Here is a 922746-nt window from a genome sequence, read left to right on the forward strand (position 1 = left end):
CGATCACCTGGGCGGACTTGGAGCCGGTTGCCGGCTTGTTCCGCAAGTTCCGTGGTCCGGAGGGTGAACAGATGATACTGAAGGACAACATGTTCATCGAGGGTGTCCTGCGGCAGACGACGCCCAGTCTCACCGAGGACGACATGGCTGTGTTCCGGGCGCCGTATCCGGACCCGGAATCGCGGCGACCCTTGCTGATGTGGCCGCGTGAGATCCCCGTCGAGGGCGAACCCGCCGACGTCGTCGATCGGGTCCTGCAGTACGACACCTGGCTCGCCGCGACACCGGAGGTGTCGAAGCTGATCCTGCAAACCGATGACGAGGGCGAGTCTGCCCCCGAGCGGGCGTGGATCCGCGACAATGTCACGTCGGTCGAGGTTGTCGGGGTCGGTCCCGGCGGTCACCATTCCCCGGAGGATCAACCCGACGCCATCGGAGAGGCGCTGGCCAGTTGGCTGCGTGCGCATGGACTCAGCCGTACGGCGGGCGTCTGAATCACCCGGATAACCGGCCCTGACAGGAAAACACCGCCATGTCGCCCTGCGGTATGACGGTGATTTCTGTGAAAAGAGATTTCGCGGTGGATCAGCATCATCATGGCGCCGAAGTGCCGCGGCGAAGGTCGCAGGCTATACCGCCGCATCCTCGGGATTTACTCTGTCCAGTGGTTACACCGAAAGGGGCTACCGAGTCGACCTGCGTTTCGCCGACATTGTCGTGTCGGTCGCCTGAAACTCCGATGATGGTGGCACCGGGTCGTATAGTTCACGCTACTGAACGAATCGTATCGAGTAACGCTCTGATCGCCCTTGGCCGCAAGAACTTTCAGAGTGGAAACTCGGATTCTGGCAGGATGCGGAGCTGCCATGGATTCGGCAGTGAAATCCGTTGCACCGGTGGATCGTTGGTCGAATCACAGGGGAACAAATGAATTCCACGCGTGGACATCTCCGACGTCGAGCTGTCGAGACCGTCGCGAGGCGCGCTCCTCGAAGAGGGCGGCTGCGCCGTTACGTGACGGACCAGGCGACGCCCATCGGAGGGGACGCAAAGGAACCGGATGCGGCCTCGGCCTCGCGGTCGCCGCACTACCGCGGTGGCCGCCGGAGTTCTCACCACTCGTCGCTCCCAGAAATGACAGTGCTCGACTAGCAGAAGTGAGGGATTGCTGTGTCCACACCGACATCCGATGCAAAGGTCGAACAGGCCGTCAGTGCGTTGTTTCCCGACCTGTACTCCGAGCTGATCCGGTTGGTTCGGATTCCGTCGATCGCCACCGAGGGGTACCCCCCGGAACCGCTGTTCCAGGCACACGACCTCGTGGTGGAGTTGTTGAGAGACAGCGGAATCGAACAGATCGAGGATCTACGGATCGACGGGAAAACCGCGCCGGTCATCATGGCGACGGTCCCGGGACCACAGGACGCACCGACCGTGCTCATGTACACCCACTACGACGTCGTCCCCGCCGAGGATGTCGAGCTGTGGGACACCCCACCGTTCGACCCGGTGGAACGCGACGGTGCCATCTACGGGCGCGGCACCGCGGACTCCAAGGCCAACATCATCAGCATCATCGGGGCCCTGCGCGCCTTCGGCGGCAAACCGCCGGTCACCGTCAAGCTCGTGCTGGAAGGACAGGAGGAGTTCGGTAGCCCGTTCGACTTCTATCCGGTCGAGAATCCCGGCCCCTTCCTGGCCGACGCGATGATCATCGCCGACGTCGGCAGTGTCCGGCCGGGCGTACCGACCTTGACGGTGGCGTTGCGCGGGTCCGCGCAGGTCACGGTCGAAGCGCGAACTCTGGACGCGGACAAGCACAGTGGGCTCTACGGCGGTGCCGCCCCGGATGCGCGGTTGGCGTTGATCCGTGCACTGGCCTCGCTCCACGACGATGCGGGCGATGTCGCGGTGGACGGGCTTCGCCGCGAGCCGTGGACCGGCAACTCCTACACCGACGACGAGTTCCGTGAACTGGCCGAAGTGCTGGACGGCACGCCGTTGATGGGCACCGGCGGGATCGGTGAACGGATCTGGTCGGGCCCGGCGATCACGGTGATCGGATTCGACGCGCCCGCCCCCGATGCCTCGGTCAACGCGGTCGCCGGATCGGCGCGAGCGGTGCTGAACGTGCGAGTACATCCCGAGCAGGACGCCGCCCAAGCGCAAGCCGCGGTGATCGACCATCTGCGGGCGCTGCGACCGTTCGGGATCGAACTCACTGTCACCGCCGGAGAAGTCGGCAACGGTTTCGCCGCGCCGACGGGCGGTCCTGCCTTCGACGCGGCCGTGTCCGCGCTGGGGCAGGCGTGGGGCGCCGAAGCCGGGCAGATGGCAGGCGGCGGCTCGATCCCGTTGGTCATGGCGCTGCACACCGCGGTCCCCGGGGCCGAGAAGTTGCTGTTCGGTGCGACCGACGGCTACGCCAACATTCACGGCCCGAACGAACGTGTCCTGCTCGACGAAGTGGCCAAAGCAACGCTGGCCAAGGCGTTGTTCCTGCGTGAATACGGTGAGAACTTCGCCGCGGCACGAAACGGAGCGGGTCGATGAGTACTGACACAACCGCTGAACCGACGCCGGAAGTTCAGCCACGCAAGAAATTCGAATTCCCCGGTGCCGTCACCGTATTGGCGATCGTCATGGTGCTGGTCTGGATCGCGGCCCTGTTCATTCCGGCAGGCAGATTCGGGACCGACGCCGACGGTGCGCCCATCCCGGGAACATTCGAGGAGGTCTCCGCACCACTGTCGTGGTGGGAACGGATCCAGCAACTGATCCTTGCCCCGGTCAACGGACTGTACGGAGTCCAGGACCTGACAACGGGTTTCGTCGACCCCGACAACCTGGGCCGGCTCTTCGGCTCGGTCGGTGTCGTGCTGTTCATCATGGCACTCGGCGCGTTCATCTCCGTCAGCTTCGCCACCCGCAGCCTCGAGGTCGCCGTCGGTCGGCTGGGTGCGCGACTGCGTGACAAGGCATGGCTGCTGATCGCGGTCATCATGGTGCTGTTCTCGGTGCTCGGCACGACAATGGGCTTTTCGGTGGAGACCTTCGGCTTCTACGCGTTGGTGATTCCGCTGATGCTGGCCCTTGGTTACGACCGGATGGTCGCCGCGGCGACCATCATCGTCGGCGCGCTCGTCGGCAATATGGCCTCGACGGTCAACCCGTTCTCGATCGGCGTCGCCTCCGGGGAGGCGGGCGTCTCGATCGGTGACGGCATCGTGCTGCGGTTCATCCTGTGGGTCGTCCTGACCGCGGTCGCCGTCGCGTTCGTGCTGCGCTACGCCGCGCGGGTCCGACGAGACCCGGCGACCTCGGTCGTCGGGTTCGACGAGGAGCCCGATCCCGACGTCGAAGCCGACAGCGCCCTGGACGAGCAGCTCAGCACCACCCAGAAATGGGTGCTGGCCATCACCGGGTTCACCTTCGCGCTGATGATCTTCTCCGTGATCCCGTGGTCGGCGATCTTCGGGGCAACGACCGGTCCCGCCGAATACGATCAGTATCACGAAACCCTCACCGAGCCTTACTGGTTCGAGCTCAACTGGTGGTTCCCGCAGCTGGCGATGCTGTTCGTCATCGCCGCGGTCATCGTCGGCGTGGTCGCCAGGATGGGGGAGAAGCAGACAGTCTCGCTCATCACCCGCGGCGCGGGCGACATGGTCGGGCCCGCGATCGTCATCCTGCTGGCGCGTGGCGTCTCGGTCATCATGACCAACACCCAAACCCTCGACACCGTGCTCAACGCCATGGAGCAACTCGTCGACGGCGCCGCGGCCGGGATTTTCGCGATCCTGGTCATGATCGTGAACATCCCGCTGGCGGTGCTGATCCCGTCCTCGTCAGGGCACGCCACGCTGGCGATGCCGCTGCTGGCGCCGCTGGGCGACTTCGCCGGCGTCAGCCGGGCGCTGGTGATCACCGCGTTCCAGATGGGCCACGGACTCACCATGCTCGTCGCACCGACCAATGTGGTTGTCGTCGGCGGATTGGCGATGGCCAAAGTCGGCTACGACAAGTATCTGCGCTTCATCTGGCCCCTGATCGCCGTCAACTTCGTCATCGTCTGCGTGGTTCTCGCGGTGGCCGCCGTCGTGGACTGACGTGGATCCCGCCGATATCACCTACCTCGTGCTCGCCGCGGCGGTGGTGCTGTTCGTCTGGAACCGCCTACCGGTCGGCGTTGTCGCGATCAGCGTCGCCCTGGCGCTCTACGCCACCGGGGTGCTGTCCCTCGACCAGGCCCTGGCCGGATTCGGTGACCCGACCGTCGCGTTCATCGCCGCGCTGTTCGTCATCAGCGAGGCCCTGGACGCGACCGGGGTCACCGCCTGGGCAGGACAGCAGCTGATCGCTCGAGTGGGCAAGAGCCGCACCAGGCTGCTGGTGTCGATGATGATCGCCTGCGCGGTGCTGACCGCGTTGATCAGTGTCAATGGTGCTGTCGCAGCGTTGATTCCGATGATCGTGATCCTCGCGGTCCGGCTCGGACGACCGCCATCGCAACTGCTGATGCCGTTGGCCTTCGCCGCGCACGCTGGTTCGCTGCTGGTGTTGACCGGTACGCCGGTCAACATCATCGTCTCCGAGGCGGCCGCCGACGCGGGCGCCGGCGCGATCGGCTACTTCGAATTCGCTCTCGTCGGTGTGCCGCTGCTGGTCGGCACCATCGTGATTGCCGTCGCGTTGGGCGCGCGCCTGCTGCCCACCACCAGTCCGGCGACCATGCCGCCGGACCTGAGTATCTTGGCCAAGACATTGACCCGGCAATACGCCCTGCACAATGACCTGATCCAGCTGCGCGTGAGCGGACGATCCGAGCTCATCGGCACCGACTCGGAAACCCTCGCGACTCTGCTTCCCGAAGGCGCAGCCCTGCGTGGGGTCGCCCGAGCGGGCCAGGCACGCATCGAAGGCCCGATCAGCGCCGGAGACACCCTGGTCATCTCGGCCGAAAACAGCGTGGCCGCGTTCGTCGACGAGTACGCACTGACGCCGTGTGGCCGCGTCGACACCAGTCCGGACAAACTGATCGGCATCGAGTACGGCGTCGCCGAAGTGATGATCCCGCCTCGCTCGGAGTTCATCGGGCACACGATCTTTCCCGGCATGATGACCGCCGGCGGCGACCTGATATTGCTGTCGGCGCAACGCTCAGGTGAAGACCTCGGACCGAAACCAGCCACCTTGCGGGCCGGTGACACCCTGCTGGTGCGTGGTTCCTGGAACGCGCTGGTCGAACACATCGCCGATCCCGAAGTTCGCGTGGTCCACGAGCCCGATCTGATCCGACGCCAAACAGTGCCGATGGGGCCGGGCGCCAAACCTGCCCTGGCAATCGTCGCGGTGATGATCGCGCTGCTGGCCTCCGGGCTGGTGCCCGCAGCGGTCGCGGCGCTCCTGGCCGCCTGCGCGATCGTCGTGTGCCGCGTTCTGACCGTCGACCAAGCGCACCGCTCGATTTCTTGGACCACCCTCATTCTGGTCGGCGGCATGATCCCGCTGTCCACCGCTATCCGCGACACCGGCGCCGCCGACCAGCTGGCCTCGATCTTCCTGTCCGTCTTCGGCGATCTCGATCGGCACCTGCTCTTGATCGGGTTGTTCGCCGTCACGGTTGTCCTCGGTCAGCTGATCAGCAACACCGCGACCGCGCTGATCGTCATACCGATCGCCGTCGCCATCGCTGACGAAATCGCGGTATCACCGCTGCCGCTCCTGATGACTGTCGCGGTCGCCGCGGCAGCATCATTTCTCACCCCGGTCGCGACCCCGGCGAACATGATGATCATGGCCCCGGGGGATTACCGATTCGGCGATTACTGGAAACTCGGTCTGCCGATGCTGGCCTGGTTCCTGGCCGTCACCGTGCTCGCGGTTCCACTGATCTGGACCTTCTGAACCGTTGTCTACGGCGCGTATCGCAGGACGCCCGCGATGTTGGCTCCGTCAGGAATGTCGGCTGCGCGCACGGCGAAAACCTCGCCGCCGGTGAGTAGAACGCGACGGCTGATCTCGTCCAGCACACCGGGAGCTTCGCCGTCGGTCGAGTCGGCGAAGACGACCGCGCCCTCCGGCGAGATGCTGCCGGGAACCGACGCGTCGATGTCGACCAGCACGCTGTCGACCGCCCCGGCGGTCGCTGCCCGTGCCAGATCGGAGATGTCGGTGCTCGCTCGACCTTCGCTGCGTCGCTTGTCCATCAAGTCGGCCCAATCGGTCAGCTGCGTCGCGTAGTAGCGATCCAAGATCTCCCGTGAGCGGTCGGCGAGGTCCTGATCGGAGAGGTGCTCGGGATTGCCAGGGATGCTTTCCGCGAGCAGGCCGTCGTAGGTGCTCACCGAGCGATACAGGGAATCGCTGGGTTCTGTGGCGGCCAGGATCAGCGGGATGTCGCGGCCGGCCAAAAGGTCACGTAGTTCGGTGTCGATCGCTCGGGCGTACTGACGCACACGCATCTTGCGGCCCTCATCGCCCTGGACGCGCCCCTTCGGCGCGCGATCGCCGAGGCTCGCCTTACCCGCGTAGTCGGCCGCACTGGTGGGCAGGCCAGGAATATGAACCGTGCGGGCCGGTCGATCAGCGCTCACCTCGACCAGGCGCACCCCACCTTCGGCGAGCGCGAGCACGAACGCGGACTGCGGAAAGGTCACCGTCCGTAGCAGTCGTTTGAGGTAGAACCGGTCACCGACAGTTTCCGTGGCGCTGAGCTGGTTGGGTAACCGATAGGTGCGGATGCGCCGAGGGGTGGCGAGCACAACCAGAGTCTTCGCCTGGTACCGCCAGAACTCGGAGTCCTCGATCAGAACATCGAACTCCTCTTGCAACGCGGTGCGCGCGTCGGGATCGGTGACGAGGTCGAGCACACGCCGAGCCTGATTGGAGAACGCGATCCGATTCTGGTCGGGATTCGCGGTATCGGACTCGGTCGGGGTGTAGATCGAAACGCACCAGTTGTCGACGACAGTGGCGAGTGATTTGAGTTCGCTACGCGTGGGAATATCGGTAGTCAGCACTTCGGCCTCCACAGAATTCGACGATTCGACATCAGCATTCGCTCGGCTAACTGCACTAGATCACATCGGTTTTGAGTGTACCGACGCATTGTCCGTGACGTTCCGTTGAGTGCGGTGCTATTTTGTGACACCAACGATCGCGACGTGGTGGCATCCTTCTGATTTGCCGAGGATGCCACCGCACACCAGGATCGACCCGCTGCTACCTATTCGAGCTCGCCGATATTGCCGATGACGTGGTGCAGTTCAGCTCGGCCGTCGGTCAGCTTGTAGGTGACGCACGCGATGGCGAGCTTGCCCGCCGCGATTCGCTCGGCGATCATCGTCGAGCGCTGGGACAGGAGCACAGCGGTCTCCTGCACATGCCGTGCCTCGAGCTCGTCGACGGAGTCGAGTCCTTCCCGGCGACCCAGCAGGATCGACGGAGTGACCCGTTCGACGACGCTACGAATGAATCCGCCGGGAACCGCGCCGGAATCCAGCGCGTCGATCGTCGCGCGGACGGCACCACAACTGTCGTGTCCGAGAACGACAATCAGAGGAATGCCGAGCACCTCGACGCCGTATTCGATCGATCCGAGAACGGAACCGTCGACGACGTGACCCGCGGTGCGGACGACGAACATGTCGCCGAGTCCACGATCGAAGATGATCTCGGCGGCCACCCGGGAGTCACCGCAACCGAACAGAATCGCCGAGGGATGCTGTCCGGCTACGAGTTCGGCCCGATCGGCAGCGCCCTGGTTGGGGTGCTGCAGCGTGCCGTCGACGAAGCGGTCGTTTCCGTCGCGGAGGGTCTTCCAAGCGGTGACAGGACTTGTATGCGGCATATGTCCAGTTCTACACGCCGCCTGCCGGGGGACCCGCAGGGCCTCGTGCCGACGCGAACGGTCAGGACTCGACGACCTCGAGGCCGCCGTCGCGGTGCTGGGCGCGCAGCACCTTCTTGTCGAACTTGCCCACCGAGGTCCGCGGGACCTGGTCGATGAAGGTCCAACGCTCCGGCAGCCACCACTTGGCGACCTTGTCGCTCAGGAACTCGCGCAGCTCCTGCGGCGTGACCTGCCGGCCATCCTTGACGACGACAGCGGCAAGGGGGCGCTCCTGCCACTTCTCGTCGGGTACCCCGATCACGGCTGCCTCGAGGACCGACGGGTGGCCGGCGATCAGGAGCTCCAGCTCGACGGAGGAGATCCACTCCCCGCCGGACTTGATGACGTCCTTGGCGCGGTCGGTGAGCGTGATGTAGGAACCGGCGTCCATCCGGCCCACGTCGCCCGTGCGCAGCCAGCCGCCCGCGAACTTCCCCTCGTCGTTGTCGCGGTAGTAGGAGCCGGTGATCCACGGGCCGCGGACCTGCAGCTCACCCACCGATTCGCCGTCATTGGGCAGCGTCTGGCCCTCGTCGTCGACGATGCGTGCCTCGACTCCGCAGACCGGCCGACCGGCGGTGGCCCGCAGGGCCCAGTGGTCTTCGCCGGTGAGCGCCACAGCGGGCCGCGCAATCGAGGCGAGGGGAGAGGTCTCGGTCATCCCCCACGCCTGGACGATCTGGACGCCGTACTTGTCCTCGAAGACCTCCATCAGGTGCCGTGGCACCGCGGATCCACCGCAAGCGACGAAGTCCAGCGACGACACGTCGTACTCGGGGTGGGCCTCGAGGTACTGCAGGACGTCGTTCCAGATCGTCGGGACGGCACCGGCGATGGTCGGGCGCTCGGCGTGGATGAGCTTGACCAGCGGCTCGGCCTGGAGGAAGCGGTCGGGCATCACCAGGTCCGCGCCCGCCATCAGCGCCGCGAAGATCAGGCCCCACGCGTTGGCGTGGAACTGCGGGACGACAGCCAGCAGCGAGTCGTCGGCGCCGACAGCCATGCCGTCCTTCGTCAGCACCGCCATGGAGTGCAGGTACGTGGACCGGTGGCTGTACGCGACGCCCTTGGGATTGCCGGTCGTGCCGGAGGTGTAGCACATGAACGCCGCGTCGCGCTCGTCCAGTTCGGGCCATTCGAAGGTGCTCGGGTGGGCGATGAGGAACTCCTCGTAGTCCACGACCGTCTTGCCGTGGCCCTCGAGCGCGCTGCGGTCGACGCCGCCGGTGACGACCACAGTGTGCACCGTCGACAGCCGCGGCAGCACCGGGGCGAAGAGCGGGATCAGGGAGCCGTCCACGATGACGACCTGGTCGTCGGCGTGCTCGGCGATGTAGACCAGTTGGTCGGCGGTCAGTCGCAGATTGAGGGTGTGCAGCACCGCGCCCATCGACGGGACCGCGCAGTAGGCCTCGACGTGTTCCTGGTTGTTCCACATGAAGGTGGCGACCCGCTGGTCCCCGGTGATGCCGATGCCCCGCAGGGCGTGCGCGAGCTGAGCGGCACGGGCCGCGACCTCGGCGTAGGTGCCGACCCGGGCCGAACCGTCCGCCATCAAGGTGCGCACCCGGGAGGTGCCGTGGACGCTCGCGCCGTGGCGCATCACCGCGGTGGTGGTCAGCGGCGAGTCCATCATCGTGCTCTGCATGGTTCAGTCTCTTCTCAGATGTATCGGAACGGATCAGCCGCGCAAGGCGGAGGCGAAGATCGCCGGCAAGCGACCCCAACCGGGCCGGGCGGCGAATGCGGTGAGGCGGCGACCCGTCACCGCTGCGGTCTTGTTGTTCACGAACCACGGCGGCTTCGGCGCGAGGGTCCACTCCCCGTGCAGCAGCGATCGCGGTGCCGGACGGAACGGTCCGCGGACCACGGTCCGCTCGGTGTCGGCGAGCAGGAACGCGTTGTGCACGACCCCGCGCCCGCTCTCGATGTCCTCCAGGGGGTGTCCGGGGAAGGCACCCCAGGTGGCGTGTGCGGCGAGGTAGCCGACACCACTCCACGCGTTGACCCCGATGGTGCCGTAGCGCAGCCGGGTGAGTTCGTCTTCGAAGCTCGTACCGAGTGCGCGCAGCGTCGCGGGATGGACGATGACGTTGGCGCCGAGGGTGCCCCGCAGTCGATCGTTGGCGGCCGTGACCGCCGCGGCCAGGAAGGCGGCGGGGTCGCCCGGAAGTTCTGCCACACCGAGGACGGGACCGAAGTACTCGAGCTGGAACGCGGTCTCCTTGTCGTCCGCCAGGTCCAGGCCGGTGATCAGTGTGCGCTCGGGAGTTCCGCCGACGGCCTCGGCGTCGGGATGCAGGCGCCGGGCGTCGGCCACCCGGACGTCACAACCCGGGTACCAGGCGGGGCGTACGGGTGCCTCGGCGAGCGCCCGGCGCAGCTCCCGCAGGAACTCGTCTTTCTGCTTCCAGTCCGAGCTGAGGACAACGATCTGGGCGGCGATGCAGTTGCAGCCGCTGTTGTGCAGCCGCAGCGTCGCGATGTGCTGGGCCTGAAACTTCAGGTCAGCCTTCGACCAGTTGCCCGGTACGACGATCACGGGTGCGGTGCCACCGAGCTCGCTGGTGATCGGCTTCGTGAGCACGGGGGTCCCGGCCTTCTTGTTGGCCGAGCCCTCGGCGCCGGCTCCCCACACGACCGCGTCATGGGTCTGCTCGCTGCCGGTCATGTGGACGGCGGCCACCGAGTCGTGCTGGGCCAGGGCGGTCCCGATCTCGACCCCGCCGGTGATGATCTCCACCGCACCCAGGTCGATGAACGGCTTGAAGATCCGACGGTAGATCTCCAGCAGCGGGTCGCTGATCGGATTGAGCTTGACCGCGGTGACCCGGTTGTCGGCGAAGAGGACGTAGAGCACATCCAGCGGCACGATCGAGGTGATGTTGCCCGCGCCAAGCACCAGTGCGATCCCGCCGGTCTCGTGCGGGACCCGCTGGCCCAGACCGACCTCACGCCGCAGCTGCGCCTCGTCGACACCCGGTTGCATCCAGACCTCGGCGGAGAATCCGTTGAGCAGCAGCTTGTCGAACGTGCCGTGCGGGAGCACCTGCAGTGCGAGCTGACCCGAGGCGGTGCGGCGTACGTCCACGCCGGCGAGCACGTCGCCACCGTTCTCCATCACCTGCAAGGTGTTGGCCAAGGCACCGAGGTAGCCGAGGGTGGCCCACGGCCCACTGATCCACTCCTCGCCGACGGTCTGCGAGGCTGGGTCGACGCCCTTGATCCCCACGGCGATGTCGACCCATTCCTCGGCGCTCTCCGCGACCAGGGCGACGACCTGCTGGAGCATCGCGCGCCGCTGGGCGAGGGAGGTGCGTGCCCACGCCGCTTCGCCTCCCTGGAGTCGTTCGACGATGCGGTCCGCCTCGGAGCGGCTGGTCACCTGAACGGTGTCTGTCATGCGCTGTTCTCCTCGTTCGGTGGTGGCGGGTTCAGTTGCCCGTACGGATCAGCTCGGCGGCCTTCTCGCCGACCATCACGGTCGGCGCGTGGGTGTTGCCGTGCGGGATCGTCGGGAAGACCGATGCGTCGGCCACGCGGAGGCCCTGGATGCCGTGGACCTTGAGCTGCGGGTCCACCACTCCGTCGGCCTCGGTGCCGATCCGGGCGGTGCACGAGGGGTGATAGGTGTGGATCACGCCCTCGCGGATCTTCGCCTCGATCTGCGCGCGGGTACGTGCCTGGGGTCCGGGGTGCAGCTCCTTGGTGGTGACACCCTCGAGCGCGGGCGAGGCCGCGATCTGACGGGTCCGCTCCACACCGGCGACCAGAGAGTCCATGTCGGCCTGCTCGGCGAGATAGTTGAAGGTCGGCGCGACCTTCGACAGCGGGTTGCCGTCCCGCAGCCGAACTCGTCCACGACTCTGAGAACCCACCAGCGAGAGGGCCAGCACGTACGCCGGCTTGTCGTGCTCGGCGAAGCCGTTGTCCCAGAAGTACACCGGGCCGGCGATCATCTCGATGTCGGGGGCGGCCTCGCCGTCGCGGGTGTGGAAGAAGGCGCCGATCTCGGCCACGTTGGAGGTGAGCAGGCCGCGGCCCTGGGTGAAGAACTTGAACAGCTGCTTGGGCGACTCAGCCTCGGCCAAGGTGCCGGTGGCGGTGGTCTCGAAGTTGTTCAGATAGAGCGGGTGGTCCATCAGGTGTTCGCCCACGTTGGGGTTGTCGACGACGACGTCGATGCCGTGCTCGCGCAGGTGATCGGCCGGACCGATGCCCGAGAGCATCAACAGCTGAGGGGTGTTGAACGCACCGGCGGAGAGGATGACCTCGCGGGTGGCCTCGTAGATCTCCCGGCGTCCACCGCGCTCGACCTCGATCCCCACCACGCGGTCACCCGCGATCCGAAGCTTGCGCGTCTGGGCCTTCGTGAGGACGGTCAGGTTCTTGCGCTTGCGGGCGGGAACCAGGAAGGCGTCGGCCGTGGTCCAGCGGCGTCCCTTGTGCTGAGTCACCTGAGCGAAGCCGGCACCGACCTGTTCGGCGCCGTTGAAGTCGTCGTTGCGCGGGATGCCGGCCTGGACCATCGCTTCGATGATGGAATCGCCCAAGCTGTTCGGGGAGCGCTGATCGTTGATGTGTAGCGGTCCACCGGTCGCGTGGTATTCACTGCTTCCGCGGCTGTTGTTCTCCGAGCGGAGGAACAGCGGCAGCACCTCATCGTAGGACCAGCCGGTGGCGCCGCCCTTGGCCCAGTCGTCGTAGTCGTGCCGATTGCCGCGGATGTACATCATCGCGTTCATCGAGGTGCACCCACCGAGCATCTTGCCGCGCGGATGGTAGATCCGCCGGCCGCCGAGGTGGGGCTCGGGCTCTGTGGTGATGTCCCAGTCCAGCTCGGTTTTGAACTGCTTGGCGAACGCCGCCGGGATCTGGACGTTCATGGTCCGGTGGGAGCCGCCGGCTTCGACCAGCAGCACCGAATTGTTCGGGTCCTCGCTCAGACGGCCTGCGACGACCGCTCCCGCTGAACCGGAACCGACAACGATGTAGTCATAGGAACTCATGTGACGTGCACCTCCCTCTGGCAGCAATGAGACCAATGTCGCAATTTTTCCGCTGTGGCGCTTGTACAGAAATACAAGCCCGGTTGCGACGTTTGGACGAGGCTTCAGCCGCCTTCTGGCAGGAGTTCGAGACGCCTGAGCCGACACCCGGCGGTACGGCCACTCCTGGAGTCAGAGATTCCCTGATGGATCGAAGAACTCGACGTACCGCAGCGCCAGTTCGACGAGCGCGGTGCGCTCCACGAGCGGGTGGCCGAGGAGCTCCTCTGCTCGCGCGAGCCGGTACCGGACGGTGTTCTTGTGCACGAACAACTTCGCGGCCGTCGCCTCGATATTCATCTGGTTCGTGAAGAAGGCCAGGGTCGTCTGGCGCAGCTGGGCGAGGTTCTTGTCGACTCCGCGCAGGGCCCCGATCTCGCGTCGAACCATCCGTTCCATCAGGACGCCGCTCGTGGCGGCCAGACACAGCAATTCGACCGCGCGATAGTCGACGATCGTCGGCGACGTCGCGACCGTCATACACAGGTTTTGCGCCGCGCGAGCCTCAGCGTGACTCGAACGAAATCCCTCGACGCCGGGCGCGGGCACACCCAGCGAAAGGTGCACCTTCAATTCGGCCAGTCGGGGCTCGAGATGGCGGATGGCCGTGAGGTCCGGCTGTGCGGGGGTGGCGACCCAGACCCACATATCGCGGCTGCCCGCAACGCGGAACAACGGCCTGGCGGCGCCGAGTGACTTCGCGAGATCGTTTGCCGTCTGCAACACGGCGGCGGCGGAGTCCGCTCCGGCTTCGGATGCCCACAGCACACAACCGAGCTGCCACTGGAGCAGTGGATGTCCGAGGACATCCGTCGCCTCGTCGACGCTGATCGGGTCGCCGGCCAGCAGCGTTTCCACCACCTCGGCTCGCCGAGCCAAGGCACCCTCGTGGCGTTCCTGACGCTCCTCGTAGAACGTTTCGATCAGCACTTCGATCGCGTCGTTGAGCCAGCGGTCGACTCGGTTCCACAGGTGCTTCAGTACCTCTTCACGTGGTGGTGCCTGGTCGTCGAGCGATTCCACGACCGCGGTGCAGTACTCGAACACCCCGTTGTGCGCGGAGCGATAGACCTTCAGGAGGACGCCGAGCTCGTGGCCGCGGCGAGCGAGAGTCCTTGCCAGGTCGTGCGCCTGCGGCGGCAGCAGGATCTGGTGCTCGCGTTGCTGGAGGACCGACAGGAACGCCAGCCATTGGTATCGCGTGCTGCGGTGCAGGTCCTCGGTCAGGACAGGGTCGGTGTCGAAGATCGGCATCTGCGACCTGATGGAGTTGTCGACAGTGTCCACGAACGCCTGTACGCAGCCGGCCTCCGACTGCTCCTGCGCGAATTCCCGCAGCCAGGTCGCGAGAAGTTCCGGCCCCTGCATGTGGTTCCTCGGCTTTCGTCGGTTTGCCGCAGAATTGCCCCGCCAAGATACGGGACGCGATGCGAGCGGCCACGCGTGACCGGATGGCAGCGGCCGCTTCCTCGCCATACGAGGTGCGGGCTCACTGGGTGGCCTCTTCGAGTGTGTATGCGGTGAGCGCGGCGTGCAGTGCGGTGATTCCGTTGACGGTGAAGGGGTTGTGTGGCGATATCTCCGCAACGCGGTTGAGCCGGTTGTTGACGGTGTTGGGGTGAACGGCGAGCGTGCGCGCGGTGCGCTGGCGGTCCAGATCGCAGTCGAAGTAGGTCTGCAGCGTGTGCAGCAGTTCGGGCTGACTGCGTATCGGTGCGAGTGATTCGCGCAGCTGCTCGGCTGCCGGGCCGGGGCGGCTGAGTTGGTAGGCCACCGCGACATCGGCAAGTCGATAGAGCCCGGGGGATCGGTGCAAGGCGAGGGAGAGTCGCAGCACGTCGTCTGCCTCGTCCACCGCCTCCTGGAGCAAGCCGACCCGCGCTCGCTCGACGATCGCCGCGATCACGGGCGCACCCGCCGCCGACTGCATGGCGGCGACCAGCCTGGTGGTGTGATCCGGGCTTGCCACAGTTGTGCTGCCGGTGCACGGGATGAGGACATGACCGCCCGTCCGGTCGAGATGCGGGAGTACCGCAGGCCCGCCGCCGGGCATCAGCAGCCGCAGCATCCGGTGAAGTTTGCGCCGTCCCGCGACGACCCGGCTGCTGTTCTCGGAGGCGAGTTCGTCGGGGGTGAATCCGAACCTGAGCGCCAGCACGTGGTAGCGCTCGGCGAGCAGTACGCCGAGCCGCTCCGCGTCGGCTCGCGCGTCTTGGTCGAGCAGCAGCAGGCGAGCGACAAGCTGGGTTGCGCCCGTCTGTTCGCTCGAGAGAATGGCCTGCTCGTGCTGGTAGGCGTTCACCAGTTCGGCCGTGAAGATCTCCTGCAGGCGCAGGCTCATGGATCCGATACAGCCGAGTGCTTCCGGTGACGCATCGATGGTCGAGGCGAGGCGGCGGCACTCGGCGAAGAACTCTTGGAAACCCTTCTGCCACAGGTGCAGCAGCAACGGGAGAGGCACACCCTCGCGGGCACGTTGCGCAGCTCGTGAGCGCAGCATTCGGAGGTCGCCGTCGCCTGGTGGCCGCCCCTGGCGCAGGCTGCGAAGAACAAGCGGAAAGTAACGCTGTCCCATGGACGGGAGCTCGGAGTCGCGAACTTCCCTCGGCAGGTTCTGCGTGGTCACGTTCGTGTGAGCGGTTCGATGGGCGAGAACGGCGATGCGGCTGCTGATTCCATCCAAGATGTCGGAAACACCCGCGGGTGGTTCTCGATCGTCATCCATCAGCGAGCCGTAGTGAATCATCGCCGAATTGTGCTGTAGCACATTCACCTCATCAATCTTTGGGGTCATACACAGCCGATCGTCTTGTGATCGGCAGCACACTTCTCTCATGGAGTCGACCACTACGAAAAGCCCCTTCATGCAGATCCCCAACGTCGGTGCGCAAGGTTATCCTCGCCTGCACTTCGGCGCGCGTGAACTGCGCAGACAGTCGGAATTCGCGTCACGACCCGAGAGCTACGAGCTGCTCTCGCTGCGGCCCGCGACGCCGTTGATCGGGGCCTACATCGAGGGTGTCGACCTGCGGCACGTCGACGATGCCCTGCATGCAGAGCTCCATCGCGCACTGCTGGAGTGGAAGGTTCTGTTCTTCCGCGATCAGCAGCTGGATGGGCCAGAGCACATCGCGTTGGCGAAGCAGTGGGGGGACGTCGAAGTCAACGACTTCTTCCCCAACGGGGACGTACAGGAGATCTCGCGGCTGGCGAAGGGTGCCATGGCGGTGGGTCAGGAGAACACCTGGCACAGCGACACCTCGTTCCGTCGCGACCCCTCGATGGCGTCGATCCTGCGTGCGATCGAAGTGCCGGACACCGGTGGCGAGACGATGTGGGCGGACATGTACGCGGCCTACGACAACCTTCCCGACTCGGTGAAGACGCAGATCGACGACCTGACGGCGATGCACACCTTCACCAAATCCTGGGGGCTGGTGATGGAACCCGAACAGGTCGAGGCCATGGAGAAACTGCACCCGCCGACAGCGCACCCGGTCGTCCGTATCCACCCGGAAACGGGCCGCGAGCTGCTCTACGTCAACGAGCCGTTCACCAGCGAGATCGTCGAGTTGCCCGGCGACGAGGGGGACCGGCTGCTGGATTACCTGATGTTCCAGGCGCGGGTGCCCGAGTACCAGGTCAGGTTCCGCTGGGAGCCGGGATCGGTGGCGATCTGGGACAACCGCTCGACCCAGCACTATGCGATCAACGACTACTACCCGCAGCGTCGCGTCATGGAGCGGGTCACCGTCGTCGGCGACCAGCCGTTCTGACGGCGACCGCGCCACCGAAGAGCGGGCGCGGTCAGTCCATGCCATCGGAACCCATCGAACAATCCGGAGAATTCACCATGCTCGAATACCGCACCCTGTTCGTCGGCGGCGTCCAGGCCGCGCCGTTGTCGGCGAACTCGATCACCGTCCGCTCGGCGTCGACGGGGCAGGTCATCGGATCTGTCCCCGCGGCTTCCGAGGCCGATGTCGACGCCGCGGTCGCCGCCGCCGGCCGGGCCCTGTCCGACCGCGGCGGATGGGGCGGATGGTCACCCGCGCAGCGTGCCGATGTGCTCGACCGGCTCGCGAGCGAACTCGAGGCGCGCGGCGAGGAGATCGCCGCGCGGGTAGCGCAGCAGAACGGGATGCCGATCTCGACCGCCCTCGCCATCGAGGCCGCGATCCCGGTGGCCGTGTTCAGGTATTACGCCGCCCTCGTGCGAAACACGGAGTTCGAGGAACTCCGCCCGGGGGTGCTCGGTGGCGAGGCGCACGTGCGCCGGGTACCCGTCGGCGTGGTCGGCGCGATCATTCCGTGGAACTACCCGAACCTGCTGACCGCTTTCAAAGTCGCCCCGGCACTCGCTGCCGGCTGCGCCGTCGTCCTGAAGCCGAGCCCTGAGACGACACTCGACACCTACCTGTTCGCGGAGGCAGTCCAGCAGGCCGGGGTGCCCGCCGGGGTGATCAACATCGTCACGGGCGGCGCCGATATCGGCCGCTACCTGGTGTCGCACCCGGGCGTGGACAAGGTGACCTTCACCGGTTCGACAGCGGTGGGCCGGGAAATCGGCGCCCGCTGCGGTGAGCTGCTGCGCCCGGTGACACTGGAGCTGGGCGGCAAGTCGGCCGCGATCATTCTCGAGGATGCCGATCTCGCACTCCACGCCGAGGGCCTGTTCCAGGCCACTCTGCTGAACAACGGCCAGACCTGCGTCGCAAACACCCGAATCCTGGCTCCGAGGAGCCGATACGACGAGGTCGTCGACTTTTTTGCCGAGATGGTCAAAGGTGCGCGGGTGGGTGATCCGCTGCTGCCGGAGACGCAGATCGGGCCGTTGGTGTCGGACAAGCACAGGCAGCGGGTGGAGCACTACATCGCCCGTGGTGTCGCCGACGGCGCACGGCTGGTCGCCGGCGGCGGGCGGCCCATGGACCGGGAGCACGGGTGGTTCGTCGAGCCGACGCTGTTCGCCGATGTCGATCCGGGCAGCGTGATCGCGCAGGAGGAGATCTTCGGACCGGTCCTGTCGGTGATGCCGTACGAGTCCGTCGCGGATGCGGTGCGGATAGCGAATGACACCAGTTACGGCCTGGCAGGCACGATCTGGACCGCGGACCTCGCCGCCGCACACGAAATCGCCCACGCCGTGGACTCGGGGACCTTCGGGATCAACTACTACATGCTCGATCCCGTCGCTCCGTTCGGCGGAATCAAGGCAAGTGGCCTCGGCCGCGAGCTGGGTCCGGAAGGGCTCGCGGCGTGTCTGCAGCCGCGAACCACCTACCTGCCGCCTGCCTGAGGCAATTCACCTACTTCTCGCACTGATCTCGATATCTATACCCGGGCGAAGTCGTTCCCCGGATCGACAAACCCCGCATGTTCGCCCGTGGAGGAACAGCTACATGACACTCAAAGAGATCGCGGCCGCACCCGTACCTGCCGAGCCGGAACAGCACCCCGAGTACTCGACCCGGAGGGCCTGGCTGATCACCGCCGCGCTCACCCTGTTCGTCATCGTGAACTGGGGTGACAAGGCGGTGCTCGGCCTCACCGCCGGAGCGCTCATGGAAGACCTGGGACTCACGCCGTCCCAGTACGGTTTCGCGGCCAGCTCGTTCTTCTTTCTGTTCGCGATCGGGACGGTGGCGGGCGGTGTCCTCGTCGACCGCATCAAAACCCGGTGGGTGCTGCTCGCGATGGCTCTCGTCTGGTCGATCGTGCAGTTTCCGATGCTCGGGGGCGCGTCGTTCACGGTGCTCGTGGTTTCGCGGGTCGTCCTCGGCTTGGCCGAGGGACCTTCCACGCCCGTCGCGCTGCACGCGGTGATGAAGTGGTTCCCCGATGAGAAGCGCGACATTCCCAGTTCCCTTGTGCTGGCGGCCTCGGGGGTCGGGCTGGTCGTGGCGGCTCCGCTGCTGTCGCTGGTGCAGGAGGCCTGGGGCTGGCGGTGGTGCTTCGGCGTCATGGGCATCGCCGGTCTGGTGTGGGCTGTGCTGTGGCTCTGCATCGGTCGGGAGGGGCCCTTCGACAAGAAGCCCGAGCACTCGAAACCTCCGGTGCCGATGGTGGACGCGCCTGATGTCGGCGTCGTCGGTACCGAACCCGAGGTCTCGTACTGGCGCGTGTTCGCCACACCGACCTGGCTGTGCTTCGCGTTCGCGGGATTCGCCTGCTATTTCGTCACCGCTCTGCTGACAACCTGGCTACCGACCTACCTGGAGTCCATCCAGGGAATGAGCACCATCACGACCGGAAACCTGATCGCTGCGGTGGCCGGTGCCGGAGCGCTGGCGATCTTCGGACAGGGCGTGATCTCCGGATACCTGATCGGGCGGGGTGTCTCGACCCGACGGGCCCGCGCGGGGGTGGCCGGATCGGCGGTGCTCGTTGCGGGCGCCTGTCTCGTTGCCTTCGTGTTCACCAGTGGCCCGCTGCAGCTGGCGCTCATGCTTCCCGGATTCGCGCTGTTCGCGGCGAGCTACGCCGCATCGAGCGCCGCCGTCGCACAAATTGCGCCGATTGCGCAGCGCGGCAAGGTATTCGGGGCCCTCTTCGGATTCTTCGGAGCAGCGGGTGTTATCGCGCCGTTTCTCACCGGACGGCTGGTGCAGGCGGCAGACGGCGCGGCGGCGGGTTACCACACCGTGTTCCTGATCGGCGCCGGTCTGCTCACGGTCGCCGGCCTGTGCGTACTCCTGTTCGCGGACCCGGAGCGAGATGCCCGGCGCCTGGCGCTGGTCGCTTCCGATTCCTGAACCAACCTGAGAAAGAGAACCCCTATGAACGTCATCAGCGGATTCGCGGCGACCCACGGCGACAGCTACCAGCTCAACACCACAACGCTCCTGCGTCATTCGGCACGGACATACCCCGAGCAGGAGATCGTCTTCCGCGATGCCGAGGGGACGTGGAACCGGTACACCTACGCGGACGCTTACACCCGTGTACAGCGCGGCGCACATCTGTTGCGGGCGTTGGGTGTCGATGCCGGCGATGTAGTCGGCATCCTGGACTGGAACAGCAGACGGCACTTCGAGTTGTACTGGGCGATCCCCGGCCTCGGGGCCGTGATGCTCCAGATGAACCTGCGGCTGGCCACCGAAGACCTGGGATACGTCGCCGCGCACAGCGGCGCCTCGGTCGTTCTCGTCGACGAATCGCTGCTGTCGGTGGCCGAGGCGATCGCGCCGCACGCACCCGGCGTGCGGATGTGGGTGGTGATGTCGGATCGACCGTCGGCCGAGATCAGCACGTCGCTGCCCAACGTGTGCCACTACGAGGACCTGCTGGCGGCCGCCTCGCCGACATACGACTGGCCGGTGATCGACGAGCGCTCGGCCTACAGCGCCTGTTACACCACGGGCACCACGGGTCGTCCGAAAGGCGTGTACTACTCCCACCGGGGGATCTATCTGCACACCATGGCGCAGGCTTCCGCGCTGGGGATGTGCGCGCAGGACTCGGTCATGATGATCACGCCGATGTTCCACGCACAGAGCTGGGGACTCCCGCAGTCCGCGGTCTACAGTGCGGCGAGGATCGTTTTGCCCGGTGCGTACGCGGCGGGTGAGGTCGGGATGTTGGTGGACGCGATGATCGCCGAGGATGTGACGGTCGCGAACGGCGCGCCTGCGATCTTCGGTCCGATGCTCGGCTACCTCGAAAAGCTCGATCCGAAACCGGATTTCAGTCGTGCCCGGCTGCTGTCGGGTTCCACCGAGCCGGCGATGTCGTTGATGCGTGGTTTCTACGAGCTCACCGGCGCGGACATCATCCACGGCTACGGAGCCACCGAGACCACGCCGACCGCCGTGCTCAACAGGGGAATCAAGTTCTCGCTCCGGGGCAAGCTCTCCGATGACGAGTATTGGAATCTCAAGCGGTGTCAGGGGCTTCCGATGAATGGAGTCGACATCCGCATCGTCGATGCCGACGGCAACGAGGTGCCACACGATGGAACCAGTCAAGGCGAAATCCTGCTGCGTGGTCCGTGGATCACCGAGAGCTATCACGGCCGCGACGACACCTCCGACGGGTTCATCGACGGCTATTGGCGCAGCGGGGACGTCGGGACGATCTCACCGAATGGTTATCTCAAGCTGACCGACCGCCTCAAGGATGTCATCAAGAGCGGCGGCGAGTGGATCTCCTCGATCGACATGGAGAATGCGATCGTCGGTCACCCGCGCGTCGCCGAAGCCGCCGTCGTCGGTGTCGCGCATCCGAAATGGCAGGAGCGACCGGTCGCACTCGTGGTCACCGTCGACGGCGAGCCGCTGCTGATCGAGGAGATCCATGCCTTGCTGGCGGATTCGTTCGCCAAATGGCAGCTCCCAGACACGGTCTTCTACGTAGATGCCTTGCCCCGCACCAGCGTCGGGAAGCTCGACAAGAAGCAGCTGCGACTCGACTACGCGCGAACCTACTCGGCGGCGTTGTGACCCAGAAAGTCGCGACGCAGGACGAGGAGAACCGGCTTTCCGAAAGGACCGGCCGGTCGCTCCTGAACTGGGCATTGCTGCGGTCCGGAGAGGACCCCGATCCACGTTTCACACTCGCGAACGAACGCACCTATCTGGCCTGGATCCGGACGGCGACGGCTCTGGTCGCCGCCGGGCTCGGACTGGAGGCATTCAGCGGCAATCTGCTCGCCCCGGTGGTTCGCTCGTCGCTGGCCGCTCTCCTGCTGGTGGTAGGAGGCGTCATCGCCGTTGCTTCGTTCGCGCATTGGATCGGCGCCGAACGTGCATTGCGGACCGGCCGCCGCCTGCCGACCCCGGTGATGGCGCCAGTTGTCGGAGGGGTCCTCTTCGTCTGTGCGGCAGTGCTGACCATCGCAGTGGTGAATTCCTGAGTGGCCGTTTCCCATTCGACCGACCCTGGATTACAGCCCGAACGCACCTCGCTGTCATTCGTCCGAACCGAATTGTCGATCCTCGCGGTTGTCGCGGCCTCTCTGCGCTGGCTTCCATCCGCCGATCCTGCGGCCCTGCTCGGTCCCGCCGTTGCCGGAACGCTCGTCGCCGGCGTCGCGCTCCACGAGTGCCGCTCACGACCACTGCGCATGACGCGATTCGCGGACGGTTCAGTCTCGCCTTCCACCGGCTGTGGGGCTCTACTCGCCGTGAGCGTCGTACTGCTCAGCCTGAGCGGGCTGTGGATTCTGCGGGGCTGAACCAGATTTCGCATGTCGGATCGAATCGCGCCGGCACGATCTCCTGCCGCACCCGGTCGCGCTCCGGATTTCCGATATCGCCACAGTTACGTTGCCGCATCATTGCGACGACGGCGTTCGTCCAGGATGGTTTGTGGGGGAGCGGGCCCGTAGGGTCGGTCTCGCCGAGATAGCCCGGAGCAGAGGAGGCTGGTAGGTATGCCCAAGTACTTGTGGCGAGTCAGCTATCTCCAAGAGGGGGCGCAGGGCCTCTTGGCGCAGGGCGGCAGTGCGCGCCGCGCGGCTATCACGGAAATGGTGGAGAGCGTGGGTGGTCGGGTAGAAGCCTGCTATTTCGCATTCGGCGAGGACGACTTATTCGTCATCGGTGACGTCCCGGACGATGTCTCGGCCGCAGCGCTCGCGATTCGCACGGCGGCTGCCGGTGCGGCTGTGTCGCACACAGTGGGTCTTTTGAGTCCCGAGCAGATCGACGAGGCGATAGCCAGAGACGTTACCTATCGGCCGCCTACTTAGCTTCTGCCACGTGACGACCACGTTCCGCTCAGCAGTATGTCCGGGCCGGCGTGGCATGGCCGTCGATAAGCATTGCTTACCGATGGTTGATGTGATCGCCTTGTCGGTGCCGACCGACTACTGGTCGGATTCTGCCCGTGATGGCCTGCGGCTAAATACGGCGAAGTCGTTGCTGCGCACCGGAACCCCGTGGAGCGGTTGCCTCGAAGCAGGGGCGCTGATTACCGCACCGCACTCGATGACCTGGGCATCGGCGAAGTACGCCGGTCGATCCCTGGGTCCGTCACCGGTCAGCGCCCGTTGCTGCGCTCGTCTGGGAAACACCTCTGCGCCGCAAGTGATCGTGTGTTCGGTCCGGTTCCTTCTTGGTCGTGGGTGGTGTCGACGTGCGCGGATATGACCCAGTGGGGCTGGTCGGGGTCGGTGGGTGGATCGGACCGGCCAACCCGCCGAGCCGCATTCCGCTACCGCCGCGGCGCAGCGCGATGACCTCCGCGAGGATGGAGATGGCGGTCTCCTCCGGAGTTGCGGCGCCCAGATCGAGACCGATCGGGGAGGACAGGCGGCTCAGCTCGGATTCGGTGACGCCAGCGGCGCGGAGGCGTTCCATGCGGTCGGTGTGCGTCCGTCGGCTGCCCATGGCACCCACGTAGCGCGCTTCGGACCGCAGGGCGATCTCGATTGCCGGAACGTCGAAGCGCGGATCGTGGGTGAGAACGCAGATGACGGTGGACGGCGTCATCACAGCCTGCCTCAGGAAGTCCTGAGGCCACATGACGACCACGTCGTCGGCTTCCGGGAAACGTTCGGGTGTCGCGAAAGCCGGTCGGGCGTCGCACAGTGTCACCGAGTACCCCAGGAGCTTCGCTGTTCGGACGAGCGCGTGGGCGAAGTCGACCGCGCCGAACACCAGCATGCTCGGCGGCTGGGCGATCGACGAGATCAGCACCGACAGTGCGGCTTCGGCGCAGTTCCCGGTCTCACCCAGCTGTACGGTCGTCACCGTGCCGGCCTCGAGGTGACGGGTGGCCCGGGCGAGGACTGCTGCATCCAGGAGCGGATCGCCGCAGGTGCCGGCCGACGAGGCGCCGGTCACGACGATCGACCTGCCCAGGTGGGCGCACTCGGAGACGACGGTTGCCGTGGCGACCGGCTGCCCCGCCGCGACGCTGTCAGCGACCAGCGCGAGGCCGGGGAGATCCTGCGGCCCCGCGCGCTGGACGAGGACTTCCATCGAGCCGCCGCACATCAGTGCGACGGATCCGGCGTCGTCGTCGATCGTGTATCGGCGGAGGGTCGCTTTCCCGGTGTCCAGCACCTCGGTGGCGATATGGAAGACATCGCTCTCGATGCAGCCGCCTGAGATGCTGCCGACAACGGTCCCGCCGCGCGCGACGGCCATGACGGTGCCGACGGGCCGTGGAATCGAGCCCGCCGATCGGACGATAGTGACCAGGGCGCAGTCGATTCCGGCCGCCTGCCATTGGGCCACGGTGTTCAGCGCCTCGTGCATCCGGACTACCCTCTGCCTTGTCTTGCCGGTCCGTGTACCGGCCGCACTGCCGCGGTCGGCACGCGGCTCTCGCTGCCGGTGGCCGCCGTCGGCGTGCACGTCGTCGGCGCGGCCGAGCTGTCCCGGCGAGATGATCGCCGGAGTTCCGCGCCGGTGGGGTGGTAGAAAAGATCGTACAGTACCTTTGCGCAAAGGCAAGTGCGGCGACGAGAGATGGGTTGTGGCAGAGGCAGTGACGGAAAACTTGGACGGTGTCGGTGAGATCATCCGGCAATGGGCCCAGTCGCGGCCCGAACTCGATGTCTCCGCGTTGGAGATCTTCGGGCGAATGCACCGCAGTTTCCTGCTCTATCGCGCACGGATCAACGGTGTGTTCGAGCAGTTCGGCACCAATGAGGCGGGATTCGACGTGCTCGCGTGTCTGCGCCGCGCGGAACCGGAGTTCCGGCGCACGGCGGGTGAGCTGGCGAAGCAGACGCTCATCACGACGGGCGGCCTGACTTTGCGGGTCAACCGACTGGAGGAGGCAGGGCTGGTTCTCCGGGAGCGCGACGCCGAGGACGCCCGGGTCGTCTACGTGACCCTGTCCGATGCGGGGCGTGACCTGGTGGACCGTGTCGCCGATGAGCACTTCGCCGAACTCGCGCGGATGCTGGTGGGTCTGGATCCCGGGCAGAAAGCTCAGCTGGCGGGGCTCCTCACGGTGCTCGAGGGATCGCTACGGATGACCGCGCTGTCGCTGGGGGAGGGCGCCACGGCCGACCGCACCTCCTGAACATCTGGTTCTACGCGCTCCCGGATCTCACGATCTGGGAGCGTTCGTCTTTTTCGGGCGACTTCGCGAAATCTCTTCAGTGCATTCTGTGAGGCACCTCACACGCTCGATCAGGCATGTGACCTGCATCTCTCCATTCGGAGCGGCAGATTCCGGTGGGGTTAACCGGCTGTTAATCGTCGAATTCGTGCTCATCCGCCGTTGACCTCTTAGCGGTAAGGAAGTAGAAATCTCTTGCAGCCAAGATGTTCGGCAACCGCGGTGTGAACTCCAGCCCGGTCGCCACCATCGTCCCGACAGGAGACGTTCCATGACGACAATCCGCTTCGCCGCCGCAGCTCTGCTGGCCGGTTCTGCCTTGATTCTGAGCTCGTGCAGCGGCTCGGGCGAGCGCAATGCCGCGGCGACCGACGGCACACTCGAGCAGACCGAGGTCTCGGTGGGTGTACTTCCGCTGGCCGACTATGCGGCGGTGTACTGGGCGGACGAGAAGGGCTTCTTCGAGAGGGAAGGGCTCACCGTGACGCTCGAGCCGATCCAGGGCGGGCCCATCGGCATCCAGAAGGTCGCCTCGGGGGAACTCGATTTCAGCATCGCCAACTCGATCTCCGCGGCCATCGCGCAGTCCCGCAAGACACCGATCACGACCGTCGCGCATACGTCCTCGCTCGGCGATCGCAGCGGAATTCTGTATGTCGAGCCGGAGTCGCCGATCAAATCGCTCGCTGATATCGACGGGAAGACCGTCGGCGTGAACACCACCAACAACATCGGCGATGTCACCATCGCCAACCTCGCGGCCGGAGAAGGCGTCCAGATCGAGCCGCGGTATGTCGAGGTGCCGTTCCCCGAAATGCTGCCCGGGGTGCAGGCCGGGTCGATCGACGTCGGGTATGCCCCCGAGCCGTTCTCCTCAGCCGCGCGCGGCGCCGGTATGCGGGAGATCGCGGACCTCACGACAGGCGTCAACAACGCACTGCCGGCGTCGATCTTCGTCGCGGGTGACAATTTCGTGGACGCGAACCCGGACACCACCGAGGCGTTCGCCCGCGCGATCTACGCGGCCGGGGCCGATATCTCCGCTCACGAGGCCGATTTCCGCACTTGGCTGCCCGGTGTCGCGAAAGTCCCCGCGGAAGTGGCCCGGACGATGTCGCTGCCGATCTTCGCGTCGAGTATGGATCCGGCGAAGATGCAGGCCGTCGCCGATATGCTCGGCGCCCAGGGGCGGATCCCCGAAGGCTTCGACGTCACTTCGCGTCTCGTCACGCTCGAGGACTGAGATGAATCTCCTCAGTGAGCCACTCGGCCGGAATCAGCGGATCGCCTACGGAATCGTGGGCGTGCTCGGGACGGCCGCTGTGACCGAAGTGGTTATCCGAACCGGATTGATCTCCACCCCCGGTCTGCCCGTTCCGAGCCGGGTACTGGCGGAGACCGGCGCACTGTTCCGAGATCAAATCTTCTGGCAGGAAGTCGGTTTCACCCTTCGGGAATGGATGCTTGGCCTGCTGATCGCCACCGCGGCCGGGATGCTGCTCGGTGGCCTGATGGGCGCCTTCGCGAAGGTGTTCCTGGCCTTCGAACTCCCGGTCGAGGTCTTCCGGGTCCTGCCGTCGGTCGCGTTGGGCCCGGTCCTGGTGTTGCTGCTGGGTTCGGGAATGTTGCCGCTCTCGATCACGGTGGCGCTCGCGTGCATGTGGCCGATCCTGCTGAACACGCTGTACGGAGTCCGAGCCACCGACGCCACCGCCGTGCAGACGGCCCGCACCTTCGGTCTCTCGGGGATCGCGATCCTGCGGCGGATCAAGATTCCCAGCGCACTTCCGTTCGCGTTCACCGGGATCCGGATCGCGGCGTCGATCGGACTCATCGTCGCCGTCAGCGCGGAACTGCTGATCGGCAACGGTCAGGGCATCGGTGGCTACATCCTGCTCAACAGCGCGAACGCGACCAACCTCGACACCGTCTACGCCGCGACGCTGGTGGCGGGTGTTCTCGGCCTGGCGGTGAGCACGGCCTTCACCGCCCTGGACAACAAGGTGTTCGCATGGAAGAAGGGGCTGGCCCAGTGATGGTCGCATCGACCGACGAGAGCGGGGTCGCCGCGCCTGCGGTTCGACCGGATACGAAACCTCGCGCCGTCGGTTCGGCCGCGCGCACACGCGGCTCCCTGTCGCTGGTGTTGGGCAACACGGGCATCCGGCTGCTGGTTCCGGTGCTGATCCTCGCCGCGTGGTGGGCGCTGTCGCAGTCGGAGATCGGTTCGCTGATCGTCGCTGAGCCGTTCGCGGCATTCGAGCGGGTCTTCACCGATTTCTTCAGCCTCGACGCCGGCCGTCTGTTCCTCGGCGACGCGACCTTCGACCACTTCTTCCCCAGCGTCTACCGCGCGATGGTGGGACTGCTGCTTGCCGTCGTGGTCGGGGTCGTGCTGGGTGTCGCGCTCGGCATCGTTCCGGTGCTGACGGCGCTGTTCCAGCCGCTCATCCACCTCGGACGATCGCTGCCGAGCCCGGCGCTGCTCGGGGTGTTCTTCTTCCTGTTCGGAACAGGGGACAGCCCGAAGATCTTTCTCATCGCGTTCTCCGTGGTCTGGCCGATCCTGTTCAACACGATCGACGGTGTCCAGAGCGTCGGAACAGGCCGGATGCAGACCGCCGCGGTGTTCAAGATCTCGCGCTGGAATGTGCTGACGCACGTGATTCTGCCCGGAGCAGGGCCGAAGATCTTCGCCGGCGTGCGGACCGCGATGTCATTGTCGCTCATCATCATGATCATCTCCGAACTGCAGAAAGCCGAGAACGGTCTCGGGTATCTGCTGATCCAGACCCAGCGCAACTTCGACTACACCGGATTCTGGTCCGTTCTGATCGTGTTGGCCGCGCTCGGCGTCGCACTCAACTTCATCTTCGTGTTCGTCGAACGGCGGGCGTTGGCCTGGCACCGAGGAGTGACTCAGCAAAATGACTAGGACAGATGTGGCGACCACGTCCGCGGAGCTGGTCCTCACCGGCATCTCGAAGTCGTACGGAACCAACCTGGCAGTCCGCGATATCACTGCTGTCGCACCCGCGGGCAAGGTCAGCGTTATCGTCGGACCCTCCGGTTGCGGCAAGTCGACCCTCCTGCGGATTATCAGCGGACTCGATGTGCCGACGACCGGTGCGGCCACCTTCGACGGGCGACTGGTATCCGGCGTACCCGACGGCCTGGCCATGGTTTTCCAGGACTACGCGCGCTCGCTGTTCCCGTGGATGCGGGTGGACAAGAACATCGCGTTCCCGCTCGCGCACCTTCCGCGCGCCGCGCGCACCGCCCGGGTACAGGAAGCCATCGACGCGGTCGGCCTGTCGGGCAAGGAGAAGCTCTACCCGTGGCAGATGTCGGGCGGTATGCAACAGCGTGTTGCCATCGCCCGGGCGCTGGCCAGCCACCCGAAGCTGCTGCTCATGGACGAGCCGTACGCGTCGGTCGACGCCCAGACCCGCGCCGAACTCGAGGATCTGCTCCTGACGATCCAGGCGCGGCTCGGGATCACCGTCCTGGTCGTCACCCACGATATCGACGAGAGCGTCTACCTGGCCGATCACATCATCGTGTTGTCCAGGCCGCCGAGCATCGTGGCCGAGACGATCGAGGTCGACCTGCCGCGCCCGCGCGATCACATCACCACCAAAACGGACCCGAGATTCGTCGAGATCAGATCACACGTGACGAAACTGTTGCGCGGTGACGGCGTGGCGGCCGACGACCCGAGTCACCCGGTTGTGAGCAAGGCGCACTGATGCGGGCCACGGTCGACGGATCCGGAATCGTCGCGCAGAGTCAATCGGCTCTCGCGCCGTTCCGGTTGTACCGCCCCGAGTCGATCGCCGAGGTGAAGGCGGTGCTCGCGGCAGACCCGGAGGCGGTGCTCGCGGCCGGCTGCAGCGACCTGGTAGCCAGGATCCGTGAGGGCTGTGCGCCCGGTGCCCTGGTATCGCTGCGGAAAGTGGCGGGTTTGACGGCGATTACGCACGACGGCGGTGTGCTGCGCCTGGGGTCGATGGTCACCCATCACAAGGGCGCGACCAGTGCGACGGTCGCCGCGGCGATCCCCGGACTCGCGGCGGCGTGGTCGCGGATCGCCACTGTCCGGATCCGGTACACCGGTACGGTCGGTGGGAACCTCATGGCGCGGCGATACCGCTACGAGATGCCTTTGATACTGGGTGCACTCGATGCCCAGTTGTCGATCTCGGACCGCCGCACCCTCGTCCCCGGGGACCTATGGACCGACGACACCACCGCGCTGCTCACCGGTATCGGGGTGTCCACCGTGGATCTGGTGTGGTTCGGATACGAGCGTTCGATGCGCCCCACCACGACGGTCGCCATGGCGATCCGCCGTGGTGCCGATGCCGCCCTGTCCGTCCATGCCACTGCGGGGTCGGAGTACCGCAAGGGCGTCTCGCTGCGCGCCGACACCGCCGCTACCTCGGTCGCCGATATCGACGCGGTGTCGACCGCCGCAGTGCTCGCCGCCCAACTCCCGGACGGTGTCGCCGATTACACCGGGTCCGCCGAGTACCGCAGGCACCTTGTCGCGGTACTGACCCGCAGGTTGCTCCGCGAGGCGGCCACCGCCACCCATCATCGTGAGGACGAACCGCATGTGTGATCCCGACTCCGAGACGAACGCGGCCGGCGCGGACGTGCCGCCGGGTGCGCTCGACATCTCGATAGAGTTCAGTCTGAACGGCGAAAAGCAGAACTGCACAATAGATTCCAGCGCGGTCCTGCTCGACATTCTCCGCGAGGACTTCGGCTGCCGGGGCGTGCGGCGTTCGTGTGAACGCGGCGTCTGTGGGGCCTGCACGGTACTCGTCGACGATATCCCGGTCGCCTCCTGTTCGACGTTCGCGTTCGCGGTCGAGGGAGCTTCCGTGGAGACCGTCGAAGGACTGGCGGCTCCAGACGGAACTCTCTCGCCGCAGCAGCAGGCCTTCGCGGAATGCGGTGGCTACCAGTGTGGTTTCTGCACCTCCGGCATGCTGATGCTGACGACCGGTCTGCTACGCCGGGAACCCCGGCCCGATCGCGGCACCATCCGCGAGTGGATCAGTTCCAACACCTGCCGGTGCACCGGTTACGAGATGATCATGGAATCCGTCGAACGCGCGGCGGCACTGACTGCCGCGCCGGACGGGGAGCACGAATGACCGCGGTAGCGGATCGGCCGAGTGGCCGCGGCCAACGGGTCGAGGCCCGTACCCACGTGGTGGACGACCGGGTGATCGGCGGGTACCGAATCCGGGAACTGCCGACGGCGCCGCCGCAACACCGGGTGGTCGGGCGGGACGGCCCACGTGCGGACGCGACGGCCAAGGTCACCGGAAGGGCCGTGTACGGCGCCGATATCGTGCGCCCGGGCATGCTGCACGCGAAAGTGCTGCGGAGCCCGCACGCGCACGCCCGCATCCTCTCCATCGACGCCTCGGCCGCGCGGGCGCTTGCCGGCGTCACCGCGGTCGTCACCCAGGACGAGATCGACGGGCTGCAGTGTTACGGGACGATGGTCAAGGACCAGCCGGTGGTCGCGACCGGCGTCGTTCGGTACGTCGGCGACGTGGTGGCCGCGGTCGCCGCCGCCGATGAGCGCACCGCGCTCGCGGCACTGGATCTGATCCGGGTCGAGTACGAGGTGCTGCCCGCGGTGTTCACCGTCGACGAGGCACTCGCGGATTCGGCGCCGGTCATCCATCCGGACGAGCCGTTCGGGGTGATCCCGAAGTACGGGCAAGGCGCGTCGGCGTCGCTGCGCAGTGCACCGAACGTGAGCTACGAGTTCCGGTACAGCACTGGCTCGCCCTTGGTCTGGGACAGTTGTGACCACGTTTTCGAGGACACCTTCCAGTTCTCGCGGATGAACCATATGCATCTCGAACCGTTCGTCACCGTCGCGGAGGCGAGCGCCGACGAGATCGAGGTGTGGACCTCGACGCAGGCGCCGTTCAACCTGCGCAAGGAGCTCTCGCGTGTTTTCGGGCTGCCGGAGAACCGGATCCGCGTCCATGTGCCGTTGCTCGGCGGCGGCTTCGGCGCGAAGAACGGGCCCAAGGCCGATCCGGTCGCGATCCGGCTCTCGCAGCTCAGCGGCGGGCGGCCGGTCCGGTTCTGTATGACCACCGAGGAAGTGTTCCTCACGGTATCGCAGCACGCGGCGACCCTCATCGTGAAATCGGGTGTGCGGGCCGACGGTACGTTCGTCGCGCGGCAGTCGACGGTGCTGCTCAACGGCGGTGCCTACGCCGAGCACAGCCCCGCGGTCGCGGAGAAGGCCGGCTACCGGATGCCCGGCGCCTACCGATGGCAGCATATCGATTCGGTGTGCAGGGTCGTCACCACCAACACCGTCCCGGCCGGCGCCTACCGTGGATTCGGTGGCACGCAGGCGACGTGGGCCAGTGAGCGGCAGGTCGACTTGATCGCCGACCGCCTCGGACTCGATCCATACGAATTGCGGGTGCGCAACCTCAAGGCACTCGGCGAGGAATTCGTTCCGGGCGAGTCCGGTATCGACTCCGATCTGGTGGCGGGGATGCGGGTGGTCGCCGACGCGATCGGCTACCACGAGCGCGCCCGTACCGGGAACCGGGGTATGGGCGTTTCGGTCGGGGTCAAGGACGGCGGCGGTATCAACAAGCCGGCCATGGCACGGGTCAAGGTCACCACCCGGGGCGACGTCCTGCTCAACTGCGCACTCACCGAGATGGGGCAGGGCGGGCACTCCGCGATGGCGCAACTCGTCGCCGAGGTGCTGCACTGCAATCCCGCCCGGGTGGCCTACGCACGTATCGACACCGACAACACCCCGTTCGACCAGGGCACCAATGCCTCCTCGGGAGTGGTGGTGATGGGGCAGGCGGTGCGGACGGCGGCCGAGAAGCTTCGAGATCAGGTACTCGACTGGGCCGGTGCGCAACTCGCCATCGATCCCGCCGGACTCGAGCTCGTGGACTGGCGTGTGCACACCGCCGACGGGGCGGTGCACGACCTGTTTCCGATGATCATGGAGGTCTTCGGGAACACCGGATTCGAGTTCTCCGCCGACGGTTTCTACAAGGCGCGTAACGATCACCGCGCTCCGCTCGAGGCGCCGTGTGTTTTCTGGGAGATCGGCTGGGCGGCCGCTGAAGTGGAGGTCGACCCCGAGACGGGCCGGATCACCGTGCTGCAACTGGCGGTCAGCGGTGACGCAGGCAAGGTGATCAACAAGATCGCGTGCCGCGGTCAGGACGAAGGGGCCTCGGTGTTCGGGCTGGGGCAGGCGTTGTTCGAGGAACTCCGGTACGACCCGGACGGTGAACTGCTCAACGCCGAGGCGCTGCTGTACCGGGTACCGCTCGCCGAGGATATCCCCGAACGGTTCGTCTCGATCACCCAGGAACAGGGCCACGGCGCGGGGCCGTTCGGCAGCAAGGGCATGGGGGAGGGCGGGATGCTGCCCGTAGCGAGCGCAATCGCCCAGGCAGTCGCCGACGCGGTGGGCGCGCAGATCACCGAACTGCCGCTGTCACCGCAACGGGTCTACGAGGCGATCGCCGCGCGCAGTGCGGAGGTGCCGCGGTGTCGTTGACGCACAGTGGCACACACCCCGCCGCCGCAGCGGTCTGCGGGCGGAATCCGGTGCGGGTGTGTGTGCTCGGTTACGGGAGTATCGGCGCGGTCGTGGCCGACCGGCTCCGCCGAGGGGATGTGCCCGGTGCAGAACTCGTCGGGATCGTCAATCGGTCACCGGTCGCGAATCTCCCGGCGCCCGCGCTCTTGCTTGCGCAGGCGCTCGAAGTCGCGGATGTGGTGGTCGAATGTGCGTCGCAGGAGGCGGTATGGGAGGTCGCCCAGCAAGTGGTCGACGCGGGGCGGGACCTGCTGGTGTCGTCGGTCGGGGCACTGTCGGACCCTGCGTTCGCGCAGCGGATCGCGGGTAGCGGGCCTGGGCGGGTCGTGTGCACACACGGCGCGGTCGGCGGCCTGGACCTGCTCGCCGCCGCACGCGACGCGGCGCCGTTCGAACGAGTGCTCGTCCGGTCGACGAAATCGCCGGGATCACTGCTACAGCCGTGGATGGATGCGGCGCAGCGGCACCGGATCAGCACCACGGCGACGCGGCTGCGCGTTTTCGCGGGCAGCCCGGCCGAAGCGGCGCGACTGTTTCCGAAATCGCTCAATGTCGCTGCCGCGGTGAGTTTCGCGGTGCGCGACTGGGAGACGGTAGCGGTCGAGTTGTACGCCGATCCGGACGCGGACCTGACCTGTCACGAGATAGAGGCCTCGGGCCCGATCGGCAGATACTCGATCAAGATCGAGAATCTGCCGAGTGCGGACAATCCGCGCACCAGCGCGGTGGTGCCGTACTCCATCCTGCGGACGCTGGCCCACCTGACCGGTCATCCGAATCTCATCGCCTGACCGACCCGCGCGACGCTACGGCGAGCACCCCAAAAGGCCCCGGCCGGTGCCCGTTTCGACGAAATGACGCATATATCTTGACGCCAAGTATCTTTTAGCTCAGACTCTTTTCAAGAAGGCATTCGGAGCTCATAGGGCCCCGGACAGTCTGCGACAGAGAACGGATGAAGACTCCGATGGACTTACAAGGCAGCACGAGCACTCGTTCGCAGCAGGCGGCAAGGGGGATCTCCACCTTCGGGCCGCAAGCCCGGACCGTGCCCGCCGACGCCGCGGGTCTCGATCGGACGCTGGTAGCCGCACCGGTTCCGGATACGACCGACGAGATCTTCGTCGCCGGCCGGTGGGTCCGCGGGTCGGGCGCGGTCATCGAGTCGGTCGATCCGGCGACAGGCCGCGTCTTCGCCCGTCTGCACGGCGCCGTCGAGAGCGACGTCGACCTGGCCGTCGACGGCGGGCGGCGGGCCGTCGCGAGTTCCGGCTGGGCCGAGCTGCTACCGCACGAGCGTGCGGCCGTCCTGTACCGAATCGGTACCGCGATCGAGGCCAATATCGACCGCATCGCCGCACTGCAAACCGCTGACACCGGAAAGACACTGGTCGAGACCGGTGCACTCGCGCGCAGTGCCGCCGGCACCTTCCGGTTCATGGCGGCGGCCCTCGAGACAATGGAGGACGCGATCACGCCCCGACGCGGCCCGTTCCTCACCTTCGCGACCTACGAGCCGATGGGCGTCGTCGGCGCCATCACCCCGTGGAACTCGCCGATCGCCTCGGACGCGCAGAAGATCGCCCCGGCCCTCGCGGCGGGCAACGCGGTGGTCGCCAAACCGCCGGTATGGGCGCCGTGGGTGACCCTGCTGCTGGCCCGGCTGGCGGAGGAGGCGGGCCTGCCCGCCGGCCTGTTGTCGGTCCTGCCCGGCCCGGGGCGCAGTGTCGGCGACGCGCTCATCCGGCACCCAGGAATCGGCAAGATCTCGTTCACCGGTGGCACCACGACCGGTCGCGCGCTGGCACATGTCGCCGCGGAGAAGCTGATGCCGATCACTCTCGAACTCGGCGGTAAATCACCCACCATCGTCTTCGCCGACGCCGACCTCGATCAGGCGCTCGCCGGGGTCATGTTCGGAATCTTCTCCTCGTCGGGCCAGAGTTGTATCGCGGGATCCCGGATCTTCGTGCAGCGCGCGGTGTACGACGAATTCGTCGACCGCCTGGTCGCGGCGACCACTGCACTGCGAGTGGGACCGGGCACCGATCCACGAACCCAGGTGGCGCCCATGGTCACCCGCGAGCATCGGGACGGGGTCGCGGCGATGGTCGACGATGCGGTACGCGCGGGCGCCACGGTGCTGTGCGGCGGCACGGTCCCCACGGATCCAGAACTCGCCGACGGCGCGTACTACCTGCCCACCGTGCTCACCGGCGTCCCGAACAGCGCGACGGTCTGCCAGGAGGAGATCTTCGGGCCCGTAGCCGTCGTGCTCCCGTTCGAGGACGAAGCCGACGTCCTCGCGCAGGCCGACGACACGGTGTTCGGCCTGGCCTGTGGGATCTGGACCGCGGACTACCGGCGCGCCTGGCGGACGGCCCGCGCCGTGCAGGCCGGAACAGTGTGGATCAACACCTATAAGCAGTTCAGTATCTCGACTCCGTTCAGCGGGCTGAAGGACAGCGGGATCGGCACCGAGAAGGGCCGCGACGGAATCCGGTCCTACATGAACCAGAAGAGCATCTACCTCGACGTGTCCGGGCAGCCGCTGCCCTGGGCAGGTCTGTGAGAAGGGAGCACCATGAGCGCTCATCCCTACAGCCCGGCCTTCGGTGTCGCGGGCTTCGGATTCGTCTCCGGCGCACTGTCGGTCGACGCGGACGGTATCGCGGTCCCCGGCCGCCGGGCGGCTCTCGAAGCCGCGATGGCCCGGCTGAGCGAACGACTCTCGACCATCGATATGACGCTCGAGAACGTCGTGAAGACCACCTACTTCGTCACCGACGTCGCCCTGCGCGACGAGGCGAACCGGCACTACGAGGCGGTGTTCGCCGAACCGCGTCCGGCCCGGTCGTTCGTCGAGGTCGCTGCGCTGCCCTACGGCGCGACGGTCGAGATCGAGGCCATCGCCCACCGCGGGTAACGCACCCGCACAACACGGATCACCTCTTAAGGAAGGCACACATCATGTCCAGCACCGAAAAGACCGGCGTCGACCTCGACGCCCTGATCGACTCCTGCATCGCCGCCGCCGAAACCCGCTACGAGGACTGGGACACGCTCGGGTTCCAGGCGGCCCAGGGCGGTGACCGGTTCAAGCGGGCACAGATCCGCTATATCGGCTCGGGTGCCACCGGCAACCACGACACCGACAACAACATCATCAAGGCCGATCACTTCACCTTCTCCAATATGCGTCTGCCCGCGGGTGCGGTCGGCCCCGAGCACACCCACCACGACGTCGAAGAGGTGTTCTACGTTCTCGAAGGTGAGATCGAGGTCGCCGTTCACGATGTCGAGGACGGGACGAAGAAGGCGGTGCGCACCCTCGGCTACCGCGATCTGATCCGCGTACCCGCCGGGGTGCCGCGCAGCCTCGCGAACGTCTCCGACGCCGACGCGCTGTTCTGCGTCATCATCGGCACCCCCAAGCCGCAACTGCCCACCTACCCGCCCAGCTCCGAAATGTTCGGCGTCACTCGCTGATCGAGTACCGGAACAAGTACGAGGAGCCCCGATGGACGAGCCGATGAGGCGGACGCTGCGCGTCCAGCAGAAGACCTGGGAAGCCGACGGTGTCATCAGCGTGACGCTGACCGACCCGTCCGGTGCCGAGCTGTCGGCCTGGGAACCAGGTGCGCACCTCGCGCTGCACCTGCCGAACGGGCTCGTTCGGGAGTACTCGCTCTGCTCGGATCCCGCCGATCGGTCCCGGTGGACGGTAGCGGTGCTGCGCAAGTCGGATTCGCGCGGAGGCAGCACCTATATCCACGACCTCCTGCCGGTCGGCGGGCTCCTCGAGGTCGAGGGCCCCCGCCAGAACTTCGCGATCGACACCGCGAGCCGCCACATCCTGGTCGCGGGCGGAATCGGTATCACGCCGATTCTGTCGATGGTGCGGAGTCTGCACCGCGAGGACGCGAACTGGACGCTGCTCTACACCGGACGATCCCGGTCGACGATGGCGTTTCTCGACGAGCTCGACTCCCTGCCCGCCGATCGCGTGACGATCCACGCGGACGACGCGGCAGCGGGTCGATACCCCGATCTCGCCGGGCTGCTCGGGGATATCGACGGCGATGTGGTCGCCTACTGCTGCGGTCCCGAGTCGTTGATGACCGCATGCTCCGACGCGCTGACCGATCCCGGGCAGTTGCGTATCGAACGATTCAAGGCACCCGAACCGATCACCACCGGCGCGGACACCGCCTTCGATGTGATCCTCGCCAACAGTGGCCGGCGGATCCCGGTCGCCCCGGACATCTCGGTCCTGAGTGCCCTGCAGAACGCCGGTGTGCCGGTGGAGAGCTCGTGTACGGAGGGTATCTGCGGTACATGCGAGGTCAGCGTCGTCAAAGGCGACGTCGAGCACCGTGACTTCCTGCTCTCGCCCGAGGAACAGCAGACGGGCGACACCATGTTCGTCTGCGTTTCCCGCTGCCGCTCCGCCGAACTCGTCCTCGACCTGTAACCGGCCACCCTCGACAGAAAGGTCGATCATGCGATTCACCGAAACACCGGTCTGTACTCTCCGGGCGTTGCGGTCGGTGTCGGTCACGGTGTCCGATCCGGCCCGCTCGCGCGACTTCTACCACGAAGCCTGGGGCTTGAGCACCGTCGACGAAGACGGTGACACCTTCTGGCTACGTGCCACCGGCAGCGAGCACCACGTCCTGCAACTGCGCGCCGGTGTCGGCAACGCACTGGACCGGATCTCGTTCGCGGTCGGAACTCCGCGCGAGGTCGACGACGCGGCCGGCGCACTGCAGAAGCTCGGAATCCCCCTGCTACGCGAGCCCGGCCGACTCGACGACGCCGGCGGCGGCTACGGCTTGCAACTCATCGATCCCGAGGGACGCTGCCTCGAACTGTCCGCCGATACGTTCGCCGTCTCCGCGCAGGAACCGGCAGGTCGCCGGGCAATTCCCCGAAAACTCGCGCACATCGTGCTCAACACCAGCGATATCGATCGCACCGCGGACTTCTACACCCAGGTGCTCGGTATGCGGATCTCGGACTGGTCCGAACATCAGATGACCTTTCTACGGTGCAATTCCGACCACCACGTCATCGCCCTCAACCAAGCCGCCTTCCCGTCCATCAATCATGTGGCCTACGAGATGGAGAGCCTCGACCATTTCATGCGCGGGCTCGGCAGCCTCAAGCGCAGCGGTATCGACCCGCAGTGGGGTCCCGGCCGGCACGGACCGGGTGACAACACCTTCTCCTACTTCACCGATCCGGCCGGGCTGGTGTGCGAGTACACCTCCGAGGTGGCACAGATCGACGAAGACAGATGGCTGTGCCGGACCTGGAAGCGCACCCCCGAACTCTCCGACCAGTGGGGGACGGCGGGTCCGCCGACGACTACGGTCCGGGCGGCGATGGCCGGAGTACCCGATCTCGGGCACCGCGGCCGGGTCGCCGCGGGCATCGACGACTACTTCTACGGCGGACAGTGACATGCGGGAGATGCAGCCGTGACCGGCACGGCCGAGTCGCACGCCCGGGTGACCCGGTGGGTTTCGGCGCGGGGGATCTCGCTCGAGGTGCGTGGCACGGGTGATCCGGTGCTGCTCCTGCACGGCATCGGCGGCAGCGCCACGGCCTGCGGTCCATTGGCCGAAGTGCTGAGCGCGCGTGGCTATCGCACCTACTGCTGGGACGCGCCGGGATACGGGCGGTCCGCCGATCCGGCGCCGAGCGCGGACGGACCGGCCGAGCGCTACGACCACGCAGCGGCGGTCGCGGAACTGATCACCGAGCTCGGTAGCGAGCCGATCCATCTGATCGGCACGTCGTGGGGCGGGGTGATCGCGACCGCGGTCGCGATCGCGAATCCGGCGTCGGTCCGCTCGCTCGTGCTGGCCGACAGCACCCGCGGCTCGGGCGTGAACACCGATCGGGCGCGGGGCATGCGTGCACGAATCGGCGAACTGCGTGAGCTCGGCGGCCCGGCGTTCGCGGCAGCCCGGGCGCGGCGGCTGGTCTCGCCTGCCTGTGACGACGAGATCGCGCGCGCGGTGGAATCGGAGATGGCACGAGTCCGTCTGTGCGGCTACACCGCTGCCGCCGAATTCATGGCCCGCACCGACACCGGGCCGAGTCTGGCCGGCGTGGCGGCACCCACGCTGGTGCTGGTCGGAGCGGACGACATCGTCACGGGCGTCGACGAATCCCGGTTGCTCGCCGACGCGATTCCCGGGGCGCGCTTCGGGCTGATCCTGGGTGCGGGCCATGCGGCAATACAGGAGAAGCCGGCCGAGACGGCCGCGCACATCCTGCGGCTCTGGAAGGAACTGGACCGATGAGCAGACTGATCGTGGTCACCGGCGCGGGCCGTGGACTTGGTTTCGCGATCGCCGAACAGCTGGCCGCCGCGGGCGACCGGGTCGTCATCGCGGAGATGCGTGCCGAGCTGGCCGAAGGTGCCCAGAAGTCGTTGCGGGACAAGGGGTACGACGTCACCTCGGTGGTCACCGATATCGCCGATCGTGATTCGGTGGTGGCCCTCGCGAGCCGGGTGGAGGCACTGGGTGGAGCGGACGCGCTGGTCAACAACGCGGCGCTCGCTGACGGTGTGGGCGGTGACGCCTTCTGGGAACTCGATGAGGAGTTGTTCCAGAAGGTGATGACCGTCAACGCGTTCGGGACCTGGCTGGTCAGCAAGCACCTGTTCCCCCAGTTGGTCCGCGGTGGCAACGGCGCCATCGTGAACATCGCCTCCGACGCCGCCCTGTACGGCTCGCCGCGCCTGGTGCACTATGTCGGATCCAAGGGCGCGGTCATGGCGATGACCCGCACGATGGCGCGAGACGGCGGCCCGCACGGGCTGCGGGTCAATGCCGTCGCACCCGGCTTGACCCGGGTGGAGGCGACGGCCACGGTGCCGGCGTCGAGATATCAGCTCTACGCCGACAACCAGGTTCTGGCTCGCGAACAGACCCCCGGCGATGTCGCGGGCACGGTGCAGTTCCTGCTCTCGGACGCGGCGAGCTACCTGACCGGTCAGACCCTGGTGGTCGACGGTGGATTCGTCATGAACTGACCGTTGTCCCCGGCTATCCGGAACACCTTCCCCGCACAAGGAGACCGACCTTCGATGGATCTGCAACTCACCGACCGCACCGTGGTCGTCACCGGCGCGAGCTCCGGTGTGGGGCTCGCGACGACACGGATGCTGCTCGCCGAGGGCGCCCGGATCGCCGCCTGCGCTCGCGACCTGGATCGGCTACGCGCCGCGATCGACTCGATCGACGGGGTCGATCCCGCCAGGGTCTACCTCGCCGCCTGCGATGTCACCGACCGCGACGAGGTCGAATCCTTCGTCGGCGCCGCTGACGCGCACTTCGGCGGTATCGAAGGACTGGTGTGCAATGCCGGACGCTCGCTCATGGCGCCACTGTCGCAGACCACCGACGAGCAGATCCGCGCGGAATTCGACCTGAAAATCTTCGGCGCCTGGAATCTGGTGCGCGCGGCCCGCGGCCCGCTCGCGGCCGCGGACCGCGGCTCCGTCGTCACCGTCAACGCGATCCTGGCGCGTCAGCCGGAGCCCCGCCTGGCCGTCACCTCGGCCGCGCGTGCGGCTCTGCTCAACCTCACCCACTCCATGGCCGAGGACCTCGCCGCGGACGGCACCCGGGTGAACTCGGTGCTGCTCGGGCTCGTCGACACCGGCCAGTGGCGCCGCCGTTTCGAGGACTCGGGCACCGCCCTCGACTACGACGCGTGGAGCGCGGAGATCGCCGCCGACAGCGGAATAGCGCTTGGCCGGTTCGGCACCGCCGAGGAGGTCGCGTTCCAGATCGTCACCCTGCTGTCGCCGCTGAGCGGCTACACCACCGGCACCAGCATCGACGTCGGCGGCGGCGTCGGCCGCTACATCTGACCATCAGCCCGGCCCGGCGTATCCGCCGTTCCCAGAACTCTTTCGGAGGACACACCATGACGACCACCGACAGCCCCGGCGCGAAGGGGCCCACCGGGGGCGATGTGCTCGTCGCTGTCATGCGCAGGCACGGCATCGACACCGCGTTCGGCGTGCTCAGCATCCACAATCTGCCCCTGGTCGAAGCGGTGGCGCGGGAGCTGAAGTTCGTGGCGGTGCGCCACGAGGCAGCGGCGGTCAACGCCGCCGACGGTTACGCGCGCGCGACCGGAAAGATCGGTGTCGCGATCACCAGCACGGGGACCGGCGCAGGCAACGCCGCCGGGTCCATGCTCGAAGCGCTGACCGCGGGGAGCAGGGTGCTGCACGTGACCGGCCAGATCGAGAGCGAGTACCTCGGCTCCGGCGGGTCGACGCGGGGCGTCATCCACGAGGTGCCCAAACAACTGCAGATGCTCGATGCCGTCTCCCGCTATGCGGCGACCATCGAACGCGCGCAGGACGTCGAAGCGGATCTGGAAACCGCCATCGCCCATATCCTGGCCGTTCCGCAGGGCCCTGCCAGCGTCGAATGGCCATCGGACCTGCAGTATCTGGCGCGTCCGGCCGATCAGCGCGGATACGAGCCGCCGACTCTCCACGCGCCGGTACCGGACAGCGCCGCGATCGCCGAGGCCGTCGCGTTGCTGTCGGCGGCCGAACGTCCCCTGCTCTGGGTGGGCGGGGGCGCGGCCGGCGCGAAGGACGAACTGGCCGCGCTGCTGCACACCCTCGGGGCGGGCCTGCTGACCAGCAATTCCGGGCGGGCGATCGTGCCCGAGGACGATGCGCTGGTGATCGGGAACTTCGCGACGGCGCCGGAGGTCGCGCCACTGCTCGCGGATGCCGATCTGTTGCTGTCGATCGGTACCCACTTCCGCTCCAACGAGACCAAGAGCTACCACCTGCGGTTACCTGTCACGCAGATCCAGATCGATGTGGATCCGGCGGCCATCGGCCGTGTCTATCCAGCGAAGGTCGGCATCGTGGGGGATGCCGCGGCCACCCTCGCCGCGATCAACGACGGCCTGACGAGCACATCGGTGGATCCGGGCTGGTCCGATCGGGTCACCGGCACCAGGGTGGCGGTCCGTGCCGCGCTCACGGACTATATCGGCGGTTACGCCGAGATCTGCGAAGGGTTGCGGTCGGTCCTGCCGCGCGAATCTGTGGTGGCACGCGATGTGACCATCCCGTCCAGCCAATGGGGCAACCGATTGCTGCCCTTCTACGAACGCGAGACCAATATCTTCCCCCTCGGCGGTGGTATCGGTCAGGGGCTTGCCATGGGGATCGGCGCCGCGCTCGGCCGTCCCGAGGTGCCGACCGCCGTGATCGCCGGCGATGGCGGTCTCGCCGTGCACCTCGGCGAACTCGCCTCGCTCGCAGGCAGCGGCGCCTGGTGCGTCGTGGTGATCTTCAACGACGGCGGGTACGGCGTACTGCGGAATATGCAGGAGGCCAACGGTTTCGACCGATCCGGTGTCGACCTGTTCACGCCTCGGTTCGATCTGCTCGCGGCCGCGCTCGATATTCCCTACACCCTGGTCCAGGGCCAAGGACGTTTCGAGCGGGCGTTCGCGGACGCGGTGGCGCAGCGTGGTCCGGCGATCGTCGAGGTCGATGTCGCGGCGGTCGAACCGACACCCGGCCCGTTCACCCCACCTGTGCACATCCCGGTTCGAGAGGGCTGAACCGATGACCACTGACGAATGGGACGACGACAGTCCGGCGCACGCGCTGGTGTGTCTCCACGCCGGACCGGAGCCGGCGCGCTGGTTCGCCGATCAGGTCGCGGCACTCGGCGCGATCGCCCACCGATGCCGCGCGCTGGACTCGGCCGACCCCGAGTCCGTCGACGCCTGGGTGAACGAGGTCGCGTCCGCCGTGACAGCCCTCGGCCACGACCGCGTGCACCTCCTGGCCACGGGCGCCACGGCATACAGCGCCATCGCTTTCGCCGCCTGCCGCCCCGCGCTCGTCACCAGCCTCGTGCTCGGCGATCCGGAGGTCGAGCCGGACATTCCCGGCTACGGCGAACTCCTGGCGCGCGTGACCGCCCCGAGCCTGGTGATCGCCTCGGTCCCAGACGAGCACACCGACATCGCTCGCGCACAGAGCATCGCCGGTGGGATCGACAACGGTGTGTTCGTCGTCATCGACGGTGCCACGATCCCGGCCCACCGCAACCGTGCCAGTTCGTTCAACGAATGGGTCACCGCGTTCACCATCATCGCCGAAGGTCTCGATGCCATGGCATCGGAACGACAGGAGAAAGCCAATGCCTGAGAAAGCCGCGCACTACCTCGAACCCGAACAGACCCACCCCGAGCCGATCAGCCCTTACGAGACCAAGCTGTCCGGTTCGATCATGGAGATCTTCGGCCGGGGCGTCCACGATCTGCCCGGACTGATCGCGGGACTGAACGATCTGGGGCTGCACGCCCCCGACGGGCAGGACTGGAGCGAGGACAATTTCCGCGCTGAGATGCGACGACTGGGAGACTGAGATGAACACCGTGACCACATCCGTCCCGACCGCGACCGGCGGTCCGAAGAAACGCGCGGTCGGCGTCCGGAGAGAGATGACCGCGGCCGATATCGCCGCTGACGGGCTGCGCGACCGGTGGTATCCGATTCTGCCCTCGCGCATGGTGAAGCCCGGTGAGTCCAAGAAGGTCACCCGTCTGTCCGTCGACTGGGTGCTGTTCCGAGACTCGCGGGGCACCGTTCATATGCTCGAGGACCGCTGCCCGCACCGCAGCGCTCCGCTGTCGGTCGGTCAGCACCTCGGCGACCGGCTCGCCTGCAAGTACCACGGCGTCCAAGTGGACGGCACGGGCACCGTCGTGTCCGTGCCAGGTATGCCAGGCTGCGCGCTCGAAGGTAAACAGGCGACGGTGTCGTTGCGGGTCGTCGAGGCCGCCGACACCATCTTCGCGTTCGTTCCGCTGACCAAGGAATCCGAGCCGACGCCGTTCGTCCTGCCCGACCGGCTCACCGACGAGGCAGTCTCCTGGTTTCCGAACTTCGCGGAGTGGGCCGGACCCTGGCGCTTCTATATGGACAATGTCCTCGATCCGATGCATGGTGCGTTCCTGCACCGCGATTCGCATTCGATGTTCGGCGGTGACACGTCGGCTCGCTTCCGGATCCGGGAGACCGACCGCGGCTTCTTCTTCGAGAAAACCGATCAGGTCGGCGTGAACTTCGACTGGGTCGAGTACGTGCGCGGATCCATGGACTACGTCGACCTGGAGATCCCGTACGGCCCGACCGCAGGCCCCGGCGGGGTTTTCGGCATCGTCGGCATGGCCACACCGATCGACGCGGGCAACTCCGCGATCTTCCACTGGCGCACCCGCCGAGTAGCCGGTTGGGAGCGTGAAGTGTGGCGCTTCCTGTATCGCACCCGGCTCGAGGCCCGGCACTGGGAGGTACTCGAACAGGACCGCGAGGTGCTCGAGGCGCTGGCCGCCGACGCCGATCACGAGGAACACCTGTATCAGCACGACTTGGGTGTCTCGCGGATCCGTCGCATCTACCGGGCGGATGCGAAGAAGCAGGCGGCGATCCTGGCGGGCGAGCCGGTATGAGCGCGACCCGGGCGGACCCCGCCGAAAGCATGATGCTGACCGTGTTCCTCCGGCACGACCAGTCACAGAACCTGGAACAGCTTCAGAGCAGGCTCGACGACGCCGGCTGGTGGCAGCACTTTCCGCCGGCCGGCTGCGAGGTGGTCTCCTGGGTTGTCGCGATGGGCGTGGGACAGATCGTGACGCTGCGGCTACCGGCGGCGTTGCTCGCCGCCGTCAACGTGGAGCTGGAACGGCGGGCGTGGGGTGTGTTCCACACCGACTTCTACCCGACCTACGATTTCGTGCCGGTACGCGAGCGGCTTGCCCGCGAATCCGGCGAGCGGCGCAGCGCATGACCAGGGTTGCGGCGCAGACGGTTCCGGAACCGCCGCGGCCTGGCATGTTCAGCAACGCCAGGGTCCACGGCGATCAGTTCTTCCTGTCCGGGATGCACGCCGGCGGCCCCGACGGACCCGTGGGCGGCGCCGACGCCTACGCGCAAGCCAAAGAGGCATTTCGGCGGGTACGGGCGCTCACCGAGGCCTGCGGGGCCGCGGTGGACGACATCCTGGTCTTGCGCATCTATCTGACCGATATCGCCGATCGCGCACTGGTCGGCAGGGCACGCTCCGAGGTGTTCGCCGGCGACTTCCCGTGCTCGACGCTCGTCGAGGTGTCGGCACTCGTCGAGCCCGGCCTGAAAGTGGAGATCGAGGCCCATGGGGTCGTCGGATCACACAACCGCACCTGACCCACCGCCGGTCCGGATCGGATCGGCACTCTCGAAAGGTTGAAAGGGATCATGAGCAAGGCACTGAGTGTGGCTGTGTGTGGGGCGGGCATCGGCGGTCTCACCGCGGCCCTCGCGCTCCGAAAGATCGGTATCGACGCGCAGGTTTTCGAGCGGACCCGCCGATTCGCCCGGGTCGGCGCAGATATCAACCTGACCCCGAATGCCGTGCGGGCCCTGGATGGTCTCGGTCTGGGTGCAGCGCTGCGGGATTCGGCTGCCCGGCCGCAGTTCAGGATCAGCCGGACCTGGGATACGGGCGCGGAGACCTCGCGGCTCGAGATGGGCTCGTCCGCGGAGGCACGTTACGGGTCACCGCAGCTCACCCTGCACCGCGGTGACCTCATGTCCGCCCTCGAGGCGGCGCTGCCAGGGGAAAACGTCTCTTTGGGCAGGCAGGTCGTCGACGTCGGCGACGGGGCGATCCATTTCGCCGACGGCGGAACGCATCGGGCCGACGTGATCATCGGTGCGGACGGTATCCATTCGGCCGTGCGCACCGCGTTGTTCGGTCAGGAGCACCCCACGTTCACCGGTGTCGTGGCATTTCGCGCGGTGGTCCCGGCTTCGGCGGTCGCCGCGGTGCCGAATCTGGACAGTTTCACCAAATGGTGGGGGCCGGACGCCGCGACGCAGATCGTGACGTTCCCGCTGAGCCAGGGCAAGGACATCTTCATCTTCGCCACGTGTGCGCAGCACAGGTGGACCGAGGAGTCGTGGACGACCCCCGGCAGCGCCGACGAACTGCGCGAGTTGTACCGGGACTTCCATCCGGAGGCGCGCGCCTTGCTCGACGCCTGCGGCGACGTGCTGAAATCTGCTCTGTACGTGCGTGATCCGCTGCCGTCGTGGACCGAAGGCACGGTCGCACTTCTCGGCGACGCGTGCCATCCGATGATGCCGTTCATGGCGCAGGGGGCAGGTCAGGCGATCGAGGACGCAGTGGTGCTGGCGCGCTGCCTCGGATCCGACAGCTACGCCGGCGCGGCCGATGCCCTGGCCGGATACGCGAACACCCGGATGGACCGGGCCGCACGGATCCAGCGTGGCTCCAGGTCGAACGAATGGCTGAAAGCTGCGGGCAACGGTGACTGGGTGTATGAGTACGACGCCTGGAACACGCCGCTGGCCAGGGCTTGACCGTGCGGAACGACGAGGTACCGCCCGTTCGCTCGGCGACACTCCTCGATGTGCGCCATGGATCGACAGGGTGCGTGAGGCCGGCGAGAGCCCGTCTGCTGTGAGCGGCGGTCGTCAGCGAGGAATCAGGACCCGAACTCCGGGCCGTCACGGTGAGTGTCGAACACCGCGTTGGTCCGATAGGCCTGCGCGAGTTCAGCATTGGTGACCGGATCGGCGAGCCACCGGTAATGCGGTTGGTGCGCGATGTCGAGGACCCGGCACGTCACCGCGCCGCTGTTCCAGGTCCTGACCGAATGCGAGGAGCCGCGGCTTTTGCGCGGCGATCGTCGACCGGCCCACTTTCGGCGGGCACATCGTCGAAACCGGCACCGATTCCTACCGACTTGCCCACACCCGAGCCGAAAAGCTGAACCTCCACCCGCCGCTGGAATGCGAACAGTCACAAGCTCTTCGGCTGCAAGTGAGTAACTGTCGAGGTCGGTGAAGCGACACCCGCCTCGGCGGATGGAGCGCCATCACTGGCTGGTGCTGTCGCGCGTCATTCGCGTTCGGCCGACCGATCAGCCGCGGTGAGCAGTCAAGATGAGAAGGTCTGGCGGGGAGGAAGACGATCATGGCTCAAACCGCGGAGCAATTTCGCCGCAAGGACCTACTCGCCGGCCGAGCGGTGTTCGATTTCGCGACCAGAATTTAGCTGCAAGCCGCCGAACTGATGCCGAGATTCGCGACCAACGGCCCGCAGGGGGTGGCCGGGGAGAAAGTGGTCGAAGGCTCCCGTCCACCGGGAAAGTCTCAGGGGAGTCCGGCGGGGCGATTCTAGTGTGACTCCGACCACTGGGATGCTCCAGTGTGATCCAACTGATATCCGCTAGGGAGTCCGAATCCATCCAGGACATCCAGGACCGCGGCAGCAAGCGCGCGGTGATCTTCTCCCATGGCGGCGCCATCATGTTCTGGGCACTCATGTCCGTCTCCAACCCTGACATGAGCAAGCTGCAGACCGATCCGCTGCACAACACCGGCCGGGTGGTCGTGAAGGGCACCCCGGCGAAGGGCTGGAAGCTCGTCTCGTGGGACGGCCATTCCGCCGGCTGATCCGCCACTCGTTGCGCCCGCCGCGGTCTGCGGCGGCAGGTGAGTTGATGGGCAATTGACCGGACGCCATACGAGGTGCCGCGACATGGTCCGCTGCCGACAGTGTCGGCCGCGGACCATGTCGTCTCATACCTCGGCAATAGGGGCATTTGGAAAGCGGTGGTGCGGCGATTCGACAGCCGTTCGCCGGACCGAGTGCTTGCCGGAGAGGCAAATCGGTCCGGCGGTTCAGCTGGAAATCTCCCAGGCTGACGGCCAATCGCGCCCTCGCAACGCCGCGTCGACGCCTCCGTCGACGAACACCACGGACCCGACGAAATAGGAGGATTCCGGTCCGAGCAGGAACGCGACAAGTGCAGCGACCTCCTGCGCGGTGCCGCCCCGCCCAGCCGGCACTGTGGCCAGGAACCCTTCCATGGCTGCGCCGATGAGCGGGTCCTTGCGGCCTTCCTGCGTCATCGGGGTGTCGATGATTCCCGGTGCGACCGCGTTGAGGCGAATGCCCTCGCTGATGTAGTTCGCCGACTGTGTCCGCGCGTAGTAGGCCAGCGCCGCCTTGGTGGCGGGGTATGCCTGGATGGCTGCGATCTCACCGAATGACGCGGCGATCTCGTTCGCTCTCGCCTCGTCGTGATCAAGACATGCGTCGGCGAGCGCGACGGGCCAATTCGGTTGTGTGGTTGTCGAATTCGAACTGACCAACACAACGGAGGGATTCTCGCCGGCAGCGAGCAACGGCCGTAGACCTTCCAGGAGGTCGATGGCGCCGAAGTAGTTGACCCCGATCATTTGCGAGGCGGACCTGCCGGTTGTGGCGGCGAGACCGGCGAAGGGGACGAACCCGTCGAGGCTGCCGTCGAGCAGGGCGGTGGCCTGGGATATCGCCTCGGCCCGGCCCTCGGCGGTGCTCAGATCGACTGTGATGTCGGCTTCGCGTAGGTCGACACCGATCACGCGGTGACCATCGGCCTCGAGGCGCGCCTTGGTGGCGGCGCCGATCCCGGATGCTGCTCCGGTGATGACATAGGTGCTCAACAGATTCCTCTCGGAGGGGGCAGGAAGGGACGCCAGGCTATCAACGTGCAGCCCCGATGCCCGTTATCTATCCCGCTGGTAGGGAGAAAATCCGCTGCCGAGATCGGACCGGCCGCCGGAGTAGCCGTGGCCGCAGCTCAGGGCTGGATACCGAGCTGGTCGCCCAGTCGATCGATGAAGGTGCGGACCGCAGCGGTGTCGGCATCCGGCAGGGAGTACACCACCTCTGTGACGCCGATTTCCCGCCAATGGTCCAGGGTCTCGCGGTCCGGATCATCGGCGAGGACCGCGACGTGCGGAGTGCCCGCACGTCCGGCTTCGCGCCACATCTTCCGCAGTTGTTCGACACCGCCGTCGATGTTCGTTTCGATGGGGGTGGTTATCCACCCGTCGGCCGAACGGACGATCCACGCGAAGTTCTTCTCGGTGCCGCCGGCACCGACCAGGATCGGCGGGCGCGGCTGCTGCACCGGTTTGGGCCATGCCCAGCTGGCACCGAAGCAAACGTAGGTGCCTTCGTAGGCGGCCTCCTCCTGAGTCCACAGGGCGGTCATCGCCTCGAGGTATTCGCGAAGGACGGTGCGTCGCCGGTTAGACGGCACCCCGTGGTCGGCGAGTTCTTCGAGGTTCCAGCCGTATCCGACGCCGAGGACGACGCGGCCACCGGAGAGGTGATCGACGGTGGCGATGGTCTTGGCGAGGGCGATGGGGTCGTGCGCCGCGGGGAGCGCGACCGAGGTGCCGAGCCCGATCCGTGTGGTCACGGCCGCCGCCGTGCCCAGCGCCACCCAGGGGTCGAGGGTGCGTGGGTAGCGGTCGTCGGGCAGGGTGTCGTCGCCGGTGGCGGGGTGATCGGAGGTCCGCACCACCGGGATGTGGGTGTGCTCGGGCACGTAGAAGGTGTCGAATCCGCGCTCCTCGGCCGCCAGGGCGGCGTCGGCGGGGGTGATTCCGCGGTCGCTGGTGAACAGCGAGAGCCCGAACTTCAATGGGGCCGCACCGCCGGTGCGCTGTGTGTCGTTCACTGGTTGCTCCCTCTCGGCTACTGCGGGTTCGTGCGGTCGAGGTCGCGGAGGAACTCCACGAACACGCGGTTGACGTCGTCCGGGTTCTCCATCGCGATCAGATGACCACCGGTCGATACCGTGCGCACCATCCGGACATCGTCGTGGTGTTCGCGCAACTGCTCGATCGGGTCGTCGCCGTGCCAGTGCGCGAGGTCGACATCGGCGTCGGAGCCGAGGAAGTAGAACGGAACCCGGGTGCGGGTCTGGGGCCGCTGCCTGCGGTACTCCCAGTTGAGGTCGATGGCGCGGTACCAGCTGACGCCGCCGTGGAAACCGCTGCGCGCGTAGTCGTTGACGTAGGTTTCCAGCTCCCACTCGCTCAGCCACGGCCACGGCAGTTCCGGCGGTTCGGGCAGCGCCTGGCGATAGGACGTGCCGGGTGGGTGCGCCCAGACATCGGTGAAATCGGCTCGCCCGGAGAGGATGTGAAAGATCTTGGCGAGGATCTCCCGTGGATTCGCCGCGTAGTCGGCGCACGCGTGGTCGGGATCGTCGTTGTAGTACGACATGTGGTTGAAGTGCTCGCGTCCGCGTTCGCTTTCCACCTCCGACGGGACCCGGTCGTAGGCGGCGAAGAACGGGTTCTGCAGTCCGATGAGTCCGCGCACCCGCTCCGGATGTTCGAGCGCCAGGTCGTAGGCGGCGAACAGCCCGAAGTCCAGGCCGGTGAACACCGCCTGGCGCTCGCCGAGATGGTCGAGCAGCGCGGTGAGGTCGGCGACGATCCGGTCGGCCCGGTAGTCCTCGACGTCGGTGGGGGCGGTGGTCTGCCCCATGCCGCGCAGGTCCGGGGCGACAGCCCGATAGCCGGCCGCGGCCAGGGCGCCGAGCTGATGCCGCCAGCTGAACCAGGTGTGCGGAAACCCGTGCAGGAGAACGACCAGCGGACCGCTGCCCTGCTCCACATAGTGCATGTCCAGGCCATTGATCCGCTCGTGGCGGTGGGTCCAGTTCCTCATCTCGTCGCCGGATCAGTCGATGACCGCGTCGGAGAACGTCGGCGGATCACCGAGGAACGGGCGATGGGACGGTGGCTGACGGCCATCGATGTCCTCGACCCCCAACTCCTCGGCGACCTCGGCACCGATGAGCACCCGGCCACTGCGTTTCATCAGCTCCGGATCGCGGGCGAGGGCGTCGATGACCCGGCCGGTGAACTCGGGCGACTCCGCGGTCGCGGTCAGATCCGCGTAGGCGTCAGGGTTTTCGGCCAGGCCCGCGAGGGTGCGTTCGGTCTTCAGCAGACCCATCCAGATCGAGACGACCGCGACGTTGTGCGGACGGAAGTCGACGGCCATGTCGTGCGCCATCTTGTCCACCGCCGCTTTGCCGGAGCCGTAGGCCGGGCCGTGCATATAGCAGGTTCCGCCGAACGACGAGGTGTTCACGACGAGCCCTTCGCCATTGGCGGCCAGCAGCGGAGCCGCGTAGTAGCTGGAGATGTAGCTCGAGCGCATTCCGACGTCGAGCACCTCGAGCAGCGACAGCGGCTTCTCCCAGAACGGACCCTTCCTGGTGAGTCCGTCGGGGACGGTGAGCGCGTTGTTGACGAGAATGTCGAGGCGGCCCTGCTTTTCCCGCAGCTCGGCGAAGAACGCTTCGACCTGTGTGTCGTCGCTGTGGTCCAGGACTACCGGCACACCGGTTCCGCCACGGCGGGTGATTTCTTCCGCGGTCGCGAACACTGTCCCGGGAAGGGGCGCGTCGCCCTCCGTCCGGGTGCGTCCCGTGACATAGACCGTGGCCCCGGTCGCGCCGAGCGCCAAGGCGATTCCCTTCCCGGCGCCGCGGCTCGCCCCGGTGACCACCACGATTCGATCCGAACTCAGACCCACCATCCACTCCATCCGTCGTCGGAACCACGCCAGGAGCGTGGTCTGCGTCACGTTCACTGAACCAGCCGGATCGACGATCACCCGGGCTCCCTCCCGCTGGATGGAACGTGAACGGGTCGAAATCGGGACGTGGCGCCTCAGTTCGCTCAGCTGATGACGGACTCGGAGGTTCCTTGTCGGCGCAGGAGTTCCACCACACCGGTAGTCGACTCGTTTCCGCCGCCCTCGGCGACGCGGCGTTCCATCAGTGCCATGAACGGCTCGAGGAGTGCGTTGCTGACGCCTTGTTCTGCGGCGGTACGACGCAACGTTCCATTCGTGGTGGACATCATCGCCAGGTTCGACTCCACACCTTCGGCGTAGTCGCCGCAGGCCAGCTGCGCGGCGGTGCCGTAGGCGTACCCCGCCATAGCTTGCTGGTAGGCGACCATGAGCGGCGCGAATTCCACCGGTGAGATGTTCTCGCCGGCGGTCAGCGCGAACGCGTGTGTGGCGCCTGCGAACATGCCCCACATCGCGCTGAGGAGGGCGATGTCGAGAGGGCGGCGAAGCCGGCGTCCGCGCCGACGTAGGTGACGCCGGCGGGTACGGCCAAAGCGTCGGCGTGGGTCTTGTGCAGCCGTGCCGAACCGCTGTAGAAGACGTAGGCGCCGGAGTCGGCGGCTCCGATCATGGACGGGACGGCCATGATCCCGCCGTCCAAGAAACTTCCGCCGCGTGTGGTGATCCAGTCGGACAGCGACCGAGCCTCGGCGGGGGTACTTGTGGTCAAGTTGACGACATCGCGACCGGTCAGGTCGATGCCGTCGAGGGTCGCGCGGACTGACGCGTCGTCGAGGAGGCACACCACGACGAGAGTGTTCGCGGCGACGGCTGCCGCGGCGGTGGCGGCGATCGCCACTCCTTCCGGAGCCTGGCGGGCGCTGCGGTTCCACACCGTGACGGTGTATCCGGCGGCGACCCACGAGCGGGCCAGTGCCGAGCCCATGTCGCCGAGGCCGAGGACGGTGAGCGCTTCATTCGAGTTGTCGGACATGGTGGTTAGTGTTGACGCGGTATCCGGTGCGGTCGAGTACGCACAGTGAAGTGGGTACGCACTTGCGGGATAGCGAACAGGTAGAGGGAAGGGGCGGCGTGCCGATTTCACGCAGACCGGGCGAATACACATGCGGGCTCGACGCGACACTGTCGGTACTCAACGGCAAGTGGAAGATGATGATCTTGTGGCCGCTGAGCGAACGGCCCCACCGGTTCGGCGAGTTGCGCCGCGAAGTGAAGGGCGTTACCGAGAAGGTCCTCACCACGCAACTGCGCGAATTGGAGGCCGACGGGATCGTCCACCGCACGGTGTACGACGAGGTGCCGCCACGTGTCGAGTACTCGCTGAGCCCGCTGGGCGAGCTGCTCAACAACGCGCTGCTCCCCTTGGAATCTTGGGGTCGCGAACACCTGATGGGCGGGGCGGAATCCAGTGAAACCCCGGGCCGAGTCTCCGCGTAGTGCACCGTCGAGTTGTGACACCTCTCGACGACCCGCGCTGAGCATTTCTCGGACGTTCTGAATCCGCACCCGCACAGTGCGTTTCGCATGCGGCGCGAGGATGCGCCATGACCACGGTGTGCGGCGCCGAGCTCGGCGTCAACGCCGCCGGATGACGATTCCGCTCATCCCCGAGATCGCCCCGGCCAACCGGATCACCTGCCCACCAGGATGTTTCGGCGACCCCGCCTTGTCCTTCACGCTTGACCAGCCGATCACGTCGACACCGCTGTAGTCGATCTCATGATCGGGGCCCAGCGTCAGCTTGACCGTCGACACCGACACCTGGAGTTCGATATCGACGCTCGGCGCGAGGAACTCGGCTTTGACCAAGTTCAGGTCGATCGTCCCCCACGAACCGGTGACCAGCAGCCGCGCCGGCACCTGCCAGACACCCTTGCGCCGGACCGTCGTCCAATCGGCCGCGATCTTCATCGGCTGCGCGCCGAGCGGAATGGGCACCGCCCCGGTCGACCGCGCCACCACATCGGGAAACAACTGCCCGGCAGCGGGAAGCTGTGCCAGCACCGCGCGCAGCTCACCACGGGTCCGTGCGCTGTACGCAACCACCGACCGCTCCTCGAACTCGGAGATCTCCAGATACCCCGCCGAGAACGCGTCGCTGAGCAATGTGATGGCGCGTTCACGCTCCGGGTTGCCGACCCGCAGGTCGTCGTCGGGGTGTGATTCGGCCATGCGTTACACACTAACGAAGGCCGTCAGTGGGGCGTGATGGCCCATCTGCCAACGGGTTCGGTCGTGCGCCAGGGTTGTACCGGTCACTCCGGCGAACGTATCGCTTTGCGCAGACTCGTCAGCGCCTGTGTCTGCGCCTGCAGGCGGCCGGCCGGCCCGCGGTTGACGTGGTCGACGGCGGCATACAACAGTGCCCACATCATGTTCAGGATCCACGAGGCGTCGAGCGCCGTGTCGATCGAGCTGTCTTCGTGCCCACGTTCTATGGCCGCCATCGCGTCGTCGTCGGACAGGCCCGACGTGACCTCGTCGTAGACGCCTGACGTGAAGAAGATGACCGTGAGAACATCGCTGAGTTCGAAGTATTCCTGACACAGCCGCAGGACCGCGTCGAGTCCTGTTCCCTCTCCCAGGCGGGCCCGCTTCGAGGCGTCGGCCACGGCCTGTTCGGTAAGCCGCCCGACGGCGGTGATGAGGTCGGTTCGTTCGGGAAAGTAGCGGTGCAGCGTCGTACGCCCGACGCGCGCCTTTTCGGCGACCTCCGTCAGCGACGCGTTGGGCGATTTCGCGAACGTCGCCACGGCCGCGTCGAGAATCGCGCGACGGGTGCGTTCGCGGGCACTGGTCTGTTCGACATCCTCCACAGGGGCAGCATAAACGAGATCCATCCTGGATACTCGCTTTACTAAAATGGAACATTGCTGTTCCATGGAGGGGTGACGACGATTGCGCCTCTCATCGAAACCACTCCGCCGATGACCATGTCGAACCTGGGTGTCCTGATCGGCTACGCCCGACCGCACACACGCACCCTGCTGCTCGGGCTCGTACTCGCCCTCGGCAGCTCCGCGACGGTGATGGCTACCCCCATGGTGACCAAATCGATCCTCGACGCTCTCGGCACCGGCGCGTCGATCATGGGTCCGACCGGTGCCCTGTTGGTGCTGCTCGTCATCGGCGCCGCGCTCGGGTGGGGCTACTGGATCCTGCTCGGGACCGTCGCCGAGAACATCGTCTTCGACGCGCGCGCGATGCTCGTTCGACGACTGCTCGGCGCGACGGTTCCGTCGGTGCAGTCGCGTCCCACCGGCGAGCTGGTCACGCGCGTCACGGCCGACACCTTGCTGCTGAAGGAGGCCGCGTCGTCGGCGGTGATCGGCATCATCAACGCCACCTTCCTGACGGTGGGCACCGTGATCCTCATGGGTGTGCTCGACATGATGTTGCTCGGCGTCACCGTGCTGGCCATCGTCGTGGTCGGCATGCTGTTCGGCACGCTCATGCCGCGAATTGCCAAGGCGGACGCGCAAACTCAGGAATCCCTCGGCCGACTCGGCGGTGTGCTGGAAGGCAGCCTGCGTTCGGTGCGCACCGTCAAGGCGGCACGCGCCGAGCATCGCATCGCCACGTTGATCGGCGCCGACGCACGCGAGGCCCGGGCACACGCGATCGAGTCGGTGCGCGTCTCGGCGACGGCATGGACCGTCGCGTGGACCGGCGTGCAGGGCGCCATCATCGCGATCCTGGCCATCGGTGCCTGGCGCGTCGACAACGGTTCGCTGACCGTCTCGACGCTGATCGCGTTCCTGCTGTACGCGTTCACGTTGATGGGACCGATCCAAGAACTGACCACGCACATCACGGCCATGCAGTCGGGCATCGCGGCGGCCATGCGTATCCGGGAGATGGAGACGCTGCACTCCGAAGCCGACGTGGCGCACGAGCCCGCACCGGTGGCGTCCGCGGAGCCCGACGCGGCCTTGCGTTTCGACGACGTCACGGTCCGCTACGCACCTGACGCACCGCACGCGTTGCAGGGATTGACACTGAGGATTCCGGCGACCGGCCATACCGCCATCGTCGGCCCGTCGGGCGCGGGCAAGACAACGGTGTTCTCGACGATCCTGCGATTCGTCGAACCCGACACCGGGAGCATCTCGGTGGGCGGCGTGGCGTACCGGAACCTGACGATGTCGGAAGTTCGCGCGCGTATCGCCTACGTCGAGCAGGAATCCCCTTTGGTGCCGGGCACATTGAGCGACAACCTGCGGTTCCTGCGGGCCGGTGCCACCGACGACGAGGTGGCCGAGGTTCTTCGCCTGCTCCGCCTCGACTCGATCGTCGCGGCCCAGCCGAAAGGCCTGGACACTCACGTTCGCGACACCGACCTTTCGGGCGGGCAGCGGCAACGGATCGCGATGGCACGCGCGATGCTCGGTGACGCCGACGTGCTGCTTCTCGACGAGGCGACGTCGCAGATCGACACCCTGACCGAGGCATCGATCGTCGAAGCGATCGCCGTGCGGGCGCGCACCCACGCCGTCGTCACGATCGCTCACCGCTTGTCGACCGTGCGGCACGCCGATCGGATCGTGGTGATGGACGAGGGCAGCGTGCGGGCGGTCGGGACGCACGACGAGTTGATGCGCGCCGACGACCTCTACGCGCGGATGGTCCGAGCCGGTGGATTCGCCTAGGCGCGTGTTGTCCCGGCCGTGGCGGGCCACGACATATCTACGCGGTTCACACCGAGGCCGACGCCTGTAAGGCGAGGTGGGTGCCTTCCCAGCGGCTGCGCAGTCGCCGGTCGTGGCTGACGACCACGATGGCTCCCGGGAAATCGGCGAGTGCGGTTTCCAGCTCCTCGACTAGCCCTGGCGAGAGATGGTTGGTCGGCTCGTCGAGCAGGAGCACATCAACCGGTTCGGTGACCAATCGCGCCAACGCGAGCCGCTGGCGCTGGCCCGTGGACAGGTCCTCGACCCGCGTAGTGAACTGGGAGACGTCGAACAGGCCGAGCGAGAGCAGTTGGTCGCCGTGGAATTCCGGATCGCCCGCGCGATCGCGCGCGTAGGCGACGAACATCATGCGGCCGCGCACGGCGGGTGGTGGTTCCTGCGCGAGATAGCCGACCTTGCCGTGTCGGATGACGGCGCCGGTGTCGGGGGCGAGCTGACCGGCCAGCACCCGCAGCAGGGTGGTCTTTCCCGCGCCGTTCGGGCCGGTGACCAGTAGTCGGTCGCCGGCGGCGAGCGTCACGCTGGTCGGCTCGAGTCTGCCCGCGACGGAGATGTCGGTGGCCTCCAGCCCAGGCCCGTGCGCGCCGGCGGTCGTCAGGGCGGGCGCGAATCGCAGGGGTCGCGGAGGTGCAGGCACCGGGTCGGCGAGCAGGCGCCGCAGCCGTTCCTGCGCATTGCGGACCCGGCTCGACACGGATTGCTGCACCCGGCCACCCGCTCGGCCGTAGGCCATCTTGTTGTTGTCGGCCATCGCCCGGCCCGGTGCGACCCTGCGGGCGGTGGTGTCGGCGGCCTCGCGGAATCGGGCGGTGTCGGCCAGCCATTGCGCGTGCGCCTGCACCCATCGCGCTCGTTCGGCCGCCTTTTCCGCCAGGAATCCTGGGTAACCGTCGTTGTAGCGGACGACGCGCTGGCGGTCCGCGTCGACCTCCAACAGGCTGGTTGTCACCCGTTCGAGGAAGGCCCGGTCGTGGGAGACCGCCACTGTTGTGCCGCGCCGGGTGAGCAGGTGGTCTTCGAGCCAGGTCAGGGCGACGTCGTCGAGGTGGTTGGTCGGTTCGTCCAGTAACAGCAGTTCCGGAGCTGCCGCCAGTACCGCGGCCAGGCGCAGTCGGACCTGCTCGCCGCCCGACAGCTCGCCGATCGTGCGGTCCCGACCTACCAGGCCCAATCCCAGGCCGTGGAAAGCCTGTTCCACGCGCGCGTCGGCGTCGTAGCCGCCGTGTTGTTCGAAAAGTAGTGTCAGCTCACCGTATTCGTCGATGCCGGACTCGTCGCCGTCGGCCATCGCGAGCTCGAGGCGGCGCATCTGGGCTTCGACCGCCCGCAGCTCGGCGAGGGCTTGGTCGATGAGCTGCTGCACAGTGAGGTGCTGGGGGAGTCGCTCGTCTTGCGCGAGGTAGCCGACGCCACCGTCGGCCTGGACGACGATCTCCCCGCGATCGGGCTGAACCCGCCCGGCGAACAAACGCAGCAGGGTGGTCTTGCCGGAGCCGTTCTCGCCGATGATCCCGGTGCGCTCGCCGACGTCGAGTGAACAGGTCACGTCCGAGAGAACGGGATTGCCGTCGAAAGACTTGCTGACCGCGAGCGCGGTGATCTGGGTTGGCATGACACACTCCGAAGCATTCGACGACGACGCTGTCAGTGGACCGCGGGGGCCGGGTGCGTACGACAACTGCGCACCACGGTAGCAAGACGACGATGGCCTGATCACGGCCGCTCGAAGACCGCGCTGAACATCGGCGGTCGTCCTGTTCGGGGCCTGCTTCGCCGACGGCGACAGCAGCACCCACAATTGGCTCTGCCAGGCGCTCATCGACCTGACCGCCGGCAGCACCGACGCCCTCGAAGACTGCCATGGTGCGAATGTCACGATAAATGTGCCTTCAACCACGCCGCGGTGATCTCGATATTGGATCTGGTATCGAATTCGTGGCTTTCGTGCCCGGCGTTTCCGAGTACACAGAGCGTCGACGGAACTCCTGCCCGGGTCAACGCGTCGTGTAGGTATCGTCCGTGCGCCTCGGGAACAATCCGGTCGCGGTCGCCGTGTGCGATGAGAAACGGCGGTGCGTGGGGGTGTACTCGGTGCACCGGGCTTGCCGCTCTGACCCGCTCGTCATCGGCGGCGATCGGCCCGTGCCCGAAGAGCGCGTTCTCGACGGGCGGTTCGAGGATGAGCTGTTCGAGCCATGAGCGCCGGCTGTTGGCTATCAGGTCCGTCGGAGCGAACCAGGTGGTCACAGCCTGTACCGAACTCAGCTCCTGTGGGTGATCACCGACGTGACCGTCGAGATCTGGATCGTCGGCACTGAGTGCGACCATCGCTGCCAGACAGCCGCCCGCCGAAGCTCCCCACAGCCCGATGTTCTGCACGGCGAGTCCATAATCGGCTCCACGTGCGCGCAGCCAGCGCACCGCGGCTTTCACATCGTGAACCGGCGCGGGGTAGGGCGCTTCGGGTGCGAGCCGATAGTTCACCGAGGCGACGGCGATTCCCGTCCGTGCCACCGCTGCCAACCTGTCCTCGGAGTTGTCGCGTTTGTCACCGGCTTTCCAGCCCCCGCCGTGGAGGTAGACCACGACCGGAACATCGGTATCCGACTGCGGTCGATACAGATCCAATGCCAGCGTCGTCTCGTCGACCACTGCGTAGGGAATGTCGTACTCGATGGTGCTGGGGCGCATGGTTGTCCTGACGGGTTGGTCGATGCCGAGGCGCCTCACGCGGAGGTTTCCTCGAGCGATCGGTTGCGGGTTTCGATGGCGCCGAAAGCGACAGCGGCAAGTGCTATTACGGCGGCGACGCCGAGCGCGGTGAAAACCGCGGGGGTGCCGCCGTGCCCCGAGAGCATGAACCCGAAGATCGTCGGGGCGATGATCGATGCGAGTTTGTTGAGGCTCGCGGTGGCCGAGGTGGCCCAGCCGCGCATGCGGGTCGGGTAGAGCTCGCTGGTGTAGAGGTAGAGGAACACCGCGGGCACGGTGGTTCCGACGACCATGGTGCAGCCGCTGACGAACATGACCGGCCAGGTGGTGTGGCCGAGGAGCCCGATCGCGATGAAGCCGTAGAGGGCGCCGATCGCTGCCACCGCGAGACCCGCGATCAATAGTGGCCTTCGTCCGACGCGGTCGATCAGGAAGACCACGATGTAGATGACGACCAGCTGCAATCCGCTGGTCACAATGGCAAGCAGGAGTGATTGTGATTGAGGCAACCGGCCGACCTGGACATACATGGTCGGCAACCAGCTGAGACACCCATAATTGACGAAGAAGGTGGCGAACCAGACCACGGCCAACATCAGCGTGCGAGCGCGGTATGCGGGGGAGAGCAGTTCACTGAATCTGAATGTCTCCCCGGTCTGCGTCGAGGTTTCCTCAGGTTTCATGAGCTCGATGCCGTGCCTGGCGGCGTCGTCTTCCATGACCCGCACATGGCTGTCGGCCTCGGCGCCACGGCCTGTGACTGCCAGCCAGCGCGCGGACTCGGGCAGTGCGAAGTAGGCCCAAGCCGCGATGACCAAGGGGAGCGCGCCGATCGCGAGCAGCACTCGCCACCCGGTTTCCGGTCCGAACGCACTGGTCGCGGCGAGCGCGGTCAGCGGTGCGAAGAAGATTCCCCAGGCGAACAGGGACTGGTAGATCCCGAACGAGCGACCGCGCCCGTGTCGTCCGAGATACTCGCTCAGCAGGATCGCGGCGATCGGGATCTCTGCGCCGAGGCCGAGTCCCTGCACCAAACGAAAGACCAGCAGGCTTGTTTCGTTCCACGCGAAGGCGCATGCGAGTGACATACCGCCGAAGAGCACGAGGGAAATGATGAATGGCCGGCGTCTGCCGACCCGGTCGGCGAGGGCACCGGCCAACAGCATTCCGATCCACTGTCCGACGTAGCCGGCGCTGATGATCAGGCCTGCTTCGGCGAGGCTGATGCCGAAGGACTTCACGATCAGCGGCAGAACGACGGCGATGGTCATCGCGTCGAAACCGTCGAAGAAGGTGCCGGCACCCAGTTGACTCATCAGCCGGGTATGGAAGCGGCCGAACGGAATTCGGTCGATCCGGGCAGCGATCAACGACGGACTCGGTGCCGGGGAGATTGTGACGATATCTGTTGTGGAACGTTTGGGTTCGAGCATGGTGGTCCTCCAGAGGGCGTGCGTGTGGCTGTACTCGAGGCGCTACGCGCGTTGCCGAGCCGGTGGCCGGTTGCGGGCGAGGATCTGCTGCTGGGATCGGCGAGCCGAATCCATCAAGGCCGCGGGGACGATATCGGTGAGATGGCCGTCGCGCTTGACGACCCGGCCTGCCACGAACACCGTGTCGACATTGCCCTCGTGTGCGGCGAGCACGATCGAGTAGACCGGGTTGGTCACCGGTCCGAGATTCAGGTCGCCGGCGCGGAGCAGGACGATGTCGGCTTGCTTACCCGGTGTGAGGGACCCGATCTTGTCGCTCATCCCGATCGCCCTAGCCCCTTGGACCGTGGCGAACTCGAGGAGATCACGCACCCGCAACTCGGGCACACCGTCCACCGCGGAGTGTCCGCCACCCATCCAGGAGCGGTGGTAGGCGTACAGCATGCGCATCTGGGTGAACATGTCACCGCTGCATTTGGTTTCGGTGTCGCCGCTGAGGCTGGGCCGGATGCCGCGGGCGAGGAGCTTGTCGAGCGGGATGTCGCCCATGCCTTGGGAATTGAGTTCGCAGTGTACGCCCAGCGATACGGTGGCCCCGGCGTCGGCGATCATGGCGAACTCGTCGTCGTGGCTGCGGCTGCAGTGCACGAAGGTCATGTCGTCGCCGAGCAGGCCGAGGCCGGCGTACTGGGCGACGGCGCGGTGGGGAGCGTTGTGAGGGTAGGCGCCGACGTGCACTGTTGTCCGGATGCCGAGGTCCCGTGCGAGCCGCAGATCCGCGACCCAGGTGTCCTGGGCTGCCATCTCGGGGCCGCGAGCCGCCATTGCCAGCGTCAGCAACTGGTCGTCGCTGGCGAAGTACTCGCTGCGCAAGCGACGAATATCGTCAGGGTGGCCGAGTTCGCTGCGATTGGTCCAACGGTCATCGGTCAGCAGTGGCCAGCCGTGGGCGAACACCGCGCGGATACCGGCTTCCTTCAGACCTGCGATGGCGGCATCGGAGTGGGCCGGGGTGTTCTGGATGTGGGACCAGTCCACCAGGGTGGTTGTTCCGGCGCTCACGGCGGCCGCGGCGCCGAGCTTGTTGCCGATATGGACGTCATCGGGCTGGTAGGAGGCACCGATGCCGACCAGCATCTCGGCGAAATAGCGTGCCGGATCCATGTCGGCGTAGCTGTGGCGCACCGCGCTCTGCCAGGTGTGGCGATGGGTGTCGATCATCCCTGGGATGGCGATCATTCCGGTGCCGTCGATCACCTCGGCGTCGGTGCCGTCCAGGCGCTCGGCGACGGCCGAGATCCGGGTGCCCTCGATGAGGATGTCGCCGACCAAGTCGCCGATGTCGTCGTCCATGCTGACGATCTGCGCTCCGCGCAGGAGCAGCCGCCCGGTCACTGCTCGACCTTCAGCCATCGCTCGATCTGCGCCGCGGCCCGTTCGGGGGTCGGCACGGCGGTATCAGCCCAGGCGACATAGCTGTCGGGGCGCAACAACAGACTCCGCACATCGTGCAGGCCGGCCGGTGCGGGAGCCAGAACCCCGGATACGACGCGGACCGGTGCCCGACCGAATTTCAGTGCGTCGTAGTGGTTTTCACCCGTGCAATCGATGAGCAGGAACTCGTGGCCGCGGAGCAATTCGCCGGCCCGGACGAGGCCGTCGCGGGTCTGCAATACGAGGTCGGGTGCGCGCTCGCCGACGAACGGATGATCGGTGGCCTCGCGCGGATAGGGAAAACTGAGGCCGTTCAGATCGCGAACCAGCGTCCGGCCCACCTCGGGCAGGGGGAAGAGGCGCTGTTCGAAGAAGCGGCGGTAGGCGAGTCCCTCGGGGCTGAAGTCGAATTGCATAGCGCACTGTGCGGCAACGCTTTCCAGCAGCGCTTCGGTCACCGGTCGGCGCTCGGCCTCGTAGGTGTCGAGCAGCGATTCCTCGGCGACGCCGTTGATCACCGCGGCCAGCTTCCAGCCCAGATTGAACGCGTCCTGCAGGCAGAAGTTCATGCCGACACCGCTGGCGGGGTAGTGGACCCGGGTGCTCTCACCGACCAGCACGATTCTGCGGTCCCGGAAGCGCGAGGCGGTACGGGTTTCGTCGGTGTAGCGCGAACCCCAACGCAGTTCGGTGAAATCAAGGGATTCTCCGAAGATCTCGCGCACGCACTGGTGCACCTCGGCGACGGTGACCGCCTCGGACTTGTCGGCGTGACGGCGTTGCTCGTGCACGATGTTGAACCGGGTGATGTGACCGGTCTCGTCGAAGGGGAAGGCCGCGGCCCAGCCGTGCTCGTTGTGCCCGTTCGCGCGCGGTGCGTCCCACGGGAAGTCGAGCACGACATCGGCCACCATGCCGGTGAATGTGGCGTCGTGACCGTCGAATTCGATACCCGCCGCCTGTCGGACGATGCTGCGGGCACCGTCGGCTCCGACGACGTATCGGGCGGAGTAGGCCTGTTCGGTGCCGTCGGTCAGTCGCGCTCGAACAGCGACGCCCGCGTCGAACTGCTCGACGGTCTCGACGACCGCCCCGCGCACGATGCGCACTCCCTGCGCGGATGCGTGTGCGGCGAGCAGCTCCTCGGTGATGTTCTGCGGCAGGATGAGCCGGTAGCCGAACCGTGATTCGAGATGGCCCCAGTCCAGCGGCTGGAGCCCGGCCCAGATATGGAACGGGACCAGCGGGTTGTCCCGGATCGCCCGTGCTCGATCGATGAAGGTCTGTGCCAGATTCCTGGTGTCGAACAGTTCGAGCACGCGCGGCAAGATGGTGCCCGCCCTCGATCCCACGGGTTCGATCCGGCGTTCCAGGACAACGACATCGACACCGGCCGCGGCCAGTTCGGCGGCCGTCATCAGTCCGGATGGGCCGCCACCGACGACCACTACGTCCACGTTCATGGTTCTTCCTTAGATTGGTGATTGACGGGATCGGCTCAGTTGGGACCGGCGGGCGCTCCGATATCGAACAACCCCATGAGCTGAGCGAGGAGGCGGTAGTAGCCGACCAATGCGGTCACCTCGGCGATCGCTGTCCGGTCGAGCGGCTGTGCCGTGACACGGTCGATCCCGGTGAGTGTCGGCTGATCCACCGCCCATGCGGTCAGCATCGCGACGGCCGCCTCTCGGGCGTCGGTCGTGACGAAAGTTCCGGCGTGTAGTCGGGAGAGTTCCGACTCGTCCAATCCGGCCGCGCGACCGGCAGCTTCGTGTGCATACCGTTCGAATGGACTCGCGGTACAGCGGGCGACGGTGAGGATGGCGATTTCGCGCTCTCGATCGGTGAGGGCGGTTCGGTAGCGCAGGGCCGAACCAAGGGCCTGCAGCGGTCCGCCGATCTCGGGGAATTCGACCATGAGGCCGAAAGGGCCCTGGAGGTGACCGGCCGCATCGACGAGTGGAAAGTGTTGCGGCCCAGATCCTCTCGGTCCGTTCACGATCGCGTCGTACACCTGCCGCTGCTGTGGGCTCAGTTCGTCGGTGTCCACGTGTTCAGTCCTGGGCAACGTAGGTGCGATGGAACCAACCACTGGGTGCCGATCCCTCGACGACAATGGCGCGTTCCCGAATGAGCCAGCTGGTGTCGGCCTGCTTGCGGAAGGTGTCACGCCACACGCCCCAATGGTCGGGGGCCGCTTCATCGGTGATGGCGAAGAAGAAGGTGTCCACCTGTGCTTCGGTGGGTCCGGCGAAGCAGATGTCGACCGTGGTGATGTGGTGGCGAATGTAGGCGGCTTCGCCGTCGCGGACGACTTTGCCGAGTTCGGACGGTGGGATGGGGGTTCCGTCGGGCAGGACGAGCACGGCGTCGGCGGTGAACAGTGCCAGCATGTCGGCGAAGTCCATTTTGTCGCGCGCGGTGTGCGCGTAGCGGTGGACTACTGCGTGGATGAGCGCTCGGTCGTCAGTGCGTGCGCGGGTGAAGCTGCGTTCGGTCATCGGGGTTGTCCGTTCACGAGATTGTGCTGAGTGAGAATGTGTTTCGAACGTTCAGCCACTGGCCGAGCCGGCTCAGCACGTCGGCCGGGTCGGGCGGAAGTTCGGTCGCCCAGGCGAGGTAGGCGTCAGGGCGGACGAGCAGGCAGGTGGCCTGGTCCAACGCGGCGGGCAGCCTCGCGGGGTGGGCTTGCACCAGGCTGACCGCGGGGGAGTCGAGGTCGCCGAGTACCCCGGTGCCGCTGAGATCGAGCAACACGAATCGTCCATCGCGCAGCAGTTCGTACAGGCGGACGGTGGATCCATCGTTGCGGAGCAGTTCGAAGTCGGGCACGGGGTGCCCGACCGAGGGGTGGCTGGGCTGCTCTGCGGGATACGGGGTTTCGAGGCCGTTCAGCTCGAGCTGAAGCTGGGAGTTGACGGCCGGTATCGGCAGGAACTTCTGTTGCAGGGCGCCCGAGAGCGTGAGGCCCTCGGGGCTGAAATCGAACTGGATCGCTACCTGCGCATCGACGCTGCGCAGCAGATCGACGCTGATCGGACGGCGCTCTGTCTCGTAGGTGTCCAGGAGTGCCTCATCGGCATGGCCTTGGAGTACGGCGCCGAGCTTCCAGCCCAGATTGAACGCGTCCTGCAGGCAATAGTTCATGCCCATTCCGCTGGCGGGGTAGTGAATTCGGGCGGATTCTCCGACCAGGAACACTCGCTCGCTGCGGAATCGGGACGCGATCCGCTGCGCGTCGGTGTAGCGGGAGGACGCCCGCAATCCGGGGATACGCACGGTTTCGCCGAGGATCTCGCTTACGCATTCGGTCAGGCCGGCGAGGGTGACGGGGGCGGACTTGGGTTCGGCACGGTCGTCACGGTGGACCATCACGAACCGCGTGAGTCCGGGACCGAAGGGAAAGGTGGTGAGCCAACCGTATTCGTTGTGCCCGACACGAAGTCCGCCCGGCCAGGGGAAGGCCATTTCGGCATCGGCGATGACACCGGTGAACGTGGCATCGCGGCCCTCGAAGTCGATGTTCGTCAGTTTGCGGACCGCGCTGTGCCCACCGTCCGCGCCGACGACGTAACGCGCACTGGACTGGCAGGGTTGCCCGTCGGAGTCGAGGGAGGTGACCAGAACCCTGTCCGCGTCGTACTTCAGGTCGACGACTTCCTGGTGGAATCGGATGTCGACCCCTGTGTCGGTGGCCCAGTCGCGCAGGATCAGTTCGGTCTCGTGTTGCGGGAGGAACAGGGTGAACTGGAACCGTGAGTCGCGGGTCGTCCAGTCGATGGGGTGCATGCCGCCCCAGATGTGCCAGCTTTGAAAGGGGTGCGGATTGATCTCGCAGGTCCGGCGGATGAAGCGGTCGGCGATGCCGCGGGCGTCGAACAGTTCCAGCGGTCGCGGCAGCAGTGTGCCCGCCCGCGACACCGGGTCGCTGTTGCGCTTTTCGAGGACGAGAACCTGCGCGCCGGTGGCCGCGATCTCCGCGGCGACGGTCAGCCCGGAGGGCCCGCCGCCGACCACGATCACGTCGACGTCATTGTCGGTCATGGTGTCTCCCTAGAGACGAGTCGTGCACCCGGACAGCAGTGCTCGACATCGTTGGATATGTTCGTTGACAGGCGCCGGGTCAACGAGCTGACGCGGCGTGGGGCGATCAGGTGTCGTAGAGTCGATCCGCGAACCAGTCGGCGACGATGACATGCTTTTCGTGCGAGTGGTTGTAGAGGCAGTGATCGCCGTCGGCCCACTCGTCGAACCGTTTGTCGACACTTGCGGCGCCGTCGTACAGCGCGCGTGCGTTCCCGATCAGGAACACTTGGTCCGGGGTGCCGTGCAGCACCAGCAATGGGCAGGTGAGGTTTTCGAGCAGAGCCGGTGTCAGCCGGAACTCCTCCATTGCCTCGCGGGCTTTCTCGGGATCGTCGATCCCGGTGACCGCGGTGATCTTGGTGATGAAGCGGCGGTAGCGGTCCAGGATTTCGGCAGGTCGCACGGTGCCACCGTTGACACAGCACGCGGCGACCCGGTCATCGGTGGCTGCTGTCAGCGCGGCCAGGTAACCACCCATGCTGTTGCCCCAGATGCCCACTGTTCCGGCGAGGCGCCGGTCGTCGAGCAGATGGTCGATCATCGTCGAATATGCTTGGGCGACATCAGAATCCATGTACAAGCCGTGGAACAGGCGAGTTTCGCCTTGGCCCGGCCCGTCCGCCAGGAACACCGCGATGTTGCGATCGAGCAGGTATTGCGCGCCGACGCGGTACTCCTCGCGCCAGCCGTCGAATCCACCGGTGACGATGACGACCGGTGGGGCGGGGACATCCGGTGGTCGCAGCAGCCAGCCACACACCGCGCCGTCGCGGTACGGGATCTCGACATGCTCGACCATCGGCTCGCTGAGCGCGCCCGCGTGTGCGAAGTGCTCGATCAGCAATCGATACATGGCCGACTTGCGCGGATCATTGTCGGGCAGTGGAACCTGGCCGACCCGATAACAAGCAGAGGAAAGCAGGTGCCACTGCCGCGCACTCTTGGTATGTCCCCGGGACTGAGCCACCCTGGCGCGCTGACCGTTGATCGCGCCGAGTTCAGCCGCGGCTTCCGCCCACGGCTGCCCGGCGTCGACGCGGGCGTACAGGTCGACGACATCGGCGTAGTCCATGCCATTGCCGGTGAGTCGTTGCAAGGGCATAGCGCGTTTGTGCGCCTGGGCCTCGGCGCGCCACGCAGGCTCGGTCATCGAGCGACCTGTGCGGGAACGACCGCGCCGAGGCTCGTCTCGAGTTGATCGACGAGCGAGGCGATCGCCGCGAGTTCATCGGTGGCCGCGAAGATGTAGAAGTCGGGCCGGTACAGGATGGCGACGACTCGGTGTTCGGCAAAGTAGTCGGCGTAGTAGCCGTCGATATCGACGACCGCGCCACCGGATCCGGGCGCCGACAGCGTCACTACCTTGCCGCCGAGATGTTCCAGCACCGCGGTGCGATGGGCGTCGATGTCGACGTCACTGCCCGGCGCCAGCAGTAGTACCCAACCCGTGCCGAGCACGTCGTCGAATCGCCCGATGATGTCTCCGATGGCGATGCGGCCTTGCGGGGCAAGGGTTCCCGCGATATCCGTACCGGCGTCGGTGCCGAGCAGCCCCGACTCGATATGTGGGAAGGGCGGCGGGGGCGGTACATCGCCCCGGCGGAAGGCTTCGTCTCGTGCGGCCGCTGTTTCTGGATCGAAGGTGCAGGAGACTCGCCCTGCCTCGATGGACATCCCGATCAAAGTAGCCACGTGGGGTGCGCGCTCGGTGCGGTAGGAGTCCAGCACATCGGTGCCGCCTATGCCACGCAAGGCGAGATCGAGGCGCCACGCGAGGGCATTGGCGTCGCGTACTCCGGAGCACATGCCCTGCCCCATGAACGGGGGCATGACGTGCGCCGCGTCGCCGACGAGGAAGATCCGTCCGTCGTGCCAGCGATCGGCGAGCTTGGACCCGAAGGTGTAGATCGCCTGTCGAACGAGTTTCGCGTTCTTCTCGGTGACGCCGTAGGGCGCCATCAACTCCCACGCCACTTCGGGGCTTTCCATCTGGGCGGCGGTTTCTCCCGGCAGCAGGGCGAATTCGAAGCGTCGATGGTTCTTACCCAACTGGAACAGGCAATGCGGGCGTGCCGGATCGCAGATCTGGCCGTTGTCGAAGCCGAAATCGAGGGGCTCGAGCGGCTCCAGATCGCAGACCAGCCAGGTCTCACGGAAGCCGAAATCCTGCTGCCCCGTACCGATCTGGCCTCGGACGAAGCTGTTGGCGCCGTCCGCCCCGATCAGATATCGCCCTCGAACGATCCGGACATCGTCACCCAAGACCTTCTCGCCCTCGGCGCCGAGGCGCACCGAACGGAACTCCACCTCGACGTGGTCGGCGTGGCGGACCAGCGCGACGGCCTCCCATCCCTGATGGATACTGACCGTAGGGAGTGCCCGTACGGCGTCATCGAGTGCATCCTCGATCAGCGGCTGGTACATGATGTAATCCGACGGCCAACCGGAGATGCCGTCACGGTCCCAATCGAAGGTGATCAGCGTTTCGCCCGCGGCATTGCGGAAGACGTACTTGGTCGCGCGGAACATGCCCTCCTCCAAGCGTTCGGCGATGCCGAGCGATTGGAAGACCCGCATGATTTCGTGGTCGATGTGCCCCGCCCTGGCACGCCCGTACAGCGTGGGCCAGCGCTCGAACACTGCCACCGAGTACCCGGCCTTACCGAGCAACCCGGCCATGGTCTGGCCGACCGGACCATAACCGACCTGTACGAAGTCGTGAATCTCTTGCTGGGACATCATCGTCTCCTGAATGGAATGAATCTGGGTCAGCCGGCGTGGTGGGCGCCGGTCATCAGCGCGGCGAGGTCTTCGGGGTGCAGAAACGACGGCGGCGGTGGCGGTCCCCAGTTGAACAAGCCCTTGGCGCCTTCGAAGGCTTGCGGGATCCACAGTTGGTCATCGACGATGCAGTCCATGTCGGAGTAGTACTCGGCGAAGTTGCCCGCTGGATCTTTCAGGTACCAGAAGAAGTTCGACCCCGCGTGGTGGCGACCGAGGCCCCACACGTGACGTTCGGGATTGCCTTCCAGCATCGCGGTCGCGCCCCGCCCGACGTCGTCGATGTCGTCGACTTGCCAGGAGGTGTGGTGCAAGAAGTTGACCGGTGCCTTCAAGACGAGCACGTTGTGGTGGTCGGTCGAGCACCGCAGAAACGCCCCGTGGCCCTTGATCTCGTCGGAGAGCTTGAACCCGAGTCCGTCGGTGAAGAATCGGCGGGTGGCGTCGAAGTCGATCGTGCCGATCACGACATGGCCGAGTTTGCGCGGACGTACCGGATCTTCCCGCAGGACACCAGAGGCGCGGAGGTTGCCGCGTTCGATCCGGCCGGGTCCGTTGTAGGCGGTGGCAGGTTGTGCCGGCTGAACCAGCCGATCGTCGACTCGAATAACTGCCCGGAAGCCAGCGACCGGTTCCAGTGCGGTGACAGATCCGCTAGTCAGGTCCACCGGCAGCCCGAGCCTCCGCAATCGGGTCGCGGCTGCGGCGATATCGTCGGAATCGTCGGCACCGATCACGATCTCGACCAGGCGGCGGCTGGGCGCGGTGACGAGCCGAAGCTGGTCACCGGCGTCTCGGGTCGCCAGCCAGCCGTCGTCGGCGGGGGCGAGGCCGAATTCGGTGTAGTAGTCCCGAGTAGTCGTCGGGTCTGGAACCCCGATGGTGACTGAGGACAGTCGATGCAGCGCCATTGCCTGCTCCTTCGAAACGTTGTGCGGTCAGTGACCGGCGACCAGGAGGTGCCGCATCTCGCCGACGCCGCGGACATAGCTGGTCAATTCGTCGTTCGGTGCGAGAAACCGTTGGGGAGTGCGCCCGAGACCGACGCCGGCGGGAGTGCCGGTGAAGATGACATCACCGGGCAGCAGCGGCGTGATCGCCGACAGTCGTGCGATCAGTTCCGGCACCGGGAAGACCATGTCGGAGGTCTTGCCCTTCTGCATCTGCTCGCCGTTGATCAGGCAGCCCAATTCGAGGTCGTCGGGGTTGTCGAATTCGTCCGGGGTGACCAGCAGCGGTCCGATCGGACCGAACCCCGGATGTGATTTGCCCATGCTGAACTGCGGGGACGGGCCCACGCGCTGGCGGTCACGCTCCGAAAGGTCCTGTCCCACCGACACGCCCGCTACGTAGCGCCAGGCGTTTTCGGCTGGGACACGATGTGCCTCGCGGCCGATCACGACCACGAGCTCGACTTCCCAGTCGACTTTCCCCTTGGGGAGCTCGATGGTGCCGTAGGGGCCGGCGAGTGAGGTCACGAACTTGGTGAAGACCGGTGGTTCTTCGGGCACAGCGAACGATGACTCGGCTGCGTGATCGGCATAGTTCAGTCCGATCGCGAAGATCTGCCGCGGCTGTGGCACCGGATTGCCGAACGCTGACGAGGGGATATCGGCGAGCGGTCGACCGGTGTCGGTGACTGTGGAGCAGAAGGTGACCAGCTCGTCCCAGCGGCCATAGGCGTCCTGCATCGTCGGACCGAACCGGTCCGAGCTCGCCTGTGCGATATCCACGACGGCGTCGGATGCCGTAACCAGTGATAGTCGGTCGGAGATGTTGGCGAATCGCACGATGCGTGCTCCCTGGGTCAGGGGGTGGGCGATGCCCTCCCCGCGCGTTGTTGTGCCTTGAGTCACTTTCGAAAGTAGCAACCTTGTTTCGATAGTTCAAGTGGCTTTCGTAAAAATGACAGGTGTTGCCGCGGGGTTGCGGATAACCCTGGGTCTCCATGTTCGCTCGGCGCGGGGGATGCGGCTGGTGACTTTCGAAACTATCGATCAAGTTTCGATACCTTAATGGTGTTTCGTATGGTGCTACCGTGGTCGCATGGTGAAGAGCAGCGGAACGACTCGCACAGACGGCGTCTACCAGGCGCTGCGGGCCGACATTCTCGGTGGGCGGCTGATTCCTGGGGCGCGGCTGAAGTTTCCGGAGCTGTCGGAGCGCTACAAGGCGAGCGTGGGTGCCACGCGCGAGGCACTGACGAAACTGGCGGCCGAAGGATTGGTAACGACGAAGGCGCATCAGGGTTACCTCGTACGGCCGCTGTCGCATCAGGATCTGGCCGATCTGACCACTGCTCGCGTCGAGATCGAATCCCTGGTGCTGAAGCTGTCGGTGCTCGACGGCGACATGCGCTGGGAGGCGGATGCCCTTGCGGCGCACCACCTTCTGGAACGAGCGCAGTTCCGAGACCCTGCTGACCCGAACCATCCGACCGATGAGTGGTCGACAGCGCACGTCGCATTCCACAATGCCCTCTTGGCCGGCTGTGGCAACCGCCGGTTGCTCGACACCGCGCAAGCGTTGCGTCAAGAGGCCGAGCTCTACCTGCAATGGTCGGTGTCCTTCGGCAACGAACCGGACCGCGACCTGGCGGGCGAGCACCGCGCACTGCTGGACGCGGCCTTGGCCCGCCAGGCCGACCTCGCACAGGAACTTTTGCGCGATCACATCGCACACACCGCACAACTGCTGATCAGTTGTGCACTGGATGAACCGAATTCGGCGGAGGTCGGCCCCGGGTAGTCGGGATAAGAAGTGCGAGTCGACCCAGAGGCTATCTCCTGTCGATGGCGCGGTTTTAGGTTGCACACGAGATCGGTTCGGCGTCCGAGAGCACGAACAGCACTCGGCACGGGCGGTCCGAGCGATTCACCCATCCGTGATTGGTTCCCCCGCTGGATCAGGACGTCTCCGGCCTGCATCAATGTCGAGTCGTCGTCCAGGACGGCGTAGATCTCGCCCTCGATGACGTAGGCGTAGTCCAGCGACGCGGTTCGGTGCATGTCGGGCGCGGATTCGGCCTCCGCCGGCGGGAAGTCGACAATTCGCAAGACGGTGCCGCCGTCGGGTCAACCGAAATCGTGTCCGCTCGCCGCGATGATGAATCCACCGCGGATGCGAGCCCCGCCGCCGTCGTGCCGCGACCCGAGCACGTCATATCGGTCAACGTCTCGACTGCCGTCCGCCTCGCGACGGTCGTTGCGCTCATCGCCGCAGTTCTCACCGCCGGTGGGTTGTGGCTATCGGCGCGCGGCGAATTGACGCGGTTGCGCGCGAGTGCCGCCGACGAGCAACGCTTCGAGCAGATCGCCACCGAGTACGCCCTGGGCGCGTCGAACATCAACTACCAGGACGTCAACGCCTGGGTGGCGAAGTTGAAGGCCAACACGACCCCTCAACTCACCGCGAAATTCGACGCCACCGCACCCAAGCTGCAGGAGATCCTGGTCCCGCTGAAATGGACCTCCACCGCTGCACCGATCGCCGCCGAGGTGATGTCGACGACCAACGGAATCGACAAGGTCAATGTCTTCCTCACCGTCAACTCCACCAGCGCGCAGACACCGGAGGGCAGCCAGATGACGATTACCTACAGTGTCACCGTCGACCGCAACAACGACTGGAAGATCACCGATGTCGGTGGTCTCGACAGCGCCCTGCCGTCGAAATAGCAGGGAGGTCATCGCATCACCTTCACAGCAGGGAATTGTCCGATTGCTGTCTGGAGGCGACTGCTCGTACGGCCGGCGATGTTCTGCAGCATCTTCTCGATGCGCTTCCCAACCTGACGAATGGTTGCTGGATGGAATTGGGCGCCACGAGGATCCGGACACGCAGGGGCGGCAGGCGACGAAGCTCGTAGTCGGCAGCTCGGTGCGCAGCTGGGGCGATACCCGCACCTGCGCGCGAGCGCAGCGGGCAGGAGGCTGGCTGTTATCTGCGGGCCGCGGTGTCGGAGGGTAGTTCGTCGAAGCGGTCGTGGTATTCGCGGGCGAAGCGGCCCAGATGGGTTATGCCCCACCGATAGGCGATCGTGCCGACCTGGTCGGTGGAGCCGAGGATGTCGGTACGGATCCGCTCGAGCCGCAGGTTGCGGATGTAGGACATCGGTGACAGGCCGAGCCGGTCGCGGAATGCGGAACTGAGGGTCCGCGGGCTGCAGTCGGCGGCCGCGGCGATGTCGCCGAGACCGATGTGCTCGGTGAGGTTCGCGTCGATGAACGCGAGGGCTGCACGCAAGGAGCGCGGGTAGCCGGGTTGCGGACCGTCACGCAGTTCATCGGTGTGTGAGTGCGGCTGGGCCAGTAGCAGGGCGGTGACGATGCATCGGAGCTGGCTGCGTAGCAGCTCCGCGCGCTGGAACAGCGGGTCGTCGGAGTCCAGTTGCTCCACCAGGGAACGCACCAGTAGCCGCACGGCACGGCCCTTGGGTTTGCCGAGGTCGAGAGCGAAGTCGAAGCGCACCGTCGACACCGGGGGGTGCCCCGTCAGTGCGGCGAATTCTTGATCGACCAGAGCGGCGTCGATCCGCAGCCCAAGGAACCGTGTTCCGGCACCCAACGGCCTGAGCTCTTGAGTATCTCCAGGGTTGACGACCCCGGCAGTCATCGAGTCGAGGGTCGCCCGCAGGCTCCCCCTGATCGCCTCGATCGTGCCTGCCACCCCGATATTCACGAAGTAGGACCGGCGGCCGGCCGCCGAGACCACGCGCACATCGAGTGGGGAGGCGAAGTACCCGGCCGCGAAATCGTGCGCGCTGACCCCGCGCAGCTCATGATCGCCATCGCACAGCCCGTCCAAGGGCGAGGTGGTGATCGAGCCGCCGAATAGCCGGGTGGCCGCGTTGAGCAGATCGACCGGGTTCTGCGACTTGGTGATGAGGAAGTTGTGCAGCGGCGCCGTCACGGCATTCACCTCCCTTGGTGGTCGCCCGCCACGGACTTTCGCGGCGCGTGGCGGGCGGCGCTGGTGTCAGTATGTCACCGCACGGCCGTCTCCGCGTCGACCAGCGGTTCGGCGTCCAGCAGGACGAACAGGATCGTGCAGGGCAGATCGGAACGGTTGTCCCAGGCGTGGGTTGTGCCGCGCTGGATCAGCGCGTCACCGGCGCGCAGCACGGTCTCGTCCGTGCCGACGACGGCCACGATCTCCCCGGCGATGACGTAGGCGTAGTCGAGAGAGCGGGTCCGATGCAGGTGCGGCGCCGTACCCTGCCCGTGCGGCCCGAATTCGACTACGCGCAGCAGCCCGCCGCCGTCGGGGGGCGGCAGCGGCACGTCGGGGCCGACCGGATCGGCGTAGGCGGTGTCGTTGCGCGGCGTCCCGTCGTGCAGCCACAGGTTGATCACCTGCGCGCCCGCCGTGGTCTGGATGTGCGGGCAATCGGCGTCCTCGGCGATGACCGGACGACCCGAGTCGTCATGGCCGGTGACAATTCGGCGAACGGGGCGCATCAGGTGTCCTTCCGAATGTGGCGCTGCCACACGATGTAACTGGGCCGTGCCGTACCACCCATGGCCATGGGTGGAGTATCCAGCTTCAGGGTGTCGTCGTTCTCGAAGACACATAGGCGCTTCAGGTCCGTACCCACGAAGTTCGGGAAGGTCGCGATCCGAACGTGGTGGATGACCGTATCGGTCGGCTCGTCGACGTCCCAGGAGCCGGAATAGGAAATGATCGAGCTGTAGGCATCGGCCTTCTCTCGGACAGTCCCACCGTCGAGCGAGGCGTCGGCGAAATGCGCGCGGTCCCGCAGCGTGAGGTGGGCGCTCATCGTCCCCTCCGGGGTGTAGATGAGCAATCCGGTGCAGTGCTCGGCCGGCCCGAGCGGCGGATCGGTGGGCCCGGCCGGGGTGAACACCTTCCAGTCGGCCAACTGCCAGCTGCCGACCAGCCGGGTGTGCAGGCGCGTCATGAAACGTTCCTTTCGTTCGCGGTCACATCGGTGGGGCGAGAAACAGCCCACGGTCGATGTCGTTGTGGGACTTGGCCGCAATGAACTCGTCCATCTCGTTGGCCGTGCCCCACTGGTCCGCGTTAGCGGGGTCACGCAGGTCGTAGATGTGCGGGTGCCAGGTGTCCTCGTCCAGGATCTCCAGCTCGGTGGTGTATTCCACGGTGTTACCGGCCCGATCCAGGTAGTAACTGAAGGAGTTGTCACCGGCGCGGTGACGACCCGGTCCCCACAGGCGCTCGATACCCCGGCGCCGCATCCGTCCCGTCCCCCGCATGTACTCATCGATGCCACGCATCTCGAAGGAGGCGTGGTGGAACGCCGCATGCGGTCCGCGCACAATGCCGAAGCTGTGGTGGAAATTGTTGCACCGCAGAAACCACATGATCTCGCGGTCGGCTCCCAGGCACATGGTGTCCGAAAGCCGGAACCCCAGGTGTTCGATGTACCAGGCCACCGTGGCCTCGGGGGTGGGCGAGTTCATCAGCACATGAGACAGTCGGACCGGAACGGGTTCGCGGGCCTCGATCTTGCGGTGCCGCCGCGGGGTGACATCGGCGGAGACCTCTACGACGCGCCCCTCGTTGTCGAAGAAGCGGACCGCGTAGCCGCCCCCAGGGGTATCCAGCAGTTTCGGTTCGTGCACCAGCCGCACACCCTGCGCGATCAACTGCTCGGTGAGGGTGTCGACATCGGCAGCGGCCGCGGCACCGAAGGCTAGGAGATCGGTGCGCTTCTGGGCATCCTGGCGCAGCCGCACCACGTATTGCTCCGGCGAGCCCTCGGCCGCCAGGAAAGAAACGCCTGTGTCACTGGCAGTTTCGGTCAAACCCCACAGCTCGGTGTAGAACCGTCGCTGTTCGGTGAAGTTCGGCATCGCGATATCGACGTGCCGCAGATGTGTAATCAAGCTGGTGTTGCTCACGGTGCACTCCTCGATCGTTGGTCAGTTGAGTCGCTCGGTCAGCCAGTCGACGACAGTCTCGAGCACAGGGCCCCGACCCATGTGGCCGCCCGGGAACATGCGGGCCGTTTTCGGATCCCCGTGCTCGAGCGCCAAATACAGGTCCGCCGAGGCGTTTTGCTGATCGTCCTTGCCGTTGACCAGCAGCAGCGGGCACGACGGTCGGTCGAGCACCCCTAGGTCGAGCAGGGACAGCTCCGGGCAGCGGGCGACGTAGTCCTCGAAGCTGTTGCCGCCGAAGATGCGTGCCCGCGCAGGCATGAGGTCCATCAGGTAGGACGAGGCATTGCGGCTGCGCTCCTGCCATTCTGGCTGGAACGTCAAATGGATGCCGCCGCCCCAGTTGACGGCGGCGGCCAGCTGTTCGCGATGAGTGTGGGCGAGCTTCATCGCCCAGTAACCGCCGAACGAAAGACCCAGTGCCGCAACCCGTTCGGAGTTCAGGTCCGGCTGCTCGCGCAGCCAGGCGAAGACCGGATCCCACTGTCGCTCGGCGTCGCGGCCCGCGAGCACCGGCGACTGCCCCACCCCCGGTTTGTCGATGTGCAGGGTCGCGAACCCGCGCTCACGCAGCATCCGGCCGCGCGCGTAGGTTTCCTCCTTCCACACATCGATCCCGCCCCACATCAGGACCACCGGCGGGCGCACCGCTGCCCCGGGCGGACGCGCCACGAAGAACCGCACCGCATCGCCTTCTCCGGGACGCCCGTCGAAGGGCAACTCGACGTGCTGGACAGGTGTGTGCTCCAGCGCGGACACCCGCCCGAAGTACTCCACGGCCCGGTCGTACGCATGGAGCTTGGCCGGGTGCAGCGGGGAGGGATAGCGGCCCAGGAACGCGAATTGGTATGCCTGCCACCAGTTCTCCAGCGCTTGCTCGCGATCGTCGCTTGCCTCGGCGTGCTCTGCCCGGGTCGCGAATTCCTCCGCTCCTGCCAGCCAGTGCCCGGCCCAGGACTCGGGGTCAGTGCCAGGGAGCGTTTCGATGTGCCGCGCGGCGGCATCGTGATCGATGGCATTGAAAGGGTTTCTGCGTTGCTCGAGGTGTTCGCGCAGCCACTGCTGCGCCTCGGGCAGAGTTCGGGTGGTTGTGACGGACATCTGTGTCTCCTTCTCATACGTGAACGACCGGCTACCGGTGCTGCGGCGTGCGGGATGGTTACGCGGGTTCGGCCATCTGCCGATGGCAGGTATCCACCAGCCGATATGCCTCGCTGTGGCGTTGCGCCTGTTCCAGGCCGGAGATCCTCACCGAGGTCTGCACGAGCGTGCGGCACCGTTGTGCGCGACGGGCGACGAACGCCTCGGCGCCGCGCTCGACGGTCGAGTGGCGCTCCAGTTCCTCGGCCAGTACGAGCCCGTCCTCGATGGCCAAGGCCGCGCCGCTGGCCATCTGAGGCGCCGGTGCGTGTGCGGCATCGCCGATGACGACGCAGTTTCCGCGGTTCCAGGCGCCGGTCAGAAAGGCGGTCTGGACCGGCCGACGCACCACCGAGTCGGAGGCGGACGTCAGCGGGCTGAGTTCTTCTACCCGGCCCGGGAAGACCGTCAGCAGGTCGGCCAGCCGCGCGGCGAGCTCGGAATCGGGGAGCATGCCCGGCTGCACCCCGTTCTCGGTCAAGAACACATAGGCGCGGCTGCGCGAGATAGGCACGAGCCCAGCCGTGTTGACCTCGCCGGCGAACTGGTGAATACCCGTGGCCCACCCGGGGCGCGGCACCAGGGCCCGCCACACCATCTGCCCGAGGTAATCGACCGGCGTCTCGAAGCCCAGCAGGCCCCGCACCGACGAGCGGATACCATCCGCGCCCACCAGCATGGCGACCCGCCGGGCGGTGCCGTCCGACAGTCGCACGTCGACCAGATCCTGTTGCGGGTCAACCGAAGTGACGGTCAAGCCGTGGTGTACCACCACCCCGCACCGCTCGGCCTCCGCGTGCAAGATGCGGTGCAGCTGCGGACGAGCGATGCCGACCATCGCCGGACGCCGCGCGCCGATGAGCCGCGGTAGCTCCACCTGGTCGCTCGGTATGCCGTCAACGTCCACATGGGTGATCACCCTCATCCCGTAACCCTCGGCCAGACACGCGTCCGCCAAGCCCAGCGCATCGAGAGCGCGCAGCGACGGACCGGTCAGGCACAGCCCCCATCCAGCGGTCGCACGGTCCGGACTGGCTTCGGCGATCTCGACCTGCCAGCCCGTGCGGGCCAGGGCAGAGGCCGCAGTCAGCCCGGCGACACCCGCGCCCACGATCATGGCCGACCGCATACCGCGAAACTTGTTCATATCCAACTCCTGAGCGCCGATTTCACCGGAACGATAGGAGCCGCCAGGCACTCCCGTTATCCGGATCAGGCGGCGACCATCCACTCCGGGCAACCGGTGTTCCGCACCAACCGGAAACGGATACCCGACGTACACAGACGACGGGGTTGCCGCTGAGTCCCCACTTGGTGATCGCGGTCGTGCGGGCGAGCACACCTCGCGCGATCGGTCGCCCCTCGCTGTGATAACTGTCCAGCATTTGATTGTCGGCGAGCCCTTTGCAGACCAGGACCAGCTTCCACGCCAGATTTTCCGCATCGCCGATACCGTTGTTCAAACCTTGCCCGCCTGCGCGACTGTGGATGTGGGCAGCGTCGCCGGCCAACAGGGTCGGGCCGCGCCGGTAGTGCGAGGCCAGTCGTTGCTGGATCCGGAACGCCGAGGTCCATTCGGCATGGTGGTCCGGATCTGCGAAAGTCACGGTAGAGGAGTCGCTGTCGGTGCCATCCCATATTCGAGGTGCTCGTATGCCCCCTGGAAGTCACCGACTTGCGGGCGCGGGAAGGGCTCGGATGGCGGCGTAGTTGGCCCAGTCGGCCGCGAGGCGCGTTCGGCGGCGAATTCGGGTTGCAGCCGACGAGGTCCGCGAGGACCGGTGTGGGGATCTCACGCAGCAGTTCGTTGAACGCCCCGACCCGACCGGTGCCGGTGATGCCCAGCCGACGAAGTCGTTCCCGAAGTCGGGCCGTGCTGATCGGCCGGTTCGGCCGCTGCCCAGGGAGCAGCCAAGGTGATGTCGGGTTTGGCTCCTGTCCCCATGTTGCGGCGCTGGGCGATCAGATTGGTGATGAGACTGCCCCAAGGGCTCGGGCATCGGAACGTCCTCTTCGGCGATCCGCAGGAACACGTCCGATCAGCTCGTCCTCATCCAGCACACGCGCCACGACACCCAATCCTGGCCGCACGCGATCAAGACACGAATCGCAACCTCGGCAGAGATCCGTTAAACAAACACCCACAGCGACATCTCCTACCTGCGGATCTTCATCGACAAAGGATTCTCCGGCACCACCTGCAAGAACCGCACCGGACTGGACAACGCACTCGCCGCGGTCACCTCAGCGGCCGCGGCGGTCGCCGATCGGCAGGTAGTCCTGACCACGACGAAGTTCGACCGGTTCGCACGCAACATGGCGGAGGCCGGCGAAATCCTGACCAACCTGCGCGAACGCGACGTGCTGTTCGGACTCGGCAGCTCGATCTACGACTGGAACGACCCATTCGGCATGGTGGTGATCCTTCCAGTGAGGAGCGAGTCCTCACAGGTCAGGAGTCAACCGAACCGGGGGCAGTCCCCCTTTCCTATGCTGGCGGTAATGCCCTGATGGTTCGCCTACTCGGGAAGTGCGTCAAAAGTCTCCTGCACGATACGCATGGCAGAAAGTGCTGCCGGGGCACCGCAATACCCAGCGGTGTGGATGACCGCCTCAACGATCTCTTCACGTGTGAGGCCATTGGCGAGTGCGCCACGCACATGGCCGGCGAGCTCCTCGTGCGCTCGCAGCGCAGTCAGCATCCCGAGATTGAGCAAACTGCGGCTGCGTCGGTCCAGACCGGGACGAGTCCACACCGCACCCCAGACATGTTCTGTGACGAACCGCTGCAGTTCGGCCGATTCTGTTCCCTCGGTACGGGCCAGCGCCTGGTCGACGAACGAATCGCCCATCACCTCCCGGCGGACCGACATGCCCGCCTCCCACGAAACGGATCCGTGCCGGGAGCTATCGGGAAACGACACTGCTACCTCCTGGTGGCGTCGGTACAGTCCTCAGCTGCGGACTGTACCGATGGTCAGTGGTGTTCCGGTGGCGCGGCGCACCTGCTCGACGCTCACACCGGGCGCGGTCTCGCGCAGAATCACCTGGCCTTCGGCGATATCGAGGACAGCGAGGTCGGTGATCACCCGCTGCACAACGGCCTGGCCGGTGAGGGGCAGGGTGCAGGCCTCGACGATCTTGGGTGCGCCGTCGCGGGTGGTGTGCTCCATCAGCACGATCACCCGGCGGGCGCCGTGGACGAGGTCCATCGCGCCGCCCATGCCTTTGACCATCGCGCCGGGCACCATCCAGTTCGCCAGATCACCGGTTCGCGAGACCTGCATTCCGCCCAGTACCGCGGTGTCGATATGTCCGCCCCGGATCATGCCGAACGAGAGCGCCGAGTCGAAGAACGAAGCACCGGGTTCGACCGTCACGGTCTCTTTGCCCGCGTTGATCAGATCGGCGTCGACGTCGCCCTCCGCCGGGTAGGGGCCGGTGCCGAGGATGCCGTTCTCGCTGTGCAGCACCACATCTACGCCGTCGGGCAGATGATTCGGGATCAGGGTGGGCAGACCGATGCCGAGGTTGACGTACTCCCCGGGCGAGAGCTCCTGTGCCGCGCGGGCGGCCATTTCTGTGCGGGTCCAGCTCATCGGGTGGCCTCCTGTCGAACGGTCCGCTTCTCGATGCGTTTGTCCTGGGCGCCGGTGCGCACGACGCGCTGGACGAACACCCCCGGCAGATGAACGTGTGCTGGGTCGAGTTCACCGGCCGGGACGAGCCGCTCGACCTGGGCGATGGTGATCCGACCGGCCATCGCGACCAGAGGGTTGAAGTTCATGGCCGACTTCTCGAAAACGAGGTTTCCCTCGGTGTCGCCGACGGCGGCGTGCACGAGCGCGAAATCGGCGACGATGCTCTCTTCGAGGACGTAGCGGCGGTGTCCGAACTCCCGGACTTCCTTCGGTGGTGAGGCCAGCGCCACCGACCCGTCCGGTGCGTAGCGCCACGGGAGGCCGCCGTCGCTGATCGGGGTCCCGACGCCGGCCGGGGTGTAGAAGGCGGGGATGCCCGCTCCGCCGGCCCGAAGTCGCTCGGCGAGGGTTCCCTGCGGGATCAGTTCCACCTCGAGCTCACCGCCGAGGTACTGGCGCGCGAACTCCTTGTTCTCACCCACATACGAGGCGGTCACTCGTGCGATCCGCCCGGCCGACAACAAGATCCCCAGGCCGTAGTCGTCGACGCCGCAGTTGTTGGAGAACACTGCGAAGTCGGTTGCCGCACCCTCGGTGATCGCCGCGATCAGGGCGTCCGGGACACCGCACAACCCGAACCCGCCGACGGCCAACGTCGCCCCCGTGCCGATATCGGATACGGCGGCGACTGCCGTATCCACCACTTTCGCGTTCATCCGTGCCTGCCTTTCATCTGACCGTTCATTGATCGGACACCGATACTGATCGCGTCAACAGAACACTCCAGCCGCTGATCCTGGCAAGATGGAGGGGCGGGAGCGAGAAGATTGCTCGGCACGTGGACAGGTAGATGCAAGTCGTCCATTGAATGGACGTAAGATGCGAGCGTGAGTGGAGAGCTGAATCCATCTGTCCTCGGGCGCGCGGCGTCGCTGCTGCGCGCGGTTGCCGCTGGGGGAGACGTGGGAATCACGACAAGCGAGCTGGCACGGCGGACCGATCTCGCCAGGCCTACCGCACATCGGCTGCTCTGCTCACTGGCCGATGAGGGCTTTCTCGACCGCGACGCGGGCTCTGGTCTGTGGTTCCTCGGACCGGAACTGTTCCTCATGGGCTCCCTCGCGGCCGAGCGCTACGACGTCGCCGATGTAGCTCGTCCAGTGCTGCGTGAACTCGCCCGCGAAACCGGGGAGAGTGCGTTCCTGTCCGCCCGGCGTGGTGACGAGACCGTATGCCTGGTGAGCGAGGAGGGCAGCTTTCCACTGCGCTCACACGTGCTCCATGTCGGCATCCGCTTCCCGCTCGGTGTCGCCTCCGCGGGCCTGGCGATCCTCGCGCACCTCCCCGACCGCGACATCGACGACTATTTGTCCCGCACCGACCTGAGTGCGCAGTGGGGCGCGCACCATGCGCGTGACGAGCTCGCGCGGCGCATTGCCGCGGCACGGGAAACCGGGTGGTGTGTGAACCCGGGACTGCTTGTCGAGGGGAGCTGGGGGATGGCCGCGGCGGTGTTCGATCGCCGAGACGAACCGCGGTGGGCTTTGAGCCTGACCGGGGTCGAGAGTCGATTCCGCGCCGAGCGTCACGATGCGCTGGGCGCGCTGTTGCTCCGCCACGCCCACGAACTGTCCCTGGCGCTGTCGCGTCGCAGCAACAAGGCTTTCCGCCGCAAGTGAGGGTCGGCATCTTTTCACTTCGCCGCTCCGCTGCTCCTTGCCTTGATAGCGAAACTAACTGCGCAGCAGGATGTTTCATCGTTGCAGCGCATGTGAAAGTGGATCGCGGTGGCGGCCGTCTGTTCAGTTCCTGAGCGGAACTCGGCTCGCGGTAACGCGATTCGGATTGTATGGTTGGGACAGAACTGCACCCGTCACCGGAGCTGCTGACGATCTGACGGTTCGCTCACTCTGGTTCCTGAATAGTCTGTGTGCCAACAACATTGATGTTGTGGTCTCGACTCGACCGTGTGACGGTCGACCCCTACGCATCGCCGGATGACCCCCGCGGTGTTCCCTCGGGCGTACCGGCCGCTCGCGGGTACGTGTCTGAATCTCGCGAGACACGCGGAATCCTTTGTAGTGCAGGCGATTACGCTGCACCGCTGTGATCGGCAGACGGTCACCGCTGCTGTGCGCGTCGACAGGTAGGGCTGTAAATCGTTGGCCTGCACCATGAATACCTACACCAACTTGAAACATGTTGTGAGGCTTGACATCTCGATGTTCCTGGACAAAACTACCCGTCGGTAGCCTGCGAACGGGGCGCTCGAACCCGTTGGCTGCGAGAGGTGACTTGCTACGACTGCCCCGCCGGAAATCCATGAACCCGTGTCCGGCAGTCGCCGGTGACCCTCTCCGCATCGTGACCACACCAAAGGAGCTCAGCGCTATGGATAATCCCGCGCTACCCGCAGCACAGCACTTGGACGACCAGCGCTCGGGCGACCAGGTGGTGGTCATGCCCAGACCGGCCGGACCGGTCGAGCAACTGGCGCTGGTCACCGCACGACTGCGCGAACTGCTCATCACCGGTGAGGATTTCGACGCGATCTACACCCATATCCTGGCCGCTCCCGGCAAGCGCGTACGGGCCCGGCTCGTCCTGGCCTGCGCTGGGTTGCTCCCCGATGCCGTCGACACCGCGGCCCCGCTGGACGACGCCGTCGACCTGGCCTGTGCGATGGAGATGCTGCACGAGTCCTCGCTGGTCCACGACGACATCTGTGACGGCTCACTGCTGCGCCGCGACGCACCGTCGGTGCCCGCCGCGTTCGGCGTGCGCACCAGTGCCCGCGCCGGATTTCACCTGGCGGGCGCGTCGATGCAGGTCGTCGCCCGGGTGCTGACCGACAACCCCGAGGTGTTCGCGCGGGTCGGCGACGCACCCGGCATCACCTACGCCGACCGGCTCTCCGATCTGTCCTACGGTCAGCTCATCGAGACCCTGCCGCCCTCGATCGACGAGGTCGCGCTGCGCCGTCACTACCAACTCGTGGCCGGCGCCAAGACCGGCACCCTGTTCCGGCTGTCGTGCGCGTACGGCGGCACCGCGGGCGGAGTCGATCGCGACCGGCTCCACGCCCTGATGGAATACGCCGACCAGCTCGCGCTCGCCTTCCAGATCATGGATGACGTCCGCGACATCGAGGGCGGACCCGGTCTCGGCAAGGACGCCGGCGGTGACCTCGAACGCCGGGTGCCGACCTGGCCGGTCATCGAATGGCTCGGCTCGCGACCGGGCGCCCGTGAAATGTGGCTGGACGCGGAGATTTCCAGCGCGACCTTGCGGGAAGACCTGGTCGAGAGCGGCGCGACGAAAACCGCCCGGCTGGTCGCGATGGATGCCACCGAGAAGGCCACTCGCGCCCTGGACGTCTTCGGTCCTTCCCTCGCGCGTGACGACCTGCGCGAACTCCTCGAGCAGGTGATCTCCCGATGAGCACAGCACGACTTCCCCTGCTGATCCGCGGACTGCGCAATCTCCGTCGCGCCCCGGATCTGGACGCGCTGCGCGCCGCGCGGTCACCAGCGGAACTGGCCGCGCTCGCCCTGATCCCCGCAGGCCGTAACCTGGGCATCGCCGTCGGTCTGCTGCCCGCGACCTTGCGCGCCGAGGCCACTGCCGCGCTGCTCGCCTGTCGCGTGCTCGACGCCTTCGAAGATCTCAGCGACCGCGCGGTAGCGAGCAGTGCTGTGCTGGCGGCGGTGGACTACCTCAACGCCACCAGCGATACCCTCCCGCCGCCGCTGCCCGCGCTCGAGGGCAGGATCCGCGACAGCGAAGCCGTCGACCGGGTGCTCGCCGAGCGCATCGCCGACATCAGGGCACTGCTCACGGCACTCTCCGAGCAGGGGCGCGAGCGGGTCGGACACGTGCTCACCGATGTCGGCCGGGTCATGGCCCGCAATATCGACGCACCCCTGACCCGTGTCGCCTACAGCGAGGGCGTGCTCGGCCGGATCACTCACTACGCGTGCGCCCTGGTCGCCGAAGATGTGCTGCCCGAAGCGGATCTGCGGGAACTGACCGGTTGTGTCGCGGTGATCGCCCAGTCGGCCAACGACCTGCGCGACAACGAACTCGCGATCTACGGTGCCGCCGACCGTGCGGAGCTCACCCGGATGGTGATGCTGCGTCAGCTCACCCCCGCCCTCGGTGGTTTCGCGCTACTGGCCAAGCTCGGTCCCGGCACGCCGAGCGTGGGCGCGCGAGCGGCGATGGCGTATATGACGATTACGACCTCGGCATTCCTGTGCGGCGCCGTCGACGCGCCGTCGCCGTTCCGGCGCCCGGTCGCCGCGGCCACGCTGGCCGCCGTTTCGCCGGTGTACTGGACGAAGATGCTCGAGCGTGTACGCCGCAGCGGCGATCTCGCGATCCATCAAATGCTCGACGCCTCACCGGATTTCACCACCGGCTCGGCGTCGGCGTCGCAGGTGCTCGGTGCGGGCGACCTCGCCTCGACGGAAACCTCGTTGATGCCGCTGATCGTCGACACCACCTTCGCGCTGGTGCACACGCTGCCGGAAGGCCGCCTGACCGGCGAACTCTGCGACTCGGCGATCCGCACCATGATGATCGCCGATCACCTGGCCTTCGGTGCCATGGAGCGGGTGCCGAGCCACGAACCCGACGCGCTCCGGGCGCTGGCCACCCGGCTGCAGCTCGCCGCTCTCGACAACAGCAGCCACCAGTAGTCGAGGAACACCTCCTCGATGATCGTCACTACTAGCGAAGGAGCTCTCCTATGAGCACCGGAACGCCCGTCGCGCCCACAGAGAAACCGCCGTTCAGCCGGCGCGTGCTCAAACTCGAGCACGCATCCAACGTCGGTCCGCTGCTTCACATCGTGCTGTGGATCGGCATGACGTCGGCCGCGTTGTTCGTGCCAGGCACCTCCACCTGGTGGATCGCGGTGCCGCTGATCATCGTGCTCTCGCTGCTGAACCTCTCGCTGACCATCGGCGTGATGCACATGCACACCCACCGCCCGCTGTTCGTGTCCAAGTTCCCCAACCGGATGGTCGACATCCTGTGCTGCCTGCCTGGCAACCTGACCGCGGCCGAGATGCGCGAGGTGCACGTCCTCAACCATCACCGGTTCAACGACGGCCCGGGTGACGTCACCGCGACCACCGGCATGGACAAGGGCATCGGCGCCATCTGGTACTGGGTGCGCTACGGCATGGTCGTCAAGATCCACACGGTGCGTACGGTTTTCGCCGCGAACCCGGCGCCGCGTCGTCGCAGGACGCGTCACCAGTTCATGCTCGATCTCGCGGTGTACGTCGTCGTGATCGGCTCCGTCTGGTACGTCGCCGGCTTCGAGAAGTTCGTGCTGTTCTACTGGGTGCCGTTCCTGATCACCCAGGTCAACGCCGGCTACTTCGCCTGGCTGAGCCATGCACCCGCGCGCGGATTCACCGATGAGCCGAGCACCTCGCTGAACAACGCGGGCAACATCCTCAACTTCCTGATCTTCAACCAGGGCTACCACAGCGTGCACCACCGCTACCCCGGCATCCACTGGAGCCAGATCCCCGACAAGCTCGACTACATGCGTGACGTGAACCCGGGCGTCATCGTGCCGTATTGGATGGTGGCGCAGTCGGGTTGGCGTCTGGTCGTGCCCGGCGGCTTCCTCAACGAGGGGTACGGCAACAAGTGGAAGGCGCGCCTCGAGTCGCGTCTGGAAGCGGGCACCGTTCGCTCACGCTACCTGCCGTGGTTCGCATGGATCTGATGTCACCGCAACAGGTTCGGGGCGTGGTGACGAGCCCCTCGCGGCTCGTCCCGTTCCTGTTCTCCTTCGCCGTCTACGGTTTCGCCGGCATCACGGTGCCGCTGATGCTGCTGTTCGCCGGCGGCTGGTGGCTGCCGAAGACGGTGGACAAGGGACCACACCTGTCGGCGGTTCCCGCGATCGCGATCGACCTGATGCTGCTCGCGCTGTTCGCGCTGCAGCACTCGGGGATGGCCCGGCCCTCGTTCAAGGCGTTCCTCACCCGCTGGGTGCCGGAGGCGCTCGAGCGCACTGTCTACATCATCGGCGTCTGCCTGGTGATGTGGGTGATCATGCTGGCGTGGCAGCCGGTACCGCACGTGCTGTGGTCGGCCGACGGCGCGCTCGGGGTGGTGCTCGACACCGGGTTCTGGATCGGTTTCGTGCTGGTCTACGCGGCGACCCTGCTGCTGAACCACTTCCACCTGCTCGGCATCAGTCAGGCCTATCGCCAGTACGTGATCCAGGTACCGGACGCGACGGTCGACCGGCTGCAGGTGAACGGCGTCTACAAACTGGTTCGTCATCCGTTGATGACCGGCCTGCTGGTGTCGTTCTGGTTCGCCAGTGAGTTCACTGCCGGGCACCTGGTGTGGGCGCTCGGGCTGACGGGGTACATCCTGCTCGGAACCTATCTGGAGGAGCGCGATCTCATCGCCCGGTTCGGTGCGTCCTATCGCGCGTACGCCGCGCAGGTGCCCGCGTTCTTCCCGTCCGTGCGCGCCGTTTTCGGCCGATCGTCTCGGTAACCGGCACGCACCGGGTGCGAGTCTGGAGAGGAATCGATGTGAACAGTCCCGTTCGAGAACGCGCTGAGCACAGCTGCGCGGCGACCGGCCCGGTCCGTGGTGTCGGTCGGGCCCACGCCAAGGCGATCCTGCTGGGTGAGCACACCGTGGTGCACGGGACGCCCGCCATCGCGTTACCGCTGCCGACCCTGTCGGTGCGGGCGATCGCGCGTCCCGGCACGCCGGGTGGTGTCATCGAGGTTCCCGAAGGGCACTTCGGGTTCGTCGCGGGCGACCCGAACGCCGTGGAGAACGCGTTGTCCGGGCCGCGCGTCGCGGTCGAGGAGGCGTTGCGGCGCTGGGGCCTGACCGGTCATATCGCGGATGTGGTGATGGAGTGCGACATTCCGCTCGCTCGTGGGCTCGGATCGAGTGCGGCCTGCGCCGGTGCGGCGGTGCGCGCGGTCGCCGACCTGCACGGCCGGACCGTCGATGCCGCCACGCTCTACGAACTCGTGCAGTGCGGTGAACAGGTGGCGCACGGCAGAGCCAGCGGCATCGATGCGAGCGCGGTGCTGGCCGACGGCCCGATCCGGTTCCACGAGGGCACCGCCACCGCACTCGATATCGGTCTCGACGCCGCCCTGGTGATCGCCGATACCGGGGTGCCGGGGTCCACGCAGCACGCGGTCGCCGGGGTGCGCCGCACACTCGAACGGGACCAACGGACGGCGCGGCGGGTATTGGCCAGGGCGGAAGAGCTGATCAGCGGTGCGGCGGTAGACCTTTCGGCCGGGCAGGCGCAATCCCTGGGCCGGGCGATGCTCGAATTCCAGGACCTGCTGGCCGAACTCGGCGTCAGCACCCCGCACATCGACACCCTGGTCGCCGCGGCGCTCGATGCGGGCGCCTACGGTGCCAAACTCACCGGCGCCGGTCTCGGCGGCTGCGTGCTCGCGCTCACTCGACCCGGCGACGCGCGCACGGTCAGCGCCGCCTTGCGTCGCGCCGGCGCCACGCAGACCTGGACCGTCCCCACGCGCAGCCTGCGTTCACGCGTGCAGTCCCTATCCGTCTCGACATCGGAACACGGTGCCAACCAATGACTTTCAGCTCAGCATCAATCGCAGGCACGGTCGGTGACACCGCAACCGGGCCGACCGAGGAGGGGCCGACGGCGGTCGCCTATCCGAACATCGCCCTGGTCAAGTACTGGGGTAAGCGGGACGAAGAGCTGTTCCTGCCCGTCACCGGCAGTCTGTCGATGACCCTCGATATCTTCCCGACCACCACGTCGGTGCGCGTGATCGACGGTCGCAGGGATGTCGTCGAGTTCAACGGCGTCGCCGCGACCGGTGCCGCGCTGGCCCGCATCGAAACGTTTCTGGATCTGGTGCGCGCCAAGGCCGGTCGGTCCGACCGTGCGCGGGTAGTGACCTCCAATGCCGGGCCGACCGGCGCCGGTCTGGCCTCGTCGGCGAGTGGCTTCGCGGCACTGGCCACCGCCGCCGCAGCCGCTTACGAGCTCGATCTGGACCCTCGCGCCTTGTCGCGCCTGGCCCGGCGCGGCTCCGGTTCGGCTTCCCGGTCCATCTTCGGTGGTTTCGTCGTGTGGCATGCGGGGGAGGGGGAAGGTGTTGCGGGAGACGAGAGTTCGTACGCGGAGCCGATCGGCGGCGACGAATTGGACCCCGCCCTGGTGGTCGCCGTGGTGAATCAGGGCGCGAAGGCGGTCTCGAGCCGGGTCGCCATGCGCGAGACCACGGCCACGTCACCGTTCTATCGCCCGTGGGCGGAATCTTCGGTGCTCGACCTGGCCGAAATGCGCAAAGCTGTTGCCCGCCGGGATCTTCCCGCGATCGGGGAGATCGCCGAGCGCAACGCCCTCGGCATGCACGCCACCATGCTCACCGCTCGCCCCGGAATCCGGTACCTGTCACCGCATTCGATCGCCATCCTCGACGCGGTGCTCGCGCTGCGCGCCGACGGGATCATGGCGTACGCCACGATCGATGCCGGGCCGAATGTCAAGGTCCTGTGCACCCGCGGCGACGCACCGCGAGTCAACGCCACACTGGTCGGCCTCGGCGATTTCGTCACCACTCGGACCGCGCACATCGGCCCCGGCGCATCGCTGACGACATCGGGCGCGACACCGACGACGCTCGGTGCGCAACTCGCGGCGGGTGGCGATCGATGATCAGTTGTCGCGCGCCCGGAAAACTCTTCATCGCCGGTGAATATGCCGTGGTCGAACCGGGACACCTCGCGGTGCTCACGGCGGTCGACCGCTACGCGACCGCCACGGTGATCCCGGCGAATCCCGGCGAAGACATCATCCTGCATTCGGATCTGGACGACGGCCGCACGCTGCCCTGCACGCGTCACGGTGACGAATTGGCACCCGCCTCCGATGCTGGTGTGCCCGCGGCATTTTCGTATGTCTTCGCCGCCGTTTCAGTAGTTCACCGCCTGCTCGTGGAACGCGACATCCCCGCCTCGTCCTTCCGGCTGACCACGACCGCCGACCTCGGCGACGCCGACGGCCGCAAGTTCGGCTTGGGTTCCAGCGCGGCCGTCACGGTGGCGACCGTCGCCGCGCTCGGACAGTACTTCGCCCTCGAGCTCGATCTCATGGACCGCTACCGGCTGGCCATGCTCGCCACGATCGCGGTCAACCCCCGCGCTTCCGGCGGCGATGTGGCGGCGAGCACCTGGGGCGGGTGGCTCGCCTACCGATCTCCGGACCGCGCCCACGTGGCAGGCTCGCTCGCCCGCGACGGCGTCGCCGCCACCCTGCGCGCACCGTGGCCGGGCCTGTCGGTACGCCCGCTACCCACCCCGGCCGAGCTCGCCCTGCAGGTCGGCTGGACCGGAAACCCCGCCTCCACACCGGCGCTGGTCGCCGGCCTCGACGGTGACCGAACCACCTTCCGGGCGCGCAGCAACGACTGCGTCGAACGACTCGTCGCCGCCGTCGAGGCCGACGATTCCCAGGCCGTGCGCGCCGAAATCGACAGCGCGCGAACACTGCTCGTCGACCTCGACGCCAGGTCGGGCCTCGGCATCATGACGCCACGCCTGCATGATTTGTGTGCGGCGGGCGCGGCAGTCGGCGCCGCCGCCAAGCCCTCGGGCGCCGGTGGCGGCGACTGTGGCATCGCGCTCATCGAACGCACCCGCCCCGCCGCGATCGCCGAACTCACCGGCCGCTGGATCACCGCCGGAATCCGCCCGCTGCCCCTGCGGACCCACCCAGCCGAAGGGGACCACCGATGATCGCCGATCGCAAGGACGACCACGTTCGCCACGCGGTGAACCACCAACGCCAGGCCACCGGTATCAGTGACTTCGACTCGGTCACTTTCGTCCACCACGCGCTAGCGGGCATCGATGCCGATGAGGTGTCCCTGGCCGTCGATGTCGCCGGAAAACAGTGGGACACACCACTTTACGTCAACGCGATGACCGGCGGCAGCACCAAGACCGGCGAGATCAACCGTCAGCTCGCCATCGCCGCACGCGAGACCGGCATCCCGATCGCGTCGGGCTCGATGAGTGCCTACTTCCGTGATCGCTCGGTCGCGGGCACCTATCGGGTACTGCGGCAAGAGAATCCGCACGGCTTCGTACTGGCCAACGTCAACGCGAACGCCACCGTCGACCAGGTGCGCAGCGCCATCGATCTCCTCGAAGCCGACGCACTGCAGATCCACCTCAACGCCGTGCAGGAAGTGGTCATGCCCGAAGGCGACCGCTCGTTCGGTGCCTGGCCTCGCCAGATCGAACGCATCGTCGCCGATACCGCCGTACCGGTCTTCGTCAAGGAAGTCGGGTTCGGCCTGAGCAGGCAGACCGTCACCTGGTTGCGCGACGCGGGCGTGTCCGTCGCCGATGTCGGTGGCCGCGGCGGCACCAATTTCGCCCGTATCGAGAACGATCGGCGCGCAGGCGGCGACTTCGCGTTCATCGAGAGCTGGGGCCAGTCCACCCCGAACTGCCTGCTCGACTGCGCCGACATCCCGGGCATCGATATCGCCGCCTCCGGTGGTATCCGCTCGCCACTGGACATCGCGCGCGCACTCGCGTTGGGCGCCAACGCGACCGGTGTCGCCGGGGCGTTCCTGGAAACCCTGGTGAGCCACGACACCGACGCCCTGGTCGCCAAGATCGGGACCTGGCTCGACCAACTGCGCACCATCCTCACCGTCCTCGGCGCCCGCACCCCAGCGGATCTGGTCGGCGCCGACCTGCTCATCACCGGCGATGTCGCGACCTTTTGCCGGCTGCGCGGCATCGACATCGCAGCACTTGCCCACCGGAGCCCCTGGTGGCGCGAATCGGAAACCTCGAGAAGGAGTCACCCATGAATGACATGTCGTACGCGGCGGTGCCGCTGCAGTGGGTGGGCCCTGTGCGCATTACCGGAAATGTCGTCGACGATGCCGTCGACGTCCCGCTGGCAACCTACGAAACCCCGCTGTGGCCCTCGGTCGGGCGCGGCGCGCGGATCAGCACCCTGGCCGAGAAGGGCATCGTCGCGACGCTGATCGACGAGCGGATGACGCGCTCGATCCTGCTGGAAGCCGACGACGCCTACACCGCATACACCACGGTCCAGCAGTTGGAAGGCCGCATGGCCGAGCTCCAGGAGGTGGTCTCGGGCAGTAGTCGTTTCGCCCGGCTGATCGACCTGCACCACCAGATCGCAGGCAACCTGCTGTTCCTGCGCTTCGAATTCACCACCGGTGACGCGTCGGGCCACAACATGGCGACTCTGGCCAGCGACCACCTGATGGATCACATCCTGTCGACCATGCCCGGTGTGCGCTACGGCTCGATCTCGGGCAACTACTGCACCGACAAGAAGGCCACCGCGGTCAACGGCATTCTCGGACGCGGTAAGAACGTGATCACCGAACTGCTCATCCCGCACGAGGTGGTCTCCCAGCGTCTGCACACCACCGCCGCGCAGGTGGTGCAACTCAACATCCGCAAGAACCTGATCGGCACCCTCCTGGCAGGCGGAATCCGTTCCGCCAACGCGCATTACGCCAACATGCTGCTGGCGTACTACCTGGCGACCGGTCAGGACGCCGCCAATATCGTCGAAGGATCCCAGGGCATCACCCACGCCGAGGATCGTGACGGCGACCTCTACTTCTCGTGCACCCTGCCCAACCTGATCGTGGGCACGGTCGGCAACGGCAAGCACGCGAGTTTCGTCGACGAGAACCTCGAACGCCTCGGTTGCCGCGAAGACCGGCAGCCCGGCGAGAACGCCCGGCGCCTCGCGGTGATCGGGGCAGCCACCGTGTTGTGCGGGGAGCTGTCGCTGATGGCGGCACAGACCAATCGCGGTGAATTGATGCGTGCCCATACCCAATTCGAGCGGTCCACCACGAGCAACGGAAGCCCACGATGACAACTACGCCGGTCGGTATCCACGACCTAACGTTTGCCACCACCCACTACGCCCTCGATCACGCCGTCCTCGCCGAACGACTCGGGGTGGATCGCGACAAGTTCTACCTCGGCATCGGCCAGGAGAAGATGAGCGTCGCCGCCGCCGACGAGGACATCGTCACCATCGCCGCGGCTGCCGCCCAGCCCATCCTCGAGCGGCACGGCACCGACAACATCCGTACGGTGCTGCTGGCCACCGAGACCGGTGTCGACCAGTCCAAAGCCGCTGCGCTGTACCTGCATTCGCTGATCGGGCTGCCCAACGCCGCCCGCGTCGTCGAGCTCAAGCAGGCCTGCTACGGCGGTACCGCCGGGCTGCAGTTCGCGGCCGGGCTGATCGCGCGCGACCCGTCGCAGCGCGTGCTGGTGATCGCCGCCGACATCGCGAAGTACGAACTCGACACCCCGGGGGAGCCGACCCAGGGCGCCGCCGCGGTCGCGATGCTGGTCACCGCGGACCCGGCGATCCTGGCGCTGGATCCGATCTCGGGTCTCTACAGCGCCGACATCATGGACTTCTGGCGCCCGAACTACCGCACCGAAGCCATCGTCGACGGCAAGACCTCGGTCAACGCCTATCAGAAGGCTGCCCAGGAGGCATGGACCGACTACCGCCGCCAGGGCGGGCGAGAGCTCGGTGAGTTCGCCGCGTTCTGCTACCACCAGCCCTTCACCAAGATGGCCTACAAGGCCCACCGCCACCTGCTCGAAAGCCAGGGCCACACCGCCGACGCCGCCGCGATCGAGGCCGCGATCGGCACGACGACGACCTACAACCGCACGGTGGGCAACAGCTACACCGCCTCGCTCTACCTGGGTTTGGCCTCGCTGCTCGATCATGCCGGTGATCTCACCGGCAAGGCACTGGCGATGATCAGCTACGGGTCGGGCAGTGTCGCCGAGTTCTTCAGCGGCACAGTACAACCCGGCTACCGCGCGCACCTGCGCACCGAGGCGAACCAGGCGGCGATCAGCTCCCGTGAGCTGCTGGGTTACGAGCACTATCGTGAACTGCACGAGGCCACCTCGCCCAGTGACGGCGCCTACCACGCCATGGCCGAGGAAACGCGGCGCCCGTTCCGGCTGGCCGCCGTCTCCGGTCACAAACGCATCTACGAATCCCGCTGAGGACACCCATGAGCAGTAACGACACCCGCCACGTCCAGGTCATGATCGTGGGCAGCGGGCTCTCCGGCCTCGGCGCCGCCATCAGGCTCAGCCAACGTGGCCTTTCCGACTTCGTGGTCATCGAACGCGGTCCCGATGTCGGCGGAACCTGGCGCGACAACACCTATCCCGGTGCGGGCTGCGACGTGCCCTCACATCTGTACTCGTACTCGTTCGCGCTCAATCCCGACTGGTCCCGGTCGTTCTCACCACAGCCTGAGATCGAGCGGTACCTGCGCACCGTTTCCGAACGCTACGGCGTACGCGACAAACACATTTTCGACTGCGCGCTGACCGCGGCCCGCTGGAACGACGCCGACCGCAGGTGGGACATCGAGACCAGTAAGGACACCTTCACCGCGGACTTCATCATCTCGGCGGCCGGTGTGCTGGCCGAGCCGAATCTTCCTGATATCAAAGGCATCTCGAGCTTCGAGGGGGAGATCTTCCACTCCGCGCGGTGGAACCACGACGCCACCCTGGCCGGTAAGAAGGTCGCGGTCATCGGCACCGGTTCCTCGGCGGTGCAGATCGTCCCGTCGATCGTGCCCGAGGTGGCGCACCTCGATGTCTACCAGCGCACCGCCACCTGGGTGATGCCACAGATCTTGCGGCCCTACTCCGGACTGGAACGCTTCGCGTTCAAGCACATTCCGGGCCTGCAACGGTCGATCCGGGCGCTGATCTACCTCGCCCGCGAGCTGTACGTGATCACGCAAGTGAAGTATCCGTGGACCGGCATCGTGCTCGAGACGGTCGGGCGATTCAAGATGCGTTTCGAGATCCGTGACCCGGAACTTCGTCGAAAAGTGATGCCTCAGCACCGGATCGGCTGCAAGCGCATGCTCGTGTCGAACAAGTTCTACGGTGCGCTCGATCGTGACAACGTCGACGTCGTCACCGACGGCATCGCCGAGATCCGCAGCGGTTCGATCGTGGCCGAGGACGGCACCGAGCGGGAGGTGGACGCCATCGTGCTGGCCACCGGCTTCCACGTCGCCGATTCGCCGACCTTCAACCTGTACACCGGTCGCGACGGCCGGACTCTGTCCGAGGCAGCCGATGCCGAGGGCTACCACATGTACAAGGGCACCACGGTCGCCAACTTCCCGAACATCTTCTTCATGCTCGGCGCCAACTCCGGGTTGAACTACACCTCGCTGATCTACACCATGGAATCGCAGATCAACTACATCGTCGACGCGCTCACCACTATGGAGCAGCGCAACCTGCAATCGTTCGAGGTCCGCTTGGACGCGCAGGTCGAATACAACAAGCGGCTCCAGCCGAAGATGGCCCGGACCGTCTGGGTGCACGGCGGCTGCACCAGCTGGTTCCTCGACAAACACGGCAACAACTCGGCGCTGTGGCCGGACTTCAGCTTCCGATACCGGCGATTGGTGCGAGAGTTCGACATCGACGCCTATGACACCACCGTCAAGACACCATGACCGCACCGTCGACGTCACCGTGCCGGCGGTCGGTCTGCTGAGCGGCCCGGCCTCCTGACTACGGGCGCACCTGTACTCGGTGTAGGCGCTCATGCGGCACGGTGACGAGAAGGCGGTCGCGCTCAGCGCCTGTTGGTAGTGAGTCTGTGCTGCAATCCAGCGATGATCACCGTGAGATCGAAGGAGAGCCGATCTTCCTCGGCGTCTCGACGTGGCCGCTGGCTGATGGCGACCACGTCGCGAAGCATCGGAAAATTCGTCTCGGGGACCACGCTCAACGCTGCTGCCAATTCCGCCACATCGGGATCTCCGCCCCGTTGGGCGGTGAGGGCGTCGCGCCCAGCCGAAGCGGCGGCATCGGTGACGAGCATCAGTGCGCCCCGGGCTTCTTCGATCCCGAAGCCCGCCTCCACCAATGCTCGCAGGACGCGCTCCACCGAAGCCAACGTGGCCGAACCGCCTGCGTGGGAGGGTCGCAGATAGGGGACCAAGGTCCCCACGACGACGACGGCATCGCGCAACGCTGTCGCGAAGAGCGTCAGGACCTGGCGCCAATCACCCTCGGCAGGCAGTACCACGCGACGGAGCTCGGACTCGAAGACATCCCGGGCGACCAGTTCGCGCAAGCCCGCTTTTCCGCCCACGTGATAGTTGAGGGAGGTGGGATCGACTCCGAGCACGTCGGCGACGGCCTGCATCGTCAGCACTTCGGGCGCCACACTCCGAGCGGCGCAGATGATCTGTTCACGGCTGATCTTCTGCGGTCGGCCACGACCGCGCGTCCGCCCGGATTCCGCATGCGTATCGGGCCCGCCGAACTTCTGTCCGCTCACCGTCTCAGCCTAGAGACCTCGGCGAAACCTTCGGCTCCGCGTCCTCCCGGCATGCCAGGCGAGAGGAGTGATCTCTGATTCGAGAATGTATTTTTCTGCTCCAGGGAAAAAGTGGGCAAAACGCCCCCGTGCGGGCGCTCGCGCGGGTAGACAAGACCGGTGCGAGCCGTGCGGAAGAAGCCCACGGTCGTCGTTCCCAGTCGCGTCGGAGTCGCTGGGCACCATCGCTCGCAGCAGGGAAGAGGTACCGATGTCAGCTGCCGAATACCGCGTCGTCCAGTGGACCACCGGGAACGTAGGAATGAGTTCCGTGCGGGCCCTCGCCGCCGATCCCGCCATCGATCTGGTCGGATGCTTCGCATGGTCACCCGACAAAGTCGGGCGCGATATCGGTGAGCTGGCAGGCGGGGCGCCACTCGGTGTGACCGCCACCGACAACATCGAATCGCTGCTCGCCCTGAAACCCGATTGCGTGATCTACAACCCCATGTGGTTCGACGTCGAGGAAGCAGTGCGCATCCTGTCCTCGGGAGCGAACATGGTGACCACCGCGTCGTTCATCACCGGCCACAATCTGGGTGATGAGCGCGAACGGCTGGAAGCGGCGTGCCGGCGCGGCGGGTCGACGATATTCGGCTCCGGGGTCAGTCCCGGCTTCGCCCAATTGCTTGCGATCGTCGCGGCGAACGCGTGCGACCGGGTCGACAAGGTGACTATCGCCGAGTCCGCCGACACCACCTTCTACGACTCGCCGGCCACCGAACGGCCGGTGGGCTTCGGCACCCCGATCGACGATCTTGACCTGCCCGGTATGGCCGCCCAGGGCACCGCGGTGTTCGCTGAAGCCGTTCGGCTGGTGGCGGATTCGCTGAATATCGAACTCGACGAGATCGTCTGCCAGGCCGAATACGCGCAAACCACCGACGATCTGGACCTCGGGTCATGGACTATTGCCAAGGGCTGCGTGGCCGGTGTGGCCGTCAGCTGGCAGGGCCGTGTCGGCGATCGGGTCATCATCGACATCAATGTCCGCTGGCGTAAGGGCCAGACGCTGGATCCGGACTGGAAGATCGACGGCGACGGCTGGAAGATCACCGTCGCGGGCAGGCCGACCGTGAACATGACCGTCGGCTTCCTCCCCCCGCCCGATTTCCACGCCGAGACGATCGCCGATTTCATGGTCCTCGGCCATATCATGACCGCCATGCCGCCCATCCACGCGATACCCGCGGTCGTCGCGGCAGCACCAGGTATCGCGACCTATAACGATCTGCCACTCACCTTGCCCCGCAACATCATCGCGCGGGGATGAACCGCACCGGATGACTCCTCCGGCAGCCGGAGACTTGTGCTCGGTACTGTGTCGGATGTCGCGGCTTCGTAGGGTCTCAGGATGCGGATTGGTGAGCTGTCCGAGCGCACGGGCGTGAGTCCGAGCGGAGCACTCCACCACCTCGGAAACGGTCGCATAGCCTCCTCCGATGCGGTGATCCGCCTCTCACTCCGTTGCCCCTGACATCCATGTGAGTGATGAGGATTGCCGCAGCGCCCGGAACCCACCGGGCCGGTCAGACGAGAGGCGGCAAAAAATGGGGCAGGCATGGGGTTTCGGTAAGTACGGCGGGCCCGAGGTGCAGGAGTTCTTCGATCGCCCCGACCCTGTTCCGGGGCGCGGTGAGGTCCTGATCCGGGTCAACGTCGCCGGGATCGTCGATCTGGTGGGAGGCGCCGTGCTGCGGACAGTCGCTCCGCTGGCCAGGAACGCCCGAGACATCATCGCCGTTGGCGATGCGTCGGTGTCCGATCTCGGTGGACGTTTCGTCGAACGTCGCCTCGACCGCGAGAGTCTCGAGCGGTCCGCTCGGCTGGCACTGGACGGCGTCCTCGCCCCCGTGATCACGGCGGTCCATCAGCTCTCCGACGCACCGGCCGCCCTCGCCACCGTCGAAAACGGCCACGCCGCAGGCAAAGTCGTCATCGAGGTGGCATGAGAGATGGCTCGGCGACTGACGCCGAGAGCGGGCCGCGTAGCGATGGCCGGCTCCCGGCCCCAGCGGACTGGAACGCGAGTCGGCGCCCGCGGGGATGCCGGGTGTAGCTGCCTGCTTTCGGCGGAGCTGAACTCCCGCTCAGGGGCCTGGACAAATGATTCGAATCCGCATGCTCTGGCGATAACGTGTTCTAAATTGGGTTCCTCTGGCGATGCGAATCACGCTCGACCACTGACAGATCGCCGCACCGGAGGTGCCTGCCGATGTCATCGGGTGTACATCTCCCGCCACAACTGCCCGAAGCCGAAGATGCTTCTCCCAGAACAGTTTCGGAGGGCATCCCGACCGATCCGGGCTCGCTCACCCCCGCCTGGATCACCGCGGCACTACGGGCACACGGTCACCCTGTCGAGGTCGACAGCGTGACCGTCACGCCGGTGGGTTCGGGTCAGATGGCCGGCTCGTACCGGCTGCTGCTGCGCTATCGCGACAGCGCCAGCTTGCCGGTCAGCATGATCGCCAAACTCGCCATCGGTTCCGAGGAGCATCGCCGGTTCGGCGCTGGCGCCTTCCGCAACGAGGTGCGCTTCTATCGCGATCTGGCGCCGACGCTGCGGGCCCCGGTGCCGGGCTGTCACGCGGGCGTCGTCTCGGAATCCGGCAGCGAATTCGTGCTGCTACTCGATGATCTCGCGCCGGCGGTGCAGGGCGACCAGATCGCCGGCTGTACCGCCGAACAGGCGCGCGCGGTCGCCGTCGCCGCCGCCGGCCTGCACGCCCCGCGCTGGTGTGACGACACGTTGTTCCAGGTGCCGGGCCTGTCGCTGCCCACTGCCGAGGATCGGGACCTGATGGACTCGGTGCTCGGGCCGATGGCCGACGCCTTCGTCGAGCGTTTCGATGATCGGCTCACCGACCTCGAGCGGGCCGCCGTCAGGTGGCTCGTCGCGTCCGCCGGGGAGTGGCTGATCGCCCCGCTGCGGCATTTCGCGCTGCTGCACGGTGATCTTCGCGTCGACAATGTGATGTTCGCGCCGGACGGCACCGTGACGCTGCTGGACTGGCAGACGATCACCCCTGGGCAACCGCTGCGCGATATCGCCTTCCTGCTCTCGACGAGCCTCACGATCGAGGACCGCCGCCGGCACGAGCGCGCCATCATCGCCGACTACCACCGAGCGCTCACCCGGCACGGTGTCACCGGCTACCGCCCGGAGCAATGTTGGGCCGACTACGTGTCGTCCCTGATCCACGCTCCGCTGATCGTCGTATTCGGTTGCGGTGCGGCCGCTCCCACTCCGCGCGGCGACCAGATGTTCCACACCATGCTCACGCGCAGCGCCGCCGCGATCGACGATCTCCTACCGGGCGCATTGCACTGACCCGGCCGCTCCCGTCGATCGCTGCGGTCATCGACGCGGCAGCCGGACGAGCTTTCGCGCATTGCTCGACGACGCCGCGCACCGTCGCCGCCGAAGCCGTTGTGCGGGTGGCGCATCGACGCGGGTCGGCGCTCTCACTGGGTGGTTCGGTTGTCGGCGTGTGGTGGCCGAAGCGCGCGCCGACGGATCTTGCCGGTGTGTGTTTTGGGCAGTTCCGCGATGATCTCGAGTTCCCTCGGTCGCTTGTAGGGCGCGAGGCGCTCTCGGGCGAACGAGATCAGCTCGTCAGCCCGGACGTCGTGTCCGGCCTTGAGCGAAACATAGGCGGCAACCGACTCACCTCGATACTCGTCGGGTCGGCCGACGACGGCTGCTTCGAGCACGGCCGGATGCTCGTACAGGACGTCCTCGACCTCACGCGGCCACACCTTGTACCCGGAGACATTGATCTGATCTTTGATCCGGTCGACCAGGTAGACCCAGCCCCGTTCGTCGACGATCGCGCTGTCGCCGGTGCGGAGACGGCCGCCGGGCAGGGCGGCCGCGGATTCCTCGGGTTTACGCCAGTATCCGCGAATGACCTGTGGGCCGGTGACGACGAGTTCGCCCTGGCTGCCGGGTGGAAGGGTGCCGCCTTCAGCGTCGACGACCTCGAGGGTCACTCCCGGCAGCGGTCGGCCGATGGACAAGGTGCCACTGTCCGGGTCGACCGGGGCACTCGTTCCGGGTGGTACGGCGGTGACAGCCGACGAGGTTTCGGTCATGCCGTAGGCGTTGTGGATGTAATGGCCGAACCGTTCGCGGAATCGGGCGATCGTACTCGGCGGGACCGGGGCACCCCCGCTGAACAGCGTCTTGATGGTGGAGAAGTGCGCGGCGGTGGCGTATTCGGAGTTCATCATCGCGTTGAACGCGGTGATCGAACCGATCGTGTAGGTGACGCGGTGTTCGCTGAGCGCGTCGACGGCGACGTCGGTGTCGAATCGGCCGGTGAAAACCAGTGCGGTTCGTTCGGTGAGCGCGAGGGCGCCGATGACGACGGCTCCGGTGATATGGAACAGCGGGGCCAGGGCGAAGACGACATCGCCGGGGGTGATGCTCGCGAGTTCGGCGAACCGGGTGGTCACCGCGCGGACATTGGCGTGTGAGTTCATCGCGCCCTTGGGCGGGCCGGTGGTGCCGGAGGTGTAGGCGAGAAACGCCATGTCGTCGCCGCGCACCTGGACCTGCGGGGGTTTCCTGCCGATGTAGGCGTCGGCCACAGCGAGCAGGTCGCTGGGCGGCGGGTCGGTACGGCGGCCTCCTGCCGCAGCGTCGACCTCGAACACCCGGGAATCGTTGCGGGACTGCAGGTCTGACTCCGCGGTACCCAGCACCCACGCGACCGTGGTGCCCTCGACATCGTCTCGGACCTGCTGCACATCGCGATCGGTGGTGATGACCCCGACCGGCTCCGCGTCACTGACCAGCTCGCGCAGTTCCCGGCCGCGATACATCGGGTTGAGCAGCAGGGCGACCGCGCCGAGCTTCCACAGGGCCAGCAGGACGAGTGCGTAGTGCGGAATGTTCTGCAGGTGGATGCCCACCCGCTCACCGTGTCCGACCCCGCGGTCGGCCAGTGCGGCCGCGAGTGCGTTGGCGAGGTCGTCCGCTGCGCGCACGGTCAGTGTGGTGTCGAAGTACACGAGGGCCGGGGCGTCGGGCTCGTGCTGGACCCGGTCGTGCCATGCCCGCACGAGGGTGTCGAAGTTCGGGTCGGCTTCGGGTGCTGTCCCGGTGTCACCGGCGCTCACGCGGGGAGTTCCTTGTGTCCGGTTTCGCGGATGGTCGCGACGGTGAGGAGGCCGATGGCGCAGACACCCATCACCCAGTAGGCGGGTGACATCGCGTTGCCGGTCGATTCCACGAGCTGGGCGGCGACATAGGGGGCGGTTCCGCCTGCGGCGATAGTGCCGATATTGAAACCGAGGGAGACACCGGTGTAGCGGACCGTGCGGGGGAAGAGCTCGGTGAACAGGGGGAACGCGGGGACCTGCACCACGCCGTTGAGAACCATGTACACGAAGTAGACGATGCCGATGACCAGGATGCTCGACGTCGCGCCCATGATCATGAAGGCGGGCAGCGCGAGCACGACGTAGCCGAGATAGCCGCCGATGAGCACCGGTTTGCGTCCCCACCTGTCGGTGAGCATGCCGCTGAGCGGGAAGGTGGCGCAGGCCAGCGCGATGGCGACCGCCGAGGTCCAGTAGACGGAGTCCTTGGAGAAGCCGAGGTCATTGATCAGATAGACGCTGAAGTAGGTCAGCCCGATATAACCGGAGCCGTTCATCGCGATGGCGATCCCGACGACCCGCAGGACAGACCACGGGCTCTTGGTGACAGTGTCGAGCAGCGGGCTCTTGGCGACCTGCTCCTTCTCCGCCATCTCCTCGAATTCGGGGGTGTCCTCCAGCTTCATCCGGACGCGCAGGCAGACGTAAGCCAGCGGCAGCGCGAGCAGGAACGGGATGCGCCAGCCCCACGATTGCATCTGCTCGTCGGTGGTGGCGAGCGACACCACGCCCACCACGGCGGCGGCCACGGCGAAACCGAGAGTGGAGCCGACCGGGGTGAAGGACCCGAAGAAGCCGCGTTTGCGCGGTGGCGCCGACTCGGCGATATAGGTGGCCGCGCCACCGACTTCGCCGCCGGCCGAGAACCCTTGGGCGAGACGGACCAGCACCAGCAGGATCGGGGCGAGCACACCGACAGCCGAATGGGTGGGCAGCAAGCCGAGGATGCCGCAGGCCACGCCCATGCTCACCACCGTCATCACGAGGGCGGAGCGGCGGCCGCGGCGGTCGCCGAGGCGGCCGAAGAAGATGCCGCCGAGGGGACGGGCGACATAGGCGACACCGAAAACAGCGAGCGTCGACAGAATCGACACCCCGGAATTCTCCGAGGGGAAGAACAGGGGTGCGATGGTGACGGCGAGGAAGCCGTAGACCGCGAAGTCGTAGTACTCGATGAGGGTGCCGACGCCGCCGGCGATGGCGGCGCGGCGGGCCACGGAGTTCGATTTCTTCGCGGCTGTCGCCGGCCGTGGTCCGGTGGGGTGCAGGTGATCGGACCCGACGCGAGATTCTGTGTTCGTCATTGAGCCTGTCTTTCGCGTGCGTGCTCGGCGAGCAGGAGTTCATAGGAGCCACCGGCTTCGATGACCTGGACGGTCCGCGGACTCGGTGGGTTGCCGACCAGGTGGGTTCCGTCGGACAGGCGCAGGGCGGCGGCGCGCCAGTCGAGGGCCACCGCGTCGTCGACCTGTACCGCGGTCGATACGCCGGGGATCGTGATCAACGGCATGCCGTTGAAGGTCTCGCCGCGCCAGAAGCCGGGCGAGAAGGATTCCGCGACGATGGCGGCGATGCCCGCGTTGCGGAGGGCGACCATGGGCGGGTAATGCGGATGGCCGTAGCCGAAGTTACGGCCGCCGACGATGATATCGCCGGGACGGACGCGGTCGGTGAAGGTGGGGTCGTAGACCCGCATACAGACCGATCGCAGGTGGTCGGGGTCGTAGGACTTGATATTGGCGACACCGACGACGAGGTCGATATCGAAATCGTCGCCGAAGATCCAGGCGACCCTGCCTTCGATGAGATCCGCGGGTGGGGGATAGGCGCTCACTGGTTCGACTCCTGGATGGTGCCGGTGAGGGCACTGGCGGCCACCGTGTAGGGGGAGCCCATGTAGATGTTGGCGTCGGGGCTGCCCATCCGGCCGGAGATGTTCAGGACACCGGTGGAGATGCAGTTCTCGCCGGGCTGCAACGGCTTCTGGTAGCCGAAGCAGAAGTCACAACTCGATATGTTGATATGCGCACCCGCGGTGCGGAGCACGTCGAGAATGCCTTCTCGCTCGGCTTGCTCGTACACCTGCTGGGAGGTCGGGACGACATTGAGTTCCACACCGGGTGCCACCTTGCGGCCGTCGAGAACCAGGGCGGCGGCCCGCAGATCCTCGATACGACCACTGGCGCAGGAGCCGATGAAGGCCTTCGTGATCGGGGTGCCTGCGAGTTCCCGGACCGTCTTGGTGTTGACGGCGCGGGCCGACCCGGGCAGCACCACGCGCGGGGTGAGGGTGGCGAGGTCGATGGTGTGGCGGGCGGCGTAGGTGGCGTCGGCATCCGGATACACCGGGTCGAAGGCGCGGCGGGCGACCTCGTCGGCGTAGGCCAGCGACATCTCGTCTGGTTCGAAGATCGCCGAGACAGCACCGGTGAACATGGCCATTCCGCACAGGCCCTGGCGATGGTCGATGGCCATGGAACGGGCGCCGGGGCCGCCGAATTCCATCACCTGATGCGCGCAGCCGTCGGCGCCGACCAGATCGATGATGGTGTGCACGAGGTCGCGGCTGTCGACGCCAGAGGGGAACTCGCCGACGAGGTCGAAGCGGGTGGTGGCGGGGATGTCGACGAAGACCTGACCGGTGACCCAGGCTTCGATGAGGTCGCGCCGGATGCCCCAGCCGAGGGCACCGAAGGCACCGATTCCGCTGATATGGCCGTCGAAGTGGACGAGGAACTCGCCCGGGATGGCGAGGCCGAGCTCAGCGGTGAGCTGGTGGCCGATACCGCGGCCCTCGTGCAGTTCGATGCCGTAGAACTCGCACCAGTCGCGGGTGACCTGGTGGACTTCGGTTTCCTTGTCGTTGCGCTTGGTGAGCATGTGGTCGATGAAGACGATGTAGCGGCCGGGGTCCTCGAGCTCGGTGATCGCGAAGTCCTCGCGCATCTGGCGGAACATCACGTCGGTGTAGCCGGGGAAGTCATAGGCGATCATGCGCGCGGGCCGCACCGGGTGGTTCTCGCCGGCCCGGACCGTTTGCTGATCCGTGGCGCGGCCGAGGATCTTCTCTGTCATCGTGTAACCCACAGCGATCACTGCTCCTTGGCCGGCAGGTACTTGTTCTGCATGGCCTCGACCTCGGGGAAGCCGATCAGTTCCACGAATTCGTGATGCTGGAGCGCGTCGGCGCTCACCTGGGCCGGGGCCTCGCCCGCGGCCAGCCGCCGCAATGTCTCGCGGGCGGCTCCGGCCACGGCCATCAGGACCTGGGTGGGCAGCAGGGCGAGGCGGACGCCGATCTGGTCGAGGACCTCGGGGGTGAAATCGCGTTCGGTCCAGGTCGACGCGGTGAGGGTGGCCATGAGCGGAACCCCGACTTCCTCGTGGCAGCGCTGCCACTGTTCGACGGTGTCGAAGGTCTTGGTGACCGGCATGATCATGTCCGCGCCCGCCTCGACGTAGGCCCGCGCGCGGCGGATCGCCTCGTCGCCCCGCGCGTCGGTGCGCGCGATCAGCAGCACATCATCGGGGATGGAGTCGCGGACGGCGCGGATCTTGCCGGTCGCCTCGGCGACGGTGATCAGGTCGACGGGCTCGCCCACGCAGATGGGGCAGGACTTGGGGGAGACCTGATCCTCCATGAACATGCCGCCGACACCCGCGTCGGCGAATTTCGCGGCGGTGCGCGCGGCGTTGACGGCGTTGCCGTAACCGGTGTCGATATCGGCGACGAGCGGCAGCTTCGACGACTCCCGGATCGTGCGGACCGCCTGCAGGTTCTCGGTCTGAGTGTAGAGCTCGGCATCGGGGAGGCCGAGTGCTGCCGAGACGGCGAATCCCGAGGCGCACAGTGCGCTGAAGCCCGCCTGCTCGGCGAGGCGGGCGGTCAGGCCATCCCAGACGCCGGGTGCGTAGACGAGGCCGCGGGTCGTGAGGTCTTTCAGGTTCGGGCTGCGCACAGTCCACCCTCCGTTTCGCGATGCGGAATGTGTTTCACATGACGATATGTACGGTAAGGTGGTGCGGGTCACAAAGTCAACCCCGGTCGGTGGATGTGCTCATATGGTGGCAACGCCGATCGCCGGACCAACGAAAGTGAGTGAGTAGCAGTGGCTGTGCCCATCGAGCCCGAAGCAGCAGGAGGTCGCGACGTCGTCGGCGCCGTCCTCAAGGCCTGCGCCCTGCTCGAGAAATTCGGTGCGGATCGGCCCGTCTGGACTTTGAACGAACTCACTTCGGCCAGCGGGATGAACAAGACGACGGTGTATCGCCTGATGGCCACGCTGATCCACGCGGGCTGGGTGGATCGCACCGCGGAAGGTGCTTACCGAATCGCGATGCCGGTGTTCGAAATCGGTTCCGCCGCGCTGTCGAAACTCGATATCCGTTCTGCGGCAAGGCCGTTCATGGCCGAGTTGGCCGACGCCTTCGGGAACACGGCCTACCTGATGGTGCCCGCGGAACAGGGTGCGGTCTGCATCGATCTGCTCGAAGGACGCAACTCCCTGGTCGTCGCCGGGATCAATATCGGCTCGGTGATGCCGTACCACGCCGCGGCGGGGCCGGTTGTCATGCTCGCTCACTCGAAGATGTTGCGGGACAGGTGGATCACGGCGGATCTGCCCGCGATCACCGACCGGACCATCACGGATGTGGCCCGACTCGTCGAGCACCTGGACGGGATCGAGAAGGCCGGCTATTCGCTGAGCAATTCCGACTACCTGCCCGGGGTCGCGGCGGTGGGAGCGCCGATCCTGGGGAAGGACGGATCGGTTGTCGCGTCCATCAGCGTCGGGGGCCGGGCCGAGGAGTTCGAAGGGGACGCCCTGGCCGAGATGATCGAAAAGGTGTGTGACGCCGGGTCGCGGATCACGCGGATCATGCAAGCGCTACCGCGAGGCTGATCAGGTTGTGAGGAGCAGCAGGGCGATGCGGAGTAGCCACCGACCTCGGCACGTCGTGACGGTGGGCTACTCGAGCTTGCCGCCCGCGTCGGTGCACTCCCGGTAAGCAGTGCTTGCGGAATTATTGCGAGACTGGGAATACGGCATAGAACGGGTCTGCTGTAACGCCGACTCGCGTTGGCATAGTCCCAGTTTGGCGGAGGTTTGGTTACGCCATGCCGGTGGACCGGAGGTGAGTTTGCTGAAGGTGTGCTGTCTGTATCCTTTGCGCGTCCTGGTCGACGGGGGCGAGCGGTGTCCGTTCGCCCCATGAGGTTCGGAGGTTTGCGCACACATGGTTTCGCATCGCTCGGTTCCGCGTCCGGCGGTACTCACGCCCGGCGCTGCAACATCGGATTTCCGTCCCGTGCTGCTCGATGCATCGAGACCGGAAGGACTGGGTGATCTGGAAGCGCTGGCAGCGTCGAGCTCTGTCAGTGCGGTGCACGACACCATCGAAGAACAGCTCGACGAACTGATCCGCTGCGAGGACCCCGCCGTCCCGCATTCGGCGGATTCGCTGGCAGCGTCGCGTCGTCGGATCTGTGGCGAGACTCCGTTGTGGCGATGGGGAACCTGGGTCTTCTATCCGTGGAACGGCCGGTTGGTGCATGTGCTGGCGCGCGAGCATTTTCAGCGGGTGCGAACCGATCGCAATCGTAACAAGATCGACCGGGCGCAGCAGCGAGACCTGCGCGAGCGGCGGATCGGTGTGGTCGGGCTGTCGGTGGGCAACAGTGCGGCTGTGACGCTGGCGATGGAAGGGGTCGGCGGATCGTTCCGATTGGCCGATTTCGACACCGTCGGGCTGTCGAATCTGAACCGGCTGCGGGCGGGGATGGGTGATCTCGGGGTCTCCAAAGCTGTGCTGGCGGCGCGTCAGATGTTCGAGATCGACCCCTATCTCGACATCGAGGTGTTCCTGGACGGGTTGACCGAGGAGTCGATCGGGCCGTTCTTCGATGGGGTGGGCGGCACCCGGCCGCTGGATCTACTGGTGGAGGAATGCGACACGATGTGGGCGAAAGTCGCTGCCCGTGAGTTCGCGCGGCGCCGAGGGATTCCGGTACTGATGGACGCCAACGATCGCGGCCTACTGGATGTGGAGCGTTTCGATCTCGAACCCCATCGCCCGCTGTTCCACGGCCGCACCGGCGGGTCGAGCTCGCCCGATGTCGCGAGGATGAACCGGGGTGAGCTGCTGTCGCTTCTGCTGGCAGTCGTCGATGAGCCGCGGTTGAGCCCGGCGATGCGCGACGCCCTCGGTGAGGTCGGCCGGAGCCTGTCCAGCTGGCCGCAACTCGCCTCCGGGGTGATGCTCGGTGGCGCATTGGTGGCGGACACGGCTCGCCGGATCCTGCTCGGCGAGCTGATCCCGTCGGGGCGAACCTATATCGACCTCGACGAACTCATACCCGCGCTGGGTCCACGAATGGCTCCGGAATTCGTGCGGGCGATGGAGGAAGTCCGTTGACGATCGACCTGCGCAATGTGGAACTGGTCGGCACGCGGCTGCGGTTGCGTGATCTGCGTGCCGGTGATCTGGACGTCTACCAGCGGATCTTCACCGACCCGCGCTTGACCCGATTCATGGGTACCGACAGCATGGGCGTCCGGGCGGCCGCGGCGTCGTTCGACGCCGCGCTGCGCTCGCGCGACGAGAGTCCGCGGCGCAAGTTCACGCTGGCGATCACAGCACCGGATGACGACACCATGGTCGGCACCATCGGCCTGCTGGTGGAGGATTTCGGCAGCAACGCGATGATCGGCGGTCTGGTCGTGGTTCCGGAGGGGGCGCTGCGGGCGGGTGGTATCGAGGCGGGACGGCTCATGGCGGCATTCGCCTTCGGGCCGCTCGGGATTCACCGGGTATGGGCGGGGCATCGGCACGATCATCCGGTGATGGACACAGTGATGTCGGGAGTGGGCTTGACGCCGGAGGCACGGCTGCGACAGCTGTACCGAACCCAGGGCAGGTGGCGCGACGTGTGCACCTACGCGGCTGTGCAGCCGGAATGGGCGGCGACGGCGACAGCTGCCGAACGTCGAGTCCTCGCGTTGCGGCCTACTGCGGCAAGGGAACACGCCACCGCAGGTCGGTGAAGTCGGTGGGCAACCCTCCCGAATCGGGCTCCAGGCGGGCCACGGCGCGATAGCATCGCCGACTACAGGCCCCACGTAATCACCTTTGCCTGAATTGCCACCACCCGAAACGCGCAGTGGCCGGCGACGGGAGGGACTCCACCGCCGGCGAGATCCGAAGTGGAGATCACCAATGGCAGTGCTGATCGACTCCGACTACTTCACGCCGGCGGACCGGCGGGAGGCGGTCACCGCAATCCTGCAGGAAGCCGATATCGGGGCGAACCTGCAGATGTGGGACTCGCCGGCGGAAGTGGTCAGTCGGCACCAGGCCTGGATGCTCGGCCCGATCGCGCTCACCCGCTCGGAGGTATCCGGTCACCAGGTCTGCCGCACCAGCCGCCATGAGCGATCCACGCCAAGCGACACTCTGACGGTGACCGTGCAGAACGGACAGGTCCGCAGGCACGAACAGTTCGGTGCGCAAACGCTGATCGAACCAGGTGCCTGCGAAGTGATCGACCTGGCCACCACATTCGCCTCCGGCTGGCACGGTCTCGGCGGAACGCTGTGCCTGCAGCTGTCCAGAGAGCGCCTCGGCATTTCCGCGGAAACGATCGTCGCGGCGCACGGGCGATTGGCGGCGTCGCCGCTGTATCCGATGGTCACGGCGCAGATCCAGCATCTCGTCCGGATCGCCGACCAGCTCGAAGCCGATCCGGCCGCCGCCTCCGTGGGCGAGTCGTGCCTGGAAATGGTTCGGGCACTACTGATCTCGGCGGCCGGGCGCGGGCCGGGTGACGGCGCGGCCATCCCGGAGCAACTGCTGATCGAGCAGATCCTCGGGTATGTCCGGACACACCTGTCCGACTCGACCTTGAAGATGCCCGCTATCGCCGCCGCCAACAACATCTCGGTCCGGCACCTGTACAAGGTGTGCGCGCAGTCGGGTATCAGTCTCGAGCAGTGGATCATCGAACAACGCCTGGTCCGGGCCCGCGACATGCTGGTCGACCGGGGCTACGCTCACCGGTCCGTCGCCGCTGTGGCCGGTGCCGTGGGTTTCCGCGACGCCGCCCACTTCGCCCGGCGATTCCGCGAAGCATTCGGTATGACGCCACGTGACTGGCGCCGCAGCGCCACCGATGCGGCCAACCCACCGAAGTAGCCGGGGTTCCGCGCTCGAATGCACGCACGTTTGTGCGTGCACAGTCAGTTGCCGTGCAGTCACAGCCTCCTTCGAGGGCCGATTCACCGATATCTTTCGAATGTGGTTGCGCGAGACCGCATCAGGAGCAGGAGTGTTCGCCGACGGGCGACCGCGCCGATGCGGTCCGTGCCGAGGGCATCGACAGAGAGGGGAGACCATGTCCACGAGGATCGGCAAAGCTATTCGGGCGGCGCGGATGGCCTCCGGATTCACGCAGGCCGAGTTGGCCGACTGGATCGGAATTGCGGACGGAAATCAGATCAGCCGTTGGGAACGTGATGTGGTGACACCCAGCGCCGGCAATGTCGGCGAATTGTCGAGGGTTCTAGGGGTGCGTCTCGACAACTCGGTGGGCGACGCGGTGTCGTGCTGAGCTGAATGCCGTTGCGTCGGCGCGATCCAGACCGAGCCGACGCAACGGCGAGTGTCCGCCGAGCCGCCCGAGGCTACGAAACGACCTGGGAGCTCAGGTAACTCAGCAGAATGTGGGCGTCGTCGCCGTAGTCGATGTGCGCGTCGGAGGCGTAGAAGCTGGCCATGTCAACGCCTTGGCGGGCCAGTTGGACGAGCTCATCGACGGTAGCGGGGTCGGTGATGCTGAGCAGGGTTCGGGTGGTGGCGTGGAGATCGGCTCCGATGCCGGCGGCGATGGGGCCGAACACGGAGCCGGTGAGGTCGGCGCCGGTGGCGGCGAAGGTCGCCAGGTCGGCGGCGGCGGCGATGGGGTCGTTGCGATCGAGGGACTCGACTGCACGCCACAGGATCTCCTGCAGTCGGCCGACCCTGTCGGCGATGCTCAGAAGATCGATGTCGATGAGGGCGTCGGCGATCACGCTGACGCCTGCGGTCCGACCGGAGGGGTCGACGGCGGCGGCCGCGCGGATGACCTGGGCGACCAGGACTCGGTCTACACCCGCGGCGGCTTGGACCAAGGGGGCCAGGGCAACGTTCAGGGCATTCGCGGTCCGGTGCGCACCGCGAATGTCACCTGCCGCCAAGAATTCCGGGAGGCGGGTCAGGTTGTCGAGAATGGTAGGCAGGTTCGCCGCGGTGGCGGTCCAGCCGGCGCCCATGGTGACGGCTTGAGCGATCAAGCTGCTGGGATCGACCGTGGCGGGGATGACGTTGGCGATCGGTTCGGGATCACCGCTCAGGACCCGCCCCAGCACGGCGAGAAACGGAGAGGTGGCGGCATCGAGGGAGCAGTACAGGTCGCCGTCGGCACACAGCGTGCGCACCCGCTCGGTCAACGCACCGAAATCCTGGCTCCGCGTTCCGGCTATACCGTGGCCGGGCTGCGGATTGCCCAGGGAGAGCGTGGTATTCGGATCGCGATGCGGATCGGCCAGTAGTCCGACACCGACCACTCGATCGGCACCGATGGGACCGTCGCCGTTGCCGATCTCGGTGGCGAGATCGCCGATGCCATCCGCCCCCTGGCTGTAGCCGGCGAGGACGACCCGTGTCGAGCTGCACAGGCCACGCAGCATGTGGTGCAAGCGGGATTCCAGGGTGTTCAGGGACTCCGCGTAGCTCAGACCGAGGTCGAAAGCGCTTGCGGCATAGGGGACGTAGAGAACCGTGATGTCACGGCCGAACTCCTGTCGCAGGCCATCGCCGACGGGCCGGAGCATCCCGACGGGCACCCCCGGATCGGCGTCCAGCGTGGTCTCCCACGTTCCCGGCGCGAAAATCGCCGTATAGGGGGTGCAGGGCCGCGCGCCAGGCATTTCCGCCCGCGCGACGCCTGCCGCCGCAGTCCCGACTACCACGACGGCGGCGACCAACATCGCCGCGGCGGATCTCGACAACCTGCTCATCGTCCAATTCCTCTGTTGCCGAAGGGGATTCGTGACGATGCGACAGCTGTTGAATCGCGCCGAACCGTCGTGGCCAATTCTCGCCACTCGGCGACGGTTTCGCCGACAATTTCAGACACAGTTTCATTTCAGATCACCGGCCGGGGGGCGAGACGTGTGGGTAACCGGCATACGCCGGGTCTATCGCTTTCCCTGAAGCGTTACGCGCGGTGCCGTCGGCTAGGTGGCGTTGTCGGGGCGGCACCCACAGGACTCGCCTCGGTGGAGGGTGACCGGCATCGGGGTGTGTGCCGCGGAATCGAGTGTTGGATCGAGAACGTCGCCGATCGCGCGGTGGGCGATGGTATCGATGGGTTGCTGGGCCGAAGTCAGGGTGATCTGTCCGAAATTCTGGGCTGTGCCGCCGTCGAAGCCGACGATGCGGATGTCGCCGGGAACGCGCAGTCCGGCGTCGGTGACGGCTCGCATGGTCGCCGCGGCCTGCGCGTTCGTGCCGACGACCATGCCGTGCGGTGCCGGGGCGTCCGCGCTGAGATGCGCGCGGACGGCCCGGTAGGCGCCTTCGGGAGTGAGGTCTGTGCGGATGAGGGTGCCGGCGGTGGTGATCGAGGCGAAGCCCTCGTGGCGCTGCGCGACGGTTTCCCGGTCGCCGTATTCGACGTCGGCCGCGGTGAATCCGCCGACGAAGGCGATGTCACGGCAGTGGTGGACCTCGGCGAGGTGGGCGGTGGCGATCGCGCCCGCCGCGACGTGGTCGGCGCAGACGAGCGGCATCGGGGCGTCGACCGTTCCTCGTCGGCTGTGTACCCAGGCGACGGGCACGCGGGCACGGCGGCAGGCCTTGCTGATCTCGGGAGTGTTGACCGCGCCGACGACGATCAGTCCGTCGATGCCGACATCGGTGAACGCCGCGGTGAACTCGAGTTCGCGGTCGGGGTCGTACCCGGTGTTGCCGATCATGGTCAGGTGATCGCGGGCGCGCGCCTCGATCTCGAGCCGCCCCGCGAGTGCCGCGTACAACGGCAAGGTGAGGTCGGGAACCAGCATGCCGAGCTGACGCCACTTGCGCGGCCGTCGCAGCGCTCGGGCGTTGCGGTCGGGTCGATAGCGCAGCTCGTCGGCGGCGGCGAGGACCTTGGTACGCAACGCATCCGACACCGGGCGTGGCCCGTCGTTGAGGACATAGCTCACCGCGGCGGTCGAGACGCCGGCGAGCGTCGCGACGTCAGCGAGAGTGGGCCGTTTCGTGGTCACATTCGCTCCAGTGTCGCAGCCCGAATCCGAGGTTGTCCGGGTTTCGTTCATGCAGATTCCTACCCTATCCGGCACTCGAATCCTGATTACGCTAATCGATTAGACACGTTACAAGCGTGACCCAGCGCCGCAACATATGACAGGTGAAGTAGACGACATGTCCTACGCACGACTCAGCGGAGTCACCCATCACGAACCCGGCAACGCCTACGACAGCTACGTCCTGTTCACCGGTGCCGACTCGATCACCCGCCTGATCGACCTCGCGGGCACCGTTGTTCGGGAATGGCCGCATCCGGGGGTTCCGCCCCGGATCATCGACCCGGCGCTCAACGGCGGTCGCATCGGCGATATCGGAGTCCAGCTGAGCGAGAGCGGCGACGTCCGCGGCGGCATCTACGCCAACGGGACTGTCGGCCAACTGAATTGGGCGGGGGACACGGTGTGGGAATGGGGGAGCGAGGCGCCCGGCGGCGCCGCACGCCAGAATCACGACTGGGAGCTACTGCCCAACGGCAACCGGCTGCTGCTGGTCACCGTGGCGCGGGTGGTGCCCGATCTGGGCGCGGCCACCGTCGGCGATCAAGGACTGTTCGAGGTCGATCCCGACGGTGCGATCGTGTGGCAGTGGCTCGCCGGTGATCACCTGCACGAGTTCGGCTTCACCGAACTCGGGTGGCAGGCACTGCGCGCCACCGCGGCCCGCGACCCCGAAGACCCGTGGGGCTATCTGGAGATGAACAGCGCGAAATCGCTGGGACCCAACCACTGGCACACCGAGGACCCCGACACGGTCTTCCAACCCGACAACATCGTTGTCAGCTTCCGCAAAGCCAACATCGTCGCCCTGGTCGACAAGGCATCCGGCGCGATCGTCTGGAAGCTCGGCCCGTACTTCGACGCTGTCCCCGGCGCCCAGCATCAGCGCATCAACGCCCACAAGGTGCCACGCCCGCTCGACCAGATCTCGGGCCAGCACAATCCGCACATGATCGCGCCCGGCCTGCCGGGCGCGGGCAACATCCTGGTCTTCGACAATCAGGGCGGTGCAGGCTATCCGCCTGCGCCGCTGGGTATCTACGCGGGATCGCGGGTGCTCGAGATCGATCCGACCACCGAACAGATCGTCTGGCAGTACACCGCCGAGGACTCCGAGCGGCCGTCGTGGACGTTCTTCAGTTCCTTCGTCAGCAACGCTCAGCGACTGCCCAACGGCAACACCCTCATCACCGAGGGAATGCGGGGCCGGCTCTTCCAGGTGACGCCGGATGGCGCGGTGGTGTGGGAATACCACAGTCCGTACGAGGGCTACGGAGTCGCCGGTGAGCCCGAGGTTCGCGAACCGCGCGTGCCCGGAGTCGACCGACTCACGTTGACCCCGTTGGTGTATCGGGCTCAGGCGGTGCCCTTCGACTGGGTCCCGGCCGACACCACCACCAGCTGACCGAACCGCGTCGCCGTCGGTGCGGGCGGCGCCGTGGCCCGCTCACACCGACATGGAACCGAAGGAAGGACGACGACGTGACAACCAGCGTGGGAACCAAAACAGCACCCGATCCACCGGCAACCTCGAAACGCAACGCACGGCGTCCACGCCACCCCGGCGCAGCAGCCTGGATCGCGCGCGCGAAGGCACTGACGTTCACCATCGCCGGCCTCGGTCTGGCCGCCCTGGTGTGGTCGCTGGTAGCGGCGGGCGGGCAGTTCCCCGATGAGCTGTTTCCGGCACTGCCCGAGATCGGGCGAGCTGGGCGCAGCATGTGGCTCGACGGCATGTTGGCCGACGACATCACCGCCAGCTTGCGCCGTGCCGCAACGGGATTCGTCATCGGCGCGCTGGCAGGCATCGCCGCCGCGGTGCTGACCGCGAACACCGCGACCGGTCGCGCACTGCTGCAGCCGGTCCTGCGATTGCTCTCGCCCATTCCCACGATCGGACTCGTCCCGCTGGCGATCCTGTGGTTCGGGCTCGGCGAGGACAGCAAGGCGCTGGTGATCGCGCTCGGCGTTTTCGTGCCGGTATGGATCAACAGCCACACGGGCTTGTCGGGCACCCCTGAGGACTACCTGCAAGCGGCGCGGTGCCTGGGCGCGGGGCGGCGTCAGACGCTGCTCAGGATCGTGTTGCCGGAGGCGGCTCCCGACATCGTCTCCGGTCTGCGGGTCGGTGCCGCGATGTCGTTCGTCCTCATCGTCGTCGCCGAAATGACCGGAACGACCGAGGGAATCGGCTATCGCATCTATCAGTCGCAGATGTTCTCCCAAGCCGACCGGGTGATCGCGTGCCTGATCGTTCTCGGCATCATCGGCGCCGTCTGCGACCTGGCGATCGCCTCGCTCACCGCGCCGCTGACGACATGGTCGGAAAAGGAGCACTGAGATGGCGATCCACACCAACGACCTCGTCGTTCACTACCCCGGACAGCCCGCCCCGACACTCGACGGGATCAGCATGTCGATCCCCGACGGCTCGTTCACCGTGCTGGTCGGCGCCTCGGGCAGCGGCAAGTCGACCCTGCTGCACTGCCTTGCCGGTCTCATCACCCCCACCGCCGGGACGGTGACCGACAACGACACCCCGGTACTGGCACCGGATCCACGCCGCGGCATGGCTTTTCAGCGTGACGTGCTGTTTCCGTGGATGTCGGTGGCCGACAACATCGAGTTCACCCTCCGCGCTCGGGGCGTTCGAGCCAGGGCGCGACCGGCGCGAGTCGCCGAACTCCTCGATGTCGTCGGGCTGCCCGACGGCGTCGGCGCACGCCGCCCCAGCGAATTGTCCGGCGGCATGCGTCAGCGGGTGAGCATCGCCCGCATGCTCGCCGGGGAGCCCACCGTGATGCTGATGGACGAACCGTTCGCGGCACTGGACGCGCTGACCCGGCTGAAGATGCAGGACCTGCTCATCGACCTGTGGACCAGATACCACCGCACCGTCGTGTTCGTCACCCACGACATCGACGAAGCGATCCGGCTGTCCGACACCGTCAGCGTGCTGCGTGACGGCCACCTAGTCGACCACATCGCCAATCCCTTGACCCGGCCGCGTCATTCGGACGCACTGGCCGAACAGCCCGGCTACAGCCAGATCCGCAAGCTTTTGCATCACGAGCTCGGCATCGATCACGCCATTGCCTGACCCCACCTTTTCGAGCTAGGACCCCACGTGAAGAACTCTCTCCGACGCACTGCCGCCGCGGCCCTTGCCGCTCTCGCCCTCTCGGTCGCTACCGCTTGCGGCGAAGCGGGCAGCGCCGATCCCGACACGCTCACCGTTGGTTTCGTCGTCGACCCGTCCTGGGCTCAGATACCCGTCGCCGACCGGGTGGGGTTGTTCGACAAGCACAACGTCAACGTCGAAGTCGTCAACTTTCCCTCCGGCGTCGAAGCGCTGCAGGCAGTCGCCGCCGGACAGGTCGACATCGCCACCGCCGCCGACGTGCCCACCTCGGCGGTGCTCACCCGGTCGCCGTCGCTGCGCATCGTCGGTGACGGCTCCCGCTGGGAGGGCTCGCGCATCATCGCCCGGCGCAGCGCAGGCATCAACGATGTCGCGGATCTGGCAGGCAAATCCATCGGCACACCGCTGGGTACGAGCGCTGCCTACTTCGCCGCGAATACGTTGTCGCACAACAATATCGAGGCGAACCTCGTTCAGGTGGCACCCTCGGCGACGGTCACCGCGGCCACCCGGGGCGACGTGGACGCGGTGTCGATCTTCCAGCCCTACCAGGCCCAGGTTGTCGCGGCGCTCGGCGCCGACGCGGTCGAACTGTCCGGCGGCAGCTACAACCAGCACAGCCTCTACCTCGCGACGCAAGACGCTGCCACCCGGAAAGCGGGTGCGCTGACCGCCTTCTTCGCGGCACTCGCCGAGGCGAGCGAGCAATTGAAAGCCCTCGCCGATCCCGCTGTCGAGGCGGTCTCCACTGCCACCCAGCTGCGCCCCGACCTGCTGCGTACCGTGCTTCCGCAGTTCGACTTCACCCTGCAATTGCCGCCCGCGCTGCCGGGCAAGCTCGATGAGCTCGGGCGATGGGCCGAAAGCCAAGGCAAGATCAAGGCCGGTACCCCGCTGCCGGACTACGCGACTCTGATCGACAACCGCTTCCTTCCGGTGAACGGATAGCAGCTGCTCCCGTCCCCGCGAGCCGCGAGGACGGGAACGTCAGGGCCGGCCACTGACGGCGGCGGTGACGGCGTCGAGGAAGGGCTGGCCACCCATGGCGTAGCCGCCGGCGATCGCGCCGAGGACCAGGCCGACGGGGCCGGTGATGATGCTGAGGAAACCGAAGCCGAGGACTGTCCCGATGAGGCCGCCGAGCAGGCCGCCCGCGACGACGCCGACCACGTTGCGGTTGATCTCGTTGGTCAGCTGAGACATCGGGCTGATGGCCTGCATCTCGCCGACCGCGGTGGCGCTCGGCTGCGGGGCGAGGACGAGGTGGTGGCCGTTGTCGGAAATCGTTTGCGCTACCCGCATCTCCTTGCCGGAGATCTGGTAGACGAGCGGGATACGGGTGACGACGGCGCCGGAGTCGGCGACGAGGGTCACCGCGGTGTTGTCGTCGGTGGTGGTGAAGGTGCCGCCGGCGACGGTGGTGGTCAGCACCCGGGAGAACTCGGTGAGGGTGGCCTCGTAGCGCACGGACTGGTCGACCCCGGACGTGGTGGCCTCGGGGGTCGGTGCGACCGGCTGTGCGGTGGCGGTTCCCGCGGTGATCCAGACGGTGGCGCCGACGAGGAGCGTGGCAGCAGGGAGGTAACCGAGTTTCATCAGGTATTTCCTTTACGCATCACGAACAATTGCGCGGCCGAACGGCGTGCCTTTGCTCGGGCACGAACCATGTTGTCCGCCAGTGAGATCGGGCAGACAATAGCACCCTTTTCCGGTTGTCGGTGAACCGTCCCGAATTGGGCGGCAGACCAGTATTTCTCATTGTTAAAATGCGCGGATTCACAATTCGACACATTCGTGTGCGGCCGTGTAAGAACTGTCAGGCGAGTGGGACGCCGGTCGGGGATGTCCAGCGGATGAGTAGGACAACAGATGGTGCGTCGGAGAACTCTAGCTGTGGTCGGCGTGGCGACGGGAGCGGTGTTCGCCCTGGCAGGCGCGTTCTACCTAGCGCTTTCCGTCTTTGTGGGGTTCGCGGAGCGCGAGCCCGGCGGGCCCGATAACGCCTCTGCCGCAAGAACTTTGCCGACCGAGGTTTCGACTACTCAACCGCTGGGAACTATTACCGAGCTTTCCGGCGGTGTCGCGTCCACATTGACAAAGTCCGCGACGCAGATTCCGTGGGTGGAACTGAGTGCGGGCGATTGTGTGGATGTGCATGCGGCCGATATTCGGCAGGTCGCGTGCGGCGACGTCAACTCCCGCTACAAGGTGACGGAATTGGCGTCGGTGGGCAGTCAGTGCCCGAGCGACGTCGACCTCGCGCACCATCGGACACTGCCGGGCGGCGTGGACGAGACCGTCTGCCTGGATATCGACTGGACCGTCGGTGAATGCCTCGACCTGGCGGGTGACGCGGTCGGACACGTCGACTGCGCCGCCGACGTCCCAGGTCGGGTCCGCGTCCTCGAGGTCCGGCACGACACCACGGATGTGAACGTCTGCACGATCGGCGACCGCGGTGTCGTCTACGACCAGCGCCGCTACGTGGTCTGCGTCAGCACCCGCTGACCGGCCCGATCGGAAGTCGGTCGCTGTTGACCAGATCACTATGTCCGGTGTCGAGGCAGACCACCGCCCGCTCCCCAGCGTGCCGAGATCGGCGCCGCCGCCGTCGACCTGCTGATCGGGGCTGCGGAAGCCGGGAAGGGGGCGTCGGAACACATTTGCTACCGCCCCCACCTGGTCGAGCGCGCCTCCACTGTCGGTTGACCGCCAACTCGGCATGGGACTCAGATCGAAGGTTGCATAATCAGGCGGTGCATGCTGGTGATGGTCTGTTCGATCGACGCCTGTCCGACCGCGCGCGTGAAGTGATCCGCCAAGGTGCCGAGATCGCGATGAACGCGCCGGAGGAGTGGCTCGACGAGCTCTATGACGCCACGCTCCGGAAAACCAGCCTGCGTGCCATCGCCGGGGATCCGTTGCTGGCGGAGGCGGTGCGGCGCGTCAATCGGGGCAACCTGCTGCACTGGGCCTCGGCCAACGTGGCCGATCCGGGCATGCCGGTGCCGATCAACCTCGGCGCCGACCAGATCGCCATCGTGCGCGACCTGGTCCGCCGCGGCATGAACGAGGCCGCGCTGCAGGCCTACCGCGTGGGTCAAGACGTCGTATGGCGGCGGTGGATGACGATCATCTTCATCCTGACGCCCGACCCGTTCGAGCTGCAAGAGGTCTTCGAGGTCACCGCCGCCTCGATCGCCGGATTCGTCGACGGCACCATCGAGGCGATCACCGAGGTCATCGAACACGAGCGCGACGAGCTCGCCCACGGCTCGTATGCCGAACGGCGGGAAATGATCTCGCTCATTCTCGAGGGCGAACCCATCAATATCGAGCGTGCGGCGGCCCAGCTCGGATATCGGCTCGACACGACCCATACCGCCGCCATCGCCTGGAGTGACGTTCCCGGTGCCGAACTCGAGGAACCGCACCGGGTGACCAGGGCGCTCGCCCAGGCCGCCGGTGCGGCGACGGCGCTGAGTCTGCTCGCCAGCGCGGCTACCCTGTGGGTCTGGGTGCCCGGCCCCACCCCGCCCGACACCGCGGCGCTGGCCGAAGCTTTGGACCATATCCCCGGCGTGCGGATCGCCATCGGTTCGACTGGCCGAAACCTCGCGGGTTTCCGGACGAGTCACCTCGACGCCCAGGCCGCGCACCGAATCCTCGCCCGCCCGCACAGCACCCGGCGGACGGTCACTTTCAGCGAAGTGCAATTGACCTCGCTGATCACCGAAAACGGCGCTCAGGCAGACCGTTTCATCAAATACACGCTCGGCGAGCTGGAACACGCCGACAGCGAACTGCGGGAATCGGTGCTCGCCTACATCAACGAGCAGTGCAACGCCACGCGCGCTGCGGCGCGCCTGTTCACCCACCGGAATACGATCTTGCGCAGGCTGGCCCGCGCCGACGAGCTGCTGCCCCGCCCGCTGGCGGAGAACAGCGTGCACATCGCCGTCGCGCTGGACGCACTGTTCTGGCGGCAGAGCGCACCGCGGCCGACGTGAGCGAATTACCGCGCAGCGCAGACCGGGGTGAGGCGGTGAGTGCCGCGCAGGCCCTTGAGGGTCGCGTCGCGACCGGTCCCGATGGTGAGATTCGCCGGGCTTCCGATCGACTCCAGCACCTGCTCGCTGAGCAGGACTTCGCCACCCTCGGCCTGCGCGGTGACGCGCGCGGCCATGGCGACATTGCGTCCGAACAGATCGTCACCCCGGCGGACGGAGGTCCCCATGTGGATGCCGATCCGGACCTTGAAATCTGTTCCGTCCCGCGATGATTCGGCGTCCTTGCGTAGTGCTGCCTGGATGGCGAGGCCGCAGTCGACCGCCCGCTCCGGCGCGGCGAAGGCGATCATGTAGCCGTCGCCCTGGTTCTTCACCACATGGCCGCTGTGGGCCTGCACGCATCGCTCGACCAGGCGGTGGTGGCGGTCGAGTAGTTTGACCCAGGCACGGTCGCCCAGGTGTTCGTTGAGCGCGGTCGATTGTTCGATGTCGGAGAACATGATCACGACGTTGCCGTCCGGTGCCAGCCTGGCCAGATCGGGACGCTCGACCCGCGCCCAGCCCGCGAGGTCTTCGATGGAGGTCAGCACCGCAGCGCGAAAACCTTTGGCACGCACCAGATCCGCGGCCTGCCACGCGGTTCGCACCGCTTCGCGGCCGCCCACCATCAACCGCTGTGTGGTCGTCGCCCGCAGCGGTGCTCGCCGTTTACGCCGACTGCGCACCAACAGGATCGACAGGGTGATCAGGCCGATGGCTTCACCGGCGGCGATGATCGCGAGCACGGTGATCACGACGGTGGTCACCGGAGGAACCCCGGCGGAGTAGCGTAGCTGGTCGAACCCTGTAGCGGCTGCGCGCCCGAGCTGTTCACGGCAAAATAGTACACAGTCGTTCACCCGAATTCCGAGCGGTATGTTTCGGTGCATGCGGATTGGTGATCGTGCGGCGAGGTGCCTCGTTGCTGTCGGCGGACTGTGCCTACTTCGTCGTTCGAGGCCGAGGTCCAGCCGAAATGGCGCTACCCTCCAGCCTCGACGCGGATCTGAGCGGAGGTGCCGGGCCCGCGTCCGCCGGAGTCACGGCCTCGCTCGCGCCGAATTTCGGTGTACAGGTGACGCGCCTGGCGGACGGCCGCTGGTGCACATTGCACAGCGAAACTTCCATTCGGGTGCGAAACGCCATTGGAACGCGAGGTGCTGAGAACGCACGATAGAGCGCAAAACACCGGAAAGTGGGTATTCGCGCATGCCGAACAGCGTCCTGCCGGCCCCGATCGTGACGATGCCAGGTCGGCCGATGGTCGGCGATCTCCCTGCGGCGTCAACGATTTCGGGCAGGATTATGAGCCGATTCATCGTCGACAGCGAACTGTCCGGCCGCGTCCCGCTAGCCGACCTGCGTCGCGATGTCACCGTGCTGGTGAAGGCATGCCTGGATTTGACCGCCGGACTGCTCACGGGCGCGGACACCACGAAGCCGCTGGCCGATGTGCGCTTCGGCGTGACGGAATGGGCACGCGAGGGCGTCCCCGTCGACTCGATGCACAAGGCGGTGCGCGCCGGCACGCGGATGGTGTTCGACCATCTCCTCGCGCGGGCCGAGTCCGCCGCGGACCGCGTGGCCGTGGCCGAAGTGACGCGAGCGTTCTTCGAGCTGACCAGCAGGCTCGCCACCGTGATCGCGCAGGCGTACTCGAGTGAAACGCGCGCGGCGGGCGCCGACGCTCTGGCCGCGGCCCTGATGGCAGGGAAGGCGACACCGGCCATGGCCCGTGCCTGCGGGGTGCGGCTGGCCGAGAAGTACTTCGTCTTCGCCGTGGCGTTCGTGCCGCACCATGCCGAGGGGGAGTCGCGCCAGATCGTCTCCCCTCGAACAGTTCGCCGGGTCAGAGCCGAGGTGTCGCACCGGTGCGGTGATCATGCGTTGATGCAGATGGGAGCCGGCACGGCGACCCTGCTGATTCCACCGGATCACTTCGATCCCGCAGGGGCGCAACGGTTCGTCGAGCACCTTGTCGCCGCGGCGCGGACCCGGGTTCGCGCCACCTTCGTGTCGGCGCGAGGCGCCGGAATTCCCGAAGCGGTCGAGCGCGTGCACGCGGTACTCGACCTCATGGGTCGCCTGCGCCGCGACGGGCTGGAGCGCTTCGAGGACCTGTCGCTGGAGTATCAACTGTCCAGGCCGGGCGCGGCGGGCCGCCATCTGGCCGCGATGTTGGACCCGCTCGAGCCGCATCCGATTCTGCTGGAGACGTTGAAGACCTATCTCGCGACCCGCTGTACGCGCCTGCGCACAGCGCACCTTCTGCACGTTCACCCCAACACTGTCGACTATCGGCTGACCAAGATCGCGGAGATCACCGGGTTCGACCCGACGCACTCGGACGGGATCTGGCGCCTGCGTTCGGCGCTCGTGGCCCGCATGGCCGGTGTCAGCGAGCGGGATTCGGCGGACAGCGGCGAACCTGATCAGACCGCACCCGCCGCGCGGGCTTGCTGATCGGCGCGGCAGCGGCCGTGCCGAGGCCTGCGGTAAGCGGAGACCGTTACCGGGAGCCGGCCGCCCTACCGGCGCTGCGGCACGGGCACCGCGGTGATTGCCGAACTTGCCGCCGTCGTGAATGCCCGTGCGATCACGGCTGACTTCAGTTGCCACATATCCGCGGCGTGCGTGGCATCGAGTCCGGTCAAGTCGGCGATTCGGTGGAGCCGGTAGCTGACCGTGTTCGCGTGGATGTGCAGGATCCGGGCGGTGCGCCGGCGGTTCATGTCATTGGCGATGAGGACCTGCAGTGTCCGGTGTAGATCGGGATGGGGATCCAGCGGCGTGAGTTGCTCGCCGAGCTCGGTCAGGCCGGGTCCGGGCCGGGTGAGCTGGTATTCGAGCGCCAGGTCTTCGAATCGATAGAGTCGCGGGGCGTAGCCGAGCCGCCCGACGACGTCGAGAAGTTCATGAGCGCGCTGCGCGGCATCCGGAATATCGTCGGTGGCCGCGGTGATCAGGGTCGCTGAGATGTCGACGCGGGCGGCGCGTGAGAGCACCTCGATCAGACGGTCGGGTCGGGTGTCATCGGTAGTGTCGCCGGGGATCAGGACCGTCCCGCCGCCGATCGACAGCATGGCGAGAGCGTCGTCGCGATGCTGTGCGAGTGCGGTGAGAACTCTTCGGAGCCTTCGCCGTACGACGATCGCCGTGTCCAAAGGCCGATCGTGATCGGCTCCGGGGATCGACAGTGCCAACACGCTATAGGTGTCGGCGACAGTGATGCCGTAGTCGCGCGCCATGGGCGCGGTGGTTCGGCCCGTCAGGAGGGCCGTGGTCAGGGCGCGCGCCGCGGTGAGGTGTTCGCTGACCACCCCGCGATACTCGCGCAGATAGGCAGTGATCATCGTGGTGGACATGAGGTTCGAAATCGCCATGGTCATGCGGAGTCTGTCGATCAGTGCGTCGCGGTCGTAGGCCGCGTCGGGGGCGCACATCACGTCCACGCTCGCTCGCAGCGCTTCGTAGAAGGCGCGCAAGACGGTATCGATCGGTACACCGTCGCGGGCCCATCCCGCCGCGGCCGCCGAGAACCAGCGCAGCTGCCCGGACACATTGCGGCCTGCGGTGACGCCGTCGCCGATTTCCAGACACTTCCTCGTCACCGTGCTGATGTCGCCGGAGATCGCGTCGCCCAGCTGGGTATCGCAGGTGGATACATTGTCGATGAAGTGGCTGATGAGCTGACCGGTGAGGCTCGCCGAATCAGGTAACGGCCACCGCGTCGACGAGCTGTCCAGGTCGATCGTCATCGTGGACTCCTTTCGCGCCGGTCGGGGTTTGTCCGCAACGTCGCTCCTGAATGGAGCCCGCGAACCCGATCGTGCGGTCTACAGCCTCGCTCCCTGTCCACTCAGAACGAGAATGACTAGTAACTTATCAAACTCGACCTTGACCTGTCTGTGGTTCGCTGAATACGTTGATCGGCCTTAATGCTCAGCTCTTGCGGGATGAAAGGTGTGTCATTGTGCGCCTGCATGTCTTAAGAACAGCAAGTAACTTCTAGGTGGTATGGCCCGGTGCTGTCCTTGTCAACGGATCGAGGGTCCGGTGGCCGACGCTGTTCGGGTGATGGTGACCGGCTGGGTGCGCAGGCCCCGCAGGACCGGGCTGGCGATGCGTTCGGGAACGCCCGCCGGGGCGAGGTCGGGCAGGCGGCGCATGATCTCCTCGATGGCTGCGGTGGCTTCCATGCGCGCCAGCGCATTGCCGATGCAGTAATGGATACCGGAGCCGAAGGCCAAGTGGTCCCCGATATTCGGGCGGTTCAGCTGGAAGTCGTCGGGGTCGGACCAGTGCTCGGGGTCGCGGTTCGCGGATCCGATCAGCGATAGGACGAGTGCGCCGACCGGAATCATCGTGCCGCCGATTTCGACATCGTGGAGTCGCGATGCGCAGCAGGCCTTGGCCGGGGCCGTCGAAGCGCAGCGCCTCCGCGGTGACCGCGGCGGTCGCGGCCGGATTATCGCGGACCTGCTGACGCACGGCGGGCCGGTCGAAGAGCGCGAGCATGGCGCTGCTGATGAGGTTCGTCCTCGTCTCATGACCTGCGACGAGGAGCAATACGTAGAAGCTGACCATTTCGGCGCTCGTCAGGGCTTCCTCGCCCTCGCCGGTGACCAACAGGCTGATCAGATCAGTGCCCGGGTCGCGCCGTCGGGTACACGTTCGTCATCACCCAGTAGTTCTCGATCGCGCCGAGCCAGATCGTCGTCGCCTCCAGGTCCCGCTCCGGCAGACCTTCTTGCGCGGCGCGCTCGGTCAGCCATACGGCGAGGAACCGATAGGAGGGTGCGAACAGCCTGTCCCGCGCATCCGGGACCGCCTGGTCGACCAGGGCGACACCGTCGTGATCATCGAGCACGACGTGGCATTCAGTGGCCCGCGGCGGGCCAGGCGGCCGCGTCGGTGTTCCGCGAAACCCGCCGCAGCAGGGCTACGAGCGTCTGCCGCTCCTGCTCGTCGAGTCCCTCCAGCAGCCGGCGGTCTCGTTCGACGCGGCTGGGAAGTTCGGCGTCGACGAGTTCGCGTCCGGCCGCGGTCAGCTGCAGCAACACCACCCGGCCGTCCCGTGCGAACGGCAGGCGTTCGATCAGTCCCGTCTTCGTCAGCCGGTCGGCGTGTTTGGTGGTCGAGGCGCCGCTGGTCATGGTTCTCGCGGTGACCTCGCTGGCGCGCAGGGGCCGGTCGGCGCGGGCGAGGGCGCACAGGAACTCGAACTCGCCGCGGGTGACACCCCTGGGGGTGAGCGCCTGGTCGAGTTGGTGCAGCGACAGCGTGCTGATGCGGTTGATGCGTCCGAGCACGTCGATCGTCGAGGTGTCGAGCTGAGGATAGGTTCGGGCCCATTCGGCTCGAACGCCGTCGACGAAGTCGGGGGAGGTGTCGCCCATGCACTCATCCTAGGCGACCGGTTTCACACTATTTCAGATATAGTTTATAAGTAAAATACTTTAGGATGACAGCGTGCCTACCGCAACTCCCGTCCTTCCGAACCCATCTGGTGCCACCCGTTCGCGGCTGCGGCACTCCGGCGGCGCGCTCGCGCACTCGGTCTCCGCGGCCACGTGGCGGCGGGCGCTCGAAATGCGGTCTGCCGACGCGACCGTAGCGGCCTCGATGCGTGTCGGCGCCGCCGCCGCGCTGGTGTTCGTCGGCTGCGGTCTCCTCGACCTGCGGCAGTACGCCGGCTTCGCGATGCTCGGCGCCTTGGCGTCGGCGTTCGCGCGGCACGAGCCGATGGTCCGGGTCACCGCCACAGTGACGCTTGTCGGGGGATTGCTCGTCGCCTTCGTCGCGGGAGGCGGATTACTCGCGCTCGCGCACGTGCCGATCTGGGCAGAGGTCGCGTTGATGGCGGTCGGTGCCGCGGTCGCGGCAGCGTCGGTGTCCGCCTTCCGGATCACCGGTCCCGGTCCGGTGATCCTTGTCTTCGCGGCCACCGCGGCCGTCGGTTATGTCACCACGACCGGCGATGTCGGCCGCACGTGCCTGGCGGCGGCGATCGGTGCCGGGGTGGGGTTGTTGGCGCTGGCGACGCCCTTGTTGGTCCTGCCGCTCGGTCCGGCGCGACTGGCCGTCGCCCGGGCGCTGGCGGCCGTCGCTGCCCTCGATCGTGGCGGATCTGTCGAAACGGCCCGCGCCGCGCTCGCGCAGGCTCGGGAGAAGCTGGCGCTCAGCGGTGTTCGTGGTAACGACTCGCGGCACCACCGTGACCTGATCGCGCTGGTCGACGAGGCGGACACCGCGGTCGACGAGTGGGCGGCGGGCGACCCGACACGACTGCGCGAGGTGGCCAGGCACGAGGCCGAACTGCGCAAGGTCAAGCGGCGCAGCGCATTGTTCGACGTCGGCGCCGAGGTCGAGGTTTCGGCGCTGCCACGGCCGGCGAGTTTCGTGGCGACGGGGCTGTCCGGCCTGCGCTCGCGCGTGGTTCTCGGCAACGCGGCCCGCATCGCTCTCGCCGCGGCCTGCGCGGGGTGGTTCGCCGCCGCGGCCGGACTCGACCATCCGCTGTGGGCGTCGATGGGTGCGATGGCCGCGATACAGGGCGTGTCGTATGCGCTGACCGTGCAACGGGGGATTCAGCGACTGCTCGGCAACGTCGGCGGCGCGGTTATCGGGGCGCTGCTGATCGCTGCGGGTCTCGGCTACTGGTCCACGGTGGTCGCGATCGTGGTGCTGCAGGTGAGCGCCGAACTGATGGCCGCCCGCAACTACGCACTCACCTCGCTCGCGGTCACGCCGATGGCATTGCTTGTGGTCGGCCTCGGGGCACACATCTCGCCCGAGATCGGGGTCAGCCGGATCGTGGATACGTTGATCGGCGTCACGATCGGCGTCATCGTCGCGGCCGTGACGATCAGCCGCTCGGATCGGCAGCATCTCCCGGCAGAGTTGACTGTGTCCTGAGGGCATGGTTCCACCGTGGCCTGTCCGAATCGGATCCGTCGCTGATGACCTGGAGGAGCCGCACATGACGACATCGAAAAGCGAAGCACCGCCCGAGCTGATCGGCGTCGAGGAGTTCTTCGCCGACCCGGAGTTCTCCGGCGCGTCGATCTCCCCGGACGGCACCCGCATCGCCTACCGCGCCCCCGCGCACGGCAGGCGGAATGTGTGGGTGCGCGGAATCGAAGAGGACCACGAGGACGCGGTATGCGTCACCCACGACGCGCGGCGCGGCATCACCACCTACTACTGGACCGACGATCCGCGCTGGCTGCTGTACCTGCAGGACACCGACGGCAACGAAGATTGGCATCTGTACCGGGTGGACCTCGAAGCACCGGACGAGCCGGCCGTTGACCTGACACCCATGGCTCCCGGCTCGCGCGTGTTCGGTGCCCAACCGTCCGCGGAGATCCCGGGAACCGTGCTGGTGTGGATGAACCAGCGGCCGATGTTCATCGACGCGTTCCGCATCGATGTCGCCAGTGGGGCGACAACGCCGCATCTGGAACAGACCGAACCGGGTGACACCGTACTGCTGGACCGCCGCGATCAGCCGGCCTTCGCAGCGCAGCTGGCCGAAGACGGTGTCCTCGAGTTCTTCACGATCGACCCTGGCACCGGGGAGCAGCACCTTCTGCACCGCATCGGAGGCGCGGAGCATCCGATGGGTACGCAGCCACAGCTGGTGACGCCCGACGGGAAAGGTCTGCTGGTCGGCTCCTATCAGGACTCCGACGATCTGCGACTGATCCGGATCGACCGCGAGACCGGTGAGCAGACCGTAGTCGCTGCCGTGCCCGGACACAGCCTCGACATCACCGGCACGATGGCTCCCGACGTGCTGCCGCCCACCGTGTTCGTCAGCCGGCGGACCGGCGAGGTCCTCGCGGCGCGTTTCGTCAGCGACCGGCCCCGGATCGAGGTGGTGGACCCGCACTTCGTCGAGGTCTACGCCGGTCTCGCGCGGCTCTCCGACGGCGTGCTCGGCACGTTGTCGTCGGACGAGTCCGAGCAACGCTGGGTGGCGACCTTCATCCACGACCGTGACCCGGCGGTGGCCTGGTTCTACGATCACACGACGGGGGAGAGCCGCCAGCTGTTCCGTGCCTACCCGAGCCTGGACCCGGCCGCACTGGCGCCGATGACCGCCATCGAATTCCCGGCGCGCGACGGGTTGCCGTTACACGCCTTGCGCACCCTGCCGGTCGGGATCGAACCCCGAAATCTGCCGCTGGTGCTGCTGGTCCACGGCGGGCCGTGGTCGCACGACACGTGGGGCTACGACCCGCTGGCGCAGTTTCTCGCCAACCGTGGCTACGCGGTGCTGCAGGTCAACTTCCGCGGCTCGACCGGCTACGGGAAACGCCACATCACCGCCGCGATCGGCGAATTCGCCGGCGCCATGCACGACGACCTCATCGACGCCGCCGAGTGGGCGGTGACCCAAGGGTTGGCCGACCCGGCGCGGATCGGCATCATGGGCGGTTCCTACGGTGGCTACGCCGCCCTCGTCGGCGTCACCGTGACCCCCGGCTATTTTGCGGCCGCGGTCGACTACGTGGGTGTCTCCGACCTGGCGAACTTCCTGCGGACACTTCCTCCGTTCACCCGGCCCTACAACGTCAACAGCTGGTATCGCTACGTCGGCGACCCCGAGGACCCCGCCCAGGAAGCCGATATGCGCGCCCGCTCACCCCTCTTCATGGCCGACCGGATTCGCACTCCGCTGCTGGTCGCGCAGGGGGCCAACGACGTTCGTGTGGTGCGGGCCGAATCAGACAGGATCGTCGCCTCCCTGCGCGAGCGCGACATCCCGGTCGAATATCTCGTCGCCGACGACGAGGGACACGGTTTCGCCAACCCGGAGAACCAGATCCGGTTCTATCGGGCCGTCGAACAACATTTCGCCCGGCATCTGGGAGGCCGCACCGGATACCGGTAGACCGACCACGCGGCGCCGGTTTCGTGCCCGCCGCCGACCGACCGGTCGAGCTACCGCTGTTCCGTGAACGCCCGACGGGATTCCTCGTGCAGGATCGCGAGCAGTTCCTCTTCCAGCGCGACGAATTCGGGGGCGGTGATCGTGGACAACTCGCGCGGGCGCGGCAGGTCGATGCGCAGTTCGTGGCGCACGGTGGCCGGGCGCGCCGACAGGACGATCACGCGGTCCGACAGGTATACCGCCTCACGGACATCGTGGGTGATCATCAGGACCATCCAGCGGTAGCGCTGCCAGACCTGCTGTAACCACGACTGCATCTCGGTGCGCGTCAGTGAGTCGAGCGCGCCGAAAGGTTCGTCGAGGAGCAGCAGTTCGCGTTCCTGGACGACGGTCCGCAGCAGTGCGGCCCGCTGGCGCATCCCACCCGACAATTGGGATGGGCGGGCGTCTTCGAAACCGGAAAGGCCGAATACCGGGAACAGTTCGCGGGCGCGGCGCCGGGCCTCCGTTTTCGGGACACCCTGGACACGCAAGCCGAGGATGGTGTTGTCGAGGATGGTCCGCCAGGGGAACAGCAGGTCCTTCTGCGGCATGTAGGCGCAGTGCGATGCGGTGTCCTCGCCGTCGGCCGCGCGGAAGCCGACGCTGCCGGAATCGGGGGATTCGAGTCCGGCCAGCATGTTGAACACGGTGCTCTTGCCGCAGCCGCTGGGGCCGATCACCGTGACGAACTCGCCCGATCGGACCGTGAACGACACCCCACCGAGCACCGCGAGCTCGGGGCTGCGCCGGCCCGGCTGCGGGAACGACTTGGTGAGCTGGTCGACGACGATCCGATCGCCTTCGGCGTCAGTCACGCCTGCTCCTGTTCTCCGTGCTCGCCCACGGCGCGACGAGGCGCTCGACCGCGAACGTCGTCAGGTAGAGCGCGATACTCAGCAGGGCGGTCACCACAATCGCGGCCAGCACCAGATCAGTGCGGAACGAATTCTTCTGCAGGCTCATGTAGATGCCGAGACCGACACTGGCGCCGACATATTCGGCGAACACGGCACCGACGACCGCGTAGGTGATCCCGATCCGCAACGAGGTGAAGAATCGTGGCAGCGCGGACGGCAGCCGCACATACCGGAACACCTGCACGCGGGAGGCGCCCATGCTGCGCAGCAGCGCGCCCGCGTCACGGTCGGCCGCGGCGAACCCTTCGATCAGGCCGATGGCCATCGGGAAGAAGGTGGCCAGCGCCACCACCAGGATCTTCGGCAACAGACCGAAGCCGAACCAGATGATCATCAACGGTGCGATCGCGACGATCGGCACGGTCTGCGACGCGACGAACAGCGGCACCAACGCACGCCGCAGCCACGGCGAGAAGTCCACGACCACCGCCAGCACCCACGCCAGACTCAGCGACACCGCGAACCCGACCAGCGTCACCTGCAAGGTGGCGGCCGCATGGGTACTGATCTCGTCCCGGTGTGCCCACCCCTGCTGGACGACTCGCAGCGGAGACGGCAGCACCTGCGGACGGACACCACTGCTCGTGACGTAGACCTGCCAGATCACGACGAGCACCGCCACCGTGACGAACGACGGTACCGCCCACCGGATCCCGGCCAAGCGAGCCGTCCCGCCGTCGTCGCCGCTGGGAACCCGCGGCGACGCGGCTACGGACAGCTCACCGGTCGGCGAGGTACTCATTGGTGAAATATGTCGACCAGTCGGGTTCGGTGGCCAGCGGCTTTCCGTCGGGGCCGGTCAGCAGACCGCCCCGGTACAGGAAGCCGGAATTCGCCGACCACTGCTGCGCGGTCTGGGTGCCCACCTTGCCCTCGGCGTCCTTCATGAACTGCGCGGCCAGCATGCGCTGGCTCTCGAAGACCAGCGCCTCGTCGTTGAACGCGCCTGGATTAGCAGTGATGAGATCCTGTGCCGCCGCGTCCGGGTTGTCGGCGGCGAACTGGTAGCCGCGCTGCAGTGCCTGCACGAATTTCGCGGCGCGGTCCGGGTTCTCGGCCAGCCAGCCCTCGTTGGCATCGATCACGATCGCGTAGGAATCCGGGAAACCGAAATCGGTGTATCGGAAGTACCGCATCGGGGTGCCGTGGTGTTCGGCCTCGATGCCTTCCCACGCCAGATAGGAGACGGTGAAGTCCGCCTTGCCGGAGTAGACCGCTTCGTAGGCCGACGAACCCAGCATCACCGAGGTGAAATCGCCGGTGCCACCATCGTTGCGGATGACCTGCTGGAGTGCTTCCTTCTCGCCCGGATCGCCGAAACCGGCGTAGGTCTTGCCGTCGAGGTCCTTCGGGCTCGCGAGGTCGGCGCGATCGGCACGCACGCCGATGCCCGTCGCCCAGTGCTGCAGTGGGGCGAGCACCGACTTGACCTGTGCCCCCGACGCGCGGGCGAAGGTCGACGAATTGTGGGTGCTGATCCCGAATTCCGCGTTTCCGGCGTCGATCATCGTGTCGACCGAGGTGTTGTTGTACGGCAGGACCTGCACATCCAGGCCGGCGTCGGCGAAGTAGCCGCGCTGCAACGCGACATAGAGCCCGGCGTGGTTGGTATTCGGCGTCCAGTCCAGCGCGAACCGGATGGTGTGATCAGAACTGCCGCCCGAACCGCACGCAGTGAGCAGCGACAGGGTCGCGACGATGGCTGCCATGACCGCGAGCGCGCGGCGCAGACGCCCGCTCATGCAGCAGGCCATGGCTGCGGATGCAGGGCGGTGTCCCAGAACATCAACTCGTAGCGCACGGCGAGGATGAAGGCCTTCTCCATCGCCGTCCGCTCCTGTTCGCCCGCCGACTCGGCGGCGGCGTCGACCAGCGCTCGAGCCGTCGCCGCGGACTGCTGGAATTCCTCGGCGCCGTAGGTGGTGACCCACTGGGCGTACGGATGGGCGGAATCGGCGGCGATCACCTTCGCGGCGCTCTCGGCCAGGTCGCGTCCCACCTCGGCGTAGATCCAGAAGCAGGGGAGCGCGGCCGCCGCGGCGACGGCGTAGGACTCGGTCGCGGCGGCGGCGATCAGGTAGGAGACATAGGCAAGGCAGGTCTGCGAATGTTCCGGCTCACCCTGCCGTGGCGGCAGCGCGCCACCGGTGAGCATCTGGTCGTGCATGGCCGACTCGACAGCGGCGGCGTTCGCGGCCGAGGTTGCCCAGAAGGCCGCGGTCTGCGGGTCCGGCGACTTCGCGGCGAGGATCGCCAGCGCCTTCGAGTATCCGGTGAGATACAGCGAATCCTGTTCGATGTAGGTGCGAAACACCTCGAGCGGCAGGGTGCCCTCGCCGAGGTGCCGCAGGAACTCCAAGTCGTCGATCGCACTGCGCAGGACTTTGGTCCGGTCCCAGAGGTGATCGGTGAACAGGCCGGTATTTGTGGTGTGGGCGTGCGACACCATGACATCCCTTCGTCAGCATTACCTGAGCAGGTTCAGCGGGTCTGTTCTCAGCCTCGCGGTCGCGAGACACCCCGTGTCAGAACTCGACCGACATTAGCAGCGACCACCGACACGCGGTCCACGCCCGGTTCTGGGCGAGACCGCGGTCACGGTGGTAGGTGTTCGTCCCCGGCCCGGCAACCGGTAACTTGCCTGCCAAGGAGTCCGTGCTTTTTGCACCCGTCGAATCCGCCGAACGAAGAGAGCTGATCAATGTCGACCTCTACCGCGCGTGCACACATCGGTGTCACCGGTCTGGCCGTGATGGGCAGCAATATCGCCCGCAACTTCGCCAAGCACGGTTACACCGTCGCGTTGCACAACCGCTCCGTGGCCAAGACCGACGCGCTGCTCGCCGAGCACGGCGGTGACGGCGATTTCGTCCGCACCGAGACCGTCGAGGAGTTCGTCGCGGCGCTGGAGAAGCCGCGGCGGGTGTTGATCATGGTCAAGGCGGGCGCGGCGACCGACACCGTCATCGAGGAGCTGGCCGCCGCGATGGAGCCGGGCGACATCATCATCGACGGCGGCAACGCGCTCTACACTGACACGATCCGCCGCGAGGCCGCCATGGCTGAACGTGGCCTCAACTTCGTCGGGGCGGGCATCTCGGGCGGCGAGGAGGGCGCGCTCAACGGTCCCGCGATCATGCCGGGCGGGCCGAAGGAGTCCTACGAGTCGCTCGGCCCGCTGCTGGAGTCGATCGCGGCGCAGGTCGACGGCACCCCGTGCTGCACCCACATCGGTCCCGACGGTTCCGGGCACTTCGTCAAGATGGTGCACAACGGCATCGAATACGCCGATATGCAGTTGATCGGCGAGGCCTACCACCTGTTCCGGGACGCGCTCGGTTTCGACGCCGGGCAGATCGCGGACGTGTTCACGCAGTGGAACTCCGGCGACCTGGAGAGCTACCTGGTCGAGATCACCGCGCAGGTGCTCGCCCAGGTCGACGCGAAGACCGGTAAGCCACTGGTAGACGTCATCGTCGACGCCGCCGAGCAGAAGGGCACCGGCCGCTGGACGGTCAAGTCCGCGCTCGATCTCGGTGTGCCGGTGACCGGAATCGCGGAGGCGGTCTTCGCCAGGGCACTGTCCGGGTCCCGTGCCCAGCGCAAAGCCGCCGTGGGTCTCGCGTCGGGCACCCTCGCCGACAAGCCCACCGATGTCGCACAGTTCACCGAGGACATCCGGCAGGCGCTGTACGCGTCCAAGGTCGTCGCCTACGCACAGGGCTTCGACCAGATCGCCGCGGGCAGCGCCGAATACGACTGGGATCTGCACCCCGGCGACCTGGCGACGATCTGGCGCGGCGGTTGCATCATCCGGGCGCGGTTCCTGAACCGGATCAAGGACGCCTACGAGCAGGACCCCGCGCTGCCGAGCCTGATCCTCGCACCGTATTTCCGCGAGGCGATCGAGACGGCGATCGACAGCTGGCGGCGCGTGGTGTCCACCGCCACCCTGCTCGGTATCCCGGTCCCGGCTTTCGCGTCGTCGCTGTCGTATTACGACGCACTGCGCGCTGAGCGCCTGCCTGCCGCACTGACCCAGGGCCAGCGCGATTTCTTCGGCGCGCACACCTACGAGCGCATCGACGCCGACGGCAAATTCCACACGCTGTGGAGCGGCGACCGCAGCGAGGTAGCCGCGGACTGAGAACGCGGAAATCCGGCGCCCGCAGGATCGGGCGCCGGATTCGGGTACTTCGCCGTCTGCGGAACACGAACGGGATCAGAAAGACGAGGGCGAGCGGAACGCCGAATCCCAGGCGCGCATGCGTCGTTCGCGCAAAACGGCCAGTTGTTCGCGCAGTTCGACGCCGCGACGCTGCCATGCCACCGCGGCGAGTTCCAGTCGTCGGCGAACGGTGACATCCATGCGGTGAAGTCACCGATACCGAACCCTGTCCCCAGATCACCCTTGGCCGTAGCTAACCGCGATCGATCGACTCCTCGGCCACGTTGCGGGCGTTGAGCTTTCGCCGTTGGCGCGAAACGGTTTCTCGTACAGTGGAACGAGGTATTCGTCGGGGGTGAGAGGGCCGAATATGTCGACGATGTTGTCGAAAGGACAGAACGGCCCGCTGACGGTCCACGATGTCGTGGTTACCGTGCAGATCGATGCGCCCGCGGAACTGTCGGCGCTCCTGGTCACCGACGCGGGCAAGGTCCGCTCGGACGCGGACTTCGTCTTCTACAACCAGCCGACGGGTCCCGGCGTTCGCCTGCAACCGACTTCAGCGGGGCGACCCTCGGGGTTGGCGGCGTCACTGGATCAGGTCCCGGCCGACGTCGCCCAGATCCGGGCGGTGATCACCCTCGATGACGCGCGCGCCACCTTCGGCCGGATCGCGGCACCGTCGGTGTCCATCGCCGACAGCGCGGGTAATCGGTTGTACGAGTATCGAATCGACGGTTTGACGAGCGAGTCCATCGTGATCGCGATAGAGCTCTATCGCCGCCAGGGCAGCTGGAAAGTGCGCGCGGTCGGAGCGGGGTACGCGGGTGGGTTCGCCGCCTTGGTCACCGATCACGGCATCACTGTCGACGACGCTGCGCCACCGGCCGTCGCTTCGAACCCGGCCTACCCCGCCACACCACCGCACCCGAGCTATCCACCGCCGCTTCCTTCGACTGCCGGTCACGCGTCACCCTCGACTGCGCCGTCACCGGCCTCGGCCGGTCAGGTCCGACTGTCGAAGGATCGACCCGTCAGCCTGGCGAAAGGGCAACGGGTCACCCTGCGCAAAGACGGCGGCGTCGCGTTGACCTTCATTCGCATGGGGTTGGGCTGGGACCCGATCAGGCGCGGCGGGCTGTTCGGGAGGCGTGCGATCGAGATCGACCTCGATGCCTGGGTGGCGATGTTCGCCGACCGGAACCTGGTCGACGTCGCCTACTACGGTCAGCTCGCGTCCAAGGACGGATCGATCCGGCACCAGGGCGACAACCTCACCGGCGAGGGTGAGGGCGACGACGAGGTGATCCTGGTCGACCTGACCCGCGTCCCGGCCCACGTCAGCACGTTGCTGTTCGTCGTAACCTCCTATCAGGGACACACTTTCGAGAAGATCGTCAACGCGTTCTGCCGTCTCGTCGACAACACCACCGACACCGAACTGGCCCGATACTCGCTGACCGGCGGGATGCGGTGCACCGCCATGGCGATGGCGAAGGTCTTCCGCGGCGACGGAGATTGGCAGCTGCAGGCCCTCGGTGAGGGCTTCCAGGCCAAGCACCCCGGCGAGGCGGTGCCCCTGCTGGGTCGATTCGTGACAAATGGCTGACCGTGTCAACCGCGAACGAGGTCGCGGTAGGTATCGAGGATGCGGCGGATCGAGGATGTCACCGGCATTTCATCATCGAGTGATGCCCAGACGTACCGGGCGTGCGCGGTGAGCTGGATGCGATCGGTTGTCGCCACGTCCACTGCGAAGTGCAAACGGCGAACCGGGCGGGCGTCAGGGGACAAGTAATCGAAATCCCCGACGTGATGGCGGATTCCGGTGACGACCAGCCCTGTTTCCTCGTACACCCCCCGGGCGACCGCGTCGGCGAGGGATTCCCGAGGCAGCACAGTGGCGCCGGGAAGCTTCAGGGTGGCTTTGATCGGGCCGCTGTCGCGGCGCTCCAGGAGTAGTACCTGTCCGTCACGATCGATGATCGCACCGACTCTGGGTGCGGTGCCGTCGATCTCGGCCCGCCGCGACATTTCCTCGAACTCCGCCTCGGATACCGTAGGACTCACCGATTCTCACTCCACACCGCTCGATACCGATCGCCGGACCAGATGAACACAGCCGGTTGTCAGAATACGCGCCGGGCACTTCTGGTGTGGCCAGATCGAGTGGTCAAGCGGCACAAGCGTTCCGAGGCTCACCGACATGGCCGATCTCGTGCGGCTGGTGGGCGTGCTGCCGCGCGCGTGCAGGCGATCAGGCCGCCACGGCCTCGGCGGCGCCGTTGAGACGGGCGTAGCGGCCGCCGTCGTCGAGCAGTGTCGTGTGGTCGCCCAGCTCCACGACCCGGCCGTGGTCGAGGACGGCGATCTGGTCGGCGTCGCGGATGGTGCTGAGCCGGTGCGCGATGGTGATGACCGTGCGGCCCTGGGCCACCACGTCGATGGCGGCCTGCACCGCGCGCTCGGTCTCGTTGTCGAGGGCGCTCGTCGCCTCGTCGAGTACCAGCACGCGCGGGTCGCGCAACAGGGTGCGGGCCAGGGCGATGCGTTGCTTCTCGCCGCCGGAGAACCGGTGACCGCGCGACCCGACCACGGTGTCGTAGCCCTGGGGGAGTGACGCGATCACCTCGTGGATCTGGGCGGCGCGGGCCGCGCGCTCGATCTCGGCGTCGGTGGCGCTGGGCGCGGCGTAGCGCAGGTTCTCGCGAATGGTCGTGTGCAGCAGGTAGGACTCCTGCGACACCACACCGACGATTCGCGCGAGGGTGCCCAATTCCAGATCGCGGACATCGACGCCGTCGATGCGCACCCGGCCGCCGGTCGCGTCGTGCAGTCGTGCGACGAGCGAGGCGAGAGTGGTCTTGCCGGAACCGGTCTCGCCGACGAGTGCGAGTGTCGACCCAGGCGGCACGACGAGCGAGACGCCATCGAGCACGTCGGGGCCCGTGGCGTCGTAGCGGAAGCTGACATCGTCGAATCGGACCTCGCCCACGACATCGCGCGGGTCGAGGTCGACCGGCTGGGCGGGCTCGTCGATCTCGACCGGAAGGTCGAGGTAACCGAAGATCCGGCTGAACAACGCCATCGAGCTGGTGACTTCGACACCCACGTTGAGCAACGCCATCAGCGGCCTGAAGAGTCCGGCCTGCAGCGTGGTGAAGGCGACCAGCGTGCCGATCGTCATGCCGCTGCTGGTCGCCGGAAGACCGGCGGCGAGGTAGAGCAGGGCGGGGATGGCCGCGAAAACGATGCTCATGGTGGCCATCCGCCAGCGGCCCGCGAGCTGTGCGCGCACTTCGAGGCCGACCAGGTCGTGCGAAGTCTCCTCGAAATGGGCGGAGGCGAGCGGCCCGGTACCGAGTGTTTTGCCCAATTGCACGCCGCTCACCGAAAGTCCCTCCTCGACTTGGCCGTGCAGGTCGGCGAGGTGACGTTGGCGCTGGGCGGTGATGTCGCGGCGCAGCAGAGCGACGCGTCGGGTCAGCCAGATCGCCGGCGGCAGCACCACCAGCGACAGCAGCGACAACCGCCACGACAGCACGGCCATCGCCACGGCGGTGCCGGCCACGGTGGTGACGTTGCTCGCGATGGAAGTCGCGGTGCTGGTGACCACGGACTGCATGCCGCCGACGTCGTTGATCAGGCGGGACTGGACCTCGCCGCCACGAGTGCGGGTGAAGAACGCCAGCGACTGCCGCTGCAGGTGGCGGAACACGTCCGCGCGCAGGACGTGCATGACCTGCTGCCCGACGGTGGTGGAGACGAGTGTCTGGCCGACACCGAGGACGGCGGTGAGCACGGTGACGGCGAGCATGCCGCCCACGGCCCAGAGCAGGAGCGAGACGTTCTGGTGCGGCAGCGCGTCATCGATCACCAGGCGCAGCAGGAACGGCGAGGCGAGGCTGATCGTCGAACCCGCCACGATGAAGACGCTCAGCAGGGTGAGCTGAAGGCGGTACGGGCCGAAGAGCGCCGCGATCCGGCGCAGGGAAACGGGCGACTCACGCAATTGTGCGCGGTCGGCCGGGTCGGCGCGGCGGGTGCGGCCGCCGACGGAGTCTTGGTTCTTCATGTGCAACCCCCTTGGGTTGTGCTGTTATGCTGAGGTTACCTCACTATCCGGTAGTGAAAACAAGTCGAGAGGCGCGTTTATGCCCGACAACGAGAGCGACCTCCTGATGCAGGTGGCCAGGACACTCCGTCGGCGCTGGTCAGCGGCGTACGCGCCGATCGGGCTGACCCCGCACCAGGCTCGTGCGCTTCGGGTGGCAGGCGAGCACGACGGTCTCCGGCTGTCGGCCATCGCCGACGCGTTGCGGATCAGCGCCCGGTCGGCCACGGAAGTGGTGGACGCGCTCGAGGAGGCCGACCTGGTGACGCGGCGGCCCGACCCCACCGACCGCCGCGCGATTCTCGTGACGGTCACCGCGCGGGGCATGCGGACACTCGAGACTCTGACCGCCGCCCGGACGAAGGACGCCGACGAGTTCTTCGGACGACTCACCGACCATGAGCGCGCCGCCTTGCAGGCCATCCTCAGCAAGCTCGTCCCCGAAGCGGGCGGGTAGTGCGCCACGGCGCTCGCCGATTTCCGCTCCTGACCTCGAGCTACGTCGTTCCTTTGCCGAGCTCGGTGCTGACGGTTGCCGAGCTCGGTGCTGACGGACTCCTGATAGGTGTCGGCGTAGGTCCGTGAGTGTTTCACGAGGTCGTCGCAGAAGGCCGCGACATCATCGCCGATGAGTTCGATGACTCCGGTGCCGTTCGCGGCTCCTTCCTCGAAGAAGTCGAGAATCCCCGGCAGTAGACCTCCTTCGGTCAGTTCGACCGGCCCGACCTTGAAATTGCGCGGCGGCCCGACTTCGGAAGGTCGTTTCGAAACATTACCAATCCGTTCTTCTCCAGCCGCAGCAGAATGGTGTACAAGTCCCTTTGATGACATCCGCGAAACCGAGTTCGTTCAGCCGGCGCGTGATGGCGTAGCCGTATGTCTCCGCTCCGTCGATGATCTCGAGGACGCAGCCTTCGAGCGTTCCTTTCAGCATTTCCGTCAAGTTGTCCGTGGCAACTCCTTTCGACTGCAGGAGCATTACTGAGTGCTACTGAGACAGCAGGACGCCAGCGCTAGGTCGCGATCGAGTCGGCGGGCAGCCGGACCAGGCCGAGGCGATCGCAGCGCCGGATCAGCGGTGCGAGGATCCGATCGGCCTCGGCCGTGCGGTCTCCCCGGCGCAATGCGCTGCCGAGCAGGAACCCGGCGCGCAGTGCGGCCAGCGGCCTGCGCTGCGCGTCTGTTCCGGCGACCGACTTCTCGGCGCGCTCGATCGCCGCCCGGTGCCGATCCGTCGCCAGCAGCAACCGGATCGCGGAGTCCTCGTCGAATTCATCGATGGCGGTGGCTATTCCGTCGCCGCGCCGGATCGTGCGCGTGCGCGTCAATTCCGCTATCGCGAGGGGATCGAGTTCGACGCCGAGACGCACCCGCTCGTTGCGGATCCGGGCGGCCAGACGTGGCAGGTCAAGGCGTTCGGCGTGGGACATGCCCTCGTCGAGGAGTTCCAGCGCGCCGTCGCGGTCGCCGCGCAGGGCGCGTACCCGCGCGCCGGTCGCGTAGGTGGCCAGCATGAAGTCCACCCCGCCGCCGCCTTCGGCGGAGAGCTCCCTGCTCTGCGCCAATAGATCCGCCGCTGTCTCGAAATCGCCTGTCTCATAGCGTAATTCGCCCAGTAGCGCGCACGCGAGGCGAGTCGCGTGGGCGGCGGCGCCCATGGTGGTGCGTGCGGTATCGAGTGCGGTCGTGAACAGGTCGTCGGCGCCGGTGATGTCGAGCTGTTCGCGGGCGGCCACCCCCGCGAAACAGCGCCCGTACACCGACAGGAACGGGCCGGTCGCCTCGTGATACGGCGCCGCCCACAGCTGCCACCGGCGCGCCTCGTCGAAATCGAAGCGCTGGATCGCCGCGAAGGTGGCGATATTGGCCGCCACCCCGGGGATGCGCGGGGAGAAGACCTCGGGCCGGGCCAGCGCGTCACCGATCAGCCCGTCCAGCTCCGATACCCGGTCGGCGAACATCTCCCCGACGCTGATCGCCACATCGGCTTCCGCGCGCAGATCGGTGCGTTCGGGCTCGGCGGGTGGGGCCGCGGCCAGCGCGGTCTCGAAGCGGGCGAGGGAGGACGCGGTGGCCGCGGGTCTGCGCAGCACCAGGTTGACCCAGACGCCGAACAGCTGGATCCGGGGTCTGGCCCGGCAGACCCCGGCGGGCAGTTTCACCAGAATGCCTTGCAGCATCACCATTCTCGATCGCTCCAGCAGGTAACCGGCGCCCTGTTCGACGAGATCGGCCGCGTGGCCGGGATCGTGGGCGGCCAGTGCGTGTTCGACCGCGTCATTGAGCAGGTGATGGTGCGCGAACCAGTCGGCGGCCCGCAGCCGCAGCCCCGCGATCTCGGCGGGGCGGTTGTGGGCGAGCCGATGGCACAGGTATCCGGCGAACAACTGGTGGTAGCGGTACCAGTCGTGGTCGGGGCCCGCGGGCAGCAGGAACAGTCCGCGGTCGGCGATGTCGGCGAGGAGGTCGGTGGCATCGGCGCGGCCGGTCAGGGCGGTGGCCAGCCCGCCGCAGATCCGCTCGCAGATCGAGGTCGTCATGAGGAAATCGAGGGTGTCCGGATCCAGTGCGCTGAGCACGTTCTCGGCCAGGAACGCGCCGATGTCGGGGTGCGCGGCGAGGCTGTCGAGCAGATGTGCCGGGTCCTCGCCGGCGCGCAGCGACAGCACCGTGAGCTGCAGTGCCGCGACCCAGCCGTCGGTGGCGCGGGCCAGCGCGGCCACCTCGCCGGCGGCCAGGTGCACACCGCCCGCTTCGGCGAGGAACGCGTGGACTTCGTCGGCATTGAAACGCAGTGTCGCGGCGTCGATTTCGGTGAGTTCACCGTGGATGCGCAACCTGCTCAAGGGCAGGTCGAGCCGCGTGGTGCTCGTGACGACGAGGGGCAGATGGTGGCAGCCGTGTTCGAGCAGGAACCGGACGACGGCTACCGAGGCGGGGGCGGTGACCCGTTGCCAGTCGTCGAGGATCAGCGTCACCCGCTGGTCGCTGGTGTGCAGGCCGTCGATCAAGGCGGTGAGCACGGCGCGGGTCGGGTCGTCGGCCTCCAGCAGCCGATCGAGGTTGTCGGCGAGCGTGGGGACGGCGGGTCGGATCGCCTCGGCGAGGTGGTCGAGGAACCAGGCGACGTTGTCGTCGTCCTCGTCGACGGTCAGCCACGCGACCGCGGCGCCGTGCTCGACCAGCTCGTCGTGCCACTGGGCGGCCACCGTGGTCTTGCCGAATCCGCTGGGCGCGTTGATGGCGGTGAGCCGGGTGCGTTCGGTGGTGCGCAGGTGCTCGAGCAGGCGTTTTCTGGCGAGGGTTGCCCGCGCCGGGGTCGGTGGGCGGTATTTCGTGGCGGGTGTGGGTGGTGCGGTGGTGCGTTCGCGGGCCCGCGCGGTCGGTGCGATCGGCACCGCGATCGGGCGCTGGGTGTCGGGGACTCGCAGGACGTCGACCGGGCTGCCGGTACTGTGCTGGGCCGCAACCAGTTCCGCGCCGAGCGCGGCGGCGCTGTTCGGCCGGTCGGCGGGTTCGGTCGCCATCGCGTGCTCGATGACGGCCCTGACCTCGTCAGGCACATCGTGGTCGGTGAGACCGGGCCCCGGTTGCGCGGAGACCCGCAGGAACTGCGACAGCACCTGCTCGCCCACGCGCCGCTCGTAGGCGACATGGCCGGTGAGCGCGCAGAACAGGGTGGCGCCGAGGCCGTACACGTCGGCGGCGGCGGTGGCCTGCGCGCCGCGCAGTACTTCCGGCGCGGCGAAAGCGGGGGAGCCGGTGACTATTCCGGTGGTCGTGTGGAACCCGCCGTGGATTCGGGCGATGCCGAAATCGGTGAGTTCGGGTTCGTTGTAGTCGCTGAGCAGGATGTTGGACGGTTTCACGTCGCGATGCAGGATGTCGGCCCGGTGCGCGGTCTCGAGCGCGCCCGCCATCTTCACGCCGAGGCGCAGTGTCGCCGTCCAGTCCAGCGGGCCGACGGTGTGGATGCGTTGTTCCAGCGAGCCACGCGCGTGATAGGGCATCACCAGGTAGGGGTGACCGCCGTGGGTGGTGCCCGCTTGGAAGACCGCGACGATGTGGGGGTGGCCGGAGAGTCTGCCCATCGCCTGCTGTTCGCGCACGAAGCGTTGCAGGCCGTCGGGGTCGAGCTCGGCGGTCAGCACCTTCACGGCGACGACACGGTCGAGATCGGGCTGGGCGCAGCGGTAGACCACGCCGAAACCGCCGCGCCCGATCTCCTCGGCGTCCTCGAAGCCCTCGGCGGTCAGTTCCGCCGCGACCCCGGTGGCCGAGTTGCGTTGCGTCGGCGAGTTGTCGGCCATCTCGGCTCGATTCGGTGCGGCCCGGTGGCGGTGCGCTGGTGCGCCCGCCCACTACCGAGGATAGCCCCGGAACTGACCGTGTTCGACGACGTCAGACGCGTTTCGGCCGGCGAAGCGGCTCAGGCGCGACGGTGGGGCGGGTCGACGAAGATGTCGTATTCCAGATCGCCCGCGCCGCCGTAGGGCGAGAGATCGGTAATGCCTTCGGCGCGAAGCACATCCACGTCGAGGAAGGTGTTTCCGGTGACCGCCCGCGCGTCCTTGCGCAAGATCGCCACGGCGGCATCGGCCATGATCTGCGGGGTCCGGGCCTTGGCGATCGCGTCGTCGCCGCCGAGCAGGTTCTGTACCGCGGCGGTGGCGATCAGGGTCTCGGGCCACAGGCAGTTGCCCGCGACGCCGTGTTCGGCGTATTCGCCGGCCCAGCCCAGTGTCAGCAGCGACATCCCGTATTTGGCGAGCATGTAGGCGGGGTGGGCGCCGAGCCACTCGGGTGCCATGTTGAGCGGCGGTGACAGGCTCAGGATGTGGGCGTTGTCGCTGCGGCGCAGGTGCGGCAGGCAGGCGCTGGAGAGCAGGTAGGTGCCGCGCAGCTGGATCTGTTGCATCAGGTCGAATCGCTTGATCGGCAGTTCCTCGGTGGGGGCGAGGGCGATCGCCGAAGCGTTGTTCACGCAGTAGTCGATGCCACCGAATCGCTCGACGGCGCGAGCAACGGCGTCGGCGACCGAAGTCTCGTCGCGCACGTCGCCGACCACGGCGAGTGCCTGCCCGCCCGCGGCCTCGATCTCGGCGGCGGCGGTGTGGATGGTGCCCGGCAGCCGGGGGTCGGGAGTATCGGTCTTGGCGAGCAGCACGATGTTGGCGCCTTCGCGGGCGGCGGCGACGGCGATCGCCAGCCCGATGCCGCGGCTGCCGCCCGACATGATCATGGTGCGTCCGGCCAGTGGGAACGAGGTGGTGGTCATGCCTCGCGACGTTACAGTTTTCTGACAGTCGCGGCAATAGTGAAATATGTAGACTCGTTGTCGTGAAATCCGCTGCTCCCGGCTTCGACGCGCAGGTCCGGCCGGTGTCGGCCCGTTCGGCGGTGGTCCGGATTCTGATCGCGGCCGAGTCACCGACGATGACCTCGAGCGAGATCTGCGCCGCCACCACCGCTGTCGGGTATCCGGAAACGACGGTGCGGGTCGCGGTGTCGCGAATGATGGCCGCGGGCGAGCTGGTTCGCGAACACCGCGCCTATACGCTCGATCCCGCGTTGCGCGCGCGTCGGACGGAGCTCGCCGCACCGCCCGTTCGCCCCTGGGACGGGGACTGGGAGCAGGTCGTCGTCACTGCCGCGGGCCGTCCGTCGGCCGAGCGCGCGGCCCTGCGCGCCAGGCTGCTCTCGCTTCGCCTGGCTGAACTCCGCGAAGGGGTCTGGTTGCGCCCGGCCAACCTCGTCCGCGCCCTGCCTGCCGACCTCGCCGCCGCCACCCTCCGGTTCCGGCTGCGCCCCGTCGAGGACCCCACCGGCCTCGCCGCCGCGCTGTGGCCGCTGGCGGACTGGACGGCGCGCGCCCACGCCCTGCTCGACGCGATCGAAAACCCTGACCCGGCAGCGAAATTCGCCGCCGTATCCGCGGCGCTGGACCTGCTCACCACCGACCCCGCGCTGCCCGCGGTGTTGCTGCCCGACAACTGGCCGGTCGAGGACCTTCGGGCAGCGACGTCGACCTACCTCACCTGGCTCCGGCGACTCGGCCGACAGGTCGACACCTGATCGGCGAACAGGGGCGTCAGCGCTACCTCGGAATAGACGGTGAGTCCGTGCTCTCGTCTGGTCAATGCGACGGCGCGCGGTGCCAAGAACATCCCCCAACTCGTCTTCGGCCCCGAAAAACCCTGCGGCCCTACGACACCGGGCTCCCCGGCCACTGCCTCTGCTCAGCGGCGACCCCACCCGGCCCCGGCGCCCACGGCATGTGCGGCGCCAACGCGGCCGAACGAGCACTGCGACAGCAGCACTGAGGGATCAGCGAGCGGCGCCCGGTGACGATGCCATCTCGTGCGCGCCCACGAGGCGGCATCCCGGCGAACTCAGCCGGTCGATCCTGCGGAGGCGGTGAGCTCGGCCACGATCTTGGCGATGCGGTTCGCACGGGTCTCGGGACGCTTGGCCGTGATGACGGACTGCACGCGTTCGCGTTGCTTGCTGTAGGAGAGCGCGGCGAACGTTGCCGCCGAGCCGGGGTGGTGCGCCAGTGCCTTGGCGAGATCGTCGGGAACCTCGATCGTGCGTTCTTCGCGATCGAGTTCGACGGTGACGTCTGTCGTTTCTCCGGCGCTGACACCCGCGGCGGCCCGGTTCGACGCGTTGAGCGGCAGCATGAACTCACCGTCGTAGACGGCCACCGTGCTGCGGAAGGTGTGGGGCCCGATGGTCACGACAACCTTTGGTCGTTTCCCTTGACCGAGCGCTTCGACGACATCCGCGGGTACCCGGAAACCGGTGGCGGTCTTGCCGCCGAGTTCGATCTGCGTGGTGAACTGATGTGTCGTCATCGCTGGCCTCCGGATCTCCTCCTGCGACGGCATGTCGGGTGCAGATGATTCCGCTGTTTTCATCGTAGGTGCCAGGGTGGCGAACTCGGCCTGATCAGGTCGACAGTCGGGTGGTCAGGTCGTCGATGTAGGTGCGGAAGAGTGCGGCCATGTCGACATGCTCGGGGTCGAGGAGCCATTGCAGTTGCAGGCCGTCCATCATGGCGGAGATCTGGCGGGCGACGGCCCGGGTGTCGAGGTCGGGACGGAAGGTTCCGTCCGTGACGCCGCCGTCGAGGGCGCCGGCCAAATAGTTTTCCAGGATTCGATAGCGATCGACCACCCAGGCGCGGGCGGGGTGGTCGCTGGTGACCGCTTCGCTGGTGACGACGGTGAAGAGCTGGACAAGGCCGGGGACGTGCATGTTGTGCTCGACCAGCTGGACCAGTTGCTGCAACGCGTCCTTGCCGCGCAGTTGCCGGTTCATGCCGAGTCGGTCGTAGTCGAGTCGATCGCGGTACTCCAGGACCGCGGCGAGCAGGGCCGCCTTGTTCGGGAAGTAGTGCAGCAGGCCGGTCTGGGAGAGTCCGCAGCGCGTCGCGATCTCGGCGATCGAGGAATTGTGATAGCCGTTGTCGGCGAAGCTGGCGAGCGCCTGGTCGATGATCTGCTCGCGGCGGTCCGCGCCCCGTCTTCGGCGTTGCGGCGTCATGAAGAGCGAGAGTAGTCCGCCCGCCGGACCGGCAAAATTCCGTCAGATAACAAACAGATAACTCTACCGAGTGACCACTCGGTAGGCTGGCTGTTCACTGGCACACTCGTGCCAGCCGTACAGGGACGGTGTCTCCGGTATCGGTCAGGCGCCGAACGAGGATGTCTCCGCAGGTAACGGCCGATTTGGTGGACTTCTGAAAAGGGTTGGCATGACCGACAACATCGACGACCTCCTGTCCGAGCTGGACCTGGAGGCCAAGATCCGGCTCATCTCCGGAGCCGACATCTTCCGTTTCGCCGGCGACGAGAGCATCGGTCTGGCCGAGATGCCCGTCTCCGACGGCCCCTCAGGTGTGCGCGGCGAGACGTGGGACGAGCGTGACCCCTCGGTGAGCCTGCCGTCGGGCTCGGCGCTGGCCGCCACCTGGGATCGCGACCTGATCGCCGAGATCGGCGGGCTCATCGCCGCCGAAGCGCGCCGCAAGAACGTCTACGCGGTGCTCGGCCCGACCATCAACCTGCACCGATCCCCGCTCGGCGGACGGCATTTCGAATGCTTCGCCGAAGATCCGATGCTCACCGGTGAGATGGCCGCCGCCTATGTGGCCGGCGTCCAGGCGCACGGCGTCAGCGCCTGTCCGAAGCACTACGTGGCCAACGACTCCGAAACCGAGCGCTTCACCGCCGATGTGATCGTCGACGACCGCACCCTGCGCGAGCTGTACCTGTACCCGTTCGAGCGGTCGGTGGAGGCGGGCGCGTGGATGATCATGGACGGCTACAACTCCGTCAACGGTGTCACCATGACCGAAAACCCGCTGCTGGACGAGCCGTTGAAAGGCGAGTGGGGCTTCGACGGCGTGGTGGTCTCGGACTGGACCGCCGTGCGCTCCACCGAAGGCGCCGCCAAGGGCACCGACCTGGCCATGCCCGGCCCGTGGGAACTCTGGGCCGCCCCGCTGCTCGAGACGGTCCGCGCCGGTGCGGTGCCCGAGTCCGCCATCGACGAAAAGGTCCGTCGCATCCTGCGATTCGCCCAGCGCGTGGGTGCGCTGCACGGAACCCCGCACCAGCCACCGGCTTTCACCGAGGAGACCGCGCGTCGGCGCGTGCGCGACGCCGCCGCCAAGGCCATGGTGCTCGCCACCAATGACGGTGTGCTGCCGCTCGGCGCGCCCGCCCGGGTCGCCCTCCTCGGCGCGGCCGCCGCGCAGCCCCGCTTCGGTGGCGGTGGCAGTGCGACAGTCGTTCCCTCGCATACGACTTCGCCGCTGCAAGGCCTGCGGGAGGTGCTGCCGGTGGTGTACACGCCGGGCGTTCACCTCAACGAGAACATGATCCCGGTGCCGCTGGATCTGGTCACCGACCCCGAGACCGGCACGCCGGGCGTGCACCTGCGCTACCTCGACGGTGAGACCGTCCTGGAATCCGAACACCGCACCGCGGGCAATCTGATGCTCTTCGGTACCCCGTTCGCGATGCGGGCCAAGTCCTTTCAGCTTCATGGTCGGCTGCGCGCCGATGTGGCGGGGGAGTGGCGGATCGGCTACGCCGGCGTCGGCACGCTGCGTTTGGCACTCGACGGTGCCACCGTGCTCAGCGAGACCGTCTTCCCCGAGGGCGGCGATCCCGTCGAGATGCTGCTGAACCCGCCGCAGCGCTGGGTCACCCGCACCCTCGCCGAGGGTGAGGAGATCGATGTGCTGATCGAACTGGCGCCCGCCCTCGACAAGGGCCTGCCCGCCATGGGCATCACCTTCGGCGTCGGCCGCCCGCGCCGCTCCGCCGACGAAGAGTTCGCCGCCGCAGTGGAATTGGCGCGCACGGCCGAGATCGCCGTGGTGGTGGTCGGCACCACCGAAGCGATCGAATCCGAGGGCTACGACCGCAAGGATCTGTCGCTGCCCGGTCGCCAGAACGAGCTGGTGTCGGCGGTCGCCGCGGTGAACCCGCGCACGATCGTGGTCGTCAATTCGGGTGCGCCGGTGGAGATGCCGTGGCGTGACGAGGTCGCCGCCGTTCTGCTCTCGTGGTTTCCTGGCCAGGAATTCGGCGATGCGCTCGCCGATGTGCTCACCGGTGCGACCGAACCCGGCGGCCGGCTGCCCACCACCTGGCCCAAGGTCATGGCCGACGTGCCGGTCCTGGACACCAAGCCCGCCGCCGACAACGCCCTGCCCTACCCCGAGGGCATTCATATCGGCTACCGCGCCTGGCTGAAATCCGGTGTGGCCCCGGCCTATCCGTTCGGTCACGGCCTCGGCTACACCAGCTGGGAACTGGTGGATCTGGCCGTGCGCGGTCGCACCGCCACCGTCACTGTCCGCAATATCGGCGAGCGCTCGGGCCGTCAGGTGGTGCAGGCGTATCTGTCCCGCGAGGACAGCGCCGTGGACCGCCCGGTGCGGTGGCTCGCGGGCTTCGCCGTGGTCGAGGCCGGGGCGGGCGAAACCGTCACCGCCACGATCGCCTTGCCGCAGCGCTCCTTCGAACACTGGACCGAACAGGGCTGGGCCGTCGAACCGGGCCCGTTCACCCTGCACGTCGGCACCTCGGTATCCGCACTCCCGCTCACCGCCGAAGTCCGCTGATCGCTGCGTCGTCTCCGCTGAGGCCCCTCGTCATCCCGGCCGCGACCTTCCCGGGATGACGAGGACGCGGGGCGCCGAACACCTCGCGAGTCTGAACCGGGTGCGCTCTGTCGGCGCGTAGATTCGGCAGTGCTGCTGATCGTGAGTGTTCCTCGACGAAGGGATCGCTGTCATGAGCAAGTCGCCCCGGCATCGCCGATACCGGAGAGCAGGTGCGGTGCTCACGGTCGTGCTCGCCATCGCCGCGGGCGGCTGCACCGCGGAGGAGAAATCCACCGGCTCGCAGTCCTCGCCGGTCGAGAGCCCCGAAGCGGCGAAGATCACCGACATCGTTCGCGGCAAGATGACCGAACTCGACCTCAGTTCCGCGGTCTACGGCGCATGGCGGGGCGAGGAGCAGATCGCCCTCGGCGCGCTGGGCGGATCACCTCTCGGTGTGCCCGCGACAGCGGATATGCGCGTGCGGGTCGGCCAGCCCATGGAGCCCATGCTGTCCACGGTCCTGTGGCGGCTCGACGGACAGGGCGTGCTGAAACTCGACGAACCCATCGCCCGCTGGCTGCCCGACTTTCCCCGCGCGGACAAGATCACCCCGCGGATGCTCGCCGACAGCACCTCCGGGATCTCCGACTATGTGACCGAACCGGAGTTCCTGAAGATCTTCGGCGAGAACCCGATCCGCGAATGGACCGCACCGCAACTTCTCGAACGCGCCAACGCCCGCCCGCCCCTGTTCGAGCCGGGCACCGACTTCGGCTACGCCCACAGCGACCTGGTCGTCCTCGGCGAAGTCCTCCAGAAGGCAGCGGGCAAGCCCCTGGGCGAGCTGATCGCCGAACACATCACCGAGCCACTGGGCATGCACGACAGCGAAGTAGTGCTCGACCCGCAGATCGACGAACCGGTCCTGCACGGCTACACCAACGAACGAAACTTCTTCGAAGACTCCACTTTCTGGAACCCCACCGCCTTCCTGCACAGCGGCAACATGAACTCCACCGTCGCCGACGTCGGCCGCTGGGTCCGCGCCCTCGGCACCGGCGAACGACTCACCCCCGACCAGTTCCAGCAGATGATGGGCCCGTCCACCGCGGGCCTCGGCCCCTTCACCACCGAGAAATACTTCGCCTTCGGCGTGGTCCACCTCGCCGACTGGCTGTACATGAACCCGTCCTACGGCGGCTACGACGGCGTCGCGTTCTACGACACGAAAACGAAGACGACCGTCGTCGTCTACGCCACCCTCGGCCCCACCTCCGACTCCGACCAGAACAACGCCGTCAGCATCGGCACAGAAATCGCCACCCTCCTGGCCCCCGACCGCCCACCGGCGGTTCCCTGAAGATGCGGTTCAGATCGGGCCGTTGCGCCACGAATGGTCGTCGCCCGCCCACGTCTTCTTTGTCGTTCCGGCGGACGTGCCCGCGTCCGCTCGGCCGCTGCCAGTTCTCCGCGCCACCGTCGACAGCGCCGCAGGGTCAGCTCGTGGCGGCGGGGGGTGGGGTGTCGACGCCGAGGCCCTTCTCGGCTGCCGCGGTGCGGATCGCGTCCACGACGAGCAGCAACGCGGCACGCCGCGCTGTATTGGTGCGATAGGCCAGCGACACCGTCCGGGTGAGGGCGTCGCCGAGCGCGACGACGTCGACGCCCGGCGGTCGCAGGGCCAGACCCAGGTCCGACACCAGCGTCACACCGAGCCCGGCCGCCGTCATCGCCATCGCGGTCGCCTGCTCCTCCACCTCGTGGTCGATCCGTGGCACGATCCCGACGGACTGGAACGCCAACCGCGCCGCCTGCCCGAAATGCGACCGGGCGGGGGACAGGATCCACGGGTGCTCGGCCAGTTCGGCGAGTGTCACATCGCCGCGCGGCACCGCGCCGGCGGGGACGGCGGCGTAGAGGCGCTCGACCGCGATCACCGTGCGCTCGAGCCCCCCGTCCCACGGCATCGGATAGTTCGAGTAATCGAGGACGAACGACAGATCGAGCGCACCGTCACGGACCGCGGCCGCCGTCGCCTCCGGCGCGAGTTCGCGCGTGCGCACCAGGATGCCCGGATGGGTGCGGGCGAGGGTGGTGAGCGCGTCGGGGAGCAGGCCCGAGGCCACCGACGCCCACACTCCCGCGGTGATCTTCGCCGTGAGCGACTCGCCCGCCCCTTCCAGGGCCTGGGTCGCGCGCTCGACCGAGGCGAGGATTTCCTCGGCGTGCTCGGCGAGCACGACCCCCAGGTCGGTGAGCTGCACCCGCCGCCCCCGCCGTTCGATCAGCCGGGTGCCGGTATCGCGCTCCAGTTGGGCGAGCTGCTGGGACACCGCCGACGCGGTGTAGTGCAGGGCGGCCGCGGCCGCGGTGATCGTGCCGCGCCGATGCAGCTCACGCAACATGCGCAGGCGGGTCAACGACAGATCCATGACACGACCCTATGCGCTGTGCAGCAACAGTGAACACCGCCGTGAACGAACTGTAAATAGACGCGGTGGCAGGTGGGACCGCACGCTGGACTACACCGGGCGCGCGTGATCGGCCGGGACGACGTGGTCCGGAACGGCGCTCGGTGAATTCGGTGTCGACGGCGAGAACGACGAGTAGGTGGTGCGCTATGACGATGATCCAGAACCCTGGTGATACCCCGCAGGTGACCGCGCAAACCCTTCCGCCGATTCCGCGAGCCGTCGCCCCCGCACCCGCCACCCGCCGCAGCGAGCCGTATCTGCGCCTGCTGTGGACGGATTCGGTGACCGGCGCGGTCGGCTACCTGGTCGTGCATACCCTGCGCGGCGGCCTGGCCACCGGCGGCACCCGGATGCGGGCAGGCTGCACCCTGAGCGAGGTCGAGGATCTCGCCCGCGGCATGGCCGACAAGACCGCCACCTTCGACCTGCCGGTCGGCGGCGCCAAGGGCGGGATCGACTTCGACCCCAAGGACCCACGCGCGGTCGAGGTGCTGGAGCGATTCTGCGAGGCCATGCGCCCGTGGATCGACCAGCACTGGGTGACCGCGGAGGACCTCGGTGTTCCGCAGCATCTGATCGACGAGGTCTTCGACAAGCTCGGCCTCGGGCAGAGCTACCACGCCGCGATCCGTCGCGCCGACGACCCGGCCGCGACCCTGGTGCGGGTCCGCAACGGGCTGAACGCCGCGGTCGAGGGCGGATTCCTGCTCGGCGACGTGATCGGTGGGTACGGGGTGGCGCACGCCTGTCTCGCCGCCGCGGTCTGGTGGGGCCGGGCACCCGCCGCGACGACCGTCGCGATCCAGGGTGTCGGCACCATGGGTGGGGCGGCGGCCTACTACCTGTACGAGGCGGGGATGAAGGTCACCACCGTGGCCGATGCGGCGGGAACGCTGTATTGTGCTGGCGGACTGGATATTCCGGCACTGCTCGACCTGCGCGACGGCTACGGCGAGATCGACCGCACCCGGCTGCCCGACGGCATCGAGCAGCTGCCGCGCACCGCGGTGATCGCCGCCGACGTCGATATCCTTGTCCCGGCGGCGATCTCGTACGCGATTACCCCCGACAACTCCTACGACGTCCGGGCCAGGATCGTCGTCGAGGCCGCGAACGCGGCGACCACGCCGGAGGCCGAGGCGATGCTGGCCGCGCGCGGTATCCCGGTACTGCCGGACTTCGTCGCGAACGCCGGGGCCGTGGCCTGGGCGTGGTGGCTGCTGCTCGGCCAGGTCGACGACATCCCCGACACTTCGTTCGACCGCCTCCGCACCATCATGCACACCAAGGTCACCCAATTGCTGGCGGCGTGGACCGACCACGGCGTCACCCCGCGCGACACGGGCCACCGCTGGGCCGACGACCCGGCCCCGATCGCGGGTCCGGTCGTCATCTCCTGATCGCGGTCGACTGCGGGGCAGCGGCACCGGTTGCCCGGATTCATCATGTCGACAACGGAATTCGGTCCCATCGAAACCGGTAGGTCAGTCGAACGAATCGCCACCCAGATACCGTCGCGGCGAGGTGCCGACCGTTCGCCGGAACGCCGCGAGAAACGCACTGGCCGTGGCATATCCGACGGTGTGCGCGACGCGGAAGACGGGCTGGCCGTCGGCGAGCAGTGGCAGCGAGGCCTGGATTCGCGCGTGGGTGCGCCAGCGGTCGAAGCTCATCCCGGTGTCCTGTACGAACAACCGGGTGAGCGTGCGGCGGCTCACGCCGATGGTCCGGGCATGAGCTTCCAGGCTGCGTTGATCGGCCGGGTTGTCCAGTAGGGCATCGGCGACCGCGCGTACTCGTTCGTCGACGGGGCGCGGCACGTCGATCGGTGTCGCGGGCAGCGGTTGCAGCAGGTCGAGGACTACCGCCTCGGCGCGCAGCCGCTGATCGTCGGCCAAGTTCTGCTGGGCGAGATGGACGATCAGGTGCGCCAGCAGACCGTCGACCCGGACCGGGGTGGGCTCGGCCCAGGCAACGTCGCAGCGGTCCGGTTCGAAATAGAGACTGTGTAGAACGGCATCGCGGCTTGCGCCGGTCTTGTGTACGACACCCGCGGGCAGCCACAGCGCGCGAGTCGGTGGCACGATCCAATGTGCTTGTCCCACAGCGATACCGAGCACACCGCTGCGGGTCCAGGCCAGCTGGTGCTGCGGGTGGTAGTGCTCGTTAGTCCACTGCCCGGCGGTGAGCGGAAAGCTGCCGACCACAATTGTGCCGACGCCGGGTGGCGCGGGTTCGAAGGCGGGTGCGGGCATGTCCCGAGTCTATGTCCTCAATGCGCTATCTCTTGGCCTGGTGACGGATAGCGGCCATCGGTGCTCGTTGCCTACCGTCGGTGCATGACTTCGATTTCTACGGCGGATCCAGGTACGGCTCGCCGTCGCACGGTGCTGATCGTGCTCTGTCTCGTCCAGTTCATGCTGAATCTGGACGACAATGTGGTCAGCGTGGCGCTGCCCACCGTGCGGGCCGATCTCGGATTCACCACCGCCGGCCTCGCGTGGGTCGTGAACGGCTACATCCTCGCGTTCGGCGGGTTCCTGCTGTTGTTCGGCCGGGTCGCTGACCTGCTCGGCAGGCGCCGGGTATTTCTCGGCGGCGTAGCGCTTTTCGGTGTGGCGAGTGTGTTGTGCGGACTCGCGCAGGAACCGTGGCAGTTGGTTGCGGGACGATTCGTGCAAGGAACAGGTGCGGCGATGGCGAGTCCGGCCGCGCTGGCGCTGCTCACCCTGCTCTATCCGAGTGCACGCGAACGCGCTGCGGCGATCGGCATCTGGGGTGCGACAGCCGCGGTGGGTGCCACCTCGGGACTGGTGATCTCCGGCGCGCTGACGGGGTTCGCCTCGTGGCGGTGGGTCTTCCTGATCAATGTTCCGGTGGTTGTCCTGGCCTTGGTGTTGCTGCCACGGCTGGTCGGGGAAAGCCGGAGTGGACCTCGCGTGCGGGTCGATATCGCCGGGGCGGCGCTCATCACCGGCGCGCCGGTTCTGCTGGTCTATGGTCTGCTGCGGGCGTCCGAAACTGGTTGGGGTGAAGTCGGTTCCACGATGGCGATGGTCGGTGCCGCACTGCTGGCGGTCGTGTTCGTGATCGTGGAGCGGCGCACCGGCGAACCGCTGGTCCCGTTGTCGTTTCTGGCCTTTCGGCCACGTGCGGTGGCCAATGGGGCGACGCTGCTGTTCTCCGCAGCGTTCTACGCCATGGCTTTCCTGTTGATGTTGCAGCTCCAGACCGTGCTCGGCTACCGACCTTTCACCGCGGGTCTGGCGTATCTGCCTTTCGGGGCGGGGATCCTGGTCGGGATGTGGCTGTCGTCGCGGGCTGTACACCGGCTCGGTATTCGTGCCGCGTTGATAATCGGATTGCTGATCAGCGCGGCTGGTCTGTTGCTGATGTCGGGCATCGACGGCCATGACGGGTACGTCTTCGGGGTGCTGCCCGCATTGCTCGTCACCAGCCTCGGCTGCGGGATGAGCCTGCCCGCCCTGACAGTCACCGCACTCACCGGCACCACCGAGGACAATGCGGGGATCGGCTCCGCTGTCCTCAGTTCGGTCCAGCAACTGGGCGGCGCACTGGGCTTGGCGATCCTGGTGACGCTCGCGACGCGACGCGGTGACATCGAAGGGTTTTCCTACGCACTCACCATTGCCGCCGCCATTGTGGGGCTCGCCGCGGCGCTGATCGCCGCGATGCTTCGCGCCCGTCCTCGCGAAGAATTCAGCGTTCGCACGGGTGGTTGAAAACCCTTCATAGCACCTAGAACGCGTTCTAGAATTACGGAATGGATCTCATCGCTGTCGAGGAAATCAAGCGCCTCAAATACCGCTACTTCCGCACGCTGGACCTCAAGCAATGGGACGAATTCGGCGACTGCCTTGCCGAAGACATCCAGGCTCGGTACGGCACCCAGGCGATGAAAGAGCCACTGCATTACGACAGCCGCGACGACGTCGTGACATTCATGTCCGAGAATCTCGGACCGGGAATTATCACCGTGCACATCGCCAACCACCCGGAGATCGACGTGGACGGTACGGTGGCACGCGGCTCGTGGGCTTTCGAGGACACGGTGATCGTGCCGGACTACGGCATGCGAATCCAGGGCGGCGGCTACTACTTCGACGAATACCGCAGGGACTCCGACGGGAAGTGGCGGATCGCGAGCACCGGGTACGAGCGCATCTACGAGGAGCGGACCTCGTTGAAGGACACGCCGAGCTTCACGCTGCTCGCGAATCGCTGGGACCCGGACCTGCGGCACTGAGCGACTATCCCCAAGCGCGCCGGGTCGCGGGCATGTCGGCGTTCCCCGACGCTTCCGGCACCACGCCGAGCACCTGGTGAATCCCGAGCCCGCCGTCCTCGAAGCCCAGCGCGGAGGCGGCCATATAGAGCCGCCAGATACGAGCTCGCCCTTCGCCGACGAGTGAAACTGCCTGTTCCCCAGCACTTTCGAGATTCGCGACCCAGTGGCGAAGGGTGCGCGCGTAGTGCTCGCGCAAGGCCTCGACGTCCCGAACCTCGAACCCGGCGCGTTCCATGGCAAGGACGACTTCGCCCACGTCGACGAGTTCACCGTCCGGGAAGACATAGCGCCCGATGAAGGAACGTTTGGCCATGACGGAGCCGCCCGGTGACGAGATGGCGTGGTTGAGCAGTCGTCCGTGTGGGCCGAGCAGGGCGCGCAGGGTGTCGAAGTACTCGGCGGCGCGTCCGGAGCCGACGTGTTCGAACATGCCGATCGAGGAGATGGCGTCGAACTGTTCGCCGCGCAGATCCCGGTAATCGGCAAGCCTGATCTCGACACTGGCCGACAGCCCGGCCTCGGCGACTCGCTTGCGGGCGAGCTCGACCTGCGCACTACTGATGGTGACGCCGACGACCCGCGCCCCATAGGTCGACGCCGCGTGCATCGCCATCGAACCCCACCCGCACCCCACGTCGAGCAGGCGCATACCCGACTGCTCGGCCAAGCCCAGTTTGCGGCAGATCAGGTCGTGTTTGGCCTGCTGGGCGCTCTCCAGTGAGCCGTCGTCGTCCGGCACGAACCGCGCACAGGAGTAGGTCATGCTCGGTCCGAGCACCAGCCGGTAGAAGTCGTTGCTGACGTCGTAGTGATGACTGATCGCCGCCGCGTCGCGACGCTTGGTGTGCAGCGGTCCGCGCTGCGGCCGCGCTTCCTCCGGTGGCCGTCGCGGGCGCCGGCCCAGCGCCCCGAGCTGCCGTGCCGCGCCGAGGGCCTGCCACGTAGCGCCGAGACCGAGGCGCGCGTCGTTCGGCGCGGTCGACTGGAGCGCGCGCAGCATCGTGAAGATGTCACCATCGAGATCGACGGCGCCGGACACGTAGGCACGCGCCAGGCCGAGTTCGCCTGGCGCCCAGATCAGATGGCGTAGCGCATCCTCGGAGCGCACACGCATCGTGCCCGCGCTCCCACCATCGGGGTGGATCGTGCTGCCGTCCCAGAATTCGAATCCCACCGCGGGGTGTGGTCCCAAGGAGGCTCGCAGCAGAGGTTCGAACGCGGCAGCGATCGTGGCCGGGTTACCCATCCGACCACTATGGCCCGTGTCGCGCCGCTGCGGTGGCAACGACGCGGCGCGATCCGTTCGATTCCTGGATGCGAGATCCCGATCGGTGGCGGCAACGGCCGGGCGTAGCGTCTAGCGATATGGCCGCGAGAACCAAGCACACCCTCCCTTCGGTGGGTACGAGGGAGTTGGTGGCCGCGTGCCGAACCGAGATTCCGGTGCTGACCCGGCAGCTGATCGCCGCGATCTTCACCGATATCCCGGAGTGGACGGACTACTCGCCGGTCAGCCGGGAAGACCTGCACGACGCGTGTAGCCGCTATCTGACCAGGGTCCTCGATCTTGTGGCCGGCGAGGTGACCGGACCGGACCGCGACGATGTCGCCGCCGCCATCGGCCGCAATCGCGCGGCGCAGGGTGTGCCACTCGAGGTCATGCTGCGGACGTTCCGGCTCGGTGGTCAGATCGTGTGGGAGGCACTGCTGGACAAGGCGGGCGAACTCCCGCCCGGCGAAGTCCGCAAGATCGGGGTGGCCACCTGGTCGGCCATCGACGGCATGTCGTCGTCGCTGGTCACCTCCTATCGCAGCACCGAATTGGAGCAGGTCCGGCGCGACGAGCGCCGTCGGCACGGCCTGATCGAGGACCTGCTGGCCGGCAGCGCCCGCGACGCGACATTCGCCGCGCGGGCGGCGCGCGAGCTGAACCTGCCCGCGCACGGCGGATACCTGGTGGTCGCGGTGCGCGGCGACCGTCCGCACGTGGAGATCGGCACCGAAACAGCATTGGCGGCCTTGGGTATCCGGTCGGTCTGGCACGACCGCGTCGACACCATGGTGGGGCTGGTCTCGCTCGAGCAGCGGGACAGTTCCGCGGTGCTGGACCAGGTGCGCGATCGAATCCGGGGCCGGGCGGCGGCGTCACCCGTCGTCCAGGGGTTGGCGCAGATCGAGACGGGCCATGCGCTGGCGATGCTGGCCCTGGAGACCGTGCCCGCGGCAGCACCGGGTCTGGTGTCGTTGGAGCAGCGCTACCCAGAAGCCCTGCTGTTGCGCTCGCCCGACCTGACCGCCCTGCTGGTCACCCGCACCCTCGGCCCGGTGCTGGAACTGCCGCCGAAGGAACACGAGGTCCTGCTGCACACGCTGGCGATCTGGCTGGAGGAGAACTGCTCGGCCGCGAACGCCGCACCGCGCCTGCACTGCCACCGCAACACCGTGATCAACCGCCTCCAGCGAATCTCCACCCTGCTGGGTAGACGCCTGGAAGGGCAGCGGTCCTACCTGGAACTCTCCCTCGCCTTGGCCGCCCTGGAGATGGGCGTGAACAAACCCGCCTGAGCCCGTGGCGATCAGGCGCGGTCGTGGAGCGTGATCTGGTAGCCGTCGGGGTCGGCGAAGGTGAATGTCCGGCCGAAGGGGCCGTCGATCGGTGCGGCGACGATGGTGTGACCGTCGGCGACGAGAGCGTCGTGAACGGCCTGGACGTCTGTGGCGTGCAGCCAGATCGCGGCGCCGATGCCGGGCTGGGCAACGGAGGCGAGATCGGTGCCGGGGAGGACGTCGCGGAGTGCGAACGCGATCGGCTTCGTCTCGAAGACGACGGCGTGCGGCGGTCCGGCCGGTGAGCGGACGAGTCCGAGGTACTGCTCGTAGAACGCCTGCGAAGCGGCGAGGTCGCTGGCTTGGAGCGAGAGGAAGTCGGGTCCGGTAGCGGGCATGGTGAGCTCCTTCGTTTCATGTCAGGTTCCTGACACGAAACAACGTATGTCAGAATACTGACATGAGTCAAGATGGGGTCGATCTGGAGACGTCACTGGGCTATCTGCTCAAAGAGGCATCGAGTGCCCTGCGTGTGTCCATGGAGGAGGTGCTGCGGCCGCTCGGGATGAGCGTGACGCACTACTCCTGCCTCGAGCTGCTGGCGCAACGGCCCGGCTTGTCGAACTCTGAGCTCGCGCGGGGTGCGTTCGTGACCCGGCAGACGATGAACGTGCTGCTCCAGGCTTTGGAACGAGACGGCTACGTGACCAGGCCCGCCGCGGCACCCGTCGGAAAGGTGCTGCCCACGCGGCTCACCCCGCGCGGGCGGCGGAGCCTCGAGCAGGCGACCGTCGCGGTCAGGTCCGTCGAGGTCAGAATGCTGGCCGGCCTGACCGAGGCTGAGCAGTCGGGCGCGTTCCGGATCCTGCGGGGCATGATCCATTCCCTGCGCGACGGTGACAACGGCGCATAGCTCGGTCCCCGGCGCGATGTGCCTGATTGGGCGCTGCGCCCATTTCGGGGGCTCGAATTCTGGGCTGTCGGTCAGTTGTTTGTGCATTTGTGGACGGTGAGACTCGACGGATGACCCAAGTCACGACCGTGACGGGGTTGATCGTCGAGCTGAGGAGCACCACGAGTGCCGGAATTCGATCTATTGGTGATCGGTGGTGGACCGGGCGGGTACGTAGCCGCCATCCGCGCCGCGCAACGCGGCCTGCAGGTCTGCGTTGTGGAGAAGGAGCGTCCTGGCGGCGTGTGCCTGAACTGGGGCTGCATCCCGACCAAGGCGATGCTGCGCTCGGCCGAGGTCTTCCAGACTCTCACCACCGCAGCGGAATTCGGAGTACATGCCGATAACGTGCGCTTCGACTTCGCTGCGATACGGCAACGCAAAGACGGCATCGTCAAAGAGCTGACCGACGGTGTCGCGGGCCTGCTGAAGGCCAACGGGGTCACGGTGATCGAGGGCCATGCGCGGTTCGTCGAGCCGACTGTCGTGGAGGTCCACGAGACCGGCGCTTCGCCGATCTTCGACGGTGGCCCCCGCTACGCCGCCCCCGCGGGCGCGGCGATCCGCCGGGTGAGCGCGCGCGACGTGATCGTCGCGACCGGTTCGGTGCCCGCGCGGCTGCCGATCCCGGGCGCGGACCTGCCCGGCGTCGTCACCTCCGATGGCGCGTTCGGCCTGACCGAGGTGCCGCGTCGATTGGTGATCATCGGTGGCAGCGCGGTCGGTGCGGAATGGGCCAGCCTGTTCGCCACGTTCGGTAGCCAGGTCACGGTCGTGGAGATGCAGGATCGCCTGGTTCCGTTGGAGGACAAGGAGATCGGCGACGCGCTCGGCCGGTCGTTCCGCAAGCGCGGCATCACCGTCCTCACCGGCGCCACGGTCACCGCCATCACCGAGAGCGACGCGTTGCGGGTGTCGGTCGGTGGTCCGGCGGTGCGAGACCTGGACGCGGACGTGGTGCTGGTCGGCGTCGGCCGCCGCCCCAACACCGCCGAACTCGGCCTCGAGGTGGCCGGAATCGCCACGGACGCCCGCGGTTTCATCGAGGTCGACGACCGGCTGCGCACCGGTGTCGAGCACGTGTACGCCATCGGTGACGTGACCGGGCGGGCCCTGCTCGCCCACGTCGCCTCACATCAGGGCATCACCGCGGCCGAGGTGATCGCCGGGCACGACGCCCACATCGACTACGCGGTGATCCCGGCCGCGACGTTCACCCACCCGGAGATCGCCATCGTCGGCCTCACCGAAGACGCTGCCCGCGCGGCGGGCCACGAGGTGATCACCGCCAAGTTCCCGTTCGCGGCACTCGGCCGGGCCAAGACCTTCGGCGAGACCGAGGGGTTCGTCAAAATCGTTGCGGGGCAAGCGCATCAGGAAGTACTCGGCGTGCACATCATCGGCCCGTCCGCCAGCGATCTGATCGCCGAGGGCGCACTCGCGATGTCATTGGAAGCCACGCTCGACGAGCTGGCCGACACTATCCACGCCCACCCCACTCTCGGCGAGATCGGCATGGAGGCGGCCATGGCCGGCCTCGGGCTGCCGGTACACATCGCGCCACGCAAGCGTTGAGGAGCTCGACATGACCACGACCACCGCGCGACGCAAGCCCGCCGGTAAGCCGACGAAAACCGATCGAACACCGGCGGCCCTGTCGGACCTCGAAGCCGCTGTGGCGGCGGAAGATCCGCAGACCCTGCGCGATCTCTACCGCGACATGCTGTTCATCCGCCGCTTCGAGGAGCGCACCGCGCAGAGCTACCAGCAGGCCAAGATCGGTGGCTACTGCCATCTCAACCTCGGCGAGGAAGCGACCGTTGTCGGTCTCGGCGCCGCGATGCGCCCCACCGACTACCTGTTCACCAACTACCGCGAACACGGATACGCGCTGGCCAAGGGCATCGAACCGGGTCGCGTGATGGCCGAGCTCTACGGCCGATCGACCGGCACCTCGAAGGGCTGGGGCGGCTCGATGCACATGTACGACACCGCGACCCGGCTGCTCGGTGGCTACGCCATCGTGGGCGGACAGGTTCCCCTGGCGATCGGCGCGGCGCTGGCCATCGACTACCGCGACGGCGACGACGTCGTGGTGTGCCAGATGGGGGAGGGCACCACCAATATCGGCGCGTTCCACGAGTCGCTCAACATCGCGGCACTGTGGCGGCTGCCGGTGGTGTTCCTGGTGATCAACAACCAGACCGGCATGGGTACCACGGTCGAGAAGTCCTCGGCGGAGCCAGATCTGTGGAAACGCGCCGCCGCCTATCGCATGCGTGGCGAGCGGGTGGACGGAACCGATGTCCTCGCCGTCCGTGACATGGCGAGCGAGCTCATCGAAGATGCTCGCCGCGACGGCAAACCCGCACTGCTCGAAGCGGTGAGCTACCGGCTCAAGGGCCATTCGGTGGTCGACCCGGCGAAATACCGCAGCACCGACACGGTGGCGACGGTGCGAGAGCACGATCCGATCGTGCTGTGGCAGCAGCGCTTGCTGGCCGCCGGTGCGCTGACCGAACAGGCGCTGGCCGAGCTCGAGCGCGAGGTGGCCGACGGTGTCGCCGCCGCCGTCGAGTTCGCCGACGCGAGCCCGCATCCGGAGCCGTCGAGCCTGTTCGACTACACCTACGCCACTCCCGTGCCGGGCGATTCCCGTCGTCTGCCCGCCGATCCGCTCTTCACCCACTGAGGATTCCACTGTGCCTGTCATGACCTATCGCGAAGCGCTGCGCGAAACCCTGCGCGAAGAGATGCGACGCGACGACGACGTTTTCCTGATCGGTGAGGAGATCGGCGTCTTCGAAGGCTCCTACAAGATCACCGCCGGTCTGCTCGAGGAGTTCGGCGAGAAGCGGGTGCGCGACACTCCGATCGCCGAGGAGGGCTTCGTCGGGGCGGCGATCGGTGCCGCGATGCTCGGTCTGCGCCCGGTCGTGGAGATCATGACGATCAACTTCTCGCTGCTGGCGCTGGATCAGATCGTCAACCATGCCGCGAAGATCTACGGCATGTTCGGCGGGCAGACCAATGTGCCCATGGTGATCCGGACTCCCGGTGGTGGCGGCCAGCAACTCGGGGCGACGCATTCACAGAATATCGAGTTGTACTACGCCTTCGTACCCGGTCTGAAAGTCGTGGCGCCCAGCACTCCCGCCGATGCGCGGGCCCTGCTCAAGGCTGCGATCTCCGACGACGATCCGGTGCTGTTCCTGGAGAATCTGTCGCTCTACAACACCAAAGGTGAAGTGCCGGAAGACCTTCCGCCCGCCCAGATCGGCAAAGCGGCGGTCACCCGGGAAGGCACCGATATCACCGTGATCGGCTACTCCCGCATGGCCACCCTCGCCACTCAGGTCGCGCAACGCCTTGCCGACGAGGGCATTTCGGTCGAGGTGATCGATCTGCGCAGCCTGCGTCCGCTGGACCGCGACACCATCATCGCCTCCGTCCGCAAGACCGGCTGCGCGGTCGTCGGCGAAGACGACTGGCTCACCTACGGTATCGGCGCCGAGATCGCGGCATCGATCTCCGACGGCGCGTTCGACTATCTCGACGCCCCTGTTCGCCGCGTCGCGATGGCCGAGGTCCCGCTGCCGTATGCCAAGCCACTGGAGAAGCTCGCCCTGCCGTCCGCGGAATCGCTCTACACCGCGGTGAAGGAAACCCTCGCCGCCGTCGGTAAGGAAACCAGCAATGCCTGACATCGTCATGCCCCGGCTCTCCGACACCATGGAAGACGGCGTTGTCTCCGTCTGGCTCAAGCAGGTGGGTGACCAGATCACCCGTGGTGAGATCGTCGCCGAGATCGAGACCGACAAAGCGCTGATGGAGCTCGAGGCCTACGAGGACGGGATCCTCGAGAAGATTCTGGCCGAGCCGGGCGTTCGCGTCGCGATCGGCGAACCGATCGCGACCGTCGGCGATGGCACCGGAGCGGTTGCGGCACCGGCGAATTCGACCAGTGCGGCGCCGCCGCCCACGGCAGAGGTCGTCGCGACGGTCCCGGCCGCCGCGCTATCGGGATCGCACACCGGCCCGCGCCGCACCGGGGTGGTCAAGTCCTCGCCGTTGGCCCGCAAGATCGCGCGCGAATTGCAGGTCGATATCGACGCTGTCGTCGGCACCGGGCCGGGCGGACGAGTCACGAAACGCGATGTGGAGGCGGCGCACAGCGCCGAGCCCGCTGACCTCGCGGTGCCGTCACGTGACACGAGTGCGCCTGTTGCGCAGCCTGTTCCAGCCTCGGAGGAATACGAGGAAGTCGCACTGACGAACATTCAGCGCGTCTCGGCAGCTCGACTCACCGAAAGCAAGCAGCAGGCACCGCACTTCTACGTCACCAGCGCGATCGACGTGACCGATTTGTTCGCCTTCCGGGCGCAGATCAACGCGACGCTGGACGCTGCGGGCGGCAGCAAGGTCAGTGTGAACGATCTGCTCGTCAAGGCCGTCGCCGTCGCGCTGCGCAAGGACGGCTCGATCAATGTCAGCTTCGCGGGTGACAAGCTGTTGCGGCACAAGGGAATCCATATCGGTGTCGCGGTGGCGACGCCGATCGGGCTGCTCGTTCCGGTGCTCCGCGACGCGGACCGCAAGAGCGTGTCCGAGATCGCGACCGAGAGCCGCGACAAGGCCACCCGCGCTCGCGAGCGCAAGCTGCGCGCCGAGGAGATGTCGGGCGGCACCTTCACCATCTCCAATCTCGGCATGTTCGGCATCGAGCAGTTCACCGCGGTCATCAACTCGCCCGAATCCGCGATCCTGGCGGTCGGCGCGGCAGCCGACGAACTACGCCTCGACAACGGCGAAGTCGTCGCCCGCAAGATCCTGCGCGTCACCTTGTCCGCGGATCACCGCGCCATCGACGGCGCGGTGGCAGCCCAGTTCCTGGCAACCCTGAAGGAGCTCCTCGAAAACCCACTGCGGATTGTCGCGTAGCCGAGCCGCCGAATTCCGCAGTGCGGCAGGCCGACGGGATAACCACGGCCGCGCGATCTCCGAATGCCTAGTGGATCGCGCGGTCGGCCCCGTCCCAGTGCGCGGTGCGCAGTTCGCGCTTGAGGATCTTGCCTGCCCCGGAAACCGGTAGGGCGTCGATGAATTCGACACTGCGTGGCAGTTTGTAGTTGGCGATGTGTTCGCGGCAGAACTCCCGGATCTCAGCCTCCGTCGCGGTCCGGTCGGTGGCGAGCACGATCACCGCGTGCACGCGCTCACCCCAGTCGTGGTCGGGCACACCGATCACGGCGACCTGCGCCACCGCCGGGTGTTTGGCCACCGCGTTCTCGACCTCGACCGAATAGACGTTCTCGCCGCCGGTGACGATCATGTCCTTGAGCCGGTCGACCACGAAAACGTAGCCGGCGTCGTCCATGTACCCGGCGTCGCCGGTATGCATCCAGCCGCCGCGCAGTGCTCGTGCGGTCTCTTCGGCCATGTTCCAGTAGCCCGACATCAGATGGTCGCCGCGCACCACGATCTCGCCGACTTCGCCGCGTGCGAGTTCTCGATCGTCCGCGTCGACGACGCGGATCTCGGCGTGGACCGCCGCGCGTCCACACGATCTGGCGAGTGCGGGGTTGTCGTGATCGTGGGCGGTGAGCAGGGTGGCGACCGGCGCTACCTCGGTCATCCCGTAGGCCTGCGTGAACCGGGCGTTGCCGAACACCGTGCGTGCCTTGGCCATCACCGTCTCGGAAATCGGTGACGCCCCGTACATCACGCGTTGCAGACTTGCCAGGTCGGCGTCGGCGGCGCCGGGGCAGTCGACCAGCAGCTGGATCATCGTCGGCACCAGCAGAACATCGGTCACCCGGTGGGTGACCATGGCGTCGAGCGTCGCGGCGGGAGTGAAGGACCCCACGATGACATGGGTTGCGCCCGTGAGATTGCCGATGTTCCACGCCGCGATATCGGCCAGATGGAACATCGGCGCGACATGCAGCAGCACGCCGCCCCTGGTGAGAATATCGGTGGTCACCAGACTGCCCATGGCCGAGGTGAGACAGGCCTGGTGCGACAGCATCACGCCCTTGGGGAAACCGGTGGTCCCGCCGGTGTAGAAGACGCCGTAGAGCGCGTCGTCACCGCGCCGAGCGTCGGGGATCGGGGCGGTATCGGCCACGAGTTCCTCGTAGGCGAGCATGCCGTCGGGTGTCGGCCCGTCGCCGGCGAAGATGACCGTGCGCAGGTTCGTCACCTCGGCGCGCAGGGCGTCGACAGAACCGGCGAACGCGTCGTCGACCACGAGGACATCGGTGCCGCAGTCGTTGAGCGAGTACGCGACCTCGGCCACACTCCACCGGACATTCACCGGATTGACCACCGCGTCCGCCCACGGCACCGCCATCAGCAGTTCGTGGTAGCGGTCGCTGTTGAGCGAGTAGATCCCCACGCGATCACCGGCCTCGACGCCGAGTTCACGCAGTGCCCCCGCCAGCCGCGCGATGCGATCGACCGATTCGGCGACCGTGCGCCTGCGGGGGCCGAAGATGGTGGCGATCCGGCCGGGATCGCGTTGCAGCGCCGAATGCAGGGATTGCGTGATGTGCACGGCCAACTCCTCAATAGTGAATCTTCATCCGTGTGACCTGCACAACATTTTGCCGGGTATTGCTGGATTGTCAAGGGTTGTGTAACCATGAAGTGAATATCGATTCGTGCCAAGGAAGTGGTGTGTGATGCAGCGAGTGCAGGTCGCCGGAGTCGGGATGGTGCCGTTCTCGACGCCGAGCAGGAGCGAGCCCTACGACGTGCTGGCCGCGGGTGCGGTCCGCAACGCCCTGCTCGACGCGGGTATCGGCATCGAACAGGTGCAGCAGGCCTACGCGGGGTACGTCTACGGCGACTCCACCAGTGGCCAGCGCGCGCTCTACGGCGTGGGGATGACCGGGATCCCGGTAGTGAATGTCAACAACAACTGCTCGACCGGCTCGTCGGCGTTGTGGCTGGCCCGCCAAGCGGTCGCCAGTGGCGCCGCGGAATGCGTGCTCGCCTTCGGGTTCGAGCAGATGGAGCGCGGTGCGCTCGCCATGAAGTGGCCGGACCGGCCGAGCCCGTTCATCGACTTCATGGCAGTGGCCAACGAGCACAACGGAGCCAGTGACGCGCCCTTCGCCGCACAGCTGTTCGGCGGCGCCGGTGCCGCCTACGCGCAGCGGTACGGCACCGATCCGGCCACCTTCGCCATGATCTCGGTGAAGGCGCGAAAGCACGCGCGCAACAACCCGTTCGCGGTATTCCGGGACGAGGTGACCGTCGACGAGGTGCTCGCGTCGCCGCAGATCTTCGGGCCGCTGACCCGCCTGCAGTGCTGTCCGCCCACCTGCGGCGCGGCGGCCGCCATCATCACCAGCGAGGACTTCGCGCGCCGTCACGGCCTGCGCACCGATGTCGCGATCACCGCGCAGGCGATGACCACCGACACCCCGAACACCTTCGACGATCTGCCGAAACTGGTCGGCTACGACATGGCCCAGCGCGCGGCCGATCAGGTCTACGAAGCCGCGGGCGTCGACCCCGCCGACATCCGGGTCGTCGAGCTGCACGACTGCTTCACCGCCAACGAGCTGCTCAGCTACGAGGCGTTGCGGTTGACCCCCGAGGGCACCGCGGAGAAGTTCATCCGCGACGGTGACAACACCTACGGCGGCCGCGTGGTCACCAACCCCTCGGGCGGGCTGCTGTCGAAAGGCCATCCACTCGGCGCGACCGGTCTGGCCCAATGCGCCGAGCTCACGTGGCAATTGCGCGGACAGGCGCAGGACAGGCAGGTCGACGGAGTGACGCTGGCGCTGCAGCACAACATCGGCCTCGGCGGGGCCGCGGTCGTCACCCTCTACGAGAAGGTCGGCTGATGGCCATCGACATCGACCGCGCGCTGGCGCTGACCCTGCCCGGTTTCACCGTCGACGTCGAGCGGGGCCGGTTGCGGCTGTTCGCCCGCGTCATCGGCGAGACCGACCCGATCTTCACCGACGTGGATGCCGCGCGAGCCGCGGGCCATCGCGATCTCCCGGTCCCGCCGACGTTCTTGTTCAGCCTGACCCTCGAATCAGCCGCCCCCTTCGCCTCTTTCGACGCTCTCGACATCGACCTGCGTCGTGTCCTGCACGGCGAGCAGCGGTTCGACTACACCGCCATGGCCTACGCGGGCGACACCATCGCGATCAGTGAACGCATCGTCGATGTCACCGTGAAACGCGGTGGCGCACTGGAACTGCTGACCAAGCAGACCGAATTCCGGTGCGGCACAGAACTGCTCGCCACGGCCACCAACGTGGCCGTTGTCCGAAATCCCGAGGTCGCCGCATGATCACACCGACTGTCGGCACTACGCTGCCGCCCCTTGTCCTGCCGCCGATCTCACGCACCACGCTGGCGTTGTTCGCCGGGGCCAGCGGTGACCACAACCCGATCCACCTCGACATCGACAACGCCCACTCCGCCGGTTTCGACGATGTCTTCGCTCAGGGCATGCTCTCGATGGCCTACCTCGGCCGACTACTCACCAACTGGGTACCCCAACGCGACATCCGTTCCTTGGCAGTGCGATTCACGGCGATCACGCCCGTCCACGCGCAGCCGACCTGCACGGCCACGGTCACCGCCGTCGACAACGGACTGGCCACCCTCGACCTCGCCGTCACTCTCGCCGACGGCACCTCCACCCTGCTCGGCACCGCGGTCGTCGCCGTGTCGAGCGAGAACTGAGCAGGAGCACATCATGGGAACACTCGACGGCAAAGTAGCCATCGTCACCGGATCCGGTCGTGGCATCGGCCGTGAGATCGCGCTCAAATTCGCTGCCGACGGCGCGTCGGTGGTCGTGAACGACCTCGACAAGGACCCGGCCGAGCAGACCGTGGCCGACATCCGCGCCGCGGGCGGCACGGCGGTCGCCTGCGCGGGCAGCGTCACCGACGACGACTTCGCCGAGCGCTTCGTGGCGACCGCGGTCGACGAATTCGGCGGCATCGACATCATCGTCAACAATGCCGGCTACACCTGGGACACCGTGATCCAGAAGATGACCGACGAGCAGTGGGACGCGATCCTCGACGTCCACCTCAAGGCGCCGTTCCGCATTCTGCGCGCCGCCCAGCCGATCATCTCGGCGGCGGTCAAGCAGGCCAAGGCGGCGGGCGAGCCGGTGCCGTGCCGCAAGGTCGTGAACATCTCCTCGATCGCCGGGCTCGGCGGCAACGCGGGCCAGGTGAACTACGCCGCTGCCAAGGCGGGCATCACCGGGCTGACCAAGACCCTCGCCAAGGAATGGGGACGACTCAATGTCACCGTCAACACGGTGGCCTTCGGTCTGATCACCACCCGGCTCACCGAAGCGCCCGCCGGCGGCAGCGCCACGATCGACGTGGCGGGTCGCGAGCTGAAAGTCGGGGTGAACCCGGATCTGCTCGACGCCATGGCCAAGCAGATCCCGCTCGGACGCGCGGGAACTCCGGCGGAGGCAGCGGGCGCGGTCTACCTGCTGTGCAGGCCTGAGTCGGACTACATCAGCGCCCAGACAGTGGTCTGCGGCGGCGGATTCACGGTCTGAGGAGGTCGAGATCGCCCGGATCGGCACCGAGATCATCGGTCGATCGCTGTGGCTCGGGTGAGCGGTAGAGTCCGCGTGGTGTCCGACCAGCCTCTCGCCGCGCGCCGCAAGCGGCCGGCCGACCGCCGCGACCAGATCGTCGACGCGGCGGCCTCGCTGTTCGCGACCAGTGGTTTCGAGAACGTCGCGATGAGCGATGTCGCCGCGGCCGTCGGGGTCGGGCCGTCGGCGCTCTACCGGCATTTCGGCGGCAAGGACGATCTGCTGCGCGCAGTGATCGAGCAGACCCTGGAACGGTTCGCGGCGACGCTGAACGGTGACGACGTGGTGGGCGGGGTGGCCAATTTCGCGGTCACCCAGCGCACTGCGCCCCTGCTGTGGGTGCGGGAGGCCCGCCATCTCCCGCGCCCACAACGCCTGGATCTCGCGGCCCGCCTCGAGCAGTTGCGCGAGTTGTTCACCCGGGCGGCGATCGGCGACACCGCCGACCTCGGCGCGCGGTTGCGCGCGAGAATGGCGTTGGCCGCGCTGCTCAGCCCCGCCTTCCATGGCACCACCGTGCCACCCGATCAATTCCGCTCCACCCTCGTCGAGATCGCCGGGGCGATCCTGAGTGCTGCTGTGGACGTGCCTGAGCCACACCGGGCTCCAATACCCGAGGGGCTCTCGCGCGGCAGCAAACGCGAACAGGTCCTGCGTGCGGCGCTGCGCATCTTCGCCGACCAGACCTACGCGAGCACCGGCATGGAGGCGATCGGCGAGGCCGTCGGCCTGTCCACCTCGAGCGTCTACAACCACTTCGCCAGCAAACAGGAGATCCTCGAGGTGGCGTTGCACCGCGGCAACGGCTACCTCCAGATCACCCTCGATGACGCATTGCTCGTCGCACCCGACGAAGCCGCCGCCCTGCGCGCACTGGTCACCGTCTACGCCGACTTCACCCTGCGCCACCCCGCCCTCGTCGACATCCTGATCACCGAAATGCGCAGCCTCGGCGCCCAAGCCGAACCGCTGCTCCAAGCCCAGCGCGACTACGTCAGCGAATGGGTCAGACTGTGCCGCACCGCCCGCCCCACCCTCACGCCGGAACAAGCCCTGGTGACCGTTCAAGCCACCCTCATGGCGATGAACGACATCGCCCGGGACCCCGCCTTCACCGCCACCTCCAACCTGAGCGCGCCGCTGTCCGCCATCGCCACCGCCGCCCTCGGCGTGTGACGAAGCGTCCAGGTCAGGCGGCGAAGACGCCCGCTGTGGGTCAGTCGCTGGGCGTCGGCGACTGCCGGTCCAGCGGGACAAGGTAATTGCGCAGATCGTCGACCTTTGATTCGATGCGCTCGGTGTTCTCGGCGTCGACCCGGAAGATCCAATGCTTGGCGCCGAGAAGCAGCACGGCCTGAAAGACCAGCTGGAACCATTCGCTCTGCCAGTTCTCGAAGGTGCTGGCGAGAAATTCCGGCCAGTATCCGGACCACTGGAACGGCTGGCCGAGCTGGTGTTGGGTATTGCGGTACTCGATCAGCTGGGTGACGAACTGTGCGGCCCATGAGCCGAGGAACAGCAACAGCAGCACGTAGACAGCTCCCCAGCGGCGGAAGTGTGCCATAACTGGCTATACCCGGTTGCCGAAGGCCGACACCGGGCCGCTCACGTTCGCTCGCTGGCCATCGACAGCAGCAATTCGATCGCGTACTGCGTCGATTGCTCGACAACTTCGGTGGGATCGCCGTCGAATCGGCGGTGACTTGCCCTGGCATCGCCGCGCGACACCACGCAGAACCACACCGAACCGGCGGGCTCCCCGTCCTGCGGGTCGGGGCCGCCTGCGCCGGTGGTGGCGACGGCGATATCCGCGTCCATCAGCGCTCGCACTCCCCGCGCCATCGCCGTCGCCGCGGCCTCGGACACCACCGGCACATCGGGAACATCCAGCACGCGCCGTTTGACTTCGGTGGCATAGGCGACGATTCCGCCTCGAAACCACACCGCCGAATCCGGCGCGGCGCCGAGGGCCGCGGCGACGTTGCCCGCCGTCAGCGATTCGGCGACAGCTACTGTCAGCCCGCGTTGTTCGGCGAGGTCGGCCAGCTGGTGCGCGGTCGTCACCATCAGGGCCGAAATTCCTGAGCCTTGCTCTTCACACCTTGGACCAGCAGATGCCACGCACCCGGGTCGCCCTGGAGTACGGCGCGACCGAGGTCCTTGATCTGCTCGGCGGTCGCGTGCGGCGGGATGGGCGGCATCTCGGGGTCGCAGCGGATGTCGAGCAGTACGGGGCCCGCCGCGGCCAACGCGCGATCCCACGCGGGCCGGATGCCGTCGGAGGTGTCGACGGCGATTGCCTCGATGCCGGTGCAACGAGCGATCTCGGCGTAGGAGATGTCCGGAAGTGTCTGCGACTCTTCGAATTTCGGCGCTCCGCCCATGCCGCGCAACTCCCAGGTGACCTGATTGAGGTCGTTGTTGTGGAAGACGCAGACGATCAGACGTCGATCGGTCCACAGATGCTGGTAGCGCTGGATGGTGATCAGTTCGTTGAGGCCGTTCATCTGCATCGCACCGTCACCGACCAGCGCGATCACCGGGCGGTCCGGGTGCGCGAACTTGGCGCCGATGGCATAGGGGACACCGGCACCCATGCTGGCCAACGTGCCCGACAACGAGCCGCGCATGGTGCCACGCATGCGCAGACAACGGGCGTACCAGTTGGTGGACGAGCCCGAATCCGCGGTGATGATCGCATTGTCCGGAACACACTGCGACAGTTCCCACACCACCCGCATCGGGTTGGCGGGGTCGGCGTCGAGCATGGATTGGCGTTCGAGCGTCTGCCACCAGTGCCGTACGTTCTCCTCGACGGTGTCGCGCCAGGAGCGGTCCTGCTGGCGTTTCAGCAGCGGAATCACTTCGCGCAGTGTGGCTTTCGCGTCTCCGACGAGGTTCACCTCGGTGGGGTAGCGCATCCCGATCGACGCGCCGTCGGCATCGATCTGCACGGCCCGGGCCTGATCCAGTTCGGGCAGGAACTGGCTGTAGGGGAAGTTCGAGCCGACGATCAGCAGAGTGTCGCAGTCGCGCATCAGCTCATAGCTCGCGCGGGTGCCCAACAGGCCGATCGAGCCGGTGACGAACGGGAGGTCATCGGACAGCACGTCCTTGCCGAGCAGTGCCTTGGCGATGCCCGCGCCGGTCAGCTCGGCGACCTCGAGTATCTCGTCGACCGCGTCGCGCGCGCCCTGGCCGATGAGCACGGCGAGCTTGGTTCCGGCGTTGAGCACATCCGCCGCTCGCTCCACCTCCGGCCCCGTCGGCACCGAGATGCTGCGCGACATGCCCGGCGGGCTGGACGGCACCTGCTTGAACGCGTGCGCGGGTGGCTCGTACGGCTCCTCCTGCAGGTCCGCCGGAATGATCACCGCGGTCGGCGCGCGGCGGGCCACGGCGGTGCGGATCGCCCGGTCCAGCGCGTTGGGCAGCTGGTTGGCGACATTCACCTCGACGAGATAGTCCGAAGCCACATCCTTGAACAGCGCCTGCAGGTCCACCTCCTGCTGGTAGCTGCCGCCCATCGCGCTGCGGGCGGTCTGGCCGACGATGGCCACCACCGGCACATGGTCGAGCTTGGCGTCGTAGAGGCCGTTGAGCAGGTGGATCGCGCCCGGTCCCGAGGTGGCCGCGCACACGCCGACCTCGCCGCTGAACTTCGCGTACCCGGTGGCCTGGAACGCGGACATCTCCTCGTGCCTGCTCTGCACGAAGCGGGGGGAGTTCTCGGCACGCCCGAACGCGGCGATCAGACCGTTGATGCCGTCACCGGGGTATCCGAACACCTGCCCGATGTGCCACTCCCGTAACCGCTGGAGGACGAAGTCCGCGACCTGCATCGGCATGGTTCCCCTCCTCCGGCTGCCTACTCGGCGGGTCGATCGTCGGACTGCTCCGATGCCTTCGCCAATTCGTCGCGAAGTCGCTGGGCGGTCGCTTCGTCTCCGGCGTCAGTGGCCGTGGTGATGTCCTGTCGCAATTGAGCGATGATGTCGCGCGAAACCATGGTCCTCCTTCGACTGCGGGATATCCGTTCCGGCGGTCGGCGTCCTCGACCGCCCAGTGTGGTCGTACCGCGGATACCGATTCCTAAACAGCGGTCCCGCGGGTAGTTCTTCGGCGTTGCCGAGGCAGTCGAGTTCCTCGGGCGTCGAGTTCGTCATTGCTGATGCCGGCTGATGGAGGTCGGTCAGTCGATCGAGCGGGTGCCGAGCTGGTGCACCATCGTCGGGTCGCGATGGTCGAAGAACAGGGACGCGCCGGTGTCGAGAGCGGCGATCTGCGCCATTTCCTCGGCGGTGAGGGTGAAATCGAAGATGTCGAAATTCTCGGCCATGCGCTCCGGGCGAACCGATTTCGGGATGGCGACGACGCCGCGTTCGGTGAGCCAGCGCAACACCACCTGGCCGACGGATTTGTCGTGGGCCGCGGCGATGGCGGTGAGAGTGGGGTCGGTGAACAGGTTGTTGCGGCCCTCGGCGAACGGACCCCACGATTCGATCTGCACTCCCAGCTCGGCCATCTGCTTCTGGTAGTCCTGGCGTTGGAAGAACGGGTGGGTTTCGATCTGGTTGACCGCGGGGGTGATCTCGTTGTGGTCGATCAGGTCGACGAGCCGGTCGGGGTAGAAATTGGAGACACCGATGGCCCGGGCCAGGCCTTTCTTGTGCAGCGCTTCCATCGCGCGCCATTCGCTGTAGTAGTCGCCGAAGGGCTGATGGATCAAATAGAGGTCGAGGTAGTCCAGTCCGAGGCGGCGCAGCGAGCGTTCGAAAGCACGTTTCGTATTGTCCTCCCCGGCGGGCTGCACCCACAGTTTGGTGGTAACCCACAACTGTTCGCGGGGAATGCCGCTGGCTTTGATCGCGCGGCCGACCGCTTCTTCGTTGCCGTAACTGGCGGCGGTGTCGAGGTGGCGGTATCCGGCTTCGAGCGCTTCGATGACGACTTTCTCGGTTTCGTCGTCGGGAATCTGGAAGACCCCGAATCCCAGGATCGGCATGTCGACGCCGTTGTTGAGGGTGACGGTCTGCATGGAAATACTCCTTTCGTTGCCACTCCGACAACATAGGACGTGTCGGCCGTCAGGTGCGTCATCCCGGCCACCCCCGGCGAGCACACATGCCAATCCGGTGACTGATGCGGTCAGTACCTCCGATCCGGGTCCGCCAGGCCGGTGCCGGTGATGAAGGGGAGGTCGAGGGTGGTGCGGATGCCGGGGGGCGCGGCGACTACGGCGGGGATGGCGTTGACCAGGCGCATGGCGGTGCCGACGAGGCTGGCGTGGTTGTGGTCGCCGTGGTCGCTGAACATGGCGAGGTCGAGGGTGTAGTGCGGTTCGCCGGTGATCTCGACGCGGTAGGAACCGCCTGCGCGGGCGGGCTGTGGCCAGTCGGGGGCGAGGTCGGCGCGCAGACGAGTGACGTGCTCGAGCACGGTCACCACGCGGTCGCCGACCATGCCGCGGACTTCGAAGCGCAGGGCGGCGGCGGTGCCCGCGGGGATGGTGCCCGACGCGATGTCGAAGGTTTCCGGTGCGGGCAGTCGCTCGAAATTCTCTGTGACGGTGTCGAGTTCGATGCCGAGGCCCGCGGCGAGCTGACGCACCACGCTGCCCCAGGCCAGCGACAGCACGCCCGGCTGCAACAGCAGTGGCGTCTCCGTTATCGGGCGGCCGAAGCCCATGATGTCGAACATGACCGCGGGATTGTCGTAGGTCGAATAGTCGACGATCTCGAGACAGCGCACCTGTTCGACCGCACGGCAGGTGCTCACCAGCGCCAGCGGCAACAGATCGTTGGCGAAGCCGGGGTCGATGCCGTTGACGAACAGTGACGAATTACCTTGTGCCGCAGCTTGTTCCACGGGCTCGAGCAGGTTCGCGGGCAGTACGTCCCAGGGGTACTGGAGGAACACCGGCGCGCTGGCCACGACGTTGATGCCGGCCGACAGCAACATCCGCAGGTCGGCAAGCGCCTCCATCAGCCGGTTGTCGGTCATGGCCGTATAGACCACACAGTCGGGCCGCAGCGCCAGGATCTGCGCGGTATCGGTGGTGGCGTGAATGCCCGTGGCGGTCGCGGCTCCGGCGAGCTCGCCTGCGTCGCGGCCCGCCTTGTCGGGCCCGGAGACGTGCACGCCGACCAATTCGAGCCGGGGATCGGCCAGCACGCCTCCCAGCGCGTGCCGTCCGACATTGCCTGTGCCCCAGTGCACTACACGATGAGTCATGGTCGTCCTCACAGATCGGGAAGGGGGATGGTCAGATTGGGGGCGATGAGACCGCCGTCGACCTCGAGGACTTTGCCGGTGAGGAACGATCCGGCAGGCGAGGCGAGAAACACCGCGGCCGCGGCGATATCGGTCGGCTCACCGAGTCGCTTCAGCGGTGTGGCCTGCTCCATCTGGGTTCGCATCTCGTCGTTGCCCGCGACGACGGCGAGGGCCGAGGTCAGTATCGAGCCCGGTGCGATGGCATTGACCCGGATGCGGGGGCTCAGATCCAGGGCAGCACTGCGGGTGTAATGCGCCAGCGCGGCCTTGGCGGTCGCGTACGCGGCGAACGCGCGGCCGGGGAGCCTGCCCATGGTCGAGGTGATGTTGATGATCGATCCGGTGCCCGTGGTCGCGAGCATTCGCGGAACAGCGGCCCGTACCAGGGCATGCGCGGTGCCGACATTGAAGCTGAAGGCGTCGGCGAGATCGCCGGGGGAGGTGTCGAGCAACGGCTTCGGCATGGCCCCGCCCACATTGTTGACGACGATGTCCAAACGGCCGAACTGCTCCACCGCGATCTCGGCGAGTCCGGCGACCGTCTCCGGATCGGCGAGGTCGGCGACCACGACATGTGCGCGTCGACCGGCCGCCGCTACCTCTTCGGCGATCTGCCGCAGGTCGGACTCGGTGCGCGCGGCGATCACCAGGTCGGCGCCCGCCTGCGCGAAGCCGACGGCGACCGCGGCGCCGAGCCCGCGCCCCGCACCGGTGACGACGGCGACCCGGTCGTCCAGACGGAATTGGTCGAGAATCATGATCCCACCTCGTGTCGAATAGTCGACTAATATGCGACGAATAGTCGAGGCAGTGTAGGGCGGGCAGCGCCCGTGAACAAGGGGTGCCATGCCGGAATCCGCGTCGCCGCCGACCCGCCGGGTCATCGAGGTGATGGAGTTGCTGACCCGCGCCGAGCGAGCGCTGACCGCCTCGGAAGTCGCCTCGGCGCTCGGTCTCGCCCGTGCCACCGTCACCGCGGTGCTCACCGAACTCACCGACGCGGGCTGGGTGCGCCGCGACCGTGCGCGCCGTTTCGGTCCAGGTCCGGCGCTGGCTGTCCTGCGCCCGGTCGACACCGAGATCCCGAGCGCGGCGGTGAGCGCCGAGCTGAAGGCGCTGGCCGCGTCCGCGCACTGCGGCGTGACACTGAGCCGGATCGCCGACGGCCGACTCACCGTGGTCGCGAAGGAGTACGCGCTCGGCGCCCGGATTCTGCCCGGACTCGCTGTGGGACAATCCATTCCGCTCGGCTATCCGGCCGGTGCCGCGGTGATGCCGTGGCGGCAAGAGGCCGAGCGCAAAGCCTGGTCGGCGAGCGCGACCGGTCCGGCGCGGCGGAACGCGCCCGCGCTGCTGCGATTCGTCACCACCCACGGGTGCGCGGTATTTCGCCCCGACTCCGACGACGCCGGTCTGGTCGATGTGCTCGCGGAACTTCTCGGCGCGGTCGGTGCCGAAGTGGTACAGCCGGAGCTACGCACTCGGGTACTGCGCCAACTCTCGCGCCTCACCGCCCGCCCCTATCGCGAAGCCGACCTCGACAGCGCGGAACCACTGCCCGTGAGCTACCTGTCAGCACCGGTGTTCGACGGCTCCGCGGCACCATACGAGGTACAGATCGGTCCTCTACAGGCCGCGGTCAGCCGCGGCGATCGCGCGCACTACCTGGCAACGATCCGAGCGGGGGCCGCGGCGCTGTCCGCGGTTCTGTGAAACGCCGGCCACGGCACCGAGCCGTTCAGCTCGCAGCTCGGCCGACATCATGCGGGGTGTCGGTTCCAGCCCGCGCGGACAGCGGCGGTATGGAGTGCGTCGAGCCCGAACGCGTCGACCGGGCCAAGCGAACCGGCGTCGAGTAGTCCACCGCCCAGTGCGGTCTCGGCGGCCCAGGCCATGATCGCCGCGGTGAAATCGTAGGGATCGCCGCCCGCCAGCGTGACGCTCGCCAACGTCTTGCCGGCGTCATCGCGCGCTTCGGCGACCACCCAGGAACGGGTGCGGCCGCGAGCGTCGGCGTCGGGACCACCGGTCGACCCCTTGACGGTTCGAGCCAGGGCTTCATCGAGACCACGCTTGAGCGCGGGCACCTGCGCGACGACGGCTGTCAGTCGCGAGCCGAGGTGCAATCCCTGTGCCGCGAGCGGAGGCAGGCCGAGGAAGACGTCGACCGCACGCAGATTCGGATAGGAGCGCGTCAGCGCGAAATGCTCGGATCCGGGGATCGAGGTGCCCGTGCGGCTCTTTCCGGCGACATCGAAGGTGCGCAGACGCGCGCCGGTGCGCTCGGCGACAACCCGCCCGGAGCGCAGGGCGAAGCCGGATTCGAACAGCATTCCGGCCATGGAGGCACGGGTTCCGCCGCTGGTGCCGGGGCTTTGTACGAAGTAGCCGATCTCGGCACGGGTAGCGGTCGGCGCTTCACGCAAGGCGAGTCCGGCGGCCAGGTTGCCCGGCACGTAGTCGAACCCGAACGCGGTCAGCAGGCCCGCCCCGGCGGCGCGGGCCTCGTCGTCGAGCTCGAACACGGTGCGAATGAAGGGGCCTTCGCCCGTGGAGTCGACGTAGTGCGCTCCGGCGGCGATCGCCGCGTCCAGCGCGGGACGGCCATGGCGCAAGAACGGGCCGACCGTCGTGACCAGCACATCGCCGCGGTCGAGTAGGGCCCGCACGGAATCGGGGTCGGTGACGTCGGCGACCGCAGTCCGCGCGCCGCCGAGGTCGGCGGCGAGCTTCTCGACGGCGGCCCCGTTGCGTCCCGCCAGCACGGGCGAAGCGCCGCGTGCGATGAGCGCCTCGGCCGTCAGGCGTCCGGTGTACCCGGTGGCCCCGAACAATACGATTTTCGGCATCGCCGCTGTCTCCTCATAGTTGGCCGCTTGCTGACACTACCTACTTTTTCGTGCGGTGTGGCAAACGACGAGGCTCTTTCCGTACTTTAAGGTATGGAAAACTGTGTGAAGTAGTACGGTCGTTTCGGGCTCGGTCGGAGCCTCGAACAACAGGAGGCCACCGGTGAAGTGCCCCACCGCCTTTCGCTACTGGGAAGCTCGCAGTACTCCGGCAGTGCAGCGCATCGAACGCGTGTTCACGACGGTGACCAGGCAGCGGCTGTTCCCCACCGACGAGCAGGCGGTCGCCCTGTGCGAGGACCTGTTCACCGGTGACCCGGTCGCCGAACGCTTCGTCGCCGAGGTGATGCACGGCGAGATCGGGCCGAAAGCCGGACGCCGGATGTTGGAGACGGCGCTGACCGAGGGCATCGACGCGGTGCCCGACGCACCGGAATCCATGCGCGCGCTGTTCGCCGAATTCGAGACGGTGCCCGACTGGGTGGTGCCCGAACTGGTGGAGCAGGGTGCGGCGATCTGGCGGCGCTGGGGGACAATGCTTTTCAGCTTCGCCGGGGCCGAGACGCTCGAGATGTACACCGAGGCGGCGGTCGCGACGCCGCTGTCACTGGCCGGTGGCTACGCGGGCGACAGCGCGCTGCGCCGATTCCTGGAGACCACCCGGTTCTGGATGGATGTCTCGGCGCGCGACGCGTTGCTCACCCCGGGATCGGCGGGCCGGGCGACCGCGCTGAAGGTCCGGGTCATGCATGTCTCGGTACGCGCCAAGGTGGCCGGGCATCCCGAATGGGACATCGACCGATGGGGCCTGCCGATCAGCCAGACCTACCAGATGCTGACCCTGCTCGCGGGCAGTGTGACGCCCGGTCTCGGCTTGTGGGCGCTGGGTTATCAGACGACACCCTCGGAAATCCGTGCGCTGCTGCACTTCCAGAAGTACATGGGCCATCTGCTGGGCGTGCGGCTGCGCTGGTACCCGGAGACGGTCTCGGACGGGCTGCGGGTTCTGGCGATGACCATCGCGTCGCGGTCCTACGACTCCGGTCAGCACGGCACCGAGCTGATCGAGTCCTACCCCGCGGCTTTCGCTCCCCGCGACGGCCATAGCGGTCTGACGCGCCTGCGCGAAAAGTACAACTACCGCATCAATTCCGTGTACTCCGCGATGTACATGGCACCCGGCACCCGGCGTCGCTACACCATGCCGCCCGCCTTCCCGTGGATACTGCTCCCGCTCCTGCGTTTTCCGCTGATCACGGCGATGGAACTCGCGCGCCGGATCTGCCCGCCGTTCGCGCGGGCGCACGAGAAACTCATGCTCGCCCACCGTGAGAACTGGTACCGAGCCCAGATGCGAGGTCGCGAAGCGGCCTTCGACGCCAGCGGCGCACTGCGCCGATGACCCCACCGAAAGCAGCCATGACCACCGCAGACATCGTCGAAGTATGGAACGGTCCGGGCCGCCGCGACGCGGTACTGACCCCGGTCGAACCGCGCCACAACGGCTTTCATCCGTCGCCGAGCAAACTCGCCTTCGAGCACTGGTATTTCGACGCCCACCTCGACACCGGCCACGTGGTGATCGGCTTCCTGACCAAGCGCAGGCCCGAAGACCTGCCGTTGGCCCGCCCCTGGGTGGAGATGATCGTCTACGCCCCGGACGGCACCCGCCGCCAGGTGTCGCGGCGCTACCCACAGTCGGCGGCCTCGTTCTCCTCCGATGCCTGCGATGTCCGCATCGGCGACAACACCGCGCGCACCGAGTTCCGCGACGACGGGCCGCCCACCCATCACCTGCGAATGGCCGAGGGCGGCATCGCGTTCGACCTGCGGTTCCACAACGAGGTGCCGAGCTGGATGCCGGGCAAGGGCGAAACCCGTTTCGGCACAGCGGATTCCTTCGGCTGGATGGTCGGTGCCCCGCGCGCCGAGGTGACCGGGTCGATCGAACTCGACGGCGTGCGCCACGACGTCACCGGACGTGGGTATCACGACCACAACTGGGGCGTCGGCGACATGAAGAAGATCATCGAGCGCTGGCATTGGGGCCGACTGTATGTCGAGGACTATTCCCTGCTGTACGCCTCGGTGCTGACCCAGCAGCGCCGGGGCGGACACGAGATCAACCCGCTGATGCTCGCGCACCACGCCGACATCGTGTTGTCCACCGGCGAAACGGTGCTCACCGAGGGACCGGCGCGTTTCGACGCCACCGCGGGCCGCGCCTATCCCGAGTGGATCGAGTTGCGCGTCCCCGGGAAAGTCGAACTACGCCTGGACGTGACGCGGGTGATCCACGCCCACGATCTACTGGATGACCTGCCGGTGGTGCGGGCACGGCTGATCAAACCGCTGGTGCATCGGCTGGTCGGGCACCCGGGCTACTTCCGGTTCGAGTCGAGTTTCGACCTGACGGTGCACGCCGACAGCGGACCGCGGCGGCGCAGTGGGACCACGCTGCACGAACTGGTCGCGCTGACCTGACCCCCGCGGAACTCCTTGTGGCGCAGCGCAGGTCAGCTGATCACCGGGGCGATTCGGTGCTGGTGACGAAGCGGAAGAACTCGCGGCGCTGATCCTCGGTCGGCACGGGCAGATTCTGATTTCCGTGGACGAAACCGATGCCGGCGAAGCACATCAGCCCCGCGCGCATCTGCGCCTGTTCGGCCGAGAACCCCATGTCGACAAGGGTGTCGGACAGGCTGTGAAAGATCCGCTGATCCAGTGCCTTCACCGCCTCGGCCACCTTGGTGTTGGTGCGCGCCCAGTCCCGGACCGCCAGTTCGACCTGCCACACCCGCTCCCCGGTGAGCAGTTCGCCCATCCGGTCCAGGCGTTGCCGCGGCGGCAGATCGTCGAGATCCTGGAATCCGCGGGCTGCGTCATTGTGGTCGGCGCACCAGAACTGCGCCGTGGTCTCGAGCAGTTGGTCGATGCCGTCGAAATGCCAGTAGAAGCTGCCTTTGGTCACCCCGAGCTCGTCGCACACCTTGGCGATGGTGATCGCGGCGACGCCGTCGCGCAGCAGGATGCGCAGAGTCGCGGCCGTCCAGTCCTCGACGCCGAGCCTGCGTGCCGCACCCCGCGCCGCTGCCGCTTTGCGTTTGGACACCGGAGCCGGTGGTCGCGATTTCTCGGTCATGGCCACTTTCCTTCGGGTGTCGCGGGCGGCGAACCGTACTCAGCCGTACAGTCAAACCTACCAAAAGGTACGGCTCGACGATCAGCGGTCCTGGTCGCTCGTCGGAGCGACTGGTGCCGCTCGCGTCTCGCCGGGCCGCAATGCCCCGACGATCTCGTCGGCGAGCAGGAGCCCGGCCAGACCGTGGCCGTGCTTTTCCCGGCGCACCAGCGCGATGATGTTGTCGCTGAAGGCATCTCGAACGGGCCGAAAAGCCAGGCGGCCGTCGCGCAGTTCGTCGGCGATGTCGAATTCGCTGAGGAAGGCGATGGCTTCGCCGGTGGTCGCGAGCCGTTTCATCGTCTCGATCGAGTTGGTGTGAAACGCGGGTTGGATATCGAGGTCGGCTTTGGTGAAGGCCTCGGCGACGATCCCGTGAATCACCATCGAGCGGTCGGCGAAGATCAGCGGGTACGGCGTGCAGTGCGCGAGCGGAATCGTGTCCATCGCGGCCAGCGGATGATGGGGGGAGACAACAACTCCGAGCCGGGTGTTGATCTGCCAGTAGATCTCGAGCTGCGTCGATGACGGGATGTTGAAGCCGAGACCGAGATCGGCCTCGCTGTTCTCGACCGCGGCCACGATATCGAGGGTCGACATGGTGCGGATCGATATCCGGACCTGCGGATGACGGGCGCGAAACGTCGCCGCGGCGGTGGCGACGACGCTGCTGGCCAGGCCGGTCATCGTGGCGATCACGACCTCACCGCTGCCGAGGGCGCGCAGATCGCGGATGTCGGCCACCGTCTCGCGGTATTGCAGCAGTGTCTGCCGGATATGCGCGACCAGCGCTTCGCCCGCCGGGGTGAGACGCATGCCGCGCGGTAACCGCTCGAACAGCGGTTGATCGAGTTCGGCTTCGAGCAGCAAGATCTGCCGGTTGATCGCCGAGGGCGCGACGTGCAGCCGGGCACCGGCGGCGCGAATGGAGCCCAGCCGCGCCACCTCGTCGATGTACTGCAGCAATCGTGAATGGAGCACCACGCACCTCCTTCGGCTCGTGTGCGAAATATTAGTACACATCGTGCGAAAACGAATGCTTGTGGGCAACAGTGCTGATCACGTCCAATCAATGCACAGAAATGAATTTCGACGTGAGGACCGCCATGCAGGACCACAATTCGACAACCGAGGCCCCGGGCTCGACAGACGTTGCCGCCCAGGACGATCACGTCCGGACGATCTTCGGCATCCTGGAAGGTGAACAGGAAGCCGATCTGCTGCTGCGCAACCTGTACATCCTGGATGTGCACAGCGAGAGCGTCTATCCCGGATCGCTGCTGGTCCACGGGCAGCGCATCATCGCGCTGAACCCGGACGAATCGATCGTGCGGTTCCGCGAATCCTTCGACGGTCAGGGCCTTTACGCGATTCCGGGCCTGATCGACTCGCACCTGCACTTCGAATCCCAGCTCGCGCACCCGGCGGCGTTCGGCGAGGCGATCGTGCCGAGCGGCACCACCACGGTCTTCGGCGAGACGCTCGATTTCGCCAGCGCCGCGGGTGCCGAGGCGGTCGACGCGGCCAAAGCGCTGTTCGCCGATCACGACAAGCTGCCGTACCGGCTCTATGCCTTCGCGCCGGGAAAGAAGAGCTCACCCGACGTCACCGAGGCGATGCTGGAAATGGATCCGGTGATCGGTCTGGGGGAGTTGGCCCACCTGTCCTACATGACCGGCAACGCCGACGATTTCCGTAAGTCCGCGCTCGGACGAGCGAACGCGGGATTCGTGAACTGCCACTGGGGCGTCACGTCGCTGTCGGACATGATGCTCAATTACATGCCCGCGATCGGCGTCGACAACAACCATGACGTCTGGAACGAAGACGATATCGAAAAGAGTATCCGCTACGGCCTCAACACCCAGATCAAATTCGGGGTCGGTAGCCCCGAGGTCATTCGAACGATGTTGCGCGCCATCGTGAAACGTCGCTGGCCCGCCGAGAACTTCCAGCTCTGTGCCGACAATATCTCGGTGGACAGGGTGCTGCGGCACGGCCACATCGACTGGGTCATCTCCCTCGCTGTCGAGATGGGAATGGCGCCGATCCAGGCGATCAAGATGGGCACGCTGTATGCCGCACGCTCCTTCCACAAGGACCGCGACCTCGGCTCGCTGAGCCCGGGGCGCTTCGCCGACATCGTCTTGACCGACAGCCTCTCCAAGATCAACCCCCGCTACGTCTTCAAGGGCGGCAAGCTCGTCGCCGCGGACCGCCGGCTGCTGGAGCCGGTCGGCATCGACTACTCGATCCTGGCCAAACAACCTCGGCCCGGCCTCGGTGACCTGCGCGCCGAGCAGCTCGATCTCGCGCCGATCGAGGTCTCCGAGGACGGCACGCAGGCGAAGGTGCTGCTGTTCGACGTGTACGGCCGCGGGCATCTCAAGTTCGCGCAGGAGGTGTGGGTTCCGTTCCGCGACGGCGTGGTCGTCCCCGAACTCGACGGTGTGCGGCTCAACCGGATCTCGGTCGTGCAGCGCTACGCCGACGGTGCGCGCCACACGGTCAACGCGCTGTTCAAGGGCGTCTCGCTGGACCATGGCGCGGTCTCCACGTTCTGGCCGGCACCGTCGGCCTATTTCGTGGTGGTCGGCACCGACAGCGCGGAGATGTTCGACAACCTCGGGCAGTTGGACGGTCTCGTCGGCGGCTGCGTCGTGACCGAGGACGGGCAGACGAAGGCCGTGCTGCCGCTGGACTTCTACGGCGTGATGGCCGACATGAACCTGACCGAACTCGTCGACGCGACCCGCTCGATCGACGACGCCCTCGCGAAGCTGGGCAACCGCAACGAAGGTGAACCGGTCGTCAACAAGCTGCTGACGCTGTTCATTTCGCTCGACCGCTTCGGCTTCATGAAATAGCCTCGGCCGACAGAGCAAGGAATACCGTCATGCAGCACGACAAAGACACGGCAGTCATCGACAACGGAAACAAGGTGCGTCGCTGGATCGTCTACATCGCCGGGATCTATATCCTCACCCTCGGCCTCAGTTTGGCCATCAGGGCCGGGATCGGCATCTCCCCGCAGAGCAGCCTCACCCGCACGATGACCCTGGTGTTCACGCCACTGAGTCAGGGCAATTACAACCTCATCCTCGAGGTCATCATGCTCGGCCTGACCTTCCTGGTCCGGCCGAAGGCATTCAAGGCGAGCTATCTGCTGTCGATGATTCCGGCGCTGGTGCTGGCGCTGCTCCTCGACTTCAACCTGATGATCACCAAGGGAATTCATCTCGAGCCGTACGCGGCCAATTTCGTGCTGCTGGTTTTCGCCGATGCGATGCTGGCATTCGGATTGTTCCTGATGATCCGCGCGAACCTGATATTGATGCCCATCGATCTGTTCGTCAACACCATCCAGCAGAAGACGGGCCGCAAGTGGGGAAACATCAAGACGGTGTTCGACTGCACGCTGCTGGCCCTGTCGGCGGGCATCGGCCTGCTGTTCCTCGGCGCACCGCACTTCATTCGTGAAGGCACGATCATCAACGCGATCCTTGTCGGGCAGTACGTGAAGTTGTACTTCTTCCTGCACGAGAAGTTCACGGCTCGACAGCGGTCTTTCCTGCCACGGCCGGCACCCGTGGCTGACTAGAAACCAGTAATGCCGGACAGTTCGCTGTCCGGCATTACTTCGTGGATTACGCGTCGGCGGCTGCGGGGGTCACCGCGGCGTCGCCGTCATCGACCTCCGGCGGCCCCGATCCGGTGGCCGCGTCGACCTGCTCGCCGATGTAGCGGATGACCACCGCGACCATCGCGACCACCGGCACCGCGAGAAACGCGCCGGTGATGCCGTAGAGCGAGCCACCCGCGGTGACGGCGAGCAGCACGATGACCGCGTGCAGTTCCATGCTCCGGCTCTGCAGCACCGGTTGCAGCACATTGCCTTCCAATTGCTGCACCGCGATGACGATGCCGAGCACGATCAGCGCCGTGGTGAGCCCGTTGCCGACCAGTGCGACCAGGACGGCGAGGGCGCCGGCGACGAACGCGCCGACCATCGGGATGAATCCGCCGATGAAAGTGATCACCGTCAGGACCATCGCCAGCGGAACATCGAGAATGAACAGGGCCGCGCCGATGCAGATCGCGTCGACCATGCTGACGATCGCCTGAGTGCGGATGAACCCACCCAGAGTCGCCCAGACGCGTTCCAGCACGGCTTCGACGTGATGGCCGCTGCGATTGCCGAACACCACGTGCATCCAGGGCAGAAAACGCGAGCCGTCCTTCAGGAAGAAGAACACCATCACCAACACCAGGAACACGGTGATCAGGACCGAGGTGGCCGTCGATACGCCGGTGAACACGCCGCCGGCGATCTGCGCGCCGCTGGATTGCAGCCGGCCGACGATGGCCTCGACCGCGGAATCGAGTTGCTCGTCACGGATGTTGAGCGGCGGTCCCTGGATCCAGTCGCGGACCTGGTTGACACCGTCGGTGGCCTTGTCGGCGAGTTCGGGTGCCTGATCGGCCACCGAGGGCACGATCAGCGCGATGACCCCGGCGAGCACCGCGACGAATCCCAGCAGGGTTGCCGACGCGGCCAGCGCGGGCGGCCACCTGTGCCGGGTCAGCCAGTGGGTCAGCGGCCAGAGGACCGTGGTCACCACGATCGCCAGCGCGATGGGCAGCAGCACCACCCACAGGCGGGCGGCGACGGAACCGAGCACCCACGCCCCCGCCGCGATCGCCACGATGCACAGTGACCATTTCGCCAGCCACAGCAGCCCGCCCCCGATGACGTCGCCGCGCTCACGCGTCGGTTTCGGTTGTACCCCACTGGGTTCTTTCCCCTGCCCGCTCACGTCGCCAGTCTGACACGATCGATCGCCGGGTGCGTAGTGCCGTGGCCGGTGGCCATCGGCCGTTCATCCGCGCCGCGGCCGGCGTGCGCGCTACTCCGCCGCGTCTGCCCTGCCCTCGCACGGACCAGGGGAGCGGCCGGGGAAGACCCGTTCGAGCAGGTCGGACAGGTGCGCGCGGTCCTGATCGCTGAGCCCGTTCAGGCCCTGCTCGGTGGTGTGCATCCGTGCTCGGATCGCATCGGTGACGCGCTCGCCCTCTGGCGTGATGACGAGATTGGTGACCCGCCGGTCGGAGGGGCTTGCCTCGCGCTGCACGAGGCCGCGCTTCTCCAGCCGGTTGATGATCCCGGTCACGTTGGAGGCGTCGCAGCCCAATCTGTTGGCCAGCGCGCGCATCGCGACCGGGCCCCGGCGGAGCACGGTCAGCGCCTTGCCCTGGCTCGCGGTGAGATTCTCACTCGCCGCCGCCGCGGTGAAATCCCCGTAGTAGGCGCCGAGTGACATCGAGAGCAGCTCCATCAGATGAGCCGTGTCGACGCGGGGAGCTGCTGTCATGAGTGCCAGTTTATGCGCAGAAACTTGACTATCTCAAATATCTGTCTCTACCGTGGGGCATTGCTTGAAGTACTCAACCTTCGACATAGTCAAGTAGCTACGAGGAGTATCCAGTGATCGTCACCGCGTCCGAGGCTGCCCGCACGGCCGAGATCCTGTCCCGGCCCGTCACGCTGAACGGCCTGACCGTCCCGAACCGCATCGCGATGGCACCGATGACGCGCATGTTCTCCCCGGACGGCATTCCCGGCGACGACGTGCGCTCCTACTACGCCCGCCGCGCCGCCGCGGGCGTCGGCCTGATCGTCACCGAGGGCACCTACGTCGGCCACGAGTCGGCCGGGCAGAGTGACCGGGTGCCGCGCTTCCACGGCGACGAGCAGTTGGCCGGGTGGGCGAAGGTCGCCGCGGACGTGCACGCGGCGGGCGGCACGATCGTGCCGCAGCTGTGGCACATCGGCATGGTCCGCAAGCAGGGCGAGGCGCCCTACCCCGACGCCCCCGCGGTCGGCCCCTCCGGCATTCGTGTCGACGGCACCGAGGGCACCGGCAAGGCCATGACCCAGGGCGACCTCGACGATGTCATCGGCGCCTTCGCCGACGCCGCCGCGGACGCCGAGCGGATCGGCTTCGACGGCGTCGAACTGCACGGCGCGCACGGCTATCTCCTCGACCAGTTCCTGTGGGCGCGGACCAACCGTCGTGACGACGGCTACGGCGGCGACGCGGTGGAGCGCACGCGGTTCGCCGCCGAGATCGTGGCCGCGGTCCGCGCCGTCGTCTCGCCGGAATTCCCGGTGATCTTCCGCTACTCGCAGTGGAAGCAGGACGCCTACGACGGCCGCCTCGCCGAGACCCCGCAGGAACTCGAGGCCATCCTGGCACCGCTGGCCGCCGCAGGCGTCGACGCCTTCCACGCCTCCACCCGCCGCTACTGGATCTCGGAGTTCGACGGGTCGGACCTGAACCTCGCGGGCTGGACCAAGAAGCTCACCGGCAAGCCGACCATCACCGTGGGTTCGGTCGGCCTCGACGGCGACTTCCTCCATGCGTTCCGGGGTCAGGGCGCCGAGCTCGGCAACCTCGACAACCTCCTCGACCGCATGGAACGCGACGAATTCGACATGGTCGCCGTCGGCCGCGCGCTTCTCCAGGACCCGGACTGGGCATCCAAGGTCCTGGCAGGACGAACCGGCGAACTGAAGCCCTACGACGCGGCAGCGCTGAAAACGCTGAGCTGACACCGGCATCCGGCGTATTCACCGCAGATGCCGTGAGGACTCGCCGCTGATCAGAGGTGTAGTCGCAGGCGGCCAGTCCTCACACCACGCGTCGGTTGCCCACGTACACCCGACCCTCGAAAGTCCGAATCGGGCTGGTGAAGTCGAGTGACCACAGTGGGCTCGGGTGCTCACCCGACGGCACCACGGTCACCGTCCCCTTGCCGCTGCGTGGGACGGTGACGACCCGGGTGCCGTCGGTCGCCCAGGGGATCTGCTCGTCCGGAAGAAGTCCGCCGTCGGCGGTGTACGCGTCGAACCATGCGTACGCCGCGGCGTTGGTCGCGTTGGCGAACTGGGATTTGCCGGTGGCATCCCAGCGAAAGAGTATTTTGCCGCCGATGCCCGCCACGGCCGGATTGTTGCTGTAGCCCGCTTCCTTCGGTACCTCCCTCGACCAGAGGACCGAACCTGTCGCCGGATCGAATGCGCCGATCACCTCGGCCCGCTTGTTCATCAGCACAGGCAGGGCCGCCGCGGTAGTGGGCTCCGCGTACTGTCGCGCACCGCCGTTCGGCGAGGGGTCGTCGCCCTGGGTGGAGTAGCCGGCACTCGGGATGATGCGCCAGTCAGCGCCCGCGCTCGATCGTTTCGTACCGTCGAGCGCGTAGAAGTCCCGGCCGACGGCGAACCCGCCGGGGAAGGCGGCCCAGTCCGGAGCCCAGACGGTATTGCCCACGGGCTTGTCGGGTGTCATCCGATATACGACCGTGCCGGTCTCGATATCGCGCAACTCGAAGCTCGGCTTCGAGAACGGATCACCCGACACCCCGTCGTTCTCGAGCGACAACACGCCCGCGCCGCGCACGAGGCCGACGCGAACCCCGTCGGCCTGCCACCGCACGGTGCCCGCGCTGTCCGCGACGGTGACCGAACCGAATCGACTACTTTTGCGTTCCGGTTCGAAGAGCGCGAATACTTCTCCCGCCGTGACGATTTCGGTTGCCGCGCCGAGCCTGCCGGAGACGACGCCCGCCTGGACATCGATGATCTTCGTCGCGTAGGAGTCCGAGTCGACGTCGGTGGTTCCCGCCGCTGCTTCGGCGTATTGCGCGCGGCATCCCGCGTAACGTCCGGAGCGGGTGAACACGCAGTCGCCGAAATCGCCCCGACCCACATCGATACTGCGCAGCACCGCCCCGGTCTCCGCGTCGAGGATGTCCAGATAGTTCGTCCGCTCGGCCCGGTTGTAGAGCACGACCTTGTCGTTGCCCCCGACCGGGTATTCGGAGCCGGGCACCGCGGGCTGCCGCCACCGCTGCGCTGTGGGCCGGCTGCCGAGGTCGGGACTCTGTGCGGTGACCGAGATCCGGGGCATCGCGCGAGCGGCCTCGGTCGGCCCGATCTCCTCTGGTCCGCTCGGCCACAGGGCGAACGCGATCACGACCGCGACGACGACCATGGCGGCCGCACCGGCTCCCGCCCAGATGCCACGCCGGGGCGGTGGCGACGCGGCGCTGTCCCGGATCACCGTCACGATGGCGGCCTGTGTCCCGCCGCCGGGAGGTGTCCGCGCAGCCTGCGACCCGACGAGGGACCGCCGCAGCGCCGAACCCAGCGCCGCCGCGAATTCCGACGATGTCGCGAACCGGTCCGCGGGCCGCTTCGACATCGCCCGCGCGAGCACCGAATCCACCTCCGGACCCAGCTCGGGGCGCGCGATGCGCACGCTCGGCGGCGCGGCGGTGGCGTGCCGTGTGACCACCACCGCGGGGTTCGCGTCCGTGAACGGGGCCGCACCCGTCAGGAGGTGAAAGACACTGCAGGCCAAGGAGTATTGATCACTGCGCCCGTCCAGCGGCAAGCCGTGCAACTGTTCGGGCGAGGCATAGTTCAGCGTGCCGATCATGACGCCCGTGCCGGTCAGATCCGAGTTGTCCGAGGCGTGTCGCGCGATCCCGAAATCGGTCAGGAGAATATCGCCGGTCCGGCTCATCAGGATGTTCGCCGGCTTCACATCCCGATGCACCAGACCCTGCGCGCTCGCGCGATCCAATGCTGCGGCAACCGGTTCCGCGATCCGGGCCACCTCGTCGGCGGCGAACTGCCCGGTCGCGGACAGCCGCTGCGCCAGATCGACACCCTCGACCAGTTCCATCGCGATCCACAACCGGCCGTCGCACTCGCCGCGGTCGTAGACCTTCACGATCGCCGGATGTGACAGGCCCGCCGCGAGATCGGCCTCCCGCTCGAACCGGACTCGATACCGCGGATCCAGCGCGAACTCTGCCGCCAGTACCTTCACCGCGTCCGAGCGCGGCAACCGCGGATGCCTGGCCGCGTAGACCTCGCCCATCCCACCGGCACCCAGCAGCCGTTCGATCACATACCCGGCGAAAACTTCTCCCGAACGCAACATCGGTCCCTCCTCCGGCGACGAGGTTACCGACTGTGCTCTCGCGAAGGCGCCCGCGTTCAGTCCGCCGACTCGAGTTGCTGCTTGAGGTTGCGCAGCGTGCGGTGGATGTTCTTGCGCTGGAATTCCACGAAAGTATCTCCACCGGTGACGATCCGGTCGAAGACCTGAACCGCCGCATTCGGCCATGACCGGCGATCGTCGTGCCAGGTCTCGGTGACCCGGGTGCCACCGTTGTCCGGCTCGAATCGGTATTCCCAGGTCGCGATACCCGCCCGGATCCATGGCCGCCGGACGCCGATCGCCTCGACCCGGAACGCGAACCGCTGCCCCGGCTCGGCCGCGATCACCACGCAGCGAGTCACCCAGCGGGCACCGCCGCGCTTGTTCAGCCCTTCGAATTCCATTCCCACGTAGGTGGACTCGCGCGGCTGGGCAACCTTCGCACCGCGGTTCTCCGGGCTCCACCGGCCCATCAGTGTCGGATCGCTGACCTGCTGATAGACGAACACCGGATCGGCAGCGATGTCGATGCTGTCGAAGACGGTCGTGGTGCGGCTCATGGACTCGAACCTACTGGCCCTAATGTGCGGCATCGAGAAGCGGCTGGCCGATCACACCCATCGCGTGCGACGCACCACCGAGAACCCACCCGCCGTCGGCCGGCAGCACAACGCCGGAGACGAAGTCGGCGAGCGGGGAGGCGAGGAATCGGCACACGTTGGCGACGTCGCGGGGCGTGCCGTATCGGCGCAGCGGCACGCTGCCGGTGACCAGGGCCCGATCCTGCTCGGTCGGGGCCAACCGGGCCATGCCCTCGGTGCCATCGATCGGGCCGGGGATCACGCCGTTGACGCGGATCCCGAGCGGGCCCCATTCCATCGCCAGGACCTTGGTGAGCATGTCGACGCCGGCCTTGGCGGCACAGACATGCGCTTGGGTGATCGTCGGCAATTCCGACTGCGGTGCCGAGATGTTGATGACGGAGGCGCCGGGCTTGCGCAGGAACTGGTAGCTCGCGCGCAGGACGTTGTAGGTGCCGAGCAGATCGATGTCGACCACCGACTTGAACCCGTTGGCGGACATGCCGACGGCGGCGGCGGGGAAGTTGCCCGCCGCACCGGAGATCATCACGTCGAAGTCGCCGAACTCCTGGTGCACCGATTGCAGGACGGCCTCGGTCGCGCTGTAGTCGCGGACGTCGGCGCTCCCGCCGAACGCTTCGGCACCGAGCGCGCGCAGGCGTTCGACGGCCGCGTCGACCTTGTCGGCGGAGCGACTCAGTACCGCGACACGAGCACCGGCCCGCGCGAAGTCCTCGGCCACGCCGAGATTGATGCCGCTGGTGCCGCCCGCGACGACGACGACCTTGTCGGTCAGGTCGATCTTCTGGATGAATTCTGACTCCATGCCGGACAGACTATCAGTAGTACGAACTATTATCTGTCACGATTATCCGTGGCGAGGGTTGCCGATGACGGATGTGGGTGTGGCGCCGACTACGATCGTCTCTGCTGTCCAGCCCAGAAATCGAGGTTCCGCCAGTGACCGAACCGTTGGTCCCGGATATGGTCGCCGACCACACCAGCTGCCTGCTGATCAAGCTCGGGCAGGTGATGTTCCGCGTGAGCGAGGATCGGCTCGCCGCGCTGGGGCTGCGGACGAGGCACTTCATGATCTTGAAGGTGCTGGCGGGCGACCAGGCCAGTTCTCAGCTCGAACTGGGAACCCGGCTACGCATCGACTCGACCACGATGGTTGCCGCGATCGACCATCTGGAATCCGAGGGGCTCGCCGCAAGAATTCGTGATCACCGTGACCGCCGGCGTTTTCTCGTCGAGATCACCGAGCAGGGGATGCGCGCCGTCGAGCAGGCCGACGAACTAGTCCGCACGCTGAACGACGACCTCTTCGACGGTCTGGATCAGGATGAGCGCGCGAGCTTGCATCGAGCGCTGCTGGCGATCAACTCCGGCGAGGCGTTGCCGCAGGCCTATGACGCCGTGCGGCAACGCTGACATCGGGCTACCCGGCGTTGACGACCTCGGCGGGCGGGTTCGGTGCGTAGAGCTCGTCGATCTGCGCCGCGTACTTCTCGGCGATGACCTTGCGCTTGAGTTTCAAGGTGAGGGTGACCTCGTCGCCGCCCGCTTCCCAGAAGGTGGGCAGGATGCGGAAGCGCTTGATCTGCTCCACGCGGGAGAGCGTGCTGTTGCCCAGTGCCACACCGGCTTCGAGCGCGGCGCGGACCGTCGCGTCCACGGCCAGCGCGGCGGCGGAGGCGTCGGGGAGCGCGTGCTCGCGGGCGTACGGCTCGACGGATTCGGCGTCGAGCACGATCAGTGCGGTGTTGTAGGACCGGCCGTCGCCGATGACGGCCATCGCGCCGATCAGCGGGGTGGCCGCCTTGATCGCGTTCTCGATGTTGGTGGGGGACATGTTCTTTCCCGCCGCGTTGATGATCATCTCCTTCTTGCGGTCGACGACGCGCAGGTAGCCCTCGTCGTCGATGCTGACGATGTCACCGGTGTGCAGCCAGCCGTCGGTGTCGATCGCCTCGGCGGTCTGCTCGGGCCTGCCGCGGTAGCCTTTCATCACCAGTGGTCCGCGCACGTGCAGTTCCCCGTCGTCGGACAGGCGTGATTCCATGCCGGGCAACAGCTTTCCGACCGCACCGAGCACGGCGTCGCGGGGATGGCTGACGCTGCAGATGCACGCCAGCTCCGACATGCCCCAGATCTCGGCGATCGGGATGCCGAGACCAGCGAAGAAGGCCAGGGTCTGGGGCGGGATCGGGGCGGCGCCGGACATGGCCCACCGCACCCGGTCCAGACCGAGGGCGGCACCCAGCTTGCTCAGCACCAGCTCGTCGGCCCGCGCCCACTCGGCGGCGAGCTCGGCGGGCACCGATTCGCCTGCCAGCTGATGGGCGCTGCGGGCCGCGGCGACCGACATCGCCCACGCCATGCCATGGCGGCGGGTCTCGTCGGGTTCGGCCGCGACCTTGAATTCGATAGCGGCCTTGAGCTTTTCCCACACCCGCGGGACTGCGCCCCAGATCGTGGGATGCAGATCGGCGAGGGCGGCGGCGATCTGCTTGGGGTCGCCGACACTGGTCACCTGGGTGCCGAGCACCTCCTGCACGTAGAGCGCGGTCAGGCGGTCGGCGATGTGGGCGGTCGGCATGAACGAGGTGATGGTGTCACCGAATTCGATGCCGAGGATATCGGCGATGCCATACACCTGGAAAAGCAGTGCGGCATGGGTGGTTTCGACGCCCTTGGGCGCGCCGGTGGTGCCCGAGGTGTAGATGAGCGTCGCGACGTCCTCGCCGCGCACCGCACGCCAGGCGGCGTCGAAGTCGAAATCGGCACGACCCGCCGCGAGTAGTTCGGCCACCGACAGAGTGCTCTCGGGTGCCTCGTCGACGCAGACGATGTGGTCGAGTTCGACACCGGCGGACGCGATCAGCTTCGCGTACTGCGGCTCGCAGATCACCACCCGCGCTCCGGCATTGCCGAGCACATAGGCGAGCTGTTCGGGGGAGAGGGTGTTGTACACCGAGAACGAGGTGGCGCCCAGATGCTGCGCACCGACTTCGAGGGGATAGAACTCCACCCGGTTGCTCATCATCAGCGCGACGGTGTCGCCACGGCGCACGCCGAGGCCTGCCAGTCCGGTGGCGACCGCGCGGACCTGGGCCGCGTACTTGGCCCAGGTGATGGTCTGGGTGTCGCCTGGCGTACGCAACGCGACCGCCTCGGGAGCGATCGAGGCAGTGTGCTGGAACGCTGCGGGCAGGGTGTCGAAACGAGGAATGCTCACGGAGAAAGGAACTTTCTGGTTGGTGACGGCAGGTGCGGTGCCGCGATGAGAACGCTGATGGGCATTGTCCGGAAGGTCCGCGGCCGATATCGGCCTGTGCGGGCCCGCGGCGAGGCGCTCAGCGGCGGCGCTCGATCGCCCGGATCAGCTCGTGCACCGTGGTGTCGGCGGCGAGGCGGTGATCGAGGACGACGTTGATCGCACCGCGCAACAGCGCGTAGGGTTCCCAGCCGCTCGGTGCGATGGTGCGCGGTGCGCGGCGGGCGATGCCGTCGGCGATCGTGCGGGCCGCGTGCTCGGCGCTGATCCGCACATCGAGTGGCCACGGCAGCATCGCGTCGAGTTCTGCGCCGAGGTCGTCGGTGTCGAGCATGTCGTGGGTCATCGCGGTGTCGACGATGCCGAAGTACGCGACGCCCGCGCTGGCCCCGCTCGCGGCGAGTTCCACGCGCAGCGCCCGCCCCAGCTGTTCCACCGCGGCCTTGCTCACCATGTACGGCGAACCGCCCATCCCCGGCGCGAACGCCGCGCAGGACGACACCACCACGACATGGCCGCGCGTGGACACGATGTGGTCCAGCGCCGGATGGACGGTGTTGAACACACCGGTGAGGTTGATTCCGATCACCCGGTCGAAGTCCGCCGGGTCCATCGTGCGCACGGTGGCGGGCACGGGCGTCACGCCCGCGTTGGCCACCACCACGTCGAGCTTGCCGAATCGTCGCACCACCTCGTCGATCGCCGCGGTCATCTGCGCCCGGTCGGCGACATCGGCGCCGATGGCGTGGGTGTCGAGGCCCAACTCGTCGGCGGCGCGTCGGGCCGCGACCGCGTCGACGTCGATCACGACGACCTGCGCGCCGCGGCGGTACAGGATCCGGGCCAGTTCCCGGCCGATGCCCTGACCGGCGCCGGTGATCACGACGACCTTGCCCGCCACCTCGTAGGAGCGCCCGAACCAGTCGGTCGGCGCGAGTAGCCGGATCATGCCGACACCTCGTAGGACTCGATGTCGAATCGACGTGTGCGGCGGCGGTATTCGAAGCTCCAGTTCGGATACAGCCCGGCATTGCCGCCCTCGGCGGTGGTGTAGTAGCTCTCGCAGCCACCGGTGAGCCAGACGGTGTCGGCGCTGCGCTTGCCCATCTCCTCGACGAAATCGCGCTGCACCTGCGAACGGACCTCGACCCGTGTTCCGCCGCGAGCGCGCAGCGTGCTCAGCGCGTCGACGATGTAGGCGATCTGCGACTCGATCATGAAGACCGCCGATTGGTTGCCCGCCGCACCGAACGGACCAAGGGTGCAGAAGAAGTTCGGGAACCCGGCCACCGCCGCGCCGAGATAGGTCTGCGGCCGTTGCTGGAAGAGCTGGGCGATCGAGCGCCCGTCGTGACCGATGATGCGGTCGAAAACACTGGGCGTCGAGGTGAATCCGGTGCCGTAGATGATGGTGTCCACGGGGATCTCGACGCCGGCGCGGGTGACGATGGAATGCGCGCGTACTTCGGCGATGCCGTCGGTCACGACCTCGACATTGTCCTTGTCGAGGGCGGGGAGATAGGCATCGGAGAAGATCGCCCGCTTGCAGCCGATCATGTAGTCCGGAGTCAGCGTGGCCCGCAGCTTCGGGTCGCGGATCTGGCGGCGCAGCTGGATTCGGCCCAGCAGTTCGAAGGGATGACGGAACCTGTTGTCGACGAACCCGACCAGGCCGAATCCCTCGATCAGCGAGTACCAGGTGCCACGAACAGCCTTCTGCGCCAACGGGATCTGACGCAGCAGCCGACGCTCGAGCCCGAGCGTCGGACGGTCCATCCGCGGCACGATCCACGGCGCCGAACGCTGGAACACCGTCAGCGCGGCGACCTTCGGCTGGATCTCCGGCACGAACTGGACCGCGGAGGCACCGGTGCCGATCACCGCCACGCGCCGGCCGGTCAGGTCGTGGTCGTGGTCCCAGTGCAGGGAGTGGAAGGCCGTGCCCTCGAAGGTCTCCAGGCCCGGCAGCGACGGATACTTGGCCTCGGCGAAAATGCCCGCGGCGGAAAGGAAGTAGTCCGCGGTCAGCGTGCCACGGGAGGTCTCGATCCGCCACCGTGACTGCTCGTCGTCCCAGCGCGCGCCCAGGAGTTCGGTGCCGAACCGCACGTGCCGGATAACGTCGTTGGACTCGGCGACGGTGCGCAGGTAGTCGAGGATCTCGGGCTGCTTGCCGTAGGTGCGCGACCACTCCGGGTTGGGCGCGAAGGAGTAACTGTAGAGCTGGGAGGGGACATCGCAGGCGCAGCCGGGGTAGGTGTTGGCCTGCCAGGTGCCGCCGAGGTCGTCGGCGCGTTCCAGCACGACGATGTCGTCGAAGCCGGCTTCGCGGAGTTTGATCGTGAGCCCGATCCCGCCGAATCCGGCGCCGAGCACGACGATGTGCGTGTGTTCTGCGGGCATGGGTCAGCCGATCCTTCCGTGCAGCACCGACACCAGGCGATCGATGACGGTGTCGATCCGGGTGCTGCGGGTGAATGTCGTGAGCGCCAGCGGTGAGGAGAACCGCTGGCGTGTAGTCGCTTTGGCGTAGGTGAACTCGCGCAGGCCGTCGGGTCCGTGCACCCGGCCGAAGCCGGAGGCGCCGACCCCGCCCAGCGGCAGCGCGGGGATGGTGGCGTGCGCGACGAACGCGTTGATCGAGGTGGCGCCCGCGTCGATCCGGTCGGCGATGGCGTCGCCGTCGCGGCGGGCGAAGACGGTGGCGCCGAGTCCGTATTCGGAGTCGTTGACCCGCTCGATCGCCTCGTCCATGGACGTGACCCGGGTGACGACCAGCGTGGGGCCGAAGGTCTCCTCGGTGACCGCCGCGCTGTCGTGCGGTACGTCGACCAGGATCGTCGGCTGCACGAACTGGCCGTCGATGGCGTCGAGCCCACCCAGCAGTGCCCGGCCGCCCCGGGCGAGCACGTCCTCGATGTGGTGGCGAATCACCGCGAGCTGCTTGGGCATGGTGATCGGGCCGATCTTCGCCGTGCCCGCTCCGGCGCGCAGTTGGCCTGCGCGATCGAGCAATTCGGTGAGGAACGCGTCGTAGACATCGGTGTGTACGTAGACCCGTTCCACGCCGAGGCAGGTCTGCCCGGCATTGGCCATGCCACCCCACAGCGCGGCGTCGGCCGCGGCACCGAGATCAGCGTCCGCGTCGACGACGAGCGCGTCCTTGCCCCCGCACTCCATGAGCACCGGCGTGAGCCGCTGCGCGCAGGCCGCCATCACCCGCTTGCCCGTCTCGGTGGAACCGGTGAACCCGATCTTGCCGACCCGGCTGCGGCACAGCGCGGCCCCGGTCGCACCACCACCGGTGATCACCTGCAGGACAGGCTGTTCGGGGACGACGCGGGCGAACGCCTCGGCGAGCCAGACGCCGACTCCCGGGGTGTACTCACTGGGTTTGAACACCACGGCGTTGCCCGCGGCCAGCGCGAACGAGATCGAGCCGAGCGGGGTGAACACCGGGTAGTTCCACGGGCCGATCACCCCGACCACGCCGAAGGGCCGGTACTCGACCCGGCAGGCCTGGTTGACGGTCAACAGACTCGGCGCGACCGATCGCGGCCCGAGCACGGCTTTCGCGTTGTGCGCGGCCCATTTCAGGTGTTCGAGCGCCATCACGATCTCGAGCGCGGCGTCGGAGTGCGGCTTGCCCATCTCCTGGCTCATGAGGCGAGCGAGTTCGTCGCGGCCGCGGGTGATCTCGGCGCGCCAGCGGTCGAGGCGGCGCGCACGTTCATCGAAACCGGCTGTGCGCCACCAGATCGCGGCGCCGTGGGCGCGCTCGACGGTGGCCTCGACGGCGCTCTCGTCGTGGCTGGGGTAGGAGGCGACCAGGGCGCCGGTCGCGGGACTGTGGACGTCGAAGCTTAGTGAGGTGGTCATGGGAGGCGTGCCTTTCGCGATCAGAGGTCCAGCGTGAGTGCGCCACCGGCGGAACGGGACACGCAGGTGAGGAGGTGATCGGCGCGCTCGCCCGGTGGGAGCAGTCGGTCGCGGTGATCGATCGCGCCCGCGAGGACCTTGGTCTTGCAGGTGCCGCAGAAACCCTGTCGGCAGGAATACGCGATATCGGGTCGCACCCGGCGGATCGCGTCGAGCGCGGTCTCGGTGCTGTCGACGCGCACCGTCTCCCCGCTGCGCGCGAGGGTGATGTCGAATGCCTTGCCATCGGTCACCGGCCGCGCTGAGAACAGTTCGGTGTGCAGCGAGGCGGTGGGATTCAGCGCGAACAGGGTGCGCTGGGCGGCGTCGAGCACCGGGGGAGGACCGCACACGTAGACCGCGGCGCCGGGGGCGGCGGTGGCGAGCAGTGCGGGAAGGTCGGGTGTGCCGGTTTCGTCGTCGGGCCGGAGCTCGGTGCCTGCCGGGAGTTCGCCGAGAAACGGCATGGAGTCGCGCGATCGGCCCAGATAGACCAGTCGCCCGCGGGCACCGGCCGCACGCGCCATCGGCAGGATCGGGGTGATCCCGATGCCCGCGGCGATGAACAGGTACGACGGTGCGGTCTCGACGAAGGTGAAGGCGTTGCGTGGCCCGCGGATGCGCAGCCCGGCACCTGCGCGCAGGGTGTGCATCTCCCGTGATCCGCCGTCGCCGTTGTCGATGCGGCGCACCGCGATCCGGTAGCGACGCCGGTCGCGCGGATCACCGCACAGGGAGTACTGGCGTTGGCGACCAGAGGCGAGGAAGACGTCGATATGGCACCCCGGCCGCCACGACGGCAGGAACTCGCCCTCGGCGCCTGCCAAGGTCAGGCTCACCACGTCGGTGGTCTCCGCGTGCACCGCCTCTACCCGGAGATCGAGATCGAAGCCGTTGTGTCGCACCGGATGTGGTGGCGACAGTGCGGGCTGGGTGAACACCTTCTTGTAGAGGTCGACGGCGGCGCCGATGGTGCGCAGGCTCGGTGTCGCGACATCCGCGGAAGGGTTCACGCGCGCGCCGCCGGCGAGTGGGCCAGGTACCGCAGGGCGTTGTCCATCGAACCCAGCTGGGAGGGATGGAAACCCGGCCGCAGGTAGCGCGGCATCTCGGTGACGAAAGTGGTGAAACTCGGGATCACCCCGCGCACCGTCGCACTCACGAACTGCCTGGCCCAGGAGCGTCCCTTGTCCTTGCTCGGATCCTGGCGATACAAGTACGCGGTCGAGACGACGAACAGCGGCAGCAGCGTGCCGCTGGCGAGCAGCCCGGTGCGCAGTCGTCGCGCGTAACCGCCGTCGACGTGCATATAGGCGTCGAACACCACGCTGCGGTGCTCGACCTCTTCGGCCCCGTGCCAGCGCACCAGATCGAGCATGGTCGGGTCCATCCCGAGCTCGGCCAGCACCTCCGATTCCAGCAACCACTCGCCGATGACCGCGGTGAAATGCTCCATCCCGGCGAACAAGCCGAGACGTTCCTTGAGCCATTCCTCCTTGGCGCGGCCGGTGAGCCCCTGATCGCCGAGGATCCGGTCGACCAGCCAGGCGATCTTGGCGACATAGGACTCGACATCGAGCCCGATCGACTGCAGATGCCGCCGCGCGCCTTCGTGGCTGCTGGCGTGCATCGACTCCTGGCCGATGAATCCGGTGACTTCCTCGCGCAGCCGCTCGTCCTCGATGTAGGGCAGGGCCTCGGCGAGGCAGGTGGCCATCGCTCGTTCGCCCTCGGGAAGGACGAGATGCATCACGTTGGTGACATGTGTCGCGAGTACTTCGCCCGGGATGTAGTGCAGGGGCACCGACGAGAAGTCGAAGTGCACATCCCGCGCGTGAATTGCGTGCGCTTGTTCCTGATAGGAGCGCGCCGTTGCACCGTTATCAGCCATATCCGAACCGTACAGTGCAACAAATAGTATCGCAATGTTGCAGACGGATCTGATCCGCGGTTGTGATCGGAGCTCGTCGCGCCTGATACCGTCGAAGCGTGCTCTCCACCGCCGCGACCTCGGGAAATTCGCCCACCGCCGACTCCGTCGAAGAACGAATTCTCGATGCCGCCCTCGTGCAGTTCGAGCGGGTGGGCGTGCGCAAGACGACGATCGAGGACATCGCCAAGGCGGCCGACGTCGACCGTGCCACCGTCTACCGGCGCATCGGATCGCGTGACGACGTCGTGCGCGCGGCCTTCGAGCGGGAGGTGCGCAGGCTGCTCGCCGACCTGGGCGAGATCCCGGCGCGCCACGACGCCTTCGACGACATCGTCGTCGACGTCTTCACCACCGTGATCACCCGCTGGCGCGCGCACCCGCTGGTCGAGCGACTGCTCACGCTGGAGGCTGATCGGCTGCTGCCGCAGCTCACCGTCGACGGAGCGTCGTTCTTCCTGCTCTCGGTCGCCACGTCCACCGAGATCATCCGAAAGGTGCTCGAGGACAACAGATTCCCCGACATTCCCGATCTCGGCGCCCGGGTCGAAGTGGTCTGCCGGGTGGTGCACTCGCTGATTCTGCAGCCGGTCGGCACCATCGACACCGGCTCGGAGCAGGCCCTGGCGGCCTTCGCCCGCGCCTACGTGGTCCCGATCCTTGTGACCGGGGCCTAGGCGCGGGCCTGCGCGTCCGGGGGAGCGGGCGAACGACCTCGTTCGCGCCGGCGTAGATGCGCGAGATGCGGCCGTCGGCCCGCATGCGCGCGATCGGGTACCCCTCCATGCAGCCGTATCCGCCGTGCAGCTGGATGCACCGGCCGATCACCGCTGATCGGTGGTCCGGCAATAGAGCGGACACCTGTTGGCGAAATGCCAATAGTCGAGGTCGGGAATTGACAAACGCCGCACGGTCCTGCGAAAGTACCAATTACTTGGACATCCAACTATTGGAAACCCTCCAACTGCGCACCCCGCGCGACCGACATCAACGGAGTAGGACTGGCATGGTTCGCGAACTCACGCACTTCATCGGCGGCAAGCACGTCACCGGCACTTCCGGCGCTTTCGGCGACGTCTTCGATCCGAATCTCGGGCAGGTGCAGGCCAGGGTTCCGCTGGCCAGCGCCGCAGAGGTGACCGCGGTGATCGACAACGCGGCCGCGGCGCAGCCGGTGTGGGCGGCGTTCAACCCGCAGAAGCGCGCCAGGGTGCTGATGAAGTTCGTGAACCTGGTCAACGACGAGATGGACAGCCTGGCCGCGCTGCTCTCGTCCGAGCACGGCAAGACCATCGCCGACGCCAAGGGCGATATCCAGCGCGGGCTCGAGGTCATCGAGTTCGCCATCGGTATTCCGCACCTGCTCAAGGGTGAGTACAGCGACAGCGCGGGCACCGGTATCGACGTGTACTCGATGCGTCAGCCGCTGGGTGTCGTCGCCGGTATCACGCCGTTCAACTTCCCGGCGATGATCCCGTTGTGGAAGGCGGGTCCGGCGCTGGCCTGCGGTAACGCGTTCGTGCTCAAGCCTTCCGAGCGTGATCCGTCGGTGCCGCTGCGTCTGGCCGAGCTGTTCCTCGAGGCGGGTCTGCCTGCGGGGGTGTTCAACGTGGTCAACGGCGGTAAGGAAGCCGTCGACGCGATCCTGCATGATCGTCGGATCAAGGCGGTCGGCTTCGTCGGTTCGACCCCGATCGCGCAGTACATCTACGAGACCGCGACGGCCAACGGCAAGCGTGCGCAGTGTTTCGGCGGCGCGAAGAACCACGCTGTCGTGATGCCCGATGCCGATCTCGACGACGTCGCCGATCAGCTGATCGGCGCGGCGTACGGGTCCGCGGGTGAGCGTTGTATGGCGCTGTCGGTGGCCGTGCCGGTGGGGGCCGAGACCGCGGATCGGCTGGTCGCGAAACTGACCGAGCGGGTGCACAAGCTCAATGTCGGCCGCTCCGACGACGCGGGCGCCGACTTCGGGCCGCTGGTCGGGCTCGACGGGGTGGACCGGGTCAACGACTACGTCCGGATCGGTGTCGACGAGGGCGCCGACCTGGTTGTCGACGGCCGCGGCCTGAGCGTCGAGGGTGCCGAGAACGGCTTCTTCGTCGGCGCGAGCCTGTTCGACAACGTCACCGCCGACATGCGGATCTACAAAGAAGAGATCTTCGGCCCGGTACTCACCGTGGTGCGCGCGAGCGACTACGAGGAGGCGCTGCGGTTGGTCGACGAGCACGAATACGGCAACGGCGTAGCCATTTTCACCCGCGACGGTGACACCGCGCGCGATTTCTCCGCCCGCGTGCAGGTCGGCATGGTCGGCGTGAATGTGCCGATTCCGGTGCCGATCGCGTACTTCACCTTCGGTGGCTGGAAGGGCTCGGGCTTCGGTGATCTCAACCAGCACGGCCCGGATTCGATCCGGTTCTACACCAAGACCAAGACGGTGACCCAGCGTTGGCCTGCCGGGCTCAAGGAGTCCAACGCGTTCGTCATCCCGACGATGGACTGAGCGGCGATGTTCACCCTCGATGCGGACGAACGCGCGATCGGCGAGACCGCGCGCCAGTTCGCCGACGAGTTCCTGGCACCGAACGCGCTGGATTGGGATGAGCGCAAACACTTCCCGGTCGACGTGCTGCACAAGGCGGGCCCGCTCGGGCTCGGCGGCATCTCGGTGCGCGCCGATGTCGGCGGCTCCGAACTGCGCAGGCTCGACGCGGTGCGGATCTTCGAACAGCTCTCGACCGGGTGTCCCTCGGTGGCGGCCTACATCTCGATCCACAACATGGCGACCTGGATGATCGATGCCTATGGCACCGAGCAGCAGCGGCACCGGTGGGTGCCACCGATGGCGTCGCTGGAGCTGCTCGGCAGTTACGCGCTCACCGAACCGGGTGTCGGGTCCGACGCGGCGGCCTTGAGTACCAAGGCCGTTCGCGACGGCGAGGACTACATCCTCACCGGCGCGAAGCAGTTCATCTCCGGCGCGGGCGCCAACGACGTGTACGTGATGATGGTCCGCACCGGCGGGGATGGCCCGCGCGGCATCTCGGCGCTGATCGTCCCGGCCGACACGCCGGGTCTGACGGTGGGACCGAACGAACGGAAGATGGGCTGGAACGCGCAGCCGACCCGGCAGGTGATCCTCGACGGTGCGCGGGTGCCGGTCGCCAACCGTCTCGGCGCGGAGGGCGACGGCTTCTCGATCGCGATGAACGGCCTCAACGGTGGCCGGCTCAACATCGCCGCGTGCTCGATCGGCGGTGCGCAGGCCGCGCTCGACAAGACGGTCCGCTACCTGTCCGAACGGCACGCCTTCGGAAAACCCTTGGTGCGCAACGAGGCACTGCAGTTCGAGCTGGCCGATATGGCCACCGAACTGGAGGCGGCGCGGACCCTGCTGTGGCGGGCCGCGGCCGCGCTCGACGACGACGCCCGGGACAAGGTATCGCTGTGCGCGATGGCGAAGCGTTTCGCCACCGACACCGGCTTCGAGGTGGCCAACAAGGCGCTGCAATTGCACGGCGGCTATGGCTACCTGCACGAATACGGCCTGGAGAAGATCGTGCGCGACCTGCGGGTGCACCAGATCCTCGAGGGCACCAACGAAATCATGCGGGTGGTTGTCGCCCGCTCGCTGATCGGAGCAGCATGACCGACGAAGTCCTGATCGCCGTCCGTGACGGTCTGGGTCTGATCACCCTGAACCGGCCCAAGGCCATCAACGCCCTCAATCACGCGATGACACTGGCCATCACCGACGCGTTGCGGTCCTGGGCCGACGACGACGCGGTGCGCGCCGTCGTGGTGACCGGCGCGGGTGAGCGTGGACTCTGCGCGGGCGGCGACATCGTCGCCATCCACGCCGACGCGAAAGCCGGTACGGCGGGCGCCGATTCGCCGACCGGGCGGTTCTGGCGCGACGAGTACCACCTCAACGCGCTGATCGGCAGCTACCCCAAGCCGTACGTGGTGATCATGGACGGCATCGTGATGGGCGGCGGGGTCGGCCTGGCCGGGCACGGCAGCCACCGCATCGTCACCGAGCGCTCGAAGATCGGGATGCCCGAGGTCGGCATCGGTTTCGTCCCCGACGTCGGCGGCACCTACCTGCTCTCGCGGGCACCGGGCGAGATCGGCACCCACGTCGCGCTCACCACTGCGCGGATGACCGCGGGCGACGCTATCGCGACCGGATTCGCCGACTACTACGTGCCCTCCGACGCACTGCCCGAGCTGCTCGACGCGCTGGGCACCGTGGGTGTGGAGGCGGCGATCGCGAAGTTCGCCGAGGCCGCACCGTCGTCGGACCTGCTCGCGCAGCGAGGCTGGATCGACGCCTGCTACAGCGCCGACACCGTCGAGGAGATCGCGGCGCGACTGCAGGCAGACCAAGCGCCACAGGCGGTCGCGGCGGCCGGTGACCTGCTCGCGAAATCGCCTGTCGCGCTCAAGGTCACGCTGCGCGCGCTGCGAGCGGCGCAGGACCTGCCGAGCCTCGAGGCAGTACTCGACCAGGAATACCGGGTCTCGGTCGCCGCGCTCGGCTCACACGACCTGGTCGAGGGCATTCGCGCCCAGGTGATCGACAAGGACCGCAATCCCCAGTGGCGACCCGCGACCCTCGCCGAGGTGACCGACGATCAGGTGGCGGCCTACTTCGCCGATCTGGGTGCGGCGGAACTGGATTCGATGGCAGCGGAGGCTCGGCGATGACGAAGAAGATCGGTTTCCTCGGGCTCGGCCACATGGGCGGCCCGATGGCGGCGAACCTGGTGCGCGCGGGCTACGACGTGCTCGCCTACGACCCGGTGCCCGCCGCGCAGGAGCAGGCGCGCGCCGACGGCGCGACCGTAGTGGACACCGCCGCCGCGGCTGCCGCTGACCGTGACGTGGTGATCACCATGCTGCCCAACGGCAAACTCGTCCTCGACGTCTACGCCGAACTGCTGCCCGCCGCTACGCCGGGCACGCTGTTCATCGACTGTTCCACCATCGACGTCGCCGACGCGAAAGCAGCTGCGGCACTGGCTGTCACGGCCGGTCACCGCCCGCTGGACGCGCCGGTCTCCGGTGGCGTCGCCGGGGCGACCGCGGGCACCCTCACCTTCATGGTGGGTGGCGCGGCCGCCGATTTCGCCGACGCGGGCGATGTCCTGGGCGTGATGGGCGGCAAGGTGGTGCACTGCGGTGACGCCGGGGTCGGTCAGGCAGCGAAGATCTGCAACAACATGCTGCTCGGGATCTCCATGATCGGGCTGTCGGAGGCACTGGTGCTCGGTGAACGGCTCGGCCTGAGCCACCAGTCGTTCTTCGACGTGGTCTCCACCGCATCCGGCCAGAGCTGGGCACTGACCAGCTACTGCCCGGTGCCCGGACCCGTGCCTGCCAGTCCGGCCAACAACGACTACCTGCCGGGCTTCGCCACCGCGCTGATGTCGAAAGACCTCACCCTGGCCGCGAACGCGTTGCAGGCCAACGGGATCGACGGTCAGCTCGGCGAACTCGCGGCCGCGATCTACGCGCGGTTCAACCAGACCGACGCCGGGCGGGACTTCTCCGCCATCATCACCGACATCCGCGACCGTTCCGGAGAATCCGACTCACTCGGAGACGAACGAGGGTAGTCACAAGGAAATCGCGTAGGCCCGGCCCAGGACAGTTCATCCCTGGGCCGGGCCGCGATGTGCCGTCAGTCCACGAGGGACGGAAGGACCAGATCTCGGTAGCGCTGTTTCATCGTCTCGATCACGGCATGGCCGTCGCTGGACCACACTTCGGCGTTGAAGATCTCGATCTCGACGTCGCCGCGGTACCCGGCGTCGCGAACCCACCGACCGATAGTCGTGAAGTCGATGACGCCGTCGCCCATCATGCCCCGCGACAGCAGCGGATCGGCGGTCATCGGGTTCAGCCAGTCGCACACCTGATAGGAACTGATCCGCTCGGCTGCGCCGGCTTGCGCGATCTGTTCGGCCAGGGTCGGATCCCACCAGAGATGGAAGGTGTCGACCACGACACCCACGGTCTGCGCCGGATGCGGTCGCGCCATCGACAATGCCTGCGCCAGGGTGGAAATCACCGCGCGGTCGGCGCAGAACATCGGATGCAACGGTTCGAGGGCAAGGCGGACACCGCGCTCGGCCGCGTACGGGACCAGCACGGCGAGCCGCTCCTCGACCCGCGCCCGCGCGCCCGCGAGGTCGCGGTCCGGCATTCCGCCCATCACCATCACCAGTTCCCGCGTGGCCAGCGTCGCCGCGTCGTCGATGGCACGGCGGTTGTCGTCGAGTGCCGCCTGTTCGTCGTTCGATGCGGTCAGGAAGCCGCCGCGGCACAGGCTGGATACGCGCAACCCCGCATCGGTGACGATCTTCGCGGCGGTGGCGGCACCGACCTCGTCGACCCGATCGCGCCACAGCCCGATCGCGCCGAGCCCCGCGCGGGCGGCCCCGTCCACCGCCTCGGCCAGGGTCCACTTCTTCGTCGTCGCCGTGTTCAACGACAGCGACCGGTACGGGTCGGCCAGATCGAATGGCATGTGCTGTGCCGCAACCGATGTCATGATCGGAATCCGTTCAGTTCGAGGTAGACCCGCATGCGGTGCGCGGCCAGTTCCGGGTCCGACAGCAGTCCGGCCTTGTCCGCGAGCCGGAACAATTCGGCCGTATGCGGCACAGATCGCCCCGTGGACAGTCCTGCCACCATCGAGAAGCCCGCTTGCTTGCCGTTGAGCCACGACAAGAAGGCGATACCGGTCTTGTAGTAGTACGTCGGTGCCGCGAAGATGTGGCGACCGAGCTCCTGGGTGGAGCTGAGGATCTCCGACGCACGCGCCACATTGCCGTTGTCGATTTCCTGCAACGCGGTGGACGCGGCCGGGTAGATCGCCGCGAAGACGCCGAGCAGCGCATCCGAATGTCCTTGCGCGTCACCGATGATCAGCTCGGGATAGTTGAAGTCGTCGCCGGTGTACAGCCGAACCCCGTCGGGTAGCGCGCGTCGAAGTGCGATCTCGTGTGCCGCGTCGAGCAGTGAGACCTTGACCCCGTCGATCTTCGATCTGTTGTTCTCGATGAGTGCGCGGAACGTCTCGGTGGCGGTATCGACATCGGCGCTGCCCCAATATCCCTGCAGCGCAGGGTCGAACATGGTGCCCAGCCAGTGCAGGATCACCGGTCGATCGACACTGCCCAGCAGTTTCTCGTAGACGTACACATAGTCGGCGGCCGAACGGGCGACCTGGACGAGTGCGCGCGAGGCCATCAGGATCACCTGCGCGCCCGCCTCTGTCACCACGTCGATCTGCTCGCGATAGGCATCGACGATCCTGGCGAGTCCGGCCGACCCGGCGGGGATTCCGGCGAGGTCGAGCTGATCGGTCCCGGCTCCGCAGGCGAGCCTGCCGCCTGCCGAGGCCGCCTCGGCGCCGGATCGCCGGATCAATTCCGCGGTCGCCCGCCAGTCGAGGCCCATGCCGCGCTGTGCGGTGTCCATGGCGTCGGCGACCCCGAGCCCGTAGGACCACAGCTCGTGCCGGTAGGCCAGCGTCGCGTCCCAGTCGACAGTCGCGGGCGCACCCGGTGTGTTGTCGGCCGTCGCGCACGGAATCACATGCGCGGCGGCGAAAGCCACGCGCGAGGTGATCGGCTGCGCCGGCCGCGTCCAGGTGCCCGGCGCACCGAGAACGTAAGGGTGGAGGCCGCCGTCGACGGGCAGCATGACCGACAGCCCCGTGGACGTCGTGGTCACAGCGTGACCTCCGGGATCTCGATCCGGCGGCCCTCAGCGGAGCTGCGCAGGCCCAGTTCGGCCAGTTGAACCCCGCGTGCGGCCGACAACAGCCCGTAACGGTGCGGCCGTTCGTTCACGACATCGGTCAGGAATTCCTCCCATTGCAACTTGAACCCGTTGTCCAGATCCGCGTTCGCCGGCACCTCCAGCCACTGATCACGGAACGGCTCGGTGACCGGAAGATCGGGATTCCAGACCGGCTTTGGCGTATGCGAGCGATGCTGCGCGACGCACTTGCGCAACCCTGCGACCGCGGAGCCGTGGGTTCCGTCGATCTGGAACTCGACGAGCTCATCGCGGTACACGCGCACCGCCCACGACGAATTGATCTGCGCGACAACGCCGTTTTCCATCTCGAAGATCCCGTAGGCGGCATCGTCGGCGGTGGCCGGATAGGGCTTGCTCTGTTCGTCCCATCGAGTGGGGATGTGGGTGGTCGCCTTCGCGGTGACCGCCTCGACTTTGCCGAGCAGGCCCTCGAGCACGTAGTTCCAGTGACAGAACATGTCGACGACGATGCCGCCACCGTCTTCGGCCCGGTAGTTCCAGCTGGGTCGCTGGGCGGGTTGGCCGTCGCCTTCGAAGACCCAGTAACCGAATTCGCCGCGCAGCGAGAGGATCCGGCCGAAGAAGCCTTCGTCGACGAGCCTGCGCAACTTCACCAGGCCCGGCAGGTAGAGCTTGTCGTGCACGACTCCCGCGGTGACGCCGGCGTTCGCGGCCACCCGGGCGAGCTCGACGGCCTCGGCCAGCGTTTCGGCGGTCGGCTTCTCGGTGAAGACGTGTTTGCCCGCTTTCATCGCCGCCGCGAGCGCCTCGGCGCGACGCGAGGTGACTTGCGCGTCGAAATAGATGTCGATGGACGGATCGGCGATGACGGCGGCCGCGTCGGTGCTCCATTCGGCGATGCCGTGTTCTTCGGCGAGTTCGGCGAGCTTGGCGGCATTGCGGCCGACCAGGATCGGCTCGACCTGGACGCGGCTGCCATCGGGGAGCAGCAGTCCGCCGCCGTCGCGGATCGGCAGGATCGATCGCATCAGGTGCTGGCGGTAGCCCATGCGACCGGTGACGCCGTTCATGGCGATGCGGAGCGTGCGCGGGGGAGTGGAATCGGGCATTGTTGGTGTGCCTCTTCTGATTTTGCGTGGCTGACGACCGCAGAATGGGTCGTGGACGGTATGCGGGACCCGTATACGTCGAGTGGACAAGTCAGCGTCGGAATGCGCTTTCCAAGCTATGCTAGTCACGAACTTCGGTCAACCCCACGCGCACTGAGAGAACGAGGCACGAAGCCATGGCGGCTGTGAGATTGCAAGACGTAGCGACCAGGGCGGGCGTTTCCCAGGCAACCGCGTCACGCGTACTCAACGGATCGTCACGGGTGCCCGGCGAGGGCGTCGCCGACCGGGTTCGCGCCGCCGCCGCCGAATTGGGATATGTGGCAAATGCCCAGGCCCAGGCGCTGGCGCGGTCGTCGACCGGGCTCATCGGGCTCGTCGTGCACGATATCGCCGACCCCTACTTCTCCTCGATCGTGCAGGGCGTCCAGGCAGCAGCGCGCAGAGCGGGCAAACTCGTGTTGCTGGCGAGTACGCAACGCGATTTCGATATCGAACGCGAGTCCGTGAGCACGTTCATCTCGCACCGCGCCGACGCGATCATCCTGGCGGGTTCTCGCCAGAGCGGAGACCTCGACCGCGATCTCGAGAAGGAATGCGCGCGGTATCTGGACAACAGCGGCAAGGTGGTCGTGATCGGCCAACCGCTGTCCTTCGGCGCCGCCGTGGAGCCCGAAAACTATGTGGCATCAGCACAATTGGCGCATGCCTTGCTCGCGCAGGGTCACCGGGATTTCGCCGTCATCGGCGGGCCTGGCCACATCAGGACTGCCGTCGACCGGCGCAACGGCTTCGTCGAAGCGCTGGCGACGCAGGGCGTGACACCGCTGGTGGAGATCGCGGGGGACTTCTCCCGCGACGGGGGTTTCAGCGCCGCCCGCAGGCTCTCGGCCGCGTTGGATCTGCATCCGGGGCAGGTCGGCAACATCGTGCCCTGCGTCTTCGCGGTCAGCGATGTGATGGCGATCGGGGCGATCGCGGCGTGGCGTGAGCTCGGCCTCGCGGTGCCCGACGATGTCTGCGTCGCCGGGTTCGACGACATCTTGACGCTGCGCGACCATGTGCCCGGTCTGTCGACGGTGGCGCTGTCGCTGGTCGAGATCGGCGAGCGCGCCGTCGCGCTCGCGCTCGACGATTCCGCGACGGCCTCGCGGGCACACGAATTCGTGCCCGGCCGGGTGATCCTGCGCGACAGCACCATTTTTCGATAGCTCTGACCTGCGATAATCCGAAACCCTTGACACTGTGGGGCCGGTCACACTAGCCTCGGCTCCAGCGTCGGAAAGCGCATTCCCAGCGGGTGCAGTTCGAACCCCGCTCCACTACTAGCTTTAGGACTCCAGATGGCGGTAGTCACGTCCGTCGAGGCCAGTTCCTCAGCACCGAAAGCGACGCAACCCGTTCGCGCCCGGCGCCCAAAGCTCCCCTCCCCATCCACTCTGTGGTCGACCGTGTGGCGGCCGCTCGCCCTGGTGGCGGTGCTCATCGTCGCCTGGTGGGCGGTCACCGAGTTCGAGCTCGTCGAGCCCTACATTCTGCCGTCGCCGGCGGATACCTGGCGCACCGCCGTCGACAATTCGGCCTATCTCCTCGACAACACCTGGGTCACGGCCTACGAGACGGTGGTCGGTTTCATCATCGCCGCACTGATCGGCGAAGCCGTCGCCCTGGTGATGATCTACTCCCGCGGTGTCGAGCGAACGATGTACCCGCTCATCCTTTTCGCGCAGGTCATTCCGAAAATCGCGATCGCGCCGCTGTTCATCGTCTGGCTCGGATTCGGCACCAGTCCGAAAATCCTCGTGGCCGTGCTGATGGCATTCTTCCCGATTGTCATCTCCGGTATGGCCGGGCTGCGCTCGGTGGATCCAGAGATCCTCGAACTCACCTCCACGATGGGTGCGAGCAATTGGAAGACGTTCGTGAAAGTGCGTTTTCCCGCATCACTGCCGCAATTGATGTCCGGACTGAAGATCGCCGCCACCCTCGCGGTCACCGGCGCCGTGGTCGGCGAATTCGTCGGCGCCAACGAGGGGCTCGGCTACGTGATCCTGCAAGCCAACGGAAATATCGACACGGCAATGCTGTTCGCCGCCCTGATCATCATGTCCATGCTTGGCATCATCCTGTTCGCGATCATCGAGATCGCCGAGCAGTTCCTCATTCCCTGGCACGCCTCCCGTCGATCCACGGCCTCGGTCGTCGGTGCCGCATGAGCATGTCGAACAACCGTATTCGCGCCACAGCTGGAGAAATCGCATGAAATTCCGAAACCGCACACTCACGACGATCGGCGCCGCGGCGGTGGCCTCGGTCCTGGCATTGACCGGCTGCGCAGGCGGCGGCGACGACACGAAGGATCCCGGCACCGATGGGAAGACCACCGCCGTGTCGCTGATGCTCAACTGGTACCCCTACGGCGAGCACGCCCCGTTCTATTACGGGGTGCAAGAAGGGATCTTCGCCAAACACGGTATCGATCTGAAGATCTCGGCGGGACAGGGTTCCACCAAGACCGCGCAGGCCACCGGCTCGAAGCAGACCGACTTCGGCTGGGCCGACACTCCGGCCGTACTCAGCAATATCGACAAGGGTGTCAAGATCAAGAGCGTCGGGGTCTTCCTGCAGACCACGCCGTCGGCGGTGCAGGTGTTCGCCGATTCGAATATCCGGACGCCGGCCGATCTGGTGGGTAAGACCATTGCCGTCTCCGCGGGTGACGCGCCGACCACCACCTTCCCGGTCTATCTCGACAAGGCGGGCGTCGCGGCAGATCAGGTGACCCAGCAGAGCCTCGACTCGGCGGGCAAGATGTCGGCGATGCTCTCGGGCCGCGTCGACGGGCTGATCGGATTCGCGCACGACCAGGGCCCCACCATCGCGAACAAGAGCGGCAAAGAGGTTCGCTACCTGCGGTATTCGGACCAGGGCCTGAACTTCTTCAGCAACGGCCTGATCGCCAACCAGGCCACCATCGAATCCTCGCCCAAACTGGTCCAGGCCATGGTGGACGCGACGAGCGAGGCCTTCGCCGCCGCGGTCGCGAAGCCGGAGGCAGCGGTCGCCGCGATGGAAGGCAAGGACCCGCAACTGCCGCCGCAGCAGGTGCTGCTCCAGCAGTGGCAGCAGACCATCCCGCTGCTCAGCACCCCGGACACCGTTGGCAAGGCGCCGGGAACCAACGCCGAGGCGAATTGGCGTGCCACCGTCGAGGTGCTGAGCACCGCGAAGCTGCTCGACAAAGCCGAGGACCCGGCCAAGTACTGGGACTCGAAGTTCACGCCAACCCCCACGCCGTGACCGGAGCAGTGACGAGATGAGCACACCACCCAACACCATCGCCCGCACCGACACCGCAGTCGCGGTGGACGATCTGACCGTGCGGTTCGCGTCCAAACGCGGCGAGGTCACCGCGCTGCGGAATGTGGATCTACGGGTCCGCCCAGGCGAATTCGTGTCGATCGTCGGCCCGTCGGGCTGCGGCAAATCGACGCTGCTGAAAGTCGTCGCCGGTCTCACCGAAGCGAGCGGGGGCAGCGTAGAACTCGGCGGCGCCCCCGTGCGCGGGCCGCAGCGCAATATCGGTTATGTCTTCCAGCGCGCCGCACTGCTGGAATGGCGAACCGTCCGCAAGAACATCCTGCTCCAGGCCGAGATGCGCGGCATGAACAAGCGCGCCGCCGCGGCCGAATGCGCGCGTCTGATCGAGATGACCGGACTCAGCGGGTTCGAGAACGCCCTGCCGCACGAACTCTCCGGCGGTATGCAGCAACGGGTTTCGCTGTGCCGGGCCCTGCTGCACGAACCGGAAGTGCTGCTGATGGACGAGCCGTTCGGCGCGCTCGACGCGCTCACCAGGGAACGGATGAACGTCGAGCTGCATCGGATCTGGCGCGAGACGGGCACGACGGTGCTGCTGGTCACCCATTCGGTGGCCGAGGCCGTCTACCTCGCCAACCGGGTGGTCGTGATGAGCCCGAGGCCGGGCCGGATCATCGAATTGCTCGACGTCGACCTGCCCGCGCATCGGGATTACGCCACGACGATGGAAACGCCGGAATTCATCACGGTCGCCAACCGGGTCCGGGATCTGCTCGGCTCGGTCGCACAAGCGGACTGATCGCCGACCCCCGTCGACTCGCTGAGAGGAAGTCAACCGCGTGAGGGTTCTGGTCGCGCCGGACAAATTCAAAGGAAGTCTCTCCGCGGCCGAGGTGGCCGACCGGCTGGCGGCGGGCTTGGCGGTGGCGGGGGTCGACAGTGTCAGGATGCCGCTGGCCGACGGCGGTGACGGGAGCGTGGACGCCGCGGTAGCGGCCGGGTTCGCGCCGCATCCGGTGCTGGTGGCCGGGGCGGCGGGAACACCGAGCTCCGGGCGGATCGCCGTCGGCGACGGCACCGCGGTGGTGGAGGTCGCCAACACCTGCGGCCTCACCACCTTGCCGAACGGCCGTGCGCTGCCGCTGGATACGAGCAGTCTCGGGATGGGACAAGCTATTTCGCAAGCGTTGCGCTTTCGGCCACACCGGCTGGTCCTCGCTCTCGGTGGCAGTGCCAGCACCGACGGCGGCATGGGGCTCCTCGCGGCGCTGGGCTTCACCTTCGCCGACGCGAGGGGAAGACAGCTGCGCGCGTGCGGACGGAACTCGATTCGAGTCCACACCGTCGACTCGTCTCGGGTGGTGAATCTGACCGGCGTCGAGATCGTGGTCGCCAGCGATGTCACCAACCCCTTGCTCGGACCGGCCGGTGCGGCGGCCGTGTACGGACCGCAGAAGGGGGCGAGCGCCGCCGAGGTGCGACTGCTCGACGCGGGCCTGACCAAGCTCGTCGAGGCGTTCGCCCGTAGTGGCTACCCGGACGCGATGACTGTCGCGGCCACAGCAGGAGCCGGCAGCGCGGGCGGGATCGGTTTCGCCGCGCTGCTGCTCGGCGGCACCATCGTGTCCGGTGCCGAGTTCTTCCTCGAATTGTTCGAGTTCGATCGGCACCTGCCGGGCTTCGACCTGGTGATCACGGGGGAGGGAAGTATCGATGAGCAGACAGCCAACGGCAAACTGCCCACGGTGCTCGCCCGACGCGCACACCCGGTGCCGGTCGTCGCCGTCGCCGGCCGGAGCACGCTGTCCCCAGCGCAATGGGGCCCGGCAGGATTCGCCGGTATCCATTCGCTCGGCGACTACACCGACAGGAATACCGCCGATGACCCAGAACTGACCCGGGAACTGCTGACCCGGATCGGCAGGCAGATCGGTCAGGCCGCGATCACGCCCACCACCGCCGGCCATCGTGCCGAACTGTCGGAGTGCTGACGGGTGCGCGGCTCACCCTTTGAGTCGCAGCACCGCCAGCACCCGCCGGTGGCGCGTATCCGACGGTGGCAGATCGAGTTTGGTGAAGATGTTGCCGATGTGCTTCTCGACGGCCCGCTCGGTCACGGTGAGCGAGGTGGCGATGGCGTTGTTGGTGAGTCCCTGTGCCATCAGTTCGAGGACCTCCCGTTCGCGCGGGGTGAGCCGGGCGAGCGAATCCTGTTGCCGGGACGCGCCCATCAGCTGACTCACCACCTCGGGGTCGAGTGCGGTGCCGCCGGTGGCGACCCGGTGCAGTGCGTCGACGAAGTCACCGACGTCGGCGACGCGGTCCTTGAGCAGGTAGCCGACGCCACTGGCGCCTGCGGCGAGAAGTTCTGTCGCGTACCGGGTTTCGATCCACTGCGAGAACACCAGCACGCCGGTGTCCGGATATTTCCGGCGCAGTTCGATGGCGGCGAGCAGGCCCTCGTCGGTGAAGGTGGGCGGCATCCGCACATCCACCACCGCGACATCGGGCCGGTGGGCTTCGACGACCACGCTCAACGTCGTCGCGTCGCCGACCATCGCCACCACCTGGTGTCCGCGTTCGGTGAGCAGCCCGGCCAACCCGTCGCGCAGGATGGCGCTGTCCTCGGCGATCACCACCCGCAGGGGTGCGCCGCCCGTGGTCACTGCGGGCCCTCGTTCGGCAGGATCATGGTCACCACGGTAGGCCCACCGGCGGGGCTGTCGACGGTGAGCGTGCCGTCGACAGCGAGCGCACGGGCGGCGAGCCCGGCCAATCCGCTGCCGGTCACGGTGTGCGTGCCGGGTCGGGGCGCACCACCGATTCCGTTGTCCCGCACGGTGACCGCGATAGATCGCAGGCTGTTGGGCAGCACGGTCACGGTGGCCCGGTTCGCGTGCGCGTGTTTGACCACATTGGTGAGTAGCTCGGCGACGGAGAAGTAGGCGATCGCCTCGATGGCCGGGCTCGGCCGCCGTGGTATCTGCACGCGCAGGTCGACCGGCACCGCGCAGCGAGCGGTGAGGGTCTCCAGCGCCGGGCCGAGGCCCAGCTCGAGCGCGGGTGGATGGATGCCGCGGACCAGTTCGCGCAGTTCGGTCAGCGCCTCCTTGGAGTTGGCACGTGCCTCGGCGATGAGGTCACGGGCATCGCCGCCGGCGGCCAGGCGTTCTTCTGCCCGGCCCAGCGCCATGGCGATGGTGACCAGCCGGGCTTGCGTGCCGTCGTGCAGGTCGCGCTCGACGCGGCTCAGGGTGGCGGTCGCGTCGTCCACCGCGGCCCGCCTGCTGGCCCGCAGTTCTACCAGTTGCCGGTCGCGCGGTGTCGCCGCCAACAGGTGGACGATCAGCAACCGATGCAACCAGCACACGCCACGGACCAGCCACGGCAGCGCGAAGCACAGCACGATGCCGATACCGGACAGGGCGAGCGCGCGTGGCCAGGTGTCGATGTAGAACGATCCGAACTGGGCGAGGCTGTGGCGCTCCACGCCGTTGCCGTCCACCTGGACCGGATCGAACAGCACCCAGGGAATGGGCGAGATCGCCGTGAAACCGACTATCGCGATCACCACGAGAACGACGTAGCCCACCGCGACGCCGAGCACGGACTGCGCCAGCAGGAACAGCAACGCGCGCCAGCTCGGTCGATCGGTGAACGCGCTCTTCAGGAAGCCGAAGAACCCGCTCGCCCGGATGAAATCCGGTGGCGGTTCGACCGAGGTGTCGAGCAGTGTGCGGCCGAGGAACCGGTAGATCCGGCCCCATACCCGCCCGCCGAGCAGAATTGTCGCCAGCAACGGAATGCCGATGAGAAAGATCGACGCGTACAGACCGCCGCCGAACCCGAAGAACAGGTAGCACACGGCCACGCAGCCGAGGACGAACGACAGGACCAGATAGGCGAGCTCCTTCCAGGTCCTGGCCTCGATCGGCGCGCGCAATACCGCGGCCAGCGGTCCGGTCCGGCGGCGCGGTTCGTCCGGCGTGGCGGTGAGCGCAACGGTCGGTTCGCCGGCGATGTCGACCACGACAGTCGGCTCGGCTGGTGTCTCGGTCATGGCTCCATGGTTGTCGTCGTGGCGCGGAATTTCGATCGAGCTGTCCACCGAGTCGGTGGTGTGGCCAGCTACACCCGCTAGCGCCTGTTGGGCCGCGCCGACTCGATCCGGGCGGCGAGTTCGACGAGGTCCTCGGCCGGGCCGGTAGGGGGGGTTCTGCGGTGCCAGATGGCCCGGAACTTCCTGGTCAGGGTGATCCCCTCGGCCAGTCGCACCTCGTGCAGGGTGCCGGCGCGCAGTTCGTGCGCCACTATCAGGCGGCTCACCACCGCGGGCGCGGTACCGCTGCGGGCGGTGGTGAGAATGGCCGCCGCCGAGCCGAGTTCGGCTGCGGGCCGGGCGGGGGTGCCGTGGATCTCGAGTGCCTCCCAGACCGTGTCGCGGGTGCCGGAACCCTTCTCGCGCCACAACAGTGGGGTGTTGGCGAGTTCGCGCAGTGTCACCGCGCGGCGCCGGGTGGCCCACGGGTGATTCGGCGCGACGACCACGGCGAGTTCGTCGGCCACGAGGACCCGGCTGCCCAGTCCAGCGGGGGAGTGGGGGCCCTCGACGAAGCCGAGCTCGGCCTCGCGTGCGTGGACCGCCGCCGTCACCTGCTGGGAGTTCGCCACGTCCAGTTCCACCGCCAGTTCGGGGCGTAGCTTCCGCAGGGCCGACAGCCAGTGCGGAATACGGTGGTCGGCAATGGTTTTCGAGGCCATGACGCGCAGACTCGGGTGCAGCGCGCGGTGCAGTTCCGCGACGCCGTCCATCAGCGTGGCACCGGCGGCCAGCACCGGACGGGCGAGTTCGACCACGTCGTAGCCCGCGTCGGTCAGGTCCGAACCGGTGGGCCCGCGATCGAGCAGACGCAGCTGTAATCGCCGCTCCAACGCGCTGATTCGCATGCCGACGGCAGGTTGGCTGATTCCGTGCCTGCGCGCGGCCGCGCCGAGGCTGCCCAACTCCGCGACCGACACCAGCAGGTCGAGCACCTCCAGGTCGGGCGTTCCCCTCGGCAAGCTCATAAGGAAACCTTACGAGGCGATGGATATCGACCGCTACCCGAGCAGGCACCCGGCGACCAGGCTTGTCCCTGTCCGCGCATGGTGGACGAAGTACAGCGAGGAGAACACCGTGACATTCGTGATCGGCGCCGCCTGCGTAGACATCCTCGACCGGGCCTGCATCGAGGAATGCCCGATCGACTGCATCTTCATCGGCGATCGCATGGCCTACATCCAGCCCGACGAATGCATCGACTGCGGCGCATGCGAACCGGTCTGCCCGGTCGAGGCGATCCACTACGAAGACGATCTCCCCGCCGGCCAAGACCAGTTCATCATCGAAAACCGGCGATTCTTCGACGAGCCCCTACCCGGCCGCCCCCTGCCGCTTGGCCAACCCGGCGGCGCCGCGACGATCGGCCCCCTCGGCACGGACACGAACTTCGTCCGGAACTACCAGCCGTGAGGCGCGACGGTGGCCGACGCGACGCCGCGTCCGGCCACCGCCGCGCGGACTGGGCGGAAACACAGATCCCCGAGAACTACGCGGGCTGATCGCCTGGTCGGTCTCGCATCGCCTGGGTGTTCAGCACGTCGACCTCGCAGCCTGGCGAGGTGGGGTCGAAGCCGTGCTCGACCAACCAGCGGACTCCCAGCAGGCTTCGCAACGACCACCACGCCCGGATCACATCGAGGTCGATATCGGTGCCGTACCCGGCGATGACATCGCAGAGGTGTTCCTCATGCCCGAGCGTGAGGGTGGCGAGGTCGTACATGGCATCGCCGCGAGCCGCCTCGGACCAGTCGATCACACCGGTGACCTCGTCACCCTCGACGAACACATGGGCGGCTTGGAGGTCGCCGTGGATGAACACCGGCGCACATGGCCGAAGTGCGGCTTCGGCAATCCGGCGGTTGGTTGTGACCACGTCGGTCGGGAGAACGCCGTTCGTGATGAGCCACTCGCATTCGCCGTCGAGCTCGCGCGTGAGCTCGTCGAGGTTGCGACCGGGCCAGGGTGGTAGCGGCGCGTCGTGCAGCCGCCGGACCGTGGCCCCCGCCGCGGACCATGCGGCCGACGACGCGGTCGATGGCCGACCGAGGCGGCCGAGTGCTGTACCCGGCAGTGCGGCGAGCGCGAGTACTGGCGGTGTGTGCCACAGGATCTCCGGTGTCGGAATCGGTGCGCCGACCATCGCGGCGACCTCCACATCGGTGTGCTTCTGATCGATGTCGATCTTCAGGAACACGTCGCCGACGCGCACTGTCGCGCGCTCATGATGGGCGACAACGACTTCGACCTTTTCCACGTCGGCCATTGTGGCTGGGATGGTCACCGGTGTCGCCAGGTTTTCGGTGGGTGCTCGGTGTCGGTGCGGAGATCCAGCCTTCGCAGGTGACCGGGGTGGCGGTCCCGTTGTTTCGGGTGTGCACGCGCGGGTAGCGCGGTAGGAGACCGCGAGCAGAAAGGTGACGTAGTGCCGGAGACCACCGAACCGGCCAGGAACTCTGAGGCGTCGATTGCCTCGGGGCGTTGCTGATGGTCGACGACGTCGAAAAGCGTGGGTCCGACGACGGGGAATACCGGCGGGCCGCGCTGTATGTCGTGTGTGTGGTCGGCGTCGCGGCGCTTGTCTTCGCGGCGGTGAATGTGTGGGCGGCGAACCGGGGCGCGTGCGCGCAGGCGCATACCCACCTGTGTGACACCCCAGCCGAGTCGGCCGTCGTGATCGGTCCCTCCGTCATTCTGCTGCTCGGGGGCATCGGCGCGTTCGTCCGGACCTACCAGCGGTGGCGCGACGGCTACTCATGGCGGACATGGCAGGGCGCCGGCTGGTTTCTGTTCATTCTGATGACGGCCTACCTGGCGATCGGGGCCGGCACCATCGCAGCGTAGCCCCGCCGACGATGTCGCATTCACACTGCCGGGTGGTTGGCGGTTGCCGGGGCCGTCGTGTGGGACAGCGCCCGAACGGGACGCGCTGACCCCGGCAACCGCCCGCCCGCCGGTCAGGAGTTCGGCCATCCTGTTCCCGGCGGCGGTCGGTGGGTCGATCTACACCGCGCGATACCCGAGCGCATCGGGTCGAAACAGGACCACCACGGCCTCTCTACGATCTGTTCTGTTTCAGACTGCCGACAGCGAGCGATCCGTTCGCTAGTGGCTCCTGCTTCTCCACGGCGTGGACATAATTGCTGGGATCCTTGTCGACCGGCCGCACACCGGCGTAGTGGCGCGCTTCGTAGGCTGCGAAGGTGACGGCCAGTCGATGGCGTTGCGGTACCGCGGCCAGCCGGCGGAATTCGGTGAGGCCTTCGCGCTCTTCCTCGGCCATGTGGTCGCTGTTGGCGAGGTTGGCCGCCGCGACGGCCGCGTACCAGTCATCGGTGCCGACCTGGTGGTGCGCGACGTCGGCCACCGCGTCTCTGATCTCGTTGTGATCGTGGATGGCGTCGAGCGTCTCGTCCTCCACCACGCCCGTGCGCCTGGCCGCGATGCCCGTCTCGAGCAACGCGGGGTAGAAGATCTCCTCCTCGGCCTGCGCGTGTAGCTCGAGGAAGGCCGCGAGCCTGTCCCAGATCGACGACAGCGCATCGGTGTCGGTGCGATCGATCTGTTCCAAGATCGCGAACAGCCGGCGCTGCTCGTGGTGGTCGTCAAGGATCAGCTCGGTGATGTCCACGATTCCTCCCTGATTGTCAGGTCAGCATGGATCGCCAGGGCAGCTGGCATTTCGACGATAACGCACCGCCGCCGCATTCCTGGTCAGCGCCCTTGCCGCCGATAGGCTGGATCGGTTCATCACCGACGCACCACGTCCGAGACGAGAAGGGGATTCATGTTGTCGACTCGCGGAATCGCGGCCACCGTGACAATCGGTGTCGTCATCGCTTTCCTGGGTGCCGGAACAACGGCCGCTCAGCCCCGAGCACTTGGCCCGACACAGTCGCCGCACGGAATCGCCGAGGGAGGCCGGCACGCCGTCGAGGCTATCGGCGACAGCGACGAAGGCGGCAAGCCGGAGAGCGACTCCGACGGGAAGGGCAAGGGGAAAGGAAAGGGCGAGGGCAAAGGCAAGGGCAAAGGTCCCGTCCTCACCGAGTGAGACGCGTCCGATTACCGTGATTGAGCGGCGTAGGCGCGGGTAGAGCGGGATATGGAGGAGGTATAACTATGGCTTCCATGGATCCTGATCCCGCTCGCATCCCTGATCTGGAGGCGGGTGGTGGTGTGCCACCCGGCTCGACGCCGCCGGAGACGCCCCAGACCTCGGGACTGTCGGCACCGGAGCCCCGGACTCGGCACAGATTCCCGCCGACCGGCGTCGCCGCGGTAGTGGTGACAGTGCTGATCGTGGCGCTGTTCGTCGCCGGCGCGGTGGCGATCCTGTTCGCGCTTTGAGCCGGCCGTGCGGCGTGCTCGTGACGAACAGGACGAGGCCTCGACCGGGGTAGGACCCCGCCCTGGCACAGCCGATCAGGCGTCGCCGAATCCCCGCTCCGGCGCGCGGCTGTTTGGGACGCGGATTTCGAGGTACCACGACGGTGCGGCCGTAGGTCGCGCGAGCGGGTCAACACATCGTCGAAGGAGGAGAAGTTCATGGATCCCCTGGACATCATCGCTCAGTGGCGTCGGGACATCGCGCTTGCCGACGGCGGCGGCGAGGAGGCCGCGATACAGCGGTTGCGTGGCGAGTGGTCCGAGGCAGCGGGCGTCGACGCGCAGGACGCGCTGACCTTGACTCCCGAGCGCGACGAATCCAGTCGGCGTACCGGAACCACGGACGACGATCGGACCTGATCGGTTCGCAGGGGCAGTTCGGCAACACGATCGCGCGGTGCTCGCCCTCTTCTTCGCGCGCTGAGCAGATCAGTGCGGCAGCGGTGCGGTCGCTGGGCCTTCCAGCACCGCACCGTCCGGCGCGAAGCGGGAGCCGTGCAGCGGACAGTCCCAGGTCTTCTCGGCATCGTTCCAGTTGAGAATGCCGCGCAGGTGCGTGCAGACCGCCGACACCGTGTGGGTCTCACCAGCGACGGTGCACAGCGCCCTCGGGTGCAGGCCATGACGTTCGACCCTGCCCTCTCCTTCGAGCGGCGGCGTCGCGGCGTCGGTGCCGAGCAGGTGCAGCCATCCGGTCGACAGGTGCCGCGCCACTGCGGCATTGGCCTGCACACCGGCGAACAGCGTCTTCACCGCACCGGAACGCCAGCCGTCGTAGGCTCGCGACCACGCGGGCCTGCGGTCGGTCAGTCGGCCGGCCAACACCAGCGCGGCGGCGACGCCGTTGGTGATGCCCCACTTGGCGAATCCGGTCGCGCACTGCACCTCGTCGGCACCCAGCTGTACCGCGCCGACGTAGGGCAGTTCGGAGATCGGGTGGTAGTCCTGCGCGGACCAGCGATCGAGTAGCCGCGCGCCGGGGAACCAGCGATCCGTCCAGTCCAGCAACTCCGTGACCTGATCGGCCTCGGAGCCCACGCGGCCGACGTCGTGGCCGCTACCACCGACCAGCAGGACATCGCCGGCTTCGGCGGGGCACCAGCGCAGCGAACGAATCGGCTGACCCGCGCTGATGAACATCTCGTGCGGAATCGGCCCTGGAACCTCGAAGGCGGCCAAATAGGACCGCTGGGCCGTGAGTTGCGCCGCGAGGCCGAGCCGGTCGAACACCGGCGAGCCGGTCGCCACGATGGCGTTCGCCGCCGAGACCTCGCCCTGGTCGGTGCCGATCACGACGCCACCGTCGCGCCGGCGAAGTCGCTGTGCGCGAGTCGATTCGAAAATCCGGCTACCGCGCGCCTCGATATCGCCCGCGAGCGCGGTGAGAACCGCGACCGGATCGACCTGCGCCTGCTCCCTGAGCTGGACACCGCCGTGCGTGGGGAAACCGACCTCGAACTCGTCGATCAGCTGGGTGGGCAGGCCCACCGCACGGGTGGCCTCGTACTCGGCGCGGACCGCCGCGAACTCGTCGGCATTCTGCGCGTAGGTGACCGCGGGAACGCGCTGCGTATCGATCCCGTGGTCGATACAGAATTCGAGCAACCAGTCGAAGCCCGCCTGATTCGCGGCCAGATACTGCGCCAGAACGCCGATGCCGTGCCGGCGGGCGATGGCCTGTGCGCGAGTTCCCTGCAGCAGTGAGATCTTCGCGGTGGATGCGCCGGTCGTGACGGCGCCGAGCTGACGTGCCTCGAGGACGGCGACCTCGCGGCCCTGCTCGGTCAGGAGAAACGCGGTGGTCAGTCCGACGATCCCGGCGCCGATCACCACGGTGTCGACCTCGATGTCACCGGCGAGCGGAGGGCGGGCCGGCGTCTCTGCGAACCAATACGATGTCATGCGGGCCGCATACCCCGATACGCCGAACGAAACGACGCACAGGTCGACAGCACGCGGTTCAGTGTCTGCCCTCGGCGAATTCCTTGACGATCTCGGCGCAGAAGGCGGGCAGGTCGGTGGGGTTTCGGCTCGACACGAGGCCGTTGTCGGTCACGACTTCCTGGTCGACCACGGTGCCACCCGCGTTGCGGATGTCGGTGCGCACGCTGGGGTAGGCGGTGAGGGTGCGGCCGCGGACGGCGTCGGCTTCGACGAGGGTCCACGGTCCGTGGCAGATGACGCCGATCGGTTTGCCGGTGGCGGCGAACTCCTTGACGAAGGCGACCGCCGCGGGGTCCTGGCGTAGCTTGTCAGGGTTGGTGGTGCCACCGGGGAGCAGGAGCGCGTCGAAGTCGTCGACGGCGGATTCGGCGACGCGTCGGTCCACCGTGAAGGTGTCGCCTTTCTCGACGTCGTGATTCATGGCCTGGATGGTGCCGCTCTGGAGGGAGAGCAGGGCGGTCGTGGCGCCCGCGTCCTCGACGGCTGCGCGTGGCTGGACGAGTTCGACCTGTTCGACTCCGTCGGTGGCCAGGATGGCGACGTGCTTTCCGGTCAGTGGTCGCTGGGGCATCGTGCACTCCTTCGTGGGAATCGGGTTGCCTACGCGGGCAACAGTTTTCGACATCTCACCGACATCGCGATCACTTGTCCCCGCGGTCGGCTCTCGCGTCCGGGTACCCGCCCTCGGCGAGATCGGCGAGCCGCGACAACGATTCGCGGTTCCGTGGCACGAGCAGCATCGACTGGACCGCGTGCGGCAACAATCGACTCGGCCCGCGAACGGCCTGTTCGGTCATCACGACCTCACACGAGGTAAGGCCGATGGCGCGTAGCTCCACCCGGACGACCGCGCCGCCGATCGGCCAGAGCCTGGCGTCGAGTTCGATGCTGTGCGGCGGATCGAGGGCGCGGACCTCGGTCGTGTCCCCGATGGTGCACGGCCACGGCCCGACACTGTGATGAATTCGAGCTCCCACATCCGGCCACGAGTCGTCCACACCGCGGATGTGCGAGGCACCGACGACCCAGCTCGCGTAGGACCAGCCGTCGGCCAGCACCGCGAACACCTCGTCCACCGGCGCCTGAATTGTGCGCGTCACCTCGACCATGTCGTGGATCGCCTCCTCGGCTGGTTCGTCCCGCTCGGTCACACCGGCGCTTACCCGGTCCCGCGACTCCGAATCGTCAGCAACACGGTGAGGCTCCCACCGAGTTGTCAGGGAAGACCCGGAGCGGGCGCCTGTTTGGGAAACCCACAGCGAGGTACCGCGACCATGTCGCCGAGTCTTCCGCCGTGCGCGCGACAAGCCGAACCGTCGAAAGGATCTCTGATGGGCGCACCTCTGCAAGCTCTCGCCCTGGTCTGCACACTCAAGCCATCGCCCGCCCCGTCGAGCAGTGCCCTCATCGCCGATCAAGTACTCGACGCGCTGGCCTCGCACGGTGTCGAAGGTGAGTCGGTACGGGTCGCCGACTTCGACGTCCGCCCCGGGGTCGGTGCCGACGAAGGCGAGGGGGATCAGTGGCCACAGATCCGGCGTCGTGTGCTCGACGCCGACATCGTCGTGCTCGCCACCCCGACCTGGCTGGGCCACCTGTCGTCGGTCGCGCAGCGCGTGCTGGAACGGCTCGACGCCGAACTGTCGAACACCGACGACGCGGGCAGGCCCGCCATGTTCGGCAAGGTCGGCGTCGCGGCGATCGTCGGCAACGAGGACGGCGCGCACAAGATCGCCGCCGACACCTTTCAAGCGCTCGACGACATCGGGTTCACCATCCCGGCCCAGGGTTGCACCTATTGGAACGGTGAGGCGATGGGCGGCATCGACTACAACGACCTCGACGAAACCCCCGACGCGGTCCGCGAGACCACCCGCACCCTGGCCCGCAACGCTGCCCACCTCGCCGACCTGCTGCGGGCACAGAACTATCCCGCCGGCTGACTCTGCGCCATGCAGGAAGCACCCGCGATGTAGCCCCCGGAATTCGGGTCACCGGGAAAGACACGAGCGAGAGGGGGCATCCGGTGATTTCGGCGCCGGTGCGTATTCGGTCCCAGTCGGGGTAAGCGCACCGTGCTTGTGTTGTCGATGATGGGAGGCGTCATGGTGGATGTCGACGAAAAAGTGTCGACCGGCGGCGGACGGTTGCAGATCCCGCGTAGCCGGGGCGCGCTGGGCGGGCTCGCGGTGCTGCTCCTCGGAATCTGGGGCGCACTCATCCCGTTCATCGGGCCGTATTTCGATTTCGCGTACACCCCCGACGAGGCGTGGGTCTGGTCCTCGGCCCGCGGCTGGCTACAGGTCCTGCCCGGGGCCGTCGCGATCGTCGGTGGGCTGCTCATGCTGATGAGCCGCAACCGACTGGTCGCGAGTTTCGGTGGCTGGCTGTCGGTGGCGGCAGGCGTGTGGTTCGTGATCGGGCCGTTCCTGGCCGACCTGCTCCGTCTCGGAGACATCGGCGAGCCGGTGGCGGCATCGGATCTGAAGCGCGCGCTGCTGCAGTTGACGTTCTTCTACGGACTCGGCGCGCTGATCCTGTTCTTCGCGGCGAGCTCGCTGGGACGTCTGTCGGTGCGCAGTGCCCGAGATATCGCGTTCGCCGAACGCACACGTGGCGTAGACCAGCGCCGCGTGGTCGAGGAAAAGGTACCCGCCGACGGCGACTATTCCGCTACCCGCGGGCTGCGCCCCACCGACATCCGGCACCGGCCGGTCTGACGGCTGTGCCGATGCGACGGACTACGCCGTTTTGACGGTGACCATCGTGTCGGCGCTGGGGAAATCGAGCACCCGCAGGCGGCCCGTGACCAGGTCGACGGTGTCGGCGACCACACGGCCCGCGCGGCGCGCGTCATCGGCGAAGCTCGTGCTGACCACCCGGTAGCTGCGCTTGGCGGTGAGCACGATATCGCCTGCCCGCAGCGAACCCGCCGAGGTGGGGGGCACGGTCGTGATCGTCGACGGTGCCGGTTTCCGGATGAGCTCTATCAGTTTCAGCAACCTTGTTCTCCGCACTGTGAAACGCCTGCTGAGGCGTCCCGTTCGCCGGATTCGCAAACGGTGTCGAGAGATCTTTTACCCAGAAGGATCAGGTTTGAACCCTCGGGTTCGAGCACCGGACCAGCGCGCCCAGCCTCGGGGCTCATGTTGTCGAGCGCGTCCGGCAGCGCATCGCCCCCACGGCGGAGGTTCTGATCATCGCCGCGAATATCACCCCGCAGTCCGATCCCCTCTCATACCAAGGGATTACGGCCGACGAGAATACGGCCGATAGCTTCGAAATCTATGACGACCCCCGCTCTGGTCCCCGAGTCATCTCCACGGTCACCACGGCGCGGCGCCGATGGTGATTACGCCCGGCTGCTGCGCCGAATCTCCGACGCGGGGCTGATGCGCCGACGTCCCGTCTACTACGCCGTGCGACTCGGCCTTGTCGGGCTCGCGTTCGCGGGCGGCTGGGCGGCGTTCGTCCTCGTCGGCGATTCGTGGTGGACGTTGCTGGTCGCGGCGTTCATGGCCGTGACATTCGCGCAGGTCGCGCTGGTGATGCACGACGTCGCGCACCGGCAGGTCTTCCGGCTACGACAGCCGACGGAACTCGTGGGAAGAATCGCGGGCAACGCGGGCATCGGCCTCGGCTACGGCTGGTGGCAGGACAAGCACACCCGCCACCACGCCAACCCGAACCACGAGGAACTCGACCCCGACGTCGCACCCGACATCCTGGTCTGGTCGCAACAGCAGGCCAGGTCCAGCCGCGGTCTGCCCCGCCTGATCGGTCGGGCGCAGGCGTTCCTGTTCTTCCCCCTCCTGCTGCTCGAGGGCCTCAACCTGCACGTGGCCGGCGTTCGTGCGCTGAGGAATCGTTCGGTCAAACACCGCGGCTGGGAGGGTGCGCTGCTGTTCGGTCACTTCGCCGTCTACCTGACCGCGCTGTTCGCGGTGCTGCCCGCCGACAAAGCTCTGGTGTTCCTCGCCGTCCACCAGGGCCTGTTCGGCCTGTACATGGGTTGCATCTTCGCCCCGAACCACAAGGGCATGCCGACCTTGACCGGTGGTGACCGCCCGGATTATCTCCGTCGCCAGGTACTGACCTCCCGCAATGTGCGTGGTGGTGCCGTGACCGACCTCGCGCTCGGCGGGCTCAACTATCAGATCGAGCACCACCTGTTCCCAAGCATGCCGACGCCGAACCTGCGGCACGCCCAGGCGATCGTCCGCGACTACTGCGCCGAAATCGGCGTGCCGTACCACGAGACCGGGCTGATCGCCTCGTATCGCGAGGCGCTGACACACCTGCACCACGTCGGCGCACCCCTTCGATGATGGTGGGGCTACGGCGTCGGTGTGAGACGAGAAGGACGCTCACGGCAGATCGTCGAAACGCACGTCATGGGCCACCGCGGTCGCATGCAGCCCATCGTCGCTCGGTTGGATGGCGGTCAGGCGCGCACCGAGCGGCAGCTCTTGGAGCGGTACGACAAAGGTCAGGGATTGGCGCAGCACTGCCAGGGAGATCGTCGGTCCACCGGCCCTGGCCTGGACCGAGACCGGTGTGACCTCGATGCCCGCCTCCGTCGGTGCGACGGTGACGAAGACCGTCGCCGGCACCGAGAGACCCGCCACCGAGAACGTCCCGGTCGCGCGCAGCCCTTCGGGACTGTGGGAGATCGATTCCACTCCTGACGGCGCGAAGCGCTGCACGACGTCGTACGGGACGACGGCCGTCGCGGTCGCGGTGGCCGCGACGAGGTTCGAAGTGCGATTGCTGATCACGTCGCTCAGCGGTGCGGCGACCTCGCTCAGCGCGACATCGAGGTTGTGCACCGAGATGTTCTGCCCGGTCCAATCACCGATCCGGATGTCGATGTCGTGATAGGTCCCGTCGACGGCCTGAGTCAGAAACGGAAACCCGGCGATCTCGACACCCGGTTGATTCGGCAGGTTGTACTCTGCGGCAACCTTGCGCCCGATCTCGTTCTGCGCCACCACAACTCCGACCCGATCGCCCACGACCAGCGCAATCGCCAGCACCACGATCAGAATCAGCAGCGCGCGCATACATTCACCATCTCGGCCATCCCACCATCATGCTGGATCCCGCCCGGTTGGTGCCTTCGACGCGAAACCTGCGCGTCGCATCCCGCTCGATGGCAGCGGGCAGGACCGGACGCATCGCTAGCAGGCTCGGCCTGCGGCTCGACAACGCGGTCACCTGACTTCGGGTCGGGTGGCGCCGAGAGTATCGCGGTGGAACGGGCCTGAAATGATCTGGGGGCGTGCCGTCCGAGCCGGGTGGCCTTGTCTGGGATGGGTACCTCGTGAGCGCCGCTGTACTTCTGATAGTGATCGTGCTGGTTGCGGCGGTGATGTTCGCGGTGCCGTGGTGGGTGCTGGTGGCCGCGCCGACCGGGCGGAGCGGGACGCTGTATCGGGTCGGTACGGGGGTGTGTGTTGTCGGCTTCGTGGGTTTGCCCGTGGCGATGTTCTTCGGGCACGGGCCGCCGCAGCTCGACTCCGCGGCGATCGTCGGTGACGTTCTGCTCGGGGTGTTGTGGGTGGTGTTCGTCTGGTCGGTGATCGGCTCGGTTGTTCGGGGCGGGCTGAGCGTTGCCGGGGTCAAGGGGGTGCGCGCTACCCGTGGCGTCGCCGTGGCGGTTGCGGTGGTGTCGGTGGTGCTCACCGCGTACGGGGTGTTCGAGGCGCGGCGGGTGCCGCAGGTTCGGACGGTCGACGTCGCGATTCCGGGATTGGCCGACGGGCTCGACGGGCTGCGCGTGGTGGTGCTCACCGACACCCACTTCGCCGCGCTCGATCGGGAGGACTGGTCGCGCGAAGTCGTCGACGTCGTCAATGCGCAGCGGCCCGATGTCGTGGGTCTGGCCGGGGATCTCGTCGACGGTTCGGTGGAGAAGCGCCGCGATCAGGTCGCCCCGCTGGCCGACGTGCAAGCCCCGCTCGGCCGGTTCTACATCACCGGCAATCACGAGTACCTCGATGATGCGCAGAGCTGGATCGACTACATGGCCTCCCTCGGCTGGCAGCCGTTGCACAACGCCCATCGGACTGTCGATCGTGACGGTGATCGGCTGGTTGTCGCAGGCATCGACGACCCCACCGCTGATGTGCCCGGCCACGGCCCCGACCTGCCCGCCGCGCTCGCGGGCGCCGACCCCGCGCTGCCTGTCGTTCTGTTGGCTCACCAGCCCAAACAGGTCGCCGACAGTTCCGCGGCGGGCGTGGAACTGCAGATCTCCGGACACACCCACGGTGGTCAGATCTGGCCGTTCCACTACCTGGTCCGACTCGACCAGCCGGTCGTCGCGGGACTGAGCAGGCACGCGAACGGCACCCAGCTCTACACCAGCCGCGGCACCGGTTACTGGGGCCCGCCGATGCGGGTGTTCGCGCCGAGTGAGATCACCGTGTTGGTGTTGCATCCGCAGCGGTGACCACCGACTGTCAGTGCTCGAGTTCGAGTCGAACGATGCGGTCGTCCCCGGCGGCCGGGTCGCCGCGTCCGTCGGTGTTGTTCGTCAGCAGCCACAGCGACCCGTCCGGCGCGACGGCGACATCGCGGAGGCGCCCGTACTCGCCGACCAGAAGTTCGGTCGATCGGGTGAGTTCGTCGAGCGGGATTCGGCGAAGTCGCTCGCCGCGCAGATTCGCGAGATAGACGAACCCGCCGACATTCGTCATCCCGCTGGGGCTGGCCTCGGACGGTTTCCACTGCTGAACAGGGTCGACGAAACCCGCCCGCCCGGCGATGCCTTCGACCTCGGGCCAGCCGTAGTTGCCGCCGGGTTCGATGAGATTGAGTTCGTCCCAGGTGTTCTGGCCGAACTCACTGGCCAACATCCGCCCGTCCGCGGTCCAGGTGATGCCCTGCGGATTTCGGTGACCGTAGCTGTAGACAAGCGAACCCGGCGTGGGGTTGTCGGCAGGTGCTTGCCCATCCGGTGTCATGCGCAGGATCTTGCCGCCGAGAGCGGCGCGATCCTGGGCGGTTCGGCGCTCGCCCGCGTCGCCGACCGTGGCGTACAGCATCCCGTCGGGTCCGAAGGCGATCCGGCCGCCATTGTGGTTGGCAGCGGCAGGCAGCCCGGCGAGAATCGGCGTCCGGCCGCCGAGCGAGAAATTGCCCGGCTGTCCACCGAGGTCGAATCGTTCGATCCGGTTGTCGTGAGCGGCGGTGTAGTAGGCGAACAGGTGCCGGTCGCGCACCGCGATGCCGAGCAGACCCCCTTCGCCGGACGGCTCGACTCCGTCGATGACCCCCACCTCGAATTGCGTTCCATCGGCCCCGATTTCGAGGATACGGGCACTGTCGCGCTCACTCACCAGTGGCGTAGTGCCGTGGAAGGCGATCGACCACGGGGCATCGAGTTCATCGGTGACGGTGGAGCTGCGCTCGGCTGATTCGGTTCGGGTGGCTGGCTCCCCGGAGTCACCGCTCGGGCTCGGCGCGCACCCACACAGCGGGGCCAGCGCCACGGCGAGCACTACGGGAAGAGCTCTGATGCGGGACTCCATGTGTCGAGGTTAAGCCGATTCCGTGAATGCCGTCACCAGTACCAATATCGGAAGTTGACTCTGATATCGGAGTCTGATTACGGTTATGGCTATGACGTTGGAAGCTCCGACCGACCGACGCAAACGTCGGACGCACGCGGCGGTTCTCGATGCCGCGCAGGTTCTGTTCCTTCGAGAGGGCTACCGCCGCACCACAATCGACCTGCTCGCCGGGGAGGCCGATGTGGCGGTGAGTTCGATATACGCCAATTTCGTCGAGGGCAAGGCTGACGTGTATGCGGCGCTCGCGTGGCGCATCGCGACCCGTCATGCGGAGGCGATGTCCGCACCGATCGAGGGGTCGGCGCCGCGGCGCGAGGTGGCCGCGGTGTTCGATCGGTATGTCGCATTCCATCGTGAGAACCCCCTGGCGTTGCGGCTCCTCGCGTTGACCGACGTCGATGTCAGTGAATCCGAATCGGCGGCGAGGGCCAAGAAACAGATCGATGATGTGCTCGGTGGCCTGATCGAATCGTTCTCCGCCGCAGTGGAACTAGCCGGCTGTGACGTCGAATCCCGTGCGCTGGTACTGATTTCGTGGGCCGCGGTGAACGGTGCCTATTCGCTGTACCAGCGCCGAATGGTCGACGAAGCGACCCTGAATGTCATGCTCGGCATCGCCCGAGCCGATCTGCTCGAGCATGTAGGTGGTCAAGATGAAGCGTGACGGTGAACTCGGCAGGTTGCAGCAGATCCGCACTGCGAGTGCGGCTTTGAGTGTGCAAACAGCGGCCTTGCCGCACCTCGTTCGCGGGTTGCGTCGCAACAGCAACAGCAACGGTTCGGTCGGCGCGGCCCCGGTACCGCCGGACTCGCGCCTGTGCCGGGACGCGCTCGAAGAAGCCACCGAGGTCCTCACTCCGGCGGTGCTCGCGCACAGCTTGCGATGCTGGGAATTCGGCACCGCCCTGGCGAAGTTGGACGATCTCGCACCCGATCCGGAGGCGCTGTATCTCGCGTGCGTCCTGCACGACATCGGCTTGGGTGCACCAGCCGATGCGACGACAGGATGTTTCGCCCTGCTCGGTGCGCACCGGGCCCGCACCTTCATCGTCGACCGCGGCGCCACCGCTGAGCTGGGGGAGTGCGTCCATATTGCCATTGCTCGGCACATGGATCCGGGCACTCCCCGCGGATGCGGCGCCGAAGCGGCGTTGCTGCACGACGCCGCGCACCTGGACGTGGTCGGGCTGCGGGCCCATCAACTGGATCCAGGTTTGCTCGCCGAAATCCATGCGCGCCACGGCAGGAACGGCTTCGGCGGCGAGTTCGCCGCCGCGATGCGGCAAGAAGCGCGAATCCGGCCACGCTCGACGGCGGCGACGCTGTGGCGCTCCGGCATGCCGATCGCTATCGCGCTGAACCCGCTCGATCGTTGAGAATCAGCTGGCGAGCAGGGCGTCGAGTTGGTGGGCGGCGGCGACCGGGGCGTTGGTGACGTGGCCGGCGTGGGTGTTCAGGCCGAGTGCCAGGCTGGGATCTTCCGCGCAGGCGCGTTCCCAGCCCTTGTCGGCCAGGGCAACCACATAGGGCAGGGTGGCGTTGGTGAGCGCGTAGGTCGAGGTGTGCGGCACGGAGCCGGGCATGTTCGCCACGCAATAGAACGTCGAGTCATGAACCTGATACGTCGGATCCGCGTGGGTGGTCGGGTGCGTGTCCTCGAAGCAGCCGCCCTGGTCGACCGCGATATCGACCAGCACCGATCCCGGTTTCATCTGCGCGACGAGGTCGTTGCTCACCAGCTTCGGGGCGGCGGCGCCGGGGATCAGGACCGCGCCGATCACCATGTCCGCCGCGCGGACCTGCTCGGCGATCGCCAGCTTCGACGACGCCAGCCCCCGCACGCGGTTGTTGTAGCGCCAGAACGACATTCGCAGTTTGTCGAGGTCGGTGTCGAGCAGCGTCACGTCCGCGCCCATGCCCAGCGCGATATTGGCCGCGTTCTGGCCCGCTACGCCGGCCCCGATGATGACCACCTTGGCCTGGTCGACACCGCCGACGCCACCGAGCAGCACCCCGCGACCGCCGTAGGGCTTCATCAGCGCGTGCGCGCCGACCTGTGGCGCCAGACAACCAGCGACTTCCGACATCGGATACAGCAGCGGCAGTCCGCCGGAGGGGAGTTGCACGGTCTCGTAGGCGATGGCCGTAACCCGGTGCGCCAGTAGCTGTTCGGTCAACGGCCGATCCGCGGCCAGATGCAGGTAGGTGAACAGGATCAGCCCGTCGCGCAGGCGGTGGTACTCCTGCTCGACGGGTTCTTTGACCTTCAACACCAGGTCCGCGCCTGCCCAGACGTCGTCGGCCTCGGCCAGGACCCGCGCGCCCGCGGCGAGGTATTCGGAGTCGGGAATCGACGATCCCACTCCGGCCCCGGCCTCGATGGTCACCTGGTGACCGTTCGACACCAGTTCGTGCACGCCGATCGGCGTGATCGCGACGCGAAACTCGTTGTTCTTGACTTCTTGGGGGACACCGATGCGCATGATTGCTGCTCCTTCGCAGATGATCGGGTTCTGACCCGAGCATCGGCGAAGAATTAGCTATCAGCTATAGGACCTGCACAATCACCGGAATTCAGCGCAAAAGCTGAGTATCCTGCGGTCATGTCCGCGCGACAGCAAAACCACCCGCAAACCGTGCAGCCGTTCCGCGGGTCGCCGTCGAACCTCGACGACATCGACCGCAGACTGCTCGGCGAACTCGCCGAGGACGCCCGCGTACCCAACAATGTCCTGGCGGCGCGGGTCGGCATCGCCGCGTCGACCTGCTCGCTGCGCCTGCGCAGACTCCGCGAACTCGGTGCCATCCGCGGCTTCTACGCCGATATCGCCCCGGAGGCGCTGGGGCTGCCGCTGCAAGCGATGATCTCGGTCCAGGTACAACCGGCGGCCAGGGCCCGCATCGGCGAGCTGAGCACCAAGCTCGCCTCGCTACCCGGGGTGGTGAACGTGTACTTCCTGGCCGGCACCGTCGACTTCCTGATCCAGGTGTCGGCGGCCTCGCCGGACGCGTTGCGTGAGTTCGTCACCCAGGAGCTCAGTGCGACTCGCGAATTCGCGTCGACCGAGACCAGTTTGGTCTTCGAGCACATTCGCAGCGCGCACCCCACCCGGTGAGCCCGCGCCCGGCGCCGGGCCGGGCTCTCTGCGACGATGTGCCCATGAGCACCACCACCCGGCCGGGTGTGATCACCGCGGGCACGCTGTTGCTGTTGTCGTCGCTGTATTTCGCGCAAGGACTGCCGTTCGGCTTCTTCACCCAGGCGGTGCCGGTGGTGTTGCGCGATTCGGGCTATTCGCTGACCGCGATCAGCGCCTCGGGTGTCCTGTTCCTGCCGTGGGCGCTGAAGTTCTTGTGGGCGCCCTACGTCGACCGGTACGGCACCCGGCGCACCTGGCTGCTGATGCTGCAACTGCTGTCGGCCGCGGTCGCGATGGTGTTGGCCTGCCTGGATCTGTCGTCCTCGCTGCGGTGGTTGTTCGCGGGCATCGTGGTGGTGAATCTGCTCTCGGCGACCCAGGACGTGGCCACCGACGGTTTGGCTGTGCGCATGCTGGGTTCGCGTGAGCGCGGGTTGGGCAATGGGGTCCAGGTCGGCGCCTATCGCGTCGGGATGATCGTCGGCGGTGGCGCCCTACTGTGGTTGTACGCGCTGGCCGGGTGGCGGGCGCTGTTCCTGGCGATGGCCGTGCTGATCGTGCTCACCACGGTGCCGGTGTGGCTGCTGCGCGAGCCGGTCGCCGACCGACCCGAGCGCACGCGGCCCACGCGACTGCTCGGCGCCTGGTGGACCAGACTGCGCCGCCCCGGCGTTCTCGCATTCATCGCGTTGATCGGCGCGTTCAAGTTCGGTGACTCGATGGCCGCGGCGCTCACCGGCCCGTTCATGACCGACGCGGGCCTCGAGCTCGGCGAGATCGCCCTGATCAAGGGCGTCCTCTCCTCGGCGGGCGCGCTGGCGGGCGCGGCCCTCGGTGGCTGGCTGGCCTACCGTTTCGGTCGCCGCCAGGCGCTGCTGATCGGCGGCATCACCCAGACCGCGAGCATCGCGCTGTACCTGCTCACCGCCCTCGGCGTCGGCGGTTTCGAACTCCTCGTCACCGCGAGCCTGGCCGAGCACGTCTTCGGCGGTGCCGCCACTGTCGCCGTCTTCGCCTTGATGATGGACGCGTCCGAACCCGACCACGCGGGCAGCGACTACACCCTCATGGCCTGCGCCATTGTGGTGGTCCAGGGCGTGGCGGGCATGGCCGCGGGACTCGTCGGTGACCTGGCCGGCTACCCCGCCCTCTTCGGCACCGGCCTCGTTCTCTCCGGACTCGGCTGCGCCGCGATGATTCTCGGCTTGTCCCGCGGTCTCGGGCCCGCGAACCTGCATCGAGGTCCCGGCGATGTGCGGGACAGCGACCGCTGTGTCGCCGGACAGGAGCGCGACAAGGACTTCGTCGAGTAGCCAGGCAACACGCGGTGTCGGCCTCGACACGACACCGGGCTTCTCGGCCGTGATCAGCCGCCTTACCCGGTTCACTCGACTATCTTGAGTCCGGTGTGTTCGCCTGAGATCGTTCGCCTCGCCCAGGAGCGTGTGCCGCGGCCGAGCAGGCGGGCGGCGCTCGGCCTGGCGGGTCTCGCCGCGCTGACTGCGGTGGCGCCCGCGCCCGCCGTTGCCGCGCCGCGCTCCGGCGTCGTCGACCTGACCCACACACTGACGCCGCAATTGCCGGTCTGGCCGGGTAATCCGCCGATGGTCATGGTTCCGGTGGCCTGGCACGCGTCGGGCGGGTTCGGGCAGTTCGCGCTCGGGTACTGGGAGCACACCGGAACCCATATCGACGCGCCCGCCCATCGGATTCCCGGCGCCACTACGACCGAGGGGCTCGCGGTGGACGACCTCGTCGCGCCGCTCGTCGTGATCGATATCAGTGCCAAAGCCGCCGTCGACGCCGACGCGGTGGTGACCGTGGCCGATATCGACCATTGGCGGTCGCGGCACGGGGATATCCCCGAGCGCGCTTTTGTCGCGATGTATTCCGGCTGGGAGCATCGGATAGACCGTCCGTCGACCTTCCTCAATCTCGACGACCGAGGAACACCGCACGCGCCAGGATTCTCCGCCGAGGCCGCGGAATACCTTGTCGCGCAACATGGAATCGTCGGGGCCGGTGTCGATACGCTCAGCCTGGATTGCGGTGCCGATCCCGAATACGGTGCGCACACAGCTTTTCTCGGTGCCGGTCGTTACGGGGTGGAGATGCTCGCCAACCTCGCGGCCGTACCGGCGAAAGGTGCCACGGTGATCGTCGGCGCACCGAAGCACGCAGGCGGAACCGGCGGACCGTGCCGGGTGCTCGCACTCACCTGAGGTGCCATCACCAGTCCGGTCTGCCGATCGAAAGCCGGTGCTGGAAAACATTTCCCGGATCCGCGGCGGCCTTGACTCGCAGCAGGCGCTGATAATTGTCGCCGTAGTAGAAGGCGTGCCACGGCAGGCCTGAGCGGTTCCACTCGGCATCGGCCAGGTCCGGGTCAGGATAATTGATGTAGCTGCCGCCGTAGGCCTCGTTCGGCACCGGAACGCCGCCGGTCCCGGCATGGACGTCGCGGTACATCTCGCGCGCCCAGCGCACATACCGGTCGTCGTCGAACGGCAGTCGCCACGATGCGTGGATCAGCATCTTCATGAACGAATCCCGTGCGGGCATCGCCGTCGCATCGGCGGCGACGGCATTGATCGCGCCGCCGAACGGCAGGAATTCGAGCTGGGACTCACCGAGAAAACGGAGATCGGTGATATAGCGGTAGAAGATTCGGAGTTGCTCGGGGGAGTACGCCGTGCGCAGATAGGCGGCTTTCACCTTGACGCGCGTGGTGTTCGCGCCCTTCGCGTAATACACCTGGTTCACCGTGTCCGGGTAGGACAGCCCGGTGACCGGGGTGAGAATGGGCGGCGGGAACACGCCGTCGCTCACCGTGTCGACGAATTCGTCGAAACGGGCGCGCGCGTCAGGGGTTTCGGCATCGAACAGGATCAGCATCTCGGCCGCGCCGGTGCCCGTCGTCCGGATCATCAGTGGTGCGTAGAGACCGGCGAACTCATTGCCGGGCGCGCTGTGGCGTTCGAAGAATCCGAGGTAGTTGCCGAGCAACCGGACGAACGAATCCTCTGTCGTGATGGGCAGGATCAATCGCGCGCTGAGCATGCTGTGCGGCGGTTTCGGTAGCGCGAGCGCCGGATCCGAGCCGTCGGACCCGGGCGATCGGAGCAGGAACCGGGTCACCACACCGAAATTGCCGCCACCGCCACCGGTATGCGCCCACCACAGATCGCGATCGGGGCCGTCTTTCGTCGCAACCACGACTTTCGCGGTGCGATCGGCATCGACGGTGACGACTTCCACCCCGGCCAGGTGATCGGCGACGAGCCCGAATCGCCGCGACAGCGGACCGTAACCACCACCGCTGACATGACCACCCATCCCGACGCCGAGACAGATCCCACCCGGCACGGTGACGCCCCACCGATGCAGTGCGGTGTAGACGGTGCCGATGTCGGCGCCCGCGTCGACGGAGAAGGCGCGGTGGTGCTCGTCCCAGAACACCGCACCGAGTCGACCGAGGTCGATGATCGAACGGGTCTGGGCGTTGTCGACGAAATCATCGAAGCAATGCCCGCCCGAGCGCACCGCGATCCGCGCGTCCTCGGCGACCGCTCGCGCGACAGCACCGCGAACTTCCTCGGTCGTCGTCGGCACATAGATCTTCGCTGGTCGGGCTTGGAACCGGCGGTTGTAGCCGCGCTCGGCGAGGGCCTGGTACTGCGCTTCGCCCACACCGAGAGTGCGCTCGTCGGCGCGGGCAGCGGGAACGCCGAACGCGGCGAGCGTGCCGCCGACGGTGGCCGCGGCGAGGAACCGTCGACGTGAGAGCGACACCGGGCTTCTTTGCTCGGACACAGGGTCAGTCTGCCGCAGATCGGGTGACGTGTCCGGGTTCCGGCCGGTGGTGCGCGTGTTCTTACGCGTGGCCTGCGACGATGACGGGTGGCGTTCGGGTCAGGCCGGTGGATCGGTGGGGCGCAGGTAGACGGGGTGGCCGCCGGTGAGGTTGTTGTACAAGGTGCTGAAGTCCAGAGCGTCGGTGGCAGGCTCTTTCTTCGGTTGCGCGCTGCGATCGACCTGGCGGTGGAGGGCTTCCATCTTCTCGTCGAGTTGGGTGGCGACCTCGGCCGCCTGGGCGAGATCGCTGCGCAGGTTCGGCGGGACCTCGCCGCGGTACTTGTAGTAGATCTTGTGTTCGAGGCTGGCCCAGAAGTCCATCGCGATCGTGCGGATCTGGATCTCCACCGGAATCCGTTCGGTGCGGTCGGAGCGGAACACCGGGATCGACACGATCAGGTGCATGCTCTGGTAGCCGTTCGGCTTGCGGTGGGTGATGTAATCGCGCTCCTCGAGGACCGTGATGTCTTCCTGACCGGCCAGCATGTCCCTGATCGTGCCGATATCGGAGATGAAGCTGCACACCACCCTGACCCCGGCGATATCGAGCACGTTCTCGCGGATGGCCGCCAGGTTCATCGCGTAGTTCTTGCGGCGGACCTTCTCGAGGACGCTCTCGGGCGACTTGAGCCGCGAACCCACGTGCTCGATCGGGTTGTACTCGTGGGTGTTGTTGAAGTCCTCACGCAAGATATTGATCTTGGTCGTCACTTCGTCGATCGCGAACTTGTAGCCGAGCATGAAGTCGACGAACTGCTCCCGCAGCACCCGCAGGTCGTCGATGCCCACGCCGTCGCCGTCGCCGAGCGGGCCGTCATCGGTGCTGGGGTCGCGCTGCCACTGTTTCATCGATTCCATTGTGCCGTTGTTCGGGCGAACACCTCGTCAGTGCGTGCGGCATCACGTTGGCAACTCTCACAGCTCCCGGCTGTTGTGTTCGTTCGGCCGACAGAATCCGTAGATATTTCGTTTGCCCACGGGCCGACCGGCCGAGGATGACTTCTGGTGCAGTGCCTGACGACGGGCACCGTCACGGCACGGGGGCCGAGGCGAGCGGGCACTACCCGGCAACGTGGCCGGGCTGAGGAAAGCGCGCAGCAATGCCGAGTGATGTCGTCGATGTGTCCGTGGAGTTCTCGATCTCGCGCCGGGCCCTGTGGGATGTTCTGCTCGAACCGCAGAGTTATCCGCGGTTGTGGGCCGGGATCGGGGGTTGTGACCGGCTGCTGAACCCCGACGGCAGCACCGTGTGGGAGGTCAGAATCGGTGATCGGGGCGTAGGCGTACGGCGTACAGGGCTGGCGCTGACCATCGGGCGCTGGTACGAGAGTTTCGAACTGCACAATCCCGAATCGGGCAGTTTCGCCCTGGTCCGGCTGACCGGGGACGAGCAGCGCACCCGAGTCAGCGTGACCGTGTTCGCGGCGCCGCGGCTGCACCCGACGCTGGCGGGGGTGACGAACGCGGCGATCATCGGCTGGGTCAAGGACGGGCTGCGGCGCGCGGCCGACGTCGTGAGCGGCGCGCGTACCTCGGTCGTGGCCAACGGCAACCGGGCACCGATCCGGCGCAAATCCGAGCTCGTGCGCTGGTGGGTGCACTCGGGTCAGGTCTCGCCGCCGCTGACCTCGGCGAGGCAGCTGCGGTCGCTGTACCGGTGGGGATTCAATCTCGCGGGCGGATACGCCGCGGGCGCCGCGCACAGCCCGGACCAGGTCGCGTTGATCGACGACGGCAGCACCGCCACCTTCGCCGAAACCGACAAGCGCACCACGGCGTTGGCGGGCGCGATGTACGAGGTCGGGCTGCGCGCGGGGGACGCGGTGGGGTTGCTGGCCGGAAATCATTGCGGGATGGTCGAATCCATGGTCGCGGCGGGCAAGCTCGGCGTCGATGTCGCGCTGTTGAACTCGGGACTGTCCGGGCGGCGGATCGAGGACATCGTGCAGCGGCATCGGCTCTCGGCGTTGTTCGTCGACACCGAACTGGCGCATCTCGTGCAGTACCTGCACACCGACCTGCCGCGCTTCTTCACCGACGACGCGCCCGCCGACCCGACGCGGATCACGATCGAGGACCTCATCGCGATCCGGCACACGAAGTTCCCCGTCCCGACGGTGCCAGGACGCCAGATCGTGCTCACCTCCGGCACCAGCGGCACCCCGAAGGGGGCGCGTCGCCCGCACCCGAAGGGCTTCGACACGTTGGTCGCGCTGCTGTCGCTGATCCCGATCCACGCGGGTAGCACCATGATGATCCCGGCGCCGCTGTTCCACACCTGGGGGCTGTCGGCACTGCAATTGAGCACCGCGGTGCGGGCCACCGTGGTGCTCGCCCAGGGCTTCGCCGCCGAGGAATGCCTGCGCCGCGTCGCCGAACACGGGGTGCACACGCTCATCGCGGTGCCCACGATGGTGCAACGCCTGGTCGACCTGCCCGAGCAGGTGCGAAACCGGTACGACCTGAGCAGCCTTCGGCATGTGATCAGCTGCGGCGCACCGCTCGCGGCAGCCACTGTCGACCGGTTCCTCGACGACTACGGCGACGTCCTCTACAACCTCTACGGTTCCACGGAGGTTTCCTGGGCCAGCGTGGCCGGGCCAGCGGACCTGCGCGCCGCGCCGACGACGGCCGGGCGCCCGCCCCTCGGAACCAAGATCGCGATCCTCGACGCCGAACACAGGGCGGTGCCGATCGGGGTGGTGGGGCGGATCTTCGTCGGCAACCACATGCTGTTCGACGGCTACGTCAGCGACGCACCGCCCGAGGAGTCCGACGGCATGATGGACACCGGCGATCTCGGCTACCTCGACGCCGAGGGCAGGCTGTTCGTGGCGGGCCGCGACGACGAGATGATCATCTCGGGCGGGGAGAACGTCTTCCCGCGCCCGGTGGAAGAGGCGCTGGCACACCTGCCGCAGGTCACCGATGTCGCGGTGGTCGGCGTGCCGGATCGCGAATTCGGTCAGCGACTGGCCGCGTTCCTCGTCAAGCACGAAGGTTCCGGACTCGACCCGGAGATGGTGCGCACCTACGTCCGCAATCGGCTCAGCCGCTTCTCGGTGCCGCGTGACGTCACGTTCCTCAACGCGCTGCCACGCGGCGAGACCGGCAAGGTACTCAAGCGCTTGCTGGTCGACCCGGAGGGGTTGGCCGGCTGAGCGTCTCGGTGCGCCGCGCGGCCGTCGGCCGGGTAGGGCGAACCACATGCCCTGGCCGCTTTCGCGCTCAGAGGTCGAGGACCAGGCGCTTACCCGCGCAGCGCGAGACGCAGGCCAGCGTGACCCCGGCGGCGTGTTCCTCGGGGGTCAGTGCGCCGTCGCGGTGGTCGGGGGTGCCGTTCGTGACGTGGACGACGCAGGTGCGACAGAAGCCCTGGCGGCACGAGTAGGGCTGGTCGGGGCGCACCTTCAGCAGGGCATCGAGCATGGTCTGGTCGGCGGCGACGGGCACGATCTCGCCGGTGCTCGCCAGCTCCACCTCAAACGCGGTGCCGTCGACAACCGGTGCGGGAGAGAACCTTTCGGAGTGGAACTCGATGCCCGGCATCGTGCGCACGGCGGCGACGAGGGCGGCTGTCATCGGGGTGGGGCCGCAGCAGTAGATCGCCGTGTCGTGATCGACACCGTCGAGAAGATCGGTGGCACCGGGTGTTCCGTGCTCGTCGTCGGTCCGCACCACCACGTGTCCGGACAGTTCGGCGAGCTGGTCGAGGAACGGCAGGGTGTCGCGGCTTCGCCCGCAGTAGACCAGGGTCCAGGCGATACCCAGCCGGTCGGCGGCACGCGCCATCGTCAGGATCGGGGTGATGCCGATGCCGCCCGCGACGAAGTGCAGGCGTTTGGCCGATGAGCCGCGCCCTGGCGGGGCGAAGGGGAACGCGTTGCGTGGTCCTCGGATCACGACCTCGGTCCCGACGGGCAGTTCGTCGTGGACCTCGATCGACCCGCCGCCGCCGTGGGGAATGCGCCGCACTGCGATGCGGTACTCGCCGGTGTCGACCGGGTCGCCGCACAGCGAGTACTGCCGTAGCCGCCCGGACAGGAGTTCGATGTCGATGTGCGCGCCCGGCGCCCACCGGGGCAGTTCGGAACCGTCGGGTGCGCGCAGCCCCAGATTGATGACGGCTTGGTCCTCGGCTACCAGTACCCGGTCGGTGACGACCACCGGGAAGCGGGCGTCGTCGGCCCTGGTGCGGATCGGGCGGCGGTTGATCAATGTCGACCACCGCACGCGCAGGTCGGCGACCTTGTCGAGCACTCTGGTCGTCGGGTCGTGCTCATGTTTGCCGTACAGGTCCGGCGGGATCACCTTGGGTGCGGGGTATACGGTCACCGGTCCGCCGCCCTCGCTGCCGGAGACTTGGCCAGATAGGCGATCGCCTGTTCGGTCGAGCCGACATTCGCCGGGTCGTAGCGCGGGTTGAACGTGGACCCGGCGCTGATGAGCAGCGCCGGAATACCCGGCAGCGCGCCCCGCCACATCGCCCCGAGGATCTTCCAGATCAGCGTGGGGTACCCCATCTTCGGCAGTTCGGGATCCTGATTGACGAGGAACTTCGTGCCGCGTACGACCAGGCTGAGCAGGATCGGGATGGCGAGCAGCATGATTGCCGCACGCCGCACATACCCGGCCCCGAAGTAGATCGCGACATCGTGGGCGACACTGCGGTGTTCGACTTCCTCGGCGCCGTGCCAGCGGAACAGGTCGAGCACGCGTGGTTCGGCACCGTGGGATTCCAAGTCGGCGTTGAGAATCCAGTCGCCGAGCCAGGCGAAGAAGTGCTCGAGGCTGGCGATGAACGTCAACCGTTCGACCAGTCGGGTCTGTGCCGCTTGCGGGCTGCCCTCGCGCGCGCCGAGCGAGTTGCGGAAGACGTACTCCATCTGGCGGGTGTAGGGCGCGGTGTCGATGTGGTGGGCGGCGAAAACCTGATCCAGGACCTTGGCATGGGTTTCGGCGTGCATCGACTCCTGGCCGATGAATCCGAGCATGGCCTCGCGCACCTTGGCATCGCGCACGTAGGGCAGCGCGTCGCGGTAGGTGGCACAGAACATCCGCTCGCCCTCGGGCAGCAGCAAGTTCAGCGAGTTCACCACATGCGAGGCGATCGGCTCGTTCGGCATCCAGTGCAGTGGTGCCGAAGTCCAGTCGAACTTCACATTGCGGGCCTGCAGGGCGACATCAGGGGCATGCGCGGTACGAGCGGCGCGACGGAAGGGGCGCTTCATCGGGTCTCCTGTGCGAAGGGAGCGGAGTTGTCGTGGCCTGCGCGCAGGAACTGCCCGGTTCCCCAGTCCGCGCCGATACCGGGCGCCACGGTGCCCGCGCCGAAGACCTTGCGGCCGTTGACGACGGTGGCGACGACAGCGCGGTCGTTGCGATTGACCATGCGATCGAGTCCGAATTCGGGCAGCGGCGCCTCGTGGAGCTGGTGGACCTCGTCGTCGAGTCCGGTGGGGTCGATCACGACCAGATCGGCCCGGCTGCCTTCGCGCAGGTGACCCGCATCGATCCGGTACCAGTCGGCGAGCTCACCGGTGAGGCGATGGATCGCGTGCTCCACGCTCAGGAACGGCTTGCCGGATTCCTGTGCGCGCAGCACCCTTTCGAGCAGGCGCAGCGGGTAGTTGTAGAACGACATGTTGCGCAGGTGCGCGCCCGCGTCGCCGAAGCCCATCTGCACGCCGGGGCTCGCGGCGAGCTTGTTCAGGTACTCCGGGCGATCGTTGGCGATGGTCGTGCGCCACCGCAGGGCCGGGCCGTATTCGACAACCATGTCGAGGTAGGCGTCGACGGGGTGCAGGCCACGGTCCTTGCCGACCTGCCCGATCGACTTGCCGACCACCGATTCGTCAGGGCAGGCGATGATCTCGGCGTCGAAGAAATTGCGGTGCCAGATGCGCGGAGTGAACTTGTTGTCGTACTGCTTGCGGAACCAGCGGCGGTACGGCTCGCTCTGGAGTAGTTCGTTGCGTTCGACCTGGTCCTTGAGGTGCAGGGCAGCGGCACCGGCGCCGAACTCCTCGAACACCACCAGGTCGATGCCGTCGGCGTAGACGGTGAACGGCACGGGCAGATGCTGCCACCGGAAGTCGGTGCGGGCGAAGCGATTCAGCAGCGGCGCGGCGTAGAGCATGAACCACACCAGCGGCGGGTAGGCCTTGGAGTCGGCAGCCGACAGCAGCGAGGTGCGCAGCTTGGCGCGGCCGATGCCCGCGCTGGCGAGGAAGAACTTGGCGATGTTGGGGTTCAGGCTGACCGTCGGGGCACTCTGCAGGACACGGCCACGCTTGCGCAGCACTTTGTTGAGCGCGCGTACCTCTCTGCCCCGGGTATAGGTCGAGGGCAGCGACCGCGAGCGGTATTCGTCGCCATCGATCTTGTCGAGCTTGTTCGTCATCGACGACAGACCGAGGAAGCCGGCGTCGACCGCCGCGTCGAGCAGGGTGGTCATCTGCTCGATTTCGGCGGCGGTGGGTTTGGTGTCGCGGGTGACGGCGCGGCCGAGTCCGAGCACATGCGTGCGCAGGTCGGAGTGGCCGAGGAACGCGGCGACGTTGGGGCCCAACGGCAGTGCGTCGAGTGCCTTGGCGTACTCGCCCGGGTCCGACCAGGTGCGGTGTGTGTCGAGGGCTCCGTGCACCGCGTCGCGGGGCACGGCCTCGACGCGACTGAACAGATCCGCGCAGTCGGCGTTGGACGCCAGGACCGTCGACAGCGAGCAGTTGCCGACGACGACGGTGGTGACACCGTGGCGCAGCGACTCCGACAGTTCGGGCTTGATCAGCAGTTCGGCGTCGTAGTGGGTGTGCACGTCGACGAAGCCAGGCAGCACCCACTTGCCCGCGGCGTCGATCACTTCGGTGTCGGGGCCGATCGGCAGCGGGGTCGCGGACACGGCCTCGACGATGCCGTCACGGATGCCGATCGTGCGCTGCGCGGACGCGGCTCCGGTGCCGTCGAACCACAGACCGTCGGTAATGACGATGTCGAAGTCGAGCATGGGCTTTTCTCTCATTCGTCGTTACTTGGGCTGAGCCTGGATGAACGCGTCGGCGTATTCGGCGATCGCGGCGGGGTCGGAATAGGGCAGCCAATGCCCGCGCGGTAGGTCGTGGCGGACGACCTGATCAGCCCACTTCGCGGTGTCGTCGTAGCCCGCGGGGCGCACGGCGATGTCACGGGTGTTCACGAGCAACTGCACCGGAACGGTGGTGCGGCGTTCCCGCGGCCCGAACATGCGGGCGATGATGTTGGCCTTGTAGAAGCGCAGCCCCGAGATCATGTCCTGTTTCAGGGTCGGCGCCAGCGAGATCTGCTCGGCGGGCGTGCCCTCGACCGCGCGAAGGAACAACTTCCAGCTCTTCTCGGTGCCCACGAGCCGGAAGAACAGGCCCGGCAGGATCGGCAACATGAAGAAGGTGGTGTAGGCCGAGGACACGCACTGGCTGAGCGTGCCCCAGATCCCACGCGGGGTGCCCGACCGCACGCCGCGACGCATCCAGGTGGCCAGGTGGTCGAGGTTGGGGCCCGAGATCGAGGTGAACGACGCCACGTACTGGTCCGCACCCGGCTCGCACACCGCCTCCCAGACCTGGACCGAGCCCCAGTCGTGGGCCACGACATGCACCGGTTCGGTGGGGCTCACGGCCTCCACCACGGCGAAGAAGTCGGTCGCGAGCCGGTTCAGCTCGTAGGCCGATACCTGGGTCGGGGCGCTGGACTGTCCGTACCCGCGAGTGTCGTAGGAGATCACGCGATATCTGTCCGACAGCAGGGGCACGACGCCGTCCCACAGGTGATGGGTATCAGGCCAACCGTGGACGAGAACCACCGGAATACCGTCTTCCAGGCCGAATTCGTAAACAGCGAGCGAGATGTCGCCGTTGCGCACCAGATGCGTTCTGGATGACGCTGCCCCGGGGCGGGGGCTGCCGGTTTCGCGCGTCATACGAGACTCCTTCCGGCACGGGGCGACGTTGCTCCGTGCGCATTCAATAGTACCGTCGGTACCGATTGGTGGTACGCGTGGTACCGGAAATATCTTGAAGATCTACGGCGCGGCTGTCAACAGCCCGGACGAGTCGGCCCGCGACACCGTGGCCGATCCACCGCCGGGCGCCGTTATCCTGGCCGTACCCGAAAGGTGGATCAGGGAGAACAGTGACTACATCGTCCAGACCGGTTCGCCGGTCGCCCGTACGGCTGCTCACCCGCGAACAAGTCATCGCGGGTGCGGTGCGGTGCATCGACCGCGATGGACCTCAAGTGAGCATGGAAACGCTCGCCCGGGAGATGGGCGTCGCCAAACCGCGCCTGTACCGCATGTTCGCCGACAAATCCGAACTCGACGGCGAGGTCTCGGATTGGCTCGTCGGGCGGGTCTACGCCGCCGTCGCGCCGGATCTTTCGTTGATCATGCAGCCGCCACGGGCCACGATTCATCGGTTCCTCACTGCCTATGCCGGGGTCATCGCCGAGCATCCCGATGTCTTCCGGTTTCTCGTCCTCACCCAGAGCGTGTCCAGCACCGACCCGTCTGCTCGGCCATTGGACATCGGTCGGCGGCTCTCGCACGATCTGGCCGAGCGCAGCCGCAGCGTGCTGTCCTCGGTCGCGCTCGATACCGACGGTATCGATCATCTGCTGCGTGGCATCGTCGGTTTCGTCATGGCCGTCACCGACCTGTGGCTCGACACCGATCCGGTTCCGCTGCCGGAACCGACGGCACTGTTCGTCGATCGGACGACCAATGCCGTCGTCCAATTGTTCGACGGCTTTCTTCGCGAGAAGGGCGTCGTCATCAAGCCGGACATGTCGGTGGCGGCGACGTTGGCCACCATCACCGAAAACGCGCCGCCGTTCGACTGACACCCACCCGGTGTTGCCGGCTCAGGCCTTCATCTCGTAGGAACCGGCCAGTGCGCGGGCCCTACCGAGAACCTGTTCGAAACGGGAGCCGTCGAAGACCGGGCGACGAACCAGGTCGAGAGCCCGGCGCTGCTGGGTGGGGGTGGCGGTCGGCTTGTTGTGCAGGGTGAGCGCGTTCGCGGAGAAGGTGCGCACGAACCCGTCGAAGATCTGATCGAGCACCGCCGGATCGGTGCCGTCGATGCGCGCCTGTTCCAGTACCAGCTGCGCGTAGGGCACCGCGGTGAACAGCTCACCGAACGCGAACAGGAAGTCCACATCCTGCTGCTGCGACGAGGTGGGCGCGGCGACCGCGAGCAGCGCTTGTAGCGCGAGCACCTGTTCGAGGAACACCGCCACGTTCGCCACATTGCCGAAGCTCTCGAAGACCGGGCGCCAGTCGGCGAAGCGAATCCGGCCCAAGCCGCTGCTCGGGCCCTGCCGGAACAGGAACTCGTCGTCGGCGGTGTCGTGGCGCGAGGGCACCGGAGCGTAAGCGGCACTGGTGAATTCGGCACGCAGCGGCTTCACGACCGCGCCGAGACGCGGAGTGATCTTACGACTGGACCACGTGAGCGCACCGGCGACCGCGCGGGTGGTTCCCGTGGATGCCACCGAGGCGCCAGGCAGCGACTGCATCGCGGCCAAGCCGGCGTCGGCGGGGTGGAACATGTAGTTGGCCATGAACTTCAGCGACAGCGCCATGTTGACGTGGACGGTGCCTTCCAGCCGCGGCAGGCCGAACATGGCCGTCATCGCGACCGGGAAGTACATGTCGTTCTCGAACCCACGCGCGGCGATCACGTCGGCCAGATCCTCGATCACGCGCTGCCCCTGGCGGGTCACCGACATCTTCTCGATGGCGTTGAACAGCAGGTAGCGGCGGTCGTCCGGCGAGGCCGAGCGCATGTAGTCCACCGCGCGTGCGCTGTAGAGCTTCATCGCGGCGATACGCGCGTAGGTATCGGTGATCAGCGCCCGGACCTGCGGGAACTCGGTCACCCTGTGCCCGAACAGGATCCGGTTCTCGGCGTGGTCGATCGCCTCGTAGAAGGAGTGCTCACAGGCGCCGACCGCACCGAAGCCGAGGTTGAACTTGCCCACGTTGACGGTGTTCATCGCGGCATGGAAGGCGTCCTCGCCGCGGTGGAGGATGTCCTCCTCGGCGACCGGGTAGTTCTCGAGATCGAAAGCCGCGACATAGATCTGGTTGTTCACGACGTTCTTCTTGAGCTTGTACGCGTCGTGCTGGGAGTCGGCGACGAAGAAGAGATACCCCTCGTAGTCCTCCTGCGTCGGCTTGCGGCGCAAGGCCGCGGCGCTGTCGATGATCGGCTTGTCCGAACGACGCCCGAACACCGAGACCATCGAGGCGAGGTTGCCGTTGCCGATGTAGTACTTGCCGCCGGTCGCGGTGTAACCGCCGTCGGGCTGCGGGTCGACGATCATGTCGGTGGAGTACACGTCGGCGCCGTGTTCCTTCTCCGACAGGCCGAACGCGAAGATCTCGCCTGCCTCGAGCTGTGCGGCGGCCCTCTTCTTTGCCACGGCGTTGTCGCTCTGCCAGATCGGGCCGAGGCCGAGGATGGTGACCTGCCAGATGTACCAGTAGGTCATGCCGTAGAAGCCGAAGATCTGGCTCAGCATGGCGTTGCGCGAGGTGTCCCAGCGCTTGTCCGGGTCACCGCCCGCCTCGGCCGCCGGAGTGAGGAAGGTGGCGAACAGGCGTTCCTTCTTGACGAAGTCGAGGAAGTCCGATGGCCAGACGCGGGACCGGTCGTCATCGAGCAGCTGGGTCTTGCCGCGGGTCTCGAACCAGTCGACCGTCGCGCGCAACAGCCTGCGCGTCGCCGGATCGAACTGCGCGAAGTCGGCGGTGTTCGGGTTGAAGAAATCCTGGGGCATCTCGCTCCTCCTGCGGGCGTCCAGCGCGGTCGGACGGTTCATTCGCCACTGTAGCATTTTCGTACAATGATGTAGGAACAGCTGGTGGGTTGCTATTGTGGGCTCATGGGTAGCGAGACGGCAGTGCAGCGGCGAGGGCGGGCCGCGCACCTCGGCCCCGAGCGGCGCAGGCCGCAGGTGCTCGACGCGGCGCTCGCGATCGCCGCCGACGACGGCGTCGCCGCGGTCACGATGGGCGCGGTCGCCGACTATATGAAGGTCACCCGCCCGGTGATCTACGCCTGCTTCCCCGATCGGGTCGAACTGATCGACGCGCTGATCCAGCGCGAGGAGAGTTTTCTGATCTCCGGTGTCCTCGACGTACTGCCGCCGCGCGCGACCGACGCCGACGAGACAGTGTTCGTCGAGGGTTTCCGCACCTTGCTCCACAAGGCGGCCGAGCGACCCGACGCCTGGCGACTGATCTACGGCAACCCCGACCCCGCGGTCGCCGGTTCCTTCGGCCGGGGTCGACGGCTGGCGGTCGAGCGCTGCACGGCGTTGCTGCGTCCGACCTTGCAGGCCTGGGGGATCGACGATGCCGAGCGCAAATTGCCCGCACTGGTGGAGTTATGGGTCTCGGCCGCGGAAAGCGCGGTCCGAACCCTGTTCGCGCACCAGAGCGAGTGGAATCCCGACGACCTCGGTGCCTTCATGGGCTCGGCCGTCTATCGCGCCATGCGCAGCGCGTGATGCCCGCGGCGTAGGTCGTACGTCCCGGTGAACGGGGCCCGTACCGGCCGTTCGGTCAGCGCGTGGGTGCGGGTGTGCGGGTGGACAACCGCACGCTGTCGAGGAAGTCCGCGATCGTCGCCCAGGTGGTATCGCGGGCGGCAGGCCCCGCGATGATGCCGAGATGACTTCCCGGGACCTCGGTGAAGCGAACCTCTGACGCGCTGGTGAGGACCCCGATGCCCGCCGCGACGGACGCCGACGATGCCAGCGCGTCCTTGGTGCCGCCGATCAGCTGGGTCGGCGCGGTGAGCCCGGTCAGCTGGATCGCGCGATCGGGTCCCAGATGTACTGTGCCCCTGAGCATTTCGTTGCGGATGATCAATTGCCGGTAGGCCTGACGATAGAACCGCCCTGGGTAGCCGGGCATGGTGTCCATGAACCGATCCACCGACTGCATGCGGGCCAGCGCCTCGGTATCGGCGATATTGCGCGCGATGAACCAGGGTTTGGTGAGCTCGCGGTCGATGGACTGGATGCGAAAACCGGCTCGCACACCATATTTCGGCACCCCACCGGCGACCCGTATCGCCGCCGTGACCACCCGCCCGCCGGTGAGCTGCCCGAATTTGCGAGCCAAGGAGATCTGCCCATTGCGCCGCTGGTCGAACGGTGTCCCGACCGCGGTGACCGAACCGATCGGCAGGTCCGCGTGCGCCGCCGCGGTGAGCACGCTGATGGTCCCACCGAAGGACCAGCCGATCAGGTCGACAGGGGAGTCCCCGCTGTCCGCGCTGACGGCGCCGATCGCGGTCGGCACGATGTCGTCGACCCATTCCTCGAACCCGAGATCGCGGTCCGCGTAGGTGATCTCGCCGTAGTCGAGCACATAGACCTCGCGCCCGAGGTCGAGGAGGAATCGCACCAGGCTCTGGCTCGGCCGCATGTCGTAGCAGGAAATCGTTACTGCCAGAGGTGGCACCAGCAGGACGGGAGCGCCGGTCGCCGGGCTCGAGCGCCGGTAGCGCAGCAAGGTGCGGTGCGGTTGGTCGTAGACGATGTCCGACGGCGTGGGTGCGTACGGCTCGACGCCGTCATTGAAGAGCGCGACCACGTTGCGCAGTGCAACCGAGAGGGAGCCCATGTAATTCTCCGGATACGTCGAGACGACGGGAGAAAACTAACTGTAACTCCCTGTATCACCTTATCTGTTCACTGAGATTACACCGAATCCGCAGGTCGACCACCGGTTGCGCACCGCCGCGCCCCAACAGGCAGGGGCGCGGCATCGCGGGTCATGGCTTGCGGGCGACCGCGCCGTAGGCCGAGATCGGCAGGACCTGGCCCACCTCGGTGGTCTCCGCGCGCCACTGGGTGATCGAGGTGAAGCCCGGTTCGACCAGTTCGAGGCCGTCGAAGACACCGCGGATCTGAGCCTGTGGACGCGGTACATACGGTGTGCCGCCGGTGCCGGTGTAGTTCTCGCACAGGGTGACGTAGGCCTGGCTGTCGTCGGTGCCGTCCCACATGATGAGGTAGCTGCCCGAGGGCACCGCGCCGACGACCGTGCGCACGATGCGCAGCAGGTCGTCGTAGGTCTTGGCGTGACCGAGCACGCCCATGAACATCACGGCGATCGGCTCGTTGAAGTTCAGTACGTTGCGGGCATCGGCGACGATCTGTTCCGGATCGTGGAAGTCGGAGTCGATGTAGGTGGTGACACCCTCGTCGGTGGTGCTGGTCAGTAGTGCGCGCGCGTGCGTGAGCACCAGCGGGTCGTTGTCCACGTACACCACTCGGGCCTCGGGCGTGACGCCCTGGGCCACCTCGTGGGTGTTCTGCATCGTGGGGAGCCCGGTGCCGATGTCGAGGAACTGCTTGATGCCGCGTTCCTTGGCCAGGAAGCGGACCGCCCTGATGAGGAACTGCCGGGACTGTACGGCCATGGTCGAAATATCCGGGTCGACCGCCAGTCCGGCGTCGCCGGCGATCTTGTCGATCTCGTAGTGGTCCTTACCGCCCATCCAGTAGTTCCAGATTCGGGCGGAGTGGGGGATGTCGGTCCTGATCACGGGGGTCTGCACGTCGGCCATGAGCCTTGCTCCTCTGCAACTGTGACGGTGGCGCGCCCCGCCCAGGGGAGAACCACCAGCGGCATAGCATCTGATCTGTTTGCGACAGTACAAGATTCACGGCGTGTCGGGCGGGCCTATCTGTGAACGCCCAGGCTGCGCTCATCGGCCCGAACGGGGGTGAAGTCGCGCGGCCGTGGATATCCACTTCGATCGTCGCGTTGGTTCGATCTCACTGTGTATCGCCCATTTCAAGTGTTCACTGCGACAGACACGTTCGGCCGGTAGCATCGCTAACGGACCGTAAGGTCTAGTCCAGCAAGATATTTCGTTGCGATCGCGGAGAGTCAAAGGTCCGCGGGGCACCGGGTGATCGAGAGGTTTCACAGTGGAAACGGTGACGAATCGGGTGGTAATGGACCCGACTGGGCAAGACATTCAGGGTGAGAACGTCGAGATCAGGGCACACGGTCCCGCCACCAGGGTCGAACTGCCGGGCGGAGTGCAGGCGTGGTCGATCACCGATGCCGCGCTGCTCGAGAAACTACTCGTCGATCCCCGGGTCTCCAAGGACGCGAGCCAGCACTGGCCCGCCTTCGTCGCCGGTGAGATTCCCGCGGATTGGCCGCTGTACCTGTGGGTCGCGGCGCCGAACATGTTCACCGCGTACGGCACCGATCACCGCAGGCTGCGCAAGTTGGTCGCGCCCGCGTTCACCGCGCGCCGCACCGAGGCCATGCGCGCACGGGTCGAGCGCATCACCACCGAACTGCTCGACGCGCTGGCGCAGACCCCGGCGGGTCAGCCGGTAGATCTGCGGGAGCAGTTCGCGTACCCGCTGCCGATTCAGGTGATCTCGGAGCTGATGGGGGTACCGGAATCGCTGAACCCGGGCCTGCGCACGTGCGTGGACGGCATCTTCGACACCACGCTCACCCCGGAGCAGTCGCAGGCCAACTACATGGAGATGTACCGGATCCTCGGTGAACTCGTGGCACTGCGGCGCGAACAGCCCGGCGACGACATCACCAGCCTGCTGATCGTCCAGCACGACGACGAGGAGGGCGCGCTCACCGAGGAAGAACTGGTCGGCACCCTGCTGCTGGTGATCTCGGCGGGGCACGAGACCACCGTGAATCTGCTCGACCAGGCCATCACCGCCCTGCTCACCCGCCCCGACGTGCTCGAGCAGGTGCGCGCCGGCGCGATCACCTGGCCCGACCTGATCGAGGAGACACTGCGGTTCGAGTCGCCGGTCGCGCATCTGCCGCTGCGTTTCGCGGTGGACGACATCGACATCGACGGTGTGTCCATCGGCAAGGGTGACCCGATTCTGGCCAGCTACGCCGCGGCCGCCCGCGATCCCAAGCTGCACGGCGAGACCGCCGATGAGTTCGATCCCACCCGAAAGAATCAGTCGCACATGGCCTTCGGTTACGGGGCGCACCACTGCCTCGGTGCGCCGCTGGCCCGGCTCGAGGCGCTGGTTTCGCTGCCTGCCCTGTTCGAACGGTTCCCCGATCTGAAGCTGGCCGTTCCGTCGACCGAACTCGGTACGGTGCCCAGTTTCATCTCCAACGGTCACCACCACCTGCCCGCCTACGTGCGCGAGGCCTGAGCGGCGAGCTCGCCCGGCCGACCACCGGGTCGGCCGGGCACGGGCTCAATTGCCGGGTACCACCAGCGGGGGAGTGCTGGGGAACACCACCGGTAGCCCGGCCAGCGCCCGGTGGAAAGGACCTGGCCGCCAGACCAGTTCGTCCGCGGGTACCGCGAGCTCGAGTTCCGGCAGCGCGTCCAGGAGCTGGTCGATGGCCTCCTGGGCGATCAGGTAGGCAGGCGATTTCGCCGGGCAGCCGTGCGGGCCGGTGCTCCACGCCAAGTGCGCGCGGTTGTCGAGGAAGTCGCCGGTCCCGATCGCGGGATCGTTGTTGCACGCGGCCATGCTGATGACGACCGGCTGGTGCGCGGGCAACCACACATCGTCGACCAGGATCGGCTGACGCGGGTAGGTGGTGCAGAAGTTGGCCATCGGCGGGTCGGTGTAGAGCACCTCGTCGAGTGCGTCGCGGGTGGACAGGCTGCCACCGAGCAGGCTGCCCGCGAAACGCTGATCGGTGAGCATCAGCCGGACCGTGTTGAGGATCAGATTGAGCATCGGCTCGATGCCGGCGCCGTACATCGTGAGCACCTGGTTCATCAGCTCCTCGTCGGTGAGCTGCTGCGAGTGGTGCACCAAGCGGGTCGTCACATCGTCGCCGGGTTCGCTGCGCTTGAGGCGCACCAGGTCGTACAGTGCGTCCTCCATCATCTGCGTGCCTGCGGCCGCGGTTTCGCCGCCCTCGAACATCTGCCCCATCCCGGTGGCGACCCGTCCACCGATGCCATCGGGGACACCGAGCATCGCGTTGATGGTGGCGAAGATGACGGGAAAGGCGTACTGGCTCAGCAGGTCCGCGCTGCCGTCGGCGCAGAAGGAGTTGATCACGGGCATCGCGATCTGCTCGACGGTGCGATGCAGCTGGTACAGGTCCACCCCCGCCAAGCCGGCGACGGTGACCTGCCGGTGGCGCGTGTGCTCCATGCCCGCGGTGCGAATCGCGTTGGGGCGATAGCGCATCATCGGCAGGATCGGGCAGTCGCCGGGGATGTCGCGCTCCCACATCCGCGGGTCGGCGGGGAAATGGTCGGGATCGTTGAGAATCTGCACCGCGGTGCGGTAGCCGATCACCAGGGTGGCGGGAACGCCGGGCACCAAATCCACCGGGACCAGCGAACCGAAGCGGTGCCGCATCTCACGGTAGGTGCTCTGCGGGTCGGCCGCGAATTCGGCCGAGTACAGCGGCACCCGATCCTGACCACTGCGCGAATCGGGCGAAACATCCAGTGTCACAGCATGTACTCCTGAGTCGACGATCGGTGTCTCGGCGACGCGCCGAGTTCGTGGCCGACCCTGGCGGCCAGCTCGTTCATGCGATGGGCGACCAGCGCGAGATCCACCTCGGGGGTTGTCGCGACGCCGAGTAGCGTGCCCGCGCCCGCGGCCGTGATCAGGACCATGCCCTCGTCGTATTCGGTCATGTTCTGGCGCACCGTGTTCGCGAGTCCACCGCAGAACTCGCCGAGGACCTTGCCCAGCGACCGCAGGCCGCACGCGGCGGCCGCGAAACGCTCCGCGTCATCGGTGCTGATGTCGCCGGAGTGCGCCACCCGTAGACCGTCCTCGGATAACAACACCGCGAACCGGACGCCGTCGAGTGCCAGGTCGTCGAGCAGCCACGCGAGGCGGTTGGTGCTGGTCGCGATCGGAGTACTCATCAGCTGTCGTGCCCTTTCGTGGAACGCGCGGCCGCGGCGCGACCGTGTCGGGAGCCGCTGTGCCAGGCCGCGGCGAGCTCGGGGCGGGCCAGCCCGCCGGTGTCGGCGGGCGCGTCGGCCGGGGTGATGGCGCGGCGCGTGCGCTTGGGCAGACCGCCGGTGGTTCGCTCGTGCTCGACCGCCTCGGGCTCCGGCGCGGCGGCCTCGGGAACAGGTTGTGGTGCTACCGGTTCCGGTACCTCGGCATGTTTGGGGTGGTGCACCTCGGTGGCCGTGACGAGCAGCGCCGCGGGAACGAACACCATCGCCCTGGTGCCGCCGTAGATATTGGGTCCGTCGACGTAGGCGGCGAAGCCGTAGCGGCGCGCCAGCGCGGCGACACCGGGGAACCCGACCCGCGGCGACGGGCCGAGCGCGTTGATGTCGATGACCCGCTCACCCGAGAGCACCTGGCGCGCCTCCTCCATCTGCTCCCGGCTCATCCGCACGCCCGCGTCGTCGATGATCACCGTGACGCCGTGGTGGCCCTGCTGGTAGGAGATGTCGACGAACGACGACGGCGGCGAGTAGCGCAGCGCGTTGTCGAGCAGGGTCGCGACCGTGTGCACCAGCGGTTCGACCGCCCGGCTGATCACCACCTGCTCGCAGTGGCCCGTCCGCACGCGCAGATAGTCGCGCACCCGGCCGGTGGCGCCGCCGACCACGTCGCCGACCGTCTGCTGGGGCCAGCGCCTGCCGGGCAGCCCACCCGAGACGATCACGTAGGCCTGCGCCTGGCGGATCATCTGCTGGACGGTGTGGTCGATCCGGGTGAGCGTCGCGTACACCTCGTCGTTGCGGTTCTCCCGCAGCGCGTTGCTCACGACCTGGCCGACGTCGGCGCCGAGGCTGACCACGGTGGTGCCGAACGCGCGGACCGCGTTGCTGGTGGCCGCGCGCGCGTCGGCCGAGACCTGGGCGCGCGTCGTCTCCTGTGCCGCCTCTAGCTGCGCCGCTGTGCGCTCCTCGGCGGCCTGCACGGCCACGAGCGCCTCGTGTTCGCGCGCCCGCAAATCCTCGGCGTTGGCCAGCGACATCTGCTCCATCGCCAGGTCTTTGGCGTGGAGTTCGCGCTCGGCCACCGCCAGGTGACCGCGGATCCGGCGTTCGTTGCGCAGTGCCTGGACTGCCACGGCGACCGCGCCGATCAGGACCACTGTTGCTGTCGAGAACAAGAAGACCGCGAGCGTCGGAGTCATCGGTTCCTTTGTCGTGTGTGCCGACCGAAGAGCCGTGGTGGCCGGGTCCTCGCCGGTCTCTCCGACGAGACTTCTCGCCGCCGTCCGATACTCACAAGCGCTGCGCCGCACCATAATTCGGCACGGCGCGCGTGATTTCGGTCGATTCCGGGCTCGTTGCCCGGCGTTTCGGCGACGGGGGACACGTTAGCAGCGCGAACCGCCGAGTGCACGAAACGAGTTGCTGCAGAACGTGACTCGCATTGTGGTATCGGGCGGTGAATTGATACCGTCGGTTTATCCACGCGGTGTACGGTTGAGTCCATACAGGTCGGCCGTGGACCAGCGGTGACCAGCGCGTCGTCGCCGCACTCGGCCCCGAGTCACCGGCTATTCCTTCTCTCGTCTCCCCGCTGCGGCGCCGTCGATCGATCCGAGGAAGAACCTGCATGACGAGCGATCTCGACGACGACCCTTTCGACATGACTCCCGCCGACCCCGAGGAAGAGGATCCGACCGTTCACTGGCCCGAGCCGAGCCCACTGCAGTCGTGGTGGACCGACATCATGGGCACGAAGAAGCCGCGCCGGTTCGGCCAACAGGGCTGAATCGGTAAGCACGACCCGTCAGGGCCGCACCGTTCTCGGTGCGGCCCTTTTCTCGTTTTCGAGCCGTATTCCTCAGGGTATTGACCTGGACGCCGTGTCCAACCTAAATTACAAGGACACCGTGTCTCACATACCTGGGACACACGGCACACGGGAGTGCGTACATGACACAGAAGGTGTTCGTCGTCGGCGTCGGCATGACGAAGTTCGAGAAGCCGGGCGCGCTGGAGTGGGACTATCCGGACATGGCCCGCGAGGCGGGCACCAAGGCGCTCGCCGATGCGGGAATCGACTACGACCAGGTCGAGCAGGCCTACGTCGGCTACGTGTACGGCGAGTCCACCTCGGGCCAGCGCGCGGTCTACGAGCTGGGACTCACCGGCATTCCGGTGGTCAACGTCAACAACAACTGTTCCACCGGCTCCACCGCGCTCTACCTCGCCGCACAGGCGATTCGCGGCGGCCTGGCCGAGTGCACCCTGGCCCTGGGCTTCGAGAAGATGCAGAAGGGCTCGCTCGGTTCGACCTACGACGACCGCGAGCAGCCGATGATGAAGCACCTGCTGGCGCTGGCCGAACTGCAGGAGTTCGCCATGCCGCCCGCGCCGTACATGTTCGGCGCCGCAGGCAAGGAGCACATGGAGCTCTACGGCACCACCGCCGAGCAGTTCGCCAAGATCGGCGTGAAGAACCACAAGCACTCGGTGAACAACCCGTACGCGCAGTTCCAGAAGGAATACAGCCTCGAGGAAGTGCTCGAGGCCAAGCAGATCTACGGCCCGCTCACCAAGCTGCAGTGCTCGCCGACTTCCGACGGCTCCGGCGCGGTGATTCTCGCGAGCGAGGATTTCGTCGATCGGCACAATCTGGCCGATCGCGCCGTGGAGATCGTCGGACAGTCGATGGTCACCGACCTCGCGTCGACCTTCACCGACCCGACCGCGATCAACCTGGTCGGCTCCTCCATGTCGCGCACCGCCGCGCTGAAGGTCTACGAGCAGGCCGGGATCGGCCCCGACGACATCGACGTGATCGAACTGCACGACTGCTTCTCCACCAACGAACTGCTGACCTACGAGGCGCTCGGCCTGTGCGCGCCGGGTGAGGGCGGTCGGCTCGTCGACGACAACGCCACGACCTTCGGAGGCCAGTGGGTCGTCAACCCGTCGGGCGGCCTGATCTCCAAGGGCCACCCCCTCGGCGCCACCGGTCTGGCCCAGTGCAGCGAACTCACCTGGCAGCTGCGCGGCGACGCCGACGCCCGCCAGGTCACCGATGCGCAGATCGCCCTGCAGCACAACATCGGTCTCGGTGGCGCGGTCGTGGTGACCGCCTACCGTCCCGCGAACCGCTGACCTTCCCCAATCCGAATCACACCAGGAGTAATCCCATGGCATCAGTGTCCGTTTCCACCGCCCTGCCCGTCGCCCCCGAGCTGGCGTGGGCCCGTCTCAGCGATCTCGCCAACTGGGAGGAATGGCTGACCATCCACCAGGGCTGGCGCGGCGATCTGCCCGCCGAGCTCACCGCGGGCTCGCGTTTCACCGAGGTCGTGTCGGTGATGAACATGGCCAACAAGATCGAGTGGACCGTCGCCGAGGTCGTCCCGAACTCGTTCCTGCGCATCACCGGCGCCGGAATGGCCGGTGTCACCATCGAATTCGCCCTGAAGGTCGAGGCCACCGATACCGGCTCCTCGGCCGCGTTCGACGCGAGCTTCAAGGGCGCGATGATCGTCGGCCCGATCGGCAAGGCCGTGGCCAAGCACGCCGAAGCCGATCTGAAGGAGTCGATGGAGAAGTTCACCGAACTGGTCGGTTCGGCCGCATGACCACCTCGGAATCGGCCGGGGTCGTTTTCGACGGCTCCGCGCTGGGGGAGTGGACCGACGAAGAACGGTTCTCGGTCACCAAGGAGCGGATCGCCGAATACGCCGCGGCGACCAACGATCCGGTGCCCGCGCACCGGTCGGGCGAGATCGCGCCGCCGGTGTTCGCGGTGGTGCCGGTGTTCACCTCGATGGCGCCCGCCGCGCTGTCGGTCGCCCCGGTGGAGCTGCTGATGAAGCTGGTCCACGGTGAGCAGGACTTCCTGTTCCACCGGCCGATCCGGGCCGGTGACGAACTCGTGGTGCGGGCCAAGCCGATCGGCTACGTGGGCCGCCCGAACGGTTCGACCGTGGTGATCTACGCCGAAACCCGCGACGCGGCAGGCGAGCTCGTCAACGAGCAGTGGATGACCGCGTTCTTCCGCAAGGTCGACGCGGGCCCGGGTGAAGGCGAGCTCGCGCCCACCCACCGGATCACCGACGAGGATCGGGCGTCCGACCCGGTCGCGAAGGTCACCGCGCACATCGACGACGACCAGACCTTCCGCTACTCACCGGCCTCGGGCGACCCGATGCCGATCCACCTCGACGACGAGATCGCCCGCATGGCAGGGCTGCCCGGCATCATCAACCACGGCCTGTGCACCATGGCGTTCACCTCGTGGGCCGCGCTGACCGAACTCGCCGGCGGCGACACCGCGCGTCTGCGCAGGTTGGCCGTGCGTTTCGCCAAGCCGGTACTGCCCGGTCAGGACATCACCACCAGCTTCTGGGCCACCGAATCCGCTGATCCGGGTGTGCGGGCCTACGCCTTCGAGACCGAAGCCGCGGGCCAGATCGCGATCACCGACGGCCGCGTCGAAATCAACTAGGAGACATCACTCATGGGAAAACTCGAGGGTCGCGTCGCGGTCATCACCGGTGCCGGTCGCGGCATCGGCCGCGAACACGCGCTGCTGTTCGCCCGCGAAGGTGCCAAGGTCGTGGTCAATGACCTAGGCGGCGCCAACGACGGCACCGGCACCGACGCGGGCCCGGCCCAGCAGGTGGTCGACGAGATCGTCGCCGCAGGCGGGGCGGCGGTCGCCAACACCGACAACATCGCCACCTGGGACGGCGCGAAAGCGCTGGTCGACCAGGCGATCAGCGCATACGGCACCCTGGACATCGTGGTGAACAACGCGGGCATCCTGCGCGACGCGTTCATCGCGGGCATGGACGAGTCGCAGTGGGATTCGGTCATCGCGGTGCACCTCAAGGGCCACGCCGCGACCCTGCATCACGCCGCGGCGTACTGGAAGGCGCAGTCCAAGGCCGGTACTCCGGTATCGGCGTCGGTGATCAACACCGCCTCGGCCTCTGGCACGTTCATGCCCAATGCCGGTCAGGGCAACTACGGTGCGGCGAAGGCGGGCATCGCCGCGTTGACACTGGTCGCCGCCGATGAACTCGAACGCTACGGCGTGCGTGTGAACGCGATCGCCCCGATCGCGCGCACCCGCCTGACCCTGGCCACCCCCGGCATGGGCGCGCTGTTCGCGGCCGAGGTGCCCGAGGGCGAGTTCGACGCGTTCTCCCCGGCCAACATCTCCCCGCTGGTCGCCCACCTCGCCGAGGCCGATTGCGCGCTCACGGGCAAGGTGTTCGCGGTGCAGGGCGGTGCGATCGTCGAACTGGCGGGCTGGCACGACGTGCGCACGGTCGAAACCGATGGTCCGTGGACCATCGATGAGGTGGCCGCCCAGCTGAAAGAGACCAACTAGCCATGGCGCGCAACAGTTATGAGCTCGGCGTCGGCGTCAGCGAGGATCACCTGGCCCTCGCGGACGCGGTCGCCGGTTTCGTCGAGCGGACCATCACCGCCGAGGTCGTCCGGGCCGCGGTCGAGTCCACCGACGCGGGCAAAGCCTTGCCGCACTGGGACGCCCTCGTCGCCCAGGACCTGTTGAGTTTGCACATCGCCGAGGAACTGGGCGGTCAGGGCGCCGGTCTGCTCACGCTGGCCGTCGCCCTCGAACCGCTCGGCCGCGGTTTGCACACCGGTCCGTTCGTGCCGACCGTGCTCGCCGGTGCGGTGCTGGCCGCCGCGTACGGCACACGCGCCGAGGACAAGTCGGCTCGGCTCGCCGGATTGGCGGACGGGTCGCGCACCGGCGCGGTGGCTTTGGCGTCGAACCTGACCGGCACGCTGACCGAGGCCGCGTTGACCGTGAGTGGAACGGCCGACGGTGTGCTCGGGGCGTTGCCGGCCGATGTCGTCATCGCGCCGGTCACCGTGGCGGGCGAGCAGCGATGGGTCGTCTTCGAGAACATCGATCTGACGATCAGCGCGCAGGACGGCATCGACGTGTTGCGTGGTTCCGCACGGCTGCGGGCGGATTCGGTCGAGGTCCCGGTCGACCGGGTGCTCGAGGTGAGTTCGGCGCGCGTGCGTTCGCTGGCCGCGGTCGTGCTCGGCGCCGAGGCGGTCGGTGTGATGTCGTGGTGTGTGTCGACCGCGTCGGAATACGCCAAGACCCGCGTGCAGTTCGGTCGGCCGATCGGCCAGTTCCAGGGCGTGAAACACAAGTGCGCCCAGATGGGCATCGCGCTGGAGAAGGCGCGGGCCGTGCTGTGGGATGCCGCGTTCGCCCTCGATCGCGACGACGATACCGCCGATTACGCGGCCGCCGTCGCCGCGCTGATCATTCCGGACGCCGCGGTGCAGGTCGCCCAGGAGTGCATCCAGGTGCACGGTGGCATCGGCTTCACGTGGGAGCACGACGCGCACCTGTACTACCGGCGCGCGCTGGCGGTCCGCGGACAGCTCGGTGCGCGCGACGAACGGGCCGAAGCGGTGGCCGGTTACGTCTTGTCCGGGCTGACACTGTCCAGCGAACTGGAGCTGCCCGCGGAGGCGGAACAGATCCGCGCCGCGGTCCGGGCCGAGCTCGCCGAGATCGCGGCGATCGACGACGAGGACGACCAGCTCGTCGCCCTCGGTGACGGCGGCTGGAACCTCCCACACCTGCCCCGCCCCTACGGTCGCTCGGCCTCGCCGCTCGAGCAGGTCGTGATCGCCCAGGAGATCAAGGCCTCCGGCATCCAGATGCCCCAGCTGCTGATGGGGACCTGGGCGGTCGGCGCGATCGTGCCGCACGGTGACGACCGGCAGAAACAAGAACTGGTCGTGCCGACGCTGCGCGGCGAACTGGTGTGGTGTCAGCTGTTCAGCGAACCGGGCGCGGGCTCGGACCTGGCGAGCCTGACCACCAAGGCCACCAAGGTCGACGGTGGCTGGCAGGTCAGTGGTCAGAAGATCTGGACCTCGGTCGCGCAGTTCTCGGACTGGGCGATGCTGATCGCGCGCACCAGCCCCGACAAGCCCAAGCACGAAGGCATCACCTACTTCGTGCTCGACATGTCCTCGCCCGGCATCACCGTGCGTCCCCTGCGGGAGATGACCGGATCGGCACTGTTCAACGAGGTGTTCCTCGACGACGTGTTCATTCCGGACGAGAACGTGGTCGGCGCGGTGGACGAAGGCTGGCACGTGGCCCGCACCACCCTGGCCGGTGAACGGGTGGCCCTGAGCCAGAAGATGGAGGCCTACGCCACCGACGCCGACCTGCTCCGTTTCGCCACCGACCGCACCCTCTCGCCGGTGGCGCGCTACCGGCTCGGCGAACTCATGGCCGAGAGCCGAGCGGTCGATGTGATCAGTTCCCGGGTGGTGCTCAAGCAACTGTCCGGCATCGACGTGTCCACCACGTCCAGCGTCGGAAAGCTGCTGGGAATGGCACTCGGACAGGCGATTTCGGAATACGTCGTCGCCGAGCTCGGCATCGCCGGTGTGGTGTCGGTACCCGGCGAGCGCAGCGACCACGCGATGGAACAGCTGATCGCGGGCCGTGCCACCACCATCTACGGCGGCACCACCGAAGTCCAGCTCAACGTCATCGGTGAACGAATGCTCGGCCTACCACGAGACGCTGCGGTGAACTGACACTCGCACGGAATCCGGATCGGCGGAATCGCTGGACTACAGTGCGTAGTAACGCGAAACGCCGCCGATCCGGACCGTGTCGTCGGAATGTCTCTGCCAGGGGCGGGGTCCGAAGGGGCGCCGGCGTTCGAAGACAGGCTCGGTGAAAGGAGAAAACGTGACCGCGCAACGTACCGACGGCAGAGCCAGCCGCTGGGACCGCCACCGAGCCGACCGCCGCGAACTGATCCTCGCCGCCGCGCTGGAGGCCGTCCAATCACAAGGCACCTCGGTCGGCGTCCAAGAAATCGCCGACCTCGCCGGCGTCCCCCGATCGGTCCTCTACCGCCTCTTCAAAGACCGGCAGGACCTCGACGAACAACTGCGCACCCGCATCATCGACGACCTGATGGCCGCACTGGCCCCCACCCTGAACCCCGAGGGCACCGTCACCGAGGCCATCGCCCGCTCCGTCGACGCCTATGTCGGCTGGATCGCCACCAACCCGCGCCTGCACTACTTCCTCGGCGCCGGATCCGGCGGCAGCAAAGACCGCAACTCACCCATCGTCTCCGGCACCAAGATCGCCATCGCCGGCACCGTCCGCGAGGTGTTCGAAAGCGCGCTGCGCGCACAATCCGCCCCGGTGGCGGTAGCCGAACCGATGGCCTTCGGCCTGGTCAGCTTCGTCGACGGCAGTGTGAACCGCTGGCTGAGCCGCTCGATGCAGCCCATGGATGCCGAGGAGCTGTCGTCCTACCTGCAGATCGCCATCTGGGCGATCATCGACGCCAGTCTGCGCGAAGTCGGCGTCACGCTCGACCCGCTGACGTCGATCGCGGAATTCACCGCGGCGAACTAGATGTAACACTCGGTAGCGTTAACCCTTGTATGGTACCGCCGGTACCACTAAACTGGGTAGTGGAACCGTACCGAGGAGACACCGATGACGCTGTCCAATTACCACGAAACCCTGCAGGGCCTGTCCGAAGGCTCGGTGACCAAACACTTCGATCCCTATCTCGACATCGACTGGGACTCGCCCGAGTTCGCCGTGCACTCCGACGACCCGCGCTGGATCATGCCCGACGAGGACCCGCTCGGCCGCCACCCCTGGTACAAAGCGCAGCCGGTCGAACGGCAGATCGCGATGGGACTGTGGCGCCAAGCCGGCATCGCGAAGGTCGGCATCGACTTCGAGCAGCTGCTCATCCGCGGACTCATGCAGTACCTGACCTCGGTGCCCAACGGCGACCCCGAGTTCCGCTACATCACGCACGAGGCCGCCGAAGAGTGCAACCACAATCTGATGTTCCAGGAGATGATCAACCGCATCGGCTACCGCGATGTGGTCGGCATGGGCAGCATCGACCGCAAGCTCACGATGATCATCTGGCCCGCGGTGAAGTATTTCCCCGGGTTCTTCTTCACGATGGTCCTCGGTGGTGAGGAGCCGATCGATCATCTGCAGAAGGCGTTGCTGCGCAGTGGGACCGATCTGCACCCGATGGTGCACCGGATCATGGAGATCCACGTGGCCGAGGAGGCCAGGCACATCTCCTTCGCGCACGAGTACCTGCACCGTAAAGTCCCCTCGATGAACCCGGTTTCGAAAACCGTGCTGTCGGTGGCGTTTCCGATCACGATGCGGGTGATGCTGGCGATGATCGCGACGCCGCCGAAGCAGTTCGTCGACAAGTTCGCCATTCCCGCCGAGGTGATGCGCGAGGCGTACTGGCGCAGCCCCGGATCCCAGCACATCAAGCGTGACGTGTTCACCGATGTGCGCGCCCTGGCCACCGACATCGGCCTGATGAACCCGCTCGCCAAGCGGGTGTGGCGCTTTCTCGGTATCGACGGACCGGTGTCGCGCTACCGCAGCGAGCCCGCGCGCAGGGCCGCATGAGGGCCGAAACCTGGTCCGCGCCCACGCGAGCCGTAGTACCGGACAAAGACCCCTTCTACGCGCCGCGGCCAGGATTCGAGGGCCTCCCGGAGGGCGCGATCCTGCGCTCGCGGCCGGTCGAACTCGCCGCGTTCGGCATGATCGGGTTGAAGGTGCGGGCCTGGCAGTTGCTCTATCGCACGACCGATCTCAACGGTGTGCCCGAGGCATCGGTCACCACCGTGGTGGCGCCGATCGGCGGTGTCGCGCCCGGTGCGCCACTGCTGTCGTTCCAGTGCGCGATCGACGCCATCTCGCCCCGGTCGTTTCCGTCGTATGCGCTGCAGCGTGGTTCCCGTGCCATCGGCACCTTCGCCCACATCGAACTCCTGTGTTTCGCCGACGCGCTGACCAGGGGTTGGGCGATCTCGATCCCGGACCACGAAGGCATGCTCGGTGCGTGGGGCGCACCGCGCGAACCGGGCTACCGCGCGCTCGACGGCATCCGCGCGGCCCTGGCGTTCGAGCCGGGCGGCCTCGACCCGGCGGCGCAGGTCGGCCTCTGGGGATACTCGGGCGGCGGCCTTGCCACGGCATGGGCCGCGGAGATGGCGTCGACCTACGCGCCCGAGCTCGACATCGTCGGCGCCGTGCTCGGCTCCCCGGTGGGCGACCTGGTGTCGACCTTCCATCGACTCAACGGCGGCCTGCACGCGGGACTGCCGACGCTCGTCGTCGCCGCGCTGCGCCGGGTGTACCCGGCGTTCGAGGAACTCGTCGCCACCCATTTCAGCGACGAAGGTCGCGCGGTGCTCGACAAGGCCGCCCAGTCGACGACCGCCGCCGCGGTCATGCGGCTGGCGCGCTACAACGTCGACCGGCACAGCGGCACCCCGATCGCCGAGCTGCTCGCCATGGAGGCGATGCTGGCCGTCTTCGCCGATCTCACCCTGGGTGACCGGGCGCCCACGGTGCCGCTGCTGGTCGTCCAGGCGGTACACGACCAGATCATCGCGGTCGACGATATCGACGCGCTCGTGCGGCGTTATCGCGAGCACGGCGCGCACGTGACCTACCTGCGTGACCGCGCGAGCGAGCACCTCTCCCTGCTGCCGCTGTCGACACCGCTGAGCCTGAACTGGCTCGACGACCGATTCGCCGGGGTAGTGGTGACACCGTCGGAAACCCGCACGGTGCGCAGTGTGCTCGCGCTGCCCGCGGGCCGTCGCGGGCTCGGCGCCCTCGCGCACGCCGCGTTCCAGGCGCTGTTCGGGCGTCCGATCACCGCTTCGGCAACCGGTCACCGCAGGCGCGGCGGGGCAGGGAAGGCTCGCCGAGCGGCGTAGGAGGCATAACTTACTCACTGGTAAGATATGGGAATTGGGTCTGCTGACGGCAGTAACTGGTGAGGTAAGGGGTTTACCGATGGGGATCGTTGCCGAGCTGCCACGCGCGGTGCGCAATGTGTGGTCGGTGTCGTTCGGTGATGGACTCGAGTCCTACCGTCCCGCTCCGGCCACGACGGTGTACGAGGGCGCGCACCGGCACCTGAAGCGCTACGACCGGAGCACGCCCGCGCAGGGCAATCCGGTGCTGCTGGTGCCGCCCTTGGCGGTGACCACGGCGTGCTTCGACCTGCGCCCTGATCAGAGCCTGGTGCGCCATCTGCTCGACCAGGGCAGGCAGCCCTACGTCGTCGACTACGGCGAATTCGGTTATGCCGACCGCGATCTGGGCCTCGAGGACTGGACCGACGACATCCTGCCCGAGGTCATCTCGCGGGTGTCGGAGGAACACGAGGGCCGTGGCGTCGATATCGTCGGCTGGTCGCTGGGCGGTGTGCTCGCGCTGCTCACCGCGGCCTCGCACGCCGACCTGCCGATCGCCTCGATCACCTGCCTGGCCGCACCGATCGATCAGGCACGCACCGCGTTCCTGATCCCGCTGCGCCTGGTCGCCAAGGTCACCGGTGGCCGCGAGATGGCCCTGGCCACCAAGGTGATGGGCGGCATCCCGCAGGAATTCGTGCGGCTGGGCTTCCGGATCCAGGCCTTCGACCGCGAGCTCGCCAAGCCGATGTTCTTGGCCCGCAACGCCTTCGACACCGAGGCGCTGGGCAGGATGGAGGCCACCGACCGGTTCATGGCCACCATGCCCGGCTACCCCGGCCGGACCTACTGGCAGATCTACCGCAGTCTGGTGCTGCGCAACGAACTCGCGAGCGGCTCGATCCGATTGCGGTCGGACCTGGTGATCGAACTGTCGAAGGTCACCTGCCGGGTACTGCTCGCGGGCAGTCGCAGCGACGTGGTGGTGCCCGCCGCCTCGGTGCGCCGCGGCCTCGACGTCCTGCCGAACGCCGAGGTGAAGTTCGTCGAGGTCAGCGGCGGCCACCTGAGCATGGTGTCCGCCGCCGACACGACCTGGCCCGCGATCGAGGAGTTCCTCAGCCGCTGACCACGGCCGTCGACCCGTGCTGGGCGCGCAATTCGTGCTTGACGACCTTGCCACCCGCATTGCGCGGCAGGGCTTCGACGACGACGAGTGCCTTGGGGTGCTTGTAGCGGGCGAGGTGCGCGTCGAGATGGGACGCGAGATCGCCCAGGCCGATCTCGCCCCCGTCCTCGACGGCGACCACCGCGACCGGCACCTCGCCCCAGCGGTCGTCGGCCCGGCCGATCACCGCCGCCTCACGGATCCGGGGATGGGCGAACAACACGTTCTCGACCTCGGCGCAGTAGATGTTCTCGCCGCCGGAGATGATCATGTCCTTCTTGCGGTCCACCACGTAGACGAAGCCTTCCTCGTCACGGCGCACCAGATCGCCGGAGTGGAACCAGCCCCCGGCGAACGCGTCGGCGGTCGCGCGCGGGTTGTTCCAGTACTCGCGCATCATCGTCGGTCCGCGATAGACGATTTCGCCGATTTCGCCCGGCGCGACATCGTTCATCTCGTCGTCGACGATGCGGGTGGCGATGGTGGGGATCGGCTTGCCGACGGAGCCTAGCTTGCGAATCGCGTCCTCGCCGTCGAGCACGCAGGTGATCGGTGACATCTCGGTCTGCCCGAAGACGGCCACATTGAGTGCGTTCGGGAAGGTCTCGGCCATCGCGTGCAACACCGTGTCCGAGGCGGGCGCGGCACCCCAGCTGATCACCCGCAGTCGCAGATCACGCTGTGCCACTGTGGGATCGGCGCAGACGAGCTGCCACTGGGCGGGTACGAGGAACACCGAGGTGGCGCCTTCGCGCTCCCAGGCATCGAGCACCTCGGTGACATCGAAAGCCTTGAGTGGGTGGATCACTGTCAGGGTGCCGAGCTGGAAACAGGCTGCGACACTGCCCAATCCGGCGATATGGAACAGCGGCGACGCGCAGAAGGCGACGTCGTCGGTGCGGTAGTGCATCGCCCGGATACAGGTGAGAGCCTGGGAGTTCATGTTGAGGTGGGTGAGCACCGCGCCCTTGGGATTACCCGTGGTGCCGGAGGTGTACATGATCAGCGCGGCGCTGTCCTCGGCGATATCGCGCTGCTCGTGCGGCGCGCCGTCCTCGGCGAGCAGGTCCTCGTAGCCGAGCGTGCCGTCGCCGGTCGGGGCGCCGACCACGATGCGGGTGGCCAGCGCGTCGGTCAGTGTCGACACGGCACCGACCAGCGGCGCGAGCACGGCATCGGTGATGATCACCGTCGCCCCGCTGTCGCCGACCTGGTAGGCGATCTCGGGTGGCGTCAGCCGGAAGTTGACCGGAACGGCGATCGCGCCGAGCGTGTTGATCGCGAAGACGGATTCGATGTACTCGGTGTTGTTGAGCATCAAGATCATCACGCGGTCGCCGTCGCCGACCCCGCGCCGGGCGAGGGCGTCGGCGAGGCGCTCGACCCGCCAGTGCAACTCGCCCCAGCTGGTGGTCTTGCCGAGGTAGCGGAGGGCGGGCCCGTCCGGGCTGGTGGTGGCGTGCAGCGCGATCTGGTTCATCCAGTGATTGCGGCGCGAGCGCAGAGGTTCTGTGGACATGGTGTCTCCTGGTACAGGGCTAGGCCGGGTCGGTGATCGGATGGACGGCGCCGTCGAAGTTCGGTGCGCGACGGGTCAGCATCGCGGTCATTCCTTCGAGGAAGTCGGCCGAGGTCAGCAGTTCGACTTGGCCGGCCTTCTCCTGAGCCAGCGCGCCATCGAGGTGGGCGAGGGTCGCGGCGTTGATGGCCGCCTTTGTCAGTTGCAGCGCGCGCCGCGGTCCCGCCGCGAGCTGAGCGGCGACGGCGTCGATCTGGTCGGGCAGTTGTTCAGCGGGCAGCGCCCGGGTGATCAGCCCCGCGGCGGCGGCCTCGGTAGCGGGCAGTCGGGCACCGAGCAGCGCCAGTTCGGCGGCCCGCGCGCGCCCCATCGCGGCGGCGACGATCGCCGACGCGCCCCCGTCGGGCATGAGGCCGATGGAGGTGAACGGCAGCAGCAGGTACGCGCTATCGGCGGCATAGATGAGATCGGCGGCGAGCGCGATCGAGGCGCCGACCCCGGCGGCCGGGCCGTTGATCTGCGCGATCACGGGCAGGGGAGAGTCGACGATCGCCCGCACCAGCTCGTTGGCACGATCCATCACCAGCTCCGGCGACGCCTCGTTGCCGCCCGCCGCGGCGGCCGCGGCCAGGTCGGCGCCGGTGCAGAACGCCTTACCCGCCCCGGTCAGCACGATCACCCGAACCTCGGGCCGCTTCTCGGCCGCGATGATGAGCTGGCCCAGTTCGCTCATCGTCTCGAGGTCGATCGCGTTCATCCGCGCTTGGCGGTCGATCGTGATCCGCAGGATTCCGTGCTCTTCGTGGACCAGCAGGCTCTCGCTCATCGGGCCACCGCCTCGACGATCGAGCCGGCCAGCCGACCGGCGATCAGGGCCTCGGCTTCGCGCACCATCGACTCGATCAGCTCGGCGCAGGTGGGGATGTCGTGGATCAAGCCCTGACACTGGCCGACACTCCAGATGCCGGCGTCCAGATCGCCTTCCTCGTAGACCTTGCGGCCACGAGCCCCGGCCACGAGTTCGCGCACATCCTCGAACGTGCCGCCGCCACGCTCGATCTCGACCACTTGCCGGCTCACGGCGTTGTCGGCGACGCGCGCGGTGTTGTTCAGCGTCCGGAAGATCAGCTTGGTGTCGAGCTCGGTATTGGCGACGATCTGTTCCTTCACCACGTGCGCGATCGGTGATTCGACCGTGCACAGGAATCGGGTGCCCATGTTCACCCCGTCGGCACCCAGTGCCATCGCCGCGACCAGGCCACGCGCGTCGGCGATGCCACCGGAGGCGAGCATCGGGATCTCGAGCTCGCGGGCCGCGGCGGGAATCAGCACCAGCCCCGGTGTGTCGTTCTCGCCCGGGTGACCGGCGCACTCGAACCCGTCGATGCTCACCGCGTCGACGCCGACCTGCTGGGCCTTGAGCGCGTGTTTGACGCTGGTGCACTTGTGCAGCACCTTGATCCCGGCGTCCTTGAGAAACGGCAGGTGGGTGGCCGGGTTGCCGCCCGCGATCTCCACGATCGGCACGCCGCCGTCGATGATCGCCTGGCGGTATTCGGCGTACGGCGGCGGAGTGATCGACGGCAGGATCGTCAGGTTCACGCCGAACGGCTTGTCGGTGAGATCTCTGGCGCGGGCGATCTCCTCGCGCAACGCCTGCGGAGTGGGCTGGGTGAGGCCGGTGATGATGCCGAGGCCGCCTGCCTCCGAGACCGCGGCCGCGAGTTCGGCCCGGCCTACCCACATCATTCCGCCCTGCACGATCGGGTGCTCGACACCGAAGGCTTCGGTGAATCGGGTGCGCAGCATCGCGCCCTCCGTCCGGTTTCGACGTTCTCGACGACTGCCGCGGAACCTGGCTACGGCTCTTTGCATCCGGCGAGAATCATGATTAACTTAGTGAGAATTGGGATTAACTTAACGGCCGCTGAGGTGGACTGTCAACAGTGTGCGCAAGTCCGCGTCGTGCTACTCGAAGGATGGTCGAAGATGACCGAAACGCCCACCACCGCACCCGTTTCTGCGACAATGCTGACCACCGTCGACGCCGTGTCCGGCGAACCGGTCGGCAGCTGGCAGATCGACGATGCCGCCGCTGTCGCCGCGGCCGTCGAGCGCGCTCGCACGGCCGCGCGGACCTGGGGTGAACTCGGGTTCACCGAGCGGAAACGGGCATTACGGCGGTGGGCCGCGCAGATCATCAACAATGTCGACGAGTTCTGTGCGCTGATCAGCGCCGAGAACGGCAAACCCGCCGACGACGCCTACCTCGAGGTGATCACCGCTGTCGAACACCTGAACTGGGCGGCCGGGAACGCGAAGAAAGTCTTGAAGCCGAAGACGGTGTGGCCGGGATTGATGATGGCCAATGTCGAGGCGGTGATCGAGCAGCGCCCGCACGGGGTGGTCGGGGTGATCGGCCCGTGGAACTACCCGGTGTACACACCCAACGGGTCGATCGCCTACGCGCTGGCCGCGGGCAACACCGTGGTGTTCAAGCCGAGCGAGCTCACCACCGGGATCGGGCACTGGTTCGTCGACGCGTTCGCGAAGGCCAATCCGGGACTGCCCCAGGGAGTTCTGAGCGTCGTCACCGGTCCCGGCGATACCGGCCGCGCGCTGGTCGAGTCCGGTGTCGACATGATCGCGTTCACCGGATCGACCGCCACCGGCAAGCGGATCATGGCGGCCGCGGCGCAACGGCTCACGCCGGTGGTCCTGGAATGCGGCGGCAAGGACGCGGCGATCGTCGCCGAGGATGCCGACCTCGCGGCCGCCGCGGACGCGATCGTGTGGTCGGCCATGGCGAACTCCGGTCAGACCTGCGTCGGCACGGAGCGCTGCTATGTCGTCGACTCCGTCCTCGAGCAGTTCCTGGCCGAGGTCACCGCGCGCGTTCGCGAACTCACGCCGGGGCGGTCCTACGGTCCCATGACACTGCCCAGCCAGGTCGACGTGGTCGCCGAACATGTCGACGACGCGATCGCACATGGTGCCACGGCCGTCTTCGGCGGGGCCGACTCGATCAGGGCGCCGTTCGTGAGCCCGATCGTGTTGCTCGACGCCCCCGAGGACTCGCTCGCGGTCCGTGAGGAGACTTTCGGGCCGACGCTGACCGTGCGTGGCGTCCGCGATATCGAGGAAGCGATCCGGCTGACCAACGCCTCGCGCTATGGGCTGGCGTCGTCGGTGTTCTCCCGCAAGCGCGGCATGGAGATCGCCCGCGCGCTGCGGGCGGGCGCCACCTCGGTGAACAGCCCCGCCTCCTATGCGGCGATTCCGGCACTGCCGTTCGGCGGGGTGGGGGAGTCCGGCGTCGGCCGGATCCACGGCGCCGCGGGACTGCTCGGTTTCACCCGCCCACATTCGATCGCACGCCAGCGCTTCGCGATTCCAGGCATGGCCCTGCAGTCCTTCGCGCGCACGGAATCGACCATGTCGACGGTTCGAAAGCTCACCGCCCGCCGCTTCGGGCGCGCAAAGTAGCTCAATCCATCACTACGAAAGACGAGGAACACAACAGTATGGGCGTCGAATTCAGCTCCGAACACAAGGATTTCGCCGCGGCTGTCGCCGCATTCGCCAAGCGCGAGGCGGGCACCCGCGAACAGCGTGACGCGCTGACCGCCAACGACACCGAACAGCACAATCCGGGTGTCTACGCGAAAATGGCCGAGCTCGGCTGGCTCGGTCTGACGGTGCCGGAGGAATACGGCGGGTCCGATGCCACGATGGTCGACATGTGCATTCTCCTGGAAGAATCACTGCGCGGCATGCTGCCGATCGGGGCGATCGGTCCGACTCTCATCACCGGCGGCGCCTACGCCAAATTCGGCACCGAAGCACAGAAGGACACCGTGCTGCGCGGCATCGTTCGTGGTGCGTCCCAATCGATTTCGATGTCGGAGCCCGAGGCGGGTTCGGATGTGGGCAATCTGTCGACCAAGGCTGTGAAGACCGCTGACGGCTGGCTGATCAACGGCCAGAAGACCTGGTGCTCCAACGCCCATATCTCCGAGAACATCCTGCTCGTTGCCCGCACCTCGAAAGACGGCGGAAAACACGAGGGGCTCACCATGTTCCACGTGCCCGCGGGCACGCCCGGTCTGCAGATCTCGCCGATCGAGCTGATGGGCAACCAGAAGGAAACCAACGACCTCTATTTCACCGACTGCTTGCTCCCCGAGGACGCGGTCGTGGGTGAGGAAGGAAACGGCTGGCGTCAACTGATGACCGGCCTCAACTTCGAACGACTCATCCTCGCCGCGATGAGCTTGGGTGCCGCCGAACGCGCCTTCGAGGACACCATCGGATTCGTCACGCAGCGTAAGCAATTCGGCCGCCCGGTCGGCACCTTCCAGTCCCTGCGCCACCGCCTGGCCGACCTCGCCACCGAGATCGAATGCACCAAGCTGCTGATCTACAGCGTGGCGCGCGAGGCCGATGCCAACCCGAACAAGATGCTGGCCAGGGAGGCGTCGATGGCCAAGCTCAAGGCCACCGAAGTCAGCAAGCAGGTGGCGCTGGAAGGCATGCAGATGATGGGCGGCTACGGCTACGCCCGCGAATTCGACATGGAAAAGCACGTCCGCGGCGCACTGGTCTCCACCATCTTCGGCGGCACCAGCGAAATCCAGCGCGACATCATCGGCCGGACCCTCGGACTCTGACGACCCGTGGGCACGAACGGTCGCCCGGTGTGCGAGTTCGCGCACCGGGCGAACGCAGGAGCCGTGCGTGCCCGTAGTTTTTCCGCCGGCTCACCAAACCGCGGGCAAGAGCAGTCCGAACCTCTCTGCATGCCTCACGTCTGTCGTGGGGTGACCCGCACTGCCTCGATCAGTGCATCCGGTAGACGAGAGGTTCCCGCTAGTGAGAAGAACACGGCGATCGATCCGTACGGCGGCAGCGCGCGCTGCGCTGGTGAGCGCGCTGGCCTCGGCAGGGCTCGCGCTGCCCGCGAGTGTCGCTGTCGCCCAACCCGAGACGGCCCGGGTGGTCTCGACAGTCGATATCGACAGCAGGCGCCAGGTGGTGACCGTCTTCTCGCCCGCGATGGACAAGCCGATCCCGATCCAGGTGATCCGTGCCGCGGACACCGAGAACCCGCGGCCGACGATGTATCTGCTCAACGGCTCCCAAGGCGGCCCGAATCAGAGCGGCTGGGACGCGCAGACCGATGCCGTGAGTTTCCTGCGTGACAAGGACATCAACGTGGTGACCCCGGTCGGCGGCGCCAGCTCCTACTACACCGACTGGGTGCGCGACGACGCGGTGCTCGGCCGCAACAAATGGCAGACCTTCCTCAACGAGGAGTTGCCGTCGGTGATCGAGGGATTCCTCCGGGCTGATGGCAACCGCGCGGTGGTCGGTGTGTCGATGAGCGGTACATCGGTGCTGAACCTGGCGATCGCCAAGCCCGGCTTCTGGAACAGCGTGGCGTCCTACAGCGGGTGCGCGCAGACCTCGGATCCTATCGGCCAGGAATTCGTCCGGATCACGGTAGAGAACTGGGGTGGCGGACAGAGTATCGAGAACATGTGGGGACCACGCAACGGTCCCCTGTGGCGAGCCAATGATCCGCTCGTCAACGCGGAAGGGCTGCGCGGCACCGAGGTCTATCTGAGCACCGGTACCGGAATCCCCGGCGCACCCCACGACACCCCGGCTGACGCGCGTGTCCAGGACGGCAGGATCCCGCTCCCGGTCCAGATCGCCTTCGGCGGGCCCATCGAAGCGGCAGTGCATTTCTGCACCATGAACCTCGCGAACCGGCTGCGCGAGTTGAATATTCCCGTCACGCTGAACGAACGCCCCGTCGGCACACATTCCTGGGGCTACTGGGAGGATGACCTGCGGTCGTCGTGGCCTTTCCTGGCGCGGTCGGTCGGCAGCCGGACCAACTGACGCGCGTCGGCGTCGTCTGTTCGCGTCGCGAGTTGACCTCCTCGGCCACGATGCCGTGGACGAGGAGGTCAGGTCCGCATGGGCTCAGGCCTTGGTGGCGACGACGAGAACGTTCTTACCGAAGAGCTTGCCGGTGACGACCTGGAGAAGCTTGCTGAGCGGGAACACCACGCGGTCGTAGAGCTTGAGCGCCCGTGTGTTGATCGTGCCGTCGTCGCTCCCGGCGAATTTGTAGGCCAGGGTGGCGAAGAAGCCGATCGGGTCGCAGTAACGCGACTCGACGATCTCGAGACCCGCGTTGCGCAGGATGCGGTTGAGCTGGGTGCGGCGGTAGCGCCGGTAGTGCCCGACCTTGGTGTCCATCGAGCTGAACAGCGTCTCGAGCGCGGGCACATACAGCACCAGTGTTCCGCCGGGCCGCAGTAGCGAGGCGAGGTGTTCAGCGGCTTCCTGGTCGTTCTTGATGTGCTCGAAAACGTTGAAAGAATAGATGAGACCGTACATTTCGGATTCGGACGGCTCGGCCTCGCAGTCGACGACCTTGTAGCCCTTCGACAGCAGCAATTTCTGCAAATCGGCGTCGGGCTCGAGACAATCCGGGATGATCTGCCGTTCGGCGAGCATGTCGGCGTAGGTGCCTCTACCCGCTCCGAAATCGAGTATGCGCAGGTCCGGCGACGTGACATGTTTGTCAACGCAGTCGATCAGGAATTTGTTGTAATTGACCGCTTCGGTCATCGCCTCCAGGTTGTCGCACCCGGTGTACGCGAATTCGCTGCTGGTCACGCTTGATCCCCTCAATTCTTCGATGGGCGGCAATGGCGGTCAGCGTAGTCCGGTTACATTGCGGTGCCACGACATCGGGAAACAAACGCGAATTCAGCGGGGGAGCGGCCGGCCGAGGACGATGGTCTGCAGCAGCCGGATCACGGTTTCCTGCGGGCAGATTCCGTCGTCACCGAAGGTGCGGCCGAGGTCGACCACGAGGCTGAACGCCGCGTGCACGAGGATTCTGGCCTCGCCGATCGACAGTTCCGGTCTGGCCTGCGCCACGAGTTTGGCCCATTCGGTGATGATCAACTGCTGCAGGTGGCGCAGGGTCACCTGATCGGCCGGGTCGACGTGGGTGAACTCGGCGTAGTAGACGAAGGTCAGCGCCCGTTCGTCGAAGGACCCGGTGACGTAGAGGTCGATCAGCGTGCCCAGCGCTTCGGCGGGGGTGCCTGCGGCGCTCACCGCGGGGGTGATCGCCCCGGACACCCGGTCGGCCGCGCGCCGGAAGGCCGCGGCCAGCAGATCACTCTTGCTGCGGTAGTAGCGATAGACCGCCGAGGCGGCCGACAGATCCGCCGCGACGGCGATGTCCTCCATGCTGACATTCGGATAGCCACGCTCGTGGAACAGCTCCACCGCCTTGCGCAGCAAGAGGTCGTGTTTGAACGGCTGTGGCCGTTCGGCGGCCCGCCGGATCAGTGCGGCGCCGCGCTCACCCGACAGGTCAGCATCGATCAATGCCCAGCTGGTCGCTTTGAGCAGCGGGGCAAGCGCTTTCGCCGAGACGGTCGCGTGGTGGTCACCGATGCTGCTGATCACCGCGAACAGAGACACCGCGCGGACCACCCGGTCGTAGCCGTCGAGTTCGGGACGCACGTCGTGAATCAGGCCACGCACCGTGGCGATCGCGGTGGTGAACTGTGCGGTGAACTCGGTGAAGTCGGCGGGCTCGAGGTAGCGCCGCTCCCACCGGGCCAGTGCGACGGTCGGGCGGTTGCTGATGGTGAGCACGACGATGGCGTCCAGGACATGATCGAGGCGCTCGCGCGGTGACCAATCGGCAGCGTCGTCGGGGAGTTCGACCGCGGTCAGTGCCAGCCCGGACAATCGCAGCAGTTCCTCGCGGAACAGCGCGTATTTGCTCGGGAAATGGCGATAGAGGGCGGTGGAACTGATCTCGAGCCTGCGCGCGATGTCGTCCATGCTCACACCGTGGTAGCCGTGCGCGCCGAACGCCGCCGCCGATTCCGCCGCGATCTGCGCACGCCGGTTCTTCGGCCTGCGCTTGACCACCCGCGGTGGCGCGTCCGCTGTCGATTGTGCCGCGTGCTCGTTCGTCGTCCTGCCCATCTCGTCTTTCATGCTATCGCCCGGTCGCCGCGGGCCGGCTCACCGGATTCGCTCACTGCGCCTGCGCTGGTGGGGTCGGGGAGTTCACTTTCTCGACCAGCCAGCGGCCGTCGTCGTTGCGCAGGCTCAGCACCATCGAGAGCTGGCCGGGCTTGGGCTTGTGCTGGGTGCCCAGGCTGGTGATGGTCTGGCGGATCACCACGATCGCCTCGGCCGAGTCCTCGTCGGCGGTGCGGATCGCGCACTGGGTGTCGGTGACCGCCGAGGTGACCTCGCCCTGGGTCAGCACCTCACGCAACTCGGTGCTGGTCGACTCGAACTGCTTCTTCCAGTCGCCGGTCGCGCCGTCGAGCACCCCCTTGAAGTACGTGTCGAGGTTTTTGCTGTCGTAGTCGGCCAGCACCGGCCCGTACTGGCAGGCTGCCTCGCGTGCCTGTTCCTGGGCTCGCATCAGGTCCTTGTTGTGCTGGTTCTGGACGAACAAGACCATCGAGGTGGCCAGCGACGCGCACAGGACCGCGGCCACGCCGACACGCGCGGCGACAGCGGCCGTTCGTCCGCGCAACCACGAATCCGCGCGATCGTCGGCCGCGGCCGTTTCCGTCCTGGGTTCGGCGGTCGGCGTCGCGTCGGCCGTAGCCGGGTCGGAATCGTTGCTCGGTTCTTTGGCGTCTTTGCTCATGCGGGAACTCCTCAACGTGGTGCGGGGACGGCGGGTTGGGACAATTCGTTGCCGGTGACGCCGGGCGGTGGCCCCGCGCCGTTGTCGGGGCCGGGCGGCCGCGGCGCGTTGGCCGAACCACGTACCTGCAGAGCCGGATTGGTGGTGACGCAGTAGTTGTAGAGGCGCACCCTGGTGTCGGTGGTCTCGGTGGTCGGCACCACGGGGACGGTGTCGTACTCGCACGACGGCCGTGGCCACGGGTCGATGAGGGTGAAGAAGCCGCCGTCGTGTGCCGGGACGCCGACCGCGTCGGCGAAGCGGCTCAGCGACGGGAACAACGCCTCGAGCGCTGGTTGCCGGAGTTTGGCGGCCTTGGTGATGGCGACGAAGTTCGTCACCAGATCGGTGATCGGATCGTGGGTGCGTGAGACGAATCCGCCCAGCGTCGCCAGGTGCCCCGGTCCCTGTTCCAGCAGGTGCCGCAGCTCGGTGTCGGCGGCGGTGAACTGCCGGAACAGGGCGGTGCCCGAGGTGGTGAGCGTGGTGAGGTCTGGTTGCGCGTGCGAGGTCGTCTCGGCGATCACCTCGAGATTGCGGATCAACTGCAGCGTCTGCGGCAGCAGATCGGTGAGTCCCGCCATCGCCTGGCTGATCCCGGAGATCATGTTGCGCAACCCGTCCGGGCCCCCGGCGAGGGCTTTGTCGAGTTCGTCGACGATCACCGTGAGCCGTTCGGGATTCATTCCGCCGACCAGGCCGCTCATATTCGCCAGTACCGATTGCATCGGTACCGGTACGGAGGTCTGCGCGCGCTCGACGACCGAGCCGTCGCGCAGATAGGGCCCGCTCTCGGAGACGGGACGAAAGTCCAGGTACTGCTCGCCGGCCGCGGACAACCGGTTGACGGCGACGGTGCCGCCGACGGGAATCCTGGTACTCCCATCGATTTCGGCGCGGGCTGCGACGCCGTCACCCGACACGCCGACCGAACTCACCCGGCCGACCCGCCAGCCACGGAAAGTGACATCGCTACCGACCGACAACCCGCCGGAGGTCGCCAACTCCACGGTCACTACATACTGCGAGCGGCTCGGATCGATCCGCAGCACCGCACCGCCCAGATAGAGGCAGCCGAGCACGAGCACGACGACGAGCCCGGCGTTGGCGACCGCGACCCGTTTGCGCACCAGCCATTGCCACAGCGGTGAATTCATCGCGGACCCTCCTGCGGTGCGGGTTGCGGGATGCTGGTCACGCGACCGAACACCTTCGCGAGAACCTCGGCCAGACTGCCGATGAACGCGGGCACATCGCCCCCTTCGGGCCAGCGGCTGCCCGACGGGTCGGTGAGTGCGCCGATGTCGAGGTAGGACACCGTCGCCGCAACCGCCAGGGTCGGGCCCTGCAAGCTGGCCATCAGCGAGGGGTAGAGGGTGTGCAGTCCCTCGAGGGTGCCGGTGAGGTCGTCGCCCATCCGGGTGAATCCCGACATCAGGTTCTGCACGCTCTGGAACAGGCTCACGAACTGCGGCCCGTTGCTCGTGCTGAAATCGCCGAGCGCGTCCATGGTGACCGCCACTTTGCTGATCAGATCGACGATCGACTGGTTGTTCTCCGCGACCAGACCGATCAGCTGCGGGAAACTGTCGGCGACGGCGCCGAGTTCGGCCTTGCGGCCCGCGAGTTCGGCGGTGAGTACCTGCAGGCCGTGCAGGGTGGCGTCGAGGTCGCCGGTGCGCTGGTTGAGCGCGCCGATGACGTCGGTCATCTCGGTGACCAGGTGGCGCAGTTGCGGTGCGTGCCCGGCGAAGATCGAATCCAGTTCGGAGGTGATCCGCGCGGCCTGGTTTATCCCGCCACCGTTGATCAGCATCGAGATCGACATCATCAGTTGTTCGACCGAGGCGGCAGTGCCGGTGTGGTCGATGCCGATCGTCTCGCCCGCGCGCAGCGGTGCGCCCGCCTCCGCTTCGGTGGGCAGGGTCATCGCGACGAAGATGTCGCCGAGCGGGGTCGCCTGACGCAGTTCCGCGGTGGTTCCGCGGGGCAGCTGGATGTCCTCGCGGATCAGCATTTCGATATCGGCCAGGAACGACGTGGTCGAAATGTCGGTCACCACACCGATATCGGTGCCGCCGATCTTCACCTGGGCGCGGTCGGGCAGGTTGAGCGCGTCGCGGAAGGTGGCGTGCAGGGTGTAGCCGGGGCCGCCGATGCCGGGTTCGGGCATCGGCAACTCCCGCACCGTGAGCGAGCACGCGGTGCTCGCCGACGCGACGACCGCGGCGCACGCCGCGGCGCAGATACTCGAGCGCAAGTTCATTCGGTGATTCCCAACAGCGCGGCGGTGAGCCCGAAGTCGGGCCCGAAGTCGGCGATCTTGCCGGTGCGGCAGCCGTCGTAGCGCAGCTGGACGCGTTCGCAGAACAGCGACAGCGCTTCGCCGTCGAGTACCGCCTTGTCGAGCAGGCCGTGCAGGCGCAATGCCTGGCGTTCCCGGCTGACGGCGTTGTCGATGTTGTCGAAGAACAGCGGCCCGACGTCGATGATCTCGGTGAGTCCGCGTGCGTTGGCCCGCATCTGGGTGGCGATGGCGACGAACTTGGTGAGCGCGCCTGCCAGCTGATCCTGGTTCTGTCCGACCACCGTCGAGGTGTTGGTGACGAAGTCGTCGAGCTGGGCAAGCACGGCTTGCAAACCGGGCGCCTGCGCACTGAGCAGGGCGATCAGTTCGGTGATCCGGCCGCTGAAATCGCGGACGGTCTGGTCGTTCTCGGCGATGATCTGGGTGATCTCGTTGAGCCGCACGACCGTGTTCGCGATCTGATCCTTGTTGGCCAAGGTCAGCTCGAAGGCCGACGACAGCGAGTCGAGGGTTTCGCGCAGTCGATCGCCGTTGCCGTCGAGCAGCGGGAACAGCACCCGGCTGGCCATCGGACCCGCCTCGCTGTCACCTTTGAGCGCGGCGCCCAGCTGGTCGAAGTTCTCCAGAATGCGGTCGAGTTCGACCGGAGTTCTGGTGCGGGACAGGGGAAGATGCGCGCCGTCGGCCAATTCGGGACCGGACCCGGTGTATGCGGGTGCCAGTTCGACGTGGCGGTTGGTGATCAGCTGCGGGGAGATCAGCGCGGCCATCGCGTCGGCCGGGATTCGCACATCGGCCTCGACCGACATCACCACCTCGACGTAACTGCCGCGCGGCGTCACCGATTCGACCACCCCGACCGGAACGCCGAGCACCGAGACCTCGTTGCCCACATAGAGCCCGGCCACGCTCTCGAAATCGGCACTGAAGCGCTTGTTCTCGCCGAAATACCGGTCGCCCAGGCTCGACACGCTGCCGGGTAGCAGCGAACAGCCCGACGCCACCACCGCGGCCAGGCACATCGCCGCCAGTTTCGCTCTGCGTCTCATCAGTTGCACCCCTGTACGGCCTGCGCGAAGCACAGCCAGTTGTCGGGAAAGATCCACGGGGCCCAGACATCGCCGTAGGGTCCGTTGCCGACCACGTTGTTGAACTGGCGCAGCGTGACCGGAGCGATCTCGTAGAGCCGGTCCAGGTTCTCTTTGTTCTTGGTGAGCCCGTCGGCCATGGTGTCGAGGTTCGCGATCAGCGGTCCGAGTTCACCATTGTTCTCGATACCCATGTCCTGCAATAGTTTCGAGAGCGCGGCGACATTGTCGAGCAGCTGGGTGAGCAGCGTCTGCCTGGTCTGCACCGCGGCACCGATCGCCTCACCACGGGTGAGCAGCACCAGCACACTGTTGCGGTTGTCGGACACGAGCTGGGAAACCTGATCCATGCTTTTCAGGAGCAGGTCGACTTCGTCACGGCGGGCGTTGATCACCTGGGCCAGCGCGCCGATGCTGTCGAGGGCCTGCACGGCCATTGCGGGGGAATCGCCCATCTGTTTGTCGAGCAGATCGAGCGCGGTCCGCAACTTACTCGGGTCGAGGCGCTCGATCCGTTCGAACGACGACGTGTACTTCGGGTCCTGGATGACCTTGCTCAGGTTGTAGGGCACCGAGGTGTTCTCGACGGTGATCCGATTGCCTGCGAGCGGAGCGCCCCTGCCCGGCTGCAGGTCGATGTGCAGCCTGCCGAGGATGGTCGACATCTTGATCGCCGCCTTGGCGTCGGCGCCGAGGCGCAGGTCGCGACGCACGGCCAAGGTCACGTCGACCCGATCGTCGACGAGGTCGACCGAACGTACCGCCCCGACCTCGATCCCGGAGATGTCGACGGTGGCCCCCGCCCGCAACCCGGCCGCCTGGGCGAACTCGGCGTGAATCGTCTTGTCGCCCAAGCGGAGCTGCGCGAGCAGGCTGGAGCCGCCGAGCAGCACTGCCACGGCGAGCACCGCGATCAGGCCGAGGCGCAGGTTGCGGTTGTGACGCAGGAAGGCGAACTTGGCCATCATCGGCACACCCCCGATTGCGATTCGCCGCCGACCTGGGAGAACAACCCCGGCGGCAACACCACGTTCCACAGCGAGACATCGAGCCGGCAGATGTAGGCGTTGCCGTAGGCGCCGTAGCTGGTGAATCGGGCGACGCCATTGAGGAAGTCGGGCAGTTCCACGGCGGCGCGGTCGAGCGCGGCGCCGTTGTAGAGCAGCATCATCACGCCCTGGGTGGCGGTGCGCTGTGCCTCGCCCATGCCCGGTTTCACCTGGCCGATGAGCGTGACCAGCGAGTCGGTGGCACCTGCCACCCGGTCGACCGAGCTCTTCAACGTCTGTCCTTCCGCGTAGAGCCCGTCCATCAGGCTGCGGGTCTGGGTGATCAGGGTTTCCAGTTCGCCGCTGCGATTGGCCAGACCCGACATCACGGCGCTGAGGTTGCCCAGGACGTCGCCGAGGATCTCATCGCGCTGGCCGAAGGTGTTCGCCAGCTCGGCGGCCTGGGTGATCAACGCCGACAACGAGATCTCGTTGCCCTGCAGAGCCTGGATGAGAGTCTCCGACAGCGAATTGATCTGGTCGGGTTGCAGCACGCCGAACAGCGGCTCGAAGCCCGACAGCAGCGAGGACACGTCGAAGGACGGCTCGGTGCGGGTGAGCGGAATCTGCGCGCCCGGCGGCACCGGGATGCCGGCGTCCTTGCCCGCGGCCAAGGCGATATAGCGCTGGCCGATCAGATTCTGGTAGCGGACAAGGGCTTTCGTCGTGTCGGTGAGGTGCTGGCGCGCCTCGATCCGGAAGTCGACCCGGGCGGTGTAGTCGTCGGTGAAATCGATCTTGTCGATCCGGCCGACGCGGACACCGGCCATCCGGACGTCATCGCCCTCGCGTAGCCCGAGCACATCGGTGAACAGCGCCGAGTAGCTGTTCGTGTCGCCGGGCACGCTGCGCTGCAACGTCGACCAGACGGTGTAGGTGAGCACGACCGTGAGGGTCACGAAAAGGCTGAACCCGATCAGCGCTTTCGTCGATTTCATGACGCGGCACTTTCGGTGTCGGGGACGATGGGCACGTTGCCGAGAATCGAACCGAGCAGCAGGAGCTGGGTTACCGTCGGGCGCCCGCCGACCAGTGCTGCCACCGCGGCGCTGCCACGCAGCGAGATCGGTTTCGCCGCACCGGCATCGGGCAGCGGGGCGGCGGCTGGCGCGGTGATGCCGGGGATGGCGGGCAGGCCCGGAATCGACGGCAGGCCCGGAATCGCGGGCAGGCCCGGGAGCGTGGGCGCTGCTGGAACGACCGGCACAGTCGGTGCCGGACCGGCGGCGTCGAGGCGCTGGGGGAGCTGCTGAACCGGATACTCCTGTGGCGGAGCGACTTCCGGCACCGTCGGCCCGCCACAGCGCGGCCCGGCCATGTCGCCGTAGCGCGGGCAGTCCGCCGCCGTGTACTGCTGGAACGGGGTGAACGACACGTCCATCTTCCACACCATCTGCTTGCGCGGTCCGAAGTGGAACACCTGCTGCAGCTTGTTCAGCGAGGCATTGAGGTTGGCCGCGGTCGACTGCAGCGCGCCGGGATCCTTGGCCAGCGCGCCGAATACCGTGTCCAGGCCCGACACCAGTTCCTTGCCCGAATTCGGGTTGGCGGCGAACAGGGTGTTCACCGCTTCGACGGTGGAGTTGCCCTCGGTGAGCAGCGCGACCAGTTGGGTCCGGTGCTCGTTGAGCGTGTTCGCGGCGGTCAGCGAATCGCCGAGCATGCCGACCAGTTCTGGCGCGGACTCGCTCAGCGCCATCGACGCACGGCCGAGATTGCCCAGCAGGCCACCGATCTCGGGAATCCGGTGCACCTCGGTGAGCCAGGTGTCGAGGCGCTCGATGGTGGAGCCGGGCACCCGGGCACCGCCGTCGAGCGCGGCCGCCAGGGTCGCCAGCACCCGGCCGAGTTTCTCCGGCTGGATGGTGGTGAGCACATCGCGCAGGGTGTTCAGGGTGGTCTGCAGCTGGACGGTCGCCGAGCTGGTGTCCTCGCGGATGGTGGCGCCTGCGCGCAGAGTGGTGGCGGCCGCGCCGTTGTCGACCAACTGGATCGAGGTGACACCGAAGATGTTGTCCGGGATCACCCGCGCGGTGACGGTGTCCGGAATCGTCTCGGCGATACCGGGTTTCAGCTCCAGGGTGGCGTGCTGCAGCTTGCCTTTGGCGACCATGTCGACGGCCGAGACCGCGCCGACGATCATTCCGCGGTACTTCACGTCGGCGCGCTGGGGTAAGCCGTCGCCGGTGCTGGTCAGCTCGGCGCCGACCACCACTTTGTCTTCGAATTCGCCGTTGTAGCGCATGCCGAGCAGATACAGCGCGAGCGCGAAGCTGAGGGCGACCGCTAGACCGGCGAAGGTGAGCTGGAGCGGTTTGGGCCCGCGGCCACTGGGATCGAGCATCATCGAGGCGACCTATCCCGAGATCCGGAATCCGGGGTCGATGCCCCAGATAGCAAGGGTGAGAAAGAGATTGGTGAAGACCATGACGACGATGACCATCTTGATCGCCCGTCCGGCCGCGACGCCGACACCTTCGGGACCGCCGCTGGCAGTGTATCCGTAGTAGCACTGGATGAAGGTGGCGATCAGGACGAAGATCACGACCTTGAGCACCGAGAAGAACACGTCGCCGCCCAGCAGGAACTGGAAGAAGTAGTGGTCGTAGGTGCCCGCGGTGGTGCCGCCGAGAAACAGCACCGACAGCTTGGTCGCCACGTAGGCGACGGCGAGGCCGAGGGTGTAGAGCGGGACAATGGTCAGCGTCGCCGCGATCATCCGGGTGGTCACCAGGTAGGGCAACGGACGGATCGCGATGGATTCGAGCGCGTCGATCTCCTCCGAGATCCGCATCGAGCCGAGCTGGGCGGTGAACCGGCAGCCGGACTGGATCGCGAAGGCGAGCGTGCCGAGAATCGGCGCGATTTCGCGCGTGGTGGCGAAACCGGAGATGGCCCCGGTGAGTGGGCCCATGGTGAGCAGGTTGAGCGCGGTGTAGGACTCCACGCCGACGGTGATGCCGCCGAACGCGCACAGCACCACGACCACCCCCACCGTGCCGCCGCCGACGATCAGCGAGCCGTTGCCCCACCCGACATCGGCGACCAGCCTCGCGACTTCCTTGCGGTAGTGCCGCAGCGCGAACGGAATCGCGAACAATGCCTGGAAGAACACGATGGCCTGATGCCCGACGCGCTGGTTGGCCCGCACGGGCACCTTCGCCGCCGCACCGACCACGCGTACCGGCCGCATGACGGGCGGGATGTACTCGGCTGCCATCTCAGACCACCTTCGACGGGAAGAAGGTGTTGTACAGCTGGGTCACGATGATATTGGTGGCGAACAGCATCAGCGCCGAGGACACCACCGCCGAGTTCACCGAGTTCGCGACCCCGCCCGGCCCGCCTTTGGTGTGCAAGCCGATGTCGCAGGCGATGATCGCCGTGAGCACGCCGAAGATGGCGGCCTTGACCAGTGCGACGATCAGATCGTTGGCCACCGCGAACGAGGCGAACGAGCCGATGAACGACCCCGGCGTGCCGTGCTGGGCGTAGACATTGAACAGGTACGCCGTCGCGAAGCCGACGAACACGATGAACCCACACAGCAGCATGCTCACCAGCACCGCGGCGGCCAGACGCGGCGCGACGAGCCTGCGCACCGGATCCACCCCCATCACCCGCATCGCGTCGATCTCCTCACGGATGGTGCGCGAACCGAGGTCGGCGCAGATGGCCGAACCGACCGCGCCCGCGATCATCAGCGAGGTCACCAGCGGGGCGCCCTGGCGGATGATGCCAAGCCCGGCGACGGCCCCGATGAAGGTGGTCGCACCGACCTGATTCACCAGCGCGCCGACCTGGATCGACACCACCACCGCCACCGGGATCGCGACGAAGACCGTCGGGAGTGCGGACACATTCGCCATGAACGCGCACTGCTTGATGAACTCCTGGAACGGGAATCGCCGCTGCACGAGCGAGAGGAACAGCTGCGCGATCGTGGCCCTGGCGAGCAGAACCTGTCTGCCGAGCGTTTCGATCGACTGTTGTGGGTGCCGTCGCCAGAGCCCGGTGGCGCTGTCGACGATCTTGTCGAGTTCCGACGGTTGGACAGCGGGTCGCGTCATACGCTCAGCCAATGTTCGAGTAGGACGAGGAGCGCGCCGATCGCGGCGACGCCGAGCACGGCAGCGCAGAGCACCACGACCCACATGCCCACGCGGAGAACGGGATTGACCCGCGTGCGCCCGCCGAGGATCTTGACGACGATCACCACGATGTCGATGAACCAGACCACCGCCATCATCAGGTCATCGTCACATTCGCGAAGGTGAGCACCGGCCAGCACACGATGGATCCGAGGAAGGAGATGACCAGGTCGACGCCGTGGAGACCGCGGAGGTGGCCCGTATGGGTGAGACTCCAGATGATCCCGACGAGACCGTAGGGGATGCCGATGATGATGAGGGTGCCGAGGAATTCCGACACCTTCATCTCGTAACTGAGAAACCTGTCCAGCCGTCGCAACATGGCGATACCGCTGTTCCTTCCTTCATGAACCGGTCGGTGACGCAAGCTGGTAGCCGATGTCGTCCACGGTCCAGCGATGTTGCCGACAATTCTTCTTCGATCCGATGATGTTGCCGATTATTCTTCGTAGATGCCGGACCGCGTCGCCGTGATCGACGCTCTGCCGCCCCGCTTGCCAGTGATAAGTTACTAGTAATTCTCGTCGATGTTGCGAGAATGGTGATTAACTTAGCCTAGAGGTCGCCGACGGTCGGCGACGGTGCAGGAGGTTCGCCGATGTCCGCGGTCATTGTTGATGTGGTTCGTACGCCGTCGGGTCGGGGCAAGCCGGGTGGCGGTCTGTCGTCGGTGCATCCGGCCACGCTGCTGGCGGGGGTGCTGTCGGAGCTGGTCGAACGCACCGGCATCGACCCGGGCCTGGTCGACGATGTGATCGGCGGCTGCGTCACCCAGAGCGGGGAGCAGGCCAACAACATCAGCCGGACCGCCGTGCTGGCCGCCGGATTCCCGGAATCGGTGCCGGCTACCACGGTCGACCGGCAGTGTGGATCGAGCCAGCAGGCCGTGCACTTCGCCGCACAGGGCGTACTCGCGGGCGCCTATGACGTGGCGATCGCCTGTGGTGTCGAGTCGATGAGTCGCGCGCCGATGTTCTCCAACACCCAGGGCAAGGATTCGCTGCGCGGTCCGCTCGCTGCCCGTTACCCCGCCGGGCTGATCGGCCAGGGGATCGCCGCGGAAATCCTCGCTGCCCGCTGGAAGTTGGATCGCGCGACACTGGACGAGTTCGCCGCCCGGTCGCACCGGCTCGCGGCGGCTACCGCGGCAGCGGGCGGTTTCGCCGCCGAGTTGACCGCGGCAGGGGAGCTCACCGCCGACGAGACCATCCGCGCCGCCAGCACTGTCGAGGGCTTGGCCGGGCTGCGGCCCGCCTTCACCGATCCCGCTGTGCTGGAGAGGTTTCCGGAGATCGACTGGTCGGTGACCGCGGGCAATTCCTCGCCGCTCACCGATGGGGCCTCGGCGGCGCTGATCATGAGCGAGAAGATGGCGGCGAAGCTGGGCCTCACCCCGCGCGCTCGCTTCCACTCCTTCGCTGTGGTCGGCGACGATCCCACGCTCATGCTCACCGCTGTCGTCCCGGCGACCCGCAAGGCGCTCGAGCGGGTGTCGCTCACGGTGGACGACATCGATACCTTCGAGGTGAACGAGGCTTTCGCGCCGGTCCCGCTGGTCTGGCAACACGAACTCCACGCCGATCCCGCCAGGGTCAATCCGCGCGGCGGCGCGATCGCCCTCGGTCACCCGCTCGGCGCCTCCGGCACGCGACTGCTCGCCACCATGGTCAACCACCTCGAGCAGACCGGCGGTCGCTACGGCCTCCAGACCATGTGCGAGGCGGGCGGATTGGCCAACGCGACCATCATCGAACGGATGTGATCACGATGACCACGAACACCCTGACTCTCGACCAAGTTCGTCTCCACATCCCCGACACCTACCGATCCCCGCGCAAACGTCCCGCCCAACTCGCCGACGCCCTGGACTTCTGGATGTTCGCGGGCGCGGCGGCGAACGTCGCGATGCAATTCGCGCACCAGGGTGTCGCGGCGGGCGTGATGGAAAGCCAGGTGGAATCCGGGGCGCTGATGGTGCATCCGTGGAAGCGCCTGCGTACCACCTCGGCCTACCTCGCCGTCGCCGTGCTCGGCACCGACGAGGACAAGAAGGCGATGCGTGCGGCCGTCGACGTCGCGCACCGTCAGGTCCGGTCGCGACCGGAGTCGAAGGTGAAGTACAACGCCTTCGACCGCGATCTCCAGATGTATGTGGCGGCTGCCATCTACATCGGCTTCGAGGACACCCACCAACTGCTCCACGGCAAGATGACCACCGGCGAACTCGAGACGTTCTACCAGGGCGCCGACACCTTCGGCACCACCCTTCAGGTCCACCCGGACATGTGGCCGAAAACGCGCGCGGGGTTCGACGAGTACTGGCTCGATGCCTGCCGGCATGTCGTATGCGACGACGAATTCCGCGCCTACATCGACGATCTACTCCACCTGCGAATGATCAACTGGCCCATGCGAACAGTGGGCGGTGGACTACTGCAGTTCCTCACCGCGGGCTTCCTGCCGCCGCATTTCCGCGACCAGATGGCCGTCGAATGGAGCGATGCCGACCAGCGCCGCTTCGAGCATCTGTTCCTGTTCGTCGGCTTCGTCAACCGGTTCATTCCCAGGTTCATCCGATTCGCGGGCACCCACGCGATGATCCGCGACGTGCGCCGCCGCATCCGGAAACAGAAGGCCCTCATCTAGGCGGGTATTTCATCTCGGGTCTTCCTCGGGCTGGTCGCGGAACTCCCGCTGAACGTGGCGCTCATCTGATTCGGGAGCCGGTGGTTCCGAGGGCGGCGGCGGTGAGGCAGGCGAGGGCGGCGGTGATCCAGAGGGGAGTGTAGGAGCCGTTGATGTCACGGATCAGGCCGCCGGTGAGCGCCATCGCGCCGGCGCCGAGTTGGTGGAAGACGCTGATCCAGCCGAAGGTGAGGGCGCTGTCGGCGCCGAAGTAGTGGCGGCACAACGTGAGTGTCGGTGGGACTGTCGCGACGTCGAGAATGCCGAACACCATGGCGAAGACGACGAGGTCGGGGGACCAGCCGCTGGTGAACAGGACCGGGAGGAGGGCCAGGGATACACCCCGGCCGAGGAAGAACACGGCCAGGAGCAGCCGTGGCTCGATCCGGTCGGTGAGCCAGCCCGCGGAAACGGTGCCGAGTATGTTGGCGACGCCGATGATGGCCAGTAGACCCGACGCGGCGGTGGCCGGCATTCCGTGATCGTGGGCGGCGGGCGTGAAGTGGCTCCACATCAGGCCGTTCGTGGTCGCCCCGCACAGCGCGAACATCGAGGCCAGTACCCAGAATCGGGTGTCGCGCACGGCTCGGCGCAGGGCGGTGATCGTGCGGGCGAACGGATTGACGTGTCGATCCGTCTGCGTCGGTGCGGAGTCGGGATCCGCGCCGTAGCGGACCGTGCCGACCGCGGCGGGGCTTTCCCGGAGGAACAGCAGCACGCCGAGCAGCGCCACCGTCGCCAGTGCCCCGCAGGCGAGCACCGGCGCGCGCCAGTCGGCCCGCTCGAGCAACACCGACAGCAGTGGCAGCATCGCGAACTGACCGAATACGCCTGCCGCGGTGAGTAATCCGGTGGCGAGACCGATTCTGCGGTCGAACCACCGGTTCGCGACCGTCGCGGCGAACACCGTGGTGATCGAACCGGTCCCCACCCCGATCGCGAAGCCGAACCACAGCACGAACCAGAACACCGACGGGGTGAAGATCGCGGTCAACACGGAACTCGCGATCAGCGCGAGCAATGCGTACGACGTGATCCGCCGGATCCCGTACCGGTCCATCATGGCCGAGGCGAACGGCCCGACCATCCCGTAGAGCACCATGTTCACCGCCACCGCGGCTCCGATCCCGGTCCGGCTCCACCCTTTCGTCTCGACCAGTGGTTCGGTGATCAGACCCGCGATGGTGGCGAAACTTCCCGCCGCGACGAGCGCGAGAGCGGCCACCGCCACCATTGTCCACGCCGGGTGAAAGCGGGGTCCCCGCCGGATCGTGCGCTGCTCGACTTCGCAAATACTCACCGGAATCCTTCGCGTTGCTCGACGTCCTTACTCTCGTTTCTATCAACCAACGATCAGAATCGACAGTATGCACAATCTTGTCCATATGGACGAAATGGATACCATCGAGCGTATGGCCACCGAGGATGAAGTCCGAGCGCCGATCGTCCGAGCGATGCGAAGCTGCCCCGTCGAAGTGAGCATCGCCGTCCTCGGCGGCGCCTGGAAGATGACCATCGTCAAATACCTCCTCGACGAACCCCTCCGCTACGGCGAACTACGCCGCAAGGTCGGCGAGGTAACCCCACGGGTACTCACCCGCCAACTCCGCGAACTGGAACAAGACGGCATCGTCCGTCGCCACGCCTTCGCCGAAGTCCCACCCCGCGTGGAGTATTCGCTCACGCCGACAGGGAAAGCGCTGCGCGGCTTCGTGTCCGAGCTGAACCGATGGGGTGCGGAATACGTGGAGGGTCTGCAGCCCGCCGCGACGACAAGTTCTAGGTGAAATCAGGTGGTGGGCTTGCCGAACCAGCGGGGGAGGTGGGCGTTCAGGTCTTGTTGGTGCTCTCCGGCCCAGGCGACGTGCCCGTCGGGGCGTAGTAGTAGGGCTGGAATGTTCAGTGCCGCAGTGGGATCCGTGATCAGATCTACTCTGTCGGACCAGCCGTCGACGGTCAGGGATTCGGTGCGATCGAGTAGCAGCGCGCGGCCTTGCCGGAGCTGGTCGTAGAGCTTGCCCTGTTTCAGGTCGACGTCGGGCAGGCGGCGGCCGAGTAGGTCGGGGCCATGGCCGAAGTCGTAGCGGATGTCGGTCGCGGTGATCTTCTCGATCAGGTAGCGGTTCACTTCGTCGAAGTCCATCAATTCGGTGAGCAGCTTGCGCACGGCCTGTGGGCCCGGTTCGGTGGATGTCAGTGCTACCTGGGCGCGGGTGTTGTGCAGGACGTCCGCGGCGACCGGATGGCGTTCGGCCTGATAGGTGTCCAGCAGTGTTTCCGGGGCCCAGCCGCGGATCTGTGCGGCCAGCTTCCAGCCGAGGTTGACCGCGTCTTGAACGCCCAGGTTCAAACCCTGACCGCCGGCGGGTGGGTGGATGTGCGCCGCATCGCCTGCCAACAGCACGCGACCGACCCGGTAGCGCTCGACCAACCGGGTGGCGTCGCCGAAGCGGGACAGCCAGCGCGGGGAGTGCACGCCGAAGTCGGTTCCGGCGACCGCGCGCAACTGCTGCTGGAAATCCTCGAGCGTGGGCGGTTCCGACCGGTCCTCGCGGACATCCGCTGCGGGGACAATAACGCTGTACACGCTTTCGCCGAAGGGCCTGAGACTGAATACCGCGTTGGTCTCACGAATTTCGGTGACTTTGGCGACGACCTCTTCCTGCGGCACACCCACTTCCATCTCGCCCATCAGTGTCTCGGTCCGCGCGGGCTCACCGGGGAACCCGACACCCAGCACCTTGCGCACCGTGCTGCGCGCACCGTCACAGCCGACCAGATACCGCGCCCGCAGCCGCTCCCCGCCGACCAACCGGACGGTCACGCCCTCCTCGTCCTGCTCGAAACCCTCTACCGCACAACCACTTCGGACCTGCGCGCCCAGTTCGATCGCATGGTCTTCGAGCAGCCGATTGATGACCGGCTGCGGTATACCCAGCTGATAGGCATACGCGGAGTCCAGGCCGTCGGGCGCGGGTTTGGGGATCGCGGCGAAGACACCACCGACCGGACGCCGTCGTCCGTGTTCGAGAATGCGGTCCAGCAGTCCGCGCATCGCCATCAGCTCGAGACTGCGCACATGCAGACTGACTATCCGAACCAACGACGACACGGGCTCGGATTCCTTCTCCAGAACGAGCACCCGCACACGGTGCAACCGCAGCTCAGCCGCCAGCATCGCACCGGTCGGCCCGCACCCGGCAATGATCACATCGAACATGAACCACCCATTCGCCTGAATTCTCGCCGACCAGATCGCCGCGATACGGGTCGTCAGACCCGAACGCATCTCCCAGATTACGGATTTCCGCAGGTCCTGGCCTCGGCCGCCTATTGTGCGGCAGCCTCGGGCCTGCCGCAAGCGATATATTCCGGCTCACGCTGTCGCTGGTGCGTGCCCGGGTCGTGGGGGCGCGAGACAGGGCTCGACGGCACAAATCCTTCCACATTCGCCGATCCTGCGACGCGGTGTACATAGTCGAACCCGTAGAGCTCTTGCCTCGCAGGCTCGGCTCAGGTCCGGTAGTAGTGCAGGGAAATGGTGTTGGAGCCGGGAAATGCGGTGGCCGTGGCCAGCTCGACGCGTAGTTGTCGGGAAGCGGTCGCAGACCGCCGCCCAGCGTTTTCGGGACGATGGTCAGGTAGAGGTCGTCGACGAGACCTGCTCCTGGCAGACCTTGAATGATGCTGGCGCTGTTGAGGACCAGGATGTCGCGACCTGTGGTCTCCTCGAGCGCACTCCGTCCTTTCGTTCGATTTCTGGTTCACAGGAGTAGACGGAGCGTCGCGGCCGAACTCATCGCCGCGATTCGATCAGCCAGCGCGTCGCAGCTGGCGGGATTGGCGAAATCGGCGATGCTCAACGGAAATCGGCCAGGTGGTCGGCGACCCACTCTCGATAGGTGCGCGCCGGCCCGCCGGTGACCTCGACGACGGTGGGCAAGACCGGCTCGGGCTGTGCGGTCATCTCGTCCATCCCCGCCAGCGCGTCGTTCACCTCGCCGATCGGCATCCAGGTCGCCATTTCCGCGAGCATCTGCTCCCGCGACATCTGCTCGAACCGCACTGGCGCTCCGAGCACCTCGGCGATGATCCGCGCCCGCTGCGGTGCGGTCAGCGACTCGGGGCCGGTCACCTCGTACGTGGTGCCGGTCCGGCCCTCGAGCAAGGCGCGGACGCCCACTGCGGCGATGTCGCGCTCGTGGATGACCGACCTGCGCCAAGCGTCATAGTATTCGCGCACAACACCTTCCGTACGAATGGACTCCGCCCAGCCGAGGTCGTTACCGGCGAATCCGCCCGCGCGCACGAAGGTCCGGTCGACTCCCGTTTCGTCGATGAGCCGTTCGAGGTAGCCGTGCGAACCGAGCACCGCGCCGGCCCGTTCGTCGGCGCCGATAGCGGAAAGGTAGACGATGTGCTGCGCCTGCTCGGCCAGTCGCCGCACCACCACCGGCGCGGCAGCGTCAGCAGCCAGCGTCGGCCACACCAGGAACACCGCGTGCACACCGTCGAGCGCGGCGTCCAGGCTGCCCGGATCCGCCAGGTCACCGCGTACCACCTCGACGCCGGGCGGCAGATCCGCCGTCTCCGGACTACGGACCAGCGCGCGAACCTCGACACCCGCCTCGTGTAGTTGATCGACGGCCGCGCGGCCGACCTTGCCTGTTGCACCGGTAATCAGGATCATGAGCCCAACTCTGCTACCTGAACCAGTGTTCAGGTCAACCGCGCGGGAGCGGCGCAGTCGGGGAGTGCTCATGTCGCGGGGCGGGCGGCGTAGTAGTCCTGCGGCTCAATCTCGTTCGGCGGCGCTGATATCACTCATGAGTTGTGTCGCGACCGCGGTCGCGTGGCTGGCGAAGGCGTGGCGGTCGGTGCCGAGGTTGCCTTCTGTCCACTCGACGAACAGCGAGATCATCGCGCCGAAGAGCGCCGAAAAATGCATGCGAACACGGGGATCGTCGGGCGAACCGGCGATGCGATCGCCGAGTGCGGCTATCGCGAACGCCGGAATGGTTTCTCGCACATAGCGTCGTAGTCGCGCGTCCGCTACCGGCTCGACCAACAGGATGCGGCAGATACGAGGATCGGCCTCCATCAGGCGGGCGGCGGCCTCGAACACCGCGTGCAGATCACCGGCCGCCACCGCGGGGGCGACGGCTTCTTCCAGGCGAGACAGTGCCGTTCTGTACACCGAGTGCAGCAGCGCGTCCGTATCGGCGAAGCTCTCGTAGAAGAACCTCTGACTGAGGCCGGCCGCGCGGCAGACAGAGCGCATGCCCAGAGCGGAAACACCTTGTGTGCCGACCATTTCGACACCGACATCGATCAGGCGCACCCGCCGATCGGCAGCGCGATCCTCAGCGGTCTGCCCGCCGTAGCTCCTTGACACGGCACCACATTACAAGAACCATCATTTATCGGGAAGCAGTTGCTTCCGGATGGAGGAGGGTGATGTTCACCGACGAGCAGTTCCAGCTGTCACTGCGACAGCCGCGCCTGGCGCAACCGATCCCGACAGTGCTGACGAACCGCGCCGTGCCGGTCTCAGTCCTCGATGAAGCCGCGCTGACCGCCATGACGCAGACGTGGTTCGACGAATACGAGAAGAAGATCGAGTTCTACGCAGGCCACGGCTTCGATATCGCCTGGACCCTCGACTGGGCGAAGAAGTATTGGTGGAGCTGGCAGACCCGGGACATGAGCCACAACCACGAGCTCTACACCGACGACCTGCGCTACAAGGATGTGACGACTCTCGGCGCGACCATGGTCGGCCTCGACGAATTCGTGGCCTACAACTTCGCGTTCTTCGACGCCATCCCCGACTGGCGCTACGACCCGATACCCGGGCAGGGCTATCTCGACCTGACGCCGGATGGTGAGGTCAGGATGGTCGTGCGCTATTACGGAAGTGGTCACCTCGTCGGGCCGCTGAAATTGCATCCCTATCGTGCGGACGCGCCCGCGATCCCGGGCAATGGCGCGTTCATTCAATGCACCGCCGTCGACCGCTATCACTTCAACGCCGACCATCTGATGTACGAAGGCGAAACGCTCTACGACCTGCTCGACGGCGTCCAGCTGGCCGGAATGGTCCCGGGCCCCTCGACCACGGCCTTCAAATGGCTGATGCGTGGCGCGGGTATCGCAACCCGGACCATCACCCGACTCCGTCCGCCCGCCGGCCGGCGTCGCTGAATGTCCGTATCGGCGCAAGCGTCACGTGTGGTCTGAGTAACATTCTCTCTCACCCAGCGATCTTCCAGACAACATCGATTCAGGAGGTTCGACATGCTCTCTGCGAAGCGATTCGCCGCAAGTGCCGTTGTTGTCACCGCCACCGCTGCCGCTACGTTCGTCGGTATCGGCGGCGTAGCCCAGGCCGACGTACCGGTGTGGCAGGCCAACTGTCATGTCTACAACATCTTCAACACCGGCGGGATGGCCAACTGTGAGCTACCGACCTGGCATCAAGTGAAGCTCACTTGCGTTGCGTGGCCCGTGCCGTTCGTCTACTGGAAGTACGGTCCCGCGCAGTACGGGCAGAACCAGTCCTGGGCCAGCTGTGACTCACTCAACGCCATGGTGGGTATCGAAGTCATCCAGGCGTAGTGCGCCGCCGACCGCGACGTCGACGGCCCGAGATCGCCTCGGGCCGTTGACGTTCGGGCTGTCGCATCCGGCCGCCGTGCGCGGTTGCCGACAGCGGTGTTCTTGCCCGGGGGAGTTAGCGCCCGGTGGCGCCGTCGATCAATTCGCGGAGAATGTCGGCGTGGCCAGCGTGCCTGCCGGTCTCCTCGATCATGTGGACCAGTGCCCAGCGGACGCTGGGGGCGGGGCGTTTCGCCTGCGGCACGGGTTCGCCGAGATCGGTGTACCGATCGAGAACTTCGTTCGCGCGCTCGACCGTCTCGCGGTAGCGGGTGACGACATCGGCCACGCTGTCGGCCGGTGCCGCGCGGAAGGTCGCCTGCCAGTCGGTCACGTCGGCCCCGAGGAACATCGAGCGTTCGACGAAGGTCAGGTGATTCAGCAGTCCGAGCAGGTTCGTGCCCGACGGCACCGCCGCTGTTCGCACCTGCGGTTCCGGAGCGCCGTCGACCTTCGCGGCGATCGAGGCTCGGAGGTAGTCGAGGAATGCGCGCAGAGTCGCGGTTTCGCCGCTCCCTGTCCGGGGTGGTGTGGCGTCGCGGCGTCGTTTGGTGGTGGGCACGACGATCTCCTTCGTCATTTGGCCGAGGTATCCCCAGTGTTTCCGGCCTCAGCACGATCTGGCACGCAATCTTGCTGTTCCGGCAAGGTGGACTGATGGCTCGCGAAACGAAAGCCGTACTCGACGTGCTCGGCCCCGGCCTCGATCACCGTGCCTACGACCTCTTTGCCGAGAATGTGACCTGGCGTGGGGCAAGGCCGTGTTTGGTTAGAATCGCTCATGACGCCGAGGCACCTCTTCTTCCAGCTGGGAGCTGAACGTCGACGACAGGTCCACCTCGCGCTGTGCGCGGATGCCCTGCGAGCCTGGATCGGTTTCGTCCAGGAAGAGCCTGCCCGGCTCCGCTACCGCGACTCGGTTGTCGGGATGTGGCACCACGTAGATGTCGAGCTTCCGGCCCATGCCCTTCGCGCCGCTCGGGCCGGTGTGGATCTTGCGGAGGTCGGCAGCCGCTATCTCGAGCCCATCACCGCGCTGCAAGACGACGATCTCGCCTTCCCCGACCCGGTCGAGTTCGCCTATTACGCGATCTACAACTGTTTTCGCAAGTACGTCCGCGGCGACGACATCCCGGATTGGCTGATCGTCAACCAGGCCCTGTCTGTTCACGACGACGGTGAGGTAGCACTACGCCTGACGCGCGCGATCGACGACATCGACCCGACCTCGAACAACGGTTAGTAACGTAGCCTCGGTCGTCCCGCGGCGACGTGCAGCACGCAGGCCAGGCCCATCACCGAACAGTGGGACGTTGCCTCGAAGGCGTTAGTCTTCTGGGGGAACACAGTCGGCGGCGTGCGCGGCCGGGATGCCTTTCCGGCGTTGGCAAGGTTGACCAGACTCGCGAATCGGAAAGAACGGCGACGGATCATGGCGGAGGACCTGACTGTGACTCGGGCGCTGGTGATACCGGCATCCGAGTTGCGCGAGCGGTTCTCACGGTCGTCCGGTCCAGGGGGACAGCACGTCAACACCACCGAAAGCCGGGTAGAGCTGTCGTTCGACCTCGCCAACTCGCCCTCGGTGCCGGAGTGGCTGCGCACTCGCATGCTCGACCGCCTGGCCACCCGACTGGTCAACGGCGTGCTCACAATCGCCGCATCGGAGCAACGCGCACAGCTACAGAACCGCGCGGCCGCCCGCGAACGCCTGGCCTCAATTCTGCGTGCCGCCGCTGCCGCCCCACCACCTGTTCGCCGGGCCACCAAGCCCTCGCGCGGAGCGAAGGAACGTCGTATTTCCGCGAAGAAGCGGCGCGGCGTCACCAAACGCAACCGCCGCGCCTCACCTGAGGACTAGCCGAAGGCCGCGCCGCAGATCGGGACGAGTGCGAAGTCGTGCACCAGGGGTATTCTCACCTTCGTGCCGACTGGCGGTAGCAAACAGGTTCGCGCCGCGCGCAAGCGCAAGAAGCGGATGGCGAACGTCACCCACGACCTCACCGACGCGCAGTGGGATGCGCTCGCAGCGTCATGGGGCGGGTGTGCCTACTGCGGTTCCACCATCGCCTCGCTGCAGAAGGACTGCGTGCAAGCCATCTCGCGCGGCGGCCGCTACACGCTCGGCAACGTCGTGCCCGCGTGCGGTTCGTGCAACGCCAGTAAGTGCAACGCCGAGGTGACTGGCTGGCTGCGGCGCAAGAAGCTCGACGAACGCTCGTTCCTCGTGCGCCACTACGAGATCGCGGCCGAGCTCACGACCCGGTTCGCTTAATGGCCTGAATCGGTCGCTATTCGGCTGCCATCGCACCATCGACCGCACTACGCTTGCGGCGAACTAGAACAGGTTCTTGGGGCGGGAGTGTTCGATGCGGGCAAACGAGATCGCGATATCGCGGGCGACGGTGGTCGGTGCGGTTTTCGCGCTGGTAGCGGCGTGCGCAGGGTGGGCTACGGCAGCGCCACTGCCGGAACAGGATTCGTTCTACGCCGAGCCTGCCGACCTCGCGGAGCCGGCCAACGGCACGGTGCTCGCGTCCCGGGCGATCGAGGCGGAGTCGTTCCTGCACCCGCTGCCCGCGGATGCGTGGCAGGTGCAGTCGGGCGGGTGCGACTTCTTCCAGAACATCCTGCAACTGCTGAGCATGGGCTCGTCCAGCCTCAGCAGTAGCCTGACGGCACCCTGATTAGATCGACGCGAGCGCTCGGCCGAGGGGCTTCCGCACGATCAGGTGACAGCGAGCAGTCACGCCTAGGCTCCTTGGTTCGGGCCGAGGCCCGCGGCCGCGGTCAGTCGCCGGCCGAGGGCTCGTACGGCGTCGTTGAGCGCGGCGGGGTGTTCGATGACGAACGGGCGGTTCAGGCCGGCGAGTACGAGCGGAATCCAGTCGAGTTGTTCGGCCCGGATCAGGACTCGTGTCCATGGGTCGGCGTGCGGCGGCGGGGTATCGATGTCGTGCACGGTGGCGATCGTGGCGGGGAGTAGTGCGCGGATCTGGGGGAGCGTGCCCTGGACTCGGATCGAGACCTCGTGTTGATAGGGCGCCGTGGCGAGTGCCGAGAGCAGATGGGTGGTCGGCTCGAAACCGGCAGGGGGAGCGAAGGTTCCGGGGAGGGTGGTCACCCTGCTGATGCGGTCCAGCCGGAATCGCCGAAGATCGTCGCTGTTGCTGTCCATGCCCGTCAGGTACCAGCGGCCGGAGTGGGCTACGAGACCATAGGGGTGGACGGTTCGCTCACTGTGGTGCCCGTCGCGGTCGGTGTACTCGATCGCGACTGGTCGGTATTCGCGCGTGGCCTCGGCTATCGGTAGGAGTACGGCGGTCTCGACGGGGACTTCGGGGCCGGCGTCCGCGGTGAATTCGGCGGTCTCCAGCAGTGCGTCCAGCCGGGTACGGAGGCGAGCGGGCAGGACGCGGCGGAGTTTGGCCGTGGCGGTGTCGGCGGCGTGCGTAGTCGATTGGCTGGTGCGGAGTCCGAGCGCCACGGCCACCGCTTCGTCGTCGGTGAGCATCAGTGGTGGCATCCGGTACCCCGGGGCGAGCCGGTATCCGCCGTAGCGGCCGCGGAGCGAGCGGACCGGGATGTCCAGGTCGATGAGATGGGTGACGTAGCGCCGGACCGTGCGTTCGTCCACGCCGAGCCGTCCGGCGAGTTCGCCGACGGTGTGGGTACCTCCGGCCTGCAACAGTTCGAGCAAAGCCAGCACGCGGGCAGTGGGGCGCGTCATCGGGAAATTCTCGCATCCATACCGGGCGGAAACTGTCCGGTATCGCTTCTACCGTGGGAATCGATGGCGGAAACTCCGCCCGATGCGATAGCAGGAGCACGCAATGAATCTGGTCTCGATTCGCTTGATCACCGACGACATCGAACAACTGGTCGGCTTCTATCAGCAAGTGACCGATGTCGAAGCCGATTGGGCTACACCGGATTTCGCCGAGATCGTTACTCCGGTCGGCACGCTCGCGATCGGCAGCACCCGGACGGTAGCGCTGTTCGGAGCCGGCAGCGCGCGCCCAGCCGACAACCACACGGCGATCATCGAGTTCATGGTCGCCGATGTCGACGCCGACTACCGGAGGCTGCGCGACACTGTCGATGATTTCGTCAACGAGCCGACAACGATGCCGTGGGGCAATCGGTCGCTGCTGCTTCGCGACCCCGACGGCAACCTGATCAACCTGTTCACCCCGGTCGCTGCCCGCGCTGGGGCACATGTCGAATGACAAGGACCCCGGCGGAGCGCAACTATCGCACGACGGCTGATCGGCGGTAGCAGGTGATGATGTCGTACCGGTCCGCCCGTGTTGTCGACGAGCGGACCGGCAGCGGCACCACGGGACTGGATCAGCCGGCGTTCGAAGTCGCCGGCTCGGGGGCTGCTGAGCCTGTCCGTGCGCGTGGCACGGTGAAGGTGGCAGCGACCGAGCAGATAGCGACGGCGAAGCAGGCTGCGGTGTACCACAGGTTTCCGATGGGGTCGCCGTTGCTGGTCTCGCCGTTGACGGCGGCGAAGAAGTCAGGGAGAGCGGCGATCCAGAGGAAGGCGAAGACGACCAGGTACAGGATGCTGAAGCGTTGGACGAAGGGGTCTGTGTACGGCGGGGGTGTCGCGGTGCCGCGGCGTAGTTCGGTCCACTGGCGGACCATCACGACAGTGGCAACTATCGCGAGTGCTGCCAGTTCCAAGGCGTAGACGGTGCCGCGGACGGTGTCGCCGATCATGCCGATGACAGTGGCGGGGAGCGGGAGCAGGAAGGTACCCACCGAGGCCAGCAGGCCGATGACGATGGTGCGCCACGTCAATTCGATGCCGGAGAAGTTCTTGCCGTCGTCGACGTGGCGGCCGACGAAGTACTGGACGCAGAACGCCAGCGACATCGGCCACAGGGCCGCGAAGACGACGACGCTGCCCATCGGGACCGAATCGAACATCGGCTGGTTGATCGGGTTGTCGATCGACCATTCCCACCAACGCAATTGGGGGCCGAGGTGGTCGAAGATCTCGTAGAAGGCGTGGTGGACGAAACCCACGCAGGTGGCCCCGATCAACACGCCGTAGCGACGGAAGATGCCGAGCATCCGGACGATGCCGAACGCCATCGTCGCCATCAGCGGATAGATCGCGATGATGTAGATGGGTAGTCGGCCCCAGAGGAAGTCGACGGTGAACACGTTGTGCGCGAACATCGTGTCGACATGGTCTTCGATGCCGAACGCGGCCGGGAAGTACAGCGGCGGTTCGATGACGAAAAGATAGGCGGTGGCGCCGAACCACAGCACGAGATTGGTGGGGTCGCCATGGCGGCGCAGGCGCACGATCGCGTACCAGAGGGCAAGGATCGCGCCGACGACGATGGTGAGTTCGAGGACCGGCAGGGTCCAGTTCTCGAGGGCGAACGGGCTACGGAACTCGACGAGTCCGCCCGCCTCCTCGCAGGAGAAGCCGAGTTCGTGAGTGAGCTCGGCGAAGGTGGGGGAACAGTGTTCGGCCATCGGAATTCCTTCTACGAGCTGACGGAATCGGCGGTGTACCAGCGGGTTACGTCGTAGCCGTCGTCGTAGCGGCGGAACCATTCGTCGGCGAGCGCGGGCAGCTTCTCGTGTGCCGGATTGTGTCCCGGCGTCTGACTGCGGATGATGCCGCCCAGTGCGACGAGCTGTTCGCGCAGCCCGAGATCGTCGAACGCGCGCGGCATGGTTCCGTTGTCGGCCGGCTGCAGGAACGGCAGCCACTTGCGCAGCGTCTGCCCGCGGCGGTAGTTGGCGAACATCGACAGCGCGTCGACGTGGCGATCCGCCAGCGGCACATGCTCATTGAAGCCCTCGCACGCCACCCGGATCACCTGCAGCACGTGCCGGAAGATCGACGCCGCCACCCGCATCCGGTACAGCTCGCTGTCGACCACCGAGTTGAAGATGATGAGCGCCGAACTGCGATGCTCGACTTCCTCGACGAAATGCCAGATGAACAGCGAGGCGACGCGGTCGTCACCGGGGGCGAAGAGGTTCTTGTCGTTGTCGAGCATCAACTTGAACACCGGCGTGAACGTCGCCTCGAGATCGGCGGTGTAGGCGAGGCGATACTTCACCGAGGTTTCGGCGGTGAGCTTGTCGAACTCGCCGATCACCGCGTCCAGGGTCTGCTGCAGGCCGGGGTAGCGCCGGATCAGGGCCTTCACATGCTGACGATGCGCCGTCGAATGCTGGCCCTCCTGGCGCATGAACGCGTCGGCCTCTGCGGCCACCTCGGGGTCGGTGATCTGCGGTTTCGCCTGCGTGATCAGTTGCACGATCATCTTCTCGAAGCCGATCGCCAGGAACGAGACGGCATTGGCCATCGACGAGAACGCCGGGTTCTGTGGATTCCACAGAAACGGCACGTCGTAGTCGGAGAACGCGAAATCCATTTTGCGGACATGAAGGTCGGTCACGGTGGGTTACCTCGTTGTTCGGCCACTGTTGAATAAAGCAATCATACGAGTAGGTCTTCAAGTGTATGATCACTTTTACGGAATTCGCCCTGACCTGGGGTTGTGCTAGCGTCCACCGGGTGGCGCGTAGACGTGGGTGGGGCGGTAGTCCGCCGGGTGACGATGCGGAGGCGACGCGCCGGATCATCGCTGCCGCGGTCGAACTGATCGGCCGGACCGGCGCGGAGATCAGCATCGCCGATGTGGCGGAATCGCTCGGCGTCATCCGTCAGACGGTCTACCGGTACTTCCCCAGCGCCGACGCGCTCATGACCGCCTCGGCTATCGCCTCGGTCGACGATTTCCTCGATCGGCTCACCCGCCAGGTCGGCGGCCTCGGCGACCCTGTCGAAGCGATGACGGAGGCGGTGGTCTTCACCCTCACCGACGTCCGCCGCACTCCCCACCTGGGCATTCTGCTCTCGAGCTCGTACTCCAATGCCCACCCGGAGGGCATGACCTCCGATGCGGCCCAGGCCTTCGGCATGACCATGATCCGTCGTTTCGATGTCGACTGGGCCGCCTACGGCTACGACGAGCCGGCGCTGCGCGAACTCGTCGAATACGTCCTGCGTACGATGCAGTCGTTCTTCCTGTCGCCGGGCAACCCGGCTCGTTCCGACGACGAACTGCGCCGCTATCTCCACCGATGGATGGGATCGGCGATCGGCGCGCAGCAGAACAACTGAACGCCGAGCGTGCCCGCCCGGAAGTCCGGACGGGCACGGTGGCTGACAGCTCAGCTCGCCGCGGCGAGCCTGCGCGGTTCGAGCGCCGCGGCGAGCAGATAGCTGCCGCCGCCGGCCAGTGCTAGCGCCCAGTACAGGTACGCGCCGTCGAGAAACAGTGCGGCCGTGGAGCTTACGGCAAGCCATGCGCCGAGGGTGTATTGCAGAACATCACGGTAGGCGGCGCCGCCCGCGAGGTAGAGCAGCCCGACGATCAGTCCGGATCCGGTCGGCCAGAGGGTCGCGGCGGTGTCGGGACTCAGCGTCGAACCCAGCGCGGTGATCAGGAAGAACAGGGCCGCGAACCCGATCAGCCACGATGCGCCGAGTAGATTGCCCACCACCGCTTCACGACCCGTCGCGCCTCGTTGGGCTCGCAGGGAAACGACGGTGGTGATGACCATGGCCGCCAGCAAGCCGAGTCCGAGCAGTGCGATCGGTACGACACCGGGCAGGTCGAGCAGGGGATTCGGGCCGTGGGTCAGGGCGAAGGAGCCGTGCCCGATGAGCCAGGCGAGGCCGAAGCTCAGATAGATCGGGCGATTGTCGAGGACGGTGCGAACGGGCTGGGAAATGTGCATGGTCTGTCTCCAGTGTGTGAGCGGGGTCAGGCGCTGACGAGGACGACTTTGCCGGTGACGGTGCCGGATTCGGCGAGCTCCAGCGCTCGGGCGGCCTCGGTGAGCGGGATGCGGGCCGCGACCTGAGCGGTCACGGTGCCCGCGGCGGCGAGCGCGAGCACCCGGCCCAGGTCTTCGGCGATGCGGGCGCGGAACCGGGTGATGTTGCGCTTGCCCGCCCACAGGTTGAAGAAGTGCGCACTTCGCTTGTTGGGCAGCATGTTCCACCACAGCAGGCGGCCGAACAGCTTCAGGACGGGCAGCCGCGAGTCGCCCTCGTCGTTCTTGGTGGCGGCGGTTCCGTAGGACACCAGGGTGCCGCCGTCGGCGAGCAGGTGGAAGGAATCGGTGATGCCTGGCCCGCCGACGTGATCGAACACGGCGTCGACACCGTGGGGTGCGAGGGCTCGAACCTGGTGCGGCACATCACCGCGGTAGTCGATCCAGGTGGCGCCCAGCGCGGTGACGGCGTCGGCATGGCGGGCGGACGCGGTGCCGATCACGTGAATGCCCGCGGCTCTGGCCAATTGGACCAGCGTCGAGCCGACGCCACCGTTGGCGCCGAGGACGAGGATCGTCGCGCCCGGTGCGACGTCGGCGACCCGGTGCAGCATCTGCCACGCCGTAATACCGTTCACGACAAAGGTCTCCGCCTCGGCGGGGTCAAGGGTGTCCGGCACGGGGATCAGGTCGGCGGCGTCGAGGTCGACGTGGCTGCTCCAGCCGCCGATCTTGGTCAGCGCGGCGACCCGCTGCCCGACCAGGGTCTCGTCGTCGGCCGCGACAACGGTGCCGACCAGGTCGTAGCCGGGGACGAACGGGAACGGTGGCTGATCGAAGTACTTGCCGCGGCGCATCTGCTGCTCGGCGAAGGACACTCCGGACGCGTCGACCCGGACCAGTGCGCGGCCGGGGCCGGGGGCGGGGAGTTCGCGATGAGTGACGAGCAGGCCGCGGGGGTCTACCCGGCCGGGCAGGACGATTTCGGTGGCGGTGGTGGTGTTCATCAGGGCGTGCCTTCCATGGTGTGTGACTGGTCAATCACTCTTGGTGGAAAAGAAAACTCCAACCTGAAAAGGCTGGAGCGCGAAGGTCAGTAGGCGTTCGGGTGGCGCATTCCGGTGGTCAGGGCGGTGGCCCAGTCGCTGTCGTTGTCGTCGAGGCCGAGGGTGGTGACGAGGTGGCAGAGCTGGCCGTAGGCGATGAAGTACTGGATCTGCTCGGGTGCGGCGCCGGAACGGCGCTGCGCGAACGTGGTGATCCTGGCCAGGCCGCGGCGCAGCGCGTCGGCTATTTCGGGGATGTCGGTGGCGGATTGGGCGTGCACCTGGAGCATCAGCAGGCTCTTGTCGGCGATGAGTTGGGCGTACGCGCCGCCCATGTCGTACAGGATCCCGGCGGGGTCCTCGGCGGTGGAATCGGCTGCGCCCGTTGACATCGCGCGCTCGACGAGTTCGAAGCAGTGGTCGAGCGCGGCGACGAACAGGGCGACCTTGCCGGGGAAGAGTTTGAAGACGTAGGCGGGGGAGATTTCGGCGCGGGCCGCGACCGTGTTGATGGGAGTGCCGTGGTAGCCGGTCTTGGCGAACTCGATGATCGCGGCGTCGACAACAGCGTCACGCCGGACGTCCGAGGTGGAGAGGGTGGCACCGCGCTTGGTCATGTGAGTGACTGTACACTCACTCTCGGAGAAGCGTCAACACCTGACCCGGGGTCAGCGCAGATCGGCGAGGGCGGTATCCACATCCGGGCCGGTCAGCGTGTGCCGGATACTGCGCATGACCAGGCGCAGTGGCCGCGGGCAGTCCTGCGCGGCGGTCAGGCGATCGGTCGGCACGATGCGGGCCGGTGCGGCGAGGTGATCGCGGACCCGGGTCATGAGTTCGTAGCGGCTGAGGGTTTCCGCGCCCGCGATGTGCACGACGCCCGACTCGTCGGTGAGCTCTTCGAGGATGGGCGCCAAGCTCGGCAGATGCAGCGGATTGCAGACGATATCGGTGCGCGCCGGGATCTCGCGGGAGGCGAAGCGGGCGAGGAACTTGTTCGACAGTGGGCTGCGCCCGTAGACGAGGGGCAGACGGACGACCAGGTGGTGGTCGTGCGCGAGGACCAGATCCTCGGCGGCGACCTTGGTCTCGCCGTAGACGTTGATCGGTGCGCGCGTGGCGTTTTCGTCGTAGTGGTCGGCCGTTCCGTCGAAGACATTGTCGGTCGACAAGTAGACGAGTTTGGCGCCCGTTTCGCCGATGGCATCGAGCAGTGGCACCATCGGCGCGACATTGGCCGCATAGGCTGCGGCGGGATCGCGTTGTGCGGCACCGAGATCCACCACACCGGCGGTGTGGACCACCAGGTCGAACCGCTGCGCCACAAGTTCGCGGACGGCGCCGGTGTCGGCGAGATCCACCGGGACGAGCCCATGCCCGCCCCGGCTGGTCCCGACGACCTCGTGGTTCTCGGCGAACCGCGCGTGCAGCGCGCTGCCGACGAAACCGGAGGCGCCGAGGATCAGGATCCGCATCGGGTCAGCGTGCCTGCCAGTTCGGCTTGCGCTTCTGCGCGAACGCCATAGCGCCCTCGCGCATGTCCTCGGTCGCGGCGACAGCCATGATCTCGCGGTTGGTCTGGTCCCAGGCTGCGTCGTCGGCGAGCTTGCCGTCGAGGATGCCGAGTGCCACCCGCTTGCTCGCCTGCACCGCCAGCGGCGCGTTCTCGGCGACCCGGTCGGCCAGCGCCAGCGCCGCGTCGAGTACCTCCGCGGCGGGCACGACACGGTTGATCAGGCCCAGCTCCAGCGCGCGAGCCGCGGTGATCGGCTCGCCGGTGAGGATCATCTCCATCGCGACCTTGCGGGGGAGCTGCTCGGGCAGGCGGAACGCGCCGCCTGCCGCGGCGAACAGGCCGCGGGCGACCTCGGGTAGGCCGAAGGTGGCGGTCTCGGCGGCGACCGCGAGGTCGCTGGCCAGGACCAGCTCGGTGCCGCCGCCGAGCGCGAAACCGTTCACAGCGGCGATGGTCGGCTTGCTGATCGGGTGCCGGACGTACCCGGCCAGGTTCCAATCCTCATGTCCGGGGGCGAGAATCGACTCACCGCGGCTCAGCGCCTTCAGGTCCGCGCCCGCACAGAATGCCCGCTCGCCCGCGCCGGTGAGAACCACCGCGCGGATCTGCGGGTCGGCCTCGGCTCGCTCGAGCGCCTCGCCGACCCCCGTGCTCACTTCGGCGTTGACCGAGTTCATGGCCTCGGGCCGATTCAGCACGATGACGAGCACATGCTCGCGTTGCTCGACGAGGACTGCGCTCACGAGTGACTCCTTCGCTAGTGGCTGTCAGGATGACAAACCTTTTCGATCTGTAGCACGCCGGACGATCTCGAGCAGCTGAATCGGGGATTCGTGCCCGTCGTCGTCGCGCGAATACCGCACTCGTCGTAGGCTGCCGAACACTTGCGAAAAGAATCTTCCGGCCGGGTGTCGATCCGCAGCGGTGCCCGTTCGACCTAGGGATGAACACAGGGCCCGGCAGGCGGGTCCACACCGATCCGAGGAGACGAAACCATGAAGTACATGCTGATCATGCGCGCCACCGACGAAGCCTGGGCCGCGATGGCCGATGTCGACTTCAACGACATGCTCGAGACCATGGGCAAGTTCAACGACGAGTTGATCAGCGCCGGGGTGCTCGTCGCCGCCGAGGGGCTCGACGACGCGGCCGATGGTGTGGTCGTCGACTACTCGTCGGAGACACCGGTGGTCACCGACGGCCCCTATGGCGAGACGAAGGAACTCTTCGGCGGGTTCTACATCCTCAATGTGGCCTCCAAAGAGGAAGCGATCGAGTGGGCCAAGCGCATGCCCTACGTCGCCCCCGGTACCAAGACCGAGATCCGCCGGGTCCCCAGCATCGACGAATTCCCGCAGGAGAACAAGTGGATCATGAAGGAGCGCGCCTGGCGTGAAGCCACCGGCCAGCTCTGAATCAGGATGAGCGACAACCACTCCGGCCGCGAGGCCGTGGCCGCAGTCTGGCGGATCGAATCGGCCCGCATCGTCGGCGCGCTCGCCCGCTACACCCGCGACTTCGCGATGGCCGAGGATCTCGCCCAGGAGGCACTCGCGGAGGCGTTGGTGACGTGGCCGCGGGAAGGCGTGCCGCGGCAGCCGGCCGGGTGGTTGCTCACCGTCGGCAGACGCCGGGCGATCGACGCGTTCCGCCGGCGCGCCGCCCTCGACGACCGTTACTCCGCCCTCGCCGCCGACCTCGGCGAGGGCGATGCGCTCACCGGCGGCGATCCCGTGCGTGCGGCACCGGATGTGCTGTGGGATCCCGATCAGATCGACGACGACGTGCTCGCGCTGATGTTCATCTCGTGTCACCCGGTGCTGTCGCGGGAGGCGCGATTGGCCTTGACGTTGCGCGTTGTCGGCGGTCTGACCAGCGACGAGATCGCCAAGGCGTGCCTGGTGCCGACCGCGACCGTGCAGGCGAGGATCACCAGGGCGAAGAAGACGCTCGGCGCTGCCGAGGTCGCGTTCGAGGTGCCGCCCGCCGCCGAGCGAGGGGCGCGGCTCGGGTCGGTGCTCGGCGTCATCTACCTGATCTTCACCGAGGGGTCCTCGGCCAGCACCGGCGACAATCTCATCCGTTTCGATCTCGCGGGGGAGGCGCAGCGGCTGGCCCGTGTGCTGTCGCGACTGATGCCCGCCGAACCCGAGGTCTACGGCCTGCTCGCGCTGCTCGAACTGACCGCGGCGCGATTTCCCGCTCGAACGGGTCCCGACGGTGAGCCGGTGCTGCTCGAGCAGCAGGACCGCCGCCGATGGGATCGCTCGGCGATTCGGCGGGGCCGCGCCGCGCTGGTCAAGGCCGGCGAGGTCGGGCGCGGACTCGGCGCCTACGGACTGCAGGCCGCGATCGCCGAATGTCATGCCGTCGCGCCGTCGGTCGAGCGGACCGAGTGGGAACGGGTGGTGGTGCTGTACGAGGCGCTGGGCAGGCTCGCGCCCTCACCGGTGGTCGACCTGAACCGGGCGGTGGCGGTGTCGATGGCCGACGGCCCCGCCGTGGCCCTGCCGATCGTCGACGAGCTCGCCGCCTCCGGCGCCCTGTCCACGTCGCACCTGCTACCCAGCGTGCGCGGCGAACTGCTCACCCGACTCGGCCGCACCACCGAAGCACGCGCGGAGCTGACCGAAGCCCTCCGCCGATGCGGCAACGAACGCGAGAAGAACGTCCTCGCGAAGAAGCTCGCCGCGCTGGCCTGAGCGTCCGCATATCCGCAGTGTAGGGGTGTGCGCGGGCCGTGTTCGTACGGTCGTAACGTTTGTTCGCGAACCGGTCGGGTAGCCCTAAATGGCGACGACGAGAGGTTTGTGGATGTCACAGGAATCGAAATCGGTGCTGCACCGGGCTATCGGTGCATCGGCGATCGGCAATGCGGTCGAATGGTTCGACTACGGTGTCTACGCCTATTTGGCGACCTATATCGCGAAATCGTTGTTCCCCGGCGACGGTGAGTCCGGGATGGTCTACACGCTGCTCGGTTTCGCCGTATCGTTCCTGATCCGGCCGGTCGGTGGCATGATCTGGGGCCCACTCGGCGACCGTATCGGGCGTAAGCGAGTGCTCGCCGCCACGATTATTCTGATGGCCGGATCGACGCTCGCCGTTGGCCTGATCCCGAGCTTCGAGATGATCGGCATCGCGGCCCCGATTCTGTTGTATGTGCTGCGCATGATCCAGGGCCTGTCCGCCGGTGGTGAATACGGCGGCGCCGCGACATTCATGGCCGAATACGCGCCGGATCGCAAGCGCGGATTCTATGGCAGTTTCCTCGAGGTCGGCACGCTCGCGGGCTTTACGCTCGGCAACCTGGTCGCACTGTTGCTGGTGAATGTGCTCGACGACGCGTCGATGAACTCGTGGGGCTGGCGGATCCCGTTCATGATCGCCGGTCCGCTCGGCCTGATCGGCATGTACCTGCGTAGCCGGGTGGAGGACACCCCCGTGTTCCGCGAGGTCGAGAGCAAGGACGAGACCGAGGAAGTCTCGGGTGTCTACCGCGATCTGGTGACGAAGTACCTGCGCCCGGTGCTGACCCTGTTCGGCCTGGTGATCGCGCTGAACGTCGTCAACTACTCGTTGATCAGCTACACCCCGACCTACCTCGGTTCCGCACTTGGTATGGACAAGTCCGATGCGCTGCTCGTACCGCTGCTCGGGCAGATCGCGATGCTGTGCACCTTGCCGTTCCTCGGTGCCCTCTCCGACCGGATCGGGCGCAAGCCCATGTGGATGTTCTCGTGTGCGGCGATGATGATCGCGGTGGTCCCGGTTTACCATCTGATCGGTTCCTCGCTCACCGGCGCGATTGTCGGCTTCGCGATCCTCGGCCTGCTCTACGCACCCCAGCTGGCGACGATCTCGGCCACGTTCCCCGCGATGTTCCCCACGATCGTGCGTTTCGCCGGCGTGGCGATCGGCTACAACGTCGCCACCTCGATCTTCGGCGGCACGGCCCCGGTGATCAACGAGGCGATCATCAGCGCGACCGGCGACAACATGGTTCCGGCGTACTACATGCTCGGTGCGTGCGCGGTCGGCCTGATCGCGTCCTTCTTCCTCATCGAGACCAAGGGTGTCTCGCTGCGCGGCACGCAGGTGCCGGGCACTCCCGAGGCGATCGAGGAACAGCGTGAGCTGGGCGAGCCCGAGGAGTTCGTCGCGGTGAAGTGAACCGCACACCGAGGGCGCGGCGTCGAGAGGGCGCCGCGCCCTCGGTGTGTCCGGACTAGTTCTTCGCCGCGGCGCGGAAGACGGCGAGGGCCTCCTCGCCGAGGTGCGGTCCGCTGACCTCGACCGGCACGCTCGAGCTCGCCACGACCTCGGCGCAGGTAAGCCGGAAGCTCGGGCCGGCGGGCAGGATCGGTCCGAATTCGGCCGCGCCCGCGGCGAAGACGATGCGGCCGACCCCGGCCCACACCATCGCCGCGGCGCACATCGGGCACGGTTCACCGCTGGCGTAGACAGTGGCGCCGCGCAGGTCCGTCGCGCGGCCCGCCGCGGTCGCGAGGGTGATCGCGACCAGTTCGGCGTGGGTGGTGACGTCGCCGGTGGTGTTCACCGCGTTCACACCCTCCGCGAGGACCGTGCCGTCGCCTGCCACCGCGACCGCGCCGAAGGGCCGGTCGCCGAGCGCGAGAGCGTGCCCGGCCAGGCCGATGGCACGACGCAGGTGGGTGATGTCGATATCGGTCAGCTCGCTCATGAGGTGAGATCCACTTCCGTTCCGATGCCGCCTGTGCGGGCCTTGTCGATGAGCAGGCGGGCGACGGCCAGATCCTGTAGGCCGATGCCCACCGAATTGAACAGGGTGATGTCGCGGTCATCGCGACGGCCGGGTGCCCGGCCGGTGATCACCTCGCCCAGTTCGGTGCCCACCGCTTCCTGGGTGATCGCCCCCTCGGCGATAGCCAGGAGGGTGTCCCCGGATTTGGTGAGCGTGGTGCCGACCGAGTCTACGACGACGATGGACCGGCGCATGGCTTCGCCGTCGACCTCGCGATGATCGGCACGGGGCGGGGCGCCGACGGCATTGACGTGCAGGCCGTCGCCGAACCAGGAGCCGTGGACGATCGGTTCGCGCGAGGGGGTGAGGGTGCACAGCACGTCGGCGGCGCGGGTGACGGCTTGCGGGGATTCGAGGCCACGGACTTCGAGACCGAGATCGCTGATCGCGGTACGGAATCGGTCGATCGTGGCGGCCGTGCGCGACCAGACCACCACGGTCTCCGGTCGGCGGACCGCCGCGATCGCGCGGGTGTGCTCGATCGCCAGATTGCCCGCGCCGATCAATCCGAGAGTTGAACTGTCTTGTCGGGAAAGGTATTTCGTGGCGACCGCGCTGGCGGCTGCCGTGCGGACGGCGGTGACGAGGCGGCCGTCGATCAGCGCCTCGCACGAACCGTCGGCCGCCGAGGTCACGATGATCACCGACCGCTGTACGGGCAGGCCGCGGTCGCGGTTGGCGGGTAGGTCGGCGAGCAGTTTGACGGCCGCGGCACCGGCGGACTCGGCCGCGGCGACCATGGGCACGAAGGCGGCGCCGCCCAGCGCCATCGCCGGTGGTGCGGGCACGAACGCGGTGCCGAGTGCCAGGTCGGCGTGTGCGCTCTCGACGGCGGCGAGCACCTCACCGCGGTCGAGGACAGCGGTCACATCGGAATGCGACAGGATCAGAGTCAACGGTGGCTCCTACGAAAGTAGTGGCAGGTCAGGAAGTTCGGGCGAAGGCGACGGTGAGGTCGCGCGGCGAGCGGCTGTTGCCGACCAAGCCGCTGACGGCGACGATCGCGATCAGATACGGCAGCATCACCAGCAGCGCGAACGGCACATCGACACCGAGTGCGGGCAGCGCGAACTGCAGTGCCTGGGCGATGCCGAAGAACACCGACGCCCAGATCACGCCGAGCGCGCGCCAGCGGCCCGCGATCACCGCGACGACAGCGAGGTAGCCGATGCCGCCGGTCATGTTGTCGCTGAACGAATGGACCTCTGACAGTGCCAACTGCGCACCGCCGAGGCCCGCGGCGACCGAGGCGAGGAGCACACAGCCGTAGCGGACGGCCGTCACGGGCAGGCCGGTGCGGTCGGCGGCGACGGCGTCTTCGCCGATCGCGTCGATCACCAGGCCCAGTTTGGTGCGGCGAGAGAACACGAACGCCAAGGCGGCGACGACCGCGATGCACAGATAGCCGAGCGCGGTCTGCCCGAACAGGGCCGGGCCGATGATCGGGATATGGTGCAGTACCGGTATTTTCAGTGCGTCGAATCCGGGCACGCTGTGGCCTTTGCCGTCGGCGAGCAGCAGACGGGCACCGTAGGTGGTGGCGCCGAGCGCGAGGGCGTTGCTCGCGATGCCGACGACGATCTGGTCGGCACGCAAGCCGATACTCCAGATCGCCTGCAGCGCACCGAAGATCAGGGCGGCGAGTACCGCGGTCGCCGCGCCGAGCACCGGTGAACCGGTGGTGACGGCGCCGAGCACACCGGCGAACGCGCCCGTCAGCATCATCGCCTCCAGGCTCAGATTGAGCACGCCCGCGCGTTCGCTGACCAGCTCGCCACTCGCCGCGACGAGGATGGGCAGGGTGAAACCGATTCCGCTGGTGGCGATATCGGTGACCGTGTCGAGGCTCATCGGGACGCTCCTGCCAGATCGGCGGTCTCTACTGCCGAAACCGGTGGTGGGGTAGCGGGTTCGGTTTTGCGCCGGCGGTATGTCCAGACGGCGGCGCCCGCGATGAACACGATCATCAGAGATTCCACGACGGAGATGGTGGAGGCGGGCACATTCGCGGCCAGCTGCAAGTTGATGCCGCCGGAGACGAGAAAGCCGAGCAGTAGCGACACCGCGACGACCGCTGACAGTGAGCCACGCGCCAGCAGGCCGACGACCAGGCCGGAGAACCCGTACCCGGAGGAGAACCCTTCGGCGAGGACGAACGGCGCCGTCGCCACGAGCAATCCGCCCGCGACGCCGGAGAACGCGCCCGCCGCCGAGAGGCTCAGGAAACGCAGTCGCGGCACCGGCAGGCCGAGCCGGGCCGCCGCGTCGGGATTGAGCCCGACCGCGCGCAGCCGGGTACCGAGCGCGGTGTGGCGCACCAGGATCGCGGTGCCGAACGCGGCCACCACGGCGATCCACAGGGCGATGGTCGCGGGGGAGCGTTCGATGCCGAGCAGCGGCAGATGCGCGGCCGCGGTGAGCTGCTCGGATTGCGGCAGCGTCTCCGAGGAGGTCACCGGCTGACGCAGCAGCGCGGGCTCGTGCACGACGAGCAGCACCAGTGCCAGGCCGACGAAGTTCAGCAGCAGCGTGGTGATGATCTCGCTGGTGCCGCGGGCGACCCGCAGATACGCCGCGACGGCGGCCCACAGCCAGCCCGCGGCCGCCGCCCCGATCAGCACCGCGGGCAGTGTGATCGCGGCGGGCGTGCCGGTGAGCGTGGTGCCGATCGCGGTGGCGGCGATGCCACCGGCGCAGATCTGGCCCTCGCCACCGACATTGACCAGCCCGGCGCGGTGGGCGATGGTGAAGCCGACGGCCACCAGCATCAGCGTGGCCGCGACATTGAGCGAGGCGCCGATCGCGTAGTCGGTGCCGAACATGCCCTCCCACAGCGCCGCCATCGTGGCGCCGGGGGCCGCGCCCGCGACGGCGGCCAGGATCAGCCCGATCACCCCTGCCGCGAGCATCGCCGCGATGGCGACGACGATCGGGTGGTGTGCCCACTGACGCAGACTGTTCATGCCGCGACTCCCATCATCAATTCGCTGATCTGGTGCGCCGCTGCGGGATCGGAGGTCTCCACCGGTCCGGCGAGGGCACCGCGATAGGCGACGAACACCCGGTCGCACAACGCCAGCAACTCGGGTACTTCGCTCGATACCACCAGCACTCCGCAGCCGTCAGCGGCCGCGCGGCGTAGTCGGGTGAGCACGAAATCGACTGCGCCGATGTCCAATCCGCGCGTCGGCTGGGCGGCGACGAGACAGCGCAGGTTCGCGGCGGAGAGTTCGCGGGCCAGCACCACCTTCTGCTGATTGCCACCGGAGAGCGAGCCCATCGGCACCCATGGTCCGGCCGCGCGCACGTCGAAGCGGTCGAGTTCGGCCTGGGCGGCGCGGCCCATCGCCTGCTTGTCGAGCAGTCCGAAGCGCCGGAAGCGGCCGAGTCGGCCGAGGAAGAGGTTCTCCGCCAAGGTCATCTCGGCGACCATCGCGTCGCGGTGGCGGTCCTCGGGCACTACGCCGAGACCGAGCCGGGTTCGGGTGGCGGGGTTCGCGGTAGTGATATCGGTATCGGCGAGCGTGACAGTGCCGCCGCTCACCGGTGTACCGCCTGCGAGAACCGCGACGAGCTCGCTCTGGCCGTTGCCCTCGACGCCGGCGATCCCGACGATCTCGCCGGGCCGCACGACCAGACGCGCATCGTCGAGTGCGGTACTGCCGTCGGCGCGATGCACGGTCACCCGGTCGATGGTGAGAACCGGGGTGGGGGAGTCGGATTCGACGGCTGACTCGAGGCCGGTGCTCGGTGGGCCCGGCTCGATGGCGGGTGTCGGGCTCGGTGAGGGTGCGCCCATTTCGGCGATCGTGGCGGGAACGTCGACTACCTCTGCCGCGTCGGTGGGATCCAGACCGATGGTCGCGGCGACCGTCGGGTCGAGGTCGGCGGCGGTGCGCCCCACCATCGCGGTGAGCAGCTGCGCGATGGTGGTGGTCGACATCCGTCCGCCGCCGGCGACCGTGCCGCGGCGCAGCACGGTCGCGGCGTCGGCGACTCTGGCCACTTCCCCGAGTTTGTGCGTCACCAGCACCACGGCTTTGCCGTCGGCGGCGATGGCGCGGCAGGTGTCGATCAGCGCGTCGATCTCGGCCGGATCGAGCACTCCCGTCGGTTCGTCGAGCAGGATCAGCGCCGGATCGCGCAGCAATGCCTTGACGATCTCGACCTTCTGCCTTGCGCCCACCGGCATCGTCGCGACGTGCTGATCGAGATCGATGCGCAGGCGGTACCGCTGGGCGATCTCGTCGAGCCGGTCGGTCAGGTCCTTGCGGCGTAGCCGGAGTCCGTGCTGGGTGAGCAGCAGGTTCTCCGCGACGGTCATGGTGGTCACCAGACTGAAGTGCTGGTGCACCATGGCGACGCCGGCTGTCATCGCAGCGGCGGGGGAGTCGGGCCGGAAAGCCTTGCCGCCCAGCTGTATTCGCCCCGCGTCGGGTTGGTAGCCGCCGAAGACGAGATTGCACAGCGTGGACTTGCCCGCGCCGTTCTCGCCGAGAATGCAATGGACAGTGCCGGATTCGACAGTGACGTCCACATCGTGCAGTGCCTGGACGTCGCCGAAGCGCTTACCGACCCCGTGCAGGGTCAATGCGGGAGTGCTCATCGCGGGTCAGTACGGCTTGACCGCGCCGGTGGACAGGGCCGTCTTCGCTTTCGCGAGTGCGTCGGCGACCCCGGCGTCCTTGCTGCACAGTACGAAATCGGTGCCGTCGTTGGGCGAGGTCAGCCCGAAGCGCACGTTCTCGGCCTTCCACGAGTTGTCGAGCGCGGCGTTCACGGCGAACTCGACCTCGGCGCCGATATCGGTGTGCACGTAGCCCAGGTACACCGGGTTGGTGCAGTCACCCGGGATCGGACCGCCGACCATCGTGGCGCCGGACTGCGTCGCGGCCTGCTCCATGCCCGCCTTACCGAGGTTCACGATCTGCCCGAGCGTGCCCGCGCCTGCGCCGTAATCGGCCAGCGCGGCCTGCTTGGCCTTGGCCGGGTCGTTGAAATCGCCGACGTACTGCGGGGTCAGTACCTTCGCGTCCGGCTTCGCGAAACGGGCGCCGTTGCTGAAAGCGTTGGCGGCGTTGACGATCGCGGGCAGCTCGACACCGCCGACGAAGGCCACCACGCCGGACTTCGATCCCGCCGCCGACACCGCCCCGCTGAGGAACTCGGCCTCGGCCTGCTGCGGGTCGTAGTAGGCGAGGTTGGCGAGAGGCTTCGCGTCGGCCGGGCCGCCGATCTCGACGAACTTCACGTTCGGGAACTGCGGCGCCACTTTGCGCACGTCGGCGTCGGTCTGGCCGCCGAGGGAGATCACCAGGTCGTTGGTCGAGGCGAAACGGACCAGTGCCTGCTGATAGTCGCTCGCCGCGACCTGTTCGACCTTGCTGAGTTCCACTGTGTCGCCGAGCTTGTCGGCGATGCGCTGGTAGCCGAGGTACCCCGACTGCATGAAGCCGGTATCGGAGAGCGAGCCGGGAAAGAACACGCCGACCTTCAGTTTGCCGCCCGACGCTGTGGTGTCGGCGGAACCGCAGGCCGACAGGAGGGCAGCGGCGGCGAGGGCGGCCGAGCCGAAGGCGATCGCGCGCCGAGTGGACTTGTGCACGGGGTACTCCTTGATCGAACGAACCGCTCACTTAGCGGTATACCGTTAAGTGTCAGCCTGGGGCTCGCAGATGACGGGCAGATTACGGAAAAGTAAGAAACGGTCGCAGGCCACGAGCGGGCTACCGTGGTGGGCGTGCGGGAGCAGGAGGATGGTGCGGTGGCAGACGAACCGGCGAAGAAGTCGCTGCGGGATCAGGCCTACGAGGAGTTGCGGGACCGGATCATCGATCTGCGTTTGAGTCCCGGTCAGCGGCTGGTGGAACGCGACCTCGCCACCGAACTGGCCATCTCGCGGATCCCGCTGCGCGAGGCGCTGCAGATGCTCGAACGCGAAGGACTGGTCGTGATCGTGCCACGGCAGGGCGCGATCGTCGCCCCGTTCACGGTGACCGACGTGCGCGACCTCTTCGATGTTCGCGAGAGCCTCGAGGTCCTCGCGGCCCGCCTGGCCGCCGAGCGTGCCGAAGCGGTCGACCTCGCCGCCTTGCGCGCACAGCTCACCGCGGCTCGCCAGGCAACCGCCCGCGGCGACCAACCCGCGATCGCCGCCGCCAACGCCGGCTTCCACGCCGTCATCGTCGAAGTCTCCGGCAACCCGCTGCTGCAATCGTTGTTGCGCCCGTTGGAATCCCGAGTCCGCTGGCTGTTCCACCTGACCAAGGAACGCGACCCCGGCACCCAATGCGACGAACACGAAGCCCTCTACGCCGCCATCGCGGCCAACGACCCCGACGCTGCCGCCGAAATCGCTTACCGCCACGTAGCTTCCGGCCGGGAACCCAGCCTTGCCCTTTCCGCGAAGTGGTCCATGCCCCCCATCGACCCCGTGTCGGCTACCCGAACCCGCCAGCGGGGCAAGAGCGCCTGAAGTACTTGGTGTTGCTATCCGCTGGCGTGCAGGGCGACGCGGGCGGCGTGGATGGCGGGGTGTAGGCCGGTGCCGTTCCGGTAGACGAGGTGGGTGTGGCGGCGGATCGGCAACGCGGTGAGTGTGATCTGTTCCGGCGGTGCGTAGAGGGCCAGGGCTGGGACGATGGCGGTGCCCGCGCCTGCGGCGACGAGGGTGAGGACGGTGTCGAAGTCGTCGGCGTGATGGCGGATGTGCGGGGTGAATCCTGTTGCCTGGCAGGCTCGGATCGTGAGGGTGTGGCACAGGGTGCCGGGAGTGCCCGCGATCCAGGGGGATCGACGGTGCGCTGCCAGGGAATCCTCGGTGCACACGGGGGTTCGGGTGGCGAGGAAGACGGTTTCGGTGTGCAGGGGTTCGGTCTGCAGGGAAGGGTCCGCGTCGGCGGGGACCAGGTCGTAGTCGTGGGTGAGGGCGATGTCCAAGGTGCCCGCGCGTAAGGCGTTCGGGATGTCGGCCGGGTCGATTTCGGTGACCGTGAGTTCCAAGCGCGGATGGTCGGTGCTCAAGGTGACCAAAGCGGGGGAGAGCAGGGTGCGGGCGGCGGTGGGGAAGGTGCCGATACGCAGGGTGCCCGCCAGTTCGTCACGGGTGCAGGCCAATTCGGCGTCCGCGTGTTCGAGTGCCGCCAGGATCGTTTCGGTGTGACCGACCAGGAGCTGGGCGGCGGGCGTGAGCGTGACGCGGCGGCCCGAACGTTCGAGCAGCGGTACACCCGCTTCGCGTTCGAGCGCGGTGAGCTGTTGGGACACCGCCGAGGGCGTATAACTGAGCGCCTCGGCCACCGCGGCGATGGTGCCGCGATGGGCGAGTTCGCGGAGCAGGCGAAGTTTGCGGACATCGAGCATCATTTCAGCTTACGGTCGACATCATGAATGTGAACTGGACCTGATGGTGGGTCCGGCTCGACGATAGACATATGACATCGCTACACGGCCTCTTCGTCCCCCTGATCACCCCGTTCACTGCCGAGGGGGCACTCGAGCCCGTGGCGCTGGAACGCCACGCGCACGCCGTCCTCGACGCGGGCGCTACCGGACTCGTCGCACTCGGGACCACCGCCGAACCCTCCACTCTCACCGCCGCCGAGCGGGCTCGGGTTCTCGATATCTGCGCGGGCGTGTGCGCCGAACGCGGCGTGCCACTGATCGCGTGCGCGGGCGGCAATGCCACCGCGGAATCGGTCAGGGCTGTCACCGAACTCGCGCATCCCGTCGCGGCCGTGCTGGCGGTGGTGCCGTACTACGTGCGCCCGAGCGAGGAGGGCGTGATCGCGCACTTCACGCAGCTGGCGGCGCTCAGTCCGGCGCCGCTGCTGGTCTACGACGTCCCGCACCGCACCGGCCGCCCGCTGTGCGGCACCACGCTGATCCGGCTCGCGAACACACCGAATATCGCCGGCTTCAAACACGCCGTCGGCGGAATCGACGCGGCCAGTGTCGAATTGCTGGCCGCGCGTACCCCGGCGACCGTGCTCAGTGGCGACGACCGATTCGCCTCGGCGCTGCTCGCGCTCGGCGCGCACGGTGCCATTCTGGCCGCGGGCAATATCGCGCCTCGCGAGTACGCGGACCTCATCGACGCCTGGCGCACCGGCGATGTCACCAGGGCGCGCAGCATCGGCAACAGTCTCGACGCACTCGGCGCGGCCCTGTTCGCCGAGCCCAACCCCACCGTCATCAAGGCGGTGCTCGCCGAGCGCGGCCAGATCCCCAGCCCGGCCGTTCGCCTGCCGATGCTGCCCGCCTCCAGCGTCGCGACCAGGGCGGCGCTCATGGCGAGCGAGGCGGCGACGATCACGCGGGTCTGACACCGCATGGATCACGAACAATAGATTTCACTGGTCAACGGCACCGAAAAGTGCTTGGGTTAACCGGTGACGAAACCTCCGGATATCGGTGCCGCCGCGCCCGATCGCACTCCCGACAAGCTGGATGCCGCCGTTCTGAAGGTGGCGGGCGTCGTCGTCCTCGGTGCGGTGATGTCGATTCTCGACATCACTGTGGTCACCGTGGCGATCCCGACATTCATGGAGACGTTCAACGCCTCGATCGAGGTCGTCGCGTGGACGATGACCGCCTACACCCTGGCACTGGCGTCTGTCATCCCGATGACCGGTTGGGCAGCCGACCGGTTCGGCACCAAACGTCTCTATATGGCCGCGCTGACCTTCTTCGTCATCGGGTCGCTGCTGTGTTCGATCGCCTGGAGTATCGAATCGCTCATCGCGTTCCGGGTGGTCCAAGGCGTCGGCGGCGGCATGTTGATGCCACTCGGCATGACGATCATGACCCATGCCGCCGGTCCGCAGCGGATCGGCCGAGTGATGGCGGTGCTCGGCATCCCGATGCTGCTCGGCCCGATCTGTGGCCCGATCCTCGGTGGTTGGCTGATCGACGTCACCGACGGGGAGTGGGAGTGGATCTTCCGCATCAACCTGCCGCTCGGCCTGGTCGCGCTGGTACTGGCCTACATCGTGCTCGCCGCTGACAAGTCGAAGCCGTCGGAATCGTTCGACTTCCTCGGCATGCTGCTGGCTTCCCCTGGTCTGGCGCTGTTCCTGTTCGGCGTGTCCTCGATCCCGGAGAAGGGCACCGTGCTCGCCGCGCGTGTGCTGATTCCCGCGATCATCGGCGTGGTGCTGTTGGTGGCGTTCGTATTCCACGCGCTGCGCACCGAGCACCCACTCATCGACCTGCGCTTGTTCGCCAACACGTCGCTGCGCTCCTCGGTGTTGACGATGTCACTGTTCGCGATCGCGTTCTTCGGGGCCGGTTTCCTGCTGCCCAACTACCTGCAGCAGGTTCGCGGTGAAACGGCCTTCGACACCGGCCTGCTGATGGCGCCGCAGGGGATCGGTGCCATGCTGACGATGCCGATCGCGGGCTTCCTGGTCGACAAGATCGGCCCCGGCAAAATCGTCATGTTCGGCATCACCTTCATCACCATCGGCCTGGCCGGGTTCACCCAGCTGGGCGCCGACACCTCTTACCTGTGGATCGGCGGCGCGCTGTTCGTGATGGGTCTCGGCATGGGCTGCACCATGATGCCGGTGATGACCGCCGCGATCCAGACGCTCTCGCACGCCCAGGTCGCGCGCGGGTCGACCTTGATGAACATCATCAACCAGACCGCGGCGTCGATCGGCACGGCGACGATGTCGGTCGTGCTGGCCGCCCAGCTCAACGATCATCCGGAGGCGAAGGTCGCGATCGGCGCCAATGCCAGGCCCGACCTCGCCGCGCAGATCCCACCGTCGGTGCTCGAACAGGGACTCGACCTGGCGGCGACGGCGTTCAGTAATACCTACTGGGTCACGGTGGTGCTCGCGGCGCTGACGTTGATCCCGGCGTTGTTCCTGCCGCGGATCAAACCGAAGGCTCCGATCGACGCCGAAGTGGTGGCGTTGGCCTGATCTCTCACGGACGGCAAAGCCCGGGCGCAACATCGTGTTCCGTCCGGGCTTTCGCGTTGCGGGGTCAGCCGTAGAGCTTGACGAACATCTCCAGCGAGCGCTCGATATCGCCGCGCAAGGCCTTCGCGACGGCGGAACCGATCGGGCCGAACAGCGGCGCGCCGCCCAGGTCGATGTCGACACTCACCTTCGATCCGGTGCCGCTCGGCTCGACGAGCAGGCCGAGCCCGAACTTGGTGCCACCGATGCCCGTGCCGGTGAGGGCGAGCTTGCGGGGCGGCTCGGCGGTGCGCACCGTCCAGGTGACCTTGTTGCGGAAACCCTTCACGCGGGCGATGCCGACGAGGACGGTGCCCGGCGTGAGCTCCTCGGGCAGCGTGCCACGCCACGCCTCGTGAATGGTCAGCCAATCACCGAGGTGCGGGAGGTCGGACGCGTGCGCCCAGGCCTGGTCCGGCGGGACGGGGACATCGACGGAGAGCTTCAGTTTCGCCACGTCGGGATAGTATCCGGTACCCGCGGTTCCGCGACGATCGGATCAGGGCATCGTGAACCATAATAGATCAACCGTCCAGTAGTCTGGCCCGTTTCACGGGGAATCATGGTGTCGGACAGCATGATCCACATCGCGATCTGTCACTGTGCTGCTAATGTGTGCGGGTCGCTGAATCCGGAGCGTGTGAATCGGATATCCGATTCCATCCCGGGGTGGAAGGCGACTGCCTCGGCGGGCCGGCCGGCGAGGGCCACCGGCAAGGGTGTCGTGTGGTCGAGGACGACGAAAGATCTGATGAACTCAGGAATCGCGGTGCTGTTGCTTGTCATCGGTGCGCCGCTGTTACTGCTCGCGATCGCGGTCAGTGTATTGGCCATGCGTAACGAGCGCCGACAGCGGCAGCGGGCCGACGCCGCCATCCGCGAACGCCTCGCCTGTGAGAACGCCCTGATGCAGCTGGCGCAGACCACACTGCCCGCGATCACCGCGGCCGTGCGCAGGCACGAGATCCCCTCGATCGCGGTGGATGTGCCGGTGGAACTGGGTGATTCGCAATTCGGCCAGGCCCTGCAGTGGATCGCGACCGGTCACGCCGAAGATCTGCGCGTGGTCGTCGAGGAAACCAGGGCGATGGTCGAACGCTACGGCGAGCAGCGCCGCGTCAACGAGGTCACGGCCGCACAGGAGCAGGCCCGCGATGAGCTCGCGGCGTCCTCGCGAGCGGCCACCAGCGCCGCGGTGCGTTCGTTCGGTACCTCGGTGGTGAGCCTCGGCACCGACCTGGGCCAGGTGGTCAGCGCCGCGCTGCGCGAACATCGCGACGACGCGATCTACGAGACACTCACCCGGATCGACCACACCGTGCAGCAGATGATCCGCCAGGCACAGTCCTATGTGATCGTCTCCGGCGGTCTGCCCGGGCGCCGGTGGCCACAGCAGTCGCTCACCGATGTGGCGGGCGGCGCGACCGGCCGGGTCAGGGAATTCCTGCGGGTGCGTGCGTCGCAGTCCGACCGGATCGTGATCAGCCGCGCGGTCGAACCACTCGTGCACACCATGGCGACCCTGCTCGACAACGCACTGCGCTATTCGCCGCCGTCGTCGTTCGTCGAGATCGGTTTCCAGGAGGGCCATCACGGTGTCACCGTGATCATCGACGACGCGGGCATGCGCATGAGCCCGGAGCAACTCGAGGACGCGCGCTTGGTGCTCACCGGCGAACGCGCGGTCGACATCCACGACCTCGGTCCCGCGCCGAAGGTCGGCTTCCCCGGCATCGCGGCGCTCGCGCGGCGCTACGGATTCTCCGTGCACGTCGACGGGCCCAACATCTTCGGTGGCATGCGCGCGATGGTGTACGTGCCGTCGGCGCTGCTGGTGAGCGGGGATGCGCCGCGGCTGCCCGAGCCCGAACTCGCTGCGCCGGCCCATATTCCGGTACCGGTGGCCGAGGTCGAATCGCCCGGCGCCGACGTTCACGAGATCACCAGCGGTGGGCTGCCCAAGCGCCGCCGCCGACCTGTTGCCCCGGATTCGGCGGGGGTAACGACCGAGTCGGGGCAGGCGCGCCCCGACCTCGCCGCTGCCTGGCGCAGCGGATCCCGCAGCGGTCGTGCCGCTGCGGCCGAGCGAACCACGGAAGGAACAGCCGATGAGCACACCGGTAGCCGATAGCACCAACCGATTGGCATGGCTGCTCGAGGATCTGGAGATCCCCGGCGTCCGCTTCGCGGTGTTGCTGTCCGATGACGGGCTGCGCATCGCCCACTCCCGCGGCGTGGTCAAAGACGACGCCGAACGGTTCGCCGCGGCCGCCTCCGGCCTGCGCTCGCTCGGCAAGGCGCTCGGCGAATTCTGCGGCGGCTCGTCGAACGCGGTGCGTCAGAACATGACCGAGTACGACGAGGGCATGATCATGATCACCGCCGCCGGTGCGGGCGCCCTGCTCGGCGTCGCCACCACCGCCGATGTCGACGTCGCGCTCGTGGCGCATCGGATGAACGAACTGGCCTCGCGCGTAGGCCACGAGATCGGCAGCGCGCCCCGCCTAGGCGGGAGGAATTGAGCCGCGGCAGGCGCGATCCCGACCTGGTGCGGTCCTATGTGCGCACCGGCGGGCGGGTGCGTGCCGCCCATGATCTCGACCTGGTGACCCTGGTCCGTGCCGTCGACGACGCACGTCCCGATCACCGCCCCGACGAGCGTCGCCTGCTGGCACTCACCAGCCGCCGCGGCGCGCTCTCGATCGCCGAACTGTCGGCCTATCTGGACCTACCCGCCTCCGTCGTGAAGATCATCGTCTCGGATCTGCTCGACAGCGGTCACCTGCACTGCCCGACCCCGGCACAGGTGAAACCGGAACTCGCACTGATCAAGGAGGTGCTGCATGGCCTCCGCGCCATCGCGGGATGAGGTCGACTACGTCGCGGAAACCGTGACACGGTCGGTGAAGATCCTGGTCGCAGGAAATTTCGGCGTCGGCAAGACCACCTTCGTGTGCGGCGTGTCCGAGATCAGGCCGCTGCGCACCGAGGAGACGATCACCGAGGCCAGCATCGGTGTCGACGACATGGCTGGGTTGGGTAGCAAGGTATCGACCACGGTCGCACTGGATTTCGGCCGCATCACCCTGAATCCCCAACTGGCGCTGTATCTTTTCGGCACACCCGGTCAGGAACGGTTCGCCCCGCTGTGGGAGGAACTGGCTCGCGGTGCCCTCGGCGCGCTGGTGCTCGTCGACACCCGGCGCATCGAGAAGGCCGACGACGTGCTCTCGGCGCTGGAACAACGTGGCGTGCCCTACGCGGTCGCGGTGAACGAATTCGAGGGATTCCGGCGTTATCCGCTCGAGGAAGTGCGTGAGGCACTCGACCTCGCCCCCGGTACGCCGGTGATCGCGCTCGACGCCCGTCGCCGTGATCAGGGTCTGCGCGCGCTGATCACCTTGGCGGAGTATCTGTTTCGTAGGCAGGAAGCAACAGCGTCATGACGGTCGATATCGCCGCCGACGAACGGGTGGCGATGTGGGCACCCGAATTCGCCGCCGATCCGCAAGCCGCCTACCAGCGGATGCGGGCCGAATTCGGCGCGGTGGTGCCGGTGGAACTCTCGCCCGGAATCCGGGCCACGCTGGTGATCGGCTATCACACCGCGGTGCGCATACTCAACGATCCGGAGCACTTCCCGGCCGACCCGCGCATGTGGGAACGCGACATCCCGCAGGACTGTCCGGTGCTGCCGATGCTGCAGTTCCGGCCGGCCGCGCTGCGCACCACCGGCGCCGAGCACGCCCGGTACCGGCAGGCCAATGTCGCCGGGATCGCCGGGGTGGATCTGTACGCGATGCACAGCACCGTCGAACAGTTCGCCATTCCGCTGATCAACAGCTTCTGCGCGACCGGATCGGCGGACCTGCTGAGCCAGTACGCTTTTCCGTTGGTGTTCCAGGCGCTGAACTCGATGCTCGGGTGCACGCCCGAGATCGGGCAGCAGGTCGCCACCGGGATGGCGCAGATCTTCGAAGGTGACGACGCCGAGGCGGGCAACAACCTGCTCGCCGCGGCTCTGGCCGACCTGGTCGGGCTGCGCCAGCGCGAGCCCGGTGACGACGTCGCCACCCGCCTGCTCCAGCACCACGCTGCCCTGACCGACGAGGAGATGGTGCACCAACTGCTGGTGCTCTACGGCGCGGGCATCGAGCCGATGCTGAACCTGGTGGTCAACACCTTGCGGCTGATGCTCACCGACGACCGGTTCGCGGGAAGTGTGCTCGGCGGCAGTCTGTCCACCCGCGACGCACTCGACGAAGTGCTGTTCACCGATCCGCCACTGGCCAACTTCTGCATGACCTACCCGCGTCAGCCGATCTTGATCGAGGACACCTGGCTGCCCGCGCACGAACCGGTCGTCATCAGCATGTCGGCCTGCAACAACGATCCGGCCATCGCCGGGCGCGATGTCGTCGACAGCCGGGCGCACCTGGCCTGGAGCGCGGGCCCGCACGGTTGCCCGGCCAAGCCGGTGGCGTACCTGATCGTGCAGGACGCGATCGACCAATTGCTCGACGCGCTCCCGGAATTGACCCTCGCCGTGCCCGTCGAGGACCTGGTGTGGCGTCCAGGGCCGTTCCATCGGTCGCTCGCGGCGCTGCCCGTGCGATTCCCGAAGACACCGCCACTGCCGATGCCCTGAATCGCACGCGGGGCGGCACCGGCAGTGGTGGCGTCAGGCGGAAGGAGCGGTCAGCGCAGCCTGCATGGCCACACCGTCGACGTAGGTGTGCTTCGCCTTGACCGCGCCGTCCTCGACGGTCACCATGTCCGCGATATCCACGTCGACGGCGCCGCCGGTGACGGAGGTGCCGGACAGCTTCCATCGCACCACCCAGAAGTCGTCGCCGACGCGTAGGTCGAGCTGGGTGAAGACCAGGTCGGGGACGAGGACGAAGGTCTGCGCCGCGGCCGTGCGGATCTCCGCCCGTCCGTGCGCGGGTGCGCTCCCGGAATGCAGGTGGAAGACCGAATCGGGCGTGTGCAGCGCGGCGATCCGGTCGGGGTCACGCTCGGCCCAGCAGGCGTGATAGCGCTCGAACAGATCTTTGGTGGCATCGGACATAGCCAAGCCCTTCCAATATACAAACAGGGTGACTGTATGTTCCCGGATCGGGTGCGGCCGGTCAAGGGGCGAAGGGCCTCGGATCCGCCGTGGCCGTCGTCCTGCCCTAGACTTCGACGTCGCCATGAATCCTGATCGCCGGACCCAAGCCGAACGCTCGGCCTCGACGCGTGCCGCGGTGATCCGCGCCGGGCGAGAACTGTTCGGGCAGTTCGGCTATGGCGCGGTGAGCACGATCGCGGTGGCCGAGGCAGCCGGGGTCAGTCGCGGCGCGCTCTATCACCAGTTCAGTGAGAAGCGGGATCTGTTCGAGGCGGTGTTCGAGGATCTCGAGCGCAGCCTGGTCGAGGTGATCGCCACCGCCGTTGCCGAGGCGAGGGCCGAGGATCCGATCGCGAGCCTGATCGTGGGCTGCCTGGCGTGGTTGCAGGCCTCGACCGCGACCGAGGTGCGGCGGATCGCGCTGCTCGACGCGCCCGCGGTACTCGGGTGGAGTCGGTGGCGCGAGATCGAAGTGCGGCACACGATCGGCCTGGTGGAGAACGCGATGGCGGGGGCCATGGCCGCCGGACGGATCAGGAAGCAGCCGGTGCGGCCACTGGCGCTGGTGGTGGTGGGCGCGCTGGACGAGGCGGCGCAATATCTGGCGAATTCCGCGGAGGCGGGGGACATCGTCGCCGTCCGCGGGGTGATCGAGCAGATCATTTCCGGTCTGGCCGTCGACTGACGCATGTCGGATGGCCTGTCAATAGGTTAGCCTTGCCTAATGACTACTGGGACTGTGAACCGACCGACTATGGTCTACGCGCCGGTGATGGTTCGTCGTGCGGTGCGGCTGACGCCGCGCATGGTGCGGATCACCCTCGGTTGCCAGGACCCGGCAGCCCTTGCCGACACCGGGCCTGACCAGTACACGAAGCTCTTCTTCCCGCTTCCGGGCAGGCCGCGGCCCGTCGTGCCGCCGCCGCTGGCGGACCCCGGCAGCGTAATGAGTTGGTACCAGCAGTATCTCGCGATGCCGGACGAGATCCGCCCGCCGATGCGCACCTACACGATCCGCGCGCAGCGGCCCGAGCTCGGCGAGCTCGACATCGACTTCGCCCTGCACGCCGAGCACGCGGGCCCCGCCTCGGACTGGGCTTCGACCGCGGCGCCGGGCGACGAGATCGGCCTGCTCTGCCCGCCGCACGCGCTCTACACGCCGCCCGCCGATCCTGATTGGCAGCTGGTCGTCGGTGACGAGACCGCGATTCCCGCGATCGGCGCGATCATCGAACGCCTCGACGCGGGTGCGCCGGTGCGGGCATTCATCGAGGTCGACGGCCCGGCCGACGAGCAGCGGTTCGAGACCCGTGGCGATGTGCGGATCGAGTGGGTGCATCGCGGCGATCGCCCGCACGGCGAGGCGGTGGTCGACGCGGTCCGCGCCGCCGATTTTCCCGTGGGCGCGCCCTACGCGTGGATCTCCGGTGAGGCCGAGTTGGTCAAGCTCACCCGGCGCAATCTGGTCCGCGACCGCGGCGTCGACAAGCGCGCCATCACCTTCACCGGCTACTGGCGGCAGGGCCGGACCGAGGAGGACAACGGCCGCGAGAAGGTGCGCCGCGCCGCGGCCGGTGAGCCGCTCGTCGACGAGGACTGACGCGCATCGCGCCGCTGTGACGCCACTAATAGTTATTGCACTAACTGTTAGTGGCGTAATAGTGTGTGGGCTAAGGAAGGTGGTGGACGATGCAGGAGCTCGACGACCCGTTGCGGCTCGACCGGCAGGTGTGCTTCGCCCTGGCGGTGGCCAATCGATCGGTACTGGCGGTCTACCGGCCGCTGCTCGAACCGCTCGGCCTGACGCATCCGCAGTATCTGGTGATGCTCGCACTGTGGGGTGAGGCACCGATGTCGGTGAAGGCTGTCGCCGAGGCGATCCAGCTCGACTCCGCGACGTTGTCACCGCTGCTCAAGCGGCTCGAATCCGCCGGTCTCATCACCCGCCGCCGCGATCCGCACGACGAGCGCACGCTGCACATCGACCTCACCGAGGCGGGCCGTGACCTGCGCGAACAGGCCGAGCGGATCCCGCCCGCCGTGGTGGCACGCCTCGGCGTGAGCCTCGCGGACCTGGAAGAATTGCGCGATGTCCTCGGCCGGGTGAACGCGGCCGCGCGACGCGCATCCGATGTGAGGGACCAGTAATGAGCAACTCGACCCCGAATCTCTGGCAGCGCCTTCGCTACCTCACCGGCGGCACCCTGCCGCCCGCGATGGCGGACTGGGTGCTCGCCGACCTCACCGGTCCCGGCGCGACCCGCCGATACCTGATGCGCTTCCTGCTGCCTGTGCTTCCGGTGCTGTGCCTGTTCTTGCTGGTCCCAGGCCCGCTGTGGATCGGCCTGTCGATGATGGCGCTGCTCTACCTGCCGCTGGTCTACTTCACCGTGGCATTGGTCTATGTGTACCGGCGGCACCGCCTGGTCAGTCACGGCTTCGATCCCGAGTTGGCGAACGAGGCCGAACGCCGCCGGGCCGAGTCCGAGCGCGTCGCCTACGAGAGTCGCCACCACCGCGGCTGAGCCGCGTTCCCGCCGTGATCGAACGGGGAGTCAGCCCGCACGGAGGGTGGGCCCGATGAATCGTTCGACCAGGTGACGTTCCGCAGTGGCGTCGGGCAGCGGCCAGGTGAGCAGCGACAAGACGACGCGCACGACCCAGCCCGCGGCCTCGTCGTCGGGTGCGATCCTGGTGAGCGCCGTCGCGATATGGCCGAGTTCCGGTGCGCCGGCAAGGAATTCGTCGGTATCGGGGGAGCGGTGCCGGATCAGCCATTGGCGCAGCACCGGGTCGGCGCGGATGGCGGCGACGGCGGCCAGGATGGCCTCGACGGGTCGTCGGCCGGGCGGAACGGAGTCGACGGCCGCCTCGACGCGGGCGACGACGGAGCCCGCGGCCCGGACCATCACGGCCCGCACCAGTTGTGCCTTGCCGCCGACGTGGCGATACAGCGTCGCGCGTGAGCAACCGGCGGCCGCGGCGATGTCGTCGGCGGTGACGTTGTCTATGCCGTGTTCGAGGAACAGTGTGAGGGCCGCGCGTTCGATGCGGTCGACCGCGATGGTGCGTCGGTCGCCGCCGGTCAGCCAGTCCACATGGTCGGTCATCGGCGAGCCTCCAACGCTGACTGTCTCATCTCGAGACGTTCGATGAAATCTGTCTATCCGAATCCAGCCAGGCAGGGACTGTTTTCGAAGAAGTTCGCAGCGGGTTGCACGACAACGACATCGCCCCGCTGTCTCAGTGTGAGACAGTCGTTGACCGCGTGCCTCTCGGCGATGCACGGTGAGCGCCGACAGCCTGACCAGGAAAGGCGGCGGCCATGACCACAGACCTCGCAGCGATCGACCTGTTCGACCCGGCGGTGCTCGACGACCCCTACCCGATGTATCGCGCCCTGCGCGAGGAAGCGCCCGTCTACCGGGTGCCCGGCACCGACTTCTTCCTCGTCGCCTCGTGGGCCGCGGTCACCGAGGCGACCCGGCGCCCGGCGGCGTTCTCCTCCCATCTGACCGCAGTGCTCGTCGCCCAGCCGGGTGCGGCGCCGACGACCTTCGACCTCGACGCGACCGGGCAGGGTCTGCACGTGCTCGCCACGGCCGACGACGACATCCACGCCACCCATCGCGGCATCGTCGGACCCGCGCTGGCCAAAAGGATCCGCACTGTGGGCCCGGTCGTCACCGCACTCACCGAACAGCTCTGGGTGGAGGAACTCGACGGTGATCGGATCGACTGGGCCACCGGGGTCGCCGATCGCTTGCCCCTGGCGCTGATCGCCGAACTCGTCGGCCTGCCCGCGGCCGACGTGCCGACACTGCTCTCGCTGGCCTACGACTCCACCGAGATGCTGGGTGGTGTCGTGGCCGACGGGCGAATGACCGCGCTGATCACCTCGGCGGCCGAGCTCGCCCACTACGCGTACCTGGCGATCAGCGGTGCGAAAGAACCAGTAGCCGAACGGGATTCGCCGCGAACACTGCTCGAGGTGCTCGTCGAGGCGATGGCGGCGGGCAAGATCGACGAGCAGCAGGCGGTGCTGATCGTGGTGCAGCTGATCGGCGCGGGCGGGGAATCGACCGCGGGCCTGATCGCGTCGGCGGCCCGGTTGCTCGCCACCGATCTCGCACTGCAGACCCGTCTGCGCGAACGTCTCGAGCTCGTTCCCGCCTTGCTCGACGAGGTGCTGCGACTGGAGTCGCCCTTCCGCGGACACCACCGCCACGTCGTGGCCGACACGCAGCTCGCCGGCGTCGACCTACCCGCGGGCAGCCACCTGCTGTTGCTCTGGGGAGCCGCCAATCGCGATCCCGCCGCTTACCCGGACCCGGACGTCGTCGACCTGGACCGGCCCCGCGGACGTGCCAACGCGGCGTTCGGTATGGGCGCCCATTTCTGCATCGGTTCCGCCCTGGCCCGCCTCGAAGCGACCGCCGCGATCACACTGCTCCTCGAACGGACTGAACAGTTCGCGCTGATCGATGCGGAGCCGCCACGCTGGGTGCCCAGTCTTTTCGCCCGCCGCCACGCGACGCTTCCGCTGCGCATTGCTCGGCGCTGAGTTCGGTCCACGACGGCCGGACTCGTAGTCTCGCGGGCAATGGCGCCTTCGCCGGGAGGCGAGCAGCGCTGAACTGATCGGGCTCGGTGGACAGCAGGCGGCGCGAGCGTCACCTTGCACGGACGGCGTTGTCTTGTGGGCGGGGTGTGGCACGGTGTCGGGGTGCGTCCCCGTCAGTTCCTGTCCGCCTGCCTGCTCGCGACGACAGCGTTGTTCGCCGGATGCGCGTCCGCCACCACGGATGCGAACCCGACGACGTCGACCGCGACGGCCATATCCTCGGAGAGCCCCGTGCCGTCGACTTTCCCCGCCGCCAACCGCACTGTCGTCCTCGATCCCGGTCACAACGGGGGCAACGCCACGCACCTCGCGCAGATCAACGCGCCGGTGCCCGACGGGCGCGGCGGGACCAAGCCCTGCAACACCACCGGCACCTCGGCCGCGAGTGGGTACGCCGAGCACGAATTCACCTGGGATGTCACCCAGCGGGTGCGTGACGCTCTTTCCGCGCGCGGTGTGCGGGTGATCCTCACTCGCGCCGACGACTCCGGCGTCGGTCCGTGCGTCGATCAGCGTGCCGCGATCGCGAATCAGTCCGGCGCCGACGCGGTCGTCTCGATCCATGCCGACGGCAATACCGGCGCGGGCGCACACGGATTCCACATCGCCTATGCCGAACCTCCGCTGAACCCGGTCCAGGCCGAGTCGGGGACCCGACTGGCGATCGCGCTGCGCGATGCCATGGTCGCCGGTGGCGCGGTGCCCTCTACCTATGTGGGCTCGGCGGGGCTGGACCCGCGGGCGGATCTGGCCGGGCTCAACCTGGCCGAGCGGCCGAGCGCGCTGGTCGAATGCGGCAATATGCGGTCGGCGACCGACGCCGCGCTCATCGAGACCCCGGCGGGGCGGGCCCGCTACGCCGAGCTCATCACGGCCGGAATCCTCGCGTTCCTCGGTTGACCGAGACGGCCTCCAGTGGATTTTGGAGGAGTCGCGCAAAGTTCGCCACGCCCACTTCAGACCGCCTCGTCGTTGGATCAGTAAGGCGGCTTGTTGTCGACATGGCTACCTATTGCCGACCGCTGGCAAATCTGTACACCCGTGTCAGCTGGGGGATTAACTCCTTGGTTGCCGCGAAGAGAAACCGGTTGGTTCGAATCGCTGCTATTCGCTGAGTTCGCACGCCTGTGAAACTTTGCGTGAATACCGGCCGGTAGCGGTATTTTTCGCTACCGGAGTGGTTGACGGTTGATCTTCTCCGCTCTACTGTCCTGAATCACAGTTCGATATCGAAGTGTTCAGTGTCATCGCTCGAAATGTTTCCCGGACGGCAAGCCGGCCCCTGCCGTCCTCCGTATGCGTTTCCAAGGAGTATTGATAGTGAGAAGTCGAATTCTGTTCTTCGCCGGCGCAATGGCGTTGGCGCCTCTTGTCACTGCGCTGGTGCCGGTCGGTAGTGTCAATGCCCACGGCTGGGTGACCGGGCCGGCGAGCAGGCAGGAACAATGTGCCCGTGGGCTCGTGCCCTGCGGAGCGGTGAAATATGAACCGCAGAGCGTAGAGGGTCCGAAGGGGCTCACCAACTGCAGTGCGAACAAATACCTCGAACTCGATGACGACAGCCTCGGCTGGGTCCCGCAGAAGGTTTCCGGTAGTACGAGATTCACATGGAAGAACACCGCGAACCATCGCACCTTGAATTGGGAGTATTTTATCGGCAATACGCGGGTTGCCGTGTTCGACGGCCAGAATGCGCAGCCGGCCATGGAGGTAACGCATACCGTCGATTTGTCGAACTATTCCGGGCGGCAGAAATTGCGTGCGGTCTGGAATATCGGTGACACCGCGGCCGCTTTCTACAGTTGTGTCGATCTCGAGATCGGTGGTGGTACACCGCCGACTACGACCACCCCGAAACCGACCACGTCCCAGCCGGCCACCACCACCCCGGCTCCCACCACACCGCCGTCGACAACCACCAAACCCCCGGCCGCGACGACGAAGCCGCCCGTCACGACCACCCCGGGCCACGAACACCCGACCACCACCGCTCCTGCCGGATCAGCGTGGCGTCAGGGCGCCACCTATGCGATCGGCGACAAGGTGACTTATCAGGGCGCCACCTACAGCTGCAGGCAGGCGCACACCGTCCACGATCCGAACTGGACGCCGCCGAACACGCCCGCACTCTGGTCGCGGATATAACTCGAGCGTTGCGGGCGGGCGAGCGGAAACGTTTCGTGTGTTCTCCCACCATCCATCCCACGATGGGGTGAGGATGGGGACCGACTCGCCGGCCTCGCGTTCGGTCGGCCCCGCAGCACAAGGGACGTGAGATATGAGTGACAGGAAATCAGCCTTGACCGTCGCTGCCATCGGGACAGTATTGCTGGCAACGACTCTCGGCGCGCCGACCGCCTCGGCCGGTGTCTCCCAGTTGACGGTCAAGCCCAACCTCAGCGTCGGTTCGGCAACCAACTTCGGCACCGGATGCACCCACCAGTTGCTGGCCAGGCTCAGCGTCGGCATCGTTCCTGTCGCGTTCTACGACAACGGCGCACTGCTGGCCGTGGTCGCCCCGACCGACGGCGTCGCCATGTACGACTGGGTGCCGTCGTACACCGGCGCCCACACGTTGACAGCCGTCCAGGACGGTATCGCCGGCAGCGCGAACGTTTCGGTGGGACGAGGATTCCTCTTCGGCGAATCCTGCGTGGTCACCGGCGGCTGACCCGTCGACAACACTGTGGCCCGGTTCGCGCGAACCGGGCCACAGTCGTCGATCCGCTACTTCGAGGCGAGCTTCTTGCCGTCGCCCTTCTTGCCCGCGGCCTTCTTGGCGGGCTTCTTCGCCGACTTCTTCGGTGCGGGCGTCGGCGCCGAACCATTGGTGTCGGCCTTACCTCCGGGACGCACCGCGGTGACGACCAGATCGTCGTCGGTGGTGTCGACCTTCACCGTGTCGCCGGGTTCGAGACCACCGTCGAGCAGCAGTCGCGAGACCCGGTTGTCGAGCTCCTTCTGCACCGTCCGGCGCAACGGCCGCGCACCGAATTCCGGTTGAAAACCTCGCTCGCCCAGCCAGTCCACCGCGGACTGGCTGATCTCGAGCTCGATGTCCTGCGCGGCGAGCATGCGCCGCGTGCGGTCCAGGATCAGTTCCACGATCTGCTCGAGCTCCGCCTTGTCGAGGCGGTGGAACACGATCTGTTCGTCGATCCGGTTGAGGAACTCGGGCCGGAAGTGCTGGCGCAGAAGCTCCTCGAGCTGCGGCACGATCGAGTCGAGCTCACCGGGCGGTGCCTCGAGGATCACGTGCGAACCGATATTGGACGTCATGATCACGATCGTGTTCTTGAAATCGACGGTGCGGCCCTTGGAATCGGTGACGCGCCCGTCGTCGAGCAGCTGCAGCAGCACATTGAACACATCGGGGTGCGCCTTCTCGACCTCGTCGAACAGGATCACCGAATACGGCTGCCGCCGCACCTTGTCGGTGAGCTGCGCGGCATCGTCGTAGCCGACATATCCGGGCGGTGCACCGACCAGCCGCGAGACCGTGTGCTTTTCCTGGAACTCGCTCATGTCGAACCGGATCAGCCGGTCCTCGTCGCCGAACACCGCTTCGGCGAGCGCCTTGGCCAGCTCGGTCTTGCCGACACCGGTGGGGCCGAGGAACAGGAACGACCCGATCGGCCGGTTCGGATCCTTGAGTCCGGCCCGTGCCCTGCGCACCGCCTCGGCGATCGCCACGATTGCCTCGTTCTGCCCGATCACCCGCTTGTGCAGGACATCTTCGAGCTGGAGCAGGCGCTGCTTCTCCTCGGCGGTCAGATCGGCCACCGGAATGCCGGTGCGCTTCGAGATCACCTCGGCGATATCGACGACATCGACGATCGGCTCCGAGGACGTCGCACCGGACTCCGCCAAATCCTGCTCGGCGGCGTCGATATCGGCCTTGAGCGCCTTGGCTTTCTCGTAGTCCTCGTTGTCGACGGCGGCGTCCTTCTCCCGGTACAGCCGGGCGATCGCCTCGTCCCTGGCCCGCACCTCCGGATCGGGTGTGCCCGAACGCAATCGGATCCGCGCGCCCGCCTGATCGATCAGGTCGATCGCCTTGTCGGGCATGAACCGGTCGGTGAGGTAGCGATCCGAGAGCTGCGCGGCCGCGATCAGCGACTCGTCGGAGTAGCGCACCTGGTGGTGTTCTTCGTACACATCGGCAAGGCCGCGCAGGATCTCGATGGTGTCCTCCACCGAGGGCTCCGAGACCATCACCGGCTGGAACCGGCGCTCCAGCGCGGCGTCCTTCTCGATATACCTGCGGTACTCGTCGATGGTGGTCGCGCCGACCACGTGCAGATCGCCGCGAGCCAGCGCGGGCTTGAGCAGGTTGCCCGCGTCCATCGAGCCCTCGCCACCGCCACCGGCGCCGACGATGGTGTGCAGCTCGTCGATGAAGACGATCAGCTCGTCTTTGTGGGCGCGGACCTCGTCGAGGATCTTGGTGAGCCGCTCCTCGAATTCGCCCCGGTACTTGCTGCCCGCGACCAGCGAGCCGACATCGAGCGCGATGACGCGGCGGTCGGCGAGGGTGACGGGCACGTCCCCGTTGACGATCCGCTGCGCAAGCCCCTCCACGATCGCGGTCTTGCCGACGCCGGGGTCACCGATCAGCACCGGGTTGTTCTTGCGCCGCCGTGACAGGATCTCGATGGTCTGCTCGATCTCCTCCGCCCGGCCGACTACCGGGTCTATCAGGCCCTCGCGGGCTTCGGCGGTGAGGTCGCGTCCGTATTCGTCGAGCGTCGGTGTGTCCGATTCCGGCTGCTGACGCTTCGAGGGCGCGGTCGCCATCGGGGTTCCCGGCGCGGGCACGCCCCCGCTCTGGGTGGCCGCGATTCCCGCGACCAGCGCCTGCGCCGCGACGCTGTCCGGTAGCGAGGCGATGCCCAGCAGAATGTGCTCGGGGCCGATGTAGCTGCTGCCCGACTGAGCGGCCTGCCGTTGGGCCGCGCGCAATGCGACCTTGGTGGCCGGGCTGAGCGTGATGTCGGCGAGGTCGCCCTCACTGGGTTCGCCGGTGTCGAGGTAGTCCTCCATCTGCTCGGCGACCTGGTCGGGATCGAGGCTGAGCTCGGCGACGATGCTGCGCCCCGGCTCTGCTTCGGTGGCGGCGTAGAGCAGGTGTTCGGGAGTGATGTCGGGATTGCCCCACTCCTGGGCCGCCTCGCGGGCGGTACCGACCAGCAACTTCGCGTTGTCGGTCATCAGCTTGCCCAGATCGATCCGTTGTACCGGCGGCTTCGATGACATCCCGGAACCGAAAAACCGCTGGAAGATGTCGTCGAAGGGATCGCGGGAACTCGCCCAGCTCGCTGTCATGTCCACACCTTTTCGCTCGTCGCGCCGTGTCCCACGGCGACTCATGCAGATCGGGTCGGTACTGCCAGCAATACTTCGGCATCCTCGGACGGTGTGCAAGCAATTGGACAGTTTCACATCCCCGACGTCCGACGGTGTGGCGCACCAGACAAAGTCCGGGCGAAACCGCCCCGAACCACCGGTTTTGTCGGATTCTTGATAACGGGGCGCCGCAGCCGGGTAGCGTGGCGACCCGCGAGGTGGTATCGACCGCAGCGCCCATTTTTGCCCGCCGACCACCAGGTCGAACAGGCCGACGGGAAGTAGAGCACGGAGTTTGGTCACCGACGTCATCGATGTCAGCGCGGATTTCACCATCGCGCGTCAAGCGTTGTGGGATGTGCTGCTCGATCCCCAGAGTTACCCGAGAATGTTCACCGGGATCGGCAGTTGCGAACCGGTGGAACGCCCCGACGGCGCGGTCCACTGGCAGGTGCGGGTCGGCTCGGCGAGCGGCGGAATGCGAACGCACGAGTTCATTCTCGTCATCGGCCGCTGGTACGAGAGTTTCGAACTGCGCAGCCCGGTGCTCGGCAGCTTCGCCGCGATCCGGTTGCGCGGTGACCAGGAGCGAACCCGCCTCGAAATCACCCTCTTCGCTGTCGCGCGGGTCCATCCGCTCGTCGAGCAGGGCGGCAACTCGCTGGTCACCGACTGGGTGAAGGCGGGGCTGCGCCGCACCTCGGACGCGATCGCGGGGACTCGTTCCTCGGTGGTGGTCAATGCCGAACGGTCGGTGGTACGCCGCAATGCCGGGGTGGCGCGCAGCATCGCGGCCACCGGGCTGATGCGGCCCGAACCGGTGTCGATGGTGAAACAGCTTCGTTCCCTGTCGAAATGGGGTTTCAACCTGGCCGGTGGTTACGCGGCGGGTGCGGCCTACGAACCTGATCGGCCCGCGCTGATCGATGCGCTCGGGCGGCGCACCTTCGCCGAGGTCGACGCTCGATCCACGGCGCTGGCCGCCGCGATGTACTCGATCGGCCTACGCAAAGGCGACGCCATCGGCCTGCTGGCGCGCAATCACGCGGGCATGGTCGAAACCATGGTCGCCGCGGGCAAACTCGGCGTCGACGTGGCACTGCTCAATGCCGGACTGTCGGGGCGCCGGATCGAAGAGATCGTGCAGCGGCACCGGCTGAGCGCGGTCTTCGTCGACGGTGCGCTGGAAAAGCTGATCCGCTACCTGCACAGCGAGGTGCCGCGCTACACCACCGACGACTGCCCGCCCGATCCGGATCGCACGACGATCGACGACCTGATCGCCCAGGCGCACAACGACTTTCCGATCCCCGCCCATCCGGGCAGGCTGATCGTGCTCACCTCGGGCACGAGCGGTTCACCCAAGGGTGCGCGCCGCCCGCACGCCAAGGGCTTCGGCACCATCGCCGCGCTGCTCTCGCGAATCCCGCTGCGGGTCGAGGAGGTCATGCTCATCCCCGCGCCGCTGTTCCACACCTGGGGTCTGGCCGGGTTGCAGCTCAGTACGGCCTTGCGTGCCACCGTGGTGTTGTCGGACGGTTTCGATGCGATGGACTGCCTTCGCGCGGTCGCCGAACATCGGATCACCACGTTGATCGTGGTTCCGACGATGGTGGAACGCCTGCTCGAGGTGCCGGCGGAGGTCCGCGCGGGCTTGGATCTGACGAGCCTGCGCTACGTGATCAGCTGTGGGGCACCGCTGGCCGGAGCCACCGTGCTGCGATTCCTGGACAGCTACGGCGACCTGCTCTACAACGTGTACGGCTCGACCGAGGTGTCGTGGGCCAGCGTCGCCACCCCCGACGACCTGCGGGTCTCACCCACGACCGCGGGCAGGCCCCCGCTTGGCACCCGGGTGGCGGTGCTCGGCCCCGATCTACGTCCGGTGCCGGTCGGCTCCGTCGGGCACATCTTCGTCGCCAACCACATGCTCTTCGACGGCTACGTCAACTCCGCGCCGCCGGAGGAGGCCGACGGCATGCTCGACACCGGCGACCTCGGATACCTCGACGCCGGTGGCCGGCTGTTCGTGGCGGGTCGCGACGACGAGATGATCATCTCCGGTGGTGAGAATGTCTTCCCGCGCCCGGTCGAGGAGGCCCTCGCGCATCTGCCGCAGATCAGCGAGGTGGCCGTCGTCGGCGTTCCCGACCGGGAGTTCGGTCAGCGGCTGGCCGCGTTCGTGGTGAAACGCGAAGGGGCGGGCCTGGATTCGGACATGGTGCGGACCTATATCCGCAACCGCCTCAGCCGATTCTCCGTTCCACGCGACGTGACATTCCTGTCGGCGCTGCCACGAGGGGAGACCGGCAAGATCCTCAAACGGGTGCTCGTGCCGGGGTCACCGCTGAGCGAGTAGCAATCCCACCGCGCGCGCGATCCTGGCCGACGCCTGCTCGCCCGACAGCCCCCGCCGATCCTGCAGATGGTGGCGCGCAGGCCAGGCGAGGGCGCCGTCGACCAGATCGAGGAGTTCGTCGTCGAGCACACCGTCGGATCGGGACAGTTCGGGTGCGAACAGCGCGGCCAGCACGGCGCGGATGCGTTCGTCGGTGCGGCGCATCCGCGCGTCGATCGCGGTGATCGATCGGGATTCCTGCAGACCGGGCAGCCGTGGCACGCGCTGCAACGCGAAGATCGCGGCGCTCTGCCGGACCGCGATCGTGATCCGTTCGGCCAGGTCAACCGACGGATCCGGGGTGACAAGGCACGCTTCGACCAGCTCGGATTGGCGTTCGGCCGCCGCCACCAGCAAGGCCTCGCGGTCGGGGAAATGCACGAAAACGCTGCGTTCGGAACTGCCTGCCCGTGCGGCGATCGTGCGCGCGGTCGGTGCGAAATCGCCCGCGGTGATGGCCGCGAGCAGTCCGTCGATGATGGCTTCGCGGGTTTTTGCCGGATCCCGCCGACGCGGCGAGCGCGACTCTCTCGCGCTCGCCGCTGCGGCCTCGTGCCCCGATCTCATCGGACCATCACAGCACAGTCCGGTCGCCGATGACCTACTTGCTCAGGTCCGGTGCGGTCCGGTTCATCACCGAATGCTTGCGCGAATAGGCGAAATACACGATCAGGCCGACGGCGAGCCAACCGGCGAACCGCGCCCAGGTCTCCCACGGCAGCGACCAGATCAGGTAGGCCGAGAAGCCGATTCCGATCAGCGGGATCACCGGCATGAGCGGCAGTTTGAACGAGCGCGGGGCGTCGGGCCTGGTGCGTCGCAACACGATCACCGAGATACACACGACGATGAAGGCCATCAGGATGCCGATATTGGTGAGTTCGGCGACGGTGTTGATCGGCAGCACGCCGGCCAGGATCGCCGCGCCGAACCCGACGATCCAGGTGACCCTGGTGGGCACCTTGCGGGTGGGGTGGGTCTTGGCGAACCAGATGGGCAGCAGCCCGTCGCGGCTCATCGCGAACCACACCCGGGTGACGCCGAGCATGAAGGTGAGTACCACGGTGATGATGCCGACGATCGCGCCGACCGCGATGATGTTGGCGACGCCCGGCATCCCGACCGACTCGAACGCGGTGGAGAAACCACTGGTTGGGCTGATCTCGGTGTACTTCTGCATGCCGGTGAGCACGAGTGTGCACAGGACATAGAGCACCATGGCGATGGCGAGGGAGTAGATGATCGCCTTGGGCAGATGCTTGCGCCCGTCGATGGATTCCTCGGCCGCGGTGCTCATCGCGTCGTAACCGAACACCGCGAAGAACACTGTCGCCGCGCCCGTCCACACCGCACCGGTGCCGTACGGGAAATAGGGGTCGTAGTTGGCGCTGTCGATGTGGAACACGCCTAGGTTCTGTCTCGAAATGAGTGATGGGGTGGCACCGCGCAGCGGCGCCACCCCATCAGCATGTTCGACCGAAGCTGTTGCCCGCGTTGGCATATAGGTGAGGCCTCCGGTATTCGGATTAGCGACCAAGCAAATCTGAATAGCACCGGAGACCTCGTGGCCAGCCTAGCGGTGGCGGGGCGAGCGGACCTGACCGATGCCCAGTGGGCGAGGCTGGAGCCGTTGCTGCCCCGCGGTAAGAAGGCGGGACGCCCGCCGAAATGGACGAAACGCCAGCTCATCGACGGGATCCGGTGGCGGTGTCGTGTCGGGTCGCCGTGGCGAGACGTTCCGGCCGAATACGGGTCCTGGCAAGCGGTGTATGGACTGTTCCGCCGGTGGCAGCGGGCCGGGTCATGGGCCGCGATCATGCGATCGCTGCAGGTCCAGGCCGACGCAGCTGGAGTGATCGACTGGCAGATCAGTGTGGATTCCACGATCGCGCGGGCTCACCCGCATGCTGCTGGCGCCCGCCGCGACAGCGGCGGGCAATCCGAACCACCGGCCGGTCCAGGGGAATCCGAGCCGGCCGATCACGGGCTGGGGCGTTCGCGGGGCGGGTGGACCAGCAAACTGCATCTGGCGTGTGACCAGGGCTGCCGTGTGCTGTCGGTACTGGTCACCGCAGGTCAAGCCGGTGACAGTCCGCAGTTCACCGCAGTGCTCGATGGCATCGAGGTGCCGAAACTCGGTGGCGGGCGGGCACGAGTCCGCCCTGAGCGGGTGTTGGCCGACAAGGCCTATTCCAGTCGAGGTAACCGGGAATGGTTGCGCCGTCACGGGATCAGGGCAACGATCCCGGTCCCTGCCGATCAGGTTGCGCACCGTCGCCGTCGTGGCAGAGCCGGTGGTCGGCCCCCGGCGTTCGATGCGGTGCTCTACCGTGACCGCAACGCTGTCGAGCGGGGTATCAATCAGCTCAAACAGCATCGTGCGGTGGCTACCAGGTTCGACAAACTCGCTGTCCGCTACCAGGCCACGATCCATATCGCGGTGATCAACCAGTGGCTCAGGCACTCGTGAGAGCGGGCCTGCGGGCCGCCCTCACGACTTCGAGACACTGCCTAGCACCACGATGAGCACGACGAGGGCGACCTTGATGCCGACCGCGACCGTCTCGAACCGGCCGACACTGCCGATACCGCGCGAGAGCACCCACGCGGTGCCAAGACAGAACAGCACCGCGAACAGATCGACCACGCGGCCGTCGCCGGTATCGGGCGCCCCGAGCATCCACTCCGGCAGGGTCAGCCCGACCTGGTCGAGGAGGAACCCGAAGTACCCCGAGACACCGATCGCGACCACCGCCGCCACCGCGATGTATTCGAGCAGCAGATCCCAGCCGATGAACCAGCCCGCGAGTTCGCCAAGCGATACGTAGCCGTAGGTGTAGGCCGAGCCCGCTTTCGGGACCATGCCCGCGAATTCGGCATAACACAGCGCCGCCGCGGCGCTGGCCACACCGGCGATCAGAAACGAGATCAGCACCGCCGGACCGGTGACCGAATGCGCGACCGAGCCGGCCAGGGTGAAGATGCCCGCGCCGATGATGCCGCCGACGCCGATGGCGGTGAGCTGCCAGAGACCGAGCGATTTCGCCAATCGCTCGTCACTGGGTATCTCGTCGTCGACCTCGGTCATCGGTTTGCGGCGCAACATCTGGGTGCGCAACTCTGCGAAAGACATTCGCGTTCCTTCCGTCGGCGCACACCGCCGCACAGCGATGCGCACACCAGCCGTATAGGCCATGCTCTGCTGAGTACACCGCCATGCCGGTGGTGTGGAGGCCGAGAGTGAATATTGTTCTGCGGTATTACTCGAACGGATAGCCGGTCGTCATCCGCGTCCACCGAGCAGCGCCCGCAGGAAGAAGCCGACATTGGCCGGTCTTTCGGCCAGTCGACGCATGAAATAGCCGTACCACTGGTCACCGTAAGGGACGTAGACGCGAACATGGTTGCCCGCGGCGGCGAGTCGCTGCTGTTCATCGGCCCGAATGCCGAACAGCATCTGATACTCGTACTCCTCGGTCTTGCGTTGGGCCGCCTGCACGCCCACCCCGGCCGCGGTGATCACCGCCGGGTCGTGCGAGGCGATCATCGGATACCCCGCGCCCGCGGTGAGCACGCCCAAACACCGCATATACGAGGCATCGACCTCGGCCCTGTCGCGGAAGGCGACCGACTCGGGTTCGTCATAGGCGCCCTTGCACAGTCTGATTCGCGACCCGGGGCCTGCCATGGTGCGGCAGTCGTCCTCGGTGCGGCGCAGGTAGGCCTGCAACACGGTGCCCAGCCACGGGTAGTCGGCGCGCAGCTCGCGCACGATCGACAGCGTCGAGTCGGTGGTGGTGTGGTCCTCGGCATCGACGGTGACCCACACGCCTGCGGCTTCGGCGGCGGCGCAGATCTGGCGGGCGTGCTCGCGGGCGATCGCGTGACCGTCACTCGGCAGTGCCTGTCCGAGTGCGGACAGTTTTACCGAAACCTCCAGTGGCCGAACAGCGCCCGGCGCCACGTCGGACTGGGGGAGTGCGCCGAGCGCGGTGATCAAGGTCCGATACTGCGCGACGGTCGCCGCGGCGCTTGCCAGGTCGGTGGTGTCCTCGCCCAGATAGTCGATACTGACGAAACGCCCTGAGCGCAACAGTGATTCGGTGGCCCGCACCGCCTGCTCGGTGGTCGTGCCCGCGACGAAGCGGGCCACCACCGCCCGGCTGACGGGCAGTCGGGTGATGGTGCGTTCCAGCCGGGGCGAGCGCGCGGCGGCGAGCATGGCCGAGCGAAGCAGCGCGGGCATCAGTTCGCCTCCGGTGCCTGGTGGGGGTAGCTGTGTTCGGTCGGCGGAACGAAGGTCTCCTTGATCGTGCGCGCGGAGGTCCAGCGCAGCAGGTTCTGTGGGGAACCGGCCTTGTCGTTCGTGCCGGAGGCGCGGGCGCCGCCGAACGGCTGCTGGCCGACGACCGCCCCCGACGGCTTGTCGTTGATGTAGAAGTTGCCCGCGGCGAAGGCGAGCCGATCGGTCGCCTCGGTGATCGCGGTGCGATCCTGGGCGATGATCGAGCCGGTGAGGCCGTACGGGCTGCCGCCGTCGACGAGGTCCATGGCGTCGGCGAAGGCGGTCGGGGTGCTGTCGTCGTAGACGTGCACCGCCAGGATCGGACCGAAGTACTCGGTGCGAAAAACCTCATCGAGGGGATCGTCACCGACCACGATCGTCGGGTCGACGAACCAGCCGACACTGTCGTCGCTGTGTCCACCTGCCACCACGGTCAGGCTCGGTGTCGCCTTGGCGCGCTCGAGTGCGGCGGTATTGCGGTCGAAGGCATGTCGATCGATCACTGCCCCACCGAAATTCGTGAAGTCGGTGACATCGCCGTAGCGCAGGTTCGATGTCCGTTCGATCAGGTCGTCCGACATGGTCGCCCACACCGAGCGCGGAATGAACGCACGCGAGGCGGCCGAACACTTCTGGCCCTGATAGTCGAACGCGCCGCGCACCAGCGCGGTGGTGAGCACCGCCGGATCGGCGGACGGGTGCGCGAGTACGAAGTCCTTGCCACCGGTCTCACCGACCAACCGGGGATAGGTGCGGTACCCGTCCAGTCGCTGCGCCACCTCCCGCCACAGGTGCTGGAACGTGGCGGTCGATCCGGTGAAGTGCACGCCGGCCAGCCGCGAATCGGCGAGCACGACATCGGAGATCGCCGGGCCGGCTCCGTTGACCAGGTTGATCACCCCGGGCGGCAGTCCGGCGGTCTCGAGCAGCCGCATCGTCAGATAGGCGGCCACGGCCTGGCTCCTGGCCGGCTTCCACACCACGGTGTTGCCCATCAGCGCGGGCGCGGTGGGCAGGTTGCCCGCGATCGCGCTGAAGTTGAACGGGGTCACCGCGTAGACGAACCCCTCCAGCGAGCGGTACTGCATCCGATTCCACACACCCGGCGAGGAGATCGGCTGCCCGGCGAGGATCTCGCGGGCGAACGAGACATTGAACCGCCAGAAGTCGATCAGTTCGCACGGTGCGTCGATCTCGGCCTGATAGGCCGACTTCGACTGCCCGAGCATCGTCGCCGCGGCGATCTTCTCGCGCCACGGACCGGCGAGGAGGTCGGCGGCGCGCAAGAAGATCGCGGCCCGATCGTCGAACGGCATGGCCCGCCAGGCAGGTGCGGCGGCGTTGGCGGCGTCGACCGCGGCGGCCGTTTCGGCGGCACCGGCGTCGCGCAGGGTGCCGAGGACGGCGGCGTGGCGGTGCGGTTGGACCACGTCGAAGGCGGGGCCATCGCCGGGAAGATGGCGGCCGCCGATCACGTGGCTGATCTCGGTGGGGGAGGCGGACAGCTCGGCGAGCGCGGTCTGCAGGCGACTGCGTTCCGGGCTGCCCGGAGCGAAGGTGCCGACCGGTTCGTTGACCGGCGGCGGGGTGGTCGCGATGGCGTCCATGAGTGCGGCTCCTGCGTCGTGGCGGATAGCGGGATGTGACGTAGTCAACTCCGATCCGCACGAGCGATAATCATCTGATCGGATGAAGATCTGGGCAGTGCTTTGTCCGATCGACCAACAACGGAGGTGTTCGATGTCCGACGGGGCCACAACGCTGCGCGAGTTGCTCGCCGCCCTCGACCACACCGTCGCGACGCTCGTCGACGCGCCTGCGGGTCACGAGGTCGAGGTGCGGACGGTGGCACTGGCCGAGCCCGCTGACCTGCCCGAACACCTCGACAGTGAAGGCACGCTGCCCGAGGTGTACCTGCTCGTCGGAGTCGATGCCGCGGCCACCGCGCGCTGGTTGCGCAGGATCGGCGACCGCGACCAGGCCCAGCGACCGCGAGTGCTGATGACCAAGAGCGCCAACGACTCGCCCGCGGTGCGAGCCGCCGCGCACGCCGTCGGCATCGCGCTGGTGCACGTGCACCGGCAGGCGCGCTGGGATCAGGTGTTCTCGCTGATCCGCCGGATGCTGGCCCGCTCGCCCGGCCAGCGCGCCGCGTCCGACGAGCACGACCTGCTCGCCCCCGACACCGACCTGTTCGGGCTGGCTCAGGTGCTGGCCAAGGAAACCGGCGGCATGGTCTCCATCGAGGACCCGCAGTCACGCGTGCTGGCCTACTCGGCCTCCGACACGTCGGCCGACCAATTGCGCATCCAGTCCATTCTCGGCCGGGAGGGCCCGGGCGACTACCTGCGGATCCTGCGGGAATGGGGTGTGTTCGATCGGGTGCGGTGTAGCGACGAGGTCGTCGACGTGCCGGAACACCCCGAGCTCGATATCCGTCGTCGGCTCGTCGTCGGCATCCGGCGTGGTGCCGACGGCGCGCAGTCCAGAATGCTCGGCACCATCTGGTTGCAGCAGGGCACCGGGCCGTTGCGACCCGACGCGGCGCAGGTGTTGCGTGGTGCGTCGGCGGTGGCGGCTCGGATCATCGCGCGACGGCTGGACGCGCCGTCGACCGAGGCGTTGCTCGTGCGCCGGTTGTTCGGCGCCCACGGTGACGGCGTCGACGTGCCCTCGGTCGCCGCCGCGCTGAACCTGTCGACGGCCGGTCCCGCCGCGGTGATCGGTTTCGCGCCGGTCGGTCCCGCCGCCGAGCTGGCCGCCTCCAGCGGCTTGATCCGCTTGCACGCCAGTGCTTTCCGCGAGGATTCGGTCACCGAGTCGCTCGGCGAGCGGGTCTATGTCCTGCTGCCCGGCTACCACTCCGAGCGCAGCGTCGGTTCGTGGGTGCGCAAGCTGGTCGCCCAGCTCGAGCAGACGCGCGCCCTGGTGGTGCGGGCTGCCATCGCCGCACCGGTGGCCGGTCTCACGGCGGTCGCGGGTGCGCGCGCGGAAGTCGACCGGGTACTGGACAGTCCGGTCGCCGATCCTGCGGGCAGCCGGGTCGCCACGCTGGCCGATGCCAGGACCGCGGTGCTGTTGGCCGAGATCACCGAGCTGATCCGCGAGCGCCCGCGCCTGCACGATCCACGCCTGGCCGCGCTCGCTGCCTACGACCGAACCCACGCCGCTGACCTGCGAATATCAGTGCAGGCGTATCTGCGCGCGCACGGGGAGGTGCGCGTCGCCGCGGCCACGTTGCGCGTGCATCCGAACACGCTGCGCTATCGGCTGCGGCGGGTGGAGGCCGTCCTCGGCATCGATCTGAGCGATCCCGAGGATCGGCTGTTGCTCGACATCCAGCTGGCCGCGCTGCCGAATATTTCGATTGCGCAGAACTGACACAGCTATTGCAGTTACTCTGCAATAGCTGTCCGAGGTGGACGGTGGTGGAGTGAAGGAGCAAAGGTGAAGAGTTCAGGCGGAGGTCGCGGCGGGCTGTCGCGGCGCGGGATGCTGGGTGTCGGCGTGGGTGCGGCCGCGGCGGTCGCGGTCGGTGCGACCGTCACCGGTTGTGGTGACCAACCGAGCGGAGTCAACCCCTCGGGCACCCAGACCGAGCCGACGAAAGCCATCCTGGATGCCAACCGCGCCCTGGCCGACACCTTGCCGTTCGGCGACACCGCCGACTTCGCCGATGCCGACCGCGGCTGGATCGCCTCGCTCGAACCGGGCAAGGTGACCGATCCCTCGGGGAAAGTGGTGTGGGACAGCGACTCCTACGACTTCGTCGCCGGCTCCTGTCCGCAGTCGGTGAACCCCAGCCTGTGGCGGCAGGCCCAGCTCGTCGTCAAGCAGGGCCTCTACGAGATCGCGCCCGGCTTCTATCAGGTCCGCGGTATCGACCTGTCGAACATGACCTTGATCGAGGGCGATACCGGGGTGATCGTCATCGATCCACTCATCTCGGCCGAAACCGCGGCGGCCGGCCTCGCGCTGTACCGCAAGCATCGCGGCGATCGACCGGTCACCGGCCTGATCTACTCCCACGCCCACGTCGACCATTTCGGTGGCAGCGCCGGTGTGATCACCCCGCAGGATGTGGCGGCAGGCCGCTGCCCGGTGATCGCGCCGTCGGGTTTCCTCGAGCACGCGGTCGCGGAGAACATCTACACCGGCACCGCGATGGCACGCCGCGCCGCCTACATGTACGGGGCCGCACTGCCTCGCGGGGCGAAAGGCCAGGTGAGCGCGGGTCTCGGCCCGACCACCTCGGTCGGTACCGTGAGCCTGATCCCGCCGACCCTCGACATCACCCGCACCGATCAGGAGGAGATCGTCGACGGCGTGCGGATGGTCTTCCAGCTGACCCCGGGCACCGAGGCGCCCGCGGAGATGAACTTCTACTTCCCCGACCGCCGCATCCTGTGCATGGCCGAGAACGCGACCCACACCATGCACAACATCGTCACCCTGCGCGGCGCGCTGGTGCGCGACCCGCATGTCTGGTCGAAATATCTCACCGATTCGATCAACCGCTACGGCCGCAAGTCCGATCTGGTGTTCTCGTCGCACCACTGGCCGATCTGGGGCACCGATCGGATCGTGGAGTTCCTGTCGCTGCAGCGCGACATGTACGGCTACCTCAATGATCAGACGCTACGTCTGCTGAATCAGGGGTATGTCGGCGCCGAGATCGCCGAGATGGTGCAGATGCCGCCCGCGCTGACGGCGTCGTGGTCGACGCACGGGTACTACGGCTCGGTGAGTCACAACGTCAAGGCGGTCTATCAGCGGTACATGGGCTGGTTCGACGGCAACCCGGCGCACCTGTGGGAACACCCGCCGGTGGAGAACGCGCGCCGCCACGTCGAGGCGATGGGCGGTGCCGACGCGGCCCTGCAGACGGCGCAAAAGGCCTACGACGCCGCCGACTACCGCTGGGTTGTGCAACTGGTGAACTACGTGATCTTCGCCGACCCGACCAACAAGACCGCAAAAGACTTGCAGGCCAGTGCCTTCGAGCAACTCGGTTACGGCGCGGAGACCGCCACCTGGCGCAATTTCTACCTCAGCGGCGCCCATGAACTGCGCAACGGTTCCTTCGGCACGCCGACGACGGCGAACTCCGCCGCGATGGCCGCCGCGCTGAGCGTGGACCAGGTGTTCGACGCGGTGTCGCTGCGGATCGACGGACCCAAGGCGTGGGAGGTCCGGATGACCGTCGACTGGCGGATCAGCAACGAGAACAACCGCATTCATCGCACCGAGCTCCGCAACGGCGTGCTCGTGCACTACGACCGATTCCCCGGTGACAACCTGCCCGCTCCTGACGCCACCGTCGCGCTGACCCGCCAGGTCCTGATCCGCACCCTCGTCGGCGGCGCCGACCTGAAGAAGGGCGTGACCGACGGTGACATCGCCATCGACGGCGATGCCACCGCACTGACGAAGCTGCCCGGCGTGATCGACAAGCCGGACCCGAACTTCGCCATCGTCACGCCGTAACGACGGTCAGGTCCCGGTCGGTACCTCGCCGACGGCCTTGGCCGGGTCGATCACGCCGAACACCTCGCCCTGGGGCGCCTGCAGAATCCCCATCCGGCCGAACGGGCTGTCGTCTGGGCCCATGATCACCGAGGCGCCCAGTTCGGTTGCCGTGGTCAGGGCTGCGTCGGCGTCGTCGACCTGGATCCAGGTGAGCCAATAGGGCGGGGTGTTCAGGGCCGAGGCGTCCATCATGCCGCCGACCTCGTGGCTGCTGTCATCGGCCGACGCGAAGGTGGAGTAGATGAGGTTCACCCCGTCGCCGATCTCGGTGTACTGCCAGCCGAACACCTTGTTGTAGAACTCGTGCGCTCGGTCGTAGGCAGGGGTGTGCAGTTCGTTCCAGCAGTAGGCGCCGTGCTGGTTGAAGATCCCGGAGCCGTTGTGTGCCTTGGCTTCCCACACCCCGAACACGCCGCCCGTCGGATCGGCGGCGATGAACATCCGCCCCACGTCGAGCACATCGAACGGTGGCATGAACACCTGTCCGCCCGACTTGCTCACCCGTTCGGCGATCTCGTCGGCGCGCGCCGCGGCGAAGTAGGTGGTCCACACCGACGGCATCCCGCCCATGCCTTCGGGTTTCGGGCCGATGCCCGCCGCCGGGCGGCCGTCGAGCGTGGCCATGAGATACCCGCCGGCTTCGGCGGGACCGTCCTGGACTTCCCAGCCGAACAGCGCGCTGTAGAAGTCGCGGGCGGCGGTGGTGTCGTCCACCTGACAGTCGATCCAGCAGGGAGTTCCCTGCGGCCAAGCTTCCTCGCGTGTCGGCATTGTCGAACGTCCTCCTCGGCGATGGATGAAGACCGGCCCCAACGGCGCCGGTGGGAGCCAGTCAACCATCAGCCACCGACAAGAACGAGCAACCGGAACCCCGCTGAACTGGAACAACGTGTGTTCACAGCGACAGTCCGAGCTGGCCGACGCTCGCCTGGCTAACTCGTTACCCCTGTTATGGTTTCCGCGCCGATCGTGCGGTGGCTCGGTCAACTGTGGAGACGAACGAACCGGTCGGGAGCGATTCATGGTGGGAAGAAGTTCGGAACGCGGGTTCGTCCGGATCCTGGTGACGATCCTCGCGGTGGTCGTCGTGCTCGGCTGCGGCGGTGGTCCGGCAGGCGGTGAGCCCCCGGACGCACCGTCCGCGCAGTGGACCGCCCTGCACGACGGGCCGGGCGCCTACCCCGAGGTGCGGGTGGAGCGCGGCGTCGAGCTCACGATGAGCGACGGCGTGGTGCTCAAGGCCGACGTGTACCGCCCCGCCGACGCCGCGGGCGTGATCGAGCAGAAGCCGCTTCCGGTGATCGTGAGCCTGACGCCCTATTCGAAACTCATGACCGGACTGATCGAATCGGCCGCCGCGATTCCGGGCCTGCAGTCCACCGCCGTCGACATCGTGCGCAGGCTGAACCTGTCCACCACCCCGATCAGCGGTTTCGGTGATCTCATGCAGGCACTCGACGGCGGCATGATCCAGACGATGCTCGGTGTCGACCGCAAACTCGTCAGCGCCGGCTACACCGTCGTCGTGGCCGACGTGCGCGGAACCGGACTGTCGCAAGGCAAATGGGACACCCTCGGTGCGCGTGAACAACTCGACACCCGCGAAGTGATCGACTGGGCGGCGCGTCAACCGTGGTCGAACGGGCGGATCGGCATGAGCGGCGGCTCCTACTCCGGTATCAACCAGTTGCGCGCCGCCGAGAACGCCCCGCCCGCGCTGCAGGCGATCTTTCCGGTGGAGCCCGGCAGCGATCTCATGCGTGACGTGGTCGCCCCCGGCGGCGGCGTCGGCACCACCTTCCTGCCGCTCTGGCTGAATTCGGTCAACCAGCTCAAACTCGTCCCCGACGTGGCCTCCATGGTCGACGGCAGCTTCGACTGGACCTGGTTCAACGACCGGCTCGCCGACCCGACCACCAACTTCGACCTCCTCGCCCAGTCGCTGCTCACGCCGTCACTGTCGAACATGCCGCCCGCGCTCGACGGCGCGCTCGACGACACTTCGGCGTTCCGCGAGGCGATCATGGGCCATCCCGAGAACGTCACGGTGCCGACCTTCGTCTACGGCGGCTGGCACGACATCTTCGCCAACAGCGCCACCAAGCTCTACGAGCAGATCCCGTTGCCCGCCGGGCGCAAACAGCTCATCGTCGGCGACACCTATCACGCCAATCCCGGTGCGGGAACCGGTGTTCCGGGCGCGCCACCGCGTTTGGACGTGCTGCAGCGAGCGTGGTTCGACAAGTGGCTCAAGGACATCGACAGCGGCGTCGAGGAATTCGGGCCGGTCACGGTGAAACAGCAAGGCGGCAGCTGGGTGACGCTGCGTGAGTTCCCGCAGCCGGGCGTCACGCATCGCCGCGTCTACCTGTCCGCCGCGCCCAGCGGCAGCACCGAGGACAGCCTGCACGACGGATCGCTCAGTGCCACCGGGCCGACCGCTACCGAAACACTCACCGTCGCGCCGGGGTTGAACCAGGTCTGCTCGCGTGACGCGGCACAGGGTTCGGCGGGCATGACGGCCGCCCTCGATACCTGCGCGAAGGACTCCCGCATCGCCGAACGCAACGGCCTCACCTTCACCAGCGCACCGCTGACCGAGCAGACCGTGATCTCGGGCCCGATCAATGTGCGGCTCAACACGATCCATGACGCCACCGACGGGTTCTGGAACGTCACGGTCAACGATGTCGCACCCGACGGGACCTCGACGGTACTCACCACCGGCCAGCTCACCTCGTCGATGCGAGCCGTCGACGAACGCCGCAGCGCGCGCTCGATCAACGGCGACTTCACCGCCCCCTTCAACCCGCTCACCGTCGACCGGCTGCTCCCGGTGGAACCCGGCGCGCCCATCGACATCGACGTCGCGGTGATCCCGACCCAAGCGGTGCTGGTGCCGGGACATCGCCTGCGCATCGACGTGTTCGCGGGCAACGCGCCCAAGGCGTTGCCGTTCCGGCCGATGCTGAACGCCAGCGGCCTCGAGCCCCAGCACGTGCGTCTCGATCCCGCGGCGCCGAGCTTCGTCAACCTGCCCACCGACCGCCCGATTCCGTGATCGTCGTCGGGTGCGTTGCCGCCGCCGCTACCCTCGATCGAGCAGGCACGCTGTGATTCGGACGAGGAGGGCGCTGTGGTCGAACCTGTCATCGTGGTGATGGGGGTGTCGGGCTGCGGGAAGACGACCGTCGGCGCCCTGACCGCCGACCGGCTCGAAGTCCCGTACGCCGAAGGTGACGACTTCCATCCGCTGGCCAATATCGAGAAGATGGCCGCGGGTATTCCGCTCACCGACGAGGACCGGCTGCCCTGGCTCGACACCGTCGCGCAGTGGCTCGCCGAGCATCAGACCGGCGGGGTAGCCACCTGTTCCGCGCTGCGGCGCGGCTACCGGGACCGACTGCGAGCGAAGGCCCCGAATACCTACTTCGTGCACCTGGCCGCCACCCGCGAGGAACTACTGCGCCGGATGACCGGCCGACTCGGTCATTTCATGCCGACGATCCTGCTGGACTCCCAGCTCGACACCCTGGAACCGCTACAAGACGACGAAGCGGGCGTCACCCTCAACGCGCTGCAGCCGCCGAGTGTGCTCGTCACCGAGGCCGTCGACTACTGGATCGCCGATCACCGCTGAAGCAGCGGATGCAGCTCTTCGACCGGCGCCAGCATCAGCATCGCGCCCACGACAAGGGCCGCCAGGCAGACGGCGGTGAAGAACAACACCCAGAGCACCGCGGGCAGGTGCGTCAACCGGGCGAGCTGATCGGCGTCGGAATCCGTGCGCCCCGGCTGCCTGCGTCGGCCGCGCTGCAGTTCGAAGACCGGCCGCACCGCGGCGGCCAGCAGAAACCAAGCCGCCAGATACGCGAACGCGGCCTGCAGCAGATCCGTGCCGAACCACGACACCCCGAACACCAGCGCACCGAGCACCACCACGGTGAGTAGGCCATACATATTGCGCACCTTGATCAGCACCGCGGCCAGCATCACCAGCGTCGCCCACAGCATCACGGTGACCCGGCCCGTCCCGAGCAGTGCCGCGTAGCCGAGCCCGAGCAGCGCGGGCGCCGGATACCCGGCGGCCGCGGTGAGGATCATGCCTGGACCAGTCGGTTTGCCGCTCGACACGGTCAGCCCCGACGTGTCGGTGTGCAGGGTGATCGCGTGCAGCCTGCGCCCGGTGAGCAGCGCGATCAGCGCATGCCCGCCCTCGTGTGCCACCGTGACCGCTGCCCTGGTCAGCCGCCATAACGGCCGGTAGCCGACCAAGATCAACGCCACCGCCGCGGTGGCGAGCACCAACCACCAGGCGGGTGCGGGCTGGGGAGCGAGGAGACGGTCGAGCAGCGTGCTGGCGGATCCGGTGTTCACCGTCGCACTTTAGCCGTGCGCGGGCGAGCGCGGAGGTCCGCGTTGAAACCTGTGCCGGGTGGGCGCCGGGTCGTACCCGCGAGACGCTCGGTGGCGGCCGGTCAGAATCGTCCACGTGCATCTCCATTGTGCGAGTGAGGTGTTCGATACCGCACCGCGCATTCACGCACTGTCCCCGTTGCGGTCCCGGTCGTGGTAGCAATTGGGCATGCCGATGCGCCCTCACCGCTGGACTCCGCCGCGCCCCACCGCTCGTGCGCGCCAGACCCACAGCGACCCGCCGATGCCGCCGATCCGACTGTTGCCGCTGCCGAGCAAGGGCCCGGAGGACGTCGTGGTGCTGCCCGACGGACGGATCGCCACCGGCACCGACGACGGCGCGATCTGGCGCGTCGATCCGGCGAGCGGCACCGTCGAGCGGATCGCCGACACCGGTGGCCGAGCGCTGGGCATGCACGCCGATGCCGACGGTTCCCTGCTGATCTGCGTGGCGGGTCGAGGAATTCTGCGGCTGGCCGAGCCGGGCGCCGAACTGGAGGTCGTCGTCAGTGAGATCGATGGGGAACCAATCATGTTCCCCAGCAATGTAGTTCGCGACGACGACGGCACCATCTACTTCTCGATCAGCTCGCGGCGGTGGCCGTTCGAGGAGTGGATGACCGACATCCTCGAACATTCCGGCAGCGGCCAGCTGGTCCGCCGCCATCCGGACGGACACCTCGAAGTACTCGTCGACGGCCTCCAATTCGCCAACGGCGTGGTGCTCGCCCCGGACCGATCCTGCGTGCTGGTCGCCGAGACCGGTTCCTACCGGATCACCCGATACTGGCTGACCGGTCCGCGCGCGGGCACCACGGACTACCTCGCCGAGAACCTGCCCGGCTCACCCGACAACATGTTGCTCGGCAGCGACGGCCTGGTCTGGGTCGGCATCGTCTCGCCACGTAACCCATTGCTGGACAAGCTCTTCCCGCTCCCCGGCATCGTGCGACGCATTGTCGACGCGCTGCCAGAGGCCCTGACACCCGCGCCCGTCCGCTCGGTCTGGGTGCTCGCGCTCGACTTCGACGGGACCATCGTGCACGACCTCCAGCGCGACGGCACCGACTACGCGTTGGTCACCGCGGTCGCCGAACACGACGGCGCCCTCTACCTCGGCAGTCTGTCCGAACCCGCGCTCGCGGTGACCTCGGTCCCGACCACCTGACCGCGCCGAGCGGCGGACGGCACCGGATGGTCCGGTTCGAGGGCGGGCAGCCCGTCGATGCTGGTGGAGTTGTCGCCGGCGATGCGGCGGGCGAAGTCGGCGTCGGTGCGGCGGCTGTGCGCCTCGTCGAGGATGGAGCGCTCCTCGACGAGCTCGAATTTGGGCACCGACCAGCCACACGAGTCGGCGATCCGGTCCACCGAGATCGTCACCACCGAGCGGATGCCGGTGTGGCCGATGCCGAAATGCTCACGCAGTGTGTCGAATTCGTCGGAGTCGGGGCGAACGACGCGGCCGGCACCGAAGAGTCGCAGGATGCGGGTGGTGCGGGTGAACGAGCAGAACATCACGGTGATCCGGCCGTTGTCACGCAGGTGCGCGATCGTTTCCGAGCCGCTGCCGAACAGATCGAGGTAGGCGACGGTGTGGTCGTCGATCACGGCGAAGGTATCGCGATAACCCTTGGGGGAGACATTGACATGGCCCCCCTCCGACGGTGCGGTGCCGATGAAGAACATCGGCTGTTCGGTGATGAATGCCCGCAACTTGTCGTCGATCCGCTCGAACACCTTGCCCATGACGCACTCTCTCCGGTCCCGCCATTCGGCGGGCTCCCCGCATTCACTGTATCGACCGGACGACCCGGATCGCGGTTCGGTTCACGGTGAGATTTACCGCAGACGGCGACGGCGCCCACCGTCTGCGGGAGTCCCTGGCCGCCAGGGCATTCCGGCTGCACTGAGTTTTCTCAGCCGTTGATCGCCTTCTTCGTCAAGTCGAGCGAGCGGATGCGGGCGTCGAGGTCGTAGACCAGGGTGTTGAGCATGAGTTCGTCGGGGGAGGTGGCGTCGAGCAGTTGCGCGGCCTGAGCGCGCACGGTCTCCGGCGAACCCTGCAACTGCCCGGCCTTGCGCTGCGCCGCGAAATGGCGTTCGGCCTCGTTACCGGGAAATCCCGCGGCCTGTTCGGGCGTGGCCAGCGCCTGCGGACGGCCCGAGCGCAAGTTGGCGAAGGCGAGGTCACGCGGTGCGGCGAGGCGATCGGCCTCGGCATCGGTGTCGGCGCAGATCACCGAGGCGGCCACGATCGTGTACGGCTCGCTCAGCGTCGGCGACGGCCGGAAATTGTCGCGATAGAGGTTCAGCGCGGCGACGGTGTTGTTCGGCGCGATGTGATGGGCGAACGCGAACGGCAAGCCGAGCACCGCGGCCACCTGCGCGCTGTAACCACTCGACCCGAGCAACCACACCTCCGGTTCGGCGCCGAGGCCGGGGCTGGCCACGATCCCGTTCGGGTCGGCGCCGCGGAAGAAGCCGATCAGCGCGGTGAGCTCCTGGGGAAACGCGTCCCCACCGAGTCCTTCGGCGCTGCGACGCAGTGCGCGCGCGGTCACTGGATCGGTGCCGGGTGCGCGTCCGATCCCGAGATCGATCCGTCCGGGATGCAGCGACTCGAGCGTGCCGAACTGTTCGGCCACCACCAGCGGCGGATGGTTGGGCAGCATCACCCCGCCGGAACCGACCCTGATCCGCGAGGTGGACGCCGCCAGATGCGCGAGCACCACCGCGGGCGCCGCGCTCGCGATGCCAGGCATGTTGTGGTGCTCGGCCACCCAGAATCGGTGAAAGCCCTGCTCCTCGGCGTGCTGGGCGAAGCGCGTCGTCGCGTGCAACCCCGCGCTCGCCGTCGCATCGGATTGCACCGGTGCCAGATCCAGAACCGACAGCGTGACGGCGCTCATGAGCCTCCTCGAGTGTGTATTGCCCCTACGGAGGCCAACCCGCGCCGGGCCGCCGGTATTTCCGCGTGCCGGTGGGGGTGACACCGGCCACGGTAGCCGGGCGGTAGCGTGCACGACTGATCGACGTGACGGAAGGACTGTTCCATGTCAGCTGATGGCCCCGGCCTCACCACCGATGCCGCCCAGGCGCCCGATTCGACGGCTGGATCGGAGGGTTACGAGCGCGGCCTCAACCCGCGCACCATCCAGATGATCGCCATCGGCGGCGCGATCGGCACCGGCCTGTTCTACGGCTCCGGTGCGGCGATCGAGCAGGCAGGTCCGTCGCTGATCCTGGCTTACCTCGCCGCGGGTATGGCGATCTTCGTCATCATGCGGGCACTCGGTGAACTGCTCACCTACCGTCCGGTCTCCGGCAGCTTCGCCGAATACGCCCACGAATTCCTCGGCCGTTTCGCCGGGTTCGCGACCGGCTGGTCATATTGGGCGGTGTGGGTCTCGACCTGCATGGCCGAGATCACCGTCGCGGGCCATTACGTCCAATACTGGTTCGACATCCCGCAGTGGGTGACCGCGCTGGTCGTGCTCGCGGTGCTGTTCACCGCGAATCTGATCTCGGTGCGGTTCTTCGGTGAGGGCGAGTTCTGGTTCTCCGCGATCAAGGTCACCGCGATCCTGGCGATGATTCTGATCGGCATCGGCGTGCTCGTCTTCGGATTCGGCCACGCCGCCGACCCCACGGTGACCAACCTGTGGGCCGACGGTGGCATGTTCCCGCACGGCTTCGGCCAGACCCTGCTGGTGCTGCAGATCGTCGTGTTCGCCTACGTGGGTGTCGAACTGGTCGGTGTGACGGCAGGTGAGGCCCGTGACCCGAAGACCACCTTGCGCAAGGCGATCAACACCCTGCCGTTCCGCATCGGCCTGTTCTATGTGGGTGCGCTCGTGGTGATCATGTCGGTGGCGAGCTGGCGCAGCTTCCACGCCGGCCGTAGCCCGTTCGTCGAGGTCTTCGAACAGATCGGTATTCCGGCCGCGGCCGGGATCATCAATTTCGTGCTGCTCACCGCGGCGTTGTCCTCATGTAACTCGGGGATCTACTCCACCGGCCGGATGCTGCGCAGCCTGGCGCTGCGCGACGAAGCGCCCGCGCAGTTCGCGACCCTGAGCAAGCAGTCGGTGCCGTTCACCGGTATCTGCGCTTCGGCGGGTGCGATGGTGATCGGCGTGCTGGTGAACGCGATCTCGCCGGACAAGGCCTTCGCCTACATCACCTCGGTGAGCACCGTCGGCATCATCGTCGTGTGGAGCGTGATCCTGGTGTGCCACACCAAGTACCGGGCCAAGGTGCGTGCGGGTGAGTTGCCCGCCAGCGACTACCGACTGCCCGGCGCTCCCGTGACCACGTGGGCCGCACTGAGTTTCCTCGGCCTGGTCGTGGTGCTGTTGCTGTGGACCGATGGTGGACGCACCGCGTTGGTCGTCGGCGCGGTCTGGGCCGCGCTGGTCTGCGCGGGTTACTACGCCTTCGTCCGCCGCCCCGCGGTGCGCACCGGGTAGCCCGTTTGCTGGAAAGCCGCTGGCAGAGAGCGGTTTTCTGTCACACCCCCGCCGTATCGTAGAAGGTGTCACACAACCAGTCCGGACGCGAGTGCGGTTCGGGCGGTGCGAGAACGGGGGCACACGAGATGAGTGACGAGAACAGCGGCGATCTGCGGCCGCCGCGCCAGCACGGAACCACCTGGCGTGAATCCGAATACCGAATACTGGCCGACGATCTGCGCGCGGGCGCCGATCTGGCCCACACGGCGCTCACAGTCGGGCGCACCGAATCCGCGGTGCGCACCGCACTGCGCAATTTCGTGCCGGTGGAGGAGCGGGTACCGACCGCCGAACGGGAACGCTGGGTCCGCACCCGCCTTGTCGCCGAACCGGAATGGGACTGGTGGGCGGTGGTGATCGACCATCACCGCCGCTCCCGCAGCGGTTTGTGGTTCACCCGGCACGAGCACTGTGCCCGCATCGGCTGGCGCAGGCGGACACCTATGCCCGCGCTCGCCCAGGAACTGGCCACCTCCGAGCTGTCGGTCGCCGAGTTGCTGCGCGCACTGGGATTGGTCGAGAGCATCGAGGAAGCCGCCGACCGCCTCGGCGCCACCCCGGGCCTCGCCTTGGCCAAACGAGTCACCGCCCGCCGCGACGAAGCTGTCGGAGCCCGCTGGATCCTGGTCGTCGACGGCGCCGCGGGCACCACCCGCCCCCGCAACGCCCCGGTCCGCCGTCAGCTGTCACTGCACGAGACCCGTGCCGACGCCGAAGCCGAACGTGACCGAATCCTGTCCTGGCACAACCGAATCGGCCCAGCGGAGCCCGACACCTCGGTCTGGTGGACCATCGCCGAACGCGGGCTCGGCGCAACCGTCGGCCACACCCGCTGCGGCACCCACGATCCCACCACCACCGGCGGCCGAATCCGCGCCGAAGCACTCACCGTCGGCGACATCATCCGCGTCCCGGTCCCGGACGGCGGCTTCCTCCAGGACCGCATCACCGCGATCACCCAATCCGCCGCAGGCGCACCGATCGTCGTCGACCTGGCACCGGTCGCCAACTCCCGCGTCCGTCGCGTCGTCGAATTCGCCGCCGACGAGGTCGTAGACGTGGTGCGCAGGTCGGGCGAGGGCCTCCCTTAGCGACATCGCCTCGGCCCCGGGAATCCTGGCCGCGCGGCCCGGACGCTGGAAGGTCCGGCGCCACGTCGCCAGGGCGGCTAGTGAATTGTGTTGGAGTGCAGGAAGATCAGTGTCCATGGATTGGACCAATGTGGCGGTTGCCTCGATCACGGTTGCCGGAACGCTCGGTGGTGGCATCGTGACCCAGGCTTTCGCGATTCGGAGTAAGCGAATCGACGCGAACGTGCAGCGCGACAATCGCGCGGAGGAATTGCGGGAGCTCACCCGCAAAGAGGCCACCGATGAGAGGCGGACGGTGTACGCGGGCCTCAACACCGCGGCGCATTCCTGCCGCGCGGCCACTCGACATTATCTCGACGAGAAGTGTGGCGGGCGCACGCCCGATCTCGCCAAGTTCGAGGTTGCTCGGGAGGCGCTGCGCGACAGCTACTCCCGTGCGCAGATGGTGGTGTCGGACCGGGCGCTGGATTTCGCGTCCGAGGTGAATCGTTGCCTCGATATCGGTCATCGCGCGGCGCTCGAGCTCGACGCGAGCGATGCCGTGGCGGTCGCGGCGCTTTATCACTTCGTGGACGACTCGCTGGGGTTCGCTGTCCGGCTCCTGCGTCGGGCGATTCGGGAGGATCTCGGGATCGAACCCGACGTCGACGCTGATCTGGACGGCCGCCTGGTCGAGCTCAGGGCCACCCGCCATGAGTTCGTCGGGCGGGATACCTCCGACGTGCCCGACCGGCGACCCGACCTCCTCGGTTGAGGTTCGCTGCCCGGCATGTGGTCGCGAGCCGGCCCGGGCATGGTGGCGGCGGCGCGCTTTTCAGTGTGGATCGCAGGCCTCGGCGACCGCGCGAACGTCGACATCCGCACGTACCCCGCCTGCGACCACCTGTTCTTTCCCGGCGACACACCAGCGGTGCCCGCGGATTACGCGCGGCCCCAGCATGTCGACGGCGAGGTCGTGGCCGATATCGCGCAGTGGATCACGGCGCGCTGACCGTCGAGGTGGCAGGGGTGCGACCGGGCATGGTCGCGGCGGCGACGAGCATGACGACGGCCATGGCCAGCATGGCGATGAACACCAGGTGGATGCCGTGGGCGAGTTCGCTGGGCGCGGGGTGGTCGGGGTTGTCGATGCCCGCGTTGACGATCGCGCCGAAAACCGCGACACCCAGCGCGCTGCCCAGCGAGCGCGCGAACATATTGGCGGAGGTGACGACGCCGCGTTCGTGCCATTCGGCACTGGCCTGGGCGGCGATGAGAGTGGGGGAGGCGACCAGGCCCATGCCGACGCCGATCAGGAAGCAGGAGGCCGCGATCTGCCATGGGCTCGCCTGGGGGCCGACGAGCAGGGTGGTCGCGCAGCCGAGCGCGGTGATGGTGCTGCCGATCAAGCCACTGATCCGGAATCCCCAGCGCAGGTACAGTCTTCCCGACAGGGTCGCGGCGAGCGGCCAGCCGAGCGTGAGCCCGCCGACGGTGAGTCCTGCCACCAGCGCGGTGGTCCCGAGCACGCCCTGAGCGAAAGTCGGCACATACGAGGTCAATCCGAGTACGACGGCGCCGACCAGCAGGGAGACGGTGCTGCTCGCGATCACCACGCGCCGGGTGAAGATCCACAGCGGCAGAATCGGATTCGCCGTCCGCAACTCGACCACCGCGAACAGCGCCAAGACCGCCACGCTCCCCGCGAACAGGGCGAGGGAGACCGGCGAGGTCCACTCCCAGTCCTGACCACCTTCGAGCAAGGCCAGAATCAAAGCCCCCGCCCCGACGGTGAGCAGAATCGCGCCGAGATAGTCGATCCGTTGCGTGCTGCGCTCCGCCGACTCGGTGAAGTGGCGCACCAGCATCCAGCCCGCCACCGCGCACAGCGGCAGATTGATCAGGAAGATCCACCGCCAGCTCAGATGATCGGCGAACAGGCCACCGAGCAGCGGACCGAGCACGGCCGAACTCGCCCACACCCCGGCCAGATAGCCCTGCACCTTGGCGCGTTCGGCCAGGGTGTACAGATCGCCGGCGATCACCATCGTCATCGGCTGGATCGCCCCCGCCCCGATACCCTGGATCGCCCGAAAGGCGATGAGCGCCACCATGCTCGTGGCCAGTCCGCACAACAGTGACCCCACCGCGAACGCCGCGATCCCGAACAGGATCACCGGCTTGCGCCCGACCATATCGGCGATCTTGCCGTAGATCGGCACCGTAACGGCCTGCGCGAGAAGGTAGATGGAGAACAACCACGGGAACATCGCGAACCCGCCGAGGGTGTCGGTGATGGTGAGGACCGCGGTGGCGATGATGGTCGAATCGAGTGCGACGAGCCCGGTGGAAAGCATCAGCGAGGCGAGAATCGCACCTCGTTCGGAACGCAGGCCGACTGCCGGGCTCACAGTATCGGTCGCCACCGAGGTCCTTTCGTTGCTCCGACTAACCACTCGGTTGACGGTATCGGCCGCAGGGTGGTTCCCGCGCGCCATTTTCCCAGGGTGTGACGCGATCGGTGCCGCCGTGGTCTCAGCCCTGGGCGAAGCGCGCGGCGATCTCGGCCGCGGTGACCTTCGCCAGTTCGACGAAGAACGGCACGCGCTCGTCGATCATCAACGCCGCCGGTCCGCGCAGGCCGAGCGCGAACCGGCAGCGGCCGTGCGGATCGAGGATCGGCAGACCGATGGTGCGAAATCCGGGATCCAGTTCGCGGTCGTTGAACGCGTAGCCGCGCTCCCGCGTGGTGATCAGTTCCGCGCGAAGCTCTGCCGGTCCTGACACCGAACGTTCGGTGCCCTCCTCGTACGGCAGCGACCGCAGTTCGTCGTCACCCGCGTCGGTCCAGGCCAGCAGCGCTTTGCCGAGTGCGCTGGCGTGCAAGGGAAGTCGGACGCCCTGCAGCTTGTGACCGTCGCTCTCGCGCCATCGGCTGGTGCCGAGCAACACGGCGTGGATGCCGTGGCGGGTCGCGACCGATCCGGTCGCACCGGTGGTGGCGGCCAGCTGTTCGAGATAGGGCTCGGCGAGGTAGATCCGGTGCTGGCGGTAGGCGATCTGGCCGTATTCGGCGAGCGCACCGCCCATGCGGTAGCGGCTGGACTCGGCGTCCTTCTCCAGGAACCCGGCCTGCACGAGCGCGCCCAGCAGGCGGTGAGTGGTGCTCACGGCCAGCCCTTGCGCGCGGGCGACCTCCGAGACCCCGCGCTCCTCGCCGCCGCGGAAGCAGTCGAGTACCGACAGGGCCCTGGTCACGGTCTGCACGCCGGAGGTCTCCACGGAACCGACGGTAACACAGGCGATCGATCGGAAACCGGTCATGAGTTCCGCTATGTGGAAGGGTGGCTTCGTAATGGGCACGCGAAAGCCATATTACGGCAAGTCGTTCCGTGTCAAGCTTTCCGATCTATGGAAAGGCATACCTCGTCGGGCGCCGTCCTCGCTCCTACGCTGCGAAGGCATCAACCCCCAGACCCGAACAGGAGCCCCGATGTCTCGCAGGCTGCCGGCCTTCACGCGAATCGCCCTCGCGATCGTCCCCGTCGTTGCCCTCGTCGCGGCGTGTGGCTCCGGCTCGACGCCCGAACAAGGGGGCAACACGCCGTTCGTTCTCAAAGTCACCGATCCCGGCAACAGTGGTCCGCTCGCGGTCGGCAAACGTGACGGCAGCTTCGACGCGGCCCTCGCTCCGCTGGGCGCGAAGATCCAATGGGTCAGCACCACACCGGGTTTCAGCTCCACGTTGAAGCTGTTCAACACCGGCGAGCTCGATGTCTCCGGCGCCGCCTTCAGTCCCGTCGTCGGCGCGCTGTCCAAAGACGTCGGCGTGAAGATCGTGGCCGTGGCCGACCCAGCCGGTCAGGACCAGAGCGGCATCGTCGTCAGCAAGGAGTCGGGGGTGACGAACGTGGCCGGTCTCGTCGGCGAGCGCATCGCGGTGAACCCCGCCGCCAAGGGCGAGTACATCACGCTCAAAGCTCTTGCGCAGGCGGGCATTCCGGCCGACAAGGTGACCCGGGTTCCCCTGCAGCAGAAGGACGCGGCCTCGGCGTTCGCCACCGGCAAGGTCGACGCGTGGGCGTCGTTCCTGGTGCCCTACCAGGAAGCCAAGGCGGCAGGGGCGGTCGAGATCGCCACCGAGAAGCAGATCGGCTCGAAGGACAACTCCGTTGTCGTCTTCCGCACCGAGATCCTCGATCAACGCCCCGATATCGCGGCGAAGTATCTCGAAGTGCTGCAAGGACTTACCGCGAAACAGCAGGCCACACCCGCCGACTTCGAGAACGTTTTCGAGAAGTCCGGCCCGCGCGCGCTGACCGGTGACCGGCTCGCCGACGCGGTGCGCGTCGGCGGCGAGGCGACGGTGCCCCGGCTCCCGGTCGAATCCGATGCCACCGACCTGGCCGATGTGGTGAACACCTTCGCCGACAACGGCGTCATCTCCCGCCGGATCACCGCCGCCGACATCTTCTACGACCTGAAGTCCAAGCTCACCCCGGACCAGCTCGCCGCGCTGAAGGGCAAGTGACATGGCCACTCTCGCATTGGCCGCGCCAAGGGCGCGCGTCGACCGGCAGCGGCCACGGTGGCTGTCGCTGAGCCTGCGTGCCGTCCTGCCCGCGGGGATCGTGCTGGCCTGGTGGGCAGGCTCGGCGAGCGGCGCCATCTCCCCGCGGGTCATCGCGGGGCCAGGCGCGGTCTGGTCGGCCTTCATCGAACTGCTCGACAGCGGCCAGCTGATCGACTTCGCGCTTGCCTCGTTCTGGCGCGCGGCCGCCGGAGTGGCGATAGGTGTCGGCGTCGGGCTGGTGCTCGGCCTGCTGTCGGGCCTGTCCAGCCTGGGTGAGGAACTGGTCGACTCGACCATGCAGATCGTGCGCGCGGTGCCGTTCCTGGCGCTGGTGCCGCTGTTCATCGCCTGGTTCGGGATCGATGAGCTGTACAAGGTGCTGCTCATCGCGGTGGCGACGACCGCGCCGATGTATGCCTACACCTACCTCGGTGTACGCAATGTCGACCGCAAGATGGTCGAGGCGGCACGCAGTTTCGGGCTCACCGGGACCAGGCTCGTCGTCGAGGTGATCGTGCCCGCCGCGCTGCCCGGCATCCTGATGGCGTTGCGGGTGTGCCTGTCGATCAGCATCACCGCGCTCATCGCGGCCGAACAAGTCGGCACCCAGGAGGGCGTCGGTTATCTGGTGACCCTCGCCCAGGAATACAACCGCACCGACTACATGGTGCTGTGCGTTGTCCTCTACGCGCTGCTCGGTCTGGTGTTCGACGCACTCGTACGGCTCGCGGAACGCTACGCGATGCCTTGGCGCAAGCAGGTGGCGATCCGATGACGACAACAGCAGTCGCGCCGGTCGAGGTAGCGAAAGAGCCGGTCGCGGTGTCGATCACCGGACTGCGCAAGGCATTCGGCGAGAAGACGGTGCTCGACGGAGTCGATCTCACCATCCACCGCGGCGAATTCGTGGTGCTGCTCGGCCCGAGCGGCACCGGCAAGACCACCCTGTTGCGCCTGCTCACCGGGCTCGAAACACCCGATGCCGGCGAGGTACTGGTGCCCGCCCGGCGCACGACCGTCTATCAGGAACCCCGGCTGATCCCGTCGAAGCGGGTGCTGGCCAACGTGATCGCGGGCCTGCGGCGCGGCAAGGCGCAGCGCGAAGCCGGTCTGCGCGCACTGAACGAAGTCCACCTCGACGGCAAAGCGGGCCAGTGGCCCGCCACGCTGTCCGGTGGCGAAGCCCAGCGCGCCGCACTCGCCAGGGCGCTGGTGCGGGAACCGGAACTGCTGCTGCTCGACGAACCGTTCGCGGCACTGGACGCCCTGACCAGGCTCCGGATGCAGGACCTGGTCGGCGATCTCGTCGCCCGGCACCGGCCCGCCGTTCTCATGGTCACCCACGACGTCGACGAGGCGATTCGGCTCGCCGACCGGGTGATCATCCTCGACCGCGGCCGTTTCGCCGTCGACGAGGTCATCGACCTACCCCACCCGCGTGAGCACGCGGCGCCCGAAACCCTCGGTTACCGAACGCGATTCCTCGCCCAGCTCGGCGTCGGACCACACCCAAGGAGCCTGCCATGACCGAAACCCTGTGGTACACCCGCTGCCCCGTGCCGACCGCCAGCGGTCTCGCGCACAGCCTCGGCTGGCTCGGCGAGACCGCGGCTGATGCGGGCCTCGAGTTCGGCGTCTTGCAGGACGCGGGCCCGGAACTCGCCGGCCACCACTTCTCGCACGACCTGCCCGGCCTGATCCGGGAGGGCGGCAATGTGCCCGCGCTGGCCGCTCGCGCGCAGGGTTCGCCGACTCGTCTGATCGGTCTCACCTGGATCGACGAGTCCCAGGCGATCCTGGTCGGCCCTGATTCGCCGGTCACCGACGCGGCGGGGCTGGCCGGGCTGCGCATCGGCGTCCCCGCCTGGGCGCAGGACCAGGCCCGCAGCTTCCCGCGCGCGATGGCACTGCACGGCTTCGCCAACGCCCTGCGCCCGGCCGGGTCGACCCTGTCCGACGTGCGCGTCGTCGAACTCGCCGTCGAGCGGGACCCGCAGGTACGCACCGAGATCCAGAGCGCACGCCGCTCGACGACCTGGGGCGTCGAGGAACTCCTCGACGGCACGGTCGACGCGATCTATGTCAAGGGCGCGCGGGCCAAAGAGGTAGCCGCGGAGAACGGCCTGCGGGTCGCGGTCGACCTCGATGCCTCGGCCACCAGGCACCTGCGGGTCAACAACGGCACCCCGCGACCGATCACGGTGCACGCCGATCTTCTGGAATCCCGGCCCGACGTCGTCGTCGGCTTCCTCGCGCAGAGCCTGCGCGCCGCCGACTGGGCCGCCGGTGATCTCGACGGCGTCCGCGCGGTGCTCCAGCGCGAAACACTGTCCGGGCCGGACGGTGTCGTCGCCGCCTACGGTGCCGAGTTCCATTGCGGGCTGCATCCTTCGCTCACCGCCGACCGCGTCGAACTGCTCGGCGTGCAGAAGCAGTTCCTCTACACCCATGGCTTCCTGGCCGCCGACTTCGATCTCGAATCCTGGGTCGCCCCTGAGCCGTTGGCTCGCGCGCAGGAGATCGTCGCTGCCGACGGGGTGCCCGCATGACCGAGTTCCTGTGGCGGCTGCCAAGCCGCGGAGACGGCAGGCGCGCCGACCCGGGCCTGCGCGGTCGCGGTGGTTTCGGCCCGCAGACACCGCCACTGGAGACCACCGACGTGCGTCCCGGCCGATTCGGTCCGTTCGACGATCTCGCTCAGATCGTCGACGCCGCCGAATTGACCGGTTTCGACGGAGTGCTCGCGCCCTACGACGCGCTCGGCGAGGAATCCTGGATCGTGGCGGCCGCGGCCCTGCGCGCCACCCGCTACACGCGGGTCACGGTCGAATTCCAGCCCGCTTTCGGCACCCCGGTATACGCGGCCAAGGTGTCGGCGACACTGCAGCGGCACTCGGCGGGCCGACTGAACTGGCGGCTGGCCGTCGATACCGACGACACCGAGGCCCGCTCGCGCGGCGACCGCGTCACCGGCGACGAGCGCTACGACCGTGCCGCGGAATTCCTCACCGTCGCGCGCGGTGTCTGGAACGAGAACGAGATCGGCGCAGCGGGATTCGCGGGCACCGGCTTCGACTACGCGGGCCGGTACTACGACGTCATCGACGGGGGATTCCGCGGCATCCTGTCCGGGCTGCCGTTCCCGGACGTCCACCTGAGCGGTACTTCGCCGGCCGCGCTGGCGCTGTCGGCCGCGCACGGTGACGTCCACCTGTTCGCCGAGGAACCGGACGGAATCGGCAGGGCCGTCAGCGAATTGGGGGAGCGGGCGACCGAAGCAGGTCGTCTGGTGCGGGTCGGTCTCGAGCTGCCGATCATCGCCAGAGAGACCGAGGACGAAGCATGGGCCAGGGTCCACCGCCAGTGGGACGAGCTCGACCGCCCCGATACCGCCGCCGAACACGCGCTCGGTGACGGGCGCTGGGCGGGCTTCGACGCGTTCGGCCACGACCAGCGCGTCGGCTTGGTCGGCAGTTACGAGCAGGTGGCGCACCAGCTTTCGGCGTACGAGGCCGCCGGTGTGCGGACCTTCGTGCTGGCCGGACATCCGAATATCGAGGAAATCCACCGGGCAGGCGAACACCTGCTGTTCCTCGCCGACCCGGTCGGCCGCACCGTGCAGGAGCTCACCGCATGACCATCGACGTCTACTGGCGCATCGGCATGGAAGGCGACCACGCCTCCCTGCGTACCCCGCGCCGCTACAACCGGGGCAACGCGGGCGGCTACGGGCCGGGCAATATCGCACCGGCCGTCCGCGACGGCGCACTCGACCAGTACAGCTATCTCGACCACGTCGCGGCGGTCGCCAAAGCCTCGGAGTCGGCGGGCTTCCTCGGCGGGTTGCTGCCCTCGTTTCCGGTGACCGACGACCCGTGGGCCGTGGCCGCCGCACTGGCTGCCGAGACGACCACTTACCGCTTCATGGTCGCCTTCCAGCCCGGCTTCCTGCACCCGGTGCAGGCGGCCAGGATGTCGGCGAGCCTGCAGCGCGCCACCGGCGGGCGGCTGGTGTACAACATCATCAGCGGTGGTGGCGGATCGGCCCAATTGTGGTGGGGTGACAAGGTTTCCCATGACGACCGCTACGCGCGAACGAGCGAGTTCCTCGACGTGCTGCGCGGTGTGTGGGACGGCGAGCCCTTCGACCACGACGGCCGCTTCTTCCGGACCGGGGGCGCCGCCCTGCCACCCGGTCTGGCCGGACAGCCCTTCCCCGAGGTGTACTTCTCCGGCTCCTCGGGCGCCGCCGTCGCCGCGGCGGGCCGCCACGCCGACTACTACCTGTCCTGGCTCGAGCCTTTTGCTGACCTGCGCGCCAAGTTCGACGGCGTCCGCCGCAACGCCGAAACCACCGGCCGCGCACCGAAGTTCGCGGTTCGCATCGACATCGTCGCCCGTCACACCGAGGAAGCCGCGTGGGCCGAGATCGAGAAGGGCTGGGCCTTCGTCGACCGCGACGCCGCCAACCGCGCCGCCCAAGGCGACTCGGTCGGGGCCGCCCGCATCACGGGCTGGGTGCCCGAAACCATCACCGGCTACCGCGATCTGGAAGTCCAGCCCAACGTCTGGTGCGGATTCAGCCTGATCCGCGGCGGCCCGGCCTTCGGCCTGGTCGGCAGCTACGAGCAGGTCGCGCAGCGGCTCGACGAACTGATCGACCTCGGCGTCGACGCCTTCATCCTCGCGGGCAACCCGCACCTGGAGGAGGCCTACCGGGTCGGCGAGGAAGTACTCCCACTGCTGGGCCGTTCCCGGCTCACCACCCCGTCCACCGACACCGTCCTCGCGACGGTCCGATAACGCAGGAGTCATTCGATGACCACCACCGAAACCCGTCTGCCCGAGGCTGTCACAGCTTTCGTCGACGCGGCCACCCGCGACGCCGACACCGCGTTCCGGGTGTTCCGGGAGACCGGAACCGTCACCGGGAACGGGACCGTCAACTTCGTCGAACGGGTGCCAGGAGCGGAGATCGCCGTCGCCCTGAACGAGCCGGGCCCGTGGGCCACCGACCGTACCGTCGAACCCGTCGTCGCCACCTTCGACGGAGAAGTGCTGTCCGGCAAAGGATCCGCCGGATTCGTCACCGGCTACGCGAAGGTGTTCCGCGCGCATCCGGAGATCACCTCCGTCGTCCACATCCACACCCCGTGGCTGGGCGGCTGGGCTCAGACCCACCGCACCCTGCCGATCCGGTACGCCGCCTCGCAGCGACTCACCCTGTCCCGGGAGATCCCGCCGCACATCGACCGTACGATCGGCGCGGGCGATTTCATCCTCGGTCGCCTCGAGGTCGACCCGCACCTGGTCGCGATCTTCGAGGCCAACGGTGGCGCCAATGTGATCGGCCGCGCCGGCCTGCTGGAGCTGGCGAAGTTCGTCGTGCTGCTCGAGGAGGGCGCGCAGTACCAGGCGATCGCCGAAACCCTCGGCGGCTCCGTCGAATTCGATCCGTCGAACCTCGCGGTGCAGTGGCAGCGCAGCGGCCTGGCCGACGAGGCCCGTCGTCTCGGCCTGATCGGAGACGCGCGATGAGCATCCGGGTGGGCTACTTCCCGCACAACAACTCGCTGTTCGTCCTGCGTCATCGTGGGATCTTGGAGCGACTGCTGCCCGAGGTCGAGTGGATCGACCTGCGCGCCCTACCGCAACCCGACCGCGTGGACCCCAAAACCGGTCTGCCGGGCGAACATTCGGACTGGTTGTTCACCGAGGGTGGCTACGACATCATCGGCACCGGCTTCACCCCGCCGCTCACCGCACTCGCCAACCAGCGCGACATCGTCTACCTGGGCATCTCGGGCCCGCGCGTGGAGAACGGCAGGCTGGTCGCGACCGCGGCGAGCGGCATCACCTCCGCCGCGGACCTGAAGGGCAAGCGGGTCGGCATCGCGCACGGCTCGTGGCAGACGACGTTGCTGCTGTTCGCACTCGACCGAGTGGGCCTCACCTGGGCGGATGTCGAGCCGGTCGATGTCGACGTGCGCGGGGGCGGTAGTGCGCTGCTGGCCGGTGAACTCGACGCCTGGGTCGGCACCTACCCCGGTCTTCAGGAAGTCGAGGCGGCCATCGAGCTCACCACGCTGGTCGACACCGCCTCGGTGTTCAGCCACCCCTCACTGTGGTTCACCAGCCGCGACCTGGCCGAAGACAATCGCGCCGCGGTAGAAGCGGTGCTGGCCGCGCTGCAGGAGTCCGACGCCTGGATCGCCGCGAACCCGCGCGCGGCCGCACAGTACTTCGTCGACGACGCGCGGGCGCGCGGCATCCCCGCCGATCTGGATGCCTGGGAGGCGGCGCTGCGCGGGCGTCCCTTCGGCATACACCCGGTGAGCGAGGAGTTCCTCGACGAGCAGCAGCGCGCCGCTGATCTGCTCGCTGCGAACGGGCTGCTCTCGCGCACGATCGACGTGCGGTCGGCCGTGTTGCCCTGGATCGGCGCGGTGATCGGCGCACAGTCCGCTGCTACGGTCTGAGACCTCGACCAATGATGCTCCGGGCAATCGGATCGGTCGCCCGGAGCATCGCTGGAAATCTGTGCGGCCCGGGCGCGGTGCGCGGCGTCACCGCGACGACCGCCGGCCGTCACCGCCGCGCCCGGCGATCTCGGCGTGGCGGCCGTCGGGTGTCGGCGAAGAACTCGAAGCACCGCGATGATGCAGGTCGCGCCCAGCAGTGGTCGCTCAACCTTGCCGTGAACCGGTGACCCACACAGGTCCGGTCAGCAGCCAGATCACGGTGATCACTCCGAGACTGCCGAACACCCCCATCAACTGCTCACGTTGCGTAGCGTCAGCGACCGTATAGCTCAACACCAAGGTCAGCCCGCCCGCGATGGCGGCCGCGCCGAGCCAGCGGGAGAAGTCGGCCCACTCCTTGCGGGTGCGTTCGGGCCCGTACTTCGGGACCTTCACCGGGACCGGCCCACCGGCGAAGCGGTGGGCGAAGCGCTCGTCGGCCCATCGGATCATCCGCCCACCGAACATCACCGTGCAGCCGAGATAGATCCCGGCGACGCGATGGGCGAAAGTCACCTCGCCGCCGCGATGGAGGTCGATCGCCACCGCGGCCACCAGCACTACGTCCAGTACGGGCACCAGCGCCAGCGTCACGGTGCTCGCGCGCGGCAGCCGGATCACATAGCGCAGCAGCAATCCGCCGACCACCAGCACCCAGAAACCGACCTCGCACGCGGCGATGGTCAGTAGTACAGGGTTGCTCAGTTCGTTCATTCCCTCACTGTGCCGGGTACATCGCTTCACCGTCGTCCCGCTGAGGGCTTGTCGCTCGTCCACCGTTCGGGGGACCCGACGAGGGTGAGTGATGTGCTGAAATGGGGCATGCCCACGTCCCGCACGCTCCTGAGCCGGCTCGCGGACATCTTCGACAGTTCGACCTCGGCCGCCGTCGGGGTGTTCCTGGTGGGATTGTTGCTGTGGGCAGCGGGCGGCTGGGCGGTCGTGGTCGACCGCGACCTGTATCCACCACCGGCGAAGGCCGCGCTGTTGTGCGCGGCGTTCGCGATCCAGCTGACCGCGCAGCGCCGACCCGCGCTCGCCTTCGGCCTGATGGTCGCGCTCCTCGCCGGTGACTTCGTGTTCGGTCCGTCGCTGCCGCTGTGGATCGCGCTGACCGATGTGATCTTCCTGGCCGTCAGCACCGGCTCGGACCGACTGGGCGCGGTGGTCGGCTGGTTCTCGCTGGCGGTGACCCTGGGCGGTGCGCTGCTGGCGCTGACCGTGCTCGGTGTCAGAGCGGCCTTCTACGCCGGGCTGATCGGTGTCGCGCTCACCTGGTCGCCGCTCGGCTACGCCCGGGCGGTGCGCGCCTCGCGCCGCACCGTCGACGCCGAACGTGCCGCGGCTCGCGCCGAACTGTCCGCACGCGACGCCGAACGATCCGCCGCACTCGGCGAGGAGCGCAGGCGGTTGGCCCGCGACCTGCACGACGCGGTGGCGGGCCATGTCTCCGCCGTCGCGATCCTCGCCGAAGTGGCGCAGCGCAAGCCCGGCGACATCGCGGTCCTGCAGACGATCCGTTCGAGCAGCCTGGCCGCACTCGAGGAGATGCGCACGACCATCGACCTGCTGACCGCACCTGACGACACCGTCGTGACGACGCGACTGGCCTCCTTGGACGGCCTGATAGACGCCGCAGAGGTAGCGGGCGGTGCGGTGACACTTCGCCGGCCCGCCGACCTCGAAATGCCCACCGCGGTCGAGGCCGTCGTCACCCGGATCCTGAGCGAGACCCTGACGAACGCGACCAAACACGCGCCCGGCGCACCCCTCGACATCGAGTTGCGCCGCGATGCGACACGATTGGTGGTGACCGCGACGAATCCGATTCCACCTGGCATCGCCGAAGGACAGGGAAATGGGTTGCGCAACATGATGTTTCGCGCGGAATCGGTGGACGGCACGATCACCGCGGGCCCGCACGACGGCACCTGGCGGGTGTGCGCGCGAATTCCACTGGGGGACAAGTGACAGTGACCGTGCTGGTGGCCGACGACCATGCCACCATCCGCGCAGGCCTGAAGATGCTGCTCGAAGCGACCGGCGAGGTGCGGGTGATCGGGGAAGCCGCCGACGGCGCCGCCGCGGTCCGGCAGGCCAGGGCGCTGAACCCCGATGTGGTGTTGATGGACGTGCGGATGCCACGCGTCGACGGTCTGGAAGCCACCGCCGCCGTCGTCGCGGAGACCACCGCGAAAGTGCTGGTACTCACCACTTTCGCCATCGACGAATACGTCCTCGGCGCCCTCTCTGCCGGTGCGAGCGGATTCCTGCTCAAGTCCGTCGGCGGTGACGACCTGGTCAGCGCCGTCCTGGCGGTCGCCGAAGGGGACGCGGTCCTCGACCCGAAGGTGACGCGCGCGGTGATCGCCGCGTTGCCCCCCGTGGCAGACACCCCGCCCCCGCCCGATCTGTCCGCGCTCACCGACCGCGAACGGCAGGTCCTGGCCGGTCTCGGCGCCGGGCTGTCCAACGTCCAGATCGGCACGCGCCTGCACATCGGCGAGGCCACGGTGAAAACGCACGTCTCCCGGGTGCTGAGCAAACTCGGGGTGCAGTCGCGCGTCCAGGCCGCCGTCATCGCGTCGCAGTCCGGTCTCGATCTGCCCTGACCGCGGTCGGGGGCGAAACCGACGATGTCCCGGTACCTCGTGGAGGTATCGGGACATCGGGTCGGAACAGGGCTCAGCGTGCAGGTTGCGGGTCGGACTGTTCCGGACGAATCCGGCGTGATTCAAACCAATAGGTCAGCGAGACCGTGGCGTAGGAAGCTACTACTACTGCCGCGGTTACCAGAAGAAACGCGACGAACAAGGGAATCAGGAAAGCCATGGTGCCCTCCTCGCGGTACGGTAGTCGTGCGATGAAGGTGGTGGTCAGCGCCTCGTCGCGCCGAATCTGAACGAGCCCCGCACGTTCGATACTAGGGGCACGGCGCGACGCGGGCACGGACCTGCGGCTGTGACGGCAGTCATGGTTTACGCGGAGTGTCACCCACGTCACCGAACCGCCCATGAGGTTGAATGTTCAACATATCTGGGTTCTACCGCGTCACGAGTTCTCGACATCGGCTTCACCATGAACAACCGACGAAGGAGCACCGATCGTGAGCATGATCCTGGCCGCAGTGCACGACACGTACGGCATCGTTGTCGCCCAGGTGGGCAACCCCACGCCGGAGGCACCGCCGATGGCCGACAAGGTGATGCAGCTGGGCCGGTATTTCACCTGGATGATCCTGCTGTCCGGCGTCACCGCCATCACCTACGGCGGCGGCCGCTTCGCCTGGGAGAAGTGGAACGGCGGCGGCCTGCAATCGCCGAAGATGATCGCCAGCGCGATGGCGGGCGGCGCGGTCGCCACCAGCGCGGGCACGATCATGAACGCGGTCATCGGGGCCTGAACATCGCCCCCGGCTACTGTCGGGGGCGTGCGTATCTTTCTCGCGGGCGCCACGGGCGTCATCGGATCACGGTTGCTGCCACTGCTGGTCGGCGCCGGTCACGAGGTGGTCGGCCTGACCCGTTCCCCGGGCAAAGTCGCGGCGGTCCGTGCGACCGGAGCCATCGCGATGATCCACGACGTCTACGACGCCGACGGGCTCACCACCGCGGTGCGCGACTTCGCGCCTGACCTGGTCATGCACCAGCTCACCGACCTCCCCGACGACATGGCGCGACTGGCCACCTCCGGCGCGGCGAACTCCCGTATCCGCACCGAGGGCACCGCCAACCTGCTCGCCGCCGCCGCGGCCGCCGGGGCGAAACGCTTTCTCGCCCAGAGCATCGCGTGGTCCCCGCCCGCGGGCCGCGGCGACGCGATCGCGACACACGAATCCGCCGTCCTCGACGCGGGCGGCGTCGTCCTGCGTTACGGCCAGTTCTACGGTCCGGGAACGTACTACGAGTCGACCCCACCGGCGCATCCCCGCATCCACGTCGACACCGCCGCCGCGCGGACGATCGACCTGCTCGAAGCGCCGACCGGCGTCGTGGCGGTCACCGATATCGAGTAGTGGCCGCGCACCGGATAGGGAACAGTGAGGGGATGGCTGTTGACGTAGAAACCCTGCGCGGCGACGACGACCTGTCCGCGGCGAGCGCGCTGTTCCGGGCGGCGATGGTGGGATTGCCGCCGTTGCCGCCACAGAGCGATCACCTGTCCGAACCGGGCCGCACGCTCGGTGCGCGGATCGACGGGCGCCTGGTCGGTACCGCCGATTCCTACACCAGCTGGCTGGTCGTCCCCGGTGGTGCGCGCCTGCCACACGCCGCTGTCACACATGTCGGCGTGCTGCCGACCCATACCCGGCGCGGAGTGCTCACCGCCCTGCTGCGCCGACAGCTCGACGACATCGCCGAGCGGGGTGAAGTGATGGCAACTCTGCGCGCGTCCGAGGGCTCGATCTACGAGCGTTTCGGCTACGGCGTGGCGAGCGCTTTCGCGCGCCTGGATCTTCTGCGCGGTCGAGCGCGCCTGCGTGACACGGTGCCGCCGTCCGGCCCGGTGCGGTTCGTCGAACCGGCCGACGCGTGGAAGCTGTTCTCCCAGATCTACGCGACCGCCGAGATCTCCTGGACCGGTGCGATCGACCGTCCCGAATACTGGTGGAAGGGCAAGGAACGCACCGCGGCCGAACCGGTGTACACGGTGACGCACGGCCCCACCGGCGCCGAGGACGGCTTCGCGCGCTATCACCCGGTCGACACCGCGAACTGGTTCAGCAGCCGCGACCGCACGATCGTCGTCGACGACCTCGTCGCCACCACCCCGCAGGCCTACCTCGGGCTGATCCGGCATCTGCTCTCGGTCGATCTCGTCGACAAGGTGACCTTCGCGTTCGCGCCGGTGGACGCGCCGTTGCGGCACCTGTTCACCGACGAACGCGCGGTCGCCGTCGCGTCGGTGCACGACGAAACCTGGCTGCGGCTCGTCGATGTCCCCACCGCACTGGCCCGCCGCACCTATCGGGACGCGCCGCCGGTGATCGTCGAGGTAGCCGATCCGATTCGCACCGCCAACAGCGGCCGCTACCGGATCTGCGCGGATCAGGTGACCCGGGTCGACGACCCCGCCGATGTCACCGTTGACGTCGCCACCCTCGGTGCGGTCTACCTCGGCGGGTCGACCTGGCGCCAGCTCGCCCTGGCCGGACGCGTCGTCGAGCATCGTGCGGGTGGCGTCGATGCCGCCGACAACCTGTTCGTCACCCCCGAGCTGCCTTTCAGCGGGACCTTCTTCTGAGCGAAGGCACCGTCAGGGACGGAAGAGCCGATCGACCGGGGCCAGCGGGCGCACACTGCCGGAAATCTGGGCGACCAACCGCCACGGTCGATCGAGGTCGGTGGTCGCCTTGCCGTTGGTCAGGATGGCGCCCGACAGGCCTCGGTCGGGGTCGGCCCAGCCGTACTGGGTGGTGAGGCCGCTGCGGCCGAAGTGCGATCCGGTGTCGCGGCCGAATTTGGATCGGCGGGCGCCCAGTTCGAATCCGGCGCGGCTGACCCGACCGGCCAGGCCGGGCATGCGATCGGCGGGCGCGATCGCGGTGCGCAGGGTGTCGGGCTCGATGATTCTCGTGCCGTCCAATTCGCCACCGCGCGCGAGGATTTCGTAGAAGCGGGAGAGTTCGAAGGCGGTGGTGACCAGGTTGCCGGAGGGGAGTTCGGCGGCGAGGAACGCGTCGTTGGTCGACTTCGACGCCTTGTCCAGGTGGCCGCCGAGGGCCTTGTTCGCCAGGAAGCGGGCCAGGCGCGGCTGCGGTGGTCCGGTCTTCACGCTCGGCACGACCTGGTCCACGTCGGCGGGATCGACGCCGAAGTTGTTCCAGCGGAAGCCCAGTGGTGTGAGCACCTGCTCGGCCAGGTGCTCACGCATCCGCTTGCCGGTCGCGCGTTGCACGAGCAGGCGCTGGATCAATCCGCTGGTCAACGCGTGGTAGACGCGAAAGCGGCCGGGCGCCCAGCTCGGCACCAGATCTGTGAGAGCGGCCACGGCCAGGTCCTCGTCGAGGACGGCCGCGGTTCCGCTGTGCGGTGCGGTGATGAACGGGATGCCCGCCGAATGTGACAGCACGTCGCCGACGGTGATGCCGCCCTTGCGGTTGGCCGCGAACTCGGGAATATGGTCCGACACTCGGTCGTCCAGTCCGAAGGCGCCCTGCTCGATGAGCATGAACATCACGGTGGCGGCGACGCCCTTCGCGGTGGAGAACCCGCAGAACGGCGTCTGCGGGGTCGCCAGGATCTTCTCGGCGTCCGGTCCGTCGCTCGGTGCGTTGCCCCATCCATGCCCGATCGTCCGGTTCAGGACGATCCCGCCGTTGCGCCGCAGACACACCTGGATGGCGGGCGTCGTGCCCATCGCGTACCACGCGCGCACCGAGCCCCAGATCGCCTCGACATCGGCACGCGAGGACCCGACGTCGGCCGGATCGTCCTCGTGGCCGATCGTCGTCACCGCGTCCAGGTCGTCGGTGACCGTCACCAGCGGGGCAGGAAGTGCGCTCATCGGGCCAGCCTACCGACGGTGAGCTGTGATAATCCTGAGCGAACCGGACCCCGGCGGGTGGTGACGCCCGGACGAGTCGCCGGTCACGCGCCGGCCTCCGTCAGGGTGGCATCGGTGCGCGCAGCGTCGGACGGCGCGCGACCCGCGGCAGTCACCGCGCGGCGCGCGTAGGCGCGGACGTCGGCGTCGGGATCGGTGACCGCCGACTCCAGCGCGTCGAGGGCGGCCGCGCTGTTCGGCCAGGTGGACAGGGCCAGTACCGCGGCCTTGCGAACGTCGAGGTGACGGTCGGCGAGTGCCTCGCCCAACGGCGCCACGCCGGCCTCCGGGGTCGAACCTGCCAGTCCGCGCGCAGCTCCGACACGGACCTGCCAGGCGGAATGCCGCAGTGCCGCACCGAGTTCGGCGACATCCTCATCGGCCGTGCCGAGTGCCGCGTACGCGGTGAGTGCGGCAGCGCGGACCAGCGGATCGGGGTCGTTCGTGAGCACACGGATCACCTCGACGCCGCCGTGCCCGATCGAGGCGAGTCCGTGCGCGACCGCGATGCGCACCTCGCGGTTGACATCGCTCGCGATCGAGGACACCGCATCGGCGTCGTCGAGCGAGACCAGAGCGCGCACCGCCTCGATCCTGACTCGATGATCGGTATCACCCAGTGCCGCACGGTAATCGAGTGCCGACCCCGCCCGCAGCGCGCGCAGCAGGTCGATGACGGTCGCGCGAACCAGGGGATCGGGGGAGCCGAGATGCTCGGCCAGAGCGCCTGGCCCCGCCAGTACTTCCACGAGTTCCCGCAGACTCTCGGTGGCTGCTCGGCGCACCGAGGCAGCCTCATCACCCAGCGCCCGCACCAGCTCATCGGCGAACCCGTCGGGGGTGTGCTCGGTGAGCACCGACAGCGCCGCGACCCGCACCACCGGGTCGAAATCGGAGAAATAGCTCGAAAGATCCTCGACCGCAGGTGAATCCAGGGCGAGCAGGGTGACCAGGCGAGGTGAGGACGGTGACACCGGCGCGACTTCGACGCGCGTGGGCGCCTCTCGCTGCGGTGCTCGTGTCCCCACCAGATCGGGCTGCGCGATCACCTCGACGATCGGCTCGGCCGAGGGCACATCGTCGAGACCGGGAACCGGAACCAGGTAGGGCGCTACCGAACGCTTGACGAATTCCATCGCCCCGTCGACGGTCTTGCGCAGGTTCAGGTGGAAATTCCACGACTCGTCATCACGCTCGGGCAGATCGGCACGGTCGTGATAGAGCCCCCACCGCGACTCGGTGCGGGTCAGCGAACTGCGCGAGGCCATTTCGGCGCAGTCCCGAATGAACTGCACTTCCACGGCACGCATGAGTTCGTGGGGTGTCCGCGCGCCGATTCCGTCGACTTCGGCGCGCATCCGCTCGAAGGTCTCGACAGCGATCGACAGCTTGGCGGCCGTTTTCGGCGGCGCCACATAATCGTTCACGAACCGGCGCAGCTTGTATTCGACCTGCGGTTGGGGCGGGCCCGCTGGCTGACGCAAGGGCCGATAGATCAGCTCGTGTGCTTCGGCGAGCTGATCCTCGGGAAGTTCGGCGGGCGGATCGAGCTCGGTCAGGGTCGAGGCCGCGTGCGCACCGGCCAGGTCGCCGTACACGAAGGCACCGATCATGTAGTTGTGTGGCACGCACGCCAGGTCGCCCGCCGCGTACAGGCCGGGCAGGGTGGTTCGCGCGTGCTCGTCCACCCATACTCCCGAGGCGGAATGTCCACCGCACAAACCGATCTCGGAGATGTGCATCTCGATATCGTGGGTGCGGTAGTCGTGGCCTCGATTGGCGTGGAAGGTTCCGCGCGTCGGCCTCTCGGTGGTGTGCAGAATCGATTCGAGCGTCGACAGCGTCTCATCCGGCAGGTGTGAGACCTTGAGATAGATGGGCCCACGCGCGGATTCGATCTCCTGCTTCACCTCGGCCATCATCTGGCCCGACCAATAGTCGGAATCGACGAAACGCTCACCCTCGGCGTTGACCTGATAGCCACCGAACGGGTTGGCCACATACGCGCAGGCGGGGCCGTTGTAGTCCTTGATGAGCGGGTTGATCTGGAAGCACTCGATCCCGGAGAGTTCCGCGCCGGCGTGGTAGGCCATCGAGTAGCCGTCACCGGCGTTGGTGGGGTTCTCGTAGGTGCCGTACAGATACCCCGACGCGGGCAGACCGAGCCGACCACAGGGTCCCGTCGCCAGGATCACCGCTTTCGCGGCCACCTCGACGAATTCACCGGTGCGTGTATTCAACGCGGCCGCCCCCACCGCGCGGCCGCCGGCGGTGAGCACCCGCACCGGCATCAGCCGGTTCTCGATGCGGATCCGCTCGCGCATCTTCCGTTGCCGCAGTACGCGATACAGCGCCTTCTTCACGTCCTTGCCCTCGGGCATCGGCAGCACATACGAACCGGACCGGTGCACCCGGCGCACCGCGTACTCGCCGTATTCGTCCTTCTCGAACTTCACCCCGTACCGCTCGAGGCGCTGCACCATCGCGAAACCCCGTGTCGCCGTTTGATACACGGTGCGCTGGTCGACGATGCCGTCGTTGGCGCGGGTGATCTCGGCGACGTAGTCCTCCGGCTCGGCCTTGCCCGGGATGACGGCGTTGTTCACACCGTCCATCCCCATGGCGAGCGCACCGGAATGGCGCACGTGCGCCTTCTCGAGCAGTAGCACGTTCGCGCCGGCTTCGGCGGCGGTGAGCGCGGCCATGGTGCCCGCGGTGCCGCCACCGATGACGAGCACATCGCAGTCGAGGCGAACGCGGTCGGACAGTTCGGGAATGTTCACAGAGTCTCCAGGATTCGGGCCCGCAGGGCGCTCCGGTCCACCGGTTCGCGCGGGTCGGGCACCTCGACGACCGCGCGCAGCGAACCCGCGCCGAGTACGGCGATCCGGTCGCCGAGCAGCAGGGCTTCGTCGAGGTCGTGGGTGACGAAAACGATCGTGGTCGGGTGCCCCCGCCAGGTGTCGACGAGCAAGCGCTGCATCTCGGCACGGGTCTGGCTGTCGAGCGCGCCGAACGGCTCGTCCATGAGCACCGCGCGCGGCGAACCCGCCAGGCTGCGCGCGAGCTGAACTCGTTGACGCATCCCGCCCGACAGATCGCGCGGCAGATAGTCGGCGTAGCCGCTGAGCCCGACCTCGTCGAGCCAGCGTTGCGAACGCGCCGCACGGTCGCTGCGCGCGACTCCCCGAAGGCGCAGCGCCAGATCGATATTGGCGCGAGCGGTGCGCCACGGCAGCAGCGCGTCGTCCTGGAACACCAGCGCGCGATCGGCCGACGGACCGGTGACGGTGTCCTCATCGGCGCGGATCACCCCGGCGGCGGGCTTGCACAGGCCGGCGATCGCGCGCAACAGGGTCGACTTCCCGCAGCCGGATTTTCCGACCAGGACCAGGATCTCCCCGGCCGCGACCGTCAGATCCAGGTCGTGCACCACGGTTTTGCGGCCGAAGCTGATCCGCACGGACTCGAGGTCCAAGCGCATGCCGACCGAGACGGCGGGCGCGGCGGTGGTCGTGGTCATGAGGCAACCTCTCGCGGCAGCCAGCGGGTCACCCGGCGGCCTGCCAGTTCGACGATTCCGGAGGTGAGGAAACCGAGCACACCGATGGTGATCATCCCGACGAACACGGCCGGGTAGTCGACGATGGTGTAGGACTGCCAGGTGCGGTAGCCGATGCCGAGTCGCCCGGAGATCATCTCCGCCGAGATCAGGCAGATCCAGGCCACACCCATCCCGACCGACAGCCCACTGAACACACCGGGCAGGATGCCGGGCACGACAACCCTCGTCAGAACTTCCCGCCGCGACGCGCCCAGCGTGCGGATCGCGTCCTCCCAGATGGTCGGCAGCGCCCGCGTCGCATGCCGGGTGCTCACCAGCACCGGGAACAGCGACGCGGTGAAGGTGATGAACACGATCCCGGATTCGTCGCTGGGGAACAGCAGGATCGCGACCGGGACCAGCGCGATCGCCGGAATCGGCCGGATCAGCTCGGCCAGCGACCCGAACACCTCGGCCAGCAGCCGCGACCGGCCGAGGCCGATGCCTGCCAGCACACCGACGACCGCGGCCAGTCCGAATCCGGTGACGATCCGGATGAGCGATTGCGCCACGTCGAGGTAGTACTGCCCGGTCCCGAGATGTTCACCGAACTCGGCGACGATCTCGGTCACGGTCGGCAGGGTGTCGAACCGGAGGCCCGCGCGGACATCGCCCGCGGTGAGCAACTGCCACAGGCCGATCGCCGCCGCGACCGAGGCGACGCGGATCGTTCGCGACACCCAGACCGATCGGGAGTCACTGTCGCCTACGTGGAGCGCGGAAGTATCGGGATGCGAACTGAGGTGGACTGTGCTGTTCACACTGTTTGTCGAATCGGAAGTGGCAGTGTGTAATTCGGGCGCATGGGGATCGGTGTCCGCCGGAGCGGCCGGTCCGGAAACTGTGCTCATCCGCGGACTTCCGTGACGGCCTGCTCGTAGGAGATCGGTGCGGCGCCGGGATGGGTGGCGCGGTAGCGATCGGCCGCGGCCTGGGTGGTGAACGGTAGATACCGCGCGCCCTCGCGCAACCAGAGGGCCTTGTCGGCGAACCAGCGAGTCCCCAGCTCGGCATCGGGGACATACACCGCGCGAATCGTCTTGCCCTGCGCCTTCGCCGCCTGCACCGCCCGCAACAAGCACCCGGGGTTCGCGGCCGGCTGGGGCTTGTCGGCGCCCTCGACCCAGATTTCACCGGCCAGTGCCGAATCACTGACGGGCACAGCGCAGATCGGATCGGTACCGGTCACCTTGCTCGGGTTGACCCCAGATGCCAGCGCGGCGTCGTAATCTCCACGACCGGTCTCCGCGAAGGCGGTGCGCAACGGCCCGTCCTGGACGAACGCGTCGATGTCGAGATCGGCGAAGTCTCCGATCGACTTCAGATAATTCACATCATCGCGGAACGCCGCGATCAGGTTCGCCTTGAGCGTGGTGTCGAAACTGGTGCCGCCCGGACCGTTGTAGAGATACACGACCTCCTGCGGCAGGCCGGACCCCTTCGCGACGAGATCCGCTGCCTCGAAGGGCCGCTCGTTGAGGAACGTGGTCGCATCCAACTGCGCCGCCAGGAACGCCTGCAACACCTCGGGATGATCAGCCGCGTAGGCACGGCGAGCGACCACCCCGTGGAAAGTCGGCACACCGAGCTCCGCGCCGTCGTAGAGCAGCTTGGCCTTGTTCTGCTGCACCAGCAGCCCGGGCCACGCCACGAACTGCGAAAGCGCGCTCACCTGATGTGATTCCAGCGCCGTCGCCCCGATCTGCGGCTGCTGGTTGAGCACCTCTACACCCTTGGCCGGATCGATGCCGGCCCGCGACAGCGCCTGTACCAGTGTGCCGTGCCCCGCTGAGCCCACGCTGGCCGAGATCTTCTGCCCGGCGAGGTCGGTGAGCGAGCGGGCCGGTGAATCATTGGGCACCACAACCATGTTCAGCGCGCCCTTGGGGTTGTAGCCGGTGATCGACACCAGCTCGGTGCGTGCGCGTTCGCTGGCCTGCGTGCGAGAACCGTTGATCAGCAACGGATAGTCGCCCATCGAGCCGATATCGATCTTCTCGGCCACCATCTGGGCGGTGATCGGCGCGCCGGTGTCGTAGTCCTGCCATTCCACCTGATATTTCGCGCCACCACCGTCGGTGATCTTCTGCAACCGCTGTTCCAGGTATCCCTGCGCTTTCAGCAGCGTGCCCGCGGTGACGGTATTGATGGTCTTGGACTGATAGCCGATGACGAGCTTGACCGTGCCCGACGGCGCGGCGTCGGAATTCTCGAGCGAGCAGCCCGTCGCGGTGAGCGCGAGAGCCAGTGCGACAGGGGCGAATCGAGTGATCTTCATGCGTGGGTTCCCGTGTGTCAGCGGAGCAGATAGGGCATGTTGACGGTGACGGCGCCGGTGGGGCAGCGGGCCGCGCACGGCCCGCAGTACCAGCACTCGTCGACGTGCATGTAGGCCTTGCCCGAATCGTCGTGAATGGCAAGGGAATCGAGTGGACACATGTCGACGCAGAGCGTGCAGCCGGTGATGCACAGTGATTCGTCGATCGTCACCGGGACGTCGGCGCGCTGGGGGACCAGTGCCATTACAGGACCTTCCATTCGGGGGAGCTGCGGGTGAGGTGGCCGCGCATGGTGATGCGGTCACCGCGCATGCGGATGTATTCGAGGTCGACGGGACGGCCGTCGTCGAGGTGGGTGAGGCGTTCGAGCATCAGCAGCGGCGCACCGGCCGGGGTATCCAGGGTGGTCGCGGTGTGCGGGTCGGCCGCGACAGCTTCCAGCGCGAGGTCGGCGGCGCCCAGCGACCGGCCGGTGACCTGTTCGAGCAGCACGAACACGTCGGTGGTCTCGAGATCGTGGGCGAGCACTTCGGCGCCGACATCGGGCGCGAGATAGGTGAGGTCGAGGCTCAGCGGCAGCTCGGCGAGAAACCGCAGCCGTTCGATGTAGACGACCTTGTCGCCCGGCGTCAGCGCGAGCCGGCGCGCGACGGCCGGGGGAGCGGTGATCGTGGTGGCGGCCCGGACCTCGTTGCGGACGGTGCCGTGCCCGGTGAGCGTCTCCTGTAGGCCGAGTAGGGCGTCCAGGCCGTGGTCGAACTTGCGGGCGGCGACCCGGGTGCCGAGTTTCGGGGCGCGATCGATGAGTCCCTCGTCGCGCAGCAGCGCCAGCGCTTCGCGCACGGTATTGCGGGAGGTGCCGTGCTCGGCGGCGAGCTCCTGCTCGCCGGGCACGGTGCCACGCACGGCGCCCGCCAGGATCTGGTGGCGCAGGATATCGGCCACCCGACGCGCCCGATCGGCGCGCTGGCCCCGGATCGGGGTGGGCTCCGGAGCCCCTGTTTTCTCGCTGACCTGCATGAACAGCGACGATAGCGGCGATTGTGGGGCACCCGTCCCGCCGCGATTCGGGTGCGAATTCAGGGGATGTTTCTACGCCGGGTGGCGGTTCGCGCGACCTGCGCGTATCCGACCGGAAACTGCTATTGCGCCACCTCGGGCCGTGCGGCCGACATTGCGATCACGTCGATCGCAATGTCGGCGGTGGGTCAGGGCTGGCCGGCCTTGAGCACGATGAACAACCCCTTCGCCTCGGCGCATAACCGGTCGCCGTCGTGCAGAGTCGCCCGTAGATACACCTTGCGGCCCTCGACGCGCTCGGTCCACGCGCGCACGGTGAGCTCGCGGTTGAGCGGGGTGATCGATCGGTAGTCCAGGGTGAGCGAGGCCGTGCGGGTCACGGACTTCGTGGACAGCGCGGCGGTCATACCGATGATGTCGTCGAAGGCGAGCGCGATGTGCCCGCCGTGTGCGGCGTTGTTGCCGCCCAGGTGGAAGGTGCGGAAGGTGACTTTCGCGGTGACGCCGTCGCGGTCGCCGCTGACCACCGTGTACGGCGGCAACGTGATGTTGCCGCGCGCGGGCAGGTCGGTGCGGGTCCAGCTGGGCGAGGACCACTCGTCCACCACCGCCTCGTCGAGGCGGGCATTGAGCTGCTCGAGGGTGGCGATGGCCTCCTTGGCGAGCTCGTCGGACGGGTTGACCAGTCGCGCCCGATCCATCAGCTCGCGGACCTGTTCGATCAGTTCGCCGTAGTGCGGTCCGCCCACCGTGTTGTCGGCGTCGCGGTCTTTGCGCGCCTGGATCAGCTCGGCAACCGGCCGGAATCCGCCTTCGTGATGCTTCTCGTCCGGGAGCGAGCTGCCGACCTGTGTATCGTCCATATGTAACACGTTATCGCTGCCGAGCTGGTTGTTCGCGTCGGGGATCGGTGTCGGGTCAACTAGGGTGGATGCCGATCACCGAGTAGGTCTCCAAGGTTTCCGGAGAGTCGGCGCACCGCCGGTGGTGCCGTTTCCGGGTGAGTGGCGAAAGGCTGAGCACATGGGTAACGCGGCGGTTGTGTTCGACATGGACGGCGTGCTGATCGATTCCGAGCCCATCTGGGAACAGGTCAGGAACGAATACGTCATCCTCAAAGGTGGCCGGTGGCAACCGGATTCGCAGAAGAAGATGATGGGGATGAACACCGTCGAGTGGTCGTCGTACCTGGCCGACGACCTGGGCGTGGCTGAGCCCCCCGAAAAGGTGGCCGCCGACGTCATCGATCTGATGGCCGACAAATACGCGCACCACGTCCCGCTGCTGCCCGGCGCCGTCGAGGCGGTGCAAAGGTGCGCGGGTTCCTGGAAACTCGGCCTGGCCAGCTCCTCACCGGCCACCCTGATCGATCTGGTGCTCGCGAAGGCCGGGCTGCTCGACTATTTCGGTGTGGTGCTGTCCACCGAGGAGGTCGGTCGCGGCAAGCCGGCACCCGATGTTTATCTGACCGTCGCGCAGCGGCTCGGCGTGGAACCGAAAGACTGTACGGCCGTGGAGGATTCGACCAACGGGCTGACCTCCGCGCACAACGCCGGAATGCGCCTGATCGCGGCGCCGCGTCCGGAGTTCCCGCCACACCCCGACGCCCTCGCCCTGGCCGACGCGGTCATCGGCGATCTCCACGAGCTCACCCCCGAAGTGATCACCGGCTGACTCAGAAGCTGCCGGTGACCCCGTCGGTCCGCTCGCGCAACAGGTCGGCATGGCCGTTGTGGCGGGCGTATTCCTCGATCATGTGCAGATACACCCAGCGCAGGGTGTAGTCGTCGCTACGCCACGGGACGTGGAACACGTGGTCGAGCGAGAGCGAGGCGACGGCGGCGTCACAGGCGGCGACCTCGGCGTGGAACGTGGCGAAGACCGCCTCGGCGGGCACTGACGTGAGGTCGTCGAAGTCGGCGTCGGGCTCGTCATCGGTGCTGTAGACCGGTTCGACATCCTCGCCGGCGGCCGACAACCGGAACCAGCCCCGCTCCACCTCGGTGAGGTGCCGGACGAGGCCGAGCAGCGAGAGCGAGGACGGCTCCACCGAGCGCGCGGCGAGCTGCTCGCCGTCGAGGCCGCCGCATTTGCCGAGCAGGGTCTGACGGTGAAAGTCCAACCAGGACTGCAACATCGGTCGTTCATCCGCACCTACCAGGGTTCTGGTCGGCTCGATCTCGGGCGCTTTCCACGTCATCGGGGCGAGGCTACCCGCCGTCATGATGTGGCGCAGCCGGAATTTCAGTGGCTCGGTTCCGGCCAGGACGTCATGCTCGCTGTACACGTCACCGATTCATCGGTCCGGTTGTCCGAGGTCATCGCCGATCCGGCACACTGGCCCGATGGGTGACCAGCGCGACGACCAGCCCGAAGTCGTAGTCCACGTCGGTGACGGCTCCGATGCCCCGCACCCCGTCGACCCCGCCCGCCCCGGCGCCGCGGCCACCGATCCGGCCCCCGAGCATCCCTTCCTCCTCCTCACGCGGACCCCGACGGACCACATCCAGGCGCGCTACCTCGACGACGGCACCTACGAACTCGAGCACACCACCGGCTCCGAACATCGCCAGCTGTTCACCAGCGACGCACTCCTGGTCCGCGACATCATGTGGTCGTGGATCCAACGCGACACCTGGTGGTCCGACACCGTCGTCTGGACCACTGTCGACCCTTCGATCGCCGAGCTCCATGCCCTCCACACCGAACTGTCCGACATGCTCGACGGCATATCCCTGATGGACTCCGTCACCGACGAACTCGACCAAGCCCTGTCCCGAGCCGACGAACTCCTCAACGACTTCGACCTCGACTTCGAAGGCTCGGATGACCCCGCACCCTGACGTTCTCGCGGCGCGCAGCCTCATCACCCTGCTGGGACTGGACATGTCGGCTGCTGTTCCCGAGGTGGAGAATGCAGAGTACGGAGCCTTCGTGTCCAGGGTCGGCCATGGCACGGTCCGGTTCCGGGTGGGTAAGCGGACTCCGGCGAAAGTGGGCCTGTTCGTTTCCGTGTGGCAGCGTGCCGACGACGGCTCGACGCAGCCCTTCGCCGACGAGGACGGCGTTGATCTACTGGTGATCACAGTCCGCGAAGAACCACGTGTCGGCCAATTCGTGTTCTCCCGAAACGCACTCGTCGAACACGGGATCGTGTCGGTCGCGGGCCGCGGCGGCAAACGCGGATTTCGTCTGTATCCACCGTGGTCGGTGACCGAGAACAAGCAGGCGCACAGGTCCCAGAAATGGCAATCCGCCTACTTTCTCGACCTCGAGAATCTCGACATGCGGCAGGCCGAAAATCTGTATGTACCCGTACGTCCTTCGCTGCGCGCCACCGACACCCACTGACATGGATTACAGTGGCGCCGTGGGGATTACCGAATACGGGCCGGGCGACGTCGTGTACTTTCCGGCCGGTCCTTTCAGCGGCGTCTGCGGGGTTGTCCGAGAGGTCGACGCTCGGCGGTCGGAGCTACGGATCGAATTCGGGGAGGGGACTGTGCACTGCGAGGGAAATGTCCTGCGCGAGCGCCGGCACAAGCTGACCGTTGGATTCGACGAGGTCGAGCTGGTATAGCCGACGGGAGTTCGTGTTGCGGCGGTTGCCGCCGCGTATGCCACGGAGACCCGTGAAAAGGGCTGTACGCCAGACGAATTGCTGCAGGCTGTCGAGCCGTACCTGGTCGATGGGCTCACCGCCCTTCACGCTGTGGGTAGCCGCCACCTATCTCGAGGACTATCCACGCGCCGTCACCGCTTGTGTCGAAGCCGGTGGCGACGTCGACACCACGGCCGCGATCGTCGGCGGCATCGTCGCAGCCCACACCGGTGCCGGAGACTGCGGCTCGGTCCACGGAGTTCCGCGAGAGTGGCTCGATGCGTGCGAATCTCTGCCCGCCTGGGCATTCGAGCGATCGGCGGGAAACGAGCGGTAGCGGTGGGTGTCGTCATGGGCTCGACCGACGGACGCGCACGCGCACGTCGGGTTCAGCGGGCTCGGGCACTCCAGCGGCCGTCGTAGCGAACCTCGATCGGGTGGGCGAAGGCGGTGGAGACGTGGTCGGTGGTGATGACATCGGTGGCGGGGCCCGCGGCGACGGTGTGGCCGTCGGCGATCAGCAGTGCGTGGGTGGTGGTGCTCGGGAGTTCCTCGAGGTGGTGGGTGACCAGGATCGAGGCGACCTCGGGGTGGGTGCGATCGAGGGTGTCGATGGTGGTGAGGAGTTGTTCGCGGGCGGCCAGGTCGAGGCCGGTGGACGGTTCGTCAAGGAGCAGGACTTCGGGGTCGCTGATCAGGGCGCGGGCGATCAGGGTGCGGCCGCGTTCGCCCTGGGACAGGGTGGGCCAGATGTCGTCGGTCTTGCCGGACAGGCCGAGGGTGTCGATGATCGCGTCGGCACGGACGAGGTCGTCGGGGGTCGGCGACCAGCGCATGGGCGTATCGATCGTGCCGGTGACCCCGGTGAGGACGACCTCGCGCACAGTGAGGGCGTAGCGCAGCGGATGGCGCGGGTTCACGTGGCCGATCGAGCGCCGCAGCCGGGCCAACTCCACCCGGCCGAACTGTTCGCCGAGCACGCGCACGGCCCCGGTGGTGGGGAAGGTGACCGCGCCGCAGAAGCCGAGCAGGGTGCTCTTGCCCGCGCCGTTGGGACCGAGCAGGGCCCAGTGCTCACCGGCGCGGACCGTCAGTGAGATGCCATTGATGATCTTCTTGCCGTCTCGGCGGAAGGTCACGTCGTCGAGTTCGATCACGGGGGCGCCGGTCACGAGAAGGCCTCCTTCAGAGTTGACAGGTGGGTGCGGCTGAATTCCGCTGCGGCAGTGGGGGTTCGGTCGGCGATCGCCTGGGCGAGCTGCTCGTGCGCGCGGTGATCGGCCTCCTCGGAGCGGACCGGGCGCAACTCGAGCATGTCGATCATGGCCAGGCGCAGGCGCGGGAGGAAGCTGTCGAACAGCTGGGTGAGCACGTCGTTGTGCGCGGCCACGATGACCGCGCGATGGAATGCCATGTCGGCGTCGACGTGATCGGCGACGGTCTGGCCTTCGGCACGGCGACCCGCGAGCGCGCGCCGGATGGCCCGCAGATCGGCAGGGGTGCGCCGTTGCGCGGCGAGGGCGGCGGCCTCCGCCTCGATCGCGATGCGCGCCTCGATCACCGCGGCGATGGTGGCGCCACGGAGCACGACATCCCAATCCTCGGCCACGTCGAGCGCGGTGACGAATACCCCGGAGCCCTGCCTGCTGTCGAGCACACCTTTGCCCGCGAGCTCCCGGATCGCCTCCCGCAGCGTCGATCGGCCGACACCGAGCTGAGCGGCGAGCAGCGTCTCACCCGGCAAACGATGACCCAGCGGCCACTCGCCCGCACGAACCCGCGCGAGCAGGAGCTCAGCCGCTTGCGCGGCCAGCGGCTGACGTCGTACCTGCGATACCACCGGCAGACCTCTCTACTTGTCTGAGGAGTTGTGGTAGAAGTGTACCCATCATGACCTACACCGCGCTTCTTCTCGGCCGCCACGGCGGGGCCTGACCGACCGGCCGCCCCGCCGTGGGGCTCCGTCATGGCCGGTCACCGTCGTCTCGTGGCCCGTAGCGGCCGGGAAGCAGAACAAGTCATGACCGAATTCCCCACCCTGACCACCCCCTCGGGCGCCGTCGCCGACGGCGCGCCCGCGTGGAATCGGCAGCGCCACTCGGCGATGCCGTCGTATCGATACCGCGATATCCATCGACGCGTGGATGTTCCCGTCGGACACCGCGACTGGCCGAACGCGCGGATGACCACCGCGCCGCTGTGGGTGCCCGTCGACCTGCGTGACGGTAATCAGGCGCTGGCCGAACCGATGGACCCCGCCCGCAAACGCCGGTTCTTCGAACTCCTGATCGCCATGGGTTACAAGGAGATCGAGGTCGGCTACCCGTCCGCCTCGCAAACCGACTTCGATTTCGTGCGCCTGCTGGCCGAAACACCGATCGCACCGCCGGACGTGGCCATCGTCGTGTTCACCCCCGCACGCCGCGACCTGATCGAACGGACCGTCGAGTCGGTGCGCGGCATCACCAACGACGTGGTGATCCACCTGTACACAGCCACCGCGCCGGTCTGGCGTGACGTGGTCCTCGGCAAGGACCGTGCGCAACTGCGCGAGTTGATCGTCGCCGGTGCGCGCGATGTCCTGGAACTGGCGGGCGACCGGCCGAACGTACGCTTCCAGTTCTCGCCCGAGGTGTTCAATCTGACCGAACCGAATTTCGCCCTCGAGATCTGCGACGCCGTCACCGAGCTGTGGCAGGCCACCTCGCAACGCCCGGTGACGCTGAATCTGCCTGCGACAGTGGAGGTCGCGACCCCGAACATCTACGCCGACCAGATCGAGTACATGCACCGCAATCTGGCTCGCCGCGACGGCGTGATCCTGTCGGTGCACCCGCACAACGACCGGGGGACCGGTATCGCCTGCGCCGAACTGGCGGTGCTGGCGGGTGCCCAACGCGTGGAAGGCTGCGTCTTCGGCAACGGTGAACGCACCGGCAACGTCGACATCGCCACCCTGGCACTGAACCTGCACGCGCAAGGCGTCGACCCGATGATCGACTTCTCCGACATCGACGAGATCCGCCGCACCGTCGAGCACTGCACCCGCCTGCCCGTACCCGAAAGACATCCCTACGTCGGCGATCTCGTCCACACCGCCTTCTCCGGCACTCACCAGGACGCGATCCGCAAGGGCATGGCCGAGCACCGCGAGCGGGCAGCGGCGCAGGGCATCGCCGAGCGTGAATCGCAGTGGCGGGTGCCGTATCTGCCGATCGACCCCGCCGACCTCGGCCGCTCCTACGACGCCGTGATCCGGGTCAACTCACAGTCGGGAAAGGGCGGCATCGCCTACCTGCTGCACGCCGAATACGGTCTGGACCTGCCGCGCCGGCTGCAGATCGATCTCGCGAAGCGCGTACAAGTGCACACCGACGGCACCGGCGCGGAGATCGCCGGCAAGGAGCTCTTCACGCTGTTCGAGCAGGCGTACACCTCCCCTGATCAGCGAATCACGCTGGTGCAGTGGCGAATCGCCGACGGCGCCACCGAGATCATCCTCGACGCACGCGGCAGCGAACGGCACTCGGTGCACCACGGGGTCGGCCCCGTCGCCGCCCTGACCGCCGCACTCGACCGGGCGGGCTATCCCATCAAGATCCTCGGGCTGACCCAGCACTCCGTGGACAAGGGCGCGGGCAGCACTGCCGTGAGCTATGTCGAATACCGAGCGGCAGCGCGCACCGGCTGGGCATTCGGCCGCGACACCTCGGTCGTGGCGGCCTCGCTGGAAGCGGTGATGAACGCCGTCAACGCGACGGGATAGGTCGAGGCGGGGCGGTCGGACTCGCGGCCGCCCCGCATCGCCGGGGCGAGTCAGTCCGCGTCGCCCTCGCACCAGTCGTCGAACGCATCGAACTCCGGCTCGTACTGTGGCGGGACCGAGTCCTCGATCGCATCCTCGATCGGGTCCCAGGCCTCGTTGCACCCCGCGGGGGCGGGCGGCCACGACTCGATGTACTCGACCAGTGGTGACGAGCGCGGCGCTACTTCCTCGGCTGCCGCGATTCCAGCGGTAGCCAGGGTCAATGCCGCGGCGGCACCTGCGGTGGCGATGATCCGGAAAACGTTGTTCATGACATCCTCCTGTCCGCGCGAGCTTCTGATGTCCAGCGATTCTAGTGCTCGTTGTCGAGAGCGGGCTCCGCGATTCAGCACCATCCGGTCAGATACATCAGGCCGAGGCTGGTGGTGCCGAGGATCAGGCCGAGGGTGCCGCCGAGGATCAAGGGGCGCACGCCTGCGCTGCGGAGGCGGGCCAGGCTCAGCGAGGTGCCGATGGCGGCGAGGACGGCGGCGATCAGCCAGCTGCTGGTAGTGGCGAGCGGGGCGGTCAGGTCGGTGGGGAGGATGTCAAGGCCCGCGAGGACGGAGGCGGCCAGGAACAGGATAACGAAGAGAGGGACCGCTCTGAGGAGCGAAGTCTGGGGCGTACCGGTTTCGTCGATGATGTGACGCCGACCGACGTGCAGGCCGATACAGAGCGGGATGATGGCGAGGCTGCGAACCATTTTCACGATCACCGCGAACTGGGCCGCGCCCGCACCGAAGATGACGCCTGCGGCCAGAACCGAGGAGGTGTCGTTGATCGCGGTGCCCGCCCACAGCCCGAACGCTTCCTGCGACAGGCCGAGCGCGCGCCCCAGCGGCGGATACACCAGCACAGCGGTCACATTGAAGATGAAGATGGTGCCGAGGGCGTAGGCGACCCGTTGTTTGTCGGGTCGCAGGACCGCGGTGGCGGCGGCGATGGCGGAGGCGCCGCAGATCGTCGTGCCGACGGCGATCAGGGTGGCCGACTCCTTGTCGACCGCCAGCATCCGTCCGACGAAGAACGCCGCCACCCCGCCGGCGAGCAGCGTCCCGAGCAGCACGACCGCTGTCTCGCGCCCCACAACCATCACCGACCCGAGCGGCAAACCGAGGCCGAGCAGCACGATGGCCAGTCCGAGCAAACGTTGCCGCGCGACGTCGAGCCCGGGTCCGAACGTCTCGCCTGTCACGTCACGTCGACGCAGCACGACGCCGGCGGCGGCGCCCGCACCCAGCGCGAGCACCGGTGCGCCGATCATCGGCAGCGCCTTGCCCAACGGCGTGGCCACTGTGGCCAGGAGTGCGGCGAGGACCAGACCAGGGGCGAGGGTGCGTACGCGGTTCACTTCTTCACCTTCGCCTCGCGGCAGGTTCCCAGGTAGAGGCCGAATCAGGAGGGGGACATAAGTCTGGTTTATGGCCGATCGGCCCGACCCGGAGGGCTGATGATCAGTAGCCGGTGGGAAACCTGCCACGGTTCATGGTTTGCTGGATGTGTGCGGAAACGAACTCAGTTCGCTGTCGCTGCTGGTCTCGGGGTGCTGCTGTGGGGCGAGTGGGCCAACTGGCGTGCATCGCACCGATGCCTGGGCGCGGCGACCGGGGGCTCGGAAGCGGTGGTCGTCCTCGGATATCGCAATGCCGGCACCCATGCCAATGCGATGAACCGGTGGCGGGTGCGCGCGGGCCTGCGATCAGTCGATCCTACGGCGCCCGAATCTCGCCTCGTTCTGTGCGGCGGAGCGTGTGCGGGCCCGCGGACCGAGGCCGCGCTGATGGCTGAGTACGCGACACAAACCCGCGGTTACCAGGGTGAACTCGTGTTGGAGGAGTCGAGCCGATCCACGTGGGAGAACATCGCTTTCGCGATTCCGTTCCTGAAGGACGTCGACCGGATCAAGATCGTCTCGCTGCCCACCCACGCCGCGTCCGCTCGGGAGTATCTCGCCGAACAGAGCCCGGAGCTGGCCGCCCGGCTGGCGCCCGGAAACGAGTATCGCTTCGGCGAGTGGCTACCGCTGAAACCGGTCTTCGCCCTGTACGGCGTCGCCAAAAGGCTCCACCACACCCGCGCCGACGATTCGTGATCACCCATAATCAACGGATGACCCTGCCACCCGGAACACCCGACCTGGAGGTTCTCGCTCTCCTCGTGGCGGTGGCCGAAGAGGGCAGCCTGGGCGCCGCCGCCCGCAGACACGGCGTCAGCCAGCCCGCCGCGAGCATGCGGATCACCGCGCTGGAACGCCGTATGCACGTGAAGTTGCTCGACCGCGGTCCGACCGGCTCCGAACTCACCGATGCGGGCCGCGCCGTCGTCGCCCACGCCCGGACCGTCCTGGCCGCGGTACACGACCTCGTGGACGACGTCGCCCGGCTCCGGGCCGCCCAGGCCCCCCGCCTGCGCATCGCCGCCTCCAAAACCATTGCCGACCACCGTATTCCGCATTGGCTCGCCGCCCTGCGTACCGATCACCCCGAAGTCGTGATCTCCCTCGAGGTCGAGAACTCCACGCAGGTCGCGGGTCTCGTCCGGGACGGCACCGCCGATCTCGGCTTCGTGGAAGGCCCGCACCCCCCGGCCGGACTCGGCAGCCGGGTACTCGGCGCCGACGACCTCGTCGTGGTCGTGGCCCCGAATCATCCATGGGCGCAACGCAAGTCCCCGGTCACGCTCCAGGAACTGGCAGGTACCGCCCTGCTGTGGCGCGAACCCGGCTCCGGCACCCGCGACACTGTCTGGGACCTGCTGGCCACCGCCGCCCCACCCACCGGTCCGGCCGCCGAACTCGGCTCGACCGGCGCGATCGTGGCAGCCGCCAGAACCGGCATGGCCCCCGCGGTCCTGAGCCGATTGATCGCCGCCCCTGACCTCGTCACCGGCACCCTGGTGGAGGTCCCCTCGGCTGATTCCGCCCGCCTGACCCGCAAATTCCGGGCCATCTGGCGCCGCAACACGCCGCCGACCGGGCCGGGCGAACTGCTCGTGGAGCGGGCCGCGCTGCTCGAGAAGGTGCGCGGTTGAGCGGTGCCCTATCCGAGCGCCTCGATGACGGTAACGGCCTGCGCCGCGCCGCCGTAGTCGCTGATCGTGACGGCCAGCTGTTTCGCGGCCGAGGCGAAGCCGCTGTCGCCGAGGATCTGTGCGGCGGCCTGCGCGATCACCTCACTGCTCGCATCGGGCATCAGTGTCAGGCCCGCGCCGAGGGTGTGGACCTGTTCGGCGTTGAAGAACTGATCGCGGCCCATCGGGGTGCACAGCAACGGCACACCGCGACCGAGCGCGGCCATCGTCGTGCCGAGTCCGGCATGGGTGATCACCAGTGAGGCCGACGGGAGGATGTCGGCGTGCGGCACATACCGCACGACTTGGGTATCGGCGCCCGCTCGCACAGTCGCCGGGTCGATCGCCGCTCCGGTTGTGACGATGGCGCGCACCGGCATCCGCGCGACCGCGTCGACACACCGCTGCAGCAGATCTGCCTGACCTTGCTCGCTGGTGCTCAGTGCGACCAGGACCAGCGGCTTCGACCCGTCGCCGACATCGACCTCGTCGATCTCGCGCGACAGGGCGGGCGCGTCGAGCACCGGTCCGATGCGGACCACGTTGGCCGCGTCCGGCACGTCGGGCTCGAACTCCTTCGGCACCGCGACGAGGGCCCGCGCACACGCGTCGTGGATCTCGGCGAGACTCTCGATCGTGGGCAGGCCGAGTTCCGCGCGCCTCGCGTTCGCGATCGCGATACCCGGGGCGAACATCTCGACCAGCGGCCCGCCCCGGAAGATGGTGTACGCCGTGTGGAACAGCGTCGCGGTCGGCGTGCCCGATGCCAGCGCGACGTCGATCGCGGTGAAGAGCAGGCAATCGACGATCACCGCGTCGGCGGGCTCGCGGTCGAGCTCTCGCGCGAGGTCGCTCGCGATGGACGAACTGAAGCACAGCTGCTCGATCATGAGCGCGATCTCGGCTTCGGAGTCGTCCGGGGTATCCATCGCGTCCCAGCCCTCGCCCTGCGTCAGGGTGACGAAGCGGGCGCCGACATCGGCGCATCGTCGCGCGATCGTCTCGTGGCCGAGTATTCGCACGTCGTGGCCGCGATCGACCAGGGCACGCGCGATGCCGAGAGTCGGGACGAGGTTCCCCGCGCCGTCCCAGGTGGTGATCAGGTAGCGAGCCATGACGTTCCTCCTCGAGGATTTGCTTGACAGCTTGTAAAGTACGGTATGGTTTACAGCGTGTCAAGTGGCGGACGTCCCCAAACCCGGACCCAGATCCTCGAGTCGGCGCGCGCGATGTTCGAGGAGCACGGCTATCACGGCGCAGGCCTCGGAGCTGTCGCGAAGGAAGCCGGGGTATCGCGTCAGGCGATCTACCTCCACTTCCCGTCGAAGATCGAGTTGTTGACCGCCCTGCACCTGCACATCTACGACACCGATGTCGTTCCGGCACTCGAACGGCACCCGATCACGGACACGATGACCGCGTGGGAGGCGCTCGACGCGACAATCGCCGCCGATGTCGAGGTCGCGGCCAGGGTGTGGCGGATTCACGAGGCGCTCGTCGTGGCTCGGCGCCAGCATCCGGAAGTCGAGGAGACCTTGCGGGTGCGCGAGGCGGATCGCTACGGAGAACTGCTCGAGCTCGGGCGGCGACTGGAGCGCGATGGCGCACTACCGCCGAACATCGACGTCGAGTCGGTAGCCGACATGCTGTGGGGTCTGGTGAACACCGGTACCTACGGGAATCTCGTCAACCAACGAGGCTGGTCGCTCGACCGGTACAGGCGCTGGGTTCGTGACACGATCCGCCTCCACCTCGGCGCTGACTGATCGCGCAGGAGTCCGCCGGGCACCGGGTTCCCCGTCCGGTAGTGGTGGGATTGATACGAGCGTTGACATAACCGCAGGTCACGGCTCTTGCCAGGGATCTGGAACTGGCGTAACCAGCCGGTAATTGCCCGAAACGTCCCTCGTAACGCGGCGTTCGCAGCATTTGCCACATGACAGCCACTCCAGCCTCCTCGGCGAGGCCACGGCCTCCCGATCCGGGTTCGGGCAGACGCAGCGCACCGGCCCGGCGTATCCGCGACATCCTGCGTGCCCGCATTCGCAGCGGCGTCTACGGCACACGCGCACTGCCCGCCGAAGCCCAGCTCGCCGCCGACTTCGCCACCAGCCGCAATATCGTCCGCGACGCGCTCACCCTGCTGCGCGACGAGGGCCTGATCGACCGGGTCCCCGGTGCGGGCACCTTCGTCGTCGCCGACAAGGCCGTACAGGGTCTCGACCGCCTGCGCGGCCTCGCCGAAACCTTCGAGACCAGCAGCGACCGGGTGGTGAACCAGGTCCTGCTCGCCGAGGTCGTGCCCGCCACACCGCTGGTCGCCGAACGGCTCGAGCTCCAGCCCGGTGATCCGGTCGTCGCGCTGGAACGGGTGCGCTACCTTGACGGCGCCCCACTCTCGCTCGACGCCAGCTACCTCACCGCTGATGTCGGCATTCCGCTGCTGGACAAGGACCTCACCGGCTGCGACGTGTTCGGCCTCCTCGAAGCCGAACTCGGCCTGCCACTTGGCTCGGCCGCGGTCGCGATCGAGGCGGTCGCCGCCGATCCCACCGTCGCCGGACTGCTGCAGGTCCGCGCGGGATCACCGCTGCTGTTCCTCGAACGGCTCACCTACACCGACTCCGGCCGACCCGTCGATCTCGAATACATCCGCTATCGCGGCGACCGGTTTTCCCTGTCCGGGCGGCTCGACCGTGTCCCGGTGACCCCGCGGCGCATCCGCGACAACCACGAAAGGGGTTGATCCCCATGCAGATTCCACCGCTGACCGACCGGCGAGAACTGACCTGCGACGTCCTGATCGTCGGTGGCGGCACCGCGGGCACCATGGCCGCGCTCACCGCCGCCCGGCACGGCGCCAGCGTGCTACTGCTCGAGAAGGCCCACGTCCGGCACTCCGGCGCGCTCGCCATGGGCATGGACGGTGTCAACAACGCCGTCGTTCCCGGCAAAGCCAGCCCCGAGGACTACGTCGCCGACATCACCGTCGCCAACGACGGGATCGTCAACCAGCGCACCGTCTACGAAACCGCCACACGGGGTTTCGAGATGGTCCAGCGCCTCGAAGGCTACGGCGTCAAGTTCGAGAAGGACGAGCACGGCGAATACGCAGTCCGCAAAGTGCACCGCTCCGGCTCCTACGTCCTGCCGATGCCGGAGGGGCGCGACGTGAAGAAGGTGCTCTACCGCACCCTGCGCGCCCGCGACGTCCGATCCAAGGTGACCATCAGCAACCGGGTGATGCCGGTACGGGTACTCACCGTCGACGGACGCGCGGTCGGCGCGGTCGGATTCGACACGCGCACCGGCGAATTCGTCACCATCTCGGCGGGCGCGGTGATCCTGGCGGCCGGCGCGTGTGGTCGACTCGGCCTACCCGCCTCGGGCTATCTGTACGGAACCTACGAGAACCCCACCAACGCCGGTGACGGCTACGCGATGGCCTACCACGCGGGCGCGGAACTCTCCGGCATCGAATGCTTCCAGATCAACCCGCTCATCAAGGACTACAACGGGCCCGCCTGCGCGTATGTGGCCAACCCGTTCGGCGGCTACACGGTCAACTCCGAAGGCAATCGCTTCGTCGACTGCGACTACTGGTCGGGTCAGATGATGGCCGAGGTCAAGTCCGAACTCGACAGCGCGCGTGGCCCGATCTATCTGAAACTGAGCCACCTGCCCGACGCCACGATCCGCGAGATCGAAGGGATCCTGCACACCACCGAACGCCCCACCCGTGGGACCTTCCACGAAGGCCGTGGCACCGACTATCGCACCGGCGACATCGAGATGCACATCTCCGAAATCGGTTTGTGCAGTGGACATTCCGCCTCGGGCGTGTGGGTGGACGAACACGCGGCCACCACCGTGCCCGGCCTCTACGCCGCGGGCGACATGGCACTGGTGCCGCACAACTACATGATCGGCGCGTTCGTCTACGGCGACATCGCCGGTGCGCATGCGAGCGAATTCGCGCGCGGCGCAGCCCATCCCGACCTACCCGCCGATCAGATCGAGGCCGCGCACGAGCTGATCTACCGCCCCCTGCGCAACCCCGACGGCCCGCCCCAGCCGCAGGTCGAATACAAACTGCGCCGTTTCGTCAACGACTATCTGCAGCCGCCGAAGGCGCAGTCGTATCTGGCCCTCGGCGTCGAGGCCTTCGAACGAATGAACACCGAGATCGCCGCCATGGGTGGACACACACCGCACGAATTGATGCGCTGCGCCGAGGTCACCTTCATTCGCGACTGTGCTGAGATGGCGGCCCGCGCCTCACTGCGACGCACCGAAAGCCGGTGGGGGCTCTACCATCAGCGGGCCGACTGGCCCGGACGCAACGATGCCGAATGGTTCTGTCATCTGAACCTGTATCGCGGTGTCACCGGGGCGATGGAGTTCCGCACCAGGCCGGTCGCCCCCTATATCGTGCCGGTGCCGGGCTTCGTCCGGCCCGACGGCGTCGCCGACGTCTCCGCACCCGAACTCGTCGGCGCGTGGGGTGCGCGATGAGCACACGTCTGCTGGCCCTGCTGGATCTGGCCGATGAGTGCCCTGAACTCGGCGAACTCACCGCGTTCATCACCGACCCCGACCCGGAAGTGCGCCGCACGGCATTGTCGGTGCTCAGCGAGACCACTGACGCCTGGGCCGAGGCTGCCCCGATTTTCGCCGCCGCACTCGCCGATGCCGATGTCGACGTGCGCCACGCCGCCATCGGCTTGCTCACAGAACTCCTCGAGGTACTCGTGCCCGGCTCGGAATTCGATGCGGCACTGCGCAATTGCGTCACCGCGCCGGAACCGGCGGTGCGCTCGGCCGCGATCGAGGCGCTGTGGCGGCACCGTAGGACCGATGCGGCGGAGCTGGCCGGGTGGCTGGGCGATTCGAACGCGGCGGTTCGTCGTACCGTCGTGGGCGGGCTCACCTCGGTCGACGCTCTCGACGAACTAGGTCTCGCTGCCGGCGATGCAGACGAGGACGTGCGGATCGGGGTGGCGAAAGGTATTGCGGCGATCGGTGATCCGCGCGGTGCGGTGACGCTGCTCGCCCTCGCTGCCGACCCCCGGCCCCTTGTCCGCGCCGCCGCTCTGTCGAGTCTGGCAGGCACCGGCTGCGACGAACAAGCTGCCACAACGGCCGCCGCGGCGATGACCGACCCGGCCTGGCAGGTCCGGCAGGCGGCAGCGATCGCCCTGGCCGCCGCCGACCCCGAACTCGCCGCGGCACCACTGCTGTCGGCGGTCTCCGATCCCAACCTCGACGTCCGCAAGGCAGCAGTGCGCGCACTGGCCGAACGGATCGCCGAGCGACGCGACATCACCACGGCGCTGCGAGCGGCCCTCGACGACCCGGACGCCGACGTCCGTGCCTTCGCCCGCATCGGCATCGCCAACTCTGGAAAGGAACTCTGATGGCCCAGGTCAATGCCCGCCTCGACGTCCCGGTCTCGGTCGACGAGGCGAAATGTATCGACGGCTGCACCCTCTGCGTGGACATGTGCCCGCTCGATTCCCTTGCCATCCACCCGGATTCGGGCAAGGCCTACATGCACGTCGACGAATGCTGGTACTGCGGGCCGTGTGCCGCGCGGTGCCCGGTCGGCGCCGTCACCGTGCACATCCCGTTCCTGTTGCGTTGAGAGAGCCGACCATGAGCACCCGAATTCCCGCGCTGCTGCTCGGTTTCGCCGCGGTGGCCTCCCTGGCCACCGGCTGCGGGGCGGCCGACGACGGCAAGACCGTCACCGTGAACATCGGCTACCAGTCCAAGACGATCAACACCGTCACTGCGGGCACGCTGCTGCGCGATCGCGGCACCTTCGAGGCCGAACTCGCCGAACTCGGCAAGACCAAGGGCCTCACCTACAAGGTGGAGTGGAAGGACTTCGCCGCGGGCCCGCCGCTCACCGCGCAGATGCTGGCGGGCCAGGTCGACATCGGGTCGATGGGTGACGCGCCGATCCTGGTCAACGGCTCCAAGACCCGCGATCACGCCGACGTGAAGTCCGAATTGATCGCTGTCACCGGCTACAACCTGCGCGGTTCGCTGAATCAGATTGTGGTGCCGACGGATTCGGCGGCCGCCACGATCGCCGACCTGCGCGGTGAGATCGTGTCGACCAGTGTCGGGTCGGCCGCGCACGGCATGCTCGCCACCGGGCTGTCGGCGGCCGGGATGACCCTCGACGACGTGAAGCTGCTCGGCCAGGATCCCGCCGTCGGCGCCTCCGCCCTGCAGGGCGATCAGGTGGCCGCGCTGGCCCAATTCGTGCCGTGGCCACAGAAACTCGTCTACGACGGCAAGGCGAAACTGCTCTACGACGGTGGTAGCGCGGGCATCCCGACCTTCCACGCTGTCGTCGCGAGCGAACGCTTCGGCACCGGCAATCCCGACATCGTCGCCGCGTTCCTCACCGCGGTACGCAAAACCACCGACTATCTCAACCAGAACCCTCTCGAAGCCGCGCGACGAGTCGCCGAGATCACCGGGCTGCCCGCCGAGGTCGTGTACCTCTACAACGGCCCGAACGGACTCGTCAGCTTCGATCCGACGATCAAGCCCCAACAGGTGGATGCGCTCGGCACGCTGTTGCCGTTCCTGAAAAGCCTCGGCGCACTGTCGGATCTGGATCTCAGCGAGTTCGTCGACGACCGCTATCTGCGCACCGTCTACGGCGCCGACTACGACACGGCCCGTGCGTCGGTGGCCACCCCCGCACCACTGACCGGCGCCGATGCCACCTGCGGGGGAGTGGTGGACGGTCTCGCCACCGCCTCGGAGGTGTGGTACGCCGACGCCCCGACCACCACGGTCGCCAAGACCCCGACCTGTCTCCTGCGACAGATCGCGGCCACCGGCACCACCGTCCGTGCCGCCTACGTGCCCGACCACAGCACCGGTACCCGGCTGTTCGCCGCCACCGCGACCTGGGTCGACGATCCCGCCGCGGGACCCGACGATCGGCTGGTTCCCTTCGCCACCCGTACCGCCGCACAGCACTACGCCGCCGCCCATCCGGGCGTCACGGTGATCGACTACCAGGCAGCACTGAAGGCTCGCTAGATCCGTCACGTGAGACCAGGAGGCTCACCATGACCGTTTCCGCCCAACCCCGCACCGCGCCCGTCGCGAAGCCCGAAATCACCACCACGCCACCGAGTTCGATCACCCGATTCACCGTTCCCCGGAAGGCACGCAAGGCCGTACTGACGGCCGTGCCGCTGGTCGCGTTGCTACTGGCCTGGTACTGGCTCACCACCAACCAGGTCGTGTTCTGGTTGCGATTCGACAAGATCCCCACGCCCGCACAAGTATTCGATTCCTTCCGCACCCAGCTCGGTGCGTCGACCTACTACCGCGACATCTTCTCCAGCACCCGCCGCATCCTGATCGGCTTCGGTCTGGCCACCGTGTCGGGCGTGCTGATCGGCATGGCGGTCGGTCGCTCGGCCGTGGTCAGCGCACTTGTGCGGCCGGTACTGGAGGTGTTCCGGCCGATCCCCGCGATCGCGCTGGTGCCCCTGGCCATCCTGCTGTTCCCGACCGGGGAACAGGGCATTGTTTTCATCACCTTCTTCGCCGCGTTCTTCCCGGTCGCGGTGAGCACCATCCACGCCATGCACGCGCTGCCCAAGGTGTGGGAGGAGGCGGCGCACACCCTCGGTGCGCGTCGACGCGACATCCTGTTCCAGATCGCGCTGCCCGGTGCGCTGCCCGGCATCTTCTCCGGGCTGTCGGTGGCGATGGGCGTGGCCTGGATCTGTGTGATCAGCGCCGAGATGATCTCGGGCCAGTTCGGCATCGGGTACTTCACCTGGCAGTCCTACGGGCTCCTCGACTATCCGGGGGTGATCGTCGGGATGCTCACCATCGGGCTGCTCGGCTGGTTCACCGCCTGGCTGGTCGAACTGGCGGGGCGCCGGGTGAACCGGTGGCTGCCGAGGGCACAGCGATGAGCGCCGGTGCCGCGGTGCGGCTCGACGGCTTGCGCATCGCCTACGGTGAAAGTCTGGCCGCCGAAGTGGATCTCGATGTCGACGCGGGTCAGATCGTGGTGCTGCTCGGCCCCTCGGGCTGCGGCAAATCCACGGTGCTGCGGGCGATGGCCGGCTTGCTGCCGCCGATCGGCGGCACGGTCACCGTCGACGGTGGGCCCAGCGCCCAGCACTGCTCGATGGTGTTCCAGGAGGATGCCCTGCTGCCGTGGCGCACCGCCCGGCGCAACGTCGAATTCGCGCTGAAACTGCGTGGGGTCTCCCGGCGCGACCGGCGCATCGAAGCCCAGGAACTACTGAACCTGGTGGGGCTCACCGACTTCGGTGATCACCTGCCCGGTGCGCTGTCGGGCGGTATGCGCCAGCGCGTGCAATTGGCGCGGACACTGGCCGCGCAACCTCGAGTGCTGCTGATGGACGAACCGTTCGGTGCCCTCGACGCGCAGACCCGCGCCGATATGCAGCGCCTGCTCATCTCGGTGTGGCAGCAGCGCCGGACCACGGTGCTGTTCGTGACCCACGACGTCGACGAGGCGCTCCTGCTGGCCGATCGGATCGTGCTGCTCAGTCCGCGTCCCGCTCGCATCCAGCGGGTCATCGAGATCGCCGCACCGCGCGCACCCGGCGCCCGCTTCGAACCCGAATTCGCGCGTCTGCGTTACGAAATCCTCGCCGCTCTCGGCGAGCCGAACGAGAAGGAACTACAGCCATGACCTTCGTCATCGGAGCCGCCTGCGTGGACGTGATGGACCGCGCGTGCGTAGAGGAATGCCCCGTCGACTGCATCTACACCGGCGACCGGATGGCCTACATCCACCCGACCGAGTGCGTGGATTGCGGTGCCTGCGAGCCGGTCTGCCCCGTCGAGGCGATCTATCTCGACGACGATATCCCGGCCGGCCAGGAAGGCTTCGTCGCCACGAACGCGGAATTCTTCGCCATGGCGCTGCCCGGCCGCGACACGGCGCTGGGCTCGCCGGGCGGCGCGGGCGCGGTGGGCGACCTCGGCGTGGACACGCCGTTCGTCGCGGGGTACGAGAAGTGAGAACCCCACTGCGGGTGGCGATCATCGGCGCCGGGCCCGCCGGTATCTACGCCGCCGACGCGTTGATGAAGTCCGATGCCTGCTCGGACGGGGGAGTGAGCATCGACCTCTACGAGCGCATGCCCGCGCCCTTCGGCCTGATCCGCTACGGCGTCGCCCCCGACCACCCGCGCATCAAGGGCATCATCACCGCCCTGCACAAGGTCCTCGACAAAGACCAGGTCCGCCTGCTCGGCAACATCGACTACGGCACCGACATCACCCTCGACGACCTGCGCCAGTTCTACGACGCCGTCATCTTCTCCACCGGCGCCAACGCCGACCGCGCCCTCGCGATCCCCGGCATCGACCTCGACGGCTCCTACGGTGCCGCCGACTTCGTGTCCTGGTACGACGGCCACCCCGACGTCCCGCGTTCCTGGCCCCTCGACGCCGAGAAAGTCGCCGTCCTCGGCGTCGGCAACGTCGCCCTCGACGTCGCGCGCGTGCTCGCCAAGACCGGCGACGAGCTGCTGGCGACCGAGATCCCGCCGAACGTCTACGAAGGACTGAAGAACAACAAGGCCCTCGAGGTCCACGTCTTCGGACGTCGCGGCCCCGCCCAGGCCAAGTTCACGCCTTTGGAACTGCGCGAACTCGACCACTCGCCGACCATCGAGGTCATCGTCAACCCCGAAGACATCGACTACGACGAAGGCTCCGAAGCCGCGCGCCGCAACTCCAAGCAGGTCGACATGGTCGCCAACACCTTGGAGCAGTGGGCCATCCGCGACCACGGCGACCGCCCGCACAAACTGTTCCTGCACTTCTTCGAATCGCCCTCGGAGATCCTCGGCGAAGACGGCAAGGTCGTCGGTTTGCAGACCGAACGCACCCAGCTCGACGGAACGGGAAATGTGCAGGGCACCGGCGAATTTCGGGTGTGGGATGTGCAGGCGGTCTATCGGGCTGTCGGCTATCGCTCCGACGATATCGCCGACCTCCCGTTCGACGACCGCTCCGCCACCATCCCCAACGAATCGGGGCGCGTACTGATCGACCCGGGCGCACGCGGGGGTGCGCGGTACCTCACCGGCGTGTACGTGACCGGTTGGATCAAACGCGGCCCGGTCGGCCTGATCGGTCACACCAAAGGTGACGCCAACGAAACCGTCGCCTGCTTGCTCGCCGACCGCACCCTGCTGGCACCGGCACCGCGACCCCACCCCGATGCCGTGACCGAACATCTCACCGCCGCGGGCATTCCCTTCACCACGTGGGAGGGCTGGTATCGACTCGACGCCCACGAACGCGCGCTGGGCGAACCCGAAGGCCGTGCGCGGATCAAGGTCGTCGAACGCGCGGACATGCTGCACGCCAGCATGTCCCAATGAGGAGCAGCTCATGCAAACACCGACCGAACAACTGATCATGGCCGCGCTCGCGGGTGTCGACGATCCCGAAATCGGCCGCCCCATCACCGAATTGAACATGGTCGACACCATCGACATCGGCGCACACGGCCGCGTCACCGTGCGAATCCTGCTCACTGTCGCGGGCTGCCCACTCCGGGCGAAGATCAGTGGCGACATCCACGCTGCCGTTATCGGAGTGCCCGGCGTGGCCGGTATCGATGTCGACTTCGGCGTTATGAGCGAGGAGCAGCGTCGCGACCTACGCGTTCAGCTGCGTGGGACCGAGAACAGTTCTCCGCTCGCACAACCGGATTCGCCGACTCAGGTGTACTGCGTGGTCTCGGGAAAAGGTGGCGTCGGAAAGTCCAGCGTCACCGTCAACTTGGCGGTCGCGCTGGCCCGGCGCGGTTTGCGCGTCGGCATCATGGACGCCGACGTCCACGGTCATTCGGTGCCCGCCATGCTCGGGATCACCGCTACGCCCACCCTGGTCGAGCGAATGATGATGCCGCCCACAGCGTTCGGTGTGCGCGTCATATCGATCGGCATGTTCGTCGACGACAACGCCCCCGTGGTCTGGCGGGGGCCGATGCTGCACCGCGCGCTGCAGCAGTTCGTCAACGACGTCTACTGGGGCGAACTGGACATCCTGCTGATCGATATGCCGCCCGGCACCGGCGACATCGCCATCTCCCTCGCCCAGCTGCTACCCACCGCGCAACTACTCGTCATCACCACGCCGCAACGCACCGCTGCTCGCATCGCCGAACGCGCGGGCGCCGTCGCCGCGCAGACCGGTCAGCGGGTAGCGGGCATCATCGAGAACATGTCCTGGTACGACAGCCTCGACGGCACCCGGCAGACCCCGTTCGGAGCCGGCGGCGCCACCGCGGTGAGCCGTGCTTTGAGCGGTCTGCTCGACACCTATTGCCCCGTCATCGGCCGGATCCCGTTCGACCCGGCGGTCTGCGCGGCAGGCGATGAGGGCGCTCCGTTCGTCCACACCGACCCGGGTTGCGCGCCCGCCGTGGCCATCGGCGAGATCGCGGCGGTCATCACGCCGATCGTGCGCCGCAGGCTGCCGGTGACGCCGATCAGTCCTGTGATGGCCTGAGATCACCGCGAAATAGTGCGTAAGCGGAGCTAACGGCTCTAGTCTGTTACCGCTACGCACTGTGGAGGTTGGATCAATGACGGTCGAGATCGTGACCGAACCGGCGCCGGAGAACCTGTGGACCGGATCGGGCCGGGCGACCGGGGTACCGCCGACGTCGATGATCGAGCGGATGACGCTCATTCTCGACGCGTTCGACGCCGCCACCCCCACGCTGACGCTGCTCGGACTCGCCGAACGCACCGGGCTGCCGCGCTCGACCGTGCATCGCATCCTCGACCAGATGATCCGGCTGCGCTGGCTCGCGCACACCCCCGGCGGCTACCGGCTTGGGCTGCGCGTGCTCGAACTCGGCGGGCTCGCGGCCGAGCAGAACGAGCTGCGCGAGGTGGTGGGGCCGCTGCTCTACGAACTCAGCCAGCGCACCGGACTGGTCGGCCACCTCGCGGTGCTGGACGGGCGCGAGGTGTTGTTCCTCGATCGTTCGGGCGGTCGCGGCCGGGTGGTCATCCCGACTCGCGTCGGGGGCAGGCTGCCCGCGCACTCCACCGCGGTCGGCAAGGCGTTGCTCGCCACGCTCGAACCCGGCATCGCGGAGGCCTCCCTGCGGGGCAACACGGTGGCACGGACCGCGCGCACGATCGTCGATCGGGGCGAGCTGCTCCGCGAACTCGCCCGCATCCGCAACCGTCAGGGCGTGGCCGTCGACACCGAGGAATCGATGCCGGGCGTCGGTTGCGTGGCGGTGCCGATCCGTGGCCGCGGCGTGGCGGTGGCCGCGATCTCGTTGTCGGGCACAGTCAAGGGCGAGCGGACCGCGCTCGACACCGCGCGGCTGGCGCGCGCGCTCGCCGAGGTGGCCAAGGAAGCGTCGCGCACCCTGGCCCCCCGGCACCCGCACTAGGGTTTGCGCCGCGCGATCGCCCGACCGGCCGCTCGACCCGAGAAGATGCACCCGCCGAGGAACGTGCCCTCCAGCGCGTTGTAACCGTGCACGCCGCCACCGCCGAATCCGGCGACCTCACCGGCGGAATACAGACCGGGGAACACGGTGCCGTCCGGGCGCAGCACCTGCGAATCGAGATCGGTCTGCAGTCCGCCGAGGGTCTTGCGGGTGAGCACGTTGAGGCGCACCGCGATGAGCGGGCCGTGCGCCGGATCGAGGATGCGGTGCGGCTTGACGACGCGGACCTTGTCACCGAGGAACTTGCGCGCACTGTGGATCGCGGTCACCTGCGCGTCCTTGGAGAACGAGTTGGTGACCTCGCGGTCCCTGGCCACGATCTGGTGTTCGAGGGCGGCCGCGTCCAGCTTCGGCCCACGGGCGAGCTCGTTCATGCCGTCGACGAGCTCGGTCAGCGATTCGGCGACCACGAAGTCCACGCCGTGCTTCTTGAACGCCTCCACCGGCCCTGGTGCGCCCTTGGCGAGCCTGCTCCGTGCCGTGAGCTTCAAGTCCTTGCCGGTGATGTCGGGATTCTGTTCCGAACCCGACAGCGCGAATTCCTTCTCGATGATCGACTGGTTCAGCACGAACCAGGAGTAGTCGTAGCCGGTCGACAGGATCTGACGCATGGTCTCGTTGGTGTCGAATCCGGGGAAACACGGTGCGGGCATCCGTTTTCCGTTGGCGTCGAACCACAGCGACGACGGGCCGGGGATGATGCGAATGGCGTGATCGGGCCAGATCGGGTCCCAGTTGTTGATGCCCTCGGTGTAGTGCCACATTCGGTCGCGGTTGACCAGCGCCGCCCCGGCCGCTTCGGAGATGCCGAGCATCCGGCCGTCGACATAGGCGGGGACACCGGAGATCATGGTCTGCGGGCACGGTCCGAGACGTTCGGTGGGCCAGTTGCGCCGGATGAGGTCGTGGGCGTGACCGATGCCGCCCGAACTCACCAGAACCGCGGGGGCGCCGAAGGTGAACTCGCCCACCACATCCCGGTTCGACGCCTGGCCGCGATCGGTGTCCGACGGCGCGAGCACGCTGCCGCTGACGCCGGTCACGGCGCCGTCTTCGACGATCAGCTCGTCGACGCGGTGCCGGAACGCGAAGCGAACCAACCCTTTCGCCTCACCGGCCAGGACCGGTTCGAGGAAGACCCGCAGCACTTCGGGCCCGGTGCCCCAGGTGAGGTGGAAGCGCGGCACCGAGTTGCCGTGCCCGTCCGCGAGACCGCCACCGCGCTCGGCCCAGCCGACCAGCGGGGTGAAGCGCAAACCCAAGGCGTGTAGGTAATCTCGCTTCTCGTCGGTCGCGAACCGCACGTAGGCCTTCGCCCATTCGCGGCCCATCCGGTCCTCGTCGTCGCGATCGAATCCGGCCGAACCCAGCCAATCCTGCAGCGCGAGTTCGTAAGAATCCTTGATACCCATCCGGCGCTGCTCCGGGCTGTCGACGACGAACAGCCCGCCCAGCGACCAGAACGCCTGCCCGCCGAGATTGGCGCGATTCTCCTGGTCGAGCACCAGCACCTTGCGCCCGGCGAGGACCAGTTCGTGCGCGGCGACCAGGCCCGCCAGTCCGGCACCGACGACAATCGCGTCGGGGGTGAAATCTTGGGTTGGCTCAGGCGCTGTGCTCGACATGCCTGGAACGTAGCATTGGTTCGTCGGCAGGCGGGGGCAAGTCCTGTAAACGCCCTGACCAGCGACATTTCATTCGATGAAAGGCTCGACACGCTCATGAACGTCCGAACCCGTACCGGCGCTGCCGTCCTGACGCTCGCCGTGGTGGCCGGCCTCGGTGCCACTTCCTGCTCGAAAACGCGCTGGTGCGAGCGCGATCAGGGCGATGTCCACGTCGCCGACTCCTACTGCGAACGGGGTGTCGCGGGCTATGAGTGGGAGCCCGACCACGACAAGCCGAAGTACAAGAAGAAGCCCAAGAAGCACTGAGTTCGTCTCGAGCGGCGTTGTGCCGCAGGCGATCCGAGATGTAACCGTGGCGCAGCCGATGCCGAGTTCGCGCCATGTCGATGCAGGTCAACGGGTATTCCACCACTGAGCGCAAGCTCTTTCTCTATTCCTCACAACGGCGTGAGCAGGTGGGCACGATGACCTATCGGAAGGCAATTCGTATTGTCGCAAGGCATACAGCGCGAGCGCTGTCGGTGTTGCTACTGGCCGCGGGAATCGGGACAGCGACGTCCCATGGACTGGCAGCGTGGGCGCAGAATTGCGCCACACTCGACGTCGTAATAGCCCGCGGCACAGTGGAACCCGGCTATCTGGGAGCCGCCATCGGCGACCCGCTGTACGCGGTGCTGAGCGCGCAACTGCCGGTGGACACCACCGCCCACCGCGTCGAGTACCCGGCCGATCTGCTGGTGCCGACCTCGATGAGCGACGGCACAAGGGCGATGACGAGCCATCTGATCGACCAGGCCGCCGCCTGCCCGGACCAGCGCTTCGTGCTCGTCGGCTATTCCCAGGGCGCGGTCGTCACCCATGCTGTCCTTGGCTCCGCGGCCATCCCCGGCGCGTGGGTGCTACCTCCCGAACTGTCCTCGCGGATCGTGTCGGTGCTGCTGTTCGGTGACCCACTGCGGCTCGTCGGCGGCACTGTCGCACCGGTGTACGCCGACCGCACCGCGAACTACTGCGCCGCAGGCGATCCGGTGTGCGCGGGCGGGGTGTTCCCGGCCGCGCACGGCAGCTACGAGTGGGCGTTCGCGGCCGCGGCCGGACAGGTGAGCGCGCGGTTGTGAGCCCGCTCAGAGGTCGGGCATGACCCCCGAGAGGACAGCGCCGATCTGCGCCACCGCGCGGTCGACGCTGCCTGTCGGCTGGAACAGATGACTCAGCGTCAGCCGGACCATGATCTCGACCACCGCGGTCAGCTCGTCATCGGTGAGGGACGCGAATTCGTACTGCTCGCGGACGGTGCCGCTGAGCGCGGCGACGGCCCGCCCGAGTACCGGTTCCGGGTCGCTCACGAGGGCGGGCAGCAGCGCGGTATCGCCGTCATGGCGAGCTGAGAGCACCGCCTTGATCAGGGTGTTGTCGCCCGCGGTGCGCAGCGTGTACTCGGCGGCGGCGGTCATGCCCGCGAGCGGGTCGGCCGGATGCCGGGCCAGCGTCTCGGCGACGCCGGTCAGGTAGATGCCGGTCTCACGCTCGATCAGGGCGTCCGCGAGCGCCTGCTTGGTGCCGATCTCCTTGTAGAGGACCGGCCTGCTGATGCCGACCTCCTTGGCCACCCGTGACATGTTGACCGCGCCCCAGCCCTCGCTGACGACCATCGTGCGCGCGGCGTCGATCATCCGGTCGCGCAGCAGCTGGCGCATTTCTGCCTGAAAGTTCGGTGGTTCGGCCACGTGATCATCCTACATGTGCCAGTCGATGTGCTCGTTCGTTGACAATCTGATCAACTGTGTATCCAATCGGAACAACACAGGCTATTGTGTAAACGAAGGCGACTTCGAGCGAGTAGGTGTCCGAAGTCTCGGTGATCAGGAGAATGGCAATGACGACATCTCGAATCGGTGACCACGCGGGATCGACCGCACCGCCGCGCTGGCGAGATCCCAAGCGATACCTGTGGCTGTTCGGCCTCGTCGCGCCCAGCGCGACCCTGCTGGCGGCCGGTTTCGTGTGGGCCTTCAACCAATTCGGCTGGCAGGCTGTGGCGCCTGTGTGGTGGTGGCTCGGGCCGATCCTGGTGTACGTGCTGCTGCCGACCCTCGACCGGTTCTTCGGCCCCGATGGCAAGAATCCCCCCGAGGAGGTGATGGAGCAGCTGGAGAACGACAAGTACTACCGCTACTGCACCTACGCCTATATTCCGCTACAGCTGGTCAGCCTGGTGTTCGCCTGCTACCTGTGGACCGCGGACAACCTGTCCTGGCTCGGGATCGACGGCGGACTCGGCCTGATCTCCAAGATCGGCCTGGCCTTCACGATCGGCGCGATGGGCGGCGTCGGGATCAACACCGCGCACGAACTCGGCCACAAGAAGGACGAACTCGAGCGCTGGCTGTCGAAGATCACCCTCGCCCAGACCTTCTACGGCCACTTCTACATCGAGCACAATCGTGGCCACCACGTGCGCGTCGCGACGCCGGAGGATCCGGCCAGTGCGCGCTTCGCCGAATCGTTCTGGAGCTTCCTGCCGCGCAGCGTGTGGGGCAGTTTGATGTCCTCGTGGGAGCTGGAGCGCACCCGCATGCAGCGGCTGGGCAAGAGCACGTTCTCGCTGCGCAACGACGTGCTCAACGCCTGGCTCATGTCGGTCGTGCTGTGGGCGGGGCTGGTCGCGGTGTTCGGGCCGTCGATCCTGCCGTTCCTGGTGATCCAGGCGATCTACGGTTTCTCCCTGCTGGAGACGGTGAACTATCTCGAGCACTACGGTCTGCTCCGGCAGAAGACCGCTTCGGGCCGCTACGAGCGCTGCACCCCCGAGCACAGCTGGAACTCCGACCACATCGTCACCAACATCTTCCTCTATCACCTCCAGCGCCACAGCGACCATCACGCCAATCCCACCCGCCGCTACCAGATTCTGCGGCACATGGACGGTGCACCGGAGCTGCCCAGCGGCTACGCGAGCCTGATCGGCCTGGCTTACCTGACACCGTTGTGGCGCAAGGTGATGGACCATCGCGTCCTCGCGCACTACGGCGGCGACATCACCCGGGTCAACATCCAGCCGAGCAAGCGGACGAAGGTCCTGGCCAAGTACGGAGCGAACTGATGGCTTACCTCTGCCCTGTCTGCGACTACGTCTACGACGAGCGATTCGGCGCTCCGCGTGAGGGTTTCGCCCCCGGTACGGCGTGGGCCGAGATCCCCGACGACTGGTGCTGCCCCGACTGCGGTGTCCGCGAGAAGGTCGATTTCGAACGGAAGGAAGGCGCGTCACGATGAGCGACTACAAACTGTTCCAGTGCGTCCAATGCGGTTTCGAGTACGACGAGGCGCTCGGCTGGCCCGAGGACGGCATCGAACCCGGCACCCGCTGGGACGACATCCCCGACGACTGGTCCTGCCCCGACTGCGGTGCCGCCAAAGCTGATTTCGACATGCGGGAGGTGAGCCGCGGATGAGTGGACGAATCGTCATCGTCGGCACCGGTGTCGCCGGCGCCACCGCCGCCCAGACCTTGCGACGGGAGGGCTACGCCGGCGAGATCGTGCTCGTCGGCGCGGAACCCGACCTGCCCTATCGCCGACCGGCGGTCTCCAAGGAACTGCTCGCGGGCACCACCCCGTTCCAGCGGGCCGTGCTGAAGCCGGTGAATTTCTGGGCCGACAACGCGGTCGATCTGCGTCCGGCCACGCGGGTCCGTGCGATCGACACCGACAGCGCGACAGTGCGATTGAGCACCGGTGAGGTACTCGGCTACGACAGCCTGCTGCTCGCCACCGGAGCGCGAGCGCGCACCATCGATACCGCGTCGAACCGCGTGCACACCCTGCGGACACAGTCCGACATCGCAGCGCTGCGAGGTGCGATCGATGCGGGCGGCTCGCTGCTGATCATCGGCGGCGGGCTGATCGGCTGTGAAGTCGCCGCCACCGCCCGCGGTCTCGGCGCCGAGGTGACCGTACTGAACGCCGGTCCGATGTTGCTCGATCGGATCGTGCCGCAGGCCGTGTCGGAGCTGGTGTGCGAAATTCACACCGAGCACGGCGTGGTAGTCGAGAACAGTGTCACCACAACGCAACTCGTCGACACCGCCGACGGCGTCACCGCCGTCACCGCGGACGGCCGCACCGTCACCGCGGCAGCCGCTCTTGTCGCCATCGGGTCGGTCCCCGACACCGCCCTGGCCGAATCCGCGGGCATCGCGGTGAACGACGGCATCATCATCGACCAGCACTACCGCACCTCGGCACCCGCCGTGTTCGCCGCAGGCGACGCCACCACCGTATTCAACCCCCGCCGTGGCGAATTCGAACGCGGCCAACACTGGAACACCGCGCTGTCCGACGGCGCCGCGGCCGCGAAAGCCATCCTCGGCCACCCCACCACCCCGGCCGAAATCCCCTGGGGCTGGACCGACCAACACGGTCTGTCGATGCAGTTCGCCGGCTGGATCCACCCCCACGACGACCTGGTCATCGACGGCGCCCTCAACTCCAGAGACTTCCTCGCGATCGCCCTGCGCAACGACCGACCGGTCGGCGCCGTCGCCATGTCGAGACCGAGAGAACTCCGTGCCACCCGCACCCTCATCGCCGCGGGAGACCCGTGGTCACCGAGTGCTTCCCTCGACCCCGTTCGATCACGCTGATTGATGGTAGGCCGGGAAGAAGCCATCGACATCTCTCGGCTGTCGCGGCCAGAAATTGGCCGCGATGGCCCCTAGCGTGGAGTTATGGGACTTCGAGAGGGTGCAAAGAAGGTAGTTGTCACTACGCCGGTCGGGCATGTGGGGGCCCGGGTCGTGCAGTTGCTGGTGCAGGCGGGGGTTCGGCCGACGGTACTGATGCGCGATCCGGGGCGGCTCGATGGCGCGGTGCGTGAGTTCGTCGATGTCGTGCAGGTCGATCAGGGGGATTCGGACGCGGTGGTGCGGGCCACCGTGGGGGCTGATCGGCTGTTCTGGGTCGATCCGCCTGCGCTGGTGGACGGTGATCCGGTGGCGGGGTATGCGCGGATGGGGGCTTCGGCGGCGCGGGCGGTGGCGGAGAACGGGATCGACGCGACGGTGTTTCTCAGCAGTGGGGGTGCGGAGAAGCGGGGTGGGGCAGGAGAGATCGACGGGTTGGCGCGCACCGAGGAGTTGCTCGACGCGACCGGGACCAACGTGGTGCACCTGCGGTGTGGCTACTTCTTCACCAACCTGCTGACCCAGCTCGACGAGATCAGGGCGGGCACGTTGTCCACGCCGTGGCCGTTGGACCACTCGATGGCCTGGGTCGACCCGCGCGACATCGGTGAGGTGGCCGCGGTCCGGCTGCTGTCGGATGCCTGGTCGGGGCGTGTTGTGCAGGCGGTGCACGGGCCGCGGGATCTGACGTTCACCGAGGTCGCCGAGACCCTCGGCCGGCAGCTGGGGCACGAGGTCACCCCGATCCACCTCGGCGACGACGAGTTCCGGGAGATGCTGCGATCAGCAGGTCTCGGGCAGGGGCAAGTCGATGGAATCGCCGGTATGTCAGCGGGATTGAGTTCCGGGTACGTCGCCGAAGACCCGCGCACACAGCTCACCACCACGCCGACGACCCTCGCGGCCTGGGCGAGCACCAACCTGCAGTGAACAGAACCGGCCGGTCACGACAACGAACATCGTGACCGGCCGGGTTTCAGCGGTTGCTCACCAATGCACGCCGGGGAGCATCCGGCCCATCCGGGCAGCGGATCCGGGCATCACCATGAGCGGAGCGAACACCGGGCCCAGCACGGTGAGGGCATTGCGCGCAGGCTCGGCCGGCTCGACCGCTTCGACAGGCTCGGCCACGACCGGAGCGTCGCCCGGCTTCCGTTGCGCCGCGGTGGATTCCCCGAACAGGCGGAATCCAGTGTGCATGATCGTGCGCTTGAGCGACGGCAAGAACATCTCGACCGCCTCGGAGAACGTGCCAACGGGGGTGTCGATGCGGTCGGGTCGTTCCAGCAGCGCACGAATCACGATGTCGGCGGCTCGCTCCGGATCGGGCAGGGGGAGGTAGCGGTAGACCTCGGTCGGCGCGATCATCGGGGTCCGGACAAGGGGCATCCGGATAGAGGTGAAAGTGACACCGGCGCCACGGTTTTCGACGGCGGCGATCTCGCTGAAGTTGTCCAGAGCGGACTTGCTCGCCGCGTAGGCGGCGAAGCGGGGTGCCTTGGTCTGCACGGCGATGGAGGAGATATTGACGATGTGACCGAAGTGGCGTTCGCGCATCGACGGGAGCAACGCGAGGATCAGGCGAACAGCACCGAAGTAGTTGACCGCCATGGTCCGTTCGAAGTCGTGCATACGGTCCACGGAGTTGGCGACCGAGCGGCGGATGGAGCGGCCCGCGTTGTTGATCAGGTAGTCGACGTGGTCGTGCTCGGTGAGCACCGTCTTGACCAGCAGTTCGACGCCTTCCGCATCGGTGATATCGCACGGGTAGGCGAAGGCGGTGCCACCCTCGGCACGCACGGATTCCGCTGCGGCCGTGAGGTCTTCGGCACCACGAGCGACCATCAGCACGATCGCGCCACGGCGGGCGACGGCGTGGGCGGTGGCCAGGCCGATACCCGAGGACGCTCCGGTGATCAGCACGGTGCGACCGGAGAGCTGGGGCGCGTTCGCGGCTTGACGCCCCCGAGTCGGGTCGAGGTTGTCGCGCCAGAAGTCCCACAGCCGGTCCGCGTAGGTATCGAACGCGGGCGCGGTGAGTCCGGGGAGCTGCGCCTGCGTGGAATCGCCGACGAACTCGGCGGTGAAAGCGACGTGCGGTGCGACTTCGGCGGGAATACCCGCCTGCTCGAACAGGAAGTCGCGCACCGCGTTCGCGCCCGGGACCTGACCGAGACCGCTCAGCGCACGCGCGCTGCCCGGCACGGTGCCGATACCGACAGGCCCGCCCGCGGCGGTGGCCAGCGCACGGTAGATCTCCCCGAACGGCTGCGGACGCGGGTTGACCAGGTGGAACGTGCGCCCGTCGAGACCCTCGCGCCGCACGAGGCGAACCATCGCCTCGGCGACGTAATCGACCGGCACCACATTGGTCGCGCCCAGATCGGGCAGCGGCAACGGCAGTTCGGACGGCAGGCCGGCCAGCGTCGAGATGGCCGAGAAAAAGTAGTAGGGGCCGTCGATCTTGTCCATCTCGCCGGTGCGTGAATCACCGACGACGATCGCCGGGCGATACACCCGCCAGCGCACGTCGTCAGCTTCGCGCACGAGCTTCTCCGCGGCGAACTTGGTGCGGTGATACGGCGAGGTCAGGTTCTGGCCGAGGTCGAAATCCTCCTCGAAGAACTTGCCGCGATGATCGCCGGCGACTGCCACCGACGACACGTGGTGCAGGGTGGCGTCGAGGCTGCGGGCCAGCTCGATCACCGAGCGGGTGCCCGAGACATTGGCCGCGTGCGCGGTCTGCTCGTCGGCCGTCATGTCGTAGACCGCGCCGAGGTGCAGCACGTGATCGGCGCGCGGCGCACCGTCGCCGAGGCCGAGGCCTTCGGCGGTCAGGTCCCCGACCAGCGCGAATACGCGATCACTGTCGGGATGTTGCGCATTGTGCGCGGTGAACTTGGCCAGCGATTCGGCACGCACCAGCACGTGCACGATCGCGGTGGGGTCGGCCGCGAGCAGCCCTCGCACCACTCGCCGACCCAGAAATCCGGTACCGCCTGTCACGATGTAGGAAACCATCGCCCCTCCTGAGAATCTCGAAACACGGTGTCGCGCAACAGTGATCGGCATGCGGCGGTGGATGCGAAATCAACGGTTGAGGTCCAGCAGTAAAAGTGGCTGGAGAGAAACCGGGCACATCGTCGTCCCGGCTGGGACTAACCGTACTCGCCAGTAACCTTGCCGGGCAAGTCTTCGGGTGTCTGTGACCGTGTGGGAATTGTCACCCGTCGTCGCAGGTCAAAGGGTATGTGTGACAGGAGATTTCCGTAACTCGAAGTTTCGGACAACTTGTCGCTATCGCGCTGCCAGTACGTCGCTGACGGTACTCGCCATCCGCGTGCGAAAGACCTCGGGGGCGAAGGTGCTGGCGTGATCGCGGATTTTCGCGGGATCGTAGGTCGCCGAACTGAATTCCCGCATGCGCTCGACCAGTGCCGCGACGACGTCCGCATCGGAGCCGGCGGGGACGTACTCGCCGGTGACGCCGGGCCGTACGGTGTCGAGGGCGCCGCCCGCGCCGACCGCGAGCACCGGCGTACCGCAGGCCATCGCCTCGACCGGGACGATCCCGAAGTCCTCGATGCCGGGCATGAGCAGGGCCTGGCAGCGTCGGTACATGTCCTGCAGCAACGCGCCGGAGGTGGCGCCGAGGAAGGTCGTCTCCGATCCGGCGATCTCGTCGAGTTGGGCGCGGAACCGGCCCTCGCCGAGGACGACGAGGCGGACACCGGCCCGCTGTGCGGCGCGGATGGCGAGGTCGGTGCGCTTGTAGGGCACGAGCCTGCCCGCGCAGAGGAAGAAGTCCTCGCGCGCCACCCTCGGATCGGGGGTGAACCGGCTGACCTGGACGGGCGGGTTGACGACCGAGGCGGGCAGGCCCCACCAGTCGGTGACGCGCTCGGCGACCGCGTGCGAATTGGCGATGACGTGCGTCAGCCGCGGTGCCGCGCGCAGCTCGCCGCGTCGAGCCAGGGTGCCCAGCGCGCCGAGCGCGAGCTGGCCGGCGCGCCCTCCGGCCTCCTGCGCGCGGAACTCGCGATCCCAGGCCCAGCGGGCGGGGGAGTGGATATAGGCGACGACGGGGGCGGCGGTGGCCAGGGCGGCCTGGGTGGCGAACGCGTGATGGCTGATCACGACAACGTCGAAGTCGCGCAACGGCATTCGACGCAACGCGCGCGGGACCAGCGGCAGCAGGGGAGCGTGTCTGCGGCCGGTGTAGGTGTGCGCCGTGCTGAGCCAGGTGTCGTGCACGTCGCGCACGGGTTCGCGCAGGCCGCCCGGCGCGACGATCGGCGCGAAAACCTCGGCATCGGGCCAGGTTTCGACGAATTCGCCGACGACGGCCTCGGAGCCGCCGAACTCGGTGAAACGTTCGTGGACGATGGCGACACGGGTCATCGGAGGGTGCTCGCTTCGATCTGTCGGGGCGCCGCGGTGCGACGCAGTGCGGGAGCGACAGGGCGGCCGCGCAGCAGCCCGTCGACGGTGCCGCGCTCGATCGCCCGGCGATAGACCTCGGCGGCCTCGGCGCACGCGGCGATCGTGGTGGTGATGGCGGCCGCGTCGTGGGCGGCGGAGGTGACGAACGACTGGCCGAGTACGCCGCGGACCAGCAGTTCCTGCAGGAACAGGGTTCGAAAGGCTTGCGAGGGTGCGCCTTCCGCGTCCAGGGTGCGGTAGATCAGGCAGGACGATCTGCCGCGCACCTGGAGGAAATCGGCGATGCCGAGGTCGGCGGCGATCGCATTGACCCCCTCGGCGAGTGCGCGGCCTGCCTGTTCCATGCGCGCGACGGGATCCTCGGTGCGGTAGGCGTGCACCACCGCACGGAACGCGGCCAGTGCGGATGTTTCCGGGCCGTGCGTCGTCGAGAGCAGGAATACCCGGTCCTGATCGGTGCGTAGCCCGCCCCGCTCCATGTACTCGCGCTTGCCCGCCAGCGCGGAGATCGGGAACCCGTTGCCCATCGCCTTGCCCCAGCACGACAGGTCCGGCGTCACGCCGTAGACGGCCTGGGCGCCACCCGTCGACCACCGGAAGCCGGTGATCATCTCGTCGAAGACGAGTAGGGTTTCGTACCGATCACACAGCGCGCGAACACCTTCCAGATATCCGGGCAGTGGTTCGGCCATGGCGGTCGCGGCCTCGAGGAAGACCGCGGCCACGGAGCCGTCCGCCAGCGTCGTCTCGAGGGCGTCGAGATCGTTGTACGGGAACTGCACGGTGTCGACGGTGGGGATGCCGCCCGCCATCTCGGTGGTGCCGATGAACCAGTCGTCGACGGAGAAGAACGGCTGAGCGCAGACGGCGATCGTGCTGCGACCGGTGACGGCCCTGGCCAGGCGGACCGCCGCGGTGGTGGCGTCGGAGCCGTTCTTGGCGAACTTCACCATGTCGGCGCCGGGCACGAGGGACAGGAAATCCTGTGCGGCACGCAGTTCCAGTTCGGTCGGCCTGCTGAAACTGACGCCGTCGGCGATGGTGCCCGAGACCGCGTCGAGCACGGGTGTGTAGGCGTGGCCGAGAGTGACCGCGCGCAGGCCCATCCCGTACTCGACATAGCGATTGCCATCGGCATCCCAGACGTGCGCGCCGTTACCGCGCACCAGGATCGGTGCCATGAGCTCCGGATACTGGTCGGCGCCGCGGGCGTAGGTGTGCGCGCCGCCGGGGATCAGGTCGTGCAGGCGTGCCTGCAGCTCGTTGCTGCGATCGAAACCGCGATGCTCGGTGCTTGGGGCCTGTGCGATCGGGTGCTCTGTCATGTGATGTCCCCTCCGGCCTCGGACAGGTGGACCGTGTGAGCAGTGCTGAACGCCCATAGTTCGTGGTCGGTGAGTTCGCCGTCGACACCCCGGTAGCGATGCATGGTTCCCTCGTGCCGCAGACCGGCCGCGCGCGCGACGGCCGCGCCGACGCGGTCGGTGGTCGGCACGGCCAGCGTCAGCCGCCAGATTCCGAGCCGTTCGGTGGCGTGGGCGGTCAGCAAGCGTAACGCGCCGGCCGCGGTGTCCGGGCTCGCCTGCGGTGAAACCCACAGAGCCGCACGGACATTGCGATCGAACATGTCCTGATCGAACAGGCGGCATTCACCGACGTAACGGCCGGCCTCCTCGACGACGAAGACCGCGCCGTGCCGCCCGCGCGGCCCCTTCCGAGCCGAAGCTCTGGCTCGCCACCATTCGCGCCGGGTATGGCGACCCGCCCAATCATCGGGCGAACTGACGGGTGCGAGCAGTGGCCGCGCGGCAATCCGGGCGGCGCGGCGCGGCGTGAAATCGTCGCTGCGCCAGGGGCGTAACGTCACCGGTCCGTGCTCGTCGGACACCGCGGCCGGGCGGGCTGCGCGCAGTGAGGCGGCCGCACGTCGCAGTGTGCCGAGGCAGTAGCGCGCCCGCGCCCGCAGTATCGTGTACCTCGATATCGTGGTCGCGGGCACCGTGGTCTGGGCTGTCCGCGGACTGTCCGAGGTGGGGTGCGCGGCGAGGTAGCCGTCCAGCCAATCGGCGGCGAACCCACCTGCGGGTACGCGATCGCTGGTCACCGCCCACAACTCGTGGTCGATGCGGCCGCTGCCGACATCGAAATACCCGGCCATCACCGCTTCCCGCGTCCATCGCTGCGCGACCGCGCGCCGGGCACCGGCATTGGTGACCGCGATCGGCGCGGTGATCCGCTCCAGACCGACTGTGGTGAAACCGAAGTCGAGCAGCAGCGACCCGGCCAGCCCGCCCGCACCGCGCCGGGCGACCTCGGTGTCGACCCACACACTGAGCTCGGCGGCGCCGGAGTCGATGCTGACCAGCTCGATCTGCCCGGCGAAGCGGCCGTCGATCTCGAGCACCGTGCTCACCCGTCGTCCTGCCCTGGCTTCGGCTCGGGCAGTGAGACATTCACGCACCCAGCGGGTCGCCGTGTGCCGCTGTTCCCAGGTCAGCGGGGAATGGAACCAGTACGGCTCGAGGCAGTCGCGATCACGCAGCCGAATCCGCCGCCACTCGGCGAAATCGCCGAAAGCCGGTGGTCGCAGCAGCACCGTGACGCCGTGCAGGTGCGCCGGACCCAGCACCACCGAGGCGTACGACGCGCTCATTGTCGTGGCCGTTGTTTGCCCATAGGTACGGTGCGCAACGCGCCGTCGGTGCCGACGGCCAGCCGCCAGTAGCTGCCCGAAGGATCCTTCAGTACGACTCCGGCGTCTGCGTGATCGGATAACCAAGCGCCACTGGACAAAACGGCCGAGCGGACCGCGCCGTCGTTGCCCTGCGCCTGGAACAGATCGGCGTCGCTGTGCCCGGCCCTGGTGATCACCGTGCCGGTGAACCGCGACGTGCGCATCCCGCTGCGCCCGATCACTTGCCACCCATCGGGAAACACGCCGGCCCGCAGATCGTCGGCGGAACCGGAGATCAGATTGATCGCCGTGCCCTCGGCGCAGTCGGTGGGGTCGATACGCAATTCGACGGCGGGCCGGTCGGACTCCTGATCGAAGACCACATTCGCCAGGTACGGCTGCCGGCAATAGACGAGGTCGACCCCGACCGAACGGGCGGCCACCTTGCAGTTGACCATGCCGAACTGGGCGGGCCCGCCTTCGCCTTTCGTCCCGACCGAGACCGCGATATCGGCGCCCTCGAACCAGATATTGGTGAGCCACCAATCATTGGCCGCGCCGACGACCATCAGGTGCCGGTCAGTGGTGCGCGGATCGCGATCGGAGACGAACTCGACATTGGTCAGCGCCAAACCGGCATTGTGGTCGTTGCCGGTGCCGAGCACCCCGACGTAGTTGCTGGTGAATTTCGACGAGGTGACGTAGTTCTGGATGCACTGCGTTTCGAGGCCGACCCCGAAATTGTTGATATCGCAGTTGATGAACGCGGTGCCGCCGGTATTGCGATCCAGCACGACGCCGCGCTGGGCGAGAAAGCGAGGGTGGTTGTCGCTGAGGTGATTTCCGCGGATCACGACACCGTCGAAGGAACAGCGGAAGCATTCCGACAGGACGAACGCGGTGGCGCGCGGTCCGGTGAGATAGAAACCGATGCGGGAGAACCGAACCCGGCTGCGCTTCTCCAAGCGGATCAGCGTGACGTCGTCCTCGCAGAACACCACGCTGGAGTCGCCACCGTCGCCGAGAACCGTTGCGTAGTCCGGCATGTCGGGCCACGACCGAACGCGATAGGTGCCCGCGGGGAAATACAGCACCACCGGTCGGTCCCTGGCCGCCGCGGCCGCCGCGACCGCCGCCGTATCGTCGGCCTTACCGTCACCGACGGCCCCGAAGTCGCGCACATTGCGGGCCGCGGGCGTATCGCTGACGTGCGGCGACCGGAACTCCGCACTCGGTTCCGGATCGGCGGCACACGCCGCGGCCAGCGGCAGCACCGCTGCGGCGCCGAAGGTGGCGGCGAGCAGACGCCGCCGCCCGACAGACTCATCGGTCACAGTGGCAGCCGTTCCAGGAAACGGGCCAGCGGAGCCGACGGTCTGCTGTACACCACCGCTCCGGTGAGTTTCGCGGCGCCCAGAGTCGCCAGCGCGCCGCGCAATCCGGGTCCGGACAGCGCACCGAGCTCGACGATGCCGACGGTCGCATCGCACAGCGGTGCCACGCCGATCGCGTCCGCGGCGACGCTGACCGGCGCGGTCTCCACGATGACATGGTCGAAACGCGACGTCAGGTCGGTGAGCAGGTCGGCGAACCGCGCGGACACGAGCAGGTCCGGCGTCTGCTGATCGGCCGCACCGAGGGGGAGGAAGGCGATCCCGGTCTCCGACCACGGCGTCAGCGCCTTGGTGGCGGGCAGGGTGGCGCGCAGCACCGCCGCCAGGCCCGGGCTGTCGCTGGTGATGAACGCCGAACTGCCGCCACCACTGGTATCGGCGTCGACGAGCACCACGTGCTGTCCGCTGTCGGACAGCGAACGGGCAAGTGCCATCGCCACATCCGGCTCCGAACGCGGCGACAGACTCGTCAACTGCACGGACTTCGCCGGGTCGCGCTGAAGCAACCGGCTGCGCAACCGCCGCGTCTCACCCGCGGCACCGGGCCTGCCCGCATCGATCACACCCAGCACCGGAACGGGCAATGCGGCACCCACGGCATCCGGGGTACGCAGCGAACGGTCGGTGCGCTCACGCAGCAGTGCCGCGCCGCCACCGAGGGCGAGACCGGCGATCAGACCCAGCAGCACGATCCGGCTCGGCGGTGGGCCGAGTGGCGTGCTCGGCACCTGCGCCCGGTCGACCACGGCCACCCGCGCGGCCGGTGCCGCGTCGCGCTGGATGGACTCGAGTTCGTCGATGAGCTTGCGGAATTGTGCCACCGCCGCGTCCGTGAGATCGCGGGCACCGGTCGGTGTCGAATCCTCCACCGAGATCACGATCACCGAGGTCGCGGGCGGCGAACTGGCCGTGATCCGCGCGCGCATCTGCTCCGGCGTGACCTTCAGGCCCTTCTCGTCGACCACCCGCGCCGCCACCGTCGTCGAGGCCGCCAGATCGAGGTAGGACCGCACACGTTGCTGCGCGGCCAGACCACCCTGATACGAGTCGTTGACCGAGGTGCCGGTCGCCATCGACACATACATCGAACTCGACGCCGAATAGGTGTTCGGCAGCGTTTGCGCGTAAGCCCACGCGGCCGCCGTGCACACCAGCACGACCCCCACGATCAACAGCCATCGCTGTCGTACGATGCGCCAGATATCGATCAAACCCATCGCTGGGACTCCATTTCCCCTGATACCACACATGATTCGGTGCGCCGGAATTCCTCGACGACCAGATACACCAGCCACGCCAGCACGGCGGTCTGCGCGAATTTGCCGAGATTCTCCATGCTGCCGAGAATCCCGCGCTCGAACAGTGTCGAGGCGCCGGTGATCGCCAGACCGAGCACGATCACCGGAAACCACCGCGAATACAGCGAATACGACCAGGCCAGCAGGAGCGCGAAGGTGAACACCGCGCACACGACGACCCCGGTGTAGCCGCCGAGTACGTAGCCCTCGTTGAAATTTCCCTCGGCGAGCGAGACCGTGACGGTGCTCATGTCCACCGAGGCGCCGCGCACCTCGTTCGCCCATGCGGTCCCGGACTGGAATTTCTCCAGCCCGAGCAGCGGCGCCGGGATGAGGCTCAGGCTCGCGTGCTGGGCCACTTCGCTCGGTGTCAGCCAGCCGCCGGGACCGTAGAACAGTGCGTCGGTCGCGGCTTCCAGGAGATCGAACCGGCGCAGGATGCTCAGGAACGGCTGCACGTTCGCCGGGTAGATCGAGTCGACCGAGGCCGCGTCGCGGGCCGCGGTACCAGTGGACTTGAACGACTGGAGCCATCCGAAGCCGATCACCCCCACTATGCCGATGCCCGCGACACCGAGGGCGGTGCGCCGGTTCCAGCCGATCATCGAGAACCGGATGGCCAGTGCCAGCGCGGCGCCCAGGATCGGAGTCTTGGACTGCACCACCGACGACCACCAGAGTTCACCGGCCAGCAGCCCGGCGAGGATGATCGCGGTGCGGCGCGGGTCGGGCGGGCGCAGGAAGATGATCAGACCGATCGCGGCGATCGAGGCCGGGACGGCGAGAAACGCCAGCAGCGGGTTGGCGCTGTCGACTTCACCGGCGGTGCCCGCGGATCCGGACGCCTTGCCCGCGAGCCGCCCGAGCATGCCGAGCGTGTACAGCGCGAGCAGGGCGGGGACGAAATCCGGATCGTCGAGGGCGGCGGCGCGGCGCAGCGGTCTGCGGTGGGCCCAGATCGCGTAGGCGACAACGAGTGCCGCGTACACCCACAGCCCGAACACCACATGCTGCAGGGCCAGCGCGATCCCGCGGTCGTAGCCGAGATCGGCCAGCCGCGGATCGGGCACATTGTCACCGAAGTGCGGTTCGGGCCGCACCGCGAGCAGTACCAGCGGGCGGGCCACATACGACAGCGACCAGAACACGGCCTGCGCGATGAGGAACACCCTGGCGACGCCGGGCACCCAGAGGGCAGCGACCGCGATGACGAGCAGCGCGGCGGCGACGGCGGCGACGGTGGCGGAGCCGGTCAGGACCTGACCTCCTGCGCCAGCGCGACGATCTCGCGTGCCCGATCCACATACCGGTGCCCGTCGGCCACGACCCGGCGGTGCCCGGCTGCGGCCACGGCCGCGACCCTGTCCGGTTCGGCCGCACAGCGATCGAGGATGTCGTGGAGTTCGTCGGTGTCGGAGAACAGGAAGCACTCGGTGGTATCAGCGAGGAGTTCGGCGTGCTCGTCGGTGCGTTCGCCGACGAAAAGCCCACCGGCAGCAGGCACTTCGAAGGTGCGGCAGGTATGGGTGTCGCGGTTGCCGGAGTTCAGCAGCACCAGGTTCGCGCCGACCTGGGCGACCGCCGCCGAATACTGAGCGCCGTAGACGGCCCCGCCCACGTGGGCGCCGGTGGCGCGCAGCTCGGGTACCCGCCGCCAGCCGGGACCGCGGACGAGCATGCGGTCGCCGTAGCGCCGGGCCAGTTCGACCATCGCCGTGCGGCGGTCGGGACGGCACACGCCGATGAAGCCGACGAGGTAGTCGCGGCCGTCACGCCGGGCGGTGCGGTGGTGCCAGGCCGGATCGTAGGCGCTGCGCACGAAACCGACGGCCCGAGCGCCGCGCGCCCGCAATTCGGGCACATTGTGCCGCTTGGTGGTGACCACGAGGTCCCATTCGGCTTCGTGCGCGAGGTAGGAGGAGGTGAGATTTTCCGGGTTCGCCACATCGTCGGCGCTGTAGTGCACATGCAGCGCGGCAGGCAGATCGAGCAATCTGCGCTGGTCGAGATGGATTCCCTTGAACACGAAGACCATATCGGGATCGAAGGCCCCGGCGCTACGTTCGATTCGCTCGTGTAATGCGCGCACCTGCCACGGCGCCCGCTCCTCGCGCACTTTGGCGTAGATCCAGGGCGGTGACAAACGGGTCGGCAGCGTGATCGTGGTCGAGTCGACGACGAGCACATCATGGCCGGCCTGCCGGAAGCCGTCGGCCAATGAGCGGGCATTGCTGCCGATCCAGTCGTCGCCGATGAAGAGGATTTTCATGCGTGGTGGTCCTTGTTACGCCGGTCGCGCAGGACCAGCATCCTGACTCGCGCGAGATACCAAGCAGCGACGGCATATTCGACCAGCACGCTGCCGTAGACGAGGGTGTGTACCGAGCGGGTGTGGAACGTGAGCCCGAGCGCGCAGGCCGCGATCACCGTGCCGATCACGGCGCCGGTGAGCACACCGAACGTGTCCTGGCGAACGGGCAGGATCGCGGTGGTGACGAACGAGGTGACCGTGGTGGCGGGCAGGATCAGGATTTCGATCCGCAGCAGTGATGTCGCGCCGAGGAATTCGGTGCCGAAGATCACTTCGATCAACAACGGTGCCGTGACCCAGACCATCGCGCTCACCAGCGCGGCCAGTGCGACGCAGGCCGCCAGTACTCGCACACTGTCGCGCCAGAAGTTGCCGTCGGAGCTACGCCGCGCCATCCGCGGCAGCAGGGCGAAACCGATGGGGTCGAGCAGCGATTGCAGGGCTCGCACGAGGCGATCGCCCGCGGAGTACAGACCGAGGGCGGCCGCGTTCAGCACCACCGAGTAGATCGCCGCGGCGCCCTGGCCGTAGGTGGTGATCAACAAGCGGGAGGCGAACACCGGCGCACCCGTGCGCAGCAGCTCACCGACATCGCGGGGCCGCGACGGCAGGCCGTATCGACGGGAGGTGTCGATCCAGGTGGCCACGACGGTCGGCGCCGACGACACCAGCAGGCACAGCACCGCCACCTGGGCGCTCGGCACGCGTGGCAGCACGCCGACCAGCAGAGCGAGGTAGCCGAGCCGCCCGATGCCCTGATAGACCGTCGACGCGCCGAAACGGCCCTGCCCGATCAGCAGCCAGTCCTCCGACATCGACCAGAACCCGCCAGCGAACAGGCCGAGCAGGATCATCTGCACCGGCTCGGGCATCCGGAACACCAGGCCGACACCGAGCGCGAGTCCGAGGAGCAACAACAAGGTCAGGCGCACGGCGAGGTAGTCGCCGCGCAGCTGGTTGATCGCCGCGAATCGCGCACCGGCACCGCGGTCTTCCTCGGCGTCGGGCACTCGCGCGGCCATGAACGAGGTGATCCCGAGGTCGACGATCAGCGAGCCGATGAAATAGGCCGACATCGCCATCGCGAGCAGCCCGAGACCGTGCGCGCCGAGTACCCGGGCGATCAGCGGCACCGTGATGAAGGTGACGAGGTACTGCCCGTACTTACCGAAGCTGACGAACCCGATGTCACGCAGGACGGCCAGCGGGCTGGACTTGCTGTCTTTGCCGCCACCGCCGGATCCGCGGTCGTCGTCGGGCTGTCGATGCGCGCCGGTGTCGCGGGGGACGGCCTGCACGTGCGGGAAAACGTCGGTCGTGACGGTGGCCAGGTAGCGATCGTGCTCAGTCACCGCGGGGCACCACAGTGTCGAGGAAGTCGGCGACGGTGCGCGCACTGGCATGGATGTCGAAGTCACGCGCGCGATCCCGGCCCGCTTCGGCGAGGCGGGCGCGGTGGGCGGGATCGTGCAGGAGGGTGTCCAGCGCGGCGGCCAGCGCGGCGACATCGCCGCCGGGTACGAGTAAGCCGTCGACCCCGCTGTGGATGATCTCGGCGGGACCACCCGGTGTCGCGGCGATCACCGCGCAACCGGCGGCCATGCCTTCGACGACAACCTGCCCGAACGGTTCGGGCAGCACCGAGCAGTGCACGAGAATGTCCGCGGCGGTGAGATACTCGGCGGGATCGTCGACATGGCCGGTGAATTCGGCGGCCACACCCAATTCGGCCGCGAGCTTCTCGAGCTGCGCGCGATAGGGCTCCTCGCCGAAGAAGGTGCCGCCGACCAGAACGACGCGGGCAGGCCGCACCCGCAGCGCGGCGATCGCGCGCAGGAAGACGTCCTGGCCTTTCCACGGGCTGAGCCTGCCGACTACGACGACCACGGCGTCGGCGGCCGGGCGGGTGCGCGGATCGGCTTGTGCCGCAGGCAGTTCGACGCCAGGGTAGGCGATCGCGGTCGGGAGGCCGGTCGGCAGGGTGGCGGCGGTCGCGCGGCTGTTGGCCAGCTGGCCGCGGCACAGGAGCCGGGCCAGTGTGCGGATCGCCAGGGCGGGAATCTTGCCGAAGTAGTCGGGGGAGACGCGGTCGTGGACCTGCCACACCAGCGGAACCCGCGCGCGGCGGGCGGCCACGGCGCCGAGGACCAGCGCCTTGGTGCTCTCGGCGACGACAACATCGGCGCGGGTCTGGTTCACGACCGCGCCGACGGCCCAGCCCAACCGCAGCAGGGCGATGAAACCGGTGATCAGTCCGAGCAGTCCGGTGCCGATACGCATGGCCCGTGAGTCGAATCGTCCTGTGACAACCCGTGTTTCGATGTCGCGTGCCCGCATTCGGGCCACCATCGGGCCGTCCTCGGTGTAGAGCATGGTGACCTGGTAGCGGCCGGTGGCGCGCAACGCGTCCAGCATTCGGAGGGTGGCGAGTTCGGCGCCGGACGGTGCCGCGGTATGCGCGAGAAAGACTGCTCGGGTCATCGCAGGTCCCGGTACAGGGCTGCGTGCCGGGCCGCCGCGACCTCCCAGGTGAAGGTCTGCGCGTGCGCGCGGCAGGCGGCCGGGTCGGGAACGGTGCCGTCGAGGGCGGTGACGAGCCGAGCGGCGAGCGCGTCGGGTTCGCCCGCGGGGACGACGAGGGTGGGATCGAGACCGCGCACCGCATCCGGCAACCCGCCGCAGTCGGTGACGATCGGTGCCCGGCCCGCCGCCAGGGACTCCAGGGCGATCAGGCCGAAACCTTCCAGCGCGACCGTCGGCACCACCGACACGGTGGCCTCGGCGTAGAGCCGGGTGAGCTGGTCGTCGCTGACCCGGCCGGTGAACTCGACAGTGTCGGCGAGCCCGGCCGCCTCGGCGCGCAGATCCGCTGCGGCGGTGCCGGTGCCGACGACGACAAGTCGCGCGTCGGGATGCGCGGCCAGCACCCGCGGCCACGCCCGCAACAGCACGTCGATGCCCATGCGCCGCTCGAGCCTGCGCACACACAGCACGGTCCGGGTCGCGGTGGTGGTGTCGAGCGGCGCGGCGCGGAATCGGTCCAGGTCGACGCCGGGCGGAATGATCGAGATCCGGTCGGCGGGCACGTGGTAATCGCGTTCGAGCACATCACGGAAGTGGCCCGACAGCACGATGAATCGGTCGGCGCCGCGGTAGCGCAGTCGCTCGAACAGGTACTTCGCGCGCACCGCACGGGCGGATTCGCCCGCCATCGCGCTCTCCTGCGCCCACGGACCATGGAAGTGGACGACCAGCGGCAGCTTCGTCGTCGCGGTCCGGGCGAGGGGTCCGTACAGGCAGAAGTGCCGGTCCACAACGGTACCGGGGGCGAGTTCCGCGCGCGCGAGCAGCGCTGTGCGGGTGCGGTGCAGTGTCGAACCGCCTGTCGGCCCCCATGATTGCGCGCCCGCGTCGTCGGCGGAACCGAACGCGGCCGCGGTCACCGCGACGTCGGGTTGCCGCGCCAGTGCTCGATACAGATCGGTGAAATACCGGTTGAGTCCGCCCGGTGTGGCACCGAACCATTCCGATCCGGTCATGTGCACACGAGCCATTGCGGTCGCAGTCGTCAACCTCCGCACCCTTCATCATGTGTCCCGCGAAGTGCGTCCCGACCGGCGAATTCGCTATCAACCCACAGTCTAGGGGAGCAACCGGATTCGGGCTTACCGGACGGCAGGCAGTAACGGGCTGAGGTAGATTCGGGACAAGGGGAGGCGGGGGTGCAACAGGGCATTCCCCGGTGACAGGGAGTGCGACGATGGTTTCCGCGTTGACGGTGTGTGTACCTGCCTACGACGCCGAGCGGACGCTCGCGGTGACGCTGGAATCGGTGCTCGCCGAGGACGCCGAGTTCGAACTGCTCGTTCTCGACAATGCCAGCGCCGACCGCACGGGCGAGATCGCCCGGTCCACCGGCGACCCCCGGGTGCGCGTGCTGCGCAACGAATCGGTGTTGCCGATCGGGGCCAACTGGGACCGGGTGATCCGGGCCGCGTCCGGTGACCTGGTGAAAGTGGTGTGTGCCGACGACATTCTGCGCCCCGGCGCGCTGACCGAACAGTGGGCGCTGATGGCCGACCCCTCGGTCGCGATCTGCGCGGGACGTTTCGACGTGATCGACGAGCAGGGCGGTCTGCTCGAGACCGACCTCGGTCTGCCCGGTCTGCTCGGCCGCCGCACGCCACGGGAACTGGCCAAGGTCATCGTGCGACGCGGACCGGCCGAATTCGGGCCGACAGCCGCGGCGATGTTCCGCCTGGCCGACTACCAGCGCGTCGGCGGCCTGCGCCCCGACCTGGTGTTCCCGATGGACGTCGACCTCTTCGCCCGCGTCGCCACCGGCGGTCACTTCGTCGGCATGGACCGCATCGTCGCCGCCTGGCGTAATTCCTCGTTCAACCTGTGCAGCCGCACCACCACCAGGTCCAAGCTCACCGACATGTATCGCTTCCATCACAGACTCGTCGCCGACCACCCCGAATTGGTTACGCGTGCCGATGTCCTCACCGGTGACCTGCGCCTGGTCGGGCAGATCATGGAGCGGGTGCGGGTGCGGACACTGGGCGCGGTCGGCGCGGTGCGACCCGGCGGTTGACGTCGGCGAACGCCCCGGCGACACCACGCCCGCCGGGGCGACTCGGCTCAGATCGAGAAGGTCTTGCCGTAGGTGACGACGGTGTCGCCGGACGAGCTGACGATCTTCACGAACGGGCGGACATTGGTCTGGCCGAGAACACCGGTGACGGTGCCATGGAAGCCCGAAAGGCGCAGGACGCCTTCGGTTCCGGCGATGTCACCACCGGCGACCTCGACCTCCTGGATGCCCGGCCCGAAGCCGACTGTCAGTTCGATGCCCGCCGTCGGGATCAGCCCGTCGAACGTCGCGCTGGGATCGCTGCCGATCTCGATACCGAGGCTCGGCGTCGACCACTCGAACCTGAGCTTGCCGTCGAGGGTCGCGGGGTAGCCGACCTGGTAGCCGATGATGATGTGGCCCGACCAGGCCTCGGCGTCCGGACCGGAGATCCGGTAGGAGGCGGCGCCGCTGTGGAACCACTCGCGGGTGAGCGGATTGCCGTCCAGCGGGGCGACGAAGTCGATCCTGGTGTCGGACTGGATGGCTTCGACGGTGCGGTCCTTGCCGTCGAGAACGGTACTGCTGGCGTCGATTCCGGCGCCTGCGGCGCCTGCCCCCATGGTGAGACCGACGGCGACGGCCGAGACCATCGCTGCGAAACGCAGCGCGCGCGATGCGAGCACGGTGATTCCCCTCATATGATTTCTTCCCCTGCGAACTCGCCCGTCGAACGATGCGTTCGGCGCCGCTGTCCCCCTAGGATCCGGGCACCGGCCATCGCGACACTGCGGTGGGCCGGCGGCGACCGCTTTCGACCGCGGTCAGCGGCTCGATCATGGTGCGGCGCTGGGCATTCCGAGTATTCCACGCCGGCTGATCATGCGCTGATCGACATAAAGTCTTCTATGCCACAATCCGCGCACGCGACTATGGCTTGCGTGGGCCCGCTGGGTCGTCGATCATCCAGCGGCCGTCGAGTTCGGGCAGTCCGGCGCTGACCTCGGCGAGCAGATCGGGCAGCGTCAGCAGTACGACATCGGGGTCGGCGGCGACCAGATCGGCGGGGGAGATGATGGGCACGTCGGTGCCCGGCATCCGGCAGCCCTGCTTTCCGGGTGAGGCGTCGGCGACACCGGCGAGCAGGCCGCGGTGTGCGCCCGCCATGCTCAGCAGCGCTACCGCTCGGGATGCGGCACCGTAGGCGTAGACCCGATGCCCTTGTGCCGCACCAGTTTCCATCCAGGCGTGCAGCGTGCGGATGTGGTGGTCGACTGTCTCCTGGAGCGCGTCGACGGCGCTCAGCGAAGGGGCCTCGCGGGCGAACAGCCTTTCCACTGAGATGTCGGAAGCGTGGTCGCCGTGGCGAACAGCGAGGAGCACGGTGCCGCCGTAGAGCTCGAACTCCCACGCGGTGACCACGCTCATCCCCGCGCCCCGCAGCAGTGTGCGCAGGGCCCGCAGCGAGTAATACGCGAAGTGCCCGTGCCGCAGGGCATTCCACTGTCCCTGCGCGACGATGGTGGCCAGCGAGTGGTACTGCACCAGCAGCACCCCATCAGGAGCCGTCGCGGCGGCGCGGACCGCGAACGCCACCCGCTGATCGGGTTCATGCATGATGCCGAAGCAGTCGAGTACTACATCGGCTGGTCCGCTGGCACTTTCGGCGAAACCGTGCTCGGCGAGCAGGGGAAGCCAGGTGCCGCCGTGGGGGCTCCCGAACTCGGTGACCGTGGATCCGCGCAGCAGTCCGGCGGAACGCACCAGACCCACCGCCTCGGCGGCCTGGTCGCGCAGGGCCCGCGGTTCGATGCCGTGGGGTTCGGCCGTGACGGTGTCGTCGTCGGCGAGCTGGGCGAGCCCGCACGTCGTGCACTGGTCCATGCGCAGCGGATGGCCGGATTCGGTGTCGGTGACCGGAGCGTCACGTGGCGGAAAGTGGTCCGCCGCCGGGACCGACCCCAGGTCGAGTACGGGAACGAGTGCGGACTTCGCGCAGCCGCGGCATCGGCGGGTCATGGGAGGATGTCCTCGTGCGTATCGAGCGGACCGAACTGGCCGACGTGGTGGTACTCGTTCCCGAACCGTTCCGGGACGAGCGTGGATTGTTCACCCGCACCTTCGACGCGGGCGAGTTCGACGCCCACCTCGGGGTGCCGGGCGCGGCGGCCGCCTTCGTGCAGGACTCGCAGTCGCGGTCGGTGCGCGGGGTGATCCGTGGCATGCACGGCCGCGGTGGGCGTGGTGAGGCCAAGCTGGTGCGGTGCGCACACGGTGCGGTGCACGACGTGCTGGTCGACATCCGCCCGGAGTCGCCGACGTTCGGTGCGCGCCAGGCGTTTCGGCTCGACGACGAGCAGTTCCACCACCTGTACGTGCCGCCCGGTTTCCTGCACGGATTCCAGGCGCTGACCGAGATCGCCGACGTCTGCTACCGCATCGACCGCCCACACGATCCGGCCGAAGACCTCGGGGTCGCCTATGACGACCCCGAGCTCGCCATCGACTGGCCGCTGCCCGTCGGCCCGGTCTCCGCGCGGGACGCGGGAGCCGGGAGCTGGGCCGCGTTGCTGGCTAGGCTGACGCCGACGCACTGATCCGGCGCAGTTGCGCGTCGAGCGCCCCGGAATCGCACAGCCCCTGCAGGTGTGGCAACCGGGTGAAGCGACGGAAGAACGCGTCCGAGGTGAGTCCGCGCGCGGTGTACTCGGTGCACAGCTCGGCCGCACCAGCGGGCACCGTCCACTGTGCCTCGAAGCCGAGAACTTCACGCGCGGAAGAGAAGTCGACCCGGTACGATCGTGGGTCGGCGCCGCTCTCGCCGGTGATCAGCAGCGTCGAACCCGGCACGGCCTCGACCACGGAGGCGGCGATCTCGGCGACGGTCAGGTTGTTGATCTCGGTGCCGATATTGAACGCCCGGCACGAGACGTCGGCGGCGGGCGCGGTGAGACAGGTGGCGAACGCGGTCGCGATGTCCTGCGCGTGCACCAGTGGCCGCCACGGGGTGCCGTCGGAGAGCACCTTCACCTCGCCGGTGAGTACCGCGTAACCGACCAGATTGTTGAGCACGATATCGGCTCGCAGACGCGGCGAGAACCCGAAAGCTGTGGCATTGCGCAGGAATACCGGGACGAAATCATCGTCGGCGAGGGCGGCCACGTCGTCTTCGACCCGTACCTTGCTCTCGGCGTACGGGGTGATCGGGCGCAGCGGAGCGTCCTCGGTGACGAGGTCGGCGCCCGCGGCACCGTAGACCGAGCAGGTCGACGCGTAGAGGAACCGGGAGACCCCGGCCTCCTTGGCGAGCCGGGCCAGGCGCACCGACGCGTGATGGTTGATGTCGTAGGTGATCTCCGGCGCCAGCGCGCCGAGGGGGTCGTTCGACAACGCGGCCAGATGGATCACCGCGTCGAAACCGCGCAGCTGCTCGACGGTGACCGCACGCAGGTCCACCGTCAAACCCGCGGGATCGCCGGCGAATTCGCCCAGCACGCAGTCGGCGAAGTAGCCGATGTCGAGCCCGGTGACCTGATGGCCGGCCGCCCGCAGCACCGGCACCATCACGGTGCCGAGATAGCCCTGGTGCCCGGTGACCAGTACCCGCATGTTCACGTCTGTTCCCATCTGATGATCGCTTTGTCGAGCACGAACGCCTCGGCGTACGGCGCGTGGCACTGCACACCACGCATCCTGGCGAGCCCGAGGAAGGCCTGTTCGTCGAACCAGTCGCGGCCCGTCTGCGATGGATAGTGCTTGTGGAGTAGCTGCGATTTCTGTTGCGCGAGTGTATGACTCAGCGGGTGGTAGAGCGTCGGAGCCGGGGTGTCGGTCTCCCATTTGAGGATCTCGTAACCCAGGGTCAGGTGGTCGCGGAACTCGGTCGGTACCAATTCGGCGAGCAGCCGGTGGTCCTGGTGGGCGTCGCCTCGATGCGGCGCGAACACCACCTCGGGTTCACCGCCGCGACGAAACTCCGCGAGCGCGTCTTTGATCCGATCCCAGTGCGCGGGTGCGCGGCCGTCGGGCACATCGAGGACCCGCAGGTCGGGTTCGGTGCCCGAGCAGAAGGCGGTCAGCGCCGCGCGTTCCTCGTCCTCGCGTGCGGTGCCGCCGCCGGACAGCACGAGCGCCCGAACCTCGACATCGGGGTCGGCACCGGTGAGTGCGAGAAGTGTCGCGCCCATGCCGATCGCGATATCGTCGCAATGCGCCCCGAGCACCGCGATGCGGCGCGGCGGCTGGGTGAACAACCCGATCACGGTTGGTCCCACACCATCCACGGCCGGGTGCCGTTGCGGTAGGCGTCGTCGAGTTCGGCGCGCTCCTTGAAGGTGTCGGCCGGCTTCCAGAAACCCAGGTGCTGGTAGCCGAAGAGCCTGCCCTGCCCGGCGAGCGTGCCGCACGCGTCGGCCACCAGATCGCCACCGGGCGGCAGCAGATCGAAGATCTCCTGGCTGAGCACGAAGTAGCCACCGTTCTCCCACAGCGGCATCTGCGCCACCGGCACGATGTCCTTCACCTCGCCCGTCGGTGAGATGTCCACGCAGTGGAACGAGGACTGCGGCGGCACCACCATCATCGACGCGGCCGCACCCGAGGCGTGGAAGCGTTCGATCATGGTGTCCAGCGGCGCGTCGGTGAGCACGTCGGCGTAGTTGGCCAGGAAGTACTCGTCGCCGTCGAGGTGGGAGCGCACGCGGCGCAGCCGCTCCCCGATCGCGGATTCGACACCGGTGTCGACGAAGGTGATCGACCAGTCGCTGATGTCGCTGCCAAGCAGCTCCATCTGACCGTTGCGGATCACGAAGTCGTTGGACGCCGATTCCTGGTAGGTGAGGAAGAAGTTCTTGATGTGCTCGGCACCGTAACCGAGACACAGTACGAACTCCTTGTGGCCGTAGTGCGCGTAATAGCGCATCACGTGCCACAGCAGCGGGCGCGGGCCGACCAACTGCATCGGCTTGGGGACGACGTCGCCGGATCCGCCGCGCATGCGCATGCCGTATCCGCCGCAGAACAGCACGACCTTCATCGGTTCGTTCACCTTCATTCGGAGTGTGCGCCGGCCGCGACCGGTTCGCCTGCCGGGGTACCGCGATGCAGCACCGGCAGCGGATAGATCAGTTCGCCACCCCACTCGCCGACATGGCGGAGTTGGGCGGTGATCTCGGTTTCGAGATTCCACGGCAGGACCAGCACCACATCGGGCTTGTCGGCGTCGATGCGTTCCGGCGGATGGATCGGGATCCGGGTGCCGGGCGTGTAGCGGCCGTGCTTGTACGGGTTGCGGTCCACGGTGTACTCGAGCAGGTCGGGCCGGATTCCGCAGTAGTTGAGCAGGGTGTTGCCCTTACCCGGCGCGCCGTAGCCCACCACCCGCTTGCCCGCCGCGCGGCAGTCGAGCAGGAAGCGCAGCAGCTCCTGGCGAACCGATTCGGCGCGGGCACCGAGTGCGGTGTAACCGGCCGGTTCGTGCAGGCCCGCCGCGCGTTCGAGGTCGAGGACCTCGGCGACGCGCGCGGTCGGCTCGGCGACGGCGTCGGGGCGTGCCCACAACCGGATCGAGCCGCCGTGGGTATCGAGCAGTTCCACATCGACGACGGTCAGGCCGGCGATCGCCAGCGCGCGCCGCGCGGAATGGACGGTGTAGTACTGGAAATGCTCGTGATAGATCGTGTCGAACTGGCCGAGCTCGACCAGGTTCAGCGCGTGGTGCACCTCGATGCTGAGCCAGCCGTCGTCGCTGAGCAGGGTGCGCAGCGCGTGGGTGAACCCGCGCAGGTCCGGAATGTGGGCGTAGACGTTGTTGGCGACGACGAGGTCGGCCGGCCCGTGCTCGGCGCGGACACGTGCGGCCGAATCCGGTTCGAGGAACGCTGTTTCCGTCGGCACACCGATCTCGCGCGCCGCGCGACCGACATTGACCGACGGCTCGATGCCGAGGCAGCGGATACCGCGGGCGACCGCGTGCCGCAGCAGGTAGCCGTCGTTGCTGGCCACCTCCACGACGAACGAATCGGAACCGAGGTCGAGCCGCTCGGCGGCCGCGCTCACGAACTCTTCGGCGTGGCGGACCCAGCTGTCGGAGAACGAGGAGAAGTAGGCGTATTCGGTGAAGGTGTCCTCGGGCGTGATCAGCGCCGGGATCTGCAACAGCAGACAGTCCTCACACAGCCGCAGGTGCAGTGGATATGTCGATTCGGGCAGGTCGAGTTCGGTCGCGGACAGGAAGCTCTCGCACGGAGGGGTGGCGCCGAGGTCGAGCACGCTCGTGAGCCGTCCGGAATCGCAGAGTCGACATTGCACGGGGAACCCCCACCTTCTTGCACGTTCACCAAAGCTGTCACGGCTGCTGCCGGTCATGCCGGAAGTCGGATCGGGGAGCGCAGACGTTACAGCGGTGGGCGGGACGCCGGCGCCCCGAAAGGCCGGGGGCAGAAACAGTTTCATGGTATGTTTCGGAGTTCGACCAGGTCGATCCGGCACCGGCAAACCGCTGGCGAGGGCGACCGTTCCTCGCGCTCTTGTGACGCCATTCACTGGTGAAAGTGACTGTCCTGCGTACATACCGGAAAGGCGATAACAGCTCGGTGATAGCTGTTCGATTGCCCTGTGATGTGGCTAACTTCTGGAATCCGTTGTGGCGCTGAATCTTCGGCGGGGAGTCCGCCTGGGGGTCTGTAACAATCAGCGGGCGGGTATCGAATCGACGGGCAGTAGGACGGCCGCATCGGCCGCGTTCCGGTCGATGGGGATCGGGAAACGATTCGTCTCCCGAAGGGGAGGGTGTGGGTTCATGAGCTACGAGCTCACCGGTAGTGGCGACGTCGATGTTGTCAACGGTGTTCAGGCGTTACGCCGGACGCAGCGCGAGAGCTGGCAGAGCGCGCTGGTCCAGCGGCTGGTCGTGACCGATGTGATCGCGGTGTTCGGCGCGGTCGTGGCGGCCCAGGCCATCCGTTTCGGCGGCCCCGCCGCGCCGCCGCTGGCCTGGCCGCTGCCCTACGAGGTCGGTTACTCCGTGGTGTCGCTGGCCTTGGCCGCGGGCTGGCTGGCGTTACTGCACGGGTACGGTAGCCGGACGCCGCAGGTGGTCGGGACCGGCAGCGAGGAGTTCCGCAGGCTGGTGTCGGCGACCTTGCGCCTGTTCGGGGTGCTCGCGATCCTCGCGCTGCTGTTCCGGGTGGAGGTCGCGCGTGGCTATCTCGCCATCGCCTTGCCCGCCGGGCTGTTCGCGTTGCTCGCGGGGCGGCTGGCGTGGCGGTGGCGGTTGCGCCGGTGGCGCGCGCAGGGGCGGTGCCATACCGCGATGCTGGTCGTCGGGTCACCGGAGGCCGCGCAGGCGATGGCGTCGGCGTTCACCGGCGATCCCGGGTCCGGCTATCGGGTTGTCGGGGTGTGCGTGCCCGCGGGATCGGTGGGCGCGCAGTTCGATACGACCGACGGACCTTCGGTGCTCGGTGACGATCGTTCGGTGCTGGAGGCGGTGCGCCGCAGCGGGGCCGATGCGGTGGCCGTGGCGGCGACCGATCATCTCGGGCCCGCCGAATTGCGGCGGATGGCATGGGCCTTGGATCCACTCGGTGTCGATTTGATCGTGGCGCCCGGCGTGGTCGACATCGCGGGGGCGCGGTTGACCAACCGGATCGTCGCCGGGATGCCGATGTTGCACATCGATCCACCGCAGTACGGACGAGCGAAGTCGAGCGGTAAAGCGTTGTTCGACTTGTGTTTTGCCGCGACCGTGTTGGTGCTCATCGCGCCGATGCTGGCCGCGATCGCGGTCGCTGTGAAGCTGACGAGCGCGGGGCCGGTGTTCTATTCGTCGGAGCGGATCGGGCGCGACGGCATTCCGTTCCGGATGATCAAGTTCCGCAGCATGCTCGTCGATGCCGACAGCGCGGTGGAGGCGCTGATCGAGCGGCACGGTGGAAATCCGTTGTTCTTCAAGGTCAAAGACGATCCGCGAGTGACCGCCGTCGGCCGGTTCCTGCGCAAGTACAGCCTCGACGAGCTGCCCCAGTTCTTCAACGTGCTGCGTGGCGACATGAGCGTCGTCGGGCCGCGGCCACAGGTTCAGCGTGAAGTGGACAGCTACGACGGGGAAATGCGCAGGCGGCTGCTGGTGAAGCCGGGCGTCACCGGGTTGTGGCAGGTGAGCGGGCGCTCGGATCTGTCGCCGGAGGACTCGGTACGGCTGGACCTGTCCTATGTCGAGAACTGGTCGATGGTGCTGGATCTGGCGTTGATCGCGCGCACCATCGGCGCGGTCACCCGCGGCGACGGCGCATACTGAAACCGGGGTGGCGAGGAGAGCTCACCACCCCGGACCGGGTGCCGGTCAGCGCAGGTCGCGGCGACGGAAAGCGATGAGCCCCAGCAGGATTCCCACGCCCGCGACGGCGAGCAGGTAGGCGACCGGCGCGATCTCGAACGCCGCACCCGGCAGCTTCGGCGGGTGGATGAACGGGACCAGATCGAGGACCCACTGCGGGAAGCTGCCGAGCGAGCCGAGCAGGAAGATCACGATCATCGCGCTCAGCGCCGCCCACGCCAGCGACGCGTATTTGGGGAGCGCACCGAACAGCAGCATCGCGATCGCGGTGACCACCCAGACCGCGGGAAGCTGTACCGCCACCGCGCCCAACGACTCCCCGATCTTGCCGGGGACATCGCCATCGGTTGCGCCCCAGACGATTCCGATCGCGAGCCCGGACGCCAGCAGCGCCACAGCGGGCCCACCGATCGCGAACAGCAGGTGGCTCGACGCGAACCGCACCCGCCCCACCGCGGCCGCCAGGACCGTCTCGGCGCGGCCCGAGTTCTCCTCCTCGTGCAGCCGCAACACCGCCGAGACGGAGTAGGCGGCGGCCGCGGCGGCCAGCATCGTGACGGCGTAGGCGATGAACGACTTCTCCAGATCCGCCGACCCGCCCAGCGAGGTGACCACGTCCTGCAGGGTGCCGCCGTCGTCGAGCATGCCGCCGATGCTGTTCACCGCACCGCCGATGAGCAACCCGTACAGGGCAAAGCCCGTTGTCCAGGCGAGCAGCGAGCCCCGCTGCAATCGCCAGGCCAGACCCACCGGGTCCGACAGCGCGGCGCCCGCGACGGCCGGTCCGGGACGGTCGGCCAGCAGGCCCGCACCGACATCTCGGGTCCGCAGCAATCGATACGCGAGCAGAGTCGCGCCTGCGCCGAGGGCGGCCAGGGGAACGAGGACCCACCAGCGCTCGTCGGCGAACGGGCGGATCTGCAGGCACCACCCGAGCGGCGAGAACCAGGACAGCACACCGTTTCCCGCGTCGCCGACCGCGCGCACCGCGAATGCCGCGCCCAGCGCGCCGAGGGCGATGCCGCGGGCGAGCCGGGCGCCGGTGCTCACCTGCGCGGCGACCGCGGCGACCGCACCCCACACGATGCCGGATCCGGCGAGCGCCGCACCGAAGGCAACTGAACCTCCGACGGGCAGATCTGTGGCCATCAGCGAAGCGGCGCAGGCGATTCCGGCCAGCACCGACGCGCCGTAGGTGAGCAGGAGCGCTCCGGTGAGACCGGCGAACCGGCCGATGCTGGTGGCGCTGACCAGTTCCGCGCGGCCGGTCTCCTCCTCGACCCTGGTGTGCCGGATCACCGTGAGGACGGCCGCGATCGCGATCATCGCGTACATCGCTCCGGCCTTCCAGGTGCCGATGGATCCCAGCGCCGAGCTGAAAACCGGCCCGTACATGGCGATCAGCGCCGGGCTCGCCGCCGTGGTCGTCGCGAAGTGGTCGAGCTGTTCCTGGGTGGCGTAGATGTCTTTGATCGAGACGATCTGCAGTGCGGGCATCAGCCCGATCAGCAACGACCACAGTGGGGCGACCACCCGGTCGCGACGCAGGTACAGGCGCAGCATCTGGCCGGTGCCGGCGAATTCGCCCGCGGTGCGCGATGTTCCGGTGAAATGGGGGAGAGCGACTGTCGTGGTCATGCCCGCACCTTCTCCGCGGCCTCGGTGTCTACGTGGTAGTGGCGAAGGAACAGATCCTCCAGCGTCGGTGGGGCGCTGGTCAGGCTACGGACGCCCGCGTCGCCGAGTACCCGGATCAGGGCGCCGAGGTTCTCGGCGTCGACCTGGCAGCGCAGGGTCGAACCGTCGCGTTCGACATCGCCGACGCCGGGCATCGTGCTCAGATCGCCCGGGTCACCGATCAGATCGGCAGTGATGGCGGTGCGGCTCAGGTGGCGCAGATCGTTCAGTGAACCGGACTCGACGGTGCGGCCGGCGCGAATGATCGTCACGCGGTCGCACAGGTGCTCGACCTCGGACAGAATGTGGCTCGACAGCAGTACCGTCGCACCGCGGGCGGCGGCGTCGTGCACGCAGTCCTGGAAGACCTGCTCCATCAGCGGGTCGAGACCCGAGGTCGGCTCGTCGAGGATCAGCAGGTCCGCGTTCGCCGAAAAGGCCGACACCAGCGCGACTTTCTGCCGGTTGCCCTTGGAATAGGTGCGTGCCTTCTTGGTGGGGTCGAGTTCGAATCGTTCGATCAACGCGTCGCGCCGCGTGGCATCCAATCCACCGCGCATGCGGGCGAGCAGATCGATCGTCTCGCCACCCGACAGCGACGGCCACAGCGTGACATCGCCGGGGACATAAGCGATCCGGCGATGCAGGTCGACCGCATCGGTCCACGGATCGCGGCCGAAGACCGCGGCGTCGCCACCGGTCGCGCGCAGCACGCCGAGCAGGACTCGGATGGTGGTGGACTTGCCTGCGCCGTTGGGACCGAGAAAGCCGTGGATCTCGCCGGCACTGACGTGTAGGTCGAGTCCGTCGAGTGCGGTGAAGCGGCCGAACGTTTTGCGCAGGCCCGCGACATCGATGACCCGATCAGCGGTGGGGGTGGGCATCGTCTACTCCTCGAAAAGGGTGTCGAGCATGGTGGAATCGGTGAGTAATCCTTGGGTGTAGAGCTCGAGCGCCGGAAAGGTGATCTCGTCGGACAGCTCACGAATCGCCTTGCGGTAGTCGAGTTTTCCTTCGCGTTGCATGCGCATCTGGAGGTAGAGGTTCATCGCGCCGACGTGGCAGAGCACGATGTAGCGGGCGCGTGCGGCGTGGTCGCGACTCGGCTTGACCTTGCCCTCGTCGACGCCGGTCTGCATGTACTGCACCGCGTCGGTGATCATGTGCTCGAGCAACGACTCCGACAGCGGGCCGCCGGCCTGGAAGCTGCGCAGCATGTAGGCCACCAGGGGTGCGTACATCTCGATCTCGGCCATCGCGTTCAAGATCCCCGCCGGACCCGGCGCCTGGAGCGCGCGCAGCTTCTCGTCGCGGATGATCTCGAGCACACGCTCGTCGCAGACCGCGCGCAGGCCGTCCTTGGAGCCGAAGTGATGGTTCACCAGCCCGGGCGATACCCCGGCCGCGGCGGCGATCGCCCGGACGCCGACGCCGAAGCCCTGCTCACCGAACAATTCGATGGCGGCATCGCGAATCCTGGCGGCGGTGTTGAGGTCGGCTGAACGCATGTTCAATATGTTAAACGCGCGTTCAATACGTTGGCAAGACTTTCGCCCGAACCGAGTTTCGAGCCGGGGTGAGACTTCGTGCGCGGGCTAGTGTCGATGCCATGGCTACCGGCACATCGACGACGGCAGAACATCTCCGCGCAGCGCTGGACGGACCGTGGCGCACGGTCAGGGAACAGGCGCGAACACAGCTCGCCGGCGAGGAATTCACCGACGATCCCGAACTCGACATCCACGCGGCCAGGGCTCGCGTGCTCGACCAGATGCGCGTGATCGCGACGATGGGATACCCCGAGCGTGGCTTCCGGCCCGAGAACGGCGGCACCGGCGACCCCGGCGGCGCGGTCGTCGGGCTGGAGATGCTGGCCTATACCGACCTGTCGCTATGGGTGAAGTCCGGTGTGCAGTGGGGACTCTTCGGCGGCGCGGTCGAGAACCTGGGCACCGAACGCCACCGCGACTTCATCAAGCGCCTGATCTCGCTGGATCTGCTCGGCTGTTTCGCGATGACCGAGTCGGGGCACGGCAGCGATGTCGCCGATCTGGAGACCACGGCGACCTACGAGCCGGCCACCCAGGAATTCGTCATCAACACCCCGACCCCGTCGGCGCGCAAGGATTACATCGGTGGCGCCGCGATCCACGCGCGGATCGCCGCCGTGTTCGCCCAGTTGATCGTCGGCGGTGAGAGCCAGGGCGTGCACTGTCTGTTGGTGCCGATCCGCGACGAACTCGGCGCGGACCTGCCCGGCGTGACCACCTACGACGACGGCCTCAAAGGCGGGCTGCCCGGTGTCGACAACGGCCGGATCGTCTTCGACCACGTGCGGATCCCCCGCGAGAACCTGCTCAATCGCTACGCCGACGTCTCCCCGGACGGCACGTACAGCTCGGAGATCGAGAACCCGAGCCGCCGCTTCTTCACGACCCTCGGGACGCTGGTGCGTGGCCGGGTCAGTGTCGGCGGAGCGGCCGCCGCGGGCGCCCGCGTGGCGCTGAGTATCGCCGTGCGGTACGCGCTGGCGCGCCGCCAGTTCGCCGACCCCGACACCGGCGAAGAGACCCTGCTGCTGGACTACCGCAGCCATCAGCGCAGGCTGCTGCCCCTGGTGGCGAAGTCGTTCGCGCTGGCCTTCGCCCAGAACGACCTCGTGCGCCGGATGGATCTGATCCAGAGCGGGCGCGACACCGAACCGAGTTCACAGCGGGCGCTGGAGAAGCGGGCCGCCGGTCTGAAGGTCGCCCAGACCCGCCATGCCACGCGGGCGATCCAGGAATGCCGCGAAGCCTGTGGCGGCGCGGGCTATCTCACCGAGAACCGCCTGGTGACGCTGAAGGCCGACACCGACGTGTTCACCACCTTCGAAGGCGACAATGTCGTCCTGACCCAGCTCGTGGCCAAGGAACTGCTCACCGCCTACTCCGACGAGGTTCGCGACCTCGACGCGCTCGGCTGGGTGCGATTCGCCGCCACCATGGCCGGTGACGTGGTGCGCAAACGCTCCGGTGTGCGGCAGCTGATCCAGACCCTGCGCGACCGCAACGACGAGACCGTCGACGAGGGCGACCTGTCCAAACGCGACGTGCAGCTACAGCTGTTCGCCGACCGCGAGGACTACCTGCTGCGCACCGCCGCGCACCGGCTGCGCGCCCGCGCCGCCGACACCGGCCCGTTCGAGGCGTTCAACAACGCCCAGGACCACATCCTGGCCGCCGGCGCCGCGCACATCGACCGGCTCGTCCTCGAGGAATTCGTCGACGGTATCGCCACCATCGAGGACCCGGACGCGAAGGCGCTCGCTGAAACCGTCTGCGACCTCTATGTTTACGCCGCGCTGGAGGAGAACCTGGCCTGGTTCATCATGCACCGGTTCATGTCGGTGGAGCGGGCCAAGGCGGTGCGGCGCGGGGTGAACGAACTCGTCGACCGGTTGCGTCCCGACGCGCTGACCCTGGTGGAGGCGATGGGTGTGCCCGAGACGATGCTGCGCGCCGAAATGCTGCACGACGCCAGCGTTTTCGACCGTCGCCAGGCGTAGCTCCGCATTACGCGCCGCTACGGGCACGTAGGGCATCGGAGAGCCAGCACAGGGCGATCGACATCGATGCGGCCGCCGCTGCCCCACCGAGCACATCGGTGGGGTGGTGGTAGCCCAATTCGGCCATGCCGGGAGTGATCGCGATCAGGGCGAGCACGGTGAGCGTCGCGACCACGATCCGTGTCCGGAGCTGGGCCACCAAACACGCGAAAGTTGTTGCGACAGCGACCATATGGACGGTGTGGCCGCTGGGGTAGGCAAGATGGTCGTCCAGCTGCCGATCCCACAGCGGTTTCAGCAACCAGGTGTTGACCGACAACGCGATCTCGGGAACCACGAGCATGGTCACGGCCTGCCACCACTGGTGACGCAGGGCGAACCACGCGCACGCGGCCAGCAGAAGTGCCACGACCACCGGTGCGTTGCTCGGCGCCACCAGCACGTGCGCGAGACCGGGGGAGACGGTGTCCTCCGAGACCACGGCGTCCAGTTCGCTCGCGCCGCCGTCGGTGCCGAACGTCGACGGAATCGCCGCGGTCAGCGCGGCACCGGCCCCGATCGCCGTCACCCGGGCGACGGTGGTGCCGCGAACACGCTCGATCACGGCAGCCGCCCGGCCTCGCTCAGGCCGGACCGTAGGTGAGCACCGCGGTGACCAGGAACCACAGCACCCACACGATCGCCACGATCATGCCGAGGGCCAGGGTGATCCGCAGGAACGCCCGGCCGAAATCGAGATCGCCACCGACCCGCGGATACAGCTTCCACGGGCTGTACCACGGCGCGACCATGCCACGGGAGCTCGCTTCGCGCTCGAGCTTGGCCTGTTCCTCGGCGTAGGCCTCCGCGGCCGCCTGGGTCGGTCCGCCGTGCCACAGCGTCACGTCGATCGGGCCGAGAAAACCCTCGTTGAGCAGGTCCTGCGGTGCGGGCAGATACGGCAGGATACCGAGACCGCGGAACGCGATGGCGATGTCGTTGGCCGTCCAGAGATTGTGTTCCTTCTCGGCCAGCAACTCGAAGTACATCTCGAGCCGGTGCGGGTCGTCGGTAACGATCACATCGAAACTCGGGTCGCTCCAGCCCTGGTGCACGTCGATCTGGGCGCCGGGCATCGGCACGATCAGGCCCAGACCGTGCACCGCGCGCTGGCCGAGACCACGGGCGGCGAGATAGTCCTGCAGGGCGAAGGTGTGGTCGCGCGAGCGCTCGAGCGGCGTCGACTTCTCCGCACCCGCGAACTGGGCGAGTTCACCGGAGACCATCCACGGGCCGTTGAGCGGGATCTCCAGCACGCCGTCCTGCGGTGCGGTGAACGTCTCGGCCTCGATGATCACGCAACTGGTGGGGGTCCAGACCACCGCGTCGAACTGGTGCAGCCGATCCTGATGGAACAGGCTGCAGTTGATCGTGGCGACGCCGTGCGGGCTCGCCGGGTCCTTCCAGGTGCGCAACCAGTCGATCAGTGCCGCCTCGGCATCGCTGCCTGCCGCATTCTGCACGCGCACGAGCATGAAGACCGCCCTTCGTTGGTCGTTGGCGCGGTGCCCGGCAAACGCAAGCTGTGCCGAGAACCGTTGGCGTACATCGTAGCTCGATCAATCTCGTTCAGCGGCGATCGTGCCCGCGTCCACCGCGGCGACCAGTTCGGCGTGATCGGCCTCGGTGCGGTCGGCGTAGCGCACGGCGAAGGCGGCCACCGATTCCTCGAATCGGTCGTCGTCGTCGTCGGTTTCCAGATAGCCCGCCAGCGCGCGCGGGTCGAGCGAGCGGGCGTGTGCCCGGGCCAGCAGCGCGCCGGCCAGCCGCCCGTAGTCGTCGAGATCGTCGGCGGACAGGGTCGCCGGGTCGATACTGCCCTTGAGATTGCGGAACTGGCGCACGATGAACGGCAGCGACTCGTCGAGTTCGATCGTCGTCCAGCCCAGCAGGATATCGGTCTCGGACTGCACCGTCCGGGCGCCGACCACGATCCGCTCGCCCTCGTGGCGGGGCGTGGTCGGGGGCAGGAACGGGGCGAGCGCGGACGGGCGTGCCTGCTTGACCTGCAACACCACCGCCTCGCCGTCGTTGCCGTGCAGCAGCGCCACGTAACTGTGCAGGCCGACGCTGCCGGTGCCGACGATGCGGAACGCGACATCGGAGACCGTGAACCGGGAAAGGAGATTGCGCCGCGACTCCCGGATGGTGCTCGCGTACTGCTGCAGGCCGTCGATCACGGCTTCCGATATCGGCGCGTCGACCGAGGTGAGTACGGGCGGGTCGCTGACGAAACGGTGCTTGCGGATATCGGTCTCGTGGTCGTCGAGGTGCTCGGTCCACTTCGCCACCACCTTGGCGCTGGTGTTCTTGCGGGCCTTCTTCGCGGCCTTCTTGAAGTCGTCGAGGAGGTCTTCGGCCTTCGCGCTGGTCAGGATCGACTCGTCGGGCAATGCCGTCCAGGACTGCATGAACGGCATCTCGGCCAGTTCGGCGGCGGTGCGGCGGTAGGAACGCGCGGCATCGCATGCGGCGCGCAGGCAATCGTCGGAGTCGACGCCGCCTTCGCGTCCGGCCAGCACGAGACTCGCCGCCAGCCGCTCCAGATCCCACTCCCAGGGACCCATGACGGTTTCGTCGAAGTCATTGATATCCATCACGATTTCGCCACGTTGTGTGCCGTAGAGGCCGAAGTTGGCGGCGTGCGCGTCACCGCAGATCTGCGCGGCCAGACCGCTGTCCGGTCCGGCGGCGAGATCGGCCGCCATCAATCCCGCGGCGCCGCGGAAGAAGGTGAACGGCGAGGCGGTCATCCGCCCGATCCGCAGCGGAATCAGGTGCTCGAGCCGACCACGATTGCTGGCATCGATGAACTCGCGCACCGTCGGCCGGTCATGGTTCTGCGCCGCACGGTCGCGCTCGGTGACAGGCACCCGCTGCCTGGCGGCGCGGCCACGTTCGCGGGCATCCTCGGCGGAGATGTAGGAGCGCAGATCAATACCACTGTCGGACACAACTGCCCAGGTTAGCCGGTCGCCGCGCGTCGGGCACGCCACGCTCGACACGAAGCGGCATCGACGGCGTTTCGGCGTGGCCGGATGGCGCCGGACGGGGTCGGTGCGGTAAGCAGGGGCGTGGCAACCGAATCGGGAACGCCGGGCACGCACGACACCGAAACCGGTGGCGTGTTCAGCGACCGCATCCTGACCGTGCCCAATGTCTTGAGTCTGCTCCGGCTGATCGGTATCCCACTGTTCCTGTGGTTGTTGCTGGTCCGCCATGCCGACGGCTGGGCGTTCGCGCTGATGATCGCCAGCGGGTTCACTGATTTCCTCGACGGCAAACTCGCCAGGTTGCTCGACCAGTCCTCGCGTCTTGGCGCTCTGCTCGACCCGCTCGTCGACCGGCTGTACCTCGTCACCACCTTGGTGGCGTTCGTCGCACGCGGCCTGCTGCCGTGGTGGATCGCGGTGATCTTGATCGCACGCGATCTGGTGCTCACCGCGACGCTCTCGGTGTACAAGCGGCGCGATCTCCCCGCGCCGGAAGTGATCTACCTGGGCAAAGCCGCGACCTTCGCGCTGATGTCGGCGCTGCCGTGGATGCTGACCGGGGAGATGGACTGGGCGGGGGCGAGTTTCGGGTGGGCCTTCGGCTGGGCACTGCTGATCTGGGGTACTGCACTCTACGTCTGGACCGGGGTGCTCTACGCGGGGCTGGCGGTCGCGGTCGCGCGATCGATACCGCCTGTGCCGCACCGTGGGAGCTAGTCGATACTGTTGCGTGCAACGTCGACGATGAAAGGACGTCCTGTGACCCGGACCCCTGAGGAACTGCGCTACACCGAAGAGCACGAATGGGTGCGGCGGACCAGCCCCACGGCGGTCCGTGTCGGCATCACCGATTACGCCCAGTCACAGCTGGGTGACGTCGTGTTCGTCCAACTGCCCGATGTCGACAAGGATGTGACCGTCGGCGACAGCATCGCCGAGGTCGAGTCGACCAAGAGCGTGTCCGACATCTACGCTCCGCTCAGCGGCAAAGTCGTTGCGGTGAACGAGGATCTGGTGCAAACGCCGGAAACCCTCAACACCGATCCGTATGACGCGGGCTGGTTGTTCGAGCTCGCGTTCGACGACGAGGCAACCCTGGATTCCGCCCTCGGTGAACTGCTGGATGCAGCGGGTTACCAAGGAGTTATCGGGGGCTGACTCAGCCTTCACAGTTCTCCCTGCACGGGCACGCCCCGGCAGGGTACGGTCAAAGCCAAGCGGATACGTCGGGGAATCGACGCCGGGATCTTTTCCTGGCGATGTGATCGCGCCGGTCGTGTCGCCGAATACAGCACCTGCTTGCATGGATAATCAGGTTCGAGGAGGAGAGAAACGGTGAGCGAGAACAGGGACCCGGGTTACGGGGAAACCGCGGCCGAGACGACGTCGGTCTTCCGCGCGGACTTCCTCAACGAGGTCGACGCGTCGCGCTCCGCAGAGCCGACCGGCGAACAGCCGGTTCAGGGCGTTGAAGGCCTGCCTGCCGGCGCGGCCCTCCTGGTGGTCAAGCGTGGCCCGAACGCGGGCTCGCGTTTCCTGCTGGATCAGCCGACCACGTCGGCAGGCCGCCACCCCGACAGTGACATCTTTCTCGACGACGTCACCGTCAGCCGTCGGCATGCCGAGTTCCGTCAGGACGACGACTCGTTTCAGGTCGTCGATGTGGGCAGCCTCAACGGCACCTACGTCAACCGGGAGCCGGTGGACTCCTCGGAGCTGCAGAACGGCGACGAGGTCCAGATCGGCAAGTTCCGGCTGGTCTTCCTGACCGGTCCGCGCACGCAGGCGAACGAGTCGGCGTCGGGCGCGGGGTCGCGATGACCCCAACGGTACTGGTGTCCGTGAAGGGCTTGATGCTCGCGAAGGACGCAGTGCTGTGACAGGGGCGGCGCAGTGGGCGCGCGGAGGAATGTCGATCGGCTCCGTGCTCGACCTGCTGCGACCAGATTTTCCTGACATCACCATCTCCAAGATCCGGTTCCTCGAATCCGAGGGCCTGATCCGGCCGGAACGGACACCGTCGGGATACCGGCGGTTCTCCGTGGCCGACTACGAACGGCTGCGTTTCGTGCTGACCGCGCAACGCGATCAGTATCTGCCGTTGAAGGTGATCAAGGAGCAGTTGGAAGCGATCGACAGTGGTGCGGCGACGCTGGGCGTGCGTGAAGCGCGCGCCCGCGCGCACTCCCACCACGGGTCCACGGAGGCCGGGCACACTGTGTCCGGCTCCGGGGACGCCGACATCGAGGCGGGCCAGGCTCCACCGCGCCGCCTCGGAGTCGTTCCCGGTGCGATCACGCCCGAGGAACTGCGCGTCGACGTCGGCGTTCGGCTCACCAGGGCAGACCTGCTGGCCAAGGCTGATATCGACGACCGTTTCCTCGATGATCTGCTGCGTGCGGGACTCATCGTCGCCGGTGCGGGCGGATTCTTCGAGTCCGACGCGGTGACGCTCGCCCACGCCGCGAAGGCGATGGCCGAATTCGGCCTGGAGGCACGTCATCTACGTGCCTTCAAACTCGCCGCCGACCGCGAGGCGGCCCTGATCGCGCAGATCGCCGCGCCCATCGCGAAGAGCCGCGATGCCGATGCGCGCGCCCGCGCCGAGGAGACCGTCCGCGAACTCGCGGCGTTATCGCTGAACCTGCACGCCGCGCTGGTGAAAGCCGCGGTGCGCACGGCCCTCGGCGGCTGACACACCCGGCCCGATGATCAGGTATCACCCCGGCTACACACCGATTTCGGCTCGAACGTCTCTCTTGCGCGCCCCAGAATTCGCCTAGACTCGTTGATACGGCGAGCTGTGCAGCTGTCGTGCCGGCCGGCGGCCGAGTATGGGAGGCAGGACTTACTCATGAGCGAGATGCGTGTCATCGGCATCCGTGTCGAGCAGCCACAGAACCAGCCCGTGCTGCTGCTGCGGGAGGCGTCGGGGGAGCGGTATCTGCCGATCTGGATCGGGCAGGCCGAGGCCACCGCGATCGTGCTCGAGCAGGAGGGGGTCACGCCGATCCGTCCGCTCACTCACGATCTGATCAAGATTCTGATCACCGATCTGGGACACACTCTCAAGGAAGTGCGGATCGTGGATCTGCAGGAGGGCACCTTCTATGCCGATCTGGTCTTCGACGGCGACCTGCGGGTCTCGGCCCGACCCTCGGATTCGGTGGCGATCGCCCTGCGCGTCGGGTGCCCGATCTACGCGGAGGAACCGGTGCTCGCCGAGGCGGGTCTGGTGATGCCCGACGAGCGCGAAGACGAGGTGGAGAAGTTCAAGGAGTTCCTCGAGTCGGTGTCTCCTGACGACTTCAAGGCGACCGACAGCTGAGCCAAGGTTTTAACCTGAAGTAGAGGTCGAGGGAATCGCTGGTCCAGGTGCTTGGTGTGACAACACCGCAGGTCCGACAATGGCAGGAGTAACCTCGAAAGTCGGGCAACAACCGTCGTGACTCCGACCCGAGAACGTCGGCAGAAGGAGCGATCAGTGGAAGAACAAACGCAGGATGTCGTACAGCCTGGCTTGTTCCCGGACGACTCGGTTCCGGATGATCTGGTCGGCTACCGGGTGCCGAGCGCGTGTCAGGTCGCCGGTATCACCTACCGTCAGCTCGACTACTGGGCCCGCACCGGGCTGGTCGTGCCGTCGATCCGTGGTGCGGCGGGTTCGGGCAGTCAGCGGCTGTACTCGTTCAAGGACATCCTTGTCCTCAAGATCGTGAAGCGACTGCTGGACGCGGGCATCTCTTTACAGAACATCCGGATCGCCGTCGATCACCTGCGCAGTCGTGGCGTGGGCGATCTGGCCGGGATCACGCTGTTCTCGGATGGAACCTCGGTGTACGAGTGCACCTCGCCCGAGGAGGTAGTCGATTTACTGCAGGGCGGGCAGGGCGTCTTCGGCATCGCCGTCGGCGGTGCCATGCGTGAGCTCACCGGCGCGATCGCCGATTTCCCGGCGGAGCGGGCCACCGCGATCACCGACCGCCCGGAGGACGAACTCTCCTTCCGCCGAAAGGTGAGGGAGAACCGCAAGACCGGATAGGTGTGAGGTGATCTCGTTCGGACATGGGTAACTCGCCGGGGACGAGCTAGCGCGACTGGCGGATGACCGGCGGCCGCGTCGCGGACCGGCCTCGCACCAGAGTCTGGCCTGAATTCGCGGGGAGGCGGGACTGATCTAGACTTGATACCGCGTCGCCGCCGTGCGGGAGAGTCCTCGGTTCGTGAGAATCGGGGCGCCGAAGGAGCAGCACCTCCCCGTCAATCTCTCAGGCAACAGGGACCGCACGGTGATTCGACGCCTCTGGAAAGCGGTGGCATCCGGCTGCCCGCCCACGGGGAAAGGGGCACGGTCCACCGACCGGGTTTCCGAATCTCTCAGGCGCACAGACAGAGGGGGAGGGCTGGTACCCGTCGACCACGAGGTCGACCCGCCCGACCTGGAGCTGCCGTGACCCGTTCGTTCGCCGACCGCCACATCGGACCCGATTCCGGCGAACTCGCCCGGATCCTCGCGACCATCGGCGTCGAGTCCATCGACGCACTCGCGACCACGGCGCTGCCCGCCACGATCCTCGACGAGTCCGGCCTCGGCGCCCTGCCCGCGCCCGCCTCCGAGCACGAGGTGCTGGAGGAACTGGCCGCGCTGGCGCAGGCGAACACCGTCGCCACCTCGATGATCGGGCTCGGCTACTACGACACCCTCACCCCGCCGGTGCTGGTGCGCAACTTGCTCGAGAATCCCGCCTGGTACACCGCCTACACCCCGTACCAGCCCGAGATCAGCCAGGGCAGGCTCGAGGCGCTGCTCAACTTCCAGACCATGGTGTCGGACCTGACCGGCATGGACGTCGCGAACGCCTCCATGCTCGACGAGGCCACCGCCGCGGCCGAGGCGATGACGCTGCTGCGCCGCGCGGGCAAGTCCAAGTCGAACCGGCTGCTCATCGACACCGATCTGTTCCCGCAGACCAAGACCATCATCGGCACCAGGGCCGAGCCGCTCGGCATCGAGATCGTCGAGACCGACCTGTCCACCGGTGCGCTGCCCGAGGGTGAGTTCTTCGGTGTGATCGTGCAGACCCCGGGCGCGTCGGGGCGCATCGTCGACTGGACCTCGCTGTTCGCGGCCGCCCATGAGCGTGGCGCGCTGGTCGCCGCCGGCGCCGATCTGCTCGCGATGACGCTGAGCACCCCGCCCGGTGAACAGGGCGCGGATGTCTGCTTCGGCACCACCCAGCGCTTCGGTGTGCCGATGGGCTTCGGCGGCCCGCACGCCGGGTACCTGGCCGTGCGCACCGCCTTCGCTCGCCAGCTGCCCGGCCGCCTGGTCGGCGTGTCCGTCGACGCCGACGGTGCCCCCGCCTACCGCCTCGCGCTGCAGACCCGTGAGCAGCACATCCGCCGCGAGAAGGCCACCTCCAACATCTGTACCGCCCAGGTCCTGCTGGCCATCGTCGCCGCCATGTACGCGAGCTACCACGGTGCCAACGGGCTTCGTGCCATCGCGCGCCGGGTGCACGCCCACGCCGCCGCTGTCGCGTCCGGTCTCGGTGGGGCCGTCGTGCACGGCACCTTCTTCGACACCGTGCTCGCGCACGTGCCCAGTGGTGCGGAAGCCGTTGTCGCCAAGGCGAAGTCGCAGGGCATCAACCTGCGCCTGGTCGACGCCGACCACGTCGCCATCGCCTGTGACGAGGCCACCACCGACGCCCACGTCGCCGCCGTCGTCGAATCCTTCGGCACCGCACTGACTCCCGACGCGGGCGCGGGCGCCGAGCCCACCTCGATCGAGACCCGCACCTCCGACTACCTGACCCACCCGGCGTTCACCCGCCACCACACCGAGACCGCCATGCTGCGCTACCTGCGCGCGCTCTCGGACAAGGACATCGCGCTGGACCGCAGCATGATTCCGCTGGGTTCGTGCACGATGAAGCTCAACGCGACCGCCGAGATGGAGCCCATCACCTGGCCCGGCTTCGCCCGCCTGCACCCTTTCGCGCCCACCGAGGACACCCCGGGCATCCGCAAGCTGATCACCGACCTCGAGGGCTGGCTGGCCGACATCACCGGCTACGACGCGGTGAGCCTGCAGCCCAACGCCGGTAGCCAGGGCGAGTACGCGGGTCTGCTCGCCATTCGCCGCTACCACCTCGATCGTGGCGACGACCACCGCGACACCTGCCTGATCCCCTCCAGCGCGCACGGCACCAACGCGGCCTCGGCGGCCATGGTCGGCATGCGCGTGGAGGTGGTGAAGTGCCGCGCGAACGGTGACGTCGACCTCGACGACCTGCGCGCCAAGATCGCCGACCATGCCGACCGCCTGGCCTGCATCATGATCACCTACCCGTCCACCCACGGCGTCTACGAGCACGAGGTCGCCGAGCTGTGCGCACTCGTGCACGACGCGGGTGGTCAGGTGTACGTCGACGGCGCGAACCTCAATGCCCTTGTCGGCCTTGCCCGTCCGGGCCGGTTCGGCGGCGACGTGAGCCACCTGAACCTGCACAAGACCTTCTGTATCCCGCACGGCGGCGGCGGTCCCGGCGTCGGCCCGGTCGCGGTGGGCGCGCACCTGGCCGAGTACCTGCCCGGTGACCCCCTCGAAGCCGGCTCGCACGCGGTCTCGGCGGCCAATTACGGTTCCGCCTCGATCCTGCCGATCACCTGGGCCTACATCCGCATGATGGGCGCCGAGGGCCTGCGCGCGGCGACCCTGACCGCGATCGCGTCGGCCAACTACATCGCCCGCCGCCTCGACGCCTACTTCCCGGTGCTCTACACCGGCGAGAACGGCATGGTCGCCCACGAGTGCATCCTGGATCTGCGCGAGATCACCAAGCAGACCGGCGTCACCGTCGACGATGTGGCAAAGCGCTTGGCCGACTACGGCTTCCACGCGCCGACCATGAGCTTCCCGGTGGCGGGGACCCTGATGGTGGAGCCCACCGAGAGCGAGAACCTCGAGGAGATCGACGAGTTCATCGCCGCCATGATCGCCATCCGTGGCGAGATCGATCAGGTCGGCGCGGGCGTGTGGCCGGTGACCGACAATCCGCTGCGCGGAGCGCCGCACACCGCGGCCAGCCTGGTCGCCGAATGGGACCACCCGTACAGCCGGGAGACCGCGGTGTATCCGCGCGGCATCGGCCACGCCCGCCCGAAGGTGTGGCCGTCGGTGCGGCGCATCGACGGTGCGTTCGGTGACCGGAACCTGGTGTGCTCGTGCCCGCCGTTGGACGCGTACGAAGACTGATCACCGCAGCCTGACGACGGGCCCCGCCGAACTGATCGGCGGGGCCCGTCGTTATCGGTACCGGCCTGTGACGCCAGGTGACGCTGCGATCGCGACAGGGTTGCCGACAGCGAATTCTTGACGCCCGTATTGTTGGCGTGTCACATACTGGACGTCTCGTTCATGGAGTGGTCGGTGCATGCCGGGTATTTTCTGACCGAAAGGTCATTCCGGCGAAATAGTCAAGCCCCCATAATTGGTGGGAATTAATGCGGATATCCGCCTACGCGACACGCGCGACATCAGGATGTTCAGCACGAATCCCGATGCCCGGCCTGATCTTGGTAATCCGTCGAGTGTCGATGGTCGGCGTATCCTAAATTTCAGAGATTCGGTCGCTTGATCAGTTGATGCCGAACGGTTGCCGAATCAGCCGCTCATGCATGGAATCTGCCTTATGTCGGCGACGTGTGGAAGCGGCATGCGGAGATATGATTGCGCTGGTGACAGTGCGAAATTGCGTGCTTGATCCAGCAACCTGGGCGGTCTTCGAAGTATTGGTCTCGCGCGGAATGCCTGAATTCGCGGTAGACCTGAGTTGAATTGTTACTAGGACGCTCCCCGAAAATCGAGTGCCAGGTGTTTGCTGTCAGGCTAATGTCAGCGAAAGGTTTCGAGCACGAATCAACGGGGTACCGCACCTCGCGGGATCTTGGATCGGTGTTCGCCGAGACCGATATCGGTCCTGAAAACGGCAAGGGGATTACGCATGGCTGCTCGGCAGTAATGGACCCGCATTCGGCGAATGTGGTACACGTGGATAGGCGGGGAAGCGGGTTGGAAAGCGCACGGATCTCCGTACCAGAAGTCCGTGCTAGGTCGATAGCCATGCGAGGGGTCGGGTAATCATGGAGTCTGTCGAAAGCTGTGCCGGTAATCGGGATCTGATTCCGCTTTCCTCCGCGCAATACGGCATGTGGTTCGCGGATAGTGCGCACAGCGGACCGGCGACAAATATCGCGCAATACGTCGAGATCGACGGTCCGCTCGACGTCGCCCTGTTCAACACAGCGGTGCACGAAGCGGCCGAAGAGACCGAATCGATGATGGTGCGAGTGGTCGAGGTGGAAGGGCGTCCCTACCAGGTCGTCGACCGCAGCATCACCTTCAACGAACTCGTGCTCGACTTCGGCGCGCACCGCGATCCGATCGCAGCGGCCATGGATTGGATGCGCCGCGACTACACGCGACCGGTCGACATCACTCAGCATCAACTCGCGGTCACCCGGCTGATCAGGATCAACGACAACCTGCACCTGTGGTACGCGCGGGCGCACCATCTCGTCATCGACGGGTACGGCGCCTTCAACGTGGTGAGCAGGGTCGCCGAGTACTACAACGCGCTGTCGGAAGACAGGCCGCCCGCTCGGCTGGTGGCCGCTCACCTACGCGATATCGCCGTGGAAGAGCAGACCTACCGGGCGAGCTCGCGGTTCGAGACCGATCGCCGGTACTGGCTGGACAAGGTCGCCGATCTGCCCGCACCGGCCGGCCTGTCCGGTCGGTCGGCGCGGGCAGGAACCGTGGACGAGGTTGCGGCGCGCGAACTTCCGGGCGCGCTGTGCGCATTGCTCGATCGACGCTCGGCCGAGCTCGACGCGTCGGCCGCGCAGGTCGTCGTCGCGGCGTTCGCGGCCTTCTTCACACGGATGACCGATGCCGACGAGGTGGTGCTGTCGGTCCCGATGAGTGCCAGGGTCACGCTCAAGCTGCGCAACGCCGCGGCGATGCTGGCCAATATGGTGCCGATCCGCTTCGCGGTCGATGACAGCACCACCGTGGCGCAACTGGTGCGGGCCTCGGTCAGCGAGCTGGTCTCCGCGCTGCGTCATCAGCGCTACCGCTTCGAGGATCTGCGCCGCGAATCGGCCGCGATCGACAACTCCGCCAACACTTTCGGGCCCGTCCTCAATATCTTGTTCTTCGACTCCGAGATCCGGCTGGGCGAGGCCATCGGTCGCTATCACGCGCTCACCTCGGGCGCGCTCGAAGATCTGCAGATCAACCTCTACCGGACCGGCCCGGATACGCCGCTGCTCATCGAGCTGCACGGCAACGACAATCTCTACAGCCGACGCGATATCGAGGCGCACGCCGACCGATTCATCGACTTCCTGCACCGCTTCCTCGAGGCCGACGACGGCGCGCGGGTGGTGGAACTACCGCTCGTCTCGTCCGCCCAAGAGCGCGGAATCATCGACGAGGCGGCCGGTATCGCGGGGGTCGCACCGGCCGGGACCCTGGTGGATTCGCTGGCCCGACAGGCTGATTCGACTCCGCTCGCCGACGCTGTCACGGCCGCCGGTGCGACGATCACCTACCGGGAGCTCGACGAACGCTCCACGCGACTCGCTCGGCGCTTGATCGCCCGCGGTGCCGGTCCGGGAGCGCTGGTCGCCATCGCCCTCCCGCGTGGCATCCCCTTGATCGTCGCGATGCTCGCGGTCCTGAAGTCCGGGGCCGGGTATCTGCCGTTGGATATCACCCATCCGCCGGAGCGGCTGGAATACGTTGTCGGCCAGGCCGATCCGGCGGTCGTCATCGTCGAGGATGCCGGTTGGCCGCTGGGCGGCGAGGTGCTGGTTCTCGAGCCGGGTGACGACCTCGACGGTGCCACGGATCCGATCACGGATGACGAGCGCACCGCACCGCTGCGTCCCGACGACGCCGCGTACGTCATCTTCACCTCCGGCTCCACCGGCCGGCCGAAAGGTGTGGTGATCAGCCACCGTTCGGTCGTCACCTACCTGGCGAACGCGACCGCGGCCCTGGATGTTCAGGCCGGCGACGTGTGGTCGTGGCTGCACTCGGTGGCCTTCGACTACTCGATCTGGGAGGTCTTCGGACCGCTCGTCACCGGCGGTCGCGTCGTAGTCGTCGACGCGCTGACCGCGCGTGCACCTGATGAACTGGTGCGCCTGGCCGCCCGTGAACGCGTCACCGTGTTCAGCCAAACCCCCTCGGCGTTCTATCAATTCGCCGCGGCGCAGCGGCGCTACCTCGCGGCGGGCGTACCCGATGGGCACCTGGGGCTGCGGGTGGTGGTGTTGTCCGGCGAAGGTCTGGATCCGGCGGCGTTGGCGCCCTGGTATGCGGACAATCCCGGGGAGCCGCTCGTCGTCAACAGCTTCGGGATCACCGAGACCACCGTGTTCGTCACTCGTACCGGCCTGAGTGCTGACGTGGCAGTACCCGGCGCGCCGAGTGTGATCGGAACGGCACTGCCCGGATTGCGTACCTACGTGCTGGATCGGCGCCTGCGGCCGGTGCCGGTGGGCGCGTGGGGGGAAATCTACGTAGCGGGAACGCAATTGGCTCGGGGTTATCTCGGTCAGCCCGCGTTGAGCGCGGGCCGGTTCGTCGCCGACCCGTGGGGTGCGCCGGGGAAGCGGATGTACCGAAGCGGGGACGTGGCCCGCCGCGATCACGACGGGGACCTCGAATACCGCGGGCGTGCGGATCAGCAGGTGCAACTGCGCGGTTTCCGCATCGAACTCGACGAGGTCAGGGCGGCGCTGCTGGCGCACCCGACGGTGGCCTCGGCCGCGGTGGTGGTGCAGCGCGCCGACACCGAGGCGGCGCGTCTGGTGGGATACGTCGTACCGGTAGGCGCCGGCTGTGATGTGGATGCCGTTGTCGTACACGCGGGTTCGCTGCTGCCGGATTACATGGTCCCTAATGTCGTGATGGTCGTCGACGAACTGCCACTGACTGTCAACGGCAAGCTCGATCTGCGCGCCCTGCCCGAACCGGCGGCGGGGGTCGCGGCGAGCTATGTCGCGCCGCGGACCGAGGCCGAACAGACTGTCGCCCACGTCTTCGCCGAGGTGCTCGGTGTGGATCGGATCGGCGTGTTCGACAGCTTCTTCGAGGTGGGTGGCAACTCGCTCACGGCGGCGGGCGCCGTCGCGCAGGTCGCCGATGCCACCGAATGCGAACTGTCGGTGCGTGATCTGTTCGGCAACCCGACGGTGGCCGGGTTCGCCGAGTGTGTCGGCCGGGCACGGCGCCGGGTGCGACCCACCCTTGCGCCGATCGCGCGGGACGGACTGTTGCCGCTGGCTCCCGCGCAACACCGGATGTGGTTGATCAACCGCACCGATCCGGAATCCGCCGCCTACAACATTCCCCTGGTGCTGCGCCTGACCGGCCGGCTCGACCCCGCCGCGTTGCGCACGGCGCTGGGCGACGTCCTCGATCGCCATGAATCGCTGCGCACCCGCTACCCCGCCCGCGACGGCCACGGCACGCAGGAGATCCTGTCGACCGAGGCCGCGCTGCCCGAATTCGCCGGCGTTCCCGAGCGAGTCGAGGATGCCGAGCTCGCTGACCGGATCCGCGAGGTGACCGCCGACGGCTTCGATGTCTGCGCTCGACCGCCGCTGCGCGCGGTCTTGCTGACGACCGGCCCCGACAGTCACGTACTGGTGCTCGTCCTGCATCACATCGGCTGTGACGGCGTGTCGCTGGCGCCCCTGGCCGTCGACTTCGCCGCCGCCTACTCGGCCCGGACACAGGAGATCACTCCGGATCAGCAGCCGCCGCGGGTGCAGTATGCCGACTATGCCGACTGGCACCGCCGCCTGCTCGGCGACGAAACGGATCCGGAATCGGTCGCCGCCGACCAATTGCGTTACTGGACAGCCCAATTGGCTGATGTACCGACAGTGCTCGAGCTGCCCGCCGACCGACCGCGACCGGCGCGGCGTTCGATGCGCGGTGCGGTCGTCACCTCGCGGATCCCGGCCGAGACCTACGCCGATATCGAGCGGCTTGCCCGCGCCGCGGACGTCACCCCGTTCATGGTCATCCACGCGGCGCTCGCCTTCCTGCTCGCGAGGTTGTCGGGGACCGACGACATCGTGATCGGCGCCCCACTGGCCGGACGCGGCGAACCGGACCTCGCGCCACTGGTGGGAATGTTCGTCAACACCGTGGCACTGCGCACATCGATACGCGGCGACGAGTCGTTCACCGCCCTCCTCGAACGCGTCAAGGACATCGACATCGACGCTTTCGCACACGGCGACCTGCCGTTCGACCGGATCGTGGAAGAGCTCGATCCACGACGATCGGCAGCCTACGCACCCGTGTGCCAGGTGTATCTGGCCTTCGACAACACCGAACTGCCCCGGCTGAGCCTGCCCGGGCTCACGGTGGACGTCCTCGATCCGGGCGCCGAACCCGCGAAGGTGGACCTCGTCGTCACGGTCGGCGCGAATGCCGCGCACGCCGGTGACGTGGCGTTGCGCATCAACTACGCGACCGACCTGTTCGACCCCGCCACCGTCGAGCACCTTGCCGTACGACTGCGCCGGATCCTGGACGCGGCGGTGGCGACTCCTTCCGTGCCGGTCGGCGATGTGGAGCTGCTGTCGGCCGCCGAACGTGCTGCGCTGCACCCTGTTCGAGGCGCGAACGCGGTAGCCGGCGTAGCGCTGGCGGAATTGCTGGCCCGCGGTGTCGCGATCTCACCGCAGGGTCCGGCTGTTGTCTCCGGCGCGGAGCGCATGGATTTCGCGGAGCTGGACGCGTTGTCGAACCGGTTCGCCCGGCGACTGCTCGACGAAGGAGCCCGGCCCGGCGACGTGGTGGCGATGGTCCTGCCGCGCTCGGTCGACTTCGTGGTGGCGGTGTGGGCGGTCGCGAAAACGGGTGCGGCCCTGGTGCTGATCGACCCGCGCAACCCGCTGGACCGGGTCGGTTCGATGCTGGCCGACAGCGCGCCCAGGGTGGTGTTGACCAGCGCCGAGGTCGAGGGCGTCGCCCCCGACGGGCCGTGGTCGCTGCTCGTGGTCGCCGACCCCGTCTCGCGTAGCGTCACCGCCGGCTACTCGCCCGCGCCGTTGACCGACACCGACCGCGGCAGGCCCGTGCACCCCGGCGACGTGGCGTACGTGATCTACACCTCCGGAACGACCGGCGTGCCGAAGGGTGTCGAGGTCACCAACCAGGGGTTGGCGAATTTCGCCACCGAACAGCAGGACCGCTACGACGTGAAGCCCACTGTGCGGGTGCTGCAGGCCGCCGGTCCCGGATTCGACGCGGTGATGCTGGAAATCCTGCTCGCCCACCCTGGTGGCGCGGCGCTGATCGTGTCCCCGCCCGACGTCTACGCCGGCACGGAACTGGCGGAACTCATTCGGGTACAAGAGGTTACCCATGCTTTCCTCACGCCCACCGTCCTGGCCTCGATGTCGCCGCAGGACCTCGAGTGCCTGCAGGTGCTGGTCTCCGGTGGGGAGGCCCTGACACCGGAACTCAGCGCCATCTGGGCACCGGGACGTCGGTTGTTCAACGGCTACGGCCCCACCGAGACCACGATCATGGTCGCGATCAGCGACCCGGTTCCCGCACACGGCCCGATCACCATCGGCGGTCCCATTCGCGGTATGTCGGCGCAGGTCCTCGACGCCCGGATGCAGCCGGTGCCGGTCGGCACGGCGGGCGAACTCTACATCGGCGGTGTGCAATTGGCCCGCGGCTACCTCGGCAGGCCGACTGTGACCGCGGCGAGTTTCGTGGCCGACCCCTGCGGCGACGGCACCCGCATGTACCGCACCGGTGACCTGGTCACCTGGACCTCGGCACACACCCTGCGGTATCTGGGCCGCGCCGACCACCAGGTGAAGATCCGCGGGCAGCGCACCGAACTCGGGGAGATCGAGGCGGTACTCGCGCAGCATCCCGCCGTGACCCACGCCGTGGTCGTGATCCGCGGCAGCGAGGGCGCCGACCGGCTCGTCGGCTATCTGGTCGGTGCGGGCGTCGACCCCGAGCAGGTCCGGGCGGCCGCCCGCGACCGGCTCCCGGCGCACATGGTGCCCGATGTGTGCATGGTGCTCGACCGCTTCCCGCTGACCGCCAGTGGCAAGCTCGATCGGGCTGTCCTGCCCGAGCCGGTGTTCCCGCGCGCCGTCACCGATATCGCGCCACGCACGCCCACCGAACAACTCGTCGCCGACGTCTACCGAGATGTGCTCGGCGCCTCGCACGTCGGCGCACTCGACAACTTCTTCGACCTGGGTGGCAACTCGCTCACCGCTACCAAGGTCGCGGCCCGGCTGTCCGACGTGTCCGGCACCGATCTCCCGGTGCGCGCACTGTTCGAGACGCCGACCGTCGACGCGCTTGCTCGGGGCCTGGATTCCGCTGGGCAGCAGGATGTTCCGAGGACCGTGCACAGTCGGCTGGTGCCACAGGAGCGCCCGGATCGGGTTCCGCTCTCGCCCGCGCAGGCTCGGATGTGGTTCCTCAACCAGTTCGACACCACGGCGGCGGTCTACAACGTGCCCGTCGTCGTGCGGATCACCGGAGCACTCGACATCGAGGCACTGCGGTCGGCGCTCACCGACGTGATCGACCGGCACGAATCACTGCGCACCCGATACCCGGACAGCGACAGCGGGCCGTGGCAGCAGATCCTGCCCACCGAGACCGCCGTCCCGGCGCTCACCTCGGTCGCGCTCACCGAAGCCGAGCTCCAGGACCGGATCGCGAGTGAGACCGCCGTCGGGTTCGACGTGAGCGTCGAAGTTCCGTTGCGGATCATGGTGCTGCGCACCGCGTCCGACGCGTGGACGGTGGTGCTCACCGTGCATCACATCGCCATCGACGGATCATCGCTCGCGCCGCTGGCGGCGGATCTGGCCGTGGCCTACCGGGCCCGTGTGGCTGGGGAGGAGCCCGGGTGGGCACCGCTGTCTGTCCAGTACGCCGATTACACACTGTGGCAACGGAAGCTCCTCGGCGCGCACGATGATCCGAGCAGCGTGGCCGCCGGTCAGATCCGGTACTGGCTCGCTGCCCTGGCCGATCTGCCGCAAATGCTCGATCTGCCCACCGACCGTCCGCGACCCGCGCGACAGTCCTTCCGCGGCGCGACCCTGTCCGCCACGATTCCCGCCGACCTGCACCGCGACATCATCGCCCTCGGGCGCAGGCACGATACGACGTTGTTCATGGTGACCCATGCGGCGTTCGCGGTCCTGCTGGCGCGGCTGTCGGGCACCGGCGACATCGCGGTGGGTACCCCGGTCGCGGGCCGCGGCGAACCCGCGCTCGACCCGCTGATCGGCATGTTCGTCAACACGCTGGTGCTGCGGGTGCGGGTCGATCCCGCCGCCCCGTTCACCGAAATCCTCGACCGCGTCCGCGAATGCGATCTCGGCGCGTTCGACAACGCCGCCATCCCGTTCGAACAGCTGGTGGAGGTCATCAATCCACCGCGCAGCACCGCACACGAGCCGCTGACCCAGGTCGGTTTCTCGTTCCAGAACATCGAGATCCCGACCCTGGCCCTCAGTGGCTCGACAGTAGAAGCCGACCTGGCCGAACCGGGCGTCGCGAAGTACGACCTGCACCTCACGCTGGTCGACACGAACGGTGCTCCCGGCGACATGCGGGTGGAATTCGGCTACGCGACAGACCTTTTCGACGAATCCACCATCACGTCGATCTTCGACCGGTTCGTCGCCGTCCTGCGAGGAGTCGTCGCCGATCCCGGGATGGCGGTGGGTGACCTGCCGTTGCTCAGCCCGCGGGAACTAGCCGAGCTGGCGCAGCGCGAAACCGGCCCCGACGCCCCGATCGGTGACGCGACGATCGCCGACCTGTTCGCGGCGCAGGTCGCGGCAACGCCGACGCGCACCGCGGTGGTCGACGCCGACAGCGGGGCCGAACTCACCTACGACGCGTTCGGCGCCGAGGTGACCGTGCTGGCACGAGCGCTGATCGGTCGAGGTATCGGGCCGGGAAGCGTGGTGGCGGTGGCGATGCCCCGCTCGGTCGAGCTGCTCACCACGATCTACGCCGTCCACGCCGCCGGTGGCGCCTACCTCCCGCTCGACCCCGATCACCCCATCGATCGGTTGCGTGCCGTGCTCACCGCCGCGCGACCGGACGCCGTGCTGATCCGCGACGACATCGACGTCCCGACCGGGGTGTCGGTGTGGCGCCTGACCGACCTCACTGCCCCCACGACCGATGCCTCGCTGGTCACCGATGCTGATCGCCTCCGCCCGTTGCGACCGGACGACCTGGCGTACGTGATCTTCACCTCTGGGTCGACCGGGGTGCCCAAAGGCGTTGCCGTCACCCACGATGCCGTCGTGAACCAACTGCGTTGGCTCACCGGTCATTACGGGATCGGTTCGCCGGATGTGCTGCTCCTGCGCACCCCGTTTACCTTCGACCTGTCGGTGTGGGAATTGTTCACCGCCCTCACCTCGGGCGCGGCGCTCGTGGTCGCGGGATCGGACGATCACACCGACCCTGCCGCCATCGCCGGATTGATCGCCCGGCACGGCGTGACGGTGGCCGATTTCGTGCCCTCGCTCCTGTCGGCGTTCCTCGAGATCGTCACGCCGGGCGACCTGGCCACGGTGCGCCAAGTGTTGTGCATCGGTGAAGCTTTGGACGCCGCGACCGTCCACCGGTTCCGTGAGGTGAGCGCGGCGCAGATCGATAATCTGTACGGCCCGACGGAAGCGGCTGTCAGTGCCACCGCCTGGGAGATCGGTGAGCTCGACGGACCCACCGTGCCCATCGGTGTTCCCGAGGCGAATGTCGTTGCGCACGTTCTCGATGCGCGCCTGCGACCGGTGCCCTCGGGTGTCACGGGTGAGCTGTACCTCGGCGGTGTGCAACTCGCCCGCGGCTACCACGCCCGCCCTGACCTGACCGCTGCCGCGTTCGTAGCCGACCCGCTCGGTGCGGCACCGGGTGCGCGTCTCTACCGCACGGGTGACCTGGTCCGCTGGGACTCGGCCGGCATCCTGCGGTACCTCGGCCGCCGTGATTCCCAGGTGAAGATTCGCGGCCTGCGTGTCGAACTCGGCGATGTCGAAGCCGCACTGCTCGCGCACGACCGGATCGGCGCCGCGGTCGCCAGGGTGCACACCCTGGCCGACGAGCAGGTCATCGTGGCCTACGCCGTCAGCGACGAGGCGATCGATGCCGACTCCCTGCGGACGTTCCTGCTGGGCCGCCTACCGGCGTATATGGTTCCCGCGCAGGTGATCCGGATTGATTCGATCCCGCTCACGCCCAACGGCAAGATCGACTACCGCGCCCTCCTCACGCCGGACGCCCGCGCCGTCGCGACCCGGCACCGCCCGCCACGCGGGATCGTCGAGGAGACGATCGCCGGTGTGATCGGCGAACTGGTGCAGACACCCTGGGTCGGCGCCGACGAGAACTTCTTCACCCTCGGTGGCAACTCGCTGCTGGCGACCCGTGCGCTCAGCCGCATCGGCGAAATCCTCGGCGTGACGATTCCGGTGCGCGCCATCTTCGAAGCCCCGACCGTGGGGGAATTGGCAGGATGGGTCGAGCGTCTGCGCGCGGTGGGCGATGTCGCGCGTCCGGTGGCGGGTCCGCGGCCCGAGCGTATTCCGCTCTCGCCCGCGCAGAGCCGGATGTGGGTGCTCAACCAGCTCGACCCCGAGGCGGCGAGTTATGTTGTACCACTGTCGATCAGCCTCGACGGCGAACTCGACGTCGAGGCCGTGACCGCCGCGCTGCACGATGTCATCAGACGACACGAGATCCTGCGCACCACCTATCCGGCTCACGACGGCACCCCCGCACAGGTTGTGCTGACCGCCGAGGAAGTCCTCGCGTCCTGCGATCTCGCCGTGTATCCGGTAACCGCGGATGAGCTGATCCCGCGGTTGACGCAGTTCTTCGGCGTCGGCTTCGACGTCTCGGTGGGCGCTCCGCTGCGGCTGGCGTTGTTCCGTCTCGCCGAAACCACGCACGCACTGGCACTGTCGGTACACCACATCAATTGCGACGGCTACTCGGTGGCACCCCTGGCTGCCGACATCATCGAGGCCTATCGCGCCCGCCGGGTCGGTGCTGCACCCGAATGGGCTCCGCTCCCAGTGCAATTCGCCGACTACGCGCTGTGGCAGCGTGAACTGCTCGCCACCCCCGGCTCCGCGCTCGGTCGCGACCTGCTGTACTGGCGCAGCCGACTCGCGGGGATCCCGGATGTGCTCGCACTGCCCACCGACCGGCCGCGTCCGCTCGAACAGTCCCATCGCGGCGCGACCGTGCACGCGCGAGTTCCCGCGCCGATCGCGCAAGCGATGGCAGAGCTGGCCCGGCTCCACGGCGTGACCCCGTTCATGGTGGCGCACACCGCGCTTGCCGTCCTGCTCGCGCAGTTGTCGGGCAGCGACGACATCGCCATCGGCATCCCGTACGCGGGGCGCGGTGACCGATCCCTCGACCGCCTCGTCGGGATGTTCGTCAACACACTCGTCCTGCGTACCCGCGTCCGCCCGGGACAGCGATTCGACGACCTGATCGAGCTGACCCGGCGCACCGACATCGAAGCGTTCGACCATGCCTCGGCGCCGTTCGAACAGTTGGTGGAAGTGCTGAATCCGGCTCGCTCGACCGCACATTCGCCGCTCTTCCAGGTGATGCTCGCCTATCAGAACATGCCGCCCGCCCGGCTCGAGCTGCCGGGGCTCGAAGTCGGCAGTATCGATGTCGGCGCCGACGCCGCGATCTGTGACCTGCTGCTGATGGTCACCGAGGACCGCGGCCCGCACAACGAGATCGCGGGCCTGAATCTGCGCCTGACCTATGCCACCGACCTGTTCGACGACGGCACCGCGCGCCGGTTCACCGAACAGTTCGTGCGCGTACTCGACGCTGCCAGCACCGACGCGCGCACTGTCGTCGGGGAGATCGATCTCGTCGACGAGGCGACCCTCGGCCGTCTGCTGCGCCCGCAGGACGCGCCATCGGTGAGCCGTGACCGTACGCTCGTCGATGCCTTCGACGAGCAGGTCACACGCACCCCGGACGCCGTCGCCATCCGAGTCCCGGGCGGCCCCACCCGCACCTACCGCGAATTCGACGAAGATGTCAACCGACTGGCCCGCCACCTCATCGATCTCGGCGCGAGCCCGGAAACCACAGTGGCCGTGGCGATTCATCGCTCGCTCGACCTCGTCACCGCCGTCTACGCGGTCGTGAAGTCCGGTGCCGCGTTCGTTCCGCTCGACCCGGATCACCCCACTGCCCGGCTGGCGCATGTCCTCACGGTGGCCGGGCCGCTGCTGGTCGTCACCACCTCCGGCGACGAGAGCGCCCTCCCCGGCGACATCGAGCGCATCCGGCTCGACGAACTGGATCTGAGCACCCGGCCCGCCGGACCTGTCGGCAACCTCGAGCGCCGCGCACCGCTGCGTGCCGACAACACCGCCTACATCCTGTTCACCTCCGGTTCGACCGGCGCACCCAAGGGTGTGGCGCTCACCCACGCGGCCACGGTTCACCAGTTGGCCTGGGCCCAAGCCGAATTCCCGCACGAGTCGTCGGATGTGGTGCTGCACAAGACCCCGATCACCTTCGACATCGCGGTGTGGGAGTTGTTCTGGCCGTTGCAGACCGGCGCGCGGATCGTCGTGGCCGAGCCTGGTGGTCACCGCGACCCCACCTATCTGGCCGAGGTCATCGCGGACGAGCGGGTGACCACCGTGCATTTCGTCCCCTCGATGCTGGACGTGCTGCTCGAGCGCCCGGGCAGGACGCGACTGCCGTCGGTCCGCTATGTCTTCCCGTCCGGCGAGGCGCTGGCCCAGCGCACCGCCGAACGTGCCCTTCAGGTTTTCGACGCCGCCGAGGTGGTCAACTGGTATGGCCCCGCCGAAGCGGAAGTCGTGACGGCCTATCGATGCACGATGGATCCCGTTGCGCCGCGCAGTGTTCCGATCGGATACCCGGTCTCGGGCATGTCGGCGTATGTGCTGAACGCGCGACTACGGCCGGTTGCGGCCGGGGTTGTCGGTGAGCTGTACGTGTCGGGCGTTCAGCTGGCCCGCGGCTACCACAACCGCTCAGATCTGACGTGCGGTGCTTTCCTCGCCGACCCGTTCGGCGCGCCGGGGCAACGCCTCTACCGCACCGGCGATCTGGCCCGCTGGACACCCGCGGGCACCTTGGAATACGTCGGCCGCGGCGACTTCCAGGTCAAGTTCCACGGACAGCGGGTCGAGCCCGCGGATATCGAAGCGGCGTTGCGTTCGATCGACATGGTCTCGGCTGCGGCAGCGGTAGTGACCGCCGACCGGATCACAGCCTATGTTTGCCCGCTTCCCGGCACGACCCTCGACGGGTCGAAGGTCCGTAAGCAGCTCACCAGGCTGTTGCCGTCCTATCTGGTGCCGACGATGGTGCAGGTGCTCGACACCCTGCCGTACAACTCCAATGGAAAGTTGGACCGGTCGGCTCTGTCGCATGTCGAGTTCGGCGATGCCGAAGGCGCCGTCGGGTCCCCGGCCGACAACGCGGCGGATCGAGCCGAGATGGCGGCTGAATTCGCTGCCCGCACCGATCGCGAGGCCGTGCTGGCGAAGATTGTCGCGGAGATCGTCGGCACCGAACAGGTCAGCGTCCATGCCGACATGTTCGATATCGGCATCAACTCGCTGTCGGCCGCTCAGGTCGCGGCCCGCGCAGAAGACGCGCTAGGTGTGCGGGTCAGAGTGCGTGACGTCTTCGAGGCGCCGAGCGTCGCCGAGTTGGCCGAACGAATCGCCGCGCGGGACGAGCAGGCCGGCGCACCGCTGGAACGTCGCGACGATCTCGCCGAGATCCCTCTGGCAGCGGCGCAGCGGCGTATCTGGATCCTCAACCAGCTCGACCCCGGTTCCGGGGCGTACAACATCGGATTCGCGGCGCGGCTGACCGGACCGCTCGATGTGGCGGCACTGCGCGCGGCGATGGGCGATGTGGTCACCCGCCACGAAACCCTGCGCACGATCTACCCCTCGGTGGGCGGGCAACCGCGTCAGCTCGTCCAGGACAGTACGGTCGGCGTCGCGGATATCGAACTCGCCACGCTCGACGATCACACGCTCCTGACCGACCGGATGCGCGAGGCCGTGGAGTCGGGCTTCGACATCGCGACGAACACGCCGGTCCGCGTCCGGCTCTATCGCACAGGCACCGAGGAACACATCTTGATCGTGGTGGTGCACCACATCGCCGCGGACGGTGCGTCGATGGCGCCGCTGGCCCGAGATGTGTTCGCCGCCTACCGCTCTCGCCGCACCGGCACGACACCGCTGTGGCCGTCGTTGCCGGTCGACTACGCCGACTACGCGGTCTGGCAGCGAACGCTGCTCGGCGCCGACGACGACCCCACGTCGCTGTCCGGACGGCAGATCGCCTACTGGCAGCGGATTCTCGCCGACGCGCCGGAGCTGCTCGCACTCCCGACCGACCGCCCGCGTCCCGCGGTACTGACGATGGACGGTGGCAGCGTCGGCTTCACCGTCGCGCCGGAGCTGCACGACGCTGTCGTCGAACTCGCCCGCCGCGAGGGCGTCACGGTGTTCATGGTTCTGCACGCGGCCCTGTCGATCCTGCTCTCGCGAACCGCGCACAGCGACGACATCACGATCGGCACGCCCGTCAGTGGCCGCGGACGCCCCGAACTCGACGATCTGGTCGGCATGTTCGTCAACACAGTGGTGTTGCGAACCCGCGTCGCCGGGCACCTGACGTTCCGTGCGTTCCTGGCCGAGGTGCGCGGCACGGACCTGGCGGCCCTCGCCCACGCCGACGTGCCGTTCGAGCGGCTGGTCGAGATCCTCGACCGGGCGGGGTCGACCGCCTATTCGCCGCTCTACCAGGTGATGCTCGGCTTCCGCACTGCCGACCCCGCACGATTCGAACTCGACGACATCGGCGTCGAAGTGCTCGATCCCGGTGTGTCACAGGCCAAGACCGATCTCACGGTGCTGTTGAACGAGCGGGCCGACGGCGGAATCGACGGCGAGATCGTCTACGCCACCGACCTGTTCACCGCCGCCACCGCGACCCGATTCGCCGACCGCCTGCTGCGCGTCCTCGACACGGTCACCAGGCAGCCGGAGACAACGATCGATGCCATCGACCTGCTGAGCGCAGAGGAGACCGCACAGCTGCTCCCCGCCGGGCGCGAGACAGCCGTGGTGCCGAAGACATTGCCCGCCTTGCTCGCCGTCGCTGCCGCCGACCCGATGGCCACTGCCCTGATCGGCGACGACGAAACCCTGACCTATGGCGAACTCGACCGGCGATCCGACCAGCTGGCGGCACTGTTGTCGCGAGCCGGTGCGGCACCGGGAACGTTTGTTGCCCTGGCTGTTCCGCGGTCGGTAGCGTTTCACGTCGCGCTGTGGGCGATCACGAAAACCGGTGCGGCGTTCATGCCGATGGATCTGCGCTACCCGGCCGATCGGCTCGCGCACATGGTCGAGGACTCCCGCGTCACGCTCGGTGTGACAGTGAGCGCTGCGCGTTCGGCGTTGCCGGACACGGTCGATTGGGTGTACCTCGGCAACGGTGATGTGATCGCCGAACTGTCCAGCACGACAATCGATCCGGCCTTCCCCGCCGCGCGCCTGGATGACGCCGCGTATCTGGTGTACACCTCCGGCTCGACCGGCACGCCGAAGGGCGTCGTCGTCACACACGCCGGCCTGTCGGCCTTCGCGGCGGAGAAGCACCAGCACTATCAGGTGGATCGGATGTCGCGGGTCCTGCAGGTCGCCGCGCCCGCTTTCGATGCGGTGATCATGGAATCGCTGATGGCCTACGCGGCAGGTGCCACGCTGGTCGTGTCGCCTGCCGAGGTTTTCGCCGGTTCGGAACTGACCGAACTGATTCGTAGGCACCAGGTTTCGCATGCGTTCCTCACGCCGAGCGTGCTCGCGACGCTGCGACCCGACGGCCTGGAGACGCTGCAGATGCTGACCGTTGGTGGTGAAGCGCTCTCCGCCGAACTCGTCGCCGCCTGGGCGCCGGGCCGCCGCTTCCACAATGTGTACGGGCCGACCGAGGCCACGGTCGCGGTGAGCGTCAGCGCCGAGTTGCGGCCGGGCGACCCGATCACCATCGGTGCCCCGATCCGCGGGGTGCGCGCCGTCGTGCTCGACGGTCGATTGCGGCCGGTACCGGTCGGCGTCGTCGGTGAGCTGTACGTGGCAGGCAGCGCGCTGGCCCGCGGTTATCTGAATCGGCCGGGGGCGAGCGCGAGCGCATTCGCCGCCGATCCGTACGGCGAGCCGGGGACCCGGATGTATCGCACCGGCGACCTGGTGCGCTGGACTGCCGAGCAGGCCATCGAATACGTGGGTCGCGCCGACTTCCAGGTCAAGATCCGTGGTCAGCGGGTGGAACTCGGCGAGATCGACGCGGCGCTGGTCGTCTGCCCGAACGTCGCCTCGGCGGTCACGGTGAGCAGGCGCGGCCATGCCGGACAACCGGTGCTTGCCGCCTACCTCGTGGCCGACGACGGTGCCGCGATAGACACGGCCGCGATCCGCGACCGGATCGCGGGCGCCCTGCCGGAGCACATGGTCCCCGGGGTGCTCATGGTTCTGGACGAGATGCCGGTGTCGGCGACCGGAAAGGTGAACCGGCACGCGCTGCCCGAACCCGTTGCCGAGCTGACGGATTCAGCGGTGCGCACCGCGTCGACCGAGCTGGAAATGACCATCGGGGGCATCTTCGCCGAGGTGCTCGGGGTCGGTTCGGTGGGAATCGACGAATCATTCTTCGCGCTCGGTGGTGACTCGATCATGTCGATCCAGCTGGCATCGCGATTGAAGACCGCAGGCGTGGTCGTCACCGCACGAGACATCTTCGAGCACAAGACCGTTCGTGGGCTGGCCGCCGTCGCCGAGGACGCCGGCCGGCTGACCCTCGACGAACTCCCCGGCGGCGGTATCGGCGCCATAGCCCGGACACCGATCGTGTCCTGGTACCTGGACCGTCCCGCCGGTGACCGATTCGCACAGTCACTGCTGGTCGAGTTGCCCGGCGACGCACGTCCGGCAGACGTGATCGCCACGGTCCGAGCGGTAGCGGATCGACACGACATGCTGCGCGCACGCGTGACACACCCCGATGTGTCGCGGGAGGGCCACGGCGACCTGGGTGTTCCACTGGGCCCCAGCGCACTCGAGGTGCTGCCTCGCGGCACCATGGACGCCGAGCGTTCGGTGTCGATCCGCACGTTCGGAGCCGAGAGTGCCCCCGGCAGTGCGGAGTTCGCGACCCTGGTCGAGGACGCCCTCGCGGGTGCCTCGGCCAGGCTCGACCCGGCGAATGCCGTGATGGTGCAGGTCGTGTGCCTGCTACCGGAGCCCGGCGTGGTCTCTCGAGGGCGCGCGCTGATCGTGATCCACCATCTGGTCGTCGACGGCGTCTCCTGGCGCATTCTGATCCCGGACTTCGTCGCCACGTGGCAGCGGATCGAGCAAGGCGTCCCGGTCGAACTACCCGAGGTCGGCACCTCGATGCGCAGATGGGCGGCGGCCGTGTCGACCGCGGCAGGCAACCGGATCGACGAAGTGCCGCTGTGGCGGCGCATGGGTTCGCGCTCCGAACCGTTGCTCGGACGCGGTGCCCTCGACCCGGCCGTCGACGTGCACGCCACCGTCGAGCGTCTGACCTCGACGCTGTCCGTCGACCTGACCACCGCGCTGCTCGGCGCTGTGCCACGGGCAGCGCACGCGACCACCGACGACGCCTTGCTCGCGAGCCTCGCGCTGGCGCTGGGTCGTTGGCGGGCGAGGCGTGGTGTCACCTACTCCGGTGCCCGAATCCTTCTCGAAAGCCACGGCCGCGAAGAACAACTCGCACCGGGCGCGGACCTGTCGCGCACCGTCGGCTGGTTCACCAGCGCCTACCCGGTCGACCTCGACCTCGACGGCACCGATCCGCGCGCCGCGGTGAAGGCGGTCAAGGAACAGTTGCGGGCCGTGCCCGACAAGGGCATCGGCTACGGCATGCTGCGATACCTGAACCCGGAGACCGCAGACCTGCTCGCTGCGCTGCCCGAACCCCAGATCAGTTTCAACAACCTCGGCCGGGCAGGTGTCGATCTGTCGGCACTGTCCGGGCTCGCCTGGATTCCCGCCGGCGAGGAATTCGACCACCAGGGCTCCTTCGATCCGAAGATGCCCGCGGCTGGCACACTGACCATCGACACCAGCATCATCGACACACCGGACGGTCCGACCCTCGTCGCGCAGGTCGGTTACGCCGCCCGGATCCTCGATCGCGACGACGTCCGCGAACTCCTCGACGAGTGGGCGACAACGCTGGCCGAGCTCGCGGAAGCCGCAGTCCGAGAAGAAGACTGGGGGCTTTCCCCGTCCGACACCCCGCTGGTCGCCCTGACCCAGCAAGACCTCGACATTTTCACCGAACGGTATGGGCCGGTCGACACCGTCTGGTCGATGGCGCCGTTGCAGGCAGGACTGCTGTTCCATGCCGAGCTCGCCGCGGGCGAACTCGACGTGTACACGGCGCAATCGGAGATGACGCTGACCGGCCCGCTCGACACGGCCCGTCTGCGGCAGGCCGCGGCGGATCTGCTGGCGCGGCACCCGAACCTGCGGGCCGCGTTCACCCGGACGACCGATGGTGGTGTGGCGCAGGTCGTTCCGCGGGCATCCGCGCTGCACTGGCGCAGTGTCGAAGCATCGGCGGCGGCACTGCCACAGATCCTCGCCGCCGAACGCGAAACGGCCTTCGACCCCGCCGATCCGCCGCTGGTGCGCTTCGTCCTCGTCGCCGTCGCACCCACCGAAAGCCGGTTGATCCTGACCGCGCACCACCTGCTGCTCGACGGATGGTCACTGCCACTGCTGCTGCGCGACCTGGTCGGGCTGTATGCGGCGGGCGCCGATTCGGGCCTCCTGCCGCCCGCGCCGTCCTACGGCGACTACCTGAGCTGGTTGGCACGGCGCGACAACGCCGCCGGTGTCGAGATCTGGCGCGACACCATGGCGGGCTTCACCGAACCTACGTTGATCGGCGAGACAGGCGGTGCGGCGACTGTCGAGGTACCGACCGACCTGAGTATCGATCTCGACGACGACATCACCACCGCCCTGACCGAACTCGCCCGTACCTGCGGTGCCACGATGTCGACGATCGTGCAGTTCGCCTGGGCGACGGTGCTGGCCGATCAGCTCGGCCGCGACCGGATCGTGTTCGGCGAGACCGTCTCCGGCAGGCCCGCCGAGGTGCCGGGCGTCGAGTCGATGATCGGGCTGTTCATCAACACACTGCCGGCCCCCGTCCACGTGCGCGGCGACCGGACCATCGTGGCCACGCTGCGACAGTTGCAGGCGAACAAGACCCGGCTGCTCGATCACCACCACATCGAACTGTCCGGCATCATGGCGGCCGTCGGCGGCGGGCAACTGTTCGACACCCTGGTGGCGTTCGAGTCCTACCCGGTCGACAGCAGCGGAGTCGGCGATGCCGATATCGACGGTGTGCGGGTCACCGAGGTGGTCGGCACCGATGCCGCGCACTACCCGATCACCGTGCAGGCCCACCACACCGACACCCTGCACATCCGCGTGCGCTACCAGGCTGCCCGCGTCGACAGCGTGACCGCCGAGGGGCTCGCCGATCGCCTCGAGCGGGTCCTGCGCGCCGTCGCGGCCGACGCTGGACGACGGGTCGGCGACATCGACCTGTTGTCTGCGGCAGAGCGCGCGACACTGGTCCCGGCCAGAGGTGCGGCGCAGGCGGCGCCCGAGGCATTGACGGACCTGTTGCGGCACGGCGTGACCGAGCGGCCTGACGGTCCGGCGGTGATCTACGGCTCCGAGACGGTGAGCTTCGCGGAGCTGGATGCCAGCGCACATCGGTTGGCGCACTGGCTGTTCGACCACGGCGTCGAAGTGGGCGACACCGTCGGCGTCGTCATGCCGCGCTCGATCGAGCTGATCACCACGATCTGGGCGCTCGCCGAGGTGGGTGCCGCCTGCGCGCTGCTCGATCCACGCAACCCTGCGGAGCGGCTGGCGCTCATGCTCTCCGACAGCGCGGCCCGCGTCGTGCTGACCGTCGTGGACACGAGTAGCGGTGTCCCGGAAGGGGAGTGGGTGCGGCTGGTCGTCGACGATCCGGCCTCCGCGCCGATACGCGCCGCCGATCCCGGCCGAGTGCCGGTGCGGCGGAATGTCCTCGATACCGACCTGGCCTACGTCATCTTCACCTCCGGCACCACCGGTACCCCGAAGGGTGTCGCGGTCACCCAGACCGGTCTGGCGAATTTCGCCGCCGAACAACGGGAGCGGTACTCCGTCACCCCCGACTCACGGGTACTGCAGTGTGCCGCACCGGGATTCGACGCCGTCATGCTCGAGATCCTGATGGCCCACCCGCACGGCGCCACGCTGGTCATCTCGCCGCCCGATACCTACGCGGGTACCGAGCTGGCCGCTGTCATCGGAGACAACGCGGTCACCCACGCGTTCCTCACCCCGACCGTGCTCGCGACCATGTCACCCGACGGGCTCGACAGCCTCGCGGTACTTGTCGCCGGTGGCGAGGCGGTACAGGCCGAACTCGCGGCCGTCTGGGCGCCCGGGCGCCGTCTGTTCAACGGCTACGGCCCCACCGAGACGACGATCATGGTCGCTATCAGCGACCCGCTGACACCGGGGGAATCCATCACCCTGGGTGGCCCGATTCGCGGAACCTCCGCGATGGTGCTCGACTCGCGCCTGCGGCCCGTACCGATCGGTGTGACCGGCGAACTGTACGTCGGCGGCGTCCAGCTGGCGCGCGGATACCTCGGCCGATCTGCCGCCACCGCCGCGAACTTCCTCGCCAACCCCTACGATCCGGGCACGCGCATGTACCGCACGGGCGACCGGGTCCGCTGGACCGCCGAGCACACACTCGACTACCTGGGCCGCGCCGATCATCAGGTCAAGATCCGCGGCCAGCGGATCGAACTCGGTGAGATCGAGGCCGTCCTCGTCGACCAGCCCACCGTCGCCCACGCGGTGGCGCTGCTGCGCACCGATGACAACGGCACCGACCATCTCGTCGGCTATCTCGTCGGCGACGCCGTCGACCCAGAGCGGGTGCGAGCCGCGGCCCGCCGCCGGCTACCGGCCCACATGGTTCCCGACATCTGCGTTGTGCTGCACCAGCTTCCACTGGCCACCACCGGGAAACTCGACCGGACCGCCCTCCCGACACCGACGTTCGCCGCCGTCGGGTACCTGGCCCCGACCGGCTCGACCGAGCAGCTGGTCGCCGATATCTGCGCCGAAGTGCTCGACCTGCCCCGAGTGGGCATGCGCGACAACTTCTTCGACCTCGGCGGCAATTCCCTCACCGCCACGAGACTGACCGCTCGACTGAGCTCCGCACTCGGCATTCGAGTGGCGGTGCGCGACCTGTTCGAGTACCCGCGAATGGCCGACCTCGCCCTTCGGCTCACCGGCCGTGACCGGGTCGAACGCCCGGCCCTGACCCAGCGGCCCGGCGGGGGCGCGGTGCCTCTCTCACCCGCCCAGCACCGGATGTGGTTCCTCAACCAGCTCGACACCTCGGTCGGCGCCTACAACGTGCCGTTGGTGATCCGGCTGACCGGAGCGCTCGACGTCGCCGCGCTGCGCACCGCCTGCGCGATGGTGATCGACCGTCACGAATCGCTGCGCACGAAATTCCCGGTGGTGGACGGTATTCCGCACCAGGTCGTCGTCGATGCCGACGAGGTCGTCCCGGACCTGATCCCGGTCGTCATCGAGGAGTCGGTGCTGCCGACGGCGGCCGCGGCGGTTCTCTCGGCCAGCTTCCAGGTCACCGAGGCGCCGCCGGTGCGGGCCGAACTGTTCGCTCTCGGCTCCGACGCCCACGTGCTGGTGATCGCCGTGCACCACATCTGCGCGGACGGGCTGTCGATGATCCCACTCGCCCGCGACGTCGCGGCTGCCTATCACGCCGTCACCACCGCGAGCGCGCCCGCCTGGCCGCCGCTCACTGTCCAGTACCCCGATTACGCACTGTGGCAGCATGATCTGCTCGGCGACGAGCACGATCCGGAGTCGCTGCTGTCACGTCAGCTGGACTACTGGCGCGGCGCCCTCGCCGGGCTGCCGGAACTTCTCGAACTGCCCACGGATATGCCACGCCCGCCGGTCGCGTCGATGCGGGGGAGGATGGTCGATTTCACGATCGAGCCGGGGTTGCAGGAGCGGATCGCCGCGGTCGCGCGGGCAGCGGGCGCGACGCCGTTCATGGTGGCACACGCCGCGCTGACCGTCTTGCTCGCGCGGCTTGCCGACACCGGTGACATTGCGGTCGGCACACCGGTTTCCGGGCGCGGCGAACGCGAACTGGACGACCTGATCGGCATGTTCGTCAACACCGTCGTCCTCCGCACGGCCGTCCCCTCGGACAAGCCCTTCGACGCGCTCCTCGCCGACGTCATGGCCGCCGACCTCGCGGCACTCGCGCACGCCGAGGTCTCCTTCGAACAGGTCGTCGAGGCACTGAACCCGCCGCGTTCGACCGCGCACCTACCGCTCTACCAGGTGACGATCGACTACCAGAATCTGGACCAGGTGGTCCTCGATCTGCCCGGGATCACGGTGGAACCGGTCGAGGACTTCGTCGAGCAGGCGCAGTCGGATCTCAATGTGAAGCTGGTCGAGCGATTCGACGTGGACGGTAACCCGCTGGGCACTATGGGCCGATTGACCTACGCCACAGACCTTTTCGTAGAAGAGTCGATGGAGCGGTTCGCGCGCTGGTATCTGCGCATTCTCGAGGCCGTCACGACCGACCCGCACGCCGTCGTCGGCGACATCGAGTTCCTGGAACCGGGGCAGCGCCAGGAGGTTCTCGATGCCGCTGGTGTAGCGGGAGTTCAGGTTCCCGAGGAAACGATCGGTGGTTTGTTCGCACGCCGGGTCGAGGCCGCGCCGAACGCGGTGGCGGTGACCGATGGGGCGACGGTCCTGACCTACGCGGAACTGGATCGGCGCGCCAAGAGTGTGGCCACCCAGCTGATCGCGTCCGGTGCAGGCCCGGAAACCCTGGTGGCTGTGGCGTTGCCGCGTTCGGCCGATCTGGTGGTCGGATTGCTGGCAGTGGTGCTGTCGGGTGCGGGCTACCTGCCACTGGACGTGGCCTACCCGGCCGAACGCCTGCGCTTCGTACTCGACGACGCACGACCCGTGGTCATGCTGACCACCTCGGCCATGGCATCGGCGGTACCCGAATTCGACGGGCCGACAATTCAGGTGGACGGTCCCGCTGTCGAGAGTGCGCGGAATACCGCGGCGCTGCCGGACAACATCGCCTACATGATCTACACCTCGGGTTCCACCGGCAGGCCCAAGGGCGTCGCGGTCACCCACCGTGACGTGGTCACGCTGCTCTCGAATACCGCCGAGAAATTCGACGTGGGTCCCGACGACGTGTGGACGCTGTTCCATTCCTATGCTTTCGATTTCGCGGTCTGGGAGATGTGGGGCGCGCTGCTCTCGGGCGGGCGGCTGGTGGTCGTCGACTACGACACCACGCGCACGCCCGACGCCTTCGTCGAACTCGTGGCGCGCGAACGGGTCACCGTGCTCAGTCAAACGCCCTCGGCGTTCTACGGATTCGTCGATGCCGAGCGCCGCTACCGTGGCGCGGGCGGCGACGATCTCGCCTTGCGTTACCTCGTGTTCGGCGGCGAAGCACTCGATCCGTCTCGGCTGACGGGATGGTTCCTCGCGCATCCGGCGGGCTCGCCGCGACTGGTGAACATGTACGGCATCACCGAGACGACGGTGCACGTCAGCTACGCCGAGGTCGATCAGGTCGGCGACGGCGGGATCGGTCGTGCCCTGCCCGGCATGGCAGTCGCTGTGCTCGACAGGCGGTTGCGGCCGGTGCCGGTCGGCGTTGCCGGTGATCTCTATGTCGGTGGTGGACAGCTCGCGCGCGGCTATCACGGTGCGGGCGCGCTCACCGCCGGCCGATTCGTCGCCGATCCGTTCGGTGCGCCAGGGAGCCGCCTGTACCGGACCGGCGATGTCGGCCGGTGGCGTCGCGGCTTGCACGGGCTGGAACTGGACTACCTCGGCCGCGCCGACGCACAGATCCAATTGCGTGGGTTCCGTATCGAATTGGGCGAGGTGGAATCGGCGCTGCTCGGCCATCCCGGCGTCGCCCAGGCGGCTGCCACGGTGCATCGCCACGCCAAGGATGTCGATCAGTTGATCGGTTACGTCGTTGCTGTCGACGGGCGCGCACTCGACCCGGCGCGGGTTCGCGATACTGCTGCCGAACTGCTCACCGGCTACATGGTGCCCTCCGCCATCGTGGTGCTGCCTGCGCTGCCGGTGACGGTCAACGGCAAACTCGACCGAAAAGGCTTGCCCGCACCCGACTTCGAACGCACAGCAGACGAATACGACGCGCCGCGAACACCTGCCGAGATCGCGATCGCCGAGGTCTTCGCGCACACCCTGAACGTGGCCGGAGTCGGCGCCGGCGACGGATTCTTCGACCTCGGCGGCAACTCGCTGCTGGCGACCATGGCCGTCGCCGAACTCCACGGCCGCGGCATCCCGCTCGAACTGCCGTGGATGTTCGACGACGCGACTCCGCGGGCGCTGGCCCGCAGGGTCGACGAGGCCGAGGCCGAATCGGGCATGCAGGTGCTGCTGCCGCTGCGGCCCACCGGCGACGCCGCACCACTGTTCGCGATCCACCCGGCGGGCGGGCTGGCCTGGTTCTACGGCGGACTCGTCGGCCATCTGCGCGGCGACCGACCGGTGTTCGGCCTGCAGGACCCGCACGTCGTCGCCGACGAGCCCGACACCACCTCGATCGACGAGCTCGCCCAGCGCTACGTCGAGGAGATCCGCCGGACCCAGCCCAGCGGGCCGTACCACCTGCTCGGCTGGTCGCTGGGCGGCGAGATCGCCCATGCGGTGGCGATACAGCTGCAAGAGCGCGGCGATCAGGTCGCGTTGCTGGCGATGATGGACAGCGCGGTCGATGCGCCACCGGTCACGCCCGAGACCGGATCCGCGCCGGGCGAACTGATGGCCGATCTGCTCGGTGGCTGGCGGGAACTGTTCGATCTCGGCGATGCCGTCACCGCGAGCACCACCGAGCAGGCTTGGCAGGTGATCCGCGAGCAGATCACCGGCACCGGCTTGTTCAGCGCCGACCAGGTCGACCGGGTGATGGGGAGCTTCTCCACCGCGGGCAAACTCGCCGAGGATTACCAGCCGCGGACTTTCGACGGTGACCTGATCTTCTTCACCGCTGGTAGGGACCGTGACGACACCGATGCCATCGCGCAGACGTGGCAACCGCATGTCACCGGCCGTATCCACAACACTGTTCTCGACGTTTGCCACCTCGAACTGACCCACCCGTCCGCGCTGGCCGTTATCGGCCCGATCCTCGAAGGATTCATGAACTGATGACGACGACACAGCAGCAACTGCGCCTCGACGACGGCCGCACCGTCGCCTGCACCAGCCCCGCCGAGGCGCGCATGCTCTGGAACGAGATGATCGCCGACGGGTACTACCGCCAAGCGGCCGCTACGCTGCGGCCCGGCGACCTCGCCGTCGACATCGGCGCCAATATCGGACTCAGTGCGATGGTGTTCGCCGAAACGCACCCGGGTGTGCGGGTGATCGCGGCCGAGCCTGCGCCTGCCATCTACGACTGTCTGCACCGCAATATGGCGGCCCACGTGCCGAGCGGCGTCGCACTCGAAGTGGCGGTGGGCGCGGCGCCCGGAGTGCTGCCGTTCACCTGGTATCCCCGCGCCACCGCGAATTCGAGCCTGTACGCCGATCGCGACGCCGACGACGACGCGACGAAAACCTTCCTGCGCAACAGCGGCCTGCCTGAGGACGCGATCACTCTCATCACCCGCGGCCTGCACGACGGCGAGCAGATCGATGTCGAGGTCACGACGGTGTCGGCGATCCTGGCCGAGCAGGATCCGGCCGCCGAGATCGGTGTGCTGAAGATCGACGTCGAACGGGCCGAATTCGATGTGCTGCTCGGCATCACCGAATCCGACTGGTCCCGAATACGCGCCGTCGTCGCCGAAGTGCACGATCGCGACGGGCGCCTCGCCGAATTCTGCGAGGTCCTCACTGTTCACGGCCTCACTCCACGCACCCGCCAGGACTCCGCACTGGCAGGCACCGAACTGCACGAGGTGTACGCCGTGCGGGCGTGATCCGGCGGAATAGGGCGGGATCTGTTGGCGTAGCGGGTAATTCAGGTGCTGAGGACTGTTGTGGCGAGTGTCGCCGCCACATCGGCGGCTCGGCGTGCCTGCTCGGCCGTGAGCCGTTCGTGGGTGATGAAGAGCCGGTGGAACAGCGGTGCGATGGCGAGCCGGATGATCTCGTCCGCGTCGACATCCGGTGCGAGCTCGCCGCGCGCGACGGCCCGGGCCACGATCGCCGCCGCCTCGTCGTGGCGGGCGGCGTAGAAGCCGCGTAGCGCGTCGGCGGCATCGGGGTGCTGCATGCCCGCGGCGACGAAAGCTGTTGCCACCGAGCCTGCTTCGGGATCGGCGAAGCCCTGGCGGACCAGCTCGGTGAGCGCCCGGAGATCACCGGTGAGGGTGCCCGTGTCCGGGATCGGCCACGGTTGTTCCGCGGCGCGCGCGAGCGCGTCGGCGACCAGCCCTTCAGGGCCGCGCCACCGCCGGTAGACAGTGGTCTTGTGGACCCCGGCCCGTTGGGCGACGGCATCCACGTTCAGGCCCTGATAGCCGTGCTCGGCGAGTTCGGTCGTCGTCGCGTCGAGAACAGCTTCTCTGACCCGGGCACTCCGTCCGCCGGGGCGTCGTTGTGGTTCCAAAAAACAACTCCAGTTGCGTTAGTGGGGACGGTTCTGTAGGTTAAAGCTACACGAGTTGCGATTGGAGCACTGTTTGGCCACTCAACTGACTTTGCACGCGGGCACCGCCGTGTTGGTCTCGCACGACCGGATCTTCCTCGATCGGGTGGTCACCGTGATCATCGACGTCGCCGACGGCGGGCTGACCCGATTCGGCGGCGGCTACACCGGGTTCCTGACCGAGAAGGCGGCCGCGCGGATCCGCTGGGAACAGGCATACACCCAGTGGCGCGGCGAGATCGGGCGTCTGGAGGAGTTCGCTACGAGCACTGCCCAGCAGGTCGCGCCGGGGCGGGCGATGACCGACAACAACAAGATGGCCTACGACCGTAATGCCGGGCGGGTGCAGAGCTCGGTCGCCTCGCGAGTGCGCACTACCGCCGAGCGGTTGCGCAGGCTGCGAGCCGACCAACCACCTCGCGCTCACTCGGGTCGACGAGGTGGAACGGGCGCTGCACGAGTATCGCGGTGCGGTGGTCGTGGTGTCACACGATTGGGCGTTGCGCCGTCGTTTCCGTGGAGTACAGAAGGGAATTGAGAACTTTGGCTGAAATCGTGCAGGTAGTCGATGTACCCGGCGCACCGTACGGGGTCACTGTCGGGCCCGATGGGGCGCTGTGGTTCACCCTGGTCACCCAGGGTGCGGTCGGTCGATACGTGGCGGGGGATATCCGGACCTTTCCGCTCGAACAGGCCGACGGGCAACCGACGGTGATCGTCGCCGGTACCGATGACGCGTTGTGGTTCACCGAGTTCAACGGCGGCAGGCTCGGGCGGATCACCACCGAGGGGGCCGTGACCAGCAGGGGAATGGACGGTCCCTACGGTGCGTGCGTGGGATCGGATGGGGCCCTGTGGCTTACCGAGTTGCAGGCGGGTCGGGTCGCCCGACTCGCCGTGGACGGCACCATCACCCGCGTCGAGGTCGACGGAATGCCGTCGATGATCACGCCGGGACCCGATGGCGCACTGTGGCTTACCGTGAATCAGGGCAACGCGATCGCCCGCGTCGACACCGACCTCGCGCTCCGGGTCCACCCGCTCCTCACGCCTGCGGCTGGTCCCGTGGGAATCACCGCGGGTCCCGACGACGCGTTGTGGTTCGCCGAGATCGGCGCGGGTGCGATCGGGCGGATCGACCTCGATGGCGCCGTCACCGAATTCGCGCTCCCGGACACCGGTGCCCGCCCGCACGCGATCGTTGCCGGTCCCGATGGCGCCCTGTGGTTCACCGAGTGGGCCGGCGGCCGGCTGGGCCGGATCACCCTCGACGGTGAGATCACCCACCTCGACCTACCGGGTGCCGAACCACACGGTCTCACCGTCGACCCCGCCGGGTTCATCTGGGTGGCGATGGAATCCGGTGCGCTGGTGCAGGTATCGCCGTCGTGACCATCCACCCTGGCTCTGTGCTGCTCGGTCCCGGCTGGTCGATCCTGAATCCAGGCCGTAACGGCGCGGATACCGCGACGAATCCCGCTGTGCGCGTAGCTGTCCGAGCCTAGGGCGTAGTGAGCGCCTTGACCACCGCGGTACCGAAGCCGAGGTCGTTGCTCGTCGGCATGCGGGTATAGGTGCCGCCGGTCTGCTCGGCGAGGGTCTGCAGGGTTTGGGTGCCCTGGCCGCCGACTACGACGATGTCGATGCGGATCGGCTTGTCCGACTTGGTCGCCGCGGTGATCTCGCTGACGAGCGCGGGACCGGTCAGCGTCGAGTCGTCGTCGGGGCCGTCGGTGATCAGCAGGATCGAATTCGTTCGGCCGGGGGAGTAGCCCGCCACCGCGGCGCGGTAGGCGGCGAGCAGACTCGGGTAGGCCTGATCCGCGGTGAGCTGGCTCGGTTTCACCGCGGTGACCGCCGAGCCGACCGCGTTGCGCTGGGTATCGGTGAGCAGCTCGGTGTCGACCTGCACCTTGTACGGGGTGGTGCCGTCGAGGTTCTTGCCGAACGTCCACAGGCCGAGCCCGAAGTCGGGCGGCATCACCTGCAGCGTCGAGGCCACGGCGGCGATCGCGTTCGACAGGCGGGTGGTCGATCCCTCCGCGGTGCCCATCGACGACGACACATCGAGCAAGACCGTGCCGTTCACCCCGAGAACCGGGTTCGCGAGCGTCGATTGGACCTTCTCCAGTGCCGCGCGCGCCGGATTCGCCGGTGCCGAGCCGATGGCAGGACCGAAGCCCTCGGTGGCGAGCGCGCCCGCCTGCTCGGGTGCGCGCAGGAAGTCGATGAACCGCGAGGCGATCAGATTCTGGGTCTTGTCGACCCATGGACCCGACAGCAGCGCGGCGGGATAGTCGGCCAGCGGCGCGGTGCCGACGGGCCGGTAGGCGGTGAGCCCACCGGTGCCGAGCTGTTGCTGGGTTGCGGCGACCGCGTGCACGTCGTCGGCGGTGGGATTCGCGCTGATCTTCGACATCGCGGTCATCAGGTCGGCCGGTGTCTCGGCGCCCGCGGCGAGTCCGGAGATCCCGGCGACGACCTGCCCGGAGCTCGCGGCCTGCTCGGTCAACGGTTCGGTCCCCGAGATCGCGGCACCGATCGACGCGGCGGCGGCGGTCGTGGCGTCACCGGTGGGCAGCGCCATCCGTAGCCCGCCCCAGCCGGACAGGCCGACCTCGTCGAGCGAGCCCTGCTGCAGGCGCGGCAGGTCGGCCCAGGCGATCTGGTGCTGTTCGAGCGCTTGGCGCAGGGCATCGGGCACGGCCAGCACGATCGGGCTGGTGGCGATCGAGGCGGGCGTGCCCTCGATCAGACCGGGCACCCGAACCAGCTCGATCGACCGGCTCGAATCGGCGATCCACAGCCCCGGTTGCGGGCCGAGGGCCGGATCCCACTTCGCCGTATCGGCGAGGCCGGCCGCGAGCGCGCTCGACGGGCGTGCCGACACCGTCACCTGCGCGCAGTGGTCGCGCACCCGAGGTTTGGTCGCGTTGAAACGATCGGCTGCGGCCTGCACCGGTCCCGCGATCGCCGGATCGACGGTGACATCGAGCTGCGCGGCCCCCTCGACGCACTCGGCGGCGGCCGCGACATCGGTGGTCGCGGCGCGATCGCTGAGCTGGAACCACGCGAAGACGGCGACGATCACCAGGACGAGTGCCGATGCCGCGATAACCGGACCCTTGCTGATACTTCGAGAACTGGTCCCGTTGCGATGCGTACCCACGCGGCAAGTTTAAGGACACCGCGCGCAACCGCAGCACAGCGCATACCGGTGCGCATTGCCGCAGGTCACAGCGCGCCGTACGCGCGGTCGGCAGTAGGCGCAATCCTGCAGTGTGTGCCGAACAGCCGAGCCGGGTGCCCCAGTGGACACCCGGCTCGGCCGGTCAAGCACGGATCACGCGACCGCGGTCGTATTCACGACCACCCCACACCCCCGACTGACCCGTCTGCGCCGCGTACTCGGTGCACCCCGCGAGCAACGGGCACCCGGCGCAGATCTCGCGGGCGTAGTCGAAGTCCTGCGACGGGTACGGAAACCATGCCTCGTGGTTGGGGTCACCGCGGCAGGCGGCACGGTGCCATTGCCCCGAATCGGACAGGGTCAGCAGTTCGGTCAGTGCGAGGTCGGTGGTGGTCACGGCGCGTACTCCTTCCAGATCCGGCGCTGCTTGCGAGCGAGCGGGTCGGGAGCCTTCGGCTCCCACAACAGCCGCATCCCCGCCTCTTCCGGGGTGCGGTCGGCCTTGCCCGAATTGCACGGGACGCAACAGGCCACGAGATTGCTCCAGGTATTGGGTCCGCCCCGGGAGCGCGGGCGGATGTGGTCGACGGTGTGTGCCCAGTCGGCGCAGTAGCCGCACCGGTGCTTGTCACGACGCAACACCCCGGCCAGCGTGGCGCGGCTGTCGTCACCGATCGGCGTGACGTGCGCCAGGAACACGTATCGCACCAATCGGATGGTCTCGGGCAGCCCGATGACCAGCCGCTGCGACCGGATCGGGAAGTGCGGTACCCGCTCGATGACGGTCTCCGCGGCACCGCTGATCAGCAGTGTCACGGCCCGATCGGCGGTGATCTCGTCGAGGGCCTCGTAGCTGGCGTTCAGCACGAGCACCCGCTGGTGTATCCAGGTGTCGGACGCGGGCACCGCCGAGTTGACGGCATGACGAATCATCATGGGAATCACCATGTTTCGAGAGAAGCGAACGGCGGAGGGAGAAGGCCCGGTCAGGCCACGAACAGGAGACGGCCGGAGCCATCGATACCCAGGCTCATCGCGCCATGGGCCAAATGTGCGCGGCGATAGGTCTTATCCGATTCTCGCTGTGGCGCTTGCTGTTTCACGGCCGTCTCCTCCTCTCGATGCTGCTCGTCGGTTCCTCGCCCGATGCGAATCACCTGCGTGGAATCATGGTGGCATATCGCGTCCGAAATGTCGGCTGATTTATTTTCGGTCGACGGTCGCGCAGCCAGCGCTGGGCCGACCACCACACGGCGAACCCGGCCATGGCGTAGAGGGCACCGAACAGGCAAGAAGCCCACCATCCCCACGAGGTGTACGCCCACGTCGTCGAGACCGCGCCGAGCGCGGAGCCCAGCGAGTAGAAGGCCATGTAGGCGCCGATGACGCTGCCGGCGCGATCCGGGTGTGCGGTGGTCAGCAGATGCTGACTGCTCACGTGCACGGCTTGGACGGCGAAGTCGAGCAGCACGATGCCGACGACGAGCAGCACCAGTGTCGGCCCGGTCCGTGCGATCAGCAACCACGACGCGGCGAGCAGCAGCAGCGACCAACCGGTGATCAGCTGGGCGTGGCCGGCATCGGCCCACCTGCCTGCCCGGCCCGCGCCGAGGGCGCCCGCGAGTCCCACCAGCCCGAACAATCCGATCTCGGTGGTGCCCAAAGACCAGGGCTGCGCACCGAGCGGGAGCGCGAGGCAACTCCAGAGTGATCCGAAAGAGGCGAAAACGAACAACGTGATCAGGCCCCGGCTCAGGAACAGTCGATCCGTGGTCACGAGGCGTCCCATCGACCGCAGAATCCGCGTGTATCGATCACCGGAGGTTCTGACATCCTGGGTCAGGCCGCCTCGGGTAACGACGGCGAGCCCCGCGCACAGCACGGCCAGCAGGGCAAAGACCGCGCGCCAGCCGAACGTATCGCCCAGCAGTCCGGCGACGACCCGGACGCCGAGGATGCCGATCACGACACCGGAGGTGACGGCGCCGATGTTGCGGCCGCGTTCACCGGGCGCGGACACCGCGGCGACATAGGCGACTGTCACCTGCACCACGACCGCGAACACCCCGGCGAAAGCGAGTCCGACCACCGCGACGACACCGTTGGGCGCGGCGGCTGTGACCGCGGCCCCGGCCGCGGTGAGTGCGAGCATTGCGCCGATCAGCCGACGTCGGTTCATCAGATCGCCGAGCGGGACCAGCAGGATCAGCCCGGCGAAGTAACCGATCTGCCCCGCGGCGATCAGGACACCCAGCGACTGCGGCGACAATCCCAGCTCGGTACCCGCCACTGCCAAGACCGGCTGGATCGCATAGATCGTCGACACTGCCACGGCGCACACCGTCGCCAGCATCAACCGCTGTGCTCGCGTAATTCCTGTCACCACCAGACCTCCAAAAGAGTAGCAAATTGAAACCAATTGACGGTAAGGCATAATGGTTTCGAATTGCAACCAACATGGAGGTGGCTGATGAACCCAGCGGCCAGTGCCGACCGCGAATGGACGGATGCCACCTGCCCGGTCGCCAGAACCGTCGACCTGGTGGGTGACCGGTGGAGTCTGCTCATCGTGCGTGACGCCATGGACGGGCCCGCGTCGTTCACTGAGTTCCGGCAGCGGCTCGGGATCGCGCGCAACATCCTCGCCGACCGTCTCCGTCGACTCGTCGAGGGCGGCATCCTCGCCACCAGCGCTACCCCGAGCGGAAAACGGCACGTCTACGAGCTGACCGCCGCCGGGCAGGACCTGTTCACCACCATCGTGGCCCTGCGGCAGTGGGGGGAGGCTCACGCCTTCGCCGACGACGAGCCCCGCTCGGCGCTCGTGGACCGTGACGGCCGACCCCTCGCCGCGCTACACCCGAGCAGTCGGTCCGGCGAGCGGGTCACTGCCGAGACCACCGACGTGCGACGAGTGGACTGAGCGACCTCGAGCGGTGACGGTCGCCTACCGTGCGCGGCGAGCGGGGCCGCTGTTCATCTTCGGTCGGCGGCGACGAGTTCGGCGCAGCGTTCGCCGACCAGCATGACGGTGATGTTCGGGTTGACCGTGGTGTGCGCGGGGAACACCGAGGCATCGGCGACGCGCAGACCGTCGACGCCCTTGACCCGCAGTTCCGGGTCGAGCGGGCTCATCTGGTCGTCGAGCGGACCCATCCGGACCGTGCCGACCGGGTGGTAGACGGTGTTGTGCGTGCGGCGGACATAGTCGGCCAGTTCGGCATCGGTCTGCGCGTCGGGCCCCGGATACAACTCGCGCTTCACCCAGTCCGCCAGCGGCGCGGTCGCGGCGATCTCGCGAGCCTTGCGCAGGCCGGCGATCATCACCCGCATATCGTGGCCCTCGGGGTCGGTGAAGTAGCGCGGGTCGACCTTCGGCTTGTCCCGGAAGTCGCGTGAGCGCAAACGCACGGTGCCGCGTGAGCGGGCATGGGTGACGTTCGGCGTGAGACAGAAGGTGTTCTCGGCGGTCGGGTAGCCCTGTCGCAGCGTGTGCATGTCGAACGGGACGCTGCCGTAGTGCATCATCAGATCCGGCCGGTCGAGACCGTCCTCGGTCGGGGTGAAGATGCCGGCCTCCCACCACTGGGTGGAACTGTCCACCATCGGTCGCGTCGTCTCGAATCCGATCACGCCCTCCGGGTGGTCCTGCAGGTTCGCGCCGACGCCGGGCGAGTCGACGAGCACCTCGATTCCGTTCTCGCGCAGGTGAACCGTAGGTCCGATGCCCGAAAGCATGAGCAGCTTCGGCGAGTCGATGGCGCCCGCGGAGACGATCACCTCCCGGTGCGCGGTGATCCGGGTCGTGCGCCCGAACGCGTTGTCGGTGATGTCGACCCCGACGGCCCGGCCGTTCTCGATCACGATCTTCTTGGCCCAAGCCCCCGTCCGCACGGTGAGGTTCGGCCGGTCGAGATTCGGGTGCAGATAGCTGACCGACGACGACGACCGCGTGCCATCGGAACGCCGGTTGATCTGAAAGAAGTTGGCGCCGTTGACAACTGTGCGACCCGCATTGAACTCCGCGCGCGGAATCCCGACCGCCTCGCAGGCGTCGAGCAGGGCCACCCCGCACGGATCGTTCGGCGGCACCGTCATGATGTGCACCGGCCCGCCGCGGCCGTGGTGCTCGCCGGGAGCGTCGTTGGTCTCGATCTGCGGATACAGCCGATACACCGAATCGGCGCCCCACCCCACGGCACCGTGATCGCGCTCCCACGAGTCGAGGTCCTCCCGCGGCGCCCAGAACGCGATGCAGCTGTTGTGCGAGGAGCAGCCGCCGAGCACTTTGGCGCGGGCGTGGCGCATGAACGAATTGCCGTTCTCCTGCGGTTCGATCGGGTAGTCCCAGTCGTAGCCGGATTCGAGGAGTTCCATCCAGCGGTCGAGGTGCAGGATGGCCGGGTCGTCGACATCGGACGGTCCCGCCTCGAGCAGACAGACCGTCACCGACGGGTCTTCGGACAACCGTGACGCGACAGCCGCCCCCGCGGAACCGCCGCCGACAATCACGTAATCGTATGTGCTCACCGCTGTTCCTCCTGATCGGCGAACCAGCCGGTGACGCCCGGCCGGAGGTTCTCGTAGACGTGTTTGGGCTCGCGATACTCGTTCAGCCCGGATGGTCCGAGCTCACGGCCGACCCCGGAATGCCCGAATCCGCCCCACTCGGCCTGCGGCAGATAGGGCCCGAAGTCGTTGACCCACACCGTGCCGTGCCGCAGCCGGGCCGCGATCCGGCGCGCGCGGGCCGCGTCGCCGGACCACACCCCGCCGGCCAGGCCGTATTCGGTGTCGTTGGCGATGGCGACCGCCTCGTCCTCGGTGGTGAAGGTCTCGATGGTGACGGTGGGCCCGAAGGCCTCATCGTGCACGCACGCCATGGCGCGGGTCGCGCCGTCGATGACGGTCGGCGGATAGAACCAGCCGCCGTCGAGTGATCCCGAGCCCTGATCACCGGTCGCGAACTCGCCACCGGTGCGGATGACAGCACCGTCGGCGCGGGCCGCCTCGACATAGGCGTGCACCTTGTCGCGGTGGGCCGCCGAGATCAGCGGGCCGGTCTCGGTGCCCTCGGCGAAGGGCAGCCCGAGCCGGATCTGTTCGGCGCGGCGCACCAGTTCGTCGACGAAACGGTCGTGCGCTGATTCCTCGATCACCAGTCGCGCACCGGCCGAACACACCTGCCCGGAGTGCAGGAACGCGGCATTGAGCGCGTTGTCCACTGCCGCGGCGAGTCGCTCGTCGGTGTCACAGGCGTCGGCGAAGATCACGTTCGGGTTCTTGCCGCCCAGTTCGAGGGCCACCTTCTTCACCGTGGCCGCGGCCTCGCGCGCGATCACCTTGCCGGTGGCCAGTCCGCCGGTGAAGGAGACCAGGTCGACGGCGGGATGCGACGACAGCGGCGCCCCCGCGGTGGCACCGGCGCCGAGCACCAGGTTGGCCACGCCGGGCGGCACCCCGAGGTCGTGAATGACCGTCATCAGCAGGATCGCCGTGTGCGGGGTCAGCTCGGCCGGCTTGAGGACGAAGGTGTTGCCCGCCGCCAGCGCGGGCGCGATCTTCCACGCTGCCTGCAGCAGCGGGTAGTTCCACGGCGTGATCAGGCCGCAGACGCCGACCGGTTCGTACACGATCCGCGAGTCCACGTCGGCCGAACCCGCGTCGACGACTCGGCCGGCGTCCTCTGCGGCGAGCTTGCCGAAGTAGCGGAAGCAGTTCGCGATGTCGGACATGTCGATGTCGGACTCGTACGGGCGCTTGCCGGTGTCGAGGGTCTCGGCGCGCGTGAACTCGTCGCGGCGGGCGTCGATCGCGTCGGCGATCCGCAGCAGCAGATCACCGCGGTCGGCGGCGCGGGTCTGTCGCCACGGGCCGTCGTCGAAGGCCCGGCGGGCCGCGGTGATCGCGGCGACGGTGTCGTCTCGGTCGGCCTCGGCAACGACTCCGACGAGGGAATCATCTGCCGGACAACGGATGTCGCGAGTCTTACCGGACGCTGACGGGCGCCAGGAGCCGTCGATATAGAGGGTGTCGCTCATGGTGGATCCCTTCACAGTTCGCTGTCGGTGCTGTCGACGTCGCTGGATTCGGGTTCGTGGTGATCGGTCGCCGCCCGGCGCAGGTGCAGATAGCCGAGGTGGCGTTCGTACTGGTCGAGAATGTCGCCGATGATCTGTTCGCGGCTGTAGCCGTTGAGGGAGTAGCCCTGCGAGCCCTCGGCCAGGTAGACCTCGCAGCGGAAGTAGCGATCGCCGGACCGCTGGGCCAGCACGGCGTAGGTCGGGGCCGGTGCCGAGACGGGCCAGATGCCGTATTCGAACCGGGGCTCACTGGCTTGATCGACCAGCAGGCGCGGTGACGGCAGACCCTCGTTGGACTGGGAATCGTCGATGGTCGCCGTCACGCCCATGTGCTCGAATTCCGCTGCCACATCGTGCATCGCCGGATCGACGGTGCCGGTGATGAACCTGCGCGTCGCCGCGGCGCCCGGGTAGTTGATCGTCGAGAGCAACCGCCGCCGCCAGCTGCTGAGTTCGGCCGGGCCACGGCCCGCGGCGAAAGCCTTGGGCAGCGAGGCGCGGTAGCTGTCGAGTTTGAAGGACTCGTTGCGCACCGCGCGCAGCATCGCGATGCCGATCAGCGCGAGGACGAACGAGAAGGGCAGGCCCATGATGATGGTGGCGTTCTGCAGGGTCGTGATGGAGCCGCCCGAACCGGCGAACAACATCGACAGCGTCAGCAGCCCGATCGCGGCGGACCAGAAGATGCGGGTGCTGCGCGCGCAATCAGCCATCGGGTCAGGCAGTTTCGAGGTGAAATTGCCCATGACCAGCGATCCCGAGTCGGCGCTCGTCACGTAGAAGAGCAACCCGGTGACGGTCGCGATGCCGAGCAACAGGGTGGCGCCGGGATATTGCTCGAGCAGCGAGTAGAAGCCGAGTTCGGCTCTGGCCGCGGTCTGCTCGGCGAAGTCCTTGTCGTCTCTGGCGACCTCGAGCGCGCTGTTGCCGAAGACCGAGATCCAGAGCAGCGTGAAGCTGAACGGTACGACGAGCACGCCGAAGATGAACTGGCGCAGCGTGCGTCCGCGCGAGATGCGCGCGAGGAACAGGCCGACGAACGGCGCCCAGGCCACCCACCATGCCCAGAAGAACAGCGTCCAGCTGTCGAGCCAGGTCGACGGCGCGTTCGCCGTCTCCGGATTGCGCTCCCAGGCGAAGGTGTCGAGGGTCCGGTCGGGGAAGGTCGAGAGGTAGTCGCCCGCGTTCTGAGCCAGGCCGTTGAGCAGGAAAGCGGTGTTGCCGGTGACCAGGACGTAGATCAGCAGCGCGATCGCCATGATGACGTTGAGTTCCGACAATCGCCGGATGCCCTTGTCGACACCGGTGGTGGCCGAGATCGTGGTGATGGCGACCGACAACGCGATGAGCCCGATCTGGGCGGCCTTGCCCTGGGAGATCCCGAACAGCTGGTTCAGTCCGTAGTTGAGCTGGACGATGCCGATGCCGAGCGAGGTGGCGATGCCGAAGATGGTGCCCAGCACCGCGGCCACGTCGATCGCGTCGCCCCACCGGCCGTGCACGCGTTTGCCGAAGATCGGATAGAGCGCGGCGCGGATCGTGAGCGGCAGGTTGTGCCGGAACGCGAAGTAGGCGAGCGCGCCGCCCATGAGCGCGTACATCGCCCAGCCGGTGATGCCGTAGTGGAAGATCGTCCAGGCGACGGCGTCGCGGGCGGTCTCGTTGGTTTCGGGCGGGCCGAGCGGCGGGTGCAGGTAGTTGTAGACGGGTTCGGCGACCGAGAAGAACATCAGGTCGATGCCGATACCCGCCGCGAACAGCATCGATGTCCAGGAGAAGAGGCTGTATTCCGGCCGTGATTCCTCCGGCCCGAGCCGGTAGCGGCCGTACCGGCTGGCGCCCAGGAACACGACGAGGCCGAGGATCAGCGTGGCGAGCACGAAGTACCACCAGCCGAACCAGGTGGAGATGAAGGTCTTGACCTCGCCGACAATGGTTTCGGCGCTCGACGGCGAGGCCAGCGCCCAGATCCCGAAGGCGAGCACCGCGCCCGCCGAGATGAGGAACACGGGCTTGTTGACCGAACGCCGGTCGGCTACGGGATGTGCCGGGACCGCGCCGTGCGCGGTCCCGGTCGGTGATCGTTGCGTGCCGTTGTCCCCGGGATTGCTGACACCACCCATGCGAGGCAGGCTAGTTCGTGCCTACCCGCTGATCGGGGATATCAGTGGTTGCCGACCTCGTGTTCGAGTCGGCGCGCCACCAGGTCGCGGGCTTGTTCGCGCAGCGCTGGCCGGTAGCCGCTCGGATACACGGGATCGCCCGGCGCGTAATTCTTGAGCACTTCCTTGGCGAGGGTGATCTTGTGGACCTCGGTCGGACCGTCGGCGATTGCCATGACTTCGGCGTAGGTGGTCATGTCGAGGAAAGGCAGATCGGTGCTCACGCCCATCGCGCCGTGCAGATGCAGTGCGCGGCGGGCGATGTCGTTCATGACAGTCGGCATCGCGATCTTGATGGCGGCGATGTCCTTGCGGACGGCGCGATAGTCCTGGGCCTGGTCGATGCGCCAGGCGGTGCGCAGGACGAGCAGGCGGAACTGTTCCATCTGGATCCAGCTGTCGGCGATGCGTTCCTGGGTCATCTGGAAGCCGCCGACCACACCCTTGCGGGCCGGGCGCGACACCGCGCGCTCGCACATCATGTCGAAGGCTTTGCGCACCAACGCGACCGTGCGCATCGCGTGGTGCACGCGGCCGCCGCCGAGCCGGGTCTGCGCGACGACGAACCCCGCACCTTCCGCGCCGAGCAGATGATCGGCGGGCACTCGCACATCGGTGAATCGCAGATGCGCTTCGTGTTCGCTGAACCCGGGCACGGTGAAGTTGCGCACCAGCTCGAGGCCCGGCGCGTCGGCGGGCACGATGAACATCGACAACCGCTGGTGCGGTTCGGCTTCGGGGTCGGTCACCACCATCACGATGTGGAAGGTGGCGAATTCGGCGGCGGAGTTGAACCACTTCTCGCCGTTGATGACCCACTCGTCACCGTCGCGCACCGCGGTGGTCCGGAACGCGGTGGGGTCCGAGCCGCCGGTGGGTTCGGTCATCGCGTAGCAGGAGCCGATCTCGCCGTCGAGCAACGGTTGCAGGTACTTCGCCTTCTGCTCCTCGGTGCCGAAGTGCGCCAGGATCTCGGCGTTACCGGAATCCGGTGCCTGGCAACCGAAGACGAGCGGCGCCCACATCGAGGTGCCGAGCACTTCGTTGAGCAGCGCCAACTTGAGCTGGCCGAAGCCGGGACCGCCGAGCTCGGGGCCGAGATGGCAGGCCCACAGACCGTGATCCTTGACCTGCTGTTGCAGCGGCCGCATCAGCGCCCGGATCTCGGGGTCGGTCCGGTCGTAGGGATTGGGGTAGAGCAGATCCAGGGGCTCGACCTCGGTGCGAACGAACTCCGCCACCCAGTCGAGTTTGCGCTGGTACTCCGGATCGGTCTCGAAATCCCAAGCCATGGTCAGCCTTTCGTGTTGTCGTCCGTGGCGCGGAGCCCGGACAGGACGGTGTCGGTGAGGATGTCGGCGATCTCGGCGGGGGAGTGGGTGCCGCGCTCGCGGTACCAGTAGCCGAGGGAATTGAGCATGCCGAGCAGGCCGTTGGTGACGATGTGGTCGGCGGTGCGCAGGTGCCCGGCCGCGTGGCCCGCGTCGATGACGTCTTGCCAGAGACGCTGGATCCGGTCGCGGAGCTGTTGCAGGACGACCGCGTGTTCGCGGGTGAGCGCGTCGGCGTCACGCAGGTGCACGGCCACCGCGCGCCGATGCGCGACGATCAGTTCGACGTGGCTGCGAACCAGTTGGCGCAGGGTTTCGACGGGGTCGGATTCGGCCTCGACGATCCGTTCGGCATCGGCGAGCAGTAGCCGGGTGTAGTCGCGCAGGATCGCCCACAGCAGGTCTTCCTTCGAGCCGATGTGGTAGTACAGCGCACCCCGCTGGACGTCGGCTTTCGCGCCGATCTCGGCGACGCCGGTGGCGTGGAACCCGCGTTCGGAGAACAGCTCGAGTGCCGCGTTGTTGATCCGCTCCCGCGTATCCGCGCGCTCGGTGGCGCGGGGACGTCCGCGTCGGCGCACGGGAGCTACTGGTTCGGGTGTCACGGCGCCTCCGTTCGGTCCGGTCCGCGACTTAATGTTCCGATCAGTACATTAATTGCCCGCGCCCCTACAATCAAGGGGTGACCCGCCACGCCCGTGCTGCCGACCTCGGTGGCTCGGCGTGGCGGAATGGGTGGAGCCCGCAGGGCGTTCCACCCACACGAGGTGTCACCTCTACCCACGGGTAACATGACATCGACTTATCCCACCCGGTTTTCACCAAAGTGAGGCAGTAGATGACAGAGCGGATTCAGGTCGGCGGGCTCCAGGTGGCGAGCGTTCTTCACGATTTCATCGAGAACGAGGCGCTCCCCGGTACCGGCGTAGATTCCGCCGCGTTCTGGGCCGGTGCCGAGCAGATCATCAACGACCTCGCCCCGCGTAACCGCGCTCTGCTCGCTGAGCGCGACGAGTTCCAGGGCAAGCTCGACGCTTGGCACGGCGAGAACCCCGGCGCCGGCTACGACAAGGCCGCCTACAAGCAGTTCCTGACCGAGATCGGTTACCTGAAGCCCGAGCCCGCGCCGTTCCAGATCGGCACCGGCAACGTCGACACCGAGATCGCCACCACCGCGGGCCCGCAGCTCGTGGTGCCGGTGATGAACGCGCGCTTCGCGATCAACGCCGCAAACGCGCGCTGGGGTTCGCTCTACGACGCGCTCTACGGCACCGACGCCATCCCCGAGGCCAACGGCGCGGAGAAGGGCAGCGGCTACAACCGCGTGCGCGGCGACAAGGTCATCGAGTGGGGCCGCAACTTCCTCGATGACGCCGTCACCCTGATCACCGGTTCGCACATCGGTTCGTCGTACTACAAGATCGTCGACGGCGAGCTCGAGATCGGCCTGGAAGACGGCACCGACATCGGCCTGGCCGACCCGTCGCAGCTCGTCGGCTACCTCGGCGACCCCGAGGCTCCGACCTCGATCCTGCTCAAGCACAACGGGCTGCACATCGAGATCCAGGTCGACGCCACCTCGCCGATCGGCTCCACCGACACCGCCGGTGTCAAGGACATCGTGCTCGAGTCCGCGCTCACCACGATCATGGACTTCGAGGACTCGGTCGCCGCGGTCGACGCCGACGACAAGGTCGTCTGTTACCGCAACTGGCTCGGCCTGATGAAGGGCGACCTGGCCGAGGAAGTCGCCAAGGGCGGCAAGACCTTCACCCGCACCATGAACCCCGACCGCGTGTTCACCGCGCTCGACGGTTCCGAGCTGGTCCTGCACGGTCGTTCGCTGCTGTTCGTGCGCAACGTGGGCCACCTGATGACCTCCGACGCGATCATCGACGCCGAGGGCTACGAGGTGCCCGAGGGCATCATGGACGGCCTGATCACCTCGCTGGTCGCCGTGCACTCGCTCAACGGTGACAACACTCGCCTCAACTCGCGCACCGGCTCGGTCTACATCGTGAAGCCGAAGATGCACGGCCCCGACGAGGCCGCGTTCACCAACGAGCTGTTCGGCCGGATCGAGGACGTCCTCGGCCTGACCCGCAACACCCTCAAGGTCGGCATCATGGACGAGGAGCGCCGCACCACGGTCAACCTCGCCGCATCGATCGAGGCCGCCAAGGACCGCGTTGTCTTCATCAACACCGGCTTCCTCGACCGCACCGGCGACGAGATCCACACCTCCATGGTGGCCGGGCCGATGGTCCGCAAGGCCGAGATGAAGGCCCAGACCTGGATCACCTCCTACGAGGACTGGAACGTCGACACCGGCCTGGCCAAGGGCCTGCCCGGCAAGGCGCAGATCGGCAAGGGCATGTGGGCCATGCCCGACCTGATGGCGGGCATGCTCGAGCAGAAGATCGGCCACCCCAAGGCCGGCGCCAACACTGCCTGGGTGCCCTCGCCGACCGCCGCCACCCTGCACGCCACCCACTACCACCTGGTGGACGTGTTCAAGCAGCAGTCGCAGATCGCCAAGGGTGGCCCCCGCGCCACCGTCGACCAGATCCTCGAGATCCCCCTGGCCCAGTCCACCGACTGGACCGACGAGGAGAAGCGTCAGGAACTGGACAACAACTCCCAGGGCATCCTGGGCTACGTGGTCCGCTGGATCGATCACGGTGTCGGCTGCTCCAAGGTGCCCGACATCAACGACATCGGCCTGATGGAAGACCGTGCCACCCTGCGCATCTCGAGCCAGCTGGTCGCCAACTGGCTGCGCCACGGCATCGTCACCGAGGCCGACGTGATCGCCAGCCTCGAGCGGATGGCCCCGGTCGTCGACCGCCAGAACGCGAACGACAAGACCTACCGCCCGCTGGCCCCGAACTTCGATGACAACATCGCGTTCCAGGCCGCCAAGGAACTGGTCCTGGAAGGCACCACGCAGCCCAACGGCTACACCGAGCCGATCCTGCACCGGCGTCGCCGCGAGTTCAAGGCCGCGCAGAAGTAGTGGTGTCGATTCCTTGAAAAGTAGCTCGTAGCAGCACTTTTCGATTGAGGCCCCGCGTCGGAGAAATCCGAGGCGGGGCCTCTGCCGTCACCGGAGATCACCGGCCGACGCCTCAGGCCAGTTTGGGTCACCTCGCGGCGGAAGGGCACCTCGTCGTTGGACGGCAGTTCGGCGTCGAACTCCTCGGCGGCGCGGCGGCCCGACCAGACGGCCGCGGCGATCGTGGCGGGCGCCCAGGAGTCGCCGATGCCGCGTACCGACTGCAGCTCGCCCTGCGCACGGAGCCCCTCGAGTTCGAGGTAGAGCTCTTCGCGTGGCAGGCGGGCGGTCACCATGACCACGGCGTCGCACTCGACCTCTCGGACGGCGCCGGCGTACACGTCCGTCACCTCGACCCCTCCGACACCGACGCGAGTCACGGCGTGGTCGGTGATCCGGGTGACGCCGTTCTCGATGAGACGGCGCTGGATGCGGTTGACCTCGAAGGTGTTGTTCGTCCAGGCGGACACCTGCGACTGTGTGGTGACGATCGAGACGTCGTAGCCCTGCAGGGCGAGAAGTTCCGAGACGACTCCACCGAGGTAGTAGTGGTCGTCGTCGTACACGACCACCGTCTTGCCCTCCGGGAGTCGACCCGCGAACAGGTCGTCCGGTCCGAGCACCTGCGCACCCTCGGCGATCGGAAGCGGTGTGGTGTGGAAGCGGGCGACACCGTCCGTGCGCCACGTCGCACCGGTGGCCACCAGCACGTGCTGGAAACCGAACTCGATGATGTCGGCGGCCGTCATCGAGCTCTCTCGGAAGACCTCGACGTTCGGCAGTTCGGCGATCGCGGCCTCGCGGTACTCCTGGACGCGTCCCCACGCCGACAGGCCCGGCAGTCGCGACTCCTGGCGCACCCGGCCGCCGAGATCTCGACGCGCCTCGATGAGCGCGACGTCGTACCCGCGCATCCCGAGCGCACGGGCCGCTTCCAGACCCGACGGTCCGGCACCGACCACGAGGACCTGGGAGTCGCTGCCCTTCGCCCGGATCCGCTCCGGATGCCAGCCACGCCGCCACTCCTCACCCATGCTGGGGTTCTGGGTGCAGCGAATCGGTGACATGGTGAGGTCTCCGGAGACACAGATATTGCAGCCGATGCACTCGCGGATCAAGTTCAACCGGCCGTCGCGTATCTTGTTCGGCAGGAAGGGATCGGCGATCGACGGTCGGGCCGCGCCGATCAAGTCGAGGATGCCGGCCTTGATCTGGCGGACCATCGCGTCCGGTGACGTGAAGCGCCCTACGCCGACAACCGGCTTGGTGGTCAGCTTCTTGAGACCGGCGACGAACTCCTCCTGGTTGCCCTCCGGAGCGAACCGGGACGTCACCGAGTCACCTTCCCAGCTGCCCATCGCGAAGTCCCACAGGTCGGGCAGCTCGCCGAGCTCGCGCAGGACGCCCTCGATATCCTCGCGCGTGATGCCGCCGGCGATCTCCTCCTCCACGGTGATCCGGCACGCGACGGCTGCCCGGCCCGCGCACTCCTCGAGGGTGTACTCGAGCAGCTCACGCAGCAGGCGCATCCGGTTGAGCAGCGAGCCGCCGTCGGGCTTCAGCTCGTATCGTGCGGCGATCGCGAAGCCTTTGATGGCGGCTTTGGTCGCGACGTAGGACGATCGGCCCACCGAGTGTCACAGATGAAAAGTGTAGTTTCGCAAAACTATTTGGTGCTGAGCACTATTGGGCACTGATAGGTACGGTCGGGGAAACTGGAACCCGAGCCGAGCGGTCGCAGTTTCAAATCCTGTCGGCCCGACAGTGAATACCCCGCACCATCGAAACCGGGCTCGCCACCCGCCCCGGCGTGAGCCTCGCCCCGCGCCCGGCACCGGGACAGGGCAGTGGTTTGTCGCCGCGAACGGTCGGAAACTATTGCGGCACAATGTTTGAAACGCAAGTGCGGGGTAGTCGACATAGTGGTGCAGCGTTGCGCCTCCCTGATGCCGACCTCGAAGGAACGATTTCATGAGCACACGCAACACCGCTACGACCTTGCTCGCGCAACTGCGCGTTATCCGCGATTTGACGGATACCGAAATCCGAATCGCCGAGACTCGAATCGCACAGGCTCGCACTGAGGCTGTACGTCGTGAGCTGGCTGAGAACGCCGACAACGCCCGTGCCCGCGCAGAAGCCATCGAGGCCGCGATCCGTGAGCTGGGTGGCGCGCCGGAGCGGGTGGGTCCGTTCATCGGACGGGCTGCCGCTGCGGTCAAGGCGATCGGCGAACAAGCCCAACCGTTCGACGAAGCCCTGCTCGGAGACCTCGTCCTCGAACATCAGCTGCTCGACCGTGCCCGCTATGTCAAAGCGCTCGCCACCACCGTGGAGAACACCGATGTAGTGGCAGTGGCGCAGCGGTTGATCACCGCCCATACGGCCACCGTGGAATGGTTGACGACCGTCCTCGCCGAGGACGCACTCGGCGGGCCTGCGGCATTGCGTCGTACACCGATGCAGGCGGTCGCGGGGACCGCGGTGAAGCTGATCAACATCCCGGTTACGTGGTCTACGCGCAGCATCGACCGCGCGTTGGACACCTTCCGCGCCGCACCGCCGGCACTGAGCGAGTTGCTCGCCAGGAGCGCGCATGTGGGCGATGTCGCCGTGAAATCCCTCGCGGCCTCGCGCGATGCTGTTCTCGAATCCACCGAGCAGGTCTCGCGGCGTGAAGGCGCGGACTCCACCGCCGAGACAATGCACTCACTGCGCACCACCACCGGCCTTCTCGACCCCATCGAGCTGCCCATCAGTGGCTACGAAGACTTGAATGTCGCCCAGGCGGTGGCCGCGATCAAGGAACTCACCGATCCCGCCGCAGTCCGGATGATCCTCGCCTACGAGGAAGCGCACAAAACGCGCCAGGGTGTCGTTTCGGCCGCGCAAACCCGGGTCTCGGTGATCGCCCGAGAAGTCAGTGGGCTGAACTGAGAAGTCCCCTGACAGCCACCCCGTCGGTGCCGACCACAGCCGCGGCACCGACTGCGGGGCTCAGATTTCGTCGACAACCGCACGGGTGATCGCTGATCCAGCGGCGGGGGCGGGGTCGGTTCGGAGCTATCGTTTGAAGGCGTCTCTGACCTTGGCAGCGGCCAATTTCAGGTTGCCCCTGGCCTGGTCGGCACGGCCTTCGGCCACGAGGCGCTGGTTACCGGTCGCCCGACCGATCACCTTCTTCACTCTGCCCTTGGTGGCCTCGGCCGAGTGCGCGAACTTCTTGCTCATACTCATGGTGGTGCACTACTTCCTCGATCCGTCGCCGCCGAACGCCCACCGGCACCGGGCGGCGACAGTCGGCCGGCGGCCACTGCGGATGGCACCAGTCAACGCGGCGATCCCGACGGTGTCAACGACGTCGACTGTGCCAGAACGGGATTCGTTCTCGCGGATGCGGCAGGTGACCCGGTGGCGCTGACCTTGCCCCGCGGAGGAGGCGGCAGTGCTCATCGAGTCGACCCCACGGGGCCGAACGGCTCAACTCGGAAAGAGGATGTTCCACAGTCTTGTCGGGGTGCGTTCGGGATCCATGAGGTCGTTTTCGGCCAAGAGGCTGTCCTCGTTCGCGACGGTTTCGGGGTCGAATCGGATCAGGGATCGGCCGTCGCCGCGTAGTGCTTCGACGGTGCGCACGAGCGAGGATGTTTCGGCGAGGGTGGCGTCGAACTTCGCGGGGTCGGCGTCGAGGTGTTCGCAGAGCAGGCGGCGGCGGATGCCGAGAATGGTTTCGCGCAGGAGTTCGCCGTCGGCGGTCGCCGGGGTGACCTCGACGGCGAGGTCGCATTCGGTGTCGAAGCCCATTGATCGATTGTTGAGGTTCGATGATCCGACCCGCAGGAGCCGGTCGTCCATCACCAGCACCTTGGCGTGGACATAGATGGGCGCACCGGCGGCGGTGACCGGATAGTAGACGCCGAGCCGGTTGCCGACATCGGCTTTCCACAGCAGGTGCAGGAGCCGTCGGCGGGCGCCGTCCATCGCCGCTTGCTCGAGCCAGCCGTCGGCGTGGCGGGGGAGTATCAGCACGATCTCCGGGCCGTTCGGTTCGCGCAGGCGCGCGGCGATCGCCTCGGCGAGGGTGCGCGACGCCAGGTATTGGCTCTCGATGTACAGCGAGCGGGCGGCGCCCGCGATCGCCGCGCGATACAGCGCCTCGATCTCGCGGACCTCGGTGCGGTCGGCGAGCTCGGGAAGGGTACGGGCGATCCCCACGTCGACGGACCGCATCGTCGGCTCCAGGTCTTGCGGCCACGGCCCGTCCCCGGCGATCTCGTCGACCGGGCGCAGTTCTTGCCCCGTGGCCGATTTCCATCTGGCGCGGGCCAGTTCGCCGATCGCCTTCGCGGCGGCGCCGTCCACGGCGGTGGTCGCATCGTGCCAAGGGCCGTAACGGTTGCCGTTCGGCGCGGTTCGGTAGGTGTTGTCGTCGCGGTGGTCGCTGGTGTCCCAGCGGTCGACGGTCATATCGATGCCGCCGCAGAACGCGAGTTGGTCATCGATCACGATGATCTTCTGATGATGCGCTGACCCGATGGGGTGCGCGCCGTCCATTTCGAAGTGCAGGCGTCGGTCGGTCATCCAATTGACGACGAAGATCGGTGTCATCCGCCGGCCGATCGCGGCGAACGCACCGACATTCCATTTCAGCAGGTAGATCTCGAGATCCGGACGTTGTTTCGGCAGCCAGGACAGGAACTTGCCGAGCCGATCCGGCCCCTGGAGGGTCTGGCCCTGCGGTTCGAACTTGATCCGGGTGTCGAAGTCCCAGCCGATCAGCACAATGCGTTTGCGGGCCCGCAGCATCGCGGCTTTGGCAAAGCGGAAATAGTCCGCCGCGTCGACGATGCAGGCCAGGCGATCTGCCCGGGCGATCTGCCAGCAGGTTTCTCCGGGAGAGAGGATTTGCCGCGCGTCGCTCATGTGTCGTCAGTCCCCTCGTCCGTACCCGTCCCCGCAGGTGAAGGACTCACCATACTGGGTGGACCGTCGGCCACGAGAACCCACCGGGCACTGCGCCTTCCGCACGTCAGTACTGCGATCCTGCGCGCAGGCTCCGAATTGGCGTCTTGCGAATTCGGGCTGCTCGGCGTCGCGCAACGCCGTGAAGCGTGTCGGCTCCCTCAGGGCGCGTCCAACACACTTGCCGGGACCCCGTAGGGCAGAAACCGCACCCGTCGGCGATCGTCGGTGTTGTCGCGATGTGCGCGTAGGGCCTCGAGTTCGGTCGGAAATACCTGGTCGACATGAGCCTGGCCGAGGTCGTCGACGCTGAAGATCGCCCACACCCCGCTGCCGGTGTCACCGGCGGTCTCGCCCTCGGGCTTCGGTGGACGCGGCCGTTGCGGCTGGAAGAACTGACCGACCAACGATGTCAGTGAACCGACGCCGGCATGATCTACGCGGTCCAGGTACACGCCGGCTTTTCCGAGCAGGTCGCGGAGTTCGGTTTCTGCCCCGCGCAGTGCACGTTCGAAATCTTCTGGATCGATGCCGAATGGTCCGTTCGCTGCCATCGCATGTGCTCCTGGGGACGAGTCGGGCGTTACCCCCACAGTGTCCTCGCGAAACGATGACTTCGCCATTGACGTCGACCGCGCGGCGAACGACGGCGTCGTCCTGGTCTTCCGGGCTTTGTCGTTCTAGGGTGCTGATCATGTCGAAGGTGGGGACGTCGGGGGCGGTCGCGACGCCGCGAGGGTGGCGACAGGCGATGCGGTCGACAACGGCGACGGCTTGCCTCGGGATCGCGGTGCTTTTGTTCGAGGTGGTCACTGATTACAGTTTGCTCGCTCTGCTGGTGGCAGCCGCTGTGCTGATCGTTGCCGGGGTGGCGTGGATGGTGCTCGCCGCGGCCGGCTGCGCCAAGTATCGGGAGTATCCGGCGGTCGCTGCCGCTCCGATCGTGGTGGGTCTCGGCCTCGGGTCGGTGTATTCCGGAGTGCCGGACCGGCTTGCCTGGTGGCTCTCCGAAGGATCGTTCACACAGGTCGCGCAGGATTGCCCGAACGGCGGTGGTGCCTGGTTCGGTGTCATGCACGTCGACAATGTCTATCGGTCCGACGGCGGATGCGTGTTCGCGATCTACGCCACCGACGGCGGCGTGGCCTACTTCGCTCCTGGCACAACGGCGCCGGGCGGACCACCGCAGCCCTACCGTCACGTATACGAGCCCTTCGCCCCGAACTGGTATCGGTTCAGCACGCCCATCCTGCACGACTGACTCGCAAGCTGAAACACGGCCGACACGATCAGCCGGAGCCTATTGCGCAAGAACGAGATCGGTGGGGGAAAGCTCGCCGCGTTTCATCGCGAGTGGCCTGTTGTAGGCGGGAATGGGCGAGCACCGCGAGAGCTGCCGCCTGATCCGGTAGGACCGCGTCGTCGAACACGACCCGGGGGAGTGGTTGAACTCGGCGGTTGCCGGGTCGATGTGGTCGGGGTGGTGTGCAGCCCGAGGAAGGTGCCGGGGACTCGGTCCAGGACGAAAGCGAAGTCTTGCGAGCCCATCATCGGGGTGGGCACGGTGAGCGGGATGGCATTGGTGGCCTCGGTCGACGTTTCGACCCGGGTGACGGAGATGATCACGGGGTCGAACGCGTCGAACTGACGGGTCGCCAATGTCTGCAGCGCCAGGATGATCTCGGCCGCGACCGGGTCAACGGTTTGGTGTGGCTGCGAACCGTGACCGCCTCGAGCAGCGGTGATGTCGATGGTGCGCAGCATCAGCATATCCAGCGTGCACGCGAGGAAGGCGGCAACGCAGATGATCCACATCATGTTGTCGCTATCCACGTCGGCGTAGTGCCGACTGCTTGCGGTCGCCGCTCACGTGCGGCCGTGCCCAGTAGCTCCGATCGGGCGATCACGGCGGTCTTGGGAGGTGATCGTCACCAGGTACCGTTGGGCGGTGAACCCAGCCGACGTGCGACTCCTCAAAGACGGTGACCTCGAGACCCGCGAGGAAAACCTGCGGCAACTGCTCCTGCAGGCCGAGGACGGCGACACGTCGGCCAAGCAAACACTGCGCACACTCGTGCGCGACTACCCCGACTACCACCGGTCGCTCTACAGCCGGGCGCTGAACCGGGCGGAGGTCTTCGGCGACGACACTCTGCGCGAACCCCTGCTCGCGTCCCTCGCCGACACCCGCTACAACTGCCAGGCATGGGCCGCGATGGGCTGCGCGGCTCTCGGCTTCCGCGAAGCCGTCCCCGGCTTGGTCGCGATGCTGGGCCACTCACAGGACATCGCCCGCGACCAGGCGGTCATCGCGCTGGGCGCCCTCGGCGACGAGTCGGTCGTCCCGGACCTCGCGCCCCTACTGCGGGACTCGATCAGCGGAATGCGCGAACGGGCCGCTGAAGCTCTCGGCATGATCGGCGGCGACGCGGCACTGGCCGCCCTCTGGGACGAATTCGAGAACCGCCGCTACTACCGGATCGGCTACATCGCCAGCGCACTGTCCGAATTCGCACCGGACATCATTCCGAGGCTGGTCGAGGCGGCCTCGAGCGAGGACCCCGACAAGCGCTACTGGGCAGCCGTCGCACTCGGTTCGACCGGCGACGATCGCGTAGTGCCCACCCTGGAACGACTGATGGCCACCGACCGTGGCTCGACAGTCTTCGACGGCATGGTGAGTGTCGCCGCGAAGAAGGGTCTGCGCACACTACGCCGCATCCAGGCCGCGATCGCCGCCCGCGAATCCTGAATTCGCGTCACTCCGGCGCGGATTCCGGCAGGTGCGGGTCCATCCAGCGCAGCATCCGATCGACCGAATCCGCGCAGTCACCCTGGGCGCCGGACTCGGCCCACTCGATCAGCGCGGCGAAGGTAGCGGACTGGTACGCGGTCGCGATGGCGCGGCAGATGGCCACGGGGGAACCGGGGAGCCGGCCGACGAGGTAGCCCGACAGTGTGTCGATCCACGGCTGATAGATCCGGGGAGCGGTCGCGGCCAGCTCGGGCTCCGAGGAGATCAGCCGAAGCCAGGCCGGTGCGAGCTCCTGGATCCGCGGGTCGCGGGACACCGATTCGACGATCGCGGTCCTGACCACCACCGCGGGCAATTCCTCGCCGGCGGCTCCCGCGAGCGTCTCTCGTAGCCGTTCCGTCGCGGGCGCGACGCCGATCCACGCGATGTCGGATCGGGACGAGAAGTGCCGCAACAGGGTTCGCGTGCTGACTCCCGTGGCCTCGGCGAGGTCGTTCCAGCCGGTGGTGGCGAACCCGCGGTCGGTCCACAGCCGCAGCGCGCCGACGGACACGGCCCCGGTGTCCAGCACGGAGGGGCGGCCGGGGCGGCGGGGTTGGGTCACGGCGAAAGCCAAACAGTTTTGGCGAAGTGTGTCAATATCGGTGAGACCTCACCGAAACAGGAGAAACAGTATGGATTTCGTCAACTCGTCCGCGATCGTCACCGGCGGCGCGTCGGGTCTCGGCTTGGCGACCGTGCAGGAACTGCACGCCAAGGGCGCCAAAGTCGTCATCGTCGACCTCCCCTCGTCCAACGGTGCGGCCATCGCCAAGGAACTCGGCGATGGCGCGGCTTTCGCGGCCGCGGACGTGACCGATGAATCGGCGGTGATCGCGGCACTCGACGTCGCCGAATCGCTGGCGCCGCTGCGGATCGCCGTGAACTGCGCCGGCATCGGCAACGCGATCAAGACGGTCGGCAAGAAGGGCGCGTTCCCGCTCGCCGATTTCACCAAGGTGATCAACGTCAACCTCGTCGGCACGTTCAACGTGATCCGGCTGGCAGCCGAACGCATGTCGGGCACGGACCCGGTCGGTGAGGAGCGCGGCGTCATCATCAACACCGCCTCCGTCGCCGCCTACGACGGTCAGATCGGCCAGGCCGCCTACGCCGCGTCCAAGGGTGGCATCGTCGGCCTGACCCTGCCGATCGCCCGCGACCTGGCGAGCTTCAAGATCCGGGTCGTCACGATCGCGCCCGGCCTGTTCCGGACCCCGCTGTTCGAGACGCTGCCCGAGGAGGCGCTGCAGTCCCTCGGCGCGCAGGTCCCGCACCCCTCGCGGCTGGGGCAGCCCAGCGAATTCGCCGCGTTGGCCCGCCACATCGTGGAGAACCCGATGCTCAACGGCGAGACCATCCGCCTCGATGGCGCCATCCGGATGGCACCGCGCTGAGTTGACCTGTGCCACACGACATCCGGCCGGGCGACAGCACGGCCGGATGTCGTCGCGCCGGGTGTGAGCGCGTCGGCGCCAATATGGCGCTGCCTACAGTGCGGCGAATCGTAACGACTGGTGACGGCGTGCGGGCGGCGGCGCTCGTGGGCGAGGTCTGTCTCGTACGGTGGTGGGTATGGGCGAACGGATGGTCGTTGTCGGGGCGGATGCGACCGGGATGGCTGCGGCGTCGCAGGCGCGGCGGTTGCGGGGGATTGGTGAGCTCGAAATCGTGGTGTTCGAGAAGGGGGCGCATTCCTCGTATTCGGCGTGTGGGATTCCGTACTGGGTCGCGGGGGATGTGGCCTGTGCCGATGATCTGATCGCGCGGTCGGTTACCGAGCATCGTGCGCGTGACATCGATCTGCGGATGCGGACTGAAGTGACCGAGATCGATCCGGTGGGACGGCGCGTGCTTTCGCGCGATCTCGATACCGGTACGCAGGGGTGGACGGGCTACGACCAGCTCGTGTTGGCCACCGGGGCGACGCCGGTGCGCCCGCCGCTGCCCGGTATCGACGCCGAGGGGATCTATGGGGTGCAGACACTCGACGACGGGCAGGCGCTCATCGACGGGTTGGCGGCGGTGACCGGGCGGGACGCTGTCGTGGTGGGTGCGGGGTATATCGGTGTCGAGATGGCTGAGGCGTTGGTGCGTCGGGGGTTCGAGGTCACGATGATCACTCGGGGCGCCGAACCCATGTCGACACTGGATCCCGATATGGGTGCGCTGGTGCGAAAAGCCATGGTGGGGATGGGAATACGGGTCGTTCGTGGTACCGAGGTGACCGGCATGCGGACGTCGGCGCAGGGCAGAGTCCGTGCGGTGACGACCGCCGACACGGAGTACCCGGCCGATGTGGTGGTGCTGGGGATCGGCGTGCAGCCGGCTACCGAGTTGGCCCGCCGCGCCGGCCTTCCGCTGGGGGAAAGCGGTGGTCTGCTCACCGATCTGGCTCAGCGCGTGCACGGGTATGAAGACATCTGGGCCGGTGGTGACTGCGTGGAAGTGCTGGATCTGGTGTCGGGCGCGCGTCGCCACATTCCGCTCGGCACCCACGCCAACAAGCACGGGCAAGTGATCGGATCGGGCATCGGCGGTGGCTACGCCACTTTTCCCGGCGTGGTCGGCACAGCGATGAGCAAGGTCTGTGATCTCGAGGTGGCGCGAACCGGGCTGGGGGAGAAAGACGCTCAGCGTGCCGGACTGCAGTTCCATACCGTCACGATCGAATCCACCGGTCGCGCCGGGTATTTCCCCGGCGCGGAACCCATGACGGTGAAGATGCTCGCCGAACGTCGCACCGGGCGGCTGCTCGGTGTGCAGATCGTCGGACATCAAGGTGCGGCTAAACGGATCGACATCGCCGCCGTGGCACTCACCGCGCGGATGACGGTGGAACAGGTCACGGCCCTCGATCTCGGCTACGCACCGCCGTTTTCGCCGGTGTGGGACCCCGTCCTCGTCGCTGCACGGGCGGCCGTACGCGCGGTCGCGCACGGTTGATCGACCACGACGGGGTTACCAGAAGCTGGGTGTCAGGCCCCACGACTCGAACTCCGCCGACAACAATTCACGCAGTTCGGTGCGGGTGGGGAAACGGTCGGGGTCGGCGCCGGTGACGGCCAAGGTGACCGTGTGGCCGTCGGTGGAGAAGGACAGATTCACGCCGACCTCCACTCGGCGGAACATGGTGGTGTCGTTGGCGCAGACCACCGGGCGCATGAGCACCGCGGAGGCCCGGTGACCTCCGAAATCGGCTACGCCACTGGCGGTTTCGCCGAGATTGGTGCACAGGCACTCCGGGGCTTTGGCGGTGCGGGCGAAATGGCGCAGGACGAAGCGGGGCAGGATCATCTGCAACGGTTGCAGGTGTTGCAGGGCGGGTGTGGTGGCAGGGTCGCGGTAGGCGGTGGCGGCGCGCTTCACGGCGGAGCGGATGGCGGCGAGGTCTACGCGTTCGCCGGTGCGGTAGGTGACCGAGATCGGTAGGCCGGTGGTGGCGTTGGCGCGGGGGTCGTCGGCGGTGCGCATCGAGTGGGGGATGTCGACGCGGATGTCGGCGGTGTCGCCGACGCGTCCGCTGCGGCCGAGCAGGCCCGCACCCACGGCGATCAGCAGGCCGTTCGTGGTGCCGGAATGCCGGGCGGCGGCGGTGTTCCACTCGGCGAGATCGAGCTGGACCACCAGGTCAGCCGGTGACCACTGCGCCACGAAGGCAAGCTCGGGATCCACGGGACGCGGGTTGCGGTCCGGCTCGGTGACGCCGCGGGTGGCGAGTGCGGCCCGGATCCCTTTCGCTACCGCGCGTAGCTGTCGACCCGCATCGATGATGTTCGCGACCGACGGGTTCCGTGGATGCGTTCCGACCAGCAGGCCCGAACCCGTGGCGATGTCCGGACTCTCGTCGAGCCGGGCGAGCGCGTCGCCGACGGCGAACAGCACCGCGCCGCCATCGGAAGCCACATGCGAGGTCACCAGCGATACCAGCGTCCCGCCCGCCGCGGTCGGCGCCGCGGACAGCCGCCACACCTGACCGGTCTCGGGATCGAAGTCGGCGCGGCTCTGCGCGAAGTACCAGTCGAGAATCTCGTCGTCGGCGACCGGCCGTGAATGCCATTCCAGCGGAAGCGATTCCGTCGCGGGTAGCCAGTAGGGGCGGGCGAACGGTACCCGGGTGGGTTGCACCCGCCGGGCCAGGAAGCCCTGGGCCAGCTGCGCGTGGAGGCGGACGAGCACCTCGGGGTCGAGGGACTCGTCGAATCGCCAGGCGAGTTGATTGACCAGCGCGTTGCCATAGAGATTGTGCAGCTTCAGGAACAGATCGTCGTCGGCGGTGAGCCGGTTGACGGCGGGTGCGGCGACGATGGCCGGAGCGGTGAGCGTCATCAGAACTCCTCAGCGAGCACGCAGGGTGCGGACGGTCAGGGGCGCGAAGACGGCGGCGATCACGAGTGAAGCCACCACCGACCAGAGAGCGTCGGCGCCGACGACGCCGTCCTCGGCGAGCCCGCGCACCGCGGACACGAGGTAGGACACCGGGTTGTAGTCGGAGACGTAGCGGAGCCAGGTCGGCATCGCCGACTCGGGTACCAGCGCGTTCGACGCGAAACTCAGGAAGGTGAGAACCAGCATCGACATACCTTGCACCGCAGCGGGTCTCGACACGGTGACGCCGATGAAGGCGAACAGCCAGCTGATCGCGGTGGTCGCAAGCACGACCAGTACCGCTCCGGCGACGAACCCGACCGGATGATCCGGCCGATACCCCATCGCGAACCCCACGATCACCACCGTGGTCGCAGCGATCACGTATCGCGTGGCCCCGGCCAGCAGCGCTCCCGCGACCGGCGCCGACCGGGCGATCGGCATAGCGACGAACCGATCGAACACCCCGGACCGGATGTCCTCCGACAGCTGGACACCGGTCGCGACCGAGGAGGTGAGCACGATCTGCACCAGCACGCCCGGGATGAGAATCGGCAGATACGCCGCTGTGCTGCCCGCGATGGCCGTGCCGAAGATACTGCCGAACAGCAGCGGCCCGACGATGGGCAACAGGAGCGCGTCGTAGAGCAGTTGTGGGCTGTGCCGGAAGGTGAGCAGACCCCGCCACGCCATCATCAGCGACTGGAACAGCGAGGCGCGCAGGCTCACGTGGGTGAGGCGAGGGTGGCGGTCGATCGTCGCGGGAGCGGGGTGCTCGACGGCGATCTCGGCATGGGTGACGGTCATGATGGCCTCGGTCTTTCGGATCAGGCGGCGACGCGGTCGGTGCCGGTCAGAGCGAGGAATACGGCGTTGAGATCGGGACGGTCGACGGCGAAACCGCGCAGCCCGATGCCCGCGGCGCGGCATGCGGCGACGATGTCGGCGGCGGTGCCTGTATCGGTCAGCGCGACGGTCAGCGTGCCCGCCGACGACCCCTCGGGGACCTCGCCGGTGAGTTCGGCGACGATGGACTCGGCGCGGGCGGACTGGGCGGCATCGACCAGGTCCAGGCGCAACACCTGGTCGCCGATGGAGGCCTTCAGTTCGGCGGCGGTACCCTCGGCGACGATGGTCCCGCGGTCGATCACGGCGATCCGATCTGCGAGAGCGTCGGCTTCCTCGAGGTACTGCGTGGTGAGCAGTACGGTCGCACCACGAGCGACGAGCCTGCGGATGATGCCCCACATCTTGTCGCGGGTGTGCGGGTCGAGCCCCGTGGTCGGCTCATCGAGGAAGATCAGTGGCGGATCGGTGATCAGCGTTGCCGCCAGGTCGAGCCGCCGTCGCATGCCACCCGAGAACTGGTTCACCGGACGATCGGTGACCTTCGACAGTTCGAAGTCTTCCAGGAGTTTGGCGCTGCGGTGCGCGGCGGCACGGCGGGAGAGGCCGAGGAGCCGACCGAACAGGCGCAAATTCTCACCGGCGGTGAGGGTTTCGTCGACGGAGGCGTACTGACCGGTGAGGCCGATCATCGAGCGCACGGCGGTCGCGTCGCGCGCGATGTCGTAGCCGAAGATCTCGGCGGTGCCGCGATCGGGACGGACCAGGGTCGCGAGCATGCGGACGGTGGTGGTTTTGCCTGCGCCGTTGGGACCGAGCAGCGCGAAGACGGTGCCCGCCGCGATGGTGAGATCGACGCCGCCGACAGCGGTGAAATCGCCGTAGGACTTGCCGAGACCTGTTGTGCGGATAGCGATATCGGTATTCACGACTGCCTCCCGGCGGAATGGAGATCTGCGGTGGCCGGTGTGCCGGCCAGTGCTTCGATGGCATCGGCGGCCCGCTCGACACCGTCGGTGGCGACAGTGGTGGCGTAGCTCGCCGCGCGCAGGACAACCTCGGGACGTGAGACCCGATCGAGTAGTGCGTCGAGGCGTTCGCCGGTGAGCTGCTTCGCGGGAATCGTGACCGCGAGGCCGAGTCGCTGCAGCGCCTGGCCCCAGTAGGGCTGGTCGGCCTGGACCGAGCAGATCACCTGCGCGACACCGGCTCTCAACGCGGCGGCCGTCGTGCCCGCACCGCCGTGGTGCACAGCCGCGACACAGCGAGGCAGCACCCGGGCATGGTCGACCTGGCCGACAATCGCGACGGCGTCCTCGAATCCCGCGGCGACCGTCGACCAGCCCGACGCGAGCAGCAGCCGACGACCTCGCCGGGCGCACACCTGGCGCAACATCGCGACGAAGGCGGCCGGATCCCCGACATCCATGGAACCGAATCCGACATAGATCGGTGCGGTGCCCGAATCGAGCCACGACTCGAGAGCCGTCGTTTGATCACCGGCCGACGGGAGGGTCGGGTCCGCGGAACTCTGTGCAGCGGTGAGGAATCCGTCCACATCGATCAGGAATCCCGTGAACGGCCCGGGCAACTGCCGCCGCACACCGGGGAACAGTGCCGGGTCATAGGCCTGGATTCGGGTAGTCGCCGGATCCGGCCCGGTACCGGCGGGCGCAACCGACGACGCGGTCGCCGCGCGACCGGACTGCGGCCTGGTCGGCAGAACGGGGGCCAACGCGGCCGCACGTGCTCGGGCCAGCGCCGACCAACCCCCTCGGTGCACGAACCCGGGCAGTCGGGACGCCCACCGTGCCGGCACGACCGGGACCGCGCTGTTCGGCTGGATCGGGAAGAAGTGCACCGCCGCGAACGGCAGTCCGAGCGCCCGCGCCACCGACTCGGCGGCTTCCTCGCCCGCCATCCCCGCGACCACCACATCGTGTCCGGGTGCGAGCGCGCGCAGGTCCTCGAGCTGCTCGGGCACTCCACGGCGTTGCAGCTCGAACAGCGCACGCAGCCGGGCGCGCGGATCACGGCCGGCGAATCGGTGGTCGGTGCGCTGCGCCGCGAGCAGGCCTGCGGTGTCGCGGCCGAACGGCACCGCGCGAATCCCGTGGTCATGGGCGAAGGCGACGAGGTTCGGCGCGAGCGCCACTGTCACGTCGTGACCGCGCTCGCGCAGCGCACGAGCCAGCAGGATGCCGGGCTGGGCGTCTCCCCGGCTGCCGGTGAAGGCCAACAGTGGGCGCATCCGCTCACCCCGCCTGCGCGGCGACACGCAGCGTGTTCGTTCGCAGTGTCCGTGCGTCGGCGGGCATCGCCGTTTCCGCCGCGACGGACGGGCGCGGCTCGCCTCGCCCGTCGGCAGCCGGACCCGCGTGCACCGCGGCGGTGATCGACGACAGCGCCTGGCCGAAAGCGGTCAGGAACTCGTCCATCACTTCGGCGGGGAATCCCGCCGGGTACCGGGTCGACACATAGAGCCCGTCGGCCGCCCGCACGACCCACAGGAATACCTCGTCGGGCGAGTACGACTCCGCGCGCAAGGTCCGTCCGCGCAGGTCGGCGACCAATTCATAGCCGGGCAGCACCCGGATATCGAGGAAGGAGATGCCGAAGCGCGGTGTCTCGGTGACGGCGAGCAGGTAGAGGACACGCGACCACGAAGCGTCGTTGGCGGCCCGCGACCGGCGCAGCGCGGCCCGCGCCTGATCCATGGCGCCGGCGATGCCGACACCGGGAGGCAGGGCGATATCGACCGGAACCACATTGACGAACCAGCCCATCGACTCCATCCAGCGCAGGTCGGGACGGGTCGCGATCGGCATCGCGGTGCGCATCCGGTCCGCGCCGAACCGCTGCTGATTGGCCACGGCCAGCGCGGCGAACACGGCCACCGACATCCGGTGCCGCACCTGGTCGAGGGCTGCCTCGACGCCCTCGAGTTCGGCGAGATCGAGCAGCCGCCGCGACACACTCGGCTGCGGCAGGTCCGCACGAGCGGGCCGCTGTGCATGCGGTGCGAACCGGGGCATCGCACCGTCGGCGAGGAACGCGCGCCACGTCGCGACCGCGGGGGAATCCGAATCCAGCTCGGCCGCGCTCGCTCGTTCCAGCACGGCGAAGTCGGCCGCGCTGCCGAAAGTGACTGATTCGCGGGCCTTCTCACCCACCATGACCTCGCGGTAGAGGGTGCGCAGTTCGAGGATCAGAATGGCCTGGGAATAGGCGTCGAGCACGGAGTGATCGGCGGCGACGAGCACCGTGAAATCACCGGTGTCCGCATGCTCGACCGTGGCCGCGAGGCAGTGCGGCCACACCAGCGGCGACAACCGCTCTTCGAGTGTGCCGCTGAGGAATTCGTTGATCCGGGTGCCCTCGGTGAGGCCGGCGATGGGCTGTTCGGCGACATCGACGGCGGCCGGCGCGGCGACGAGCCTGCGTGGTTCGCCCGCCGGGTCGGTGGTCACCGTGGTGCGCAGGCCCTCGTGCCTGGCATGCCAGCGCCGCAGCGTCTCCCGCCAGGTGGCGCCGTCGAGCGGGGCATCCATCTCGAAGACGGTGCCGATCCAGCGGCCGCGACCGGGCAGCGGATCGGCGGGATCGACGCTCGCGCAATAGCCGGCGTGGACGCTGGTCAGCGGGCGATCGTCGGGCTGCCATGCGTCGGCGGCGAGCTCGGGCGTCCACATCGACAAAGCGCCGTGGCGGATTTCGAATTCGGAAAGGTGGGTGTATTCCATGACCGGTTCACCTCGTGACGAATGCATGCCGAAGCGGTGGAAGGGGGTGGAAGGAGAACACCGCACTGTGTCACCTGATGCGTTGAACTTCGGCGGCAATGCATTTCCGGGAAGCCTCGGCGAGATTGATCGTATATGTGATTCTGCTGAGAGCACGGTGGTGACGGGCATCACGGTTTCGTTGAACAAAACTCTGCCGCCTGCGGATTTGCTCGAAATTGGATCGGGTTCGCTTGTCCTGCATCGGCGTTCGCCGGGGCGCAATCGGGTACGTGATTGTCCGCCGATATTTTGTTCATTCCGGCTGGAACGATATTTGTATGCACCATCACATCGCCGGTGGGCGGCCGTCCGAGTGCGTTTCCCTCGTGTTCATCTGGCGCAATTCATATAAGCCATTCGCAATATGGCGACCGGTGAGTCCGGGGCATTCGTCGCCGAGGACCAGGACGAGCCCCGTCATCTGTCCGTTATCACAACGTTGCGCACTCGATGCCGGTTGCTATGGTGAACGCGCGAAGTGTTCGTTCGGATGTGAAGGAAGACAATGGGAAGCACTGCCCTCGACATCATGGCGTTGGTCCTCAACCGCGTCACCGAGTTCTGGAACTGGATGGCGACCGGATCGTCGGGATTCCCGCCGCTGTGATCGGCTGACATCACGTTGTATCCGTGAAACCCCTGAAGGCCGTTGGCTTTCGGGGGTTTCGCCGTTCAATGGGTCTCGGGGTGACGCCGCACGAGTAGTGCACTCGTGCGCGTACCCGATTTGTGTCGTACCCCGGCGTTACCGTTGCTGCACAACCCGAGTCGAGGAGGGTGGCGATGACCGAGAATGTGCGAGAACGTGCGCAGCGCCCGGAGGATCTGAGCCGGTTGGTGGTCGAGCGGCTGAACGCCGGAGACGTGGACGGGCTCGTCGAGTTGTACGAGTCCGACGCGGTGCTGGCGCTGCCGGACGGTGTCGTCGCGACGGGGATCGACGAGATACGGGCGGCGTATGCGCGTCTGGTCGCGGATCGACCGTTGTTCCAGCCCGGGCATCAGGCGCCTGTCCTGCGTGCGGGCGATCTGGCGCTCACCTCGTCGCGCCTGCCAGGGGGCACCGGTGCATCCGTCGAGGTGGCGCGCAGGCAGCCCGACGGAACCTGGCGTTGGATCCTCGATCAACCGAACGCGCCCTGGGTGGTCAGCGAACCGGCAGCCGGGTCGACCGTGCCCCGATGATCAGTTCGGGTTCAGGCCGGACGCGAGAACGACGACGACCTTGTCATCGGTCACTTCGCTGACCCGCACGTCCATCCCGTTGCTCGCCTGAGACTGACCGACCGGCACCGTGATCTGCTGGCCGCCGATGCTCAGGGTGACCATGTCACCGTTCACGGCGACAAGTTCCGCCTCGATCCCGAGGACCGAGGCCTTGGCGCTCACCCCGCGGTCGAAGGTGACGGTGCAGCCGCTGACGCTGCATTCGGAGGTGGTGCCGGGTCCGGTCATGGTGCACGCGGAAACGGCAAGGGGAAGCAGGAGGGCGAACGCGGAAAGCGTGATCAGCCGTCGAACAGGCATGGCGTCAGTGTAGTGCGTCGAACACACAACGGAACGGTCTCGCCAGGTTGCCCGCCGATCTCACCGGGAATACCGTCGCTGTGAGGTAGCTGGCATCGCAAGCATCGATGCCGATCGTGTCGGGTGGACGGCCGGCCTGCCGGGTTTCACCCGATGGGTCGGCCGAGATCGGGAGGTGGCGCACCATGATCGCGAGCGAAATGACCGTTACCAGCCGTTGGTGGTGGCGCCCTGGGTGGACGCCGGGTCGTTCGTTCTACGACTGGCAGGTGGTGCCGACGCAGCCGGTGGCCGACAAGCTGGTCGAGATCTTCGCGCCGACGCTGTCGAGCCTGCCGGGATTCGAGCAGGTGGACGCCGCGCGACTGCGGATCGGGGTGCAGGGCATCGGGTTCGTCGACGGGGTGAAGGGCGTGCATCTGGCGGCGTTGGTCGCCGGGGCGCGCAGGCTGCTGGCCGGGCACGCACCGTTCCAGATCACATTCGGGCCCCCGGTGGTCGCCCACGATTCGGTGCGGCTGCCGATCGCGTTGCCGGAGGAATTGCTGCGGGTGCGCGAGGATTTGACCAGCGCGCTGAGCGAGGTGTGGATTCGCGAGCGGATTCCGGAGTTCGGTGAGCCGTTGCAGCCGTATCTCGCGCTGGCGCATGCCACTGCGCCGATGCCGGTGCGCGAGATCAGCGACGCGCTCGAACAGGACGGGTTCACCGATTTCAGCATCGACGACACGGTGTCGGCGGTGTCACTGGTCGAATTGCAGTGTGAGAACGAGCGATACGACTGGGACGAGGTGAGCGCCGCCGATCTGCTACGCGTCCCCGACCCGATCGTGGAACGCCACATCTTCGACGACCTACCTGCTTCCCGGCCGCCGCTGCCACTCAGCAGCTGAGCGGCGGCGGGCCGGGGGCCCACCGCGACCATGCGCGGACGCGAGATCGCGCACCAGGTATGAGCGAAAGGGCTACTCTGGATCGGTCGCTCGGTCGTCGGCCGGGCGCGGTGTCGTGGTACCGGTCAGGCGGACAACGCCCGCGTCGAGGTCCAGATCGAGGTGCGGTTGGCCGTTGGAGTCGCCGCTGCCCTCGTTCTGCAGCTTCTTACCGGGAAACAGTTCACCCATAATGCCCACAGCTCCACCATAGTCGCGGGTGTCGCCGAGTCGCTTGTGCCCAGCTCGGGCCTACTCGGGAAGCTCGAGTATGGCGACGATGCGGTCCAGGAGTGCTTCGAGCCGGGGTTCGATGCCGACACCGTTGCGGGCCGAGACGGTCAGCTCGGTGTGGCCGTCGAATTCGGTCAGGCCGAACAGCAGCGGCATGGCGACGCTGTGCTGGGGGAGCACGAACAGTCCGGTCGGCCGGAAGCCGGGGACGGCGAGCTCCTCGGCGGTGAAGCGGCCCATGTGCGACACCGTGGCGGAGGCCAGGTTGCGGCCGAAACGGGCGCCGAGCCAGTTCGTAGTGCGCAGTACACCGCGATTGACCGGGTCGGGCACCAGTGCGACCCGGGTGTTCGCCAGCTGATTCAGTTCGCGACGTTCGCGCAGGCCCGCCTTGATCTGGTCCTTGATCGCGGTCCAGTCGCGGCCGGGTTCGATATCGAGGAACAGAGGGAGCGCGAGGTTGGCGGTGGAACGCAACGTGGGGTCGTGGCGGCGCAGGTCGACGGGCATCATGATGCGCGAGGTGCCCGGGGTTTCGTCGGCCAGCAGGGCGCAGACCCTGGCCAGCGCGCCGGGAACGACGGCCTCGACGCGGCGGTGACGGAGCAGATGAGGCGCGAGATCGCGGCGCCCGCGGCCCCGGCCGATCGCGGTGCGGTAGCGCGGAATCAGCGGGGTCGGCCTGCCGGGAGCGCCGAGTTTCGCGACGAGTTCCTGGTCGGCGATCGGGTCCGGTTGAGGAACGGGATCCTCGCCACGCAATGCCCGCAGCACATTCGTCGCCCACGCCACCATGCCGATGCCGTCCATCACGCCGTGGAAGACGCGGAAGATCAGCGTTGCCTGCGTGCCGGTGAGCAGTAGCACCTCGACGGTGGTGTCGGGCGTCGGCCCGATCGGGCTGGTGAGGACCGGATCGGCCTCGAGGGCGGGGTAGCGCAGCCGGTGGTCCACCACGCGCACGACCGGGGGGATTTCGCTGTCGACCCACTCGGCGCCGTGCCGTCGCAGACGCGCACCGGGGGTGGCCGCCGCCGCGGTGATTACCGCTGTGCGCAATGCCTCCGGGTCGATGTTGCCCTCACCGGGAACCACGAGTTGCATCAGGAAGGGTGGGGCGAGATCGCGCATCGGGAAGTACATCCGCTCGGTGGTCGTAACCGGGCGACGAAAGACCTTGCTGCCGTTCATGATTGCCTCCTGGGCGACCTATCGAAGAGTTTCGGCGAGCACTTCGATGCCGCCCTGCTGGTCGAGCCACGCCAGGAACCCGGCAAGGCCGGTGTCGCGGTCCACGACGGGCGTGTAACCGAGATCGCGGCGGGCCGCGCCGGTGTCGTAGGTGGCGGTGCGTGTCATCAATGCGACGGCATAGCGCGACAGCGGAGGCGACCAGCGATTCGCCACCGCGGGTATCCGCCATACGGTTTCGATCGTCGCGACCACGGCGGCGAGTACCCGTGGGTTCGGTCGGCGCGTAGGCGGGTGATACCCCAGGCGCGTCGCGACCTCACCGAGAAAGCCCCAGACGTCGGTCTTCTCGGCATCGGCGATGAAGTAGGCCTTGCCGCCGACCGTGTTCGAGCGCACCGCCAGCAGACAGGCGTGCACGATATTGTCCACGTGACACAGCGAGGCCTCGACGGTCCGGCCGTAGGACAGGTCGGGCAGTGTGCCCGCGGCCGTGCGGTCGAGCAGCCGAACGATCGGCCCCGATCGATCCCCCGCGCCCCAGATCGCCCGCGGACGCAGCGCCACCGTCGTGAATTCCGGTGTGTCGGCGGCGAGTACGGCGCGCTCGGCCGCGGCTTTGGTTTCGGAGTAGTGATTGAGGTAGCGGCTCGGATACGGCAGCGCCTCGTTCACGTCGACCTGATCGCCACCGTCTCGCTCCATCAGGGCACTCGGACTCGAGATGAAGACGAACCGGCTCGCGCCACCGCGTCGCGCCGCATCCAGCAGCAGCTCCGTGGCGCGCACGTTCTCGGTCCAGAAGCGGTCCCTGGTACCGCGTTCGTCGACCCGTGCGGCGCTGTGGATCACCGCGTCCATCCCGCTGGTGGCCCGGCTCAGTGATGCCGCGTCGGCGAGATCGCCGTACACGATCGTGACGTGTTCCACGGCGGGACCGAGATCGTCGAGCACGCTGGTGCGCCGCACCAGGATCGAGACATCGTGGCCGCCGTCGGCGATCAGCGCCCGCACGATGGCGCCGCCGAGGAATCCGGACGCGCCGGTGACCAGGATCTTCATCGTCGCGAGTCCAGTCTCTTCGTGGCCCAGCGGGCGAGTTGTTCACGGCCGATCTTGGCGTTGTGCCGGATATCGACAGGGAAGCGCGGGTGCACGAGGAATTCGGTGATCGGCACCAGTGTGCCGAATTCGGCGGCGCGCGTGCGCAATCGGGTGAGTGCGGCCACCGCGTCCGCGCCGGGCTCGAGCTCCACGCACAGGACCGGTCGCTGGGCACCGGGGGCGCCGACGCCGACCAGCGCCGTGCGCGAGACACCGGTCACCGCAGTGAAGACCTGCTCGATCTGCACGGTGAACATCGGGCCACGCGCGGTCGTGATCCGCTGGCTCTTGCGCCCGCAGAACCAGATTCGACCCTGCTCGTCGAGCCATCCCAGATCGCCGGTGCGATGCCAGATCCGCGCGCCGTCGGTGATCTTGCCCGCGGTGTTGGCCTGCGCGGGCCAGTAATAACGCGTACTCACGTTCGGGCCCGCGACCACGATCTCGCCGACCTCGCGCGCGCCGAGCTCTTCGGTGTCGTCCCAGGTGGTGACCGGGTCATCGGTGACGGCGAGCAGCCGGACGAGCACCCGATCGGTGGGCCGACCGATGCAGGTGCCCTCGCCGTTCTCGGCGCGCTCGACCAGACCGGCGAGCAATTCCCGCGATTCGATCGTCGACATGGGCAGCGCCTCGGTCGAACCGTATCCGGCGTAGATCTCGACATCGGGTCGCAAGACGTCGCGCAACCCGGCCACGCACCAGTGCGGAACAGGTGCGCCACCGGAGAAGATGCTGGCCAGCGAGTTCAGGTCGACCGGATGTGCGCGCAATCGGTTCAGCAGGGGAATGAGGACCGCGGGCGAGGCGAACATCGTGCGTACGCCGAATCGCTGGATCGCGTCGACCACGTGTGCCGGGTCGGTCGAGCCGACCTCGCTCGGAATCAGCGGCGGCAGCACACACCGTGACCCGAGGAGCAGGTCGAGCACGCCGACCAGCGGCAGTGTCACCAGAGAAGTGTCCGGTGGCGTGTGCCCGCGGGCAGCGTGCACCTGCTCCACCATGGCGGCGAGATTGCCGTGGGTCAGTTCGACGGCTTTGGCGGGACCGGTACTGCCGGTGGTGAAGCCGATGATCAGCAACTCGTCCGAATCCGCGGGCGCACGCTCGGGCAGTGCGTCGACCGGGGCGCGGCCCCAGGAATCCAGCGTCGGTCCACCCCAGAACCAGCGCCGCCCCACGGTGAGAGTGGTGCGCACCCGCCGGAAACTGCGCGGGAACAGGACCCGCAGGGCATGCGCCTGCGGGATTCCGATGAATGCCTGCGCCTCGACGGCGCGCAGGCAGTGCACCATGCGGCGCACGCCCATGCCCGGATCGATGACGACCGGAACCGCGCCGATCTTCAACAGCGCGAACAGGATCGCGTACAGCTCCGGGCTCGGCAGCACGAGCACGATGGTGCGGGTACCGCTGCCGACCCCGGAATCGGTGAGGTGCTCAGCGATGGCGTCGGACCATCGATCGAGGTCGCGGTAGGTGATCGCCCGGTAGTCGGGCAGCCCGTCGGCGGTCGTGCCGTCGGGATAGATGACCGCCTCGCGGTCGGGCTCCGCGTGGGCGAGCGTCCGGAATCGGTCGATGGTCTCCCAGTAGGTCGCCGTCGTCACGCGGTGGTCTCCACGGGGAGCCGGTACAGCGTCGCGGCGGCGGACGGGCCCGCACCGGCCGCTACGAACAGCACGTGGGTGTAGCCGGTGAGCGTGCCCTCGGCGGTCGCGCGGGCGTAGGCCAGCGGTAGCGCGGCGGTGTGGGGGTCGCCGTCGGACAGGTCGGGCACCCGCACCGCGTTCTGGTCGATGCCAAGCGCGTCGGCGAGCCGCTTGGGGAAATCCGGGCTCGGGGTGGACGCGATCAACGCGACGAAGGCGCCGTCGAAATCGGTGAGCGCGGACTGGGCGGCTTCGGTTGCCACCGTGAGGATTCGGTCCTCGAAGTCGGGTTCGCGTTCGACCGTCATCAGCGTTCGCCCGACGGTGCCCATGGTGGCCGTGTCGACGTAGGCCTGGCCCGCGGGTGTCCCGGGTGCGGTCGCGGTGTGCACCGGCCCGAACCCTTCCGGGCCGTCGACCTGTTCGAGCAGCAGGGCGGCACCCGAAGTGGCGTAGGGGAATTCGGCGTCGGCACGCGACCGGGCCATCGACGGGTGGGTGTCGCCCGCGACGATCAGGACGTGCTCGGTACTACCCGTCGCCAGGATAGAACCCGCGACCTGGACGGCATTGACGACGCCGACCGCGCCGTTCATCAGATCGAAGGAGAAAGTCCGCGGATCTGCCCTGGTGTAGTCGAGTCCGATGCCCGCCGCCTTCTGGATCAGCGCGGCCACCGCCGGTTCGACAGTGTTGGAGTCGCGGAAGACGCCGGTATTGATCAGTACGCCGACCTGGTCGGGACGGACACCGGCCTGCTCGAGGCACCGGCGGGCAGCGCGCCCACTGTGCTCGACGACGCTGTGGGTATCGGTCGACCTACTCGTGCCCGTGGCTCGGATGCGAAATCCCATGAGAAACCTCAGACCTTCAGGGAGGAGATGGTGGCGGACAGGAAGCCGGCGACGACGCCGGAGGCGGCCGGGACCATGAGCAATTTCGATCCCGCCGCGATGTTCTCGTCGGCGAGCTGATCGTGCAGCACGATGAAATGCGATGTGGTCGAGGTGTTTCCGTACTTCTCGATCACATTGAGGTCCGGGGGCATCTCGGCGCCGAACTCGCGAGCGGCTACCGCGTTGATGTACGGCACGGCGGCAGCGCCGAACTGGTGATGAATGAGGTAGTCGAACTGCTCGCCGGCGAAGTCGCGGCCCTGCTGTTCGAGGAAGGTGCCCTGGGCGTCGGGCCAGAGCAGGAAGCGTGCTTCGTTGTGCATCTTGCGGTTGTCGGTGTAGAGCGCGACGCCCGACGACTTGTCGCTCGGCATGCCGAGGCACAGGTGCGAATGCTCTGCGGCGGTGAGCAATTCGACGTAGTGGATCTTGTCGGCGTCGTCGACCGCGCGGTCGAGCACGACCGCGCACCCGGAGTCGCCCACCGACAGCGAGGCGAACTGCAGATCGTATTTCTCGGAGATCTCGTCCACGGCGGTCTCGGCGATGGGCGTGATGGCCTCACCGCTGACCACCATCCCGTTGCGCACCACGCCCGATCGAATCATCCGGTCGAGAATGTATGTGCCGGTGAGCATTCCGGCGCAGGCGTTGGAGACATCGAAGGTGATCGCTCGCTCGGCGCCGAGGGTCTTGGCGATCGTCGACGCGAACGAGGGCTCCATGTACATGCGGGTGCCGTCATTGCTGCGGGTGATCGAACAGGAGATGATCACCTCCAGTTCGCCCGGCGCGTAGCGGGATCGGGCAAGGCAGTCCCGCGCGGCGTTGACGGCGAGGGTGAACGAATCCTCGACCGATTCCGGTCGGGTATCGCGCACGCGGCGTTCTTTCACGCCGGTGATTCGTTCCAGATCGAACGACGGTGGCGTTTTCAACCGCGAGATCAATTCGGTGGTGGACAAGATGTTCGACGGAAGATATGCCCCGATGGATTCGAAACGCGATTGCGACACGTGAGCTCCCGGATGCGGTCGAAGAATGGTGTACCGAACGATTTCCGATCGCCGGTGGAGTCGAACCCTACCGGTCGCGCGGAGCCGTTGCATGCAGTGATCCAGCGCACTTCGCGCCGCGAGTTCATCTGTGTGACAAGCCGTTACGCCAACTTCGGCAATCCGCATCGATGGCACAGAGCGCCAGCTCAGTCGTCTTCCCCGGCAGGTGGCAATGGGCAGGCTATCGGCCACCGAGGCCGTCGGCACGGCCGTGCGGTGCCGCGGAACGGTACTCGCACAGTGAGTGACCTCACGATCGTTTACACCGTCGAATAAATTGCGGGCCTTCCGGGTTTGTTTTCGGAGCAGAAGCGATCTCGCGAATTTTGGCGACCGGACTAACCTGCCAGACCGACGACGCGAGCCAGCCGCCGATGCGAATCCAGCCGGGCCGCCCGATCGAAAGTGCTGGTGTGCACCAGGACTTCATCGGCGCCGGTGCGGCTGACCAGCTTCTCCACTGCTTCCGCCACCTCGTCCTCGGTGCCGTGGAGCTGGTTGCCGAGCGCCTGTTCGAAGAGGTGGCGCTGCCGGTCGGTCATCCTCGCCGGGTCGATTTCGCCGGGCGGGATCAGCGCGGGAAACTCGCCGTGGGTGCGGGAGTAGGCACTCGCCCAGGCCTCGGGAAGGAGGAGCCGGTGCGCCTGCTCGGTCGAGTCGGCGATCATCGCCGTCGCGGAGACGACGACATACGGTCGTGGGACGCGAGCCGACGGCTGGAACCGGGCGCGGTACCGCTCGATCGCGTCCACCATGGCTTGCGTGCCCGCGATCGGCGCGATCACCAGCGGCAGTCCGAAACGTGCCGCGCGCTCGGCCCCGGAACCGGTGGCGAGCAGGAACGCCGGGACGTCATTGCCCTCCGCGGAGCCGGCGTGCACGCCCGCTCGACCCGCCGCGAAATAGTCGAGGACTTCGGCGAGATGCGCGTCGAAATCGTCGACTTCGTCGAGACCGTGACCGAGCGCACGGCGGACGCCATCGGTGAACCCGACCGAACGGCCGAGACCCATGTCGATCCGTCCCGGGAACAGCGCTGCGAGCACACCGAACTGCTCGGCGACGACGAGTGGTTGATGGTTGGGCAGCATCACCCCACCGGTGCCGACCCGGATTCGCGAGGTTGCCGCCGCGACCGCGGCCGCGAGCACGGTCGGCGCCGTTCCGGCGACTCCGGGGACGCTGTGATGCTCGGCGACCCAGAACCGGTGATAGCCCCACTGCTCGGCGAGCGCCGCGAACGCGACGGTCTCGCGCAGGGCGTCGGCGTGGTCCTGCCCGCGCCGTACGCGTGAGCGGTCCAGGATCGAGAAGCGAACCGATTCGAGTGCCATATCAGTAGTCAACGCCGCCGACGCGATCCGATTCCGCGACGGCGCCACGCGGGTGCAGGCCTTCGCAAGATTGGACCGGTACCAACCCTTGACCAACCTTTCGCAACCATAGTGTGCTCCGAGCACGATCACTGTCGAGAATTTGCGAGGAGTGCACCAATGGTTCGACATCCCCACGGCCGCAAGGTCCATCATCGACACCGTGCGGTCGAGGCCAGCGACGACGCACTCGACGTGCTGCGACTGCTCCTCGAAATGCACGGTCCGGTGGTGCTGTACCTCGCGCCCGATACCGACGGCTACACGCCGGTCTGCGTGCCGCTGCGCGACTTCCGGCCCGGTGCCGGTGATGTGCTCGCCGGGCAGACCGCCTGGCACACCCAGTTGTGGATGGCGGAACCGTTCCACGTCGGGTTCGACGACCTCGACGTGAGAATCGAGGTGCGCAATCGCCCGCAGGCGGGCTCCACTTCGCTCGAGGCCTCGTGCGGGTTCCGGTTCACCTTGCGCATCGAAAAGGCCGACAGCGCCGCCGAATTCGTCGAGGAAGCCTCCTGACTCGTCACCAGAACCGCGGCGTCAGCCCCCAGTCGGCGAACTCGGCGGCCAGCAGTTCGCGCAACGCGGCGCGGGTGGGGAAACGGTCGGGGTCGCCGCCGGTGACCACGAGTGTCACGGTGTCGTCATCGCAGGAGAAGGCGAGATTGACGCCGAGCTCGACCTGACGGAACAACTCGACCGGCCCGGGATTGACCACCGGGCGCATGATGACGTCGCGCGCACGGTGCGAACCGAGGACCGCGATGTTCTGCGCGGTGCGACCCATGTTGGTGCACAGGCATTCCGGCGCCTTGGCGGTGCGGGCGAACTTGTGCAGTACCACCTTCGGCAACAGCATCTGCACCGGTTGCAGGTGCTGGATCGGCGGGACGGTCGCGGGGTCGCGGTAGGCAAGGCCCGCCGCTTTGAGAGCGGCGCGGACCGCGGGCAGATCGGCGCGTTCGCCCGCGCGGTAGCCGACGCTGATCGGCAGCCCGGTGGTGGCGTTGGCGCGTGGGTCGTCGGCCTCGCGCATCGAATGCGGAATGTCGACACGGACCTCGGCACCGTCGGCGATGCGGCCGCTGCGACCGAGCAGCCCGACCGCGACGCCGATCAGCAGGCCGTTGGTGGTTCCGCCGTGGTCGGCCGCAACGGCGTCCCACGCGGCGAGATCGAGCTGGACGATGGCCTCGGCGGCCTGCCAGGTGTCGGCATGGGCCAGTCGTGGCACGGCCGGGCGGGGATTGCGGGCCGGTTCACTGACACCGCGCGACCGGCGCGCCGCACGCACACCACGCGCGAGGGCCCCGAGTTGGCGGCGGGCATCGGCGAGGTCGGCGGCGAAGCGGCCCGCACCCGCCACCGGGCCGACGAGCCTGCCCGCGCTGGCGAGGCGGTCGGGTGACTCCCCGCGGTTGAGCCGATCGAGGGAGTCGACGATCGCGTGCATCATGGCGCCGCCGTCGCACGCGACATGTGAGGCAACCAAGGTGATCACGGTGCCGCCGGATTCGAGGGGCGCGCCCGCGAGCTGCCACACGAGTCCGCGTTCGGGGTCGAATTCGACGGCGGCCTGCTCGAGGAACCAGTCGAGAATCCGGTCCTCGGGAATCGGCGTGTCCGACCAGCGCAGCGGGAGGGACTCGGTGGCTGGCTCCCAGTGCGCGCGGGCGATCGGGAAGCGGGTGGTGCGGACCCGTCGCGCGATGAAACCGGTCGCCAGATGCGCGTGCCAGTCGTCGAGCAGGTCCCGGCCAAGCGCGGTGTCGAAGCGGTACGCCAGCTGGTTGACCAGCGCATTCGGGTAGAGGCTGTGCAGCTTGAAGAACAGGTCGTCGTCGGCGGTGATCCGGTTGAGCTCGGTGGTCACTGCGACGGCGGGGGAGATGACAGTCATCGATGGACTCCTGACGGGCGTCGGCGCGACAGCGTTCCTCAGCTGCGCAGGGCGGGAGCGAAGGCGGAAGTACGCCTATCGGGAACGGAGAGTGCGCACGGTCAGTGGCGCGAAAACAGCGACGACGATCACCGAGGCGACCAGCGACCACCAGGCGTCGGCGCCGATCGTGCCCTCCGCGGCGAGCGTGCGCACCGCGGAGACCAGGTAGGACACCGGGTTCAGGTCGGAGACGTGGCGCATCCAGGTGGGCATGGATTCCTCGGGCACCAGGGCGTTGGAGGCGAAGCCGAGGAAGGTGAGCACCAGCATGGACATGCCCTGCACGGCGGCGGGACGGGCGATGGTGGCGCCGATGAACGCGAACAACCAGCTGATCGCGGTGGTGGCGAACACGACCAGCACCGCGCCCGCCAGGAAACCGGCGGTGTGCTCGGGCCGGTAACCCAGGCAGAAACCGACGATCACGACCGTGGTCGCGGCGATGAGATAGCGCACGGCACCGGCCAGCAATGCCCCGGCAACCGGTGCGGAGCGGGCGATCGGCATGGCGACGAAGCGGTCGAAGACGCCCGAGTGGATGTCCTCGGACAGTTGCACACCGGTCGCGACCGAGGACGTGAGCACGATCTGGACCAGCACGCCGGGGATCATGATCGGCAGGTACGCGGCCATGCTGCCCGCGATGGCGGTACCGAAGATGCTGCCGAACAGCACCGGGCCGACGATCGGGAGCAGTACGGCGTCGTAGAGCAGTTGCGGGCTGTGCCGGAAGGTGAGCAGTCCGCGCCACGCCATCATCAGCGAATGATGCAGCGCGGCAAGCGGACTGACACGGGTCACGCGTGGCGTGCGCACCACCTGGCGAGGCATCTCGGCCGTGCGGGTCATGGTGGTCCTCGAGCTTTCGCGAAGGGTGGTCATCTCGCGTCCACGGTGCGTGCGTGCCCGGTCAGCGAGAGGAACACCTCGTTGAGATCGGGTCGGTCCACCGCGAACCCGCGCAGCGCGATGCCCTCGTCTCGGCACGCGGCGACGATATCGGCGCCGCGGGTGACGTCGCGCAACGCGATCGTCAACGTCCCCGTCGACGAACCCTCGGGCACGTCGCCGGTGATGTCCTGGATCAGCGCCTCGGCGCGGCGCAGGTCGGTGGTGTCGCGGATGTCCAAGCGCAGCACCTGCTCACCGATGGAGGACTTGAGTTCGGCGGGGGTGCCGTCGGCGACGAGCGTGCCACGGTCGATGACCGCGATCCGGTCGGCCAGCGCGTCGGCTTCTTCGAGGTACTGGGTGGTGAGCAGCACGGTGGCGCCGCGCTCGACCAGCCCGCGCACGATGCCCCACATGCGGTCGCGGGTGTGTGGATCGAGCCCCGTGGTCGGCTCGTCGAGGAAGATCAAGGGGGGCACCGTGATCAGCGTGGCGGCCAGATCGAGGCGCCGTCGCATGCCGCCGGAGAACGCGCTGACGCTGCGCCGCGCGACAGCCGAGAGCTCGAATTCCTCGAGGAGTTCATCGGCCCGGCTGCCCGCTTCGCGGCGCGACAGGCCGAGCAGCCGACCGAACAGGCGCAGATTCTCACCGGCGGTGAGGGTTTCGTCGACGGAGGCGTACTGGCCGGTGAGCCCGATCATCGAGCGCACCGCGGTCGCCTCGCGCACCACGTCGTAACCGAACACCTCGGCGCTACCCCGATCCGGCCGGAGCAGCGTGGCGAGCATGCGGACGGTGGTGGTCTTTCCCGCGCCGTTGGGACCGAGCATCGCGAACACCGATCCGGCCGCGATGCTGAGGTCTATGCTGCCGACCGCGGCGAAGTCTCCGTAGGACTTGCCGAGTCCGGTGGTGCGAACGGCGATTTCGGTGCTCACTGCGGCCTCCCGGCGTGGCTGGAAACTGGTGTCGGGAACGACAGGGCGGCAAGGGATTCCACCTCGTCGACAGCACGCGCTACGCCGTCGCAGGCGAACCGGCTCGCGTAGGCGGCCGCCCGCGACACCACGTTCGGATCGGCGACTCGGTCGAGCAGAGTGGTGAGCGCGGTCTCGGTGAGCTCGGCGGCGCGCACGGTGCCCGCCAGGCCGCGCCGCGCCAACGCCCGGCCCCAGTACGGCTGATCGGCCTGGACAGCGCAGATCACCTGTGGGACACCCGCTCTCAACGCGGCGGCGGTAGTTCCCGCACCGCCGTGGTGCACCGCGGCGACACAGCGCGGGAAAATCGAAGCGTGCTCGACCTGCTCGACGACGGCCAGCTCGGGCGACAGCGACGGTTCGATCCCCGCCCACCCCGCGGCCAGCAGCAGTCGGCGACCCCGACGTGCGCAGACCGCGCGCAACATCGTCACCAGCGCGGCCGGATCGTCGACCGCCATCGAGCCGAAACCGACATAGATCGGTGCCGAACCGGCATCGATCCACGCGGTCAGCGCCGGATCGGTCGGCGCGCCGAGGAATCCGGCGGTATCGACGGCGAACCCCGTCACCGGGTGTCGCTCCGGCAGCTCGGCCGCTAACCCGGGAAACAGCTCGACGTCATAGGCCTGGATCGAAACTCGGTCGGGTAGCGGATGTTCCACGATTCCGAACTCCGACAGCGGCTGTTCCAGCGCCGCGTCACGTGCCCACCGCAGGCCCGACCAGATCCGCCGATTGAGCGCCCCGGGGATCCTGGCGCCCCACGCGGTGGGCACCACCGGGACCGAGCGATTCGGATGGATCGGAAAGAAATGCACTGCTGCCAGCGGCAACCCAACGCGCCGCGCCACCTTCTCGGCCGCTTCCTCGCCCGCCATCCCGGTCACGACCACGTCGTGACCGGGGGCGAGAACCAGCAGGTCACGTACCGCCTCGACAACCCCGCGCCGCTGCAGATCCAGCACCGCGCGCACCCGCTGACGCGGATTCGGACTGCGGAAGCGGTGATCGTCGTGCTGGGTGCGCAGCAGTTCGGCGCTGTCGCGACCGAAACCGACGGCGGCGATGCCGTGCGCGGTGGCGAAGCCGACGAGATTGGGGGACAGCGCGAGCGTCACCGAGTGCCCGCGAGCCACCAGCTCGCGGGCCAGGAGAATGCCGGGCTGGGCATCGCCCCGGCTCCCGGTGAAGGCCAGCAGCGCACGCATGCTCAGCCCGCGCTCAGTGCTGCTGCGGTGTCGGTGACCGGCGCCGTCGCGACCGGAACCAGGGTCACCGAGTACATCGCCCTGGCGAACTCGGCGAGGAAGCGTTCCATGACCTCGCCCGGCAGGCCCGCGGGGTGACGGGTAGAGACATAGAGGCCGTCGGGGCCGCGTACGACCCAGAAATACACCTCTTCGGTGGAGTACGAGACGGCGCGCAAGGTGCGTCCACGCAGTTCGGCGACCAATTCGTAGTCCGGAAGCATGCGGATGTCGAGGAAGGACGCACCGTAGGTCGGTCCTTCTACGGCACCGGCCATCGCCAGCGAACGGCCCCAGGAGGCGTCGTCGCAGAGATGGGCACGCTTGAGCGAGGCGCGGGTCGCGGTCAGCGCGACCGCCATGTCCGCGCCCGCGGGCAGGGTGATGTCGACCGGCACGACATTGACGAACCAGCCCATCGATTCGAGCCAGGTGAGGTCGGGCCGGGTGGCGATCGGCATGACCGTGCGGAACCGGTTGTCGCCGAAGGTTTCCCGGGAGGCCATCGCCAACGCCGCGAACACCGTCACCGAGAGCCGGTGCTTCATGCGATCGAGCGCGGCCTCGATTTCCTCGAGCTGGTCGATGCCGATCAGGGTGCGCGACACGCTGGGCTGGGCGTGCTCACCGTCCAGGACGGTGACCTGATCCGCGGCGAAGCGGGGCATGGGCGAGCCCGGCGCACCGAGGAATTCACGCCACACCGCGACGGCGGGGGATTCGGGGTCGAGTTCCTCGGCCGCCGCGCGCTCGATGACGGCGTAGTCGGCCGGGCTGCCGAAGGTGGCCGAGTCGCGGATCTCGCCGCCGGTGGTGACCGCGGTGTAAAGGGTGCGCAGCTCGAGGAGCGGCCGCGACCAGGGCGGGCGTCGTCGGGATCGAGGAAGCCGAGGTACTGCTCGTGGACGCTGGCGAGGGGGCGTTCGTCGTCGTGCCAGGTCTCGGACGAGGTGAGTTCGGGGGTCCAGATCACCAGGTCGCCGCAGCGAATCCGGAATTCGGAGAGATGGGTGTATTCCATGGCGGGTCACCTCATGGGGAATGCAAGCCGAGAAACGGCGCGAAGGGGATTCGGTGGTCGCGGGCGCGTCACCGGGTGTTGCTCTGGATCCCGCACCGGATGTAGCTGGCGAACCCTGGGCTATTCCGAGTCTATAACTCTGAGAGTTATCTGAAATATTGTTAAGTCACAATTGGAAGGTGTGAAGAAGATCACTTTCAGATTTGTTTCGAATCACAACCTAGACCAGTTGCCCCTGGAGTAATGGGGTTTTAGTTCACATCAGCGGAACAGATCGGGACCGCTCCGGCCGAGGCGCGCGGTCGGTCAGGGGGTGGCGGGTTCCGGCTCGAGGACCGGCGCGTCGACCGGTAGCCGGAGGTCGACGATCAGGCCGACCAGCCCGATCGACAGGCAGATGGCCGACACGATGATCGCGGCAGGATGGGTGCCGCCCGCCAGTGAACCGGCCAAGACAACCGTGGCGATCGTGCCGGGTGCCGAACCGGCCAGTGTCGCGACAAGATAGGGAGAGACCCGGACCGAGGACAGTCCGCAGCAGTAGTTGACGATCGAGAACGGCGCGAAGGAGATCATCCGGATCGCGGCGACCGCGAGCCACCCGCGCCGGGCCAGCCGATCGTCGATCGCCCGCACCGCCGGATGCGTGAGGTGCCGGGCGACCCGGTCGCGCCCCAGCGCGCGCACCCCGAGCAGCGCCGCGGTCGCGCTGACACCGGTCGCGGCCATCGCGATGGCCGACCCGAGGACCGGACCGAACAGCACGCCGCTGGTCACGGTGAGCACGGTGCGCGGAACGGGGGCGACGGCGGCGACCGCGTAGAAGAGGAAGAACAGCAACGGCAACAGCGGCCCGGCGCCGCCGGCCCAGTCGCGGATCTGCTGCGGGCCCGGCAACGGAACCATCATCGCCAGCACGAACAGCGCGGCGAGCCCGGCCATGGCGATGAGCAGGCGCGGGGAACGGAGCAGGCGGGGCACCCGGGTAAGCGTACCGGCCGGTAGGGGATGGCCCGAGTGGGTGGACACCCTGTCACAGTTAGCATCATCAGGGAACCGGACACATCCTGGTTCGCTGTGGGCCCGTTTGTGGGATTTCACGGACCGGCAGCACGCCGGGGTGCGGTCGTCGAATGGAAGAGAGAACAGCAGCTATGCCGATTGGTTCAGAGTCCGGGGCGGGGCTCGCGCCGGATCCGGTGCCCGAGTACGCCGCGTGGCGCAAGGGTGTGGCGGGTGTGCTGGCGAAAGCGCGACGGGTCGAGGCTTCCGAGCTCCCCGCCGAACCGGAACATCTGCTCGACGAGACCACCTATGACGGGCTGACGATCGCCCCGCTCTACACCCGCCGCGACGAGCTGCCCGAGCAGCCGCTGCCCGGCGCCTTCCCGTACGTGCGTGGTGGCGACGCCACCCGTGACCCGCAGCGCGGCTGGTTCGTCGGCGCCTTCGCCGGTCAGGACGACGCCGAGGCCACCAACCGGGCGATCCTGACCGGTCTGGAGAACGGCGTGAGCGCGATCGCGCTCGGCGTGGGCGCCTACGGCGTCGCCGTCGACGACATCCCTGTCGCGCTGCGTGGCCTGCTGTTCGAACTGGCCCCGCTGACGTTGGTCGCCGGAGCGGCCACCGGTGCTGCCGCCGAGCGGGTGTACGAGGTGCTCGACGGCTATTCGATCGCCGATCGCGCGCAGATCCGGGTCGGCCTCGGCGCCGCCCCGCTGACCAACGCCTTCACCGGCGCCGAAGATGTCGACCAGGCCGAGGCCGTGGCGCTGGCCGTGCGCGCGATCGCCCGGCCCGAGACCGTCCGCGCGATCACGGTGGACGGCATCGCCTTCCACAACGCCGGTGCCGCCGACGCGCAGGAAGTGGGCGCGGCCGTCGCGGCCGGTCTGGCCTACCTGCGTTTGCTCACCGGCGCCGGGGTCGACATCGCCGACGCGTTCGACCAGCTCGAGTTCCGCTTCGCGGCCACCGACGACCAGTTCGCCACCATCGTGAAATTCCGGGCCGCCCGGCGGCTGTGGGCCCGAGTCGCCCAGGTCTCCGGTGCGCCCGCCTTCGGCGCCGCGCCGCAGCACGCGATCACCTCGGCCGCCATGATGACCCAGCGTGACCCCTGGGTGAACCTGTTGCGCACCACCCTGGCAGCGTTCGGCGCCGGCGTCGGCGGCGCCGATTCGGTGACCGTGCTGCCCTTCGACGCGGCGCTGCCCGCGGGCGAACTCGGCGTCTCCACGACGTTCTCCCAGCGCCTGGCTCGCAATACCCAGCTGCTGCTGCTCGAGGAATCGCGCCTCGGGCACGTGCAGGACCCGGCCGCCGGTTCCTGGTACGTCGACAAGCTGACCGACGAACTCGCCGCCAAGGCATGGGCATTCATGCAGGAGCTCGAGTCGGCGGGTGGGTATCTCGCCGCGCTCGACGCCGGTGTGCTCGCGGCCCGGATCGCCGAGACCGCTGCCACGCGCGCCGCCGACATCGCCCATCGCCGGACCGCGGTCACCGGCGTCAACGAGTTCCCCAACCTCGCCGAGACCCCGCTGTCGGAGCAGGCCCGTGAACCCGGCCCGAACGCGCGCTACGGTGCCGCCTTCGAAGCGCTGCGCAACCGTTCCGACGCCTACCTGGCGGCCAACGGCGCCCGGCCGAAGGCGCTGATCGTGCCGCTGGGCCTGGTGGCCGAGCACAACGCGCGCACCATCTTCACCGCGAACGTCCTGGCCTCGGGCGGCATCGAATCGGTCAACCCCGGTCCGCTCGCGATCGATGACATCGCCACCGCCGCAACCGAATCCGGTGCGCGCATCGCGGTGCTGTGCGGTGCCGACAAGCGCTACGCCGAACAGGCGGGAGCCGCGACCGACGCCCTGCGTGCCGCGGGCGTGGAGACCGTGCTGCTGGCCGGTGCGGAGAAGTCGGTCGAGCAATACAGCGGGACGCAGCGTCCCGACGGGTACCTCGCCCTGCGTATCGACGCGGTCGCGGTCCTGTCGCAGCTGCTGGAGAAGGTGGGAGCCTGATGACCACATCCGATATCGAGCACGTCATCGGTAGTTTCGCCGAGGTGCCGCTTACCGACCACGCGCCCACGTCCGCCGACGTCGACGCCGAGCAGGTGCGCGCCTTCGTGGCCGATGCCGCGACGGCGAACCACACCACTGCCGAGCAGCTGGTCTGGTCGACCCCGGAGGGTATCGACGTTCCGCCGGTGTTCACCAAGGCCGATCGGGATGCTGTTGTCGCGCAAGGCTATCCGCTCGACACGGTGCCCGGCGTCGCGCCGTTCCTCCGTGGCCCGTACCCGACCATGTACGTGAACCAGCCGTGGACGATCCGCCAGTACGCGGGTTTTTCGACCGCCGCGGACTCCAACGCCTTCTACCGCCGCAACCTGCAGGCGGGACAGAAGGGGCTCTCGGTCGCGTTCGACCTCGCCACCCACCGTGGCTACGACTCCGACCACCCCCGCGTCCAAGGTGACGTCGGCATGGCCGGTGTCGCGATCGACTCGATTCTGGACATGCGCCAGCTCTTCGACCAGATCCCGCTTGACCAGGTGTCGGTGTCGATGACCATGAACGGCGCGGTGCTGCCGATCCTGGCGCTCTACGTCGTCGCCGCCGAGGAGCAGGGCGTGACGCCCGAACAGCTGGCCGGAACCATTCAGAACGACATTCTGAAAGAGTTCATGGTCCGCAACACCTACATCTACCCGCCCAAGCCCTCGATGCGGATCATCTCCGATATCTTCGCCTTCACCAGCGCGAAGATGCCGAAGTTCAACTCGATCTCGATCTCCGGCTACCACATCCAAGAGGCCGGTGCGACAGCCGATCTGGAGCTGGCCTACACCCTCGCCGACGGGGTGGAGTACATCCGCGCCGGTATCGCCGCGGGCATGGACGTCGACAAGTTCGCGCCGCGCCTTTCGTTCTTCTGGGCCATCGGCATGAACTTCTTCATGGAGGTCGCCAAGCTGCGCGCCGGGCGTCTGCTGTGGAGCGAACTGGTGTCCAAGTTCGAACCCAAGAGCGCGAAATCGCTGTCGCTGCGCACACATTCGCAGACCTCGGGCTGGTCGTTGACCGCGCAGGACGCCTACAACAATGTGGCGCGCACCTGTATCGAGGCGATGGCCGCGACCCAGGGGCACACCCAGTCGCTGCACACCAACGCACTCGACGAGGCGCTGGCCCTGCCGACGGACTTCTCCGCCCGCATCGCCCGCAACACCCAGCTGCTCATTCAGCAGGAATCCAACACCACCCGCCCGATCGACCCGTGGGGCGGCTCGTACTACGTCGAGTGGCTCACCCATCAGCTCGCCGAGCGGGCCCGCGCCCACATCGCCGAGGTCGAGGCGCACGGCGGTATGGCGCAGGCGATCTCGGAAGGTATTCCGAAGCTGCGCATCGAAGAGGCCGCCGCGCGGACCCAGGCGCGGATCGACACCGGCCAGCAGCCGGTGATCGGCGTCAACAAGTACCAGGTCGAAGAGGACCACGCGGTCGAGGTCCTCAAGGTCGAGAACTCGCGGGTGCGTGCCGAGCAGATCGAGAAGCTGGAACGGCTTCGCGCCGAACGTGATTCGGTCGCGGTGGAGCAGGCACTGGCCGAATTGACCCGGGCGGCATCGGCTTCCGAGGGCGGCATGGAGAACAATCTCCTCGCGCTGGCCATCAACGCCGCCCGTGCCAAGGCGACCGTCGGTGAGATCTCCGACGCGCTGGAGAAGGTGTACGGCCGCCATCAGGCCGAAATCCGTACCCTGTCCGGTGTGTACCGTGACGAAGCAGGCAAGGCATCCAACATCGGCGCCGCCATCGCGCTGGTCGAGGAGTTCGGCGAGGCCGAGGGCCGTCGTCCCCGCATCCTGGTCGCCAAGATGGGCCAGGACGGGCATGACCGCGGCCAGAAGGTGATCGCGACGGCGTTCGCCGACCTCGGCATGGATGTCGACGTGGGCCCGCTGTTCCAGACGCCCGAAGAGGTGGCGCGCCAAGCGGCCGACAACGACGTGCACATCGTCGGTGTGTCCTCGCTGGCCGCCGGTCACCTCACGCTGGTGCCCGCCCTGCGGCAGGCACTGGCCGATGTCGGTCGTCCCGACATCATGGTCATCGTCGGCGGTGTGATCCCGCCCGGTGACTTCGACGAGCTCTACGAAGCCGGTGCCGCCGCGATCTTCCCGCCCGGCACCGTCATCGCCGACGCGGCCATCGACCTGCTGAAGAAGCTGGGCGCGGCGCTCGGGCACGAGATCGGTGGCGGCGCAGCCGAATGAGCAACGCCGCACAGGGGGCCGGGGGTGCCGAAGCGCACCCTCGGCTCGGGACCACCGCGGGCGTCGGCTCGCCACGTAACGAGGGGCGCACCGCCACGGGTGTTCGCCGGACGATCGACGTCGACGTGCTCGCCGACGAGGTCAGAGCGGGACAGCGATCGGCGCTGGCCCGCGCGATCACCCTGGTCGAATCCACCCGCTCCGATCATCGGGAACTCGCGCAGCAACTGCTGCTGCGGGTGGCCGCGGAACCGGGCAGTGTCGTCTCGAACCGGGTCGGCATCACCGGCGTTCCCGGCGTCGGCAAGTCCACGTTCATCGACGCGCTCGGCATGTATCTCCTGGACCAGGGCCATCGGGTCGCGGTTCTCGCGGTTGACCCGTCCTCGACCCGCACCGGTGGCTCGATCCTGGGTGACAAGACGCGGATGGCGCGGTTGTCCCTGGAGGCCGACGCGTTCATCCGGCCTTCGCCCACCGCGGGCACCCTCGGTGGCGTGGCCAAGGCGACTCGCGAGACTATCGTGCTCCTGGAAGCCGCTGGCTACGACGTGATCCTGGTGGAGACCGTCGGCGTCGGCCAGTCCGAGGTGACGGTCGCCAATATGGTCGACGTGTTCTGCTTCCTCACCCTGGCCCGTACCGGAGATCAGTTGCAGGGCATCAAGAAGGGCGTCCTGGAACTCGCCGAACTCGTCGCGGTCAACAAGGCCGACGGCAAACACGAGATCGAGGCGAAAGGCGCGGCCCGCGAACTGGCGGGCGCGCTGCGCCTGATCCACCCGCACGACGCACTGTGGAAACCGCCGGTGCTCACCATGAGCGGCCTGGAAGGTGTCGGCCTCGACAAGTTCTGGGGCACCGTCCTCGATCACCGTCGGGTGCTCACCGAGGCGGGAGAATTCGCCGAGAAGCGTCGCCGCCAGCAGGTCGACTGGACCTGGACCATGGTCCACGATCAGATCCTGCGTCGCCTGGCCGACAATCCGAACGTGAAAGATGTTCGCGCGCAAGTGGAATCGGCTGTCCGCGCCGGCACCCTCACCCCCGCCCTCGCTGCCGAACAGATCCTCACGGCCTTCGACCGGAGCTAGTACTCCCACCGCAGTGCTGGGCGGTAGCTGGCTGGCGTGCCGGTGGGTCGCTTCGATCGTGATCGCTCGAAAGTTTTGGCCTTCACCTCGAAATTCATCGATGATATTCCGATGTCGGCCACGTCGCCAGCTGTTGTCTGCGTCGATTTCCGAGGATCGTGGAAGGTGGACGCCGCAAGCTGACGGCCGAGGAGGCAGTGATGACGATCTACCGCACGAATCGGATCATGAGCAGCGACAAGACGCCTGAGCGGGCGGTTCTCGGGGGCGATGGCCGTTGGCGGCTCACCTGGCTGCCGGAACTCGGCCTGACGCCTGATCAGGCGATATCAGGACTGAGGCTCGACGAAATCCTCAGCGACCCAGCCCTGGTCTATGACCGCATGGCGCTGGCGGAGGCCACCACCTGCGCGGACCGCATCGGCATCATCCTCGAGCTCGCGATGGTGCGTCTGTGGAAGCGGATGACCACCGCCATCGCGCTCTGCGGGTTCGTGGCGATCCGATGGGGTCGACTCGCCTGACGGGCCTTCACAGCCAGCGGATGCGCCGGAAGACGACGACCAGGGCTGTGCAGAGGGTGACCATGACGGTCAGGGTGATGGGGTAACCCCAGGTCTGCCGGAGTTCGGGCATGTGATCGAAGTTCATGCCGTAGATCCCGGCGATCATCGTCGGCACGGCCAGGATGGCGATGTAGGCGGAGATCTTGCGCATGTCGGTGTTCTGCTGGACGGCGATCTTGGCCACGGCGGCACCGACGAGGGTGGTGAGGGTTTCGTCGAGGTCATTGATGCGTTCGGCGACACCGCTGTGGTGGTCGGCGACATCGCGTAGGTAGCGACGCACTTCCTTGGGCAGGGGAGTGTGCGGCGCGGTGAGCGTCTGGAGTGGGCCCGCGAGCGGCCGCACGGCGCGACGCAGCTCGACGATCTCGCGTTTGAGCTGATAGATCGCCTCGATCGGGATCTTGCTCCGCGGGCTGAACAGCTCTTCTTCCATCGACTCGACGTCGAATTCGACGGCCTGGGTGACGTCGATATAGGTGTCGACGACGTGGTCGGCGATCGCGTGCAGCACCGCGCCGGGGCCGAGCGCGAGGCGATCGGGTTCGGCCTCGAGCGCGTGCCGGACCGCGGTGAGTTCGTTGTGTTCGCCGTGGCGGACCGCGACGACGAAATCGGCGCCGAGGAAGACCATGATCTCGCCGGTCTGCACGATCTCGCTGACCGTGTGCATATCGTGCTCGACATAGGCGACGGTCCGCATCACGGTGACCATGGTGTCGTCGTAGCGTTCGAACTTCGGGCGCTGTCTGCCGGTGACGGCGTCCTCGACGGCGAGCTCGTGCAGTCCGAACGTCTCGGCGATCTCGCCCATCTGGTGCAGATCCGGCTCGAACACGCCGATCCACACGAAACCCGCACCGCGCCCGCGGATTTCGGCCAGGGCGCTCTCCGGGGTGAAGCGGCCGGGTAGCCGCTTGCCGTCGACGTAGGCGGCGCAGTCCACGATGGCGCGGGCGGTCGGGACCGAGGGTTTGGGGACCACTTCCACCCGGCGTCTGCCGCGGGACAGGAACGGGGAATCCGCCACCCGGGCGCCGATGCCGCGCCGGCTCGCGGTGGGAGCGGGTGTGACGCGAGGGCCGTCGACCATCGTTCACCTCGCTCTCGTCGATCTCGCCGCAGCATCCCACGGCGGCCGATACAGGTGCAACCGGACGAGGGGTTGCGCGAATCGACCGTGATGTGAATACTTAGGTATGTGCCTAAGTATTCGAGCGACGAACCGGACGGCGGACTCGACAGTGTCTTCCGGGCGCTGGCCGATCCGACTCGTCGCGCGATCGTCGAACGGCTGGCGCGCGGGCCCGCCTCGGTGTCGGATCTCGCCGCACCGTTCGAGGTCGCGCTCCCGACGATCGTGCAGCACTTGAAAGCGCTGGAGGCCGGTCGGCTCGTCAGCTCGGCGAAGATCGGCCGGGTGCGCACCTACCAGTTGGTTCCGGACGCTTTCGGGACGGCGATCGACTGGCTGCACCGGCAACGCCCACCCGCGCAACGGCAGGTGGACCGGCTCACGGCACTACTCGTGGAATCAACCAGAAACCCAGAGGGAGAACAACAATGACCGACACGGTGACCCGCTCCATCAACCACGCCCAGTTCACCATCGAACGCGAGGTGCCCGTCGCGCCCGCCGTCGTCTTCCAGGCATTCGCCGATCCCGCCGTCAAGGCGAAGTGGTTCGGCGGCGAGGAAGGCTGGGAGCAGGGCGAGGTCTCGGTCGACTTCGAGGTCGGCGGCCGCGAGATCAACGAAGGCACCTTCCACGAGGTGACCTCCCACTTCGTCGCCACCTACACCGACATCGTCGTCAACGAACGCCTCGTCTACACCTACGACATGTGGCTCAACGGCTCCCATATCTCCACCTCGGTGGCCACCTGGGAATTCGAACCGACCACCACCGGCACCAAGCTCACGCTCGTCGAATTCGGCGCCCACCTGGACGGTTTCGACACCGGCGCCCAGCGCGAGGAAGGCACCCTCGGCCTCGTCGACGCCCTCGTGAACTACCTCGTCAGCCAGGCCTGAGCATCGCTCACCGCACCGTGACAACGCGCGAGTGCCTGCCCGTCGCGCCGTCGGGGAACGGGGTCGCCCTCGCGTCGGTCTGCACCGATCCGGTGGCGTCGACCGCACGCACGCGCAGCGCGTGCGTGCCGGGTGTGGCATCCCACGTCCAGGTCCACTGGCGCCAGGTGTCGATGGAGTAGGCCGCGGCGAGTGTGGTTGGCTGCCACGGGCCATCGTCGACCTGGATTTCCACGGCGTCGATCCCACGGCCTTGAGCCCACGCGACGCCTGCCACGGTCATCGATCCAGCGTCCAGGTTGGCGAACGCCGCGGGGACGTCGATCCGGGACGCGGTCTTGATGGGCGCATCGGTTGCCCAACCGCGCTGTGTCCAGTACGCCTGGGCGCGGTCGAATCGGGTGAGTTCCAGGTCGACAACCCACTTGGTGGCCGACACGTAGCCGTAGAGGCCGGGCACGATCATCCTGGCCGGGTAGCCGTGCACGACGGAGAGCGGCTCGCCGTTCATCGCGATGGCCAGCAGGGCGTCGGGGTTTCCGAGCACGGCGGCGGTCGGCGTGCTCGCGGTGAACCCATCGATGCTGCGCGACAAGATCATGTCGGCGTCGGGGGAGGGGCCTGCCTCGGCCAGGAGATCGGACAGGCGGTATCCGGTCCACAGTGCGGTGCCGGCGAGATCGCCGCCGACCTCGTTCGAGACACAGGTGAGTGTGATGAGCGACTCCACGGCGTGCCGGGCGCTCAATTCGTCGAAGTCCAGACGGATTTCGCGTTCCACCATCCCGTGGATGCGCAACCGCCACTGCGCGCGGGTCAACGAGGGGAGTTGCAGCGCGGTGTCGACGCGATAGAAATCCGGTGCGGGGGTGATGAATCGGGTGAGGCCGGGAACGACTCGGTCCATCTCCGGGGTGACCGGTGGCGCGGGCGCGCCGACCCGTGGGAGGACGAAAGCCGCCCGGTCGGCCGCGATATCGCGCAGGCGCGTGCCGATGAACCGTCCCGCCGCGCCCGCCGCGACGGCCCCCGCCGCGACGGCCGTCAGCGCGAGCAGGAACCCGCGCCGTGTCGGCCCGACCTGCTGGTCGACGCCGGAGGGCACGTAGAACAGCGCGCACATTGCCGCGATCCCGGCCAGTGACCCCACCACCGCCGGAATGGCGAACAGTGGCGTCGCGGTGGGCCGGAGCAGTGCCAAGCCCGCCACCGAGAAGCCGAGGACGCCGAGCAGGCCCGCCGCCAGGGCCGGGCGGCGGCGGGCCACCAGGCCGATGATTGCGGCAGCGACTGCCATCACCGCGGCCATCGTGATGGCAAGTGCCAGTTTGTCGTTGGCGCCGAACCAGCGGATCGCACTGTCCTTCAACCACTTCGGCGTGTGATCGACCACGGTGGCACCCAGAACGAAGAAGGGGGAGGAGACCGGGTCGATGATCACCGCGACGAGGTGCCCGACCCCGAGGACGAGGGCGGCGGCGGCAGCCGTCGCGAACGCCGCCGCGAGTCGGCCGGGATGGCGATGGGTGAAGGTGAACGGGCGGACCATGCTGTCACTCCTGGGATTTCGAGTGTCGGCATGGCCCGCCGCAGCAGGTCAGCCGACTGTCATGCTGACGATCGGCGAGGTGGTCGGCCCTGGCGAACCACCGGCGGGTTCGACCGTTACCGCGAGCGTGTCGGCCGCCTCGACCGCGGTCACGGCCGAGGCCGAACTATCCAGCACCGCCACCGATTTCGGTGTGTCCGCACGTATCAGCCACAACTGATATGTGCGCTCGTCCGGCAGCGGGGGCATGTCCTGGAACGACACCGCGGCCGCGCCGAGCGACTTGGACTGGTACACCGTCATCGCGCCGCCGCCGGTGACGGCCACCGACGTTTCCCGGCTGTCGGACTGGTCGAGCACCTGCTGTGCGGTGACCGCCCCGGTGCCGTCGTTCGCCTGGTCGATCACGACCCCGATTCCGACGCCGGCACCGACCGCCACGATCGCCGCGGCGGCGACGGTCAACCATCGAAGGTGCCACCGCTTGCCGGGCGCGCCCCGCCGTGCGAGCGGGTGCGCCTGTGTGTCGTACCGGTCCAGTGCTCGCATCAGCGCGGATTCGAGGCGGGCCGGTGGCGGGACCGAGTCGAACACGGTCAGGTCCGCCATCGTCTCCTGGATGCGGTGGACAGCGGCCTGGAATTCGGCCGCGCGGTCGGTGCCTGCCGCGTCGAGCCAGTCCTCGAGTGCCTGTCGTTGTGGTGGATCCAGCGCGTCTATGGCGTAGGGATACGCCTCATCCAGCCACGACCAAGGGGTCCGCCGATCTGTCTCGCTCATCGGGTGTTCCCTCCGGTCAAACAGTTCTCGAGCCTTTTCAGGCCATCTTTGATGCGGCTCTTCACCGTCGGCAACGGCACCGACAAGGTCTCGGCGACCTCGACGTAGGTACGGCTGCCGTAGTACGCCAGCGCCACCGCTTCGCGTTGGAGTTCGGTCATGGTCTGCAGACAGTCCAGCACCGACTGTTCGTCGAGTCGCTGGGTGACCTCCTCGGCCACGACGTCGTGGTCGCGGCCGAGGTGGGCGTGGCCGAACACGATGTCACGGCGGGTGGCCGACTGTTCGGCCCGTACCCGGTCGACCGCGCGCCGGTGGGTCAGCATCATCAGCCAGCCGATCGGGCTGGCCTTTGTCGCGTCGTACTGTCCGGCCAGCGACCAGACCTGAAGGAACACCTCCTGGGCGATGTCCTCGGCGGCGCCGTGGTTGCGGACGACGCGTAGCGCGAGCCCGAACACCCGGGGGCTGGTGGCGCGGTAGAACTCGGCGAACGCCGCCCGATCGCCTGCCGCGACGTCGTCGAGCAGCTCGACCAGCCGCTGTTGCACGGCATGGTCGCGGCGGTCGACCGTCGGGCAGGCCGGAGCGGGCTCGGTGACCGATCGCAGGTTGATCGGTGCGGAGCCGCGCCGGGCCGTCATCGGGTGGTCCCTGCTTGCATCAGCATGAGAGGGATTTCGGCCTGCCTTCGGGTTCGGATGGGCGCCGCCGAGATATTTCCGCGGCGACGCCGGAAAAAGCGCCGTCGCCGTCATCACGCCGCTGGCGGCATGAGCACGCTGTCGATCATGTACACGGTAGCGTTCGACGTGCGCACGCCACCACAGATCACGTTCGCCTCGCCGACCTTCAAACTGTCGCCTGAGCCGCTGACCGTCACGTCGGCGCCCTGGACTGTCTTGTGCGCGCCCGCGATGCTCTGCGGCGCGATCTGGCCCGGCACCACGTGATAGGTGAGGATCGAGGTGAGGGTGGCCGAGTCGGTCTTCAGCGTGTCGATCGTGGCCGGATCGATCTTCGCGAACGCCGAGTCGACGGGCGCGAATACGGTGAACTGACCGCCGTTGAGGGTGTCGACGAGATTGACGTCGGGGTTGAGTTTGCCCGAGACCGCCGAGACCAGCGTGGTGAGCAGCGGGTTGTTGGACGCGGCAACGGCGACCGGCTCCTGGGCCATACCGCTGACCGAGCCGGGACCGCTGGGTACCGTGGCGGCGTATTCCGCGCAGCCGGGGCCGACGAGGTCGGCGGCGGCGGACGCGCCGGTGGTGGCAGGCGCCGACGTCATCGGCGCCGAGGAGGTCGCGGAGCTGGTGCTCGAGTCGTCATCGGAACAGGCCGAGAGGCCGAGCGCCGAGCCGAGGAGTATCGCCGCCACAAGAGTATTCGGCAAGGTGCGCATGGTGTTTCCGTCACTTCCGTCGAGGCGGCGAGGTGCCGCGTAGATGTTGGATGCAACGGAGTTCGGCTGGCTCGGCGGTTCGGACTGCCGCCGATGGCGGTCGATATTCTCGACCTGGCTGTGGCAGGCTCATCGGCCTAGGCGCCCACACAGTCGACGATCGGTGCGGGATAGTCCATCGGATCGATGTTCGCGCGCCACGGGCGGTGAATGCTTGCGCCGGGCAGGTGCGCCAGTTCGGGCAGCCACCGGCGGACATAAACGCCGTCGGGGTCGTAACGGTCGGCCTGGCGCAGGGGGTTGAGTACCCGGTTGGGCCGGGTGTCGGTGCCGGTGCCCGCGACCCACTGCCAGTTGAGCTGATTGTTGGCGAGGTCGGCGTCGACGAGCCAGCGCAGGAAGTGCGCCGCGCCGACACGCCAGTCCTGGCGCAGCGATTTGGCGAGGAAGCTGGCCGCGATCAGCCGCGCTCGCCCCGGCATCCAGCCCTCCGCGCGCAGCTGCCGCATGCCCGCGTCGACGATCGGGTAGCCGGTGCGCCCGTCGCGCCACGCCGCGACGGCCTGCTCGTCGTCGGGGCCCGCGATCACGCGCGTTCGGTAGTCCGACCAGGCGGCATCGGGGCGGGAGGCGAGCACCTGGTGGTGGAAGTCGCGCCAAGCCAGTTGCCGGACGAAGGCGAGTCCGCCGTCGGTCGCCGTATCGACCCGGCGCACCACCTCGGTGGGGGACACGCACCCGAAGTGCAGGTACGGCGAGAGCCGGGAGGTGGCGTCGGCGGCGAGATCGTCGTTGTCACGGGCGTAGCCGGTGATCGGGCCGTCGAGCCAGTCGTGCAGCAGCGCACGTCCGGTGGATTCCCCGCCGACCCGCAACTGCGGCGACGGTCGCCCGGAACCGAGATCGGCCGGCTGAGGCAGCGGCTCGCTCCGGATCGGTGGCACCGACAGCGACCGGGGCGCGGGTAGCGGGGTGCGGCGGTGGGCCGCGCTCCAGCGCCGGAAATAGGGGGTGAAGACGGCGAAGTGATCGCGACCGGTCGACGGGACGAGCTCGGCGGAAGTGGCTGTGACGGAACCGGAATGGCAGTGCACGGCCGTGTTCGGGTTGCGGCGCAACGCCTGCTCGCGCTGCCTGCTGTAGCGGCTGACATCCTCGGCCAGGTGCACGCTCGTGGCACCGGTCTCCTCGATCACCTGGTCGAGCACATCGGCCACCCGGCCGCGGCGCACGACGAGCGTGCCGCCGAGCGCGTGCAGCTCCAGGTCGAGTTCGGCCAGTGCGGCGGCGAGGAAGTGCGCGCGATTGGGCGGGCAGCGGTCGGGCACCAGCGCCGCGTCGACGACGAACAGCGGCACCACCCGGTCGGCCTCGCGCGCGGCCGCGGTGAGTACCGGATTGTCGTGAACGCGCAGGTCACGGGTGAACAGGGCGATGGCGACGCTCATCGTGCGCAGAGGGGCAGCACATCCTCGCGTCCGCCGGTGGTGGGCGAGGTGAGGTAGACGCACGGGTCCTGGCCCGCGATTCTGATCTCCTCGTCGATCCGCTGCCAAGTGCTCTCGTCCAGGGCCGGGGTGCGGGAGAGGACGAAACCGGACAGCCTGCTCGGCGAGGTGACCAGGGCCCACGAGTAGTCCGGGCCGAGCGCGGTCACCAGGTAGTTGGTCGGTCCCTCGCGCCCGTCCTGGCCGGTGACGCCCGGAAAGCTCACGTGCAGTTGCGCGTTCGTGGCCGGGTCGTTCACGGTCGCGGTGCCGCGGATCTCGTCGACGCCGCCGCTCCAGGTGTGGCAGCGGTTGTGGACGGCGATGTCGCCGCGCGCGTCGAGGGTGTAGTTCGCGGAGGTGTCGCGTGCGCAGTTGAGGTTGAACACCTGCGGTACTGCCGCGAGCTGATGCCAATCGCCGAGATAGCGGCCGAGGTCGAGGTAGGGCACCGGTGCGGGTGGCGCGGCGGCCGCGGTGCCGGAGCCGGTCGCGGCGAGGCCGGCGGCGATCAGCAAGGCGGTGGTCCACAGGCCGAATCGGGTGCGCACAGGAAACTCCTCGCGGTAGTCGGTGTCCCCCATGCTAACAGTAATTGATGCACTATTGATGCATATGGCAGGTGGTTCAGTGGGTCGTCGGCGCAATGGACAGAATCTGTCGTCGACGCGCGGAGGCCGGGGCTGTCCTGCGCCGGTCGAGGCGGTCCGGGCAGAATGAAACGATGCCCGCCGGTTCTGTTCCTGCCTCCGCCGCGGCCGGATTCACGGTGCGCGCGGCGGCCGACCGTCTCGGCATCCCGACCGCGACCCTGCGGAGCTGGAATCGCCGTTACGGCATCGGTCCCGCCCAGGACCGGCCCGGCCGCCATCGCCTCTACACCGACTCCGATATCGCCGTGCTCGAGCACATGCTCGAGCTGATCGGCGGCGGCGCGAGTCCCGCCGGTGCCGCCGCGGCGGCACGCGGGCCCGTACCGGTCCTCGGCGACCGCGGCGGCCTGCTCGACGCCGCGTTCGCGCTCGATACCGCCACCGTCTGCGCGCATCTGGACGCCCACGTGCGGGCGTACGGCGTCGTGCAGACCTGGGAGGCCCTGTGCCGCCCCGCATTCACCGACATCGTCGCGCGGCAGGGCGGCGGCGAGGGCTGCATCGACGTCGAGCACCTGCTGTCGTGGTCGATCGCGGCGATCATGCAGCAGGTGAAACCGGCGCGGAGCGGTGCGCCCGTGTTGCTCGCGTGTACGAGCGGCGAAACGCATTCGCTCCCGCTCGACGTGCTGCGCGCCGCTTTGGCGCAGGCCGGAGTCGGTGCGCGCATGCTGGGCGCCGACGTGCCCGCGGTGGCGTTGTCCGATGCGCTCGCCCGGCACTCGGGCGAGGCCTCGGTGCTGTTGTGGTCGCAACGTGAGTCGACCGCGTTGACCTCGGCAGTGCTGGCCTGTGCGCGGGCCGGTGCCCGGGTGCTCATCGGCGGGCCGGGCTGGGAGTCGGTGCTGCTGCCCGACACGGTTGAGCGGATCGGTAGCCTGGCCGCCGCGGTCGACGCGCTCCGCTGAAACCCTCGGGCGCAACATGTTTCCGGTGTCGTCGATCAGCCGCTCCCCGGCCGCGCACATCGCGAGATCGGGTCGGCCACCATTGAACGATGCATAGGCGATGCGCTGTGGGAACAGTCGACTCCGAGGTCGGCGAACCCGTCGACACGCATCGTTCGCGGGTGACGACCGTGCCGGATCGGGTCAGCTCTCGGTCCGCCCGAGTAGATGTCGCAACGTCTGCTCCACCTCGTCGGTGCGGAAGGTGTGTCCCGCCTTCATCAGCTGAGTCGGCGTCACCCGTTGACCGGCCTCGGCGAGCTCACGCGCACCCTGCTTGCCCAGCAGTATCGTTGGACCGAAGCTCGGGACCGGCAGCAGTGCTGGGCGGTGCAGCACTCGCGCCAGCACGCGGGTGTACTCGCTGTTGCGAACCGGCTGTGGCGCAACGGCATTGACCGGGCCGACCACCGTGTCGTCCCACAGTGCGCGGTGGTAGACATCGACGAGATCGTCGATGCCGATCCACGACAACCACTGTCGGCCGTCCCCGATCCGCCCACCGAGACCGGCGCTGAACAACGGTCGAAGCAACCGCAGGGTCCCGCCACGCGGAGACTGCACGATGCCGGTACGCACCCGCACGACGCGGACTCCGCCCACCGCGGCGGGCTCGCACGCGTCCTCCCACTGTTCGACCACATCGGCCAGGAATCCGTCACCGCGCTCGGACTTCTCGGTCAGCGGCTGCTCACCACGGTCGTAGCCGTAGTAGCCGATGGCCGAAGCGCTGACGAAGGTGTCGACGCCGCAGGCCGCGGCCAGCTCGGCGAGTCGCCGGGTCGGCTCGATGCGGCTGTCGGCCACCGCACGCCGGTGCGCGGCGGTGAATCGGCCCGCGATGGGCGCCCCGGCCAGATGCACCACGGCATCGATGTCGGCGAGCAGGTCGGTGGCGGGCGCGGCGGGGTCCCACTGGAGTTCGTCGCGATGACGCGCGCGATGACGGACCAACCGCACCACGCGGTGTCCGCCGGTGGTGAGAAAGGCGCTCAGCGCGGAGCCGACCAGCCCCGACGCGCCCGTCATCGCGATCGTCAGCGGCGGGAGGCCGGACTCGGCCGCACGGCGGTGGGCCGCCAGATCGTGGGTGAGCTGGCGGTAGCGGTAGTCGAACATCGGCCGCAACACCGACTCCGGAATGGGTGTCCGCACCCGGTCGATGACACGGGTGTGCGTGTCGTCGACCTCGGCGAACTCGTGGACATGCTGCCACGGCAACAGCCGGGAGACCGGGAACGACGCCGGTCCGTCCGAGGTGAGGGCGTCGGCGAACCGCTCGGGCGGTCGGTACTGCTCGGGATCGTGCTGAGCGATCCAGCGCAGCCCGCCGGGAAGACCGAGCACGGCGCGCCCAGTGGCCAGCGAATCGGCTTCGGCGAGCAAGGTGACCGGCTGCCACGGTGGAGCCAGTCGCGTGAACGCGCCGCGACGGGCGAACCAGGCGAAAACGTCGGCCCGGGGTGTTGCAACGATGTCAGAACACTCGATGCCCATCACTCGACTGTAGTCACGATCAGCCGTGACCCATGGATCCCATGTCCATCTGCATGGGAGCCGGTTGCTGGCCCGGGCCGAGAACCAGGAATTGGCCCATCATGCCCTGGTCCTCGTGGTGCAGCAGGTGGCAGTGGTACATGTACGGATACGTCGGGTCGGTGTGGTCGGCGAAGTGCATCGCGAGGGTGTAGGTGGTGTCAGGGGTGGTGTACACGGTGTCTTTCCAGCCGGAAAGTGCCGGGGGAGGGGGCTTTCCGTCGACGGCGATGATCTGGAACTGGACGTCGTGGACGTGGAAGTTGTGGGGCCAGTTGTCCTTGTTCCGGACCGTCCAGACCTCGGTGGTGTCGACGGGAATGGTCATATCGATGCGGTTCATGTCCATGCGACGGTTGTTGATCATGAACCACTGGAGGTCGAACGAACGCGTCGGCGGCGTGGTCGCGGCGGCGAGGGCGGTCATCGGGATCAGGGTTGCCGGTGGCGTGGCCGACGGGCGCAGGGTTTCGGCGGCACGCAGTGTCAGGATGTCGAAAGTGTCGTCGAAGCCGAACTCGGCGGCGCGATCGATGCCCGCGCGGTCGATGATCGGCAGCGACCGTAACGTGACGTTCTCGCCCGCACCGACGGCGACCACCAGTTCGGCGCGCTCACCGGGACTGAGCTGAATGCGGTTCAGGGATGCGGGTTTCGGGAGCAGGCCGCCGTCGGTGGCGATGAGCTGGAATGCTCTGCCGTCGCTGAAGGACAGGTTGTAGAGGCGGCCCGATGAGCCGTTGAGGACGCGCAACCGGATCCGGTCGGTGGTGACGGGCAGATGGGCGTTCGCGATGCCGTTGGTGACGATCGTGTCGCCGAGCAGGCCCACATCGGTGGCGTCGGATTCGTCCAGCGCACCGTCGGCGGTGAAGCGGCGATCCTGGATCACCAGCGGAATGTCGTCGACGCCATAGTCTTTCGGTAGATCGAGCGCGTCCGTCGCGTCGTCGTCGATCAGGAAGAGGCCGGAAAGTCCACGGTGGACATGCTTTTCGGTGGCGCCGTGTGGATGCGGGTGATACCAGAGCGTCGCGGCCTGCTGCTGCACCGTCCAGTTCGGCGCCCACGTCGCACCCGGCGCGATCATCTGATGGGGGCCACCGTCGAACTTCGCGGGCAGGTGCATGCCGTGCCAGTGCACCGAGGTGGGCTCGGGGAGATCGTTGGTGATGGTGAACGCGACCTGTTCGCCGCGCCGAGCTCGCACGGTCGGGCCGAGGATCGACCCGCCGTAGCCCCATGTCGGGGTGTGCTTGCCCCGGATCATCTCGGTCGTGCCCGGCTGCACCCGCAGGGCGAACCGGCGGACGCCGTCCGCGCCGACGGTGGCCGCGGCGAGTGGTGGGATGGGCAACGGCCGGGTCGAGTCGGCCGCCGGACCAGGCGTCGACGGGCGGATCGAACACCCGGCCGCGTATGCCACCGGTGCGAGGGCGAGCCCGGTGAGAAATCCTCGTCGCGAGACCACGTGTGCTCCTTCTGTGCTGGAACCTCCAGCCTCGTTCGGTCGAGGACGTGGCGACTCCGCCGAACGGCCGGACCCGGGCCGACCGATTCCACCCGCGCGGCCCTTGCGGATACGCCGATCGCGTGCTAATCGGCTCCGAACCGGTGCCCGCGCGGACGAGCCGGTCGCGGATCCGGGCCGCTCCCGCGCGGACGCGCCGCACGGCCCCGGCCGTTCGGTCACCTACCGTGGGAGCGTGATCGACATCCGTGCCCACCGCGACTGGCGAGGGCTGTTGCGGTGGCTGCCGCTGGTGCTGATCCCGGTATTGCTGCTGGCCAGCACATACCCGGGCCAGTACCGCGTACCGCCGCACTACTGGCTGCTGGCGATGACGGCGGGCGTGGTGTTCCTGGCCGGCTCGCGATGGCCCCTCGCGGTGTCGATCGTGCTGTCGGCGCTGGCCGTGCCGATGCTGCGGACCGACGCCTGGGGTGTGTCAGGGTTGGTGCCCTACCTCGGGGCGGTGGCGCTGGTCGATGTGGTGGCGCGCACGCACCGATGGTCGACCGTGGCGGTGGCGACGGCGGGCTGGGCGGGTGCCGTGGCACTCGGACGGGTCGGTCTGCACGACAATTCGATCGGGCGGGCGTCCACCCTCGTCGAGGCCGCGGCGTATGTGGGCCTGCCGTTGCTGCTCGGGTTGTATCTGCGTGGGCAGCGTGACCTGGCGGAGAATCTGCGCCAGCGCGCGGTCGAGGCGCAAGCGCGGACCCGCCTCGACGAGCGTGCCGCGCTGGCCAGGGAACTCCACGATGTGGTCGCCCACCACATGGCTTCGATCATTCTGCGGATTTCGGTAGCCGGACATGTTGTGCGAGAAGCTGATCCGCGCGTGACCTCGGTACTCGACGATGTGCGCGGTACAGCGGCCGACGCACTCGCTGACATTCGCAGGCTGCTCGCCGCGCTGCGGGATCCGGCTCTCGGCACCGTGGCGCTGGTCGACACGGATGCGGTCGGGACCGAGATCACCGCGGCGCTCGAGCGGGTGCGGGCTGCCGGGTTCACCGTGGAGTCGACGCTGGACACCGAGCTCGACGGGCTCGACGTGATCAGCAGACTCACGCTGTTGCGGCTGGTGCAGGAATCGCTGACCAATGTGATGAAGCACGCGGATCGTGGTGTGCCCGTGCGGTTCCGGGTCGGTAGGCGGGACGGCGGCGTCACGGTCGAGGTCGTCAATGGTGGGCGCGAGACGCCGGCTCCGCCGGGACACGGCATCGTCGGAATGCGGGAACGGGCCGAGCTCGCTGGTGGGACGCTCACCGTCGGCGCTGAGGGCAGGACCTGGGTGGTGCGAGCGTGGCTGCCCGACAGTGCGCGAGCGGAGGAGCTGCTGTGATCACCGTGCTACTCGTGGACGATCAGCGCTTGGTGCGCGCGGGTCTGCGGATGCTCATCGAGGACACCGCCGACCTCGCCGTCGTGGGGGAGGCGGCGAACGGTGTCGAGGCGGTGCGGCTGTACGCCGAGCTCGCCCCCGACCTGGTCGTCATGGACCTGCGAATGCCGGGCCTCGACGGTGTCGGGGCGACCCAGCAGATCCTCGCGGCGGAGCCGCGCGCGAAAGTGCTCGTACTGACCACCTTCGACGACGACGAACACCTGTTCCCCGCGCTGTCCGCCGGAGCCGCAGGGTATTTCGTCAAAGACACCGAACCCGCCGTACTGCTCGACGCGATCCGGCGCACGGTGGACGGCGACCTGTTGTTCTCGCCCGCGCTGCTACGCCGCCTGGTCGACCGGGCGCTCACGGCGCCGTCGACGCCTGTCCCGGTACCCGATCTGACACCCCGGGAGCTCGCGGTCCTTCGTCTCGTCGCCGACGGGCAGGGCAACCAGGAGATCGCCGACCGGCTCCACTTGGGCGTCAGCACCGTCAAGACGCACGTCGCCAACCTGCTGGGGAAGACCGGTACCGACAATCGCGTCCGCCTCGCGGTCTACGCGGCCGAGGTCATCGGCCGCTGATCTCTCGAGTGACCTGCCCAGCGGCGGGCCCGATTCACCGTCGCGGCAGCATGATTCGCCGAGACGGACCTTTGTCTTCGGTGACAAATCGGTAAGAAGCCGGTAACGGCGATGTGATCTTGCCCGATATGGTGAGAGCCGCACTGTGCGGTCGGTTTTCGCATGGAGGTTGGATCGGTGAGGTGCCGCAGGGCGGTTTCGGCGGTGCTCGTCGCAGTGGGCTCGACCATGATGGGCGTGGGCGAGGGGCACGCGCGAGGTCCGGAACCTCTTGTCGCGGTGGTGAATCCGAGTATCGCGATCGACGGATCGCGGGCCGAGGTGGCCTCGATAGACGGGCGGCAGGTGACGGTGCGGATCCATTCCGCCGCCATGGGCCGCGAAGTGTCGGTCAAGGTGCAGCGGCCTGCCGACACGTCGGTGCCGCGGCCGTCGCTGTATCTGGTGAACGGTGCGGGCGGCGGCGAGGACACCGCGACGTGGGAACACAACACCGATGTCGTGGACTTTCTCGCGGGCAAGAATGTCAATGTCGTCATGCCGATCGGTGGTGCGTGGACCTACTACACCGATTGGCACGAGCCGGATCCGATGCTGGGCGTGAACAAATGGCGGACCTTCTTCCTCGACGAACTGCCCGCGCTCGTCGACACCATGTTCGCGACCACCGGCAAGAACGCCATCGCGGCGAATTCGATGACGGCCACTTCCGTCCTGCAACTCGCGATCGCCAAGCCGGGGCTGTTCCGTTCGGTCGCCGCCTACAGCGGCTGCGCGCAGATCAGCGATCCCGTCGGCAGGCAGTTTGTCAATGTCGTCGTCGGGACCGGCGGCGGTGACGCGTCGAACATGTACGGTCCGCCCGGTGATCCGGCCTGGGCCGCCAATGATCCCGTCGTCAACGCGGAAGGGCTGCGCGGGACGAAGCTCTACGTGTCCAACGGCAACGGCCTACCGGGCGAATTCGACAAGCTCGGCGATTCACACCTGGTGACCTGGGGTCCGGTCGGGTTGGCCAACCAGATCGTCGTGGGCGGGGTGATCGAGGCGACGACCCGCTGGTGCACCAAGAACCTGCAGCAGCGCCTGGACGAACTCGACATCCCCGCGACCTTCGACCTGTCGACCCAGGGCACCCACTCCTGGGGCTACTGGCAGAAAGCCTTCAAGAACTCTTGGCCGCTGTTGGCCGAAGGGATGGAGATCCCGGCCTGAAACGTCACAGGTCGAAAAGGGCAACCGCGTTGTTGTGGCACACATTTCGAATCCACTCGGCGCCGAGTTCCAATCGTTCGAGCGCGTTGATCGCCTCGGCGTACGGATACGGGATATTGGGAAAGTCGCTGCCGAAGAGAATGCGATCGCCGAAACGGATCAGCCGGTCGCGCTCGGACGGTGGATAGGGCGCGCCACCCTCGCTGAAATTCGTCCAGACCATGGTGGTGTCCAGGTAGAGCTGAGGGTACTGCTCGGCCAGGTCGAGGAACTCGCTGTATTCGGGGGTGCCCATGTGCGCGATGATCAAGCGCAGGGTCGGAAAGCGGTGCAGCAGTTCGGCAATGGGGGCGGGGCCGGTGAACTCGCCGGGCGCGGGACCGGATCCGCAATGGATGAGAACGGGCGTGCCGGTTTCGGCGAGGATCGCCCACACCGGGTCCAGCAGGGGATCGAGGGGGGAGAACGCGCCGACTTGGATGTGCACCTTGAAGATTCGCGCACCCCCGTCGATCGCGGCTCGAACATAACGGGGTGCGTCCGGCTCGGGGTAGAAGGTGGCGGTGTGCAGGCAGTCGGGGGTGCGGTCGGCGAACTCGGCGGTCCAGGAGTTGAGCCACTCGCCCATCCCGGGCTTGTGCGGGTAGACGAGTGAGGTGAACGCACGAACGCCGAAGTCGCGCAACGTCTTCAGGCGCACCTGCTCGTCGTCGCGGTAGGTGATCGGCCACGGCCGGCCGGTCAGCGGCCCGGCGGCGTCGAAATAGGCCCACACCTTGCGCATCACCTGATCGGGCATGAAGTGGGTGTGCACGTCGACGATCGCGGGGAGGTCGTAGCGGGTGCGGAAGTCGGCGAGGTAGGCGACGGTGTCTACGGTCATGACTGCTCCGGGTAGAGGTGGTGGGCCAGGGCACCGACGCGGGTGACCAGGCGTTCGAAGAACACTGCGGGGTCGGTACCGATCACGATGTCGGCGTTGGGTTCTCGGCCCCACATGCCCGCCCAGTCGGCGACCGTGGTGGCGCGGGTGATGGTGCCCGCCAGCTCCACGTCGACGGTGGCCGGGCGGGTGATCGCCAAGGCTGGGTCCAGTGCGACAGCGGCGGCGAACGGGTCGTGCATGTGCGCCAGATAGCCCAGGTCGTACTGGTGATGGAAGTCGAAATAGAACCGCACCGCGTCGGTGAGATAGCGGATGATCGGATTGCTCGCCGCCGAACGGAATTCAGCCGGATCGCCCGCACTGACGTGCTCGATCGGCGCGCTGTGTGCCGACCGTGCCAGCAGTGCGAGATGTTCGGGGAGCATCTCGATCGACTCGGTGATGTCCAGCGCGCACACCAGCGGCCTGCGATCCGGTGGTGCCGCCGAGAAGGCGTCGAACACCTCCTTGGCAGCCTCCGGGTCGACGTGGATGTTCCACTCGTTGGTCGGGGTCGTATTGCCGGGGTGGTTGAACGCGCCGCCCATGACGACCAGCCGATGCAGCAGGTGCGGCAGCTCGGGTTCGATGCGCAGGGCCAGCGCGAGGTTGGTCAGCGGACCGGTGCACAGGCCGGTCACCTCGCCGGGGTGGGAGCGAACCAGGTCCACCCACATCTGGGCCGCCGACCGGGGCGACAGCGAACGCGGCGAGACCGGGAGCTCGGCGTACCCGAGACCCTGGGGCCCGTGGGTGTCCTCAGTGGTGCGCAAGGGAATGGCGAGGGGTTGGGCCGCGCCGAGTGCCACCTCGATCTCGGGTGCGCGGCCCAGATCGAGCATCGCCAGGGTGTTCGCCGCGACCTGTGCGCCGTCCACGTTGCCCGCCGTGGCGGCGATGCCGATGATCTCGGCTTCGTCGGAGGCGAGCAGGTACAGGATGGCCAGTGAGTCGTCGATCCCGGTATCGACGTCGAGGATGATCTTCTGCGGCACGTCATCGAGAGTAGCCGCGGACCTTTCGGGGCCCGCGGCCAGTCGGTGGGTGGGTCAGTAGGTCGGGAGGGCGAATTCCTCGGTGTGGCCGAAGAAGATCTTCTTGGTGAGCGGACGCATCGGGCGCGACATCATGAGCCGCACGTTCGTCTTGGCCAGCCGCGTCAACAGCGGGGACTTGGGAATCATCATCGCCATACCACCACCGGGGATCTCCTTGGCCTTGTCGAGGAACGGTGTGATCTTGTCCTGGTAGCGCTGCTGCGCGCCGGGGAGATCAGCCGGGGTGGCGGCGATCTCGGCGGCCAGGACATAGGCGCCGACGATGGCCATCGCCGTGCCCATGCCGCTGAGCGGGGAGCCGCAGTAGCCCGCGTCGCCGATCAGCGTGACCCGGCCTGCCGACAGCTCGGGTACGTCGACGCGGGCGACTTCATCGAAGTAGAAGTCGGGCGTGGAGTCCATCGCGTCGAGCACGGCGGGGGCATGCCAGCCCGCGTCGGCGATCGTCTTCCTGATGAGTGCGCGTTGGGCGTCGACGTCGCGGCGCAGTGCGGGGTCAACGTCGGTGCGCAGGGTGATCATCGCTTTGGCGGTGCTCGGGTCGGAGTCGGGGCGGATGCCGAGCATGGCGCCGGGGATCAGCCGCATGCTCATCCAGCCGGGCTGCACATCGGCGGGCTTGGGCATGGTGAAGAAGGCGCCGTAGCCGCCGAGGTTTGTGCTGAACTGCTCCTCGGGTCCGAAGACGAGCTTGCGGGTCGCCGAGTGCACGCCGTCGGCACCGATCACGAGGTCGAAGCGCTCGGTGACACCGGAGGCGAACGTGACGTCGACGCCGGATGCGTCCTGGACGATCTGCTCGATCCACTCGCCGTAGCGGTAGTCCAGTCGACCGTTGTCGGCGGTGGCGACCGCGTCGAGCAGTACCTGGTTGAGGTCGCCGCGGGTGATCTCGATCTCGGCGACGGCACCCTGGCCGTCGAAGTCCTCCATCGCCATCCTGGCGTAGATCTTGCCGTCGCCGTCGACGTAGGCCATCCCGCGCTCGTCGAGCTGGAATTCGGCGATGCCCTCCATCAGACCCATCCGTTCGGCGGCCTCCTTGCTCGGGCCACGCAGATCGACGGCCTGGCCGCCGGGGCGGGGGGCCGCGGCGCGCTCGACGACGGTGGTGCGAATGCCGTTGCGCAGCAACTGGAGTGCGACGGCGTTGCCCGCGATGCCGCCGCCGGAGACGAGAACATGGAGGGGGCTGGTGATGCTCATGATGGAGTTTCCCGTCTGATGTACGAACGTCTTAGACATATGTCTAACAGAGAGTTGCACGGATGTCTAGAACAAACGTCTTAGACGTTCGGCTAGACTGCTGAGCATGGGCAACAGAGAAGATCTACTGGCGGGGGCGCGCAAAGTGATCCTGGAGCGCGGCGTCGCGAAGGCGACCGCGCGCGATATCGCTACCGCGGCGGGGGTGAGCCTGGCCGCGATCGGCTACCACTTCGGGTCGAAGGACCGTCTCGTCACCGAGGCGCTGAGTGAGGCGCTGGGCAACTCCATCGGTGACGCGATGGAGGAGCTGATCGCCGCCGGCGCTGGGAGCTCACCGCTGGAAGGGCTCGCTCGGCTGTGGAACGGGATGTCCGCGGTATTCGAGGCCAATCACGAGGCGATGCTGGCCAGTCTGGAGAACATCGTGCGGATCGTGCGCTCCGACGATGCGCGGGGACAGCTCGGCGACCAGCTGTCCGGCGCGTTCGACGACCTCGCCGCGAACGTCGAGGCGGCGCATCCCGAACTCGACGCCGCGCAGGCCGCGGCCATAGGGCGGATGTACTTCGCGCTCGTGCAGGGGCTCGGGGTGTTGTGGTTGCTGAATCCGGGCGAGCTGGTCGCCGACGGTGATCAGCTCACGGCCGCGGTCTCGGCGCTGGCCGGAAAGTGACCGGAACGCCGCTCACGCGGGGTGGTAGTGGTCGGTCGCTGCCACCCAGAACGGCTGTGCCGAGCCGTAAGGTGGTGCGGGCCAGCGATAGTCGTCGTAGTCGGCGAATGCCGGTGCGGCCGTGACCAGTTCGCTGTGCGCGACGGTCGAGGCCGGATCGGGCGGCACCGCGACGGGGTGATCGGGGCAGCGTCCGTCGGCGGCCAGTAGCCAGGATGCGGTACGGGCCAAGGAAACCCGGACCGTTCGCCCGAATCCGTCGCCGGCGCGAGCAAGCAGGGCATCCATGACGCCCGCGGCCAAGAGATAGCCCGAACCGTGGTCGAGAGCCTGGGCGGGTAGCGCACCGGGACGATCCGGCGTGCCTTCGAGGAGCGAAATGCCGGACGCCGCTTGGACGATGCTGTCGAAACCGCGCCGGTCGGCCCACGGTCCGCGCGTGCCCCAGGCCGAGACGGACGCCTCGATCGAACCCGGACGTCGAGTGGCGCCGACACCGGCCGCGGCGAGCGCGCCGGGACGATAGCCGGTGACCAGCACGTCCGCCGCGGCGAGCAGGTCCTCGAAGGTCGCGAGGTCGGTCCTGAGATCCAGCAGGGTGGAGCGTTTGCCCTGGCAGGTGTCGGCGAACTGCCAGTCGATCTCGGGCAGGTGCGGTGGGTCGACGCGCAGCACGTCGGCGCCGAGCAGGGTCAGCGTTCGGGTGGCGACCGGGCCCGCGAGGACACGGGTGAGGTCGAGTACGCGAAGACCGGTCAGGGGGCGGTCGGTCGTGGGGGCCGCCGACGCGACGGCGATGCCGAGTCGAGCGTGGTCAGGCGCCGCGGCACCGGCGCCGGACAGGCGGTCGTCGCGCACGTCCATCGCGACCAGTGGGCCGGCGGTCGCGGCCCGGCCCATCGGACTGTTCGTCCAGTCGTCCTCGGCGCGTACCCGGGCCGCGATCGCACCGATCGCGGCGGCCGCGTCTTCGATCTCGGCGCCCTTCATCGTGGACAGTCGGGTGGTGAGCTGGGCGGCGTCGCTGTCGGCGCCCAGCTCGAGCGCCCGGAGGAGCCGTTCCCGATGATGCGGGTAGTTGGCGTGCGTGCGAACCCAGCCGTCGGCGGTGCGGAAGAAGCCCGAGAATTCGGCGAAGATCGACGGTGCCGCGCCGTTGCGGCGGAACAGCCGCTCGCTGCTGAATGCCGCGGTCACCCGGTCGGCATCGAGGCGAACAGGTCTGGTGGGCAGGCCGTGTGCGACTCTGACCCGGTCGGCGGCGGCGCTCGCCGCCGCGACCGAACCCGCCGCGAGCGCCCAGACCGGTAGGGTGGCCGCCAGCCGCGCCGCGGGGTCCGGCACGTCGGCCTCGGCCGACGAGGGGAGCCCGAGCCCCGACTCGTAGGCGTGGACGAGCTGCTGCGCGGTGGTCACATCGACCAGCCTAGTTGCGGTGCTGACGGTGAGGAGTGTGATGTGGGCGTGAATACGGCTGCGACGGAGTGGGTTCGGATCCTGCGACCCGGCACGGCGGCGCGCGGGCGATTGACCTGCTTTCCACCGGGCGGCGGATCGGCGACCTTCTATCGTGAGCTGGCACGACACGTCGGTGCGGGCGTCGAAGTGACGGCGGTGCAGTATCCGGGGCGCCAGGACCGCCTCGACGATCCGACGATCACCGACCTGCATCTGCTCGCCGACCGGATCGCCGCGGATATCGCGCGTCAGCCCGGACCGGCCCGCGCACTGTTCGGGCACAGCATGGGCGCGACCGTGGCCTACGAGACCGCCGTGCGGCTCGCCGCAGCCGGACAGCCGGTGCGTGCTCTGCTCGTATCCGGCCGTCCTGCACCAGGATTCATCGAAATGGCCCGCTTGCACCAGGCTTCGGACGCCGCGCTCATCGACGACCTCGAACGGCTGGCGAACGACCCCGCGTCGGTGCGAATACTGCGCACCGAACCAGGCCTCGCCGATCTCGTCCTGCCCGCTGTCCGCGCCGACTATCAGGCGGTCGAGACCTATCGGCACCGCTCCGCACCGCTACTGAGCTGCCCCGTCGTCGCGCTGGCGAGCACCGAGGATCCGACCACCACCGTGGCCCAGGCCGAACAGTGGCGCACGGTCACCGACGGGCCGTTCAGTCTGCGCACGTTCGGTGGCGGGCACTTCTACCTCGACGAACAGCACGCCGCGGTCGCACAGGAGATCACACGACACGTGAACTGAGGCGGCGCTGGTACAGGCGCGCATAGCCGAGCCACGACACCAGTACCGTCAGCGCCGCGAGCGCGCGCACCAAGCCGAGCGCGCTGTCGGGGTAGATCACCCCGGTCAGGTAGTGGTCGATGAATCCCGCGGCGGGCAACTCGCCCACTCCGGCCTGCCTGCGCGCCCAGTTCTCGGCGTAGGTGAGCGGGCAGTCGAAGCCGATCAGGACGGTGCCGAAACCCCAGGCCACGGCCAGCACGTGCAGGCCGATCGTGCGTGGCCACCGCCACGCCAGGAAACCGCCGGCGACCACGTACGCGATGAACGCGACGTGGGTGACGGCGAGAACGTCGGCCAGCACCCGGAACGGCACCTATTCAGAATATGTAACCCTCGGCCGAGCGGAATCATGATCATCATTCCGGTTCGGCATCGCTTGGGTCACCAGGGCGAAGGGCGGTAATCCTTCAGGAAGCAGCCGTACAGGTCGACGCCGGACTCACCCTGCACGATCGGGTCGTAGACCCGGGCGGCGCCGTCGACGAGATCGAGGGGCGCGTGGAATCCCTCTTCGGCGAGGCGAACCTTCGTGAAGTGCGGGCGTTCGTCGGTGATCCAGCCAGTGTCGACCGCGGTCATCAGGATCGCGTCGGCCTCGAACATCTCGAGCGCGCTGGTGCGGGTGAGCATGTTCAGCGCGGCCTTGGCCATATTCGTGTGCGGGTGCCCCGGGCCCTTGTAGCCACGGCCGAACTGGCCTTCCATCGCGGAGACGTTCACCACGTACTTGCGCCTGCCCGCCGCGGCGGCCAGCGCCGGACGCAACCGCGACACCAGGATGAACGGCGCGACCGAATTGCACAGCTGCACCTCGAGCAGCTCGGTGGCCTCCACCTCGCCGACGGTCTGCACCCAGCTGTTGGTGTGCGCGAGATCGGGAACCAGACCACCGGCGTCGATGGCCACGCCCGCCGCGATCCGCTCCGGGGTGGCCGAGCCCGCGACCAGCGCGAGTTCGGCGACATCGTCGGCCGTCAGCGACGGCGTGAGCGAGGCGGTGAGCGCGGTGGGGTGAGCCTGCATGGTCTTGCCGAAGGTGACCATCTCCGGCAGCACACCCGCGGGCAGCGGCGAGGTCTCGGCGTCGACCAGGGCGCTGTAGGCACCGGCCGAACGGCGCACGGTCTGGGCCGCGTTGTTGATCAGGATGTCGAGCGGGCCCTGCGCGGCGACGTCGTCGGCCAGCGCGACGACCTGGGCGGGGTCGCGCAGATCGATGCCGACGATGCGCAGGCGGTGCAGCCAGTCGGCGCTGTCCTCCATCGCGGCGAAGCGGCGGATCGCGTCGTTGGGGAAGCGGGTGGTGATGGTGGTGTGCGCGCCGTCGCGCAGCAGCCGCAGCGCGATGTACATGCCGATCTTGGCGCGGCCGCCGGTGAGCAGGGCGCGCTTACCGGACAGGTCGGTGCGGGCGTCGCGCTTGGTGTGGCTCGCGGCCGCGCAGTCGGGGCACAGCTGGTGGTAGAACGCGTCGACCTGGGTGTACTTCTGCTTGCAGATATAGCAGGGTCGCGCCTTGAGCAGGGTGCCCGCGCTCGCGCCGGAGGTCGACGAGCTGATCGGGATGCCCGCGGTCTCGTCGTCGATGCGCTGCGGGGACCCGGTCGCGGTCGCGGCGATCACCGCGCGGTCGTTCGAGGAGATCTGCTCTCTGGCCTCGATGCGACGGCGGTGCTTGAGTTTCTTGAACATGTGCCCGACCGCGCGCTGCACGGCGATGGAATCGGGGTGTTCCTTCTCCAGCTGCCCGGCGCGTTCCAGCACCCGCAGACAGGTCGCCAACTCATCCGGATCGATCATGTTCTCGGTCATCGGGGAGTGCGACATTCCTTCGTGCGGGAGCGGTGGGCGACATCTATTGTCGCATTGGCCGCGCGAGCGACCCGCTGGGTATCGTGATGGGCCGTCGCCGCAACCACGCGGCGGCCGACGAACTCGACGGAGCACCGCGATTTCCCCGCTGGACACCGACACCGCAGACGCGCCGCGCAGGCGCAGGCTCGAACCCGACGAGAGACGCGCCCAGATCCTGGCCTGTGCCATCGACATGTTCGGTGAGCGGCCCTACGCGGCGGTTTCGACCGCGGAACTGGCCCAGCGCGCGGGCGTGGCGCGTGGCCTGATCAACCACTACTTCGGCAACAAGCGCGACCTGTATCTGGCGGTGGTTCGCCGCATGGTCACGCTGCCGCGGCAGGACAAGGTGTCCATCCCCGACGGCTCGCCGGGCGAGCGGGTCGACGCGATCGTGGGCTGGCTCCTCGACACGATCGCCGAACACGGCACCACCTGGGTGAAGGTCACCAGCCACGAGGGTGTCGGTGACGACCCCGAGGTGCAGCAGATCCTCGACCAGGCTGACGACGCCGCCGCCGAACGCATGCTGGTGATGATCGGACGCGCGGATCTGGCAGACAGTGCACCTTTGCGCGCGCTGGTGCTCGCCTATGCGGGCCTGGTCAAAGTGGCCGGGCGCGAGTGGATCACCCGCGGCACGCTCACCAGGGCACAGATCCATCGACTGCTGGCCGACACCTTGCTCACGATAATGACCGTGACGATCCCCAGCGTGCTGCTCACCGAGGCGACGCCGGGCGAACGCTAGGAATCGAGCGTGCGTCGCGAGTGCCGCATCGCGATCGCGCCTGCGCTGTAGCGCTGTGGTCCGGCATGGCCGGGCGCGTGGCCGGTCCGGCCGAGCGACTGCTCGATCTTCTTCTCCCGGTGATGCTCGAACATCAGCGCACCGATACCGCCGACGAGGAAGAGCACGGTCAGTATCCCGGCCACGATCGCCCACCCGGTGTGCTCGGTGCCTGCCGCGACGAGAGTGCACGCGAGACCGACGACGCCGACGGCGCACATGATGATGCCGGGGACGTTGTAATCGTCAGCCAGCAGGTCACCGGCTTGAGCGTGCCACGGTCGGTCTGCCGGAGGCGTGCTGTGCGACATGAGTCCTCCTCGCGAGCTCAGGGTGCGCGCAGTGGTGCACTTCATGACCAGCATGAACCTGTTCCGGCCGGGGAGGCAAAGGTGTTAGCCGGTTCGTTACCCGGTGGGCACGGCGATCTGACACGTTATGTCACTGTGACCCTATTTTGCGTTTGAGCTGTGCTAGTGGGCTCCGAGTCCCTATTCTCGTCGCGTAACCCGGCGTCGCACCTGTTTCGTTGTGCGCCCGGGGAGATCGGAGAGGGACCCGGGGTTGATGGCACGGTACGAGGAATGGGATGACGACCCCGAGCAGGAGTCCGATGATCGACGGTGGGACGGTCAGCGCTGGCCGCAGGTGAGTGTGGACGGTGCATCCGGCGGTCGCCGCGGTGACCAGCCGCGCGTGAATCCGTACGCGATGGTGGCGCTCGCCGCCGCGCTGGTGGTGCTGTTCCCGATCGCGATCGTGTTCGGGCTGTTGTCGTTCGGGCATCCGCGTGGGCGGGGAATCGCGGTGCTGGCCTTGCTGCTCGGCATCTCCGAGGCGGCGGTCGCGGTGGTGATCGGGCTCGCGGTGTTCGGCGGGCTCGAGGTGTCGGTTCCGACCCTGGCGCAGTCGGTGACGACGACCCCGACGCCGGTGTCGGTCACCTCCCACGGCGCGCCGACGGCGACGGAGGCCGTTCCGGTGACGAGTCCCGCGGAGAAGGCAGGCGTTGTCGAGAAGGGCACGGAGTGCGCCGCGGAGAAGGCAGGCCTGCTCGGCGTCGCCGCAGACGGCGCAACGTTGCTGTGTCTGCGCGGACCGGGCGGTTACGCCTGGTCGGGGCCGTTCCGGGTGTCGGGGTCGTATTACACCGCGGGGGCGAAATGCGATCCCTCGGTGGACAAGTCGGGCCGCACCTCCGACAACCACGCGCTCGTGTGCGAGGGCAAGGGCAGTGCGGCGGTCTGGTCGCCCTGGACCACCACCGAATAGGCCTTCGGGGGTTCGACCTCAGTCCTTCTTGGCCCGGCTCGGCTGGACGCGCGGCGGCTCGTTCGGCATCTTCGGGTACTGCGGCGGCCACGGTGCGTCCATCAGTCCCGCTGCCATGTCGCGCTCCGACATTTCCAGGAGTGGTTCGATCGACTGCGGCGCCCGGTTCGCCCACGGATCACCCGATGCGGCGAGCCGGGCGGGCACGGTGGCAAGGGTGAGTTCATCGGGGACGACCGTGTCGAGTTCGGCCCAGGTGATCGGCGTCGACACCTGGCCGCCGACCTTCGGCCGCACCGACCAGGCACCGAACACGGTCTTGTGCGGTGCGTTCTGATTGAAATCGATGAACACACGCGAACCGCGTTCCTCCTTCCACCACTGCGCCGTGATCTCCTCGGGGTGCCTGCGTTCGAGCTCCCTGGCCATCGCCACCGCGGCCGCCCGCACCTCGTAACCGTCCCAGCGCGGCTCCAGTGCCGCGTAGATGTGCAGGCCACGCGAACCCGAGGTCTTGATCGACGAGTCGATACCGAGTTCGGCGAGCAGTTCGCGCGTGCGCACCGCGGCCTGGCGCAGATCGTCGAAACCGATGCCGGGCGAGGGATCGAGGTCGATGCGCAGCTCGTCGGCGATCCGCAGATCGGGAACGTGATTGGGCCACACGTGAAAACCGAGGCAGCCCTGATTCACCGCCCACAGGATGTGCGCGAGGTCGTGGGCGACCAGCGCGTCGCTGGTGGTGCCGTTCGGGGTGGAAACCTCGACGGTCCGCAGCCAGTCCGGCGCCGACTTCGGCACCCGCTTCTGGAACCACGATTTGCCCGACGCGCCGTCGGGATAACGTTCCAGCAGCAGCGGACGGCCGCCGATCACGCCGAGCAGCGGTTCGGCGACGGCCCGGTAGTAGTTGACCAGATCGAGCTTGGTCTCCCCGCGCTTGGTGAAGTAGACCTTGTCGGGATTGCTGATCGTGAGCCCACGGCCGTCGACGTCGAGTTCCACCGCGGCGCTCATCGGCCGATTCCGAAGATCGCGTCGAGTTCGGCGGGCGCCACTTCGTCGAGTTGGGCGTAGGTGCACGAATCCGGGGTGCGGTCGGCTCGGAACCGTGCCAGCCGCCCGCCGTGCCGGAACCGTCCCGACTGCACGTGCTCGTAGCGCACCTCGGCGACGAGCTCCGGCCGCAACGGCTCCCACGACAGGTCCTTGCCGCCGCTCCAGCGACTCTGCCCGCCGGGCATCTTGCCGTCGGCACCGGCCTGGGCGGCGGCGTCGGCCCAGTTGCGCCACGGATGGTCGTCGAGGGCGTTCTCCCGTAATGGCGCCAGCTCGCCGAGCAGTTCGCGGCGCCGGGCCGCGGTGAAACTCGACGCAACGCCGACGTGATTGAGGTTGCCGTCGTCGTCGAACAAGCCGAGCAGCAGCGAACCGACGCCCTCGCCGTCCTTGTGCATCCGGTAGCCGGCGACCACACAGTCGGCGGTGCGTTCGTGCTTGATCTTGAGCATCACTCGCTTGTCCTGCAGATAGGTCTGCTCGTCGGACTTGGCCATCACGCCGTCGAAGCCCGCGCCTTCGAATCGGGTGAACCAATCCTGCGCCACGTCGGGATCCTGGGTGATCGGGGTGAGATGGATCCGGCCCGGCGCGGCCTCCAGCAACGATTCGAGCTCACGGCGCCGATCGGCGAAGGGCTCTGTGGTGAGATCGCGATCGCCGAGGGCCAGCAGATCGAAGGCTACGAAACTGGCCGGAGTCTGCGCGGCGAGCTTGTTCACCCGCGACGCGGCCGGATGCAACCGCTGCTGCAAGGTATCGAAATCCAGGCCCTGATCGGTGACGACCACGATCTCCCCGTCCACGACACAGCGTTGCGGCAGCGCGGCTTTCAGCAGCTCGGCCAGCTCCGGAAAATAGCGGGTGAGCGGGCGATCGTTGCGGGAGCCGAGCTCGATCTCGTCGCCGTCGCGGAACACGATGCAGCGGAAGCCGTCCCACTTGGGCTCATAGCTGAGCCCGGGTTCGCGCGGTAGCGACGGCGTCGACTTGGCCAGCATGGGGCGCACTGGCGGCATCACCGGTAGATCCATCCGATCCTCCTCGCGGGTGTGTTCACCCGTGTCGACGACGCGAGCACGCCCGATTCATCGGTGTGTGAGGCGATCCTAGGACGAGGGACCGACAGGTGCGCGCAAGATCGGGTGCGCGCGGCGTCGCGATCAGCTGTCGAGCCAGCCGCGCTCGTCGGCGAAGGTGGTGAATCGGTCGCGAATGGTGATGATCTCGGCCGCGGTGAGCGCCGGAGAGGCCTCGAGCAGCAGCTCGGTGATCTGCTGACGCAGCTCATCGGGGCCGAGCGGGTCGCCGGTCTTGCGTACCTTCGGCGCCGCGACGGCCTGGCCGACCCCGGTCAGGTTGATCGCCTTGGGGCCACGGTCACCCTCGGTCACATCGAATTCGAACAGGCGACCCTGCCGCAGTTCGTCCTCGTCGAGGCCGATGTCGTTGACATGGACGAAAACATCGGGCCCGCCGTCATCGGGCCGGATGAACCCGAAACCCCGTGAACCGTCGAACGACACCAATTTCCCGATGGACACCAACACACTCCTCGCTCAACTTTCCCGTCGCTACTCTAACGCGGCTTTTGGGCGATTTCGCCCGGAAAGTGGATAGTCGGCGAAATCCGCGGATCCGCGATGCGGTCGGGCTGACCGAGCATGGTCACGATCCGGTAACTGCGTGTTCATATCGGGTCATTAGCGTCGCTCACCTGTCGGAACGGTGCGGAGGTTGCAGACGCGTGGTTGACCCCGGTGTGGGGATGAGATCGGGGGGTTTCGACGCAGGTCGCGGCGTGCTGGTGGCGACCGCGCGCAAGGGGCGTGACCCGGTGTGTCTCCGGCCTTCCACACCACCGGTCCTCGCGCCACGGCCGTGTCCGGACCATGTTCCGCTCGCGCCCGCCCAGGAACGGATGTGGCACAGCGCGCGGCTCGGCGGTTCGGCGGACTGGAATGTCGCGCGTGCCATGCGCTTGCGCGGCGCGGCCGTCGACGTGGCCGCGCTGCGGAGGGCGCTGGAACTCGTTGTCGCCCGCCATGATCCGCTGCGCACCCGCTATCCGGCAACCGACCGGGGCCCCGCTCAGCAGGTGATGGACCCCGACGATGTCGTCCTCGACGTGGTCGAATGCGGCATCGGTGCGGCCGAACTCGCCCCCGCGGTCGCCGCCCTGGCCGGGCAGCCCTTCGACCTCGCCCGCGATCTGCCGGTGCGTGCGCGGCTGTTCGTACTCGGTCCCGACGATGTGGTGCTCGCCCTTGTCGTGCACCACATCTCGGTCGACGGCCGCTCGATGGGCCCGCTGATCCGCGACCTGGTCACGGCCTACCTTGCCTGCCGCGCGGGCACCACCCCGCAGTGGCAGCCGCTGCCGATCAGCTACCGCGACTACACCCTGTGGAAGCACGAGCAACTCGGTGAGTTCACCGATGAGTGGAGCCGCGCCACCCATCAGCTGCGGTACTGGGCCAACGCGCTGGCGGGCCGTCCCGCCCTGCTCGACCTGCCGACGCGCGAACAGCCGACGACACCGATCGACCCGGTTGCCGGTGCGCTGCTACCGATTTCGCTCGACGCCGCGACCCACGCCGGGCTGCTGCGCTTGGCGCAGGACGGCCGGGCGAGTCTGTTCATGGTGTTGCAGGCCGCGTTCGCCCTCACCGTCGGTGCGTTCGCGCGCAGCGCCGATGTCACTGTCGCCACGGCGGTGTCGGGCCGCGATCACCGACTGCTCGACGACCTCGTCGGCAATTTCTCCGATGACGTGCTGATGCGCGTCCGCCTCGACCGCGCGAGCGATGTCGACGAGCTGCTCGATCAGGTCCGCCGGGTCGCGCTCGCCGCCTTCGCCCACCCCGACACTCCCAACCCGCGCTTGAAACGCTGCCTGCTCCAGGACGCCGCGCTCCCACTGTTCCAGGCGACGCTCATCCTCCAGCGCGCCGAGACGCCGCGCACATCCACCGAACAGGTGCCGGCGCAGGGGCTTTCGATCACCGAGATGCCGACCGGTGTGATCAGGGCCAAGCACGACCTCGAGTTCGGGCTCACCGATCACTACGACCAGCTGGGCGCACCCGCCGGTGTCGACGGGTCGTTCCGCTATCCGATCGCCCGGTTCGACGAGGCGACCGCACAGCAGTTCGTGGCCCGTTTCCGTGCGGTCGTCGGGTTGCTCGCCGGTGGATACCGCGGCCCGCTGACGGTGTTGCTGGCGAGTTCCGGCCGCGCCGGCTCGCTGAGCACCGCCCGCCGCGCGACCAGGGTGCTCGTCTGATCAGCCACCGCGCTCCATGGCGTAGCCCCCGTCGCGCCACGCGACGATGCCGCCCGCCAGGCTGAACGCGTCATAGCCCGCGCGGTGGGCCAGTGCGGCGAAGCGCAACGAGGTTTCGCCCACCGGGCAGACGAACACCACCGGCCGTGACCGTGGAAACGGCACACCCTGGGTGAGCATGTCGTCGAGCTGGTCGTCGCGGATGTTGAGCGCGCCGGGGACGTGCCCGACGCGATAGGCCATCGCGCCACGGGTGTCGACGATGGTCGGCCTGCCGGTGCGGTCGAGTTCGGCCAGTGCGGCGGGCGACAGCGTGGGCGCGGTGTCGTCAGGGCTCGGCGGCGCGGGCGCGGTCGGCTTGCCGAACAGGTCGGGCCTGCGCTTGGCGAAATAGGACAGGTACGGTTCGATCCGGTCGCACACGATCAACACCGCCACCAGCGGTCTGCCCTCGGGGCGCGGTGCCGCCGCGAGGGTGCGCAAGGCGGCGAAATAGCCTGCGCCGCTGGTCGGTCCGGCGAGGACGCCGTAGCCGCGGACAAGCTCCAGGGTCGACTCGATGGCGGCGGCGGAGTCGACGGTGACGATCTCGTCGTAGAAGTCCGGCCGGAACAGCCCGACATCCCACATCTCGCGCTCGGAGCGAATGCCGGGGATGAAGTCGAACCGGTCCGACACCACTCCGATGGTGCGCAGGCCCGGATGCTCGGCCAGCAGTGCGGTCGCGGTGCCGCGCGTCGAGCCCGTGGTGCCGAGGCCGCCGATCAGGTAGTCGAGGTGATCGATACCCGCGTCCGCGAGATCGGTGGCGATCTCGGTGCCGGTGCCATCGTGATGGGCCGCGACATTGCGCTCGTTCGTGTATTGCGAGGGGTGGTACCAGCGGCCCGGCGCCTGACTGACCGTTTGCTCGATCACCGCCGAAACATCGTCGGCCGCATGGGGATCGGGGCATTCCGACAGGCCGGGAAGTTCCACGATCTCGGTCCCGAGCAGCTGCAGCAATTGGCGGACCTCGCCCACCCTGATCCGGTTGGTGACCGCGCGCAGCGGAATGCCGTGCAGCGCGCCGAGTACCCGCAGCGCTTTGGCGGTATTGCCGCTGGAGGCCTCGATGAACGACTGTTCGTCCGCGGTGATGTGCTCGAGGTCATCGCGAATCATCGCCCAGGCGACGCGGTCCTTCACCGAGCCGAAAGGGTTGTGCGACTCCAGCTTCGCGTACAGGTCGACCCCGGGCAGCCCGTGGACGGCGGGATCGAGGCGCAACAGCGGAGTGTTGCCGATCAGCTCGGTGATGTGGGTGTAGACCATCACCGGTCACCGGGGCGATAGTCAGCATCGGGGCAGAGTACGAACTGTCCCTCACGGTGCAGGACAGCGACTTTTGTCGGACCCGGGTGCATGCTGGCCTGTGCGGCCGACAGATCCATGTGATAGGCGGCGGTATTGGCGAACACCACGGGATCGCCCGGCGCGGGCAGGTTCGCGACCCGGACCTTGCGCTGGGTGATCAGGTCGCGCTCGAGGCACAGGTGTCCCGCGAAATACACACCGACAGGCGGGGATTCGGTATCGGCAGCCAGCACGATCGGATCGATGAGCACCTCCTGGTCGGCGGCGGTGACGGTGTCGCGGCTGAGGTCCAGATGTACCAGCGTCGCGCCGTTGCCCGCCTGTTTGACGAATTCGACCTGCGCCACGGTGATTCCGGCGTGGTCGACCAGCGCCTTGCCCGGCTCGAGCCACAGATCGAGCAGATTGTCGGTGAGCACCGCCCCCAGTGCCCGTCCGCCGTGGCCGGGCAGTGGGGCGGCGAGCAGCTCGGCGAGGATGGTGGCAGCGGGTTCGGTATTGGCGTACTTGTGGAACACCGGACCGCCGTGCACCATTCCCTCGGCGACGTGGTAGCCGAAAGTGTTGTTGCCCCAGTGCATCGCGGGACCTCGTCCGAGCAGGCCCGTCCGCAGTGCGTGGTCGTAGGCGTCGTAGCCCGCGGCGTCAGCGGTGAATACCTGGCGCAGGCCGCCGCCGATATCGAGCACTGTGGGCGTGAGACCGTGCCCGTAGGCGCGTTCGATCAGGTCGAGACAGTCGCCGACCGCGTTGACCCGTTCCGTGGTGGCGGCGGTATCGAGATGGAAGGCGAAGCCCAGTAGCCGCAACCGATCTCGGTGCAGCACGAGCAGATCCAAGGCTGTCGCGATATCTGCCAGATCGATGCCGAACCGGCTCGGCGAGCTGCCGCGGAATCCCGAAACACGCAGTAGCACCGGCACCGCCGGCCCCGGCGGGATCAGTTCGGCCAGGGTCGCGAGCTCCCAGAGATTGTCCACATTCACCGTGATCCCCGCCGACAGCGCGGCCCGCAGCATGGCGGCGCCCTTGGGTCCGGTCACCTCGATCCGGTCGGCGCGAAATCCGGCAGCCAGTGCGGAGCGCAACTCCGCGGCGGATGCCACATCGACGGATATCCCCGCGTGCGCGGCGGTCCGGGCGAACGTCGCCGAGCGATTCACCTTGTGTGCGTAGCAGATTCGATGCCGGAAGGCGCCGGTGTCGAGCACGGTGCGCAGCGCCGCGAGGTTGGCGGTGAAGATCTGCGGGAACACCAGGTGCAGGGGAGAGCCATAGCGATGCAGCGCGGCACGTACGCCGTCGCGGTCGGCGAGAAACGCGGCGACGAGCGGATGCAGCGCGGCGGGAACGGCGGGCGGGATCATCCCATCGACGCGCCGGGTGCCGGTGCGGGCACATCGTCGACCGGGTTGTAGCCACCGTCGCGCAAGGCCTCGAACACCCGGAACCGATTGCGCGGGCTTCGGATCCGGGCGATCACCCGCTTGGATTCCAGATCGACTTCGACGACCGGGATATCCATCGATTCGAGCAGGGCGGTGATCGTCCGCACGCAGTGCCGGCAGCTCATATCGGGCACGTAGAAGACACCGTCATCGTCGGCACCCTCGATTCCGGACGGTTCCACCGCCGTATCCTCGACCACCTCCACCGAGCCCGCCAGCGCGGCGAAGGTCTCGACGAACCGGTCGGCGACCGCACCGAGGACATGCACGGCAACACCGTCGATGTCGTGCTGAGTGGCCGCGAGGCAGGCGGGTCGGGCATCGGCCGGGAGCAGTGCGTACTGCCGTGAGATCAGATCGAGGTCGTCGTGGTACTTCGCGACGGCCGCCTCGGTGTCGAGGCCTTCGTCGGTGGTCGCGCGACGCATCACCGCGTGCGCGTCGGCGATCGTCGCGTCCTTCATCGCTCGCAGGACAGCGATCGAGTCGGCGGTGTAGCGCACCAGCCCATCGGGTTGGGTGGCCAGGCGCACCGGGATCATCCCGCGCCGGAAGGTCGACGCCTGCAACTCCCAGAACCAGCGGGTGGCGACGGCGGTGAAGATACCGGAATCGCGCATGCCCCTGGCGAATGCGGCAACCCCGCGATAGGGGGTATCGGCGGCGATCAGTCCGTGCTGCACCAGCGCCCGTCCTGTGGCCTCGACCCCGACCCGGAAGATCTCGTGCGGGTCGTGATCGGTGGTGGTCGCGGCGAGGACGCCGCGATCGTGGGCCGACAGCGCCGCTGCCCGCGCCGGCAGAGCCGATGCGGACAGTGAATGCCACAGTGCGAGAACCGTTTCACGGGCGATCACCGCGAGCTCAGGGCCGGCGCCCGAGGTGTGGAAGTACCCGGTGTTGGGGATGCCCGCGCTGTCGGTCCAGGTGAGGCGGTGGGTCGCGCTGGTCACCTGGTCGGGACGGCACGGTCGCATGAACCGTTCCAGATACATCCGCTGGGATTGCGTCAGCGCGGCACCCGCCTCGGGCTGTAATGCGGTGGCCCGGAAGCTGATCCGGACCGGAGGTGGCGGGTCGGTGGCCGCGAGGAATCCGGGGGCGGCCAGTCGGGCCAGTACCCGGGACGCGGCGCGGCGATCGTAGTGCTGCACGGTGGGTGTACCCATCGTTCCTCCTCGGCGTCGGGGCTTGGCGGACAGGTCAGCGCCCGTGCCCGGCGATGCCGGACACGCAGGCGACGAATCGGTCGATCTCGTCGAGGGTGTTGTAGAGCTGGGTACTCACCCGCACCGAACCACTCGCGGCATCGGCGGACGGCACGCAGTGCGCGCCGGTGCGCACCAGGAATCCGGCATCGGCCAGCACGAACCCGAGATCGGCCGCGGTGATCGAGTCGAGCGTGAACGACACGATCCCGTAGCCCACGGCGCACGCGGCGTGCGCGGGGCCGGGGAGGAAGTCGAGTCCGGCAATCTCGCGCAGGCCAGCGATGAGCCGCAGGGTGAGCACCTGGTTGTGCGCGGCGACAGCGAACCGGTCCACTTCGTCCAGCAGATCGAAAGCCGGTGCGAGGGAGAGGATCCCGGGGATATCGGGTGTGCCGCCCTCGAGCAGTTCGGGCATGCCGGTGCCGATCAGACCGGCGTCGGTGATCCTGACCCCGGACTGCCCGCCGGGCAGGAAGGGCCGCAGCCTGTCGTGCACCCGGCGATGGCAGTACAGCAGGCCGGTGCCGGGCGCGCCGAACATCTTGTGCCCCGCGAAGACCGCGAAATCGGCGCGCAGAGCTGTCACGTCGACCGGTAGGTGCCCACCACTCTGCGCGCAATCGAAGCACAGCAGGATGGCGGGGTCGATCCGGCCGTGCAACTCTTCGAGGGTTGTGAGTCCGCCGTACACGTGATGCAGGTGGCTGGTGGTGATCAGCCGGGTGCGCGGACCGACCAGGTCCAGGATGTCGTCGATGTCGGCCTCGCCGGTCGCGGTGCTGCGGTAGGGCCGCAGCACGATTCGGCGGCCGAATCTGGCGAGGGTGTCGCGCAGGTGATGCCACGGCAGCACATTGGCGGCGTGATCGGCGGGGTTGTAGAGGATTTCGTCGCCGTCGTTCAGGTCTGCCAGGCCCCAACTGTGCGCGATCGCGCCGAGCGCGGCGGTGGCCCCGCCGGTGAACACGATTTCGTCGCAGTGCTGCGCGCCGACGAAACCGGCCGCCCTGGTGCGGACGGCGGCGATCCGCGCGGACAGCGAGGTGGCCCAACCATAGGTGCCGCGGCCCGGATTGGCGGTGTGCTCGCGGTGGTAGCCGGTGACCGCCGCGATGACGGTGTCGGGCTTCTGCGTCGTCGCGGCGCTGTCGAGATAGACCACCGAGGGATCGGTCAGGGCGGGAAACCGCGACCGGATCGAGGCGGGCACCGGAGTCGGCGCGTGCCGCGTCACCGATGCTGCGGCGAGCTCGGGCCGGGCGGGGTGCACCTGTTCAACGATACGCACGTTTCTGGTACGGCTCGCGAAGAATTCTCAGGCGCAACGCTTTTCGGCTGCCGTGGGGCGGCGTTGCGCTCAGTAGTTGCCTTGGAGGTACTCGACCAGGTGCTCGCGTTCGGCGGCCAGTTCGGTGATCTCGCTCTTCACCACGTCGCCGATGCTGACGATGCCGATCAGCCGGTCGGACTCCACCACCGGCATGTGCCGGATCCGATGCTCGGTCATCACATCGCGCAGCGACGAGACATCCTCATCGGGCCCGCAGGTGCGAACCCTGGCCGTCATGATGTCGGTGACCGGTCGATCCAGCAGCGCGGCACCGTGGGCGTGGAGATGACGCACCACATCGCGTTCGGACACGATGCCCGCGATCACCGCACCGTCGGGGGAGACGACCACCGCGCCGATATTGTGCTCGGCCAGGGCCGCCAGTAGGTCACGCACCGTCGTCCGCGGTGGCACGGTGGTGACCGCCGTGCCCTTGTTGCGCAAGATCTCAGCTATCCGCATACGCGCACCACCTGTCCGGATCGGTCGTCGCCGCCAAGTATGACCGGTTTGCACCGGTCTGACCAGCACGAAGACGTTACAACCGGACTATTCGTCGTCCAGCCCCGCGGACAGATACGCCGCCGCGGCGAGCCACTGGCGGCACTGTGGTCCATGGATGTCGTGCTGGCGTAGCATCTCGCGCGCCTGACGGTAGGTGAGCCCGTTCGGCTCGTCGCTACACGCGGTGGGCGGTGCGCCTGCGGCACCGAGGTGTCGCTGCAACGGACTGCTCATCGAAGCCCCTCCCATCCGGCGATGGAAGGCCGGTCCGGCTGATGGAGCCGAGGTACCTCCCGGTGATCTCGGGCCGAGTGTACGGGCCGGTCGTTTTCGGATGCAAGCACATCTGCACGTTCGTTCGGGCCGTGTCGGGCCGGGATGAGGTTGTGGCGCTGAAGAATTCAGGGGGCTGGACGACTTGGCCGGAGTCGCCCCCCGGTCGTGACGTCGGGTAAGTACCGACCGGTGCGCGGTCACGTTTCGCGTGTTAATGTCCCCATCGCGCAAGGCGGATGCAAGAACGTTTGTACGTGCATCTGCAATGTTCGTACCGTTGGGCATCATTCGAGAACGAGGAGTGCGGTATGTCCGGAATGCAGCATGATCAGCGTGAACGCCCGGGAGACGGCGCGTGGCGCAAGAGTACCTACAGCAACCCGAGCGGAAACTGCGTCGAGGTCGCCGAAGCGGCCGATGGTTCGGTCGCTGTGCGCAACTCGCGCGACCCACAGGGCTCGGTGATCTTCTACACCAGGCCCGAAATCGACGCGTTCATCCGCGGCGCGAAGGCCGGAGAGTTCGACTACCTCACCGGGTAATCGGTAACATCTGGGTCCATGACGGCTGAACCCGACGAGATCGGTCGCGTACAACCTGTTGTAGACCGTGGCCCCACCGTGTTGCGCATCGCGCTCGGTGGCCAGTTGCGCAAGCTACGCGAGGGTAAAGGCATCACCCGCGAGGCCGCCGGTGACGCGATCCGCGGCTCGCACGCCAAGATAAGCCGACTCGAGCTGGGCCGCACCGGTTTCAAGGAACGTGACATCCGGGATCTGCTCACCCTCTACGGCGTGCACGATGCCGCGGAACGCACCTCGTTCTTCGAATTGGCAAGGCAGGCAAGCGAACCCGGCTGGTGGCATCGCTACAGCGATCTGCTGCCGTCGTGGTTCAGCACCTACCTCGGGCTCGAGCAGGCGGCCAGCAAGATTCGTACCTATGAGGCCCAGTTGGTACCCGGCCTACTACAGACGCCGGAGTACACCAGGGCCATCGTCACTCTCGGTTTCGACGACGCCGACACCGACCGTCGGGTCCAGGTTCGGCAGTTGCGCCAGGATGTGCTGCGCCGGATCGACCCGCCGGTGGTGTGGGCGGTGATCGACGAGGCCGTGCTGCACCGTCCGATCGGTGGCCGCGAGGTGCACCGGGCTCAGCTGCGCTACCTGGCCGAGCTCTCGGAACTGCCGAATGTGACGGTGCAGGTGCTGCCGTACGCGGCGGGCGGGCACGCGGCGGCGGGCAGTTCGTTCAGTATTCTGCGGTTCGCCGAACCGGAACTGCCCGACATCGTCTACCTCGAGCAACTCACCAGCGCGCTCTATCTCGAGCGCCGGCAGGACCTCGCGATGTATCTGTCGGTGATGGATCAGCTCAGCGTCCAGGCCGAACGGCCGGACCGCTCACGGGAGATTCTGCTCTCCTACGCCGAGCGGGATTGACCGCAGGGCGGCACCGGCACGCAGAACTCACGCCGGGTCGCTCGGCGATGTCGAACAGCCCGGGTACCGATCCGCCGTTCAGTACCGGATACAGCCGGCGGCTATTCGCCAGAAAGTATCAGGGGTCAGCATGTGCGGATCCCAGTCGTCGGCCAACTCGTGCGCGGTGGTCACGATCCGGTCGATATCGAAATCGTTGCGTGTTGCCGCGCCGGTGGATTCCACGGCATCGATGACGAAGGCGACCGCGCTTTCCCTCGACCACTGTGCGGTGCCGGGATGGGTGGTCGCTGCGCGATCAGCGAGGCCGAAATGGTCCGTGGTGTTGTTCATGTGAATGCCCCTGTGCTACTCAGGCAGTGGCAAACCCAAGGCAAACCTGGCCCCGGGTGTGCCGCTCGCGGCCTCCCCTGATTATCCCCTGAATTGTGTTGCGGCCCTGAGTTTAGGACGGGGACACTTTCAGATGCAAGCACATCTGCACGATCGATTCCGTCTCGATGCAGCATGTTTCTCCGCTTCTGAGCGGCGAATCCAGGTCTGTGGCCGCCGCCGTCACCGAAGGTGGCGCGCGAATAGTGTCGTGACCGGCGGCTCGCTGTGTTCACCGGGCGACAACAATGCGGCGCGGGTCGACTCCGCATATGCCGAAAGGGTGAAATATATTGCGATAGTTAATTTCTGGCTATTCAATAGCTGCGACGGCCGTGTCGATCGGCTGCGTTCCGGAAACCAGCTCGAGCGTGCGTCGAAAGGTGTTGTCCGCGACCAAGATCGACGCGAGTGTCGCGGCGACATCGGCGCGCGGTACCGCGGCGCGCGGAATCGGCGGCGGCCCGAGCGTGATCAGACCGTTGCCTTCGGTGTCGGTGAGCTGCCCGGGCCGCAGGATCGTCCAAGCCAGCGCGCGGGTCCGCAGGTCCTCCTCGGCGCGGGTCTTGGCGTCGAGGTAGGCGGCCCACACCTCGTCGGTGCCCGGCGCGGGCGGGCTGCCCGCGCCCATCGTCGAGATCTGCACGAACCGCGCGACGCCGGTGTGCTCGGCGGCGTCGGCCAGCTGCACCGAACCGTTGAGGTCGACGGTGTATTTGCGTGCCGCGCCGCTGCCCGCGCCGGCACCCGCCGCGAATACCACCGCGTCCGAACCGGCGACCGCGGCCGCGAGGTCGGCGGGAGTGTCGCGCTCCATGTCGTAGATGACCGGGACGCCGCCGGTCGCGGCGATATCGGCGGCCTGGCCCGGCTCTCGGATGAGCGCGTGGACCTGGTCGCCACGCCGGGTCAGGATCTGAGCCAGCAGCAGAGCGATTTTGCCGTGTCCACCGGCGATGACGATGCGCATGGTTGCTCCTATCAGCGTTCGGGGCCGCCGGGATTGCAGTTCGCCGATACCGTGGCCTGGTAACCGACGTCGGGCCGCCACGGTTCGAGATTCCAGCTCGGTTTGTCGGGTGCCACCATCCTCGCCCACACCCAGTGGCAAAGGAACTGGTCGCGCATGCCCGGCGCGTCGGCGCCGCCATCCAGGGCGCGCACTTCCTGCCAGGCGAGCTCGTCGGTGCCGGGTGCGGCGGTCTTGCGGCCGGCCGGGGTGGGGAAGACGAGCAGCCGGGGTCCGTCGATGTTCTCGGTCCAGCTCACGTGGTCGATGAGGGGAAGGCCCGCGTAGGGATCGACCGTGGTGGTGGGCGGTGCGATGGTGGCGGGCACCCTTCGGGTCGTCGTCGGGGTAGTCGTGGTGGTCGGGGTCGCGACATCCGCGATGTCGGCCGAGCCGCAACCGGTGAGGACGGCCGTCGCGGCGAGAGCGAGCCGGAACTGCCACCGTGCCACGTCTGCCCCTTCTCCTCACCGGGGGCCGATGCGCCCCGCCCGCCAGCTTAGCGGGGCGGCGTCGAGGTCATCGGTGCCACAGCGACCGGCAGGGCAACCGGCGCAGGCCGGGGCCGACCTGGCCGTCGACGGTGACCAGCAGGCCGGAATGCACGGCCGCCGAGGTGAATTCCCAGGCCTCGGCCTGAGTCGCCGCGTATTCCAGGACCAGTGCGTCCTCGGGCGTGGGGCCATCGAAGTACACCGTGATCCGCCGGGTCGGTATCTCGTTCGGGTCGATGCGGTGGAGGGTGGCGGCGATGTTCTCGTCGATGGGAATCATGGCGTGCTCCTTTCGCCCCGGCACTGGTGAGCGCCTTCCTACTCGACGGTAGGGCTTGCACCATCGAGAGGAACACGTTCCGATTTCGCTTGGAGATCTCACAATCCACCTGTCGCCGCGGCGGTGCGTCCGCCCATCGGTGGGCTGCCTCCGGTCACAACCGTGCACCCGGTGATGTTGTGAGCTCCGCCGATGTTCGCGGTGACCCGTCGACGAGGAGCCACGGTACCGGCGAAGATCGCTCTCGACAGCAGCGACACGGGAGGGACAGCCGCATGATCTGGGTTACCGCGGCACGACACACTCGGCCGGGCCGGACACTGTTGGCCTGTGTGGTGGCGGCGGTGCTCACCGTGGTGCCGGCCGCGGCGGGCCACACCGCACCGCTGTACCCGAGTGCCGACCCCGATCCCTTCTACAGCCAGCCGGCCGATATCGCCGACAGCGAGCCCGGTGACGTTCTCGGTGTGCGGCCGATGCCGCCGCTGGCGATGTTCCCCGACACCACGATCACCCTGATCCAGTTCCGTTCCACCAATTCCGCGGGCGACCCGATCGCCGCGACGACAACCGTGCTCCAGCCGAACAATCACCGCACCGATGCCCCCGTGCTGTCCTACCAGCACATCATCAACGGGCTCGGCACGCGCTGCTCGGTCTCCAAAGTCCTCTATACCGACGATCCGGACCTGATGGTGCGCGAGGCGGTGGCCTGGAACTACGCACTGAAGCGCGGGTGGACGATGGCCGTGCCCGACCACCTCGGACCCAATTTCGCGTATGGCGCAGCGAAATTGGGTGGTCAGGTGACCCTCGACGGCATCCGCGCGGTGCGCCAGGTCGAGCAGTTGCGGATCAGTGGCAGCCGGGTCGCGATGGCCGGGTATTCCGGTGGCGGCATGGCGACGGCTTGGGCGGCGGCGCTGCAGCCCGAGTACGCGCCCGAGTTGCAGATCGCGGGGGCGGCGATGGGCGGGGTGCCGATGAATCTGGTGTCGATGCTCGAGGGTCTCGGCTTCGGGTCGCACCCGGTCTTCGGGCTCGCGCTGGCCGCCGGGATCGGCCTGGAACGGGAATACCCCCAACGGTTTCCGATCAGCGATCAGATGAACGCCAGCGGTCTGGCCGCCCGTGCGTCGATTCGCGATGCCTGCACCAACGACATCCTCGGTGCGGGCGCAGGGCGCGGGATTCTCGACTTCGCGGCGACGACTTCGCTGGTGGAGGACCCCGAAGCGCGCGCCGTGGTGGAGGAGAACAGCCTCGAGCTGTATCCCGGCGCGCCGACTATGCCTGTCTTCGAATGGCATTCGCCGATCGACGGGCTCATCCCGGTCGACGCGATCACCGCCACCACGCAGCGCTGGTGTGCTGCGGGCGCCAAGGTTGTCAGCCAGCAGACACCGACACCCGACCACCTGACCGCAGCTGTGCTCGGACTGCCTTCCGCGCTGAGTTGGCTCGATGCCCGGCTGCAGGGGGAACCGGCGCCCAGCACCTGCTGAGTCCGGTTTCGTTTCGGCCCGGATCCGTTCGCCCCGACGCGGATCCGGGTCGATTCGTGCCGTGCCGGGCGATTCTTGTTGCGATACAGCGGCATTGCGCACACGACTCGGGCACAACGCCGAAGTCAGTTCGCCGCTGCCCGTAGCGTGAATGCTCTGACGACGGCGCGGTGGGGGAGTTTCGGCGGGGTCGAAGCACCGCATAGTGGCACGTCATCGACGAATCCGTTGCCACCCGAAGGCGTGTGTGCCATGAGATCTGTTCGAGTACTTGTCTGTTCGATGATGCTGGCGTTCGCGTTCACGGCGGGCACGGCCGCCGCCGATCCGCCGCCGACCCAGGAATTCCCGGTGCCACAGGTGGGGACACCGGGTTTCCTGCCCGATCTGCAGCGCTGGATCGACCAGGTGCTTCCCTCACCGATCCCGCCGAACGCCGCCGATCCGGCCGCCGAGCTCGCGGCGCTGCACGCGGCGGTGCTCCCGTCGGCGGTCGGGGATCCGATCTTCGATCAGTGGCCGGTCGGTCTCGCGGAGTTGTCGCCCGGCGAGCTGATCGAATCCCGCGACGTCACCGGCACCGCCGCCTGGTTGACCCTGGTACCCATCCGGTCGGCGACGCTGCTGAAATTCCGCACCGACGACGCGCACGGCAGACCGTCCTACGCGACGGCGACCCTCATCGTGCCCGCCACCGAGTGGACCGGTCCCGGCGACCGCCCCGTGCTGGTGAACAACCTGCCGATCGACGCGCTGGGGCGCAAGTGCACTCCGGGCTACTCACTGGCGCACGGTCTGACCACGCAATCCAGTGCGACCGAGTTCATCCCGCCGACCACCCAACTGGCGGTGTTGCGCGGGTACGCGGTGCTGGTGCCCGACCACCAGGGTCCGTGGATGGCCTACGCCGAACCGTACGTCGCTGGGCACGCTGTGCTCGACTCGATCCGGGCGGTGCGCGGCATCGATCCGGTGGCTTATGGCGAGAGCCGCTTCGCGATGACCGGCTATTCCGGCGGCGCGATCGCCACCCACGGCGCGGCGAAGCTGATCGATTCCTACGCACCGGAACTGGCCGATTCGATCGTCGGCGCGGCATTGGGCGGCGTGCCCGCCGACTTCGAAATCCTTTCGCGCAGTATGAATGCCAATCTCGCCTCCGGAATATTTATGGCCGCGACCTTCGCGATCGGCCGGGAACGCCCCGAAATTCTCGCCGCGATGAACAATCTCGGGCGCTGGGTCACGACGTCGATCATGAAAGATACGTGTGCCAGCGTGTTCGCGGTGCCGGGAATCCTGCACCTGCCGATCGATGTCGGCGCCAACATCGCCGACCCGCTGCGTTCGGAACTGGCCACCGACATCTACGAGATCACCCGGATGCGAGGAATGCGCTCGTCGGCTCCGCTCTATATCTACAACGGTGACCAAGAGTGGTGGATCCCCGCCGAGGGTGCGCGCAATCTCTATGCCGAGCAGTGCGAACTCGGCGCCAGCGCGGTGTATCGCGGCGTGCTCGGTGAACACATCATCGGCGCGGCGACCGGATATCCGGAGGCGATGCTGTGGCTCGACGAGCGACTTCTCGGGGTTCCCGCGCGCAGCGAATGCTGAATATTTTCCTGTGCCCTGTCATGGCGGTTTTCGACGGGACGTGGTGACCTACCCAGACAGCGCGTGACAATCGTCGTGTAATGATTTCTGCGGCTTATGTTTTGGGCGGTTTCGACAAGCCATTCGTTCTCCCGGCTGAAAAGGGGCGACGAATATTCGAATCGCACAGGAAGACAAGTCAACACATGAAATCTCCCAGTCGCAGACGCACGCTGCACACGGCGGTCTTCGCCGGTGTCGGTGCCCTCTCCATGGTGCTCACCGGGCCGGGGGCGAGCGCGGCTCCCGCTGCGGCGCCGACCGAGCAGGATCTCGCCGGCATCGTCTCCGAAGGCCGCCAGGTCGCCGGGTCGGGGTCGGCGTGCACCTCCGGCAGCGGTGCCGGGTCGGGTAACGGCTCCGGTGATTGCTACGGCGGTTCGGGGTCCAGTTCGGGCTCCTCGGGCGGCTATTCGTCGGATCCCGGTGCTTACGGACCGGAGTCGACGGCGTTCCTCGCCGCGTTCGCCTACGGTCTCGGCAACCCCGATGCCGCCGCACCAGGGACGAACGACTGGAACTGCAAGCCGACCGCCGAGCATCCTCGTCCGGTCGTGCTGCTGCACGGCACCTGGATGAACGCCTACAACGGCTACGCCTACATGGGACAGCCGATCAAGGACGCCGGCTACTGCACGTTCACGTTCAACTACGGCCGCTCGAACATGATGGAAGGTGGCGGGCTCGGTTCGTTCCTGCCCGGTGTCATGGGCACCGGCTACATCCAGGATTCGGCCAAGCAGACCGCGGCGTTCGTCGACCGGGTTCTCGCGGCCACCGGCTCGGACGAGGTCGACATCATCGCGCACTCGCAAGGTGGGTCGATGGCGAATCACTACACCAAGTTCGAGGGCGGCGCCGCCAAGGTGAACAAGCTGATCACCTTCGGCGCCACCCACCACGGCACCAGTCTCGACGGCATCGGTGCGCTGGGGCGCATGATCAACAACCTGGGTATCGACATCCTGGGTCCGATCGAGATCTTCGTCGGGCACGCCGGTATCCAGCAGACGATCGGCTCGGATTTCGTCAACAACCTCAACGCGGGGGGTGACACTGTCGCCGGTGTCGATTACACCGTCGTCGGTACCCGTTATGACGAGGTCACCAACCCCTACGAGCTGACGTTCCTGAAGGCGGGTCCGGGCGCGACCGTCAACAACATCACCCTGCAGGACGGCTGCGAGCAGGACATCTCGGATCATCTGACGATGATGTACTCACCGCGTGCGCTGTCGATCGCGCTGCGGGCGCTCGACCCGGTGCAGAACCCGCAGTTGACCTGCGCGTTCAACCCGTGGCTTGTCGGTGGCGGCGGATCCTTGTGACCCGCTCCCGCTGAGAACGACACGAAGGCGCTGCTCACCACGGTGGGCAGCGCCTTCGCTCATGTTCGCGGCACGACAAAGGCGCTGCCACGTCGCGTGGGCAGCGCCTTCGTCGTGTGCGGGATCAGGCTGGGACCGAGCGGTAGCTGCGCGCGACCAGCGCGGAACGCAGGTACCACAGCCCCGAAGGCTGAGTGGGATCGAAACCGGTGAGCTGGCCGATCCGTTTGAGCCGGTAGTCGACGGTATTGGTGTGCACGTGCAGCACCCGCGCGGTGCGCTGGCGGTTGAGATTGTTGGCGATATGGCGCTGCAGGGTTTCGAGCAGCTCGGGGTACTGATCCAGCGGATCGAGCAGCGAGCCGAGGAATTCGCGGCCGGGGCCGGGGCGGGTCAGCTGGTATTCCAGGGCGAGCTCGTCGAAGCGGTACAGGCCCGAGGTCACGTCGAGCCGCTGCACCATGTCGAGGAGTTCGTGGGCCTGATCGGCGGCGTCGGGCACCCCGGTGGTGCTCGTTTCCACCATCGCCGCGGTGATCCCGACCTGCGCGGCCTGGGACAGCTGGGCGACCAGCGCGGCCAGCCCCTCGCGGTCGAAGGCGTCGGCCGGAATGAGTACGGTCCCGCCGTCGACACTGAGCAGCGACAGCGCCGAGTCACCGCAACGCTTGGCCAGTTCGGCCTGCACCCGGCGCAGCTTGCGGCGGGCGACGACCTTCGAATCCAACGCCGGATTGGCTTCCTCGCGGTGCTGCGGGATCGCCAGGGCGAAGACCGTGTAGGTCTCGGCGATGGTGATGCCGCATTCGCGGGCCATCGTCGAGGTGCTGTGGCCGCCGAGCAGGGCGGAGGTGAGGGTGTGGACGGCCGTGTGGTGTTCGCTGACCACGCCGCGGAGCTCGCGCACATACGCGAGGGAGATCTGGGCGGTGATCGTGTCGAGCAGTTCCATCACGACCTTGACGCCACCGACGAGGCTGTCGAAGTCATTGCCCGACGCGCTCGAGACGACCAGGTCGAGGCCGATCTTGAAGCCCTCGGCGATCGAGTGGTGGATCGTGTCGATCGGCACGCCCTCACGAGCCCACGCGCTGGCCGCGTCCTGCAGGCGCATCAATTGGCTGGGGATATCACGCCCATCGAGCATGCCGACCGCGAATTCCAGACAGATCCGGGTGATCGTGGTGACATCGCCGGAGATGGCGTCACCGGGTAGCGTGCCGCAGGGGGCGACGTTGGCGACGAAATGGCCGACCATCTGCCGCGACAGTGCGCGAACGTCCTTGAGTGGCAACGACATCGGCTTGCCCGAGACGGTCAGCGACGGCCGGGGTGGATTGTGGACGGACATCTGTGTTCCCTTCGCCAGTTTCGGCTGTACCCCCCGCTGTCCAGCGAACCCCACCCTAACGAACTGCAAACGAAACCGGAATGGATTGTCAGGTTCTGGGTGCGGGGCCCACGCTGGAAAGCCCGGGTAGTGACAGGTCACAAGTCTGGTTCTTCGCTATCAGTGGTTGTAGAGTTCAGCGCCATGCGACCTGCCGTCCGTTGTCTGGTCTGGGAACTGGACGAGACCCTCTGGGAGGGTGTCGTCCACGACGAGACCGGCACCATGCTGCGCCCACCGGCACTGCGCACGCTGACGAAACTGAGCGAGCGCGGTGTGCTGCACGCCGTGGCCGCGCGCGGTGATCGAGCAAGAACCATGCGCACGTTGTACCGCCACGGTCTGTACGAGATGTTCTCGGCGGTCGAGGTCGGTTGGGGCCGCAAATCGGCCTCGATCGTCCGCATCGCGGGGACTCTCGGCCTCGGCTTGGACGCACTCGCGTTTCTCGACGCCGAGCCGGTCGAACGCGCGGAGGTCTCGCGCGCATTGCCGATGGTGCGCTGTTATGCCGCGCGCAATGTCGAGATGCTGCCGTTGCTCCCCGATTTCCGGCACGACCTGCGTTCCGGCCGCGTACCTACGCCGCCGTTGGGGTTTGCGCGCGTCCCAGCCCTCTGACCAGGCTCGACCGCTGGTTCGCCCTTCGTGAGCAGGCATCAGGTGCGAAGGTGCATCGACTGCCAGAATCTCGGCATCGGGTCATTTCGCGGCCCGATCAAGGCTGTTCCGGCAGCAATGACAGCGTGAGCGCGGCCACGCGTTCCGGTGCGGCCGCGACGTCGTAAGCCGCGATCTGCTCGCCGCGCACGCGGAACGTCACCACGAAGTCCACGCCGCCGGCACCCGCCACCACCAGACCCGGCCTGCCGTCGACGAGTACCAGCACCGCGTCCCGCGAGCGCCGGCGCAGCGCGAGCGCGCCCTCGGCCACGGCGCGCGCGCCCCGCACGGCCACCGCCATCCCGGGCGACAGCGCCGCCGGATCCGCGGTGCGCACCACGTCCGGAGCGAGCACCGCGAGCAGTCCGCCCAGATCGCCCTCGCCGGCGGCCTGCGCGAAGGCCGTCACCGCGGCCCGGTGCGCGAGCAGTTCCGTCGACTCGATCCGCGCGGGCGCGTGCACGCGCAGCCGGGCGCGACTGGCGAGCTTCTTGGTGGTGGCGGGCGTGCGCCGCAGCATCGGCGCGATCTCGGCGAACGGCACGGCGAACAGATCGTGCAGCACGAAGGCCACCCGTTCCTCGGGGCCGAGCGTGCCGAGGACGATGAGCAACGCCCGTCCGACGGAATCTGCTCGCAACGCTTCGGCTTCGGGATCCACACCGGCGCCGGTCGCCGCCCGCGCCGGCGTATCCGGTGTCGCGACCTCGGCGCGACGGGTGCGGGCGCGCAGCATATCGAGGCAGATCCGCGACACCACCGTGGTGAGCCAGCCGTCGAGATCGGCGATGTCGGTCGCGGTGCCTGCCAGCCGTAACCAGGCCTCCTGGACTGCATCCTCGGCTTCGGCCGCGGAACCCACCATCCGATAGGCGATGCCACGTAGGCGATCGCGGCGTTGTTCGAACGCGCGGGCCGACGCTTGCGGCTGCTCTGCGCGCATCGGTCACCTTTCGCTCACGCGGGTCGTCTATCGATCGGACGGCACTTCGCCGTCCGATCACGGCTGTCTCCACGATGTCAGAGGCGCCGATCACCTGTAGACGGAGGATCTGATCCCGATGCACACCACCTATCTCGTCGTCACCGTACTTGCCGCGATAGCCGCGCTGGCCGCCGCGCTGGCCGACGTCGTTCGTGCCGACTGGGTGCGCGAGAACATGCGCAACTACGGCATCGCGCCGTGGGCGCTCACACCCCTGGCACTGATCAAGGCGGCGGGTGGCCTCGGGCTGCTCGTCGGCCTGGCCTACCGGCCGCTGGCGGTGGCCGCCGCCGGCGGGCTCGTACTGTATTTCCTGACCGCCGAACTCACTGTGCTGCGGGCGCGCCAGTACGCGGATCTGGGTTATCCGCTGCCGTATCTGCTGCTCGCGGCCGCGTCGCTGGGCCTCGCGGCAGCATGAGGACAAGGTGGCGCGCCCCCGCGCGCCACCTTCGCCCAGGTCAGGCCTGCGCCAGGATGAAGTCCGCGGCCTGCTCACCGATGAAAATGGCGGGGGCGTTGGTGTGTCCGCGGATGATCAGCGGCATCACCGAAGCGTCGGCGACGCGCAGACCCGTAACGCCGCGGACCTTCAGATCGGGGGTGACGACGCTGGCGGCGTCGGTGCCCATCCGGCAGGTGCCGACCGGGTGGTACAGGGTGTGCGAGAACTGTTCGATGGTCAGCGCGATAGCCGCCTCGAGATCGTCGGGTGCCTCGGGCGGATAGATCACCGCGCCCAGCGCACTCTTGAGCGCGGGCTGCCCGGCGAGTCCGGCGCACACCCGCAGCCCGGCGGTCAGCGCGGCCCGGTCGGCGCCGTCGGCGTCGGACAGATAGCGCGGATCGATCACCGGTTTGGCCGTCGGATCGGCCGACGCCAGGCTGATCTTGCCGCGGCTGCGCGGACGGAGCAGGATCGCGCCGAGCACGACACCATGGTCGGTGGCCTCGACCAGACCCTCGTGGTAGAACGGCGCCGGTGCGTAGATCAGCTCGAGGTCGGGATGCTCGAGGTCGGGCCGGCTGCGCACGAAACCGTATGCCTCACCGACATTGGAGGTGAGCATGCCCCGGTGGCGGACCAGGTAGTTGATCAGTTCGAGTGGCTTCTCCGCGGTGAACAGCGAATCCGAGTCCACGCTGTAGCCGAGCGCCGCGATCAAGTGGTCCTGCAGGTTCGCGCCGACCTCGGGGGAGTGGGCGACCGGCTCGATGCCGTGTGCCGTCAGCTCGTCCTGATCACCGATGCCCGAGAGTTGCAGCAGCTGCGGACTGTTCACCGCGCCACCACACAGGATGACTTCACGATTCGCGGTCACCGTGTAGGTCTGCTCGCCGCTGCGGTACTCGACGCCGGTAGCCGTGGTGCCCTCGAACAGCACGCGGGTAGCGAGCGAGGAGGCCAGCACAGTCAGGTTCGACCGCTTCATCGCGGGCCGCAGATACCCGTCGGCGGTGCTCCAGCGCCTGCCGTCGCGCTGAGTCACCATGGTCTGAGTAAAGCCCTCGGGCGCAGGACGATTCGCTGATTCCAGGGCGTGGCCCGCCTGGCTCGCGGCCTCGAGGAACGCATGCGTCGACGCGCGCGGGCTGCGCTGGCGCTGCACGTGCTGGGGCCCCTTGGAACCTTCGTCGGGGAACTGCGCGTCCTGGACGTTCTCGATCTTGCGGAACTGCTCCACCGCGGCGGCGAAATTCCACTTCTCGCCCGCCAGCAGCCCCCATTCCTCGTAGTCGGCGCGGAAGCCACGCACCCACATCATCGCGTTCATCGACGACGAGCCGCCGAAGGTCTTGCCGCGCGGCCAGTAGATCCGCCGGTCGCCGAGCTCGGCCTGCGGTTCGGTCAGATAGTCCCAATCACGCTCGCTGCGGAACAGTTTCGAGAACGCGGCCGGAATATGGGCGAGCTTGTCGTCGTCGGCCGGGCCCGCCTCCAACAGCACGACCGTGGTGCTCGGGTCGGCACTGAGCCGATTCGCGAGCACCGCCCCCGCGGATCCGGAGCCGACGATCACGTAATCCGCGGACGTCCCACCTGCTTGCACTGTCCAACTCCGATCTGCACTGCGTCTGATGTTCGGCGCGCCTGCTCGCGGACGTGAAAAGACCGCGAGCGCAGCCGGACTCGTCGCCGGGCGTGGCGCTGCAAGCAGAGTACTGACCGCGAGCGCGTGGTGGGTCGTGCGCGGCTCAGCCGGCCGCCGCGGCTTTGCCCGCGCGCCGGCCGTAGAAGCTGCCGTCGCCGAGCGAGGCCCCGCTGACGTAGCCGTACGCGCACAGTCCCGAGGTGCAGCGCCCGGCCGCGAACAGGCCCGCGATGGGCTCACCGCTGACGTGCAGCACCCGCGAATCCAGGTCGGTGCGCAGCCCGCCGAGGGTGAATCCGGCGGTGAATCCGCGCAGGTCGAAGCAGGCGAGCGAGCCCTTGATCGGGCGCACCCATTCGGGCTTCTTGCCGAGCACCGGGTCGGTGCCGTGCTCGGCGTGCTGGTTGTAGGTGGCGACGGTGGTCTGCAATGTCTGTGCGGGCAGGCCCATTTCGGCCTCGAGTTCGGCGACCGTCTCGGCGACCCACTTGGGCTGGAAGCGGAAGAACGGGGTGGCGCTCTCGGTGGCGAGCGCCTCCTCCAGCGAGGCCTCGTCGATGATCAGGAACGCCTGGTTGTCGTTCTGCAACAGCGTCGCCTGACCGATCCGGCCGGGGTAGGTGTCCTCGGTGACGTAGCGCTGACCGCGGCCGTTGACGAGGATGCCGCGCGCCATCATCTGCGGATCGCCGAAAATGGCCACCTCGCTGGCGTCCATGTGCGCCAGCTCGGCGCCGAGCGCCTGAGCCAGCCGGATGCCGATGCCGTCGTGTTCCTCGATGGCCGCGCCGGGCCTGCCGCTCAGACGCGGGGTGTAGCGGTCGATCATCTCGGTGTCATAGGCGAAACTGCCGGTCGCCAGCACGACACCGCGCGCGGCGCGCACGAGGACGGGCTTGCCGTAGGTGGTGGCCAGCACGCCGACCACTCGGTCCTGCTCGTCGACGACGAGCCGACGGATGCGGGTGTCGTACTCGACGTCGATGTCGAGTCCGGCGACGGTGTCGGCCAGCGGCTTCATCAGCATGTAGCCGCCGCTGCGCTCACCGATCTTCTTGCCCGCCAGCTCCGGAACATGGCCGCGCGGAGCGGGTTCGGCGATGTCGAGGAACGGCGCGGCGTTCTCGCCACCGGAGTACATCAGGCCCTCGTCGTGCGGGGGCTCCCAGCCGGGCTCGCCCCAGAACGACTCCTTGAACGGCACACCGCAATCGACGAGCCAGTTGTAGTGCTCGACGCTGCCCGCGCAGTAGTCGTTGATCTTCGCCGCGTCGACGCCGGGCCCGAGCGCCGCGGTGAGGAACGCCGCCATGTTCTCCGGGGTGTCGTCGAATCCGAGCGCTTTCTGCAGCGGTGTGCCGCCACCGAGGTAGACGAATCCGCCCGCCAGCGCCGCGGCGCCGCCCCAGCCGCCGGTCCGCTCCAGGATGAGCACCTTCGCACCGGCCCGCGCGGCTTCGATCGACGCGCACACGCCGGCGATGCCGTAACCGGCCACCACCACATCGGCCTCGAAATCCCACTGTGTCACCTCGCTCGCGCGCAGCGGGCGGACGGTGTCGATCCGATGTGGCTGTTCGCTCACGGTCTTCCTCCGGTGCTCGGGGTGCGGGCATGACTACCCATCACAGGAATGGTGCCGCCAACCGCGCGACAAAACAAGAACGTGTTACAGAATTTCCCGTCCAGCGGGACAGTTGCGTGCCGATCGGCCTCCGGTACGGTGGCGATCGAACCGACATAGACGAGATCTGGTGGTGATGTGATGAGCGCGAACATTCGAGACATTGCGGTGCAGACCCTGGCAGGCGAGGACACCACACTGGGTGAGCTGGCGGGTGAGCGGGCCGTGCTGCTCGTCAACGTGGCCTCCAAGTGTGGCCTGACCCCGCAGTACGGCGCCCTGGTGGAGCTGCAGAAGGCCTACGGCGAGCGCGGTTTCACCGTGATCGGCTTCCCGAGCAACCAGTTCATGGGTCAGGAGCCGGGCAGCGCCGAGGAGATCCAGGAATTCTGCTCGGTCACCTACGGTGTCGACTTCCCGCTGCTCGCCAAGGCCGATGTGAACGGCGACGACCGGCACCCGCTCTACGCCGCGCTGGTCGAGACCGCCGATGCCGAGGGTGCGGCGGGCGACGTGCAGTGGAACTTCGAGAAGTTCCTCGTCGGTCGCGACGGCACGGTCGCGGGCCGGTTCCGCCCGCGCACCACCCCCGACGCCGCCGAGGTCGTGCAGGCGATCGAAGCCCAGCTCTGAGCTATTGGGCGTTCGCCAGCAGCGCGTACTGTGCCGCCGCCTGCTGGCGAACGCCGGCCGGTTCGGCGCCGCTGACGAACGCGCCGTAGCGGCGGTAGTTCACATAGCAGCGGGTGAGCGCGGGTGCGCTGCCCGCCCGGCGCTCCGCGCAGCGCGCCTGCGGCACGTCCGCGGGCGCGGAGACGGGATGCGCGGCCGCGCTGAGGGTGTCCTGCCAGGTGGTGCCGAAAGCAACCGCCGCGGCATCGTCACGGAACCGGAACAGCGTGGTGCTGTAGGAATTCGACACGCTGTCCACGCCGCCGCGATCCCACGCCGCACCGAGCTCCGCGGGTTCGGTGGGGCGGTAGTGCGCGCTCGCGCGCCCCGGCCACGCGGCGAACTCGCGTGAGGAGATGGCGATCTGCTGATTGGCCGGACCGGGAATCAGCGTGCGGCGCAACAGCTCATCGGGATCGCGGGGGAGTTGGGCGATCTTGTCGGGTGCCGTCGGCGTGAACGCGTCGAGCAGCGGGATCTGGGCGTCGAGGACAGCCGAAACCCGTGTCGCGAGCGCATCGATATCCGGGGACGGATGCTGCAGGAACAGGCTCACCACGATCTCGCCGTGGGCGAAGGTCGCGCCGATCGTCTTGACGCCCGGTCGCCAATGTGCGTGCGCGGCAGGGTAGCCGGGGATCGGTACCGGCTGATTGTCCGGACTGACGCCGAAGTCGGTCGCCTCGAGGTCCCGCGCAGCCTCCTTGGCGACCTGAGCGCCGGGAAACCGCAACAGCACAACCCTGGTGATCCGCGCGTCGGTCTCGATCGCCGGCTTGGCCTTGTCGAAGGCCAGGGAGCCTTCGGCGATGTCGAACGCCACCATCATCCGATGCCGTTCCAGTACAGCAAGATTGACGCTGGAGATCGCCGAGGTGTCGGCGGCGCGCCGTGGGGTGTCAAGGACATCGGTGCCCCAGTTGTGGATCAGCGCTGGATCGACGTCGTGCGGAAACACCACAGCACCGGCCATCCTCAGACCTTCCAGAATCGGTCCGTCGGTGGACTTTCGACCCGCCTCGATGTCGGCGGGCGCCGTCGTGTAGCTGCCCACGTCGAGGGATCGCACGTCGATCTCGCCGGGCGTCGCGGCACCGTCGACGGTGCCGCAGCCGACGAGCAGAACCGCGAGCGCGCCCAGCGCCAGTCGCGCGGTCACAGGGGTGCGGTGCTCAGCCATTGGTCGATCATCTCCTGATGGGTGTGGCCCTTCCAGTACACCTGGAGCAGCACAGTCGAATACGGCGCGGCATCGAATCGGACGAGCAGCCACGGTCCGGTGGAGCCGTTGAAACTGTGCACGGTGAGCGGCCTGCCGTACCGCGACCGCAGCTGCTGGGTCGGCCCGGTGGGCAGGGTGGCGACGAACCGCCCGACGGTGTCGGCGTCGGGGTGCGCCAGCATCTGCATCTGCGCTCCCTCGCGATCGGTGCAGTCGAACCCCGTGTCCCACACCGCATCCGGGCTCTTCGTCGCGAAACTGCACCGCATCGCCCGGTACCCGACGCTCTCGGGATTCTCGGGGAGTAGACCAGGGAACAACGCCATCGTCGGCCTCGCTGCCGCCCACGGATCGACCCTGGTGGTCGTCGCACTGGTGATGGTCGTCGCGATACCGTCCGCGCCGCCCGAGTCCCGGCTCACGACCAGCGCGGTAGCCACCGCGGCAATCGCGGCCGACCCGGCCACTCCCGCCGCCAACCATCGTGCTGTACCTCGATGAGCTCGCGCGGTGCCGTCGAAGTGCTGACGATTCTCGGGCCCCGCCGGGTGTGCGACTCCCGCGGTGGCCCAGGGTTGTTCGCCCGCCGCATCGCCGTGATCGAGATACGGGCCGGGAGAGGGGAACGCTCGATCGGTGGGGTCGGGAGCGGGGCGGGTGAACGACCCGGCACGGGCGTCGGCGAACGGAGCGACTCCGGTTGCCAGCGCTGTCGTCGTCGCCGCGACCATTTCCGCGCAGCTGGTGAATCGATGGCCCGGATCTTTGGCCAGCGCCCGCGCGAAGACCGCGTCCACCGCGCTGGGCAGACCCGGCATCACCGCACTGATCCGCGGCACCGGCTGCATCACATGGGCGCCGATCAGCGCGCCGGCGTTGGTCGCGGTATACGGCGGTTGCCCGGCGAGCAGGTGGAACAGTGTGCAGGCCAGCGAATACTGGTCCGACCGAGGGCCCGCGGTGCGCCCGTCGAGCTGCTCGGGCGCCGCGTACCGCAGCGTTGCCACCAACGTGCCGGTCTCGGTCAGCGCGGTGCTCTCGTCGATCGCCTTCGCGATCCCGAAATCGGTGAGCAGCACCCGCTGATCGCTGACGTTCGCGCGCTCGCTCAGCAGAATGTTGGCCGGCTTGACGTCGCGGTGCAGCAACCCGGCCGCATGCGCGCAATCGAGCGCGTCCGCCGTGCATCGGGCGATGTGCAGTGCCAGATCCGGCGCCAAAGGTCCTGTCCGCAGGGCTGATTCCGCATCGCTGCCCGCGACATACTGCATCGCGATCCACAGCCGCCCGTCCTCGCTGCCGCGATCGTGGATCGCCACGATATTCGGGTGGTCGAGGCGCCCCGCGAGATCGGCTTCCCGCTCGAACCGCCCACGGAACACCGGATCAGCCGAAAACGAGGAGTGCAGCACTTTCACCGCGACCAGTCGCGGCAAGCGCGGGTGCCGGGCCGCGTACACACTGCCCATCCCGCCCGCCCCGAGCACCCGCTCGATTCGATAACCGGCGAAGATGTCACCGGCCCTGAGCTCGTGCATGGTGTCACGCTAGCTCAGGACCGATGACCTCGCGATCGCCCGCGCTCAGCGGCGGATCCGGTGCACGGCAACCGCGGCCGCCCCGGCGGCCACCAGCGCCGTCGCCATGCCGAGCAGGTGGGCGACCACCACGGCGTTCGTCGCCTCGAGTTCGAAGAACACCGACCCGATGCCGGCGATCCCGACCACCGTTCCCAGCTGCACACTGGTGGCGAGAATCCCGCTGGCATCGGCGGCGACCGTCACGGGCACCGCGGCGAGGGCCCGCGTCATCAACGGGCTGAACGCCAACCCGTTGCCGAGACCGAACAGCGCGAACGCGACCGACGCGGCAGGTCCGATGTCCGCGCCCTCGCCCAGTAGCCAGGCGAGCCAACCCAGCGAGACCGCGCTCACCACCAGCCCGAGCGGGATCATCCTCGAGTGCAGGTGGGCCGGGACTCGCTGCCAGGACAGTCCCGCCGCCGCGAATGTGGCGCCCATCGGCAAGAACTGCAGGCCCGCCCGCAGCGCGCCGTACCCGAGGTCGCTCTGCAGGTGGATCGCGCTCACGAACAGCCACCCACCGAACGTTCCCATCACCAGGAACAGCGTCGCGGCAGTGGCGAGCAGCCCGGGCGCCGCGAGGACCTGCGGCGCGAACAGTGGATCACGGCCGCGTGCGGCGACCGCGCGCTCGACCTGGACGAACACGACGAGTCCGAGCACCCCCGCGCCGAGACACAACCACGACCACAGCGGAAAACCGAGCTCACGGCCGAGTACCAGCGGCACGACCAGCAACAGCACGGTGGTCGTGAGTGTCATCAAGCCCAGCCCGTCGACCGTCCGGTCGGTGCGCGCCACGGCCACCGGGAGTACGCGCGGCGCCAGCACCAGCAGCGCGAGCCCGATCGGCACATTCACCAGGAACACCCCACGCCAACCGGTTCCGCCCAGATCGGCGTCGACGATCAACCCACCGAGAATCTGGCCCGCCAGCAAGCCACCGGAGACGATCGCCGCGTAGACGCCAAGCGCCCTGGCCCGGGCCGCTCCGGCGAAGGTGCGCTGGATCAGCGTCATCACCTGCGGCGCCAGCGCGGCCGCGCCGACACCCTGGCCGAACCGGAACACGATGAGCGACATCTCGTTCCACGCCAGCCCGCAGGCGAGTGAGGTCAGCGTGAACACCGCCAGGCCCGCGATGAACGTGCGTCGCTGCGTGCGGCGATCACCGAGCCGCGCGCCGCCGATCAGCAGAACCGCGTACGCGATGACGTACCCGGCGACGATCAATTGCAGTGCGGCCCCGCCGGTATCGAGGTTCGAGCGGATGGACGGGATGGCCACGTTGACGATGGAACCGTCGAGCACCGTCATGAACTGGGCGGTGAGGATCACGACGAGCACGGCGATCGAACGCCGGCCCGTCCCCGCATCGGGCACCGAAGGTTTGAGCATCTGGATCATGCGCTGATCGTGGGACCGGAAGGTCGGCGTGAATAGGAGCCCACCGATACGGGTACTCCAGCTACCCGGTTCGGCAACCGCGCGAGAACGGTGTCGGAATAGGTTGTCTACCAACGTAACCGATGCTCTAGGCTGAAATCGTCCAGTCGGCTCCCTGCCCGAAAGGCGTCACCGATGTCGCATTCTTCTGCTGCCTACCCCAGCGCTGTGCCGGTCGGGGTCGACACCACCCGCGCGAGTATCGCGCGGGTCTACGACGCCGCACTCAACGGCAAAGACAACTTCGACGTGGACCGCGAGGTGCTCGACCAGGTGCGCACGGTCGCGCCGCAGGTCAACGATCTGGCCTGGGCCAACCGTGATTTCCTGATCCGCGCCTGCCGATTCCTGGCCAGGGCGGGCATCGACCAGTTCCTCGACCTCGGATCGGGCCTGCCCACCGCGGAGAACACCCACCAGGTGGTCCAGCGGGTGAACCCCCAGTCCAAGGTCGTCTACGTCGACAACGACCCCTCGGTCCTCGTGCACGCGCAGGCGCTGTTGGCCAGCAACAGCCGCACCCGCATCGCCGAAGCCGACATCTTCCGCCCGCTGGAAGTCCTCGGCAACGAGACGGTCCGCCGCGAACTCGACTTCACCCGCCCCATTGCCCTGTTCCACATCGGCACCCTGCACCACTACCTGGGTGACGACGGCCCCGCCCTGATGCAGACCTACATCGACGCCCTGCCTTCGGGTTCGTTCGTCGCGATCGCCCACTTCCACGACCCGGAGACCCCCGGACACAGCGAACTCGCCAGGAAGATGGAAGAGAAGTTCATTCACAGCCCGATGGGCAGCGGCCGCTTCCGCACCCGCGATGAAATCCAGGCCATGTTCGGCAATCTCGAGATGGTCGAGCCCGGCCTGGTCCGCTGCGACGACTGGTGGTCCGACGGCCCGCACCTCACTCCGCTCAACGACGTCCGCAACTGCATCGTCGGCGGCGTCGGCCGCAAACGCTAGCCGAGCCGCGGCGCGTGCGCGGTCACACACGTACCGCGCCCTATGCTGTCGGCGTGGCACGCACCGAAGGAACTCGAGCGCCTGGGCGCCCGGCCGCGGCCAGCCGTGACGACGTGCTGGACGCGGCGGTCGCGGCATTCCTGGCAGGCAAACGGGTCGATGCGAATGCCATTGCCGCCCAACTCGGTCTGGGCCGCACCAGTATCTACCGGTGGTTCGGCTCCCGGGACGGGCTGCTCGGCGCGGCCTTGGCGCGCCAGCTGGAACGGATGGTCGCCTACGCCGAACGGCGTAGCACCGCGACCGGCGGGGAACGGCTTGCCGAGATCCTCGACCAGGCCATTCACTGGCTGGTCGAGGACGGTTCGCTGCGCGCCTATTTCGACCAGGAATCCACGGCGGCATTGCGCGTGATCACCCGCAGCGACGGGGTGGTGCACCCGGCGGCGGTCTCGATCGTCGAAGGTCTGCTCGAACGTGCCGAGGACCAGGGGTATCGGCCGCCCATCGACCGTGCCACTCTCGCGTACGCCCTGGTCCGGCTGTGGGAAGCGTTCCTGTACAACGACGCGGTGGCTGGTTTCCAAGGTGACGTGGAACGGCTGAGCCGCGTCCAAGCCGCCCTGTTGCGGGCGTAGGCGTACCCGCGGCGGCGCGTCTCTGACGAACGCCGACGCGTTCGCGCCTGTTACGCGGCGTTGCCGCTCATCGTCTCCCGCACGCCCGCGCAGTACCACCCGGCAATGGCGTCCAGCGCCGACTGTCGCGGAATCGGTCGCCGCATGCGGTGCCATTCGCCGGCCGCCGCCACGGTCGCCCCGATGAGGCCGTAGGCGAGCAGGCGGGTTCGATGCTGACCGCTGTCGCCGGGGTGCAGATGATCGGCCAGGTTCGCGACGAATTCGGTAGTGGCAGTGGCGATCCGGGCCTCTACCGCGGTGTCGCCGACCGCACCGGCTCCGAAAACCAGCTCCAGGGTGGAGTGTGGTCCGGATCCGACGAGATCGAACAGGACCCCCACCGTGCGGCGCACCCGGTCGAAGTCCGAGCCCGCCGCGCCGTCGATGATGCGCAACCTGTCCGTGAGCTCGTCGAGGTAGTCCAGAATCACCGCGAGGTAGAGCTCACTCTTGGTCGAGAAGTGCCGGTAGAGCACGGGTTTGGTGACATCGAGAACGGCGGTCACCGTGTCCATGGTGGTGCCGTGATAGCCGTGCACGGTGAAGGCTTTCCGTGCGGCCATGAGGAGCCGACCGCGCTGGCCGCGGTGGCCGGTGCGGAATCGGGACGTCGCGAAGGAAGTACTCATGTGCCGGATCCCTGCCTCTAATTTGATACACGAGGAACTCTATGTAACATACGGGACCATGCAACTGGCCTTCACCGAGGACGAGCTCGCCTTCCGCGACGAGCTGCGTGCCTTCTTCCGCCGTGAGATCCCCGCACACATCCGCGAGCAGCACCGGCACATGCACGAGCTGAGCAAGGACGACTACGTCGCCAACCAGCGCATCCTCAACGGCGCCGGGCTGGCAGTACCCCACTGGCCCGTCGAGTGGGGTGGCCGGGGCTGGTCGGCGGTGCAGCACCACATCTGGCATCACGAAATGCAGCTCGCCTCGGTGCCGGAGCCGCTCACCTTCAACACCAACATGATCGGCCCGGTCCTGGCCGAGTTCGGCTCGCCGGAGCTCAAGGCGAGGTTCCTGCCCGCGACGGCGAATCTCGACATCTGGTGGTGCCAGGGCTTTTCCGAGCCCGACGCCGGATCCGACCTGGCCTCGCTGCGCACCGTCGCGGTGCGTGACGGCGACGAATACGTGGTCAACGGCCAGAAGATCTGGACCACCGCCGCCCAGAGCGCGGACTGGATGTTCTGCCTGGTCCGCACCGACCCCGCCGCGCCGAAGAAGCAGGCGGGCATCTCGATGCTGCTGTTCCCCATGGACAGCCCCGGCGTGACAGTGCGCCCGATCGAACTGATCGACGGCGGCTTCGAGGTCAATGAAGTGTTCCTGGAGAACGTGCGCGTCCCGGCCGATCAGCTGGTCGGCCAGGAGAACCACGGCTGGACCTACGCCAAGTTCCTGCTCGGCAACGAACGCACCGGCATCGCCGCGGTCGGACAGACCAAGGTCCGGCTGGAACTGGCGAAGGAATACGCCGCGGGGACCAGGCTCGGCAACGGCACCCTCCTCGACGACGCGGCCTTCGCGGCGCGGATCGCCGACCTCGACAACGAGTTGCTGGCACTGGAGCTGGTGCAGCTGCGGGTCGCGGCGAGCTCGAGCGACGGCGCCCCCAACCCCGTCTCCTCGATTCTCAAACTGCGCGGCACCGAACTGCAGCAGGCCGTCACCGAACTGCTCGTCGACATCGCAGGCCCTGCCGCCGTCGCCAGGGTGGGGGAGACCGACGACTGGGCGCGCCGCACCATCGCCGGATACCTGAACTACCGCAAGACTTCGATCTACGGCGGATCGAGCGAAGTCCAGCGCACCATCATCGCCTCGACGATTCTCGGACTGTGAGCAACCACCATGGATTTCACCTTCACCCCTGAGCAGACCCTGCTGCGCGACACCGTCCGTAGCGTGCTGACCCGCCACTACACCCACGAACGCCGCGCCGAAGTGATCGCCGATGATCCCGGTTGGGATTCGAAGGTGTGGGCGGCCTTCGCCGAGATCGGCCTGCTCGGGCTGACCGTGCCGGCCGAGGACGGCGGCATCGGCGGCGGCCCGATCGAAACCATGCTCGCCATGGAGGAACTCGGCCGCACGCTGGCGCCGGAACCGGTCTTCGACTGCGCTCTGCTGCCCGCGCTCGTGATCGGCGGGGCCGGCACGCCGGACCAGCGCGCGGCCCTGCTTCCCGGCATCGTCGACGGCGAGCAGCTGTTCGCCTTCGCGCACGCCGAACCCGGCGTCCGTTGGCCGGAGGCGCGGTGCGCGACCCTGGCCGTCGACAGCGGTGACCGGTGGACCCTGACCGGTCGCAAAAGCCCTGTGTCCTCCGGTGATCGGGCCGGCCGGCTGATCGTCTCGGCCGTGGTACCCACCGGCGAGACCGCCCTGTTCCTCGTCGATGCCCGCGACGCGGCGGTCGTGCGCACCGCCTACCGCACCTACGACGGCCGCCGTGGCGCCGACATCGAATTCCGTGGTGCGCCCGCCGAACTGCTCGGCAGCAGCCTCGACGCCGGTGCGATCATCGACGAAGCCGTGATCACCACCCAAGCCGCGCTTGGTGCCGAAGCGGTCGGTGCGATGGCCGAGGCGTTGCGCCTGACCACCGAATATCTCAAGACCCGCAAGCAGTTCGGCGTCGCCCTGCGCACCTTCCAGACGCTCACCCATCGGGCGGCGGATATGTATGTCTCGCTGGAACTGGCCCGCAGCATGAGCCTGTACGCGGCGATGTCGTTGGCCGACGGAATCGTCGATCCGACGGTAGCCTCCCGCGCGAAACGGCGAATCGACTTGTCCGGCAAGCACATCGGCCAAGAGGCGATCCAGCTGCACGGCGGCATCGGGATGACCGCCGAATACCCGGTCGGCCATTACACCGCCCGGCTCACCACCATCGAGCACACCCTCGGCGACACCGGCGATCACCTGCGCTACCTGTCCGGACTCCTGGGTGAGTACGAGAAGGCGGAGATCTGATGCACATCCGTGGCGCGGTCCTCGACCAGCCCGACCGGCCGAGGCCCTTCGCGTCGTCGCGCCCCATCGGGGTATACGACCTCGAACTCGACGAACCCGGCCCGACCGAGGTGCTGGTCAGGATCGAAGCGGCCGGGGTGTGCCATTCCGATCTCAGTGTGGTCGACGGCAATCGGGCGCGGCCGCTGCCCATGCTGCTCGGGCACGAAGCCGCGGGCATCGTGCTGGCGCTCGGCGAACAGGTCGACGATGTGGCCGTCGGTGACCGGGTGGTCATGTCGTTCCTGCCGCGCTGCGAGCGGTGTGCGGCGTGCGCCCGCGGCGGAGCGCTGCCCTGCACCGAAGGAACACGGGCCAACACGGCGGGCGAACTGCTGCACCATCCGGGCAGACTGACCAGGGCCGGACAGCCCGTGCGCCACCATCTCGGCGTCTCCGGCTTCGCCACGCACGCGGTGATCGACCAAGCGTCGGTCGTCGTGGTCGGCCGTGATGTGCCGCCCGAGGTGGCGGCCTTGCTGGGATGCGCGGTTCTGACCGGCGGCGGTGCCGTGCTCAACGTCGCCGACCCGGGGCCCGAGGACGACCTGATGGTGGTCGGGCTGGGTGGTGTCGGCATGGCCGCACTGCTCACCGCGACCGCGATCGGGGTGCGGCGCATCGTGGCGGTCGATCGCCTGCCCGCCAAGCTCGAGGCCGCTCGCGACCTCGGTGCCACCGAAACATACACACCCGAACAGGTTGCCGCGCAAGGAATCCGGTCGCGCTATGTGATCGAGTGCGCAGGCCACCCGGCCGCGTTCGAAACCGCCTTCCTTGCCACCGCCCCCGGTGGCACCACCGTCACCGTCGGCCTGCCCGCCCCGTCGGCCACCGTGACACTGTCACCGCTGATGTTCACCGCCGAGGCCCGCACCGTGGTCGGTAGCTACCTCGGCTCGGCTGTACCGGCACGCGATATCCCCCGCTACGAGCAGATGTGGCGGGCAGGCAGGCTGCCGGTCGAGAAACTGATCTCCGCCCGCATCGGACTGGACGACCTCAACCAGGCCATGGATCAGCTCGCCGACGGTGCGGCCGTGCGTCAGGTCATCGTCTTCGCACCGGACATGGAGACACGATGACATCCACCCATACCGACCTGCCGGTCGCCCAGTTCCTCGGTGGCGACTGGGTGGACAGCGCCACGACGATGCCCGTGCACAACCCCGCCACCGGCGCCCAGATCGCGACCGTCGCCGACGGCGACGAGGCGACAGCCATCGCCGCGCTGGACGCCGCGGCCGCGGCGCAGGCGGACTGGGCGGGCACCGATCCGCGCCACCGCAGCGACATACTCCTGCGCGCGTTCGGCCTGCTGCATGCCGAAACCGACCGGATCGCCCGCACGATCACCCTGGAAATGGGCAAACCGCTCGCCGAGGCGCGCGGCGAAGTCGGCTACGGCGCCGAATTCCTGCGCTGGTTCGCCGAGGAAGCCACCCGCGGCAGCGGCGCCTACTTCCGCGCGCCGAGCGGCGGCGGCCGCATCGCGGTCCGGAAACAGCCGGTCGGCCCGGTTTTCGCGATCACCCCGTGGAATTTCCCCCTCGCCATGGTCACTCGCAAAGTGGCCCCCGCACTCGCCGCCGGCTGCACCGTCGTGCTCAAGCCCGCACCCCAAACCCCGCTCACCGCACTGGAATTCATGCGGATCCTGGTGGAAGCCGGCGTGCCGCCAGGCGTCGTCAACTGTGTGACGACCTCGCGCGCGCCACTGGTATCGGCGCCGATCATCGCCGACCGGCGGCTGCGCAAGCTCACCTTCACCGGCTCGACCGCGGTCGGACGCACCCTGCTTACCCAAGCGGCGCAAGGAGTCCTGCGGGTCTCGATGGAACTCGGCGGCAACGCACCCTTCGTCGTCCTGGAGTCCGCCGACCTGGACAAGGCCGTCGGCGGCGCGGTGCTCGCCAAATTGCGCAACGCCGGGCAGGCCTGCGTCGCCGCCGACCGCTTCCTGGTCCACGAAGCGCTGGCGGCGGAGTTCACCGAACGGTTCCTCGCCGCCGTTTCCGCGCTGCCGCTGGGCGATGGCCTCGACCGATCCACTCGCCTCGGACCTGTGATCGACGGGGCGGCAGTGCGTCGGATCACCGCCCTGATCGACGAAGCGGTCGACGGTGGCGCACACCTGCACACGGTGGGTCCCGACATCGACAGACCAGGTCATTTCGTGCGGCCCGCGGTGCTGACCGACGTCGACACCCGAAGCCGCCTCTGGAGTTCGGAGGTCTTCGGCCCTGTGGCTGCGATCCGCACGTTCACCGACCCGGCACAGGCACTGCACCTGGCCAACGACACCGACGCGGGCCTGGCAGGCTATGTGTTCGGCGAGAACCTCGGTGACACCCTGGAATTCGCCGAGAACTTGCGGACCGGCATGGTCGGGGTGAACACCGGCGTGATCTCCGACCCCGCCGCACCCTTCGGCGGGATGAAGTCGTCCGGGCTCGGACGAGAGGGTGGTAGCACCGGATTGGCGGAGTACCAGGAGATGCAGTACCTGGCCATCGCCCGCTGACAGGCCAGGCGGGGGCACCCATGGCTCGTCGGCCTTTTCCGGCACCGAGGGTACTGAGTTACCGTCGCCGAGCTCGGACGCCTGGTCGGCTGTGCGAGCTGACCGGGCGCCCGAGCCGCTCGACACAGCCTGACCATGCGGAACTATTTCTGGATGGTGCGGGCGAGGATGCCGAGGGTGGCCCGCAGTGCCGACTCGGGGATGATCGGGAAGATGGCCGCTTCACGGTAGCGGGGCGCGATCTTGCTCCAGTCGTAGTACGAGGTGACCAGTGTCCCGGTGTCGGTGGGCTCCAAGCGATAGCCGTACAGGTGCTCGATCGGCGGCTTGATGGTGCCCGAGATTGTCCACTCGAGCTGCTTGTCCTGCTCGAATTCGGTGATGATCACGGTCACGTCGTATCTGCCCATCGGGAGGTCGTTGAGCGACTCCCGGTCCATGTGCACGACGAACTCGTCGCCGACACCGGTGACGGGTTTCCCTTCCGCCGATTGCAGCATGCCCGAACTGTCAATGGCCACATGCCCTTCCGGCGAGCACAGCAGCGTGAAGATTTCTGCGGGTGACGCGGTGACATGCCGCTGGACCTCGAACCGTTCTACCGTCATGCCCTCCACCCTCGCATACTCGACGTCGATGCACTCCGCGTGCGAAGCCCGCCGAAAGCCGGACCTCGACGGCGGCCGGGTGCCGCTGCGGATCGGGCCGCAGATGACGGCACCGGCCGGCGCACTCAGATCACTGTGGTTCCGCAAGCTCGCGTCCACGCCCGTGATTACAAGAAGGCGTTTGCCGCGCGGCTCACCGAAACTGCTCGCGAGGGCGGCGCACCGACCCCGAACAGCTCAGCGAGCAACTGGCACTGCTCCTGGACGGCGCCTCGGCACGCAACCAAGTCCTCGAGTCCGACACTTTCGCCACGGCCGCCGCCATCGCCGTCGTCCTCGTCGACAACGCCATCCCCACGGCCCCGGCCGGCGCAAGCGTTACCGAGTAGGTGGCCGGCTCTGCCCTACGGCGCAACCATGCCGTGCCTCTTCGGCACGCGTGCCTATTTCGCGGCCGCCACCTTTGAAGATGTAGCCGGTGGGTGCGCGATCGATGGAGTCGGACGCGCCGACTTCGTCGGCGGCGGGGGCTTGGTCGTCGATGTGATTGTCGGCGCCGAGGGCGTCGTGGACACCGTCGATGCCGTGGTCGAACTCGCCGGAATCGTGGTCGTCGTGGGTTCGGTCGGTGCCGTTGTCGTGGTGATCGGCACTGTGGTGGTCGGGTCGGCAGTGACGGTGATGGTCGACGGAGCAGCCGATACCGTCACCGTGCGCGGACCGGCTGTCACCGTGACCGTCGATGTGTCCGTCGGAGTCATGGTGACGGTCACCATGGGTATCGAAGTGGGGGTGACCGTACCCGGGTCCGGCGCACTCGACGTGTCCTGAACCGAAACACTCGCCGTGGCAGAGAAACTCGCGTTCAGCGACGCGACCGGCGGGGTTGTGGGCGAGGGATCCGTCGGCACGGCTGTCGTCGTTTCCGTCGGAGTGGGCGTGTTCGGGGCGTCGTCGGTGGAATCGGCGGAAGGTCGGGTCGTCCCGGTATTGGTAGCCGTGTCGGCGGCCGAGACGTCACCTGGTGCGGGGATCTGGCTCGGTGCGTCATATGTCGTGCCGGTAGTCGTCACATTGGATCGGCCGCGGGCGGCGCTGTTGCCGAAATGCTGTGTGGTGGATTCGCCCGGGAACGCCGCCGCATTGTTCGCCCGCACCGGCAGGCTCGAATCCGTCCGCACCATGATCGATATCCCGATCGCCGTGGTCACCAACGCAGCCGCCACGCCCACACACGACATCCGCCGCCGAAGCCGATCGGGCGATGGCGCCGCGGCCTGCACGCCGCGCCGCCTGGAATTCCGGGGCCCAGGTCCAGTATTGATGGTCGGCCCCACGATGGGGTCGTCGCTATTGCCGGCGGTGTGCATCAAACTCCTGCTTTCTCCCTCGGGATGTGCCGACCGCGGGGAATCAGCGGCGGAGGTTCGGGCGTCGAATTCCAGCAGTTCTGCCGAATATCGAATCGCGAGCAGTGCGGTGCTATGTGATCGAGATTCTCATGGTCTCGAGTAGGGGTCCACGTCGCGCAGCCGTTGCCGATGAATTCTTTGCAGTTCGCCCGCGCGGGTGAGGAAATCGGCGATTATTTCGAGTTCGGCGGTGTCGTAATAGCTCAGCAGCATCTTGTAGCTCTCGACGATCATGGGTACGACGAGTTCCTGGACGCGATGGGCCGCGAGTTCGGTGGCCATCACAATTACGCGGCGGCGATCGGTCGGGTGCAGTGAGCGCGCGATGTAGCCCTGCTTTTCCAGCCGGTTGAGCATGATCGTGACGCCGGCCGCGGTGAGGCCGAGCCGTTCGGCCAGCCTTCCCGGCGTCGTGGACTTCTCGTCCTCGAGCAGGACGATCTCCAGTGCTCGTCGATCGGTCTCGTTCACGCCGAGCACTCTGATCAATTCGCGGATCAGATCCTCGACGGTTCCGTGATAGAACTCCAGTGCCCTTTTGAGCTCGACCGAGATCCGGGCGGGTTCGCTTGTTGTCGGGCACACGGGCTTTCCCATCGATCACTTGAAACATCAAACCGCTCAGCAGAAGTCACCTCCTGCACCATCGATCGACCGGCAGCCGAAAGCGGCTGACGACCATCACGAAAGCGGCGCCGCTCCGGCCGTCGAAGCGGCCGTGGCTGTGCCGGACATGCACTGTACGACAGACCGGCCGCGGTGAAGTGCGCATCGGATTATTCGGTCGAAGTGGTTTCAGGGCACCAAACATGAAGCAGCGCAACCACTATCGGAAACGGCGGTTTGCCGGCCCGGCTCGGGTGGAACCGGACCGGGCTGCTGAGGCAACCCGGTCCGGGTGCGTTCACCACGGGCCGCCGGATCGGAACCCGGTCACCCCGTGGCACCCGTCAGTGGCTCAGATGACAGTGGTGGTGGTCAGGGTCGGGGATAGGTTCGGGTAGCACGAGGTAGCGACATTGCCGACAAATGAGACATTGGTCGTCATGGTCATGCCGGGGCTGGTGTAGCTGGTCCCCGCGTACTTGCTGGTGATCGACGTTCCGGCGGCGCCCGCGGTGACGTTGACGGTCACCGCGGGCGGGGTGAAGCTGGTGCCGCCGGCGATCGGGCCAGGCACGGTCAGAACGACATTTCCACCCGACGTGGCGACGGTTCCTGCCACGGTACCCCCGGAGGCGGTGGCCGAGACCAGCGTCGAATTCGCCGGGGTCGGAATGGTCATCTTGAGGTTGCTGATGTTGTTCACAGTGAAACCGGACGCCGAACTGGGAACCGACGAGGCTCCGGGTGTGATCGTGATGGCCACCGCGGAACCCGACGCTGCCGAGCTCGGCGCGGTGCCGGTGACCGAGGTGTTCATGTTGGAGGTTTGGCCGATACCGAGGACTGTGCCCCGGCAGCTCCAGTTCACGCTGACGGGGGCGGCATTGACCGGTGCGGCCAGACAAAAGACGGTAGCGACGGCCACCGGGGTAAGAAAGCCGGCACGAAACAGGGTCGAGGTCGATCTCATGGCGATCTCCAGGAAATGTAGAGCAGCGGTGTGACGGGTTGTCGAACCGCAAAGTGATGTTCAAAAAATATAGCTTGCTCTCACCATTTCGTGGTTGAAATCGCTATTCCAAAGGTGCGGAAATATCATTATCCGCTATTAGATATTTGCTCCTAATAGTTAATCGAAGAAAGGTTTCCGCATGACCGGATATCGCTGATCGTCGGCTGGTCAGGGATTGAGAATCTTCGCTGTGAGCTGCCGCAATCCCTCGGCATCGTCGATGTCGACGCTCGCCGGGCCGACAGTGATCAGCCGGTGTCGTTCGAATTCCTCGACAACCTTGTGCAGCGACGCGCTTCGCGCACCGAGCATGGCGGCGAGCGTGCGCTGGTCCAGCCGCACCGACCCGTCGACGGCTTCGTCGAGCAGCAATTGGGCCACCTGAACCGGGAGCGGACGGCCGAGGACATTGATCAGCCGGGCCTGACCCGTCGAAACCCGTTGCGCCACACTGGAGAGCCAGCGTCGCGCCAGCTCGGGGTGGGTGGCGAGCAGCGTGTCGAAGTCGCGTTGCGACAGGTACAGGCACTCCACGTCGGTGAGTGTGCGCGCGGTGTAGGCCACGGGCATGACCAGCAGGAGTGCGATATCGCCGTCGACATCGCCGGGACTGAGCATGCCGACCACCGCACGCTGCTTGCCCGACTCGACGGACAATTCGACCTGGCCCCGCCGCACGATCCACACCCCGTCCGGCGGTAGGTCCGCCGAGAACATCACCGATCCGGCGGGCAGCGATCTGGGCTCGAGACGATCGGCGAGGGTCGCGAGGTCCCCTGGCTGCAGGGGAGCGGCGGCGCCGCGGCCCACCCACCGCGCGACCCAGGCCGCGTGGCGCACCCGGTGGTCGTCGAAGGACTGCTCACCCATCTCGTGCAGCAAGTGCGAAAACGTTCGGTGGCTGTGCATCATCGCCTGCTCCTGGAGGTGCGTACGAACCTGTCAACCAGATCTCCATTGTCCTCCCATCGGCGACAGAACGCGATGGCGACGTTCACCCCCTTCTGCCGCGTGGCGCAACGGCGCCGACCCGAGAATCAGCAGTGCTGACCTCGGGCCGGGCTATGGATTCACAGTGTCGCGTGGATCTTGCGCGCTGATTCGTAGACGGCTGTGCCGTAGGTTTCAAACTTTTCCGGGGTGATCCGGCTGGTGGGTCCCGATACCGATATCGAGCCGACAGGTTGTTCTCGTGCGTCGAGAATGGCCGCGCCGATGGCGGTGATGCCGCTGCTGAGGCCCTGGTCGTTGATCGAGTAGCCGCGGGCGCGGATCGCCTCGAGTGTGCGGCGCACGGTATCGGGATCGGTGATGGTGTGCGACGTTCGGGGTTGGAGGTCGCCCGCGAGGTAGTCGTTGACGTACTCAGCAGAGCTTGCGGCAAGGAAGGCAAGCCCGGTCGCGGAGGCGTGGAGGGGAATGCGCTGACCCAGAGGCAGGAATGCCCGCAGGGGGTGCGCGGTGTCGAGACGTTCGATCAGCACCAGTTCGTCGCCATCGGGCGCGCACAGGTGAACGGTTTCGGTTGTCCGCAACTGGAGTTCGTTGAGGAACGGCAGAGCTGTGTCGCGTCCCGGCGGAAGGGCAGGAATCATGACAGGGCAGATTGCGGCGTTCGTCGGCATATTCGCAGTCGCGACACTGCGAAAGGCGCATATCGGTGTGCTGATGTTCGCCGCCGCCTGCGGAGTCGGGATAGGGGTGGCGCACCTGCCGCTCGACGAGGTGATCGCCGAATTCCCGGTGAAAATCCTGGTGCTGCTGGTCGGGGTGACCTACTTCTTCGGCATCGCGCAGGTCAACGGGACGATCGACCGGATTATCGAAGCCGCGCTCGCCTCGGTCGGCGGCAAGACGGAGCTGCTGCCACCCGTATTCTTCCTGTTGACAGCGGGTATCTCGGCGATGGGGTCGCCGCTCGGCGGATTGGTGATGGCGCCGATCGGAATGGCGGTCGCCGACAAGCGCGGCATCGATCCGATGTTGATGGGATTGGCGATGGGCACCGGGTTGAGTGCGGGCGCATTCGCGCCCACCAGTCTTTTCGGCATCGTCACCTATGGGACCGCGCACGCGGCGGGTATCGAACTGAGTCCGCTCCTACTGTTCGCCGTGGCGGGTCTGGTCAATGTGGCGCTGTTCGGCTGCGCGTACTGCATCTTCGGCGGGCTCGCGTTGTTGCCGCGGCAGCGGTCCACCGTGGTCGAGCCGATGTCCGAGTCCGACACCCTGGTGTCGGTCGGCGGCGGGCCTGGTGCAGGCGCGTTCGCCCGGGGTGCGTCCGCCGCCGCGACCGACCGCGATGATGGCTCGGATGGTTCAGCTGCGCAACGCTTTTCCCGCGTCCAACTGATCACGGTCTGGTGCATGGTCGGCCTGCTCGTCGCGGTGATAGCGCTGTCGCTGGCCGACCGCGACCCCGATATCGGCGTGCTCGCCTTTGCCTTCGGCGCCGTACTGACCCTCGTCGATCCAGTCTCCGGGAACAAGGCCGTCACCAAAGTCGACTGGCCCACTGTGCTGCTGGTCGGCGGCATCATCACCTACGCCGGGGTCCTCGACGAGATGGGCGCGGTGGACCTGCTCGGTGACTTCGCGGGAAAGGTCGGGATCCCGCTGCTCGCCGCCCTGGTCATCTGCCTGATCGGCGGCCTGGTTTCCGCCTTCGCCTCCACCACCGGAATGCTTGCGGCCCTGGTGCCTTTGGCACTGCCGCTGGTCGCCTCCGGCGATGTACCAGGCTGGGCGCTGATCTGCGCGCTCGGTATCTGTGCGTCGATCGTCGATGTCTCACCGTTCTCGACCGTCGGTGCGACCTATGTCGCCACCACCGTCGACGAAGGGCAGCGGCCCCGCATGACGCGCCTGCTCACGCGCTGGGGCATGTCGATGGTCGTGCTGGGGCCGATCGTGCTTGTCGGTGTCCTGGTTGCTCCCGGCATGGCGCTGTGACCAGTGTCGATCGGCGCCCGTTGCCGTCGCCGAACAGATGACCGCCCGCACCGCCGCGTACGGCCGTGCATCGATGCCGCGTGGCACCCGCCCAGCAGAATCGAAAGGATCGCCCCACAATGCTTTTGAGTAGCCTCGACCCCGCCGACGCGAACAACTCCGATCGGCCCGATACGGTCGCCATCGGTACGGAAATGATGGGACGCGCAGATCTGTCCCGCGCGGCAGCCGCATTCGCGGCCTCCCTGCCGGACGCGGGGCCCCTTGCGGCCGGTATCGACGCGGTCGCCGAGGCGTGGAACTGGAACGCCGATGACACCGTCGTTCATGGCCTGCCGCTGTTTCACATGCATGGACTCGTCCTCGGAGTGCTCGCCTCGCTGCGGATCGGCTCGCGAGTCGCGCACACTGTCACGTCGCTTCCTGACCGATATGCAGCCACCCCCGGGTCGATGTACTTCGGCGTCCCGACCGTGTGGTCGCGTATCGCAGCCGACCCCGCATCGGCCCGAACTCTCAGCCGGGCAAGACTATTGGTCTCCGGCAGCGCACCGCTGCCCGTCCCGGTGTTCGACGGGCTCGCCGCGCTCACCGGACAGGCTCCGATCGAGCGTTACGGCATGAGCGAAACCATGATCACGCTGAGTACCCGGGCCGACGGCCAGCGCAGGCCGGGCTGGGTCGGTAATCCGTTGCGCGGTGTGCGGACTCGGCTGCGCGCCGATACCGGCGACACGGTTCCGCACGATGGCGACAGCATCGGCCGCCTGGAAGTCCGCGGTCCCATGCTCTTCGATGCTTACCTCAACCGCCCCGACGCCACTGCGGCATCGTGGACCGACGACGGGTGGTTCCGGACCGGCGATATCGCGGTCTGTGGCGCGAACGGCTGCCACCGCATCGTCGGCCGTGAATCGGTCGACCTGATCAAGTCCGGCGGCTACCGGATCGGCGCGGGTGAGGTCGAAGCCGCGTTGCTCGCCCATCCGGGCGTGCGCGAAGCCGCGGTCGTCGGCCATCCCGACCCTGACCTCGGTCAACGCGTCATCGCCTATATCGTCGCAGAAGGGGCTTCGCCGCTGAACTTCGAGAAGGCGCTGATCGAGCACGTTGCCGCGACCCTGTCTCGCCACAAGCGTCCCCGGAACGTCATCTTCCTCGAAGCCCTGCCCCGCAACGCCATGGGCAAGGTCCAGAAGACGCAACTATGTCTGTGACTCGCGGGGCGCATCGCGGTGCCGAGATGATGCGCGGCGACTACCGAGTGAGTATGTCGATTCCGCGCGCTGAGGCGATGAGTACGATCGAACCGGTGATCAGGCAGGCCGAGGCCTTGGACATGGTTGTCGATGGGCTTATCACACGCCGATAGCGGTTGTGCCGCAACATCATTGCGACCATCAGGACGAGAACCACGCCGCACAGGGCGACAGTCGCAACGGCCATCGGCCGGGGACCGGTGTCGACGGTCATCTGGAGAAGGCAGGCGGCGAGTACCGTCGCGCTGAGCGCGGTACGTTGCCACGCCAAAATCGTGCGTTCCGGCTGTAGGCCGGGGTCGCGGCTCATCGCACCATCGAGTACACGCAGACCCCCGCCGCGACCGCGACACCGAGGACGATCGCGATCACCATGGATGAGCGCGGTAGCGGCGCATCGCGGCGCATCGCCGCCTGCACACTCCGCCATCTCGTGAAAGCACCCAGCGTAATGACGGTTGCGAGGACGACGCAGGTCAGGCCGAGCGCTGTGCGTGCGGTCGCATCGATTCCGGAGAGAAAGAGGTGATCGGCGGCGACGCCCCCGGCAAGCAGTGCCAAGGCCGTACGGATCCAGGCCAGGAAGGTTCGCTCATTGGCCAGTGTGAATCGATAGTCGGGCTCCCGGTCGATCGTCTGTTCGGCTACTTCGAGTGTCTGCGTGGAATCATCATTCGGCATTCTGATCGTTATCCAATTCTTCGGCGGCGCGCAAGGCCGCGTTCGGCAGTGACAGGCCCGAATCCCGCAGCGCCGCAATGCGATTGTTCCAGCGATCCAGCGCCGCCTTGCTCTCGATGACGAAACTCCTGGCTGCCGGTCCCAAACGACCCGCCCGGCGGACCACCCCGAAGGGTGTCAGCACTTCTGGCTGCGTCGTCAGCACGATCGCGCCGGCGCGCGCTGCGGAGATCGCCATCCGCAACGGCAGAAACGCGGCGCCGGCACCCTTGAGTACCAACGTCATCTGTGCGTGTCGATTCGGCACCTGAGCGACGATCCTCGGCAACACCGATTCCCGGCGCAGCAAAGTAGCGACGATATCTTGTTCCCGCACCGCTGAATTGCTGGTTATCAGTGGAATGTCGCCGAGTCGGCCGAGCCGGAAGGGTGCGTCGGTATCGATACCGGGCGTGTTCGGTGGCAGCACCAGCAGCAGTCGCTGCACTGCGAGCTCGATGGTCTCGACCGCGTCACTGGGCACGGGGAAGGTGGTGAAGCCGAGTTCGCAATTTCCGGCCAGCACCTCATCACACAATTGCCCAGCACTCGAGTATTCCTGTAAATCGATCCGGATTCCCGGATGCAGTCGGGTGAATGAACCGCTCCAGGCGGCCACGGCCTCGCTCGACATCTCCGGCATGGTGCCGATCGTGATCGACCCGACCTTCAATTCGCGAGCCGACCGCATGACATCCTGTGCGGCCAGCACATCCTCGAGTACTTTGCGGGCGGGTTCGACCAGCAGGTGACCGGCCTCGCTCAGGACGAGATTGCGGCCGGTTCGATGGAACAGCGAAACCTTCAGTTCCCGTTCCAGTTGCCGGATGCTCTGCGAGATCGAGGCCTGGGCAAGGTGCAGATGCTGGGAGGCACGGTTCACGCCCCCGTGTTCGACGACCGCGAGAAAATACTCCAATTGGCGAATCTCCACACCCGGCTCCTTCGCATTCATTACGCACAGGCTCACACCCGGAATGTGTCGGGCAGCGTCCCGTCCGTAGCGACCTGTTTGATCATCGCCTTCGCCAGATTGCGCTCATGCACCGGCGAGGAGCCTTCATAGATCCGCAATGCCCGCACGTCTCGCCACATACGCGGGACCGGGTGGTCGCCGACGATGCCCGCTCCGCCGAGCAATTGCAGACAATTGTCGGCGACCCTGCTTGCCATTTCCGAACAGTATAGTTTCGCCGCCGCGATGCGATGCCGTGGTATCGACCCAGCGTCGAAGGCCGCCGCGCAGTCGAGAACCAGTGCGCGCCCGGCCTCGAGTTCGGCGTACCCCGCACCGAGTACGGCCTGGACAGCGCCGAGATCGGCCAGCGGGGCGCCGAACTGGCTGCGGCCGGTGACGTGGGCGGTCGTCTCCTCGAGCATGCGAGTCGCCTGGCCCACGCAGGTCGCTGCGACGTGCAGTCGAGCGTGATTGATCCCGCGCAATGCCATCGTCAGCCCACGGCCCTCGACGCCACCGAGAAGATTTCGCTCGGAGGTGCGCACATTGTCGAATCGGATCTCGCCGACCGGTGCTTCGGCGTGCCCGTTCATTCGCGTCGCCGATGTCGCCGTCACTCCGGGTGCGTGTGCGTCCACGATGAAAGCCGAAACACCCGCGGCGCCCTGCTCGTTCGCGTTGGTTCGGGCGAAGACCAGAAACGCGTCGGCCCAGCCGGCGTTGGTGATGTAGCGCTTGTCGCCGTCGATAACGTAAGCGTCGCCGTCGCGAGTTGCCCGGGTGATCAGGTGCGCCGCATCTGAGCCGGCCGCCTCCTCGGTGAGGGCGAATGCCGTGACCAGCTCACCGGCGGCCATCGGTGCCAGCATCCGGTCGCGCTGTTCGTCGGTGCCGTGATCGAGGATGGCCTGCGAGCACAATCCGATCACCGTGGAGAACCGCGACCGGTATACGCAAGAAGCTCGCGTGAACTCGAATGTCAGCCGAACTTGTTGTGTCATAGACCATTCCAGTCCGCCGTAGCGGCGGGGAATGGAGATGCCGAACAATCCCAGCTCCGCCATCGAGGCCACGAGCCGGTCGGGAACCGCCGCGGCGGCGACCATCTCGTTTTCGCCGGGGATCAGTTCGTCAGTGGTGAAGTCGGCGATCAACTTCAGGTAGGTGTCGAAATCGTGGCTCGACACACGCGGGTCGATCATGGCAATCCTCTATCTGCTCGAAGTTCAGTGAGTCGGTGCGGCGACGACACGTCGCTCGATCAGGGTGTCGATCTCGGCGTCGGACACGCCGATATCACGCAAGACCGCGACGGTGTCGGCACCGACGGCGGGCGCCGCGTTCGAAGCGGTGCGCCGTTGCCCGTTGATAGTGAAAGGTATTCCCGGAACAGTGAATTCGCGCTGCACGTCATCGGATACCGCGACGAGTATCTCGGCGGCCAGCACATCCTTGTCCGTCGCGACCTCGTCGAACCCGCGGACCGCGCCGCAGACGATCCCGGCTGATGTGAGCAGGCCGACCGCCTGGTCGCGAGTAGTATCCGACAGCGCGGCACCGAGCGCCGCCAGCAGCTGCGGCCGGTGGCGTACCCGCGCTGGATTGTCGGCGAACAGTGGATCGTCGATCATGTCCGGGCGATCGAGTAGGTCACACAGCGCGGCCCACTTGTCCGTCGTGTACGCCGACAACACGATGGTTCCGTCGGCGACCTCGATCATGTCGGCGGCGGGAGCCGCGTGCGCCTGCCCGTTTCCCTTGCGCCGCGGCGGAGTTCCGCTGAGCATGTATTCGCCCCAGGTCGCTGCCTGCAATGACAGAACTGCCTCCATCAATGAGGTTTCGACCTGCGCGCCGAGACCTGTGGACCGACGTTGATAGAGCGCGGCCAGAATTCCGGCCGTCAGCGCCGACGCCGCGGCCACGTCGGCGGCGGCGTAGCCGACCCGTTGGGGCTCGCCATCGAGCGCGCCGGTCGCGTGCATGACCCCGAACTCCGCCTGCGCGGCGATGTCGAGACCGGGACGTTCGCGGGAGGGCCCGTGCGAGCTGAACCCACTGATGCTCGCGTAGATCAGCTCGGGATAACGCTCGCGCAGCTCGGCCGCGCCGAGACCGAGCCGCTCCGCCGAGCCGGGGCGAAAGTTCTGGATCAGGACATCGGTGTGCGCCAACAGCCGATGCAGGATCGCCAGACCGTCGTGGTCGGTGGCGTCGATGGCGAGACTGCGCTTGTCCCGGTTGTAGGCCTGCACCATCGCCTGGCCGAACGTGCCGATACTTCGGGCCTGGTCACCGTGCAAGCTTTCGATCTTCAACACCTCGGCTCCGAGATCGGCCAGGGTCTGACCGGCACTGGGGCCTGCGATGTACTGCCCGAAATCGAGTACTCGGATACCTTCGAGTGGTCCCGTCATGATCAATCGCCTTCCTTTGTAGATGCGGCGGCACTCATCCGTTCGAGATCTGCTCTTGCCTTCGCCGGGTCGAGCATGAAAGCGCCGATTACGGCCAAGACGCAGACCGCGATTCCGACGACGAGGAATCCGCTCGAATATCCTTGTGCCGCAGTAGCGGAATGGTCGACGATTCGGCCCAGTCCGTAGGGCGCCGTAATCCCGGCGAGGCTGTATGCCGCGATAATGCAGCCGAAGAAGGCAACTCGATAACGGGCCGGGAGAAAATCGGCTGCTCCAGCGAATGCGACCGAGAACGGCACGCTGTTGACTGCGAAAGCGAGGATCACCAAAATCAATTGCGGTGTGCCAGGACTCATCCTGGTGAACAGGATCATCGCCAACCCGCCGACCAGCAAATAGGCGCCGGTGACGACTCCGCGCGCGACACGGGAGGGAGCACCGCGCTGGAGCAGGTAGCCGGACAACCAACCCGCCGACAAAAGCACGACAACGGCAACTACGTAGGGAATCGCCGCGAGCGTGCCGACCTGTTGTTCGGAATAGCCGAGCCCGTCGGTCAGGTAGGCGGGCAGCCAGGACACCTTCAACGACGAGATGAGGTAGCCGGCGAACGACAGCAGCACCAGCCCCCAGAAGCTGCGCAGAGTGAGCAGGCGAAGGAACGGCACTTCGATGCGGCCGTTCGGATCCTCGTCGACGGCGGTCGCTTCCGCGCTACGGGACGTGCGGAAGGGGCCTGCGCCGGTGTATCCCAACCAGCACACTGTCCACACGATGCCCGTGATTACCAGGACGATGAACGCGGCGTGCCACGTCCACGTCAGGATGATCCACGTCAGCACCGGCGCTGCTACCAGCGGACCCACCGAGGAGCCCGCGTTGACCAGACCGCCTGCCAGCGCTCGCCGGTGTGGCGGAAAACGGTCGGCGATGACCGATTGACAATAGGCGTGCGCAGGGCCTTCGAAGAAGCCGAGCACCATCCGCGCACCGAGGAGCACGCCGAACGTGGTGGGCACGGTGAGCGGCAACATGCTCAGTACCCATGCCGACATCAGCAGCGCGCCGCCCCACACATAGGAGATCTTGCGTAGCAATGAGGACAGAACGACGGCACCGATCGCGAACAGCCAGAAGAACGCACTGCTGAGCAGGCCGTACTGGGTGGCTGAAAGGTCCAGGTCCGCGCGGATCCTGGTGCTGGCCAAGCCTACTGCGGCTTTGTCAGCGAAGTTCAACGTGAAGAACAGGAAGAGAAAGAGGACGATGCCCCATGCGGCGGGGCGCTTGTTCGGGGCTTCAGGATCGGCCGTGCGGGTATGCACGTCGAAATTCGCCATGATGTAACTCCTAGTTGCCACGCGCCGGATGGCTGAGAATTCTGGTCGCCATCGAACCGGCGTGTGGTTCATACCACATCTTCGATAGCTAGCGATCAACGGGCAACTCCCGTTCGGAGTGTTCGGAATTGCCTATACGCACAGTGGGAAGTGGGATTTCGCGCTTCCCTGTGCCCAACATGATTTATGCCGTGGTGGCGGCGCTACTTACCTGGCTGACATGTCGGCACCCGTGATGTGAAACCCGACAATGTATAAGCTGCGCCATGTACCGATCGGCATGTGCTACATATCACGCCAGTTGCGCCGGCCGATCAACCGGCAACTTGCGGTCGGACCGTTCGGAATCGCCTATACGGCGTGGTCACAGGATCCATGGGCCGTAGCCGCCCGCACTACTTCCTCGAGGTGCTGGAGCTGCTGATCACCGAGTCGCCGCGTTCACCCGTGTCGCGCCGATCCGGGTACCAGCACCACCTGGATACCGGGATCGGCATGGACGACGATGGTGGGATGAGTGACGTGGGGGACAGGCGAACGGTGCGTGTCGAACGCCGGGCTCAACTCGGTGCGTTCCTGAAATCGCGTCGCGCCAAGATCGCGCCGATCGATGTCGGCCTGCCGCCGGGCCCGCGGCGGCGCACGCCCGGCCTGCGCCGTGAAGAAGTCGCGCACCTGTCGGGTATCGGTGTCACGTGGTACACGTGGCTGGAACAGGGCAGGCCGATCAATGCCAGTGCGCAGGTGCTCGACGCCGTGGCGCGCACGCTCGGCCTCGACCACGCGGAGAAGGTGCACCTATACCGTCTCGCGGATGTGCCGTCGGTGCCCGCCGCGCCGGTGCAGGCGATGATGCCGCCGGGTCTGCCGGTGATCTTGGACAAGCTGTCGCCGTTGCCCGCTGTGCTGCTCGATTCCAAGTACTACGTCCTGGCGCACAACGACGCCTATCGCGCGTTGTTTCCCGGCCTCGCCGACGCCGACAGCAATGTCCTGCGCACGGTGTTCCTGACGCCGGAGTGCTGTAATCCATACCAGCACAACGTCGACGACAAGCGCCGTATGGTCGCTTACCTGCGCGGCGCTTACGTCCGGCACCTCGATGATCCGACGTGGCAGGCGCTGGTCTCCGAGCTGTGCGCGGCCAGTACCGAATTCGCCGGGATGTGGGCTCGCAACGATGTGGCGGTGCCGGTGAACCTGATCAAGGTGGTCCAGCACCCCGCCGTCGGGGACCTCGCGATGCACCTGACGATGATGTCGCTACCCGCGACCGACGGCGAGTGGATTCAGATCTTCAGCCCGGTCGACGACACCGAAGCGACGAAGCTCGCCGAACTGCTGGCGATGAAGGCCGAGGTGCGGCTTCGGCCTGTCGACGAGCATCGTCGGCGCTACCACCCGGTCGGCTGAACTGGGAAAACGAGGTCGAATCTCTGGTCGCGGTCACCTGAAAAAGGCAGTGCGAGCAGAGGACTCGCAAATCGAATTCCTCAGGTACTATCGCCGATGGGGGAGCACGAGATGAACGATGGTCTTCGGCTGCCTCATACCGATATACGACCATCTCCAGGGGATGAAACTTGATCGACATGACACCGAACCCCACCTCGCGTCGGCGCTTCACCCGACGTTCCGGCATCACTTCGGTCGTCGCGGTTGCGGCGGTCTGCGCGGCCCTCGTATCCGGCTGCACGAAGGACGATTCGGCGACCACGGCGGGCCCGGCGCCCACCGGCGCGCTGCCCGATGGCGCACAGATCGTGAAGGAGTCGGCGAAGACCACGCAGACCCTGCACAACGTGCACCTGAACATCGACGTCAAGAATCTGCCCGACCTGCCGGTGGAAACCGTCTCCGCCGACGTCACCAACGAGACCCAGGGCTCGGGCGCCGCGATGGGTGAGGCGAAGGTCAAGCTCACCCCCGAAGCGTCCTTCACCGAGGCGAAATTCCTCGTGGTGGACAAGGTTCTCTACACCCAGGCAGGCGGTCGCTACGTGCCCGCCGGTCCGGCCGAGAAGGTCTACGATCCGGGCGTCATCCTGGACAAGGACAAGGGCATCGCGAATGTGATCGCCAATATCCAGAACGCGAAGACCGAGAGCCGTGAGGTGATCGACGGCATCAACACCGTCAAGGTCTCGGGCACCATCGACGCCGCTGTGATCGACCCGATCGTGCCGCGTATCGGTCAGAACGCCGGCACCATGCCGATCACCGTGTGGATCCAGGACACCGCCCCGCCGGCCTCCGATTCCACCAAGCCCTCGGACGCCGCGTCCACCGGCGACGGCCCGAATCTTGTTCGCGCCGTGGTGAAGAAGGATCAGGGCGAGGTCACCGTCGGCCTGTCGAACTGGGCCAAGCCGGTCAACATCGTCAAGCCCGCCGGCTGATATTCACCGGTACTACCGGATCCAACCCACACCGGTCCGGGGTCAGTGGAGCCTGGCACGCAGTGCCCCTCCGCAGCCCCGGACCGGTGTGTCGTCTGGGTGTCGCCAGTGGTAAGCGAATCACGGACGCACGAATGCGCATCCAATAAGAGAATGTTCAGCGAGATGCAAGGCGCCACAAGGACTATACGTGTCGGGACGCTGGTCGGCAGGCAACACGCATCGGACGCCGATCGGACACGAAGGAAGAACTAATGACGATCGATGATCGACCTGATGAAGCGGAGCGCGAGCTCCCGCCACCGCCCGGTCCGGGGGGTCGGCCTCCCGTCAACAACGTATGGGTTTATAACGGAAGAGCCTACGACCTGAGTGACTGGATCTCCAAGCATCCGGGCGGTGAATTCTTCATCGGCCGCACGAAAAATCGCGATATCACGTCGATCATCGGTTCCTACCACCGTGATCCGGAAAAAATCGCGCGGATGATCGAGCGTTACAGCCTCGGTCGCGATGCCACGCCCGAGGACATCCATCCGAAGAACAACGCCCCCGACTTCCTGTTCAAGGACGGCTTCAACAGCTGGGACGACACCCCGAAGTACAAGTTCGACAACAAATCCGACCTGCTGCACCAGGTGAAGTCGCGGCTCAAGGAGCCCGAGCTGGCGGCGCGGCTGAAGCGGATGGACCGAGCGTTCAACATCGTCGTCGGTGTGCTGATCTTCGCCTACATCGCCGTGCAGGCGCTGCGGCTCTACGACACGAGCTGGATGCCGTTGCCCGCCTTCGTGATCGCGATGGTGCTGCTGCGCAGTTCGCTGGCAGGCTTCGGCCACTACGCGATCCACCGCGCGCAGAAGGGCTTGAACAAGTACGCGGTCAACGCGTTCGACATGAACTATGTCGCACTGTCTTTCGTCACCGCCGACGGTCACGCGCTACTGCACCACCCGCACACCCAGAGTGAAGTCGACATCAAGAAGAACGTCTTCACGATGATGATGCAGATCCCGCGCCTGTATCGGGTGCCGGTGCACACGGTGCACAAGTTCGGACATCTGTTGACGGGCATGATCATTCGGCTCCTCGACGTCTGCCGGCTCACCCGCAAGGTGGGCATCAAGGACATGTACGGGACCTGGCGTGGTGCGCTGCCGCATTTCATCGGCTCGTTCGGCATGCGGTTCCTGCTGGTGGCCGAATTCGTGGCCTTCGCCATCGCGGGCGACCTGCTCGCCTGGGGCTTGCAATTCGTGATCACGCTGTGGATCAGCACCTTCATGGTGGTGGCCAGCCACGACTTCGAGATCCCGACCGAGGAGCTGCACACCGAGACCGAGGACTGGGCGGTCAACCAGCTCGAACAGGCCTACGACCTGACCGTGGTCGGCAACAAGTACGTCGACTGCTTCCTCTCGGCCGGCCTGAGCTCGCACCGTGCTCATCACGTACTTCCGTTCCAGCGCAGTGGTTTTGCCAATATCGCGTCGGAGAACGTGGTGCGCGAGGAAGCCGCGAAGTTCGGCGTGGAGTGGCTGCCCGCCAAGAGCTTCTTCGGAGATCGTTTCCCCAAGCTGTGCCGGACCTACCTGCTCGCGCCCTCTCGTGAGGCCGAGGAGAACCGGTGGGGTTTCGTGCGCGAACACTGCGCACCGTCAGCACTGAAGACCTGTGTCGTCTACACCGCGCAGGGCTTCTCCGGCATCGGAACCGTCTGACCCGGCCGTTGCCACCTCTGATCTGTCTCGAAAGGATTTGTGCCCGTGTCTGTTTCCTTTGACCTGCTCCGCACGCCCGACGTCGAGCGCGGGCACGACCTGCTACCACCCACGCCGCCGACGACCGTCGGCGTGATCGAAGCGGTCGCCACCGGTTCGCCCGCGCTGGTCGTCGATCAGGCCGTGAACGCGGGTCGGGTCGCCGACCTGTTCTCCGATCCCGCGCAGCGCCAGCGCATTCCGCGGATCTACGCCAAGACCAGGATCGACACCCGGCACCTGGCCATCGACCCCCTTGATCCCGAGTTCCTCGAGTTCAGCCGCAAGCCCGGCACCATCCGGGAGCGGATGAACCTGTTCTTCGAACACGCCGTGCCGCTGGCGGTCGACGTGGCCCGGCGCGCCGTCGCCGGTATGGAGAACCCGGCCTCCGACATCGGCCAGCTGATCTTCGTCACCAGCACCGGCTTCATCGCCCCCGGCGTCGACGTCGCGGTGGTCAAGCAGCTGGGTCTGTCGCCACAGGTGGGCCGGATGGTCATCAACTTCATGGGTTGCGCCGCGGCCATGAACGGCATTCGCGCCGCCGTCGACTACGTCCGGGCCCATCCGGACAAGAAGGCGATGGTGCTGTGCATCGAATTGAGTTCGGTCAACGCCGTTTTCGACGATGACGTCAACGACGTGATCACCCACAGCCTCTTCGGTGACGGCTGCGGTGCGGTGGTGATCGGCGCCAACCAGGTGCACAAGCCGCTCGCGGCGGGCAGCGTCGTGATCCGCGACAGCTTCAGCCACCTGTTCGACGACGCCGAGGACGGCATCGTGCTCGGTGTGAAGGACGCCGGCATCACCTGCGAACTGGCGACCAGCCTGCCCGACTACATCTACCGCGGTGTCGACCCGGTGGTCTCGGAAGTGCTGGCGCGCAACGGACTCGGCAAATCCGATATCGAGTTGTGGGCGATCCACCCCGGTGGCCCCCGCATCATCGAGGAGTCGGCGCACTCGCTCGGCATCCCGGCCGAGCTGGCGGCGCCCAGCTGGGAGGTGCTCGCCGAGCACGGCAACATGCTGAGCGTGTCGCTGATCTTCGTGTTGGAGCGGATGATCCGCGACGCGAAGACGGCGGCGCCGATCTCTACCGGTGTGGCGTTCTCGTTCGCACCCGGTGTCACCCTCGAGGGCATCGTGTTCGATGTCATCCGAAGCTGAGAGCCGAAGGTTATGCATCTGCTCCGTTTTCTCGCCGCGCTGTCGCCGGCCAGGATCGCGGCCGTCGTCGCCGCGGGCCTGATCTGCGGTGTCGCCAACACCTACCTGGTCACGCTGATCAACGCGGTCGTCTCACCGCGTCCGCAACCGGACAACCTGCTGCTCCGTTTCGGGGCGACGGGCCTGGTGATCCTCGTCAGCGGTGTGCTGTCGCAGGTTCTGCTGATCCGGCTGTCCCAGGACGCCATCTACCGGCTGCGTAGTGATCTGAGCTCCGGAATCGTCTCTGCCCCACTGGAACACCTCGAACGGCTCGGCATGCACCGACTGATGGCGACGCTCACCGAGGACGTGCGTTCGCTGTCGCAGGCGGTCACCGCCATCCCGTCGATCTGCGTGGATGTGGCGACCATCGTCGGGTGTTTCGTGTTCCTCGCCGTGGTCTCCGGACCGATTTTCGCGGTCACGGTCGGCGGCACGCTGGTCGGTATCGCGTGTGTCGAAATGGTCCTCAAGCGGGTCCGCGGTATCTACCGGGAAGCCCGGGAGAACGAGGACGCACTGCTGCGATCGTTCCAGGCCGTCACGCTCGGCATCAAGGAACTGAAGCTGCACCGCGGCCGTCGCCGCGACTTCATGGACCGGCACCTGCTCGGTTCGGCGGGCACGCTGCGCGATCAGAACACCGACGCGGGCTCGAAGTTCTCCTACGCCCAGGGCTTCGGCCAGGCGTTGCAATTGGGCACGATGGCGCTGATCCTGTTCGCCATCGCGGCCGCACTGGATCTGCCGCGCGAGACGATGGTCAGCTACGTGCTGGTCACCACCTTCCTCGCGATGCCGATGCAGAACTTCATGCACCGCATCCCCGATCTGCTGCGTGGTGATGTGGCGCTGGCCAAGATCCGGACGATGAACCTGTCGATGACGACGCTGCACGATGAGGAGTCACTGCCTTACACGGAACGTCCAGCGGCAGGGGAGGCCAAGCTGGAACTGACGAACGTCAGCTACGTGTATCGCTCGGAGGCGCCGTCGCAGGTGCCACCACCGCCGGGATCGCACGGGCCCGGTGGGCATCCGCCGCGTCCCGGGATGCCGCCCCGTGAGGGAAACGGCAAACACCCCCATCCCGCGCACCCCGGTGCGCATCCGGGTGGCGGGCCGGTGGACGTCAACGGCAAGAAGTGGGTGGACCACGGTGGCACCGATGTGCGTCCGCTGGCTCCGCCCGGACTCGATGAATCCGACGACGCCGGTTTCCGGCTCGGCCCGATCGACCTGGTTTTCGAACCCGGTCAGATCACCTTCATCGTCGGTGGCAACGGCAGCGGGAAGTCCACGCTGGCCAAGCTCATCACCGGTCTGTACGTGCCACGCTCGGGGTCGTTGTCGCTCAACGGGGAGAGGATCGACCACGACAATATCGAGTGGTACCGCCAGAATTCATCGGCGGTTTTCACCGATTTCCACCTGTTCGAGGACTACCTGGGCTTCGATCGCCCCGGTATCGACGCCGAAGTCCAGCGTTACCTCGACGAGTTGCAGATCGCGCACAAGGTGACAGTCAAAGACGGCCGCTTGTCGACCGTGGACCTGTCACAGGGCCAGCGCAAACGCCTGGCCCTGCTCACCGCCCTGCTCGAAGACCGCCAGATCTACGTCTTCGACGAATGGGCCGCCGACCAGGAACCGCGCTTCCGCGACGTGTTCTACCACGAGATCCTCACCGATCTGAAGCGGCGAGGGAAGACGGTCATCGTGATCACCCACGACGATCGGTACTTCGACTGCGCCGACCAGTTGGTGAAACTCGACCTCGGTCTCGTCGCGGTGTGAGTGCGTGAACGCCGGTCCCGCTGGGGGCCGGCGTTTTCGTGTGTCAGGGCGATACCGCGGTATTCGCCGCGGCGGGTGCCACACGGTCACCCCGGGTCGCCGAGTGCGGGGCCGGTCACAGACGATGCGGGTAGCGTGGGCGGTCAGTCGGCAGGCGGAGGGGCGGATTCATGAGTGGGAGTGCGGCAACCATGGTCGAGGTGTCCAAAGGTTCCAAGACCGATCTCGTCGACGGGCAGTACACGGTGCGGCTCGATCTCGACGGCCCGGCGGGCGCGGTGGATATCGCCGCCGTGTTGCTGACCGCCGACGGCAAGGTCCGCTCCGACGCCGACTTCGTGTTCTTCAACAACCCGGCGGTGGCGGGCGTGCGCCTGGAGTCGGATGCTGTTGTCGCGGTGGATCTGTCGGCACTGCCTGCCGAGATCGATCGTGTCGTGATCACCGGAAGCACCGAGGCGCAGGGGATTCGGTTCGGTGCGGTCGCCGGATTGCGGGTCACTGCCGTCGGTGCGAGTCAATCGGTGAGTTTTGTGCCGCCGGGTCTGGACTCCGAGACGGTGCTGCAAGCCGTCGCGTTGTATCGCCGGGGGAGTGGATGGCGGCTCGATGCGATCGGCCAGGGGTACAGCGCCGGGCTGGCGGCGTTCGCGACCGATCACGGCATCGTTGTCGACGCGGAGGAAGAACCGGCCGCGGCGCCGGTGAGTTCGGCCGAAGTGCCTGCGCCACAGCGTGTTACGCCATCAGTCGACCTTCGCAAAGTCGACGTGGTCCTGACCAAGGATTCGCCCGACCGCCGCGCCACCATCGACCTGCGCAAGGGCGATCCCGGCTATGTCCTGACCGTCGGCCTCGAATGGGATGGTCGCGGCGCGAAGTATGACGCGAACGGCCGCGTCACCGAGTTCGGCACCGGAGACCTTGACGTGTACTTCTTCTGCCGCAACGAGATCACCGGCGAGTATGTCGTGCTCAGCGGCGAAAAAGGCCACCAGGGCGATATCGCGCAATGGCCGTTCATCCACCACCAGGGCGACACCCGCGGCCCCGGCGCGAACAATCTCCCCGCCACCGAGCAGGTCACCGTCCGCCCCACCGAGAACGGCGATCTCCTCCTCAACGTCTACCAATCCGTGGACAACGGCGCGGGCGCCATAGACAAGTTCGGCAACCCCCGGGTCCGCGTCCGCTACGGCCGCCCGGGCCCCGACGGGCTCCCCGACAACGACGCCGACCAGATCACGGTCATCATCGGCAACGGCAAGAGTTCCTTCTGGGCGACCGTCGCCCACATCGACGTCCGCGACGGCATCCTCACCGTCGACGGCACCATCCACTACAGCCGCGCCTTCAGCGAACGCATGCCCGTCCTCGACACCAACGGCACCTGGGTCCGCTCCGCGAAGAACGGCCCGGTCGGGCGTAGCAAGAAGGCCAACGGCCTGGGCTTGAGCACCTATCGAGGCCAGTGCCCCACTCCTCGGTGAGGTCGATGATCACCTGGCCTTGCCGGTAGGTGCGCCGCACCGGATCCGACGCGGTCGTCGAGGTCACTCCTGGGCAGCAGCAGCATCGTCTAGGCGGGCGCATTTTCGGGCTTGCACCTGACGTAAGGTCAGGTTCTACCGTCGATCACACCGGCGCACAGTGCGGCGGTGGAAGTGGGATGAAACGGATGGACCAGCGCGCAACAGAGCGAGTGTGGAAGGTCGGTGACCTCGCGGCCGAGGCCGGGCTCACGGTGCGGACGCTGCATCATTACGACCGAATCGGGTTGGTGCACCCCGCGGAGCGGACCAGCACCGGCCACCGGCTCTACACCGAGCGCGATGTCGAGCGGCTCTACCAAGTGCTGGCTCTGCGCCAGCTGGGCCTCGGCCTCGACCAGATCGCGGACCTGCTCGAAGGTGCCGTGGCGATGCCGCAGGTACTTGCTGCGCATCGCGACTATCTGGCCGCGCAGCTCGCCGCGACCCGGGACCTGCACGCCTTGGTCGCGGCACTCACCGCCACGGCGGAGAGCCGGTCGGACGCATCCACGGATCACTTCCTCGAACTGATCAGGAGGACCGTCATGGTCGACGACACCATCAAGGAATACTTCACCGAGGAGCAGTTGACGCAGCTCGCGGTGCGCCGGGAGAAGCTCGGTGAACAGCGCATTCGGCAGGTCGAAGCGGACTGGGCTGTGCTGATCCCCGAGGTCGACGCCGCGATCGCGGCGGGAATGGACCCGACCGCACCCGAGGCGCAGCAGATGGCGGCACGATGGATGACCCTGCTGGAAGGGTTCCATGGTGGCGACGAAGGACTGCGGGACAGCATGTACCGAATGCAGGCCGAGGAGTCCCACCGCATCGAAAGCGAGTTCTGCGGACCGTCACCCGCGCAGATCGAGTTCATCACGGCTGCGAACGCCGCTCGCGGGTAGCGGTCGGCATCGCCGGACGAACGGGCGTGGTGCGCGGGGAACGACTCCCGCGCACCACGCGAAAGCTGTTGGCTGACTCCTGTTCTCGTATTGCCAGGCGGTATAGGAATTTCCTGTGGCGGGTGCTGAGTATGCGTCTTTGCCTGTCGTTCTCGTGCGGACATACCGTGAAACAGCTCGACGAGGTGCTCACAGATCTCGTTTCCGTCGAGCGGGCAAACACGCAATCGAGAGGACGGCAGGCATGAGCGCGATCGAGAGCAATTCGGGAGAATTCGCCGGGAAAAGGGCGCTGGTAACGGGTGGTACTCGCGGAATCGGCGCGGCTGTGGTGCGCGGGCTGCTGGATGCGGGTGCCGAGGTTCTCACGACCGCACGATCGGCGACCGGCACGGCGCCGGAAGGCGCCACCTTCGTGGCGGCAGACGTACGGACACAGGCTGGGGCACAGGCGCTTTCGACGGCCGCGCGGGAGGTGCTCGGTGGGGTGGACATCCTGGTTCACAATGCGGGCGGGGCGGCGCCGTACCTCGGCGCGCTGGCGATTCCGGACGAGGTGTGGCAAGATGCGCTCGATCTGAACTTCCTGGCCGCGGTGCGGCTGGACGCGCTGCTGGCGCCGGGGATGCGGGAACGGGGCTCGGGGATGATCGTGCACATCTCCTCGGCCGCGGTTCCCACCGTGGCGCCACCGTTTCTGCATTACACGACGGCGAAGGCGGCACTGGAGAACTACAGCCGGGGCCTGGCCGCGGAGTTGGCACCGTTCGGGATTCGGGTCAACACCGTGTCTCCCGGCCGAACCGCCACCCCCGGCGGCGAAGCGACGCGGGAGCAGTGGGCGCGCCTGACCGAGGGGCCGGGCCAGGACAACACCAGTCCGCCACTGGGACGTGATGGTCACCCTGACGACATCGCCAACGCCGTGCTGTTCGTGGTGTCCGACCGTGCGAGTTGGCTGACCGGGAGCAGTCTCGTGGTCGATGGCGGCGAATTCCCCAGGGGCTAAGAGTGTTTCGGGTGCTGTGGCCGCATTGTCCGAACTGGATTCGTCGGCAGACCGGCTGAAGGCCGAGTTCGGCACATTCGATCGACGCCACTTACACGGCAGGTGTCGAATTCGTCATGGACGGAGCTGCCACCCAGCTCGGAGAAGGCTGATGCCAACTCTCGTTACGGAGTAGTTCCAGCAGGGCCGTCTCCGCCGGGCCCGCGTTCCGGCGGAGCACGGCGACGACGGGCTGGGACACGACCGGGTCCACGGGGCGGGCGAGATGCTCGTACCCGTGGGGAACCGCGGAGGCGGGGACGAGGGTCACGCCAAGTCCGTTGGCGGCCCAGCGCGCGGCCGTCACGGTCTGGGACACGCGAGCGGCCGTCGTCGGAGTCAGCTCGTTGTCGCGCAGCACGCCCGTCAGCACACCGTCGAGCGCACTGCCCGGTTCGAACCGCACCCACGATTCCCCTTCCAGCTCGTGCAACGCGACCCGGTCCGCGGCGAGCAGCCGGTGCCCGGCGCCCAGCATGACGACGAACTCTTCGTGGCCGAGATCGTGGGCGTCGGCGGGGCCGCGCTCGCACGCCGCCATCAGGGTGAGGTCGAGTACGCCTTGACGACACAGTCGCTCGAGTTCGGCCGAACTCGGCTCCTCGAAGACGGTGACCTCGAGCCGGGGAAAGCGACGGCGCAACGAGGCGAGCACGACTGGCAGCTGCCGTGTACCGAACCCCATCTGCGCGGCGACCACCAACTCGCCCACCAGCTCATCGGCACCGGCGCGAGCCGTCGCCCGCGCCCGCCGCGACGCGCTCACCGCGACCGCCGCCTCCCGTAGGAACGCGCGACCCACCACTGTGGGCACCAGCCCGGTCGGTGTCCGGGCGAACAGCGTCACGCCGAGTTCGCGCTCGAGGTTGCGGATCTGCTGGGACATCGACGGCTGCGCGACATGCAACATCTGCGCGGCCGCCGTGACAGAACCTGCCTCGGCAACGGCGAGGGCGTACTCGAACTGGCGAAGGCTCATCGGCTCCCATTCCTTCATGGGATGGACCGCCGCCCACACCCCTTCAATCGCTGCAACGACAAGTGCTACAACGCCGTCGGTAGCGCGATTACTCCGTATCGGGGCGGATCGGGTTGTCGCCGAGCAGTTCCTCGCGGCGGTCGCGGACGGTGGTGCGCAGCGCCTCGACGACCGCCGCCACCTCGGGCCTGCGCAAGGTCTCGCGACGGATGACGAGCCAGTAGGTGAGTTGGACGCGGACCTCGTCGGGGAGAACCCGAATGAGATCAGGATGGCGGTCGGCCATGAAGCAGGGGAGTAGGCCGATGCCCGCGGCGGCGCGGGTGGCTTCGACGTGGACGAAGACGTTGGTGGAGGAGACCGAGCGGTGCATCGCGGGGGCGAACGCGAGGGCGAGGTCGAGGTCGTCGACCTGGAGGATGGATTCGATGAAATAGACGAGGGGATAGCCGGCGAGATCGGAGATCGCGGTGGGGGCGCCGTGTTCGGCGAGGTAGTCGCGGGAGGCGTAGAGGCGCAGGCAGTAGTCGCCCAGTTCGATCGCTTCGGCGCGGTGGACCTGCGGTTTGCCGACGACCACTTCGATATCGAGGCCGGTTCGCTGGGTGGATGCTCGTCGGGTCGCGGCGATGATGTCGACGGCGACGCCGGGGTGTCTGCGTTGCACGCGTGCGGCCGATGGTGCGGCCAGGTAGGCGCTGAAACCGTCGGTGGCCGAAATACGCACCACGCCCTCCAGGGTGCGTTCGCCCACGGTCGATCCCAGCGATCGGACGGCCGCTTCCACCGCCTCGGCGGCGGTCAGTGCCTCGCGGCCCAGGTCGGTGAGCTCCCAGCCGCCGGTTACTCGGGTCAGCACCCGCCCGCCCATGGCGTGTTCGAGTGCGGCGATGCGCCGCGAGATCGTTGTGTGATTGATGCCGAGTTCCTCGGCGGCGGTGATGTAGCGCCCGGACCGGCCGACGGCGAGCAGCACCAGCAAATCGTCAGCGCTCGGCCTGCGTCCCGAAGTCGACGGAGAATGACTCACGTGTGCAGTTTCGCAGATTGCTGCTGCGAAACTGGCCATTGTCATCGAGATGGATCTGCACGAATACTCTCCTCACAGCTTGTGGGCTGCATCACATAAACCACGTGGTGTGACCTGGAACATCGAAGGAGTAGTGCGATGAGCGTGCGCAGCGCGACCCGACCGACCGGCGACGACCCGGACGAAGCCCCCACCGGACTGCGGCGGGTGGTGGCCGCCTCGATGGCGGGCACCGTGGTCGAATGGTACGAATTCTTCCTCTACGGCACCGCCGCGACCCTGGTCTTCAGCAAGGTGTTCTTCTCCAAGGAGACCAGCGACCTCGACGCGATCCTGGCCGCCTTCGTCACCTACGCCGTCGGTTTCGCGGCCCGCCCGCTCGGCGGCATCGTCTTCGGCTACTTCGGCGACCGCTACGGGCGCAAGCAGCTGTTGCAGGTGAGCCTGGTGCTCGTCGGTGCGGCGACGTTCCTGATGGGCTGTCTGCCGACCTTCACCCAGATCGGCTATTGGGCACCGGCGATGCTGGTGACCCTGCGCTTCATCCAGGGCTTCGCGATCGGCGGGGAATGGGGCGGCGCGGTGCTGCTGGTCGCCGAGCACAGCCCGAGTAAGAGTCGCGGGTTCTGGTCGAGCTGGCCACAGGCCGGTGTGCCCGCGGGCAATCTGCTCGCCACTGTCGTGCTGCTGGTGCTCACTTCCACGCTGTCGGACGAGGCGTTCCTGAGCTGGGGCTGGCGGGTGGCGTTCTGGCTGTCGGCGGTGGTCGTGCTGGTCGGCTACTACGTGCGAACCAAGGTCACCGACGCCCCGATCTTCGTGGCCGCTCAGCAGTCGATGGATCAGGCCAAGGCGGCGTCGTTCAGTCCGTTCGAGGTGCTGCGCAAGTACCCGCGTGGGGTGTTCACCGCGATGGGTCTGCGGTTCGGCGAGAACATCATGTACTACCTGGTCGTCACGTTCTCGATCACCTACCTCAAGGTCCACGTGCACGCCGACACCACGACGATTCTGTGGTGGCTGCTCATCGCGCACGCCGTGCACATGGTGGTGATTCCCGTCGCGGGCAGGCTCGGTGACCGTGTCGGCCGTCGCCCGGTCTACCTGGCCGGTGCCGTCGCCGCCGCGACCTGGGGCTTCTTCGCGTTCCCCATGATGGACAGCGGCAACAGCGTGGTCATCTTGTCCGCCATCATCATCGGGCTCGTGTTCCACGGCTTCATGTATGCCGGGCAGCCGGCGATCATGGCCGAGATGTTCCCGACCCGGATGCGCTACTCGGGTGTGTCGATGGGCTATCAGGTCACCTCGATCGTCGCTGGCTCGCTCGCGCCGATCATCGCGGTCAAGCTGCTCGACGAGTTCGGTTCCTCGGTGCCGATCGCCTGGTACCTGGCCTTCGCGGCGGCCGTCACCGTCATCGCGGTGGTGTGCGCGAAGGAGACGCGCGGGATCGACCTGGAGTCTGTCGATCTGGCTGACGCGTCCGCCACGAAAGCTGTTGCCGCATGAGTGATCTCATGGGACGTAAGGCGCTGGTCACCGGCGGAGCGAGCGGCATCGGCGCCGCCTGTGCGCGCGAACTCGCCGCCCGCGGCGCCGAGGTCACCGTCGCCGATCTCGACGGGGTCGCGGCGAAGGCCGTGGCGCACGAGATCGACGGGCACGCCTGGATTATCGATCTGCTCGAGGTCGACACCTTGGCCGAGCTGCGGCTCGAGACCGACATCCTGATCAACAACGCGGGCGTGCAAAGCGTCAGTCCCATCGAGGAGTTCGCGCCGCACCGGTTTCGGATGATGCAGACGCTGATGGTCGAGGCACCGTTCCTGCTGACCCGCGCGGCCCTCCCGCACATGTACGCGCAGGGTTTCGGGCGGATCGTGAACATCTCGTCGGTGCATGGGATCCGCGCATCGCAGTTCAAGGTCGCGTACGTGACCGCCAAACACGGCCTGGAAGGGCTGTCGAAAGTCACCGCGCTGGAAGGTGGACCGCACGGGGTTACCAGCAACTGTGTCAGCCCCGGCTATGTGCGAACACCGCTGGTGGACAAGCAGATCGCCGAACAGGCTGCCGCGCACGGGATTCCGGAGCAGGAAGTGCTCGAGAAGGTGCTACTCACCGAGAGTGCGATCAAACGGTTGATCGAGCCGGAAGAGGTCGCGGCACTGGTCGGTTGGCTCGTCTCCGATACCGCGGGCATGATCACCGGTTCCTCCTATCTGATGGACGGAGGGTGGAGCGCCCGATGAACACCGTGGTAGTGGCACCGCAGTGGGTGCCGGACGGACACGACATCGACCGGGCTCGGATCACTGACTTCGGCAAGTGATGTTCGGGGGAGGCGGGCCGGCTTCAGGGGAGTGAATGGACCGGTTTGAACGGTGCCGACCCGCCTGCAACCCATTCGTTGACGCCCCCGGCATGGATGGGGGTGGATCGCGCTCGCCGCAAATCCGATGCGTTCGATCGACCGCGACCAGCGAGAGCGGACTTACCAACCCTGCCGTTCGGGCCGCGAACCGATCAGCTCATCGGGCTTGGCACTCGCGCGGGAGCGGTAGACGACGTAGGGCCGGTAGAAGTAGCTGAACGGTGCGCTGAACGCGTGTACGAGCCGGGTGAACGGCCAGATCGCGAACAGGATCAGGGCGACCGTCACGTGAATGTGAAACGACAGCGGCGCTTCGGCCATCAGATCACCGCGCGGCCGCAGAATCCAGATCGACCGGAACCACGGCGACACCGTTTCCCGGTAGTTGTGTTCCGGGCCGATGGCGCCGGACCCGATCAGGGTGGTCGCCAGCCCGGTGATCAGCGCGCAGACCAGGACCAGGTACATGAGCTTGTCGTTGACCGTCGTCGCGGTGAAGACCGGACCGTTGCGGCGCCGACGATAGATCAGCAGCACGATCCCGGTGAGGGTGGCGACGCCCGCGATGCTGCCGAGCGCGATGGCCTGGACGTGATAAATGTGCTGGCTCATGCCGATGGCGTCGGTCCAGGACTCCGGGATGACCAGCCCGATGATGTGGCCGACGATCACCACCATCATCCCGTAGTGGAACAGCGGACTACCGATCCGCAGCAGTCTGGACTCGTACAGCTGGGAGGAGCGGGTGGTCCAGCCGAATTTGTCGTATCGGTAGCGCCACCAGGTGCCGACGATCAGGATCGCCAGACTCACGTACGGCACGATGTCCCAGTAGAGCTCGCCCGCTGACACAGTGTCGGCTGCCATATCACCGAAGTCCTTTCGCTACAACGGGTTCCCGGTCACGCGCATCCCGGCGCGGCGGCACGGTGAGGGTGAACGGCGCCAGTCCCACCGATTCCGTGGCCGGTCCCGCGTCGACCAGCCTGCGGGCCCAGCCCAGATCCTGTTCGGTCGCGGGCGGCAGGGTCGCGGTGACCGCGGCCAGCACCGGGGCATACGGCGAATCCTCGTCCGAGAGCGCGAGTCCGATCGCGTGGATGGCACGCCGATACGCGGTGAGCAGGGCGGCACCGGCCACGGGGTGCACGGTCGCCGCGAACTCCAACACGACGGGCAGGTGATCGGCGACCTCACCGGACGGCGGTTCCACCCCCGCGCTGCGATAGGCCTCGGTGAAGGCGAGCATGGCCATTCCGCGATTGCGGGTATCGCCGTCGGTCCAGTAGGTCAGCAGCAGGGTCGCGCGCCGACGTAGATCGAAAGTCTCGGTGAATTGTTGTGCCGCAGCCACTTCGGAGAGGTTGCCCAGTTCGGTGACCACGTCGAGCAACGGCGCGGCCTGCTCGCGCGGTAGGTGCGCGCAGAGTTGTTCGACGAGAGCGAGTCGCGTGCGGTGTTCGCTGTCGGGGTAGGCCAGCAGCAGCGACGCCGCCTGCCAGACCAGTCGGTGTTCGGCGGCGCGCCGGGCCGCGCGGCCGCGCATCATGTGCGCCCACCCGGGAACATGCCTTCGGGCGCGCCCTTGCCGTCCCAGTTGAGCAGGTTGACCCGCGAGCCGGTACCCGCGCCGGTGGATTCGCTGGTCTGGCGCTGTTTGAGCGCGTGGAAAGTTTCCACCGCGACCGGCACCGGATTGCCGCTGGTTTCGCCGAACGGACCCGAAACCTGTTCGTACATACCGGGTCCCCCGTCGAAGTCCAGGGCGCAGTCCGCCACCGATTCCTCGAGTTGATGCCCCTGATCGGCATAGGCCGAGGGAATCACATAACGATCCTCGATTTTCGCCAGCGCCAACAGCCGGTACATCTCGTACATCTTCTCCTCGGTCATGCCGACCGCCGCGGGAATATCGGCTCGCGGCTCTCGCCCGAGATTGATATCGCGCATGTACGACCGCATCGCGGCAAGCTTGCGCAGCACCACCGCGACCGCTTCGGTGTCCCCGGCGGTGAACAGTCCGGCCAAGTACTCCAAGGGAATTCGCAACGACTCGAGCGCGCCGAACAGATTGCCGACATCTTCGCCGTCGTGCCCGTCCCGGCTGACCGCGTCCACGACCGGCGACAGCGGCGGGATGTACCACACCATCGGCATCGTCCGATATTCCGGATGCAGCGGCAGCGCGACCCGGTAGTCTTTGATCAGCGCGTGAATCGGCGACCGTTGCGCGGCCTCGATCCAGCTGTCCGGAATACCGGACGCCCGTGCTCCGGCAACAACTTCCGGATCGGCGGGGTCGAGCAACACATTCACCTGCGCCTCGTACAGATCGCGTTCGTCGGCGACCGAGGCCGCGTCGAGCACCTTGTCCACGTCGTAGAAGATCAGCCCGATGTAGCGCAACCGGCCGACGCAGGTCTCCGCGCACACTGTCGGCAAGCCGACCTCCACCCGTGGATAACAGAACGTGCATTTCTCGGCCTTGCCGGTCTTGTGATTGAAATACACCTTCTTGTAGGGACATCCGGAGATACACATCCGCCAGCCGCGGCACTTGTCCTGGTCCACGAGCACGATCCCGTCCTCGGTGCGCTTGTACATCGCGCCGGAGGGGCAGGACGCGACACACGCCGGGTTGAGGCAGTGCTCGCAGATGCGCGGCAGATAGAACATGAAAGTCTGTTCGAGGTCGGTCTTGACCTTCTCGCTCACCTTCGCCAACACCGGATCACCGGGGAGAATCTCGGGCGACCCGGCCAGGTCATCGTCCCAGTTGGCCGAGCCCTTGATCATCATCGGCTCACCGGTGAGCAGACTGCGCGGCGCCGCCACCGGAATCTGGTCACTCAGTGGGGCATTGGTCAAGTTCTCGTAGTCGTAGGTCCACGGCTCGTAGTAATCGTCGATCGCGGGCATCTTCGGATTGGCGAAGATATTGGCGAGCTTGCTGAAACGGTCGCCGCCGAGCAAGCGCAACCGGCCCTTCCTCATGGTCCAGCCGCCGCGCCACTTCTCCTGATCCTCATACCTGCGCGGATAGCCTTGACCCGGGCGGGTTTCCACATTGTTGAACCACACATATTCGGTGCCGGTGCGGTTGGTCCATGCCTGTTTGCAGGTCACCGAACAGGTATGGCAGCCGATGCATTTGTCCAGGTTCATCACCATCGCCAACTGCGCCATGACTTTCATCAGTACGTCACCTCCTGGCTGCGGCGACGGACCACGGTGACTTCGTCGCGCTGATTTCCGGTCGGACCGAGATAGTTGAACGCAAACGAGGTCTGGGCGTAACCGCCGGCCAGATGCGTCGGTTTGATCAGCAACTGGGTGATCGAATTGTGAATACCACCACGGGTTCCGGTGGTTTCCGAGAGCGGAACGTCGATGGTGCGTTCCTGTGCGTGGTACACGTACACCACACCCTCGGGCATCCGCTGGGACACGATCGACCGGCACACCAGCACACCGTTGCGGTTGACCGCCTCGACCCATTCGTTGTCGCGCACCCCGATCTTCTGCGCGTCGCCGGGGCTCATCCACATGGTCGGCCCGCCGCGCGAGAGCGACAGCATCAGCAGGTTGTCCTGGTATTCGGAGTGGATCGACCACTTCGAATGCGGGGTCAGATAGCGCAGAGTCAGGCCGACGCCGTCGCGGGTTTCCCCGATGCCGGGTTCGCCGAACAGTTTCCCCATGTCCAGTGGCGGGCGGTAGATCGGCAGCGCCTCGCCGAGTTCCTCGAGCCAATCGTGGTCGACGTAGAAATGCATGCGCCCGGTGAGCGTGTGGAAAGGCTTGAGGAATTCGATGTTCTGCGTGAACGGCGCGTAGCGGCGCCCACCGGTTTCACTGCCCGACCACTCCGGGCTGGTGATCACCGGAACCGGCCGGGATTGTGTCTCCGCGAACGTGATTCGGCGTTCCTCGCTGCCCGCTGCCAGCTCCACCATGTGCCGGCCGGTGCGCCGGTCGAGTTCCTCGAACCCCGCCACCGAGAGCCTGCCGTTGGATGTGCCCGACAGCATGAGGATGGTCTCAGCCATCTTCTCCGCGGTCTCCAACGCCGGACGCCCCACCGCCACGCCGGAATTCATCACGCCGTGTAGGCGGCCGAGTTCCACGACTTCCTGATCGGGGAACACGGTGATGCCCTTGGTGGTCATGCCGGCCTTCTCCACCAGTGGACCGAGCGCCGCCCACTTCTGCGCGATGGCGGCGTAGTCGCGCTCGACGACAACCAGCGGCCCCATCGTCTTACCCGGCACCGGAACATCGCCGGTCTCCTGCCAATTCGACTGGGTGCCATGGGGGTAGGCCATCGCGCCGGGGGTGTCGTGCTGCAACGTGCCGAGCACGACATCGGTGCGGGTGCCCAGGTGCACCGCCGCCATCGCCGAGAACGCGCGGGCGATCGCGGCGAACGCGTCGAAATCGGACCTCGTTTCCCACGGTGGGTCGATCGCCGGGGTGAAGGCGTTCATGAAGGGATGCATATCGGTACTGGACAGGTCGGCCTTCTCGTACCAGGTGGCCGCGGGCAGCACGACATCGGAGAACAGGGTGGTCGAGGTCATCCGGAAGTCGATCGACATCAGCAGATCGAGCTTGCCCTCCGGCACCGGATCGGGCGAAACCACGCCCACCGGACGCTGCCCGGGACCCGCGAGGGTGTTGCGCACATTGGAACCGGTGCCCAGCAGGTGTTTGAGGAAGTACTCGTTGCCCTTGGACGACGAGCCGAGCAGATTCGACCGCCACACGCTCAGTACCCGCGGCCAGTTTCTCGGACTGTCCGGGTCCTGGACCGCGAATCGCAGTTTGCCGCTGTGCAATTGGTCGACGGTGTAGGCCACTGGGTCGATGCCCGCGGCCGCGGCCTCGTCGGCCAGATCCAGCGACGAACGGTCGAACTGGGGGTAGAACGGCGTCCATCCCATCGCCACCGCCGAGCTCATCACGTCCATGGTGTGTTTGTCGCGGAACAGCCCGCGACCGGTCGGCGCGGCGAGCACATCGGCGCGGTAACCGTCGTAGCGCCACTGGTCGGTGTGCGCGTACCAGTAGGAGGTCCCCGCCATCAGACGCGGCGGGCGCGACCAGTCGGTGCCCATCGCGACGGTGGACCAGCCGGTCACCGGCCTGCACTTCTCCTGCCCGACATAGTGTGCCCAGCCACCGCCGTTGCGGCCCATCGAACCGGTGAGCAGCAGCATCGCCAGAATCGCGCGGTAGGTGGCGTCGCCGTGGAACCACTGGCAGATACCCGCGCCCATGATGATCATGGAGCGCCCGCCGGAATCGACGGCGTTGTCGGCGAATTCGTGCGCGATTCGGATCACCTGCTTGCCCGAGACGCCGGTGATCGGTTCCTGCCAGGCGGGGGTGTAGAGCGAACCGGGATCGTCGTAACCGCTCGGCCATTGTCCCGGCAGCCCTGACCGTGCCACGCCGTACTGAGCGAGCATGAGGTCGAAGACCGTGCAGACCGGGCGGCCCGCGACCATCCGCACCGGCACACCACGATCGACTGTCTCGCCGTGGCCGTCGACGGTGTCGAAGCGCGGCATCGTCACCACCATGGACTGCCCGTCGCCCGCATCGGCAACGGTCAGCGCGGGTTGCAGGGCACCGAGGTCGAGGTTCCACTTCCCGAGGCCTTCCTCGCCGAATCGGAAACCCAGCGAGCCGTGCGGTACCGCGGGTTCGCCGGTGACGCTGTCGATGAGCACCGGTTTGAAGGCGGCGTTCTCGGTGGTGGCGCCGAGATCGGCGGCGGTGAGGTTCTTGCCGGGAACCAGACGGCCGTCGCGTTCGATCAAGCTGACCAGAAAGGGCAGATCGGTGAACTGGCGGACGTAGTCGACGAAGAACGGCTCACGTCGACGCACGAAGTAGTCGGTGAGGATTACGTGCCCCATCGCCATCGCCATGGCGCCGTCGGTGCCTGCCGCGCACGGCATCCATTCGTCGGCGAATTTGGTGTTGTCGGCGTAGTCGGGACTCACCGTGACGACCTTGGTACCGCGGTAGCGCACCTCGGCCATCCAGTGCGCGTCGGGTGTGCGCGTCACCGGCACATTGGATCCCCACATCATCAGGTAGGAGGCGTCCCACCAGTCACCGGACTCGGGGACATCGGTCTGGTCACCGAAGACCTGCGGCGAAGCCACCGGCAGGTCGGCGTACCAGTCGTAGAACGAGGTCATGACCCCGCCGATCATCTCGACGAACCGGGAACCCGCCGCGAAGGACACCATCGACATCGCCGGAATCGGCGAGAACCCCGCCACCCGATCCGGACCGTACTCGGCGATGGTGTGCACATGCGCCGCGGCGATCATCTCGACCGCCTCATCCCAGCTCACCCGCACCAAACCGCCCATGCCCCTGGCCTTTTGATACGCGCGCCGGCGATCCGGATCGGCTTGCAGATCGGCCCAGGCCAGGACCGGATCGCCCAGCCGTTGCTTGGCTTCGCGATACATCTCGACCAGCACACCGCGCGCGTACGGGTAGCGCACCCGCGTCGGTGAGTAGGTGTACCAGGAGAACGCGGCACCACGGGGACAGCCGCGCGGCTCGTAATCCGGCCGGTCCGGCCCTGCCGAGGGATAGTCGACGTCCTGGGTTTCCCACGTGATGATGTCGTCTTTGACGTAGACCTTCCACGAACACGACCCGGTGCAGTTCACGCCGTGGGTCGAACGCACCACCTTGTCGTGGCTCCAGCGGTTGCGATAGAAGATGTCACCCTCGCGGCCGCCGGACCGGGTGACGGTGCGCTGGTCCGCGGATTCGGCACCGGGGGTGAAGAACCGGCCGCTGCGCACCAGCAGGTCTTCGACGGGGCCGCCGATCCGCGCTCTGGATGCCACTGTGCATTTCTCCTTCGACGAGGTCCGATCAGGGATGGCGCGGCGGAGCCCAGCTACTCGACAGCGTGCAGTTTGAACACCGTGTAGAGCAGCGCGGCCAACGCGGTCGCGGCGAGCAGCAGCAGGCCGACGGTGTAGCTGTTGCTGGCCTCGTTGTAGGTCATGCCCATGATCAGCGGCGGGAAATATCCACCGAGTCCGCCCGCGGCCGAGACGACGCCGGTGACACTGCCGACGCTCTGCGCGGGTGTCCGCCGCGCCACCCAGGCGAAGACGCCACCGGTGCCGACCCCGAGGAACAGCGCCAACGCGATGAACGTGGCGGCCGAGGCGACATCGGCAGGTGGTTTGAACGAGGCCACCACCGCCATCACCGCGGTGCCTGCCAGTGAGACGACCACGATGTACTTCGGCGCGATGCGGTCCGAGAGCGCGCCGCCGATCGGGCGCGCGATCACCGCGGCGAGCGCGAAAGCCGCGGTGCGGCTGCCCGCTTCGACCGCGGAGAAGCCGTAGATATGCTTGATATAGGTCGGCAGATACGAGCTGAAGGCGACGAAACCGCCGAACACCACCGCGTACAGGAACGACATCTCCCAGGTGACGCCCAGCTTCATCGCGGCGCGCAGTTTGGGCAGGACCGGGTCGGTGCTCGGGGTGAAATCAGGTGAGTTGCGCATGAACAGGATGCACAGCACCGCGGTCACGGCCAACGCGGCCGCCACGATCAAGTGGGTGGGCAGCAACCCGAACCAGCGGACGAACCGGGGTGTGAAGAACGCCGAGACCGCGGTGCCGACCATGCCCGCGCCGAACACGCCGGTGGCGAAGCCGCGCCGGGCGGGTACATACCAGGAGTTCGCGAAGGGGATACCGATGGCGAAGACGGTGCCGGGGATGCCGAGCAGGAAGGCGAAGGCCAGCATCAACGGGTAGGACTCGATGCTGCCCGCGATGCCGACCGCGACCACCGGCACGATCGAGGCCAGCGAGACCGCGATGAACATGGTCCGGCCGCCGATTCGATCGGTGAGCGCGCCGGACACGATCCGGCCCAGCGAGCCGACGAGAATCGGCATCGCCACCATGATCGAGGCTGCCGTGCTGCTCAGCGCCATATTGTCGGCGTAGTTCGGCGAGAGGGGGCCGATGAGATTCCACGCCCAGAAGTTGATGGCCGAAACCCAGGTGGCCAGGGCGAGATTGAGGGCCGGGGACCCGGCGCGTACCGCTGCCTGTAGCGAGGTCACCGAATCAGGAGAACACACACCCGCGCGTTGGAACGGGCAACACGCAACAAGTCAGCAACCATCGGGTACGCGCGGTCGGCGTGTTCGTGCGGTCGGGCTCGACCGGCTGCGTAACGTGCCCGGTCATGGACACGCTGATCTTCGGTGGTCTGCTGATCACCCTCGTGCTGATCTACCGCGACAGTGTTCGTCGAATCGTGTTGCTCGCATGGTTCATCACCTTCGCCCTGTGTCTGCTGTTGCTGAAGCTGCACATCACCAGCGGTCTCGGCCTCGGGTTGACCTGGTGAGCGCCGTGACCGAGACCGTGGCGGTGACCGAGGAGAAGTCGGGCCCGCTCGGTTCCCTGCAATATCTGTTGGCTGTGATCTTCGTGGTCGGCTGGTCGGCGGTGATCTGTGGCGGCTTCGCAGTGCAGTTCGCCGACTGGGAATACCCGTGCCCGCTGTGCATGCTCCAGCGGATGTTCATGGTGCTGGCCGCGCTCGGCGGCGCGTTCATCGTGCGCAAGGGGATGACCGGGATCATCGGGGCGCGCGACTATGCCGTGGGTTGGGGTCTGGCGATAATCGGTTGTGTCGGTGGCGGTTTCACCGCATGGCGGCAGACGATGTTGCACATCCTGCCGGGCGATCCGGGCTACGGCGGCACCGTTCTCGGCTTGCACCTGTATGTGTGGGCGCTGGTTCTCTACATCGCCGCGATCGCCACCATCGGTGTCGTGACTGCCTTGTCGTATCCGACGGCGGCCAGGGTGATCGCGCCGTCTCTGGCCAAGATCGGCAGGTTTGCGCTGTGGTTCTGCGGACTGGTGATCGCGGGGAACCTGGTGGTCGTGTTCGGCCTCGAGGGTTTCCACTGGAAACTCCCCGACGACCCCGCGTGCTACCGCTTGTTCTACGACCTCGGCATTCTCGACGGCGGCTGCGTAGTGCCCGGCACTGAACAGTCATCGGACGCACCCGGACTGGGCAGTTGATCACCACGCTCCCGCCCGAGAGCCGAACGCCGTGGGAGCGTGATGGTCCTCGCGGGTCAGTGGAAATGTGCGGTGAGATCGATGGTGGCCGCCATCGCCGCGGCGCCCGCGTCGTTGAGGTGCATGCCGTCGCCGCAGTCGAATTCGGCGCGGATGTAGTCGGGGCGATGTGGGTCGGCGACGGCGTGGTCGACGTCGAAGATCGAGTCGAAAAGGTCGGTGGTGCGCAGCCATTCGTTCACGGCGTGCCGGGTCGGCTGCGTTTCCGGTACGGGCATGCCGGGGTAGACGCAGCCGGCGTACGGGCCGATGGTGGCGGCGTGGATGCGCAGTCCGGCGGCATGCGCGCGTTCGGCCAGGTCGGTGAAACCGGCGATCAGCTCTTCGGTGGTGGCGGAGGGCTGGCCGCCCATCGCGCCGAGGATGAGGTCGTTGATGCCGAAGTTGATCAGGATGTCGGTAACCCCGGGCACTCGTAGCGCATCGGAATCGAAACGGCGCAATCCCGATTCGCCGATCTGCGCGGCGGTGAGGCGGTTGCCGGAGATGCCGTTATTGACCACCCAGCCCTGGGCGAGGCGGGCATTGAGGGCGTCGACCGAGCGGCGATTGGCGCTCAGCGTGGTGCCGAAACCCTCGAACCAGGAGTCGCCGATCGCCACCGCGATCGGGGGTTGGTCGGAGACAAGCACGTCGACGCCGGTGACGAAGAACCGGAACGGAACCTCTTGTGCACCAGTAAGTTCCACCTCCGACGTGCGGTCTCCGGCGGCGATGTAGGCCACCTCGCCGGGTTGGTGGGAGAAGGTGGCGAGGCCGGTCGGTTCCGGCAGGTAGAGGCTGAGCAGCAGATCTTCGCCTGCGGTGACCGGCAAGTCGATCGGATCGCTCACCGACTCCGCACCCGCGTCGATCGTGACCACCGCCGCCCCACCGAACGTGATCTCCCTGTCCTCGGCGATCGCCGAACCGGCTTTGCGCTGGGCGATGCGCACGGCTCCGATGCGCAGCGGTGCGGCACCGTAGCGGTTGGTCAACCGGACGCGTACCGCGTCACCGCCACCGGCCATGTGCAGGACGTGGCGCACGGTTTCGTCATCGAACTCCCGCGATTCGGCGAGCTTGATCTGCTCGTTCGGGTTGATGACACCGGTTCGGAAGCCCGCTACCCACGTGTTGTTCTGCATGATTTCTCCAGTACTTGCTGTGCGGAATAATGCGTTGACATAGGTCTACGGGAAAGTATTCCGCGTGTCAACTATCCGCATGGCAAATATGGGCTACGCTGGTGTTATGTCCGACCTGTTCGACGACCCCCGCTTCACCGTCTCCGGCCTGCTCTTCGAGGCGCACAGTGGCCTGCTCGCCAAGCTGGAGCCGACCTGGAAAGCCCACGGGCTCTCCGGCCTCGACCTCAATGCCCTACTGCGACTGAGCCGTTCCCCGGACCGCCGCCTCCGTATGTCGGACCTCGCCACCCAGACCGAGCTCTCCACCAGCGGCGTCACCCGCCTGGTCGACCGGCTCGCCACCGGTGGCCTGGTCGAACGACAACTCGACCCGGCCGACCGCCGCAGCGCCTACGCCGCCTTGACCGATGCGGGCGTCCGCCGCCTCGAAGAGGTCCTTCCCGATTACCTCGCCGCCCTGGAACGGTGGCTCACCGGTCTGCTGACCCCCGCTCAACTCGACGGTTTGACTACGGGCCTTCGCGTCATCCGTGACGCCACGAACCCGGCGGCCACTGCCTTGGCCGATCGGTCCTGAGACGAGTCACGCGAGCCCGGGATGCCCGGCATGACCCCGCCGAGTCCAGATCACCGGAGACCGTGCCGGACCGCATGATTTCGAAAGCGCCCCATCGGCCTCACCTGCCACGGTAACGGTGCGCCGCTTCGAACTACAGCGGCCGACCACGGGAGGACAGAAATCGTGAAGATCTCACTGGCAATGCTGGTAGGCGTCGCCGTTCTGACCGTCAGCGCATGCACGATGCGGGCGGCATCCGGCGAAACAGACACTGCGCGAACAGGTTCCGGACTCGATCCGGCTGCGCTGCAATCCGCGCTGGATGCGGTCCGCGACGCGGGAATGACCGGGGTGTACATGGAGGTACGTGACGGCGACCGGGTGTGGAGTGGCACTGCGGGGGTCGCCGACGTCACCTCCGGCGAGCCCATCGGGCCCGACATGGTCCACCGAGTCGGCAGCATCACCAAGACGTTCATCGCGGCCGCGATCATGCAGCAGGTCGAGCAGGGGCGAATCGGACTCGACACATCGATCGGTGACTACCTGCCGCACTTGGTCCCTGGTGAGCGTGGCGCGAAGATCACGGTGCGGATGCTGCTCAACAACACCAGCGGGCTGGCCGAGCACCTGCCGTACTCCTTTCCTTCCCTCGCAGCCTTTTTCGGCGGGACGCAGCTGTCGTCGGAGAGCTTGGACGAGCATCAGTTCACCCAGTTCGACCCGGTCGAGTTGATCGGAATGGGCGTCAGCGCGCCGCCCGCCACCCCTGAGCCCGGAGCAACCCCCGGCGTGTACTCCAACACCAACTACTTCCTGCTTGCCCAACTGTTGGAGCAGGTGACCGGAACAGCATTCGAGACCTATGTCGCCGAGAATGTGATCGGACGCGCCGGGCTCGAGCACACCGCGTTTCCGGACGGGCCGACGCTGTCGGTTCCGCACCCGCGAATGTACGAGCGGCTGTTCGGAATGATCGATCCGCCGCGCGACTACAGCGTCTACAACATGTCGTGGGCGCTGCCCGGCGCCGGACTCGTCTCGACCATGGCGGACCTGAATCGCTTCTACCGCATGCTGCTCGGTAGGCACATCGTGAGCCGGGAGTCGTTGGCGCAGATGCAGCGTACGGTGCCCGTCATCGCGCTGGACGGTACACAGATCGAGTACGGTCTCGGCCTGCACCGGGTGCAGGCTCCGGGCGGCGAAACATTCTGGGGCCACGACGGCAGCGTCTTCGGTGCCCAGGCGCTATCGCTGACCAGCGCCGACGGCACCCGCCAGATGTCGGTCGCGACAAACCTCGTGCGGTGGAACGAGATCGGTCCCGACGGAAAGCCGAAGCCACACCCCATCGATGACGCCCTCGACACCCTCTACCAGCTCGCGATGGGCGGCGAGTGATCCTTCGGCGGCGCTCTGTGCCCCCGGCCCGTCGGCGCCAACGGCACGGGTCGGGTGCCCCGACTCGGCGCCGAAGTCTCGCAACGCAACTCGCGCGTCACTGGTCGTCGAGTGCAACGTTGCGGGCCCGGCGAACGATGCGATGCTCATGCAGGGGATGACACAGGTTGATGAGCAGCAGCAGACAGCTGGGTTCGGTGCGTTCACCGTGGTGGATGTCGAGACCTCCGGGCTACGGCCGCACCAGCACCGGGTGCTGTCCGTCGCGGCGGTGACACTGGACGGCACCGGCCGGGTGACGCGGGAGTTCCACAGCCTGATCGATCCGGGTTGCGATCCGGGTCCCGTGCACATCCACGGGCTCACTGCCGACGTGCTGCGGGGCTCGCCCGAGTTTGGCCGAGTGCGCGACCAGCTGTCGGCCATGCTGGACGGCCGGGTGATGGTGGCGCACAACGCGCTGTTCGACTACGGCTTCCTGCTGCAGGAGTTCGCCCGGGCCGGGGGAGCTCTGCCGGTACAGCGCCGACTGTGCACGTTGGCCCTGGCTCGCCGCATCGCGCTGCCGACACCCGACTACCGGTTGGGCACGCTGGCGACGTATTACGGTGTGCCGCAACAGAAGGCGCACGATGCGCTCGACGACACCCGTGTTCTCGCGAATGTCCTTCGAGCGTTGGTCGCCGACGCGGCCCATCTCGGTATCGCACCCCCTTTGCTCGAATGCGCACCTGATTCGGCCAGACCGACGCAGTCCAGCTGGCCAGTCGAACGTCGCGGCCCGAAGCCGCCGTGTGACTTCGTCTATCCCGGAAAGCTGGCGGTGGCCGGTCGCCTGCGACAGGGGATGAAGGTGGCGCTGACGGGAGAGACCCGGATCGAACGGGAAGTGCTCGTCGCCCGTGCAGAGGCTGCGGGACTCGACGTGACGAGCATGGTGAGCAACCGAACCAGTGTGCTGGTCACCAACAATGCGCTGGCGGGAACGGGCAAGGCGCGCAAGGCGTTCGAGTTCGGCACGCCGGTGATCGATGAGGCCCGGTTCGCCGCACTGCTCGAGTCGATAGAACCGGGGCACTTGAAAGGGGCGGCGGCACCTGAGGTTGCGGCGCCACGCCGGTCAGTGGCACCCGCACGGGCGATATCGGGTCCGCTGGCCGGTCGGCGGATTCTGGTGCTGGGCGGAACCCACGGCCAGGCTGCGGCGGCGCGCTCGCGGATCGTCGAGCTCGGCGGTTCGGCCGCGGTCAATCTCTCCGCGACAGTGACCGATGTACTCCTTCTCGCAGGTGGGGAATCCGACCGGCGCGCGCGAAAGGCAGGCGAACTCGCACTGGCGGTCCACGGACCAGACCTGCTCGAGCAAGGTGCGATCGCGCCCGCGGCGATCCCTGCGGCATCGACCGAACCCGGTCATGCCGAAATCCGGCCCGCGGAGTCGACGGTGTTGTCGCGAGGTCAGGTGATCGACGTGCCGATCACCGAGGGCGGCACCACGTGGACTCTGCGGGCAACGTGGAGCCAGCTCAGTGCGCCGACCGTGGATCTCGTCGCGTTCCTGCTCGGCAGCGATGAGCGAGTCGACGATTCCGCCGACTTCCTGTTCTACAACCAGCCGGAATCGCAGGGCGCCAAGCTTTCCGAGGATGGGCCGAACGAGCAGTCGATCACCCTGGTCCTCGATGACCTGCCCGAGTACTGCACTCGGATCGTCCTCGCCGCTTCCCTCGACGGTGCCGGTCTCACCTTCGGCGACGTCGGCGCCATCGAGCTCGACTTCGCCGCCGGCACGGAATCGAGCACCGCGGTGCGTTCCACGCTCGATGCCGCAACCGTGGAACGCACCCTGCTGCTCGCCGAACTGTATCTGCGCGGTGAAGATTGGCGGCTGCGCGCGGTGGGCCAGGGCTACGAGACCGATCTCGCCGACCTGGCCAGGCGCTATGGGGTCGACGTCGACGAGTGAAGCCGCACGAAGTGGCGGCCGGTTCGCGCGCTGATCTTTTCGTACCATCGGCGAATTGCTGCCCGCGGGGCGGTACCAGCCGATGTTGGTGGGCATCAACCCCCGGCTCGTGCATCCTCTCGATCGCGACGACTATTTCGCTCACGAACAGGTCGAGACGTGGGGTATCGATTCGTTCTGGGGGCTGCCCGTCCATCCCCGCACGGTCTACTACCGGACCTTCGAGACCGCGGTGAGCGCTGACGCGCACCTGTACGAATTCGTGGTTCCGATGGTTCCACCGACGTGGAACGACGCCACCCGTGTGGCGCAGTTCGAAGAGCAGCTTCGCAGCGTTTCGACGCCAACGGCGGTGGCGGTGTCGATCCTGGACGTGGTCCAGCCGGCCGTCGCCGAGGAACGCCGTGACTACTACACGCATTATTCGTTGATCCACTTCCTGCTCGACGGCCATCACAAGCTGGAAGCAGCGGCGAAGGCCGGTCGACCACTTCGTTTGCTTTCCCTGCTGTCGGTCGATACCGGCCTCGCTGACAAGCAGGACATCGCATCGCTCGCCGGCATCCGGTCGGGGATGCCGGGCGAGCGTCGGTAGCTGACCGTTCGAGATCAACTACCGAAGCGTTCGGCGACCATGTTCTCCGTGAGGCCGTAGTCGGCGAGGGAGTAGTGGTGCGCGGCTTTGCGATCGCCCGTGCGGCTTTCGTTGTCGAGGGCGGTGATGGCGGTCCGGGCTTCGGAGGTGAGCGCGGTGCCGGTTCGGGCGTAGATGCGGTCGACGACGCCGAGGGGGTCGGTGCGGAGGTCGTCGAAGTCGACGTCGATGAAGGTGGCTTCGGGGTGGCGGGTGCGGGCGGCGGTGAATTCGTGGAGGCCGCGCGACCACAGGTCGAGTTGGGTTCGGCCGATGATTTCGCCGGTGAAGGTGGTTGACCAGCCCCGGGTGGCGTGTTCGTTGAGGCTGCACACCGAGGGGATGATGGTGGCGGGGTCGCGGTGGGTCTGGATGACGATGGCGTCGGGGTAGGTCGCCAGGAGCGCATCGAGGCAGAACAGGTGGCTGGGGTTCTTGAGGACCCAGCGGCGGGTGTCGTTCATGCCGATGAGCTGCAGGTTGCGGCGGTGCCGTGCGTAGGCGGGGGTCCAGTCCTGGGTGGACAGCCATGCCGAATAGCCGGGTACGTAGGCGAGACACTCGTAGGAATGCGACGTGCCCGACTGGCGCAGCAGCTGCCAGCATTCCTCCACGTCGGAGGCACTCATGTAGTGCAGGCCCATGAATTCGGGGTTCTGCACCTGATGCTGTCGCAGACCCGCGTCGATCTGCTGGTAGGCGGGATTGTCGGCCCAGGTGTCCCGCGGCGGGCGGGGCTGCGGGAAATCGGTCAGCCACATCTCCAATCCCTGGTTGGCCGGATCGGCCGCGAGCAATCGGTGCAGTGCGGTGGTGCCGGTCCGGGGGAGGCCGGTGACGAAAATCGGCCGGGTGACCGGTGTTTCGACGTACCCGGGATTCGCCGCCCATGCGGCTTCGCTCAGCGCGCGGGCGATGAGCGTGCCGCGCAGGAAGAACCGCGACATCTTGGAGCCGAGCTCGGTGAGCCCGGCCTCGTCGCGATACGAGTCGAGCAGTACCTGCAACGCCGCGGTGTAGTCGTCGGCCCCGAAATCGGTGAGACCGGTGAGTTTGGTGGCTGAGGCGTGCAGGTCGGCCACGGTGCCGACATCGGTGCGCACAGTCATCAGGGAAGCTCCTAGTTGTGGTATTCGCCGCAGTTGACGTCGAGGGTCTGGCCGGTGATCGCCGATGACCAGCTGGACGCGAGAAACACCACGGCACGGGCGATTTCGTCGGGTTCGGGCAACCGCTTCAGATCGGATTTCGACGCGGTCTGCTCGTACACCTGCTCGACGGTGATGCCGTACTTCTCGGCGACCTGACCGAAGTACCACTTCAGCTGGTCGGTCCAGATGTAGCCGGGCAGCACGCTGTTGACCCGCACGCCCTTGCCGCCGAGTTCGGTGGCAAGGGTCTGCGACATGGCCAGCAGCGCCGCCTTGGTGAGTTTGTAACTGCCGTACCGGGGTTCGGAGTGCCGGACGACCATCGAATTGATCATCACCACAGCACCTTTGGACTCGGAGAGCGCCGGCGCGAATGCCTGGGTCATCCGCAGGCCACCGAGCACCGTCATGTCCAGGCTCGACCGGATGTGGTCGAAGTCGGTGCGGTCGAGGGGTTTCATCGACGGCACCGAGAACGCGTTGTTCACGAGTGCGTCGACCCGGCCGAAGGTTTCGACCGTGCGCGCCACGAGATTCTGTACCGCGGTCTCGTCGGTGATGTCGGTGGGCACACTCAGCGTGGCGCCGCCCGCCGCCTCGATTTCGGCAGCCACCTCGAGCAAGCGGGATTCGGTGCGTGCCGCGAGCACGACCGTGGCGCCTGCCGCAGCCGCTTCCAGGCAGATCGACCGGCCGAGACCCGGTCCGACGCCGGAAACAACGACAACCTTGCCGTCCAGCAGTGCCCCGCTCATCCCATCATCCTTTCGGAGAAGGCCCGCTGCCGGGCCGAGATCCGGTCGCGCCAGCCAGCGGCGTCGATCCGGTTGTGTTCGAAGTTCGGAAGGTGTTGTGCGACTTCTTCGATCGGTACCACGGCGACAGTCGGGCCATCGGCCTCGGTCATCGGCCGATCGGTGCGCTGCCACCGGAACTGCAGAATCCCGCGGGTGCGCCCGGTGGTCTCGATCCAGTTCGCGATGCCGGGATCCTGCTTGCTCACCACCATCCGGATCATGCCGTCCGAATCCACTTGCGCCTGAGAGTGGTTGAGGCTCGTCTGATGGTTGACGTAGTCCAGGGAGATGTACCAGAGACTGCCCAGCTGAAATCCCTGATACGGCGCATCGGATTTCGGGACGGTGATCACCAGCGCCTGATCGTCGGCGAGGTCGAAATGCCCGACCGAGGAGTACTGGGTACTCAGCCCGCCGGGCGTCAGCCGGGGTGCGGTGAGCGTGTTCACCGGCAGGTCGAGGTAGAACCACTTCGGGAAGTTGAACCAGGTGTGCACACGGGTGAGCAGCATCTTCGCCGCCGCGCCGTACCGTTTACGCAGGCGCGCCAGGTCCGGTTCGGCCGGTGCGGTGCCGATGGTGTCGACTCGCTCGATCCGGATCGAGCCCTTGCGCTCGGTCCAGTCGCTGTAGACCTCGCGCACGGCCAACATGGACGCGCCCTCCCCGAGCGGGAAATAGTCCGGGCCCGCATCGGGTTTCGCGGGCCCGAAGCGGAGCGAGAAGCTGCCGTCGGCGGCGATCGAGATGCGCCGGTCGTCGAACGCGTCGGCACCACCGGGCACATCGGTCGCGGTGTAATCACCCTTGAGCACTTGGAAGCTCAGGTCGACGGTGCTGCCGCGCACACCGCTCACCACGTACTCAGCGGTCGGCTCGATGTTCGCGTGGTAATAGAGGGTGTCCGGGTTGTCCAGGCCCATCTTGGCGTAAGGGCCGGTCGAGGACACGAAGTAGGGATGCGACGTGCCGTGCGCGCCCGAAAGGCGCAGGCAGGCAGCGATACTCGCGGCGAGATAGTCGTAGCCCTCGGCGAGGTCCTGCTCGTCGCGGACGAATTCCGCGCCTGCGATGAGTGTTTCGGCCTGGGCGACCGCGGCGAGAAATGGTGCGGTCAGCGGCTCCGGTGGCGCGCTGCTACCGGCTTCGGTGGCGGTACTGGAGTGGGTCAACGGTCTGCGATTCCTAGCTCTCGGAGGACATGGGCGGCGATCTCGGCGGGGGTGCCGAGATCGGGAGTGATGACCAGATCGGCGTGCTCGGGCCGTTCGTAGGGCGAACCGATCCCGGTGAAGCCGGGCAGCTCGCCCGCGCGGGCTTTCGCGTAGAGGCCTTTGGGGTCGCGGCTTTCGCACACCGCGAGTGGGGTGTCGACGAAGACCTCGTGGAACGGAAGTTCACGGTCGTCGTGGGTGGTCCGCGCGTTGGCACGTTGCGCGGTGAACGGGCTGATCACCGACACGATCGCCACCGCACCCGAATCGGCGAACAGTGCGGCGACCTCGGCGACCCGGCGCACGTTCTCGTCCCGGTCGGCGGGGGAGAAGCCGAGGCCGGCGTTGAGACCGTGGCGCAGGTTGTCCCCGTCGAGCAGGTAGGCGGGACGCCCGGCCGCGACCAGTTGCCGCTCCAGCTCGACGGCCAGCGTGGACTTCCCCGACCCGGAGAGCCCCGTCAGCCAGACAGTCACGCCCGCATGTCCGCGTTCGGCGCGACTCACCGCCGAGCGATGCCAGACCAGCGACTGCGCGGAATCGACTGAGGCGGCGATCTGCTCAGTGTGGTCCGGCCCCGATTCCCGACCGGTCACCATGCCGGCGGCAACGGTCTGATCGGTCACCGGATCGATCAGGATGAAGGAGCCCGTGCGCCGATTCTCGCGATACGGATCCGACAACAGGGGTTGGCGGCTGCTCAGACGAATGCGCGCGATGTCGTTGAGCGACAGCGACTCCACGTCCTCGACCCGGTGCAGGGAGTTCACATCGAGCCGGTAGTCGATGGCCGTGATCTGTGCGGACGAAGTCTGCGCCGCGGTACGCACCACGTACTGAGCGCCCGCCCGCAACTGGGAACCCTCGGCGAACCAGCACACCATCGCGTCGAGTTCGGTGCCGATATGGGGACGATTGCCCGGCCGGGCGAGCAGGTCACCGCGACCGACATCGATGTCGTCTTCCAGGGTCAGCGAGACAGCCATCCCGGTGAACGCCTCGTCGACCTTCGTGCCGCCAGGACCCCAGATCTCCTTGACATGTGAGGACCGCCCCGAGGGCAGCACCACCACTTCGTCGCCGGGCTTGAAGATCCCGCCCGCGACGGTGCCCGCGTAGCTGCGGTGGTCGAGTCCCTCCTGCGCCCGGATGACGTACTGGATCGGCAACCGGGCATCGATGAGGTTGCGGTCCGAGGCGATGTGCACGTCCTCGAGATGGCGCAGCAACGGCGGTCCCGGATACCAGTCCATGTGCTCGGAGCCCTCGACCACGTTGTCGCCGAGCAGCGCCGACACCGGCACGAAGCTCAGATCACCGACCGTCAATTTTGCGGCGAACGCGGCGAATTCGGTGCGGATCTCCTCGAATCGCTCCTGCGACCAGTCGACCAGGTCCATCTTGTTCACGCACACCACCAGGTGCGGCACCCCGAGCAGCGTGGCGAGGAACGCGTGCCTGCGGGTCTGCTCGGAAACACCGGTGCGGGCGTCGACCAGGATCAATGCGAGGTCCGCGGTGGACGCACCGGTCACCATATTGCGGGTGTACTGCACGTGCCCCGGGGTGTCGGCGATGACGAACTTGCGCCGCGGTGTCGTCACGTAGCGGTAGGCGACGTCGATGGTGATGCCCTGCTCCCGTTCGGCACGCAGGCCGTCGGTGACCAAGGCGAGATCGGCCGCGGCGCCGCCACGTTCGGTGCTGACCCGCTCGATGGCGGCGAGTTGATCGTCGAACAGCGACTTGGAGTCGTAGAGCAGCCGGCCGATGAGAGTGGACTTGCCGTCGTCGACGCTGCCCGCGGTCGCCAGTCGTAACAGGTTGCGGCGCATCAGAAGTAGCCCTCTCGCTTGCGGTCTTCCATACCGGTCTCGGAGATCCGGTCGTCGGCACGGGTGGCGCCGCGTTCGGTGAGTCGGGTGGCGGCGGTCTCGGCGATCACCTTCGCGGGGGTGTCGGCGGTGCTCTCGACGCAGCCGGTGCACGTGGCGTCGCCGACCGTGCGGAATCGGACGGTGGCTTCGAAGGCGCGTTCACCGGGCGCGGGCGTGATGAATCGGGTTGCCGACAACAGCATTCCGTCGCGTTCGATGACCTGTCGCCCGTGCGCGTAGTACAGCGACGGCAGCTCGACGGCCTCGCGGTCGATGTACTCCCAGATATCGAGCTCGGTCCAGTTCGACAGCGGGAACACCCGGATGTGTTCGCCGGGCTGGTGGCGGCCGTTGTAGAGATTCCACACCTCGGGTCGCTGTGCCCGTGGGTCCCATTCGCCGAAACTGTTGCGGAAGCTGAACACTCGCTCTTTGGCGCGCGCCTTCTCCTCGTCGCGGCGTGCCCCGCCGAATGCCGCGTCGAACCGGTGCTCACCGATCGCGCGGAGCAGAGTGGTGGTCTGCAACGGGTTGCGGGTGCCGCCGGGGCGTTCCACGGCGCGGCCCGCATCGATGTCGTCCTGGACGCGGGCGATCTCGAGACGTGCCCCGGTGCGCTCGGCGGTGCGGTCACGGAACTCGATCACCTCGTCGAAGTTGTGACCGGTGTCGACGTGCAGCAGCGGAAAGGGCAGCGGCGCGGGCCAGAACGCGCGCCGCGCCAGATGCAACAGCACGGCGGAATCCTTGCCGCCGGAAAAGAGCAGGGCCGGTCGCGCGAGCGTGGCCGCGACCTCCCGGAAGATGTGCACCGACTCGGCCTCCAAGGCCGCCAGATGCGATAACTCGTACCCCGCCTGCACTGCTCACCCACTTCGTTCTTGCGTTTCGCCAGGTTGCCCCGACGGGTTGCGTTGTCGAATATTCGACGCTATTGTTCGGTATTGTGACACCAACAGTAAGCCGGGCCGCGCGCGCCGGTCAAGAGGTGACCCCGGATTCGATGGGCGATGCCGACATTCCTGGTGCCGCGTCGCCGCCGACTCAGCGCGTGGTCAAGGTCCTCGAGCTGCTGTCGCGCCATGCCACCGAACGGTTGTCCTTGGCCCGCATCGTGCGCGAAGCGGGGCTCTCCCGTGCCACCGCGCATGCTGTGCTCACCCAGCTCACCGCCGATGGCTGGACGGTGCGCGACGATGAGGGCTGCTACGGCATCGGGTTGCGGCTGCTGACCGTGGCGAAGCGGGCCGAAGCGGCATTTCCGCTGCGGCGCACCGCTGTTCCGCATCTGCGCGCCTTGTCCGAGCGGGCCGAGGTGCCGGTGTTCCTCGCCGAGCGAGCGGGCGACAGCATCGTGGTCACCGAGGTCGTCGGGCATCCGTCGGCCGGCTGGATTCGTGCCGGACGCCGCCTTCCGTTGGCGCCGCCCGTCTGCCGCGAATTCGTCGCTTGGGCAACCGAATCCGTGCAGGAGGCCTGGCTGGCCAGGGCGGATCCGGCCCATCGCGCGCGACTGGCCCTCGTACTCGACGAGATCCGCACCAGGGGCTACTCCGTCGAACGGCTCGTCGACGAATCGACCCCGATGCTGGAAGTACTGGCGGGCCTGCGTGATTCACCGATCACGGCGGCACTGCGCGCCCAGCTGGGTTCGGTCATCACCGAACTGATCACCATCGACTATCTCCCCGACGAACTCGGTTCCGAGAACGCGGTCGTCACCCTCTCGGCCCCGGTCCGCGATCGCCAGGGTGTTGTCGTGGCCGCGGTTGTCAGCTGCCCTGATACCCGGTTGTCGGCCGGGGCGCTGAACGAATTGGGTGCGGCGACGGTGGCGGCCGCGAACCTGATCACCGCCGGTGGGCCGACCGGGGATTGAGCCGGATCCCGCATGGCGTCGAGGTCGCTGTCGCTGGATCAGTCGATGGTGTGTCGGCGGCGATGTTGCCACCGAGCCGCGCGGGGCGCCAGTGTGCCGAACAGGTGCCATCCGCACGGTTTTCGAGTTCTCGGCCGAGCTGATTCGCCGTTACGCTGAGAGTGGATCTGACCGAATGCGGCCCGCTCGACGGTCGCAGCGTCAGAGGGCGAGGAAGGACTCCGGACGTGGCAAACGACAGTGATCGGTGGTGGGAGGCTCCCGGAATGTCGGGTCCCACCCCCGACCCCGCCCAATCTCCCGCCGATCCGACCCTCCTGCGGTCGCCCAGCAACCCACCCGAGCGCCCGGAAGACGGCGCGCAACAGTCGGCCGACTCGACGGCGGTCGAACGGCCTGGCAGCGGCGGCCGACATCCAGTCGCGCCGCCGACTGTGTTCGCGCAGCCCGGGACGGGTGAGCAGCCATCGGGACAGCAACCCGGGAATCAGCCGCAGTGGCAACAGCCCGGAACGGGGCAGCCGGGTAGCGGACAGCATCCGGTCGCGCCGCCGACAGTATTCGGGCAGACGGCGATGGGGCAGCCGCCGTACGCGCAGCAACCCGGCACCGGGAATCAACCGCAGTGGCAACAGCCGGGGACGGGGCAGCCTGGTAGCGGACAGCATCCGGTCGCGCCGCCGCCGATGGTCGGGCAGCCGTGGACCGGGCAGCAGCCCTATGCGCAGCAGGGGACCGGTCAGCAACCGTTCGGGCAAACCGGGATCGGGCAGGACCCCTACGCCCCGCCGGCGGGCAGCGCGCAACCGTACGCGTCCCAGCCGGGGAGCGGCCATCAGCCGTATGGAGAGCAATTCGGAACGGGCCAACAACCATTCGCCCAGCCGGGGTACGGCCAGCAGCCGTACGGTTATGCGCCCGCGCCGCAACAATATTCGCCGCCGCCGCGGCGTAGCGGAGGATCGGGCGCGATCATCGCGGTCATCGCCGTGGTCGTCGTGCTGGTGATCGGGGTGGCCGTCGCGGTCGCCGTCTCGGTCGCATCGTCCGATGAATCCGCCACCGCGGCGAGCACGACGACCACCACGAAGACGGGTCCGCTGACCGGCACGAGCACCGCACCGCTGGCGCCCGGGTCGAAGGGGGTGCTCATCCCCATCTACCGCGTCGCCTACGACGTCCCCTCCGCCTGGACGATCCACGCCGACTCCGACCCGATGTCGTTCAGCACCGCGGCCGGGACCGTCAATGGGCGCGGCCAGGCGACCGAGGGGGCCGACTACTGCCCCGGCTCGGTCTATCGCGCCATGGCCGCCGTCACCTCGACCACCGAAACCGACCTGGGTGCCGCAGCCCAATCGGTCGCGAAAATCTCTGCGGGCGGCGGGTATTCGGATCCCAGCGGTGGCACACTGAGCACCCCGACGTCGCTGAAGACCCAGAGCGGAGTCAGCGGCCAGTTCGTGGAAACCTCGGGAGCGTGGACCCCGACGGTCCCGGGTTGCACCGCGAACGCGTACTCCGTCTACACCTTCGGCTTCCGCAACGCCGCCAACACCGCGCTCGTGATGACCATCCTCGTCGACCGAGGTACCACCGGCGAACTCACCGCCGAGCAAGCCAAGAAGATGATCAACAGCCTGCGCCTGGTCTGAGCGGCTTCGGCGCCACCGCCAAAGCTGTGTGGCCGACACGCCCATCGGACCGTCGATGCGCGAATCACGCCGAGAGATGGTGGAATCGGCGCGTGCGCGTATCCAGTGGAATAGCCGCCTGTGCCGCCGTCGTGGCACTGGTTCTGCCCGCAGGCCCGGCCCAGGGTGCGGTCCGGGACACGGCTTGCGGGTCGACCCTGTCGCAGACCGACATCGCCGACATCGTGCGGTTGTCGGACACCTCGGCGATCTCCGGCGCCGACAGCCTGGACCGGCTCGAGGACGCGGTGGCTCGCCACCACCGGATCACCGAGATTCTCGTCGAACATCGCGACCTGCGTGGACTGTTCGCGATCGGGCTCGACGGCGTCGAGTACGCCGCGGTGATGCCGATGCAACGCGACCCGGCGGCGTTCGCGAACAGTGAGTACGCACACGCGATCAGCTCGGAACTGCTGCGCCGATTCCTCGACAATCTGCATGCCGAATTCACCGGCGGGATCGTGGAACCACAATGGGCGCACTATTTCTCACTCGCCCAGGACTGCGGGGCCTCGCGCGCCCGCACCGCTATGGCCGGCTACAACGCGCACCTGACCGTCGACCTGACCTACTCGGTGGCAGCTGTCGGCAGCAGGCCGGAGAACGCGGCGGACTATTTCAAGATCGTCGCCGGCATCGCGGCGGTCGGCGACGTGATCATCGACCGCACCAAGGCGGCCTACGGCGCCGACCTCGGCCCACTATGGCGGTTCTATTTCGTCGGCGAGGGGCTCGACCAGCTGTTCGGCGCGGGGGTCGCCACCGAACAGCTGCTCATCGCCGCCGACCTCGGCGCGAACACGGTGATCTTCACCAACGGCCTTGCCTTGCAAGACCCTGTTCTCGCACCCACGATCCGCGCGGAGATCACGGCGTTGTGGCACGCGGGCGACGTGGCTTTCGAAGCACTCGCCCGGATCAACGCACTCTGAGCACGTTCGAGATACCTTCTCGCACAGCTCTGGCCGGAGTTGTCAGGAGCGGTCGAACCGGATATCGGCTGCGAGACGGTCGTGACCGATGTCGTCGAGCGCGAGAAGCTGGTGGATCCAGGTCGGCACGGCGACCGGATTCCGGATCAGCGCCCGAACCGTGACAGCGGCGATCACGGCTGTAGCCAGCGATTGTCCACGACCGCTCGCCGATCTGATCGATCCGTCCGCAGACCGGGCGAGCGCGACCCAGCGGTCACTACCACCCGGCATATGGGCCGGTGACAGCGATTGCAGGGGCGGCGCCCAGGTGAGAGCCGCCAGACCGAGGGTGGCGAGCCGGGAGTCGAGGCGCAGGTAGGTACGCACCGGGACGCCGAACTCGCGGGTGAGGCGGTGCTGATCGGCGAAGTCGGCGCGCAAGGCGGGAAACGGTCGGTAGGCGGCAGCCGCAGGTATTGAGAAGCGTTGCCGCCCAGTGAAATTGAGAATGCTGGTGCCGTCGGCGTCGGGAAAGCGCCTGCCGAGGAGCCGATAGGTCCAGGCAGTCGCGGCGGGGCCGTGGGTTTCGCCGGAGCCGAGGCCGATCATGATGTCGACTTGACCGCGGTGGTGTGTGAGCGCGTCGACGGCCAGCAGGGTGGTCAAGCCGGGAGCCAACCCGACGCCGAGCACCACGGGGCCGTCGACATCTTCGAGCGCCTGCACATAGTCCGACGTCGCGGAGATGTCGACGAACGGGATCCCGCGAGCGGCGCAGGCCCTCGCCAACCGAATGTCCTCCGCGCCTGCGCAGTTCACGACGATGGTCGCCCCCGCCATGGCCACGTCGACACCGGCGCTGTCGCGCAGGTCGACCACCTGATCCGCCCTGGCGGGATCACGCCCCGCCGCTTGCACGGCGACTCCTTCGGCGCGCAGCAAGCGCACCAGATGCGCGCCGACCGTTCCGTATCCGCCCAGAACCAGCACCGACATCGCAGGTCCTCCCGTCGTCCGTACCGATGCTACGTGGCCGGGAACGGGATCGGCCCCGGCTTCGCGGTGGGTGACCGCGAGGCCGGGGCCTGATGACGTCGAATCAGCCTGCGGTCTTCTCCGAGCTGCGGATCTCGACGATCGGCAGCACCAGTGCGGCGGGTGCGCTCGCGGGCACGGCTGGCTGGTTGGGTCGAACCGGGGCGATCTTGGTGTAGCCGGCGCCCTGTTCGGGACGGGTGTCGATTTCACCCTTGTTCGGCCAGTAGGCGGCCGCGCGCTCGGCCTGCGCGGTGATGGTGAGCGACGGGTTGACACCGAGGTTGGCCGACACGGCGGCACCGTCGACGACGCTGAGCGTCGGGTAGCCGTACACGCGGTGGTAGGCGTCGATCACGCCGTGCTCGCGGTCCGCGCCGATCGCCGCACCGCCGAGGAAGTGCGCCGTCATCGGCACGTTGAACACGTCACCCCAGGTACCACCGGCGACGCCGCCGATCTTCTCCGCGACCCGGCGGGTCACATCGTTGCCCGCCGGGATCCACGTCGGGTTCGGTTGTCCGTGGCCCTGTTTGGAGGTCAGCTTGCGACCACCGAACAGCCCGCGCTTGGTGTAGGTGGTGATCGAGTTGTCCAGGTGCTGCATGACGAGGGAGATGATCGTGCGCTCGCTCCAGTTCTTCACGCTCATGAAGCGCAGGAAGATCAGGGGATTGGACAGCACCAGGCCGAGGAATCGCAGCCACCGCGGCACCCGTCCGCCACCGTCGACCATCAGCGTCTGCAGCATGCCCATCGAGTTCGAGCCCTTGCCGTAGCGCACCGGCTCGACGTGCGTGTCGGGGGTGGGGTGGATCGACGAGGTGATCGCGACACCCTTGGTGAAGTCCTGGTCGGGGCCGAGCGTCTTGGTCGCGGCGCCGACGATGGACTCGGAATTCGTCCGGGTGAGCAGGCCGAGCTTGTCCGACAGGTTCGGCAGCGAGCCTTCGTCGCGCATCGCGTGCAGCAGCTTCTGCGTGCCGAGAGTGCCCGCCGCGAGCACGACATGCTTGGCGGTCAGGGTCTTGGGTGCCTTACGCACCCAGGCACCGGTGCGCTCGGTGGCCACATCCCATGTGCCGTCCGGCAGTGGTCGCAACGACGACACCGTGGTCATCGGAATGACCTGTACGCCGGCCTTTTCGGCGAGATAGAGGTAGTTCTTCACCAGGGTGTTCTTGGCGCCGAACTTGCAACCGACCATGCAGTCGCCACATTCCACACAGCCGGTGCGCTCGGGACCGGCACCACCGAAGTAGGGGTCGGCCTCGGTCTCGCCCGGCGTACCGAAGAACACGCCGACGGGCGTCTGGACGAAGGTCTCGCCCACCCCCATGTCCTCGGCGACGGCCTTGAAGATCTCGTCGGCGGGGGTCATGTGGGGATTCGTCACCACACCGAGCATCTTTTTCGCCTGCTCGTAATAGGGCGTCAGCTCGGTGCGCCAATCGGTGATCTCGCGCCACTGCGGGTCCTGGAAGAATGGCTCCGGCGGCACGTAGAGGGTGTTGGCGTAGTTCAGGGAACCACCGCCGACACCGGCGCCGCCCAGGATCAGAACGTCGCGCAACGGGTGGATGCGCTGGATGCCATAGCAGCCGAGCTTGGGCGCCCACACGAATTTGCGCAGGTCCCAACTGGTTTTGGGCAGTTCGTCATCGGCGAAGCGGCGGCCGGCTTCGATGACGCCGACCTTGTAGCCCTTCTCCACCAGGCGCAGTGCGGTGACACTGCCGCCGAAGCCGGAGCCGACGATCAGAACGTCGAAATCGGTGGTGCGCTCGGGCATGGGGGAGCTCCTCGATCGGTGTCGGCAGTGACGCGGGTAACGCTAATGGCGACAGCCAGAGCTGTCAACGTAGGTTCCGGCTCGCCCTATGCTGGTCGGGTGGCCCGATACACCCGAGCGGAACTCGCCGACGTCAGCGGCGTGGCGTCGCGCACCATCCGCTACTACCACTCGCTGGGCGTGCTGCCGAAACCCGGTCGCGCGGGCAAGGAAGTCGTCTACTCGGACGAGCATGTGGACCGGCTGCGCGACATCGTCGCCATGCAGGCGCGCGGGCTACGGCTGGACGCCATCCGCGAGGTGTTCGAGACCGAACCGCAGGCCGGCGACTGGCGCACGCTGTTCGATCCGCGCGCGGGACAGTCCGTCGAACGCTCGTCCTCCGTCGACGATGCCGAGCTGGTCGCCATGCTGGGGGAGCGTGGCACCGATGTGCTCACCGAACTCGTCGCGGCCGGATATCTGGAACGGCGCGGCCAACACTGGTTCGTCGCGGACCGCACGATGCTCAAAGCCGCACTCGTCCTCTACGACGTCGGTATCGACATCACGCTCAGTGGGGTCTTGCGGACACTGATTCAGTCACGCATCGCCGATCTCGCCGACGACGTGGTGTCCACGGTCCGCGATGCGACGGGCACCGGTTACGGCGGCGAAGGGGTGGGCGTAGACCTGAGCCGCTTCCGCGACCGACTGCTCGCGATGGCCTGGGCGGTCGGCGGCGCGACATTTGCCGCCGAGATCGAACGCGCCGCCGCCGAAGACGACACGGCCGGACGCCGGGACCCGGCCCGCGCCGCGAGTGCGCGATGATCGGACGATGAGCTCCGACCGGCCGGGTCCGCGCGCACTGGCCCGCGCGCAGACGATCGCCGACATCAAACGCATCGGCCGCGAGCATCTGGCCACACAGGGTGCCGCGGCATTGTCGTTGCGCGCGGTCGCCCGCGATCTGGGCGTGGTCTCGTCGGCGGTGTATCGGTACGTCCGCAGCCGTGACGAACTGCTGACCATGCTGGTGGTCGACGGCTACAACGCGCTGGGCGACGCCGTCGACGCGGCACTGATCGACGCGCCGGAGGATCCCGCGACCCGTTTCCGGGTCGCCGCACGGGCCGTGCGGGCATGGGCGCTGGCCGAACCGGCCTGGTACGGCATGCTCTTCGGCACACCTGTCCCCGGCTACGCCGCCCCGGCCGACGACACCGAAGCGCCGGGTATCCGGGTGATCGCGATCCTGCTCGGCATCATCGACAGCGCCTACCGCCAGGGCCGGCTCGACGTCCCCGGGGCCGACCCCGCAATCTCCCCGCGTACCGCGGCCGATTTCGTGACGGTCCGCGAGCAGTTCGGCCTTGCCACCCCGGATCGGGTGATCGCCGCCGCCCTTACCGCGTGGACCACACTGTTCGGCGCGGTGAACTTCGACGTGTTCGACATGTACGGCCGCGACACCTTCGCCGATCGCGCCGAGATCTTCGACTTGCATGTCGACCAGCTACTGCACCTGCTCGGCTTCGTCGTGCCGCGCCCGGACCATGTGGACCGGTCGGTACGGTAGCGATCTGAAGAGTTCCCGCGGTATGTGGGGAGAGGAATGTGTGAACGGCGACATCGGCGTCGCCAACTAAGGAGAGTGCCCGAGTGAATTCCCGCGAGGAGATCTTGCGCAGAGTCCGTGACGGGCTGCTCGACCTGCCCGAGGACGAGCGCCGGGTACCCATGCGTCGATCCGCAGGCAGGCACGCGATCGTGGATCCGGCCGAGCGGGCCGAGGTGCTCGAACGGTTCGTCGACCGGTTGCGCGAGCACGGCTCGCTGGTGCGCACCGTCGACATCGCGGGCCTGCCCGCCGCCGTCGCCGACGTGCTCTACGGCATGAGCGTGCAGACGGTGCTCGCGGCGGTGGAGCCGGGCCCGGCGTGGCTGGACCACTGGGCCGGTGCGCCAGGTCATCAGGTCGTACACAGCGGCTCGGACTCGGCCGAGCCCGGCGACGCGGTGGTGCGCGATGCGGTGGCCGGTGACGCGTCGACCGGCTCGCTGGCACTCGACGTCGACGGGGGGCCTGCTGTCTCCGAGGCCGTGCCGCAGGTGTGTGTCGTCCGCGCCGATCGCGTGTACGTATCCCTGCCCGAAGCGCTGGACCATCTCGACCAGCGGCGACCGCTGATCTGGCTCGGCGGTCCCGGTGACGGCGAGTTGGCGCGTCAGCTGGTGGTTCTGCTCGTCGAATAGGACGCGGGAAACGTTATCGAGTCAGGGTTGTATGAGACTGACGGTCTCAGTTATTCTTGGGGTAACGGTGTGACGGCGCTAACAGCGTCGTGCACGCCCGACGCGAACCGAGGAGGCACCGATGACGCTGACCGAATCGAGCCGTGGCGGACCCATCACCGAGGAGTACCGAGAGGCGCTGGCAACCCTGTCACAGGGTTCTGTCGACCGTCATTTCGATCCCTACCTCGATATCGACTGGGATTCGCCCGAGCTCGCCCTTGACCCGAACGATGTGCGGTGGGTTCTCTCACCGGAGGTCGATCCCCTCGGCGCCACGCAGTGGTACCGCGATCAACCGCTCGACCGGCGCATCGCGATCGGCAAATGGCGCACAGCCAATTCGATCAAGGTCGGCGCCGCCTTCGAGAGCATCCTGATCCGCGGAATGATGCAATACATCATGAAGCTGCCGAACGGCTCGCCGGAGTTTCGGTACTGCTTGCACGAAATGACCGAAGAGTGCAACCACATCCAGATGTTCCAGGAGCTGGTCAACCGCATCGACGTCGACGTGCCCGGGATGCGGCCGATGTTTCGGGCGCTGTCCCCGCTGATCGGAGTCGCGGGCGGCTATGCCCACACCATCCTGTTCATCGGCATCCTCGGTGGCGAGGAACCGATCGACCACTACCAGAAGGCAATGATCCGCGAGGGCGCGTCGCTGCCGCCGATGGTCTTGCGCACCATGGAGATTCACATCGCCGAGGAAGCGCGCCACATCTCCTTCGCCGGGGATTTCCTCACCGCGCACATCGGGCGGATGGGCAAGTTCAACCGTGGTGTCTGCTCGGTGGCGTTCCCGATCGCGATGCGCTGGCTGGTCAGCGAGATCATGGCACCGCCGCGTTCGTTCGAGCGCGAGTTCGATATTCCGCGCGAGGTCATCGAGCAGGCGTTCTGGAAGTCGGAGCATTCCCAGCAGATCCTGTCGGGCTACTTCGGCGATATGCGCAAACTGGCCACCGATCTCGGCCTGATGAACCCGACCGCCAAGTGGCTGTGGCGGAAGTTCGGTATCGACGGGCCCGTGTCGCGCTACCGCAGCGAGCCCGAACGCAGCGCGCGCCGCGCCGCCTGAGCGAATCGCCCGCGGCTCAGTCGCCGGCGATCAGCTGCGTGATGATCTCGGTGAGTTGCTGGTCGGGGTCCAGGTTCAGGCCGTGGCGGCGGGCGACGCCGTCGACCACGTGCCAGGCGTAGGAGGCGACCTCCTCGATCAGCTGGTCCCTGGTGAGTGCCGGGTTCGGGTCGTTGGCCCAGCGGGTGACGGTGGCCTCGGTCATCGACACGATGGCGAAGGTCATCGTGTCGGCCGAGGCCTCGTCGGTTACCCCGACCACCCCGGCCAGTCCGGTGACCAGCGCTCTGGTCGACCCCGCGATGGTGGCGATCAGCGCGCTCATCGCATCGATATCGGGATCGGCCTCCGACGGACCCGTCCGCAGGAACTCGTGAAGCCGGGGATGGTCCTGGATCCAGGTGACGACGCCGCCGATCGTGCGCACCAGGATCTCGTGGATGGAGCCCTCGGCGATGTCGAGCGCGTCCTCGATGTCGGCGACGAAACGGTCGGCGATCTCGCTCCTGATCCGGCGATCCAGCTCGTCGCGACCGGCGAACTGCCGGTAGACCACCGATTTCGCGAGCCCGGCGTGCTCGGCGACCTGGATGATCGGCACCTCGACACCGGCGGGCGCCTGTTCGATCAGCTCGACCGCGGCCAGCACGATCCGCTCCCGGCGGCTGTCGTTGTGCGGCTGCCATCGGGCCTGCCTGCCGCTCACGGCGTTGGAAGGGTGTGACGCTGTGCTCGACACCCGCCCGAGTGTAGAGCAACCATCGGTTCTTCAAACCGCTACCGAGGGACCGACACCGGATCGGCGCAACTGGCGAGCCCGTCGACGAGTGAACACGGGGCGACGGGGCGCGTCGGTCGGTAGTCGGGGCCGACGCCGCCCGCCGCGGTGATCGCGCGGTATGCCGCGACCGCGTCGGTGGGGGTGCGGGTCAGGGTCGGGTCGGTCAGCACGTCGACCGTGTAGAGGCCGAAACGTGCTGTGTAGGAACCCCATTCGTAGTTGTCGGTGAGGCTCCAGTAGTTGTAGCCCATCAGTGGGATGCCGTCGGCGACCGCGCGCTGCAACCAATACACGGTGTCGCGCAATGAATCCGCGCGGGTGTAGCCGTCGGCGCGGGGGCGTCCGTTCTCGGTGGGCATGCCGTTCTCGACGATGTAGAGCGGGCGGCCGGGGAACTTTCGCGCGTAGTGGTCGAGCGCGTAGTAGATGCCCTCGGGTTGCAGCGGAATCGTCCAGAGTTTGTCGGGATCGGGGATGTGCAGCTGAGTGGGGGACAGGCCGTAGTAGTAGTCGATGCCGATGTAGTCCAGGCGTGCCGAGATCCGGTCGAGCAGCAATCCGCTGACCGCGTCGTCGACGGCGGGGATATAGGCGACATTGCTGGTGACCTGGGCGCCCGGGTGCACGGCGTGGATGTAGTCGTAGATGCTGTTGTGCGCCTGAATGATTCGCTCACCCATGGTGAGGACGTCGGCGGCGGCGATACCTCCGTGGCGCAGATCGTTGACCAGATAGAACGTCGGCTCGTTGAATGTCACCCACAACGGGTCGGCGCCGGCGTATCGGTCGACGACATGGCGCGCGTTGGACAGCCAGTTCGCGACGATCTCCGGATCGCGCCACCCGCCGCGGTCGGCGGCCCAGCCGGGATACACCCAGTGGTCGAGAGTGAGCATCGGCCGCATCCCCGCCTCCGTGATAGCGCCGACGACGTCGTCGTAGAACGCGAGCGCTGCCTCGTCCCAGACGCCGGGTCGCGGCTGGACGCGTGCCCACTCGATGCCGATGCGGTACACGCGCACACCGAGTTTCGCGGCGAGGGCGATGTCGGAGCGGTAGCGATTCCGGAAGTCGACCGAGTTCAGGTAGGGGTCGGCGGTGGTCCCGGATTTGACATAGCGGCGCCAATTGCTGTCCGGCGCATCGCCTTCGGCCTGGAAGCCGGAAGCTGCCACGCCCCAGAGGAATTCGGGTCCGAGCGGTGCCAGCTGAGCCGGCGCGGGTGGCCGAGCAAGGGCGGGGGAGGGGCTGGTCGCGAGCAGCGCGGCCGCAGCCAGGGCGACCGTGGCGAGGAATCGGCGACCAGTGGGGGAGGGCATGGCACTCCTGGCGGGCTAGGGAGAAGGGGAGTGCGATCAGTGTGCGACATCGAGGTGGTTGTGCGGGGGAATTAGGGCGGAGCGGCGAAGCTGGAGCCTTTCACAATTTCTTCATGTAGTTACGTAGATATGCGCATCTAACCATGTGTCCGACTCCGTCCATATACTCACGCCTCACCTCCCACCATGTCCGCACGACACGACAACTCACCAGCACGGACAGAGGAGGGCTTCGGCTAGACCGCCAAATCGATGGCTACGGCACGACCGGTGTCGAACCAGTACTCGTGTAGCTCGCGGATCTTCGTCCGCGAGGGAATCCCGCGCAGGTGAAGGGTGCATTCGCCGAAGTCCACCAGCACGACGGTGTCGCACAGCAGGGCGCGGGCGGTGGCGAGTTCGGCCGGGTCGGTGATCTCCCTGGCGGTTCCGCTGAAGGTGCCGTCGGTCAGCCGCACCGTGACGTGTGGGTCGGCGCGGACGTTGAGCAGCCAGGCATTGACCGCATCCGGCTGCTGAACCGTCACATGCGGCGGCATCAACTGGACCAGGTACGCCCGATCGGCGTCGCGAAAGATCCGTACGCACTTCGGGCGCGGAAGGCCCGTCTTGCGTCCCGTGGTTGTGAGAATCCCGTAGCCGCGCGGGGCACGGAGGCGAAAGAACGGCAGCATGCCGGCGCTGAGCAGCTTGCCGTCGCGGGGGCCGCGCACGAGTCGGCCGTGCTTGCTGATCTCGGCCTCGGCCGCGGCGCGCCTTGCCTCGTTTCGACCCTCGTCCATGCCTCCATGGTCCGCCCAGGGTGATCGGCCGTCCAGCACATCGAGTGAGTTGTCTCTCAGCGCACCGTCGTGAGTGGGCGAATGCGGTTCGCTCGAGCCAGGATTCGGGGATGGTTTGGAATCCCTTGCCGGGCTTCGCACGCGTGGTCGCGACACAGCCCTGGGTAATGCGTGGCGCCGGCCTCGTTCTGCCGACCGAACGGTTGTTGCGCAGGCTCAGCGGTGGCCGGTGGGGTGTTCTCGACGTGGCTGGGCTCCCATCGATCGAGATCACGGTGGTCGGACGCAAGTCCGGCCAGCCGCGCACCACCTCGCTGCTGTGCGTGCCCGATGGCGACGGTTTCTACCTGGTCGGCTCGAACTGGGGTAAGCCGGAGCACCCGGCATGGTCGGCGAACCTGCGCGCGGCCCGCACCGCATCGGTCCGCTTCGACGGCAGCAGTGCGTTCCCGGTGAGCGTTGCCGAGATCTCCGGGGTCGAACGCAAGCGCGTCTGGGACCAGGCCGTCGAGTTCTGGCCGGGTTACGAGATGGAGTTCCAGCTCTCGGGCGGTCGCGAGTTCCGGATCTTCCGGCTCGACCGGATTCGCTAGCTCACAGCCCGAGCTTGGTGACCGCGTTGTCTTCGAGTGGGTTCGCGGTGCGGATGTAGCGGTGGACGGTTCGGGGGTTGGCCCAGCGGCCCTGGCGCATGATCTCGCGGTCGCTCGCTCCACCGAGGGCGGCCTGGGTGGCGAATCCAGCGCGCAGGGAGTGCCCGGAGAACAGGTCGGGGTCGAGGCCGGCGCGGGCCGCATAGCGTTTGACGAGTTCGGCGACGGCGCGGCCCGACAGTGCGGTGGTGCCGATCGAGCCGTGGCGGTTGATCGTGGGGAACAGCGGGCGGTCCTCGTCGGTGCTGAGTGGGGTTCCGGTGAAGCCGTGGCAGCGGTGGATCGTGGTGTCGGCGGCGGGGTTGTTCGTGGTCCAGGATCGTGTGCCTGCGTCGCCTGCGTCGGTGTGGACCTCCAGTAGCCGGACCCAGTCGGCGAACGCGCAGATCGGGCAGGTGCGTGGGTGTTTGCCGCGGGGCAGGGCGATGCGCTGTTCGGCGATGCCGGTCGGGTCGGTCTTGGTGGTCGGCAGGTGCACGATGAGCAGTGGTTCGCCGGTGGTGTGGTCGGTGCGCACGTGCACGTCGCTGACGCGCAAGCCCGCGAGTTCGCTGCGGCGCAGGGCGCCGGCGAAACCGACCAGCAGTGCCAGGGCGTCTCGGCGGCGCGCGGGTTCGGTAGGCCAGTCGGGTGCGGGGAGTTCGGCGAGAAGTTGGTCGAGGGTGTGCAGCAGGACCGGCCGTTTGCGGGTCGGCGGGGTGCGACGGGTGCGACGGATACCGCGCAGGGTGAGCCGGACGACGTCGGAGCGGGTCGGTGAGGGGAGTCCGTTGGCGGCGTGGACGGCGGCGATGGCGGCGGACTTGCGATCCAGGGTGGCCGGGCTGAATGCCCATGCGCCGCTTTCGCGTCGGGCATCAGCGGAGGCGGCCAGATAGACGGCGACGTCGAGTGGGTCCGCGGGGAGTGCCTGTCGCTGCTCGACCGCGCACCAGCCTGCCCAGGCGATCCAGTCGGTTCGGTAGGCGCGCAGGGTATTCGCCGATTGGGACGCTTCGAGGTAGCGGCGTAGGGTGCCTGCCTGGTTGTCGTCGAAGCGTTCACGGACCAGGCGCAGGGCGGCGGTGTCGACGAGGACGCTGCGTACGCCGCGACGCAGTTCGGTGCGTACCTGTTCGGGGAGGACGACCGATGTGTCGCTCAACCTGGCCACTCCTCGCGTGAATTCGCCTCTGGCGCCGATGACTTCTGGCTGTGCAGCCTAATCGTGCGCGGACGCGATGGGCCGGGTAGGCGTCGTCAGTGGCGTGGTGTCACGGCATCTCTTCGAGTTCGGCGAGCTGGGTGTGGATGTAGGCGGCGAGGCGGTGTTTGGCCGCGCCGGTGAGGAAACTGGTGTCGCCGAGGCGCGGGAAGTGGTCGTCGGCCTGTTCGGGCGTCGCCGCGGCGGTGTCAGGAGTATCGCTGACGAGTTCGAGACGCGCCGGATGCTGTTGGGGGAGAAGGGCATTCGGTTCGTACGGCTCTGAGGTTACTGCTCCGGTACGTACCATGGTCGAATCCTAACGTTTTGATTACGGCGGCTGCCAACATGACGCGGCAAGTAGTGATTACCGCCACGTTTTGTTCGATATAGTTCATGACGCGCGCGCTGTTGGGTCCAATCGAGCCGTAGCCGCGACATATCCGGCCACTGGACTCAGCCGCAACACGGCGGGCATTCGGCGGGTGAGCGCGGGCGGACCGGTGAAGGTGATCCGCCCGGTGCGTTGCGCGTGCGTGAGCGGCATGCGACCCAACCACACCTCGTACAGTCCGGCGACATCCGCGCTGATCGTGACGTCGACGGGATAGCCGGGATCGGTCTCGCACACCGAGGGAACGGCGGCTTCGACCACGATCCAGAAACGACGTAGGTCGTCGGTGAACCTGACCTGCAGCACCTGCCGCCGACCGGGCAGCATCGAGGTGTCGACTCGGGTGTGCATCCACCAGACGAGCAGGGCGGCGTCGAGTTCCTCTTCCTGGGGTGCGCCGAATGTCCAGCGCGCACCCCATTCGCCGAGGCCGAACAGAATGGGCTGGAGTTGGGTCCCTGCCTCGGTGAGCAGGTGTTCGGTGCCGAGCTTTTCGATCAGCCCGGCGCGTTCGAACTGGCGCAGGCGTTTGGCGAGCAGGCTGCGCGAGAGGCCGGGTAGGCCGCGGGCGAGGTCGTTGAAGCGGGTGGTGCCGAGGAACAGGTCGCGCAGGATGAGCAGCGACCATCGTTCGCCGAGCACGTCGAGGGCGCGCGAGATCGGGCAGTACTGGCCGTAGCCTGCGGTCGTGCTTGTCATGGTCACCTCGCCGACAGGGTCCATTTTCTGGACCGGGAGAGTCCACTTTCTGGACTATCTGGTTATCGCGGCGCTTCCTACCTTCGAAACATGACTTCGACAATTTCCGGCACCATGTCCAGCGCCGACCGGGTTTCCCTCGCCCGCGAGATCGGTGAAACCCTGCGTCCGGAGGTCCCTGAGCGCGACCGCACCGGCGCGGTCTCTGTCACGGCGTTCGACCTGTTGCGGTCGAGCGGGTTGTCGGCGGCGCTCGTGCCGCTCGAGTTCGGCGGCGGGGGTGCCAGCCATCGGGAGATGGGGGAGATCCTGCGCGAACTCGGTAGGCATGATCCGTCGACGGCGGTGGCGTTCGCGATGCATTCGCATCTGGTGGCCGCGCAGGTGTGGCGGCACAACCATGGGGTGGATGCCTCGGCGGTGTTCGCGAAGGTCGCGGGCGGGGCGATTCTGGTCAGCACCGGTGCCTCGGATTGGGTCGATTCCAATGGGCAGGCGGTGCGGGTCGACGGTGGGTATCGGGTGAGTGCGCGCAAGGCGCCCGCGAGTGGGTGTGAGGTGGGCGACGTGCTGGTCACCAGTGTTCGATACGACGATGAGGTGTTGCACTTCGCGATCCCGTTGGCCGCCGCGGGCGTGAGCATCGACAAGACCTGGGATTCGTTCGGTTTGCGTGCGAGCGGTTCGCATACGGTCGTGCTCGACGACGTGTTCGTCCCCGACGCCGCGATCTCACTGACCCGCCCGGCCGGTCCGTGGCCGCCGGTGCTGAATGTGGTGATCGGCGCGGCGCTTCCCCTGGTGCTGGCTGCCTACCTCGGTGTCGCGGACGCGGCTGTCGACCTCACCGCACACCTACTCGCGGGCCGTTCCGAAGCCCACACAATCCAGTCGGCCGGCGAGATGCTCAACGCCCATACCACCGCGCAGGACCTCATCGCGGCGATGTTCGCCGACTCGGAGAACCTGGCCTTCCCCAACACCGACACCTACGCCGCCCGCACTCTCAGCCGCAAAACCGTCGCCGCCGACGCGTTGATCACCACCGTCCGCCTTGCCATCGAAACCACCGGCGGCGCAGGCTATTCCCGCGCCTGCGACCTCGAACGCCTCTACCGCGACGTCCACGGCTGCCAGTTCCATCCCCTGCCTCGCGCCAAACAGACCCACTTCAGCGGACGGGTTCTGTTGGGGCACAGTCCACTCGACTGAGTTCAGAGGTGCTGTGTCTTGCGCTAGTGCGGAGTATCGCGCCTCTCCGTTTGCGCGCCCACGTGATCCGATCGCTGGTGGGATGGCTCGGTGGTGTCCGTTTTCCGGTTGTGGTGGTCTAACAGCTTGGCCAGCAGCCCGGTCAGTTGCCGTCGTTCTCCCGGCGAGAGTGGGTCCAGAAGTTCTTCCTGGCTGTGGGCGAGTTGCTTTTCCAGGCGGCGCAGTCGGCGCTTGCCCGCGGTGGTGAGGGAGATGATATTGCGGCGGCGGTCGGTGGGATCGGGGGTGCGTTCGACGAGGGTGTGGTCGGCGAGTTCGTTGATGGTGGCGACCATGTCGCTGACGTGGATGCCGCTGCGGCGGCCGAGGGTGGCTTGGCTGGCGGGGCCGAATTCGTCGAGGGTGGCCAGGAGGCGGTAGTGGTAGCCGCGGGCGTCGACGGCGGCGAAACCTTCGCTGACCAGGCGGTGGGCGTGGTTGCCGGTTTGGGTGAGTAGCCAGGTCGGCAAGGTTGCCCATCTGGCTGCGGTCGGCTCGGGTGGGTGCTCCATGTGACAACACTAACAAATCGTTTGTGTGACCAACGATCGCGATATCGTTGGTCCTACAAACGTTCGTCGCCCAAACGTTGGGTGGATGAAGGAGTCGAGACCATGATCGAACCGTTCCGCGTCGACATCCCGCAGTCCGATATCGATGACCTGAACGACCGGCTCGCCCGCACCCGCTGGCCCGATGAAATCGACGACGCGGGCTGGGACTACGGCTTCCCGTTGGCTCGACTGAAAGAACTCGCCGAATACTGGCGCACGACCTACGACTGGCGCGCGCACGAGGAGAAACTCAACGAGTTCGCACACTTCACCACCGAAATCGACGGCCAGAACATCCATTTCGTCCATGTCCGCTCGCCGAAGCCGGATGCGCTCGCGCTGATCCTCACCCACGGCTGGCCCGGCTCGTTCCTGGAATTCCTCGACGTGATCGACCCGCTGTCGCGCGACTTCCATCTGGTGATCCCGTCCATTCCCGGCTACGGATTCTCCGGACCTACGCACGAGCGCGGCTGGGATATCGTCCGCGTCGCGCGCGCCTGGGCCGAGCTGATGCACCGCCTCGGCTACGAGCGCTACGGCGCGCAGGGTGGCGATTTCGGTTCGGGAATCTCGCAATCGCTGGGCGCGGTGGCTGCGGAACATGTTGTCGGAGTGCATGTCAACTACCTGCCGACCAGGCCGAACCCGGACGTCGAACTCTCCGAGGCAGACGAAGCGCGACTCGGCAAAGTCAAACAGCTGATGGCCAGCCGCCCGCCGTACCAGGCTCTCCAAGCTGCCACCCCGCAGACCATCGGCTACGCGCTCACCGACTCGCCGGTCGGTCAACTCGCCTGGATCGCCGAACGTTTCGCGCAATGGACGGACCCGCGTACGCCGGTCAGCGACGACCGGATGCTCACCGACATCTCCCTGTACTGGCTCACTGCCACTGCGGCGTCCTCGGCACGGCTGCATCGCGAGTCGGCGCGGGGGAGCGAGCCGTGCCCGGTCCCCCTCGGCGTCGCGGTGTTCGCCCACGACATCACCCAATCGGTGCGCCCGCTGGCCGAACAGCTCTACGACATCAGGCACTGGTCGGAATTCGACCGCGGCGGTCATTTCGCGGCGATGGAGGTGCCGGACCTGCTCGCCGGGGATATCCGGGAGTTCTTCCTGCACAGTATCGACCGGCCGCGCGCGAATTCGGTTGTGTCAAGCCGCAATCCCGGCCATTGATTGTGCGTGCCTGGCGGGACGGCCACATCATTACCGTCGCTGCACGTGAAAGCAATTCGTACCAAACGCTCCGTCGTCTCCGTATTGACCACCGCCCTGGCCGCCATCGCTCTCGGCGCCACTGTCGCGCTGCCGTCGGCACCCGCGGCCGCGGCGCCGAGCACCGGCGGCCAGATCGCCTTGCACGGGGCGGTCAATGTCCGTGACCTCGGCGGTTTCCGCACCTACGACGGCGCCACCGTCAAGTCCGGCAAGGCGATCCGGGCCGACGCCCTGTCCGGACTGACCGACGCCGACGTCGCCATCTTGGGCGCTCGCAAATTGTCCTCCGTCGTCGATCTGCGTACCCCGGGGGAGGTGCAGTTCATGGGTGCCGACCGGCTGCCCGCCGGTGTTCGGCTGGTCGCGCGCCCGATCGACGACACCGGACTGTTCACGAAGATGATGCAGGTCATCCAGTCCAAGGACCCGCAACGCCAGCAGGAAGTGCTGGGGAACGGCGGCGCCGAGACGATCATGCAGGGCGTCTACGCGAGTTTCCTGTCCGCGGAGTCGCGGGCCGCGTTCGGCGCCACCGTCCGCGAACTCGCCGCCACCGACGGCCCGCTGCTCTACCACTGCACCTCGGGCAAGGACCGGACCGGTTTCCTCACCTATGTGGTGTTGCGCGGTCGGTGTGCCCGAGCGGGCTCGTAGCGAGTCGGCTGCCCAGTGCCCTGGTCAGGGCTGGCGCCGGTGACGGGGTGTCGCCGTCCGGGCGGCCTCGTCGGCGACATCGACGAGAATCCGGGCCAGCCGGCTCGTGCCGGGGGCACGGGTCCCGCCGACCCGGCCCGACAGCGACAGCGCGGCGATCCCGGTACCTGCCCGGATCGGCACCGCGACACAGACGACACCGGGCAGCGCTTCCTCGCGGTCGACGGCGACTCCCCGATGGCGGCGGACCCGATCCAGTTCGCTGTGCAGTTCGGCGCGGTGGCCGATCGTGTGGGGGGTCGGCTGCGGCAGCCGTTCCCCGAAAGCCAGTTCGATGACGCTCGGTCGCAAGGTGGCCAGTAGGGCCTTGCCGACGGCGGTGCAGTGCGCGGGCACCCGGCCGCCGAGGCGGGTAGGGATGCTGTCGCCGCCGCGGCCGACGGCTTTGTCGATGACGAGCACCTCGGGGCCGTCGAGCACACCGAGGTGCGCGACCATGCCGGTGCGCTGGCACAGCTCGTGCAGCAGCGGTCCCCACGCATCGCGGATCTCGTTGTGTTCGATGGCGAGTCCGCCGAGTTCCAATGTCCTGGTGCCGAGGCGGTAGCCGCCGGGTGCGTGCGCCAGCCAGCGCAGCCGGATCATCTGATCGATGATGCGGTGCACGCTCGATCGGGGTAAGCCGGTGCGTTCGGCCACGTCGAGCAGGGTGCGCACCGGCGCGGGTCCGTCGAAGGTGTCCATGATCAGCGTCATCCGTTCGATCATCGATACCGGTGTGTGGCCGATGTGCGCCACCGACCGGGGCGCGAAGCGCTCATCGACCGTCATGCATCACCTCACTGCAGTTCGCTGTGCCCTCGGCATCACCTTGCCGTCATCGCGGCGCGCGGGAATCGCGGAAACTACGGAGATCTCGCGTGGCGGCTACGGAGATGACGCCGTCACACGGTGCTGCGGCTGACCCAGGTGGCGATCTGGGTGCGGGAGGTGAAGCCCAGTTTGGTGAGGATGTGGTCGACGTGGCTCTCGGCGGTGCGGACCGAGATCACCAGGTCTTGGGCGATCCGGCGGTTGCCGTAGCCGTGGGCGATCAGCCGCGCGACCTCGCGTTCCCGGCGTGTCAGCACGTCGAGTCCGGTCGGTTCGCCGTCGGCGACCGCCTGCGGTGCGGTCTGCATCGCGTAGTGGACGGCGTCCTCGATCGTCAGCGCGGCGCCGGCGTCGAAGCATGCGGTGAATTCCCGCTCGCCGAGTGCGGTCTGGACCTGCTCGCGGACTCGCTGCCCGATGAGCTGGGTCATCGCGTGCGCGAGCCGCTGCGAACTGCCCCGGCGGATGGCCGATGCCGCGCCCATCAGCCGCGCGGCGCGCTCGCGGTCACCGTCGGCAGCCGCCGCCCAGGCCAGGCCGTCGACACTGGTGGCGATCCAGGCGCAGCGGTCGAAGAGCTGGAACAACTCGATCGATCGGCGCAGCGCGGCGACCGCGCCACGCTGGTCACCGGCACGCCGCCGCTGGGTACCGACCGCCCACTGGGCGAGCCCGCCGAGCAGGTGGGAGCCGTGCTCGGTGGTCAGCGCTTGCAGTTGTTCGGTTATCGCACCGGCGATCGGGTCGTCGAGGGCCAGCGCGCACACGGCGGCGAACGCCAGGCTCTCCATCTCGACCCGCGGGTGGACGCACTCACGTGCGCATCCGGAGACCGCCACGGCGATGTCGAGCGCACCGCGCAGATCGCCGGACCCGAAGACCAGCACGGCCCGCGCCATCTCGGCTTCGGCCTTGACCTGCGCCGACCCGGATTCGACGGCGATCGCCGCGCTGGCCATGGCGAATTCCGCCGCCTGCTCGGTCTCGGAGCGCATGGCCGCGATCACCGCGGACGCGGCCAGCGCCCTGGCTCGGTCGACGGTGGGCTCGGTGTTGTTGGCCAGCGCCTCCGAGAGCCAGCGGTATCCCTCCAGCAGGAGGTGGCAGTGCTCCCAGAACGGCCACAGCTCGGTCGCGATCTCGAGGGCGCGCCGGGCGCCGGCGGGATCGTCGAGACAGAATTGCAGTGCGGCACGCAGATTGGCGTGTTCGCGGGCGACATCGGCGAACCAGCCCTGATCGGCGGCGTTCCAGTATTCGCCGCGCCCGCGCCGCGCGAGCCGGTAGTAGTACTCGCGGTGGGCGATTCGGAAGGCGTATTCGTCCCCGCGCGCCCGCAACCGGTCGCGGGCGAACTGGCGCAGCGGTTCGAGCATCGTGTACCGGCCGGTGCTGTCGGCGCCTGGTCCGTAGGTCAGTACCGACTTGTCCACCAAACCGGTCAGCGCGTCCAGCAGTGTGTGCGGGTCACCGAGGTGGCAGACCGCTTGCGCGGCGTCGAACCCGGCACCGCCCGCGAAGACTGACAGCTGTTCCCACAGGCGTTGCTCGTCGGGTGTGCACAGGTCATAGCTCCAGCGGATCGCCGAGGCCAGGGTCTGCTGGCGCTGTGGCGCGGCGCGGAGCCCGGTGGTGAGCAGGCCCATGGCGTCGTCGAGGCGGGCCAGGACCTGGTCGGGGGTGAACATCCGCAAGCGCAGCGCCGCCAGTTCCAGCGCGAGCGGGATGCCGTCGAGTCGTCGGCAGATCATGGCCAGGGTCGCCGCGTTGGCCGCGCTGCGCCGGAAGGTCGGGTCCGCGGCGGTGGCGCGGTCGACGAGAAGCCGGGTTGCCGGGCTGTCGAGTTCGGCGTGTTCGGGGTCGGGCACCGGCAGTGGCGCCACCGGCAGAATCTGTTCGCCGGGCACGCCGAGCGGCTCGCGGCTGGTTGCCAGGATCCGCAGTCCGGTGGTCGCGGGGATGAGCTGGTCCGCGAGTGTCGCGCAGGCGCCGATCACGTGTTCGCAGTTGTCCAGGATCAGCAGCAGATCCGCTGCGGCGAGGTGCTCGGTGAGCGCGGCCTGCGGTGCAGTGGTGTCATCGCGCAGCCCGAGTTCGCGTGCCACGGTAGCGGCGACCAGGTCGGGGTCGCTGACGTGGGCCAATTCCACCAGCCACACACCGTCGGGAAATGCCCGCCGCACGACCGCGCCGACACGTCTGCTCAGCCGGGTCTTACCGACGCCACCCACCCCGGTCAGGGTGAGCAACCGGGTTCCGCCGAGCAGCTTCCTGGCTGCCGCGACATCGTCGTCGCGTCCGACGAAGCTCGTCACTTCCGCCGGGAGGTTCCCCGCAACACGCCTGCCCACGCCCTACTGTCGCACAGACTGATTCGTCGCACACCCAGTCTGCGGTGGTGGGCCCCGCGCGGGTTCTGGACTCGAAACCGGTGGGCGAAAGATGACAGAAGATGTCAAGGTTGTGGTCGAGGATGGGTTTCGTCGGTTGGCACACCACGGATAGATAAGGGCCCTCCTTGCGCGAAACTCCGAAAGATCTCGCCGAGCTCCAGATACTTCTCGACTCCTCGCTCGCCAGCTCCACATCGCATCTGCGGTCGATCATCGATGAGCAGAACACGCTGACCGCGGCGGGGCTCACCCAGATCCTCACCGGTATGTGCACCCTGGCGCTGTCCACCGTGACGGCGAAGGGTGAGCCACGTATCAGTGGTGTGGACGGTCATTTCCTGCACGGGCGGTGGCATTTCGGCACGGCGCGCACTGCCGCGAAGGCCCGCCATCTCGCGGCGCGGCCGGCGGCGAGCGTCGCGCACATGCGTGGCGAGGACCTGGGTGTGTTCACGCACGGGACGGTCGAGATCCTCAACCCGCAGGGCGGTGAGCCGGCCGCGGACTGGCCGGAGCTGCGCGCGTACTTCGAGGACTTCTACGGCGCCGACGCGTTCGACTGGGACAACGAGGTGGTCTACTACCGGCTGCATCCGCACTGGATGGCGGTCTACGCCCCCGGCGCCACGAGGCTCGCCGGGGAGTCTCGGTCCTGACTTTCGGGCTGCGCGGAAATCGCGGAAATCAAGGGTTGCGCTATACGTATACATCTACTTATAGTGAGAGCACGCAATGTACGTATACATCTACGTATAACGAAGTTCGCAACCTAGGAGTCCAGATGCCCACTTTCCAGACACCGCAGCCGATCGCCGTCGCCGTTGATGTGCCCTGTGGCGACGTCACCGTCATCGCCTCCGACCGCACCGACACGGTGGTCGAAATTCGACCGGCGGTCGCGTCCAGCAAGGCGGATGTGCGTGCTGCCCAAGAGATCCAGGTCGAGTTCGTCGGCGGCAAGCTGACGGTCGAGACTCCGAAGAAGTGGAAGACCATCAGGCCGTTCGGCGGCACTGCGACGCTCTCGGTGACCATCGAGGTGCCCTCGGGTTCCGTTCTCGACGCGACCCTCGCGATGGGTCGGCTGGCGAGTGTCGGCGAATACGACCAGTGCGACCTGGAGGTCGCCGCCGGCGACATCGTGGTCGAGCGTCCGCGCGGTTCGGTGACCGCGAAAACCGCCAAGGGCAACATTCGCGTCGACGATGCCGCGCGTGGGGTACTTCGGCTGGAGACGTCGATGGGTGACCTGGAAGTGGGGATCCGTCGGGGCAGCGCGGCCCGGCTCGAGGTCAACGCCATGTACGGCAACGTGCAGAACCTGATGGATCCGGTGGATCAATCGCAGGAGAGCGGCGATGTCGTGCAGGTGATCGCACGCAATCTCTACGGCAACGTCGTTATCGGGCACGGAGCCCTCGTGTAGCGGTCAAAGCTGTTGTGGCCGAAGCTATTCGCGTGCAACATCACCGGTGACCGACCGGCAGCACACGGTAGCAACCAGTGCCCGACCTCGAGCATCGCGGCAGCCGCAGACCATCTCCGGATGATCTGCGGCTGTCCTGGCGTGAGTTCGTCGAACAGCGGCACAGCGATTGGCGCTCTGGTGATTCCGGTGCCGCGCGGAATCCGGAGGCAAGTCACGTGGTGAATGCACCCGCCTCCGCGGCGAGCGCGGCGGTGACTGCTGCTCGGTCGGGTAAGTAGGGGTCGGGTGGGGTGCGTAGGAGGACCAGGTGGTGGTAGATGGGGGCGGTAGCGGCGATGAGCAGGGCGCGGGCATCGATGGCGGTGGGGAGCTCGCCGCGCTGAATCGCGCGGTCGACGATGATCTCGGACTGGGCGTACCGGTCGTCCCATAAGCGCCGCAGCGCTCGGGCGGCTTCCTCGGATCGGAACGAGACGGCGATCAACGCCAGCGCGAGCGATGGTTCCTCGGCGAAGGAGTCCTGGATCTCGTGGTTGAGCGCGGCGAGGTCGCCGCGGAGGGAGCCGGTGTCGCGGGGGTGCCATTGCTGGTCGGTGGCCGCGTCGAAGAGGTCGGCGAGCAGACCGCCGACGTTGTGCCAGCGGCGATACACCGTCGCGCGGTGCACTCCTGCGCGGGCGGCGACGGCATCCATGGTGAGTGCGTCGTAGCCGTGCTCGGTCAGCTCGGCGGTGACAGCGTCGAGCACCTGGGTTCGGATGCGGGCGGTTCGCCCACCTGGTCGGCGGCCGGCCGAAGCGAGGGCTTGCGGTTCGGAACTCATTGTCGGGCTGTCCGATCGCTTGACGGGCGAGGTTATCGACGTAAGCTTAGTGCGACAGTTGTCGTTTTAGGAAGTCGTGCGCGGCTGGACGACTCATGCGCCGAAGGAGTTTCGCTGTGCCCCACGAATCCGCACCCGTTCCCGCGGACCCGACCGTTGTGCACCCCATGCCCGACCAGCCACGAGTCGTGCTGCTGAAGCCGTTGGTCACCTCGCCGCTCATCGAGGTCGGCGAGTACTCCTACTACGACGACCCCGACGACCCGACAGCGTTCGAAACCCGCAACGTTCTCTACCATTACGGCCCGGAGAAACTGATCATCGGAAAATTCTGCGCGCTGGGCACCGGAACACGGTTCATCATGAACGGCGCCAACCATCGGATGGACGGCCCGTCGACCTTCCCGTTCCCCACCATGGGCGGATCATGGTCGAACCACTTCGACCTGCTCACCGGGCTGCCGGGTCGAGGCGACACGGTCGTCGGCAACGACGTCTGGTTCGGCAACGGCGCGACGGTGATGCCCGGCGTGCGGATCGGCCACGGCGCGATCATCAGCACCGGCTCCGTCGTCACCGGTGACGTCCCCGACTACGGCATCGTCGGCGGAAACCCCGCCCGTCTCATCCGCACCCGCTACGACGACCGCGATATCGCCCGATTGCTGGCGGTGGCGTGGTGGAACTGGCCCGCCGAACACATCACCGCCCACGTGCCCACGATCATGTCCGGCAGTATCGACGACCTCGAAGCCGCCGCCGAATCTTTGAAGTGAGCGAAATGCCCTCTCGCCCCGCCCATATCGCGATGGTCGGCATCCCCATCGTCAGCCATGTCCTGCCGAGCCTCGAAGTCATCCGTGAGCTGGTGGCTCGCGGCCATCGCGTCACCTACGCCAACGACCCGGCGGTCGCCGACCTGATCACCGGGGCCGGCGCCGACCTGATTCCGTGCACGTCGTTGTTGCCGGTGGCCGACAACAACTGGCCGCAGGACCCGGTCGCGGTGATGAACCTGTTCCTCGACAATGCGCAACTCGCGCTTGCCCCACTCCGCGCGGCCTACGACGCCGACCCCGCCGACCTCTATATGTACGACATCGGCGCCTATGCCGGACGTGCCCTCGCCGAATCACAGAATCGCCCGCTGCTCCAGCTCTCGCCCACCTTCGTCGCGTGGCAAGGATACGAACAGGACGTGGTGGCACAGGTCCGGCAACTGCCCGGCGCCGACACCTTCCAGGCGAGATTCGCGCAGTGGCTTGCCGACTGCGGCGCGACGACCACTGATGTCGACGAATTCTCCGGCATGCCCGCCGACACCGTGGCTCTGATTCCCCGGGCGATGCAACCTCATGCCGACCGAGTCGACTCGGGCACAGTGACATTCGTCGGCCCGTGTTTCGATACCCGCCGATCAGCGGGCTGGATCCGCCCGGCTCGTGCGGGGAAGGTGCTGCTGATCTCTCTGGGCTCGGCCTACACCCACCGACCGGAGTTCTACCGCCAATGCCTACAGGCTTTCGGTAACTTGCCCGGCTGGCACATCGTCCTTCAGATCGGCAAACACACCGACCCCGACGAACTCGGCGACATCGCCCCCAATGTCGAAGTGCACTCCTGGGTGCCTCAGCGGGCAATCCTGGAACAGGCGGACGCCTTCATCACCCACGCCGGCATGGGTGGCTGCGGTGAAGGGCTGTCAGCGGGCGTCCCGATGATCGCCGTGCCCCAGGGCGCGGAGCAGTTCATGAACGCGGATCGACTCGTCGAACTGGGCGTGGCCTGCCGCATCGACACCGAAGACGCCACCGCCGAGAACCTGCGGGCGGCCCTGCACGACCTGATCACCGATCCCGAGGTTGCCCACCGCTCCGCGCAACTGAGCGCCGACGCGAAAGCCGAAGGCGGGACCCTGCGCGCCGCCGACCTCATCGAAAAGATGCTGGACTGAAGATGACGCAATCGACGTGCTGAACATGCACTGACCGCCGGTTCACATGGGCCGCCGATGAACCGAGCTGTGCACGCCCACGGTTGCCGTGCTGGGTCGGTTACGGGAGGGGTACCTAGGCCGGGCGGTGCGCGGTGTCGCCGAGAGTCCGGCTCGTCACGCTGAGGGGGTGAGTAATCGGCGCAGCGCGACAGGGGTGTGGCCGAGGTGCGCACGGATGGTCCGAGTGAGGTGGGGCTGGTCGGCGAAACCGAGGTCAGCGGCGAGATCGGCGAGGCCGGTTTCGCCATCGGTGAGCCGGTCGATGGCGTGGCCGACGCGAACTCGGTTGCGGTAGTGGGTCACCGAAACACCCATCTGCTGGGAGAACGCCCGGCTCAGCCGATACGGCGAGACCATCAGCAGTCCGGCCAGCGACCGCAACCCGGCAGCTTCGGCGGCACCGGTGAGGATCGCGTGGCGCGCCGCGGTGACCATCGCCCGATCGGCGGGACGTGGGCGCGGAGTCGACCGGCCGGTGGCGGCGGCGACGAGCCGGAGCAGTTCCTCGGTCAGCGCGTAGTCGATATCACCGACCGTGGCGGCACCAAGCAGCCTGCGGTGGGCCAGTTCGACGCGCGCGTCGATGTAGACCGCGCGCGCGACCATCGGCCCGTCCCAGAACTCGGGCGCGATACTCACCGAGGTGCACACGTCGCCGCCGGCGGGGTGAGCGAACCGTTCTTCCTCTCCGGGAGCGCCCAGATAACCGAGGGTGGGATCGAGGTCGGCGTCGACCCCGTCGGCTCGGCGCCGGAACCTGCCGCGCCGCACGAGCACAAGCCGATGCTCGCCGCAAGGCTCCGGCGCCGACCATCGGGTGTGGTCGGCACGGCACGTCACGGCGGTCACGGTGAAGTCCGCCCGTGCGGCAACGGGAACGGCGCACAACATGCGATGACCGTACGCCGAGGCTACGACACATCGGCCCCGCAACAATCTTCAAGACCGGGGGCAGGTCCGGACTGAATGCTGGGTGGGCACCGACCCACACCGAGGAGCGACACCATGGCATCTGTTCACAAGGAATTTCACGTCGACGCCACACCGGACCAGGTCTGGGATGTGCTGCGTGACTACGGCGCTGTGCACGAACGGCTCGTACCGGGGTTCGTCACCGACACCCGACTCGACGCCGACACCCGCACAGTCACCTTCGCCGACGGCACCGTCGTCGCCGAACGCCTCGTCGACCTCGACCCGGTGAGCAGGCGTGTCGCCTACACCGTCGTCGGCGGGAGTCTGCACCCCTCCCATCACCACGCCTGGATGCAGGCGCTGCCGGAGGCCGAGGGCGGGACGCGGTTCGTCTGGCACACCGACGTGTTGCCCGACGCGCTCGCCGCGTCGATCGCCGAGTTCGTCGAACACGGTGCCACGGTCATGCGTACGGCACTGGAAGCGGCGGCGACACAGTCACGTGGCGTGCACGAGGTCACTCGGTAGCCGTGCCCGAGTTCGCGCCGGAGCGCGGAGGGCGGGCGACCGAGGATCCTCGCCGCCCTCCGCCAGCGTGTAGATCACCGCTCGCTGTGGACAGCCGAAACATCGTGTGCGACAACCGGACTGCCGACGAGTGGGCGATCGGCCAGGGCGACAATGCCCGCTGCGGCCGTCGCCGCCGCGGCGGAAGCGACCAGCCCTGGCCAGCCGAACCAGCCGATCGCGGCCGCGCCGAACGCCGTGCCCAGACTGCCCCCCACGAAGTAGACCGCCATATAGGCGCTGTTGAATCGTGCCGGAGCCGATGAATCGATGGCCAGGACCGCACTCTGATTGGCTACTTGCGCCGCGAACAGTCCGGCATCGAAGAGACCGAGACAGATCAGCGTCACCGCAATGTTCGACAAGGCAACGCCCAAGCCCACCACCGAGGTGAGCGCAAGCGCGAGCCCGACCAGGATCACCCTCCGGTGGCCGACCCGATCGGTCCAGTTCCCGGCGATCCGCGTCGCGACAACACCTGCCAGACCGGCGCAGGCATACAGACCGATCCGCTCGGGGGAGTAGGAGTACGGCGGCTGCGACAGTGCCACCGCGAGGCCGGCCCAGATCGCACAGAACGCGAAGAACCACAGCGCACCACGCGCTGCCGCCCAGCGCAGCGCCGCGAAGCGCGCGAAAAGTCCCGGAATTCCCCGCAGCGTATCCAGATATCCGCAACCTGCCCGGCCGCGCACCGCGGGCAGGACCGAATACGACACCACCGCCACCACGACGCAGGGCACCGCGAAGACCAACAGCATTGCTCGCCAGCCGATCACCTCGGTGAGCCACCCGCCGACAATGCGTCCCGCGAGAATTCCCGCCGAAATGCCCGCGGTGACGATCCCCAGGATCGTGGCCTGCCGATGCGGCCCCGCGAATCGCCCAGCCACCGAACTCAGCTGAGCACCGACAGCCGATCCTGCCCCGACGACACCGAGGACAACCCCGAGCACCCACGACGAACCTGCCACCGCCCCGGCGGCCGAGGCGATCGCCAGCACCGCGAACTGCGCCGCCACCACAGTCCGGGGCGCGAACCGGTCCACCAGCGGCACCAGCAACACCAACCCCGCCAGATAGCCGATCGGCCCGCACGCCAACGCGGTACCGATCACCGCCGCGGAGGTGTCCAGTGACCCCGCGACCTCGGCGACGGCGGGGTGGAGCAGGTAGACACTCGCGGTGGCGAGCGCGGCGGCCAGCGCCATGAACCACACGACCGATGTCCGCAACACCGCGCTCGACATCTTCGGAATCCGTTCGCTTTCCATGCACCGACGATAGGAATCCCGGCACCGTCGGTCCGGCGGAAAACAGACGGCACCGTCAGTCCGCCGCCGCGTCGCGGTGCGCGACGGCCGCGGTGACTCGCTCGGCGAGCGCACGGAGGTGGTCGATGAGTTCGGGTGGTTCGTGTACCTGGAATCCGAACCCGAAAAGCCCGGTGTAGACGGCTATTTCGTCGAGTGAGTTCGAGCCGGTGTGCAGCAGACAGTGTCCGTCGTCGATGGCTTCGATGACCCCGACCGTCGGCGGGATGCGATCGGCCGCCACAGCCGCCGACGCCTCGAGCGTGATGCGGGCCCGATACCGGTAAGCGGAGGTGCTGACACCGCGCGACACCCAGCCGGCCAAATCGACCTCGGGTGCCTCGCGCGCGGTGAAGCGTGGCCCGTTCGGGATGCGCGGTTGGAGTCGATCGACCCGGTAGGTGCGCCAATCCTTCTTCTCGACATCCCAGCCGACCAGATACCAGCGGCGCCCGGTATGGACGAGTCGGTGGGGTTCGGCTGTGCGCCGGATTTCGGTGCCGTCGTGGGTGCGATAGTCGAAACGGAGCTGTTCGTGGTCACGGATCGCGGCGGCGATCGCGGTCAGTACATCCGGGTCGACCGTCGCGGTACCGGCGGGCATCGTGACGGTCGCGGCCTGCAACGCCGCGACCCGCTGTCGCAGTCGTGACGGCAGGATCTGCTCCAGTTTCGCCAGCGCCCGCAGCGAACTCTCCTCGATCCCGGTGACCGATCCGCCCGCGGCCGTACGCAGCCCGAGGACGACGGCGACCGCTTCGTCGTCGTTGAGCAACAGCGGTGGCAATCTGGCGCCCGCGCCCAGCCGGTATCCGGCGGTGCCGGCCACCGCGTGCACCGGGTAGCCGAGCGTGCGCAGCTTGTCGATGTCGCGGCGAACCGTGCGAGCGTCGACCTCCAGGCGTTCGGCCAGGTCGGCGCCGGTCCACATCCGGGGTGTCTGCAGCAGTGACAGGAGTTCGAGGAGTCGAGCCGAAGTTTCCAACACACTTCGCATTCTCCCCGCCTGCTAGGACAGTGACTGTCCTAGCAGGCTCGTAGCGTAGTCGGACTGGCAGGAGACCAACGCCGAGCCCCCGGAAGATCAGCTTCCGGGGGCTCGGCGTGGAGTGTTCGCCTGGGCTATTTCCAGGACGGCAGGCAGCCGGCGGCGCGCAGACGCGACGCGAAGCCGGTGTCGACGCTGCTGCTCGAACCGGTAGCGGAGCCGGTGGTGGCACCGGTGAACGCGGCGGCGAGTTCACCACCGAGCCCGGCACCGATCGAGCACCCGAGCAGATTGAGGTCGATGGTGATGATCTCGTTGGGCTCCGCGGGGTTGTCGGCGGCACTGGCCGGGCCTGCGAGGCAGGCGATGGAGGCGGCGACGGCGAGCGCGACGGCACCGGCTTTGACAGAACGCATGTTTCTCCTGGCGGTTGGATCGGCGAACTCCCGGTGCCGATCAGCCGTCGGACGACAGTCGGCACCGCGGCAGTGTGGCCGACCGGTCATGGTGGGGCAAACTCCCCTGATCGACTTACCCACGACGTCGACTGTCGAAAACCTGGTTGTGAAGCAGGTTATGTAGTGAGACATCCATCGCGTTGTGCGCGGCGGAATTTCGTGGCCCGCGCGCACCTGTGCCCCGTGGCGTCGTCGCTGTGAACTGGGATGGGTCAGCTCCGATGGGGGTGCGAATGCGGGAGTTCCTCAGTGCGGGTGAGCTGTTCGACGTCGCTGGTGGCTACCGGCGACTCGCGTGCGATCGCGAGCCCGAAACAGGTCGGTACGGTCGGATTCATGGAATGGAGCTTTCAGTCGGCCGAAGAAATCGTCGCTGCGCTGCGGGCCGGTGCGGTGAGTTCGGTGGAGGTGACCGACCAGGCGATCGACCGCATCGAGCGCGACGACAAGGCGATCAACGCGATCTGCGTGCGGGATTTCGACCGCGCGCGCGAGGCCGCACACCGTGCCGATCAGGCCCGCGCTCGTGGCGAGGATCGACCGTTGCTCGGGATTCCGGTGACGGTCAAAGAGTCCTACAACATCGCCGGGCTCCCCACGACCTGGGGCATGCCGCAATTCGCCGACTATTGCCCGCCCGACGACGCGGTGCAGGTATCGCGGCTCGCGGCCGCGGGCGCGGTGATACTCGGCAAGACCAATGTGCCGTTGGGACTGCAGGATGTGCAGAGCTTCAACGAGATCTACGGCATCACCAACAACCCCTGGGATCACACGCGCACGCCGGGTGGATCCTCCGGCGGGTCCTCGGCGGCGCTGGCTTGCGGATTCGGCGCGCTGTCGATCGGGTCCGACATCGGCGGTTCACTGCGCACGCCCGCTCATTTCTGTGGCATCTACGCACACAAACCGACACTCGGGCTGGCCGCGACCCGCGGTATGGTCGCGCCGCCCGCGACAGCGTTGCCGGTCGATCTCGACCTCGCGGTCGTCGGCCCGATGGCGCGCACCGCCCGCGACCTCACGCTCCTGCTCGACGTTATGGCCGGGCCGGACCCACTGACCAGCGGCGTGGCGTACGACCTGGCGCTGCCGCCCGCGCGTCATGAGCGACTCGCCGAATTCCGTGTCCTGATCCTCGACGAGCATCCGCTCATCCCGGCCGGGTCCGCGGTGCGGGCCGGGGTGAACCGGGTGGCCGACGCGCTGGTCGATGGTGGCGCCCACGTCGAACGACACAGTGCGCTGCTGCCCGATCTCGCCGAATCCGCGACGGTCTATGCGCGGTTGCTGTTCTCGGGCGCGGCCGCGCGGTATCCCGTCGAAGCCTACGAGCAATTGCGGACCCGGGCCGCGGCGGTGAGCGCGGACGATCAGCGTCTCGATGCGGTGCGGCTGCGCGCGATGGTGCTCACCCACCGCGACTGGATCGAGGCGAACACCAGTCGCGAACTCCACCGCGCCGGCTGGCGGCGACTGTTCACCGAGTTCGATGCCGTCGTGTGCCCGGTCACGCCCACTCCCGCGTTCGCCCACGACCACAACCCCGACCTGCTGGGCCGCCGCATCGACATCGACGGCGTCGACTACCCGTACCTCGACCAGCTCGTCTGGGCCGGCCTAGCCACGATGCCCGGCCTGCCCGCCACCGCCATACCGGCGGGGCGCTCACCCGATGGCCTGCCGGTTGGGGTGCAGCTCATCGGCCCGATGTTCGAGGACCGCACCCCACTGCGGCTGGCCGAACTACTCGAACACGAGATCGGCGGGTTCGTGCCACCGCAGTAGCGCCCAACAAGGGTCTACCTATAGATGACAGATTCGGGATCGGTCTCGGCCACCTAACTTGGTGATCACATCGGAAACGCGAGCACCGAGCCGCTACGGAATCGAGGAGAATCATGACCGCCTACGTCATCGCCAGGTTGCAGGACGCCCCGCTGCACGAGGAGATCGCCGAGTACATCGAGCGCATTCCCGCCACCTTCGAGCCTTACGGAGGCCGCTTTCTCGTGCACGTGACGCCACACGAAGTGAAGGAGGGTAGCTGGGGCGGGGGCATCGTGATGATCGGCTTTCCGGGAATCGACGAGGCGCGCGCCTGGTGGGACTCGCCGACGTATCAGGAGATCGCACCGTTGCGCTCCCGGCACATCGAGGGCGACATCATCCTGGTCGGCGGCGTCCCCGAGGACTACGACCCCGCCGCCACGGCCGAGGCCATGCGTGCCGCGCTGACCGACTGAGGGCAGGCCATGAACATCAGTTGCTCGGTTCGGTGAGCGTGATCCAATAGCGTTGCGCGGGGCCGAGATCGGTATCCCAAACCCCTTCGAAGACGCCGCCCAGGCTCAGGATCGTTCTCGCAGACGCGACGTTGTCGACGGCGCAGACAAGCAGAACACGGTCCATGCCGAGCTGGCTTGCTCGGTCGAGCATGCGGCCGAGTGCCCAGCCGGCGAGCCCGCGCCCGCGCGCCGTCGGGCGGATGCCGAAGCCGATGTGACCGGCCCACTGCGCGTATTCGTCGAGATGGTGACGCAGCGCGATCCCACCCAGGACCCGCTGGTCATCGACAATCCACCGGTAGGTGGTCTGCGCCGACTCATCGACCAGTCGCCCGACCCAGGCTGCAAATCCGGCCGGCGAATCGGCGTCATCCGCTGGTGTCAGGCCGAACCCGTCTTCATGTGCGCCTGCACCCCACTCGGCATGTGCGTCGAGCCAGGCGCGGTGCAGTTGTGTGGTCGGCGAGATGAGTTCGAGCACAACGGGGTTCCGGTAGTAACCGCCGAAAAATCAACGGATATGGCGAAGTTGCGGCCGCCGATCAGCCGGGCGGTGCCCGCGTCCCAGTACACGGTCTCGAGGACGTGTTCGTGGTGAGCGGGCCCGCGGCGGCGGGTGCGAGGTTTGGCGCCCTTGGACTTGACCGGGGCGCTGCGGGCGGCCAGGTCGAGATCTTCGATGTTGAGCTGGAGCAGTTCCTCTGCGCGGGCGCAGGTTTCATACAGCATCCGCCACAGCGTCTTCTCCCGCACGTGGATCTCGCGGCGGGCGATGACCCGGTCGATCGCGGTCCGTGAGCGGACCGCGGTGTCGGAGTGCGGCGGCGTCGACCGCCCGGCCGAGGCCGGGAGCGTCGGTGCGGTCCAGCCCTGCTCGGTGCACCAGCTCAGCCATTTGCCCACCGCGGCGCGCGTTCCAGGTGTTGACCGCCGCGCTGCCCCACAGGGTTTCCAGCGCCGCGCCGATCTCGGCGTCGGTGACCGAGTCCAGGGCACGGCTGTGCCCGATCAGCCCGTCAGAGCCCCGGCCCTCGATCGCGTCGACGGTCTTGACGATCGCGACGCCGTAGGAGCGGCGGGTGTTCGCCGAGCCGATCGTGTCGAGGAACGCCTCGGCGGCGGTGCGCAGGGTGCGCGCCGGCGCAGTGCGCAGCCGGGTCACCTTCGCAGCCATCGGTTCCCCGTCTTCTGCTTGCCCCGGATAACGGGGTCGCTTCGTGTATACGCCGCGACGGGTACACCGCAGGTCAGTCGAGTCTCACGATACCCCGGATAACAGCCCATTATCTGAGGTAGATGGCGGCCACGTAGCGTTCCTGCCACTCATCCCAGAGGCTGTGCGTGGGGATCGCTGCCTTCGGTGCGTGTGATGCCTCGGGTGATGAACGGCAGGACCTGCCGTACCGCGCTGGCCAGTTCCGCACCGTGGGTCAACCGCAGGCGCTGTGTTTCCAGGCAGGCCAGGACCATGTCCGCGGTGGCATCGGGGTCCTGATCGCCGCGGAAGGCTCCGCGGGTGATTCCGTGCTCGATGATCTCGCGCAGCCGGTCACGGATGGGGTTGACGTGGGCGATGAGTGCGGCGCGCTGTTCGGGTGGCAATGCCGTGGCCAGGCTCTGGGCGCTCGATGATGTCAGCGCGAATTCCGAGAGCACGGTGGCGACGACGATCCGCAGATGCTCACGTGGATCGTCGCTGGCGGCCAGTTCCCGGTCGAGCAAGCGCATGTACTGCTCGACTTGGTGGTGCGACCAGGCAAGCAGCAGTGCGGTCTTGTCGCGGTGATAGTTGTAGATGGAACTGCGCGACACCTGTGCCCGTTCGCCGACATCACGTAGCGTGACCTGCTCGTAGCCGCGCTCTGCGAGAAGTTCGTCGAATGCGCGGATGAGGCGCTGTCCGACATCGGTGCGATGCTCGGCCACCGACGAGCTGGTGATTTTCGGCAAAGTTGCTCTCCTTGATCCTTCGGTCCGGGATCACACCCCGATTTTTATGACACCGTGACGTCATATTATCGTGCCCGGCGGAAGTGTCACCGTGCGCCTGTGGCGCCGCCGAAAGAGAGTTCGATGACCGTCTCGGTACTGTTCGAGTTGATAGCCGCAGGCCACCTCGTCTTGGCGTGCCTGTGCATGCGATGGCTGGCTCGCACCGGCAACAAATTGCTGATCATCCCGATGCTGTTGTGCCTGGCCCTGCTCTACGACAACGCCGTGATCGGCGCGGGACGCGTGATCGGGGCCGGCGAGGTTCTCGAACTGGTGAGCGTGCCGCGGTTCGCGGTGCACGCGGTCCTCACGCCGCTGCTGATCGTGTGGGCGCGCGCCGCCGCCGACCGCGCGGGGGTGGCGTGGGCCGGTTCGCGGCCGGCGGTGGCCACGACCTGGGTGCTGACCGTGTGCTCGATCGGGTTGGCGCTGGTCAACGACGTGGCCGGACTGTCGTTGCAGGCTCAGCAGTGGGCAGGCACCCTGCGGTACAGCAACATTCCCACGCCCGACTCTGAAGCCCTCCCGGTGATCATTACCGGGGTGTTCGTCCTCGTCATCGGGGTCGGTATATGGATCCGGCGCCGCTACTCACCGCTCATGATCACCGCCTCGATCATGACCGTCGCCGCATCCCTTGCCGCGAGCTCACCGCTGCTGGGCAACCTCGGCGAACTGATCCTGGCCGCCGGATTGGTCGGCACGGCTCACTGGCTGGCCCGTCTACCCCAGACTCCGCCGGTGCCCGCCGGCCCGATCACCCGCCTCGCCCGCCGTCTCGGCTGGATCGCGTTCCCGCTTCTGATCGCGACCAGCACCATCCCCACCACAGAGGCATCCACCGGTAACGACCTGCTCGCCGTGGCCCAGGCGGTCTACCAGGTCCTGCTCATCATCCACGCCCAACTCGGCATCACCATCTACGGGTTACCGCCGAGAGGCAACCGACTACGCCGCTTCCACACCGGCTTCGGTTACGCCAACATCCCCCTGTTGGCTGCCGGGCAACTATCGGCCCTGTTCTCGACGACCACCGGCCTGGCCGAGTTCTGCACCCAGGCCCTGCTGATCACCATCACCGCCCACGTCGGCATCGGCACAGTCTTCGCTCTCCGCCGCAAACGCTCGGGGCCCGGATTGGCCATCACCACGCAGCGCGGCCGCAGCCATCCCCTTCCCGTTACACCCCATTAACATCACCACCCGTCGGGAGACAACCCGGTCAGAACAGTGTGTCGCGCACCCGCAAAGGCCGATATCCGGTCGGGCCCAGCTGGGCGAGTTCGGCGTTGATGTCGACTTCGATCGCGCCGAAGAAGTTGATGTTGGCGCTGTGCGCCGGGCTGATGTGGGCCAAGACCTCGTCGTCGATACGCTGCCCTGCCCGGCGCATCTGTTCCACGGCGAGCCCGTAATACTCGGTGGTCCAGGCGATCACGGCGTTCGTCGCGAGGGTCAAACACCACGCTTGCTCGGTCTGGTCGGCGAGGTAGCGGGCCCGGATCATGCCCTCGTGGGCATACAGCAGGTCCCGGCGCAGCGCGTGCAGGGATTCGCCCTTGTTGAGCTGGCGGGAGATCTTGCGCCGGTAGTCCGGATCGGAAATGTACTTCGCGGCGTAGATCGTGCGCCGCAGCGCCCCGTACTCCTTCAACGCCGCGGCCAGGGTGTTCTGGCGCCCCGACGCCGAGAGCTTGCCGACCAGCAGCGACGCGGTGGCGTGCCCGAAGTTGACCAGGGTGACCCCGTGGGTGTCGGTGGCGTGCTCGGTGATCGGCAGATCGGTGGCATTGCCCAGGATCTCGTCCAGGACGTAGTGGGCTTCGCGTTTGGTCGCCACGATCACCTTGGTGCCGTAGGTGGCGTGCTGGTCGGTGACATGGGTATAGGTCGACAGACCCTCATGGGCGAAGTAGCGGCTCATCGGCCGCGCGGTCGTCGACTTCCCGCGCGTGGGGAATCGCTGCCCGTCGCTCGAGGACACTGTGCCGGAGCCGAACACCGTGGTCAGCGGCAGACGCTGGTGGTAGTCGATGAGCACCAGGTTGGCCGCGCGCAGGGTTTCCTCGCGCACATACCATTCGTCGGTCCAGGACAAGATGTCGTAGGAGATGCCGCATGCTTCGGCCATCCGGGTCAACCCGAGGTTGGTCGAGTGCGCCAGCAGCACCGCGATCAGGTTGCGTTTCAACTCTCGCGTGCGGCTCGCTTGGCCGCCGGCGTGGGTGAAGCAATCCAGGTAGCGCGTGCGCTTGTCCAGCTCGATCAGCAACGACACGATCGGCGCGAACGGCAACATCTCGGTCAGCTCGGCCTTGAGCGAGATCGCCTCGGCCGGAACGTCCTCCGCGGTCAACGGCGAGATCACCAGGTCCCCGTCCTCGTCGACCAGCACCGGGCCCTCCCCTTCGGCGAGCACCGCCTCCAGTTCACCGAGGGCGGTGTGCAGTTCGTCGACCACGGCGGCCAGGGCGACGCCGGGATCGGCCGAGCGCCCCACCAGGCGGCAGAACTCGCTACTTTGCGGAGCCCACTGCTCGAAAGTGAGTAGGTAGGCGGCCGGGTCGGCGTAGCGGCGTGAGCCGGGCACGAACACGTCCCCGCTGCGCAGCCCGTCGCGCAACCCGAGCAGCACGCACAGCTCCCAGTAATGCCGGTAGGCGGTGGCGCTACCGGACTTTCGCGCCGCATCGAGGTACCCGCGCCACTTCGTGGGCACGAAACCGGTCGGGGCCTCGTCGAACACCTTCCGCCGGCCGGTGGCGTTGAGCTCGCGCAGCATCGCGACCGCGATCAGCAGCTCGGACGCGGCGGTGCCGCCGGCGAACCCCACCCGTCGACAGCACCGCGGGAGTGAACTGGCGCAGGTAGTTGTAGGAGGAATCCAGCGCGGCCAGATGCCGGTGATCACGCGGCAACCGGGGCTTGGCCTGCGCGAGCGCAGCGCGCAGGCGCTCCCACCCGATCTTCTCCCCCCGGATCAGCGCACCGATCTCATCATCGGCCACCGCCGGATCGGTGACGATCGCCAGGAGGTCGTCGAGCAACCCTTGGCGGTCCTCCCCGGACTTGCCACACTCGGCTAGTTCCTGCTGCATCCGGCGCTCGGCGGCACCGAACTTCGCCGAGAACGTCGGTACCGGACTGGGCCAGCACCGTGAGCAGGATCGGATACCGCCGCAGCACCGACATATCCAGGCGATCCGCGCCCAGGCCGCGCAGGAACGCCAGCTTCTCGCGCTGGGCCTGCTCGCGGGCGTGGGCGATGCGTTCGACCATGCTCACCGGGCCTGGCCGGATCACCCGCGCCGAGATCAGGTACTACTCACACCCCAACCGGAACAGCAGAGTCGGAGAATCGTGTTCCATCGCCCGCGCGAGCAGGAACTCGTCGAGCTCCTTGAGTTCGAGCGCACCCGCCGCCCGCCACCCGAGGTACTGGGCGACCAGCCGAAGGTGGTCGGTGCGGGTCTGCGCGCGGCGTCCGTAGGAACGGATCTCGGTACCGTCGACCCGCAACTGCTCAGCCAGGCGCGCTACCGCGATCGGTGGGGCGGTCACCACCCGATCGGGCACGAATCCCAGCCACGGCAACGTGCACAACGCGATCGCGATCGCGATCCCGAGCCGATCAGCCGGGCCGCGGCCGCGCCCGGGATCGACGAACGCCAGATCCGCAGGCGAGAGCGTGAAGAACCGGAACAGCTCTTCACGCCCGATCTCCGGGAACTCCCGCAGCGGGCCATTCCCCATCCGCGAACACCCGCGTCGCCACGAAACCGACCTCCCACACCAACCAATAGCGTTGGGAGCCAAGCCAACCAGCAACCAGCCATCACCGCAGGCCGAACCAGGTGAGACACGTCATGAAAGTGTCAGTGCGATGCGTCATGAGGATGTCAGTAGCTCCGTCTTGGGTTATAGAGCCGAATGTCGGAACATGCTGTTCTGCAATGTAGTTCACCGCCTGGTGCGGACTTCACCAGTGGTCGGCGGCCTTCGTCGAGCGACGGGTAGCAGCCTGCCCTTGGTGGGGCGCACGACTGTCGCTTGCGATCCGACGTACCCCCGGGACCCGCTGTCAGCGACCGGCAAGCTACTGACATTCTGATGACGCTTATGCTGTCATTGGCTGACATATTGCCTGCTCGCGGCGCTGCCGGGTCGTTGCACACGTCAAGTGCTGTCAGTAGCTAAAGGCGATTCTGCCCGTAACCCTGGGCAACGGCCCGTATCGTTCTGCGGCACGGGGTGGCTTGCCCAGTACCGGCACTGTCAGCCAGCGCAGGGCGGAGTCGCAGCCGCGTGCATCGGTCCCGCTGGCGAAGCCTAGGTCATCAGCAAGCACGCTCGACGTCGACCAAGGGGGGAGCTCGGGGCGGAGGTCGAACGGCTTGGACGAGGTTGATCTCAGTTCGCGCTCGTCGGCTGGATAGCCAACTGATGCGAACCTTCGAGCCTTACCTGGTGTCCGAGGTCGCGTTGAGTCCGTCGACCTTCTCAGTCGACGCGAATCCTCCTCGAACCGGGCCGACCTACTGACGCTCATCGTTTTGAGCTGCCGATTTCCACCCCATCGTCACACCAATCGGTACGCATGCACTTGCCACCAGGCCTGACTGAAACCGTGCTCGACGTGAGGTCCTCATGTAGCTGTCGATGATGGACGCCAGTCTGGTGCGATCGAGCGGTGCGGTGGGCAGTTCATCGGCCGTCTCCGGGAGCTCGGCTTCGAACTCGATGAGCTCGATCCCTGTCTCTGTGAACCGAACTCCCGCACCACCGTAAGTTACGAACGAGTCGTCGCCGCAGGCGAATCCAATCCGGAGTCCCCGTGCGCGGGCCGCGTGAGCGAACAGTCGGGTCATTTCGACGTGGTCCAGAGACTGGACGATCTCCGCAGTATCGTCAAACGAACGGGTGAAGACGAACGCGGCCTCGAGCAGACTCAGCAGCCGGAGGGGTCGGTAGACCTGATTGTCGTTTTTGGTTGTAGCGACGAGATAGACCTCGCCGAATGGTGACTCGTTGAGAGCGTCTCGCAACTCCTCCACGAGCAGTTCACCAACGTCATGCGACTCACCGACAAGAGGTCCGTGTTCGATCCAGTCATAAACGAGTAGATCGACGCGGGCCACCTGTTTGAGGTAGTCAGGTGCGAGGGTGTTCTTATCGATGATCCGCGCCGCGAGCTTGCGTCCGTGCAGATCCTCTGGGTTTTGCTCACGGAAGATTACCCGAAGGCCTTCGTGCTTGACGTTGCCATCCTTGTCGAGCACCGTAACTGACTGCACTGGCAGTTCCTGCACATCATCGGCGTGCCGATACGGTGACCCCTTCCGACTGATCTTGCCAGCGAGGATGTCATCGAAGTAGCCCGGAACATTCATCAGTCGGGCATCGGATTCGCTGGCGAACAGTTCGGTGATCTCCACACCGTAGGACCACTCCTCGGACCCTGTGCGCTTGAGCAAGAAGTCGGGTCGTTCACTTTCTGTGTAGTCGAACCGGTTCGTGTCAAAGACCGTAAGGAAAAGAGCCAGCTCCTTCGTCTTCTTTCTGCTGTCTCCGCGACTTCTCGACATCAATCCAATCCACCCTTCATGCGCCTCGTTCGCCACCGCCTGTGGCTCATGCTAATGCGGCAGGAGACCAGGGCGACCGAGTCGGGAGACCTTGCTGCGGAAACCTCAAGCGTCCCATGAAGTCGTCTCTCGCGGAGGAGGAGCGGCAGCCGCCCGCCGAGCCCGAACGGCTTGGGCGAAGTTGATCTCGGTTTTCGCTCGTCGGCCGTGTCAGGCTTGCTAGGTCATCATTTCGCTCGGCCACGACGTGTACAGCCGCCACTGACCTGTGTCGGGGTGGATGCCACCGTCAGGATCTTCCCATATCCAACGGAGCGTCGGCTCATAGTCGCGGTCGTTGATAGTGAGCTTGACCGTGATGTTGCACATGGCCAGGGCTGGCTGATCCACAGCAAGGATCTCGAATGCGGTCAGTCGGTACTTGTCATAGCGCTTTCGCATTTTCGCGGGCGGAACGATCGGTGTGCGTTTCGAATGACGGGCAAGCGATTTGGGCATGTGACCATAGTTTGTGCGGGTCCATAACGTCAGAAACTCCTGGCACGCAAGGTATCCCGGATGTAGCTCCATCCCCTGATCGCCGGATCGGAGTGTTTCGGGTTGGAATGCGGCCATCCGCCGCTTTGTGTCGCTGGACTGCTCGATTGTCGAAAGTAGCTTCTCTAACGACTCTTCCGGAGTAGGGTCAGGCTGGACGGGCGCCTGCCGCTTCTCCTCGGCCAGGGCCCAGTCGACCACAGCGAACAGGCGATTCCACGCCTTGGTTGCGACCATGATGTTGTTGTAGTTGGGCAGCGTGCCGTGAACGATGCCGTTGCGGTACAGGTCTACCGTCTCAGTCTGATCGGTGGCGTAGACGCCCTTTCGGAAGGTTGCATGCGCAGAGGTCAGCCCCATGTGGTGACCGACGACGCTGTCCCATGCATCGACCTCGCTCTCCTCCCGTGCGTGCAACCCCTTGCGTAGCTTCGTGTCGACATCGTTGACGAAACCGTCCATGACACTCATGAGGACGTGAACTACTGCGTAGTACCGTCCGGCTTCGTAGTCGGTGAGTGCGAAGTTGATGAGATGCTGTCGTGGACGTATCGCCTTGTGCTTTCCGGCTCGAAGCGTCATGAACCGAAGAGTGCCTTCTTCCTGGTAGTAGGCAACCAGCGCACTTTCGGCCGCCTCATGGTTACCACCGCTTTCTTGGATCAACGTTGCCATGCGGTCAAGGCTCAGCTGATCGTGGAAGACCCAGTTTCGTGGGCCGAGCAGCTCACCGAAAGCGTCGACAGTGTCGGTGATGTGCCGAAGCTTCTGGTGTAGCTGGTCGAAGTCGGGGCGCTGATCTTCGGGAAGGAGGCGTGCCAGCGGCTGATAGGTCTCCAGCTGCTGGTACATCTCGACCGCGGAAGGCAGATCGCGTGCGGAACTATATGGCATTGCTACCTCTCAGGTCTTCTGCGGCTGCAATCAGCTATCTGCCGCCTTGCCGAAGCTGCTCTGACTTCCTCCAAAGCTACTTCCGTCAGATCATTGTCACCACGCATTTTCGCGGCATGCGGCTGTACACCTGGTCGTGTCCACCTCGGCTCGCTGGCCGTTCCAGCGCCGGAGACCGTTGTGCGTTCGACAACGCGAAAACCCAAGCCAGTGTCGATGACAGCCAGAAGGCGGACGCGCACTCCGCAACGCCGCGGAGGGCAGGAACAGCCAGCAGATGTTCTGCCCGACAGCTGAGCCTGCTCAGGACCCTGGTGAGAAGGCCGACGGATAGCGAATCGAGGAGCCACCTCTTCGCTACCCCGTCCGGCCAACAGAGCCAGCTCGCACAGGAGATGCGTTGATCGCGAATTGTATGCTCACGCAACAGAAGTCGATGTGTAGTACTGCATTCAGAGCCCCCACCCTGGGGCTGCCATCGCATGGAGTCGGTGTAGCTAAGATCTACCTGGGTGATCGGCCACCCCGGTGCACGATCTCCTCCTCTCGAAGGGCTTGAGTTGGGCAAGAAGTGTGGGCGCGGCGAGATCCCGAAGAACCGGACTGTCACGCGGATGCAGATGACTGTGGCAGTTGCGCCTTCGGGTCCGTTGAGCATCCAGGGTGAGTTACAGCTGTGTCGATCGGCCTTGCTGTACGCGGACTCGGTGACGTTGATCAGCCCACAGATGTCCTATTTGCAGCTGATGGCTGGATACCGCCAGGCGCGAGACATCGAGTACCTGCGGCTCGCGGCGAAGGGGGCCCCGGTCTACGCGCCCGATGAGGCGGAGAGACTCAATCAGATGGTCGATCAGTACGACCGCACGTCGCGTGCTGACCGCCGCGCCCAGAAGAAAGAAATCCAGCAGTTCTTCGAGGTGCTGCGCCCGACGAAGGAATTGCTGATCGCCAACGCGGTGAATACCCTGGCGAACTGTGGCTACGATGAACTGGAACTGGCAATCAACGAAGGAATTCTGACTATCGAGCCGATGGATAATGTCGACCTCACGACATTCGGCGATGACCGCGAGTCTACAATCGGAACCTTTGAATACTTCAATCGTGTTTCGAATACACTTCTTACTGGAGATAGCTACCCGCTTTTCGATCAAGTGACAGGTGACCTCGTCAGGAAAGGCGTCGACGCAGGAATTCTCGCGCCGGTGCAGGTTGCTCGTCGACGTGGCCGGAACGCTGCTCTAGCCAACGGATTCTTCGACCATCTCCCATACTTCGAACACGCCACAATTGATGAGATCCTGGATATCCGGACCGATCTACGGAAGCCGCTCGGCAAGTTCCGTGAAGGCGTACAGCAGATCTCCAAGGATATAGACCTCAATCCTGAAGACCCTCAATTCCCGCACATCATAGCGGATGAATGGACCGCGAAAATTGCTCCTGCATTGGATGAAATCGATGAGCTGTTCGCCGAGAACTCCAGCTACCGCGACCTACTGCGGCGGGGAATCTCTGATGCTGCGGGATTGGCTGGACTGACAGGGCTTGGGAGCATGGTTGTCGCTGCCGGCGCAGCCGGTGGCACCCCCGCGGCGACAACTTTGCTACTTGGAGGCGGAGTCGCTGCCGCGCTGGGTATACCGATGGCCACCTTGCGAGCAATGCAGGCGCAATGGAAAGATCTGGAAACTGCCAAGAACGCGCAGTTCTACTTTCTGTATGAGGCCAATGCTCGGCTTGCGAGTCCGGCCAGCTAAATGCGGTGTGAGCTACGGGCCGGCATTCGATCGCTTCTCTGCGCGACGTGTGATCTGAAGTAGCAAATCGGCTAGCTGGAACGATGATGCGCTGGTCACCGATATCGTTGCGCGAAGCAACCAGCCATGGTGGTGGCGCTGCGATCCTTGCGGGCACCAATGGTGTGCACTGCCGTCGAACCGCGCCAATCCGGTGCTGAGCCGCCCCGCGTGCCGCAATCGCCGTCCACGACGCGAGAACACATCTATCTGATGGACCCGATCGTGTAGCGCGCCCGCCGCCCGGTCGAAACCGATGGTGCGCCGAGGCTAGTCGCTCGTCGTCGACACCGCGGTCGCTGCGGTCAGGCTAGAGACCTGGTACCTCATGCTCTGGCTGACGGCCTGAAACTGGAGCGGATTCCCGCCGAGGTCAGCGCCCAGCCCGACAGATTCCCTGTAGACCGTCACTGGTCGTTTCGGCAGGTGGTGGTCGGCAGATCGCGCCGACCCGGAGGCGCAGCGTCGGGCGGGTCGGGGTCGCCGCGATGTACAGATGCCCGGCGTCGGCGTTGTGATCGCGACGGAAGGAGTCATATCGGACGCAACACCGCAGCACTCCTACACCAGAAAGGGGACCACGGTCCGGCCGCAGTAGGCCTGGGTCACTGCTCAGTGCCATACGAACGATCGACGCTTCGAAGCCACGACACGTCCGCACGCCCGACTGACGACCATGCACCACCGCAATGTCAGTGAACTGCGTTGCCGCAACGTCAGCACTTTTCGTTGACCTTGTCGACAGATACGTGGTCGAATATTTCAGATCGAGTTTCTCAAGGACGAAGCTTCGGATTCCAGGCTCGGCTGGTCGCAGTGCACAACAACTCTGCGGGAGGCGGTGTGTCATGGTCGACCCGGCGGTTCTTGCATTGCGCCAGGCGGCGGCAGACCGGCTGGCCGTGCTGGATCAGCACGGGGATCTGACCAGCCACCATGTCAGGTTGGCCGCCCAAACCGTCGGTGTGTCGGAACGGACAGCGTGGAGGTGGGTTGCCGCACGGCGGGCAGCGGAACCGATGTGGCGCAAGCGTGAACGGTTCCGGATCGACCACCGGCTGCGGATCCGATTCGCCTACTGGCGCGGCAACGCCGCGGCGTTGCACCGCGAACTCGTCGAACAAGCCGAGCAAGGCGGCGCCCCAGCTCCGAGCCTGGTGACCGTGCAGCGCGCGCTGCGCAAGGATGTCTCACGCGGTGACCGCGCGGGATTGCGTGCTGGGGAACTGGAGCGCCGTAAGTTCGATGTCTTCTTGAAACGGCCCTCGACCTACCGCAATGCCGAGTGGGAGGCAGATCATGTCGAGGCCTCGGTGGAAGTCGATGTGGGTGATCGGCTAGCGAAACCCTGGGTGACCTGGTTCGTTGATCGGCAATATTGCCTGATCATGGGGGTCGCGGTCACACCACGGTTCCCCAATCGGGAAGCGATCCTGGCGTCGCTGCGCGCGTCGATCCTGACCGAGGAGCCCTACGGCCCGGCAGGCGGGTTGCCCACGGTGGTGCGCATGGATCAGGGCAAGGATTTCTTGTCATCGACGGTGCAGGACGCGTTGGGTGTGTTCGGGACTCGCGTGGTGGTGCTGCCGGGGTATACCCCGTATCTGAAAGGTGCGGTCGAAACGGTCAACGGCGCGGTCAAGCGCATGCTCTTCAAGGGCATGCCTCGCTACACCCATTCTCAAACCGGGGTCAACGGTGCGGTGGCGGATCCCGATGCGCCCGCGCTGCCATTCGAAGCGTTCGTCGCCGATCTGCTGGACTGGGTGAGGACCTGGAACAACAGCACCGACCACGACATCGACCGTTTGAACGGGGTCTCGCCGTTGGACAGCTGGCTGGCCGATCCGACACCGTTGCAAGAGCTCGACCGCGACCGGTTGTGGATGTTCACCCTCGAAGATGATCGCAAACCGCGCGTGATCTCCACCAAAGGCGTCGCGCGCGGCAAGGGCCGCCACTACATCGCGGACTGGATGGTCGGCCTTGTCGGTGCGAAGGTGCGGGTGCGATACATGCCCAACCATCACCACGAGATCGAGGTGTTCGACGCCCAGACCGGCCGCCACCTGGGGCCCGCGATCTTGGCTGACCAGGCACCCCCACAGATGATCCGCGACGTCCAACGTGCCCGCGCCGGCCGCGCCCGCCAGTTGCGAGCCGACCTTGCAGCGGCCGAACGCTCACGGCGGATCCGATACGCCGCGGTCACCCGAGCCGAGCCTGCGCAACCGCTGGACATGATGACCGTCGAGCGAGCGAAGCAGGAGCTGGGTGCCCGGAGCGACTCAGAACTCGCGAAACTGGCACGGCCACTCGTCATCCCACTGTCACATCCACCACCGGAGTGGGTACGGCCGATAGAACCTTCACCCAAGCGGGAATTGAAGAAGGACAAGCCATGACGGCCACACCCACGCCTGAGAACAACTATGGCGATCCTGTCCCCGAGCACTATCTAGGCTTGGCGGGAGCGAACGTGGTGGCGACCGAGGCGCTGATGATGGCGCACGACAACCTCGCCGATGTGATCGAGGCACAGGCGATGATGTGTGTGCATGGTGACGCTGGCCTGGGCAAGACTTTGTCGGTAAACGCGGCCTTGTGTCGGCTCGCACCGGGGCTGGTATGTCGCGTCCAGTTCCGGGCTCGCCCCACGCCACGCGACATCCGGCACACTCTGTTTACGGCGTTGGCTGTGAGCGGGCGGCCGCCAGCCAAACCGATCGAGTTCGACCTGATATTGAAAGATGTTCTCGCGGAACGATTCCGGATCCTTGTCTGCGATGAGGCTCAATGGTTGTCGCGAGAGTGTTTCGAGTACTGGCGACATCTGTGGGACGACCAACGCACCCAAATCGCGATCGTCTTTGTCGGCGGAGGGGACTGCTACGAAGTGCTGCGGCGCGAGCCGATGCTCAGCTCGCGAGTATACGTGTGGCAGGAGTTTCGGCGGATGACCGCCGAACAAGTACTGACCGTGATCCCGGCCTACCACCCGATCTGGGCCCAGGCCGACCCCGAGATCATCGCCTACGCCGATACCCATGCCGGCCACGGCAACTTTCGCTCCTGGGCCAAAATCACCTCCCACGCCGCCCGAACGCTGAACAAAGCCGGACGCGACACCGTCGATCATGACGTCCTTGGTTACGTGTTCTCCAAACTCAGCGGACGAACTGGATGAGCACGCCCGGGTCGGCGATGTTCCCTGTCAGTGACGACGAGCTCGCCCCAGAACTGAGATGGTGCTGGCTGCCGCCGCGTCGTCGCCACCGACAGCGCATGATTTTGCTGCTCGATCCCGCCGACGACAAAAACATCACCGCGACCTTGCTGGCGGGCAGTAACTTGAGCGCTGGCATCATCACCGTCCACCCGACGCCAGGAACCCGCGGGTCGGCGATGCTGGCCCACGACATCCTCGTCGCCCTAGGCCGTTCGGCACGCAGGTTGGAAGGCCAACACATTGGCAGCGAACGATCCGCGTGGATCGCGGTGCGGTCCTGGATTCGCGCTGATGACGTGCGACGGGTGATCGTGTTGCGTGCGCACCGGCTGTCTGAGGCCGGATGGACGGCGTTGATCGGCTTGTGGCGCGACACCGGCACCCAAGTGGTGTTGGTGTGCCATGGCGTTGGAGAAGAAGAGGCTCTGGCCCGCTTTCCCGACGGTGTCATGCCGAGGGTGGTCCATCGTGCCGATCGCGTACTGCGCGACAGGCACGCACGGCGATCCGCCCCGTTGGCCTCGCGCACGCCCCGGCCGTTGCCGATGGTGCCCGACACCGACGTGGCACGCTTTCGTGCCGATGCCTTCCGACGTTTGTCGCTCGAAGAGTTCTCCCGGGTGGACGCGGTTTATCGGCAGGGCATGGACGCGGCGTGCCGATGGTCGGCGACCCTGCCCGACCCCGCGACGGCGGGCGTGGGGGGCCATATCGGCGAGTTGTTGCCGCGGGGAAGGCTCGGTAGCGAACTGATCGTGGGAGCGCAGGCATTGGCCCAGAGGTACGGCGAGGCGGAGTTGCGTCGGCTGGCGGCTGGACTGCTCTGTGTGGGGTATGGGCATGGTCTGACCACCTTTCCCCAGGAATTCGACGACGCCGAGGAAGTCCACCGATTTGTCACCGGTCTCGTAGCTCGCGCGCATTCTGCCCAACACGCGATCACGTTGTTGCGGGGCGCGCAAGCTGGCGCGTTGCTACACGGCGTTTTGCTGCAGATGCCATCGGACCTGGTAGATCTGACCGGCCCCGGTCTGACCGGGATACCGATCACCCCCCAAGTCGCTGCTCATCTGCGCAGCGAAGTCGTCAATCCTGCTTACGCGGGCGCGGTCGCGGTCGCGGTCTACACCGGGTTCGATACCGAGGACCTGATGCGGATCCCTGTCGCGGCCGTGTCCGACGAGGGGGGCACACTGCGCTGGAACACCGCACAACGTTGGGAAAGGCCGGATTGGTGTGTGCTAGCGATGCCCGAGGCATCGCGGCCGTTCTTGGCCGCTGCCCGGACCTACGCGATCCTGCAAGGATTGGCGCCGGACAAGCCGCTATTCAAAGCCTCCGCGCAGTTAACCGGGCCAAAGATCGCCCAGCAGGTTGAGGCCGCCGGGCTCGCTCCCGCACACAGGACACCGGCCAGCTGTCGCTGGTGGCGCACAGTGCGCGCCTGGCACGTCGCGACACCGCTGCACAACGACCGCGGATACGTCCGATGATCCCCCCTGGGCCGTCCCGGTTGAATTATTCGCGAATCCGCCGACGCGCCGCCGAACTCGGCCTGACCGAGCAGACGCTATGCCAGGCGACTGGCGTGCACCCCTACAGCGAGCGCGATCCCGACCAACGCACCGTCACCCTCACGGTGCTCTCACGCCTTCGCACCCTGCTCGGACTGACGTGGGCCGAATTGGTGATCGAACCAGACAACGCCGCACACGAGGCCTCGGAGATCGCCCACGCGGCGCCGGAGGGCGAAGATGCCGCTGACGCAACCCTGCTACTAGGGGTGCTTGCCTCCAGAGGCGGGGCGACGACACAGACAGTGCTGGGACGGCTCGCATGGACACACGCCCGCCTCGATGCAGCCATCGATGTCGTCCGCGACCAGTTGGCAGGCACTGCGTTGCAACTATCGGGCACCGAGCTATACCTCACGTTGACAGTCGTGCCGGGCACGGTGTCCGGCACGGTCGATGATCGCTTGATCGAGGAGGACGCACGTCGGGTCGCGTTGACTCCAATGCTCGCGGAAGACTTGTTGCGCCTGGTGCGGCAGAAGATACTCGCGCCGTTCCCCGGCGAGCCCGATATGTGGCCGGCGGAATCGGCCGGGAGCCATTTTCAGCGCCAGACCGCGCTACTGAACCAGTGCATCGCCATCGGACGCCGAAGTTCCGTCGGTGACGAGTTCGCCCGCCACCGTGACAGTGCCGACGAATTCACGACTTCCTACGAGGTGGTCGCCAACCTGCAGATTCACCCCGACGTGATGTACGCATTGGGCTTGGCCGGACCGCCCCTCCAGGCAGGCTGACCATCCGCAAGATCGGCTGCTGAACAACCGTTTTCGACGAGACAGAATCGAGAAGCGTCAACGACCGACCGCTGCCATGTCAGCAACTAAGGCGCAGGAAGGTCTTGAGTGGCGACATTCAAGCCTTTCACCTCTTCGATGCGGCGGTCGAAATCGAGCTCGGTGGACGGCCCACTAACCTCGCCAGCCGCGACGGCAGCCCGTAGCGCTTCCAGCTTGCGGGTTCCTCTCCATAGCCCGAGACGGCCAATTGCTGCTGCTAACCGTTCTGAACTGGTCAGACGGTGCCATCAAGGAGCTGCACTGGGGTCGTCGCCAAAGCGGTCGGATTGATCGATGGCTTTCCGGGGTTGGCCATACTTCGCCCGCTCATCTGTCAAACGCGAAATGATCAAGAGCGTAAACGTCTTATGTGCTTCCAGTTGATCTGTAAACGCCGTATAATGCCGAGTCGATCGTCCGTGGGCGACCTTCTCGATCGGACTAGTCAGTGGTCCGCGTATTCCAAGCTCGGCGAGCCCGGCAAGGTCGGCTTCGCCTAGAGCGACTGACCACATCACATGAGATCGGAGTGAGCGATGTCCACAGTGATCGTGAAAGGACGCCAAGTAGGTGTCGACCCCCGAGCTGAGTCGTGGCTGGCCGCGACCGAACTAGCCGGGGACGTCGAAGCCGCACACAGGTTGTCGCGTGCAGTAGACCCAGAACGATACGGTTTCAGCAAGCGAGAACGTTTGGATCTCGCCACGTGCACCGGCGACAAGGCCGAGCTGGTGTTGTGGATACTCGAAGCCGGGCAAGTACCCACACCTGACGCGGTAATGAAAGCAGTCACCGGGCCACCCATGCTTAACGCCTCGGTCGGCAAAGCAGAAACATCGGCAGAAACGAAGCGACTGACGTCGGTCATTCGAGCCGAGCGAGACAGGTTCGGAGAGCTCGTCTCGGAGGCCATCGCTATGCACTGGGCGCGCTTCGGCGTTGGCCCGACGTGGCAGGAGGCATGGCGATCCGAGGCGTTGACCTCCTGGTGGGTGTTGTCCGAAGGCTGCGTCCCTGAGTACAGCATCGCGCGCGGTCCGATGTTTAGAACCCTCGAGCGAGCAGGATGGATTGCCTACAACCGGAACCCACACTCGCTATGTACCGGGCGGCAGTTTCACATCCGATTCCATGGGGACCATGTTTCTGCTGCTCCAGCACCGATTGTCGGCTATCTCGTCGCCAACCACATCGGAATCCATCGGCGCCTGCACAATTGCAGCCCGACCTGGTCCGAACTCGCAGAGTTGGCCACCGACGCCAAAGGCCTTCCACTCTTCTTCAACGCCGGGGATGCTCGCGCACAACAACGTTGGCTGGAAACCCAAGGATGGATCAGGATCGAAGACACCGAGCTACGCCGGGGCGAGCGCGCGAAAGCCGAAACCCGTAGACGCGCTGCGCTCCGAAAGGCCACGGCGGCCAGCCGCGCCGCCTGATTGAGCCTGACCTCGGATGGCCGGGGCAGGCCGGGCGTGAGACCATGCCGGTCCCCATGGATCCCCGCGCTGACCTCCCCTAGTCACAAGTCGGCATAACGGAGCTGCGGTTCCGTGAAGCCGATGGAGTCAGGTTTGCGCGCCGCGAGGACTTCGAGCACTGTCGCCGTCAACAGTTTCGCGACCAGGGTGTCGAGTAATGACCTTGATTTGACGGTACCTCTCGGTCACCTGGGGTCAGAGCTTCGTGTATTCAGCCCAATCCCAGCGCTGCTAGTTTCCGGTAGAGAGTGGCGCGTGAGATTCCGAGCGCTTCGGCGGTTTTGAGTCTGTTTCCGTTGGCTCGTCGAAGTGCGGCGGCGATCGCTTCGCGTTCGGCTTGTTCCAGATGGCTCAGGCGTTTGTGGGAGGAGGTCTGCGCGGTGGTGGTGGGTAGGTCGGCGGGTTGTAGGCGAGGGCCAGTGGTGTGGTCGAGTGCGGCGCGCAGGGTGCGGTTGAGCTGGGCGATATTGCCGCGCCAATCGCGTTGGCAGAGTTCACGAATGGTTGACGCGGCAAGTCCGACGGTGCCTTCGCTGAGTCGGCGGATGAGCATTTCGGCGAGATCGGTGACGTCTTCGGGGCGGCGGGACAGGTCGGGGACCTCGACGACGTATTCGAACATCGTCAGCAGGCGAGGGTCGATGTCCTCGGCGCGCTCGGCGGTCAGGGTTGCCACGGCGAAGCCGCGATCGTGGGCGTCCAGTTCGGCACCGAGCGTGGCCAGTTCATCGGAGCTGCGGTGGGTGAGGTCGCCGAGTAGCTTGCCTTCGCTCGCTTTTCTCGCGACCGTGATGCGGTTGCCGCTCACCGCGCCGGCCAGGGCGGTCTTGCCGACACCTGGCGCGCCGTAGAGGAGCAGGCGGCCCTCGGTGGTGGCTGCTCGCGCTGCCGCGTGCACGGCTGATCGCCACAGCCAGCTGCGGCCGGGAAGTTCGTCGAGTATCGCGTCGACGAGGGCGGAGACGGAGTCCGAGGTGGAAGACGACCGGGTGGGTTCGGTCGGTGCGGTCGACAGCTGCAGCAAGGCGCCCGCGACATCGCCGGAATTGTGGACCAGCCGCAGCCCGACATCGATGGGAGAGCCGTCGCCTGCGGTCAATCGCAGTGGTTGCCCGCCCAGGGCGATGGTTCGCTGGACCGAGTCCCACAGCTGGTCGTGGGAGTAGCGGGAACCGACCAGCGCCGACGCGAGGGTGTTCGCCATGATGATGCGATCGTTGAGGGCGATCACGGGCCGACGTGATCCTCGGCGATCGGCGTGCAGGAAGGCGTCGAGTAGGGCGCGGTCGTCGGCGGCGTATCCGCTGAGCAGGCGATCCCCGGCATCGCGGGCGGCGCGCTCGACCAGTGCGGCGAGGACCTCGTGGGGGGCGCCGGTGGGACAGACGAGGTCGAGAACGCCTTCGATGCTTCCGCTGCCGGGCCGGATCACCGGCACTCCGACAGCGACGACGGGGTCGAAGCATCGGTTGAAGTGTTCGGCGCCGTCGACGATGGAGATCGCGCGTTCTTCCAGCACGGTTCCGAGCCCGGTCGATCCGACGCTGGCTTCGTCGAACCGTGCACCCTTCAGTACCCCCATGCCATCGAGCAGGGTGCCCATCGAGGTGCTGGAGACCCACCGGTCGGCGATGTAGGCATCACGGTCGGTCACCATCATCGCGAACTCGGCGGTGCCCAACTGGGCCATGATGTCGTGAACCACGGGTCGGACCGCGCGCAGCAGTGCGCTGTCGGGGTTCATCGCGGAAGCGAAGACCACGGCCGGTTCGGTGTCGGGGCGGACGCCGCCGAGCTTGGCGCGCTTCCACGCACGCAGGGTGGCCGGGCGGACATCCGCAGATTCCACTCCCTCGTGCAGAAATGCTTCCCGCGCCGCGGCAATCAGCGATTGATCATTCATAGCTCTCCTCATCGTCGCTGCTCAGCACGGGTAATTCGCATCACCACCTTGTGTGACCGGCAACACACTCGCCCTGATGGTAACCCCGAACATCGGCGAGGAGTGTCTCAGATCTGCGACACAAAGCCGCGCTGCCGAAGGACGCCGGTGCCGGTCGGTGCGATCTCGAAATCGAGACACTGCGAGGTGACGCGGCGCACATAGCCTTCGTTCACGGCACTCGCCGAATTCAATTCTTTCTCGATGCAGCGGAGGAACAGCTCATGGAAGAGCGCGTCACATTTCACAGCGATGGCGAGACCTTGGTCGGCACCTTGTTCCGGCCCGATGGTGTGGAGGGTCCGTTGCCCACGGTGGTCGCCGGCGGTGGCTGGTGCTACGTCAAGGAAATCGTGCTTCCGCATGTCGCGCGAATCGTGGCCGAGCAGCAGGTGCAATTCCTCGGATTCGACTATCGAGGATTCGGTGAGAGCAGAGGCGCGCGACGCCAGCACATCGATCCATGGGAACAGATCGCCGATTACAAGAACGCACTGAGTTATGTCGAAACTCGTGACGATGTCGATGCGCAACGGCTCGGGGTGTTCGGCATCTCCTACAGCGGCGGGCACGCCCTGGTGCTGGCCGCCACCGACAGCCGGGTGAAGGCCGCAGTGAGCGTGGTCCCGGTGGTTGAAGGCTACGACAACATGCGTCGTGCGCACGGTGAAGTCGCGTTCGCGGAGCTGGAGGCCACGATCCTGGCCGACCGCAGGATTCGCGCCGGCGGCGGCGAAGGTGCGAGCCTGCGCATGAGTTCGCTGGAACCGTGGAAAGAACTGTCCACCTGGCCCTTCCCGCGAATCGGGGAGGTGTTCAACAAGCTGAGGGAGTCCGGGGAAGCCGAGCGCCATGAGCACTGGAGCACGCTCGAGTCCACCGAGTTGCTGCTGAACTACTCGGTGTTTCCCTTCCTGCCGCGCATTCTCGACAAGAAGGTGATGATGATCGTCGCCGAGGGCGACAACATCACGATGTGGGACCGCGAGATCGCGGCATTCAACGACATTGCCAGCCCGGCGAAACGTCTCGAGATCTTGCCCTCGGTCAGTCACATGAGTTTGTATTCCGACCAGCGCGACACCAATGTCGCCGCCGCGAAGGCCGCCGATTGGTTCGGCTCCGCATTCAGTTCTTCGAACTGAAACCCAGTCCCGCACACATTTATTGACAATGGGGTCGTTAGATGAATATTCCCGTTCGGTGGATCATCTTGATCGGATCGTTCACCGCTTATCTGTTCGACGCGCTGGAAATCGTCATTCTGTCGCTGGCTCTGCCGTCGATGCGCGCAGACCTCGGTATCAGTGTCGTGCAGGGTGGCCTCTTGGCCACTTCGACCTTGCTCGGGATCGGCGCCAGTTCGGTCACGGTCGGCCGGATCGCCGATAAACACGGCCGGAAGGTGGCCCTGTTGGGCAGCCTGGTGCTATTCGGTGTGTGCACGGCATCGGTGGCGGTGATGCCGAGCTTCGGCTGGATCATGGTGTTGCGGTTGGTCGCCGGCTTCGGGTTGGGCGGTGTGTGGGCGATCGTGTCGACCTACGTGGTCGAGTCGTGGCCCGAGCGGGAACGGGGCCGCGCCGTCGCGTTCGTGATGAGCGCGTTCCCGGTGGGTGGCATGCTCGCAGCGCTGATCGCGGGCACCTATGCCTCGAACTGGCGGGCGATGTTCTTCGTCTCCGGGGTCGGCGTCATCGTGCCGATTGTGCTGATCTGGCGGTTCTTCCCCGAATCGCGCGAATGGCTCGACAACGTCAGCGCTCGCCGCGCGGCGGGCGAAGCGCCGACAGCGAACACCCGGGAGATCTTCGGCCGCGAGCTGATTCGCTCCACGGTCCTGGGCACCACCGTGTGTTCGCTGGCATTGCTGGGCTTCTGGGGAGCCAGCGCTTGGCTGCCCACCTTCCTGGCTGAGGACCGTCAGGTCCCCGCCACCACGGTCGCGGTGTTCATCAGTGTGCTGAACCTGGGAATGTTCTTGGGGTACAACGTCTTCGGATTCATCGCCGACAAGGTCGGCCGAAAGCGCGCACTCATCGCGTCGTTGCTCGGGACCGGCCTGGTACTTCCCCTCTACGTGGTGGCCGCCAACGAGACGACACTGCTGGTGCTCGGGCCCGCCTACGCCTTCTTCGCCGTGTTCACCGGCATTCTCGGCAGCTATCTCGGCGAGCTGTATCCCACCGAGCTCCGCGCGACCGGTGCGGGGTTCTGCTTCAACGTCGGCCGCGGTATCTCGGCGCTGGCCCCGCTGTTGCTCGGCTACCTGGCGGGCACCACTGGTTTCGCCATCGGCTTCGCGCTCTGCGGTGGGCTGTTCCTGCTCGCGGCCGTCGCCGTCATCGCGCTGCCCGAGCGCTACAGCCCGGCGACTGTCCTGTCCGACGACACATTGTCTGCCGAAGACGACGGAGTGAAACTGTGAAAATCCGCGGTGCGGTGCTCGAACGAGTGGGCGCGCAAACTCCGTTCAGCCAGTCCAGGCCGCTGCGAATCTGCGAACTGGACCTGGCGGATCCACGAGCGAACGAACTACTGGTTCGGGTGGAGGCCGCCGGAGTCTGTCACTCGGATCTGTCGGTGCTCACCGGGAGCAGGCCACGTCCATTGCCGATGCTGCTCGGTCACGAAGCCGCCGGGTCGGTGCAACGTGTCGGCTCCCGCGTCGACGACATCGCGCCGGGAACTCGCGTCGTGATGACGTTCCTGCCGCGGTGCCGCGACTGTGCGGCCTGTGACACGGCGGGACGCGTGCCGTGCCCAGCGGGCTCAGCGGCGAACGCGGACGGCGTCATGCTCGACGGCGGTCGCCGCCTGACCCACGACGGCTCGACCGTGCACCATCACCTCGGGGTATCGGCCTTCGCCACCCACATCGTCGTGGACCGGCGCTCGGTGGTGCCGGTGGGTGACGACGTTCCCGCCGAGGTCGCGGCTGTGCTGGGATGCGCGGTGCTGACCGGCGGCGGTGCTGTGCTCAATGTGCGCGCGCCGGTGCCGGGGAACACGATCGCCGTCGTCGGTCTGGGTGGAGTGGGGATGGCTGCGCTGCTGGTCGCGCTCGCACAACGAGATTGCCGTGTCATCGGCATCGACACCCTCGCCGACAAACTCGACTCCGCCCGAGCGCTCGGCGCGGACGACGTGTTCACGCCTGCCCAAGCTATCGACAATGGAGTCGAGGCCGACATCGTCGTCGAGGCGGCAGGCCATCCGCGCGCACTGGAGACAGCGATCGCGTGCACCGCGGTCGGCGGTACCACGGTCACGGTCGGACTACCCGATCCGCAGGCGCAGATCACCCTCTCGCCCCTGCGGCTCACCAGCCGTGCGCATTCCCTGGTCGGCAGCTACCTCGGTTCCGCCGACCCCGCCCGCGACATCCCTCGCTACGAGCGGCTGTGGCGAGAGGGGCGCCTACCCGTCGAACGGTTGATCTCCTCGCGCATCGCCCTCGACGACATCAACACCGCCATGGACCGCCTGGCCGGCGGCAACGAGATACGTCAAATCATCACCTTCGGAGACGACACATGACCGAACACCTCTACGACGCGCTCATCATCGGCGCCGGTTTCGGTGGCCTCGGCGCCGCCGCCCAACTGACACGCCACGGCGTGCGCAACTTCTGCCTGCTGGAAGCAGGCGACGAGATCGGGGGTGTCTGGCGCGACAACACCTATCCCGGCGCCGCGTGCGACACCCAGTCGGTCATCTACTGCTACAGCTACCTACCGCACCTCACGGTGTCGCGAATGTATGCAGGCCGCGACGAGTTGCTGAGCTATCTGCGCCATCTCGCGCAGCACTTCGCACTCACCGAGCATATCCGCCTCGGCACCAGAGTCGTGCGGGCGCAGTGGGACGAGTCGAGGTCGCACTGGGTGGTGACCGACCGAAACGGCAACGAGTTCCACACGCGCGCACTGATTCCCGCGTGGGGGCAGCTCGGTACACCGCACATCCCCACCTTCACGGGCCAGGACTCGTTCCGCGGCAACATGTTCCACTCCGCGCGCTGGGACCACACCGTCGACTTGACGGGCAAGCGAGTCGCGAGTGTCGGGGCGGCGGCGAGCGCGGTCCAGTACGTCCCCGAGATCGCCGCGTCGGCAAAGCAACTGGTGGTCTTCCAGCGTTCGGCGAACTACATCCTGCCCCGCAACCAGCAGGTGTTCACCACCGCCGAACTCGATACGCACCGGAACGACCCGGGAACCTTTCACGCGCTGCGCGAGCGCATTCACAACGAACGCGAGGAGGGCTTCGATCGAACCAGGCGCGGGACCGACGGTCAACGTAGCGGTGCCGATGATGCCCGCCGACATCTGGAAAGCCAGGTCGCCGACCCCGATCTGCGTGTCGTACTGACTCCCGACTACGACTTCGGATGCAAGCGCATCCTGCGCAGCGACGACTACTACCCGGCCCTGACCCAGCCGAATGTCACCGTGGAGACCGCGAACATATTGCGCTTCACCCCCGACGGCGTACTCGTCGACAACGACGAGTTCTACCCACTGGATGTGGTCGTTTTCGGCACCGGATTCGCCAGCCAGTCTTTCCAAGGCGACACCGCGATCATCGGCCGCGGCGGCCGATCGCTGCACGAGCGATGGGGGACTACCCCTGAGGCGTATCTGGGCATGCTCGTCGACGGTTTCCCGAACATGTTCCTCGTCTACGGGCCCAACACCAACCTCAACCACAACTCGATCGTGGCGATGCTCGAAGTGCAGCACGAATTCATCGCCGAATCCGTCGAACGGCTGTGTGCCTACAGCGAACTGAACATCGATGTCGAGGAGTACGCGATCCGCGGGTACAACGCGTGGCTGCAGGTACAGCTGGAGGATTCGGCGTTCACCTCCGAATGCTCGTCCTGGTACAAGAACGGCGACGGCAAGGTCATCAACAACTGGTGCGGCACCGTCGAAGACTACCGGCGATTGGTGACGGCGCGGACGCGACCCGAAGCGGTGCGTTCGTGAGCACTGAATCACCCGATCGCGGCCTCGACGACGTAGCCGCCGACCAACGAGCTCTCATTCGCGCCTTCCGCGACAACGGCAGCGCATCGTTCGACACCCTCGGTGTCGACGCCGCGCGCGCGGCCTATACCGCGGGCTGCGCAAGAAACGGGCTGCTTCGGGTCGAGCTAGCTCGGGTCGAGGACATGAACATCGGTGCGGAGCAAGACCTTCCGATCAGGTTGTACAGCAACTACCCGGCCCGCTCCGCGCGCCCGGTACTGCTGTTCGCCCACGGTGGCGGGTGGGTGATGGGGAGCCCGGACACCCACGACACGCTGTGCCGTTACCTCGCCGCCCATGCCGACGTGGCGGTCGTCTCGGTCGACTACCGATTGGCCCCCGAGCACCCGTATCCCGCGGCCGTCGACGACATGCGCACCGCGACCCGGTGGCTGATGGAACACGGAATCGAGCACGGTCTCGATGTCGAACGGGTGATCGTCGGCGGTGACAGCGCCGGTGGCCAGCTCGCCGCGGCGATCGCCGCGGAATGTCCCCGCGTTCGCGCCCAGATGCTGCTGTACCCGGTACTCAGCCTGGCCATGGACACCGCCTCTTATCACCGTGTCCAGCAGGGATTTCCGCTGACCGCTGCGACAATGCACTGGTTCACCGACCTCTACCTCGGCGGTATCGCGACACCACGGGACGCACCGGATCTCAACCCCGGCCTGCACCCGTACCCGATCCCCACCTTCTTGTCCACGGTCGGCAACGACCCGCTCTGCGACGAAGGCATCGACTACGCCGCGACCTTGGCCGCGTGCGGAGCGCCGATCACCCACATCCATCTGCCCCGGCACGCGCACGGCCTGTTCACCTCGGCGGGGGTGGTCGCAACCGGTCGGGCCGTGCTGGATCAAGCCTGCGTCTTCCTGGCCGCCATCGCCCATGAGGAGGTCGACCGAGGGTTCGCCCCGACCGGTGAACCCGAAGGAGCACAACGATGATCGACGCAACAGCAGTGATCGCCGACACCCCGCAGGGCCTATGGATCGACGGAGCAGCGGTCGATGCCACCGACGGCTACCGGTACCCGGTCCTCGACCCGGCCACCGGCGACACCCTGACCACCGTCGCCGACGCCCGCGCCATCGATGCGATGCGGGCCATCGAGTCGGCCGATCGAGTCCAGCGCCCCTGGGCCGTCACCGCACCCCGCGAACGCTCCCAGATCCTGCGCAGGGCATGGGAGTTGGTCACCGAGCGCGCCGAAGATCTCGCATTGCTCATGACCGCCGAGATGGGACGCGCCCTGCCGGACAGTCGCGCGGAGGTCGCCTACGGCGCGGAGTTCTTGCGCTGGTTCAGTGAGGAAGCGGTGCGCGTTCAGGGCCGATACACGCCCGCACCAGCCGGCAACGGCCGGATCCTGGTCACCAAAGCACCGGTAGGGCCGGTGCTGGCGATCACTCCGTGGAATTTCCCGTTGGCCATGGGAACCCGCAAGATCGGTCCGGCACTGGCCGCGGGCTGCACTGTGATCGTCAAGCCCGCGGCCGAGACACCGTTGACCATGCTGGCGCTGGCACGGATCTTCGCCGAAGCAGGCCTGCCCGCCGGTGTCCTCTCGGTGCTGCCGACCTCCGATGCCGCATCGATTTCGACGCCGCTGTTCGCCGACCCCCGACTGCGGAAACTCACTTTCACCGGTTCCACGCGGGTCGGGCGAATCCTGCTCGCCCGAGCGGCTTCCGGGGTGTTGCGCACCTCGATGGAACTGGGCGGCAACGCCCCCTTCCTGGTCTTCGACGATGCCGACCTCGACGCCGCGATCAACGGTGCGATGGCCGCGAAGATGCGCAACGGCGGACAAGCGTGCACGGCCGCCAACCGCTTCCTGGTCGCCGACGCTGTGCTCGAGGAATTCACGGCCCGGCTGACCGAACGCATGGCCGCGTTGACCGTCGGTGCCGGACATCGGACAGGCGTCGCAGTCGGGCCGCTGGTCAGTGCCGCCCAGCTCGACAGGGTCGCAGGGCTCGTCGACGAAGCGGTCGCGGCCGGTGCCCGGATACGAACCGGCGGCAAACCCCTGCCGGGTCCAGGTTTCTTCTACCCGCCCACGGTCCTGGACCAGATCCCCGTCCGCGCGCGCATTCTCGACCAGGAGATTTTCGGTCCGGTCGCGGTCGTCACCGGTTTCGGCGACGAAGCCGAAGCGATCGACCGAGCCAACGCCAGCGAGTACGGCTTGGCCGCCTACCTCTACACCCGTGACCTCGGCCGCGCCCTGCGAGTCACCGATGCGTTGGAGACCGGCATGGTCGCGGTCAATCGGGGAGTCCTGTCCGATGTCGCGGCTCCGTTCGGTGGCGTCAAAGCCTCCGGCCTCGGACACGAAGGCGGCGTCGAAGGCATCGACGAATACCTCGACTCCAAATATGTCGCACTCACGAACTGACACGCCACGACCGCCGCTTCGATCATCGTCCCAGTCATCCGCCCGGATCGTCCTCTGCGGCGACCGCGCTCGCGGCACCGTGCAGGATCATGTCGATGAAGCGAATTCGCAGCTGTGGATCGAGGGGATCACTCAGTTTCAAGGCCCGCAACTGTAAAGGGGCGAGCAAGGTTTCGAGCAACATTCGTGGCTCGATGCCGACCGGCAGCTCGCCCCTGCGGACCGCGCGTTCGGTGATCGGGTAGATCGGTCGCAGCGTGGCATCCCACAAGGAGTCTCGCAGCCTTGTCCAGCGGGGGTCGTCGCCGCCGAAGGACAAGGCTTGGTTCAGGAGCCGGCCCGTCGGTGTGCCGAGACATTCGCTGACGATGTTTCAACAACTCGTCCAGGTCGGAGCGAATCGAGCCGGTGTCGGGGACCTGGACAGACAAGCCTGCCGCGCTCGACAAGGCATCGACGATGAGGTCCTCGCGTGAGCCCCAGCGTCGGTAGATGGTTGTCTCATGGACCTGGGACAGGGCGACGACCTCCGCGACCGCGAACGCGGTCAACCCCTTGTCGGCCAGAACTTTCAGTGTCGCGTCGATGACGGATTCCCGTACTCGCGCGGATCGCCCGCCGGGCCGCCGACGTTTCTGCTCACCCACCATTGCACCTCCACCGCTGGCCCCCCTGCGATCAACATTGGAAGCCGGGCGGACCCGGCGCAAGGGTGTCCCGCTCGGCAATGTGGTGATATGAGACATACGAAAGATGTTGTGCACCAACTAGTTTCATGATGATCGAATGTCGAGGCCGTGTAGCCCGTGCCAGCACAAGGTGCTGATCGCTTCCACCGCGTGGTGCTTGGGTACGAGCATTCCGGCCCGATGCCAATCCGAGGCAGCGGTCAGACTGGCGCCGACCAAGCCGAAGGCCAGCCTTCGCGCCCGTGCCTGCTCGCTGTCGTGCGGGCACAGTCGTTCTGCGATGGTGCCCGCACAGCTCGACAGTGCTGCGCGGACTCGCAGTTCGACCGACGGCTCACTGGGCACGCCGCCACCGAAAACGAGCGTGAGGCTAGAAATGCCCTCGTGATCGATCAGGTCGAAGAAGACCGCGACCGTGCAGTCGACGACCTTCCGATCGGTCTCGGCAGAGCCGAGTGCTCGGTCCACTGTGGCGACCAAGTCGTCGAGCATGCACTGGACGACCGTCAGATAGAGGTCGAGTTTGCTGGAGAAGTAGTCGTAGAGCACAGGTTGGTCACGTCGGCCCGGCGAGCGAGCAGGGCCATGGTGACACCGTGGTATCCCCTGGCCACGAACGCCTCTCGTGCGATGTCGAGGAGTTGGTTTCTGCGCGCGATCCTGCGCGTACTGATCTTGTCGTGCCGCTGCTCGCCCGCACTCATCGTCGGCCGTCGGCCAGGAAGAACGGGTGCACCCGGCCGACAGCGTCGGTCTTCAGAATCCCGATTCGTCGAGACGCATCACAGCGAGGTCGGTGCTGGACACGACCGCGCGTTCGGCGGTCAGGTGTGGCAGGACCGTGGTGGCGAAGAACGAGGCGACGGCGACCTTGCCCTGGTAGAACTCGGCCTCGTCGAGACCGTCCTCGGTGCCCAGAGCCGCGAGCGCGATGTCGGCGGCGACGATCAGCCGCCATGCCACGAGCAGATCGCCGACGGCCAGCAGAAAACGCACGGCATGCAGACCGATCCGATAGAGCTCGGTCGGCTCCTCGCGCCCGGCGAACAGGTGTTTGGTCAGGTCGCCCGCGACTTCTTGAATGTCCTCGAGCGCGTGGGCGAGCAGAATCTTCTCGGACTTGAGGCGCCCGCCATCGGCATCGGACCCGGCGGTGGATCGGACCTGGTCGAGCAGGTGCGCCAGCGCCACCCCGCGATCGCGCGCGATCTTGCGGAAGAAGAAGTCCTGCGCCTGGATCGCGGTGGTGCCCTCGTAGAGCGAGTCGATCTTGGCGTCGCGGATGTACTGCTCGATCGGGTAGTCCTGGAGGAATCCGGATCCGCCGAAGGTCTGCAGGGATTCGGTCAGATACTGGTAGGCGCGTTCGGAGCCGACGCCTTTAACTACCGGCAGGAGCAGATCGTTGACGCGTTCGGCAAGGTTCTCGTCGGCTCCAGAGATCTGGCGGGCCAAGACCGGGTCCTGATGGCCTGCTGTGTAGAGATAGATCGAGCGCAAGCCCTCGGTGTAGGCCTTCTGCATCATCAGCGACCGGCGGACGTCGGCATGGTTGATGATGGCGACCTTCGCGGCGTTCTTCTCCAGGGAGCGGGCCAGATCAGAGCCCTGGACCCGAGATTTCGCATAGTCGAGGGCGTTGAGATAGCCGGTGGAAAGAGTAGCGATAGCTTTGGTGCCGACCATCATTCGGGCTTCCTCGATCACCTTGAACATCTGAGCGATGCCGTCGTGGATGTCGCCGACGAGGTAGCCCACCGCGGGTACCCCGTGTCCGCCGAAGGTCAGCTCACAGGTGGCCGAGGCCTTCAAGCCCATCTTGTGTTCGACGTTGGTGACGAAGACGCCGTTGCGCTCGCCGGGCTCGCCGGTTTCGTCGTCGAAGTGGAACTTCGGGACGATGAACAGGCTCAGGCCCTTGGTTCCGGGCCCGGCTCCTTCGGGGCGGGCCAGGACCACGTGGACGATGTTCTCGAAAAGGTCGTCGGAGTCGGCGGAGGTGATGAATCGCTTCACGCCCTGGATGTGCCACGATCCGTCTTCCTGCTCGGTTGCCGTGGTGCGGCCCGCGCCGACGTCGGAGCCGGCGTCCGGTTCGGTCAGCACCATCGTCGCGCCCCAGTTACGTTCGACGATGTGCGTCGCCCAGCGCTGCTGCTGTTGCGTCCCGATCCCGGTGAGGATATCGGCCATCGTCGGCCCTGTGAGGTACATGTAGGCCGCGGGCTGGGCGCCCAGGATCAGCTCGCTGATCGCCCACGCGAGCATGGAAGGTGCGGGCACGCCTCCGATCGCCTCGCTCTTGGCCACCCGCCACCAGCCTGCCTCGTGCCAGGCGCGCACTGCCTTCTTGAACGGTTCCGGTAGTCGAACCGAGTGGGTGGCCGGGGTGAAAACCGGCGGGTTGCGGTCGGTGTCGGCAAACGGGTCCGCGAGCGGCCCCTCCGCCAGCCTGGCCGCCTCCGACAGCATCATCTGCACGGTGTCGCTGTCCAGGTCGCCGAAGGCGCCCGCGTCGAGGACGGTATCGAGGCCGTACACCTCGAACAGATTGAATTCCAGATCTCGAACGTTGCTCTTGTAGTGGCCCACCGGCTCATCCCTCTCGACGGGACCCGCCTCGTTCGAGCGGGTGCTGAAACGCGGCGCGCGGCGCGCTGCCGGAGCCATGATGGCGCAGCAATCCGATCCATGCAACCTAAGTAACTCTGCGATAAGGTTGCTGGACAGTCTGTATCACCAACTGATCTGGGAGTTCACAGTCTCAGTGCCGTTAAGTCACTGCGAGACCGACTGCGGTATCGGCGAGTAGGGCACATCGGCCATGGCGATTCGCTCACCGATAACGCACAGCAGGTCAGCGAGGTCGGCACGCCGGGTCAGCCGGGGATTGCGCACCGAGTCGGTGACCACTGTGGTGATCGTGTGGATCAACACCCGGGCGGTCGGCATAGACAGCTCAGGGCGGATCGACTGCAGCAGCCGTGCCCAGCCGATATTGCCTTCACGGTGGATGCGGCGGTACCTGGCAGCGGCGTCATCGGGGAGGTGCCCGATCTCGCTGACCGCCGTACCGACGAGATCGGTGCGATCCATGGCGAATTCCACGTAGTACCGCAGCAGGAGCCGCAGCGATGCCTGCGGATTCGCACCCTCGGCGAGCGCGCGCTGGGCGTAGATCTCGACCCATTCGTTGTTGCGGTCGATGATCTCGTTGAGCAGTTGGGTCTTGCCGGCGAAATGGTGATAGAGCGCGGCCCCGCTGACCCCGACCGCGGCACCGATGTCCTCGATACTCACCGCGCCGAAACCACGTTCCTCGAACAGCTGTGCCGCGGCGATGATCATTCGCTCCGGTCGGGAGTCGGGCTCGGATCGCGTGTCTGGTCCGGTGTCGCCGGACTCGACGATCGGTGTCCGCGCGTCGCCGCCGGGAAGATCGACGTCGACCACGGCACCGAGGACCGCGTCGAGCGTCGAGACGAATCGATCCGTCGGCAGCTGGATGCGATGGTTGGACGGGCTGGTCACCACGGACAGAACGATCCAGCTCAGCGCCTCCAGATCACTCGGGGCCAGCCCCGGGCGACGCTGGCCGACGGTCTCTCTGATGCGCTGGGTCAGGCGAACCGCGCGAGACAGGATGCCGCTGCGGTCGACCGGCCTCAGGCTCCGGAACTCGAGTTGCCACAGCCGGGCAACACCGCGGATTTCCAGCGTGACCCGGACCAGCTCGTGCAGTGCCACACCGACATCGCCCGGATTCTCGCGAGCGGTATCGACCCGGGAGATGATCAGGTCGAGACTTTCACGCAGGCAGGAACCGAGGAGCTCCTGCTTCGTGCGGAAGTGTCGATAGACCGCGGCATGGGTGACGCCGGTGGCCGAGGCGATATCGGTCATCGAGGTGCGGTGGAAGCCACGCTCGGCGAAAGCGGTCGCGGCCGTGCGCAGAATGATCTCCCTGCGGTTGCGTGGTCTGCGGCGAACCGATGTCTGCTCGGCGCTGGGCGGGTCCACCTGCGATTGCTTCGGGCCCGGTGTGCCCAGAATTCCGAAGAGGATGCGCTGCAGGCTGTCGGCGAGCTGCTCCGGGGTGGCATCGATCCAGCCGATCGCCCAGTCGTGCATCAATCCGTTGACCGCACCCGCGAACGTGGTGGCGCTGAGCCGGAAGTCGTCCGGGGCGATCTCGCCGTCGGAGGCGAAGCTGTCGAACGTGTCGCACAGCTGGTCCAGCCAGCGCGAACGGACCTGCAGGCGTTGCAGATCCATCCGCTCGCTGACTCCCACTATTTCGACGAAAGCGACCCGGGCCCAGCGGCGATCGGCAGTGAAGTACGAGAGGTAGGCGCCCAGTATCGCCGTCGCCCGGTCGATCAACGGTCGACCGACGGTCTGTCGGGCGGCGTCGAGGACGCGCTGTTCGACGGTGTCGTTCACGTGCAGGAACAGTTCACTCAGGAGGTCTTCGAGGGTGTTGTACTCCTGGTAGAACTGCCGGGTCGACAGCCCCGCGGTTCGGCAGAGTTCGGCCAGTCGGATTTCGCGGTAGCCGGGTCCGGTGGCGAAGGCCTCGAGGGCGATGTGCCGGAGGCGGTGCCGCCGCTCGGTCCGCCGCTCGTCGGCCGTCAGGCCCGCGTAGCTTCGGACTGCCGGCGTGATTCTCCCCACCGCTTCTCCATTCGGTCGTCATGCTGTCGGTCTCCGTGCGGTGTGCGCCTTGCGGTGCTGCGCCCCTGCTCACACGCATTATGGATACATTCGTATTCACAATACTGCCTCTGGCTCGCCCTGTCCGGGCTAGCGGTGCGCGAGGTGTGAGCCCTTGTGTTTGTCCGGAATCGGAGACAGTCTTAACACAATTATTTATGGCGTTAAGGATTGATCGCACAGAGAGGGAGGGCCGGTCATGGTTGCATCCGCAGCGGACGTCGCGACGACGCGACGGGCGGGTCCACTCGCTTTCGTCACCACGGTCTTCGCCTTCACGGTCGTCATGATGGGCACCACGCTGCCCACCCCGCTGTACGCGCTCTATGCCGAGCACATGGGCTTCGACGTGCTCACCACCACGACCATCTTCGCGGCCTACGCACTGGGCGTCGTCGCCGCGCTGATCCTGTTCGGCCGCTGGTCCGACCAATTCGGCCGCCGCCCACTACTTCTCGCGGGCATCGCTTTCTCCGCTGTCGGCGCGGTGGTGTTCTTGACCGCGGGACCGGTCTGGCAGCTGATGGGCGCACGACTGCTGTCGGGTATTTCGGCAGGCATCTACGCGGGCGCTGCCACCGCTGCAGTCATCGACACGGCTCCGGTTTCGTGGCGCCACCGCGCCGCGGCGGTGGCCACTGCGTCGAATATCGGTGGGCTCGGGCTCGGGGTCCTGGCCGGCGGTCTGATCGCGGAGTACGGTTCGGCGCCGCTGCGCAGCCCCTTCATCATCGACTTGATCCTGCTGACAGCGGCCGCCGTCGGGGTGTGGTTCATCGCCGAACCGGTCGAGGTGACTTGTCGGGCCCGCCCGAGAATGCAGAAGCCGGTGGTGCCTGCCGAAGCGCGTGCCACTTTCGCCCGTGCGGCGCTGGCGGCAGGGGCGGGCTTCGCGGTCATGGGATCGTTCAGCGCCATCGCCCCGTCGTTCCTGGCCCATGTCATCGGCATCGACAACCACGCGATCACCGCGCTCGTGATCGCCACCCTGTTCCTGTGTTCGGCCTCGGCGCAGATCATCGGGCGTGGGATGTCGACGCCGGTCGCGATCGTCATCGGCTGCGCACTGCTCGCGGTGGGTGGGCTGGTTCTCATCGCCGCACTGGCCGCCCAAGCGTTCGCGCTCATGGTCATGGGTGCGGCGTTCTGCGGCATCGGTCAGGGCTTGTCGTTCAGTAAAGGCATCGCCGCCCTGCTCGCTGCCGTCTCGGAGACCCGACGCGCGGAAGTGGTCTCGGCCTACTTCGTCGTCGCCTACCTCGCGACCTCGATTCCGGTGATCGGACAAGGTCTCGCCGCGAATCACTGGGGATTGCGCACGGCGGGCACGACCTTGGATGGAGCCATTGTTGTGGTGGCGGTTCTGGCGCTGGGTTACCACCGTCATTGCCGCGCGGCGCGTGCCGGAGAAATAATCTCCCGGCCATCGAGGGGTCGGGCCCGCCGCTGCCGGGTGCCCGGCCCACCGATATCGGTGGGCCGGGCATCGGTCCGTGCGGTTCTCGGTGTCAGGCGGTCGCCGCAACCGGGGCTGCGGCGATCATCCAGTTGCTGAACTCGTCGGCCAGGTGCCATTGGTGCTGGTGGATGAGCCGGTCGGGCAGATTGCCCGGGAACTGCACTGTCAGTAGGGCTTCGAGAGTGCCGTCGCGGTCGCGGAATTGGTGGCGGACGCCGCCGATGACCAGGCCGTCGTCGAGCAGAGCTTGGCCCGCGATCTGGATGGGGTAGTCGGGATCGACGGGAACGGTCAGCGCTTCGGTTCTGGTGTAGTCGACGAGGAACCGCGACGCCGTGGGCGAGCCGCCGGTCGTTTCGACGACTTCTTGACGGCCGTCGGGCAGGCCGCGCAACAGGTAGTGGTCCGGGGTGGCGGCCACCATGTCGACCTCGGCGTCGGTGATGGTCAGGTCGTTGAACCAGTCCGCGAATCGCTGCGCGGAGTAGTGGGGGACTTCGAGTCGGGTGACCGAGTACTTGGCTCGACCTCGGCTGGTGGCGACACCGATTCGCGCCATTCGGTCCGAGATTGCCAGATCGCGCTTGAGCATGGCGTAGATCCCCGCGTGCCCCAGCTCGGTCTTCATAGCGATGAGGGCTTCGCGTTGGACGTCGAGGGGCGCGTCGAGTGCCCTGCCGATCGTGAAATCGGGCAGGAGTTCGGCTACTCCGCGTCGCCCCAGGCGTGCGGCGAACCTCTTCAGCACCGCTTCGGCGCGCCGCGCTTCCCAGGCGCGCACCTGCTGGCGAGTGACGCCCTCCTCGCCGAGGAATGTTCGGATTTCGATGGGATCGTCCACAGCGACTACCTCTCATTAAAGCTACTGAAACTTGCGTTAAGACTGCCTTCCTGTGGCTGGAAACGCAAGTTCGTATTGCGTTAATTATGCGCCGACCGTTGACAAGGTGACGACGGTAACGGAAGCTGTGTTATCGCAAGTTGATCTAGCTTTAAACTGAAGGGAATTGGTCAATGCTGACCAGAAGAAGCTTCATCGTCCGTACGGCCGGCGTGACGGCCGCCACCGCGGCGGTTGCCTACGCGGGTGCGGGAACCACTTTCGCCACCCCTGGTCCGTCGGCCGCCGGATTGCGGACATACATCGACGGTCGCCTGGTCGACCAGGGCAAGGTCGTCGAGTGGGAACGGCGTCGACTGTCGGTCGCCGCGGCGCGGCTGCGCAAGGACTATGTCGGCCTGCTGACCGGTGAGCTCGACTCACTGCTCGCCCGCTTCGCGATCGACGTCGACGACATCCCCGCCGCTCGAGCGGTGCTGGCACGGGCTCGGGTGCTGATCGGCTCCACCGGATTGCGTGAGCTGCTTGCCGGTGAGCTCGTCGCCTCCGAGGCCGCCACCCGCGCAACGCTCGCGGCCTCGGGTGGACGCTGGGCCGTGTCGACCGTCGAGATCGCCAGCGATCGCGGCACCGCGCAGGGCTTCATCGACACGTTCGACCGGGCGCGGGTGGGCAATGATCAGGCGTTCTGGACCGACGCGTGCCCGGACCACTACATCATCGCCACCATGCCCGATGGGCGACAGGAGGTCGTCGAGGTGACCGGTGGAGCCATGCTCGCCAGCCGGTTCCTCGTCGAGTACACCGACCCGGCGAAGGTGGTGGTCGCCGCGGACCCGTCCTACCCGTTCGCGGTCGCCGGCGCGGCCAAGCTCGCCGACGGTGAACTGATCGGCGGGGTCTGCCATCAGTTCCGTGACGAGCCCGGCGGTGGGTTCCGCAGTCAGCTGAAAGTCGCGTTTCCCGCGGCGGTGCCCGGCTTGTACATCAGCGAGCACCAGTGGCATCTCGCGACCGAGTTCGGCAACTGGATCGAGGCATATCTGCGCTGACCCCGGGTGGGGCAGGACGCGTCGGTCCCATCGGTCGGTATTGGGCGTACGGCGTGGCCGTCGAGTAGAACTGGACCATGGATCAGAGTGGACTCGATGCCGACGACAAACAGTCGGTGACACCCCCGGCTCCGCGTAAGCGGACCGGGGGACGCTCGGCGCGGGTGCGTGACGCTGTTCTGACCGCGACCCTGGAGCAGGTCACCGAGCACGGGATCGAGGGTTTGACCATCGGTGATGTCGCGGCCCGCGCCGGTGTCGCCGAGACGACGATCTATCGCCGCTGGGGCACCCGGACCGCGTTGATCGCCGAGGCTGTCACCGAGCTCGCCGCCGTCGGGAATCCCGCGCCGGACACCGGCAACTTGCGATCGGATCTGGCGGTGCTGGCCGGACAGGTTTCCGACCTGATCTCGCGCCCGGGGATGGCGCGGCTGGTGGGCACCACCGTGGCTCTGTCGTCCGATCCGGAAGTCGACGCCGCGCGCCGCAAATTCTGGAACGATCGCTTCGAGCGGAGCTCCCAGGTGATCACGAACGCGGTGGCGCGCGGTGAACTCCCGGCATCGGTCAATCCGCGCGCTGTGCTCGAAACCCTTTCCGCACCACTATATTTCAGGCTACTGGTCGGAGAACAGGCGATCGATGACGTGTTCATCGCACGCTGCATCGACGACACACTCGCCCTCCACGGCGAACGGGCCTGAGGAGACCACGCTTCGCAAACGGGCCAGGTCGGTGTGAGGCCCGCACCCCCCTTCGGCACGGGCTTCACACCGGATCTCATCGGGCGGAAGCGGTCGCGAGCGCGACTGTGAAATCTGCTCCGGTGGCCGCGCGAACGTCGGATTCGCTGACGCCCGGCGCCATTTCGACGAGTGTCAGCCCGTCGGGGCCGATGTCGAGCACGGCCATCTCGGTGATGATCCGGTGCACGCAACCCAACCCGGTCAGTGGCAGGGTGCACTGCTCGACGATCTTGGGTTCGCCGCTGCGGGAACGGTGTTCCATCATCACGATGACACGTTTCGCGCCGTGGACCAGGTCCATCGCGCCACCCATGCCCTTGACCATCTTGCCCGGAATCATCCAGTTCGCCAGGTCGCCGTGGGCGCTGACCTGCATCGCGCCCAGCACGGCGACATCGACGCAGCCGCCGCGGATCATCCCGAAGGACTGCGACGAGTCGAAATAGGAGGCGCCGGGCAGAACGGTGATCGTCTCCTTGCCCGCGTTGATCAGCTCGGGATCGACTTCGTCCTCGGTCGGGTAGGGCCCCACGCCGAGTACGCCGTTCTCCGAATGCAGGACGACCGTGACGTCGTCGGGCAGATAGTTGGGTACCAACGTCGGCATCCCGATGCCGAGGTTGACGTACTGGCCGTCACTGAGTTCGGCGGCCACCCGCACTGCCAACTCCTGGCGTGTCCACGTCATGGCCGCACCGTCCTGTTCTCGATTCCGACCTCGACTGTGCCCACGTGCACCACGCGCTGTACGTGGATGCCGGGGGTGTGCACTTCGTCTGGATCCAGCTCGCCCGGTTCCACCAGATGCTCGACCTGGGCGATGGTGATTCGGCCCGCTGTGGCGGCCGGGGGATTGAAGTTGCGCGCGCTGCGGCGGTAGACGAGGTTGCCGTGGCGGTCGCCCTTCCAGGCGTGCACCAGCGCGAAATCGGTGACGATCGCGTGTTCGAGCACGTAGGGCACCCCGCCGAAGACGCGCGTCTCCTTCGGGGGACTGGCCAGCGCGATCCCGCCGTCGCCGTCGTAGCGCAGCGGCAGGCCGCCGTCGGCGACCTGTGTGCCGACGCCCGCAGGGGTGAAGAACGCCGGAATGCCCGCACCGCCCGCCCGCATCCGTTCGGCCAGGGTGCCCTGCGGCGTCAGTTCCACTTCGAGTTCGCCGGCGAGGAACTGACGCGCGAACTCCGCGTTCGATCCGACGTAGGAGCTGGTCGTGCGGCGGATCCGGTGAGCCTCGAGGAGCACGCCCAATCCGACACCCGCGGTGCCGCAGTTGTTGCTCACGACCTCGAGATCGGTGGCGCCGTGGGCGAGTACGGCGTCGATGAGTACCTGCGGCACGCCGACCAAGCCGAATCCGCCGACCGCGAACGACGCGCCGTCCTGAATATCGGCGACGGCCTCGGTGGCCGTCGCAATGACTTTGTCCATCACGCCAGCGATGCTAGCCGAGATGTTCGCAATGCGCACCCTCGTTCGTATGACGAACACTTGCGTAGGCTGGAGCTGTGGACGTAGCGTGTTCGCAATACGGACTTGTGTTCACATCATGAACACGCGTTCTTCGTGCATGCCGAGCCTCGTGCCTGGCCGTCGCGACGTAGCCTCGGGCCCGGCTCGGTGCACCGACGTTCGCCGCGGGGTGGACGCCATCGGGCCCAGTGGGAGAAGGAGTTACCGCAGCCATGACAGAACCGTCGTCGGATTACGTGCAGTCCCTCGCGCGCGGCCTCGCCGTCATTCGGGCCTTCGATGGCCGACATCCGCGGCGCACCCTCAGCGAGGTCGCCCAGGCCACCGACCTGACCCGGGCCACCGCCCGGCGTTTCCTGCTCACCCTGGTCGAGCTCGGCTATGTGCGCTCGGATGGAAACCAGTTCTGGCTCACGCCGCGCGTGCTCGAGCTCGGGTACAGCTTCTTGTCCAGCCTGAGCCTGCCCGATCTGGCGGGCCCGCACCTCGAGGCGCTGGCCGAGAAGGTTCGTGAGTCGACCTCGGTGTCGATCCTGGACGGCACCGACATCGTCTACGTGGCCCGTGTCCCCGTCAGCCGGATCATGACCGTGTCGATCAACATCGGGACCCGTTTCCCCGCCTACGCCACCTCGATGGGCCGGGTTCTGCTCGCCGACCTCGACGCCGACGCGCTGGAGAATTATCTGGCCGCGATCGAGCTGACGCCCCTCACCGACACGACGGTCACTACGAAACGACAACTGCGCTCGGAGCTGGCCCAGGTCCGCGCGGACGGCTACTGCGTCGTCGACCAGGAACTCGAGCACGGTCTGCGGTCGATGGCGGCGCCGGTGCGCGACCAGCACGGCGTGGTCGTCGCCGCGGTGAACATCTCCACCCAGGCCGCCCGTTACACGCTGCGCGAGGTCCGCGACTCCCTGGTTCCCGCCCTGCTCGAGACCGGTGCCGCGATCGAGCACGACCTCACCCGGATCCGATCCACCACCTGACACCTACGAGGAAGAGCTATGCCCGAAGCTGTTATCTGCGAACCACTGCGAACCCCGGTCGGACGATTCGGCGGGGTGTTCAAAGACATCGCACCGCAAGACCTCGCCGCGGCCGTGATCACCGAACTGATCACCCGCACCGGACTCGACTCCACGACCGTCGACGACGTCATCCTCGGCCAGTCCTCGCCCAACGGCGAGGCGCCCGCGATCGGCCGCATCGCCGCGCTGGACGCCGGCCTCGGCATCGGCGTGCCCGGCATCCAGGTGGACCGGCGCTGCGGGTCCGGTCTGCAGGCAGTGTTGCAAGCCTGCATGCAGGTGCAATCCGGCGGCAGTGATCTCGTCCTGGCGGGCGGCGTGGAGTCCATGAGCCGCACCGAGTTCTACGCCACCGACATCCGCTGGGGCATCCGTGGTGACGGGCCGGTGTTGCACGACCGCCTCGCGCGTGCGCGAATCACCGCCGGTGGCAAGAACTTTCCGGTCGACGGCGGCATGATCGAAACTGCGGAGAACCTGCGAGCGCAGTTCGCGATCAGCCGCGCGGACCAGGACGCGCTCGCAGTGCAGTCGCACCAGCGTGCAATCGCCGCGCAACGTGATGGCCGCTTCGAAGCGGAGCTGGTGAGTGTCGCTGTGCCGCAACGCAAGCGGGAGCCACTGCTGGTGCGCACCGATGAGCATCCACGAGCCGATACCGACCTGGACACGCTGGGCAAGCTGCGCCCGATCCGTCTCGGTATCGATCCCGAATCCACGGTGACCGCCGGAAATTCCAGCGGTCAGAACGACGGCGCGGCTATCTGTATCGTGACGACACCGCAGCGTGCACAAGCACTCGGGCTGCGCCCCATGGCTCGACTGGCGTCGTGGGCGGTCGCGGGCGTACCGCCGTCCACCATGGGCATCGGACCGGTACCGGCGACCGAGAAAGCGCTCGCGCGACTGGATCTCACACTCGACGACCTGGACGTGATCGAACTCAACGAGGCCTTCGCCGCCCAGACGCTGGCCGTGCTGCGGACCTGGAAGATCGAACCCGACGACCCGCGCGTCAACCCCAACGGCTCGGGAATCTCCCTCGGTCACCCGGTCGGCGCCACCGGCGCCAGAATCCTGGCCACCCTGCTGCACGAACTGACCCGCCGCGAAGGCCGCTACGGCCTCGAAACGATGTGTATCGGCGGCGGCCAGGGGCTGGCGGCCGTTTTCGAACGCCTCTGATCCACCCGGGACCCGGTCGCGACTACCTGTCGCGGCCGGGTTTGACCGCGGGTGGTCGTACGGCGGTGGCGCCGAGTAGATCCAGTGCGTCGACCGCGTTCGTCACGCGCAGGGGTGATGCGGTGTCGGACTCGCCGAGCTGTGCGGCGACCCATGCCCGGGTGGGGCCGGATTCGTGGCGGCCCGCGACGAACCACACGCCGCGCGCGGGTTCGCTCGACTGGTTGACGTACATATGTGGCCGGGTGGAGTCGAAGCACAGCGAGTCGCCCGCGCCGATGATGTACCTGTCGAAGTCGAGCAGCAGCGTCAACTCCCCGGAGAAAAGATAGGCGTACTCGGTCCCGGAGTGGCGCATCGGCATTCGGTCCACCGAGCTCGCGGCGCCCGGCTCGTAGGTGACCAGCAGGGCGTCGACGCCTGCGTGCGGGTCGACCGCGAGCTTTTCCCACCGGACCCCGTTGGCCATTTCCAGCACCGGGTTGTCCGCGGCGCGTTGAACCACTCCGGAGGACCGGCTCGTGCCCGAGTGCCCGGCCGGTTCGGCGGTGGACTCGGCGCGGCCGTACCGCAGGCCCAGAAGATCATCGAGGGAGACCTCGAGATGGTTGACCAGGGCGTAGAGGGTGCTCACCGACGGCTGGGACTTGTTGTTCTCGATCTGTGAGAGCTGGCTGGCGGAGATGCCCGCCGCGGCCGCCAACCCGCGCAGACTCGAACCCCGATCCAGACGCGCCTGCTTCAACGCCGGCCCGATCCTGTCCTGCATCAGCGCACCTCTGTCTACTCGCCGAAACAAAATCAACTATCAGTGAACACTACGGGTTCATTATGAGTGAACACTACCTGCGGCGCATCGTTAACCGTGGTAGCCCGTCCCGACGTGCCGTTTTCGAGCGGGCTTCTGCGCCTGAGGTGCCTCTTCTCGGCGATTCGAATACCGCTGGTGAGCCTCGCTAGATGTGGTGACCGTTGTTCCGTGGTTGACATCACTCTCTATATGTTTAATGATACTGAACACATTCGCGGTGGCTTCAGCCCCGTTCCCCGTCATCGACGACGAAGGAGACTCGTGTCTTTCCCGATTGCGCGACTTCGGTCGACCTGCTTTTCTCCGCCTCTCACCACCGCTCACCGATTCGCGGCGACAGCCTGCGTAGCGGGGGAGGGGCCGTGCTGATCGGATTCGCGGGCCTGGGCCGAATGGGCAGGCCGATGGCCGCCCACCTGGCCGCGGCAGGACATACCGTTCTCGCCTATGACCCCCATGTCGAGCAAGCGCCCGAAGGGGTCGGCCCCGTCGACTTCCCCGATGCGCTGGCCGCCGCCGCGTTGACGATCAGCATGCTGCCCGATGGTGAATCCACCCGCGACCTGGTGATCGAGGGTCTGCGCACCGTCGCGCCCGGCCACTTGCACATCGTGATGGGTACCGTCGGCCCGGAGGTCGTCCGCGAACTCGCCGACCTACCGCACCTCGCGGTGATTGATGCCCCGGTGTCGGGCAGTGTGTCGATGGCCGAAACCGCAGCTATCACCACGATGGTCGGCGCCACGCCCGAACAGTTCGAGCGGGCGCAGCCGGTCCTGGCCGCGATGACCACCGCCCAGTTCCACGCAGGACCCGTCGGCTCGGGGTCCACGGCCAAACTCGCGGTGAACGCCGTCCTGGCCGGGCTGAGTCAGGCTGTCGCGGAAGGACTTCTGCTCGCCGAAGCCGGTGCCCTCGACCCGGATACGTTCTACGACATCCTGCGCAACAGCGCGGCGGGCGCACCCTATGTCGGCTACAAGCAGCAGGCCTACCTCGCGCCGGAGTCGACCCCGGTCGCGGCGCCGGTATCGCTGATCCGCAAGGACCTCGGCCTTGCTCTCGCGCTGGCCCACCGCCACCGGCTGATCCTGCCCGGATCCGAAGCCGCGTTCGCCGTCCTCGACGACGCCGTGGCCACCGGGCTGGGTCAGGCCGACATGGCCGAAGTCCTCACCGTCTTGCGCCGCCGTAACGGCGTGATGTTGCGCGAAACCCTTTCCACCGCACCACAGACAGGAGCCCTCTCATGACCAGCGACACCCTCGCTACGGCCGAGATCGAAACGACCATCCGCTCGCTCGAGGACGCACGCTACGCCGCGGTGGTCGCAGGCGATGTCGACGGCTTCGCCGCGTTCGCGCACCCCGAGTTGCTCTACACGCACTCCAACGCCGTGGTCGATACCCTCGACAGCTACCTGGAGAAACTGCGCACCGGCTTCTACATCTACCACCAGATCGAGCACCCCGTGCACCGGATCGTCGTCGTCGGCGACACCGTGCTGGTCTCCGGTGAAATGCGCGCCGACATCACCGCTGGTGGGGTGCGCAAACAACTCGCCAACAGCGCGCTCGCGGTCTGGGTGCGCGACGGCGATCGGTGGCTGCTGCTGGGCTACGGACCTACGGTCATCCCGGGAGCGATCTGATGACACAGTTCACCTACGACGGCCTGCCGGGCCGGGTCGTCTTCGGCGCCGGCGCCGCGCGCACCAAGTTGCTCACCGAGCTCGACCTGCTAGGCGCGCGCCGCGTGTTGCTCATCGCCACCGATGCCGAGAACAGCACCGCGACACAGCTGTGCGCACCGTTCGCCGATCGGGTGGTCGCAACCTTCTCCGAGGTCCGTCCCCATGTGCCCGCCGAGGTCGCCGAGCTCGCCCGCAAGGTCGCACTCGATGCCGACGCCGATGTAGTGCTGTCGGTGGGCGGCGGCTCGACGACGGGAACGGCCAAGATCGTCGCCCTGACCACCGGTCTGCCGGTCCTCGCTGTGCCGACGACTTATGCCGGCTCCGAAGTCACCCCGGTGTGGGGTCTGACCGAGCGCGGGCGCAAGACCACCGGGACCGATCGACGGGTACTGCCCAAGACCGTCGTCTACGACCCGGAGCTGACCCTTACTCTGCCGGTGGAACTCTCGGTCGCCAGCGGACTCAATGCAGTAGCGCACTGTGTCGAAGCCTTCTGGGCACCACGGCGAAGCCCGGTGTCCAGCGCGGTCGCCGAAGACGGCATCCGTCACTTGGTCAACGGGCTGACCACCATCGCGGCCACCCCGACCGGCCTGGCCAGCCGCGGTGAACTGCTGCTCGGCGCCTACCTGGCCGGATCGGCGTTCGCCATCGCCGGATCCGGTCTGCACCACAAGATCTGCCACGTCCTCGGCGGAGCGTTCGACCTTCCCCACGCCCATACACACGCCATCGTGCTGCCCTACGTACTGGCCTACAACGCACCCAACGCGAGCGAGGCCACCGACCGGATCGGCCGCGCACTCGGGCGAGTCGACATCGTCGACGGCCTGCGTGAACTCGGTGGTGCGGTCGGCGTCCCCGCGGGGCTGCGTGAGCTCGGCATGGACGAGTCCGGTATCGACGACGTGATCGACGACATCCTGGCGATCGCCCCGGCCGACAACCCGACCCGAGTCACCGCGGAAGGGCTTCGCGCGATCTTGCACGGTGCATGGGCAGGATCGCACCCCGTAGGGCCGACGGCATGACCGGCGACCCGGCTACCGCCGTCGACAAGGAACAGGCCGTCACCGAGGAGGTGCTGGCCAGCTTCGACGCCACGCCCGATCCTCGGCTTCGCGAGGTGATGCACAGTCTCGTGCGGCACCTGCACTCTTTCGCCCGCGACGTCCGGCTCACCGAACACGAGTGGGAGTCGGCGATCGAATTCCTCACTCGCGCAGGGCATATCACCGACAATCGGCGTCAGGAATTCATTCTGCTCTCCGATGTGCTCGGCCTGTCCATGCTCACGGTGGCCATCAACGAACCCGCCGAGCCCGGCGCTACCGAGTCGACGGTGTTCGGTCCGTTCTTCGTCGATTCCGCACCGGAGATTCCGCTCGGAGGCGATATCGCCCGGGGCGCGAAAGGTCTGCCCTGCTACGTCTCGGGCCAGGTTCGCACTAGCGGTGGCGAGCCGATCGCGGGGGCACGGATCGAGGTGTGGGAAGCCGACTCCGACGGTTTCTACGACGTCCAGTACACCGACGACCGCTCGGCCGGTCGCGGCTGGCTGCGCTCGGGCGCGAACGGCGAGTACCGATTCTGGTCGGTGCTGCCCGCGCCGTATCCGATTCCCCACGACGGCCCGGTCGGCGACCTGCTGACCGCGACCGCCCGCGGCCCGATGCGCCCCGCGCATCTGCACTACATGGTCACCGCGCCGGATTTCCGGCCCCTGATCACCCATATCTTCGTCGCGGGCGACCCCTACCTCGACTGCGACGCGGTGTTCGGAGTGAAGGAGAACCTCGTCGTCGAGGCCGTCCACCACACCGACACCACCGCTCCCGACGGGACGCACCCGCAGGACGGCTGGACGAGCATCACGTTCGACCTGGTGCTGGCCACCCACGACGGCCGCTAGCGCCCCCGTCACACACACGACCGGACCCGTCGAGGTCCGGATCGAACGGCACCGCCATGCCTTTCGCCGGAACTACGCACCGGCAGGCGATTGCTCGGTGCCGGTTCCACCTGTGCAGCGAACACCCGTTCCCTGCAATTCGAAGATCACTGCTGCCCGGGCACGACCCCCAGCAGCTCACACTGGAGGTACAACGATGCGACGTACACGTTGGATCGTGCTCGGCGGGTGTTTCCTCGCCTACCTGTTCGACGCCCTGGAAATCGTCCTACTCTCCATGGCGCTACCGTCCATCCGTAAGGACTTGGGCATCACGATCACCCAGGGCGGCCTGCTGGCTACCGCCACCCTGGTCGGCATCGGTGTCAGCAGCGTCCTCGGTGGCTATGTGGCCGACAACTTCGGGCGTAAAAAGGCACTGCTCGCCGCGCTGAGCATCTTCGGCATCTTCACTGCCGCCATCTACGTGGTCCCGAGCTACGAGGTCTTCCTGCTGCTGCGGTTCCTCGCCGGTATCGGGCTCGGCGCAGTCTGGAGCGTGGTCTCGGCCTACGTGGTCGAGACGTGGCCCGAAAAGCATCGTGGTCGCGCAGCCGCGTTCGTGATCAGCGCTTTCCCCGCCGGCGGTGCGATGGCAGCCACGATCTCGGGCTGGTTCCTGCCGGATTGGCGACTGATGTTCCTGGTGTCGGGCTGCGCGGTAGTGCTGCCGATCGCCATCGTCGCGATCTTCTTCTCCGAATCCGCCACCTGGGCAGCTCAGAAGGCCGACAACGCCGACGATGTCGTCTCCGTGCGTGATGTGCTGGGCTCCTCGCTGCGCCGGCGCACCCTACTGGGCACCCTCATGGCGGCGCTCGCGCTGTTCGGCTACTGGGGTGCGATGACCTGGCTGCCGACCTACCTCACCACCGAGCGTGGGCTGCCGTCGACCTCGGTCGCGCTGTTCATCACGATGCTGAATCTGGGAATGTTCTTCGGCTACAACGGTTTCGGCTACCTCGCCGATCACATCGGCCGTCACCGGACGATCATCATCACCTTGCTCGGCGTCACGCTGACACTGCCGATCTACGCACTCACCACCCAGGAGACCGCCCTGCTGTGGATGGGACCGCTGTTCGGCGCGTTCACCGCCTTCTTCGGCCTGTTCGGCTCCTATCTCGGGGAACTGTTCCCGACCAGGGCCCGCGCGACCGGCGCCGGGTTCTGCTTCAACGTCGGTCGCGGTGTCTCGGCGCTGGCGCCGTTCGCTCTGGCCGGACTGGCGGCGAGCATCGGATTCCAGGGCGGCCTCATCGTGTGCGCGGGATTCTTCGGCCTCGCCGCAGTGGTGGCATTGCTCCTGCCCCGCGGCAGCACTGTCACTGATGACGTTGTCGCCCAACCGGTTACCGACCCACGTGACGGAGAACCCGTCAAGGTGTGACAACCGATGGTCTGGGTCGCTCATGGCGACCCAGACCATCTGCCGGCCTTCGAACCCTATCCACCATCTCGACGAGGAAGACACTGCTGTGCCATCGACGATGCAAGCTGCCGTCTACTACGGCCCCCGCGATATCCGACTCGAAGAAGTCGACATCCCCGCTCCGGGCACCGGGGAAACACTCCTGCGGGTGCTGCGCTCGGGAATCTGCGGGACCGACGCCTCCGAGTGGACCGCCGGACCGAAAACCTTTCCCGTGCAACGCCGCCACCCTCACAGCGGGCACCTCGGCCCGATCATCCCCGGCCACGAATTCGTCGGCGAGATCGTCGAAGCCGACCCGGGTTCCGGCCTCACCGAGGGCAGCCTGGTCGCCAGTGGTGCCGGTGTCTGGTGCGGTAAGTGCCGACGATGTGGCGAAGGCCGAACCAACCAGTGCACGCAGTACCGGACCCTCGGGCTGAACCTCCACGGCGGGATGGCCGAATTCGTCGCGGTCCCGACGAAGACACTATGTCCGTTGCCCACCGGGTTGCCCCTGGACCACGCCGGACTCGCCCAACCGCTGTCTGTCGGCATCCACGCGGCTCGCCGGTCCGGTGCGCGCGAGGGCGACAACGTCGTCATCATCGGTGCCGGTGCGATCGGCTCGTTCGTCCTCGCCGGTCTGCGATACCTCGGCGAGTTCGACATCACAGTCATCGACTTTCCCGGCAGCCGCCTTGACCGCGCGCAACGTCTGGGCACCGATCGCACCCTCACTCCGTCGGAGTCCATCGCCGCCGATCTCGCCGATGCACTAAACGGCCGCAAACCCGACGTCGTGATCGAGGCAAGCGGGGCCCCCGGACAGCTGGCGACGGCACTCGAGATGGTCGTCGACGGCGGCCGTATCCAAGCCGTCGGCATTCCCAAGGACAAGCCCGCCCTCGACATGCATTCGATGATCTTCCGTGAGATCACCCTCGACACGACGCTGGCCCACGTCTGCGACACCGACCTCCCCGCCGCGCTGCATATCCTCGCGGCAGACTCACTGCTCGGCACCGAATTCGCCGAGACTCCGGTAGGACTGGCACATCTGGGCGCGTCACTCGATCGGCTCGCCGCAGGGCAGGTGGAAGGCAAGATCCTTATCGATCCTGGCGCATGACTGGTTCGGGATTGTCAGCGCCCGTATCCGTCTGGCCTGGTTCCGGATAACTGTTCTTCTCCGGAGTCTCACCAAAGAAAGATGTGTCAGCCCACTCTCGCGCTCCGGAACAGTCGGCGGGCGGGCGGAGGCTGGGTCGATGCCGGTGTCAGTCGGCAGCGGCAACCGAGAGATCGAGAACCGAGCAGCAGTGAGAGGTAATGCCAATAAGAGGCTGACGACGGCGAACCTGTCGGTGGGGCTGGGCATACTGCCTGGCATGGGCTCGATGAACGAGATCGAACAACCGCACGACGTGCTAGTCGCGGTCGAACCGGTGCTGTCCGAGCAGGAATTGGACCGAGTCCGCCGCAACGTCATTGCCGCAAAAGCACCCAACACACGTCGCGCCTACAGCCAGGACTGGCGACGCTTCGAATCATGGTGCGGCTCTGCAGGCCGGCAGGCGGTCCCAGCCCACCCGTTGACTGTCTCGGCCTATCTCACCGAAGCCGCCGATGCCCTCGATTCCCAAGGCCACCACACCTATTCGGCCGATACACTGGGACGATGGGCTGCTGCCATCGCCTATCGGCACCGCGCCGCCGGCCTCCCTTCTCCCTGCAGCGCATCCGTGGTCTCGGAAGCTCTCGCCGGGATCCGCCGTGACACCACGCGCCGAAGACGTCGCGCACGCCGTGCGGCTCCCTTGCTGACCGGCGACATTCGTGATCTGGTCGCCGTGCCTCGCGTTGATACCACCACCGTTGCCCGCCGCCTCGCCGCACTTCGTGACCCGGCCCTGATCCTGTTGGCGTTCCCCGGTGCTTTGCGGGCCTCTGAACTGTGCCAGCGTCGGGCCGTTGATATCCGGCAACACCGGCTTGACGGTCTCCACATCGTGATCGAGCAGAGCAAGGGCGACCAAGAAAGCGCGGTCACCGTCCCAGTACCGCGTGCGAGCGACCCGGCGGTGTGCCCGCCATGTGCGTGGGTACGGTGGCGTGCCGTTCTGACAGCCCAGAGCAGCGGCGGTCGCGGCGCCGTCAAACTACACCTGGACCGAGACAATCCCGCTGATCCATTCGACCACCACATCTGTCGCGGCGAACTCACCGAGTTGCCGCAGCAAATGCCCGCGTTTTGCAGCATCGACCGGCACGGCAATCTCTCGACAGGACGAGCGCTGGGTGCTGAGTCTCTCGGCGACATCCTGCGCCGACACCTACGCGCCCTCGGCTACACCACCGCCGAGATCAAGACCTTCAGCGGACACAGCCTGCGCGCGGGATTCGTGACGGATTCGATCCGAGCCGGTGCGACCGAACGACAGATCATGCGCCAAACCCGCCATAAATCCGAAGCGATGGTCCGCCGCTACCAACGCGAGGATGCGCCTCTGGCCGACAACGCCGTCACCCTGCTGCCGCTGCTATGACCTGGCAGATCGCGGCACGGTATCGCTACGATTGGGCCCGGTTCACCGACTGGGCACGCTCTCGCGGTGAGACGTTCCTACCGGCTGGCCCGCTGGTGATCCTGGACTACCTGATCAGCCACCCCGCCGCGGACAGCACCCAGCGTGGACGCCTCGCCGCGATCAACCACGCACACACCACCTTCGGGTACCCTCCGCCAGGACGTGCCGCTGCACTGCGTGATGCGCTCACCGCAGCCCGCTACGACCGAACCGCTACGCTGAGGGCTCGGGTGCAGGAAGTGCTGCCGCTGCCGGAATGGGGCTGGCCCGAGGGGCTGTTCGGGCGCCGCGACGCGGCCATGCTCGTTCTCGCCGCCGCGGGTCTGCCGTACAAGACCATCGCCGAACTCCGTCTCAGCGATCTCGAATCTCACCCTGATCAGGTGATCATCGGCTCCGTACCGCTGGCGGTCCTGCACGCGACCGACAACGAGGACTCGTGTCCGGTGGCGGTGCTGCACCGATGGACCGCCGCTGTTCCGCTGCTGGTTCAGGCGCCCGCCACCATGGCAGCGGCTCGGGATTGGCTCACCACCGGAGCTCGCCAGCCCAGCACGCTCGACTCCACGCAGCTCGCGGTGCCGTTGCTGGTGTCCATCGACCGGGACGGCCGACCGCCGCTGCCGATGACGCACATGGCCGCTACCTCGGTCCGCAGTATCGTCCGAAACCACCTCTCGGGGCAAGTTCGGTCGCACCGGTCCCGAATACCAGACCGCGGCGATGCGCGTCCCGGCCGTTCCGAGCTTTCGTTGGTCCCTGACTCGCCGCTTCCAGACGTCCACGACCGCGGTGTGCAGGCACGCAAGAACGCAGTCACTCTGTTTGACGACCTCGACCTCGACAACGTGTATGACGAGGTGTCGCGCCGGTATGACGAGATCCTGAACCGACTCCACTGGACCTGAGACGAAGCGGCGATCCGTTGTTCCCGATGGAAGTCGACTACACCCGTCCAAATCGACTGACATTCCAGTGACGCAATCACTGACATCGAGTGACGTAGCGCCAGGTCATCCGCACTGACATGACATGACGCACGTCATGGGATGACAGCAAAAGCCCTCAGCTGCCTCCTCCTTGTGGCGCTGGACATGGACTAGGCGGGGGAGCGGTGCCTGTGGCATCCATACCAGGCCTTGCTGAAGACGGCGTTGCGCCGGACGCCGGAAGCGTCACTTCCGCAATACAAGTGGACGCCAACTACCTCCAGCTGGCTTTCAACTACTGACATCCAGTGACGCCTTCTACTGACACGACCGACGTATCGCCTGGTCGCGGCACTGACCTTTTGATGACGGGTCTCACAAACGTAAACGTAAATTATTCAAGGTCATTTGAAACCGGCCCGTGTCCTGACCGCCGATAATGTTCACTTATCGGTGGTCAGGACACGGATGGTCGGATTCAACTTCCCCAGGGGCGACACGCGTTTCGTTTCGTCTAATACGTGTGTGAATGACGAAACCAACGCTACGATTCTCTCGTGTCGAATGTCTGCAACTATCCAGGCTGTGCCCGGTCCATTACTCGCGCCGGTGGACCGGGTCGTCCCTCCGAGTACTGCGATCACCCGGACCACACCCGGTGGCGGGCATGGCGGGAAAGGCAACGGCAACAACAGGAGTCCGACAGTGCCGCGGCAACTGTCACTGTGACGACTCAGGGGCCGGTGACGGTGGCGCGGTTGCGGGCCGATGAACTGCTCGGGCAGTTCCGTGGGCTGGCCGAGCAGTTGGGGACCACGTTGAACGCGGCGGTGGCCGAACTGCAGACGATCGGGGACCCGTCGGTGGCCGAGGCGCAGGTCCAGGCCGCGCAAGCGGACGCGGCTCGACGAATCGCCGAGGCGGAAATGGCGACAGTGGCAGCAGAACAGGCACGGCGCGAAGCCGAAGAAGCACGGGCGCTGGCGGAATCGGTGGCCGAAGAGGCGGTCACCGCCGCGGAACAGGCCGAGCAGGCCGTGGGTGAGGCACTAGCGGCCAGGGACGAAGTGGTGGCTTCGGTGGACGTGCTGACCCGCCAGGCCGCCGAGGACGTGTTCGCGGCACGCAGCGAGGCCGAGGCGCAAGTCCGTGCGGCGCAACGACAAGCGGCCGACGACATCGACACAGCGAAACAAGAAGCCGCCGACACCGTCGCCCGCGCCGAACAGCGCGCCGACACCGAGATCGCCCATCAGCGCCGTGATGCCGAGGCCAGGATCGCCGCCGCGAACGCCGAACGCGACCTGGCGATCCAGCGGGCCGCCGACGCCGACCGTGCCACCGAACGCGCCGAGCAAGCCACCGCCGAACGCGTAGAAGCCGCCGCCGAAGCGCGCGAGGAATGGCGACGCGCCCGCACCGAACTCGACACCGCACGCGGCGAGCTCGACCGCACCCGAACCGAGTTGGCCGACCTACGCCGAACCGTCAGCACCGAAACACAGCAACGCCGGGACGAATCGGCGGCCGCCCTGGAGCAGGTTCGCGCCGAAGCCGCCGAACGATGGGCCGCACTCGACGACGCCCGCAAACAAACCCTGGCCCGCGCCGAACGCGCCGAAGCGCAACTCGACGAACTCCTCGCCGCCGCCCGCACGCCGGTGCCGCGGCCATAAGGGTCTCGCCGAGGAGCCTCATGATGCGGCGGTGAGTAGCGACCTGGACTACCGTATCCACATGACCGAGCAGCCCGGCCCTCTCGAATCGACGCGTGAGTTCGCCGCCATCGACATCAACGACATGTTGAACGCCGACGACACCTACACCGCCCCGTCATCGCGGACGCGATTGATCGCGATCCTGGTGGTGGCGGCGCTCGTGCTGAGCGCCGGCGCCACCACCCTCGCGATCCTGCTGTCCTGATTCGGGTTTGGTGGGTTCACGTCAGCGCCGGATCTCGCGGCGTCGACGATCTCTACGCGGGGCGGGCCAACGGCGTGTCGGGATCACCGGAATTGCGCAGTGCCACGATCTGTTCGGGCACCCAGTAGATCCGCCCGAACTCGAACGCCTGGTAAACACCGTCGTCGTGGGCGATCTCGTCGGATGCAGGCCAGCCGAGTTCGCCGTTCTGGTGACCGGCCGCCGCCCACCGCGCGCCGATCGCACCGTGCACCCAGTGCGCGGGTTGCGCGGCGCGGCGGTAGACCGTGCCGCCTTGAAAGGCTTGTGCCAGCCCGGGCCCGGTGCCGCGGGGGTCGGGGAGCTCGGCGTGCTCGGCCGTCGGGTATCCCAATGGGCCTGCCTCCCAACCCAACTCGGCGTATTTGGCCATGATCGCGGTCGGGATGGAATGGGCGTCGGTGGCCGGATGCCAGTACACGTAACCGTGCTCGAATTCGGCGAAACGCCCTGACCTGTCCGGGGTGGTGAGTTCGCCGTCGGTGCGGCGCGCGCCCAACCAGGGGGACGCGGCCGCACGGGCATCGATCGCGGTCTGTCCGGTACCCCCGGCGAACGAGGCGACATGGGCGGCGAACACATCCCACGGGAAGTTCGGGCCGACATCGGTATGCGAGCCGATGCCGAGAGCCCGCGTGACGTATTGATGATCGGAGATGCCCTCGCCCACGTGGTAATCCGGCTCGATCACCTCGGTCGAGTACCCGTGCCGGTGCGCGCTGCGTACCGCGAGGAACGCCGCGATCCGCAGATCGCCGTCGATGGCCAGCCATTGTGCACGCGACCACGCGATCCGGCTGCCCGCGAAGCACAGGTTCACGGTGAACGGGTTCGCCGACAGCACCGACCACGACGCGAGCTCTTCCGGCACCACCCGCACCACCACCGCATCGCGCAGCGTGTAGTGGTAGGACACTCCGTTGTCCGGGTTGTTCAGGTAGGCGGCAAGGGATTCGGCGGTGCCGTTGCCTTCCTGGGTGTGCAGCAGGAAGTTGGTGACCCGGGCGCCGTCGCGCGCAGAGTGCGAGCCGCCGAGCCGGTCGATCTCGGTGAACTGCGGTACCGACACCTCGCGGTCGAGCGCCCACTGCCCGAAATCGGGGGCGAGGATGTCGTTGACGTCGACGCGGGTGCCGTCGATCAGCGGTCCGGGGTTGCTCGGGGTGTCGATCACCCGCTGGTAGAGCACGGCGCGCGGTTCCCGTTCGGTCCCTGACCAGGCCCGCGTCTGCCAGGCCCAGCTGAATTCCCCGCGCGCACCGATCACCCCGTCCTCGATCGCCCACGCGCACACCCGCGCATGCCCGTAGATCCCGGTCCATGCCGTACCCAGCACCGAGTTGACCCCGCGGAAGAACTCGACCGCCGTGCTGTTCCACTGCGACAGCGAGATGTCCTCGTCGACGGCGAAGAAGATCGGTGCCTGTCGCGGCCCGCCCACGCTCAGATGGGTGGCCATGGCCTGCTCCGCCATCCGCCGACCGCCGTCGAAACCGGTGGTCCAGTCCGACGGTGTCGCGTCGCCGGGTTTGCCGTACTGCCAGATGGAGACGATGTCGAGCCCGGCGGCGATGAGCGCGCGGGCGTAGTCGGCGGTGATCGGTTTGGCACCGAAGTTCGCGCCCGGCCTGCTCGGTGAGATGTAGGCGAGAACCGCGGAATGGCCCGCCGCGGCGATTGCCCGCGGATCGATGAGCCTGGCCGCGAAATCGACAGCTGTGGACATGATTGACCCCCTGTATGACTGCGTATCCGATGGAATTCCGAGATGGTGGAACTATCGCGATGACTTACGCTGGTGCCCGAGGATCGGTACCGGAGTGAGAAACTCACCCTGTCTCATTCTAAATGAAACACTTACTCCCGCATCGTCGTTCGCCGACGAACAGGGTAGTACCCACAATGAGGAGTAGTTTCACTCACGTCCGGTGACGGTGTGGCCCGATACTCTTTCGCCATGACGGCGCAGCTGATGTGGGGGATCCCGACGCACGGGTTCTTCGTCGCGCTCGGAGTCGCTGTCGCCGCGGTGGTGTTCTTCCTCGAGTGCAGGCGCCGGGAGGCACTGCGCGAGGAGTCGCTGGTCGCGGTCACCGGGGCATTGGTCGGTGGGGCGATCGGCATGCGGTTGTCGAGTCTGGCCGCGACGCTCGACCCGTATGAGAGCTGGATGTTCGGTGCGCGCAGTGTGCTCGGCGGATTGCTCGGCGCGTATGTGGGTGTGCTGATCGCGAAACGGATCATCGGCTATCGGGAGCGGACCGGTGATCTGTTCGCACCGGCGGTGGCGCTCGGCATGGCGGTCGGTCGCATCGGATGCTTGCTCACCGAAGCGCCGGGACGGCCGACGAGCCTGCCGTGGGGAATCCACGCGCCCGCGACGGTTCCGCAGTGCCCCGGATGCGTGGCCGGCGTGGCGATGCATCCGAGCTTTGTCTACGAAATCGTGTTCCAGCTGGCCGCATTCGGCGCACTGTGGTGGTTGCGGGACCGGATCAGCACACCGGGGGAGCTGTTCACCCTCTACGTCGGGGCGTACGCGATATTCCGGTTTCTGGTCGAGTTCACCCGTGCCAACGACACGGTGTGGCTGGATCTGACACGCCCGCAATGGTTCCTGCTGCCGGGCCTGGTCCTGGTGGCGGTGCGCTGGACCGTCGGCTACCGGCGCGGCAACTACGACGGTGTACTTCGACGAAAGGTCGCGGCATGAACTTTCCTCCCGGACCGCCCCCGAACATGCCACCCCCGCCACCGGATCAGGGCGGCAAACCGCCGGGGCAGGGCGGGCAGGTCGCGGCGATGGCCTTGGCGGGCGCGATGGCGTTCATCGTCGCCAACGCGATAGCCGGGTTCTTCATGTTCATGGTGGTCGCCTCCGTCAACGACGACACCGCGACCAAGGTGCTGTTCGGGCTCACCGCGGTGGCCAGCGCGGGAGCGGCTTTCGGGGGTGGCTGGCTGTTGATCCGGCGCAAACGGCCCGCGCCCAAAGGGTTCGGGCTGGGGCTGATGATCGGCTGGTCGCTGGTCACCGTGTTCACCGCAGGTCTGTGCACGGCCATCAACCCGGAGCTGTACACGGGCTTCTTCGGGATGGCGCGATGACCGGAATGCCGCTGCGGGGCGATCGAATCCTGCGTTATGTCACCGCGTTCTGCCCCCGCTGCCACGACGAACACCCCGACACACCGCTGCCCGATGTCGAGCGGCTGTCGGGGTGGCTGGCCGAACGGGACGGCCAGGTCTTGCTCGAACGCGGTTGCCGAACCCACGGCATGGTGCGGACCCTCTACGACGAGGACCCCGAAATCCTGGCCTACCTCGAAGAATGGACCGCGCCGACCAAAGCGCACCTGCCCGACACCGCGGGAAATTTCGACCCGGTGCCCTCGGCGTATCTGCGTGGGCTGCCCGAGATGCAGACCCAGCACACCTGCATCCTGCTCGAGGACATCATCGACAGCTGTAACCTGCGCTGCCCCACCTGTTTCGCCGACTCCTCGCCGGAACTGCGTGGCGTGGTCTCGGTGGAGGATGTGCTCGCCAATGTCGACCAGCGGCTGGCCCGCGAGAACGGGCGCCTCGACGTGCTCATGCTCAGCGGCGGCGAACCGACCCTGCATCCGCAGCTGGCCCGGTTGCTCGCGGAGCTGACCGCGCGGCCGATCACCCGGATCCTGCTCAATACCAACGGTCTGCGGATCGCCGTCGACGACGAGTTGGTGGCGTTGCTACGTGCCCATCGCGACCGGGTCGAGGTGTATCTGCAGTACGACGGGGAAACGGCGAAGGCCTCCCGCCATCATCGCGGCGGCGACTTGCGGGTGCGTAAACAGCAGGCGCTGCAACGGCTTTCGGCGAACTCTGTCTTCACCACCCTGGTGATGACGGTGGCGCTGGACGTGAACGACGACGAGATCGGCGCCGTCCTGCGCACCGCCATGGCCACGCCGTTCGTCGGCGGCGTCTCGATCCAGCCCCAATTCGGTTCCGGGCGTTCGGGAACGATCGACCCGATGCGGCGGCTCACCCACACCGGCGTACTGCGCCGGCTGGGCCCGCAGACCGACGGGCTGGTGACTTGGCGTGACCTCACCGCGCTGCCGTGCTCGCACCCGCACTGCTGCTCGGTCGGTTACCTGCTGCGCGACGACGCGGGGGACTGGCGGTCGCTGGTCTCGCTGATCGGGCACGACCGGTTGAAACAGCAGTTGGGGCTGGTGTCGAACCGGATCGCGGACTCGGCATTGCCCGCCGAGCTGCGGGTGGCGGTGCGGGAATCGCTGCTGGGATTGCTGTCGGAGCAGTCGTCGCTGTCGCATCCGGAGATCGGGCGGGTATGGCGCAATATCTGTGAGAACTGCGATCTGGGAATGTCGACCCTGCTGACACTGGCCTCGTCGGCACTGCCGGGGCGGCGTCAGCGGTTGCGGACGCTGCTCGGGGAACGGGTCGTGCGGATTACGGTGAAACCGTTCATGGACATGTCGACGATGATCGAGGAGCGGCTCACCCAGTGTTGCGTGCACGTGGGCACCCGCGCTGATGCCGATCAGTGCGCGCCGTTCTGCGCGGTGCAGGCCTGGCCAGCGTTGTCGCGGCAGCGGTTGCCGGCGGTCGCACCGGCCGGGCGGGCATTGCTGCCGGTGGAGGTGCGGTGAGCGAGCGCGGGGTCTACTACGAGGAAGCGGTGCGCGGGCAGCGACCGCACGACCCATTGACGTTGTGTGTGGTCGCGACCGTGGCGTTGCTGACGTGGTTGGTGGGGCCGTGGGCGGTGGTGGGGTTCGGTGCGCTCGCGTTCGCCGGATATTGGCGAGCGTGGCGGGCCGGGTTGCGGCGCAGTCGCTGCTGGTTGCGCGATACCCGGCTGGTACTGGTGTATGTCGGGGCGATCGCCGTGGTCGGGGTCGTCGCCGCGGTGTGGTGACGGCGTGTCGCCAATGCTGGTGCGGCAGAACGGTAGCGGGCGAGCGCGGCGCACGGTTGACTGGTAGCCATGGCCTCCACTCGATCCAGCAGGCAGCGCCGATCAGGGGTGCCCGCACCCGCCGTCGCGCCGGGGGAACTGATCGTCGTCACCGCGCCGACCGGCCCCGAGATCACCCCGATCGCTTTGCGTGAGAACCGTTCCGTGCGCACCAGGGTCGATGAATTGCTGCCCGCCGCAGCGCGTCTGGTGCCGATCTTCGGGCCGGACAATCGGCTCGCGGCCAGGCTGGCAGGCACCTCGCAGGCGCCCGTGGCGGGGGAGTACCTCAGCTATTACTCGGTGCACGGTGAGCTGGGTGATCTCGGTGACCTCGCCCATCGACTGCGCGAGGACGACACCGTCGCCGCCGCGTATGTGAAGCCCGCGGCCGAACCGCCACTGGCACCTCTCGCGGAGAACATCGTCGCACCGCGCGCACCGGCCGTGACACCCGATTTCCGGGTCAGGCAGGCCTATCTGGACGCGGCACCCCACGGTATCGATGCGGTGTGGGCGCACGGCCAGCCCGGCGGGCTGGGCACCGGTGTGCGGGTGATCGACGTCGAGGGCGCGTGGCGGTTCACCCATGAAGACCTGCGGCAGAATCAAGGCGGGATGATCGGCGGCACGGCGTCGGCCGATCTGGGCTGGCGCAATCACGGCACCGCTGTCGCCGGTGAGATCAGCGGTGACCTGAACGCGGTCGGCGTCACCGGAATCGCTCCCGAGGCTCATATCAGAGCCATCTCCATCTTCGGTATCGGCTCGGCTGCCGCGATCCGCTCGGCCGCCGACGCGCTGCACCCCGGCGACATCGTCCTCATCGAATTGCATCGTCCCGGACCACGATTCGACTACCAGGGCACCGCCGATCAGCGCGGCTACATCGCCGTCGAATGGTGGCCCGACGACTTCGCCGCCATCCGCTATGCCGTGAGCCGCGGCATCGTCGTCGTCGAAGCCGCGGGCAACGGCGGTGAGAACCTCGACGACGTCGTCTACGACAGCCGCCCCGGCGACTTCCCCGCCACCTGGCACAACCCGTTCCGCGCGGGCCCCGCCGACTCCGGTGCCATCCTGGTCGGCGCGGGTGCCCCACCACCGGGTCTGCACGGCCGAGACCACGGCCCCGCCCGGTCCCGCCTCGACTTCTCCAACTACGGCGCCCGCCTCGACGCCCAGGGCTGGGGCCGCGAAGTCACCACCACCGGCTACGGCGACCTCCAAGGCGGCGCTGACGAAGACCTCTGGTACACCGACGAATTCAGCGGCACCTCCAGCGCCTCCCCGATCGTCGTCGGCGCCATCGCCGCCTACCAGGGCAGCCGAGCCCGAACCCGCGCGACCCCCGACCAGATCCGAACCCTCCTGCGCACCACCGGCTCAGCCCAAACCGCGGCACCGGGGCGACCGACCACCCAACGCATCGGCAGCCTGCCCGACCTCCGGGCCATGATCGCGAGCGAGTAGCACCAGCGCTCTCATCGTTCGCTTCTGGCTTGGTACGTGCATTCGGCAACGCCGTGATTGCGTACGTCGGAGGTGACACAGACCCCGGTCAGATCTTTCGGCGGTCGACGCGGTGCTCACCCCCGCGCGCCGCAAGATCGGCGACATCATCGGCGGCTACACGCCCGAACAGCGGGAGTCCCTCTTCGACTACTTCGCCCGGGCCGCCGACGCCTTCCAGCAGGCGGCGACCGAAATCGGTGCCGCGGACCCTGCCGCCGACCAGCGGCACGCCTGATCCCTGCGGGCTCGAATCGGCCGGAATCGGCGTGCAGGAGCTAGGCGCGACGCGCAGACGACTTCGTGGTGCCGATAACCAGATGTGCGGGGGTGGGGTGGCGTGGGATGGTACGAGGATGGCATCGGCGAAGAGTGTTTCCGTTCGGGCGGGTACGCAAGCGGACCTGGCTGCGATCACCGGGTTGCAGGAGGCTGGGTTCGGGATGCGGTACGGGGGTGACGAGAACGAGTTCCGGGGCGAGATCTTTCCGGTCGAACGGTCGTTGGTGGCCGTGGAGGGTGACCGGATCGTCGGACATACCGTCGACCGGACGATGACGGTGACGGTGCCGGGGGAGCGAACCGTGCGGGCCGCGGGTGTGTCGGGGGTGGCGGTCGCGGCAACGCACCGGCGACGCGGGATTCTGCGGGAGCTCTACACCGCCCAGCATGCGCGGACCGAGGCCGACGGGGTGCCGCTGACCATCTTCACCGCGAGCGAGGGCACGATCTACGGGCGCTTCGGGTACGAAGTGGCCATTCTCGACACCTCGATCCGCATCGACACCCGGCGGGCCGAATTCCGTTCCACCACACCAGGCCCCGGTGGTGTCACCCTGGAGACGCTCGTCGACGCCGCCCCGCGGATCCGGGAGATCTACGAACGCTGGCAGAAGGTGACGGCAGGGGCACAGGATCGCCCGAACGCCAAGTGGGACTTGTTCTTCGCCGATGTGGAGCGTCACCGTCAGGGTGCGACGAGTTTGTTCGTGCTGCTCCACGCCGACGGGTACGCCCTGTATCGGCGCTCCCGGCGCGAGGACCGTGACATCGCCTCGGTGTGGGAGTTCCGTGCCGTGACCCCCGACGCGCACGCCGCACTGTGGCGGGTCCTGCTCGGCATGGACCTCGTCGACACCGTGGAAGCCGAAATCGCCGACGACGATCCCCTGGCCCACATGCTCACCGACCCCCGCGCGGTGCAGCTGACCCGCCGCGGCGACTCGCTGTGGGCGCGGGTCATGGACGTGCCTGCGGCACTGACCGCCCGCACCTACCGCGCCGACCTCGACACCGTACTGGCCGTGCACGACCCGTTCCGCAGCGCGGGCGGGAACTTCGCCCTGCGGATCCGCGACGGCATCGCCGAATGCGAACCGACCACCCGCGCAGCGACACTCAGCGCCGACATCAACATCCTCGGCGCCCTCTACTTCGGCGGTCAGCGCGCGAGCACTTTCGCCGCCGCTCACCGGCTGAAGGTCGACGACCCGAGTGTGCTGCGCGCGTTCGACGAAGCGTTCACCGCCGACCGCGCACCACAATTGGGCTGGTTCTTCTGACCTGAACGACAACGGGCGCGTTCGCCTCACTGCGCACTACCTCGGGAGTACGGTAGGTAGCTGTGGATTCGCACCAGGTCGATTCTTCGGTTCGGGTGCGTGGCGCCCGGGTCCACAATCTGCGCGATGTCGACGCGGACATGCCGCGAAACGCCCTGGTCGCGTTCACCGGTGTCTCGGGTTCGGGGAAGTCGTCGTTGGCTTTCGGCACCCTCTACGCGGAATCGCAGCGCCGCTACCTGGAGTCGGTTGCCCCGTATGCCCGCAGATTGCTGCACCAGATCGAAGCCCCCGACGTCGACGCGGTCACCGGTCTACCGCCCACGGTGGCACTGGCTCAACGCCGGTCCTCGCCGTCGTCGCGATCGACCGTCGGCACCGTCACCGCGATCTCGAACACGTTGCGCATGCTCATGTCCCGCGAAGGTGACTATCCCGAGAGCCCGCCCAGAACCGGCGAGGGTCACTACCCGGAAGGCACCAACCGCCTCTACTCCGACGCGTTCTCCCCGAACACCGTCGAAGGTGCCTGCCCGCGCTGCCACGGCCAGGGCGTGATCCACGAAGCCACCGAGGCGTCGATGGTCCCCGACCCGTCGCTGAGTATCCGCGACGGCGCGATCGCCTCGTGGCCCGGCGCCTGGCAGGGCAAGAACCTGCGCGATGTGCTCAGCGCGCTCGGCTACGACATCGACCGCCCGTGGCGTGAACTGGCACCCGCCGCCCGCGACTGGATCCTGTTCACCGCGGAAAAACCGGTCGTCACAGTCGAACCCGTGCGCGAACCCCATCGCATCCACCGCCCCTACCAGGGCACCTACACCAGCGCCGAGCAGTTGCTGCTGCGCTCCCACGCCGAATCCAAGAGCGAGGCCACCAAGGCCCGCGCCGCCGAATACCTGCACACCACCGTCTGCCCACTGTGCGAGGGGCGACGACTCAAACCCGAAGCGCTCGCGGTGACGTTCGCCGGGTTCGACATCACCGAACTCGCCGGCCAACCGCTGAGCGAGCTCGTCGAGGTGTTGCGGCCCTACACCTGCGGCACGACCGCGCTGGCGGTGCTCACCCAGGACCTCACCTCGCGGATCGACGTGCTGATCGAGCTCGGCCTCGGCTACCTGAGCGTCGATCGGGAAAGCCCGACGTTGTCGGGCGGTGAGCTGCAACGATTACGGTTGGCGGGGCAGTTGCGGTCGGGCCTGTTCGGTGTCGTCTACATTCTCGACGAACCGTCGGCGGGACTGCACCCCGCCGATACCGCCGCCCTGACGAAAGTGCTGGATCGGCTCAAGAATTCGGGCAAGAGTGTGTTCCTGGTCGAACACGACCTCGACGTCGTGCGCCACGCCGACTGGCTCATCGATATCGGCCCGGGCGCGGGCGTACACGGCGGCACAGTGCTCTACGCCGGTGACGTCGACGGTCTCCGTGAGGTGAGCGAGTCGGTCACCCGGCCCTACCTGTTCGGCGAGATCGTGCGCCCGCCCCGCGCGGCCCGTACCGCCACCGGCGAGCTGCGATTACGCGCGATCACCAGCCACAACCTGCGCGATCTCGACGTCGACATCCCCCTCGGTGTGTTCACCGCGATCACCGGTGTGTCCGGGTCCGGCAAATCGACTCTGCTGCACGCTGTTTCGATCACCGCGACAACCGATCCCCGCATCGTGCGCGTCGTCGAAGTCGATCAGGCCCCGATCGGGCGCACGCCACGGTCGAACCTGGCCACCTATACCGGCCTGTTCGACACGGTACGCAAACTCTTCGCCGCGACCGACGCCGCCAAGGCCCGCGGCTACGGTGTCGGCCGTTTCTCGTTCAACGTCGCCGAGGGACGCTGCCCGACCTGCCAGGGTGAGGGGTACATCACCGTGGAGCTGCTGTTCCTGCCCAGCACCTACAGTCCGTGCCCGGCCTGCCGCGGCGCGCGCTACAACCCCGAAACCCTCGAGATCACCTACCGCGACACCACGATCGCGCAGGTGCTCGACATGACCGTCGACCGCGCCGCCGGCTTCCTCGCCGACGTGGCAGTGGTCGCGCGCGCACTACACACCCTGCGCGACGTCGGCCTCGGCTATCTGCGCCTCGGGCAACCGGCCACCGAACTGTCCGGCGGGGAAGCGCAGCGGGTGAAGCTGGCGACCGAATTGCAGCGGGCCCGGCGCAGCGACACCGTTTACCTGCTCGACGAACCAACAACCGGCCTGCATCCGGCCGACACCGATATCCTGATGACACAACTGAATTCGCTCGTCGACAGCGGCGCGAGCGTGGTCGTTGTCGAACACGACATGAGCGTTGTCGCCGCCGCCGATCACGTGATCGACATGGGGCCGGGCGGTGGCGGGCAGGGAGGCCGGATCGTGGCGCAGGGGACACCGGAACAGGTCGCGAACAATCCGGTCAGCCGGACTTCGCCCTATCTGCTGGAGCGACTGGCATGAACCGCGACGCTGATCGGACCCGGAGCGCGATGCTCGTCGCCGGTGGGTGCTCGTTCGCGCTCGGGCTGGCGCTGCTGCTGTGGCCGGGGCGCGACGAGAACATCCTGGCGATACTGTTCGGGGTCTCGCTGATCCTGAGCACGACGGTGCAGGCCTATCTGGCGATGATGGCGCGGATCGCGTTCTTGCTCCGGGTGCTGGTCTTGGTCAGTGCGGGCCTGACGGGGATATTGGCCGGGCTGGTCTTCGACGGCGGCAATATCGAACTGCTCGCCCTGTGGATCGGCATCGGCTGGTCGGTGCGCGGCATCGTGGAGGCGCTGGTCGCGGCATGGGACGACACCGTCGTCGACGGGTGGATACACGAGGTGTGCGGGCTCGTCACGACCGTGATCGGCATCGCGATCATCGCGATCACGTTCCAGACGGTCACCGGGCTGGCCACCATGTCCGGTACCGGGTTGGTCGTGATCGGTGTCATGGAACTGCTCGCCGGTGGGCTCGGTCGCGCGGCGTGGGATGCGGCGCACGGGCCTGCGACCGAGGAGCCGGTCGCGCCGATTCGCGCCGCGACCGAGCTGTAGTAGCGAATCACACACTGTGAGTGCGCAATTGGAGGTTTACGCGAACTCACGGACAACGCGACGTTGCGGGCAGCCGAGCGCGCGCTGAACTCTGCGTGCACCCTCGCTCGCAGCTGGGGTAACTGTGCTGCGCGACGGTAGCGTGGCCCGCGGCGTGCGCACGGGTGTTCGGTGCGCCGCGTTCGCTCCCCCGATTGTGAGCCCAGGAGAAGTGTGGTGTCGCGCGTAGTCCCCGGCGTAGCTGCCGATGCCGTCCAGCGTGAAGAGCTGGCCATGCGGCGGATGACCGAGAGTTTGGTCGAAGACCTGTCCGAGAACGTCCCCGTCGACCAGGTGACGTCGGCGGTAGGCGCCGCGCACCATCGTTTCACCGGCAAGCCGATCCGGGAGTTCGTGCCGATCCTGGTCGAGCGGATCGTGCGCCGTGAGCTCGCCGATCCCGATCCGACGGTGCGGGTGCCCGCCCCGACGGCGAGTGTGCGGGCCGCCGAGCTGATCGCGCGCGAGACGAACAGCTCCGAGGAGCAGGCGACGCGGAGGCTGAGCAGGCGCGCGGTGGTGCCCTTGTCGGTCGGCGCGGCCGTGGTCGTGGCCGGTGTTGTCGCCGGTGTGGTGCTGCTGCCCGGCGGCGCCGACGCTCCCGCCGCCACCGTCGCGACGCCGGCCACGGTGGTGCGTGGCGTGGTCGGGTCGGAGAAGATGTCGTTCTTCGCCGACGAGCGTGTGGTGCAGGTGCTCGCCGACAACGGGATCCAGGTGCAGGTCGAGCCGGCCGGTTCGCGGCAGATCGCGACCACCGTCGACCTCGGCGCCTTCGATTTCGCGTTCCCGTCGAGCATTCCGGCCGCGGAACGTATCCAGCGTCAACGCAACATCACCACCAAGTACACCCCGTTCTCGTCACCGATCGCGATCGCCACCTACCGGCCGATCGCGGACCTGCTGACCGCGGCCGGGGTGATCAAACCAGGTCCGGTCTCGACGTTCGACATGAACAAGTACCTGGAGCTGGCCGGGACCGGTGTGCAGTGGGACGACCTGCCCGACAACACCACCTACCCGGTCGCCAAGAACATCCTGGTCTCGACCACCGACCCGCGCAGCTCCAACTCCGCCGCCATGTACCTGTCGATCGCCAGTTACGTGGCCAACGACCACACCATCGTGCGCGGGGCCACCGCCGAACAGCACGTGCTGCCCGCCTTGTCGAAACTGTTCCTCGCGCAGGGCTACACCGACAACAGCAGCGAAGGGCCGTTCAACCAGTACCTCACCAACGGTATGGGCCCGACCCCGCTGGTCTGCATCTACGAGGCACAGTTCGTCGAAGCGGCAGGCGAGGGCCGGATCAAGCCGGACATGGTCTTGACCTACCCGACCCCCACGGTTCTGTCGAGCCACACCCTGGTCCCGCTGACCGGCACCGGCGACAAGATCGGCAAACTCCTCACCGACAACCCCGAACTGCGCCGCCTGGCCGCCGAACACGGCTTCCGCACCGGCGACACCGCCCAGTTCACCTCGGTCGCCGCCGAGCGCTCGGTACCGGTGGCCGCCGACCTGATCGACGTGGTCGACGTGCCCGCCTACGAAACCCTCGAGCACCTGCTCGACGGGGTCGCCAACTCCTACAACTGAATCCGCCCGCCACCGGTGCTGTGCAGCTTTCGCTGTGCGGCACTCGTGGTCGGTGCGGACGGCGCTGAAGCAATGGCCCCGAAGGTCTTGACACCAGTTCAGTGCACGACTGTACACTCAGCATTGCCAGGTAACTCGAGCTGGCCCGCGCTGCGAATGGAGTCCCACGATGGATCAATCCGATCACGGTCGAGAACCAGTTGTCGTGGGTGGTGTTCGATGAGCTATCAGAAGGAACTGCTCGACGAGTTGTCGTTCGCGGCGCGCCGCACCGGCACCGCACTCGCCGCGATCCTCAGTGATGCCGGGCGCAAGAGCGCTCGTGAGGTCGTCGATCTGGCGCACGAGGGGCGCGAACTGGTCGCCGGGACCCTGCGGGCTCGGGCCGACGAGCTGCGCCGCCGTCGTTAGAGGTCAGCGGTTCTCGCTGCGAGGGCGGCCAGGCCCCTTTGGTCGAAATGTCTCTGACCTGCGGAAAATCCTGCGGGAAAAGAATTTTCGTAGCGAGCGATGAGTTCTCGCGGCGTGCACCGTCTCTATGAGTGCTACCTGTAGCCGAGATCCGGGAGAGCCTCATGACCGCCAGTTCCGCCGTCACCACCGGCACCCTCGTGGTGCCGGACGCCCGCCTGTACTACGAGGTCCGTGGGGCGGGACCGTTGCTCGTCCTCGTCGGTGCGCCGATGAACGCCGCCTCGTTCGCCGCGGCCGCCGAACAACTCGCCGCCACCAACACCGTCCTCACCACCGACCCGCGAGGCCATTTCGCGAGCCCCCTGGACGACCCGAACCAGGATTCGACGGTGCTCGCCCGCGCCGCGGACCTCGCCGGGCTCATCACCCACCTCGACGCGGGCCCGGCCGTGGTCTTCGGATCCAGCGGCGGCGCCGTCTCCGCGCTGGCACTGGCCCAGACCAACCCCGACCTGGTCACCACCGTGGTCGCCCACGAACCGCCGCTGCGCGAACTGCTGCCCGACGCCGACGCCCAGCGCGCGCTCACCGAGGACATCATCGCCACCTACGACACCGGTGCGGTGATCGGCGCCTGGCGAAAGTTCTTCGCCCAGGCCGCGATTCCCATCCCGGAGCCGATGCTCGAACAGATCTTCGGCGGCGACCGCGACCCGCAACAGGTTGCCAGCGAACGCTTCTGGTTCGCCCACGAGCTGCGTTCGACCACCGCCTGGGTTCCGGACCCGCCGTTGCTGCGCTCGATTCCCACCCGGGTGATCGTCGGGATCGGTGCCGAGTCCACCGGGCAGTTCTGTGATCACACCGCCCGCGAACTGGCCTCGGCGCTCGGCGTCGACCCGGTCCTGTTCCCCGGCGACCACACCGGATTCGTCCACGACCCCGCCACCTTCGCCGCCCGCCTCCAAGAAGTACTCGACGAGCCGTGAGCGTGGTCGCTCGCACCCGCGCCGGGCAGGCGCGACGCTGTCCCGGTTTCGCCGGGTACGAGGAAAAGACGAAGGGGATCGGCACCATGGCGGTGCTGGGGTTGCGACGGGCCTGACCCGAATGTCGCGGGCAGGGCGACCGGACCGCCCTGCCCCGCTACCCCCGTCGGGGGTACAGGTAGTACCGCAGTCCAATGTGGGTGCGGGCCTTGGCTTTCTACCGTTCGAACATGCGCTTTCGAACCGTCACCATCCCGATCCTCACCGCTGCGCTGATGCTGACTGCCATCACGACGAGCGCGGCCGAGCCGGTAGCTCGCGTCGCCGCTGTGCGCGCCGACCTCGACGCGATGGTCGGCGCGGGCGCCGTGGGGGCCGTCGCCACGCTCACCGAGGACGGCGCGAGCACCGTCGTCGGCTCCGGCCTGGCCGACACGGCCACGTCGACCCCGATCGGAACCGACATCCCCCAGCATGTGCGGGTCGGCAGCATCACCAAGTCCTTCACCGCCGCGATCGTGCTGCAACTGGTGGCCGAACACCGCATCGACCTCGACCGTTCCGTCGACACGTATCTGCCCGGTCTGCTCACCGGCGACGGGGTGGACGGCCGCGCGATCACCGTCCGTCAGATCCTGGGCCACCGCAGTGGCCTGCCCGAACCTGCCCGAACCCCGGAGCTCGACGAACACGAAGCCGCGAAGGCGGGCCGCACGTTCACCCCCGGCCAGGAGATCGCGCTGGCCCTGGCGCACCCGGCGAAGTTCGCGCCGGGCACCCGATTCGAGTACGCCAACATCAACTACATCGTCGCGGGCATGCTGATCGAGGCGGTGACCGGGAATCGCTACACCGACGAACTGCGCGACCGCATCGTGGTTCCACTCGGGTTGTCGAACACCTACCTGCCCGGCACCGGCGAAACCGGTCTGCGCCACCCTCATCCCACCGGGTACACCAGCGTCGACGGAACCGTCACCGACACAACGCGAATGGAGCCGTCGGTGCCGTGGACATCCGGCGCCCTGGTGAGCACAGGCGCTGATGTGAACCGGTTCTTCCTCGCGCTGGTGGCCGGTTGGGTCGTGCCCGAGCCCCAACTCCGGCAGATGCTCGACGGTGTCGACATGGGTAACGGTGACGGCATGTTCTACGGTCTGGGTCTCGGCTACACCCCACTGCCGTGCGGTGTGCGGTATGTCGGCCACCTCGGCGGTGTCCGCGGCTTCTCCACCGTCGCGGGTGCCACGGCAGGCGGGCGCGCGGTCACCGTTGCCTACACCGGCACACCCTCCTCGGTCGATCTCGCGGGCCTGCTCACTCACGCACTGTGCGAGTAACCGTCTCGTCGCCGCTGAGTGAGAGCCGCTCAGTCAGCTGGTAGGTGGCACGATCGCGTCATGGCAGCGCTCGCTCACCGTCCGCAAGGCGTCGATGAGTTCTGGTGGGTCGGTGACAGTGAATCCGATGTCGAGGGCGGTGATCATCCAGGCCAGCGAGGCGGGGGAGTCGGCGCCCAGATGCAGTAGGCAGCTGAGGTCGTCGACTGCTTCGAGGACACCCATTCCCGGCCAGACCCGCTCGGCCAGCTCGGTGGCCGAGCCGTGCAGCGTGACCACAGTGCGCCACGGCCACGACTCGGCTGACAGCCTGCGCGACAGATACGTCGCGGCGTCACCGTCGGGTAGCGGGCGCGGGGTGAAGCGCGGGCCCGTCGGGACACGGGGGTGCAGCCGGTCGATACGGAACGACCGCCAATCCGCTCGGTCGACATCCCACCCCACCAGATACCAGTGCCTGCTCAGATTGACCAGCGAATCGGGTTCGACATCGCGGCGAGAGACGCGACCGGCGTGGTCGGTGTAGTCGAACCGCAGACGCTCGTGGCGGCGGCAGGTTTCGGCGATCGTCAGCAGGGTCTCGGATGACACTCGCGGTGAGTCGGCGGCGACCCGCACCATCGACTGCTGCAAGGTCGTGAGCCGATGCCGCAGCCGTGACGGCAGTACCTGCTCCAGCTTGGCGAGCGCGCGCAACGACGCGTCCTCGATTCCGGTGACGGTACCGCCCGAGGTGGTGCGCAAGCCGACCGCGACGGCCACGGCTTCCTCGTCGTCGAGGAGCAGCGGTGGCATCGACGCGCCGGCCCCCAACCGATAGCCCGCGGTTCCCTGCAACGCCTGCACCGGGTAGCCCAGCCCGCGCAGCCGGTCGATATCGCGGCGCACGGTGCGTGGGGTGACATCGAGCCTGGTCGCGAGTTCGGCACCCGACCAGGCGCGGTGGGTCTGCAGCATCGACAGGAGTCGGAGCAACCGGGCGGAGGTTTCGGCCATGTCGTCATTCTGCCGTTTCCTTAGGAACGATTCTGACCTAAGCCGTTCCTAGGGTTGTTCCTATGAGCGAAATCTTCCGGATCGACATCCCGCAGTCCGACCTCGACGACCTGCGCGATCGGCTCGCCCGCACCCGCTGGGCGCAGGACCTGCCCGGCACCGGCTGGACCTACGGGCTGCCCACCTCGTATCTGCGCGACCTCGCCGACTACTGGCGAACCGAGTTCGACTGGCGTGCCGCCGAATCCGCACGCAACGCGCACCCACAGTTCGTCACCGAGATCGACGGTCAGCGCCTGCACTTCACCCACGTCCGCTCACCTGAATCCGACGCGCTGCCGCTGGTCCTGGTCCACGGCTGGCCGTTCACCGACTTCGGCGCGATGATCGGACCGCTGACCGATCCGCGCGCGCACGGCGGCGACCCGCGCGACGCCTTCGATGTCATCATCCCGACGCTGCCCGGTTTCGGCTTCTCCGGACCCACGCACCAGCCCGGCCAGGCCGCGACCGAGCGATCCGCCGAGCTGATCGCTCGGCTGATGAGCGAGCTCGGCTACGAACGCTACGGCGCGCAGGGCAGCGACGCGGGTTCGTTCATCGCCCCGCAGCTGGGTCGCGTCGACACCGCGCGAGTCGCGGGCGTGCATCTCAATGCCGCGATCACCATCCCCGCCTGGAACGACGACGGTGCGGGCTACACCGCCCAGGATCAGGAAAAGCTTGCCGCACTCCAGGATTGGAGCAGCAACGAGACCTCCGCGTACGCGAGCGTGCACAGCACCCGCCCCCACACCCTGGCCCACGCCCTCGCTGATTCACCGGCCGGGCTGCTCGGCTGGATCGTCGACGTGGTCAACACCTACAAAGACCCCGCCGCCGCCTTGCCCGAGGATTCCCTCGACCGCGACGCCATGCTCGCCGAGATCGCGATCCTCTGGTTCACGGGCACGGCGGGTTCCTCGATGCGCCTGTACAAGGAATCCCAGCAGTGGGGAGCTGATCTGCCCAGCTCGGGCGTCCCGACCGCTGTCGCGGTCTTCCCCGGCGACACCACGATTCGGGGGATCGCCGAGAAGCAGAACAACCTCGTGCGCTGGACCGAATTCGACCGAGGCGGGCACTTCGCTGCCATGGAAGCGCCTGACCTGCTGGTCGAGGATGTGCGGGCGTTCTTCCGGACGGTGCGGTAGACGAGTGTGCCCCCGGCTACGGCCGGGGGCACACCACACCTCGACTAGCTGCTCAGGTCGCGGAAGCGCTGCACCGCCAGCGGGAAGAACACCGCGATCAGCGCCAGCGGCCAGGCCACCGCGAGCAACTCCGCGTGGGTCGCGGCCCAGGAGTCGCCATCGGCACCTGGATTGCCGAACAGGCCGCGCACCGCGGTTGCCGTCGCGGACATCGGGTTCCACTCCACGACAGCGCCGAGCCAGGACGGCATCGACTCGGGCGAGGCGATGGCGGTGGACAGGAAGGTGATCGGCCAGACCAGGATCTGCACCGCCTGCACCAGTTCCGGTTTGCCCGCGACCATCGCCAGATAGATGCCGATCCACAGCATCGCGAACCGGAGCAGCAACAGCAGTCCCACCGCGGCGAGGAACGCGGAGAATCCGCCGTGCCACCGCCAGCCGATCACGTAGCCCACCGCGATCATCACCGTCAGTCCGACGACCGATTGCAGCATGTCCGCGACGCTGCGTCCGACCAGCACGGCACCGGAGTTCATGGGCATCGAGCGGAACCGGTCGATGACACCTTTACCGAGGTCTTGGGTGACCGAGAGCATCGTCGCCTCGAGACCGAAGGCCATCGTCATGGTCAGCATGCCGGGGACCAGAAATGCCGCGAAGTCCCCGTCGACGCCCCGTCCACCACCGATCAAGTAGGTGAACATCAGCAGCATCATCACCGGGAACGCCAGCCCGATGACCACCTGAACGGGCTGGCGCGCCCAGTGCGCCAGCTCGCGTCTGGTCATCGTCCAGGAATCGGCGGCCGCCCAGCTCAGCGTCGAGCGGGTGTCGAATGTCGTACTCACACAGTCTCCTTCGTCAGGTGCAGGAAGACTTCGTCGAGCGTGGGCCTACGCAAGGCGATGTCCTGCGCCTCGATGCCCGCCGTTTCCAGTGCCCGCACGGTCTCGGTGAGCGCGGCCATCCGGTCGGCGACCGTGGCGCTGACCATCCGCCGGTCCTCGTCGACCACCGCCTCGCCGGGGAGGAGCGAGGCCGCGAGAGCGAGTTGCGTGGTGTCGTGCAGGACCACGTCGATGCGGTCACCCCCGGTTTTGGACTTCAGCTGGTCGGCCGTGCCCTCGGCGATGACCCTGCCGTGGTCGATCACGGCGATCTGGTCGGCCAGCTGGTCGGCTTCCTCCAGATACTGGGTGGTCAGCAGCACGGTCGTGCCGCCGTCGACCAGCGAGCGCACGGCGTTCCACACCTCCGTGCGGCCACGCGGATCGAGCCCGGTCGTCGGCTCGTCCAGGAACAGCACCTGCGGCTGGGAAATGAGCGAAGCCGCGAGGTCGAGGCGCCGGCGCATGCCGCCGCTGTACTGCTTGACGGCCTTGGTGCCGGTGTCCGCGAGCCCGAATCGGTGCAGGAGCTCATCGGCTCTGGTGCCCGCTCGGCGTGCGCCGAGGTGGTAGAGCCGGCCGAACATCTCGAGGTTCTGGCGGCCGCTGAGCTCCTCGTCGACGGCGGCGTGCTGGCCGAGCAGCCCGATGCGCGAGCGCACCTCCTCTGCCCTGGTCATGGCGTCGATGCCCGCCACCTCGACGCGTCCCGCGTCGGGGCGTAGCAGGGTGGACATGATCCGCACGGCCGTGGTCTTGCCTGCGCCGTTCGGGCCGAGAATTCCCTGGACGGTCCCGGCGCGGACCGTGAGATCGAGGCCGTCGAGGGCATTTTTGTCCCCGTACCTCTTTCGTAGGCCTTCGACGACGATCGCCAGATCGTGGTCAGTCACAATGCTCTCCTTCAGTCAGTAATCAAACTTGACTAGGAGAACCAAGGTACGAACATTTCGCCGTTTAGTCAAACTTGATTACTTGCTGGATGCCTGCCACCGCGGCACCTGGTTAAGCTAGCTTCGAGATGCTCTAGTCAAGGTTGCCTAGAAGGAGGCGTACATGTCGGCCATTCGGCTGCTGGTGCTCGGCGCGGTCCGTCAACACGGCCGGGCACACGGCTACCAGGTGCGCAACGACCTGGAGTTCTGGGGCGCCCACGAGTGGTCCAACGCCAAGCCGGGGTCGATCTACCACGCGCTCAAGCAACTGGCGAAGCAAGATCTCCTCGTCGCCCATGAGGTCGCGCCGAGCACCGTGGGCGGTCCGCCGCGGGTCGAATACGAGATCACCGACAAGGGCACCGAGGAGTACCTCGCTCTGCTGCGCCAGGCCCTCACCTCCTATGACCAGAAGATGGACATGCTGTCGGCTGGTATCGGGTTCATGGTCGATCTACCACGGGACGAGGCTGTCGCACTGCTCAGGGAGCGCGTCGCGCGGCTGGGGCAGTGGCGCGGCTCGGTGACCGAGTACTACACCCCGGAGGACGGTCCGGAACAGCTCGGCCACATCGGCGAGATCATGAACATGTGGCTGCACTCGGCCGACAGCGAGGCGGCGTGGACGAACAGCCTGATCGAGCGGATCGACAGCGGCGCCTATGTTTTCGCGGGCGAGGGGGACCCCTTCGTGGGGGTGCTGGCCGAGGGGGAGCCGAACCCGTTCGCGACCGGTCCGGCTCCTGGCGACCTGCGTTGACGCTCCCGAGGACGCCCGCGAGCCGGGACTACTCCGATGCCATGAACACGGTATGGGCAGCACGGCGGACATCGGGGTCGGCGTGTGCACGCAACGCCGTCAGCACCTGAGCCCACTCAGGTGACCAGCCGAACTTGCCGGCACAGCGGTTGACAATGGTGAGTGCGGCCAGCGCGGTGGAAGCTGCTGGGCTGCGGGCGAGTTCGGCGCTGATCGTGTGAAAGGTCGTCGGTGGCGTGGTGTCGAGTTCGGCGTTGAGGCGTTGGCCGAGGTGATGAGCGGGGCGAGTGACGAGGGCGCCGGTGGCGTAGCGGGCGACCTCGTCGAAGGTTGCGATGACACCGTCGGGGTCGGTCCAGCGCACCGCCACCACGGTGAGTTCGATGACCTGGTCGTGCCAGATCGCGTCGTCGGCCAAGGCGGCGACGACCGGTGCGGAAAACGCCCGCGGGCTCGTGGGGTGATTGCGCACAATGGTCATGTACAAGTGCAGCAGCAGCGAAAGACGTTGGTGTGCGGGAAGATCCCGGCCGACGGCGGAGAACTCGGCGCTGCGTAACCGGTGGACGATCTCGACCACGGCCGCCGGGTCGCCGTCTGCCCGGACACCGGTCAACACTGCGCGCATCGCGGCAGTCCACATGCCGAGCGATTCGAGGTCGGTGAGCCGGTCGACGATCACCTCGTAGGTGCCCGGCGCCCACCATCGCTGCCACGAGCCCAGTGCGTTGAGCGCGGGGGTGGCCAAGCGACGATCGGGATCGGCGGCCAAGTCGCGCACCAGCGTCGCGAACCGTTGCCGCTGCGCGACGGGCAACATGGCAGGCCGGATGTCGAGGATCGCGCCGGCCACCTCGGGATCGGCCGCCGCTTCGCCGAGCAGCGCCCACGTGGGGTCGTGGTCGAGGAGGAATCTGGTGGCGAACACGGCCGCGCGGCGCACATCGCGATGGGCGCCGGGGCCGGTGGCCAGCGCTGCGATGATCGGCAACGCATCGGGAGCACGCAACTCCGCGAGGAGCCGGATACCTTCTTTCCGCGCGGTGACCTTGGGTGACTCCAGCAGCGGCGCAACGGTTCCCGACAACCGAGCAGGCGCGATCCACTTGGCACAGGTCGCGATACTGCTGACCGCGACCCGAGCGCGATCGTCACCCACATGCCGCGCGAGCACGCCGATGGCCGCTTCGGGCTCGTCGCTGGTACCGAGCGCGGTGAGCGCGGCCTCGATGTCGACGAGCTCGCCGTTGTCGACAAACCACATCAGCCGCGCGAAACTGCCCGGCAGACGACCGAGTTGGCGGATCGCCGAGGCTCGCTCATACGGGGTGGTCTTGCGGCCGCGCGCGTAGTCGTACAGCAGACGCGCGTAACGGTCGACGTGCCGCGGTGACCACCGGTGGAATCCGGTGACCCACATCGGCACGAACACCACCTTCGCCGACAGGAACCGGCCCGGCGTCTTGGTGTTCAGCAGGGCATCGAGCAGGTCGGTGCGACGGTCGCCGATCAGCGATTGCACCAGCGGCAGCGTGATCAGGGAACGATCGCGGGCGAGGAGTTCGTCGAGGTGGGCGTCGCGGGTGGCCGGTGCGGCGAGTGCGAGCCGAACAGCCTGGCGGACAGTCGAATCCGAGGACGCGAAGCAGGCACGCACGATCAGCCGTTGCAGCGCGGGCAGGTCGAAGGCGCGGTGACCGAGTCCGTCGGCCAAGCTCAGACACAGGTCCCAGCGGTCACGATCCGCGTCGGACTCGAGCCGGGGGAGCAGCGTCGCGAGAATCTGCTGTTCGGCGCCGCGGGGCAGATTGCGGTGCAGCCCCGACAGATTCGGCTCGATCGACAGTTCGGCGAGCATGCCCATGATCCGGAGTGCGGTCGCGGTGAACGCCACCTCGGACGTGGTGCCGCCGTGTAGCAGCAGGGTGCGGGCGAGTGTCGCGACCGTGTTCGACGTGTTCCACGAGCGGTCGCGCGCTTGCAGTGCGTCGGTGGCGAGTTGTTCCAGACCGGGCAGGTGGTCGGTGACGAGCAGCGACATCGGGATGGCTGCGACCGCGTGCAGTGCGCTGGTGCGGACCGGATCCTGTTCGTTGCGCAACCGCGTCATCAGGGACAACAGCTCGGTGATGACCAACGGATCGCGGCTACCCACTGCCGCCGTGACGAGTTGCGGGTAGGCGATGGCGCGCTCGTCGGCCGTGGGGCGCCGGATCGCCTCTGTGAGTGCCGGTTTCGCTTCGGCCCAGGTGAGTCGTGCGGTGAGACGGTCGGTGACGTCGGGAAGGTCCGTGCCGCCGGGGCGCGACAGGAGTTCGCGGGCGATCTGCGCACGGGCCGGACCGGGAATCGTGTCGAGCAGAGCGAGGTCGACCGCGGCCGGCGCCGATCCTGGGCGCGCGAGGTCTGCCCCCGCGATCGCGTGGCGCCGCGACGGCGGAACAGCCCGCAGGATCTCGAGTTTCGGGCGGGCGGCGAGGTAGAGCTGGCGCAGTTCGTCGTCGGGCAGCGACCGCATCGCCCGCCACAACGCCGGGCCTGCCAGCGCGCGGCCGTTCCCACTGGGATGCAGCATCAGCCGCAGCATCGCCCCGGGGTCGTGGCGCGCCAGTTTTCCCGCGACCGGATTCAATGCTGTCACCGGCACGAACTCGACGGCCACCGCGGCCAATGCGAGCAATCGATCAGGGGCGTATTCGCCTGCGGTGACCGGGCTGGCGGTCAGCGATGCCCAGAGTTCCCGCCACTCGGCGCGGCCCGCTCCCCGCGACCGCGTCTCGACGAAATCGAAGACCACATCGATGTGCTTGTTGGACAAGGTAGTCCAGCTCGGCACCGCGTACGCCAGCGACGGCAGCCATTCGGCCACGACAGCCGCCGAACACGACGGCAACACACGCGCCGCCTCCACGTCCCCGAACGATATCTGCAGCGCGGGAACCAGCGCGTCGGCGATCTCCGGACGATCCGCGCGTGCGAGCGCGCGGCGGATGCGCCTCCTGGTTCGCTGCGCGGCGTCCGGCAATCTGTCGACGACCACCGCGGGATCGACGCCGAGGCGGATCAGCCCCGACAGCGCCGTGCCCGCGATCTCCTGATCCGTCGAATCGAGTTGCGACAGCAGGTAACCGCGCTCTTCGCCGACGACAGCCAGATAGTTCGCGGTCCGCTGCCCGGATCGCCCCTCCGCGGCGATCTCGCCGAGCAGGCGCGCCAGCTCGGCACTGCCGGCCGAGCGTCGAGCCGCCATCGCCAACGTCCGCATCCGCCGCGGGATGGACATTCCCGCAACGTCGTCCAACAAGGCTCTCCCCGTACCCTTCATGTCGGCCACCGTATCTGCCGGGTCCGACAGTTCCTGCTCGGCGTACTTCGACAGCGCCGGACTCGGGGAGATCGCTACCCGAGGCTCGCGCCCGCTTCGCGCATCCGCCGCATCGCGTAGGCGGGATCGATCAGCGATTCCGGCGTGTGGATGCCGGGCGTCGGCCGGGTGCCGTTGAGGCCGAGGAGTCGTTCTGCGCCGAGGGCGATGCCGAGAGCGGTCAGTGGCCGTTGCCCGTCCGGGTGGACGACGTGGTGCGTGCGACTGACTGGATTGCCCGCTTGGTCGGTGCCGTCGAGGTCGATCCTGATGTCGATCGAGGCGGGTTCGCCGCGTCGCCTGCTCGGCGTCTCGCCGACCGCGAAGTCGACCCGGACATTCGGTGCCCCGGTCGCGAGGGCCAGGCTCGGCACATCGAGGACCGGGATGCTCTGACCGGGCAAGGCGGTGCCGTCGACGGTGGACACATCGGCTTGGGCGTCGGCTTCGGCGAGCCAGGTGAAGACGCCGTCGCGACGCACCAGTCCTGCCGACGTGACGGCGGACCACCGCTCCAGATCGGCGATCCCGGCTGGTCCGCCGGTGTCGGTGTCATCTAGCGCGACGCCGACCCGGACCGTGTCGACCCTCGCGAACTCGCGCACGGAATCCAGCGTGGCGAGAACGGCAATCCCCGCCATCAGGTGGCTGGCTACCAGAACTGGTGCCGCACTGGATCTTTGCGCACCGGCAACGATTTCCGGGCCGATGTCGAGCAGACCGCTGGAGATGCTGAGGTACGGCAGTCCGTGATCTTGTGCGTAGTGCAGGCCGTTGAGCCGGTCGTCCCACAGTGTGGCGATTACCGCGGAGTGGTTCGTTTCGGCGAGGCCGAGATCGCGGCGCGACAGATCGATCGTCACCGCTGTGGCGGTGCCGAGTTCGTCGGCGACCCGCTGCGCGCGGTCGAGGTCACGGCCCGCGATGGTCAACGGCAAGGTCGGATACCAGAGGCGCAGCAGGGCGGCGGTGTCCGACCCCGCCTGCCCCGATCCGCCGAGTATCAGTACTGATCGGTCCATGGTGAACTCCGTTCCCGCAATAAAGCTACAGTTTGTAACTTACTCTTTGTAGCTAAACTGGGGCCATGGCGCAAGGGAAGATGACCGCACGATCGGGCAGGCTGGCCAAGCCCGCCAGACGCGAGCAATTGCTCGACACCGCCCTGACCTTGGTGCGCGAGCACGGCACCGACGGCCTGACGCTCGCCACCCTCGCTGAGGCCGCAGGGGTGAGCAGGCCGATCGTCTACGACCACTTCGGCACCCGACCCGACCTGCTGCTGGCGCTGTACCGGCAACTCGACGAACGCCACCGCCTCGCGTCGGAACAGGCCGTCCGCGACGCCACCCCCAGCGTCGAGGAAATCGCCCGGGTCATGAGCGCCGCCTACTTCGCCTGCGCGACCGAAATGCCGGAGTTCGATGCCATTTCCGCTGCCCTGAAGGGCAATCCGGATGTCCAGGCAATCCAGCACGACATGCTCGACAGCTACCGGGACTGGATGGCGGTCACGCTGCTGCCGTTCTCGCCCCTCACCGCCGCAGCACTTCGCCTGCGCTGTGTCGGCGTGTTAGGTGCGGCCGAAACGCTGGCCGCGGAACTGAACCTGGGCTCGACGTCTGCCGAGGAAGCGATCTCGGCCCTGACCGACCTGATCGTGGGCGGTATCGGGGGTCCCGGCTGATTCTCAGCGGCTCTCCCGTCGGGCCCGGACCGGGCGCTGGGGAAGTGGAGGGGCGGTACTCGGCGCCCCTCCACGAGGTGGTTATTTACGGCTGAAGTGTTCGACCAGCCGGGAGTAGCTGTCGTGGCCGTGGCCTGCTGTGATGGCGGTGGCGACGAGGTTTCTGGTGTAGGCGGGGAGGTCGGTATCGATTCCGCGGGCGCTGCTTTCGGAGAGCAAGTCGTCGAGGGAGGGGAGGTGATGTTGGAGGGCGCCGTAGGGGGTGGCGAATTCGGTGCTGTCGATCTCTTTCGCGAGCATCGGGAACAGTGACGACAGCGCCGCCAGAGACGGTTCGGCCTGCTGAGCGAACTCGCCGATCTGGAGGCCGGCTTTGCCGAGAAGTGCTGAGGCGTGGAGGAATCCGTTCAGCAGACCCCACATGATGTCGTGGACAGCCATGCCGTACAGCACGGGCACGGCGGGGTCGGGAGAGACGAAGGTGGCGCGGCCACCGACGGTTCGGAGCAGGGGTTCGTATCGGTCGAACGCGATGCGCGCGCCGCCGTAGAACACCACCGCGTCCGGTGAGCCGATCGCCGGGGCGATGGTCATGATCTGGCCGTGGAGGTAGTCCGCGCCGAGCTCGGTCACCAATTGCCCGGTGGCTCTGGACTGTTCGGATGAGCCGTCGGTCAGGTCGACTACCGTTCGTCCCGTCAACTCCGGCCCCGACGCACGCAACAGGTCCGCCGCGACAGCGCCACCTTTGACATTGACTATCACCACCTCGGCTGTGCCCACGGCCTCCGTCGGCGTCGCGGCCAACCGTGCGCCCTTGGCCACCAACGGATGTGCCTTGTCTTGCGACCGGTTCCACACGGTGACGCGATGACCGCCGTCCAGAAGGGCGGTGGCCAGTGCCGACCCCATCTCACCCAACCCCAGAACCGCGACTGCCTTTGCTTGTGCGTTCTCGTGTCCACTCATGAAACGGACATTAGGAGCTCAACCACTCTTCAGGTCAAGGCCCGAAAGCGCGGGTCGCACTCGGGGTGGCCGATGGCGGCGAAGGCCAGGGTCGCGAGCACCGGAATCGCAACGGCCACACCGAGCACGATCGCCAGGGTGCCGAGACGGGAGGGGACTGATCTGCGGTCGGACGTTGATGGACGCTCGGTCAGGTCCAACTCGGCACCTCGGTGACGTAGATCCGCGCGCTCCGGCGAGACAGCACTGCTTCGAGTCGGTCGATCCCCTCGAACTCGTTGCACAAGAGGAACAGATGCCGGCCTTCCGGCCCGCCGAGCGCGCAGGAGAAACACGGGAGGTCGGTCTCGACACTATGGGTGATCTTGCCACCATCGAGTACCCGAACCACTGCTCCCGCGGGGGCGCTCGCGTCGTCGGGATCGGGCATATCAGCAGTTTGACTCCAGATGCCTCCGGCGGCGTCGACGCAGATTCCGTCCGGTCCCAGCCCTTCGGCCCAGGTACGTCGGCCCGACAACGAGCCGTCGTCCTGGATGTCGAACGCGGAGAGCCGTCCGGCGAAGGATTCCGCAACCACCAACGTCGAGCCGTCGGGGGTGATCACCATTCCGTTGGGGAACTCGATGTCACCCGCGACGTCGCGGGTGGATCCGTCGGGGGCGACCAGACGGATCCAGCCAGGTTCGGGTGCGCCGCCGCCGACGAAGTCGAAATCAGCGCCGTTGACATAGACATGAGCGGCCGCGTCGACAACGATCTCGTTGCCGCCCTGAGCGCTGTGCCGCACGGTCGATCCATCCGGTTCCACTCGGGTCAGCTCTTGCCCGGAGACCAGAAGCCGGCCATCCGGCAGCCAGTCGATCGACCACCCCATGGTGTCGCGGCCGGGCGCGACCACTTCGGTCTGCCCGTCGAGGTCGACGGCGACCACGTCGCCGCTGCCCCAGTGGGCGAACCACAACCGGCCGTCGTGCCAGCGTCCGGATTCGACCATGATCAGCCCGTCCGCGAGCAGCCGCGGGGGCGGGAGCACCGTGACCCCGTTGCTGGAGTTCCCGAGCCCGCCGTTCACAGTCGCTCGATCGTCGCGCGCCAGGCGGAGGTCGTGTCGGCGAATCGTGTTCGCAGGTGCTCCGGGATGATGGTGGCGACGCGCCAGGCGGGATTGCCGGTGAAGGGCGCGGTGAGGGCTTGCGTGGTGACCGGGTGCGGGCCGATGGTGGGGCCGGTGTCGCTGAAGCACAGCACGTACAGGGTGCCGCCGGAGTCGGTGACCGAGGCCAGACTCGCCACGTACTCGGTTCGTTCGGTGACGTCGAAGGTGTGGAACAGGCCGCAGTCGAGGACTGTTTCGAAGCGGCGATACAGACGCTGCAGGTGCAGAGCGTCGGCCATCGCGAAGCCGGCGTCGATCCCGCGGTCGTCGGCGGTTCGCCGGGCTGTGGCCAGCGCTGCCTCGGCTACGTCGACACCGAGCACCGGTAGCCCGCGGGCGGCGATGAACAGCGCGTTGTCGCCGGTGCCGCAGCCGACGTCGAGGACCGGTCCGCGGAACCCACCCGCTTCGGCCAGCCGCACGACAGCGGGCTGCGGGGCGCCGATGTCCCAAGGTGCGGGGCCGTCGAGGTAGGAGGCGTTCCACGGTTGGCCGACGTGGCGTTCGTGGCTGGTCGGTGGGCGCGAGTCGGGTTGGGGAATCGACGACATCAGCGGATGAATTCCGCGGAGCGGTCGGCGAGGTCGAGGATCGGTTGGGGGAACAGGCCGAGCAGAACGGTGGCACCAGCGCTGAACGCCACGACCAGGGTGGTCGCGAAGGGGGCGGTCACGATGGGCGCGTCGGCCGGGGGGTCGGTGAAGAACATCAGGACGATCACGCGGACGTAGAAGAAGGCGGCGATGGCGCTGCAGAGGACACCGACGATCACCAACGCGGTGTAACCCGAACCGGAGGCGGCCGCGAAGACGGCGAACTTGCTGACGAACCCGCTGGTGAGCGGCAGACCGGCGAAGGAAAGCAGCAACAGGGCGAAAGCCGAAGCGAGCCAGGGGGATCGGCGGCCGAGGCCCGCCCATTGGGACAGCGCGGTCGCTTCGTCACCGGAGGAGTCACGGACTAGACTGACCACCGCGAACGCGCCGACCGTGCCGAGGCCGTAGGCCAGCAGATAGAAGAGCACGGCGGCGACACCGGCCGTGTCGGCGGCGGCGATGCCGACGAGCAGGAACCCGGCGTGGGCGATCGACGAGTAGGCGAGCATGCGCTTCACGTCGGTTTGCGTGATCGCCATGATCGCGCCGACGACCATCGTCGCGACGGCGACCGCGGCGAGCACCGGACGCCAATCAGAGCTCAGCGCGCCGACTCCCACCATCAGCACCCGCATGGTCGCGCCGACGGCGGCGATCTTGGTGGCCGCGGCCATAAAAGCGGTGATCGGTGTCGGCGCGCCCTGGTAGACGTCGGGCACCCAGGCTTGGAATGGCACGGCACCGATCTTGAACAGCAGACCGACGGCGAGCATCCCGATGCCGAGCAGACCGAGGGTGGCGTTCTCGGGCTGCTTGTCCAGTGCCGCACCGATTCCCGGCAGTGACACCGTGCCGGTCTGCCCGTACAGCAGGGCAATGCCGTAGAGGAAGAACGCCGACGAGAACGCACCGAGCAGGAAGTACTTCATCGCCGCCTCTTGCGAGAGCAACCGCCTGCGGCGAGCCAGCCCGCACAGCAGATACAGCGGCAGCGACAGCACTTCGAGCGCGACGAACATCGTCAGCAGATCATTGGACGCGGGGAACAGCAGCAGACCACCGACCGCGATCATCGTCAGCGGGAACACCTCGGTGGTCGAGACACCCGAGCGCACCGCGGCGAGTTCGTGCGCGCTGCCGGGCACTGCGGAAGCCTGCGGGGTGAACGCGTCGACCCCACGATCCAGCGCGGCGGCCGCCCGGCTCCACGTCCCTGGACCGCTGCGCGCCCGCGGCACCGCACCGCGCTCGGCGATCAGCAGCAGACCCAGCAACGCGACCAACAGGATCGTGCCCTGCAGAAACAGGGTGACCCCGTCGATGGCCACCGCGCCGACCACCGCCGTGCCCTCGGACCCGGCGAGCAACACGACGGCGACCAATGCGCCCACCACGCCGGCCAACCCGAGCACCAACTGTGTCAGGTACCGGTAGGGCCGCGGCACGAACGCTTCGACGAGCACACCCACCACGCCGACCGCGAACACGATCAGCATCGGGGCGAGCAGGTGGTATTCGATGCTCGGTGCGGGCGCGATGGCCGCGAGCTCGGTGATGGTCACGGAGTCCGTCCTCATTTGTGGCCGCCTGCGGGCGGGGTGGCCGCACCTGCTTCGGGGGCCGGGACCGTTGGGGCGGGGTCGTGCTTACCGATCGTCGAGAGGGTGTGCCCCACTGCGGGATCCACCAGATCCAGGATCGGTTTCGGATAGAAGCCGAGCACCAGCAGCGCGACCAGCAGCGGCACCACCACGGCCAGCTCACGCGGCACCAGGTCACGCAGATGCTCGTTGCCCTTCTTCAGCGGACCGGTCATCAACCGCTGATACAGCCACAGCACGTAGATCGCGGCCAGCACCAGCGCACCGGTCGCGATCACCGCCGCCGCCTGGTATTTGGGGAAGGTGCCGACCAGGACCAGGAATTCGCTGATGAACGGCGCCAGACCGGGCAGCGAGAGAGTGGCCAGGCCTGCGATCAAGAACGTGCCTGCCAGCACGGGCGCGACCTTCTGCACGCCGCCGTACTCGGCGATCATCCTGGTACCGCGGCGGGAGACGAGGAATCCGGCGATGAGAAACAGTGCGGCCGTGGACAATCCGTGATTGACCATGTACAGGGTCGCACCGGACTGCGACTGGCTCGTCATCGCGAAGATGCCGAGGATGATGAACCCGAAGTGCGAGATCGAGGTGTAGGCGATCAGTCGCATCACATCGGTTTGGCCGATCGCGAGCAGCGCACCGTAGACGATGCCGATCACGGCCAGTGTGATCACCAAGGGCGCGAAGGTGTCCGAGGCGAGGGGGAACAGCAGCACGCAGTAGCGCAGCATGCCGAAGGTGCCGACCTTGTCGACGACCGCCATCATGAGCACCGCGCTGGACGGGGTGGCCGAGACCGCTGCGTCGGGCAACCAGGTGTGCAGTGGCCACAGTGGCGCTTTGACCGCGAAGGCGAACATGAAGCCGAGGAACAGTGCGTTGAGAACGGCTGTGCTGCCGCCGAGTTCACCGTTGTTGGCCGCGGCGACCACGACCCGCAGATCGAAGGTGCCCGCCGAACCCTCGCCGAGGCCTGCCTGGGCGGTCAGCACGTACAACCCGATCACCGCGGCGAGCATGATCAGCCCGCCGAACAGGTTGTAGAGCAAGAACTTCACGGCCGCGCGTGAGCGTTGGGCGCGGATCGCGGCGTCGGTGGTGCGGGTGCCGAAACCGCCGATGAGGAAATACATCGGGATCAGCATCGCTTCGAAGAACACATAGAACAGCAGGATGTCGAGGGCGAGGAACGAGATCAGCACCATCGACTCGACCAGCAGCATCAACGCCATGTAGATGTGGATGGTCTTGGGTCCCTCGCCGGTGGCGGTGTCGTCGTTCCAGCCTGCCAGGATCAGCAGCGGCACGAGCACTGCTGTCAGCAGGACCAACGCGGTGGCGATGCCGTCGAGACCGAGGGTGTAGCCGACACCGAATGCCGGGATCCATTCGTGGGATTCGACGAATTGGTACTGCGCGCCGCCGGGCTGGAACCGTACCGTCAGGACGACCGCCAGTGCGAGGACACCGATCGACGTCGCGAACGCCACGCCACGCGCCACCGTCCGGCGGGCGGCGGGCAGGACGAGCACCACGCCCGCCCCGATCGCGGGGGCGAGCCAGAGTGTCGTCAGCCAGGGAAACGAGTTCACCAGAACCTCACCGCGAGAAGGGCAGCGGCCACCAGGGCCGCGCCGGTGAACATGGACAGGGCGTAGGAACGCACGAAACCGGTCTGCACCTTGCGGATTCGCGCCGACAGCCCGCCGATCGAGGCGGCGGTTCCGTTGACGATCCCGTCGACGCCCTTCGCGTCGAGGAACACCAGTGCTCTGGTGAGGTGGCGGCCGGGCCGCTCGAAGACGGCTTCGTTGATCTTGTCGCCGTAGAGGTCGTCACGCGCGGCATCGGTGAGCACGCTGACCTGCTCCGGTGCGACCTCGGGGATCTGGGCTTCGGCGTACTTGCGGTAGGCGATGGCCACACCGATCGCGACGGCGGTCAACGCCAGTGCGGTGACCACCGCGGCGGGCACCACGGGCTCCGCGTGATGGGAGCCGACGACGGGTTCGAGCCAGTTCACCAGCGACGAACCCCACACGAACACCCCGCCGGCGAAGACCGATCCGAACGCGAGCAGGATCATCGGCCCGGTCATCACCGTGGGTGACTCGTGCGGGTGGGTGTCGGGCTTCCAACGGCGCTCGCCGAAGAAGGTCATCAGCATGACGCGGGTCATGTAGAACGCGGTGAGTGCGGCACCGACGAGAGTGACCACGCCGAGCAGGATCCCGATGGATCCACCGTGGTCGAAGGCCGCCTCGATGATCTTGTCCTTGGAGAAGAACCCGGAGAACGGCGGCACTCCGATGATGGCGAGATAGCCGAGACCGAAGGTGATGAAGGTGATCGGCATCAGCGTGCGCAGGCCGCCGTAGCGGCGCATGTCGGTTTCGTCGTCCATCGCGTGCATCACCGAACCGGCACCGAGAAACAGGCCGGCTTTGAAGAAGCCGTGGGTGAGCAGGTGCATGATCGCGAACGCGTAGCCGGCGGGGCCGAGGCCGACGGCCAGGATCATGTACCCGATCTGGCTCATCGTCGAGGCCGCGAGTGCTTTCTTGATGTCGTCCTTGGCGCAGCCGATGATGGCGCCGAACAGCAAGGTCACCGCACCGACGGCGATCACCGCCGTGCGTGCGTTCGGCGCGAGGTCGTAGATCGGGTTGGAGCGGGCGATCAGGTACACACCGGCGGTGACCATGGTGGCGGCGTGGATGAGCGCCGAGACCGGAGTCGGGCCTTCCATCGCGTCGCCGAGCCACGACTGCAGTGGCACCTGGGCGGATTTGCCGCAGGCGGCCAGCAACAGCAGCAGACCGATCGCGGTGAGTGTGCCTTCGCTCGCGCCGGGGCTCGCCGCGAAGACGGTCTGGAAGTCGAAGGAGCCGAAGGTCGCGAACATGACCATCATCGCGATGGCCAGGCCCATGTCGCCGACCCGGTTCACGACGAAGGCCTTCTTGGCTGCCGTTGCGGCGGAGGGCTTTTCGTACCAGAAGCCGATCAGCAGATAGGACGCAAGGCCCACGCCTTCCCAGCCCAGGTACAGCACGAGGAAGTTGTCGGCGAGGACCAGCACGAGCATCGCGGCGAGGAACAGATTGAGGTAGCCGAAGAACCGGCGCTTGCCCGGATCGTGGCTCATGTAGCCGATCGAATAGAGGTGGATCAGCGACCCGACACCGGTGATGAGCAGGGCGAAGCAGATCGAGAGCTGGTCGAGCTGCAGGCTGAATCCGACCTGTAGATCACCGACGGGCACCCAGTTGAACAGTTCTTCGTGCACGGCACGGTCGGCGTCGGCGCGGCCGAGCATGCCGACGAACGCGACAAGGGCGACGACGAACGAGGCCACTGCGGTCGCGGTGCCGAGGTAGTGGCCCCAACGATCGGTGCGGTGGCCGAACAGGAGCAGGACGATCGCGCCTGCGAGCGGGAGTGCGGGCAGCAGCCACAGCGTTGCGGTACCCATGTCAGAACTTCAGCAGGTTGGCGTCGTCGACCGAGGTCGACCGGCGGGCACGGAAGATCGTCATGATGATGGCAAGGCCGACGACGACCTCGGCGGCGGCGACCACCATGGTGAAGAACGCGATCACCTGCCCGTCGAGGTTGTCGTGCAACCGGGCGAAGGTCACGAACGCCAGATTCACCGCGTTGAGCATCAGCTCCACACACATGAAGACCACGATCGCGTTGCGGCGCAACAACACTCCCGCGGCGCCGATGGTGAACAGCAGCGCAGACAGGAACAGGTAGTTCTGGGGGTTCACCGCTTGCCTTCCTCGTCGGCCGTCGGGTTGTCGTCGCGGACCGCGCCGACCGAGAGCACAGCGGCTTCGGTGTGGGCGCGGTTGCGGCGGTGACGCAGGATCGTGCTCACCGAGAGTTCGGCGAAAGAGCCGTCGGGGAGTTGGGCGGGACTGTCGACAGCGTTGTGCCGCGCGTAGACACCCGGTGTCGGTAGCGGAGTGGCCCGTTCGCCGGCATTGCGGAAGCGATCGCGCGACATTTCCCGCTGCCCGCGTTTCGGGGTGAACTGTTCGCGGTGGGCCAGCACCATCGCACCGATCGTGGCGGTGATCAGCAGTGCGCCGGTGAGTTCGAAGGCCCACACGTAGCGCAGGAAGATCAGCTCGGCGAGTTCGGCGATCACGTCACGGTCGCCGAAGCCGCGGCCGGGGAAGCTGGTTCCGCTGTCGCGCAGGGCCGCGCCGATGCCGCCGATGAACAGCAACCCGAATCCGACCCCGACGATCGCGGCGGCGATGCGCTGCCCGCGCAACGTCTCCCGCAGCGATTCCGCGGAGTCGACGCCCACCAGCATCAGCACGAACAGGAACAACATCATCACCGCGCCCGTGTACACCACGATCTGCACGACGCCGAGGAACAGTGCGCCCTGGGCGATATAGAACACGGCGAGCGAGATCATGGTCGAGGCCAGGCACAGTGCCGAGTGCACGGCCTTGGCCGCGGTCACCATGCCCAGTGCGCCGAGCACCGCGATCGGGGCGAGTACCCAGAACAGCACCCCTTCACCGGTGGAGGTGTTCGCGACTTCGGCGGCGAGAACGTGTGCGGTGGTCATCGCAGTACCTCCTGATCCGACGGTGCGGGACCGACCCGGCCCAGGTAGTAGTCGGCCGCGTCGGTGCCCGGTGCCATCGGGTGCGGGGCAGGCGTCATACCGGGCTGCAGCGGGGCCAGCAGCTGGTCCTTCTCGTAGATGAGGTCGGCGCGGTTGTCGTCGGTGAGCTCGTAGTCGTTGGTCATCGTCAGCGCGCGCGTCGGGCAGGCCTCGATGCACAGGCCACAGCCGATGCAGCGCAGGTAGTTGATCTGATAGACGCGGCCGTACCGTTCACCGGGGGAGAAGCGTTCCTCCTCGGTGTTGTCGGCGCCTTCGACGAAGATCGCGTCGGCCGGGCACGCCCACGCGCACAGTTCGCAGCCGATGCACTTCTCGAGACCGTCGTCGTAGCGGTTGAGCTGGTGGCGACCGTGATAGCGCGGCGCGGTCGGCACCTTCTCCTCGGGGTAGGACTCGGTGTTGGGCCTTTTGAACATGGTGGCCGCGGTGACCGCGAAACCGGCGAGCGGGTCGAACAACCCGAACTCGGGCTCGGCGTTCGCGGGCCGAGCCGGCATCGGCGGGACCGGGAAGCCGAGAAACACCGACGATGTCGCGGGCTCTTGCGGCGGCAACGGCGGCAGTCCCTGGCTGCGGCCCGCGCGCAGGAACATCGCGATCATCGCCGCGGTGATCACCAGACCCACACCGACCAGGATCAGGTTCTGGCCGGGGAGGCCTTCGAGGTCGAGCACGCGGGCGGCGGCGACGATCATCACCCACACCAGCGAGGTGGGGATGAGCAGTTTCCAGCCGAGGTTCATGAACTGGTCGTAGCGCAAGCGCGGCAGGGTGCCGCGCAGCCAGACGAACACGAACAGGAACGTCCACACCTTGAGGGTGAACCACAGCAGCGGCCACCACCCGGAGTTGGCGCCCTCCCACAGACTGATCGGGAACGGTGCCCGCCAGCCGCCGAGGAACAGGGTGGTCGCCAGCGCGGAAACCGTTGCCATGTTGACGTATTCGGCGAGCATGAACATCGCGAACTTCAGCGACGAGTACTCGGTGTGAAAACCGCCGACCAGCTCACCTTCGGCTTCGGGCAGGTCGAAGGGCGCGCGATTGGTTTCGCCGACCATCGCCACGCAATAGATCAGGAACGAGGGCAACAGCAGGAAGACATACCAGGTCCCCTCCTGCGCGCTCACGATCTCGGAGGTCGCCATGGTTCCCGACAGCAGGAATACCGTGGCGAAGGTCAGCGCCATCGCGATCTCGTAGGAGATCACCTGCGCGGTCGAGCGCAGGCCACCGAGCAGCGGATATGTCGAACCCGAGGACCAGCCTGCCAGCACGATGCCGTACACGCCGATGGAGGTGATGGCGAGGATGTAGAGCACGGCGACGGGCATATCGGTGAGTTGCAACGCGGTGCGCGTGCCGAAGATCGACACCTCCGTGCCCATCGGGATCACCGCGAACGCCATGAACGCCGGGATCACCGAGATGATCGGGGCGAGCACGAAGATCGGCTTGTCCACGATCGCCGGGATGATGTCTTCCTTGAGCGCCATCTTCACGCCGTCGGCGATCGATTGGAGCATGCCGCCAGGGCCGATCCGGTTGGGACCGATTCGCATCTGCATCCACGCGACGACTTTGCGCTCGGCGTAGACCGCGATCAACGGCACCAGCATCAGGTAGACGAACACGCCCAGCGCTTTGACCACGACCAGCCACAGCGGGTCGGTGCCGAAAACAGGTCCGCCCTCGGCCGCGAGGAATAGCACTCGATCACTCATGACGGTGTTCCTTCATCCTGTCGTCGGCGCGACGCAGGCGCACCACGGCACCGGGTGTCACACCGAGTTCGGCGGCGACCGTCGACCCGGGCGAGTGCAGCGGCAGCCACACCACCCGGTCGGGCAGGTCCGTGATCATCAGCGGCACCGAGATCTCACCGCGGGCGGTGGAGACGATGATGTGATCGGCGTCGTCGGCTTCGATCTCGGCGGCTGTCGCGGCCGACAACCGCGCGACCGGCGGGCGGGCGACGCCGGCGAGATTGGGTTCACCGTCTTGCATCCGGCCGGCATCCAGCAGCATTCGCCACCCGGCGAGCACGGCCGTTCCCGGGCCGGGTGCGGGGCGGGTCTGGCTGGTCAGCTCCGGAGCCGGGATGGGTTCGCCGGTCCAGGTGCCGAGTCCGTCGAGTTCGGTGCGGGCGGCCGCGGTATCGGGCAGGTTGATCGGGACGCCCATCTGCCCGGCCAGCGAGTGCAGTACCCGCAGGTCCGACAGCGGGGCGGCGACCCGGCGGGTGGTGTCGAGTGAGGCCGCGGTGAAGGGCCGCGGGCGGCCTTCCCAGGTGCGGAAGGTGCCGGACTTCTCCATCGCGGTCGCCACCGGGAAGACGACGTCGGCGCGTTCGGTGACGGCGCTGTGCCGCATCTCGAGGCTGACGACGAACCGTGCCGCGTCGATGGCGGCCAGTGCGGCGGCCGGATCGGCCATGTCGGCCGGGTCGACGCCGCCGATGACGAGCGCACCCAGCTGGGCGGCGTTCGACAGGATCGCGGTGGCATCGCGGCCCACGGTGACCGGAAGTTCTCCGGACTGCCACCGGTGCCGAACCTGTTGGCGCGCAGCGGGATCCACTACCGGCCTGCCGCCGGGCAACAGACCGGGCAGTGCGCCCGCTTCCAACGCGCCACGCTCGCCCGCGCGACGAGGCACCCAAGCCAGCGCGGCACCGGTGGTGTCGGCCAGGCGGGTCACGGCCGACAGCGCACCGGGGCTGCCCGCGAGGCGTTCGCCGGCCATGATGACCGCGCCGGGGGTCGCCAGCATTGTCACGAGTTCGCCGGCATCGGCGGATGTTTCGGCCATGATCGAGGTGATGACATCGGCTTCGCCGCAGGGCGGGGTTTGGATCAGTGTGCCCGACATGCGTTCGAGACCGCGGGAGGCGAACGGGGCCAGCGACACCACTCGTTGCCCGCGGGTGCGTGCGGCCTTGCGCAGCCGCAGGTAGACGATGGGCGATTCCTCTTCCGGCTCGAACCCGACCAGCAGCACGGTGGGGGCTCGATCGAGTGCGGCGAAATCGACCTGCAGGCCACGTCCGGCGACGCGGGCGGCGAGGAAGCGTTCTTCCTCTTCCGAATGCACCCGGCTGCGGAAGTCGATGTCGTTGGTAGCCAGGACCATTCGCGCGAACTTGCTGTACGCGTAGGCCTCTTCCTCGGTGACGCGGCCGCCGACGAGCACGCCGGCGTTGCCGATCGCGGCGCTCAGGCCCGCGGCGGCGGCGGTGAGGGCTTCGGGCCAGGAGGCCGGGGCGAGAACGCCGTCCCAGCCCCGCACCATCGGGGTGGTGAGGCGGTCGCGTTCGGTGGCGTAGGCGAACGCCCAGCGGCCCTTGTCGCAGTTCCATTCCTCGTTGACCTGGGGGTCGTCACCGGCCAAGCGGCGCAACACTTTTCCGCGACGATGATCGGTGCGCTGTGCGCATCCGGAGGCGCAGTGCTCGCAGACACTCGGTGTGGAGACCAGGTCGAACGGTCGGGCGCGGAAGCGATACGAGGTGCCGGTGAGAGCGCCGACGGGACAGATCTGCACGGTGTTGCCGGAGAAATAGGAGTCGAGGGGTTCGGCCTGAGCGATACCGACCTGTTGCAACGCACCGCGATCCATCAGTTCGATGAACGGGTCACCGGCGATCTGCTGGGAGAACCGGGTGCAGCGGGCGCACAGCACGCAGCGCTCCCGGTCCAGCAGCACCGCCGTGGACAGCGGGATCGGCTTCGGGTACGTCCGTTTTTCGCCTTCGAACCGGGATTCGGCGCTGCCGGTGGACATCGCCTGGTTCTGCAGCGGGCATTCGCCGCCCTTGTCGCAGACGGGGCAATCCAGGGGATGGTTGATGAGCAGCAGCTCCATCACGCCGCGCTGAGCCTTTTCGGCGACCGGGGAACTGATCTGGGTGCGCACGACCATGCCGTCGGTGACGGGGATCGTGCAGGAGGCGACCGGCTTTCGCTGTCCTTCGACTTCGACGATGCACTGACGACACGCGCCGACCGGGTCGAGCAGGGGGTGGTCGCAGAAGCGGGGGATCTGCACGCCGATCAGTTCGGCGGCGCGGATCACCAAGGTGCCGACGGGGACTTCGATGGTGGTGTCGTCGATGGTGACGCTCACCATGTCGGTGGGCACCACACCGCTGCTGTTCCCTGGGGCTATGGCCGTCATCGGTCCTCTTTTCCTGGTGCCCACACGGTCGCGGCGGCCGGGTCGAACGGGCAACCGCCGAGCCGCTGATGGGCGAGGTATTCGTCGCGGAAGTACTTCAGCGAGGAGAAGATCGGGCTGGCCGCGCCGTCGCCGAGCGCGCAGAACGATTTGCCGTTGATGTTGTCGGCGATGTCGGCGAGCTTGTCCAGGTCAGCTTCGGTGCCATGGCCGGCTTCGAGCCGGCGCAGCAACTGCACGAGCCAGTAGGTGCCTTCGCGGCACGGTGTGCATTTTCCGCACGATTCGTGGGCGTAGAACTCGGTCCAGCGCAGGACCGCGCGCACCACGCAGGTGGTGTCGTCGAAGATCTGTAAGGCCTTGGTGCCCAACATGGATCCGGCGGCGGCGACGCCTTCGTAGTCGAGGGCGACGTCGAGGTGTTCGTCGGTGAACATCGGAGTCGAGGAGCCGCCGGGGGTCCAGAACTTGAGGGTGTGTCCGGCTCGAACGCCGCCCGCGTAACCGAGCAGCTCACGCAAGGTGATGCCGAGCGGTGCCTCGTACTGGCCGGGGCGGGCGACGTGTCCGGACAGGGAGTACAGGGTGAAGCCGGGGGACTTCTCGCTACCCATCGAGCGGAACCATTCGGTGCCGTTGCGCAGGATCGAGGGCACGCTGGCGATGGATTCCACATTGTTCACGACCGTGGGGCAGGCGTAGAGGCCTGCGACGGCGGGGAACGGTGGGCGCAGTCGAGGCTGGCCCCTTCTGCCTTCGAGCGAGTCGAGCAGGGCGGTTTCCTCGCCGCAGATGTAGGCGCCCGCGCCTGCGTGCACGATGAGGTCGAGGTCGAAACCCGAGCCGAGGATGTCGCGGCCGAGCAGGCCCGCGTTGTATGCCTCCGCGACGGCGGCTTGGAGTCTGCGCAGTACCGGAACTACTTCGCCGCGGACGTAGATGAACGCGGTCGCGGCGCGGATCGCGTACGCGGCGATCACGATGCCTTCGACGAGGGTGTGCGGGGTGGCCAGCATCAACGGGATGTCTTTGCAGGTGCCGGGTTCGGATTCGTCGGCGTTGACGACGAGGTAGTGCGGTTTCGTCGCGCCGTCGGGGCCGGGGCCCTGCGGGATGAACGACCACTTCATGCCGGTGGGGAAGCCTGCGCCGCCGCGGCCGCGCAGGCCCGCGTCCTTGACGGTGTGGATTACTTCGTCCGGGGTTTGCCGCAGGGCGGCCCGGAGTCCGTCGTAGCCGCCGGTCGCGCGGTAGCTGTCCAGGGTCCAGGAGTGCGGGGTGGCCCAGTGTTCGCTGAGGACCGGGGTGAGGGTCGTCATCGTGATCCCCCGTTCGACTCGTCTTCTGCCGCGGCGGATTCAAGCCCTGCCAGAGTGGGAGCGCCGGGTGCGCCTTCGAGAGCGCCGGGGCGTTCGTCGGGGAAGCCGGCGAGGATGCGGGCCGTCTCGCGGAACGTGCACAGTGGTGCGCCGCGGGTCGGGCGGACCTGGTGGCCCGCCTGCAGTGCGTCGGCGATCGCGACCGCCGAGTCGGGGGTCTGGTTGTCGAAGAATTCCCAGTTCACCATCATCACCGGGGCGTAGTCGCAGGCGGCGTTGCATTCGATGTGTTCGAGGGTGATGGCACCGTCGGGGGTGGTTTGGCCGTGCTCGAGGTTCAGATGTCGTTGCAGCGCTTCATAGATGGCGTCGCCGCCGAGGACCGCGCACAGGGTGTTGGTGCACACCCCGACGTGGTAGTCGCCGGTGGGGGTGCGCCGGTACATCGAATAGAAGGTGGCGACCGCGGTCACCTCGGCGCCGGTGAGGTTCAGGTGATCGGCGCAGAAGTCGATGCCGGTGCCGGTCACATAACCTTCCTCGGCTTGCACCAGGTGCAGCAGCGGAAGAAGCGCGGAGCGGGGGTGGGGATAGCGGGTGATGATCTCCTTCGCGTCCAGCTCGAGGCGTTCGCGCACGTGCGGCGGATACGGTTCGGGACGAGTACTGAGGCTCAGGAGAATCGGTGTGCTGGTGGGGGTTTCGCTACTCATCGGTCCACACCTCCCACTGTGAGGTCAGTGCCCGGACGGTGTTCTTTGCTCATCTGTCTACTCCGCCCATGACGGGGTCGATGCTGGCGACCGAGGCGATGACGTCGGCGACCATGCCGCCCTCGCACATCGCGGCCACCGCTTGCAGGTTGGTGAACGAGGGGTCGCGGTAGTGCACCCGGTAGGGCTGGGTGCTGCCGTCGCTGACCATGTGCACACCCAGTTCCCCGCGCGGGGACTCCACCGCTGAATACACCTGTCCCGCAGGCACTCTGATGCCCTCGGTGACGAGCTTGAAGTGGTGGATCAGCGATTCCATGGAGGTTCCCATGATCTTGCCGATGTGCTTGGACGAGTTGCCGAGACCGTCGGGGCCAAGTTCCAGGTCGGCGGGCCAGGCGATCTTCTTGTCGTCGATCATCACCGGTCCCGGCCGCAGCTTGTCCAGGCACTGTTCGACGATCTTGATCGACTCGGTCATCTCGGCGACCCGGATGATGTAGCGGCCGTAGCAGTCACAGCCGGTGGTGGTCGGGATGTCGAATTCGTAGTTCTCGTAACCGCAGTAGGGGTCCGACTTACGCAGGTCGTGCGGCAGGCCGGTGGCGCGAAGGACGGGGCCGGTGATGCCGAGCGCCATGCACCCGGTGAGGTCGAGATAGCCGATGTCCTGGGTGCGCTTCTTCCAGATCGGGTTGGCGCTGAGCAGGTGCTCCATGTCGCGCAGGCGACCGGGCAGGATATCGAGGAGCTCGCGGACTTTGGTGACGCCGTCGTCGGGAAGGTCTTGGGCCAAGCCGCCGGGACGGATGTAGGCATGGTTCATCCGCAGGCCGGTGATGGTCTCGAAGACGTCGAGGATGAGTTCGCGTTCGCGGAAGCCGAACAGCATCGGGGTGAGCGCGCCCAGTTCCATGCCGCCGGTCGCCAGCGCCACCAGGTGCGAGGAGATGCGATTGAGCTCCATCAGCAGCACCCGCACCACGGTGGCGCGTTCGGGGATCTGGTCGGTGATGTCGAGGAGTTTCTCGACGCCGAGGCAGTAGGCGGTTTCGTTGAAGAAGGGCGACAGGTAGTCCATCCGGGTCACGAAGGTGACGCCCTGGGTCCAGTTCCGGAATTCCAGGTTCTTCTCGATACCGGTGTGCAGGTAGCCGATGCCGCAACGGGCCTCGGTGACGGTTTCGCCCTCGATCTCGAGGATCAGGCGCAATACCCCGTGTGTGGACGGGTGCTGGGGGCCCATGTTCACCACGATGCGTTCTTCGGCGCCGCCGTCGATCACTTCGCTGACCTGGTCCCAGTCCTGGCCTGCGACCGTCACTACCGGGTCGTCGCGGCGGAAGTCGGTGTCGGTCATCAGCTGTAGGTCCTCCGCTCGTCGGGCGGCGGTATGCGCGCGCCCTTGTACTCCACCGGGATCCCGCCGAGCGGGTAGTCCTTGCGCTGCGGATGCCCGCGCCAGTCGTCGGGCATGGTGATGCGGGTCAGGGAGGGGTGCCCGTCGAAGAGAATGCCGAAGAAGTCGTAGGTTTCGCGTTCGTGCCAGTCATTGGTCGGATAGACCGAGAACAGCGACGGTATGTGCGGATCGGCATCGGGCGCCGACACTTCCAGCCGGATACTGCGGCCGTGGGTGATCGACTTCAGGTGATAGACGGCGTGCAGTTCCCGGTCTGTGTCGTCGGGGTAGTGCACCCCGTTGACGCCCAGGCACAGTTCGAAGCGCAGGGAGCTGTCGTCACGCAGTGTGCTCGCGACGGCGACGAGGTGTTCGCGTTTGACGTGCAGGGTGAGTTCGTCGCGGAAGACCACGATCTTCTCGATCACGGTGTCGAAGGCGATGACCCGGCCCACGAGTGCGGCGCGCAACGTGCCGATGAAGGCGTCGAACCAACCGCCGTACGGGGGCGGGGTGCCCGCGGGCAGGGCGACCGGGGTGACCAGGCCGCCGTAGCCGGAGGTGTCGCCGGTGCCGCTGACGCCGAACATGCCGCGCCGGGTGCCGATCACCTCGTTCTGAGGTGGTTTCGGTGGCGTCTGCGCGGGCGATTCCTCCGGAACTTCCTGTCCCGCAGGGCTGTCGGTGTTGTCGGGGGAGTCGAAGGTCATCGCAGCAGGCCCTCCATCCGGATGGTCGGCGTGCTGGCGAGCGCGGCCTGCTCGGCGGCGCGGATCGCTTCCTCGCGGTTGACGCCCATCGGCATCTCGGCGATTTTCGCGTGCAGCGCCAGGATCGCGTTGAGCAGCATCTCCGGGCGGGGCGGGCAGCCGGGCAGGTAGATGTCGACCGGGACGATGTGGTCGACGCCCTGCACGATGGCGTAGTTGTTGAACATGCCGCCCGAGGACGCGCAGACCCCCATGGCCAGCACCCATTTCGGTTCGGTCATCTGGTCGTAGACCTGGCGCAGCACCGGCGCCATCTTCTGACTCACCCGGCCCGCCACGATCATCAGGTCGGCTTGGCGTGGGGAGGCGCGGAACGCTTCCATGCCGAAGCGAGCGATGTCGAATCGTCCGGCGCCGGTGGCCATCATCTCGATCGCGCAGCACGCCAACCCGAACGTGGCGGGCCAGACCGAGCCCTTACGCAGGTAGCCGGCGAAATCCTCGACCGTGCTCAGCAGAAATCCGCTGGGCAGTTTCTCTTCGAGACCCATTATTTCCCACTCATTCCCAGCTGAGGCCGCCGCGACGCCACTCGTAGGCGTAGGCGACAGACACATTGACGATGAACAGCGCCATCGCGGCGAGACCGAACAGCCCGAGCGTGTCGAAATGCACGGCCCACGGGTAGAGGAACACGATCTCGATGTCGAAGATGATGAACAGCATCGCCGTGAGGTAGTACTTCACCGGAAAGCGCTGTCCTGCTGTATTTCCCGGGCCGCCTGCGATGGCGTGCGGGGTCGGCTCGATGCCGCATTCATAGGGTTCGAGTTTGGCCCGGTTGTAGCGTTTCGGGCCGATCAGCGACGCCATGATGACGGAGAACACCGCGAACGCCGCGGCGATGGCGCCGAGTACGAGTGCGGGCACCTCGATATTCACGACTGCACTTCCCCTCCTCGCTGGAGCAGGCCGAGCCGTGTGGCCCGGCCGCGGACGGCAGCTTTCGGCGAGACGGGGCCGACAACGTTGTCCGCCGAACCGGGGCTCGCGCAAGGCTGTGCAGCGATGGCGGAGCGTTATACAAGAGCCCGTGCTCGTGTGAGCTAGAGCACAGACTACCGCCGTTTCGGGGGTCCGCCGCACGTTTCCGGGGCGGGGTTTGATCGATATCGGCACCGCGATTCATGAGCGAAACGGGGGTAATCCATTCCGGGCATGCCGCTGCGAACCACAGGTGTTACCAGTGGTGATAGACAGAACTGAGTGACACGGACTATCCGATGGTTCGGGACGATGCCCGTACCGGGTCTACTGCCGGGCGAGCAGGACGCCGGCGACCGCGTTGGTGAGCTGCATGGCGTCGATCGGGTGCGAGACCGCGGCCTCGGCGCGCGACCAGTTGGCCAGCCAGGCGTCATCGGGACGGCCGGTGAGCACGACCACCGGCGGGCACTGCGCGATCTCGTCCTTGAGCTGCTTGGCGATCCCGAGCCCGCCCGTCGGGGCGGATTCACCGTCGAGGATCGCCAGATCGATCCCACCGGCATCCATCTGTTCGATGACGACCGGTGCGGTGGCGACCTCGAAGAAGTCGAGCTCCGGTAGATCGGCACGCGGCCTACGTCCCAGCGCCAGGATCACCTGTTGACGGGTATCGGCATCGTTGCTGTAGACCAGCACACGCAGCGGGGTGGAACCATTCGATTCGGCCACGCTCGGATCGTACGTCGGTGTGGGTGCGCGCCGGGCGGGTTCGGCGGATCCGGCAGTCGGCCTGCGGCGCAGAGCTGTCCGCCGCAGGCCCGGCGGAGCTACCAGGTGCCGTCCTGGACTGTGTTGTCGCCCAGCGGAATCGTCGGAAGGCCGTATCCGATGGGCGGATTCGGGTGTTCGTCGGCGAGCCAGTTGCCGGTCGGTTTGACGTCGGCGAGTTCGGTGGCGGGCGGGAGGTCGTCGGAATCGGCGGCGTAGTAGTCGAACCATGGCAGGCCGTTGGCGGCATACGCCGTGGCGGTGATCGGGGTCGGCGGTGCGGGTTCGCCGGTGATCTGCTGCCATTCGGCGGCGGAGGTGAGGTGGACGAAAACGCGGCCGTCGGCGTCGGGCTGGTAGTCGTCGATGGGTCGTTTGCCGGCGTAGATCTCCTGGCGCATGGTGCCGCCCGCGCCCATGCCCATTTTCCGGGCAGCGGGACCACCCGCCGGCGGGGGTGCACCGGGCGTCGGCATACCCGCGGGTGCGCTGACGGGCATCGGCCCGCCGTACTGTGGTGCGCCGGAAGCGACTGCCGCCCACGGCGGCTCGCCGACCGGGGTGGGCGCGACCGGCATGCGCTGACGCCGCTCGCGCTCCTGTCGGCTCCACTCTTCCCGCGCCGTCTCGGTGAGCCCGTGCACGGCCAATTGCACCCCACCCCACTGTTCGGTCCCGGTGACCTGACCTTCGACAGTCGCTCCGAGACCCATCGGGACCGCGACGAACTGGCGGACGGTTCCTTGACCGGAGTTGATGCCGTCGAGCCACGGCTGCTCGGGCAGTGCGAGATAGTTCTGCGGATCCTTCGTGAGCGCGTCGTTCCATGGCTTGCCCGAGACGGCGCAGACTTTGCCCACCGCGACTTTCAGCGCGGTCGGCGTGGTCGCCGAGAACCGCAACCACATCGCTTCGCGCTGATACACCGGCAGCATCACCCCGCCGCGTTCGCGCCATTCCTCCGGCACCGTCTCCGGATAGTCGGCGACTCGTCGCAGCGGGAAGGTGCCGAGGCCGGGCGGCAACGGATAGGTGCCCGTCTCCGGCAGCCGCAACGTCCGCACGAACGTCACCCGAACACCACCCGGCAGTTCGAGCGCGCCTCCCGACAGCTTCACCTCAGTTGCCATGTCCCACCCCTTCATCGGCCTGTCCGCAGGCAGCGATCACGCCCCCTGTGACGACCGTACCGACGGCGTCGACACCCGTCTACCGGGATCAGCTGCACACGGCATCATCCAATTCGGCGAGGAGGCGGGCCTTGGAGCGCGCGCCGACGAGGGTGCGCAGGAGTTGGCCGTCGCGGAAGAGCAACAGCGTCGGAGCCGCCATCACTTGGTAAGTGCGGGTGGTGAGCGGGTTTTCGTCGGCGTTGAGCGTGCGAACGGTGAGGGTGTGCGCGCGTTCGCGGGCGATGTCGGCCAGCACGGGAGCGATCATCTTGCACGAAGGGCACCACGTGGCCCAGACGTCCACGAGGACGAGACCGGAGTGCGCGAGGACGTCGTCGTCGAATGTTTCATCGGTGACCGCCACGGTGCCGGCGATCGCAGAACTCTGGGTCATCATGTTTGCTTCAATTCGGTCGGCTCGGCAGGCGTTTCGATCTCCCCGGCTCGACCTGATGGCTGTCGCGCAGAGACCGTCTCCGGCCATGGGAGCATTCGAGTGGTGCGGTGGGCGGCGTCGCGGAGGCGATCGGTGAGGGCGTCTCTGCGGGCGGTCAGTGCTTCGATCTCTGTGGTCAGTGCGTCGATGGTCCGCCGGTATTCGGCCAGGGAGGCGGGACAGTCGTCGACGTGTTCGCTGCCGGTCGCCAGGCAGTCCAGGAACGGGCGGGTCTCCTCGACCGGGATTCCCAGGCGATTGAGGGTTCGGATTTCCTGCACCAGCCGAACGGTGTGCTCGTCGTATTCGCGGAAGCCGTTGGGGTGGCGTCCCGGTGCGACCAGCCCCAACGCCTCGTACCGCCTGATGGCCTTGGGGCTGAGCTGAGCCAGCCGCGCGAGCTCTCCGATCCTCATGTAGCGAATGTAAACGCTGCCCCCGGGGACAAGGTCAAGCGTGGCGGCCGATCTATGCGCGGAGCACCTGTGGTCGAGGTGGCGGCCGCACGCTGGTGATGTGGGAAGAGTTCACATTGCTTGCGCGCGTGTCGTGAGCCATTCTGGAACGGGCAAGGGACGCACCGGAATTCGCAGGGGGATGTGGCCGAATGCCCAATGGACTGAAAACGCTGACCCGCTACACGATCGAGGAAGAGCATCGGCATCCCGGTTCGTCGGGGGAGTTCTCCGCGCTGGTGAACGTCGTGTCGACGGCGGCGAAGATCATCGCCAATCAGGTGACGCGCGGGGCGATTGTCGGGTCGGGGGTCGAGGACGAGTCGGTGAGTGGGCGCCTCGATGTGCTGACCGATGAGATCATGGTGGGACAGACGCAGTGGTCGGGGCAGCTGTCGGGGTTGCTGTCCGAGCAGCATGCGTCGGTGTTGCCCGCGGCGCAGCGGCGGGGAAAGTACCTTCTGGCCTACGACGCGTTGGACGGGTCGAGCAATATCGACGTGAATCTTCCTGTCGGTTCGATTTTCAGCATTCTGCGAGCGCCCGACGACGTTGTCACCGGCAAGGCGGAACCAGCCGAGGCCGACTTCCTGCAATCAGGCGTGGAGCAGGTGTGTGCGGGGTTCACGCTGTATGGGCCCGCGACCATGCTGGTACTCACCACCGGGAGCGGGGTGGACGGGTTCACCCTGGACCGGGAGATCGGGGCGTTCGTGCTGACCCATCCGCAGATGCGTATCCCCGAGGACACTTCAGGTTTCGCGATCAATGCCGCCAACGAACGGTTCTGGGAGCGGCCGGTGCGCCGGTATGTGCTCGAGTGCCTGGAGGGAGTGGAAGGGCCGCGGGGGCGCGATTTCAACATGCGGTGGGTGGCGTCGCTGGTGGCCGACACCTTCCACATTCTCACTCGGGGCGGGGTGTATCTCTATCCGCGCGATACGCGCAATCCCGCCCGGCCAGGACGTGTTTCGCTGCTCTACGGGGCGAATCCGATCGCATTCATCGTCGAGCAGGCAGGCGGGGCGGCGAGCACCGGTCACGAACGGATGATGGAGGTGGCACCGGTCGACGTGCATCAGCGGGTGCCGTTCATCTTCGGTTCCCGCACCGAGGTGCTGCGCATCGAGCGCTATCACCGGGAACCGGACGCGGGCAAGCGGTTCGACAGCTCGCTGTTCGGGACGCGGTCGCTGTTCCGGCCCGCCAAACACGACCAGCGCACCTAACGCTCAGTCCTCTTCGCGCTCTTCTTTTTGTCTGCGGGCCTCGCGACGTTGCTGCTCCGCGCGCTCGCGCAGGCCGCGCAGGAAGTCCTCGTCGTCGTCGGGATTCGACGCGACGTGGCGGCCGGGGCGGTCGTATTCGCCGAAGCGGGTATTCGAGGCCGGCCGTGACTCACCGGCGGGCCTGCCGGCGAACAACCACAGCAGCGCACCGATCGTGGGAACCAGGACGACGACGATGATCCAGCCCATCTTCGGGAGGTGCCGGATGCCCGCGTCGGGGCTGGTGACGATGTCGACCAGGCAATACACCCACAGGGCGAGGGTCAGGAAGCCGATGACGGCGTAGGGCATCGCGGTTGTCCTCTTCGGGGGTCGATGGTCGGAGGACAGCTGTCGCCGAAGCCCCCGGGCAGTCAGGATGCCGTACCTGCGGCTTTCACGCGAATCCGGGGTCAATCAGGCAGCAGCGGGACCGAGATCCCTTCACCGCTGCGCAGGAGCGCGGCCCGGGTGACGGCGGAGGAGCCGAAGCGCCGGCGGAGGTCGTCGAGGGTGGCGTCGAGGGTGTTCTCGGCGCGGGCCTCCAGCGGCAGGGTGAGTTGCATGGTGTCGGCGTCGTCGAGGTTGGTCAGCGAGAGGCCGATCAGGGTGATGCCGCGTTCGCTGATCAGCGGTTGGGCGGTGTCGAGGAGCAGGCGGGCAGCGTGGCGGATGGCGGCGGAGGCATCGGTGGCCTCGACGAGGGTGTGCGAACGAGTGGCGCGGGTGAAATCGTCGAAACGCAAGCGCAGCACCACTGTTCGGCACACACGGTCGGCGGCGCGCAGGCGGCGGCCGAGACGGTCGGTGAGGCCGTCGAGGTAGGCCGCGATCTCCTCTGGCTCGCGGGGGCGGCGGCCGAGGGCGCGTTGGGCGCCGATCGAGCGTCGGCGTTTGCCGGTTTCCACGCGGCGTGGGTCGCGAGCCCACGACAGCGCGAACAGGTGACGCGCGGCGGCGGGACCGAGGATCGCGCGCAGGTGGGGTTCGCCGAGTTCGGCGAGCTGACCGATGCGGGTGATGCCGTTGGCGTGCAGGGTCGCCGAGGTGACTTTGCCGACGCCCCATAATCGCTCCACCGGCAGGGGGTGCAGGAAGTCGAGTTCCCGGCCGGATTCGACGAGGCGTAACCCATCGGGTTTGGCGACGGCGGAGGCAACCTTGGCGAGGAATTTGTTGCAGGCGATGCCCACCGAGATGGGCAGGCCGACCCGATCGGCCACCTGCGCGCGTAACCGGTGGCCGATCTCGATCGGCTCGCCACTGATCCGGCGTAACCCGCTGACATCGAGGAACGCCTCATCGATCGAGATGCCCTCCACGATCGGGGTGGTGTCGTGGAAGACTTCGAACACCGCCTTGCTCGCCTGCGCGTAGGCCGACATTCGCGGCGGCACGACGATCGCGTGCGGACACAATCGCAGTGCCTGGCCCGCGTTCATCGGTGTGCGGATCCCGAACGCCTTGGCCTCGTAGCTGGCCGCCAGCACCACCCCACCGCCCACGATGACCGGTTTGCCGCGCAGCCACGGCTGGTCTCGCTGTTCGACCGAGGCGTAGAACGAGTCGAGGTCGGCGTGCAGGATCGAGGCCTCGGTGCGGGACTGGATCCGCGGGCGGCGCGGGGCGGCGGAATCGGACACGAACATATGTTCGCATCGAGGTCTGACGAGTTCGGGGCGTCAGGGCTTGGCGGTCATCCTGGCCTGCAGTTTTCCGGCGAACGCGCGGGCGGCGGTGATGTCGGTGGCATCGGGGTGGCCCTTCTGGATCCCGCCGACGATGCGCAGCGGTAGCCAGGTGTCGAAGCCGCGGCAGTCGAAGGCGTCGACCACGTCGAAGCCCTTCGCTTCGATGTCGCGGGTCAGGTGGGTGACGTAGCGGCGAAGCGGTGTTTCCGGGAATCCGCTGGTGCGGAACACGAACGCCTTGCCGTGCTGCCCGGTCGGCAGCGAGGCGATGAATCGGCTCCTGTTTCCGTCGAAGCGCCGGTCGCCTCAGAATGGGCGGGAATAGAAGTAGATCGTGGCGGTCCGGGCGTCCCGTGCGATCGTGACCTCGGGGTAGTCGGGGCTGATGCCGCCATAGGGTGCGCTGGCGAACAATTCGATTGTGTTCGTGCAATCGAACTTCCAGTCGTTGTCGCCGCGCATGGTCGTCGGGTCGAATCCAAGCCGCTTCGTCAGCTCGGCGCAGGTCACCTTCTGCAGCGGCCGGTTATACGTCGGATCAGAGTAGATCGACCGGGGGTGCGGGAACCGGTCTGCAGGCCCGGCGTAGCTCCCCACGTAGCCGCACATGCCCGCCAACGGCGGGCAGCCGAATCGCCGCATGCTGACCAAGTCGAACGTGCCGGGTATCCGGATCTTGTTTCGTTCCATGACCCTTCGCGCCTCGTCGACGGAGAGGTTCTTCTCCAGTTTCGGCATGACGACGGCAGCAGCGCATCCCCACAGGAGCGCTCCGCACGTCACGAGCGTGAGGACGGGCCAGAACCATCGCGAACTCGACCTTGTGGACACCGGGAGCAAGCATACGCAGGCGCGGGAGGTACCGGCGATTCTCGGCGAGTACTGCCAGCCGGGTGCTGTGTTCGCCCAGCTCGTCGGCGGGCGCCGGGCGTGGCGGTAGGGTGAAGCCGGTTCGGGCAAGGTGAAGGAGTCGGTCGGCGGTGCGTGGTTTCGGGGATCTCGAGGCGGTGCTGATGGATCGGCTGTGGAATCGCGACGACGACGCGACGACGGTGCGTGAACTGTTCGACGAACTCGTCGCCGAGCGCGATATCGCCTACACGACGGTGATGTCGACCATGGACAATCTGCATCGCAAAGGGTGGCTGGCCAGAGACCGCGCGGGGCGCGCCTACCGGTACTGGCCGACGGTGACCCGCGAGGAACACAGCGCTCAGCTCATGCACGAAGCGCTCGGTGTGGGCGGGCGGTCCGATCTGGTTCTGAACTTTTTCGTCGACCGGATCAGTGACGACGAATTCGCGGGATTGCGGGCAGCTCTGCGCCGTGTCGCCACCCGACGGACCGAGGCGAGCTAGCTCGAAAACTGTCGGAGGGATCTGATCTGATGGGCGCCATGCTGAGTGTCGGGTGGGATCAGGTGTTCGCTTGGCGGCTGGGTCGTCAGTTCGTTTCGGCACCGACCGCGGGGTCCGTCGACGATATCGCGACGAGGTTGGCCGGGGTGCAGGCGCAAGTGGCGTCCGCGGCGGACATCGCCGTCGCGGTGCGCAGTTCCGATTCTCGCCCGACCGGCGTGGGGGATGCGCTCGCCGCGGGCACGCTGATGAAGACGTGGGCGATGCGCGGCACGCTGCACGCGATGGTTCCCGAGCAGGCCGCGGCCGCGCTGTCGCTGATCGGATCGGCGCGCACCTGGGAGAAACCGTCGTGGCAGAAGACTTTCGGTGCGACTCCTGAGCAGGTGGCCGCACTGGTGGAGGTGGTCTCGGGTGTGCTGGCCGGTCAGGTACTGACCCGCGACGAACTGGTCGCCGCGGTCCTCGCCGAACCCGGCTTCGCCCACCTCGGCGAGCAGTTGCGGTCCGGCTGGGGTGCGGTGCTCAAACCGTTGGCCTGGCAGGGCGCGCTGTGTCACGGGCCGGCGCGCGGCACCAAGGTCACCTTCACCGCACCGGCCGACCACGCTCCCGGGTGGAAGGGCCTTCCCGATCCGGACGTCGCCGCACCGCTGCTGATCAGCGCCTATCTCGGGGCGTACGGTCCCGCGACACCGGCGGCGTTCGATGCCTGGCTCAGCCGCAACAGTGTGCGCAAAACCGTCCTGCGCGCGTGGTTCGCGACCATGGGTGACGCGCTGACCGAAGTCGATGTCGACGGCCGGACCGGTTGGATTCCGAGCGAGTTCGTCGACGATCTCGCCGCGGCGACCCTCGAAGGTCACGTCCATCTGCTCGGCCCGTTCGACCAGTACGTGCTGGGACCCGGCACCGCCGACACCGCGCTGCTGCCGGCCGAACACCGGTCGAAGGTGAGCAGGACGGCGGGCTGGATTTCTCCGCTGGTGCTGGTCGACGGCCGGATAGCGGGCACCTGGGAACAGGTCGACGACCAGGTCGTGCCGACGATGTTCGACGCGCACAAGCTCTCGAAGCGCGAGCTGTCGGCGGCGGTGAAACGGCTCGCCGAGGCGCTCGGTGGGAGCGGGCTCGGACTGCGCGCGGGCTGAGATTTCTGATACGCCGGACGGCGAACCAAGCGCTTGCTACGGTGGCTCGATGATCCCCACGATCGTCTGGGGCACCGGAAATGTCGGCCGCGCGGCCATCCGTGCCGTGGCTGCCCATCCGGCGCTGGTTCTCACGGGAGTGCTCGTGCACAATCCCGACAAGGTCGGCCGTGACGCGGGCGTGCTCGCGGGCCTCGACACCGAATTGGGGGTGGCGGCCAGCGACGACATCGACGCGCTCCTGGCCGCAGGCCCGCGGGCGGTGGTGTACGCGGCGTCCGGTGATATCCGCCCCGACGACGCGCTCGCCGATATCGTGCGGGCGATCCGCGCCGGGGCCGTGGTGGTCACGCCCGCGCTCTACGCCCTCTACGACCCGCGCAACGCACCACCCGAAATGCGCGAGCCTGTGCTGGAAGCCATTGCCGCGGGCGGTGGTTCGCTGTTCGTCTCCGGGGTGGATCCCGGCTGGGGCAACGATGTGCTGCCGCTGTTGATCAGCGGGCTCGGCAGCACTGTCGATGTGGTGCGCTGCCAGGAGATCTTCGACTACTCCACCTACGACCAGCCCGACTCGGTGCGCTATCTCGTCGGGATGGGGCAGCCGATGGACTACCAGCCGCCGATGCTGATGGCGAGCGTGCCGACGATGGTGTGGGGCGGCCAGATTCGATTGATGGCCAGGGCGTTGGGGGTCGAACTCGACGAGATCGCCGAAACCGTGGACCGGCGCGCCCTCGATGAGACGGTGCAGACCGCGAAGATGGGAACGTTCGACGCCGGCACGCAGGGGGCGGTGCGATTCGAGGTGCAGGGCATCGTCGAGGGGCAGGCGCGCATCGTGATCGAGCACGTCACCCGCATCCATCCGAGTTGCGCACCGGACTGGCCGACGCCACCCGACGGTGACGGCGCCCACCGGGTGATCATCGAAGGTACGCCACGCATCGAGGTCAGCGTCGAGGCGACCGACGAAGGTGGCAATCGCGCGGCGGGCGGAAATGCCACGGCGGTGGGCAGATTGGTCAATGCCATCGACTGGCTGGTCGCGGCACAGCCCGGCCTCTACGACGCACTCGATGTGCCGCTGCGTGCCGCGGTCGGCAAACTCGGAAGGACACCACGATGATCATCGACATTCCCGAGGGCAAAGATCCCATCGGCTACGTGTGGGGCGAGATGGTGCCCGGGATCGGCGTCGCCGCGGCGGCGTTCTCGCTGTCGGTCTACGAGCACTCCACCCTCGGCCTGCGCGAATTCGAAGCGGCCCGGCTGCGGATCGCCCAGATCAACGGGTGCCTGTTCTGTCAGGACTGGCGCACCGAACGCGACGGGCAGAAGGTCGAAGCGGAATTCGCCGACGCTGTCACGAGTTGGCGCACCACCGACCGGTTCGACGAACGTACCCGGCTGGCCGCCGAATACGCCGAGCGCTACGCCACCGACCATCACGGTCTCGACGAGGAATTCTGGGCCAGGATGTTCGCGCAGTACTCCCAGGCCGAAGTGGTGGAGCTGAGCATGAGCATCGGTTCCTGGCTGGCGTTCGGGCGGCTCAATCGGGTCCTCGGCCTGGACACTGTGTGCGTGCTGCCCGGGCACTGACCGCCCGGCGCCCGAGGGACTGGGCGGCACTGCCGGGCCCGTGGCCGTTAAGCTGCGGGCCGTGGTGGAACCTGCGCAACAGCAGCTCGTCGATACGGTGGCCTGGGTGCTGATCGAGAACGGTCGCATTCTGTGTGCCCGCCCGCGCGGGAAGGACGTGTTCTTCATCCCGGGCGGCAAACGCGAAGGCGCCGAAACCGACCTACAGACCTTGGTTCGTGAGGTCTTCGAGGAACTGACCGTCGAACTCGCGCCGGACAGTGCCCAACACGTCGGTACCTACGAAGCCGCCGTCGCCGACGGGCACGACACCGTCGTGCGGATGGCGTGCTACACCGCCGATTATCGCGGGGTGCTCACGGCCAGCAGTGAGATCGAGGCGCTGGCCTGGTTCGGGTTCGGCGACCGCGATCTGGTGCCACCGGTCGACCAGCTGCTGTTCGACGATCTCGCGGCGGCCGGGTCCCTGCGGTGATCGGCGCGGTGGCACGGTCGGCGGCCTATGAACTGCTGGCGCTGCCACTGGCATTCACCCGGGTGCGGACCCGGCTGCGGGTACCGCGTCGACTGCTGAGCGAACCCGTTGGCGCCCACAAGCTTTCGCCGGTGCGTTGCCTGATCCAATCGGTGTTGTCCGGCGGTGTCGGGCTGCTCGGCTGGTTTCTCGCGATGCTCAGCGTGCTGGTTCTGGTGCGCGGCCTCGCCTACCCGCTGATGGCCGCCGACGGTTACGAGAACTCGTGGGGTGGACCCACTTTGGCGGGAGCGTGGGCGGTGCACGCGGCGTTGGGCGTGCTGATCGCGCCGGTGATCGTTGTCATGATCGCGGTGTTCGGCCGGTTGCAGCTGCGTTTGACGCGGACCGTGCTCGGTGGTGACCGGTCGTGGTGGGCGATTCCGGCCGCCGTGGCCCTCGCCGCGGCGGGTTCGTTGTTCTTCGTGGCGTGGGTGCACCAGATCTGACCGGTGGCGGCGTTCAGCGGGAGTTCGGTCCGGGGATCCGGACGCCCGCTGCCCGCAGTTTCGCTTCGACGAGTGCCGACATCCGGGCCGCGGTCGATTCCGGCTCCTCACCGTGGTGGCGGATCAGTTTGTAGCGTGTCGCGGCCTCTGTGCGGGCTTGCAGGCCGGTCACGATCTCGAGATGGTCAGGGTTGGCGAGATAGTGATCGGCAACCGCGGTGGCGACGTCGTCGATGCGGGGGTCGTCGGGCGCCCAGCTCATCGCCACCGAGGCGTCTCGGTACACGGCGAGGAACTGGGGGTCTTCGATGGCGTTCTCGACGCCGGCGAGGTAGTCGTCGAAGCCTTCCGGGACAAGGGCTTTGGCCAGCACCCAGCCCTCCCTCGCGGCGGCCACGTCGGCTGCGGAGATACCGAGGTCGGGCAAGCGGGCGAGCAACGCCACCGCGCGGTCGGGCAGCAACGTGCGGTCGCCGTCGGCCAGACGGTGGAGGGTGTCGCGACGGGCGATCAACTCCTCGATGCGTTCGGTGAGACGCCGCTCGACGTCGGCGAGCTCGGCGGCGAACGAGTCCGCGTCCGCGTCGAGCAGGGGGCCGATCTCGGCCAGCGGTACCCCGGCGGCGGCAAGGGTTCTCACCTGTACGAGGCGCAGCAACTCGGCCGAGCCGTACCGGCGGTACCCGGAGCTGTCGCGGGCAGGCTCGTCGAGCAGACCGTTCTTCTCGTAGTGCCGCACGGTCTTGATCGTGACGCCGGCGAATATCGCGGCCTGGCCGATCGTGACACCGTTGTTCATCTGCTCAGTCCGCCCTGCTCGGGGTATTCCTACCGGGAAAGTTGACCTTGATCAGGGGGCGAGGTCAAGTGTCCGGGCCGCGTTCGGGTGGGTGCGGCCCGGACCGTGACGCGCTCAGGCCGGTGCGCCGAACACCTCCCGGACGAGCCGTTGCGTCGCGGCTTGGAACACCGTGGCCAGGGAAAGGTCGGCGTCGTCGACGTAGTTCAGTGCCGCGGTCATGGTTGTGGTGCCGTCGGCTGTGGCGTACATCAGTGCCCCGTGACCACCGTGGCCGCCGTTGTGGCTGATGACGGTGCCGTTCTCGGTCTGCTGGATGAACACCCCGAGTCCGTAGCCGACCTTGGCTTCCGGCGTGAGCATCTCGGTCAGTAGCGGGGCGGGCAGCAGCGTGCCGTTCAGCAGCGCGGAGATGAAGGTGTGCAGGTCCTTGCTGGTCGAGATCATGTCGCCGCCACTGGAGATCCAGGAGGGGTTCTGCACGGTCACATCGACCGTCTTCTCCACGCCCGCGTCGTCGTAGCGGTAGTACGCGTGGGCGTGCGGTCCGCCGATATCGGTGGAGGTCTCCGGCACCACGGTGTCCGACAGCCCGAGCGGTCCCAGGATCAGCCGCTGCATCTCCTCGGCCAGCGAGTGACCGGTGACCGCCTCGATCAGCAGCTTGGCCAGTGCGTAGTTGGTGTTGGAATAGCTCCAGTCCGTGCCCGGCTCGAACCGGGCAGGCTTGGCCAGGGACAGCCGAACCAGCTCGTCGGCGTGGTGGGTCCGGAAACGGTTGTCGACCCAGGCCTTGCCACTCCAGGCGACGACGCCCGGTGCGGTCGTCCCGTCCTCGAAGACCTCACCGGTGAAGTTGAAGATCCCGCTGGTGTGCTGCAACAGCATCCGCACGGTGATTCGCGGATCCAGCGCGAACCCGGGCAGGTAGTCGACGGCCGGAGTGTCCAGCGCGATCCGGCCCTCACCGACCAGTTGCAGGACCACGGTCGCGACGAAGGTCTTGGTGTTGCTGCCGATCCGGACGCGGCCGTTGAGCGCAGGCGCGGCGGGCTCGCCCAGTTCGCTGCGCCCGGCGCTGCCGACCCACGCACCGTGCTCGTCGTCGACCCGCAACTGCAGGCCGACGAAACCGGTCTCGACGATCTCCTCGATGGTCTGCTGCAGGTTCGAGTGAGCCGGTGCGGCAAGGGATTCGGTAGTGGTCGCGGTGTTGTTCGTGTTCGAAGTCATGACATGAGCGTCCACCTTGACCCAAGGTCAACCGCAAGCGTGATCTGGGTCACTCGACAGCGCGTCGGCGATGACGGCGAGGGCACGGTCCTCGGTCATTCGCCAGTGCGTTGCGTCCACGGCGTGGTTGTCGACCGAGCCTGTTGCCGCCTCGGACCAGGAGGTAGCGCCGTTGGTGCCGGTCGGATCGTCCTTGGCTGCGGTGAAATAGGTGATGGTGCCGTCGAAACGGCGAGGACGGTAGGCGGCGTCGAGCGCGATCGAGGTGATCGCCGCGTCGACGATTCGGTCGACGCGGGCGGGGTCGAGTGCGGCCTGCGGTGCGGAGAGTTGGCACAGGGTGCGGGCGAGTCGGCGGACGTCGACCGGTTCGTCGAGGTCGTCGGCGCGGGCGAATCCGCCGAGTAGGTCGGCGGCGGTGACGGTGGTCGTGATCGCGGTCGATGCCGACGTCAGGGTGCTGTCGAGCATGGCCAGCATCGCGACGTGCTCGCCGTCTTCCTGGAGTTGCACCGCCATGGCGTGGGCGATGACGCCGCCGAGCGACCAGCCCAGCAGATGGTACGGGCCTTCGGGTTGCACGGCACGGAGGTGCTTGAGGTAGAGCAGCGCCCATTCCTCGATCGAATCCGGCAGGGGCTCAACCGAACTCAACGCCGGTGACTGGAGCCCGTAGAGCGGGCGGTCGAGGTGGGCGGCCAGGCCGCTGAAGGACCAGGCCAAGCCGCTGATGGGGTGGATGCAGAACAGCGGTTCGCCGGTGCCCTCGGTGCGCAAGGGCAGCAGGACATCGAAGGCGGCGTCGGTGCCCGCACTGTCGGTGCCGTCGGCGCGCAACGCGGCGACGATTCCCGCGGGGGTCGGCGTGGTGAAGATCCAGGTGACCGGGACGGTCGCGGCGGTCGCGGTGCTGAGCTGGGCGGACAGGTGGGTGGCGCTCAGGGAGGTGCCGCCGAGTTCGAAGAAGTGGTCGTCCATGCCGACGCGGTCCAGGCGCAGAATGTCGGCGAAGATATCGCAGACGGTGTGCGCGACGGCGGTGTCGGGGGCGCGGTAGGCGCGGGTGGCCAGTTCCGGTGCGGGCAGGGCGGCGCGGTCGAGTTTGCCGACATGGGTCAGGGGGACCTCGTCGAGGACCATGATCGTGGTGGGAACCATGTGGGTGGGCAGGGCTCGGGCCGCCCACTGCCCGAGGTTGTCGACGCCGACCTCGTGGCCCGGTGTGGCGACCACGTAGGACACCAATACTGTTGCGCCCGCCTGGTTCTCGCGGCCGACGGTGACGGCGAACGCGACATCGGGGTGGGTGGTCAGGACGGCGTCGATTTCCTCGAGTTCGATGCGATGACCACGGATCTTGAGCTGGAAGTCGGTGCGGCCGCGGTATTCGAGTTCGCCGTCGGCGTTCCAGACGGCGAGGTCGCCGGTGCGGTACAGGCGGGTGCCTGCGTGGAACGGGTCGGCGACGAAGCGTTCGGCGGTGAGGTCGGGGCGGGCGAGGTAACCGGTGGCCAGCTGGGCGCCTGCCAGGTACAGCTCGCCCGGGACACCTGCGGGGACCGGGCGCAGACGGGCGTCCAGGACGTAGACCTGACTGTTCCAGACCGGTGTGCCGATCGGGACGGTCGTTGTGTCGGCGGCGTTCACTCGGTGGCTGGTGATCGAAACCGCGGCCTCGGTGGGGCCGTAGACGTTGAACAGGGCGGTACTCGGTGCCGCGGTGGCGAATCGGCGGGCGAGGGCTATCGGCAGGGTTTCACCGATGGCCAGGACGCGGCGTAGGGACGGCGGGAGGTGCTCGGTGAGCAGGATGTCGAGCATCGAGGGGACGGCGTGCAGGGTCGTGACTTCCTCGCGTCGGATCAGCTCGGCGAGGTAGGCCGGATCGCGGTGTCCGTCGGGGGCGGCGAGGACCAGCCGGCCGCCGCAGACCGCCGCGGACCAGAATTCCCAGACCGACAGATCGAAGGTGGCGGCCGTCTTCAGAAGTACCGAGTCCTGTGCGGTCAGGCCGAATTCGGTGGTCTTCCAGCGCAACTGGTTGACGATCGCGGCATGCGAGACGGCCACCCCCTTCGGGCGGCCCGTCGATCCCGAGGTGAAGATCACGTAGGCGGTGTTCGCGGGGCGCAAGGGTGCGCGACGGTCGCGGTCGGTGACCGGGGCCGGGCTGTGGGTCGACAGGTCGAGGCGCTCGACAGATCGAACCGGGGGGGCACTGTCGGTGTCGAACGCAGCCGAGCCCCTCGGCGTGGTGTCGTAGTCCGAGGTTGTCGCCGCCCTGTGGTCGGTGCCGGACGCACTGCTGACGGTGCAGCTCGGGCGGCCACTGCCGTCGAGCCAGCTATCGGCGTCGGTGAGGACGAGCAGTGGGGTAGCCGTGTCGAGGATGTATCGGGTGCGCGATCGTGGCTGGTCGGGGTCGATCGGGACGTAGGCGGCGCCCGCGGTGCTGACCGCGTACATCGCGACGACCAGATCGACCGATCGGCGCATCGCCAGCGCCACCCGGGTTTCCGGGCCCGCGCCCGCGGCGATGAGGTAGCGGGCCAGGCGGTTCACCCTGGCATCGAGGTCGGCGTAGGTGACCCGGATGTCGTCGGCGACGAGGGCGACGGCATCCGGGGTGCGGGCGACGCCGGCGCCGAAGAGCGAGGCGAGGGTCGCGCTCGGATCCGCCTGGCGCGCAGTCTGATTCCAGGTGTCGAGGATCTGTGTTCGTTCGGCCGGGGCGAGCAGGTCGATGGTGTGCAGCGGCGCGCCGGGGTCGGTGACCACCGCCGCGATGAGGCGGGTGAGGCGGGCCAGGAAGCCTGCTACCGTGGCTGCGTCGAACAGGTCGGTGGCGAAGGTGCAGTAGCCGGTGATGCCGGCGGGAGAACCCTCGGCGGTGTAGCGGTCGGCCAGGATCAGGTGCAGGTCGAACTGGGACAGTGCACGGTCGAGCTCCACCGACGAGACGCTCATGCCGGGCAGGTCCATGCGTACCTCGGCCAGGTTCTGGAAGGACAGGCCGATCTGGAACAGGGGGTGGCGGGCGGTGGACCGGGCGGGGTTGAGAACTTCCACGAGCCGTTCGAACGGGATATCGGCGTTGGCGAAGGCGGCCAGGTCGGTCTCGCGCTGGCAGATCAACTGCTCGGTGAAGCTCGCGCCGGGGTCGACCCGGGTGCGAAAGACCAGGGTGTTGACGAACATGCCGATCAGGTCGTCGAGGACGGCGTCGCCACGGCCCGCGACCGGGGAGCCGATGGCGATGTCGGGAGTGCCCGACAGTTCGGCCAGGACGACCGCGAAGGCGGTGTGCACGGCCATGAACAGCGTCGCGCCATGGGTGCGGGACAGTTCGGCCAGCGCGGCGTGGGTGGCGGTGTCGACGGTGAAGGGGACTCGGCCACCCGCATAGGACTGGATGGCCGGGCGCGGGCGGTCGCGGGGTAGTTCGAGCTGGTCGGGCAGCTCTGCCAGGGCCTGGCGCCAGTACGCGAGCTGGGTGGCCGACATAGCGGTGGGGTCGGTTTCGTCGCCCAGTAGTTGTTGCTGCCAGATGGCGTAGTCGGCGTACTGCACGGGCAGCGGTGCCCAGGTCGGGGCTTGCCCTTGGGTGCGTGCGGTGTAGGCGCTGACGAGATCGCGAGTGAGGGGGCCACCGGAGAAGCCGTCACCGGCGATGTGGTGGACGGCCATGGCCAGGACGTAATCGTTCGGGCCGCGTTCGAACAGGGTGGCGCGCAAGGGAACCTCGGCGGTGACATCGAAGACTGTCGAAACCAGTGCTGTCACTGCGGATGTCACGTCGCCGTCGCTGACATCCGCGTCGATGTCGTTGTCGGCAGGGTCGGACGCCGTGCCGGTACCACGGGCGATTGTGGTGATCTGGAGGTGCGGGACATCCGGGTGGTCGATCGGCAACACGAGCTGGGCCGGTGTGCGGTCGACGGTCGGGTAGATCGTGCGCAGGATCTCGTGGCGTGCGATGAGGTCGGTGAAGGCCTGCTGCATCGCGGTGGTGTCGAGCGCGCCGGTGAGGCGGAGCACCACCGGGATGTTGTAGGCGGCGGTGCCGGTATCGAAGCGGTTGAGGAACCACATCCGCTGCTGGGCAGGCGAGAGTGGGACCTGCGCCGGGCGCGGGCCGGCCTGCAGGGCCGGGCGAGCTGCTGCGCGGGTCAATCCGGTGATCGCCGCGGCGCATTCGGCGACGGTGGGTGCGGCGAACAGCACTCGGACCGGCACCCGGATGTCGACCGCCGCGCTGAGGCGGGCGGTCAGTCGGGTGGCGAGCAGCGAGTTCCCGCCGAGATCGAAGAAGTTGTCGTCGGCGCCGACCCGTTCGGCGCCGAGCACCTCGGTGAAGACCTCGGCCACCGCTCGTTCCATGCCGGTTCCCGGCTCGCGGTAGGTACGGGACGTGAATTCCGGTGCGGGCAGGGCTTTTCGGTCGATCTTGCCGGCGGCCGACAGCGGGATACGGTCCAGGACGACGACGGCCGCGGGGACCATGTGCGCGGGCAGCATCGACGACGACCACCGTGCGATGGCGGCGGGATCGATCTCGCGGCCGGTCACGTACGAGACCAGCGCGGTTTCACCGGCCGGGTTCTCGGTGCCGAGGGTGAGGGCGAAACTCACCTGCGGGTGCCGCAGCAGGACGGCGTCGATCTCGCCGGGTTCGATCCGGAAGCCGCGGATCTTGATCTGGAAGTCGGTGCGGCCCAGGTATTCCAGCTCGTAGGTGTCGCCGTGCACCCAGCGCACGAGATCGCCGGTCCGGTACATCCGTTCGCCCGGTTGGGCCCAGGGGCAGGCCACGAAACGGTCCGCGGTGGCGGCGCTGCGGCCGCGGTACCCGCGCGCGAGTGCGGGACCCGCCAGGTACAGCTCACCGGTGGCGCCCACCGGAACCGGGTGCAGGCGGGCGTCGAGGACCACCGCGCGCATGCCCGGTACGGGGCGACCGATGGTGACGCGGTCATCGGCACGCAGGGCCGAGTAGGTCGCGCCGATGGTTGCCTCGGTGGGGCCGTAGCCGTTGAGGAAGTTGCGCCCGGGTTGCCAGGTGGCCAGGAGTTCGGGGGTGGTGGCTTCGCCGCCTGCCGAGACACAGCGCAGGTCGGGCAGTGCTGCCGGATCCAGGGTGCTCAGCAGGGCCGGGGTGATGATCGTGTGGGTGACCTGTTCGGTGCGCAGCAGGTCGTCGAGGTCGGTGCCGCCGAGGGTGTCCGGTGGTGCGATGACGAGGGTGGCGCCGTGGTGGAACGCGGTGCTGAGCTCTTCGATCGACTGGTCGAAGCTGGGCGAGCAGACATGCAGCATGCGGTGGTCGTGGCGCAGGCGCATCAGGGCCGCTGAGTGGGCGACGAGGGCACCCAGACCGGCGTGGGTGACCGAGACACCCTTGGGCACGCCCGTGGAGCCGGAGGTGTAGATCACGTAGGCGATGTTGTCGCGGCGCAGAGGCGCTCGGCGGTCGCGGTCGCGGATCGGGGTCGACGAGTAGGTGGCGATGCGGGCCCGGACGGTGGGATCGTCGAGGACCAGCCAGCGACCGGAACCGGGCAGGCGGTTCGCCTCGGCCGTGACGGTGAGACCGATTGTCGCGTGGGAGTCGTCGAGCATGTGGCGGACGCGGTCTTCGGGGTAGTTCGGGTCGACCGGCAGGTACACGCCGCCGGCTTTGGCGATCGCCCAGAAGGCCAGGATCGACTCGTAGGAGCGTGGGATGGCCGAGGCGACGACGGTTTCCGGACCGATGCCCTCGGCGATGAGAACTCGGGCCAGGCGGGAGGAGTCGGCGTCGAGGGTGCCGTAGGTGTAGGCGTTCGCGTTGTCGCGCACCGCGATTCGGTGCTGGCCGAAGCCGGTGCCGCGAACGAGGAGTGCGGGCAGGGTGCCGGTCGTCGACGGTGTCGTGCCGTCGCCGAGGTGGGTCAGGAAGGTGTACTCGGCGTGGTCGGACAGCGGGAGGTCCCCCGCCGGAGTCCGCGGGTGCTGCGCGATGGTGGTGAGCAGGCGGACCAGGCGCCGGCCGAAGGTGTCGGCCTCGTGCTCGTCGAAAAGGGTGCGGGCGAAGGACATCTCGATCGACATGGTCGACCGGGACTCGGTCACCGTCAGGGCGAGGCCTTGGCTATCCGTGTCGAACTCGGCACAGGTTCGGTCGACGACGTCGGAGGGCAGGTCCTTCGATCGCGAGTCATTCTGTGGGAGTGTGTGTTTCGAGTCCAGCTCGATCGATGACGCACGGAGCTGGGACTCGGCGCTCGCGACACTGCGGTCGGGGTTCGGCGCGAAGGTCAGGCAGACCTGTCCCAGTGAATCGGGGGCGACGCCGAGCAAATCGGCGAGTTCGGCGAGGGGGATTCCGGCGTGGGCCATGGACCGGGCCCCGAGGCGGTTCGCCTGCGGGAGGAGGTCGAGGAACCGGGCCGCCGGGTCGATCGTCGTGCGGAGCACGAGATCCGGGGTGACCGTCCTGATCACGATGTCGTCGGCGCCGCTGAGGCGGGCGAGCAGCACTGCCACGGCGGTGCGCAGCAGCGTCTGCCAGCTCACGTTCGTGGTGTCGGCGAGTTCGCGTAGGTCCCGGTGGATCATCGGGGGAACCACGAAACGGGCGTGGCCCCGCTCAGCTGCGGTGCGAACGTCGGGTCCGTGCTGTGTGATCGGGCGGGCCGCCTGCGAGGCGAGGCGATCGGTGGGCAGGATCAGTCGAGCAGGCAGGTCCGCCAAGGTCTGGCGCCAGAAACGGGACCGGGTGATCGGATCGGTCGGGTCGTCGGCGAGCGTGTCGGCGATACCGGCCGCGCGGGTGTTCGGTGTGGTGACGAGGTTGTCGAGGGCGGTGCGGAGCCGGTCGGTGACCGCCTGTGCCACGGCATCGGAGACGAGGTCGCGGCGGTACTTCAGCTGCACCTGGGTGCGGGCGCCGAGGAAGACCAGGACCGTGAGCGGGTAGTGGGTGTGGTCGGCGCCTCGGAGGTCGTCGATGCTCAGGTTGTCGAGGGCGCCGCCTGCCTGTTGCAGGCCCTCGACGTCGACGGGGTAGGACTCGAACGCGAGCATGGTGTCGAACAGTTCGCCCAGGCCCGCCACGCGCTGGATCGCGCCGAGGCCGAGGTGGTGGTGCTCGAGCAGGGAGGCCTGCTCGGCTTGGACCGCGCGGATCAGAGCACCGACGGTGTCGGCGGGATCGATGCGCACGCGCACCGGGACCGCGTCGACGAACAGGCCGATCATGTCACCGACACCGTCGAGCTGGGGTGGGCGGCCGGACACGGTGGCACCGAACACGACGTCGTCGCGCGCGGTGGTCGCGGCCACCACCAGCCCCCAGGCTGTTTGGAACACAGTGTTCGGGGTGACCTCGGCGGCCGCGGCGAAGGTGGTCAGCGCGGAGGTCCGCGCGGCGTCGAGTTCGAACTCGCACAGGCCGTAGCCGGTGCCCGTCGCGGGCGGCCAGGTCAGCTCAGGGGCGATCATGGTCGTGCGCACCCCGTCGAGGACCTCGGACCATGCGCGCTCGGCGGCTGTGCGGTCCTGGCGGGTGAGCCATTCGAGGTAGTCGCGGTAGGGGCGCACCGGCGGCAGCGGGGTCGCGTCGCCGTGGGTGGCGTAGAGGACGAGCAGTTCCTTCATCAGCAGCGGCATGGACCAGCCGTCGAGCAGGATGTGGTGGCCGGTCAGGACGAGGTGGCTGCGTCCGGAACCGGTGGTGTACACCGTGAATCGCAGCAGCGGCGCGATCGTCGGGTCGAAGCCGGCCTGCTGATCGGCGGCGAGCAGGGCGGGCAGTTCGGCGTCGACGGTGTCGACGATCCGGAACGGGGCGTCGACGGTTTCGGAGACCAACTGGACCGGGGTGCCGTCGGGCGCGGTGACGAAGGCCGAGCGCAAGTTGGCGTGCCGGTTCAGGACGGTCGCGGCCGCGTGGCGCAGCCGGTCGATATCGAGGTCGCCGGTCAGTTCGGCCATGAGCTGGATGACGTAGGCGTGCACCGATTCGTCGAGCATGTCGCCCAGCGCCAGCAGCGAGTGCTGCAACGGCGACAGGGGCAGCACATCCGACAGGCCCGGGTGGGTATCGCGCCAGGTGTTGAGATCGGTTTGCGAAACCTGTACCAGCGCAACGTCGGACGGGGTCAGACCACCCGCGGACGGATGCAGGGTGTGGTCGGCCAGTACGGTGAGCCAGCTCGTCCAGTCGTCGGCCAGTTCCTGAACCGCGGACTCGGTGAGAATGCCGGTGGCATAGCGGAAGTTCGCCTGCAGTCGCAGGCCGGTGTCGGTGGTGACGGCGATCGCGTTGATGTCGAGGACGGTGTGCGCGGGCAGGGTGGGGTCGTACTCGACCTCGATGTCGCCGAGGTCGGCAGTCGGCAGCCATGCGGTGTCGCCGGCGGGCCCGGCGGCGGTGGTGGCCCGGCCCAGGTAGTTGAAACCGATCTGGCCGATGTTGCCGGACAACAGGTTTCGGGTTCGGGGAGCCTGGCGCAGTAGACCGAAACCGATGCCGTTGTCGGGCACGGCCATGAGCTGTTCTTTGACGGTGCGCACCGTGGCGGCCAGGGCTTCGTCGTCGAAGGTGGCGGGTGTGATGGCGGAGAGGTCGAGGGCGACGGGATAGACGGTGGTGAACCAGCCGACGGTGCGGGTCAGGTCGGCGCCGGGGACGGCGTCTTCCTGGCGGCCGTGGCCTTCGAGTCGCAGTCGCAGCGTGGGGGAATCGATGCCGCGGCGGGCGCGCCAGACGCGCACGGCCAAGGCCAGTGCGGCGAGCAGTGGGTGGTCGGCGCCCGCGCGGTATTGCGCGGGCAGCGTCGTGAGTAGGGGTTCGGTGATCTCGGCGGGGATCTGCACGGTGATCGACCGCATCGTGGCCTCGGTGTCGAGGGCGCTGTCGATCGCGCGGGTGCCGAGCAACGGGTCGGGGGTGGCCAGAACCCGCTGCCAGTGGTCGAGTTCGGCAGTGCGGTCGGCGGCGGCGAGACCGTGCGCCCAGCGGCGGAACGAGGTGCCGACCGGCGGCAGGGTGATCGGCTTGCCCGCGGTGTGCTGTGCCCAGGCGATGACGAGGTCGGGCAGCAGGATTCGCCACGAGACGCCGTCGATGACGTAATGGTGGGCGGCGACGGCGAGGACATCGCGGGCGCCGTGCCTGCGGATCCAGGTGAAGGCGATCATGCGGGCGGCGGCGGGGTCCAGCTCCGAGAGGGCCGAATCCATAGCGGCGGTGCCGATTCGGGTCAGTACCTCTGGTGCGATCGCCGCGTTGCCGAGGAAACGTGATGCTTCGTCATCGAAGGACGTGCTCGTTGCCGCGCGGCCGGTGTCGGGCGATGTCGCGGCCGCCGCCGACTGTGCGGCGTCGATCTCGGTGATCAGCGCGTCCACATCGATAGCGTGGGGCGGCAGGACTTCCAGACGGTGATCATCACCGTCTTGTCGTAGCCGGGCGCGCAGCATGTCGTGGTGGCGCAGGACCGCGGCGATGGTCGCGACCAGGCCGGGGCGGTCGATGTTCTCAGGGAGGGCCAGGACCATCGTCTGGGCGAAGCGGTCGCTCGAACCGGTGGTCAGGAAATCGGCAAGGACCGGCGTCGACACGACGTCGCCGATGCCGCCGCCGGGCAGTTCCGCCAGGACCGGTGTGCTCGGGCTGTCGAGGGCGGCGATCGCGGAAAGCTTTGCCACGGTGCGGTGTTCGAATACATCGCGGGTGGTGAAGACGATCCCCGCGGCGCGGGCAAGGGAGACCAGCTGGATCGACAGGATGCTGTCGCCGCCGATCGAGAAGAACGAATCGTGCACGCCGACCTCCGGTACACCGAGGACGCGGGCGAACAGGTCGGCCAGCAGGGTTTGCATCGCACCGCTCGGGGCTGCGGCGGGTTCGGTCGCGGTGACGGGTTCGGGCAGGGCGTTGCGGTCGAGTTTGCCGTTGGAGGTCAGGGGCAGCTTGTCGAGAACCACGATCGCGGACGGCACGGCATGGGCGGCCAGGTGATCCGCGGCGTACTCGGTGAGCGCGCGGGGGTCGACCGGATGATCCTGTGCCGCCAGAACATAGGACACCAGCGTGGTCGATCCCGCTGCGGTCTTGCGGCCTACCGTGACCGCGAACTCGACGTCAGGGTGGCCGGCGAGCACGGCATCGATCTCGCCCGGCTCGATCCGGAACCCGCGCACCTTCAGCTGAGCGTCGGCGCGGCCGAGGTAGTCGATGTCGCCGGTGTCGCGACGGCGAACGAGGTCGCCTGTGCGGTACATGCGGGTGCCGGGCGCACCCCACGGATCGGGGACGAAGCGGGCCGCGGTCGTCGTCGGCTGATTGCGGTAGCCGCGTGCCAGCGCGCGGCCGGTCAGGTAGAGCTCGCCGGTGACGCCCGGCGGAACCGGGTGCAGGCGGGCATCCAAGATCATCGCGTGCGTGCCGTGCACGGGTGCGCCGATCGAGATGGGTTGTCCGGCAGTGAGTTCGGCGTAGGAGGAGATGATCGTGGTTTCGGTGGGGCCGTAGCCGTTGAGGTAGCGGCGGCCCGGCTGCCACTTGGCGAGCAGGTCCGGGGTGGTCACGTCACCACCGACCGACAACGACTCCAGCGCATCGAGACCGGCCGGATCGAGCGTTCCCAGGACCGCGGGGGTGATGATGGCGTGGGTGACGGACTCGGCGGCCAGCAGATCGGCGAGTTCGACGCCGCCCGCGATGTCGGACGGCACGACCACCAGTGTCGCTCCGGTGTCGAAGGCGCACAGCCATTCCAGGACAGAGGGGTCGAACCAGGGGGCACAGATGTGCAGGAAGCGGTGGTGCGACTCGAGGCGGTAGCGGCGGACGGCTTCGTCGACCAAGGCAGCCAGGCCGGCGTGAGTCACGGTGACTCCCTTGGGTAGACCCGTGGAGCCGGAGGTGTAGATGATGTACGCGGGGTGGTCGATACGCAGGGGCGAGAGGCGGTCCGCGTCGGTGATCGGGGTTGGCTGGTGTGGTGCGCCGGCTCGGTTCAGGTCATCGATCGTCAGCCAGGTCAGGTCGTCGGGCAGGTCGTCGAGGTGCGCGGAGGCGGTGATGCCGAGTGTCGCGCCCGAGTCGGTGACCAGGTGCTGGAGTCGCTGGGCGGGATTGCGAGGGTCCATCGGCACATACACTCCGCCCGCCGCGGCGATCGCGAGTGCGGCGGCGACCATATCGAAGGATCGTGGAAGGGCAACGGCGACAGCGACTTCCGGTCCGACGCCGCGGTCGATCAGGGCGCGGGCCCAGCGCGCGGTTCGCTCGGACAACTCGCCATAGGTGGTCGACCTGCCAGCGTGCCGCACGGCGACTCGCTCGTGGCCGAGGGCACTGCCGCGCCCCGCCAGGTCGGGGAACAGGGCGGTGCCGGTGTCGGTGTCAGGGTTGCGCGTGGTCAGGGTCGCTTCTTCGGCGGCGCTGAGGACCGTGAGGTCACCGACGGCGGTGTGGGGGTGTGCGATCGCGTCCGTCAGGAGCCGGATCAGGCGTTGCGCGAACACCTCGACCGTTTCCCGGTCGAACAGGGCGCCGGCGTAGGCGAATTCGAGACGATCGGCCCGTCGGTGATCGCCGAAAACGGCAGACGGCCCGTCACTGCGGACATCCAGGTGCGGACCGTCGGCGCCTTCGGTGTGGATGCGACCGTGGTCTGCGGAGCCCGCGGCGTGCAACGAAAGGACGAGATCGTAGGGCGAAGCGTCGACGGGCCCGGATGAGGGAACGTCATCGGTGAACTCGCGGTGTCGCAACCTGAATCGCACCAGTGGATGCTCGTCACACACCGGAGAACTTCCGTCCGGCAACGGCCGCGCATCCGCCGTGGCGTGGGCGAGTGCTTGCGGCACAGCCCCGGACGTCAGGTGCGTCGAGGCCGTGCGGGACACACCGGAACGCCCGAATGCCCGGCGAGCGACCGCGTTCGCCTCCGTCAGCAGGTCCCCGACAGGGTGATCGCCGCGCACCGGAAGTCGGAGCACCAGCTCGGTGTCCGGCGAATGCGGGCAGGGGGTGTCGATCGCGATGTCGTCGGTGGCGGACAGGCGAGCCAGCAACACCGCGAAGACTGTGTGCACGAGACTGAACAGCGTCGTGTCATGAGATTCGGCGAAATCACGCAAGCGCTGTCCGAGATCGGCGGGAATGTCGAACGACAACCGGGCGTCGGTGACTACGGGAGCCGCGGGGCGGGCGCGATCGGTGGGCAGGGTCAGGTCCCGGGGAAGGTCCGCGAGAGCGGTGCGCCAGTAGGTCGACTCCGAGATCGGATCGTCGTGCTGGTCCAGCAGTTGCGCTGCGGTGCGGTCAGGCGTTCGGACGAAGGCGTCGAGGGTGGTGCGCAGGCGGTCGGCGAGGGCTGCGGCGATGCCGGTGTCGATCAGGTCGAGGCGGTACTGCACACCGACGCGGATCCCCTCGCCCACCTCGACACCGACCGCTACCGGGTAGTGGGTCGCGTTGGCTGCTCGGACGTCGGCGATCTCGAGGCCGTCGATCGAGCCTTGCGCGCGACGCATCCCCTCGGTGTCGACGGGGTAGGACTCGTAGGCCATGAGCGTGTCGAACAACTCGCCGGTGCCCGCGGCCCGCTGGATCTCGGCCAGGCCCAGGTGGTGGCCGTCGAGCAGGGCGATCTGCTCGGACTGCAACGGCGACAACATGTTTCGCAGGGGCGCGGCGGCGTCGTAGCGGACCCGGACGGGGATGGTGTTCGCGAAGAGTCCGACCATGCCGTCGACGCCGTCCAACTGTGGTGGGCGGCCCGAGACCACCGCACCGAACACGACATCGTCGCGTCCGATGGCACCGGCCAGCACCACACCCCAGGCCGCCTGGAACAGGGTGTTGACCGTGACGTCATTGGCCGCGGCGCAGGCCGCCAGCTCCTCGGCCTCGGCCGGTGACAGTTCCACGGTGCACATCCCGTGCGCCTGGACGGGCTCGGGCGGCGACGGGACGGCGGCGGTCAGCTGGGTCGGCGTGGCCCCGGACAACGCCTCGCGCCACCTGTGCAGTGCGGCGGAACGGTCCTGGCCCGCGAGCCAGGCGAGGTAGTCGCGATAGGGGCGCACGCGTGGGAGGGCGGTGGGGGCGCCGTCGGTGGCGTAGCAGAGGAGCAGTTCCTGCATCAGCAACGGCATCGACCAGCCGTCGACCAGCAGGTGATGTGCGGTCAGCACCAGGTGCATGCCGTCGGCGCGGCGGTACAGCGTGAAGCGCAGCAGCGGCGCTGTCGAGAGGTCGAAACCGATTCGCGCTTCGGCGGCCATGAACTCGTCGGCGTCGCGATCGGTGGAGTCGACGATGTGCCACGGCACCGAGACACCCTCGGTGACGAAGCCGACCGGTGTGCCCGCCGCGGACGCCCCGAAGGCGGTGCGCAGAATCGCGTGGCGGTCGAGGACCGCTCGGGCGGCTCGCCGCAGGCGGTCGGTGTCGACCGTGCCGGTCAGTTCCACGGCCAGCTGGACCAGGTAGGGGTCGGTCGGCGACATCTGGGCGAGGAAGAGCAAACCGAGCTGCAGGGGCGCCAACGGCACCACATCGGTCAGGTGCGCGCGTTCGCTGTGCCAGGTGTCGAGTTCGGGCTGGGTGACCTGGACCAGCGCGACATCGGCGGGTGTGAGGCCACCTGCCGCGGGGTCGCGCAGGTGCTCGGCGAGAATCGTCAGGGCCGCGGTCCAGTCGTCGGCCAGCTCCCGGACCGATTCCTCGTCGAGAATTTCGGAGGCATAGGAGAACGACGCGCGCAGTGCCAGACCGGCGTCGGTGCTGGTGGCGAGGGCGTTGATGTCGACGACGGCGGCAGCGGGCAGGGCAGGGTCCTGCTCGGCGACGGGCTCACCCCAGTCGGCGGTGGGTAGCCAGCTGTGGTCGGTGAGCGTGTCGGCGACGTCGCCTGCGGAGATGCGGCCCAGGTAGTTGAACCCGATCTGGCCCAGGTCACCCTCGAGCTGCGTGGCGGATTCCGGGTCCAAGTGGCGGAGCATGCCGAAGCCGATGCCCTTGTGCGGCACCGCACGCAGCTGTTCCTTGATCGCCTTGACGACTGCGGCGGTCGCGCTGCCACCGTGCCATGCGGCGGTGTTGTCGATGTCGCCGAGGTCTAGTGCGACCGGGTACATGCTGGTGAACCAGCCGACCGTGCGGGTCAGATCGGCGCCGTCGACCGCGGACTGCTCACGGCCGTGGCCCTCCAGGCGGACGCGGGTCGCGGGGGCGTCGACGCCACGTCGGGCCCGCCATGCGCGCACGGCCATTGCCAGGGCGGCGAGCAGGCCGTCTTCGGCGCCCGCGCGGTACATGGTCGGCAGGTCGGTCAGGACTGCCCGGGTGATGTCGGCGGGAACTTCGACGCTGATGGTTCGCACCGTCGATGCGGTGTCGACGGCGCCCAGCGCCCGGGTGCCGAGTAGTGGGTCGGGTACCGACAAGGTCTGCTGCCAGTGGGCCAGTTCCGCGCGCCTGGTCGTGGCCGCATCCGTCAGGGCATGCGCCCATCGTCGAAACGATGTGCCGACCGGGGGCAGGGTTACCCGTCGACCGTGCTGAGCCCACGCGGCGACCAAGTCCGACAACAGGATTCGCCAGGAAACGCCGTCGATCGCCGCGTGGTTCGCCGCGACGACCAGCCCGTCCGGACCGTCCTCGCGCGCGAGCCAGGCGAAGCCGATCATCCGGTACGCCTGCGGATCCAGCGAGGCCAGCACGGATTCCATGGCCGCGTCGGCGTAGTCACCGAGGTCGGCGCCGGTGGGGACATCGACGCGCGTGAGCAGGTCGTTCACCTCCACCGCACCCGGCGGCAGCGCGTGCAGTTCCCAGTGCCCGTCGACCTGCCGCAGGCCGGCGCGCAGCATGTCGTGGTGATCGATCACCGCGGTGAGGGTGTCCACCAGGGCAGGTCGGTCGATGCCGGCGGGCAGGGTCAGCACCATCTGCTGGGTGAACCTGGCGAACACCCGTCCACCGGCCAGCGCGGCGGCCAGCACCGGTGTCAGCGGCATTTCGCCGGCACCCCCACCGGGTAGTTCGGTCAGGGTGGGCGCGGACTCCGCACCCAGTACGGCCACTCGCGCTAGTCCGGCGACGGTGCGATGTTCGAACACGGCCTGCGGGGTGAACGAGATCCCGGCGTTGCGGGCGCGCGAGACGAGCTGAATCGACAGAATACTGTCGCCACCGGCGGCGAAGAACGAGTCCTCGGCGCCGATCTGCTCCAGACCCAGGATCTGGGTGAACAGTTCGGCGATCGCGATCTCGACCGGGCCCTCGGGTGCGCGCGAGCTCACGGCCCCGAAAACTGGTGCGGGCAGCGCTTTTCGGTCCAGCTTGCCGTTGGGGGTCAGCGGGATCTCGTCCAGTGTCATCAGGACGGTGGGGATCATGTGGCCGGGCAGGGAGTTGCCGACGAAACGGGCCACGTCGTCGGTGTCGATCGAAACACCGTGGCGAGCCAGCACATACGCCACCAGCACGGTCGCGCCCGAGTCCGCTTTCGTACCGAGGGTGACGGCGTACTCGATGTCGGGGTGAGCGGTCAGGGCGGCGTCGATCTCGCCGAGTTCGACACGGAATCCGCGGATCTTCACCTGGAAATCGGAGCGGCCCAGGTACTCGAGTTCGCCGTCCGCGGTGCGGCGCACCAGGTCGCCGGTCCGATACATGCGCGAGCCGCCGAAAGGCGAGGCGACGAATCGTTCCGCGGTGAGACCGGGCCTGCCCTGGTAGCTCTGAGCCAGCGCGGGACCCGACAGATACAGCTCACCCGCCACGCCCGCGGGGACCGGGCGCAACCGCGAATCCAGCACTGTCACACCGACTCCCGCGAACGCCGAGCCGATGGTGATCGGTTCGCCCGGAAGGAGTTCGGTGGTGCCGGTGGCCAGGATGGTCGCCTCGGTCGGGCCGTAGCCGTTGAAGAAGGCACGGTTCACCGCCCAGCGGTCGACCAGCGCCGGGCCGAACGCGTCGCCCGCCACGACCACGACACGCAGGTCGTCGAGGTCGTGCGGGTCGACAGATTCCAGGGCCGCCGGGGTGATGAGCAGGTGGGTCACCCGTTCGGCGTGGAGCAGGCCGGCCAGTTCCGGGCCACCGAAGACGGTCGAAGGCGAGATCACCAGGGTGGCGCCGGAATTGAAGGCCAGCAGGAGTTCGAGGACCGAGACGTCGAAGTTCGGCGAGCAGACGTGCAGAACGCGGTCGCCCGCGTCGACCGAATAGCGTTCTCCGGCCGCGGCGACCAAGGCGCCCAGACCGGTGTGGGTGACGACGACGCCTTTGGGTCGGCCGGTCGAACCGGAGGTGTAGATGACGTAGGCCGGGTGCTGATCGGTCAGCGGGCGGACACGGTCGAGGTAGGAGATCGGGTGGGCCGGGTGCGCGGCGATGCGGTCGTGGTCGGCGACGATATCGAGCCACTCGACGGAATCGCCCAGCTTGTCCCGATGTGATGTGGCGGTCAGGCCAAGGGTCGTGCCCGAGTCCTCGAGGAGATAGGCGATGCGCTCCGCGGGCAGCGCCGGGTCGACGGGAACGTAGGCGGCACCGGTCTTGGCCACGGCCCACACGGCCGCCACCGACTCGATCGAACGGGTGAACCCGAGCGCGACGACGTCGCCGGGGCCGATCCCGCGTTCGAGGAGGTCTCTGGCCAGGCGCGAGGAGTGCTCGTCGAGTTGGGTGTAGGTGAGCTCGCGGCGAACCCCGTCGACGGAGTAGGACACGGCGACGGTGTCGCCCGCGGTGTCGACCGCTGCCGTCAGCAGTTGCGTGAAAAGAGGAGCACTCGACTTTCGATTGCCTCGACCACGTGGCGCACGACGCGCTTCCCGTCGAGAGGTGCTCGACGGGTGATCCACTTCACGCATGCGGGTACAACATCCTTCAGCAATCCGGCCCACAGCTCTGCGATGACCCACGAACCCTGTGTCGGATTCGGTCTACCGGGGCGGACCAGTGTCGAACAAGCATGAAGGAGTCGATATCGGGGCGTTCGGCGACCATGACATCACATGTCACGGTGTCACGACCACACGAACGGTTTGTTCAACCAGGTCGCGACCGATTTCCCCCGAAATTTGTGCTGATGGCACAATACTGTCGAGGGTTTTTGGGCAACGGACGGAAGCGGTCTTGGCGGCATACGGATCATTGGTGTGGGTCGGTCAAGCGCTCGGGCCGCGGGTCGACGCCATCACCGCGGACCTCATCCGGGTGACCGAACAGATGATTCCGCTCAACGACATCGCCGCCGACCTGACCGAGATGCGGGCGGCCAGCATCGCGGAGAACATCGCCGCGGTGCAGTACGTACTGGCGAACAATATCGACCCCGCCACCGTCGCCCCGCCCCCCGGTGCCGCCGCCTACGCTCAGCGCCTGGCCAGGCGCGGTGTGCCGCTGACGATTCTGCTGCGCGCCTACGGGCTGGGGCAGTACCGGATCCTCGACGCGGCGATCGGGTTGGTTCTCGCGGTTCCCGGACCCGACCAGGCCGCGCGGATCGCGGAGCTGCTCAGGTTCGCGGGGACCTATCTCGACCGGCTCAATTCGTCGATGGGCCGGATCTACGAGGCGGAACGGGATCGGTGGCTCAGCAGCAGGCAGGCGGCGCGGCAGCAGTGGATCGCGCGGCTGCTCGACTCCGACGATGTCGATACCGTGGCGGCCGGGAAAGCGCTCGACTACCGCATCGATCAGCGCCACCGCGCGGTCGAAGTATGGGCGACCGGCACCGATGCCGTGCGGGTGCTCGAGCAGACGCGAAGCCTGTTGTCCGCGGCGATACCCAGCGAACTGGTGACCGCCGCGGGAGACCGCGCCCTGTGCATCTGGTTTCCCGCCGCGGAATACACGCTGGACGAACTCACCGCCGAGATCGCGGCATCCGGGCTACCGGTGCGGGTCGCGCTCGGCACGATCGGCGAAGGGCTACAGGGATTTCGGCGCACGGCCCGCAGCGCGGCACGGGCCAAAGCGCTGGCGGTGTCGGCGGGAGAGTCCGCACCCACCGTCATCGACTACGACACCATCGCACCCTTCGCTCTCCTCTCCGACGACCCCGGCGAACTGGCCGACCTCGTCCGCCGCACCCTCGGCCCGCTGGCCACCGAGGGAACCAAGATGGCGATGCTGCGCAACACCCTCGACGTCTTCCTCGCCGAGGGAGCCAGCTACTCGCGCACCGCCCGCATCCTCGACGTCCACCGCAACACCGTCCAGTACCGCATCCAGCGGATCACCGGCCGATACGGAATCACCCTGGACGCCAACACCTTCGAGCTGCGCTTCGCCCTGGGAATCTGCCGCTGGTACCGCCACGTCCTGACCCGGCCGATCTGAGTCCCGGTGGTTTGTGCAGCCCGCACAGGCACCGGCGACGCATCGGATCGCCTGCTCGCCGCTGTCGGAGATCCTCCTCGCGGGCAGCCTGGGACGCTGCGGAGTAGGTCGGGCGTTCCCGATGAGCGGGAAGACCAGCGAGCACCGACATCGCCTCGGCCGTACGGTGACGCGCACCGGTCATTTCGACGAAGGAGCTTCATGTCCGCACCCGCGCACTCCGACGACCCGGCCCGCCACCTCGCGCGGCTGGCGGCGATCGAATCGATCACCGCGCTCAAGCACCGCTACTTCCGCGCCTGTGACGCCAAGGACCCGGTGGGCTTCCGCGACTGTTTCGTCGCGGTCGGCTCGGCGCTGGACTACGGCGAGCTCGGCGCGATGGATGCCGACGGCATGGCCGCGGTCTTCGCGTCGATCGCCCTGCAGCTGGTGGACGGCAAGCACGTGATCCTCGACATGCATCACGGCATGCACCCCGACATCACCGTGCGCGAGGACGGCACCGCGAGCGGCCGATGGACGCTGCGCTTCCGCCAGGTCAACCTGATCGAAGGCACCGAAACCGTCGCGACCGGCGAGTACGCCGACGAATACCGGGTGGAAGACGGTCGCTGGAAGATCGCGACCTGCACGTTCCACCAGCTGTGGGCGATCACCCGCCCACTCGGTGACGCCGGAATCTCACAGTCGGCGGGTCTGTGATGGAACTTTCAGGGAAAGTCGTTCTGGTCACCGGTGGTGCGCGCGGTCTCGGGGCGGCCTTCGCCCGCGGGATCGTGGCCGCGGGCGGCAGTGTCGTGATCGGTGACCTGTTGGACGAGGACGGCGCGGCCGTCGCGCACGAGCTGGGCGAGCGCGCCCGGTTCGCGCACCTCGATGTCACCGATCCCGCGGCGTGGCAGCACGCGGTCGACACCGCGGTCGACGCCTTCGGGTCGTTGACCGGACTGGTCAACAATGCCGGGATGACCGCATCGGGTGTGCCGCTGGTGGAGGAACCGCTCGAGACCTTTCAGCGGGTGATCCAGGTGAATCTGGTGGCGGTGAACATCGGCATCCACGCGGTGGTCCCCGCACTGCGGGCAGCGGGGGGTGGCTCCATCGTCAACATCTCCTCGGCTGCCGGACTGGTCGGCCTCGCGCACACCGGTGCCTACGGCGCTGCCAAGTGGGGCGTGCGCGGGCTCACCAAGGTCGCCGCGGTCGAGCTCGCGCGCGATCGAATCCGGGTGAACTCCGTTCACCCCGGCATGGTGCTCACGCCGATGACCGCGCCGACCGGCATCAGCACGGCGGAGGGCGGGTTCCCGAACGCGCCGATGGGCAGGGTGGGCCGTCCCGAGGAACTGGCCGGTGTGGTGACGTACCTGCTCAGCGACGCGGCGACCTACACGACCGGCGCCGAGATCGCCGTCGACGGCGGATGGACCGCAGGGCCACCGGTCGTCGACCTGCACGGGTAGTCGCCGCCTCCGTGGCTCCCGGTGTGCGGGAGCCACGCAGCCGGGGGATCAGTCCGCCGAGAGACCGGGCCGAACGATGATCTTCACGTGTTCCTGCGGGGTACGCAGGGTCGTGAAAGCGTCAGCGACACCGTCGAGGTCGACGCGGCCGGTGATGAGCGCCTCCGCATCGATCGACCCGTCCGACAGTCGCCGCAGCGTGATGTCGTAGGCATCCTCGTACGGCCCGTGCCCGAAATTGATGGCGATGCGCCGGAATTGGGGCACGACCGGCGTAATGGTCTCGGCCGTGAACCCGGCGGCGAGCACCTGGATACGCGAATTGAACGGCATCTGGTGGGTGAGCTCGTTCAGAATCCCGGCGCGACCGCTGCATTCGTAAGCGATCAGGATTCCGTTCTCGGCCGCGCCGACGACGGAGTTCCCATCGGCGATCAGGGCATTCCACACCTCGATGGGGTTCTGCACGGTGGGGTCGACGACGATGTCAGCGCCCATGAGCGCGGCCAGTTCCCGGCGTCGAGGCGAGGGCTCAGAAGCGATCACCGTCTTCGCGCCGCGGGCCTTCGCCGCGACGATGGCGCCCAAACCGATGGTGCCACAACCGATCACCAGTGCCGAGTCCGCGCCGGTGAGCCCCGACTGCTGGACATGCATCTCACCCACGTGCAGCGGTTCGGCGAGGGTGGCGTGATCCAGCCGCAGACCGTCGGGGACTTTGCGCACCCAGTAGGCGTCGACGACGATCGCCTCACCGAACGCCCCGTGATAGGTGTTGGAATAGCCGATGATGGTGGGGATTCCGGTGGCGGCATCGGTGGCCAGCCCGACGCCCGCGACCCGGTCGCCCACCGCGAACTCGGTAACGCCCGCACCGAGTTCGGTGATCACCCCGGCATACTCGTGCCCGAGGACCACCGGCCGCTCGGCGTCGAAGCAGGCCAGCGGATAGCCACCCGCCTGGGCGACGTCGACGAACCGGCAGGCGTCTTTGGACACCGACAGGTCGCTGCCGCAGATGCCGCAGGCGGCCACCGCGATGCGAACCTGGCCGGGCCCGGCCGGGGGCAGGTCGGGCACATCGCCGACGGTGAACTCGCCGTCGAGGAATCGCGCAGCACGCATGGTCATGCTCCCGTCACGGCGTCGGTGCCGTAGTAGTCGGTGTGGGCCTTGGTGATCGCGGTGACCAGCTGACCGATCAGCAGCTCGCGGTTGTCCTCGGCGAACTGGAGGCTGGCCTGGCGGCCGGCATTGCGATTCTTGAAATGGGGGACGACCTCGGAGGCGAACAGCTCGTAGCTGCGTTTGGTGTCCTCCCAATCGGCCATGTCCACGTGCAGGACCAGCAATGTGCCGAAACCGCCGGTCTTGTCGATCAATCGCTGGATCTGCGCGATGGCCTCGTCCGGGGTGCCGATGATGGCCTGCCCGAACTCACCGAGCGTGTCATTGCGCCACTGCTCGACAATGCCGTGGGACGTCTGCGCCCACTCCGGCCGCTGCCCCGTCTGCCGGTTGACGTAGGCCGCCATGGACCCGATCCTGCGCGAGACCGCGCGCTCGGCCTCGGCGCGCGTATCGGCCAGGAACATCGGGGTGACCAGTCGCCAGTTCGCCCGATCGGCGAGATGGCCGTGCTCGACGCAGGTCTTCTCGTACACGCCCCAATTACGGTCGAGCGCGGCGAAACCGGTGGGTGAACCGGCCGCCAGCGACAGCAGCGACAGTCCGTGCGTGCCCGCAAGTACCGACCCGTTCGGCGAGATGGTGGAGGCGGTGGCCACCTCGATACCTGCCGGGTCATACGTGGGCAGCTGGGCACGGGCATCACGCAGCGTGAACCAGTCCGTCTGCATATCGACGACCTCGCCGCGAAGCAGCCGCAGGATCGCCTCGAGCGCTTCGCCTTGGCGACGGCGCTGGTCGGACGGGTTGATGCCCATCATGTGGGCGTCGAGCGGAATTTTGCCCGGCCCGGTACCGAAGATGACCCGGCCGCGGGTCTGCAGGTCGAGTTGGGTGATGCGGTCGACGGTGACCAGCGGGTGATGGTACGGCAGCGACACCACCCCGGTGCCGAACCGGATGCGGTGGGTGCGTTCGGCCGCCGCGGCGATGAACAGATCCGGCGCCGGCACGATCTCGGCGCCGGTCGAATGGTGCTCACCCATCCACGCTTCCTCGAAACCGAGATGGTCGAGGTGCTCCATCAGGTCGAGATCGCGACGCAGCTGCAAGGCTGGGTCGGCGTCGAGTGGGTGATACGGGGCCAGGAAGGCGCCGAATCTGATCGAACTGGGGCTCCACATGGTGCGTCTCCTCATCGAAACGGTGCGGTGAGCGGGCTCACGGCGTCGTCCTCAGCTTCGACTTGGATCACCTGATCCAGAAGTGGGCGTCCCGTTCAGCGGGAGACACGCAATCCACCGAGGAAACAGCAGTCCCCAGTGTTGACATCGGCAGGATCAGGTGTCGATGATTGGATCACCTGATCCGATTTTCCGGCGGTCATCAGCGCCGATTCGCGAGGAGTCCCGACCATGTTTCTCGACATCGACCCGCGACGGGAGCCACCGGTCACGCTGGCGGAATCCGCGGACTTCGACTCGCTGTCGGTGCTCGTCCGCGCGGAGCCGCAGACCGTTCGGCTACCGGATGTGCTCCTCGGCTGGGGCGAGTTCGACGGCACCCACGTGTGGCTGAGCACGCAGCGCCTGGAAGACGAACTCGGCGACCACTTCGGCTCGGACCTGACGTGGCGGGAGCGATTCACCGCCATGCTCGACTATGCCCTGGCCCAAGGCTGGTTCGACGAGTCCGGGTTGAGCGTCCGCGCACACTGCCGATGGCAGTCGCTGTGACAGACACGGTCGACGCGAATCCGACGACCCCCAGCGCCAATCGCCAGGGAAACGCGACCCGCGCTCGTCTGGTGAAGACCGCCGAACGACTCTTCGCCACACACGGCGTCGACGCGGTCTCGGTCCGGGCGGTCAACGCCGCCGCCGGACTGGGCCCCGCCTCGGTCAACTACCACTTCGGCACGAAAGACGACCTGCTGGCCGCGGTGCTGCTGGACCTCGGAACCGGTGTGCGCGACCGTATTCGCGCCGACGTGGACGCGCTGGCCGACCGCGAGCAGCCACCGACCGTCGACGAGCTCGTCGACGCCGTCACCGACCCGTATCGGGAACTGCTGTCCCGCCATCGCACCCGCGGCCTGCGCTGGATCGCTATCGTCGCCCAGATGTCGGCACAGAACCATCCCGCGCTCGACGCCGCCGAACAGGACCTGCGCGCGGTCCTGTTGCACCAGGTCCGCCGCGCCTTTCCCGACACCGACCCCGTCCGGCTCGAACAGCGCTGGGCGACCGCGCTCATGGTCTTCCTCCAGGCATTGAGCCGAGCAGACGAATGGAACCACCGGCGCGGCGCGGTCCCCACCGCCGACGACCTGGACCAGTTCTTCGACGACCAGGTCACCTACCTGGCAGGTGGCCTGATCCGCCTACTGACCTGAGGTCTCGCGCGGACAGAAGATCACAGCATTCGCTGCCTGCCGTGCGCGGCGAACTCCGACTCCAACCTCTGCCGGTCCGCCTCGGTCATGCGACCGTAGACCGGTCGGCCACGCCCCACCCACCGATAAACTGGTTCCCCGGTGCGCCAAGCCTGTTCCTGCAGTTCACGTTTGAGCACCTTGTTCGACCCCGTCACCGGCAGATTCGCCGAGACACGCAGCAGCCGGGGGAGACCTTTACTGCCGAGATCCGACTGCGCACAGAGGAATTCGGTGAACGCCTCGACATCGAAGCCGACCGGATCGGTGACCTCGACAGCGGCCATGACCTGATCACCCGAGCGCGGATCGGGAACCCCGAACACCGCGGCCGCGATGACACCGGGATGACGGCGCAGCACCTGTTCGATCATCAGCGCCGAGGTGTTCTCACCGTCCACCCGGATCCAATCGCCCTTGCGGCCGGCGAAATACAGGTATCCGGCGGTATCGATGTAGCCGAGATCCCCGGTCCAGTACCAGCCGTTGCGGAGACGGTCCGCATCGGCGACCTCGTTCTTGTAGTAGCCCTCGAACGCCAACGCGCCTGCCTTGTCGATCATCTCCCCGATGGCCTCGTCGGGATTGCGAACCCGGCCGTGCTCGTCTAGTTCGGCCCGCGCACACTCGCGCAGCGAATCCGGATGCACCACCGCCACACCGGGATGCGCGGGCCTGCCGAGAGCGGCGGGCGGCGCGGCCGGGTCGAGGACAGCCAGGTTCGGACCCTCGCTGGAGCCGTACCCCTCGAACAGCTTCGCGTCGAAGCGACGGCGGAACTCGTCCTGATCGGCCACCGACGCCTCGGTGCCGAACCCGCGCACGAGCGGATTATCGGAATCCGTCGAGTCTTCGGGCGTGGCAAGCAGATACCCCAGCGCCTTACCGACGTAGGTGAAGAAGGTCGCGCCGAAGTACCGAACATCCGGAAGAAATTGCGACGCCGAGAATTTCGGGGTCAGGCACACCGTCGCGCCGACCGACAACGCGGGCGCCCACAACGCCATGATGGCATTGCCGTGAAACAGCGGCATACAGCAGTAATCCACATCGTCGCGGACATGCCCGAACTTCGCCGCCGCCGCGTACGCGACCACCGCAAGGCGGCGCTGGGTACACCGCACCGCCTTCGACGTACCGGTGGTGCCGGAGGTGAACAGCAACAGCAGTAACGCGTCCGGACCGGCCACTGCCGACGGTTGCACGCGGCAGGCATCGAGCCGGGCGACGTAGCCGGGATCGTCGACGAGCAGGAACCGATCCTCACCGAGACCGAGATCCAACTGTCGCAGACGCGCCATCCCCGCGGCATCGGTGACGATCAGCTGACAGTCCACATACCGAACATCGGCGGCCAGCTGCGCGTCGCCCCGGGTCGGGTTGAGACCCGCCACCGTCGCACCGGACAACGCCGCCGCGCCCAGCCAGAAGACGAAGTCGGGCACATTGTCCAACAGCACCCCGATGTGGAACGGGCCGTCCCGGCGCAGCGTGCGGGCCAGCTCCGCACGGGCAGCCGACTCCCGGACAACCGCGTCCCAGGTCCAGTCGGTGTCGCGAGTGCGCAACCCGAGTTGCTGGTCGCCGACCCGATCCAGCAGCATGGTCGCGATATCCGCCCGGCGCACGCCCGCGATTCCGTCCACGCTCATGCGCCCGGATGCACGAGTTCGATGTACTCGCGCGGCGATTCGCCGAAGGTCGATGTGCGGACCTCGGCATCGATCGGCCACAGCAGCAGCTGACGGAACACCACCAGATAATCGGCAGCCGGATCGTCGACGGGGACACCGATCTGCGCGGCATACGCACCCGGATAGATCTGTTTCAGGAAACCCACGGTCACCACACAATGATCGTCGACGACCAGCCGATCCAGCTCGTACTCGCGCACATTGCTGCGAGTGCCGCAACCGGGCCACCAGCACAGCATCAAGGGGTCGCGCGGCCGGCTCAACTCAGGACGGACCGGATTGTGCGGCGGCGACGCCGGCGCGACGGCCGAAGAACGTGCCGTCACCGAGGGACGTACCGCTGATGTAACCCCACGAGTGCAGGCCCGACGTGGCCCTGCCCGCGGCGAACAGGCCCGGGATCGGCGCACCGTCCAAGTCGAGGACGTTGCCGTCGACCGTGGTGTGCAATCCGCCGATGGTGAACACCTCCGCACCGCCGCGCCCCGCTTCGCCGTACTCGGGCGGGGCGATGCCGCGCTGAACATCGATCGCGGCGAACGGCGACCGCAGCGGCCGCAGCCACTGCGCGTCCTTGTGGAAGTAGGGGTCCTGCCCGTCGGCCGCGAACCGGTTGTATTCGGCGACCGTCGTCTGCAGCGCACCGGGTGGCATACCGATCTGCTGTTCCAGATCGTCCAGGGTCTCCGCCACGAAATGCGGCTGCACACCCCACCGTTCGTTCTCCGGCACTTCCTCGTAGGCCTGCTCGTCCAGGATCACCCACACCTTCAAGCCGTGCTTGAACAGCGCGGCCTGGCCGACGAGCCCGGGATAGACATCCTCGTTGATGAAACGCCTGCCGATATCGTCGACGATCATGCCGCGCACCATCATGCCCGGAATCAGCGAGATCCCGACCTGAGCGGCGGACATGTGCCGCACCGCGGCGCCCGCGGCCTGCGCCATCACGATGCCGCGCCCGTCGTCGCCGCCGTCACTGTTGACGCCGAGCCCCACCAGTTGTGGAGCGTGCTGGGCCACCATCGCGGCATTGTCGGCGAAACCGCCCGTCGTCAGGACGACACCACGTCGAGCGCGATAGGTGTAATACCTGCCGAACTGCTTGGCGACGACCCCGACAACACGTCCGGCGTCGGTGACGAGCCGGATCGCATTGGTATCGGTGTGCACCGCGACACTGGTCGCGGCGACAGCCTCGAACAACTTCTGCATCAGCACCTTGCCACCGAACCCGTCGGAGGTGACCCGGTGTCCACGCGGCGACGGCTTCGCGAGATCCGCGAAGGGCCAAGCCTTTTCGCCCATCCACATCAGACCGTCGTCGGTGGGCGGCACCCAGGTGGGGGAGTCCCACAGCGAGGGTTTGAACGGAACACCGTGGTCGACGAGCCACTGGTAGTGGCGTGCGCTCCCGCGGCTGTAGAGCCCGACCTTCTCCTTATCGGCATCCGGTCCCAGCGCGGCAAGCAGGAACGCTTCCATGTCCTGTGCGGTGTCCTCGAACCCGCATGCCTGCTGGATCTCGGTGCCGCCGCCCAGATACATCTCCCCCCCGGACAGCGCCGACGACCCACCCCCACCACCCAGCTTCTCCAGGACGATGACCTCAGCGCCCGCGGCCGCCGACTCGAGCGCCGCGGCCGCACCCGCACACCCGTAACCGATGATCAGAACGTCGGTCTCGTAGTCGACATGGTCGACATCGCCCGCATCGACCGGCGCCACCGTATGTGTGCTCATTCCAACTCCCATCCGCTGTGTTAGGGCACGCTAGAAGTTTTCGCACATACCGGACGGGGGAGTGTCCACCCACCGGGAGACCACCGCCCGAGGGGACCAGCGGGATTCCCTCGGACGGTGGCGGTCTCGACGGCGGACGTTCATGATGGTCAGAAGCACGACGAACTGAGGTGGGGGAATGAACAAGAAGCTCATCGCTGTCGCCGCGGCCCTGGCCGCGGCTGTCACAGCACTGGCCGGGTGCTCGAGCGACGCCGACGTGGTCTCCGAGAACCTGTCCAAAGAATCGGATCAGTTCAAAATCGACCGTCGCGTGGTGTTCTTCAACGGGATCACCGACAAGTACCTGCTCTCCATCGAGGGCAAATGCTCGATCAAAGACGAGAACAACCAACTCGAAGTCACGTGCAAAACCGGTGACAACGAGTACAAGAAGCACTTTCTCGGACTCTCCGACAACGTGAGCTACTTCGTCGAACAGCTCGAGCCCGCCGAGGTGAGCCGCTACCAGTACAAGGTGATCTTCAAGCCCGAGACGATCATCCCTGACGTCGACCGCCCCTGAGCTCGATCTTCAGAGGGTCGCCAGGTCGATCTTGTCCGCCATGGCGCGGTAGCCGGCCGCGTTGGGGTGCTTGTGGTCGCCGGAATCGAAGACCGGATTCAGGGCTTCGGGATCCACCGGATCAGCGACCGCGGCGTGGAAATCGACCACCGCGTCGTATTCCCCGCTGGTTCGCATCCACTGGTTGAACTCCCGGATCTTCGCCGCCGAGACGTCGTTGTAGTACTCGGCGCCCTTCATCGGCAGCAGCGTCGCGCCGGTGACCCGGATCCCGGCCCGGTGCGCGGCGGCGATCAATTCCCGGTGACCAGCGATCAGTTGCGCCACCGAGACCTGCGGATTCGGCTTGTAGGTCGGCAGATCGATTTCGGAGAAGCCGATGTCGTTGAGGCCGCCGAAGACGATCACGCTGGTGACGTCGGGCTTGGTCAGCACGTCCCGTTCGAATCGGCGAACTGCGGCCTCACCGAACCAGGACGAGTCGTTGAGGATCAGATTGCCGCCGATACCCGCGTTCAGGACCGGCCTTGGGGTGCCCGCGTCGGCGAGCCGCTGCGCGAGCCAGTCCGGGTATCGGGTGTTGGCGTCGTAGCCGGACCCGTATCCGTCGGTGATCGAGTCGCCCATCGTGACGACGGTGCCGCCCTCGTCGACAGCGTCGCCCGACACTTGAACGTCGGTCAGGTAGTACCAGGAGTGCGTCGATTCGGTGAACGACCCAGCTGACGGGTCGGCAGCGTGGTCGCCCGCGGCGCGATACGTGGTGGCATAGGCCTGCGAGTGAAAGGTGGCCGGGCCGGTGCGTTCCGGCAGGTAGAGGGTGACCGCCGCCGAATCCATTGCATCGAGATCGAGGTCGACGACATCGCTGGTCAGGGTCGCGCCGGCGGGGATCGCGGTGGCCGCGTCGCCGTCGAAGGTCAACTGCCGCAGGGAATTCGGTTCCACCTCCGCGCCTTCGGCAATCCGCCCGATCGTGACGTTGTCCACGCGTAGCGGCGCGGTGCCGTATTGGTTGGACAACGTGATCCTGGCGGCGGTGCCACCGTCGGTCACCCGGACCACCTGACGCACGGTGTGGTTGTCGAAACCGTCCTGGGCCCAGTTCGGCTCGAATCCGATGCTGGGCAACTGCGGGGCAGCCATCCACCCGGTGTCCCATCCCGGTGCCGGTTCGGCGGTGGAGCAGGCAGCGAGCGCACCGAGTACGGCAACGGCGGCAGCTGCGGCAAGCCGGATACGCGCAGTGTTGTGCAGCATTTTCTATCCTCTCAACAGCCCAATCGATGAGCCTGTGGAACCCCAACGCTGGGGACTATCTCCTTCAACACGTACTAATGGAACTGTATTCCCATTAATTCGGAGGGTGTGCCTCACTCCTTCGGAGGCCCTACGCCCTGCAGAAAACGCTAGGCCCGAGCGGCGGGCGCGCGGCGGACCGAACGCGCCGCCCAGCGGACCGAACGCGCCAACCGCGCGCATCCGCGAATATTCGATTGGGGGAGAATCGATCTGACCGACTAACCTCGGCAAGTGCTCGAAGGGACTGTGTCGACCCGGATCATCCGGTTGCTGACAGCGGGCGTTCGCGTGCACGGCCGGGAACCACGCCTGAGCACCACGACCGACCTATCGCACGACGAGCTCACCAACGACCTCATCCGGTTGCCGACCTCGGTCTGCGACGAGCTGTGGATGTCACTGCCCTCCGATGCCATCGGCAGCGGGACTGCCCGGCATCTCCTCACCTCGCTACCCGATGAGGGCCTCGGCCTGTGGACCCAGCTGTTCGGCGGCGGCGAAACCGCGGTGGACGGCCTGCGCGATGCCTGCCACTACTTCCCGACCATCGCCGACCCACGGCGCGAGGCGCTCGAGCTGATCGAAGACGGCGGCATGACCATCGTCCGGCACGCGACTCTCACCGAATACGAACCGGATGTCCAGGCTGTGCTGCAGGAATTCGTTGTCAGCTTGGTTCTGAACCACCTCCGTCGCGCAACCGGCAGATGGATCGTTCCCGTGCGCGCTCAATTCGCCCACGGTGCACCGCGTTCCCGTGTCGACCTGCTCGACACCCGGAACCTCGACTTCGACGCGGATGTCAATGCGGTCACCTTCCTCACTACCGATCTCGCCGCCGCGCTGCCCGATCCGCGGCCCGGTCTCGGTGCGGTTCTGCGCCAGTACGCCGATCTGGCCATGAGCACAGCAACTGCTGCGCCTACGTGGCATGACAGATTCCGAAACGAGCTGGGAAAGGCTATGCGCGACAACGATGTCAGCCTGTCCACCGTCGCGGCAATGCTCGCGATCGCACCGCGAACCCTGCAGCGTCGGCTCGCCGAACACGGCACTACCTGGCGTGCCGAAGTCGATAACCTCCGCCGGGAAACGACCGCGAGGCTACTCCACGACAGCGATCTGACCACGCATTCCGTCGCAGCCAGGATCGGATACAGCGACGCCAGGTCGCTGCGCCGTGCCGCGTATCGCTGGCATGGTTACCCATCCAATTGAGGCCGAGTGCTTCGTCAAAGACCTACAAGAAGGTCTCACTGCAGTGCTTGCCGCTGATCCGTGAACCCGAGCGGATCAGTTCAAACGGGAGTTGGCAGGCGTAAAGTTGATAACCCGGGGGGACAGGAGTCGATGATGTCCACACGCGCCAGACCAGCGATAGTTCGGACTGCTGCGATCGCCGCGGCCGTTGGTGCCACCACGCTTTTCGGCGCGGCCGGTCAAGCAGTCGCCGACGTCGAACCCGGCCCCTACACGTCCACGACGTGGTCGGGCGGCGTCGTGCTCCTGCAACGCGACGCGCGCGTCGAGGGCGGGGAACTGGTTCTGATAGGTCGTTACCCAATTCATTCGACGCCCGACGGTGGTTACGTGGACCTGTTTCCCGGCCACCGAGTCGTACTGATCAGCGACGGACACGGCGGGTACAGGGGCCCGGCGTACTTCGGTGGACTGGAGATCGGCGCCATCACGCTGACGCCCCGCTGACCGATCGACCAGGGTTAGTTGACATAATGTGCATTATCGGCGTTTGAAGGCGGCCCGTCAGGAGGGGTTTTGCACGTGTTTGCAGTGCTTGCCGAGCTGCACGGCGTGCCGACCAGCGTTCACTGCTGCTCTGTCCACGCTGCCGTTTGCACGCTCTGTCGCCTTACGTACTCGACCAACGACATCTTTGGGACGCTCGGGGAAATTCACGAAAACCGGGCAATTCTCGGATTGGTCGATTGATGACCGCTCGTACTGAATGTACTGATCGGGCAAATTTGGGCCTGCGTCCTCGGCAAACCGGATCGGGCCCCTGGAGGTTGACACTCCCCCTCCCACTTCCCCGACCCCAGTTCGTCACTGTGACGAAACTATCGGGAGTGTCTGGATGGTGCACCGCATTGCCTTTACGCCGGCAATGCGGTGCACGGTGACCATCAGGCGGGGACTGGGACGAGGCGGCGGGATTCGGTAGCTTTTTCGGAGCTGGTTTCCGGTGCGTTGTCGGCGTCGGCGGTGAGGTACTTGTCGGGCAGTGAGAGTTTTGCGATGGTACGCAATGTCAGTGCGTATTGGCGGACCAGGCTGCCAGTGGTGTACGGCAGGCGATATTCGGCCGCGAGTTTGCGAACTTCACGTTGGATTTCGGGGAGGCGATTGCTCGGCAGATCCGGGAACAAGTGATGTTCGATCTGATGACTGAGCGTGCCGCAAAGTATCCGCATCAGGGGACCGACTTCGATATTCGCACTGCCCAGATATTGGCGCAAATACCATTCACCTCTTGTCTCGCCCTCGATATCGCGCTTGGTGAATTTCTCCGCACCGTCGGGGAAATGCCCGCAGAAGGTGATGATCTGTTCCCACACGTTCTTGGTGAGATTGGCGGTGATGTTCGCGCGGACCGTCGATTTCCAGTTTCGCCCTGACATCGCGGGGAAGACGACGTAGTCCTTGAGCAGCTGTTTGCCTGCCTTCTGAACGATTTCGTCACGGGCTTTCAGGAAGGCCTTCTTATCCTTCTTGCCCGCCAGCACGCGTGGTATCTCCAGGTGGTACACGCACATACCCAGCTCGTACAGCAGCGATACCGGCACGAGGTAGACGAAGTTGCCCAGGTGGTAGGGACGCCAGCGTCGGTCCCGGGTGATCCGGAGCAGTCCGTAGCCTTCGTCGGGGTCGAGCCCGAGCACGTTCGTATAAACGTGGTGGCGGTAATTATGCGCCTCTTTCCAGTGCGCGGCGGGCATGGAATGATCCCATTCCCACGTGGTGGAGTGGATTTCCGGATCATTCATCCAATCCCACTGTCCGTGCATGACATTGTGCCCGATCTCCATGTTCTCGAGCACCTTCGACAAGGTGAGCAGCCCTGTCCCCCACCACCAACTGCCTTTTCGACCGGAGTCGAGCAGGACCAGTCTGGCCGCTATCTCGCAGGCCCGCTGAACGCGGATGACGGTCTTGATGTATTTCGCGTCGCGCTCACCCAAACTGGATTCGATCTGCCCACGCAACGCGTCCAGGCGCTGCCCGAACTCTTCGATGTCGGTCGGCGAGAGATGTGTGTACGCCTCGACGTCAGATATAGCCATCTGCTTTGTTCAACCTCTGTTCTGGTGCCGCGCGCCGGGCGCGGTCCAGGTGACAGTACGAACTCGAGGGGCTGATTCGGAGCGGAATGCGGTATTTAGTTAGACGTAACAGGCAGGCGTCCGGAATTGGGTGTCAGTGACTACCGGACGCTGCGGGTTCGTAGATCTTGTCCACCTCGGTGGCGTACTTCTTCATGACCTCTGCTCGCTTGAGCGACATTTTCGGCGTCAGTTCGCCGGTCGCTTCGGTCCAGTCGACCGGCAGAATACGGACCTTCTTGATCGCCTCGGCATGCGATACCTGCTTGTTGGTGTCGGTGAGGGCCGCATCGATCTCCGCGGTGAGGTCCGGATTCTCGATCAGAGCCTCGTTCGAGGTATCGGCGGGTAGGTTGTGGCTCTTCTTCCATGCCGGCAGCGCTTCGGGGTCGAGGGTGATCAGGGCACCGACGAACGGGCGTCCGTCACCGACCACCATCGCCTGGCTGATCAGCGGGTGCGCGCGCAGCGAGTCCTCCATCATTCCCGGCGAGACGTTCTTTCCGCCTGCGGTGACGATGATTTCCTTCTTACGGCCGGTGATGGTGAGGTAGCCGTCGCGGTCGATGCTGCCGAGGTCGCCGGTCGCGAACCAGCCGTCGGTGAAGGCGTTTTCGGTGGCCTGGGGATTGCCCCAGTATTCGTGGAATACGACCGGTCCGCGCAACATCAGCTCGCCGTCGTCGGCGATCTTCACGGCGTGGCCTTCGGTCGGGCGGCCGACGGTGCCGACCCGGGTATCGGTCGGGGTGTTCACGGTGATCGCCGCGGTGGTCTCGGTGAGTCCGTAGCCCTCGTAGATGGGGATGCCGACCCCGCGGAAGAAGTGGCCGAGCCGCGCACCGAGCGGTCCACCACCCGATACCGCCGCTTCACACCGTCCGCCGAGCGCGAGCCGGAGCTTGCCGTAGACGAGCTTGTCGAACAGGGCGTGGCGCAGCCTGAGGCCTACACCCGGGCCGCCGCTGTCCAGTGATTCGCTCCAGGCGACGGCGGTCTCGGTGGCCAGGTCGAAGATCTTTCCCTTACCGCCGGCATGCGCCTGCTGCTTCGCGCCGTTGAAGACCTTCTCGAACACGCGCGGCACCGCGAGGATGAAATGCGGGCGGAAGCTGCCGAACTGGTCGACGAGCGTGGACCAGTCGGAGCTGAAGGCGACGACAACCTTGGCGTCGAGTGCGGCCAGGGTCACGGCACGCGCGAAGACGTGGGCCAGTGGCAGGAACATCAGTGTCTTGTTGCCCTGGGTGACGAACTCCCCCAGCGCGATACGGTCGGATTTCGACTCGGCGTAGAGGTTCCCGTGAGTGAGGATCACGCCTTTGGGGCGGCCGGTGGTGCCGGAGGTGTAGATCAAGGTCGCCGGGGAGCTCGCGCCCACCTCGGCGCGGCGGGTGTGGACGGCCTCGTCGTCGAGATGGGCGCCGCGCGTGGTCAGTTCCTCGACGCTGCCCTTGTCGATCTGCAGGATTTCGCGCAGGTCGGGCAGGGCGCGGTCGTCGATCTCCTCGATGATTCGGCGGTGCTTGTCGCTGTCGACGATGAGCAGTTTCGTCGCGGAGTCCTGCAGGATCCACTTGGCCTGTTCCGCGGCGGAGCTGTCGTAGATGGCGACGGTGCAACCGCCGGTGGCCCAGATCGCGTGGTCGAGCACGACCCACTCGTACCGGGTGGGCGCCATGATGGCGACTCGGTCGCCGGGTTCGATGCCCGAGGCGATGAGGCCCTTGGCCACGTCGGTGACCGTTCGCGCGAACTCGGCAGCGGTGACGTCGGTGAGGCCGCCGCTGCCGTTCGTGACGTTGAACAGCACTGTGCGGGGCGAGTTCTCGGCGTGCAGGAACACACTGTCGGAGTTGTTCGCGTGTTCCGGAATCGTGTAGGAAGCCGGGGTTTCGAACTCGTGCATCACAGGGCCCTTCCACATGGATTGATCAGTTACTGCGCGGGGGCGTGTTCGATGCCGAGGCGCTGCATGCCACGCAGGTCGTAGGTGTTGGTGGCGACGGCGCCGAGGATCAGGCCGATCGCCAGGCCGGCGAGGGTCATCCACAGTCCCTGTGCCATCCCGGCTTGGAGGTGTCCGTCGAAGAACAGGATGGCGCGCACGGCCAGGTAGATCTGGTGCATGGGTTCGAACGTGGCCATGTCGGCGATCCAGCGCGGGGTCGCTTCGAGCGGGATGGTGCCCGAGGACGACGGGATTCCGAGCACCACGAACACGATGAGGTTGATCATCAGGCCTGCCGTGCCGAAGGCGGCCATCACCGACAGGGCGGTGACCGCGATGGCGGCGATCGCCAGTGTGCCATAGAGAAACAGCATCAGCGGTCGCTCGATAGCCATGTCCAGCACTGTGCCGACACCGAGGAACGCCGCCGATGCGAGTGGGGCGCTGATCGCGGCTATCCCCCATTTGACGAGCAGCGTGTGCCACCGGCTGATCGGGGCAGGCGCGGTGGCCTTGTGCCACGGGCCGTATTCGGCGGGGATGTAGCCGAGTGAGGCGTCGACGAGTGAATTGATCATCATCGCGCCGCTGAATCCGACGATCAGCAGGACGAGGGTGTAGAAGAACGCAGCGAGGCCTTGGCCGGTGCCTTCGGGGAGCGGGTGGTAGGCGGTGACCACGACGTCGATCGGCTCGGCGAGTTGCAGTTGCGCCGCGCCGCTGAGCGGTGTGGCGCCTGCCGTGGCGCGGACCTGCTCACCGAGTTGGGCACCGACGGTGCTGTTCACCTGGGTCATGGCCTGGTCGGCGACGGTGTTCATGATCTGTGCGGCGAGGGTGCCCGCCCGCGGGTTGGTGAGCACGGAGATGATCGGCTGCTCGACCTGGCCGGGGACGATCGAGGCGGCGCCGAGGATGGCGACGCGCTTGGTGAAGTCGCCGGGGATGACGATGGCGCCGTACACCTCGCCGTTCTGCAGCTGTTGCTGAGCCTCGTTGATGCCGAGGGGGCGCAGGTCGATTTTGTCGGCGGGGATGTTGTCGCTCAGTGCCGAGGTGATCTGTTCGCCGATATTGGTGGGTTTACCGCCGACTGTGTCGCCGACGTCCTGGTTGACCAGGGCGATCGGGAAGTCGTGCAGGTGCTTCTCGGGGTCGGCGGTGTAGCCGAGGTACATGGTGCCCAGGAGCGCCGCCAGGATGGTGACCAGGGTGATCGGGGCCAGCCATTCACGGATCGGCATGCTGCGCTGTGTGCGGGTGGGCGCGGTGTTGTCAGTCATGGCAATCGTCAATGTAGTCAGCGACAACAAAGTAGTCAACGCAAACATTCGGATGGTCGTCGGATATCCTGCTCGTACCATGTCCCTGCACACCCCCTACCACCACGGAGACCTCCGCGCCGCGCTACTGACGCGCGCCGAGGCGACACTGCGCGAGGCCGGTGTGGACGGGCTGTCCCTGCGTCAGCTTGCCCGCGACACCGGTGTCAGCCATGCGGCGCCGAGCAGGCATTTCCGCGACAAGCAGGCGCTGCTCGACGCACTCGCCGTCACCGGGCTCGAACGCCTCGGCGCCTGCTTCGAACAAGCCGTGATCGAAGGACCCATCACCGCACGTCTGCAGACAGTCGCCTACGCCTACCTGAGGTTCGCCGTCGACAACCTCGAGCTCTTGCCGCTGATGTTCGCGCGCAGGCACAACTCCACCTCCGCCGACATCCAGCAAGCCGTCGACCGCGCCTTCGCGGTCCCGATCGCCCTGATTGCCGAGGGTCAAGCTGCCGGCGAGATCGTCGCGGGCGACCCGAAACGCTTGGGCGTCACCGCCTTGGCCGCCCTTCAGGGCCTGGCCACCTTCGTCGGTTCCGGCTACACCGCCGACTACGACTCCGAACAACTACTCGACGACCTGGTCCGACACCTGACCCTGGGTCTGTTCCCCCGGCCCTCCCCCAGCTGACGAATCCGCGCATCGACCCTGCCGGATGCCCAGTTGGGTCCGGCGAGGACACCGGTCGGCCGTTGCGCGGCTGGGTCGGTCGGTTGCTGTACGGGAAGAGGGCACGGTAGTTGTCGACCTCTGCGGCTGCGACCGGCACGGGGTGGCGGTGAGTACGCGACTCAGCGGTGCCAGTGCGGCGAGCGCACCGCGGTGGGTGCAGTAGTGGCCGCGGCCTGAGGTGCACGCCTAGGGTCGGATCATGATCGACATTCCAGAGGTGTTCGCCCACGAGACGATCAGTCGCGAAGGTGAACCCGGGCGGGCGTGGATCGCGGCACTGCCCCGGCTGGCGGATGAGCTACTGCAACGGTGGTCGTGCACGCCCGACGGGCCGATCATGCACGGCAATGTAGGGATCGTCCTACCGGTGCGACATCTGGACCTGCCGCCCGCGGTCGTCAAGATCTCTTTTCCGCACCTGGGCAACGTGTTCGAGCCCGACGCGTTCGCAGCCTGGAACGGGCGGGGTGCCGTGCGATTGTTCGCACGAGACGACGAACGCTTCGCGATGCTGCTGGAACGCACAGCACGCGGCACTCTGGCTGAGGTCTCCGACTTCGACGAGGCCGTTGGCATACTCGGCCGACTGTCACATCGCCTGGCCGTCGATGCTCCGGCCGGGCTACCGCGTTTGAGCGACGTGGTAGCCGACTGGACTGACGAGATCTGCACGACCGCCGTAGAATTGGGCGACCCACTCCCCCGTCGTGTGCTGGATGCCGCGGTCGAGACCTTGCGCGACCTCGGTCCTGATCAGCCGCAGACGCTCGTCCACGGTGACCTCCATGATGCGAATGTGCTGGCAGGAGAGCGTGAGCCCTGGCTCGCGATCGACCCGAAGGGGTATGTCGGCGACCCCGCGTACGACGCGATCACCGTTATCCGCAGCTACCGGTTCGCGCCTGTACTGTTCGCACCCGATCCGGCCGCGGGTATTCGTCGCGGACTCGACTTGTATTGCGAGGCGGCGGAGATCGACCGCGATCGTGCCCGCGGGTGGGCGCAGGTGCGGGCGGTCAAAGCTGCGCTCTGGGGCCGGCGTCATGGCGATCCCGACTGGTTGATCCGAGCGACCGATCAGCTGGCCGGCATTCTGTTGTGAGGTGATCGTGGCCGACGGGCCCCAGGCTGCCGGACTGATTCTCAGGGTTCGCCTCCTACGAAAGGGGGACGACACCGGCTGGTCGCGTCCGCATCATCGTGGGCATGGCTACTCCGAAATCCCGCTGGTGCGGCGTTCTCGTCGGTCTGTCGTTGATCGTCAGCGGCTGCGTGGGGACAGACGAGAGGGCGGCGCCGGCATCCATCGGCGTCGAGGAACTGGTTGCCCAGGCCGATGCCGTGCCCACGCCCCGGGTCGAGTGGGTGCCGTGCTCGGAGGACAAGCTGCGGCGATACGAGTGTGCGAGGGTGTCGGTTCCGCTCGACTACACCCGCCTCGACGGGCCGACCATCGAGCTCGCCGTTGTCCGTCAGCGCGCACTCGATCCGGCACGCCGGATCGGAACCCTGTTCACCGCGGCGGGCGGGCCGGGGAACTCGGGGATCGGGTGGGCCGCTGACAGCGAGATGTTCCCGGGCGAGCTGAGTCGGCGCTTCGATGTGGTCACCTTCGATCAGCGTGGCATCGGGCGCAGCGCCCCTGTCCGGTGCTTTCCGAATTCGGCTGCACAGCAAGCATTCTGGGATGACATGATCGTTCCGCCCACTGATGTGGCGCAACAACGAGCCACCGAGGACAGCAGTCGCCGCCTCGCCGCGGGTTGCGCCGAACACGGCGGCGAGTTGATCGACCACCTGACCACCGCCGACGCGGCCCGCGATCTCGACCTGCTGCGGCGAGCCGTCGGCGACCCGAAGCTGACCTACGAGGGTGGTTCCTACGCCAGCTACCTCGGCATCGTGTACGGCTCGATGTTCCCGGAACGTGTTCGGGCACTGCAGCTTTCCTCGATCGTCGACCCCGAGTCCTACACGAACGCCACCCCGACCGATATCGAGAACACCGCGCAGGGCACCGAAGCGGTGCTGGCCGAGTTCCTCCGGCTCTGCGCCGAGGCCGGGGCGCCGCGGTGCGGTTTCGCCGGTACGGGCAACGATTCGGCACAAGTTCGCGCCCGCGACACCGCGCTGCTCGACCGGTCCTCCTTGGCACCGATTCAGGTCGGGCAGGGTCCCGAGTCGGTCTTGGCAACGCACAGCCAGATCGTCCAGGCGCACGCCATGCTGTTGTACGACCCGCGGCGTGGATGGCCCGCGCTGGCCGCGCTGCTGACCGAGCTGGAACTCGGCGCTGCCGGAAACCCTGACGTGGTGCGCGATGTCATGGCGGCGGTCGGACTGACCGGCGGCTTCCTCGATTCGTTCGTCGCGATCTCGTGCGCGGACAACTCCTTTGCCCGACAACCACATCGGTGGCCGGAATTCGCCGCCGAAAGCGCTCGGAACGCTCCCGTATTCGGACCGTTCTGGCTCTACCTGCGCCAGCCCTGTGCGACGTGGGATGCACCCGAAGACGGCTACCCGCAGCGCTACACGGGACCGTGGGCTCAGCGCTCTTCCGTACCTGCCCTGCTGCTGAACAACCGTTTCGACCCGGTGACCCCGGAGAGCTCCGCGCGGCGCACGGCACAAGCGATGGGCACGGCCCGGTTGGTGGTGGTGACCGACGGTTACGGCCACGAGCCGACCGGTGAATGTGTCACCACCGTTCGGCAGCGTTATCTCATCGACCTCGAGGTGCCCGATCCCGGCACGACGTGCGCGCTCGGGCAGGCGCCGTTCGCCGAGGTGATGAACTAGTTGAAGCGGTGCAGAGCCCAGCAGTTCGGCGGGTGTGGCATTCAGGCAGGGTTGGACGGCCAGTTCTTCTCCATCCACAGGTCCGGTTTCGGGTGCGGGGTGAAGCCGTATCGGCGGTACAGGTCGTGGGCATCGCCGGTTGCCAGGGCCATGCGACGTAAGCCCCAGTCGTCCACGTCGGCCATGATGCGGTCGAGCAGGAATGCGCCGATGCCCTTTCCGCGTTGGGAACGGTCCACATAGACGTCGGCGAGCCACGCGAAGGTAGTGCGGTCGGTGACCAGGCGTGCGAAAGCGATTTGCGAACCGTCGCGGAACACGCTGTAGGGCAGCGAGTTCTCCACGAGGCGTTCGACGCGCTCGCGACTGCGGCCGAGTGCCCAGTACGCGTCGGTGGACAGGCGGTCGTGAACCCAGTCGAGGTCGACGGCGGCGGGATCGGTGGAGATCTCGAGCATCGGTCCAGGATAGGCGGGCGGATTCCCGAGCTGTCGAGGACAACGCTAGCCGAGCGGGTCCTGGCAGCGCTCAACACATGTGGCGGATCGTGCCGGCGCTCGAAGTGAGCGCCGGCCGAGCGATCCTCAGGCGCCGACGTAGGTGGCGAGGTGTTCGCCGGTGAGGGTGGAGCGGGCCTGGACCAGGTCGGCGGGGGTGCCTTCGAAGACGATGTGGCCGCCGTCGTGGCCCGCGCCGGGGCCGAGGTCGATGATCCAGTCGGCGTGGGCCATCACGGCCTGGTGGTGTTCGACGACGATGACGGACTTGCCGGATTCGACGAGGCGGTCGAGCAGGCCGAGAAGTTGTTCGACGTCGGCCAGGTGCAGCCCGGTGGTCGGTTCGTCGAGGATGTAGACCCCGCCCTTGTCCGACATGTGGGTGGCGAGCTTGAGGCGCTGGCGTTCGCCGCCGGACAGGGTGGTCAGTGGCTGGCCGATGGTCAGATAGCCGAGGCCGACTTCGGCGAGGTGGGTGAGGATCTTGTGGGCGGCGGGGGTGCGGGCTTCGCCTTCGCCGAAGAACTCGCGCGCTTCGTCGACGGGCATCGAGAGCACTTCGCTGATGTTCTTGCCCGCGAAGGTGTATTCGAGCACTTCGGCCATGAAGCGTTTGCCCTCGCACACCTCGCACATGGTGGAGACGCCTGCCATCATCGCCAGGTCGGTGTAGACCACGCCCGCACCGTTGCAGTTCGGGCATGCCCCTTCGGAATTGGCGCTGAACAGGGCGGGTTTGGCGCCGGTGGCCTTGGCGAAGGCTTTGCGGATGTGGTCGAGCAGGCCGGTGTAGGTGGCGGGGTTGCTGCGCCGCGAGCCCTTGATCGGTGCCTGGTCGATGTTGATGACGCCTTCGTCGATCGGGATCGAACCGTGAACCAGCGAGCTCTTACCCGAGCCCGCGACACCGGTGATCGCGACCAGGATGCCCAGCGGGATGTCGACATCGACTTTGTCGAGGTTGTTGGCGGTGGCGCCGCGAATCTGCAAGGCGCTGCTGGACTTTCGCACCGTGTCCTTGACCGAGGCGCGGTCGTCGAAGTGGCGGCCGGTGACGGTGTCGCTGGCACGCAGCCCGGCGACGCTGCCTTCGAAGCAGATGGTGCCACCCTTGGAGCCCGCGGCGGGGCCGAGGTCGACGATGTGGTCGGCGATGACGATCGTTTCGGGCTTGTGCTCGACGACGAGCACGGTGTTGCCCTTGTCGCGCAGGCGCAGCAGCAGCCCGTTCATCCGCTGGATGTCGTGCGGGTGCAGGCCAGCGGTCGGCTCGTCGAAGACGTAGGTGACGTCGGTGAGGGAGGAGCCGAGATGGCGAATCATCTTGACGCGCTGCGCTTCACCACCGGACAGAGTGCCCGAGGAGCGCGACAGCGACAGGTACCCGAGGCCGATCTCGACGAACGAGTCCAGGGTTTGGCGCAGCGATTCCAGCAGCGGTGCCACCGACGGGTCGTCGACCTCCTTGACCCATTCGGCGAGGTCGGTGATCTGCATGGCGCAGGCGTCGGCGATGCTGATGCCGTTGATCTTCGACGAGCGGGCTTCGGCCGAGAGCCGGGTGCCGTCGCAGTCGGGGCAGGTGCCGAACGTGACGGCGCGTTCGACGAAGGCGCGCACGTGCGGCTGCAGTGCTTCGACGTCCTTGGACAGCATCGACTTGCGGATCTTGGGGATCAGACCCTCGTAGGTGAGGTTGATGCCGTCGACCTTGACCTTGGTCGGTTCCTTGTAGAGGAGGTCGGCGAGCTGCTTCTTGGTGTACTTCTTGATCGGCTTGGCGGGGTCGAAGAAGCCGCTGCCCTTGTAGATTCGCCCCATCCACCCGTCCATGCTGTAACCGGGGATGGTGAACGGGCCCTCGTCGAGTGACTTGTTCTCGTCGTAGAGCTGGGTGAGGTCGATGTCGTTGACGAGGCCCTTGCCCTCACAGGTGGGACACATGCCGCCGGTGATGGAGAAGCTGCGGCGTTCCTTGACGGTGACACCGTGCTTCTCGACTTCGACCGCACCGGCGCCGCTGATCGAGGCGACGTTGAAGGAGAACGCCTGCGAGGACCCGATGTGCGGGTCGCCGAGGCGGCTGAACAGGATTCGCAGCATCGCGTTGGCGTCGGTGACGGTGCCGACGGTGGAGCGTGGGTTCGCGCCCAGGCGGGACTGATCGACCAGGATGGCGGTGGTCAGTCCCTCGAGCACGTCGACGTCGGGGCGCGATTGGCTGGGCATGAAGCCCTGCACGAACGCGCTGTAGGTCTCGTTGATCAGGCGCTGTGATTCGGCGGCGATGGTGCCGAAGACCAGTGAGCTCTTGCCGGATCCGGACACACCGGTGAAGACCGTGAGCCTGCGCTTGGGGATTTCGATGCTCACATCGCGCAGGTTGTTGACGCGCGCGCCGTGCACGCGGATCAGATCGTGGCTGTCCGCAGGTTCTACGGTCGTGCCGGTCTTCTTGGCCGTGCTCATGGGTCTCCCTCGATCAGTCGACATCGCCGGATATCGAATCTACCGGCGCGGTGGCTTACTTGGCCTGCTGGATACGGACCATATTTCCGGCGGGGTCGCGGAAGGCGCAGTCACGCACGCCGTAGGGCTGATCGGTGGGCTCCTGGACGACCTCGATATCGCCTGCCTGCAGCTTTTCGAACAGGCCGTCGAGGTCGTCGGTGGCGAGATTGATACCGGCGTAGGTGCCCTTGGCCATCATCTCGCCGATGACGCGGCGTTCCTCGTCGGTGATTCCGGGATCGGCGGCAGGCGGGTGCAGCACGACGGAGGTGTCGGGCTGGCCGGCGGGGCCGACGGTGATCCAGCGCATCCCGTTGTAGCCGACATCGTTGCGCACCTCGAAGCCGAGCGCGTCGCGGTAGAAGGCGAGGGCGGCGTCGGGGTCGTCCTGCGGCAGGTAGGTCTGGTGAATGGTGAGGTTCATGCCGACCACGCTAATTGCCGGTCGGAGCGGAAGCTTCTCGATTCCTGATCGGTCTGGTCACCTTCTTGACCACGCACGACGGCATCCCCGCGGTCTGTTCGTCCTGCTGCTGTTTGTAGACACTGGGTGGCACGCCGACGAGTTCGGTGAAGCGGGTGCTGAAGGTGCCGAGCGAGGAGGAACCGACCGCGAAACAGACCTCGGTGACGGTCAGGTCGCCGCGGCGCAGCAGTGCCATCGCGCGTTCGATGCGGCGGGTCATGAGGTAGGAATACGGCGACTCACCGTAGGCCAGACGGAACTGGCGGCTGAGGTGACCGGCCGACATGTGTACCCCGCGGGCGAGTGCCTCCACGTCCAGGGGTTGGGCGTACTCGCGGTCGATGCGGTCGCGCACGCGTCGCAGCAGCGCGAGGTCGCGCAGGTTGTCGGGTTTCGCGGTCACCTGCCCGATCGTCCCACGTCGGGCGGCATGCGAGACAGGGGCGTGTCAGGTTTCGAGGACTCGGGCGAGTTCGGTGTGGAAGTGGGGGCAGGTCATGGAACCACCGTGCCTGTTCAGGTCGACCTGAAGTCGAGCTCTTCGGTTCGGCGGACGGCCGCGGTGCGACCGGGCGCTTGCTGGAACTGCCAGTACAGGTTGGTGTGGGCGATGACGTCTTCGGGTTTCGGTGCGCCCCACCGGGATTTGTCGCCGGTGGTGTGGGCGTCGGCGACGAGGGTGACGTCGTAGCCGCGGACGAAAGCGCCGTGGATGGTCGAACGGACACAGGCATCGGATTCGGCACCCGTGACGATCAGATGGCCGACTCCGACCGCGGCGAGCAATGCCTCGAGCTGGGTGTCTTCGAAGGAATCGCCGTAGCGTTTGTGGACCAGCGGTTCGGTGTCGGTGCGGGTGAGTTCGGGAACGTATCGCCAGGGATCACTGTCTTCGACCAGCTCGTCATCGGAGTGCTGGATCCAGATGATCGGCATCTCGGCGATGCGGGCACGGTCGACCAGGGCGGCGATATTGGCGACGATCACGTCGCGGCGGGGCGCTTCGTCGACGACACCGTTTTGCACATCGACGACGAGCAGTGCGGTGTTCGGACGCTCGGGCAGCGTGGTCATGTCGGATCCTTCGAAGCGGTCAGCGTGGGCGCAGGACGACGATGCCGGGGACGGTCCGCAGGTAGTCGGTCAACGGCGTGTCGACGACCTGGTTGTTCGCGGCGAGGGAGGAGGCGTTGCGGAAGACGGGGCCGGTGGGGGTTTGGACGATGAAGCCGACGTGGGTGACGTCGAGGCCGGCATCGGGGGTGTAGGCGCCGAGGTAGTCGCCGGTGCGAAGCGCAGCCGACACTCCCGCGTCGACGGCAGCCGAGGGGATATGGGTGATGACGCGGTCGACCACGGGGACGCCGGGCAGATACAACCCGCCGTCGGCTTTCGCGTTGAGGTGTTTGGTGGTGGTGACGGCGGCAGGGCTCAGGCTCGCGGTGATGTCGGTGGCCGCCAGGCGTTCGCGGCTGGCCCAGTCGGTGAAGAAGTGCTTGCGCTGGGCGAATTCGACCCGCCCGTCGATGTAGCGGGTGGTGACCAGGTTGGTGAGGAACTGGTCGCGATCGGTGGAGCGGGAGGCGGCGTCGATGTAGTCGAGGTAGGTGAAGCAGTCGACGCGGCGCAGGTCCACGACGAGCCGTTCGGGTTCGGTGGCGGAGCCGACCAGCATGTTCGCACCGTAGGGGGTGCCGAGCAGGCGCGCGGAGAGACGTTCGATGAGCTCGCCACGTCCGAGGGTGCCCGCTTCGGCGCGCACGGTGAGCAGTTCGTCGATCTTGCGGGCGGAGGCGTCGTCGACGGCCGGGGCGGCCGAGGCCGGTGCGAGCGCGCACAAGAGCGCGGCGAGCACGAGCAAGATCCGGACGATGATGCGCAAGACGCCTCCAGCAGGCCAGGGTCGATCGGTGCGAACGGCTTCCACCGTAGCCGACGAGTCCGACAGCACCGCAGCACCGCAGGACCGGATCGCAAGTGATTCGCGACCTCGGTGATGCTGTGCGATCGATGCCGTTTCCCGTACCGTTGTCGCAGGTAGTTCGCGGTGAATTCGCGAAGAGGTCGCTCGTGCAGGTTCCGACACCGACGTCCGTTTCGGCGGAAGGGAAACCGACATGCGTGCTTTGACCGTTGTTCCGTATCAGGCCGGATCGTTGAGCATTCAGGACGTGCCCGATCCCGTCCCTGGACCGGACGAGCTTCTCGTCGACGGCATCTCGCTGGGTATCTGCGGTACCGATCGCGAGATCGCCACCGGCACCTACGGGTGGGCACCGCCCGGGCGCGAGCGCCTGATTCTCGGGCACGAGTCGCTCGGCCGGGTACGGACAGCACCGGACGGAAGTGGCTTCGCCGCAGGCGATCTCGTCGTCGGGATCGTGCGCAGGCCTGATCCGGTGCCGTGTGGTGCGTGCGCGCGCGGCGAGTTCGACATGTGCCGCAACGGGCAGTACGTGGAGCGCGGGATCAAACAGATCGACGGGTTCGGGTCGAGTCAGTGGGTGGTGCTCGCCGATTACGCGGTGAAGCTGGATCCGTCGCTGGAGCGGGTCGGGGTGCTGATGGAGCCGACGACGGTGGTTGCCAAGGCGTGGGATCAGATCGAGCGGATCAATCAGCGTGCCTGGTTCGAGCCGAAGACAGCGCTGATCACCGGCGCGGGACCGATCGGCTTGTTGGCGGCCCTGCTCGGTGTTCAGCGTGGGCTCGACGTGCATGTGCTCGATCGGTCGACCGAGGGCCCCAAGCCCGGGTTGGTCGCCGATCTCGGCGGCACCTTCCACACCGGTTCGGCGGCGGAGGTGGCGGCGAAGATCGACCCGGATGTCGTGATCGAGGCGACCGGCGCGCCCGCGGTCGCGCTGCAGGCAGCGGAGATCAACAATCCGGGCGTGATCGTCTGCCTGACCGGGGTGTCGACCCCGGGCAACGAGGCCGAGGTCGACGTGGGCGCGCTCAATCGCAACATCGTGCTCGACAACGCGCTGGTGTTCGGTTCGGTGAACGCGAACCGCCACCACTACGAGCTGGCGGCCCAGTCGCTGGCGAAGGCGGACCCGCAGTGGCTGGAACGGTTGATCACCCGGCGACTGCCGCTCGAGCAGGCGACCGAGGCGTTCGCCGCGGGCGGGTCCGATATCAAGGTCGTCATCGACCTGGCCTGACTACCGCAGGTCGGCGGCCGCGGACTCGGTCGTGGGGACCGCGCAGCCGTCGGGGCCGCAGGTGTCGCCCTCGGCGATGGGCTGGAGGGTGGGGCGGTCGTTCCAGGCGGTGTTCAGCGCGCGGGTGAACGTTTCAGCGGGTTGGGCGCCCGAGACCGCGTATTTGCCGTCGAAGACGAAGAACGGGACACCGGTGGCACCGAGCGCGGCGGCTTCGGCTTCGTCGCGGCGAACCGCGTCGGCGTAGGCATCAGGGTCGGCCAGCACCGTGCGTACCGAGTTCTCGTCCAGGCCCGCGCGCACAGCCAAGGCCACGAGACGTTCGGTGTCGCCGAAGACGGGTTCGGGCTCGGCGAAGTTGCCTGCGTAGAGGGCGTCGAGCATGGCTTCCTGTTTGCCCTGGTCGAGGGCGTAGTGCAGGAGTCGGTGCATGTCGAAGCTGTTGCCGGAATCGCGTCCCGAGGTTTGGTAGGGCAGGCCAATCGCCGCGGCTTGGGCGCCGATGCCGCGTTCGTTGGCGGCGGCCTGGTCGACGGTGATGCCGTACTTCTGGGCGATCGCCGGAATGACCGGGCGGGTGGAACCGGCGGGCAGAGTCGGATCGAGTTCGAAGGACCGGTGCACCACCTCGACGTCGTCGCGGTGCGCGAAGCCGGCCAGCGCTTCTTCGAAGCGGGCCTTGCCCAGGTAGCAGAACGGGCAGTTGATGTCGGTCCAGATCTCTACTCTGGTGGACAAGCGGGCCTCCTGCGGCGCATCGAGGGTGCGGCGGCGGTCCGCCGAACAGATCTGGACAGGCGTTCGAATTCGGGGAGTACAACGCCGGCTACGAAGCCGCTATTCCCTGGCGCGTCCGGGCACGACGGGACGAGCACGAAGGACATCGATGGGGTTCGAGCAGCGGAGGGGGTGGGTGCAGGTGCCTGAAGGACTGGTGGTGCCGCGCGCGCTGGGCGGATTGTGGGCGGTGCGGCACGCGCAGAGTGCGGCCAATGTGTGGTTCGCCGACCCGGCGACCGGGCAGCGGCCGATGCCGGGCACCGATGCCGCGGTGGAGTTGACCGAGCACGGGCAATGGCAGGCGCGACGCCTCGGCGACTGGCTCGCGGGGTTGGCCGGTGTGCAACGACCCACGCTGGTGGTCTGCTCTCCCTACTTGCGCACCAGGGTCACCTGGGCGGTGATGGCCGAGGCCGCCGCCACCCGCAACCGGCACCTGAGCCCGATCCGCACACTGGTCGACGAACGGTTGCGCGATCGGGAGATGGGCGTGTTCGAACTGCATCCGTACCGGGCGATCCGGCGCCGCGCCCCCGAGGAGGGCCTACGCCGTGAACAGGTCGGCAACTGGGTGTATCGACCGCCAGGCGGGGAATCGCTGGCCGATGTGGCGTTGCGGGTACGCAGCTTCCTCGACGAACTGGATGTGGTGGCCGCGGGCGAGCAGGTCCTGGTGCTGACCCATGACGCGGTGGTGGTGTCGTTGCGCTACATCCTCGACGGACTCGGTGCGCCCGTCCCGGATTCGCTCGAGCCGGTGCCCAACGCGTCGGTGTCACAATGGCGGCGCGAGGGTCCGCGGCTGGCGTTGCGGGTGTGGGGTTCGGTCGACCATCTGGCACTGGGCGAACAGACTGGTTGAGTCCTCATGGGGGTGGCGCGTGGTGGTCGGTGCGATCGGCGACGCGGTGCCCGGCTCGGTCTCGGTGCGAGCTCCGGGGTGTACCTGTGGTCGGCGCGGCTGCCGGTGGGCGGCGGCGACGGACTGACCGGTCTGTCGGTGGGAGAATGCGCGGGTGGATGTCGCGATCGGTCTGGTTGTCCTCATCGGCTCGGCGACGGCACTGGCGGCGCTGGCGCGGCGATTCGGGGTGTCCGAACCGCTGGTGCTGACGTTGGCCGGGGTGGCCGCGTCGTATCTGCCGATGGTGCCGCAGGTGCACCTCGAACCGGAAGTGGTGCTGCTCGGGTTGCTGCCGCCGCTGCTCTACACCGCCGCGCTGCGCACGTCGCTGGTCGATTTCAAGGACAACCTGCGCACCATCGCGTCGCTGTCGGTGGGTCTGGTGCTGTTCAGCACGTTCGCGGTCGCACTGGTGGTGTGGTGGTTGCTGCCGGTGCCGTTCGCGGCGGCGGTCGCGTTGGGTGCGGTGGTCGCTCCCCCGGACGCGGTCGCCGCGACCGCGGTTGCCCGGCGCACCGGGATGCCGCGCAGCATCGTGACGGTGCTCGAGGACGAGTCGCTGTTCAACGACGCGACCGCGCTGGTGGCGTTGCGGTCGGCGATCGCGGCGATGGCCGGTGCCGTGACCGCATGGCAGATCGGTGGCGATTTCCTGCTCGCCGCCGTCGGTGGCGGGGTCATCGGGGCCGTGGTGGCGGCAGCATTGGCGATGGTGCGCAGGCGGATCACCGATCCGGTGCTGGATACCTCGGTGTCGCTGCTCGCCCCGTTCGTGGCGTATCTGCCTGCCGAGCATTTTCACGCCTCGGGCGTGATCGCGGTCGTGACGTGCGGGATGATCCTCGGTCACGGCGCGCAACGGTGGCAGGGGGCCGCCTCACGCGTCGCCGAAACCACCAATTGGCGCACCATCCAGTTCATCCTGGAGAGCGCGGTGTTCTTGATCATCGGGTTGCAGGTGCGCTGGATCGTGGAGGGCGCTTGGGACAGCGGGTTGGACCACGGCACTCTCGTCGTCACGGCGGTGGGTGTGCTGGCCGCGGTGATGCTGGCACGCCCGGTGTGGGTGTTCACGCCGGTGCTGGTGGCCAGGCTGTTCGGGCGCGCGAGCGAGCCGTTGAGTCATGCGGCGGTGGTGTCGTGGGCGGGGATGCGCGGGGTGGTGACGTTGGCGGCGGTGTTGTTGCTGCCCGACTCGACGCCGCAGTTGCCGGTGCTGGAACTGCTCGCCCTGGTGGTGGTCGGTGGCACGCTGCTGGTGCAGGGCAGTTCGTTGCCCTGGCTGGTGCGGTTGCTGCGGTTGCGTGGGCCGAGCCGGGAGGAGGACGCGCTCGCGAAAGCCGATCTGCTGCAACAGGCTTCGACCGCCGGTCTGGCCGAACTCGACCGCGGGATCGGACCCGACACCCCGGAACCGGTGATCGAGTCGCTGCGCCAGCGACTGATCTGGCGTTCCAACGCCGCGTGGGAACGGTTGGGCCGCCCGGAAGCCGAACTGGTGACACCGACCGCGGAGTACCGGCGGCTCCGGCTGGCGATGCTCGCCGCCGAACGTGACGCGGTGCTGAAGGTTCGCGACGCGGGGGCAGTGGATTACGAAGTGCTCCAACATGTGCTGGCCCGGCTCGATCTCGAGGAGTCGATGATCGACCGGTTCGACGAGAGCGACGACGAGCGCCGCGCCGAACCGCTCTCGACCGCGGCCGGTGCGCGGGGGTGCGCGCATCTGGACGACGCGCCGCTACTGGCGGAACCCGCCGGTGAACTGGTGTGCCAGACGTGTCTGGACGAGGGTCTGCGCTGGGTGCATCTGCGAATGTGCACCGCCTGCGGGAACATCGGCTGTTGCGAGTCCTCGATCGGCGACCACGCGAGCGCCCATTACCGGAACTCGGCGCACCCGGTGATGCGCAGCGTGGAGCCCGGCGAAGCCTGGCGCTGGTGCTACGTCGACCAATTGCTCGGATGACTCCGGACTCCGAGCAGCGGCCCGGCTACCCGCGGTGGGAGTAGATCAGGCGGGCGTACTCGGCGAGCAGGTGGTCGAGTTCGGTGGATTCGCCTGCGGCAGCTAGCTGTTGGTAGCCGATGATCATCGCCATCCCGAACTCGGTGACGACGGTGGCGGTCGCCGTGTCGTCGACGACGCCGTCGATCACGCGGTGCACGGTGCGCCGACGTGACTCGTCGACCCGCTTGACGGTGACGTGCACCGATTCGTCGTTGGCCGCCCAGGCGCGCAGCGCGGCTTCGGCACCGTGTTCGAGTCCGCTGGCCAGCACCGACATGGCGCGTACGTCGGCGTCGGCGTCGCCGTGGCCGACGTCGAGCGCGCGTAGCTCGACCATCTGACGGTTCTCCCAGTGTTCGAGGAGGGTGTCGACGAAGCCCTGCCACGAGCCGAAGTGGTGATAGAACGAGCCGCTGGTGACGCCGAGGCGACGGCAGAGCACCCCGATGTTGAGACCTTTGAAACCGAACTCGGCGAGCACCGCCACCGCGGTGTCGAAGTACTGCTCCTTGGTGACCACTCGGGACATCGCGATGCCGTTCTGTTCGTGCGGGCAGGGCCGAAGAATGCGAACAGTACCCCATCGTATCGAGCCCCCGCGCGAACGTAACGTTGTCTACGCTGTGCTCGAATCGGCCATATGGGCAACGAAATACCAAGTGGCGGAACGAAATACGTGCACAACAGCCCAAAAGCCCATCCGAATGGAATAGCAGAGCAGACGCTCTGTAAACTTTTGTTCATGCCGAGACCGCGCACCCACGACCCGCAGACGGTTCTGGACGCCGCCGAGAACCTCGCGGCCAGTTCCGGACCCGCCGCTGTCACGGTGCGCGCGGTCGCCGCCGCTACCGGAGTATCCAACGGCGCGCTCTATCACACATTTCAGTCTCGACAGGTTGTGCTGGCGCGCACCTGGTTACGCGCCGCGCACCGATTCCTCGCCCTCCAGAACGCCGGCATCGACCGGGCCGTCAAGGCGTCCGACCCCGACACCCGTATCGATGCGGTTCTCGACGCGGCCGAGGCACCGGCGCGCCTGGCCGAGGTTCACCCCGACTCGGCGCGCCTGCTGCTGATCGTCGACCGCGCCGAACTGCTCGCCGGCGATATCCCACCGGCTTTGGCGCAGGAGATCGCCGACACCGAGAAGGCGCTCCTCGCCGCCCTCAACCGGCTCGCGCGCGCCCTGTGGGGTCGCGCCGACCGACGTGGCGTCGCCACCGTCACCACCTGCCTGGTCGACCTGCCCACCGCGCTGCTGCTGCGCCGCGAACGGCTCACCGACCCCCTGGCCCGCGCCCAGCTGCGTGCTGCCGTGCGTGCCGTCCTCGACCTCGGTCCCCACTGAAAAGGAAACCCATGCCCACACTGCGCCACCACGATTCGATCGCCGTGCTCGACCTCGGCGACGGCGAGAACCGCTTCTCCCCCGAGTTCCTCGACGACATGAACACCCACCTCGACACGGTCGTCGCCGAGGGCGCGTCCGCGCTGGTGACCACCGCCACCGGCAAGATCTACTCCAACGGTCTCGACCTGGACTGGCTCTCGGCCAACGGCGACCGGGCCGCCGAATACGTCGCGGCGGTCCACACCCTGTTCGCCCGGGTCCTCACCTTGCCGATGCCGACGGTCGCCGCGATCGGCGGACACGCCTTCGGTGCGGGTGCGATGGTCGCCATGGCGCACGACTACCGGGTGATGCGCGCCGACCGCGGCTACTTCTGCTTCCCCGAAGCCGACATCCGCATCCCGTTCACCAACGGCATGGCCGCGCTCATCCAAGCCAAGACGACTCCCAAGACCGCCGTCGCGAGCATGACCACGGCCCGCCGCTTCGGTGGCCCCGACGCGCTGGCACTGGATCTGGTCGACGCCACCGCCGCCGAAGGCGAAGTTCTCGATGCCGCACTGGCATTGGTCGCACCGCTGGGTGGCAAGGACCAGACCACGATGACGGCGATCAAATCCGTCATGTTCGCCGACGTCCTCGACGCGCTGCGCAACCGGGACTGATCAGGGCAGCCGGGGGCCCTTGCCCAGGTAGATGTCACCACGGTCATCGCCTGCCCAGCCGCCCCCGGTGTAGTCGCCCAGCACGAAACACGCATCGCAGAACTGCTTGCCGAACACGGTGAGGTAGATGCTGCGATAGGAGCTGATCGCCCGCATCTTCACCGACTTGTAGGCGGCCTGTGCCGGTGGTTGCGCTTCGAGGAACGCGTAGCGGCGGAAGTCGGCGACCGGCTCGGTCGAAAACCGAACCAGCCCTAAGCGACTCAGGTTCCCCAGGTAATGGTGGTCACGGTCGGGCAGCGCACACCCGGCCATGGCGGCGATCATGTTGATGCCGTCGGCCAGCCGTTGCGAGCCGATCCCGAACGGGGCCTTGGTGCGGATGTCGATCGCGGGCTGCGGTCCGGCGACCGCGAGGAAGCGCAGGATCCGCGCTTCGTCCGGTGTCAGGTCGTGCAGGATCGGCACGAACGAGGGATGCAGCTCGCGTGGCTGTTGCGCGCAATCCCAGCCCTCGGTGATCATCGCGTCGCCCATCGCCTTGAGATCGGCAGCGTCGACCTTGGTTTCGACCGGACCGTAGACGCCGGTGGCGGTGCTGGTGAGGCCGAGCGCGCTCAACGCGGTGCGGCGCAACACATCCATCCGTTCGTCGAAGATCTGCGACATCGGCTCGCCCGCGCGGAGATCGTCGACGAGGTCGGTGGCGGTGTGCACAGCACCCTTGGTCACCGCTGCGACGATGTGGCGCAACGACAGTCCGGCGATGCGTGCCAAACCGAGCAGATCGGTGGGGATTCCGGGTTCGCGATCAGGGTCGGGTTCCATGTTCACGCTCCGAAGATCAGCAGGTGCAGTGCGCCGATGACGGCGCCGAGCAGACCACCGTGCAGATACAGCAGCCAGGCGTCCTGTTCGATGGCGGTGTACAGCATTTCGACGAACTCCTCCGGCGGCAGTTCGCGCAGTTTCTCGGTGGCGAGCCGGTCGACGCTGGCCGCGGTGGTCTGGGAGAACTCGACGTCGTCGACCAGCCACGGCTTCATCTCGGTGGCCAGGCTCGCGCCGGCGGTGGCCTGGATGGCGTCGAAATGCGATGGCCCGATCGCGAGCCGGGTCACCGAGCGCAACGGGCCGAGGATCCGGTCGATCTCGACCTGGAGGAAATGCGCGATGACCGCGCGGGTCTTGTCACCGCTCGGCCCGTCCAGCAGTTGCTCGGTGACGACGTCGAGGGTGACGATCTGATACCCGATCGCATGCCCCAGATCGGCCGCGGCCTGGTACTGCCGTTTCGCGAATTTCGCGACCCCCCACGGATATCGGTAGCGCGGCTGCGGCACGGCGGGTTCGAACACCACTTTGATCGCGATGATGTTGACCAGCACACCCACCGCCGCGCCACCGGCGAGCACCCACGCCCACGCCGGCAGGAAATGCAGGATGCCGTAGAGCCAGCCGGGCAGCGAGATCATCGCCGGGGTGTCGCCGTGCGGTGTGCTGTAGTGCAGCAGCGACAACCACAGCGCCACGATCACCCCGAACGGGAACCCCAGCACCCCGCTGCGGACCATGAACCGCAATTCCGGCGCACCGAGCCCGTAGATCACGTCCTTGAGCAGTTCGGGCCGTCGGCGCAGATAGCCGACGACCATCAGTTTCACATCGAGGAGCTGGTCGATGTTCGCGCCGATGAAGTCGAACGCGCGATCGGTGACCGCGGGCAGTTCGGCCTCGACCCGCGTGTACACGGCTTCGCGTGCGCGCGGGGGCATGTCGGCCCACAGCCGCGGGTGCTCGGCGACCATGATCGAGTCGACCATCGAGCGCACGTTCGGCAGCGCCACCAGCGCGACCTGCGCGGAGATCTTGCGCGGATCCATCTGGTCGAAGAAGTCCTTGGCGGTGCCGATCTTGGCGACGGCGTTGTCGACCATCAGGCTCGCCATCTTCTCCGAGCGGGCCGGGATGAACCCCTGGAAGCCGAGGATGCCGCCGGGGGCGAAGGTCGGCAGGATCTGCACTTTGCGCGGCAGCAGCGGGAAGATCGTTTTCAGGCCCGGTACGTAGAAGCCGGTGAAGCGGACCGGCGCGAACAGCATGATCACCCCGGTCCAGTTGGTGATCAGACCGGCCATCGCGCTGAAGATCGGGATGGTGATCATGTCGACCCAGAACTTGCTCAGACCGGTCGTCTTCTCCCAGTCCAGCAGGCCGAAGAAACCCGCCGCCTCGATCCCAGCATTCATCCGGCGTCCACTCCGTTGTGTGGCGAACATCGCGCGTAGAGCCATCATAGGCGAACGAACCCGCTGGTCCGGGCACTTCCGCCGCTACCCGCTATACCGGAGCAAACACCGGATCAAGGCCGGACGTGAGAGTCTCGCCGAGCCCGCGCGGACGATGAACGCCGGTCAGTGCGTGGTGTTGACCAGCAGCAGATTGGTGTCGATGTCGTGGGTGACCTTGTTGGCTACCGAGCCCAAAAGTCGTGCGGGACCGCTCATTCCGCGGTTTCCGATCACGACGAGGTCGTATTTCCAAGCCGAGTTGCAGATCGCCTCCGCGGCGGGGACGCCGGTGAGGACGTCGCGACCGAACAGTTCCGGGTCCTCCACGGCGATCTGGCCTTCCACCTCGATCAGCGTGTCGACGCCGTCGTCGTCGGTCTTGGCGGAGGTCACCAGGAACGGGCGCGCACCGAGCGCCACGGCGACGTCGTAGCCGCGACAGACCGCGGTCAGCGAACTCGTCGAGCCGTCGGTGGTGAGGCCGACGGTGGTCCAGCGTTTGGGGATCTTGCGGGTGAACACGACGTCGGTCTGGCTGTGATGGGACACGTGATTGGCCGTCGAACCGAGCAGGCGGGCTTTGGAACTGCCCAAGCTGCCACCCGCGATCACGAGCAATGTGCCCGGTTCACGCTCGGCGGTCTCGAGCAGTAACGCACCTGCCGTGCCGTCGAGTTCGATGCGGACGACCTCGGCCACACCGGCCTCGAGCAGCGCTTCGGCGGCCGCGCGGGTGTTCTCCGCGGCCCACTCGACATCGGTGCCCGATTTGCGCCCCGCGCTCCACACACTCACCGCGGCGACCGGGACGCCGAGGCGCCCCGCGAGCTCCCCCGCCACCGCTACCGCCGTCTGCGCGGACTCCGAGCCGTTGGTTCCCACGATGATGCGCTGGTAGCAACCCATGTGACGCTCTCCGATCGACGGCAGGTCAGCTGCGCTGTGGCCCACAGTATAAGCGCAGCACACTGCGGGCAACCGGCACGGTTGTGCGGGTCCACGCCGGCGTGCTACCGGTGTGGTGGCGCCGAGGGCAGCGGCAAACGTTTGAGGTGCAGGGCGTTGAGGGCGACGATCAGGCTCGATCCCGACATGGCCATCGCGGCGATCTCCGGGCGCATGGTCAGACCCCAGTGGGCGAAGACTCCGGCCGCGATCGGGAGGGCGATGCCGTTGTAACCGACAGCCCAACCCAGATTCTGGTGTTCTTTGTGGACGGTGCCGCGGCCGATGCGCAGAGCGGTCGACACCGCGTACGGGTCCGAGCGCATGAGTACCACGTCGGCGGTCTCGATGGCGACGTCGGTGCCTGCGCCGATGGCGATGCCGAGATCGGCGCGGGCCAGGGCAGGCGCGTCGTTGACGCCGTCGCCGACCATCGCCACCTTCTTGCCGGTGCGCTGCAGATCGGCGATCCGGTCGGCCTTGTCCTCGGGCAGGACGTCGGCGATCACCGTGTCGATACCGAGGTCGTGCGCGATGCGTTCGGCCGTGCCCGAGTTGTCGCCGGTCAGCATGACCACGTCGACGCCGAGTTCGTGCAGCGCGCGCACGGCGTCGACGGCGGTCGGGCGTGCGGCGTCGGCCAGCGCGATCACCGCTCGCGCGTGTCCGTCGACGGCGACCAGGACGGCGGTGTAGCCCGCGGCGGCCAGCTCGTCACGGTGTTTCGCCAGCTCGCCCAGTTCGATGTGTTCGGCATCGAGCAACCCTCGGCTGCCCACCATCACGTGCTGCCCCTCGACGGTGGCCTGTGCGCCGCGACCAGCCACATTCTGGAAATCGGTAGCCGAGACAATCTGCGCACCACGGTCTTTCGCGTAATCGACAATCGCTCGGGCGAGAGGATGTTCGGACTCGAGTTCCACCGCCGCGGCCAGCGCCAGCACGCTGTCGGCGTCGACGCCGCGCGCGGTGAGCACGTCGGCGACTTCGGGTTTGCCCTTGGTGAGCGTGCCGGTCTTGTCCATGACGACCACGTCGATACGGGCGGAATCCTCGAGTGCGGTCGCGTTCTTGAACAGCACACCACGTTTCGCGCCGAGACCGGTGCCGACCATGATCGCCGTCGGCGTCGCCAGTCCCAACGCGTCCGGGCAGGTCACCACCACCACGGTGATCGCGAACAGCAGCGCCGTGCTCAGCGACGCCCCGACGAGCAACCACACCATCAGCGTGGTCAGGCTGCCCAGCAGCGCGACCAGGGTCAGCCAGAACGCGGCCCGGTCGGCCAGCCGCTGACCGGGAGCCTTGGAATTCTGTGCCTGCTGCACCAATTCGACGATCTGGGCCAGGGCGGTATCGGACCCGACCTTGGTGGCCCGCACCCGCAGGCTGCCGGTGGTGTTGATGGTCGCGCCGATCACCGCCGCGCCCGGCTGTTTAGGCACCGGCATGCTCTCACCGGTCACCATCGACTCGTCGACGTCGCTCGACCCGTCCAGCACGGTGCCGTCGACGGCGATCTTCGAGCCGGGCCGCACCAGCAGCACGTCACCGACCCGCACGTCGGCGGTCGGCACCTCGGTTTCCTCGCCGTCGTGGAGCACAACGGCTTTCGGTGGCGACAGATCCAGCAGGCTCGTCACCGCGTCCCCCGCCCCGCTGCGGGCCCGCATCTCCAACCAGTGCCCCAGCAGCACGAACGTCGCCAGCATCGTGGAGGCCTCGTAGAAGACCTCACCGCCACCGGTGAACGTCACATACAGCGAATACAGCCAGCCCGTCCCGATACCCACCGCGACCAGCACCATCATGTCGAGGGTGTGGGCCTTCAGCGCCTGCCACGCCCCGGTGAAGAAGATCGTCGCGGAGTAGAAGATCACCGGCACGCTCAGGATCAGCATCCAGATGTCGGCGCGCATCCCGAAGGGTGTGGGCAGATGCAGACCGAGCATGTGGGTGGCCATCGGTGACCAGAGCATCACCAGGGTGGAGAAGACCAGCGCGACGAGGAACCGGTTGCGCATGTCGCGAGCCATGTCGTCCATCGACATCGACGCGTGCCCGCTGTGCGTGTGCCCACCACCGTGCGCGGCTCGCGGCTGATCGTGCGCAGGCGCGGGATGACGCGAGGACTCAGCGTGCGCTGGCATGGCTGGCGGCGCGTGGCCGACCACGGAAGCGGTGGAATGTTCGGGTGAGGTGGTGGATTCGGCACCGTGCGTGGCGCGCCGAGTGTGGGCCGTCGGCTCGCTCGTCGGGTCGCAGACGTGGGTCGGGACGGAGCGCCCCGCGCAGTGGTAGCCACAGTCGCGGACCCAGGTGCGCAGGTCGGCCACCGATGTTCGGGTGGGATCGTAAGTGACAGTGGCGGTTTGGGCGACCGGATTCGGGTCGACAGCGAGCACGCCGGGTCGGTGGCGCAACCCGTTGGTGAGTACACCGTGGGAGCTGGCGCGCAGTTGCCCGCCCACGTGCAGGACGGTCGTCGCGGAGATCGGTTGATCCTGCGGGTCGGGCATCGCCGCTCCTGTCGCCGGTCGTGCGCCCGACGCGACAGCGCCCCGCGCTACTTCCCAGCGACTCTACCGGCGGCCGGTGACGAGTCGGCGCAGGTCACCGCGGTGTCAGGAAGACCCGACGCCGCGGTGACGGCGATCGTGTCAGAGGCTGACGCCCAGCAGCGCGTCGACGGCGGTGCGGATCAGGGCGGGGGCGTCGGTGTCGGTGCCGCCGTAGGCGATGGCCTGTTCGGCCCAGTTGTCGATCGCGTCGAGGGCCTTCGGGGTGTCGAGGTCGTCGGCCAGGTGCTGACGCAACCGGGCGACGGTGTCGGTGGCCGAGGGGCCCGTGGTGAGCGATACGGCTTCACGCCAGCGGTCGAGGCGGGTCTGGGCGGCGGCGAGCACCTCGTCGGTCCACATGCGATCGGACCGGTAGTGCCCGGCGAGCAGGCCGAGGCGGATCGCGGCGGGGTCGACACCGGAGCGGCGCAGCTTCGACACCAGCACGAGGTTGCCTTTGGACTTCGACATCTTCTCGCCGTCGAGGCCGATCAGACCGGCGTGCACGTAGTGGCGGGCGAAGCGGCGGGCGCCGGTGATCGCCTCGGCGTGCGCGGCGGAGTATTCGTGGTGCGGGTACATCAGGTCCGAGCCGCCGCCCTGGATGTCGAATTCGGCGCCGATGCGGTTGAGCGCGATCGCCGCACACTCGATGTGCCAGCCGGGCCTGCCCGCGCCGAAGGGCGCCTGCCAGGACGGCTCACCGGGGCGTTCGGCACGCCACAACAGGGCGTCGATGGTGTCGCGTTTACCCGCGCGGTCCGGATCGCCGCCGCGTTCGGCGAACAGCGTCTCCATGGTCGCGCGGTCATACCCGGATTCGTACCCGAACTGCTCGGTGGCGTCGGTGCGGAAGTAGATGTCGGGGTACTCGGCATCGTCGACGGTGTACGCGGCGCCGGCGGCGACGAGCTTCTGCACCAGCTCCACCACCTCCTCGACCGACTCGATGGCACCGATGTAGTGCCGCGGCGGGAGTACCTGCAGCGCGGTCATGTCCGCACGGAACAGCTCGATCTCGCGGCTGCCGAGGTCGCGCCAGTCGATGCCGTCGCGTTCGGCGCGTTCGAACAGCGGGTCGTCCACATCGGTGACGTTCTGGACGTAGTGCACGTCGTGGCCCGCGTCGCGCCAGATCCGGTTGACCAGGTCGAACGTGAGGTAGGTGGCGGCGTGCCCGAGGTGGGTGGCGTCGTAGGGGGTGATGCCGCAGACGTACATCTTCGCGGTCGCACCGGGGGTGACCGGGCGGATCTGTCGATCGGCGGTGTCGTACAAACGCAACGGGGGCCCTGTTCCGGGGACGGTCGGCAGGGCGATATCGGACCAGGACTGCATGTCTTCGAGGGTAGAGCCCCTGTCGATGTGCTCGGCTCGCGGCCCGGCTCATGGGGTTGCTCGCGGTGTCGCGGCACGGCCCGCTACCTGCACACAAACGTGTTCGGGCGCCTTCGTCAAGGTTTGCGCTCGAGCAGATCCCCTGGTCACAGGGATAACGGGGCGAATCGGTCGTGTTGTGCCCAGTGTGTGCTCCGACCTGGGCGAACGGTTGCCATCGCGATCATTGTCACAGTCCACAACTCCCTGTGAGTACCTATTGATACTTATAGGTACGTTCGTTTACGGTTGTTTCATGACAGATCGTCTCTATTCGGTGGAGCAAGTCGCCGAACTGCTCGGGCTGCATGTCCGCACCGTGCGCAGTTATGTGCGCGACGGCAAACTCCCCGCCGCCCGCATCGGCAAGCAGTACCGCATCACCCACGAAGACCTCGAGACGTTCACCGGACTGCCGATCACGACACCGCGGACAGCACCCCATCGGCATGCCGAGTCGTCCTGCATCGTCGAGATCGACGACATCGACCGCGCCACCGTCGACCGGATCACCACCCTGCTCACCGCCACCGCAGGCACCCGAGGCGCGGGCGGTCAGCGCATGCGCGTGGAGACCAGCTACGACCCGGCCCGTCATCGCCTCAAAGTGATCCTGCTCGGCAGCCTGGCCGACAGTTCCCGCCTGCTCGACTACCTGGACGGAATCCTCAGCTCATGATCTACAAGTCCGACGAAGGCCGACGGCTCGTCGAACAGCGCTACCGCGAGCATCTCGACGCGTGGCCGGTCCCGCATGAGGAACTGCGGATCGACACCGGAGTCGGCGAAACGTTCGTCGTGGTCTCCGGGCCCGCGGACGCACCGCCGCTGGTCGTGCTGCACGGCTCGGGCGCCAACGCGAGCACCTGGCGCGGCGACATCGCCGACTGGTCGCGAAGTTTCCGCGTGTACGCAGTGGACCTGCCCGGCGAACCGGGATTCAGCGCCCCCACCCGGCTCGCTTTGGACAGCGACGCGACCGCGAACTGGCTCGATGAGGTCATCGACGGACTCGGCCTCGACACCGTGGCCATGGTCGGCATGTCACTGGGCGGGTGGACCGCGCTCGATTACGTGCAGCGCAGGCCGGGACGGGTCACGACACTGGTCCTGTTGTGCCCGGGCGGGCTGGGCAAGCATCGATACGGCTGGCTGGTGAAGGCGATCGGCCTGCGGATGATCGGCAGGCACAGCGTGCGCGATATGGCGCGCACCGGTCTGGGTGTGAATGGGGCGGAAGCGGACTCGATCATCGATGACATCGAACTGACCTTCACGCATTTCTCGCCCCGCCCCGGAAAGCTGCCTGTTTTCCGCGACGAACAACTACGCGAAGTGGACATCCCGGTCCTGGTAATCGTCGGCGAACGCGACGCCCTGTTCGACTCGGCAGGCACCGCCGAACGCGCCCGCGGTGCTTTCCCGCGAGGCGAGGTCCGTGTGCTTCCCGGCGTCGGACACGCTCTGCTGAATCAGACTGCGGCAGTGCGGGAATTCGTCCGGACGCAGGCCGACTGAAACGTCGGCGCCACCGCTCCCCGACGTGCGGCGACACCGAAAACGATCACATCAGAGCGGGCGGCACTGCATCTGCGCGGCAGCGGGGAGCTGCTGCGTCGCGTAGAACGCGGCGCCGACCTCGTTGCCCGCCTTCACGGTCAGGTCGGGCAGCGGCGCACCGGCGTGGTCGGTGGAGGAGCAGACGAAGGTCTTCTCCCCGAACCAACCGGCGGGAAACGCCTGCGCGGGCGCGGCGATCGCGGCGGCGGCACCGGTGAGCAGCAACGCGGCAGCGGACGCGGTAACGATAGAACGGGTCGACATGTGGTTCCTCAGATCTCGCGGGGACAACGAAAGTGCTTGGAGCACACTAGCACCGGCGCTGACCAGGCAACAGAGCCGCGGCGATCGCGAGAGATCCGCAGCGAGCACGGATATCGCGATCGCCGCTGCACTCCGAACAGGCCTCAGTCGACGAGGTAACGCAGCAGCACCGCGGTCTCGAAGCGCCTCGTTTCGACCAGTCGGAGCCCGATGCGCTTGTCCAGTGCCGGGAACATCGGGGTGCCGCCGCCGAGCACGATGGGCGAGACGAACACCTGATACTCGTCGATGAGCCCGTGCGGCATCAGCGAGGCCGCGAGGCTGGCACCACCCACCTCCATCACGCCATCGCCTTCGGACTTGAGCCTGCGGACCTCCTCGACCGCGTTCTCGCTGACCAGGGTGCTGTTCCACTGCACTTCGGTGAGTGTCCGGGAGAACACGACCTTGGGCTTGGCCGTCCACAGTTCGCCGAACTCGCGCTGGATAGGCGGGGCGTCCGCGGGCACGTGCGGCCAGTACTCGGCCATCAGCTCGTAGAGCCGGCGACCGTTCAACGCGACCTCGAGCCCGCGGAACCGGTCGTTGTGGAATTGGTGCAGCTCGTCGTCCGGGTCGGTCCAGTCGATGGAGCCGTCTCGGTCGTTGACGTAACCGTCGAGGGACACGCCGAATCCGTAGATCAGTTTCCTCATAACCGTGTAGACCCCTTTCGCGTTCGAAACTCATCGGACCTCACCGGATAACGAAGCCGGACCAGCATCTGCTCTCCTCGCATCGATGTCCCGCGATCCTCGCACCCGTGACACCCTTGTGCTTCCGAAAAGCTGCTACCGCTCGGCGTCGGTGGTCAGATACACCACGAGATCGCGGGGCAGGCCGTGGGTGTCGTGCAGGTAGTGATAGTCGTCGCCGGTCAAGGGTCCACTGAAACGGCGGTGGGACAAGACCTTTCGACCGCGCTGCAGGAGCAGATCGAATTTGCGTTCCTCCGCGAGCAAGAGGGTGCGCACGTCCCGGGAGGGCACGGATTGCCGGAAGTGCCCGAGGGTGTGGTCCACCAGCTCGATCGGCAGGTCCAACAGGGTCCGGGTCGGATCGTCGCGCCACAATGTGGTCAGGGTGCGCCGGATCAAGCGCCGTAGGATGTGACCGCGGCCGGACGGGGACGGCGTGACCCGGTCGCCGAGGACAACGATGCTCGATCGCAGATGGTCCGACAGCAGTCGCAGCGACCGCTCGTCGAGCGGACCCCAGATGCGGGACAGGGTGGACAGCCAGGGCCGGAGAATATCGATCTCGAAGACGGACTGTGTGTTCTGCAGGATCCGTACCAGTCGTTCCAGCCCCATGCCGGTGTCGATGCAGGGTTGTCGCATCGGTTCGAGGCTGCCGTCGGGATGCCGGACGTAGCGCATCATGACGTGATTCCACACCTCGACCCACCGTTCCTCGGATGTCGGTGTGCCCCGCGGTAGTTCGTCGCCCGTCCAGACGAAGATCTCGGAGTCGGGCCCGCAGAGCCCGGTCGGGCCGTTGTCCCACCAGTTCTCGTCGGTGGTCGGTTCGACCGGCACACCCAGTTCCTCCCAGGTGCGCCACGACTCGTGGTCGGGCTCGACGTGGTCGTCACCGCCGAACACCGTGACGTGCATCCGCCCAGGGTCGATGCCGAAGCCGTCGCGCAGCAGTTCGAATCCCCACCGTAGGCTGCGCGATCCGCCGTAGTCGCCGAGTGACCACGACCCGAGCATCTCGAACACGGTGAGGTGGGTGTCGTCGCCGACTTCGTCGAGGTCGGTGGTGCGCAAGCATCGCTGCGAACCGGTGAGCCTGCGGCCGAGCGGGTGGGGTCGGCCCATCAGATACGGGGTCAGCGGGTGCATGCCGGAGGTGGTGAACAGCACCGGATCCGCCGGCGAGGGGATGAGCGTTCCGCCCGGCGTGAGTTCGTGCCCGCGTTCGCCGAAGAAGTCGAGGAAGGTCTGAACGGTCTGGTCTGTGGTGATCATGGTGGTTGCTCCATCGATGTGACATCGACCGGAAGCGGCGACCATGACGAACGCGACTGTACCGACGCGCGCCAGCGGACCGTTTCCGGTCGCCGGCGTGGGAGAGAAGGTCAGGCGGCAGCGACCGGCGAGCGGGGAGCTCGTGCGGCCGCGGCGGCGATACGTGAATCGACCTTCATAGCTGAACGGTAGCAACCGCACCGGTGCGAGCACGACCGATTTTCGTTGCCGACCCTGCGCTCAGAAGGCGGGCCAGGGAATCGGGCGCGAGGAGTTCGGGATCGGCATCACGGGATGGTCGAGCAACGCTTTCGCGCGTTCGGTGAGTGCGGTGATCTCGGCGTCGGTGATGTGGATGGCCAGCGAATCGGCAACGGCACCGGGCAGATTCGCGGCGAAGGTGGTGATGTCAGGGATCAGTGACTCGTGCACCGGTCGCCCCGCCCAGCCCCACAGCACGGTGCGCAGTTTCGGTTCGGTGTGCAGGCAGATGCCGTGGTCGACGCCGTAGACCTGACCGTCGACACCTTCGAGCGCGTGACCGCCTTTGCGATCGGCGTTGTTGAGCAACAGATCCAGCACCGCCATGCGTTGCAGGCGCGGATCGTCGGCGTGGATGAGCGAGACCTCGTTGCCCTGTTCGTCGAGCGCGCGCAGCACTTCGCAGAATCCCTCGGGCACGGTCCCCGGCGTGCACAGGTCGACCAGGTCGAGGCGTTGCCGGTTGTCGGTGCGGTTGTCGACCGAGGTGACCCAGCGCTGCACCATGCCCGGCCCCAACGGCCCGTCGCGCAGCACGGTTTCGGGGATGACACCCCAGCCGAGGTGTTCGGAGATCAGGTACGACGCGACTTCGCGGCCCGCGAGGGTGCCGTCCGGGAAGTCCCACAGCGGTCGTTCGCCACGCACCGGCTTGTAGACCACCCGCAGCGGGGCACCGTCGGGTTCGGGTGCGGCGATCTCACAGACCAGCGTGAGATTGCTGGCGACGCCGATCCGCCCGACGATGTCGAGTTCGCCTTCGGTGATCACCGGCACGCGATCACTCCTCTTCGAGCTCGGCAGCACCGAAGATCTCGCCGCGCTTGTACCCGTTGGTGCGCACACACATGTGCCCGCGCGAGGACAGCGGTTCCCCGCACAGCGGGCACGGTGGGCGCCCCGCCGCGATCACCCGCGCCGACCGCAACGCGAACTCGCGTGCCTGGATCGGGGTCAGGAACACCCGCACCGCGTCGGGGCCTTCGTCGGTGTCGTCGAGCACCACCGACTCGTCGACCTCGGTCTCGGTGATCGCGAGCAACTCGACCACAACGGCGTTGGCGTCGGAATCCCAGCCCAGACCCATGGTGCCGACCCGGAATTCGGTGTCGATGGGGGTGACCAGCGGCGCGACATCGCGCACGTCCTCCCCCTCGGGTGGCACCTCGGCGCCGAAGCGGCGCGCTACCTCGTCGAGCAGCAAACCCATCCGGTCCGCGAGCACCTTCACCTGCTGCTTCTCCAGCAGCACACTCACCACCAGCGGCTCCTGCACGGCCTGCAGGTAGAACGAACGATCGCCCGGTTCACCGACGGTCCCGGCGACGAAACGATCGGGGGTGCGAAATACATGGATTGCGCGTGACACATGCACCTCCTGATACGTGACCCTGATCGACACTCACGAACACACTCCTCTAAGGAGAATCGCGGTGCCCCGCATTCCCATTATCCGCGTTTGTGTCCGTCGGCACCTCTCCACCGGGTGTCGGTGTCGGCGGTGCGCTCGCGGCCAGCGCGGAAAGGTCGGAGCCCGTGTCGTTGAACTTCCACACCGACGGCCCGTGCGGGCTGTAGCGGACGACGCTGATCGAGGCCGGTTCCACCGCGATCCGCTGAAAACTGTCCAGGTGCAGACCGAGTGCGTCGGCCAGGATCGATTTGATGACGTCGCCGTGCGCGCACGCCACCCACAGCACATCCCGGCCCGCCTTCTCGGCCAGTGTGCGTTCGATATCGCGGATCGCGGCGACCGCCCGCTGCTGAACCTGGGCCAGCCCTTCCCCGCCGGGGAACACCGCACCCGAGGCGTGGCCCTGCACGACCCGCCACAGCGGTTCGGTGACCAGCTCGGCGATCGGGCGCCCGGTCCAGTCGCCGTAGTCGACCTCGATGAGACGTTCGTCGTGATCGGGTTCGAGACCGAGTTTCTCGGCCAGCGGCGCCACCGTGCGCTGGCAGCGCAGCAGCGGTGAGCTGGCGATGTGTTCGATCGGCAGCATCGCGAGCCGGTCGGCCACCGCGGCGGCCTGTTCGGTGCCGCGCTCGGTGAGTTCGACGCCGGGGGCGCGGCCCGCGAGGGTGCGCGCGGTGTTGGAGGTGGACACTCCGTGCCGGAGCAGGATCACCGTCATGGGACCAGCCTAACCATGGAAGAGCGTCATCCTCAGGTCGCGGAGACGACGCCGGCCGACAACAGGGCCAGCATCGTCACGCCGAGGATGATCCGGTAGCCGACGAACCAGTAGAACGAATGCTTGCCGACGAACTTCAACAGCCAGGCCACCGAGGCGTACCCGACGGCGAACGCCACAATGGTGGCGACCAGCAACTGTGGCCCGCTGGCATTGAGTCCCTCACCGGCCGGTTCGAACGCGTCGGGCAGGCTGAACAGGCCCGATGCCGTCACCGCGGGGATGGCGAGCAGGAACGAGAACCGCACGGCCGCTTCGCGCTCGAGGCCGAGGAACAGACCCGCGGTCGAGGTGGCACCGGAACGCGAGACACCGGGGATCAGCGCCAGACACTGCGACAGACCCATGATGATGCCGTCGCGGGTGGTGAGCTGCTCGATCGAACGCTCCTTCTTGCCGAAATGCTCACCCGCCGCGATCACCAGCGCGAACGCGACCAGCATGAACGACACCAGCCACAGATTGCGGGCCCCGGTGCGGATCTCGTCCTTGAACAGGTAGCCCAGCACCCCGATCGGGATGGTGGCGATGATCACGTACCAGCCGATGCGGTAGTCGAGTTCGCGCTGGGTGTCGCGTTCGTGGGCGTCACGGGCACTGCGATCCATCACCGGCAGCTTCGTGGTGACCCGGTCGCCCACCGCGACCTCGCGCTGGGAACGTTCCCGCCAGCGCATCCCGAGCGTGGTGAACCAGGCGATGAGGATGCGCCAGATGTCCTTGGCGAAATACACCAGCACCGCGGCCTCGGTGCCGAGCTGGGTGACCGCGGTGAACGACGCGCCCGCGTCGTCGCCGAAGAACACGCCCGACACGATGCGCAGGTGCGCCGAGGACGAGATCGGCAGGAACTCGGTGAGTCCCTGCACTAATCCGAGTACCAATGCCTGGAACCAGGTCATCGCCTCGCCCACCGCGTCCTCCTGCTGACTCGCGCCCGAAAGACGGCGTCCTCCTGGGCTTTTGCTTCATATCCGGCCATCACGGCCACGATCTCGCAGCGACCCTACCCGTCGTCGCCCTCGGTCGTCGCCGTCGGCGTCACCGAGATCGGGTTGCGCCGCGCCGCGGCGCGGGTCGCCGAACGAGGTTGTGCTGGTGCGCGCATTAGGCTGTCGCCGTGACGAATGCGCGGGCGCGGTGATGGAACAGCGAACGGTGGGACGCAGCGGACTTCGGGTGTCGCGAATCGGGTTGGCGACCCATACCTGGGGAACACATACCGATGCCGACGAGGCATCGGTGCAGTTGGCGGCGTTCACCGAGGCCGGTGGCACGCTCGTCGACCTCTCCCCCGTCTACGGCGAGGGTGCGGCGCAGCGGATCCTGGCGGATCTGCTCGGCGATCTGGTGTCGCGTGACGAATTGGTGCTCAGTGGCAGTGCCGGTGTGGTGATGCACGCGCCCGGTGCCGGGGTCGGCGATTCGGTGCCCGCGCCGGCGGCGGTGGGCCCCGTGGTCGACGCGTCGCGGCGCACGCTGCTCAAACAACTCGACCGGACTCTGCTCGAACTCGGCACCGACCATCTCGACATCTGGAGCATCGCCGCCTGGGATCCGTACACGCCCCTCGATGAGGTCGCGGCCACCCTGGACACCGCGGTGCGGACCGGCCGCACCCGGTACGCGGGTGTGCGCGGCTTCGCGGCCTGGCAGCTGGCGAGTCTGGCCGCGATCGCGCCCATCTCGGCGGCGCAGACCCCGTACTCGCTGCTCGCGCGCGGCACCGAGAACGATGTGATTCCCGCCGCCCGCCACCACGGGGTCGGCATCATCGCGTCGGCACCGCTGGCGGGGGGAATCCTGACCGGCAAGTACCGCGACGGTGTTCCCGCGGATTCGCGGGGCGCCGATGAGTCGACGGCGGCCGAGATCCGGCGCAGGCTCGACGACGATCGCGCGACCCGGGTGGTCGATGCGCTGGTCACGGCCGCGGACGGGCTCGGCACGTCGCCGCTGGCGGTGGCGTTGGCCTGGATCCGTGACCGGCCGGGCATCGCGAGCATGATCGTCGGTGCCCGCGATATCGGCCAGCTCACCGGTGTGCTGGCCGCCGAGACCCTCGAGTTGCCGCGGGCGATCGCGGCGGCACTGGACGATGTGAGCGCCCGTTCCGAATGATGGCTAGCCTTACCTGCATGAGACCGCGTGGTGTGCTGATGGCGATGCTCGCGGCGACGGTGCTGACCGGCGCCGTCGCTTGCACCGGAAGCAATCCTGCATCGACTGCCAATTCGGGCGGGCCGGTGACTGCCCAGCTCGCCGACCTCGACCCCGTGCCGATCGGGCCCGCGCCGACGTCGCGGTTGCCGGTGACGGTGAAGTCCCATGACGGCTCCGACGTGACGATCGCCGACACTTCGCGGATCATCGCCGTCGACCGGTACGGCACCCTCGCCCAGACGGTGTGGGCGCTGGGTCTTGGCGCGAATCTGGTCGGCCGCAGCACGTCCGCCTCGTTTCCCGCCGTCGCGGCGGTGCCCAACGTGGCTGGTGGCAATGGCAGCCTCAGCGTCGAAGCGGTGCTGAATCTGCGTCCATCGGTGTTCCTCACCGATACCACCAGCGCGGCACCCGCCGTGCGTGAGCAGTTGCGGGCAGCCGGGGTGACCGTCGTGTATTTCGACCCGGATCGCAGCATGGACGGTGTCGTCCCGCAGATCGAGGCGGTGGCCACCGCGCTGGGTGTACCGGAAGCGGGTAAGCAGCTCGGCGCGCGCACCAGCGCGGAGATCGCCACCGCGACAGCACGGGTGCCCGAGCAGGATCCGCAGCCCAAGATCGCGTTCCTGTACCTGCGCAGTACCGCGATCACCATGATCGCCGGCCGCGGTTCGGGTGCCGATTCGCTGATCGCCGCGATCGGCGGAGTGGACGCGGGCACCGCTGCCGGCGTCAACGAACCTTTCGTCACCATCACCAGTGAGGCGATGATCGCCGCCTCCCCCGATGTACTGCTGGTGATGTCGGACGGACTGAAATCGGTCGGTGGCGTCGACGGACTGGAGAAGGTGCCCGGCATCGCCCAGACTCCGGCGGGTCGCAGCCGACGCGTGGTCGACATGTCCGACGCGGTGATCCTCAGCTTCGGCCCCAACACCGGCCGCGTCGTGTCCGCCTTGTCCGACGCCGTCTACGGAAAATCCGCATGAGCGATGCGCCCGACCTGACGACGTCCACGGAAACCTCGCGGATCACCGACGCCACCCCCGATCCCCTGCCACCCACCACGCACCGCGGCACGCGCGTCACCGTCGTGTTCACTGTCGCGCTGCTGGCACTGGTCGCGCTGGCCGTGGTGTCGGCGGTGCTCGGACAGGTGCCGACGACCGCCGCCGAGGTACTGGGCAGCGTGGCGCACCGGATCGGTCTTGACATCGGGCCCATGCCCGCGCATCCGGCCGGTGAGGTGACGCTGTGGGAGGTGCGGTTTCCCCGTGTCGCCCTGGCCGTGCTCGTCGGGGCTTCGCTCGCGACAGCGGGCGCCTTGCTGCAGGGGGTGTTCGCGAATCCGCTGGCCGAACCCGGCGTTATCGGGGTGTCGGCGGGTGCCGCGGTCGGGGCGGGCACCGTCATCGTGGTCGGTGGCGCGTTCGTCGCCTCCTGGTCGGTGGCCGCGGCCGCGTTCGTCGCCGGTTTGATCACCACCGCGCTGGTCTACGTGCTGTCGAGGTCGGGCGGGCGCACCGAAGTGGTGACGCTGATCCTCACCGGTGTCGCGATCAACGCCTTCGCGGGCGGATTGATCGCGCTGCTGCTGTTCGTCGCCACCCCCGCCGCACGGGATCAGATCGTGTTCTGGCAGCTCGGCAGCCTCAACGGCGCCACCTGGCCGTCGGTGGCGGTCGTGGCAGTGCTGGCGGCGGTCGGCATCCTGGCCGCCATCCTCATCGCACCACGCCTGGATCTGCTCGCACTCGGCGATTCCGCGGCCCGCCACCTCGGTGTCGATGTGGAACGGCTGCGCAGGCAGGTGATCGTGGTGGTCGCCGTGCTCACCGCCGCGGGTGTGGCGTTCAGCGGCATCATCTTGTTCGTCGGCCTGATCGTGCCCCACCTCGTGCGCATGATGGTCGGCCCCGGCCACCGGGTACTCGTCCCACTGAGTGCGATCCTCGGCGCGGTCGTACTGCTCGGCGCCGACGTCGTCGCCCGCACCCTGGTCCGCAACGCCGACCTACCGCTGGGCATGCTCACCTCCCTGATCGGCGGGCCGTTCTTCTTCTGGCTGCTCCGCCGAACGCGAGCCCGCGCGGGAGGCTGGGGATGATCCGCACCCGCGATCACGCCGTCGTCACACCGGGTACCGACGACAGGGACGACCAAGCCCGTCGCCGCACCTCCTGGCGTTCACTGTTCGCCCGAACGCCGGACGTGCCGACGCGTCCCGAACCCGGCACGGTCACCCTGCGCGCCACCGGGCTCACCGTGCGGCGCGGCACCCGCACCGTTCTCGAAGCGGTCGATTTCCAGGTGGCGGCAGGCGAAATCGTCGCGCTGGTCGGTCCGAACGGCGCGGGCAAATCCAGCCTGCTCGCCGCCCTCGCCGGTGAACTGGAACCGAGCGCGGGCACCGTGAAGCTCGAAGGCCACGCGCTGTCCCACTGGACCCACGCCGACATGGCCCGCCGTCGCGCGGTCCTGCCCCAATCCCATGCCGTCGGCTTCCCCTTCACCGCGCGCGACGTCGTCGCCATGGGCCGCGCCCCCTGGCTGCACACGCCCGCCGCCGACAACGACGACTCGCTCATCGCCTCGGCCTTGGCCGCCACCGACGTCACCCACCTCGCCACGCGGGTGTTCCCGTCGCTGTCGGGCGGCGAACGCGCCCGCGTGGCCCTGGCTCGCGTCTTGGCCCAAGACACCGCGACCCTCCTGCTGGACGAGCCGACCGCCGCTCTCGACCTCGGCCATCAGGAAGCCGTCCTCCGCCTGGCCGTCAGACGCGCCGCCGAGGGCACTGCCGTGGTCGTCGTCGTGCACGACCTCGGTGTGGCCGCCGCCTACGCCGACCGCGTCACCGTCCTGGACGCGGGCCGCGTCGCCGCCGACGGCCCCCCACGCGAGATCCTCACCAGCGAACTGCTCACCGCCGTCTACCGCCACCCCGTCGACGTCTTCGACCATCCGGCAACCGGCGCCCAACTCGTCCTGCCGGAACGCGGTCAGAACTGACGGACCGGATTCGAACGCAGCCTTCGCTCGACACGCGGATTCGGCGGCGGACGGCCGAGCACGCCTGAGTAGGCACGCCTGAGTAGGCTGGGCGCCGAGGTTGTTCGTCCATTGCGGTCATCGTCGCGCGACGATCGGTCTACTCGTCGCCCCCGAAGGTGGCCCGCTCCCATCGCAGAGGAGATCCGATGAGCCCCACCATCGCCAGCGTCGTCATCCCCGTGTCCGATCTGGCCGCGACAAAGGCCGTCTACACCACGCTGTACGGCGACCCCCACACCGACGAGCCGTACTACGTCGGCTGGGCGGTAGGCGACGTCCAGATCGGCCTCGACCCCAGCGGTGACGTAGCAGCGGGCCCGGTCGCCTACGCCGGAGTCGACGATGTCGACAAGGCCAGAGCAGCGGCGATCGCCGCGGGCGCGACCGAACGAACCGCCCCTCGCGAAGTCAGCCCCGGCAGCCGCATCTGTGTCCTGGAAGACACCGACGGCAACCCTTTCGGCATCATCGGCAAGTAGCCCACCGTCTACCCGGCCTCGCCCGCACCGGGATCCTGATCGACGGCGGCGCCATCCCGGCCACCTGACCCATCTCGCGCAGTACCTCGGTATCGGACCGAGGTACTGCGCGAGAGTGATGTGGTCGTGTACGAGCCGTTCCTACCGTGAGCCGCATGCCCACAGCCTCGAAATTCGCCGCCCCCATCGCTCTGGCCGGAACGCTCGCGAGTGCCGGAATCGGTGTCAGCTCAGCGGAATCCGCACCGGCGGGCGCCAAGGGCATAGTCTTCGCGGGCACTCCGTCTCCGAGCCAGGCGAACGCCGCGATGGCGACCAAGGGTGTCGCCCTGGTCGCTACCAACGGGTTCCGCGATTGCGGCAATCAGCAGTTCTGCGGCGGCTACTTCCAGATGATCTTCAGCAGGGCCGGTGTGAGCACCATCCGGATGATCGTGGCGTCGATGATCAGGGCGACGATCATCCCGTAGGCGATGTATTTCATCAGCACCAGATCGGAGAAGCCGAACGCCCCGGTCACCACGATCAGGATCGCGGCCGCCGAGGTGATCACCCCGCCGGTGTGGGCCACGCCGTAGCGGATCGACTCGGCGGCGTCAGCACCCGCGGCGCGTTTCTCGGCGATTCGTGACAGCAGGAACACCTCGTAGTCGGTGGACAAGCCGAAGATCACCGTCACGATCAGCGCCACCACCGCGAACATCAACGGTCCCGGGGTGAACTGGAATACCCCGGACCCGTGTCCTTCTACGAAGATCCACGTCAGCACCCCCAGGGTCGACACCAGGCTGAGCGCGCTCATCGCGACGGCCTTCACCGCCAGGATCACCGACCGGAAGGCCACGATCATCAACGCCAGTGCCGCCGCGATCAGGATCGCCAACAGCAGCGGCAGCCCGTCGATCAGCCCGTTGATGCTGTCGCGTTCGAGCGCGGGGATGCCCGCGACCATCACCTGCACGCCCGGCGGCGCGGGCAGCGAACGCAGCGCGTCGATCACCTGGTCGGCGTCGCGTTTGTCCCCGAGCCCGGCCGAGAGCACGTTGACGTTGTCCTTGGTCGCCGCCGCCGGTTCGAACCGTCCGGTCAGCCCCGGCACCTGATTGGCTTCGAATCGAATATCACTCAACTGCTGCGGTGAGGCACCGACCACGATGAGCTTCAACGGTTCGGTGCGAAACCCGGGAAACAGGTGGTCGAAGTCCTCCTGGGCCACCCGCGCCGGGTTGTCGGCGGCCAGATACTTCTCGCTGATCCCACCGAACTCGATGTGGCGCAACGGGATACTCAGCGCCAGCAGACCGAGCACGATGGGGATGACCACCGCCCACGGCCGTCGCATCGCCCACTGCGCGAGCCGGGAGAAGAACCCGGCATCGATCTGGGCTTCGGTCTTGCTGCGCGAGAAGCGTTTCCAGCCCAGCCAGTCGATCCGGTGCCCGGCGATGCTCAACGCGGCGGGCAGCGCGGTCACCGACAACAGCGCGGCCAGCATCACCGCGGAGATGCCACCGTAGGGCACCGACCGCAGCACCCCGTTCGGGAAGATGAACAGCGCACCCAGACTCAACGCGATGATGCCCGCGGAGAACAGCACGGTGCGCCCGGCCGTGGCCACGGTCCGCGCGGTCGCGTCCTCGACCGAGCGCCCGGCCGACAGTTCCTCCCGGAACCGGGTCACCGTGAACAGTCCGTAGTCGATCGCCAACCCGAGCGCCACCAACGTCATCACCGCGCTGGCGAACACATTGACCTCGATCTGGGCGGTGAGCACCCGCAAGATCCCGGAGGTGCCGAGAATGGTGAGCCCGCCGATCAGCACCGGCAGCAGCGCACCGATCACCCCGCCGAACACGAAGTACAGCAGGATCGCCACGATCGGCAGGGCGATGATCTCGGCGCGCTTGATGTCGTGCTGCATCCCGATGTTGATGCCCTCGACCACCGGCTGCAGCCCGGCCAGCTGCACCGTCGTCCCACCGGGTCCAGCACCGGCCACACCGGCATCCAGGTGCGGTTTCAACGCGAGATAGTTGTTGACCGTCGCGGTTCCCCCGCCGCCGGCCAGCCCGATACTGGCGAACGCGTGCTGCTTGGTCGGATCGGAGGCATTCGCCGAGAACGGGCTGTCCCAGTAGCTGTCGATCTTGTGGATCCGCTCGCCGTGCTCCTTACGCAGGTCGGCCAGCGCCGCCGTCACCGGCCCGCGCACGGCGGCATCGTCGACAGTGGTGCCGGGTGGGGCGGTGTAGATGACGATCAGATCGCCGTCGGTGTCGCGCCCGAAGGTGTCGTCGGCCAGTTTCGATGCCGCCACCGACTGGCTCGACTCGTCGAACCAGCCCTCCTGGGTGTACCGGTCGGCCAGATCGCGACCGAACCAGCCCGAGGCGAGCACGGTCAGTACGAAGAAGCCGAGCACGAGGAACCGGTGACGGTAGACGAACCTGCCCCACCGCATGGATCGAGATTCGCCCATCTCAGCCGCAGGCGGCGGTGCGATAGTCGGCCGAGCGCAGAATGCCGCACAGGTCGGTGCGCGAGATCTTCCACTTACCGTCGAGCAGCACGAAATGCACGATGGTGGTCCGCACGTTGGTGCCCGAGCCGTCCTTGTCCAGGCGCATGGTCGCGGTGAGGGTGCCGTCGCGGTTGTCGAACACCGGGTCGACGACCCCGTACACGGCGTGGGGGTTGTCGCGCAGCGCCTTGTACATGTCGGGGATGGCGTCGGAGAACGCGGCACCGTCCTCGATCAGTTCGGTGCGTTCCACATCGGGCAGGCTCGGGTCGAGCGCGCGCTTGATCTGCGCGTCGAGTTCTTGGGCGGTCGGCAGTGGCACATTGGCCTTGCTGGCCGAGATCGCGACGGAGGAAGCGAGGGAGGCGTTGGCCGAAGACCGTGCGGCGTCGACCGAGGCCTCGTCGGAGGTTCCCGCGCACGCGGCGAGGGCGACGAGGGCCGTGAGGCAGGCGGTGGCCGCAGCGGCCCTGGCGGAAAGTGTGGAAGACATCACCATCTACATACCATCAATGACGGCACTGATCCGCCCCAGGATGGCTCGAACTGTGGAGATGTCACTGGAAGCGGGCACCGCGACAGGGTCGGCGGCCGGCAGCAGGTCGCGCACGAAGGCGCTCACGCTGCGGGCGTCGTCGAGGTCGATATCGGTCACCTGAGCCTGGGCCTGGGCCACCACATCATCGGATCCGGGCACCTCATCGCCCAGGTCGGCGCGATAGATCTGCACGGTCAGGGTCGCGCGGTGGGTCCGGAAGGCGAACGGGTGGCCGTCGTCGGTGGTGCCGAAGCCGTGGGCGAACGGTCCGACGGAAATGTCGTCGATGCCGAAACCCGCCGGCGTCCGGTCGGTCATCGTGGGATCTCCTGCCGCTGAGTGGCAATCAATTGTCGACATGTCAACAGTAACGCGCGTCACTGACAGCTCCGACGCGCGCTACCCGGTCGGAGCTACTGGTGAGTCATCATGGTCAGATGGTGATCAAGGCAGTCACCTCGTGCGGATTGAAGGAGTTCGGTGCATGCGCCCTCGTGGCTCGGTCGCCTCTGCGTTGGTCGGCGCGGCGGTTGTGGTGGTGCTGACCGGGTGCAGCGGTGACGACGGCGGTCCCGATGTCCCGACGAGGGAGCCTGCCACCGCGGCGGTCTCCCCGGCCGCGGCGCGTCCGGCCGGTCAGGTCTTCCCAGCGGCCGCGACCACAGCGTTGCTGGCCGAACGCTCGACGGGCCGCCTCGCCGCCCTCGACACCGCGGGCACCGCGCTCGCGCTGATCGATCCCGCCGCGCCGACCACCCCGGCCACGATCACGCTGCCCGCGGTCGGCGTATCACTGGCACAGGGCAAGCCGGGCGAAGTGCTCGTCGCCGCCGCAGGCAGGGTCGTGCGGGTCGACGCGGTCACGGGCGCCGTTACCGAGATCCCCGTCGACGGCGACGTGCACAGCGTGCAAACCCGCACCGACGGCACCCTTGTCGTCGGAACCGCGGACGGCACCGTGCGCGAACTGAACGCCGACGGCACCGTCACCCGCACGATCACCGGCCTCGTCTCGGCCGACGTGATCGCGCTGACCGGTGAGAACATCACCGTCGTCGACCGCAAGCAAACCGCTGTCGTCGCGGTGGGCGACGAAGCCCTTGGCCTGATGCTGCGGGCGGGCGACGGCGCCACCAACGCCATCACCGACCCGCACGGGCGCATCATCGTGGCCGACACCGCGGGCGGTGAGCTGCTGGTCTATTCGGCCGGTCCGCTCGTGCTGCGTCAGCGTTTCCCGGTATTATCGTCGCCTTACGCGCTCGCGTACGACCCGCGGTCGGAGCTGGTGTGGGTGAGCGCCACGCAGAGCAACGAGGTCGTCGGCTACGACCTGTCGACCGGCATCGGTGTCGAGGTGGCCAGGTTCGCGACGCTGCGCCAACCCGACGCGATCACCGTCGACGAACGCACCGGCGACCTGTTCGTGGCCTCGGCCACCGGCGACGGTCTGCAGCGGATCAGCGCGGACGAGCGGAAGAGAGGGCAGTGATGGCCACACCCCGCAGTTCGCGCTCGGCGATACCGCCGAGCTGGGAGACCAGCAACGACGACTACGAATACGTGCCCCTGCGGCTGCCTCCCGAGGTCAACCGGGTCACCGCCTCGATGCGACTGGCCATCCAGGCCGAATTCGGTGGCTGGGAGTTGTCCCGGGTGCGCGCCTACACCGACGGCAGTCGCCGGGTGCTGTTGCGCCGCCGCAAAAACGCCGTCCTGCCTGTGCCCGAACCCGGATTGTGAGCCGACCATGTACGCCCTCCTGCTACGCCTGATGTTCCTGATCCCGCCGGAGCGGGTGCATCACCTGGTGTTCGCCGCGCTGCGCTTCGCCGCCTGGTTCCCGCCGACCCGCTGGCTGGCCCGCAAGCTCACCGTGGTTCACGACCCGATCCTTGCCACCACCGCGTTCGGCGTCGACTTCCCCGCACCGCTCGGCCTCGGCGCCGGTTTCGACAAGAACGCCGACGGCGTGAACACCTGGGGCACACTCGGTTTCGGTTTCGCCGAGATCGGTACCGTCACCGCGCACGCCCAGCCCGGCAATCCCGCGCCGCGTCTGTTCCGGCTGCCCGCCGACCACGCCCTGATCAACCGGATGGGTTTCAACAACCACGGTGCCGCCGCCGCGGCCGCCCGCCTGCACGGCGCGCACCCCACCGTCCCGATCGGCGCCAACATCGGCAAGACCAAGGTCACCGAACCCGAGGCCGCCGCGGGCGATTACGCGACCAGTGCCCGATTACTCGGCCCGCTCGCGGATTTCGTCGTCGTCAACGTGTCTTCCCCGAACACCCCCGGCCTGCGCGACCTGCAAGCCGTCGAATCCCTGCGCCCGATCTTGCAGGCCGTGCTCGACAGTGTCTCCGTGCCGGTCCTGGTGAAGATCGCCCCCGACCTGTCCGACGACGACATCGACGCCGTCGCCGACCTCGCCGTCGAACTGGGCCTGGCGGGCATCGTCGCCACCAACACCACCATCCGCCGCGACGGACTGAACACCCCCACCGCCGAGGTCGAAGCGATGGGTGCGGGCGGCCTGTCCGGCGCCCCCGTGGCCGAACGCTCCCTGGAAGTGCTGCGCCGCCTCTACACCCGCGTGGGCGATCAGGTGGTCCTGATCTCCGTGGGCGGTATCGAAACCCCCGAGCAGGCCTGGGCCCGCATCCTCGCCGGCGCCACCCTGCTGCAGGGCTACACCGGGTTCATCTACGGCGGTCCTTTCTGGACCACCCGCATCCACCGCGGCATCGCGGCCAACCTGCGCGCGGGCGGCTACGCCTCGCTGTCCGACGCGGTCGGCGCCGAACACCGCGCCCACTCGGTCTGAACTACCCGAAGTAGACGCGCCGCTTCGCGTTGGCGTGCCCGAACAGCTGCGGCGCGGTCCGCGGACCACCCACGGGCACCGCTCGATGAGCTGCCTCCTCGGGGTCGCCGTTGCCGAACCGCTCGATCATGCGCTTGTACAGCCGGATGATCGCCTGCTCCCACACGATCCCGAGGGTGTCGGCGTGTGCACTGATCCGGGCGTGCGCGATACGGTCGTGAGTGGCGGTGGCGTCGCTGATCAGTTCGTCGAGAAGCATTCCCGCGTAAGCCTGTTCGCGGGTGAGTCGACGTTCGGGCAGCCAGCTCAGCTGCCAGACGTCCGGGTCCGTGACCACACGCACGGCGTATTCGGGGCTCCGGGTGCTGCGCATGTCGTCCGGGGTCAGGTGAATGGTCATCGGATTCTCCGATTCCACGAAGGGGAGCTCGTGCTCCCAGTTCCTCTGGATGCCGACGCGCCCCACATCTCGCGTTCGGCACGTGCATCGGCGGTGGCGCCGACTGCACCTCGAGCTCGCCGTGTCCTGGGCGAACTCGCTGTATCGCCAACTGCAGTGTGGCATTTGCCCTTCACTGGGGTCAATTGCCGTTGTACTTTGGTAATTGCCGGAATTCGGGCGCGGCAAACCCCGAATTCCGGCGATCGCAGTCCGGCGTCCGCCGCTGATCGGTCACCCCGGTAGGTCGAGAAGTCTCTGGGAGGAAACATGGCGACGGTTCCCCAGGACGCTCGCGTGGCCGCGATCCGCTCCATCCTGGCGAGATTGGGAAAGTACGCGGGGCTGAACGCAGAACGCTTGCGCCACACCGAGATCGACGCTGCGCCGCTGCTAGAGCTACTGCCGGTGCGACGACATGCCCGGCGCACCGGGGTCACCGTCGAGGAATCGATCCTGCCGGTCGTGCGTGAGGTCGCGCAGTGGCTACCGCCGACGGACCGGCTGATCGTGGATGCGGTGTTGTCGCTGGGCTTGTTCCGGGACCGGTCTGGCGTCGGTATCGATATCGAACGCCTTTATGCAGATAACCTCGGGGAACGTCGAGAGGCCTTGACCGAACAGTGGGTCGGTTTGCACACCCTGCTCGATGTCGACCCTGTGCCCGAGGCGCCGACGGTCAAGCGGTTGCGCACGTCCTCCGAGCACAATGCGTTGACCGCACTCGCCGGCTTTCTCGCGACCGATTCAGGTCATTCGATGGCCGGACGATCAACCGCGCGGCCCACCACCGCGCCCGCGCAGCACGGCGTTGTCACCGTCTTCGGTGACGCTGTCATCGACCACCTCTACCGGGTGGACTCGTTCCCTGACTCCGAGAACGCGGCGAGCGGAACCTTCCGCGGGCACCCCGGCGGCAAAGGACTCAATCGCGCCGTTGCCGCCGCTCGGCTCAGCATCGAAGTCCATCTGGCCTGCGCGGTCGGCGGCGACGAATACGGCCGCCGCATCCTCGAATTCATCGAGAACGAAAATGTGAACCTGGACCTGGTCAAGGTCGTCCCCTTCGCGCAATCGCTGGTGACCGCCGTGGTGACCACACCCAACGGTGAATCCCGCATTCTCGGCTGCCGCGACAACCGTGTCCAACTTCAGGACGAAGACCTGCACCGCCCGGAACTGCGCGCCGCGTTGGAGGCCTCGGACGTGGTGATACTGAGCTTCGAACAACCGCCCTCGGTGATCGAACAGGTGCTCTCGGCGGTCTCGCGGATGCGGCCCAAACCGCCCGTCATCGTGTGCCCGACACCAGCGATGCCCGTCCCACAGAGCCTCTATCAGCACCTGGGCGCGGTCGATTACCTCGTCGGCAGCGCGGCGGATCTGGACGCGTTGCTGCCTGATGTGCCCGCCGAATCCACCGACGACGTCGCCCGGTTGCTGCGAGGTCTCGGCGTCGGCACCGTCTGCATGGTCGAGAATTTCCGGTGTGTCGTCAATTCCGACACTGTGGCGGCTGTCATCGACCATTTCCCACAGGTGCTCAAAGCATCCGTCGGCGCCGCCGCCGCATTCACCGGCGCCCTGGCCTATCGTGTCGTCAACTCTCGAACCCCGTTGACTGTCACCGATTTCGTCTGGGCGACCGCAGCGATGATTCCCACCCAGAATCTGGGCGCGGTCGCGGTCTCCATGCCGAGCGTCGAAGAGATCGACCGGATCGTGAACCTGTATCCACGAAGCGGCAACAGTGCGGATAGCTCGGAATTGACCCCCGGTTAACGTGTCCGAGACCACACCGCGCGTAGAGTCGCGCCGTTGCCATATTCCGTCCACGCAGCGGGGTATCCCGATGCCGGAACAGCCTCGGAGGAGCGCTTGACGATCACCGATCCCGACCAACTGGCGGCGGTAGCGTCGAATGGTCGAGGCGCTGACGATCTGCGACCGGTGCATCAATTCAGCCGCAACGGCACCCAGATCCGGGTGCAGGTGCACACCATCGACAGCCCGACCGACGGCGGCTACGTCCTGGTCTTCGGCGAGCCCGGCGCCAAGCCCCTGGTCCGCGTGCATTCCCGCTGCCTCTACGGGGACGCCCTCGGATCCGACGACTGCGACTGCGGCCCCGAACTGGCGCTGTCGATGAACATGATCCAAGAAGAAGGCGCCGGGGTGCTGGTGTATCTCGAACAGGAAGGCCGCGGCGCAGGCCTGATCTGGAAGGCGATCGGCTACCGGACCAGCGAGCAACTCGACATCGACACCTTCGACAGCTACGAGTGGTTGGGCCTCGACCCCGACACCCGCCGTTACGAGCTGGTCGCGAAGACGTTGTGCGACCTCGGCATGACTCGGGTGCGCCTGCTCACCAACAACCCGGACAAGGTGCGAGCGCTGACCGAGGCGGGCATCGCGGTCGAGGTCATTCCGCTGGCCATCCAGCTCGGTACCGAACGCGGCCGTCGCTACCTCGACGCCAAAGTCCGCCGCCGCAAGCACATGATCCCCCGCGATTTCGCGCCGTGGGCCCCGCTGCCGAACGTAACCGCCGAGGTCGCGAACCCGCGGTCGAGCCCGCAACGGCCACGGTGGTGGCGCCGGTTGCGGATCGGGCGTCGCTGGTAACCCCCCTCACAATCCCGTATGTCCGGTTACGATAAGTGAGCCACGCCACTGCCGATGTCCTTGCCTCGAGATAACGAGACAGTTTCACTCGCATTGGCTCGGTATCCAGCTCGGCCTATGGGAACAGGAATATGACAGACATCGGTTTCGCGCACGCATCCGGCGTCACGGTGCACACCGTGCCCGCCGCCTTCCAGCAGACTGCCGCCCTTCGGCCCGACCAGATCGCCTTGCGCACGGTCGGCGGCACCCAGGAGATCACCTGGTCCGAGTACGCGGCCCGGGTCAAGGCGTTGGCGGCCGGATTGGCGAAACTGGGTGTGCGACACGGCGACACGGTCGGCATCATGCTCACCAACCGGCCCGAGTTCAACCTGATCGACACCGCCGCCCTGCACCTGGGCGCCGTCCCGTTCTCGGTGTACAACACCAGCTCCACCGAGCAGATCGCGCACGTGTTCGCCAACGCGGGCAACAAGGTGGTCATCACCGAGCAGGCCTTCCTCGACACGATCCGCGCATCCGGCGCCGAGATCGAACACACCGTGATCGTCGACGGCACCGCGGAGGGCACGATCACCCTGGCCACGCTGGAAGCCGATCCCGCACCGGACTTCGACTTCGACGCGGCCTGGCAGGCGGTGCAGTCCGGCGATCTGGCCACGTTGATCTACACCTCCGGCACCACCGGCCCGTCCAAGGGTGTCGAGCTCACCCAGAGCAATGTGATCGCCCAGGTCGTCGGCCTGGTCTCGGGTCCGCTGCCGGTCGGCTTCGACGACCGGGCCGTGTCGTATCTGCCCGCCGCCCACGTCGCCGACCGTATTTCCGCGCACGCGATGAGCCTGCTCACCGGCATCCAGATCACCACCGTCACCGATCCGCGTGAGATCGCCGCCGCCCTGCCGGATGCCCGTCCGACGGTGTTCTTCGGTGTGCCGCGGGTGTGGCAGAAGATCAAGGCGGGGATCGAGAACAAGCTCGCGGTCGAGCCGAGCCCGGTCAAGAAGGCACTGGCCAACTGGGCGATCGGTGTCGGTGTCGCGCAGGCCAAGGCGAAGCTGGCCGGTGAAAGTTCGCTGGTACTCGGCGTGCAGCACAAGATCGCCGACACCCTCGTGCTGTCGAAGTTGCGTGAGGCGCTCGGGTTCGCGGAGTTGAAGTGCGCCGCCTCCGGTGCCGCACCGGTGCCGCCGGAGACCCTCGAGTACTTCCTCGGCCTCGGCTTCGCCGTCACCGAGGTGTGGGGGATGTCGGAGACCGCGGGTGTGGGCACCTACACCGAGCTCGACAAGCCGCGCCCCGGCTCGGTCGGCCGGGTGATGGACGGGTGCGAACTGCGCCTCGACGCCGATGGTGAAGTGCTGCTGCGTGGCCCGATCATCACCCCCGGCTACCGCAATATGCCCGACAAGACCGCCGAAGCCATCGACGACGACGGCTGGCTGCACACCGGCGACATCGGCACCCTCGACGCCGACGGCTACCTGCGCATCGTGGATCGCAAGAAAGAACTGATCATCAGCGAAGCGGGCAAGAACATCGCCCCCTCCAATATCGAGAACGCCATGAAAGCGGCCTCGTCGATGATCGGTCAGGCTGTCGCGATCGGCGAGGCCCGCCCCTACATCACCGCACTGATCATGCTCGATCCCGATGTCGCGGCGTTGCGCGCCAAGGACTTCGGCGCTACCGATGCCACCCATGCGGAACTGACCCGGCGCAAGGAGATCGTCGACGAGGTCAGGGAAGCGGTGCTCGCGGGCAACCGCAAGCTGTCGCGGGTGGAGCAGATCAAGCGCTTCGTGATCGTGGACAACCTGTGGGAGCCGGGCGGTGACGAGCTGACCCCGAAGATGTCGCTCAAGCGGACCCCGATCGCGAACAAGTACGCCGAGACGATCGACGAGCTCTACGCGGCGACTCCGCCGGAGCACGTCGTCAATGTGAAGTAGGCAGCACAGAAGACAGCGGTGGCCCCGGAAAGTATCAGGGCCACCGCTGTTTTCGTATGTCAGTTCTGTTCGTAGGTGCCGATCAGGATGGCCCTGGCCAGGGTGTGGAAGAACAGGTTGAACCCGAGGTAGGCGGGCGTCGCGTCCGGTCCGATTTCGAGTTCGGCGACATCGACCGCGTGCACGACGACGAAATACCGGTGCGGTCCATGACCTTTCGGCGGTCCCGCGCCGACGAAACCGGGGAAACCCCCGTCGTTGCGCAAGCTCACCGCACCGGCGGGCAAGCTGCCGCCTTCGCTGCCCGCGCCGACATCGAGGGTGGTGACCGACGCCGGAATGTTGGCGACAGCCCAGTGCCAGAACCCCGATGCGGTCGGCGCGTCCGGGTCGTACACCGTCACCGCGAAACTCTGTGTGCCCTCGGGGAATCCGGACCAGCTCAGCTGCGGCGAGATGTCCTTACCGCCGGCCCCGAACACCCCCGACACCTGATCGTCGGCCAGCGGCTGACCATCGGTGATGTCGGCGGAAGTAAGGGTGAACGACGGCACCTGCGGCAGCGCGTCATAGGGGTTGTACGTCATAGAGAGGACCTTTCCAGTCGAGGTCAGCTGTGCAGTAGGAAATGTTCCAGCACCCGGGTGCCGAATTCCAGCGATTGGACCGGCACCCGTTCGTCCACCCCGTGGAACAGGGCGGTGAAGTCCAGCTCCGGCGGCAACTGCAGCGGCGCGAAGCCGAAGCAGCGAATCCCCAAGCGCGCGAACGCTTTCGCGTCGGTGCCGCCGGAGAGCATGTAGGGCACGGTGCGGCCGTCGGCGTCGTGGGCCAGGACCGCGTCGTTCATGGCGTCGACGAGGTGGCCGTCGAAGGTGGTCTCGTAGGAGTCGAGCTTGGTGATCCATTCCCGCTCCACGTCGGGTCCGATCAGTTCGTCGACCTCGCGTTCGAACGCCGCCTGCCGCCCCGGTACCACCCGGCAGTCGACCACGGCTTCGGCGGTCTGCGGGATGACGTTGGCCTTGTAGCCGGCCTGCAGCATCGTCGGATTCGCGGTATCGCGCAGGGTGGCGCCGATGATGCGTGAGATGGTGCCCAGCTTGGCCAGCTGACCTTCGATATCGGGTCCGTGCGGGTCGAACGCCAGCCCGCTCTCCTCGCTCACCGCGGCCAGGAACTCGGCCACCGAATCCGAGAGCACCACCGGGAAGGTGTGGCGACCCAGACGGGCGACGGCTTCGGCGAGGATGGTGACGGCGTTGTCCTCGTGCAGGAACGACCCGTGCCCGGCGCGGGCCTTGGCGCGCAACCGCATCCAGCCCAGCCCCTTCTCCGCGGTCTCCACCAGGTAGAGCCTGCGTTCGGTGCCGTCGGGGCGTGGCACGGTCAGCGAGAACCCGCCGACCTCACCGACCGCTTCGGTGACCCCGTCGAACAGGTCGGGCCGGTGCTCCACCAGCCATTGCGAGCCCCACTTGCCGCCGTTCTCCTCGTCGGCCAGGAACGCGAACACGAGATCTCGCGGCGGCAGGGTGCCTTCGGCTTTGAACTGGCGGGCCAGGGCCAGGGTCATCCCGACCATGTCCTTCATGTCGATCGCGCCGCGCCCCCATACGTAGCCGTCGCGCACCGCACCGGAGAACGGGTGCACGCTCCAGTCGGCGGCCTCGGCGGGCACCACATCGAGGTGCCCGTGGATCATCAGCGCACCGCGACTCGAATCGGCACCCTTCAACCGCGCGAACACATTCCCGCGTCCCGGCGCACCCGACTCGACGTACTCGGTCTCGTAGCCGACCTCGTGCAACTGCTGTGCCACCCACTCGGCGCACTCCCGCTCGCCCTTGGTGGTGGACAGCTCGCCGGTATTGGAGGTGTCGAACTGGATCAGCTTGCTGACCAGCTCCACCACCTCGTCTTCCGCGCGGGACCGCCCGTTCGAACCAGAATTCTCGCCAGATACCGACACGCCCCCTTTCCTACCACCATTCCCACACCCGCCGCGCCACCTGCCGGTCGGTCCGCCCTTGCGCCGCTGCTCGCCGCCACAGACTCACCGTGAGCAGAACAACGAATTCGCCTACGTCCCCGCCGCGTGCTTGGCTGACCAGATGCGAGCGCAGGTAGTCCGAGTAGGTGTCCGTGTGCTGGCCGGGGCCGCGACATCGGCCGGAGTCGCCGGGGTCGCGTTGCATGTCATCCGGTGGCCGCTGGAACCGCTCGTGCTGGCAGCTTCGGGGGCGCCCTATCTGATGGGTGGTGCGGTGCTCGGTGCCGTCGGTTTCGCGGCGACCAGGCAGTGGATCGCGACCGGTGTGGCGGTGGCCGTCGCGGGCATCGGCATCGCGACCCAGGCGCCGTTGTATTTCGCGGAGCCCGGTGGTGACGGACAGCCGATCATGGCGATGCAGGCCAACCTGCTCTTCGACGGTGCCGATCCGAATGTCGTGGTGGATCAGGTGCGTGCGCGTGACATCGCGATCCTCACCGTCAACGAGCTGACCCGCACCGCCGTCGACAGCCTGTCCAGTGCCGGTCTCGACCAACTCCTGCCCCACCGCTACCTCGCCCCCGGCCAGACGGCCAGCGGCACCGGCATCTGGAGCCGATTCCCCTTGTCCGACACCGTCGAATACGACGGCTACGTCCTCAACCAGATCTCGGCCACCGCGACCGTGCCCGAGATCGGCCCGGTCACGATCTATGCCTTCCACCCGGTCCCGCCCGTCTACGACACCGGGGTCTGGGCCGACGAGCTCTCCCGCCTGCACGAAATCCTGCGTCGCTCCCCCGCCGACCGCCCCGCGATCGTCGGCGGTGATTTCAACGCCACCTACGACCACGCCCGTTTCCGCGCCATGGCATCGGGCCGGTTCGCCGACGCCGCGATCCAAGCCGGCGCGGGCCACCTGGTCACCTATCCCACCGACAAGCCCATCCCACCGCTGGTGGGCATCGACCACTTCCTGCTCGCCGGTGCCCACGCCACGACCGTCGAGACCGTCGATCTGCCCGGCGCCGACCACCGCGCACTGGTCGCCCGGATCGTCCTCGACGCCGACCACTAGCCGATCGAATCTGGCTGTAGCAACGCATTTTTCGTCGAAACGAAGTCCAGCCGCTCGCTACTCCCGTTCGGCGGCTCGCTCGGCCAGGCGCTCACGCCACTGTTGCATCGCCTGGCGCAGGGCCGCGCCGACGATGGCGACGAACTCGGCGGATTGCTCGAAGCGGGCACCGGCCGGGGTGTCAGGTCCGAGCACCTCGACGCCGCGCAGCGTCATGGCGGACAAGGCGTTCTGCATCTGCACCGAGGCGACCAGGTTGCGCAGCCAGATGTCGTCGTCGACGAGGTAGCGTTCGCGCCGTTCGCCGGGGATCAGTTCGCGTCGCAGCATGCCCTGCTGTTCGAGGAACGCCACCGCGTTCGAGATCGAGGCGGGGCTCACGCGTAGTCGCGCGACCAGCTCGGCGGCCGTGAGCGCCCCGGAGTCGGTGATCTGCAGGCAGGCAAGCACTCTGGCTTCCATGCGCGGCAGACCCTGCTCGATCAGCAGGGCGGTGAACGATTCGGCGAAGTCGGCAACTGCCTGGGGGTCTCGTCCGTAACCGCCGTCGGGAATCGGTGGTGCGCAGGGCTTGGCCCGCTTCTGTCGGCGTGCGCGCTGCTGGGTGGCTTCCTGTGCGCGTTCGGCTCGGTAGTCGTCGGGTCCGCCGTTGCGGGTGACCTCGCGCATGACGGTCGAGGCGGGCCGCCCCAGCGTGCGCCCGATCTCGGCGTAGCCGAGGCCGTCCGCGAGCCCCGTGGCGATGTGCTGACGGTCCGCGTCGGTGAGTCTGCCTCCGGGCATCGCTGCTGGTCACCTTTCTGTCGACCGGTGCGGAGCCGATAGCCCGCACCACGCCCAGTATGCATTCACCCCCAGTTCATTGCAACGCGCAACGCGGACCTCCGTTGCATTCACCCTCATTATCATTGCAATATTGATGTATTTGCACGCTGTAACAGGCATTTTCGACGGATTCGATTGTTGACAGTTTGGTGAACGCAATCTATGGTTTAGCCATCAGTAAATAACGAATACCGCAACGCAAGGACACGACAATGACTTCCTCGAACCCCACCGACGCGACCACCGCCGCATGGACCGGCATGGTCCCGATCGACGACACCGAACTAGCCGTCACCGACACCGGCGGCATCGGAACCCCGGTGATCTACCTCAACGGTCAGTTCGCCACCCAGGGCTACTGGCGCCGGGTCATCGCCGAACTCGGCCCCGGCTACCGCCACATCACCTTCGACGAGCGGGCCCGCGGCAAGTCGAAGAAATCGGCCGACTACTCCTTCGACACCTGTGTGCGCGATATCGACGCGATCCTCGCCGCCAGGGGCATCACGCAGAAGCCGATCGTTGCCGGTTGGTCCTACGGCGCCTACCTCGGCGCGCACTGGACCAGCCGCAACCCCGACGCTGCCGTCGGCGCGGTTCTCGTCGACGGCGCGTTCCCCTACGACTGGCTCGACGAGGCGATGGAACTGCGGATTCGCAAGCTGTTCAAGCGTTTGAGCTGGGTGCTGCCGCTGGCCCGCCCGACCGGTCTGGCGCCCCGCCTGACCGCACAGCAGCAGGCCGACAGCAATATCGAACTCGGCAAGCTCTCGAGCGTGAGCAAACTGGGACCGGTACTCGACGCCATCACCGTTCCGGTGCGCTACGTGGTCGCGTCCGGAACCTCGTTCGGCAGCAAGGGCGACGAGCAGGAGAAGATCCGCGCCGGCCTCAACGACGTGCTCGCCACCAACCCCAACATCCGCATCAGCGCCAAGGTCCCCAGCAACCACGGTGCGATCCTGCGCAAGGACTTCCGTGCCATCGCCGATGCCGTACGCGAGGTCGAGGCGACCTCGTCGGCAACCAGCTGAATCCCACCCATTCCCCACCCGCACAACACAACCCAAGGAGCACATCACCATGTCCGTCACCCTCACCACCCAGGAAAAGGCCACCCTGCGGACCGCCGCCTACGGCGCCGTCTCCCTCCTCGCCGCCGCGGGCGCGGCTACCTGCAAGCCGCACAAGATCGCCACGACCGGCAGCATCGCGCTGTCGTCGGCGACCGGACTGGTCGGCCATGTCCTGGCTGAGAAGTCCGGTCGCATCGCGCTGAGCGGTACGTCGGTCGCCGAGCTCGCCGATCAGGTGCTGCCCGCCCTCACGGCGGCGATGAGCCTGCTCGGCAAGCACGACCCGGTCGAGGCCGAGAATTTCCGCAACACCATCGCCGTCGCCATCGACACCGCCCAGCTCTACCAGACCCGGCCCAACCCGGCGATGACCGACCTGACCCGCAAGATCACCGGAGCGCTCGCCGCCGCGTGATGAAACATCCACTCGCGCAACCACAGCCGTGTCACAGGGCCCGTGACACGGCCATCGTGGTGCGCCGGGTGATCAACGACCGACGGCAGAGCCCTCGGCCAGCACCATGGCCACCCGCGCCGCCATCGCCTGACCGGCCGCACGCAACGGTTCGGCCGAACGCAGTGTGCGGCCGAGAACGAACGCCCCCTCCAGTGCGGACAGGATCGCCAGGATCAGCTCGCGCGCCGCGGATTCCCCGACCCCGCGATCGACAAAATACTTGGTGCCCTGGCTGATCCAGTCCCGCATCACCTCGGCTGCGACCTCCCGCAAGACCGGTTCGGCGTCGGCGATCTCCCCCGCGACCGTGCCGACCGGGCACATGTTCATCCACCCGGATTCCGCGAGCGTGCGGGCGGCGTCATCGAACGCGGCAGGCACGGCCGCTCGCAGATCATCGTGTGGGTCCATCAGCAGCGGCAGCAGCTGAATGTAGGCGGCACCCGTGCTGCGCAACGCCTCGGCCGCGATCTGTACTTTGCCCTGCGGAAAGTGGTGGTAGAGCGACCCCATCGGCGCCTCGGCCGCGGCGGTGATCTGCTTGACGGTGATCGCGCTGTACCCGTGGACGCGCATCAATTCGGCGACCGCGGTCACCAGGCGGTCACGGGTACTCGTTGACATCTGCTCGCTCACTCCACCAGACTAGAGCAAGCGCACTAGAGTAAACGCTCTAGCCTCGAGGAGGGCATTATGCCGACCGTCGACATCGATGCGGGCCGGATCCACTACCGCGAACGCGGCGACGGTCCCCCGGTGGTCCTGCTGCACGGACTGCTGATGAACCACACGGTCTGGGACTCGGTCATCGACCTGCTGCCCACCGGCTTCCGCTACGTCCTGCCCGACCTCCCGCTGGGCGCACACCCCGAACCCCTTCGCCCCGGCACCGACCTGAGTCTGCGCGGCCTCAACCAGCTCGTCGCCGACTTCCTGACCGCGCTGGACCTGCACGATGTCACCCTCGTGCACTCCGACTGGGGCGGCGCCCTGTTCCTCACCGCCTACGGCCTCGACGATCGCGTCGGCCGCCTGATCATCTTCCCCAGCGAAGCCTTCGACAACTTCCCACCGGGACTGCCCGGCAAAACCGCCATCCTCGCCTCGGTTCTCCCCGGCGGCATCACCCTGGCACTGCGTCAGATGCGCGTCAGCTGGCTGCGTCGGTCCCCCCTGATGTTCGGCTGGATGGCCAAATCGCCCCTGCCCGACGCCCTCGTCCACGCCTGGACCGAACCGGGTCTGCGCGACCGCGGAATCCGCGCCGACCTGCTCGCCTACACCCGCTCCGGCTTCGACAAACGCGCACTGATCGCCAATACCGAAGCCCTGCGACATTTCTCCGGCGAAGCCCTCATACTCTGGTCCTCCGCAGGCAAGGTCATGCCCAGGTCCCACGGCACCCGGCTGGCCGCCCTCATCCCGCACGCACGGCTGGTCGAGATCGACGACGCCTACGTCCTGTCCATGCTCGACAACCCCGCCGCGGTAGCCACCGCCATCGCCGCATTCCTTACCACCACCACAGCCGACCGCCGATAACATTCGAGACAGTGACTCAGGTCACTGTTCGATCCTGTCAGGAAATCGCGAGCTGTCTCGTTCAGGGTGCACGCGAACCAGACAGGAGCGAATCATGAAGCACCGCATCGTCGTCCTCGGGGCCGGATACGCCGGAGCATTCTCCGCCGGAGCCCTGGCCCGCCGACTCCACTCCGACGACTTCGAGATCACCGTCGTCAACGCCGAACCCGATTTCGCCGAGCGGCTGCGCAACCACCAACTCGCCGCCGGGCAGACGCTGCGCCATCTGCCGCTGGCACAGGTGTTCGCGGGCACCGGTATCCGGCTTCGGATAGCGCGGGTGACCAGCGTCGACGTCGAGCACCGGACGGTCACGATCGCCGACAGTCGCGGGATCGACCAGATCGGCTACGACACCCTGCTCTACACACTCGGCAGTACCGCCGACGACCACGATGTCCCCGGCGTCGGCGAACACGCCTTCCATGTGGCATCACGCCCGGCGGCCCTGCGCCTGCGCGCCCGCCTGGATGAGCTCGGCGAGGGCGGGAAGGTGCTGGTCGTCGGCGGCAACCTGACCGCGATCGAGGCCGCCACCGAGATCGCCGAATCCCATCCGGAGCTGCGGGTCAGCCTCACCACTCGCGGCGAACTCGGCGGCTGGCTGGGTGGCAGGGCCCGCCGTCACCTGTTCGGCGCATTCGAACGGCTCGGTATCGCGGTGCACCAGGACACCACCGTCGAGCGCGTCGAGGCCGGGGGCGCCGTCGCGGTCGACGGCACCGCATTCGCCGCCGACGCGACGGTGTGGGCCGCCGGGTTCGCCGCGCATCCGATCGCCGCGGCCAGCAGTCTCGCGGTGGAACCCAACGGCCAGATCACGGTCGACCGTCAGATGCGCTCGGTCTCGCACCCTGAGGTCTATGTCGCCGGTGACAGCGCCTTCGTCATCGGTGACAACGGTCGGCCCTTGCCGATGTCGTGCGCTTCCGCGGGATTCACCGGCATGCAGGCGACCTCCACGATCGTCGGGGACCGGACCGGGCGCAAGATCTCGACGACCTCGCTGTCCTATGTGGGCAACCACATCAGCCTTGGTCGCAAGGACGGGCTGTTCCAGGTTGTCGACGGTGACGCGCGATCGAAGTCGTGGGCCCTGCGCGGCCGGACGGCCGCTCGTGTCAAAGCGGCGATCCTCGGGGCGAACCCCTGGAGCCTGAGCCATCCGACCTTCGGAATGCCCAGTCGCCGACACCGCGCGGCCGACACCCGCGAACACACCGTGGTCCCCGCTTAGAGTCGTGCTCATGGACAGTGCCACCGTCGAGCGTTTCGAGGCCAGCCGCAACCGGCTGGCCTCGATCGCCTACCGTCTCCTCGGTTCGGCCGCCGACGCCGAGGACACGGTGCAGGACGCGTTCCTGCGGTGGCAAGCCGCCGATCCGGCCTTCATCGAGGTGCCAGAGGCCTGGCTGACCAAGATCGTCACCAACCTCGCGCTCGACCGGCTCCGCTCGGCGAAGGCGCGCCACGAACGCGCGGTCGGCACCTGGATGCCCGAACCGCTGCTCGACGGCGACCCGCTGCTGGGCCCCGCCGACACCGCCGAGCAACGCGAATCGGTGACCCTGGCGGTGCTGGCACTCATGGAACGGCTGTCGCCGGTCGAACGCGCGGTGTATGTGCTGCACGAGGCCTTCGCCTACCGGCACGCCGAGATCGCCGAGATCCTCGACATCACCGTCGCCGCGAGTCAGCAACACCTGCACCGGGCGCGCGGGCGAATCACCCTCGCCCGCAACACCACTCGCATCGACCAGGCCGGCGCGCGACGCATCGTCGAGGCATTCGTCGACGCCGCCTCCTCGGGCCGCACCGATCAGCTGATCGCGCTACTCACCGACGACGCGACCGGTATCTCCGACGGTGTCGGTGGCACGGCCACCAAGCTCATCCTGTTCCCGACTCCGCAGCGCCTCGCCCGCGCCATGCAGGCAGGCCTCACACCGACTCCGGCCAAACGCCGGCTCGCGGGTGGCTCACCGTCGATCCATGCTGTGGTGGTCAACGGCTGCCCCGCCATGGCGTTCACCCTCGATGACCGCATCGTGGGAATCGCGATCCTGGAAGTGCGCGGCGACAAGGTCGCGGGCCTGCGCAGCATCGCCGCACCCAACCGGCTCCTGCGCCTCACCGAGCACTGGCAGCGCCGTGAGCACGATGCGCCGCTGATCGAATCGTGGTAGCCGACCTCACGAACGCCCGGCGACACCGAGAGACAACGCCGCCAAGGCTTTCGGGGCGCCCGGCTGATAGAACCGGTCGATCTCGCTGATCTCGAAGCCCGCGTCGGTGATCAGGCCCGCGATGTCACGGTCGAGATGGCACCCGCCCGCGATCTTCTGCTGGATCGGGTCGAGCCGGTGCTGCCAGGTCCGCACCGACTCCTCCGGCGCGAGTCCGTGTTCGACGAAGTGCAGCGTGCCGCCGGGTCGCAGGACCCGGCGGATCTCGGCGAGCGCCGCCCCGACATCGGGGATGGTGCACAGCGTGAAGGTGGACAGGGCGGTGTCGAAGGTGGCGTCGGCGAACGGCAGCGACTGACCGTCGAGACCGGCCCGTTCGACCGGAATCGAGCTCGCCGCAACACGTTTGGCCGCGATCTTCCAGGCGGTGTCCGCGGGCTCGACTCCGCTGACCCGCTCGACGGCGGCGGGGTAGAACCCGATGTTGTGCCCTGACCCGAAGCCGACTTCGAGCACCGCACCGTGCAGCCCGGCGCAGGTTCGTTCGCGCAGCGGCCCGTTCTGGGCGATGCCACAGACTTTGTCGGTGATGTGGGGCAGGATCCGGTCGGTGTAGAAGCCCATCCCTCGATCATCCTCCCACCGCCACCATCGGCGGTCGACTTCAGCCGAGTCGACGGTCCAAGACCTGGGTGCTCGCACCCGAGGCCGGGTCGACGGTGAGCACCCGCAGGTTCACCGTGTCCGGTGTCAGATCCATGACCATGAAGCCGAGTTCGTGCTGGGTTTCGTAGAGGGCGGGGTGCGTCGGCTTGTCACCGAAGCGGGGCTGGCCGCCCGCGGTCTTGCCGGCCGCGCCGGACACGATCTGGCGGGTGCCCTTTGTCGCCGCCGTCGGCTCGAGCACCTGCAGGGTGTGGTCGTGGCCCGAGAGCAGGAACGACACCTTGCCCAGCACGTGGTCTTCGAAGAACCGCTTGGCGTGCACACCGTTGAGCGGCTCGATCGGCAGGCCCTCGTAGCTGCCCGCGTCACCGTGCGGGCCGTTGCTCAGGTACGGGTGGTGGGTGCAGGCGATCTTCCACTGCGCGGTCGATTCGGCCAGCGCGCGGTCGAGCCAGACCCGTTGGGCGTTCATGTACGGGCCGTCGACCGCCCAGTACGGGTCGAGCAGCGGCGGAATGTAGGCGGCGAGCGGGTTCAGATCGAGGACGAAGAACTCCACGACCGGGTTCTGCTCGGGGACTCGCACCGAGTAGTAGCGGCTCGGCATCCACCAGCGCGCGGACTTCGCGTGGTATTCGACCTCGTGATTGCCGCGCGCGAGCCAGCCGCCGTCACCGGGGAACACCCCGGAGGTGTCGTGGTTGCCCAGCACCATCGCCCACGGAAAGTCCAGTCCCGCATTGGGATCCTCGAACTTGGTGGCGAACTGGGCGTCGTCGGGGCCGCTGGGGCCGGAGTCGTAGATGTTGTCACCGAGACCGACCGCCATCGAGAACGGTTCGCGCGCATGGAACGCGCGGGCCGCGTCGGCGACCGCCCACTGCGTGCGGGTGCCGGTGCCCGCGTCGCCGGTGATCAGAATCCGCGCGGTACGCCCGGCCTTCGGAGCGAATTTGGGCACTTCGGCGGGTACCGCCGCGGCAGGTGTAAGCCCCACCAACGACATCCCCGCGACGACACCGGCTGCCCCGGCCAGAACTTCACGACGGCCGATTCCGGTCGAGAACTCGTGCATGGTCACCTTCTGCATAGTGGCTCTATTGGACAACTGACCTGATCGAAGCACACTGACCTGTCGCGCCGCAGCTTAGACCCCGCACGAGCGGCGCGCCGAAGACGGTCAGCACGAAGACGGGTTTCCGCGAGGCAGGCAGCGGCGTGGTGTGGTGACCCGGATCCCCGCGCGATCAGGCTTTGGCGGTGGGGTGTTCGAAGCCGGCGGCCTCGTCCATGTCCTCGAGCGACATCCCCTTGGTCTCGGGCACGAACTTGGCGACGAAACCCAGTGACAGCAGCGCGAACACCGCATACATCCCGTAGGCGAACCCGAGCGAGAAGGTCTTCAGACTCGGGAACGAGACGGTGATCGCCCAGTTCGCCGCCCACTGCCCCGCCGCGGCGAGCGACAGTGCCGCGCCACGGATCCGGTTCGGGAACATCTCACCGAGCAGCACCCACACGACCGGACCCCAGCTCATCCCGAAGAACACGACGAACAGATTGGCCGCGACCAGCGCGATCGGGCCGACCGCGCCGGTCAGGTGCGGTTCCATGACACCGTCGGCGTTGGGCACCTGGTCGGCCGAGCCGAAGCAGATCGCCATCGTGGCCAACGTGACAGTCATGCCGATCGAGCCGGTGAGCAGCAGCGGTTTACGCCCGACCTTGTCGATGAGCAAGATCGCGACGATGGTGGTGGCGATATTGACCACCGAGGTGAACACACTGATCTGGAACGACTGGGATTCCTCGAAACCCACCGCCTCCCACAACACGTTCGAGTAGTAGAAGATCACGTTGATGCCGACCGCCTGCTGGAACACCGACAGCATCAGCCCCACCCACACGACCGGGTAGATGCCCCCGGCGGGGCGGCGCAGGTCCTTCCACGACGGTTGGGTGTCGCTGCGCAGGCTCTCCTCGATCCGGCCGATGGTGACCTCGAGGTTCTTCTCGCCGAACAGCATCGACAGCACGCGCCGCGCCTCGCCGATCTTGTGCGTGGCGACCAGATAGCGCGGCGACTCGGGAATCGTGGCGGCCAGCACGCCGTAGACCACGGCGGGCACCACCATCGACAGGAACATCCAGCGCCAGGCGTCCAGGCCGAACCACAGCGTCTCGCTGGCGCCGCCGGCGAGGTGGGCGAGCACGTAGTCCACCAGCAGCGCCAGGAAGATGCCGAGCACGATGGCGAGCTGCTGCAGTGACCCGAGTCTGCCGCGGATGCGCGCGGGTGAGGTTTCGGCGATGTAGGCCGGGGCGATCACCGAGGCCACGCCGACACCGAGACCGCCGATCACCCGGCCAAGGACCAGGATCCAGACATCGGGGGCGAAGGCGGTGACGATGGCGCTGACGAAGAACAGGATCGCCGCGATCCGCATCACCTTGAGCCTGCCGATGCGATCGGCGATCCAGCCCGCGGTCATCGCCCCCGCCGCGGCCCCGAGCAGGGCCGAGGCCACCGCGAAGCCGAGAACGGCGTCGTCGACATCGAATTCGGTTTGGATCGCCGAGACCGCGCCGTTGATCACGGCACTGTCGAAGCCGAACAGCAACCCGCCGAGCGCCGCGACGGACGCGATCCGGACCACCCGACCGCCCGACGCCGGGTCACCGTCGGGAAGAGCGGATCGGTCGGTGAAGGAGCCTCCATCATGCATCGACGTCATCCTCTCCACGGCGGGCATCATCGCCTCGCGAGTAGCAGCGCGAACCAGTCACAGTGTGCCCCCGACTGAATGGCATCTGCCGCAACCCGCGATCGCGAGCCCACATCGCCGTGTTGGGCGGGCACCGTGCGTTCATCTGGGCGACACGCGCATCATTTAGCGTCCGAAGGATGACCGATGTCGAGACTCGCCCGATCCCCCGTGCTGTCAGCGAGATCGCCGATCTCGCGACCGCCGTGAACCTGGCCGACACCACCGGATTCACCGTCGACGACAGCGACGACGACGATCCGATCCTGCTCACCGAACCCGGTGGCCTGGTCGTCGACACCTGGCGCGAGGGCTACCCCTACGACGAGCGCCTCTCCCGCCTCGAGTACGACCTCGACAAGCGCCTGCTGCAGATCGAACTGCTGAAATTGCAGAACTGGGTCAAGGCGACCGGTCGCCGCGTCGTCATCGTGTTCGAGGGTCGCGATGCCGCGGGCAAGGGCGGCACCATCAAACGGTTCATGGAGCACCTCAATCCGCGCGGGGCCCGGGTGGTGGCGCTGGAAAAGCCGTCGGTGCGCGAATCCAGCCAGTGGTATTTCCAGCGTTACGTCGAGCACCTGCCCGCCGCGGGCGAGATCGTGCTGTTCGACCGTTCCTGGTACAACCGCGCGGGTGTGGAACGGGTGATGGGTTTCTGCACGCCCGAACAGCATCGGCGTTTCCTGGCGCAGGTGCCGCTGTTCGAACGGATGCTCGTCGACGACGGCATCGACCTGGTCAAGTTCTGGTTCTCGGTCTCGCCGCTGGAACAGCGCACCCGTTTCGCCATCCGCCAGGTCGACCCGGTGCGGCACTGGAAGCTCTCACCGATGGATCTGGCCTCGCTCGACAAGTGGGATTCCTACACTGCGGCCAAGGAAGAGAACTTCGAGCACACCGACACCGATCACGCGCCGTGGATCGTGGTCAAGAGCAACGACAAGAAGCGAGCCCGGCTCAACGCGATGCGGCACGTGTTGAGCGGGTTCGATTACGAGAACAAGGATGCCGAGATCGTCGGCACCGCCGACCCACTGATCGTGGGCCGCGGGCGCGACGTCATCGGTTCCTGAAAAGGCCTAGCGCGTCAGGCCGACTCGGTGCGCTTCGAGCATCAGCGTGGTGAGCTCGGCGCGCTCGGCGTCGTCGAGGACGTCGAAGCAGGGCGCGATCAGTTCGTCGGTCAGCTTCTCCGCGGCATCCCAGCGCGCCTGAATGTCGGCGGTCACCGGCTCGAACGGTTCGGCCCAGCCGAGGAACTTCGCGTGGCCGGGTCCGTCGTAGATCGGGGAGCCTGCCACCAGGATCGCCTGCAGCGGGGTGAGCCCGTTGGCCATCACCGCGACCAGGTGCAGCCCGCCGCGCAGCTCGCGCAGCACATGCGTCAGCTGCAATACCGCGCTCCGCCCGTCCTCGGGGACCGGCATCGCCCGCCAGCCGGCGAACAACGGCAGGCCTGTCGAGGGCGCGGCGTCGACCACCCGTCGCAGTAGCTCGGCGAGGCGATCGGCCTGTTCGAACGCGGCGAGCTTGCGTTGCCCGAAATCGCGGCACGCGATCATGTACCGGTTCGCGGCGTCGGCGGCGGGCATCGGCACCGATTCCCATGCGGCACGGACGCATTCGGGTTCGAAGAAGCCGAATGCCGCGGTCACCACATCGGCGTCGACGTCACCGAGTACCCCGCCGCGACCCCGGGTGTAGGCGCCGTGGAACCCGTCCACCCCGGTCGCCTCCCCGAACATCCGAGCCTCCCGCGAGATCATGAACGCCCCACCGAGTTCGAGTACCTGTCGTTTGACCGCTGCCGACGTCATTCGTCTGCCACCTTCCGCTGTAGTCCACTCCCAGCAGACTATAGCGCCCAATAGTCAGATACGGCAGTCCCTTCGCGAAGATAACGACCGAAATCCACACGACTGCACCCAGTAGGCTCGGGAGCATGACCGTCGACACCGGCCAGATCAGCCGGAAGACCTGGCTCGCAGCCGAATTCGTCGCTCTGTTCTTCGGTCTGACCGGGTTGTACGCGGTGACCCTGCGCGGTGTCGGCCCACTGCCTTTCCTGCTGGTGATCACGGTCGGCATCGTGATCTACCTGCGCCGCACCGGCTTCGACCGCCACAGCTTCTGGCGAGCCGACGCCTTGCGCCCAGCGCTCCCCGCGATCCTCGCGCTCTGGGTGGTCGCGGCTGTCGCCCTCACCGCCACGGTATCCGTCCTGCGCCCCGATTCGCTGTTCGACCTGCCCCGGGAACGCCCCCTCATCTGGGTCCTGATCCTCGTTTTCTACCCATTGATCAGCGTCTATCCGCAGGAACTCCTCTTCCGCGCCTTCCTCTTCCACCGCTACACCCCGGTCTTCGGCGACGGTCCGCGCATGATCGCCATCAGTGCCGTCGCCTTCGGTTTCGCGCACTTCATCGTCGGCAACTGGATCTCGGTGTTGCTGAGTGTCGCCGCCGGTGTCCTCTTCGCCACCCGGTACAGGCGAACCCGTTCACTGCTCGTCACCTCGGTGGAGCACGCCCTCTACGGCATCCTCGTCTTCACCGTCGGCCTCGGTGACTTCTTCTATCACGGGGCAGCGGCCGCGTAACTCCTCGCTCGCGCGTGTGGGCTGAGCTATAGCGCTTGCACCAGCGTGAGCTTCGACTTCTTCCGCACGGTGAAACCCAGCGTCTCGTACAAACTGATCGCCGACGTATTGTGCGCGACCGCATGCAGAAACGGTGTCTCAGCCCGCGCCCGGATTCCCGCCCCGACCGCCCGAACCAACCGCGACGCGATCCCCCTGCCCCGGAACTCGGCGTCGGTGCACACCGCGCTGATCTCGGTCCACCCCGGCGGATGCAGCCGCTCCCCCGCCATCGCCACCAACCGTCCCTCGACCCGCAACCCCAAATAGGTGCCCATCTCGATGGTCCGCGGCGCGTAGGGTCCCGGCTCGGTCCGAGCGATCAGCGCCAGAATCTCGGGAACATCAGCGGCGGTGAGCCGGTCGAGCCCGGAATCGAGGGCAACCCGCAACCCCGACCCTTCCATCTGCACCGTGTCGAACTCGGCGAGCACCGTCCACCCCGGCGGCGGCACATGCCCTGTCCCACGTATCCCGGCACTCCCACCCGGCCCGAGCGCAGTCCCCAGGTCCGCCCAATCCTGCCCGTCCAACACCACCGGATGCCCGACGAACCGCGCCACCTCCGGCTCATATCGCCCGATCCGCCCCACCCACCGCGCGAACCGCCGGTGCTCCCCGCGCAACGAAGCCCGCACGGGATCATCCAGCGGATGCACCGCGACATCGACGTCGACCGTCAACACACCCTCCTCACCACCGAACCCGACCGCCGGAACGCTAACCGACCCCACGCCCCCCGTCACCGTTTGCACTCACCGCGATTCCGGTGCCCTGATCGCCGAGGCGAGAAGGTAATCCAGTGGCAGGCCGAGAAGGCCGCCGCGGGACTCTGCTCGTTGCTCGACGAATCGGCGCAGATCCCGGCGCAACGCGTCCCAACGACCCTCCGCGGTCAGCCTGCCCTGCTCACTCACGACGTGCCCCGCGGTCCGGATCAGGAAATCGGCCGCCTCCTCGGATGAAGCGAACGGCAAGGTGATCCGGCTAGGCGAGGCGGCGGTGAGCTGTAGTCCATGAGGTTCGAGCATGCCGACGAGCGCCGCGGGATCACCCCAGCGACCAGGCGGCCCGTTGCCTGCGGGCGGCGGTGGCAGATAGACGCTCAATACTTGCCCCATCGCCGGCAGCAAGCTGCCCGGGACCCACGACGCGAGGACGACCCTGGCGCCCGGCGCGGCGACTCGCGCGAGTTCGCGGGCCGCGATCGCGTGATCGGTCGCGTACATCACGCCGAAGACCGACAGGACAACATCGGCCGACTGATCAGCGAGCGGTAGAGCTTCCAGCCCACCCCACCGCCATTCGACGTCAGCACCCACGGCGTGGGCTCGCTCCTCGGCCACCCGCAGCAGGCCCTTTTCGAAGTCGATACCGACAACTCTGCCGCCGCGCTCGGCCGCGAGCAGTGCCGCATTGCCCGTACCCGTAGCGATGTCGACCACCCGGTCGCCCGGCGCGACCGCCGCCGCGTCGACCGCCGCCACGGACACGGGCTGAAGAGATCGGCCCATCAGCGGGTAGTCACCGATGCCCCACGTCGTCACTGAACTGTTCACGATCGGCCTCCTGATACAGGAGGCGCCCTTGACCGTGGTCTCCGAAGTCGAGCGTGGCGGACCGAGTCCGTCGCAGCGCCTCTCGCCCCGGCTGCCGACACCATAGCGCGTTGTCGATCTTCCACGGAGCGAATACCTACCTCCCCCAGCGATTTCCGACCGGCGACCGCTGTTTGGCCCTGCTCGAGGCGGGCATTCGCACTGAGCAAGGACAAACCTCTACCGGAGGGACAGTTGCGTGTTCACACATCTACGAGGGGCCGCATTGATCGGGCTGCTGATGGTCGCCGGGTGCGCGACCAGTACCGAGGCGCCGGATCCCGGTCTGCCGCCGTCGGCGGCGAACGCGCCGGAGATCTCCGACGAGGCCGCCGACCACCTGTGCGAGATGATGGCGCCAGAGCTCGACAATTGGCGGGCACAGGGATCGACGGTCGCTCGCGTGTCGTTCAATGCCACGGTCCAGAACTGGGCGGTGCGCAGTGGCGGCATCAACGTCGCGGTGGCTCGCAATCGCGAGGTGATCGACACGGTGACGACGCAGCACTGCCCTGATGTGCGCGAGCAGGCCGTGCAGGCTCTCGACGTGCCGGATCTGGCCTCAGCGCTCGCCGGTGTCTGAGCCCGCCGCGTCGGGAACCGCAGCGGCTCGGCCGGTGCCGTTGCGCCGGTCCCGCAGGACGAGTACGCCCGCCGCGACCGCCCAGATCACCGCGAACGCGACCGCGCGCAGCAGACTCCAGTTGACCATCAGCATCACGAGGGCAACGCCGCCGAACAGTGTCAACAGCCGACCGGTACTCGTCTGACCATTCATCGCCAGATCATCCCACGATCCCACCGTCCTGCCGCGACGAGCCATCGCACCCAGATCGCGGTCAGCTCTCGACACGCACCGACGGACTTTCGTCGCGGATGCGTGGGCGGCGAGTGGCCCAGGCCAGCGCCGGCACGATCAGCAGCGCGATCCCCGCACCGAGGAACGCCAGCCCCGGGTAGTCGGCGAACGCCACGACGACCCCGGACCCGAGCCCACCCCCAGCGCCCGCGATCGCGATCCCCACGTCGACCGTGCCCTGGGTTCGAGCGCGAGTCGCGACCGGCGTCGCATCGGCGATCATGGTCGTCCCCGCGACCAACCCCAGATTCCAGCCCACCCCGAGCAACCCGAGCGCCACCGCCAGCGCCCCCACCGAACTCGGCGGGGCCAGCGCCGCGGCCAACCCGGCCGCGATCAACGTGCCCGCGGCCGCCACCGCGACGAACCCGGTCCCGAACCGATCGACGAGCATCCCGGACAGCAGCGAGGGCAGATACATCCCCGCCACATGCACCGCGATCACGAACCCCGCCGCACCCACACCGTGCCCGTGATGCTGCATGTGGATCGGCGTCATCGTCATGACCGCGGCCATGACCAACTGCGTCACGACCATCACCGTCGTCCCGGCCACGATCGGCGCCGACCACCGCGTCGAAACGCCGGCCACGACAACCTCCTCGGACGGCTCCGCCACCCTCCGGGCGAGCACGAGCGGATCCGGCCGCAACAGCACCCACAGCACCAGTGCCGCCAGCGCATACGCTGCCCCGGACAGCACGAACGGACCCGACAGCGCCGGAATGCCCCACCGCACAGCCATATTCGACATCGGCGTCGTCAGATTCGGGCCCACCACCGCGCCCACCGTCGTCGCCACCAGCACCGTGCTGATCGCGCGCGCCCGATGCGCGGGCCGCGCCAGATCCGCACCCGCGTATCTGGCCTGCAGACTCGTCGCCGTACCCGCCCCGTACACGATCAGCGACACGAACAGCAACGGCAGGCTCCCGGTCACCGCGGCCGCCACCACCCCGAAACTCCCCAGCGCGCCGGTCAGATACCCGAGCGTGAGCCCCGCCCGACGCCCGGACCGCTGCGAAATCCGCCCCACACCCACCGCCGCCGCGGCCGACCCGATCGTGAACATCGCCGCGGGCAACCCCGCCAATCCGGTGGACCCGAGCATGTCCTGCGCCAACAGGGCACCGACCGTGATGCCCGCGGCGAGCCCCGCCCCACTGAAGATCTGCGCCGCGACCAACACGGCCAGCGTGCGCCGTTGCGCGGGATGCTCGCTCATGAGCGTCATCATCGCGGCACACATGGACGTCAGTCCAGTCGCTGGGCACAGAAAGGTCCAGCGACGACCAACCGGCCTCCTCGACCAAGGAGACCGCTAGCGCAAGAACGGCCCCAGCTTGATGTTCACCTCGGAACCGACCTCCTCGATCGACATGATCGGCCACACCCGCCCGGGCTGCATCGTGCCCGCGGCCGTGGCGTAACCGACGACATCGAGTGCCGAACCCCCGTTGTCGTCACGCAGAATCTCCGCCGCGGTGCGCACCCCATCGGAGAACACCACGTCGAACTCGTCGGCCATGCGATCGGCGCGCACCACCACACCGGGAAACAGATGCGAATAGTCGACGATGATCCGGCCGGGCTCTGCGCGTTGATCCATCGGCGTCCTTTCCGTGCCCGACCTCAGTGACCGCACGGATCAGTGAGATGCAAACCCTCGCCGACCTTGATCCGGCGGTGCTCGGCGACGACAATTCCCACACCGAACAGCAGGCACACACCGCTGACGATGCCGGCGATCACCGCCCATCCGACAAATCCGGAACCGGCGGCCGTCAAGGTGGCCGCGAGCATCACGATGCCGATTCCCAGGAGCAACAGTCCCGGCCAGTTCAGCGAGTCCTGGACCAACTCCCCCGCATGTGAGCGCGTCGTGCGCTCGGTATCGGGAAACTTGTGTTGATGGGGATCAATGTAGTCGGTCATGGCACGGCCTCCTTTCGACGAGGGTTCTCCCCAGTCGGCGCGTACCCCCGATTCAATCGGGCAAACGGGCGGCATCCTGTTCGTTTTCACGGACGAGCACGAAGAAGTACGGATCCGGAAAATTGCGGTAGTCCATCAGGCCCAACACCGTGTCGTCATCGACCCGGCGGAACACATCGATGATCGGCAGATGGTCGTACACCATCGCCGTGGTGACAACACCGCGGTGCTCGACCGCCCGCAGCCGCGCCCGATACCGGCGCGTGCGCAACGCCGGTTTCAGCACCCCGAGCAGTCCCCGACCCCGCTCGACGACCGTCCCCGGCACCTTGCCGACCATGCCCAACGGCACACGTTTCGGATCGACAGCGAAAATGTCACCCGCGGGATCGCGGAACAACAGCGGATGCACACTGTCCACACCGTCGAACTGTTTGCCATACCACCCGGACGCCACGAGCAGCCCGTCCAACTGGTGCCCGGTGGCCAGCTCGCGACCGTGCCACCGACCGGTGAGCTCGCTCGCGGACACCGGCGCCAGACTGTCGAACAGCGCCAGCGCCGCCTCCCTGGAACAGGCGGGTTCGAGCGCGCTGAGTTGGTCGATCGTCATGAAAATCCTCTCCTATCAGGCAGGCAGTCGCAGCGCGCCGGGCGCCGACGCGGGCACAGCGGGCCGAACCGGGGCCACCGGACTGATCCGCTGGTAGCCGGCACCGAGTTCAGGGCGCGGATCCGGCTCGCCCTTGTTCGGCCAGAACGCCATCGCGCGCTCAGCCTGCGCGGTGATGGTGAGCGACGGATTCACACCGAGATTGGCGGTGATCGCACTGCCGTCGGCGATGTGCAGGCCGGGGTGGCCGTAGACGCGCTGGTAGGGGTCGATAACGCCGGTGTCGCGGGAGTCGCCGATGGTGCAGCCGCCGATGTAGTGCGCTGTCGCGGGGATATTGAAGATATCGGTGGCGATATTGCCGGTGATGCCGTCGGATTCGGCCGCGTAGCGGCGCGCGATGTCGTGCGCCATCGGAATCCACTCCGGATTCGGCTCCCCGCTGCCCTGCTTCGTCACCAACCGCTTTCCCTTCAAATACGAGGTCAGCGAATTGTCGAGCGACTGCATCACCAGCAGGATCACCGACCGCTCCGACGCACCGTGCGCGTTCTGCGAACGCAGGAACTGCACCGGATGCAACAGCATCGTCAGCAACAACCGCAGGAACCGGAACGCCCCACCGTCGACCATCGGCACGGTCTGCAAGAACAACGCGTTCTGCCCCTTGCCGTAGGTGCACACCTCCACATGCGTCTGCGGTTCCGGGTGAATCGAGGACGTGATCGCCACACCCTGGGAGAAATCCCGTCGGGACTTACTCGTGACCCCGATGATCGCCTCGGAATTACTACGCGTCAGCTCACCGACCCGCGCCGACAACTCGGGCAGCGTGCCGTCGCCGCGCAACTTGTGCAGCAACTTCTGGGTGCCGAGCGCCGCCGCCGCGAACACCACCTGCTGCGCGGTGAAAGTGCGACGCTCCTTACGCACCCAACCATTCGACTGCACCGTCTCGACGCGATAACCACCGTCACCGTCGGGCACCACCGACGTCACCGTGGTCAACGGATGTACCTGTGCGCCATTGCTTTCGGCCAGATGCAGGTAATTGAGCGTAGTCGTGTTCTTGGCATTGTGCTTGCAGCCAGTGAAACACTCCGAGCAGTGGATACAGCCCGCCCGGCGCGGACCCGCACCACCGAAGTACGGGTCATCGACCTCGACGCCTTCGGAACCCTCGTTGAAGAAGACACCGACATGGGTGCGATGGAACGTGTCGACGACCTTCAGATCCCGCGCGACCTGCAACAACACCTCATCCTTCGGCCCGACCCGCGGATTCTCGACCACGCCGAGCATCCGCGAGGCCTGGTCGTAGTACGGCGCGAGCTCGGACTTCCAGTCGGTGATGTGCGACCACGCACGATCGCGGTAGAACTCCGGCAACGGTTCGTAGAGCGTATTGCCGTAGATCAGCGAACCACCGCCCACGCCCGAACCACTGAACACCAGGCACTTGCCGAGTGCGCTGATCCGCTGCGGCCCGGTGAGGCCGAGGCGCGGCGCCCAGATGGCCTTCGGAATGTTCCAGTTGGTCTTCGGGTAATCCTCGACGTTCCAGCGCCTACCGGATTCGAGAACACCTACCCGGTAACCCTTTTCGGTCAGCCGCAGCGCGGTCACGCTGCCACCGAAACCGGAACCGACGACGATCACGTCGTAGTCGTAGTCACTCATCGCGACACCACCTCATAGTCGGCGGGGTCGAACCGCGCCTGCTTCTTGTATTGGATTCCCAGCAGTGGCCAGTTGGTTGTGATCCGGCCGTCGGCCTGGCGATACCACGACGAGCAGCGACTCCACACGCTCCCGCTGAGCTGCTCCTGGATCCGCTCGTCATAGGCCTGTTCCACGTCCGGACGCACCGTCAGTGCGCGACCGGACGCCGCGAGATGGGCGACATAGTCGCCGAGGTACTTCGCCTGCGCCTCGAGGAAGTAGATGATCGAGCCGCCACCGGTATTGGTGTTGGGGCCGTACATGATGAACAGGTTCGGAAACCGCGGCACGGTCATGCCGTAGTAGGCGTGCGCGCCACTGTCCCACTCCTGCGTCAATTCCCGGCCCTGCGCGCCCGTGATCGTCATCGGGGCGAGGAACTCGGTGCTGGTGAAGCCGGTACCCCAGATGATGACGTCGACCTCGTGTTCCTGCCCGTCGGCGGTGCGCACACCCGCCGGTGTGATCTCGGCGATCCGCTCGGAGGTGACCTCCACATTCGACTCGGCCAGCGCGGGAAGATAGTTGTCGGAGAACAGGATTCGCTTGCACCCGACCGGGTAGTCCGGCCACACCTGCTCGAAAAGACCCGGCTTGGCTTTGGTCTGCCTGCGCATGTGCCACTTCGAGACGGCCTTGATCGCGGCGGCCAGGGGTTTGGAGTACACCCAGGCGACACTGAGCCCCTCGACCACGCCGTACCAGGTGCCGCGTTCGGCGAGCTCGGTCACGGGTAGCTTCTCGAACACCCGATGGTGGCGTGCGGAGAACTCACGATCGGGTCGCGGGATGATGTAGGGCGCGGTCCGCTGGAACAGCGTCAGCTTCTCGACCTGCGGCTGAACCTCGGGGACGAACTGGATCGCACTCGCCCCGGTACCGATCACCGCCACGCGCTTGCCCGACAGATCGACCTCGTGATCCCACTCGGCGGAGTGAAAACTACTACCGCCGAAACTGTCCCGGCCCTCGATCGCGGGCAGGGCGGGCCGGGAGAGCTGGCCCACCGCCGACACCAGCACATCGACCACCACCGGCTCCCCGCCGCTGAGCCGGACCGTCCACTTCCCGGTCGTGTCGTCGAACGCGGCGCCGAGTACCTCGGTGCCGAAGCGGATGTGGCGGCGGACATCGTACTTCTCGGCGACGTGCCTGATGTAGTCGAGGATCACCGGCTGCCGCGAGAACCGGTGCGGCCAACGTGGATTCGGTTCGAACGAGTAGGAGTAGAACGGCGACGGTACGTCGCAGGCGGCACCGGGATAGGTGTTCTCCCGCCAGACACCGCCGACATCATCGGCCTTCTCGAACACGACGATGTCATCGAAGCCGCGCTTCTTCAGTTCGATCACGGCCGCGAGGCCGCCGAACCCGCTGCCGATCACGGCGATGGACGGTGTCATGAGGTCCCTTCGAGAACGAGGCGAGCACAGGTAGCGGGGTCGTCACTGAACGGAAGGTGCCCACAACCCGGGAGGTCGACATGCCGCGCGAACGGCAACACCACCCGGGCACGGGCGCTCTGGGTGCGGTGCACGAGCACGATGTCGCGCGTGCCCCACGCGATCGTCACCGGAATCTCCGCCAGGGAGCCGGGATCGTCGCCGGGGTCGAGGACGTAGTTGCCGAAATCGTCGCGGGCCGCGGCGAACGAGGTGGCACCGGCCAACCCCGCCAAATCAGTACGAGCGGCATCGGGGTCGACACGGACCGGGTGGCCGAACATCGACGACAGCAGCACGGCGCGGCCCGCGGGGTGTCCGACCAGCCGGTCCAATGTCGGCCCGGCGACCCGGGCCGCAGCACGCATGCTGGTGAGCAAGCCCTGTGTCCAGCGCCTGCCCACCGGCCCGTAGAACCCGACCGGCGAGAACGCAGTGACCCCGGACGCCACGCCTGCCCGGCCCAGTTCGAGGGCGATACCGCCGCCCATCGAACTGCCTGCCACGTGCGGGCGCCGAATATCGTTGTCCGCCAACCACTGCGTGAGCCACGCGGCGTACCCGCGCGGGCCCGGACGCACGGCGTCCAGCGCCGGTGAGTCACCGAAACCCGGTAGATCGATCGCGACAACCTCGTGCTGCTCGGCCAGCAGCTCGACGATCGGCGCGAAAACCTGCCGGCGACTACCGAGACCGTGCACGAGCACGATCGGCGAACCACTGCCCCGGCGGAGGTGAGAGATCTGCGTCATCGCAGCCCTTCATCCAAATAAACAGTTACTGCGTACGGTTTCTTGATTGCACCAGCTCGATCGCCCGTCGTCAAGAGGTGACGGCCGACACTTTTAACTCAATCTACCCAATCTTGTCGGCGGCACGTACGATTTCTTGGGTGACCGTGCAACCACCGCGCCGCACCCAGGCCGAACGTCGGGCATCCACCCGCGCCCGAATACTGGCCTGCACCGCCGAATGCCTGCTCGAACGCGGCTACACGGCAACCACCGTCAGTGCGGTACAGGAACGTGCCGGGCTCGCCCGCGGCACAGTGCAACACCACTTCCCCACCCGAGCCGAACTGCTCATCGCCGCCACCACCCAGGTGGTCGACACCCGACTCGAGAAGTTCCGGCGCGAAGCGCAACTCCTCGCACCCGGCCGCGACCGGCTGCAATCCGTCGTCGACCTCGCCTGGCGCGACCTGAACAGCCCCGCCTTCTTCACCGCCCTCGACCTGTGGGTCGCCGCGCGCACCGACACCGAACTCCGCGACCAGCTCGTCATCGAGGAACGTCGCGTCTTCACCGAAATGCGCAGGCTCTACCTCGAGGTACTCGGCGAACCGTATGCCTCGGACCCGCGCGCCGAGGTCCTGGTCGAGTTCACCATCGACCTGCTCACCGGACTCTCCATGACCGCCATGCTCACCGGCACACTCGGCGAACGCGAAGCCGTACTGCGCCGATGGAAACGGGCGCTCGCCGTGCTCGTCGGACAGCTACCCAGCGATGAACTACTCGACGGAAGTCCGCTGCCGGTCGCGGCGAACTGAGCACTCTCGACGCAGACCCCCGCAGCGGGCGCCTCGACCTAAGCGCCCGACGTCTGCACCCCGGACAACCCGTTCCAGCACAGCGCGACAACAGTGTCGACAGCGTCGCCCTTCGGAATCGGACGACCCGCGTCGAGCCACTGCCTGGCGGCGAGGTGGCTGGCACCCACCACCCCGAACGCACACGCGTAGGCGCGGACGTCATCCATCCCCGCCGCACGGAGCTCGGCGCTCACCAGCACCGCGCACTCACCCATCGCGTTGCGCACCCGCCACCGCACACACGGTTCGCTCGGCACCGGAGACTCGAAGACCAGAGTGTGCCCGCCCGCGTCCTCGGCGACGAAATCGAAGTAGGCGAGCACCGCGCGGCGCACCTTGTCCTCTTGCCCATGGGCGTCGGCCAGCGCGTCGCGGATACCTTCCACCATCCGGTCCAGATAACCCTGCAGGACAGCCAGATACAGGTCCAGCTTGCTCGCGTAGTGCGTGTACAGCACCGGCTTGCTCATCCCGGCTCTGATGCCGATGTCGTCCATGCTCGCACCGTGGTAGCCGTGGGCCACGAAGACCCCGCGGGCGGCACTGAGCACCGCGAGTCGCCGCTGGGTGCGGGCCGTGGTCTCGACGCCTTCGATGGTGGAGCTGTCGTTGTAGAGAAGTGTCATGGGACGTCCGGGGATTCGAGAGTGCTCACCACGTGAGCACCGGCTTGACGGCGATGCCCGCGCGCTGGTCGGCCAGCGCCGCGCCGACCTCGATGTGCGGGTACCGGGCGATCAGGCGATCGACCGGGAAACGACCCGCCGCGTACAGATCGAGCAGGTGGGGAATGAAGGTGCCGGGCACACTGTCACCTTCCAGGCAGCCGCGAATCGCCTTGCCGTGCAGCACGAGATCGCTGATATCGACCGGTGGTGTACCGCGGCCGAGTCCGACCGCCACCACCGTGGCGCCGACCGCGAGCGCGGCGACGGCGTCCGCCAGCACGGTCGCGATGCCGGTCGTGTCGACGGCATGGGTCGCGCCGCCCCCGGTGAGTTCGCGGATGCGCGGCGCGGTGGGCCCATCGGCAGGATCGAGCGCGGTATCGGCTCCCAGCTCGACAGCCAGTTCCCTTCGCGCGGCCGATGTTTCGATGACCGCAACCCGGACGTCGGGGACCGTACGGGCAGCGAGCAGAGCTGCCATCCCGACCGCGCCCGCCCCGTACACAGCGACCCACGCGCCCGGCTCCGGGCGCAGGGCGTTGAGCACAGCGCCCGCACCGGTCTGGAATCCGCAACCGAACGGCGCCGCCACCGCGAGGTCGGCAGCGGGGTCGATCACCACCGTGTTGTCCTCGGTGGTCAGCGCGTATCCTGCGAAACTCGACTGACCGAAGAACCCGTCCAGAATCGGCGAACCCTCGACGAGGACGCGGGGCGCGCTGTGCGCGCGACGCCCGAACTGATTCAACGTGGTAGCGCTGTGGCAGTAGGCGGGCCGGCCGGACGCGCAGTTGCGACAGGTACCGCAGTGCCGGAAGGTCAGCACCACGTGATCGCCGACCCCAACCGTCCGCACATCGGGCCCTACCGCCGCCACCACACCCGCGCCCTCGTGGCCGAGCAGGATCGGACGGTCCGCCGCGCCTGCCCGACGGGTCACCAGGTCGGTATGACAGATCCCGGCGGCGACGATCCGCACCAGGATCTCCCCCGCACGAGGCTCGTCGACCTCGACCGGCTCGATCGAGAACTCCGCCGCCGGATCGCGCGACAGCACCGCCGTCGTGCGCATCAGGACACCCGTTCCAACAGGAAGTAGAAGTACTCGCCCTGCGCGAGAACCAGTTCGGGGCGACCGTTCATGATGCCCATCAGGGTGGTGTCATCGAGCCACTTGAAGTGGTCGAACACCGCCCGCCCGTCGTAGACCATGGTCGCGGTGACCTCGCCGCGGAACTCGATGTTCCACAGGGTCGCTTCACCCTGTCCCAGTTCGACATTCGAGAACAGGGTGCCGTCCTCGGCCCGGCAGATCAGTGGCTTCGCATCGTCGAGGGCAAGGAAATTCTTTCCGTACCACCGGCTCGCAGGCAGTGCGCGACACAGCGGGTGACCGGTCTGGAAGGCGTCGCCGCGCCATTCACCGAGGATCTCCTCGGCTCGGGCCGGGCGTAGCCGGGTCCACAGCTGGTCCAGATCGGCGGTCGCGACACCCGCCGACTGTTCCCTGAGCTGCTGCCACCGTGGTTTGTCCGCGCTCATCAAGCCCTCGTCTCACAGGTTTCAGAACCGTACGGTTCCGCAATGGACCATAGTTCCGAACCAGATGGTTCGGCAAGAGGTACGATTCGGCGCATGCGGGCGGCAGGTCAGGCAACCAGGGAGCGAATACTCACCGCGGCGAAAGCGGAGTTCGCCGAATTCGGCATCGCGGGCGCTCGGATCAACCGCATCGCGGCCGCCGCACACGCCAGCAAGGACCGGCTCTACGCCTACTTCCCCGGCAAGAACGAGCTCTACGCGGCCGTCACCGAGCGCTGGACCACCGAAACCAGCAGCGAAGCCGCCATGTCCGCCGACGACCTTCCCGCCTATGTGGGCCGCCTGTTCGACCACTTCATCACCCACCCCGACAACGCCCGCCTACAAGCCTGGGCCGAACTCGAACCGTCCGGCGACATCCCGCTGGTGCTGCGCCGCACCATCGACGCGAAGATCGCCGAGCTCCGGCGCGGTCAGCACGAAGGTCTCATCACCACCGATATCCCCGCCCCGATCATGCTCCGCATGCTCACCGATCTCGCCCGGACGTCAGCCACCCATGCGAGGACAGGAGCTACTGGCGACGGTCGCCTGGCGGCGCAACGCGCGGCGGTGGTGGCGGCCGTGGCGCGCATGGTGGCCGCGCCGTAGCGGCCGGCGCATCGGATCCCGCACCGCACACGCGATCCCCTACTGGGTCGGGCACTGGCCCCTTTCCTCCTTGTGTTTTGAATATCGTTCGGCCACCGCAGCGGCGATAAGCGAGGGTGGATTTACATAGTTAGATGCATATATCGCAATATCGCGATTAATTCTAGACGAGACACCGCACTGAAGACCATCGGCGCGTTCATCTCGACCCCGCCACGATCGTTCGGCACTGTTCAAAACCCTTCTGCCCCTTGGCCTGCCTCCTCCCCCGCCACCGATCAGGCCGAGCAGCACACCCACTCCCCCACCTCGTACAGTTGCCCGAATGAACGAGGATCTGCGCATCTGTTTCATCGGCGACTCCTTCGTCCAAGGCATCGGCGACCCGGCGTACCGCGGCTGGGTCGGTCGCGTACTCGCCGCGACCGGTCCCGGCATCACCGCGTTCAACCTCGGCATCCGGCGCAACACCTCCGCCGATGTCCTCCGCCGCTGCTGGCGAGAGGTCGAGCCGCGCATCCTGCCCGACACCGACAATCGCCTGGTGCTCTCCTTCGGCAGCAACGACTCCGTCGTCGAGAACGGCAACGTCCGGGTGGACAGGACTCAGTGCCTCGACAATCTCGCGACCCTGCTGACCGAAAGCCGCGACCGCGCGATCCACCCGCTGGTGATCGGCCCACCACCGGTCATCGACGCCGGCAAGGAGCACCTGCGGCGCACAGCGGACCTCGCCGACGACATGGCAGACCTCTGCGACTCACGCGAGGTGCCGTTCGTCGCCACCACAAGACAATTGGCCGAAGACCTTGTCTGGACTCGCGAAGCCGCGGCAGGCGACGGCGCCCACCCCGGCAGCGGCGGCTACCAGCGCTTGGCCGAACTGATCCTCGCCGGTCAGTGGCATTCCTGGATCGCCAGGCCCACCCCGTGAGGGCTACTCCACGAGGCCGAGGAGGGTCAGGTCGCGGACATACTTGGCGATGAGATCTGCCGGAAGGTGCGGGATGTCGTTGCCGGGGCCGAGCTGGGCGGCGCGGACGGCGGCGTGGAATCCGGCGGCGGGCAGAGCCGAACCGGGCAGTGGGCGGCCGGGTTTGCGGTAGGCGTCGAGTAGCGGGAGCAGGGTGTGTTTGCGCTGGGCTGCGGGTAGGGCGCGCAAGGCTGTTTCGAAGCGGGCGAACCACGTGTCGTAGTTGTCGACGCGGTCGATGTGGTGGCCTGCCTCGATCAGCCAGTCGACGAAGACGTCGAGGGAGATGCCGTCGTCGTGCGGGTTCAGGACGTCGTAGGTTCGGTAACCGCTCGTCGCGGCGGCGCCCAGTTCGGTGATCGCCGTGGCGACGAAGTCCGCGGGCAGGCCGTCGTAGTGGGCGCGTTGTCGTCGTCCGCGGGAATCTGTGCGGTAGAACGACTTCGGGGCCAGGCCGGTGACGAGCACACTCAGCAGGAGCCGGGTGAAGACGTCGGGCACGTTGAGCTGGCCACGGAAGTGACTGTGCGCCAGGATCATGTCCGAGCGGAATACCGCGACGGGCAGTCCGAACCGCTCGGCCGCCTCGCGCAGCAGAACCTCGCCCGCCCACTTGCTGTTGCCGTAGCCGTTGGCATAGGAATCGTCGAGCAGGCGGACCGGGCTCATCGTTCGCACGTCGCCGTCTTCGGCGAAGTACTCCCCCTGCGCCGCGACGGCCACGGTCGACAGGTAGTTGACCGGCTTGCGCGTAGTTGTCAGCGCCAGCCGGATGATCTCGGCGGTGCCGACCACGTTCGGGCCGAACAGCTGTGCGTACGGAAGCACATGGTTCACCAGCGCCGCCGAGTGCACGATCAGATCGACCTCGGCGGCCAACCGGCCCCATGTCGGCTGTGGCAGACCGAGGTTCGGCTCACCGATGTCGCCGGGCAGTACTTCCAGGGTGTCCTCGGCGAGAACCTGGAAGTGGGTGGCGAGCTCGCTGTCGCTGTCGAACGCGGCGTCGAGGCGCGCGCGGGCGGCGACTGCATCCCCGCCGCGAACTACGCAGATCACCGTGCCGCCACGCGGGGCGAGCCGTTCCAGCCAGGTCAAGAGGAGAAACCGGCCGAGGTAGCCGTTGGCGCCCGTGATCAGCACCGTCCGCGCAGGCCCGGTGGCGGGTACCCGGGCCACAGTCGTGACGTCCACGAACTTCTCGAGGGTCAGATCCGCAGCGCGAATCTGGGTGGCGCCCACACCGTGGACCGTATCGGAATCAGTTCTGTGTGCTCCGGGTTCGCGTTCACGCTGGATGTAGTCGGCGATGCGTGCCAAGTCGCTGTCCGGCCCGAGCAGCACATTCACCGGCACCTCCACCGCGAGCAATTCCCGCAGCAGCGTCGAATACGACAGTGCCGCCAGCGAATCGCCGCCGAGATCACCGAATCGCGCGTCCGGCCGCAGATCGCCCGGATCACCGCCGAGCACCGCGCGAGCGGCACGGGCGACGGTGTCGTACACCGGCAGTCGGGGCGCATCGCGACGCAACCGCTCCAGTTCGTCTTCCTGACCCCGCGCGAGATCCGCGTAGAGCTTCTCGAGACGCTCCCCATAACGCTGTTTGAGCTTCGGGCGCAACAGTTTCCCGACTCCGGACAACATCCCGTCGGCCGTCGAGAACGGTTCGGCCTCGATAATGAAGTCACGCGGAATCTCGTACGGCTCGAGCTCGGCGGCCATGGCGGCGCGGTGCAGCGACGAACTCACCGCGGCGCGCAACCCGTCGGCAGGTCCCGCGAGCGCGGCCTCGGTGGGCACCACGACCGCCAGCAGATACGACCGTTCGCTGCTGCCGTACACATAGATCTGGCGTACCAGATCGGCGCCCGCGAACACCGCTTCCAGCCGTGACACCGTCACGAACTCGCCCTGGGAGAGCTTGAGGACATTGTTGCGGCGGTCGACATAGGCCAACCGGTCCGGTGCCAGCTCGGCCACCACATCACCGGTGCGGCAGAAACCGTCGGCATCGAACACCTCGGCGGTCACATCGGGGCGCCGGTAGTACCCGGCGATCATGGTGGTGGTCTTGAGCAGCAATTCACCGCGTGGATACGGCTTGTCGGTGCCGAAATAACCGAGCTCGGGCACGTCGACGAGCTTGTAGTCCAGCACCGGTGGGCGCATCACCTTCGTATCGAAGATCACCCCGCCACCCGTCTCGGTAGAGCCGTACCCATCGTGCAGCCGCAACTGCACCACTGACTCGACGAACGTTCGCAACTCGGGTGCGATCGGCGCGCTGCCGCACAGCACCGACATCAACCGACCACCCAGGAACTGTTCGCGCAGTTCGGTTTTCACCGCGGCGATCGCCGCGTCGCCGCGCTCGGCCACCGTCGTGCGGAAGCGCTGCTGGATCATGTCGCACACCCGCGGCACCAAGAAGATCTCGGTGGGCCGCACGAGCGCGATGTCGGTGAACAGCGTGGACAGGTCCGGCGCCGCCGCGAAATACGCGGTGCCGCCGCGGGCGAGCACGCTGTTGAGGGTGAGGCGGGCCGCGATATGGCTCATCGGCAGGAAATTGACATTGATCGCGGTCAGCGGCCGGGGAGGTTGCCAGCCCACGGCGACCAGTCGCTGGGTGTACATCGCGCCCTTGGGAGTTCCGGTACTCCCCGAGGTGTAGATCAGCAGGGCGAGGGGGTCTGCGCCCTCGGCAGGCACGTTCAGCGGGGCCGCGGCGGCGAGGCGGCCCTGTTCGATGGTGTCGTCGAGAGTGGTGGGCACGAGGGCCGATCCCCCGGCCCTCAGTCGGGTGCGGGCCGCGTCGAGGGCATCGCGGTGATCGTCGTCGTCGGCGTGATGGTCGAACACGATCAGCGACCGTGGGGTGGCGCCGGCCAGCACCGCGTCGACGGCGATGTCCAGGTGCGCGGTATCGACGGCAAATACCGTCGGCTCGGTCTCGTCGAGAATCGAACGCAACTGTTCGAGACCCGCGCCCGCCTGCAGCGGCACCGCGACCCCGCCGAGATGGATCGTGGCGAGATCGAGCACGGTGTAATCGGCGCTGGTGAACCCGAGCACCGCGACGAAATCCCCCGCGATGACGCCGTCGCGATGCCAGGCGGCGGCCAGCGCGCGAGTGCGCTCCCACACCTGCCCATAGGTCAGTACGTCGAACTCCGGCACCAGCTTTCGAGTTGCCCGTCCGCCGCTGTCGACCAGTTCGGTACGCCGAGTGCCGAGTGCCGGACGGTCGGCGTAGGCCGTCATGACGGTCTCGACGATGCGGGCCGTCGCGAGTCCGGGGGTCGTGACGATGGCGTGCACGTCTTCGGCGGGACGCGCCGCACGGATCTGCTCGTCGTCGGCGTAGAGCGCCTTGATGCGGTCGGCCAGCTGTCCCGCGGCGAGCTCTACCGTCATGCTCCGGCCTTCCGAATGCCTTGCCACGCTTCACGTTGCGCGGAATCGGGATCGACCAGCACGCGCGGTGGATGGTCGATGATGGAGGTGGTCCGGCGTTCGGCGGTGTAGGGGGTCCACGGCGCCAGCGGCCTGCCGGTGCGGGCGAAGCTGAGCCAGTTGTCCTGGATGTGGTCCTGGACCGCAAGGAACGCCCGCCTGCCGCCCGCCGCGGTCATCGCACGGCCGACCGGTCCGTCGACCCAGCCGAAGACCGGGACGAGGTCGAGCGCGTGGGTGGCGCCGAAGCCCGCGAGGTGCAGTGCGCGCGGGGCGTAGTCGTACCGGTACGCGTAGGTGGGGGCGTAGCGGCTGTGGCCTTCGAGGACGGCGAGAGTCGGGCGCAGGAAGAGGTGGTCGCCACCGATGCGCACCGCGGTCCGGTTGGCGGGATAGCCGGGGTAGGTGCTGGTCACCCGCTGTTCTGTGCCGGGCTCATAGCGTTCGAAGATGGTGGCTAGCTGCGCGGGCGTGTGTGGGACCGCCTTGGCGAAGCGCTGGAACAGTGTCATCTCGTCGCGGTTGGTCCCGATGATCAGCGGCACCGGATGCGCGCGACCCGCCGCGATCGCGTCCAGGGGCATCTCGGGCAGGAAGTCGCCGTCCGCGACCGGGGCGTAGGGGAAACTGCCCGGTTCCTCGCGCAGAGATTTGGCCAGCGCGCGGTCGCCCGCTCGACACAGCTCCTTCGGGGACACGGCGCTCAGAATCGTCGCGGCATCGGCGGGGGTGGCGCCGAGGCGGTCCAGGCAGCGGCGGGCGAACCGGCGCGCCTCGTCGGGTGTCGAGGTCCAATCGGCGGGGGCGCTCTGCGCGATCGCCCGGTGGAACAGGCCGCGCGCGGCGGGCGTCGCCAGCAGGCTGACCACCGCGTGCGCACCGGCCGATTCGCCGAAGATGGTGACGTTGTCGGGGTCACCGCCGAACGCGGCGATATTGCGACGCACCCATTCGAGCGCCGCGACCTGATCGCGCAGACCGAGGTTCGACTCGAAAGGCCGGTCCGGCGTGGAGAATTCGCTGAAGTCGACGTAGCCGAGCGCACCGAGCCGGTAGTTCACCGACACCACGATCACCTCGCCCCGCGCGGCCAATCGTGCGCCGGAGTACATGCTCGACGTGCCGATCAGATAGCCGCCACCGTGAAAGAACACCATCACCGGGCGCGGTGTCGACGACGGTGTCGCCGGAGCGGTCACGTTGAGCGTCAGGCAATCCTCCCCGATGGGTTGCCACGTGCGCGGCCCGACGCGGGCACCGTTGGGGTTCTGTACCGCGGCGAAGCCGAACTCGGTTGCCGACCGGACCCCCGTCCACGGTCGAACGGGCTGGGGCGCACGCAACCGCAACGCTCCGATGGGTGGGGCCGCGTAGGGCAGGGCACGCCAGCGGGCGATTCGACGACCCGCACGACCGCGCACGACTCCGTCGGCGCTCACGATCTCGGTGGACAACATCCCTCGAATGTACGTGGTACCCGCGGTACCGCGCAGGTGGTTCGGTCGGCGAACTGTTTCGGCGGCGCATCGACGCCGCGGACTAGACTGGTCCGATGACCGGCGAGGTTCCGGAAACAGCCCCGCGGGCGGCGCGGGACTCCCCCGATATCGCCGCACTCGACCGCTTGGTTTCCACCTGCCGCGCCTGCCCCCGGCTCGTCGCCTGGCGCGAAGAAGTCGCCGTCGTCAAGCGTGCCGCGTTCCGCGACGAACAGTATTGGGGTCGACCCGTCCCCGGCTTCGGGCCGGTCGATGCGCGGATCCTCGTGGTGGGGCTCGCCCCCGCCGCCCATGGTGGCAACCGGACCGGCCGCATGTTCACCGGCGACCCGAGCGGCAACGTCCTGTTCGGTGCGCTGCACACGGTGGGTCTGGCTACCGGCGCGCATCCGGTCAGCCGTGCCGACGGCATCGAATTGGTGAGCACCCGGCTCACCGCACCCGTGCATTGCGCGCCGCCGGACAACAAGCCGACACCCGAGGAGCGGCGACGCTGCGCGCCGTTCCTCAGCCGGGAATTGGAATTGCTCCGTCCGACCCTGCGGGTGATCGTCGTTCTCGGGGCCTTCGGCTGGCAGGCCCTGTTCACCGTCCTGCTGGCAGGAGGCTGGAATGTGCCACGCCCCCGTCCCCGTTTCGCCCACGGCGCGCAAGTCGTGCTCACCCATCCCGACGGTCGATCGGTCACCGTGCTGGGCAGTTACCACGTGAGCCAGCGCAATACCGCCACCGGCCGGGTGACGCCCGCGATGATCGAGGACGTCCTGCTGCGCGCGAAGACGATCGCCGAGTCCTGACCGGAATTCGCGATCTCGTCACCTAGGATCGAACAGTGCTGACTGTGTACACGATCGGCCATTCCACGCGGACCGCGGACGAATTCGTCGGCCTGCTCGATGATTACGGCGTCACCCAGCTCGTCGATATCAGGACCGTGCCCCGGTCACGTCACAATCCACAATTCGGACGTACGACGCTCCCGGAAATCCTACGGGCGAAAGACATTCGCTACCTGTATCTCGCCGCGCTCGGGGGATTGCGCCACGGGGCGAGCAGCGATCTCAACTCCGGCTGGCGCAACGCGTCCTTCCGCGCGTACGCGGATTACATGCAAACACCGGAATTCAGCACGGGCATCGACGAACTCGTCGACCTCGCGGGCACGGCGACGACAGCCGTCATGTGCGCTGAAGCGGTCCCGTGGCGGTGCCACCGGTCACTGGTGGGCGACGCGTTGCTGGTCCGGGGCGTACAGGTGCGCGACATCATGTCCGCCACCCGAGCACCGGAGCATCAGCTGACGAACTTCGCCCACGTCGCGGGAACGACGATCACCTATCCCCCGCCTGTCGAAGATTGATATGCGTCCATAACAGTTCACTGCGATGGCAGGAGATCCGAGGATGAGTTCGCTGGCAATGAGCACTCTGGACGTCTCCAGATGGCAGTTCGGTATCACCACGGTCTACCACTTCATCTTCGTCCCGCTCACTATCGGGCTGGCACCGCTCATCGCGATCATGCAGACCGCCTGGGTGATCACCGGGAAAGACCACTGGTACCGACTCACCAAATTCTTCGGAAAATTGTTCCTGATCAACTTCGCCATCGGTGTCGCCACCGGCATCGTCCAAGAGTTCCAGTTCGGGATGAACTGGAGTGAGTACTCCCGATTCGTCGGCGATATCTTCGGTGCCCCACTGGCTCTGGAAGCGTTGATCGCCTTCTTCATGGAGTCGACATTCGTCGGATTGTGGATCTTCGGCTGGACTCGATTGCCCAGACTCGTCCACCTCGCGACGATCTGGATCGTCGCGATCGGCGTCAACGTGTCCGCCTATTTCATAATCGCGGCCAACTCGTTCATGCAGCACCCGGTGGGTGCGAAGTTCAACCCCGAAACCAACCGTGCCGAGCTGGACAGCATTTGGACGCTGCTCACCAACAACACCACCGTGGCGGCCTTCCCGCACGTGGTCGCCGGCGCTTTCCTGACGGCGGGCACCTTCGTGGCCGGTATCGCGGGCTGGTTCATGGTGCGCAACGCGCGCAGCGGCGACGCGGCGAAACTCGACGAAGCCAAGGTGATGTGGCGGCCGGTCACCCGGCTCGGCCTCTGGGTAATTGCCGCTTCGATCGTGGTGGTCGCGATCACCGGCGATATCCAGGGCAAGCTGATGTTCCAGCAGCAGCCGATGAAGATGGCGTCGGCGGAATCGCTGTGCCACACCGAGACCGACCCCGAATTCTCGATCCTGACCGTCGGCACGCACAACAACTGCGACAGCGTCGAACACGTTCTCGAGGTTCCCTACGTGCTGCCGTTCCTGGCCGAGGGCCAGTTCAGCGGCGTCACCCTGCAGGGCGTGGAAGATCTGCAGCGCTCCTATGTCGAGGACTTCGGGCCGGGCAACTACCGGCCCAACCTGTTCGTCACCTACTGGAGTTTCCGCGCCATGATCGGCCTGCTGGCCGGCTCGGTGCTGTTGCTGCTGGCCGGTTTCTGGCTGACCCGCGGCGGTCGCGTGCCCGGCAAGCGCTGGTTCTCGTGGCTGAGCCTGCTCGCCATCCCGACCCCGTTCCTGGCCAACAGCGCGGGCTGGGTCTTCACCGAAATGGGCCGTCAGCCGTGGGTGGTGGTGCCGAACCCCACCGGCGACAAGACCATTCGGATGACCGTGGCCCAGGGCGTCTCCGACCACGCGACCGCCACCGTTGTGTTCTCGCTGGTGGTCTTCACGCTGCTCTACGGCGCGCTGGCGGTGGTCTGGTTCTATCTGATGCACCGCTACACCGTGGTCGGGCCCGAACCAGGGCCGACGGCATCCGATGACGAGTTCGGTCCCGATGACGACGGCGGTGGCGGTAGGCATCGCGCCGAACCCGTCGAGCCGCTGTCCTTCGCGTACTAGGAGACGACGATGAGTCTGCAGCAATTCTGGTTCGTGCTCGTCGCCGTGTTGTTCACCGGCTACTTCATCCTCGAGGGCTTCGACTTCGGCGTCGGCATGCTGATGCCGATCCTCGGCAAGGGTTCCGACGTGCGAAGGCGGGTCGTGCTCAACACGATCGGCCCGGTCTGGGACGGCAACGAGGTCTGGTTGATCACCGCGGGCGGTGCGATGTTCGCCGCGTTCCCGGAGTGGTACGCCAGCTTGTTCTCCGGGTTCTATCTCGCCCTGCTGCTCTTGCTGGTGGCCTTGATCCTGCGGATCTGCGCCATCGAGTGGCGGGCCAAGATCGACTCGCCCAAGTGGCGGGCATTGGCTGACATCGGCATCGGCATCGGCTCCTGGATTCCGGCGCTGGCCTGGGGCTGGGTGTTCGCCAACCTCGTGCGCGGGGTGCCGCTGAACGAGAAGCGGCAAGTCGTCGGCTCGGTGTGGGATCTGCTCAGCCCCTACGCCCTGCTGGGTGGAGCAACCACGGGGATCCTGTTCGCGCTGCACGGGGCGATCTTCCTGGCGCTGAAGACCGGTGGCGAGGTCCGCGACGATGCCCGCACCTGCGTCCGGATCCTGTTCGTGCCGACCGTGGTGATCGTCGGCGGATTCGGCCTGTGGACCCAGCTCGCCTACGGCACCGGTTGGACCTGGGCCGCGCTCGGCGCCGCCGTCCTCGGCCTGGTCGTCGCCGGTGGCGCTACCTTCGCGGGCCGCGACGGCTGGGCGTTCATCGGCACCACCCTCACGATCGCCGCGGCCACCATCCTGCTGGTCGGCTCCCTGTACCCGAACGTGATGCCGTCGACGATCAGCCCCGCCTTCGACCTGAACATCCACAACGCCTCCTCCAGCCACTACACCCTGCAGGTGATGAGCTGGGCAGCCGTCCTCGCCACCCCGGTGGTCCTGATCTACCAGGGCTGGACCTACTGGGTCTTCCGCAAACGCCTCACCGTCGACCAGATCCCCGCCCCGACCGGCCTACCACTCTCGAAATAGGCTTTCCGACACCATCATTCGATGATCCCGATCCTCCGGCCTAGTCGATCAGATTCGCGCTTTTGAGCCAGTCGTAGGCGACGTCGGCGGGGTCTTCTCCGTCGATGTCGACGCGGCCGTTGAGGTCGCGCATCAGGTCGTCGGTGAGGCGTTCGGAGATCGCGTCGAGGAGGCCGCGCAGTGCGGGGTTGGCGTCGAGGACGGGGGCTCGCACGACCGCCGTGCCGCTGTAGGGGAGGAAGAATTTCTTGTCGTCGTCCAGGACGAGCAGGTTCAGATTCTTGACGCGACCGTCGGTGGTGTAGACCATGCCGAAGTGGCAGGGCGAGTCTTTGGCGGTCGCGGTGTAGACGACACCGGCGTCCATGCGGGTGACGTTGCCCGCGGGGACACCGTTGGGGTCGTTGTAGGGGATGCCGTATTTCTGGAGCATCGGGATGAAACCGTCCGAGCGGCTGAAGAATTCGTCGTCGACGCAAAAAGTGCGTTCGGCGACCGGCAGTGCGGCGACGTCCGAGAGCGACTTCACGCCGAGGCGCTGCGCGGTGGGGGTCGCCGCACCGAACGCGTAGGTGTCGTTGAAGTTGGACGGGGCGAGCCATTCCAGGTCGTGGTCACGCTTTTCGACATCGTGGACACGCTGCCAGAGCTCCTGTGGGTCCACGATCGTCTCGGTCTCGTTGTGGTAGTTGACCCAGCCGGTACCGGTGTATTCCCACAGCACGTCGGCGTCGCCGTTGAGCTGGGCCTGCCGCGACGAGGCCGAACCCGGAGCGCCGGTCAGGTCGGTGACCGACGCGCCCGCCGCGGCCAGGTAGGTCGCGGTGATCTTGCCGAGCAGCACACCCTCGGTGAAGCTCTTCGAGGTGACGGTCAGCTCCGCGCCGTCGAGGGGGCGCTCCCCGCCGGGCAGGCTCGCGTCGTGAAAGGTGCCGGACGAACTCACCAGCCCGCACCCCGCCAGCAGCGAGAACGTCGCGACCAGCACCGATATCAACGGGACTCGCCTCATGAGACACCTCGTGGGGTCGCGGCCAGTTCGACGAGCCGACCGAGCCAATCGATGATCAACGCCAGCAGTCCGACGAGCACGGCGCCGGAGATGAGCAGCTTGGGCAGGAAGAGGGTGACGCCGGTCGTGATCAGCGTGCCGAGGCTGGTCGCGCCGATGAAGGTGCTCAGCGTCGCGGTGCCGACCAGGATGACCAGCGCGGTGCGCACACCGTTGAGGATCACCGGCACGGCCAGCGGCAATTCGACCTGTACCAGAGTCCGTGCGGCCGAGAACCCGATCCCTCGCGACGCTTCGATGGTGCGCTGGTCCACCTGGCGCAGCCCGACGATGGTGTTCTGCAGGATCGGCAGGATCGCGTAGACGACGAGACCGACGACCGCGGTACGGAATCCGGTGCCGAGCCAGAACGTGAACAGGACCAGCAGACCGACGGCGGGCGCGGCCTGACCGATGTTCGCGACGTTCACGGCGATCGGCTCGAGCCGCTGCAGTGCGGGTCTGGTCAGCGCAATGCCGAGGGGAATCGCGACGACCACCACGATCAGCGTGGCGACCACCGTGAGCCGGATGTGTTCGAGGATCGTGGTCTGCAGATTGGCCCACGCGAGCGACGCCTGCTCGGTAGCGGTGAAAGTCGAGGACCGATACCAGAGCACGTAGCCGATGCCGATCACCACGATGATCAGCGGCTCGAACCACACGTCGATCGGGACCCGGCGCGGGCGGTTCATGCCGGTCCGGCCGTTCCCGGTTCGTCGTCGGCGGCGACGACCGGCGTGGGCGTGGGATCGGAGCCGTCGACATAGGTTTCATAGGACGGATCCTCGACCGCGGCGTGCCCCTCCGCGAGCTTGGTCTGGATCACATCGGTCACCGAGCCGATGCTGAGCGAGCCGACGACGGCGCCTCGACCGTCGGTGACCAGGGTGGCTCCCTGGCTCGCCGCGAGCATGGCATCGAGCGCGTCGTTGAGGGTCGAGGACTGGGCAACCACGGGCAGCCGGCGATCCAGATAGTCCGAAACCTCGGGCTTGCTCGCCACTTCCGTCAGCGAGGGCCACGAGCGCGGTCGCCCGGCCTCGTCGACGACCACCACCCAGGTGTTTCCCGCGGCCTTCGCTCGACCGATCACTACCTGCGCGGACTCCCCGATCCGGGCGGTCGTCACCGGGTCGACCTCGACATCGCGCACCCGAGACACCGTGAGATAGGCCAGTTTCGCGCCGGATCCGACGAATTCCTCCACGAACGGCGTCGCCGGATCGGTGAGGATCTCCTCCGGCGTCGCGTACTGCTCGACGTGCCCGCCCTCGGACAGGATCAGGACCTTGTCGCCGAGTTTGGTGGCCTCCTCGAAATCATGGGTGACGATCACGATGGTCTTGCCGAGTTCGTGCTGGATCGCGATCAGGCTGTCCTGCAAGCGAACCCGGGTGATCGGGTCGACCGCGCCGAACGGTTCGTCCATCAGCAGCACCGGGGGGTCGGCCGCGAGCGCACGGGCCACGCCGACGCGCTGCTGCTGGCCGCCCGACATGTCCTTGGGCAGCCGGTCGGCGAAGGTCGAGGGATCGAGACCGACCAGGTCCAGCAGATATTCGGTGCGCTCGGCGATGCGCTTCTTATCCCAGCCGAGCACCCGCGGGATCGCGCCGATGTTCTTGGCCACCGACCAGTGCGGGAACAGGCCACCGGACTGGATGACGTAGCCGATCGACTGGCGCAGCTTGTCGGGGTCCTCCCGGGTGACGTCGCGGCCACCGATGAAGATCCGCCCCTCGGTCGGCTCGATCAACCGATTGATCATCTTCAGTGTGGTCGTCTTACCGCAACCCGACGGTCCGACGAACGCCACGATATTGCCCGCTTCGACCTCGAGATCCAGGCGCTCCACAGCGGGTGTGTCCTGGCCCCTGTACCGCTTCACGACGCCGTCCAAGGTGATGGAATCACCGGTCACATTGCGCTGCGGGCTCGCCGGCGCCTGCCGGCTGGTCACATCGGTCATCACAGTCCCTTGGCAATCGTGAGGCGTCCGAGCAGGACGAGGAGCGCGTCGAAGACCAACGCGATGGCAACGATGAGAATGGTTCCGGTGAGCGCCATTTCGAGGGCGTTGGCACCGCCGAGGCGGGACAGGCCGTTGAAGATCAGCGAGCCGAGACCGGGTCCGAGGACATAGGCCACGATCGCGGCGACACCGACGATCATCTGCGTCGAGACCCTGATGCCGGTGAGAATCACCGGCCATGCGATCGGGAGTTCGACGGTGAGCAGGATCCGCCATCGCGAAAGTCCGATACCGCGCGCGGATTCCACGACCGTGGTGGGCACCGACCGCAGGCCGACGATCGCGTTGCCGATCACCGGCAGCGCCGCGAAGAACGCGAGCATGATGAACGAGGGCACCACCCCGAGACCGAACGGGACGAGCAGCAACGCCAGCAGCGCCAGCGAGGGAATGGTCAGCGCGACCCGGCTCGAGGTCAGAGTCAGCGCCGAGGCCAGCGGCAACCGGTACACCGCCACCGCGAGCAGAATCGCGACGACGGTTCCGACCAGCACCGTTTGAAATGCCAGTGACGCATGCTGATAGGTGAGGAAGGTCAGAACCTCGCCTCGCCCTTGGACGTAGCTCCACAAGTTCACAGCATTCCCATCGTCAGGCTGGGCCGGCGGGTACCTGTTCGCGCTGGATCATCGGACGAATGTGCCGTCGAAGAATAGTCGATGCCCGGTGTCGATTCCGGGACGCGCGCACGGTGATCGCTGATGGCTACGCCGCACGCTCGAGCGGGGCGCTGTACGGCTCGGCATCGCCGGCGATCACGGTGCTCGTGACGCCGTCGACGCCGACGGGGACCTCTCCGCCCAACGTGATGCGGGTGAGCCTGCGGTGCTCGCCGCCGTCGTAGTCGTCGACGGCGTAGTGCTGGGTGGCCCGGTTGTCCCAGATCGCGACGTCGCCCAGCGACCAGTTCCAGCGGGTGGTGTGCTCGAGGCGGGTCACCCGATCCTGGAAGAGCCGGAAAAGTGCCCGCGATTCGCTGCTGGACACCCCGACGATTCCCTTGACGAAGCAGCCGAGCAGCAGGGCCCGCTCACCGGTGTCGGGGTGGACCTCCACCACCGGGTGCTCGGTCTCGAAATAGGTCGACTCGAACTCGCGGCGGTAGGCGCGGTCGGTGTCGGCGGGCCGGTCCTCGATCTCGGCGGTGTAGTCGTAGCGGTTCGAATGCCGCGCGCGCAGGCTCTCGGCGAGTCGCTGGAGCGGCGCGGGCAGCGAGTCGTAGGCGGCGACGGTGGACGCCCAGGTGGTCGAACCGCCGTAGCTGGGCAGCGCGACCGCGCGCAGAATCGAGGCCTTCGGAACGCGATCGACGAAGGTGACGTCGGTATGCCAGACATTGGAGCGGGTCTGGTGCGAGTCGATGGCCAGGCTCTTGGCGCCGGCCGAGGTGACGGTCGGATGCGGGGTGGTCGGATCGCCGAGCAGCCGCGCGAACTCGTACTGCCCGTCCTCGGTCAGCTGGTGCTGACCGCGAAAGAAGATCACCTTGTGCTCGTGCAGCGCGGCCCGAATGGCCGCCACCGACCGCGCGTCCAGGTCGCCACCGAGCCGGACACCGTCGATCCGCGCGCCGATGTGGGCACCGAGCTGAACCACGTGCACCGCGGTCCCGTGGACGGCTGAGTCGTGGAGGGACATACGGAGGCCTTTCGCTCGAACCCGACGATCTGGTCACAGGAAACCACCGGGAACAGGCACCGACCAGGATTGGATTCAGGCTGAGCGAAATCGGCAATCGGCTACCTCGACCGGGCTGGGCACCGTTCGCGTCGGTGCCCGCTCGGTCATGCGGCCGAGTTCAGCCGGGCGACATCGCGAATTACGGTATGCGCAATTCCGCGACGTTGTGTCCTGGGGCGGCCCAATCGGTGAATCGCTGTTCGGCGGCTTCGGCCGATGGTGCGCTGATCACCCGGGCAACCGACTCCCACGACGCGCCGGACGCGCGCACGAAACGGACGGCTTCGACGAGTCGTTGCTGTGCCGAGGTCGTGTCGTCGAAAGCCAGGCGCACCGGTATCAGGGCCTGCATCTCGAGTTGGTGGTATTCCCATTCCGCGAGCACCGAACGGGCCGAGTCGGCGTCGAGCCGGCCGGTCGCGCAATGCAATACGCGGGCGGACGGCGCATGGTCGGCGATGCGATCGGTGCGTAGCCAGGTCCGGCCGTGCCAGCCTGCGCAGGAACACAGCGCCCGCCATCCGATCACCTCCTCCGGCCGGCGCGGGTGCCGATCCTCGAAGGGCAGCGGTTGGGCGTCGATCGCGATCGTCGCGCGGGGGGTCGGCGCGTCACTGCGCCCGCACAACCCGTCCGCGAAGATATCGGCAACCCATCCGCGATGGTTTTCCAAGCTGTTCATCCTGACTCCGATGTCGAATCCGAAAAGCTCGATGCGTGGGACGACTACTCCCAGATACTGACGATCGACCTCATCGACGCCGACGGCAACCACTTGGCCACAGTGTTGTTGTCAGTCACATAATGCCTGGTCGCGGCCTGTGTCCCGGAGCTCGTCTTGACGACATGTTTACGGGTGCGCAGGCCGGGAAGCCTGGATGACAACACACGTTCGGCCAGGAGTACGCGCATCACGCACACAATTACCCACCTCAGCATGGGCCTCGGCTGGGATCCTGCCCACGCCATGGGGATACATCCCGACCGCAAGGACATCGACCTCAACGCCGCGGCGCTGGCATTCGCCGGCGACACCTTCGTCGACGTCGCCTTCCACGAGCAGCTGACCTCGCGTGACGGCGCGCTGTGTCACCTGGGCGACAGCGTCACCGGCGACGGAGACGGCGACAACGAGGTCATCGTCGTCGATCTGACCCGCCTCGATCCCGCGGTGACCACGATCGTGTTCCTGGTGACCTGCTACACCGGCCAGCGATTCGACCAGATCGTCAACGGCTTCTGCCGCGTCGTCGACAATGTCACCGGCATCGAATTGATCCGCATCGACCTCGACAGCCTCGGCTCCCACACCGGCATCGTGGTCGGCAAACTGCACCGCCCGCACCAGGATTGGGCCTTCACCATGATCGGCCAGCCGATCATCGCCGAACACGTCGTCAACGCCGTCCCCCACCTCACCGCTTACCTCGACTGAGGGCGAACTACCTCCGGGGTGCTCGCTGGTACATCTCGCGCGCGGCGCGCACCGCCGCCCTGAGACTCGCCGGGTTCGGCTCGAGGTTCCCGATTATCTGATCGATGCCGCGAAGACCGGCACGATCGAGCAGACGCTTTTCGATGGTGGCCCATCGGCCGCGCTCGGCCAGCACCGCGTGCGCGGTGGGCAGTGTTGTTACTTCACGTGCAGCAGAATACACACGGTCACCAAGCAGCGCGCCGCTTAATCCGACAGGCGGTCGCGGGCTCGTAGCCGGGCGTCGAGTGCGTCGAGGACGTTCGCCACGTCCGCGTCGAACTCCTGCGCCAGCATTTCGAGCAGCGCCGCACCGATCAGCAGGAGCGTGGTGAAGACGACGGCCGCGATGGGCTCGATCGCTTCGAGCAGCGGGCGGGTGCGCGGCGCGCCACCGCGCTGCCAGGCCTCGAGCAGCGCCAGCGCACCCTGCAGGTAGACCGGCGGGTCCGGTCGAGCGTTGAGCGCCGGGACAGCGCGGTCGGCCGCGCGACGCAGGAGATCGGATGTCGCCCCGGCACCCGGCGCCATCGCCTCCATCGCGCAACACGCCAGCCGAAGGATGCCGTCCAGGTGTTGCGGGGTGTAGCGAGCCGATTCCGGGATCTGATCCCAGGGCAGGCGCAGGACGCCGAGAAGGTCGGCGGTGATCACCGACGGTGACGGTGCCGACATCGTCGCCGGGGACGAACCCGAGGTGTGCTCGACCCCGAGCATGATCTCGAGCCCGATCGCCGATGCCATGAGATCACCTCGGCCGCAGCGTGATTCACGGCGATGGCGGCGGTCCTCGACCAGCAGCCAGCCCACCGTCTGCGCGTCGGCGGGACGCAGCAATTTCGCGTCGGCCTGCCAGCCGTTCGCGGTTTCGCACCGCGACAGCGCGCAGACGAGATCGGCCATGACGTGATTGCCGGTGACCAGCGTGGGCTGATGCCGCGGACGACGCGACACCACCGGCAGCTCACCCATCCTGGCCGACGGTGAGACGAACGACATCGCGGTGAGCGCCGCCGCCGCCGCGCGCGCGGCGGACACGGCGTCGGCGGCGTTGGTGCGCAGCAGCGCGCGATGAATCGAATCCGCCAGCGGCGCGACGCCGAACTCCGCGTAGTGCAGCAGCAGCCAGGCCAGCGGCATCTCGCCGAGGACCGGCGCGAGCCGTTCGTTCAGCTCGTACAGCAGCGCGGCCGACTGCTCCGGCCGGCGAGAGCGCGGCCCCTCCCCGGTGAGGTCACGCCATTCCAGCAACGCCAGGTAATTCGGGAGCAACAGGCTATCGACCAGTTCACTCACCTGGGCGATGACGAATTCGAAATCCAGCTCCGTCATGGTGCCGGGGCCGACCACATTCTGGACGGGATTCCCGTCGAAGGGGTCGATACCCGATTCGCCGAGCGCGAGATCGAACAACAACTCCGCGTGCCCGAGTCTGCCGACGACCCGTCCGACAAAGGGCACCACGCCGCCGTCTTCTACCGTAGTCGCCGCTCCGAGAAGGCAATTCACCATCGCGCCTTCAGCTTTCGCGTGCGCACAGAATCTCCGCAGCCGCTGGTGCACGGTGTCGTCGGCATCGAAGCCCGTTCGCACGATTTCTTCGGCGATCGTCACAATGGCCGCGTCGACGACATATTCGGGTCGGCCCCCCGCTTCGTCGGAGGCCGGCGCGGGGCCGGCGAAATAGAGTCGATCATTGAATGCGTCGCCCATTCGTCGCCTCACCACAACCTCCACTCGGATGCGCATTGTGCCGTGCCCATTGCCAGCCTTCCAGCAAATTGTCCGCAAGTCGCGGCTCACACCTCACAAGCCGATAACAGGATCGGCGCCGCGCGCGCGAGTTGACCCACCCGCACGCGCGGCTCGCCCGCACGGAAGCCCGCTCGGCCGACTTGTGCCCGAATTCGGGCAGGAATGTTGGCGAACGCGGTCGGACCGGGCATGATCGTCCGAGTGAATGACGGGGCACCTACCGAGCTGGTCCGCTACGTGGTGGCGTCCACCGGCTTACCCGAACGCGTGGCGGCCCGGGTTGTCGCCGACATCGTCGGCTACTTCGACGAGACGGTCGAGCAGTTCGTCCGGCGCAGGCACGCCGAGCTGCAGGCCAGGCAGATGCGCAACGCCGAGATCTGGCGACAGCTCGACGCCGAACTCGCCGAGCGTCCGGTCGCGGCCCCGACGTTCACCGAACGGCAACTACGTCGCATCGTCTACGGGTAAGGGGTTCATCACGCCATGTGTGGAATCGTCGGATACATCGGTCACCGGCAAGTTGTGCCCGTGCTGCTGGAAGGTCTGCATCGGCTCGAGTACCGCGGCTACGACTCGGCCGGATTGGCGCTGCCGCATCGCGGGAAGCTGCGCGTGTGCAAAACCCAGGGCCGGGTACAGGAGTTGCGCGACAAGACCGACACCGCTGCCCTGCGCGGCACGGTCGGCATCGCACACACCCGCTGGGCAACTCATGGCGAACCGAGCGATGCCAACGCACACCCGCACATCGATGCCGGTGGCCGCATCGCCGTGGTGCACAACGGCATCGTCGAGAACGCCGAACAGCTGCGGGCCGAGCTCACCGCGCTGGGCATCGACCTGGTCTCCGACACCGATACCGAGGTGATCGCCCATCTGATCGCTCGCGAAATCGAGGACGCCGCATCGCTCGAGGACGCCGTTCGCGTCGCGCTGCACCGGATTCGGGGCACCTACGGTCTGCTGGTGCTCGACGCGCGCCGTCCGACCGAGCTGGTGGTGGCGCGCAACGGCAGTCCCATCGTCCTCGGTGTCGGTGACGGTGAGATGTTCGTGGCCTCCGATGTCGCCGCGCTCGTCCACCACACCCAGCGCGTGGTATTCCTCGACGACGGCGAGCTCGCGACGGTTCGTGAAGGCGAATTCCGGACCAGCACACTGGGAATCGACTCCGAGCAGACCGACAAGACCCCGACCACCATCGACATGGTGGCCGAGGACTACGCCCTCGGCGGCTTCCCCGACTTCATGCGCAAGGAGATCGCCGAGCAGGGCGAGGCGGTCCGCCGGGCGCTGCGTGGCCGCCTCGACGACCGCTTCGCCACCGCCCACCTCGGCGGTTTGAACATGGACGCCCGCGAGCTGCGCAGCATCAGCAAGGTCGTTTTCCTCGGCTGCGGTTCGGCCTACTACGCGGGCCAGCTGGGCGCCCAGCTCGTCGAAGAACTGGCTCGGATCCCGGCCACGGCGGAGCCCGCGTCGGAGTTCCGCTACCGCAACCCGGTCGTCGATCCCGACGCGCTGTATGTCGCGATCAGTCAGTCCGGCGAAACTCTCGACACCCTTGCCGCGGTGCAGGAACTCCAACGCAAGGGCGGCCGGGTCATCGGTGCCGTCAACGCCGTGGGCAGCGCGATCGCCCGACAGTGCGGAGCAGGGGTGTTCCTGCACGCGGGCCCGGAGATCTCCGTCGCCTCGACCAAAGCGCTGACCAACATGACCGTGTCGTTCACCATGCTGGCCCTGCTGCTCGGCCGCGTGCGCGACCTCTCGGCCGCCGACGGCAACCGCGTCGTCGACGGCCTGCGCGCCCTGCCCGACGCGATCGACCAGGTCCTGGCCGACGAGGACGCCATCGCCGAGATCGCCCACCGCTACGCCAAAGCCCGCAGCATGTTCTTCATCGGACGGGTGCGCGCGTGGCCGGTCGCTCGTGAAGGCGCGCAGAAGCTGAAAGAGGCCTCCTATGTCCACGCCGAGGCCTACCAGGCCTCTGAACTCAAGCACGGTCCACTCGCGCTGATCGACCCGGAGATGCCGAGCGTGGTACTCGTCCCCGACGACGAACTCCTGGCCAAGAACCTCAGCACCATCGAGCAGATCAAGGCCCGCGGCGGCCCTGTCATCGCCGTCACGAACGCGGACCTCCCGGCCGGCGCGGCCGACGAGGTGATCCGAGTTCCGCGGGTCGCACCGGAGTTGGACCCGATGCTGCTGACGATTCCTCTGCAGCTGCTCGCCTATCACACGGCCATCGCCCTCGGCCGCGACGTCGACAAGCCGCGCAACCTCGCGAAAAGCGTCACCGTGGAATAGACAGCGACCGAGTGCGACGCGCGGCGGCGCAGCGGCTGGCAGGATCGAGGCGTGCACACCGCGAATCTGACCCGCTCCGAGACCGCCGCGCGTTCGGCGGCGGTCACCGTCCGCGCGTACCGCGTCGAACTCGACCTGTCGGGGGCCCCGGATCAGACCCGGGACGGTTTCGCCACGACGACGACTGTCGAATTCGATGCCTCGGTCGGGCAGACGTGGCTCGATTTCATCGGGCTCTCGGTGGAATCGGTGACCGTGAACGGCGCGGAGATCGTCGTCGACTACGACGGGGCCCGGCTCACAGTCGGCGGGTTGTCGGAGTCGAATGTGGTCGTCGTTCGGGGCACCGGTGCCTACAGCCGCTCGGGTGAGGGGCTGCACCGGTTCCTCGATCCGGTCGATGGGCAGACCTACCTCTACACCCAGTACGAGCCCGCGGACGCGCGGCGGGTTTTCGCCTGCTTCGAACAGCCGGATATGAAGGCGCCGTTCACCTTTGCGGTGACAGCGCCGAGCGGGTGGTCGGTCGTATCGAATCGGCCGTTCGCGGCGATTCAGGACAACGGCGTGCAACAGAACGTCGTATTCTCCCCCACCCTGCCGATCTCGACGTATATCACCGCCATCGCGGCAGGCCCTTACCATCACGTCGAATCTTCCTGGGCGCGAGATGCACTCACCATCCCACTCGGGATCTACTGCCGCGCCTCGCTCGCCCGCTACCTGGACGCGGACACGATCTTCGAGGTGACGAAGCAGGGTCTGGACTTCTTCGCCGAACACTTCGACTATCCCTACCCGTGGGGCAAGTACGACCAGGTGTTCGTGCCCGAGTACAACCTGGGCGCGATGGAGAACCCGGGACTGGTCACGTTCACCGAGGCCTATGTGTTCCGTGGCGCGGCGACCGCGGCGCAGTACGAGGGGCGCGCCAACACGATCCTGCACGAGATGGCGCACATGTGGTTCGGCGATCTCGTCACGATGGTGTGGTGGGACGACCTGTGGCTCAAGGAGTCCTTCGCCGATTACATGGGGGCGCTCGCCAGCGCCGAGGCCACCGAGTGGACCGACGCCTGGGTGGCGTTCGCGAACCGCCGCAAGGCCTGGGCGTATCTGCAGGATCAGCTGCCGACCACCCATCCGATCGTCGCCGACATCACCGATCTCGAGGCAGCAAAACTCAATTTCGACGGTATTACGTATGCCAAAGGTGCCAGCGTGCTCAAGCAACTGGTTGCCTATGTCGGCCGGGAAGAATTCTTCTCGGGTGCGCGGCGGTATTTCCGGACGCACGCCTTCGGCAACACGACTCTCGATGACCTGCTGACCGAATTGTCCGCGGATTCCGGCCGTGATTTGGCGGGCTGGGCGCGGGCCTGGTTGCAAACGACCGGAATGTCGACATTGACCATCGAAGACGGTGCGGTCGTGCAAACCGATCCGCGCCCACACCGGCTCGCGATCGGGCTCTACGACTTCGATGCCGCGGGCGACCTGCTCATTCGCGAACGCGTGGAACTCGACATCGTCGACCGCCACACGCCGGTCGCCCTCGCGCCCGCTCCCCTGCGCCTGCTCAACGACGGCGATCTCACCTACGCGAAGGTTCGCCTCGACGCGGATTCGCTTGCCACCGTACAGAGTTCGCTGGATCGGGTGACCGACCCGCTGGCCCGCGGACTCATCTGGTCGGCACTGTGGAACGCCACCCGGGACGGCGAACTCGGCGCCGAACGCTACCTGTCGATGGCTCGCGATTTCGCGCCAACCGAAACGAATATGGCGCTGCTCACCGCCGTCCTGGCGAACGCGTCCTTCACCATCGGCCACTATCTGCCCGAGCCGGCACGGGACCGGTGGCGCGGCGAGTGGCTCCAATCCTGCTGGGCCACACTGCATTCGTCGGCACCGGGTTCCGGCGCGCAGCTCGCGTGGGCACGGGCGACGGCCGCCGCCGCCACGGTCGACCCCGGCCGTGCCACCGACATTCGGGCGATCCTCCTCGACCGGGCACCAGCGGGCCTCGCCCTGGATCCCGATCTGCGCTGGGCGCTGTGGACAGCCCTCGCGGCCACCGGCGAGGCGAAAGCCGACGACCTGGACGCCGAACTCGAACACGACGACACGGCGTCGGGGCGAACCGCCCATCGGCGCGCACTCGCGGCACGCCCGTACGCGGAAGTCAAAGCCTCGGCCTGGGATTCGGCGCTCGGCGACACCACGCTGACCAACGACCACCTCGACGCCACCATCGACGGATTCCGCGCTGGCCGACACCGCGACCTGATCGCACGCTACGACGACGAGTACTTCGCGGCACTCCGTACGGTGTGGGATCAGCGCAGCATCGAGATCGCCCGCCGCATCGTGGTCGGGCTCTTTCCCGCCGCCGATTCGCTCGACGAGGTCGATCGGTGGCTGGCGGCGAACGCCGACGCACCGAGCGCGCTGCGTCGCCTGGTCGTCGAGCAGCGCGACCACCTCGCGCGGGATTTGCGCGTGCGCGACGTGAATTAACGATTCCCCATTCTCGATGGGTTAAACATCCAAACGCGAAATTGCCGCAGTGTCAACCCCAGTCGACCAATAACGGTTTAATAACCTCCGCGACGGTCAACCCTTGATCCATGACCACCTCACGTAATCGGACAACGAGTACGCCGAGCATGGATCTGACCAGCACCACCATCATGTTGGCCACCTGCGTGTTCTTCCTCTTCGGCCTGACCGCACTCACCGGATCGCTGCCCGCCGCGATCTTCGGCGCCGTCAGCCTGGGCGCGGGCATGATGATGACCTTCAGAATGCTCGGCCCGCACAGCTTTTAGGTTCGCCTCCGCGCGGAACCGGTGAGCACTCGAAGGCCAGGAGCTGATCCACATGTCCCGAACCACCGACAACAGGACCTACGAACACGCCGAACCCCTCTTCGCGCAGTGGGCGCTCACTGAGCCGAGCAGCCCCGAGCACGACGCCGCACGGGCGAAGATCATCGAGCTCTGCCTCCCGCTGGCCGAACACATCGCTCGCAAATACGCAGGTCGCGGCGAGATCTTCGACGACCTGCTGCAAACCGCGCGACTCGGCCTCGTCATGGCGGTCGACCGCTACGACGTGACCACCGGTTCACCCTTTCTCGGCTTCGCGGTGCCCACCATCATGGGTGAGGTGCGCAGGCATTTCCGCGATCATCTCTGGCCCCTGCACGTGCCGCGGCGCGAGAAGGAACTGCAAGGCAAGGTGCGAGTCGCGACCGACGAGTTGAGCCGTCGGCTCCAACGGGCTCCCACCGCGCACGAACTCGCTGCCGAACTCGATGCGACGGTCACCGATATCACCAGAACCCTGGTGGCGGCCAACGCATTCCAGACACGCAGCCTCGACACTCCCGCACGCGACGGCGACGGCGAACCCGGCATGACCGTCGCCGACACCTTCGGCGCCGAAGACCCGAGCTACCGCCGCACCGAAGACACGATCACCGTCGCGCCCCTGCTGGCCCGGCTCGCACCCGAAGACCGCCAACTGCTGATCTGGCGGTTCTACGACTCCCTCTCGCAGGGCGAGATCGCCGAACGGCTCGGCGTTTCACAGATGAGCGTCTCCCGCAAGCTCACCCGATTGCTCGGCGGTTTGCGTGCCGAGGCCATCGGCGAACAGCCGGTACCGGCGGCCTGAACCCCTCCCCGCTCCCAACTCGCACCGCCAGAGCCATTGACTGTGCGGTTGCTGGGCTGCACTGTTGATACAGCAGAACCTCGCGCGTGTCGTGGCGACGTCCACAGGAGCGGGAAGGGTGCGATCGATGACGATGCGTGGCCGACGGAATCGACGGGATCGACAAGTTCGCGAAGTGCGGGAGATCCGGGCCCGGCCACGTCACCAGACCGCGCAATTCCTGCTGTCGGTGCTGATGGTGGTCTGGTTCGGGGCCGGGCTGCTGGCCGCCGTGCAGCGAGACTATTTCACGAACACCCCGGTCAACTGTGGCGACTGGGGCACGATCGGGCTCACCGCGCTCGCGGGCCCGCTCAACTACCTCGGCGTGAATCCGAGGGTGTCCGAATGTCAGCTACCGGAACCGAGCCCGTGACCGGCTGCCGGACGGGCCCGGTGACGCGCTACCGATAGCGGGAGGGGCTACAGGGGCTCGCCAGCGCCGACATCGTGGCCAGATCGCAGATACCGCTGGTCACCATCTGGATCGGAGTGATGCCGAGTAGCACGATCATGCCGATGAGGTCGCCGCGTTGGAGCAGTTCCCCGGCCGAGTTCGCGGCCGATGATCCGTAGTCCAGCGCGGACGAGCCGGTGCCGTCGACCGATGCCGGATCGGCGGTGGCGGTCGCCGCGGTGACGACGAGGCTTGCCGCCAGGACCGAGCCTGCGGCGAGGCGGAGAGTGGTACGCATATCGAGTTCCTTTGTGTCAGGTGGGGTCAGGGAGTCAGCGATGTGGCTGGGTCATGTCGCGGTTCATCGTCGGAATTTCGATGCTGATCGGCAGGCGCAGTTCGGCCAGGTAGGTGAGCGCCGCTTTGCGCAGGAATTCGTCGAGGAGCCAGTAGGGGTCACCGATCGGCGGAACCGCGGTGAGCAGGCCTTCGCGTACGGCGATGAAGGGTCCCCAACTGAAGCGCAGCAGCGGGTCCCAGACCGGTTCCCTCGGGATGTTCAGTCCGTCGGCGGTTTTGTCGCCGAGCAGAAAGCGGGTGAACGCGCCGAGGACCGGCTTGCTCAGCAGCGCGAAGTCGATGTTGGCGCCAAGCCCCAGCAGCCGGTCGGCGAGCTTGGCGCCTTCGGGGGTGGCCTCGATGATGGGGTCGAGAACTTGTGCGGCTTGGGAATTGGCGTCGGGCCACGACTTGGGGATGTACTCGTCGCGCACGCCGAGCAGATGCGCGGCGACCTGCCAGGAATGCAGGAACGCCGCGGATTCGTGTGCCGGGATCGGCACCTGCCAGTTGGTGAGGTGCTTCATGACCGTGGTGGGCAGGCTGTGCCAGGTGACCATGATGTCGTTCTGGCTGATCGGGATGTCCTCGGTGGCCGAGTTCACCCAGTGCGGTGACTGCGGCAGCAAGTGGCGCACCGCCGCGTGCACGAGGCGGGTTTTGACGCAGGTGACGATCATTTCCCCGTCGGCGGCATAGGCATTCGCGCTACCGATGTCGTAGCCGAGCTTGGCGGTCTTGGAGATGCGGTCCTTCAGATCGTGGCCGCCCTTGGAGTAGTAGACCGCCCGCGCTTCCTTCGGGATGACGGTGCTCATCATGCCGCTGGCGAACCCGTAGAGGACTCCGAGATACAGCCCGCGCTTCTTGTTGAACTCGATCGCGGTGCCCAATGCGCCCGGGTCGGTCCACTGCGGCAGTTGACGGGCGTACTCCATGAAATCGCGAAGGTCGGTGGGCAAGCCGTCCGGCAACGCTTCACCGTTCCTGGTCCAGGTGCGCAGCAGCTCGTTGACCCTCGGCACTTCCCCGCGATCGATCAGCCCGGCGACGAGCGCGTCGGCCTCGGGATCCCACACCGTCATCGGGTCGGCGCCGGATCCGTTGCCGGCCACCGACCCCTCCGGCGACCACGTCCACGGCTCCGCCCGCGCGGGCGTCACCATCGCCAACGCCCCGAGCGCCCCCGCGATCCCACCGGCTTTCAATGCGTTGCGTCTGTTGAGTCCATCCATGACGTCACTCCTCGTCGAGCACTAACTGACCCCGGCCGCGTCCGATGCAGGTGGCGCATCCAGCAGCTGCTGGTCCGGAATGAGCAGTAACTTAACAGCCTGTTCTTCGCGCTGTATCAGCTTTGCGCAATCGATCAACCGCCGTATACAACGAAGTTCATGCAGAAATAGTCAGTAACTTATGACGACTACGCGGCGCGTGCGCCGCCACTGACTACGCTGACAGCAGACCCCGCAGACGGGCAGTGATCTGCGAGCACACCGACCCCGCGAGGAGAACTACCCATGTGGCCGTCCGACTGGCCCTCGTCAGCCCGCGCGATCGCGACCGCCGTCGAGGCCGCCGTCGCCGCGGCGCGGTCCGCCGACGAGCCAGGGTTCCGCGAGACCACCGCAGACCTGGCCGAGCTCCCGCCCGACCAGGTCACCGCGGTGCTGGCGGCGATCGTTCGGGAACTGCTCGAGACCGCGCATCCCGACGGACTCACCGGCGACGATGTGCGCGCAGTACTGGAAGCAGTCGTGCGGCGATCGGCGGCATGGTTGCGCCGGCTCGACGCCGCCGCGGTGTTCAGTGCACTCGCCGGGGCACTCGGGATCGACGAGGCGCAGGATCCGGACCACGCACGGACCGATCCCCAACCCGCCGCGATACTCCTGATCGACTACCTCGCCGACCTGACCCGCACCCCGCCCCAGGAGTCCGTTCAGCGAGCCATCAGCGAGATCGCCAGGGCCGAAACCGTCGAAATGCCCTGAGTGGCTTCACGCCTCGTCGCGAGCTCAGTGTCCCGCAGCGGTGAGCCTGTGGTCTGCTTCGAGCAGCATCCACGCGCTCAGCTGTACCGAGAGATCGCGGCTCAGGTTCGCCGACGCGGCGGCGGACACGTCGGCGAGCTGGAGGAAGGTTCCCGGATGTTCCGGCACCGTGACCGGACGGGCCCAGTCCGCACCGAACAGCGGTAGGCCGTCCACCTCGGCGCGATTGCTCCAGGCCGCCTCGGCGGACGCGTGCACGATGTTGGCCGCGGTCGTGTTGCCCAGTGCCAGTGCGGTTTCGGCGAGATAGCGCGCGAGGATTCCCATGAAGAGCCCGGAGTCGTTCGCGGTGGCCGCGGCGATCACTCCCGCGTCGGTGAGCCGGTTCTCGACTGCGGCGACGAGCGCTGCCGCACGGTCGCGGTGAACGGATTCGCCGGTGCGCACGGCCAATTCGGTTTCCAGCCCGATGGTGACGCCCTGACAGTAGGTGTGGACGGTCCGGTCCACCCGCCCGCCGGGCTCGTGCACACCATCGTGGATCAGGCCGCTGGCGGTATCGTGCAGTCGGGTGTACAGGAAGTCGGCCAGTTGGCCCGCGCGCGAGAGTTCACCGAGACGAGCCAACGCGATGCCGGTCGGACCGATCGCGGGCGTGTTATAGAAGTCGTCGCCGTTGCGCCATGGCACCGCGCCCACATCCGGGTTCCAGCCATCGAGCAGAGCGACCCGCAGATCACCCAGCGCCTCGTCGAACCGGACGTCGAGCAGTCGCTCGGCGCGTTCGAGCGCCATGGCCAACCACCCCATGTCGTCGTAGTACCGATTGGTCCAACCGGTGACATTGCGGGCGCGGATACCACGCGCAAGGGCGGCGATCCGGTCGATCCGGTCCGGGGTGCGGGTGCGGTGCGCGGCATCGATCGCACAGTCGAGCAGGTGCGCTTGCCACCAGTAACACCACCGCCCGAGCATGGACCGTTCCGTGAGGTCCGCGGGCCAGGTGAGCACCCCCAACCGATAGTCCGCCAGCCCGAGCAGCGAGCGCACGTGCCGCTGCACGATCGCCTGCTCCGCCAGGTCCGCCCGCGCCCCCGGACCGAGGGCGACCGAACGTTTCTCGGTGATCGTCCCCGCCTGCGTCGGCTGTGCCACCACGGTCAGCGCGATCGCCGCCCCGGCCGCGCACAGCACACTACGCCGGCTGAATTGCTGATTCCGGCGATCCATCCGCTCGGGCTCCTCCTCCTGGGCAACGGCATCGGCGCCGAATCCACAGGGTCCCGTGTCGGGATTGCCAGCGCTTGAACTGCTCCGGTTGGCCGCGAAAACGTTTGGCGGAACCGCCTGCGGAGGAGAGCCCGGCCCGAACACGGCTAGGACTCGCCGGTTTCGGTTCCCGGCGAGTACGGCGAGCTGAACCCGGAGGTCCATTCGAACGGTGTCGCGTCCGGCTCGGCGCTCCGCTCGGCGGCCGCGGCGAACGGTGCGTTGTTCTGCGTCAATCGGATGATGGTGCGTTCGAGGGCGGGCAGGATCTCGGTGATCGCGAGATCGCCGTGTGCGAAGCGTGTCAACAGGGCGTAGACCATGTTCGTCAGGACGAGTGCGAGATCGGCGGCGTATTCCTCGTCGAGGCTGGTGAACATCGTGCTGACGGCGGGCAACACCGCGGCGAAGCCCTGCGCGTCCAGGCGCTGCCCGCCGGGGCCGGACCGGGCATGCGAGTAGGCGGCCAGCATCCGCGGGTGCCGTTCCCACGGTTCGAACACATAGCGGGTGACCCGTTTCAGCACGTCGGCGAGCGATTCGTCGGCGCGCGGCGGTTCGAGTTCGGTGTAGGTGTTGGTGGCCATCCACTGGGCGACGGCGGC

At 67.3% G+C, this 922746-nt stretch carries 853 protein-coding genes, 1 tRNA gene, 12 pseudogenes and 2 riboswitches (2 of these 868 cut by a window edge); of the genes and pseudogenes, 420 read left to right on the forward strand and 446 right to left on the reverse strand.

What is annotated here, in order from left to right:
* The 4 genes from ACWZHB_RS07570 to ACWZHB_RS07585 form a co-directional block, all read left to right on the forward strand.
* A protein-coding gene (locus tag ACWZHB_RS07570) for a haloalkane dehalogenase (RefSeq protein WP_427907207.1) crosses the window boundary here: on the forward strand, nt 1-494 show its 3' portion. It extends 364 nt beyond the left edge of the window; only the last 494 of its 858 coding nucleotides appear in the window; the start codon falls outside the window, past its left edge; its stop codon occupies nt 492-494.
* A 676-nt stretch (nt 495-1170) separates the two neighbouring features.
* Nucleotides 1171-2553 carry a M20/M25/M40 family metallo-hydrolase gene (locus tag ACWZHB_RS07575; protein ID WP_427907208.1) on the forward strand — a complete coding sequence of 461 codons (1383 nt, stop codon included), beginning with the start codon at nt 1171-1173 and terminating at the stop codon, nt 2551-2553.
* Complete coding sequence (locus ACWZHB_RS07580; protein ID WP_427907209.1) at nt 2550-4109, forward strand: YfcC family protein; 1560 nt, start codon at nt 2550-2552, stop codon at nt 4107-4109. The genes ACWZHB_RS07575 and ACWZHB_RS07580 overlap by 4 nt, the downstream gene beginning before the upstream one ends.
* Before the next feature lies 1 nt (nt 4110).
* Nucleotides 4111-5907, forward strand: coding sequence for an SLC13 family permease (locus tag ACWZHB_RS07585; RefSeq protein ID WP_427907210.1), 1797 nt, complete (start codon nt 4111-4113; stop codon nt 5905-5907).
* Nucleotides 5908-5915: 8 nt separating this feature from the next.
* On the opposite strand, the gene ACWZHB_RS07590 is transcribed toward ACWZHB_RS07585, so the two are convergent.
* The 7 genes from ACWZHB_RS07590 to ACWZHB_RS07620 all read right to left on the reverse strand — a co-directional run bounded on the left by ACWZHB_RS07590 (nt 5916) and on the right by ACWZHB_RS07620 (nt 15688).
* The gene (locus tag ACWZHB_RS07590) at nt 5916-7022 is read right to left on the reverse strand and encodes a baeRF11 domain-containing protein (protein WP_427907211.1); all 1107 of its coding nucleotides are present in this window, start codon (nt 7020-7022) and stop codon (nt 5916-5918) included.
* Nucleotides 7023-7228: 206 nt separating this feature from the next.
* Nucleotides 7229-7852 (reverse strand): carbonic anhydrase, encoded by a 624-nt coding sequence (locus ACWZHB_RS07595; RefSeq protein ID WP_427907212.1) that lies wholly within the window; start codon nt 7850-7852, stop codon nt 7229-7231.
* A gap of 61 nt (nt 7853-7913) precedes the next feature.
* Nucleotides 7914-9542 carry a fatty acid--CoA ligase gene (locus ACWZHB_RS07600; protein WP_427907213.1) on the reverse strand — a complete coding sequence of 543 codons (1629 nt, stop codon included), beginning with the start codon at nt 9540-9542 and terminating at the stop codon, nt 7914-7916.
* A 33-nt stretch (nt 9543-9575) separates the two neighbouring features.
* Complete coding sequence (locus tag ACWZHB_RS07605; RefSeq protein WP_427907214.1) at nt 9576-11297, reverse strand: aldehyde dehydrogenase family protein; 1722 nt, start codon at nt 11295-11297, stop codon at nt 9576-9578.
* 31 nt (nt 11298-11328) lie between these two features.
* Nucleotides 11329-12903, reverse strand: a complete 1575-nt coding sequence (locus ACWZHB_RS07610; protein ID WP_427907215.1) for a GMC family oxidoreductase — start codon at nt 12901-12903, stop codon at nt 11329-11331.
* A gap of 171 nt (nt 12904-13074) precedes the next feature.
* The gene (locus ACWZHB_RS07615; RefSeq protein ID WP_427907216.1) at nt 13075-14310 is read right to left on the reverse strand and encodes a PucR family transcriptional regulator; all 1236 of its coding nucleotides are present in this window, start codon (nt 14308-14310) and stop codon (nt 13075-13077) included.
* Nucleotides 14311-14431: 121 nt separating this feature from the next.
* A complete protein-coding gene (locus ACWZHB_RS07620) occupies nt 14432-15688 on the reverse strand; it encodes a PucR family transcriptional regulator (protein WP_427907217.1) in 1257 nt (418 codons plus the stop codon).
* Nucleotides 15689-15776: 88 nt separating this feature from the next.
* Here ACWZHB_RS07620 and ACWZHB_RS07625 point away from each other — a divergent pair, with 88 nt between their 5' ends.
* From ACWZHB_RS07625 to ACWZHB_RS07655, 7 genes are all read left to right on the forward strand, one after another.
* On the forward strand, nt 15777-16718 hold the full coding sequence (locus ACWZHB_RS07625) for a TauD/TfdA dioxygenase family protein (protein WP_427907218.1): 942 nt from the start codon (nt 15777-15779) through the stop codon (nt 16716-16718).
* A 38-nt stretch (nt 16719-16756) separates the two neighbouring features.
* The gene (locus tag ACWZHB_RS07630; RefSeq protein WP_427907219.1) at nt 16757-18241 is read left to right on the forward strand and encodes an aldehyde dehydrogenase; all 1485 of its coding nucleotides are present in this window, start codon (nt 16757-16759) and stop codon (nt 18239-18241) included.
* A 103-nt stretch (nt 18242-18344) separates the two neighbouring features.
* Nucleotides 18345-19697: an MFS transporter gene (locus ACWZHB_RS07635; protein WP_427907220.1), complete on the forward strand. Its 1353-nt coding sequence runs from the start codon at nt 18345-18347 to the stop codon at nt 19695-19697.
* Between the two features lie 24 nt (nt 19698-19721).
* On the forward strand, nt 19722-21383 hold the full coding sequence (locus ACWZHB_RS07640) for a long-chain-fatty-acid--CoA ligase (protein WP_427907221.1): 1662 nt from the start codon (nt 19722-19724) through the stop codon (nt 21381-21383).
* Nucleotides 21380-21796: a YidH family protein gene (locus tag ACWZHB_RS07645; RefSeq protein WP_427907222.1), complete on the forward strand. Its 417-nt coding sequence runs from the start codon at nt 21380-21382 to the stop codon at nt 21794-21796. The genes ACWZHB_RS07640 and ACWZHB_RS07645 overlap by 4 nt, the downstream gene beginning before the upstream one ends.
* On the forward strand, nt 21797-22117 hold the full coding sequence (locus tag ACWZHB_RS07650) for a DUF202 domain-containing protein (RefSeq protein WP_427907223.1): 321 nt from the start codon (nt 21797-21799) through the stop codon (nt 22115-22117).
* Nucleotides 22118-22315: 198 nt separating this feature from the next.
* Nucleotides 22316-22633, forward strand: a complete 318-nt coding sequence (locus tag ACWZHB_RS07655) for a GYD domain-containing protein (RefSeq protein ID WP_378627985.1) — start codon at nt 22316-22318, stop codon at nt 22631-22633.
* A 283-nt stretch (nt 22634-22916) separates the two neighbouring features.
* On the opposite strand, the gene ACWZHB_RS07660 is transcribed toward ACWZHB_RS07655, so the two are convergent.
* Entirely contained in the window at nt 22917-24146 is a 1230-nt protein-coding gene (locus tag ACWZHB_RS07660; RefSeq protein WP_427907224.1) for an XdhC family protein, read from the reverse strand.
* A gap of 232 nt (nt 24147-24378) precedes the next feature.
* On the opposite strand from ACWZHB_RS07660, the gene ACWZHB_RS07665 reads away from it, so the two are divergent.
* From ACWZHB_RS07665 to ACWZHB_RS07780, 24 genes are all read left to right on the forward strand, one after another.
* Nucleotides 24379-24921, forward strand: coding sequence for a MarR family winged helix-turn-helix transcriptional regulator (locus ACWZHB_RS07665; protein ID WP_427907225.1), 543 nt, complete (start codon nt 24379-24381; stop codon nt 24919-24921).
* Between the two features lie 310 nt (nt 24922-25231).
* Nucleotides 25232-26203, forward strand: a complete 972-nt coding sequence (locus ACWZHB_RS07670; protein ID WP_427907226.1) for an ABC transporter substrate-binding protein — start codon at nt 25232-25234, stop codon at nt 26201-26203.
* Nucleotide 26204: 1 nt separating this feature from the next.
* Nucleotides 26205-26996 (forward strand): ABC transporter permease, encoded by a 792-nt coding sequence (locus ACWZHB_RS07675; RefSeq protein ID WP_427907227.1) that lies wholly within the window; start codon nt 26205-26207, stop codon nt 26994-26996.
* Nucleotides 26972-27895 (forward strand): ABC transporter permease, encoded by a 924-nt coding sequence (locus ACWZHB_RS07680; protein WP_427907228.1) that lies wholly within the window; start codon nt 26972-26974, stop codon nt 27893-27895. The genes ACWZHB_RS07675 and ACWZHB_RS07680 overlap by 25 nt, the downstream gene beginning before the upstream one ends.
* The gene (locus tag ACWZHB_RS07685; protein ID WP_427907229.1) at nt 27888-28709 is read left to right on the forward strand and encodes an ABC transporter ATP-binding protein; all 822 of its coding nucleotides are present in this window, start codon (nt 27888-27890) and stop codon (nt 28707-28709) included. Before ACWZHB_RS07680 ends, ACWZHB_RS07685 begins: the two co-directional genes overlap by 8 nt.
* A complete protein-coding gene (locus tag ACWZHB_RS07690; protein WP_427907230.1) occupies nt 28709-29584 on the forward strand; it encodes an FAD binding domain-containing protein in 876 nt (291 codons plus the stop codon). The genes ACWZHB_RS07685 and ACWZHB_RS07690 overlap by 1 nt, the downstream gene beginning before the upstream one ends.
* Entirely contained in the window at nt 29577-30125 is a 549-nt protein-coding gene (locus ACWZHB_RS07695) for a (2Fe-2S)-binding protein (RefSeq protein WP_427907231.1), read from the forward strand. The genes ACWZHB_RS07690 and ACWZHB_RS07695 overlap by 8 nt, the downstream gene beginning before the upstream one ends.
* Nucleotides 30122-32542: a xanthine dehydrogenase family protein molybdopterin-binding subunit gene (locus ACWZHB_RS07700; protein ID WP_427907232.1), complete on the forward strand. Its 2421-nt coding sequence runs from the start codon at nt 30122-30124 to the stop codon at nt 32540-32542. The genes ACWZHB_RS07695 and ACWZHB_RS07700 overlap by 4 nt, the downstream gene beginning before the upstream one ends.
* Nucleotides 32533-33375 (forward strand): aspartate dehydrogenase domain-containing protein, encoded by an 843-nt coding sequence (locus tag ACWZHB_RS07705; RefSeq protein WP_427907233.1) that lies wholly within the window; start codon nt 32533-32535, stop codon nt 33373-33375. Before ACWZHB_RS07700 ends, ACWZHB_RS07705 begins: the two co-directional genes overlap by 10 nt.
* Before the next feature lie 164 nt (nt 33376-33539).
* Nucleotides 33540-35156 carry an aldehyde dehydrogenase gene (locus tag ACWZHB_RS07710; RefSeq protein ID WP_427907234.1) on the forward strand — a complete coding sequence of 539 codons (1617 nt, stop codon included), beginning with the start codon at nt 33540-33542 and terminating at the stop codon, nt 35154-35156.
* 12 nt (nt 35157-35168) lie between these two features.
* Nucleotides 35169-35510, forward strand: coding sequence for a RidA family protein (locus ACWZHB_RS07715; protein ID WP_427907235.1), 342 nt, complete (start codon nt 35169-35171; stop codon nt 35508-35510).
* Nucleotides 35511-35554: 44 nt separating this feature from the next.
* Complete coding sequence (locus ACWZHB_RS07720) at nt 35555-36073, forward strand: cupin domain-containing protein (protein WP_427907236.1); 519 nt, start codon at nt 35555-35557, stop codon at nt 36071-36073.
* 31 nt (nt 36074-36104) lie between these two features.
* Entirely contained in the window at nt 36105-37058 is a 954-nt protein-coding gene (locus ACWZHB_RS07725) for a PDR/VanB family oxidoreductase (protein WP_427907237.1), read from the forward strand.
* 28 nt (nt 37059-37086) lie between these two features.
* The gene (locus ACWZHB_RS07730; RefSeq protein WP_427907238.1) at nt 37087-38049 is read left to right on the forward strand and encodes a VOC family protein; all 963 of its coding nucleotides are present in this window, start codon (nt 37087-37089) and stop codon (nt 38047-38049) included.
* Nucleotides 38050-38067: 18 nt separating this feature from the next.
* Nucleotides 38068-38898, forward strand: coding sequence for an alpha/beta fold hydrolase (locus ACWZHB_RS07735; protein ID WP_427907239.1), 831 nt, complete (start codon nt 38068-38070; stop codon nt 38896-38898).
* Nucleotides 38895-39635 carry an SDR family oxidoreductase gene (locus ACWZHB_RS07740; protein ID WP_427907240.1) on the forward strand — a complete coding sequence of 247 codons (741 nt, stop codon included), beginning with the start codon at nt 38895-38897 and terminating at the stop codon, nt 39633-39635. Before ACWZHB_RS07735 ends, ACWZHB_RS07740 begins: the two co-directional genes overlap by 4 nt.
* Nucleotides 39636-39689: 54 nt before the next feature.
* A complete protein-coding gene (locus ACWZHB_RS07745) occupies nt 39690-40478 on the forward strand; it encodes an SDR family oxidoreductase (RefSeq protein ID WP_427907241.1) in 789 nt (262 codons plus the stop codon).
* A 56-nt stretch (nt 40479-40534) separates the two neighbouring features.
* Nucleotides 40535-42211, forward strand: a complete 1677-nt coding sequence (locus ACWZHB_RS07750) for a thiamine pyrophosphate-binding protein (RefSeq protein ID WP_427907242.1) — start codon at nt 40535-40537, stop codon at nt 42209-42211.
* A 4-nt stretch (nt 42212-42215) separates the two neighbouring features.
* Complete coding sequence (locus ACWZHB_RS07755) at nt 42216-42806, forward strand: alpha/beta fold hydrolase (protein ID WP_427907243.1); 591 nt, start codon at nt 42216-42218, stop codon at nt 42804-42806.
* Nucleotides 42799-43026 carry a recombinase-like helix-turn-helix domain-containing protein gene (locus ACWZHB_RS07760; protein ID WP_427907244.1) on the forward strand — a complete coding sequence of 76 codons (228 nt, stop codon included), beginning with the start codon at nt 42799-42801 and terminating at the stop codon, nt 43024-43026. The genes ACWZHB_RS07755 and ACWZHB_RS07760 overlap by 8 nt, the downstream gene beginning before the upstream one ends.
* 1 nt (nt 43027) lies before the next feature.
* Nucleotides 43028-44113: a Rieske 2Fe-2S domain-containing protein gene (locus ACWZHB_RS07765; RefSeq protein ID WP_427907245.1), complete on the forward strand. Its 1086-nt coding sequence runs from the start codon at nt 43028-43030 to the stop codon at nt 44111-44113.
* Nucleotides 44110-44451 (forward strand): hypothetical protein, encoded by a 342-nt coding sequence (locus tag ACWZHB_RS07770; RefSeq protein ID WP_427907246.1) that lies wholly within the window; start codon nt 44110-44112, stop codon nt 44449-44451. Before ACWZHB_RS07765 ends, ACWZHB_RS07770 begins: the two co-directional genes overlap by 4 nt.
* Entirely contained in the window at nt 44448-44846 is a 399-nt protein-coding gene (locus tag ACWZHB_RS07775; RefSeq protein ID WP_427907247.1) for a RidA family protein, read from the forward strand. Before ACWZHB_RS07770 ends, ACWZHB_RS07775 begins: the two co-directional genes overlap by 4 nt.
* Nucleotides 44847-44897: 51 nt before the next feature.
* The gene (locus tag ACWZHB_RS07780; protein WP_427907248.1) at nt 44898-46025 is read left to right on the forward strand and encodes an FAD-dependent monooxygenase; all 1128 of its coding nucleotides are present in this window, start codon (nt 44898-44900) and stop codon (nt 46023-46025) included.
* A 125-nt stretch (nt 46026-46150) separates the two neighbouring features.
* On the opposite strand, the gene ACWZHB_RS07785 is transcribed toward ACWZHB_RS07780, so the two are convergent.
* Nucleotides 46151-46294 carry a hypothetical protein gene (locus ACWZHB_RS07785; RefSeq protein WP_427909398.1) on the reverse strand — a complete coding sequence of 48 codons (144 nt, stop codon included), beginning with the start codon at nt 46292-46294 and terminating at the stop codon, nt 46151-46153.
* 7 nt (nt 46295-46301) lie between these two features.
* Here ACWZHB_RS07785 and ACWZHB_RS07790 point away from each other — a divergent pair.
* Nucleotides 46302-46512, forward strand: a pseudogene (locus ACWZHB_RS07790) (hypothetical protein); the annotation flags it as partial.
* Nucleotides 46513-46877: 365 nt separating this feature from the next.
* On the forward strand, nt 46878-47123 hold the full coding sequence (locus ACWZHB_RS07795) for a hypothetical protein (protein ID WP_427907249.1): 246 nt from the start codon (nt 46878-46880) through the stop codon (nt 47121-47123).
* A 228-nt stretch (nt 47124-47351) separates the two neighbouring features.
* On the opposite strand, the gene ACWZHB_RS07800 is transcribed toward ACWZHB_RS07795, so the two are convergent.
* The 6 genes from ACWZHB_RS07800 to ACWZHB_RS07825 form a co-directional block, all read right to left on the reverse strand.
* Nucleotides 47352-48158 (reverse strand): SDR family oxidoreductase, encoded by an 807-nt coding sequence (locus ACWZHB_RS07800; RefSeq protein ID WP_427907250.1) that lies wholly within the window; start codon nt 48156-48158, stop codon nt 47352-47354.
* A 137-nt stretch (nt 48159-48295) separates the two neighbouring features.
* Nucleotides 48296-49147, reverse strand: a complete 852-nt coding sequence (locus ACWZHB_RS07805; RefSeq protein ID WP_427909108.1) for an LLM class F420-dependent oxidoreductase — start codon at nt 49145-49147, stop codon at nt 48296-48298.
* A gap of 53 nt (nt 49148-49200) precedes the next feature.
* Nucleotides 49201-50184 (reverse strand): alpha/beta fold hydrolase, encoded by a 984-nt coding sequence (locus tag ACWZHB_RS07810; RefSeq protein WP_427907251.1) that lies wholly within the window; start codon nt 50182-50184, stop codon nt 49201-49203.
* A 12-nt stretch (nt 50185-50196) separates the two neighbouring features.
* The gene (locus ACWZHB_RS07815; protein ID WP_427909109.1) at nt 50197-51072 is read right to left on the reverse strand and encodes an SDR family NAD(P)-dependent oxidoreductase; all 876 of its coding nucleotides are present in this window, start codon (nt 51070-51072) and stop codon (nt 50197-50199) included.
* 134 nt (nt 51073-51206) lie between these two features.
* The gene (locus ACWZHB_RS07820) at nt 51207-51566 is read right to left on the reverse strand and encodes an imine reductase family protein (protein ID WP_427907252.1); all 360 of its coding nucleotides are present in this window, start codon (nt 51564-51566) and stop codon (nt 51207-51209) included.
* Nucleotides 51533-52096 (reverse strand): NAD(P)-binding domain-containing protein, encoded by a 564-nt coding sequence (locus ACWZHB_RS07825; RefSeq protein ID WP_427907253.1) that lies wholly within the window; start codon nt 52094-52096, stop codon nt 51533-51535. The genes ACWZHB_RS07820 and ACWZHB_RS07825 overlap by 34 nt, the downstream gene beginning before the upstream one ends.
* A 98-nt stretch (nt 52097-52194) precedes the next feature.
* Between ACWZHB_RS07825 and ACWZHB_RS07830 the strand changes: the two genes are divergently transcribed.
* Entirely contained in the window at nt 52195-52560 is a 366-nt protein-coding gene (locus ACWZHB_RS07830; protein WP_427907254.1) for a winged helix-turn-helix transcriptional regulator, read from the forward strand.
* A gap of 138 nt (nt 52561-52698) precedes the next feature.
* On the opposite strand, the gene ACWZHB_RS07835 is transcribed toward ACWZHB_RS07830, so the two are convergent.
* Both ACWZHB_RS07835 and ACWZHB_RS07840 read right to left on the reverse strand, forming a co-directional pair.
* On the reverse strand, nt 52699-53295 hold the full coding sequence (locus ACWZHB_RS07835) for a DUF1707 SHOCT-like domain-containing protein (protein WP_427907255.1): 597 nt from the start codon (nt 53293-53295) through the stop codon (nt 52699-52701).
* An 83-nt stretch (nt 53296-53378) separates the two neighbouring features.
* Nucleotides 53379-54005: a TetR/AcrR family transcriptional regulator gene (locus tag ACWZHB_RS07840; protein ID WP_427907256.1), complete on the reverse strand. Its 627-nt coding sequence runs from the start codon at nt 54003-54005 to the stop codon at nt 53379-53381.
* A 6-nt stretch (nt 54006-54011) separates the two neighbouring features.
* On the opposite strand from ACWZHB_RS07840, the gene ACWZHB_RS07845 reads away from it, so the two are divergent.
* Nucleotides 54012-55772, forward strand: a complete 1761-nt coding sequence (locus ACWZHB_RS07845) for an ABC transporter ATP-binding protein (RefSeq protein WP_427907257.1) — start codon at nt 54012-54014, stop codon at nt 55770-55772.
* Between the two features lie 46 nt (nt 55773-55818).
* Here ACWZHB_RS07845 and ACWZHB_RS07850 read toward each other — a convergent pair whose 3' ends face one another.
* From ACWZHB_RS07850 to ACWZHB_RS07905, 12 genes are all read right to left on the reverse strand, one after another.
* Nucleotides 55819-57426: an ABC-F family ATP-binding cassette domain-containing protein gene (locus ACWZHB_RS07850; RefSeq protein WP_427907258.1), complete on the reverse strand. Its 1608-nt coding sequence runs from the start codon at nt 57424-57426 to the stop codon at nt 55819-55821.
* Between the two features lie 260 nt (nt 57427-57686).
* Nucleotides 57687-58505 (reverse strand): alpha/beta hydrolase fold domain-containing protein, encoded by an 819-nt coding sequence (locus ACWZHB_RS07855; RefSeq protein WP_427907259.1) that lies wholly within the window; start codon nt 58503-58505, stop codon nt 57687-57689.
* A 35-nt stretch (nt 58506-58540) separates the two neighbouring features.
* Nucleotides 58541-59959 (reverse strand): MFS transporter, encoded by a 1419-nt coding sequence (locus tag ACWZHB_RS07860; protein WP_427907260.1) that lies wholly within the window; start codon nt 59957-59959, stop codon nt 58541-58543.
* Nucleotides 59960-60001: 42 nt separating this feature from the next.
* Nucleotides 60002-61354 carry an amidohydrolase family protein gene (locus ACWZHB_RS07865; protein ID WP_427907261.1) on the reverse strand — a complete coding sequence of 451 codons (1353 nt, stop codon included), beginning with the start codon at nt 61352-61354 and terminating at the stop codon, nt 60002-60004.
* Nucleotides 61351-62856: an FAD-dependent oxidoreductase gene (locus tag ACWZHB_RS07870; protein WP_427907262.1), complete on the reverse strand. Its 1506-nt coding sequence runs from the start codon at nt 62854-62856 to the stop codon at nt 61351-61353. Before ACWZHB_RS07870 ends, ACWZHB_RS07865 begins: the two co-directional genes overlap by 4 nt.
* A 35-nt stretch (nt 62857-62891) precedes the next feature.
* The gene (locus ACWZHB_RS07875) at nt 62892-63443 is read right to left on the reverse strand and encodes a carboxymuconolactone decarboxylase family protein (protein ID WP_427907263.1); all 552 of its coding nucleotides are present in this window, start codon (nt 63441-63443) and stop codon (nt 62892-62894) included.
* A 4-nt stretch (nt 63444-63447) separates the two neighbouring features.
* Nucleotides 63448-63894 carry a nuclear transport factor 2 family protein gene (locus ACWZHB_RS07880; RefSeq protein ID WP_427907264.1) on the reverse strand — a complete coding sequence of 149 codons (447 nt, stop codon included), beginning with the start codon at nt 63892-63894 and terminating at the stop codon, nt 63448-63450.
* 13 nt (nt 63895-63907) lie between these two features.
* Complete coding sequence (locus ACWZHB_RS07885; protein WP_427907265.1) at nt 63908-65437, reverse strand: FAD-dependent monooxygenase; 1530 nt, start codon at nt 65435-65437, stop codon at nt 63908-63910.
* Nucleotides 65438-65543: 106 nt separating this feature from the next.
* The gene (locus tag ACWZHB_RS07890; RefSeq protein ID WP_427907266.1) at nt 65544-66629 is read right to left on the reverse strand and encodes an alpha/beta hydrolase family protein; all 1086 of its coding nucleotides are present in this window, start codon (nt 66627-66629) and stop codon (nt 65544-65546) included.
* Complete coding sequence (gene mhpA / locus ACWZHB_RS07895) at nt 66626-68218, reverse strand: bifunctional 3-(3-hydroxy-phenyl)propionate/3-hydroxycinnamic acid hydroxylase MhpA (protein ID WP_427907267.1); 1593 nt, start codon at nt 68216-68218, stop codon at nt 66626-66628. Before mhpA ends, ACWZHB_RS07890 begins: the two co-directional genes overlap by 4 nt.
* A 29-nt stretch (nt 68219-68247) precedes the next feature.
* Nucleotides 68248-69171 carry a VOC family protein gene (locus ACWZHB_RS07900; protein ID WP_427907268.1) on the reverse strand — a complete coding sequence of 308 codons (924 nt, stop codon included), beginning with the start codon at nt 69169-69171 and terminating at the stop codon, nt 68248-68250.
* Nucleotides 69172-69198: 27 nt separating this feature from the next.
* The gene (locus tag ACWZHB_RS07905; protein WP_427907269.1) at nt 69199-70050 is read right to left on the reverse strand and encodes a fumarylacetoacetate hydrolase family protein; all 852 of its coding nucleotides are present in this window, start codon (nt 70048-70050) and stop codon (nt 69199-69201) included.
* A gap of 256 nt (nt 70051-70306) precedes the next feature.
* Here ACWZHB_RS07905 and ACWZHB_RS07910 point away from each other — a divergent pair, with 256 nt between their 5' ends.
* Complete coding sequence (locus ACWZHB_RS07910; protein ID WP_427907270.1) at nt 70307-71008, forward strand: GntR family transcriptional regulator; 702 nt, start codon at nt 70307-70309, stop codon at nt 71006-71008.
* A 140-nt stretch (nt 71009-71148) separates the two neighbouring features.
* Entirely contained in the window at nt 71149-71937 is a 789-nt protein-coding gene (locus ACWZHB_RS07915; RefSeq protein WP_427907271.1) for a hypothetical protein, read from the forward strand.
* Nucleotides 71938-72199: 262 nt separating this feature from the next.
* Here the strand turns inward: ACWZHB_RS07915 and ACWZHB_RS07920 are convergent, their stop codons facing one another.
* From ACWZHB_RS07920 to ACWZHB_RS07950, 7 genes are all read right to left on the reverse strand, one after another.
* Complete coding sequence (locus ACWZHB_RS07920; protein WP_427907272.1) at nt 72200-73171, reverse strand: helix-turn-helix transcriptional regulator; 972 nt, start codon at nt 73169-73171, stop codon at nt 72200-72202.
* Nucleotides 73172-73245: 74 nt separating this feature from the next.
* On the reverse strand, nt 73246-73719 hold the full coding sequence (locus tag ACWZHB_RS07925; RefSeq protein WP_427907273.1) for a cupin domain-containing protein: 474 nt from the start codon (nt 73717-73719) through the stop codon (nt 73246-73248).
* The gene (locus tag ACWZHB_RS07930; protein ID WP_427907274.1) at nt 73719-74180 is read right to left on the reverse strand and encodes a lipocalin-like domain-containing protein; all 462 of its coding nucleotides are present in this window, start codon (nt 74178-74180) and stop codon (nt 73719-73721) included. The genes ACWZHB_RS07925 and ACWZHB_RS07930 overlap by 1 nt, the downstream gene beginning before the upstream one ends.
* Before the next feature lie 22 nt (nt 74181-74202).
* On the reverse strand, nt 74203-75144 hold the full coding sequence (locus tag ACWZHB_RS07935; RefSeq protein WP_427907275.1) for a VOC family protein: 942 nt from the start codon (nt 75142-75144) through the stop codon (nt 74203-74205).
* A gap of 21 nt (nt 75145-75165) precedes the next feature.
* Nucleotides 75166-76284 (reverse strand): alpha/beta hydrolase family protein, encoded by a 1119-nt coding sequence (locus ACWZHB_RS07940; RefSeq protein ID WP_427907276.1) that lies wholly within the window; start codon nt 76282-76284, stop codon nt 75166-75168.
* A gap of 58 nt (nt 76285-76342) precedes the next feature.
* A complete protein-coding gene (locus tag ACWZHB_RS07945) occupies nt 76343-77470 on the reverse strand; it encodes an FAD-dependent monooxygenase (RefSeq protein WP_427907277.1) in 1128 nt (375 codons plus the stop codon).
* 22 nt (nt 77471-77492) lie between these two features.
* Nucleotides 77493-77930 carry an FAD-dependent monooxygenase gene (locus ACWZHB_RS07950; protein WP_427907278.1) on the reverse strand — a complete coding sequence of 146 codons (438 nt, stop codon included), beginning with the start codon at nt 77928-77930 and terminating at the stop codon, nt 77493-77495.
* A gap of 565 nt (nt 77931-78495) precedes the next feature.
* On the opposite strand from ACWZHB_RS07950, the gene ACWZHB_RS07955 reads away from it, so the two are divergent.
* The gene (locus tag ACWZHB_RS07955) at nt 78496-78834 is read left to right on the forward strand and encodes a recombinase family protein (protein ID WP_427909110.1); all 339 of its coding nucleotides are present in this window, start codon (nt 78496-78498) and stop codon (nt 78832-78834) included.
* Nucleotides 78835-78842: 8 nt separating this feature from the next.
* On the opposite strand, the gene ACWZHB_RS07960 is transcribed toward ACWZHB_RS07955, so the two are convergent.
* The 3 genes from ACWZHB_RS07960 to ACWZHB_RS07970 all read right to left on the reverse strand — a co-directional run bounded on the left by ACWZHB_RS07960 (nt 78843) and on the right by ACWZHB_RS07970 (nt 80680).
* Nucleotides 78843-79196, reverse strand: a complete 354-nt coding sequence (locus ACWZHB_RS07960) for a carboxymuconolactone decarboxylase family protein (RefSeq protein ID WP_427909111.1) — start codon at nt 79194-79196, stop codon at nt 78843-78845.
* 81 nt (nt 79197-79277) lie between these two features.
* Nucleotides 79278-79922 carry a CoA transferase subunit B gene (locus tag ACWZHB_RS07965; RefSeq protein ID WP_427907279.1) on the reverse strand — a complete coding sequence of 215 codons (645 nt, stop codon included), beginning with the start codon at nt 79920-79922 and terminating at the stop codon, nt 79278-79280.
* Entirely contained in the window at nt 79919-80680 is a 762-nt protein-coding gene (locus ACWZHB_RS07970; protein ID WP_427907280.1) for a CoA transferase subunit A, read from the reverse strand. The genes ACWZHB_RS07965 and ACWZHB_RS07970 overlap by 4 nt, the downstream gene beginning before the upstream one ends.
* 171 nt (nt 80681-80851) lie before the next feature.
* Between ACWZHB_RS07970 and ACWZHB_RS07975 the strand changes: the two genes are divergently transcribed.
* The 12 genes from ACWZHB_RS07975 (at nt 80852) to ACWZHB_RS08030 (ending at nt 94561) form a co-directional block, all read left to right on the forward strand.
* Nucleotides 80852-81643, forward strand: coding sequence for an IclR family transcriptional regulator (locus ACWZHB_RS07975; RefSeq protein WP_427907281.1), 792 nt, complete (start codon nt 80852-80854; stop codon nt 81641-81643).
* Between the two features lie 712 nt (nt 81644-82355).
* The gene (locus ACWZHB_RS07980) at nt 82356-83405 is read left to right on the forward strand and encodes a polyprenyl synthetase family protein (protein WP_427907282.1); all 1050 of its coding nucleotides are present in this window, start codon (nt 82356-82358) and stop codon (nt 83403-83405) included.
* Complete coding sequence (locus ACWZHB_RS07985; protein WP_427907283.1) at nt 83402-84664, forward strand: hypothetical protein; 1263 nt, start codon at nt 83402-83404, stop codon at nt 84662-84664. The genes ACWZHB_RS07980 and ACWZHB_RS07985 overlap by 4 nt, the downstream gene beginning before the upstream one ends.
* A gap of 50 nt (nt 84665-84714) precedes the next feature.
* On the forward strand, nt 84715-85710 hold the full coding sequence (locus tag ACWZHB_RS07990; RefSeq protein WP_427907284.1) for a fatty acid desaturase: 996 nt from the start codon (nt 84715-84717) through the stop codon (nt 85708-85710).
* The gene (locus ACWZHB_RS07995) at nt 85701-86498 is read left to right on the forward strand and encodes a methyltransferase family protein (protein ID WP_427907285.1); all 798 of its coding nucleotides are present in this window, start codon (nt 85701-85703) and stop codon (nt 86496-86498) included. The genes ACWZHB_RS07990 and ACWZHB_RS07995 overlap by 10 nt, the downstream gene beginning before the upstream one ends.
* 38 nt (nt 86499-86536) lie before the next feature.
* Nucleotides 86537-87583 (forward strand): mevalonate kinase, encoded by a 1047-nt coding sequence (gene mvk, locus ACWZHB_RS08000; protein WP_427907286.1) that lies wholly within the window; start codon nt 86537-86539, stop codon nt 87581-87583.
* On the forward strand, nt 87580-88677 hold the full coding sequence (mvaD, locus tag ACWZHB_RS08005; RefSeq protein ID WP_427907287.1) for a diphosphomevalonate decarboxylase: 1098 nt from the start codon (nt 87580-87582) through the stop codon (nt 88675-88677). Before mvk ends, mvaD begins: the two co-directional genes overlap by 4 nt.
* Nucleotides 88674-89756, forward strand: coding sequence for a phosphomevalonate kinase (locus tag ACWZHB_RS08010; protein ID WP_427907288.1), 1083 nt, complete (start codon nt 88674-88676; stop codon nt 89754-89756). The genes mvaD and ACWZHB_RS08010 overlap by 4 nt, the downstream gene beginning before the upstream one ends.
* A complete protein-coding gene (gene fni, locus ACWZHB_RS08015; protein ID WP_427907289.1) occupies nt 89753-90847 on the forward strand; it encodes a type 2 isopentenyl-diphosphate Delta-isomerase in 1095 nt (364 codons plus the stop codon). The genes ACWZHB_RS08010 and fni overlap by 4 nt, the downstream gene beginning before the upstream one ends.
* The gene (locus tag ACWZHB_RS08020; RefSeq protein ID WP_427907290.1) at nt 90844-91902 is read left to right on the forward strand and encodes a hydroxymethylglutaryl-CoA reductase; all 1059 of its coding nucleotides are present in this window, start codon (nt 90844-90846) and stop codon (nt 91900-91902) included. Before fni ends, ACWZHB_RS08020 begins: the two co-directional genes overlap by 4 nt.
* Nucleotides 91899-93071 carry a hydroxymethylglutaryl-CoA synthase gene (locus tag ACWZHB_RS08025; RefSeq protein ID WP_427907291.1) on the forward strand — a complete coding sequence of 391 codons (1173 nt, stop codon included), beginning with the start codon at nt 91899-91901 and terminating at the stop codon, nt 93069-93071. The genes ACWZHB_RS08020 and ACWZHB_RS08025 overlap by 4 nt, the downstream gene beginning before the upstream one ends.
* Nucleotides 93072-93079: 8 nt before the next feature.
* Entirely contained in the window at nt 93080-94561 is a 1482-nt protein-coding gene (locus ACWZHB_RS08030) for a flavin-containing monooxygenase (RefSeq protein WP_427907292.1), read from the forward strand.
* 122 nt (nt 94562-94683) lie between these two features.
* Here ACWZHB_RS08030 and ACWZHB_RS08035 read toward each other — a convergent pair whose 3' ends face one another.
* On the reverse strand, nt 94684-95394 hold the full coding sequence (locus tag ACWZHB_RS08035; RefSeq protein ID WP_427907293.1) for a TetR/AcrR family transcriptional regulator C-terminal domain-containing protein: 711 nt from the start codon (nt 95392-95394) through the stop codon (nt 94684-94686).
* Nucleotides 95395-95644: 250 nt separating this feature from the next.
* On the opposite strand from ACWZHB_RS08035, the gene ACWZHB_RS08040 reads away from it, so the two are divergent.
* The 3 genes from ACWZHB_RS08040 (at nt 95645) to ACWZHB_RS08050 (ending at nt 98767) form a co-directional block, all read left to right on the forward strand.
* Entirely contained in the window at nt 95645-96706 is a 1062-nt protein-coding gene (locus tag ACWZHB_RS08040; RefSeq protein ID WP_427907294.1) for an NAD(P)H-dependent amine dehydrogenase family protein, read from the forward strand.
* A gap of 277 nt (nt 96707-96983) precedes the next feature.
* Nucleotides 96984-97385 (forward strand): zinc-binding dehydrogenase, encoded by a 402-nt coding sequence (locus ACWZHB_RS08045; RefSeq protein WP_427907295.1) that lies wholly within the window; start codon nt 96984-96986, stop codon nt 97383-97385.
* A 263-nt stretch (nt 97386-97648) separates the two neighbouring features.
* The gene (locus tag ACWZHB_RS08050) at nt 97649-98767 is read left to right on the forward strand and encodes a phosphotransferase (protein ID WP_427907296.1); all 1119 of its coding nucleotides are present in this window, start codon (nt 97649-97651) and stop codon (nt 98765-98767) included.
* 134 nt (nt 98768-98901) lie between these two features.
* Here ACWZHB_RS08050 and ACWZHB_RS08055 read toward each other — a convergent pair whose 3' ends face one another.
* The 5 genes from ACWZHB_RS08055 to ACWZHB_RS08075 are packed head-to-tail and all read right to left on the reverse strand — an operon-like array spanning nt 98902 to nt 104561.
* Nucleotides 98902-100560, reverse strand: coding sequence for a class I adenylate-forming enzyme family protein (locus ACWZHB_RS08055; RefSeq protein ID WP_427907297.1), 1659 nt, complete (start codon nt 100558-100560; stop codon nt 98902-98904).
* Nucleotides 100557-101906: an MFS transporter gene (locus tag ACWZHB_RS08060; RefSeq protein WP_427907298.1), complete on the reverse strand. Its 1350-nt coding sequence runs from the start codon at nt 101904-101906 to the stop codon at nt 100557-100559. The genes ACWZHB_RS08055 and ACWZHB_RS08060 overlap by 4 nt, the downstream gene beginning before the upstream one ends.
* Nucleotides 101903-102436, reverse strand: a complete 534-nt coding sequence (locus tag ACWZHB_RS08065; protein ID WP_427907299.1) for a 3-isopropylmalate dehydratase small subunit — start codon at nt 102434-102436, stop codon at nt 101903-101905. The genes ACWZHB_RS08060 and ACWZHB_RS08065 overlap by 4 nt, the downstream gene beginning before the upstream one ends.
* Nucleotides 102433-103677 (reverse strand): 3-isopropylmalate dehydratase large subunit, encoded by a 1245-nt coding sequence (locus ACWZHB_RS08070; RefSeq protein WP_427907300.1) that lies wholly within the window; start codon nt 103675-103677, stop codon nt 102433-102435. Before ACWZHB_RS08070 ends, ACWZHB_RS08065 begins: the two co-directional genes overlap by 4 nt.
* Nucleotides 103678-103694: 17 nt before the next feature.
* Entirely contained in the window at nt 103695-104561 is an 867-nt protein-coding gene (locus tag ACWZHB_RS08075; protein ID WP_427907301.1) for an isocitrate lyase/PEP mutase family protein, read from the reverse strand.
* Between the two features lie 150 nt (nt 104562-104711).
* Between ACWZHB_RS08075 and ACWZHB_RS08080 the strand changes: the two genes are divergently transcribed.
* From ACWZHB_RS08080 to ACWZHB_RS08100, 5 genes are all read left to right on the forward strand, one after another.
* Nucleotides 104712-105506, forward strand: coding sequence for an IclR family transcriptional regulator (locus ACWZHB_RS08080; RefSeq protein ID WP_427907302.1), 795 nt, complete (start codon nt 104712-104714; stop codon nt 105504-105506).
* A gap of 334 nt (nt 105507-105840) precedes the next feature.
* The gene (locus ACWZHB_RS08085; RefSeq protein WP_427907303.1) at nt 105841-107019 is read left to right on the forward strand and encodes a ThiF family adenylyltransferase; all 1179 of its coding nucleotides are present in this window, start codon (nt 105841-105843) and stop codon (nt 107017-107019) included.
* Complete coding sequence (locus ACWZHB_RS08090) at nt 107016-107648, forward strand: GNAT family N-acetyltransferase (protein WP_427907304.1); 633 nt, start codon at nt 107016-107018, stop codon at nt 107646-107648. Before ACWZHB_RS08085 ends, ACWZHB_RS08090 begins: the two co-directional genes overlap by 4 nt.
* A gap of 172 nt (nt 107649-107820) precedes the next feature.
* On the forward strand, nt 107821-108795 hold the full coding sequence (locus ACWZHB_RS08095) for a helix-turn-helix domain-containing protein (protein ID WP_427907305.1): 975 nt from the start codon (nt 107821-107823) through the stop codon (nt 108793-108795).
* 199 nt (nt 108796-108994) lie between these two features.
* Nucleotides 108995-109210 (forward strand): helix-turn-helix domain-containing protein, encoded by a 216-nt coding sequence (locus tag ACWZHB_RS08100; protein WP_427907306.1) that lies wholly within the window; start codon nt 108995-108997, stop codon nt 109208-109210.
* 73 nt (nt 109211-109283) lie between these two features.
* On the opposite strand, the gene ACWZHB_RS08105 is transcribed toward ACWZHB_RS08100, so the two are convergent.
* Together ACWZHB_RS08105 and ACWZHB_RS08110 are read right to left on the reverse strand one after the other, a co-directional pair.
* Nucleotides 109284-110657, reverse strand: a complete 1374-nt coding sequence (locus tag ACWZHB_RS08105) for a cutinase family protein (RefSeq protein WP_427907307.1) — start codon at nt 110655-110657, stop codon at nt 109284-109286.
* Nucleotides 110658-110876: 219 nt separating this feature from the next.
* Complete coding sequence (locus tag ACWZHB_RS08110) at nt 110877-111911, reverse strand: LacI family DNA-binding transcriptional regulator (RefSeq protein WP_427907308.1); 1035 nt, start codon at nt 111909-111911, stop codon at nt 110877-110879.
* A 157-nt stretch (nt 111912-112068) separates the two neighbouring features.
* On the opposite strand from ACWZHB_RS08110, the gene ACWZHB_RS08115 reads away from it, so the two are divergent.
* The 4 genes from ACWZHB_RS08115 to ACWZHB_RS08130 all read left to right on the forward strand — a co-directional run bounded on the left by ACWZHB_RS08115 (nt 112069) and on the right by ACWZHB_RS08130 (nt 116040).
* Entirely contained in the window at nt 112069-113355 is a 1287-nt protein-coding gene (locus tag ACWZHB_RS08115) for an aryl-sulfate sulfotransferase (RefSeq protein ID WP_427907309.1), read from the forward strand.
* Nucleotides 113356-113432: 77 nt separating this feature from the next.
* Entirely contained in the window at nt 113433-114290 is an 858-nt protein-coding gene (locus ACWZHB_RS08120; RefSeq protein ID WP_427907310.1) for an ABC transporter permease, read from the forward strand.
* 1 nt (nt 114291) lies between these two features.
* Entirely contained in the window at nt 114292-115050 is a 759-nt protein-coding gene (locus ACWZHB_RS08125) for an ABC transporter ATP-binding protein (RefSeq protein ID WP_427907311.1), read from the forward strand.
* Between the two features lie 27 nt (nt 115051-115077).
* Entirely contained in the window at nt 115078-116040 is a 963-nt protein-coding gene (locus ACWZHB_RS08130; RefSeq protein WP_427907312.1) for an ABC transporter substrate-binding protein, read from the forward strand.
* Nucleotides 116041-116079: 39 nt separating this feature from the next.
* On the opposite strand, the gene ACWZHB_RS08135 is transcribed toward ACWZHB_RS08130, so the two are convergent.
* Nucleotides 116080-116688, reverse strand: a complete 609-nt coding sequence (locus ACWZHB_RS08135; protein WP_427907313.1) for a hypothetical protein — start codon at nt 116686-116688, stop codon at nt 116080-116082.
* A gap of 297 nt (nt 116689-116985) precedes the next feature.
* On the opposite strand from ACWZHB_RS08135, the gene ACWZHB_RS08140 reads away from it, so the two are divergent.
* On the forward strand, nt 116986-117600 hold the full coding sequence (locus ACWZHB_RS08140) for an LppU/SCO3897 family protein (protein WP_427907314.1): 615 nt from the start codon (nt 116986-116988) through the stop codon (nt 117598-117600).
* Between the two features lie 248 nt (nt 117601-117848).
* Entirely contained in the window at nt 117849-119102 is a 1254-nt protein-coding gene (locus ACWZHB_RS08145; RefSeq protein ID WP_427907315.1) for a PucR family transcriptional regulator, read from the forward strand.
* 5 nt (nt 119103-119107) lie between these two features.
* On the opposite strand, the gene ACWZHB_RS08150 is transcribed toward ACWZHB_RS08145, so the two are convergent.
* Nucleotides 119108-119908, reverse strand: coding sequence for an adenylate/guanylate cyclase domain-containing protein (locus ACWZHB_RS08150; protein WP_427909112.1), 801 nt, complete (start codon nt 119906-119908; stop codon nt 119108-119110).
* Nucleotides 119909-120446: 538 nt separating this feature from the next.
* Between ACWZHB_RS08150 and ACWZHB_RS08155 the strand changes: the two genes are divergently transcribed.
* Entirely contained in the window at nt 120447-121604 is a 1158-nt protein-coding gene (locus ACWZHB_RS08155; RefSeq protein WP_427907316.1) for a PucR family transcriptional regulator, read from the forward strand.
* 65 nt (nt 121605-121669) lie between these two features.
* Here ACWZHB_RS08155 and ACWZHB_RS08160 read toward each other — a convergent pair whose 3' ends face one another.
* From ACWZHB_RS08160 to ACWZHB_RS08175, 4 genes are all read right to left on the reverse strand, one after another.
* On the reverse strand, nt 121670-122899 hold the full coding sequence (locus ACWZHB_RS08160) for a PucR family transcriptional regulator (RefSeq protein ID WP_427907317.1): 1230 nt from the start codon (nt 122897-122899) through the stop codon (nt 121670-121672).
* A 279-nt stretch (nt 122900-123178) separates the two neighbouring features.
* Nucleotides 123179-123691: a cytochrome P450 gene (locus ACWZHB_RS08165; RefSeq protein ID WP_427907318.1), complete on the reverse strand. Its 513-nt coding sequence runs from the start codon at nt 123689-123691 to the stop codon at nt 123179-123181.
* Nucleotides 123692-123783: 92 nt separating this feature from the next.
* Entirely contained in the window at nt 123784-124011 is a 228-nt protein-coding gene (locus ACWZHB_RS08170; protein WP_427907319.1) for a hypothetical protein, read from the reverse strand.
* 10 nt (nt 124012-124021) lie between these two features.
* Nucleotides 124022-124540, reverse strand: coding sequence for a MarR family winged helix-turn-helix transcriptional regulator (locus ACWZHB_RS08175; RefSeq protein ID WP_427907320.1), 519 nt, complete (start codon nt 124538-124540; stop codon nt 124022-124024).
* Nucleotides 124541-124613: 73 nt separating this feature from the next.
* Here ACWZHB_RS08175 and ACWZHB_RS08180 point away from each other — a divergent pair, with 73 nt between their 5' ends.
* Nucleotides 124614-126059 (forward strand): FUSC family protein, encoded by a 1446-nt coding sequence (locus ACWZHB_RS08180; protein ID WP_427907321.1) that lies wholly within the window; start codon nt 124614-124616, stop codon nt 126057-126059.
* Nucleotides 126060-126123: 64 nt separating this feature from the next.
* Nucleotides 126124-128043, forward strand: coding sequence for a S9 family peptidase (locus ACWZHB_RS08185; RefSeq protein WP_427907322.1), 1920 nt, complete (start codon nt 126124-126126; stop codon nt 128041-128043).
* Between the two features lie 50 nt (nt 128044-128093).
* On the opposite strand, the gene ACWZHB_RS08190 is transcribed toward ACWZHB_RS08185, so the two are convergent.
* From ACWZHB_RS08190 to ACWZHB_RS08205, 4 genes are all read right to left on the reverse strand, one after another.
* Nucleotides 128094-128900 (reverse strand): ABC transporter ATP-binding protein, encoded by an 807-nt coding sequence (locus tag ACWZHB_RS08190; RefSeq protein ID WP_427907323.1) that lies wholly within the window; start codon nt 128898-128900, stop codon nt 128094-128096.
* Nucleotides 128893-129744 carry an ABC transporter permease gene (locus ACWZHB_RS08195; RefSeq protein ID WP_427907324.1) on the reverse strand — a complete coding sequence of 284 codons (852 nt, stop codon included), beginning with the start codon at nt 129742-129744 and terminating at the stop codon, nt 128893-128895. Before ACWZHB_RS08195 ends, ACWZHB_RS08190 begins: the two co-directional genes overlap by 8 nt.
* Nucleotides 129722-130744, reverse strand: a complete 1023-nt coding sequence (locus ACWZHB_RS08200) for an ABC transporter substrate-binding protein (protein ID WP_427907325.1) — start codon at nt 130742-130744, stop codon at nt 129722-129724. Before ACWZHB_RS08200 ends, ACWZHB_RS08195 begins: the two co-directional genes overlap by 23 nt.
* Nucleotides 130741-131451, reverse strand: a complete 711-nt coding sequence (locus ACWZHB_RS08205; protein WP_427907326.1) for a TenA family protein — start codon at nt 131449-131451, stop codon at nt 130741-130743. The genes ACWZHB_RS08200 and ACWZHB_RS08205 overlap by 4 nt, the downstream gene beginning before the upstream one ends.
* Nucleotides 131439-131535: riboswitch (TPP riboswitch) on the reverse strand. It overlaps the preceding gene by 13 nt.
* A gap of 168 nt (nt 131536-131703) precedes the next feature.
* On the opposite strand from ACWZHB_RS08205, the gene gndA reads away from it, so the two are divergent.
* Nucleotides 131704-133149, forward strand: coding sequence for an NADP-dependent phosphogluconate dehydrogenase (gene gndA / locus ACWZHB_RS08210; protein ID WP_427907327.1), 1446 nt, complete (start codon nt 131704-131706; stop codon nt 133147-133149).
* 75 nt (nt 133150-133224) lie between these two features.
* Here the strand turns inward: gndA and ACWZHB_RS08215 are convergent, their stop codons facing one another.
* Entirely contained in the window at nt 133225-133371 is a 147-nt protein-coding gene (locus tag ACWZHB_RS08215) for a hypothetical protein (RefSeq protein WP_427907328.1), read from the reverse strand.
* 169 nt (nt 133372-133540) lie between these two features.
* Between ACWZHB_RS08215 and ACWZHB_RS08220 the strand changes: the two genes are divergently transcribed.
* Nucleotides 133541-134779: a TerD family protein gene (locus ACWZHB_RS08220; protein WP_427907329.1), complete on the forward strand. Its 1239-nt coding sequence runs from the start codon at nt 133541-133543 to the stop codon at nt 134777-134779.
* A gap of 5 nt (nt 134780-134784) precedes the next feature.
* Here the strand turns inward: ACWZHB_RS08220 and ACWZHB_RS08225 are convergent, their stop codons facing one another.
* Nucleotides 134785-135240 carry an NUDIX hydrolase gene (locus ACWZHB_RS08225; protein WP_427907330.1) on the reverse strand — a complete coding sequence of 152 codons (456 nt, stop codon included), beginning with the start codon at nt 135238-135240 and terminating at the stop codon, nt 134785-134787.
* A gap of 187 nt (nt 135241-135427) precedes the next feature.
* On the reverse strand, nt 135428-137245 hold the full coding sequence (locus tag ACWZHB_RS08230; protein ID WP_427907331.1) for an ABC transporter ATP-binding protein: 1818 nt from the start codon (nt 137243-137245) through the stop codon (nt 135428-135430).
* Nucleotides 137246-137324: 79 nt separating this feature from the next.
* Here ACWZHB_RS08230 and ACWZHB_RS08235 point away from each other — a divergent pair, with 79 nt between their 5' ends.
* Nucleotides 137325-137741, forward strand: a complete 417-nt coding sequence (locus ACWZHB_RS08235; RefSeq protein WP_427907332.1) for a MarR family winged helix-turn-helix transcriptional regulator — start codon at nt 137325-137327, stop codon at nt 137739-137741.
* A gap of 143 nt (nt 137742-137884) precedes the next feature.
* Here ACWZHB_RS08235 and ACWZHB_RS08240 read toward each other — a convergent pair.
* The 3 genes and pseudogenes from ACWZHB_RS08240 to ACWZHB_RS08250 form a co-directional block, all read right to left on the reverse strand.
* Nucleotides 137885-138115 (reverse strand): annotated as a pseudogene (locus tag ACWZHB_RS08240) (DUF1048 domain-containing protein); the annotation flags it as partial.
* Nucleotides 138116-138297: 182 nt separating this feature from the next.
* A complete protein-coding gene (locus ACWZHB_RS08245) occupies nt 138298-141594 on the reverse strand; it encodes a protein kinase domain-containing protein (protein ID WP_427907333.1) in 3297 nt (1098 codons plus the stop codon).
* A 119-nt stretch (nt 141595-141713) separates the two neighbouring features.
* Nucleotides 141714-142562 carry an SDR family oxidoreductase gene (locus ACWZHB_RS08250; RefSeq protein WP_427907334.1) on the reverse strand — a complete coding sequence of 283 codons (849 nt, stop codon included), beginning with the start codon at nt 142560-142562 and terminating at the stop codon, nt 141714-141716.
* A 62-nt stretch (nt 142563-142624) separates the two neighbouring features.
* On the opposite strand from ACWZHB_RS08250, the gene ACWZHB_RS08255 reads away from it, so the two are divergent.
* Together ACWZHB_RS08255 and ACWZHB_RS08260 are read left to right on the forward strand one after the other, a co-directional pair.
* Nucleotides 142625-143359 carry a PaaX family transcriptional regulator C-terminal domain-containing protein gene (locus ACWZHB_RS08255; protein ID WP_427907335.1) on the forward strand — a complete coding sequence of 245 codons (735 nt, stop codon included), beginning with the start codon at nt 142625-142627 and terminating at the stop codon, nt 143357-143359.
* 78 nt (nt 143360-143437) lie between these two features.
* Nucleotides 143438-143607: pseudogene (locus tag ACWZHB_RS08260) on the forward strand (FAD-dependent oxidoreductase); the annotation flags it as partial.
* A gap of 69 nt (nt 143608-143676) precedes the next feature.
* Here the strand turns inward: ACWZHB_RS08260 and ACWZHB_RS08265 are convergent.
* Both ACWZHB_RS08265 and ACWZHB_RS08270 read right to left on the reverse strand, forming a co-directional pair.
* On the reverse strand, nt 143677-144141 hold the full coding sequence (locus ACWZHB_RS08265) for a YdeI/OmpD-associated family protein (RefSeq protein ID WP_427907336.1): 465 nt from the start codon (nt 144139-144141) through the stop codon (nt 143677-143679).
* A gap of 94 nt (nt 144142-144235) precedes the next feature.
* Nucleotides 144236-144832, reverse strand: coding sequence for a TetR/AcrR family transcriptional regulator (locus ACWZHB_RS08270; RefSeq protein ID WP_427907337.1), 597 nt, complete (start codon nt 144830-144832; stop codon nt 144236-144238).
* A gap of 211 nt (nt 144833-145043) precedes the next feature.
* Between ACWZHB_RS08270 and ACWZHB_RS08275 the strand changes: the two genes are divergently transcribed.
* Both ACWZHB_RS08275 and ACWZHB_RS08280 read left to right on the forward strand, forming a co-directional pair.
* Nucleotides 145044-147425, forward strand: coding sequence for a beta-glucosidase (locus ACWZHB_RS08275; protein ID WP_427907338.1), 2382 nt, complete (start codon nt 145044-145046; stop codon nt 147423-147425).
* 172 nt (nt 147426-147597) lie between these two features.
* Complete coding sequence (locus ACWZHB_RS08280) at nt 147598-148767, forward strand: serine hydrolase domain-containing protein (RefSeq protein WP_427907339.1); 1170 nt, start codon at nt 147598-147600, stop codon at nt 148765-148767.
* A gap of 136 nt (nt 148768-148903) precedes the next feature.
* Here ACWZHB_RS08280 and ACWZHB_RS08285 read toward each other — a convergent pair whose 3' ends face one another.
* Nucleotides 148904-149839, reverse strand: a complete 936-nt coding sequence (locus ACWZHB_RS08285; RefSeq protein ID WP_427907340.1) for a LysR family transcriptional regulator — start codon at nt 149837-149839, stop codon at nt 148904-148906.
* A 188-nt stretch (nt 149840-150027) separates the two neighbouring features.
* Between ACWZHB_RS08285 and ACWZHB_RS08290 the strand changes: the two genes are divergently transcribed.
* Complete coding sequence (locus tag ACWZHB_RS08290) at nt 150028-151281, forward strand: Glu/Leu/Phe/Val dehydrogenase dimerization domain-containing protein (RefSeq protein ID WP_427907341.1); 1254 nt, start codon at nt 150028-150030, stop codon at nt 151279-151281.
* Between the two features lie 84 nt (nt 151282-151365).
* Here ACWZHB_RS08290 and ACWZHB_RS08295 read toward each other — a convergent pair whose 3' ends face one another.
* Nucleotides 151366-152136 carry an AraC family transcriptional regulator gene (locus ACWZHB_RS08295; RefSeq protein WP_427907342.1) on the reverse strand — a complete coding sequence of 257 codons (771 nt, stop codon included), beginning with the start codon at nt 152134-152136 and terminating at the stop codon, nt 151366-151368.
* A gap of 84 nt (nt 152137-152220) precedes the next feature.
* On the opposite strand from ACWZHB_RS08295, the gene ACWZHB_RS08300 reads away from it, so the two are divergent.
* Together ACWZHB_RS08300 and ACWZHB_RS08305 are read left to right on the forward strand one after the other, a co-directional pair.
* Nucleotides 152221-153624: an MFS transporter gene (locus ACWZHB_RS08300; RefSeq protein WP_427907343.1), complete on the forward strand. Its 1404-nt coding sequence runs from the start codon at nt 152221-152223 to the stop codon at nt 153622-153624.
* A 41-nt stretch (nt 153625-153665) separates the two neighbouring features.
* Nucleotides 153666-154148, forward strand: coding sequence for a nuclear transport factor 2 family protein (locus ACWZHB_RS08305; RefSeq protein ID WP_427907344.1), 483 nt, complete (start codon nt 153666-153668; stop codon nt 154146-154148).
* 4 nt (nt 154149-154152) lie between these two features.
* Here ACWZHB_RS08305 and ACWZHB_RS08310 read toward each other — a convergent pair whose 3' ends face one another.
* Nucleotides 154153-155436 carry a class I SAM-dependent methyltransferase gene (locus tag ACWZHB_RS08310; protein WP_427907345.1) on the reverse strand — a complete coding sequence of 428 codons (1284 nt, stop codon included), beginning with the start codon at nt 155434-155436 and terminating at the stop codon, nt 154153-154155.
* Nucleotides 155437-155588: 152 nt separating this feature from the next.
* Between ACWZHB_RS08310 and ACWZHB_RS08315 the strand changes: the two genes are divergently transcribed.
* A complete protein-coding gene (locus ACWZHB_RS08315) occupies nt 155589-156755 on the forward strand; it encodes a PucR family transcriptional regulator (protein WP_427907346.1) in 1167 nt (388 codons plus the stop codon).
* A gap of 11 nt (nt 156756-156766) precedes the next feature.
* Here the strand turns inward: ACWZHB_RS08315 and ACWZHB_RS08320 are convergent, their stop codons facing one another.
* Nucleotides 156767-157135, reverse strand: coding sequence for a VOC family protein (locus tag ACWZHB_RS08320; protein WP_427907347.1), 369 nt, complete (start codon nt 157133-157135; stop codon nt 156767-156769).
* Between the two features lie 62 nt (nt 157136-157197).
* On the opposite strand from ACWZHB_RS08320, the gene ACWZHB_RS08325 reads away from it, so the two are divergent.
* From ACWZHB_RS08325 to ACWZHB_RS08345, 5 genes are all read left to right on the forward strand, one after another.
* Complete coding sequence (locus ACWZHB_RS08325; RefSeq protein WP_427907348.1) at nt 157198-157650, forward strand: MarR family winged helix-turn-helix transcriptional regulator; 453 nt, start codon at nt 157198-157200, stop codon at nt 157648-157650.
* Nucleotides 157651-157815: 165 nt separating this feature from the next.
* Nucleotides 157816-159264, forward strand: coding sequence for a dihydrolipoyl dehydrogenase (gene lpdA, locus ACWZHB_RS08330; RefSeq protein WP_427907349.1), 1449 nt, complete (start codon nt 157816-157818; stop codon nt 159262-159264).
* A gap of 10 nt (nt 159265-159274) precedes the next feature.
* Complete coding sequence (gene pdhA, locus ACWZHB_RS08335) at nt 159275-160381, forward strand: pyruvate dehydrogenase (acetyl-transferring) E1 component subunit alpha (protein ID WP_427907350.1); 1107 nt, start codon at nt 159275-159277, stop codon at nt 160379-160381.
* A 19-nt stretch (nt 160382-160400) separates the two neighbouring features.
* The gene (locus ACWZHB_RS08340) at nt 160401-161393 is read left to right on the forward strand and encodes an alpha-ketoacid dehydrogenase subunit beta (protein ID WP_427907351.1); all 993 of its coding nucleotides are present in this window, start codon (nt 160401-160403) and stop codon (nt 161391-161393) included.
* Nucleotides 161386-162630 (forward strand): dihydrolipoamide acetyltransferase family protein, encoded by a 1245-nt coding sequence (locus ACWZHB_RS08345; protein ID WP_427907352.1) that lies wholly within the window; start codon nt 161386-161388, stop codon nt 162628-162630. The genes ACWZHB_RS08340 and ACWZHB_RS08345 overlap by 8 nt, the downstream gene beginning before the upstream one ends.
* A 67-nt stretch (nt 162631-162697) precedes the next feature.
* Here ACWZHB_RS08345 and ACWZHB_RS08350 read toward each other — a convergent pair whose 3' ends face one another.
* Nucleotides 162698-164245, reverse strand: coding sequence for a long-chain-fatty-acid--CoA ligase (locus tag ACWZHB_RS08350; protein WP_427907353.1), 1548 nt, complete (start codon nt 164243-164245; stop codon nt 162698-162700).
* Nucleotides 164246-164372: 127 nt separating this feature from the next.
* Between ACWZHB_RS08350 and ACWZHB_RS08355 the strand changes: the two genes are divergently transcribed.
* From ACWZHB_RS08355 to ACWZHB_RS08375, 5 genes are all read left to right on the forward strand, one after another.
* Nucleotides 164373-165548 (forward strand): lipid-transfer protein, encoded by a 1176-nt coding sequence (locus tag ACWZHB_RS08355; RefSeq protein ID WP_427909113.1) that lies wholly within the window; start codon nt 164373-164375, stop codon nt 165546-165548.
* Nucleotides 165548-166006 carry a MaoC family dehydratase N-terminal domain-containing protein gene (locus tag ACWZHB_RS08360; RefSeq protein WP_427907354.1) on the forward strand — a complete coding sequence of 153 codons (459 nt, stop codon included), beginning with the start codon at nt 165548-165550 and terminating at the stop codon, nt 166004-166006. The genes ACWZHB_RS08355 and ACWZHB_RS08360 overlap by 1 nt, the downstream gene beginning before the upstream one ends.
* Nucleotides 166003-166404 carry a MaoC/PaaZ C-terminal domain-containing protein gene (locus tag ACWZHB_RS08365; protein WP_427907355.1) on the forward strand — a complete coding sequence of 134 codons (402 nt, stop codon included), beginning with the start codon at nt 166003-166005 and terminating at the stop codon, nt 166402-166404. Before ACWZHB_RS08360 ends, ACWZHB_RS08365 begins: the two co-directional genes overlap by 4 nt.
* 13 nt (nt 166405-166417) lie before the next feature.
* A complete protein-coding gene (locus ACWZHB_RS08370) occupies nt 166418-167248 on the forward strand; it encodes an SDR family NAD(P)-dependent oxidoreductase (RefSeq protein WP_427907356.1) in 831 nt (276 codons plus the stop codon).
* 78 nt (nt 167249-167326) lie between these two features.
* Entirely contained in the window at nt 167327-168466 is a 1140-nt protein-coding gene (locus ACWZHB_RS08375) for a TetR/AcrR family transcriptional regulator (RefSeq protein ID WP_427907357.1), read from the forward strand.
* A gap of 40 nt (nt 168467-168506) precedes the next feature.
* On the opposite strand, the gene ACWZHB_RS08380 is transcribed toward ACWZHB_RS08375, so the two are convergent.
* The 7 genes from ACWZHB_RS08380 to ACWZHB_RS08410 all read right to left on the reverse strand — a co-directional run bounded on the left by ACWZHB_RS08380 (nt 168507) and on the right by ACWZHB_RS08410 (nt 174324).
* Complete coding sequence (locus ACWZHB_RS08380) at nt 168507-168854, reverse strand: DUF6766 family protein (protein ID WP_427907358.1); 348 nt, start codon at nt 168852-168854, stop codon at nt 168507-168509.
* A 41-nt stretch (nt 168855-168895) separates the two neighbouring features.
* Nucleotides 168896-169357 carry a CinA family protein gene (locus ACWZHB_RS08385; protein ID WP_427907359.1) on the reverse strand — a complete coding sequence of 154 codons (462 nt, stop codon included), beginning with the start codon at nt 169355-169357 and terminating at the stop codon, nt 168896-168898.
* Entirely contained in the window at nt 169357-171138 is a 1782-nt protein-coding gene (locus ACWZHB_RS08390) for a thiamine pyrophosphate-requiring protein (RefSeq protein ID WP_427907360.1), read from the reverse strand. Before ACWZHB_RS08390 ends, ACWZHB_RS08385 begins: the two co-directional genes overlap by 1 nt.
* Nucleotides 171139-171158: 20 nt before the next feature.
* Nucleotides 171159-171299, reverse strand: coding sequence for a hypothetical protein (locus ACWZHB_RS08395; RefSeq protein WP_427907361.1), 141 nt, complete (start codon nt 171297-171299; stop codon nt 171159-171161).
* Between the two features lie 183 nt (nt 171300-171482).
* Nucleotides 171483-172328 carry an aldo/keto reductase gene (locus ACWZHB_RS08400; RefSeq protein ID WP_427907362.1) on the reverse strand — a complete coding sequence of 282 codons (846 nt, stop codon included), beginning with the start codon at nt 172326-172328 and terminating at the stop codon, nt 171483-171485.
* A gap of 110 nt (nt 172329-172438) precedes the next feature.
* The gene (locus ACWZHB_RS08405) at nt 172439-173524 is read right to left on the reverse strand and encodes an NAD(P)H-dependent amine dehydrogenase family protein (protein WP_427907363.1); all 1086 of its coding nucleotides are present in this window, start codon (nt 173522-173524) and stop codon (nt 172439-172441) included.
* Nucleotides 173525-173532: 8 nt separating this feature from the next.
* Nucleotides 173533-174324 (reverse strand): SDR family oxidoreductase, encoded by a 792-nt coding sequence (locus ACWZHB_RS08410; RefSeq protein WP_427907364.1) that lies wholly within the window; start codon nt 174322-174324, stop codon nt 173533-173535.
* Between the two features lie 88 nt (nt 174325-174412).
* Here ACWZHB_RS08410 and ACWZHB_RS08415 point away from each other — a divergent pair, with 88 nt between their 5' ends.
* Complete coding sequence (locus ACWZHB_RS08415; RefSeq protein WP_427907365.1) at nt 174413-175279, forward strand: helix-turn-helix domain-containing protein; 867 nt, start codon at nt 174413-174415, stop codon at nt 175277-175279.
* A gap of 47 nt (nt 175280-175326) precedes the next feature.
* Here the strand turns inward: ACWZHB_RS08415 and ACWZHB_RS08420 are convergent, their stop codons facing one another.
* Nucleotides 175327-176415 (reverse strand): saccharopine dehydrogenase family protein, encoded by a 1089-nt coding sequence (locus ACWZHB_RS08420; RefSeq protein ID WP_427907366.1) that lies wholly within the window; start codon nt 176413-176415, stop codon nt 175327-175329.
* 163 nt (nt 176416-176578) lie between these two features.
* Between ACWZHB_RS08420 and ACWZHB_RS08425 the strand changes: the two genes are divergently transcribed.
* Together ACWZHB_RS08425 and ACWZHB_RS08430 are read left to right on the forward strand one after the other, a co-directional pair.
* The gene (locus tag ACWZHB_RS08425) at nt 176579-177817 is read left to right on the forward strand and encodes an oxygenase MpaB family protein (protein WP_427907367.1); all 1239 of its coding nucleotides are present in this window, start codon (nt 176579-176581) and stop codon (nt 177815-177817) included.
* A gap of 17 nt (nt 177818-177834) precedes the next feature.
* Entirely contained in the window at nt 177835-178899 is a 1065-nt protein-coding gene (locus tag ACWZHB_RS08430) for a lipocalin-like domain-containing protein (protein ID WP_427907368.1), read from the forward strand.
* 40 nt (nt 178900-178939) lie between these two features.
* Here ACWZHB_RS08430 and ACWZHB_RS08435 read toward each other — a convergent pair whose 3' ends face one another.
* Nucleotides 178940-179557, reverse strand: coding sequence for a TetR/AcrR family transcriptional regulator (locus ACWZHB_RS08435; RefSeq protein ID WP_427907369.1), 618 nt, complete (start codon nt 179555-179557; stop codon nt 178940-178942).
* 81 nt (nt 179558-179638) lie between these two features.
* Nucleotides 179639-180577, reverse strand: coding sequence for a LysR family transcriptional regulator (locus ACWZHB_RS08440; protein ID WP_427907370.1), 939 nt, complete (start codon nt 180575-180577; stop codon nt 179639-179641).
* A gap of 113 nt (nt 180578-180690) precedes the next feature.
* On the opposite strand from ACWZHB_RS08440, the gene ACWZHB_RS08445 reads away from it, so the two are divergent.
* Together ACWZHB_RS08445 and ACWZHB_RS08450 are read left to right on the forward strand one after the other, a co-directional pair.
* The gene (locus ACWZHB_RS08445) at nt 180691-182463 is read left to right on the forward strand and encodes an adenine deaminase C-terminal domain-containing protein (RefSeq protein ID WP_427907371.1); all 1773 of its coding nucleotides are present in this window, start codon (nt 180691-180693) and stop codon (nt 182461-182463) included.
* A gap of 29 nt (nt 182464-182492) precedes the next feature.
* Nucleotides 182493-183197 (forward strand): YczE/YyaS/YitT family protein, encoded by a 705-nt coding sequence (locus tag ACWZHB_RS08450; RefSeq protein ID WP_427907372.1) that lies wholly within the window; start codon nt 182493-182495, stop codon nt 183195-183197.
* A 46-nt stretch (nt 183198-183243) separates the two neighbouring features.
* Here ACWZHB_RS08450 and ACWZHB_RS08455 read toward each other — a convergent pair whose 3' ends face one another.
* The gene (locus ACWZHB_RS08455; RefSeq protein ID WP_427907373.1) at nt 183244-184413 is read right to left on the reverse strand and encodes an AI-2E family transporter; all 1170 of its coding nucleotides are present in this window, start codon (nt 184411-184413) and stop codon (nt 183244-183246) included.
* A 90-nt stretch (nt 184414-184503) separates the two neighbouring features.
* Entirely contained in the window at nt 184504-184968 is a 465-nt protein-coding gene (locus ACWZHB_RS08460; protein ID WP_427907374.1) for a MarR family winged helix-turn-helix transcriptional regulator, read from the reverse strand.
* A 113-nt stretch (nt 184969-185081) separates the two neighbouring features.
* Between ACWZHB_RS08460 and ACWZHB_RS08465 the strand changes: the two genes are divergently transcribed.
* Nucleotides 185082-186209 (forward strand): NADH:flavin oxidoreductase, encoded by a 1128-nt coding sequence (locus ACWZHB_RS08465; protein ID WP_427907375.1) that lies wholly within the window; start codon nt 185082-185084, stop codon nt 186207-186209.
* A gap of 79 nt (nt 186210-186288) precedes the next feature.
* Here ACWZHB_RS08465 and ACWZHB_RS08470 read toward each other — a convergent pair whose 3' ends face one another.
* Genes ACWZHB_RS08470 through ACWZHB_RS08480 form a run of 3 tightly spaced genes read right to left on the reverse strand, consistent with a single transcriptional unit; the run spans nt 186289 to nt 190014 of the window.
* On the reverse strand, nt 186289-188607 hold the full coding sequence (locus ACWZHB_RS08470; RefSeq protein ID WP_427907376.1) for a serine/threonine-protein kinase: 2319 nt from the start codon (nt 188605-188607) through the stop codon (nt 186289-186291).
* A gap of 56 nt (nt 188608-188663) precedes the next feature.
* Nucleotides 188664-189167 (reverse strand): SRPBCC family protein, encoded by a 504-nt coding sequence (locus tag ACWZHB_RS08475; RefSeq protein WP_427907377.1) that lies wholly within the window; start codon nt 189165-189167, stop codon nt 188664-188666.
* Nucleotides 189168-189186: 19 nt separating this feature from the next.
* Nucleotides 189187-190014 carry an SDR family oxidoreductase gene (locus ACWZHB_RS08480; protein ID WP_427907378.1) on the reverse strand — a complete coding sequence of 276 codons (828 nt, stop codon included), beginning with the start codon at nt 190012-190014 and terminating at the stop codon, nt 189187-189189.
* A 134-nt stretch (nt 190015-190148) separates the two neighbouring features.
* On the opposite strand from ACWZHB_RS08480, the gene ACWZHB_RS08485 reads away from it, so the two are divergent.
* A complete protein-coding gene (locus tag ACWZHB_RS08485; protein ID WP_427907379.1) occupies nt 190149-190622 on the forward strand; it encodes a MarR family winged helix-turn-helix transcriptional regulator in 474 nt (157 codons plus the stop codon).
* Nucleotides 190623-190629: 7 nt separating this feature from the next.
* On the opposite strand, the gene fadD11 is transcribed toward ACWZHB_RS08485, so the two are convergent.
* The 6 genes from fadD11 to ACWZHB_RS08515 form a co-directional block, all read right to left on the reverse strand.
* Complete coding sequence (gene fadD11 / locus ACWZHB_RS08490; protein ID WP_427907380.1) at nt 190630-192429, reverse strand: fatty acid--CoA ligase FadD11; 1800 nt, start codon at nt 192427-192429, stop codon at nt 190630-190632.
* Between the two features lie 118 nt (nt 192430-192547).
* On the reverse strand, nt 192548-193417 hold the full coding sequence (locus tag ACWZHB_RS08495; RefSeq protein WP_427907381.1) for a short-chain dehydrogenase/reductase: 870 nt from the start codon (nt 193415-193417) through the stop codon (nt 192548-192550).
* Nucleotides 193414-194871, reverse strand: coding sequence for a flavin-containing monooxygenase (locus ACWZHB_RS08500; protein WP_427907382.1), 1458 nt, complete (start codon nt 194869-194871; stop codon nt 193414-193416). Before ACWZHB_RS08500 ends, ACWZHB_RS08495 begins: the two co-directional genes overlap by 4 nt.
* A 3-nt stretch (nt 194872-194874) precedes the next feature.
* Complete coding sequence (locus ACWZHB_RS08505) at nt 194875-196347, reverse strand: aldehyde dehydrogenase family protein (RefSeq protein WP_427907383.1); 1473 nt, start codon at nt 196345-196347, stop codon at nt 194875-194877.
* 20 nt (nt 196348-196367) lie between these two features.
* Nucleotides 196368-197399, reverse strand: coding sequence for a PDR/VanB family oxidoreductase (locus tag ACWZHB_RS08510; RefSeq protein WP_427907384.1), 1032 nt, complete (start codon nt 197397-197399; stop codon nt 196368-196370).
* Entirely contained in the window at nt 197396-198277 is an 882-nt protein-coding gene (locus ACWZHB_RS08515; RefSeq protein WP_427907385.1) for a metal-dependent hydrolase, read from the reverse strand. The genes ACWZHB_RS08510 and ACWZHB_RS08515 overlap by 4 nt, the downstream gene beginning before the upstream one ends.
* 98 nt (nt 198278-198375) lie before the next feature.
* On the opposite strand from ACWZHB_RS08515, the gene ACWZHB_RS08520 reads away from it, so the two are divergent.
* Nucleotides 198376-198993, forward strand: a complete 618-nt coding sequence (locus tag ACWZHB_RS08520) for a TetR/AcrR family transcriptional regulator (RefSeq protein WP_427907386.1) — start codon at nt 198376-198378, stop codon at nt 198991-198993.
* 22 nt (nt 198994-199015) lie between these two features.
* Here ACWZHB_RS08520 and ACWZHB_RS08525 read toward each other — a convergent pair.
* A pseudogene (locus ACWZHB_RS08525) lies at nt 199016-199159 on the reverse strand (acyl-CoA dehydrogenase family protein); the annotation flags it as partial.
* Nucleotides 199160-199322: 163 nt separating this feature from the next.
* Between ACWZHB_RS08525 and ACWZHB_RS08530 the strand changes: the two are divergent.
* From ACWZHB_RS08530 to mmsB, 4 genes are read left to right on the forward strand one after another with little or no spacing between them, the layout of a single operon-like run.
* Nucleotides 199323-200822 (forward strand): CoA-acylating methylmalonate-semialdehyde dehydrogenase, encoded by a 1500-nt coding sequence (locus ACWZHB_RS08530; protein WP_427907387.1) that lies wholly within the window; start codon nt 199323-199325, stop codon nt 200820-200822.
* Nucleotides 200823-200828: 6 nt separating this feature from the next.
* Nucleotides 200829-201968, forward strand: a complete 1140-nt coding sequence (locus ACWZHB_RS08535) for an acyl-CoA dehydrogenase family protein (RefSeq protein ID WP_427907388.1) — start codon at nt 200829-200831, stop codon at nt 201966-201968.
* On the forward strand, nt 201965-203029 hold the full coding sequence (locus ACWZHB_RS08540; protein ID WP_427907389.1) for an enoyl-CoA hydratase/isomerase family protein: 1065 nt from the start codon (nt 201965-201967) through the stop codon (nt 203027-203029). Before ACWZHB_RS08535 ends, ACWZHB_RS08540 begins: the two co-directional genes overlap by 4 nt.
* Nucleotides 203026-203940: a 3-hydroxyisobutyrate dehydrogenase gene (gene mmsB / locus ACWZHB_RS08545; protein WP_427907390.1), complete on the forward strand. Its 915-nt coding sequence runs from the start codon at nt 203026-203028 to the stop codon at nt 203938-203940. Before ACWZHB_RS08540 ends, mmsB begins: the two co-directional genes overlap by 4 nt.
* A gap of 65 nt (nt 203941-204005) precedes the next feature.
* On the opposite strand, the gene ACWZHB_RS08550 is transcribed toward mmsB, so the two are convergent.
* From ACWZHB_RS08550 to ACWZHB_RS08560, 3 genes are read right to left on the reverse strand one after another with little or no spacing between them, the layout of a single operon-like run.
* Nucleotides 204006-204878, reverse strand: coding sequence for a sugar phosphate isomerase/epimerase family protein (locus ACWZHB_RS08550; RefSeq protein WP_427907391.1), 873 nt, complete (start codon nt 204876-204878; stop codon nt 204006-204008).
* Nucleotides 204875-206065: a dihydrodipicolinate synthase family protein gene (locus ACWZHB_RS08555; RefSeq protein WP_427907392.1), complete on the reverse strand. Its 1191-nt coding sequence runs from the start codon at nt 206063-206065 to the stop codon at nt 204875-204877. Before ACWZHB_RS08555 ends, ACWZHB_RS08550 begins: the two co-directional genes overlap by 4 nt.
* Entirely contained in the window at nt 206062-207225 is a 1164-nt protein-coding gene (locus ACWZHB_RS08560) for a Gfo/Idh/MocA family protein (RefSeq protein ID WP_427907393.1), read from the reverse strand. Before ACWZHB_RS08560 ends, ACWZHB_RS08555 begins: the two co-directional genes overlap by 4 nt.
* A gap of 176 nt (nt 207226-207401) precedes the next feature.
* On the opposite strand from ACWZHB_RS08560, the gene ACWZHB_RS08565 reads away from it, so the two are divergent.
* From ACWZHB_RS08565 to ACWZHB_RS08585, 5 genes are all read left to right on the forward strand, one after another.
* Complete coding sequence (locus ACWZHB_RS08565) at nt 207402-208436, forward strand: LacI family DNA-binding transcriptional regulator (RefSeq protein WP_427907394.1); 1035 nt, start codon at nt 207402-207404, stop codon at nt 208434-208436.
* Nucleotides 208437-208676: 240 nt separating this feature from the next.
* Complete coding sequence (locus tag ACWZHB_RS08570; RefSeq protein ID WP_427907395.1) at nt 208677-209441, forward strand: ABC transporter permease; 765 nt, start codon at nt 208677-208679, stop codon at nt 209439-209441.
* A gap of 43 nt (nt 209442-209484) precedes the next feature.
* Entirely contained in the window at nt 209485-210525 is a 1041-nt protein-coding gene (locus ACWZHB_RS08575) for an ABC transporter substrate-binding protein (RefSeq protein WP_427907396.1), read from the forward strand.
* Nucleotides 210526-210541: 16 nt separating this feature from the next.
* Complete coding sequence (locus ACWZHB_RS08580) at nt 210542-211345, forward strand: ABC transporter ATP-binding protein (RefSeq protein ID WP_427907397.1); 804 nt, start codon at nt 210542-210544, stop codon at nt 211343-211345.
* A 40-nt stretch (nt 211346-211385) separates the two neighbouring features.
* The gene (locus ACWZHB_RS08585; protein ID WP_427907398.1) at nt 211386-212537 is read left to right on the forward strand and encodes a glycerate kinase; all 1152 of its coding nucleotides are present in this window, start codon (nt 211386-211388) and stop codon (nt 212535-212537) included.
* 12 nt (nt 212538-212549) lie between these two features.
* Here ACWZHB_RS08585 and ACWZHB_RS08590 read toward each other — a convergent pair whose 3' ends face one another.
* The 3 genes from ACWZHB_RS08590 to ACWZHB_RS08600 form a co-directional block, all read right to left on the reverse strand.
* Nucleotides 212550-213191, reverse strand: a complete 642-nt coding sequence (locus tag ACWZHB_RS08590) for a LuxR C-terminal-related transcriptional regulator (protein WP_427909114.1) — start codon at nt 213189-213191, stop codon at nt 212550-212552.
* A gap of 17 nt (nt 213192-213208) precedes the next feature.
* Nucleotides 213209-214606 (reverse strand): sensor histidine kinase, encoded by a 1398-nt coding sequence (locus ACWZHB_RS08595; protein WP_427907399.1) that lies wholly within the window; start codon nt 214604-214606, stop codon nt 213209-213211.
* A 77-nt stretch (nt 214607-214683) separates the two neighbouring features.
* Nucleotides 214684-215613 (reverse strand): LysR family transcriptional regulator, encoded by a 930-nt coding sequence (locus ACWZHB_RS08600; protein WP_427907400.1) that lies wholly within the window; start codon nt 215611-215613, stop codon nt 214684-214686.
* Nucleotides 215614-215722: 109 nt separating this feature from the next.
* Here ACWZHB_RS08600 and fdxA (ACWZHB_RS08605) point away from each other — a divergent pair, with 109 nt between their 5' ends.
* On the forward strand, nt 215723-216058 hold the full coding sequence (gene fdxA / locus ACWZHB_RS08605) for a ferredoxin (RefSeq protein WP_427907401.1): 336 nt from the start codon (nt 215723-215725) through the stop codon (nt 216056-216058).
* A gap of 76 nt (nt 216059-216134) precedes the next feature.
* On the opposite strand, the gene ACWZHB_RS08610 is transcribed toward fdxA (ACWZHB_RS08605), so the two are convergent.
* Nucleotides 216135-216911: a phosphotransferase family protein gene (locus tag ACWZHB_RS08610; RefSeq protein WP_427909115.1), complete on the reverse strand. Its 777-nt coding sequence runs from the start codon at nt 216909-216911 to the stop codon at nt 216135-216137.
* A gap of 221 nt (nt 216912-217132) precedes the next feature.
* On the opposite strand from ACWZHB_RS08610, the gene ACWZHB_RS08615 reads away from it, so the two are divergent.
* Nucleotides 217133-217489, forward strand: coding sequence for a hypothetical protein (locus ACWZHB_RS08615; protein ID WP_427907402.1), 357 nt, complete (start codon nt 217133-217135; stop codon nt 217487-217489).
* 214 nt (nt 217490-217703) lie between these two features.
* Here the strand turns inward: ACWZHB_RS08615 and ACWZHB_RS08620 are convergent, their stop codons facing one another.
* Nucleotides 217704-218276, reverse strand: coding sequence for a hemerythrin domain-containing protein (locus tag ACWZHB_RS08620; RefSeq protein WP_427907403.1), 573 nt, complete (start codon nt 218274-218276; stop codon nt 217704-217706).
* 156 nt (nt 218277-218432) lie between these two features.
* Here ACWZHB_RS08620 and ACWZHB_RS08625 point away from each other — a divergent pair, with 156 nt between their 5' ends.
* From ACWZHB_RS08625 to ACWZHB_RS08635, 3 genes are all read left to right on the forward strand, one after another.
* Nucleotides 218433-218699, forward strand: coding sequence for a hypothetical protein (locus ACWZHB_RS08625; protein ID WP_427907404.1), 267 nt, complete (start codon nt 218433-218435; stop codon nt 218697-218699).
* Nucleotides 218700-218767: 68 nt separating this feature from the next.
* A complete protein-coding gene (locus ACWZHB_RS08630) occupies nt 218768-218995 on the forward strand; it encodes a DUF6480 family protein (RefSeq protein WP_427907405.1) in 228 nt (75 codons plus the stop codon).
* Between the two features lie 198 nt (nt 218996-219193).
* Nucleotides 219194-219394: a hypothetical protein gene (locus tag ACWZHB_RS08635; protein ID WP_427907406.1), complete on the forward strand. Its 201-nt coding sequence runs from the start codon at nt 219194-219196 to the stop codon at nt 219392-219394.
* Between the two features lie 69 nt (nt 219395-219463).
* Here the strand turns inward: ACWZHB_RS08635 and ACWZHB_RS08640 are convergent, their stop codons facing one another.
* From ACWZHB_RS08640 to ACWZHB_RS08650, 3 genes are all read right to left on the reverse strand, one after another.
* Complete coding sequence (locus tag ACWZHB_RS08640; RefSeq protein ID WP_427907407.1) at nt 219464-220936, reverse strand: FAD-dependent oxidoreductase; 1473 nt, start codon at nt 220934-220936, stop codon at nt 219464-219466.
* 58 nt (nt 220937-220994) lie between these two features.
* On the reverse strand, nt 220995-221549 hold the full coding sequence (locus ACWZHB_RS08645) for a type 1 glutamine amidotransferase domain-containing protein (RefSeq protein WP_427907408.1): 555 nt from the start codon (nt 221547-221549) through the stop codon (nt 220995-220997).
* 70 nt (nt 221550-221619) lie between these two features.
* A complete protein-coding gene (locus ACWZHB_RS08650; RefSeq protein WP_427907409.1) occupies nt 221620-222129 on the reverse strand; it encodes an SRPBCC family protein in 510 nt (169 codons plus the stop codon).
* 180 nt (nt 222130-222309) lie between these two features.
* Here ACWZHB_RS08650 and ACWZHB_RS08655 point away from each other — a divergent pair, with 180 nt between their 5' ends.
* On the forward strand, nt 222310-222921 hold the full coding sequence (locus ACWZHB_RS08655) for a flavodoxin family protein (RefSeq protein ID WP_427907410.1): 612 nt from the start codon (nt 222310-222312) through the stop codon (nt 222919-222921).
* Nucleotides 222922-223083: 162 nt separating this feature from the next.
* A complete protein-coding gene (locus ACWZHB_RS08660) occupies nt 223084-223698 on the forward strand; it encodes a hypothetical protein (protein ID WP_427907411.1) in 615 nt (204 codons plus the stop codon).
* Nucleotides 223699-223719: 21 nt separating this feature from the next.
* On the opposite strand, the gene ACWZHB_RS08665 is transcribed toward ACWZHB_RS08660, so the two are convergent.
* Nucleotides 223720-223926 carry a hypothetical protein gene (locus ACWZHB_RS08665; protein ID WP_427907412.1) on the reverse strand — a complete coding sequence of 69 codons (207 nt, stop codon included), beginning with the start codon at nt 223924-223926 and terminating at the stop codon, nt 223720-223722.
* A 339-nt stretch (nt 223927-224265) separates the two neighbouring features.
* On the opposite strand from ACWZHB_RS08665, the gene ACWZHB_RS08670 reads away from it, so the two are divergent.
* The gene (locus ACWZHB_RS08670) at nt 224266-225306 is read left to right on the forward strand and encodes a fatty acid desaturase family protein (protein WP_427907413.1); all 1041 of its coding nucleotides are present in this window, start codon (nt 224266-224268) and stop codon (nt 225304-225306) included.
* Nucleotides 225307-225345: 39 nt separating this feature from the next.
* Here the strand turns inward: ACWZHB_RS08670 and ACWZHB_RS08675 are convergent, their stop codons facing one another.
* Nucleotides 225346-226041 (reverse strand): LmeA family phospholipid-binding protein, encoded by a 696-nt coding sequence (locus ACWZHB_RS08675; RefSeq protein WP_427907414.1) that lies wholly within the window; start codon nt 226039-226041, stop codon nt 225346-225348.
* A 284-nt stretch (nt 226042-226325) separates the two neighbouring features.
* On the opposite strand from ACWZHB_RS08675, the gene ACWZHB_RS08680 reads away from it, so the two are divergent.
* Nucleotides 226326-227432 (forward strand): metallophosphoesterase, encoded by a 1107-nt coding sequence (locus ACWZHB_RS08680; RefSeq protein WP_427907415.1) that lies wholly within the window; start codon nt 226326-226328, stop codon nt 227430-227432.
* 10 nt (nt 227433-227442) lie between these two features.
* Here the strand turns inward: ACWZHB_RS08680 and ACWZHB_RS08685 are convergent, their stop codons facing one another.
* Entirely contained in the window at nt 227443-228513 is a 1071-nt protein-coding gene (locus tag ACWZHB_RS08685) for a PQQ-dependent sugar dehydrogenase (RefSeq protein ID WP_427907416.1), read from the reverse strand.
* Between the two features lie 91 nt (nt 228514-228604).
* Here ACWZHB_RS08685 and ACWZHB_RS08690 point away from each other — a divergent pair, with 91 nt between their 5' ends.
* Nucleotides 228605-229219, forward strand: a complete 615-nt coding sequence (locus ACWZHB_RS08690) for a TetR/AcrR family transcriptional regulator (protein ID WP_427907417.1) — start codon at nt 228605-228607, stop codon at nt 229217-229219.
* Nucleotides 229209-229931 carry an HD domain-containing protein gene (locus ACWZHB_RS08695; protein ID WP_427907418.1) on the forward strand — a complete coding sequence of 241 codons (723 nt, stop codon included), beginning with the start codon at nt 229209-229211 and terminating at the stop codon, nt 229929-229931. Before ACWZHB_RS08690 ends, ACWZHB_RS08695 begins: the two co-directional genes overlap by 11 nt.
* A gap of 3 nt (nt 229932-229934) precedes the next feature.
* On the opposite strand, the gene ald is transcribed toward ACWZHB_RS08695, so the two are convergent.
* Nucleotides 229935-231038: an alanine dehydrogenase gene (gene ald, locus ACWZHB_RS08700; protein WP_427907419.1), complete on the reverse strand. Its 1104-nt coding sequence runs from the start codon at nt 231036-231038 to the stop codon at nt 229935-229937.
* Nucleotides 231039-231158: 120 nt separating this feature from the next.
* On the opposite strand from ald, the gene ACWZHB_RS08705 reads away from it, so the two are divergent.
* The 3 genes from ACWZHB_RS08705 (at nt 231159) to ACWZHB_RS08715 (ending at nt 233917) form a co-directional block, all read left to right on the forward strand.
* Nucleotides 231159-231671 carry an Lrp/AsnC family transcriptional regulator gene (locus ACWZHB_RS08705; protein WP_427907420.1) on the forward strand — a complete coding sequence of 171 codons (513 nt, stop codon included), beginning with the start codon at nt 231159-231161 and terminating at the stop codon, nt 231669-231671.
* A 44-nt stretch (nt 231672-231715) separates the two neighbouring features.
* A complete protein-coding gene (locus tag ACWZHB_RS08710; RefSeq protein ID WP_427907421.1) occupies nt 231716-233008 on the forward strand; it encodes an MFS transporter in 1293 nt (430 codons plus the stop codon).
* A gap of 93 nt (nt 233009-233101) precedes the next feature.
* The gene (locus ACWZHB_RS08715; RefSeq protein ID WP_427907422.1) at nt 233102-233917 is read left to right on the forward strand and encodes a cyclase family protein; all 816 of its coding nucleotides are present in this window, start codon (nt 233102-233104) and stop codon (nt 233915-233917) included.
* Nucleotides 233918-233924: 7 nt separating this feature from the next.
* On the opposite strand, the gene ACWZHB_RS08720 is transcribed toward ACWZHB_RS08715, so the two are convergent.
* Nucleotides 233925-235508, reverse strand: a complete 1584-nt coding sequence (locus ACWZHB_RS08720; protein ID WP_427907423.1) for an FAD-binding oxidoreductase — start codon at nt 235506-235508, stop codon at nt 233925-233927.
* Between the two features lie 99 nt (nt 235509-235607).
* Nucleotides 235608-236399 (reverse strand): GTP pyrophosphokinase, encoded by a 792-nt coding sequence (locus tag ACWZHB_RS08725; RefSeq protein ID WP_427907424.1) that lies wholly within the window; start codon nt 236397-236399, stop codon nt 235608-235610.
* A gap of 251 nt (nt 236400-236650) precedes the next feature.
* Between ACWZHB_RS08725 and ACWZHB_RS08730 the strand changes: the two genes are divergently transcribed.
* Nucleotides 236651-238711, forward strand: coding sequence for an AMP-binding protein (locus ACWZHB_RS08730; RefSeq protein ID WP_427907425.1), 2061 nt, complete (start codon nt 236651-236653; stop codon nt 238709-238711).
* 67 nt (nt 238712-238778) lie between these two features.
* Here the strand turns inward: ACWZHB_RS08730 and ACWZHB_RS08735 are convergent, their stop codons facing one another.
* Genes ACWZHB_RS08735 through ACWZHB_RS08750 form a run of 4 tightly spaced genes read right to left on the reverse strand, consistent with a single transcriptional unit; the run spans nt 238779 to nt 243504 of the window.
* Nucleotides 238779-239885, reverse strand: coding sequence for a PDR/VanB family oxidoreductase (locus ACWZHB_RS08735; RefSeq protein WP_427907426.1), 1107 nt, complete (start codon nt 239883-239885; stop codon nt 238779-238781).
* Nucleotides 239882-240781: a metal-dependent hydrolase gene (locus ACWZHB_RS08740; RefSeq protein WP_427907427.1), complete on the reverse strand. Its 900-nt coding sequence runs from the start codon at nt 240779-240781 to the stop codon at nt 239882-239884. The genes ACWZHB_RS08735 and ACWZHB_RS08740 overlap by 4 nt, the downstream gene beginning before the upstream one ends.
* Nucleotides 240778-242556: an N-acyl-D-amino-acid deacylase family protein gene (locus tag ACWZHB_RS08745; RefSeq protein ID WP_427909116.1), complete on the reverse strand. Its 1779-nt coding sequence runs from the start codon at nt 242554-242556 to the stop codon at nt 240778-240780. Before ACWZHB_RS08745 ends, ACWZHB_RS08740 begins: the two co-directional genes overlap by 4 nt.
* 21 nt (nt 242557-242577) lie before the next feature.
* Nucleotides 242578-243504 carry an alpha/beta fold hydrolase gene (locus ACWZHB_RS08750; protein ID WP_427907428.1) on the reverse strand — a complete coding sequence of 309 codons (927 nt, stop codon included), beginning with the start codon at nt 243502-243504 and terminating at the stop codon, nt 242578-242580.
* A 287-nt stretch (nt 243505-243791) separates the two neighbouring features.
* Here ACWZHB_RS08750 and ACWZHB_RS08755 point away from each other — a divergent pair, with 287 nt between their 5' ends.
* Nucleotides 243792-244424: a TetR/AcrR family transcriptional regulator gene (locus ACWZHB_RS08755; protein WP_427909117.1), complete on the forward strand. Its 633-nt coding sequence runs from the start codon at nt 243792-243794 to the stop codon at nt 244422-244424.
* A 21-nt stretch (nt 244425-244445) separates the two neighbouring features.
* Here the strand turns inward: ACWZHB_RS08755 and ACWZHB_RS08760 are convergent, their stop codons facing one another.
* Complete coding sequence (locus tag ACWZHB_RS08760) at nt 244446-246368, reverse strand: acyl-CoA dehydrogenase family protein (protein WP_427907429.1); 1923 nt, start codon at nt 246366-246368, stop codon at nt 244446-244448.
* Between the two features lie 105 nt (nt 246369-246473).
* Between ACWZHB_RS08760 and ACWZHB_RS08765 the strand changes: the two genes are divergently transcribed.
* Entirely contained in the window at nt 246474-247100 is a 627-nt protein-coding gene (locus ACWZHB_RS08765) for a TetR/AcrR family transcriptional regulator (protein WP_427907430.1), read from the forward strand.
* 55 nt (nt 247101-247155) lie between these two features.
* Here the strand turns inward: ACWZHB_RS08765 and ACWZHB_RS08770 are convergent, their stop codons facing one another.
* Nucleotides 247156-248223, reverse strand: coding sequence for an alpha/beta hydrolase (locus tag ACWZHB_RS08770; protein WP_427907431.1), 1068 nt, complete (start codon nt 248221-248223; stop codon nt 247156-247158).
* A gap of 151 nt (nt 248224-248374) precedes the next feature.
* Nucleotides 248375-249172 carry an SAM-dependent methyltransferase gene (locus ACWZHB_RS08775; protein WP_427907432.1) on the reverse strand — a complete coding sequence of 266 codons (798 nt, stop codon included), beginning with the start codon at nt 249170-249172 and terminating at the stop codon, nt 248375-248377.
* Nucleotides 249173-249566: 394 nt separating this feature from the next.
* On the opposite strand from ACWZHB_RS08775, the gene ACWZHB_RS08780 reads away from it, so the two are divergent.
* Entirely contained in the window at nt 249567-250769 is a 1203-nt protein-coding gene (locus tag ACWZHB_RS08780) for a cytochrome P450 family protein (RefSeq protein ID WP_427909118.1), read from the forward strand.
* 45 nt (nt 250770-250814) lie between these two features.
* Here ACWZHB_RS08780 and ACWZHB_RS08785 read toward each other — a convergent pair whose 3' ends face one another.
* Genes ACWZHB_RS08785 through ACWZHB_RS08795 form a run of 3 tightly spaced genes read right to left on the reverse strand, consistent with a single transcriptional unit; the run spans nt 250815 to nt 253707 of the window.
* Nucleotides 250815-252038 (reverse strand): cytochrome P450, encoded by a 1224-nt coding sequence (locus tag ACWZHB_RS08785; protein ID WP_427909119.1) that lies wholly within the window; start codon nt 252036-252038, stop codon nt 250815-250817.
* A 2-nt stretch (nt 252039-252040) separates the two neighbouring features.
* Nucleotides 252041-252469 (reverse strand): roadblock/LC7 domain-containing protein, encoded by a 429-nt coding sequence (locus ACWZHB_RS08790; RefSeq protein ID WP_427907433.1) that lies wholly within the window; start codon nt 252467-252469, stop codon nt 252041-252043.
* The gene (locus tag ACWZHB_RS08795) at nt 252469-253707 is read right to left on the reverse strand and encodes an ATP-binding protein (protein ID WP_427907434.1); all 1239 of its coding nucleotides are present in this window, start codon (nt 253705-253707) and stop codon (nt 252469-252471) included. Before ACWZHB_RS08795 ends, ACWZHB_RS08790 begins: the two co-directional genes overlap by 1 nt.
* A gap of 428 nt (nt 253708-254135) precedes the next feature.
* Here ACWZHB_RS08795 and ACWZHB_RS08800 point away from each other — a divergent pair, with 428 nt between their 5' ends.
* From ACWZHB_RS08800 to ACWZHB_RS08845, 10 genes are all read left to right on the forward strand, one after another.
* On the forward strand, nt 254136-254294 hold the full coding sequence (locus ACWZHB_RS08800) for a hypothetical protein (RefSeq protein ID WP_427907435.1): 159 nt from the start codon (nt 254136-254138) through the stop codon (nt 254292-254294).
* Nucleotides 254295-254458: 164 nt separating this feature from the next.
* Entirely contained in the window at nt 254459-255649 is a 1191-nt protein-coding gene (locus ACWZHB_RS08805; protein ID WP_427907436.1) for a lipid-transfer protein, read from the forward strand.
* Between the two features lie 35 nt (nt 255650-255684).
* Nucleotides 255685-256125, forward strand: coding sequence for a type II toxin-antitoxin system Rv0910 family toxin (locus tag ACWZHB_RS08810; RefSeq protein WP_427907437.1), 441 nt, complete (start codon nt 255685-255687; stop codon nt 256123-256125).
* Nucleotides 256122-256994, forward strand: coding sequence for a MaoC/PaaZ C-terminal domain-containing protein (locus ACWZHB_RS08815; protein WP_427907438.1), 873 nt, complete (start codon nt 256122-256124; stop codon nt 256992-256994). Before ACWZHB_RS08810 ends, ACWZHB_RS08815 begins: the two co-directional genes overlap by 4 nt.
* A gap of 12 nt (nt 256995-257006) precedes the next feature.
* On the forward strand, nt 257007-257885 hold the full coding sequence (locus tag ACWZHB_RS08820) for an SDR family oxidoreductase (RefSeq protein WP_427907439.1): 879 nt from the start codon (nt 257007-257009) through the stop codon (nt 257883-257885).
* Nucleotides 257886-257887: 2 nt separating this feature from the next.
* Nucleotides 257888-260107, forward strand: coding sequence for an acyl-CoA dehydrogenase (locus ACWZHB_RS08825; RefSeq protein ID WP_427907440.1), 2220 nt, complete (start codon nt 257888-257890; stop codon nt 260105-260107).
* Nucleotides 260108-260264: 157 nt separating this feature from the next.
* Nucleotides 260265-260948: a TetR/AcrR family transcriptional regulator gene (locus ACWZHB_RS08830; protein ID WP_427907441.1), complete on the forward strand. Its 684-nt coding sequence runs from the start codon at nt 260265-260267 to the stop codon at nt 260946-260948.
* An 84-nt stretch (nt 260949-261032) separates the two neighbouring features.
* Nucleotides 261033-261992: an AurF N-oxygenase family protein gene (locus tag ACWZHB_RS08835; RefSeq protein WP_427907442.1), complete on the forward strand. Its 960-nt coding sequence runs from the start codon at nt 261033-261035 to the stop codon at nt 261990-261992.
* Nucleotides 261989-263317 (forward strand): lipase family protein, encoded by a 1329-nt coding sequence (locus ACWZHB_RS08840; RefSeq protein ID WP_427907443.1) that lies wholly within the window; start codon nt 261989-261991, stop codon nt 263315-263317. The genes ACWZHB_RS08835 and ACWZHB_RS08840 overlap by 4 nt, the downstream gene beginning before the upstream one ends.
* Before the next feature lie 79 nt (nt 263318-263396).
* Nucleotides 263397-264428, forward strand: coding sequence for an alpha/beta fold hydrolase (locus tag ACWZHB_RS08845; RefSeq protein ID WP_427907444.1), 1032 nt, complete (start codon nt 263397-263399; stop codon nt 264426-264428).
* Here the strand turns inward: ACWZHB_RS08845 and fadD5 are convergent.
* From fadD5 to ACWZHB_RS08860, 3 genes are read right to left on the reverse strand one after another with little or no spacing between them, the layout of a single operon-like run.
* Nucleotides 264418-265986: a fatty-acid--CoA ligase FadD5 gene (gene fadD5 / locus ACWZHB_RS08850; RefSeq protein WP_427907445.1), complete on the reverse strand. Its 1569-nt coding sequence runs from the start codon at nt 265984-265986 to the stop codon at nt 264418-264420. The two genes, ACWZHB_RS08845 and fadD5, sit on opposite strands and share 11 nt — an antisense overlap.
* Before the next feature lie 19 nt (nt 265987-266005).
* Complete coding sequence (locus ACWZHB_RS08855; protein WP_427907446.1) at nt 266006-266812, reverse strand: enoyl-CoA hydratase-related protein; 807 nt, start codon at nt 266810-266812, stop codon at nt 266006-266008.
* Nucleotides 266809-267795: an NAD(P)H-dependent flavin oxidoreductase gene (locus ACWZHB_RS08860; protein ID WP_427907447.1), complete on the reverse strand. Its 987-nt coding sequence runs from the start codon at nt 267793-267795 to the stop codon at nt 266809-266811. The genes ACWZHB_RS08855 and ACWZHB_RS08860 overlap by 4 nt, the downstream gene beginning before the upstream one ends.
* 180 nt (nt 267796-267975) lie before the next feature.
* Between ACWZHB_RS08860 and ACWZHB_RS08865 the strand changes: the two genes are divergently transcribed.
* The 3 genes from ACWZHB_RS08865 to ACWZHB_RS08875 all read left to right on the forward strand — a co-directional run bounded on the left by ACWZHB_RS08865 (nt 267976) and on the right by ACWZHB_RS08875 (nt 271893).
* On the forward strand, nt 267976-269472 hold the full coding sequence (locus ACWZHB_RS08865; protein WP_427907448.1) for an aldehyde dehydrogenase family protein: 1497 nt from the start codon (nt 267976-267978) through the stop codon (nt 269470-269472).
* A 38-nt stretch (nt 269473-269510) separates the two neighbouring features.
* Complete coding sequence (locus tag ACWZHB_RS08870; RefSeq protein WP_427907449.1) at nt 269511-270656, forward strand: acyl-CoA dehydrogenase family protein; 1146 nt, start codon at nt 269511-269513, stop codon at nt 270654-270656.
* Nucleotides 270657-270858: 202 nt separating this feature from the next.
* Complete coding sequence (locus tag ACWZHB_RS08875; RefSeq protein WP_427907450.1) at nt 270859-271893, forward strand: alpha/beta hydrolase; 1035 nt, start codon at nt 270859-270861, stop codon at nt 271891-271893.
* Between the two features lie 84 nt (nt 271894-271977).
* On the opposite strand, the gene ACWZHB_RS08880 is transcribed toward ACWZHB_RS08875, so the two are convergent.
* From ACWZHB_RS08880 to ACWZHB_RS08940, 13 genes are all read right to left on the reverse strand, one after another.
* Entirely contained in the window at nt 271978-272679 is a 702-nt protein-coding gene (locus ACWZHB_RS08880) for a class I SAM-dependent methyltransferase (protein ID WP_427907451.1), read from the reverse strand.
* Nucleotides 272680-272772: 93 nt separating this feature from the next.
* On the reverse strand, nt 272773-274017 hold the full coding sequence (locus tag ACWZHB_RS08885) for a TetR/AcrR family transcriptional regulator (protein WP_427907452.1): 1245 nt from the start codon (nt 274015-274017) through the stop codon (nt 272773-272775).
* A gap of 52 nt (nt 274018-274069) precedes the next feature.
* Nucleotides 274070-274699, reverse strand: a complete 630-nt coding sequence (locus ACWZHB_RS08890) for a hypothetical protein (RefSeq protein WP_427907453.1) — start codon at nt 274697-274699, stop codon at nt 274070-274072.
* 11 nt (nt 274700-274710) lie between these two features.
* Nucleotides 274711-275895, reverse strand: coding sequence for an MCE family protein (locus ACWZHB_RS08895; RefSeq protein WP_427907454.1), 1185 nt, complete (start codon nt 275893-275895; stop codon nt 274711-274713).
* The gene (locus ACWZHB_RS08900; RefSeq protein WP_427907455.1) at nt 275892-277004 is read right to left on the reverse strand and encodes an MCE family protein; all 1113 of its coding nucleotides are present in this window, start codon (nt 277002-277004) and stop codon (nt 275892-275894) included. The genes ACWZHB_RS08895 and ACWZHB_RS08900 overlap by 4 nt, the downstream gene beginning before the upstream one ends.
* Nucleotides 277001-278095, reverse strand: coding sequence for an MCE family protein (locus ACWZHB_RS08905; RefSeq protein WP_427907456.1), 1095 nt, complete (start codon nt 278093-278095; stop codon nt 277001-277003). The genes ACWZHB_RS08900 and ACWZHB_RS08905 overlap by 4 nt, the downstream gene beginning before the upstream one ends.
* The gene (locus ACWZHB_RS08910; RefSeq protein ID WP_427907457.1) at nt 278095-279102 is read right to left on the reverse strand and encodes an MCE family protein; all 1008 of its coding nucleotides are present in this window, start codon (nt 279100-279102) and stop codon (nt 278095-278097) included. Before ACWZHB_RS08910 ends, ACWZHB_RS08905 begins: the two co-directional genes overlap by 1 nt.
* Nucleotides 279099-280121: an MlaD family protein gene (locus ACWZHB_RS08915; protein ID WP_427907458.1), complete on the reverse strand. Its 1023-nt coding sequence runs from the start codon at nt 280119-280121 to the stop codon at nt 279099-279101. The genes ACWZHB_RS08910 and ACWZHB_RS08915 overlap by 4 nt, the downstream gene beginning before the upstream one ends.
* The gene (locus tag ACWZHB_RS08920; RefSeq protein ID WP_427907459.1) at nt 280118-281530 is read right to left on the reverse strand and encodes an MCE family protein; all 1413 of its coding nucleotides are present in this window, start codon (nt 281528-281530) and stop codon (nt 280118-280120) included. Before ACWZHB_RS08920 ends, ACWZHB_RS08915 begins: the two co-directional genes overlap by 4 nt.
* Nucleotides 281531-281539: 9 nt before the next feature.
* Nucleotides 281540-282403: an ABC transporter permease gene (locus tag ACWZHB_RS08925; protein ID WP_427907460.1), complete on the reverse strand. Its 864-nt coding sequence runs from the start codon at nt 282401-282403 to the stop codon at nt 281540-281542.
* Between the two features lies 1 nt (nt 282404).
* A complete protein-coding gene (locus tag ACWZHB_RS08930; RefSeq protein WP_427907461.1) occupies nt 282405-283253 on the reverse strand; it encodes an MlaE family ABC transporter permease in 849 nt (282 codons plus the stop codon).
* On the reverse strand, nt 283250-283432 hold the full coding sequence (locus tag ACWZHB_RS08935; RefSeq protein ID WP_427907462.1) for a hypothetical protein: 183 nt from the start codon (nt 283430-283432) through the stop codon (nt 283250-283252). Before ACWZHB_RS08935 ends, ACWZHB_RS08930 begins: the two co-directional genes overlap by 4 nt.
* Nucleotides 283432-283656, reverse strand: coding sequence for a hypothetical protein (locus ACWZHB_RS08940; RefSeq protein WP_427907463.1), 225 nt, complete (start codon nt 283654-283656; stop codon nt 283432-283434). Before ACWZHB_RS08940 ends, ACWZHB_RS08935 begins: the two co-directional genes overlap by 1 nt.
* A 276-nt stretch (nt 283657-283932) precedes the next feature.
* On the opposite strand from ACWZHB_RS08940, the gene ACWZHB_RS08945 reads away from it, so the two are divergent.
* Nucleotides 283933-285096, forward strand: coding sequence for a thiolase family protein (locus tag ACWZHB_RS08945; protein ID WP_427907464.1), 1164 nt, complete (start codon nt 283933-283935; stop codon nt 285094-285096).
* 5 nt (nt 285097-285101) lie between these two features.
* Entirely contained in the window at nt 285102-285980 is an 879-nt protein-coding gene (locus ACWZHB_RS08950) for an oxygenase MpaB family protein (protein WP_427907465.1), read from the forward strand.
* Nucleotides 285981-286041: 61 nt separating this feature from the next.
* On the opposite strand, the gene ACWZHB_RS08955 is transcribed toward ACWZHB_RS08950, so the two are convergent.
* Complete coding sequence (locus ACWZHB_RS08955) at nt 286042-287319, reverse strand: MFS transporter (RefSeq protein ID WP_427907466.1); 1278 nt, start codon at nt 287317-287319, stop codon at nt 286042-286044.
* A gap of 112 nt (nt 287320-287431) precedes the next feature.
* Between ACWZHB_RS08955 and ACWZHB_RS08960 the strand changes: the two genes are divergently transcribed.
* The gene (locus ACWZHB_RS08960; protein WP_427907467.1) at nt 287432-287806 is read left to right on the forward strand and encodes a winged helix-turn-helix transcriptional regulator; all 375 of its coding nucleotides are present in this window, start codon (nt 287432-287434) and stop codon (nt 287804-287806) included.
* Between the two features lie 2 nt (nt 287807-287808).
* Here the strand turns inward: ACWZHB_RS08960 and ACWZHB_RS08965 are convergent, their stop codons facing one another.
* The 4 genes and pseudogenes from ACWZHB_RS08965 to ACWZHB_RS08980 all read right to left on the reverse strand — a co-directional run bounded on the left by ACWZHB_RS08965 (nt 287809) and on the right by ACWZHB_RS08980 (nt 291360).
* Nucleotides 287809-289239: an FAD-dependent monooxygenase gene (locus ACWZHB_RS08965; RefSeq protein ID WP_427907468.1), complete on the reverse strand. Its 1431-nt coding sequence runs from the start codon at nt 289237-289239 to the stop codon at nt 287809-287811.
* Nucleotides 289184-289744, reverse strand: a pseudogene (locus ACWZHB_RS08970) (dihydrofolate reductase family protein); the annotation flags it as partial. The gene ACWZHB_RS08965 and the pseudogene ACWZHB_RS08970, both read right to left, overlap by 56 nt.
* A 134-nt stretch (nt 289745-289878) precedes the next feature.
* Complete coding sequence (locus tag ACWZHB_RS08975; RefSeq protein ID WP_427907469.1) at nt 289879-290709, reverse strand: SDR family oxidoreductase; 831 nt, start codon at nt 290707-290709, stop codon at nt 289879-289881.
* 105 nt (nt 290710-290814) lie between these two features.
* Nucleotides 290815-291360 carry a TetR/AcrR family transcriptional regulator gene (locus tag ACWZHB_RS08980; RefSeq protein ID WP_427907470.1) on the reverse strand — a complete coding sequence of 182 codons (546 nt, stop codon included), beginning with the start codon at nt 291358-291360 and terminating at the stop codon, nt 290815-290817.
* A 116-nt stretch (nt 291361-291476) separates the two neighbouring features.
* Between ACWZHB_RS08980 and ACWZHB_RS08985 the strand changes: the two genes are divergently transcribed.
* Complete coding sequence (locus tag ACWZHB_RS08985) at nt 291477-292223, forward strand: nuclear transport factor 2 family protein (RefSeq protein ID WP_427907471.1); 747 nt, start codon at nt 291477-291479, stop codon at nt 292221-292223.
* A 93-nt stretch (nt 292224-292316) separates the two neighbouring features.
* Nucleotides 292317-292637 carry a hypothetical protein gene (locus ACWZHB_RS08990; RefSeq protein WP_427907472.1) on the forward strand — a complete coding sequence of 107 codons (321 nt, stop codon included), beginning with the start codon at nt 292317-292319 and terminating at the stop codon, nt 292635-292637.
* 115 nt (nt 292638-292752) lie between these two features.
* On the opposite strand, the gene ACWZHB_RS08995 is transcribed toward ACWZHB_RS08990, so the two are convergent.
* Together ACWZHB_RS08995 and ACWZHB_RS09000 are read right to left on the reverse strand one after the other, a co-directional pair.
* Nucleotides 292753-293238 carry a DinB family protein gene (locus tag ACWZHB_RS08995; protein WP_427907473.1) on the reverse strand — a complete coding sequence of 162 codons (486 nt, stop codon included), beginning with the start codon at nt 293236-293238 and terminating at the stop codon, nt 292753-292755.
* Nucleotides 293239-293252: 14 nt separating this feature from the next.
* Nucleotides 293253-293459, reverse strand: coding sequence for a hypothetical protein (locus ACWZHB_RS09000; RefSeq protein WP_427907474.1), 207 nt, complete (start codon nt 293457-293459; stop codon nt 293253-293255).
* Between ACWZHB_RS09000 and ACWZHB_RS09005 the strand changes: the two genes are divergently transcribed.
* The 4 genes from ACWZHB_RS09005 (at nt 293458) to ACWZHB_RS09020 (ending at nt 295363) form a co-directional block, all read left to right on the forward strand.
* Complete coding sequence (locus tag ACWZHB_RS09005; protein WP_427907475.1) at nt 293458-293919, forward strand: hypothetical protein; 462 nt, start codon at nt 293458-293460, stop codon at nt 293917-293919. The genes ACWZHB_RS09000 and ACWZHB_RS09005 overlap by 2 nt on opposite strands.
* Nucleotides 293920-294108: 189 nt before the next feature.
* Nucleotides 294109-294537 carry an alternative ribosome rescue aminoacyl-tRNA hydrolase ArfB gene (gene arfB, locus ACWZHB_RS09010; RefSeq protein ID WP_427907476.1) on the forward strand — a complete coding sequence of 143 codons (429 nt, stop codon included), beginning with the start codon at nt 294109-294111 and terminating at the stop codon, nt 294535-294537.
* 63 nt (nt 294538-294600) lie between these two features.
* Complete coding sequence (locus ACWZHB_RS09015; RefSeq protein WP_427907477.1) at nt 294601-294951, forward strand: HNH endonuclease; 351 nt, start codon at nt 294601-294603, stop codon at nt 294949-294951.
* A gap of 94 nt (nt 294952-295045) precedes the next feature.
* Nucleotides 295046-295363, forward strand: coding sequence for a hypothetical protein (locus tag ACWZHB_RS09020; protein ID WP_427907478.1), 318 nt, complete (start codon nt 295046-295048; stop codon nt 295361-295363).
* A gap of 65 nt (nt 295364-295428) precedes the next feature.
* Here the strand turns inward: ACWZHB_RS09020 and ACWZHB_RS09025 are convergent, their stop codons facing one another.
* Nucleotides 295429-296406, reverse strand: a complete 978-nt coding sequence (locus tag ACWZHB_RS09025; protein ID WP_427907479.1) for a helix-turn-helix transcriptional regulator — start codon at nt 296404-296406, stop codon at nt 295429-295431.
* 103 nt (nt 296407-296509) lie between these two features.
* Here ACWZHB_RS09025 and ACWZHB_RS09030 point away from each other — a divergent pair, with 103 nt between their 5' ends.
* A complete protein-coding gene (locus ACWZHB_RS09030; protein ID WP_427907480.1) occupies nt 296510-296905 on the forward strand; it encodes a VOC family protein in 396 nt (131 codons plus the stop codon).
* A gap of 121 nt (nt 296906-297026) precedes the next feature.
* Here the strand turns inward: ACWZHB_RS09030 and ACWZHB_RS09035 are convergent, their stop codons facing one another.
* Together ACWZHB_RS09035 and ACWZHB_RS09040 are read right to left on the reverse strand one after the other, a co-directional pair.
* Nucleotides 297027-298175, reverse strand: a complete 1149-nt coding sequence (locus ACWZHB_RS09035; RefSeq protein WP_427907481.1) for a hypothetical protein — start codon at nt 298173-298175, stop codon at nt 297027-297029.
* An 11-nt stretch (nt 298176-298186) separates the two neighbouring features.
* Complete coding sequence (locus ACWZHB_RS09040; RefSeq protein ID WP_427907482.1) at nt 298187-299113, reverse strand: metal-dependent hydrolase; 927 nt, start codon at nt 299111-299113, stop codon at nt 298187-298189.
* Between the two features lie 119 nt (nt 299114-299232).
* On the opposite strand from ACWZHB_RS09040, the gene ACWZHB_RS09045 reads away from it, so the two are divergent.
* On the forward strand, nt 299233-299841 hold the full coding sequence (locus ACWZHB_RS09045) for a TetR/AcrR family transcriptional regulator (RefSeq protein WP_427907483.1): 609 nt from the start codon (nt 299233-299235) through the stop codon (nt 299839-299841).
* A gap of 50 nt (nt 299842-299891) precedes the next feature.
* Here the strand turns inward: ACWZHB_RS09045 and ACWZHB_RS09050 are convergent, their stop codons facing one another.
* From ACWZHB_RS09050 to ACWZHB_RS09070, 5 genes are all read right to left on the reverse strand, one after another.
* Complete coding sequence (locus tag ACWZHB_RS09050; RefSeq protein WP_427907484.1) at nt 299892-300461, reverse strand: ABC transporter permease; 570 nt, start codon at nt 300459-300461, stop codon at nt 299892-299894.
* A gap of 26 nt (nt 300462-300487) precedes the next feature.
* Nucleotides 300488-301507: a medium chain dehydrogenase/reductase family protein gene (locus ACWZHB_RS09055; RefSeq protein WP_427907485.1), complete on the reverse strand. Its 1020-nt coding sequence runs from the start codon at nt 301505-301507 to the stop codon at nt 300488-300490.
* 86 nt (nt 301508-301593) lie between these two features.
* The gene (locus tag ACWZHB_RS09060) at nt 301594-302163 is read right to left on the reverse strand and encodes a TetR/AcrR family transcriptional regulator (protein ID WP_427907486.1); all 570 of its coding nucleotides are present in this window, start codon (nt 302161-302163) and stop codon (nt 301594-301596) included.
* A 51-nt stretch (nt 302164-302214) separates the two neighbouring features.
* Nucleotides 302215-303021, reverse strand: a complete 807-nt coding sequence (locus ACWZHB_RS09065) for an SDR family oxidoreductase (protein ID WP_427907487.1) — start codon at nt 303019-303021, stop codon at nt 302215-302217.
* A gap of 4 nt (nt 303022-303025) precedes the next feature.
* Entirely contained in the window at nt 303026-303805 is a 780-nt protein-coding gene (locus tag ACWZHB_RS09070; RefSeq protein ID WP_427907488.1) for a crotonase/enoyl-CoA hydratase family protein, read from the reverse strand.
* Nucleotides 303806-304057: 252 nt separating this feature from the next.
* Here ACWZHB_RS09070 and ACWZHB_RS09075 point away from each other — a divergent pair, with 252 nt between their 5' ends.
* The 3 genes from ACWZHB_RS09075 (at nt 304058) to ACWZHB_RS09085 (ending at nt 307235) form a co-directional block, all read left to right on the forward strand.
* The gene (locus ACWZHB_RS09075) at nt 304058-304477 is read left to right on the forward strand and encodes a YciI family protein (protein WP_427907489.1); all 420 of its coding nucleotides are present in this window, start codon (nt 304058-304060) and stop codon (nt 304475-304477) included.
* A gap of 6 nt (nt 304478-304483) precedes the next feature.
* The gene (locus ACWZHB_RS09080) at nt 304484-305764 is read left to right on the forward strand and encodes an RNA polymerase sigma factor (RefSeq protein WP_427907490.1); all 1281 of its coding nucleotides are present in this window, start codon (nt 304484-304486) and stop codon (nt 305762-305764) included.
* Nucleotides 305765-305876: 112 nt separating this feature from the next.
* A complete protein-coding gene (locus ACWZHB_RS09085) occupies nt 305877-307235 on the forward strand; it encodes an MFS transporter (RefSeq protein ID WP_427907491.1) in 1359 nt (452 codons plus the stop codon).
* Nucleotides 307236-307290: 55 nt separating this feature from the next.
* Here the strand turns inward: ACWZHB_RS09085 and ACWZHB_RS09090 are convergent, their stop codons facing one another.
* Genes ACWZHB_RS09090 through ACWZHB_RS09115 form a run of 6 tightly spaced genes read right to left on the reverse strand, consistent with a single transcriptional unit; the run spans nt 307291 to nt 313453 of the window.
* Nucleotides 307291-307767 carry a nucleoside deaminase gene (locus ACWZHB_RS09090; RefSeq protein WP_427907492.1) on the reverse strand — a complete coding sequence of 159 codons (477 nt, stop codon included), beginning with the start codon at nt 307765-307767 and terminating at the stop codon, nt 307291-307293.
* A complete protein-coding gene (locus tag ACWZHB_RS09095; protein ID WP_427907493.1) occupies nt 307764-308744 on the reverse strand; it encodes an ornithine cyclodeaminase family protein in 981 nt (326 codons plus the stop codon). Before ACWZHB_RS09095 ends, ACWZHB_RS09090 begins: the two co-directional genes overlap by 4 nt.
* A gap of 28 nt (nt 308745-308772) precedes the next feature.
* Nucleotides 308773-309699 (reverse strand): ABC transporter permease, encoded by a 927-nt coding sequence (locus ACWZHB_RS09100; RefSeq protein WP_427907494.1) that lies wholly within the window; start codon nt 309697-309699, stop codon nt 308773-308775.
* Nucleotides 309696-310811 carry an ABC transporter permease gene (locus ACWZHB_RS09105; RefSeq protein ID WP_427907495.1) on the reverse strand — a complete coding sequence of 372 codons (1116 nt, stop codon included), beginning with the start codon at nt 310809-310811 and terminating at the stop codon, nt 309696-309698. Before ACWZHB_RS09105 ends, ACWZHB_RS09100 begins: the two co-directional genes overlap by 4 nt.
* Entirely contained in the window at nt 310808-312454 is a 1647-nt protein-coding gene (locus ACWZHB_RS09110) for an ABC transporter ATP-binding protein (RefSeq protein WP_427907496.1), read from the reverse strand. Before ACWZHB_RS09110 ends, ACWZHB_RS09105 begins: the two co-directional genes overlap by 4 nt.
* A gap of 6 nt (nt 312455-312460) precedes the next feature.
* Nucleotides 312461-313453: a BMP family protein gene (locus tag ACWZHB_RS09115; protein WP_427907497.1), complete on the reverse strand. Its 993-nt coding sequence runs from the start codon at nt 313451-313453 to the stop codon at nt 312461-312463.
* A gap of 135 nt (nt 313454-313588) precedes the next feature.
* Here ACWZHB_RS09115 and ACWZHB_RS09120 point away from each other — a divergent pair, with 135 nt between their 5' ends.
* Nucleotides 313589-314323 (forward strand): GntR family transcriptional regulator, encoded by a 735-nt coding sequence (locus ACWZHB_RS09120; protein ID WP_427907498.1) that lies wholly within the window; start codon nt 313589-313591, stop codon nt 314321-314323.
* A 14-nt stretch (nt 314324-314337) separates the two neighbouring features.
* Here ACWZHB_RS09120 and ACWZHB_RS09125 read toward each other — a convergent pair whose 3' ends face one another.
* Nucleotides 314338-315210 carry a LysR family transcriptional regulator gene (locus tag ACWZHB_RS09125; protein ID WP_427909120.1) on the reverse strand — a complete coding sequence of 291 codons (873 nt, stop codon included), beginning with the start codon at nt 315208-315210 and terminating at the stop codon, nt 314338-314340.
* Nucleotides 315211-315281: 71 nt separating this feature from the next.
* Here ACWZHB_RS09125 and dapA point away from each other — a divergent pair, with 71 nt between their 5' ends.
* Together dapA and ACWZHB_RS09135 are read left to right on the forward strand one after the other, a co-directional pair.
* Nucleotides 315282-316172 carry a 4-hydroxy-tetrahydrodipicolinate synthase gene (gene dapA / locus ACWZHB_RS09130; protein WP_427907499.1) on the forward strand — a complete coding sequence of 297 codons (891 nt, stop codon included), beginning with the start codon at nt 315282-315284 and terminating at the stop codon, nt 316170-316172.
* A 66-nt stretch (nt 316173-316238) separates the two neighbouring features.
* Nucleotides 316239-317777, forward strand: a complete 1539-nt coding sequence (locus tag ACWZHB_RS09135; RefSeq protein ID WP_427907500.1) for a DHA2 family efflux MFS transporter permease subunit — start codon at nt 316239-316241, stop codon at nt 317775-317777.
* A 64-nt stretch (nt 317778-317841) separates the two neighbouring features.
* On the opposite strand, the gene ACWZHB_RS09140 is transcribed toward ACWZHB_RS09135, so the two are convergent.
* On the reverse strand, nt 317842-318273 hold the full coding sequence (locus ACWZHB_RS09140) for a type II toxin-antitoxin system Rv0910 family toxin (RefSeq protein ID WP_194827560.1): 432 nt from the start codon (nt 318271-318273) through the stop codon (nt 317842-317844).
* Between the two features lie 294 nt (nt 318274-318567).
* On the opposite strand from ACWZHB_RS09140, the gene ACWZHB_RS09145 reads away from it, so the two are divergent.
* Genes ACWZHB_RS09145 through ACWZHB_RS09165 form a run of 5 tightly spaced genes read left to right on the forward strand, consistent with a single transcriptional unit; the run spans nt 318568 to nt 322464 of the window.
* A complete protein-coding gene (locus ACWZHB_RS09145; protein ID WP_427907501.1) occupies nt 318568-319947 on the forward strand; it encodes a sensor histidine kinase in 1380 nt (459 codons plus the stop codon).
* Entirely contained in the window at nt 319925-320338 is a 414-nt protein-coding gene (locus ACWZHB_RS09150) for a roadblock/LC7 domain-containing protein (protein WP_427907502.1), read from the forward strand. The genes ACWZHB_RS09145 and ACWZHB_RS09150 overlap by 23 nt, the downstream gene beginning before the upstream one ends.
* Nucleotides 320335-320685, forward strand: a complete 351-nt coding sequence (locus ACWZHB_RS09155; RefSeq protein WP_194827562.1) for a DUF742 domain-containing protein — start codon at nt 320335-320337, stop codon at nt 320683-320685. Before ACWZHB_RS09150 ends, ACWZHB_RS09155 begins: the two co-directional genes overlap by 4 nt.
* Nucleotides 320660-321262 (forward strand): GTP-binding protein, encoded by a 603-nt coding sequence (locus ACWZHB_RS09160; RefSeq protein WP_410875655.1) that lies wholly within the window; start codon nt 320660-320662, stop codon nt 321260-321262. The genes ACWZHB_RS09155 and ACWZHB_RS09160 overlap by 26 nt, the downstream gene beginning before the upstream one ends.
* The gene (locus tag ACWZHB_RS09165) at nt 321259-322464 is read left to right on the forward strand and encodes a cytochrome P450 family protein (protein WP_427907503.1); all 1206 of its coding nucleotides are present in this window, start codon (nt 321259-321261) and stop codon (nt 322462-322464) included. The genes ACWZHB_RS09160 and ACWZHB_RS09165 overlap by 4 nt, the downstream gene beginning before the upstream one ends.
* A 33-nt stretch (nt 322465-322497) precedes the next feature.
* On the opposite strand, the gene ACWZHB_RS09170 is transcribed toward ACWZHB_RS09165, so the two are convergent.
* Nucleotides 322498-322887: a nuclear transport factor 2 family protein gene (locus tag ACWZHB_RS09170; RefSeq protein ID WP_427907504.1), complete on the reverse strand. Its 390-nt coding sequence runs from the start codon at nt 322885-322887 to the stop codon at nt 322498-322500.
* Between the two features lie 124 nt (nt 322888-323011).
* On the opposite strand from ACWZHB_RS09170, the gene ACWZHB_RS09175 reads away from it, so the two are divergent.
* The 4 genes from ACWZHB_RS09175 (at nt 323012) to ACWZHB_RS09190 (ending at nt 325454) form a co-directional block, all read left to right on the forward strand.
* Nucleotides 323012-323614, forward strand: a complete 603-nt coding sequence (locus ACWZHB_RS09175) for a TetR/AcrR family transcriptional regulator (protein ID WP_427907505.1) — start codon at nt 323012-323014, stop codon at nt 323612-323614.
* A 39-nt stretch (nt 323615-323653) separates the two neighbouring features.
* Nucleotides 323654-324529, forward strand: coding sequence for a siderophore-interacting protein (locus ACWZHB_RS09180; protein WP_427907506.1), 876 nt, complete (start codon nt 323654-323656; stop codon nt 324527-324529).
* A gap of 89 nt (nt 324530-324618) precedes the next feature.
* Nucleotides 324619-325077 (forward strand): MarR family winged helix-turn-helix transcriptional regulator, encoded by a 459-nt coding sequence (locus ACWZHB_RS09185; RefSeq protein WP_427907507.1) that lies wholly within the window; start codon nt 324619-324621, stop codon nt 325075-325077.
* Nucleotides 325077-325454: a DUF5313 family protein gene (locus tag ACWZHB_RS09190; RefSeq protein WP_427907508.1), complete on the forward strand. Its 378-nt coding sequence runs from the start codon at nt 325077-325079 to the stop codon at nt 325452-325454. Before ACWZHB_RS09185 ends, ACWZHB_RS09190 begins: the two co-directional genes overlap by 1 nt.
* 30 nt (nt 325455-325484) lie before the next feature.
* Here the strand turns inward: ACWZHB_RS09190 and ACWZHB_RS09195 are convergent, their stop codons facing one another.
* Nucleotides 325485-326039 carry a TetR/AcrR family transcriptional regulator gene (locus ACWZHB_RS09195; protein ID WP_427907509.1) on the reverse strand — a complete coding sequence of 185 codons (555 nt, stop codon included), beginning with the start codon at nt 326037-326039 and terminating at the stop codon, nt 325485-325487.
* A gap of 215 nt (nt 326040-326254) precedes the next feature.
* Here ACWZHB_RS09195 and ACWZHB_RS09200 point away from each other — a divergent pair, with 215 nt between their 5' ends.
* The 4 genes from ACWZHB_RS09200 to ACWZHB_RS09215 all read left to right on the forward strand — a co-directional run bounded on the left by ACWZHB_RS09200 (nt 326255) and on the right by ACWZHB_RS09215 (nt 330224).
* Entirely contained in the window at nt 326255-327493 is a 1239-nt protein-coding gene (locus ACWZHB_RS09200; RefSeq protein WP_427907510.1) for a cytochrome P450, read from the forward strand.
* 162 nt (nt 327494-327655) lie between these two features.
* Complete coding sequence (locus ACWZHB_RS09205; protein WP_427907511.1) at nt 327656-328453, forward strand: N-acetylmuramoyl-L-alanine amidase; 798 nt, start codon at nt 327656-327658, stop codon at nt 328451-328453.
* Between the two features lie 396 nt (nt 328454-328849).
* A complete protein-coding gene (locus tag ACWZHB_RS09210) occupies nt 328850-329698 on the forward strand; it encodes a carbohydrate-binding protein (RefSeq protein WP_427907512.1) in 849 nt (282 codons plus the stop codon).
* A 133-nt stretch (nt 329699-329831) separates the two neighbouring features.
* Nucleotides 329832-330224 carry a hypothetical protein gene (locus tag ACWZHB_RS09215; protein ID WP_427907513.1) on the forward strand — a complete coding sequence of 131 codons (393 nt, stop codon included), beginning with the start codon at nt 329832-329834 and terminating at the stop codon, nt 330222-330224.
* A 56-nt stretch (nt 330225-330280) separates the two neighbouring features.
* On the opposite strand, the gene ACWZHB_RS09220 is transcribed toward ACWZHB_RS09215, so the two are convergent.
* Nucleotides 330281-332878 (reverse strand): ATP-dependent Clp protease ATP-binding subunit, encoded by a 2598-nt coding sequence (locus tag ACWZHB_RS09220; RefSeq protein WP_427907514.1) that lies wholly within the window; start codon nt 332876-332878, stop codon nt 330281-330283.
* 316 nt (nt 332879-333194) lie between these two features.
* Between ACWZHB_RS09220 and ACWZHB_RS09225 the strand changes: the two genes are divergently transcribed.
* Nucleotides 333195-335258 (forward strand): AMP-binding protein, encoded by a 2064-nt coding sequence (locus tag ACWZHB_RS09225; RefSeq protein WP_427907515.1) that lies wholly within the window; start codon nt 333195-333197, stop codon nt 335256-335258.
* On the opposite strand, the gene ACWZHB_RS09230 is transcribed toward ACWZHB_RS09225, so the two are convergent.
* Entirely contained in the window at nt 335241-335864 is a 624-nt protein-coding gene (locus tag ACWZHB_RS09230) for a TetR/AcrR family transcriptional regulator (protein ID WP_427907516.1), read from the reverse strand. The genes ACWZHB_RS09225 and ACWZHB_RS09230 overlap by 18 nt on opposite strands.
* Before the next feature lie 34 nt (nt 335865-335898).
* A pseudogene (locus tag ACWZHB_RS09235) lies at nt 335899-336708 on the reverse strand (amino acid permease); the annotation flags it as partial.
* 153 nt (nt 336709-336861) lie between these two features.
* On the opposite strand from ACWZHB_RS09235, the gene ACWZHB_RS09240 reads away from it, so the two are divergent.
* The gene (locus tag ACWZHB_RS09240; RefSeq protein WP_427903100.1) at nt 336862-337767 is read left to right on the forward strand and encodes an IS5 family transposase; all 906 of its coding nucleotides are present in this window, start codon (nt 336862-336864) and stop codon (nt 337765-337767) included.
* A 39-nt stretch (nt 337768-337806) separates the two neighbouring features.
* Here ACWZHB_RS09240 and ACWZHB_RS09245 read toward each other — a convergent pair.
* The 3 genes and pseudogenes from ACWZHB_RS09245 to pruA form a co-directional block, all read right to left on the reverse strand.
* A pseudogene (locus ACWZHB_RS09245) lies at nt 337807-338430 on the reverse strand (amino acid permease); the annotation flags it as partial.
* Nucleotides 338431-338580: 150 nt separating this feature from the next.
* Entirely contained in the window at nt 338581-339543 is a 963-nt protein-coding gene (locus ACWZHB_RS09250) for a proline dehydrogenase family protein (RefSeq protein WP_427907517.1), read from the reverse strand.
* Nucleotides 339543-341189, reverse strand: coding sequence for an L-glutamate gamma-semialdehyde dehydrogenase (gene pruA, locus ACWZHB_RS09255; RefSeq protein ID WP_427907518.1), 1647 nt, complete (start codon nt 341187-341189; stop codon nt 339543-339545). The genes ACWZHB_RS09250 and pruA overlap by 1 nt, the downstream gene beginning before the upstream one ends.
* A 133-nt stretch (nt 341190-341322) precedes the next feature.
* Here pruA and ACWZHB_RS09260 point away from each other — a divergent pair, with 133 nt between their 5' ends.
* Entirely contained in the window at nt 341323-342963 is a 1641-nt protein-coding gene (locus tag ACWZHB_RS09260) for a PucR family transcriptional regulator (RefSeq protein ID WP_427907519.1), read from the forward strand.
* A 111-nt stretch (nt 342964-343074) separates the two neighbouring features.
* Entirely contained in the window at nt 343075-345069 is a 1995-nt protein-coding gene (locus ACWZHB_RS09265; protein ID WP_427909121.1) for an alkyl/aryl-sulfatase, read from the forward strand.
* Nucleotides 345070-345075: 6 nt separating this feature from the next.
* Here the strand turns inward: ACWZHB_RS09265 and ACWZHB_RS09270 are convergent, their stop codons facing one another.
* Nucleotides 345076-345825: a VOC family protein gene (locus tag ACWZHB_RS09270; RefSeq protein ID WP_427907520.1), complete on the reverse strand. Its 750-nt coding sequence runs from the start codon at nt 345823-345825 to the stop codon at nt 345076-345078.
* A gap of 307 nt (nt 345826-346132) precedes the next feature.
* On the opposite strand from ACWZHB_RS09270, the gene ACWZHB_RS09275 reads away from it, so the two are divergent.
* Together ACWZHB_RS09275 and ACWZHB_RS09280 are read left to right on the forward strand one after the other, a co-directional pair.
* Nucleotides 346133-348172 carry a CocE/NonD family hydrolase gene (locus tag ACWZHB_RS09275; RefSeq protein ID WP_427907521.1) on the forward strand — a complete coding sequence of 680 codons (2040 nt, stop codon included), beginning with the start codon at nt 346133-346135 and terminating at the stop codon, nt 348170-348172.
* Between the two features lie 99 nt (nt 348173-348271).
* On the forward strand, nt 348272-348751 hold the full coding sequence (locus tag ACWZHB_RS09280) for a gluconokinase (protein ID WP_427909122.1): 480 nt from the start codon (nt 348272-348274) through the stop codon (nt 348749-348751).
* Here ACWZHB_RS09280 and ACWZHB_RS09285 read toward each other — a convergent pair.
* A complete protein-coding gene (locus tag ACWZHB_RS09285; protein ID WP_427907522.1) occupies nt 348742-349488 on the reverse strand; it encodes a M50 family metallopeptidase in 747 nt (248 codons plus the stop codon). The two genes, ACWZHB_RS09280 and ACWZHB_RS09285, sit on opposite strands and share 10 nt — an antisense overlap.
* A gap of 208 nt (nt 349489-349696) precedes the next feature.
* Here ACWZHB_RS09285 and ACWZHB_RS09290 point away from each other — a divergent pair, with 208 nt between their 5' ends.
* Nucleotides 349697-350695, forward strand: coding sequence for an SMP-30/gluconolactonase/LRE family protein (locus ACWZHB_RS09290; protein ID WP_427907523.1), 999 nt, complete (start codon nt 349697-349699; stop codon nt 350693-350695).
* Here ACWZHB_RS09290 and ACWZHB_RS09295 read toward each other — a convergent pair.
* On the reverse strand, nt 350638-351273 hold the full coding sequence (locus ACWZHB_RS09295) for a pyridoxamine 5'-phosphate oxidase family protein (RefSeq protein WP_427907524.1): 636 nt from the start codon (nt 351271-351273) through the stop codon (nt 350638-350640). The genes ACWZHB_RS09290 and ACWZHB_RS09295 overlap by 58 nt on opposite strands.
* A 170-nt stretch (nt 351274-351443) precedes the next feature.
* Nucleotides 351444-352436, reverse strand: coding sequence for an LLM class flavin-dependent oxidoreductase (locus tag ACWZHB_RS09300; protein WP_427907525.1), 993 nt, complete (start codon nt 352434-352436; stop codon nt 351444-351446).
* 144 nt (nt 352437-352580) lie between these two features.
* On the opposite strand from ACWZHB_RS09300, the gene ACWZHB_RS09305 reads away from it, so the two are divergent.
* The 4 genes from ACWZHB_RS09305 to ACWZHB_RS09320 all read left to right on the forward strand — a co-directional run bounded on the left by ACWZHB_RS09305 (nt 352581) and on the right by ACWZHB_RS09320 (nt 356120).
* The gene (locus ACWZHB_RS09305; RefSeq protein WP_427907526.1) at nt 352581-353996 is read left to right on the forward strand and encodes an amino acid permease; all 1416 of its coding nucleotides are present in this window, start codon (nt 352581-352583) and stop codon (nt 353994-353996) included.
* A 128-nt stretch (nt 353997-354124) separates the two neighbouring features.
* Nucleotides 354125-355129 carry a hypothetical protein gene (locus tag ACWZHB_RS09310; RefSeq protein ID WP_427907527.1) on the forward strand — a complete coding sequence of 335 codons (1005 nt, stop codon included), beginning with the start codon at nt 354125-354127 and terminating at the stop codon, nt 355127-355129.
* Between the two features lie 115 nt (nt 355130-355244).
* Complete coding sequence (locus ACWZHB_RS09315; protein WP_427907528.1) at nt 355245-355883, forward strand: hypothetical protein; 639 nt, start codon at nt 355245-355247, stop codon at nt 355881-355883.
* Nucleotides 355884-355898: 15 nt separating this feature from the next.
* Nucleotides 355899-356120 carry a hypothetical protein gene (locus ACWZHB_RS09320; RefSeq protein WP_427907529.1) on the forward strand — a complete coding sequence of 74 codons (222 nt, stop codon included), beginning with the start codon at nt 355899-355901 and terminating at the stop codon, nt 356118-356120.
* Here ACWZHB_RS09320 and ACWZHB_RS09325 read toward each other — a convergent pair.
* Together ACWZHB_RS09325 and ACWZHB_RS09330 are read right to left on the reverse strand one after the other, a co-directional pair.
* On the reverse strand, nt 356107-357534 hold the full coding sequence (locus ACWZHB_RS09325; protein WP_427907530.1) for an MDR family MFS transporter: 1428 nt from the start codon (nt 357532-357534) through the stop codon (nt 356107-356109). The two genes, ACWZHB_RS09320 and ACWZHB_RS09325, sit on opposite strands and share 14 nt — an antisense overlap.
* A gap of 109 nt (nt 357535-357643) precedes the next feature.
* A complete protein-coding gene (locus ACWZHB_RS09330; protein WP_427907531.1) occupies nt 357644-358390 on the reverse strand; it encodes an IclR family transcriptional regulator in 747 nt (248 codons plus the stop codon).
* 211 nt (nt 358391-358601) lie between these two features.
* Between ACWZHB_RS09330 and ACWZHB_RS09335 the strand changes: the two genes are divergently transcribed.
* From ACWZHB_RS09335 to ACWZHB_RS09370, 8 genes are read left to right on the forward strand one after another with little or no spacing between them, the layout of a single operon-like run.
* Nucleotides 358602-359639, forward strand: coding sequence for an NrtA/SsuA/CpmA family ABC transporter substrate-binding protein (locus ACWZHB_RS09335; RefSeq protein WP_427907532.1), 1038 nt, complete (start codon nt 358602-358604; stop codon nt 359637-359639).
* 1 nt (nt 359640) lies between these two features.
* The gene (locus ACWZHB_RS09340) at nt 359641-360456 is read left to right on the forward strand and encodes an ABC transporter permease (RefSeq protein ID WP_427907533.1); all 816 of its coding nucleotides are present in this window, start codon (nt 359641-359643) and stop codon (nt 360454-360456) included.
* Nucleotides 360453-361208, forward strand: coding sequence for an ABC transporter ATP-binding protein (locus ACWZHB_RS09345; RefSeq protein WP_427907534.1), 756 nt, complete (start codon nt 360453-360455; stop codon nt 361206-361208). The genes ACWZHB_RS09340 and ACWZHB_RS09345 overlap by 4 nt, the downstream gene beginning before the upstream one ends.
* Complete coding sequence (locus tag ACWZHB_RS09350; RefSeq protein ID WP_427907535.1) at nt 361205-362230, forward strand: ABC transporter substrate-binding protein; 1026 nt, start codon at nt 361205-361207, stop codon at nt 362228-362230. Before ACWZHB_RS09345 ends, ACWZHB_RS09350 begins: the two co-directional genes overlap by 4 nt.
* Nucleotides 362227-363318 carry an LLM class flavin-dependent oxidoreductase gene (locus ACWZHB_RS09355; protein WP_427907536.1) on the forward strand — a complete coding sequence of 364 codons (1092 nt, stop codon included), beginning with the start codon at nt 362227-362229 and terminating at the stop codon, nt 363316-363318. The genes ACWZHB_RS09350 and ACWZHB_RS09355 overlap by 4 nt, the downstream gene beginning before the upstream one ends.
* The gene (locus ACWZHB_RS09360) at nt 363315-364484 is read left to right on the forward strand and encodes an LLM class flavin-dependent oxidoreductase (protein ID WP_427907537.1); all 1170 of its coding nucleotides are present in this window, start codon (nt 363315-363317) and stop codon (nt 364482-364484) included. The genes ACWZHB_RS09355 and ACWZHB_RS09360 overlap by 4 nt, the downstream gene beginning before the upstream one ends.
* Before the next feature lie 15 nt (nt 364485-364499).
* Nucleotides 364500-365219, forward strand: coding sequence for a class II aldolase/adducin family protein (locus ACWZHB_RS09365; RefSeq protein ID WP_427907538.1), 720 nt, complete (start codon nt 364500-364502; stop codon nt 365217-365219).
* Nucleotides 365216-366160, forward strand: a complete 945-nt coding sequence (locus ACWZHB_RS09370; RefSeq protein WP_427907539.1) for an ABC transporter substrate-binding protein — start codon at nt 365216-365218, stop codon at nt 366158-366160. Before ACWZHB_RS09365 ends, ACWZHB_RS09370 begins: the two co-directional genes overlap by 4 nt.
* A 207-nt stretch (nt 366161-366367) precedes the next feature.
* Here the strand turns inward: ACWZHB_RS09370 and ACWZHB_RS09375 are convergent, their stop codons facing one another.
* Nucleotides 366368-366916: a hypothetical protein gene (locus ACWZHB_RS09375; RefSeq protein ID WP_427907540.1), complete on the reverse strand. Its 549-nt coding sequence runs from the start codon at nt 366914-366916 to the stop codon at nt 366368-366370.
* An 84-nt stretch (nt 366917-367000) separates the two neighbouring features.
* Between ACWZHB_RS09375 and ACWZHB_RS09380 the strand changes: the two genes are divergently transcribed.
* Complete coding sequence (locus tag ACWZHB_RS09380) at nt 367001-368173, forward strand: sensor histidine kinase (protein ID WP_427907541.1); 1173 nt, start codon at nt 367001-367003, stop codon at nt 368171-368173.
* Nucleotides 368170-368814 carry a response regulator gene (locus ACWZHB_RS09385; protein ID WP_427907542.1) on the forward strand — a complete coding sequence of 215 codons (645 nt, stop codon included), beginning with the start codon at nt 368170-368172 and terminating at the stop codon, nt 368812-368814. Before ACWZHB_RS09380 ends, ACWZHB_RS09385 begins: the two co-directional genes overlap by 4 nt.
* A 73-nt stretch (nt 368815-368887) precedes the next feature.
* Here the strand turns inward: ACWZHB_RS09385 and ACWZHB_RS09390 are convergent, their stop codons facing one another.
* A complete protein-coding gene (locus ACWZHB_RS09390) occupies nt 368888-369034 on the reverse strand; it encodes a hypothetical protein (protein ID WP_379219465.1) in 147 nt (48 codons plus the stop codon).
* A gap of 280 nt (nt 369035-369314) precedes the next feature.
* Here ACWZHB_RS09390 and ACWZHB_RS09395 point away from each other — a divergent pair, with 280 nt between their 5' ends.
* The 6 genes from ACWZHB_RS09395 (at nt 369315) to ACWZHB_RS09420 (ending at nt 372731) form a co-directional block, all read left to right on the forward strand.
* Nucleotides 369315-369605: a hypothetical protein gene (locus ACWZHB_RS09395; protein WP_174555379.1), complete on the forward strand. Its 291-nt coding sequence runs from the start codon at nt 369315-369317 to the stop codon at nt 369603-369605.
* 27 nt (nt 369606-369632) lie between these two features.
* Nucleotides 369633-370217 carry an NAD-dependent epimerase/dehydratase family protein gene (locus ACWZHB_RS09400; protein WP_427907543.1) on the forward strand — a complete coding sequence of 195 codons (585 nt, stop codon included), beginning with the start codon at nt 369633-369635 and terminating at the stop codon, nt 370215-370217.
* Nucleotides 370218-370249: 32 nt separating this feature from the next.
* Nucleotides 370250-371446, forward strand: coding sequence for a GNAT family N-acetyltransferase (locus ACWZHB_RS09405; RefSeq protein ID WP_427907544.1), 1197 nt, complete (start codon nt 370250-370252; stop codon nt 371444-371446).
* 184 nt (nt 371447-371630) lie between these two features.
* Nucleotides 371631-371703 (forward strand) — tRNA-Gln (locus ACWZHB_RS09410).
* 208 nt (nt 371704-371911) lie between these two features.
* On the forward strand, nt 371912-372268 hold the full coding sequence (locus ACWZHB_RS09415; RefSeq protein ID WP_427907545.1) for a hypothetical protein: 357 nt from the start codon (nt 371912-371914) through the stop codon (nt 372266-372268).
* Nucleotides 372269-372365: 97 nt separating this feature from the next.
* On the forward strand, nt 372366-372731 hold the full coding sequence (locus tag ACWZHB_RS09420) for a hypothetical protein (protein ID WP_427907546.1): 366 nt from the start codon (nt 372366-372368) through the stop codon (nt 372729-372731).
* A gap of 61 nt (nt 372732-372792) precedes the next feature.
* On the opposite strand, the gene ACWZHB_RS09425 is transcribed toward ACWZHB_RS09420, so the two are convergent.
* From ACWZHB_RS09425 to ACWZHB_RS09455, 7 genes are all read right to left on the reverse strand, one after another.
* Complete coding sequence (locus ACWZHB_RS09425; RefSeq protein WP_427907547.1) at nt 372793-375531, reverse strand: fumarate reductase/succinate dehydrogenase flavoprotein subunit; 2739 nt, start codon at nt 375529-375531, stop codon at nt 372793-372795.
* Complete coding sequence (locus tag ACWZHB_RS09430) at nt 375528-376271, reverse strand: ABC transporter ATP-binding protein (protein WP_427907548.1); 744 nt, start codon at nt 376269-376271, stop codon at nt 375528-375530. Before ACWZHB_RS09430 ends, ACWZHB_RS09425 begins: the two co-directional genes overlap by 4 nt.
* Nucleotides 376268-377203, reverse strand: a complete 936-nt coding sequence (locus ACWZHB_RS09435) for an ABC transporter permease (protein WP_427907549.1) — start codon at nt 377201-377203, stop codon at nt 376268-376270. The genes ACWZHB_RS09430 and ACWZHB_RS09435 overlap by 4 nt, the downstream gene beginning before the upstream one ends.
* Nucleotides 377200-378630, reverse strand: coding sequence for an ABC transporter substrate-binding protein (locus tag ACWZHB_RS09440; RefSeq protein ID WP_427907550.1), 1431 nt, complete (start codon nt 378628-378630; stop codon nt 377200-377202). The genes ACWZHB_RS09435 and ACWZHB_RS09440 overlap by 4 nt, the downstream gene beginning before the upstream one ends.
* 17 nt (nt 378631-378647) lie before the next feature.
* Nucleotides 378648-378875 (reverse strand): 4Fe-4S dicluster domain-containing protein, encoded by a 228-nt coding sequence (locus ACWZHB_RS09445; RefSeq protein ID WP_056816936.1) that lies wholly within the window; start codon nt 378873-378875, stop codon nt 378648-378650.
* Nucleotides 378875-379651, reverse strand: coding sequence for a GntR family transcriptional regulator (locus tag ACWZHB_RS09450; RefSeq protein ID WP_427907551.1), 777 nt, complete (start codon nt 379649-379651; stop codon nt 378875-378877). Before ACWZHB_RS09450 ends, ACWZHB_RS09445 begins: the two co-directional genes overlap by 1 nt.
* 188 nt (nt 379652-379839) lie before the next feature.
* The gene (locus ACWZHB_RS09455) at nt 379840-380514 is read right to left on the reverse strand and encodes a PaaI family thioesterase (RefSeq protein ID WP_427907552.1); all 675 of its coding nucleotides are present in this window, start codon (nt 380512-380514) and stop codon (nt 379840-379842) included.
* Between the two features lie 160 nt (nt 380515-380674).
* Here ACWZHB_RS09455 and ACWZHB_RS09460 point away from each other — a divergent pair, with 160 nt between their 5' ends.
* On the forward strand, nt 380675-381325 hold the full coding sequence (locus ACWZHB_RS09460; protein WP_427907553.1) for an HAD family hydrolase: 651 nt from the start codon (nt 380675-380677) through the stop codon (nt 381323-381325).
* Between the two features lies 1 nt (nt 381326).
* Here ACWZHB_RS09460 and ACWZHB_RS09465 read toward each other — a convergent pair whose 3' ends face one another.
* Entirely contained in the window at nt 381327-381938 is a 612-nt protein-coding gene (locus tag ACWZHB_RS09465) for a DinB family protein (RefSeq protein WP_427907554.1), read from the reverse strand.
* A 58-nt stretch (nt 381939-381996) separates the two neighbouring features.
* Between ACWZHB_RS09465 and ACWZHB_RS09470 the strand changes: the two genes are divergently transcribed.
* The 4 genes from ACWZHB_RS09470 to ACWZHB_RS09485 are packed head-to-tail and all read left to right on the forward strand — an operon-like array spanning nt 381997 to nt 383589.
* Entirely contained in the window at nt 381997-382494 is a 498-nt protein-coding gene (locus tag ACWZHB_RS09470) for a hypothetical protein (protein ID WP_427907555.1), read from the forward strand.
* Complete coding sequence (locus ACWZHB_RS09475; RefSeq protein ID WP_427907556.1) at nt 382478-383002, forward strand: MepB family protein; 525 nt, start codon at nt 382478-382480, stop codon at nt 383000-383002. Before ACWZHB_RS09470 ends, ACWZHB_RS09475 begins: the two co-directional genes overlap by 17 nt.
* A 19-nt stretch (nt 383003-383021) precedes the next feature.
* Complete coding sequence (locus ACWZHB_RS09480; RefSeq protein ID WP_427907557.1) at nt 383022-383231, forward strand: hypothetical protein; 210 nt, start codon at nt 383022-383024, stop codon at nt 383229-383231.
* A gap of 52 nt (nt 383232-383283) precedes the next feature.
* Nucleotides 383284-383589: an ADP-ribosylglycohydrolase family protein gene (locus tag ACWZHB_RS09485; RefSeq protein ID WP_427907558.1), complete on the forward strand. Its 306-nt coding sequence runs from the start codon at nt 383284-383286 to the stop codon at nt 383587-383589.
* 52 nt (nt 383590-383641) lie between these two features.
* Here the strand turns inward: ACWZHB_RS09485 and ACWZHB_RS09490 are convergent, their stop codons facing one another.
* Both ACWZHB_RS09490 and ACWZHB_RS09495 read right to left on the reverse strand, forming a co-directional pair.
* Nucleotides 383642-384424 carry an ABC transporter ATP-binding protein gene (locus ACWZHB_RS09490; RefSeq protein ID WP_427907559.1) on the reverse strand — a complete coding sequence of 261 codons (783 nt, stop codon included), beginning with the start codon at nt 384422-384424 and terminating at the stop codon, nt 383642-383644.
* Complete coding sequence (locus ACWZHB_RS09495; protein ID WP_427907560.1) at nt 384421-385092, reverse strand: FadR/GntR family transcriptional regulator; 672 nt, start codon at nt 385090-385092, stop codon at nt 384421-384423. The genes ACWZHB_RS09490 and ACWZHB_RS09495 overlap by 4 nt, the downstream gene beginning before the upstream one ends.
* 180 nt (nt 385093-385272) lie before the next feature.
* Between ACWZHB_RS09495 and ACWZHB_RS09500 the strand changes: the two genes are divergently transcribed.
* A complete protein-coding gene (locus ACWZHB_RS09500) occupies nt 385273-387018 on the forward strand; it encodes a 2-isopropylmalate synthase (protein WP_427907561.1) in 1746 nt (581 codons plus the stop codon).
* A 50-nt stretch (nt 387019-387068) separates the two neighbouring features.
* Here the strand turns inward: ACWZHB_RS09500 and ACWZHB_RS09505 are convergent, their stop codons facing one another.
* Nucleotides 387069-387329, reverse strand: a complete 261-nt coding sequence (locus tag ACWZHB_RS09505) for a hypothetical protein (protein WP_427907562.1) — start codon at nt 387327-387329, stop codon at nt 387069-387071.
* Between the two features lie 74 nt (nt 387330-387403).
* Complete coding sequence (locus ACWZHB_RS09510) at nt 387404-388411, reverse strand: YeiH family protein (RefSeq protein ID WP_427907563.1); 1008 nt, start codon at nt 388409-388411, stop codon at nt 387404-387406.
* 150 nt (nt 388412-388561) lie between these two features.
* Between ACWZHB_RS09510 and ACWZHB_RS09515 the strand changes: the two genes are divergently transcribed.
* Nucleotides 388562-389152, forward strand: coding sequence for a YdcF family protein (locus ACWZHB_RS09515; protein WP_427907564.1), 591 nt, complete (start codon nt 388562-388564; stop codon nt 389150-389152).
* 17 nt (nt 389153-389169) lie between these two features.
* Nucleotides 389170-390090, forward strand: coding sequence for a LysR family transcriptional regulator (locus ACWZHB_RS09520; protein ID WP_427907565.1), 921 nt, complete (start codon nt 389170-389172; stop codon nt 390088-390090).
* Between the two features lie 8 nt (nt 390091-390098).
* Here the strand turns inward: ACWZHB_RS09520 and ACWZHB_RS09525 are convergent, their stop codons facing one another.
* Nucleotides 390099-391244: a glycosyltransferase gene (locus tag ACWZHB_RS09525; protein ID WP_427907566.1), complete on the reverse strand. Its 1146-nt coding sequence runs from the start codon at nt 391242-391244 to the stop codon at nt 390099-390101.
* 57 nt (nt 391245-391301) lie between these two features.
* Here ACWZHB_RS09525 and ACWZHB_RS09530 point away from each other — a divergent pair, with 57 nt between their 5' ends.
* From ACWZHB_RS09530 to ACWZHB_RS09580, 11 genes and pseudogenes are all read left to right on the forward strand, one after another.
* The gene (locus tag ACWZHB_RS09530) at nt 391302-391895 is read left to right on the forward strand and encodes a TetR/AcrR family transcriptional regulator (RefSeq protein ID WP_427907567.1); all 594 of its coding nucleotides are present in this window, start codon (nt 391302-391304) and stop codon (nt 391893-391895) included.
* 170 nt (nt 391896-392065) lie between these two features.
* Nucleotides 392066-392875 carry a GntR family transcriptional regulator gene (locus ACWZHB_RS09535; RefSeq protein ID WP_427907568.1) on the forward strand — a complete coding sequence of 270 codons (810 nt, stop codon included), beginning with the start codon at nt 392066-392068 and terminating at the stop codon, nt 392873-392875.
* A 5-nt stretch (nt 392876-392880) separates the two neighbouring features.
* Nucleotides 392881-395546: pseudogene (locus tag ACWZHB_RS09540) on the forward strand (fumarate reductase/succinate dehydrogenase flavoprotein subunit).
* Nucleotides 395546-395773 (forward strand): 4Fe-4S dicluster domain-containing protein, encoded by a 228-nt coding sequence (locus tag ACWZHB_RS09545; RefSeq protein ID WP_427907569.1) that lies wholly within the window; start codon nt 395546-395548, stop codon nt 395771-395773. The pseudogene ACWZHB_RS09540 and the gene ACWZHB_RS09545 overlap by 1 nt, the downstream one beginning before the upstream one ends.
* Before the next feature lie 11 nt (nt 395774-395784).
* Nucleotides 395785-397197: an ABC transporter substrate-binding protein gene (locus ACWZHB_RS09550; protein WP_427907570.1), complete on the forward strand. Its 1413-nt coding sequence runs from the start codon at nt 395785-395787 to the stop codon at nt 397195-397197.
* Between the two features lie 29 nt (nt 397198-397226).
* Nucleotides 397227-398090 (forward strand): ABC transporter permease, encoded by an 864-nt coding sequence (locus ACWZHB_RS09555; protein WP_427907571.1) that lies wholly within the window; start codon nt 397227-397229, stop codon nt 398088-398090.
* Complete coding sequence (locus ACWZHB_RS09560; RefSeq protein ID WP_427907572.1) at nt 398087-398842, forward strand: ABC transporter ATP-binding protein; 756 nt, start codon at nt 398087-398089, stop codon at nt 398840-398842. The genes ACWZHB_RS09555 and ACWZHB_RS09560 overlap by 4 nt, the downstream gene beginning before the upstream one ends.
* The gene (fdxA, locus tag ACWZHB_RS09565; RefSeq protein ID WP_427907573.1) at nt 398839-399174 is read left to right on the forward strand and encodes a ferredoxin; all 336 of its coding nucleotides are present in this window, start codon (nt 398839-398841) and stop codon (nt 399172-399174) included. The genes ACWZHB_RS09560 and fdxA (ACWZHB_RS09565) overlap by 4 nt, the downstream gene beginning before the upstream one ends.
* A complete protein-coding gene (locus tag ACWZHB_RS09570; protein WP_427907574.1) occupies nt 399171-400547 on the forward strand; it encodes an FAD-dependent oxidoreductase in 1377 nt (458 codons plus the stop codon). Before fdxA (ACWZHB_RS09565) ends, ACWZHB_RS09570 begins: the two co-directional genes overlap by 4 nt.
* A gap of 10 nt (nt 400548-400557) precedes the next feature.
* On the forward strand, nt 400558-401682 hold the full coding sequence (locus tag ACWZHB_RS09575) for an Mrp/NBP35 family ATP-binding protein (RefSeq protein WP_427907575.1): 1125 nt from the start codon (nt 400558-400560) through the stop codon (nt 401680-401682).
* Nucleotides 401683-401758: 76 nt separating this feature from the next.
* Nucleotides 401759-402586 (forward strand): IclR family transcriptional regulator, encoded by an 828-nt coding sequence (locus tag ACWZHB_RS09580; RefSeq protein ID WP_427907576.1) that lies wholly within the window; start codon nt 401759-401761, stop codon nt 402584-402586.
* Here ACWZHB_RS09580 and ACWZHB_RS09585 read toward each other — a convergent pair.
* The gene (locus ACWZHB_RS09585) at nt 402583-404271 is read right to left on the reverse strand and encodes an FAD-binding dehydrogenase (RefSeq protein WP_427907577.1); all 1689 of its coding nucleotides are present in this window, start codon (nt 404269-404271) and stop codon (nt 402583-402585) included. The genes ACWZHB_RS09580 and ACWZHB_RS09585 overlap by 4 nt on opposite strands.
* Nucleotides 404272-404367: 96 nt before the next feature.
* Between ACWZHB_RS09585 and ACWZHB_RS09590 the strand changes: the two genes are divergently transcribed.
* The gene (locus tag ACWZHB_RS09590; RefSeq protein WP_194827624.1) at nt 404368-404580 is read left to right on the forward strand and encodes a hypothetical protein; all 213 of its coding nucleotides are present in this window, start codon (nt 404368-404370) and stop codon (nt 404578-404580) included.
* A gap of 158 nt (nt 404581-404738) precedes the next feature.
* Nucleotides 404739-405392, forward strand: a complete 654-nt coding sequence (locus ACWZHB_RS09595) for a cutinase family protein (protein WP_427907578.1) — start codon at nt 404739-404741, stop codon at nt 405390-405392.
* 6 nt (nt 405393-405398) lie between these two features.
* Here the strand turns inward: ACWZHB_RS09595 and ACWZHB_RS09600 are convergent, their stop codons facing one another.
* On the reverse strand, nt 405399-406001 hold the full coding sequence (locus ACWZHB_RS09600; RefSeq protein ID WP_427907579.1) for a TetR family transcriptional regulator: 603 nt from the start codon (nt 405999-406001) through the stop codon (nt 405399-405401).
* A gap of 149 nt (nt 406002-406150) precedes the next feature.
* On the opposite strand from ACWZHB_RS09600, the gene ACWZHB_RS09605 reads away from it, so the two are divergent.
* The 5 genes from ACWZHB_RS09605 (at nt 406151) to ACWZHB_RS09625 (ending at nt 409888) form a co-directional block, all read left to right on the forward strand.
* Nucleotides 406151-407377, forward strand: coding sequence for an alkane 1-monooxygenase (locus ACWZHB_RS09605; protein ID WP_427907580.1), 1227 nt, complete (start codon nt 406151-406153; stop codon nt 407375-407377).
* Nucleotides 407377-407550, forward strand: coding sequence for a rubredoxin (locus ACWZHB_RS09610; protein WP_427907581.1), 174 nt, complete (start codon nt 407377-407379; stop codon nt 407548-407550). Before ACWZHB_RS09605 ends, ACWZHB_RS09610 begins: the two co-directional genes overlap by 1 nt.
* Nucleotides 407547-407729 carry a rubredoxin gene (locus tag ACWZHB_RS09615; RefSeq protein WP_379219407.1) on the forward strand — a complete coding sequence of 61 codons (183 nt, stop codon included), beginning with the start codon at nt 407547-407549 and terminating at the stop codon, nt 407727-407729. Before ACWZHB_RS09610 ends, ACWZHB_RS09615 begins: the two co-directional genes overlap by 4 nt.
* Entirely contained in the window at nt 407726-408919 is a 1194-nt protein-coding gene (locus ACWZHB_RS09620) for an NAD(P)/FAD-dependent oxidoreductase (protein ID WP_427907582.1), read from the forward strand. Before ACWZHB_RS09615 ends, ACWZHB_RS09620 begins: the two co-directional genes overlap by 4 nt.
* Before the next feature lie 84 nt (nt 408920-409003).
* Nucleotides 409004-409888 carry an NmrA family NAD(P)-binding protein gene (locus ACWZHB_RS09625; RefSeq protein ID WP_427907583.1) on the forward strand — a complete coding sequence of 295 codons (885 nt, stop codon included), beginning with the start codon at nt 409004-409006 and terminating at the stop codon, nt 409886-409888.
* A 57-nt stretch (nt 409889-409945) separates the two neighbouring features.
* Here ACWZHB_RS09625 and ACWZHB_RS09630 read toward each other — a convergent pair whose 3' ends face one another.
* From ACWZHB_RS09630 to ACWZHB_RS09680, 11 genes are all read right to left on the reverse strand, one after another.
* Nucleotides 409946-411979: an SDR family oxidoreductase gene (locus ACWZHB_RS09630; RefSeq protein WP_427907584.1), complete on the reverse strand. Its 2034-nt coding sequence runs from the start codon at nt 411977-411979 to the stop codon at nt 409946-409948.
* Between the two features lie 276 nt (nt 411980-412255).
* Entirely contained in the window at nt 412256-413359 is a 1104-nt protein-coding gene (locus ACWZHB_RS09635; RefSeq protein ID WP_427907585.1) for a glycosyltransferase, read from the reverse strand.
* Nucleotides 413356-414726, reverse strand: a complete 1371-nt coding sequence (locus tag ACWZHB_RS09640; protein WP_427907586.1) for a glutamate-1-semialdehyde 2,1-aminomutase — start codon at nt 414724-414726, stop codon at nt 413356-413358. The genes ACWZHB_RS09635 and ACWZHB_RS09640 overlap by 4 nt, the downstream gene beginning before the upstream one ends.
* Nucleotides 414723-416054, reverse strand: a complete 1332-nt coding sequence (locus ACWZHB_RS09645; RefSeq protein ID WP_427907587.1) for a GNAT family N-acetyltransferase — start codon at nt 416052-416054, stop codon at nt 414723-414725. The genes ACWZHB_RS09640 and ACWZHB_RS09645 overlap by 4 nt, the downstream gene beginning before the upstream one ends.
* Nucleotides 416051-417409, reverse strand: a complete 1359-nt coding sequence (locus ACWZHB_RS09650; protein ID WP_427907588.1) for a glycosyl hydrolase family 28-related protein — start codon at nt 417407-417409, stop codon at nt 416051-416053. The genes ACWZHB_RS09645 and ACWZHB_RS09650 overlap by 4 nt, the downstream gene beginning before the upstream one ends.
* Nucleotides 417406-418686 (reverse strand): Wzz/FepE/Etk N-terminal domain-containing protein, encoded by a 1281-nt coding sequence (locus tag ACWZHB_RS09655; protein ID WP_427907589.1) that lies wholly within the window; start codon nt 418684-418686, stop codon nt 417406-417408. Before ACWZHB_RS09655 ends, ACWZHB_RS09650 begins: the two co-directional genes overlap by 4 nt.
* Nucleotides 418677-420023, reverse strand: coding sequence for a hypothetical protein (locus ACWZHB_RS09660; protein ID WP_427909123.1), 1347 nt, complete (start codon nt 420021-420023; stop codon nt 418677-418679). The genes ACWZHB_RS09655 and ACWZHB_RS09660 overlap by 10 nt, the downstream gene beginning before the upstream one ends.
* Nucleotides 420020-421036 carry a CgeB family protein gene (locus ACWZHB_RS09665; RefSeq protein ID WP_427907590.1) on the reverse strand — a complete coding sequence of 339 codons (1017 nt, stop codon included), beginning with the start codon at nt 421034-421036 and terminating at the stop codon, nt 420020-420022. Before ACWZHB_RS09665 ends, ACWZHB_RS09660 begins: the two co-directional genes overlap by 4 nt.
* Entirely contained in the window at nt 421033-422283 is a 1251-nt protein-coding gene (locus ACWZHB_RS09670; protein ID WP_427909124.1) for an oligosaccharide flippase family protein, read from the reverse strand. The genes ACWZHB_RS09665 and ACWZHB_RS09670 overlap by 4 nt, the downstream gene beginning before the upstream one ends.
* Before the next feature lie 139 nt (nt 422284-422422).
* Nucleotides 422423-423559, reverse strand: a complete 1137-nt coding sequence (locus tag ACWZHB_RS09675) for a glycosyltransferase family 4 protein (protein ID WP_427907591.1) — start codon at nt 423557-423559, stop codon at nt 422423-422425.
* The gene (locus ACWZHB_RS09680) at nt 423556-424617 is read right to left on the reverse strand and encodes a glycosyltransferase family 4 protein (RefSeq protein WP_427907592.1); all 1062 of its coding nucleotides are present in this window, start codon (nt 424615-424617) and stop codon (nt 423556-423558) included. Before ACWZHB_RS09680 ends, ACWZHB_RS09675 begins: the two co-directional genes overlap by 4 nt.
* A 221-nt stretch (nt 424618-424838) precedes the next feature.
* On the opposite strand from ACWZHB_RS09680, the gene ACWZHB_RS09685 reads away from it, so the two are divergent.
* On the forward strand, nt 424839-425675 hold the full coding sequence (locus tag ACWZHB_RS09685; protein WP_427907593.1) for a glycosyltransferase family 2 protein: 837 nt from the start codon (nt 424839-424841) through the stop codon (nt 425673-425675).
* Between the two features lie 47 nt (nt 425676-425722).
* Here ACWZHB_RS09685 and ACWZHB_RS09690 read toward each other — a convergent pair whose 3' ends face one another.
* Both ACWZHB_RS09690 and ACWZHB_RS09695 read right to left on the reverse strand, forming a co-directional pair.
* On the reverse strand, nt 425723-426355 hold the full coding sequence (locus tag ACWZHB_RS09690; protein WP_427907594.1) for an MspA family porin: 633 nt from the start codon (nt 426353-426355) through the stop codon (nt 425723-425725).
* Between the two features lie 229 nt (nt 426356-426584).
* Nucleotides 426585-427673 carry a class I SAM-dependent methyltransferase gene (locus tag ACWZHB_RS09695; protein WP_427907595.1) on the reverse strand — a complete coding sequence of 363 codons (1089 nt, stop codon included), beginning with the start codon at nt 427671-427673 and terminating at the stop codon, nt 426585-426587.
* Between the two features lie 14 nt (nt 427674-427687).
* On the opposite strand from ACWZHB_RS09695, the gene ACWZHB_RS09700 reads away from it, so the two are divergent.
* Complete coding sequence (locus ACWZHB_RS09700) at nt 427688-428251, forward strand: dTDP-4-dehydrorhamnose 3,5-epimerase family protein (RefSeq protein ID WP_427907596.1); 564 nt, start codon at nt 427688-427690, stop codon at nt 428249-428251.
* Here the strand turns inward: ACWZHB_RS09700 and ACWZHB_RS09705 are convergent.
* From ACWZHB_RS09705 to ACWZHB_RS09720, 4 genes are read right to left on the reverse strand one after another with little or no spacing between them, the layout of a single operon-like run.
* Nucleotides 428229-429263: an NAD-dependent epimerase/dehydratase family protein gene (locus ACWZHB_RS09705; RefSeq protein ID WP_427909125.1), complete on the reverse strand. Its 1035-nt coding sequence runs from the start codon at nt 429261-429263 to the stop codon at nt 428229-428231. The genes ACWZHB_RS09700 and ACWZHB_RS09705 overlap by 23 nt on opposite strands.
* Before the next feature lie 2 nt (nt 429264-429265).
* Complete coding sequence (locus ACWZHB_RS09710) at nt 429266-429916, reverse strand: PIG-L deacetylase family protein (RefSeq protein WP_427907597.1); 651 nt, start codon at nt 429914-429916, stop codon at nt 429266-429268.
* Nucleotides 429913-430689, reverse strand: a complete 777-nt coding sequence (locus ACWZHB_RS09715) for a glycosyltransferase family protein (protein WP_427909126.1) — start codon at nt 430687-430689, stop codon at nt 429913-429915. The genes ACWZHB_RS09710 and ACWZHB_RS09715 overlap by 4 nt, the downstream gene beginning before the upstream one ends.
* A gap of 14 nt (nt 430690-430703) precedes the next feature.
* Nucleotides 430704-431963, reverse strand: a complete 1260-nt coding sequence (locus tag ACWZHB_RS09720) for a methyltransferase domain-containing protein (RefSeq protein WP_427907598.1) — start codon at nt 431961-431963, stop codon at nt 430704-430706.
* Between the two features lie 490 nt (nt 431964-432453).
* Here ACWZHB_RS09720 and ACWZHB_RS09725 point away from each other — a divergent pair, with 490 nt between their 5' ends.
* A complete protein-coding gene (locus ACWZHB_RS09725; protein WP_427907599.1) occupies nt 432454-433953 on the forward strand; it encodes a sugar transferase in 1500 nt (499 codons plus the stop codon).
* Between the two features lie 45 nt (nt 433954-433998).
* Here ACWZHB_RS09725 and ACWZHB_RS09730 read toward each other — a convergent pair whose 3' ends face one another.
* The 3 genes from ACWZHB_RS09730 to ACWZHB_RS09740 are packed head-to-tail and all read right to left on the reverse strand — an operon-like array spanning nt 433999 to nt 437177.
* Nucleotides 433999-435630, reverse strand: coding sequence for an ABC transporter permease (locus tag ACWZHB_RS09730; protein WP_427907600.1), 1632 nt, complete (start codon nt 435628-435630; stop codon nt 433999-434001).
* Nucleotides 435627-436553: an ABC transporter ATP-binding protein gene (locus ACWZHB_RS09735; RefSeq protein WP_427907601.1), complete on the reverse strand. Its 927-nt coding sequence runs from the start codon at nt 436551-436553 to the stop codon at nt 435627-435629. Before ACWZHB_RS09735 ends, ACWZHB_RS09730 begins: the two co-directional genes overlap by 4 nt.
* Nucleotides 436554-436556: 3 nt before the next feature.
* A complete protein-coding gene (locus tag ACWZHB_RS09740) occupies nt 436557-437177 on the reverse strand; it encodes a TetR/AcrR family transcriptional regulator (protein WP_427907602.1) in 621 nt (206 codons plus the stop codon).
* Between the two features lie 101 nt (nt 437178-437278).
* Between ACWZHB_RS09740 and ACWZHB_RS09745 the strand changes: the two genes are divergently transcribed.
* The gene (locus tag ACWZHB_RS09745; RefSeq protein ID WP_427907603.1) at nt 437279-439216 is read left to right on the forward strand and encodes an acyl-CoA dehydrogenase family protein; all 1938 of its coding nucleotides are present in this window, start codon (nt 437279-437281) and stop codon (nt 439214-439216) included.
* Between the two features lie 7 nt (nt 439217-439223).
* Here the strand turns inward: ACWZHB_RS09745 and ACWZHB_RS09750 are convergent, their stop codons facing one another.
* The 3 genes from ACWZHB_RS09750 to ACWZHB_RS09760 form a co-directional block, all read right to left on the reverse strand.
* Nucleotides 439224-439820, reverse strand: a complete 597-nt coding sequence (locus ACWZHB_RS09750; RefSeq protein ID WP_427907604.1) for a phosphatase PAP2 family protein — start codon at nt 439818-439820, stop codon at nt 439224-439226.
* Nucleotides 439821-439839: 19 nt separating this feature from the next.
* A complete protein-coding gene (locus ACWZHB_RS09755; RefSeq protein ID WP_427907605.1) occupies nt 439840-440718 on the reverse strand; it encodes a nuclease-related domain-containing protein in 879 nt (292 codons plus the stop codon).
* Between the two features lie 96 nt (nt 440719-440814).
* Nucleotides 440815-442209 carry a DUF2252 domain-containing protein gene (locus ACWZHB_RS09760; RefSeq protein WP_427907606.1) on the reverse strand — a complete coding sequence of 465 codons (1395 nt, stop codon included), beginning with the start codon at nt 442207-442209 and terminating at the stop codon, nt 440815-440817.
* A gap of 120 nt (nt 442210-442329) precedes the next feature.
* Between ACWZHB_RS09760 and ACWZHB_RS09765 the strand changes: the two genes are divergently transcribed.
* From ACWZHB_RS09765 to ACWZHB_RS09805, 9 genes are all read left to right on the forward strand, one after another.
* A complete protein-coding gene (locus ACWZHB_RS09765) occupies nt 442330-442965 on the forward strand; it encodes a CDP-alcohol phosphatidyltransferase family protein (RefSeq protein ID WP_427907607.1) in 636 nt (211 codons plus the stop codon).
* Between the two features lie 27 nt (nt 442966-442992).
* On the forward strand, nt 442993-443406 hold the full coding sequence (gcvH, locus tag ACWZHB_RS09770) for a glycine cleavage system protein GcvH (RefSeq protein WP_427907608.1): 414 nt from the start codon (nt 442993-442995) through the stop codon (nt 443404-443406).
* Nucleotides 443407-443583: 177 nt separating this feature from the next.
* On the forward strand, nt 443584-444069 hold the full coding sequence (odhI, locus tag ACWZHB_RS09775) for an oxoglutarate dehydrogenase inhibitor Odhl (RefSeq protein ID WP_101462719.1): 486 nt from the start codon (nt 443584-443586) through the stop codon (nt 444067-444069).
* Nucleotides 444070-444157: 88 nt separating this feature from the next.
* Nucleotides 444158-444943 carry a transcriptional regulator FtsR gene (ftsR, locus tag ACWZHB_RS09780; protein WP_427907609.1) on the forward strand — a complete coding sequence of 262 codons (786 nt, stop codon included), beginning with the start codon at nt 444158-444160 and terminating at the stop codon, nt 444941-444943.
* Between the two features lie 159 nt (nt 444944-445102).
* Entirely contained in the window at nt 445103-445576 is a 474-nt protein-coding gene (locus tag ACWZHB_RS09785; protein WP_056817654.1) for a bifunctional nuclease family protein, read from the forward strand.
* Between the two features lie 156 nt (nt 445577-445732).
* Complete coding sequence (locus ACWZHB_RS09790; protein WP_131816826.1) at nt 445733-446290, forward strand: MerR family transcriptional regulator; 558 nt, start codon at nt 445733-445735, stop codon at nt 446288-446290.
* 153 nt (nt 446291-446443) lie between these two features.
* A riboswitch (glycine riboswitch) is annotated at nt 446444-446543 on the forward strand.
* A 155-nt stretch (nt 446544-446698) separates the two neighbouring features.
* On the forward strand, nt 446699-449509 hold the full coding sequence (gene gcvP / locus ACWZHB_RS09795) for an aminomethyl-transferring glycine dehydrogenase (protein WP_427907610.1): 2811 nt from the start codon (nt 446699-446701) through the stop codon (nt 449507-449509).
* 887 nt (nt 449510-450396) lie between these two features.
* On the forward strand, nt 450397-474810 hold the full coding sequence (locus ACWZHB_RS09800) for a non-ribosomal peptide synthetase (protein ID WP_427907611.1): 24414 nt from the start codon (nt 450397-450399) through the stop codon (nt 474808-474810).
* The gene (locus ACWZHB_RS09805; RefSeq protein WP_427907612.1) at nt 474810-475586 is read left to right on the forward strand and encodes an FkbM family methyltransferase; all 777 of its coding nucleotides are present in this window, start codon (nt 474810-474812) and stop codon (nt 475584-475586) included. Before ACWZHB_RS09800 ends, ACWZHB_RS09805 begins: the two co-directional genes overlap by 1 nt.
* 41 nt (nt 475587-475627) lie before the next feature.
* Here ACWZHB_RS09805 and ACWZHB_RS09810 read toward each other — a convergent pair whose 3' ends face one another.
* Nucleotides 475628-476218: a TetR/AcrR family transcriptional regulator gene (locus tag ACWZHB_RS09810; RefSeq protein WP_427907613.1), complete on the reverse strand. Its 591-nt coding sequence runs from the start codon at nt 476216-476218 to the stop codon at nt 475628-475630.
* A 73-nt stretch (nt 476219-476291) separates the two neighbouring features.
* On the opposite strand from ACWZHB_RS09810, the gene ACWZHB_RS09815 reads away from it, so the two are divergent.
* Nucleotides 476292-476795: a hypothetical protein gene (locus ACWZHB_RS09815; protein WP_427907614.1), complete on the forward strand. Its 504-nt coding sequence runs from the start codon at nt 476292-476294 to the stop codon at nt 476793-476795.
* A complete protein-coding gene (locus ACWZHB_RS09820; protein WP_427907615.1) occupies nt 476792-477649 on the forward strand; it encodes a Vgb family protein in 858 nt (285 codons plus the stop codon). Before ACWZHB_RS09815 ends, ACWZHB_RS09820 begins: the two co-directional genes overlap by 4 nt.
* Before the next feature lie 109 nt (nt 477650-477758).
* Here ACWZHB_RS09820 and ACWZHB_RS09825 read toward each other — a convergent pair whose 3' ends face one another.
* The 4 genes from ACWZHB_RS09825 to ACWZHB_RS09840 all read right to left on the reverse strand — a co-directional run bounded on the left by ACWZHB_RS09825 (nt 477759) and on the right by ACWZHB_RS09840 (nt 481833).
* Nucleotides 477759-479426 carry a VWA domain-containing protein gene (locus ACWZHB_RS09825; RefSeq protein WP_427907616.1) on the reverse strand — a complete coding sequence of 556 codons (1668 nt, stop codon included), beginning with the start codon at nt 479424-479426 and terminating at the stop codon, nt 477759-477761.
* Between the two features lie 163 nt (nt 479427-479589).
* Nucleotides 479590-479844: a WhiB family transcriptional regulator gene (locus ACWZHB_RS09830; protein WP_427907617.1), complete on the reverse strand. Its 255-nt coding sequence runs from the start codon at nt 479842-479844 to the stop codon at nt 479590-479592.
* The gene (locus ACWZHB_RS09835) at nt 479841-480383 is read right to left on the reverse strand and encodes an HNH endonuclease (protein WP_427907618.1); all 543 of its coding nucleotides are present in this window, start codon (nt 480381-480383) and stop codon (nt 479841-479843) included. Before ACWZHB_RS09835 ends, ACWZHB_RS09830 begins: the two co-directional genes overlap by 4 nt.
* A gap of 217 nt (nt 480384-480600) precedes the next feature.
* On the reverse strand, nt 480601-481833 hold the full coding sequence (locus tag ACWZHB_RS09840) for an MFS transporter (protein WP_427907619.1): 1233 nt from the start codon (nt 481831-481833) through the stop codon (nt 480601-480603).
* Nucleotides 481834-481917: 84 nt separating this feature from the next.
* On the opposite strand from ACWZHB_RS09840, the gene ACWZHB_RS09845 reads away from it, so the two are divergent.
* Nucleotides 481918-482370, forward strand: coding sequence for a winged helix-turn-helix transcriptional regulator (locus tag ACWZHB_RS09845; protein ID WP_427907620.1), 453 nt, complete (start codon nt 481918-481920; stop codon nt 482368-482370).
* A gap of 53 nt (nt 482371-482423) precedes the next feature.
* On the opposite strand, the gene ACWZHB_RS09850 is transcribed toward ACWZHB_RS09845, so the two are convergent.
* The 5 genes from ACWZHB_RS09850 to ACWZHB_RS09870 are packed head-to-tail and all read right to left on the reverse strand — an operon-like array spanning nt 482424 to nt 489628.
* On the reverse strand, nt 482424-483977 hold the full coding sequence (locus tag ACWZHB_RS09850; protein ID WP_427907621.1) for a GMC family oxidoreductase: 1554 nt from the start codon (nt 483975-483977) through the stop codon (nt 482424-482426).
* On the reverse strand, nt 483974-485488 hold the full coding sequence (locus ACWZHB_RS09855) for an aldehyde dehydrogenase family protein (RefSeq protein WP_427907622.1): 1515 nt from the start codon (nt 485486-485488) through the stop codon (nt 483974-483976). The genes ACWZHB_RS09850 and ACWZHB_RS09855 overlap by 4 nt, the downstream gene beginning before the upstream one ends.
* 11 nt (nt 485489-485499) lie before the next feature.
* The gene (gene betT, locus ACWZHB_RS09860; protein ID WP_427907623.1) at nt 485500-487653 is read right to left on the reverse strand and encodes a choline BCCT transporter BetT; all 2154 of its coding nucleotides are present in this window, start codon (nt 487651-487653) and stop codon (nt 485500-485502) included.
* A gap of 41 nt (nt 487654-487694) precedes the next feature.
* Nucleotides 487695-488984 carry an acyl-CoA dehydrogenase family protein gene (locus ACWZHB_RS09865; RefSeq protein WP_427907624.1) on the reverse strand — a complete coding sequence of 430 codons (1290 nt, stop codon included), beginning with the start codon at nt 488982-488984 and terminating at the stop codon, nt 487695-487697.
* Between the two features lie 2 nt (nt 488985-488986).
* A complete protein-coding gene (locus ACWZHB_RS09870) occupies nt 488987-489628 on the reverse strand; it encodes a TetR/AcrR family transcriptional regulator (RefSeq protein ID WP_427907625.1) in 642 nt (213 codons plus the stop codon).
* A gap of 233 nt (nt 489629-489861) precedes the next feature.
* Between ACWZHB_RS09870 and ACWZHB_RS09875 the strand changes: the two genes are divergently transcribed.
* The gene (locus tag ACWZHB_RS09875; RefSeq protein ID WP_427907626.1) at nt 489862-492039 is read left to right on the forward strand and encodes a malate synthase G; all 2178 of its coding nucleotides are present in this window, start codon (nt 489862-489864) and stop codon (nt 492037-492039) included.
* Here ACWZHB_RS09875 and ACWZHB_RS09880 read toward each other — a convergent pair.
* A complete protein-coding gene (locus ACWZHB_RS09880; protein ID WP_427907627.1) occupies nt 491982-493709 on the reverse strand; it encodes an oxidoreductase in 1728 nt (575 codons plus the stop codon). The two genes, ACWZHB_RS09875 and ACWZHB_RS09880, sit on opposite strands and share 58 nt — an antisense overlap.
* Nucleotides 493710-494049: 340 nt before the next feature.
* Between ACWZHB_RS09880 and ACWZHB_RS09885 the strand changes: the two genes are divergently transcribed.
* Nucleotides 494050-495015, forward strand: coding sequence for a ferritin-like domain-containing protein (locus ACWZHB_RS09885; RefSeq protein WP_427907628.1), 966 nt, complete (start codon nt 494050-494052; stop codon nt 495013-495015).
* A 126-nt stretch (nt 495016-495141) separates the two neighbouring features.
* On the opposite strand, the gene ACWZHB_RS09890 is transcribed toward ACWZHB_RS09885, so the two are convergent.
* The 3 genes from ACWZHB_RS09890 to ACWZHB_RS09900 all read right to left on the reverse strand — a co-directional run bounded on the left by ACWZHB_RS09890 (nt 495142) and on the right by ACWZHB_RS09900 (nt 497594).
* Nucleotides 495142-495309, reverse strand: a complete 168-nt coding sequence (locus ACWZHB_RS09890; protein ID WP_427907629.1) for a CsbD family protein — start codon at nt 495307-495309, stop codon at nt 495142-495144.
* A gap of 249 nt (nt 495310-495558) precedes the next feature.
* Nucleotides 495559-497001, reverse strand: a complete 1443-nt coding sequence (locus ACWZHB_RS09895; protein ID WP_427907630.1) for a phospholipase D-like domain-containing protein — start codon at nt 496999-497001, stop codon at nt 495559-495561.
* Between the two features lie 200 nt (nt 497002-497201).
* Nucleotides 497202-497594, reverse strand: coding sequence for a hypothetical protein (locus ACWZHB_RS09900; RefSeq protein ID WP_427907631.1), 393 nt, complete (start codon nt 497592-497594; stop codon nt 497202-497204).
* Between the two features lie 140 nt (nt 497595-497734).
* Here ACWZHB_RS09900 and ACWZHB_RS09905 point away from each other — a divergent pair, with 140 nt between their 5' ends.
* The gene (locus ACWZHB_RS09905) at nt 497735-498301 is read left to right on the forward strand and encodes a hypothetical protein (RefSeq protein WP_427907632.1); all 567 of its coding nucleotides are present in this window, start codon (nt 497735-497737) and stop codon (nt 498299-498301) included.
* 83 nt (nt 498302-498384) lie between these two features.
* Here the strand turns inward: ACWZHB_RS09905 and ACWZHB_RS09910 are convergent, their stop codons facing one another.
* Entirely contained in the window at nt 498385-498873 is a 489-nt protein-coding gene (locus tag ACWZHB_RS09910) for a hypothetical protein (RefSeq protein WP_427907633.1), read from the reverse strand.
* Nucleotides 498874-498988: 115 nt separating this feature from the next.
* On the opposite strand from ACWZHB_RS09910, the gene ACWZHB_RS09915 reads away from it, so the two are divergent.
* On the forward strand, nt 498989-499792 hold the full coding sequence (locus ACWZHB_RS09915) for a HEAT repeat domain-containing protein (RefSeq protein WP_427907634.1): 804 nt from the start codon (nt 498989-498991) through the stop codon (nt 499790-499792).
* A 7-nt stretch (nt 499793-499799) separates the two neighbouring features.
* On the opposite strand, the gene ACWZHB_RS09920 is transcribed toward ACWZHB_RS09915, so the two are convergent.
* Entirely contained in the window at nt 499800-500399 is a 600-nt protein-coding gene (locus tag ACWZHB_RS09920; protein WP_427907635.1) for a TetR/AcrR family transcriptional regulator, read from the reverse strand.
* A 70-nt stretch (nt 500400-500469) separates the two neighbouring features.
* Between ACWZHB_RS09920 and ACWZHB_RS09925 the strand changes: the two genes are divergently transcribed.
* Entirely contained in the window at nt 500470-501231 is a 762-nt protein-coding gene (locus ACWZHB_RS09925) for a 3-hydroxyacyl-CoA dehydrogenase (protein WP_427907636.1), read from the forward strand.
* 178 nt (nt 501232-501409) lie between these two features.
* A complete protein-coding gene (locus ACWZHB_RS09930; RefSeq protein ID WP_427907637.1) occupies nt 501410-502780 on the forward strand; it encodes an FAD-dependent oxidoreductase in 1371 nt (456 codons plus the stop codon).
* A 15-nt stretch (nt 502781-502795) separates the two neighbouring features.
* On the opposite strand, the gene ACWZHB_RS09935 is transcribed toward ACWZHB_RS09930, so the two are convergent.
* Genes ACWZHB_RS09935 through ACWZHB_RS09955 form a run of 5 tightly spaced genes read right to left on the reverse strand, consistent with a single transcriptional unit; the run spans nt 502796 to nt 508791 of the window.
* On the reverse strand, nt 502796-504163 hold the full coding sequence (locus ACWZHB_RS09935) for a hypothetical protein (protein WP_427907638.1): 1368 nt from the start codon (nt 504161-504163) through the stop codon (nt 502796-502798).
* 9 nt (nt 504164-504172) lie between these two features.
* Nucleotides 504173-505009, reverse strand: coding sequence for an ABC transporter permease (locus tag ACWZHB_RS09940; RefSeq protein WP_427907639.1), 837 nt, complete (start codon nt 505007-505009; stop codon nt 504173-504175).
* 20 nt (nt 505010-505029) lie between these two features.
* Nucleotides 505030-505977: an ATP-binding cassette domain-containing protein gene (locus ACWZHB_RS09945; RefSeq protein ID WP_427907640.1), complete on the reverse strand. Its 948-nt coding sequence runs from the start codon at nt 505975-505977 to the stop codon at nt 505030-505032.
* Nucleotides 505974-507299, reverse strand: coding sequence for a glycosyltransferase (locus tag ACWZHB_RS09950; protein ID WP_427907641.1), 1326 nt, complete (start codon nt 507297-507299; stop codon nt 505974-505976). The genes ACWZHB_RS09945 and ACWZHB_RS09950 overlap by 4 nt, the downstream gene beginning before the upstream one ends.
* 4 nt (nt 507300-507303) lie before the next feature.
* Nucleotides 507304-508791, reverse strand: coding sequence for a condensation domain-containing protein (locus tag ACWZHB_RS09955; protein ID WP_427907642.1), 1488 nt, complete (start codon nt 508789-508791; stop codon nt 507304-507306).
* 825 nt (nt 508792-509616) lie between these two features.
* Here ACWZHB_RS09955 and ACWZHB_RS09960 point away from each other — a divergent pair.
* Complete coding sequence (locus ACWZHB_RS09960; protein WP_427907643.1) at nt 509617-510018, forward strand: YybH family protein; 402 nt, start codon at nt 509617-509619, stop codon at nt 510016-510018.
* Here the strand turns inward: ACWZHB_RS09960 and ACWZHB_RS09965 are convergent, their stop codons facing one another.
* Nucleotides 510019-510360: an LSm family protein gene (locus ACWZHB_RS09965; RefSeq protein ID WP_427907644.1), complete on the reverse strand. Its 342-nt coding sequence runs from the start codon at nt 510358-510360 to the stop codon at nt 510019-510021. It abuts the gene before it with no gap.
* A 185-nt stretch (nt 510361-510545) separates the two neighbouring features.
* Between ACWZHB_RS09965 and ACWZHB_RS09970 the strand changes: the two genes are divergently transcribed.
* Nucleotides 510546-511253, forward strand: a complete 708-nt coding sequence (locus ACWZHB_RS09970) for a 2'-5' RNA ligase family protein (protein ID WP_427907645.1) — start codon at nt 510546-510548, stop codon at nt 511251-511253.
* A 72-nt stretch (nt 511254-511325) separates the two neighbouring features.
* On the opposite strand, the gene ACWZHB_RS09975 is transcribed toward ACWZHB_RS09970, so the two are convergent.
* The 7 genes from ACWZHB_RS09975 to ACWZHB_RS10005 all read right to left on the reverse strand — a co-directional run bounded on the left by ACWZHB_RS09975 (nt 511326) and on the right by ACWZHB_RS10005 (nt 518764).
* On the reverse strand, nt 511326-511493 hold the full coding sequence (locus ACWZHB_RS09975) for a hypothetical protein (protein WP_427909399.1): 168 nt from the start codon (nt 511491-511493) through the stop codon (nt 511326-511328).
* A gap of 51 nt (nt 511494-511544) precedes the next feature.
* Nucleotides 511545-512717 carry a peptide synthetase gene (locus tag ACWZHB_RS09980; RefSeq protein ID WP_427907646.1) on the reverse strand — a complete coding sequence of 391 codons (1173 nt, stop codon included), beginning with the start codon at nt 512715-512717 and terminating at the stop codon, nt 511545-511547.
* Between the two features lie 18 nt (nt 512718-512735).
* On the reverse strand, nt 512736-513779 hold the full coding sequence (locus ACWZHB_RS09985; protein WP_427907647.1) for an NAD-dependent epimerase/dehydratase family protein: 1044 nt from the start codon (nt 513777-513779) through the stop codon (nt 512736-512738).
* Nucleotides 513776-515434, reverse strand: a complete 1659-nt coding sequence (locus ACWZHB_RS09990) for a fatty acid CoA ligase family protein (RefSeq protein WP_427907648.1) — start codon at nt 515432-515434, stop codon at nt 513776-513778. The genes ACWZHB_RS09985 and ACWZHB_RS09990 overlap by 4 nt, the downstream gene beginning before the upstream one ends.
* A complete protein-coding gene (locus ACWZHB_RS09995; protein WP_427907649.1) occupies nt 515431-516330 on the reverse strand; it encodes a hypothetical protein in 900 nt (299 codons plus the stop codon). The genes ACWZHB_RS09990 and ACWZHB_RS09995 overlap by 4 nt, the downstream gene beginning before the upstream one ends.
* An 8-nt stretch (nt 516331-516338) precedes the next feature.
* Nucleotides 516339-517388: a 3-oxoacyl-ACP synthase III family protein gene (locus tag ACWZHB_RS10000; protein ID WP_427907650.1), complete on the reverse strand. Its 1050-nt coding sequence runs from the start codon at nt 517386-517388 to the stop codon at nt 516339-516341.
* A 380-nt stretch (nt 517389-517768) separates the two neighbouring features.
* Nucleotides 517769-518764: an MsnO8 family LLM class oxidoreductase gene (locus tag ACWZHB_RS10005; RefSeq protein ID WP_427907651.1), complete on the reverse strand. Its 996-nt coding sequence runs from the start codon at nt 518762-518764 to the stop codon at nt 517769-517771.
* 159 nt (nt 518765-518923) lie between these two features.
* Between ACWZHB_RS10005 and ACWZHB_RS10010 the strand changes: the two genes are divergently transcribed.
* Nucleotides 518924-519322 carry a DUF779 domain-containing protein gene (locus tag ACWZHB_RS10010; RefSeq protein WP_427907652.1) on the forward strand — a complete coding sequence of 133 codons (399 nt, stop codon included), beginning with the start codon at nt 518924-518926 and terminating at the stop codon, nt 519320-519322.
* A gap of 4 nt (nt 519323-519326) precedes the next feature.
* Here the strand turns inward: ACWZHB_RS10010 and ACWZHB_RS10015 are convergent, their stop codons facing one another.
* From ACWZHB_RS10015 to ACWZHB_RS10040, 6 genes are all read right to left on the reverse strand, one after another.
* Nucleotides 519327-520703, reverse strand: coding sequence for a serine/threonine-protein kinase (locus ACWZHB_RS10015; protein ID WP_427907653.1), 1377 nt, complete (start codon nt 520701-520703; stop codon nt 519327-519329).
* A 75-nt stretch (nt 520704-520778) separates the two neighbouring features.
* Nucleotides 520779-521594 carry an ABC transporter permease gene (locus ACWZHB_RS10020; RefSeq protein ID WP_427907654.1) on the reverse strand — a complete coding sequence of 272 codons (816 nt, stop codon included), beginning with the start codon at nt 521592-521594 and terminating at the stop codon, nt 520779-520781.
* Between the two features lie 29 nt (nt 521595-521623).
* The gene (locus ACWZHB_RS10025; RefSeq protein ID WP_427907655.1) at nt 521624-522577 is read right to left on the reverse strand and encodes an ATP-binding cassette domain-containing protein; all 954 of its coding nucleotides are present in this window, start codon (nt 522575-522577) and stop codon (nt 521624-521626) included.
* Nucleotides 522574-523830, reverse strand: coding sequence for a glycosyltransferase (locus tag ACWZHB_RS10030; protein ID WP_427907656.1), 1257 nt, complete (start codon nt 523828-523830; stop codon nt 522574-522576). Before ACWZHB_RS10030 ends, ACWZHB_RS10025 begins: the two co-directional genes overlap by 4 nt.
* Nucleotides 523831-523832: 2 nt before the next feature.
* Complete coding sequence (locus ACWZHB_RS10035) at nt 523833-524900, reverse strand: condensation domain-containing protein (RefSeq protein ID WP_427907657.1); 1068 nt, start codon at nt 524898-524900, stop codon at nt 523833-523835.
* 296 nt (nt 524901-525196) lie between these two features.
* Entirely contained in the window at nt 525197-525871 is a 675-nt protein-coding gene (locus ACWZHB_RS10040; protein ID WP_427907658.1) for a TVP38/TMEM64 family protein, read from the reverse strand.
* A gap of 173 nt (nt 525872-526044) precedes the next feature.
* Between ACWZHB_RS10040 and ACWZHB_RS10045 the strand changes: the two genes are divergently transcribed.
* The 4 genes from ACWZHB_RS10045 to ACWZHB_RS10060 all read left to right on the forward strand — a co-directional run bounded on the left by ACWZHB_RS10045 (nt 526045) and on the right by ACWZHB_RS10060 (nt 531798).
* On the forward strand, nt 526045-527916 hold the full coding sequence (locus tag ACWZHB_RS10045; protein ID WP_427907659.1) for a methylmalonyl-CoA mutase family protein: 1872 nt from the start codon (nt 526045-526047) through the stop codon (nt 527914-527916).
* Nucleotides 527916-530180: a methylmalonyl-CoA mutase gene (gene scpA, locus ACWZHB_RS10050; protein WP_427907660.1), complete on the forward strand. Its 2265-nt coding sequence runs from the start codon at nt 527916-527918 to the stop codon at nt 530178-530180. The genes ACWZHB_RS10045 and scpA overlap by 1 nt, the downstream gene beginning before the upstream one ends.
* Entirely contained in the window at nt 530177-531274 is a 1098-nt protein-coding gene (gene meaB, locus ACWZHB_RS10055) for a methylmalonyl Co-A mutase-associated GTPase MeaB (protein WP_427907661.1), read from the forward strand. Before scpA ends, meaB begins: the two co-directional genes overlap by 4 nt.
* 200 nt (nt 531275-531474) lie before the next feature.
* A complete protein-coding gene (locus ACWZHB_RS10060) occupies nt 531475-531798 on the forward strand; it encodes a hypothetical protein (RefSeq protein ID WP_427907662.1) in 324 nt (107 codons plus the stop codon).
* A gap of 7 nt (nt 531799-531805) precedes the next feature.
* Here the strand turns inward: ACWZHB_RS10060 and ACWZHB_RS10065 are convergent, their stop codons facing one another.
* Complete coding sequence (locus ACWZHB_RS10065) at nt 531806-532933, reverse strand: magnesium and cobalt transport protein CorA (RefSeq protein WP_427907663.1); 1128 nt, start codon at nt 532931-532933, stop codon at nt 531806-531808.
* Between the two features lie 108 nt (nt 532934-533041).
* Between ACWZHB_RS10065 and ACWZHB_RS10070 the strand changes: the two genes are divergently transcribed.
* Entirely contained in the window at nt 533042-533407 is a 366-nt protein-coding gene (locus ACWZHB_RS10070) for an ArsR/SmtB family transcription factor (protein WP_427907664.1), read from the forward strand.
* On the forward strand, nt 533404-533874 hold the full coding sequence (locus tag ACWZHB_RS10075; RefSeq protein ID WP_427907665.1) for an SRPBCC domain-containing protein: 471 nt from the start codon (nt 533404-533406) through the stop codon (nt 533872-533874). Before ACWZHB_RS10070 ends, ACWZHB_RS10075 begins: the two co-directional genes overlap by 4 nt.
* A 7-nt stretch (nt 533875-533881) precedes the next feature.
* Here ACWZHB_RS10075 and ACWZHB_RS10080 read toward each other — a convergent pair whose 3' ends face one another.
* The 6 genes from ACWZHB_RS10080 to ACWZHB_RS10105 all read right to left on the reverse strand — a co-directional run bounded on the left by ACWZHB_RS10080 (nt 533882) and on the right by ACWZHB_RS10105 (nt 539646).
* The gene (locus ACWZHB_RS10080; RefSeq protein ID WP_427907666.1) at nt 533882-535423 is read right to left on the reverse strand and encodes a molybdopterin-dependent oxidoreductase; all 1542 of its coding nucleotides are present in this window, start codon (nt 535421-535423) and stop codon (nt 533882-533884) included.
* Nucleotides 535424-535471: 48 nt separating this feature from the next.
* The gene (locus tag ACWZHB_RS10085; RefSeq protein ID WP_427907667.1) at nt 535472-536203 is read right to left on the reverse strand and encodes an anti-sigma factor; all 732 of its coding nucleotides are present in this window, start codon (nt 536201-536203) and stop codon (nt 535472-535474) included.
* Nucleotides 536200-536847, reverse strand: coding sequence for an ECF RNA polymerase sigma factor SigK (gene sigK / locus ACWZHB_RS10090; protein WP_427907668.1), 648 nt, complete (start codon nt 536845-536847; stop codon nt 536200-536202). Before sigK ends, ACWZHB_RS10085 begins: the two co-directional genes overlap by 4 nt.
* A gap of 113 nt (nt 536848-536960) precedes the next feature.
* Nucleotides 536961-537608 (reverse strand): fasciclin domain-containing protein, encoded by a 648-nt coding sequence (locus ACWZHB_RS10095; RefSeq protein ID WP_427907669.1) that lies wholly within the window; start codon nt 537606-537608, stop codon nt 536961-536963.
* A gap of 137 nt (nt 537609-537745) precedes the next feature.
* Nucleotides 537746-539056 carry a cryptochrome/photolyase family protein gene (locus ACWZHB_RS10100; RefSeq protein WP_427907670.1) on the reverse strand — a complete coding sequence of 437 codons (1311 nt, stop codon included), beginning with the start codon at nt 539054-539056 and terminating at the stop codon, nt 537746-537748.
* Entirely contained in the window at nt 539053-539646 is a 594-nt protein-coding gene (locus ACWZHB_RS10105) for a lipocalin family protein (protein WP_427907671.1), read from the reverse strand. Before ACWZHB_RS10105 ends, ACWZHB_RS10100 begins: the two co-directional genes overlap by 4 nt.
* Nucleotides 539647-539819: 173 nt before the next feature.
* Between ACWZHB_RS10105 and ACWZHB_RS10110 the strand changes: the two genes are divergently transcribed.
* A complete protein-coding gene (locus ACWZHB_RS10110; RefSeq protein ID WP_427907672.1) occupies nt 539820-540656 on the forward strand; it encodes a MerR family transcriptional regulator in 837 nt (278 codons plus the stop codon).
* A gap of 183 nt (nt 540657-540839) precedes the next feature.
* Here the strand turns inward: ACWZHB_RS10110 and ACWZHB_RS10115 are convergent, their stop codons facing one another.
* Nucleotides 540840-542192, reverse strand: a complete 1353-nt coding sequence (locus ACWZHB_RS10115; protein WP_427907673.1) for a TIGR01777 family oxidoreductase — start codon at nt 542190-542192, stop codon at nt 540840-540842.
* Nucleotides 542193-542211: 19 nt separating this feature from the next.
* Nucleotides 542212-543702 (reverse strand): multicopper oxidase family protein, encoded by a 1491-nt coding sequence (locus ACWZHB_RS10120; RefSeq protein WP_427907674.1) that lies wholly within the window; start codon nt 543700-543702, stop codon nt 542212-542214.
* Nucleotides 543703-543937: 235 nt separating this feature from the next.
* Between ACWZHB_RS10120 and ACWZHB_RS10125 the strand changes: the two genes are divergently transcribed.
* From ACWZHB_RS10125 to ACWZHB_RS10135, 3 genes are all read left to right on the forward strand, one after another.
* Entirely contained in the window at nt 543938-545086 is a 1149-nt protein-coding gene (locus ACWZHB_RS10125) for a sensor histidine kinase (protein WP_427907675.1), read from the forward strand.
* The gene (locus ACWZHB_RS10130) at nt 545083-545715 is read left to right on the forward strand and encodes a response regulator (protein ID WP_427907676.1); all 633 of its coding nucleotides are present in this window, start codon (nt 545083-545085) and stop codon (nt 545713-545715) included. Before ACWZHB_RS10125 ends, ACWZHB_RS10130 begins: the two co-directional genes overlap by 4 nt.
* 162 nt (nt 545716-545877) lie before the next feature.
* Nucleotides 545878-546930 carry an alpha/beta hydrolase gene (locus ACWZHB_RS10135; RefSeq protein WP_427907677.1) on the forward strand — a complete coding sequence of 351 codons (1053 nt, stop codon included), beginning with the start codon at nt 545878-545880 and terminating at the stop codon, nt 546928-546930.
* A gap of 4 nt (nt 546931-546934) precedes the next feature.
* On the opposite strand, the gene ACWZHB_RS10140 is transcribed toward ACWZHB_RS10135, so the two are convergent.
* From ACWZHB_RS10140 to ACWZHB_RS10150, 3 genes are read right to left on the reverse strand one after another with little or no spacing between them, the layout of a single operon-like run.
* Entirely contained in the window at nt 546935-547813 is an 879-nt protein-coding gene (locus ACWZHB_RS10140; RefSeq protein WP_427907678.1) for an amidohydrolase family protein, read from the reverse strand.
* A complete protein-coding gene (locus tag ACWZHB_RS10145; RefSeq protein WP_427907679.1) occupies nt 547810-548850 on the reverse strand; it encodes a nucleoside hydrolase in 1041 nt (346 codons plus the stop codon). The genes ACWZHB_RS10140 and ACWZHB_RS10145 overlap by 4 nt, the downstream gene beginning before the upstream one ends.
* A gap of 54 nt (nt 548851-548904) precedes the next feature.
* Nucleotides 548905-550119, reverse strand: coding sequence for an FAD-dependent monooxygenase (locus tag ACWZHB_RS10150; protein ID WP_427907680.1), 1215 nt, complete (start codon nt 550117-550119; stop codon nt 548905-548907).
* A 106-nt stretch (nt 550120-550225) separates the two neighbouring features.
* Between ACWZHB_RS10150 and ACWZHB_RS10155 the strand changes: the two genes are divergently transcribed.
* A complete protein-coding gene (locus tag ACWZHB_RS10155; protein ID WP_427907681.1) occupies nt 550226-550795 on the forward strand; it encodes a TetR/AcrR family transcriptional regulator in 570 nt (189 codons plus the stop codon).
* Nucleotides 550796-550807: 12 nt separating this feature from the next.
* Here ACWZHB_RS10155 and ACWZHB_RS10160 read toward each other — a convergent pair whose 3' ends face one another.
* Nucleotides 550808-552211, reverse strand: coding sequence for a CoA transferase (locus ACWZHB_RS10160; RefSeq protein WP_427907682.1), 1404 nt, complete (start codon nt 552209-552211; stop codon nt 550808-550810).
* A gap of 42 nt (nt 552212-552253) precedes the next feature.
* Between ACWZHB_RS10160 and ACWZHB_RS10165 the strand changes: the two genes are divergently transcribed.
* Nucleotides 552254-553006, forward strand: a complete 753-nt coding sequence (locus tag ACWZHB_RS10165; protein WP_427907683.1) for a thioesterase II family protein — start codon at nt 552254-552256, stop codon at nt 553004-553006.
* Here ACWZHB_RS10165 and ACWZHB_RS10170 read toward each other — a convergent pair.
* Together ACWZHB_RS10170 and ACWZHB_RS10175 are read right to left on the reverse strand one after the other, a co-directional pair.
* Nucleotides 552987-553361, reverse strand: a complete 375-nt coding sequence (locus ACWZHB_RS10170) for a DUF2784 domain-containing protein (RefSeq protein WP_427907684.1) — start codon at nt 553359-553361, stop codon at nt 552987-552989. The genes ACWZHB_RS10165 and ACWZHB_RS10170 overlap by 20 nt on opposite strands.
* Nucleotides 553362-553429: 68 nt before the next feature.
* The gene (locus ACWZHB_RS10175) at nt 553430-554860 is read right to left on the reverse strand and encodes an SDR family NAD(P)-dependent oxidoreductase (protein ID WP_427907685.1); all 1431 of its coding nucleotides are present in this window, start codon (nt 554858-554860) and stop codon (nt 553430-553432) included.
* Nucleotides 554861-555095: 235 nt separating this feature from the next.
* Between ACWZHB_RS10175 and ACWZHB_RS10180 the strand changes: the two genes are divergently transcribed.
* Complete coding sequence (locus tag ACWZHB_RS10180) at nt 555096-555653, forward strand: TetR/AcrR family transcriptional regulator (protein WP_427907686.1); 558 nt, start codon at nt 555096-555098, stop codon at nt 555651-555653.
* Here ACWZHB_RS10180 and ACWZHB_RS10185 read toward each other — a convergent pair.
* Entirely contained in the window at nt 555650-556003 is a 354-nt protein-coding gene (locus ACWZHB_RS10185; RefSeq protein ID WP_427907687.1) for a hypothetical protein, read from the reverse strand. The genes ACWZHB_RS10180 and ACWZHB_RS10185 overlap by 4 nt on opposite strands.
* A 256-nt stretch (nt 556004-556259) precedes the next feature.
* On the opposite strand from ACWZHB_RS10185, the gene ACWZHB_RS10190 reads away from it, so the two are divergent.
* Nucleotides 556260-556964 (forward strand): hypothetical protein, encoded by a 705-nt coding sequence (locus ACWZHB_RS10190; protein WP_427907688.1) that lies wholly within the window; start codon nt 556260-556262, stop codon nt 556962-556964.
* 18 nt (nt 556965-556982) lie between these two features.
* Here the strand turns inward: ACWZHB_RS10190 and ligD are convergent, their stop codons facing one another.
* The 3 genes from ligD to ACWZHB_RS10205 form a co-directional block, all read right to left on the reverse strand.
* Complete coding sequence (gene ligD / locus ACWZHB_RS10195) at nt 556983-557981, reverse strand: non-homologous end-joining DNA ligase (protein ID WP_427907689.1); 999 nt, start codon at nt 557979-557981, stop codon at nt 556983-556985.
* Nucleotides 557978-559057: an ATP-dependent DNA ligase gene (locus ACWZHB_RS10200; protein ID WP_427907690.1), complete on the reverse strand. Its 1080-nt coding sequence runs from the start codon at nt 559055-559057 to the stop codon at nt 557978-557980. Before ACWZHB_RS10200 ends, ligD begins: the two co-directional genes overlap by 4 nt.
* Before the next feature lie 129 nt (nt 559058-559186).
* Nucleotides 559187-559573: a cold shock domain-containing protein gene (locus tag ACWZHB_RS10205; protein WP_427907691.1), complete on the reverse strand. Its 387-nt coding sequence runs from the start codon at nt 559571-559573 to the stop codon at nt 559187-559189.
* 218 nt (nt 559574-559791) lie between these two features.
* Here ACWZHB_RS10205 and ACWZHB_RS10210 point away from each other — a divergent pair, with 218 nt between their 5' ends.
* On the forward strand, nt 559792-561309 hold the full coding sequence (locus ACWZHB_RS10210; RefSeq protein ID WP_427907692.1) for a condensation domain-containing protein: 1518 nt from the start codon (nt 559792-559794) through the stop codon (nt 561307-561309).
* Here ACWZHB_RS10210 and ACWZHB_RS10215 read toward each other — a convergent pair whose 3' ends face one another.
* The 6 genes from ACWZHB_RS10215 to ACWZHB_RS10240 all read right to left on the reverse strand — a co-directional run bounded on the left by ACWZHB_RS10215 (nt 561310) and on the right by ACWZHB_RS10240 (nt 567392).
* Nucleotides 561310-562623 carry a pyridoxal-phosphate dependent enzyme gene (locus ACWZHB_RS10215; RefSeq protein WP_427907693.1) on the reverse strand — a complete coding sequence of 438 codons (1314 nt, stop codon included), beginning with the start codon at nt 562621-562623 and terminating at the stop codon, nt 561310-561312.
* Complete coding sequence (locus ACWZHB_RS10220) at nt 562623-564032, reverse strand: type III PLP-dependent enzyme domain-containing protein (RefSeq protein WP_427907694.1); 1410 nt, start codon at nt 564030-564032, stop codon at nt 562623-562625. The genes ACWZHB_RS10215 and ACWZHB_RS10220 overlap by 1 nt, the downstream gene beginning before the upstream one ends.
* Complete coding sequence (locus ACWZHB_RS10225) at nt 564029-565282, reverse strand: heavy-metal-associated domain-containing protein (protein WP_427907695.1); 1254 nt, start codon at nt 565280-565282, stop codon at nt 564029-564031. Before ACWZHB_RS10225 ends, ACWZHB_RS10220 begins: the two co-directional genes overlap by 4 nt.
* 34 nt (nt 565283-565316) lie before the next feature.
* Nucleotides 565317-566594, reverse strand: a complete 1278-nt coding sequence (locus ACWZHB_RS10230) for an aminotransferase class V-fold PLP-dependent enzyme (RefSeq protein ID WP_427907696.1) — start codon at nt 566592-566594, stop codon at nt 565317-565319.
* Between the two features lie 87 nt (nt 566595-566681).
* Nucleotides 566682-567116, reverse strand: coding sequence for a CBS domain-containing protein (locus ACWZHB_RS10235; protein ID WP_427907697.1), 435 nt, complete (start codon nt 567114-567116; stop codon nt 566682-566684).
* 87 nt (nt 567117-567203) lie between these two features.
* A complete protein-coding gene (locus ACWZHB_RS10240; protein ID WP_427907698.1) occupies nt 567204-567392 on the reverse strand; it encodes a hypothetical protein in 189 nt (62 codons plus the stop codon).
* A gap of 350 nt (nt 567393-567742) precedes the next feature.
* Between ACWZHB_RS10240 and ACWZHB_RS10245 the strand changes: the two genes are divergently transcribed.
* On the forward strand, nt 567743-567976 hold the full coding sequence (locus tag ACWZHB_RS10245; RefSeq protein WP_056817490.1) for a DUF397 domain-containing protein: 234 nt from the start codon (nt 567743-567745) through the stop codon (nt 567974-567976).
* A gap of 18 nt (nt 567977-567994) precedes the next feature.
* A complete protein-coding gene (locus tag ACWZHB_RS10250) occupies nt 567995-568879 on the forward strand; it encodes a helix-turn-helix domain-containing protein (protein ID WP_427907699.1) in 885 nt (294 codons plus the stop codon).
* 78 nt (nt 568880-568957) lie between these two features.
* On the opposite strand, the gene ACWZHB_RS10255 is transcribed toward ACWZHB_RS10250, so the two are convergent.
* From ACWZHB_RS10255 to ACWZHB_RS10270, 4 genes are all read right to left on the reverse strand, one after another.
* Nucleotides 568958-569212, reverse strand: a complete 255-nt coding sequence (locus tag ACWZHB_RS10255) for a hypothetical protein (RefSeq protein WP_427907700.1) — start codon at nt 569210-569212, stop codon at nt 568958-568960.
* A 352-nt stretch (nt 569213-569564) separates the two neighbouring features.
* On the reverse strand, nt 569565-570221 hold the full coding sequence (locus tag ACWZHB_RS10260; protein WP_427907701.1) for an SDR family oxidoreductase: 657 nt from the start codon (nt 570219-570221) through the stop codon (nt 569565-569567).
* Between the two features lie 11 nt (nt 570222-570232).
* Nucleotides 570233-570712 (reverse strand): DUF2599 domain-containing protein, encoded by a 480-nt coding sequence (locus ACWZHB_RS10265; RefSeq protein WP_427907702.1) that lies wholly within the window; start codon nt 570710-570712, stop codon nt 570233-570235.
* Between the two features lie 67 nt (nt 570713-570779).
* Complete coding sequence (locus ACWZHB_RS10270; RefSeq protein WP_427907703.1) at nt 570780-571034, reverse strand: hypothetical protein; 255 nt, start codon at nt 571032-571034, stop codon at nt 570780-570782.
* A gap of 275 nt (nt 571035-571309) precedes the next feature.
* On the opposite strand from ACWZHB_RS10270, the gene ACWZHB_RS10275 reads away from it, so the two are divergent.
* The 3 genes from ACWZHB_RS10275 (at nt 571310) to ACWZHB_RS10285 (ending at nt 575523) form a co-directional block, all read left to right on the forward strand.
* Nucleotides 571310-572539: a lipase family protein gene (locus tag ACWZHB_RS10275; protein WP_427907704.1), complete on the forward strand. Its 1230-nt coding sequence runs from the start codon at nt 571310-571312 to the stop codon at nt 572537-572539.
* Between the two features lie 252 nt (nt 572540-572791).
* Nucleotides 572792-574156, forward strand: a complete 1365-nt coding sequence (locus ACWZHB_RS10280) for a lipase family protein (protein WP_427907705.1) — start codon at nt 572792-572794, stop codon at nt 574154-574156.
* Between the two features lie 185 nt (nt 574157-574341).
* Nucleotides 574342-575523 carry an esterase/lipase family protein gene (locus ACWZHB_RS10285; RefSeq protein WP_427907706.1) on the forward strand — a complete coding sequence of 394 codons (1182 nt, stop codon included), beginning with the start codon at nt 574342-574344 and terminating at the stop codon, nt 575521-575523.
* A 124-nt stretch (nt 575524-575647) separates the two neighbouring features.
* Here the strand turns inward: ACWZHB_RS10285 and ACWZHB_RS10290 are convergent, their stop codons facing one another.
* Nucleotides 575648-576874 (reverse strand): PucR family transcriptional regulator, encoded by a 1227-nt coding sequence (locus ACWZHB_RS10290; RefSeq protein ID WP_427907707.1) that lies wholly within the window; start codon nt 576872-576874, stop codon nt 575648-575650.
* 183 nt (nt 576875-577057) lie between these two features.
* Between ACWZHB_RS10290 and ACWZHB_RS10295 the strand changes: the two genes are divergently transcribed.
* Nucleotides 577058-577534 (forward strand): HAD-IIIC family phosphatase, encoded by a 477-nt coding sequence (locus ACWZHB_RS10295; RefSeq protein ID WP_427907708.1) that lies wholly within the window; start codon nt 577058-577060, stop codon nt 577532-577534.
* 97 nt (nt 577535-577631) lie between these two features.
* Here the strand turns inward: ACWZHB_RS10295 and ACWZHB_RS10300 are convergent, their stop codons facing one another.
* Nucleotides 577632-578519 (reverse strand): sigma-70 family RNA polymerase sigma factor, encoded by an 888-nt coding sequence (locus ACWZHB_RS10300; protein WP_427907709.1) that lies wholly within the window; start codon nt 578517-578519, stop codon nt 577632-577634.
* Between the two features lie 118 nt (nt 578520-578637).
* Between ACWZHB_RS10300 and ACWZHB_RS10305 the strand changes: the two genes are divergently transcribed.
* Nucleotides 578638-578982, forward strand: a complete 345-nt coding sequence (locus ACWZHB_RS10305; RefSeq protein WP_427907710.1) for a DoxX family protein — start codon at nt 578638-578640, stop codon at nt 578980-578982.
* A 40-nt stretch (nt 578983-579022) separates the two neighbouring features.
* Here ACWZHB_RS10305 and ACWZHB_RS10310 read toward each other — a convergent pair whose 3' ends face one another.
* A complete protein-coding gene (locus ACWZHB_RS10310; protein WP_427907711.1) occupies nt 579023-580612 on the reverse strand; it encodes a GMC family oxidoreductase in 1590 nt (529 codons plus the stop codon).
* A 145-nt stretch (nt 580613-580757) separates the two neighbouring features.
* Nucleotides 580758-582239, reverse strand: coding sequence for an FAD-dependent oxidoreductase (locus ACWZHB_RS10315; protein WP_427907712.1), 1482 nt, complete (start codon nt 582237-582239; stop codon nt 580758-580760).
* Nucleotides 582240-582419: 180 nt separating this feature from the next.
* Between ACWZHB_RS10315 and ACWZHB_RS10320 the strand changes: the two genes are divergently transcribed.
* Nucleotides 582420-582911 (forward strand): glutathione peroxidase, encoded by a 492-nt coding sequence (locus ACWZHB_RS10320; protein ID WP_427907713.1) that lies wholly within the window; start codon nt 582420-582422, stop codon nt 582909-582911.
* 1 nt (nt 582912) lies between these two features.
* On the opposite strand, the gene ACWZHB_RS10325 is transcribed toward ACWZHB_RS10320, so the two are convergent.
* From ACWZHB_RS10325 to ACWZHB_RS10335, 3 genes are read right to left on the reverse strand one after another with little or no spacing between them, the layout of a single operon-like run.
* Nucleotides 582913-584130 carry a DUF7373 family lipoprotein gene (locus tag ACWZHB_RS10325; protein ID WP_427907714.1) on the reverse strand — a complete coding sequence of 406 codons (1218 nt, stop codon included), beginning with the start codon at nt 584128-584130 and terminating at the stop codon, nt 582913-582915.
* Complete coding sequence (locus tag ACWZHB_RS10330; protein ID WP_427907715.1) at nt 584106-585710, reverse strand: serine/threonine-protein kinase; 1605 nt, start codon at nt 585708-585710, stop codon at nt 584106-584108. Before ACWZHB_RS10330 ends, ACWZHB_RS10325 begins: the two co-directional genes overlap by 25 nt.
* A gap of 45 nt (nt 585711-585755) precedes the next feature.
* Nucleotides 585756-587162, reverse strand: coding sequence for an MFS transporter (locus tag ACWZHB_RS10335; protein WP_427907716.1), 1407 nt, complete (start codon nt 587160-587162; stop codon nt 585756-585758).
* Nucleotides 587163-587336: 174 nt separating this feature from the next.
* Here ACWZHB_RS10335 and ACWZHB_RS10340 point away from each other — a divergent pair, with 174 nt between their 5' ends.
* Nucleotides 587337-588167: an SAM-dependent methyltransferase gene (locus tag ACWZHB_RS10340; RefSeq protein ID WP_427907717.1), complete on the forward strand. Its 831-nt coding sequence runs from the start codon at nt 587337-587339 to the stop codon at nt 588165-588167.
* 53 nt (nt 588168-588220) lie between these two features.
* On the forward strand, nt 588221-588805 hold the full coding sequence (locus ACWZHB_RS10345; protein WP_427907718.1) for a QsdR family transcriptional regulator: 585 nt from the start codon (nt 588221-588223) through the stop codon (nt 588803-588805).
* Nucleotides 588806-588855: 50 nt separating this feature from the next.
* On the opposite strand, the gene ACWZHB_RS10350 is transcribed toward ACWZHB_RS10345, so the two are convergent.
* A complete protein-coding gene (locus tag ACWZHB_RS10350; protein ID WP_427907719.1) occupies nt 588856-589476 on the reverse strand; it encodes a TetR/AcrR family transcriptional regulator in 621 nt (206 codons plus the stop codon).
* Nucleotides 589477-589534: 58 nt separating this feature from the next.
* Between ACWZHB_RS10350 and ACWZHB_RS10355 the strand changes: the two genes are divergently transcribed.
* From ACWZHB_RS10355 to ACWZHB_RS10370, 4 genes are read left to right on the forward strand one after another with little or no spacing between them, the layout of a single operon-like run.
* Nucleotides 589535-590698, forward strand: a complete 1164-nt coding sequence (locus ACWZHB_RS10355; protein WP_427907720.1) for an acyl-CoA dehydrogenase family protein — start codon at nt 589535-589537, stop codon at nt 590696-590698.
* A 9-nt stretch (nt 590699-590707) separates the two neighbouring features.
* Nucleotides 590708-591835, forward strand: coding sequence for an acyl-CoA dehydrogenase family protein (locus ACWZHB_RS10360; protein ID WP_427907721.1), 1128 nt, complete (start codon nt 590708-590710; stop codon nt 591833-591835).
* Nucleotides 591835-592959, forward strand: coding sequence for an alcohol dehydrogenase catalytic domain-containing protein (locus tag ACWZHB_RS10365; protein WP_427907722.1), 1125 nt, complete (start codon nt 591835-591837; stop codon nt 592957-592959). The genes ACWZHB_RS10360 and ACWZHB_RS10365 overlap by 1 nt, the downstream gene beginning before the upstream one ends.
* Entirely contained in the window at nt 592956-594398 is a 1443-nt protein-coding gene (locus ACWZHB_RS10370) for an NAD-dependent succinate-semialdehyde dehydrogenase (RefSeq protein ID WP_427907723.1), read from the forward strand. Before ACWZHB_RS10365 ends, ACWZHB_RS10370 begins: the two co-directional genes overlap by 4 nt.
* Before the next feature lie 143 nt (nt 594399-594541).
* Here the strand turns inward: ACWZHB_RS10370 and ACWZHB_RS10375 are convergent, their stop codons facing one another.
* The gene (locus ACWZHB_RS10375; RefSeq protein WP_427907724.1) at nt 594542-595006 is read right to left on the reverse strand and encodes an SRPBCC family protein; all 465 of its coding nucleotides are present in this window, start codon (nt 595004-595006) and stop codon (nt 594542-594544) included.
* A 417-nt stretch (nt 595007-595423) separates the two neighbouring features.
* Here ACWZHB_RS10375 and ACWZHB_RS10380 point away from each other — a divergent pair, with 417 nt between their 5' ends.
* The gene (locus ACWZHB_RS10380; RefSeq protein WP_427907725.1) at nt 595424-595837 is read left to right on the forward strand and encodes a hypothetical protein; all 414 of its coding nucleotides are present in this window, start codon (nt 595424-595426) and stop codon (nt 595835-595837) included.
* Nucleotides 595838-596505: 668 nt separating this feature from the next.
* Here ACWZHB_RS10380 and ACWZHB_RS10385 read toward each other — a convergent pair.
* From ACWZHB_RS10385 to ACWZHB_RS10400, 4 genes are all read right to left on the reverse strand, one after another.
* Nucleotides 596506-597015: a MarR family winged helix-turn-helix transcriptional regulator gene (locus ACWZHB_RS10385; RefSeq protein ID WP_427907726.1), complete on the reverse strand. Its 510-nt coding sequence runs from the start codon at nt 597013-597015 to the stop codon at nt 596506-596508.
* A gap of 361 nt (nt 597016-597376) precedes the next feature.
* On the reverse strand, nt 597377-597994 hold the full coding sequence (locus ACWZHB_RS10390) for a hypothetical protein (protein ID WP_427907727.1): 618 nt from the start codon (nt 597992-597994) through the stop codon (nt 597377-597379).
* A gap of 210 nt (nt 597995-598204) precedes the next feature.
* Complete coding sequence (locus ACWZHB_RS10395; protein ID WP_427909127.1) at nt 598205-598945, reverse strand: Crp/Fnr family transcriptional regulator; 741 nt, start codon at nt 598943-598945, stop codon at nt 598205-598207.
* Between the two features lie 161 nt (nt 598946-599106).
* A complete protein-coding gene (locus tag ACWZHB_RS10400; RefSeq protein ID WP_427907728.1) occupies nt 599107-599631 on the reverse strand; it encodes an IclR family transcriptional regulator in 525 nt (174 codons plus the stop codon).
* On the opposite strand from ACWZHB_RS10400, the gene ACWZHB_RS10405 reads away from it, so the two are divergent.
* Nucleotides 599630-600988 (forward strand): SLC13 family permease, encoded by a 1359-nt coding sequence (locus ACWZHB_RS10405; protein WP_427907729.1) that lies wholly within the window; start codon nt 599630-599632, stop codon nt 600986-600988. The genes ACWZHB_RS10400 and ACWZHB_RS10405 overlap by 2 nt on opposite strands.
* Nucleotides 600989-601107: 119 nt before the next feature.
* Nucleotides 601108-602205 (forward strand): AMP-binding protein, encoded by a 1098-nt coding sequence (locus ACWZHB_RS10410; protein WP_427907730.1) that lies wholly within the window; start codon nt 601108-601110, stop codon nt 602203-602205.
* A 40-nt stretch (nt 602206-602245) separates the two neighbouring features.
* Here ACWZHB_RS10410 and ACWZHB_RS10415 read toward each other — a convergent pair whose 3' ends face one another.
* From ACWZHB_RS10415 to ACWZHB_RS10445, 7 genes and pseudogenes are all read right to left on the reverse strand, one after another.
* On the reverse strand, nt 602246-602557 hold the full coding sequence (locus ACWZHB_RS10415) for a DUF202 domain-containing protein (RefSeq protein ID WP_427907731.1): 312 nt from the start codon (nt 602555-602557) through the stop codon (nt 602246-602248).
* A complete protein-coding gene (locus ACWZHB_RS10420; protein WP_427907732.1) occupies nt 602554-602928 on the reverse strand; it encodes a YidH family protein in 375 nt (124 codons plus the stop codon). The genes ACWZHB_RS10415 and ACWZHB_RS10420 overlap by 4 nt, the downstream gene beginning before the upstream one ends.
* Nucleotides 602918-603679, reverse strand: coding sequence for a LysR family transcriptional regulator substrate-binding protein (locus ACWZHB_RS10425; RefSeq protein WP_427909128.1), 762 nt, complete (start codon nt 603677-603679; stop codon nt 602918-602920). Before ACWZHB_RS10425 ends, ACWZHB_RS10420 begins: the two co-directional genes overlap by 11 nt.
* 48 nt (nt 603680-603727) lie before the next feature.
* Nucleotides 603728-603922 (reverse strand): annotated as a pseudogene (locus ACWZHB_RS10430) (LysR family transcriptional regulator); the annotation flags it as partial.
* A gap of 11 nt (nt 603923-603933) precedes the next feature.
* Nucleotides 603934-605127: an acyl-CoA dehydrogenase family protein gene (locus ACWZHB_RS10435; RefSeq protein ID WP_427907733.1), complete on the reverse strand. Its 1194-nt coding sequence runs from the start codon at nt 605125-605127 to the stop codon at nt 603934-603936.
* 24 nt (nt 605128-605151) lie between these two features.
* Nucleotides 605152-606342 (reverse strand): CaiB/BaiF CoA transferase family protein, encoded by a 1191-nt coding sequence (locus ACWZHB_RS10440; protein ID WP_427907734.1) that lies wholly within the window; start codon nt 606340-606342, stop codon nt 605152-605154.
* Nucleotides 606343-606344: 2 nt separating this feature from the next.
* On the reverse strand, nt 606345-607685 hold the full coding sequence (locus ACWZHB_RS10445; protein ID WP_427907735.1) for an MFS transporter: 1341 nt from the start codon (nt 607683-607685) through the stop codon (nt 606345-606347).
* A gap of 360 nt (nt 607686-608045) precedes the next feature.
* Here ACWZHB_RS10445 and ACWZHB_RS10450 point away from each other — a divergent pair, with 360 nt between their 5' ends.
* From ACWZHB_RS10450 to ACWZHB_RS10485, 8 genes are all read left to right on the forward strand, one after another.
* Nucleotides 608046-609098: a helix-turn-helix transcriptional regulator gene (locus ACWZHB_RS10450; RefSeq protein WP_427907736.1), complete on the forward strand. Its 1053-nt coding sequence runs from the start codon at nt 608046-608048 to the stop codon at nt 609096-609098.
* A 179-nt stretch (nt 609099-609277) separates the two neighbouring features.
* Complete coding sequence (locus tag ACWZHB_RS10455) at nt 609278-610084, forward strand: LppX_LprAFG lipoprotein (RefSeq protein WP_427907737.1); 807 nt, start codon at nt 609278-609280, stop codon at nt 610082-610084.
* 254 nt (nt 610085-610338) lie between these two features.
* Nucleotides 610339-611805: a fatty acid desaturase gene (locus ACWZHB_RS10460; protein WP_427907738.1), complete on the forward strand. Its 1467-nt coding sequence runs from the start codon at nt 610339-610341 to the stop codon at nt 611803-611805.
* A 45-nt stretch (nt 611806-611850) separates the two neighbouring features.
* Nucleotides 611851-613020: a type III polyketide synthase gene (locus ACWZHB_RS10465; protein WP_427907739.1), complete on the forward strand. Its 1170-nt coding sequence runs from the start codon at nt 611851-611853 to the stop codon at nt 613018-613020.
* A 12-nt stretch (nt 613021-613032) separates the two neighbouring features.
* On the forward strand, nt 613033-614859 hold the full coding sequence (locus ACWZHB_RS10470) for an ATP-binding cassette domain-containing protein (RefSeq protein WP_427907740.1): 1827 nt from the start codon (nt 613033-613035) through the stop codon (nt 614857-614859).
* A gap of 170 nt (nt 614860-615029) precedes the next feature.
* Nucleotides 615030-616349: a TerD family protein gene (locus tag ACWZHB_RS10475; RefSeq protein WP_427907741.1), complete on the forward strand. Its 1320-nt coding sequence runs from the start codon at nt 615030-615032 to the stop codon at nt 616347-616349.
* A gap of 179 nt (nt 616350-616528) precedes the next feature.
* On the forward strand, nt 616529-617293 hold the full coding sequence (locus ACWZHB_RS10480; protein WP_427907742.1) for a MerR family transcriptional regulator: 765 nt from the start codon (nt 616529-616531) through the stop codon (nt 617291-617293).
* A 244-nt stretch (nt 617294-617537) separates the two neighbouring features.
* Nucleotides 617538-618302, forward strand: coding sequence for an SDR family oxidoreductase (locus ACWZHB_RS10485; protein ID WP_427907743.1), 765 nt, complete (start codon nt 617538-617540; stop codon nt 618300-618302).
* Nucleotides 618303-618393: 91 nt separating this feature from the next.
* On the opposite strand, the gene ACWZHB_RS10490 is transcribed toward ACWZHB_RS10485, so the two are convergent.
* Together ACWZHB_RS10490 and ACWZHB_RS10495 are read right to left on the reverse strand one after the other, a co-directional pair.
* A complete protein-coding gene (locus ACWZHB_RS10490) occupies nt 618394-619320 on the reverse strand; it encodes a LysR family transcriptional regulator (RefSeq protein ID WP_427907744.1) in 927 nt (308 codons plus the stop codon).
* 88 nt (nt 619321-619408) lie between these two features.
* A complete protein-coding gene (locus ACWZHB_RS10495) occupies nt 619409-620389 on the reverse strand; it encodes a LysR family transcriptional regulator (RefSeq protein WP_427907745.1) in 981 nt (326 codons plus the stop codon).
* A 99-nt stretch (nt 620390-620488) separates the two neighbouring features.
* Here ACWZHB_RS10495 and ACWZHB_RS10500 point away from each other — a divergent pair, with 99 nt between their 5' ends.
* A complete protein-coding gene (locus ACWZHB_RS10500) occupies nt 620489-621862 on the forward strand; it encodes an MFS transporter (RefSeq protein WP_427907746.1) in 1374 nt (457 codons plus the stop codon).
* Nucleotides 621859-622605 carry a 3-hydroxybutyrate dehydrogenase gene (locus ACWZHB_RS10505; protein ID WP_427907747.1) on the forward strand — a complete coding sequence of 249 codons (747 nt, stop codon included), beginning with the start codon at nt 621859-621861 and terminating at the stop codon, nt 622603-622605. Before ACWZHB_RS10500 ends, ACWZHB_RS10505 begins: the two co-directional genes overlap by 4 nt.
* Nucleotides 622606-622847: 242 nt before the next feature.
* Here ACWZHB_RS10505 and narI read toward each other — a convergent pair whose 3' ends face one another.
* From narI to ACWZHB_RS10530, 5 genes are read right to left on the reverse strand one after another with little or no spacing between them, the layout of a single operon-like run.
* Entirely contained in the window at nt 622848-623579 is a 732-nt protein-coding gene (narI, locus tag ACWZHB_RS10510; RefSeq protein ID WP_427909129.1) for a respiratory nitrate reductase subunit gamma, read from the reverse strand.
* A gap of 16 nt (nt 623580-623595) precedes the next feature.
* Entirely contained in the window at nt 623596-624276 is a 681-nt protein-coding gene (gene narJ / locus ACWZHB_RS10515) for a nitrate reductase molybdenum cofactor assembly chaperone (RefSeq protein WP_427907748.1), read from the reverse strand.
* Nucleotides 624273-625922, reverse strand: coding sequence for a nitrate reductase subunit beta (narH, locus tag ACWZHB_RS10520; RefSeq protein ID WP_427907749.1), 1650 nt, complete (start codon nt 625920-625922; stop codon nt 624273-624275). Before narH ends, narJ begins: the two co-directional genes overlap by 4 nt.
* Complete coding sequence (locus tag ACWZHB_RS10525; RefSeq protein WP_427907750.1) at nt 625922-629608, reverse strand: nitrate reductase subunit alpha; 3687 nt, start codon at nt 629606-629608, stop codon at nt 625922-625924. The genes narH and ACWZHB_RS10525 overlap by 1 nt, the downstream gene beginning before the upstream one ends.
* A gap of 53 nt (nt 629609-629661) precedes the next feature.
* The gene (locus tag ACWZHB_RS10530) at nt 629662-630858 is read right to left on the reverse strand and encodes an MFS transporter (RefSeq protein WP_427907751.1); all 1197 of its coding nucleotides are present in this window, start codon (nt 630856-630858) and stop codon (nt 629662-629664) included.
* Between the two features lie 125 nt (nt 630859-630983).
* Here ACWZHB_RS10530 and ACWZHB_RS10535 point away from each other — a divergent pair, with 125 nt between their 5' ends.
* Nucleotides 630984-631148, forward strand: coding sequence for a DUF5993 family protein (locus ACWZHB_RS10535; RefSeq protein WP_427907752.1), 165 nt, complete (start codon nt 630984-630986; stop codon nt 631146-631148).
* Entirely contained in the window at nt 631145-631837 is a 693-nt protein-coding gene (locus ACWZHB_RS10540) for a disulfide bond formation protein B (RefSeq protein ID WP_427907753.1), read from the forward strand. The genes ACWZHB_RS10535 and ACWZHB_RS10540 overlap by 4 nt, the downstream gene beginning before the upstream one ends.
* Before the next feature lie 56 nt (nt 631838-631893).
* Here ACWZHB_RS10540 and ACWZHB_RS10545 read toward each other — a convergent pair whose 3' ends face one another.
* Entirely contained in the window at nt 631894-633024 is a 1131-nt protein-coding gene (locus ACWZHB_RS10545) for a GDSL-type esterase/lipase family protein (RefSeq protein WP_427907754.1), read from the reverse strand.
* Between the two features lie 106 nt (nt 633025-633130).
* Between ACWZHB_RS10545 and ACWZHB_RS10550 the strand changes: the two genes are divergently transcribed.
* From ACWZHB_RS10550 to ACWZHB_RS10565, 4 genes are all read left to right on the forward strand, one after another.
* Nucleotides 633131-633604, forward strand: a complete 474-nt coding sequence (locus ACWZHB_RS10550; protein WP_427907755.1) for a MarR family winged helix-turn-helix transcriptional regulator — start codon at nt 633131-633133, stop codon at nt 633602-633604.
* A 165-nt stretch (nt 633605-633769) separates the two neighbouring features.
* On the forward strand, nt 633770-634990 hold the full coding sequence (locus tag ACWZHB_RS10555; protein ID WP_427907756.1) for a serine hydrolase domain-containing protein: 1221 nt from the start codon (nt 633770-633772) through the stop codon (nt 634988-634990).
* Between the two features lie 157 nt (nt 634991-635147).
* Nucleotides 635148-636956, forward strand: a complete 1809-nt coding sequence (locus ACWZHB_RS10560; protein ID WP_427907757.1) for an exonuclease domain-containing protein — start codon at nt 635148-635150, stop codon at nt 636954-636956.
* Between the two features lie 55 nt (nt 636957-637011).
* A complete protein-coding gene (locus ACWZHB_RS10565) occupies nt 637012-637551 on the forward strand; it encodes a hypothetical protein (RefSeq protein ID WP_427907758.1) in 540 nt (179 codons plus the stop codon).
* A 14-nt stretch (nt 637552-637565) separates the two neighbouring features.
* Here the strand turns inward: ACWZHB_RS10565 and ACWZHB_RS10570 are convergent, their stop codons facing one another.
* The 5 genes from ACWZHB_RS10570 to cysD are packed head-to-tail and all read right to left on the reverse strand — an operon-like array spanning nt 637566 to nt 643492.
* Nucleotides 637566-638699, reverse strand: coding sequence for a sulfotransferase family protein (locus tag ACWZHB_RS10570; RefSeq protein WP_427907759.1), 1134 nt, complete (start codon nt 638697-638699; stop codon nt 637566-637568).
* A gap of 11 nt (nt 638700-638710) precedes the next feature.
* Nucleotides 638711-639496, reverse strand: a complete 786-nt coding sequence (locus ACWZHB_RS10575) for an SDR family oxidoreductase (protein WP_427907760.1) — start codon at nt 639494-639496, stop codon at nt 638711-638713.
* Nucleotides 639493-640710 carry a hypothetical protein gene (locus ACWZHB_RS10580; protein ID WP_427907761.1) on the reverse strand — a complete coding sequence of 406 codons (1218 nt, stop codon included), beginning with the start codon at nt 640708-640710 and terminating at the stop codon, nt 639493-639495. The genes ACWZHB_RS10575 and ACWZHB_RS10580 overlap by 4 nt, the downstream gene beginning before the upstream one ends.
* Nucleotides 640707-642587 (reverse strand): adenylyl-sulfate kinase, encoded by a 1881-nt coding sequence (cysC, locus tag ACWZHB_RS10585; protein ID WP_427907762.1) that lies wholly within the window; start codon nt 642585-642587, stop codon nt 640707-640709. Before cysC ends, ACWZHB_RS10580 begins: the two co-directional genes overlap by 4 nt.
* On the reverse strand, nt 642587-643492 hold the full coding sequence (gene cysD / locus ACWZHB_RS10590; protein WP_427907763.1) for a sulfate adenylyltransferase subunit CysD: 906 nt from the start codon (nt 643490-643492) through the stop codon (nt 642587-642589). The genes cysC and cysD overlap by 1 nt, the downstream gene beginning before the upstream one ends.
* Nucleotides 643493-643575: 83 nt before the next feature.
* Between cysD and ACWZHB_RS10595 the strand changes: the two genes are divergently transcribed.
* From ACWZHB_RS10595 to ACWZHB_RS10605, 3 genes are all read left to right on the forward strand, one after another.
* Nucleotides 643576-644508 (forward strand): IclR family transcriptional regulator, encoded by a 933-nt coding sequence (locus ACWZHB_RS10595; protein WP_427907764.1) that lies wholly within the window; start codon nt 643576-643578, stop codon nt 644506-644508.
* A gap of 227 nt (nt 644509-644735) precedes the next feature.
* Complete coding sequence (locus ACWZHB_RS10600; protein WP_427907765.1) at nt 644736-646163, forward strand: YML083C domain-containing protein; 1428 nt, start codon at nt 644736-644738, stop codon at nt 646161-646163.
* A 92-nt stretch (nt 646164-646255) separates the two neighbouring features.
* Entirely contained in the window at nt 646256-647137 is an 882-nt protein-coding gene (locus ACWZHB_RS10605; RefSeq protein ID WP_427907766.1) for a DUF5995 family protein, read from the forward strand.
* Between the two features lie 42 nt (nt 647138-647179).
* On the opposite strand, the gene ACWZHB_RS10610 is transcribed toward ACWZHB_RS10605, so the two are convergent.
* Entirely contained in the window at nt 647180-648115 is a 936-nt protein-coding gene (locus tag ACWZHB_RS10610; RefSeq protein ID WP_427907767.1) for an NAD-dependent epimerase/dehydratase family protein, read from the reverse strand.
* A 103-nt stretch (nt 648116-648218) separates the two neighbouring features.
* A complete protein-coding gene (locus ACWZHB_RS10615; protein WP_427907768.1) occupies nt 648219-649946 on the reverse strand; it encodes a GMC oxidoreductase in 1728 nt (575 codons plus the stop codon).
* Between the two features lie 99 nt (nt 649947-650045).
* Here ACWZHB_RS10615 and ACWZHB_RS10620 point away from each other — a divergent pair, with 99 nt between their 5' ends.
* From ACWZHB_RS10620 to ACWZHB_RS10635, 4 genes are all read left to right on the forward strand, one after another.
* Nucleotides 650046-650759, forward strand: a complete 714-nt coding sequence (locus ACWZHB_RS10620) for a MerR family transcriptional regulator (protein ID WP_427907769.1) — start codon at nt 650046-650048, stop codon at nt 650757-650759.
* Nucleotides 650760-650766: 7 nt separating this feature from the next.
* The gene (locus ACWZHB_RS10625; RefSeq protein ID WP_427907770.1) at nt 650767-651507 is read left to right on the forward strand and encodes a TetR/AcrR family transcriptional regulator; all 741 of its coding nucleotides are present in this window, start codon (nt 650767-650769) and stop codon (nt 651505-651507) included.
* A gap of 83 nt (nt 651508-651590) precedes the next feature.
* On the forward strand, nt 651591-652184 hold the full coding sequence (locus ACWZHB_RS10630) for a hypothetical protein (protein ID WP_427907771.1): 594 nt from the start codon (nt 651591-651593) through the stop codon (nt 652182-652184).
* A gap of 121 nt (nt 652185-652305) precedes the next feature.
* Complete coding sequence (locus ACWZHB_RS10635) at nt 652306-653304, forward strand: AurF N-oxygenase family protein (protein ID WP_427907772.1); 999 nt, start codon at nt 652306-652308, stop codon at nt 653302-653304.
* A 16-nt stretch (nt 653305-653320) separates the two neighbouring features.
* Here the strand turns inward: ACWZHB_RS10635 and ACWZHB_RS10640 are convergent, their stop codons facing one another.
* The 3 genes from ACWZHB_RS10640 to ACWZHB_RS10650 all read right to left on the reverse strand — a co-directional run bounded on the left by ACWZHB_RS10640 (nt 653321) and on the right by ACWZHB_RS10650 (nt 656186).
* Nucleotides 653321-654043 (reverse strand): TetR/AcrR family transcriptional regulator, encoded by a 723-nt coding sequence (locus tag ACWZHB_RS10640; RefSeq protein ID WP_427907773.1) that lies wholly within the window; start codon nt 654041-654043, stop codon nt 653321-653323.
* 38 nt (nt 654044-654081) lie between these two features.
* The gene (locus ACWZHB_RS10645; protein ID WP_427907774.1) at nt 654082-655404 is read right to left on the reverse strand and encodes a family 1 glycosylhydrolase; all 1323 of its coding nucleotides are present in this window, start codon (nt 655402-655404) and stop codon (nt 654082-654084) included.
* A gap of 236 nt (nt 655405-655640) precedes the next feature.
* Nucleotides 655641-656186 carry a nitroreductase/quinone reductase family protein gene (locus ACWZHB_RS10650; RefSeq protein ID WP_427907775.1) on the reverse strand — a complete coding sequence of 182 codons (546 nt, stop codon included), beginning with the start codon at nt 656184-656186 and terminating at the stop codon, nt 655641-655643.
* Nucleotides 656187-656296: 110 nt separating this feature from the next.
* Here ACWZHB_RS10650 and ACWZHB_RS10655 point away from each other — a divergent pair, with 110 nt between their 5' ends.
* Nucleotides 656297-656779, forward strand: a complete 483-nt coding sequence (locus ACWZHB_RS10655; RefSeq protein WP_427907776.1) for a nitroreductase family deazaflavin-dependent oxidoreductase — start codon at nt 656297-656299, stop codon at nt 656777-656779.
* 1 nt (nt 656780) lies between these two features.
* On the opposite strand, the gene ACWZHB_RS10660 is transcribed toward ACWZHB_RS10655, so the two are convergent.
* From ACWZHB_RS10660 to ACWZHB_RS10670, 3 genes are all read right to left on the reverse strand, one after another.
* A complete protein-coding gene (locus ACWZHB_RS10660; protein ID WP_427907777.1) occupies nt 656781-657983 on the reverse strand; it encodes a site-specific integrase in 1203 nt (400 codons plus the stop codon).
* Between the two features lie 109 nt (nt 657984-658092).
* Entirely contained in the window at nt 658093-658332 is a 240-nt protein-coding gene (locus ACWZHB_RS10665; RefSeq protein ID WP_427907778.1) for a hypothetical protein, read from the reverse strand.
* Between the two features lie 84 nt (nt 658333-658416).
* Complete coding sequence (locus tag ACWZHB_RS10670) at nt 658417-659115, reverse strand: winged helix-turn-helix transcriptional regulator (protein ID WP_427907779.1); 699 nt, start codon at nt 659113-659115, stop codon at nt 658417-658419.
* Nucleotides 659116-659205: 90 nt separating this feature from the next.
* On the opposite strand from ACWZHB_RS10670, the gene ACWZHB_RS10675 reads away from it, so the two are divergent.
* Entirely contained in the window at nt 659206-660327 is a 1122-nt protein-coding gene (locus tag ACWZHB_RS10675; protein ID WP_427907780.1) for an acyl-CoA dehydrogenase family protein, read from the forward strand.
* Between the two features lie 23 nt (nt 660328-660350).
* Here the strand turns inward: ACWZHB_RS10675 and ACWZHB_RS10680 are convergent, their stop codons facing one another.
* Nucleotides 660351-660878, reverse strand: a complete 528-nt coding sequence (locus tag ACWZHB_RS10680; RefSeq protein ID WP_427907781.1) for a MarR family winged helix-turn-helix transcriptional regulator — start codon at nt 660876-660878, stop codon at nt 660351-660353.
* Nucleotides 660879-660980: 102 nt separating this feature from the next.
* Here ACWZHB_RS10680 and ACWZHB_RS10685 point away from each other — a divergent pair, with 102 nt between their 5' ends.
* On the forward strand, nt 660981-662102 hold the full coding sequence (locus ACWZHB_RS10685; RefSeq protein WP_427907782.1) for an epoxide hydrolase family protein: 1122 nt from the start codon (nt 660981-660983) through the stop codon (nt 662100-662102).
* Nucleotides 662103-662147: 45 nt separating this feature from the next.
* The gene (locus ACWZHB_RS10690; protein ID WP_427907783.1) at nt 662148-662798 is read left to right on the forward strand and encodes a tyrosine-protein phosphatase; all 651 of its coding nucleotides are present in this window, start codon (nt 662148-662150) and stop codon (nt 662796-662798) included.
* Between the two features lie 24 nt (nt 662799-662822).
* Here the strand turns inward: ACWZHB_RS10690 and ACWZHB_RS10695 are convergent, their stop codons facing one another.
* A complete protein-coding gene (locus tag ACWZHB_RS10695) occupies nt 662823-663629 on the reverse strand; it encodes an IclR family transcriptional regulator (protein WP_427907784.1) in 807 nt (268 codons plus the stop codon).
* Nucleotides 663630-663742: 113 nt separating this feature from the next.
* Complete coding sequence (locus tag ACWZHB_RS10700) at nt 663743-665986, reverse strand: ATP-binding protein (protein WP_427907785.1); 2244 nt, start codon at nt 665984-665986, stop codon at nt 663743-663745.
* Between the two features lie 203 nt (nt 665987-666189).
* Between ACWZHB_RS10700 and ACWZHB_RS10705 the strand changes: the two genes are divergently transcribed.
* Complete coding sequence (locus ACWZHB_RS10705; RefSeq protein WP_427907786.1) at nt 666190-666720, forward strand: pyridoxamine 5'-phosphate oxidase family protein; 531 nt, start codon at nt 666190-666192, stop codon at nt 666718-666720.
* Between the two features lie 125 nt (nt 666721-666845).
* On the forward strand, nt 666846-667490 hold the full coding sequence (locus ACWZHB_RS10710) for a DUF4097 family beta strand repeat-containing protein (protein ID WP_427907787.1): 645 nt from the start codon (nt 666846-666848) through the stop codon (nt 667488-667490).
* 214 nt (nt 667491-667704) lie between these two features.
* On the opposite strand, the gene ACWZHB_RS10715 is transcribed toward ACWZHB_RS10710, so the two are convergent.
* Nucleotides 667705-668316, reverse strand: coding sequence for a TetR/AcrR family transcriptional regulator (locus ACWZHB_RS10715; RefSeq protein WP_427907788.1), 612 nt, complete (start codon nt 668314-668316; stop codon nt 667705-667707).
* 95 nt (nt 668317-668411) lie between these two features.
* On the opposite strand from ACWZHB_RS10715, the gene ACWZHB_RS10720 reads away from it, so the two are divergent.
* Both ACWZHB_RS10720 and ACWZHB_RS10725 read left to right on the forward strand, forming a co-directional pair.
* A complete protein-coding gene (locus ACWZHB_RS10720) occupies nt 668412-669092 on the forward strand; it encodes a CatB-related O-acetyltransferase (protein WP_427907789.1) in 681 nt (226 codons plus the stop codon).
* Between the two features lie 5 nt (nt 669093-669097).
* On the forward strand, nt 669098-670270 hold the full coding sequence (locus ACWZHB_RS10725) for a macrolide family glycosyltransferase (RefSeq protein ID WP_427907790.1): 1173 nt from the start codon (nt 669098-669100) through the stop codon (nt 670268-670270).
* Between the two features lie 156 nt (nt 670271-670426).
* Here ACWZHB_RS10725 and ACWZHB_RS10730 read toward each other — a convergent pair whose 3' ends face one another.
* On the reverse strand, nt 670427-671203 hold the full coding sequence (locus ACWZHB_RS10730; protein ID WP_427907791.1) for a helix-turn-helix domain-containing protein: 777 nt from the start codon (nt 671201-671203) through the stop codon (nt 670427-670429).
* A gap of 114 nt (nt 671204-671317) precedes the next feature.
* Between ACWZHB_RS10730 and ACWZHB_RS10735 the strand changes: the two genes are divergently transcribed.
* Nucleotides 671318-671755, forward strand: coding sequence for an SRPBCC family protein (locus ACWZHB_RS10735; protein WP_427907792.1), 438 nt, complete (start codon nt 671318-671320; stop codon nt 671753-671755).
* Between the two features lie 74 nt (nt 671756-671829).
* On the opposite strand, the gene ACWZHB_RS10740 is transcribed toward ACWZHB_RS10735, so the two are convergent.
* The 3 genes from ACWZHB_RS10740 to ACWZHB_RS10750 all read right to left on the reverse strand — a co-directional run bounded on the left by ACWZHB_RS10740 (nt 671830) and on the right by ACWZHB_RS10750 (nt 674511).
* A complete protein-coding gene (locus ACWZHB_RS10740) occupies nt 671830-673068 on the reverse strand; it encodes an MFS transporter (protein WP_427907793.1) in 1239 nt (412 codons plus the stop codon).
* A 55-nt stretch (nt 673069-673123) separates the two neighbouring features.
* Nucleotides 673124-674095: a helix-turn-helix transcriptional regulator gene (locus ACWZHB_RS10745; protein WP_427907794.1), complete on the reverse strand. Its 972-nt coding sequence runs from the start codon at nt 674093-674095 to the stop codon at nt 673124-673126.
* Between the two features lie 134 nt (nt 674096-674229).
* Complete coding sequence (locus ACWZHB_RS10750) at nt 674230-674511, reverse strand: hypothetical protein (RefSeq protein ID WP_427907795.1); 282 nt, start codon at nt 674509-674511, stop codon at nt 674230-674232.
* Nucleotides 674512-674889: 378 nt separating this feature from the next.
* Between ACWZHB_RS10750 and ACWZHB_RS10755 the strand changes: the two genes are divergently transcribed.
* Together ACWZHB_RS10755 and ACWZHB_RS10760 are read left to right on the forward strand one after the other, a co-directional pair.
* Nucleotides 674890-676341, forward strand: a complete 1452-nt coding sequence (locus ACWZHB_RS10755) for an amidase (RefSeq protein WP_427907796.1) — start codon at nt 674890-674892, stop codon at nt 676339-676341.
* A gap of 113 nt (nt 676342-676454) precedes the next feature.
* Entirely contained in the window at nt 676455-676799 is a 345-nt protein-coding gene (locus ACWZHB_RS10760; RefSeq protein ID WP_427907797.1) for a DUF1330 domain-containing protein, read from the forward strand.
* Between the two features lie 16 nt (nt 676800-676815).
* On the opposite strand, the gene ACWZHB_RS10765 is transcribed toward ACWZHB_RS10760, so the two are convergent.
* From ACWZHB_RS10765 to ACWZHB_RS10780, 4 genes are all read right to left on the reverse strand, one after another.
* Complete coding sequence (locus ACWZHB_RS10765) at nt 676816-677322, reverse strand: GNAT family N-acetyltransferase (protein ID WP_427907798.1); 507 nt, start codon at nt 677320-677322, stop codon at nt 676816-676818.
* The gene (locus ACWZHB_RS10770; RefSeq protein WP_427907799.1) at nt 677223-677570 is read right to left on the reverse strand and encodes a site-specific integrase; all 348 of its coding nucleotides are present in this window, start codon (nt 677568-677570) and stop codon (nt 677223-677225) included. Before ACWZHB_RS10770 ends, ACWZHB_RS10765 begins: the two co-directional genes overlap by 100 nt.
* The gene (locus tag ACWZHB_RS10775; RefSeq protein WP_427907800.1) at nt 677560-678015 is read right to left on the reverse strand and encodes a hypothetical protein; all 456 of its coding nucleotides are present in this window, start codon (nt 678013-678015) and stop codon (nt 677560-677562) included. The genes ACWZHB_RS10770 and ACWZHB_RS10775 overlap by 11 nt, the downstream gene beginning before the upstream one ends.
* 149 nt (nt 678016-678164) lie before the next feature.
* Nucleotides 678165-678791, reverse strand: coding sequence for a TetR/AcrR family transcriptional regulator (locus ACWZHB_RS10780; RefSeq protein ID WP_427907801.1), 627 nt, complete (start codon nt 678789-678791; stop codon nt 678165-678167).
* Between the two features lie 123 nt (nt 678792-678914).
* Here ACWZHB_RS10780 and ACWZHB_RS10785 point away from each other — a divergent pair, with 123 nt between their 5' ends.
* On the forward strand, nt 678915-680027 hold the full coding sequence (locus ACWZHB_RS10785) for a hypothetical protein (RefSeq protein WP_427907802.1): 1113 nt from the start codon (nt 678915-678917) through the stop codon (nt 680025-680027).
* Between the two features lie 28 nt (nt 680028-680055).
* On the opposite strand, the pseudogene ACWZHB_RS10790 reads toward ACWZHB_RS10785, so the two are convergent.
* The 3 genes and pseudogenes from ACWZHB_RS10790 to ACWZHB_RS10800 form a co-directional block, all read right to left on the reverse strand.
* A pseudogene (locus ACWZHB_RS10790) lies at nt 680056-682608 on the reverse strand (Tn3 family transposase).
* A gap of 760 nt (nt 682609-683368) precedes the next feature.
* A complete protein-coding gene (locus ACWZHB_RS10795) occupies nt 683369-684454 on the reverse strand; it encodes a hypothetical protein (protein ID WP_427907803.1) in 1086 nt (361 codons plus the stop codon).
* A 183-nt stretch (nt 684455-684637) separates the two neighbouring features.
* Nucleotides 684638-685807 carry a hypothetical protein gene (locus tag ACWZHB_RS10800; protein ID WP_427907804.1) on the reverse strand — a complete coding sequence of 390 codons (1170 nt, stop codon included), beginning with the start codon at nt 685805-685807 and terminating at the stop codon, nt 684638-684640.
* 554 nt (nt 685808-686361) lie between these two features.
* Here ACWZHB_RS10800 and ACWZHB_RS10805 point away from each other — a divergent pair.
* From ACWZHB_RS10805 to ACWZHB_RS10830, 6 genes are all read left to right on the forward strand, one after another.
* Nucleotides 686362-687612, forward strand: coding sequence for a hypothetical protein (locus ACWZHB_RS10805; RefSeq protein ID WP_427907805.1), 1251 nt, complete (start codon nt 686362-686364; stop codon nt 687610-687612).
* Between the two features lie 91 nt (nt 687613-687703).
* Complete coding sequence (locus tag ACWZHB_RS10810; RefSeq protein WP_427909130.1) at nt 687704-687865, forward strand: zinc-ribbon domain-containing protein; 162 nt, start codon at nt 687704-687706, stop codon at nt 687863-687865.
* 634 nt (nt 687866-688499) lie between these two features.
* Nucleotides 688500-690056, forward strand: a complete 1557-nt coding sequence (locus ACWZHB_RS10815; protein WP_378630019.1) for a Mu transposase C-terminal domain-containing protein — start codon at nt 688500-688502, stop codon at nt 690054-690056.
* On the forward strand, nt 690053-690838 hold the full coding sequence (locus ACWZHB_RS10820) for an AAA family ATPase (protein WP_427907806.1): 786 nt from the start codon (nt 690053-690055) through the stop codon (nt 690836-690838). The genes ACWZHB_RS10815 and ACWZHB_RS10820 overlap by 4 nt, the downstream gene beginning before the upstream one ends.
* Before the next feature lie 98 nt (nt 690839-690936).
* On the forward strand, nt 690937-692373 hold the full coding sequence (locus tag ACWZHB_RS10825; RefSeq protein ID WP_427907807.1) for a hypothetical protein: 1437 nt from the start codon (nt 690937-690939) through the stop codon (nt 692371-692373).
* Nucleotides 692370-693191, forward strand: coding sequence for a DNA-binding protein (locus tag ACWZHB_RS10830; protein ID WP_378629297.1), 822 nt, complete (start codon nt 692370-692372; stop codon nt 693189-693191). The genes ACWZHB_RS10825 and ACWZHB_RS10830 overlap by 4 nt, the downstream gene beginning before the upstream one ends.
* An 86-nt stretch (nt 693192-693277) precedes the next feature.
* On the opposite strand, the gene ACWZHB_RS10835 is transcribed toward ACWZHB_RS10830, so the two are convergent.
* Complete coding sequence (locus ACWZHB_RS10835; protein WP_427909131.1) at nt 693278-693472, reverse strand: type II toxin-antitoxin system ParD family antitoxin; 195 nt, start codon at nt 693470-693472, stop codon at nt 693278-693280.
* Between the two features lie 297 nt (nt 693473-693769).
* Between ACWZHB_RS10835 and ACWZHB_RS10840 the strand changes: the two genes are divergently transcribed.
* Nucleotides 693770-694672 carry a hypothetical protein gene (locus ACWZHB_RS10840; RefSeq protein WP_378629295.1) on the forward strand — a complete coding sequence of 301 codons (903 nt, stop codon included), beginning with the start codon at nt 693770-693772 and terminating at the stop codon, nt 694670-694672.
* A 253-nt stretch (nt 694673-694925) separates the two neighbouring features.
* On the opposite strand, the gene ACWZHB_RS10845 is transcribed toward ACWZHB_RS10840, so the two are convergent.
* Nucleotides 694926-696617, reverse strand: a complete 1692-nt coding sequence (locus ACWZHB_RS10845) for a sigma-54-dependent Fis family transcriptional regulator (protein WP_378629293.1) — start codon at nt 696615-696617, stop codon at nt 694926-694928.
* A gap of 263 nt (nt 696618-696880) precedes the next feature.
* Here ACWZHB_RS10845 and ACWZHB_RS10850 point away from each other — a divergent pair, with 263 nt between their 5' ends.
* Genes ACWZHB_RS10850 through ACWZHB_RS10875 form a run of 6 tightly spaced genes read left to right on the forward strand, consistent with a single transcriptional unit; the run spans nt 696881 to nt 704096 of the window.
* Nucleotides 696881-697801: an alpha/beta hydrolase gene (locus ACWZHB_RS10850; protein WP_427907808.1), complete on the forward strand. Its 921-nt coding sequence runs from the start codon at nt 696881-696883 to the stop codon at nt 697799-697801.
* Between the two features lie 41 nt (nt 697802-697842).
* Nucleotides 697843-699084 carry an MFS transporter gene (locus ACWZHB_RS10855; RefSeq protein WP_427907809.1) on the forward strand — a complete coding sequence of 414 codons (1242 nt, stop codon included), beginning with the start codon at nt 697843-697845 and terminating at the stop codon, nt 699082-699084.
* The gene (locus tag ACWZHB_RS10860) at nt 699081-700196 is read left to right on the forward strand and encodes an alcohol dehydrogenase catalytic domain-containing protein (protein ID WP_427907810.1); all 1116 of its coding nucleotides are present in this window, start codon (nt 699081-699083) and stop codon (nt 700194-700196) included. The genes ACWZHB_RS10855 and ACWZHB_RS10860 overlap by 4 nt, the downstream gene beginning before the upstream one ends.
* Nucleotides 700193-701650: a flavin-containing monooxygenase gene (locus ACWZHB_RS10865; RefSeq protein WP_427907811.1), complete on the forward strand. Its 1458-nt coding sequence runs from the start codon at nt 700193-700195 to the stop codon at nt 701648-701650. Before ACWZHB_RS10860 ends, ACWZHB_RS10865 begins: the two co-directional genes overlap by 4 nt.
* Complete coding sequence (locus ACWZHB_RS10870) at nt 701647-702642, forward strand: alpha/beta hydrolase (protein WP_427907812.1); 996 nt, start codon at nt 701647-701649, stop codon at nt 702640-702642. The genes ACWZHB_RS10865 and ACWZHB_RS10870 overlap by 4 nt, the downstream gene beginning before the upstream one ends.
* A complete protein-coding gene (locus ACWZHB_RS10875; protein ID WP_427907813.1) occupies nt 702639-704096 on the forward strand; it encodes an NAD-dependent succinate-semialdehyde dehydrogenase in 1458 nt (485 codons plus the stop codon). The genes ACWZHB_RS10870 and ACWZHB_RS10875 overlap by 4 nt, the downstream gene beginning before the upstream one ends.
* 34 nt (nt 704097-704130) lie before the next feature.
* Here the strand turns inward: ACWZHB_RS10875 and ACWZHB_RS10880 are convergent, their stop codons facing one another.
* The 6 genes and pseudogenes from ACWZHB_RS10880 to ACWZHB_RS10905 form a co-directional block, all read right to left on the reverse strand.
* Nucleotides 704131-704466 carry a TetR-like C-terminal domain-containing protein gene (locus ACWZHB_RS10880; RefSeq protein ID WP_427909132.1) on the reverse strand — a complete coding sequence of 112 codons (336 nt, stop codon included), beginning with the start codon at nt 704464-704466 and terminating at the stop codon, nt 704131-704133.
* A gap of 97 nt (nt 704467-704563) precedes the next feature.
* Nucleotides 704564-704842: pseudogene (locus ACWZHB_RS10885) on the reverse strand (TetR/AcrR family transcriptional regulator); the annotation flags it as partial.
* Between the two features lie 27 nt (nt 704843-704869).
* Nucleotides 704870-705334 (reverse strand): TetR/AcrR family transcriptional regulator, encoded by a 465-nt coding sequence (locus ACWZHB_RS10890; RefSeq protein WP_427907814.1) that lies wholly within the window; start codon nt 705332-705334, stop codon nt 704870-704872.
* The gene (locus tag ACWZHB_RS10895) at nt 705292-705489 is read right to left on the reverse strand and encodes a TetR/AcrR family transcriptional regulator (RefSeq protein WP_427907815.1); all 198 of its coding nucleotides are present in this window, start codon (nt 705487-705489) and stop codon (nt 705292-705294) included. Before ACWZHB_RS10895 ends, ACWZHB_RS10890 begins: the two co-directional genes overlap by 43 nt.
* A 52-nt stretch (nt 705490-705541) precedes the next feature.
* The gene (locus tag ACWZHB_RS10900; protein WP_427907816.1) at nt 705542-707377 is read right to left on the reverse strand and encodes an acyl-CoA dehydrogenase; all 1836 of its coding nucleotides are present in this window, start codon (nt 707375-707377) and stop codon (nt 705542-705544) included.
* A 186-nt stretch (nt 707378-707563) separates the two neighbouring features.
* Nucleotides 707564-709459, reverse strand: coding sequence for a TetR/AcrR family transcriptional regulator (locus ACWZHB_RS10905; protein ID WP_427907817.1), 1896 nt, complete (start codon nt 709457-709459; stop codon nt 707564-707566).
* Between the two features lie 238 nt (nt 709460-709697).
* On the opposite strand from ACWZHB_RS10905, the gene ACWZHB_RS10910 reads away from it, so the two are divergent.
* A complete protein-coding gene (locus tag ACWZHB_RS10910) occupies nt 709698-711053 on the forward strand; it encodes an MFS transporter (protein ID WP_427907818.1) in 1356 nt (451 codons plus the stop codon).
* On the opposite strand, the gene ACWZHB_RS10915 is transcribed toward ACWZHB_RS10910, so the two are convergent.
* Nucleotides 711007-711798, reverse strand: coding sequence for a hypothetical protein (locus tag ACWZHB_RS10915; RefSeq protein ID WP_378710900.1), 792 nt, complete (start codon nt 711796-711798; stop codon nt 711007-711009). The genes ACWZHB_RS10910 and ACWZHB_RS10915 overlap by 47 nt on opposite strands.
* Before the next feature lie 173 nt (nt 711799-711971).
* Between ACWZHB_RS10915 and ACWZHB_RS10920 the strand changes: the two genes are divergently transcribed.
* Together ACWZHB_RS10920 and ACWZHB_RS10925 are read left to right on the forward strand one after the other, a co-directional pair.
* Nucleotides 711972-712850, forward strand: coding sequence for a hypothetical protein (locus ACWZHB_RS10920; protein WP_378710899.1), 879 nt, complete (start codon nt 711972-711974; stop codon nt 712848-712850).
* A gap of 77 nt (nt 712851-712927) precedes the next feature.
* The gene (locus ACWZHB_RS10925) at nt 712928-713557 is read left to right on the forward strand and encodes a TetR/AcrR family transcriptional regulator (protein WP_427907819.1); all 630 of its coding nucleotides are present in this window, start codon (nt 712928-712930) and stop codon (nt 713555-713557) included.
* A 76-nt stretch (nt 713558-713633) separates the two neighbouring features.
* Here the strand turns inward: ACWZHB_RS10925 and ACWZHB_RS10930 are convergent, their stop codons facing one another.
* Both ACWZHB_RS10930 and ACWZHB_RS10935 read right to left on the reverse strand, forming a co-directional pair.
* Nucleotides 713634-714287, reverse strand: coding sequence for a CoA transferase subunit B (locus ACWZHB_RS10930; RefSeq protein WP_427907820.1), 654 nt, complete (start codon nt 714285-714287; stop codon nt 713634-713636).
* Nucleotides 714284-715030: a CoA transferase subunit A gene (locus ACWZHB_RS10935; RefSeq protein WP_427909133.1), complete on the reverse strand. Its 747-nt coding sequence runs from the start codon at nt 715028-715030 to the stop codon at nt 714284-714286. The genes ACWZHB_RS10930 and ACWZHB_RS10935 overlap by 4 nt, the downstream gene beginning before the upstream one ends.
* Nucleotides 715031-715284: 254 nt before the next feature.
* Between ACWZHB_RS10935 and ACWZHB_RS10940 the strand changes: the two genes are divergently transcribed.
* Nucleotides 715285-716064, forward strand: a complete 780-nt coding sequence (locus tag ACWZHB_RS10940) for an IclR family transcriptional regulator domain-containing protein (protein WP_378710897.1) — start codon at nt 715285-715287, stop codon at nt 716062-716064.
* An 18-nt stretch (nt 716065-716082) separates the two neighbouring features.
* Nucleotides 716083-717291, forward strand: coding sequence for an acetyl-CoA C-acetyltransferase (locus ACWZHB_RS10945; RefSeq protein ID WP_427907821.1), 1209 nt, complete (start codon nt 716083-716085; stop codon nt 717289-717291).
* Between the two features lie 22 nt (nt 717292-717313).
* On the opposite strand, the gene ACWZHB_RS10950 is transcribed toward ACWZHB_RS10945, so the two are convergent.
* On the reverse strand, nt 717314-718060 hold the full coding sequence (locus ACWZHB_RS10950; RefSeq protein ID WP_427907822.1) for a cupin domain-containing protein: 747 nt from the start codon (nt 718058-718060) through the stop codon (nt 717314-717316).
* 404 nt (nt 718061-718464) lie between these two features.
* Here ACWZHB_RS10950 and ACWZHB_RS10955 point away from each other — a divergent pair, with 404 nt between their 5' ends.
* The 10 genes from ACWZHB_RS10955 to ACWZHB_RS11000 all read left to right on the forward strand — a co-directional run bounded on the left by ACWZHB_RS10955 (nt 718465) and on the right by ACWZHB_RS11000 (nt 728603).
* The gene (locus ACWZHB_RS10955; RefSeq protein ID WP_427907823.1) at nt 718465-719355 is read left to right on the forward strand and encodes an NAD(P)-dependent oxidoreductase; all 891 of its coding nucleotides are present in this window, start codon (nt 718465-718467) and stop codon (nt 719353-719355) included.
* A complete protein-coding gene (locus tag ACWZHB_RS10960) occupies nt 719352-719753 on the forward strand; it encodes a nuclear transport factor 2 family protein (protein ID WP_427907824.1) in 402 nt (133 codons plus the stop codon). The genes ACWZHB_RS10955 and ACWZHB_RS10960 overlap by 4 nt, the downstream gene beginning before the upstream one ends.
* Complete coding sequence (locus ACWZHB_RS10965; protein WP_427907825.1) at nt 719753-720829, forward strand: maleylacetate reductase; 1077 nt, start codon at nt 719753-719755, stop codon at nt 720827-720829. The genes ACWZHB_RS10960 and ACWZHB_RS10965 overlap by 1 nt, the downstream gene beginning before the upstream one ends.
* Nucleotides 720826-721710: an intradiol ring-cleavage dioxygenase gene (locus ACWZHB_RS10970; protein WP_427907826.1), complete on the forward strand. Its 885-nt coding sequence runs from the start codon at nt 720826-720828 to the stop codon at nt 721708-721710. The genes ACWZHB_RS10965 and ACWZHB_RS10970 overlap by 4 nt, the downstream gene beginning before the upstream one ends.
* Before the next feature lie 196 nt (nt 721711-721906).
* Nucleotides 721907-723139: an MFS transporter gene (locus ACWZHB_RS10975; protein WP_378629248.1), complete on the forward strand. Its 1233-nt coding sequence runs from the start codon at nt 721907-721909 to the stop codon at nt 723137-723139.
* Between the two features lie 88 nt (nt 723140-723227).
* Complete coding sequence (locus ACWZHB_RS10980; protein ID WP_427907827.1) at nt 723228-724292, forward strand: zinc-dependent alcohol dehydrogenase; 1065 nt, start codon at nt 723228-723230, stop codon at nt 724290-724292.
* A 139-nt stretch (nt 724293-724431) separates the two neighbouring features.
* The gene (locus tag ACWZHB_RS10985; RefSeq protein WP_427907828.1) at nt 724432-725709 is read left to right on the forward strand and encodes a site-specific integrase; all 1278 of its coding nucleotides are present in this window, start codon (nt 724432-724434) and stop codon (nt 725707-725709) included.
* The gene (locus ACWZHB_RS10990; RefSeq protein ID WP_427907829.1) at nt 725706-726659 is read left to right on the forward strand and encodes a recombinase; all 954 of its coding nucleotides are present in this window, start codon (nt 725706-725708) and stop codon (nt 726657-726659) included. The genes ACWZHB_RS10985 and ACWZHB_RS10990 overlap by 4 nt, the downstream gene beginning before the upstream one ends.
* A gap of 746 nt (nt 726660-727405) precedes the next feature.
* Nucleotides 727406-728356 carry a coiled-coil domain-containing protein gene (locus ACWZHB_RS10995; protein ID WP_427907830.1) on the forward strand — a complete coding sequence of 317 codons (951 nt, stop codon included), beginning with the start codon at nt 727406-727408 and terminating at the stop codon, nt 728354-728356.
* Nucleotides 728357-728387: 31 nt separating this feature from the next.
* Nucleotides 728388-728603 (forward strand): hypothetical protein, encoded by a 216-nt coding sequence (locus tag ACWZHB_RS11000; RefSeq protein WP_427907831.1) that lies wholly within the window; start codon nt 728388-728390, stop codon nt 728601-728603.
* 52 nt (nt 728604-728655) lie between these two features.
* Here ACWZHB_RS11000 and ACWZHB_RS11005 read toward each other — a convergent pair whose 3' ends face one another.
* Nucleotides 728656-730368, reverse strand: coding sequence for a glycoside hydrolase domain-containing protein (locus ACWZHB_RS11005; protein WP_427907832.1), 1713 nt, complete (start codon nt 730366-730368; stop codon nt 728656-728658).
* Nucleotides 730369-730599: 231 nt separating this feature from the next.
* Between ACWZHB_RS11005 and ACWZHB_RS11010 the strand changes: the two genes are divergently transcribed.
* The 13 genes from ACWZHB_RS11010 (at nt 730600) to ACWZHB_RS11070 (ending at nt 744103) form a co-directional block, all read left to right on the forward strand.
* Nucleotides 730600-731355 carry a prolipoprotein diacylglyceryl transferase gene (locus tag ACWZHB_RS11010; RefSeq protein WP_427907833.1) on the forward strand — a complete coding sequence of 252 codons (756 nt, stop codon included), beginning with the start codon at nt 730600-730602 and terminating at the stop codon, nt 731353-731355.
* Nucleotides 731352-731750, forward strand: coding sequence for a hypothetical protein (locus ACWZHB_RS11015; protein WP_427907834.1), 399 nt, complete (start codon nt 731352-731354; stop codon nt 731748-731750). Before ACWZHB_RS11010 ends, ACWZHB_RS11015 begins: the two co-directional genes overlap by 4 nt.
* Nucleotides 731751-731755: 5 nt before the next feature.
* On the forward strand, nt 731756-733306 hold the full coding sequence (locus ACWZHB_RS11020) for a radical SAM protein (RefSeq protein WP_427909134.1): 1551 nt from the start codon (nt 731756-731758) through the stop codon (nt 733304-733306).
* On the forward strand, nt 733303-733575 hold the full coding sequence (locus ACWZHB_RS11025; RefSeq protein ID WP_427907835.1) for a hypothetical protein: 273 nt from the start codon (nt 733303-733305) through the stop codon (nt 733573-733575). Before ACWZHB_RS11020 ends, ACWZHB_RS11025 begins: the two co-directional genes overlap by 4 nt.
* A 69-nt stretch (nt 733576-733644) precedes the next feature.
* Nucleotides 733645-735087: a S8 family serine peptidase gene (locus tag ACWZHB_RS11030; RefSeq protein WP_427907836.1), complete on the forward strand. Its 1443-nt coding sequence runs from the start codon at nt 733645-733647 to the stop codon at nt 735085-735087.
* A gap of 112 nt (nt 735088-735199) precedes the next feature.
* Nucleotides 735200-735364: a hypothetical protein gene (locus tag ACWZHB_RS11035; protein WP_427907837.1), complete on the forward strand. Its 165-nt coding sequence runs from the start codon at nt 735200-735202 to the stop codon at nt 735362-735364.
* Between the two features lie 118 nt (nt 735365-735482).
* On the forward strand, nt 735483-736688 hold the full coding sequence (locus ACWZHB_RS11040) for a GNAT family N-acetyltransferase (protein WP_427907838.1): 1206 nt from the start codon (nt 735483-735485) through the stop codon (nt 736686-736688).
* Nucleotides 736689-736828: 140 nt separating this feature from the next.
* Nucleotides 736829-739138 carry an ATP-binding cassette domain-containing protein gene (locus ACWZHB_RS11045; RefSeq protein WP_427909135.1) on the forward strand — a complete coding sequence of 770 codons (2310 nt, stop codon included), beginning with the start codon at nt 736829-736831 and terminating at the stop codon, nt 739136-739138.
* Nucleotides 739135-739722 (forward strand): DUF308 domain-containing protein, encoded by a 588-nt coding sequence (locus tag ACWZHB_RS11050; protein WP_427907839.1) that lies wholly within the window; start codon nt 739135-739137, stop codon nt 739720-739722. The genes ACWZHB_RS11045 and ACWZHB_RS11050 overlap by 4 nt, the downstream gene beginning before the upstream one ends.
* Nucleotides 739723-739938: 216 nt before the next feature.
* Nucleotides 739939-741360, forward strand: coding sequence for a three-helix bundle dimerization domain-containing protein (locus ACWZHB_RS11055; protein WP_427907840.1), 1422 nt, complete (start codon nt 739939-739941; stop codon nt 741358-741360).
* 219 nt (nt 741361-741579) lie between these two features.
* The gene (locus ACWZHB_RS11060; protein ID WP_427907841.1) at nt 741580-741771 is read left to right on the forward strand and encodes a hypothetical protein; all 192 of its coding nucleotides are present in this window, start codon (nt 741580-741582) and stop codon (nt 741769-741771) included.
* Between the two features lie 164 nt (nt 741772-741935).
* Nucleotides 741936-742763 (forward strand): alpha/beta fold hydrolase, encoded by an 828-nt coding sequence (locus tag ACWZHB_RS11065; RefSeq protein ID WP_427907842.1) that lies wholly within the window; start codon nt 741936-741938, stop codon nt 742761-742763.
* A gap of 230 nt (nt 742764-742993) precedes the next feature.
* The gene (locus ACWZHB_RS11070; protein ID WP_427907843.1) at nt 742994-744103 is read left to right on the forward strand and encodes a serine hydrolase domain-containing protein; all 1110 of its coding nucleotides are present in this window, start codon (nt 742994-742996) and stop codon (nt 744101-744103) included.
* Between the two features lie 33 nt (nt 744104-744136).
* On the opposite strand, the gene ACWZHB_RS11075 is transcribed toward ACWZHB_RS11070, so the two are convergent.
* Nucleotides 744137-745099 (reverse strand): helix-turn-helix transcriptional regulator, encoded by a 963-nt coding sequence (locus tag ACWZHB_RS11075; RefSeq protein ID WP_427907844.1) that lies wholly within the window; start codon nt 745097-745099, stop codon nt 744137-744139.
* A 62-nt stretch (nt 745100-745161) separates the two neighbouring features.
* Here ACWZHB_RS11075 and ACWZHB_RS11080 point away from each other — a divergent pair, with 62 nt between their 5' ends.
* The gene (locus tag ACWZHB_RS11080; RefSeq protein ID WP_427907845.1) at nt 745162-746292 is read left to right on the forward strand and encodes an epoxide hydrolase family protein; all 1131 of its coding nucleotides are present in this window, start codon (nt 745162-745164) and stop codon (nt 746290-746292) included.
* 44 nt (nt 746293-746336) lie between these two features.
* Here ACWZHB_RS11080 and ACWZHB_RS11085 read toward each other — a convergent pair whose 3' ends face one another.
* Together ACWZHB_RS11085 and ACWZHB_RS11090 are read right to left on the reverse strand one after the other, a co-directional pair.
* Entirely contained in the window at nt 746337-747143 is an 807-nt protein-coding gene (locus tag ACWZHB_RS11085) for an ABC transporter permease (protein ID WP_427907846.1), read from the reverse strand.
* Nucleotides 747140-748075, reverse strand: a complete 936-nt coding sequence (locus ACWZHB_RS11090) for an ATP-binding cassette domain-containing protein (RefSeq protein WP_427907847.1) — start codon at nt 748073-748075, stop codon at nt 747140-747142. Before ACWZHB_RS11090 ends, ACWZHB_RS11085 begins: the two co-directional genes overlap by 4 nt.
* 163 nt (nt 748076-748238) lie before the next feature.
* Between ACWZHB_RS11090 and ACWZHB_RS11095 the strand changes: the two genes are divergently transcribed.
* Nucleotides 748239-748877: a PadR family transcriptional regulator gene (locus ACWZHB_RS11095; RefSeq protein WP_427907848.1), complete on the forward strand. Its 639-nt coding sequence runs from the start codon at nt 748239-748241 to the stop codon at nt 748875-748877.
* A 28-nt stretch (nt 748878-748905) separates the two neighbouring features.
* Here ACWZHB_RS11095 and ACWZHB_RS11100 read toward each other — a convergent pair whose 3' ends face one another.
* The gene (locus tag ACWZHB_RS11100) at nt 748906-752160 is read right to left on the reverse strand and encodes a hypothetical protein (RefSeq protein ID WP_427907849.1); all 3255 of its coding nucleotides are present in this window, start codon (nt 752158-752160) and stop codon (nt 748906-748908) included.
* Nucleotides 752161-752276: 116 nt separating this feature from the next.
* The gene (locus ACWZHB_RS11105; RefSeq protein WP_427907850.1) at nt 752277-753263 is read right to left on the reverse strand and encodes a saccharopine dehydrogenase family protein; all 987 of its coding nucleotides are present in this window, start codon (nt 753261-753263) and stop codon (nt 752277-752279) included.
* Nucleotides 753264-753328: 65 nt separating this feature from the next.
* On the opposite strand from ACWZHB_RS11105, the gene ACWZHB_RS11110 reads away from it, so the two are divergent.
* Nucleotides 753329-753928, forward strand: coding sequence for a TetR/AcrR family transcriptional regulator (locus ACWZHB_RS11110; protein WP_427907851.1), 600 nt, complete (start codon nt 753329-753331; stop codon nt 753926-753928).
* 81 nt (nt 753929-754009) lie between these two features.
* Here the strand turns inward: ACWZHB_RS11110 and ACWZHB_RS11115 are convergent, their stop codons facing one another.
* From ACWZHB_RS11115 to ACWZHB_RS11215, 21 genes are all read right to left on the reverse strand, one after another.
* Complete coding sequence (locus tag ACWZHB_RS11115) at nt 754010-754897, reverse strand: NAD(P)-dependent oxidoreductase (protein ID WP_427907852.1); 888 nt, start codon at nt 754895-754897, stop codon at nt 754010-754012.
* Between the two features lie 29 nt (nt 754898-754926).
* Nucleotides 754927-755097 (reverse strand): hypothetical protein, encoded by a 171-nt coding sequence (locus ACWZHB_RS11120; RefSeq protein WP_427907853.1) that lies wholly within the window; start codon nt 755095-755097, stop codon nt 754927-754929.
* Nucleotides 755088-755972, reverse strand: a complete 885-nt coding sequence (locus ACWZHB_RS11125) for an SMP-30/gluconolactonase/LRE family protein (RefSeq protein WP_427907854.1) — start codon at nt 755970-755972, stop codon at nt 755088-755090. The genes ACWZHB_RS11120 and ACWZHB_RS11125 overlap by 10 nt, the downstream gene beginning before the upstream one ends.
* Nucleotides 755969-756607, reverse strand: a complete 639-nt coding sequence (locus ACWZHB_RS11130) for a class I SAM-dependent methyltransferase (RefSeq protein ID WP_427907855.1) — start codon at nt 756605-756607, stop codon at nt 755969-755971. The genes ACWZHB_RS11125 and ACWZHB_RS11130 overlap by 4 nt, the downstream gene beginning before the upstream one ends.
* Nucleotides 756607-758229, reverse strand: a complete 1623-nt coding sequence (gene nuoN, locus ACWZHB_RS11135) for an NADH-quinone oxidoreductase subunit NuoN (RefSeq protein WP_427907856.1) — start codon at nt 758227-758229, stop codon at nt 756607-756609. Before nuoN ends, ACWZHB_RS11130 begins: the two co-directional genes overlap by 1 nt.
* Nucleotides 758226-759848 carry an NADH-quinone oxidoreductase subunit M gene (locus ACWZHB_RS11140; protein ID WP_427907857.1) on the reverse strand — a complete coding sequence of 541 codons (1623 nt, stop codon included), beginning with the start codon at nt 759846-759848 and terminating at the stop codon, nt 758226-758228. The genes nuoN and ACWZHB_RS11140 overlap by 4 nt, the downstream gene beginning before the upstream one ends.
* On the reverse strand, nt 759845-761731 hold the full coding sequence (nuoL, locus tag ACWZHB_RS11145; RefSeq protein ID WP_427907858.1) for an NADH-quinone oxidoreductase subunit L: 1887 nt from the start codon (nt 761729-761731) through the stop codon (nt 759845-759847). The genes ACWZHB_RS11140 and nuoL overlap by 4 nt, the downstream gene beginning before the upstream one ends.
* Before the next feature lies 1 nt (nt 761732).
* Nucleotides 761733-762032, reverse strand: coding sequence for an NADH-quinone oxidoreductase subunit NuoK (nuoK, locus tag ACWZHB_RS11150; RefSeq protein WP_056819797.1), 300 nt, complete (start codon nt 762030-762032; stop codon nt 761733-761735).
* Complete coding sequence (locus ACWZHB_RS11155) at nt 762029-762850, reverse strand: NADH-quinone oxidoreductase subunit J (RefSeq protein WP_427907859.1); 822 nt, start codon at nt 762848-762850, stop codon at nt 762029-762031. Before ACWZHB_RS11155 ends, nuoK begins: the two co-directional genes overlap by 4 nt.
* The gene (gene nuoH / locus ACWZHB_RS11160; RefSeq protein WP_427907860.1) at nt 762847-764637 is read right to left on the reverse strand and encodes an NADH-quinone oxidoreductase subunit NuoH; all 1791 of its coding nucleotides are present in this window, start codon (nt 764635-764637) and stop codon (nt 762847-762849) included. Before nuoH ends, ACWZHB_RS11155 begins: the two co-directional genes overlap by 4 nt.
* A complete protein-coding gene (locus tag ACWZHB_RS11165) occupies nt 764630-767089 on the reverse strand; it encodes an NADH-quinone oxidoreductase subunit G (RefSeq protein ID WP_427907861.1) in 2460 nt (819 codons plus the stop codon). Before ACWZHB_RS11165 ends, nuoH begins: the two co-directional genes overlap by 8 nt.
* Nucleotides 767086-768408: an NADH-quinone oxidoreductase subunit NuoF gene (nuoF, locus tag ACWZHB_RS11170; RefSeq protein ID WP_427907862.1), complete on the reverse strand. Its 1323-nt coding sequence runs from the start codon at nt 768406-768408 to the stop codon at nt 767086-767088. The genes ACWZHB_RS11165 and nuoF overlap by 4 nt, the downstream gene beginning before the upstream one ends.
* A complete protein-coding gene (gene nuoE, locus ACWZHB_RS11175; protein WP_427907863.1) occupies nt 768405-769121 on the reverse strand; it encodes an NADH-quinone oxidoreductase subunit NuoE in 717 nt (238 codons plus the stop codon). Before nuoE ends, nuoF begins: the two co-directional genes overlap by 4 nt.
* Nucleotides 769122-769170: 49 nt before the next feature.
* Nucleotides 769171-770481 carry an NADH dehydrogenase (quinone) subunit D gene (gene nuoD / locus ACWZHB_RS11180; RefSeq protein WP_427907864.1) on the reverse strand — a complete coding sequence of 437 codons (1311 nt, stop codon included), beginning with the start codon at nt 770479-770481 and terminating at the stop codon, nt 769171-769173.
* Complete coding sequence (locus tag ACWZHB_RS11185; RefSeq protein ID WP_427907865.1) at nt 770481-771233, reverse strand: NADH-quinone oxidoreductase subunit C; 753 nt, start codon at nt 771231-771233, stop codon at nt 770481-770483. The genes nuoD and ACWZHB_RS11185 overlap by 1 nt, the downstream gene beginning before the upstream one ends.
* Nucleotides 771230-771784, reverse strand: a complete 555-nt coding sequence (locus ACWZHB_RS11190; RefSeq protein ID WP_019047013.1) for a NuoB/complex I 20 kDa subunit family protein — start codon at nt 771782-771784, stop codon at nt 771230-771232. Before ACWZHB_RS11190 ends, ACWZHB_RS11185 begins: the two co-directional genes overlap by 4 nt.
* Before the next feature lie 10 nt (nt 771785-771794).
* Complete coding sequence (locus tag ACWZHB_RS11195) at nt 771795-772175, reverse strand: NADH-quinone oxidoreductase subunit A (protein WP_266288656.1); 381 nt, start codon at nt 772173-772175, stop codon at nt 771795-771797.
* Nucleotides 772176-772544: 369 nt separating this feature from the next.
* On the reverse strand, nt 772545-772949 hold the full coding sequence (locus ACWZHB_RS11200; protein ID WP_427907866.1) for an Rv3143 family two-component system response regulator: 405 nt from the start codon (nt 772947-772949) through the stop codon (nt 772545-772547).
* 98 nt (nt 772950-773047) lie between these two features.
* Nucleotides 773048-774118 (reverse strand): hypothetical protein, encoded by a 1071-nt coding sequence (locus tag ACWZHB_RS11205; protein WP_427907867.1) that lies wholly within the window; start codon nt 774116-774118, stop codon nt 773048-773050.
* Between the two features lie 88 nt (nt 774119-774206).
* Nucleotides 774207-774554 carry a thioredoxin family protein gene (locus ACWZHB_RS11210; protein WP_427907868.1) on the reverse strand — a complete coding sequence of 116 codons (348 nt, stop codon included), beginning with the start codon at nt 774552-774554 and terminating at the stop codon, nt 774207-774209.
* Nucleotides 774554-775012, reverse strand: a complete 459-nt coding sequence (locus ACWZHB_RS11215) for a MerR family transcriptional regulator (RefSeq protein ID WP_427907869.1) — start codon at nt 775010-775012, stop codon at nt 774554-774556. The genes ACWZHB_RS11210 and ACWZHB_RS11215 overlap by 1 nt, the downstream gene beginning before the upstream one ends.
* Nucleotides 775013-775203: 191 nt before the next feature.
* Here ACWZHB_RS11215 and ACWZHB_RS11220 point away from each other — a divergent pair, with 191 nt between their 5' ends.
* Nucleotides 775204-776280 carry a class 1 fructose-bisphosphatase gene (locus ACWZHB_RS11220; protein WP_427907870.1) on the forward strand — a complete coding sequence of 359 codons (1077 nt, stop codon included), beginning with the start codon at nt 775204-775206 and terminating at the stop codon, nt 776278-776280.
* A 3-nt stretch (nt 776281-776283) separates the two neighbouring features.
* Here ACWZHB_RS11220 and ACWZHB_RS11225 read toward each other — a convergent pair whose 3' ends face one another.
* The 4 genes from ACWZHB_RS11225 to ACWZHB_RS11240 form a co-directional block, all read right to left on the reverse strand.
* On the reverse strand, nt 776284-776631 hold the full coding sequence (locus ACWZHB_RS11225) for a PLD nuclease N-terminal domain-containing protein (protein WP_427907871.1): 348 nt from the start codon (nt 776629-776631) through the stop codon (nt 776284-776286).
* Between the two features lie 101 nt (nt 776632-776732).
* Complete coding sequence (gene dinB / locus ACWZHB_RS11230) at nt 776733-777968, reverse strand: DNA polymerase IV (RefSeq protein ID WP_427907872.1); 1236 nt, start codon at nt 777966-777968, stop codon at nt 776733-776735.
* A 33-nt stretch (nt 777969-778001) separates the two neighbouring features.
* Nucleotides 778002-778241: an NADPH-dependent FMN reductase family protein gene (locus ACWZHB_RS11235; protein WP_427907873.1), complete on the reverse strand. Its 240-nt coding sequence runs from the start codon at nt 778239-778241 to the stop codon at nt 778002-778004.
* A gap of 75 nt (nt 778242-778316) precedes the next feature.
* Nucleotides 778317-778748, reverse strand: coding sequence for a hypothetical protein (locus tag ACWZHB_RS11240; RefSeq protein WP_427907874.1), 432 nt, complete (start codon nt 778746-778748; stop codon nt 778317-778319).
* A 242-nt stretch (nt 778749-778990) separates the two neighbouring features.
* On the opposite strand from ACWZHB_RS11240, the gene ACWZHB_RS11245 reads away from it, so the two are divergent.
* The 6 genes from ACWZHB_RS11245 (at nt 778991) to ACWZHB_RS11270 (ending at nt 783087) form a co-directional block, all read left to right on the forward strand.
* Nucleotides 778991-779368 carry a BlaI/MecI/CopY family transcriptional regulator gene (locus tag ACWZHB_RS11245; RefSeq protein ID WP_427907875.1) on the forward strand — a complete coding sequence of 126 codons (378 nt, stop codon included), beginning with the start codon at nt 778991-778993 and terminating at the stop codon, nt 779366-779368.
* Nucleotides 779369-779397: 29 nt separating this feature from the next.
* Nucleotides 779398-780519 (forward strand): winged helix DNA-binding domain-containing protein, encoded by a 1122-nt coding sequence (locus ACWZHB_RS11250; RefSeq protein WP_427907876.1) that lies wholly within the window; start codon nt 779398-779400, stop codon nt 780517-780519.
* A 49-nt stretch (nt 780520-780568) separates the two neighbouring features.
* Complete coding sequence (locus tag ACWZHB_RS11255) at nt 780569-781648, forward strand: NAD(P)H-dependent amine dehydrogenase family protein (protein WP_427907877.1); 1080 nt, start codon at nt 780569-780571, stop codon at nt 781646-781648.
* Nucleotides 781645-782124 (forward strand): carboxymuconolactone decarboxylase family protein, encoded by a 480-nt coding sequence (locus ACWZHB_RS11260; protein WP_427907878.1) that lies wholly within the window; start codon nt 781645-781647, stop codon nt 782122-782124. The genes ACWZHB_RS11255 and ACWZHB_RS11260 overlap by 4 nt, the downstream gene beginning before the upstream one ends.
* Before the next feature lie 61 nt (nt 782125-782185).
* Entirely contained in the window at nt 782186-782599 is a 414-nt protein-coding gene (locus ACWZHB_RS11265) for an NUDIX hydrolase (RefSeq protein WP_427907879.1), read from the forward strand.
* An 8-nt stretch (nt 782600-782607) separates the two neighbouring features.
* Entirely contained in the window at nt 782608-783087 is a 480-nt protein-coding gene (locus tag ACWZHB_RS11270; RefSeq protein ID WP_427907880.1) for a hypothetical protein, read from the forward strand.
* Nucleotides 783088-783100: 13 nt separating this feature from the next.
* Here ACWZHB_RS11270 and ACWZHB_RS11275 read toward each other — a convergent pair whose 3' ends face one another.
* The 3 genes from ACWZHB_RS11275 to ACWZHB_RS11285 form a co-directional block, all read right to left on the reverse strand.
* Nucleotides 783101-783886, reverse strand: a complete 786-nt coding sequence (locus ACWZHB_RS11275) for a MerR family transcriptional regulator (RefSeq protein ID WP_427907881.1) — start codon at nt 783884-783886, stop codon at nt 783101-783103.
* 114 nt (nt 783887-784000) lie between these two features.
* Nucleotides 784001-785119 (reverse strand): serine hydrolase domain-containing protein, encoded by a 1119-nt coding sequence (locus tag ACWZHB_RS11280; RefSeq protein WP_427907882.1) that lies wholly within the window; start codon nt 785117-785119, stop codon nt 784001-784003.
* Nucleotides 785120-785146: 27 nt separating this feature from the next.
* Nucleotides 785147-802006 carry an amino acid adenylation domain-containing protein gene (locus ACWZHB_RS11285; protein ID WP_427907883.1) on the reverse strand — a complete coding sequence of 5620 codons (16860 nt, stop codon included), beginning with the start codon at nt 802004-802006 and terminating at the stop codon, nt 785147-785149.
* 286 nt (nt 802007-802292) lie between these two features.
* On the opposite strand from ACWZHB_RS11285, the gene ACWZHB_RS11290 reads away from it, so the two are divergent.
* The 3 genes from ACWZHB_RS11290 to ACWZHB_RS11300 all read left to right on the forward strand — a co-directional run bounded on the left by ACWZHB_RS11290 (nt 802293) and on the right by ACWZHB_RS11300 (nt 804946).
* The gene (locus tag ACWZHB_RS11290; RefSeq protein ID WP_427907884.1) at nt 802293-803480 is read left to right on the forward strand and encodes a PucR family transcriptional regulator; all 1188 of its coding nucleotides are present in this window, start codon (nt 802293-802295) and stop codon (nt 803478-803480) included.
* 201 nt (nt 803481-803681) lie between these two features.
* Complete coding sequence (locus ACWZHB_RS11295; RefSeq protein WP_427907885.1) at nt 803682-804185, forward strand: nuclear transport factor 2 family protein; 504 nt, start codon at nt 803682-803684, stop codon at nt 804183-804185.
* Nucleotides 804185-804946, forward strand: a complete 762-nt coding sequence (locus ACWZHB_RS11300) for a glucose 1-dehydrogenase (protein ID WP_427907886.1) — start codon at nt 804185-804187, stop codon at nt 804944-804946. Before ACWZHB_RS11295 ends, ACWZHB_RS11300 begins: the two co-directional genes overlap by 1 nt.
* A 48-nt stretch (nt 804947-804994) precedes the next feature.
* Here ACWZHB_RS11300 and ACWZHB_RS11305 read toward each other — a convergent pair whose 3' ends face one another.
* Nucleotides 804995-806071 (reverse strand): alcohol dehydrogenase catalytic domain-containing protein, encoded by a 1077-nt coding sequence (locus ACWZHB_RS11305; protein WP_427907887.1) that lies wholly within the window; start codon nt 806069-806071, stop codon nt 804995-804997.
* A gap of 2 nt (nt 806072-806073) precedes the next feature.
* The gene (locus ACWZHB_RS11310) at nt 806074-807258 is read right to left on the reverse strand and encodes an LLM class flavin-dependent oxidoreductase (protein WP_427907888.1); all 1185 of its coding nucleotides are present in this window, start codon (nt 807256-807258) and stop codon (nt 806074-806076) included.
* A 231-nt stretch (nt 807259-807489) separates the two neighbouring features.
* Here ACWZHB_RS11310 and ACWZHB_RS11315 point away from each other — a divergent pair, with 231 nt between their 5' ends.
* Both ACWZHB_RS11315 and ACWZHB_RS11320 read left to right on the forward strand, forming a co-directional pair.
* The gene (locus tag ACWZHB_RS11315; RefSeq protein WP_427907889.1) at nt 807490-807810 is read left to right on the forward strand and encodes a hypothetical protein; all 321 of its coding nucleotides are present in this window, start codon (nt 807490-807492) and stop codon (nt 807808-807810) included.
* The gene (locus ACWZHB_RS11320; protein ID WP_427907890.1) at nt 807807-808469 is read left to right on the forward strand and encodes a TetR/AcrR family transcriptional regulator; all 663 of its coding nucleotides are present in this window, start codon (nt 807807-807809) and stop codon (nt 808467-808469) included. The genes ACWZHB_RS11315 and ACWZHB_RS11320 overlap by 4 nt, the downstream gene beginning before the upstream one ends.
* Before the next feature lie 20 nt (nt 808470-808489).
* Here the strand turns inward: ACWZHB_RS11320 and ACWZHB_RS11325 are convergent, their stop codons facing one another.
* The 3 genes and pseudogenes from ACWZHB_RS11325 to ACWZHB_RS11335 form a co-directional block, all read right to left on the reverse strand.
* Nucleotides 808490-810160: an AMP-binding protein gene (locus tag ACWZHB_RS11325; protein WP_427907891.1), complete on the reverse strand. Its 1671-nt coding sequence runs from the start codon at nt 810158-810160 to the stop codon at nt 808490-808492.
* Nucleotides 810157-810411: pseudogene (locus ACWZHB_RS11330) on the reverse strand (nuclear transport factor 2 family protein); the annotation flags it as partial. The gene ACWZHB_RS11325 and the pseudogene ACWZHB_RS11330, both read right to left, overlap by 4 nt.
* Before the next feature lie 55 nt (nt 810412-810466).
* Nucleotides 810467-811945 carry an FAD-dependent oxidoreductase gene (locus tag ACWZHB_RS11335; protein ID WP_427907892.1) on the reverse strand — a complete coding sequence of 493 codons (1479 nt, stop codon included), beginning with the start codon at nt 811943-811945 and terminating at the stop codon, nt 810467-810469.
* A gap of 178 nt (nt 811946-812123) precedes the next feature.
* Here ACWZHB_RS11335 and ACWZHB_RS11340 point away from each other — a divergent pair, with 178 nt between their 5' ends.
* Nucleotides 812124-812510 carry a beta-sandwich lipoprotein gene (locus ACWZHB_RS11340; protein ID WP_427907893.1) on the forward strand — a complete coding sequence of 129 codons (387 nt, stop codon included), beginning with the start codon at nt 812124-812126 and terminating at the stop codon, nt 812508-812510.
* 9 nt (nt 812511-812519) lie between these two features.
* Here ACWZHB_RS11340 and ACWZHB_RS11345 read toward each other — a convergent pair whose 3' ends face one another.
* Nucleotides 812520-813770 carry an SGNH/GDSL hydrolase family protein gene (locus tag ACWZHB_RS11345; protein ID WP_427907894.1) on the reverse strand — a complete coding sequence of 417 codons (1251 nt, stop codon included), beginning with the start codon at nt 813768-813770 and terminating at the stop codon, nt 812520-812522.
* A 273-nt stretch (nt 813771-814043) separates the two neighbouring features.
* On the opposite strand from ACWZHB_RS11345, the gene ACWZHB_RS11350 reads away from it, so the two are divergent.
* Both ACWZHB_RS11350 and ACWZHB_RS11355 read left to right on the forward strand, forming a co-directional pair.
* The gene (locus tag ACWZHB_RS11350) at nt 814044-815030 is read left to right on the forward strand and encodes an AraC family transcriptional regulator (RefSeq protein ID WP_427907895.1); all 987 of its coding nucleotides are present in this window, start codon (nt 814044-814046) and stop codon (nt 815028-815030) included.
* Between the two features lie 135 nt (nt 815031-815165).
* Nucleotides 815166-815519 carry a hypothetical protein gene (locus tag ACWZHB_RS11355; protein ID WP_427907896.1) on the forward strand — a complete coding sequence of 118 codons (354 nt, stop codon included), beginning with the start codon at nt 815166-815168 and terminating at the stop codon, nt 815517-815519.
* Nucleotides 815520-815956: 437 nt separating this feature from the next.
* On the opposite strand, the gene ACWZHB_RS11360 is transcribed toward ACWZHB_RS11355, so the two are convergent.
* The 3 genes from ACWZHB_RS11360 to ACWZHB_RS11370 form a co-directional block, all read right to left on the reverse strand.
* Nucleotides 815957-817114 carry a fatty acid desaturase family protein gene (locus ACWZHB_RS11360; protein ID WP_427907897.1) on the reverse strand — a complete coding sequence of 386 codons (1158 nt, stop codon included), beginning with the start codon at nt 817112-817114 and terminating at the stop codon, nt 815957-815959.
* Between the two features lie 133 nt (nt 817115-817247).
* Complete coding sequence (locus ACWZHB_RS11365) at nt 817248-819062, reverse strand: AMP-dependent synthetase/ligase (RefSeq protein ID WP_427907898.1); 1815 nt, start codon at nt 819060-819062, stop codon at nt 817248-817250.
* Between the two features lie 29 nt (nt 819063-819091).
* Nucleotides 819092-820387: a YhgE/Pip domain-containing protein gene (locus ACWZHB_RS11370; protein WP_427907899.1), complete on the reverse strand. Its 1296-nt coding sequence runs from the start codon at nt 820385-820387 to the stop codon at nt 819092-819094.
* 79 nt (nt 820388-820466) lie between these two features.
* Here ACWZHB_RS11370 and ACWZHB_RS11375 point away from each other — a divergent pair, with 79 nt between their 5' ends.
* From ACWZHB_RS11375 to ACWZHB_RS11385, 3 genes are all read left to right on the forward strand, one after another.
* Entirely contained in the window at nt 820467-821066 is a 600-nt protein-coding gene (locus ACWZHB_RS11375; protein ID WP_427907900.1) for a TetR/AcrR family transcriptional regulator, read from the forward strand.
* Between the two features lie 241 nt (nt 821067-821307).
* A complete protein-coding gene (locus ACWZHB_RS11380; RefSeq protein ID WP_427907901.1) occupies nt 821308-822210 on the forward strand; it encodes an aminoglycoside phosphotransferase family protein in 903 nt (300 codons plus the stop codon).
* A 104-nt stretch (nt 822211-822314) separates the two neighbouring features.
* The gene (locus ACWZHB_RS11385) at nt 822315-823910 is read left to right on the forward strand and encodes an alpha/beta hydrolase (protein WP_427907902.1); all 1596 of its coding nucleotides are present in this window, start codon (nt 822315-822317) and stop codon (nt 823908-823910) included.
* 41 nt (nt 823911-823951) lie between these two features.
* On the opposite strand, the gene ACWZHB_RS11390 is transcribed toward ACWZHB_RS11385, so the two are convergent.
* From ACWZHB_RS11390 to ACWZHB_RS11415, 6 genes are all read right to left on the reverse strand, one after another.
* Nucleotides 823952-824368 (reverse strand): GNAT family N-acetyltransferase, encoded by a 417-nt coding sequence (locus ACWZHB_RS11390; RefSeq protein ID WP_427907903.1) that lies wholly within the window; start codon nt 824366-824368, stop codon nt 823952-823954.
* Nucleotides 824369-824494: 126 nt separating this feature from the next.
* Complete coding sequence (locus ACWZHB_RS11395) at nt 824495-826876, reverse strand: ATP-binding cassette domain-containing protein (protein ID WP_427907904.1); 2382 nt, start codon at nt 826874-826876, stop codon at nt 824495-824497.
* Between the two features lie 55 nt (nt 826877-826931).
* Nucleotides 826932-827342 (reverse strand): VOC family protein, encoded by a 411-nt coding sequence (locus ACWZHB_RS11400; protein WP_427907905.1) that lies wholly within the window; start codon nt 827340-827342, stop codon nt 826932-826934.
* A 10-nt stretch (nt 827343-827352) separates the two neighbouring features.
* On the reverse strand, nt 827353-827796 hold the full coding sequence (locus ACWZHB_RS11405; protein WP_427909136.1) for a helix-turn-helix transcriptional regulator: 444 nt from the start codon (nt 827794-827796) through the stop codon (nt 827353-827355).
* A 104-nt stretch (nt 827797-827900) separates the two neighbouring features.
* Nucleotides 827901-828458, reverse strand: a complete 558-nt coding sequence (locus ACWZHB_RS11410) for an isochorismatase family protein (protein WP_427907906.1) — start codon at nt 828456-828458, stop codon at nt 827901-827903.
* A gap of 19 nt (nt 828459-828477) precedes the next feature.
* Nucleotides 828478-829266 carry a DUF1460 domain-containing protein gene (locus ACWZHB_RS11415; protein WP_427907907.1) on the reverse strand — a complete coding sequence of 263 codons (789 nt, stop codon included), beginning with the start codon at nt 829264-829266 and terminating at the stop codon, nt 828478-828480.
* Nucleotides 829267-829501: 235 nt separating this feature from the next.
* Between ACWZHB_RS11415 and ACWZHB_RS11420 the strand changes: the two genes are divergently transcribed.
* Nucleotides 829502-830551, forward strand: coding sequence for a glucose 1-dehydrogenase (locus ACWZHB_RS11420; protein ID WP_427907908.1), 1050 nt, complete (start codon nt 829502-829504; stop codon nt 830549-830551).
* Here the strand turns inward: ACWZHB_RS11420 and ACWZHB_RS11425 are convergent, their stop codons facing one another.
* Nucleotides 830552-831289: a DsbA family oxidoreductase gene (locus ACWZHB_RS11425; protein WP_427907909.1), complete on the reverse strand. Its 738-nt coding sequence runs from the start codon at nt 831287-831289 to the stop codon at nt 830552-830554.
* Nucleotides 831290-831470: 181 nt separating this feature from the next.
* On the opposite strand from ACWZHB_RS11425, the gene ACWZHB_RS11430 reads away from it, so the two are divergent.
* Together ACWZHB_RS11430 and ACWZHB_RS11435 are read left to right on the forward strand one after the other, a co-directional pair.
* Nucleotides 831471-832193: a histidine phosphatase family protein gene (locus ACWZHB_RS11430; protein WP_427907910.1), complete on the forward strand. Its 723-nt coding sequence runs from the start codon at nt 831471-831473 to the stop codon at nt 832191-832193.
* Between the two features lie 154 nt (nt 832194-832347).
* Nucleotides 832348-834204 (forward strand): Na+/H+ antiporter, encoded by a 1857-nt coding sequence (locus ACWZHB_RS11435; protein ID WP_427907911.1) that lies wholly within the window; start codon nt 832348-832350, stop codon nt 834202-834204.
* Nucleotides 834205-834229: 25 nt separating this feature from the next.
* Here ACWZHB_RS11435 and ACWZHB_RS11440 read toward each other — a convergent pair whose 3' ends face one another.
* Nucleotides 834230-834775 carry a TetR/AcrR family transcriptional regulator gene (locus ACWZHB_RS11440; protein WP_378629092.1) on the reverse strand — a complete coding sequence of 182 codons (546 nt, stop codon included), beginning with the start codon at nt 834773-834775 and terminating at the stop codon, nt 834230-834232.
* 213 nt (nt 834776-834988) lie between these two features.
* On the opposite strand from ACWZHB_RS11440, the gene ACWZHB_RS11445 reads away from it, so the two are divergent.
* Both ACWZHB_RS11445 and ACWZHB_RS11450 read left to right on the forward strand, forming a co-directional pair.
* Complete coding sequence (locus tag ACWZHB_RS11445) at nt 834989-835597, forward strand: TetR family transcriptional regulator (protein ID WP_427907912.1); 609 nt, start codon at nt 834989-834991, stop codon at nt 835595-835597.
* Nucleotides 835598-835608: 11 nt separating this feature from the next.
* Nucleotides 835609-836265 carry an enoyl-CoA hydratase-related protein gene (locus tag ACWZHB_RS11450; RefSeq protein WP_427907913.1) on the forward strand — a complete coding sequence of 219 codons (657 nt, stop codon included), beginning with the start codon at nt 835609-835611 and terminating at the stop codon, nt 836263-836265.
* Here the strand turns inward: ACWZHB_RS11450 and ACWZHB_RS11455 are convergent, their stop codons facing one another.
* From ACWZHB_RS11455 to mshC, 5 genes are all read right to left on the reverse strand, one after another.
* Nucleotides 836266-837093 (reverse strand): Abi-alpha family protein, encoded by an 828-nt coding sequence (locus ACWZHB_RS11455; RefSeq protein ID WP_427907914.1) that lies wholly within the window; start codon nt 837091-837093, stop codon nt 836266-836268. It lies immediately after the preceding gene.
* 2 nt (nt 837094-837095) lie between these two features.
* Nucleotides 837096-838514 carry a hypothetical protein gene (locus ACWZHB_RS11460; RefSeq protein ID WP_427907915.1) on the reverse strand — a complete coding sequence of 473 codons (1419 nt, stop codon included), beginning with the start codon at nt 838512-838514 and terminating at the stop codon, nt 837096-837098.
* Nucleotides 838515-838679: 165 nt separating this feature from the next.
* Nucleotides 838680-839462: a universal stress protein gene (locus ACWZHB_RS11465; RefSeq protein WP_427907916.1), complete on the reverse strand. Its 783-nt coding sequence runs from the start codon at nt 839460-839462 to the stop codon at nt 838680-838682.
* Between the two features lie 104 nt (nt 839463-839566).
* Complete coding sequence (locus ACWZHB_RS11470) at nt 839567-842020, reverse strand: heavy metal translocating P-type ATPase (RefSeq protein WP_427907917.1); 2454 nt, start codon at nt 842018-842020, stop codon at nt 839567-839569.
* Between the two features lie 141 nt (nt 842021-842161).
* A complete protein-coding gene (mshC, locus tag ACWZHB_RS11475; RefSeq protein WP_427907918.1) occupies nt 842162-843400 on the reverse strand; it encodes a cysteine--1-D-myo-inosityl 2-amino-2-deoxy-alpha-D-glucopyranoside ligase in 1239 nt (412 codons plus the stop codon).
* Between the two features lie 295 nt (nt 843401-843695).
* Here mshC and ACWZHB_RS11480 point away from each other — a divergent pair, with 295 nt between their 5' ends.
* Nucleotides 843696-844118: a helix-turn-helix domain-containing protein gene (locus ACWZHB_RS11480; protein ID WP_427907919.1), complete on the forward strand. Its 423-nt coding sequence runs from the start codon at nt 843696-843698 to the stop codon at nt 844116-844118.
* Nucleotides 844115-844957: an alpha/beta fold hydrolase gene (locus tag ACWZHB_RS11485; protein WP_427907920.1), complete on the forward strand. Its 843-nt coding sequence runs from the start codon at nt 844115-844117 to the stop codon at nt 844955-844957. The genes ACWZHB_RS11480 and ACWZHB_RS11485 overlap by 4 nt, the downstream gene beginning before the upstream one ends.
* Before the next feature lie 51 nt (nt 844958-845008).
* Here ACWZHB_RS11485 and ACWZHB_RS11490 read toward each other — a convergent pair whose 3' ends face one another.
* The 7 genes from ACWZHB_RS11490 to ACWZHB_RS11520 all read right to left on the reverse strand — a co-directional run bounded on the left by ACWZHB_RS11490 (nt 845009) and on the right by ACWZHB_RS11520 (nt 850645).
* Nucleotides 845009-845263 (reverse strand): hypothetical protein, encoded by a 255-nt coding sequence (locus ACWZHB_RS11490; RefSeq protein WP_427907921.1) that lies wholly within the window; start codon nt 845261-845263, stop codon nt 845009-845011.
* 143 nt (nt 845264-845406) lie between these two features.
* Entirely contained in the window at nt 845407-845958 is a 552-nt protein-coding gene (locus ACWZHB_RS11495) for a dihydrofolate reductase family protein (RefSeq protein ID WP_427907922.1), read from the reverse strand.
* A 135-nt stretch (nt 845959-846093) separates the two neighbouring features.
* Nucleotides 846094-847275 (reverse strand): alanine--tRNA ligase-related protein, encoded by a 1182-nt coding sequence (locus ACWZHB_RS11500; RefSeq protein ID WP_427907923.1) that lies wholly within the window; start codon nt 847273-847275, stop codon nt 846094-846096.
* A 240-nt stretch (nt 847276-847515) separates the two neighbouring features.
* Complete coding sequence (locus tag ACWZHB_RS11505) at nt 847516-848313, reverse strand: SCO1664 family protein (protein ID WP_427907924.1); 798 nt, start codon at nt 848311-848313, stop codon at nt 847516-847518.
* A 4-nt stretch (nt 848314-848317) separates the two neighbouring features.
* The gene (locus ACWZHB_RS11510; protein WP_056820470.1) at nt 848318-848905 is read right to left on the reverse strand and encodes a DUF3090 domain-containing protein; all 588 of its coding nucleotides are present in this window, start codon (nt 848903-848905) and stop codon (nt 848318-848320) included.
* A 49-nt stretch (nt 848906-848954) separates the two neighbouring features.
* A complete protein-coding gene (locus ACWZHB_RS11515) occupies nt 848955-849671 on the reverse strand; it encodes a histidine phosphatase family protein (protein WP_427907925.1) in 717 nt (238 codons plus the stop codon).
* Nucleotides 849672-849703: 32 nt separating this feature from the next.
* Nucleotides 849704-850645: an undecaprenyl-diphosphate phosphatase gene (locus tag ACWZHB_RS11520; RefSeq protein ID WP_427907926.1), complete on the reverse strand. Its 942-nt coding sequence runs from the start codon at nt 850643-850645 to the stop codon at nt 849704-849706.
* 229 nt (nt 850646-850874) lie between these two features.
* Here ACWZHB_RS11520 and ACWZHB_RS11525 point away from each other — a divergent pair, with 229 nt between their 5' ends.
* From ACWZHB_RS11525 to ACWZHB_RS11550, 6 genes are all read left to right on the forward strand, one after another.
* A complete protein-coding gene (locus tag ACWZHB_RS11525; RefSeq protein ID WP_427909137.1) occupies nt 850875-851852 on the forward strand; it encodes an aldo/keto reductase in 978 nt (325 codons plus the stop codon).
* Between the two features lie 17 nt (nt 851853-851869).
* Complete coding sequence (locus ACWZHB_RS11530; RefSeq protein WP_427907927.1) at nt 851870-852883, forward strand: heme/hemin ABC transporter substrate-binding protein; 1014 nt, start codon at nt 851870-851872, stop codon at nt 852881-852883.
* Entirely contained in the window at nt 852880-854001 is a 1122-nt protein-coding gene (locus tag ACWZHB_RS11535) for a FecCD family ABC transporter permease (protein WP_427907928.1), read from the forward strand. The genes ACWZHB_RS11530 and ACWZHB_RS11535 overlap by 4 nt, the downstream gene beginning before the upstream one ends.
* Nucleotides 853998-854906: a heme ABC transporter ATP-binding protein gene (locus ACWZHB_RS11540; RefSeq protein ID WP_427907929.1), complete on the forward strand. Its 909-nt coding sequence runs from the start codon at nt 853998-854000 to the stop codon at nt 854904-854906. The genes ACWZHB_RS11535 and ACWZHB_RS11540 overlap by 4 nt, the downstream gene beginning before the upstream one ends.
* A gap of 188 nt (nt 854907-855094) precedes the next feature.
* On the forward strand, nt 855095-855427 hold the full coding sequence (locus ACWZHB_RS11545) for a VOC family protein (protein WP_427907930.1): 333 nt from the start codon (nt 855095-855097) through the stop codon (nt 855425-855427).
* 155 nt (nt 855428-855582) lie between these two features.
* Complete coding sequence (locus ACWZHB_RS11550; protein WP_427907931.1) at nt 855583-855897, forward strand: hypothetical protein; 315 nt, start codon at nt 855583-855585, stop codon at nt 855895-855897.
* On the opposite strand, the gene ACWZHB_RS11555 is transcribed toward ACWZHB_RS11550, so the two are convergent.
* The 3 genes from ACWZHB_RS11555 to ACWZHB_RS11565 are packed head-to-tail and all read right to left on the reverse strand — an operon-like array spanning nt 855810 to nt 858804.
* On the reverse strand, nt 855810-857888 hold the full coding sequence (locus tag ACWZHB_RS11555) for an MMPL family transporter (protein ID WP_427907932.1): 2079 nt from the start codon (nt 857886-857888) through the stop codon (nt 855810-855812). The two genes, ACWZHB_RS11550 and ACWZHB_RS11555, sit on opposite strands and share 88 nt — an antisense overlap.
* A 19-nt stretch (nt 857889-857907) precedes the next feature.
* The gene (locus tag ACWZHB_RS11560; RefSeq protein WP_427907933.1) at nt 857908-858441 is read right to left on the reverse strand and encodes a hypothetical protein; all 534 of its coding nucleotides are present in this window, start codon (nt 858439-858441) and stop codon (nt 857908-857910) included.
* 6 nt (nt 858442-858447) lie between these two features.
* Nucleotides 858448-858804, reverse strand: coding sequence for a hypothetical protein (locus ACWZHB_RS11565; RefSeq protein ID WP_427907934.1), 357 nt, complete (start codon nt 858802-858804; stop codon nt 858448-858450).
* Nucleotides 858805-858970: 166 nt separating this feature from the next.
* On the opposite strand from ACWZHB_RS11565, the gene ACWZHB_RS11570 reads away from it, so the two are divergent.
* The 3 genes from ACWZHB_RS11570 to ACWZHB_RS11580 are packed head-to-tail and all read left to right on the forward strand — an operon-like array spanning nt 858971 to nt 861316.
* A complete protein-coding gene (locus ACWZHB_RS11570; RefSeq protein ID WP_427907935.1) occupies nt 858971-859978 on the forward strand; it encodes a YncE family protein in 1008 nt (335 codons plus the stop codon).
* Nucleotides 859978-860229, forward strand: coding sequence for a DUF5703 family protein (locus tag ACWZHB_RS11575; RefSeq protein WP_410873170.1), 252 nt, complete (start codon nt 859978-859980; stop codon nt 860227-860229). Before ACWZHB_RS11570 ends, ACWZHB_RS11575 begins: the two co-directional genes overlap by 1 nt.
* Before the next feature lie 7 nt (nt 860230-860236).
* Nucleotides 860237-861316, forward strand: a complete 1080-nt coding sequence (locus ACWZHB_RS11580; RefSeq protein ID WP_427907936.1) for a quinone-dependent dihydroorotate dehydrogenase — start codon at nt 860237-860239, stop codon at nt 861314-861316.
* A gap of 1 nt (nt 861317) precedes the next feature.
* Here the strand turns inward: ACWZHB_RS11580 and ACWZHB_RS11585 are convergent, their stop codons facing one another.
* A complete protein-coding gene (locus ACWZHB_RS11585; protein ID WP_427907937.1) occupies nt 861318-861716 on the reverse strand; it encodes a hypothetical protein in 399 nt (132 codons plus the stop codon).
* Between the two features lie 309 nt (nt 861717-862025).
* Between ACWZHB_RS11585 and ACWZHB_RS11590 the strand changes: the two genes are divergently transcribed.
* From ACWZHB_RS11590 to ACWZHB_RS11600, 3 genes are all read left to right on the forward strand, one after another.
* Nucleotides 862026-863537: a PfkB family carbohydrate kinase gene (locus ACWZHB_RS11590; RefSeq protein ID WP_427907938.1), complete on the forward strand. Its 1512-nt coding sequence runs from the start codon at nt 862026-862028 to the stop codon at nt 863535-863537.
* Nucleotides 863538-863573: 36 nt separating this feature from the next.
* A complete protein-coding gene (locus ACWZHB_RS11595) occupies nt 863574-864383 on the forward strand; it encodes a GTP cyclohydrolase II (RefSeq protein ID WP_427907939.1) in 810 nt (269 codons plus the stop codon).
* Nucleotides 864384-864514: 131 nt separating this feature from the next.
* The gene (locus ACWZHB_RS11600) at nt 864515-866338 is read left to right on the forward strand and encodes an AMP-dependent synthetase/ligase (protein ID WP_427907940.1); all 1824 of its coding nucleotides are present in this window, start codon (nt 864515-864517) and stop codon (nt 866336-866338) included.
* A 59-nt stretch (nt 866339-866397) separates the two neighbouring features.
* On the opposite strand, the gene ACWZHB_RS11605 is transcribed toward ACWZHB_RS11600, so the two are convergent.
* Nucleotides 866398-866925: a YbhB/YbcL family Raf kinase inhibitor-like protein gene (locus tag ACWZHB_RS11605; RefSeq protein WP_427907941.1), complete on the reverse strand. Its 528-nt coding sequence runs from the start codon at nt 866923-866925 to the stop codon at nt 866398-866400.
* A gap of 23 nt (nt 866926-866948) precedes the next feature.
* Entirely contained in the window at nt 866949-868310 is a 1362-nt protein-coding gene (locus ACWZHB_RS11610) for a M20/M25/M40 family metallo-hydrolase (protein WP_427907942.1), read from the reverse strand.
* A gap of 142 nt (nt 868311-868452) precedes the next feature.
* Between ACWZHB_RS11610 and ACWZHB_RS11615 the strand changes: the two genes are divergently transcribed.
* Entirely contained in the window at nt 868453-869409 is a 957-nt protein-coding gene (locus tag ACWZHB_RS11615; protein ID WP_427907943.1) for an endonuclease/exonuclease/phosphatase family protein, read from the forward strand.
* Nucleotides 869410-869466: 57 nt separating this feature from the next.
* Here the strand turns inward: ACWZHB_RS11615 and ACWZHB_RS11620 are convergent, their stop codons facing one another.
* Complete coding sequence (locus ACWZHB_RS11620) at nt 869467-870192, reverse strand: GbsR/MarR family transcriptional regulator (RefSeq protein WP_427907944.1); 726 nt, start codon at nt 870190-870192, stop codon at nt 869467-869469.
* Nucleotides 870193-870446: 254 nt separating this feature from the next.
* Here ACWZHB_RS11620 and ACWZHB_RS11625 point away from each other — a divergent pair, with 254 nt between their 5' ends.
* Together ACWZHB_RS11625 and ACWZHB_RS11630 are read left to right on the forward strand one after the other, a co-directional pair.
* Nucleotides 870447-871268, forward strand: coding sequence for an alpha/beta fold hydrolase (locus tag ACWZHB_RS11625; RefSeq protein ID WP_427907945.1), 822 nt, complete (start codon nt 870447-870449; stop codon nt 871266-871268).
* A 49-nt stretch (nt 871269-871317) separates the two neighbouring features.
* Complete coding sequence (locus ACWZHB_RS11630; RefSeq protein ID WP_427907946.1) at nt 871318-871725, forward strand: hypothetical protein; 408 nt, start codon at nt 871318-871320, stop codon at nt 871723-871725.
* A gap of 72 nt (nt 871726-871797) precedes the next feature.
* Here the strand turns inward: ACWZHB_RS11630 and ACWZHB_RS11635 are convergent, their stop codons facing one another.
* The gene (locus ACWZHB_RS11635) at nt 871798-872403 is read right to left on the reverse strand and encodes a TetR/AcrR family transcriptional regulator (RefSeq protein WP_427907947.1); all 606 of its coding nucleotides are present in this window, start codon (nt 872401-872403) and stop codon (nt 871798-871800) included.
* Between the two features lie 57 nt (nt 872404-872460).
* Between ACWZHB_RS11635 and ACWZHB_RS11640 the strand changes: the two genes are divergently transcribed.
* From ACWZHB_RS11640 to ACWZHB_RS11650, 3 genes are all read left to right on the forward strand, one after another.
* Nucleotides 872461-873309, forward strand: a complete 849-nt coding sequence (locus ACWZHB_RS11640) for an alpha/beta fold hydrolase (protein WP_427907948.1) — start codon at nt 872461-872463, stop codon at nt 873307-873309.
* Between the two features lie 94 nt (nt 873310-873403).
* Nucleotides 873404-874588, forward strand: coding sequence for an NAD(P)/FAD-dependent oxidoreductase (locus ACWZHB_RS11645; protein ID WP_427907949.1), 1185 nt, complete (start codon nt 873404-873406; stop codon nt 874586-874588).
* Between the two features lie 10 nt (nt 874589-874598).
* Entirely contained in the window at nt 874599-875537 is a 939-nt protein-coding gene (locus ACWZHB_RS11650; protein WP_427907950.1) for a sigma-70 family RNA polymerase sigma factor, read from the forward strand.
* Between the two features lie 6 nt (nt 875538-875543).
* Here the strand turns inward: ACWZHB_RS11650 and ACWZHB_RS11655 are convergent, their stop codons facing one another.
* From ACWZHB_RS11655 to ACWZHB_RS11665, 3 genes are all read right to left on the reverse strand, one after another.
* Entirely contained in the window at nt 875544-876161 is a 618-nt protein-coding gene (locus ACWZHB_RS11655; RefSeq protein WP_427907951.1) for a class I SAM-dependent methyltransferase, read from the reverse strand.
* 40 nt (nt 876162-876201) lie between these two features.
* Nucleotides 876202-877278 (reverse strand): metallophosphoesterase, encoded by a 1077-nt coding sequence (locus tag ACWZHB_RS11660; RefSeq protein WP_427909138.1) that lies wholly within the window; start codon nt 877276-877278, stop codon nt 876202-876204.
* Between the two features lie 172 nt (nt 877279-877450).
* Nucleotides 877451-878929, reverse strand: coding sequence for a sugar porter family MFS transporter (locus tag ACWZHB_RS11665; protein ID WP_427907952.1), 1479 nt, complete (start codon nt 878927-878929; stop codon nt 877451-877453).
* A 179-nt stretch (nt 878930-879108) separates the two neighbouring features.
* Between ACWZHB_RS11665 and ppk2 the strand changes: the two genes are divergently transcribed.
* On the forward strand, nt 879109-880044 hold the full coding sequence (ppk2, locus tag ACWZHB_RS11670; protein ID WP_427907953.1) for a polyphosphate kinase 2: 936 nt from the start codon (nt 879109-879111) through the stop codon (nt 880042-880044).
* A 6-nt stretch (nt 880045-880050) separates the two neighbouring features.
* Here ppk2 and ACWZHB_RS11675 read toward each other — a convergent pair whose 3' ends face one another.
* Nucleotides 880051-880788 (reverse strand): SCO6745 family protein, encoded by a 738-nt coding sequence (locus ACWZHB_RS11675; protein WP_427907954.1) that lies wholly within the window; start codon nt 880786-880788, stop codon nt 880051-880053.
* A 125-nt stretch (nt 880789-880913) separates the two neighbouring features.
* Here ACWZHB_RS11675 and ACWZHB_RS11680 point away from each other — a divergent pair, with 125 nt between their 5' ends.
* The gene (locus tag ACWZHB_RS11680; RefSeq protein WP_427907955.1) at nt 880914-881570 is read left to right on the forward strand and encodes a CPBP family intramembrane glutamic endopeptidase; all 657 of its coding nucleotides are present in this window, start codon (nt 880914-880916) and stop codon (nt 881568-881570) included.
* 26 nt (nt 881571-881596) lie between these two features.
* On the opposite strand, the gene ACWZHB_RS11685 is transcribed toward ACWZHB_RS11680, so the two are convergent.
* On the reverse strand, nt 881597-882295 hold the full coding sequence (locus ACWZHB_RS11685) for a GNAT family N-acetyltransferase (RefSeq protein ID WP_427909139.1): 699 nt from the start codon (nt 882293-882295) through the stop codon (nt 881597-881599).
* A gap of 69 nt (nt 882296-882364) precedes the next feature.
* A complete protein-coding gene (locus ACWZHB_RS11690) occupies nt 882365-883168 on the reverse strand; it encodes a class I SAM-dependent methyltransferase (RefSeq protein ID WP_427907956.1) in 804 nt (267 codons plus the stop codon).
* Nucleotides 883169-883406: 238 nt separating this feature from the next.
* Between ACWZHB_RS11690 and ACWZHB_RS11695 the strand changes: the two genes are divergently transcribed.
* On the forward strand, nt 883407-883790 hold the full coding sequence (locus ACWZHB_RS11695) for a hypothetical protein (protein WP_427907957.1): 384 nt from the start codon (nt 883407-883409) through the stop codon (nt 883788-883790).
* Here the strand turns inward: ACWZHB_RS11695 and ACWZHB_RS11700 are convergent.
* The 8 genes from ACWZHB_RS11700 to ACWZHB_RS11735 all read right to left on the reverse strand — a co-directional run bounded on the left by ACWZHB_RS11700 (nt 883770) and on the right by ACWZHB_RS11735 (nt 890530).
* Nucleotides 883770-883985 (reverse strand): hypothetical protein, encoded by a 216-nt coding sequence (locus ACWZHB_RS11700; RefSeq protein ID WP_427907958.1) that lies wholly within the window; start codon nt 883983-883985, stop codon nt 883770-883772. The genes ACWZHB_RS11695 and ACWZHB_RS11700 overlap by 21 nt on opposite strands.
* Before the next feature lie 61 nt (nt 883986-884046).
* On the reverse strand, nt 884047-885300 hold the full coding sequence (locus ACWZHB_RS11705) for an MFS transporter (RefSeq protein ID WP_427909140.1): 1254 nt from the start codon (nt 885298-885300) through the stop codon (nt 884047-884049).
* A gap of 87 nt (nt 885301-885387) precedes the next feature.
* A complete protein-coding gene (locus ACWZHB_RS11710; RefSeq protein ID WP_427907959.1) occupies nt 885388-885675 on the reverse strand; it encodes a hypothetical protein in 288 nt (95 codons plus the stop codon).
* 23 nt (nt 885676-885698) lie between these two features.
* Complete coding sequence (locus tag ACWZHB_RS11715) at nt 885699-886001, reverse strand: hypothetical protein (RefSeq protein WP_427907960.1); 303 nt, start codon at nt 885999-886001, stop codon at nt 885699-885701.
* 52 nt (nt 886002-886053) lie between these two features.
* A complete protein-coding gene (locus ACWZHB_RS11720; protein WP_427907961.1) occupies nt 886054-886614 on the reverse strand; it encodes a DUF4334 domain-containing protein in 561 nt (186 codons plus the stop codon).
* Between the two features lie 15 nt (nt 886615-886629).
* Nucleotides 886630-888294, reverse strand: coding sequence for a GMC oxidoreductase (locus tag ACWZHB_RS11725; protein WP_427907962.1), 1665 nt, complete (start codon nt 888292-888294; stop codon nt 886630-886632).
* Complete coding sequence (locus ACWZHB_RS11730) at nt 888291-889739, reverse strand: flavin-containing monooxygenase (protein WP_427907963.1); 1449 nt, start codon at nt 889737-889739, stop codon at nt 888291-888293. Before ACWZHB_RS11730 ends, ACWZHB_RS11725 begins: the two co-directional genes overlap by 4 nt.
* Nucleotides 889736-890530: an alpha/beta fold hydrolase gene (locus ACWZHB_RS11735; protein ID WP_427907964.1), complete on the reverse strand. Its 795-nt coding sequence runs from the start codon at nt 890528-890530 to the stop codon at nt 889736-889738. Before ACWZHB_RS11735 ends, ACWZHB_RS11730 begins: the two co-directional genes overlap by 4 nt.
* Before the next feature lie 140 nt (nt 890531-890670).
* On the opposite strand from ACWZHB_RS11735, the gene ACWZHB_RS11740 reads away from it, so the two are divergent.
* Entirely contained in the window at nt 890671-891330 is a 660-nt protein-coding gene (locus ACWZHB_RS11740) for a TetR/AcrR family transcriptional regulator (RefSeq protein ID WP_427907965.1), read from the forward strand.
* A 38-nt stretch (nt 891331-891368) separates the two neighbouring features.
* Here the strand turns inward: ACWZHB_RS11740 and ACWZHB_RS11745 are convergent, their stop codons facing one another.
* From ACWZHB_RS11745 to ACWZHB_RS11755, 3 genes are read right to left on the reverse strand one after another with little or no spacing between them, the layout of a single operon-like run.
* Nucleotides 891369-891998 (reverse strand): TetR/AcrR family transcriptional regulator, encoded by a 630-nt coding sequence (locus ACWZHB_RS11745; RefSeq protein WP_427907966.1) that lies wholly within the window; start codon nt 891996-891998, stop codon nt 891369-891371.
* A gap of 25 nt (nt 891999-892023) precedes the next feature.
* A complete protein-coding gene (locus ACWZHB_RS11750) occupies nt 892024-893112 on the reverse strand; it encodes an NAD(P)-dependent alcohol dehydrogenase (RefSeq protein ID WP_427907967.1) in 1089 nt (362 codons plus the stop codon).
* Nucleotides 893112-893582, reverse strand: coding sequence for a DUF4334 domain-containing protein (locus ACWZHB_RS11755; protein WP_427907968.1), 471 nt, complete (start codon nt 893580-893582; stop codon nt 893112-893114). The genes ACWZHB_RS11750 and ACWZHB_RS11755 overlap by 1 nt, the downstream gene beginning before the upstream one ends.
* A gap of 93 nt (nt 893583-893675) precedes the next feature.
* Between ACWZHB_RS11755 and ACWZHB_RS11760 the strand changes: the two genes are divergently transcribed.
* Together ACWZHB_RS11760 and ACWZHB_RS11765 are read left to right on the forward strand one after the other, a co-directional pair.
* Nucleotides 893676-894233, forward strand: coding sequence for a TetR family transcriptional regulator (locus tag ACWZHB_RS11760; protein ID WP_427907969.1), 558 nt, complete (start codon nt 893676-893678; stop codon nt 894231-894233).
* Between the two features lie 325 nt (nt 894234-894558).
* Entirely contained in the window at nt 894559-895167 is a 609-nt protein-coding gene (locus ACWZHB_RS11765; protein ID WP_427907970.1) for a GDSL-type esterase/lipase family protein, read from the forward strand.
* Nucleotides 895168-895170: 3 nt separating this feature from the next.
* Here the strand turns inward: ACWZHB_RS11765 and car are convergent, their stop codons facing one another.
* Together car and ACWZHB_RS11775 are read right to left on the reverse strand one after the other, a co-directional pair.
* Nucleotides 895171-898626 carry a carboxylic acid reductase gene (gene car, locus ACWZHB_RS11770; protein WP_427907971.1) on the reverse strand — a complete coding sequence of 1152 codons (3456 nt, stop codon included), beginning with the start codon at nt 898624-898626 and terminating at the stop codon, nt 895171-895173.
* The gene (locus ACWZHB_RS11775; protein WP_427907972.1) at nt 898623-900122 is read right to left on the reverse strand and encodes a carboxylesterase/lipase family protein; all 1500 of its coding nucleotides are present in this window, start codon (nt 900120-900122) and stop codon (nt 898623-898625) included. Before ACWZHB_RS11775 ends, car begins: the two co-directional genes overlap by 4 nt.
* A 95-nt stretch (nt 900123-900217) precedes the next feature.
* Here ACWZHB_RS11775 and ACWZHB_RS11780 point away from each other — a divergent pair, with 95 nt between their 5' ends.
* Genes ACWZHB_RS11780 through cydB form a run of 4 tightly spaced genes read left to right on the forward strand, consistent with a single transcriptional unit; the run spans nt 900218 to nt 904108 of the window.
* Nucleotides 900218-900961, forward strand: a complete 744-nt coding sequence (locus ACWZHB_RS11780; protein ID WP_427907973.1) for a uracil-DNA glycosylase — start codon at nt 900218-900220, stop codon at nt 900959-900961.
* A gap of 35 nt (nt 900962-900996) precedes the next feature.
* Nucleotides 900997-901524, forward strand: coding sequence for a DUF488 domain-containing protein (locus tag ACWZHB_RS11785; protein ID WP_427907974.1), 528 nt, complete (start codon nt 900997-900999; stop codon nt 901522-901524).
* 58 nt (nt 901525-901582) lie between these two features.
* Nucleotides 901583-903076, forward strand: coding sequence for a cytochrome ubiquinol oxidase subunit I (locus ACWZHB_RS11790; protein ID WP_427909141.1), 1494 nt, complete (start codon nt 901583-901585; stop codon nt 903074-903076).
* Between the two features lie 9 nt (nt 903077-903085).
* Complete coding sequence (gene cydB / locus ACWZHB_RS11795; protein ID WP_427907975.1) at nt 903086-904108, forward strand: cytochrome d ubiquinol oxidase subunit II; 1023 nt, start codon at nt 903086-903088, stop codon at nt 904106-904108.
* A 40-nt stretch (nt 904109-904148) separates the two neighbouring features.
* Here cydB and ACWZHB_RS11800 read toward each other — a convergent pair whose 3' ends face one another.
* From ACWZHB_RS11800 to ACWZHB_RS11825, 6 genes are all read right to left on the reverse strand, one after another.
* Nucleotides 904149-905120, reverse strand: coding sequence for a glycine betaine ABC transporter substrate-binding protein (locus ACWZHB_RS11800; RefSeq protein ID WP_427907976.1), 972 nt, complete (start codon nt 905118-905120; stop codon nt 904149-904151).
* Nucleotides 905117-905854, reverse strand: coding sequence for an ABC transporter permease (locus tag ACWZHB_RS11805; RefSeq protein WP_427907977.1), 738 nt, complete (start codon nt 905852-905854; stop codon nt 905117-905119). Before ACWZHB_RS11805 ends, ACWZHB_RS11800 begins: the two co-directional genes overlap by 4 nt.
* Nucleotides 905851-907131: an ATP-binding cassette domain-containing protein gene (locus ACWZHB_RS11810; protein WP_427907978.1), complete on the reverse strand. Its 1281-nt coding sequence runs from the start codon at nt 907129-907131 to the stop codon at nt 905851-905853. The genes ACWZHB_RS11805 and ACWZHB_RS11810 overlap by 4 nt, the downstream gene beginning before the upstream one ends.
* On the reverse strand, nt 907131-907772 hold the full coding sequence (locus ACWZHB_RS11815) for an ABC transporter permease (RefSeq protein ID WP_427907979.1): 642 nt from the start codon (nt 907770-907772) through the stop codon (nt 907131-907133). Before ACWZHB_RS11815 ends, ACWZHB_RS11810 begins: the two co-directional genes overlap by 1 nt.
* 127 nt (nt 907773-907899) lie before the next feature.
* A complete protein-coding gene (locus ACWZHB_RS11820; RefSeq protein ID WP_427907980.1) occupies nt 907900-908832 on the reverse strand; it encodes a TauD/TfdA dioxygenase family protein in 933 nt (310 codons plus the stop codon).
* 181 nt (nt 908833-909013) lie between these two features.
* Nucleotides 909014-909649, reverse strand: a complete 636-nt coding sequence (locus ACWZHB_RS11825; RefSeq protein ID WP_427907981.1) for a hypothetical protein — start codon at nt 909647-909649, stop codon at nt 909014-909016.
* Between the two features lie 81 nt (nt 909650-909730).
* Between ACWZHB_RS11825 and ACWZHB_RS11830 the strand changes: the two genes are divergently transcribed.
* Nucleotides 909731-910309, forward strand: a complete 579-nt coding sequence (locus ACWZHB_RS11830) for a TerD family protein (RefSeq protein ID WP_427909142.1) — start codon at nt 909731-909733, stop codon at nt 910307-910309.
* Between the two features lie 7 nt (nt 910310-910316).
* Here the strand turns inward: ACWZHB_RS11830 and ACWZHB_RS11835 are convergent, their stop codons facing one another.
* A complete protein-coding gene (locus ACWZHB_RS11835; protein WP_427907982.1) occupies nt 910317-910532 on the reverse strand; it encodes a hypothetical protein in 216 nt (71 codons plus the stop codon).
* A gap of 23 nt (nt 910533-910555) precedes the next feature.
* Nucleotides 910556-912061: a hypothetical protein gene (locus ACWZHB_RS11840; protein WP_427907983.1), complete on the reverse strand. Its 1506-nt coding sequence runs from the start codon at nt 912059-912061 to the stop codon at nt 910556-910558.
* A gap of 243 nt (nt 912062-912304) precedes the next feature.
* On the opposite strand from ACWZHB_RS11840, the gene ACWZHB_RS11845 reads away from it, so the two are divergent.
* From ACWZHB_RS11845 to ACWZHB_RS11870, 6 genes are all read left to right on the forward strand, one after another.
* A complete protein-coding gene (locus tag ACWZHB_RS11845; RefSeq protein WP_427907984.1) occupies nt 912305-912574 on the forward strand; it encodes a hypothetical protein in 270 nt (89 codons plus the stop codon).
* Between the two features lie 15 nt (nt 912575-912589).
* Nucleotides 912590-914422 (forward strand): glutamine--fructose-6-phosphate transaminase (isomerizing), encoded by a 1833-nt coding sequence (gene glmS, locus ACWZHB_RS11850; RefSeq protein ID WP_427907985.1) that lies wholly within the window; start codon nt 912590-912592, stop codon nt 914420-914422.
* Between the two features lie 51 nt (nt 914423-914473).
* Nucleotides 914474-916942, forward strand: coding sequence for an aminopeptidase N (gene pepN, locus ACWZHB_RS11855; RefSeq protein WP_427907986.1), 2469 nt, complete (start codon nt 914474-914476; stop codon nt 916940-916942).
* Nucleotides 916943-917052: 110 nt separating this feature from the next.
* Nucleotides 917053-917253: a hypothetical protein gene (locus ACWZHB_RS11860; RefSeq protein ID WP_427907987.1), complete on the forward strand. Its 201-nt coding sequence runs from the start codon at nt 917053-917055 to the stop codon at nt 917251-917253.
* A gap of 52 nt (nt 917254-917305) precedes the next feature.
* Nucleotides 917306-918103, forward strand: coding sequence for a SigB/SigF/SigG family RNA polymerase sigma factor (locus ACWZHB_RS11865; RefSeq protein ID WP_427907988.1), 798 nt, complete (start codon nt 917306-917308; stop codon nt 918101-918103).
* A 127-nt stretch (nt 918104-918230) separates the two neighbouring features.
* Complete coding sequence (locus ACWZHB_RS11870) at nt 918231-918518, forward strand: hypothetical protein (RefSeq protein WP_427907989.1); 288 nt, start codon at nt 918231-918233, stop codon at nt 918516-918518.
* 28 nt (nt 918519-918546) lie between these two features.
* Here ACWZHB_RS11870 and ACWZHB_RS11875 read toward each other — a convergent pair whose 3' ends face one another.
* Nucleotides 918547-918837 carry a hypothetical protein gene (locus tag ACWZHB_RS11875; protein ID WP_427907990.1) on the reverse strand — a complete coding sequence of 97 codons (291 nt, stop codon included), beginning with the start codon at nt 918835-918837 and terminating at the stop codon, nt 918547-918549.
* Nucleotides 918838-918871: 34 nt separating this feature from the next.
* Nucleotides 918872-920113, reverse strand: coding sequence for an oxygenase MpaB family protein (locus tag ACWZHB_RS11880; protein WP_427907991.1), 1242 nt, complete (start codon nt 920111-920113; stop codon nt 918872-918874).
* Between the two features lie 285 nt (nt 920114-920398).
* Between ACWZHB_RS11880 and ACWZHB_RS11885 the strand changes: the two genes are divergently transcribed.
* Nucleotides 920399-920872 carry a hypothetical protein gene (locus tag ACWZHB_RS11885; RefSeq protein WP_427907992.1) on the forward strand — a complete coding sequence of 158 codons (474 nt, stop codon included), beginning with the start codon at nt 920399-920401 and terminating at the stop codon, nt 920870-920872.
* Nucleotides 920873-920896: 24 nt separating this feature from the next.
* Here ACWZHB_RS11885 and ACWZHB_RS11890 read toward each other — a convergent pair whose 3' ends face one another.
* On the reverse strand, nt 920897-922102 hold the full coding sequence (locus ACWZHB_RS11890) for a glycoside hydrolase family 76 protein (protein WP_427907993.1): 1206 nt from the start codon (nt 922100-922102) through the stop codon (nt 920897-920899).
* Nucleotides 922103-922248: 146 nt separating this feature from the next.
* Nucleotides 922249-922746, reverse strand: partial view of a TetR family transcriptional regulator gene (locus tag ACWZHB_RS11895; RefSeq protein ID WP_427907994.1) — the 3' portion only. 171 nt of this gene lie beyond the right edge of the window; only the last 498 of its 669 coding nucleotides appear in the window; its start codon lies beyond the right edge, outside the window; it ends in the stop codon at nt 922249-922251.

The organism is Nocardia sp. FBN12, assembly GCF_054031145.1.

Coding starts and splice junctions, on each gene's coding strand:
- ACWZHB_RS11095 (WP_427907848.1), top strand. CDS start 748,239: ATGTCGGCCATTCGGCTGCTGGTGCTCGGCGCGGTCCGTCAACACGGC.
- ACWZHB_RS10135 (WP_427907677.1), top strand. CDS start 545,878: ATGGAGGTTGGATCGGTGAGGTGCCGCAGGGCGGTTTCGGCGGTGCTC.
- ACWZHB_RS08045 (WP_427907295.1), top strand. CDS start 96,984: ATGGGGCAGGCATGGGGTTTCGGTAAGTACGGCGGGCCCGAGGTGCAG.
- ACWZHB_RS10750 (WP_427907795.1), bottom strand. CDS start 674,511: ATGCGTTCTGTCAAAGCCGGTGCCGTCGCGCTCGCCGTCGCCGCCTCC.
- ACWZHB_RS11530 (WP_427907927.1), top strand. CDS start 851,870: ATGAGACCGCGTGGTGTGCTGATGGCGATGCTCGCGGCGACGGTGCTG.
- ACWZHB_RS11050 (WP_427907839.1), top strand. CDS start 739,135: ATGAACCGCGACGCTGATCGGACCCGGAGCGCGATGCTCGTCGCCGGT.
- ACWZHB_RS09940 (WP_427907639.1), bottom strand. CDS start 505,009: ATGACCGTCACCCATGCCGAGATCGCCGTCGAGCACCCCGCTCCCGCG.
- ACWZHB_RS11250 (WP_427907876.1), top strand. CDS start 779,398: ATGGGCGCCATGCTGAGTGTCGGGTGGGATCAGGTGTTCGCTTGGCGG.
- ACWZHB_RS08280 (WP_427907339.1), top strand. CDS start 147,598: ATGAGCAAGTCGCCCCGGCATCGCCGATACCGGAGAGCAGGTGCGGTG.
- ACWZHB_RS08420 (WP_427907366.1), bottom strand. CDS start 176,415: ATGCCGAAAATCGTATTGTTCGGGGCCACCGGGTACACCGGACGCCTG.
- ACWZHB_RS10815 (WP_378630019.1), top strand. CDS start 688,500: ATGGTCGACCCGGCGGTTCTTGCATTGCGCCAGGCGGCGGCAGACCGG.
- ACWZHB_RS11030 (WP_427907836.1), top strand. CDS start 733,645: ATGGCCTCCACTCGATCCAGCAGGCAGCGCCGATCAGGGGTGCCCGCA.
- cydB (WP_427907975.1), top strand. CDS start 903,086: ATGAGTCTGCAGCAATTCTGGTTCGTGCTCGTCGCCGTGTTGTTCACC.
- ACWZHB_RS11440 (WP_378629092.1), bottom strand. CDS start 834,775: ATGTCCCGAGTGGTCACCAAGGAGCAGTACTTCGACACCGCGGTGGCG.
- ACWZHB_RS08195 (WP_427907324.1), bottom strand. CDS start 129,744: ATGAGTACCTCGCCGACCGGTGAGCTGTCCGTAGCCGCGTCGCCGCGG.
- ACWZHB_RS08020 (WP_427907290.1), top strand. CDS start 90,844: ATGAATGACATGTCGTACGCGGCGGTGCCGCTGCAGTGGGTGGGCCCT.
- ACWZHB_RS07980 (WP_427907282.1), top strand. CDS start 82,356: ATGGATAATCCCGCGCTACCCGCAGCACAGCACTTGGACGACCAGCGC.
- ACWZHB_RS10820 (WP_427907806.1), top strand. CDS start 690,053: ATGACGGCCACACCCACGCCTGAGAACAACTATGGCGATCCTGTCCCC.
- ftsR (WP_427907609.1), top strand. CDS start 444,158: ATGTCGATCGGCTCCGTGCTCGACCTGCTGCGACCAGATTTTCCTGAC.
- ACWZHB_RS10280 (WP_427907705.1), top strand. CDS start 572,792: ATGAGATCTGTTCGAGTACTTGTCTGTTCGATGATGCTGGCGTTCGCG.
- ACWZHB_RS10535 (WP_427907752.1), top strand. CDS start 630,984: ATGGACACGCTGATCTTCGGTGGTCTGCTGATCACCCTCGTGCTGATC.
- ACWZHB_RS10490 (WP_427907744.1), bottom strand. CDS start 619,320: ATGAGCCTTCGCCAGTTCGAGTACGCCCTCGCCGTTGCCGAGGCAGGT.
- ACWZHB_RS10245 (WP_056817490.1), top strand. CDS start 567,743: ATGTCCGGAATGCAGCATGATCAGCGTGAACGCCCGGGAGACGGCGCG.
- ACWZHB_RS11390 (WP_427907903.1), bottom strand. CDS start 824,368: ATGCTCGAGATCTCCACCGATCCCGCCGCCGTCGACCTCGACTGGGTT.
- ACWZHB_RS07765 (WP_427907245.1), top strand. CDS start 43,028: ATGAACACCGTGACCACATCCGTCCCGACCGCGACCGGCGGTCCGAAG.
- ACWZHB_RS09580 (WP_427907576.1), top strand. CDS start 401,759: ATGACGGTCGAGATCGTGACCGAACCGGCGCCGGAGAACCTGTGGACC.
- ACWZHB_RS09855 (WP_427907622.1), bottom strand. CDS start 485,488: ATGAGCGACACCCTCTATATCGACGGCTCCTGGCGCCCGTCAGCGTCC.
- ACWZHB_RS10710 (WP_427907787.1), top strand. CDS start 666,846: ATGCCCACTTTCCAGACACCGCAGCCGATCGCCGTCGCCGTTGATGTG.
- ACWZHB_RS08865 (WP_427907448.1), top strand. CDS start 267,976: ATGACCGAAACGCCCACCACCGCACCCGTTTCTGCGACAATGCTGACC.
- ACWZHB_RS08270 (WP_427907337.1), bottom strand. CDS start 144,832: ATGACGCCGCAACGCCGAAGACGGGGCGCGGACCGCCGCGAGCAGATC.
- ACWZHB_RS08395 (WP_427907361.1), bottom strand. CDS start 171,299: ATGGTTTCGCGCGACATCATCGCTCAATTGCGACAGGACATCACCACG.
- ACWZHB_RS11480 (WP_427907919.1), top strand. CDS start 843,696: ATGACAGATCGTCTCTATTCGGTGGAGCAAGTCGCCGAACTGCTCGGG.
- ACWZHB_RS09370 (WP_427907539.1), top strand. CDS start 365,216: ATGAGCATCCGGGTGGGCTACTTCCCGCACAACAACTCGCTGTTCGTC.
- ACWZHB_RS10380 (WP_427907725.1), top strand. CDS start 595,424: ATGCCGTGCCTCTTCGGCACGCGTGCCTATTTCGCGGCCGCCACCTTT.
- ACWZHB_RS09145 (WP_427907501.1), top strand. CDS start 318,568: ATGAACTCAGGAATCGCGGTGCTGTTGCTTGTCATCGGTGCGCCGCTG.
- ACWZHB_RS11295 (WP_427907885.1), top strand. CDS start 803,682: ATGTCCGCACCCGCGCACTCCGACGACCCGGCCCGCCACCTCGCGCGG.
- ACWZHB_RS07675 (WP_427907227.1), top strand. CDS start 26,205: ATGAATCTCCTCAGTGAGCCACTCGGCCGGAATCAGCGGATCGCCTAC.
- ACWZHB_RS10770 (WP_427907799.1), bottom strand. CDS start 677,570: ATGCTGTATGAAACCTGCGCCCGCGCAGAGGAACTGCTCCAGCTCAAC.
- ACWZHB_RS09725 (WP_427907599.1), top strand. CDS start 432,454: ATGAGCTACGAGCTCACCGGTAGTGGCGACGTCGATGTTGTCAACGGT.
- ACWZHB_RS09220 (WP_427907514.1), bottom strand. CDS start 332,878: ATGACAGCGAGCTGGGCGAGTTCCCGCGATCCCTTCGACGACATCTTC.
- ACWZHB_RS11680 (WP_427907955.1), top strand. CDS start 880,914: ATGACCGTCGACACCGGCCAGATCAGCCGGAAGACCTGGCTCGCAGCC.
- ACWZHB_RS11515 (WP_427907925.1), bottom strand. CDS start 849,671: ATGACGGTGATCCTGCTCCGGCACGGAGTGTCCACCTCCAACACCGCG.
- ACWZHB_RS08745 (WP_427909116.1), bottom strand. CDS start 242,556: ATGCTCGACTTCGACATCGTCATTACCGACGGTCTGTGGTTCGACGGC.
- ACWZHB_RS08380 (WP_427907358.1), bottom strand. CDS start 168,854: ATGGCACACTTCCGCCGCTGGGGAGCTGTCTACGTGCTGCTGTTGCTG.
- ACWZHB_RS09405 (WP_427907544.1), top strand. CDS start 370,250: ATGGCTGTTGACGTAGAAACCCTGCGCGGCGACGACGACCTGTCCGCG.
- ACWZHB_RS11755 (WP_427907968.1), bottom strand. CDS start 893,582: ATGAGCGCGGACAAACCACGGTGGCAGCAGCTCAGGGAACAGTCGGCG.
- ACWZHB_RS11105 (WP_427907850.1), bottom strand. CDS start 753,263: ATGGACCGATCAGTACTGATACTCGGCGGATCGGGGCAGGCGGGGTCG.
- ACWZHB_RS10360 (WP_427907721.1), top strand. CDS start 590,708: ATGGATTTCACCTTCACCCCTGAGCAGACCCTGCTGCGCGACACCGTC.
- ACWZHB_RS08085 (WP_427907303.1), top strand. CDS start 105,841: ATGGTTTCGCATCGCTCGGTTCCGCGTCCGGCGGTACTCACGCCCGGC.
- ACWZHB_RS09645 (WP_427907587.1), bottom strand. CDS start 416,054: ATGAGCGCGTCGTACGCCTCGGTGGTGCTGGGTCCGGCGCACCTGCAC.
- ACWZHB_RS09355 (WP_427907536.1), top strand. CDS start 362,227: ATGACCGAGTTCCTGTGGCGGCTGCCAAGCCGCGGAGACGGCAGGCGC.
- ACWZHB_RS10610 (WP_427907767.1), bottom strand. CDS start 648,115: ATGTCGGTGCTGGTTCTGGGCGGATACGGAACGGTCGGCGCGCATCTG.
- ACWZHB_RS11525 (WP_427909137.1), top strand. CDS start 850,875: ATGGAACAGCGAACGGTGGGACGCAGCGGACTTCGGGTGTCGCGAATC.
- ACWZHB_RS10010 (WP_427907652.1), top strand. CDS start 518,924: ATGGTTCGACATCCCCACGGCCGCAAGGTCCATCATCGACACCGTGCG.
- ACWZHB_RS10635 (WP_427907772.1), top strand. CDS start 652,306: ATGACGCTGACCGAATCGAGCCGTGGCGGACCCATCACCGAGGAGTAC.
- ACWZHB_RS09740 (WP_427907602.1), bottom strand. CDS start 437,177: ATGCGTTCAGCCGACCTCAACACCGCCGCCAGGATTCGCGATGCCGCC.
- gcvH (WP_427907608.1), top strand. CDS start 442,993: ATGAAAGGACGTCCTGTGACCCGGACCCCTGAGGAACTGCGCTACACC.
- ACWZHB_RS08305 (WP_427907344.1), top strand. CDS start 153,666: ATGGATCTCATCGCTGTCGAGGAAATCAAGCGCCTCAAATACCGCTAC.
- ACWZHB_RS10395 (WP_427909127.1), bottom strand. CDS start 598,945: ATGCACAGCCACCGAACGTTTTCGCACTTGCTGCACGAGATGGGTGAG.
- ACWZHB_RS08870 (WP_427907449.1), top strand. CDS start 269,511: ATGGGCGTCGAATTCAGCTCCGAACACAAGGATTTCGCCGCGGCTGTC.
- ACWZHB_RS09525 (WP_427907566.1), bottom strand. CDS start 391,244: ATGGCTCGCTACCTGATCACCACCTGGGACGGCGCGGGGAACCTCGTC.
- ACWZHB_RS11260 (WP_427907878.1), top strand. CDS start 781,645: ATGATCATCGACATTCCCGAGGGCAAAGATCCCATCGGCTACGTGTGG.
- ACWZHB_RS11070 (WP_427907843.1), top strand. CDS start 742,994: ATGCGCTTTCGAACCGTCACCATCCCGATCCTCACCGCTGCGCTGATG.
- ACWZHB_RS11225 (WP_427907871.1), bottom strand. CDS start 776,631: ATGCCCTACGCCGTCATCGGCTTCCTGACCCTCGCCCTGTGGGTGTAT.
- ACWZHB_RS10225 (WP_427907695.1), bottom strand. CDS start 565,282: ATGGGTACACCCACCGTGCAGCACTACGATCGCCGCGCCGCGTCCCGG.
- ACWZHB_RS07715 (WP_427907235.1), top strand. CDS start 35,169: ATGAGCGCTCATCCCTACAGCCCGGCCTTCGGTGTCGCGGGCTTCGGA.
- ACWZHB_RS09640 (WP_427907586.1), bottom strand. CDS start 414,726: ATGACAGAGCACCCGATCGCACAGGCCCCAAGCACCGAGCATCGCGGT.
- ACWZHB_RS09275 (WP_427907521.1), top strand. CDS start 346,133: ATGGTGGGAAGAAGTTCGGAACGCGGGTTCGTCCGGATCCTGGTGACG.
- ACWZHB_RS07970 (WP_427907280.1), bottom strand. CDS start 80,680: ATGAACGCGAAAGTGGTGGATACGGCAGTCGCCGCCGTATCCGATATC.
- ACWZHB_RS07615 (WP_427907216.1), bottom strand. CDS start 14,310: ATGCAGGGGCCGGAACTTCTCGCGACCTGGCTGCGGGAATTCGCGCAG.
- ACWZHB_RS09180 (WP_427907506.1), top strand. CDS start 323,654: ATGACTACTGGGACTGTGAACCGACCGACTATGGTCTACGCGCCGGTG.
- ACWZHB_RS08200 (WP_427907325.1), bottom strand. CDS start 130,744: ATGAGCGGGCGTCTGCGCCGCGCGCTCGCGGTCATGGCAGCCATCGTC.
- ACWZHB_RS09340 (WP_427907533.1), top strand. CDS start 359,641: ATGGCCACTCTCGCATTGGCCGCGCCAAGGGCGCGCGTCGACCGGCAG.
- ACWZHB_RS08220 (WP_427907329.1), top strand. CDS start 133,541: ATGTCGACGATGTTGTCGAAAGGACAGAACGGCCCGCTGACGGTCCAC.
- ACWZHB_RS07870 (WP_427907262.1), bottom strand. CDS start 62,856: ATGAACGTGGACGTAGTGGTCGTCGGTGGCGGCCCATCCGGACTGATG.
- ACWZHB_RS11775 (WP_427907972.1), bottom strand. CDS start 900,122: ATGTTGTCCACCGAGATCGTGAGCGCCGACGGAGTCGTGCGCGGTCGT.
- ACWZHB_RS09020 (WP_427907478.1), top strand. CDS start 295,046: ATGCGGGCAAACGAGATCGCGATATCGCGGGCGACGGTGGTCGGTGCG.
- ACWZHB_RS09305 (WP_427907526.1), top strand. CDS start 352,581: ATGTCAGCTGATGGCCCCGGCCTCACCACCGATGCCGCCCAGGCGCCC.
- ACWZHB_RS08890 (WP_427907453.1), bottom strand. CDS start 274,699: ATGAGCAAAGACGCCAAAGAACCGAGCAACGATTCCGACCCGGCTACG.
- ACWZHB_RS09125 (WP_427909120.1), bottom strand. CDS start 315,210: ATGCTCGATGTCCGCAAACTTCGCCTGCTCCGCGAACTCGCCCATCGC.
- ACWZHB_RS08990 (WP_427907472.1), top strand. CDS start 292,317: ATGCTCTCTGCGAAGCGATTCGCCGCAAGTGCCGTTGTTGTCACCGCC.
- ACWZHB_RS08675 (WP_427907414.1), bottom strand. CDS start 226,041: ATGCGCGCGCTGCTGATTCTGATCGTGGTGCTGGCGATTGCGCTGGTC.
- ACWZHB_RS09605 (WP_427907580.1), top strand. CDS start 406,151: ATGACGACATCTCGAATCGGTGACCACGCGGGATCGACCGCACCGCCG.
- ACWZHB_RS09610 (WP_427907581.1), top strand. CDS start 407,377: ATGGCTTACCTCTGCCCTGTCTGCGACTACGTCTACGACGAGCGATTC.
- ACWZHB_RS08765 (WP_427907430.1), top strand. CDS start 246,474: ATGGGTAGCGAGACGGCAGTGCAGCGGCGAGGGCGGGCCGCGCACCTC.
- ACWZHB_RS08660 (WP_427907411.1), top strand. CDS start 223,084: ATGGTGGATGTCGACGAAAAAGTGTCGACCGGCGGCGGACGGTTGCAG.
- ACWZHB_RS10260 (WP_427907701.1), bottom strand. CDS start 570,221: ATGCGCATCGTCATCGCCGGTGGACACGGCAAAATCGCTCTGCTGCTG.
- ACWZHB_RS08640 (WP_427907407.1), bottom strand. CDS start 220,936: ATGACATCGTATTGGTTCGCAGAGACGCCGGCCCGCCCTCCGCTCGCC.
- ACWZHB_RS09280 (WP_427909122.1), top strand. CDS start 348,272: ATGGGGGTGTCGGGCTGCGGGAAGACGACCGTCGGCGCCCTGACCGCC.
- ACWZHB_RS08825 (WP_427907440.1), top strand. CDS start 257,888: ATGGCGCGCAACAGTTATGAGCTCGGCGTCGGCGTCAGCGAGGATCAC.
- ACWZHB_RS11495 (WP_427907922.1), bottom strand. CDS start 845,958: ATGAGGAAACTGATCTACGGATTCGGCGTGTCCCTCGACGGTTACGTC.
- ACWZHB_RS10730 (WP_427907791.1), bottom strand. CDS start 671,203: ATGTTGTGCGCCGTTCCCGTTGCCGCACGGGCGGACTTCACCGTGACC.
- ACWZHB_RS08885 (WP_427907452.1), bottom strand. CDS start 274,017: ATGGGCAGGACGACGAACGAGCACGCGGCACAATCGACAGCGGACGCG.
- ACWZHB_RS08265 (WP_427907336.1), bottom strand. CDS start 144,141: ATGACGACACATCAGTTCACCACGCAGATCGAACTCGGCGGCAAGACC.
- ACWZHB_RS10305 (WP_427907710.1), top strand. CDS start 578,638: ATGCACACCACCTATCTCGTCGTCACCGTACTTGCCGCGATAGCCGCG.
- ACWZHB_RS08030 (WP_427907292.1), top strand. CDS start 93,080: ATGAGCAGTAACGACACCCGCCACGTCCAGGTCATGATCGTGGGCAGC.
- ACWZHB_RS08470 (WP_427907376.1), bottom strand. CDS start 188,607: ATGTTGCGTTCGGGAGAAGTTTTCGCCGGGTATGTGATCGAACGGCTG.
- ACWZHB_RS11395 (WP_427907904.1), bottom strand. CDS start 826,876: ATGAGCACGGCCAAGAAGACCGGCACGACCGTAGAACCTGCGGACAGC.
- ACWZHB_RS11110 (WP_427907851.1), top strand. CDS start 753,329: ATGGCGCAAGGGAAGATGACCGCACGATCGGGCAGGCTGGCCAAGCCC.
- ACWZHB_RS11375 (WP_427907900.1), top strand. CDS start 820,467: ATGTCCCTGCACACCCCCTACCACCACGGAGACCTCCGCGCCGCGCTA.
- ACWZHB_RS10950 (WP_427907822.1), bottom strand. CDS start 718,060: ATGCAGGACAGGATCGGGCCGGCGTTGAAGCAGGCGCGTCTGGATCGG.
- ACWZHB_RS11340 (WP_427907893.1), top strand. CDS start 812,124: ATGAACAAGAAGCTCATCGCTGTCGCCGCGGCCCTGGCCGCGGCTGTC.
- ACWZHB_RS10845 (WP_378629293.1), bottom strand. CDS start 696,617: ATGAATGATCAATCGCTGATTGCCGCGGCGCGGGAAGCATTTCTGCAC.
- ACWZHB_RS09900 (WP_427907631.1), bottom strand. CDS start 497,594: ATGGCAGCGAACGGACCATTCGGCATCGATCCAGAAGATTTCGAACGT.
- ACWZHB_RS08855 (WP_427907446.1), bottom strand. CDS start 266,812: ATGAGCGAGAGCCTGCTGGTCCACGAAGAGCACGGAATCCTGCGGATC.
- ACWZHB_RS07930 (WP_427907274.1), bottom strand. CDS start 74,180: ATGACGCGCCTGCACACCCGGCTGGTCGGCAGCTGGCAGTTGGCCGAC.
- ACWZHB_RS08915 (WP_427907458.1), bottom strand. CDS start 280,121: ATGAAATCGACGAAAGCGCTGATCGGGTTCAGCCTTTTCGTGACCCTC.
- ACWZHB_RS08840 (WP_427907443.1), top strand. CDS start 261,989: ATGAGGGCCGAAACCTGGTCCGCGCCCACGCGAGCCGTAGTACCGGAC.
- ACWZHB_RS11715 (WP_427907960.1), bottom strand. CDS start 886,001: ATGACCGACTACATTGATCCCCATCAACACAAGTTTCCCGATACCGAG.
- ACWZHB_RS10895 (WP_427907815.1), bottom strand. CDS start 705,489: ATGAGTGCGGGCGAGCAGCGGCACGACAAGATCAGTACGCGCAGGATC.
- ACWZHB_RS10290 (WP_427907707.1), bottom strand. CDS start 576,874: ATGTCCGTCCACAATCCACCCCGGCCGTCGCTGACCGTCTCGGGCAAG.
- ACWZHB_RS10030 (WP_427907656.1), bottom strand. CDS start 523,830: ATGCGTGCGCTGCTGGCCTTCACCGGGAGCCGGGGCGATGCCCAGCCC.
- ACWZHB_RS08900 (WP_427907455.1), bottom strand. CDS start 277,004: ATGAACTTGCGCTCGAGTATCTGCGCCGCGGCGTGCGCCGCGGTCGTC.
- ACWZHB_RS09085 (WP_427907491.1), top strand. CDS start 305,877: ATGTCACAGGAATCGAAATCGGTGCTGCACCGGGCTATCGGTGCATCG.
- ACWZHB_RS07700 (WP_427907232.1), top strand. CDS start 30,122: ATGACCGCGGTAGCGGATCGGCCGAGTGGCCGCGGCCAACGGGTCGAG.
- ACWZHB_RS10740 (WP_427907793.1), bottom strand. CDS start 673,068: ATGGAAAGCGAACGGATTCCGAAGATGTCGAGCGCGGTGTTGCGGACA.
- ACWZHB_RS10865 (WP_427907811.1), top strand. CDS start 700,193: ATGACCGAACACCTCTACGACGCGCTCATCATCGGCGCCGGTTTCGGT.
- ACWZHB_RS10485 (WP_427907743.1), top strand. CDS start 617,538: ATGAGCGCGATCGAGAGCAATTCGGGAGAATTCGCCGGGAAAAGGGCG.
- ACWZHB_RS10285 (WP_427907706.1), top strand. CDS start 574,342: ATGAAATCTCCCAGTCGCAGACGCACGCTGCACACGGCGGTCTTCGCC.
- ACWZHB_RS10325 (WP_427907714.1), bottom strand. CDS start 584,130: ATGGCTGAGCACCGCACCCCTGTGACCGCGCGACTGGCGCTGGGCGCG.
- pdhA (WP_427907350.1), top strand. CDS start 159,275: ATGACCACGACCACCGCGCGACGCAAGCCCGCCGGTAAGCCGACGAAA.
- ACWZHB_RS10180 (WP_427907686.1), top strand. CDS start 555,096: ATGTTCGGTGAGCGGCCCTACGCGGCGGTTTCGACCGCGGAACTGGCC.
- ACWZHB_RS08905 (WP_427907456.1), bottom strand. CDS start 278,095: ATGAGACGCAGAGCGAAACTGGCGGCGATGTGCCTGGCCGCGGTGGTG.
- fdxA (WP_427907573.1), top strand. CDS start 398,839: ATGACCTTCGTCATCGGAGCCGCCTGCGTGGACGTGATGGACCGCGCG.
- ACWZHB_RS11880 (WP_427907991.1), bottom strand. CDS start 920,113: ATGGATGGACTCAACAGACGCAACGCATTGAAAGCCGGTGGGATCGCG.
- ACWZHB_RS10910 (WP_427907818.1), top strand. CDS start 709,698: ATGGTTGCATCCGCAGCGGACGTCGCGACGACGCGACGGGCGGGTCCA.
- ACWZHB_RS08245 (WP_427907333.1), bottom strand. CDS start 141,594: ATGGCCGACAACTCGCCGACGCAACGCAACTCGGCCACCGGGGTCGCG.
- ACWZHB_RS09935 (WP_427907638.1), bottom strand. CDS start 504,163: ATGACGCTCACCGCTCCGGCCATCGTCGCCGCACCCGCCGTCAACCGG.
- ACWZHB_RS08960 (WP_427907467.1), top strand. CDS start 287,432: ATGGCCACCGAGGATGAAGTCCGAGCGCCGATCGTCCGAGCGATGCGA.
- ACWZHB_RS10110 (WP_427907672.1), top strand. CDS start 539,820: ATGCCCGCCGGTTCTGTTCCTGCCTCCGCCGCGGCCGGATTCACGGTG.
- ACWZHB_RS08600 (WP_427907400.1), bottom strand. CDS start 215,613: ATGAGCTTGCCGAGGGGAACGCCCGACCTGGAGGTGCTCGACCTGCTG.
- ACWZHB_RS09025 (WP_427907479.1), bottom strand. CDS start 296,406: ATGACGCGCCCCACTGCCCGCGTGCTGGCTTTGCTCGAACTGTTGCAG.
- ACWZHB_RS11130 (WP_427907855.1), bottom strand. CDS start 756,607: ATGTCGTCGATTCCCCAACCCGACTCGCGCCCACCGACCAGCCACGAA.
- ACWZHB_RS08940 (WP_427907463.1), bottom strand. CDS start 283,656: ATGTTGCGACGGCTGGACAGGTTTCTCAGTTACGAGATGAAGGTGTCG.
- ACWZHB_RS11600 (WP_427907940.1), top strand. CDS start 864,515: ATGACAGACATCGGTTTCGCGCACGCATCCGGCGTCACGGTGCACACC.
- ACWZHB_RS08630 (WP_427907405.1), top strand. CDS start 218,768: ATGGCTTCCATGGATCCTGATCCCGCTCGCATCCCTGATCTGGAGGCG.
- ACWZHB_RS09685 (WP_427907593.1), top strand. CDS start 424,839: ATGGTTTCCGCGTTGACGGTGTGTGTACCTGCCTACGACGCCGAGCGG.
- ACWZHB_RS09590 (WP_194827624.1), top strand. CDS start 404,368: ATGAACGTCCGAACCCGTACCGGCGCTGCCGTCCTGACGCTCGCCGTG.
- ald (WP_427907419.1), bottom strand. CDS start 231,038: ATGCGCATCGGTGTCCCCCAAGAAGTCAAGAACAACGAGTTTCGCGTC.
- ACWZHB_RS08415 (WP_427907365.1), top strand. CDS start 174,413: ATGCCGGAATCCGCGTCGCCGCCGACCCGCCGGGTCATCGAGGTGATG.
- ACWZHB_RS10545 (WP_427907754.1), bottom strand. CDS start 633,024: ATGCAGAACAACACGTGGGTAGCGGGCTTCCGAACCGGTGTCATCAAC.
- ACWZHB_RS09885 (WP_427907628.1), top strand. CDS start 494,050: ATGAGCACACGCAACACCGCTACGACCTTGCTCGCGCAACTGCGCGTT.
- ACWZHB_RS11450 (WP_427907913.1), top strand. CDS start 835,609: ATGCCCACACTGCGCCACCACGATTCGATCGCCGTGCTCGACCTCGGC.
- ACWZHB_RS09575 (WP_427907575.1), top strand. CDS start 400,558: ATGCAAACACCGACCGAACAACTGATCATGGCCGCGCTCGCGGGTGTC.
- ACWZHB_RS08050 (WP_427907296.1), top strand. CDS start 97,649: ATGTCATCGGGTGTACATCTCCCGCCACAACTGCCCGAAGCCGAAGAT.
- ACWZHB_RS09265 (WP_427909121.1), top strand. CDS start 343,075: ATGCTGGGTGTCGGCGTGGGTGCGGCCGCGGCGGTCGCGGTCGGTGCG.
- ACWZHB_RS07685 (WP_427907229.1), top strand. CDS start 27,888: ATGACTAGGACAGATGTGGCGACCACGTCCGCGGAGCTGGTCCTCACC.
- ACWZHB_RS11010 (WP_427907833.1), top strand. CDS start 730,600: ATGACGGCGCAGCTGATGTGGGGGATCCCGACGCACGGGTTCTTCGTC.
- ACWZHB_RS11890 (WP_427907993.1), bottom strand. CDS start 922,102: ATGGATCGCCGGAATCAGCAATTCAGCCGGCGTAGTGTGCTGTGCGCG.
- ACWZHB_RS08810 (WP_427907437.1), top strand. CDS start 255,685: ATGGCATCAGTGTCCGTTTCCACCGCCCTGCCCGTCGCCCCCGAGCTG.
- ACWZHB_RS10850 (WP_427907808.1), top strand. CDS start 696,881: ATGGAAGAGCGCGTCACATTTCACAGCGATGGCGAGACCTTGGTCGGC.
- ACWZHB_RS10065 (WP_427907663.1), bottom strand. CDS start 532,933: ATGGTCGACGGCCCTCGCGTCACACCCGCTCCCACCGCGAGCCGGCGC.
- ACWZHB_RS08965 (WP_427907468.1), bottom strand. CDS start 289,239: ATGTTCGATGTGATCATTGCCGGGTGCGGGCCGACCGGTGCGATGCTG.
- ACWZHB_RS11640 (WP_427907948.1), top strand. CDS start 872,461: ATGCCGACCGTCGACATCGATGCGGGCCGGATCCACTACCGCGAACGC.
- ACWZHB_RS10400 (WP_427907728.1), bottom strand. CDS start 599,631: ATGATTCCTGCCCTTCCGCCGGGACGCGACACAGCTCTGCCGTTCCTC.
- ACWZHB_RS07840 (WP_427907256.1), bottom strand. CDS start 54,005: ATGGAACAGCAATGTTCCATTTTAGTAAAGCGAGTATCCAGGATGGAT.
- ACWZHB_RS10200 (WP_427907690.1), bottom strand. CDS start 559,057: ATGGATCTACCGGTGATGCCGCCAGTGCGCCCCATGCTGGCCAAGTCG.
- cysC (WP_427907762.1), bottom strand. CDS start 642,587: ATGCGCCGCAACCTGTTACGACTGGCGACCGCGGGCAGCGTCGACGAC.
- ACWZHB_RS08060 (WP_427907298.1), bottom strand. CDS start 101,906: ATGACGAACACAGAATCTCGCGTCGGGTCCGATCACCTGCACCCCACC.
- ACWZHB_RS09375 (WP_427907540.1), bottom strand. CDS start 366,916: ATGAACGAACTGAGCAACCCTGTACTACTGACCATCGCCGCGTGCGAG.
- ACWZHB_RS07745 (WP_427907241.1), top strand. CDS start 39,690: ATGGATCTGCAACTCACCGACCGCACCGTGGTCGTCACCGGCGCGAGC.
- ACWZHB_RS09300 (WP_427907525.1), bottom strand. CDS start 352,436: ATGAGCGCCGTCACGCTGTCGGTTCTGGATCTGGCACCGGTGCAATCC.
- ACWZHB_RS11380 (WP_427907901.1), top strand. CDS start 821,308: ATGATCGACATTCCAGAGGTGTTCGCCCACGAGACGATCAGTCGCGAA.
- ACWZHB_RS07810 (WP_427907251.1), bottom strand. CDS start 50,184: ATGAGGAACTGGACCCACCGCCACGAGCGGATCAATGGCCTGGACATG.
- ACWZHB_RS11630 (WP_427907946.1), top strand. CDS start 871,318: ATGTCCGTCACCCTCACCACCCAGGAAAAGGCCACCCTGCGGACCGCC.
- ACWZHB_RS10990 (WP_427907829.1), top strand. CDS start 725,706: ATGACCTGGCAGATCGCGGCACGGTATCGCTACGATTGGGCCCGGTTC.
- ACWZHB_RS09950 (WP_427907641.1), bottom strand. CDS start 507,299: ATGCGCCCACTGTTGGCCTTCACCGGCAGCCGGGGAGACGCCCAGCCC.
- ACWZHB_RS07630 (WP_427907219.1), top strand. CDS start 16,757: ATGCCATCGGAACCCATCGAACAATCCGGAGAATTCACCATGCTCGAA.
- ACWZHB_RS11660 (WP_427909138.1), bottom strand. CDS start 877,278: ATGCACGAGTTCTCGACCGGAATCGGCCGTCGTGAAGTTCTGGCCGGG.
- ACWZHB_RS10825 (WP_427907807.1), top strand. CDS start 690,937: ATGATTTTGCTGCTCGATCCCGCCGACGACAAAAACATCACCGCGACC.
- ACWZHB_RS08560 (WP_427907393.1), bottom strand. CDS start 207,225: ATGCCCGATTCCACTCCCCCGCGCACGCTCCGCATCGCCATGAACGGC.
- ACWZHB_RS09160 (WP_410875655.1), top strand. CDS start 320,660: ATGGCCTCCGCGCCATCGCGGGATGAGGTCGACTACGTCGCGGAAACC.
- ACWZHB_RS09805 (WP_427907612.1), top strand. CDS start 474,810: ATGACGACGACACAGCAGCAACTGCGCCTCGACGACGGCCGCACCGTC.
- ACWZHB_RS08205 (WP_427907326.1), bottom strand. CDS start 131,451: ATGGTGTCGCACGCCCACACCACAAATACCGGCCTGTTCACCGATCAC.
- ACWZHB_RS11190 (WP_019047013.1), bottom strand. CDS start 771,784: ATGGGTCTCGAAGAGAAACTGCCCAGCGGATTTCTGCTGAGCACGGTC.
- ACWZHB_RS09470 (WP_427907555.1), top strand. CDS start 381,997: ATGGGTGACCAGCGCGACGACCAGCCCGAAGTCGTAGTCCACGTCGGT.
- ACWZHB_RS11285 (WP_427907883.1), bottom strand. CDS start 802,006: ATGCGTGAAGTGGATCACCCGTCGAGCACCTCTCGACGGGAAGCGCGT.
- ACWZHB_RS11460 (WP_427907915.1), bottom strand. CDS start 838,514: ATGAATGCTGGGATCGAGGCGGCGGGTTTCTTCGGCCTGCTGGACTGG.
- ACWZHB_RS10875 (WP_427907813.1), top strand. CDS start 702,639: ATGATCGACGCAACAGCAGTGATCGCCGACACCCCGCAGGGCCTATGG.
- ACWZHB_RS11355 (WP_427907896.1), top strand. CDS start 815,166: ATGTCCACACGCGCCAGACCAGCGATAGTTCGGACTGCTGCGATCGCC.
- ACWZHB_RS08340 (WP_427907351.1), top strand. CDS start 160,401: ATGACCTATCGCGAAGCGCTGCGCGAAACCCTGCGCGAAGAGATGCGA.
- ACWZHB_RS08925 (WP_427907460.1), bottom strand. CDS start 282,403: ATGGCAGCCGAGTACATCCCGCCCGTCATGCGGCCGGTACGCGTGGTC.
- glmS (WP_427907985.1), top strand. CDS start 912,590: ATGTGTGGAATCGTCGGATACATCGGTCACCGGCAAGTTGTGCCCGTG.
- ACWZHB_RS10115 (WP_427907673.1), bottom strand. CDS start 542,192: ATGGGCATCGAGTGTTCTGACATCGTTGCAACACCCCGGGCCGACGTT.
- ACWZHB_RS08930 (WP_427907461.1), bottom strand. CDS start 283,253: ATGACGCGACCCGCTGTCCAACCGTCGGAACTCGACAAGATCGTCGAC.
- ACWZHB_RS10320 (WP_427907713.1), top strand. CDS start 582,420: ATGAGCGCGAACATTCGAGACATTGCGGTGCAGACCCTGGCAGGCGAG.
- ACWZHB_RS10695 (WP_427907784.1), bottom strand. CDS start 663,629: ATGACGGTCGATGAGCGCTTCGCGCCCCGGTCGGTGGCGCACATCGGC.
- ACWZHB_RS08815 (WP_427907438.1), top strand. CDS start 256,122: ATGACCACCTCGGAATCGGCCGGGGTCGTTTTCGACGGCTCCGCGCTG.
- fadD5 (WP_427907445.1), bottom strand. CDS start 265,986: ATGTCCACAGAACCTCTGCGCTCGCGCCGCAATCACTGGATGAACCAG.
- ACWZHB_RS08310 (WP_427907345.1), bottom strand. CDS start 155,436: ATGGGTAACCCGGCCACGATCGCTGCCGCGTTCGAACCTCTGCTGCGA.
- ACWZHB_RS09215 (WP_427907513.1), top strand. CDS start 329,832: ATGAGTGACAGGAAATCAGCCTTGACCGTCGCTGCCATCGGGACAGTA.
- ACWZHB_RS07850 (WP_427907258.1), bottom strand. CDS start 57,426: ATGCCAACCCAGATCACCGCGCTCGCGGTCAGCAAGTCTTTCGACGGC.
- ACWZHB_RS11220 (WP_427907870.1), top strand. CDS start 775,204: ATGCCCAATGGACTGAAAACGCTGACCCGCTACACGATCGAGGAAGAG.
- ACWZHB_RS09705 (WP_427909125.1), bottom strand. CDS start 429,263: ATGCGGGTACTGGTCACCGGGCACCAGGGCTATCTCGGCACCGTGATG.
- nuoF (WP_427907862.1), bottom strand. CDS start 768,408: ATGACGACCCTCACCCCGGTCCTCAGCGAACACTGGGCCACCCCGCAC.
- ACWZHB_RS11445 (WP_427907912.1), top strand. CDS start 834,989: ATGCCGAGACCGCGCACCCACGACCCGCAGACGGTTCTGGACGCCGCC.
- ACWZHB_RS11605 (WP_427907941.1), bottom strand. CDS start 866,925: ATGACGTACAACCCCTATGACGCGCTGCCGCAGGTGCCGTCGTTCACC.
- ACWZHB_RS11040 (WP_427907838.1), top strand. CDS start 735,483: ATGGCATCGGCGAAGAGTGTTTCCGTTCGGGCGGGTACGCAAGCGGAC.
- ACWZHB_RS10440 (WP_427907734.1), bottom strand. CDS start 606,342: ATGACGGGACCACTCGAAGGTATCCGAGTACTCGATTTCGGGCAGTAC.
- ACWZHB_RS08730 (WP_427907425.1), top strand. CDS start 236,651: ATGCCGAGTGATGTCGTCGATGTGTCCGTGGAGTTCTCGATCTCGCGC.
- ACWZHB_RS10100 (WP_427907670.1), bottom strand. CDS start 539,056: ATGAGCGTCGCCATCGCCCTGTTCACCCGTGACCTGCGCGTTCACGAC.
- ACWZHB_RS10560 (WP_427907757.1), top strand. CDS start 635,148: ATGACACAGGTTGATGAGCAGCAGCAGACAGCTGGGTTCGGTGCGTTC.
- ACWZHB_RS08390 (WP_427907360.1), bottom strand. CDS start 171,138: ATGCCGATGCAGGTCGCGGACTTCGTCCTCCAGCGGTTACGGGAGTGG.
- ACWZHB_RS11470 (WP_427907917.1), bottom strand. CDS start 842,020: ATGCCCGACCCGCAGGATCAACCGATCTCCGCGACGACCGTCCTGCAC.
- ACWZHB_RS11860 (WP_427907987.1), top strand. CDS start 917,053: ATGACCACCTCACGTAATCGGACAACGAGTACGCCGAGCATGGATCTG.
- ACWZHB_RS09440 (WP_427907550.1), bottom strand. CDS start 378,630: ATGAAGATCACTCGATTCGCCCCTGTCGCACTGGCTCTCGCGCTCACC.
- ACWZHB_RS10235 (WP_427907697.1), bottom strand. CDS start 567,116: ATGCGGATAGCTGAGATCTTGCGCAACAAGGGCACGGCGGTCACCACC.
- ACWZHB_RS08580 (WP_427907397.1), top strand. CDS start 210,542: ATGAGCACACCACCCAACACCATCGCCCGCACCGACACCGCAGTCGCG.
- ACWZHB_RS07595 (WP_427907212.1), bottom strand. CDS start 7,852: ATGCCGCATACAAGTCCTGTCACCGCTTGGAAGACCCTCCGCGACGGA.
- ACWZHB_RS10445 (WP_427907735.1), bottom strand. CDS start 607,685: ATGGCGAATTTCGACGTGCATACCCGCACGGCCGATCCTGAAGCCCCG.
- ACWZHB_RS11400 (WP_427907905.1), bottom strand. CDS start 827,342: ATGAACCTCACCATTCACCAGACCTACCTGCCGCAGGACGACCCCGAC.
- dinB (WP_427907872.1), bottom strand. CDS start 777,968: ATGTTCGTGTCCGATTCCGCCGCCCCGCGCCGCCCGCGGATCCAGTCC.
- ACWZHB_RS08775 (WP_427907432.1), bottom strand. CDS start 249,172: ATGGCCGACGTGCAGACCCCCGTGATCAGGACCGACATCCCCCACTCC.
- ACWZHB_RS08575 (WP_427907396.1), top strand. CDS start 209,485: ATGAAATTCCGAAACCGCACACTCACGACGATCGGCGCCGCGGCGGTG.
- ACWZHB_RS10960 (WP_427907824.1), top strand. CDS start 719,352: ATGACCAGCGACACCCTCGCTACGGCCGAGATCGAAACGACCATCCGC.
- ACWZHB_RS10175 (WP_427907685.1), bottom strand. CDS start 554,860: ATGACCGAGAACATGATCGATCCGGATGAGTTGGCGACCTGTCTGCGG.
- ACWZHB_RS11345 (WP_427907894.1), bottom strand. CDS start 813,770: ATGCTGCACAACACTGCGCGTATCCGGCTTGCCGCAGCTGCCGCCGTT.
- ACWZHB_RS07600 (WP_427907213.1), bottom strand. CDS start 9,542: ATGCAGAGCACGATGATGGACTCGCCGCTGACCACCACCGCGGTGATG.
- ACWZHB_RS09365 (WP_427907538.1), top strand. CDS start 364,500: ATGACCACCACCGAAACCCGTCTGCCCGAGGCTGTCACAGCTTTCGTC.
- pruA (WP_427907518.1), bottom strand. CDS start 341,189: ATGGACGCCATCGCGACCACCCCGCCGCCGGTCAACGAACCGGTCGGC.
- ACWZHB_RS08685 (WP_427907416.1), bottom strand. CDS start 228,513: ATGGAGTCCCGCATCAGAGCTCTTCCCGTAGTGCTCGCCGTGGCGCTG.
- ACWZHB_RS10575 (WP_427907760.1), bottom strand. CDS start 639,496: ATGAGCGGGGCACTGCTGGACGGCAAGGTTGTCGTTGTTTCCGGCGTC.
- mshC (WP_427907918.1), bottom strand. CDS start 843,400: ATGCAGTCCTGGTCCGATATCGCCCTGCCGACCGTCCCCGGAACAGGG.
- ACWZHB_RS09675 (WP_427907591.1), bottom strand. CDS start 423,559: ATGACCCGAGCAGTCTTTCTCGCGCATACCGCGGCACCGTCCGGCGCC.
- ACWZHB_RS08615 (WP_427907402.1), top strand. CDS start 217,133: ATGGTCGACGACGTCGAAAAGCGTGGGTCCGACGACGGGGAATACCGG.
- ACWZHB_RS09680 (WP_427907592.1), bottom strand. CDS start 424,617: ATGACCGGATCGGAATGGTTCGGTGCCACACCGGGCGGACTCAACCGG.
- ACWZHB_RS07965 (WP_427907279.1), bottom strand. CDS start 79,922: ATGAGCTGGACCCGCACAGAAATGGCCGCCCGCGCGGCACAGGAGCTC.
- ACWZHB_RS10965 (WP_427907825.1), top strand. CDS start 719,753: ATGACACAGTTCACCTACGACGGCCTGCCGGGCCGGGTCGTCTTCGGC.
- ACWZHB_RS09165 (WP_427907503.1), top strand. CDS start 321,259: ATGACGGTCGATATCGCCGCCGACGAACGGGTGGCGATGTGGGCACCC.
- betT (WP_427907623.1), bottom strand. CDS start 487,653: ATGGGTGGTGTCAGCAATCCCGGGGACAACGGCACGCAACGATCACCG.
- ACWZHB_RS09620 (WP_427907582.1), top strand. CDS start 407,726: ATGAGTGGACGAATCGTCATCGTCGGCACCGGTGTCGCCGGCGCCACC.
- ACWZHB_RS08235 (WP_427907332.1), top strand. CDS start 137,325: ATGCCCGACAACGAGAGCGACCTCCTGATGCAGGTGGCCAGGACACTC.
- ACWZHB_RS08095 (WP_427907305.1), top strand. CDS start 107,821: ATGGCAGTGCTGATCGACTCCGACTACTTCACGCCGGCGGACCGGCGG.
- ACWZHB_RS10020 (WP_427907654.1), bottom strand. CDS start 521,594: ATGACCCGCACGGCCGAGATGCCTCGCCAGGTGGTGCGCACGCCACGC.
- ACWZHB_RS11730 (WP_427907963.1), bottom strand. CDS start 889,739: ATGACACCGTCCATCGCCGTGATCGGCAGCGGGTTCGGCGGCCTCGCG.
- nuoD (WP_427907864.1), bottom strand. CDS start 770,481: ATGACCGACACCGACTTCCGCCGCGACGACCCGGTAGTGACGGTCGCA.
- ACWZHB_RS11735 (WP_427907964.1), bottom strand. CDS start 890,530: ATGACGCAGATCTCTCACCTCCGCCGGGGCAGTGGTTCGCCGATCGTG.
- ACWZHB_RS10775 (WP_427907800.1), bottom strand. CDS start 678,015: ATGGCTGCGAAGGTGACCCGGCTGCGCACTGCGCCGGCGCGCACCCTG.
- ACWZHB_RS10390 (WP_427907727.1), bottom strand. CDS start 597,994: ATGAGATCGACCTCGACCCTGTTTCGTGCCGGCTTTCTTACCCCGGTG.
- ACWZHB_RS10800 (WP_427907804.1), bottom strand. CDS start 685,807: ATGTACCAGCAGCTGGAGACCTATCAGCCGCTGGCACGCCTCCTTCCC.
- ACWZHB_RS07825 (WP_427907253.1), bottom strand. CDS start 52,096: ATGTCCGACAACTCGAATGAAGCGCTCACCGTCCTCGGCCTCGGCGAC.
- ACWZHB_RS09925 (WP_427907636.1), top strand. CDS start 500,470: ATGGATTTCGTCAACTCGTCCGCGATCGTCACCGGCGGCGCGTCGGGT.
- ACWZHB_RS09250 (WP_427907517.1), bottom strand. CDS start 339,543: ATGCCCGCGCTGCTTCGCTCGGCCATGCTCGCCGCCGCGCGCTCGCCC.
- ACWZHB_RS10925 (WP_427907819.1), top strand. CDS start 712,928: ATGGATCAGAGTGGACTCGATGCCGACGACAAACAGTCGGTGACACCC.
- ACWZHB_RS11625 (WP_427907945.1), top strand. CDS start 870,447: ATGACTTCCTCGAACCCCACCGACGCGACCACCGCCGCATGGACCGGC.
- narH (WP_427907749.1), bottom strand. CDS start 625,922: ATGAAAGTCATGGCGCAGTTGGCGATGGTGATGAACCTGGACAAATGC.
- gndA (WP_427907327.1), top strand. CDS start 131,704: ATGTCGACCTCTACCGCGCGTGCACACATCGGTGTCACCGGTCTGGCC.
- ACWZHB_RS07640 (WP_427907221.1), top strand. CDS start 19,722: ATGAACGTCATCAGCGGATTCGCGGCGACCCACGGCGACAGCTACCAG.
- ACWZHB_RS11805 (WP_427907977.1), bottom strand. CDS start 905,854: ATGAACCGCCCGCGCCGGGTCCCGATCGACGTGTGGTTCGAGCCGCTG.
- ACWZHB_RS08430 (WP_427907368.1), top strand. CDS start 177,835: ATGACCACCGCAGACATCGTCGAAGTATGGAACGGTCCGGGCCGCCGC.
- ACWZHB_RS07755 (WP_427907243.1), top strand. CDS start 42,216: ATGACCACTGACGAATGGGACGACGACAGTCCGGCGCACGCGCTGGTG.
- ACWZHB_RS10045 (WP_427907659.1), top strand. CDS start 526,045: ATGCCGATTGGTTCAGAGTCCGGGGCGGGGCTCGCGCCGGATCCGGTG.
- ACWZHB_RS10460 (WP_427907738.1), top strand. CDS start 610,339: ATGACGATCGATGATCGACCTGATGAAGCGGAGCGCGAGCTCCCGCCA.
- ACWZHB_RS08985 (WP_427907471.1), top strand. CDS start 291,477: ATGTTCACCGACGAGCAGTTCCAGCTGTCACTGCGACAGCCGCGCCTG.
- ACWZHB_RS10785 (WP_427907802.1), top strand. CDS start 678,915: ATGACCGTCTCGGTACTGTTCGAGTTGATAGCCGCAGGCCACCTCGTC.
- ACWZHB_RS08795 (WP_427907434.1), bottom strand. CDS start 253,707: ATGACTCCGACGCTCGCGGTCTTCTTGTTCTCGACAGCAACAGTGGTC.
- ppk2 (WP_427907953.1), top strand. CDS start 879,109: ATGACCGATGTCGAGACTCGCCCGATCCCCCGTGCTGTCAGCGAGATC.
- ACWZHB_RS09030 (WP_427907480.1), top strand. CDS start 296,510: ATGAATCTGGTCTCGATTCGCTTGATCACCGACGACATCGAACAACTG.
- ACWZHB_RS08860 (WP_427907447.1), bottom strand. CDS start 267,795: ATGCTGCGCACCCGATTCACCGAAGCCTTCGGTGTCGAGCACCCGATC.
- ACWZHB_RS11570 (WP_427907935.1), top strand. CDS start 858,971: ATGCGCCCTCGTGGCTCGGTCGCCTCTGCGTTGGTCGGCGCGGCGGTT.
- ACWZHB_RS07855 (WP_427907259.1), bottom strand. CDS start 58,505: ATGCGCCCCAGCACCATCGAGTACGACATTCCCTACGCAGTGGTCGAC.
- ACWZHB_RS09260 (WP_427907519.1), top strand. CDS start 341,323: ATGTCCGACGGGGCCACAACGCTGCGCGAGTTGCTCGCCGCCCTCGAC.
- ACWZHB_RS08400 (WP_427907362.1), bottom strand. CDS start 172,328: ATGCAGACCGTCACCCTCAACAACGGCGTCGACATGCCGATCCTGGGA.
- ACWZHB_RS07620 (WP_427907217.1), bottom strand. CDS start 15,688: ATGATTCACTACGGCTCGCTGATGGATGACGATCGAGAACCACCCGCG.
- ACWZHB_RS09315 (WP_427907528.1), top strand. CDS start 355,245: ATGGATTGGACCAATGTGGCGGTTGCCTCGATCACGGTTGCCGGAACG.
- ACWZHB_RS11810 (WP_427907978.1), bottom strand. CDS start 907,131: ATGACCGATGTGACCAGCCGGCAGGCGCCGGCGAGCCCGCAGCGCAAT.
- ACWZHB_RS11575 (WP_410873170.1), top strand. CDS start 859,978: ATGGCCACACCCCGCAGTTCGCGCTCGGCGATACCGCCGAGCTGGGAG.
- ACWZHB_RS09075 (WP_427907489.1), top strand. CDS start 304,058: ATGAAGTACATGCTGATCATGCGCGCCACCGACGAAGCCTGGGCCGCG.
- ACWZHB_RS11420 (WP_427907908.1), top strand. CDS start 829,502: ATGCGTGCTTTGACCGTTGTTCCGTATCAGGCCGGATCGTTGAGCATT.
- ACWZHB_RS10455 (WP_427907737.1), top strand. CDS start 609,278: ATGACACCGAACCCCACCTCGCGTCGGCGCTTCACCCGACGTTCCGGC.
- ACWZHB_RS11620 (WP_427907944.1), bottom strand. CDS start 870,192: ATGCCCGGAGGCAGACTCACCGACGCGGACCGTCAGCACATCGCCACG.
- ACWZHB_RS09905 (WP_427907632.1), top strand. CDS start 497,735: ATGTCGAAGGTGGGGACGTCGGGGGCGGTCGCGACGCCGCGAGGGTGG.
- ACWZHB_RS08835 (WP_427907442.1), top strand. CDS start 261,033: ATGACGCTGTCCAATTACCACGAAACCCTGCAGGGCCTGTCCGAAGGC.
- ACWZHB_RS11215 (WP_427907869.1), bottom strand. CDS start 775,012: ATGAGGATCGGAGAGCTCGCGCGGCTGGCTCAGCTCAGCCCCAAGGCC.
- ACWZHB_RS08695 (WP_427907418.1), top strand. CDS start 229,209: ATGAAGCGTGACGGTGAACTCGGCAGGTTGCAGCAGATCCGCACTGCG.
- ACWZHB_RS08820 (WP_427907439.1), top strand. CDS start 257,007: ATGGGAAAACTCGAGGGTCGCGTCGCGGTCATCACCGGTGCCGGTCGC.
- ACWZHB_RS09055 (WP_427907485.1), bottom strand. CDS start 301,507: ATGAACACCACCACCGCCACCGAAATCGTCCTGCCCGGCCGGGTAGAC.
- ACWZHB_RS09065 (WP_427907487.1), bottom strand. CDS start 303,021: ATGCGGATCCTGATCCTCGGCGCCTCCGGTTTCGTCGGCAGCGCGCTG.
- ACWZHB_RS11560 (WP_427907933.1), bottom strand. CDS start 858,441: ATGTCTTCCACACTTTCCGCCAGGGCCGCTGCGGCCACCGCCTGCCTC.
- ACWZHB_RS08165 (WP_427907318.1), bottom strand. CDS start 123,691: ATGAGACGAGGACGAACCTCATCAGCAGCGCCATGCTCGCGCTCTTCG.
- ACWZHB_RS10930 (WP_427907820.1), bottom strand. CDS start 714,287: ATGACGTGGACACGCCAGGAGTTGGCAGTGCGGGTGGCCGCCGAACTC.
- ACWZHB_RS09655 (WP_427907589.1), bottom strand. CDS start 418,686: ATGGGTTTGATCGATATCTGGCGCATCGTACGACAGCGATGGCTGTTG.
- ACWZHB_RS10215 (WP_427907693.1), bottom strand. CDS start 562,623: ATGGTCTACACCCACATCACCGAGCTGATCGGCAACACTCCGCTGTTG.
- ACWZHB_RS08025 (WP_427907291.1), top strand. CDS start 91,899: ATGACAACTACGCCGGTCGGTATCCACGACCTAACGTTTGCCACCACC.
- ACWZHB_RS08725 (WP_427907424.1), bottom strand. CDS start 236,399: ATGAAACAGTGGCAGCGCGACCCCAGCACCGATGACGGCCCGCTCGGC.
- nuoN (WP_427907856.1), bottom strand. CDS start 758,229: ATGAGGACGGACTCCGTGACCATCACCGAGCTCGCGGCCATCGCGCCC.
- ACWZHB_RS07655 (WP_378627985.1), top strand. CDS start 22,316: ATGCCCAAGTACTTGTGGCGAGTCAGCTATCTCCAAGAGGGGGCGCAG.
- ACWZHB_RS10665 (WP_427907778.1), bottom strand. CDS start 658,332: ATGGTACGTACCGGAGCAGTAACCTCAGAGCCGTACGAACCGAATGCC.
- ACWZHB_RS07780 (WP_427907248.1), top strand. CDS start 44,898: ATGAGCAAGGCACTGAGTGTGGCTGTGTGTGGGGCGGGCATCGGCGGT.
- ACWZHB_RS10270 (WP_427907703.1), bottom strand. CDS start 571,034: ATGATTCCCATCGACGAGAACATCGCCGCCACCCTCCACCGCATCGAC.
- ACWZHB_RS09960 (WP_427907643.1), top strand. CDS start 509,617: ATGACCGAGAATGTGCGAGAACGTGCGCAGCGCCCGGAGGATCTGAGC.
- ACWZHB_RS08040 (WP_427907294.1), top strand. CDS start 95,645: ATGTCAGCTGCCGAATACCGCGTCGTCCAGTGGACCACCGGGAACGTA.
- ACWZHB_RS08740 (WP_427907427.1), bottom strand. CDS start 240,781: ATGAAGCGCCCCTTCCGTCGCGCCGCTCGTACCGCGCATGCCCCTGAT.
- ACWZHB_RS11820 (WP_427907980.1), bottom strand. CDS start 908,832: ATGTCCCTCCACGACTCAGCCGTCCACGGGACCGCGGTGCACGTGGTT.
- ACWZHB_RS09455 (WP_427907552.1), bottom strand. CDS start 380,514: ATGGACGATACACAGGTCGGCAGCTCGCTCCCGGACGAGAAGCATCAC.
- ACWZHB_RS10830 (WP_378629297.1), top strand. CDS start 692,370: ATGATCCCCCCTGGGCCGTCCCGGTTGAATTATTCGCGAATCCGCCGA.
- ACWZHB_RS08500 (WP_427907382.1), bottom strand. CDS start 194,871: ATGCCCGCAGAACACACGCACATCGTCGTGCTCGGCGCCGGATTCGGC.
- ACWZHB_RS11750 (WP_427907967.1), bottom strand. CDS start 893,112: ATGCGCACGACGGCGGTGCTGTCGCGCGATCCGGCGGCGGAGTTCTCG.
- ACWZHB_RS07625 (WP_427907218.1), top strand. CDS start 15,777: ATGGAGTCGACCACTACGAAAAGCCCCTTCATGCAGATCCCCAACGTC.
- ACWZHB_RS09585 (WP_427907577.1), bottom strand. CDS start 404,271: ATGTCGAGCACAGCGCCTGAGCCAACCCAAGATTTCACCCCCGACGCG.
- ACWZHB_RS08950 (WP_427907465.1), top strand. CDS start 285,102: ATGACCACGAACACCCTGACTCTCGACCAAGTTCGTCTCCACATCCCC.
- ACWZHB_RS08495 (WP_427907381.1), bottom strand. CDS start 193,417: ATGATCCGGCTACTCGCGCCGACCGACTGGTTCGGGCGCTCCTACGAG.
- ACWZHB_RS08215 (WP_427907328.1), bottom strand. CDS start 133,371: ATGGATGTCACCGTTCGCCGACGACTGGAACTCGCCGCGGTGGCATGG.
- ACWZHB_RS11310 (WP_427907888.1), bottom strand. CDS start 807,258: ATGTGGAGCCCCAGTTCGATCAGATTCGGCGCCTTCCTGGCCCCGTAT.
- ACWZHB_RS09985 (WP_427907647.1), bottom strand. CDS start 513,779: ATGAAGATCCTGGTCACCGGCGCGTCCGGATTCCTCGGCGGCGCCATC.
- ACWZHB_RS10940 (WP_378710897.1), top strand. CDS start 715,285: ATGACAGAACCGTCGTCGGATTACGTGCAGTCCCTCGCGCGCGGCCTC.
- ACWZHB_RS10005 (WP_427907651.1), bottom strand. CDS start 518,764: ATGGCACTCGAATCGGTTCGCTTCTCGATCCTGGACCGCTCACGCGTA.
- ACWZHB_RS08935 (WP_427907462.1), bottom strand. CDS start 283,432: ATGATGGCGGTGGTCTGGTTCATCGACATCGTGGTGATCGTCGTCAAG.
- ACWZHB_RS08975 (WP_427907469.1), bottom strand. CDS start 290,709: ATGATCCTGATTACCGGTGCAACAGGCAAGGTCGGCCGCGCGGCCGTC.
- ACWZHB_RS09690 (WP_427907594.1), bottom strand. CDS start 426,355: ATGAGGGGAATCACCGTGCTCGCATCGCGCGCGCTGCGTTTCGCAGCG.
- ACWZHB_RS10240 (WP_427907698.1), bottom strand. CDS start 567,392: ATGAGCAGTCCGTTGCAGCGACACCTCGGTGCCGCAGGCGCACCGCCC.
- ACWZHB_RS11490 (WP_427907921.1), bottom strand. CDS start 845,263: ATGTCGACCCGTTCTATCGTTACCGCGTCCGCTGCCGCGTTGCTGCTC.
- ACWZHB_RS11875 (WP_427907990.1), bottom strand. CDS start 918,837: ATGCGTACCACTCTCCGCCTCGCCGCAGGCTCGGTCCTGGCGGCAAGC.
- nuoL (WP_427907858.1), bottom strand. CDS start 761,731: ATGGGTACCGCAACGCTGTGGCTGCTGCCCGCACTCCCGCTCGCAGGC.
- ACWZHB_RS08920 (WP_427907459.1), bottom strand. CDS start 281,530: ATGATGCTCGATCCCAGTGGCCGCGGGCCCAAACCGCTCCAGCTCACC.
- ACWZHB_RS10385 (WP_427907726.1), bottom strand. CDS start 597,015: ATGGGAAAGCCCGTGTGCCCGACAACAAGCGAACCCGCCCGGATCTCG.
- ACWZHB_RS09695 (WP_427907595.1), bottom strand. CDS start 427,673: ATGACCCGCCGATGCCGCGGCTGCGCGAAGTCCGCACTCGTTCCCGTA.
- ACWZHB_RS07995 (WP_427907285.1), top strand. CDS start 85,701: ATGGATCTGATGTCACCGCAACAGGTTCGGGGCGTGGTGACGAGCCCC.
- nuoH (WP_427907860.1), bottom strand. CDS start 764,637: ATGAGTGATCGAGTGCTATTCCTCGCGGCCGAGGGCGGACCTGTTTTC.
- ACWZHB_RS08365 (WP_427907355.1), top strand. CDS start 166,003: ATGATCACACCGACTGTCGGCACTACGCTGCCGCCCCTTGTCCTGCCG.
- ACWZHB_RS08535 (WP_427907388.1), top strand. CDS start 200,829: ATGTTCACCCTCGATGCGGACGAACGCGCGATCGGCGAGACCGCGCGC.
- ACWZHB_RS08635 (WP_427907406.1), top strand. CDS start 219,194: ATGGATCCCCTGGACATCATCGCTCAGTGGCGTCGGGACATCGCGCTT.
- ACWZHB_RS11045 (WP_427909135.1), top strand. CDS start 736,829: ATGCCGCGAAACGCCCTGGTCGCGTTCACCGGTGTCTCGGGTTCGGGG.
- ACWZHB_RS09050 (WP_427907484.1), bottom strand. CDS start 300,461: ATGCACATTTCCCAGCCCGTTCGCACCGTCCTCGACAATCGCCCGATC.
- ACWZHB_RS10970 (WP_427907826.1), top strand. CDS start 720,826: ATGACCGGCGACCCGGCTACCGCCGTCGACAAGGAACAGGCCGTCACC.
- ACWZHB_RS08155 (WP_427907316.1), top strand. CDS start 120,447: ATGAGCCGATTCATCGTCGACAGCGAACTGTCCGGCCGCGTCCCGCTA.
- ACWZHB_RS11535 (WP_427907928.1), top strand. CDS start 852,880: ATGAGCGATGCGCCCGACCTGACGACGTCCACGGAAACCTCGCGGATC.
- ACWZHB_RS11065 (WP_427907842.1), top strand. CDS start 741,936: ATGACCGCCAGTTCCGCCGTCACCACCGGCACCCTCGTGGTGCCGGAC.
- ACWZHB_RS08450 (WP_427907372.1), top strand. CDS start 182,493: ATGCAGCACGACAAAGACACGGCAGTCATCGACAACGGAAACAAGGTG.
- ACWZHB_RS09505 (WP_427907562.1), bottom strand. CDS start 387,329: ATGAACAACGTTTTCCGGATCATCGCCACCGCAGGTGCCGCCGCGGCA.
- narJ (WP_427907748.1), bottom strand. CDS start 624,276: ATGATGCGCGGCCGCGCGGCCCGGCGCGCCGCCGAACACCGACTGGTC.
- ACWZHB_RS08230 (WP_427907331.1), bottom strand. CDS start 137,245: ATGAAGAACCAAGACTCCGTCGGCGGCCGCACCCGCCGCGCCGACCCG.
- ACWZHB_RS10085 (WP_427907667.1), bottom strand. CDS start 536,203: ATGAGCGAGACAGATCGGCGGACCCCTTGGTCGTGGCTGGATGAGGCG.
- ACWZHB_RS10755 (WP_427907796.1), top strand. CDS start 674,890: ATGGAATGGAGCTTTCAGTCGGCCGAAGAAATCGTCGCTGCGCTGCGG.
- ACWZHB_RS10670 (WP_427907779.1), bottom strand. CDS start 659,115: ATGACAAGCACGACCGCAGGCTACGGCCAGTACTGCCCGATCTCGCGC.
- ACWZHB_RS11060 (WP_427907841.1), top strand. CDS start 741,580: ATGAGCTATCAGAAGGAACTGCTCGACGAGTTGTCGTTCGCGGCGCGC.
- ACWZHB_RS07985 (WP_427907283.1), top strand. CDS start 83,402: ATGAGCACAGCACGACTTCCCCTGCTGATCCGCGGACTGCGCAATCTC.
- ACWZHB_RS10220 (WP_427907694.1), bottom strand. CDS start 564,032: ATGATCCCGCCCGCCGTTCCCGCCGCGCTGCATCCGCTCGTCGCCGCG.
- ACWZHB_RS11315 (WP_427907889.1), top strand. CDS start 807,490: ATGTTTCTCGACATCGACCCGCGACGGGAGCCACCGGTCACGCTGGCG.
- ACWZHB_RS10410 (WP_427907730.1), top strand. CDS start 601,108: ATGCTTTTGAGTAGCCTCGACCCCGCCGACGCGAACAACTCCGATCGG.
- ACWZHB_RS07750 (WP_427907242.1), top strand. CDS start 40,535: ATGACGACCACCGACAGCCCCGGCGCGAAGGGGCCCACCGGGGGCGAT.
- ACWZHB_RS10855 (WP_427907809.1), top strand. CDS start 697,843: ATGAATATTCCCGTTCGGTGGATCATCTTGATCGGATCGTTCACCGCT.
- ACWZHB_RS10190 (WP_427907688.1), top strand. CDS start 556,260: ATGGCACGGTACGAGGAATGGGATGACGACCCCGAGCAGGAGTCCGAT.
- ACWZHB_RS08325 (WP_427907348.1), top strand. CDS start 157,198: ATGAGTCAAGATGGGGTCGATCTGGAGACGTCACTGGGCTATCTGCTC.
- ACWZHB_RS10435 (WP_427907733.1), bottom strand. CDS start 605,127: ATGATCGACCCGCGTGTGTCGAGCCACGATTTCGACACCTACCTGAAG.
- ACWZHB_RS07860 (WP_427907260.1), bottom strand. CDS start 59,959: ATGCTCGAACCCAAACGTTCCACAACAGATATCGTCACAATCTCCCCG.
- arfB (WP_427907476.1), top strand. CDS start 294,109: ATGGCGGAGGACCTGACTGTGACTCGGGCGCTGGTGATACCGGCATCC.
- ACWZHB_RS11410 (WP_427907906.1), bottom strand. CDS start 828,458: ATGACCACGCTGCCCGAGCGTCCGAACACCGCACTGCTCGTCGTCGAT.
- ACWZHB_RS09110 (WP_427907496.1), bottom strand. CDS start 312,454: ATGAGCACTCCCGCATTGACCCTGCACGGGGTCGGTAAGCGCTTCGGC.
- ACWZHB_RS10255 (WP_427907700.1), bottom strand. CDS start 569,212: ATGAACAACACCACGGACCATTTCGGCCTCGCTGATCGCGCAGCGACC.
- ACWZHB_RS10350 (WP_427907719.1), bottom strand. CDS start 589,476: ATGAGTACTTCCTTCGCGACGTCCCGATTCCGCACCGGCCACCGCGGC.
- ACWZHB_RS11710 (WP_427907959.1), bottom strand. CDS start 885,675: ATGGATCAACGCGCAGAGCCCGGCCGGATCATCGTCGACTATTCGCAT.
- ACWZHB_RS08670 (WP_427907413.1), top strand. CDS start 224,266: ATGACGACCCCCGCTCTGGTCCCCGAGTCATCTCCACGGTCACCACGG.
- ACWZHB_RS10210 (WP_427907692.1), top strand. CDS start 559,792: ATGAGATCGGGGGGTTTCGACGCAGGTCGCGGCGTGCTGGTGGCGACC.
- ACWZHB_RS10685 (WP_427907782.1), top strand. CDS start 660,981: ATGATCGAACCGTTCCGCGTCGACATCCCGCAGTCCGATATCGATGAC.
- ACWZHB_RS09295 (WP_427907524.1), bottom strand. CDS start 351,273: ATGGGCAAGGTGTTCGAGCGGATCGACGACAAGTTGCGGGCATTCATC.
- ACWZHB_RS09150 (WP_427907502.1), top strand. CDS start 319,925: ATGAGCACACCGGTAGCCGATAGCACCAACCGATTGGCATGGCTGCTC.
- ACWZHB_RS08480 (WP_427907378.1), bottom strand. CDS start 190,014: ATGGAGTCAGAATTCATCCAGAAGATCGACCTGACCGACAAGGTCGTC.
- ACWZHB_RS09835 (WP_427907618.1), bottom strand. CDS start 480,383: ATGATGATTCGTCATGCCGTCAACTCGGCGGTGCCCGCGTCCGACACC.
- ACWZHB_RS09100 (WP_427907494.1), bottom strand. CDS start 309,699: ATGAGCCTCGACACGGTCACCGATATCGCCACCAGCGGAATCGGTTTC.
- ACWZHB_RS09080 (WP_427907490.1), top strand. CDS start 304,484: ATGAGCGACAACCACTCCGGCCGCGAGGCCGTGGCCGCAGTCTGGCGG.
- ACWZHB_RS11800 (WP_427907976.1), bottom strand. CDS start 905,120: ATGAGGCGAGTCCCGTTGATATCGGTGCTGGTCGCGACGTTCTCGCTG.
- ACWZHB_RS07610 (WP_427907215.1), bottom strand. CDS start 12,903: ATGAGTTCCTATGACTACATCGTTGTCGGTTCCGGTTCAGCGGGAGCG.
- ACWZHB_RS09500 (WP_427907561.1), top strand. CDS start 385,273: ATGACCGAATTCCCCACCCTGACCACCCCCTCGGGCGCCGTCGCCGAC.
- ACWZHB_RS11275 (WP_427907881.1), bottom strand. CDS start 783,886: ATGAACAACGGTGTCACGATCGGCCAGGCCGCGATATTCGCCGGCGTC.
- ACWZHB_RS08435 (WP_427907369.1), bottom strand. CDS start 179,557: ATGACCGAGAAATCGCGACCACCGGCTCCGGTGTCCAAACGCAAAGCG.
- ACWZHB_RS11555 (WP_427907932.1), bottom strand. CDS start 857,888: ATGCGGTGGGGCAGGTTCGTCTACCGTCACCGGTTCCTCGTGCTCGGC.
- ACWZHB_RS09200 (WP_427907510.1), top strand. CDS start 326,255: ATGACCACAGACCTCGCAGCGATCGACCTGTTCGACCCGGCGGTGCTC.
- ACWZHB_RS10335 (WP_427907716.1), bottom strand. CDS start 587,162: ATGATCCAGATGCTCAAACCTTCGGTGCCCGATGCGGGGACGGGCCGG.
- ACWZHB_RS11080 (WP_427907845.1), top strand. CDS start 745,162: ATGAGCGAAATCTTCCGGATCGACATCCCGCAGTCCGACCTCGACGAC.
- ACWZHB_RS11205 (WP_427907867.1), bottom strand. CDS start 774,118: ATGGCAACTGAGGTGAAGCTGTCGGGAGGCGCGCTCGAACTGCCGGGT.
- ACWZHB_RS11545 (WP_427907930.1), top strand. CDS start 855,095: ATGAGCCCCACCATCGCCAGCGTCGTCATCCCCGTGTCCGATCTGGCC.
- ACWZHB_RS09980 (WP_427907646.1), bottom strand. CDS start 512,717: ATGAACGGCAGCAAGGTCTTTCGTCGCCCGGTTACGACCACCGAGCGG.
- ACWZHB_RS08625 (WP_427907404.1), top strand. CDS start 218,433: ATGTTGTCGACTCGCGGAATCGCGGCCACCGTGACAATCGGTGTCGTC.
- ACWZHB_RS08805 (WP_427907436.1), top strand. CDS start 254,459: ATGACACAGAAGGTGTTCGTCGTCGGCGTCGGCATGACGAAGTTCGAG.
- ACWZHB_RS10720 (WP_427907789.1), top strand. CDS start 668,412: ATGCGCCGAAGGAGTTTCGCTGTGCCCCACGAATCCGCACCCGTTCCC.
- ACWZHB_RS07835 (WP_427907255.1), bottom strand. CDS start 53,295: ATGGCCGAATCACACCCCGACGACGACCTGCGGGTCGGCAACCCGGAG.
- ACWZHB_RS08655 (WP_427907410.1), top strand. CDS start 222,310: ATGGGCGCACCTCTGCAAGCTCTCGCCCTGGTCTGCACACTCAAGCCA.
- ACWZHB_RS10650 (WP_427907775.1), bottom strand. CDS start 656,186: ATGGACGAGGGTCGAAACGAGGCAAGGCGCGCCGCGGCCGAGGCCGAG.
- ACWZHB_RS08290 (WP_427907341.1), top strand. CDS start 150,028: ATGACGATGATCCAGAACCCTGGTGATACCCCGCAGGTGACCGCGCAA.
- ACWZHB_RS11155 (WP_427907859.1), bottom strand. CDS start 762,850: ATGACCACCGCACACGTTCTCGCCGCCGAAGTCGCGAACACCTCCACC.
- ACWZHB_RS11550 (WP_427907931.1), top strand. CDS start 855,583: ATGCCCACAGCCTCGAAATTCGCCGCCCCCATCGCTCTGGCCGGAACG.
- ACWZHB_RS11565 (WP_427907934.1), bottom strand. CDS start 858,804: ATGACCGACCGGACGCCGGCGGGTTTCGGCATCGACGACATTTCCGTC.
- ACWZHB_RS07880 (WP_427907264.1), bottom strand. CDS start 63,894: ATGACCGAACGCAGCTTCACCCGCGCACGCACTGACGACCGAGCGCTC.
- ACWZHB_RS10095 (WP_427907669.1), bottom strand. CDS start 537,608: ATGCGCACCTTGCCGAATACTCTTGTGGCGGCGATACTCCTCGGCTCG.
- ACWZHB_RS11360 (WP_427907897.1), bottom strand. CDS start 817,114: ATGGCTATATCTGACGTCGAGGCGTACACACATCTCTCGCCGACCGAC.
- ACWZHB_RS09745 (WP_427907603.1), top strand. CDS start 437,279: ATGGCTACCGGCACATCGACGACGGCAGAACATCTCCGCGCAGCGCTG.
- ACWZHB_RS08300 (WP_427907343.1), top strand. CDS start 152,221: ATGACTTCGATTTCTACGGCGGATCCAGGTACGGCTCGCCGTCGCACG.
- ACWZHB_RS10470 (WP_427907740.1), top strand. CDS start 613,033: ATGCATCTGCTCCGTTTTCTCGCCGCGCTGTCGCCGGCCAGGATCGCG.
- ACWZHB_RS08845 (WP_427907444.1), top strand. CDS start 263,397: ATGGGGATCGTTGCCGAGCTGCCACGCGCGGTGCGCAATGTGTGGTCG.
- ACWZHB_RS10300 (WP_427907709.1), bottom strand. CDS start 578,519: ATGCGCGCAGAGCAGCCGCAAGCGTCGGCCCGCGCGTTCGAACAACGC.
- ACWZHB_RS09475 (WP_427907556.1), top strand. CDS start 382,478: ATGACCCCGCACCCTGACGTTCTCGCGGCGCGCAGCCTCATCACCCTG.
- ACWZHB_RS08610 (WP_427909115.1), bottom strand. CDS start 216,911: ATGGCCGACGTGGAAAAGGTCGAAGTCGTTGTCGCCCATCATGAGCGC.
- ACWZHB_RS08070 (WP_427907300.1), bottom strand. CDS start 103,677: ATGACAGAGAAGATCCTCGGCCGCGCCACGGATCAGCAAACGGTCCGG.
- ACWZHB_RS09970 (WP_427907645.1), top strand. CDS start 510,546: ATGATCGCGAGCGAAATGACCGTTACCAGCCGTTGGTGGTGGCGCCCT.
- ACWZHB_RS11585 (WP_427907937.1), bottom strand. CDS start 861,716: ATGACCATTCACCTGACCCCGGACGACATGCGCAGCACCCGGAGCCCC.
- ACWZHB_RS09735 (WP_427907601.1), bottom strand. CDS start 436,553: ATGCCCACCCCCACCGCTGATCGGGTCATCGATGTCGCGGGCCTGCGC.
- ACWZHB_RS09785 (WP_056817654.1), top strand. CDS start 445,103: ATGAGCGAGATGCGTGTCATCGGCATCCGTGTCGAGCAGCCACAGAAC.
- ACWZHB_RS11790 (WP_427909141.1), top strand. CDS start 901,583: ATGAGCACTCTGGACGTCTCCAGATGGCAGTTCGGTATCACCACGGTC.
- ACWZHB_RS07990 (WP_427907284.1), top strand. CDS start 84,715: ATGAGCACCGGAACGCCCGTCGCGCCCACAGAGAAACCGCCGTTCAGC.
- ACWZHB_RS07775 (WP_427907247.1), top strand. CDS start 44,448: ATGACCAGGGTTGCGGCGCAGACGGTTCCGGAACCGCCGCGGCCTGGC.
- ACWZHB_RS11075 (WP_427907844.1), bottom strand. CDS start 745,099: ATGGCCGAAACCTCCGCCCGGTTGCTCCGACTCCTGTCGATGCTGCAG.
- ACWZHB_RS10615 (WP_427907768.1), bottom strand. CDS start 649,946: ATGCCCGAGCGCACCACCGATTTCGACGTTCTGATCGTCGGCTCCGGC.
- ACWZHB_RS08360 (WP_427907354.1), top strand. CDS start 165,548: ATGGCCATCGACATCGACCGCGCGCTGGCGCTGACCCTGCCCGGTTTC.
- ACWZHB_RS09865 (WP_427907624.1), bottom strand. CDS start 488,984: ATGGCTTGGGATTTCGAGACCGATCCGGAGTACCAGCGCAAACTCGAC.
- meaB (WP_427907661.1), top strand. CDS start 530,177: ATGAGCAACGCCGCACAGGGGGCCGGGGGTGCCGAAGCGCACCCTCGG.
- ACWZHB_RS08370 (WP_427907356.1), top strand. CDS start 166,418: ATGGGAACACTCGACGGCAAAGTAGCCATCGTCACCGGATCCGGTCGT.
- ACWZHB_RS07820 (WP_427907252.1), bottom strand. CDS start 51,566: ATGTTCGCAGGCGCCACACACGCGTTCGCGCTGACCGCCGGCGAGAAC.
- ACWZHB_RS11455 (WP_427907914.1), bottom strand. CDS start 837,093: ATGGAACCCGACCCTGATCGCGAACCCGGAATCCCCACCGATCTGCTC.
- ACWZHB_RS07900 (WP_427907268.1), bottom strand. CDS start 69,171: ATGGCGCTGCATCGACTGTCCTCAGTCACCATCGGGGTTCCAGACCCG.
- sigK (WP_427907668.1), bottom strand. CDS start 536,847: ATGACGGCCCGGCGCGGCTCCGCACCGATCAACCTGCGATCGGTCACC.
- ACWZHB_RS07770 (WP_427907246.1), top strand. CDS start 44,110: ATGAGCGCGACCCGGGCGGACCCCGCCGAAAGCATGATGCTGACCGTG.
- ACWZHB_RS09005 (WP_427907475.1), top strand. CDS start 293,458: ATGACGCCGAGGCACCTCTTCTTCCAGCTGGGAGCTGAACGTCGACGA.
- ACWZHB_RS11700 (WP_427907958.1), bottom strand. CDS start 883,985: ATGAATGGTCAGACGAGTACCGGTCGGCTGTTGACACTGTTCGGCGGC.
- ACWZHB_RS08645 (WP_427907408.1), bottom strand. CDS start 221,549: ATGCCCCAGCGACCACTGACCGGAAAGCACGTCGCCATCCTGGCCACC.
- mvaD (WP_427907287.1), top strand. CDS start 87,580: ATGACTTTCAGCTCAGCATCAATCGCAGGCACGGTCGGTGACACCGCA.
- ACWZHB_RS10370 (WP_427907723.1), top strand. CDS start 592,956: ATGACATCCACCCATACCGACCTGCCGGTCGCCCAGTTCCTCGGTGGC.
- ACWZHB_RS07885 (WP_427907265.1), bottom strand. CDS start 65,437: ATGACCGACAATGACGTCGACGTGATCGTGGTCGGCGGCGGGCCCTCC.
- ACWZHB_RS08135 (WP_427907313.1), bottom strand. CDS start 116,688: ATGAAACTCGGTTACCTCCCTGCTGCCACGCTCCTCGTCGGCGCCACC.
- ACWZHB_RS10570 (WP_427907759.1), bottom strand. CDS start 638,699: ATGACTGTGCGCACCGATGTCGGCACCGTGGCCGACCTGCACGCCTCA.
- ACWZHB_RS08285 (WP_427907340.1), bottom strand. CDS start 149,839: ATGGATCTGTCGTTGACCCGCCTGCGCATGTTGCGTGAGCTGCATCGG.
- mhpA (WP_427907267.1), bottom strand. CDS start 68,218: ATGTCCCAGCAAGAGATTCACGACTTCGTACAGGTCGGTTATGGTCCG.
- ACWZHB_RS09930 (WP_427907637.1), top strand. CDS start 501,410: ATGGGCGAACGGATGGTCGTTGTCGGGGCGGATGCGACCGGGATGGCT.
- ACWZHB_RS09000 (WP_427907474.1), bottom strand. CDS start 293,459: ATGAGCGATTCTAACCAAACACGGCCTTGCCCCACGCCAGGTCACATT.
- ACWZHB_RS09520 (WP_427907565.1), top strand. CDS start 389,170: ATGACCCTGCCACCCGGAACACCCGACCTGGAGGTTCTCGCTCTCCTC.
- ACWZHB_RS08410 (WP_427907364.1), bottom strand. CDS start 174,324: ATGATTCTCGACCAATTCCGTCTGGACGACCGGGTCGCCGTCGTCACC.
- mmsB (WP_427907390.1), top strand. CDS start 203,026: ATGACGAAGAAGATCGGTTTCCTCGGGCTCGGCCACATGGGCGGCCCG.
- ACWZHB_RS09420 (WP_427907546.1), top strand. CDS start 372,366: ATGAGCATGAACATCACGGTGGCGGCGACGCCCTTCGCGGTGGAGAAC.
- ACWZHB_RS09395 (WP_174555379.1), top strand. CDS start 369,315: ATGATCCTGGCCGCAGTGCACGACACGTACGGCATCGTTGTCGCCCAG.
- ACWZHB_RS07670 (WP_427907226.1), top strand. CDS start 25,232: ATGACGACAATCCGCTTCGCCGCCGCAGCTCTGCTGGCCGGTTCTGCC.
- ACWZHB_RS09550 (WP_427907570.1), top strand. CDS start 395,785: ATGAGCACCCGAATTCCCGCGCTGCTGCTCGGTTTCGCCGCGGTGGCC.
- ACWZHB_RS07815 (WP_427909109.1), bottom strand. CDS start 51,072: ATGGAGTGGATGGTGGGTCTGAGTTCGGATCGAATCGTGGTGGTCACC.
- ACWZHB_RS08105 (WP_427907307.1), bottom strand. CDS start 110,657: ATGAGCAGGTTGTCGAGATCCGCCGCGGCGATGTTGGTCGCCGCCGTC.
- ACWZHB_RS08515 (WP_427907385.1), bottom strand. CDS start 198,277: ATGGCTGATAACGGTGCAACGGCGCGCTCCTATCAGGAACAAGCGCAC.
- ACWZHB_RS11365 (WP_427907898.1), bottom strand. CDS start 819,062: ATGCACGAGTTCGAAACCCCGGCTTCCTACACGATTCCGGAACACGCG.
- ACWZHB_RS08910 (WP_427907457.1), bottom strand. CDS start 279,102: ATGATGGCCAAGTTCGCCTTCCTGCGTCACAACCGCAACCTGCGCCTC.
- ACWZHB_RS09555 (WP_427907571.1), top strand. CDS start 397,227: ATGACCGTTTCCGCCCAACCCCGCACCGCGCCCGTCGCGAAGCCCGAA.
- ACWZHB_RS09210 (WP_427907512.1), top strand. CDS start 328,850: ATGCGTTTCCAAGGAGTATTGATAGTGAGAAGTCGAATTCTGTTCTTC.
- ACWZHB_RS08160 (WP_427907317.1), bottom strand. CDS start 122,899: ATGACGATCGACCTGGACAGCTCGTCGACGCGGTGGCCGTTACCTGAT.
- ACWZHB_RS08505 (WP_427907383.1), bottom strand. CDS start 196,347: ATGACCACCTCACTAAGCTTCGACGTCCACAGTCCCGCGACCGGCGCC.
- ACWZHB_RS09230 (WP_427907516.1), bottom strand. CDS start 335,864: ATGAGATCGGGGCACGAGGCCGCAGCGGCGAGCGCGAGAGAGTCGCGC.
- ACWZHB_RS09635 (WP_427907585.1), bottom strand. CDS start 413,359: ATGACCCGTGTCGCCATCGTCCACGAACGTTTCACCGAGTTCGGCGGC.
- ACWZHB_RS09450 (WP_427907551.1), bottom strand. CDS start 379,651: ATGCAGGTCAGCGAGAAAACAGGGGCTCCGGAGCCCACCCCGATCCGG.
- ACWZHB_RS11650 (WP_427907950.1), top strand. CDS start 874,599: ATGGACAGTGCCACCGTCGAGCGTTTCGAGGCCAGCCGCAACCGGCTG.
- ACWZHB_RS07925 (WP_427907273.1), bottom strand. CDS start 73,719: ATGCGCCCCGTTCGCCGAATTGTCACCGGCCATGACGACTCGGGTCGT.
- ACWZHB_RS10495 (WP_427907745.1), bottom strand. CDS start 620,389: ATGGCCAGTTTCGCAGCAGCAATCTGCGAAACTGCACACGTGAGTCAT.
- ACWZHB_RS09730 (WP_427907600.1), bottom strand. CDS start 435,630: ATGACCACGACAGTCGCTCTCCCCCATTTCACCGGAACATCGCGCACC.
- ACWZHB_RS09955 (WP_427907642.1), bottom strand. CDS start 508,791: ATGGAATACACCCACCTTTCCGAATTCGAAATCCGCCACGGCGCTTTG.
- ACWZHB_RS08405 (WP_427907363.1), bottom strand. CDS start 173,524: ATGACTCATCGTGTAGTGCACTGGGGCACAGGCAATGTCGGACGGCAC.
- ACWZHB_RS10330 (WP_427907715.1), bottom strand. CDS start 585,710: ATGCACGAGCTCAGGGCCGGTGACATCTTCGCCGGTTATCGAATCGAG.
- ACWZHB_RS09875 (WP_427907626.1), top strand. CDS start 489,862: ATGACAGAGCGGATTCAGGTCGGCGGGCTCCAGGTGGCGAGCGTTCTT.
- ACWZHB_RS08780 (WP_427909118.1), top strand. CDS start 249,567: ATGGACCCGACTGGGCAAGACATTCAGGGTGAGAACGTCGAGATCAGG.
- ACWZHB_RS07890 (WP_427907266.1), bottom strand. CDS start 66,629: ATGACCGAGCCTGCGTGGCGCGCCGAGGCCCAGGCGCACAAACGCGCT.
- ACWZHB_RS10625 (WP_427907770.1), top strand. CDS start 650,767: ATGAGCTCCGACCGGCCGGGTCCGCGCGCACTGGCCCGCGCGCAGACG.
- ACWZHB_RS09390 (WP_379219465.1), bottom strand. CDS start 369,034: ATGGCTTTCCTGATTCCCTTGTTCGTCGCGTTTCTTCTGGTAACCGCG.
- ACWZHB_RS07695 (WP_427907231.1), top strand. CDS start 29,577: ATGTGTGATCCCGACTCCGAGACGAACGCGGCCGGCGCGGACGTGCCG.
- ACWZHB_RS09460 (WP_427907553.1), top strand. CDS start 380,675: ATGGGTAACGCGGCGGTTGTGTTCGACATGGACGGCGTGCTGATCGAT.
- ACWZHB_RS11720 (WP_427907961.1), bottom strand. CDS start 886,614: ATGACGATCGACCAACTCAGCGCGCTCGAACCCGCCTGTTCCAGGGAG.
- ACWZHB_RS10415 (WP_427907731.1), bottom strand. CDS start 602,557: ATGAGCCGCGACCCCGGCCTACAGCCGGAACGCACGATTTTGGCGTGG.
- ACWZHB_RS07660 (WP_427907224.1), bottom strand. CDS start 24,146: ATGCACGAGGCGCTGAACACCGTGGCCCAATGGCAGGCGGCCGGAATC.
- ACWZHB_RS11485 (WP_427907920.1), top strand. CDS start 844,115: ATGATCTACAAGTCCGACGAAGGCCGACGGCTCGTCGAACAGCGCTAC.
- ACWZHB_RS11100 (WP_427907849.1), bottom strand. CDS start 752,160: ATGTCCATCCCGCGGCGGATGCGGACGTTGGCGATGGCGGCTCGACGC.
- ACWZHB_RS07940 (WP_427907276.1), bottom strand. CDS start 76,284: ATGTCCGTCACAACCACCCGAACTCTGCCCGAGGCGCAGCAGTGGCTG.
- ACWZHB_RS09170 (WP_427907504.1), bottom strand. CDS start 322,887: ATGTCCGATGCCACCAAAGATCTGTTCGAGCGCTATCACGCCTGCTGG.
- ACWZHB_RS11760 (WP_427907969.1), top strand. CDS start 893,676: ATGCGGGCGGCAGGTCAGGCAACCAGGGAGCGAATACTCACCGCGGCG.
- ACWZHB_RS09890 (WP_427907629.1), bottom strand. CDS start 495,309: ATGAGCAAGAAGTTCGCGCACTCGGCCGAGGCCACCAAGGGCAGAGTG.
- ACWZHB_RS09545 (WP_427907569.1), top strand. CDS start 395,546: ATGGCCCAGGTCAATGCCCGCCTCGACGTCCCGGTCTCGGTCGACGAG.
- ACWZHB_RS10475 (WP_427907741.1), top strand. CDS start 615,030: ATGAGTGGGAGTGCGGCAACCATGGTCGAGGTGTCCAAAGGTTCCAAG.
- ACWZHB_RS10935 (WP_427909133.1), bottom strand. CDS start 715,030: ATGGACAAAGTCATTGCGACGGCCACCGAGGCCGTCGCCGATATTCAG.
- ACWZHB_RS10945 (WP_427907821.1), top strand. CDS start 716,083: ATGCCCGAAGCTGTTATCTGCGAACCACTGCGAACCCCGGTCGGACGA.
- ACWZHB_RS11370 (WP_427907899.1), bottom strand. CDS start 820,387: ATGACTGACAACACCGCGCCCACCCGCACACAGCGCAGCATGCCGATC.
- ACWZHB_RS11115 (WP_427907852.1), bottom strand. CDS start 754,897: ATGAGTGGACACGAGAACGCACAAGCAAAGGCAGTCGCGGTTCTGGGG.
- ACWZHB_RS07740 (WP_427907240.1), top strand. CDS start 38,895: ATGAGCAGACTGATCGTGGTCACCGGCGCGGGCCGTGGACTTGGTTTC.
- ACWZHB_RS09965 (WP_427907644.1), bottom strand. CDS start 510,360: ATGCCTGTTCGACGGCTGATCACGCTTTCCGCGTTCGCCCTCCTGCTT.
- ACWZHB_RS08595 (WP_427907399.1), bottom strand. CDS start 214,606: ATGACCGAGACACCAGCCGAGCCGACTGTCGTGGTCGACATCGCCGGC.
- ACWZHB_RS11590 (WP_427907938.1), top strand. CDS start 862,026: ATGGCGACGGTTCCCCAGGACGCTCGCGTGGCCGCGATCCGCTCCATC.
- ACWZHB_RS10250 (WP_427907699.1), top strand. CDS start 567,995: ATGACGGCTGAACCCGACGAGATCGGTCGCGTACAACCTGTTGTAGAC.
- ACWZHB_RS10150 (WP_427907680.1), bottom strand. CDS start 550,119: ATGAGCATCACCAGCCCCCTCCATGTTCTCGTCTCCGGCGGCGGCATC.
- ACWZHB_RS08385 (WP_427907359.1), bottom strand. CDS start 169,357: ATGGTGACGACCGCGCACCAGCTGGCCGACCTCGCCGAACAACGCGGG.
- ACWZHB_RS11005 (WP_427907832.1), bottom strand. CDS start 730,368: ATGTCCACAGCTGTCGATTTCGCGGCCAGGCTCATCGATCCGCGGGCA.
- ACWZHB_RS11210 (WP_427907868.1), bottom strand. CDS start 774,554: ATGACCCAGAGTTCTGCGATCGCCGGCACCGTGGCGGTCACCGATGAA.
- ACWZHB_RS11305 (WP_427907887.1), bottom strand. CDS start 806,071: ATGCGTGCTGCGCGATTCCTCGACGGCGAGTTCACCGTCGGCGATGTG.
- ACWZHB_RS10355 (WP_427907720.1), top strand. CDS start 589,535: ATGCAACTGGCCTTCACCGAGGACGAGCTCGCCTTCCGCGACGAGCTG.
- ACWZHB_RS09190 (WP_427907508.1), top strand. CDS start 325,077: ATGAGCAACTCGACCCCGAATCTCTGGCAGCGCCTTCGCTACCTCACC.
- ACWZHB_RS07960 (WP_427909111.1), bottom strand. CDS start 79,196: ATGTCGGTCCGCCGGGAGGTGATGGGCGATTCGTTCGTCGACCAGGCG.
- ACWZHB_RS09175 (WP_427907505.1), top strand. CDS start 323,012: ATGAATCCTGATCGCCGGACCCAAGCCGAACGCTCGGCCTCGACGCGT.
- ACWZHB_RS07680 (WP_427907228.1), top strand. CDS start 26,972: ATGGAAGAAGGGGCTGGCCCAGTGATGGTCGCATCGACCGACGAGAGC.
- ACWZHB_RS08010 (WP_427907288.1), top strand. CDS start 88,674: ATGATCAGTTGTCGCGCGCCCGGAAAACTCTTCATCGCCGGTGAATAT.
- ACWZHB_RS09090 (WP_427907492.1), bottom strand. CDS start 307,767: ATGAGCGAGCTGACCGATATCGACATCACCCACCTGCGTCGTGCCATC.
- ACWZHB_RS08320 (WP_427907347.1), bottom strand. CDS start 157,135: ATGCCCGCTACCGGACCCGACTTCCTCTCGCTCCAAGCCAGCGACCTC.
- ACWZHB_RS09595 (WP_427907578.1), top strand. CDS start 404,739: ATGACCTATCGGAAGGCAATTCGTATTGTCGCAAGGCATACAGCGCGA.
- ACWZHB_RS09895 (WP_427907630.1), bottom strand. CDS start 497,001: ATGAGCGACGCGCGGCAAATCCTCTCTCCCGGAGAAACCTGCTGGCAG.
- ACWZHB_RS08565 (WP_427907394.1), top strand. CDS start 207,402: ATGGCGGCTGTGAGATTGCAAGACGTAGCGACCAGGGCGGGCGTTTCC.
- ACWZHB_RS11165 (WP_427907861.1), bottom strand. CDS start 767,089: ATGACGGCCATAGCCCCAGGGAACAGCAGCGGTGTGGTGCCCACCGAC.
- ACWZHB_RS11870 (WP_427907989.1), top strand. CDS start 918,231: ATGACGATGCGTGGCCGACGGAATCGACGGGATCGACAAGTTCGCGAA.
- ACWZHB_RS11885 (WP_427907992.1), top strand. CDS start 920,399: ATGTGGCCGTCCGACTGGCCCTCGTCAGCCCGCGCGATCGCGACCGCC.
- ACWZHB_RS10500 (WP_427907746.1), top strand. CDS start 620,489: ATGAGCGTGCGCAGCGCGACCCGACCGACCGGCGACGACCCGGACGAA.
- ACWZHB_RS10725 (WP_427907790.1), top strand. CDS start 669,098: ATGCCCTCTCGCCCCGCCCATATCGCGATGGTCGGCATCCCCATCGTC.
- ACWZHB_RS09800 (WP_427907611.1), top strand. CDS start 450,397: ATGGAGTCTGTCGAAAGCTGTGCCGGTAATCGGGATCTGATTCCGCTT.
- ACWZHB_RS08800 (WP_427907435.1), top strand. CDS start 254,136: ATGACGAGCGATCTCGACGACGACCCTTTCGACATGACTCCCGCCGAC.
- ACWZHB_RS11655 (WP_427907951.1), bottom strand. CDS start 876,161: ATGGGCTTCTACACCGACCGGATCCTGCCCCACATCACCGACAAAGTC.
- ACWZHB_RS09630 (WP_427907584.1), bottom strand. CDS start 411,979: ATGGTTTCCTACATCGTGACAGGCGGTACCGGATTTCTGGGTCGGCGA.
- ACWZHB_RS08355 (WP_427909113.1), top strand. CDS start 164,373: ATGCAGCGAGTGCAGGTCGCCGGAGTCGGGATGGTGCCGTTCTCGACG.
- ACWZHB_RS08295 (WP_427907342.1), bottom strand. CDS start 152,136: ATGCCCGCACCCGCCTTCGAACCCGCGCCACCCGGCGTCGGCACAATT.
- ACWZHB_RS11615 (WP_427907943.1), top strand. CDS start 868,453: ATGCGAGCGCAGGTAGTCCGAGTAGGTGTCCGTGTGCTGGCCGGGGCC.
- nuoE (WP_427907863.1), bottom strand. CDS start 769,121: ATGAGTAGCGAAACCCCCACCAGCACACCGATTCTCCTGAGCCTCAGT.
- ACWZHB_RS11500 (WP_427907923.1), bottom strand. CDS start 847,275: ATGATCACCACAGACCAGACCGTTCAGACCTTCCTCGACTTCTTCGGC.
- ACWZHB_RS11540 (WP_427907929.1), top strand. CDS start 853,998: ATGATCCGCACCCGCGATCACGCCGTCGTCACACCGGGTACCGACGAC.
- ACWZHB_RS11725 (WP_427907962.1), bottom strand. CDS start 888,294: ATGAGTGACTACGACTACGACGTGATCGTCGTCGGTTCCGGTTTCGGT.
- ACWZHB_RS10840 (WP_378629295.1), top strand. CDS start 693,770: ATGTCCACAGTGATCGTGAAAGGACGCCAAGTAGGTGTCGACCCCCGA.
- ACWZHB_RS10185 (WP_427907687.1), bottom strand. CDS start 556,003: ATGTCGCACAGCACGCCTCCGGCAGACCGACCGTGGCACGCTCAAGCC.
- ACWZHB_RS11745 (WP_427907966.1), bottom strand. CDS start 891,998: ATGACACTTCTCTACAACGACAGCTCCACCATCGAAGGCGTCGAGACC.
- ACWZHB_RS10505 (WP_427907747.1), top strand. CDS start 621,859: ATGAGTGATCTCATGGGACGTAAGGCGCTGGTCACCGGCGGAGCGAGC.
- ACWZHB_RS11840 (WP_427907983.1), bottom strand. CDS start 912,061: ATGGGCGACGCATTCAATGATCGACTCTATTTCGCCGGCCCCGCGCCG.
- ACWZHB_RS09335 (WP_427907532.1), top strand. CDS start 358,602: ATGTCTCGCAGGCTGCCGGCCTTCACGCGAATCGCCCTCGCGATCGTC.
- ACWZHB_RS09185 (WP_427907507.1), top strand. CDS start 324,619: ATGCAGGAGCTCGACGACCCGTTGCGGCTCGACCGGCAGGTGTGCTTC.
- ACWZHB_RS10550 (WP_427907755.1), top strand. CDS start 633,131: ATGTCCGACCTGTTCGACGACCCCCGCTTCACCGTCTCCGGCCTGCTC.
- ACWZHB_RS09995 (WP_427907649.1), bottom strand. CDS start 516,330: ATGGGATTTCGCATCCGAGCCACGGGCACGAGTAGGTCGACCGATACC.
- ACWZHB_RS09035 (WP_427907481.1), bottom strand. CDS start 298,175: ATGGCCGAACACTGTTCCCCCACCTTCGCCGAGCTCACTCACGAACTC.
- ACWZHB_RS07690 (WP_427907230.1), top strand. CDS start 28,709: ATGCGGGCCACGGTCGACGGATCCGGAATCGTCGCGCAGAGTCAATCG.
- ACWZHB_RS07730 (WP_427907238.1), top strand. CDS start 37,087: ATGCGATTCACCGAAACACCGGTCTGTACTCTCCGGGCGTTGCGGTCG.
- ACWZHB_RS10295 (WP_427907708.1), top strand. CDS start 577,058: ATGCGACCTGCCGTCCGTTGTCTGGTCTGGGAACTGGACGAGACCCTC.
- ACWZHB_RS10420 (WP_427907732.1), bottom strand. CDS start 602,928: ATGCCGAATGATGATTCCACGCAGACACTCGAAGTAGCCGAACAGACG.
- ACWZHB_RS10140 (WP_427907678.1), bottom strand. CDS start 547,813: ATGACCGTAGACACCGTCGCCTACCTCGCCGACTTCCGCACCCGCTAC.
- ACWZHB_RS09195 (WP_427907509.1), bottom strand. CDS start 326,039: ATGACCGACCATGTGGACTGGCTGACCGGCGGCGACCGACGCACCATC.
- ACWZHB_RS08460 (WP_427907374.1), bottom strand. CDS start 184,968: ATGACAGCAGCTCCCCGCGTCGACACGGCTCATCTGATGGAGCTGCTC.
- ACWZHB_RS10985 (WP_427907828.1), top strand. CDS start 724,432: ATGCCGGTGTCAGTCGGCAGCGGCAACCGAGAGATCGAGAACCGAGCA.
- ACWZHB_RS08100 (WP_427907306.1), top strand. CDS start 108,995: ATGTCCACGAGGATCGGCAAAGCTATTCGGGCGGCGCGGATGGCCTCC.
- ACWZHB_RS10680 (WP_427907781.1), bottom strand. CDS start 660,878: ATGGAGCACCCACCCGAGCCGACCGCAGCCAGATGGGCAACCTTGCCG.
- fni (WP_427907289.1), top strand. CDS start 89,753: ATGATCGCCGATCGCAAGGACGACCACGTTCGCCACGCGGTGAACCAC.
- ACWZHB_RS10365 (WP_427907722.1), top strand. CDS start 591,835: ATGCACATCCGTGGCGCGGTCCTCGACCAGCCCGACCGGCCGAGGCCC.
- ACWZHB_RS08770 (WP_427907431.1), bottom strand. CDS start 248,223: ATGGGCTCCCTCTCGGTTGCACTGCGCAACGTGGTCGCGCTCTTCAAT.
- ACWZHB_RS07635 (WP_427907220.1), top strand. CDS start 18,345: ATGACACTCAAAGAGATCGCGGCCGCACCCGTACCTGCCGAGCCGGAA.
- ACWZHB_RS10675 (WP_427907780.1), top strand. CDS start 659,206: ATGACTTCGACAATTTCCGGCACCATGTCCAGCGCCGACCGGGTTTCC.
- ACWZHB_RS11580 (WP_427907936.1), top strand. CDS start 860,237: ATGTACGCCCTCCTGCTACGCCTGATGTTCCTGATCCCGCCGGAGCGG.
- ACWZHB_RS08790 (WP_427907433.1), bottom strand. CDS start 252,469: ATGAGTACTCCGATCGCGACCAGCACCAACCGCCTCGCGTGGCTGCTC.
- ACWZHB_RS11020 (WP_427909134.1), top strand. CDS start 731,756: ATGCCGCTGCGGGGCGATCGAATCCTGCGTTATGTCACCGCGTTCTGC.
- ligD (WP_427907689.1), bottom strand. CDS start 557,981: ATGAGCGCCGCGGTGGAACTCGACGTCGACGGCCGTGGGCTCACGATC.
- ACWZHB_RS08115 (WP_427907309.1), top strand. CDS start 112,069: ATGTCCTACGCACGACTCAGCGGAGTCACCCATCACGAACCCGGCAAC.
- car (WP_427907971.1), bottom strand. CDS start 898,626: ATGACGGTAGAGCTCGCCGCGGGACAGCTGGCCGACCGCATCAAGGCG.
- ACWZHB_RS08710 (WP_427907421.1), top strand. CDS start 231,716: ATGAGCACCACCACCCGGCCGGGTGTGATCACCGCGGGCACGCTGTTG.
- ACWZHB_RS08760 (WP_427907429.1), bottom strand. CDS start 246,368: ATGCCCCAGGATTTCTTCAACCCGAACACCGCCGACTTCGCGCAGTTC.
- ACWZHB_RS10015 (WP_427907653.1), bottom strand. CDS start 520,703: ATGACTGTCATCTCCCCCGCCGTCGCAGTGACCACCGAGCTCAACCGG.
- ACWZHB_RS09665 (WP_427907590.1), bottom strand. CDS start 421,036: ATGAAAATCCTCTTCATCGGCGACGACTGGATCGGCAGCAATGCCCGC.
- ACWZHB_RS10975 (WP_378629248.1), top strand. CDS start 721,907: ATGCGACGTACACGTTGGATCGTGCTCGGCGGGTGTTTCCTCGCCTAC.
- ACWZHB_RS08175 (WP_427907320.1), bottom strand. CDS start 124,540: ATGGGCGACACCTCCCCCGACTTCGTCGACGGCGTTCGAGCCGAATGG.
- ACWZHB_RS11865 (WP_427907988.1), top strand. CDS start 917,306: ATGTCCCGAACCACCGACAACAGGACCTACGAACACGCCGAACCCCTC.
- ACWZHB_RS07760 (WP_427907244.1), top strand. CDS start 42,799: ATGCCTGAGAAAGCCGCGCACTACCTCGAACCCGAACAGACCCACCCC.
- ACWZHB_RS10155 (WP_427907681.1), top strand. CDS start 550,226: ATGGGCAACAGAGAAGATCTACTGGCGGGGGCGCGCAAAGTGATCCTG.
- ACWZHB_RS07945 (WP_427907277.1), bottom strand. CDS start 77,470: ATGAACAAGTTTCGCGGTATGCGGTCGGCCATGATCGTGGGCGCGGGT.
- ACWZHB_RS10655 (WP_427907776.1), top strand. CDS start 656,297: ATGGTTTGGAATCCCTTGCCGGGCTTCGCACGCGTGGTCGCGACACAG.
- ACWZHB_RS08125 (WP_427907311.1), top strand. CDS start 114,292: ATGGCGATCCACACCAACGACCTCGTCGTTCACTACCCCGGACAGCCC.
- ACWZHB_RS08345 (WP_427907352.1), top strand. CDS start 161,386: ATGCCTGACATCGTCATGCCCCGGCTCTCCGACACCATGGAAGACGGC.
- ACWZHB_RS09430 (WP_427907548.1), bottom strand. CDS start 376,271: ATGACCACGACCACCGCCGCGCCCGCCGTCTCGGTCGGCATGCGCTTG.
- ACWZHB_RS10060 (WP_427907662.1), top strand. CDS start 531,475: ATGACGATCTACCGCACGAATCGGATCATGAGCAGCGACAAGACGCCT.
- ACWZHB_RS11015 (WP_427907834.1), top strand. CDS start 731,352: ATGAACTTTCCTCCCGGACCGCCCCCGAACATGCCACCCCCGCCACCG.
- ACWZHB_RS08275 (WP_427907338.1), top strand. CDS start 145,044: ATGACCGACAACATCGACGACCTCCTGTCCGAGCTGGACCTGGAGGCC.
- ACWZHB_RS08690 (WP_427907417.1), top strand. CDS start 228,605: ATGACGTTGGAAGCTCCGACCGACCGACGCAAACGTCGGACGCACGCG.
- ACWZHB_RS08550 (WP_427907391.1), bottom strand. CDS start 204,878: ATGACATCGGTTGCGGCACAGCACATGCCATTCGATCTGGCCGACCCG.
- ACWZHB_RS11335 (WP_427907892.1), bottom strand. CDS start 811,945: ATGAGCACACATACGGTGGCGCCGGTCGATGCGGGCGATGTCGACCAT.
- ACWZHB_RS10760 (WP_427907797.1), top strand. CDS start 676,455: ATGACCGCCTACGTCATCGCCAGGTTGCAGGACGCCCCGCTGCACGAG.
- ACWZHB_RS09360 (WP_427907537.1), top strand. CDS start 363,315: ATGACCATCGACGTCTACTGGCGCATCGGCATGGAAGGCGACCACGCC.
- ACWZHB_RS11465 (WP_427907916.1), bottom strand. CDS start 839,462: ATGGGTTGCTACCAGCGCATCATCGTGGGAACCAACGGCTCGGAGTCC.
- ACWZHB_RS08185 (WP_427907322.1), top strand. CDS start 126,124: ATGACGACATCGAAAAGCGAAGCACCGCCCGAGCTGATCGGCGTCGAG.
- ACWZHB_RS11385 (WP_427907902.1), top strand. CDS start 822,315: ATGGCTACTCCGAAATCCCGCTGGTGCGGCGTTCTCGTCGGTCTGTCG.
- ACWZHB_RS07720 (WP_427907236.1), top strand. CDS start 35,555: ATGTCCAGCACCGAAAAGACCGGCGTCGACCTCGACGCCCTGATCGAC.
- ACWZHB_RS08530 (WP_427907387.1), top strand. CDS start 199,323: ATGGTTCGCGAACTCACGCACTTCATCGGCGGCAAGCACGTCACCGGC.
- scpA (WP_427907660.1), top strand. CDS start 527,916: ATGACCACATCCGATATCGAGCACGTCATCGGTAGTTTCGCCGAGGTG.
- ACWZHB_RS07725 (WP_427907237.1), top strand. CDS start 36,105: ATGGACGAGCCGATGAGGCGGACGCTGCGCGTCCAGCAGAAGACCTGG.
- ACWZHB_RS08475 (WP_427907377.1), bottom strand. CDS start 189,167: ATGAGCCGCACCACGACCGTCTTCGACAGCATCGACATCGCTGCCGAT.
- ACWZHB_RS10735 (WP_427907792.1), top strand. CDS start 671,318: ATGGCATCTGTTCACAAGGAATTTCACGTCGACGCCACACCGGACCAG.
- ACWZHB_RS09105 (WP_427907495.1), bottom strand. CDS start 310,811: ATGAACAGTCTGCGTCAGTGGGCACACCACCCGATCGTCGTCGCCATC.
- ACWZHB_RS11255 (WP_427907877.1), top strand. CDS start 780,569: ATGATCCCCACGATCGTCTGGGGCACCGGAAATGTCGGCCGCGCGGCC.
- ACWZHB_RS08250 (WP_427907334.1), bottom strand. CDS start 142,562: ATGACCACCACCTCGTTCCCACTGGCCGGACGCACCATGATCATGTCG.
- dapA (WP_427907499.1), top strand. CDS start 315,282: ATGACATCGCTACACGGCCTCTTCGTCCCCCTGATCACCCCGTTCACT.
- ACWZHB_RS10375 (WP_427907724.1), bottom strand. CDS start 595,006: ATGACGGTAGAACGGTTCGAGGTCCAGCGGCATGTCACCGCGTCACCC.
- ACWZHB_RS09625 (WP_427907583.1), top strand. CDS start 409,004: ATGGGACTTCGAGAGGGTGCAAAGAAGGTAGTTGTCACTACGCCGGTC.
- ACWZHB_RS09320 (WP_427907529.1), top strand. CDS start 355,899: ATGTGGTCGCGAGCCGGCCCGGGCATGGTGGCGGCGGCGCGCTTTTCA.
- ACWZHB_RS08705 (WP_427907420.1), top strand. CDS start 231,159: ATGTCCGCGCGACAGCAAAACCACCCGCAAACCGTGCAGCCGTTCCGC.
- ACWZHB_RS08540 (WP_427907389.1), top strand. CDS start 201,965: ATGACCGACGAAGTCCTGATCGCCGTCCGTGACGGTCTGGGTCTGATC.
- ACWZHB_RS11645 (WP_427907949.1), top strand. CDS start 873,404: ATGAAGCACCGCATCGTCGTCCTCGGGGCCGGATACGCCGGAGCATTC.
- ACWZHB_RS10075 (WP_427907665.1), top strand. CDS start 533,404: ATGACCGACACGGTGACCCGCTCCATCAACCACGCCCAGTTCACCATC.
- ACWZHB_RS11780 (WP_427907973.1), top strand. CDS start 900,218: ATGACCGGCGAGGTTCCGGAAACAGCCCCGCGGGCGGCGCGGGACTCC.
- ACWZHB_RS09345 (WP_427907534.1), top strand. CDS start 360,453: ATGACGACAACAGCAGTCGCGCCGGTCGAGGTAGCGAAAGAGCCGGTC.
- ACWZHB_RS10275 (WP_427907704.1), top strand. CDS start 571,310: ATGATCTGGGTTACCGCGGCACGACACACTCGGCCGGGCCGGACACTG.
- ACWZHB_RS09310 (WP_427907527.1), top strand. CDS start 354,125: ATGAGTGACGAGAACAGCGGCGATCTGCGGCCGCCGCGCCAGCACGGA.
- ACWZHB_RS08895 (WP_427907454.1), bottom strand. CDS start 275,895: ATGAATTCACCGCTGTGGCAATGGCTGGTGCGCAAACGGGTCGCGGTC.
- ACWZHB_RS09845 (WP_427907620.1), top strand. CDS start 481,918: ATGAACCCAGCGGCCAGTGCCGACCGCGAATGGACGGATGCCACCTGC.
- ACWZHB_RS09445 (WP_056816936.1), bottom strand. CDS start 378,875: ATGGCACTGGTCCCCCAGCGCGCCGACGTCCCGGTGACGATCGACGAA.
- ACWZHB_RS09435 (WP_427907549.1), bottom strand. CDS start 377,203: ATGAGCACAGTTTCCGGACCGGCCGCTCCGGCGGACACCGATCCCCAT.
- ACWZHB_RS09290 (WP_427907523.1), top strand. CDS start 349,697: ATGCCGATGCGCCCTCACCGCTGGACTCCGCCGCGCCCCACCGCTCGT.
- ACWZHB_RS10920 (WP_378710899.1), top strand. CDS start 711,972: ATGCTGACCAGAAGAAGCTTCATCGTCCGTACGGCCGGCGTGACGGCC.
- ACWZHB_RS08945 (WP_427907464.1), top strand. CDS start 283,933: ATGTCCGCGGTCATTGTTGATGTGGTTCGTACGCCGTCGGGTCGGGGC.
- ACWZHB_RS07580 (WP_427907209.1), top strand. CDS start 2,550: ATGAGTACTGACACAACCGCTGAACCGACGCCGGAAGTTCAGCCACGC.
- ACWZHB_RS09715 (WP_427909126.1), bottom strand. CDS start 430,689: ATGAAGGTCGTGCTGTTCTGCGGCGGATACGGCATGCGCATGCGCGGC.
- ACWZHB_RS08750 (WP_427907428.1), bottom strand. CDS start 243,504: ATGACGCGCGAAACCGGCAGCCCCCGCCCCGGGGCAGCGTCATCCAGA.
- ACWZHB_RS11665 (WP_427907952.1), bottom strand. CDS start 878,929: ATGCATGATGGAGGCTCCTTCACCGACCGATCCGCTCTTCCCGACGGT.
- ACWZHB_RS09350 (WP_427907535.1), top strand. CDS start 361,205: ATGACCGAAACCCTGTGGTACACCCGCTGCCCCGTGCCGACCGCCAGC.
- ACWZHB_RS07710 (WP_427907234.1), top strand. CDS start 33,540: ATGAAGACTCCGATGGACTTACAAGGCAGCACGAGCACTCGTTCGCAG.
- ACWZHB_RS11240 (WP_427907874.1), bottom strand. CDS start 778,748: ATGCCGAAACTGGAGAAGAACCTCTCCGTCGACGAGGCGCGAAGGGTC.
- ACWZHB_RS11185 (WP_427907865.1), bottom strand. CDS start 771,233: ATGACCTTCGACTCCCCCGACAACACCGACAGCCCTGCGGGACAGGAA.
- ACWZHB_RS11280 (WP_427907882.1), bottom strand. CDS start 785,119: ATGACTTCGAACACGAACAACACCGCGACCACTACCGAATCCCTTGCC.
- ACWZHB_RS09560 (WP_427907572.1), top strand. CDS start 398,087: ATGAGCGCCGGTGCCGCGGTGCGGCTCGACGGCTTGCGCATCGCCTAC.
- ACWZHB_RS10080 (WP_427907666.1), bottom strand. CDS start 535,423: ATGGTCCGCCCGTTCACCTTCACCCATCGCCATCCCGGCCGACTCGCG.
- ACWZHB_RS07910 (WP_427907270.1), top strand. CDS start 70,307: ATGGTGAAGAGCAGCGGAACGACTCGCACAGACGGCGTCTACCAGGCG.
- ACWZHB_RS10715 (WP_427907788.1), bottom strand. CDS start 668,316: ATGAGTTCCGAACCGCAAGCCCTCGCTTCGGCCGGCCGCCGACCAGGT.
- ACWZHB_RS11765 (WP_427907970.1), top strand. CDS start 894,559: ATGAACGAGGATCTGCGCATCTGTTTCATCGGCGACTCCTTCGTCCAA.
- ACWZHB_RS10340 (WP_427907717.1), top strand. CDS start 587,337: ATGTCGCATTCTTCTGCTGCCTACCCCAGCGCTGTGCCGGTCGGGGTC.
- ACWZHB_RS11705 (WP_427909140.1), bottom strand. CDS start 885,300: ATGACGCTCATGAGCGAGCATCCCGCGCAACGGCGCACGCTGGCCGTG.
- ACWZHB_RS11325 (WP_427907891.1), bottom strand. CDS start 810,160: ATGAGCGTGGACGGAATCGCGGGCGTGCGCCGGGCGGATATCGCGACC.
- ACWZHB_RS10480 (WP_427907742.1), top strand. CDS start 616,529: ATGAAACGGATGGACCAGCGCGCAACAGAGCGAGTGTGGAAGGTCGGT.
- ACWZHB_RS11675 (WP_427907954.1), bottom strand. CDS start 880,788: ATGACGTCGGCAGCGGTCAAACGACAGGTACTCGAACTCGGTGGGGCG.
- ACWZHB_RS10405 (WP_427907729.1), top strand. CDS start 599,630: ATGACAGGGCAGATTGCGGCGTTCGTCGGCATATTCGCAGTCGCGACA.
- ACWZHB_RS07605 (WP_427907214.1), bottom strand. CDS start 11,297: ATGACAGACACCGTTCAGGTGACCAGCCGCTCCGAGGCGGACCGCATC.
- ACWZHB_RS11300 (WP_427907886.1), top strand. CDS start 804,185: ATGGAACTTTCAGGGAAAGTCGTTCTGGTCACCGGTGGTGCGCGCGGT.
- ACWZHB_RS09615 (WP_379219407.1), top strand. CDS start 407,547: ATGAGCGACTACAAACTGTTCCAGTGCGTCCAATGCGGTTTCGAGTAC.
- ACWZHB_RS09535 (WP_427907568.1), top strand. CDS start 392,066: ATGACAGCCACTCCAGCCTCCTCGGCGAGGCCACGGCCTCCCGATCCG.
- ACWZHB_RS09060 (WP_427907486.1), bottom strand. CDS start 302,163: ATGACCAAGCGCGGTGCCACCCTCTCCACCTCGGACGTCCGGCGTGAC.
- ACWZHB_RS10645 (WP_427907774.1), bottom strand. CDS start 655,404: ATGCCCTCCCCCACTGGTCGCCGATTCCTCGCCACGGTCGCCCTGGCT.